Raw genomic sequence first — 679280 nt, forward strand, 5'->3', positions numbered from 1 at the left:
TAAGCAAAAAGAAGCAGTTTTTGCAGAAGTGAAGGTTTTAAAATACCGGGGCTTCCCCGCCACCTCGTTAAATATGCGAATAATGTCGTAATTTTTTCGTCGTATAACTGTAAAGATAGTGAAAAAGTCACTTGTTATTCGAAAACTGCGTCGAAACTTGAAATGAAACTGTAATAAAATTTACAGTTTCCGATGATATAATAGGAATTACGGGAAAAATCACCGATTTTGTATAAATGGGTTGAAATAGATTGTCGAATTTAACAGGCGGCTGGGGAAATACGGAGTTCTGAAATTAAGGAAGTGATGAATTTTGATAGAAATGAAAGACGTATGGAAAACATATCCCAATGGAGTTATGGCTTTAAACGGGATCGATATCTACATAGATAAAGGTGAATTTGTTTATGTAGTAGGGCCGAGTGGAGCCGGTAAATCTACGTTCATCAAGTGCATGTACAGAGAAGAGAAGCCGACAAAAGGTTCGATCCTCATACAGGGCACAGATCTGGCAAAATTAAGGGAACGCAATATTCCTAAGATGCGCAGAAAGATTGGAGTAGTCTTTCAGGACTTTAAACTGCTGCCGAAGCTGACAGTATACGAAAATGTTGCTTTTGCACTTGAAGTTATTGAGGAATCTCCAAAAGTGATCCGCCAGCGTGTCATGGAAGTTCTCGACCTGGTCCGATTGAAAAACAAAGCGCGTTCTTTTCCGGATGAGCTTTCAGGCGGAGAACAGCAGCGTGTATCGATCGCCCGATCCATTGTTAATCATCCTCCGGTAATCATTGCGGATGAGCCGACGGGAAACCTTGACCCTGAAACAGCATGGGAGATCATGGACATCTTTAAGGAAATTAACGAACGTGGCACGACAGTTGTCATGGCCACTCACAATAAAGACATTGTTAACAGTTTTCAAAAGCGCGTAATCGCCATCGAAGACGGGCGAATCGTGCGTGACGAGCAGAAGGGGGAATACGGTTATGAAGTCTAGAACCCTAAAGCGTCACTTTACAGAAGCATTTAAAAGTCTTGGGAGAAATGGCTGGATGTCATTTGCCTCCGTTAGTGCAGTAACGGTTACTTTATTGCTTGTCGGCGTTTTTCTAGTGGTCCTATTAAACTTAAATCATCTTGCAGGCCAGATTGAAGGCGATGTAGAGATTCGGGCGTATATTGACCGCACGACGAAACAAACGGAATATGCTGATCTTCAGCAAAAGATGGAACAGATTCCGAATGTGAATGAAGTAAAATTCCAATCCAAAGAAGATGGATTGAAAGAATTGATTAAGAGTCTTGGAGATGAAGGAAAAGCCTTCTCCTCTCTGAAAAAAGAAAATCCATTGCCGGACGCATACATCATTAAAACAAAGAAGCCTCAGGATACCGCATCTGTCGCTTCTGAAATAGAGAAATTTGACCACATCAAGAAGGTTGATTACGGCCAGGGAACGGTAGAACGGCTGTTTAAAGTAACAAGCGTGGCCAGAAATGTAGGGATTGTTTTAATCGTTGGATTAATCTTTACAGCAATGTTCCTCATTTCAAACACGATTAAACTTACCATTGTTTCCCGCCGCAAAGAAATTGAAATTATGAAACTTGTTGGTGCTACAAATGGCTTTATTCGCTGGCCTTTCTTCATTGAAGGGTTTGTGCTGGGAGTGCTGGGGGCAGTCATACCAATCCTCGTTGTAGTGTTTGGCTATGAATTCCTGCACGGTTCAGTCAATAATCAGCTTGATACCGTCTTTGTCAAACTGATGCCTGTCTATCCGATGGTACTTCAGCTTTCAGCATTGCTGGCTATTATCGGCGGATTGATTGGGGTATGGGGAAGCATGACTTCCGTACGCAAATTCTTAAGAGTATAAGTTTTAAAAAACATGAAATCTGGGGTACAAAAGGGGAGGACTTGATTTGAACAGAAAGATCGCAGGATTAACACTTTCATTAAGCCTCGCTCTTAGCGGTATTACAGCATACCAATCATCCACGACAGCCAGCGCAGAAACGCTAAAGAGCATACAAGAGAAAAAAGAGGCGAACAAGAAAAAACAAGGCGCCGCTAACGCTAGACTAAAGCTCAACGAAAAGAACCAGGCAGCTACCAAGAAAGAAATTGAACGCATCGATAAATCAACGATGGCTACAGAAAGCCAGATCAAAAAGAAAGAAAGTGAGATTCAATCCACACAGGATCAGATCGATCAGCTGAAGACAGAGATTGATCTTGTTCAAAAGCGGATCGATAAGCGGGACCAGCTGCTGAAAGAACGCGTCAGCTCCATGTATGAGAGCGGCGGAGCTGTCCAGTATCTTGAAGTGGTTCTCGGATCCAAAAACTTCGGTGATTTTCTTGACCGTGTGGTCGCGTTAAATCTCATTGCGGATCAGGACCGCCAGCTTTTGGAAGAGCAAAAGAAGGATAAGGACCTTTTAGAACAGAAGAAACAAAAGGTTGAAGATCAGCTTTCTGCTCTTAAGGACAAAATGCGGGAGCTTCAGGACCTGAAAAAGCAGCTCGATGCACAAATGGCAGAGAAAACCCGTTTGATGTCTTCATTAAAGAAAAAGCATTCTGAAATTGAGGACGAAGTGGAAAAGTATGAGCATTCGGCTGAGCTTCTAAGCAGCCAGGAGAAGGCCATTAAAGAAGAACAAGCTCGAGCCAAACAGGCTGAGGAGCAAAACAGCTCGAAGGGAAGCGCAGGCGGAAATGCTGCGAATACCGGATCAGGAATGATCATGAAGCCGGCAGCGGGTATCTTTACTTCCGGGATCGGTTCTCGCTGGAACAAGTTCCACGCGGGTGTTGATATTGCCAAGCCAGGTACAGTTCCGATCTACGCAGCGGCAGATGGTACTGTCATCCGTTCAGATTACTCTTCATCCTATGGAAATGTAATCTTCATTACCCACTCGATCAATGGACAAACGTGGACCACGGTTTACGGGCACATGAGAGAGCGTGTCGTTCAGGGCGGTTCTGTAAAACGCGGACAGCTGATCGGATACATGGGGAACACCGGCCACTCAACAGGCCAGCACTTGCATTTTGAGCTTCACAAGGGGCCATGGAATGCATCGAAATCCAATGCCGTTGACCCTCGTCCGTATATGTAATAAGAGAAATATATGGACATAAAAATACAAGCTGTTCATAATATAGAGTAGGAGTTACGGGCGGACACATCAGGTCCATCTCTTACTTTGAAAATTGGCATCGCATCCGGAAGGTGTGGTGCCTTTTTCTGCCAAAAATGAGGTGAGCGAAATGAAAAGAAAAGTTGTTGCGCTTCTTATGGTTTTATCGCTTGTAATTGGAGCCGGCGGAATGTACGGCTATATGCATTGGTCCAATAAAGATCAATCATTGGGCAACGCTGGATCAGTCAGTGACATGAAAAGCACTAAAGCGCCGGTGAATCAGGAGCAGGAATTTGCGAAGCTTCAAAAAACGTTTGAGCTGATCTCCTCGAGGTATTACCAGAAAGTAGATTCAGAGAAACTGCTTGAAGGTGCGATCGACGGGATGGTGAAGACATTAAAGGATCCTTATTCCGTATATATGGATGAAGACACGGCCAGCCAGTTTACCCAGTCATTGGATTCCTCTTTTGAGGGAATCGGAACTGAAGTGAGCATGGTGGATGGAAAAGTTACCGTAATTGCGCCATTTAAAGATTCCCCTGCCGAACGTTCAGGTGTGAAGCCGAATGACCAGATCATAACGGTTGACGGCAAAAGCCTCGAAGGTCTTGATCTGTATGAGGCTGTTTTAAAAATCCGGGGCAAAAAAGGTTCTACCGTTACGCTCGGCATTAAGCGAACAGGCGTCAATGATACGCTTAAAATCGACGTGAAACGTGATACCATTCCGATTGAGACAGTGTATTCCAACGTTCAAAAAGTAAACGGCAAAAAAATCGGGGTTTTAAATATAACGTCTTTCTCTGAGAATACAGGAAACGATTTTAAAGAAAGACTCAGTCAACTCGAAAGCAAGGAGATCCAGGGCCTTGTCATTGATGTCCGCGGAAACCCGGGCGGTTACCTGAATGCGGTAGACAGCATGCTGAAGGAAATTATTCCGGCAGGCAAACCTTTTGTCCAGATTGAAAACCGACAAGGGGGCAAAGAGCGCTACGCTTCTCAATTAAAAGAGAAAAAGGATTATCCAATCGTCGGCCTTGTGGACGGGGGAAGTGCATCCGCTTCTGAAATCATGGCAGCAGCCTTAAAAGAAGCCGGAGGGTACCCGCTTGTTGGTGAAAAGACCTTCGGTAAAGGAACGGTGCAGCAGACCATCGATCTTGGAGACGGCAGCAACGTGAAGCTGACTCTTGCTAAATGGCTGACGCCTGACGGCAACTGGATCCACAAAAAAGGCATCAAACCCAATTATGCGGTGAAACAGCCGGCTTATTTCTACACAAGCCCGCTTACCATTGACAAACCGCTTGTTTATGACATGAACAGCGAGCAAGTAAAAAATGCACAGAAAATGCTTCAGGGTCTAGGCTTTGATCCGGGACGCACCGACGGCTATTTTGACGAAAAAACACAAATGGCTGTTACCGCCTTCCAAAAAGCCAACAAGCTCAGCCCATCAGGCAAAGTTGATCAAAAAACAGCCGGCAAGCTGGAAAGCAAGATCATCACAGAAATCAGAAATAAGAAAAACGACGTCCAGCTCCAAACCGCTTTGGAGATGGCGGCAGAAAAGTAAAACTGAAATTGGGTTCCGCAGGTTCTTTCCTGCGGAATTTTTTTGTTTATCGGGAGATGCGGTGTTTGGCACGTAACTGGTGAAAAGTGGCACGTAATGCCCCTAAACTGGCATGTTAACGATGAAAATCCGAATGTAATCGACAAAAACTGGCACGTAAATCACCAAAACCCGCATGTAAACGCAAAAGAACCATCCTCTATTTCTTCTAATCCAGCAAAAAATGCTTTTCTTTATAAAATGCTGCACATTTTATTACACTCCCGGTTCTTTTCGGGTTATACTTAAAAATATTCAACATATAAAGCTTGTGTAAATTTACATTCCAGGCAAGGGCCGGAATTCATACTTAGAATCGATAACCAACGTTGAGAAAAGAAGCATTAAGGAGAGATTTGCGTGATGGATATTTTTGTAAAGGAACTGCTTCATGGGATAGCAGCTCTTTTTTTACATCCACTATCATACGTGTTTGTGATTGTTGCTTTTGTGATTGGTTTTAAGCGGGTAAAACGGGAGCGGAAAGAATTTAAAGTAAAAGTCCACCCGGTCATTGATAACTTGATTCAATCGTTTTTTCCCGGACTTCTGATCGGGGTCATATTTTCGGCTGTGCTTCTCGGAGCCGGTGTGGTTGTACCAATGGGAATGGTAGCCTTGATCGGTGTGATGTACGCTTTACTTGGTTTAACCCTGAAAACAAGATTTTTGAACCCGGCCTATGCGATCGGACTAGCTTCAGTAGTCGCACTTGTCCTTCCTCATGTAACGACAAATGTCGATTTTCTCGATATATGGCTTAGGGATATCCGCAACACACCTCTTGATGCACTTGGTATTCTCATGTCGCTCCTCCTTATTCAAGAGGGTATCCTGATCATCTGGAAAGGCGCAAAAAGAACGTCTCCCCGCCTGCTGAAAGGCAAGAGGGGGCAGTATGTGGGCGCACATGAGGCCACGAGGTTCTGGCTTGTTCCGCAATTCTTTTTGATACCGATCGGTGCCATTCCAGCCCAGGGAGACTGGCCGATCTTCGGACTGCAGGCTGTCGGATATTCCATCCTGCTCGTTCCGTTTGCTGTAGGCTTCCGCCAGCTCAATTCTCACTGTCTTCCACAGGAAGCGATTAAAGCGACCGGAAAACAAGTACTGGCTCTTGGAGTACTCATCGCAGCCATTACGCTTGTCGGTATCTATACGGGCCTTCCGCTTCTTACCGTTATTGCCATATTTGGCGGTACGCTCGGCCGTGAGCTGATTACGGTCATTAACAGCCAGCGTGATGACAATGGCAAGCCTTTCTTCACACGCAGGAATGAGGGACTTGTCGTGCTAGGTGTAGTGCCTGGCACCCCGGCCGCTAAGATGGGCATTCAGGTAGGGGAAGTCATCATGAAGGTGAACGGAGTCACCTTGAATAATGAGCGTGAGTTCTACCGAGCCCTGCAGATTAATGCTGCTTTCTGCAAGCTTGAGGTTTTGGATCATAAAGGGGAAATCCGTTTTTCCCAACGATCGCTCTATGAGAACGAGCACCACGAGCTCGGTTTGCTGTTCGTGCATGAAATAACGGAAAAGAAGAGTGTAGAAGTTTCATAACGATGTTTGAGAGTGGGTCTAAAACCCACTCTTTTTTAGTCCGAAAAATTGTACAGCCGGGACGATGATCACATTCCTAATTCAACGAACGGGCTGCTGAGTTTAAGCAATCAACAGCAATGATATAATAATGGGGACATTCTTAATCATGGAACTGGAGGAAAATAAGATGAAGCCTATCACGGCCCCCGACCTTTCAACAAGACCGTTTAGCCTGACAGCCGAGCGACAGATGGATGCGTCACCCGATGTCCTTTTCCAAGCATGGACGAAGAAATTCGACCGTTGGTTTGCAGAACCTGGGACAGTCTTAATGAAGGGAGAGGTAAACACTGCCTTTTTCTTTTATACATTTTTTGAGGGGAAACGGCATCCGCATTACGGGCGTTTTTTGAGGCTTGAGAAAGACCGGCTCGTTGAAATCACTTGGGTGACTGGGGCTGGGGGAACAAAGGGATCTGAAACATTGGTTACCGTTGAGCTTAGTCCTCATGCAAACGGTACGATACTCCGGCTTACGCACACAGGATTCCCCGATGCGGAATCGAGAGATCAGCATGAACAAGCTTGGCCAATCGTACTGGAAAATCTTGACCTTCGGATGACAGAAAGTGATAAGCGGTAGCTGGTTTTTTCAACAAAACCTATTGACACTCCCCAGATGATTCAATACAATGAAAAGTGATATTGATAATCATTTTCAGTTAAATAAAAAATGCTACACATACATTTATTATGGTTTAAAGGAGGGTGAATGATGTCCAGGCTCTATGCTAAGAATTTGAAGATTGCTTATGGTGAGCGAGACATCGTCAAAAATCTGGATATCTCCATTCCGGATGGGCAAATTACCACGATTATCGGTCCAAACGGCTGCGGAAAATCAACGGTCTTGAAAACGTTGTCGCGCATACTTAATCCGAAATCCGGCGTTGTTTATCTTGATGGTAAAGGCATCAGCAAGGAACCGACAAAGCAAATTGCTCAAAAGATGGCAATTTTGCCGCAGTCTCCTGATTCACCGGAAGGACTTACGGTTGGTGAACTCGTTTCTTACGGAAGATTTCCCTACCAAAAAGGTCTTGGAAAACTTGCGAGAAGAGATTTCGAGGTTATCGACTGGGCTCTTGAGGTAACTGGAAATTATGAGTTTAAAGATCGGGCGGTGGATGCCCTGTCAGGTGGCCAGCGCCAGCGTGTATGGATCGCCATGGCATTGGCACAAGAAACAGATATTATCCTGCTGGATGAGCCGACTACATATTTGGATTTGTCTCATCAGTTAGAGGTACTCGAGCTGTTATACCAACTGAATCGTGATCAAAAGCGGACAATTGTGATGGTCATTCATGATTTGAATCATGCGGCGCGGTTTGCTCACCATATGGTTGCGATGAAAGACGGTGCCATCCTTAAAGAGGGAAGTGCTGAAGAAGTGATGACACGCCAGGTGCTTCGAAATGTTTTCAGTATCGATGCTGAGATTGGTGTGGATCCGAGAACAAGGAAGCCCGTATGTCTAACGTATGATCTTATCAAAAGTGTTCAATTAGTAGAGAACTTGGCGTAATCAAACGCCTTTCTTTTTTACAGTTAATTAAGAATGATTTTTATTGTCAAATATAGGGGGATACAATCATGAATAAACGCACAAAGAAACTTTTAATCAGCTTTATGACAATGCTTCTAATATTTGCACTTGCAGCATGTGGCAATAAATCAGAAGACGGTGCAAGTTCTGGTGAAAAAGATTCGAAAAAAGAAACAAGAATTTATAAAGGTGAAAATGGTGATGTTGAAGTTCCAGCCAAACCAAAGCGTATTGCGATGATGGCTGCTACATACGCAGGAAACTTGCTATCTTTAGGGATTACACCAGTCGCAGTTAATGAATACCCAAAACAAAATAAATTTTATGGGAACAAACTGGACAAAGCTGAAGTCGTTACGGCTGATTCTTATGAAAAGCTTCTAGAATTAAATCCTGATTTGATCATTACCTATTCTGATGATAAGAACATTAAGAAATACAAAGAAATTGCTCCAACTGTAACCTTGACTTACAACAAGTACGACTACTTAGAACAGCATGTTGAAATCGGAAAAATCGTTGGAAAAGAAAAAGAAGCAAAAGCATGGGTAGAAGAGTGGAAGAAGAAGGCTGCAGATGCACGTGAAAAAGTTAATTCTGCTATCGGACAAGACAAAACATTTATGGTCATGGAAGCATACGGTAAAGATATGTACGTGTATGGGAAAAACTGGGGACGAGGAACGGAAGTAATCTATCAAGCTCTTCAATTAAAAGCTCCTAAGAAACTAGAAAAAGATGTTTTCGGTCCTGGCTGGAAGGCGATCTCTACTGAAGTGATTCCAACTTACGCAGGAGACTATATCTTTGTCGGTACTGGTTCTGGCAACCCGGACAACTCATTCATGGAGTCGAACGTATGGAAGGGGCTTCCGGCGGTTAAAAAAGGTCATGCCATTAAGTTCGATTCTCAATCATTCTACTTCAATGACCCGATATCTCTTGAAAAAGAACTCGATTTCATCGTTAAAGAGTTAACGAAAAAGTAATCATAACGCTTTTATAAAAAAGGAAATACGCCATGTTCAAAACAAAAACCCAGCTGATAAAAGATCATAAAGTGTATGCGAGGCCAGCGGCAGGCACGGCCTTCTTACTGATTGGATTCGCTCTTCTGCTCCTAAGTATTGGTCTTGCGGTTTCCGTTGGTGCAGCCAAAATCAATTTTGTTACTGTTTGGAATGCGATTTTAGACTATGATCCTGGCAGGGAAGCTGACCGCATTATTGTCAGTCTTCGCCTGCCAAGAGAGCTGGGTGCGGCTGCTGTTGGTGCCGCATTTGCAGTCAGTGGGGCGATCATGCAGGGGATGACACGCAATCCCCTTGCAGACCCTGGTTTGTTGGGTTTGAACGCCGGAGCAAGCTTAGCTCTAGCTTGTGTGTTTGCTTTTCATACAGGTGCAAACTATTTTACAGTGATGATTATTTCCTTTATCGGAGCAGGAATTGGAGCCGGACTTGTGTTCGGAATAGGTTCTATGAGCAGAGGGGGATTAACCCCCATCCGAATTACGTTGGCAGGAGCCGCTGTTTCCGCGCTGCTTTCTTCGCTGGGAGAAGGTATAGCACTTTACTTTAAGCTTTCTCAAGATCTCGCTTTTTGGACAGCAGGCGGGGTATCAGGAACAAACTGGTCTCAGTTGAAAATCATAGTGCCAGTGGTCGTTTTGGGTATCGCAGTTGCTGTCGTGTTCTCCAGGCAGTTAACCATTCTCAGCTTTGGTGAAGAAGTGGCGAAGGGTCTTGGACAGCGTACGCTGGTAACAAAGGTTGTCCTTATGGCCGCTGTGCTGATCCTTGCTGGTGCCGCAGTATCGCTTGTAGGAGCGATTGCATTTGTCGGTTTAATGGTTCCCCATATCGTACGCTTCTTGGTTGGGACAGATTACCGCTGGATCATTCCATGCTCCGCGGTATTTGGAAGTGTTTTGATGGTGTTTGCAGATACATTGGGCCGAACGGTGAATCCTCCATTTGAAACGCCGGTGGGGGCGATCGTTGCCATGATCGGTGTTCCGTTCTTCCTTTACCTTGCAAGAAGGGGAGGAAGAAAACGATCATGATGAACGCTAGACAGATCAAGAAGATAAGAATGACCACGTTTGTTGCGATTCTTTTATTAATAGCAATGTTTGTAATCAGTGTCGCTACCGGATTTGCGTCATTATCTCCAGCAGAGCTGTTTCGGACGCTGATCGGACAAGGTACACCGAGAGAGAACCTGATTTTGTTCGAATTCAGGCTGCCGAGAATAGTTGTTGCGATCTTTACCGGGATGGGACTCGCTGTATCTGGTGCCATCCTGCAAAGCATTACGAAAAACCCGCTTTCAGATCCTGGGATTTTAGGTATTAATGCCGGTGCAGGCCTGATGGTTGTGGTCTATATCATGTTCTTTACGGTAGAAACATCAAGTTCTCTTTACATACTGCCTCTTTTTGCTTTGGCGGGAGGCATGGGGACAGCAGCTGTCATCTATATAATGTCTTACATAAAAGGTGAGGGTGTTGAACCAACAAGGCTTGTATTAGTCGGTGTTGGTTTGGCTGCTGCCCTTTATGGTGCGGCGTTGACGCTATCGACGCGATTAGATATGGAAGATTACTCGTTCATGGCCAATTGGATGGCAGGAAGAATATGGGGGGATGACTGGACATTTGTCCTGTCATTGCTTCCGTGGATTCTTATTCTGATTCCTCTCACGTTGTATAAATCAAATGTGCTGAACATGTTGAGCTTTCATGAGAATGTTTCTATTGGTGTCGGAGTGAATACGGGCAGAGAACGGATCGTCCTTCTCATGATTGCTGTTTCGCTTGCTTCTGCATCCGTGGCTGTCAGCGGAGGAATTGCATTTGTTGGGCTTTTGGCTCCTCATATTGCAAGATCATTGGTCGGTCCTCGCCATCAATCCTTTCTTCCGGTTGCGGCATTGATTGGTTCCATACTGCTCCTTACCGCTGACACGGTCGGCAGAGTCATATTGGACCCGAACGGTATTCCAGCCGGAATTATCGTAACCATTATCGGTGCCCCTTATTTTATGTATTTGCTGGCGAAAAAATAGAGAACTAAAAAGGAGCCCCGGCTGGGCTCCTTTTTTAATTGATCATCTGTTTGACTAGCTCACGGTTGCGTTTTTTGAATACTTCGTTGTGAGAAGAAACCATCGCAGCTTCCTGGGCATCAGGCTGGATGAATTGTTTCGCTTTATTTACTGCATTAGCTGCGTCTTGAAAGGCTCCGGAAATCAAGTTCAATTTACCGTCATGCTTCAGTATATCTCCAGCAGCATACAACCCCGGGACTGAGGACTCGCTGTTCGAATTGCCTGCGATATAAAAATTGTCTGCAAGGTCAATATTGAGATTGCTATTACCAAGAAGTGATGTATCCTGTTCATAGCCATGATTGATGATGACTTCATCTATCGGCAGGTAAGAGATCTCACCGGTTTCATGGTTCGTCAGCTCGATCTGTTCGATCACCTGATGGTTCGGGCACGCGAATAGTTTAGAGATGGATGTGTTAAAGATACAGTCCGCACAACTGTTCATAAGTTGGGTCACTTGGGCTTCATGGCCGGCAAGTGTTCCTTTTCTGTACGTTAAATATACTTTCTTAGCAATATTCACTAATTCATTCGCCCAATCGATCGCTGTATTTCCTCCGCCGGAGATAATAACTGTTTTATCTTTAAAATGCTGAAGAGACTTCACGGTGTAGTTTAAGTTGGACACTTCAAATCTCTCGGCACCTTCAATCTCAAGCTTCTGCGGGTTTAAGATACCGCTTCCGACCGCTACGATGACCGTTTTTGAATAGTGCATCACACCATTTGCGCTTTTCAAGAGAAATATTCCATCTTCATTCCGCGTGATCGATTCTACTTTTTCATTCAAAACAACTTCTGGGTCGAACGTCAGTCCCTGCTCAACAAGTTTTTCAATAAGCTTTGCTCCTGGAAGCGGAGTGTGTCCGCCCACATCCCAGATCATCTTTTCAGGATACACATGAATTTTCCCGCCTAACTGTGGCTGAAATTCAATGATTTTTGTCTTCATTTCGCGAAGACCGCTATAAAAGGCAGAGTATAGTCCTGCTGGACCACCGCCAATAATGGTTACATCAAAAATTTGTTCTTTTTCCACTTGCATTCTCTCCTCAGAAAGAAAATAGTATTGATTATCATTCTCAATTAAAATATATAATGAATCTCACAATTTTACAATATTTATTTTCCGCTATAGAAAAAGCTTACCCTTCATTAGGATAAGCTTTCTCCACTTTTTCTGCTATTACCCAAGTGCAGGATTCATTCTTCAATCCTTGTGATGAGGCGGATTCCCTTAAACGTCATATTCATGAAACATTTTTTTCCTGGGGTAATCAAATAAATTTCTGATTTGTTTCGGTTTTCTTTTATGTGAGAGAGGAGCTTCCAAATTCTTGAAGGAATTGTTCCTTCATATAATAGGAAATTGCTCTGGATAGGTAGATATCATCAGCATGATGCCTTGAAGGACAGATGAAAAGTATAATGAACGTTTTATCGGTTCCTTAACGCCGATTTTTTCGAACATTTCACATTGAAACTTGAACTGTCTTGCACTTTCATCGATCAGCAGTTTGCTGTATTTCGCCACCGCTTGGTCAGATTCCGGCTGTGTCTGAAAGTGGAGATAAAACCGAAGTTGATGAACGTTTACTTGACAGGGAGCTTGGCCAGCTGCAGTTACACATTCTTAAAGGATTGTTAGAGAAAGAAGCAAAATCAATTTCCAATATGGCAACTCATACTTCGGCCGAATCCCAATTCCTTTTAGGGAAAGAAGAAGGGATCAATAAAGCGCAGGAAATGTTGACAGAACTTATCGATAAAACCAGCAGTCTCTATAAACCAAAACGGGCAAAGGATGTTCATTTAATCCCCAAAAACACGAAGAAGCAATAGATAAGAGAGGTACCTGCGAGTTTTAAGTTTAGCAGGTCTATTCTGCGACCAGTTCACATAGTTTCTTGAGGATGCTCGATATAATACCTTTCTCAATATGGAAAGGTCTTTATAAGTTATTTGCTCCGTGATGAATTGGAGAACGGATGGCAACGTTCGCGAAAACAGGAAAATAAAAAAGGAAAGAGCAAGAGTTCCGTCTGGCTCTTTTCCTGGGTGAAGGCTTTCCTTGAGTGAAAGCCTTTTTTGCTATCGCTGACTAATAAGGCGGGTGATAGAAGGGCTGAGGGTAGTGGCTTCTATAATGAGGATTCTCATTGTACTCCCGATGGCAGTTGCTTGGCGGTCCGATAAAGGTCGTGGATTGGACCGGAGCGATAGTGTTGATCCATTGTGTTTCATCGAGGCAATACGTATGTGCCATGATATTGGGCGGAGTGAATTTTAAAAGGTCTGAACCGAGAATGACATCAGGAGTCGGTGAGTTGAAAATGGCCAGCAGGTGAGTTTCATCGGTTGTTGCAACTTCGTAGTGCCACCAGCCCTGGGGGACGTTTGCGACCTGCCGGGGTCCGATGTGGTAGTGGTGGAATTGTTTCGTGAACGGATTGAAAATAGAAACGGCTGCCCCGCCGGAAATGCAATACACAAGCTCAGCGGCATTTTGATGATAATGAGGTTCTACCACATTACTCCTGCTCAGGAAAATATCCAATAGAGAAACATTGTCCAAGGTGTTTAACTGCTGAATGCCCAAGACATTGATAAAATTCTGACTGTCCTTGGTGAACACATTTTGGTTGACATCAGCGGTGTATTGGATCGCTGGAGACGTGTAATCCAAATTTTGCACCATTGTATACCTTCTTTCGTTATGCAAATGGTCGTTACACTACCCTATGGCAGATGCCCAGCGGCCGTGACAATATTTTTTTGGAGCTTACTGGCATTTTTTTCTCTGTTTACGACTGCAGCCGGGGCTATTTTAATTCCCGGGTTCAAAGTTGGAGAGCCGTAGTGGCTTCCCTTGGTGGTTCCTGTGTGCTGAAGGTGCATGGCAGAAAGCAGATGCTGAACGATAAATCGAGACGAAAGCTGGAGAAAGTCCCGGCATTGCTTATTTGTGATAGTCGGTTGAATAAGATAATAGTAATCCTTTAAAGAGGAGATGTGTGCGTCGCTGGAGGAATGAGAGCAGGCGTGGCAGACCCACCTTCCTCTTTTTCTTTTCATGGGAAGAGTGAAGCAAACCGGGCCCTGAACGCCCGTGAGAAGGTCGGTTTTAGGGATAAAGAAATATTCGAGGGGATCGAAAATTGATCCAAACAGATAATTCAGATAACTCCGCCGCGCTAAATAGGAAGATCAGCCAACCCCGGAATTCCATCAATCACCACCATTCTACAAAGTAAAACCTCCTCATATATGTCAATTAATCACTCATTCTTACAGTTCTTAGGGTTTTAACGCGGGTTTTGTAACATTTTGATATATAGTTGTAATGTAATTGCCCAAAAACGGCCTCTTCTAAATGATATAATTGCACTTGGGATTACGAGGGTGTAGGAGAACGTATGGAGGAGGCAATACCATTGAAAAGCAAGGTAATAAAGGGATTATTATCTCTAAGCATTGGCCTGAGCGCTTTTACATACACTTCTGCTAACGCGCAAACGTTAAGTGAGATACATAAAAAGCAAGCTGAAAACCAGGCTAAGAAGGAAGAGAAGAACGCAGAAATAAAAGACGTACAAGGAAAGCAGGACCAAGTCCTTGAGGAACTGCAAAAGATTGAGTCTACTCTTCAAAAGACGTTAAATGATATCCAGACGAAAAAAACAGAAATTGATGAGACGAAAAACGAGATTCAAAGCTTGAAAGACCAAATCGTCAAGATTCAGAAACGCATCAAAGAACGCGATGCGATCTTAAAAGAGCGTGTCCGTTCCATGTATGAGAGCGGTGGAGCGGTGAAGTACCTTGATGTCGTACTCGGCTCAAGGAGTTTTGGTGATTTCCTTGACCGTTTGATCTCATTAAATATGATCGCAGAATCCGATAAATCCATCCTGGAAGACCAAAAGCGCGATAAAGCAGCAGTGGAACAGGATAAAAAGCAAGTAGAACAAAAGCTGAATTCCTTAAATGCGAAGCTTCAGGAATTGAACGAGCTGAACAGTGAACTGAGCGCACAAAAAGAAGCAAAAAACAGATTATCCGCTTCGTTAAAGAAGAAAGAAACACATCTTCATGAAGACGTGACAAGCATCGAAGAGAAAAATGAAATCCTTGCTGCTCAGGAAAAAGCGGTAAAAGAAGAGATGGAAAGAGCGAAAAGAGAAGCAGAACAGCGCAAACGTGAAGAAGCAGCCCGTAAAGAGGCAGCGAAACGTGCAGCTCAACAGGAACAACGTAAAGATTCAGCGCCTTCACCAGCGCCGACTCACAGCGAGCCTAGTGTATCTGCGAATTTTATCTGGCCGGCTAATGGCTACGTTTCATCCCCATTCGGCAAACGTTTTGGCGGAAGTGATTTCCATCCGGGCATCGATATCGCTGCAGCGGGAGCGAACAACCAGATCTCAGCAGCGGCTTCAGGAACGGTAGCCCGTTCTTACCTATCGTCTTCTTACGGCAATGTTGTCTTTGTTTCTTCTTACATCGACGGCCAGCTGTATACGACGGTTTACGCCCATATGAGTGAGCGCGCAGTCAGCACAGGACAAAGTGTTACCCAAGGACAGCGTCTTGGAACGATGGGCAACACAGGCCATTCCACAGGACAGCATCTTCACTTTGAACTTCATAAAGGTGAGTGGAATTACGCGAAATCCAATGCTGTAAATCCAATCCCATATCTACATTAAAAAATACTTCAGGGAAGCACGGAGCACTCTCCATGCTTCCCTTTTTGTCAATTAAAAAGGGGAGGAAAGATGAAAACCGGCCAAGCTCGAGGCATTGCAGAAGATTGGGTAAGGGAGAACGCCAGCCCTGAAGATTGGTTTTTGGGTGCCTATTTCAGCGGATCCATCATCGAGCTGTCAGATTACGACGAACTGCCGATTGGTTCAGACGCCGATCTCGTTTATCTCAACACCTTTTAAAAACAGCCGAAGAAGTGCTTTCCTCTTACCGCTTGGCAGGCAGTTTTCGTACGAAGCAATCATCGCTGACCCGACCGGACATCTGCAAAGACTTCAGCTGGATGTTGGTAAGCACTTTGCTGATAAAAAGATGGGTGTTGCCGGTGCCAAAACGCCATGAGAAGGATTAAAGCGGGGACTCGCAGCGATTCATCCGGAAGCACCCATTCATGAACAAGTAACAAGCGGCTGTTTCCAGCAGGGGGGGTGACTCACGTTCTTCTCGCCGCCGCGCTCGCAATCCTACCGTTAGGATTCGCTGCCTCAAAGCACGGGAGGTGTTAGCCTAATACGGACAGGAAAAATTGTATAGAGATCTTTTGAAGCTGCAAGGCAGTGAACATTTAACGCGTGAAAAGGTGGAACATCATCTAACAAACCTTGAAACTATTTTTGATGAGACAGCATCGGTTTCAAGGACGCCGTTCTTTTTCAGTTCGGATATTACCGGGAAGCTGTATTCTGGATCGCTGCGACGTTTGCACGGTGCCACACGATCCTTGCGGCAGATGCTGGTCGAGATCTCCGAGAATCACTGGCTCCCGCTTTCAGCCATCTTCTTTCAGACCTTGGCATTGCAAATTTTAAACAAAGCACAGGAAGTCATTGCGTTCCTCCCGTATGTATGGGGCACCGCAGAAGCCATCATGTCAGCGAACCCTGGCATAATAGATCAGAACAAAGATCAAGCATGCCGGCAAAATAGCGGGCATGTTTTTTCGTCGAAATCACTCTTAAGAGCGATATTGATCCGGTGAAAATTGGTCTATACTGATAAGGCTTTAATAATAGGATGCATCATGGATCGTACGGGAGTGGAGCTTTTGAAAGTATTTATATTGCTAGTATCAGCCTGGCTGCTGTTTTTGCCGCAGCAAGCGGACGCCCACGCTTTTCTTGTCCAGTCCCATCCGTCCGAGGAAAGCAGTCTCGGCACCATGCCTCCTTCCGTGAAGTTAACCTTCAACGAACGATTGGAGAAGGAACTGTACTCTTTGAAAATACTGGATGATAGAGGGGATGTGATTACAAAAGAGCCGCGCATGAGTAAGGACCAGCGTTCACTAAGTGTAAGCGTTCCTTCTCAGAAAAAAGGGGTCTACACTGTTCAATACTCGGTGATTTCAGCTGATGGCCATCCTGTAAATGGCGCTTACCTATTTACAGTGGGCAATACCGCCTCTAAAGGAAGCACGCCAGCTCTGCCCGCGGGGGAATCAGGAAACCATGAGGAAAATGTATATAATCCCGCCTCATGGCTCGTCAGAACGCTTTATTACATCGCTTTGCTTCTGGCATCCGGCTGGGTGCTATGGAAGTCGTTTATACCTTTTACCCGGTCTGAACAGAAAGAGGATTATATAAAAAGAGGACGGCAGCTGCAAAGGATCCATCTCCTTTTACTGGCCGGCTTCATAGGCATACAAGCGAGTGGCCTGCTGAACGGATCGACGTGGAACAAACTGCCGGATCTTCTTATCCATTCGGCTGTCGGGTGGTCCTGGATGCTGTCACTTGCTGTCGCCGCTGCCGGGTTGTTTTTAACCTGGAGGAGGGCATGGTTTGATATCACCTGGGCCGCACTGCTGCTTCTTGCTAAAAGTTTAAACGGACACGCTGCGGGGCAGGAAATGGCGGCAGCAGCTGTTGGGCTTGATGTGCTGCATCTGCTGTTTGCTTCAGTTTGGGCCGGCGGACTCTGCTATTTATATCAAAGCTCACGGAAGAACCAATCTGATGCCGCCGCTTTTATAAGCAGGTTTTCTGCTGCGGCCCTGGTCAGCTTATGTGTGCTGATCGTAACGGGCGTGCCGTATTCCCTTCTTTTGCTGCCGAGAATCTCTTATATCTGGGACACGGCCTGGGGCATCTTCTTAAGTTTAAAAGCGGTTGCCGTTGTCCTCATTCTCATAACCGGGGCTTTCCTTCGCTTTTATTTGAACAAAAGAAACGGACAGGCCTCGGTCAGTACGCTCCTGAAGATCGACCTTTCCTTAATGGCGGCCGTCCTTATCATTGTTGCTGTGTTCACTCAGCTAAGCCCTAATCCTGAAAACGAGGCACTGAATTGGAAAGAACGTAAAAACGGCGTGCGGCTTGAAATCCATACGTCCGTGCTTCAGCCAGGAGCCAATCGCTTTAACGTAAAGACTGTCACAAAAAAGGGAGAACCGGTGATTGAAAAGGCAGAACTGCAATTTCAGTCCTTGGATCAGCCGAGTGTTCCGAAAATCATTGTCCCGTTGAAACGTGAAAAAGGATCAGACAGCCGCCATTCATCGTACGGAAAAACAGGAGCATATCCGCCTTTTCCAGGGAAGTGGAGAATAACCATCAGGGTAATAGACGCCGATGTGGATGAGATCTCCGTTTCTAAAGACATTAAAATCTATAAATTGCAGCCATAGCAGTGGAAGGAATGGTAAATATGAAGAAAAAACTAACATCTATTGTAACAGTATGTGCCGCATCACTCTTTATTTTCTCAGGATCGGCAAGTGCGCACGTAGTCGTATTCCCGCAGCAGACCATGCAGGGCACCTACGAAAAATTTTCCGTGCGAGTTCCCAGCGAGAAGGATGTTCCAACAGTGAAAGTAAAGGTGGAGATACCGAAGGACGTTGAGATCTCCCGTTTTGAACCGATGCCTGGATGGAGATATTCGATCGAAAAGGATTCAAAGGGCCTTATTAAAAGTGTGACATGGACGGCCGAGGGAAAAGGGATTGCTGCAACCGAGTTCACAGAGTTTAATATGCAGGGTAAAGTAGGGGACAAAGCAAAAAAGATTGTTTGGAAAGCCTATCAGAAGTACAAGGACGGCAGCACTGTCGCCTGGGAAGGACCAGAGAGTTCTGAAACGCCAGCTTCTGTTACAGAAGTGATGAAAGGTAACGGAGACGCGCATGGCCATATGCACGGAGCCATGGACGATGAAGAAAAAGAAACAGATGACGATCAAGACAATCAAGACAATTCATCATTGCCGCTGTACCTGTCAGGTGCTGCCTTACTGCTCAGTTTGATTTCACTCGTTCTTTCTGCGAGAAAAAGAAGATAATGAATCAGAGGATCTGCTCCTGCGGATCCTTTTTTTCGGTCGTCTGCTCCGACCATAAGAGCAAGAATGAGGACGATTTTGAAAGATACAGCTGTTAAAATTAGGGCAGAATACGGAAGAGGTGAGCAATGAGATGGATCAGATAAAGGTGTTTAACGATTTGCATCAGGGTGAGGATTTGCTTATGTTAGGGAATGCGTGGGATGTGCTGTCTGCCATTTTGATGGAGAAAGCAGGGTTTAAAGCGATCGGGACGACGAGCTGGGGAGTTGCGAACACATTTGGGCTCAGTGATGGGGAACGGCTTGAGTTCACGAAGCATCTGAACGTGATCAAAAGTATCGTGGATCACGTCAGTATTCCGGTTTCTGCAGACATCGAAGCCGGCTATGGAGAAGAACCTGCGGGGATTGTGGAAAATGTCTTGCGGACAGCCGATGCCGGAGTAGCAGGCATCAATCTCGAAGATTCATTGAAATCACAAAAAGGCCTCCGTGACATGGTTGAGCATGGAAAGATTCTTTCAATGATTCGAAAAGCGCTCGACAGCCGAGGCTATCATGATTTCTATGTTAACGCCCGCGTCGACACTTATTTTCAAAGAGAAGATCCGTTAAGCGAGACGCTTGAACGGGCGAGAGTCTATACCGAAAGCGGAGCAAGCGGAATTTTTGTTCCGGGGGTGGCGGACGAGTATGATATTAAGGAGATGGCATCAAATATCTCCGTCCCATTGAATGTATTGTCATTCCCTGGCCTGACAGATGGCCGCCCATTAAAGGAATGGGGAGTCAAACGCCTCAGTTTCGGAAATGCGTTTTCGGACCAGGTGATTGCTATGATGGAAAAGACAGCCCTGGAGGTCCTTCAAACCGTAAACACAAAACGATTATATGAAGGTGAACATTATGCTTCAGAACCGGTATGACTTAATTGAGCCTGAAGACAGCAGGCATGCTGCTTTTTACGAAAAATTGCTGAAGAAGGATAGAAATGAAGGTTATTATATCGGTGTTTCTACAACTGGCATCGCATGCCGTTTTGGATGCAGTGCCACACCACCCCAAAAGAAGAACACCATTTTTTCCAAAAGGCTGTTTGACCTTATCTGCCTTGGGTTCCGAGAATGCAAAGTTTGCAAACCATCAAGCGATGGGTCCGAACGAGCGGGACAGGATGAGGATATTCGCCGCTATGAATATGTGAAAGAGGCAAATGAACGGCTGAAAATCGAGAATAATAGGGATTCGATGCTTACCGAAACTGTAACCTATCAAAGATACTGGACCCCGATCGGTGTAATGATCTCCTGTTTTTATAAAGAAGAATGCTGTTTGCTGGAGTTTATGGACCGGCGTGAGCTTGCGGCAGAACTGCTTTTCTTAAAAAAGAAGCTGAACGCCAATCTTAAAAAGAGATCAACTTCATTAGGCAGCCGATTAGGTATTGAGCTGCAAGAGTATTTTGCAGGATTCCGGTATGAATTTTCTATTCCTGCCGCCAGCATTGGAACAGACTTTCAACTGCAGACATGGAAAGCGCTGAGGGAGATTTCGTATGGCACGACACGCAGCTATAAAGGACAGGCGGAGGTTCTGGGCCGGCCGACAGCCGTAAGGGCAGTGGCGAACGCAAACGGAAAGAATCGCATCTGCATCCTTATTCCCTGTCACCGGGTGATCGGGGATAATGGTGATTTGAGAGGGTATGCTGGAGGACTGGACAGAAAACAATTTCTTCTTGAACTTGAAAATAACAGAAGTTTACAATGAGGGCATAGGAAGGGGGGCAGAAAGCCATGGCTAATCTATCATTTGAAGAGATGTGGGAAAAGATTATGGCGTGTGACAGCTCGTATGACGGTTTATTTTATACCGCGGTTAAAACGACCAAAATTTATTGCCGTCCTTCTTGCCGCTCACGAAAACCGAAAAAAATCAACGTGGATTTTTATGAAACCATAACCGAAGCGATAGAGGCGGGATTTCGTGCCTGTAAACGATGTCAGCCGGATACCGGGCTGTCTCCGCAGATGGAGCTGGTCACGGGCGTAAAATCATTTCTTCTGATGCATTATAAAAAACCTCTAATTCTACAGGACATTGCCGATCATGCAGGTGTCAGCCCATTTTACCTGGAACGGCAATTTAAGCAGGCGACTTCTGACACTCCGCGTACGTATCTCGAGAAGGTCAGGGTAGACAAGGCCGTGCACCTCCTGAAGCATTCCAGCTTGACGAATCTCGAAATCTGCTACGAAGCTGGCTTTCAAAGCACGTCTAATTTTTATAAAGTTTTTCGAACGATGATGAACTGCTCTCCGAATGAGTATCGCCGCTTAAGATAAGCACTGTAAAAAACACTTTCGTGCACACACGAAAGTGTTTTTTTATACAATCAGTTGTGCTGTACATCTGCCATACTGCGTTCAGGGCCGATGTATACAGATTCGGGCCTGAAGATCGCATTGTCTTCAGACTGCTCTAGCACATGGGCAGTCCAGCCTACCATTCGGCTGGCCGTAAAGGTTGGCGTAAACAGCTGTTCATCCATTTGAATGGCCTTCATAATCGCGGCAGCATAAAATTCTACGTTCGTATATAATGAACGGCCTGGTTTGAATTCCTGCAATAAAGCAACAGCTGTACGTTCTGTCTCAAGTGCCAGATCAAGCCACTGGTCTTTTCCCGACATGTTTAAGAGGCGTTCTTTTAAAGCCATCGCCCGTGGGTCAACGGTTTTATATACACGATGTCCGAATCCCATCAGCTTCTCACCACGGATTAACTTTTCTCTGATCACTTTTTCAGGGTCGCCTGCTTGCGAAATCTCATCCAAGAGGGCGATCACACCAGAGGGTGCACCCCCGTGAAGAGGGCCTTTCATCGTGCCAATGGCCGACGTTGCAGCAGAAACGAGGTCTGATTCTGTCGATGCGGTTACCCTGGCTGCAAAAGTCGAAGCATTCATCCCATGCTCCAGCGTAAGGATCATATAGGTTTCAAGTGCTTCGGCATGTGCTTTTAATGGTGCTGTACCATTGATCATAAAGAGATAGTTTTCAACATGATCTAAATCTTCGCGAGGAGAAAGAAAAGGTTTTCCTGCCATTCTTCTTGTGCGGTACGCTATGATACTTGGAACAAGAGCAGTCAGTCTGATTGCTTGGCTTATGGTAGGTTTCCAGCCATATTTTTCAGTGCCTTCTGAAGAGATAGCGGTTCGGATCACACTCATTAAATCCATCCCTTTTGGAAGGTGATCAATGACCTCTTTCATGGAGTCACAAAGCACCCGGTTCTGGTTTAACTCGTTCTTCAGTTGTGCTCGTTCAGGTCCACCAGGAAATCGTCCATGCCATAGGAAATACGCAGTTTCTTCAAAAGAATAGTGTTTCGTCACTTCTCCGATGTCTAATCCTCTGTACAGCAATTTGCCCTGAATTCCGTCCACAAGGCTGATGGATGTTTGTGCGGCGACCACACCTTTGAGTCCTTTTTCCATGATCATCTCTCCTTTTCCTCTTTGATAACATTGTATAAAATAGATATAATTAAGAAAATTAAATCCTTTTAAAGAACTTGATTAGGATCATTAATAAGGAGATAATAATGGAGTTTAATTGGCTATATACCTTTCTAACGGCAGCAGAAACGGGGAATTTCAGAAAGACAGCAGAGATACTCTACATATCACAGCCTTCTGTAACCGTTCATATCAAGCAGCTTGAAAAAGAAATCGGGGTATTGCTTTTCCATCGGGAAGGAAAAAAAGTGAAGCTGACGGAAGACGGGAAGCGCTATTTGGATCATGCGAAAAAGCTCATTTCTGTTTATGAAAGCGGGCTTGAGGATCTTGCTTCCTTCAGCCAGGGCTATACGAGCAAGCTGGTCCTCGCGATTTCCCCGCTCATTGCGGATACGATTCTTCCTTTTGTTCTGAAGCGATTTTTAAATAAGCACCCTGAAACCGAAATATCGGTCAGAATCATTGATTCGGAAAATATTGAAAAAGCAGTATTGAAGGAAGAAGTAGACATCGGGCTATCCTGTCTGCCGACGGCCAATCCTAATTTAATCTGTGAACTCTTATACAAAGACAAGGTAATCTTTGTTTGTACCCATGACGGGAGAGACTCGGAATCCGCCCCACCTTTGGATGAAGGGGAGATATTGGAATCCAACTATCTGCTGACTCATAACCATCCAGGGTACTGGGGCGGCCTCATAAAAAGCATAAAGGCAAAGCATCCAGGTGTACGAATGATGGAAGTTTCCCAGGTGCATATTACAAAAAGATTTATTGTAGAAGGGCTTGGTGTATCCTTTTTGCCAGCCTCTACGGTCAGGAGAGAACTGCTGGAGGGAAGGATGCTGGAAGTGGACTGCCACTCCATTCAGCTGCCCGATGCGAATACATATGCCCTGGCAAAATACGATCACTCCAAACAAAGAGAATTCCTTTCCTTTGTTTCCAACCATCGAATTTAAAGGAGAGATAATCAATGAAAAAGAAAATCGCAATGATCAGTATGGCGGTCCTGCTTCTGGCAGCATGTGCGTCCAACAACGGAGCGGATCAGCAGAAAAAGCATGAAAACCAAAACCGCGAAGCAGCTGACAGTGTGTTCAAGCAAAACTGTGCCAGCTGCCACGGCAACAACCTTGAAGGAGCAACCGGACCTTCTTTGAAGCATATTGGCAGCAAGTATTCGGAAAAAGAGATCATGAGTATTATTCTGGAAGGGCGGAAAGGCATGCCGGCTGGAATCCTGACCGGCGGTGACGCCAGGCTTGTGGCGGAGTGGCTGAAGGAAGAACACAAATAAGCATCTTAGTGAGACATGCGAAGACAAACGGAGAGGAATACATAGAAAACCGCCCGAACAGGCGGTTTTTTGTTATAGGATGGGGGAGAGCAGGCGGGAAATAGATTCTCTGAACCGGATCCATTTTGAACGCTGCTGATATTGTTCCCATGTCAGCATTCTTGAAAGTTTGACATCCTCATGGAAAGCGTCCATCAGTTTTTTGGCAATCGTTTTGTTGTAAATAAAAGCATTGATCTCAAAATTGAGTTTTAAACTTCGGATATCGAAATTAGCGGTTCCGACAGAGGATATCTCATCATCGACCACGATCGATTTAGCATGGATAAAGCCGTTGTCGTAAATATAGACTTTTGCTCCTGCCTTCAGCAAGTCACCAATGTTCGATAACGATGCCCAGTATACAAAGACATGATCCGGCTTATTCGGAATCATGATCTTTACGTCTACCCCGGAATGGCAGGCGATCCGCAGCGTGTCCAGCAGGCTGGCGTCAGGAATAAAGTAAGGGGTTTGAATGGTGATCGAATTTTTGGCCAGGGAGATCATCTTAATGTATCCGTCCTTAATTTGCGGCCATTGGGATTCAGGGCCGCTTGTCACAATCTGCATGCCGATGCTGCCCTTGCCGATCTCGTCTGGAAAAAGGACCGGGTCATAATCAATATCATGTCCATAAGAGGCTTGGTTCCAGTCCAGAATAAAGCGGGTTTGCATGGAGTGGACGGCCGTACCCTGGATCTTTAAGTGGGTGTCGCGCCAAAAACCAAACCTCGGATTAAGGCCCAAGTATTCATCGCCAACGTTAAAACCGCCGACATATCCAATCTTTCCGTCGATAATAACGATCTTCCGGTGGTTCCTGTAGTTCATCCTAAAATTAATGAAGGCAAACTTTGTCGGGAAGAAGACTTCGACCTCTCCTCCTGCTTTTCGAAGCTCTGAAAAAAAGCGCTTGGTGAGCCTTCGTGATCCCAATTCATCGTAAAGAACTCTCACCTTAACTCCCTGCTTCGCTTTTTCGATCAGCATATCTCTTATTTTTCTGCCAAGATTGTCTTTTTTTATGATGTAATACTGAAGGTGAATATGGTGCTCAGCCTGCTCGATATCCTTAAACAGGCTCTCGAATTTCTTTTCCCCATCGGTAAATATTTCAACGGAGTTATCTCTGGAAAATGGAGCTTGGTTATTGAGGAGCTGCATGTAGATCAGATCCTGGCTGGCCCGTTCAGGTTCGTTGCAGAACTCAAAAGAGCCCTCCCTAAGATGTTTCATCTGGCTGTTTAATGTTTTCTCCAAACCGAGCTTTTTTTGGTCATCCCATTGAAAAAGCCGATTTCTGCTCAGGTTTTGCCCAAAGAGTAAATAAAGAAAAAAGCCTCCTAAGGGTATGAAGAGCAAAACAAGGAGCCAGGCCCAAGTGGAGCCGGCATCGCGGCGTTCCCGAAATACGATGACGGCCGCAAGCAATATATTCAAAATGGTAACGAGCATTAGTAAAATAGAAAAAATATGCATAAATTCTCCTTAACAAGCAAGAGTACGGTAGATGTATAACATACCATATTCTCCTTGTATATTCCCAGTTCTTCAAATAATAAGCAGAGGGGCCGGTTGGATTTTTTCATAAATAGAGTGTAGCATAATCCCATAAATTTCCGAATAGTTACTCAAAAGAAAGCATATGAAAGGATATTAGAGGATATGTCCATATATGTAAGTATATTATGGCTATCTGTTGGGATTCCTAATAGTAACTGTCACACACCCTTAAATCAAACGATACATAATTTGGTGCAGCATTGATACTTCTATACAATAAAAAAGTTACGGTGAATCGTGGTTGTCGAAAAATGTCGTAAAATTAGAGGTGATGTTATGGAAGTAAAAGTCAGTGTAAGAAATGTAACCAAAGTATTTGGCAAATCTCCGAAAGCTGCCGTTCAATTACTGAAAAAAGGTTACTCAAAAAGAGACATATTAAAAGAAACGGGCAGCACGGTCGGTGTGAATAACGCATCATTTGATATCTATCCTGGTGAGATCTTCGTGGTCATGGGGTTATCCGGAAGCGGTAAATCCACTTTGATCCGCATGCTTAACCGGTTGATCGATCCTTCAAGTGGCGAAATTCTTATCGATAATAAAGACATCGTGAAAATGCCTTCCTCTCAACTTAGAGAAGTGAGACGCAAGACCATCAGTATGGTGTTTCAAAACTTCGCATTATTTCCTCATAAAACCGTGTTGGAAAATACGGAATACGGATTGGAAATACAAAATGTCTCCCCATCGGAACGCAAGGAAAAAGCGATGAGATCCCTTGAGATCGTCGGATTGAAAGGCTATGAAAATCAGCTGCCTTCCCAGCTGAGCGGCGGAATGCAGCAGCGTGTGGGACTGGCAAGAGCGCTCGCAAGCGATACAGATATCCTTTTGATGGATGAAGCTTTCAGTGCCCTTGACCCATTGATTCGGAAGGATATGCAGGACGAACTCCTCGAAATTCAGGATTCCATGCACAAAACGATTATTTTTATCACGCATGATCTGGATGAAGCGCTACGAATCGGCGACCGTATTGCCCTTATGAAAGACGGCAGCATCATTCAAATCGGAACACCTGAAGAAATTATGATGAACCCGGCAAATGAATACGTAGAACGGTTCGTGGAAGATGTGGATATATCACGTGTTCTTACCGCTTCACACGTAATGAAACGGGCAGAGAAGATCTCTCCTGACAGAGGGCCGCGGGTTGCGCTTCAAATCATGAAAGACCAAGGGTATTCCAGCATCTTTGTCGTCGACCGGAAAAAAAGACTGCTTGGGGCTGTGACAGCAGACGCTGCATCTATGGCCATTAAAGAAAATAAAACCATCGAGGAAGTCATGCAAAAAGACGTGTTGACCGTAAGTGAGGACACACTGCTTTCTGATTTGCTGGAACCGATGGCGAATTCGACGATTCCACTTGCCGTTACGGATGAAGAAAAACGGTTAAAAGGTGTCATTATCAGAGGCGCAGTCATTGGGGCGCTTGCCGGCAACCGCGATGGGCTGAACGGAAAGGAGGATGACGAATGAATTTTCCGAAAATCCCTTTAGCACAATGGGTTGACCATCTTGTGGACTGGATAACGAGCACGTTCGATCCTGTGTTCAATGCCATTACAGGCTTTATCGATGGGCTGCTTGACAACCTTGTCACCCTTCTTGGAATGGGACCATCGATTGTTTTAATATTAATCATAACTCTTATTGCTCTTTACACGAGCAGATGGGGAGTGGCCATTTTTACTTTGATCGGATTATTACTGATTGATAATCTCGGATATTGGGATTCAACTGTGGATACGATCGCCCTCGTGTTGTCATCCGTCGTCCTGACCATATTGATCGGAATACCGCTTGGAATATGGGCTTCGCAAAATGATACCGCAAGAAGAATCATTACCCCTATTTTGGATTTCATGCAGACGATGCCTGCCTTCGTATACCTGATTCCATCGATTCTGTTCTTCGGAATCGGTGTGGTGCCGGGGATTCTGGCATCTGTGATCTTTGCGGTACCGCCGACGATCCGTCTTACGAATCTGGGGATCCGCGAAGTGCCAAAAGATTTGATCGAAGCTTCAGAAGCCTTTGGCTCCACAACAGGACAAAAGCTGCTCAAAGTACAGCTTCCATTGGCTGCACCGACCATCCTGGCGGGTGTCAACCAGAGTATCATGCTTGCCTTGTCCATGGTCGTTATCGCATCACTTGTTGGTGCACCGGGACTTGGAGCAGAAGTTTATCGTGCGGTGACCCAGATTAAAGTCGGCGAAGGTTTTGAAGCCGGGCTATCGATCGTTATTATCGCAATCATCCTGGATCGAATCTCTCAAAACTTACGAAAACCGCTTTTCGGCAATATCATCAATAAGAAAATTGTTTATTCTGTCTTAGCCGGTGTGCTGATCGTAGCTTATGCTGCAACAGCGATCGCACAGGCTAAACCGGATCAAACGAGCTCTAAGAATGTCGGTGACCAGGTGAATTATGAAATAACAGGGATCGATCCTGGTGCCGGATTAATGAAATCAACAGAAAAAGCGATGAAAGACTACGGTTTGAATAAAGACTGGACACTCAAAGAAGGTTCAGCCGCAGCGATGACCGCAGAATTGAAAAAAGCGTATGAAAAGAAAGAGCCGATTATCGTTACTGGATGGACGCCGCATTGGATGTTCAGCAAGTACGACCTTAAATACCTGAAGGACCCTAAAGGCTCTTACGGTAAGGGAGAAAGCATCCATACGCTCACGAAAAAAGGATTCAAGCAGGAAAATCCAGGCGCTAACAAGATCTTGGATCAGTTCTACTGGAAGCCTTCTGACATGGAAGAGGTCATGGTGGACGTTCAAGATGGAGCGAAGCCTGAAAACGCTGCAGCTAAATGGGTGAAATCCCATAAGCAACAAGTCAGCAAATGGACGAAAGGTGCTCAAAAAGGCAATGGGAAAGAAGTCAGCCTTGTATATGTCGCCTGGGAATCCGAAATTGCAAGTACGAACGTTGCAGCAAAAGTTCTTGAACAGCAGGGCTATAAAGTAAAACTTCAGCAGGTTGAAGCCGGCCCGATGTTCGCTGGAGTGGCAGACGGAAGTGCCGACGCGATGGTCGCCGCATGGCTGCCAACGACTCACAAGGATTACTACAACAAATATAAAGGCAAATTCGAGGATCTCGGTCCTAACCTGAAAGGTACGAAGCTTGGACTGACGGTTCCGAAATACATGCCGATCGATTCCATTGAGGATCTAAAAAAATAAGAATGATTGAAAAGAGGGCAGCTTCCTGAAAGCTGTCCTCTTTTTTAGATAGACTAATGGCCAAATCCTTCTAATAAACTATAAGGAATACTGCAAATTGTTTGTTAAGGGGGAGTTCAGCATGAATAACATCAATTGGGTCGTGGGCGATCCATACGTATATCAATCGCTGCAGCCGGCGGTAGGAAAGCCGGTTGTCGTCCAGACCGAGCGAGGGTCGGTCCGGGGGACGCTTAAACAGGTGGTTCCCGATCATATCGTCGTAGAATCCGCAGGAAACTCATTTCATATCCGCACGCAAGCGATCATCTGGGTGGTGCCGAATCCTCAGCTTATTCCCGAATAATCCTCCTGGGGACCACATAGGCTTTGAGGTAGTAGAAACACAGCGGGGGTGAAGCATCATGATAAAACGTGTGAACAAAATTCAGATCGAACTGCCGCGGCCGGAGCACGGAGACATGAACGGAGCCTCGGCCGTTCAGGAGCTTTTGGGCGGAAAGTTTGGAGAGATGTCTACACTGAATAATTACATGTTCCAGTCATTTAATTTTCGGGGAAAGAAAAAACTTAAACCTTTTTATGACTTGGTGGCCAGCATCACGGCGGAGGAGTTCGGCCATGTGGAATTGGTGGCCAATACGATTAATCTCATGTCATTCGGCAATACGTTTCCGGGTGACCCGGACAGCACACCGCTGCAAAATGGGAAGGATGCACGCTATTCGCTCCATTTTACGACGACGCCTCAGACTGCCTACCCGGGTGACTCCATGGGCCGCCCGTGGAACGGAGAGTATGTAACCAATACCGGAAATCTTATAGCTGATCTTCTTCATAACTATCTGTTGGAGATCGGAGCGCGTACCCATAAAATGAGGGTGTATGAAATGACGGAGCATCCAACAGCAAGAACCTTGACCGGTTATTTACTCGTCCGGGGAGGCACCCATATTATCGCTTATGCAAAGGCATTGGAAGTAGCAACCGGTGTGGACGTCGGAAAAATGCTTCCGGTTCCGAGACTCGACAACAGCAAGTTTGATTATGCAAAGAAATTTATGGATCAGGGACTTTATAATGTGCTGTATACGTGGGGAGAGCCTGAGTACCGCGACATCAGCAAGATCTGGAAAGGAAAGAACCCTGAAACCGGCCAGCAGTTAACGGTCATTGACGGCATGCCGGAAGGGGCTCCCGTACCGGACTTTGAAGAACTTCCTGAGGAATTTGCCCCGGGCATCGACCGGGATGATTATGAGCGCATTTTGAAGAGGCTGATGTCGAATTTGTAAGGGGATGCCGAATCGCCAGTGTATGATGGAGCGGTTCGGTTTTTTTGTGGTAATTGAGCCATCCGAGTACAGAATTGAGCCACACTCCAGCTAATTGAGCCAAACTCAGGAAGAATCAGCCTAAATCGAAATAATTGAACCAAACTACTTATTCAGAGTATTTCACTCGGAAAACCTTGACATCTGTCCTGAAAGTAAGGTAACATACTCTCAAACTAAAACATCAACAGCGGCAGAGGGAACAACCCGCAAGGTGCAATATGGCATCGCCGGCCTAATGTTCCGCCGTCTCCAAATTGGTGAATTACATAGAGCAAGAGCTGACTAGACATCTAGAGGCTCGTTTAAGCAGATCACGTTCTGTTTAAGCGGGCTTTTTATACGGGAAAAATAGAGGGAGGAAAGCGCATGTTCACTTTCTACTGGAGTCTATTGATCTTATTTTGGGTGATCGGACTGTTTATTTGGCATAAAATTTATCCGGATCAAAGAAGAGAGGGATAAGTGAGTAAACTGTCCGTCTGAAACGTAAACATGGAAAATCCCCATCCGGGCAGAAGGATGAGGATTCTTATTTTATTGAAGAACTTTTTTTAGAATGTTAATGTTTTTTTCCATGAGGCTGATATAGTCTTGTTTACCTGAAATATCTTTTTGAGAGGGTGACTCCAAGTTATGGAAGGACAGGGCCTCGGCACCCACCTCAGATTTTACTGTATCGGCTACCCGCGGTTTGACATTGTCTTCAAACAAAACATAGCGGATCTGATGTTTCTTTGAAAGATTAATAATTTGCTGCAGCTGTTTCTGGGTCGGTTCATTGGACGGAGAAAGTCCGGAAATTGGAATCTGTTTTAATCCATATCGCTTCTCCCAATAACCATAAGCAGCGTGTGAAACAAGGATTTCTTTTTTATGGCTGCCTTTCATAAGAGTTTTGAAGTCTTGATCAAGAGCAGCGATCTGAGATTTTAAATCCTCAAAGTTTTTCTCATAGTATTCTTTATGAGGAGAATCTTTTTTCACCAATGCATTTTTTATGTTTTCCGCCATTTTTATGGAATGTAATGGATCAATAAACACATGGGGATCAACGTCTCCATGTTCATGATGCTCCTTTTGGCCTTCATGCTCCTCCTGAGCTTCGGCAAGCGATATCCCTTCTGAGGCTTTAACCACCATCGTTTGATCTTGATTCAATGTGTCGATGGCTTTGTCAGCAAATCCTTCCAATCCTGCTCCGTTATAGATAAAAATATCACCATCAGTCAGTTTGGACATCGTTTGAATCGTGGGTTCGTAGTCGTGAGGCTCGATACCTGCAGGTACTACATTTTGCACATTAACATACTTGCCGCCGATCTTTGCTGCAAAATCCTCAAGTGGAAAAATAGTCGTATTGATTTGTATTTTTTTGTTCTTATGAGCTGCTTCCTCGGCCGAACTGGTCTTGTTTTGGCCGGAACAGGCTGCAAGAATAAAAGAAAGAGCAGTGAACATGGCAAGCCATTTCATTTTCATCGTATTCAACCTTTCAATATAAGATCTTACTGAAATATATCGTAATGGTTACGATTTGTAAAGAGTTTTTCCTCATCTTCATCTTACAAAAATCGCCATGATTGACAGCCCGATGTATAAGGATTACAATACAAAACGTAATAATTACGATTTAAGTAAGAAAGGAATGATGGATGATGGCGAAAAAAGCAATGATCGAACGAGAGTTAAAACGTCAGGCGGTCTTTGAGCGCTATGCTGCCAAAAGAGCAGAATTGAAGGCGAAGGGAGATTATGAAGGTTTGAGCAAGCTTCCTAGAAACGCGAGTCCAACCAGGCTTCATAATCGATGCAAGGTGACCGGACGGCCGAGGGGAGTCCTTCGCAAGTTTGAGATGTCACGGATTGCTTTTCGTGAACTTGCTCATAAAGGCCAAATTCCAGGCGTGAAAAAAGCAAGCTGGTAAAAAGAGAAAGCTTTCTCTCACAAAACGTGAAGAGAAAGCTTTTTACTAATTTGCATTAAGCCCATGTCCTCACCGCCCAAATAAAACGTAATGTTTACGATTTGAATCTTACCATACTCTTTTAAGAAGTAAAGGGGACAGCGAAAATCCTTTTGATGAATAGATAATTTGTTTGTTTTTCTAGGTCTGGACCTGCCATCCATGATAAGATAAAACATAATGATTACGATTTATAAAAATAACAAGCATTTAATGATAGGAGGGCATCATATGACACAGTCACAAAAAATACCAACCTACATACTAAGCGGCTTTCTTGGCAGCGGAAAAACAACAGTATTGCTCAAGATGCTGTCTGACTTTAAAAAGAGGGGGCTTAAGCCGGGCATCGTTCTTAATGAGCTCGGTCAGGTGAATGTAGAAGGGCATATGTTTAAAGGTGAAAAGATGCTGGAAATGCTGGACGGCTGTATTTGCTGTACGATACAGGACGATCTTCGCGAGGAGCTTCAGTTCTTTTTACAGGAAGAGAACGCTGTCGATGTATTACTGATTGAAGGTACAGGAGTGGCAAATCCGAAGGAAATTCTTGAAGCGCTGACCGATCCGCGTCTTCTTGACGGTTTTGAAACACAGTCCATCATCAGTCTCGCCGATGCGAGCAAGTTCCTTGAGTATCAAAGCATTTTCTCCAGTTCAAGGGAAATACGGGAGATGCTCAATGAACAGATGACGAGCGCTACGCTTATTCTTTTAAACAAAATGGACCTTGTCAACGAGAAAATGAAAGAAAAGATCTATAAAAAAATTAGCAAGCTATTAAAAGCAGATGTTGAAATCATAGAAACGGTCTATGGTGAAGTGGAGCTGGAGGAGCTGTTGAAGAAACGGATGAGCACGATTGCCGTCTCCCTTGGGGATGGAATGGAAGAAACCGGCCATTCGCATCACAATCATGAACACCACCACCACGAGCACCCTTTTAAAGCGTTTAAAATAGAAGATTTTCCTGCGGTCGAGCGGATCCGCTTTGAAAAATGGCTGAAAAAGCTGCCTGGAAGTGTGCTGCGCGGAAAAGGAATGGTATCGCTGGCTTCTCCCTCTGGTCTCTATCAATTTCAATTCGCATCGAAAGAACTGGAGATAGAACGGATGGAAGACCAGACCTGCCGGACATGCCTGATTTTGATCGGTTATAACATGCCGATTGAGGAAATTCGAACTTCCTTTCAGCAGGAGGTTCTGCAGACATATAAAGTGTAGTTGCCCTACAATGGCTATTCATTAATGTTCAGAGCGGCTTCCTGCGTTTCCTCTTTAATTTGACCGATGACAGAGATAGCAGCGCCCGCAGCTTGGATCCAGCTGCCAGTGATAATTAAGTCATCATTGTCAAAGAAGACAGACGGATGATAGTATCCGCCGTCTTCGAGCAGCTCATATGAACCGCCCAGCGCCTGAAGTGAGTTCCCGATGGCCTGCAGGAGATTCCCTATAATATTTTCTGATTGTCCTGCCGTTGTGCTGTCCTCAAATTCGTCTGCTAAAGCAACCAAACCGCCTAATGCCTGGGTCCAATTTCCCGTTATGATTAAAATGTCCTCGATGTCGCCTTCAAAATCCATAAGAAGACCGGCGATGACTGTAACGTTTCCGATCGCCTGAAGTTCATTTCCGATCAGTTCCAGTGAAAACGTTCCTTGCCCGCCGGCTTCAAGTGAATTTCCGGCAGCTTGCAATGTATTGACGAAAATTAAGCAGACAGCTAAATTTCCGCACAGAACTGTAAAACATGCTACATTAAATGCATGATGATCAGAGAGCACGATGAAGGAGGATTTATTGTGATACGTTTTGGTATAATTGGAACGAACTGGATTACCGATTCTTTTTTGAAAGCAGCAGGGGATCTGGAGGATTTTAAACTGGCTGCCGTCTATTCAAGGACGGAGGAAAAAGGCAGAGAGTTTGCGGATAAATACGGGGTGCAGACCGTTTTTACGGATGTGGAAGAGATGGCAAAATCAGAAGCCGTCGATGCGGTCTATATCGCCAGTCCAAACTCTTTTCATTCGAAGCAGGCCATCATGCTGATGAATCATGGGAAGCATGTGCTCTGTGAGAAGCCCCTTGCGTCGAACGCAGGCGAAGTGAAGGATATGATTGCAGCAGCAAAAGAGAACAAGGTGGTTATGATGGAGGCGCTGAAGTCTACGATGCTTCCAGGGTTCAAGGCGATCCAGGAGAGCTTGCCCAGGATCGAAACGATACGAAGATACGTCGGGAACTATTGCCAATATTCTTCCCGCTATGATGCCTATAAAGAAGGAAACATTTTAAATGCATTTAAGCCCGAGTTTTCGAACGGAGCACTAATGGACTTGGGTACGTATTGCATTTATCCGCTCGTTGTTCTGTTTGGTAAACCGCTCACTGTAAAGGCAAGCGGGATCATGCTGGAATCCGGTGTCGATGGGGAGGGAAGTGTTCTTCTGACCTATGAGTCGATGGAAGCCGTCATCACCTACTCGAAAATTACAGATTCCTTCCTCCCTTCTGAAATTCAAGGGGAGAAAGGGAGTATCGTCATTGACCGGATTCATACCCCGGAGAAAGTAGAGATCCGGCTAAGGGGCGGCTCGACAGAAGAAGTCTCTCGGACTGCCGATCATGAACCGATGTATTATGAAGCAAAAGAATTCATCTCCTTGATTCAGCAAGGAAAACTTGAATCTGACATTAATTCACACTCGAATTCTCTTACCGTCATGGAAATCATGGATGAAATCCGCAGCCAGATTGGAGTTGTCTATCCGAATGACAGTAAATAACGACAGAAACCGCTCATCCTTTTAAATGAGCGGTTTTTGTTTAATTCAGCAGTGAAAATGGAATAGTACCTATCAGATGAAAATGGGGGTTTGGATGAGAGAGCATTGGTCACACTAATGCATAGATAGGGTACAATTTTGAGGCCTTTGAGGAGTGGTAGATATGAAAACAGTAAAGAAAGCCATCATTCCAGCAGCCGGGCTTGGTACCCGGTTTCTGCCGGCCACCAAAGCGATGCCGAAAGAGATGCTGCCTATTGTAGACAAACCCACTATTCAATATATTGTGGAGGAAGCGATTAGTTCAGGCATTGAAGATATCCTGATCGTGACAGGTAAAGGGAAACGTGCGATCGAGGATCACTTTGACTATTCCTTCGAACTGGAGCAAAGTCTGTTCAGCAAGGGCAAGGTGAAGCTCCTTCAGGAAGTTCAACGATCTTCAGAGATGGCGGATATTCATTACATCCGCCAGAAACAGCCGAAGGGACTCGGTCATGCGGTGTGGAGTGCCAGGAAGTTTATTGGAGACGAGCCGTTCGCCGTGCTTCTTGGTGATGATATTGTACAGTCAGAAACACCATGCATTCGCCAACTGATTCAGCAGTTCGAGAAAACAGGGTCGTCTGTAATCGGGGTCAAACCGGTACCGGAAGAAGAAACCGATCGATACGGAATCATTGAGACGAAAAAACAATCCGGACGATTGTATGAGGTTTCTAATTTTGTGGAAAAGCCTGCTAGAGGTGAAGCACCATCAAACCTGGCCATCATGGGGCGCTATGTTCTTACTCCAGAGATCTTTTCCATTCTGGATAATCAGGAGATCGGGGCGGGTGGAGAGATTCAGCTTACGGATGCCATCCAGAGGCTGAACCGGAATCGGCATGTGTATGCCTACGAGTTTGAAGGCGATCGTTACGATGTTGGGGACAAGCTTGGATTTATCATGACGACGATTGAATTTGCTCTGAAAAATAAGGAGCTTAACGAGCCACTCTTGCGTTATTTAAAGGAAAAAATGATGGACGTACAGGCCGATCCGAAATTGTGATTTTGCCGATTTTACGGCTTATTTTAAACAGAAGGGGTTCTGTGAATTGTGAAATACTGGCCAGCCTTAAGCCCGGAAAAAAAACATCTGATACTCGCATGGGTGTTCCTGTTTTTCTTCATGGCCCCTCCGTTTATACTTGGCGAGAACTCGCATATCCGAGTGCATGATAATATGGATTCTAACATCGCTTGGTATAAGGTGCTAAAAGAGAGCGGCCAGCTATTTGGTCCGATGGATGCGGTTATTCCCCAAATCATTAACGGGCTACCCCGCAATGCGTTCGGAACGGAGTTCAGCCTGATCCAGTGGCTTCATCACTGGTTTGAGCCGATGACAGCTTACGCAATGAGCCAGGGAATCACCCGTATTTTTGCGTTCATCGGCATGTATTTGCTGCTGACGAGACATTGGATAAAAGACCAAAAAGCTTATCCAGTTACTGTATGGGTTTCGCTCACGTTTGCTCTCACCCCCTTCTGGCCTTCGGGCATGCTCAGTACACTCGGGCAGCCCTTGGCACTATGGGCTTTATTAAATATAAGAAAGCACAAAGACACCTGGAGGGAGTGGCTGATTCTCGTACTACTGCCCTTATATTCCAGTTTTGTGCTTGGTTTTTTCTTTTTCCTAACGGCTGTGGGTTTGCTTTGGATGTATGATGCACTGGTAAAAAAGCAGTGGAACCTCCGCTTTTTATTCAGTATCGTACTGATGGTTGCAATCTATCTGATGATTGAATACAGACTCTTGTACTCGCTCGTTGTACCTGAAGAACCGACAAGCCGGAATGAGTTTGAGATCGGGCAGCATACATTCTGGCATTCCATGAGGCTGTCTTTTAAGAACTTTTTTTTGGGCCACACGCATGTTCTCACCCTGCATACAGCGGTCATCATGCCTATTACGTTTGCGGCGCTTTGGAAGCTTTGGAAAGATAGAGGCAGAAACGATGATAGCAAAAAGCTTTTCCTATTCCTGTTCGTGCTTAACTTTTTGCTCTCTGTCTGGTATGCCTTCTGGTTTAACAAGGGCTGGGAACCGATTAAAGTCAGGGTTTCTTTTCTTGCAACCTTCAATTTTGCCCGTTTTCATTTTTTGCGTCCTCTCGTTATTTATGCATTATTTGCTTTGGGATGCTGGGTTTTATGGAATAGAGGATCTTGGAGGATATGGGTGAAGGCTGGGATTGCTCTTCAGATTTTTGTTCTGTGCTGCGCTCATGAAGAGATCTATTATCGTTCGGTCGGTGCCCCGTCCTTTAAGGAGTTTTATGCTGAAAAGCAATTTGAGGAGATCAAGGACTATATAGGCAGTCCTCAGCCATCTTACCGGGTGGCGAGTATAGGGATCCATCCTGCCATTGCTCAGTATAATGGCTTCTACACACTCGATACCTATAATAATTATTATCCGTTGTCCTATAAGCATCAGTTTCGGAAGATCATTGCCAAGGAACTGGATAAAAACCGGGCGTTAAGGAATTACTTTGACCGTTGGGGAAACCGGTGCTATCTGTTCGCAGATGAACTGGGGAAAAAGTATCATTACACAAAGGATTCAAAAGAAGTGGTTCATCATCTGCAGCTGAACACTAAAGTCTTTACCGAAATGGGAGGACAGTACATTTTTTCCGCATTGCCGATCCGCAATGCGGAAGAAAATCATCTGCACTTTGTCAGAGCGTTCTCACAAGAAGAATCGGCATGGAAGATTTATTTGTATCGTGCAGAAGCCGTTGAATAAATTAAAGGTTGATGAAGAATGAAACATTCATTTGTGCGTTTTTTAATGGTTGGTGTCATCAACACACTTGTCGGACTATCCGTCATCTATCTGTTGATTCATGCAGCCGGTGCAACGTATTGGATGGCAACGTTTTTGGGAAACACGGTTGGAGCCTGTGTAAGCTATGTGCTGAATCGGATGTTTACCTTTAAGAGTTCCACACCCGTTGCCGGAAGCATGATTCGTTTTATTATCGTTATACTGCTCTGCTATTTTACAGCCTACTACGCCGGCATACAGATTGCGAAATGGGTGTTTTCAGCTATCCTTCCCCTGTCAATGGAGTTTGCCAAAGATGCCGCAGTACTGATTGGAACCGGACTTTATACGGTGTTGAATTATATCGGGCAGAAACGCTTCGTTTTTAACGAAAAAAACAGTCATGGCAAAGCGGGCTCATTAACTGGAGAGTAATAAAAAGTTGTTATTTCGTTCCGGGAGCAGGCTGGTCTACACCTTTTACATGATGACGATGTCCATCATCTACAGTTGTGTAAAAGTCGTAAAAGTGTACGTGCATGCCGTTGCCAACAGGTATGGGAGGACCAGAATAGGCACGGTAATGGTGGGTATGCCCATCTTCAAACAAGACATACCCCTCGGTAAAATGGATATGGCCTCCATCCTGCGTGGGAATGGGCGGTGAAGTCACATCAAGACATTGATGAACATGATTATCGGCCATGGAAGTATAGTCAACGGAACCATGGTTATGATGGGGAACAAAACCTTGCACAAAATCATTTTTTCCCACTTTGTTGTTCATAGCAGATTCCTCCTGTAACATTGATCTACTTCATAGATATGTTTCCGCAGTGTGTTATTTTCCAGAAATTCATGCTGGATTGCATTTCTGTTTTGAAAAGAGTATCATTAAAGAACTGGTATTTTTGCCGCAACAAATAAGGATGATGGATATGACGAGCCCAAAATTCAAAATTACATAGTACCCTAAGCCGGAATGGGCTTAGGGTTTTTTTTTCCTTCGGGAAACTTTATTTTAGGAGGGGAACATGGACACTGTAAAAGAAAGAGAAAGGATCGGTAAAAAAGTAGCCTGGCTGGCTCTGATCAGCAACTGCATATTAACCGTTGGAAAGGTGGCAGTCGGGCTGATGGCAGGAAGTGAATCTGTCTTTGCTGACGGCATTCACTCTGCTGCCGACATTGTCGCTTCCATTGCTGTATTGGCCGTGGTGGGGATTTCCAACAAACCGCCTGATGAAGACCATCCATTCGGGCATGGTAAAGCAGAAGTGCTTAGTGAGGGTTTTGTAGGCATTATTTTATTTCTTGTTTCGATTTACATTGTCGTTGAAGGCATTCTCGGATTGATGGGAACTCCTCATGCACCTGAATACATTGCATTGATTGCAGCTTTATTTTCTTATATAGCAAAGCATCTGTTGTACCATAACTCCATGAAGCTGGGGGAAAAATACAACAGTAAGGCCATCATCGCGATAGCATTTGACCATAAAGCGGACATTGTCGCTTCACTGGCAGCGTTTTTCGGTGTCATTCTCTCGATGATCGGTGAGCGATTCAACATGCACTTTCTCTTGTACGGTGATGCTGCTGCCAGTCTTATTGTTGCTTTCCTTATTTTAAAAATTTCATTAAAACTGCTCGGTTCATCCATTGATGTACTCATGGATAAAAATATCGAGAAACCGATGCTGACGCAGTATCGAAAGGTCGTTTTGGAATTTAATGAAGTGAAACGGATCGACCGGATGAGAGCCAGGACACATGGGCATTACATCATCCTGGACTTAAGGATTTCACTTAATTATGACTTGAGTATTAAAGAAGGCCATGATATTGCAAGAGAATTAAGAGACGAAATACAAAACAGATTTCCGGATACATCAGAAGTATTTATCCATATTAACCCTTACTTCCCTGACAAAAAATGACACCTTTGACGGGTGTTCTTTTTGTTTAGTACAAATCAAATCGGGAATAGATTGCATAAAGAAATGCAAAAAGGAGGAGAAGTTGAATGAAATCTATCCATGTGCAGCTTGAATATACGGAAGATGCTCCAGAGACCTTTGATAAAGATCTCCGCGTAAAATTAAATGATAACTTAAGTGATCTGGGGCTGAAAGTTGTTTCGATCGGAGACTTTGGTACAGAGGATCAGCTGCCGAGTTCACAGTCTGGTACAGCAAAGCCCGACGCATCCGGACAGCAGGCAACGATCATCCCGGATAAGAATACTTCTGCAGGCGGACAGTCAACTCCGGATGAGCAGCTTCCCGGACATGAAAATTCAGGGAAGAAGTAATATTGGTGTTCAGGCCTTGTCACAGGACAAGGCCCTTTTTATTTACAGAGGATGTAAAAAAGATGGGATCTTGAAGAATCCTTACGCTCTTTAAAGGAGAGGCAGGAGGGATGTCGAAATAAGTATGATCGATAAAGCAATGTCTTTTATAGTAAGATGTCCCCAAAAGGAAATGAATTTGTTGAAATAAAAAGGATAAATACATAAATTGTTGAAGATATGAAAGGTATATAATGTGTTGTTTACTCAGTGGTGTGTCTAAAAATACTATATTCCGTATGCCAATAGCAAGTAAGCACTACCAATAAAACAGGAATAGAGGTGCTTACCATGTTCTATCATCAGGTTACGGTTGACATAACTAAGGAACTGGATATATCTATTGCCAGGCAAGAAGGTAAGGAGCTTGCCAGAATCATCGGATTTAATCAAGTCAATCAGGTCAGGATCAAAACAGTGATATCAGAGCTTGCCAGAAACATTTACCTTTATGCGGGACAAGGTAAAATCATTGTCGAAGCGGTGGAAGAAGTAAAACGGCCAGGGATCAGAGTATCAGCGATTGATTACGGTCCGGGTATTCAGGATATAGACCTGGCGCTTCAAACGGGTTACACGAGTTCAGGAGGATTGGGAGCCGGTTTGCCGGGTGTCCAAAAATTAATGGATAGCATCAACGTTCGATCGACTCTTCATTTGGGAACTGAGATCATAGCCATTAAATGGTGCAGTGAAAAAATGATGAAATAGCCGCCGATTTCCATGAAAGTAATGGGAGCAGGCGGCTAAATTAATGGGTATTTAATGGAAAATATTACAAACTGCTTGTCCCTGAACTATAATAAAAATGAAGCCAAATATTAAGGAGAATCCTTATTTATGATAAAATCTGTAATCTTTGATTTTGATGGCACGCTGGCTGACTCGAAGCGGGTGTTCCTATCGGTGTTTAATCAGCTGGCGGCAAAACATGGTTTTCGCAGAGTAGATCTAGAAGAGATGGAGTATTTAAGGAAGCTTTCAATGAGGGAAAGGATGAAGCAATTTGACTTCCCGGTGCATAAACTGCCAGCTTGGAGCACTGAATTTTACGAGCTGTATCATCAAGCGTCTGAGGAAGTGACACTGGTCCCCGGCATGGCTGAACTTTTATCGGAAGTAAACAGCAGGGGATATAAAACGGCCATTATATCCTCCAATTCCAGAAAGAACATCGATGCATTTCTAGATAGGAACAGGCTCAGTCCCATGGAAGAGGTCATTTGCTCGAACCGGCTGTTCGGAAAGGACCGCCATATTAAAAGCTATCTGAAAAGAACCGGTCTGGGAAAGGAAGAAGTGATCTACGTGGGTGATGAAGCCAGGGATATTGCCGCTTGCCGTAAATGCGGCATTAAAATCATCTGGGTCAGCTGGGGTTATGATGCAAGAGAGGCCGCTGAAAAAGAAAAACCGGATTTCATGGTGTATGAGCCTAAAGATATTTTAAAGGTCATACACTGAGCACATGATAAACCCTGCGTTAAGGACGCAGGGTTTTGACTTGCTGTTTTCGCTTCTTATAAGGCAGAGCTAAAAATGGCAGCTTTCGTTTATTGCCTTTATAGTGGATAATTTCAAGCAGCTGGTTTAATGCTTTCATCTGGTCAGGTTCATTCATGATATGGGCGCCTCCTCCTCTTCATATCAATCTATGAAACAGCAGAGGCAATATGCTTCTTTTTTCTCTAGGCTAAATATTCCTGATGAGTGACAGTGTTCAGTAAAATGTACTGTCCTTCGATTACAGCCGAGTAAAGCTTAGCCTCGCTTTCCAAAACACCAATCCTGACCAGCTTCTGCTGGATGTTCTTTTCGGAGGGCGGCACCTTGCTTGTCTCGTAAGGTCCTACGACCAACATATGCTTTGTGTCCATTCCGTCTTTTTTCAATAGTTTCAGCCGATTTAACAATTTCTTTTCAGAAGGGTATATGCCGATAACCCTGCGCGTATTCATGGACAAACCTCCTCAATAATCGCAAATATTTAAATGAATATTCTGTAAATTCCCGAAATAGTTACCCATTGAAACCTATTTCATAAAATTTTCATAGAGCTGCAGTTTTTACATGGCAGGGAGGTATGGTTTAGTACGATCGTCTGCAGGCTTTATACAGGGCGCTTGAGCTGTTTCAATGTGTTATAGTAAAAATGAGGAAGTATTTGAATAGATAGGGGTAGGCTTGTTATGGTTGAGGTGTTAATGGCAGCGCTTTTGCCGATTGTTTTACAGCTTATTTTTAACCGGGTGCTCTTTTCAAAGTATCTGCCTGTGTTCATCACGCTGCTTATTATGCTGTTTGCGTTTGATGGACAAAATCAGCCGTTTTATCTTCAGGCAACAGGATTATGTTCTCTGATGATCGGATATTGGCTTGGGTTGAACATATATAAGAAACAAGCACGCAAAATGAAATAAAAGCGTTCGCCTCAAGAAGGGGCGGACGCTTTTTTTCGCCAATAGCGAGCGGAATCCTTTAAAAATAAGAAAAGCAGTATCATAATATAGACCGAAACAACGCCGAGGCCGATGCGGCCGAAATGTAAAAGCTGAAGAAATACGGAAACGATCGTTGCGGCGTAAATTCCGCCGAGATATGTTTCCATTTGGTGATTTTGATAGAGCGCGGTAAGCCTCGCTCCCAGCTGGGCGCCGATCAATGCGCCAATAATTAATAATAGGCCCATGTGATAGTTGAGCGTGACCGACTGTGCGTAGGTGAGAAAACCGGCTGCAACAATAGCAAAAACACTCACGAGGCTCGTTCCTACGGCTTTTCTTGGCTGCAGCTTCAATACAGAAATCATCAGAGGCACCATGACAAAGCCGCCGCCGACCCCGAGGGTGGCAGAAAGGAACCCGCCGGTAAACCCGATCAGCAGGGCCTTCGGGATGGAAAAGGCACTTTCCGCTGGTGCTGCCGCTGGCTTTGTTCCTTTCTTTTTCCTGAGCAGCTGAACAGCAAAGTATCCCATAAGTATGATATATAAGGCTGGTATAACAATTTTATCCCAATGGTTTTCGCTAAGCCACATGACAACAGGGTGTGCTGCCTGTGTGGCAAGCACTCCAGACAAACCAAGGGTAATGGCTGTTTTCCAATAGATATTTTTCATGCGGAGATGGGCAAATACCCCTGAAACACTGGTCCCGATCGAATACATGAGACTGGTCGCAATTGCAGTGACCGGCTCATAGCCAAAAAGTATCAGCACAGGGGTCAAGATAAAGCCTCCCCCAAGTCCGAAAAAACCGGAAATAATTCCAACCGCAAGCCCCAGAAGAACATAAAGCAATTCCAAGATGCATTCTCCTTTAGACGTTCTGTCCAACATTCAAAGTGTACACCAAGCGGAGAGGGATGAAAATATATTTCACTTGATAAATTCGTTATTTCCAACATTTAACGCGCGAATATTTGTTCGTAAAAATTAGAGTTTTGCAGTTCAGCTGTGTTATAATCTTATTAGCAAAATTTAGGAACGGAGGTTGTGAAATGAGTGAGTCTTTTCAGCTTGTATCTTCTTACGAACCTCAGGGAGACCAGCCTGAAGCGATCCGGAAGCTGGTTCAGGGGATCAAAGAGAAGAAGCAAAAAATGACACTGCTTGGCGCTACAGGTACAGGTAAGACATTTACGGTTTCAAATGTCATAAAAGAGGTGAATAAACCAACGCTGGTTATCGCCCATAACAAAACATTGGCAGGGCAGCTGTACAGTGAGTTTAAAGAATTCTTTCCGAATAACGCGGTTGAATACTTTGTGAGCTACTATGATTACTATCAGCCGGAAGCTTACATCCCGCAGTCCGATACGTTCATCGAGAAGGACGCGAGCATCAACGACGAAATTGATAAGCTCAGACACAGTGCCACCTCCTCGCTTTTTGAACGGAAGGACGTAATCATCGTATCCAGCGTTTCATGCATTTATGGCCTCGGTTCGCCGGAGGAGTACAAGAGTATGGTCATTTCCTTGCGCACAGGCATGGAAAGAGACAGGGACCAGCTTCTTCGTGATCTGGTGGATATTCAGTACAACCGCAACGACATTAACTTCACACGCGGTACCTTCCGTGTACGCGGAGACGTAGTGGAAATCTTCCCCGCATCCCGTGATGAACGCTGCCTGCGGGTAGAGTTCTTTGGAGACGAGATCGACCGGATTACAGAGGTGGACGCCCTGACAGGAGAAATTGTCGGGGAGCGGAAGCATGTCGCGATCTTCCCGGCATCCCACTTTGTTACCCGTGAAGAAAAAATGAAACTGGCGATCCAGCGGATTGAAGCAGAGCTGGAGGAGCGGCTGAAGGAGCTCAATGATGCAGGAAAGCTTCTGGAGGCACAGCGGCTTGAACAGCGGACCCGCTATGATATAGAAATGATGAGTGAGATGGGATTCTGCTCAGGCATCGAAAACTATTCCCTGCACCTGACGCTTCGCCCGATCGGATCCACACCGTATACACTGCTTGATTATTTTCCAGATGATTCTATGATCGTCATCGATGAGTCCCATGTTACCCTGCCTCAGATCCGCGGTATGTATAACGGTGACCAGGCCAGAAAGAATGTGCTTGTAGAGCACGGCTTCCGTCTGCCGTCAGCCAAGGACAACCGTCCGCTGACGTTTGATGAATTTGAAGGAAAAGACAAGTTCCAGCATATTTATGTTTCTGCGACTCCAGGCCCTTATGAGGCGGAGCACGCGCCAGAACCGATCCAGCAGATCATCCGTCCGACAGGATTGCTGGATCCGACCATTGAAGTGAGGAAGAGCAAAGGCCAGATTGATGATCTTCTTGGAGAGATCAACGATCGTGTGGCGAAAAATGAACGGGTGCTCGTCACTACCCTTACGAAAAAAATGTCTGAGGATTTGACAGATTATCTGCAGGAAATGGGTATAAAGGTAAGATACCTCCATTCTGAAATCAAAACATTGGAGCGGATCCAGATCATCAGGGACCTCAGGCTCGGTGTGTTTGATGTGCTGGTAGGGATTAACCTTTTAAGAGAAGGATTGGATATTCCTGAGGTGTCACTGGTTACCATTCTGGATGCCGACAAGGAAGGATTCCTTCGTTCGGAAAGGTCACTCATCCAGACGATCGGCCGTGCAGCGCGTAACAGCAATGGCCACGTTATCATGTATGCAGACCATGTTACGAAGTCCATGGAGATCGCCATCGGCGAAACACAGAGGCGCCGCAACGTCCAATTGAAGTATAACGAGGAACACGGGATCACGCCGCAAACGATTAAAAAAGCAGTGCACGATGTCATCCGCGCCACAAAGGCGGCTGAGGAAGCGGAAGAATATACATCTAAAGCCCCTAAACAAAAAATGAGCAAAAAAGACCGCGAAGCATTTATCGAGCGTCTGGAAGTGGAAATGAAGGACGCAGCACGAAATCTGCAGTTTGAGCGGGCCGCAGAGCTTCGTGATATGATACTTGAGCTTAAGGCTGAAGGGTAAGGTGATTGTTGTTGTCTACCAACCAGAACATTATAGTAAAGGGTGCACGCGCCCATAATTTAAAGAATATAGATATTACGATTCCAAGGGATAAACTGGTCGTTCTGACCGGTTTATCCGGGTCAGGAAAATCCTCGCTGGCGTTTGATACGATCTATGCAGAAGGGCAGAGGCGCTATGTTGAGTCGTTATCTGCTTATGCCAGGCAGTTCCTGGGCCAGATGGATAAGCCCGATGTCGACTCGATCGAAGGACTGTCTCCTGCCATCTCGATCGACCAGAAAACGACCAGCCGGAACCCGCGTTCAACAGTTGGGACTGTAACAGAAATTTATGACTATCTCCGTCTCCTCTTCGCACGCATTGGCCGGCCGGTCTGCCCGAATCACGGCATTGAGATTACATCACAGACGATTGAACAGATGGTCGACCGTATTATCGAGTACCCTGAACGGACGAAGCTGCAGATTCTTGCGCCCGTTGTTTCAGGCCGCAAGGGTGAACACGTTAAAGTGCTCGAAGACATTAAAAAGCAGGGCTATGTCCGTGTAAGAGTTGACGGTGAACTTCGGGACATCGGCGAAGATATTAAGCTTGAAAAGAACAAGAAGCATTCCATCGATGTTGTCGTCGACCGTATTGTCGTAAAGGAAGGAATCGCCACACGTCTTGCTGATTCTCTTGAAACAGCGCTGAACCTTGCCAGCGGAACCGTTACGGTCGATGTGATGGGTGAGGAAGAACTCCTTTTCTCCCAAAACCATGCCTGCCCATATTGCGGTTTCTCAATCGGTGAACTTGAGCCGCGCCTGTTTTCCTTTAACAGCCCGTTCGGTGCATGCCCTTCATGTGACGGTCTTGGAATGAAGCTTGAGGTTGATCCTGAACTCGTCATCCCTGACTGGAGCCTGTCGCTGAATGAGAATGCGATTGCTCCCTGGACGCCTGTGAGCTCCCAGTACTACCCGCAGCTTCTGAAGAGTGTGTGCGGTCATTTTGGAATTGATATGGACGTTCCTGTTAAAGACCTGCCTAAAGATCAGCTCGATAAAGTCCTTTATGGCAGTGATACCGAGAGAATCCGTTTCCGGTATAAAAACGATTTTGGGCAAGTTAAAACGAATGATATTTATTTTGAAGGCGTTCTGGCTAACGTTGAACGCCGCTATAAAGAGACGGGTTCAGATTACATCCGGGAGCAGATGGAAGGCTACATGGGACAAAAAGCCTGTCCTTCATGCAAAGGGTACCGATTGAAAAAAGAAGCGCTGGCGGTACTAATCAACGGTCAGCATATCGGTGAAGCCACCGCTCTATCTGTGACCGAGGCGAAAGAATTCTTTGAAAATCTTGATCTAACAAACAAAGAGCGCGCGATCGCCCGCTTAATTTTGCGTGAGATCGTTGACCGGGTCGGCTTCCTTGTAAATGTGGGACTCGATTACCTTTCATTAAACCGTGCAGCTGGAACATTATCCGGAGGAGAAGCTCAGCGTATCCGGCTTGCCACACAGGTCGGCTCAAGGCTGATGGGTGTTCTGTATATCCTGGATGAGCCTTCAATCGGACTTCATCAGCGGGATAATGACCGGCTGATCCGCACACTTGAAGAGATGCGCAGCTTGGGGAATACTTTGATCGTCGTAGAACACGATGAGGATACGATGCTCGCTGCAGACTATATTATCGATATCGGACCAGGTGCGGGAGCTCATGGAGGAATGATCACTGCCCAAGGCTCCCCGAATGAAATTATGGATGATCCGAACTCCCTGACTGGACAATATCTTTCCGGCAAAAAGTTCATTCCGCTTCCAAAAGCGAGAAGGAAGCCGGACGGGAGGAACATCGAAGTCATCGGTGCTTCTGAAAACAATTTAAAAAACGTAAAGGTAAAAATTCCTCTTGGACTTTTTACAGGGGTAACCGGAGTGTCCGGTTCCGGAAAAAGTACGCTTGTTAATGAGATCCTGCATAAAGCATTGGCACAGAAGCTCCATAAGGCCAAGGTTAAACCGGGTGCGCATAAAGAAATCAGGGGCTTGGAGCACGTGGACAAGGTCATCGACATCGACCAGTCGCCGATTGGAAGGACACCGCGTTCCAATCCGGCTACCTATACAGGTGTTTTTGATGACATCCGGGATGTTTTTGCATCCACCAATGAAGCGAAGGTCCGCGGATACAAAAAAGGCCGTTTCAGCTTTAACGTAAAAGGCGGACGCTGTGAAGCCTGCCGTGGAGACGGGATTATCAAGATCGAGATGCACTTCCTTCCAGATGTTTATGTTCCTTGTGAAGTTTGCCACGGAAAAAGGTACAACCGCGAAACACTGGAAGTGAAATATAAAGGGAAAAACATTGCGGAAATTTTGGATATGACGGTTGAGGAGAGTGTGGATTTCTTTGCCAATATACCTAAGATCAACCGTAAGCTGGCTACGATTCTAGATGTTGGTCTTGGCTATATAAAACTTGGCCAGTCAGCGACGACCCTATCTGGCGGAGAAGCGCAGCGGGTGAAGCTTGCCTCTCAGCTCCATAAGCGTTCAACCGGTAAAACGATCTACATTCTGGATGAACCGACAACGGGGCTTCATGTAGATGATATCTCGCGTCTGTTGAAAGTCCTTCAAAGGCTCGTAGATAATGGGGATTCAGTCGTTGTGATCGAGCATAATCTCGATGTTATCAAACAATGTGACTACCTCATCGATCTTGGTCCCGAGGGCGGAGACAAAGGCGGAACAATTGTCGGCGCGGGTACGCCGGACAAATTAGCCGGCATCCCTGAGTCACATACGGGCCGTTATCTTGCTCCCATCCTCAAGCGGGACAAGAAACGCATGGACGCTGTTCTTCAACAAAAAGAATCAGTGACAAAATAAAAAACGAGTGCCAGGCACCGTGATTACACAAGTGTGTAATCGTGGTGCCTGGCACTTTTAATGTAAAAAAACAGCAGAGCTCTTCTATTTTTTTAGAAAAAGTAATAGCTTGTATAAAAGGTAATTTATGAGCACAACGAACAAACTTCCTACGACCGCCGCCAAGAGCCGTTCCCATGCGGAATAATCGGCGCTGGAATCTCCCAGTGCTCCGAATATGATGCCAGCCAGCATAAGGATGGTTAAAAAACTAAAGAAAGATTTTATCGCTTTTTGGGTTGAAAACATGTTATCCTCCATATTGATTTCCCTTACTCTCTCATTTCGAGTGAAGGCATGGGTGCAAAAAATAAGTATCCCTATCTAAGATAGCCTATAATAAGGGAAAAAAACAAATACACCTGTGAATTTTTAAAGGATGTATATTTCTTAAGTAGAATTAGAAGAAGTAGTCCTTTTCGTTGTTCTAGATTTCAGGAGGAGACACAGCATGAACCCAAATGTAAGACGTTTTGTATCGGCATTTTGTTATTTCAGCCTGTTTTTTGCACCCTTTCTTTTTCCGGCGGTCGTTTATTTTGCGGTTCCGGATCAAGAGGTGATCCAGCATGCCAAAAGAGCTTTTTTATCGCATCTTTTCCCGCTTATCGCGATACCGCTGGGGATTATCATCTCGGCTGAAACAGAGTTTAATATGAAGGCGATCATCGTGAGTGTGATCTTATTCGGCCTTACTTCATTAGCCATTATGGTGTGGAATATAATGCAGGGAATTAAAGTTTTTACCCGATAGTTGAATGTCAGCATGTATTGACCGGAACAGTAGAAAGCAGCCTAGAATCAGCCGGCGCCGGTTTTTTAAAACTTTGAAGGGGGCGTCAATTTCATATGGAAGAGCGAAAAATGATTTTAACCATGCTTAATGAAGGCAAGATTTCAGCTGAGGAAGCTGAGAAACTATTGCTCGCGGTTAACCATAAAAAAGGGTTTGCGCTGCCATCCGGGACGTTGACTAATAAATTAAAAAGTACAAAAAAGGATACTTCCAAGGGCTTTAAAATGGGGAAATTCATCAACAGAGTCGTTAAGCGGATCAAGACGGTTGATTTTGATCTGAACTTTGGTCCGCATGAGGACGTTCACTACATCTTTGAAGACCGTCATGTTATGTTTGAGGCCATTGATATCGACATTTATAATGGATCCATCACTGTTGTTCCTTGGGAGAGAAACGATGTTCAGATTGAATGTCAGGCGGAAGTCTATAAGATTCCGGAAGGCACAGCAGCAAAAACAAAGTTCCGCAACGAAACGTTTTATGATTGTGATGCCACCCGCCTGCGTTTTTACGCCCGAAATAAGCATCAGAAAGTAAATGCCGTCATCTCGGTCCCCAAAAAGATTTATCAGGAGATCAAGCTTGTGACGTTTAATGGCGGAATTAAAGTTGGCGATTGTGAAGGCCGGCAAATGGCTTTAAAAACTACGATTGGCTCGTTGTTCGTCAATAATTGCAGCGGAGAGAAGCTGAAGGCAGAAGCGTCCAACGGAAGCATTACCTTAAAGGAAAGCGAATGGAAAGAGCTCATTGCTGAGACCATGAATGGTCCGGTTCGCCTGAATGGAAAGGTGGATGACATCCGTATTGAAACCATTAATGGCTCGATCTATTATCGATTAGACGCTCCGGCGACTGGATATGCATCTTTAAAAACAGTCACGGGTAAAATAGAAGCAGAATTGCCTGAGTCACTTGAAGTAGAGGCCAGTTTAAAAACGTATGTCGGAGGCCTGGTCAGTGATTTTGACGGAATGGAAGTCTTGGAGCAAAAAAAGGAAGTAACGAAGAAGTTTCTTCGTTTTATTGCTAATAAAGGAAACGAACCGGCTTACCGGATGGAAGCGGAAGCCAAGACAGGATCCATCGCCATTCTGAAGGTTAAATAAAGGAGTGACACCATGAAAAGACTTGTTCGTTCGAGTGACCGGAAATTAGCAGGTGTATGCGGCGGGATTGCTGATTATTTCTCTGTGGATGCTACCATCATCCGCCTGATCTTCATTGTTGCTTTGATCGCAACGGCAGTAGCCCCTGTCGTTATCGGTTATTTGATTGCTATGCTTATCATTCCTGAAGAAAGTAGAGTGCAGTAAATGTTTAACTGGTTCATATCTTTACTTGTAAACACCGTTGTTCTCATGGTTGTTGCAGGCTATTATCCACCTTTTCACCTTGAAGGAGCGGGTGCTGCTTTTTTGGCGAGCGTCATCCTTTCCATCTTTAACTTATTTATTAAGCCTATATTGGTCTTGCTGACCCTGCCCGTCACTGTGCTCACATTCGGGCTGTTCCTTATCGTAATAAATGCTATCCTGCTCATGCTGACAGCACAGGTCATGGGGGATCAATTTGATATCGATGGATTTGGAGCCGCCTTTTTGGCAGCCATCATTATCGCCATTTTAAATCTGCTCATTCAAAACTTTATTATCGAACCTATGCAAAAAAAGAAGCGTTCCAACTAGGGGCGCTTTTTCAGATTAATCAATGAGGTGCGGTTCCAGGCACCTTAGAATTGGGGTAGAAAAAGCCTGCGGTGCCAGGAACCACGGATGGTTAAAAGTCAACGCGAAAATACCAAATGGGCAGCATGGGGAGGGGGTATACAGTGGAGACTCAAAGGCTGCGGTTCAGGCAGTACACGATGGACGATCTTGAGTTTTATGCGTCTTTGTGGGGACAGCCTGATGTTGTGCGATACATAGGCAGGGGATTAACCAAAACAAATAAGGAAGCATGGAAAAGTTTAGAGAATTGGATCCTTCCCGGATACAAGAATGGATTGGGACTTTATGTGATCCAGCTGAAGGAGACAGAGGAGCCGATCGGGCACGCTGGCCTGGTCCGGCAGGTCGTTGAGGGCCGGAAAGAGACGGAGATCGGCTACTGGCTGGCCAAACCCTATTGGGGGCAAGGGTTTGCTTCAGAAGCCGCCGCTTTTTTCACGTCCTATGGAAAAAATCAGCTAAAGTACGGCAGGCTGATCTCTCTCATTCATCCAAAGAATGCAGCGTCGATCGCTGTGGCGAAAAAACTGGGAATGGCCTATGAGAAAACGGTCTTCTTCAATGGAAACCGCACACGTGTTTATGCATCGGGAGAATAGCAGACACTAGGGCTGCAGGATGGTAAATTTTTTTCAAAAATGAATTTTGTTACCGTAATGTCCTTAGTGTTACAATAATAGTGGAATGGATGAAAAATAGGAGGAAACCATGGCGAAAGTACATACAAAAGAGTTGATCGATAAATTTCAGCTTGAACTGGTCAGCGGGGAAGAAGGCGTGCACCGTACCATTACGACCAGTGATATTTCCCGCCCCGGACTGGAGATGGCTGGGTATTATACCTATTACCCGGCGGAGCGCCTTCAGCTTCTTGGAAAGACGGAACTTTCTTTTATCAGTGAGCTGCCTTCGCAAATTCGCAGACAGCGGCTGGAGCAGCTGTGCACAGATGAAACACCGGGCATCATCATCTCTCGTGAAATGGAAGTGCCAAAAGAGCTCCTGATAGCCTCTCATGGGACAGGCGTGCCGATCATGCGGACGAAAATGACCACCACCCGCCTGTCGAGCCGACTGACCAATTATCTGGAAAGCCGTCTTGCACCAATGACCGCTGTTCATGGTGTTTTAGTTGATATATATGGAATCGGAGTGCTTATTAAAGGAGACAGCGGGGTAGGAAAAAGTGAAACCGCACTAGAGCTAGTGAAACGGGGCCATCGCCTCGTTGCGGATGATTCGGTAGAAATCCGCCAGGAAGATGAAGAGACACTCGTGGGGAGTGCACCCGAGCTCATCCAGCATCTGCTCGAGATCCGCGGTCTTGGCATCATAAATGTCATGACGCTGTTTGGTGCGGGAGCAGTCCGTAACTATAAAAAGATTTCTCTCATTATCAACCTGGAAACGTGGGATTCCAAAAAGGTCTACGATCGTCTGGGTCTTGAGGAAGAGACCATGCCGATACTTGACACTGAGGTGCCGATTCTAACGGTGCCTGTTCGGCCGGGACGCAACCTTGCTGTCATTATAGAAGTTGCTGCGATGAACTTCCGCCTGAAACGGATGGGTATGAATGCAGCCAAGCAGTTTAACGACAGATTGACAGATGCGATCGCATCAGGAGACGATGAAGATTTATAATCATAGAAAAGAAAGAAAAAAGGAAGTGGAAACGTGGACTCTAGTATTCAACCGATCGACAGGGTTGCTTTAGAACTAGGCCCCATAACCGTCTATTGGTATGGGGTGATCATCGGGCTTGGAGCTTTGCTCGGCCTTTGGATTGCCGTCAGGGAATCTGAACGCCGCGGGCTCGGAAAAGATGCGTTCGTGGACGTCGTCATGTGGGCGGTGCCGATAGCGATCATCTGTGCGCGCATTTATTATGTCTCATTTGAGTGGGACTTTTACAGCAAGCATCCCAATAAAATCGTCGCGATCTGGGAAGGGGGCATCGCCATTCATGGTGCGCTCATCGGATCATTTTTAACAGCTTTTATTTTTTCAAAAATGAGCGGCATCTCCTTCTGGAAGCTTGCGGACATCGCAGCACCGAGCATCATACTGGGACAGGGAATCGGGCGCTGGGGCAACTTTATGAATCAGGAGGCACATGGCGGGCCGGTGAGCCGGAGCTTTTTGGAGAATACGCTGCATCTTCCGGATTTTATCGTGAATCAGATGTACATTAACGGATCGTACTATCACCCTACTTTTTTATATGAATCACTTTGGGATTTAGCCGGATTTGTGATCCTCATGTTACTGAGAAAAGCAAACCTTAAACGGGGAGAGCTGTTTTTCAGCTATGTGATCTGGTACTCCATCGGGAGATTTTTCGTTGAAGGATTGCGGACGGATAGCCTGATGCTGACATCAAACTTAAGGATCGCCCAAGTGATCTCACTCGTCCTGATCGTCTTGTCGGTCAGTTTAATCATCTATCGACGCAAAACGGGCATGTCCGAGAAACGCTACCTGGAAGGGTGAGCCGCTCGGCTGACCTTTACATAAAACAAAAAACAAGAAAGGAATTCTTATGAAAATCAATACGGCTTTATTTGATTTAGACGGAACACTCATTAATACGAACGAGCTGATCATTGCCTCCTATCTTCACACGCTTGATAAGTTTTTTCCAGAACAGTACAACCGTGAACATATCATTCCCCTGATGGGTATGCCTCTGACAGAGACGATGGAACTCTTTGATAAGAACCAAGTGAAGGAACTCATAGAAACTTACAAAGATCATAACCTCTCTCATCACGATGAACTCGTTACAGAGTTTGAAGGGGTTATTGAAACGATAGAGACGCTGCATAAGAATGGCTATAAACTAGGTATCGTAACAACGAAAATGAGGAACTCGGTTCATTTGGGCCTTAAACTCGCAGGCCTTGACCGTTTCTTTGAGACGATCGTTACGCTCGATGATGTAGAGCGAGCGAAGCCGGATGCTGAACCTGTGGAAAAAGCGCTGGCACTGCTAAATGCTAAACCAGAGGAAGCGATCATGATCGGCGACAGCAAGTATGATATTCTATCAGGAAAAAATGCAGGCACTAAAACAGCAGGGGTGGCCTGGACCATTCGAGGCCGAGAATATCTTGAAGAATTTTCGCCGGATTATATGCTTGATCACATGACAGACCTACTTGCTATTTTAGGGGAGAACTAAATTGAGGAAGACGGAACGGTATGCTGTCCAAGGCAAAAACTCACTCTACCAGGTCTATGCGACCGTGCCTTTTTGGAAGGTAGCGAAAAATTTCGTTGCCATCCAGGTATCGCGCTATACGCCCTTCCTGCCCGTGAAAAACTGGATCTGTCGGACGTTTCTTGGAATGAAGGTAGGAGAGGATACGGCAGTCGCTTTGATGGTCATGCTGGATGTCATGTTTCCCGAACGGATTTCGATTGGCAGAAACACGGTGATCGGCTATAACACGACCATTCTCGCTCATGAATATTTAATTCGGGAGTACCGGCTTGGTGATGTGATCATTGGTGATGAAGTGATGATCGGTGCGAACAGCACAATCCTCCCGGGAGTGACGATTGGAAACGGTGCCGTTGTTTCAGCCGGTACACTCGTTCATAAAGATGTGCCGGAAGGAGCCTTTGTCGGCGGGAACCCCATGCAGATCATTTATACGAAAGAGGAAATGGAAGGCCGGGAGCGGGAAAAAAGTTGAATTTTGTCGTGCTTTCGGCTCTTGGGTTTTTATGATGAAAGGAGTATACTAGTAACAAGACAACTCGGTAAGCAGGAGGGAAGAAATTTGAATCGGAAGTCTTTTTCCATATTTTTTGTAAGAGATACATTCAAAGTAGGCCATCTCATGGATGATTGCTCCATGAGTCAGCATTCTGCATCCCAAGCCAGCAACAACACAGAACTTCTTGCAACTAGAGACGCTTACCGTTTTCGCACCGCAGTTTCCCGGTTAAAGGGAAGCTCGTTTGTTAAGCACTATGAGCTGCATGACGATAAAGCCAGGATCTATTATTTTGGAGATTTTGCATCCTATCGCAGGCTGGTTCCGTATTCCGCACTAGCGAAAGAAGACTACCTACACTACTTAGGCACTGAAGGCGCAGTGTACCAACTACTCCTTGATTCCACGGTTTATCTGCTGAAAGAACTCCATTTCCTTAATCATGTAACCATCGAAATTCCGAACCATGGCAAAATATATACAGTGAATGTTTCACGAAAAGAATTAGACGAACACCTGGATTGCAGCCTGTCTGAAATGAAGGACGGACATCATCACCGGTTTTATTTATTGTACCGCGATTTAGAAGTTAAGAAGTTTGTCTCTCAATTTGTAAAAGTAAGGCGGCTGCGCAGAAAACATTAAATTCTACTTGGAAAAATCAATGCTTGCAAAGGCGTTGATTTTTTTTATTTTGTTTAAAATACGGCCGTTCAAGGAATTCCGCATCATTTAGAGAAATAACTAAGGTAGCTGAAATGGAGGGTTTGACATGGAAAAGATGGTGGGAACGGTAAAAGAATTGATCGGAGCGTCCGAGTGCCTCAAGGGTTTTTCCGTGATGAAGGAGCTGAGAACGGCACTGTCCCAGGAGTATCTGTAGCTCATCAGTTCCATGTCCAAGGAGGGATACCGTCTTTTTGCCCTTGAACACGAAGGAATAACAGCAGCTGCAGCTGGTATTATCATACGAACCAATTTTTATAATAAAAAGCATATTTTTGTCTATGATCTCGTCACTCTTGCGGATTACCGATCAAAGGGGTGTGGAGAAAAACTGCTGGATTATGTGCATCATTGGGCGAATGAACAGGGCTGCGAATTTGCTACACTGGAGTCCGGTATTCAGAGGAAAGATGCCCATCGTTTCTATGAAAACAAGATGGGCTATGAACGCTATTCTATTCTTTTCGGAAAATACTGTAGGGAAACCGCCGAGAAAAATTAAGGCTACTATTCTTTCTGGAAAGAAATTGTGATGATCTATGGAAGCAGCGATTCCATCGTGTCTGCATTCAGAGGGCCGATATGGAGCTGAGCAACTCTGCCGCTTTTGTCGATAACATAGGTCGTAGGCAGGGTAAAAGCATGATATTTGCGACTGACTTTTCCCTGTTCATCCAACAATACCGGGAAGGTGACATGATGTGTTTGGGCAAATGCTCTGGCAGCTGTTCTTGAATCTTCAGACGTAAGATTCACTGCCAAAATGACCGCATCCCTGCCGCCGTGTTTCTTTTGAAACCGCTGCATTTCCGGGATCTCAGCCTGGCACGGAGGGCACCAGCTTGCCCAAAAATTAAGGAAGACTGTTTTTCCTTTATACTGGGAAAGGGAGAGTGTCCTTCCGTCAATTGTTTTCAGTGTAAACTCAGGCGGGATGTTGCCCCTTTTCAATCCTGATATTCCTGCTTCAGCGGCTGGGTAACTCTTCTCTCCGAATGGCGCTGCAGAGAATGAAAACAGAGCAAGAGCTGCAAAAACGATGGAGCTAAGTCTATGCACACGTTTGTTTTTCATGAATACAAGAACCATAAACAGCCCGAATACAACGGTGAAAAGCGCAGTGGACAAGATCGTTCTTTCACAGAACGCATGAACACCTCCATAGAACAGGTAGAAGGCAGCTCCAGAGAGTGTGCCAGTGGATAACAACAAGGATACTGAAGCATTCGATCTGCTCAAAGAAACGAATACATACGAACCTGCTGTGATCACTCCCAAAACCAACCCCGGTGTGCCTCCTGAAAAATAAAGAAGGGAACTGGGATGCCTGAACGTCAGCAATGGATGAAAAATGAAATAGCTGATCTTCCAAATGATCAGCAACAGGGTTACAGCATTCCATAAGAGATGGATTTCTGCAAACGCGGCCTTTTCCTTTTTTGCTTTAACATGCACCACTGCATAAGCAAACATTCCAGATAACAAGAGGAGCAAAAGCTGAGAGTTTAAATGCAGGGAACCCAGCTGAATAACTTCCGGCATCGGCCTTCACCGCCTTCTTCTAAACATAAGTGTTAGTCTTACTATTACCTTATCCATGGAAAAGGACAAGTATGTTAGAGAAAATACAAAAAGGAGAACGTTTTAGCACATAAAAAGAAGAAGGAAATGAACCAGTTCATCTCCTTCGCCTGTGTTTTATAAACCTTTCAACTTAATCCAAGTCAGCTGTTACAGAAGATAAAACCCGACACCCATGATCAGGTAGGCTGCAAGAAGGGTCAAGCCTTCGAACCAGTTGGTATCCCCGTCATTCGTCAGGGAGATGGTTAGGAACACGGCTAAAACCATTGAGACGAGTTCAGGCAGGGAGAAGACGAGTGACATCTGCTTTTCGAACAATGCGGAAGCCAGAACAAGAACAGGAGCAACAAACATGGCGATCTGCAATGTGGAACCGACGGCGATTTCCACGGTCACGCCAACTTTGTTCTTGTAAGCCATCAATACTGCCGAGGCATGTTCAGCGGCGTTACCGACGATCGCGACGATGATGATCCCGATGAAGACTTCACTCCAGCCAAGTGTTTTTCCTACTTCTTCAAACGTGTGAACGAGGTTTTCTGAAATGTACGCAACTGCTAAAGTGGCGAGAAATAATATAATAATCGATTTCTTCTTTGTCCACTCTGCGGTTTCTTCTTCATCATGCGGCCCCGTTTCTTCTTCATAAGCATAAACACCGCGGTGGGTCACAAGCTTAAAATAGAGGGCTGCCAAGTAGAGGAAAATCATGATGGCTGACACCCAAACGCTCAATGTAAAAGATTCGTGGTTATCAAGCGTCAATGAGAAAACCTCAGGGAAAACAAAAGCTACGACAATGGCAAAAATCATTAATCCTGCGTTGTGCTGGGCATCATGCACATTAAATTTTTGCCGTTTAAACTTTAATCCGCCGATAAAGAAAGAAAGTCCCCCTACAAGCAAAAGGTTCCCCAAGACTGAACCTGTTAAAGAAGCGAGCACGACCGAAACTAATCCAGCTTTTAAGGCAAAAATAGAAATGATCAGCTCTACAGCATTGCCGAAGGTGGCGTTCAGGAGCCCTCCGATCCTTGGGCCGACCGTAATGGCGAGACTCTCCGTTGCTCTTCCCATGAAGGAAGCAAGAGCAATAATCGTGAAGCAATAAATAATGAATGATGCAACTGCCGGCCAATGCAACAGGCTGGCGGCCACTGATAAAGGAATTCCTAATATAATTCCGATGAAAAAAATACGATTAACCAATATGTATGCTCCTTTATAGTAGTGTTTTTTTCGTGTAATACTAAATTGTCTTCAAGATGTATCCTTTTGTTGCAGCTCCCATCAAGTATTCCCTTTTTCACTCGTATGTAACGTATTTTATCGATAAATTGGGATAGCCTGCAAGCTATTCCTTTTCTGCTCTTTCGGTTGACGAATCTATAAAAGAAGTGTAGACTACAACGTATATTTTATCTTGGTAGTATATTAGCGAACTAAAGCATAGTGAAGGTGTGAGACGATGTCAAAGCCGTTTGTATTCGAAAAGCCAATGGGGATGAGAGATACTCTTCCCTTACTATATCAAGTAAAACAGCAGGTTCGTCAGGTGATGGAACAAGAAATTAAAGGCTGGGGGTATCAGTTCATTCAGACCCCTACATTAGAATATTATGACACGGTAGGCGAAGCATCTGCCATCCTGGATCAGCAGCTCTTCAAACTCCTGGATTCAGAAGGGAAGACACTCGTCCTAAGACCGGACATGACGGCCCCGATCGCCCGTGTGGTTTCTTCCAGTATGAAAAATGTTTCGTATCCTATCCGTTTGGCATATGATTCGGCTGTTTTCCGTTCACAGCAGCGGGAGGGCGGCCGGCCGGCGGAATTTGAACAAGTGGGCGTTGAACTGATCGGTGACGGAACTTCAAGTGCGGATGCAGAAGTCATCGCACTCATGGTGTCCGCTCTCTCTAAAGCTGGACTGGATGAATTTAAAGTGGCCGTGGGACATATCGGCTTTCTTAATGAACTTTTTCTTGAAGTCCTTGGAAATGCAGAAAGAGCAGAAGAGCTTTTGAGGTTTTTATATGAAAAAAATTATGTCGGCTACGCCAGCCATGTGAAAAACCTGGCACTGTCGTCCATCGATAAAAAGCGATTGCTCGACCTGCTTCAGCTGCGTGGAAGCGAAGAAATCCTGGAAGAGGCCAAACAAATCGCGGCAGCCGGCGGGCAAAAGGCAGTCGCTGATCTGCAGGAGCTATTCTCTATTTTAGAAATGTATGGAGTAAAAGATAAAGTGTTCCTCGATTTTACTCTCTTCAGCCATATGAGCTATTACACGGGAATCGTATTTGAAGGCTATACGAAAGAACTCGGTTTCCCGTTATGCAGCGGAGGAAGATATGATCAGCTGCTCGATGAATTTGGCAGGAGTGCTCAGGCTATTGGATTCGGGATACGCCTTGATTACTTAATCGAGGCACTGGACGTGAAGGAGCCTGTCAACCCCCGTACATGCATCGTATTTAGTCCGGAACGGAGAAAAGAAGCAATCGTAAAATCAAGAGAGCTTCGCGAAAAAGGGAAGTCTGCGGTTGTACAAGATATATCAGGTGTTGGAAATGTGGATGAATACAGCGGACGTTTCGAAGAAGTCATTTATTATATCGGTAAACCGGTGAAAGGGGAGGTAAAATGAGCAGCTTATTAACGGTAGCCATGCCTAAGGGGCGTATTTTTCAGGAAGCGGTAGAGCTTTTGCGCCAGGCGGATTATCCGCTGCCTCCCGAATTTGAAGATTCCAGAAAACTCATTATTGAATTAGAAGAAGCAGGAATGCGGTTTATCCTGGCCAAGCCGATGGACGTTCCGACTTATGTGGAACATGGGGTTGCCGATGTTGGGATCGCAGGGAAAGATGTGATGCTTGAAGAGGAACGGGACGTATATGAAGTCCTTGATTTAAAGATCAGCGACTGTTATCTCGCAGTGGCCGGCCTTCCCGGACAGAAGGAAAACTCGGTTGCTCCCAAGATCGCAACGAAATATCCGAATGTAGCGGCACAGTATTTCAGAGAGCAGGGAGAACAGGTGGAGATCATCAAATTAAATGGTTCCATCGAGCTGGCTCCGCTGATCGGACTCGCAGATCGCATCGTGGATATTGTTTCGACCGGAAGAACGTTAAAGGAAAACGGCCTGGTAGAAATGGAAAAAATCCAGGGGATTACTTCCAGGATGATCGTTAACCCGGCCAGCTACCGAATGAAATCAGGGGTGATCGATGAGCTGGTCGAACGCCTCAGCAAAGTGGTGGAGAGCAAGGAGGAAGTACTGTGAAGATTGAGCGGGCGGTAGACATAAAAACTTTAAAGCGAAGCATCGATCAGGACTCTGAAGCTCAGCTGCTTTCTGTCCAGGACATTTTAAACCAGGTGAAGGAACAAGGAGATGCCGCGCTTTTTGAGCTGACCGGGAAGTTCGACGGGGTGATGCTCGAGGAACTGCGGGTGTCACCAGAAGAAATTCAGCAGGCCTATCAGGAAATGGACGATGAATTGGTCGAAATCATAAAAGAAGCCGCAAAGAACATCGAGGAGTACCATGTTCAGCAAAAAAAGCAATCGTGGTTCTTCACACGGCCGGACGGTACAATGCTCGGACAGAAGATAATACCTCTCGATTCGGTAGGAGTCTATGTTCCCGGGGGTACTGCAGCATATCCATCTTCCGTGCTTATGGGTGTAACTCCGGCAAAAGTCGCCGGCGTAGAGCGGATCGTGCTGGTTTCACCACCTGACAAAAACGGTAAGCTCCCGGCAGGTGTACTGGTAGCGGCCAATGAAAGCGGTGTGGCTGCAATCTTTAAAATCGGAGGGGCACAGGCGATAGGAGCGCTGGCGTATGGTACGGAAACGATCAAGAGCGTGGATAAAATCGTCGGGCCCGGAAATCTTTATGTGGCGCTGGCCAAACGTGAAGTATTCGGTACAGTTGATATTGACATGATCGCTGGCCCGAGTGAAATCGCTGTTTTGGCGGATGGAACCGCCAATCCTGCCTATATTGCTGCCGACCTGCTGTCACAGGCTGAACATGATCCGAGATCAGCCTCTGTCTTGGTTACCACGTCAGAAGCACTGGCAGAGCAAGTGGCTAAGGAAGTGGACAAACAGCTCCAGACCCTTCCTCGAAGAGAGATTGCAGAACGAGCAATACGCGATTATGGAGCCATCTATCTCGTGGAGAGCTTGAAAGATGGCATCGATTTGATCAATGAGATCGCTCCGGAGCATTTGGAGGTTATGACGCAAAACCCGACGGAACTGCTGGGGCAAATCAAACATGCGGGCGCTATCTTTCTCGGTCCGAACAGCTCAGAGCCTGTTGGCGATTATTTTGCCGGCAGCAACCACGTCTTGCCGACGAGCGGAACCGCACGTTTTTCATCCCCGCTTAATGTAGACGATTTTACGAAAAAATCAAGTGTCATCATGTACAGTGAAAGAGCGATCCAGGATAACGCGAAAAAAATTGCCGCATTCGCCCGGCTTGAAGGACTTGAAGCACACGCACGGGCTGTGGAGAAACGATTGGAGGAAAAGGAAGATGAGTAACCGAACCTATTCAATAGAAAGAAATACAAAAGAAACCCAGATTGCTCTGAAGTTTTCTATTGATGGAGAGGGAGTGGCAGAAATTGATACGCCTGTTCCTTTCCTGAACCACATGCTGGACGGGTTTACCCGCCATGGACTATTTGATCTGACTGTGAAAGCTGCGGGCGACACGGAAATTGATGACCACCATACGACGGAGGACGTCGGAATCTGTCTTGGAACAGCGATAAAAGAAGCGCTTGGTGATAAAAAGGGAATCAAACGTTACGGGAACGCTTTTGTTCCGATGGATGAAACCCTTGCCCAGGTAGCCATCGATTTGAGCAACCGTCCTCATCTGGAGTTTCGTGCAGAATTTCCTTCTCAAAAGGTTGGAACATTTGATACGGAGCTTGTGCACGAGTTCTTCTGGAAGCTTGCACTGGAAGCTCGAATGAATCTTCATGTGATTGTTCACTACGGCACTAACACCCATCATATGATTGAAGCTGTCTTTAAAGCGTTCGCGAAGGCATTGGATGAGGCGACCCTCATCGATCCCCGCGTGAAGGGTGTTCCCTCAACAAAGGGGATGTTGTAGATGATCGGGATCATTGATTACGGAATGGGGAACCTTCACTCCGTCAGTTCAGCCTTGAAACGTCTGGATCAGCCTTATTTTCTGTCGGATCGAAAAGAAGAGCTCGCAAAAGCGGATAAGCTTCTTCTTCCGGGTGTCGGCTCGTTTAGGGATGCGATGAGCATTTTAAATGGAACTGGATTAGCAGATTTTATAAAAGCCGAAGCGGCGGCAGGAAAGCCTCTTCTCGGTATATGCCTCGGCATGCAGCTTCTTTTTGAAGAAAGCGCAGAAAATGGCATCACCAAGGGGTTGGGTCTGCTTCCAGGAACGGCAGAACGGTTCTCAGGAGTAACGTGCAGCGGGGAGACGTACAAAGTACCGCATATGGGCTGGAATAAACTTGAGTACAACCGGACGTCTCCTCTCACTGAAAATCTGGATGAAGGCTATGTTTATTTTGTTCATTCCTACGCCGTTCAGACGGATGACAGCGCGTGTGTGATCGCCCAGGCACATTACGGTGACCGAAGCGTGCCAGCGGTGGTCGGGCAAAACAACATATTCGGAACACAATTTCATCCGGAAAAAAGTTCAGAGACCGGCATGACGATTCTAAGCAATTTTTGCAAACTGGCAGAGGGGGCGAAAGCATGAGTGAATTTATATTGTATCCGGCCATTGATATGCGCGGCGGCAAATGCGTGAGGCTGCTGCAGGGAGATTATAGCCAGGAAACCGTGTATGGGGACTCCCCTTTTGATATGGCAAAGCAATTCGCGGAAGCAGGTGCAAAGTGGATCCATATGGTCGATCTCGATGGGGCGAAGGCTGGAGAACGGGTCAACCATCAGCATGCTGTCCGAGTCGCCAAGGAACTTGAGGTTTCTGTACAAGTTGGGGGAGGCATACGCACCGAAGAGGATGTGGCTTTCTATCTGGAAGAGGGAGTGGACCGGGTGATCTTAGGAAGCGCAGCGATCTCAGATCCAGCGTTTGTAATGAAAATGCTTCGTACGTATGGAGAGCAAATTGCGGTCGGAATCGATGCTCGAGAAGGGTATGTGGCGACAGAAGGATGGCTGATTAATTCAGAGATAAAGGCTTCAGACCTGGCTGAGCGGCTGGCTGCTGAAGGAGCCGAAACGTTTATTTTTACCGATATTTCAAAGGACGGCACACTTCAAGGGCCGAACACAGAAGCCATTGGACAGCTTGCCGGTTTAACTGGTAAAAACGTGATCGCATCCGGAGGGATCAGCTCATTGGAGGATCTTCAAGTACTGAAAAACGATCACAGGGGCATCGGCGGTGCGATAATTGGAAAAGCCCTGTACACAGGCCGGTTTACATTACAGGAAGCACTGGAGAAGGTGAAATAAATGCTGACAAAACGAATCATTCCCTGCCTGGATGTCAAAGAGGGCAGGGTGGTAAAAGGCGTTCAGTTCGTCAACCTCATTGATGCGGGCGATCCGGTCGAACTTGCTGCCTTTTATGACCGGGAAGGCGCGGATGAGCTTGTCTTTCTTGATATTTCTGCCTCTCACGAAGGCCGCCAGACGATGATTGACGTGGTTGAACGGGTGGCGAGCCAGCTGGCCATCCCTTTTACGGTAGGGGGAGGCATCAATTCCCTTGAAGACATGAAACGTGTGCTGCGTGCAGGCGCCGACAAGGTGTCCGTGAATACGGCCGCTCTTTTGCGTCCTGAACTTATTACGGAGGGCGCTGATTACTTCGGTTCTCAATGTATCGTCACGGCCATCGATGCCAAGTATGATGAAACTCTTGGTTCGTGGCGTGTCTACACACACGGCGGCAGAAAACCGACCGAGTGGGAAGTGACCGCCTGGGCGAAAGAGGCAGTGAAACGGGGTTCGGGCGAGATTCTGCTGACAAGCATGGACCAGGATGGAGAGAAGAGCGGATTTAACCTGAAACTCACGAAGGCAGTAAGTGAAGCCGTTACGGTCCCAGTGATCGCATCTGGCGGAGCTGGAAACGCACAGCATTTTTACGAAGCCTTCACTGAAGGAAAAGCAGATGCGGGGCTTGCTGCCAGCATCTTTCACTACAAAGAAACGTCAGTAAGGGAAGTAAAGAGAGAGTTAAAAGGAAAAGGAATGGTGATCCGATGAAAGTGTCTTCCGTAAAGTTTGATGAAAAAGGGCTGGTGCCCGCGATTGTTCAGGATGCCCGTACGAAAACGGTACTCACCCTTGCCTATATGAATGAAGAATCATTGAAAAAAACACTCGAGATTGGTGAAACGGTATTCTACAGCCGTTCCCGCCAGGAGCTCTGGCACAAGGGCGCCACATCCGGCAATATACAGAAAGTAGTGGATATCCGCATGGACTGCGACCAGGATGCCCTCGTCGTGTTTGTTGATCCACAAGGGCCGGCGTGCCATACGGGAGCAGAGAGTTGTTTTTCTAGCGAGGCTTCGCTTCGAGGTTCGGTGACAGCCGCCAACGTGCCGGCGGCCGATGGAACTACGTCGTACGGCGATGTGGTTCCGGGCAAGGCAGGAGGTAAATCTCCTGAAATACTTAATGTGCTGCAGCGGCTGATCGCTCAGAGAGAACAGCAGATGCCAGAAGGGGCGTACACCACGTATCTTTTCGATAAAGGGGTGGACAAGATCTTGAAGAAGGTCGGAGAAGAGGCTTCAGAAGTGATCATTGCCGCTAAAAACCACGACAAGGAAGAACTGAAATGGGAAGCAGCCGACCTGATCTACCATCTGCTTGTTCTTTTGCAGGAACAAAAGCTTCCGTTTGCTGAGGTTTTAGGTGTTTTAGAGGAACGCCATACCTCCAAGGATCGAAAATAGTGAGTAAATATGAAGCCGCCGGGTTGTCCGGCGGCTTTTTTGTGATGGGGAAATGCATAGTTAATTGAGCCCAACAAATCGATCCGTTCTGAATATTCAGACTTTTCTCCGCGCACGACTTCCCATAAACAAACATACGAATCAGTAAAATAACCATTGGAATAAACTTGAAATCCGCCTCCGAATACACTAAACTAGGGAGAAACTAAACGAGAAATAAGTAATGAGAGGAATGAGTAGTAGTTGTCTCCCTGTTTCAGAGAGCCGGTGGGTGGTGGAAACCGGTACACAGACAGGTACGAATTACCTCCTTGAACTTTCTTTGTGAACCGGTCGGTTATTAGAGCCAGATCAGTAACAAAGAACGGCCCGGACCGTTAATTCGTGAGTGGGAGCTTTAATCAGCTTCAACAAGGGTGGTACCGCGTGCAAAACCACGTCCCTTTTTTATAGGGATGTGGTTTTTTATATTTTATATAGCTGCAGCGCCCAGCTCGAGGTCGCTTCAGCTTTCAAATTAAGGAGGAATGATTACGATGAAAGATTTTATTCAAACATTGTCTGCTGACCAAACGAAAGAGCTGGAGCGGCAATATGCGCTGTATGCCAATGGTGTACAGGAGATCATTCCTGCTGACGAGTTTAAACAGAAGATCGCCAAATCATTGGTCGAGAAAAAGCCGTTAAAAGTGAAGCTTGGTTTAGATCCCTCGGCTCCTGACGTACATATCGGCCATACGGTCGTTCTGCAAAAGCTCAAGCAGTTTCAGGATAACGGCCATATCGTCCAGCTGATCATCGGTGATTTTACGGGTAGGATTGGAGATCCAACAGGCAAATCCACTGTGCGGAAGCAGCTGACGGATGAGGAAGTGAGGCACAATGCGCAGACCTATTTTGAACAGTTCGGCAAAGTACTGGATATGGACAAGGTTGAGCTTCATTACAACGCCGACTGGCTCTCCAAACTGAATTTTGAGGATGTGATCCAGCTCGCTGGGAAAATCACCGTTGCCCGTTTGCTGGAACGCAATGATTTTACGGCGAGGATCTCAACCGGCAAGCCGATTTCTCTGCATGAATTTTTCTACCCGCTCATGCAAGGCTACGATTCTGTCATTCTGGAAAGTGATCTTGAGCTGGGGGGGACAGATCAGCATTTTAACGTGCTGATGGGCCGGCATCTTCAGGAACACTATGGGAAAGAAAAGCAGGTGGTGATGCTGCTTCCGTTGCTTGAAGGGCTAGATGGTGTGGAGAAGATGTCAAAATCCAAAGGCAACTATATCGGGATCAATGAAGATCCGAATGAGATGTTCGGAAAAATGATGTCCATTCCAGATGAGCTGATGCCAAAGTACATCGAATTGGCCACCGACTACACGATGGATGAAAAGAACAAGCTGAAAGATGATCTACAGGCCGGCCGCCTTCACCCGCGCGATGCAAAAATTCGGCTGGGCAAGACCTTTGTTCGAATGTTCCATGGGGAAGAAGCGGCGGAAAAAGCGGAACAGCATTTTCGGGCTGTTTTTCAAAAAGGAGCTGTACCTGATGAGATCCCTTCCATGAAGTGGAACGGATCTGGCACTGCTGCCGTCGTCGATCTGCTCGTCGGCCTCCGGCTTTTAAGTTCCAAGAGCGAAGCACGGAAAATGATCCAGAATGGCGGAGTGAAACTTAATGGAGAAAAAGTTTCAGACATAAAACTTGAGATTGAGATAAAAGATGATACAATCGTTCAAGTAGGAAAAAGAAAGTTTGTAAAATTAACGCTATAAATAAAAACCACCGTTTCTTCATACAGGAAACGGTGGTTTTCTGTCAAAAGAACAGATATTTTTTATTTTGCTTGCTGTTTTTTAACGATTCATAGATTAAAATAAAATCTTCATATAAGCTTTGTCGAAAGTTTCCTTGACTAAGTTATAAAAAGGGTATGCAACACGCATTTGGTGTGTGGTATACTTTTTTGGGTTGAAAACGAACGGCTAGAAATAAAGGCTATGTAATCTGCTTTTTACATAGAATTGGAGGAAAGAATGAAAAAGGAAAATCACGCGGAAAGTGACATGCGCATACTTCCTTTCATGCAGGATGGTGAATATTACTTTCAACGGGGGATAAAAGCTTACCAGAAAAAGGATTTAGATAAAGCAAAAAAATTATTTGAACGAGCTGTATATTTGCAGCCCGAAGAACCGGCCTTTTATTGCCAGCTCGCATCCACATTAGCCGAGCTGGGTGAATATGATAAATCGAACCTGTATTTAGAGCAGGTGCTGGAAACCATGGGACAGGATATTAGTGAGTGTTACTTTTTTATGGCGAATAACTATGCGCATTTGGGCATGTTTTCAGAAGCGGAGACGTACGCATCACTCTATATGAAGAAAGATCCTGACGGTGAATTCGTAGACGATGCCTTGGAACTGCTGGATCTCATTCATTTTGAGAACGGAAGTGAACCGTTAACAGAGGAAGAGGAATTGATCATCGGCCATGAGGAGGCCCGCCACAGTATTGAAAAAGGCGAGTTGAAAGAAGCAAAAAAACAGCTGGCAGAACTCATCATCAAGCATCCAACGTTTTGGGCTGCTTATAATAATCTTGCTCTGACCCATTTTTATTTGAATGAGTATGAAGAAGCGTTGAATGTACTGACTTCGATCCTGGAGAAAAATCCGGGCAATTTGAACGCACTTTGCAATCTTGCTATTTTTTATGAACAATTAGGCAAAAAAGAAGAAGCAGCTCAACTGGTTGAGGGGATGAAAAAGGTTTACCCGATTCATCCTGACCACCGCTATAAGCTCGGCAGCACGTTCGGCATCTTTAATGAGCATGCCTGGGCAAACCGCTGGCTGGCATCCATCAACAAGCATTATTATTACAGCGATCCTGCCTATCTTCATCTACTGGCTGTCTCATTCCATGCGCTTGGCCGTACCGAACGTGCGATCAACTGCTGGTCGAAAGCCCAGGAACTCGACCCGAAAAGCCAGGTTGCTGCTTATTATCTTGAAAAATCCCAGAATGGGGAGCTTGCTGTTACGGGTGCTGATTATCAATACAGAGTACCTTCCTTCGTTAAGCAGGAGAATGTCCAAAAAAGAGATTTTATGCAGCGCTTCAACAATGTGGCACGCGAACTGCAAAAAAACAAATTGGTGCATTTAACCTTATTGCGTGGGAATAATAGCGAAGAAAACATTGAAATGCTTCAGGAATTTTGCACGAGGCAGGATGAGCATACCGTCCTTAAAGAAGTAGCCGCCAGTCTTTTAGTAGAGATGATGCCGGGGACAAAGGTTACAATACAAGGTGAAGATGGAGCGCAGATCATAGAGACTGTCTCTGCAAGTGTGGCAAGGGGGCTTAGTATCCTTGCCATCCTGAAGGAAAACGGAGTTTCCATCGACGATGATGTGACGTTCCTATGGCTGGAAACGATGATATTGGCTCGTTCTGACAGCTCTCTGCTCAGAAATGATCAAGCGATTGCCGCAGCTATTGATTATGTTTCCAAAAAGAGAAAAGACGGTGCAACTCAAGCTGCGATTGCCGAACGGTACGGAATAACGGTTTCGATGCTTTCCTCACGGATTCAATTTATCAAAAGAGGCCTTGAACGCGTAGATTGAGCAAATCGATGGACGAAAACGACTTTGGCCGATACCATGTAAATACAATCTAAAGATTTGCAGACAGATGTTCTGGGGAAGGATCAAAGGAGTGGATCAGGATGAGTGAAGAAAAAATTTATGACGTGATTATCATCGGTGCAGGTCCTGCGGGCATGACTGCCGCTGTCTATACGTCAAGGGCGAACCTCAGCACATTGATGCTTGAGCGCGGGATTCCCGGCGGGCAGATGGCCAATACGGAAGACGTGGAGAACTATCCTGGTTTTGAAACGATCTTAGGGCCTGAGCTGTCCAATAAAATGTTTGAGCACGCAAAAAAATTCGGTGCCGAATATGCTTATGGTGATGTGAAAGAGATCATCGACGGCGAGGAATACAAAACCGTTGTATCCGGCAGCAAAGAATTTAAGGCAAGATCCATTATTATCGGTACCGGGGCGGAATATAAAAAGCTCGGTGTTCCAGGAGAAAAAGAACTTGGCGGACGCGGCGTCTCCTACTGTGCCGTTTGTGACGGAGCGTTCTTTAAGAATAAAGAGCTTGTCGTCATCGGCGGCGGAGACTCTGCTGTAGAGGAAGGCGTTTACCTTACTCGTTTTGCCAGCAAGGTAACCATCGTGCATCGCCGTGATAAATTACGTGCCCAGCAAATTCTTCAGCAGCGCGCTTTTGATAATGAGAAAGTAGATTTCTTATGGAACCATACCGTGAAAGAAATACATGGTGAAAACAATAAAGTAAATAAGCTAACGCTTGTGAGTACGGAGACAGGTGAAGAGCGGGAGTTTTCAGCAGATGGTGTCTTCATCTATGTAGGCATGCTTCCGCTGAACGGCGCTTTTGTGAACTTGGGGATAACAAACGAAGCGGGTTATGTTGAAACGAACGAGCTGATGGAAACACGCATCCCCGGCATTTTTGCTGCAGGTGATGTAAGGGAAAAAACGCTTCGCCAAATCGTTACAGCGACCGGTGACGGAAGTATTGCAGCCCAATCGGCACAGCATTTTGTCGAAGAATTAAAAGAGAGAATGAAAGCGTAAATTCGTAATTCTGATTTAATCAGACTGTAACAGTGGTGAAATAAAAATGGGGTACTATTTATAATAAGAAATTGACCCCCTTTTTATAAATTGCAAGACTTTTGGCGCGGAATGCTTCCGCGCCCTTTTTTTGTGGAATACTAGTTCCATCCCTTAAAATGGAGATGCGTGTTCATTGTGAGGGGTGGCATTTTTTAGTATACTAAAGTTAATGTAACAGGTTATTGAGGTGAACATTGTGCAAAGAGTAACAAACTGTGTTTTGGTTAAAGAAAACGAAGTGCTTCTCTTGCAGAAACCGAGAAGAGGCTGGTGGGTTGCACCTGGCGGAAAAATGGAGTCAGAAGAGTCGATCCGAGATTCTGTCATTCGGGAATACCGTGAAGAAACAGGAATCTATATCAAAAACCCTCAGCTTAAGGGTGTATTTAACTTTATCATCAAAGAAAAAGAAAAGATTATCTCTGAATGGATGATGTTCACCTTTTTGGCAACCGAAGCTGAAGGAGAGGCGCTTGCCGAGTCCGATGAAGGAAAACTAGCCTGGAAACCAGCATCTGAAATCCGTTCATTGCCAATGGCGCCGGGAGATCATCATATTTTGGATTATGTTCTCACCGGGACGGGAATGATTTTTGGCACGTTTACTTACACACCGGATTTTGAATTGCTGTCCTATCGGCTTGATCCGGCGTGATCACAGGCAGGGTCAAACACAAACCATACATCAACCGAATTTATAGAATAAGAGGGGGGAACGGTTATGGAACAGCAGGACGTTCAAATGGTGATTATAACAGGGATGTCAGGAGCAGGAAAAACAGTAGCGATGCAGAGTTTTGAAGACCTGGGCTTCTTTTGTGTTGATAATCTTCCTCCCGCACTATTGCCTAAGTTTGTGGAGCTTATGGAAGAGTCGGACGGAAAACTGAATAAAGTAGCGCTCGTTATGGACCTAAGGGGACGCGAGTTCTTTGACCAGCTGTTTACAACGCTTGATCAGCTGCCTGTCCACTCTCATATTCAGCCGCAGATCATCTACCTTGAAAGCAAGGATGCCACACTTGTCCGCCGATATAAAGAAACGAGACGGTCGCACCCTCTTGCGAAAAGCGGTAATCCGCTTCAGGGAATCATGCAGGAACGCGAAATGCTGGAGGAATTAAAAGGCCGTGCCCAACAAGTCATAGATACAACGGACCTTAAACCGATACAGCTCCGCGAAAAGATAATTGAGCGATTTTCTTCCGAGAAGGCCCACCCTTTTACCGTAAACGTGATGTCGTTCGGGTTCAAATATGGAATGCCGATCGATGCCGATCTCGTATTCGATGTGCGGTTTTTACCGAACCCTCATTACATTGACCACATGCGGCCAAGGACTGGACTGGAACCGGATATTTCAGAATATGTATTGCGGTGGCCTGAAACTAAAACTTTTCTTGAAAAGCTTATCGACTTGCTGAATTTTATGATTCCTCAATATAAGCGGGAAGGAAAGAGCCAGCTGATTATTGGCATCGGCTGCACAGGCGGCAAACACCGTTCGGTTGCTCTGGCAGAATATATAAAGAATGCTCTGTCCAAAGAATTTGTAACATTGAGCAGCCACCGGGACATGGGAAAGGATAAGTCTTAAATGAAACCAATATCAAAAATAGTCGTTCTGGGAGGAGGCACCGGGCTTTCCGTTCTTCTCAGGGGATTAAAGAGCTTTCCTGTAGACATTACGGCGATCGTAACTGTTGCCGATGATGGGGGGAGCTCCGGCCGCCTCCGAAAAGATTACGACATGCCTCCTCCAGGAGACGTGCGCAACGTCCTTGCCGCACTCTCAGAGGTAGAACCTCTAGTGGAACGGCTTTTTCAGCATCGTTTTACGACCGGTGACGGCATTACCGGGCATTCCCTTGGAAATTTGCTTCTGGCTGCCATGCATGACATCACCGGAGATTTTGTCATGGGGATCAGGGAACTGAGCAAGGTGCTGAATGTTCGCGGGCAAGTGCTGCCGGCGGCTAATAAAAGCGTCATTTTAAACGCAGAATATGAAGATGGTTCTTTTATTACGGGAGAGTCGAAAATCCCTCTTCGCAATAAAAGGATCAAGCGTGTGTTTCTTACGCCTGACCATATTGAGCCTTTAAAGGCGAGTGTTGATGCGATTAATGAGGCGGATCTGATTGTCATCGGACCCGGAAGCCTCTATACGAGCATTCTCCCCAATTTGCTGGTTGGCGGTATTCGGGACGCCGTTCTTAAGTCAACGGTGCCTAGAGTATATGTTTGCAACGCTATGACTCAAAAAGGAGAAACCAACCACTTCTCAGCCAGTGACCATGTACAGGCGCTGATTGATCACGTCGGGGATAAAATCGTTGACGTCGTCATTGTTAACAATGAAATCATTCCGGAAGAATTTTTAGAACTTTACCGGGAAGAGGGAGCCGAGCAGGTTACCTGGGATATGGACCGTTTAAAATCTTTTGGTTTTGACATCATTAGTGATAATATAATTCAATATGGTACTTTAGTGCGCCATGATGCGAAACGTGTATCTGAATTGCTTCTTTCTCTTCTTGAAAAGAAGTAATCTTTTCAGAATTGAAGGCTGTTGACCAGCTGTCTAACCCTTACGTTGCCAGAGTGGATAGAAGAGGGGTGAAAAAGGTGTCTTTTGCGGCAGAAACAAAGAAAGAACTGACCAAACTGGATATGAAAGATTGCTGTGCCAAGGCAGAACTGGCAGCACTGATCCGAATGAATGGATCGATCTCTTTTTCGAACCGTCAGATCGTGCTGGATATTCCAACAGAAAACGCTGCCATTGCCAGGCGGATCTATACATTGATTAAGAGAGTTTATTCCTTTCACGTGGAACTCCTGGTCCGGAAGAAAATGAGGCTGAAGAAGAACAACGTCTACATCGTCAGACTCACACAGGAAGCAAGAGCTCTGCTGGAGGATTTAAATATCATAGATGAAACCTTCACGTTCAACCGGGGGATTGCAGAAGAGATTCAAAAAAATTCCTGCTGCCGCCGCTCATACATGAGAGGAGCGTTTTTGGCGGGCGGATCGATCAACCATCCGGAAACCAGCTACCATCTCGAGATTTTTTCAATGTATGAGGAGCATACAGCAGCCTTGTGCGAGCTGATGAACAGCTTTGATTTAAAAGCAAAAATGCTCGAACGCAAAAAAGGGTACATCATTTATTTGAAAGATGGGGAAAAGATATCTGAATTCCTGACGTTGATCGGTGCGCACAACGCTATGCTCTATTTTGAGGACGTCCGGATCTTAAAGGATATGAGGAACTCCGTTAACCGCCTTGTAAACTGTGAAACCGCCAATTTGAATAAAACGGTCGGCGCAGCCATGAGGCAGGTCGAGAATATCAAATTTATTGAAAATGAGGTTGGACTTGAAGTGCTTCCTGACAAGCTTCGCGAGATTGCAGAACTTCGAGTTGCCCATCAGGAAATTACACTAAAAGAACTCGGCGAGATGGTTTCATCAGGTCCCGTGAGTAAATCGGGTGTGAATCACAGGCTTCGGAAAATTGATGAAATCGCTAACAAAATCAGGCTAGGACAACCCATTTCGAAATAACGAGTAAAAACTAAAATCTGTAAGGAGGAACAGCAATGATTGAAAAGAAGGTAACTGTTCAATTGAAAACCGGACTTCAAGCCCGTCCGGCTGCCTTATTTGTGCAGGAAGCGAACCGTTACAACTCTGAAGTATTTGTAGAAAAAGACGGAAAACGAGTCAACGCAAAAAGCATTATGGGAATCATGAGCCTGGCGATTGGATCTGGAGTGGATATTACCATCTCTGTAAGCGGAAATGATGAAGAAGAAGCGATCAAAGGCCTGGAAGCCTTCATAACAGAACAGAACTAGAGTTTATTATGAAAATTAGATAAGTAAAAGGGCAAAAGCTGATTCGATGGCATGTATTCGTTGATCGAAGGGCTTTTGCCTTTTTTATTGGCCATGGGTGTCCTATTTTAGTGAGCCGACACAGACGGCCATTTATGGGCAAAATAGGTGCAGTTCCAGCCAGAGTCATATGATGGATGCTGTCTGCTGCAACAAGGCTCGGAAAAACCATTATCGTTTCGTCCGGGCAAACATCGCCAAAATAAAAATAAAGATGACAATGACTCCGATGGAAACGAGGACATTGTATAGGTTCATGTTCTTCTCCTCAAAATAAAAGCCGCTCGTCAAAAGATGAGCGGCTTTCTTGTTATAAATCTTGAATTAAACGTTCTTAGGATCTTCAACGGAAGTGATGACACGGTCAACGAGTCCGTATTTTACAGCATCCTCTGCCAGCATGAAGTTATCGCGGTCAGTATCGCGTTCAATGATTTCTAAAGGCTGGCCTGTTTTTTCAGAAAGAATTTTGTTCAGCTGTTCGCGCATTTGAATGATACGGCGAGCATGGATTTCAATATCTGCTGCCTGTCCGCGTGTTCCGCCCAGAGGCTGGTGAATCATAACCTCAGAGTTTGGAAGAACGTAACGTTTACCTTTTTCACCGGCTGCAAGCAAGAATGCTCCCATGGACGCTGCCATACCGATACAGATCGTAGAAACGTTCGGCTTGATGAAATTCATGGTATCATAGATCGCCATACCGGCTGTAATGGATCCGCCAGGACTGTTTATGTAAAGGGAGATATCCTTTTCAGGGTCCTCGGCAGCAAGGAAGAGCAACTGAGCTACAATTGAGTTGGATACATTATCGTCAATTCCGCTTCCCAGCATGATAATACGGTCTTTTAACAGACGGGAGTAAATATCATATGCGCGTTCGCCACGGTTCGTTTGTTCAATTACTGTAGGAATTAAATTCATGAATAATCCTCCTTTTATGGTGTGTTTTTCATGTGTTACTGACATCATACAAAAAAGGTCAAACAAGGTCAAACGAAAAGCTTCTTTGATGATAATTCTATGTAGAGGCTTCACAATCCTTTATTTAACAATATGTTTAGACTATCATCATCATTCCCGCGTGACCGGGTTTTAAACGTGCAGCACATCAAAAGTTTTATAGATAATGTGGATCAGCCATTTTTGATATTCATATAAGCGGTTTCGAGATTTCGGATCCGGCGGACAATCTCTGCGTTCTTATTTAAATGGTCATTGATGAGGGTCCCGACGATGGAACGGTAATAGGCGTTCATTGCGTGTGATTTTGTAAATACGTCTTTGTTACGTTCGATGTATTGTTTGAAATTCTCCTCGAAAAAAGCAACTGAAAATTGTTCAGCCATGGTTGCAGCACTCCTTCATTTTAACTGTTTATATCGTATCAGATTCCGGTGCCTGGCACCAAATTCCGGTGCCAGGCACCAAAACAGAAAATTTAATTATTGGTAGCAGGCACCCAAGCCGTTGGCAAAAGGTGTCCAGTAATAAATTCTGACCCTTGTTTTGACAATTGGAAATTCTCGTGATATAGTTGTGCTGACCATAAACGTGTTATTACGACTGGATGTAAACAAAAGTTTTCTTTTAGTTTTTGTAGCATTGTCACATGGTTCCAATTTTTAAAGCGCTTTAATGCGCCGACAGGAGGATATACCCATGCAAAACGGGAAAGTAAAATGGTTCAACGCAGAAAAAGGATTCGGCTTCATCGAAGTTGAAGGTGGAGACGATGTATTCGTACACTTTTCTGCTATCCAATCTGAAGGTTTCAAATCTTTAGACGAAGGTCAAGAAGTATCTTTCGAAATCGTTGAAGGTGCTCGCGGACCTCAAGCAGCTAACGTTACTAAACTTTAATAGCGTGATAAAAGGGCCAGTGACGGCCCTTTTTTTATTGTCCTTTTTTAGGCAGTGTGACAGCGGGAGGTAACCCGCTGGAAGAAACTTTAATTCCATATCTCATCTTTTGGAGTGTTGCATTCTGTCATTCTATAGTATCATAGTTACAGGAGGGATTCGAATGGAACTGGGATTATTTCAACAACAGAATTTAAGCCTCGTCATGACTGCAGAGCTGCGCCAGGCCATTGCCATCCTGCAATATCCTTGCTATGAACTTTCTCAATTTTTACAAGAACAAGCGGTCGAGAACCCACTCATTGAGTTATCGGAATCACCAGCCTTTTTTAATAACGATAAAAAGAAAGCGCTTCAAAAAAATAAAACAAACCAGGATGGCGATGTCATCAGTATGATGCAGCCTGCCGTTGTTTCCATGCATGACCGCCTTCTTTTTCAAGCTCTATCTATACCTGCATCAGACGAGATCGGATCCATCATTCGCTTTCTGATCTTAAATATAGATCAAGCCGGTTACCTGGATATAACGGAAGAAGAGGTGAAGAAGCGATTCGGCATCAGTTCCGGAACATTTGAGAAAGCCGTTGATTCGCTTCATCAGCTGGAGCCGGCAGGCATCGGAGCCCGGAACCTGAGAGAATGCCTGCTTCTTCAATTAAAATCTCTAGGAATGGAAGAAGATCTTGCTTACCGGATCGCCGACAACCATCTTGATCAGCTCGCAGCCCGAAAGCTGAAACAGATTGCTGCAGATCTAGGGACAACGGTTCAGGCTGTAGAGCAAGCGGCTGACTTTATCCAGACGCTCGATCCGAAGCCAGGACGGAAATTATCCAGCCATAGTGATTTAGGCTATTTGTACCCGGATCTCTCAGTAATCGAAGACAACGGAACGTATAAGCTTGCCATCAATGACCACTTCACACCGAAAGTGCAGTTAAATGAAAGCTATGCTCATCTCTTAAAGTCAAAGTCCAGCGGGGCGGCGCAATATTTGCAGGAACATTATCAAAAGCTCCAATGGCTGCAGAAGAGCCTTGAACAGAGAAAAAATACCCTTATCATGATTGCCAAGGAAATTGTTTCGGCTCAGCAAAACTTTTTAAAAAGGGGTCCTGAACACCTCGTTCCCATGACATTGAGGGAAGTAGCAGAGCGGATCGGCATGCATGAATCAACCGTCAGCCGGGCGGTTAAAAACAAAGTGATTCAAACACCAAGGGGAGCGTTTGAACTAAAGGCGTTTTTTACGGCAAAGATCGAAACCGTAAGCGGTGAAAATGCCTCTTCCCAGACCGCTAAACTCGCGATCAAAAAAGTAATTGAAGAAGAAGATAAATCAAGGCCTTTATCGGATCAAGCGATCTCTGAACTATTGGCCAGTAAAAAGGGGCTCAGCATTTCACGGCGTACGGTGGCCAAGTACAGGGAGGAGCTGAACATCGCTTCCTCTTCCAAAAGAAAAAGATACTCCTGAAAAAAGCCCTGTTTAAATGGGCTTTTTTTATTTAAAATAAAAATGGAATAAAAATTTTTTGAATGGGGTACAACTAAATGAGTCCACTTTCGATCACATTTTATACAAAATATCATTGTCCTCTGTGCGACAAAGCACATAAGATATTACAGGAGCTTCAAGAGGAAATCCCGATGGAGATCCATAAGGTCGATATTTACGGATCAGATGAACTCATCGAAAAATATGGGCTGATGATCCCGGTGATTGCAGCAGGGGATGAAGAGATTCAGTACGGGCAGATTCATAAGGAATCTTTAAGAAAGCGTTTACTAACAATTAATAAGTAATTTTTGTTGAAATGTTGTCACAGGATTGTTAGAATGAAGGAGACTTAAACAAAGGTCATTTTTTTATAGATTCGTTGGGACGTAAAATGGCTATCCGGGACGATGAATGTCCCGTTGATTGTTGGACTCCTCTTAATGTTCTGCCTTACACAAGATAGGGGAATGCATGATGGACGATTTAATAGAAATACAGAAGAAGCTTTTGCCGGATCTTCTGGAGGTAATGAGAAAACGATACAGCATTTTAAAAATTGTTCGCTTTCATGAACCCATCGGCAGACGAAGCCTTGCAGCCAACCTTAACATGACGGAAAGGGTTCTCCGTGCTGAGGTCAGTTTTTTGAAAGACCAGGGTTTGCTCTCCATCCTGCCGGGTGGTATGTCGCTGACGCCTGACGGTTTAAGTGTTCTAGAGAGACTCGAAGTTCTAATGAATGAACTGTCCGGACTTCGTGTTTTAGAAATGAAGTTGAGGGAAAACTTAAACCTGTCTGAAGTGATCATCGTTCCTGGCGACAGTGATGAAGATCCTTGGATTAAAAATGAAATGGGCAAGGCGGCAGTCATAAGGTTGAAACAGGAGTTAAACGGTAATAATGTCATTGCGGTGACAGGCGGCACAACCATTGCTGCTGTCGCGGAAATGATGACTCCTGGAAACAAAGATCAGGACCTTCTGTTCGTCCCAGCCAGAGGCGGTCTTGGCGAAAAGGTAGAAAATCAGGCAAACACCATCTGTTCTACCATGGCAGTAAAAGCAAGAGGTGAGTATCGCCTGCTTCATTTACCCGATCAGCTGAGCAAAGAGACTTATCTTTCACTCATGGAGGAACCCGGGGTTAAAGAAGTCATGGAGCTGATACACTCAGCAAGTATAGTCATCCATGGAATTGGCGATGCTAAAACAATGGCTAACCGGAGAAATTCTTCTGTGGCTGTTCTGGAAAAATTGGAACATGAAAAGGCAGTAGCTGAGGCTTTCGGCTATTACTTCAACCACCAGGGAGAAGTCGTGCATCGTGTTCGAACGATAGGTCTTCAATTGAATGACCTGAAACATAGTGATTTTATCATGGCTGTTGCAGGAGGTTCCTCGAAAGCGGAAGCCATCGCAGCATTTATGAAGCATGGCCCTAAAAAGGTGCTGATCACCGATGAAGGAGCGGCACGCAAGCTGCTTGCAGGCTCGTGAAAGACTATGTAACTTGTTGTGTGACTAAAGGGCTATCCCTTTAACTATAATTTTCTTTCTAATTATAAGGAGGTCATTTTAAATGGCAACTAAAGTTGGTATTAATGGATTTGGTCGTATCGGCCGTAACGTATTTCGTGCAGCGCTTAACAACCCTAACGTAGAAGTGGTAGCTGTTAATGATTTAACAGATGCAAACATGCTTGCATTCCTATTGAAGCATGACACTGTACACGGAAAGCTTGATGCGACTGTTGAAGTTGGTGAAAACTCGCTAATCGTAAACGGCAAAGAAATCAAAGTTTTGGCTGAGCGCGACCCAGCTCAATTGGGATGGGGAGACCTTGGCGTGGAAGTAGTTGTTGAATCTACTGGACGTTTCACAAAACGTGCAGACGCTGCTAAACACTTGGAAGCCGGCGCTAAAAAAGTAATCATCTCTGCTCCTGCAAATGACGAAGATATCACTGTAGTAATGGGTGTGAACGAAGACAAATACGATGCTGGAAGCCACCATGTCATTTCTAACGCTTCTTGTACGACAAACTGTCTAGCTCCTTTCGCGAAAGTACTAAACGAAAAATTTGGAATCAAACGCGGTATGATGACAACTGTTCACTCTTACACAAATGATCAGCAGATCCTTGATCTTCCGCACAAAGACTACCGTCGTGCACGTGCAGCTGCAGAAAACATCATTCCTACAACGACTGGTGCTGCAAAAGCTGTTTCTCTAGTGCTTCCTGAACTTAAAGGAAAACTAAACGGTATGGCAATGCGTGTTCCAACTCCAAACGTATCCTTAGTTGACCTTGTTGCTGAACTTGACAAAGAAGTTTCTGCTGAAGAAATCAACTCAGCATTGAAAGAAGCAGCTGAAGGCCCATTAAAAGGCATTCTTGGATACAGCGACGAGCCGCTTGTATCTACTGACTATAACGGCAACACAAACTCTTCTACAGTTGACGGCCTTTCTACAATGGTTATGGAAGGCAACATGGTTAAAGTCATCTCTTGGTACGACAACGAAACTGGATACTCCAGCCGTGTTGTGGACCTTATTGACTTTATTGCTAAAAAAGGACTTTAATAATAGAGAGAAATAAAAGTAGAGGGGAAGGGTTGAAAGATGCCCTTACCCTCTTTCCCTTGTAAGGAATTTTACCCAAGGAAAAAAAACGCGCAGTTGATAAATTCCAAAAAGAAGTTCACCAAGGAATTTTTACCCGTAGCAATGGCATGCAGTTCAAAAATTCCAGCGATGAAGTTGCCAGCAGTTAAAAATTCCAACGAAGTTAACCCGAACCAAAAGCATACTGCTATAACTCTTAGAAAGTTACACCTAGGAACTTCTCGTTTTCACCTGCGCATTTTAGGTTAAACTAGGGTGTGTAAAAGGGATTCTCTTCTTCTCTATTTAAGACTGTCAGGAGGTTATACTTATGAACAAGAAAACAGTTCGTGACATCGACGTTAATGGAAAAGTGGTATTCTGCCGCGTTGACTTTAATGTACCGATGGAAAATGGGAAAATTACCGACGATACTAGAATCCGTGCGGCACTCCCAACGATCCAATACTTAACAGAGCAAGGGGCCAAAGTGTTATTGGCCAGCCATCTTGGACGTCCGAAAGGCCAAGTCGTTGAAGAGCTTCGCTTGACCCAAGTGGCACAGCGCTTGAGCGATCTTCTTGGCAAAGAAGTGTTAAAAACCGATGAAGCATACGGCGAAGAAGTCAAGAAGGCATTGGCGAGCATCGATAACGGAGGCGTTATCCTTCTTGAGAACGTCCGCTTTTATCCTGGAGAAGAAAAAAATGATCCTGAATTAGCAAAGAAATTTGCAGAATTTGCTGATGTGTATGTGAACGATGCTTTCGGTGCAGCCCACCGTGCGCACGCATCCACGGAAGGCGTAGCAAAACATCTTCCGGCTGTTGCAGGTTTCTTAATGGAAAAAGAACTAGATGTGCTTGGAAAAGCTCTGTCTGATCCTGACCGTCCGTTTACTGCCATCATCGGCGGTGCGAAAGTTAAAGATAAAATTGATGTGATCAATAACCTGCTCGATAAAGTAGATAACCTGATCATCGGCGGAGGCCTTGGCTATACGTTCATCAAAGCGTTGGGCCATGATGTAGGTAAATCTCTTTTAGAAGAAGACAAAATTGAAACAGCAAAAGGATTCATGGAGAAAGCGAAGGAAAAAGGCGTTAACTTCCTTATCCCTGAAGACATTCTTGTAGCTGACGATTTTTCAAACGATGCCAACACGAAAGTGGTAAGCATTGATTCCATCCCTTCTGATTGGGAGGGTCTTGATATCGGAACGAAAACGATTGAAAAGTACCAAAATACCATTAAGAATTCGAAGCTTGTAATATGGAACGGGCCAATGGGAGTCTTTGAAATTGAAGCCTTCTCCAAAGGAACCCGCTCTGTTGCAGAAGCATTGGCAGAAGCTAAAGATACTTATAGTGTAATCGGAGGCGGAGATTCAGCAGCTGCAGTTGAGAAATTTGGCCTCGCAGATCAAATGAGCCACATCTCAACAGGCGGCGGTGCTTCTCTTGAATTCATGGAAGGAAAAGAACTTCCTGGTGTCACAGCATTAAATGACAAGTAATCCCGTTTGAAAAGAAATCGACGAAGAACTGTGCTATTGATCCGCGAGATCCCTTGAGTTTCGGAGCAACTGCACATTCTTAGGAAGGTGAAAAACATGCGAAAACCGATTATTGCAGGAAACTGGAAAATGAACAAAACACTTTCTGAAGCAAAATCTTTTGTTGAAGAAGTAAAAGGATCCATCCCTTCTTCTGATGCAGTAGATTCTGTTGTCTGCGCGCCAGCTTTATTCTTGGACGCACTTGTAAATGCCTCCAAGGGAACAGACCTTGGCATTGGTGCTCAAAACATGCACTTTGAAGACAATGGAGCGTTCACAGGCGAAATCAGCCCTGTTATGCTGAAAGACCTTGGTGTGGGCTATGTCGTTCTTGGACATTCCGAGCGCCGCGAGTACTTTGGTGAAACCGATGAGCTCGTTAACCAAAAGACCCATGCTGCTTTCAACCACGGGTTAACCCCGATCGTTTGTGTAGGTGAAACCCTTGAACAGCGTGAAGCAGACCAAACAAAAGACGTTGTAAAAACCCAAACGGAAAAAGGACTTCAAGGTCTTTCCGAAGAACAAGTTAAACGTACGGTCGTTGCTTACGAACCGGTTTGGGCGATCGGTACGGGCAAAACGGCTTCCTCTGAAGATGCCAACGAGGTTTGCGGCTACATCCGCAGCGTCATCGCTGATCAGTTCTCACAAGAAGCGGCTGACCAAGTCCGCATTCAATACGGCGGAAGCGTTAAGCCAGGCAACATCAAAGAACTAATGGGCATGTCTGATATCGACGGTGCTCTCGTTGGAGGAGCAAGCCTTGAGCCACAATCGTTCCTTCAGCTTTTGGAAGGTGTAAACAATGCCTAAAAAACCTGTCGCACTGATTATTCTTGATGGTTTTGCATGCCGCGGAGAAGAAAAAGGTAATGCCGTTGCACATGCGAAAAAGCCAAACTTTGACCGATATTGGGAGACCTATCCTCATAGCCATTTGACAGCATGCGGAGAAGCTGTAGGGCTTCCTCCTGGGCAGATGGGGAATTCTGAAGTCGGACATTTGAATATTGGTGCTGGCCGTATTGTTTACCAAAGCCTTACCCGTGTGAATCTTGCGATCAAGGAAGGGGATTTCTATGAAAATCCGACCTTTATCGAAGCGATGAATGAAGTGAAGAAGAAGGGAACAAACCTTCACATCTTCGGACTTCTTTCTGACGGCGGGATCCACAGCCACATCGACCATATTTTTGCATTGCTTGAAACGGCTAAAAAGCAAGGCGTAGAAAAGGTTTACCTGCACGGCTTCTTGGACGGCAGGGATGTTCCTCCGCAATCGGCAAAAGGCTATATCGAGCAGACGTTGAAAAAAATGGACGAGCTGGGAATAGGACAGATTGCGACGTTGTCCGGACGCTATTACTCTATGGACCGTGACAAACGCTGGGATCGTGTAGAAAAATCCTACCGAGCCATGGTTTATGGCGAAGGCCCGGATTACACCGACCCGATCGAAGTGGTGGAAGACTCCTACAAGAATGAAATCTATGATGAATTTGTTCTTCCTTCTGTTTTGAAGAAGGAAGATGGTTCACCGGTTGCTGCCATCCAAGACGGAGATGCAATTATCTTTTGTAACTTCCGGCCGGACCGCGCCATTCAGATTTCACAGGTCTTCACAAATGAAGATTTCCGAGGCTTTGATCGTGGAGATCGATTCCCGAAAGACATTCACTTTGTGTGCCTGACCAACTTCAGTGAGACGGTGCAGGGAGATGTCGCGTTCAAACCGACAAACCTTGACAACACGCTGGGGGAAGTTCTTTCACAGCAAAATTATAAACAGCTGCGTATTGCAGAAACTGAAAAGTATCCTCACGTTACCTTCTTCTTCAGCGGCGGGCGCGAAGCGGAATTTGAAGGTGAAAAACGGATTTTGATTGATTCACCAAAGGTGGCTACGTATGATCTGAAGCCGGAGATGAGTGTCTATGAAGTAACTGACGCTCTTCTTAAAGAAATCGAGGCCGATAATCATGACGCGATCATCCTGAACTTTGCCAATCCGGATATGGTCGGCCATTCAGGTAAACTCGAACCGACGATCAAGGCGATCGAGGCCGTGGATGAGTGTCTTGGAAAAGTAGTGGACGCGATCCTTGCGAAAGACGGTTATGCTATGATTACAGCTGACCACGGAAACGCAGACGAAGTGGTAACGCTAGAAGGCAAACCAATGACCGCCCACACGACGAACTCGGTGCCGATCATCGTTACGAAGAAAGATATCGAACTTCGCGACGGCGGCAAGCTTGCTGACCTCGCACCGACGTTCCTGACCCTTCTCGGCGGCAAACAGCCGAAGGAGATGACAGGCGAAACGCTGATCAAAGGCTAATTTTTGAAATAAGGATTGTTCCTACCGATAAAATCTTGTTTGATAAGGAGAGAAAATTTTATGTCAGCAATTATTGAAGTATATGCTCGTGAAGTACTGGACTCCCGCGGGAATCCAACAGTAGAAGTAGAAGTTTACACTGAGTCCGGCGCATTCGGCCGTGCGATCGTGCCAAGCGGTGCATCCACAGGTGAATACGAAGCAGTAGAACTTCGTGACGGCGACAAAGGCCGCTACCTAGGGAAAGGTGTACAAACAGCAGTTGAGAACGTGAACACGCTTATCGCACCTGAATTGATCGGATACGATGTATTGGATCAAGTCGGAATCGACAAAACGTTGATCGATCTTGATGGAACAGAAAATAAAGGGAAATTCGGAGCAAACGCAATCCTTGGTGTATCCATGGCTGTGGCTCGTGCTGCTGCGGATCTTCTTGGTCTTCCTCTGTACATGTACCTTGGAGGTTTCAACTCAAAAACTCTTCCAGTTCCAATGATGAACATCCTGAACGGAGGAGAGCATGCTGACAATAATGTCGACATTCAAGAATTTATGGTAATGCCAGTCGGCGCACCAACTTTCTCTGAAGCACTTCGTATGGGAGCTGAAATCTTCCACAGTCTTAAATCTGTATTAAAAGAAAAAGGACTAAACACAGCTGTAGGTGACGAAGGCGGATTCGCACCAAACCTTTCTTCAAATGAAGAAGCGCTTCAAACCATCATGGAAGCTATCGAAAAAGCTGGCTACAAGCCTGGTGAAGAAGTACGTCTTGCAATGGACGTTGCCTCTTCTGAGCTATTCAACAAAGAAGACGGCAAATACCATCTTTCTGGTGAGGGTGTTGTTAAAACATCTGAAGAAATGGTTGCTTTCTACGAAGATCTTGTTTCTAAATACCCAATCATCTCTATTGAAGATGGCTTGGATGAAAACGACTGGGAAGGCCACAAGCTGTTGACTGACCGTCTTGGCAAGAAAATTCAGCTTGTAGGAGACGACCTGTTCGTAACAAACACAACTAAACTTGCTCAAGGTATCGAGCAGGGCGTAGGCAACTCTATCCTTATCAAAGTGAACCAAATCGGTACATTGACTGAAACCTTTGATGCGATCGAAATGGCGAAACGTGCAGGTTACACTGCAGTTATCTCTCACCGTTCTGGTGAAAGCGAAGACAGCACAATCGCTGACATCGCTGTAGCGACAAACGCTGGACAAATCAAAACCGGTGCTCCTTCCCGTACCGACCGTGTAGCGAAATACAACCAATTGCTTCGTATCGAAGACGAATTGGCAAGCATCAGCCGCTACCCTGGATTGAGCGCATTCTACAACCTTCAAAAATAAGTTATTTTAGTAAACCGCTTGAGGCCTGATCAGTCGCAAGCGGTTTTTTTGTTGGATCTGGGGGATTGCCGCATAAATATTTTCATCAGATTCGCGCGTATTTCATGGAGACTGGCGCGTATTTCATCCTTAGAGTATACCGCGCAAAATTTAAGTCGTTCTTGAGAAGGAAAAAAGGTGTTTTCCAGAGAAGATAACTCCAATAAAAAGAGGATTAAAAGGCGTTCATTGCCCTTCGTGCTTCGACTTTGGTATGTAAAAAACATATGCTGTTAAATGGCTTTGTCCATTCTGTAACCATTCCTCCGAACATGCCCACGTGTATTCTTTGGAAGGCTTTAAACTTCTCATTGGCTCAACAATCACCAATCGCGAACTCAAATTCTTTCTATCCCTCTTATCTCGTTCAATATCGGAAAAAATCTTCAAATCCCTAAACCTTCCCCAAACCGGAACCTATAAAGACAGGCGATATCATCTTTAAATTTGAGAAGCTGCATATTATGATAAAATAGATCATTCATACTAGGGACAAATGGGAGGCCTGGAGCATGACGAAAATGGAGCTGGAATTCGAAAGATTGAAGATCAGAGACATTTCGGTTAGTGATGCCTCTGTCATCGCACAATGGAAAAGCGGCCCTTTATTCCGGAAAATGTCTACAGGAACGGCGACCATTATTAACGAAGGCAATCAAAGGCAGGATATCGAAAAAAGTTCAAGCTCTCCGAACGAATCATACTTGATGATCATCGAAAAGAGGAGCTCGCTTCCTGTGGGATATGTCCGGTTCAATTGGATGGGCGGCACCCGTCAGTTTGGCTGGCTGCGGTTCGGGCTCGGTGCCGAATCCGGAAAAGGGTATATGCAGGAAGCCCTGTCAGGAATCCTGGACCACCTGTTTGACCGTGAGACCTATCGAATCGATGCAGAGGTTTATGAATATAACAAAAAAAGCCTGAAACTCTTGACCGCTCTCGGCTTTAAAAAAGAGGGTGTCAGAAGGCAAGCCTATTTTGATGAAAACGAGTATTATGATATTTATGTTCTCGGCCTGCTTAGGAGCGACTGGATTGCAGGGAGCCTTGAAGCTAAGAGATCACTGAATCTAAATTAAACTTTTCATTTTGAACTTAAGAGGTATAATGGATATAGCTGAATATGCGGTTAAGGTCCGTTTTATGATCAATAAAACGTTAAAAGGGAAGCTGGTTCAAGTCCAGCACGGTCCCGCCACTGTAATCGGGAGATCTTCTTACATTTCCACTGTTCAAATCAAAGGATGGGAAGGAGAAGAAGATTGTTGATCGGAAGTCAGGAGACCTGCCTTAATTGCCTGTGCGAACCTTCGAGGAAAAGGTGAAGTAATTGTAATCATTTCTTTTATGATTAACTGTTGATTCGCTCTCCGAAGGGAGGGCTTTTTTGTTTGCACAACTGCAGCTAAACGATACATAGGAGCGTGAAGGAATTGAAGAAGTTTACACAAATTGCGATGATGCTGATGCTCGTGATCGCCATCATCGCAGGCTGTTCGGCCGGCAATCAGTCAACAGACAAAAAAGAGAACGGCAGTCAGGCAAAGAGTGAATTCCCCGTAACGATTAAAGATGCGGCGGATGAGAATGTGAAAATTGATAAAAAACCAAAGAAGATCGTCTCGCTCATACCAAGCAATACAGAGATCGCATTCGCGCTTGGACTGGATAAGGAGATTGTCGGCGTATCGGACTTTGACAACTACCCTGAAGCGGCGACGAAAAAAACCAAGATCGGCGGTATGGAATTTAACGTCGAGAAGATTGTTGGCCTAAAGCCTGATCTCGTGCTCGCCCATGCCTCCGGCGCGCATACTTCCAAGCAGGGAATCGATCAGCTTAAGAATGCCGGCATCAAGGTCATCGTGATCAATGATGCACAGAACTTTGAGGATACGTACCATGCCATTGACATGATCGCTAAAGCAACAGGCACTCAAAAACAAGGGGATAAGATCGTAAAATCCATGAAGGATGATCTGTCAGCGATCAAGGAAAAAGCAAAACAAGTAAAGCAAGAGAAAAAGGTCTGGGTTGAGGTTGCACCGGCACCTGAGATTTATACAGCGGGTAAAGGAACATTTATTGATGAGATGCTGAACGCCATTCATGCAAAAAATGCGGCAGGCGATTTAAAAGGATGGGCGAAGGTTTCTGAAGAGCAACCTGTCAAATATCAACCGGATGCCATTGTAACGACGTACGGCTACTATTCGAAGAAGCCGATGGAACAGATTATGGCCCGTAAAGCCTGGAAGGACGTTCCTGCGGTAAAAAACAAAGAAATTTATGATGTGCACTCCGATAAGGTAACACGTCCAGGACCGCGTTTGATTGAAGGAGTGGAGGAGCTTGCAAAAGCCATCTATCCGGAAGTATACAAAAAGTAAAATCATCGTTTCATACACAGCTGTGCTCCTGCTTTTAGGCTTAGCTATTGCTCTGGGGATATCGGTAGGTTCAATACCTATCCCCCTTTTTCATGTGGTGCAGATATTGGGAGCAAAGCTTTTCCATTATCCCGTACCTGCTTCGATCGATTCATCCATCGTAAATATCGTCATGGAAATCCGCTTTCCCCGAGTCATTCTCGCTATGCTTGTCGGCTGCTCACTGGCACTGGCAGGAACAGCATTTCAGGGGCTGCTGAAAAATCCGCTGGCCGATCCTTATACGCTTGGAGTATCGTCGGGTTCAGCGTTGGGTGCAGTGGCTGTCCTGTTCTTCGGTATTCAGCTTCCGGTACTCGGAAATTTCACTCTTCCGGTAGTGAGCATAATTACCGGTTTTCTTACCCTTGTCGGAGTAATTTATTTCGCTCGCCTTGTGCAGCGCAGCCTTGCGGTTGAGACGATTATTCTGGCAGGCATTTTAAGCAGTTCATTTATAGGTGCTTTAACCTCTCTTTTAATCGCACTGACCGGGGATGAATTAAGGCAGATCATCGGCTGGCTGCTCGGCAGCGTATCCATGAGAGGCTGGCCGTACGTTCAGCTGATCACTCCGTTTTTGGCTGCAGGGCTTATCATTCTCCTGGCAAGTGCACGTGAATTAAATGCACTTTCTTTTGGCCGGCAGGATGCAAGGTCAATTGGTGTGGACGTGAAAAAACATACGTCACTTGTGCTGTTCGGGGCTTCACTTTTGACAGGCTCGGCTGTAGCGGTGTCAGGCACCATCGGGTTTGTCGGCCTTGTCATCCCTCATATGGCGCGCATGATCTGGGGAGTGGATCATCGCCATTTACTGCCCCTTTCCACGATTCTGGGCGGGGTATTTCTCGTTCTGGTCGATCTCATCGCACGAACAATCATCTCGCCGACGGAGCTGCCGATCGGTGTATTGACGGCGATCATCGGAAGTCCGATTTTTGCCGTGATTTTTATCCGCTATCGTAGAAGGAAGGTGACTACATGATACAAATTCAGCAGCTTACTGGAGGCTATGACGGCAAGCCCGTGGTAAAAGATCTTTCGTTTTCCATTGAAAAAGGAAAAATAACCGGCATCATCGGACCAAACGGGAGCGGGAAGACCACTCTCATGAAGATGATAAACGGAATGCTGTCTCCGCAGTCCGGTGAAATTTTAATTAAAGGAATACCAGTCAGCAGCTATTCCGCCAAGGATTTAGCCAGGATCATCGCTGTTCTTCCTCAGCATGCGGAAAGTTCGTTCGACTTTACCGTCCGTGAAGTGGTAGCGCTCGGCCGGTATCCTTTTTACAAAGGCTTGCTGAAGCAATCATCGCCGAAGGACGAAGAGATGGTCCAGCGATCCATGGAGTTTACAGGAGTCCAGCATTTTGCGGAGAAAAGCATCCAGTCCTTGAGCGGCGGCGAACGGCAGCGGGTTCTTTTGGCTAAGGCGCTTGCGCAGGAACCAGAAATCCTGCTGCTCGATGAGCCCACGAACCATCTTGACCTTTCCTATCAGATGAAACTTATGGACTTGCTGAAAGATTGGGTGCAGGGCTGCCAGCTGACGGTGGTTGCCATATTGCATGATTTGAATATTGCCAGTCTGTACTGTGACCAGGTTCTTCTTCTCGATGGAGGAAAAGAGAAGGCGATCGGAAAGCCTGGTGACATTATGGACAGCAACCTGCTGGAAGGAGTGTATGATACGAAGCTGAGCAGGCAGGAGCATCCTCAGAAGCCGAAGCCCTTAATCGCGCTTGTGCCGGCTGAACGAGAGGAACAAAAGAAAATAGAAGATATTAAGCTTCAGGCCTCAAATGAATCAATGGTGTTCCGAAGCCCGTATTTTTTAAAAACAATGTCTTCGGCCCTGATCGGCGGAGGATTCGGTTGGGCGAATACATTTGTTAACCGTCACGTGGACAGGAACTACAATTGTGATGATGCTCATTCTGAATATGAAGCGTACCTGCGCTCCCTTCCTGTCAATCCGAATGAAACGGTTGGAATGATGACAGCGGCACGGCTGGAGGATGCAGGAGTGGTTTCCATAGAAAAAGAAGGAATCAAGCTTCTTGCCGCAGCAACATCAGGGACATCCAATGCGGTAGATGCTGCTCAATCGTGGCAGAGGAAGGCTGGATCTGTGGCAGTTGGCACAATTAATATCTGGCTTTTCCTGGAGGGACAGCTTACCGATGAGGCATTTGTCCAGGCGATGATGACAGCCACAGAAGCAAAGGCCAGTGCGCTCAGAGATTATGAGATTAAAGATCCGATTTCAGGAACGATGGCTACAGGTACTTCAACGGACAGCCTTTGCATCGCGTCGACACAGCAAGGGAAAAGGATGAGCTACGCCGGTACGATTACTCCGATGGGAAAAGCGATTGGCCATGCCGTCTATCAGACCGTTGGTAAAGCAATCGAAAACTATAGAAAGAGAATGCCACGATCATGATGATGGCCCTTCATCTGCTATCAATGTTAATCGCTTTGATCATCGACCAGCTCATCGGTGATCCTCGCTGGCTGCCGCACCCGGTAAGAGGTTTCGGCAAATTGATTTCTGTGATGGACCGGGTGCTGAACCGGGGAAAATGGAAAAAGCTGAAAGGTTCCATCATGCTTTTTATTATTCTATCTATTACCCTCGTACTGACTTTTATCATCGTAAGGATTGCTTATTCCATAAACCATGTTTTAGGGGTTTTCATAGAATCGATGTTCATTTCCACGACCATTGCGGCCAGAGGGCTTAAAGAAGCAGGACTGTCAGTGCTTGTGCCTCTTAAGCGGGGAGATGTGCAAGAGGCTCGCAAAAAACTAAGCTGGATTGTCGGAAGAGATACAGAACATCTGCCTCCGGCTGAGATTGTGAGAGGGGCTGTCGAGACGGTCGCTGAAAATACGAGTGATGGAATCACCGCTCCTCTATTCTTTGCCTTTATTGGGGGGGCACCGCTCGCCTTGGTGTACAGGGCGGTCAATACGTGTGATTCCATGGTGGGCTACAAGAATGAGAGATATAAAGACTTCGGCTGGGCATCTGCCCGGTTTGATGATGTATTAAATTACGTACCAGCCCGGCTTACTGCGCTTCTTATGGCAGCAGGATGGCTGGGGAAAAAACGGTTGACCCTCTCGTGGCTGAAGGAACAGGCGAAGAACCATCCCAGCCCGAACAGCGGATGGAGTGAAGCCGCGGTGGCAGGAGTTCTTGGTATACGGCTCGGCGGCACGAATTATTATAAAGGCCAGGTCTCTTATCGCCCGTACATCGGCCGTCCAATCTACAGCTTGAAGGCTATACATATTGAAAGGACAATAGCGATCATGCAGCGTACTGTCCTGTGGTTTACTATCGTATTAATTGCAGCGGGAGGGATGTATATTGTTGCTGCCCAATCATGGAGCTAATCCGCAGCTGCTGGCAAAATCCTTGAAAACCAGCCTGGTTGAGAACAGCATAGATTTTAGTGTAAATGTAAATCCATATCCTGCACTGCCAAAAATGAAGGAAAAGTGGACCAGCCTTTATGAAGAAATTCTGGACTATCCCCATCCGTCCGCCGGTCCTTTCGTTCAAAGGGCGGCTGAAATAGAAGGGGTGGGGGCTGACCAGGTACTGGCAGGAAACGGAGCGGCTGAACTGATTTTTCTTATTGCCCAAGCTTACCGGGGTACGGACGTCCTCATTACAGCGCCAGCTTTTTCAGAGTATGAAGAAGCGTGTGCAGCGAACGATTGCACGGTGGACATCTATGTTACTTCAGAAGGTGAAGGCTGGCAGGCAAATCTCGATGAGCTGAGTGAAAAACTGATCGGGAAGCAGCTTTGTTTTCTTTGCAACCCGAATAATCCAACAGGAGTCGCATGGGATCTGGACACTTTGGAATCGATCGCTGCTTTGTGCGATCATCATCATGTTACACTCGTCGTGGATGAAGCCTTTGTCCACTTTTTGGAACAGCCAGTATCCACTGTTCGCTTGATGGAAAAGTATTCCAATCTGATTGTGCTTCGGTCGATGACCAAGATGTTTCATCTGCCCGGGCTCCGTTTAGGGTATGCCGTGTCATCCAAAGGGCAGATCGATCGATTGAAAAAGCATCAGCCTCCCTGGAGTGTGAACGGTCCCGCACAAAAGCTCGGTCTGTTCTGTCTGGAACAAGAGGATTTTGCAGCAGAGGCAGCTATGAAAACGACAGACGAGCGCAAGCGGATGTTGCCGATCCTCCTCAAGATGGGATTCGAAACCTCTCCTTCCGCTGTTAACTTTTACTTGTTAAGGGAGAGAGGAGAAGGAAAGGATCCGTTGGCCCTTATTAAATATCTGCTGAGCCGAGGAATTATCGTCAGGCATACCTTTAATTTTAGAGGGCTCGACGGCCGGTATATCCGCATTGCCGTCCGAACGCCTCAGGAGAACGACCGTTTGCTGGCTGCACTTGAAGGGTGGAACTCGAGATGATGATCTTTATTACCGGAGGAGTCAGAAGCGGAAAAAGCTCTTTTGCCGAAATGTCTGCCATTTATCATGGAAAGAATGAGAAACGCCTTCATTATATTGCAACGAACGAACATCTGGATGGAGAAATGGACGAACGGATAAAGAGGCATCAGGCGGATCGTATGAACAGCGGGTATCGCTGGAAGACGTGGGAACAGCCGCGAAACATTCATGAACTAAGTGATGTATATGGGAAAAATGACGTCATCCTCCTTGATTGTTTGACCAATCTTGTCAGCAACGAGCTGTTTGACGGCTGGAAAGAAAACAGAAACCAGTGGGAAGATGAATTATTTCGATCCGGTGTATTCCTTAAGATCATGGATGGATTAAGAAGGCTTAAAAAAAACAGCACCGCATTCATCGTCGTGTCAAACGAAGTGTTTCAGGGCCTCCCTTGTACGGATGAAGGGACCTTCTATTTTATGCAGATGCTGGGAAAGCTTCATCAGCAGATTGTCTCTGAAGCTCATTGGGTGTACCAGGTGGAAATGGGCATGCCAATTTTAAGGAAGGGATATGTTGCGGATGAAAAACAATGCACATCCTGTCCGGTTTAAGGCGCTATACGGTTTGGGACTGGCTCTTCAGTTCTTAACCGCACTGCCGATCCGCACCGCTTTTCCATGGACAAAAGAGACAAGCAAGTGGAGTGTGCTTTCGTATCCTGCAGTCGGCTTGCTTCTTGGAGGGTTGGCTGGTGTACAAGCTCATTTCCTGTTGCAGCAAAGCGTCATCCCAGTGCTGATGACAAGTTTTTATCTTTTCTGTTTCTCGATTATTATGACAGGCGGCCTGCATCTTGACGGGTGGATGGATTGCAGTGATGCCTATTTTTCGTACGGCGATAAAGAAAAAAGGCTGCAGATCATGAAGGATCCCCGGACTGGAGCGTTCGGTGTACTGTCTGTTCTATTTCTATTGAGCTGGCGATTTCTTTTTATTTTTGAAACGATGAAAATGGCTCCGAAGCTCGTTTGGCTGCTGTTTCTGCTCATTCCTTTCATCGCCCGTATCGGCATGGGTGCCCTGCTGATCTCAGCTCCTCTTGCCAGGGAGGAAGGTATGGCTTTTGCCATAAAGCAGAACATATCAACCCGTGCCTTTCCTGTATATGCCGCCTATCTCCTGCTGGCAGGCATTGGAGCATGGGCCGCGGGTGCGCTCCTTTTGTTCATCAGCTTGTTCTGTTTAGGCTCTGCCGTATTTTTAATAAGTAAAACATTCTTTGTCCGCCAGTTTGGAGGAATTACAGGGGATACATTAGGTGCACTATCGGAAGGGATGGAAACATGGCTATGGTTCGGAGGCTGGCTGTTACTCTCCTTCGCCACGGGCTGACGGAGGAAAATAAGCAAAAGAAATATATCGGGCATTGTGATCCCCCATTATGTGAAGAGGGGCGGAAAGAGCTGTACATTTTGCATAGAGACGAAACGTTTCCTGAGGGAGCGATCCTTGCAAGTGACAGAAAACGATGCATGGAAACCGCAGAAATTCTTTTCCCGGAGAGTAAGGTGAAGGTCAGCCCGGCACTCCGGGAGATGCATTTTGGAGAATGGGAAAGAAAAACATATGACGATCTTTGCGGCATTCAACGATACCGGGATTGGATTGACGATCCGTTTGGCGTAAGTCCTCCGGGAGGAGAGAGCTATCAAGACTTTGCAGATCGCCTTCATGGTGCCTGGCACCGTGAGATTTGGCCGGCTGCGAAAGACAGCGGGCATGTCATCGTTGTCACCCACGGCGGCCCGATCCGTTATTTATTGTCGGAGTTTGCTCCGGAACGAAAAGAAATGTGGTCATGGCTGGTCTCACACGGCAAAGGCTACACCCTTTACTGGAACGGGGCAGAAGGGAGGTTGAAAGATAGATGCATTTTGTTACAGGAGGCTCCTTTCACGGCAAAGCCAAATGGGTGCAGGAGCACTATTCTGCCTCGAGAGTAGCAGAGGGCTGGTTCAACGGCTACGAAGACGCCAGCTGGGAAACGCGTGATTTTACAACTTCACTCGTTGTACTTGAAGGATTGGAGCAGCTCGTGAAGAAGGTTGTAGAGGAGAATGTAATCGGCGGAAGAGCAGCTCTTAGAGGGAAGCTTAAGCTCTGGCTGGATTGGGAAGCTTCTGAGCCAGACCGCCGGCTCGTTCTCATCGGCACAGACATCGGAAAAGGAATTGTGCCGCTCGAGAAAGAGAACAGGCTATGGCGCGATGTGACTGGATGGTTTTATCAGGATGTCGTTATGGCAGCTGAAAGAGCCGATGTCATTTGGTACGGGCTGCCCCAGGCTTTAAAATAAGCTGGCTGGATACATAAGGGGAAATTCCTGTGGGAAGGGCTCTCCCAAGCCGCAGTAAGCGTTGTTTGCCCTTAGTGCAGGTCCACTATGTGCTAACGCCAGGCCGCCAATAAAAAGGAGATGATGAAGGATGAAGCTATACACTAGAACAGGAGACGAAGGGAAAACAAGTGTCATTGGAGGAAGGCTGGATAAGAATCATATCAGGGTGAATGCCTACGGCACCCTTGATGAACTGAACAGCTTTGTCGGCGTTGCGGTTACAAAGCTGCAGGACGCAAAATTCGATGATATCCGCAATGAACTGGCAAAGATTCAGCATGAACTGTTTGACTGCGGAGGGGACCTGTCTTCCGTTAAAAAGGACTATCCTTATAAAGCGAAAGAGGACATGATTCTCTTCTTGGAAGAGCGAATTGACGAGTACATAAAAGAGGCGCCAGAGCTGGAGCGTTTTATACTTCCGGGAGGGTCGGAGGCGTCAGCTGCCATTCATGTCTGCCGTACGGTGGCAAGGCGGGGAGAGCGTGAAATCGTTGAACTCAAACAGGATCATGAGATCAATCCGGTGGTATTGAAATATGTGAACAGACTCTCTGATTACTTTTTCGCGGTTGCCCGTGTCATCAATTTCCGTGCGGGAGTAAATGATGTTGAATACGAGCGGAGTGCCATTGTTTTCCGTGGAGGAAAACGTAAACCCAATGATGCGGAATAAAAAATTCACCTTATTTATCGCTTTTCTCTCCTTGTCGGTGGCAGGGTCTTTTATTAAGATTCCAGCTCTCGTCGGGAGTGTGGCATTTGATTCCATGCCGGCATTGGCCGCCGCAGCACTAATGTCTCCTCTGGCAGGAACCTCTGTTGCCTGTATAGGGCATCTCATGTCTGCCGGACTTTCCGGCTTTCCACTCGGCCCTCTGCATTTTCTGATCGCTGTTCAGATGGGCCTTCTAAGCTTTTGTTTTGGACTGCTCTATCAGAGAAAATTTAAAATCACTGCCATTCTGATCTTTATTTTAGGAAACGGAATAGGGGCACCGCTTTGTTTTTGGCCGATACTGGGAAAATCAGCGGTCCTCGCTTTTATACCAGGGCTGGCTGTGGGAGCAGTGTTCAACGGAATCACAGCCCAACTGCTCATTCCAAGGCTGAGCCCGGTCTTTAATCGGCCAAACGTAAGGATCCATCATGAAAACAAATCGTGATGTGACGTTAGCTGAGTTGGGTTCAGATGAATGGCTTGTAATGGCAGCTGATAATTCGGGGGGCATCGGCAGCCTTCCTATGGATACGGTGCACGTTCCATACCCTGTCGTAGCAGCCTTTGGTGCCCGAGTCTGTGCCATGGAAGTGATGGCGGCTGGAGGAGAGCCGCATACCTTCCTCATTCATTCTTTCAACGGGGAAGAAGCATGGGCGGAACTGGTAAAGGGGACGGAAAGGACGTTTGGACAGCTGGATCTGAAAGGTGTGCAGATTACAGGGAGCACGGAAAGCAACATGAAAATGATGCAATCTGCTTCTTCGTTTACGATGATCGGAAAAGCAACTCAAGGGACTCTTCGGTTGAACTGTACTCCGCCGCATGCGAAATATGCGGTGATCGGCGCCCCGCTGGTCGGTGAAGAAGTGATTTCTCGCCATGAGGACGTTCTTCCGCTTTCACTTTTTCGAAGGCTTTTAACTACAAAAGGCATTTATGAAGTGCTTCCGGTCGGCTCGAAAGGGATCTCGCATGAAATGGAAATTCTAACGAAAAGTTCCGCGGTATACACATGCGGCCTGCCGATGGAAAAGTCGGCTGGCCCTTCAACATGTGCACTGATCAGCTATGATCCCGAACACCGCTCCCACCTTTATAAACTTTGCGGCCGGTTTTTTCACGAGCTGATGAAAGCTTGAGAACGGAATTTATTTCAATTGTGCCCGTTCATTAAAAAACGTGCGGTATCCGTACTGGGCGAAGATGATGACACTGAAAGCAACAGAGCCTGCGATTCCAAGCATGATGGCAATCTGGTATTCGATCGCGGTGACCGGAGAGATTCCGGACAAAATCTGCCCGGTCATCATTCCAGGCAGGAACACGATTCCCATGCCGACCATCGAGTTGATCGTCGGCAGAATAGCAGAATCAAATGCCCGGTCCACGAGCTCTTTTGAAGCGGCTTTTGGAGAAGCGCCAAGCATGAGAGCCGCCTCTATGAGATCTTTTTGTTTCTCCATTCCCTCCACGAGATGATTCACACCGAGCGAGACGCCTGTCATGGCGTTGCCTATGATCATTCCTGCGATCGGAATGACATAACGCGGTTCGTACCACGGAGTAAACTGAATGACTACATAGTTGAAAAGCAGAAGGCTGATGAGAGTTCCGGCGATCATGGAAACGGCCACAACTTTTCTTAACTCAGCGGACAGCTCGTGTTTGATCCTTTTAAACACGTTATAAACGGCAAAGGCTTCCATAAGAGCAAGTATCAGAACCGTTAATACGGGGTGCGGGTGTTTAAATAAATAAGTTAATACATAACCTGCCAGCACCAGCTGAATCGTCATCCGCAGCGTTCCGATGACGATTTCTTTTTCCCTCGCTATTCCTCTCCACCTTACAATAACGGTTAAGATGACAATGAACAGGTAGGCAGAAAGAAGCTGCCATAATGTGATATCAATGATTTTATCCTTCATGGCTTTGGCCTCTTTTCTTTTGATTGATCTCTTTGAGCAGGATATTGACATCCGCATAATGCGCAGCGATCCGTTTGGAGTGTGTGACCATGACAACCGTTTTATGCTTTTTTTTCGCTTTGTTCAGAAAGGAAGAAATCACCTCATCGGCTGTTTCGTCATCCAGGGCTGAAGAAGGCTCATCCAGGAGATAGGCTTCTGCATCCATTAAAAGCACGCGTGCGAGTGCAAGCCGCTGCTTTTCTCCTCCAGAAAGACCACCGGCTTTTGTTTCCAAAGGCTTTTTTAGATATACCGTATGTAAGGCTTCCTCCAGTTCAGCATCTGCGGGTACGGTTTTTTCAGAAAAAGCGAGCCCTGCTATTAGATTATCTTTTACCGTTCCCGGAAAAATGGCAGGCATCTGCTGTAGCATGACTACATTTCTGCGGTGAAGCACTGGATTCAGAGCCTTTACATCCTCTCCGTTGTAAAGGACGGTTCCTTCATCCGGCGTGATCATGTGGTTTAACAATTTTAAAAGGGTCGTTTTTCCGCTGCCGCTTTCACCGGTAAGGATACTCACCTTACCCTTTTCAATGGTTAATTCATCAAACCGAAGGATATCTTTATAGACAATTTTTGTTAGCTCAAACATGAGCCTGGCCTCCTTCTGATCGTATTTTAGACTATTCCCTAAAACTCTTTGCGCTGCCATGGATAAAATAGCTGGAACACATTGCCTACAGAACAACTCGTATGGTACATTAAAGATAAGTGTAATGTTGTCCGTGGAGGTGTGACAAATGGAAACAGCTGCAACAATTTTATTGGTAATCGTTTCAATCGCCCTGATCGTAGTTGTCGTTCTTCAATCTGGCCGTTCGGCAGGATTATCAGGAGCGATTACCGGGGGAGCGGAACAATTATTCGGAAAACAAAAAGCCCGCGGAATGGAAGCCGTGCTGAGCAAGATGACTGTAATTTTAGCTACTTTGTTCTTCCTTTTGGCGATTGCCGTAGCTTATTTTATTTAATGATACCTTAACAGCAGGTGAATTTTCACTTGCTGTTTTTATTTTTTCAGCCACCCTGAGTCGAGCTTTTTCCAGCAGCGGTATGGTATGATTTTTTACGTGCATAAAAGGGTAACTTACTGGAAAAAAGGTGATAATATGATTGGCTGTCTATGTTTGCATGGATTTACCGGCAGTCCCTACGAAGTCGAGCCAGTTACGGATTATCTGCGGGAACATACCGACTGGCTGCTGTCTGTTCCCACCTATCCGGGGCACGGTGAGCAGCTGCAGCTGAGAGGCATAGACCATCAGCTTTGGATCGATGAAGCAGAGCGTGCTTTTCTGCAGCTGAGAAAAAAAAGCGACACCGTATATATACTCGGCTTTTCCATGGGCGGCATGATCGGGGGATATCTCGCTTCAAAGTATGGCTGCGACAAACTGATCCTTCTAAGTGCAAGTGCCTATTATATGAATCCTTCTCAAATGGTAAAAGACATAAAAGAGATGGTCAAACTGGGGCTGAAAGGGAACTTAAAAGACCATGAGCTCTATCAGCGGTACCGGAAAAAGTTTATGGATACACCTCTGAGTGCCACACTCGAATTTCGAAGGCTGGTCAACAAGTTAAGGCCGGCCTTTGAAAAGGTTCAGGCGCCAACATTAATCGTTCAAGGCGAGAGTGATGGCCTTGTGCCGAAAAAGAGCGCGGAATACCTGTATAAGACCATTCCTGCTCAGAAAAAGAAACTTTGTTACTTGAAAGCGTCCAAGCATATGATCTGCCATGATTGTGAGCAGGATCAGCTGATTGAGGAAGTCTTTCAATTTTTAATGGAACAATCGTAATAAGGGAGAGAATGCATCATGATCAAATTTACAGCACCTAAACCATTTATGTTTGAAGCCGGGAAGCGGGCGGTATTATTATTACATGGATTCACTGGCAGTTCGGCGGATGTCCGGATGCTCGGCCGCTACTTGCAAAAAAAGGGCTATACATGCCATGCACCGCAATATAAAGGCCATGGTGTCCCGCCTGAAGAACTCGTACATACTGGACCCTCTGACTGGTGGAGCGATGTGATGAGAGGGTTTAATCATCTGAAAGAGAACGGTTATGAGGAAATTGCCGTTTGCGGATTGTCGCTTGGAGGCGTTTTTTCGTTAAAGCTGGCGACAGAGCAGCCTGTAAAGGGAGTCATTCCAATGTGTGCTCCTATGCACATTAAAAGTGAGGAAACGATGTATAAAGGGGTTCTTGCCTACGCCCGAGAATACAAAAGCAGGGAGAATAAAACAGAGGAACAGATCGACCGGGAGATGGAAGCGTTCAAAAGCACGCCGATGAAGACACTTAAGGCGCTGCAGGATTTGCTTCGGGAAGTAAGAAATTCCATTGACATGGTATACGCACCTGCCTTTGTGGTACAGGCTAGACATGATGAGATGATCAATACAGAATCTGCGAATATCATTTACAACGAAGTAGAAAGCGATATGAAAGACTTAAAATGGTATGAACATTCGACCCATGTGATCACACTAGGAAAAGAAAAGGAACAGCTTCACCAAGATGTGTTCCATTTCTTGGAGAAGCTCGATTGGTCCGTGGAATAGGCGGAATGACTGCTGAAATGAGTCTTCAGCTTATGGCCTTAAAGGAGGAAATGTAGTGGATAAACAGCAATTGCTTGCGTTTATGAAAGAAGAAGCCTATAAACCGCTCACTGTTCAGGAATTGGAGGAAGCGTATGGCCTCAAGGAAGTGGATGAATTTAAAATTCTCGTCCGCACGCTGAATGAAATGGAAGAAGAAGGCCTGGTTGTCAGAACGAGGACGAACCGATACGGTCTGCCGGATAAAATGAATCTTGTCCGTGGAAAGGTACAGGCTCATGCGAAAGGGTTTGCCTTTGTTATTCCGGAAACAGGGGATGGGAAAGACGTTTATGTCTCCCAATCCGAAATGGGAAGTGCGATGAACAATGATGTCGTACTTGTTCGATTAAATACGAATTCAAAAGGATCACATCCGGAGGGTACAATTATCCGGATTCTTGAACGCGGTGTTACAGAAACGGTTGGAACCTTTCAAGAAAGCCGCAGTTTTGGATTTGTCATTGCAGATGATAAACGGATTCCAAACGATATTTTCATTCCGGCAGAGGGTGTCAATGGGGCGGTTGACGGTCATAAGGTCGTAGTGAAAATTACGAAATATCCAGAGGGAAGAAACAGTGCAGAGGGAGAAGTCATTCACATTCTCGGCCATAAAAATGATCCTGGTGTGGACATTCTTTCCGTCATTTTCAAGCACAGCCTGCCTCGTGAATTTCCTGAAGCTGCACTAGAACAGGCGAACAATGTCCCGGATACGATTGATCCGGCTGACATTGAAGGACGCCGTGACCTTCGCGGGGAAACCATCGTTACGATTGATGGCGAAGACGCGAAAGACCTGGATGATGCCGTCAACGTGATCAAACTCGATAACGGAAACTACAAGCTCGGTGTACATATCGCTGATGTGAGCCACTATGTGACAGAAGGCTCTCCGATTGATGAAGAAGCACTCGAAAGGGGAACGAGCGTGTACTTGGTAGACCGTGTGATCCCGATGATTCCGCATCGATTGTCCAACGGAATCTGTTCCTTGAACCCGCGGGTGGATCGCTTAACGTTGTCCTGTGAAATGGAGATCACGCCAAAAGGTGAGGTTATCAAGCATGAAATCTTCCCAAGTGTCATCCGAACCGTTGAACGTATGACGTACACAAACGTTCGCAAAATCCTGCAGGAAGAGGATGAAGAAGTATTAAAACGCTATGAGCCGCTCATTCCGTTTTTCAAAGGAATGGGTGAGCTGGCTGAAATTCTCCGAGAGCGCAGGTTCAAGAGAGGAGCCATAGACTTTGACTTTGCTGAAGCCAAAGTACTGGTCAACGAAAACAGCGAACCACAGGATGTTGTTCTCAGAGAACGTTCTGTCGCAGAACGCCTGATTGAAGAATTCATGCTTTGTGCGAACGAAACCGTTGCTCAGCATTTCCATAAAGCAGAATTGCCGTTCATGTACCGGATCCATGAAGACCCTGATGCAGAAAAGCTTTCTCGTTTCTTGGAGTTCATCGCTCTGTTCGGCTACGTATTAAAGGATGCGGTAACGGAGGTCCATCCGCTTGCTCTTCAAAAACTCCTCGAGGAAGTTAAAGGCGAGCCGGAAGAAATGGTGATCAGCAAAATTATGCTGCGTTCCATGAAACAGGCAAAATACTTCCCGGAAAGTCTCGGCCACTATGGCTTGGCAACTGAGTTCTATACGCACTTTACATCACCGATACGCCGTTATCCGGACTTGATCGTTCATCGTCTGATCCGAACGTATCTTATTCATAAAAAAACAGATCCGGCAACTACAGCGAAATGGACCGCCAAGCTCGAGAAGATCGCAAAACATGCCTCAGACATGGAGCGCCGTGCCGTGGACGCGGAACGTGAGACCGATGATCTGAAAAAAGCAGAGTTCATGCAGGATAAGATCGGTGAAGAATATGATGGTGTGATCAGCTCCGTCACCAATTTTGGCCTTTTTGTAGAACTTCCTAATACGATTGAAGGCCTCGTGCATGTGAGCTATCTGGCGGATGATTATTACCGTTATGATGAAAAGCATATGGCCATGATCGGAGAACGCACGGGGAATGTGTTCAGAATCGGTGATGAGATTTCAGTTCGCGTGATTAATGTCAACCTGGAAGAACGTGCGATCGATTTTGAAATCGTAGGCATGAAGGGCACACCAAGAAAACGAGGGAAAGACCGTCCGAAAGTGATCGAAGGCGGTGCACGCAAACGAAAAACACGACGTCCGGAAAACGAACGCGGAGATAACGGCGGCTCAAAGAAGGGCAAGAAAAAGCCGTTCTATAAAGGGAACATCACGAAAAAGAAAAAGAAGAACAAAAAGAGATAAAGAATCGTGCGGGGAACGTTTTTGTGATGAAGTCCTGTTACATTGACGTTTCCTGACCAATTTAGTATAATTAGGTTCGCACTGTTTTGGGGAGGTCAGGAACATATGCCAAAAGGAGAAGGAAAACTTGTCGCACAAAATAAAAAAGCGCGGCATGATTATCATATAGAAGAAACCTTTGAGGCTGGAATCGTCCTCCAGGGAACAGAAATTAAAGCCATTCGAGCTGGCCGGATCAATCTAAAGGATTCATTCGCCCGCGTGCAAAATGGGGAGTTGTTTCTTCACAACATGCACGTCAGCCCGTATGAACAAGGCAACCGATACAACCATGATCCGCTGAGAACGCGCAAGCTGCTTCTTCATCGGAAAGAGATCAACCGTCTGCTCGGTTCAACAAAAGAGCAAGGGTATTCCATCGTTCCATTGAAGCTTTATTTAAAGAACGGCTTCGCCAAAGTTCTGATCGGCCTCGCGAAAGGTAAGAAGAACTATGACAAACGCCAAGATTTGAAGAAGAAAGACGCGAAACGCGAGATCGAACGGGCCTTCAGAGACCGCCAAAAGGCATAAACTGGAGAGCTTGTCCGGTTGAATAAGCACCGTAAAAATGCTATAATGGCATTGTTGCTGACAATTGAATACACTGCAGCAGCTTTAACTTTTCCCGTAGATTCACCCCGGGACATTCCATGGGGACGTTACGGATTCGACAGGGGTAGTTCGAGCTTAAGTTGCGAGTCGAGGGGGTCGGCCTCGTTAAAACGCCAACGCCTATAACTGGCAAAACTAACAACAACCTAGCTTTAGCTGCGTAATAGCACTTTAGCTGATCCTCCCTCCATCGCCCATGTGGTAGGGTAAGGGTCTCACTCTTAGTGGGCTACGCCGGCTGTCCTCCGCCTGAGGACGAAGGAAGAGCACAATCAGGCTAGCGCTTCAAACGCCTGTCGGTAGGCAAATGGAGCTGCGAAATGCCAATGTATCGACTATACTCGTAGAAGCTTAAGTGCCGTTATCTTTGGACGTGGGTTCGACTCCCACCGTCTCCACCAATACATATATTTGGTGGTTTTTTTATTTTTATGCTTTAGTTTTTTGTTAGACAAATTATGCTTAAGGTTTGAGTTTTGGATATTATTCATGCAGCATGATCATCAAGCAAAGACCGCTTAGGTTTTCCTAAGCGGTCTTTTTATTCTAAAGCGACGGCAACAAATGATGTTAATGACTCAATCCAAATCTTTTATACTTCCTTATGAGCACGCACAGCTGCAGCATGCTTCCACAGGCGATGCGGTTAGACCCTTGTTTCTTGTTTCACTTTTACTTTTTAGAACCTGCTGATGCATCCAAGCGTTGCGTGTGTCCCTTTCGACCTTTTCCTGACGAGCTTTCATCCATTGGTAAACCGCATACTCATGAAACATACAACTTCCTCCTTTGAATTGATCAAATTATCTTGATATATTAATCAAAAAAAATTGATTAATTAACGAAAAATTTAACAACAGCTCGGTTTAAAGATGCAACAGAGCTCGTGGGACAACAAATGATTGATTTCTTCAGTGTTGATGTCGTAGTAGCTCCAAGTGCCTCTCGTTTCTTTGGTAAGGATGTTGGCATCCCATAAGATCTTTAAGTGATACGATAATTTTGATTGCGTCATGTTCATCATTGGAGCAAGATCACAAACACACATGCTTCCTTTTTGGGTAAGGATGTTCATAATCTGTAACCGCTTTTTGTCGGCCAGCGCTTTGAACTTGCTTTCATACAGCTCAAATTCTTTATCATTTGAAGGATCTACTGCCTTTTCACTGGAAACGGCAGTAAGTGGGATTTCTTTTTGCACGTCATTCACCTCGATTGAATATCAAACTTTCTTGATGTACATATAGTATATCCAATATTTTCATCTGTCAACTGATTAATCAAAAATTTTTGATGAAAAAATCAAATTTTTTTGATAAAAAATATTGCTATTAGCAAAAACTGCTAATATACTGTGGTTAAATCAAAAAAAATTGATTAATAAAGGAGGAAGTGAAATAAACTTGTTTAAGAAATTAACGGGCAAGAGTTCTAAAAGCACAGAATGATGCTGTAAGGTCGAGATCAAGGAAGTTAAGGAAGAATCCAAAGATGCAACACATGCAGCATAAATAAACGTAGATGGAGGTTTTATGATGAAAATGCATGTAGGTATTAATGTCACGGACTTAGAAAGATCTATTGAGTTTTACTCTCAAGTATTTGATTCTGAACCTGTAAAAGTGAAAGATGACTATGCAAAGTTCTTACTCGAGGATCCACGCCTTAACTTTACGTTAAACCTTAAAAACGAAGTCTCTGGTAATCAGGTTGGTCATTTCGGTTTCCAAGTGGAAAACGTGGAAGAGGTGCTAAAACACAAGGACCGCTTAGAGAAGTTAGGGTTCTTTGCTCGAGAAGAAATGGATGTTTCTTGCTGCTACGCCACTCAGGACAAATTTTGGGTGACGGACCCGAACGGGAATGAATGGGAATTCTTTTACACGAAGAGTGATGTAGAGAGCATGCAAACCGAAGATTCAGCATGTTGTGCACCGCAGACCCAAAAGATTGAAATTAAAAACAGTTCTTGCTGTTGAGACGAATAAAGAGAGACCCTCTGAATAGGAGGGTCTTTTTTTAGGGTTAGTTCTTTTTGTCCCTCTTTATCGCTGTTCATCATACGGTGGAATTTAGGTTAAAATCCAAATCATTGGTGGCTCAGGAACTGGCAAAGGCACTTTAGCAAAATATATGAGTGAAAATGAAAATATAAGTGGATTGATACAGATCATTATCTTTGGAAAGATGATTCTTTTTCAGAAAATCACCCAATCATTTTAGGAAAGAATTTTTCGGATCAAATACGCGCCGATCCGGACAATCAGCCCCAATTTTTCCCTAAAAATTGAACGGCAGGCTGTAAATTGGTTTTGTTCGCAATTTCAATGGCAGTGGGAACCACAGAAGGGTCCGTATAGGACAAGTTAGGGATCCGTGGATTTAACCGGAAAAAACGGTTTCCCAGAAGGTTAGAACTGACCATGGTCTCATAGTAACCGGATCCACTGCCGACAATCGAAAGAAATGGCAGTAAGGGTTCATTGGGCGATCGGTCCAAAAGGACTCCCCAGTTTGGAGGAAGGTCCTTCAGATTTTCGGGGCGTATGTTATCTGCACTCACCATTCCCCACCCGTGCGTATCTCTTTTTAACCGAGTGGGGGCTTCTCCTGTTCCAATGGATAATACCGCAATTTGATCCAATGGCACTTTGGCTTTACCCACTGCAAACGAAATACTGGCTGTACTGGGGTTAGCTGCTACTACATATCCATCCACGTAGTTTTGATAGGCTCGTTGATTCGCGGGAGCACCACTGCTCCGCAGTATGACATCACTCGCTTTTTCATCTAAATAGGGAGACCCGGGAAAGTTGTGAAATAGCACAGGAGTCCAACGATTCAGCTCCGGTGAATATAATTGAAATGCAGGGACTACTATTCGTTTTTTTAAGTTTTTGAGACGAAGATCTGATGGAAAAAAGGTTCGTACCGCATTAATGAAACCAGAATAGGGCAATTGCTGGTTAAAAACAGGTCCACCTGGCCGGGAAACGCTGAATGCCGGCAGGATTTTTTCCTTAAAATACTGGAATATCTCTTTCGGCGATCTTCCACTTGCTAACGCAAGGGCAGTGAATGAACCGATTGAATTTCCGGCGAAAACGTGGGTGTTTCTAATTAATTTTGGGTTTTGCTGAACCAGTCTGTTCAAAAGCTGTAAACTTAAAGCACCTAAAGTGCCGCCTCCATCAAAGGTCATGATCCGGTATTTTGTCAAAGGTGAATTCTCCTTTCTCATCTGGCCACAAGTATCATTCAGTGTATGTTTATCTCGTGTCTGTTGTATGGGCAAATGAATTTTAACCTATTACAGAAGGTGGATAATTCACACATAAAGATACAAAAGAAGTTACAAACATGGACTGGATTTTGGCAGCTTCTTTTCCTAATCAACTAGAAGGTCCGTTTGTTGAAGATCCCAGATTGAGGGTGAACAAAGTTTATTATTGCACACATAAGAATATACTTATACAATGATGGAGTAAAAAGATGTTGTTAGGAGGTGTTTATCGATGATATTCAATCAAACAATGGAATTAGAGACCGCAGCGAGCATTTTAAAGCTATTAGGCGATAAAACGAGATTAGCCATGGTAAAGATTCTCTCAGAAAACGAATGCTGCGTGTGTGAATTTGTCGATCTCTTTGAAATGAGTCAGCCTGCTGTTAGCCAGCATTTACGGAAACTAAGGGACAGCGGTTTGGTGAAAGAGCGTAGAAAGGGGCAGTGGATTTATTATTCACTCAACTCCTCCTATCCGTATCATCCGTACGTCCTACAAGTCATTCAGGGCGTACCGAGTCAACGTTATCGTATTGAAGAATTAGAAACACAGGGAAAGCGAATTTCTTGTGATTAAGTAGGAGGTATCAGTTCTGTGGGGTCAGTCATTATTGCCAGCATCATCTTCTTAGTCACACTGACGCTTGTGATCTGGCAGCCGAGAGGCCTTAACATCGGATGGAGTGCATGTGGAGGAGCGATTCTTGCTCTTATCTTTCAAGTGGTCTCCTTCCAGGATGTGATCGCCGTAACAGGCATTGTTTGGAATGCAACCCTTGCCTTTGTTGCTGTTATTATTATTTCACTCATTTTAGATGAGATCGGATTTTTTGAATGGGCCGCCCTTCATATGGCTAGCTTTGCCAAAGGGAACGGCATAAAGATGTTCTTGCTGGTGACGGTGCTCGGAGCAGTCGTTGCCGCTTTTTTCGCCAACGATGGAGCAGCGTTAATTTTAACGCCAATTGTTCTGGCCATGGTTCGAAATTTGAAATTCGAACACAAGATGATCCTGCCGTTCATCATGGCCAGTGGATTCATCGCTGATACTACATCGTTACCGCTCGTGGTCAGTAACCTGGTAAACATCGTTTCGGCTGACTTTTTCGGCATTAGTTTTTCGACCTATGCCAGCCGAATGATTATTCCAAATATCTTTAGCTTACTGGCGAGTATTTTGGTGTTGTATCTTTACTTTAGAAAAAGCATTCCAAACACCTATGACGTCAACCAGTTAAAGAGGCCAGTGGATGCCATCAAAGATCGGAAGATGTTTAAATCGTCTTGGTTTGTATTGGCAGCGTTACTTGTGGGTTACTTTGTGGGGGAATTCTTCTCAGTACCTGTTTCGGTTATCGCTGGAGTGATTGCGATTGTTTTCTTGCAAACGGCAAGAAAAAGCTCAGCCGTTCAAACGAAAACCGTCCTCAAAGGGGCACCGTGGGCCGTCGTATTCTTCTCGATCGGGATGTATGTGGTCGTGTACGGACTGCGTAACGTAGGATTGACCAATCTCTTAGCGGATCTCATTCAATCTGTGACACATCATGGATTGTTTATCGGAACCATCGGTATGGGCTTTATCGCTGCGATAATTTCGTCGGTTATGAATAACATGCCGACCGTCATGATTGACGCATTAGCAATCTCTGACACCCACACGACAGGAGCCATGAGAGAAGCCTTGATTTATGCGAACGTCATTGGATCGGACTTAGGACCAAAGCTGACACCAATCGGTTCATTGGCGACATTGCTTTGGCTGCATGTCTTAAACACAAAAGGCGTCAAGATCTCTTGGGGTTATTACTTCAAAGTGGGAATCGTCTTGACAGTACCGACGTTATTCATTACCCTAACGGGCCTCTATATTTGGTTAACCACTATTCATTAATTCTTTAAAGGAGTGTTTCACAATGGCCATAAAAACAATTTACTTCTTATGTACTGGAAACTCTTGCAGAAGCCAAATGGCTGAGGGATGGGCAAAGAAGCATTTAGGTGACGAATGGGACGTGAAAAGTGCTGGAATCGAAGCTCATGGTCTTAACCCAAATGCGGTAAAAGCGATGAAAGAAGCAGGCATCGATATCTCAAAGCAGACTTCTGATATCATTGATCCAGAAATCTTGAACAATGCAGACCTCGTCGTTACTCTTTGCGGGGACGCAGCAGACAAATGCCCAATGACACCACCTCATGTGAAACGTGATCACTGGGGATTTGACGATCCAGCGAAAGCTCAGGGAACAGAAGAAGAAAAGTGGAAGTTCTTCCAACGTGTACGGGATGAAATCGGGGCTCGCATCGCAACGTTTGCTAAAACGGGAGAGTAAAAGGAAAGTGCCAAGGGGGAACTCTTGGCACTTTCTCTAATTAATATATAATCAATTGCTTATATGAAAAAGGGATGGATATAAAGCGTTTAAACTCTGCAATTTACGAAGCGATAAACCTGATGATCTATCAAAGGAAAATGGCTTTAGATAGAGAAGTTTTAGTGAGAATTAACCCCATTTTAAAGAAAAGGAGAGATCAAATGATGTACGAACAAAAAACAAAAGAGACCGACAGAAGTGTTGTTGAGTTCATTGAAAATGTGGAAAGCCCTAAAAAACGTGAAGACGCATATAAGTTATTAGATATTTTTACTGAAACAACCGGTTATGAAGCAAAGATGTGGGGGCCCAGTATCATTGGATTTGGTTCATATCATTATAAATATGAATCCGGTCATGAAGGCGATGCGCCGTTAGTTGGCTTTTCACCCCGCAAAGCAAAAATCAGTTTGTATTTTGCCACGGGGGACACGAAACGGGAGGAATTGTTAAAGGACTTTGGGAAACATACCACAGGTAAAGCGTGTGTGTACATAAATAAAATGGCCGATATTGATGTTGATGTTTTAAAAACGTTAATCAGTCAATCCGTAAGGTTTTTGAAAGAGACGTATTCAATTTCTTGACTGATTTTTTGCTTTCAGCTGGAGCGCCGGTTTCTGGTGATTCATCATAATTTGGCGGAGGAAGGGGGAATTAACGAAAAGAAGTTGTAAGGAGTGCCTTATGAAACAATTTGTTTTGGTTATTTTTCTCATGGCTGCTTATAGTATTTATCCAACACACGCCAATGCGATTTCAATGCCGTGCGGTTTAATTTTAGAACCAGTTGATAATAAATTGATCAATGCCAAGGGTGCAGCATTGATGTATAAAGTTCAGCTGCCCCCATCGAAGATCAGCAGAACAAATATAAGTATTCTCGCAGTTCACATCCCTGAACCATCCTCTTACGGCAATTACGATAGTTATGAGGGGTATGCGTCAATACCAGAAGAAATCAGCTGGAGGTTTAGGCTTTATCCTACCCGGGAAACGGATAGTCCGACTTGGGCTGGAAGATTCGATTTCATTTCTGCTGAAATGAAGAATGCTGACATTCAGGTACGGCCTTCTAATTCGAATACTCAAACATTAGGTCCCGCAATAATAACGAACAATATAGTTAACTGTAAGTAGGATCTTCAACTAACAGATATTTCAACATAAAATTTTGCCTATCCGCCATCTCATTGGCGGCTGTCTTTTAGAACAGGCTATGTTGATCTTGAAAAAATGATTAAATAATAGTTATTCATGTGGTTGAATATAATGAGGCTCGATGATTAAAAAACAAATCGTATGCTAAGGAGTCGGTTTATAATGGGGAAGATTACACCATTCTTAATGTTCCAAAACGGCAAGGCAGAAGAAGCGATGAATTATTACACATCACTGATTGAGGATTCAGAAATTACGAGTATTGTCCGATACGGTGCCAATGAAAACGGAGACGAAGGAACTGTCATGAAGGCTTCCTTTTCCTTAAAAGGGCAAGAATTTATGTGCATCGACAGTAATGTGAAGCATGAGTTTTCCTTTACCCCTTCGTTCTCAATCTATGTTGCTTGTGATTCTGAAGAGGAGATTGGCCATCTTTATCAGAAACTCATTGAAGACGGACAAGCACTTATGCCATTAGACGATTATGGCTTCAGTACAAAATTTGGCTGGCTTAATGACCGGTTCGGAGTTTCGTGGCAACTAGATTTGCCTAAATAAATTTGTAGAAAAGCGGCCAACCAGGAAAAGTAAATTCCATCGTATGGGTGAACGAAGAAAACGATTAAGAGCATACAGCTTTTCTTTAAGTCTTCGATTTCTTTTTCCAAGCGCCCAATCTTTTGGCTTAATTATATAAGGATTTTATTTTACAGAACGGCACGATTTAACTAGCTGTCGTGGTCTTACATCACCATAAAAAAACATGGGCTAACAAATGCCCATGTTTTTTTATTATTTGATCTGTTTACCATTAAAAACTTTAAGCTCCATCGGACGTCTGAGATAATCACTCGCCTTGGCAACAAAAGAAGTAAAATGTTTGCTCTTATTGTGAGCATCCACTGCCTCTAAGTCTTCCCACACTTCAACCATCATGTAGGCATGTTCTTCTTCCGTATCTTTGAACAGGTCGTATGCCATATTTCCGCTTTCCGCTCTGGAAGCTGAAATCAGCCCCTGAATTTCTTGTACAAATGCCTCTTCTTTTTCTGGATTCACAAAATTTCTTGCATGAATAATAATCATTTTTGATTTCATCCCTTCGTTATTAACAATTTATTTCCATTCTGCTACTTTTTCAACAGGCAATCGTACGGAAGGATAGCCAGGATTGGCTGCTTTTCCGATAGAAATCAGCATAACAGGAACGTAGCGGTCTTTATCCATTCCGAACGCTTCGGCAATTTTATCCTTTTCAAAACCGCCGATTGGGCAAGTGTCATAGCCATGGGCACGGGCAGCCAGCATTAGATTCATTGAAACAAGTCCGCCGTCGATCAATACATTATTTTTATTATCCTCAGGATCCAAAGTGGAGAAATATCCACTGAGTTTAGCCATCATCTTTTCTTTTACATCTTGAGGCATAAACCCAAGTTCCACGGCTTTGCTGTAGATTTCTTCTCCGTTGTCAAAGTTGTTTAAATCGCCAAATACAGCGATCATGGCAGCAGAAGTTTCCACTTGGGACTGATTGAAACGTGCAAGAGGCAATAATGTTTCTTTCGCTTCATCACTCTCGATGACGAGGAAACGCCAAGGCTGCATGTTGACAGAAGAAGGTGCCAATGTTGCTTTGGAAAGAATTTCAGTCATTTCTTCTTTGCTGATCTTAACGGATGGATCGTAATACCGAATAGAACGGCGTCCAGTTAAGATCTCGTTATAGTTATTCATCAGTGTTGTATACATGAGCAAACTCTCCTCTTTCTAATGTTGTTTTTCTAAGATGTCCGAAGGTTAACCCTCAATTTGATCAGCATTGCGCTGCATACGTTCAAGCATGTCAACAAGGACAGGCAGTTCTTCCTCTTTAAAGCCCTTCAGAAGATTCGAGACGAACTGATCTCTTTCTTTTCGATAGGAAAGGATTTCATTGCGGCCCTGATCCGTAAGAGCGACCAGGGTTTCCCTGTTATCCTTCGGGTTTTTACGCCTTGATACCTTGCCGGAGGCTTCAAGCTGCTTTAAATGTCGGGTAACAGCCGCAGGATCAATGTTCACTGCTTTTTGCAGTGAGGACTGGCTGATTTCTTTCATCTCATATAAATGCTGAAGAAGTTCGAGGCGAGATTGGCTGATACCGGTACATCTCTCAAACTTCGGACTGATTTGATTGTGAAGTTCTCTTAATATATAGGCGATATGGGTTCTCGCACATGAATGATCCATGTTAAATCTCCTCTTTCGAATTCAAAAAATGATGAAAGAAATAATATTTGACACCTCAATATTTGATACGTCAACTAATATAACGCTGCTTTTCAAAAAAATCAAGGGCAATGCTCAATTTAGGACATCAAGGCGATGATTTCAGCCATTGATGAGACCTGCCGTATTCGGCAGGTCTTTTTGTTATACCATGATTCAACTTTAGAAAGTTCTCATTCAACAATGCAATTCTGTAAGGGAAAAATTCAGAGGCCATGTGCTAATCGCGGAATCAGTTATAACGTATAGATAAATTGTTGTTGTGTCACTCGGAGGCTCCTTTCAAGTTAAAAAATGCTGAGCTTTTACCAGTGCAGCCCTTTGGTTTGGAATTAAAGAAGCTCTATTCCCATGATCCTTGCAATGTCTTTCCTGTCGTTCTCCAGTTCCTTTACCCCTTTTAAGTTGGCTATCATGCCCTGGAACACCATCTTATTCGGGTCTGTTTTTTCATTCTCACTCAGCAAAAATTCGATCACGCTTTTCAGTTCTTCCCTTTTTTCAGCGGGCAGGGGAAGCTTGTCCATCGTTTTGCCCATGTTTAAAAGCTTCTGATGAATGGTATCCTGAAGAGACTGTTCCGTATGCATATGAAGGCGTGAAAACAGGTTTTCTAAATTCTTCATGGAGATCATTATATCTTTCGATTTCTGAAGACCGGCAACGATGTCATCAAGCCTTTGAAGCAGGAATTCGGCTAATGCTTCCGGCTGAAGGAGCCCATGATCGAAAATAAAGATGCGAATGTACGTGTTTTGCAACCCTTGAGCCATTAAAATCAGATCTCCCAAATGTGGGGTGATTTCTTCTCCATACAGGGAAATTAAGTTATCTTCCAGCCATTTCATCGATTTATATTGCGTTTTCAGCATATGCTTCCGCATTTCTTCATTGATGGTCGAATTCTGTTCCCGAAAATGCATGATGATAAAATTTTTATGCTCGGTAAAAGTGGTAAACAACGCGATCATTTGCCGTTTAATGGTCTCACGCGGAGGCAGATCCTGTTCTCCGATCTCTGATATTTTTTGGGTGATTTTATCGTTGTAATAGTGAAAGAGGGCAATCATCAATTCTTCTTTGGATGAAAAATAATTATAAAAAGCCCCTTTTGAGATCCCGGCATGGTCCGTAATGTCCTGAATGGATGTTGAATGAAAGCCTCTTTCCGCAAAAAGGGCAATGGCCGATTCAATAATTTTAATCTTTCTTTGTTTCATTCCTTACCTCCAAGTTAATGTCTGATTCTATTATCCTAAGTACATAATTTTTCGTCAATTGCTGCTGATATTTATCCTTGCATTCCGGGAAAAGGTCCATTATATTTATATCTATTATGACCATTCATTTATATCATAATACAATCCGACTGGTCAGTCATATGTTTGGAGGGAGCAGAAAGAAATGAGTTCAATCATCAGATTCTGTCTGAAGAATAAATTTGCCGTATGGCTTTTAACGCTGCTTGTTGTTGCAGCCGGCTTGTATTCTGGTCTAAATATGAAATTGGAAACGATGCCGAATATCAACACACCGGTCGTCACCGTATCCGCGGTTTATCCTGGTGCTACGCCGGAAGAGGTAGCGGACAAGGTGACCGTGCCGATTGAACAGAAGGTAAAGAATTTATCGGGCGTAGATTCCGTAAGTTCCTCTTCGTATCAAAATATCTCTTCTGTCCAAATCGAATACAACTTCGACAAAGACATGGAAAAAGCCAAGGAAGAAGTGCAAGAAGCCCTTGCAAACATCAGTCTTCCTGATTCAGTCGATGATCCAAAAGTATCCCGTCAGAGCTTCAACGAATTCCCGATTTTATCTCTAAGTGTTTCAGATAAAAATAAATCTCTTAAAGACCTGACCAAGGCAGTAGAAGATGATGTTGTACCGAGAATTGAAGGTGTGGAAGGAGTTTCCTCCGTTCAGGTTGCCGGCCAGAACGTGGAGGAAGTTGAATTAGACTTCAAGCAAGAGAAATTAAAGGAAAAAGGGCTGACAGAGGACACTGTTGAGCAGTTCATTCAGGGTGCCAATTCTTCCATGCCGCTCGGTTTGTACAATTTTAATGACAAAGAAAAATCTGTCGTAGTCGACGGTAAGATCACAACGATCAAGGAACTGAAGAACCTTGAGATTCCAGCAGCTTCTCCCCCTGCTTCAGGAGCAGGAGCTGGCAATGCACAGCAGCAAGCAGGAAACACTCCTGGAGCCCCTGCCGGTAAAGCTGGACAAAGCGCAGCACAAGCTGGAGGCACAGCCGGTGCTGGACAACAAGGAGCTTCAGCAGCTGGTTCTGCGCCGCAACAGGCACAGGCCACAGAGCTTCCTACGGTTAAATTAAAAGATATCGCGTCGATCAGAACGGTAGGCAAAGCAGAATCGATCTCCAGAACGAATGGACAAGAATCGATTGGTATTCAGATTGTTAAGTCTGCGGATTCCAACACGGTAAACGTAGCAGACGATGTAAATAAAGAATTGAAACAGATTAAAAAAGATCACCGTGGATTAACAACGGTAAACGTGTTTGACCAGGCAACACCGATCAAAGAATCAGTCAGCACGATGCTGAACAAAGCATTGATCGGAGGCGTGTTCGCTGTAATTATCATCCTGCTTTTCTTACGGAATTTCCGTTCAACGGTAATTGCAGTCATCTCGATTCCGTTATCCTTGTTAATGGCCATCCTGGCGCTGAAGCAGATGGATATAACGCTCAACATTATGACGCTTGGTGCGATGACAGTAGCCATTGGCCGGGTAGTCGACGATTCCATCGTTGTTATCGAGAACATCTACCGCCGGATGTCACTGAAAGGCGAGAAAGTCAAAGGCAAGGAACTGATCACATCCGCGACCCGTGAGATGTTCATCCCGATCATGTCCTCGACGATTGTGACCATCGCGGTATTCTTGCCGCTCGGTCTCGTTAAAGGACCGGTCGGAGAACTCTTCCTGCCGTTCGCATTAACGATTGTTTTTGCCCTTGTCGCATCATTGATCGTGGCCATCACAGTCGTTCCGGCTTTTGCCGATTCCTTGTTTAAAAAAGGATTAACGAACAAGAAGGAAGTTGAACACGATAAACCAGGTGCACTTGCAGGCTTTTATAATAGAGTGCTGAACTGGTCGCTCAACCATAAAATTGTTACATTCAGCCTGGCCATTCTTCTTCTTGCTGGAAGTTTGTTCCTGGTTCCGAAGATCGGCGTGAGCTTCCTGCCGTCCGATGATCAGAAAATGGTCATCGCAACGTTTAACCCAGAACCAGGACAGACGAGAAAAGATGTGGAAAAAGCATCTCTAAAAGCTGAAAAATTACTGATCGACCGTAAACATGTGAAGACGATCCAGTATTCCGTTGGCGGAGAAAATCCGATGAATCCGGCAGCGAGCAACCAGGCAATGTTCTTTATGGAATACGACAAAGATACTCCGAACTTTGAAAAAGAACAGAAGCGTGTCATTGATGATCTGCAGAAAACAGCGGACATAGGGGAATGGAAGGCACAGGACTTCGGGGCAACAGGCGGAAGCAACAAGCTGGATGTTCAAGTCTATGGAAACAGCATCAAGGACATCAAGCCCGTAGCTGAGAAGATCCAGAACATCATGGATGATAATAACGCCTTGAGAAATGTGGACTCCAGCCTGTCCAAATCGTACCAGGAGTACACTATTGACGCAGACCAGAAGAAGCTGAGCAAGCTTGGAATGACAGCCGGCCAAATTGGCATGGAACTGAATGAATCTGGCGACAAATCAGCGTTGACCACTCTGAAAAAAGACGGCAAGGAAATTAACGTCTATGTCAAAGCAGACAAAAGCATATACAAAGACATAAACGACCTGACTGATAAAAAGCTTGAGTCCGCGACTGGAAAAGAAGTTGCGATCAGTGACGTAGCGAAAGTGAAAAAAGGGGAAACCGCAGACACAGTAACGCGCAAAAACGATAAGATCTATGCGAGTGTAAGCGGCGACGTCACCAGCAAAAATGTAAACAAAGTATCGGCAGACGTGAAGAAGGAAATCGATAAGCTTGATCTTCCGAACGGTGTAGACGTGAAGATGGGCGGAGTGACCGAGGATATCAATGAGTCCTTCAGCCAGCTCGGTCTTGCGATGCTTGCTGCGGTTGCAATCGTTTATTTTGTACTCGTCGTAACATTCGGCGGAGCATTGGCCCCATTCGCTATCTTGTTCTCATTGCCGTTTACTTTGATCGGCGCACTGGCTGCACTTTATATTTCCGGTGAAAGTATTAGCATCTCTGCAATGATTGGTGCCCTCATGCTGATCGGTATCGTTGTAACGAATGCGATCGTGCTCATTGACCGCGTGATCCATAAAGAGAACGAAGGCCTCTCTACACGTGATTCACTGCTCGAAGCAGGAGCAACCCGTTTGCGTCCGATCCTCATGACCGCTCTGGCAACCATTGGAGCTCTAATCCCGCTTGCGCTCGGCTTTGAAGGCGGCGGCTTGATCTCCAAAGGTCTCGGAGTGACGGTAATTGGTGGCCTTACAAGTTCAACCCTGTTGACACTTGTCATCGTGCCAGTCGTATACGAGTTTTTGATGAAGCTGAAACGTGGAAAAAAGAAAGAAACAGCCGAATAATTCATGAACGATGAGCGGGTCTGCCGATTGGGGCAGGCCCGCTTTTTTTGTACTTTCCTATAGATACAATCAAATACTTTGGCCTGTCGGATCCTTCAATCTATTTCAACAGAGACTGAGGGAAACCAAAGAGGCAGAACCTACCACCTCACCTTCGAAGACTAATCCCCTCGCATCATTTCCCTTTTTCTTGATAATCCAGTATACTCAGATACTAAATAGGAAGAGGAGAATAGAGAGCATGCAAAAGAATCATTCAGTACAAAACAAAAACAAAGGAAGGCTGCTGATCAGCTGTGCCGACCAGCCGGGGATTGTGGCGGCGGTGTCACAATTTTTATACAGCCAGGGAGCGAACATTGTGGAATCGAATCAACATTCCACAGATCCGGAGGGCGGCACATTTTTTATGCGTATTGAGTTTGAATATGAAGGTTTGGAGGAAAACGCTTCAAACCTGAAAGAGGCTTTTGCCGCCATTGCTGAAAACTTCGAAATGGACTGGCGCCTCTCGCTGGCGTCCCAGCTAAAAAAGACGGCGGTCTTTGTTTCAAAAGAACCGCACTGTCTGCTTGAGCTTTTATGGGAGTACCAGAGCGGGGAACTTGACGCGGAAATCGCGCTCGTGATCAGCAATCATGAAGATTCCAGAACGTTCGTCGAATCGCTCGGTATTCCGTACTATTACATACCGGCGAATAAGGATATCCGTAAAGAAGTGGAAAAGAAACAGCTGCAGCTTTTGGAAGAGAATCAAATCGAACTGATCATTCTCGCCCGTTACATGCAGATTCTGACGCCAGACTTCGTATCGCAGCACCCGAACCGGATCATCAATATTCATCATTCTTTCTTGCCGGCGTTTATCGGTGCGAAGCCGTATGAACGTGCGTACGCAAGGGGAGTAAAGCTGATCGGTGCGACTTCTCATTATGTGACCAATGATCTGGATGAAGGTCCGATCATTGAACAGGGAGTGGAGCGGGTCAGTCACCATCATAATGCCGAGGATTTGAAAAGAATCGGCCGTTCCGTTGAGCGAAGTGTACTTGCACGAGCGGTAAATTGGCATCTGCAAGACCGGGTGATTGTTCACGAAAATAAGACGATTGTTTTTCATTAATTCCAAATTATTTTTAAAATATAACTTTTCACCGCTTCGTTGTAAAAAGCATGTAAATATATTAAAATGACCTTTATTCCTTAAACTAAAATAGTATCCTTGTATAGTATCAGTTCAATCCATCGGTCTGATAGTCTCTACCTGGCAGCCGTCAAATGCCGGACTACAAGGAAGTGTGAAACCAACGAGAGTCTCGCTCAACACTGAGCAAAGTCGGTCATTTTGCGATAGTGCTCTGCTGTAATGAACGAACGTGTATGCTCTTATTTTCATGCTTTCTGGTCCGATGGCTGAAAGCAGGGAAATAAGGGCATTTTATATACGGAAAAAACATACAGCGGGAGTGGTTAGATTTGTATTTTTTGATGAATCTGTTAGGTGTGCTAGTTGTGGTGGGCGTTGTCTATTTATGTTCTCCGGATCGAAAAAAGGTAAGATGGAAATCCATCGGAATCCTATTTGCCGTTGAATTGCTGATCACCTGGTTTATGCTAGGGACAAAGATCGGCACCAGTATTATTGATCAGTTTGCCGCATTTTTTTCTTGGCTCATTGAATGCGCAAACGACGGAACGGCCTTTGTGTTTCCTTCCGTGATGGCCAATAAGAACATCGATTTTTTCTTTAGTGCACTGCTTCCTATTATTTTCGTCGTTACGTTCTTTGACATTCTTTCTTATTTTGGAATCTTAACATGGATCATCGATAAAGTCGGTTGGGTCATCTCAAAGATATCGGGGCTGCCGAAGCTGGAGAGCTTTTTCTCGATTCAGATGATGTTCCTTGGCAATACAGAAGCACTTGCCGTTATCCGTCAGCAGCTGGTCGTACTGAAACAGCACAGGCTGCTCACTTTCGGCCTGATGAGCATGAGCAGTATCAGCGGCTCTATTATCGGAGCATATTTGACGATGGTGCCGGCAACCTATGTATTTGCTGCGATTCCTCTCAACTGTTTGAATGCCTTGCTCCTGGCGAGTATCCTGCATCCTGTGCATGTGTCAAAAGAGGAAGATGTCGTTTACGTCCCGCCAAAGGAAGAGAAGAAGGATTTCTTTTCAACGATTTCTAACAGTATGCTTGTCGGGATTCGCATGGTCATTGTCATTCTCGCGATGGTTATCGGCTACGTGGCACTGACGTCCGCGTTGAACGGCATCCTTGGATTCTTTATCAACGGATTGACTATCCAAAAAATCTTCTCGTTCATCTTTAGTCCTTTTGCCTTTTTGCTTGGGCTCCCGGTTCATGATGCGATGTATGTCGCAAAATTGATGGGAATCAAACTGGCGACCAATGAATTTGTGGCGATGATGGACTTGAAAAATGAGATTAAAAACTTGCCTCCGCATACGATCGCCGTGGCGACCACATTCCTGACATCGTTTGCGAACTTCAGCACAGTCGGTATGATCTATGGAACGTACAACTCCGTTTTAGGAGACGAAAAATCTACGGTCATCGGCAAGAACGTCTGGAAGATGCTCGTCAGCGGAATGGCTGTATCACTGCTGAGTGCGATGCTGGTCGGATTGTTTGTTTGGTAAGTGAAAAAACCTTCTGGAAACATGTTTCCGGAAGGTTTTTTGTTTTAAATTTTTTTTACATAGGAATTATTGACAATTTACAAACGAAATAATATTATGTTTGTAAATGAATAAACATTTATAGGGGATGTTTGGTATATGTCGATTTCGGATTTGTTTTGGGAAGCTCCGTTGGAGGATTTGAAAAAAGGATATAAAGAGGATGGGCAGGAGTTTGTGTGTCTTTTATGCGGGAACACCATTGAAAAAGGCATCATCTATCCTGAAAATAACGTCTTGTACGAAGCGGAAAAATATATGATTCTTCATATTGGCCGTGAGCACGGTTCCGTTTTTCAATATCTGGTCGGATTGAACAAGAAACTCACCGGCTTAACGGATCATCAAAACCGGCTTCTGCGCCTTTTTTATGAAGGGAAAAGCGATGTGGAAATCAAACAGGAGATGGAGGTCGGCAGCACGTCAACCATCAGGAATCACCGTTTCGTACTGAAAGAAAAGGAACGCCAGGCAAAAATGCTGCTGACGATGATGGAATTGCTGAAAGAAAAAGATCAGCACGCTCCTCCGATGATCACACCTCATCAGACGGCAACCATGATCGATGAACGTTACAATGTGACGAAGGAGGAGAAGGAGAAGATGGTCAAAAAATACTTTATTGACGGAACGATGGCACTCAAAACATTTCCCTCAAAGCAAAAACAAAAGCTTATTGTGATCCGGGAAATCTCCTCTTTATTTGCCGCTGAGAAAACGTACACCGAAAAAGAGGTCAATGAAATATTAAAGACGGTCTATCATGATTACGTAACTTTGAGAAGATACATGATCGCTTATGGATTTCTGGATCGAAAAGCCGATGGAAGTGCGTACTGGCTGAAAAAATAAACGAGAGAAGGAAAGTACCTTGGACAGGAAAAAAGAATTAAAACAACAGTACATGCAAACGAAAATTGAAGCCGGTGTCTACCAGATCAGGAATACCGCTAACCATAAAATCTTCATAGGAAGCACTCGGAATTTAAAAACACTCAACGGGAAAAGATTTGCGCTGGACCAAGGCACCAGCATGAACAAACTACTTCAGGAAGATTGGCAGAAATTTGGTAAAGACGCCTTTGAATTTGAAGTGCTGGAGGTTTTAGAGAAGAAAGAGAGTGTTTACTTTAATGAGAAAAAAGCGCTTGAGAAATTGGAAGACAAATGGCTGCAGGAGCTTAAGCCGTTTGGGAGCCGCGGTTACAATAAGGAGAAAGCGCAATGAATGCGAATAAAATGCTGAAGGAAACCCTGCACAGACGACTGTAATGAAACCGATGCTTTTGTTTCTTGTCCCGCTGTTTTTCAGCAATATCATGCAGTCGATCGGGCAGGTGGCCGGGATGTTCCTTATCGGCAGATGGCTCGGGGTGGACAGTGTGGCTGCCATCTCTGCTTTCTTTCCACTGTTCTTCCTGCTCATTTCTTTTATGATCGGAATTGGTTCAGGAAGCTCCACGAGCGGAGGGAACTGTGGATATGGCTCACAGTCTGTTGATGATCACGCTGTGGATCTATGTCATCATGGGCCATTCGGCCATCTTGAACGCAACGATAGAGCGAGCGGAACGGTTCTTTGGCTGTTCAGTATCCTTCCGATCTGGCTCGTCGAAGTGCCAACCGCCTATTATCTTTCTCAATACACGAGCCTTGAAATCAGAGGAATCTGGGTTGGTTATCCGGCAGCCTTTATTACCGGCTGTCATGGAGAAACAAGAAGATCGTCCATCTGATCGATTAATAAAAACTTCTTTGGATGAAACCAAAAAGGTTTTATTTCGTAGTAAATGGTGGAATGCTTGTTTCAGGAGGTTTACATGCAGAATTGGATTACAGACATTATTGAGCAGTTTGGCTATATCGGCGTCTTTTTTATGATTGCCCTTGAAAATATTTTTCCGCCCATCCCCTCTGAGGTCATTCTGACGTTCAGCGGCATGATGACATCTTTCTCCAGTCTTTCGATCTGGGGAGTCATCCTGGCAGCGACTGCAGGCTCCGTTTTTGGAGCTGCTGTTCTTTTCAAAGTGGGCACCTTTCTTGATGTTCCCAGATTGGAAAAAATCGTGGACCGCTGGGGAAAAGTTTTACGGTTAAAAAGAGAAGATATCTATAGAGCAGATTCCTGGTTTGATAAATATGGATACTGGGCCGTGCTTCTTTGTCGTCTTGTTCCACTCATCCGAAGCCTCATTTCTATTCCGGCGGGAATGTCGGGTATGAGATTCAGTCTGTTCCTTCTGTTTACGACGATCGGCACGCTCGTGTGGAACACGATTCTCGTTTATGTCGGAGCAGCATTCGGCCGCAACTGGGAACAGGTCGTTCAGTTCATGGACATCTATTCCAACATCATGTACGCCCTCCTTGCTATCGGGCTGCTGCTGTTTGTCATCCTATTTGTGAAAAAAAGAAGAAAGCATTAAAGCTGTCCGCCAGTCAGGGCGGACAGCCTTTTTATTGTGATTTCGCTGTTCCATCTTTGATGGGAACGGTTTTGAAGGAGGAAGAGAAAGAACTCCTGATGCCGTCAGTACACCTAAGATCACAAAGACCACTCCGAACAGCTGAGAAGCAGTGACGGCTGCTCCTGTCATAGCCGAGATGATCATCGTAACGACAGGAACAAGGTTAAAAAATAAAGAGGTTTTGCCGGCGCCGATTTTTTTGATGCCAACATTCCACCATAAATAACCGAGAACCGTCGTACATAAAGCCATGAATAGGATGGCTCCCCAGGCTCCAGGCGGATGAGATGCATTTTCTGCTGAAGTGCCTGTAAATAAGGAGATAGCAATTAATGCGGCGGCACCGATCAGCATGGGATATGCCGTTGTTTCAAGAGAAGAACTGCCTTTCACCCATTTCCGGCTAAATACTCCGTAGCTTGCCCAGCAGAGGTTTCCGCCAAGGATGATAAGATCTCCTTTGGAAAAGACAAGCTCAATAACGTTGCCCAGGAACCTTGGGTGATGACTAAAACGACACCGATGAAGTCGAACAAAATGCCGGCCATGCGCTGTTTGGTCAGTTTTTCTTTTAGCAGGAACAGTGCTAAAAACGACGTCAAGATCGGGTTTGTACTCATGATAAGCGCCCCATTGATCGATGACGTATATTTCAGTCCGGTGAAGAACAAAGCGTTGAACCCGAACACCCCGATGAGGCCGAGAGCGATGAAGGCAGCAGCATTCTGAGATATCGTTGCTTTCAAATCAGGAAAATCACGAGTGCCGCAATGCCAAAGCGCCAGGCGGCAGCTGAGGCCGGAGCAAAATAACCCACTGCATATTTGCCAAGATTAAACGTGGCTCCGGTAAACACCGCAAAACCGAGGAGCATGAGATAAACGGATAGATTCTTCATCTCGTTTCTTCCTCTTTCAATAACGTGTGGTACGTTTGAAGCTTTTCCCGGGTGATTTCCATGATGGCTTGTAGTTCTCGTTTTTTATCTTCCATGTTTCTTAAATGTTTTTCCAGGATGTCCACTCTTTTCGTCAGTGTGGGAGCGGGTTTGTAATCCGGATCTTCTTCCATACTGTCCCATATACAGCCATCCTGTACAAACTCTTTTATCTCTTCCAGGGGCATGCCCGTACCTTTCAGGCTTTTTAAAAACTTGATGAATGCAATATCTTTTGTTGAATACAGCCGCTTGTGTCCATTCCTTCTTCCGGGTGCCGGGAGCAAACCCATTTTTTCATAGTATCGCAGCGTATAGGCACTGATTCCTGTGTCTCGGGCAGCCTCACTGATCGTATACATCGTCCATCATCCCTTTCTTCTGCTTTCATCAAGCTTACAACTTAGAGCTGACTCTAAGTCAAATGGAATTTTTTATTTTGGGTACATATATATTTTTCAAGTAAACCCCGTAAGATAGCACATAGGGTTTGTTGTAGCAGTAAAAACAAATCACAGATAAAGAGGGGTCTGGCAAAAATGGGTGAATTAATGGGGATGAAGACTGTGCTCGTAACAGGGTATGCGAAAGCACCGCAGGCAAACTATATGTTTGAAGTCTGCAAGACATCAGGCATCGTCCTGGAGATCAACATGGAAACCAATGAAATCGTTAATGCCGAATTTACGTTTGCTACGGAACTAGCTCGCGATTTTCTGAGAAGAGTCATCGTCAATTATAATTTAGCACAGGGGATTGACGGACTCATTCAGAGAATAGAAGATTATTATTACACCCCTTCCACTCCTTCCGTCATCATGGCGGTGAAGGCGGCTTATAAACGATATTTGGAGAAAATGAGATATTCTCAAACAATAACCTGATCAACGAAATGTAGCAGAAAGGGGCTTGTCCATTCGGATGGGCTCTTTTTTTCACCGTGAAGGGGATTTTTAGTAAAATAGAGCCAATTAAAAGAAAGAAGAAAGTTCAAACAGAAGGATGTGAGCAGCGGAACGTAATCTGCTGAATAAAATGAAAATAAAAATTATCATCGCGGATGACAATTCCTTTATTCGGGAAGGGATGAAAATTATTTTGAGCACGTATGGGGATTTTGACGTGCTTGCCACAGTTAATGACGGCCAGGAAGCGTTCGACTATTGTAAATGGAATGGAGTGGACATCGCGCTTCTTGATGTGAGGATGCCTAATATGAACGGTGTAGAGGCGACAAAGCTGAAAAGTAACGGCCTTCATAAGCAACCTCCTAAAATTAGTATAAAATCCTATACCCTTTGAGAGGTTTTTTACCCTTCATTTACAATAAAGAGCGGTTCCTGCCCTTTTTTCCTCATGAGCAGGAACCGCTATTTATCATCTTTATGGATTTGTAGACCACATGCCTGCGTTTTTAATAAAAATGCGTGGGTTTAATTTCAGCTGGGAGACCATGAATTCGGCCATATCTTCAGGCTGCATCACTTTTTCCGGGTTGCCGTCCGTCAGATTTGTATCAATGGCCAAATCTGTAGCCACCGTACTTGGTGTTAGGGCACTGACACGAATATTATGTTTTCTTACTTCAAGCATAAGGGATTCGGTTAGTCCTAATACTGCAAATTTAGAAGCACTGTACGCACTTGTTATAGGTGCACCTTTTTGCCCTGCTGATGACGAAATATTAATGATATCGCCTGCTTTTCTTTCGATCATTCCCGGCAGAACTGCTCTTGTAACGTTGTAAACGCCCATTAAATTTACGTCTACGATATTTTTCCACTCTTCAGGAGAAAGTTCAAGGAATCCGCCAAATTTAGCGATCCCGGCATTATTGATTAAAATATCGATGGAGTTGAGCTCCTCTACAATGCTTTTTACAGCCTGATCAACAGCATTGCCATGCGAAACGTCAGCTTCTGCAATCGATACTTTTACGCCATATTTTTTCAATTCTGCTGCTGTTTTTTCAAGGTTTGAACGGGTTTTTCCTATCAGGCCAACATGGATACCTTCATTAGCAAAAGCGATGGCTGTTGCACGTCCGATCCCTCTTCCGGCTCCAGTGATGAGCGCAGTTTTTCCTATTAATGTTTGCAATTAGTTCTCCTCCTTTATGTAGACGAGGAACGGACTGCTCTTGGCAGTCCTGTCCCGTTTTTAATGAATATCTATTCCAAATTGGCATGGCGTCCGAACATGGTATCGGTATCCAGCCCTTTTCTTTCCATAAACCGTAAAATCACGGCATCAAAAAACAACAGAAGTGTTTGTTCGAATAGAGATCCCATCGGCTGAATGGTCTTATAGTCATTTTCCGATTGATCTTTTGGGGAGCCAGGTAATTTTACGCAGACATCGGCCAATTTTCCAAGAGTCGAGTCGGGAAAGATGGTCACTGCAATAACTTTACCCCCAATGCTTTTCGCTTTTTCGGCCATTGAAATAAGGCTTTTTGTTTCCCCGGAACCTGAACCGAAAATGATGAGATCGTCCTCGGTCAGGTTAGGAGTAACGATTTCACCGATGACATAGGAATCTAATCCCATGTGCATCATTCGCATGGCAAAGGATTTTCCCATCAATCCGCTCCGGCCAGCTCCTGCAACAAAAATCTTCTTCGCTTTCAGAAGTTCATCTACGAGCTTTTCGGCCTCTTGATCTGAAATTAAGTTCGCTGCCCGGCTCAATTCCTTCACTATTTCTGTATAATAATGTGAAGTATTCATGTTGAAAAATCCTTAGCTTTGTTTTACTAATTTTTGTATTTCAGCTGCCGTTGCTTTTTTATCATCTTGTCCAGTAATACCGCCGCCTACAATAACAAGGTCAGGCTGAGCTGCAACAACTTCAGGCAATGTTTCTAATTTAATTCCGCCTGCGACAGCCGTTTTTGCATTTTTAACGACACCTTTGATCGCTTTTAAGTCTTCAAACGAGTTTTTTCCGACAGCTTGTAAATCATAGCCTGTATGGACACAAATATAGTCAACGCCAAGCTCATCAAGCTCTTTGGCTCGTGTTTCGATATCTTTAATGGCAATCATGTCCACAAGAATTTTTTTGTTTTGTTTTTTTGCTTCATCCACCGCACCTTGAATGGATGCATCTTCAGCTGCCCCAAGGATGGTAATGATGTCTGCACCGGCTTCAGATGCCTTCATGACCTCATATCCTGCAGCATCCATAATCTTTAAGTCGGCAAGGACTTTCAAGTTCGGAAATGCTTTTTTCATTTCTTTAACAGCTCTAAGACCTTCGTTGATGACAACCGGTGTACCGATCTCAACGATATCGATATGTTCTTCAACCTCTTTCACTAATTTGATGGCTTCTTCTGTATTTACAAGATCTATCGCTAATTGTAGTTCCATTTTTGCCTTCTCCTCCTGTGGTGTTTTATCTATGATGATCATCATAGTTTTTGTTCTGGGGGCTGTTTTATCCATCAAGGACAATTGTAAGTATACTCTTCATGTTTACGTTTTGTTAAGTACTGACTTTAATATTACATAGTGTCAAAAAGTATACTATGAGGTATAATAAGGATGGAGGTGATATACGATGTCACGAATGGACGGTAAATTGTTTAACTGTGAGAAAGAATTAACATTATCTGTCATCGGTGGAAAGTGGAAAATGATTATTTTATGGCACTTGGGGAAAGAAGGAACGAAACGGTTTGGTGAGCTGAAGGCTCTTATACCCGGCATCACTCAGCGCATGCTCGTTAACCAGCTTCGCGAGCTTGAAGAAGATAGGATTGTCCACCGCGAAGTTTACCCTGTCGTTCCGCCAAAAGTCGAGTATTCTTTGACGAAGCAAGGTGAGAGCCTGATGCCTATTTTGGATGCCATGTACCAATGGGGGAAGGATTACATGGTAACCATGGATATGAAACCGATAGACGAGGTAAAGTAATCCCGTCCGAAAAAGGACGGGATTTTTTTATGTTTATGAAAGTGCTATTTGTAAAACATTTGTATTTGTTCCTAACAACATTTAAACTATTTATAAAATATTCTGAATATATGTGCGAGTTATGCATGCCTGAGAGGTGAGAACATGAAACAGCAAATCATTAACCAACCAACAGAACAATCATTTTATGATCACGAACGATATCCTTATACTTCCCGTCGTTCTGTAACATACGGTAAAAAAGGGATGGTCGCTACATCACAGCCGCTTGCTGCCCAGGCCGGCCTGGATGTTTTAAAAAAAGGCGGAAATGCGATTGATGCGGCCATTGCCACAGCAGCCTGCCTGACCGTGGTTGAACCGACATCGAATGGAATCGGAGGCGATGCTTTTGCGCTCGTCTGGACGAAAGGAAGTTTGCATGGCTTGAACTCAAGCGGTCCCGCTCCGCAAAGCATTTCCATTGAAACTCTTAAGCACGAAGGGTACGACAAAATCCCAGAATACGGATGGTATCCGGTAACTGTCCCCGGTGCACCTGCAGCATGGGCGGAATTATCGAGCCGTTTTGGAAAGCTGCCCCTGACTGAAGTGCTTCAGCCGGCCATTACTTATGCAGAGGAAGGCTATCCGGTTTCTCCAGTACTCGGAAAGTACTGGAAACGAGCCTTTGAAGCATATAAGAAACAACAGAAAGGGAATGAGTTTAAGAGCTGGTTTGAAACCTTTGCGCCTGATGGCAGACCGCCGAAAATCGGTGAAGTATGGCGTTCACCCGATCATGCGGCTACTTTAAAGGAAATTGCTGAAACGAATGCAGAATCCTTCTATAGAGGCAGACTGGCTGACAGTATCAGCACAGCCTCCAAAAGTGAAGGCGGTTTTTTAAGAAAAGAGGATCTTGCGGCTTTCCATCCGGAATGGGTTGAACCGATTAAGGCGGAGTATAAAGGATATGAGGTATGGGAGATCCCTCCGAATGGCCAGGGAATTGTGGCTTTAATGGCACTTAACATTTTAAAGGGATTTGATTTTCCTGAAGCGGACTCAGCGGACAGGTACCACAAGCAGATTGAAGCGATCAAGCTCGCCTTTATGGATGCGAAAAAATATGTGACAGATACTACTCATATGAAGGTAGCAGCTGAATCCCTTTTATCCGATCAATACGCAGAAGAGCGGAGGGAGCTCATCGGCCGACAAGCAATGATGCCTGGACCGGGGACACCGCCAAAAGGCGGCACAGTCTATCTTGCTGCAGCTGATGAAGAAGGGAACATGGTATCCTTTATCCAAAGCAACTACATGGGTTTTGGTTCTGGAATCGTGGTGCCAAACACCGGGATCAGCCTTCAGAACAGGGGACATGATTTTTCACTGGATCCCGCCCACGATAACTGCCTTCGTCCAGGCAAGAGGACGTATCATACGATTATCCCTGGTTTCCTGACAAAAGAAGGAAACGCAATCGGTCCGTTCGGCGTTATGGGAGGATACATGCAGCCCCAGGGACATGTTCAGGTCATCATGAATACAGTGGACTTTCAGCAGAATCCTCAATCTGCACTTGATGCACCAAGATGGCAATGGATCGAAGGGAAGCACGTGCTGGTTGAACGTTCACTGCCACAGCATATTGCCGAGGAGCTGGCACGGAAAGGCCATCACGTCAAAGTCTCACTGGACGCAGGGGATTTTGGGAGAGGGCAGATCATATGGCGGAATCCTGAGACCGGTGTACTGGCAGGAGGAACAGAAGGCCGGACAGATGGGGCCGTGGCTGCCTGGTAGAAATAACTTTCATAAGGATTTGATGCATTAATGACCTATCTACAATTATTTATTGCCTTTTTTCGATCAGGCATCCTAGGCTATGGAGGCGGTCCGTCTTCCATACCGCTCGTACATAAAGAAGTGGTAGAAAAGTTCAAATGGATGAATGATGAGGAATTTGGTGATGTGCTTGCGCTTGGAAATGCTTTACCGGGCCCGATCAACACAAAGATGGCGGGTTACATCGGCTACCGGGTGGCCGGATTGACAGGAATGCTTACGGCACTTCTTTCTTCCATTCTTCCGACCATTTTGCTTATGATTGTCCTTCTGACCTCACTCGCACAGTATAAGGATAAGCCGTGGGTTCAAGGGATGACCAAGGGTGTGCTTCCTGTTGTAGCCGTAATGCTAGCAGTGCTGACGTGGCAGTTTTTCACCAGTGCAAAAAAAGGCCTTGGAATGAAGCTCAGCCTGATTCATGTGGCAGCCGGGATCCTGCTGCTGCAGCTCCTTAAGGTTCACCCTGCTGTTTTGATAGGGATACTCTTGGCTTATGCCCTTCTAAAGCCGGAAAAGAAAGATGACGAGAAATCTGCTGAGAGAGGGGAGGGTATGGGATGATTTATTGGCATATTTTCCTCGCTTTTTTTATCCCGGGAATTTTGGGATACGGGGGAGGCCCAGCTTCCATCCCTTTGATTGAAAATGAGGTTGTAGGCCGCTATCACTGGCTGACTGTCAATCAGTTTACGGAAGTGCTCGCGCTTGGCAATGCACTTCCTGGGCCGATCGCCACGAAGATGTCTGGCTATATCGGCTACATGCAGGGAGGGATTCTTGGTTCTTTTGTCGCTGTGTTTGCCACGGTAGCCCCATCCCTCATATTGATGATCGTCTTTCTCAGTGTGATCTATAAGTTCAAGGATTCACCAAGAGTAAAAAAGATGACGTTATTTGTGAAGCCGACCATCGCCGTACTTCTTGGAGTGATGGCTTATGATTTTTTGGCCGAATCCGTCAGCGTCTCCGGATGGATCCAGACAGTATCCATTGCTGCAGCCAGTTTTCTGCTGATGGAAAAATTCAAAGTATCTCCAGTCATCGTAATCGTGGCTGCTATTGGATACGGGGCCGTTTTCATGGCATAAAAAAAGAACTGGCATATTGTCAGTTCTTTATTTTATCTCACCGTTCTTTGGCTTTGTAAAATGATCGGAATAATGGTTCCGGCAAGGACAAGCCCGAATGCGATCGCCCCCGAGATCAAAAAGGTCTGAGAAGCGAGCTGGATTGCGGCGTTGTAATCATTCTCGACCAGCTGCCTCATCGTGTCATAGGCACCTCCGCCTGGGACAAGAGGTATGATGCCGGCGACACTGAAGATGATGACAGGCATGCGGCGAATCCGGGCGTACAGGTGGCTGATAGCAGCGACCACAAAAGAGGCCATGGCTGTTGCGAGAACAAGGTCAAACTGGCTGTTTCCGGACATCCCTTCAAAGATCAGCCAGCCGATCATCCCGCAGATGCCGCCGGGGATGACCGCTTTTTTAGGAACATTAAATAAAATTCCAAACCCGGCTGATGCAATAAAGCTCGTCCAAATGGCTTCAATCATATTCATAAAATCTCCTCCTCACAGCGTCACGATAACAAAGGCAATGCCGGTTCCGATGGCAAAGGCGGTCAGCATCGCTTCTGCTCCTAATGAGATTCCTGAAACAAGATGGCCGGCCATGAGATCCCGTACCGCATTGGTGATTAGCACACCTGGCACAAGCGGCATGACCGCTCCGATAATGATCTTATCCAGCTGATCCCCCAAGCCGGCCGTAATGGCGAGCTTCGCGATCAAGCCGATAAAGAAGGCGGCCAGCAGCTCAGAGAAAAAGCGGACGGAAACGTATCGTTTTGAAAATAAGAAAATAGCGTAACCTGCTCCTCCTGCGATCATGGCAGGTGTAAAGTCGTTCCAGTTGCCTTTGAACATAAGAGCGAAACAGCCGCTCACAAGAGTGGCTGCTGCGATCTGAGCCCATGCAGGGTACGCTTCAGGAGTGGCCTCGATCTTCTTTAATTCTTTTTGTGCGATCTCCAGTGACAGCGATTCATGGGCGACTTTTCGTGACAGGTCATTGACAAGGACAACCACATGCAGATCTGTCGACCGGTCGACGATTCTTACAATCTTTGTATAATCCATCGTACTTCCTTTTTCCAGCAAGGAGAGAATAATAGCTGTTGGTGTTACGAAAACCTGGACCGCTTCCATTCCATAGTTTTGTGCGAGGCGTGTGATGGTATCTTCCACCCGGTATGTCTCAGCACCGTTCTGAAGCATAAGTCTGCCTGCTAAAAGGCAGACCTCCATAACGTCTTCTATTATATTCTGAATCAATATGAGTCCCCTTTCAGCATATTAGTTCACTTGAAAGTGTTCCGTCTTCAAAAACTGGCGGCGGGCAAAAATGACGGCAGCAGCAAAGAGAAAAGCAGCAAACAAGAATTCGATACGGTCTCCAAGCTGATAAAACACAGAACCGACAATCGGCCCTGCAGCCATCCCCAAATATCTGAAAAAGTTATAAACACCGATCGCCGTTGCACGGTTCTGGGTAAAAGCTCTTGCCAGAAGGGTTGTTTGAACAGGAAGCGATAATCCGAGGCACAGTCCAAACAGTGAAATGCTAAAAATCAATACGGGCAATGATAAAGGCGAAAGGATAACAAACAGTACAGTCGCCAGCACATTTAGCGAGGAAGTTATAATGAGGAAAGTCCTCGCATTGCCTCTTTCCTGCAGCCGCCCTCCTGCAAAGCTGCCAATCACAAGGAACATCGACATCGGAAGAAAGACCAATCCTTTTTGGCTCGCCGATAATCCGTAGAAGGAAGCCAAAAGATTCGGAAGAAATACAAGAAAATTATAAAACGAATAATATTGAATAAATCCCAGCAAGACAACCGCAAGCCCAGTTCGATGCTTCAGTACAATCGTAAAGTCGGAAAAACTGAATCCCTTTCTTTGCGGCCCTTCCGGTTTGGTTTCTGGAAGCAGCTTCACGTTAGCGAGAAACATGAGTAGGCCCGTTCCTGTCAAAACCCAAAACACACCTTGATATCCAGTATAACCACCAACAAAGCCGCCTACAACCGGTCCTGCCACTGGACCAAGGGTCACCAGTGTCTGAAAGGTGCCCATTGATCGCCCAAGTGATTTTCCTTCAAAAATGTCTCCGATAACAGTGGTTGCCACTACGGATCCCGCAGCAATGCCAGCTGCCTGAACAGCCCGGAAAAACAGCAATCCCCAGATGGATGGAGACAATGCGGCTCCAGCAGAAGCTGCAATATAAAGCAGTATCGCCGGAAGCAAAATTCTACGGCGTCCGATCTTATCCGTTAGCGGGCCATATACCATCTGCATCATCGCGAGCACAAAGGTAAAGATAGAGATGGTTAAATTCACAATGAACCCCGAGGTCTGAAATTGGTGCTGGATCTCAGGGAGGATCGGTGTATAGATCGTTTGGGTTAAAGGGCCAAAAAACGCAGCGAAACCAACACAATAAAGTATGATTTTTTTATTCAAACAAGGGAACCACCTTTCTATGAAAACTGACTATTCATTAAAACAGATATAAAATTTCATATTATTAACCATCTGACTTTCCTATTTTACACTTTTCTAACCATACAGCAAGAAAAAAAGTATACATCATCTTTGTTTGCGCCCCTCTAGATATTGAACTAATAAATGGAAATCAGTGGACGATAATAAAGGTGGAAAGCCATTCATAGGGGGAAAAATAGCTATGCGTAAAAAGCAATGAAATTGTTTTTGTCAGCAGCCCTGGCGGCCAGTATCATCCTTCCAGCTCAAGCCAGCGCCGCCGCACCAACCTACACAGTGAATCCGAGCAGTAAAACGTATAAAGGGCTCATGATGAACTTTAGTACGTACAATTTCTATACAAAGCATTATTACCTGATTCGGTCATACCTTGAACAGCTTGAAAAGACCGGGGGAGGTACTCTCATCTTAAAAAAGGGAACGTACTCGATCTCAAATACATTGTACGTTAAATACATTGTACGTTCCTTCGAATGTTACGCTTAAATTCAAGGATGGTGTGAAAATTGTTAAAGGTACAAAGACTGGTAAGAGTGCCTTTGCATCAGCCAAATCCATCTTTCAGCTGATAAGGCCATCCAAATCGGCCAAGAGCGGAGTGTATGGGGGATATAAAGGAGAAAAAAATATTACATTTATCGGAGAGGGCTTCGCCGCTATTGATATGAATTACTCACAGGATGGCATCGCGATCATCGCGGGGCATAACCAAAATGTTAGGGTGGAAAATATCACGTTGCAAGATGATGAACCACTTGACGGATTGTCCATCCACCGGACGATATGGCATATCAAGCTGTTCATCTCGCAAGTCCGCAACAGACTCTTTTAAATGAAAAGGAGCTTCCTCACTTTTCGAAAAATCGCCAACTTACCCCGCCGCCGTGCTTCACACTCATTGCATTTAGGATCTGCCCTTTCGCCTACGAGTCTCTCTACTTTCCGCATCTCTTTCAATCAATACCTCACAATATCGTCCTAGAAGAGCTGTGGAGGTATACCACGACAAATGCGACTGCCCGTCGCACAAAAAGGCACCTAAAAGGTGCCCAGCAAAACAGAAAGTCTCTCACTATTCGTTTTCCTATTCCTATGCAGATGGAAGAGCTCGTTCTCTGCAATACTTATACTTTCTAATTACATGTTTCAATATACATGTATATTGAAACAAGGCGCATAAACTTTCATTACTTTTTCCGCGTAAAGGAGGTCTGGTATATGTCAGTTGGACAATATTATTAGAATTTGCAAAGAGGAAGCGCAACATAAAATTGTTCCCTCCAGGCTGATCATAACCTTATGAAAATGGATATTGTCTAGGTTCCTTTTGAATGGATATCCATTTAACAGTTGTAAACTCTTCGAATGCCCATTCACCGCAATATCTGCCTAAACCTGAACTTTTCTCTCCGCCAAATGGAACATTAGACTCGACATTGATTGTTTGATCATTAACATGAATCATGCCTGTCTTAATCTGTTTGGCGACATCGATTCCTCTTTCAAGTGAGCCTGAAAATACTGCGCCGCTTAAACCAAATGGGGTGTCATTAGCCACTTTAATGGCTTCTTCTTCATTATCTACTGGAATAATACAAGCTACAGGAGCAAACACTTCATCTTGGGCGATTGTCATATCATTTGTTACATCTACAAGGACAAACGGCTCCATGAGATTACCTTCGACATTTCCTTTTTTAATTAATTTTGCTCCTTGCTCCACACTTTTGTCGATAATACTCAATGCTCTATCCACTTGTTTTCGATTGATCATTGGGCCAATGATTGTATTACTCTCACGCGGATCCCCAACTTTAACCTTTGCAGCCTGTTCTAAAAATTTCTCAATAAACGGTTCATATAATTTACGATCTACAATGATACGATTAATCGCAATACAAATCTGGCCTGAATGCATGAATTTACCAAACGTTGCTGCAGAAACAGCCTCGTCTAAATTTGCGTCATCTAAAACGATAAAAGCATTGTTTCCTCCTAGTTCCAAGGCAGGCTTTTTAACATGCTTGACTGCAAGTGAGCCTACATGTTTTCCAGCAGCAGTAGAACCTGTAAATGAAATGACACTTGGAACTGGATGTTCTACGAAGGAGTCACCTATTTCTTCAAGATCGGCAACAGTCACGTTAATGACTCCGTTTGGAAGCCCAGCTTCTTCAAAGATTTTGGCAATGATAAGACCGCCAGTAATAGGGGTTTGCAGATCTGGTTTCACAACTATGCTGTTTCCAGTAGCAATGGCAGGTGCAACGACTCGCATTGTTAAATGTAAAGGCCAATTCCAAGGAGTGATGGCGCCAACAACTCCTGTAGGTTCACGGTAAACTCTGTTTTCTTTTCCTGGAATGGCGGATGGACGAATCGATCCCCCCATCAATAATGGAAAAGTGGCAGCTAGTTTTATATCGCCGATGCTGCAGTCAACTTCTACGCTGGCTTTTAAATGCGAGCTTCCTGTTTCTTCAATAAGAAGTTGGACCAGTTCTTCTTTCTTATCTTGCATAATTTGAGCAGCTTTTTCAAGAATGCTAATTTTTTTGTAAGGAGCAACTTTTGCCCAACTTTTTTGGGCCTCTTCAGCTGCCACATATGCCTCATGGATATCATTTTTACTCGCAAACTTCAATTCTGTCAGAATTTCATCATTATAAGGGTTCGTTACTGTACAAGTTTTCTCACTAGATCCTTCTCTCCAGCTACCATTAACCAGGTTATTGCTCCACTCAGAGTATTTAAGTGTTTTTACAGTCATTTTCATTTCCCCCTCTCAAAATTTAACCTATTTTTAGAACTGGTTTAATTGTCACTCCTGATTCTGAATCTGCACTCGCTTGGTTGATTTCTTCCAAACTATAAAATTTTATTAATTTATCAAACGGAAATTTCCCTTGCTTATAAAGTTCAATTAATTTCGGGATAAACATCTGAGGAACAGCCGATCCAAGTAAAACACCAATCACTGATCTTTCAAATAAAATGGTATTTACATCTAAATGAACTTCAGTCCCTACCGGTGGAGCACCAATGACTACGGCTTGTCCTAAAGTAGCTAGACAATCAACAGCTTGACGTAAAACTTCAGGACGGCTAGTGGTTTCAATGGAATAATTCACACCGCCTCCTGTTATTTTTTGGATTTCTTCAACCGAATTTGTATCTTTCGGATTAATGGTGTGGGTGGCACCAAGTTCCTTGGCTAATTCCAAGCGACTTTCGTTAAAGTCTATAGCAATAATCGTTGTACAGCTTGCCACCTTTGCACCCATGACAGCACTTAAACCTACTGCTCCGCATCCAAAAATGACGATACTTGATCCCACTTTAGGTTTCAATTTATTTAGGACGGCTCCACTCCCAGTTTGAATCCCACATCCTAATGGCCCTAATAAATCAAGTGGAACATCTTTTGGAACTTTAACAACATTTCTTTCAGAGACGATGGAAAAATTAGCAAAGCTAGATTGACCAAAGAAATTATGAACGTCCCTTCCATCCTGGTGTAACCTGCAAGATCCATCTTTCATAGTACCTGTAAAGTTTAGCTCAAAAAACTGATTGCAGGCATAAGGGTCACCACTACGGCAATTTGAACAATCCCCGCAAGAACTATACGACATAACCACATGATCACCAGGTTTAACGCTGCTGACTCCCTCTCCTACCTTTTCAACAATACCTGAACCCTCATGACCCAATACAGCAGGTAGAGGAACAGGATAATATTGATCTCGAACAATCAAATCAGTATGACAAATCCCAGTAGCCTGAATACGAACGAGCACCTCTCCAACCTTTGGATCATCTATCGTAATGTCCTCGATTTTGAATGACTCTCCTTTACCATGCGTGACAGCTGCTTTGGTTCTTAACATACCATCAACCTCCTTTGTTTTGAAAGCGTTTTCAATGGCAATAATAACAGAATTCAGTATTTTAGATTTTTAAAATATTGCTTTCTTACTTTTAAAATATCCTTCTTCGCTGTTTAACCTTGTCCATACTGGATTCTAAACTAGTAGAAGGAGCGGGTGATCCTGTATGTTAATAGAAGTACAAGATATTGAAAGTATCTTTCATTTTAAGCAACCATGGCATATCGAAAGCTGTTTGTTTAATGAGCAAAAAGAACAATTAAATGCCATTGTTTTTTGATTTGGTTTTTGACAGTTTTTCGTTGGCCACTTTAAGTTCAAAGTCTGGATGATAAGAAATAGAACGTTCTGATACCTGTTTATCATTGGGATTTCTTCTCTAACTGTGCAACCTGAAAGGTATTAAATAATATATTACTCATATTTGATCCCCCCGAATATCTAATTGTGTTGATTATAAACAAGATTAAGGAATAGGAACATAAAAAAACCCGACTAGGGGTTTTTTTAGCTGTCCATTATTCAGGTTACAGTTCAAATAAAGACCGGTTTTTTTATTAACTCTTATTGAACATGGTTTGCTGTTGTCCCTCTCCAAGCGCCTTTCTTTCTCGTATAAAGTTCATGGCTGCCAAAAACAGACCTGACACAATCAGTAATAAAACGAGACCCGTTAACCCTTTTTTTTGCAGAGATCCCATTGCTTGAAAGAGAAAGATCGTAGAAAAGATTGAAAATAGAATGGAAAAGAAACCTAGACTACGGAAGGAAAACCTCCACTCCAACACTCCATCATTATCGATTAAACTTACTATCATAAGTGTAAGGATGTTAAATATCATACCGATCCAAACAGGATGGACATTTTTATAGAATTCATTAACTTCCCATCCGCCCAGATGGTACCAAATGAGCCCTGAAGCAGATCCGGCAAATAAAGAAACCACTGCAGCTTTCCTTGTAGCAATTGGCCAGAAAAGTGCAGCTACCACTGGGGCAAAAGTAGCGGAATTACGGGTTACCCATGCAAAAACATTCCACCACGCAGACTGTTCCGAACGAAGCAACGCAAAAATAACCATTAATACAGTTAACAAAACTAAGGATTTTTTTGTATAACCCACAAGCTGCAGTTCTGTTGCCTCCGGGTTAAAAGCTTTGCCGGCATCCCTTCCAAGACTTGTAGCTCCTGAAAACTGGCATGGTGCTCCCCAACTCAGAGCAGCAGCCCAGAACCCAAGGAAGAATAAAGCCACAAGAGGGGCAGGAAGCGTCTGCATTAAATAAAGGGGCACCGCAACTAATCCACGTGTTTCATTTGGTACAACTGACGCAGCCGCAAGACCAAATAACACCGCACCTACAATGAGGGGGATACCTAATACAGAAGCATAAATTAATCCGCGGCGTCCCTGTTCAGGCGTTTTACAGGAAAGAGCCATTTGAAAAGCGGCTTGGGCAAGGATGACATTAAACAAAAATGTCCCAAACCATGCAATGATAGTCTGAATACCAGCTCCATCCCACGAAGCAAATTGGGGTTTCTCCGCAAACAGGGTATGAATCCCCTCGATACCCGGATTGATAAAGAATGCGTATGTTCCTATTGCAAGCATAATGAAAAAAACAATTACATTGCTGAGCTGTGTAAATCAAATTGACCACATTCCACCAAAGTGCAAATAGATCAACAACAGTAACGCAGTCAACGCAACCGACGCGATAAGGGAGATTCCTGTAAAAACAGATAATGCAGAGGCAAAAGCAAGCGCTGTAGCCACAGACCACATTGGAAATGTAAAAGCTGTAATTACCCCAGCGATCCCCCGAACTTTTTCGCCGTAACGGTCTCCTAACAAACCCGATATGGTTATAAGTGCTCTTTTTCTGAAAGGCGCAATTAATACTAATGCAATAATTAATATGTGGATGGTCTCCGCCACACCATACCAGATAGCTGATATTCCAGTAAGATAACTAAGCTCTAAAATAGATATATAAGAGGAACCAGAGAAAAGGCCCGTAATACATACCGTAACAAATAATGTATTAAACCCTCTCCCGCCCACAAAGAAGCCACTGCCATTTGTTGCTCTTTTTCTGGCAATCGAACTTACAAAAATAAGAAAAAATGTATAAGCCAGCGCAAAACCTATAAACCAATAACCAACCTCAGTCATAATCTGCCTCCTTGTAAATTCTTAGAGTATCCTAATAACTATATAGAACAGCAAAAAAACCTCTTCCTTGAGGAAGAGGTCAAATTTCTCTTCCTCATCTTCCAGACACTAATGTCTGTTGGAATTAGCACCTTACTATTCACAAGAAAAACGTTTTTCTTGAAAATAACAGGTTGCTGCAGGATCTTAGGACCAATTTCCTCCCCCGACTCACGATAAGGATGTTCTCCGTATAAAGTTAGGTTTAACCTTACAAGAAACTTTTTTTGAAGTCAATAATTTTTTATTCTTTTATTTTTTCCAAAAAACACTTTTTTAGGATAATCAATGAAAAGGGTTTTTGCGTTATATCTTTATTAGTTAATAAAACAGAATAGCCAAACTCTCTCTATTTCGTTCATTCGTTTGCTTCCTTTTTATACAAATTAATCACAACTCGGTCTTTCGGAATGCTATGCACATAAAGAACTTGCCTACCCATCGGATACTCGCTTTGCACATCGTGGCGAACAAACGGTGCCCTTGAACTTCTTCGTCTCTCCTGTTTCGTTCCTCGAGGCTGTCCCTCGCTGAAAAGAGCCACTCTATCAATCTAACCGACAAGGGCCCTATATCATCAAAGAAAAAGCATTACCTCGAATAGTAGTTCTGGTGACAAAATACCTTAATAGGAATAAAGAACAGCAATATCCGGTTAACGGTGCTGGTGCAAAAACCATTGATAGAGACACAGAACCTATATAATAATAAAGATAAGAACTTCCAAGTTTTCGACCAATGGATTGAGGTACTACCGACTGATCAAATGGTCCCTGTCAAGGCAACTTACAACCCGAAGACAGGGAGACTGATACTCGTAGTTTCAGAAATAAGTTCCTCAACTTTGACCTTTTCTTTGTGGATGCGGGTGACATCGCCACCTTCGAACTGTTCGCATCCCGATTTACCGATGTACTTAAAGAAAAATGGAATACGGAGCATTTCGACGTTTTGATTAACAATGCTGTATTCGGGATGTACGCTCCGCTTGCGGATACTACTGAGGAACAGTTCGACAGTTTGGTGAACGTGCACATCAAGGGTGTATTTTTCTTAACACAGAAGTTAATTTCCCGTATTTCTGATAATGTTTCGACTGGATTGAACCGGTTTGCCCTTGAAGGCTATTGAGCTTACGCTGTCATGAAAGGTGCCATCGAAGTATTGACAAGGTATATGGCAAAGGAATGGGGAAGCAGAGGCATCCGGGTTAATGCGATCGCTCCGGGAGCGATTGCTACGGACTTCCAAGGAGGGGCAGTAAGGGACAATCAGGGGTTTAAAGACTGACTTTATTGGTTCTCAAACGGCGTTAGGCAGGGTTGGGGAAGCCGATGATATTGGCGGCCTTGTCGTGTCATTGTGCACCGACGAAATGGGCTGGGTCAACGCGCAGCGAATCGAGGCTTCCGGCGGCATGTTTCACTGAACCTCCAAACGATCAGCTTACTCACTAAGTTAACGAAGAACGAATAGCACAATGCACAATAAACAAACAACAAAAGCCGTTCTTCCTTCCTTAGCGTAGGAAAATCGGTTTTTCGTTTCCAAAAAATGTATCACTTCACAAAGGAAAATACAGATCTGATTCCAAATTGAAAACACGGAACTAAAAGCGAAAAAAAGAAGAACCCTAAAAGGATTCTTCTTTTTAAGACGTTTTTTAAAGGTTAGATCCAGCTGAAGCAGCCGCAGTGACGTCTTTTGCAGCAGCGTTTTTTCCTTCTCTTTTTGCAGTGGCAAGAGCTTGAAGAAGAGGAAGAAGAGGAAGAAGAGGAAGATGATTCATGCTTCTTTTTCCAGTAATCGTGTTTTTGCTTTTCGTAGCCCATTAGAGCATCCCCCTTGAAATGGTTTCCAGAATAAAATTCCGGTTAAGATATCATATGATAGGGAGCAAAAGGCGGACTAGACCTCTGTTTATGTTTTCAACTATTTTTCAAAGTTTAGAAGAAACAGTTAAATGTCTATCAGATTTGGGGTTCTTCTTTCTTTCCTCAATACCATTCATGTTTCTTTTTTCGCGGATCCACTTGGTCAAAAAGGAGATTCCAAGCAGGATGCTGACGGTAATGCCGGATACCGTAACGAACAACGCGATGTATTCAAAGAAACCAAACTTCTGAAAGGCTTTCCATTTAATAGGGCCTTTTAATTCTTCGATCACTTGGTTCATTCCATAGATTCCTGTTATCACAGTATAGATGGTTAGAATGGATATGAGATAGTTATTCCTTTTGGACGATTTTTCGCCCTGGTATTGATAGAGAGTGGACAGCGTCTGTTTGACATCTTCATATAAATCTTGGTTTTTAAAGGTCTTTTTCAGCAGGATGAAGATTTCCCGCCCCTGGCTTTGCGTCGCAAGCTCCAAAAAGAAGTATTTGGCTGAGAACATCGTGATCTCACCGATCAGTTTTTGTGTTTTCTTGTTGTCCCGTTCGAGATGAACATGGGCATATTCATTGGATAGTTGAAGAAGTACAATTTTATGGAAAAGATTTAACAGCAAACCGTAATAATATTCTCCGTACATCTGATCGATGATCTTTGCGGCCTGTCCATCTTCTTCACTCGTCAAACAGCAAAAAACATGTTCATCTACCAAAAAGTAAGTGTGAGGAGCCCATCTTGTATGGCTGTTCTGCAAGCAGTATTCATGAATAAAATCCCGGCTGCTCGCGCTCATATGAGGACGGCCCTGTTCATCGACCCCATCCAGCTGGGAGCCCCGAAACAAGTCTGTTTCTTCAAACTCCGCCCCGCTCTGAAATTGAAAAAGCCCCTGCACATACATCCGTTCATCGATAAAAAAGGGCAGTGATTCAAAATACGCTCCATTGACCTTCTCGACATTCAAATAAGAAGTAAAGCCGGGAAGCAGGGCACTAAACAGAAAATTCTCCACTTGTTTGTAAGGCTGGCCCTCGTGGGTGATGACCGCTTCACGATCCTCGCGTGATCGGTTTTCAAGCACTCTGAAACGTGCAGCAAATTCAATCGCTTCAGAATATGAAACTTGGTTAAGCTCCGTACGAATGGTAATGAAGCCTAGTTCAAACGGCAGCAAGAACACATCGATGGAATGGATTTTGAATGGTGCCTTTACTTGGCCAGATTGCAGTTCAGCATTTATATCCACACGTTTTGAATACCTTCGAAATGTAATGGGATCCTCCGTTTTTGGAAATAAAACGTCTGAAGTAAACGGAAGAAAGTAGTGTTTCAGGTTTTTATGAGAGACTTTGTTCTCACCGCCATAATAAGCATTCTCTTGTGCTTTGTCCTCTAGGTCAAAGAATTGATAGCCAATGCTTTTTAGATAATCCACAAGTCTGTCCAAGCATTCATTTTTAAGAGAGAACGGAAAAATAAAATGAAAAAAAGCAGATTTTAATGGAGGATCTTCCTTCTTTAATCGATGCACGTATATTCACCTCTTCATTCTTCTTTCCCCCAACTAACTTAAAACTACACTTCGTAAAAGTTTCCAAGAAAAACATATGAACTTTATGAACAAAATGCTCTTTATGTATATAAACTATAAATTCTGAAAACTATTGATATGATAATTTTATGTAAGCGCTAACAAAAAGGGGATGTATGGAATGAAAAGGACATTATTGTGGTCGAAGGTGTTATTGGCAGGTTCTCTGACTTTGGGCCTCGCAGCATGCAGCAGCGGAGCAAACGGAACAGCAAAATCCGATTATCCGGAAAAAGCCATCACGGTCGTTGCTCCATCCGGTGCCGGAGGAGGCTGGGATTTAACAGCAAGATCTTTTACTAAGATCTTAGGGGAAACGAAACTGGTGGACCAGACGATGACGGTTGAGAATAAACCGGGTGGAGGAGGCGCCGTGTTTATGGCCGAGTACGCGTCTCAGGACAAAAAGAATGATTACAAGCTGTTTGTGAATTCTCCTCCTATTCTTGTAAACAACCTTAAAGAGGAGGGAAACAGCCCTTTCGGATATAAGGACACGACACCTCTTGCACAGCTGACAAAGGACTATGGAGCGGTCGCAGTAAAAGCCGATTCGAAGTATAACACTCTAAAAGAAGTATTGGCTGACTTGAAAAAAAATCCTAAATCATTAACGGTCGCTGGAGGTTCAGCTCCTGGCTCGATGGATCATCTGGTCGCTATACTGCCGGCATATAAGGCCGGGATCGATCCGAAGGCCATTAAATACGTGGCCTATGATGGCGGTGGAGAAGCAGTAGCCTCTCTTCTTGGAGGTAACAGTGATGTCATAGCGACGGATGTATCCTCATTAGGCGAATATTTAAAGTCAGGGAAGATTAAGCTTCTTGCCGTGGAGTCTCCTGAGCGCCTATCTGGTGATTTTAAAGATGTTCCTACGTTAAAAGAACAGGGAATTGATGCGGAATTTGTGATTTGGAGAGGAGTTTTCGGTCCGAAAGAAATGGCCCCCGATGCGAAGAAGTATTGGCAGCAGAAGCTTAAAAAACTTTCAGAGAGCAAAGAATGGAAGGCAGAACTTGAACGGAACCGGTGGGAAGCGGACTATAAGGATTCCAAAGAATTTACGAGTTTCCTTAAAGAGCAGGAAACTCAAATTACAGATATGCTGAAGTCGCTCGGAATGGAAAAGAAATAACGCTGCTCTCGGAGAAGAGAAGGGCTCTTCTCCGTTCTTTTTCATCAAAAAACGGAGGTCGAAACATGAGTAAAACATTTGACCGGTATGCAAGCCTGCTCTTTTTTGTGCTGGGAGCAGCCTTTATGATCGAAAGCCAGAGGATTTCACACTCTTCATATGGAAGCAATGTGGGGCCGAATGTGTTCCCCTTCTTGCTCGGCCTGATTCTGGGCCTGTTAAGTATCAAACTGTTCATCGAAACATTAAAGTATGAAGCTCATAACAAAGGAAAAGAAAAACTCGACTACAAAAGTTTTGTCATCATCCTGGCTGCTTCTGTTCTCTACGCTTTTCTTCTCGAACCGCTCGGTTATGTCCTTAGCACATTCCTGTTTTTGGCCGTTGGTTTTCAGACGATGGAAAGAGGAAGAATCGTTAAAACACTGATCATCTCTGCCCTTTTCTCTGCCGGTGTTTATATCCTGTTTGCAGAAATTCTAAAGGGCACACTGCCGGGATTGCCGGTTTGGCTTGGATAAGGCGGAAAAATTGTTGTTAAGGGGGGACATTCATGAGTGCCATACAATTTCTTACTGAAGGCTTTCAAACCGCTCTTCAGCCTCACAACCTATTATTTGCTTTCGTCGGTGTGCTGATTGGAACGGCAGTAGGTGTACTGCCAGGCATTGGACCGATGAGTGGAGTAGCATTGCTGATCCCCGTTACCGCCTCGATGACAGGCGGCATGGATCCTGCCGCAGCGGCTACCAGTTCGATCATATTGCTGGCGGGTGTTTATTATGGAGCCATGTATGGAGGGTCTACGACTTCCATTCTATTAAACACACCAGGGGAATCTTCATCGGTCGTGACCACGCTTGATGGGTATCAGATGGCAAAACAGGGGAGGGCAGGCTCTGCACTGGCGATCGCAGCCATCGGTTCGTTTTTTGCAGGAATCGTTTCATTGGTGGCATTGGCTCTTTTGGCCGAACCACTATCAGAGGTCGCACTGAAATTCGGCCCCGCTGAATATTTTTCTTTGATGCTTCTCGGCCTGGCAGCGGTGAGCGGACTGGCGGGAAACTCAATGACAAAAGCATGGATGATGACGGTGTTCGGCCTGATGCTGTCGACCATCGGAATGGATGTGGTGTCAGGCGTTTCCCGTTTTACCTATGACATCGCATCCTTATACGGCGGCCTTGAATTCTTGACCGTTGCAGTCGGGGTGTTCGCTCTTGGAGAAGTGTTTAAAACCATCCTCCACAAAGAAAACAATGAGGGCGACCTTGCTAAAGTAGGAAGGATCTTTCCTACTAAACAAGACTTTAAGGAAAGCTCTGGACCTATTGTCCGCGGTTCTTTGCTTGGTTTCTTCGTCGGAGTCCTGCCTGGTGCCGGAGCGACACTCGCTTCTTTCTTCTCTTATATTATGGAGAAGAAGCTAAGCAAGAATCCCGAAAAATTTGGCAAGGGAGCCATTGCCGGAGTGGCTGCGCCTGAATCAGCGAATAACGGAGCTTCAGGTGGGGCGATGATTCCGCTTCTGACTCTTGGAATACCAGGCTCAGGAACAACGGCTATCCTTATGGGCGCGCTGATCATGTATAATATCCAGCCGGGCCCGCTGCTTTTTGAAGATCATCCAGATGTTGCGTGGGGCCTGATCGCGAGTATGTTCATCGGCAACTTGATGCTGCTCATCCTAAACATGCCGCTCGTTAAGGTTTTCGCGAAGATCATTGAAACGCCGGCAAAATATCTCCTCCCATTGATCGTTGCCATTTCAATATTCGGTGTATATGCTGTCCAGGTGAATACGTTCGATCTTTTTTTATTGATCGGCTGCGGCATTGCCGGCTACTTTCTTGCTTCGAACGATTTCCCTCTGGCACCGCTAGTGCTGGGGCTTGTACTCGGACCGATGATCGAAAACAATATGAGAAGAGCGTTAACGTCGTCAAACGGAGATTTTTTAGTGTTTATTCAAAAACCAGTCTCACTTATTTTTATTGTCATTGCCGTATTATGGATTTTGGTTCCGGTCCTGCTGAAATTAAGAGGCAAACAAGTTATTATTAATGAAGAGGCTTAGGAGACTTGCTGCGTGCAGCCAGTCTTTTCTTTGCTTTTTCATTGGAAAAATGAGCGGCTCGAGGTGGCATATGAGGCTTCAGACGAAATTGATCCTATTTATTTGCTCGCTTCTTTTAATTGTCATCCTTCTCCTGTCCTTACTCTATCAAAATATGTTTTCAGATACGCTAAAAGAGCAGATGGGCCAAAGAGCACTGAACGTAGCAGAGTCCATTGCGGTCAGCCGGACCGTTGTTGAAGGATTCAAGGATAAAGAACCTTCTCGAACCATTCAGCCTTACGTGGAGAAAATCAGAAAAAAAACAGGTGCTCAGTTTATTACGGTTGGAAACAAGAAAGGCATCCGCTATTCCCATCCGCTGTCCGACAGAATCGGAAAGAAGATGGTCGGCGGTGATAATGAAAAAGCACTGTCAGGAAAGGAACAAATCTCAGAAGCAATCGGCTCTATGGGTCCATCCATACGGGGGAAGGCTCCGATTTTCGATGAACGAGGAGAAGTCATCGGTGTCGTATCTGTCGGTTTTTTACTGACAGGAATTGAAGAGGTTTCACATCCTTACAAGGTCAAAATTTTTATGATGGGCATGTTCTGCCTTATATTAGGAATCATGGGATCCGTTTTTATTGCAAGAAGAGTCAAGAAGGCAATCCACGGGCTGGAACCTGCCCAAATCGGCCAGCTGTATCAAGAGAAGGAAACGATACTCGAAGCGATAAAAGAAGGAATTATCGCGATTAATCGGGAAGGTCAGATCACATTAGCCAATACTGCGGCTATGTCATTGCTGGATGTAAAAAGCCCGACGGAGATCTGCGGCCGGCACGTGCTTGAAGTTCTTCCGGAGTCAAAGCTGCTTGAAGTCATCAACAGTGGCGCTCCCCAATTCGACCAGGAATTTGTAATCAACAGTAAGATCGTGGTAACGAATCGCATACCGATCTACGATAACCATAGAAAAGTAATCGGGGCCGTTTCCTCCTTCAGAAATAAATCGGAGCTTTACCGGCTCACCCAGGAGCTCTCTCAGGTCAGAAGCTATGCCGACTCACTCCGCGCGCAGACCCATGAATATTCAAATAAACTCTACTTGATCTCTGGATTGATCCAGCTCAAATCATATGATGAAGCCTTGGAATTGATCGTAAGAGAATCGGATAACCATCAGAATATGATCCGTTTCATGATGAAAAATATTCCAGATCCTGTCATTGCAGGTTTGCTGATCGGTAAATACAACCGGGCAAATGAACTTAAACTGGAATTTCATATAGACAGGGACAGCCGTTTTATCGATATTCCTGAGCACTTAAGCCGTGAACATATCATAACGGTACTTGGAAATGTGATTGACAATGCAATGGAATCTGCGCTGGAGAGCGAGCACGATGAAAAAAGAGTAACCGTCTACCTCTCTGATGCCGGCCATCAATTTTTGATAGAAATTGCGGATACAGGGCCTGAAATCCTGGAAGAAGCAGAGCAGAGAATGTTCGAACGGGGATTTTCGACCAAGAAAGATTCTGGCAGGGGATACGGGCTGGACCTGGTCAGAAAATCATTGGAGCTGCTCGGAGGAACACTGGGCTATCAAATGATGCAATCGGGTGAGAAGGTCTTTACAATCAGCATTCCAAAAGAAAGAAGCAAATGAGGTGGGTGGCTTGCCTGAACATGTATACGATATAGAGACACTGCAGCTATTGATTGTAGAGGATGATATAAGGATTGCGGAAATTAACAGGCGGTTTGTTGAGAAGGTTCCGGGATTTGCTGTAGCTGGCATAGCGACAACTAAAACAGATGCACAAGAACAGATCGAGTGTCTGAAGCCAGATCTCATCTTGCTGGATATCTACTTTCCGGATATGTCAGGACTGGAACTCCTGAAATGGATCCGTGGAGCTGTTCCCGGAATTGATGTTATCATGGTCACAGCGGCTAAAGAGATTCATGTGCTGAAACAGGCGATGCATGGAGGAATCTTTGATTATATTATCAAACCGGTCATGTTCGATCGGTTTAAGGAAACTCTGTTAAAATATAAAGACTATCGAGACAATGTAAGAAAACTGTCCAATGCCAATGAGTGGATGGATCAGGATCAGATCGACATGTTGATGGGGAAAGAATTTAAAAAGAAACCCGAGACATTTTTACCAAAAGGAATAGACCATCTTACATTAAAAAAGGTACTTTATGCGATCCAACAACATAAGACAGGCCTAACAGCCGAAGAAGTCGGAAAAGAGATTGGAGCCAGCAGGACAACGGCGCGTCGTTATCTGGAATATCTGGTGTCCGCATTTGAAATTGATGCTGATCTTTCCTATGGCTCGGTCGGCAGGCCGGAACGGATCTATCGCTATATCAAAAGCTAAGACGTTCTGTCAGCGGCAGCAGGAAAGGGTGCTAGACTGATGAAAGACAATAAAATTTTTAAGGTAGCAGAAACCGCATGCATAGGGTCTTTTGGAGCCCTGCTGTTTATGCTCATACATATGCCATTGCCATGGCTGTTAGGTTCGCTCACTGCGGTCGTGGTATGGAGAAAGCTTACCAAAAGGCCGTTGTACTGGCCGACCGGATTCAGGCATACTGCGATTATTTTTCTGGGAGCCATGCTTGGAACTTCTTTCACGGCCGGAACCGTAAAGGAAATGGCCCTTCAGTTTCCTTTTATGGCTTCAACAACGATGATTACCGTTCTATTTTGCCTCGCCCTGGCCTTCTATACGGTAAAACACATTCGAATGGATTTGGCGAGCAGTATCTTTGGGAGTGTTCCGGGCGGTATGTCACAGGTCGTGGTGATGAGCGAAGAGACGAAGGAGGTCGATACAACGACCGTCGTCCTCATGCAGACGATCCGTTCATTATCTGTCATCTTTTTCGTCCCTTTTTTAACGATTCACGGAATTGGCGGTGAGGTTCGGCCATCTGCCGCTCCCGAGGTGAATGCTGCTGACTCTGGGACATGGATGCAGTATGCGGTTTTTGCAGCCATCGCCTTATCTGCCGCCTGGGGAGGAAAGAGAATTCGGCTTCCTGCAGGTTTTCTGACAGGCCCCTTGATCGCTGTTGCATTATCCGTTTCGTTAGGATTGCATGCTCCTCATGTTCCGTCCTATTTGATCGTCATCGCCCAAGTTTTTCTCGGAATTCACATTGGCCGCCAGTTCAATCCTCAACTGGAGGGCGATATGAAGAAGCTGAGCATTTACACGGTAGTAAACAGTCTTCTGCTCGTCCTGTTTTCTTTATTGCTTGCTTACTTGCTTAGTAGATGGACGCCGATGGATTTCACGACGGCGTTTTTGAGCGCGGCACCGGGCGGGATCGCAGAGATGGGTGTGACGGCTTCTGCTGTACATGCGAACCTTTCCATGGTTACGGGTTATCAGCTGTTTCGGATCTTCTTTATCATGTTTGCTGTTCTGCCCCTTGCTCAATGGTGGGTGAGAAAACGGAAAAAGTTAACGAAATCAGCATAAAAAAGCTTGAAGAACCAGTTGATGGTCTTCAAGCTTTTTTGTTATTTTTTGGAATCGTAAAATTGAATTTGGCTCAATTATTCGGATTTAGGCTCAATTATGGCAGTATTAGGCTCAATTCCACCCTCCCTTCGCTGTTTCAACCTCCCTCCGCATTTCTAATTCATCAAGCTGATTTTCTTACATCTTCCGCAGGCTTTTTTCCTTTTTTCAACAGGAATCCAACCAGACACAGGACAAGAAACACCGCCATTACGAGAGCAGACAGGCGATACATGCCTGAGTAGTTAAAATGCATGGCAACCAGCCCTAGCAGCATCGAACCTGCAGCAACTCCAAGGTCAAGAGTATTGAAGAACATGCTGTTTGCAATGCCGCGCTGTTCCACATCAACTTCTTTAATCATCCAGGCCTGAACAGAAGGCTGAATCATTCCGTACCCGAATCCATATAACATGGCGGATAAAATAACAAATGACGTAGAAGAGGCGATAGAAAGGGTAAACAGGCCGCACATCACGGAGAAGGCACCCGACGTCAGCAAGATAAAAGGGCCTTTACTGTCAAAGATTTTCCCGGAGAAGGGGCGGACGATAAAGATGGCAAGAGCGTTGAATAAAAAGAAGTAGCTGATATGAGAGAGATGAGCTTCTTTCCCGTACAAAGCAAGGAAGCTGAGCAGACCTCCATAAGTAATGGATAAAAGCAGGTTTAAAAATCCGGGCAGTGCGATTTTTTTAAAAGCTTCTCCTGTATTGTGACTGCTTTTTTCCGATGGCTTTGCAAGGGGCGGAGCCGGGAGAACGGCAGCAGATCGGTTGGCAAGAGCCAGCGGGAAAATAATGAGTAAAACGGCGGTGCCGACGGCAGTCAATGTGCCAAACCCATAGTTTCCAAGCAGTGAAAGGCCGATGATCGGTCCAATGGACATGGCCAAGCTGGTCGAAAGTCCAAAGTAGCCGATTCCTTCACCCATCCGTTTAGGGGGAATGACATCAGCAGCCATAGTAGGCAAGGTAGTGCTTGACAGTCCGAAACCAATCCCGAAAAGGACCCGCATCACAAGAAGCAGCAGGATGGATCCGCACCAATAATAGCCAGCTGTAGATAAAGCAGCGATTGCAATCCCGCAATAAAGAATGACGGATGCTCTTCCTTTTTGAAGAATTCCCGCTGCGAAAAAACGGGTGGCGATGGCGGAAAGGGCAAATAGGCTGGTAACGAGGCTTACAGCAAAGTCGCTGGCTCCAAATGCATCCTTAGTATAGACAGGGAAGGAAGGAAGAATCATCTGCAGATTTAAAAATAGAAGCAAATTACAAACGGTGATGATGATAAATTCCTTGCTCCAAAGTTTTTCTTGATGTGTATTCAATAGCATTACTCTCCTAACTGTTGATGATTGAATCAATATTCGCGGTTAATTGATCGAGCACTTTTTTGAAACGTTCCACATCATACTGATCAATTCCAGTAAGTATTTCTTTCATGGTCTCAGCTTCAATCGGAATGGTGCTGGCAGCAATTTTTTCTCCTTTTGCTGTAAGTGAAACGATAAATGCTCTTCGGTCCGCTTCGCTCATCTGCTTTTTGATCAGTTCCTTTTTCATGAGGATGTCGAGGATTCTGGCCGTGGTTGGCTGATCTTTAGCCGTCCTGCGGGCAAGTTCCTTCTGGGTAATGCCCCCCTCTTCAAATAACTGATAAAGAACGGACCATTGTTCGGGTGTTATGTCAAATTCCCGAAAGCGATGCATAAGCAAATGTATAATTTTCCTGCTTGCCTGGTTAATTAAAAAGCCGACAGATTCATCTTTCTGCTGTGAGTGCAATTTGATCGTTCCTCTCATTTCGAAAATACTTGTTGCAACAATTATAAGTAAAACATATATTTTCAATAAATGCAAATCACAAAAAACCCCCTGCAAGAAGCAGCGGGTTTACATTCGGAAAATGTTCAGACCTGAGTATACAGTTTAACAAATATTGTAAAAATAGTCTACCTATTTAATGATCCTGCTGATACGATTAAGGCAGAAAGACGGAGAGGAGCCTGAAAAAATGTCTGTATTCCATCAGCAAAATTATCAATGTAAAACAGAGTGGGGAGTCAGGGGAGCAAGGGAAGCAGCAGAGCGGGGAGACATTATTGTTGTGGTTGATATTTTAAGCTTTTCATCGACAGTTGTGACTGCACTGAGTTATGGTGCTAAGATTTTTCCCTATCCTCCGCCGATCAATGAAGAAGCCAAAAAATATGCAGAGGAAGTCGGAGCAGAGCTTTTATCAGGAAGAGCAGAAGCATTGAAATGGGGAACGCATTCTCTTTCACCGGCATCATTCAGTTTGCATGATCAAGAAAAAAAGTTTGTGATGTGTTCGTTGAATGGTGCTGCGTGCATTTGGGCTGCCAGAAAAGTTCCTGCACTGCTGATCGGCTGTCTGAGGAATGCATCGGCCGCTGCGGAAAAGGCAGAACAGCTGCAAAAGCAGTCAGGTGCTGAGATCACCGTGGTGGCATGCGGTGAGAGATGGGAAAATCCGAAGGAGGCTGAAAATAACATCAGACCAGGCATCGAGGATTATCTCGGTGCAGGCGCCATACTTTCGAAACTTAATGGGAGTAAATCTCCGGAAGCCCAAGTATGTATAGGTGCCTATCTTTACCAGAAGGAAAACATTAAAGAGATCATTTGGAACTGCGGCAGCGGACTGGAACTGCGTGAACGAGGATTTTCAGAGGATGTGGAGCACTGTACGAAGCTGGATGAGTTGGATCTTGTACCCCAGCTGAAAGGCAATGTCTTTACTAAGAGCTGAACTTGCTGACTGAATCAGAATACGAATAAGATCCTGATAGGAACGATCGGCATCAGGATCTTTATCCCTTTTTATTTTTAAAGCTGGCTGTTTTTATACCCACTTGTAAACCAGCTTCTGAAAGATTTTGTCCGATGGTTTCTCGCTGTCAGGGTAAATATCGATGACTGTGATCTTTTCGCCGTCAATCGTTTTTTCGAATGTCTCCCCGATCCAAACCTTCATTTTTTTACACTCCCAAAATCATTCTGAAAGGCCAGCAGTGCGGTTTTTGAACAAATGTCAATGTTTACACCCTGTTTTTGAAGTTTGGAAATAAGCTCCTTAAGTTTTTTTGTCATGCTTCCTCATTCCTTTTTATTAGAATAAAGGCATATCCGCCCGGTTACGTTAATGAACCAATCAAAATGATATTTATGGCTATGCCATTTCTACACATAAACAGTATACCGCTTAGAAGTGTTTTGATTTGACTTTTGAAAAAAATCCCACAACTATTGTTTTTTCATCGAAAGTTTCGACTTACATCAAATAAAAACAAAAGTGTTGACCACCATGTATATACAAGTTACAATACAAAACAAGGCATGTATATACAAGTTGTCATTCTTTATGAAAGCGATTCAAAAAATAAAACTGTTTTTATAGATTCTTATGTAAACGGTATCAAGGAGGAAGGATATATGGACATCAGGAAAACCGCAGAGCAGATCGTTGAAGCTGTAGGCGGCAAAGAAAACATCGGTGCAGCTACTCACTGTGTAACCAGGCTTCGGTTTGCATTGAATGATGAAAGTCTGGTTAATAAAGAAAAGCTTGAAGATGTAGATGCGGTAAAAGGTTCTTTTTCAACAAACGGTCAATTTCAGGTAGTCATTGGACAGGGGCTGGTCGACAAGGTCTATAACGAACTCGTCGAGGCTGCGGGTATTGGCAAAGCTACAAAGGAAGACATTAAAAATGCAGCGGAAAAGAAATTGAATCCTTTGCAGAGGGCTGTTAAAACGTTGGCAGATATTTTTATTCCTATTCTGCCGGCGATCGTTACAGCAGGTCTGCTCATGGGAATCAACAACATTCTTACGGGGCAAGGGATTTTTTATGAAGGCAAATCCTTTGTTGATGTAAACACGGCTTGGAAAGACCTGGCGGATATCATCAATGTGATCGCCAACACAGCGTTTGCATTTCTGCCTGGATTGATCGGGTGGTCAGCCGTCAAGAAGTTTGGAGGAAATCCTCTGCTTGGAATTGTACTTGGTTTAATGCTTGTACATCCAAGTCTTCTTAATGCGTGGGATTACGGAAAAGCACTCGAAGCAGGAAAAGTACCGCACTGGAATTTATTTGGTTTACAGATTGAGAAGATCGGCTATCAAGGGCAGGTGCTTCCGGTGCTGCTGGCATCCTACGTACTGGCGAAAATCGAAGTGTTTCTCAATCGAAGAGTTCCGGATGCATTTAAACTGCTGATTGTCGCTCCGGCTGCCCTTCTTGTTACAGGTTTTCTCTCCTTTATCGTGATCGGCCCGATTACATTCGGTCTGGCTAATTTCCTCACGGACGGACTTGTCAGTATTTTTGACAACTTTGCTGCGTTAGGAGGGCTTATCTATGGAGGGCTTTACGCTCTGCTCGTTGTGACAGGAATGCATCATACCTTCCTGGCGGTGGATTTGCAGCTGATCGGCAGCAAAGGAGGAACCTTCCTATGGCCGATGCTTGCTCTTTCAAATATTGCACAGGGATCTGCAGCTCTCGCAATGATGTTTATCACAAAAGATGAAAAAGTGAAGGGGCTATCCTTTACTTCTGCTGTTTCTGCTTATTTAGGAATTACCGAACCTGCACTGTTCGGGGTTAATCTAAGATTCAGATATCCGTTCATTTGTGCAATAATCGGTTCAGCAATCGCTGGCGTCATCCTTACGATCAACAGCGTGAGAGCTTCATCCATTGGTGTCGGTGGAGTACCAGGCTTTCTTTCCATCTTCCCGGACAAATGGGCGCCTTTCTTTATTGGGATGGCTATCGCAGTTGTTGTACCGTTTGTATTAACGTACCTGTTTGCCAAGGTGAAAAAAGCAAAATAATTTCAAACTCAGCTGGCTCATATTGATGAGCCGGCTTCTAACATTTAACTATTCAACAGATAGGCGGTGAGCACTATGGAACAGCCATGGTGGAAAAAATCGGTGGTTTATCAAATTTATCCGAAAAGCTTCAACGATACGACGGGAAGCGGTACAGGAGATTTAAAAGGAATCATTGAAAAGCTTGATTACTTAAAGCTGCTCGGTATAGACGTGGTCTGGCTGACTCCGATCTATGAGTCTCCACAGAAGGATAACGGATATGATATTAGTGATTATTATAAAATCCATGAAGAATATGGTTCCATGGAAGATTTTGAACAACTGCTGAACGAAGCTCATAAGCGGGGAATAAAAGTCATCATGGATATTGTGGTGAATCATACTTCCACTGACCATGCATGGTTTAAACAAGCAAGCTCTTCCAAGAACAATGAATATAGAGATTTTTATATATGGAAGGATGCGGAGGACGGTGCTGAACCGAACAACTGGAAATCCAAATTCGGCGGATCCGCATGGAAATACGATGAAACAACCGAACAGTATTATCTGCACCTTTTTGATGTATCGCAAGCGGATCTGAATTGGGAAAATGAAAAGGTTCGAAAAAAAGTGTATGAGATGATGAACTTCTGGTTCGATAAAGGCGTCGATGGCTTCAGGCTGGATGTGATTAACCTTATTTCCAAAAATCAGGAGTTTCCTGAAGACGACGGAACAGTACCACCAGGTGACGGCCGCAGGTTTTATACAGATGGTCCAAGGGTGCATGAATTTTTAAAGGAGATGCATTCCGAGGTATTTGCTAAGCATGACAGTCTGACAGTGGGAGAGATGTCCTCCACTTCCATCGATCATTGCATCCGGTATTCCAACCCGGAAAGCAAAGAATTAAGTATGACGTTCAATTTTCATCATCTTAAAGTAGACTATCCTAATGGAGAAAAATGGAGTGCTGCTGATTTTGACTTCCTGGCGTTAAAGAGGATTTTGTCAAAATGGCAGGTACGCATGAACGAGGGAGGAGGGTGGAATGCCCTGTTCTGGTGCAACCATGATCAGCCCCGTATTGTTTCCCGGTATGGGGATGATGACGGGGAATACCGCACCCTATCAGCCAAAATGCTGGCAACAGTGATTCACTGTATGCAGGGAACCCCTTATATTTATCAGGGGGAAGAGTTTGGGATGACGAATCCGGGTTTTGAATCGATCGATGATTATCGTGATGTTGAAACCCTGAATATCTATCAGAAGCTGAAAGAGGATGGAAGGGATGAAGAGGAGATTATCAAGATTTTAAAGCAAAAATCAAGAGATAATTCACGTACACCTGTCCAATGGGATGAGACTCCTAATGCCGGCTTTACTTCTGGGACTCCCTGGATTCATGTAGCTGCTAATTATAAGGAAATCAATGCAAAGAGGGCGGTCCAGGATAAGAATTCAGTGTTCAGCCACTATCAGAAACTAATCTCCATGCGCAAGTCCCTGGATGCGCTCACAGAAGGAGACTATCACTTAATTCTAGAAGACCATCCTTCAATTTTTGCGTATACGAGAAATACGGAAGATGAAATGCTGCTGGTCATCAACAACTTTTATGGAAAAGAAACGGAATTTCACGCGCCACAGGAGCTCGCGTTTACAGGAGTGAAGGCAAAAGTCATCTTGTCCAACTACGAGGACTCTTCCAATGAGTTCCAAAGGATACTGCTCAGGCCTTACGAATCCATCGTTTATCGCATTATTAAGTAATGTTACAATAGACTAGGTGGTAAAAATGAAGACAAACAAATACCTGGCGATTTATCAAGAGATCTCTAAGGGGATTGAGAAAGGGGAATTTCCTCCTGGAAGGCAATTGCCCTCTGAGCACGAACTGGCTGAACACTATAGAACTTCCAGAGAAACGATCAGAAAGGCTTTAAATCTGTTGGCCCAGAACGGTTTTATTCAGAAAATCCGCGGAAAGGGTTCAATCGTTCTTGATCTGGCTAAGTTTGATTTTCCAGTTTCAGGACTGGTCAGCTTTAAAGAATTGGCATCAAAATTGGGGAAACCGTGGAAAACCGTCGTACACGAACTTGTGAGAATGGCTCCGGACCGTTTTTTGCAGCACGAGTTGAATATCACGAAGAACGATATGGTTTGGAAAGTAGCGAGGATACGGGAGATCAATGGTGAAAAGATTATTCTCGACAAGGACATATTCAATGAAAAGTTTGTACCTGGTTTAACAAAAGAAATATGTGAAGACTCGATATTTGAATATATAGAGGATGAACTGGGATTAAAAATCAGCTTCGCGAAAAAAGAGATCGTTGTTGAGGAGCCGACAGAGGAAGATCAGAGGCTGTTAACGCTTGAGGGATTTCATAACGTTGTGGTCGTTAAAAACCATGTTTATCTTGATGATGCAAGCCTTCTTCAGTATACAGAATCGAGGCACCGCCCCGATAAATTTCGGTTCGTTGACTTTGCGAGAAGAAATCATTAGTTAATACCAGGCAATGAACCATTGCCTGGTTTTTTTATTTATACTGATTAATAGTGTTACTATAGAGAGGAAGATTGATTCATAAGGAGGGAACACCATTGGCAATGGAAAGTGAATTATACGAGTATTTGATCAGAAATACCGAAGCTTTAAATGAGAAATGGCAGAAGCTCCATGAGGAAAAATCCGATGATTCCCGGGAACGGGGCAGCGAAGAACGAAAACAATATAACCGAACATTTATTGAGAACATGGCGAAAATCTTTATCAATGACAACGTCAACTTTTCTGCCTGGTCAGAGCAGGTGGCAGTACGAAGAGCAAATGGGGATACGCCACTAAGAGACACCTTGGAAAGTTTTAAATATTTCAGAAACATTTTTTGGAGTGTCATCATGGAATTTGTAAACGAAAATGAAGAACAAATCTCCCTTCAAACCCTTGGGGAGTGGAGCGCAAAAGTAAATGCCAGCTTTGATCATGTGATTGAATTGTTTACCGTTTATTATCAACAGATCAGTGATGCAAGACTCTTGTCCCAGCAGCAGATGATTCTGGAACTGAGTGCACCGGTTATCCCTGTATTTTCAGGCATTGGTGTTTTGCCGCTTGTAGGAGAAATCGATACGTACCGTGCCCAAATGATTAAAGAAAGCAGTCTTCACAAATGTACGGAATTACAACTGGAGCATTTAATCATTGATCTTTCAGGTGTCCCTATTATGGACACTATGGTAGCCAATGAACTGTTCCAAGTCGTTCGTTCACTTTCTTTACTTGGTGTAGAGACGACCGTAACGGGAATCAGGCCCGAGATTGCCCAGACTGCCGTTAACCTTGGATTGGATTTTTCAAACATCTCAACGTATGCCCACTTGAGCCAGGCGCTCCCGGTCATTATCAGTGGATATCAACCTTCATAACCGAATGTACTTCTTAGCCGCCTATCATCTTAGGCGGCTTTTTTTATGACGAATTTCAAGGATAAAGGTTCCAGTGTGGAGGGTAGTATAAGGTATTGAATAAAAAATATTTAAAGGAGGCGCTGGCACTTGAAATACCTTATTTTTATTTTAGGGCTTGCTGTTGTATTTTTACTTGCCTATGCCGTCAGCAATAATAGAAAGCAAATAAAATTCAAGCCTATTGTAATCATGCTCGTACTCCAAATTCTGTTGACTTACATCCTTCTGAATACAGGGATTGGCTTATTTATCATACATGGTATCTCTAACCTCTTTGAGAAGCTTCTCGGTTATGCAGCCGACGGTGTGAACTTTGTTTTTGGAGGAATCGCGAACAAAGGAGCCATGCCATTCTTCTTTAATGTTCTCCTGCCCATTGTTTTTATATCCGTTTTGATTGGTATCGCACAGCACTTGAGAATTCTTCCATTCGTTATAAAATGGATTGGATTTTTCCTAAGCAAAATCAATGGGTTAGGGCGTCTGGAATCTTATAACGCCGTCGCTTCAGCAGTATTCGGGCAATCAGAAGTATTCATTTCGGTTAAAAAGCTGCTTGGCCATATGCCGCGTCATCGTCTGTATACGCTGTGTACATCTGCGATGTCTACGGTGTCTGCCTCCATTCTTGGTGCGTATATGACGCTGATTGACCCCAAGTATGTTGTAACGGCCTTAATGCTCAACCTTCTGGGCGGATTCATCATTGTAAATATCATTAATCCATACGAAGTAACGGCAGAAGAGGATATCATCGATATTCAGGAGGAAAAGCAAACCTTTTTTGAAATGCTGGGTGAATATATAATGGACGGTTTTAAAGTAGCCATCATCGTAGGGGCGATGCTGATTGGTTTTGTAGCGCTTATCAGCGCGATCAATGATGTATTCAATTCGGCATTCGGCATTACGTTTCAAAAGCTGCTAGGATATGTGTTTGCTCCGTTCGCATTTATTGTAGGAGTTCCTTCTTCCGAAACGGTTAAAGCAGGGACGATTATGGCAACAAAGCTTGTATCCAATGAGTTCGTGGCCATGCTTGATCTCACCAGGCTTAAAGGGCTTTCTGAGCGTACTGTCGGCATTGTTTCGGTTTTTCTCGTTTCTTTTGCCAACTTCTCTTCGATCGGAATCATTACAGGAGCGGTTAAAGGGCTTCATGAACAAAAAGGGAACGAAGTAGCAAAATTCGGATTGAAATTGCTTTATGGAGCAACGCTCGTCAGCTTGTTATCAGCAGCGGTGGCTGGGATGATGATCTAGTGTGAATAAGAGGTCTGCCTTATTTAAAAAAACAACCGCAGCTGCTTGATCTGAACCCAAATTTGTCAAGACGATTCATTCGCTTTGCCCAATAGTAATAAGTGAGTACTGTCTACTCCATAACGTTTTCCGTATCTTTGTAAGATTCTACTCCATTTAAATAAGCCTGAATGGCGGCTAATTGAGTGTCTAAAGAATATTTAGTCACAAAAAACTGCACCTCCAATTGTTAGTTGTATCTAACAATCGGGGCGCAGTTCACTGACTGCGGTTGTTTTTCATTGATCACGTGTTGGCAGGAATGACAGATGTATGCTGTACGATGAATAACCAAGGATTTATGATCAACTAAGTACTTTGACATAAAATACCCCCGCATTACTCTGACATAACCCTATCCTAACATATTAATGTTGAGGGAATATTGCAAATATTGAAAACTATCATAAGGTTTCTAAAAGTTTACTTTTATAGAGTGGGGGGAAATCATTTAAGCTATATCGTTAAATCGAACAGAAAATAGCATCCGGAGGCTTCATCATGATCAAAAACAAACTCATTATTGCATCCTGTTTACTCTTATTCATTGCTGGCATTCTTTTTTCCATCATTAAGCTTAATCTTCCTTCTGTTCTTTCCTCAATGACCCATTCCGGAAAATCAGTCGTAAAAAACGAAGGCAAAGAATTTAATATCATTGCTTTGGGCGATTCATTATCCTATGGTGTAGGAGACGCTGGGAACAGCGGCTATATTGGGAAAGTGGAGGAACGGCTGGAAAATCACATGAAAAGTGAGATTACAGTCAAGGATTACGGAGTTCCCGATGATACAAGCGCCTTATTATTAAAGCGTTTAAAGAATGAGCAGCTGCAGTCATCCATCGGCTCTGCCCATATGATCTTTTTAAATATTGGCATGAATGATTACTTAAACAGCCTGATCCTAACGAAGACCCAGCCGGATCGAAAAAAAGTAATCATGATGAAAGCACAGCTGAACTATCAAAACAATGTAAAAAAGGCGCTTACAGAAATGAGAAAAGAAAATCCAAAAGCAAAAATATACTTAGTAGGCATTTATAATCCATTTCCAAACCGCAAAGACCGGCTTCCTGAAAGCAGCCTGGTTCAGCAATGGAACAAAAGGGCGGAGAAAATAACGGCTGAACAGAAAAATGTACGGTTTATTAATGTGGAGGGCGTCTTCACAGGGAAAAACAAAAAAGATTATTTCGCTGATGAAGTACATCCTAATAAAAACGGATACACCTTAATCAGTGATGAAGTTTATAAACATTTAGAATTAAGTTGAACCGGCATCACAGAAAAATTAATATCTGCCATCTAAAACGGCAGCCTTCCAAAACACCTTTAAGCATTTGACTTGAGGACAAAATAACGCCTCCTAAATGAAGAGTATGTTGCAATGCAAGATAGTGGGTTGCAAAGTTGCTATTTTGTAATACAAGATAGCCAAAGCATAACAAAAATTATTTCATTTCAATCCTTTTTTAAATTAAATGGGGGAAAGGGCCGGGATGGGCAGCGGATTTTCTAAAGTCGGAACAGTTGTAACAAAAAAAGATGGGGCTTTTTGCCCCATCTCACAATTTTATTGCTGATTTTTTAATCATTATGGCGTGCTTTTCCGCCTTTGCTTCCAATATCCTCATAAAATTCCCGATCGTGATTCTTGGAGGTGGCATTGCCTCCTTTTTTACCGATCTCTTGATAAAATTCTTTGCTGTGGCTGCGGGAAGTAGCTTCTCCGCCCTTCTTTCCTGCTTCTTCCCTAGACATATTGTGATTATTGTTCTTGGCCATTTGGAATCACTCCTTTGGTAGAATTAATTTTAATTTGGCCTTAGTTTTGTGTTCCCCCTAAGCGTATTTTTAAACATAGGGTGAATCAAAAAGAGCAATGGATGTCGGTCCGCTGCTCTTTTATGGCTGACTGTTAAACTACCAGACGGACCAGCATATGAGCGAGTGCATGCTGCTGATCTTTGTCTCCCGTTTTCCATAATTCCTGAAGGAGTTTTTCTTCTTGAGATATAGGAGCAGTACCCCGTTCTTCATAGAACGAACCTTGATTTTTATATAAAGATATTACATAAATTAAACAAATATTTCACATGTCAATTTCATGCTGCTGTGTTTTTTGGGGACGTTCTTCTCTCCGGCTTTCCTTTTTATCAGGAAGCTTTTCATTTTCTTCTTGATTAAACTTCTTCTTTATTATGCTCTCATTTCCATAAACAATCAGGCGGTCACCTTCCTGGATCTCTGTCTCATAAAGGTTCTCGCGCAAGGGCAAGTCTCCGCGAATCAACAATATGACATGAATATCTTCACCGGGTTCAATCACTGCCTTAACTTCCTTTCCTATAAAGGAAAAGTCTTCTCTTACAAGGATCGCTGTAACAAAGTCTTCTTCGTCAAAATAGAGGACATCTTTGATTGGCAGTTCCGATAGAGGATAGCTATCTTTCGTTTCTTCTTCTACTGTTTGTGTAAAAAAGGTTTGAACGCTCGGAATCTTTAAGATAAGAAGCAGCACGAGCAGGGTGGTAGAGATGACCATCAGTTCGGTCGTCTTAAAATCGTCAGCGAGAATGCTGCTGATGGAGGATATGATTACGGCCAAGGAAAAAGCGCCAAATAGAATAAGAAAAGCGCTGATCTTTCTCCGAAGCGGGTGGTCAATAATCAATTTAGATTCGTCGGTCGTAAAGCCGGTTCCGGTTAGCATGGAGATGACTTGATACCTGGATATTTTGCGGTCCAGCCCAGTATATACAAGAAGGGTTGAAGCGATCTCAATGACGAGCCCGACAATGATGAGATATAAAAAAATAAAAATGTAGCCCATACAATAGCCTCCATTCAGTAGGTCTATACAAATATTCCATTCTTTTGTGGATTTGAAACAAAAAGGTGGAGGGAAAAAAGACCATACCCATTGAACATTAGGTGGGCAATACAACGAAACCCATTTACCCGTTCATCGGTAATGGAGTATTATTTAGTTAAGAAAGATGGGGGAGATGAGATATGGGACAACAGGCAATCATAGCGCTCAGTATTTTTTTGATTACATACGGCATCATTATTTCTGAAAAAGTGCACCGTACCATTATTTCCATTCTTGGTGGAGCACTCATGGTCGTTCTTGGGGTCATTGACCAGCAAACGGCCGTTCATCATATTGATTTTAATACAATCGGTCTTCTCGTCGGTATGATGGTGATTGTAACCATTACGGCGGAAACAGGATTATTCAAATTTATTGCGATATGGGCGGCAAAAAAAGTAAAAGGAGATCCGGTGAAGACTCTCATAGCATTAGGTTTGATTACAGCTTTCGGTTCTGCCTTTCTTGATAATGTAACCACGGTTCTGCTTGTCGTACCGGTTACCTTCAGCGTAACAAGGAGGTTGAACCTGAATCCTATTCCGTTTTTAATGACTGAGATCTTTGCGTCCAATATCGGCGGTACAGCAACCATGATCGGCGATCCGCCCAACATTATGATCGGCAGTGCGGTAAAGGAGCTCACCTTCTTGTCCTTTATTGATAATCTGGCTTTGATCTGCGCTGTCATTCTAGTGGTCACCATAGCCATCATGGCTGCCTTTTATAAAAAAGGGCTCAAAACAAAACCAGAGTTAGTAGAAAATTTGATGAGGCTCGATGAAAAGAAAGAAATTGTAGACCATAAACTGCTCCGTAAGTGCTTGTTCGCGCTTTTGGTAACCATTGGCGGGTTCTTCCTGCATCAGTTCATTCATGTGGAAACCGCTACCATAGCTTTGTTCGGCGCCTTTCTTCTTTTGCTTCTTGCCGGTGAAAAACACCTGGAGCACGCACTTGAAAAGGTAGAATGGACGACTCTGTTTTTCTTTGTCGGATTGTTTGTCATTGTAGCCGGGCTGGTTGAGACAGGAATCATTGCGAGTGTGGCAAAACATGCGATGGAGTGGACAGGCGGAGATTTAAAGGCGGCAACTTTCTTGATTCTATGGATGAGTGCGATTGCTTCAGCTTTCGTGGATAACATTCCGTTTGTGGCTACGATGATTCCGATGATTAAAGAGATGGGTCATATAGGAATCAGCAATCTTGATCCTTTATGGTGGAGCCTTTCGCTAGGGGCATGCCTCGGAGGCAACGGAACGTTGATCGGAGCCAGTGCGAACCTTGTGGTTGCCGGACTTGCCGGTAAAGAAGGCTATCATATTTCGTTTGTTAAATATTTGATCATCGGATTTCCCTTAATGATCCTATCCATACTCATATCAAGTGTGTATGTGTATATTCGGTATCTTATGTAATGGAAGAACCTCTCCCAAGCAAGGAGAGGTCCTTTTCATTATTGCCTGGTGACGTATCCATATTGGCCGGCGATCACGGGGAAAGTTTTGTCTGTTTTGGTGATAATGACGGTCGTTTGGACAGTAATCTGGTCATAAAGCCACCTTACCTCTTCATTATGCATCCTGATGCAGCCGGAGGAAACATGCTGGCCGATGGAGTTTTCATTGTTGTTTCCGTGAATTGCGTAGGAGATTTGAGGGTTTACGGATAACCCCATCCATCGGTCCCCCAGTGGATTCTTTGGATCACCTCCAGCAATATGTTCTTTGTAATAGGGCCTGTTTTTGATTTTATTGGCAATTTTATAAATTCCTTGGGGAGTGGGGGTAGCAGGTTTACCGGATGCAATCGAAAAGGTTTTTATAAGCATTCCGTTTTTATAATAGGCCAGTTCATTGCTTTGAAGGTTAATGATCAAGAGAGGATAGGAAGAAGGAGTTTGTGCCTCTTGGTTCCTTTCCCTGTTTTTGTTTTGAGATGGTAAGGGTTTCACGGATTGTTTTGGAATGTTTAAATGATTCTCATTCGGGTTAACAAGTGGCTGCTTGGCTGAAGGATGAACGGGTTTGGGCGAGCTTAATGGGGAGTGCAGATAAAAATGAAAAGAAAAAGCAAACAGTACAATGGCTAAAAATACAAGAATGCGGTGTCGGAGTTTCAACAGTTGATGTCCTTTCTATCGATGAAATAGAGGAATGGGTTTCTAACTTTAAAACGATCCATCCCTACCTCATTAGACGTCTTTAGGAAAGGAATGGTCTCTGTCCGACATAAAAATGAACAAAGGGCCTAAGAATAAAGCATGAAAGTTGCTATGTGTACATAAACGAAGTAGGGTAAATATAATAAAACATACTATTAAAAGGCAGTTGGTGAGACAAGATGGAATTTATCCACACTGAATTTCAGGCTCGCTGGATGAAGAAATTACGAGCGCTTAGCGAGGCATTTGCGGAACGTGCGCCCAAACATGACGAGCAAGGCACTTTTCCGTTTGAGAATTTCAAGGAATTGGGAGAAGCCGGCTACTTATCCTTGACGGTCCCTAAAAAATATGGAGGACAGGAGATCAGCCTTTATGACTATATCCTGTTTCAGGAACAAATTGCCCGCGGAGACGGTTCCACGGCATTATCGGTCGGTTGGCATCTTGGTGTGGTCATGGACTTGGCTGACAGGGAACCTTGGAATCCTCAAGTCTTTGAGAAGCTCTGCGAACGGATTGTTCATTCTCGAAGTTTGATCAACCGCGCTTCCACTGAACCGGCAACAGGAAGTCCGACACGAGGCGGGAAACCTCAAACGATTGCTGAACAAAAGGACGGTCAATGGATCTTAAACGGCAGAAAGTCGTTTACCTCCATGGCTCCTGCTCTTGACTATTCCATTGTGTCGGCGTCCGTTAAAGATTCAGACCAAGTATCATCGTTTCTCGTCTCTCATAAAGTTCCAGGTGTTTCCATTGAAGATAAATGGAATACGCTGGGGATGCGTGGGACTCGGAGCGATGATCTGATATTAAAAGATGTGGCCGTTGAACCGGATGACCTTGTAGAAACGGCGGATCAGGAGAACAATGAGCAGCTTCCAAAAGCCTGGCTGCTCCACATCCCGGCATGTTATCTTGGCATCGCCAGAGCTGCCCGAGACTATGCGGTTACCTTTGCAAAAGAGTATAAGCCTAACAGCTTGAAAGGACCGATTAGTGAAGTTCCCGAAGTGCAAAGAAAGATTGGCCTTATGGATTTGGAACTTTTAAAATCAAGACAGCTCATGTACGGAGTCATTCAACAGTGGGAAAGGTATCCGGAAAAACGACAGTCTCTCGGCAGTGCTCTGGCTGCGGTGAAGTATTCAGCGACAAACAGTGCAAACGATATAGTGGATCTGGCCATGAGGATTGTTGGAGCACACAGTCTGTTTCTGGATAATCCGCTGCAAAGGTACTACCGCGATGTGCGAGCAGGTCTTCATAATCCGCCGATGGATGATGCGGTTATTGCCATGTTTGCGAGAAAGGCTTTGAACGACTAACAGTTATGGGAAATTTTGTTTTATCCTGAAGAAAGGATAATGACAATAAAGCGCAGAATATGTTGTATACAGGAACATCTTGAAAAGGGGTGGACAGGATGGAACGTTATTCTGCAAATGAAGCAGCTAACCTTATAGGTGATGCAGCCGTACAAATGCTGCACAGTAAGGGGCTTCTGGTTGTCAGTGAAGAGGAATGGTCAACTCTTCAACAGGAAATGAATACTTCTGAGCTTGAGATCAGAAGGCTGAAGAAGGAATTGCTTCGTTATGCAAGAAAAATAGCAACCTGGAAAACCTTCGGGAAATCGTGCAGTTAAGAAACGGTTTGTCCGGATAAGAGTATGCATACAAGAAACGGGGAATAATAAACGTGATTTATTGTTCCCTGAATTCCGCCCCGTTGCATAGGGTAGGGGGGTATGGTAAAACAAGTTTGAAAAAGGAGGATGGTTGATTTTGGATAGACAAGAACGGGAGTCGCATTGTTCAACAGAAAGAAAGAGCCACCATTCGGATAAAATGAAAAGCAATCTGGTAACCCGGTTAAATCGTATCGAAGGACAAATCAGGGGAGTTAAGGGTATGATTGAACGCGACACATACTGCGATGATGTTCTGACCCAGCTATCAGCCATTCAATCAGCGCTAAACAGTGTCGGCAAACTTCTCCTGGAAGGCCATATGAGAAGCTGTGTTGTGGAAAGAATCCAGGAAGGCGAGCTGGAAGTGATCGATGAACTCCTGGTTACTGTGAAGAGGTTAATGAAATAAAACATCATCCGGGAGGTATTATGATGGAGAAAATCATGCTAAATGTTAAAGGGATGTCATGCGGACATTGCGTCAATGCCGTCGAAGGAAGTGTAGGAAAACTTAACGGTGTCCATCATGTTAAAGTGCAATTGGAGGAAGGAACCGTTGAAGTTGAGTTTGATTCCAGCAAAGTAAATCTTGAAAAAATTAAAGAAACGATCGATGATCAAGGGTATGATATTGCCTAATACAAGGAGCCGTGCTTCAGCTATGAAGATGGTGTCATTTCGGTTCAATTAAAAGACAAAAGGGGATGCCGTTTGATGAGCTGGAGGTAAATCACGAAAAGCTGATGCAGTTTATTCTGATCAGTGAAGATTTAAAACAGTATATCATCTTCATCCTGAAAAGACAGGTAAAAGCTCGTTTGAAGTAAAGCACGTATTTCAGCCTGGAATTTACAAGGAATTTGTTGACATCAAGCCAAAAAATAAAGCTTATACCAGCCCGAATTGAGGGCTGATACCACGTTTGCAAAAACGGTGGGTGGATATAGGGTTACGATGACGCCGGCAGCATTTAATGCTGGCAAACCTGTTACGCTTCAATTTGGTTTTGATGACGCGAAACCAGAACCTTATTTTGGTGCGAGGGCCATGTTGTGGCCTTCAGGAGAGAAAAATGTTCACGTTCATCCTTCCTGCCCTGACAAAACGGCATTTGTGACAGAGTTTGAGGAGCCGGGCCTTTATAAATTGTGGGCTGAGTTTAAGATCAATGGGAAAGTGATCACGTATCCGTTCGTAATACCACAAAAGCTGACTCCATGGAGTCAGCTTTTGTTGATATCAATATGTGACAATACCACTCAGTGGAGATGATGGTTTCAGCTCGCGCGCCCCGCTGAGAAAGAATGCTTTTTATTTTTCCTTATGCTGAAGAAAATGGCTGCCAGCCAAACGACGACCAAAACGGTATACACCGATTGTAATGCAGCACCAGAAATTCCAGCGGTCTGAAGCAGTGTCCGGGCGTTTGTTACAATAATCAATCCTCCGACTCCCACTCCTAAAATGTGAGAGGGAATGATACGTATAAGCCATGCTGCGATTGGTGCAGCGATTAATCCACCTGCCATAAGAGCAATGACCCACATCCAATTGACCTGCTCCCATCCTAGGGAGATGAGGAAACCGACCGTGGCAGAAAGCGCAACAGCAAATTCACTTGTATCTACGGATCCAATGACCTTTCTCGTTGATGTGCCGTTTTTGGCTAACAAGACAGGTGTGGCTACTGGACCCCAGCCGCCTCCTCCAGTGGCATCGAGGAAGCCCGCAGCAAGTCCGAGCGGAATAAGCTGCTTTCGGCTGAATGCTTTTTCATGATCCACGGGCTTAGTGTTCTTTTTAAACAAAAACCGGTACAGAATAAAGAAACCAAGAAACAGCAGGAAAAAGGAAATATAGGGTTTCACTGCGTCGCCGGGAAGATTGGATAAAAAGCATGCTCCGGTAAAAGCGCCAATCGAGCCCGGAATAATGAGACGGAATATGATTTTACGGTCTACATTACCAAACCTGATGTGTGATGCACCTGAGGCGGCTGTCGTAACAACCTCTGCAAAGTGGACCGAAGCCGAAGCAACCGCCGGGGCGATTCCGAAGGCCAGCAGCAGGGACGTTGAAGTCAGTCCGTAAGCCATACCGAGAGACCCATCGATGAGTTGTGCAATGAGTCCGATCAGGGCAAGGGTGATCAGTTTTTTCATATTTCTCCTCCTAAAAATAAAAGACCCCTAACTTTATAGTTAAGAGCCTTCGGTTTTTCCGATCAGCAGTGTATCTCTTTTCGAATTTAGTATCTACTATATTCAATGGAATCGAAGTCTGTCAATAAAATTTTTGGATATTTCAATAAATATTTTTTAATCCGATAAGAATAATGGGGTTTCCGAAAGCGCAAATGTGTGTTATTATTTAAAAAAATAAAAAAACTTATCCAGAGCGGTGAAGGGAACTGGCCCGATGAAACCCGGCAACCTGCAGTTATTGCAAGGTGCTAACTCCAGCAGAATGTTTATTACATTTTGGAAGATAAGGTAATATGTTTACCTCGTCAGTCTTTCCGAAATGGAAAGGTTTTTTTATTGCCCAGGTTTTTTATGAAATAAAAAAACTAGTTCGGGTCAAATCAAAAAAACCAAGTTTTTTATTGGGATAAAGAGTATTGTTATTCCTAAAAAAACCAACAAAACTTATTGAACAAGGAGGTTCTGATGTGGTAAACGGAAAAAGCCAGGATGAAATCTTTGAACACCTAAAAGAGATGCTAAGCAGCATTAAATATGGGTCCATTACATTAATTGTTCAGGATGGTAAGCTGATTCAGCTGGAAAAAAACGAAAAGGTACGCTTTAAATAATATTCGCTGACTAGAAAACTAGAGGCGGTTTTAACTGAGCAGAATAGATGCTTATGGTTAAAGCTGTCTTTTTTTATATTGGAGAGGTGGTCAATATGCTCAAGTTTGACACATGGGAAGAGCAAGAGTTTGCGTTTCCGGAGGACAGTGAAACAAAGGGGGCACTCGAAGTACTGAAATGGGCCTATGGACAATATGGAGATGAGCTCGTTTATGCATGCAGTTTCGGTATAGAAGGCAGCGTTCTGGTGGATCTCGTCTCTCAGGTGAAGCCGGATGCCAGAGTGGTCTTCCTCGATACAGGGCTTCATTTCAAGGAAACCTACGAGGTGATCGAAAAAGCGAAGAAAAGATATCCAGCCATGAAGATTGAATTGAAAAAACCGTCACTGACACTGGCAGAACAGGCGGAAAAGCATGGCGGCGAGTTATGGAAAAGGGAGCCGAACCTTTGCTGTTATATACGAAAGGTAGCACCTCTTGAGGAAACGCTGAATGGAGCTCCGGCATGGCTTTCGGGTCTCAGGAGAGAGCAGTCGGCTGGAAGGAGCAATGTCCAGTACATTAATAAGGACGACCGTTTTAAATCAGTGAAAATCTGTCCGTTGATCCATTGGACATGGAAGGAAATTTGGAGATACGCATACAAACATGATCTTCCCTACAACCCGCTTCACGATCAGGGGTATCCGAGCATCGGCTGTGAGCCATGTACGCTTCCGGCTGACGGATCGGGGGATTCCCGCTCAGGGCGCTGGTCAGGGCATGGAAAAACAGAATGCGGACTTCATCAATAATTAACTACACTTTAGGAGGAACTAAATAACATGACTACGATTTTACCGCATGGAGGAAAGCTGATTAACCGTTATGAACCAAATTTATCTGTAGGCCATATTCAAAAGGAGATTGAACTGGATGCTACTTCTTTAAGTGATCTTGAACTGATCGGTGTAGGTGCCTACAGTCCGATTACAGGGTTTCTGAATGAAGAAGATTATCAATCTGTTGTTGACTCTCTTCGACTTGCTGATGGTACGGTTTGGAGCATTCCGATCGTTCTGCCGGTTCACGAAAAGCAAGCAAGGACTCTGTCATCAGGAGATCAGGCGAGGCTCGTGTTTGAGGGAGTAACGTACGGAATCATCGAAGTGGAAGATCTTTATCGGCCGGACATCAAACATGAAGCAGAGCAAGTCTATCAAACTGCAGATATTGAGCATCCTGGAGTGAAGAAGCTGATCGAACGGCCTTCTTACTATGTAGGCGGTCCTATTACTCTCGTAAAGAGGCCGCACAACCAGCGTTTTATAGAGTATCGGCTGGATCCGGCTGAAACCCGCCAAGTGTTCAGGGAGAGGGGATGGAATACCGTCGTAGGATTTCAGACAAGAAACCCTGTACATCGAGCTCACGAATATATTCAAAAAACAGCACTTGAAACCGTTGATGGACTATTTCTGAATCCGCTTGTAGGGGAGACAAAATCAGATGATATTCCCGCTGACGTAAGGATGGAGAGCTATGAGATCCTGCTGGATAACTATTATCCGAAAGACCGGGTGTTCTTGGCCGTATTCCCGGCAGCCATGAGATATGCAGGACCGAGGGAAGCCATTTTTCATGCGATGGTCCGCAAGAACTTCGGATGTACACATTTTATCGTCGGAAGGGATCATGCAGGTGTAGGCAACTATTATGGAACGTATGATGCGCAAAAAATCTTCTCCAGGTTTACGCCGGAAGAACTGGGTATCACACCGATGTTCTTCGAGCACAGTTTTTACTGTACAAAATGTGAAGGGATGGCATCATCAAAAACTTGTCCTCATGACAAAGAAGATCATGTGATCTTGTCAGGTACGAAGGTTAGGGAGCTGCTTAGAAACGGAGAGCTTCCGCCGGCTACCTTCAGCCGAAAAGAGGTCGTTGAGGTACTGATCAAAGGGCTGCAAGAAAAAACAGTGACAGCATAAGGAGGAACACGATGAGCCAGACAAACAATATTACATGGCACGATGCGGCCATTTCAAAAGAAGACAGAAGAACGCAAAATTCCCATCACAGTTTTGTCCTATGGCTGACAGGGCTATCGGGTTCCGGGAAATCCACTCTTGCCAATGAGGTGGCAAAAGAACTTTTTCGAAGGCAGGTGAAAAGCTATGTGCTGGATGGTGACAACATCCGCCATGGCTTAAATAAAGACCTTGGATTTTCAGATGAGGACAGGAAAGAAAACATTCGGCGGATCGGAGAAGTATCCAAACTTTTTGTAGACAGCGGAACGGTTGTGCTGACGGCGTTCATCTCACCTTTTAAAGAAGATCGGGAACAGGCGAGAAAGATGTTGGGAAGTGATGAATTCCTTGAAGTCTTCGTGAAATGCCCGCTCGAAGAATGTGAGAACCGGGATCCGAAAGGACTCTACCAGAAAGCAAGAAAGGGAGAGATCAAATCCTTTACTGGGATCGATTCCCCATATGAGGAACCGGAATCTCCGGATTTTACAGTGGATACGAACGCCTCAACGATTGAGGAATGCACGGCTGAAGTTATCTCTTTTCTTGAAAATAAAAAACTGATCTAAAGGAGAAAGTAGTCGTGGCCTATACAAAAGTTTGGTCAGGATGGCCTCGAGGTCTTTAAGGATATTCCGTACTATGCAGAGCACGGTTTTTCATCCATCCCGAAAGAAGAATGGGACAGCTTCAAATGGGCAGGGCTCTATCTTCAGCGTCCGAAGGAAGACGGATACTTCATGATGAGCGTCAATGTTCCGTCCGGCATCCTGACGTATGAACAGGCGGAAGCGCTCGCTGGCATCAGCAGAGATTATGGGCGCGGTATATTTGATATCACGACAAGACAGGCCGTTCAGTTTCACTGGCTCGAGATCGAGCATATTCCGGATATTTTTCACCGCCTTGAAAAAGCAGGCTTGTCATCTGCTGGAGCATGCGGTGATATCACCAGGAACATTATCGGCAATCCGCTTGCCGGAATTGATCGTGAAGAGCTTTTTGACACCGCACCACTCGTAAAAGAAATCTATGAGTTCTTTCAGCATAATGAAGACTTTTCAAATCTGCCCAGGAAATTTAAGATGTCGATCAGCACGAACCTGCACAATGCAGCACACGCTGAAATCAATTGTGTAGCCTTTGTGCCGGCTAAAAAAATGATCGATGGCAAGGAAAGAGTAGGTTTCCATGTGAAAGTGGGAGGAGGATTATCGGCGCGCCCTTACTTGGCACAGACGCTTGATGCGTTTATCCTTCCGGAACAAGTGAAACAAACCGCCATTGGAATCACAACGATCTTCCGTGACTTCGGCTACCGGGAAAAGCGCCATCTCGCACGCCTGAAATTTTTAATGGCGGATTGGGGACCTGAACAATTTAAAAAGAAGTTTGAAGAATATACAGGAATTTTGGAGACCAGAGGTGAAGATGCTTCTAAAGCTTGGAACGCCGGCTATTTTTACGGCGTTCATTCCCAGAAGCAAGCAGGATTGAGCTACGTGGGCTTTAACGTGCCAGTGGGAAGGCTCGATGCGGAAGAAGTCTTTGAACTCGCAAGAATCTCAAAAATGTATGGCAATGGTGAGATCCGAACCTGTAATTCACAGAACCTGATCATTCCGAATGTACCGGATGAAAGAGTAGACCAACTGCTTCAAGAGCCGATTTTTTTTCGCATTACGGTTCATCCGCGTTCGTTTATCGGTTACTCTGTCTCATGTACCGGGATTGAGTATTGCAACCTGGCACTTGTTGAAACAAAGGAGAGAATGCGCCGTATCGCAGAATTTCTTGATGGGCAGGTGGGGCTGGACGTCCCAGTCAGGCTGCATATGGTCGGATGCCCCAATTCCTGCGGACAACGGCAGATTGCTGACATTGGACTTCAGGGCGTACTGATGAGGACGAAAGATAAAAAAATGGTTGAAGCATTCGAAATATATGTAGGAGGAACATTGGATAACGGCGGAAAATTCAACGACAAACTGAAAGGCAAGTTTGAAGGAGAAACACTGCCCGCTGTGCTGCATGAGTTTTTAACCTACTTTAAAGAACATAAAAAAGCCGGCGAATCCTTCTTTGATTTCGTACAGCGTGTTGGCCTCGAGCCGCTTCAGGAAGAGCTGGATGCCATATCCGGGAGAGTCGGCCAGCTCGTTTCATGATTCGACAGCGAGGAGGTACTTATGAATCTAGACCGTTTTGAAGTGGCGACGAAGTCAGAGGTAATCGATGTTGTAATTGCCGCCTCCGATGATGAACAGGCTTTTCACTTAGTGGATGTTGAGCTTGAAAAATATTTTTTGAAAGTACCTGAAGTTGAAGACATCACTCTATATGAAAAGAAAAAAATCAGGGACGGCAACGGCTTTGTGATTTATGAACGGGGAACGATACTAAACAGCTGAGGCAGGTGATTGAAATTGAGCAAAGTGTATATAGTAGGTGCTGGACCCGGAGACGCGGAGTTGATTACCGTCAAAGGAGCAAGGTGCATTCAGGAAGCTGATGTTATTCTTTATGACCGGCTGGTGAATAAAGATCTGCTGGATTATGCAAAGCCAGGTGCAGACTTGATCTATTGCGGAAAACTCCCTGATCTTCATACGATGCAGCAGGAGACGATCAATCATTTTCTGGTGAAGTATGCAAAGAAAGGAAAAATTGTAACCCGGCTCAAGGGCGGTGACCCGTTTGTCTTCGGCCGGGGAGGTGAAGAAGCCGAAGCTTTAGTAAAAAACCATGTGGAATTTGAAGTGGTTCCGGGTATTACATCTGGCATCGCTGCGCCGGCTTATGCTGGTATACCGGTTACTCATCGAGACTTTGGCGCCAGCTTTGCCATTGTCACCGGCCACCGCAGAGAAGGAGAGGACGAGAAAGAGAGATGGGAAAGCCTTGCTAAAGGAATTGATACACTTGCGATCTATATGGGTGTCAAGAATCTTCCATACATCTGTGAAAGCCTCATAAAGTATGGAAAGAGCAAAGAAACACCTGCAGCTTTGATCCAGTGGGGTACTTTTGGAGAGCAGCGGACGGTTACAGGAACTTTGGAAACGATTGAAAAAGCAGCCAAAAATGAAGGAATTCAAAATCCAAGCATGATCATTATTGGGGAAGTAGTCAAGCTTCGCGATAAAATCAGCTGGTTTGAGCGGACGCTGATCGAAAAGGAATCTTCTATTATAAGTGAGGCGTTATAAATGAGAGCGCTACTCCTCATCTGCCATGGCAGCAGAACAAAAGCAGGCACGGAAAAAGCATTGGATTTCGCGAAACGGTGCATGGGAGCCAGCGAATATCCCATTAAGGAAGTCTGTTTTCTCGAACTGTCCCCACCTGATATATCCAAAGGGGTCGAAGCATGTGTCCGTCAAGGAGCGACCTCCATCTGTGCTATACCGGTCCTTTTATTAACAGCCGCTCATGCGAAAAAGGATATCCCCGAAGAATTAAGGCTGCAGCAAGAACGCTATACAAATGTAGAAATATCGTATGGGAAACCATTTGGAGTGCATGAATCTCTCTCTCATCTCTTATGGGAACGGATCACAGAGTCTGTCGATGCGTTTCATAAGGATGCGGTGATCCTTCTTGTTGGAAGAGGCAGCAGTGACCCTGATGTGAAAAGAGACCTCAATGCGATTGCTGCGGACTTGGAAAAGAAATATGATGTCCCACGGGTTGAAACGTGTTTTTTAACAGCTGCCCAGCCTAGCTTTGAGGAGATGCTTAGGCTCTCGGGATGGGGATATCAGCAGATTATTGTTGTTCCCTACCTGCTTTTCCCCGGCATATTGCTCAGCGAGATGAAAAAAGCGATCGCACAACAACAAAAACAGAGTAATCAAAACTTTATCTTATGTGAGGCACTTGGATACCATCCTGTCCTTCAGGACGTGCTCCTCACAAGAATTGAAGAGGCAGAAACCAAAACAGCGGTTGTGTAGACTTTACACAATCATGCCTCACAAGTCTTAAAGAAAGAGTCTCCATTTATGGAGGCTCTTTTTGTATCGTGAACAATAAATCGCTTCAAATTATTCTTTCAAATGTGAAACTTTTTCCATTCAATTCCCGTTTATACAGTTAGAAAAACATGGGAATTTATGAAAGTTCGACAAATTTTACCAATTATTTCAAACTGTATATGCTACGATGTTCCCAGACAGGGAGAGGGGGGAAGGTGGATGGCTGATTACATTCTGTGGTGGTTAAAACCTCATAAAGAAAAGGAGGAGGATGCGTTATGGAGATTATGGGGTATCCGATGGAAACCGTCTATTTAACCGGATTGATTGTATTTGGCTGTATCACCTTTCTGTATGTTTTGGTGAGTGATCTCATCCACGGAGCATTTGAGGTCTTTTCCCACATACTTAGCCCGACACTCGTGCTTTCCTTCTTTACGATATGGAGTGCAGGCGGATATTTATTGGAGACGATGACGTCAGTAAACAGCTTCCTCGTCTCAGGGATATCTGCAGGATCGGCTTTAATTCTTGTGTCCCTTCTGAATATTTTTGTGCTGATCCCGCTTGCCTCTGCAGAAGCTTCGCTTAATTACGCTGAGGAGGATTTACGGGGGAGAATCGGTAAAGTGATTACTTCCATCCCATCCAATGGCTTTGGTGAAGTGTTTATCGAGGGGATCAGCGGCAATATTGCCAAGACCGCGGTCAGCCATGATAATGAGCCGATCGGGCAAGGATCCAAGATTTTAATCGTGGAAGTTAAAAGCGGGGTTGTTCATGTTATGCCGTATGAACAAACGGCCTTATTGTAACTAAAGAATTGGAGGAATAAGATATGACACCTATTTTTATCGCTGCAGGAATTGTGTTGTTTGTTGTGATTGCACTGGTCTCTGTATTTGTTACAAAATACAAGACGGCTGGCCCTGATGAAGCCCTGATCGTAACGGGCAGTTTCCTTGGCAGCAAGAACGTGAACATCGACGAATCTGGAAACAAGATCAAGATCGTTCGTGGAGGAGGTACTTTTGTATTCCCGGTCTTCCAGCAGTCCGAGCCGCTGAGCCTGCTTTCCAGCAAGCTGGAAGTCCAAACACCGGAAGTGTACACGGAACAAGGGGTTCCAGTTACGGCGGATGGTACGGCCATCATCAAAATCGGAAGTTCAATCGGAGAAATCGCAACAGCTGCTGAACAGTTCCTTGGAAAAACCAAGCAGGATCGCGAGCTGGAAGCAAGAGAAGTATTGGAAGGCCATCTCCGGTCCATTCTTGGCTCCATGACAGTTGAAGAAATCTATAAAAACCGCGATAAGTTCTCTCAGGAAGTTCAGCGCATTGCTTCTCAGGATCTGGCAAAAATGGGCCTAGTAATCGTTTCTTTTACGATTAAAGATGTAAGGGATAAGAATGGATACCTTGATGCGCTCGGTAAGCCGCGAATCGCTCAGGTAAAACGCGATGCTGATATCGCAACGGCCGAAGCTGAAAAAGAAACGCGCATCAAAAGGGCGGAAGCAAATAAAGAAGCACAAAAATCCGAGCTTGAGCGTGCGACAGAGGTTGCCGAAGCTGAAAAGATCAATCAGCTGAAGATTGCTGAATTCCGCAGGGAGCAGGATATCGCAAAAGCAAAAGCGGACCAGGCATACCACTTGGAGGAAGCACGAGCCAAACAGGAAGTTACGGAACAGCAGATGCAGATCAAGATCATTGAGCGCCAAAAACAGATTGAATTGGAAGAAAAAGAAATTGCGAGACGTGAGAAGCAATACGATTCCGAAGTAAAGAAAAAAGCGGATGCAGACCGTTATGCGGTAGAGCAGGCGGCGGAAGCGGAAAAGCGAAAACAGCTAGCTGAGGCGGATGCCAATAAATACAGAATTGAGGCAATGGCAACGGCTGAGGCTGAAAAAGTACGCCTTGAAGGGATTTCCAAAGCGGAAGCCGAACGAGCAAAAGGGGAAACAGAAGCAGAAGTCATCCGTCTAAAAGGTTTGGCCGAAGCAGAAGCGAAGCAAAAAATTGCAGAAGCCTTTGAAATGTTCGGCCAGGCTGCTATCCTCGATATGATCGTGAACATGCTCCCTGCATATGCAAAAGAAGTGGCTAGCCCGCTTTCCAACATTGATAAGATTACGGTTGTGGATACAGGCAGCAACGGTGAAAACGGCGGAGCCAATAAAGTAACCGGCTATGCGACAAATCTTATGGCATCTCTTCAGGAAACACTCAAGGCCTCATCTGGAATTGATGTGAAAGAGCTGATCGAGAATTTTTCAGGGAAAGGCAATGTGAGACAGAGCCTCAATGGACTGCGTTATGATCTTGCTCAAAAAAACAATGAACCAGTCCCGTTTGACCGCAGTGAAGATCCATTGCCGGTAGAATAAAACAACTGAGATCCTCCTGTGGTTGATAGGGGGATCTTCCTTGTTCCAGAACGTTATAAAGGCAGGTAACGCAAAAGGATCTCTAGATCTTCAATGATCATCTTCCCCCCGTAACCTAAAAAAAGAAGACCGAATAAAAGATCCAAAATCGCTTGGAATCGGGCAATTCCTTCCCGGATAAGCTGCATGCCTATGATAGGGAGAACAGTCAGATACCAGGAGGAATTGCCAGCCAAAAATATAAGTGCGCTGCCGAATGGCTGTGAAGCGATATGCTCTGCGGTCACAAACTGAGGGAAGATACTAAGAAAAAAAAGACTTACCTTTGGATTCAGCAGATTGCTCCAAAAGCCCCGCTGATACGCAAGCAGGGTTGATAATGCCATGGACGTAAGGCTAGCTGGGTGGGCAGATTGAGGTGAAATTCTTCGAATCATATTATTGCAGCCTAAATAAATTAAATAAGCCGCTCCCGCCATACGGATAAACAAGTATAATAGAGCTGATTCTTTCAATATGACTGACAGTCCGAGAACGGCGAGAGTGAGATGCAGGATGAAGCTAGTACGATTTCCTAAAAAAGTAGCGTAGCCCATCCGTGTGCCATGGCTTAATGTATGTTTGGTCATTAATAAAAAATCAGGGCCTGGAGAGGCTGCAAGAGCGAGGCCGAGCAAAAATAAAACGAGCATGTTTTGCCTCCAATTGTGATGGCTTGTATACTCTCACTATATGATTGTCTGTAAGGATTCAGACACAGAAAGAATAATCTAGAAGACCCGGGAGTTGGAACCTTGAAACTATTTCATTATCATTTTTGGACAGATAGAGTAGAAGAGACAGAAACTTTTTATCGGCGACTGGGCTTTCGTGTAGAAGGCAGATACGCAATGGAAAGGGGAACGGTAACTCCTTACCATCCTCCATTGGAATGGGATGACTTTCGTGAAAATGCCCTAATCTTCCGCATTATTGAAGTCAGAAAAGGAAATATCAATATAACGTTTGGAGCGGGTAAAAAGCCAATCTTTGACCACATCGGATATTTAGTAAGCGATGAAGAACTGAAGCAGCTTTGCAATCGTGCTGATGTGATGGGATGGAAAACAGAAGTGGGGGCCCGCAGAACATTTATTTATACTCCCTACAGGTTTAAGATAGAGCTGCAAACCCGCAAAGATGCAGTAGACGAGGGAGATGCTTATCTGGCCAGACTGGTAATGGAAAGCCCTGATGAATCATTTGAAAGAGAACTGGAAAGGCTGTTTCACCGGGGAATGGTGGAAATCAGCTTTGTTTCGGGAGCACAGCTTCACCTTCGGGAGGTTTTTATGAACGGTTTAGAAGGGAGCAGCAAAGATCCGAATAAGGTCATTGTGACGGGTTTAAATGATGAGAAGAGGCACTGATACATCAGTGCCTCCTTTTTTATCGTTTTTTGTTAAGACTTAATGCAGATTTAAGATCAGAGAAACATCTCATACAAAAGGCTGAAACGGATACTCAAATCTTTATTCTTACAGCAAGGATGGGATCGCTGTCGATTTTATGAGCCAGCTGGTTTGTGAACAAATGAAGTGCTATCATTTCCAGCTAAAGGACGGTCAGCTTGAACTCCTTTAGTCCGTAAACAAACGTGCTCTGGATCGGTTCAAGCGTAAAATCATCGCTTCTTTTAAATGCAGGGTAGCGTTTTATCCATTCCTGCAGAGCAATCTCCGCTTCAAGACGGGCGAGCGGTGCTCCAAGGCAGAAGTGGATGCCTTTTCCGAAGGCGAGATGAGGGTTTGGTTTTCTTTTAATATTGAATCGCCCGGCATCTTTAAACTGCTGCTCGTCCCGATTGGCTGACCCCATCCATGCTACAACGATGTCTCCGGCTTTAATCCGGGCTTCACCAAGCAGGGTATCTTCTTTAGCCACACGGCTCATGGCCTGAACCGGAGACCGATACCGAAGCACTTCCTCGATGGCCAGTGGCAGCGTCCCCTCGGTATCTTTAATTATTTCCTCAAAAACTTCCGGGAATTCTGTAAAGCAGTAAAAGGCATTGCTGATCAAATTCGTCGTTGTTTCATTTCCTGCAACGAGAAGCAGGATGCAGAATCCGATAATCTCCTCTTCTGTGAGCACGGCGCCCAGTGCTTTTGCACCAAGCAAAACAGAGATAATATCTTCTCCAGGGGTCTCCCTTTTATTTCTGACAATCTCTTTAAAATAGACATACAGCTCATGGTACGTTCTTTGCTGATTTTCTTCCAGAAGCCTGATTGCTTCGGGGCTGTTATCCTTTGGCCCTGCAACTACCCAATTCGACCATTCTTTGAATCTGGATTGGTCCTGGAGCGGGACTCCGAGTATTTCAGCGATAACCATGACTGGTAACGGGTAGGAAAATTGTTTTACAACATCAATGTCAGCTGCCGGGTCGATGTTATCCAGCAGCTGTTTTGCGATGCGTTCGACGCGGGGGCGCCAGGCTTTCATCACTTTAGGTGTAAAGGCCTTGTTTACGAGAGAGCGCATTTGCGTATGTTTTGGCGGGTCAATGCTGATCAGGCTTAATTCGATCGGTGACTTCTGTTGATCATCTTGTTTTTTCGAACGGTTGGAGGAAAAAAATTCTTTTGCTTCGAGAACATACTTTACACTTTGATAGTCAAAGACGTCCCATGCTCCGCGTTTTTCGTCTTTACGGACAGGGCTTTCTTTCCGCATTTGTTCATACCAGGAAAAAGGTTCATATCTTTCTTCTTTCGTCGAGATTTCCTCTACTTGCCGAAAGGCTGTTTGAGTAGAATTTTCCATGGTTCATCCCCTCCAATTTTGGTGGTAGCTACAATTAAAGAATACGGGGTATGAATATAAAGTACAAATAATTTCCATTTAAATTTTTAGTGTTTTAACATTCTGTTCTTATCATTAGTTTTACTTATGGGATTAGCATGTTTATTAGTAATTTTCTTACATCTGGCTTATGCATATGATGAAATGGAGAGGAAGGAGAGGGGAAAGATGGATATTAAAGCGAGGGTACAGGAGCAGTTTGGAAAAAATGCTGAAAAATATGTGAGCAGTCCCATTCATGCAAAGGGCAAGGATTTGGAACAAATGGCGAAGATCTCAAATGCTGGTGCGAACGACCGGCTGCTCGACATTGCCACTGGAGGCGGTCATACTGCTAATCTGTTTGCGCCTCTAGTGAAGGAAGTGACGGCATTGGATTTGACGAGCGAAATCTTGGAAGCTGCCAAAACATTTATTGAAGGAAACGGATATCAAAATGTCTCCTTTATAAAAGGGGATGCGGAAAACCTTCCTTTTCCAAAGGAATCTTTTGAGGCAGTTACATGCAGGATAGCACCTCATCATTTTCCAGATCTTCAAGCTTTTATTTCTGAATCGTATCGTGTGCTGGCCCAGGGAGGAACCCTGTTGATCATAGATAACACAGCACCCGAAAAGCAGGAATATGATGAGTTTTATAATGACATAGAAAAACGAAGAGATCATAGCCATTTTCGGGCATGGAAGAAATCAGAGTGGCTGAAATTCTTGGAAGAAGCGGGGTTTAAGATTGAGCAGATGCACGTTTTTAAAAAGACATTTTCATTTGACAGCTGGTGCAGCCGGATGCAGATGAAAATGGAGGAAAAAGAGCAGCTGATAAGAAAAATGCTGGAGTCGCCTTCTCATTTAAAAAAGTATTTTGGTGTACGGGAGCAGAGTGGGAAGATTCAGGAATTCAGCGGAGAGGCCGTTCTGATCAAAGCGATCAAATAAGGAGCTTACCATTATGACTATGGATTTTCATGCGGCTCATAATAAACGCTCCTATGCCTCCAGAACGGCCGCAGCGGGCTGGAAGCAGCTGATCGAGCAACATATCACCCTGAAGGATCGCCTGGCGGTTGATATTGGCTGTGGCGGCGGAATTTATACAAAAGCCATGATCGAAATGGGTGCCAGACACGTGACTGCTGTCGATTTTTCCGAGAAAATGCTGGAGGCTGCCGGCGAAAACTGCAGCTCCCATAGTGCCATTGTCCGGTATGTAAGAGCAGATGCAGCGAATACGGGGCTGCCGTCCTATTCTGCCGATATGTTGCTGGAACGGGCGGTGATTCATCACTTAAACGGGCTGAAAGGATGTACTTCGGAAGCTTTTCGCTTGTTAAAGCCGGGTGGAACATTCATTGTTCAGGACAGAACACCTGAAGACTCTCTTCTTCCAGGAACAGACACACACATCCGGGGATATTTTTTTGAAAAAGCACCAGAATTGATAGAGAAAGAAATTAAAAGGCGGTTTTCAAGTGAGAGGGTGATCGAAACTCTTGAAAATGCGGGGTTTTCTCATGTGGAAGAGGTAAAGCTATGGGAGATGAGGAAACATTATTCTTCGGTAGGAGAACTTTCAGTAGACCTTAGAAAACGCACTGGACGCTCCATTCTTTTTGAAATGAACAATGAAAAATTGGAGCAGCTGATTTCTTACATTGAAACCAGATTGAGAGCAGATCAGGAAATAAGCGAGCGGGACAGATGGACTCTCTGGTTTGCCAAAAAAGAGAATGGATAAAAGAAAGAAGGGCAGCGTTAGCCGTCCTTTTTTTGATTTCAAGAGAGAAAGAATGCTTGTTAAAAGTACGAAATTTATAATAAAATGTATTTCAAATTACGGCAATTTCCGGGGAAATGAAAAAGGAATCGAATTTTGCGTCAGAGGGGTGATCAAGGGATGGAGCATGTATTGCTACAGTTAATTTTGCTGACATTTGTTATTCATATCATTGATACTCTGGGCTATTCTGTAAGACTTAATTCAGTAAAAACGGGGCAAGTGGCATTATCTTTTTCCATTTTTAACCTCTTTGTGCTTGTTTCCAGAACGGCAAATATGTTTCAGGCACCTTTGATCGGGAAAATCATCGGATTTAGCATCGCGAAAAATCTTGATCCGATCAACGATATGAGGTTTGTTATTGCCGCGGCTACAGCTGGTACGCTCGCAGGTTTTTTTCTGATTCCTACCTTTTTGAAAATTTTTCAAATAGGGGTAAAGAAAATTTCTTTGTCAGGGTCTGTTCCCTCTCTCGTGTTTGAAGCATTGCACGCAAACAATCTGAAGAGGATCGTTAAAAAAGCGACCGTTCCCCAAAAGAAGATGCTCCATAAATTGCGTTTTCGAGAAATTCCTAAACGATTTTTGCTTCTTCATGCGGTGGTAACGGGTATCTATACAATAGGAGTACTTGCTGCCAACTATTCTTCATTACTGGTTCTGTCAGAAAACCAGCTGGCAGCGGCCGCTTCATCCGGTATGATTAACGGCGCAGCAACGATCATGCTAACCTTCTTCATCGATCCAAAGTCAGCAATTATTACCGATCAGGCGATCAGAGGGAAGCGGCCGTATGGTGATGTCAAAGCTCTCGTTATTTTGCTCATCACAACTAAGCTGATTGGTACGATGCTTGGGCAGCTGCTTTTTTTGCCGGCTGCAAAAATCATTGCCAGTTTTTATCAGTGAATGAAGAAATATTGAAATGCCTGTTGATAGAAGACGGGCACTGGAGGCCTGGACTATAAAAAGGCTTTCTGTCTTCGGTCTCCTAAAATTGACATTTTACAAGAGAGGAAGTGGGTTCGTTGGAGATAAGAAGAGCCATTCCAGGAGACGAAAAGGGGATTGCCTTTGTACAGGTTGAAAGCTGGAGGACGACGTATAAAGGAATCATTGATGACGATCATTTATACAGGATGAGGGCTGAAGACCGGGAGGATATGTGGATGAACATCATCCAAAAGCCAATGGAGAAGAGTTTTTTATATGTTGCCTGTATTAATCAACAGATTATCGGCTTTTGCTCTGGCGGGCCAAACCGCTCAGGGCGCTTTCCATATGAGACGGAGCTGTATGCGATCTATCTTTTGCATGAATACCAGCGCAGAAGTATAGGCACCAGTCTAATACGCCATCTTGCTCAAACCCAGTATGATTTCGGCTATCGGACGATGCTCGCCTGGGTTTTAAAGGACAACCCATCTAAAGCGGCATACGAAAAGCTGGGCGGCATCAAACTGGGGGAGGAAAACATCCAAATCGGGGAGCAGCTGTTGACAGAGGAAGCTTTAGGCTTCGATCTTGCGAAATTGCTGCAATTATAATTCATTTCTCCTCTGAAGTTTATGGCGTATGAAAATTCTCTCCATCAAGGCAATGAGCTGGTTTTCATAGTTCGTCTTTTCCTTTAGGCAATCCGTCTCGTTTATTTTTCTTTTCAGCTGCTTCACCTTTTCTTTTTCTTCAGGTGTTAATTGATGGGAAAGAATCATAATTTTCCTCCTTATTGAAAAGAAAGTGTACGTTTACCTTATCACGGGCCTTGAGAAGCATTCTACTTTTCTGTCAGATATTGTGACACATAAAAAGCCTGGCGAACGTGAACTAATATCGTTCCAGACTTTTACTGCGTTTATCATCTAGGATTTCACTTGAATAATGATTTTTCCTTTTGCATGATGAGATTCACTTAATTCGTGAGCTTTCCTGACACCCTCCTGGGTAAGAGGAAAAGTTTCTCCGACAAAAGGTTTAATTTGGCCACTTTCTATCAACTTTCCAATCTCAGCAAGCTGTGCGCCATCCGGCTCCAAAAAAACAAATCCGGCTTTGACAGAATGATTGGTCGCATCTTTCTGTATAGGCGGACTGACAATGGAAACGAGGATTCCACCTGGTTTGATCACTTTATAGCTGTTGTGCTGAACTTCTCCACCGATCGTATCAAACACGATGTCTACAGGATCGATCGCTTCTGTAAAATCTTTTTCTTTATAATTAATAAATTCGTCTGCGCCAGATTCTTTGATGATCTCTTCTGAATCTCCACTGCCCGTAGATATGACATAAGCTCCTTTTGCTTTTGCGAGCTGAATGGCAAAGCTTCCTACTCCTCCTCCGCCCGCGTGGACAAGGATTCTATGGCCTTCCTGAATGTTTGCGAACTCAACAAGGCATTGCCATGCCGTAAGGCCAACGAGAGGAATAGAGGCGGCTTCTTCAAACGTCAGGTTTTTGGGTTTGAACGCAACTAATTCTTCATCTGCAGCAAGCAGTTCAGCATAGGTGCCGTCCCGTTCTGTTGCAGGTCTTGTAAAAACTTCGTCTCCCGGTTTGAACTTGGTGACAGAAGAACCTGCTTCTTTCACGATCCCCGCTGCATCCCAGCCAAGGATGACAGGAAAATTGAAGGATAGGCGGTCTCTTAAGTAACCTTCACGGATTTTCCAATCGACAGGATTTACAGAGGAAGCATGGATTTCAATGAGAACATCTTTCGGGCCTGGCTTAGGATCGGCTATTTTTTTCTCCACAAGCTGATCTCTGCTTCCGTATTCATGGATAACGATGGCTTTCATTCCTTTTCACCTCATTTTAAATAAACTGCATCACTGGTAACCTTCCCTTTTGAAATAAGGTTAAATCCGCAAAGTAACGGTTGACAGTTTGCCTAATGCATTATATAGTGATTTTTAATCGCCTGAGGCAGTTGAGAAGAGTTGAGAGTTGAGTGAGAACAAAAGAATAGAGCAGAGCCGAGCTGAGATTAGCGGTTATGGTTGCTAATCTTCGTCTCTCGTAAAGAAGGGATGATAGCCATGATACAACCATCATTGGAAGAAGTAAAACAAATGGCAGGAAACTATAATTTAATTCCTGTGAGCATTGAGTTATTCGCAGATGTACATACAGTCATAGAACTGTATCAAACGTATTATAAGGAAGATTATTCTTTCTTGCTTGAAAGTGTAGAAGGCGGCCAGCAATGGGCCCGGTATTCGTATATCGGAAAAAATCCCTTCATGGTGGTCTCGTGCAAGAAGGGTAAAACCATCATCAAGAAAAAAGGCCAGGATGAAACCTTTACTGGGCATCCTATTGATATTTTAAAAACACTCCTCAACCAATTCAAAAGTCCCTCACATAAGAACCTGCCACAATTTACAGGCGGTGCCGTCGGTTATTTCGGCTATGATATTCTGCAATATTTTGAAAACATTCCACCTCACAGCAAAGATATAATTCACACCGATGATATGAAATTTTTATTCGTAGACGAATTGATCGTATTTGATCATTTAAAACAATCCATACAAATTGTCTGCAATCTCCATGTTCCGAAGAACCATACCCAGCAGCAACTCGAAGAAGCGTACAAGAAAGCGGAACAGTCCATCCAGAAAACGATGGAACAGCTAGAAAAGAATGTGAGTCATCCTGTTCCCGCCTTTCGATATCTTCCTCAACAGGACGTGGATATAAGCGGAGTACAATCCAACCTGACAAAGGAAGAGTTTTGCAGGATGGTGGAACAGGCAAAAGAATACATTACTGCTGGCGATATCTTTCAGGTTGTGCTGTCACAGTGCTTTGAAAGTGAAGCGAAAGCCGATCCACTAACCGTTTACAGGATACTGCGGATCGTAAATCCTTCTGCTTACATGTATCTCTTGAAAATGCCCGATGAAACGATCGTCGGCTCATCCCCAGAGCTCCTGGTCAAAGTAGAGGGGCAGCAAGTAAGAACCCGTCCCATTGCCGGAACCCGCCCGCGTGGAAAAGATATGGAGGAAGACCAGAACTTAGCGGAAGAATTGCTGGCTGATGAAAAAGAAGTGGCTGAGCATATCATGCTTGTCGACTTAGGGAGGAATGACATCGGCAGGGTTTCCGAGTATGGAAGTGTTGAAGTGTCGTCTTTTATGGAGATTGAAAGGTACTCTCATGTCATGCATATCGTATCGGACGTGACAGGCCGTCTAAGAGAGGATAAAGACTTCTTTGATGCTCTCATCTCCTGCCTGCCAGCTGGAACGCTGTCCGGGGCTCCAAAAATCAGGGCCATGCAGATCATATCCGAACTTGAGACGCAAGCAAGAGGAACCTATGCGGGAGCCATCGGCTACCTGTCTTTTTCCGGGAATATGGATTCGTGCATCACCATTCGCACCATCCTTTTTAAAAATCAAAAAGCTTATATTCAAGCTGGGGCAGGCATCGTCGCTGACTCTGTTCCGGAGAACGAATACGAAGAGACATTCAATAAAGCGAAAGCCTTGCTGAAAGCCATTCAGGTGGCGGAAGCGATGGAACTCCATGTGTAAAAATAAAAATAATTAAAACGCAAAGGTTTTTTAATCGTCCGCTCCTTTTTTCATTTACTTTGTAATAAAACCTTCTCATTTTTACCATTCTATAGTTATAGGATGGTGATAGAGTTGGATCTTTTAAAAGAATTAACAGAAACCAATGGTGCTCCAGGCTTTGAAAACCAAATACGAAAAATTATGAGGCGTGAGATCGAAAAGGCCGGTGCACCGCTTGTTTATGATCACATGGGAAGTGTTTTTGGCGAGAAAAAAGGATCGGCGGAAAGCCCTAAAATCATGCTTGCCGGCCACATGGATGAAGTAGCTTTCATGATCAGTGAGATTACGAAGGATGGCTATTTGAGATTTGTCCCACTCGGGGGCTGGTGGGATCAGGTTATCCTATCCCAGCGTGTTCATGTGATTACTGATAAGAAAACGTACACAGGTGTAGTAGGTTCGAAACCTCCGCACATTTTGACCGCGGAAGAACGCAAAAAAGTCTACCCAATGCGAGAAATGTTCATCGATATTGGGGCTAATGATAAAGATCAGGTGAAGGAATGGGGGATTAAGGTCGGTGATCCAATCATGCCGATCTGTCCGTTTGAGATCTTGCCTGATAACGACACGATCCTCGCAAAGGCCCTGGATAACCGTGCAGGATGCTATCTTGCGCTGGAAGTGTTAAAGCAGCTGAAAGACAGCGGCCATCCGAACACCATTTATTGTGGTGCGACCGTCCAGGAAGAAGTTGGATTACGAGGAGCTGCCACTGCACCTTATATAATGGAGCCAGATCTTGCGATTGCCATGGATGTAGGCATCGCGCAGGATGGGCCAGGTGACAACTCCAACAAAGCGAAGCTTGGAGCCGGACCGCTTATTACATTTCTTGACTCTTCCATGGTGCCGCATGTTCCATTGCGAAACATGGTGATCGAGATCGCTGAGAAACATAATATCCCTTATCAAGTCGATGTGATGCTTGGCGGAGGAACGGATGCCGGCAGGTTCCATTTATTTAAAAAGGGTATTCCTTCTCTCGTGATCGGTGTAGCCTCGCGTTATATCCACAGCCATGTTTCGATGGTGAGCAAGAGCGACCTGGAGAACTCGGTAAAACTGCTGGCAGCAGTCGTTAAAACGGTGGATCAGAAGAAAATGGACTCCTTGATAGATTTTTAAACGAAATAAGCTACAATAGAGAAAAGGTGTTCTTTTGAACGCCTTTTGTTTTTGAAACTTGTTTAAAAGGAGATCTCCATGAGTACAACATTTCTTTTTATTGGCGCGGGCCGAATGGCAGAGTCAATGATTAAAGGACTTCAATCTTCCAAAGACCAGGATATATCCATCATTGCAGGAAATCAGGGCAACACTGAAAGGCTTCAGCAGCTTTTTTCGCTTTATGGCATTGAGACAACAACTGACTGGATTCATCATGTAAGGGAGAGCTCGGTGATTGTCCTTGCGGTTCCTCCTGATGCCCATGATGCAGTGCTTGAACAACTATCACCTGTGATAGACGGGCAGCTTGTCATCTCAGTGGCGGCCGGAATTGGACTGCAAAAACTGGAGAGCAACCTTCCCTCTGGTACACCGGTAGCCTGGGTCATGCCCAATACGGCTTCAGAGGCGGGAGAATCCGTCTCCATTTATACACATGCTCAAAACTTGGATGATGGCCAGATTGAACGATTAAAAATCTTATTAGACAGTATCGGCTCTTCTGAAAAATGCACAGAAGAACAGATCCATAAGCTTACCGCTGTGACCGGGAGCGCTCCTGCGTTTCTGTATGAGTTTGCTTCTGCTCTTATTCATGCCGCGGCAAGCTATGGGATCTCAGAAGGACAGGCACGAAAACTGGTTTCGCAGATGATCTATGGTTCGGCGGTTATGTTAAAAAGCGGCGTATCCCCGATTGATCTTAGGGAAGCCGTAACAACTCCAGGAGGAGCAACTGCAGCCGGGCTGGAGGTATTAAAAGAAGCTGATTTTGGACAGCTCGTTCAAAAAGCCGTTCAGGCAGCAAATGACCGGGCGGCTGAGCTGGGCAAGGCTGCGAAAGAATGAGAGACATCAACACCGTTTTGGGGTAATCGATGAGTAAAACGATTTTGGATTTGATTATTCACTATGAATATGTCGGTATCTTTCTTGCGCTCGCCTTTGGGTTAATCGGGTTGCCGGTTCCAGATGAAATTTTACTCACCTTCACTGGCTACCTTGTCTATTTAGGGAAGACAGGATTCACCTTGACCTTGATGTCTGCCTTTTTAGGAGCGATGTCCGGTATATCAGTGAGTTATTTTTTAGGCTGCAAACTCGGCCTTCCGTTTCTTGAACGATTTGGCCCGAGAGTCGGGATCACGGAGCAGAAAATAGAAAAATCGCAGCTCTATTTTCAAAAGTACGGGAACCTGATGATCATCATCGGTTATTTTATTCCTGGGATCCGTCACATTTCTGCTTATCTTGCCGGTATTGCAGCCATGAATTTTAAACGGTTTGCACTGTATGCCTATTCGGGCGGCCTCGTTTGGAGTTTTACGTTTATCATGCTTGGAAAAGGTCTCGGCCGAAAGTGGAGAGTAGTTGAGCAGTATTTTCAAAACCTGGGATTGTATGCTGTTGTAACTGCCGGGGGCGTCGTCCTGCTGGTTTGGCTGTTTTATAAAATAAAAATGAGAAGAGCATAAAACCGGACCTGATGAACTCATCGGGTCCGGTTTCGTTATTTTTGAGGTTTCATCCATAGGCGGCCAAGACCGTTTTGTACGAGGCGCAGTACATAAAATATTCCGTAGTAAAAAGAGAAGACAACCAGCAGCAGAAGAGTGATCGACATGTGATTTTCATAATGGGTGGTATGCATCAGTTCACAGAGGCCGATGGTGACAATTCCAGATGCCAGGAATGTAAAGTACTCTGCGATTTTAGGCTTGAACCTCACTTCTTCAACAATGGTGTGATAATGCAGGAAGCAGAGCAGAACGCCGCTGAAGTTGACTGCAATAATGACACCGTGGATGCCGAAGGATGATTGTGAAGCAAGGGAGATAATGAGCAGGATGGACAGTATGTTAACCCATATGGTTTGCGAGAAAACATCCTTTGCACGGCCGAGGCCAAACAGGATCGCCTGCAGCGGTGCAAGCAAATAATGGAACAGAATAAATGGGGAAAGCAGCATCAGAAACTGTCCGGCCTGAGGAGAATGGTAGAAAAGTACGGTCAGTTCGTCCGCAAAAAAATACATGACGATCGAGCATGGGATACCATAAAGAAACGTAATATGAAAAGCTTGGTGAATCCTTTGATGCAGTCCTTTTTCATCTTGTTTTGAACGGGCCTCGGAAATGGAGGGAACGAGAGATACATACAGCGAATATCCGATAAACCCGGGAAAGTAGCCGATCGTCATCGCAAATGCCGTCAGCATCCCATACTGTTTTGTGGCGATGGAGGCCGTAATGCCGGCAAACATTAAACTTTGTGTGATTAAAATCGGATTTACTGCAGCCGTCAAAGCGTTCATCATGCGGACCCCTGTCGTGGGGAGGCTGACTTGGAAAAGCTTTTTTAAGATGCTCCTGCGCGGCACAGAAGCCATTTCAGATTGAGACGTGTCTTTTAAATTTCTCTGCCCCAATAAAAAGGAGGTTGAAAAGAAAAACAAGGAAACGAGCTCACCGGCCCCAATTCCCAATACAGCAGCAACTACACGATATTCCAAAGGGAGCCCCTTCATATACTGAAGCACATAAAAAATAAAACTCAACTGCGCCGTTTTTTCCAAAAGCTGAGCGATCGCAATGGGTTTCATTTTCTGAAGACCGCTGAAATAGCCTTTCAGGATGGAAGTTGTTCCTATGACCGGAACGATCGGAATGAGAGCAAGTAAAGGATAGCCAAGCCTTGTATCGATCGTCTTCCATTTTAAAAGCAATACGGTAATCGCGGCACTGATCAAGACAAGCAGAAGGCTCAATCCCATGATGACGTAAAAAGAAACTTTAACGATCTGCAGCCTCTGTTTTTCATTCTGGTGTACTTCCTCTTCCGCCAATACTTTGGAGAGAGCAGTCGGAAATTCAAGGGCCGCAATGGTGATCAGCAATCCGATCACCGGCAGTGCCATCATGTAAAACCCCATACCCTCGCTTCCCAATGACCGTGCGAGAAGGATGCTGACTACAAATTCCACGACTTTTGTATAGAGCATTGCCAAAGATAGGATAAGCGTTCCTTTTAGAAATTTTCCCATGATTTCACCCTTTGTCCAGTTCATCTCTCTAACATGTATATGACCGGGGTGGGGAAAAAGAAGAGCCTTTTAAAATGTCGAAAAAAGGCAGCTTTTGGGCTGGAAAATAAAAGAATTGTAAAAAAACGATACAAAATTGTATATTTTCGGTAAAATAGAATTACTATCCTAAACTAGTTGGTGTTGTATGGAGATCTTTTTACAAAATCTTTTTCATCATTACGGGTATTTGGCACTATATTTCCTTCTCGCGCTAGGTGTGATAGGACTACCGGTGCCTGATGAATTTCTGCTGACATTTGCCGGCTATATCGTTTATTCAGGTGAAGTCTCATTTGCTATGACCCTGTTTGCCGCTTTTGCAGGATCAGCGACCGGAATCACGATAAACTATTGGCTCGGCAGAAGCTTTGGTTTACCCCTGCTGATTAAATACGGACCGAAATTTCATTTATCGTACCATAAAATACATACCTCACAATCTTATTTTCAACGATTCGGAAAACCGCTCATCATGTTCGGATACTTTATTCCAGGAATCCGCCACCTCACTGCTTATTTTGCAGGTATGTCCTCATTGCCTTATCGTGTATTCGCATTGTATGCGTATACCGGTGCGTTGATCTGGAGCTTTCTGTTCATCATGATCGGGAGAATTGTAGGCGCGAAATGGTACCTTGTGACCGAGTTTGTCCATAAAGCAAGCTTGCTTGGCCTTGCCGTCTTCATCATCGTCATCGCAGTGGCGGTGTATTCGTTTAAATTAAAAGGAAGAAAATCAGAGGAATATGATATCTCATAAAGAAAAAAGCCTCCATCAAGGCGGCTTTTTTGTTACTTTGCGATCAGAAGAAAGAACAAAAGCCGCTTCCATGCGGCTTTTTATTTTAGCACCCGATCTTCTCCTGCGCTCTTTGGGCACCATACAGGAGAATGTCATCCCTTTTATTGCGAATGTTCGTAAGATCTATAACCCGCCTTGGCACTTCAAGATAGTTGTTCACTCCTTGGAACAATCCCATTTTAACCTCACCCCATCCTATACCCGCTTCCTAGTGTTCACGTATCCTCATCACCTGTACTCTTTATGATGAAAATTAAGAAATCAAAGGCACAACGCAGTCTTTGACATCATTTCTGGGTGAATTAACAACCGGCGAAACTTCAAATGCTTCCATCTGCTCACTTTCATAAGGAACAAGGAGTGATTTCAGATACTCCTTATCCTGTATGGATGGGTCCAGCCAGCTTTCCTCTGCTTCCTTTGTTAGGATAACGGGCATGCGGTCGTGCAGATTTTTCATCAAACCATTGGGCCGGGTTGTAATATGGGTACAGGAAGTAATCACTTTTCCATTTTGTTCCCACTGGTCCCATAGTCCGGCAAAAGCAAATGGTTTGTGGTTTTTCAGCCGGATATGAAAAGGCTGTTTTAGTTTCTCATCCCTTTTCCACTCATAAAAGCCATCAGCGATCACAAGACAGCGCTTGTCTTTCAAGGGCCTTCTGAAAGAGGCTTTCTCATCTACCGTTTCTGCCCGGGCGTTGATCATCTTGTAGCCGATCTTCGGGTCTTTCGCCCAAAAGGGGATAAGCCCCCATCGATGCATCTCGGCTTTTCGTGTCCTTCCATCCGATGTAATCACAAGTACGTTTTGTGAAGGTGCGATGTTGTAACGCTGTGGTATCGTGCCGGGAATCTCAATATCAAATTCTTCCTGAATGAAATGCATATCAGTATACAAAGAATATCTGCCGCACATATGAAACAGCTCCTTTGATAAATTCTACCCCTAGTGTAACGCAAGGCCGCTCTCTATCAAACATTTATCATCACAAAAGTGCCGTTAGTTGGTTCTTCGCCATAACGGGATTGAACCGCTTTTAAAAAACCATCTCATAAAAAAAGAGAACCGTGATAAGAACGGTTCTCTGTGCTGGCATTAACCGGTCACTGCCAGTTGCTTTTCTTTTGTGCTTAGTTTTCCAGCGATGTCGCGGGCGATCCAAACTCCGCAGGCGCTCGCTTGCGCCAGTCCGCGCGTGATACCAGCACCGTCGCCACCGACGTAAAGCCCGGAGATTTCTGATTCAAAACGGTCGTTCAGCTTTGGACGCGCGGAATAGAACTTGGCTTCGACTCCATAAAACAGCGTATGCTCTGATGCGATACCCGGGGTTACTTCGTTCAGTGCTTCTGTCATCTCGATCAAGCTTTTCATTGTATTGTATGGAAGCACGAGGCCAAGATCACCTGGCACGGCTTCTTTTAACGTTGGATTTAGAAAACCCTCTTTGATCCGTTTCTCGGTAGAACGGCGTCCTTTTTTAATATCACCATACTTTTGGACGACCAGCCCGCCAGAGGATAACTGATTGGCAAGTCTTGAAACCTCATGGGCATATTCAGTAGGCTCATCGAACGGATCGTCAAATTTATGGGAAACAAGAAGAGCAAAGTTGGTATTGGGGCTTCCTAGAGAAGGATCCTTGTACGCATGGCCGTTGGCCAGCATGATACCAGAATGGTTTTCAACGACAACATGACCTGACGGATTGCTGCAGAACGTTCGGACTCTCGTGCCGACAGACGTGTTGAAAACAAACTTGCCTTCATATAAATGCTCGTTGATTTCTTCCATCACCACATTCGATGTTTCTACCCGTACACCAATGTCGACCTGGTTGGCCGCCATCTTTAGGCGTCGTTTTTTTAAAATTTTAGTCAGCCAGGCAGAGCCGTCGCGGCCCGGAACAATTACGATTTTATCCGCCGAAAGCACTGTTCCGTCTTTTAGCTCCACGGCAGCGGCTCTATAAGTTTCATCTTCTTTTTCTGTAACAAGATCCAGCACTTCTGCTTTGTAGCGCATCTCGATTTTTTCCTTTAAGTATTCATAGATGCTTGTCAGGATTGCGAGGTTTTGTTCTGTTCCCAGGTGGCGGACCTGTGCGCGCAGCAGTTTTAATCCAGCAGCATACGCACGTTTTTCAATATCTCGTACCTCATCAGTGAGCGGATCGGTAATGGTTTCGGTCGCACCGTGTTCGAGGTTAATGCTGTCCACATATTTTATGAGATCAATAACAGTGTCATCCGGAAGGTAATCAGTCATCCATCCGCCGAATTCACTTGTAATATTAAACTTTCCATCAGAATAGGCTCCTGCTCCCCCAAAGCCGTTTGTAATCGAACAAGCCGGAAGGCATCCGGCAAATTCTTTTCGTCCGGCAGCAGGCGGGCATTTTTGAATTTTCTTTTGAAGGATCGGGCAGTTTCTGGAATAGATATCGTGGCCTTTATCGATTAATAGAATTTTGGCGTCCGGCATTTTGCGTGTTAATTCATAGCAGGAAAATATTCCTGTCGGACCAGCGCCAACAACAATGACATCGTATTGGTTATTCATAAAAAAGACCTCCCGAGTTCAAGCATTTGCAATTTTCTTCAATCAACCTTAGTAACTATATCAAAATCCTTTATTAAACACAATAGTATTTACGAACTTTTAAATATAATTCAACTTTAATGTTCGTGTTTTACCTGTGTAAATGGAATAACTTACTTTTTTATTCGCTTTCAATTTATAAATGGAAATAAAACTCCTTTTAATAAATAAACCAGCACCCATTAACGGTAATCGCTTGACATAAGTAAGTTATGTTTGGTATTATACTTACTATAAGTAAGTTAATGAACCACCCTTTAAAAGGGAATAGTAACTGGGGAGATTCGAAGGGAGACAGGATTGTGAAAAAAAGGACTAGCGGAATTCACCATATTACAGCCATCGTTGGAAATCCTCAGGAAAACGTTGATTTTTACGCAGGAGTGTTGGGGCTCCGGCTTGTAAAAAAAACAGTAAACTTTGATGATCCCGGTACGTATCATCTCTATTTTGGAGACGAGGAGGGTTCACCAGGAACCATCATGACTTTCTTTCCATGGCCTGGAGCATACAGCGGCAGAACAGGAGCGGGTCAGGTAGGGGTCACGACATTCGTGGTGCCTGAAGGGGCGTTAAGCTTTTGGGAAAAACGGCTTGAAAAATTCAATGTTGCGTTTCAAAAAACAGAGCGGTTTGGTGAGCAGTATATAGCTTTTGACGATCCTCATGGCCTGCACCTTGAGGTGGTAAGCCGCAGTGAAGGGAAAGACAGTAAATGGTCCTTTGGCGGTGTATCTGCAGAGGTTGCCATCAAAGGATTTGGCGGCGCTGTTCTGTTGTCAGGCGCTCCACTAAAAACGATGAATCTGCTCACTGATGTGATGGGTATGGAGAAAGCAGGGGAGGATGGAGATTTTGTAAGGTTCAGAGCGTCTTCCGATTTGGGAAATATCATTGACATTAAGATGTCAGCAGTCGGAAGGGGATCGATGGGTGCGGGCACGGTTCATCATATTGCATGGCGTGCTGCCGATTATGAAGACCACGAAAGCTGGCGGTCCCATGTTGGCGAGAATGGATTTGAAGTAACACCCGTCATCGACCGGCAATATTTTAATGCGATCTATTTTCGTGAATCAGGCGGCATTCTTTTTGAGATTGCGACGGATCCGCCGGGATTTGCCCGTGATGAGCCTAAAGATGTTATGGGGAAAAACCTTCTTCTTCCTCCTTGGCTGGAACCCGAGCGGGAAAAGATTGAATCGGTGCTCATGCCGGCAGAGGCACGTGTCTTAAAGGAGGATGAAGCAGAATGAAGCATATATTCATAAAAGGAAAAAACGAAGAGGCTCCAGTATTGCTGTTGCTCCACGGAACAGGGGGAACAGAACAAGATCTTTTGCCGCTGGGCTCCATGATCTCACCGGAGTCCTCCATCCTCAGTGTCAGGGGAAATGTCTCTGAAAACGGAATGCCGCGCTTTTTCAGGAGATTAGCTGAAGGAATCTTTGACGAAGAGGACTTGAAATTTCGAACAAAAGAACTGCATGACTTTTTGGATCATGCAGCTGAGCAATATGGTTTTAACAGGAACAATGTCGTGGCAATTGGCTATTCGAACGGCGCAAACATAGCCGGCAGCCTATTGTTTCATTTTGAAGGTGAGCTGCGTGGAGCCGTCCTTCATCATCCGATGGTGCCATTAAGAGGAATGGGCCTGCCAGATCTTAAAGGAAGTGAAATCTTTATCGGTGCAGGGAAAAATGATCCGATCTGTCCGCCGCAGGAAACTGAAGAGCTGGAAAACCTGCTGCGAGGAGCCGGAGCGAATGTTGAGACGTATTGGGGAAATTACGGCCATCAGCTGACCCAGCAGGAGGCAGAAGCTGCGGCAGCCTGGTTTCAGCAGCATTATTCTTCTAAAAATTGATCACCAGGAAGTAGAACCTGCATGAAAGCAATCGACCCAAAACGTTTGTCCGCTAAAGAAAACTATAAGTTTTTGACAGGAAGCATCATTCCCAGGCCAGTAGCTTTTGTCACGAGCACAACAAGAGAGGGTATATTGAATGCCGCCCCCTTCAGTTATTTTAATATTGTCAGTTCATCCCCTCCCCTTATCTCGGTTTCTGTTCAAAGAGTGAACGGCCAGCTGAAGGATACGGCGAGGAATGTGATGGATGCTGGTGAATTTGTCGTTCATATCTCGGATGAAAACTATATAGAATCGATCAATCAGACAGCAGCAAGCCTGCCGCCGGATGAAAGCGAGGTTGAGCTTGCAGGGCTCACACCAATTAAGAGTACAAAAGTTGCCGTTCCGGGATTAAAAGAAGCAAGTATCCGTTTGGAGTGTCTTCTCGAGCAGGCTATCCCTCTCGGTGGAAACAGCGAGAATCCGGTATGCGATCTGCTCATCGGTGAGGTCGTCTGCTACCATATTAAAGAGGATCTATACAATGAAGGACGCATCGATGCTGCAGGTTTAAAGCCAGTCAGCCGGCTGGCGGGCAGCAGCTATTCTAAACTTGGTGAAATTTTCACGCTGGAACGTCCAAAATAGGCCGCTTGAATATGAATAAAAAATCCCGACATCACCTCGTCGGGTAAGTGTAGCCGAATGCTAAAGACCTTCATCTTCATAAAAAGATGAAGGTCTTTTTTAGTGGGCAGCTGTAGCGCTTAAATGACAGGCATATGAGAGAGTAATTAACGGTAATTTAGTGTATTTGTAAATTTCATGTTTTGGAAACTTATTTGAAAAAGATAAAAAGAATCATAACAACCGTGGGCACTCCATAAATCAGTGACTGCTGAATGGTCATTTCCCTGTCAAAACGTTCTTTCCACGTTTTATAATTGGCACGTTTCCCTACATACCAGTTACCGCTGTTCATCAGATGGACACCTCTTTGCTTTGAATTTGATAGTTTGTGTTTTCCCGTTTTACCAGATTCATTAACAAGTTCATCCCAAAAAGTCATACTCTCTGTTCAGTGTGTGGTAGCATGTTAGAAAAGAGCAATTAAGGGAGGAAATGGAATGAAGGGTGCGGCAGCTCATCCACTCGTTACGGACCGTCTGATACTAAGAATGTTTGATGCGGAGCGGGATGGAGAATCATATGCCCAAGTACTGGGCCAGGACGAAGTAGGCAGGTGTTTGCCGAAAAAAGGAGCCTATACTCCTGATGAATCAAGGCGCATGATGGATTTTTTTATTAGAGGGTGGCAGAACCATGGATTCGGTACGTTTGCCGTTCAAACGAAGGATGGAGAACTGATCGGGCATTGCGGATTAAATTATGTAAAGGATTTGGATGAGGTCGAACTGTTATATGCGTTCAGCAAGGAAACCTGGGGCAAGGGCTATGCGACGGAAGCCGCACAAGCCTGTGTGAAGGATGCGTTTAAAAGGCTGCATCTCAACCGGCTGATCGGGCTGATCATGCCTGCAAACCAAGATTCAGGAAAGGTTCTAAAAAAAGTGGGGATGGTCTGGGAAAAGGATATAAGCCTATGGAATATGGAACTTCAGTATTTTAGTATGAGCGCTGAAATGGATGGGCGTTCACAAAAACATTTCAAATACGAAAGCTGAAGTGAGGGGTTATCACTTCGATTATTTATTAAAATGGATTAAAATAGGAATGAGAGAAGCAGTCAGGAGGGAATATCTTTTGAAATATAAGATAGGTATATTTTTTATCGTGCTGGTGCTCATGATTATCGCGGGCTGTTCAGATGGTCCCAAGCCGGAACCGAGAATAAAAGACTACATGAAAAACTGGCAGTCTATGAAGTTCGATAAAATGTACAGCATGCTTTCAGATGAAAGCAAGAAAGAGATCTCCAAGGATGAGTTTGTGAAGAAATACACAGCGATATATGGTGGCATACAAGCCCAAAACATTTCCATTAAACCCGTTATTCCGAAAGAAGAGCCTGAAGAGGACAAGAACGGGAACGTCACCTATACATATCAAGTGAAAATGGATACACTCGCAGGCCCCGTCCAATATAAGCATAAAATCAAGATGAAAGAGCAGGAAAAGAAAGATCAAAAGGATTGGTATATCAATTGGGACTACTCACAAATCTTCCCGGGAATGGCGAACGGAGACAAGGTAAGGGTCCAAACCAATAAAGCGAAGCGGGGAGAAATTCTTGACCGCAATGGGAACGGAATAGCAGTGAACGGAATGGCAGCACAGATTGGAATTGTTCCTCAAAACCTTTCTGAAAACAAAGAGGCGAGCAAGGCGCAGCTCGCAAAGATACTCGGAATCGATAAAAAGACGATCGACAACGCGCTCAACGCTTCTTGGGTACAGCCAGGATTCTTTGTCCCAATAAAAACGATTCCCGAAAAGGATCCCCGTCTTTCAAAAATCCAGAAAATCAAAGGGGTCAGCACGAAGTCCATTGAGACGAGAGTGTATCCGTATAAAGAAGCGGCATCCCATCTTACGGGATTTGTGCAGCCGATTAAAGCGGAGGAACTCGAAAAATTAAAGTCTGAAGGCTATGAATCTACGGATGTGATCGGAAGAAGAGGCCTTGAGAAATTTTATGAAAAGCAGCTTCGCGGGAAAAACGGTGGAGTAATCAGGATCGTTGATTCTGGAGAAAACGAAAAACGAACCGTAGCGAAAAAAGAAGCAGTGGACGGAAAGTCAGTAACATTGAACATCGATATGTATTTGCAGAGCGACCTCTACAATCAGATGAAAAAGGATGTCGGCACTGCTTCAGCCATCAACCCGGTGACGGGAGAAGTACTGGCCCTAGTCAACAGTCCTGGATTTGATCCGAATGACTTTGTATTGGGCATCACTGCTCCACAGTATCAGAAGCTTGAAAAAGATCCGAAGCATCCGATGTTAAACCGCTTTGCCTATACGTATGCCCCTGGCTCAACGTTTAAGCCCATCACGGCCTCTATCGGTTTAGAGACGAATAAATTGAATCCAAACAAGGAAGTTGCCATCTCGGGGAAAAAGTGGCAGAAAAAAGGCTGGAATAATAAATTTGTAACGAGGGTTTCTGCGGTGCCATCTGTTAATCTGCAGAAAGCGCTCATGTATTCCGATAACATTTACTTTGCCCAAGCGGCGCTGGCCATTGGAAAAGAAGATATGGTGAAAGGCGCGGAAAAATTTGGTTTTAATGAAGGCATGCCGTTTGACCTGGATTTTGAAAATTCTTCCCTGAAGACGGAAGAAATTGATTCAGAAGGTATGCTTGCTGATACCGGATATGGTCAGGGAAGAGTAGAAATGAACATCCTGCATCTGGGGCTTGCCTATACACCTTTTATCAATAACGGAAATTTGATTGCACCACAGTTGGTGAAAGCAGACAATCCAAAAGCGAAAGTGTGGAAGAGTAACGTCATTTCCCCGGAAACGGCCTCTAGAATCAGGAGCGATCTGGTAAAGGTGGTCGAAGATAAGAGAGGAACTGGATACAGGCCGCCATTGAAAAATATGGTGCTTGCCGGTAAGACCGGAACGGCGGAGCTGAAATCCAAAATAGGTGAAAAAGGCCAGGAAAATGGATATTTCGTAGCGTTCAACCAAGAACAGCCAAGCCTTCTCGTCTCCATGATGATTGAAAATGTTCAGGATAAAGGCGGCAGCCATTATGTGGTGCCAAAAGTAAAGAATACATTTAAATCCTATATGAAAGAAAAGCCTCTTCGTTAAGAAGAGGTTTTTCTTGCCTGAGAGTAGAAAGATAACTATGATTGCTTTCATAACACTGTACAAAGGGTGATCTCCGTGCAAACACATCTTCTGTTTAATATGAATATCGGAACACAAAAACCGGAAAGCATACGGAACACAGAAACAAAATGCCCCTTTTGTGAAAGGGAAAGCCTGGCAGGAATTATTGAAGAAAAAGGAGATATCATCTGGCTTAAGAACAAGTACCCTGTACTTGCCAATGCGTTCCAGACCGTTATCATTGAAACGAAGGAGTGCTACTCCGAGCTGTCTCAGTATACAAAAGAAAATCTGTATGATCTCTTTGAATTTGGCCTTTCTGCATGGGAAAAGACCATCCGCAGCGGTGAATACCAATCCGTGATCTTCTTTAAAAACCATGGGCCGTATTCTGGCGGAACGCTCCGCCACCCGCATATGCAAATCATTGGATTTAAAGAAGCTGATTATCATCAGAATATCCATCCTTCACAATTTGAAGGAATCATCATTGAAAAGCAGCCGGGCATGGAATTCAATATTTCTACAAAGCCGAAAATGGGATTCTATGAACTCAACATTCTGCTTGAAGACCGGAGCAAAGTGAAGGAGCTCGCTGATTACATTCAACTCTCCGCACACTTCCTGCTGAACGGCTTCAGCAAGACATGCAACAGCTATAATCTTTTCTTTTATCAATGGGAAGAAAAAATCATTGCCAAGGTCGTTCCGCGATTTGCAGCTTCACCGCTGTATGTTGGTTATTCCTTCCCGCAGGTGGCAAGCAATATCGATGCTGTAGCTGAAAAGATCAAACAAATGTATCTGCAGATGTAGAGATGAAAGGGAATAGTAAGGCCCGAAGACCTTGAGCAAAGCGTTTCGTTCGTGCGAGCGCTTTTTTTGTTGCTTTTTCCTGAAACATTATTGTGCAGAAAAATGGCCTGCTGCCCTTGCCCGACAAAAATTCCAAAAAGAAATGGATGAAACCTGCCCCTGTTCCTGTTAAGCCCATCCCGATTCCAACACCGTGCCGTATTTAAAAAATAGTGTGAAAAACCAAAAGGCAATTCATGCTTTTTGGTTTTTCTTGTGGGCATTTACTCCCATAGAAGACTTTTCCAAAAAAGAAACAAGGGATTTTTGCAAGTGTGGTGAAGTAGTAAACTAGGTACAAATGAGGACTGCAGCAGCAGAATCAGGGGATCGAATCTATTATTTTCTAAGGGAGGAATTTAATGATGATGAATGTGCCTTTAAGAGTGACAGCCATGATAGAGCATGCGGAAGCATTTTTTCCAAAGAAGACAGTGGTCAGCCGGACAGCTTCCGGGATCAGAACGTTTACGTACCGTGAAATCGCAAACAGGACGAGAAGACTGAGCAGTGCGCTTAAAAAGATTGGCGTTCAAAAGGGGGACAAAGTGGGGACGCTGGCCTGGAACCATCACCGCCACTTGGAGGCCTATTTTGCCATCCCGGGGGCCGAGGCCATTCTTCATACCATTAATATCCGCCTTTCTCCCGCTCACATCGCATACATCATTAACCATGCCGAAGATAAGGTTCTGCTCATTGATCAGGACATCCTTCCGCTGATAGAAAAGTTAAAAGATGAAATCGCCGGTGTTAAAGCGTTTATCTTGATGACAGATGAGCAGGAGCTGCCGGCTTCATCGCTTGAACCGCTGTATCATTATGAAAAACTGCTGGAAGAAGGAGAACCATCATTTACTTTTAATCCGGATATTGATGAAAACGAACCGGCAGGGATGTGTTATACGTCAGCCACGACCGGAAATCCAAAGGGAGTCATCTATACTCACCGAGGGATCGTTCTGCACAGCATGGCACTCGGGCTTGCAGATGGCGGCAGTGTATCTGAGTCAGACATCTGCATGCCGGTTGTTCCCATGTTCCATGTGAACGCGTGGGGGCTTCCCTTTGCGGCGGTCTGGTTCGGAACGACTCAGGTGCTTCCTGGGCCGCAGTTTACGCCAAAGCTGCTTGCACAACTGATCGAACGGGAAAAAGTGACGATCACCGCAGGAGTTCCAACCATCTGGCTTGGCCTTTTAAAAGAATTGGATGAAGGGAACTATGATACAGGAAGCCTCCGATCTATTTTATGCGGCGGTTCCGCAGCACCTAAAGGAATGATCAAAGCGTTTGAAACAAGGCACAATATTCCGTTTGCCCATGCATACGGGATGACAGAAACAAGCCCGCTTGTTATTTTTTCACGGATTAAAAGTTATCAGCAGGACTTGGACTATGAAGAAAAGCTTAACATTCGGGCCAAGCAGGGTTACCTTGTTCCCGGTGTGGAGATGAGAGTGAAAGGTGCATCTGGAGACGTCAAATGGGATGGGAACGAGATGGGTGAACTGCTCCTGCGGGGCAACTGGATCGCCGATGAATATTACGGTGATGAAAACCGTTCGGCCTTTGAAGAGGGATGGCTGCATACAGGAGATGTTGTCACCGTCGATGAGGAAGGAACGATAAAAATCGTCGACCGTACGAAAGATTTAATAAAGAGCGGAGGAGAATGGATCTCTTCTGTCGACCTTGAAAACGCTCTCATTGCGCATGACGATATTTATGAAGCGGCAGTGGTTGCTGTACCCAATCCGCAATGGCAGGAAAGGCCGGTTGCCTGTGTCGTACTAAAAGATAAAGCAAAAGGTAAAGTAACAAAGGAAGATATCAAAGAATACTTACAACCTCAATTTGCAAAATGGTGGATACCCGACGATGTACTGTTTATGGATGAAATACCAAAAACGTCTGTCGGCAAGTTTCTAAAAAGAGCGTTGAGGGACCAGGTGAAAGACCATTATGCCGGGGCTCAAACATTGGAAAAATAAGTGGAGAGCCGCCTTGTTCCGATAAGGCGGCTTCTTGCTTAAAGAAGAGGTGTCAGGGTTGCTGCTTACTGAAAATCAATTTAAGGATGAACTGCTTGAAACCATACTTGATAATGCCTTCCATTGTGTCGTTGTTGTGGATGTAGATGGCGTCATCACGTATATCAATAAAGCCTATTGTGATTTTATAAAAGTAGATCAAATGGAATCGATCGGGAAGCATGTTACGGATGTCATTGAAAATACCCGTATGCATATCGTCGCCAGAACAGGTAAAGAAGAGATCGCCGATCTTCAGCACATTGAAGGAAACTATATGATTGCAGACCGCATCCCGATCTTTCGGAACGGACAGACTGTCGGAGCGGTGGGAACGGTTACTTTCCGGGATACCGAAGAATGGCGAACGATGAATTCCCACATTAAAAATCTCTTAACGGAGCTGGAGTACTACCGAAATGTGCAGGAGGAAAATACTGGCGCCAAGTACTCCCTGCATGATATTGTGGGGAAATCCGCACCGATCATCGTACTGAAGGAGCGCATCAAAAAAATTGCAACCAGTGAAGTATCCGTGCTGATACGAGGGGAGAGCGGCACTGGCAAGGAATTGTTTGCCCATAGCATCCATCAGCTCAGTGAACGAAGCAATAAGCCGTTCATTAAAGTAAACTGCGGGGCCATACCGGAGCATTTGCTCGAATCAGAACTCTTTGGGTACGAAGAAGGAGCTTTTACCGGTGCAAAAAAAGGCGGAAAGCTCGGGAAGTTTCAGTTGGCAGACGGGGGGACGCTTTTACTGGATGAGATCGGTGATATGCCGATGCACATGCAGGTCAAGCTGCTTCGTGTCCTTCAGGAAAAAGAAGTAGAGGCGGTTGGCGGTGTAAAACCGGTTAAAGTCGATGTCCGCGTGCTAGCGGCGACAAACAAACCTTTAGAAAAGATGGTAGAGGAACAGCGGTTTCGTGAAGATTTATTTTACCGGATCAATGTCATCCAGATCAATATTCCTTCACTTCGCGAGCGGCCGGAAGACATCGAACAGCTGTCACAGCATTTTCTTCAAAAAATCAATAAGCGGACAGGCAGAAGAATCCTCGGGATGCATAAGGACGTCACCCGCCTTTTCGCTAAACATAACTGGCCAGGCAATGCCCGCGAACTTGAGAACGTCATGGAAGCGGCAGTCCACCTATGCCAAGGAGAGTGGATTACAAACGACGCTCTCCCTGATTACATGAAAGAAGATTCGACCATGGAACTGGGGACTAAAAGTCTGAAGGAAATACTCGAAGACACCGAAAAAAGAGTGCTGCGGGCCGCATTAAGGGAACATCACGGCGACAAGCTTCAAGCCGCTAAGAGCCTCGGGATCGGGAAAACGAGCCTGTATGACAAGCTGAAGAAGTATGGAATGGTGGAAAAGGCTCCAGACTCCACATAACTGCTCCAATTAGGAGGAGGGGCTGAAGTGAGTAAACTCCATGTCTTATTGATGACAAACGTTCCTTTTCCCACTCTTGACTCAATCAATCCATCTGCTGCGAGATCATCAAGAGCAAATACAATTGTACTGCGGTTCACGTTGAATCTTGAAGCAAGGTCACGCTGGGGTGGAATCTTTGTTCCAACCGTCCATTCCCCGTTTTCTATTTTTTGTTTGATAAATTCATATACTTGACGGTGAAGGGGAGTGGCAGAAACTTTGCTTGGTACCCATTCATTTTCAGACATGATGGACCTCTTCTTTTTTCTATTATTATAATGGATTGGCTGGGTAGGTATCCATCCAATTGGTTGGAGACGAATCCATTATCATGAATTACACTCGGTGTAACGTGGTTTAAGGAGGAGAAGGAATGTTTGAAGCCATTATTCATGGTTGTATATTATCTTTGGGCCTGATTCTGCCGCTAGGGGTGCAAAATATATTCATATTCAATCAGGGTGCAGCTCAACCAAGATTTTTATGGGTACTTCCAGCAATCATTACGGCGTCTGTATGTGACTCGGTCCTGATTGCACTGGCGGTGTTAGGCGTTTCAGTGGTTGTTCTTGGTTCGTTCTGGATAAAGGTTACTCTGCTGTCCGCCGGGGTCCTCTTTTTAGTTTATATGGGTTTTGTTACTTGGAGAAGCAATCCTAGTGTGATGCAAGATGAAACCCTATTATATCAACCAAAAAAGCAGATTGCTTTTGCCTTGTCTGTGTCATTGCTAAACCCGCATGCCATTCTGGATACAGTAGGTGTAATTGGAACCAGTTCCTTACGTTATACCGGTACGGAAAAAATAGCTTTTGCTCTGGCGTGTATAGTCATTTCATGGATTTGGTTTACGGGTTTGGGTATTGCAGGGGGAATCATCGGAAAGGTGGATAGGACAGGACATTTTATTAAGGTCTTAAACAAACTATCAGCCATTGTGATGTGGGGTACTGCTGTCTATATTGGTTCTTCCATTTTAAAATGAATGCGATAAAAAAGCGTTTAGAAGATTCCTAAGCGTTTTATCTTTTGTTTTCATCCATTATGGTATGTATTGTTCAGAGACGGTAAATAAAAATGCCGTATTCGGTCTAAAGGAATTGTTCGAGCATTTTAGGCTGCTTGGAAACACACTGCACAAAAACGAAAAGGATCTGCAGAATTCTGAAAGAGCAAAACGGGAATGGATTCAAGGGATTTCACACGATTTAAAAACACCTTTCACCCATATTATCCGGTTATTCGACGATGCTGATCAATGCCCAGTATCGGTGGAGTAAAGAGGAACAGAGGGAATTCAGCAGTGCCCCTTGGGCAGCGATGGATTCCCTTTTTGGCTGGAAAATGTGTCCCCACTGCTTTGGCCGTTGTTCCTGCTGCAGTTGTCTCTGTTATGTTGACCACTACTGGTACTCGAATCGTCCTCGATTTCTTTGTCAGCGGTGATTATACAAATTGGGGGGCATCCACTCCGCTCCTGCTGTTCCCAATATGGGGGATTGCAATAGGATCCGCGATGATCCTCTATTATTACAGGAGAACAGGGTTTGCAATCAATGCGGACAATAGATGGAAGGACTCCAAATCTGTTGGCTATCGGCTGGGCTGTTGTTTATACAGCTCTTTTTCATTCCGTCATAATAATGTACTTAATTGCTTTTTATAATGTTTGTCAGAACACGGTATCTTGATTTCTACCGTTGTTCCCTCCAGGACTTTGCTCTGGATTGTTAAAAGACCATTATGGTTTTCGATAATTTTGCAGCAAATCATTAATCCCAGGCCGGTTCCTTTATCCTTGGTTGTATAAAATGGTTCTCCAAGAGTAGGGATTCTTTCCTCAGGAATCCCTATGCCTTCATCAATAATTTTAATAGAAACCATTTCTCCTTCTTTTTTTAACTTAACCATAATCACACCACCATCAGGCATGGCTTCTATAGCATTCATGAGCAGATTAAGAAAAACTTGTTTTATTTGATTTTTATCGCGATACGATAGTGGAAGATCAGGCTCGTATTCTTCTAATATCATAATGTTGTTTGCATCAGCTTGGGTTTGGATCATGGTAATGACTTCTTTTAGTACAAGCATCATATTTTGCTCAATAAATACAAGATCCCTGGGTTTTGCAAGGACAAGAAGATCGCCAACAATACCATTGATTCTATCAATCTCATCCAAAACAATGGAAACATACTCTTCTTCTCGCCGGTTAACTTTGATGAGTTGAATAAATCCCTTGACAGAAGTCAATGGATTCCTTATCTCATGTGCAATTCCGGCTGCCATTTGGCCCAGCAAAGCCAGCTTCTCTGATTTTCGCAGAAGACGATTCGTTTCCTCCTGTCTTGCCGTAACATCTTTTATGACGGAAAGGATCGCCTTATTTTTGCCAAACACAATCATGAGCGAGGAAAGTTCCAAGAATGAGATAACACCTTGACTTTCGACCTTGACTTCAAAAGTATTTAAAGGCAGATTTTCTGTATCTTTTAATAAACGTTCCACATGTTCGGGTGCGACAAAGTCATATAGGGATTTCCCTATAACATCTTCCTTTCTGCCCGCTCCCCACATTTGAGCCGCGGCTTGATTGATGTAAATAATGGCTGTGTTTCGATGAATAATCACTGCCTCAGGCAATGCATCGATCAAGGTTTTATAACTCTCTTCATTTGCCCGAGCGTTTTTACTATTTTCTCTAGCAGTATCATACTGCCATCCAACGAGCCATGCAATCACTGTAAAGATCATAAAATCAAAGGTGAAAAAAGGCTCATCGCTCAAGACTTTTTGATAGGCAGTAAAAGCGATCGAAAGGCAAACTAAGGTTACTTGTCCGACTTTTTTCATCCCAGGCTCTCCATTTACGCATTTTATTTTTATTTTATCATATCGTCAGAAAATTTCGTAAAATAAGGTCTATTAAAAAGACGTGCTGCCATCTCGCACGTCTTATTTCTATCCGATAACTTTTATGGATTTGGACTCATCAGGATTCCACATTCCAGCTTCGGCTGCATTTGGCAGGGTCATGAATTTTTTTAAAATCAGCCTTGCACAAGAGAAGCCCGGGGAGATATTCCCGGGCTTCTTCTTATATATCATGCTCCTATCTCGCATTCCTTTGCCATGGAAAGTGAGTACTAAAACAGTTTCACCATTAATAGGATTTTATAGATGCAAAGGGGGGATCGTATGAATCCGTATCGTGTCATAGGAAAAAGTGTGCCAAAGAAAGAAAGCTGGGATAAGGTTTCCGGGAGAGTAAAGTATGTGGATGACAATCAAGAGGTCGGTACATTGCATGTGAAGCTGCTGACGAGTCACTATGCGCATGCGTATATAAAGAAAGTTGACACAGAGGAGGCGCGGAAGGTACAGGGAGTGCATGCGATTGTGACGGGTAAAGACTATCCGCTTTTAATTGGGACCACAATCAAGGACCGTCCATTGCTGGCTTTTGACAAGGTAAGGTATTATGGGGAGCCGATTGCAATGGTGATCGCAGATACGGAAGCCATAGCCATTCAGGCTGTCACATTAATACACGTAAACTATGAACTGCTGCCTGTCGTAAACTCTTCTCTGCAAGCGTATCAAAAGGGCGCTCCTCTTGTTCATGAACGATTAGAAGAATACCTCATTGACCAGGAAAATGAGACCACTGGTACATCCGGGGGCATAAGGCCGATCCCCGGTACAAATATTGCGAACCGGCAAGGCATTCGAAAGGGGAATACCGATGAGGGATTTGCTCAGTCTGACTTCATCGTAGAAGAAGTGTTTTCCTTTCCTCAATCAGACCATACAGCGATAGAGACAAGATGTTCCGACGTCGAAATCAAGAAGAATGGAGACGTTATTATACACTCTGCATCTCAGGAACCGTTTGAAATGAGAGAACTCATAAGTGAAACGTTCAATATCGATCAAGGGAAGGTGCACGTTCATATACCGTTAGTCGGAGGATCGTTTGGTGCTAAAACCAGTGTGCAATTAGAACCGTTGGCCTATGTTGCTTCTAAGTCAGTAGGCGGAAGAAGGGTAAGGCTGCGTAATAGCCGTGAAGAAGACATTGTTACATCTGCTGTTCATATTGGATTACATGCCAAGATCAAAATGGGTTGTACAAAGGACGGGAAATTACAAGCAGTAAAGTTCTTATTTCTATTTGACGGAGGTGCTTATGCAGAAAGGGCAGTACCAATTTCCAAGGCCGCAGCCTTTGACTGTACTGGACCATACGCCATAGATAATGTATGGTGTGATTCACTATGCATGTATACAAACCATCCATATGCAACGGATTTTAGGGGCTTCGGGCGTACGGAGGCTGCTTTTGGAGTAGAACGGACGATGGATATCCTGGCCCATAAAGTGGGACTATGTCCGCTTGAATTTCGTCTGATCAATGCGATACAGCCAGGTGACACGTCTCCTACTCAAGTACTTCTGAATAGAAGCAATCTTGGAGATATCAAGGAGTGCATCTTAAAGCTAAAGGAGCTTATTGATTGGGATCAGGGACAGCGGATCAAAATCTCGGATCGGAAGGTAAGGGCAAAAGGAATTAGCTGCGCTTGGAAAAATGGAGATCCCCCTCCAGGTGTTGGAGCAGGTGCGGTTTTAACCTTTACCTCAGAAGGAGGCGTGCTTATCAATAGCGCCGCTGTAGAAATTGGGCAAGGGACAAAAACCGTTTTAACGCAAATGGTTGCTGAAAAAATGAGGATGAGCGTTCATGATGTAAATATTCAAATGGAGGTAAATACGCAGCTTAACCCTGAAAGCTGGGAGACTGCAGCGAGCCGAACGACGTTTCTGTCTGGAAATGCTGTTCTCAGAGCTGTTGCTGATGCGGTCAATCAACTTAAAAGAACGGCTTCTGTTGTATTGAATGTTCCAGCAGAGGAGCTGGTGGTTGCAAATAAGAAGGTATTTAAGAAGACTGCACCTCAAATTTCCATTGATTTCTCTGAGATCGTGTACGGCTATATCTTTCCTGACGGGACAGTCGCAGGGACGCAGGTGATCGGAAGAGGGTCGTATATCATTCCGGGGCTTACGGAAATGAATCCCGAAACGGGAAAGGGTGTTCAGGGACCCGAGTGGAATGTAGTGGCGCAAGCGGTAGAAGTTGAATTTGACAAAAGAGATAACACCTTTACATTAATTCGCGCTATTACTGTTGCAGATGCAGGTACAGTCCTGAACTATAAAGGCGCGGAGACACAGGTAATGGGTGCGATGAATCAGGGATTAAGCTTTGCGACGAGAGAAGGATTCATATATGACGATGAGGGTAAGGTCTTAACTACGCAATTTCGCTCCTATAAAGTGATGCATTATGGAGAGCAGCCCGAATATATCGTACGTTTCATCGAAAACCCAGTAAAAGGCTCCCCGTTTGGTTCACGGGGTCTTGGTGAGCATGGCATTATGGGTATGCCTGCAGCGGTTGCGAACAGTTTATCCATTGCGGCAAAGGTTCCTCTCAATCAGCTCCCTCTTACACCAGAATTTATTTGGAAAACAAGGCTGCAGAGAGGGGGAGGTTCAAATGCTTCACTATAATATTGACTATTATGAACCTTCTTCTATATCAGAGGCAGTGAAGTTATTCGATAAGCTGGATAAAGAAGGGAAAAAACCATTATATTTAGCAGGCGGAACAGAAATCCTGACACTCGGCAGACTTAATCAGATTTACACAAAGGCCGTGATCGATGTAAAGGGAATTCCAGATTGTAATGTTCAAGGCTTACATCGAAATTCCGTTGTAGTTGGAGCCGCCCTTACATTAACGCAAATTTTTGAAGCGGGAGTATTTCCGTTTCTTGGCGAAGCGTGTGTAAGGATAGCTGACCGTACATCACGGAACCAGATCACGCTGGGAGGAAACCTTGCCAGTGACATCATCTACCGCGAAGCCGTACTCCCCTTGCTGCTCACTGATGCTACGATTGTGATCGCAGGCAATGACGGAATTCGCCACGTACCCATTCATCAAATATTCAACGAAACGCTGTGCTTAAACCCGGGAGAATTTGTCGTACAAATTATAGCGGATTCACAATATACAAAGATGCCTTTTGTGATCGAGAAAAAAAGAAAGAGCGAGAGGGTAGATTATCCGCTTCTCACTCTGGCCGTATTAAAAACGGATAGCTCCATTCGGGCTGGGTTTAGTGGTTTGTGTGCTTTTCCATTTCGTTCTTCTGCCATGGAGAAGGAATTAAATAATACAAGTTTGACGCTAAAGGAACGAGTTGACAGCGCTATAAGACTTATTCCGGCTCCTGTAATACAGGATATTCGAGGCTCAAGGGACTATCGGCTGTTTGTGCTTCAATATACATTGCTCGACGCTTTAACCGATTTAGAAGGGGTGAGATTGTGAATGTAAAGCTGACACTTAATATTAATGGAGAAAGACGGAAAACGTCGATCAGAGCCGCGGATACACTGTTAGATACATTAAGAGGCAAATTTGACTTGACAGGCGCAAAGCGTGGCTGTGAGAACGGAGATTGCGGTGCCTGCACGGTGCTTGTAGACGGTTTGCCGGCCAAGTCATGCATGATGTTCGCTGTGGATGCGCGCAGGAAGCACATTACTACCATCGAAGGATTAAAAAATACTCCCATGCAGCATGCTTTTGTTGACAAATGGGCCTTTCAGTGCGGTTATTGTACATCTGGATTTATTCTAAACGCTCATTCCCTCGTTAACCTCCATCCTGACGCAACGGATGAAGTCATGGAAGAATGGCTAAGCTCCAATATTTGCAGGTGTACTAGTTACCAGGAAATTAGAGAAGCTGTAAAATCCGTCTTAATGAAGGAGCGGACAAATGTAAAGAAAAAACGGAAAAAGAAATAACTTACCGCTAATTTGTACTGCCAATCCCAGCAGGGGATTTTTCAACGAAAACGCCTGCGTCTTCATTGATGCAGGCGTTTTTTGAATCAGGATCGTTTTGGGTTTTTCGTGTACTTTATTGAATAAATTGGAATAGTACCTATCGGCGTAATTTGCTTTGGGATTGGATCCAGCACAACAGGAACAGGAGGAAGATGGGTAGGTACCACTCCATTGCTTCTTCCATCGATTCGATTACTTTTATATTTTTTAGAAGCCATTTCATCACTCCTGACATAAAAGATGGTATTATTCAATATATACAGGAGTGATGAATTGGTTTGGACATTCATCTACATTCACTTCAGAGAGGCTTGACGCTTTTCTATTGCCCCTTCTCTACCTCACTGATCTTCCACGAAGACCATGGAGATAACCTCACTATTGTAATGTTCAGCTTCACTTTTTCTGCTCCCTCATTCTTTCTATAAATGATGGCTTTTACCGGGACGACGGTTTTGACGGCCAGATGCTTATGTGATTTCTTTCCTCGAATATCGTAATGAATAGCTGTAATCCCGCGTGCCGATTTCAGAAGATTCATGCGTACTCTTCCTTTCTCAGGCAGAACAGGCTTCATCAAATCTGTATCGTTCTCTTTCAGTGACAGTAAATACATTTCAGCCACCTCATGTGGATTGGCATGATGAGCGTAGTCGTCCAGTTTGCCGCCAGCTTTTAAAATCATCATTTTATGGGATGGATCAGCGTTCCTCGTTCGATGTGTGGTGCTGCCCGCAAAGTGAATGCAAAAATGCCCTGGGAAACCATTTTGCAGGGCCCCGTGTCCATGTGGCATACCATGCATGGAAGCAGCCAGCATTTTTCCTTTTACAGGGATCAGGATCGCTCTTCTTCGCCAGCTCCATTTTCCGTTATAAAGATGTTTCAATACCGCTGTATCCTTATAGGTTAAGGGCTGGACATCAGCGTGCTTGTTTCCTGCACGCCGCTGAACGGAAAAATAGAAGCCGGTTTCCAAATCAATCACTTTAAATTTGCTTCCTTTAGGGAGGAGTTTGTCCACCTTTGTCCATCTCATGATTTTCCCTTTATCTGGAACAGGGTAGACGGTGAATGGAAACTCACCCGAGGCTGCCGAATGGATGGGCATCGTTAACAACACAATGATTAGAACTAGCAAAGCTGCACTGTATTTTTGTTTGAACATGCTATTCTCTCCTTGGAATGATCATCTTCTTTTAATATGTCAAGGAATGTTAAAAATAAACGTAATTTAACATTATTGGCAATAAGTTTTAAGAACCGTGCAAAAGTCCTAAATTTATATGTTAAAATTGTAACAATTCTGAACTAAATATCGTCCATTCTTTTTAAAGGAAAAAGGGGGGGGAGAATGGCGATTTTACGAAAAATGTTGATACAATTTTTGCTGACTGTGGTTTCCATCGTCTTGATCAGTGGCTTACCGGATCTTTTTCTTACAAAGAACGTGTCCTCTTATTGGGAAAAGATAAAAGACGTGAGTGTGTCTTTGCTTCATCCAGGACATCTACAATACATACCGTTTAAGCAGCCAAGACCTTTATTCCCGGATTTTTTGGATCCATATTTTTATTCAATAACCATTCTTCTCACGGCATTTCTTCTGGCATTTTTTCTTGCTCAGGTGCTGGCATGGATGACGATGACGCTGCCAGAGCGGGTGAGGGCTGTGATAAAAAATTTACTGACGCTATTGGAGTCTCTTCCTGATCTGCTCGTCTTTGCGCTCGTACAAATGTTTATCGTGTTCTTTTATAAGCAGACGAGCATTCTTTTGTCTGATGTTGCTTCACTCGGTGAACAGCGGATTTATGTTATTCCAATCATGTGCCTCATGATCCTGCCGTTTATTTATTTTTATAAAATGATGGTCCTGCTGTCAGAGGAAGAAAGCAAAAAGCCCTATTTCGAGTTCAGCCGGGCGAAAGGACTGCGAAGAACGTACGTGTTGTTATTTCACGTGACACGGAATACATATGAAACCCTTTTTCATTTTTCAAAGACCGTCCTGTGGTTTATGATCTCCAATCTGCTTCTTGTGGAATGGATTTTTAATATTGATGGGATCACATATTACCTTTATTCCGATTTCAGGGCTGAGATCATGGCTGTTATCTTGGTTTTTCTTGCTATTCCGTTTTTCGTTTTCTTCGGATTCCTTGAGTTTTTGTTGTCCATTCGCTTGAGGCGGGAGGCGGGGGCATGATCAGAAGCATAAAGTTTTGGGCTGGGTGCATTGTGCTGGCTGCTCTTATCGGTTCCAGTCTGGTTCATCAGATGGTTTTTGACAGCAAAATTAAAAAGGTGCCGGTTTTATACAACGATAAAGGAGAGGCGGTTAAAGCCGCTCCACTGCCAGCCTCTCCTGATATGCCTTTTGGTACAGACAGACAGGGCTATGACATGTTTGCAAAAGTGATGCAGGGAGCCAAGTATACGATTCCATTTGCTATATTAATCGCCTTGCAGCGTGTGGTCATCGCTTTTTTTATCGCCATTCCGTATGCTTTTTACTTTCCTTCCTGGGCAAGAAAGGGGCTGGAACAATTATTAAGCTCTTTTTATTATGTTCCATTGACCATTATTGCTATATTTTTGCTGGAGCCGGTGCTGGTGGAAAGGATTGCCGGAGAAAAAGAATATTTTACCTATGATTTTTCAGTGAGGATTTTTCTTGAAGTAAGCATTCTAACGCTCCTCGTCGTTCCTATGGTCAGTGTTATGATCGGCAATATGATGACGGCTCAGCTAAAAGAGGAATTTATACAGAGTTCACAGGTGCTTGGCGCGGGGAAGATACGAATTTTCAGGAAGCATGTTGTACCTCATCTGCTGCCGAAATTATGCATTGTTTTCACTCAGCAGTGCGTATCTGTTCTGATTATCTTTGCACATCTCGGCTACTTTAAGCTGTTTTTTGGCGGAACGGACGTGTGTTATACACCGTTCTGTGATATTCCTCCGCAATCGATTTCCAATGAATGGTCGGGGCTGATCGGTGAGTATTACCAGAATATATTTGCTCATCCTCTGATCGCACTGGGCCCAGTCATCATGTTTGGAATTGCAATCTATGCTTTTAATCTTGTGACGGAAGGGTTGCAGACGCACTTTGCATCCGGAAAGCGGAAGAGAACATACAAAAAAGAAGAGAAGGAAGACACAATCCCGGCTGGCGCTGAACAATTTACATTTATTAATGAAAAAGGGGCATAGCGCCTCTTTTTGTTTTTTCGGGCTTATCGCACTGGGCCAAGTAATCACCTTTCTCCATACGTCCCCATATCTTGTATATTATCCTGTGTGAACAGGGGGGCTAAAGTTGATCTATGTAAAAAGAACGCAGATTCATTCAATAGAGGAGATACCGGGGTCAGGACAGTTTTCAGAGGCCCAAAGGGGAACCGCCCTTAAGCTTGTGAACGGCAGGGAGTCCTTTTTTTACGATAATCCCCGCCAGCTTCAGTTTGAGATTACCTACCGCGCCAACATTGTATCATCAGCTTATGCATTGAAAAACAGCGGAGCAAGGTTTGCGACGTTTACAACAGCGAAGGCCAACCGAAACTTCTGGATACTGACCGCGTATGGCGGATTTCTCATCAGGCCTGATGTCACACCAGCGGATGCCATTACCGATATATTTGTCCAGGGGCGAAAATATGCTTTTGAGTGTACGACTGCCATGATGATCATTCTTTATAAGGCGCTGCTTGAAACGATCGGCCCGTCGACATTCAACCAGCTGTTCAGGGGGCTTCTGTTATGGAGTACCGAGCATGATGAAGACCTTCAGCTAACATCAGTCTACCAAGGAGATTCTCTGCCTGGGGATATCCGTTATATCCAGAACCCCGAGTTCCACCCGGCGACACCGCAGTGGCAGGGTGAGAATCTTATTGACCTGGGAAACGGCATGTTTTTTGGGCACGGGATTGGAACAGGGATGATCGGGGAGTTTATTGAAGTCCTCAACCAAAGAAGAAGGCCAGGCGCAACGACTTCTGCCTTCCTCACGAAACAGATCATCCGCCCAAATTTCAGAAGAATGGCAGAATATACGGGCCATCCGCTTCGCCGTTTGCTCGTATAAAAAGAACTGGCTGAATGAATTCTGCCAGTTCTTTTTTGCATGTTGTTATTGAATGTAAGGAAGTGGATTAACTGCATTGGTCTTGTTGATATTCCATGGCCCTTTGTGAAGCTCAAAGTGGAGATGCTGGCCATAAGAATGTCCGGTGTTACCCATATGTCCAAGGGTTTGTCCCTGAGAGACGGTTTGTCCTGTGCTGACTGCACGGTCTCTCATATGTGCATAAACCGTTGTATAAAGCTGTCCATCGATGTAATGGGACAGGAATACCACGTTGCCATACGTAGACGATGTGTATGAGCGTGCTACCGTTCCAGATGCAGAAGCATGAATCGGAACATAGCCAGCCTTGGCGATATCAATGCCGGCATGAAACTTATTCCATCTTGAACCGAGCTGAGACGTGACATAGCCAGCTGATGGGAAGATGAAAGCTCTGGCTGCACTTGGTGCTTCATAGGAAGGCTCAGGCTTTGGTGCTGGAGCAGGTGCCGGTGCAGGAGACGAATGATGGGAAGGCTGTTTTGCTCTTTCCCTTGCCGCCCGTTCAGCGGCCGCTTTTTGTTCGGCTGCACGTTTTGCGGCGGCTGCCTTCTCTGCTGCTTCACGGCGTGCGCGTTCAGCTGCTTCTTTTTTAGCGCGGGCAATCTCAGCTTTAATCGCTTTCTCCTGATCCGCTAGAAGTGCGTCTTTCTCTTCTAGTTTACCAATGTCATCATGAAGATGCGCCTCTTCACTTTTAAGGCTCTTCATAATTTTGTTTTTCTTCACTTTCTGGGCTCTTAACTGGCTGTTAAGAGAATTTAATTCTGATAGTTTGCTGTTTAATGAGGCAAGCTGTGTTTCTACCTGCCCCTTCTTTTTCTCTACTTCTGCTTTATCGCGTTTATGTTCTTCTAGAATCGTCTTGTCCTGTTCAGCGATGATGTTCAGGCTGATCATACGGTCAAGGAAATCTCCAAATCCTTGAGAGCCGAGAAGAACCTCAATATATTTTATCGCACCGCCGTTTTCGTACATGTTACGGACACGATTCTTTAACAGGGCGTCACGTTCTTCAATTCGCTTTTCCAGAACAGCAATCTCTTTTTTGAGCTGCTCGATGTTTGCTTTTGTTTCTGCGATTTCATTTCTCTTTGTCTCGATATCGCTGGCTGTTTTTTTCAAAGAAGCATCAAGCTTGTCCAGTTCTTTAAGAAGCTGATCCTGTTCACCCTGAACCTCTTTAACTTGTTTGTTTTTCTTTGATTTTTCAATATGGTTCTCAGCTTGTTTCTGTTGGATTTCCTTCAATGTTTCAGCGGATGCTGAGCTATATGTAAATCCGGTTAGACCAATGGTTAATGATAAAGCAGCTGTTAAAAACTTCTTTCTCAACTATTTTTCCCCCTCATTGTGAAAATGTTACCAATCTATTAATCACAAAGGTAATTATAGCACTTAAGAGCAGGATAATTTTGTGAAATAATATTACAGTTATATTTCAAAATGTTACAAAATGCGACAGTTAAACGACAGTTTTTACTAATAAAGGAATTTTTATAGGAATAAAACAGAATGTAGGGTATTTTTGTAAAAATCCCCAAAGAGGAGTCATTACGCATCGATCAACTGCTGACGATGAGGTTTTAGGTAGATTTAATTAAAAAGTTGATTAAAAACATAATGAATTCTAAAAAGGCCGATTATCCTGTGTAAAAGGATCATCGGTCTTTTTGTTCTTTTATAATATCTAAACTTTTATTTAACCAACAAATTTTCCTCGCGTGAAATAGCTTTTGTCAAAACCACGCCTGTGTGGCAAGAATGGATAAGGATTGGCTTGAGCGACTTCATTACAGAATAGATCAGAAAAAACAGCCTTCATAAGGCTGTTTTTTCACGGTCCAGCGGAAGGGTGCAGCAACGGAAGGCACCGCCGGATTTTATGATTTCTGAAATATCAACTTCGATCACTTCATAACCGTTTTCTCTCAGTTTAGCATTGATTTCCTTGTTAACGGGCAAGGCAAGAACGGTCTTGTTGCCGATCGATAGAATATTGGTGCCAAGGGTGAACTGTTCCTCTTTATTGATCTCCATCGTTTTATATTTTGAGGCCAGGAGTTTTAGCTCTTCTTCATGAAAAGCGGGCGGATAAATAATGGCCTCCTCCGGGGAAAGGATGTTAAAGACACAATCAAGGTGCAAAAATTTTTCATTGAAAGGTACCGGAATGACGTTGTAATCAGGCTCATGCTTCTGAAGGTTCTCGATAGCCGCCCTGCTTGTCCTGTGGCTCACGCCTACAAAGACGGTCTGGCGGTCCAGCAGAACATCTCCGCCTTCTATGCTGTCACTCTTTAAATCTTTGATGGTGATATGTTCTTCATTTATCCAGTCTTTTAATACTTTTTCTTCGCCCTGCCTGATCTCGCGCCCCATCTCTGAAATGTATAGGGTGTGGCCGATCGTGAATCCTATATCGCGGGTAAATACTTGTTCCGGGTATTTTTCAAGAGGAGGAAGCTGGCGAACCGTAATCCCTCTGTCCTCCAAAGCTTTGGAAAACTGCTTATGCTGCTTCATGGCCAGTTCAGTGTCTATATTTTCATCCGCATAATATTTTTGAGTTTCATTGATCACTTCACGGATCTTCATGAATGAAGGCTGACAAAGAATGACGTCTTTTAATGCTTCATACTCACTATAGCAGGCCATTTTTTTCCCCCGTTTTCATAAATTCTTTTACTTTATTCTTGCCATCAACGGGATAAATCATTCGACAATCCGTACTATTCATTGGTCAGAAGTTTAGAGATGGTAAAGGAAATCAAGTCTTGTGTCTGAATGAACGAGTTCATATGAAGCCGTTCTGTCCATTTGTGCGCGTCACGTCCGAGAGGTCCGAGATTCATGACAGGCATCGACATGGAAGCCATCGCATCAATCGGCAGCTTGTATCGTTCACCGAAGACCGGCATATTTTCAAGTAATGGTATTAGTTCGGCCTTTTCATAAGGTAAACCGATATAGCTGAGATCCGAAAGACCGGCAAAATAATTCTGTTTCTTAAGCGTGACTTGATGTTTATCCTTTGCAAACTGAATGACTTCACGGGATGTTTTCTGAATAAGCCCATCATCCTTGGAACAGACAGCCGGATAAAAAGGAGGAGCGTAAAACAATACAATCATGGGTGCGTATTGCTTGCACAAGCTTGCCAGGTCATTCACCAGCATGGTTGTAACATCACGGTCATCGAGATGTGGATGATTGGACAGGATGTAATTTTCACGTCTTGTAATTTCTTCTTGTCCGTGCAGCTCAACCGCATGCTGATACAGTTCTTGAAAGGTGAATACGGATATGGATATTTCGTTTACCTCAAAAGGAACAAGCTTTGAGTACTGCAGTGACCGCTCATAGAAGAAGGATTCTACTTCCTTGGCTGCTTTTTTTGCGATCGATAAAAGCTGTGAGTTGATCTCTTCCAGCGACTTTTCCATCAGAAGCAGATTGAACATGGTAACAGCGATATGCGGAATCTGTACAGAATAGTGATCTTTTAAGTCTTTTTGAACGAGGTTCGTTGGAGGAGGAATCGCCTCATCGTCCATCGTCTCACAAAAATCCATGTTCAATTCAAGCAATCTTGTTATTTGTGAAGCCATGAGGTTTCCGTTTAAGCCTCCAAAGGGCTCACCGACGTGTGTTTCGCGTCCATAACAAAGAAATCCGGGTAAGATTTTGCCTACCGTCCCTGTATAGAAATACTGGTTCTCGTCACCGGGGTAACGGGTAAAGGCGGGTTCTCCGTTCAAACAGGCTTTATATGTAATATTGTACTGTTTCTTCAGCTGCTCCAATACCGGTACAGCAGCGAGCATTCCGGCAGAATTCACTTCTTCATCGGGAACAGAAACCATGAGGATGTTTCCGGGGAATTTACCGTGTGCTGCTTGCTCGACCATAGACAGATGAAGAGCAACACCTGCTTTCATATCCATCGTACCCCGTCCAAACAGCCAATCTTCTTCTTCCAATTCTTTTTTTAAGCCGTCAGGCAGCATATCCGCCTGGTAAAACTGTTCTGTTAATTCAGAAGGCCGAAAAGCTAAATGTTTCCAATCTCCGAAATCTTCCACATTGACGACGTCGAAATGGCTGAGAAGGATGATCGTATCCTCGTGTGAGCCATTCTGTACAAAAGCGGTCAATAGTTTTCGTCCATCTGGCATCGGCTGAAGCTGCAAATGATGTGGGTTTTTCTTGAAATAATCAAGTGACCCTAATGTGTAAAAAAGATGCTCCGCCATCGCAATCTCTGCGGGCTGCTGAGATATGCTCGGGATTTCAACCAGCTCTTTCACAAGCCCTGTCAATGCTTCTCTGCTTTGCCATTTATTCATACGATCCCCTCATTTCCCTTCATTTTCTTGATTCTTTCATCCTACCATAAAATTTTAGGGGATGATTGACAATGGAAAAAACTGTGAGTAACATTTGTACTAGATAGGGTAATACACGTGGAGGAGAAAAGGAAAAAAAGGTGGTTTTTTCTTACATAGTTCACGCAAAATGCCTCTATTGATAAGATAAAGGCATGTGAAGGGGGAGGGCATTATGAAGCAGATCATAGCTTTGGGCGGGGGCGGGTTTTCCATGGAACCCGAAAACCCTTTGTTGGATCAGTATATCTTGCGGCAATCTCGGAAGAACAATCCGAAGATCTGTTTTTTGCCGACAGCGAGTGGAGATGCGGATGGCTATGTAGAACGTTTCTATCAATCGTTTAAACAGCATGAGTGCATCCCGTCACATCTCTCGCTGTTCAAGCCGCCATCTGTAGACCTTAAACGGTTTGTTCTGGATCAGGACGTGATATATGTCGGCGGAGGCAATACAAGGAATTTAATGGCCTTGTGGCGGGAATGGGGGCTGGATCATATTTTGCACGAAGCTTATGTAAAGGGAATCGTTCTTGCCGGCATCAGTGCCGGAGCGCTTTGCTGGTTTGAAGAAGGGGTCACCGATTCGATCCCAGGCAAACTGACACGGATATCTTGTCTCGGTCTTCTAAAAGGGAGCCATTGCCCTCATTATGATGGGGAAGAGAACAGAAGGCCATCCTATCATGACCTCATTCTGCATGGGTTATCGGAAGGCTACGCAGCCGATGACGGGGCGGGACTTCATTTTATAGATGGAGAGCTTGCGAAAATAATAAGTTCCAGGCCCTATGCCAAAGGATACAAGGTTTCGAAAAACGGCGGTAGAATTATCGAAGACGTACTTCCAACGGATTATTTAGGTTCTTAAAGGTTTAAAACTCCTCCAGGTAGGTCAACACATTAATGAATGACTTTGTCATGACGTAAATGTGTTGACTCGGTCATCACATAAATGTGAGACTCGGTCATCACATAAATGAGGAGGAGTTTTTTATGAAGAAATGGACTATGGCTCTGTGTGTCTTGATGACATGTACGCTGCTTGCTGCTTGCGGCAGTACCGGCCAGGAGGATCATAAGAATCACAATATGGACAGTGGGAAAAAATCAGAAGGAGCATCCAGCATGACAAAGGCAAAGCCGGTAACGGTGGAGTTAATGGATGCGAAAGGCAAGAAAGCCGGTACCGCGACACTACAGCAGGCAGCTGAAGGTGTTAACGTAAAAGTGGAGGCTGCAGGGCTGACTCCGGGTGAACATGGAATCCACTTTCATGAAAAAGGAGTTTGTGAAGCGCCGAAGTTTGAATCAGCAGGAAAGCATTTCAATCCTACAAGCAAGTTGCATGGATTTAAAAACCCGAAAGGCCCGCATGTGGGTGATCTCAAGAATATAAAAGCAGATTCATCCGGCAAAGCGACAGGTGACCTCATGTCTTCGCTCGTGACCCTTCAGGAAGGAAAAAGCAATTCCCTGCTGAAGGAGGGAGGCACTGCCCTTGTCGTTCATGCAAAAGCGGATGACTACAAGACCGACCCTACCGGAAATTCCGGAGACCGTGTCCTTTGCGGAGTGATCAAAAAATAACATAAAAAGAGAAAATTCCTCACAGCAGGATCTGGCTGGTTTAGTTAGATCGTTTGGATTTTTCCAACTTTATTATGCTTTAAAAGAGCCTTTCTTTGACATTTCCACTTTTTTTCCGGACAATACTTCCTTTTTGGGAAAAATTATTTTATAATGTGTCTAACTTCATAGACTCGTATAATCGCAGGGATATGGCCTGCAAGTCTCTACCGGATCGCCGTAAATGATCCGACTACGGGTGTCGCTTAAATCGTTCTGTTTTTGTTTGCACGTTTTGCGGATGGAAACCCTTCGATTTTTTAATTTTCGGGTACCGATTATGGCTCGGAGAAACGCTTCACTCACGTAGGGAGGCGCTTTTCCGAGTCTTTTTTTTGTCAGTAACTTAAAGGAGATAGATTATGAATTTTCTTGAAGAAGTCATCCTAAAAGAAGGAAAGGCAATGTCAGAGCATGTGCTCAAAGTGGATTCTTTTTTAAATCATCAGATTGATCCCCAGGTGATGCAGCAGGTAGGACAAGAGTTCGCCCGGTTATATAAAAAAGAGGGAATTACAAAAGTGCTGACGATTGAATCATCGGGTATTGCGCCTGCTGTGATGGCGGGGCTAGAGCTGGGTGTCCAGGTCGTTTTTGCACGAAAACGCAAGTCACTTACCCAGAATGGTGATCTTTTAACAGCAAAGGTCTATTCGTTCACTAAGGAAGAAGAAAATGAAATCTCCGTTTCGAAAAAATGGCTGAAGGCAGGAGATAGGGTTCTTGTCATTGATGATTTTCTCGCGCATGGAGAAGCAGCACTCGGCTTGGCGAGCCTGGTAGAGGAAGCTGGAGCAGAGGTTGCCGGGTTTGGCATTGTGATTGAAAAATCATTCCAGTCCGGCCGTGAGAAGCTTTTGAAAAAAGGATACAGGGTTGAGTCGCTGGCAAGAGTCGCTTCTCTTTCCAATGGCAGCATTACGTTTACCAGAAGCGGACAGGAGGCTTGGAGCTTATGAAAATGACAAACGGCAAGTTATTCTCACTCGGTATTCAGCACGTACTCGCGATGTATGCCGGGGCAGTCATCGTACCTTTGATCGTCGGCGGGGCATTGAAGCTATCAACAGAACAGCTCGCCTACTTAGTCTCCATCGATTTGCTGACCTGCGGACTGGCAACACTTTTACAGGTTTGGAATAACCGTTTTTTCGGAATCGGACTTCCGGTTGTTCTCGGCTGTACGTTCACAGCCGTCGGGCCGATGATCGCAATCGGCTCTCAGTATGGAATTTCAGCGATCTATGGTTCAATTCTGGTGTCAGGGCTTGCGGTTGTATTGCTTGCTGGTTTATTCGGAAAGATCATTAAATTGTTTCCTCCGGTTGTGACAGGTTCAGTAGTGACGATTATCGGTGTAACCCTCATTCCGGTGGCGATTCAGGATATGGCCGGCGGGCAGGGGAGCAAGGATTTTGGTTCACCGGACAACCTGATGCTTTCCTTTGGTGTTCTTGCGTTTATCATTATTGTTTATCGGCTGTTTACTGGATTTATCCGTGCAGTTTCCATCCTTCTCGGCCTGATTGCCGGGACAGTTGCTGCCAGTTTTATGGGGAAAGTGGATTTCGGGCCTGTCGCAGATGCGTCTTGGTTCCATATGGTCAAACCCTTTTACTTTGGTCCTCCGACGTTTCATCTCAGCGCCATACTTACGATGGTTCTCGTGGCGATCGTGAGTATGATTGAGTCTACGGGTGTCTTCCTTGCATTAGGAAAAATCTGCGGCAAAAACATCAGCCCTGAACAGATGACGAAAGGCTACCGTGCGGAGGGGCTGGCTGTCATACTCGGAGGTATGTTTAACGCATTCCCTTATACAACTTATTCACAAAACGTAGGACTTGTTCAGTTATCCGGCATTCGTACAAAAAATGTGATCTACACGGCAGGCGGCATGCTGATCGTCCTCGGCCTTGTGCCAAAAGTAGCTACGATAACAACACTGATTCCTACGGCGGTCATGGGAGGCGCAATGGTCGCGATGTTTGGGATGGTCGTTGCTTCAGGCATTAAAATGCTCAGCGATGTAGATTTCGGCAAACAGGAAAATCTTTTGATTATTGCATGTTCCGTCGGCCTTGGCCTTGGAGTTACCGTGGAGCCGGACCTCTTTTCGAAGCTTCCGCAGGCCGTTCGTATCTTGACGGATAACGGCATTGTAGCAGGCAGCCTGACAGCTATTGTTTTAAACCTTGTATTCAATGCCGAACGAAAAAAGGTGAAAGTTCGAAACAGAAACGAATCAACAGTGGGAGCACTAACGACGAAGTAAACCGGTGCCAGGCACCGCAATTACACACATGTGTAATGCGGGTGCCTGGCACCATGTTTTTTTTATGCCATTATTACAACGAACTTTTTGGGTTCTGCGTCAATATAATGTAGAAGAAAAAGGAGGCGGGTCTCTTGGTCGCAAGGAAAGCTGATCACAGATGGAAGGGATTCGCCATAGAAGAACAAGGCCTTTTAAGGGATTTGGTTCTTTTTTTATGAATGGACAGACAACAATCGATCAAATGCTGATTTTACCTTGAGGGAGGAAAAGATATGTTGAGGTATAAGAGGGTGCTGATCAAATTAAGCGGAGGAGCGGTCGCAGGACAAGGGGATTTTGGATTCAATCCGAAAAAACTGAGCCATATTGCACAGGAAATGATTAATGTAGCGGACTGTGGCGTTGAAGTATCGGCAGTGATCGGAGGAGGAAACATATTTAGAGGAAGCCTTGCAGAGCAATGGGGAATGAACCGGGTAGAAGCCGATCAAATTGGTACGTTAGGAACGGTGATCAACAGTTTAATGCTTAAAAGCGCCCTTAAGAGTCTGACAGATCGGGAAGTCATTGTCATGGCGTCAGAACAGCTGGCGGCGGCAGAGCATTACAACCGTGTGAAAAGCATCAAACACCTCGAGCAAGGTGCTATTGTACTCTTCGCGGGCGGCAATGGGCAGCCCTTCGTCTCAAGTGACTATCCAGCGGTCCAGCGCGCTCTTGAAATGGATGCGGAGGCACTGCTTGTTGCCAAACACGGGATAGATGGTGTATATTGCAGTGACCCTAAAATAGAGAAAAAGGCAAAACGGTACGTCTCTCTCTCCTACGAAGAAGCGATAAAAAATGACCTGAAAGCGATGGACCAGACAGCGTTGATTTTGGCAAAAGATTATCAGCTTCCGATCCACTTGTTCAACTTTGACCAGAAGGGCGCATTTTCGGAGATCTGCAAGAACGGCCACAATCCTGGAACAACCATCAGCAGCAATAAGACCATTGTTTTGATCTAGAATCCCGTTTTTACTGCCCTCTCCCCGAAAAAACGGGATGGGGTTTCTTTACGTTTGGCTAATCCATTCCCTTTTGTTTACAATACATATATAGCCATATACTTTTGAAGATGCACGAAATGATGTTAAGTTCTCATTTTCATACGCAGTGGTTTCGAATGTTAAGGAGGAACAATTTAATGAAACAAACGATGGACGATAAGATTAAAAACAGAAACAGCTGGTTTAAGATTATCCTGATCAGCCTGTTTTGCATGGTTCTCATGTTTAAAGTAGCGACGGCCAAGTTTACCTTTCATTTCTCGGACTTATTATCTTTTATTTTAGCCGTGTTTGCGATTGCGATCGCAGCTCTGTTTTACTCAAAAGTAAACGAGATTGTCCACTTATTAGGGGGCAGTGCACCTGGGCTGTTGAAACAAAACAGGAAGCGGGGTCATACGGCGTCTATTGCTGAGAATGCCCCTGTAAAAAGTGAAGAAGATCTAGTGAAATCACTTGATGAGCATAAGGACCAGCTGAAACGGTTAAAAAAGGTGCAGAATGAAATCATCGACCGGTTGCTGCTCAATCAAGATCTTCAGCAAGAAGACAAGAGAGATTACATTGATTATCTTCTGCAAAAAGAGAAGGAAGCAGCTCTCATTCAGATGGAAGCGGACAAGGTTGCTGCTCAGCTTGAAGATGCGGATGAATCCGCAAATGTCCACATCTCCGCAGAAACCGTGACAGTCAACAGCCTCAATGATGTTATAGCGGTTCTAGGAAAAGACGTGATCCTCGGTGCGACGTTTGATGAATTAAACCAGAAAGTCAAATCCATTCAGCCGACAATAAGCCAGGAGGTCTCTGAATCACTCCTGCAGGAAGGCTATGTGGATCAACACTTCAATATTACAAGAAAAGGCTTGAAGGAATTTCGAAGCACTGCCAAAAGAATGAAAAATAGAGGATAAGAATTTGATGCAACAAGCCCCGCTTTTAGGGCTTGTTTTTTTTCTGAAAGAAAGGGAATCGTTGAAAGTGGGAGGAGATGCTCAGTGGAACATTTTAATATAAGAACACTCAAGCATGAAAACGAGCTGGAAGCCGTTCTTCAACTGCTCGAAACAGTTTTTCCGGAAGAGAAATCGTTCTTTCAAGACCGTTTAAATAAGGAAACCAACTACTCATTGGATACTACTTGGATTGCAGAATCAGAAGGGAATATCGTATCGGTTGTACAGATTTTTCCTTTTTCGGTCTATATCTCAGGTTTGCCGTTTAAAACGGCGGGTATAGGAAATGTGGCAACCTTGCCAGAATATCGCGGGTTTAGCCTCACACATCGAATTTTAAAACAAGCAGAAGAACAGCTAAGCCATGAAGGATTTGTTTTTTCCATTCTGTTTACTGGCATACCTGGATTTTACGAAAAAGCCGGATGGCACAGTATCGCTCATCCTGTTTTTCATGTGGATGCCAAAGAGGCGCGACGGAGTTTTAAAAAAGTACAGCGAAATAAAGAATGGGATATGGCAACTCCTAACCATAATGATTGGGGCAGGTTAGCTTTGATCTATGAGTCTTTTTCCAAAAAATTAAACGGGCCGCGAATCCGGTTGAAAGATTATTGGCTAAAGCAGATAGAAAGTGATAAGACCAATGATGAGATCTTCTTGCTGGCTCAATATGGCGGAAGAATCCGGAGCTATGCACGGGCGGAAAAAAAACAAAATAAGCTGATCATCCATGAGCTCTGCGGTATGGAGGGTGGGGAAGATAGCATGTCCGAGCTGTTCTTAACGTTATTGGATGAAGAGGTGGAGAAAATTGTGTGCCTTTTGCCTCAGGAACATCCAATTTTTTCGGAAATGTCATGTAGGGCTGAGAACCTTCGAGAAGACATGTGGAAAATCATAAACAAAAAAGAGGTGCAACATTCCCTGGAACCTATTTTAAAAGAAAGGGGACGCTTAGCAGGAAAGAAGGATGTGATCCTCTCTCATTCGGGTGAGTCTTGGAAGTTTCGTTGGGGGAATGAAGAATTGACAATTCATACAGCGGATTTTTTAAGCTGTCTATTGAAGGGTGCTTCCGAACAATTGAGAGGCTCCCTCATTCCATTTGAAACATTGTTTCCTGAAGCTTCATATATCTTTTGGTCAAAAGATCACTTTTAAAAACAGGTGAGCTTGTTATCGATTGCCCGCCCATAATGGTGTAATCGTCCTGGTGAATGGTATCCCTTGTGATTATATGGTAAATTACTAAAGGTACATCTACATACAAAATCACACAGGGGGATTATTCTCATATGCTGTTTGTTGCAAAAGCGGTTTTATATGTTGTTTTTTCACTTTTTATTGGAGCGTTCTTATTGTATACGATGCCTGCTGAGAAGCGTCCCACCATTCATATACCTAAAAACTGGCTGCTGATATGCATTTTCCTGATTCCGGTCACAGCATTCTCTCCAGTCCTTGAGCTTGCGCTGACATTGGGGAAGGACTTCGGATTTTGGCCAACTCTGAACGATATTCTATTTTCATTTGATATCGGGAAGGGCTGGTTCTTTATACTAGCCCTCTCTTTTCTGTTGTTTGTTCTTGTGTATTTTAATGATGTTTCAAAGGATCGCTTTCTTGCCAGGCTTTCATTCATTATTGGAATCATGATTACAGCTGCTATAGGTTATACGAGCCATGCAGCAACGCTTAATGAATGGGGTGGCCTTGCTGCTCACTCTCTCCATTTTCTTGCGGTAACCAGCTGGACGGGAACTTTACTGGCAGTCAGCTGGTTCTCAAAAGATCGAGAGAAGCTTCCTGCCTTTCTAAAATGGTATACACCGTTTGCGCTCATTTGCCTCTGTGTGTCCATTGCTGCAGGAATCTGGCTGATGAGTTTCATTGTGCCTCAGTATTACAATTCATGGATGTTAAACTATGGCCAGGCTCTTTTAATCAAACATGTATTGCTTGTAGTCGTTGTCGTCTATGCATTCATCAACACGTTCTGGATTCGCCGGAAAATCAACGAACCGGCATTTTCTCCCTACAAGTGGATGAGGCTGGAGGGCGTGTTCCTGCTCCTCATTTTTATTGCCACTTCCATTATGACGCAGCAGGAGCCTCCGCATGATGTAGCTCAAACACTGGCTTTTCAGAAGCCGTCCGGGCTCTTTACCTTTTTCTTTGACAAGGGTGTCACTGCCGGGACAACGGTGCAGCTTGTTCCTAGTGTTTTGTCAGGCGCATTTGGCGCTATGTCTCTTGTCTTTCTTTTAGCTGCCTTCCTCCTTTTTCGCAAAAATGCGGGGCCATGGTTCATGTTTTTGCTGACAGCTGGTTTAGCATTGGCTCTTTATCTTACTGTTATGTTTTCTGTTTCCATTTAAAATGATCGGCCGCTTGCCTCGTGCAGCGGTCGTTTTATGATATATAAAACGTGAGTTATTGTATACTGAAATAGGAACCTACTAGTAAAAAAGAACGGGTGGAGAACGGGATGACGGCTGCGATAATCACAATTATTCTAATGGTGCTTTTTCTTTATGTTTTTCTGAAGGGATATCCTGTCTTTGGAACAAAACCCTCCAAGCAAAGACGGCTGTCTTTTCAGGCCTCGGCCCAATTTTCAGACCGCCGTTTTATGAACGAAATCCCGACTGTCATGGACACCTCATTCACTACGACTCTCTCAATCGCTAAAGATTTTATCAAAGGAAACCCTAATGGGAAGCCTCATCAGCAGCTGAAAACCATCGGCTTTGATGTAAAGGCTGACAGAGGCTCAAAGGACGCAGGGATTACCTGGTTTGGCCATTCTGCTCTTATGCTGGAGATGGACGGAAAGCGTATGCTGATAGATCCGATGTTTGGAAAATCTCCGTCTCCTTTTCCGATGTTCGGAGGGAAGAGGTACAGCAAGACCTTGCCGTTTGAAAATTCACATCTTCCTTTCATAGATGCCATCTTTATTTCGCATGATCACTACGATCATCTGGATTTCGGGTCCATCAAGAAATTGAAGGAGAAAACAGGACGGTTCTTTGTTCCTCTTGGGGTTGGAGGCCATCTGGAGAGATGGGGAGTGGATCAGGAAAAAATTAGTGAGCACGACTGGTGGGATGAAGTCGAGTGGGAAGGCCTGGATCTCGTATGTACGCCCGCCCGGCACTTTTCAGGGCGCAGTTTAACCGATCGGAATGCTACATTGTGGTGTTCCTGGGTAATCGGAGATAAGCAGACCAAAGTTTTTTTTAGCGGAGACAGCGGGTATGGACCCCATTTCAAAACGATTGGGGAACGTTACGGACCATTTAATGCAGCCTTGATGGAATGCGGACAATACGACGATCGCTGGTCGAACATCCATATGATGCCTGAGGAGACCGTTCAAGCATTTATAGATGTGAAAGGCGGTTTGCTTATTCCGATTCATTGGGCAGCATTTACACTTGCACTTCATGACTGGAATGATCCGATTGAACGGGTAACGAAAGAAGCTGCGAGAAAAGGCTTGCCAATCGCATCTCCTCAAATTGGAGAGACAGTTTTCATTGGGGAAGATAAGTATCCAAATTCCGTCTGGTGGAAGTGAAATCGATGGAAAGAAAGCGCGTTTTTGGCAGGCTTTCTTTTTTATCGCTCTATTGTTACAATGACGAAAAATAGGAGGGAATTGACATGGAACAGCAGCTTCGCGAGCAGTTTGACGGTCTATTGGAGAAATATACTGAACTGCTGCTCGGTGACAGTGATGAGGATAAGAAGGAAAAAGTAAAGATGTGGGCTTTGTATACCTATATCGCTAAATCAATGCCGGCTCTTGTTAAGCATTGGAACGAAAGTTATCCAGAAGGCAAAGAAGGCATCAAAGAGATCATTTCTGAGATCAAGCAGTTGAACGACCAGCAACGCCAAAAAAGCGGTGAATAATGATGAAAATGGGGGTTTTCTTCAGGGCAGAAAGAAGAAAATTCCCTTATAGATTCATATCATAAAGGAAAACAGGATGTTCTTGGATTCTGGAGAATGAGGATGATACGACAAAAAATGTCGAAATTTTTCAAAAAATCCCAAAACGATCATTTAAATGATATGATTAAAGCGGATACATCATTGAAAGTTCAGTAAATTAAGCGCTGCCAAAAAAGCGGTGCCAGGCACCGCTACAAAGAGATAGATAATTGGGCAACTGATACTGAATAATAGGGGGAAAAGTTATGGAACAGGCGATGAGAGATTTCTTTCTGTTTCTTGCAAAAAACAAAACAATGACAAAGCTTGCGAAGAGGTACGGCCTCAAATTTGGAGCAAGCCGATTCGTTGCCGGAGCATCACTAGACAGCTCCATTTCAGCGATCAAAAAACTGAACGAGAAAGGAATGCCTGTAACGATCGACCATCTAGGCGAGTTCGTTGATAACGAGCTTGAAGCGAAGGAAATGACAGAGCATTGCATCGATGCGATCAAAGCGATCGCAAAAGAAAACGTGAACTCCCAGCTATCCTTAAAGCTGACGTCCATGGGTCTTGATATCAGTGATGACCTTGTGATGGCCAACATGCGCAAGATCATGCAAACTGCCCAGAAGCATAATGTATTCGTTACCATAGATATGGAAGACTATTCGCGCTGCGCCAAGACACTTGATATCTTCAAGAAGCTTAAAAGCGAATTTGATAATATTTCAACCGTTATTCAAGCGTATCTGTACCGCTCGCTTGATGATGTAAAGGATTTAAATGAATACCAACCGAACCTTCGTCTCGTGAAGGGCGCGTATAAGGAATCCTCAGAAGTAGCGTTCCCTGATAAGACGGATGTGGATGAAAACTATAAAAAACTTATTGAAACACACCTGTTGAACGGCAACTATACGGCCATTGCGACTCATGATGATGAAATCATCAACTATACGAAAGCACTTGTTGAAAAGCATTCCATCCCGATGGATCAGTTTGAATTCCAGATGCTTTACGGCATTAAAGTGGAGCGCCAGGATCAGCTCATGCAGGAAGGGTACAAAATGCGTATTTATGTCCCATACGGGAACGACTGGTACGGCTACTTCATGCGCCGTCTGGCTGAACGTCCAGCAAACGTGATGTTTGTTTTAAAAGGTGTGTTCGGCAAATAACAGGAAAGGATGTCCGTTATTAACGGGCATCCTTTTTTAAAATTAAGAGAGCACCTGAGCTGATCAACAGAAGAACAGGTGCTAACCTGCGGATGTTGTCTTATTTACCGTCGACAGCGGTTGTCATCGGTTCTCGTTCTTTTCCGGTTATTAAATCAATGACTTTCGCCGGGTCGTCCGGTGCTCCAACCTTCTTGCTGCCCGGGGCCTTTTTATGTTTTTCTACCCAGTCAACGAGCAGATCGAATGATTGATAGACGTAAGGAAGTAGAGGCTGAAGCTCTTTGTTCGGATCGGTCGCACTGTTCCATACAAGACTGTCTACATGGTTGCCCTTCTCGATGGTATACAGCCGGTGAAGGCTGCCCCGGCCCTTCTGTTTTATCAGTTTATCATAAGGGTCAGCATGGATGGATGGAAAGATAAGAGAATCCCAGGAACCGGTCAGGCTGATTAGGGGAACGTCGATTTCACCAGTATTTTCAATGTCTTCCACGTTCTTTTTCACCTGTTCCGGCCGGGAGCTATAATCATAATCTTGAAAAATGGAATCATAGGTGCGGTCGCGGACCCCGTTCTTGAAGTTTAAGTAGTTTCTCCAGTCCAGGCGGTTTGGAGCGGTGGGATCCAGTTCATCTCTGTAAATATTTAGGGTCACAAACCAGTATACCTGGTCATGATAATTCCATAGATTTTCTGATCCTTTAGGAAGGCCGGAATGGTATAACGCTTCCCGGGCCGTCCTCTGTTCCGCAGGCGTTCCGTACAACGCCTTTTCCGCATGATTGACAACAGGAGTGAGAGAGGTGATCAGGTTGGGTTTGTGAGCCCTCCACAATACACCTTCCCAATCGATGCCGCCGTCAAATAAAGCAGGATACCCCGTTTTTTTCATGCCGTCATGCTCCAGTGCGTAGCGGACAACATAGCCTCCATTGGATATGCCGACCGCGTATGTCGGCACCCGGTGGTAAGGCTTGATCAGCTTGCTTGCAGGGTTTTTTCTGTCGTTTCTCCTGATAAGCTGGTCAGAATAATGTTTTACGAGATAGTTTTGTGCAGCGATAGTGATCTGCCGGAATCTTTGGTGCCATTCGGAAATGCTGTCATCATCGCTTGCAAGAGCATTTTTTACCTTTGCGAAAGGATCGCTGGGATCTTCTGTCCCTTGAGTGCCTTTATCAATGGCGGCAAAGGCATATCCTTTAGCCAGCATAAAGTCACTGAACAGGAGGTCTGTTGACGTTTCATTCCGAGTAGCAGGAATACCTGAAACAACAAGCTTGCCGTTCCAGTCATCTGGCACCCTGACTACAAATTTGGCATCATCGAAGGTTCCGTTCACTTGAGTGCCCTTAACCTCTGCCGGCTGATACAGCTTGTTCCAGCCTGTTCCCTTTGACTTTTCTCCCCAATTGTAAGGAGCCAGACCAAGATTTCCATAGACAGTAGCCGCTTCATACTGCTTTTGATTCTTCGTTGTTAGCCAATTGCCGTCTTTCCCATCAAAGCGGGTTTCTATAACATCATGTGCCCCTTTAAAATCAGCGGGCTGTTGCGGCCCTTTCCCAGCATGAACCTCTGATAGACTTGAAAACAGCAATAGCGCAGTTGCAGCCGTTATTCCAATCCATTTCCCTCTCATCTTATTTCCTCCATTCTAAATAGAGAAAAGCCCTCCAGACTCACAGGCGGGCTCTTTCTCGAAGTTGGTCTCTATTTTTATTGGGCGGTGTATCCGCCGTCGATGACAATGGCCTGGCCAGTAACTCCTCCAGCTTTATTGCTGGCGAGGAAGATCGCATAATCAGAGATCTCCTTAACTGAAAGCAGTCGTTTTTGCGGAACGAGAGGATAGATGACCTCCTCCAGAACTTTTTCAAGTTCTACATTCCGGGTCCGAGCCAAGTCTGAGAGCTGATTTCTTACAAGCGGTGTATCGACATATCCAGGGCAGATGGCATTTACCGTAATTCCATGCTCTGCACCTTCAAGGGCAGCCACTTTTGTCAGACCGATCACGCCATGCTTCGCACTGTTATAGGCAGCTTTTCCGGCAAACCCGACGAGCCCATTGATGGAGGCCATATTAATGATGCGCCCGAAGCCTTGTTTTTTCATGATCGGAAATGCATGCTTTGTCGCCATGAATGGCGCAGTCAGCATCACTTTGATCAGAAGCTCAAATTTCTCAGTCGGAAACTCTTCAATCGGTGATACGTGCTGGAGGCCGGCATTGTTGATGACGACGTCCAGTCTTTCGAATTCCTTAACAGCCTCATCCATGGCTTGTTTGAGAATCCTTTCATCGCTGACATCACAAGCTGTTCCTATAGCATGATATCCTTTTTCCCGCAGTGAAGCCGCCGCATCTCTGGCCTTTTCCTCATTTAAATCACAAATGGCCACTTTTGCGCCTTCTTTGGCAAAGTCAATAGCGATCTCAAGTCCGATTCCGCTTGCAGCTCCTGTAATAAATGCGACTTTATCCTGTACTAAGCTTCCCATACCATTTTCTCCTTTTTACGTGTTGATGTAAGCGAAATTTGTGAAGGAATGTCTAGCTCCAGCACCCAAGGCTAAAGCGTGTTTCTTGTTTTCAGCCAAGGTTTTTAAATCAAACGATGCCAAAAAGATAATAGAGGGCGATCACGAAAAATACAGCAATCGTTTTAATGATGGTCATCGCAAAAATGTCAAAATAGGATTGTTTATGTGTTAATCCCGTAACAGCAAGCAAGGTGATGACTGCTCCGTTATGAGGAAGAGTGTCCATTCCGCCGCTCGCCATGGAAGCGACTCTGTGAAGAACTTCAGGGTCGATACCAAGTTTGTCGGCCTGTGCGGCATACTTATCTCCCATCGTGGCAAGGGCAATACTCAAACCGCCGGAGGCTGAACCCGTAATGCCAGCCAGGGCAGTTGTTGTCACAGCTTCGTTAACGAGAGGATCCTGAATGGTATCGGCCATCCCTTTGTTAACTGCCGCAAAGCCAGGGAGAGCCGCGATCACTCCACCGAATCCGTATTCGGAAGCGGTATTGAGCGTAGCGAGCAGTGCTCCGCCGATTGAAACATTGATGCCGGCATTGAAATTTGATTTTACTTGTCTGAAAGCAAACAAGAGAACGGTTACAATTCCGATCACAAGGGCTCCTTCGACCGCCCATACCGCAGCGAGTTTAGGAATTTCAACAGGAGGGACATCCTTCATTCCAATTTTTGAGAAATCAAACACGGTTCCGTAATACTTAGGAATGAGGTTCGTAAATACTTTATTGAAAATACCGACGAGAAGAAGAGGCAGGATGGCAACAAACGCATTTGGCAGCACTTCATCCGGAATTTGTTCCGGCTCGTTAATATGACCGGTTCCATAGCCCTCTCCAGCTCTGGCTGCTTTCCTTCTTCTCCATTCCAGATAGGTCATCCCAATCGCAAGAACAAACAGACCGCCGATCAATCCAAGCCAAGGTGCAGCCCACGTATCCGTCTTAAAAAACGTAGTAGGAATGATATTCTGAATTTGCGGTGTTCCCGGGAATGCATCCATCGTAAAGGTGAACGCACCGAGCGCAATCGTTCCAGGGATGAGGCGTTTCGGAATATCCGCCGCTTTAAATAGCTCGGAAGCGAACGGATAGAGTGCAAAGGCTACGACGAACAGGGAGACGCCGCCATAGGTAAGGATAGCCCCGACAAGGACAATAGCCAGCATGGCTCTGCTCGGTCCGATTAATCTGATGACCGCTCTTGTAATGGATTTTGCAAAGCCTGACATTTCTATTACTTTTCCGAAAATCGCACCAAGCAGGAAGACAGGGAAATATAGTTTAATAAACCCGACCATCTTTTCCATGAACACTCCCGAGAAGAACGGGAGGACATGGCCAGGATCAGTTAAAAGGACGGCGAAAAGCGCAGCGATCGGTGCAAACAAAATAACGCTGAAGCCGCGGTACGCGACAAACATAAGGAAAAATAAAGCCAATAAGATAATAATGATATCCACTAGGTAACCCCCCTATTGTGTTAATGACCTGAATGTTAAAGTCCTTTGGAAAACGGTTGAAGGAACGGCATCACTCCTTTCATTGCTCTGGACATCATTTAATAGGAATCGAGGTTAATATTTTCTGAAAGAGTAAGGTCGGGCTCGGTGCATTGGCGGATGTCCTCCACGTTATAGCCATTGGCTACTTCGACAAGCACCAAACCGTTATCGGTGACGTCGATCACAGCTCGTTCTGTGATAATCCGGTTGACCACACCTCGCCCCGTTAACGGCAGGGTACATTCATCTAATATCTTGCTTTTTCCGTCTTTGCTGACATGGTCCATGATGACGACGATCTTTTTCGCCCCGTGGACAAGATCCATCGCGCCTCCCATGCCTTTTATCATTTTTCCGGGGATCATCCAGTTCGCCAGGTCGCCACTTTTGGAAACCTCCATGCCTCCAAGGATCGCCACATCGATATGCCCGCCCCGGATCATTCCGAAGGATTCTGCACTGTCAAAATAAGAAGCGCCCTCGATTGCTGTGACCGTTTCCTTCCCGGCATTGATTAAATCAGGATCGACGTTAGCTTCATCAGGATAAGGCCCTATTCCTAAAAGTCCGTTCTCAGACTGCAAAACAACACGCTTATCTCCCGAGATATAATTGGCAACGAGAGTAGGCATTCCGATCCCTAGATTGACATAGTAACCGCTTTCAATTTCCTGTTCAGCACGTCTGGCGATTTTTTCTCTAATCGCTTTTTTGTCCATTACTTTCATGCTCATCGGTATCCTCCGTTCTATTAATTGGCAACTGTTAACCTTTCAATTCTTTTTTCCTGTGACCCAACAATCAGGGACTGGACATAGATTCCAGGAGTGTGGACGGCATCGGCATCCAAAAATCCTGCCTCGTTCAGTTCTTCCACCTCTGCGATCGTTGCCTTGCCCGCTGCGGCCATCAGAGGATTAAAGTTTCTTGCTGTTTTGTGATAGACCAAATTGCCCATTCTGTCCGCTTTGGCAGCCCGAATGAGACTGAAATCTGCCTGAAGCCCCGTTTCCAGCATGTATTCTTTCCCTCCGAAAGATCTGATCTCTCTGCCTAGAGCAAGTGGAGTTCCTACTCCGGCAGGGGTATAAAACGCCGGGATGCCTGCACCGCCTGCTCGGATACGCTCCGCCAATGTGCCTTGCGGGATCAGTTCAACCTCAATTTCACCCGATAAAACTTGCCGCTCAAATTCTTTGTTCTCTCCTACATAAGAACCTACCATCTTCTTTATCTGGTTATTTTTCAGAAGAAGGCCAAGGCCCCAATCATCGACGCCACAGTTATTGGAGATGATGGTTAAATCCTTAGTCCCTTTTTCGACAAGGGCAAGAATAAGATTTTCAGGGATACCGACCAAGCCAAAACCGCCTACCATAAGTACGGAACCGTCCTGAATGTCCTTCACCGCTTCTTTAAATGAAGATAATACAGGTTTCATAAATGTTCACTCCTTTTTTCTGCTCTGTCATTCTATCTTGCAAGTTCCGTGCCAAAATGAAGCAGATAAAGGGCTGTCACACTTTTGATATTTTTATGAATATTTTAAACAGAGAAAATTCCGGTAATGCGGAAAAAAAGTGAAGGTAAATGACCGGAAAGGCAAAGGAGAAAAGGACAAAACCCTTTTCCGAAAAAACGGAATCAATTCCGTTTTTTCGGAAAAGATTCCGTCGAAATGTTATAGGTTATTTACAGTTTTCCAGAGTTTGGCCAGCGAGGTACTGATAGAGTCGATGATTTTATCTGTTTTAAAATAATACAAGTGGGAGAGAGGAGACCATGAAGTGAAAAGATTTCCTGTGTTCACTTCGATGTCTTTTGTCACAGACCGGCTGTATTCTTCATTTAATGTTTTTAAAGGAAATGCAATAACATCATCCTGATCATAAAAATTAATCCATTCACCCTGCACACGGCTGTAGTGTTTTTTTAAAAGCGGTGATGGAACACGGATGGGACTGTCAAAATCTGAATATCTCAACGTCCATAGAGGCATGGGAGTCCCCATCGTATAAAAGCTCGTCAGGGTTTCACCGTTTTCAAGAGGGTTGTCTGATTTAATCCGTTTTATAGATTCAGAAATTTTATCCGGTATATATTGAAGGTCATAAAAATAATTGCTTGCAATGACGGTGCCAAGGCTGTGGGAGACAACAGACAGAGGGGTTTGATCTCCTGCTTTGTTCCGAAGCGTATGCAAGGCTTTCGCCACGGTCTCATGTACTCGTTCATAATTAGGATTTAAATGGGGCAGTGCTGCAGGAGCAGGCTGATAGGCGATGGCATCTCCGAAAAAGCGGATGACAAACTTGCGGAGAGGAGCATAGTTGAGCGATATCTTTTGGTTCACCGATGTCCATAAGTCCTCTTCACGGTCATTAAATACGCTGCCCCAAAAAACAGGTATCATTTCAAGCTGTGTTTCGGGTGAATGATGATGGGAAGCGATTTTTGTTCCGAAGCTGCGGTTTAAAGCCTGCATAAAATCATCGGCGTATGTTTCATCCTGATTGCCGATGCCATGGAGGATCAGAACTCCTACTTTAACTGACATGACTTCACTTCCTTTGATGTTAGTCTCGCCTTTACTATGACAAAAACCTTTACAAAAAGAAAGAAAATTCTATGTTGTCAAAATAATTAAAATGAATTATGATGGGTGTAGAACTAAATTTCAAAATTAGTCATTTATTTTTTGCCCTAAAAATGAATGAGTGTTCATTCAATAGCTGAAGGAGGAAATAAGATGGCCATAACCATTCAAAAGGCTGCTGTTCTAGGGTCTGGAGTGATGGGAGCAGGAATCGCTGCACATCTCGCGAATGTTGGAATCCCTACTCTGCTTCTGGATATGGTGCCGAGAGAGTTGTCAGAAGCTGAAAAGGCAAAAGGCATCACGGAAGAAAGCCCGCAGTTCCGCAACAGGCTCACCATACAGGCAAAAGAAAGAATGCTTAAGCAAAAACCAGCACCTCTGGCAGTAAAAGAAAATCTCGATTTAATCTCAATCGGAAACTTCACAGATGATTTACCAAAGCTGAATGATGTGGACTGGATCATCGAGGTCGTTGTTGAACGGCTGGATGTAAAGCGTCAGATCTTTGAACAAGTGGAGCAATTCCGCAAGAAAGGTTCGATCATCAGCTCGAACACATCGGGTATTTCGATCCATGCGATGGCAGCGGACCGTTCCGATGATTTTAAGGAGCATTTTCTTGGCACACATTTCTTTAATCCGCCGCGATACTTAAAACTGTTGGAGATTATTCCAACAAAAGATACCAGCCCTGATATTGTTTCTTTTATGAAAGAGTTTGGGGAGAACATACTTGGAAAAGGCGTAGTTATCGCAAAAGATACACCGAACTTCATCGCTAACCGGATTGGCACTTACGGCCTGATGGTCACTGTTCAGGAAATGATGAAGCAAGGCTACAGCGTAGGAGAGGTTGATTCTGTAACTGGTCCGCTGATCGGCCGCCCGAAGAGTGCCACCTTCAGAACACTGGACGTGGTAGGTTTGGACACCTTCCTTCACGTGGCAAGGAATGTTTATGATCAGGTTGAAGGAAAAGAGAAAGAAGTGTTTGACGTTCCTCCATTCTTGAATGAAATGGTCGAAAAAGGATGGATGGGAAGCAAATCAGGCCAAGGTTTCTACTTAAAACAGAAAGGCAAGCAGGGCGGAGAGATCCTTGAACTTGATCCTTCCACACTGGAATACAAGCCTCGCCAAAAGCTGAAAACGGCTACCACCGAGCAGGCGAAACAATTGAAAACAACAGAGCAAAAAGTGAAAGCGCTTTTATACAGTAAAGACCGAGCAGGGGAGATGCTCTGGTCCATTGTTAAGCCAGTGTTGATCTATTCTGCTGAAAAAGCATACGAAATCGCTGATGATATAGTTGCCATTGATAATGCGATGAAATGGGGCTTCGGATGGGAGCACGGGCCATTTGAGATTTGGGATGCCATCGGAGTAAAGGAATCCGTAAAACGCATGGCCGATGAAGGAGAAGCTGTTCCCGCCTGGATTCATGAGTTTATTGAAAACGGAAACACTTCGTTCTACCAGACAGCACAGGGTGAAGTTTCGTTCTATCATAACGGTGACTATAGAAGAGTCAACGAAAACAAAAAGACGATCCACCTTTCATTGCTGAAAAACAAAGGAAACCTGATCACAAAGAACAACGGTGCGAGCCTGATCGACATGGGTGATGGTGTAGCATGTCTGGAATTTACGTCCCCAAACAATGCGATGGGGCCAGACATCATCATGATGATCCACAAAGCGCTGGAAGAAGTAGAACGAAATTACGAAGGGCTTGTCATCGGGAATCAGGGAAAAAACTTCTGTGTGGGTGCAAACCTGATGCTCATTTTAATGGAGGCACAGGATGACAACTTCTATGAGCTGGATATGATGGTACGCCAGTTTCAGAACACGATGGGCATGGTCCGCTACAGCAAAAAGCCGGTCGTTACTGCAAACTTCGGCATGAGCCTAGGAGGCGGAGTGGAAGTTTCGCTTCCTGCAGCTGAGATGCAAATGTCTGCCGAAACCTATATGGGTCTGGTAGAAGTAGGTGTCGGATTAATACCGGGTGGGGGCGGAAACAAAGAATTGCTGCTTCGCCAAGTGGAACGTCTCCCTAAAGGTGCGAAACTTGATCTTCAAGGAGTTGTTAACCAAGTTTTTGAAACAATTGCGATGGCTAAAGTTTCTACCTCCGCACAAGAAGCTGAAAAACTCGGATTCTTAAGGCCGCAGGATGGAATCTCTGTTAACAGCGATCATCTGCTGTATGATGCAAAACAACGAGTGCTCTCCTTAGCGAAGCAAGGGTATCAGCCGCCGAAACGCAAAAAGATACCTGTGGTTGGAGAAGCAGGGTATGCGACACTTTCACTCGGTGCGGAAACGATGAGATTTGGGGGTTACGTCTCTGAGCATGATCTGAAAATTGCTAAAAAGCTTGCCTTTGTACTTTCAGGCGGAAGAGTTCCTGAAGGCACACTGGTCGATGAACAATACTTATTAGATCTTGAAAGGGAAGCTTTCTTGAGTCTTGCGGGTGAGCCAAAATCTCAGGCGAGAATGCAATACATGCTGACTAAAGGAAAACCGCTTCGCAACTAAAAGGAGGGGAAAACTATGCTGAAAGATGCTGTAATCGTAGCAGGTGCAAGAACACCGATAGGAAAAGCAAAAAAAGGGTCATTCGCTCAGATGCGTTCAGATGAGCTTGCCGCAATCACTGTAAAAGAAACACTGCGGCGTGCTGGCGGTTATGACGGCCCGATCGATGATCTGATTATGGGGTGTGCCATTCCAGAGGCAGAGCAGGGAATGAACATGGCAAGATTAATCGGGGCGAGAGCAGGTCTCCCGGATACCATACCGGCAATCACTGTTAATCGGTTCTGTTCTTCGGGGCTTCAAAGTATCGCCTATGGCGCCGAGAAGATTATGCTCGGGCATGCTGAAGCTGTGCTGGCCGGGGGAGCGGAATCCATGAGCTTGCTGCCGATGGAAGGCCATGTCATCAAACCGAATCCTCACCTTGTTGAAACGGTTCCTCAATATTACATGGGCATGGGCTTCACGGCTGAAGAAGTGGCAAAGCGGTTCGGTGTTACGAGGGAGGACCAGGATGCCTTTGCGGTTCGAAGCCATCAAAATGCAGCACGGGCCATTAAAGAAGGCAGATTCAAGGACGAAATTGTACCTGTCTCCGTGACGAGGCGCTGGCTTGGAGAAGACAACAAGCTAAAAGAAAAAGAGTTTGTGGTTGATACGGACGAAGGTGTTCGTCCTGATACCTCGTTAGAAGGCCTCTCCCGCCTGCGCCCTGCGTTCTCCATCAACGGCTCGGTAACAGCAGGGAACGCATCACAGACAAGTGATGGTGCTGCGACTGTTCTTGTGATGGACCGTGAAAAAGCAGAAGCAGAGGGATTGACGCCGCTGCTGAAGTTCAGAAGCTTTGCCGTGGCAGGTGTACCGCCTGAAATCATGGGAATCGGACCTGTTGCTGCTGTTCCTAAAGCGTTAAAACTTGCGGGACTTGAAGTATCCGATATCGGCTTGTTTGAGCTCAATGAAGCGTTCGCCTCACAGGCTGTACAGGTCATTCGCGAGCTTGGCCTTCCGGAAGACAGAGTCAATGTCAATGGAGGAGGTATCGCTCTAGGCCATCCGCTTGGATGCTCCGGAGCAAAACTTACTCTTACCCTTCTTCATGAGATGAAGCGGAGAGGAGAGCAGTTTGGTGTCGTAACCATGTGCATCGGCGGCGGCATGGGCGCTGCTGGCGTGTTCGAACTAGTAGGCTAATCCAATACAGGAGGATATAAACATGTCTAACACAATGGAAAAGGTTTTTAAAGGCGGAAGCTTTTTAGTGGAAGATATTCAGGCGGAGGACCTCTTCACACCGGAGGATTTTTCAGAAGAGCACCTCATGATCGCAAAGACAACCGAGGATTACGTGGTTAAGGAAGTTGTCCCGCAAATCGATAAGCTCGAAAACCATGAGTTTGATATTTCTAAACAGCTTTTGACAAAAGCAGGGGAACTTGGTCTTCTTGGTGCTGACGTTCCTGAAGAATACGGAGGACTTGGCCTTGATAAAATCTCTTCTTCATTGATTACTGAGAAGTTTGCACGCGGACGCGGTTTTTCCATCAGCTATGGCGCCCACGTCGGAATCGGTTCTCTGCCGATCGTGCTTTTCGGTAACGAAGAACAGAAGAAAAAGTATCTCCCAGATCTGGCAGTTGGAGCAAAAATCGCAGCGTATGCACTTACAGAACCCGGATCAGGATCCGATGCACTGGGTGCTAAAACAACAGCACGATTGAACGCTGAAGGCACTCATTATGTGCTGAACGGAGAAAAGCAATGGATCACAAATTCCGCTTTTGCCGATGTGTTTGTAGTTTATGCAAAAATTGATGGAGAACAATTCTCTGCATTCATCGTAGAAAGAGATTTTCCGGGAGTATCCACAGGCCCTGAAGAAAAGAAAATGGGGATCAAATCTTCTTCTACACGAACACTTATTTTAGAAGATGTTCATGTGCCGAAAGAAAACCTTCTTGGTGAAGCAGGAAGAGGTCACGTCATCGCGTTCAACATCCTGAACATCGGACGCTATAAATTGGCGATCGGCTGTGTCGGTGCGGCGAAGCGCGGAATCGAAGTTTCAGCGAAGTATGCAAACGAGCGTACACAGTTTAAACGCAAAATCAGCTCTTTTAGCCTGATTCAGGAAAAACTGGCAAACATGGCACTTCAAACATACGCATCAGAAAGCTCGGTTTACCGCACGGTCGGTTTGTTTGAATCCCGTCTTGGAAGCTTAAGTGATGAAGCACAGAAGGATGGCTTGCAAATCGGTAAAGCCATCGCGGAATACGCGATTGAGTGCTCCCTGAACAAGTTCTTCGCATCTGAAGTACTGGATTATGTTGCAGATGAAGCCGTGCAAATCCACGGAGGATACGGCTTTATGAGTGAATATGAAGTAGAAGGCATGTATCGTGATGCCCGAATTAACCGTATTTTTGAAGGAACAAATGAGATCAACCGCTTGCTCGTGCCAGGAACCCTCGTCCGTAAAGCAATGAAAGGCGAGCTTCCTCTCATCGAAAAAGCAACGGCTCTTCAAAATGAGCTGATGATGATGATGCCACAAGAGGTGGGCACTGAACCGCTTGAGCAGGAGAAATACCTCGTAAGCATGGCCAAAAAAGTCATCCTGATGGTAGCTGGACTCGCTGTTCAGAAGTTCGGGCCAAAGCTTGAAAACGAGCAGGAACTGCTCGCTAATGTAGCTGATATGATCAGTGAAGTGTACGCGATGGAATCTGTGGCTCTACGCACGGAAAAAGCGATCAACAGAACAAGCTTGGAAAGAAACACGCAAAAGCTGCTCATGACTGAAGTGTTCTGTCAGGAATCCTTCAACCGCATCGAAGCCCATGCGAAGGAATCCATCATTGGAGTGGAAGAAGGAGACACGCTGCGAATGATGCTGTCTGCTCTCCGCAAGCTTACCCGCCACACACCGATCAACGTCATCAAGAAGAAACGTGAAATTGCAGCTGTGGTTTTGGAAGAAGAACGCTACGTCATTTAAATCAATTTCTAATAATGCCTTATCTTTAAAAATACTCTCTCACTTTGGCTCCGGTTATTCGCCGGAGCACTTTTTTGTATATTCAACGGTGCCAGGCACCGTTATTACACATGTGTCAAACGCCGGTGCCTGGCACCAAAAAAGGTGATTAATTTCCCTTTACCTGGCTAGACTATTTTATGATACTATGGAAGGGAAGGAGAGAAAAATGACATGAGTTTAACTTTTTATCAATACCCAAAATGTGGAACTTGCCAAAAGGCTAAAAAGTGGCTGGAGTCCCATGATGTTGAATTTGAATCCGTACATATCGTTGAAAATCCTCCTTCAAAAGAGGAAATTAAAGAGCTGGTAGACAAAAGCGGCCTTGAGATCAAAAAGTTCTTTAATACGAGCGGAATGAAGTACAGAGAGCTTGGTTTAAAAGACAAAGTAAAAACCGCTTCCGAAGATGAGCTGCTTGATTTTCTGGCTTCTGACGGCATGCTGCTAAAAAGGCCGATTACTACGGACGGAAACAAAGTAACTGTCGGATTTAACGAAGATACATATAAGCAAACATGGAGTAAGTGATGTTATTAGTTGCTTAACTATAATAAATTTAATATTATAGTTATTATAAATAACAAGAAAAGCTGGAGGGATACAAATGAATTTTCCAAAAGAATTGCGTTATTCAGAAGAACACGAATGGGTAAAGGTTGAAGATGGAAATAAAGTAAGGATTGGTATTACTGACTTTGCACAGGATGAACTGGGCGATATCGTTTTTGTAGAGCTTCCAGAAGTTGGCGATGAAATTAAAGCGGACGAGCCTTTCGGCAGTGTTGAATCTGTTAAAACGGTTTCTGAGCTCTATGCTCCCATCTCTGGCAAGGTTGTTGAAATCAACGAAGATCTTGATGACAGCCCTGAGCTTGTAAACGAGTCTGCGTATGAAAAAGCGTGGATGATCGTTGTTGAGGCATCTGATCTTTCTGAGACTGAAAACCTCATGACTGCTGAACAATATGAAGAAATGACAAAAGAAGACTAAATCCTTCTTCCAAAAAGTTTAATGAGCCCGCTTCTTTCCGGAGACAATAGTAACATCTTCAATGGGAGGAAGTGAGTTCATTGGATTCAAAAAACTCAGGATCTAAATCTGACATTACGTCCAAAGTGTACGGGAAAATGGATACGGGGTATTTGTCTCTGTTCCATGATAACCAAAGAATAGGCCGCGTCATCTTTTCTGACCAGGGAAATCAGTATGAAATGGCTGAAGGCTTTGAATTTGATGCTGACAAAATTTATAAAAAAGAAAACAGTTCAGCAGAATATCCCAATAGTTATGTTCAGGGCTGCGATGAGGGCTGGTGTTAATTTCGAAAGCGCTAATGCCATGACTGGTCTTAAGCGTTGAATCTGCACAAGGAAACAAGGACAAGCCCATAGGCTTGTCCTTGTTTGGTTATTTATTAATCATCGCTACGGCTGTTACCGCCTTTTTTACCGATCTCTCTGTAAAAATCTTTATCATGACTTTCTGAAGTAGCTTCTCCGCCCTTTTTACCGATCTCTTGGTAAAAATCTTTATCATGGCTCTCAGCCGTGGCTTCCCCGCCCTTTTTCCCTATATCTTGATAGAAGTCCTTATCATGGCTTTCAGCCGTGGCTTCTCCGCCTTTTTGACCGATTTCTTGATAAAATTCCTGATCGTGGTTCTCAGAAGTTGCGTTACCGCCTTTTTTGCCGATTTCCTGATAAAAATCTTTACCATGAGTTTTTGATGTCTTTTCTCCGCCCATGCGTCCTGCTTCTTCTCTGCTCATTCCGTCTCGGTTATTATTATTAGCCATTTCAAATTCCTCCTCTTAATGCTAGATAGTATTTGCCAACAGCCTTTTGCTTTGCGCTGCTGAACTTAGAGAAACAATATCCCCTTTTTAAAATCATTAAACGGCTTTAAGTGAAGATAGTAAGAATTTCCTTACTAACTTGCTCTCTTGTAGTAAGATATTCAGTCCTGGCGGGTAAATGGTAAGTCGATTTATTAACATTCCAAAGAGGATTCTAATAAAATAAAGGGTATTATAGTAAGTAAGGGAAAATATCAATCGCTTTAATACTTGTTCTTTAGAAGATATAGGAGAGATGATTGATGAATAACAACTTGGATAAAGTGATTATTGTAGAAGGAAAATCAGACAAAGATAAGCTGATTTCTATCCTTAATGAACCCGTTGAGATCATCTGTACAAATGGAACGATGGGGCTGTCACGGCTTGAAGAACTGGCCATTGAAATTGAGAACAGAGATGTATATATTTTGGTTGATGCAGATGAGGCAGGAGCAAAATTAAGAAAAATGCTTCAGAGGGAGCTTCCGAATGCAGAACATCTTTATATTCATAAAATGTACCGTGAAGTAGCAAAAACACCGCTCATGTATCTCGCTAATATATTGCTTGGGGCGCGTTTCACAGTAAATAAAGAATGTTTAGGATAAGGATCTATATGACGGCGAGAAATCCTCTTTCTTAGATGCAAGGCATGTCTTATCCATTGAAAGGTATAGAGGATTTCTTGAATTTGTTCAGTTGACAAGATCCACTGAATCCGGGATATTCAAATACACAGGGGACCAACAGAGCTTAATAACATTTGCAACTGGAGAGGGATATGAAGGATTTAACAAACATAGAGATTCGTGATTTTATTGAGGGTTCAACAGAGGAGCCGGCTGCTCTATACATACAGACACCGCTGTGCGGCACATGTAAAATGGGAAGGCGGATGCTGGATATTACATTGGAAGCGATAAGCCAGTCACAAGATGCTGAACCTAAAATCGGAGCCTGCAACTTAAATGCAATGCCAGAGCTTGCTGAAAAGTACAGCATCACAAGTGTTCCTTGCCTCCTTTTTTTAAATCGGGGAATCGCTGTCAAGAAGATTTATGCCATGCAATCAGTTGATTTTTTGTATCAAAACGTAAAAAAATACCTTTAAAAGACACGATTTGTGTCTTTTTTTATTTTTAAGGGGGTTTTTTAAGATGTAATAGATGGATTATGTGGTAAAATCAAGAAGAAATGTGTAATAAATTTTACATACTGACTCAGGTGCAGCAGAATAAAACGACATCTCCAAACAGCAGTGATAGCAAGTAAGTCACCGCTTCCAAACGATTTATAGGTAAAGACTGCAAAACTTTTCCTTTTCAGGCGCATGACAAAAACATTACAATTGTTATGAGTCCTGTAACATTGTTATACAACTGTATCCTACAAACCTGCGAATCAATGGTATAAATGTATAGGAGAGCTTGAAACATGTTTGCTCCTGTCGACTTTTGGCAATATATCATTCATTTTGTCCAAAAGTACAAAACAACCTGGATTTAAGAGGTGAAACTATGTCTACTGCATTTGTACCAGCTATTCGCAACAATACACCAATCATTAACATTGAAGATAAAGTATTAAAAATTCAAAGAGGGAATGATACCTTAAGAAACGAGCTGATCGAAGCTTATCAGCCGTTCATTAAGAAAGTGACTTCAAAGGTATGCAGTCAATATATAGATCGTACGATGGACGAATTTAGTGTAGGTCTCTACGCGTTTAATGAAGCCATTGATCAATATCAAGAAGGTCAGGGAAGCCGTTTTCTTTCTTTTGCCGACATGGTCATCCGCCGAAGAGTGATTGACTATATAAGAAAAGAAGTCAGGCAGAACCGACTCATCTACTTGCAGCCGGATGAAGAGGATGAAGAAGGCCGTCTGGAAGACAGCTATGCAGAACAGAAAGCTGCCATGGAGCATTACGAAGAAAAAATCCAGGCAGAAAACCGCGTTTATGAAATCGAAGAATACCAAAAACTGCTGAAGGAATTCAGCTTGAACTTTAAAGTGTTGAGCAAACACTGCCCGAAGCACGTTGATGCAAGGGAAAATGCAAAAGAAATCGCTCGTTTGTTAGTAGAAAACCAAGAAATGGCTGAATTTTTATTGGAGAAAAAACAACTTCCTATAAAAGATTTATTAAGTATGGTTTCCTGCAGTCGTAAAACAATAGAGAGAAATCGAAAATATATAATAGCGGTATCGCTAATATATCTAGGGGACTTTAAAGCGTTAAAGTCTTATATTCAGCCTTAAATAAGGGGAAGTTAAACGGTTGTAATTATTCGTGGGGAACGTACGTCTTAATTCGTCAAGCAAAAAAGCAATAAATCCCATGATGGTTATGATACGAAGCAGATCCTTCGCCTAGCAGGAGGGATATGTGGGATGAAAAATGGTGTTTTAATGGAAGTGAAGAAAGGAAAAGCCGTTTTACTAACGAAAGATGGCTGTTTCATTACCGTAAGAGTACCGCGCGGAGAACATCCGGTGGTAGGTATGGAATACAGTATTTCAAGGTTTACAAAAAGCAGGGTACGACGATTGCTCTTTCCTTCTCTTTCACTTACTATAGGAGCATTGCTTATATATGTTTTATTTTCAGGAGTCTATCCACTGGGCCGCAACGATAATACTGTTGCGGCTTATGTGAGTTTTGACGTAAATCCGAGTCTTGAAACGGGAGTTAACCATGATTTGCAAGTCATAAAAGTTAAAGCCTACAATGCGGAAGGCAAAAAAATTCTCCAATCATTAAAACACAAAAAAAACGTAAGCCTCTCCCAGTTCGCCTCATCTTTGCTGAATGCCTATGAAAGCAAGGGATATTTAACAGAAAACCCGGATGTAATGATTGGTACCACGATTGTGGACGCCGAAAATGATAAACTTTCATCTTCATTGGATGAAGCGGTTTCATCCATAAAACGAAATGCCGCGGTCTTTAATACGAAAGCGGCTATCATGGTAAAAAGTATTAACACGGAAAAACGGAAAGTCGCCCAAAAGAACGGGGTATCTTCCGGTAAATATATGATGTACCTGGATGCGAAAAGAAAAGATAAGAATATATCTCTTCATCAAGTGAAGAACATGTCATATACCGAACTAAAGGAAAAGATCGAACCTGATCGCAAGCTTCCGAAAAAAGAAATAAACCATAAAAAGAAAATCTCAGAAAAAATGATAAGACACCCAAGAACTATTGAAACGATAACCATTAAGACAAGCTCTTTGCAGGGCACCACATCTAAGGAGAGTGTATCCAGACCGGAAGACCGACAGGCAAAAAATAACCGAGTTACTGGATCGGAAAATCAGAAGGTCCGAAAAAAGGAACAGGGGAAAGGTTCAAAAGCGGTTAAGCGTCATTCCTCAAAGACTATACAGAAACCAAAACCTCATCATAAACAGTCAGCAGATCACACGCGGCCCGGGAGAAACACCAAGATGAAAACTGTTCCAAAACACCCTGATGCTTCTGAAAAGATGAAACATGAGAACCACGATAAGAAATGGGGCAATAATGGAGAAACACAAAAGGCAACCCCGTACAGGCACCATGAAAAAAAGGCCTGGAAAAAAGCAAAACCAAAAAAATTAAAAGTACATAATAAAGCAAGCTAATAATCGACAGGGCGTATGTAATCTGTCGAAGGAAAATTCAAGGAAGACATCCGCCTCCTCCAGAACATTTACTTATAGATGTTTTAAGAGGGGGATGTTTATGGATTGGGTTCAATGGCAGGAAAGGGTTCAAAATACAGCCTTTCTTCAGCCGCTCATTGGAATGGGAGTTCCTCATGTGAAGGCTGAAGCAGAATGTATATATTTTTCCTTTACAAGTAAAAGCAGCGGTTCTAAAAAAACATTGATGATATCGGGCAGCCGGGGTGAACTTCAAGAGATGCTTGACGGCCATTATCGGCTTAGCGATTTAATCAAGCAAAAGAAAGTGAATTTTTCGGGTACGTACAGAGAACAGCTGAAACTGGAATCTCTCCTCTTTTTATGCAAAAAGAATTCCTAAGTCAAAAGAAACGGGTCTTTCTATCTAAAATTTATGAACAATGGATTGACACTCCCCAATGGGTAATGTTAAAATTCGAAACGTGTTAAGAAAAGCGAACTAAATAGCGATTAACAAAATTCGTTCTTATCGCGAGTGGTGGAGGGACTGGCCCTGTGAAACCCGGCAACCGTTAAGCATTACCTGCTTAAAAAGGTGCCAAATCCTGCAAAGCAGCCTGCTTTGGGAGATGAGTGACGGTGCATATATAAATGATTATGCCCTTCTGCTCATGACCTGCAGAAGGGCATTCTTTATTTTAAGAAAGTGAGGGATACAGTCTCTTGATAACATTAGACGCAGTTAAAAAGATTTTCCAGACGAAAGACGGAGCGGTAAACGCGGTTGACCATGTTGACCTTTCCATAGAACAAGGAGAAATTTTCGGGATTATTGGATACAGCGGGGCAGGGAAAAGTACGCTGATCCGTATGCTCAACATGCTGGAAAGACCAACGAGCGGAGATGTTACTGTAGCCGGAAAAAATCTTTCCCAGCTCAGTAACAGGGAGCTGCGGAAAGCTCGTCAGGAAATCAGCATGATCTTTCAGCACTTCAATTTACTTTGGTCCAGAACGGTAAAGGAAAATATTGCTTTTCCACTGGAGATTGCAGGTGTACCAAAAGAGGAGCGCCAAAAACGAGTCGATGAACTGATTAAGCTTGTCGGACTCGAAGGGCGTGGTGAATCGTATCCGTCCCAATTGAGTGGAGGACAAAAGCAAAGAGTGGGGATCGCTCGTGCTTTGGCGAACAATCCTAAAGTTCTTCTGTGTGATGAGGCGACTTCAGCTTTGGACCCGAAAACAACGGACAGCATCCTTAACCTATTGGTTGAGATTAATCAAAAACTGGATTTGACCATCGTTCTTATTACACATGAGATGCATGTGATCCGAAAAATCTGTCATCGTGTAGCGGTTATGGAAGATGGCAGGATTGTGGAACAGGGTCCGGTTCTCGATGTTTTCAGGCATCCGAAAGAGTTCATTACGAAAGATTTTGTCAAGCAGATAACGGAGCCGGAAGAAACAACGGATATGATCAAACAGCTGGCCTCTGAAAAGCCGCAAAGCAAGATTGTTCAGCTTACTTTTGTTGGCGGGAATGCGGAGCAGCCTGTTATCACTGATGTGATCCGAAAATTTGATGTTCAGGTGAATATCCTTCAGGGCAAGGTATCCCAAACGCAGAACGGACCGTATGGAACCTTGTTCATTCAACTGGAAGGTGCCGATCAAGAGGTCGATGAAGCGGTAACCTATATGAATGGGCAGAAAGTAGAAGTGGAGGTGATCTCATATGAATAATCTTTTTCCGAACGTGGATTGGGCGCAAATGTGGGCCTCTACCGGAGAAACGCTATACATGACAGCAATCGCTGTCCTCGCCACTTTTATTATCGGTCTTTTCTTAGGGTTGGCATTATTTTTAACGGGTAAAGGGAACCTATGGGAGAACAAGTTTTTTAACTTTGTCATTGCAGCAATCGTAAACATCTTTCGATCCATACCGTTTATCATTCTCATCATTTTATTGATTCCGCTAACCCTTTTCTTAGTAGGCTCTATGCTTGGAGCGAATGCGGCACTTCCTGCTTTGATCATCGGCGCTGCACCGTTTTACGCCAGGATGGTCGAGATTGCACTTCGGGAGGTTGATAAGGGAGTCATCGAAGCGGCAAAATCGATGGGCTCCAGCAACAGTCAAATCATTTTTAAAGTTTTGATTCCTGAAAGTCTTCCCGCACTGATTTCCGGTATTACGGTCACGTCCATCGCGCTTGTGGGCTATACAGCAATGGCTGGAGTAGTTGGAGCGGGAGGGCTCGGAAATCTGGCATTCCTTGAAGGATTTCAGCGTACGCAAAATGATGTAACATTTGTCGCTACTGTGATCATCCTAATCATTGTATTTATCATCCAGTTGATTGGGGATAATGTAACTCGAACCATTGATAAACGTTAAGGTCTATATTACACAACCAGGAGGAGCAACATGAAAAAAATTATCGCGATCGTCCTTATGCTTGCACTGACAGCAGCACTTGCTGCCTGTGGGGCAAACGGAGGAAAAGAGAAGAAACTTGCTGACGATAAAATCGTTGTGGGAGCATCCAATGTCCCTCATGCTGAAATTCTTGAAGCGGCCAAGCCTTTAATGAAGAAAAAAGGAATCGATCTTGAAATCAAAACGTTCCAGGATTATGTACTGCCTAACAAAGCGCTTGCGAACAATGAGATTGATGCTAACTACTTCCAGCACGTTCCATATTTGAAATCTCAAATGAAGGAAAACAAAAATTATAAGTTTGAAAATGCCGGTGGTATCCATCTCGAACCAATTGGCGTTTATTCTAAAAAGTACAAATCATTAAAAGAGCTTCCAGACGGCGCAACCATCATCATGAGTAACTCTGTTGCAGATCATGGACGTATGTTAACCCTTCTTGAACACGAAGGCCTGATCAAACTGAAAGCAAGTAAAGGCTACAATTCCAAAATCAAGGATATTGCAAAAAACCCTAAGCATTTAAAATTTAAAGCAGACGTAGAGGCGGGCCTTCTTCCAAAAGCGTATCAAAAGGGAGAGGGAGACGCTGTCCTGATCAATACGAACTATGCGATCGACGCTGGGTTGAACCCTCGAAAGGATTCCATTGCCATTGAAAGCGCCGATTCACCATTCGTAAATATTATTGCAGTACGTAAAGGTGACAAAAACGCTAAAACAGTAAAAACGCTCGTTGAAGTGCTCCATTCTAAAGAGATCAAAGACTTTATCAATCAGAAATATAAAGGTGCCGTTGTACCGGTAAACAAATAAATTATTTCAATGAGGACAGCCTTTGGGCTGTTCTTTTTTTTGTCCATTAGTAATATTTGTAAGATGATTTATAAATTCGTTGTGGGGGATGGATGATGGAAGTACAGCAGCCGGCTGGTTTTTGGATCAGGCTAGGAGCCTGTATACTGGATGGACTCATTATTGGTATTATTTTAGCGTTCATCGGATTTTTATTTACTGGAGACTTTGTATCAGAAGATCCGGGTGGCGATTGGTTTACGAATGTTGTGAGTTTTCTTTATGCGCTTTTGCTGCCAATCTTCTGGAGTGGTTATGTGATTGGCAAAAGAATCTGTGGCATTCGGATTGTAAAGGCAGATGGCAGCAAGCTTGGGTTTGGGGCGATGGTCATGAGGGTGTTGATCGGGGGCCTTATTTACGGGCTCACGCTAGGCATTGCATTGATTGTCAGTGCCTTTATGGTCGGTATACGAAAAGATAAAAGGGGCATTCATGATTTGATCGCAGGGACGTATGTTACCCACCTTCCCCCTCAAAAGGAAGGGTAAAGATAAAAATAAGACGGCTGCTGCCGTCTTATTTTAATGTGATCGATGTGATTTCGGGACGGCAGAAGAAACGGAAGGGGAGGTGGGTCGTCCCCATTCCTCTGTTTGTGTAGAGAAATTTGTTTTCTGCTTGATAAAGCCCGCTATGATATTTTCTGCCCATTTTAGAAGTGACGATGGGACCGAACAGGGGCAAGCGGATTTGGCCGCCATGGCTATGGCCAGATAGCTGCAGATCAACAGGGAACCTGGTGCTCACCTTAAAATAGTCAGGTTCATGAGCCAGCAGAAAGGTACAGCGTCCCTCAGGGATACCGGCTAGCGCTCTTTCGATATCCGCTTCTCCCCTTAAGTAATCATCCAGTCCGGCGATGTACAGTTCATCTTCTCCCTTTTTAATTCTTCTATTTTCATTGATAAGGAGTTCAAACCCGCTTTTGCCCAATAGCTCTGAAATCGTATGGATGTTTTCAAGATAATCATGATTGCCAAGCACGGCGAATTTTCCATAGGGAGCATTGATTTTTTTTAAGTAAGGCAAACTCTTGACAGCAGATTTCAACGATCGGTGGGAGTTGACTAAATCGCCTGTGAAGACGACCAGATCGGGGTTGAGTTTCTGAATTTCAACGGCCATTTTTGCAATATGTTTCGCTTTAAAATGAAAACCTAAGTGAAAATCACTGATATGAACGATATGGAATTTTTTAAAGCTATCAGGCAGCCTCTGGATTCTTATCTCTATTTTGTTCAGGTCAAACCAATAGGGCTCAACAAAAGCGGAATAAAACGCCGCTGCACCGGCTGCAGCTGCTAGACTGCCTAATCCGATTGAACCAGTGATCAATGATTTTTTTATTTTTTCCTCTTCCATCTTATACTCCTTTATTCAGCCTCTTTTAGCCCATTATATTCCCATCATCTGAATTCTTTAAGCAAAACGTTCCGCTGTTCCATGAAAGAAAGGATAAGAAGAGAAGCGATAACTCATACTAAACTTTGTCTATCTTAGGACAGGAGGATGAAAAGGATATGGAACATCATGAAATGTCTGGCAATAACTCAACACAGCACCATTTAATCCGTTACAAAGAAGGTTTAGCGAAGTACACAGATCATATGCCAGAGGTGGCTCATTCTTTTAATGAATTTACTCGACATTGTTTCAAGGAAGGTGAAATCTCTGAAAAAAACAAGCAGCTGATTGCTTTAGGGATCAGTATTCATGCCCAGGATGAATATTGCATCATCTATCACACCAAAGGCTGTTTGGACCAGGGAGCCAGTGAAAATGAAATTCTTGAGGCCGTTGGTGTTGCGGCAGCCTTTGGCGGCGGTGCGGCAATGAGCCAGGGGGTAACACTCGTACAGGAATGCATACAAGAACTTAAAAATCCTATGCAATAAAGCCGAAAGAGTTCCTATATTGGAGCTCTTTTTTTGTATTCCCTTACATCAGGGCGCTTTTGAGAGGATATATAAGGATGTATGAGTCAGTATGCATCAATATAAGGAAACCCCTTCATCTATGTAAATATGGCGTTGAATGGGATTTGAAGCACGCCACGGATGTTTGTTACGCTATACTTGTTGATTCAGTGTTAATAACACGAAAGGATGATTCATTATTCACTCGATAAAAGTAAATCATACTGCTGAAATGGAAAAAGCACTGCAAAAGAATCATGGAATTGGTTATGCTGAATATGAACGTAATCTAGAGAAACGGATCACCATAGAACAATCCAGGGAAAAAGAATATCAAAAAAGTTTAGAAGTCTCTAATGAAATGGAACGAAAAATTCTATAGTATAGGTAGGAGGATCAGCATTCAATGATGGATGCTGATTTTCTGTTTAAGGAAGTACTGGATGAAAAATGATGAAAAGGAGCCTGGGAGGCCCTCAACAAAAAGAGCGTGCGTCTGTGTAAGAGTTCCAGTGTTTTCGAACTTCAGCAAATCACTTGCGCTTTTCTTAATCCAATCGTTCCTGCAGGTTGAAGATAAAATAAATTTGTTATAATATTAGAATGAGAATAAATTGAGAATGGAATGAGAGAAGCTTTCATTCTTGTTCACATTAACAATATATTTCACTGAAATATAAGATGGAGGTAAATTTTATGTCTACACCTAATTTAAAGATTGAAAACCTGCGTGTTTCTATCGAAGACAAGGAAATCATCAAAGGTTTAAACCTTGAAATAAACGGCGGAGAAATCCATGCGGTCATGGGGCCAAATGGAACAGGTAAATCAACCTTATCTTCAGCGTTAATGGGACACCCCAAGTACGAAGTAACTGAGGGGCAAGTAACGTTCAACGGCGAAGACCTTTTTGAGATGGAAGTAGATGAGCGTGCAAAAGCAGGACTTTTCCTTGCTATGCAATATCCGAGCGAAGTGAGCGGTATTACCAATGCAGACTTTTTGCGTTCTGCCATTAACGCACGCCGTGAGGAAGGCCAAGAAATCTCTCTAATGAAATTCATCCGTGAACTTGACAAAAAAATGGAGCTTCTTGAAATGGACAGCTCTTTTGCGCACCGTTACTTAAATGAAGGCTTCTCCGGCGGTGAAAAGAAACGTAATGAAATTCTTCAATTGATGATGATCGAACCTAAGATCGCGATCTTGGACGAAATTGACTCCGGTCTTGATATCGATGCTCTAAAAGTCGTGGCAAAAGGGGTCAACGAAATGAGAAACCCGGAGTTCGGCTGCTTGATCATCACGCACTATCAGCGTTTGCTTAACTACATTACTCCGGACAAAGTCCACGTAATGATGCAAGGCCGCATTGTTAAATCCGGCGGTCCAGAATTGGCACAGCGCTTAGAAGCAGAAGGATATGACTGGATCAAAGAAGAGTTGGGAATCGAAGACGAAACTGTTGGCCAAGAGGCGTAAGCAAGTTAGGAGGATTTGTACATGTCAGTTGAAACTTCTTTAAAATATGACAGGGATTATGTAAGCAAGTTCTCTGAAAGCCGCCAAGAACCTCAGTGGCTTTTAGAACTGCGTTTACGTGCATTGGAATTGGCGCAGCAGCTTCCTATGCCTAAGCCCGATAAAACGAAAATCGACAAATGGAATCTTACGGATTTCAATCACGAAAGCACTGCTGAAGAAAGTGCACAGCTTCCTGAACAAGTGAAGGCCTTAATCGGTGAAGAAGAAGCGGGAAATCTTCTTGTGATCCGCAACGGAAAAGTGGCTCATTCTTCCATTTCAGAAGAGCTGTCTTCCCAAGGCGTAATCTTTACTGATTTCAAAACAGCGTCTCAAAAGCATGGAGACCTTCTGCAAAAGTATTTCATGAAGGAAGCGGTCAGCGTTGAGGAAAACCGCCTGACAGCTATACATGCGGCTCTAGTAACCAATGGAGCATTCATCCATGTTCCAAAGAACGTAGAGTTGAAAACTCCGCTTCAGGCGATCTATTTCCACGATGATGAGCAAACAGGGCTCGTAAACCATGTAATCATCGCTGCGGAAGACAACAGCTCAGTCACTTATGTTGAGAACTACCTGTCAACAAACGAAACCCGCGAGTCTGTTGCCAATATTGTATCTGAAGTGTTTGCAGGCCCCGGTGCAAAAGTAGTTTACGGTGCAGTGGATAATCTGGCAAAAGGAATGACTTCCTATATTAACCGCCGTGGACGTGCAGAGCGAGACGCACGAATCGATTGGGCGCTAGGCCAGTTAAATGATGGAAACACAGTTTCTGATAATACTACTCACCTTGTTGGTGATGGTTCATACGCTGATACAAAAACGGTAAATATCGGTCAAGGTGATCAAAAGCAGAACTTTGTTGCACAAATATTCCACCATGGGAAAAACTCTGAGGGCTACATTCTAACTCATGGGGTAATGAAGGATTCTGCAAGCTCCATCTTTAATGGAATCACTAAAATCGAACATGGTGCAACAAAATCCAACGGCGAGCAGACGGAACGGGTATTGATGCTGAGCGAAAAAGCTCGCGGAGATGCAAACCCGATTCTTTTAATCGATGAAGATGATGTTACAGCGGGCCATGCTGCATCTGTCGGCAGAATCGATCCAATCCAGTTGTTCTACCTGATGAGCCGCGGAATATCAAAAGCTGAGGCTGAACGGTTGATCATTCATGGTTTCTTAAGGCCAGTTGTTAATGAAATGCCGCTTGAATCCGTGAAAAAACGTTTGGTTGAGGTAATAGAAAGGAAAGTCAGATAATGAACGCTCAAGAAGTAAGAAAGCTGTTTCCGATCCTTCATCAGGAAGTCAATGGAAAACCGCTTGTTTACTTTGATAGTGCCGCCACTTCGCAAAAACCGGTACCTGTCATTGAAGCGATTGAAAAATATTACCGTGAATACAATTCAAATGTTCACCGCGGAGTCCATACCCTGGGTACAAGAGCGACGGATGGCTATGAAGGAGCAAGAGAAAAAGTCCGCCGTTTCATTAATGCTAAATCCACGCAGGAAGTAATTTTTACTCGTGGTACGACAACTTCAATCAATACAGTTGCAGCAAGCTACGGATTGGCTAACCTGTCAGAAGGCGATGAGATTGCCATCACACCGATGGAGCATCACAGCAACATCATCCCATGGCAGCAAGTCGCTAAAAAGACAGGCGCCACACTTAAATATATTCCATTAAAAGAAGATGGTTCGATCGATCTTCAGGATGTTGAAAACACAGTTACGGAACATACTAAAATTGTATCCGTGATGCATGTATCCAACGTCCTTGGAACCATTAATCCAGTGAAAGAAATTGCTGCCATCGCCCATAAAAACGGCGCGGTTATGGTCGTGGATGGGGCGCAAAGCACACCGCACTTAAACGTGGACGTTCAAGATCTGGATTGCGATTTCTTTGCTTTTTCATCTCATAAAATGTGCGGACCTACGGGAATTGGTGTCCTCTACGGCAAGAAGGCCCTGCTTAACCAAATGGAGCCTGTGGAATTCGGCGGAGAAATGATTGATTTCGTGGATCTGTATGAATCTTCATGGAAAGAGCTTCCTTGGAAGTTTGAAGGAGGGACACCGATTATAGCTGGAGCGATCGGATTAGGCGCAGCCATTGATTTTCTACAGCAAATCGGCCTCGATAACATTCACAGACATGAGGAAGAACTCGCAAAATATGCGATGGAGCGAATGTCAGAAATTGATGGGATCACTATCTATGGACCGAAAGACCGGGCTGGCATCGTTACGTTTAATATTGAGGGTGTTCATCCGCATGATGTGGCAACTGTACTTGATGCAGAAGGTATCGCTGTACGTGCCGGACATCATTGCGCACAGCCGTTGATGAAGTGGCTGAAGGCATCCTCAACCGCCCGGGCAAGTTTCTATTTGTATAACACCAAAGACGAGATTGATTCTTTTGTAAAAGGATTGGTCACGACAAAGGAGTATTTTGGCCATGTCTTCTAATTTAGATCAGCTTTACCGGCAGGTCATTATGGATCATTACAAAAACCCGCGCAATAAAGGGGAATTAACGGATGACTCAGTGACCATCAACATGAACAATCCGACGTGCGGAGACAGAATCCAGCTTCACTTGAAAGTGGAGGACGGAAAGATTTCCGACGCTAAGTTTGATGGGGAAGGCTGCTCGATCAGCCTGGCATCTGCGAGCATGATGACGCAAACGGTAAAAGGTTTATCTGTGGAAAACGCGGTTAAGCTGGCACATGTGTTTTACAATATGATGCTGGGGAAAGAGTATGATGATGAGACATTTGATCTTGGTGACATCGAAGCACTGCAAGGAGTTTCCAAATTCCCTGCACGAATCAAATGCGCCACCCTCGCCTGGAAAGCTATGGAGAAGGGCGTAGGGCATCAGGAAGAAGAATAAACGTCGATCATCGGAGCCTCTCTGATTGAAGAAGAATCACCCTCTGCAGAAATTCATAAGAGCGGTGCCGAAGGCAGGCCTCCTGCTTTCTTGTTAAAAATGTTTTATATGTTACAATGTTAACAATACTGCCATTGCAAGAGAATTGTATCCTTTAAGGAGGGATGAAACGATGGCTAAGAAAATGCCTGATATTGGCGAATACAAATATGGTTTTCGCGATAAAGACGTTTCTATATTCCGCTCAAAACGCGGGTTGACGAAAGAAGTTGTAGAAGAAATCTCCAAGATGAAAAACGAACCGCAATGGATGCTGGACTTCCGTTTGAAATCATTGGAGCAATTTTATAAAATGCCGATGCCTCAATGGGGCGGAAATTTGAAGGACCTAAACTTTGATGACATTACTTACTATGTTAAGCCGTCAGAGAAGTCTGAAAAGTCGTGGGATGAAGTTCCACCTGAGATCAAAGCGACTTTTGACAAATTAGGAATTCCGGAAGCTGAACAAAAGTACCTGGCTGGGGTTTCTGCTCAGTATGAATCCGAAGTGGTTTATCACAACATGAAAGAAGACTTATCTGATCTCGGGATTCTCTTTACCGATACGGATACCGCTTTAAAAGAGCACGAAGATATTTTTAAAGAGTATTTTGGGACGGTTATTCCACCGTCTGACAACAAGTTTGCAGCGTTAAACTCTGCGGTTTGGTCTGGTGGATCCTTCATCTATGTGCCAAAAGGTGTGAAGTGTGATACTCCGTTGCAGGCATACTTCCGAATTAATTCTGAAAATATGGGTCAATTCGAGCGTACCCTGATCATCGCGGATGAAGACAGCTCCGTTCACTATGTAGAGGGATGTACAGCACCAGTATACTCTACGAACTCTCTCCACAGTGCAGTGGTTGAGATCATCGTTAAAAAGAACGCATATGCCCGTTATACAACCATTCAGAACTGGGCGAATAACATTTATAACCTTGTAACAAAACGTGCGGTTGCAGAAGAAAATGCAACGATGGAATGGGTAGACGGAAACATCGGTTCACGTCTTACCATGAAGTATCCAGCGGTTGTTATGAAAGGCCGCGGTGCAAAAGGCACGATCCTTTCCATCGCGATCGCCGGAAAAGGACAGCATCAGGATGCCGGAGCAAAAGTTCTTCACTTAGCGCCTGATTGTTCATCAACGATCGTTTCAAAGTCGATCTCCAAGCATGGCGGTAAAGTAACGTATCGCGGAATTTCACACTTTGGACGCCGTTCGGAAGGCTCTAAGTCCAACATCAAGTGTGATACACTCATCATGGATAACCAATCGACTTCAGATACGATTCCTTACAACGAAATCTTGAACAACAACATCACTCTTGAGCATGAAGCGACAGTTTCAAAAGTATCAGAGGATCAATTGTTCTACCTCATGAGCCGCGGTATTTCTGAGCAGGAAGCTACAGAAATGATCGTAATGGGCTTCATCGAGCCATTCACGAAAGAACTTCCGATGGAATATGCGGTTGAAATGAACCGTCTGATCAAGTTCGAGATGGAAGGTTCAATCGGATAAACTGTGAAAAGCCTTGGTATATAAGGAATATACCAAGGCTTTTTTATGTCTAAATTAACCGCCTGCCGTTTTCGTGCCAAATAAAAGCTAATCTATTAGGTATCAAATAAAACTGTCTTGCCCTATTTCTATATAGACAATTTTGAAAAGAATTTTTAAGATTTTTTATTCATTGTGTCAATTTTGGTGTTTCCCGTTCGTTGTATTTATAAAGAGGCCAATTAGGGGATTTGCCTCTAAAAAGAAGGAGGGAATTTTTATGCTATTTATGCTGATTGTCAAAGCCTCGAAGAATTCGGAAGGCGGAAATCGCCCGAGCTCAGAGCTCAATGAAGCCATGAGGAAGTACAATGAGGAATTAGTTAAGGCAGGCGTGCGGGTTGCGGCTAAAGGACTTCATCCAAGTTCAAATGGAATTCGCATTTCGTATCCTAAACCAGGGGAAAAGCCGGTGGTTACGGATGGCCCATTTACAGAAACGAAAGAATTGATTGCCGGGTTCATTCTGATTGATGTGAAATCGAGGGAAGAAGCCATCGAGTGGGCCATGCGGATGCCGGACCCGATGGGACATGGGGAAGGTCAGATTGAATTGCGTCAAGTATATGAGGCGCCGGAGCTGTCCGAAATGTTGGCAAAAGAAGCTGAATTACGCGAGAAATCAGAAAAAAGAAGACCATAGTGACAAACTGTAGAACCCATCGTACCATTGAAGGAATCTGGACCGTCGAATCAGCCAGAATCATAGCCGGTGTTGCCCGAATTATTCAAGATGTCAGTATTGCAGAGGATTTAGCGCAAGATACGTTGGCCATTGCACTTGAAAAATGGCCGGAATCAGGCATACCGGAAAAACCGGGAGCCTGGCTCATGACTGTTGCCAAACGTCTGGCGATTAATCTTCTGCGTCGAAACAAATTACGTGATCAAAAATATGAGGAAATCGGCCGCAAAATGGAATTTAAAGGAAAAACGGACTATGATTCAATAGACGAGGAGATCAATGACGATCTCCTGCGTCTCATCTTCACCACTTGTCATCCAGTACTTTCCAGGGAAGCTCGAGTCGCTCTAACGCTTAAACTGTTATGCGGCTTAAAGACAGATGAAATTGCGCAAGCTTTTCTTGTGTCTGAATCAACCATTGCACAACGAATCGTCAGAGCTAAGCGTACGCTTTCTGCTTCAAAGGTACCTTTTGAAGTTCCCTGTGGACTCGAGCTTTCACGCCGGATGTCATCAGTTCTGGATGTGATCTATCTCATGTTTAATGAAGGATATTCTGCAACTGGTGGTGAGAACTGGATTCGTCCAACGCTGTGCAGTGAAGCTATTCGTCTTGGCCGGATGCTGGCGGAAATTCTCCCTGAGGAACCGGAAGTACATGGCCTGATTGCTCTCATGGAAATCCAGGCGTCACGTTTCAAAGCGCGCATTGGCCCATCGGGAGAGCCAATATTGCTTCAGGATCAGAATCGGGCCCTTTGGGATGATCTTTTGATTCACCGCGGCTATTCGGCGCTTAAGCGGATTGAGCAAATCGGCGGTGCCTATGGTCCGTACTCACTGCAAGCATGTATAGCTGCTTGTCACGCCAAGGCACGAACGGCATCGGAAACGGATTGGCAAGAAATTTCCGCACTATACGATGCCCTCTCCCAGGTGGCACCATCTCCCATAGTGGAATTGAACCGCGCTGTTGCTATTTCCATGGCTTATGGACCGGCCGCTGGGCTGGAGATCGTGGATGCACTGGAAGACGAACCTTCCTTGAAAAAATATCACTTATTGCCAGCGGTTCGTGGCGACTTGCTTGCAAAGCTGGAGAGAAATGAGGAAGCATGCGCTGAGTTCAAGCGTGCAGCATCGCTTACACAGAATGAACAAGAGCGTGCCTTGCTTCTAAAGCGGGCAGCCGATTACGTTTAATTCTCTTTCTCGCAGAAATCTAACATCAATTTTTCGATTTACGAGTCTGGTCAATATAACCATGCCAAGTTGGGGTTTACAAAAAAAAACGCAGCTGCACTTTTTCCACTTTTTTAGTCCTACCTGTTGACCTTCTATTAGCTGGTAACCTTGAAACATGTATCAGGGAAGGATAGGTGGATATATAAATGTATTAGGTGCTTCTAATTCTTGAGATGAGCCACGACAATTCCTGTTTAATTTTCCTGTTGTTCGTTCGATTCTAGAAACGAATCGAACGATTCATCCAATAATCTTTCACGATTTGTGTCTTCATTGACATCTGTATCCATTTCCATTGCTTGTTTAAGTATGTGGTATGTATCATCTTTTTTATTTTTATGTGGAATTGGATTATGGCTGTTATTTTCTTGATTTGGCATATAATCTCCTTCTGTAACAGCTAGTTTATATTAGTATGAACAATTGATCCAAAATAAAATCCATTACTTTAAGTCAGCTTCCTTCACGAACTCGATTCTAATTTCATACTTTTCATTCATCCGGTGAATTGCAAAAACCGATCTTATCAGTAGATCGGTTTTTTAGGTTTCCGAAAACTATTTTTATGTTAACTACCAGCTTATTCTAATGAAATATATCTTTATGTTTTGATACTGCTATTCCCAATAGGGATACATCAATAGTTAGAGTAACAAGTGAATAAGGTGGAGAAGGGATTTGCCATGCCTTGACCCTAATGATTAAGGTGAAATCATATGCTCCTTCCTCCTTTCTTTTAATGTCAAAGCCTCGGAACAAAATAAATGATAATTTGGGGTCGCTCCATAGTACCCCGTCAAAACGTCACTAATATTTTGAAACAATACTTAAATAACTCGTTTTATTATAAAGTTGACCATATACAAAGGGATTAATTTTTAAGTAAAAGATGATTTTAGTAGCTTTCTACACAACTTCTACACAACTCTTATTTATACTTAACTAAGTAGGGGAGATACCTATTTTATTTTGTTTCCATTCGAAAAAAAGGAGGAAATAAAAGATGAAGACTAAAGAAGGTTTATTTGTATCAACAATCCTTGCTCTTTCACTTGCGTTAGGTGCATGCTCAAATAATGATGGTAACGGCAGTAAGGAACATGACAAAAAACAAATGAATCATAAAGGGATGGACCATTCCAGTTCTGGTGAAGTTCCGAAAGGTTTAAAAGAAGCAAAAAATCCAAAATATGAAGTGGGAAGCCAGGCCATTATTAAAGCGAGTCATATGGAAGGTATGAACGGGGCTAAAGCGACAATTGTGGGTGTCTACGATACAGCTGCGTATGTGGTTACTTATACACCGACAACAGGCGGTGACCCTGTTGAATATCACAAGTGGGTGATTCAGGAGGAAATCAAGGATGCAGGAAACAAGTCCCTTAAAACTGGGAAAAAAGTCACACTAAATGCGGACCATATGAAAGGCATGAAGGGAGCTTCGGCCGTGATTGAATCAGCTGAAAAAACCACAGTTTATATGGTTGACTACACTCCAACGACGGGCGGAGAAAAAGTGAAAAATCACAAATGGGTAACAGAAAGCGAATTTCAACCTGAATAAATCGGATCAGAGCGTATCCAATTATCAATTGTGACGCTCCCGTTTTATTGTTCTTCTTGCTCAAAATCGGTGATGTTGATGATGCCTATGTCCATCATGGTTCATGTATATCTCTCCAACCTAAACGTCTTGTTAGAGGTTATTATTTCAACGTTTTTTTATTTTGTTCTATTGCTGGCGATAAATAGGCTATAAAGTGCATGAACCATATCTTCCGCTATAATAGTCAATAAGTATTACAGGGAGAGGAAAGAATGAAAACAATTTTAGTGGTTGATGACGAAGATAAGATTCTCGAAGTTGTCTCGTCCTATTTACGAAACGATGGATTTCAAACGATAGAAGCCTCAACAGGACAGGATGCCATAAACCAAGTAAGGAAGGGCCATATTGATTTTATCATTCTAGATCTAATGTTGCCGGATATCACTGGTGAAGACGTTTGTCACATTATCAGGCAAGAAATATCAGTTCCCATTTTAATGTTAACGGCAAAAGTAAAGGAACAAGAGCGAATCAAAGGATTATCCTTAGGTGCAGATGATTATATGGTCAAACCATTTAGTCCTAAGGAACTTGTGATGAGAGTGAAAACCATATTGAGGAGGGCAAATGAATACGATCTTCTTGCCGATCGTATTTCTTATAATGGCGGTGAGCTAACAATTGACTCAACCTCCAATGAGGTCTTTTTGAACGGAACAGAAGTCAGCTTAACCCCTAAAGAATATAAGACCCTTTTGGTTTTTGCGAGGCATCCTAAACGGACGTTTTCAAGGCATGAGCTCGTTGGAAAAGTCTTAGGATTTAATTACGAAGGGGATCCGCGAGCAATTGATCAGCATATCAAAAACCTCCGGCATAAAATTGAGAAAAATCCTAAACAGCCTCAGTACATTCAAACTGTGTTTGGTTTAGGCTACAGGTTCAAAGGGAGTTCTTATGAAGATTAAGGGATTACATGCTCGTTTAACGATCGTTTTTATCCTTGCAGCCACATCAATACTTCTTATTTCAAGCCTCATTGTTATGTTGGAAGTTCATCACCATTTTAAAATGTTTCAAATCGATGCACCTGAGTTTCGAGCCATGACACCTTTAACCATCCACTTTGAACGAGCGGTTATCGGTTCCATCTTTTGGACATCTCTTGGCGTCTTTGTCTTAGTTTGTGTCCTCAGTTATATCGTAGCCAACAGATTGTCCAGACCTCTTATACAGATGAGAATGGCAGCTGAAAAAATGGCAAAAGGAGATCTGGATGTCAGAGTAAACACTCAGGGGAATGATGAATTGAATGAATTGGGACAGTCCTTAAACGAACTTGCTGCACTGCTCAAAAATCAGGAAGCTGTAAGAAAAAACATGACCAGCGACATTGCTCATGAGCTGCGGACACCTTTGGCCACTTTAAAAAGTCATTTAGAGGCGATAGAAGATGGGATTTTTGAAGCTACTCCTGACCGAATGCATTCTTTTAGAGAAGAAATTGAGCGGCTTATTTTGTTAGTACAGGATTTGGAGCAGTTGACCACTTTTGAAGCTCCCGACTTTATTTTAGAAAAGAAACAAGAGGAGCTAGATCTGGTGATCCTACAGAGTATTTCTACCTTAAAGCAGTCGTTTGATCAAAAAGGAGTCGACGTTAAATACTCTGATTCAGTTCGTATCAATCTATGGTTAGATAAAAAACGAATGGTACAACTATTTATTAACCTATTGACCAATGCACTAAAGTTTACACCATCAGGTGGTAATGTAATCATTACAAGCCAGAAAGAACCTGATACTGTCATCATCACTATTAAAGATACTGGAATCGGAATCCCCGAAGAAGATGTAAAAAAAGTATTTGAGCGTTTTTATCGAAGTGAAAAGTCCAGGAACAGACAATTTGGCGGTAGCGGAATTGGACTTACCATTGCTAAACAACTAGTTGAAGCTCACGGAGGAACAATCTGGATCACCAGTGTCCTCGGGGAGGGAACTACAGTGTATATACGTTTACCTTTAAATAAATAAAGGCTTCTACTCATTCTTTGTGGAGGCCTTCGTTTAGCTTATTACAAAAGTAACGCCAACCGTGGCTGTAATTTTTGGTTTGTTCTTTATTTGTGCCATGTACCTTGGGTTAATGATGAATCTTACAGTATCATAAAAAACCAAGAGAGCGTAAACTCTCTTGGTTTTTTTCAGCCTCGCAATACCTTGAATGCTGCTCTTACTTTTCTTGCAAAAGACAATGGCTCATCAATTGATTCAAAATGCATATACATGGCTCTAGGCTCTTCAAATAACCAGTGATTGTGAACGGCGGTCACAATAATATCCCGTTTTCGAAGTTCGGTTAATAAAGGATTAATCTCCTCTTGCAAAAGGACCGTCTCCCCCAAGTTTAAGGCTCGTCCTTTACTATCTACATCTTCAAACGAGAAAAATTGAGGAATAACTAATGGTGACTTTGTCTTTCTTCCTAAAATCTAATTTAGAATTGAAATAAAATGAGAAATTTATGACATGTATAATTTTTAGTTGCAGAGTAATCTGCAGCTTTTTTTATTTTCTATAGTCAACTTCAAAACAAGCATTAGCAGAATCTTTTCCATTTCCTGCAAGATTTTTACCTTTTGATTGGTAGGCATTCACCCTTATTCATGGTGAACATATGTTAGCAGAAAAGGGAAAGGGTGATTCTATGCGTGGAAATGCGCTTCATTATTTTGCAGGTGGGAACACAGCTAAAGGATATGTTAGTCTATATGACTCTGCATTAAGGGGTTTAAACCGTGTGTTTTTACTTCAAGGGGGGTTGCGTTCCGATAAATCTGCTTTCGTTAATACAATAGGTGAAACCTTAAGAGCTGAAGGCCATACTATTGAATATTTACACTGTGCATCTAATAATGAGTGGACAGAAGGGTTAATTGTTCCCGATGCCGGTGTTGCAATCATTGATGATGCAGTACCTGATATTCGCAAGCACATAGCAAGCGAAAATCTGCAAGTAACCATTCTTGAAAGTGAATGGGCCGCTAAATATCCCTCTGAAAATAATGATGAAATCCATCAGCTTCAGATGGACATCTGTGCAAAATTTGAAAGAGCATATACAACATTTGCGGAATCACTTAAAGCACATGATGACATTGAAGATATCTATATCGCTAATATGAGTTTTGCTAAAGCCGACCAATTGACAAATGAGCTGATTGATCTTTTCTATGGAGAGGAGACAGCTGAAAAAACTTCAAATGTAAAACATCGGTTCCTTGGTGCTGCAACTCCAAATGGCGCGGTTGACTATGTCCAAAATCTAACAGAAAGTATTGGGAAACGTTATTTTATTAAAGGCAGAGCGGGGTCGGGGAAATCCACAATGCTTAAGAGGATTGCAGCTGCTGGAGAGGAAAAGGGATACGATGTTGAGATCTACCACTGCGGATTTGATCCGAACAGTTTGGACATGGTCATTCTTCGTGAAAAAGGCATCGCCATATTTGATAGTACAGCCCCTCATGAATACAATCCTGATCGGGAAACAGATGAGATCATAGATATGTACGAAGCTTGCATTACCCCTGGTACGGATGAAACGTTCGCCGCAGATATCGAAAGAACCACTAAACCTTATAAAGACAAAATGAAGGAAGCCATCTCTTATTTGGCGGAAGCAAGAAACATGATGGTTCAGTTGGAGGGTCTTAAAAGTGTAAGGAACTCTGCTAGATCTGTTAATCTTTATGGTTTAGTGGAAAAGGAGATCAAACAGATCTTGAAACAGTATAAGTAAAAATAGAACTAACGTATATTTAACTCTGCTTGTTGATCGTGTACGACTTGACATAAGTTTTAAACTCTGAGATAAATGACTAAGAAGATTAAAAATTATATGCCAGAATTTCGGAATATATGGGGTGGAACTACTGCTTCTAGAATAAATTCCGTGCCGCTTACGATCCGATGGAAGATTCTATCGGTTTATATCAGCAAATCAAAAAGCGAACGCCAATACGGGGTTCGCTTTTTTTACATAATGTATTTTTGGGGGAACAGAAAGTATAACCATTCATAATGAGGAGAAAGAAAGCCTATGATACTGATTGGAGTAACGGGGTGGGGGGACCACCAGTCATTATATCCGGAAGGAACGAAATCCACTGAAAAATTAAAGCTGTACAGCGGGTTTTTTCCAGTGGTCGAAGTGGATTCCTCGTTCTATGCCATCCAGCCGCTGAAGAACTACCAAAAATGGATCAAAGATACACCGGACCGCTTTTCTTTTATCATAAAAGCCTACCAAGGGATGACCGGGCATTCCAGAGGGAAAATTCCTTTCGAATCCACAAAAGAGATGTTCGATTTATTTAAAGCCTCCATTCAGCCTGTACGCGAGGCCGGGAAGATGAAGGCTGTACTCTTTCAATATCCGCCTTGGTTTGAATGCAATAAGGAAAGTGTGCAGATGCTAAGGTTTACGAGAGAAATGATGGAGGATATTCCGGTTGCGCTCGAATTTCGCCATCAATCATGGTTCTTGCCTGAAATCAGGGAAAGGACCCTGGAATTTATGCAGGATGAACGCTGGATCCACACGATTTGTGATGAACCTCAAGCGGGTCAGGGTTCCGTTCCTTCCGTAATTGAACCGACGTCTAAGGACCTGACGATTATCCGGCTGCATGGAAGGAATGTTCATGGATGGAACAATCATGGACAAGAGAACTGGAGAGAAGTTCGATATTTGTATCGGTACAATAAGGAAGAATTGACGGAATGGAAGAGGCATGTGGAGTCATTAAAAGAACGTACGAAGGAGATTGTCGTGCTGTTTAACAACAATTCTGGCGGGGATGCAGCAGATAACGCGAGACAGTTTATTGATATGCTGGGCCTCAATTATGAGGGGCTGTCTCCAAGACAGCTTGATTTGTTTTAAAAACAAAGGCAATAGAGTTTACAATGGCCTGCTGCGCTAAGGGCAGGTTCTTATGGTTCAGGGGGCACTATGTTAAATACATTAAAAATTTATCACACCAATGATGTACACAGCCATTTTGAATTTTGGCCGCGGATTGTTAAACAGATCCACACGGAACGTAGGGAGGCCTCTGCAAAGGGGCATTCTCTATTTTATTTTGATTGCGGAGATTTTATGGACCGTGCCAATCCACTGACAGAAGGGACATTAGGACAAGGAAATACGCTCCTTCTTAATCAAGCTGGTGCAGATGCAGTTACCATTGGCAATAATGAAGGCATTACACTTACAAAAGAAGAACTGAACGCTCTTTATACTCAAGCAGATTTCCCGATACTGGCGGCTAACCTTTTTGATGAAAATGGAGAACGCCCTCATTGGGCAAAAGTTACTGAGGTGTTCACGACAGGTGATGGGCTTCGGATCGGGGTTGCTGGAGTCACTGTAGCTTTTCAGGCCTTTTATCATTCATTAGGCTGGCAGGTAGAGGATCCATTCAAATATCTGCCTGAAATTATTGCTGAATTGAGAAAAAATTGTGATCTTGTCGTTGTTTTATCCCACCTGGGCTTAAACTTTGATGAGAGGATGGCTCAGGAAATCAAAGGAATTGACCTCATTCTTGGTGCCCATACCCACCATGTGCTTCCAGAAGGAAAAATGATAAATGGAACACTGGTCGCACAAACCGGAAAATTTGGCGTATATCTCGGTGAAATCAACATTGAGTATGAGCCGGCAACTAAAAAAATCACATCAAAGCGTGCGGGGCTTATCGATCTGTCTGACAAAGCAGAAGACAGTGGAGGAGCTGAGCTTCTTCTAGAACTCAAGCAAAGAGGAGAGAAGGTGCTGGAAACGGAAGTTGCCATTTTGCAGGAACCCCTTCATATCTCATGGTACGAATCATCCCCTTTTGCCCAGCTGATGGCGGATGCGCTGAAAGAATGGTCCAAGACCTCTTATTCGATGGTTAATTCCGGAATTATTTTAGAGAGTCTGCCTGCTGGTCGTGTCACAAAAGGAGACCTCCATCGCATTTGTCCACATCCCATTAATCCATGTATCGTCGATTTGACAGGAGATGAGATCAAGGAGATCGTCCAAGCGGGTTTAAGCTTAGAGATGATCCACAGGGAAGTGAGAGGATTCGGCTTTAGAGGGAAGGTCATGGGCCGTATGGCGTTTTCAGGGATCAGAGTAGAAGAAACGATGCTTGATGACCAGCAGGTTCATCTCAGAAGGATTTGGATGAATGGTGAACCTGTTAAGGATGAACAAGTTTACAAAGTTACCGTTATTGATATGTTTACATTCGGGAAATTTTACCCCACAATCGCCAGAAATAAAACAAAAAGGTTTATGCTGCCTGAAACACTTCGGGATCTTCTTGAATGGAAACTGAGGATGGGGATTGGGCAGTAGTGGACGCACTCTTTCTCCTTTGGTACATACCATATAGGAGGAAAGGGGTGTAGAACATGATTGAATTAAACCCGGTAATCATTGACGGACATCCATTTACCGCGGTTACCGTCCAGCTGCCGAAAACAAGCCTGCTAGCTGTTTATAATGACAAAGGGTATATCATGTGCGGGGCATTGGACGTCGCCCTCTTGAACGAAAAGCTCTCAGACCGTAAGATCATTGCCGGAAGAGCCGTAGGTGTGCGCACCATCGATCAGTTGATCAACGCGCCGCTCGAATCCATTACAACTGAAGCTTATGCCATTGGCATTGAAGTTGGAATGGCCGGTAGGGATGCTTTGCTGAAAATGGTATAAAGAAAAACTGTACTCCATTTCTGGGTACAGTTTTTAGATTTTGCTTCGGTCTCTCATCACCTTTAGGGAGATGAGGTTAAAACAAAGCACTCCGCTCATGACTTGTATACGCTTTGAATTGCTGGTCAGGATGTATACCAATAGAAGATAGATTCCGCTTACAAAAAAGGCAACCTGCAAGTAATACATCCACTGTAATAGCCTTTTGAAATCCAAGGTCATCCCCCCTGTATTTCAATCCCGAGTTAACTTTATATTCAGTATAACAATGATGTGAAGAAAATGGATATAATTTTTAATTTTGTAATTAAATTGAGACAAATGATTTTATATTAAAACGATGCAAGAGAGACTCTTTTAAGGTAGGATATAGGATAGTAATAATGTAAAGTGAGGTGCCCCGGTGAAATGAAACAATATTTGAATCTACTGCAAGACACGCTGGAGAATGGAACAAGGAAAGAAGACCGTACGGGAACAGGGACCATATCTGTTTTTGGAAGGCAGATGAGATACGACCTCCAAGAGGGATTTCCGGTAGTTACCACTAAAAAACTTCATTTACGGTCCATCATACATGAGCTTCTTTGGTTTTTAAAAGGTGATACGAATATTGCCTATCTTCAACAGAACGGAGTTTCAATATGGGATGAATGGGCTGACGAAAACGGGGATTTAGGTCCTGTCTACGGCCATCAATGGCGTTCATGGCAGACGCCAAACGGTGAGACGATCGATCAGATCTCCAACCTGATCCATGATATCAAGCATAACCCGGATTCCAGAAGGCTCTTAGTTTCAGCATGGAATCCTTCTGATGTTCCAAAAATGGCCCTTCCGCCATGCCATACCCTTTTTCAATTTTATGTTGCTGACGGAAAATTATCCTGCCAGCTATATCAGCGTTCTGCAGATCTGTTTCTTGGCGTGCCTTTTAATATCGCCTCTTACGCGCTGTTAACGATGATGATTGCTCAAGTATGCGGCTTAAAGCCGGGTGAATTTATACATACGGTCGGTGACGCGCATATTTATTTAAACCATTTGGATCAGGTGAAGCTGCAGCTTTCCAGAGAGCCTAAACCTCTGCCTGTGATGAAAATAAATCCAGAAGTCACTTCTATTTTTGATTTCAAATTTGAGGATTTTGAGCTTTTGAATTACGAGCATCATCCACGGATTAAAGGTGAGGTGTCCGTATGATTTCCTTTGTATTTGCTATGGATGAGAACCGGCTGATCGGAAACCGCAACGAACTTCCCTGGTATCTTCCAGCAGATCTGCAGTATTTTAAGAAAGTAACGATGGGCAAGCCGATCGTTATGGGCCGCAAAACTTTCGACTCCATCGGCAAACCCCTTCCCGGGCGTGAGAATATCATTTTGACAAGAAATGAATCATTTCAGGCAGAAGGATGTACGATCATTCACTCGGTACAGCAAGCATTGGAGCGGAAGGAAGAAGAAGTATGTGTAATTGGCGGAGCCGAAGTTTTTTCATTGTTCATGCCTTATGTCCAGCGAATGTACATCACCAAAATCAACGAAAGCTTTCAAGGTGATACGTATTTCCCGGAAATTGATGAATCTGAATGGAAGCTGGTTTCTGAAACACCCGGCAATGTAGATGAGAAAAATAAGTACTCACACGATTTTCTTGTGATCGAAAAAATTTAACCTTTTCAAACAAAAGCCACCCGCCTGTGATCAGCGGGTGGTTTTTTTCTTAACGACGCAACCGCGAGGCTGTCCGCTCCTGCCTTTCCCATGCACGCAAGTAGGGATAGGGATCAAAGGCCCATTCGGTATACCCGTTGTCTCTATACATGCCATAATGCAAGTGGGGAGGGAATTTGCCTGAAGTGCCGGGTGGGCCATAGCCAGAGCTTCCTACATAACCGACAACCATACCAGGCTCTACGATCGATCCTTTTTCAATGGATTTATTGAAACTGGACAGATGTGCAAAATAGTGATAAACATTATTGATGTCACGAATCCCGATCCGCCAGCCGCCAAATCGGTTCCAGCCCTTCATTTCGATGATTCCGTAAGATGTTGCTTTTACAGGGACACCATAGTCCGCAAAAATATCGGTTCCTTCATGAATGCGCAGGCCGCCATATCCCCTGCGGTCCCCCCATGTATTTCTAAAGCTGTAATTGGATCGGAGAGGCACGACAAAGCCATGCTTATTAAGCGCAACTGTGCCATAGGCTTTATAGATTTCAGCATTCTCCATTATGATACTTACGGCCTTATCCCTTCTGTAGAACTCCCAAAGCCCGATCCTAAAATTTTCTTCATCGAACCCATACTTTTGGATAATGTTAGAAAATGTGTACAGCAAGTCTTCGTCATTATTTCGGTCGGCTAATCCATCATTATTTCCATCCATGCCGGCTCCGCCAAAGATTCGAATCGAATCCGGGCTTTTGTCATCCATGTTCGGATTTAACGGGCCGGACCATTGAATAGGCGAGAAATAAATCCCGACTAATCCCGAAGCTTTAGGCAGGTCTTTTCTGGCACGGCGTACACTTCGTTCATATTGGTCGACACCTGCATAGTAATACCAGGGAATGTGCGTTACCGTTTCCATCTTGTTATATAATGCCAGTCTCTGAACATCTTCTTGGTTATAGGTTCGTTCTGCCAGGGCTTCCTGCTCTGGTAAAAGGAATCCGATCAAGGAAGCAAACAAAAAAAGTCTTAGCCAAGTTTTCATGGTGAGCATCTCAACTCCTTTTCTGCATCATATCCTTAGTTTGGTTGGTAAAAGAAATTTCATATTATATAAATGATGGAAATATCATGGATTGGAGTTTTCTCGCCAGTTATGTTAAAGTTTCTAATGTATCTCTACTTTTAAAAGCACACTGTTTTTATGTGCAGGACGATGAATTGGAGTGAGGATTTTGGCTAAGAAGGAAGAGCACATCCGTAAACCGGAATGGCTAAAAATAAAGCTGAACACAAACGATAACTATAAAGGCCTCAAAAAAATGATGCGCGAGAAGAAACTACATACCGTTTGTGAAGAAGCTCGCTGCCCGAACATCCACGAGTGCTGGGCAGTAAGAAAAACGGCAACCTTCATGATTCTTGGTGATGTATGTACCCGTGCCTGCCGTTTTTGTGCAGTTAAGACGGGATTGCCGACAGAACTGGACCTTCAGGAGCCGGAACGCGTAGCGGAATCCGTTGAACAGATGGGATTAAAGCACGTGGTGATTACCGCCGTTGCCCGGGACGATTTAAAAGATGGAGGCGCCGCTGTTTTCGCGGAAACGGTTAGAGCGATTCGAAGACGCAATCCATTCTGTTCCATTGAAGTTCTGCCATCCGATATGATGGGGGTTCAGGAAAACCTTGCCGCACTAATGGATGCCAAACCAGACATCATGAACCATAATATTGAGACGGTAAGACGCTTGACTCCAAGAGTCAGAGCGCGCGCCACGTACGAGCGCACGCTTGAGTTCCTGCGCCGTGCAAAAGAAATGAACGAAAATATTCCTACAAAATCAAGCATCATGATCGGCCTTGGGGAAACTTGGGAAGAAATTATTGAAACGTTTGATGATCTTCGTGCGAACAACGTTGATATCGTGACTGTAGGGCAATACCTTCAGCCGACGAAAAAACATTTAAAAGTTCGAAAATATTACCATCCAGACGAATTTGCAGAGCTTCGCAAAATCGCGCTCAGCAAAGGATTCAAGCATTGTGAAGCAGGCCCGCTTGTCCGTTCTTCTTACCATGCAGATGAACAAGTGAACGCTGCCAACAAAGCCGTTCAGAGCAACTAATAAGAAAAAGCCGGAAATCCGGCTTTTTTTTGTTTTGCGGAATATGTTTTATATTTATCTTTTCATGTTATTCATCTTGCTGTGCATTTCGCCTTTCATCTCTCCGTTCTGGTTTTCTCCATCGCTGACTTTGTACCCTTGCGGTGATTTTTTCATCTGTGCGATTAAGCGGTCGATAATTCCCTCAGCATTTTCTGTATCATAGTTGACGGAACGATACTGTTCGAGTTTGCCGATCATCCCTTTTTTATCGGAAACGTAAACATGATAATAGCGCGGAACAACGGAAAAAGCGGTTCTCTTTACGCTATCTGCCATCGCGATGCGATTTTTGCTGGTTGTTTCATAAGCCATAAGTACCTCTTCATCTGTAACAAGAACTGCCATGTCTTTAATGTTTGGAAGGCGCACGGCCAGGTCAGTGATCATGTCAGCCAGCTTTTGGCGATCCATTTTTGGTATTTGATTGGAAGTAAGAGGTTTTCTGTTCTCTCCCTTGAATTCATGGCGTACAAAGCCGAAATCCCCATATCTTCTGTCGGTTCCCATCGTGTTATTTTCGTTTTTATAATTTTTGTAGCTGGTGTTCGAAAATTTATAGCCGCTTGTCGTTTCTTTTCTCGTGTCGTCATCCGAGCACGCAGCGGTAAACAGGGCAAAGGTTAAGATCATCAATGCAGTAAATCTTTTATTCATGTGATTCACCTCCTTATCCTTAGGTTGACCACAATAAAAAACTTTTTACAAAGAAATTGTTGGCTGTATTTTTAAGGGACATGGTAAAATATATAGGTGAGGTGAGTTCATGATTTGTATTGGTGAGCATTGCTACGAACTAATAGAAAATAATAAAGAGGCCTTTGACGAGGAACAGCTGAAGTCAAGGTACAGCGAAATTTTACATAAGTATGATTATCTTGTCGGCGATATTGGCTATGAACAGCTCAGGCTGCGTGGGTTTTTTGAAGATGGGCATGATAAAGCGACGTATGATACGAAGATCAGCACGCTTCCTGAATACATTTATGAGTATTGTAACTTCGGCTGCCCTTATTTTGTGCTGAAGAAAATAACCCCCTGATGATCGGGGGCTATCAGCCTGCCTTATTTAAAGTTTTGGTAAGGTTCTTCTGAATCTTCTCCTGGATCGTCATGCGTAGGATGAGCACCGGGATATTGGCGTTCCATTCCGGCATGAAGATTTTTATACTCATAATTAAAGGCACTGTAATACCGCTGATTTTCTTTCCAGGGAGTGGATTTGCCGAGCTTCGCATTGATCGGTGATCCGTAGGGCCCTTCAGGAAAGTCCTCAGGCAAAACATAGCGCCTTCCGGTTTCCACATTGGAGAAATCTGTATACGTTTCTTTATCCTTGTTATACAAAGTAACCATTCCCTTCAGGCAGGTGAAGGATAGAAGATACTCTATCCTTTTTTTAAACTGCCCAGGGTTCGGCTTTTTTTGTGTGGGTAATTTTCCCGCTCATTATAAGGTTTCGTAAAGGAACTCCCGAAGCTCCTGTGCGTCTTCCTCACTAAGCTGAAAAACATGCTCTAAGTAGCCCTCTTCCGCAAGGTCATCTTCTCCTATGATGGAAAAACGGCTTCCCTGCAGATCAAGTATCAGGCTTTTTCCGTAATGCCTTCCTGTTTTTACGATGGCGAGGTCAAATCGGGTATTTGTTCCCATAAAACTTACGAAACGCGTTTCAGATTTTTCCGTATCGTCATATAGAAAAAAGCGTTCTTCTGCCACATTCAGTCCTCCTTGCCGCAAAGGCTTTTCCCTTTTACTTTTTCATGATAGCAGACAACTCTTTAGAAGAAAATAGGCCGGTGCTTTCGTTGTTCACTTTACTTTTTGTGATAAACTAAAAAGGACTATGCAAAATGACAAGGCAGGGTGAGACCTATGTATTTCGTTGACAGAAAAAAGATTGAACACCACTTGGAATATCTGGAATTTCTGCTTAAACAGGCAAAAAAACTGGCCGGGAAGGAAAGTGATGCTGAAAAACTGGCACTTGAGCGGGCAGCACATGTAATCATTGAAAGCATGATTGATGTAGGCAATTCGATGATTGACGGTTTTATTATGAGAGACCCAGGCAGTTATCAAGACATATTGGACATCCTTGAAGACGAAAAAGTCATCAGTGCAGAAAATGCTGAACGATTAAAAAAGGTGATAGCATTGCGAAAAATGCTTGTTCAGCAATTCGCGAGTGTCAGCCACAAAGAAATATCTGAAGTTCTTATAGAAAATGCAGGATCGATCGATAGCTTTCCTTCAGATGTAAGGCGTTACATTGAACAAGAATTGGGACCTGTTTCTGCTTTCCTCCCCGACGATCAGCAGAACTAACAGAGCAATTGTATTTCTAAACATTTTTGTTTAGAATGTACTTTTGCTAGCAAATGCTGTAAGATAAGGGTAAGGAAGGTGATGATTTATGGCTATGGCTAACAACACCTCTACCCGTTCAGAAATCATTCATATGCTTAAGCGCTATAGAAAGTTAACGGTTACTGAAATGGCCGGCCGTCTTGGCATTACAGAGATGGCTGTAAGGCGCCACTTAAATACATTAGAGAGAGACAGACTCGTTGAATCCACCCTGGTCCGCCAGGCAATGGGACGGCCGCTGAATGTGTATCAGCTTTCCGAAACTGCGGACGAACAATTTCCACGCAATTATTCCGGACTGACCGTTGAGTTTATGAGAGACATTCAGGAGATTGCCGGTGAAAAAGCTGTGCAGGAACTTTTTGTCCGCCGTGAAAACCGCTTAAATGAAAAGTATAAGAAACGGATGGAGAACAAAAGCTTCGAGCAAAAAGTGGCTGAACTAGCCGATATTCAAAATGAAGCCGGCTATATGGTCGAATGGGAAAAAACAGACAACGGCCGATATGAATTAAAAGAATTTAATTGCCCGATCGCAAAAGTGGCAAACGAATACCAGCATGCCTGTTCATGTGAGCTCTCTTTGTTCCAGAGAATGCTTGGTACAGACCATGTGGAACGCACTGAATGCCTTGCAAAAGGCGGCTCGTATTGCAAATATTTGATTTCCGAAGAGAAGAACGCTTAAAACCCTACTGGCTGATTGGCCAATAGGGTTTATTTTTTATTGGATTTTTAAAATTCATCTACCCTTTATTCTGTTCTGGCCTTCTGTTGTTGTTCTAAAGATTCAGGAAGTCATGTGCACATCGGTTCCACCAGTAAGGCCTGAGACTGCCATAGAGCCTCCCTATTGAAAGGAACTGAGTAGATACTCAAAAGTATACTGTCTCCGGCAGGATCGGCCGCTTTTGCCCAGCGCTGTGTGGTTTGGGCTGATTGGAATAAGGCAAAAGCTTCGTTCGATAATAAAAAGATCAGGCGATCCTCTCTCTGCCTGATCCTTTTAGAGGAAAACGATACAAAAGGGCAGCAACTGAGGCTTTTCCGGCAAAATACGAATGATTTTGAGTTAATTTTACATCGAGAGGGATATTTCAGCCTTAATTGGTTTGAAAAAGCGGCATATTTACTCGCAAAATAGCTCCACCACAGAATTTATGTTCATGTACGGATGTATGTCCAAAAATTGCGACTTTATGTACAGGAGATCGGAATTATGTTCAAAAACTGCCCATTTATGTTCAAAACGTTTATACACGATACCATCCGACAGGATTCGTTGCATTCATTTCTTTCAAGATAACCAAGCAAGCAGCCCTCACTCATCAGGCACCGAACTGGCGAGTCTGCACTGCATAAACATCACCCAAAAAAACAGCGACCAACGCTCTATCTAAATGACATATCATCCTTTTTCGTTTCTCAGCGTATTACCCTTCCGGTATGATTTTAAAAAGTTTTAGAAAAAGGTTGACTTGCATCTAAAAGTTCAGTATTATTCAAACTAACTTAATATTCAGATGTATCTTATCCAGAGAGGTGGAGGGACTGACCCGATGATACCCGGCAACCAGCAGAAATGCATGGTGCTAATTTCAGCAGAACACGCAAATGTTCTGAAAGATGAGAGCCGACGGTGAAAACTGCGACCTCTTCTTTTAGAAGAGGTCTTTTTTATGGCTAACATTTACTCAGATCCTTGCCGCTGTCTAACAATTACATTTTAAAAGGAGAGATTGAACATGAGTGAAGAAAGAGAATATGGTTTTGAGACGGTTTCATTGCACGAGGGACAAAAGGTAGATCCGACAACAGGTGCAAGGGCCGTTCCTATTTACCAGACAACGTCTTATCAATTCAATAGTACCGAGCACGCAGCCAACCTTTTTGGTTTAAAAGAGTTCGGGAACATCTACAGCCGAATCATGAACCCGACACAGGACGCGTTTGAACAGACGATTGCAAAGCTTGAAGGCGGCGTCGGTGCACTGGCGGTGTCATCCGGCCAGGCGGCGATTACCTATTCGATTTTAAATATAGCGGGAGCAGGGGACGAAATTGTAGCTTCCGGTTCTTTATATGGGGGAACATATAACCTGTTTGCCAACACACTGCCGAAGCTCGGCGTCAACTTTAAATTCGCTGAAGTAGATAACCTTCAGTCTTTCCGAGATGCTATTACTGAAAAGACAAAAGCCGTTTACATCGAGACGATCGGGAATCCGAAAATTGATGTGGCAGATATCTCAGCCATTGCAGAAATTGCGCATGAAGCAGGGGTTCCGCTTATCGTGGACAATACGTTTGCCACACCTTACCTTTGCCGTCCAATCGAGCATGGAGCCGACATCGTCGTTCACTCCGCTACCAAATTCATTGGCGGACATGGAACATCCATTGGCGGATTAATCATAGATTCCGGTAAGTTTGACTGGACGAACGGAAAATTTCCAGGACTTACGGAGCCGGATGAAAGCTATAATGGCGTCGTTTATACAGAAGCAGTCGGACCGCTTGCCTATATTATCAAAGCTCGTGTCCAATTGCTCAGGGATCTCGGATCTTGCGTTTCGCCGTTTAACTCGTTCCTCTTTATTCAAGGGCTTGAAACACTTGCACTGCGTGTTGAACGTCACAGTGAAAATGCACTGAAGGTGGCAAAATACTTAAAAGAACACCCTGCTGTGGACTGGGTGAATTATCCGGGACTGGAAGACAATGAGTACCATGAGCTAGCGCAAAAGTACCTGCCTAAAGGATCTGGAGCGATTCTCACGTTTGGTGTAAAGGGTAGAGTAGAAGAAGGAAGAAAGCTCATTGAAAGTGTCAGGCTATTTTCTCACTTGGCAAACGTCGGGGATTCTAAGTCATTGATTATCCATCCGGCAAGCACTACACATCAGCAGCTCACTGAAGAAGAGCAGCGCAGAGCTGGAGTATCGCCTGAGATGGTAAGGCTGTCGATCGGCATTGAAACGATCGATGATATCATCTATGATCTGGAGCAGGCACTTGCGGTGATCAGTCCGGTTCCAAGCGGCCAGTAACGGGCTAAGCAATCCATTCCCTTTCTACTATACCTAAGGACAAGTGTGTGCCTTTTAGGAAGGGATGATAGGATGGCTGTAAGGAAGCTTGAGCATATAGGGATAATGGTTGAAAACGTGGAAGAATCGATTTCCTTTGCTTGGATGTGATTAAACGAATGAACCACACCAATCCGGCAAACGAGCTTGTATTCTTGGATCTGGAAGGGGAGATTCTGCTGGAGCTGGTGGCAGGACATGACAGACAGCTGGCTGAAGAAGGAAAAGTGAATCATGTGGCGTTTACTGTAGATGATCTCCCGAAAGAGATAATGGAGGTAAAGAAACATAGTGTCCGGTTTGCCCAAGATGAGGTGACATCGTTGCGATGGTTCACAGTATATTTTCTTCTATGGTCCTGACCGCGAGAGAATTGAATATTTTCAGCCAGGAGCACCGGATTAACAACCAGGAGGAACCCCCTCCTGGTTTTTTATCTGGACAAAAAGCAAGGGAACAGAGAGACAAGCAATATAAATTTTTGTTAGGATGGCCCCATTTTTGGTACACTAACCTGTGAATGAAAAAAGGAGTTTGTGGAATGAAAACTTATAAAGGTTATTTAATTGATCTGGATGGAACGATGTACAGAGGAAAGGAACGGATTGAAGAGGCGGTGCAATTCGTTCAGGAACTTAACAGTAGAGGCCTTCCGTATCTTTTTGTGACGAATAACTCATCAAAAACGAAGGAAGACGTGGCTTCTGTTCTGCACAACTTTGAAATTCCGGCCACTTCAGATCATGTGTACACGACAAGCATGGCTACTGCCAACTATATTGAAAAAATCAAACGTGACGCAACTGTGTATTGCATTGGAGAAGAAGGAATCCGGCAGGCGTTATTGGAAAAAGGCTTCACCCTTACTGAAGAGCAGCCTGATTTTGTCGTCATGGGAATCGACCGTTCGATCAACTATGAAAAATTAACGATCGCGTGTCTTGCAGTAAGGAATGGGGCGAGGTTTATTTCCACGAACGGAGATATTGCTCTGCCTACTGAAAGAGGCCTGCTGCCTGGAAACGGCTCGCTGACTTCTGTAGTCGCTGTTTCCACACGGGTACAACCAACCTTTATTGGTAAGCCGGAAGCGATTATTATGGAGATGGCACTCGAAGAGCTTGGCACAGCGAAGGAAGATACCCTGATGATCGGCGACAATTATGATACTGATATTTTAGCCGGAATACGGTCCGGCCTCGATACACTTCTTGTTCACACTGGAGTCACCCAGAAAGAGCATCTTGGCCAAGTTGATGTTCAACCGACCTATACGGTGAATGGATTGGATGAATGGAAAGCATTTGAATAAAAGAAAACTGCCCCCTCATTGTGAGCATGTCTGACAATAGGGGGCAGTTCCTTCACAAAGCCCGTTTTCATTCATTAAGATGCTTCAAACCCGGGGCCTCATTCAGTATTGGCTGCACGGTGGGCAAGACGGCTGGATGCCGCAGCGGCAATCGCACCGACGATATCATCCAGGAACGTGTTTACTTTTCCTGTGGACTTATCGTTCAATTTTTCAAGGATTCCCGGTTTTTGTTTATCAATGAATCCGTAGTTTGTAAAACCGATGGATCCGTATATGTTAACGATGGAAAGTGCAATAATTTCATCAATGCCATACAAACTCTCATCTCGTTCCAGGATTTCCTGAAGAGGGCCTTCCAGCACCTTTTTCTCGGCGAGTATGTCAAGCTGAACCCCGGTCAATATGGCATTTTGCACCTCACGCTTTGCTACGACCCGTTCCACATTTTGGAGGCAGACAGATAAATCAAGGTCAGGATGGTAAGGCACCTGAAGAAAATAAACAAGTTCCGCGATATCCTTTAAAGTTACGCCCCGTTCATTTAGAAGGCGCATAGCTGTTTCCTCAACATTCTCTACCTTTTTCTCTCTCATATAGTTCTCCTTATCTTTCACGACGTTAAGCTTTTTATAGTATATGTGTCCAGACCTAACTTATGAGTCCACCCAAAATTTAATAACCATCATAGGTGTTGGGTCATAGACTATAATTATTGAAGGAGTTGGGGTGAGGCTATGTTCGAGAGGGATATTTATCATCATTACCAATTGTATTGTGAAGACAAGAGAAACATCAGCGGATATCGTTATTTTGTTTCTGGAGGAGAACAATATTTGGTTGTGCCGCAGAAAAAGATTACGATTGACCGGATTGAAGAGATTGTTTATTTCAGCGATTACTTAAGATACAAGGGGGAGACAGGGATTGCGGATCTTTTTCCTACAATGACGAACCTGCCCAATGCCAATATTGAGGGGGAGGCCATCCTCTTATTTAAAATTGAAAAATCAGAGCGCACGGCCTCTGAAAAACGGCAGCTGGGCGAAGAACTTGCCGCCTTTCATAAGAACGGAAGGGAGCTTCCTCCGCCGCCGGCCCCATCGGACAGTTTATTGTATGGAAGCTGGGCTGTCCTGTGGATGAACAGGGTGGATCAGGCCAAAGAGTGGTACAGGGAAGTTTTTGTGAAGCCGGTTAAAACAGAATTTGATCAATTGTTCTTGACTACGTTTCCCTATTATGAAGGCCTTTCAGAAAATGCCATTCAATATATGATCGATTACAACATTGAAGACTCCATGAAGGATGAGGCCGGCCCATCCATATGCCACGAACGCTTTCAGGAAAACTCATGGCTTCAGTTTGAAGAGGATTATGTAAAGCTTCCAACGAGCTGGGTATTGGATCATCCTGTACGCGATATTGCAGAATGGATCAGGTCCTGCGTCTACCAAAAAAACTTTACACCGGAGAGCGTCACATCTTTCCTTGATGATTACGAGAAAGTAAACCCTTTAAAAAGAGAAGGATGGAGGCTCCTGTACGGCCGTCTTTTATTTCCGGTATGGTATTATGATTTGATTGAGAAACATTATAAGGATGAACGGGAAATCGGCAAGGAGCTGTCACTGCATCGATTTACAGAGTATCTGCTGCGGGAAGAGCAGAACGAGAATTTCCTGAGATCATTTTTTCCATTGATTGGCTTGCCTGCTGACCGCCTTCAGATTCCAATCGTTGACTGGCTTCTCCCCAGTACGTAAAAGCGCTCTTCGTGAAGCGCTTTTTTTCATTTCCAGCTCCACGCCTGTCCGGCATTAACACAATTGAACTGGTTAGGCAAACGTGAGAAAATAAAATAAAAAGTTTGGAGTGGTGTCATGAAGCCTTATGTATACATAACAAGAAAGCTGCCGGAAGAAACACTTGCCGAGCTGAAAAAAATCGCTAAGGTAGAAATGTGGCAGGAAGAGGATAAGCCGGTGCCTCGCCAAATTCTAATGGAAAAAGCCAAAAAAGCGGCAGGCTTGCTGACGATGCTCTCAGACAAAGTTGATGAAGAGCTATTGCTTCAGGCACGGCAATTAAAGGTAGTGGCTAATCTAGCGGTTGGATTCGACAATATCGATGTTGATGCTGCTTCGAAATGCGGGGTTACAGTCTGCAACACTCCGGATGTGCTTACAGATACTACGGCAGATCTGGCATTTGCTTTATTGATGGCAGCCGGGAGGAGAATAACTGAAGCAGCAGAATATGTTAAAGATGGAAAGTGGAACAGCTGGAGCCCTCTTCTTCTTGCCGGTACAGATATCCATCATAAAACATTGGGGATTGTAGGTATGGGCCGAATTGGCGAAGCGGTTGCCAAACGGGCAGCAGGTTTCGAAATGGATGTGCTTTATCATAACCGCCGGCGTAAGCCAGAGGCTGAAGAGAAGCATGGACGGCTATTCTATCGAACGTTTGAGGAATTGCTGAAAGAATCGGACTATATTGTTTGTTTAACACCTCTTACTCCGGATACAAAAGGTCTTTTCAATGAAAAAGCTTTTAAAATGATGAAAGACACGGCGCTGTTTATTAATGTTTCCCGAGGCGGTGTTGTGGATGAAACGGCGTTGGACAAGGCTTTGAAACAAGGCTGGATCAGAGGGGCGGGTCTGGATGTGTTTCGGGAAGAACCTATCCCGTCAGATCACCCGCTTTTACGCCATGCCAACTTGACAGCGCTTCCCCATATTGGAAGCGCAAGCATTGAGACTCGTCTTATGATGGCAAGACTGGCGGTGACGAACATCGCTCATGTATTACAGGGATTAAAGGCTCCTGCTGCTGTTAATGCCGATGAATAGGAATGAGGGTAATGTCGATGAACAGAGAATTGTCAGGTAAAGTTGCAATAGTTACAGGTGTAAGCCGGCTGGAAGGGCTGGGTGCAGCTTTCTGCAGGACACTTGCAGAAGGGGGTGCCTCCGTCTTTTTTACGTACTGGTCCAGCTATGATGAGGGAATGCCATGGGGAAAAAAAGAACGCGATCCCGAAACCCTCTTAAAGGAGTTAAAGGAATATGGGGCTGCGGCGGGCAAGATGGAATTAAACCTGGCGGACGCCGACTCCTATGCACGGCTATTTGATGAAGCTGAAGGAGCCGTGGGATCACCATCTATCCTTGTGAACAATGCTTGTTATTCGGTGAATGATACGATTGAGACGTTGACCGCAGAACATTTGGACAAGCATTATCAAATTAATGTTCGGGCAACGGCTATGCTTTGTGTGGAATATGTCCGCCGCTGGAAGGGAGAGTACGGTGGAAGGGTCATCAACATGACGTCCGGCCAATCGAAAGGTCCGATGACGGGTGAAATTGCCTATGCGACTACTAAAGGGGCGATTGATGCACTGACTGTTACTCTTAGTGAAGAGGTGGCAGATAAAGGCATTACTGTGAACGCCGTCAATCCTGGGCCGACAGATACAGGATGGATGGATGATGAAATCCATCAGCAGCTTGCTCTCCGTTTTCCTTCAGGAAGAGTTGGAATGCCTGATGATGCAGCCAGGCTGGTCCGATTTCTTGCCAGTGATCAAAGCGGGTGGATTACAGGGCAGATCCTTCATTCCGAGGGCGGTTTCAAGAGAGGATGAAAAATATCGGAGGGTCTCTTTTAATGATAAAAGAGGCTTTTTATATCCAAAAATGAAAGCGCTGTCAAAATCTTTACAAAACTCCCGGTTGTCTCAAATGGAAATAGGGTCTACAATTGTCCTTAATATATAAACATATGTACTTTCAGTGAGGACAGGAGTGTTGGCAATGGTTGAGAACGTATCTGTAGGATTATTGGGACTGGGAACGGTTGGAAGCGGAGTCGTCCGAATGGTGGAAGGCCATCAAGAGGAATTGCTTCATCGCGTAGGCTGTCCGGTCTACATAGAAAAAGTGCTTGTACAAAATCTGGAAAAGGAAAGAGCTTGCGTAATTAAGCCAGAATTATTAACGAGCAGTGCTGAAGATGTAGTGAATCATCCAGACATAGACGTTGTGATTGAGGTGATCGGAGGCATCGAGCAAGCCAGAGAATATATCTTGCAGGCATTGAACAATAAAAAACATGTGATTACAGCCAATAAGGATCTCATGGCGCTGCATGGGGCAGAATTGCTGTCAACCGCAGAAAAAAATGGCTGCGACTTGTTTTATGAGGCGAGTGTGGCAGGAGGAATCCCGATCATCCGAACGCTTGTGGACGGCTTGGCCTCAGACCGAATCACAAAAATGATGGGGATCGTCAACGGAACGACCAACTATATTCTAACGAAGATGGACAAACAGAATTTAACCTTCGAAGAAGTGTTGAAAGAGGCACAGGAGTTGGGTTATGCAGAATCAGACCCGACTTCAGATGTGGAAGGAATCGATGCTGCCCGGAAGATGGCGATACTGGCATCCCTTGGTTTTTCCATGAATATTCACCTTGATGACGTAGAAGTTAAGGGGATTTCAAACATTACGAGTGAAGATCTGGAGTATGCACGCCAGTTCGGCTACTCCATGAAATTAATCGGAAACGCAAGAAAAGACGGGGGCAAAGTTGAAGTGAGCGTAGAACCGACGCTGCTTCCAGACACCCATCCTCTGGCATCTGTCCAAAACGAAAATAATGCGGTATACATTTACGGAGAAGCAGTCGGTGAAACAATGTTCTTCGGCCCCGGCGCGGGGCAGCTGCCGACGGCCACATCCATTGTTTCAGACCTTGTGGCAGTGGTGCGTAACATGAGGCTTGGTGTGAACGGTAAAAGTGTGGTGGCTCCTCAGTTTGAGAAACAATTAAAGCAAGCGGAAGAAATTGAAGGGAAGTATTTTTACCGGTTGCATGTAAAAGATGAAGCGGGAACTTTTTCTGCACTGACTTCTGTATTTGCTGAAAATCAAGTCAGCCTGGAAAAGCTGCTTCAAAAACCGGTGGATGAAGACGGAGTAGCTGAAGTCGTTCTCGTTACACACACGACAACGAAGCACCAAAATGAACAAATCTATCAACAGTTAAGAGATACAGGAATCGTTAAGGTCATCAAGAGCCATTACAGAGTTGAAGGAGGAGCATAATGAACTATAAAGGACTGATCCATCAATATCGAGATTTTTTACCCGTGACAGATGAAACACCGGAACTTTCTCTGCTGGAAGGGAATACACCGCTCATCCCGCTTGAACACCTTTCAAAAGAATGGGGCGTTGAGCTTTATGTCAAGTATGAAGGTGCCAATCCTACGGGTTCCTTTAAGGACCGCGGGATGGTAATGGCTGTGGCAAAGGCGAAGGAAGAAGGAAGCAAGGCGATCATCTGTGCCTCAACCGGCAACACGAGTGCAGCTGCTGCTGCCTATGGAGCGAGAGCAGGACTTCGGTGCATTGTAGTTATTCCTTCTGGCAAAGTAGCCCTGGGCAAGCTGGCACAGGCTAAAATGTATGGGGCTGAAGTATTTGAGATCGACGGAAATTTTGATGAAGCTCTTCAGATGGTCCGCCGACTAAGTGAAGAAGAACCGGTTACACTCGTAAACTCTGTCAATCCGTTCAGGCTCGAGGGACAGAAAACAGCAGCTTTCGAAATTGTGGATGCACTTGGATCAGCGCCCGGTGTGCTGGCTATTCCCGTCGGCAACGCCGGCAACATTTCAGCGTATTGGAAAGGGTTTAAAGAATACCATGAGAAAAAAGGAAGCGGGCTTCCAAGCATGCAAGGATTCCAGGCAGAGGGAGCTGCCCCGATCGTGAATAACGCCGTAGTGAAGAATCCGGAAACGATTGCCACTGCGATCCGAATCGGAAATCCAGCCAGCTGGAATTTTGCAGTTGAAGCCGTTCAACAGTCCAACGGAGGAGTGAACAGTGTCAGTGACCAGGAAATTGTGGAGGCTTACCACCTGCTGGCCAAAAAAGAAGGGATCTTTGCTGAACCTGCTTCTTGCTCGTCCATTGCGGGCATCTCGAAGCTCGTAAAAAGCGGCAGGCTTGCCAAAGGCACAAAGGTTGTTGCGGTCCTCACCGGAAACGGGCTGAAGGATCCAGAAACAGCCATGGATACAGTCGCAGTCAATCCGGTTACCGTTTCCAATAAAATCGAAGAATTACGGGAGGCCATGAAGGGTTGTGTTCTAAAATGACCTTTTCTCCGTTTTCCGTTCAGGTCCCGGGCAGCACAGCAAACTTAGGGCCAGGCTTTGACTCGATTGGTTTGGCGATCACGATGTACCTGACAGTGAACGTGTGCCCGTCTTCACATTGGAAAATTTCCTATATTGGAAAAGAGCTGCAAGAGCTGAATGGGGAAAAAACGAATCTTATTCAGGAAGCAGCATTGCTGGTAGCAAAGGAGTATGGTAAAGAACTGCCTTGCTGCTCCATTGAAGTGGAGAGCGAGCTTCCTTTATCCAGAGGTCTTGGAAGCAGTGCTGCAGCTATTGTTGCAGGCATAGAGCTGGCAAACCGCGTACTCTCACTTTCTTTGTCTAAAAAAGAGAAAGCCTTAATAGCCTGCAGAATGGAAGGTCATCCTGATAATGTTATCCCTTCGCTTAACGGAGGATTGGCCATCAGCTGCTACGGAGATAATCGTTTGGAAACCGTACAAATACACGATTTAGCGGTGGAAATGGTGCTTGTTATCCCCTCCTTTGAACTATTGACGAGCAAGGCGAGGGAAGCTTTGCCGAAAAGTCTGCCTCATTCTCAGGCGACACAGGCGAGTGCGGTAAGCAATGTACTCGTTGCTTCCTTGCTTACGAACGACTGGAAGACGGCAGGAAAAATGATGGAGAGGGATTTGCTGCATGAGCCTTATCGGCAACGCTGGTTCCCTGATTTTGCGGAAATTAAGCAGAAAGCGTCGGAACATGGCGCATATGGAACAGCCATAAGTGGCGCAGGACCGACAGTCATCTGCTTTGTGCCGAAAAATAGCGGTAAACGGATCAAGGACAGCCTGGCATCTGCATTTGAGGGGTACGTCTGCAAAACGGTAATGCCGGACTCAATAGGAGTCCGTGTTGAGCAGCTCTCACTCCCTGCATAAATAATAAACCCCCGTGAAGGAGCTGTGTGTCCAAACAGTTTCCGTCACGGGGGTTTTTATTGTTTATCTTCAATTAGAATACTTGTTCCAGCTCAACGACACCTGGCACTTCTTCAAGAAGAGCACGCTCGATCCCTGCTTTTAAGGTAATGGTTGAGGAAGGACAGCTTCCGCATGCACCCATCAAACGCACCTTAACGATTCCGTCTTCGATGTCAACGAGTTCAACGTCACCGCCGTCACGAAGCAAAAATGGGCGTAATTTATCTAGAACTTCTTCAACTTGCTCACGCATAGAAATTTCCGTAGCCATAATAAAATGCTCCTTTCAATAGAAACTTATCTTTATTATACGGGTTTTGAATGAAAAAATCCATGTGCACGCATCACAACCTTGAAAAGAATTCAGCTTTATAATCGAAGAAGAATCTATTACAATAAAAGAAAGCAGGTTCAAACTGGGGTGAGAAAATCGACATGAGTCATATCACAATTAAAGTTTTCGGCGGAGAACAAAAATGTGCGAGCTGCGTAAACCTCCCGACATCAAAAGAAACAGCAGAGTGGCTGGAAGCGGCCATCGCCCGAAAATTTCCCGATCAGCTTTTCCGTATAGAATACGTGGATATCTTTTCGCCGACAGAAGGGGAAAACCAAAGATTCGCTCTTCAGATCGTGGAAGAAGACCTTTTCTATCCAGTCGTTGTAATCAACGATGAAATTGTAGCAGAAGGAAATCCAAGACTAAAAGATATTTATGAAATCATGGAGAAGCATGGCTATCAATGATCTTTATTCGACAAAAGAAAAATCCATCGGGTGATAGAAGATCACTCGATGGATTTTTTTATTTTAGTTTTGATATTTATAGAGCCAGAGGATACCAGACTTTAACAGGCGGGGAACTCGGCCGATAAGTGAAGCTCCTCCCATCGTACCAAAACCGCTCTTCTTGCCCAGGGATCCCATAACACCTTTCAGCTTGATCTCTTCAAGCTCAGGCATCGGTTCATTTCTCCATTTTTTAAGAAGAATATCTGAAATTTGTTCTGCCTGTTCCTCTGCAAGCTGTGCACTTGGAGAGAATGGCATGCTCGCACAGTCACCGACTACAAAAACATTTTCGTCGTTTGGAAGATGGTGATATTTGGTCAGTTTTACACGGCCTTGGGCATCTTTTTCCACATCAAGCTCACGTACGAGCTTGTTTGGCTGAATGCCGGCGGTCCAGACGATGGCATCGCATTCGATAGCGGTGTCGTGATTGTATAGCACATTTTTTTCGACGCGTGTAATATTAGAATTATTGATTACTTCAACACCATGCTGAATGAACCAGTTTTGTACATAATTGCTCAACCGCGGTTTAAAGCCATTAAGGATGATCGGTCCGCGGTCAAACAGTTTAATGTTAAGATCGGAACGGCTCTCGCGAAGCTCACTTGCAAGTTCAACACCGCTCAACCCGGCACCGACAACACCGACTACGCCGTTATGAGGCAGGTTATTCAAAACTTGATACGTCTCACGGGACTTATCCACACTCTGGATGCTGAGTGTATATTCATCTGCACCGGGGACATTATGATATTTATCTTCACACCCTAAGCCAATGACTAATTCATCATACGTCACAGTTTCATCATCTAATAGGTGGATTTGTTTTCCGGCAAGATCAAGGCCGGTCACTTCTCCGTATTTTACCTGAAGCTGTGGATGTTCAGGGAACGGCACCCGGATATGGTGGTCGGAAATGGTTCCAGCAGCGAGCGCATAATATTCAGTTTTTAAACAATGATAAGGAAGCTTGTCGATTAAAGTAATTTGGACGTCGGATGGAAGCTCAGATGAATTGAGCAGGCGCTTCATGAGGCGCATTCCCCCATATCCTCCGCCAAGCAAAACTAGGTGTTTCATTGTGTTTCCCTTCTTTCTATGGCACTATGTTTACTAAAGTCATCAATAATTGCAGCAAACCAGCGTTCTTTACAGGCTTCATCGGAAGCGATTTCACATTCAAACACTTCTAAGTATAGCATTTTACTCTAATTTCTCAACCATTTTCACGAAAAACTAAGAGTGAGAAGTGAAAGGGTTTGACTGTCCACTTCGGACAAGATAGGATAGAAAAGTAAGGCGAGGTGATAAGATGAAGCCGATAATTGAATTTTGTGTCAGCAACCTGGCCAACGGCTCACAGCGTGCACTTGAAAAATTAGAACAGGATTATGACCTTGATGTGATTGAATACGGCTGTCTCGGATATTGTGGACAGTGTGCCCGTTCTCTATTCGCTTTAGTGAACGGAGAGATTGTTCACGGAGAATCTCCGGATGAACTGGTCGGGAACGTTTATAAGTTTCTTGAAGAAAACCCAATGTTTTAAATAAAAAAAACTGGCTCATCACTGGGCCAGTTTCTTATTTTTATGAATGCTGATATTGTCTGTTCAGCCAAGGCTGAATCCTAGTATATAACACAATGAACAGAAGGGTGATAAGCAAACCCTTGATCACATTGAAAGGTGCAATCCCTACTAAGATCAGGTTCATCATCGCCTCACCGGACATTTGCGGCGAGTTAAGGAACCAGGTGTAGGCGGGAAGGATGAGCACGTAATTCAATACTCCCATGGCTAGGGTCATTAAAACCGTTCCACTGACCAAGCCTGCGGATAAGCCTTTTGTTGTACGGTATTTGCGGAAGAAGTAGGAGACTGGAATAATGAAGATCGTTCCGGCGATAAAATTCGCCAGTTCTCCAACCGGTACACCAGTCAGGTTGCCGACCATTCCGTAATGAAGAAAGTTCTTAATGGCTTCAACCGCAATCCCTGCAAGCGGTCCAAATACGATCGCTGCAAGAAGCGCAGGAACTTCGCTGAAGTCGATTTGAAGAAAGGACGGAAGACCCGGAAACGGAAAATCCAATAACTGTAATACGTACGCAATGCTGCTTAGCATGGAAACAGCCACCATCTTATAAACTTTTCCCTTTTGCATGTTGAAATCTCTCCTTTGTTGCGCCATCTCTGATTTCAAATGCAGTGCACCCCTGCCAACATGATAAAACCCTTAGCTTAATTAAAGCTAAGGGAGAGTGTCAGGCATCACGAAAGAAACATTTAAAGGAATAGCACGTCCTTTGAATGCTGTTGAGCGAGGGCTCAGTCATTTTACAATAGACCTCTTTATTGTAAAAGAACTGAACGATGCACCGTCATCTTCTCCCATCCAGACTTTACTGTCGGCTCTGGAATTACACCAGATCAGCAGACAAGAAGCGCGAAACGTTGTCTAGCTTTAAACGCCTAAAGCCCCACGTCACTTTACTCCCGCCAAAAAACAAAAAGGCGTTTTAATGGTCAGTGGGTTCCAGTGCTTGTCGGCTGTAAGCGATGCGTTTCAGCTCTTCTTATGAGCTCACGGGCTGATGAAGAGGGAATCTTCAAATACCGCCGGTCGGGAATTTCACCCTGCCCCGAAGATGGATCGCTATTTTTTTGTAGAATACATTGCTTATTATACTGTATAAAAAGGAATTTGGGAACTGTTTTGACTTACAAAAGTTTAGTTGCTTTCTGAAAAAGAAAAAGATTATGACCGGAAAAGAATGGGTAAAAGAAATAACACAGCTTTTTGGCCATCTGGTATACAATAGGTGAGGAGATGATAAACACAAGGAGGGGAACCCTGGCTTTTGCAACAAAAACGCCAGTCGATATGCTGACATTTGGGAATTCTTGGCCATACGATAAAATGATGGACGATATTTATATAAATGAATGCCCGTTCTGCGGCAAATCAAATGTGCTGACAACCTTTTCTGAAGAGAAGCTGAACAGTGCGAAAGAGGGCATCAAGCAGCTCTTGGTTATGCCATGCTGCCACAGCAAGCTGACGATCTTAAACGCAGATGATGATTACTTCTGGACTGAGGAAAAGTTAAGATAAAAGCTGCCGGGTATGTCCGGCAGCTTTGTGTCTAATATTCTTTAATAATGTTGTAGAAGGTATCACGTTCTACAGGTTTTTTATTGGCTGTTTTAATTAAATGAACCAGTTCTTTACGGGTGATGCCTTGTGAAGTAAGAGCACCCACAGAGTGAGAAATTCTTTCCTCGATCAATGTTCCATGAATGTCATCTGCTCCAAATGTTAATGCCATTTGTGTTAATTGGACGCCGATGTTGATCCAGTATGCTTTGACGTGGTCAAAATTATCCAGCATCAAGCGGCTGATCGCGATGGTTCGCATGTCATCAAATGCTGATGTTCGGCGCATAAGCCCCATGGAAGCTGTTCTTGGCTGCATCGCAAGCGGAATAAACACCATAAATCCGTTGGTTTGATCCTGAAGCTTGCGAACCCTGTCCATATGGATAAGGCGTTCTTCTTTCGTTTCAATTGAACCGTACAGCATGGTTGCATGCGTGCGAAGTCCAAGGCCGTGAGCGATCTCATGTGCTTCGAGCCATTGATCGGTGGAAGCTTTGTCCGGACTCATCTTTTCACGGTAGCGTTCTGTCAGAATTTCTGCTCCGCCACCAGGCATGGTATCCAAGCCTGCTTTCACAAGCTCTTCAAGTACTTCCTTCATTGATAAACCGGATAATCGGGCGAAGAATTCAATCTCTGCTCCAGTATAAGCTTTGACAGCTGCATTTGGATAATGTTTTTTTAGTGCACGAATGGTGTCCAGATAGTAATCAAAAGGCACTTCATTATTATGGCCTCCGACGATGTGAAACTCACGGATATTATCATTCCAGCGTTTTTCTACATACTCAAGCAGCTGTTCTTCGTTCATCGTATAAGCGCCTTCTTCACCAGGCTTTCGTTTGAAACCGCAGAAACTGCATGTTGCCTCACATACGTTAGTCGGGTTAATGTACATATTTTCAATAAAATAAACATTATCTCCGTTTTTCCGGGCATTTACTTCATTCGCCAATTGAGCGACCCCTAGAATATCGTTGGTTTCGTATAAAAACAGTCCATCCTCAATGGAAAGACGTTCACCGTTACGGACTTTTTCAGCAATGTCATAAATTTTTGTTTCTTGTGTAATGATCGCCATTACTTTTCCCCCGTTCTAAATAATATGTATATACGATCTATTGTGCAGGAATGGATCCTGCGAAATCAAACTTTTTGATTGATGCCTTTATCTTGAGCGGACTTTTTTTACTAAAGAATACGCAGTCTATTATACGCTCATTTGTTTGGAAGGACAAGGAAGGTACAATTTACCTTCTATATCACATTTGTGTAACAAAAATTAATTTTTTTTTACTTTTCAAAGATAATCAAGACAAAATGATAAAAATATAGCAGAATACATAATGTTGAACGTCTGATATTGTAAAAATATTGAATATAAAGTAGAATAATGGAACCACCAGGTTTTGAACCAGGGAGTGTTACACGTGACCAATACCGCTGATTGCGAACGGCTGAACCATTATAATGAGCAGATCGAAGTGCTCCGCGAAAAGATGATTCAGACAGCCGGCCTATTTGGACTGAATCATCCGGAAGTGTTAAGCTATAGCCGTAAAATTGATGAAACCCATAACCTTATACTGAAGATTGAAAGAGATAAGTCATTTTAAAGGGCAGGCTGAAACCTTGAGAGTTTGGCGCTGCCCCTGTATAATAAAGTAATAAAACCTTCAATGAAGGAGAGTGCAGAGAGATGATCGTAAACTTTACAGATGCCGCAGTAGGCAGAATTAAAGAGATGCTTGCAGCAGAGGAAGAAACAGGACTTTTCCTTCGTGTCGGAGTTAAAGGCGGAGGATGCAGCGGCCTTTCATACGGCATGGGATTTGATAAAGAAACCCAAAGCAACGATCACCAAGAGGAGATTAACGGCCTTAAGATTGTTGTGGATGATGAAAGTGCCAAGATTTTAAATGGTACAACTGTTGATTTTAAACAGAACATGATGGGCGGAGGATTCACGATTAACAATCCGAACGCGATTGCTTCTTGCGGATGCGGTTCTTCCTTTAAAACAGCAACTAATGCTGGAACTCCAGAAGAGTGCTAATACAATCAAAAAAACCTCCCTGCTTGCCGATTCTGGCTGGCAGGGAGGTTTTTTTTGCAATATTTACGGTTTTACAGAATATGTTTATACCACTTGATCAATCATCCTGTAGAGGGAGAGAAGAGTGGAGATGATGAACCGTCACGCGCAACGCTTGGGAATCATGCTGTCATGGCTGCTGGCCAGCCTTTCTGTATTGCTCGTATTTGCAGCTGGATTTGTTTTCGGTGGATGGCCCGGTCTCCTGATGATCACTGTGCTGTGGCTCTTTCTCTACCGAAGTGTGTCATAAATGAAATATGTCATTGAAGTACGCAGACAATCTAAGGGAAGGCCAGGGCTAACTGTCGAAATCGAATTCAATACGAGGGAAGAAGCAGAAGCTTACCTGCAAAAGACCTATGAAGATTACGTTAAAGGGCAGGAATCAACGGTGGATTACGAAGTGGCAGTGATCAATGAACAGCAATTTCAAAATGAGATATTAATAAGGAAACGAAATGAAAAAGGAAAAAAGGTGTTTAGCCTGCTGCTAACCACCTTCATAAAAGAATATTAATTCCCCAGATAAAGAAGAAAGATCAGTCCGATCAAATCACTCACGATTGATAATCCCATCATGACCCATTTTCTTCTGCCGGTATTCCGGCTGCTTGCCATCATTAATCCGGTTCCAAGTATAAAGCATGCGATGCCAATGATGATATATATGTTCATCGTTAATCTCCTTATTTATGTACGAAAAAACCCGGTGTGCCGACACCGGGTCAAATTTATGGGTTTATGAGCAGCTCTTGTCTGCTAAACCAATTGTATCACATATCATACAGCTAATCCAAGAACCACTTTATTCCAGCGAGTCTTCGAGCTTTATTAATAGCTGCTTAAGCTCGGGCAGCGATTCCCGGACATTTTCAAGAAAGGACTCATCGGTAATGTGGAGGGAACTGGCTTTACGATGAAGTTCCTGAAGCAGTTCGGCAGTATATAGCTCGTCTTCCGTCCATTGGCGGTTCATAAAACTTTATTCCTCCTTCGCGTCCCGCACTTTTTCATTAGAATAGGCTGGTGCTGTGCTGAGGCTGGGTTTTCGCTTTAGGATCAATATAAGTCTTCGCGTTGTTGACAGCGGTTGGAGCCTCTCCGAATCCTGCAGCAATCAGTTTGACTTTTCCATCGTAAGAACAAATATCTCCTGCCGCATAGATCCCCTTCACGTTCGTTTCCATTCGAGAGTTCACGATTATCGAATTTCGTTCAATATCAAGTCCCCAGTTCTTAATCGGTCCTAGAGAAGATACAAATCCATAATTGACAATGACAGCATCCACGTCGATTTTTTCTTGCTCCTCACCATTTTCCAGAATCACATGGGTAATCTTTTCACCGTCATTTGCAAGCTCTTTAATCTGATACGGAGTTTTAATTTGTACATTGGAATTCAGCAATTGTTCGACACTGTGTTCGTGTGCCCGGAATTTAGGGCGCCTGTGAGTAAGTGTGACTTCTTCAGCGATTGGCTCCAGCATGAGTGACCAATCCACCGCAGAGTCTCCTCCGCCTGCGACTAAAACTTTTTTGCCTTCAAAGGCTTGAAGATCATTCACGAAATAATGAAGATTTTTTCCTTCAAAAGCTTTCGCCTCATCGAGCTCCAGACGTCTTGGCTGAAACGCACCGACACCTGCAGTAATGATCACCGCTTTGGAATAATGCTTATCTTTATCTGTTGTCAGTTCAAAATGCTGTTCTTTTTTCTCAACGCTTTGAACGGATTCTTCGAGTACAATTTCCGGATTGAACTGCTCTGCCTGGACTTTTAGATTGTTCACAAGATCCTGGGCAAGCACCTTCGGGAACCCGGCTACATCATATATATATTTTTCTGGATATAATGCAGCGAGCTGTCCTCCGAGCTGTGGCATGCTTTCAATGATTTTTACTTTCATTTGGCGCATTCCGCCATAGAATGCTGCAAACAATCCTGTCGGACCTCCGCCAATTATCGTAATATCATACAGATTTTCTTCTGTCATACTTCCACCCCCGAGAATATTATCATTCTCCCTCCATTATAGTAAGAATGAGAGGGAAAGGAAAGGATAATACAAACAATGTGATTTCATGGCCGATGCTGGACCTAGAGGGTGTATTGTCTATGTCAAGGGTTTATCGCTTTTTTTCAAAAAACGGTTGAAATATAAGAAGAAAAGGACTAAGATGAAATAGGAAAAAACATGGGGAAATTGTGACAGTTTTCGTCTTTATTTTTGTCCTACTACGTGAAATACGTCACAAACTTTTTGTCTATCATATTTCCTTATTGGTTAGGTCAAACTATAAAAAATCTGAACTGGAAGTGATCATATGAGTAAGCCAAAAATTTTAATTATTGGTGGAGGATACGGCGGTATGATGTCAGCTGTCCGCCTGGAAAAAGAGCTTGGTTTAAACAATGCGGATATTACGCTTGTGAACAAGCATAACTATCACTACCAAACCACATGGCTTCATGAAAATGCGGCTGGTACGCTGCACCACGATAAAACACGTATCATGATCGATGACATCATCGATACAAACAAAATCAACTTTGTACAGGATACGGTTGTTGAGATTAAAAAAGATGAGAAGCGCGTAATCCTTGCAAATGGTGAATTAACGTATGATTATCTTATCATTGCTCTTGGATCAGATCCTGAAACATTCGGAATCCAAGGCTTAAAAGAACATGCATTCAGCATCCGCAGCATCAATTCTGTCCGTGAAATCCGCGAACACATTGAATATAACTTTGCTCGTTACAACAACGAAGGGCAGAAACAAGAACTGATCAATATCGTTGTCGGCGGTGCTGGTTTTACAGGAATCGAATTTGTCGGAGAGCTGGCTGACCGTGTTCCTGAGCTTTGCAAAGAATATGATATTCCTCGTGAAAAAGTTCGTATCGTTAACATCGAAGCCGCTCCAAACGTTCTTCCTGGATTTGACGAAGAGCTCGTTGAATACGCGATCAACAACCTTGAGCGCCGCGGTGTTGAGTTCCTCGTGAACACACCGATCAAAGAATGTAACGAAGATGGCGTTCTTCTTGCTTCTGGGGAAGAAATTAAGGCCGCTACTGTTGTTTGGACTGGCGGAGTACGTGGTAACCACCTGGTTGAAGAAGCTGGATTCGAAACCATGCGTGGCCGTGTAAAAGTTGATAAAGACCTTCGCATGCCTGGATATGACTATATCTTTGTTGCAGGTGACTGTGCTCTTATTATCAATGAAGAAATCAACCGACCTTATCCCCCAACTGCACAAATTGCCATTCAGCAGGCTTATACGATTGGCCGCAACTTGAAAACGCTGATCAATGGCGGAGGGCAGCTTGAGGAATTCAAGCCGGACATTAAAGGTACTGTAGCTTCTCTTGGTAAAGGTGAAGCGATCGGCGTAGTTGGAAACAAAAAATTATTCGGTTCCACAGCTTCAGCCATGAAAAAAGTGATCGATAACCGTTATCTTTTCTTGCTTGGCGGCATTCCAATGGTCATCAAAAAAGGTAAACTTAAATTATTTTAATGCCTGACGGCATGATATGATGAGAGCAGAAGTCCTTCGGGGCCTCTGCTCTTTTTATGTTTAGGAGGGATTCACTTTTATGAGTTCGAAGAAAAAGAGAGGGAGTGTCTGGCTCGCAGCCGCAGGGCTGGTCATCCAGGACGGCAAATGGCTCGTGGTTAAGAAAAAGTATGGCGGGCTGAAGGGCAGATGGTCCATTCCAGCAGGTTTTGTGAACCAGGGTGAAACGGTGGATGAAGCTGCTGTTCGTGAAGTGAAAGAAGAAACAGGGATTTTGAGCAGAGCCATCCATGTGCTCGGTATCCGAACGGGCGTTATCAAAAGTGAAATCAGTGATAATATGGTTGTTTTTCTCCTTGAAGCTGCTGGAGGAAAATTAATGCCTCAGCAGGGAGAGATAGAGGAAGCACGGTTTCTCACCCCTGAGGAACTGAAGGCTGACCCTGCGACCTCGATGATGGTTCACCATTTTTTAAATGAGAAAACTGAAACCGTAATCGAGCATTTGAATCCTGGTGATGTCTTTGGGTACACCTCTTATAAAATTTTTGATAATCGTTGAAATTGTATGAAAATAGAATGTATGACTAGATATCTTCTCATGTTTACGCTTACATGGACGATATGGACGGAAATGATGCCTTTTCAAGTTTTTGTATTCTTGATATATTATCAGAAAATTCAAACAAGGGGAGTGTCATCTATTGGAAACATCAACAAGAACGAAAACACAGGAAAAGTGTCAATATTGTGAAGGCAAGGGGTATTTCCAGCTTCTTTTAGGTGGCTCTGAAACTTGTGAGGAATGCTGTGGAAGCGGAAAAAGGGAAAGCTAATGGATGAAGGGAGCCCATGATGCCGGGCTCCTTTTTCTTTATCCTAATATTGACTTTAATCCCCTATTTCAGTAAACTAGCTTTGAATACGGGGGTGAAGAAATGTACTTACCGCAGTTGTTTATTTCCATGCTATTATTTATCGTCCTTTTTTTTGGAATCGGTTTCCTTTTAAACATGCTTCTTCGTTCAACATGGATTATGGCGGTCATTTATCCGGTGGTCGTGATCATGATCATTGATCATGTGAAATTTTTTAAATACTTTTCTAGCCCTGGACAAAGTTTTACAGAACTCGGCCATGATTTAATTCATCTTCAGACTGTAGACATCTGTATTCTTGCAAGCGGGATGGTTGGTGCCATTTTTGCCGGATTGGCCATTAAAATGCTTCGGGTAAGAGGGTATCAAATGTTCTAGAATCTTCTGTGTATATTAAGAAGGTTCTTTTTTTTATGCCAAAAAGCTCCTATTTGAGACGTTTATCCGTATAAAGTTTACCTCTCCTGGAAAATACTACGTTTTAGAGAGGAGTGAAAGTTTGCGTTTTATACGAAATGCCATAAAACGTCTCTTGATGACGGCTATGTTTATCCTTGCTCTGCTAACCACCTTGCACTCGATCTCAGGTGTGGAGGCTAAGGATGTAACCGAATGGGCGGCTTCTCAACAGAAAACACAGCAGGAAAGCTTGTTTCAATCCATGAAGGTGGATGTGATTAAGTTTATCGCTCAGGCCCTCGAAGAGGTGCCTTTGTTCTGGGAACGAGAATTTACTGTAACCGCAGAGCCGGAAAATGTTTCAGCGGTGAAGGAGTTTGATTTTTCCCCTTATCCTTCGGTCACTGTAACCGCCACAGGTTATACGGCTGGAGAGGAGTCTACTGGCAAGAATAAGGCACACCCCGCATATGGAATTACAAAATCCGGATTAAGGGTCAAGCGGGATCTCTATTCTACCATTGCGGCCGATCCGTCAATCTTTCCCATTGGCACCATCCTTTGGGTACCAGGATATGGGTTCGGTGTAGTGGCCGATACAGGTTCAGCGATCAAGGGAAAAAAAATAGACCTCTATTATGAAACGACAAAGGATGTTTATGAAAAATGGGGCAAGAAAACATTAAAGGTCTATGTCGTTCAAAAGGGTTCAGGGACAGTGACTGAGCAGGAACTCAAAGCATGGAATGAAAAAAAAACCATGCACGTCAACCGGAAACAATTGTATTAAAAAAAGCTTCAAGCCAAACGGCTTGAAGCTTTTCTGCTAGATCATTAATTTGCTGTAGAGACCGGCTGTTTCCACAGCACCTGATGCAGTTTATGCAGACCGTCAATCAGTCTGGGAGAAGGCCGGCAGAAGAGATGTTCTTCAAGAATATGCACTTTTTTCTCCTTTACTGCTCTAAGCTCGGACCAGCCCGGGCGTTTTTCCAAAAGCTCGGGTTTTACTTTCTGCTTCCTAACCCCAACCCAAGCGATGCAGATCTCATCAGGATCTCGTTGAATGACATCCTCCCAGGTGGTTCGAACACTTGCCAGTTCAACATCTTCGAAAACGTTTTCAGCTCCGGAAAGATGTGAAATCTGTGTCAGCCAGTTCTGCCTGCCAGGAGTAAAAACAGGCTTTGGCCACCATTCCCAGTAAATCCGCTTTTTCTCTTTAATGCCGGCTGCGAACGTTTGATACTCATTGATGATTTCTTTATATTGGGATACGAGAGAAACTGCACGCTTTTCCACGCCTGTCCTACTTCCCAAATCCTTCAAATCCTCGGCTATATCTTCAAGAGTGGTGGGATTGTAAACCACGTGCGGAAGGTTGCGGCGTTTCAGTTCTTCTACATTCTTTTCCATGCCTGGAACACTTAAAGAAGCGAGCACGAGATCCGGTTTCAGTTCCTCGACCATGTCCATGTTAATGGATAGGTCCGGACCGAGCCTCGGCAAGGAGCGGACCCTTTCAGGCCAATCGGAAAAGTCATCCACACCGACAAGCTGTTCTGTCAACCCAAGGTAATCAACTAGCTCTGTGTTGCTCGGACAAATAGATATCAATCTCACGAATCGTCACCCCTTAAAGTACGAAGAAAAGCCAGTATACGATCAGCGTTTGGACAATTCCAAGAAGTGCGCCGTAAAAGACTTCATCCGGCTGGTGGCCAAGAAGTTCTTTTAATTGTTTATGCTTTTCTTTTACGTCCTGTTTTTTCATTGCCTGGCTGACTTCCACATGCTCCCGGAAGTCTGTCACTAACTTATTCAATACGGCAGCCTGTTCTCCTGCATGCCATCGGATTCCTTTCGCATCATACATCACAATAATGGCAAACATAGCAGCAACGGCAAAAATAGAGCTGCCCAATCCTTCCCTCAGAGCAACTCCTGTTGCAAGCCCTGTAACGGCGGCGGAGTGTGAACTAGGCATACCGCCTGTACTGATAAACAGATCCCATCTCACTTGTTTTGTCTCCAGATAGGTAATTGGTATTTTTAAAAATTGAGCCATTAATATTCCTAATAAGGAAGCAAGTAAAGGAAAATTGAATAATAGGTCCATAGATCGTCTCCTCGCAGCCTTTTTCTACAATGTATCGAGATAAGGTTGTTCTAATGCTTTCATAATACCCTTTTTTTAAGGTTTGCAATCTAATGTTCTGCAGGGGATGGCATTAAAGGGCGGAAGAAAATGCACCTTCTGTTATCATAGTGGAGAAGGGATGGGAGAACTGATGGATTATCCAGAGGAATACTATGAGTTTTTCATTTCGTTCAATGAGGGAGATTACTACACGTGCCATGACCTGCTTGAGGAAATGTGGCTGATCGATAAAGGGAATTACTTTTTAAAAGGGCTGCTGCAGATGACAGTGGCGATCTATCATTATGAGTATGGAAATGTAAAAGGTGCGAGGAGTATGATGCAGGCCGCCCACCGTTACCTCCAGGAGTATCGGCCTTTTTATTGGGGAATCGATTTACAAGAGGTGTATCGCTTTATGGAAGCCTGTTTGAAAACAATACCTCATGAAATCGACAGTGTCCCTTATGAGGATGCGGATAAACTGCCGGCCCTGCCGGAATTGATCCTGCTACTAAATGATCCTCAGGAAGAATAAACTGACAGTAGCATACCATGCAGAAGGAGGTTGTGTATGTTTACCATAAAGGCAAATTGGAATAAGAACAACCCGGAAGAAGCGTTATTGATCGGCATATGGTCCGATCACAAAAAACTTGATGGAATTCCTGCTGAACTAGATGCGGCATTTAACGGCCATATTACAGAGCTTTTGAGGGAAGGAGACCTTTCAGCATCGGCAAAATCGGTTACGAAGCTTCATACATTTGGGATTGTTGGAGCGAAACGGCTTTATTTTATCGGTTTAGGACGGCGGGCAGCCGCGAACTACGAGACGATAAGAGAAGCGTTCGGCAAAGCGGTTCAGCTTCTGAAGAGGGAGAAGCGGGAAAAGGCAGCAATCGTCCTGGAAACCTTTGAAAGCGATCGATTGTCTTGTGATAAGCTTGCACATGCTTTTGCGGAAGCGGTTGTAGCGGGAAGCTATGAATTTGAAAACTATAAAGAGCGAACGAATGAACGCGACAAGAAGCTCACTGAAATTACGGTTTACAGTTCAAACAGCCAGACGGGGGCCGGGCTTGCCACGGGCCATGCCTTTGGTGCGGGGATTAATACGGCACGAGATCTTATCAATACTCCGGGCAATCTTATGACGCCGACAGATCTTGCTCGGGCAGCGATGGAGATTGCCATCAAATTCGGTATGGAATATGAAGTTTTAGATAGGGAGGACATGGAGAGGCTGGGCATGGGTGCGCTCCTAGCCGTATCACAAGGTTCAGATGAGCCTCCTAAGATGATCACGGTGAAATATAAAGGAAGGGATACGTGGGATCATGTTCTTGCCCTGGTCGGTAAGGGGCTGACGTTTGACTCAGGCGGCTATTCCATTAAACCGGGTGCCAACATGCATGAAATGAAAAGTGATATGGGAGGAAGCGGGGCCGTACTTGGTGCGATGGAAGCGGTCGGCCGGCTGAAACCGAAGACCAACCTACTTTTTGTCGTGCCATCGAGCGAGAATCTTATCAATGGAAAAGCAATGAAACCCGGAGATGTGTTTACATCGCTGAGCGGGAAAACGATTGAAGTACGTAATACAGATGCGGAAGGCAGGCTGATCCTTGCTGATGCCATCACTTATGCGAAAGAAATGGGAGCAGACTATCTGGTTGACGTGGCGACGCTCACTGGAGGAGTGGTCGTTGCTTTAGGAGATTGTACGACGGGTGCACTAACAAATAACGAGGAGTTATTCGGCCAGGTAAGCCGGTCCGCAGGGAGTGAAGGAGAGCTGATATGGCTTTTGCCCAGCCATCAACCGTTTAAAGATATGCTGAGATCAAGCGACATGGCCGATTTGAACAACTCCACAGGGCGGTTGGGCCATGCCATAACCGGCGGGCTTTTTGTCGGAGAGTTTGCTGGGAAAACCCCTTGGGTTCATCTGGATATTGCGGGTACAGCCTATTCCTCCAAGGCCTCGAGCCTCGGCCCCAAAGGAGCAACAGGGGTAATGGTACGTACGTTAGCCAGGCTGGCATTGGATTTTAAATAATATTGCAGAAAAGCATGGCACCTGTCATGCTTTTTTACATACTCTGAAAGAAAAAGAGGATTGCGGGATGATTCGATCTGTATTATAATATAATTATTATTACTTTATAATTATTTTAAAATACATAAAGGAAAGGGGATTGTACAATGGCGGATTACGATTATCACCATCTCCCTCATGTAAAAGTGCAGAGCCGGTCAAAAAAAACGTTGTGGATTACCCTCTTGCTGACCCTGTTTTTTACGATCGTTGAAGTAATCGGCGGGCTGATCTCCAACTCTCTTGCGCTGTTATCGGATTCCGCCCACATGGTCTCAGATGTACTGGCACTCAGCTTAAGTATGCTGGCCATTTACCTGGCTACCCGGCAGCCGAATGCCAAATTCACTTTTGGTTTTTTGCGTTTTGAAATCATCGCTTCCTTTTTAAACGGGCTTGCCCTGGCCATCATTGCCATTGGTATTTTTATTGAGGGCATCAAACGTTTCATTAAACCGGAAACCATCGACTTTAAATTGATGCTCATCATTGCAGTGATCGGCTTCACCGTAAACCTTGTGCTGACCATAGTGTTAAGCCGAAGCATGAAGGAAGAGGAAAACTTAAATGTAAAAAGCGCCCTCTGGCATTTTATCGGTGATCTGCTCAGCTCGATAGGGGTAATTATCTCTGCGATTCTCATTAAGTTTACGGATCTATATTTCTTTGATCCTTTAATTAGCTTAATCATTGGCGGGATTATATTTACAGGCGGTTACAAGATCATTAAAGAATCCTATTTGATCCTGATGGAATCTGTTCCGGACGATTTGAACCTGGAAGCGATCAGATCCGATATATATAAAGTGGAAGGGGTGGAGGATGTTCATGAACTGCATCTATGGACGGTAACCACCGATCATCACTCTTTGACCGCTCATGTTTTCATTAATGAAAACATCCAGCCGTTCTGCGTCATTCTAGCCATTAATGAAATGCTGAAAGATAAATATAAACTTAAGCATTCGACCGTTCAAATCGAGCACGCTACCATTCACCATCATGGAGAATACGGAAAGCAGTTCTTAGAAACACATAAATCATAAAATACTAGTGAGGCCTTCATAATGATGAAGGTCTTTTTTATATTTTATACAAGGAATGAAGGGTGCAGGGAAATGGACATAGCTGCTGCATTTTGATTAAAATGAGGACAATACTAATGTTACAACCGTAAAGGGGTTCGTTATGAGCGAAAAGAAATCATTGGCAGCACGTATTTTTTGGTACATCATTTTAGCTATACCTATTTTAATCATTGTATTTACGATCGTAGCGTTATTCAGGAACGTATTTTAACCTAACCAAGGTATGTACTATCCCGAATGATGGACACTATAAAATGTCCTTCATTCGGGATTTTTTATGAAGAGAATAGGGATTAGTCCAAGAGACCGGATGTGCAACTGGCGGTCCGGAAAAAAAGGGCTGATTTAGTGTGTCCGGAGGAATAAAGCGCAATAGTACCAGTGGCAAACACAGTGAGCTGAAGCAAAGTACGCAAAGAGATAGGGACCGGTATCGATGCCTTTGGAGAAAGAAATGTTCCCCTAAAGACAGCCGCCAGAAGGGGAGCCACAAGGCAGAGAACATATTTTGAAAATCAGCTGACCATGTGAAATCCCCAGAATCCAAAGGCTACTAATACAAAGAGCTCAGAGAGGAAAAGCACACCTAAAAGAATGGGCCCCAGGATGGCCATGGATGATTCCCCGCTTTCTTATTGAATTCCTGACTTTAAACGATAGTCAGCCATTTGTGCTTCGGGTTGAAGAACGCTGTTTCCATGGCAAACCTCTAGACGTTTCGGCTTGAGATGGCTGACGATGGAGCTGCTCTTGAAGGCTTCTTCCATATCTGCCGTGAACATGGGCATCGGCTTTTTCAGTCTTCCTTTCTTAGACGTGAACAGCTCACCCGCGAGAAGGACTTGATCTTCTGTGTCCGGGAGAGTGTCCCGGAGTAAGGTAGGGTCTTAGTCCATCAATGAGTTCAAGTTCACCTTCGGTTCCGGCAGAAAGGGGCAGGGTAATGCCTTTAGAGACCGATGAAACAGCCTTCTTTCTTCGAGGATAGGCAAGGTCACCCTCCAGATAAGGGATTTCAACGGAATGGGCATAGACCGGAATGTTATGGTCTTTCAAGATGGCTGAAATAGAGCCCGTATGATCCGAATGGCCATGTGTCAACAAGATTTTTGAAGAGGTCCAGCATTTAATTGATGAATTGTATTTAAAATTCCTTTGGCCATCAAAGGGATCCCAGCATCAACGAGGGTGATCCCTTCTTTACCGCGAACAGCCCAGACATGGATCGGTATGATCATCCATGTTTTCAGGCTCCAAATATGAGGGGAGATTTGTTCAACTTTCATTGTTTGCTCCTTGTTTTATGATTTCTTGAAAACCGAGATAGAGGGCATCGATGCTTTGTTCAAAGGTGGATGACAGACGGTCCAGCAGCTTTTGAAGCGGCTCTTTATGATTGAGGTAAGTGCTCACCATGCCGTGCAGGTTATAGAAAAGAATACGAGAAAAGGCAAGAGACTGTGCATTTTCAGACAGTGTGAGGGCATTGTTCAGCACATCCTTTAACAGCTGAAAAAGTTCAATCCGTACTTTGTTGATCTGCAGTTTCGGATCCTGTTCATCCACTCTGGATGCATTGGCACTGATAAATGTGATGTACATGCTTTGATGCAGGAGACAAAATTCAATGAATGTTAGACAGATCGCTTTTAATTTGGCAGGACCATTCAGATTTGTTTGTTGATCAATTTTCTCCAGCAGCTCCTTAAGTTCATGTAAGAGCGGCATCGCCAAATGATGGAGCAGTGATTCTTTATCTTTGTAATACAGGTAGATAGCCGTATGCGAGCATCCGGCTTCCTTTGCAATTTCTCTGATGGTTACAACGTCATATCCGCGCTTTCCGAATAGTTTACCAGCAGCCTTGAGTATCTTGTTCTTTGTTTCTTCCGAACGCAAATCTTGTTTGCTTACCATTACTGATCGGCTGACCTTTTGTACGAAGCATAAAAAAGAGGTACACCCTGCTTTCGGGATGTACCTCTTTGTTTTTATGCTGCATTTGAATTCGATGTGCGGCGGTTTTTAGAGACTGCCTTATAGATTCGTGGTGAAATCACTGCAGTAACCGCGGTCAGAATAATATCTTTTGGGAGGAACAAAAGCATTCCTTTCCAAGTGCCCAGATAGGTGACACCATCAACCGCAGCCCAGTTGGTCAGCGCGGCGTAGAGAAGCGTCGTTCCTACAAAGTAGTTCACGATCAAACCTGCAAAAGAAGCAGTAAAGAAAACCGGCAGACTTGGTTTTTTCGCAAGTTCAAGGATTTTTCCGGCTACATAAGCAGCAAGTATAAATGATAAAATAAATCCAAAGGTCGGTTTGAAAATGATGGAAGGTCCGCCGGAGAATCCTGCAAATACAGGAGCGCCAGCCAGACCGACAAGCGTGTATACGATCATGGAAACAGCACCGAGACGGCTTCCGAGCAGCAGACCTGCCAAAATGCAAAAGAAGGTTTGAAGGGTAACAGGCACTGATCCGAAGACGAGGGCAGGCATCCATGCTGTAATATTTCCTCCTACGGCCATCAAGGCTGCAAACATCGCAGCTAGGGTTAAATCAATCGCTCTAAATTTCATTATGTTCACCTCATGTGGTAATTTATCTATATTGATGGTAATTCAGAGAAGTGATAATTGTCAACTTAATTTTTATACAAGGTTTACATATAAAATCTCATGGAGGTGCAGAATATGTTTTTTGGAAAAACACCGAAGAAAAAGGATCGGGAGAGGGTACCGCCCAACCAGAATGTTACGACCCGCTGGCCGGTGCTCCATTACGGCAATGTTCCTTACTATAACAATTTAAATGACTGGAACCTGAAGATCTACGGAATGGTGGAAAATCCGACAACTTTTACCTATGAGGAGATCCTGGCACTTCCCAAATCAACGGCTACCAATGATATCCATTGTGTAACCGGCTGGTCCAGGCTGGATAACGAATGGGAGGGGGTTGCTGTAAAGGATGTTGTGAAGAATGTCGGCATTCATCCGTTGGCCAAATACGTCCTTCTGCATGCGGAAGAAGGATGGACAACAAATCTTCCATTGAATGATTTTTTGAAAGAAACCAGTTTGCTGGCTCATTCTCACAATGGACAAACGTTAACGCCAGAGCATGGGTACCCGCTTCGGGCGGTGGTTCCCCATCTCTATTTCTGGAAAAGTGCGAAGTGGCTCCGAGCCATTGAATTCCTGCCCATGGAAACACCGGGCTTTTGGGAGAAGAACGGGTATCACATGTATGGAGATCCCTGGAAAGAAGAGCGCTTTAGTTGGGACTAGAAAATCTTTTTTTGAAAAAAATTACAAAAAAGAAGAAAAACGCATGTAAATTTTACCACAGGTACCGATGATAGTAATAAAGGTAGTTTATGCTCTATTCGGTAAGGAAAGAAGTGCCTGTGTGCGGTAATCTTCAAACCGTCTGTGATCAGATGGAAAAGTAAAAGAAAAGTTGTATCAATCAGGCCGATCGGCAAACAGTTATTCAGATCCTGCCCATTGTAAAAATCAGCCAGGAGCTGGATGAACTGATCACTCTCTATCAGCGCCACTTGAAACTAAACTATAAATAAAAGCAGAAAGAAGCAGCTGTTCTATCAGCTGCTTCTTTCTATTTTGGTATAAGATGTTTTTATTCCGTCCATATCTTCGTGGTGAACGATTATTACCTTGTTATCTCCATTCATCATCATCACTTCCACTTTTTCTGGTGTACAGCTGGAGATAAATTCATAACCTGCCTCTTTTTTGGATACAAGAAGCAATGGCAATGTATATGGAACACCATACATCTTCGGGATGGTTAGGAGCCATGAACCTCCATCCTGCTCAAGTGTGAGTGAAGCATTGTTAATCTTGGAAAAATACGTTCCATGTACAGAAGCAGAAACATCTGTCTCCCTATTAAGCTCTTCGCAAAATGCTGGACTTTCCACCTCTTCATTAAGCATTAATTTTGCCAGGTCGCGATTGATCTTGGTAACCGGTGTTAAGTTAAAATTACTCAAGACGATCACAGTAATCTTCTCATCCAAGCTTTTCAGCATCTCAGCACAATATCCGTTCACATCACCAAAATGGCAGGCAACTGCGGTTTCCCCAATTCTGTCAAAACCCCAGCCGTATCCATAACGGCCTAGATAGGGTGTGAGCATTTTATGCAGTGACTCCTTATTCAAAACTTCTCCGGAAAACAGAGCTTCCGTCCATTTAAACAGATCCTCGGCCTCAGAGTATATACCGTAGGCACCGAGCGGAAAACTCATATCAATAAAATCTGCATTTACAACCTCTTTATTTACCGTATAACCAGATGCCGAATTTTGAACGATGGTTCGACCGTCCAACAAACCGGTGTTCTTAAGACCTAACGGTTTCAACAGATTCTCCTGGAGAAAATGGGCATAGGTTTGTCCCGATACTTTTTCAATAATTGCCGTCAGCAAGATGTAATTTGAGTTGCAGTAGCGGTATTGAGTACCAGGCTCAAATTCGAGAGGTTTGTCTTTGATTCGATCGATCAGTCCGAAAATGCTTGAGGGAAGCCTCATCTCTTTTGTCCAATAATCCGGCATGGAGGTGAAATCAGGAACCCCGGATGTGTTGGAGAGCAAATGGTGAAGAGTAACCTGTTTAGCATAGGTGAGGTCCTCGAGAAAATAACCAGCGGTATCCTCAAGTTTCAATAAACCTTGTTCTTCAAGCAAAAGAATAGCAGCTGCCGTAAAGTTTTTAGTCAGTGAAGCAATCGGGAAACGGGTTTGAGGTGAATGGGGAATATTGAACGTCCGGCTGGCTGTGCCATATCCTTCAAGCAGCAAGATTTCTCCTTGATATGCTGCAAGGACAGTGCCATTAAAATAGCCTAATCGGTCATAAGCCATCATATAATTTTCTAGTCTCGTTTTTATTGTGGTTTTGTTTCTAAGTTGGGTCATAGCACATTCCTCCTGTACAAGGAAGATACATTCTGCAAAAAGGCGAGCTTCTCCTTTTTTAAACTGAAGGGAGTAAGAAATCATGGAAATTCTGACAATGTCTGCTGATCGTCAATCTGTGGTATCGGGGCTGTTCTTTCACTTGTATTTATTTTTTAAAAATAATGATGGAAGAAGCAGGATTTTTGTCCGAAATATCAAACAATAGTATAGAATAAGCAGTCTTCTTTTTTGAATATACTAGGGAGAAGGAGGCGGATTCCATCATGGACTTTGTGAACGAAGAAAACCAGCAAGGAGACCAGCTGGCCATGCAGTCCGAGCATTGCATGGTTTGCAACAACGAGCTCACCAGCTGGGAAGAAAGACAAATATCCGTTTGCGACCACTGCGTCAGCAAAGCCATCGGCGATTAGCGTTCCGTTTCGGAATGCTTTTTCTTTTGGAATCAGATTTCCCTTTTTTTCACAAACTATAGAGGAAAATAAAATCAGGAGGGATTTATCATGGCTAAAAGAAAACATTCCACGAATGCTGCCGCCAAGAACAATCAAACCCCAACCGAAAGCATGACAGATGTAGAATTCTCCGACGATAAGTTTGTGGACGATATTCCTAAACGCGATACGAAGAGCCCGAAATCAAAAGGCGAAGCATAAAAAGGAGACCCATGTTTGATCTTCCCCGATTTTTGGGGATACAGTTCAGATCAGACCAGGTCTCCTTCTTCTATATTAAAATGAAAACTGAAGCTCAGGTACATATTGGTTCATATGTTTTTTTATTTCACGATATTGTTTCTGCTGTGTTTTTACGTCCTTCATCGGATGCACCTGCCATGATCGGTCCACCCAGGTTGGGAGAAATGAAGGATTTTCCAGCTCAATTTTAACGTTATTCCCCTTTTGAATTTTCTTCACCCTAATATCCATCATACCCCCAATGTTTTTATATGGGCCTGTCTGCCCGGAAAAAAAGTTGCCAAGAGAATAGGCTGCAAAAGCCCGCTCACCGTTCTTTTTCTTGATCCAGGAAACCGGCTGAAGAACATGAGGGTGATGACCGATGATGATATCTGCTCCTGAATCTGCTGCCACCTGCACAAGCTCTTTTTGTGACTCATTCGGCATCCGCTCGTACTCGTTTCCGAAGTGGAGGCTGATCACGACAACATCAGCGATTTTTTTTGCTTTAAGAAGGTCGGCTTTCATGTTCTCCACATTGATCAGATTAACGAGATACGGTTTGTCCTTAGGCACAGGGATCCCGTTCGTTCCATAGGTATAGCTCAAGAAAGAAAAAATGATCTCATTCCGTTTCAGGATACGGATGATCTTTTGATCCTTGGATGATTGAAAAGCACCGGTATATGGCATTCCGATCTCGTTCCAATGGTTGATCGCACTCAAAATCGCTTTTTCCCCGCGGTCCAGCGTATGATTGTTCGCAATGGTCACCAGATCCACACCGCTTTTCTTCAGCGCATCTCCAACCTCTTGTGGCGAATTAAAGGAAGGGTATGAAGATAGTCCAATTTTCTCCCCGCCGATCATCGTCTCCTGATTTGCCACTGTAATATCCGGGTTCTCCAAATACGGCTTTACCTCTTTCAGCATCGGATTAAAGTCATAGGAACCATCACGTTTCTTCGCTTTATCGTACACCCTGTCATGTATGAGGATATCCCCGACTGCTCCGATGGTTGCCGTATGGACGGTTTCTTTGGGCTGTGCCTTTTTTGGCGGGTTTACGGCTTTTTTATTTTGCCTCTCGCTGCTTGCAGGCTCATGGCTGCTTTCCTCAGTCAGCTTATTTCTCAGGACCGGAATAAGTATTAAGAGCATGATGACCACACAGATGGTTGAAATAATCGTTATTTTTTTCATAGTAAGCGTTTTCCTCCTATCTCCATACTAGGTCATTTAGCAAGGAATTCAAGGGAAATTTGCGAATGTTCTTTAAAACGGACGAAATGTTCTTTGAAAATAACGAAAGATTAAGAAAAAAGGCGATTGAAGAAGTTAACAAGGACGTTTGTACGTTAAAAAGAACAAATTTAACCAATTTTGCAGGTTTTTCAAATAGTAAAATCGTTCTATACTGAACACGAGTTGTTCGTTAATAAGAACGAAGTGGACACGAGCAGAGTCTAAGTCCTTAGTAAAAAAGGAGGGAGACACATCAGAAGCAAGCGATTGAGAAAGTTCAGAAAGAAGCATTGGGTATATGTTTTAAGTTTACAAGCTGGCATTATATTTTATTCACTTATGTACTCCCTTTACGGTCTGACCGGAACTACAAATGCCTACTTTAATGATACATCCAAAGTTAGCGGAACGATTATGGCAGGGACTTGGGAGACCGATGACGGGAAGTGGGATAAAAGCTCACTGACCTTCCTATCGGCATCTAACGAAGCTTCATGCAGCAGTATTAGCGCTGTAATAGTAAACAAGGGTGAGAAGATGCAGGATCCTGTTAAATACGAAGTTTGGTGGGCTGAACAAGGATATCCGAAGGATGGCAGTAAAGTCGATACTGGAAAAATTGATGCGCTGACAAAGAACCAAAAAGAAACCCTTACATATTTGCCAACGAAAGATGGTGTTTATAAGTTTAAAGCATTCCAGAGACCAGGACATCCAGGTAAGGGAGAACTTTGGAGTGATGGAATTACAATAACTGGGTGTAATCAACAAGATACAGATGAAGATAAAAGTAAGGATGGCAAAAAAGAAAATATAGTGAGCGAGAAAGAAAAGGAACAAAAACCAGCGTCTGGCGATTCAGGTAATGACAATACAGAGGAAAAACCGGCTGAAAAGCCTGCAGAAGTTAAGGATGAAACAAAAGAACCAGAGCCAGCACCAGATAGTAAAACCAATGACGGTGAACAGGACAAAGAAGCTGTAAATAAAGACGCCGAAAAAGATGCCGAGCAAAATTCAATAGATCAAAAAATGACAGTTCCAGATTCAAAGAAGGGTGATAGTAATGAAGACAATCAAAGTTAAAAAATGGCTTAGCAATATTGTTACAACTGTTTTATTTGCAACCTTGTTGTTTATGGCAGTTATAGTCATCTCGTCAAAAGCTTCAGGAGGAGATCCTAGTTTTCTCGGTTACCAGCTAAAAACAGTCCTATCCGGCTCCATGGAACCGCGAATCCACACAGGATCAATCATTGCAGTTAAGCCTGGTGGTGACATGACCCGTTTTAAAAAGGGTGACGTCATAACCTTTAAGGCTTCTGAAAATAAATTGATTACCCACAGGATAAACAAAGTGGAAGGCAGCGGATCAAATACCAGATACGTCACAAAGGGTGATAACAATGATGCCCCCGACCTGGAAACGGTACTTGCTAACAACGTAGTCGCAGAATACAAAGGGTTCACCGTTCCTTATGTGGGATACGGAATGGAGTTTGCACAATCCAAAAAAGGTACCACTTTATTGATGATCGTTCCCGGAATTCTCCTTCTTATCTACTCTGTGGTCACCATCTGGAAAGCCTTTCGGGAAATCGAAGTAACAAAAAAAGAAGAGACACCGCCAGTAAGCAATTAACGGTTGCAACTCTGCAGAGAAATCTCTTTGCAGGTTCAATATAAAACACTACATACCCATGGAAAATGGGGAAGGGGAGGAAGTTGAACATGAGTTTGAAAAAGAAATTAGGTTTAGGGGTAGCCTCAGCAGCATTAGGATTGTCTTTAGTAGGTGGAGGGACGTATGCATACTTTAGTGATTCAGCTAAAACAAATGGCACATTTGCAGCGGGAACATTGGATTTAAATGCTAATCCCACAACGATTATTAACGTAGATAAAATCAAACCTGGAGACACAATGCTTCGATCTTTCAAACTAGCGAATGCTGGAAATCTAGACATTGCGACTATTAACTTAGCTACAGATTATACAGTTAATGATGCTAAAGGTGACAATGCAGGAGAAGACTTTGGTAGCCATATCCGCGTTAACTTCTTGATAAATGCTGATAAGCTTGATGCCCCGATTTATTCAACTACACTTGCACAACTTAAAACATTGTCACCAGATGTAATAAAAGGCAACATCTTTGGTGGCTGGTTAGCAGAAAGAGGCGGAAAACTTGCAGCTGGTACAGATGATACACTTTATGTACAATATGAGTTTGTTGAGAATGGTGCTGACCAAAACAAATTCCAAGGTGATTCTTTAACTCTTAATTGGACATTTGAAGGCAAGCAGGGTGCTGGCGTAGCAAAGTAATTTAAATTAAAAGGGAAGGTGGGGCATCCCACCTTTCTTTTATAGTATAGATGTTATGCGAGGAACAAAGTCAGACCTCCAATTTAAAAGCGAGGAGGTACAGATCATGATATTTAACTCAAATAAATTTAAAATTGTGTTTGTATATTCCATTTCACTGCTGCTTACCCTTATTGTTTTTTTTCCTTTTGGGAAAACAGATGCATCGAATACAACCTCAAAAATAGATTTTGCAACCTCTCCAACCGAGTCTCTTTTTGATGTGAACAACATGAAACCCGGAGACTGGGCGACCAGAACATTAGTGGTAAAAAACAAAGGAAATGTTCCTTTTACTTATAATACAAAATCCAATTACAAGAACGGTTCTAAAAAATTCTTTAATCAGCTTTTTCTTAAATTAAGTGATAAAAATGGAGTTGTTTATGAAGGAAAACTCAGCGGCTTCAAGAAACTACAACCGCGTAAACTACAACCACGAACAGAAGAACAACTAACAGCAACGATTTCATTTCCCTGGGAATCCGGAAACGAATTTCAAGGATTGAAAACTGAATTTGAACTTGTACTATTGACATCAGACACTAATATCAATAACCCGCCAAGCAATCAAGATGACACCACAACAGACAACAACACACCGCCGTCCAAACAAACTGATCCACCATCAAACAATACAACACCAGGCATTTCAACCTTGCCGAAAACCGGTGAAAGCAGTCCTTATCCTATCATGATTCTAGGCTTTTTCATCTTCTCATCAGGGTTAATTCTTCTGCTTGTGAAGAAGTCTGTAATCCCGAATCCTTTTAAAAGGGAGTAAGTTATGAGGTGGCTAGCATATGTGCTGATCACTGCTGGAATCTTAACGATGTGTTATCCAAAGCTAAAGAGCTATTATTACACGAACCAGGAGAACCAATTACTTAAGTCATGGAATCACCCGCCCAACGAACAAGCAAAGGACAACTACAAAAAGTTAAATCAAGTTTTCACTGAAACAGAAAAACCTGTGAACCCCTCCATGAGAAGTCCACAGCCCAACCGTTTACTTGGAACACTGGAGATCAAAAGAATTCACCTCCGTTTACCGATTCTGGAAGGTGCCAGTCTGGCCAATTTGAAAATTGCCGCTGGACATATCTCCGGCACCTCTGCCATCGGTGAAAACGGAAATGCGGCCATTGCTGCCCATAGAAGCTATACGTATGGTAAACAGTTTAATAGATTGACGGAAGTGAAAATGGGAGATTTCATCACCATTGCAACAAAAGAAAAAGCCCTCACGTATCGGATGTTCGCTAAAGATATCGTCAAACCGACTGATCTGTCTGTATTACATAGTAAAACAAACGAAAACATCATCACTTTAATTACCTGTCATCCCTTCAAAAACCCGACACACCGGTATATTGTGAAGGCTAAGTTAATAAAGATTGTTAACCAGTAACGGAAGCAAAATGGGTATCCATCAAGAGGAGACTCCGTTGTTACACCTATAAACGCTGGAAACAGCAGCCAAAGGATGATGCAGAGAAATGATACGGCTCGAAAGTGGAATCTATTTAAGTGAAGTGGCTGGAAATAAAGTGAAGGTGATTTACTGTGGAAAAAACGTATGTGAATTATATATTAATAATGAATTTAAGGGAAGAGCACCTTTTGATTATGTGAGAGAGCGATTGATGATATGGGAAAACAAGAAGGACCTGCTTACAGCTTATATTATACCTTATCCATTTAAGCAACTCGTTCCACTCATCGATGTTTATGTATAAAAAACCGGAGTCCATCCAGACGCCGGTTTAACTTTGGTTCTTATTTTTCCATTTGTTGAATTCAAGGAATTCTTTGAATTGGTCTTTGCTGACACCAGACTGCATAGCTTCCTTTACGAGCTCTGCCCATTCATAATCCAGCTCCGCCTCATTGACCTCAGCTTTTTCATTCAGCAATTTTTCAACAGGAATATCCAGGACGGCGGCCAGCTTTTCGAGCAGCTGTACAGAAGGATTGGTTTGTATGTTTCGCTCAAGGGAGCTGAGGTAGGATTTGGCGATACCTGCTCGTTCTGCTAGTGCGGATAGAGATAGACCTTTTTCTTTTCGATATTTTTTCACAAGTTCACCAATCATGATGATCCCTCTTTTTTACTCCAAATTTGATTTCATTATACATTTATGGACTATAGGCTGTAAATAGAGCAAAAGCGACATCACCCTGATGTCGCTTTAACTAAAGGCATATTTTGTTGTATGTAGGATTCCTGCAGATACTTTCGTACTTCCTCCAGGCTTAATCCTAATTTTTTAGCTTGTAAAATCAAAACTACCCATTCTTGATCAAGATGTGTTTCGTTTAGGTTTTGCATGTTTCCCTCCTGAAATTGGTGGTTTTCTAGGTAATCCAGCCGACATAGTTATTTCCCTTAGACCTGTGATTTTGCGTCCATGCTTTTCAGCCATGTTTGCCCTTTAACTGGAGGGTGGCGTTACCGACAGGCAGTTGATGATACAAATTTAACCAATTCATAGTGCTTAATTCACATTTTTATTATAGGATGTTATTCTCTAGTAATATGTCGTAATTTGCCTGTTATGTAATTGTAATATAACAGTAAAGAAACCGCTTACATTGATAGTTTGCTCCCAGTTGTTTAATATAAAATAATAAAACAGAATAGGAGCGAAGCGTTGATGGATAAAGAGAAATGGAAAGAATTGGACAGTAAGGATCCATTGCATCATCTTAAAAGTGAATTTTATACCCATCAAAACGTTCTATATTTAGATGGAAATTCGTTGGGGCTTCTGTCGAAAAGAGCAGAGAAAACACTGATGGAGTCGTTAAAAGATTGGAGAGATTTCGGAATTGACGGCTGGATGAACGGAAAACATCCGTGGTTTACGTTAAGTGAAGCGCTTGGGGAAAAAATCGCGCCCTTAATTGGCGCTTACCATGATGAAGTGATTGTTACTGGTTCAACAACAGTCAACCTCCATCAGATGGCCTCCACTTTTTTCAAGCCGTCAGCAACACGAAAGAAAATATTGGCAGATGAATTAACGTTTCCATCCGATATTTATGCTTTGAAAAGCCAGCTGTCATTGCTAGATCTGAATCCCGGCCAGCATTTAATCAGAGTGAAAAGCCGAGACGGAAGATTAATTGAGGAAGAAGATATTATTGATGCAATGACAGATGAGATTGCGCTCATTGTGCTGCCCTCTGTTTTGTATCGAAGCGGCCAGCTTCTCGATATAAAACGTTTAACAGAGGAAGCACATCAGCGTGGAATACTCATCGGGTTCGACTTATGCCATTCCATTGGTGCTGTTCCTCATCAGCTGTCAGAGTGGGAAGTGGATTTTGCGTTCTGGTGCAATTATAAATACCTCAATGCTGGACCAGGAAGTGTGGCAGGATTGTACGTTAATCGAAAGCATTTTGGAAAGGAGCCTGGCCTTGCCGGCTGGTTTGGTTCGAATAAAGAAAAGCAGTTTGATATGGATCACGATTTTATTGCAGCTGAGTCTGCAGGTGCCTATCAGATCGGAACGCCTCATGTTTTAAGTATGGCTCCATTAATCGGGTCGCTCGAAATTTTTGCTGAGGCCGGCATGGATCGGCTGAGAGAAAAATCTCTTAAGCTGACAAACTATATGATGGAACTGATTGAAACAGAGCTTTCGGGTTTTGGTTTTTCCATTGGGAACCCAAAAGATGACGATCGGAGGGGAGGACATGTGTGCCTCGAGCATGAGGAGGCAGCCAGGATCTGCAAAAGTTTAAAAGAAAACGGAATTGTGCCTGATTTCCGGGCACCGAATGTGATCCGCCTCGCACCTGTAGCGCTCTACACTTCATTTGAAGATGTCCATTCAGCTGTTCATCGGTTAAAGAAAATTATGAAAGAGAAACAGTATGAAAAATTTTCAAACGTACGAGAGGTGATCGCTTAATGTGTGGAAAACTGATTGATATCTCCATGCCATTAACTCCTTCTGTTCCGGCCTGGCCAGGAGACACTCCGTATTCGTTCGAGTTAGCCTGGAAGAAAGCGGATTCAGGATCCGTGAATGTCGGCAAAGTGCAAATGAGCACACACACAGGAACCCATATCGATGCACCGTACCACTTTGACAATGAAGGAAAACGTGTGCTGGATCTGGATATAGAGCTCTATGCCGGGAAGGCTCTGTTGGTGGATGTTACGGGTAAGGATACAGTTGGGCCTGAGGAGCTGGCGGACATCCCACTGGAAGGAATGGAACGCGTGCTTCTTAAGACGGGGTCTTGGAAGGACAGAAGTGTTTTTCCAGAACGCATTACTTATCTTGATGAAAAGCTGGCTGCCTTTTTAGCAGAAAAAGGAATAAAGCTCATTGGCGTGGATGTTCCATCAGTGGATCCTCTCGACAGCAAAGAGCTTCCTGCTCACCATGCATTTCGCCAAAACGGCATTCATATTTTAGAGGGTATAGTCCTTGATGATGTAAAGCCAGGAGAATATGAGTTGATCGCGCTGCCTTTGCCGCTAAAAGAAGCGGACGGAAGTCCCGTTCGTGCCGTATTAAGAAAAATATAAGGAATCACGCGAAGAGTTGATCGAAGTCAAAGGACCTTGATCAACTCTTTTTGTGTCAGAGCCGAAAACTGTAAAACGTAAGAAAAACCGCTATCTTTGTTTCAACTCTGACGATTGTTTATAATAGAAGTGAAGCTTAAAGCAAATACGGGGGAACATTATGTATAAGTATGGATTTCAAAATTATTTCGAAGCGGATTTTGGCGCGTTTTATCCTGAAGTGATGGAGGGCGAGCATTGGATTAATGTATATTTGAATTTTGATCTGTCAAGACAGACGAAGCTTCCTGCTGATCTGCATGATCCAAGCGCACTTGTTGTATTCGATCGTGATGGCGAGGTTCAGGATTTTATCGTTCATGATGAAGGTGTAGACTGTGAATATAAGTTTACTGACCGTGAAAAGCAACAAATGCTTTCCTATATAAAAGAACAGAATTTGATTTAAGGGGTGAGCGTATGAAAATTAAGGGCATTGAACCAACACCGAGTCCAAACTCCATGAAAATTAACATGGACGAAACGCTGCCGGGGAATGAACGCTACAACTACACGAAGGACAACCTGGAGGGTGCACCTGACTATATCCAAAAAATTTTCAAAGTGGAAGGCGTGAAAAGCGTTTACCATGTGGCTGATTTCATCGCACTTGACCGCCATCCGCGGGCAGATTGGGAAGAGGTGCTGGCTGGTGTCCGGGAAGTTTTCGGAGATTCAGATGAACAGCTGTCTGAAGCTGCCGGACAGGAGAAAAAGGAAGAAGAATACTTGGAAATTACAGTCCTCATTCAAATGTTCAGGGGCTTGCCGATGCAGGTGAAATTGAAAACCGAAAATGAAGAACGGCGCGCCGGCCTTCCGGAGCGTTTTATGAAAGCTGCGCTCGAAGCTCAAAAAGCGTCTGATAACCTTGTGATGGAACGTCAATGGGTAGAGCAGGGTGTTCGCTACGGAACGTTTGAACAAATCGCACAGGAAGTGGTAGAAGAGATTGCGGCCGCTTATGATCAAGATCGGGTTCAAAAACTAGTGGAACAGGCCTTTGCCATGGAATCCGGAAAAGAAGCACCAAAAGAGGAAGTATCAACATCCGAAGTCGCTGAAAAAATGCAGGATGAAGATTGGCACACCCGGTATGCCGCTTTGGAACGAATGAATCCAACCGTTAATGATATTATGGTGTTAAAGCAGGCATTGAAGGATCCGAAACCTTCCATCCGCCGCCTGGCCGTTGTTTATCTTGGCATGATCGAAGATGAGGCAGTACTTCCTCTCCTATACGCGGGATTGAAGGACAAGAACGTCGCGGTTCGCCGGACGGCAGGAGATTGTTTATCCGACCTTGGGAATCCGAGTGCCATTCCTGCCATGTGTGACGCGCTTCATGACAAGAACAAGCTCGTTCGCTGGCGCGCTGCACGATTCCTGTTTGAAGTAGGAGATGAAACGGCCATCCCGGCACTAGAAGACGCAGAAGACGATCCAGAGTTTGAAGTGCGACTGCAGGCAAAGATTGCTCTCGAACGCATCCAAAGCGGTGAGGAAGCTGCAGGTTCGGTTTGGCAGCAGATGATGAAGAGCCGGGAGAACAACCAATGAACAAAGAAGCGCTCAGACAGACGTCTGCAGCGCTTCTTTTTCGTTTGAAATGAATTGTTTGATGTCTCTCGCTAAATCTAACGGCTTTTCCTCCATGATGAGGTGTCCGGCATCTTTATAAACGATGAGCTTCGAATTTTTTAAATCACTGTGAAGCCGTTTACCGGTAGTTAATGGGATGACTTTATCATCGTTGCCGTGAATGAGAAGAATGGGATGAACGATAGTATTCAGTTCAAAAGGCTTTAAGTCTCCTTCTCGGTGGCGGAGGAGACGAATCAAGCTGTCAAAGAATCCTTCCTCTAAAAATTGTGCTCTATAATCCTTGATTAAATCGTCCGTAACAAGGTCGATATTATGGAGGACCCCGCTTAAATTATGGCGAAGATCCTTTTTCAGCACCCATCTTTTTAATCCCCAAGAGAAAAAGGGCAGATAGGAGCAGCAGATCATGGTGGTTTTCGCCCGTTTAACATACCCGCAGCAGCCGAGGAGTACAATCTTCTTGATCCATTTTCCATCTTGCATCGAGGCATGGAGTGCGACCTGGCCGCCCATGGAATGACCAATAAGTACGACATCTTTCCATCCCATCTCTTTGATGAACGCGAGCACGAGCTTTCCGTAGCTTTCCAGTGAGTATTTAAAGGTTTTTGATTTTTCGCTTTTACCAAACCCCGGCAAATCAATGGCCACCACGCGATAATCTTCTGTTAAATGGGGAATCAGCTGCCGAAAACTGATGGTGGAAGAAAGAAACCCATGAATTAAAATGAGGACTTGGGCATCAGAATTCTTATGCTGAAAATCTTCATAATAAAGTTCGACTTCGCCTATTCTTTTCCGATATGCCGGAGTAAGCAGCGGCTGTGTTTTCGTTTCCATTGCATTCCTCCATCATCCTTGCGTCACCATTATTTTGTCCAATCTTTTTCCATTTACAAAAGAAATAATTTCCTTGAACATGCACAAAATCCGCGCTTGCCGCTATTCCTTTTTACCTTGGTCCAACATATTTTATTAGTGTGTAGGACGCAACAGATGAAGGAGGTTTGTAATATATGGCATATCCTTATGGTGGTGGCTTTCCGTACTATGGCTACGGCTACGGCTATGGCGTAGGCGGCGGTGGCGGCGGTGGATATGGTTACGGCTGGATTTGGGCTGTCTTGATTATCATATTTATACTTCTCCTTATCTTTGGAGGTTTATGGTGGTTCTTTAGATAAGGAAGTGAAGGGCTTGAAGATCTAAACTTCAGGCTCTTTCCATGAATAATGCGGATAAAAAAGGGGATAATGTATCAAAAAATGGAGCGAAAAACGGATGCATAGTAAACACACCGTATTATATATATGTGAAGAATACTTAAGCGGGAATTGCTATTATTATAAAACTGAGCTGATCACCCATGATTCCTGGAGAAACCCGGAGTCTATTTCGTGGTCCCGTCCCCGCCCCATTTCAAAAGCGACTTTCATGAAACAAAAAAAAGCCGGTTTCAGGACTGAGCACCGAAAAATTAATAAATCTCCTGCCAGGGTCATCTCCTTACATAAAAACAGGACGAACCGGGCGGCTTCTGAATGATTTGTATTGCTGTACAAGGTCTCTGTGTTTAGGAGGCTTTTTTTATTTTCTGCGATGCAAGAAAAGACAAAAAAGACAGGCATGTGGTGGCATGCCTGTCAAAAGAAAAAGGGGGAATATTGAATGCTGCCTTATCATTATGGACAGCTCTCCAAAAGTTAAACCATAAAAGAAGGAAAAAAGGGAATACAGAGACTGTGTAGATTATGGTGCCTGGATTACGGTGCCTGGCACCCCTTTTTGACATGTTTGTAATCGTGGTGCCAGGCACCGATAATAGAAAGGAGATGTGCCAAGGATGACAGAATATCGGATAGCGAAGGATACGCTAGGAGAAGTGAAGGTGCCCAAGGAGGCATACTATGGGGCCCAGACCCAGCGGGCGGTGGAGAATTTTCCGATCAGCGGGCAAACATTGCCTTTTGCTTTTGTTAGGGCACAGGCGATCATCAAAGCGAGCGCAGCTGCAGCCAACCGGGACTGCGGAGAGCTCGATGAAAAACGAGCCAATGCCATTGTTCAAGCAGCAGAGGAAATTATGGAAGGCAAACTGAAAGATCAGTTTGTCGTTGATGCTTATCAGGCTGGAGCAGGAACATCACAGAATATGAACGCCAATGAGGTAATCGCCAGCCGTGCTTCTGAGCTTCTCGGCGGTTCAAAAGGAGATTGGAGCAAGGTCCATCCGAACGATCATGTAAACATGGCCCAGTCTACCAATGATACGATCCATGTTGCCATCAATGTCGCAGCAGCACAGGAACTGTATGAGAAGCTTTATCCTGCGCTCGAGGAAACGATAATTGCGCTGAGGAATAAGCAGGCGGAATTCCACCATATCATCAAATCAGGAAGAACCCACTTGCAGGATGCTGTTCCGATGCGGCTCGGACACTCATTTGGGGGATATGCGGAAAGCCTGCAAAAAGCATATGAGGCCTTCAAACAGAGTGAGCCTTTCCTCTTTGAGATCGGACTTGGGGGAAATGCAGTAGGCACGGGAATCAACGCCCACCCTGAATATGCGGACCGCGCGATCAAGGAGGTTGCCGACAGAACCGGCCTGCCGTTCAGAAACCCGACGGACCGCTTCCGATTCATGCAGAATAACGGGGCTGCCATCCAGATCAGCTCCCATCTGAAAGAGCTGGCGATCCATCTTATTAAAATTTCCTCTGACCTGCGTCTCCTTAGCTCAGGACCCCGGACAGGAATAGCAGAGCTTATCCTGCCTGCTGTTCAGCCGGGTTCATCCATCATGCCTGGAAAAGTAAATCCCGTGATTCTTGAAAACATGTATATGATCTGTGCCCAGGTCATCGGCAATGATACATGCATTACTACAGCCGGGATCGGCAGCCAGCTTGAGATTAATGTCATGATGCCGGTCATCGGCTTCAACCTTCTTCATTCCATCACCATTCTGTCTTCGGGGATGAAGGTCTTTACCGAACGCTGTCTCAGCGGCCTTGAAGCGAATGAAGGCCGTATTAACGCATTGATGGAACAAAGCCTGGCGATAGCTACCGCATTAAATCCAAGAATAGGATATGAAAAAGCGGCAGAAGTAGCAAAGGAAAGCTATCAATCGGGCAAAACAGTAAAAGAAGTAGCTGTAGAAAAAGGATATGTGACCGAAGAACAAGCAGAAGCTTTGTTAAATCCGGAGAACTTAGTCTGATTTTTTGTAAAAAAAGTTTCCATTTCATGCAAATATGGGTATGGGAATGATGCAAATGTCATTCTTATGCCCTATTTGCTCGGAAACAGGCATGGGCAGGAGGTTTTATCCTGTTTCATTCGTTTTATTTTATTTCCTGTATGTGTTATACTTAATAGGTTAAAAAATAGTTAGGAGTGTTTTCATGAATTTTGAAGTTGGTAGCATCGTTGAAGGTAAAGTAACAGGAATTAAACCGTTTGGTGCTTTCGTCGCTTTAAACGACGAAGTTCAGGGATTAGTTCATATCTCTGAGGTTTCTCATAGCTTTGTTAAAGATATTAACGACGTATTAAAAGTGGGGGATGTTGTTCAGGTTAAAATCCTTTCTGTTGACGAGGATTCTAAGAAGATCTCTTTGTCCATCCGTCAAACTCAGGAAGCTCCGGCACAAGCTCCTAAAAAGGAGCGCCGTCCTGCACCGAAGAAGCAAGCGGCTCAAGATTCTTCCAAAGGCTTTAACACACTTGAAGCTAAACTTAAAGAGTGGTTGAAAGAGTCTACAGACCGTCAAGCTCAACTGAACAAACGCCTTAAGAAGTAATAAAAAAGGTTCTTCCCTTAGAGGAAGAACCTTTTTTATATTTCAACGTACATATTACACGCGGTTGGTTTCAATGCTGTCTTCTCGTTCAACTTCATGTGACGGTTTGAAAAGGAGAGTCAGGCAGTATAAGCCGGATAATCCAACCAGCCCGTAAACAATGCGGGAAAGAGCTGCATCTTGTCCGCCGAAGACCGCCGCCACCAAGTCGAATTGGAAGAAACCGATAAGACCCCAGTTAATGGCACCAATGATAACTAATGCTAATGCCGTGCGCTGTAATCCATTCATGGCATTACCTCCCTTAGGGATTAAATAGATAGCAGTAATAGGATGACATCTTTCTGTTAGGATTATACATTTCCACCTACCACTTAAACATAAACATCGTTCCCTATGAAATTTAATGTTTGTTTAAATGTTTGTTTAAGTTTTGCTAAGGTATCAGTGCTTTAAGCCGATTACTTTACTTTTAATTTCCATCTGATAGATAATACTAACGAAGTATTGGAAATGAAGGAGGAAAAAATAAATGAATTCATTTACGTACTATAATCCGACAAGATTAGTTTTCGGTAAAGGGCAGCTTAGCCAGTTATCTTCTGAAATGGAACCCTACGGGAAAAAAGTACTGCTTGTTTATGGGGGCGGAAGCATTAAACGGAGCGGACTTTACGATCAAGTAACCGGCGAGCTAAAAAAAATGGGTGCTGAAGTTCATGAATTATCCGGTGTAGAACCAAATCCCAGATTGACTACGGTTAAAAAAGGGATTGAGATCTGCAAAGAGAACAATGTTGAATTCATCCTTGCAGTGGGCGGAGGAAGTGTTATTGACTGCACAAAGGCGATCGCAGCAGGAGCCAAATACGATGGGGACGTTTGGGATTTTGTAACCAAAAAAGCCACTCCTAAAGATGCGATTCCGTTCGGTACGGTTCTTACCCTGGCCGCTACAGGCTCTGAGATGAACGCTGGTTCTGTTATCACAAACTGGGAAACGAATGAAAAATATGGATGGGGAAGCCCGCTGGTGTTCCCTAAGTTCTCTATTCTTGACCCAGTGAATACATTTACAGTGCCAAAAGACCATACGATCTACGGAATGGTGGATATGATGTCTCACGTTCTTGAAACGTACCTTAACCATACAGAGAACGCACACCTTCAAGACCGTTTTGCTGAATCCATCCTTAAAACGGTTATGGAAGCAGCTCCTAAATTAGTAGATGATCTTGAAAATTATGATTTGCGTGAAACGGTTCTTTATAACGGGACAATGGCACTGAACGGAATGATTGCTATGGGGGTAAAAGGTGACTGGGCGACTCATAATCTTGAGCATGCGGTCTCGGCCGTTTATGACATTCCTCATGCCGGCGGATTAGCGATCCTGTTCCCGAACCTGCTTCGCCACGTGATTGATCAAGGACCTGAACGCTTGAAGCAATTAGCTGTCCGTGTGTTTAACGTAGATCCACAAGGCAGATCAGACCGTGAAGTTGCGCTCGAAGGTATTGACAAGCTGTCTGCATTCTGGACTTCTATCGGTGCACCTCATCGTCTTGCAGACTATGACATCGACGATTCAAAGCTTGATCTCATTGCAGACAAAGCCATGGCAAATGGTGAATTCGGTAATTTTAAAAAGTTGAATAAAAAGGATGTACTCGAAATTCTTCGTATGTCTCTATAAGGAAAAAGAGGGGAGTTCCCTCTCTTTTTTTATTCAGAGGATTCGCATTTTTTCTAAATATTACGACTACTTGGAGTAAACGTTTTCAAGCGGCCGTTTTCTTGATTAACATTTTTTATTTGGTTAAAGTAAAAGAAACCAGAACAAAAAACGGAGGCGTTTAAACATGGCCAATAAACTGCATTTTGATTACAGCAAGGCTTTGCCTTTCTTAGGTGAGCATGAAGTATCTAATTTATCTGCATTAGTAAAAGCAGCACACGAGCAAATCCATGATAAAACTGGTGCTGGAAGCGACTTTTTAGGATGGGTCGATCTTCCGACAGCCTATGATAAGGAAGAATTTGCGCGTATACAAAAAAGTGCCGAAAAAATCAAAAGTGATTCTGATGTGCTGATCGTGATTGGTATCGGCGGATCTTACTTAGGAGCCCGTGCGGCGATTGAAATGCTCAATCACTCGTTCTACAATCTGCTTTCTAAAGAAGAACGCAAAACCCCGCAGGTTATCTTTGCAGGGCAAAACATCTCTTCTACGTATGTTAAAGACTTGTTTCATGTATTAGAGGGCAAAGATGTTTCCGTAAACGTGATCTCTAAATCTGGAACAACGACTGAACCTGCCATTGCGTTTCGTATTTTCCGCAAGTTCCTTGAAGAGAAGTATGGCAAAGAAGAAGCACGAAAACGTATCTATGCCACAACTGACCGTGCAAAAGGTGCATTAAAAACACTGGCAGATGAAGAAGGCTACGAAAGCTTTGTGATTCCTGATGATGTAGGCGGACGCTATTCCGTGCTAACAGCGGTAGGGCTTCTTCCGATCGCAGTCAGCGGTGTAAACATCGAAGAAATGATGAGCGGAGCGGCAGATGCGAGCAAGGATTATTCCAATCCGAACCTTGCCGAAAATGAAGCTTACCAATATGCAGCTGCTCGTAACGCGCTTTACAATAAAGGTAAAACGATCGAATTGATGGTGAACTATGAACCGAACCTTCATTATGTTTCCGAATGGTGGAAACAGCTGTATGGTGAAAGTGAAGGGAAAGACAACAAAGGCATCTATCCAGCATCTGTTGACTTTTCAACGGATCTGCACTCCATGGGCCAATATGTGCAGGAGGGACGCCGTGATTTGTTTGAAACTGTCCTGAATGTCGAGAAGGCACGTGAAGAAATGACGATCGAGGAAGACGATCAAAACCTGGATAAGCTGAACTTCATTGCAGGACAAACCATGGACGTTGTGAACAAGAAAGCGTTCCAGGGGACATTGCTTGCGCATACGGATGGCGGCGTGCCGAACTTGATCGTGAACATTCCGGAAATGACACCGTATCATTTCGGATATCTGGTGTATTTCTTTGAAAAGGCTTGTGCCATCAGCGGCTATCTTCTTGGAGTAAATCCATTCGATCAGCCAGGGGTTGAAGCCTATAAGAAAAACATGTTTGCGCTTCTCGGTAAACCTGGTTTTGAAAAAGAAAAGGAAGAACTTGAAAAACGTCTTTAAATCATAAAGCTCCTAGCCCGCAGGGCAGGGGCTTTATTTTTTATGCTTTTGGGGGATGATAAAAGGTAAACCGTTACCAATAAAGGAGATAAGAATGATTCCGTTACAAAGCAAGCTGGAGAATGAAGTGTTTGCGTTTAATGAACTGGAGGATAAGCTTAAGCAGATTGGTTATACAATCGGAGGCAACTGGGATTATGACCACGGCTATTTTGATTACAAACTGGATGATGAAGTCGGCTATACATTCGTCAGAGTGCCGTTTACGGCGTATGAAAAGGAAATCGGTGACGATGGAGCGATGGTGACCTTGGGAGAACCGTTCCTCCTCGCTCACAAATATCAGATCGGTCTCGATGACAATGTCAGTGCAGGAAACCTGTCAGGAAGCTTAAACCAGTTCTCAGAGCCTCAGGATCCGGATGCATCAATCGATGAGAAATGGATCGGCATCGGCAAAAAACTGATTGAAAAAACAGAGTCCCAATTGTTGGCTGACTAAAGGGTAAGGAACCGTTCCTTACCCTTTTCTCATCGATTGGAAACTAATTTGAGCCATGCAGTCACTGGCAAGATTTGTTGTATTTATCAATTCATCGGCACCGGCTCTCATGCTGTTGTTATGCTGTTCCGGTGTCAATATTTCAGCCATCACATGAACGGAAGGATTAAGCCCTTTAACTGTAATAATGGATAGGATGGTGTGCATATCCGCTTCAGCTTCTTTCATATTTTGGTCAGCTGTCAAAAGAACAGCCTTTGCCTCTTTAATGTTAGCCTTCTCCCACGTCTCGTCCTTAGCGGGGCTGCCTTTTATAAAAAATACCCCTTGATCGGACAAGGGATTTTCATTCAGTGACGAATCAATGATCATGATGGTGAATGAGTCCTGTTCTTGTGATAGAGTACTGATGGTCTGCTTTGCCCGTTCATTCCATCCGACAATACATAGATGTCCTGTTCCGTTAAACATGAGTTTCCCTTCTTTATATTTATTTTGGCTTTTAATAACAGCTGAAGCCGCATTAACGGTAAAAAAAGCGATAAAAGATCCTCCCAAAAAAACAAGAAGGATGGCGATAAACCGGCCGCTAAAGGATCTGGGAACAAAATCCCCAAAACCAACGGTTGCCGCTGTCATGACCGCCCAATAGATTCCTACAAATACGGTTGGAAAGTTTTTCGGCTCTAAAAAATGAATGAGGACACCGAATAGAATCATCAGGGATCCGATGATGCTGAATAAGCGAATCAGCATAGGGAGCCGCAAGTATGAAAAAAAGAATTCTTCAAATTTCATAGAGCACATCCTACAAACATGATAGTACAAGTATGTCCCAGAAAAAAATGAGCAAAACATCGAAATCTGCAAACGAGTAAAGCCCTCAGAAGAATTTCTGAAGGGCTTTTGAGATTACTTGCCAGACTTGCTGGATTTACCTGATTTATTGTTCTTGTTTTTGTCCTTGTTCTTGTCGTTATTCTTGCTCTTGTCGTTATTCTTGTCCTTGTCATTGTTCTTGTTCTTGTCGTTATCCTTGTTGTTATCCTTGTTGTTGTCATTATTGTTATTGTTGTTATTGTTGTTATTATTGTTGTTGTTATAGCTTAAGCTTAGGCTTTTAATATGACGCGGAAGAATACGGTGAATGACATTGTCGCCATACACACAGACATAGCCGCCGACGTAATCTGTCAGCATACCTTCAACGCAATCCGGACCGCCGCGGTTGATTTTAACTTTTTTATATTTGAGGCGTTCAAATAAATCTTTAAAGCCATACTCTCTAAAGTATTCAGGATCTTGCTCGGCTTGGTTTTGAGAGCCGTTCTCATCTTGTTGCTCCCACCATTGTTTTCCGCTGCTTTTTCCAGATGTTTGGCCTGAAGATTTACCAGAGGATTTGCCAGAAGATTTGCCAGAAGACTTTCCGCTCTCTGAGCCGGATTCAGAATCATTTTCACCGTCTCCGTCATCATCTGATTGCTGGTTCTGCTGAACCACACTTATGCTTTTTATATGCTTGGTATTAAAATAGACGACACCGTCGTTGTCACTAGATAGGACCACATAATCGTAAGTGCTGTCGAGCAGTTTCCCTTTTCCACATTCAGGGCCCCCGCGGTTGATCTGGATGTATTCGCCAATCATGTTATCCATAATCGCGGAAAAGCAGGAAGGTGTGAAGTACTCCCAAGTTTGGTTTTGGTTTGAGTTTTGGTTTGAGTTTTGGTTTGAGTTTTCATTGCCGTTTTGCTGTTGATTGTTGTCATTTTGGACGGCTTCCCCAAAGCTCTTTAAGTGATGGGTCGCATAGTAAACGCACCCTTCATTATTATCTGCACCTACAACAACATAGTTATAGCCCATGTGAAGCAACTTTCCTGACTTGGCTTCCGGTCCCCCTTTGTTCACATAGATGTTTTTGCCAACCAATGATTCCATATCAAAGTCAGACATTCATGTTCTCCTTTCAGAACTGTAGATTGATTTGTTGTTACATAGTAAAAATATATGTAAACAAGCATCCATCGGCGATGGTACAAGTGCCTCTTTCTATGAAAAAACAGCTATTGCCTACCATCGACATAAAAAACAGATAGAGCAATTGCCCTATCTGTTTTTTTTAATGGCAGGAATCGGAGCTGGAACTGCGTTTTTGTTTTACAATCACTTTGTTCGCTTTAATCACGATCTTTCGATTCCTTCTGTGTGATCGATGACTGCTACTGCTGCTACTGCTGCTGCTGCTGCTTCTGCGGCCAGATCTCTTACCAGATCTTCTACTTGAACTTGAACTTGAGCTCGAGCTTGAGCTTGAACGTTTGCTTGAATGTTTGTGTTTACTCGAGCTTGAGCTGGAGCTTGAACTTGAGCTTGAACTTGAGCTGGAACGTTTCTTTGAATGTTTGCTTGAACATTCGCTGGAGCTTTCAGATGGATCATTATGCCATACGCTGCCCATGAATAGACCTCCCGTACTTTATTTAGGTGAAAAGAATTCTCTTGTAACCTCTTTTCAAAAATATTGTACGTAAGTTTTTGCGTTATGCTTGGACATCCGTTTAGATTTAATGCCACTTTTACAAAATTGGGTTGTAGCGGTGCCGCTCTTTTTGTCATAGAGATAAAGTAAAACGGGAAAGAGGCTGATGGAATGCAGTATAAGGAGATACCGAAATATTACCTTAAAGTTCCCATTAAAGGAGCAAAGACCATTGAAAAAGGAAAGTGGGCGAAGCAGCCTGTTAAGGGGAAGATCAAAACAGGCGGGACAACGTGGAGCACCGAAGTAAAGTTCAGGGGTGCGCATATCTTGTCCTTTCCTAAAAAATCCTACGATCTTGAGTTTTCAAAAAAACAAGATTTTAATGGGGCAGTAAAAATTCATTTGAACGCAGAGTATGTAGATCCATCCCTGATGAGAAATAAGCTTTCCCTTGATTTCTTTCGTGAGATCGGTGTGCTATCTCCTGAGGCCGATTATATCGTCCTCTATATCAACAACCTTTATCAAGGTATATATCTAGCGCTGGAGTCGGTGGATAAAAGATTTTTAAGAAAGAGAGGACTGCCTGAGGGCAGTATCTATTATGCCATTTCAGAAAATGCCAACTTCTCCAAGTATAACCCCACAACGAAAAAGAAAAAGCGTTCAATAACTGCAGGTTATGAAATAAAATATGATCAGGACCACTCCTTCAATAATCTGCGGAAACTCATGAAGTGTATTCTTACCGCCTCAGAAAACGATTTCCCCCCAAAAATAGAAAGACTTCTGGACGTGGAGCAATATTTTAAGTGGCTCGCAGGTGCCGTATGTACTCAAAATTTTGATGGATTTATCCATAATTATGCTTTATATAAAAACGGTGATTCTGGCCGCTTTGAGATTCTGCCATGGGATTATGATGCAACCTGGGGAAGGGATATCCACGGGGACATCATGGGAAACAGGTACGTCCCAATTGAAGGCTATAACTCACTGACGGCACGGCTTCTACTTCATCGTCCATTCAAGCGCCAATATAAGAAAATCATGGAAGAAGTGCTGGAAGACGCGTTTACATGCAGGGCTTTAGAGCAGAAAATCTTTCAACTGCATAAAAATTTGCGGCCTTACCTCGTGAAAGATCCTTATAAGCACCGGTCACTTTCTCTTTTTGATGATGAGCCCGATTTTATTTTAGATTTTATAAAGAGCAGAAATCGCTATTTAAAGGAACGGCTAACACGCCTTCAATAAAAAAATCCTGCTGAACAAAATGTTCAGGCAGGATTTTCTTTTAAGCGGCGGTCGTGATCAACACAGGGCTTTCAGTTTCAAAGGATTCTCCTCTTGCAACTTCTTCAGTATGCTCTACCGTGTCGTCAGCGGAATGAATTCTTTACTTACACTTGAATCCGCCTGTTCTTTTGCCGCCTTCTCTGTTACATTCGTCTCAGAAGCCGGGACTGTTTCATCCTGAGCCACTGGTGTTTCATTTGCTGCAAGCGGTTCTTCATGCGGTGAATCAACGGATGGAGCAAATCTGTCCTCTGAATCAGGTAACGGTGTTTCATCCGATGAAGACAGTTCGTCTGGACCTGCAGTGCCGATTTTTTCTGTTGAAGGAGAAGTTTCAGGAACCACCGCTTCAGGGGAGGATGTATCTTCAGACGATAGAGTTGGTTTTCTTTGACTTTCTTCCTGTCCTGATTCTTTAGACGGCGATTCGTCCGATGTTTTGGTTAATGTGGAATCAGCCCTTCCATTTGCAGGAACAGTTGAAGCAGAACGATCCGTTTTTGTATCAGTGCCCCCATGTTTTGCTGAGTCCGTATTCTGGTTTTCCTCTTTATTGCATTTTTCTTCTGGTTTTGTTTCTTCTTTTTCTTTCACCGGAACAGCAGCAGGCTTTTTAATTTCTTCTTTTGCTGGAGGAGGAGCAGGTTTGCCGCTCTCTTTCTCTGTTGCTGCTGGTATTATTGCATCCGGCTTAGAGCTTGCAGCCGGGGCAGGAACAGGTTCAGCCGGTTTGGCAGTCTCGTTTGCTGATGCTGGAGATGGCGCTGCTCTTTCTGGCACTGAAACGGAACTCGAAGGCTGAGCAGAAGGTGTTGTGGCCTGTCCGTCTCCATTTGATTTTACTTCATCTGCTGGTGCTTTTACATTTCCTGCATAAGGGGGAGGCGTGCTGCTTGATGCAGGTGAAGTTTTTTGGTCAGAACTTCCAGAAGGAGCACCAGGCTCGTTTACGGCCGGTACCGGCTCTGCAGCTTTTACGATGGCTGGATCAGCGACAATTGTCAAAGAGTCATCGTTGACCGTTTTTGGAATGGCAGTTGTTTGTCCTGCAGCAGGTTCAATATGAACATAAACGGCAACGTCGTGATATTCATTCGATTGTGCCGTTGAGAGAAGGTCGCTAATCGATCCCACTACTTCTGACAGTTCCTGAATGCTTTTTAGTTTAATATCGGCCTTTGTAATATGGATGCCTGCCTCTTTTGCAGCCATGAAAATCGCATATTTTCCGGGTGAAACGCCAATTTTTTTCGCTTGTTTACGCTCTTGATATGACATGATTAATGAGGTCATATCAATTTGATTTTCCTGTGCTTTCTTTTCCATCAAAGAATTAATTTTTTGCTCGATCTTTCGCTGTATTTTTTTTGAAACATCTTTGTTAATGGTGGTTGTAACGATGACTTCCTGATTCGGTTTAATAAATCCTTTTGCTCTGCAGATCTCAAATATCTTTTCTGTAACTTTCTCGATCGGCTGATTCTTCCAATCTTCGAGTATCGCCACAATTTTTTTTCCATCAGCATTATAAGCATTAATATTCTGTACGAGCAAGTCATCATCGATTTCGAGCTCAATGCTTGGGTTCATTTCAATCCCTACATAGGCATAGACACCTTGTCCTGTATAAGGAGCAAATTGGAAAAGTAACAAGATCAGGGCCATCACAAACACTGTCGCTGTTTTCCATCTAATGGCGGGGAGCAGGACCGCCCGTTGTTTTTCCGATTCGTTCGGCAAGTATATATCACTGCCAACACTATATTGTCTGTTTGAAACTTTAACTTTGCGAAAAATGCCGCCCTCTGACAGAACGATTAAATGGCGGCGTTTAACTTCTACCACAATTCCCTTAGTCATCGAAAGGGGCCTCCTATTCTGGCAAATAGCCTTTAAGATTATGATAGTCTTCAATCACGATAAGAGCTGTAGCGATAATATAGGGGGCATATCGAGTGATGCTCTTCTTTTGAAACTTTTTTAAAAGCTGGGAGGTGGGCAGACTTCTTTTGTTAAGAAAAAATGATCGTAGTTCAATGTCGTTTGCTATGTATGATGCGATGATGAAGGCTTCTTTTCTAGTATTCTTTGTCGGGGGTGTCCACCTAGGCATCTGACAGATATCAATGCCAAATTGCAAAAGCCTGCTGTTATAATGTTCAACTTCTTTGTCAGGTGAAATGGATTTTGGCTCCAGACGAGCTGCTGCTGAGGAACGGGAATCAATGGGGTTCCTATCGTTTGGCGATATATATGCATTTGAAATGAATTTCTTTCTTTTAAGCCATCTGATCATTAAACACCCTCCATTTCTCCGTTTCCTGTCTATAAACATATATTTAGAAAATATTAACTATCAGATTATAGTATGGAAGTAAAGAAAAAAACAGGTGCAATAGTCACGCTTTATTGATTTGTGAGGGGGGATAAAGTCTAGTAAATCTGCTTGGTTGAAAGTCTTGTAATTGAAAAAGTTATGGGAAAATAGGAAATGGAAAAATATAGATCAGGACCTTAGTGGCATGGCTTTTTCAGTGTAACGTGCTACCCTTTAGTTAATGAATTGAATTTTCTGAAAACGGAGGAGAAGCAATGTTAAGAAGATGGAAACAGCCGGCAGCCATTTTATTAGGGATAAATCTAGCTTTAACTGCAGGAGCGCCTGCGATGGCTAAGGCGCAAAGCGAAAAGCAGGATCATGAACACCGAGGTGACTGGAATCATCCGGGCTCCTCTTCACCGGTCATTCATAATGGTACCCCGAGAAGTGCAGGGCTCCACCCGGAATCACTGAGCAGCATCGACACAACGATGAACAAAGCGATGGGAACAAAGATGATCCCTGGCGGTGTTGTATTAATTGCCAGGAAAGGTTCAATTGCGAAATGGGAGGCTTACGGTTATGCCGCCCGTTATACGGATGATCAATTCACAGAAATGGAGCATCCGGTTCCGATGACGAAAAATACCATTTTTGACCTGGCATCCATCAGTAAAATCTTTACGGCAACAGCGGCAATGAAGCTGTATGAACAAGGTAAATTTAAACTGGATGACCGAGTGGCTGACTACATTCCTGAGTTTAAGGAAAACGGAAAGGAAAGCGTGACGATCCGCCAGCTTCTTACACATACTTCCGGCTTTGAGCCGTTCATTCCATTATATAAGATGGGAAGCAACAGAGAGGATCGTCTCCATATTGCGCTGACTCACCCATTAAAGAATGCACCCGGAACAACCTATACATATAGTGACCTGAATATGATTACACTTGGTGTTCTTGTCGAAAGGCTTTCAGGAAAAAGGCTGGATCAATACGTTAAAGAAGCAATTACGGGTCCGCTGAAGATGCGAGACACGATGTACAATCCGCCGGCCTACCTAAAACCCCGTATTGCAGCTACAGAATATGAACCATATATTAACCGGGGCATCGTATGGGGAGAGGTACATGATGAGAATGCCTGGTCGCTTAATGGTGTTGCCGGCCATGCAGGCGTCTTTTCCTCCGCACACGATCTGGCGGTGTTTGCTCATATGATGCTTCAACACGGAAAGTATGGACATAAGAGGATTCTAAAGCCATCTACTGTCGAACTTCTTCAAGAAAATCAGCTTCCGCAGTTTCCTTCCAACTCCCATGGGCTGGGGTGGGAGCTGGATCAAGGCTGGTACATGGATGCTCTATCAGATACGGCGACTCTAGGCCATACGGGCTTTACCGGTACGACGATGGTTGTCAGCCAAAAAAACAAGATGATCGTTCTAACCCTGACCAACCGCGTTCATCCAACGCGCAATACTCCGTCATTAAATCCTGTACGCCGGGAAGTGGCGCGTTCTGCTGCCGACTCGATTCCTGTTCCATTGAAACGAAATGAAAAAGCATGGTTTGCTGGCTACGGCGACTCGATTACCCGTCCTGTTGTTTTTGAACTAAGTGAACCTGCTGAAAGCATCAGCTTCCACACCTGGTATGAGATTGAAAAGAACAGTGATAACGGAACCGTTGAAGCATCTTCAGACGGCAAGACATGGCAAAAGACGGATATGGCGTTTACAGGAAAAAGTGATGGATGGAAGCAGCAGACGGCATTTCTTCCGGAAAATTCTAAATTTGTCCGTTTTGTTTATAAAACAGATGCTTCTGTCAACGGCCGCGGCTGGTATGTAAAAGATGTGAAGGCAATGAACTCATCCGGAAAGAAAATTCAAAGCACCATAACAGAAAATCAATGGTCGGAACGAAACTATTAATAAAAATTAACCAGAACCGCCCTTTTGGCGGTTTTTTTTGTTTTGGAATCGGTTTGCAGTAAAGGAAAAAAGATGAAAATAGAGGCGGTTTACAGGCTGATCTTCGTGTATCAGGTGCAAACCATCTTAATCTGGTTGATCTTTCAATGGTTTTTTGAAAAATAGGAACAAATTCATGGTTCAGGAAGCTCATCCTTGAGGTTTTTCTTTTAAAAATTGTCTTTTCAATTCCTGATTAGGTAATTAGGAGGTATATTGAGGTGGTTTTGGGGCTAATCTTCACTGTGCGGCTGCGTTACTCACGGGTTTGGGGCATTTACTCGCGGTTCAACACATTTTACTCACGGGTTTTCCTCTTTTACTCACGGTTCGACACGCTTTACTCACCAAACGCATCATTTTCAACAAGGAACAAACCTCTTTACTCCTCACCGTATCAACAAATTGACCCTCTAGTTACGTTGACGTTAACGTAATCATAAATGTATACTTTATAATAGGGAGTGATCAGGGTGAACTGGATAAAGATTGATGAAGCAGCAAAGATGACGGGGATAACAAAAAGGGCCATCCGTTACTATGAGGAGATCGGCCTCATACAGCCTCCAGAGCGAAGCGACGGACAAGTCCGTCTATACACCGAAGAGGACATTGAACAGTTGAAGCGAGTTGTGGATGCGAAGGAAGTGCTCGGCTTTTCTTTACAGGAACTTCAGCATTTTCTTAGCATTAAAGGACGTGTTCTGGAGCATAAAGTGCAATATGAAACGTCAAGGGACAAGACCTTCAAGCAATCTGAACTTGAAGAAATTGCGGCAGGGCTTAAAGAACAGCGGGATATGCTTGAGGAGAAAATGGAAAAGATGAAGTCCTTTCAGAATGAATTGAAAGACCTCATCCAAAAAGTCGAAAGCTTGTTAAAGGTTTAAGGGCTAGGTGCCAGGCACCGCAATTACACACTTGTGTAATCGTGGTGCCTGGCACCTGTTTTTGTATGTTTTCACCTTTGAAAGATTGGTCATACTGTGGGTACTTTAGAAAAAGAGAGGAACCGCGCATGGAAGTCTTTCCAGTTATTCATACCAATTTTTGGGACGGAGTGCTCGCTGTTCCCATCGTTGTGATCCTGACGCAGCTCGTTAAGCTTTTCACCCCTCTGCCCAGGGCATTAATACCGACAGCAGCTCTGGTGATCGGTCTTGTGCTATCCATTTTTTATAGTCACCGGCAGGATTTAATCGCTGGAATCTTTATGGGCTTTTTTTACGGCTATGCAGCCATTGGAAGTTATGCAGCTTCCAGAAATTCTTGGTGTGCGTTTAAAGCAAAACAGCGTAAAAAAGAACATTTTCGATAACCTTGAAGTTCAGTTGCTGGGCAGGACCATGGAATCTCTTGTATGATACAGAAAAATACTATTATAAGGGTGGGATTGGAATGAAAATTGCAGCGATCATAGGCAGCTCCAGGATCGATGGAAATACCCAGCAGCTGACTGAAATGGCACTTGAGGGTATCGAATATACTCCAATTATTTTAAAAGATAAAAAGATAACGCCCATTGATGACTTAAGGCACGCGGACGGGGGCTTTCAGCCTGTAGCGGATGATTATGAAGAAGTGATTGATAAGGTGCTTGAACATGATATTTTGATTTTTTCCACCCCGGTTTATTGGTACGGCATGTCTGGGGTTATGAAAAACTTTGTAGATCGCTGGTCACAGAGCCTTCGGGACAGCCGTTTTGAATTTAAAAAGAAAATGAGCCAAAAGAAGGTCTATGTTGTTACATGCGGTGGAGATCAGCCGAAGATTAAGGCATTGCCGTTAATTCAGCAATTTCAGCATATTTTCGATTTTATGGGTATGTCCTTTGCAGATTATATGATTGGAACAGCTAATGCACCACATGATATTGAAACAGATCAACAGGCGGTTGGAGACGCAAGGCGCTGGAATCAAGCTTTCTCTTCTCTTCAATAAAAGCAGAAATAAGCAAAAGTGAAGATTTGCATCACTTTTGCTTATTTTTTTCGTGATTTTGCATAAAATATTGCAACAATACTTAGAAATACTTATAATTACTTAGCGAGGGGTGAAAAAGGGATGTATCAGGATGAACGGATGGAAGCCATCGTTAACTATATAAAACAGCATGACCGTGTGGATATGGAAACGATATGCAGAATGAATAAGGTTTCCAGAGATACGGCAAGGAGAGATTTGATAAAACTTGAGGAAGAAGGAAAAATTGTCCGAACAAGGGGCGGTGCGAAGTTTCCAATTCTTTATCATGAAGTATTTAACTACGATCAGCGCCTGAAAAAAGATTCTGAGGCAAAAAAACAAATCGGGAAATTTGCCGCTGGACTGATCCAGGATGGAGACCATCTTCTCATGGATGTATCCACCACAGTGCAATATTTGGCTGAGAATATAAATACTGATCGGAATGTAGTCGTAACAAACTCTATTGATATCGCAGGAATCCTGTCCCGTAAAGGTAACGTGTCGATCCACATGCTTGGGGGGGTGCTGAACAATGAACACCGGTCCATTTATGGAGCAAGAACGATTCAGCATCTATCTGATATGAGGGTCAACAAACTCTTTCTTGGAGCATGCGGCATCTCCTCAAACGGGCTGACCATTCCTTTTGAGGAAGAAGGTTTTTTATTGAAGGAAATGATCAAGCGTTCTGATCAAGTCATCGTACTGGCTGATTCAACGAAATTCAACCGCAGTTATTTTCAGAAGGTGTGCGGGCTGGAGGACATTGACATTTTAGTGACGGACCAGGAAATCGACCGCCGTTTAACGGCATTATTTGAACAATCTGATGTAGAAACAATAATTCTGTAAGGAGGACAACATGAAATTAATCGCAATCGATCTTGACGGAACACTGTTGATGAGGGAGGGGTTTATCAGCAGCGAAAATGCGCGGGCCATTAAAGAGGCTCAGGCTCAAGGCAATATCGTAGCCATTTGTACGGGCCGTGCAGTGGAAGATGTTTTGAATCTTCTTGAGAAGGCAGGCCTAGAATGCCCGGTGATTGGTGCCAATGGAGCTGTCCTATATGATGAAGGGGAAATTGTGCAGGCTTATCCCCTTCAAAAGGAACCGGCCTTCAATATCCTCACCCAACTGGAAGAGATGAACGTTTTTTACCATCTTCATACGAATAAAGGAATCTATACCCCGAATTTCGGAGAAAAAGGGGTTCAGGTTGAAATAGATATGGTTAAATCAGCAAATCCGGAGATCAACTCAGAGGAATTGTGGAAAGCCGCTCAAGGCTACCTGGTGCAGTTCGGTCAAGTTCCGATCTCTTCCTTCCGGGATATATGGACAGATGACCTGGCCATTAATAAAATTCTTCCGTTCTCATATTCGTTGGATAAACTCGGGGAAATCCGAAAATCGGCTTTGGCATATACAGGGCTTTCTATTACGAGTTCAGCAGAACACAATCTTGAAATCAACCATGAAATGGCCAATAAGGGAAATGGATTAAAAGGAATGGCGGATCATTTTAGCATACCCTACCAGGACACAGTTGCGATCGGGGACAACTTGAATGACTGGCCGATGATGAAATTTGCGGGCACGAGCATAGCAATGGGTAATGCCCTGCCTGAAATTAAAGAAATTTGCCATTTTACTACATTGGAAAATGATCAGCATGGAGTGGCTCATGCGATCAGAGAATTTATTCTCAAACAAGCGGTATAACAAACAAAAAGGACTGCCGGCGTAACCTCTTTGGGCGTAACGGCAGGCCTTTTTTTGTTCTCAGGAAACCTCTGTTTTTGGAAAAGTGAATCCTTCCCCGAAGACATCACGGACATCGTGGATGACGACAAAGGCTTTTTCGTCAATTCGATGTACTATTTTTTTTAGCTCAAACAATTCTTGTTTATTGATTACTACATATAAGATTTCTTTTGATTCCTTTGTATAGCTCCCATGAGCCGAAAACACAGTCACACCTCTGTCCATGTCATCGTTTACCTTTTTTGCAATTTCATCAGCCTGCTGGGAGATGATTGTGACCGCTTTACGGGTATCGAAGCCTTCAATAATGTAATCAAGCACTTTTGTAGAGATGTAAATGGAGATGACGGTATACATCGTGTTTTGTGCTCCGATGACAAAATACGAGCTCAGTACGACCAACAGGTCAAACCCGAGCATGGAACCACTGATGCTCCAGCCCAGATACTGGTTTGCCATTCGAGCAAGTATGGTCGAACCTCCGGTGGTCCCCCCAGATCGTAGGACCAGCCCGAGACCTATTCCAATAAAGATACCGGCAAACACGGAAGCGAGAATCGTATCCTTAACGGGTGAGCCTAATCCTTCTGTCATATGAAGGAAAACCGATGTGAAAACAATGCAGAAGACCGTATACAGTGTCACTCGCTTGTTAAGGAGCTTATACCCGATCACTAAAAGGATGCCATTCATAATAAAGTTCGTGTAACTTGGCGACCAGGAGAAGAGGTAGTATAAGATCATGGAGATACCGGTGACCCCGCCTTCCCCCAATTCATTTGGAATGGCGAAGCAGTTTACGCCAAGAGAGAAAAAGAATGACCCAACAATAATTAAGATGAATTCTTTAATAAAGCTTTTCATGTGTTAATGATTAATCCCCTTTCACAGTGAAAATCCATTCAAGCAAATAAACCAACCACAAGGGTTGGCTTATTCAAGCGTCCAATTTAGCCTGGCTGTTTGCCGGGTGTCAGACTTATTCAAGAAATCAATATATCACGGTGTGATTGGAGTTTCAACACTTCTTCTCTTTTTATATAAAGAACCTGTGAACCTTTGGTTTCACAGGCGGAAAAGTGATCAGATCAGCAACAAGGAGGGGCGCCGCATTGAATGTTTTGGTGATGAACCTGGCAGGTTTCATATTGGGAGACAGGATATTCATGAACGTGCTGATACAGCAGGTGATTGACATGCTGGATCTGCACTGGATGGACGTGAACGACCTCTTCGGTGTGAAAGTGCTGCTGAACACAGCACTGGGTAGGGTGAATAATAACACGTGGATGATGACAGCCATAGCCGTAATGATACATTAAACGTTCTCTCCTTTATATTTAAGTTTAGCCATTACTCACTTTTCAATTTATGAAGAATGCCGGAAACGGACAGGGTACATGTCTAGAAAAAAGGATTTAGGCATAAAAAAACGGAGATAATGAGAACGGGTGATAAAATATGAAGCTCAACAAAAAAAGCAAGAAGCTCTATAGTGATGCCATTGACCGCATGCAGGAAGGGCTCGAAGCGATGATTGACCTATACAATGAAGCAGAAGAGGATGTCCCTTTGATCCAGTTCGAAAAAGAAGTGCAGCAGGAGATTGAGAAGGCTAAAGAGAAGTTCGGTTCTTCTTTTATAGACGGGAAAATTAATGCTATTGTGAAAGAAGTTTTGTCCTTCCTGCCGATTGACGATGCACAGGCAGACCAGGATGCGAAAGACTAATCGTATGATCTGGCATACATCGGGGGAATTATTACTATTTTTATAAAATTTTCTATTTTTTTACCTTTTCTTACAAAAAAACCTTTATACTGAGAGAGTATAAAAGTTATGTAAAGATAAGGTGAGGAAACGGTGAGAGAATCTATAGGGGAAGCAAGACAAAAGGCCGGCAAAAGAGAAGCTGCGGTTTTATTAGTGTTGACTTTAGTAACGTTGTTTGTGATTTTCGGAACATGGCATGTGAACAAAATTAAAGCAAACGAGGCCATGGGAAAGCAGCATAAAGAGGAAATAAAGAAAAAGCCATATTCTCAGAAAACGCCGGCATCGCTTTCATCTCATCCAAAAACCGCCAATGAAAGCAAAAAGCCGAAAGAGAAAACTGCTACAGCTGCCAATGCAGGGACGGAGATTCAAATAGCCAAGAAGACAACCGCCCACATATCAACCGCTACACAATCACAAAAAGAGACAAATAACATCCAAGAAAAGAATGAAACTTCAGTAAAGAAGCTAAAAACACCAAAGAGAATAAAGATAGAAAACAAAGAAACGAAAAAAGCCGCAATGGCTCCGGCTGTACATAAATCAGAAACGAAGCAAAAACAAATCGATCCTTCTGAACGAAAAACAGTCTATTTAACATTTGATGATGGCCCGTCCCATGTATCGGGAGGGATCTTGGATATATTGAACCAGTTCCAAGCAAAAGCGACGTTTTTTATGCTGGAACCGAACATCTTAAGGTTCCCCGAGGCCGTTAAACGGATGGATCAAGAAGGACAGGCTCTTGGCCTCCACGGTGTTTCCCATGATCCAAAAAAGTTCTACCGCACAAAAGAAACCGTCGTTCAGGAAATGGATCAGGATAATTTGGCGCTTCAGAAGATCACGGGCAAAAAGTCCGTTCTTATTCGGACGCCATACGGCAGTGCACCTTATATGAAGCCAGCATACCAGGATGCAGTAAGAGAGCACGGTTATCAGCTGTGGGACTGGACCATCGACAGCAAGGACTGGTCGTTCCGAAGCCCGCAGTATGTGGAATATTCCATCGTTCAGATAAAAAACATGGAACATCGTAAAGAACCCGTTGTCATCCTGCTGCACGAAAGGAAAGAAACGTTGGAAAGCCTGCCAAAGCTTCTGGAGTACCTTATGAAAAACAGGTATCAATTCAAACGCATCGAGCCTGCCATGAAGCCTGTGACTTTTCATGTTTCTTGAAATGGTGCCTTTGAAATGGTGCCTGGCACCAATGAAAAAACCCTTCATGCGAAGGGTTTTTTAGATGTCAAAATTATTGTTTTGCTGGATGTTGTCTGCCTTCCCTTGCCTGTCCCAAGCGATCAATACGACATCCAGTTCTTTCTCTATCTGATCCAGTTTTGCTTTTTGCTCACTCGTTAAATGAGCCAAATCAAACTGTTTCATCTGCATCCACCTCCGTATCTATCTAAAATGCCCGATCAAGCCGCGAATTATCCTTGAATATGTAAAGGCACCTCCCCTTACAGGAAAGAGGGTGCCTTTGTAATTTTACTGATTAAAATTCATAGTCCCAGTAGTGGCCGTCGTTCATATCGCTTTGTACACCCATCACATCGCCTCTATTACCTGGTGATCTCCAGTTAGAGTCATTGTCGTCCATGGTGCCCATCACGCTGCCTCGATCGTCTCGATGGTGTCGATGGTCTCGACACGCAAGACAATCCTCAATACACTGCTGTCTTCGTCTTCCGAACAAAGAATGACAAACGTTCTCACAGAATCGTCGGCAGCGCGGCCTCTGCCTGTCCATGGCTCCCATTGTAGGGCCCTGGTTGGAGGGCTGTCCACAGTTACAGTTTTGAGTGACTTGAATCGGACGCTGCCGCATTGGTCTGTTCTGATCCATGGCTCCCATCGTAGGACTCTGGCCTCTGCCGCAGTTGCAGTTTTGAGTAACTTGAATCGGACGCTGCTGCATTGGTCTGTTCCTGTCCATGGCTCCCATGGTTGGATTCTGTTGACCGCAGTTGCAGTTTACTTGAATCGGACGCTGGTTTCTTCGATTCTGCTGAGCGCCCTGCACAGGGAACATTGATCTCATTCTTGAGCGGCGGAAGCTGCTTGATGAACTGCTGGAGCTGCTTGAACTGCTTGAACTGCTGGATGATGATTCAATATCAACCGTGAAATTGATACTGCTGCTGGATGAAGACTCGTTTCTTCTTCCTCTTCTTGATGAAGATTCGTTTCTTCTTCCTCTTCTTGATGAAGACTCGTTTCTTCTTCCTCTTCTTGATGAAGATTCGTTTCTTCTTTCTCTTCTTGATGAAGACTCATTTCTTCTTCCTCTTCTTGATGAGGATTCATTTCTTCTTCCTCTTCTTGATGAGGAACTTCTTCTCCTTCCTGAGGATTCATCCCTCCGGTGGCGAGAAGATTCACTTCTTCTTGACATATATTAATTCACCCCTTTGAAATACTATATTCATTTCATGGATTGCGAGAAAGGGACAAGAACCTCCTTTACGAAAAAAGGGCTCGTTTATGCATATGGTTTTTCTTTACAAATAGGGAGAAAGACAATTTATGTAAAAGAGGGATTGTGCTATGATGAAAGGAAAGAGAAGCAATCTTTAAAATATTGAGTTAAGGTTGATTTATATGAAACTAATTGATGAAAGCACGGGTACAGGCTCTGCATACTACACTGCAGAAAATATCAAAAATCTATTCAATGCTGTAGCAAGCGGGGTGCTTATCCTTTCTTCCTCAGCAGTTATCGAGCATATCAATTCAGCTGCCTGTCAAATGCTGGGCCTTTCCAATGCAAAGGTAGAGGGCTGTTCGTACAAACAAGCAAAATTCATAGCATTGGATGAAACCGGATCCCCACTGGATTTCAACAATTATCCTTCTCAAATTACATTAAGGACAGGACAGGCGATCAAGGACAGAATCATTGGCATTGTTTTGTCTGAAAAAATGTCGTACCACTGGTATGTCGTGAGCACAATGCCCGTTTGCATGGACAAGGAAAGTGCTCGCCAAGTGGTGGTAACGATTAATCCGATTACAGGGAGAGGCAAAATCGAAGAAGCTCTCCGCAAAAGCGAGGAAAAGTTCAGGTCTCTCGTCACTTCCATGGAGGACACGGTGTTTACGCTTGATAAAGACTTGATTCACACGGGAATGTACGGGAAATGGATGAAAAAGCATAAAGTGAATCCCGATATCTATATCGGCCGGAGTGTCCGGGAAATGTTCGGTCACCTGAAAGCAGGCCATGAGAAAGTCTGCTCTGAAGTGCTGACAACAGGAAAATCCAGATTTTTCGAATGGGGAAGGTCGGGAGATGGCAAGTCCTTCTACTATCAGGCCATGATTTCGCCTTTGAAGACATCTGATGGAAACGTGTATGGAATTGTTGGGGTATCGCGTGATGTAACTGAACAAAAGCGGATGGAACTCGGTCTTCTTGAAAGCGAAGAACGTTTTCGCCAATTTGCTGAAAACGCGAACGATGTCTTTTGGATGAGGGATACAGCGACAGAAAACTATATTTATTTAAGCCCTTCGTTTGAAAAGGTCTGGGGCAGAAATGTCAGGGATATTTTTGAGAAAAGAATTACGTTTTATGATACCGTCTACCCTGAAGACATGGATCGAATCTCTGGCACGTTTGAGTCCGTTCCTGAAACGGAATATGAAATAGAGTATCGGATCGTCCGGCCCGATAATGAATTAAGGTGGGTGCGTTCAAGGGCATTCCCCATTTATGATGAGCAGGGAAACATTTGGCGGGTAGCTGGGATTGTAGAAGATATAACGGATTTGAGAGACAAAGAAGAGCTGCTCCGGAAATCTGACAAACTAGCGGTCGTTGGTGAGCTTGCAGCTGGGATTGCGCATGAAATCCGAAACCCGCTGACAAGTATAAAAGGCTTCATACAGCTCATTAAACCCGATATTAGTCGACATGTGAGCGAAATTATTCTCTCTGAGCTGGACCGGATTGAATCGATTATTAATGAATTTCTGATTCTTGCCAAGCCTCACACGGATATGGTCTACAAATGGAATGATATCAACCAATTTATTCGGCAAACGATCGTATTGCTCGATTCTGAAGCCAATTTGAACAATGTCCAGTTTAAAACATGCCTTTCCGACGATCTCCCACTTGTGAGAAGTGAAGGAAACCAAATCAAACAAGTGCTGATCAATGTGATCAAAAATGCAATAGAAGCGATGGCCAGTGGAGGAACCTTAAAAATTAAAACCTCACTCCATAAAGAACAGGTGTGTTTAACCATTCAAGATGAAGGGGTCGGCATCAGTGAGGAGAGGCTTAATCGGCTTGGCGAGCCTTTTTATTCGAATAAGGAGAAGGGAATTGGCCTTGGTCTTATGGTTAGTCTTAAGATCATCGAAAATCATAAAGGGATGATTTCTTTCTCCAGTAAATTAAATAAAGGGACGACTGTAACCATCTTGCTGCCTGTCTCGAAGCAAGCAAGGTAAAAGCCTATTCTTTATGGATAGGCTTTTTTGCTGTGTCAAGTAAACTCGCAGAATAGTCAAAGAGGTTGTCACATATGTTAAAAGAAAGAGGTGAAAGAAAAAAAAGGAGAGATGGCCGTGATCTGTCTCTGTGAAAGTTTAAATGAAGAAATATATGGTGAGCGTATAGCCATTATAGAAGATAAATCCGAAATCATGAGAACGTTTGGCCTTGAAAACGAGCAATGGCTCCATTTATGGAACATAGATAATCGAATTTTGACGCTGTGCTATTCTTCTCTTGATCCTGAATATGACCGTTTCATCGTAGTTTATGATTATGCTTTTTTTTGTAAAGACAGAGACATGAAGCAAGCGATCATTTGGCATGAGATCGGGCATTCACAATACCCTGTCCTTGAAGGAGAAATCAATCTGCATTCTGAAACAAAGTGTGATGAATTGGCTTTTGTAAAAGGGTGTAAGCCAGGGTTGGAGAAGTTTTTAATGCTGACCTACAAGATGGCAAAAACACTCAATAACCAGCTGTTGCTTACGATGACGAAGGAACGGATCAAGGCATTGCACCTTCAATATGAATAGCAAAAGCGAGTGGAATCAGAGAGAACCACTCGCTTTTTCATTAGGGAATAAGCAAAATCTTGCCTGTGCTCTTTCGGCTTTCCAAGAAACGGTGGGCTTCTGCACCTTCAGAAAGCTTAAAGGATGTGACTTCCGGGATTTTGACAGAGCCGGATTGAATCATATCAAACAACTGACTGGCGCGGAATACTCTCTCGGAATGGGAGGTAATGACATTCCATAGATCCCCGCCTGTGAGTGTTTTTGAAGTGTCCATCAGCATACGGGGATCAACTGGGAGCGGGTCGCCGCCTGCCATTCCATAAAATACGACGGTGCCCCCGATTTTTACTGCATTAAAGCTCTCCGAAAGCGTATTTCCTACGGAATCGTAAATCACATCTGCTCCTTTATTTCCTGGAGAGACTTCCTTTACTTTAGATATCCAGTCCTCATCGTAGAGAAATACATGGTCTGCACCAGCGGACAAAGCTGCTTCCCTCTTTGCAGGAGAAGACGTTAGACCGATTACTGAACTTCCCAATGCTTTGGAGATTTGAATTAGGAGCTGGCCTACACCTCCTGCTGCCGCATGCACAACAAGAAGGGTGCCTGCAGTAACAGGATAGCTGTCTTTTGTCAGGTATTGAGCCGTCAGCCCTTGAAGCAGAAGGGAAGAGGCTGCTTCAAATGAGATGCCTTCAGGCAAAGGAATAAGGTGGTCTTTCGGGACAGCGACAAGTTCGGCATTGGCAAAAGGCACATCAGCAAAGGCCGCCCGGTCTCCTGGTTTTACACCTGTTACATTTTCGCCGACTTCCTCGACCACTCCTGCGCCTTCATAGCCGGCAATATAGGGAGGATTGCCTTTTAAGTGATAATTCCCTTTTCTGCGATAAACATCTGCAAAGTTGAGACCGATCGCTTTCATTCGAACAAGTATTTCATTCTTTCGCAGTATTGGATCTTGAACATCCTCATATTGCAATACTTCTGGTCCTCCAAATTCATGGAATGTTAAAGCTTTCATCATTGTATTCCTCATTTCGGGTAGTTGTAATAGGTTCATTGTAAACAAAATGCGGACGCTTCTCTAGAAAAGTTAATTAAATAGGAAAAATGTTTAAATCCTTAAATGATGTGGAAACTTTGAATGTAATGGAATATTTATCTATTTTGGGAGGCCACATGTATGTTTAAAAAGATTACGTTTGTTTTAGGATTGGTTCTAGCTTTGTCAGCCTGCTCCTCAGGCGGGGACAACGGAGGCGGAAAGAGCGGCGCAATGGATACAGCTTCTGCGGAGAAAACATATAAACAAAATTGCGCCAGCTGCCATGGAAACAACCTGGAAGGCGGTACAGGGCCAGCGTTGAAGGAAGTCGGAAAAGAGCATAACAAGGCAGAAATATTGAAACAGATTAAAAAAGGCGGTGGCGGTATGCCCGCAGAATTAATTCAAGGCAAGGATGCGGAAAATGTGGCCCGATGGCTGTCTAAGAAAAAATAAAGGATGAAAGAGGCGGAATCATTGGATCCCGCCTCTTTTTTTAGGAAGCACTGATCTTTTTTTGAAGAGTTTGCCGCGTTTTTTTATCCTGTACAACGACTGCGGCAGAAATGACGAGCAGAATACCGGCAGTCTGCCAGACCGTCAGTGCTTCTTGAAAAAGAAACCATCCGGTGAGTGTGGCAACAACGGGCTCAATCGTAGAAACGATGGCGGCCCTGCTTGGTTCAACATGCCTGAGTCCCACTGTGTATAGAAGATACGCAAGGACAGTTGGAAAGATTCCAAGCCCTGCAATATAAAGCAGTGTCTGTCCATTGCCCAGCAGATGGAAAGAGGCGGACAGGCCGCTGACTGGAAATAACGCCAGTCCTGCAAAAAGAAACGTATAGGTTGTAATAGTCAATGTATGGTATTTAACGGATGCTGCTTTCCCAAAAATACTGTATAAAGAGTATCCTAACCCAGCTCCCAAACCTGTGAATAATCCGATCAGTGAAACGCCTGCATGCGCAGCAGGCAAATAACCTACAACAAACAGACAGCCGAGGAATGTAATAGCGAGAGCTGTTACCTTCTTGGCTGTGATCAAGTCCCTGAAAAAGAAGCGCGACAGTATCAAGACAAAAGCCGGAGCTGTATATAACAGCACCGCAGCGGCCGAAAGTGACATTTCTTCCATGGCTTTAAAATAGCACCAGTTAAAAAAAGCGATACTGAGCAGGCCGGTACCTATAAAATAATGGCTGTCCTTTAATTTGATCCTGAGCAGTGAGCGGTTAGAAGAACAAGTGATCATGATAAACACGAGGGAGGCGCTCAATGCCCTTAATACAACAATCTGAATGGGGGTAAACCCGATATGCGACAATTCTTTAATGAAAATACCGATGGTTCCCCATAAAGCGGCTCCGCCTGCGATGCATAGATATGGCCATTTCATGTATTGCCCGCCTTTCTTCCTTTGGTTTCTCCAAGCGTAACGTAATTCCCCCCCTTTTTGAAGACCCTGCTTCCAAATTTTGCTCGTCATCTTCTCGTATAACTGCCATTTCGTAAAGGAAACATAAGGAAAAAAGGAGGTACCGAATTGAAGAAGATTCTCGCAATTACATTTGCACTATCACTGGCACTGTCGGGGTGCGGAGGCACGAAAAGCCAGGAGGAGGGCGCTGCGGATGCAGATCAGGCCGGAAAAGAGCATCCGAGGCTGCAGCAGGTAAAATACAATGGCAGTAAACAAAAAGAGGTAAAACCGTCACAAACGGCTCATAAGAAAACGAAAATCTCCACAATCGGTTTTCTTGAACCGGTTGACCCGAGGGCGGCTGTAAAAGAAGTTAAAGATGTAGGCCGGCACTTATCCTATGTTGCATTTTTCAGCTATCGGGTGAAACCAGACGGAAATTTGATCGGAATTAAAGACGATCAGGCATTGGCCGCTGCAAAAAAACAAGGGTCAGTTCCGATGCTCGTCCTGACTAACTTTACAGAAGGAAATTTCTCCCCTGATGTGGCACATAAAATTTTTACAGACAAAACCGTATCCGAGCGTTTGATCAAAAATGTCATTCAGACGATGAGAGCAAAAGGATATAAGGCACTCAACATCGATTTCGAGCATATTCGTTCAAAAGATAGAGAGCTTTACAACGAATTCCTGGCATCCATCTTGCCACGTGTGAAAAGAGCAGGATTTATCACCTCTACAGCACTTGCACCTAAATCGAGTGATGAGCAGTCAGGACCATGGCACGGAGCCCATGATTATAAAAGACATGGTCAGCTGGCGGATTTTGTAATCCTCATGACCTATGAATGGGGATGGTCAGGAGGACCGCCGATGGCGGTGTCACCGATCCCGCAGGTAAGGAAAGTTATTGAATATGCTGCATCCGTGATTCCGCGGAATAAGATTGTAATGGGAGCCCCTCTTTACGGTTATGATTGGATTCTTCCTTACAAAAAGGATAATCCTTCGGCCAAACGAATCGCTCCGCAGGAGGCCTCTGAACTCGCCATCAAGGAAGGCGCAGATATCAAGTACGACAACAAAGCTCATTCACCCTATTTCAACTATACAGATGATAAAGGCGTTAAACATGTAGTCTGGTTCGAGAACGAAGAAAGTGCCCAGGCTAAATTCAACCAGCTAAAATATTATAACCTTCGGGGAATTGCCTACTGGGTGCTTGGTGAGCCGTTCCCTCATAACTGGAGCATGCTTGAAGATCAATTTAACATAAGAAAAGGGAAATAAATCACGAAGGAGATGCTCAAGACGCGGTACAACGCGGATTGGAATCTCCTTTTACATATCGAAAAGTTTAACCAAAGGGTTGAAAGCGCCTTCTCTAAACGTTATAGTATAGACATTATGTTCCCGAAACGTTTTGGAGGAATGCATGTGGCTACTATAAAAGACATCGCAAAACATGCCGGAGTCTCAGTGACAACTGTTTCCAGAGCTCTTAATGGTTATTCCGATGTAAACGAGAAAACGAGAGACAAAATTAAAGCCGTTGCCAAAGAACTGAATTACAGCCCGAACCTTTTGGCACGAAGCCTCGTGATGAAAAAGACGAAAACAATAGGGCTCCTTGTTTCAGGGATGCAGATCGAAGGCAGCAAGGATAATTTTACGTATGAAGTCCTTTGCGGAATCAATGACTGTGCGGGAGAACGGGGCTATGACCTCATCCTATTCAGTACGAATACTGAATTGCAGCAGGAAAAAACGTATAATCAGCTTTGCCAGGAAAGAAAAGTAGACGGTGTAATCCTGCAGGGAATCAAAACGGATGACCCTTATCTCAGGGAAGTAGTCGAAAGCGATATTCCCTGTGTACTCGTCGACATTCCCATTGAAAGCGACAGTGTAGGATATGTGACTACTGACAATAAAGAAGGAGCTAAAAAAGCTGTAGAGCATCTCATTGGACTGGGGCATCGCCAGATCGGGATGATCAACGGCCACAAGCAGGCATTTGTCAGTCAAGAACGGCTCGAGGGCTACCGTCTCGCATTAGAAGAAGCAAAGCTGGACTTCAAAGAGGAAAATGTAGTAGATGGTGCGTTTTCTGAATCAGAAGCTCAGGTCCAGGCAGCTGAACTGTTAAAGAAAAATCCCAAGATTACCGCCATTTTCTGTGCAAGTGATTTAATGGCTCTTGGAACCATAAAAGCCGCAGCCGGGATGGGGAAACAAGTTCCACAAGCGCTGTCTGTTGCTGGCTTTGACGACATTATACTGGCTTCCTATTCGTCGCCGACTCTCACAACGATAGCACAGGACCGTTATCAGATCGGCTATGAATCAGCCATTTTACTGATCCAGATTCTAGAGGGGAAAGCGGGCAGCCGCAAGAAAGTATTAAACACAAATTTAATTAAAAGAGAATCAACAGCTAAAAACCACGAAGCGTAGTGGTTTTTAAAACGAGCGAACTGAAAACGTTTCGGATTCTATATTTTTTTGACGGGTTCCGAAACGTTTCGGTTCCAATCAGGAGGAGAACGATGGATTACAGAGTGATCAAAGAAAACGATCTATTTCTACTAACAGACGATAAAGGGAATATCCCTGTTGACAACACGTATGGATTGGGGCTTTACACGAAGGATACACGTTTTTTAAGCAAGTTTGATTTAAAAATCAATGGTGAAGATCCGATTCTGCTTTCTTCTTCTGCAGATGAAAATTACAGTGCAAGAATTTTGCTGACAAACCCTCATATGGAGGAGGACGGTGAGCTGATCCTCTGGAGAGAGTCCATCCAGCTAGAAAGAAAGCGTTTAATCTATAATGGAGTGCTGTACGAAACGATCCAGGTAAAAAGCTTTTTTCCAAAACCAGTTGAGTTTGATATTAGTTTATTGCTGGATGTTGATTTTACTGACATGTTCATTGTCCGCGGTTTTCAATACGGTGAAGTTGGGGAGCGTTCTGGGGAAGAGCGAACCGATAATGGAATCAACTACTATTACGAAGGTGCTGATCATGTAAAGCGAGCTACAAAGGTAACTTGGGATCGGAAAGCAGATACTGTATCAGACACAGAAGGAATTACCTTTCACTTTTCATTGAGCCATTCGGAGGTTCAGTCTGTGACCTTTACCATTATTCCTGAGATCGGCGGTCAGTCAGGCAAGGCGATCGCTCCTGATGATGCCCATGAAAAATTAGAAGCTTCTTACCGTGAGTGGGAAGAAGGAACAACGAAAGTCCAATGTGACAGTCCAGCGCTTCAGAGATTGGTAGAACGCGGAGTCCTTGATCTTCGGGTGCTGCTGACAGACATCGGGTTTGGAAGATTTCCAGTTGCCGGACTTCCGTGGTTCGGAGTACCGTTCGGAAGGGACAGCCTCATTGCCGCTCTTCAGATGCTTCCTTTTAATCCGGAAATCGCAAAAGGAACATTGATGACGATGGCTTCTCAACAAGGGACGAAAGCCGATCCATGGCGTGATGAGCAGCCAGGTAAAATCATGCATGAAATCCGCTATGGAGAACTGGCGGCGACAGGACAGATCCCATTCACACCTTATTACGGAACGATTGATGCGACCCCTCTTTTTTTGATTCTTTTAACGGAATATACAAAATGGACCGGAGATCTTGTGCTTGCTGAAGAGCTGAAGCAAAATGTTGAAGACGCTCTCAAATGGATTGATCAGTATGGTGACCGGGATGGCGATGGATTTGTCGAATACCATCAAGAGTCCAGCAAAGGAATCGCGAACCAAGGGTGGAAGGACTCCGACGACTCGGTCGTGCATCGAAACGGGGATTATGCTGAAACTCCAATCGCTTTATCTGAGGTGCAAGGGTATGTGTACCAGGCGAAAATGGGGATTGCAGACCTCTACGAAAAATCAGGTAAATCGGATGAGGCAGTAAGACTGAGAGAGCAAGCACAGCAGCTGAAAAGGAATTTCCACGATCGGTTCTGGATGGAAGATCAATCTTTTTATGCAATTGCCCTTGATAAAGATAAAAATCAAGTAGGAACGATGACCTCCAATCCGGGGCACGTGTTATTTTCAGGTATGATGGATGAAATACATGCACACCAGACGGTAGATCAACTCGTTTCGCCTCGATTCTTTTCAGGATACGGCATCCGAACGATGGCAGAAGGAGAAGCGGGGTATAACCCGATGAGCTACCATGACGGCAGCGTCTGGCCTCATGATAACAGCATGATTCTCCTGGGGATGAGTAAAACAAATCACCAAAAAGAAGCAAATAAGATCATGGATGGTTTAATCCAAGCGGCCCAGGACTTTGAATATGACCGTTTGCCTGAATTATTCTGCGGCTATGGCACATCAGCCGGCAGAGCAGTAAAATATCCGGTTGCATGTTCACCGCAAGCCTGGGCTGCGGGAACACCGCTTGTTTTTATCCAGACCATGCTCGGACTTTTCCCTGACGGTTTAAACGGAGTGATCCACTTATCTCCTAGGCTGATCGACCAAGTCAACGAACTGAAGGTAACCCGCATGAAAATTGGACAGGGACATCTGTCTCTCTCCGTGAAAAAAAAAGACGGAAAGGATGTAGTATCAGTAGACCACAACACAACCGGGTACGAGGTACTACTAAGTGAACAGGCATAACAGATCCTCAGAAAGGAGCGTATCGCAATGAAGCTGAAAAAATCCATTTCGGCAGCCGGGGTGGCTGCCCTGCTCGCTTCTTCTCTTCTTACGGGATGCAGCCCAAAAGAAGAGACAGAGTCAAAACATGACAAAACAACAATTACACTAAGCGGCTGGGGAGGTAACCCCATTGAAAAAAAACTTCTGCTGGATGTATTGAGCGACTTTGAGAAGTCACATCCAAACATCGACGTCAAGTTCAACCAGATCAATGACCAGTACATGGATGTCATAAAGACCCGGCTAATTGGGGGTACAGCGGCTGATGTGTTTTACCTGGATGCTTTCGAAGCACCTGGATTAATTCAAACAGGAGCGATTGAACCGCTCGACAAGTATGTGGACAAGGACTTTGATATCGGGGATTTTGAAAAACAGCAGCTGGATGCCTTTAAAGAGAACGGGAAGATTTATGGGTTCCCCAAGGATTATTCAACCCTGGCCCTTTTTTATAATAAAAAAAAGTTTAAAGAAGCAGGCATCAGCGAGCCTCCAAGAACATGGGAAGAACTTCGCGCTGATGCAAAAAAACTGACGAAAGGCAATAAAGTGTATGGACTGGGTGTCATGCCACAGATAGAACGGCTTTATTACATGGCGGAGTCTCAGGGCGGACAAGTAATCACAAAAGACCATGCCACCTTCGCGCAGAACCGTGTCGTCCGCTCGTTCCAGCCATTTTTAGAGATGCACCTGAAAGACAAGACAGCCGCACAGCCATCCGAGGTTGGTTCTGGCTCCGGCGGTGAAATGTTCGGGCAGGGAAGGGCAGCGATGGTAATGGAAGGGAATTGGAACATCCCTTTTATGAAAGATACATTTCCAAAGGTGGACTATGGAACAGCAGAACTGCCAACGATCAATGGAAAAAAAGGAACGATGTCCTTCACCGTCGGCTATGTGATGAATGCAGAATCAAAGCATAAAAAAGCCTCTTGGGAATTGATTCAATATTTGACCGGAAAAGAAGGAATGAAGAAGTGGACAAGCAAAGGATTCGCCCTTCCGACTCGAAAATCGGTGGCGGCTGAATTAGGCTATGACAAAGACCAATTGCGAGGTCCGCTCGTTAAAGGAGCGAAGTATGCAACAGTTTGGCAGGACGGACCGATGCTGCCAATCATCATGAATAATTTCAACAACCAGTTCTTAAGTGCCTATCTTGGTGAACGGCCATTGAACGAAGCATTAAAGGACGCTGAAAAACAAGCTAACAAAGAAATAAAAGTAACAGAATGATAAAAGAAAGAGGTGAGGAACATGAAACGAGGCAAGTCATTTATTAAACGCACAAGGGAAGCAGGACAGGGTTACTTGTTTATGACACCGGTGTTGGTGATTCTTGGCATTTTTGTAATCGCTCCCATCCTGTATGCCATCTTCCTTTCTTTCCATAAAGTGCAGCTGCTCGGAGGCTCTCATTATGAATTTCGCGGACTGGATAATTTCTTAAAAGTAACTTTTGACGACAGGGCGCATATCGCCTTGAAAAATACGGTCTTATATGTCGTGATTGTGGTTCCATTGCAGACGATGCTCGCTCTTGTACTGGCTGCCTCTCTTAACGCAGGCATGAAAGGGCAGAAATTTTTTAGAATTGTCTACTTTTTACCCACGTTGACTTCATCGGCAGTATTAACGTTGATCTTTATGTGGATGTACAATCAGAACGGATTGATCAACCACCTTCTTAATATCCTTCACCTGCCGACCTATAACTGGATCGGGGATCCGGATGTAGCTCTGATCGCGATCATGATCATGAACATTTGGGCAACTGCACCGTTCTTTATGGTGATCTATTTGGCAGCCCTTCAGGATATTCCGGGCAGCCATTATGAAGCTGCAGAGCTGGACGGCGCCAGCGGTATGCAAAAATTCTGGCATATCACAGTTCCCAATTTGCGGCCAGTCACTTCTTTCGTTGTCATCATGGGATTGATCGGCACATTCCAGCTGTTTGACCAATCGTACATCTTCTCAGCCGGCTCGGGCGGTCCGAACAACTCAACGCTCACTGTCGTGCTTTTAATCTATCAATACGCGTTTAAGTCGCTCGGAACAATGGGATATGCGGCTGCACTCGCTTTCCTGCTGGCCATCATCATTTTGATCGCGACCTTGCTGCAGCGGAAATTTTCAAAAGAAGAATCACTTTACTAAGGAGGGATACCGTGAAAAAGCGACCGATCGGCAGAACTATTTTATACGCGATTCTGATCATCTACGCGGTTATAACCATTTTTCCGTTTTTGTGGGCCCTGTCATCATCCTTTAAATCACTCGGTGAAATCGTAAGCGGAACCATTTACTTCATACCCGAAAATTTCACACTCGATAACTATAAAGAAATTTTTACAAGGGAGCCGCTCTTTGGCCGCTGGCTGTTGAACAGTCTATTCATCGCTGCAGCGGGTACCTTTTTGAATCTGATCTTTAATTCCATGGCCGGGTATGCTCTTGCCAGGCTCACTTTTCCCGGCAAGAAGAGCATCTTCATCATCATTCTGGCTGTTCTCATGATTCCATTTCAGGTCACGCTTATTCCGAACTTCCTCATCCTTAAGGAACTGGGGTGGCTGAATACGTACCAGGGCATGATTATTCCTGGAGCTGTCAATGCAACTTTCATCTTTATGATGCGGCAATTTTTCATCAACTTTCCGAAAGAAGTGGAAGAAGCAGCGGCCATCGATGGATTGGGCAAGTTCGGTACATTCTTCAGAATTGTTCTTCCATTGGCCAAACCGGCACTTGCTGCACAGACCATTTTTGTCTTTATGGCATTCTGGAACGACTTCATGCGGCCGCTCGTCATTTTGTCTGATGAAAGCATGTTTACCTTGCCGCTCGGACTGAATTCCTTTAAAGGACAGTTCATAAGCTTCTGGAATTACATTATGGCCGCATCCATGGTCTTTACTCTCCCTATTCTGGTTCTGTACGCTTTCTTTAACCGCTATTTTGTCAAAGGCATTAAATTTACAGGAGAGAAGTAAATTACTTCCGGAATCTAACTTTGACAATGAGAAGCGTGCTTCACAAAAAACAAAACAAGAAACATTCAACCTGCGAAAAAACATGCCTAAGTCATTGGCATGCTTTTTTTTTCAGTTCATTTTATTTTTAGGATTCATAGAAATTCGCTAATATATTGGTAATGATAAGCAAGGAAAGCTCTTTGCAGAAAGAAGGAATGCTCTTGAGATTAAGTATTCTAGACCAATCGCCGGTGTCCGCCGGCCAGACCGCCCAGCAGGCTCTTGAAAACTCATTGAGCCTGGCGCAGGCGGGCGAGAAATTAGGCTACACGCGATACTGGATCGCTGAACATCATGATTTTCCTGGACTGACCTGTCCCGCGCCGGAAGTGATGCTCGGGTATATCGGCGGTCAGACTGAAACGATCCGCTTAGGTTCTGGAGCGGTTCTTCTGCCTCATTACAAGCCGTATAAAGTGGCAGAAACGTATAATCTCCTCGCTACATTATTTCCTGGCAGAATGGATATAGGGATAGGAAGAGCTCCTGGGGGATCAGCGGAGGCAACGATGGCACTCTCGGATAACTATTTGGAACACGTCCGGAAGATGCCAGAGTCAGTAGAAACCTTGCTTCATTTTTTCAAAAATGACTTTCCGCCCGATGAGATGTTCTCAAAGATTTCTCCATCACCTGTGCCGGCGGTTCTTCCTGAACCATGGATCCTGGGGACGAGCAAAAAAAGTGCCATCCTGGCTGCAAAACATGGTTTGTCCTACGCATTTGGAGAGTTTATGAGTGACCAGGACGCAGTTCATATCATTGATCAATACAGATCCGGGTTTACAAGCAATCATTGGTCGCCGGGTCCAAACACCATTGTGGCAGTCTCAACCCTATGTGCAGAAACAAAAGAAGAGGCTGATGATTTAGCACTCCCGAATCAAATCTGGAAGATCCAACTGGCAAAGGGAGAGGGAAGAAATGGTGTTCCTTCTCTTGAGGAAGCAAAGCAATATCCCCTGACTCCAGAAGAACATGAGTGGCTGGATTCGATGAAAAAGCGGTCCATTACCGGAAGTCCAGCTGAGGTTAAATCACGTTTACTAGAACTGAATCTACGTTATGAAGCCGACGAAATGATGATTGTTACGATTACTCATGATATAAAAGACCGTATTCGTTCCTATGAACTGATTGCCGCTGAATGTTTAGCTTGAACAACTTGAGCATAAAATTTAGATACTTTACATTTTGTTGTTACAATCAAAAGTAAGGTTTAGAATAATACATCCTTATCTGAAATTTTTATAGCAAGGCGTTTGAAAGGAGGACTACCATCATGTCCCAGGAAAATTCACCAACTGCTAAGAAGCAGCTGAAAGATATGCCATTTTCTGTGCTGGACCTTTCTCCTATCGTCATGGGAGGAACCGCTTCAGAATCTCTTCAAAACACCCTTGATTTAGCACAGCACGCAGAAAAGTGGGGGTATAACCGCTATTGGCTGGCAGAACACCATAGCATGCCTGGAATCGCAAGCTCAGCAACCGCTGTTGTTATCGGACATGTAGCAAGAGGAACGGAGACAATCCGCGTAGGATCCGGCGGTATTATGCTGCCGAACCATGCCCCGTTGGTCATTGCTGAGCAGTTCGGAACGCTTGAATCCTTGTTTCCTGGCAGAATTGATCTTGGATTAGGGAGAGCTCCAGGAACCGACCAAGTGACGGCTAAAGCTCTCAGGCGGGAAAACATGAGCAACGGGGAGGATTTCCCGGAGCAAGTGGATGAACTTCGCGCCTACTTAAAACCTGACGGATCAGGCAATCCGGTGAGAGCGATCCCTGGCGAGGGGCTGGACATTCCGATTTGGCTGCTTGGTTCAAGCGGGTTCAGTGCACGGCTGGCAGCGGAGCTGGGTTTGCCTTTTTCATTCGCGAGCCATTTCTCTCCCGACAATACATTGCCTGCCCTTGATGTATACCGCAGAAACTTTAAACCTTCACAGGCATTGGACAAGCCATATGCTATGGTAGGAGTTAATGTGATAGCGGCTGATGCAGAGGAGAAGGCCGCTTATCTGGCAACTTCCATGCAGCAGCAGTTCTTAAATCTTGTCAGAGGCATTCCTTCCAAACTCAAGCCGCCAGTTGAAACAATGGATGGGATCTGGTCCAATTATGAGAAAGCTTCCGTTGAACAATCGCTTCGAACGACCATCATCGGAACACCAGACACGGTTAAAACAAAACTTCAGGCTTTCCTCGATGAAACACAAGCAGATGAAATGATTGTCAATGCTCAAATCTTTGATCATCAAGAAAGATTGCAATCCTATGAAATCGTATCTGAAGTTTTTAAAGGATAGCATGTGCACCCCCTCTTCATTTTGGAAGAGGGGGTTTTTATTGTCTAGAACAAATTAGATACTGAGTTTATGAAAAGTATAGATTAAGGCAAAATTCCTGCATCTGCAGCATACGTTATATTCGAGGGAAAAAAAAAGCGGCCAGCTGATTAATCGAGCTGGCCAAAGAGAATTATTCGGGGGAGGTGCGGCTACCATCCGCGCCTTCTTTTATAGATTAACATAAGAACAGGTGTTCGTAAATATTTATTTGGCACTTTTTTGAGAAATCCTACATAATTTCAGTTATTTATTAATAATAATTATAAAAAAGTATTGATTTTTTACTGAGAAGTGTTATCATTATATTTATAATAATTCTAAATAACTTTTGGGGGGATACAATTGACGAATAAGAATCATTTGACGACCAGTTGGGGAGCACCAGTAGGAGATAATCAAAATTCCATCACAGCAGGTTCACGCGGTCCTACCTTGATCCAGGATGTTCATCTATTGGAAAAGCTTGCGCATTTCAATAGAGAACGAGTGCCTGAGCGTGTAGTTCATGCGAAAGGTGCAGGGGCTCATGGATATTTTGAAGTGACAAAGGATGTTACAAAGTATACGAAAGCTGCTTTTTTATCTGAGGTCGGAAAACGCACTCCTCTTTTCGTACGTTTTTCCACCGTTGCAGGTGAAAATGGATCTGCAGATACTGTCCGTGATCCTCGCGGCTTTGCAGTTAAGTTTTACACAGAAGAAGGAAACTATGATCTTGTCGGGAACAATACACCGGTCTTTTTCATCAGAGATGCCATTAAGTTTCCTGATTTCATCCATACACAAAAAAGAGATCCGAAAACCCATCTGAAAAATCCAACCGCCGTATGGGATTTCTGGTCGCTTTCACCTGAATCCCTGCATCAGGTTTCTATATTGATGTCCGACCGCGGTATCCCGGCAACCCTGCGTCATATGCACGGTTTCGGCAGCCATACATTTAAATGGGTTAATGCTGAAGGAGACGGCGTATGGATCAAATACCACTTTAAAACAGAGCAGGGTGTAGCAAATCTGGCTCCGGATGCAGCGGCTAAAATTGCAGGGGAGAACCCTGACTACCACACGGAGGATCTGTTTAACGCGATTGAAAAAGGTGATTTCCCTGCATGGAAACTGTATGTTCAAATCATGCCGCTGGAAGATGCCAATACGTATCGCTTCGATCCATTTGATGTCACCAAGGTATGGTCACAAAAGGATTACCCTCTGATTGAAGTGGGAAGAATGGTGCTGGATAAAAATCCGGAAAACTACTTTGCAGAAGTGGAACAAGCAACCTTCTCACCAGGAACACTGGTGCCCGGTATCGACGTTTCACCCGATAAGATGCTGCAAGGCCGTCTTTTCGCCTATTCGGATGCCCACCGTTACCGAGTAGGAGCAAATCATCAGGCACTCCCGATCAACCGTCCTAAAAATGAAGTGAACAATTATCAGCGTGACGGGCAGATGCGTTTCGACAGCAATGGCGGAGGTTCAGTGTACTATGAGCCGAACAGCTTCGGAGGCCCTAAAGAAACACCTGAAAATAAACAGGCCGCTTATCCTGTATACGGCGTTGCCGAAAGTGTTGGCTATGATCATAACGATCATTATACACAAGCTGGAGACTTGTACCGCCTATTAAGTGAGGAAGAACGCACACGGCTGGTGAACAACATTGTGGAAGCGATGAAGCCGGTCGAAAAAGAAGAAATTAAGCTTCGTCAGATCCAGCATTTCTATAAAGCAGATCCTGAATATGGGAAAAGAATTGCGGATGGACTTGGTTTAGCGATTCCGCAACAAGCGCTTTAATTCGACTTTTTTCTCAATTGTCATAATGAATTCTCAATTAACAAGTATCCGCTGACGAGCGGATACTTGTTTCCAAACTAAGAAAAAAGAGGATGTTGACCGTGGATGCGGAGCAATTGACCAAACAAAAGTTAAAAGAAAGCGGCTTGCGGGTCACCCCTCAAAGGGTGCTTATTTTACAGACGATCATCTCTCCGGGGCAGCATTTAACGGCTGAAGAAATTCATCGGCAGCTTCCGTCGTTCATTACACTGGCTACGGTTTATAATAATCTGAGATCATTTGTAAACTTAGGCATCATCAACGAGTTATCCTTTGGTAATGGCAGCAGCAAATATGAAGTAGCAGGCGAAAAGCATTACCATGTGATCTGTGAATCTTGCCATAAGATTGTCGATTTCAATTACCCGAGATTGATTGAAGTAGAATCTGCAGCTTCAAGATTAACGGATTATGTCGTGGACCATCATACGTTGGAATTCTATGGTTTATGCAACGAGTGCAGAAACAAATCATAAAAAGTGAGGACTGTGATCATGGCTGCTGCCGAACATACCGAATGCCCCAAATGCCATAGTGAGATTAAATACCTGAAGCACAGCATGCAGTGCAAATGCGGAATGAGATTAATGACAAAACATCAAATGAAAATAAACACAAAATAAATCCAGCCGGATGTAAACGGCTGGATTTTTATTTTAACTGCAGATTGTAATCTCGTCATGATCAACACAGCGGGTGTTTTCGCAGATGAGACGTGTTTGGAGGCGGTACGTAACCGTCGGGGAGGAGCATATAAGGTTTTCGGGCAATTGATAGGACATTGGGATTTCGATGCTGCCATCGGGGGGGAGCTCTTTAGACATATAGATGGTAGTGACGGATTCAATCATACGCTCTGTATGATCTTCTTCGTTCTGAATAATCAGGTCACATTCGAGCCGTTTGATAATTTGTTTCATCCATCTTCCTTTAAGAAGAAAAGATCCGTTGACCTTGTCTCCAGGCTTTAATTCATAGGAATCGAGTTTAAGATCGATGGTAGCCTGTCCGAGCTTAAAAAAGCTCATGCATTTTTTTAACACGCAATGTACCTCCAGTAACAATATCAAGTGAAAAAACCTTTACTGATGCCCTTCAGTAAAGGTCTCGGTATCCTTTTTATGGCTTGAAATTTTTTTCTCAATGATTCGCCTCTCATTGTAAACGGATGGTAATGGGGTGTCAATAAAATTTGTGAGGCAGGATTGTGAAGTTTTTTAGGAGAAAAAATCCCCTATTCTAAGTTTGTGCTCCTCATGAATATAATCATGCTGATGAGGTTGATTCCGTTCACTGAAAGGTGATTTCGCAGGATGCCTTACAGGGGGTGAACATAGAGTTGCAATTTTATGAGATAGCTGACAGATTACAAGGATTGAAGGAGCATTGTGTAATCGCCACACTCCTTCACGTGGAAGGTTCTTCTTACCTGAAGGAAGGGGCGATGCTGCTATTTCATCAAGACGGCAAAACGGGAATGATCAGTGCAGGGTGTGTAGAAAGCGATCTGGAGGAAAGAAGCCGACAGGTTCTGTTGGACGGCCAGCCGCAATTTGTTGTCTATAACCAAAAAAGTGATGAAGACCTTTTATGGGGAACGGGATCGGGCTGCAGCGGGATGCTTTATGTTTTAGTGGAGAGGGTAGACGAAAATCTTCGCGGCCAGCTTCTTGATGTGAGACGGTCCCTGGAAGAGGGAAGGACAGTTCTGCATCGCAAGGAATGTTTGAGTGATGGCAGGCGGCTAATCATTAAAAATTTCTTTAATAAAGAGATGAAGAAGGAAACCATTATCAAAAACGGACTTATTAAAACGAATGGAGAACACATGGTCTTTTCGTATCGGTTTGAACCCAAGCGGCGGCTGGTCATTTTCGGAGCGGGAGAAGATGCGAAGGCGGTGGCTAAATTGGCATCGGAAACGGGATGGTCTGTAACCGTTTGTGACTGGCGTTCGGCGTTATGCAACCATGATGAATTTCCTTTTGCGGATCACTTAATCGTTGGTTTTCCTTCAGAGCTTTTTGATAAGCTTGCTCTTAACTCTGAAGATTTCGCGGTAATCATGTCCCACAACTTTCAGCAAGACAAAGAATTTCTGTCTCTGATTCTCAAAGAAAATCTTCGCTATGTTGGTGTGCTCGGGCCGCGTAACAGGACAGAGGGGCTATTGGAAACGAAACAAATACCAGCATTCCTCTCTTCACCGATAGGACTTCCTATCGGTTCATCAGGTCCCCATGAGATTGCAGTAAGCATTCTCGCAGAGCTGATCTCGGTTTATCGGCTGGAAAAGCGGTCTGAAGGAAGTATTTTATGAGAGAAGCAAAGATTGTAGCTGTTTTTCTTGCGGCGGGCAAGAGCGAGAGGATGGGTTTCCCGAAGCTGTGGCTTCAGTTAGGCACGGAATGTCTGGGAAACTGGGCGTTCCGGGCAGCTGTTCAATCGTTGATCGACCATACTATTGTAGTGACGAGAGAGGATGATCGCCTCGACTGGATGGACTGCTCATTCCATAAAAGTCCTTATCACCGAAAATGGAGTCAGCTGACATGTAAAGATTCAGTACAGGGACAGTCTTCTTCTCTTGTTGCCGGGATAAAAAAAGCAGAAGAGCTTTTACCCGACGGAATCATCGTACTTCTTGCGGACCAGCCTTTTATTACGAAAGAAATGATCAATGAACTGATCGTTTACTTTAACAAAGAATCCCCATTGGCGTTTGTGGCAGCATGCCATCAAAAACGAATGAGGCCACCGGTGGTTTTTTCAAGGCACCTGGCAGCACAGGTGAAAGGAATATCCGGAGACCATGGTGCACGCCATATCTTTAGAACTAATAAATATTTAAATGGCAAGATCGTTCATTACAGTAACCCTGCTCTTTTTTCAGATGTTGATACTCAAGAAGATTACAAGGAGGTCAAAGAACAGATGCGGGGGGAGGATAGCCGTGGACTACATTGGAAAAAGTGTAATCCGGCAAGAAGCCTGGGATAAAGTGTCAGGCAAGGCAAAATATACGGCGGATGACTCTTCGCCAGGTATTCTCCATGCCAAATTGGTCGTCAGCCCTTATGCCCACGCCCGAATCAAGAGCATTAAAACAGAAAAGGCGTCTCATGTATTTGGTGTGCGGGCCGTTCTTGCCGGGGAGCGTTTTCCGCTTACAGGTGAAGAAATTCGTGACCGTCCGCCTTTGGCAACCGAAAGAGTAAGGTATCACGGCGAGGCAGTTGCACTTGTTGTAGCTGATACGCCTCATCTGGCTAAAAAGGCTGCGGATCTGATTGAAATCGAATATGAACCATTGCCCGTTGTCAATAATCCGACAGAAGCTTTGAAAAAGGACGCTCCCCTCGTACACGAACAATTAGGGACCTATCAAAAAGAAGAAAGAGTATACCCGGTGCCTGGCACCAATATCGCAAACCAGACAAAGATCCGGAAAGGAAATATGGAGAAAGGGTGGGCAGAAAGTGAAGTAACAGTGGAAGAATACTTTTCGTTTTCACCCTCTGATCATGCGGCCATGGAAACAAGGTGTTCTATGTGTGAGATTCGATCGAACGGGGACGTCGTCATCACGTCTTCTTCCCAGGCTCCTTTTATGATCAAACGGCTGATTCATGAGTACTTTGAGGTTGATATAGGGAAAGTAATCGTGGAAACTCCGTTTGTAGGAGGCGGTTACGGCGGCAAAGCCTCCATCCAGCTTGAACTGCTCGCCTATTTGGCATGCAAAGCGGCAGGCGGGAGAAAGGTAAAGCTGCTTAACAGCCGTGAGGAGGATATACTCACTTCACCAGTCCATATCGGACTGGATGCCAGAGTGAGATTAGGAAGCACGGAGGAGGGTGAGATCAAAGCCGCCGAGCTTCTTTTCCTATTTGATGGGGGAGCCTATTCCGACAAAGCGGCAGATCTCAGCAAGGCTGCAGCAGCAGACTGCACGGGCCCTTATGATATCGATAACGTCTGGTGCAATTCACTTTGCATGTATACAAACCATCCATATGCGGCGCCTTTCAGAGGCTTCAGTCATTCCGAGCTTCTGTTTGCAATCGAACGGACAATGGATTCTTTAGCTGAAAAACTTGGCATGGACCGGCTCCTTCTTCGATATAAAAATGCGATTAAACCGGGGGACACTACACCAACGCAAGTGCCCTTGAACAAGAGCAATGTGGGGAACCTTCCAGCATGCATCCGCCGTTTGAAAGAAATCATTGATTGGGATGAAGGGGTTGCCAAAGACATCGGCAATAACAAAATCCGTGCAAAAGGCGTGAGCTGCATCTGGAAAACCTCCACCATCGAATCAGATGCCGGATCTGGTGTTATTTTAACCTTTAACCCTGATGGCAGCATCAATTTAATGTCTGGAATTATTGAGATCGGTACCGGAACAAAAACGGTGCTGGCACAAATTCTGGCAGAACGGATGAAGATGGAAATCAGCCAGATCCATGTTCAGATGGAAGTGAATACCCAAAGCACCCCCGAACACTGGAAAACCGTAGCCAGCCGGGGTACTTTTTTAGCGGGAAGGGCAGTCCTGGAAGCGGCAGAGGATGTAATCCGGCAGCTGAAAAACATCGCGTCCTGTGTGTTGCGGGCAAAAGCATCAGATCTGACGGTAGCATTTGGCAAGGTGTTTTTACGGGACGATCCAAGCATCGGAATCGATGTGAAGGATATTGCCTACGGATATACGTTCCCTAACGGCAATGCGATCGGCGGCCAGATTATTGGAAGGGGCCATTACAATCTTCGGCACCTAACCCATATGAATAAAGAAACAGGCGCAGGAAAACCGGGGCCGGAATGGTCTGTAGGCGCTCAGGCGGTCGAGGTTGAATTTGATAAAAGAGATTTGACGTACCGGATCATCCGGGCGGTTTCCGTTGTCGATATTGGGACCGTCTTGAACGAAATGGCCGCTAAGGGCCAGGTGATGGGGGCGATGAGCATGGGTCTTTCATTTGGCAGCAGGGAAACCTTTAAATTCGATGAGTTCGGCAGAGTCATGAACTCACAGCTCAGAACGTACAGGCCGATCCGATATAGTGAACATCCGGATTATGTTGTTGACTTTGTCGTTACCCCACAGGTTGATGCTGCGTATGGCGCAAGAGGAGCAGGTGAGCATGGAATCCTGGGCATGCCCGCGGCTCTTGGAAACGCGCTTTCCATCGCTGCTGGTGTAAAGTTAAACGAACTCCCGCTTACTCCTGAGCTGATATGGAGAGTTAAGAAAAAAGAAGGATTCAGCGATGCTTTCATTTGACTTTGATTACTATCAGCCGAAAAGCATAGAGGAAGCTGTCCAGCTTTATCATGCCTTGGACCGGGAAGAGAAGCATCCTCTCTACTACTCCGGCGGAACAGAGATCATTACACTGGGGCGATTGGATCTTGTGTATACGAATGCAGTTATTGACATCAAAGCGATTCCGGAATGTGAGGTACTGGGAACTCAGGAAGGTTATTTTGTCACCGGTTCCGGTCTTACTCTGACAGCAATAGAGGAGAATAATGGATTTCCGCTTCTCAGCAAAGCAGCAAGCGGCGTAGCTGATCATACGGCTCGAAATAAAATTACGGTTGGTGGGAACATTTGCGGGCAGATCTTTTATCGTGAAGCGGTGCTGCCCTTTCTATTAACAGACAGCAAAATTGTGGCTGCTGGCATGAATGGCGTCAGGACAGAGCATATCATGAGTCTTTTCAATAAGACGCTAAGACTGAAAAAAGGGGAGCTGCTTGTTCAGCTTCAGACAGAGAAGCGCTATTTAAACGTTCCTTATCGCTGTGTGAAAAAGCGGCCGCAATGGGACACTGGCTATCCTCTTGTAACCATTGCCGCCATAAAAGCTGAAGAGGGCATTAGAGTGGCGTTCAGCGGAGTAAGTCCTTTTCCTTTTCGATCTCGTGAAATGGAAAAGGCGCTCAATGAGAATGGAAGGATAAAGGAGCGGATCCTTGCTTCTCTGCAGCACCTACCCAAACCGGTTCTGGATGATGTGGAGGGGTCATCGGAATACCGGCTCTTTGTACTGAAAAATACACTCTTTGACATTTTAAGGGAGCTGGAGGAGGATCATCGATGACTGCAGAAAGGAGCTTGTCAGCCGTCTTAAACGTTAATGATGAAGAACGGGCAGTGCACTTGAAGCCAACGGATACTCTGCTGTTCGTGTTAAGAGAGAAGTTGGGATTATCGGGAGCGAAGCCGGGATGTCTGAACGGCGACTGCGGTGCCTGCACTGTTAACATCGATGGTCTGGCGATGAAATCCTGCCTGATGCTCGCAGTGGAAAGTCTGAACAAAAAGATTACAACCATTGAAGGTTTGAAAGGGACACCTATCCAGCAGGCCTTTGTTGAGCACTTTGCCTTTCAATGCGGGTACTGCACTCCGGGATTTATCATGAACTGCCACGCGATGCTGAACACAGTTCCGGATGCCAATGACGATACAATTGCCGAGTGGCTCAATTCCAACATATGCCGCTGTACGGGGTATCAGGAAATCGAAGGAGCGGTGAGATCGATCGTTAAGAAAAATCAAATGAACAGAAAACGACCATAGTCAGCCACTCCGGCTGATTTTTTATTTATTAACCAATTCGATCTTGTATTCTAATAAACTAGTTTAATTTTAAAAAGGAAGGGAAACGTTCTATTGTGTTTACATAAATTTATAGTTTGAAAACGAACATACAAGGAGGAAATAATCATTGAGTACGAACGATCCGACAAGCGGCAGCGGGGAGAATAAGAAGGAGAAGCAGCTTCAGGCATTCAGAGTGAATAATAAAGGAAAAAAACTGACCACCAATCAGGGGCTTCGCGTTTCAGAGGATGAACATTCCTTAAAGGCCGGTGTAAGAGGACCAACATTATTGGAGGACTTTCATTTCCGTGAAAAGATGACTCATTTTGACCATGAGCGCATTCCTGAGAGGATTGTGCATGCAAGAGGTTATGCAGCGCACGGTGAGTTTGAAGTCTATGAATCCATGAAAGAGTTTACGAAAGCTGGTTTCCTTCAGGATCCATCTGTAAAAACGCCGGTCTTTGTCCGTTTTTCTACGGTTGCCGGTTCACGCGGGTCTGGTGATACCGTCCGCGATGTGCGAGGCTTTGCCACAAAGTTTTATACAGAGGAAGGCAACTATGATTTAGTCGGCAACAACATCCCTGTCTTCTTCATTCAGGATGCCATCAAGTTTCCTGATCTCGTTCATGCGTTTAAGCCGGAGCAGCATAATGAAATTCCTCAGGCATCCACTGCTCATGATACGTTCTGGGATTTTGTTGCCAATAATTCGGAATCGGCTCATATGGTAATGTGGGCGATGTCCGATCGTGCCATTCCCCGCAGTTACCGTATGATGGAAGGTTTTGGTGTGCATACCTTCCGTTTTGTAAATGACCAGGGACAGGCCCGGTTTGTTAAGTTCCACTGGAAGCCGAAGCTGGGTGTTCATTCCCTTGTTTGGGATGAAGCGCAGCGTCTTGCCGGTAAGAATCCAGACTTCCACCGCCAGGATCTTTATGAAGCCATCGAAAAAGGAGATTTCCCTGAATGGGAGCTTGGTGTACAAATGATCGATGAGGAAGATGAGTTTACATTTAATTTTGATGTACTCGATCCGACGAAAGTCTGGCCAGAAGAACTTATTCCCGTGAAAATTATCGGGAAGATGACGCTCAACCGCAATCCTGATAATTACTTCTCTGAAACTGAACAGGTCGCCTTCCATCCGGGACATGTAGTCCCGGGGATCGACTTTTCGAATGATCCGCTCCTTCAAGGGCGATTGTTCTCCTATACAGATACACAGCTTTCCCGTCTTGGCGGACCCAATTTCCATGAGCTGCCGATCAACCGTCCTGTGTGCCCGTTCCATAACAACCAGCGTGATGGCATGCATCGCATGACGATTAATCAAGGCCCGGTAGCTTATCATAAAAACTCTTTGGAAAATAACGATCCGGCACCTGCCGCAGAGGCAGAGGGCGGCTATGTTCATTATCAGGAAAAAATCGAAGGCCGCAAGGTTCAACAGCGAAGCGACAGCTTCAAGGACCATTTCAGCCAGGCAAGGCTCTTCTGGAACAGCATGACGGAAGTCGAGAAGAAGCATATTATTAAAGCGTTCCGTTTTGAAGTCGGAAAAGTGAAGAGTAAGAGTGTTCAACAGCAGGTTGTCAATCTGTTCAGCAACGTGGATGTTGAACTTGCCGAACAGATTGCTGCGGGAGTGGGTGTAAAAGTTTCGGCAAGTGGTCAGCCTTCTCAGGAAACAGCGTCCTCCCCTGCATTAAGTCAGGAAAACACGATTAAGACTCCGGCAACACGCAAAGTGGCGATCCTTGCTGAAGACGGATTTGATTTTGAGGAAGTCAGCGAGCTGAAAGATGCTTTGAAACACGCTGGAGTCACTTCGGAAATCGTCAGTGAGACGCTTAACCCGATCTCAAGCAGCGATGGCCAGGAGATGGAAGTTGACCAAACGCTGCTTACAAGTGATTCGGTCCTCTACGACGCCGTTTATGTGGCTGGTGGAAAAGACAGTGTGAATAGCTTAAAAGCCGTGAAAGAAGCAACAACCTTTGTCAATGAGGCGTTTTCCCACTACAAAGCCATCGGGGCGTCGGGTGAAGGCACTGACCTTCTGAAAGCGGCGGGGGTCGATACGGGTGCAGCTGGAGTAGAAATCTTGGAAAGCCGAAATAGCGAAGCCTTTATCCACGCTGTAGCGCAGCACCGCCATTGGGCGAGGCAGGTTTAAAGTAAAAACGATGAAGCAGCCTATAAACGGCTGCTTCATTTGTATGCCATCATTAAAGGATTACCGATAGGAAAGGCGAAGTAGAAAAATGAAGCAAGAAGGAGGTAAAAAATGATATCAAGCTTGAAATTTCCAAAAGTATCCTATACGGGGTGGGGCTCTATTGAAAAGATTGGTGATGAGCTACAGAACTGGGAACCTGCCAATCTGCTGGTGGTTACCGATGCTGCGCTGCTAAAGATGGGGCTGGTCGAGGAGCAACTCATGCCATTGCTCAGCGGGTATAACGTAAGTGTTTATACGGATGTAGAACCTGAGCCATCGCTGTCATGCGGACAAAGGCTGGTGGACTATACGCGCAGCGGTGGTTTTGATGGTGTGATTGGACTTGGAGGCGGAAGCACCCTTGATCTTGCTAAGCTGACGGCCGTCGTAACTCAGAATGAAGGCAATGTTGAAGACTATCTTAACCTGGAAGGTACACGTGAACTAACGAATAAAGGACTGCCCAAAGTTCTGATCCCGACGACTTCGGGTACCGGAAGTGAAGTGACCAATATTGCCGTTCTTTCTCTTGAAGGAACGAAGGATGTGGTCACTCATGATTTCTTGCTTGCAGATGCTGCGATTGTTGATCCCCAGCTGACGATGACGGTTCCGAAAAGGATAACAGCTGCGACAGGAATCGATGCCCTGACCCATGCGGTTGAGGCGTTTGTTTCCATCCAGGCGAATGAAGCCACTGATGCCCTTGCCGTTAAAGCGATGGAACTGATCGCAGGCTCTCTAAAAAAAGCGGTTCATCAAGGGGATGACCGCCAGGCGAGAGAGGCAATGAGTCACGGAAGCTATATTGCCGGACTTGCTTTTTTTAATGCAGGGGTAGCAGGGGTGCATGCTCTTGCGTATCCGCTTGGCAGCCAGTTTAAGCTGCCGCACGGAGAATCCAACGCGGTTCTGCTTCCTTACGTCATGTCTTACATCGCTTCAAGCTGTCCAGAAAAAATGGACAAGGTACGTACTATCCTCGGCAGTGTTGAAGAAGATCATTTCGACTTATTTTTACGGCTGGTGAAAGAAGTAGACTTGCCAACAACTCTAGCAGAATATGGAATACCTTCTGAAATGATCAAGGATCTGACGAAGGATGCGGTGAAACAAAAACGCTTACTGGCGAGAAGCCCGCTGCCTCTATCAGAGGAAGACATCTTTACAATCTACAAGAATGCCCATACTGGAGCACCTGCAATTCCATCTACCAACTAATCGAAAGGGCAGAAGAAATATGTTTAAAACCATCATTGAACCGCGAGTATCGGAAACAGACGGTGTAGGGCATATCAACAATACGACCATACCCATCTGGTTCGAAGCCGGCAGGAACAAACTGTTTAAACTGTTCACACCGGACAGCTCCTTCCAAAACTGGAAAATGATCATTCTGAACATGAATGTTGACTATGTAGACCAGGTCTATTTCGGAAGAGAGGTCGAGGTATATACATGGGTGAAACGAATCGGAAACACAAGCCTGGAGCTTTACGAAGAAATCCGCCAGGATAAAAGGCTATGTGCAAAAGGTACTTCTGTCTATGTCAACCATGATGTCAAACAGCGGAAATCCGAAGTGATTCCTGAAACCATACGGGTTGAGCTTGAGAAACATCGATATAGCGAGAGTGCGGAGTAATGCCTGGATGGACATTGGCAGGGAATGAGCTGCTGTGTTTGGCACGTAATCGTTCAAAAGCCGCATGTAAATCGTAAAAAGTGGACGGTAATCGACAAAAAGTGGAAGGTTAATTCCTAAATCCCGCTTGTAACATCCGTGCTGGAGAAACCAGAGCTGCATGCTCTGGTTACTTTTATGAGCAGTAATTCTGCATGAATCAATGATTATGGATACAATAGGGAATATTAAAAGTAAATAGGGGGTAACATCATGAAAGTTGAGATATGGTCAGATTATGTTTGTCCATTTTGTTATATTGGAAAACGCCGGTTCGAGAACGCGCTGAACGAGTTCGAAGGACGGGAAAACGTAGAAGTTATTTATAAAAGCTTTGAACTTGATCCTTCATTCAAAAATGAAACCAATAAAAACATGCATACCGTTCTCTCAGAGAAATACGGCATGTCTTATGAGCAGGCAAAAGGCATGAACGATCAGATGACACAGAGGGCTCGGGAAGTTGGCTTAGCCTATGATTTCGAAAACATGAAACCGGCGAACACGTTTGATGCCCACCGTGTCTCTCATTTTGCCAAGCAGACGGGACGGCTGAAGGAAGTGACAGAACGCATACTTAAAGGTTATTTTACAGAAGGCCACGATATCAGCGACCATGAAACCCTTGCAACCCTTGCGGCGGAGGCTGGTCTTGATCGGGAGGAAACCCTAGCTGTATTAAGTGAAGGAAAGTTCGCGGATGATGTTCGTAAAGATGAGGCGGAAGCTTCTCAGCTCAAAATCACGGGTGTTCCTTTCTTCGTATTCAACCAAAAGTACGGTGTGTCAGGTGCTCAGCCGGAGGGAGTCTTTACCGAAGTCCTTGAAAAGGTTCGGGAAGAAGAACAGAACAACAGCGCGATTCAGTTGCTTAACGATAACGGGAAGAAGAAATATCAGGATGATCAATGCGCTGACGGTTCCTGCCGCATTTAACAGCAGTCATCCTTCTAGGAGTTGTTTTCATGGTGAATACCGTCCTTCTTAATGACAGGGAAATTCATGTATCGGATTTTCTTCTTTCAGAAGCCGACAACGGGCTGATTAGAGTAAGTTTCAAATTTAAAGTCAAGCACAGTGAGTATCACGAGATCACTACACTGCTGTACCAAAATGATTTTGAAGTAAAGGTGCCTCAGATGGAACTGCAATTCCAAGCAAAAATCAGCCAGTATTCCACATCCCTCACGGATTTATACAAGGAGAAGGCCGTTGGTGAATTTACACTGGAGCTTACAGAAAAAGAAAAGAATTAAAAGAGAGCGGAAATCCGTTCTCTTTTTTCATGATAAAATAAAAGAAATCAGTAAACAGAGAAAAGGTGTGAGCCATGGAACGGTTTAAAACATCAGCGCTTCTTGATGTAATCAGTGAGCTATTTTCAAATGAAGCTTCCATCGCGGTGACAGATGCAGATCAATACATTTATTATCAGCCAAGCAAAAGAATCAACCTGAAGATCAAACCGGGAGATGCAATTAAAGAAGGCACCATTACGCATAAGGCGCTCATCTCCAAACAAAAAGTATCTCAGTTTATTAACCGGGATATTTTTGGCACTCCTTATTATGGTATGGCGGTTCCATTGATGGATGAAGGAGAGCTGAAGGGGTGTGTCACCGCAATCTTTCCGGCATTAACGAGCGGCAAGACAGTGGTTACGGTAAAAAGCGCAGATGGCTGGATTCCGATTTCGTTCAACGATATTCACTATTTAGAGGCGAAGGACCGGAGAACATATGTGGTCAGTGAAAAGCATACGGGCAGCCATAAGGACACGCTGAATGAATTTGATTTCTTATTGCCAAAGGATGACTTTGTGCGGTGTCATCGCTCATTCATCGTCAACGTTCATCACATCCGTGAGATTTATCCGGATACCCATTCCACATTTTTATTACAAATGGAGAACGGAGAACAGGTGCCAGTCAGCCAGTCTTATGCGAGCTATTTTAGAAATCTGCTCGGGTTCTGAATAAAATTTTTCTGTTTTAAGAACTGAATGTTCTGTCTTATCTTAATTTTTTGTGTTTTGTCCCTTCAGCTCCGCATGCCAGTTTTCCTTTGCTACACTTATGAAAAGAGAGAGATAGGAGTGAAGAGAATGGAAAGCGTTTACAACAGGATTAGAGATCAACGCTTACATGATCGGATTGTATCAGCAGAGGAAGCGGCATCGTGGATACAGGATGGGATGACCCTGGGATTGAGCGGTTTTACACGTGCAGGAGATGTGAAAGCCGTTCCTTTTGCGCTGGCAAGGCGGGCAGAGCAGGAGCCGTTAAAAGTAAATGTGTATACCGGTGCTTCTTTAGGATCAGATGTTGATAAGTTGTTTGCAGAGAAGAACATGCTGAACAAGCGCCTTCCTTTTCAGGCGGATGCCACCATGAGAAAGGGGATTAACGCGGGAGATTTTCATTTTGTGGATCAGCATTTGTCCCATACGTCAGAATGGATTCGTTCCAATGTTTTGGAATCTATCGACTATGCTATTTTGGAAGCGATTGCAGTTACGGAAGACGGCATGATCATTCCGACAACATCGATCGGCAACTCCATGGTCTTCTCACAGCACGCGAAAAACATCATCATTGAGATCAATACCGCACAAACCGAACTGCTGGAAGGTATACATGATCTATATGAGCCGGAGAAACAGGGAGAGCGTTCGCCTATCCCGCTGATGAAGCCTGATGACAGAATTGGTGTACCTGGTATGAAGGTAGACGTGGACAAAATAAAGGGGATAGTGTTTACGAATCAATTGGATTCCCCGTCCACCATTTTAGAACCGGATCATGAAACTGTCATCATGGCTCAGCATTTGATCTCGTTTCTTAGGGATGAAATAAACGCGGGCCGTCTGACAGAAAAACTGGCACCCCTTCAATCCGGTATTGGATCGGTTGCAAACGCAGTGTTTCATGGCTTGCTGGATTCAGAGTTTACGGATCTGGAAGTCTATTCTGAAGTGCTGCAGGATGCGGTTTTCGATTTGCTTGACGCAGATAAGGTGCGTTTTGCATCCTGCTGTTCCATCACTCTATCCACAGAGAAGATGGACAAGGTCTTCTCCAACTTTGAAAAATACCGTGACCGATTGGTGCTCAGGCCCCAGGAGATCTCTAACCATCCTGAACTGATCCGGAGAATGGGAATCATTTCGATCAACACCGCACTGGAGCTGGATATATACGGAAATGTGAATTCTACTCATGTGATGGGAACGAGGATGATGAACGGGATTGGCGGTTCCGGGGATTTTGCACGTAATGCCCGTCTAGGTATCTTCGTGACCAAATCCGTTGCCAAGAACGGAAATATATCCAGCATCGTTCCATTCGTTTCCCATGTAGATCATACCGAACATGATGTAGATGTGATTGTCACCGAGCAGGGTTATGCGGATCTGCGCGGTCTATCACCTAGAGAACGCGTGGAAAAGATCATTCAAAACTGTGCCCATCCGATGTACCGGCAGCAGCTGACTGCCTATTATGAGGAGGCGAGGGAAAGAGGGGGGCAAACGCCTCACGTACTGGAAAAAGCTCTTTCCTGGCATACCAACTTTGAACAAAACGGCACGATGCTGCAGAAGGTGGAACAGCCCGTCTAGTCATAAAAAAGCTGACTTTGTCAGCTTTTTAGTTTTCATCCGCCAGTTTCGGGTTTGATCATATTAACGTGTTTGGATCAGTAGCCGCCCAGTTGGGGGTTATCCGTCCTTCATTCTTCTTCCTTTGCCCGGTTTATTGGAAGGCAAAAATAAAGGTGTCATCCTTTGGATGACACCTTAAAGATTAAAAGGAACTGGATCTTCGGTCTCTTCTTCTGTTCTTAATCCTGCAGCGAAGGACGACAACACGGCTGCCTCCGCTTGTACGCCTTCTTCTTACTACTCGGCATTTGACTCTTCTGCTGTTTCTGCTTGACATTCGATCATCCCCTATAATTGATAATAGAGAAAAGAGAGTGTCTCTCTTCTCTCTATTATGTTATGGAGATCTCTAGTGTTTGCTTGGACATGCCAAAATTAATAGCCCTTCATATAGAATGGCTGGCCTCTCCATACAAACAACCGTTCATAATCATGTATCGCAACTGCCACATCCGTTCTTCGAAGATGATAGAGGTCCAGATCTCCTCTTTCTGTATGAAGCTTCAATCCTTTAATATGCTGGAAAACACAAAAAAGAAGGCGCTGGGGCCTTCTTTTTTGTGTTTCTTATTCGCAATCCTTACCAGTGGTGGGCTTTAGCGTTGCTTCTCAGGATAATGTTGTTCTGAGACATTTCAGTATGTCCATTAACTTGAGATTTTGAACGTTTCGGCCTCGTCCAATTGTGGTGAAACTTACCTGAGTGGGGATCTAAATGATCTTTGTAACTCATTGCTTTTCACCTCATCCGTTAAGAGTGAACCCTAAGAAACAAGGGTGATATTCATTGAATATCCCGATTATTATGCGTGGAACATGGGGAATTTATGTTATTTTTGTCTGCTTTTTTTCATCGAACTGATCCACTGCATCCGCCCTTGTTTCAGGTACATACGCAAGGATAATCATGCCGATAATAAAGAGCAGGATCAGGCTGAACACCCCGCTGCTTGAATTTCCGCTGACCTGAGCGGTCACAGCGACCAATAAGGGACCGAGGATAGAAGCAAACTTGCCAAAAATATTGTAGAAACCGAAAAATTCATTGGCGTTCTTTTTAGGAACAAGCTTCGCAAAATAAGCACGGCTTAACGCCTGGATACCGCCTTGAGAAGTACCGACGAGCATGGCGAGAATCCAAAAATCGAGCGTTGTTTTTAAAAAATAAGCATAGATGCAGACGATGATATAAACGGCGATTCCCGCGTAAAGCATTTTTTTACCCGTGAACTTTTCCGCAAGTCTGCCATACAGAATGGCAAACGGTGCAGCCACGACTTGTGTGACAAACAAAATGATGAGCAGGCTCGTTGAACTGATCCCCAGATCTGTTCCATAAGCTGTTGACATGGAAATAATGGTGCCGACCCCATCAATGTAAAAGAAATAAGCGAGCAGAAACAGAAAAAGAGGGCGATACTGTTTGATTTCTTTTAATGTCTTTCCCAGTCGTATAAAGCTGTTCTTAACAGGTGAAGGCTCCCGTTCCACATAATAGATCTGGTGAACGTTTTTAAACATGGGAATCGTAAACACCGCCCACCAGCATGCGGTGATGAGAAAGGCAATCTTACTGGCGGCAGTAGTGGAGAAGGGAAGCCTTTCTTTTTGTGCAAGGATAATAATGGCGATGCTGATCAGGAAAGGAATGGTACTTCCGATATACCCTAACCCAAAGCCGCGGGCTGAAACACGATTCATTCGATCTTCCGTGGTGATGTCGATAAGAAACGCATCGTAGAACACAAGAGCTCCATTAAAGCCGAGAGCTGCCACCGTATATATGATTAAAAGCATGAGCCATTGATCACTTGGAACTATAACAAGAAGCGCAGTTGAAATGACACCCAGCCCGAAGAAGAACGTAAAAAATTTTTTTTTCATCCCCTGGTAATCTGCGATCGTTCCCAGAATCGGTCCGAGAATGGCCAGGATAAAGGTAGCAATGGCAATCGTGTAGCCCAGGTAAGCAGTAGAATCAGAAGCACTGACTCCTGCCTTCATAGCAGCGGCTTTATAAAAAAGCGGAAACACAGCCGTTGTGATGATAATGGAATATGCTGAGTTAGCCCAATCATAGAATATCCAGCTGCTTTCTTCCTTTGAGAAATGCTTCATCCTCTTATCCCCTTTTATTCCTGTATTTCTTCTTTTCGTCTCTTAATTCTCCTTAGACCGCTAATAATCCTTCAACGACTGTTCCGTCTGTATTTCCTAAATGCAGTCCAAGAAGACGGGCAAATGTCGGCCCTTCGTCAATAAGGCGCATGGACGGAATGGCTTGCTGGATGATTCCTTTGCCTGCAGCAGCAAAGAATGTACAGTAGTTTTCTTTCTCTGGAGAGTAGCCGTGGGAACCCCAGGTGTAGCGCTTTGCCTTCACATCTTCAGCTGTAATTTGATGAAGAAAACCGCCGTACAGCGATTCTTTAAAATAAAAGCCTCTCCGGGCTTCCAGCATAAAATCGCAGCGGGCATCCGCACCTCGGGCTCCGGCTTCATCTCCCGTAAGCACCTGTTCGATCCCGTTGCGCCCGTCGTGTAACAATTCCTGAAGCCATTCTTGAATGAAGTGTTTGGTATCCCTATCATTTTTGTCTCTAATGTATATATATGCCGAACCGTCACAGCTATGGCAGTAGGCTTTCCAATGGGTTACCTTTCCTCTTCGGTCAACGGTGATCAGTCCTTTTTCTTTGAAGTAGTTATTCGGCTGGATGGCAACGGAGTGATCAAGGGCACTATGGTCACCGAGTGCCACAATCGTAGATTGACTGTAAATACCGATCTCCTTGAGTGCTTTTACCATTCGCCCGAGCCGAGCGTCGTGCCGGCGGAGAGCTGCCATCGCTTGTTCGGAAGAAAAGCCGTGATAATGCCGCTGTGTATCCAGGTCAGTGAAATGGACGAGCAATAGATGGGGCTTTTTTGCTTGTATAGTGTGAACGGCGGATTCCAGGACAAAATCATCAAGCTCAGGCTGGTTAAGTCCGTTTCTGATCGAGCCGAAACGCCGGTGCATCTCAAGCTGATAGGCGATACTTCCGTTGAATAAAGAAACAGGAATCTGATGATGCCAAGGGCGGTTGGCGAAAATCTCCGGCATGTTGTAATCTATCTCAGCCTTGGCCGTGACAGGCCATAATAAGGCTCCTGTCCTCATGCCCGCTTTTTTCGCTTCATCATATAGAGTTGTCCCTTTGATGTGGTGCCTATGCCAATGCCAGTCAGGGGACAGGCGGCCAGGCTGAAGATAGGTATTGTTCACTACGCCATGTCTGTGCGGATAGTTTCCGGTCACGATCGTGGCGTGGCATGGATAGGTAACTGACGGATAGATCGATTCTACGTTCTTGCAGTAGGCACCGTTTAGCAGGAGTTCAGAAAAGTGGGGAAGCTCTTTCAGCATCGGGAAGTCCAATGCGGAAAGACAGTCGAATGAGATGACGATTAAATGGTCCGTAAGTCGGTTCATATTTAAGCCTCCAGCGTAAACATTAAGATTTATAGGTAAATCATAACAGATATCTTTAGAATGGTTGTTGATCTTTTTCTAAATTTTTACATGTTCTTAATATTAGGAAGGAATTACCATGCTACGGTTAAACCACAGCCTAATAGAGGCATCCGGTGTTAAAAAGGTTAAACGGCTTAAACCGGACGACTGGAGGGAACGGGAGAAGATGAAATTCTTAAACAATGCATACGTGGTTAAAAACGGTTTAGCCTTTTGGTTTGGAGTGTTGCTCCTTTTTCAAGCTTTGCCCGTATCAGCAGAGGATCCTTTGGAAAAAAAAGACCGCGCTGAACATCTTGGGTTGAAATTGTATACTGGTGAATTGCACACCCACACCTCATTAAGTGATGGAATCAAATATCCAAAGGATGCTTACCAGTTCGTAAAAGAACATACCGATCTGGATTTTTATGGAGTTACCGAGCATGATGTGACGTTTGATGTAAGTTCAAACAACGATTATTTACAAAGCTATAAAGATTCATATTCTGCCGAATATAAACAGCTTCATGAGGAATCGAATAAAGCAAACGGCAAGGATCTTGTTGCTCTCCCGGGTGTAGAAGTGACCTGGTATGATGGGGCGGGGCACATGAACCTGTTTAACACCGAATGGTTTCCTCGCACGTACGGCAAGGGAGCTCCAGAGGATTTTGGGATGGGGAACATAAAATATGATCTGCCTACTTTCTACGCCCGGCTTGCAGAGGACCCAAAAGCCATCGCCCAGTTTAACCATCCAGGAACCGACAGTGGCAGCTTTTTTCATTTTGCACACTATAACAAAGATGTCGATAAACAAATCAATTTAATGGAGTACAAGTATTCTGCAAGCTTTCCAACCTATATTGCTGCATTAAATAAGGGGTGGCATATTTCGCCGACTTATGGCGGGGATGAACATACAGGCAATTGGGGTGCCAGTACTCCAAATCTTACAGGCATGTGGGCCAAGGAACCAACGCGGAAGGCGATGTATGAGGCGATGACGAACCGCCGGACCTACAGTTCATTTGATGAAAATTTTGAACTTACATACTCAGCCAACGGGAAAATGATGGGTTCCATCCTGTCGAAAGATACAAAATCGGTCAACATACATATGAATCTTAAAGATCCGGATGAACAGGACACGATTGAAAAAGCAGTGATCTATAAAAACAATGGAGCGATTGTAAAAGAATATGCTGTTGGCGCCACAGTCTTTAATTTGGATGAATCTTTCCCGGCACATGATGGTGACTATTTCTTTGTGCGGGTGTTTCAAAAAGATAATGATGAGATCATCAGTGCACCGATATGGGTCGGGGAAACAACGGGAGGAACTGATTCATCTCCCCGGATCAAAATGAAGGGGACCCTCCCCGCAAACGCAAAACTAGGCGATGAAATCTCTGTTCCCCATGCAGAAGCACTTGATGACAGTGGTGAAAAGCCAAAAGTAAACGTCGAAGTCTTTGATTCTAAAGGCAAAGTGAAAGTTGAAAACAATACCTTTACAATCGGGGAGTACGGCCAATATTTTGTCAAATACAAAACCACAGATTCAAAAGGCAATACCCGTGTATTGCTAAAGCGAGTCACCATCAGTGAAAAGTCTCTTGATGGCGGCAAGCTTCTCAATGAGTTTCAGCCGACAGTCAGCATAGGAGCAAAAGAAAGTGAAGCTGGCGTTACCCTTGTAGCTGATGAAGCACTCCATGCTGCGTTTGTGCAATACCGTCCTGCCAACCTGCCGGCCAAAAAAGCAAGAATTAAAAAAACCAAAGTATCCTATTTTGAATCGGCTTATGGAGACGACATGAATACTGCGAACTACCGCACGTTAGCATCCCATGAAGGCGATCTGGCCGGTCTGAAGCCCGGCACCACGTATAAATATCGCTTCGGTATGACACCACATGGCCCATGGAGCAAGGAATTTTCCTTTGAAACTGCTCCTGCGTCAGGGAAAAAAACAATGTATGTGATGGGAGATCTTCAAGTTCCGGATGGTAATCCAAAGAGCTTTCAGCTGTTCAACGACATGCTCGGCGTGCTGACGGAAAAAAGCCCTGGAGGAAGAATGATGATGCAGGTTGGAGATCTCGTCGATTACGGCGGATACCAGTCAAAATGGGATGAGGCTACACGCTATATTTATAAGGATCTTCATTTAATGTCGGCCAATATTGTAGGAAATCATGAAGTGAAGGGCGACCCGGACGGAAGTACCTTTTCCCATTTTTTTAATCTGCCTGAAAACGGAGAAGGCAACTACAAAGAAACCAACTACTCTTTTGATTATGGCGACGCACATATCGCCGTGATCAATTCCATGAATTTTACGGATGAACAGTTAACCTGGCTTGCCAAGGATATGCGTGCTACAGAAAAGAAGTGGAAGATCTTAATGGGTCATTTTCCTTATTATGGCGCCTCTCACAGTGATGATCCTGGGGTAAGCACTGCGCGTGCAAAAATCTCAAAGCTGACCGAGCAGTTGGGAATCAGTCTTTATATTGGAGGACATGATCACGTTTATAAGCGCACGACGGTCCGAACGGGGAAAATGGACAACCGGCAGGAATCGATCGATTTAGGTACCACCTTTGTAACGATGGGATCCTCAGGCCCAAAATTTTATGGCAATGAATCCTACTGGTGGGACCATATCGTCTATGATGACAACGTACAAACAGGCGTGGTTTTAGAAGCCGATCAGCAGAAATTGAAGGTGAAGGCATACAACAATGCAGGGACGGTTATTGATGAGTTTGCCATTGGACAGCCAAAAAACTATTTTGCCTTAACGAGCGTTGATATTAAAGATACTATACTCAAAGGTGCAGGTCTTCTCAATTATCCTGGAGCTCCCGATCAAGTGACGATCGGTGCGGCAAAATATGATGCTTCCGGCACCAAACTTCTTGACCTTCAAACAAAAACGGTAAAGTTGGAGCACCTGGGCAGGGAGCAAATGATCACGTTCAAGCATGGGCTGAAGTTTACGGATCAAAATACGGTGAAGGTTTATGTATGGGATAACTTGAAGGACCGCAACCCTCTCGTTCCGGAGGTGGTGGCCAGAAAAGCAATGGATGGAGCAGGAACGGCACAGAATCCGTATAAAATTGACAGTATCAAAGATTTTGAAAACATCAAGTATTACCCTGATAAACATTTTGCTCTGACAAAAGATATCGAAGGCGGAGGGCAGGTGGTTGAAGCCATCGGTTCCGGCGACGCGCCTTTTACCGGAGTATTTGACGGACAGGGGCACTCCATCAAAGAAGTAAAGGCAGTATCCGATGGCGGCGCTGGCCTGTTCAGAATCAATAACGGCACCATAAAAAACGTGGCTGTATTAAATGCAAAGATTAATGTAGCCTCGAACGACGTGGGGATACTCGCGGACACAAATAATGGAACCATTGATTCCTCTTATACGACCGGTTCCATTACAGGACGAGCCACCGTCGGAGGGATCGCTGGCCATTCAAACGGAATCATACGAAACAGCTACTCCACCGCAAAAGTAAAGGCCGAAAAGAAACAGGCGGGCGGAGTAGCCGGTATCACAAACAGAGGAAGTTTGACAGAAAATAGCTATTCAACAGGCAGTGTAACTGCAGGAGAAGGCAATGCAGGCGGAATAAGCGGTTACGGCTATAACAATACCGTGATAGAGAACAACATAGCACTAAACCCTTCCGTGATTACGATCAGCTGGGCAAACCGGATTGTTGCTAAAGTGCTGGCGGGGGAACAAGCCACATTAACGAACAATTTTGCCAATAAAAATATGATCGTAAACAAAGAAGGCGTAGGGACAGAACATGCAGGCAATGAGAAAGGGCTTGGTAAAAGCCAGGAAGAAATAAATGACCCAAAAACGTATCAAGAGGGTCTGGGATGGGACTTCGACCAAACCTGGACGTGGGATGATATGCTGGGCCGTCCGGTTCTGCAAAAGAACAAAGAGAACGCCGTTTCGGAAGGAAGTGGAACTAAGCCCGATCTTCCAAAGAACGAAAGCGGATCGTATGTAATTTCTTCCATAAAGGATCTGGCAGAGATGGATCGGTTTCCGAAAGAGAACTATAGCTTAAGTAAAGATTTAGACTTTGAGGATACTGCTGCAAAACAGCTGGCAGCGGATGTACCGTTCCTTGGTACATTTGATGGGAACGGACATGTGATAAAAAATATGAAAACAACGAAAGGTGCTCTCTTCCATATCAATGCCGGTATCATTAAAAACATCGGGATTATAGATGCCGATGTCAAAGGTGAATCCGGTGCACCGCAAGCAGGAATTCTCGTCAACCTGAATCAGGGGACCATCGATAGAAGTTATACGACAGGCAGCATCATTGGCGGCAATACAATTGGCGGTTTGGCAGGGTATTCGAATGGAGTCATCCAGAACAGCTATTCTCAAGCGGATGTACGAGCTGACGGAAAACAAGCGGGAGGCCTTGTTGGTATTACAAACAGAGGAAGTGTTACAAAAAATGTCTATGCAGCAGGCAACGTAGCGGCAGGAAGCAGCAATGCGGGTGGTCTTAGCGGCTATGGCTACAACGGTACGACGATCCAGAACAGCATCGCGTTAAATCCGTCTGTGAATACTCCAGTTTCTGCAAACCGAATCGTCGGCCGGGTATTGGCAGGAGAAAAAGCCACACTCGTGAATAACTTTGCCGATGCAGCCATGTCTGTAAACAAGGAAGGAATACCCACGGAAAGTAGGAACAACGAAAAAGGTCTTGGGAAAAATCAAAATGAGCTGGCTCAAAAGCGAACCTTTGAAGAAGGACTGGGATGGGACTTTGATAGGGTTTGGAAGTGGGATGGCACATTAAAAAGGCCGGTTCTCCTTAAATAAAGGATGGTGCCAGGCACTCGAATTACACATGTGTGTAATTCGAGTGCCTGGCACCATTTATGCATTTATTCGACACAAATTAGTGCTTTCTGCAGATGAATGGTCGAATAAACATACGATACTATGAATATATTGAAAATTTAGTTTATTGGAAAAGGGGAGATTGAGGATGAGATGGAAGAAACAGGCGGCGGCATGTCTGATAGGGTTCAGTATCCTTGCAGCACCGGATGCAGCTGGGGCAGCATCACCGGGAAAAGCAATACCACAATGGCAAAACGTAAACGCATTTGAAACACAGAAAGAAAAAGACGGCAGCTTATTCAACAGCGAGAACTACAACTTTATGAAATACTCACAGATCGGCCAGCAGCTTCTCAAGATTCAGAAGCAAAGCCACCGGATGACAGTCACGAAATACGGAAAATCAGCGAATGGCAAAGATATGTATGTGGTTACAATCGCCGACGAAAAATCAAAAGGGCAATTAGGATTTTACAAGAAACTGAGAAAACAAATGTTTAAGAATCCGGAAAAGGCACAGGCTTTTATCGACAAACATCCTGACGTCAAGGTGCCTGTCATAATCAACGGTTCCATCCACGGCACCGAATTTGCCGGCTCAGATGCCGTGCTGCAGCTCATTGAGCGTTTTGCAAAAGGCAATGACCCCGAGACGGCAGGAATCCTAAAGAATCAGATTCTTATTTTTAATGTGGCAGCCAATCCGGATGGCCGGATTTACGCAACCCGTTTTAACGGCAGCGGTATCGATTTAAACCGAGACTTCATTACACAGTCTCAGCCGGAAACTCAAGCGATGGTGTCACTCATCAAAGAGTGGAACCCTATGGTCTTTCTTGATCTTCATGGCTATGTGAAAAACTATGGCGGCCCGGATAGACCAGGTTTAATCGAGCCTTGTACACCTCCTCATAATCCGAACTACGAATATGATCTATTCTCTAAATGGGCAATGAACCAGGCGAAAGCGATGGAATCTGAGATTGTAAGCAGCCGTAAAGAGTATAAAAACACGAATACGGCCACATCAAAAGTAGATTACCAGAACATGAAGGGAGCCTACATACCACAGCGTGATGACACGGCAGGCTGGGACGATTATCCGCCGATCTTCACCCCAATGTATGCCATGTACCATGGATCTTACGGCTATACACTTGAGACGCCGACCAATGACTGGGATGGCGTAAAGTGGCATTATGACGCGGTAATGGGTGCCCTTACCTACGCCAGCCAAAATAAATCCGGTATGGTAAAAGATCAGATTGAAGTCTTCAAACGAGGCATTAACTTTGACCATCCGTTCCATAAAAAAGGATTCTTCCCGAAGGCTTATATCCTCCCGTCTGATCCAACAGATGCTTCAGCTACAGAAAAGGCGGTCAGCCACCTTATCAAAAATGATATTGAAGTGAGCCAAACAAAAAAAGCGTTCACATTTAATGGCAAGACCTATCCTGCCGGGACGTATGTCGTGAACATGAGCCAGGCAAAAGCAGGATTGGCTAACACCATGCTCTGGGATGGGGAAGACATCACAGAGGAAACGCCGGTCATGTATGACATTTCAGCATGGAGCCTCCCTGAACTGTGGGGCTTTGATGCCATACAGGTACCGGCCGAAAGCAGCGTTAAATTTTCCTTGCAGGATGTAAAGCGAGCACATAATGAAGGAAAACTAATTGGAAAAGGGCCATACAAAATACCGAACACTTCAGTGAAATCTGTTCAACTTGCCAACCAGCTGATCAACAAAGGGTACCGGGTTAAACGCGGAGCTGACGGCTCTTTTTACATCAAGGAAAAATGGAATCATAACCTTATGCAATACGTTCGGCAGTCCGGTTTGACAATCAAGAGTGAAACGATTCCTTATCGATCGCAAAACATAAATAAGCTGCACATCACCATTTTAAAAGATGGAGGTATGGGGAAGACACAGTCTCACTCAGGGACAAAGCTTGCCCTGGAGAGGCTGGGCTTCATTGTAAAGGAGCTGTCACCAAGAGACCTCGCAGCAAAAGGCCTTGGGGCTGCGGATGTATTCTTCTATAACGGAACATCCAATTTGATCTCGTACAAAAACAGTAAAGCCAATGAAGAGTTTGGTTTGGAAAACGAAGCCCAATTTCAAGCCTTGAAAAAGAATCTCACGGATTTTGTCGAGGGGGGCGGAAAGTACATCGCGATCGGGGCGGGAGCGTCCAGTGCCACAAAAACACTCGGACTGACGAATGTTACGGTCAATAAAGGCAACCCTGACAGCAACGGAATTGTAAACGTAAATTACGGTACGACTGACTTAACAAATGGATATCATCAAACGGATTACGGATTTGTGTACGGACCTGTTTGGTATACCAATACGAACGGTTATGAAACCGCTGCTTCATTCAAAAACGGAGGCGACTTCTTTACGGCCGGTCACTGGAAGAACAGGCAGGCTGCACAGGGACAGGCTGTGATCATCAAGGACAAGTCTAAGGATGTCACCTTAATGGGATTGGAAGCTGGCTTCAGGGATCATACCGATTACCTATTTCGCCTGCTCTCGAATGCGGTTTACAGCAAATAGAAAAAAACAAGCACCTTTTCGGCAAGGTGCTTGTTTTTTTGTTATTGGACTTTTATAGCTTGTCATCTCCATTTGACAGTTGTTCTAGAAAATTTGGATGATAGTGATCCCGAGCTCATTTATGTTGTAAGAAAAGAAGGCCCGCTGTACCGAACAGCTGACCTTCTTTTTATTTTCTATGCATCTTAAATTCCAGGAACAGCTCGTTATAGTATGCCAGGTTCTTTTTGCCCAAGTTTTCATACACCTCGAGCTTTCTGGTCAGTTCAGGCGAAGGATAGAAGCGCTCATCATTCACCGTTCCTTTTGGCATATAGGATAAGGCATGTTTGTTTGGTGTGGAATAGTTGACGTATTCTGCATTTTTGGCAGCTATTTTTGGATCCAGCATGAAGTTGATAAACTTATGCGCAGCTTTTATGTTCTTCGCTGTTTTTGGGATGACCATGTTATCGAACCACAAGTTGGAGCCCTCTTTTGGAACAGCATACTCCAGGTTTTTGTTTTCACTCATGATTTCTGACGCAACTCCGGACCAAACAAGTCCGATTGAAGCCTCTTCATTTTCAAGCAGAAGCCTGCTCTCGTCCCCCACGATCGCCTTAATGTTTGGAGTCAGCAGATCAAGCTTGCGTTTCGCTTGATGCAAATGATTGTGATTCGTATCATTCAGGGAATATCCGAGGCTGTTCAATCCCATACCCATGACTTCACGGGCACCGTCGATCAAAAGAATCTTGTTCCGCAGATCAGAATCCCACAGATCGTTCCAGCTCGTGATTTTCTTTCCTCCGAGCATTTTTGAATTATAGACAATCCCGACGGTGCCCCAGAAATAAGGCACTGAATATTTATTGTCTTCATCAAATGGAAGGTCCATGAATCGCTTATCAATGTAATGCAGATTCGGAAGTTTTGAATGATCAAGAGGAATCAGCAAGCGCTCCTTCCGCATCTTATCGATCATGTACTCGGATGGAATAGCGATATCATACGTCGTTCCACCCTGCTCAATTTTGGTGAGCATCGCTTCATTAGAATCAAAGGTTTCATAAATCACTTTGACACCGGTTTCTTTTTCAAATCGTTTGATCAGCTGGGGATCAATATAATCGCCCCAGTTGTAGATCGTTAATGTGTTGCGCCCTGAATAACCTTCTGAGTTATTCAGCTCATGGACGGTATAAAAGAGAACGGCAGACACAAGAATAATCGCAAAGAAAAAACGGACAAGCTTGCTCATTTGTTAACCCCCCATCCGTTTGGCTTGTTGCGCTGTGAAATAAAGTAGTATACAACGACAAGCACGAGTGTAAACAAGAACAAGAGGGTGGACAGCGCGTTGACATTCAACGAGATTCCGCGGCGAGCCAGCGAGTAGATCTCAACTGAAAGGGTAGTGAAGCCGTTTCCTGTCACAAAGAACGTGACTGCAAAATCATCCAGAGAATAGGTCAGCGCCATAAAGAAGCCGGCAAATATTCCTGGTGTAATATAAGGAAGTACAACTTTGGCCAGTACGTTCCATCGGCTTGCTCCAAGGTCTCTGGCAGCATCAATCAAAGTCGGGCTCATTTCGGACAGCTTTGGGAGAACCATTAGGACAACAATCGGAATGCTGAACGCGATATGTGACAGCAGTACGGAAAACATGCCGAGCTTTATTCCCGCCATCGTAAACAAAATAAGGAAGGAGGCACCAATAATAACATCCGGACTGACGATCAATACGTTGTTCAGGGAGAGCAGTGTGTTCTTCGTCTGCCGTTTTTTCATGCTGTGTATGCCGAGTGCTCCGAATACGCCGATAATCGTTGCAAATAAAGAAGAAAGCAGAGCGATCACCAGCGTATTCATGACGATGATCAGCAAACGTGAATCTTGAAAGAGCTCTTTGTACCAATCCAGTGTAAAACTTTTGAAGCCGTACATCGTACCGCCGCTGTTGAACGAGTAGAATACGAGAAAAAAGATTGGTGCATAAAGGATCAGGAAAATCAACGCGAGAAAGATTCGCGACATCGGGTTTATTTTATTATCCATCTATACCCCCCGCTTTCTGTTCCCGGTTACACTCATGATCAGGAACATGATTATAATTAAGAAAACGGCTATCGTCGATCCCATGCCCCAATCACGGGTGACAAGAAAATGCTGCTCGATGGCGGTTCCAAGGGTGATGACCCGGTTTCCAGCGATCAAGCGTGTCAGCATAAATAAGGATAGTGCAGGAATAAATACGACCTGGCAGCCTGACTTTACACCGTTAATGGTCAACGGGAAGATGACGCGTCGGAACGTTGTCCATTTGGATGCGCCCAAATCATTGGCTGCATCCAATAGGGAAGGATTCATTTCATTTAAAGAGTTAAAAATTGGTAAAATCATGAATGGGATGAAGATGTATACTGATACAAAAATAAAACTGAAATCAGTGAACAGGATCTGTTTTGATCCGACACCTATGGCTTCCAGGAAGCTGTTCGCAATCCCCTTTGTTCCGAAGATGCCGAGAAAAGCATAGGCTTTCAAGAGCAGGTTGATCCAGGAAGGGACAATGATCAATAGAAGCCATAACTGCTTATGCCTGGTTTTCGTGAGCAAATAAGCGGTCGGATAGGCAAAGATCAAAGAAATAAACGTAATCAAAAACGCATACCAGAACGAACTGAAGGCCATCTTCATGTAAACCGGCGTAAAAAAGTTCATGTAATTCATGAGCGAGAAATGGCCTTCGATATCAAAGAACGAATAATAAAGAACGAGAAGAAGCGGTGCAATGACGAACAGAACAATCCATAGCGCATAAGGCAAAAGGTATAGATTCTGGGTGATCTTATTGTTCATGGACAACTCCATGGGTATATGCTTCCAGACGCCGGTCGAAATCTGCTTCAGACTCCCCGAAACGCATGACATGGATGGCTTCCGGATCAAAATAAAGTCCGATTTCGTCTCCTACAGCTGCCCTTTTCGTAGAATGGACTAGCCATTCATTGCCGTATATGTCGTAGCAGCTGATCTCATAGTGGACCCCGCGGAACAGCTGAGAATCGACACGTACTTTCAGTTTTCCTCGTTCGAGCGTTGTAATTTCCAAATCTTCTGGCCGAATGACAACCTCAACCGGCTCATCCGGATTTAATCCTCGGTCCACACATTCAAACTGTCCGCCGACAAACTCAACAAGATAATCTTTGATCATGCTGCCTTCAACAATATTGGACTCCCCGATAAAATCAGCTACAAACCGATTGATCGGCTCATCATAAATATCAATGGGTGTACCGCTCTGCTGAATCTTTCCCTTGTTTAAAACAAAGATTTCATCAGACATCGCCAGAGCTTCCTCCTGGTCATGAGTAACAAAGATAAAGGTAATACCCAAACGCCGCTGCAGTTCACGTAATTCATACTGCATTTCGGTCCTCAGTTTCAAATCAAGGGCTGACAATGGCTCATCGAGCAGGATCACTTCAGGTTCATTGACGATGGCTCTTGCTATGGCTACGCGCTGGCGCTGCCCACCTGACATATCACGGATCTCACGTGTTTCATACCCTTCCAAGTTTACAAAGCTCAGTGCTTCTTTTACTTTTATTTGGATCTCGGTGTTCTTCATCTTTTTGATACGCAGTCCAAACGCCACATTTTCAAACACATTTAAATGCGGGAATAAAGCATAATCCTGAAAAACCGTGTTCACCTGGCGTTTGTTGGCAGGTACATCATTAATTTTCTTTCCGTTAAAGTAAATGTCACCTTCAGAGGCTTCGGTAAAGCCGGCGATCAAGCGAAGAATGGTCGTTTTTCCGCATCCGGAAGGACCTAGCAATGTATAAAATTTTCCTCGCTCGATTTCAAAGCTGACGTTATCGAGCACTGCCGGGTCATCGTCATATTGCTTTGTCACATTTCTAAATTGAATAATTTCGTTCGTCATGGCAACCCTCAACCCCTCATCTAACTTTTTTCCATATATGGACGCAATTCTGCAAAAATTTACATTTTTATTCTGAACAATTATACATGAAAACCGGACAATAATTAACGAAAAATGATCAAAAGATAGGTATTAATATGTTCCTATTCTTTGTGTTTTCCGATGTACGCATCTATTCTATGAATATACGGTTTTTTGATCATGAAAACTTCATGATTAAGTTTATCTTAAAAGAGAGGGGGGGATAAAAAGGTGTGACAATCAAAAACAGGAGAGTTGGTGGGAGAAGGGACTCGATCATCGTGATGGAAAGGCCAAATGTAGAGTGAAAGCGCTTGTACTAGTATGGAGGAGGAGATCATTGATGGTGTATACCGCAGAAAATAATCGTTATGAGTCTATGAAATATAACAGAAGCGGCCGCTCCGGGCTGCTGCTGCCGGCAATCTCTCTAGGGCTATGGCATAACTTCGGGGGAGTGGACACCTTTGAAAACGGACGGGCGATGCTCAGAAGAGCGTTTGATCTTGGTATTACTCATTTTGACCTGGCTAACAACTATGGACCGCCCGCAGGCTCTGCTGAAGAATTGTTTGGCAAGATGCTAAAGACTGACTTCGCTCCTTACCGGGATGAAATGATCATATCAAGCAAAGCAGGTTATTATATGTGGCCTGGCCCATACGGGGAATGGGGATCCAAAAAGTATTTGATTGCAAGCCTTGACCAGAGCCTCAAGCGTATGGGGCTGGATTATGTAGATATTTTTTACTCCCACCGTCCAGATCCTAATACACCACTCGAAGAAACGATGGGTGCACTGGATGCGATCGTGCGTCAAGGAAAAGCGCTATACGTCGGGATTTCCAGCTACAGTCCGGAACAAACGGCAGAGGCTATTAAAATCCTGAATGATCTGGGCACCCCGCTCGTAATCCACCAGCCGAGCTATTCCATATTAAACCGTTGGATCGAAGACGGGCTTCAGGATGTTTTAGAGGAAAATGGTGTAGGGACCATTGCATTTTGCCCTCTTGCTCAAGGCTTGTTAACAAACAAATATATAAGCGGTGTTCCGTCTGATTCACGTGCGGCAAAGTCGACAGGAGCGTTGGGAGAGAATGAAATCACTCCGGAAGTCATTGAAAGAGTCCGCAGACTCAATGAAATCGCAGCTGACAGAGGACAGAGCCTGCCGCAAATGGCGCTCTCATGGGTTCTACGGGGCGGCAAGGTCACTTCCGCTTTAATAGGTGCAAGCAGAGTGAGCCAAATTGAAGAAAACATTGCAGCACTGGATAACCTTGATTTCAGTGATCAAGAACTGCAAAAAATTGATGATATTTTAACGGTAAACAGCTTTGTGCGATAAATAGATAGGAGTAAAGCCCTCTCAAATGAGAGGGCTCGTTTTTATTTTTTGCTTTTGTTTTTAAGAGAAGGTGAAGAAGGCAGCTTCCTTACCCATGCGCCAGAAGTATTGGAGAGTGTCCTTCCAGTATTCGCAGATGGTGATGAATTTTTAACAGAAGTAATCGGAATGCTGTTAATATCAATCGTAATCGGCGTAATAATGGTGCTTTGAGTAATACTTGCCCCTCTTTCTAAATGAATATTAACGGTCGTCAGATTCTTATTATGGTTCAAAATATCCTTCGCAATGGATTTATTGTTTTTCACGATTGGATTTTGTGAGGTCATCAAGTTCACCCTTCCTCCTGATTCAGTATGAAGACGAAAATCTTCATACTACTAATCTATGAAAATATCTAAAAAATGCTAGGGCGAAGGAGGACAATTTATAGATTTCCAAACTTTTTAGACGGGTCTGTCCTATTATTTTTCTTTAGTAACCAAGGGGCGGTCAAAGACAAAAATCGTCATGGCAATATCAGCCTCAATATCGATATCAGAAAAAATGCGGAGGATGGATGCTCCGGCAAGATCTTCAAACTTTCTTCGCACACTCAGATCGGTGTAGATTTTTTTGACTAGACCGGTACGCGCTTCGTGAACCATTTTTTCGCCTTCTTTTGTACCCATCATGAATTTTTCGATATTCGTTAGGTTTCCTTTCATCTCACTAACTGCCCAAGAGCCAACGAAGCATGTGCTGATTTCCCTAGGACCGTTGCCGACGAATTCCTTGCGTATTTCACGGACAAGCATACTGAATTGATGCTCTATATTTTGGGTCATTGCATTTTTCTCCTTTTATCTTTATATCGTTTACCTCTAGGCGTCAGCAGGATATAACTGAAAGCCAGCAGGAGGATGACGATTGAAAGCCAAAAGTTTGCTGACGGGTTTCCGTTGTTGACAATAATGTAACGGACACTGGCCGTAATTCCAATGTATAGGAGATAGCTAAGCGGAAAGTGGTGGCTTTCGCTAAAGTAGGTCACAATCATGGAAATGAAGGCAAAATATAAGAAAAACACGAGTACTTTACCAAGTATATCATGAACATTATGATTTCCTGTGCAGGCGTCGATTAATAAATAGATAAGCTCTCTGAAAAGAAAAAATACCAGGATCCCGCCAAGCAGTACAAGAGAGAGATTTAATAATTTCTGCAATCCTTTGCTGATGGTTTTCCACTTTTCCGGTAAGATGATTTCTAGCATTCTGACCACATTACTCCTTTAATCCTTCCCCGACACCTTTTAAAAGGTTCATTCCGAATCCGATGGCCCGGTTAATGTCAGGGTCCTTCAAAGCTTTCATCAGGTCAAAGACGCCTACCTTTTCATTATTGGCGAGTGCCCTTTCAGCTCTTTGCAGTCCATTCCCGAGGCTGCCCATCAGTTTCTTCGTCATGTCAGGGTTGGTTTCGGACAAAACACCGGCCGCTGCCATCATATTATTAATAGCATTGGTCATCTGGGGGCGGAGCAGCTGTTCAACCGCAATGCCCGCCACCTTTTCCTTCGCTTCAACAAGGCCGTTCACTGCTCCTAAAATCCCGCTGTCATGAAGCTGATGAAAAAGCTTGATGAGTTCCTTTATTCCATCTGCGCTCTTCGCAAGATCTTCTAAAATCGTATCAATACTTTGTTCCTGCAGTTCTTTTTCCGTATGGGCTGAATGAGAAATTTTCGTAATTGGTTCTGCCATTATCGTCGGCCTCCCACTGGTTTATTAATGTCGGCAATCGGCTCATAGTCCTCTCTCGCCCACTTGCGTTCTACCTGAACGCCCGCCTGAGGATTCCGTTCAGCATACCGCGGATTATACATGGGAAGCGGTGCTCTGCCTTTCACATGAACAAGTTCCATTCGCACTTTTGTCTGTTTATAGGCAGGAGTCTGAGTCCTGACGTCACCAACACTTCCGGTCAGCATATTAATAGCATTTTCGTGGCTTACGGAATGCATCGGTACATACAATTCATTGCCTTTGACCCGGTCTGTGACGATACAACGCAATTTAATAAAACCGTATGGTGAAATCAGGCGGACGGAAGAGCCGTCCTGAAGTCCTCTTTCACTGGCAAGTTCGGGCGAAACCTCAACAAACACTTCAGGAAGCTTATACTGGATGCCTTTTGACTTGTTTGTCATATTGCCTTCATGAAAATGTTCAAGCAGACGGCCATTGTTTAAGATCAGATCAAATTCCTTTTCATAATCCACTGGCTTCACATATTCAGCCAGGGAGAAACGTGCTTTGCTGTCAGGGAAATTAAAGCGCTCAGTGTAAAGAAGCGGCTCATCACGACCGTCTTTTTGCACCGGCCAGACAAGGCTGTCCCATCCCTCTAGACGATCATAAGTCACCCCGGAAAAAATAGGGGAAAGACTTGCAATTTCATCCATAATTTCACGGGGATGTGAATAGTTCCAGTCCGTGCCCATCTGCTTAGCGATCTGCTGGATGATCCACCAGTCAGGCTTGGATTCGCCCATGGGTTCAAGTGCCTGATACAAACGCTGAATGCGGCGTTCGGTATTGGTGAATGTGCCATCCTTCTCCAGTGATGGAGAAGCTGGTAGAACCACGTCGGCAAATTGAGCGGTTTTGGTAAAGAAAACGTCCTGTACCACAAAGAATTCCAGTTTGCTCAGCATGTCGTGGACATGATTGGAATTAGAATCCACCCAGGCCATATCTTCTCCCATCAAATACATGGCTTTAAGGTTGCCTTTTTCCACCTCCTGAAGCATTTCAATGTTTGTAAATCCAGCTTCCGGGGAGATGGATACCCCATATGCTTGTTCAAACTTTGCACGTGCAGCATCATCTGTCAGTCTCTGGTTGCCGGGAAGCCATTGGGGCAGGGTTCCCATGTCACAAGAACCTTGTACATTGTTATGTCCCCGCAGCGGATAAGCACCTGCACCCGGACGCCCGAAATTGCCGGTGGCCAGCAGAAGATTGGCGATTGCAGCAGATGTGTGGGATCCGGCGATATTTTGAGTGACACCCATGCCCCAAAGAACACAGGTGCCGTCAGCCTCATGAATCATTTCCGCCGTCTTCACCAGCTGTTCTTTGGAAAGTCCTGTGACTTCCACTGCATAATCAAGCGTATATTTGTTCAGCAGCTGAAGGTAGTCCTCATAATGGTTAACCCTTCCTCTGATAAATTCTTCATCATGCCAACCCTGGTCGATAATATATTTTGTCACTGCTGCCAGCCAGACGAGGTCAGAGCCTTGTTTCGGATGGAGATAAAGATCGGAGCGTTCGGCCATTTCATGCCTGCGAAGGTCGGAGACAATGAGTTTTTGCCCGAATAATTTCTTCGCCCGTTTGACCCGTGTGGCCAACACGGGATGGCCTTCTGTAGGATTGGCTCCGATTATGATCACAAGACCGGCGCTTGCAATATCCTTGATCGTACCGGAATCACCGCCATAGCCGACTGTTGCAAGCAAACCATCGGTGGCCGGTGATTGGCAATAACGTGAGCAGTTATCGACATTGTTCGTTTCGAATACTTGCCTGGCCAGTTTCTGCATAAGATAGGAATCTTCATTTGTAGTTTTGGACGAACTGACAAAACCTAACGCATTGCCGCCATAAGTATTCTTTATTCGGCTCATCTTTTCTCCGATAAGGGAAAGAGCCTCCTCCCAGGTAGCCGTTACAAACTCATCGCCTTTGCGGATGAGGGGGGTAGTCAGGCGCTGATCGCTGTTCACGAAATCCCAGCCGAATTTTCCTTTGATACAGGTAGAAACACTGTTGACAGGGGCATTTTCAGCAGGTTCAATTTTTAAGATCTGACGGCCCTTTGTCCATACTTCAAATGAACATCCGACTCCGCAGAAGGTACAAACCGTTTTTGTTTTTTTGGTCCGGGTTTCACGCATCGCCGCTTCCACTTCTGAAACAGCAAATATTCCGCTGTAGCCGGGTTCCACTTCTTTGATGAGGTCAACCATCGGATTGAGAAGATCCTTTTTGATCCCGGTCATGAATCCCGCTTCTCCAAGCATTGATTTTTCCATTAACGCATTGCAGGGACAGACGGTCGCGCATTGGCCGCAAGAGACGCAGGAAGATTCATTGATCAGTTTATCGTTATCCCATATAACCCTGGGCATGTTTCTTTCCCAGTCGATAGTCAGCGTTTCATTCACCTGAAGGTCCTGGCATACTTCCACACATTTCCCGCAAAGGATACATTGGTTGGGATCATAGCGGTAGAACGGGTGGGACATATCCACTTCATAGCCTTTTTCGCGGAACGGGCGGGTTTGATGCTCCACTTCCAATAGTTCTGCAGTGTTATGAACCTTGCAGTTTCCATTGTTATTATCACAAACCGTACAGTAGAGAAGGTGATTTTCTAAAATTCGATCCATCGCTTCATTCTGGGCTGTTTTTGCAGAAAGAGATGAGGTGAGGATATTCATGCCTTCCTTTACTTCGGTGGAGCAGGCTCTCATCAGTTTCCCATCGATTTCACACATGCATGTATCACAGGTCTGGATCGGCCCCAGTGTTTCGGAATAGCAGATGTGCGGATGTTCAACTCCCTTTGCCAGAAGATGATCGAGTAACCTTGTCCCTTCTTCTGCCTCGTGCAAATCTCCGTTAATTTTCATCGTAATCTTGTTTGCCATCGTTATCCTTCCTCCTATTTGTAAACATAAAAAAACCCACCATAAAAAAACCTGTGCTCCGCTCGCTGCAGCACAAATTCCTTTACAGTGGGTTAATGGCTAAGCATTTGAATACCAGCTATCCATCCCGCTATTACTTTAAATGACAGGCTCTTCAAGCAATTGATCATTACCGAAGAACGATGAACATTTTCTGTTTTTATTATATCACGTTGAACAAGTGAATCAACTGCAATGTTATTCCAACACAGTTCTTGAAATGCCGCGTTTATTGTGAAAGTTCAATCGTTGTCATGTAGGGAAGTCCCGGATTTTCCGGAAGGTGATCCGGGTTTTTTGGTTGCCCGACGTATCTTATCGGGTATGCACGTTTTCGAAACATCGGGCTCTAATATAAGATCCGCATGCAAATAAATCTCTGCGTCCACACAGTCCCCGCTCAACTTGAAATTCCCCCGGATCTGCATAGATTCGGGGGAATTTTGCTCAATCAAACTTTTTCGCGGAATTTTTCTTCGTAATCATGTAAGCAATGAGTAAAATGACAAACCAGACTGGTGTAATGAATAATGCAATACGGGTATCTGCGGCAAAACCGAGAACGACGATAACAAAAACGAAGAAGAGAAGGACGATCCAGTTAATGACCGGTGAAAGCGGCATTCTAAACGAACTCTTTTTCGCATCTTCAGGATGCAGTTTACGGAAACGGAGGTGGGAAACCAGTATGATTCCCCAGACCCATATGAAACAGATCGTCGCGATGCTTGTCACCAGTGTGAACACTTCTTCTGGCAATAAATAATTAAGCAGGACGCCAAACGATAGGAAGAAGGTCGACACGATCAAAGCCCGTGCCGGAACTTGTTTTTTGTTAAGCAAACCAAGCTTTTTAGGCGCTTTTCCTTCGTTAGCCAGTGTATACAGCATACGTCCGGTGCTGAACAACCCGCTGTTACAGGACGACATGGCCGAGGTTAAAACAACGAAATTGATGATACCGGATGCCGCCGGGATGCCGATCAGTTTAAAGACCGACACGAACGGGCTGCTGTCAGGTTCGATTTTATCCCATGGATAGATGGACATGAGAACGATCAGTGACCCGATATAAAAGAGCAGAATCCGTGCTGGTATGTTATTGATGGCACTCGGCAGTGTTTTGTCAGGGTCTTGTGCCTCACCGGCCGTTACACCGACAAGCTCAACTCCGGCGAACGCGAAGAGTGCCATCTGAAAGGCCAGAACAAAGCCAGCGGATCCATTGGGGAAAAACCCGCCATGACTCACAAGATTTGATAACGAAGCTTCCGTCCCATGGCTTTCATAGCCCATCACAATGAGGGCGATCCCAATCACAATGAGGGCTAAAATGGTAATGATTTTAATAAGAGCGAACCAGAACTCGATCTCGCCGAACGCTTTGACCGCCGACATGTTTATCAGAAGCAATATGAGTACGGCAGCGAGTGCAGTCAGCCACTGAGGAATGCCTGGAAACCAGTATTTTACGTAGAGTCCGACAGCCGTAATCTCCGCCATCCCTGTTACGATCCAGCAAAACCAATACGTCCAGCCTGTGATAAAACCTGCCCATGGCCCAATGAACAATTCGGCAAAATGAGTGAACGAGCCGGATGTCGGGTTGTACAAGAGCATTTCACCCAAAGCACGCATCATAAAAAAAAGCATGACTCCTATAAGTGCGTAATTCAGCATGATGGCAGGCCCCGCCAGGTGAATCGATTTTCCCGCACCTAAAAAAAGACCCGTCCCAATCGCTCCCCCGATGGCAATCAGCTGGATATGCCGATTTTTCAGTCCCCTCTTCAAATCTTCTTCTTTTTTCAACGCCTGCACCAACCTTTCCGAAAACAAAGATAACGAGTACAAATTTTCCAGTCCAACACTTATTTTCCTCTAGTATGGCCAAATATAACGAGCCTATTAAAAGTATGTTAAAAAGGGATAGAAAGCGCTTAAAGTAAAGGAGAAAGGGTATAAACATTCCGAACCATGGAACATATCTGAAAAATGGCAACTAGGGAGGGTTATGAATGAAAACCATTTTTGGAAGGTTAACACTGGCATTTTTACTGGTTTGTGGAGGATTGGCTGGATGTGGAACAACGGAGAAGACTTCAGGAGGGTCTTCACAAAAAGCAGAGGCAAAGAATGAACCGGCAGAGAGTGCTCAAAAAGAAGAAATCGCATCAAAAGCAGAAAGTGCTCAGAAACAAGAAGCTGTTCCCCAAAAAGCAGCAGCTCCGGTGAACAAACCGAAAAACGTAACCGTCAAGGGAGTATATATGTCTGGGTCATCAGCAGGCAATCATACTAAATTTAATGAAATGGTCAATCTGGTCGATGACACTGAGCTTAACTCCATCGTGATGGATGTTAAAGATGATGAAGGTAAAATGACATACGATTCCAGCGTGCCTGAAGTAAACCATTATGGCTCTGATCATCATCCGAAAGTAAGTGACATCTCTCAGCGAATGAAAGTGCTAAAGGGCAAGGATATTTATAGTATCGCGAGAATCGTCACCTTCAAGGATCCTTATATGGCAAACAAGAAAAAGGAATTTGCCATGAAAAAAAAAGACGGCAGCCTATATTACAATGACGGCATACCATGGGTCGACCCATATAAAGAAGAGTATTGGAAGTATGTGACCGCTGTGGCAAAAGATGCTGCAAAGCAAGGATTTGATGAGATTCAATTTGATTATGTTCGTTTCCCGGATAACGGGGAACAGGTCGACCGTGAAGTAAAATTCGCTAACCCGAACAAGAAGTCAAAAGCGCAAAACATTCATGACTTCCTGCTTTACGCCAAAAAGGAACTCAAACCCTATGGAGTCAAAGTATCAGCCGACGTGTTCGGAGTGTCCACGAGCCAAAAAGACGATTCCGGCATTGGCCAGCAGTGGGAGTCGGTCACACCGGCTGTCGATGTGATCAGCCCGATGACGTACCCGTCACATTACGGGCCGGGGGTGTACGGTATACGTGTACCGGATGCCAAACCGTATGAACTCATTAAGAAAGCTCTCACCCCCGCCATAAACCGGGACAAAGTGCTTCAAGAACAAAAGAAACCGGTCGCCGAAATCCGTCCGTGGTATCAAGACTTCACCGCCACCTGGGTCGACGGCCATATCAAATACGGACCACAGCAGATTAAGGATCAGATCCGGGCAGGACAGGAGCTTGGTGTGGATGAGTACATGCTGTGGAATCCGCAGAACAAGTATACGGAAGAGGCATTCAAAAAAGTAAAGTAGTGACCAAATAGACCACTGTTAAAGTGGTCTATTTTTGTTTGGAACGGCACCCATCCTCATCACTATGTCACCAGTTGCCTTTTACACTCATAGAATATAGGCAGGAAAGCAACTGCCAAGGGGCTTAACCGGAGTGATGGATGCCATGTACAGACTTGCTGAAGTAAATCGGGAAATCGCATACCGCAGTTCTACCCTTCTCGATCTCCAGGAACAGGATGGATCATGGAGGTTTTGCTTTGAAAATGCGTTAATGACGGACGCCTACATGATTATCTTATTGCGGACTTTAGGATGGAAAAACGAACAACTGATTCAGCGGCTCGTTCAACGTTTATTGTCCAAGCAGGAAAGGAATGGAGCGTGGAAGGCCTTTCCCGATGAAGAAAAGGGAAATCTGACTGCGACAGCGGAAGCATACACCGCTATTCTCTATTCTGGGCACGTGCCAAAGGAGGCAAGCCGTTTAAAGCAAGCTGCCAGTTTTATCATCAATGAGGGCGGATTAAAAAAAGTAAGCCTGCTTACAAAGGTCTTTTTTTCGTTTAACGGCCTGTACCCGTGGCCAAAACGTACAGTTGATCCTGCAAGGATCTTTCGAATCATGGATAGAGCCCAATTAAACTTTTATGATTTCAGCAGCTATGCAAGGGCACATTTTGCCCCTGTTTTATTGGGGATGTCTCAGAAGTTCCAACTGCGGTGCAGCAGCACGCCTTGTCTGAATCATTTGTATAAAGAGAAGGAAGATGGTTTTTGGGAAGAGACACAGATTGCCAGCAGAAAGGCTCCATATTCTTATCATACGGCCTTTCTGGAAAACTATATTCTACAGCGCATTGAAGCGGACGGAACCTTGCTGAGCTATGCAAGCACCAGTTTTCTTATGGTATATGGGCTCATCTCAATCGGCTATAGACAGGATTCTCCCGTTGTAAAACAAGCCGTCCATGGCCTGATTTCCTTGCTTTGCTATAACGGAGAGACCTTTCATATCCAAAATTCACCCTCAGCAATATGGGACACCTCTCTGGTAAACCATGCGTTATTGTCTTCAGGAACTGCATCTGGACATCCCAGCCTGATAAAAAGCCTCAGGTTCATCCTGAGGAGCCAGCATTCGAGCTATGGTGACTGGAAATATCATAATCCAGACGGATCTCCGGGTGGATGGGGTTTCAGCGAAGGCAATACCATCCATCCTGATGTGGATGACACACAGGTGGCCCTTCGAACATTAATCCGCTACCAAAAAAGGAACAGGAACGTGAATTACGCCTATAAAAGAGGAAGAGACTGGCTGTTATCCATGCAGAATCAGGATGGTGGATGGGCAGCTTTTGAGAAGAACAACGATAAAAAGTGGCTGCGAAAATTGCCTGTTGAAAGCGCGGCAGATGCTCTTACCGATCCTTCCACCGCTGATCTTACCGGAAGAACCCTCGAATTTTTCGGCAACTATGACGGTTTGCAGCTGCCGTCGCCACGGATTAAAGCAGCTGTGCAATGGTTAAAAAACAATCAGGAAAACGACGGTTCCTGGTACGGCCGCTGGGGGATCAGTTACATCTACGGTACCTGGGCCAGTGTGACAGGATTGATGGCGGCCGGATGCTCTGAGCTAGACCGCACGATCCGAAAGGCAAAGGGGTGGCTGACCGAAATTCAGCATTCAGATGGCGGCTGGGGGGAATCATGCAGAAGTGATATCGAAAGGAAATACATTTCCCTCCCATACAGCACCATTACCCAGACAGCCTGGGCCCTCGATGCCATGATCGCCGCATGCCCGACACCAAACCGAACGATAAAAAGGGGCATCGATTATCTCTTAAACCGGGAAAACTATAACGTTCAAAGTCTGACCTACCCGACAGGCGCCGGATTGCCAGGAACTTTTTATATTTATTACCACAGCTATAATCATGTTTGGCCGCTTCTTACACTCTCCCATTACAGGGAAAAATATAGAGGGACAGAAATAGGGGATAAACAGGAGGAATCCCGGTTTTAACCCTTATCCTTTCCGCTTGTACAAACGGCACTCAGGAACACCCCATTGAAAATAGGGTGTTCCATTTTATAAGGATCGCCGACGTCAAAAATTATGTAGAATTTATTAGGAAAAATCGGCTAAATCTAATGAATAAACCTGATGAAATTAGGATGTGATTAGAGATGCAATTTCTTTACAGCCACGATTCACTAACAGTCATTCAGTGGATATTAAGAGCCATCCTTTCTTTTTTCTTTTTGCTGATTGCGGCCAAAATTATGGGGCAGCGTTCGATCTCTCAGTTAAGATTACTTGATTTCATAATGGCTTTATCCATTGGAAACATTATTGCCCACCCATTGTCCGATCAACATCTAGGGATGAAAGGTTCTCTTATTACAATCAGTGTGTTAGTGCTTTTGTATCTAATATTAATTTTTCTAAGTCTCAAATGGACGAGGTTCACTAAGTTTATCGATCCTTCCCCCTTCACTCTAATAAAAAATGGCGAGATCATTTATAAAAGTTTAATCAAAGCAAGAATACCGATGGATATCTTATTATCGGAATTAAGAAAAAAGCAAATTGACGATATTCAAAAAGTAGCATTAGCGTTGTGGGAACCGGATGGTACGATATCGTTTTTTTTAAAATCGCAATATAACGCAGCAACCCCTGAAGATATGAGTATCATGACCACTCCATTCGCTTTTCCTAAAACTCTTATTAAAGATGGGAAAGTTGATTTTAATCAATTAAAGGAGATGGGGAAAAATGAAGATTGGGTCAAAAGACAGATTAAATCACTGCACGGTGTAGAAGTAAAAGATGTTCTTTTAGCTACAACGGATGATACTCAAAAAATCAACGTGTTTTTATATAATAAGTGATACATCCAAAATTCTTTGATCAGGGAATGAAATCCATAATATCCGTTAGAGATTCCTCCTCCAGTATTTCGATCCCGCCGATTGCTTCCAATGCATGAGCGAACGATTTAACTGAAGACCCTGTTATTTCAATTCCCTGAGCTTGCAGGATTGACTGCTTATTTGTTGCTAAAATTTGCTGCGTAACGCCTATCGCTTGCAAAAACTGGCCGACCGTTTCCAGCCACACTGCTGAAACGACTTTCTCATCCCCTGAGGAGGGCTCTTCATTGATTAGAATTCTATCACTTGCCCCACGGTTTTAATCCAAACCCCAAGAGCAATCACATCTTCATATTTTAATTTGAGATCTTCGTTTTCCGTAAATTTGTCAGCATTTCCTGTGTTCATATCACATGCACCCCGATCATTGCGGTTGTTTTATACAAAAGAAACAAGGGAATACACTTCTCTCAGGTTATAGTATGGTGAGGCCAAGTTTTTGTGAGAACAGGGGCTCTGGGCTTTTAATATTCCTAAAAATTAACACAAGCAAAACGGTTCTCTTTTTCCAATTTATGTTGTAGTATACAAAGGAACAATATTTCCGACTAGTTTTATTGGATTAAGGGGTGATTTGATGGGGTTAGCTTCTTCTAATACATCAAAAAATGAAGAAAGAAAGCGGGATGGTGCAGGGAAAAGCATCGGTTCGGTTCAGACTTACCGGGTGGTTTTTGCAGGCTTGTTAACGGTTGTATTGAGCTATGCAAGCATTCAGGCTGGAGGTTTAAAGCAAGGAATGCTCTTGTGGCTCGGTCTTCTGCTTGGATTTACACTCTTTCACGCAAGGTTTGGTTTTACATCTGCCTTTAGACGGTTTATGGCAGTTGGGAACGGTGAAGCCATTCGTGCCCATATGCTCATGCTGGCAGTAGCCAGTACGTTGTTTGCGATTATATTTGCGGCTAACGTGACTTTATTCGGCGGAAGTCCGGCAGGAAACGTTTCACCGGTCGGGGTAAGTCTCATTGTGGGGGCTTTTATTTTCGGAATCGGAATGCAGCTCGGAAACGGTTGTGCATCTGGCACATTGTATGCTGTAGGCGGCGGCCGTTCTGAAATGTTTCTCACCTTAATCGCGTTTATTATCGGCTCTGTTTTTGGAGCTTGGCACTTCGATTTTTGGATGAATCTCCCTGCATTTAAGCCTTTTTCCTTGGCGACGAGCACAGGCCTTGGCTGGTTTGGAGGCTGGTTGATCCAAATGATTATACTGGGGGGCATCACCTGGATTACATTTAAAGTGGAAAAGAAACGCCGTCCTCCAAAAATGGCTCCGATTCCAGGTGCAAAGGGCTGGGCGCGTGTCGTCCGCGGTTCATGGCCAATTTTAACGGCAGCTGTCGTCTTGGCCGTGCTTAATGCCGCAACTTTGGTTGTTAAGGGAAGTCCGTGGGGGATTACTTCCGCTTTTGCCCTTTGGGGATCGAAGGCTGCCCAGTCAATGGGAGTGGACGTGACCCAGTGGGGCTACTGGGCAGGTGAAAAAGCGGCTCCTCTCCATCAATCTGTTTTTATGGATGGAACAAGTGTGATGGACTTTGGCCTTATTGTGGGCGCACTGGCTGCCTCTACACTTGGAGGGGTATTCCTTCTAAAGAAAGTGCCCCTTCGTACAGCAGCCGCGGCGATCATCGGCGGACTGCTCATGGGGTATGGAGCACGCCTTGCTTTTGGATGTAATATTGGCGCATATTTCAGTGGTATTGCTTCCTTTAGCCTGCATGGCTATGTTTGGGCGATTATGGCGATGCTTGGAACCTTTTTCGCTTTGTATATCCGTCCGTTATTCGGATTGTCCGTCCCAAAATCCACCGATAAATTCTGTTCTTAATAAGAAAACGAAGCCGCATGTTAGTGGCTTCGTTTTTTTTGAGTTTATCGTTCTATTTGAATGTCATGCGGGTTTTTTGAATTCACCGTCCACTTTGTGTCGATTACCGTCCACTTTTTACAGCTTACATGCGGCTTTTCCCCATTTACATGCCAAACGCAGCACGTTACATGCGACACACAGCATTGTTTGAAATTTCTTTTAGAATTTGAAAATGTGTGCGTTTTCTTTGAATTAATAAATACTACATACCCTCTTAAAAGTATTTTCACATACCAATTATATTATATTGTTATAATATGTTGGGCAGGTGGTTTTTTTTGGATTTTATTTGGTTCTTTTTTATCTTTATATCGATTGCGTTTCCTTTTATTCATTCTATTCATTGTTTACCTTTATTTAAAAAACGAAATTCCGAATCGAAACAGATGATCGAGGAGCAAAAGGGAGTAAGTGTTTTAATACCTTGCTATAATGAAGAAGGAATCATTGAAACTTCAGTCAGCAGTATGAAAACATTATCGTATTCAAAGGCTGAAATTATCTATATTAATGATGGATCGACAGACAAAACGATGTCTTTGCTGCATTCCTTATTAAAACTGACTCCTTGTCTAAAAGCTCATACGAATAAGCTGACTCACAAGGAAGTAAAAATCTGTTACCAGTCTGAGCTCTTTCCGAATATTTTCGTCTTGGACAAATTGAACGGAGGGAAAGCGGACGCACTCAATGCAGGAATAGATTATGCTAGTCAGCCTTTAGTTGTGACCCTCGATGCAGATACAATCTTGACGGACGGAGCATTGCCCGCTGTGAATCAGGCATTTGCAGACGATTGTGTTGTGGCTGCTGGAGGCATGGTACATGTCCTGCAAACAAGAGTTGAGAAACCGATGGATGGTCTATCCTTGCGCGGTGCCAATATGTTGGTACGTGCACAAGCGATGGATTTCTTAAAAGCATTTTACGTAAATAAAGTTTCACTGGCCCGTTTCCGTGCTTTAGCAGTCATCTCAGGTGCGTTTGGTATTTTTACAAAAAAGGCCCTTTTGGATGTAGGCGGATATCGATCAACGGTAGGCGAAGATATTGATATTACATTAAAAATGCATAAGTATATATCCAAAAAGAAAAAAAGGAAGGTTCTTCTCATACCTGACGCAGTTTGTTATACGGAACTGCCTGAGAGCTGGAGAGATCTTTTCAAACAGCGGGTGCGTTGGCAAAAGGCATTTGTTGACTGCTTGTTTTACTTCGGTCCATTTTTGTTAAAAACCCTGTTTACCAAGCCTGTTTCCTTCTTTTATTTATTTGAGGGTTTCTTTGCAGGAACTCTTGCCGTTTATATCATGACAGGAGTATTAATTGCTGATAGCATTTCCGGAGAGTTATTTTCATTATCTTTCCTAATGATTTACCTGCTCTATATCCTCGTAATCGGTTTGGTGTATGACATGGTAGCTCTTGGAATGAGTGAGCGATATGGATATGCCTTTCAGGATGAAGATACGTATCCGATGCTTTGGGTTATTCTCTTTGATATTTTTGTGTATCGATTCATCACGATGTTTGCTGTAATCTTTGGAACGATCGATTACTTCTTCAATAAAAGAAGTTGGAATAAAGTAGCCCGAACAGGACGTCGGTATGAAGCGGATAGTAAAACGGCAGCATAGAAATGTTATCTTGTGAAAGTGGATATTCAATGAAAAACAATGATTTCCCTCCTTTTTGGAGGGTTTTTTCTTATTCTGACACAGAAAGAAACTTCCCTTTTTGAAAGACAAGAGTTAGCTGCCATTCTCAGGCAGCTTAGTTGGACTGGACAGGCTGCTTCATCCAGGGTTGCGAAGTTAGAGGATAATGGGAATATTGAGGGGTATAGCATTAAAGTCAATCAAGCAAAAATGGGGTATTCTGTTCACGCAATTATACATATTTATACGAAAAGCACGAATCATCAATGACCAATGAGAAGCGGGGGACCAATAGGATGGGATTTATGATAAAAGTAAGATTGATTTCGGCGACCATTCGGCGACAACTAGGAAGAAGCTTGCTCCAAACTTCATTCTAAAACAAAAATAAAAACCCCTTGTATACCAAGGGGTTTGAAGACATATGTATGGTGGAGACTAGCGGGATCGAACCGCTGACCTTTTGGCTGCCAGCCAAACGCTCTCCCAGCTGAGCTAAGCCCCCACGATGTGTTGCTGACAAGAAAAATTATATAACAGAAGCAGAACGAAAAGCAAGCTTTATTTTAACAATTCTTTCAATGAGATTTTCGAAACGAGATGGGCCTTAATAAGGCTTATTTTATTGGCATAATTTCTCATCAAGTTGGAAAACTAACATGGTAAAATCAAGGAATAAAGGAGGACACATGTATGCAACAGCAGCAACCGAATCAGGGACAAAATCAACAGCAGCCAGTATATCAGCAGCCGCCGAATGTGATCACCGGGAAAGACTTTAACTATTTAACGGACATGCTTTCATGGAATTTGCTTGGGTTTAAGAAGGCGCATTTCGCGGCGGGCCAGTGCCAGGATCAGCAGGTCAGTGCGGCGCTTGAGAGGGCGTGCCACATGCACGAAAAGCATTATCAGCAGATTTTGCAGAAGCTCCAGTCCGGCGGAAGCCAAAATACAAATATGAACCAATAAGGGGGAACGAAGATGAATAACAACCAGAACAAAATTCAAAACCCGGAGTCTCCGGTTCCGAAGACACCTCAGATGAATGACCGGGATTTCCTGAATGATATTCTGTCGTATGAAAAGTATATGACCGCTTCTTATTCAACAGCGATGAATGAAGCGAGCCATGATGCGTTATACCAGGAGATTCATTCGATTTTCGATGAGACAAAGAACATGCAGCGTGAACTGTATTCGCTCATGTTCCAAAAAGGATGGTACTCGCTTACACCAGAACAGCCGCAGAAGCTGCAGCAGGCGGCCCAGCAGTATGCGGGATACATGTCCCAGTTTCCTCATAATCCGCCCATGCAATAATGCCTTAAAAGCTGTGGAACTTTTTCCTCAGCTTTTTCCTTTATAAGGATTTTTTACTATTCGCTTTGCGGGAAAAATAAACTGGTATAGACAACTAGTCCCATAATCTTAAAAACCTTCTGGGCCTATTGCTTTGTTTTACTAGAAGTCCAAAGGAAACGACAAATTCCTCCAGAAAGATGTATCGTTCATAAAACTAAAGGAGGATAAAATGCTATGAAGAAAAGACTAGTATTTTTTTGTGCGATGGCCTGTATGCTCGTCGTGTCTTCGTTTCTTGGAGCAGTTCCAAAACAAGCAGCTGCTGCAAGCCGGCCCGATCAAAGTGACTTGATCATCTCCAGCAACATACCGCAGGCGATTAAGGAGTTTAACGGTGGTCAAATCCAGCTTCATGCTTTGCATGTAAATAAAAAAGACGGCCATTTTACGGAAACTGAAGCCATGAGATGGTGGTCAACGAATCCGCTGGTTGCCAAAGTAGACCGCAATGGACTTGTAACACTAAAGGGTCATAGCGGCAACACCCATATATTTGTAACAGACGGACGAAGGATCGATCATACACATATCTCCGTAAAAAAACGTGAAGGCAACAAAACTGCGGTAATCCATAAGCAAAATGGAAAAAGGTATAACGTGATCCCAACCGCTGTCAAACACATGACGGTGGAAGAAAAAGTCGGCCAGATGCTAATGCCGGACTTTCGTACATTTAATGGTAAGAACGTAACGGAAGTAACACCGGAAATAAAAGCTCTAGTTAAAAAATATCATTTGGGCGGAGTGATCCTCTTCAGAGAAAATGTTGTAACGACGGACCAGACGGCAAAGCTGGTCGCTGACTATGAGGAAGCTGCAGAAAAGAACGGTCTGCTCATCTCCATTGACCAGGAAGGCGGTATCGTGACCCGCTTGCAAAGCGGAACTGATTTTCCAGGCAACATGGCTTTAGGTGCAGCACGCTCACCTGAGTTAGCTGAAAAGGTAGGGAAAGCGATTGGTGAAGAGCTGAACGCGCTTGGGATTAATTTTAACCTGGCACCTTCGCTTGACGTGAATAACAATCAGGACAATCCGGTTATTGGCACTCGTTCCTTTGGAGAAGATCCTCAGCTTGTGTCAGATATGGGGACGGCATACATCAAAGGCTTGCAGTCGACAAACACCGCAGGCGCAGCGAAACATTTCCCGGGGCATGGCGATACAGCGGTTGACTCCCATATTGGACTTCCAGAAGTGCCCTATGACCTTGAACGCTTGAAAAAAGTGGAGCTGTATCCGTTCCAAAAAGCGATGGATGCTGGAGTGGACGCAATCATGACTGCGCATGTCACCTTTCCAAAAGTTGACCCTTCCACGGCTATTTCCAAAAAAGACGGGAGCACCATTGCGATCCCAGCCACACTTTCTCATAAGGTACTGACGGAGCTGATGAGGGACGATATGGGCTTTAAAGGCGTCATTACAACAGACGCGCTGAATATGCAGGCGATTTCTGACCACTTTGGGCCTGTCGACTCTGCCATACGCGCGGTGAAGGCGGGATCGGATATAGTGCTCATGCCTGTAGGCCTGGAAGCAGTGGCCAATGGATTGTATGACGCCGTGAAAAAAGGTGAAATCAGAGAGGAGCGATTGAATGAATCGGTTGAACGCCTACTAACTCTTAAAGTAAAAAGATCCATCTTCAAACAAGAGCAGCCGAAAGACGTCAATAAACTCATCGAAAACGCCCAGAAGGTAGTTGGTTCACCAGCACATAAGCAGCTGGAAAAGGAAGCCGCCAATAAATCCATTACTCTACTTAAAAATGATAAAGCTCTTCCGTTAAGTAAAGATGGGAATGGGCAAGTCGTTGTCATTGGCAACTCCTTTGTGGAAGACCTGGCTTCACAGGTGAAACGAGTTTATCCGAACAGTGTCATGATTAAATCGGCAGGACCATCCTTAACTGCTGATCAGCTTCAAACAGTAAAATCGGCGAAAGCTGTAATCGTTGGTACCTACACATCGACCGTAGCCGGACGCGCTCCTGACAGTGCACAAATGAAGCTTGTTAACCAAGTGATCAATGAAAGCAGCTCGCCTGTCATCGGCATTGGCACCCGCAATCCGTATGACATTATCGCCTATCCAAACGCCGATGCCTACATTGCACAGTACAATTTCAAAACGGCGAGCTTTGCCGCAAGTGCAGATACCATTTTTGGCCTAAACAACCCGACAGGAAAACTGCCAGTAACGATCTATAACAGCAACAAGGAAGCACTGTATCCATATGGGCACGGACTATCTTATTAAGAGGTGAAATGAGATGAAAAAATGGTTGAGTGCAGGGATGTTATTTGTTTTGATGATCTCTTTGCTGTCATCGGCGTTGGCAAAGGATGATAATCATCATAAAAATTCACCGCGGAATTTTAAAACCGGTGTAGAAGTGCTGCTTCAAGACCAACAGGACCTTCTAAAAGGAAAGCGTGTCGGACTCATCACGAACCCGACAGGTGTCGATGGGAAGCTCAACAGTATCGTTGACGCGATGCACAACAACCCGAACTTTGAACTAAAAGCTTTATACGGTCCGGAACATGGGGTTCGGGGAAGTGAGCAGGCCGGCTCCTATGTGGATTTTTACATTGACAAGAAAACAGGGCTACCGGTATACAGCCTTTATGGGAAAACAAAAAAACCGACACCGGGGATGCTCAATGATATTGATGTACTTGTGTTTGATATTCAGGATGTCGGTACCCGTTTTTACACATACATCTATACGATGGCCTATGCGATGGAAGCAGCAAAAGAAAACAACATTGAGTTTGTGGTGCTTGACCGTCCGAATCCGCTCGGCGGCGAAGCAGTGGAAGGTCCTGTGCTTGAGCCTAAATATGCTACGTTCGTTGGCTTATATCCGATTCCACTTCGCCATGGGATGACGGTCGGTGAACTCGCGATGCTTTTCAACAAGGAGTTCAATATTAACGCTGATCTGAAGGTCGTAAAGATGAAAGGATGGCACCGCTGGAAGACGTATTACGAAACCCCTCTGCAGTGGGTGTTGCCTTCACCTAACATGCCTACCGTGGACACCGCATTCGTCTATCCGGGAGCAGGATTGATCGAAGGGACAAATGTATCAGAAGGAAGAGGAACGACGAGGCCGTTCGAAACGATCGGGGCACCGTTCATTGACGGAGACGTCCTGGCCCAAAAATTGAACGAGCTGAAGCTTCCGGGAGTGATGTTCCGGTCAAATTCATTCACGCCAACGTTCTCAAAATTCGCAAATGTACTATCAAACGGTGTTCAAATTCATGTGACCGATTATGGTTCCTATCATTCTGTGGATACAGGGCTCGCGGTTGTAAAAACGATTCATGATCTGTACCCGAACGACTTTCAGTTCAGAGCCGAGAACAGCCAGAGTATTTCATATTTTGATAACCTGATCGGAAACGGCTGGGTACGGGAAGAAATCGAAAAAGGAACGTCTTTGCGAGAGATCAAAAAGAAGTGGATCCCTGAGCTTGAACAGTTCAAAAAGGTCAGAAAGCACTACCTTCTTTATAAATAAGGTAATAAGACCTATCTTCTGAATAAACTGAATAGTTCGACTGGTATAGACAACTAGTTATAAGCGTGGTACCCTGTGCATAGAGATAATAAGGATGGTGAGTGGAGATGAAACCATTACTGATAACTGGAGGGACCATTTATACAGAGAGTGGTGAGCTGGAAAATGGGTACCTCATTATTAATGGCCAGCAAATAGCAGAGGTGGGTAAAGGAGCTGATGCGTTTAATCGAGAAGATTATGATGTACATGTGCTGCCCGCCAAGTGGTCTGTTGTTCCTGGCATGATTGATCTGCACATTCATGGTGCCGCCGGAGCAGATGTGATGGATGGGACAGTGGAGGCTTTAAAGACGATGGCAGTCACTCTTCCTCAGGAAGGAACAACGAGCTTTCTTGCAACGACGATGACGCAGGGCGAAGAGGAGATTGAAAGTGCATTGCAAAACGTCAGGGAGTATATGGGAGAAAACAATCCTCCTGGGGAGGCGGAGATTATCGGCCTTCATTTGGAAGGTCCGTTTATTTCCCCGAAGCGGGCAGGAGCCCAGCCTTTGGACCATATTAAAAACCCGGACGTCGAGCTTTTCCAGAAATGGCAGGAGCTTTCCGGCAATGCTATTAAACTCGTAACCTTGGCACCTGAAGAACCCGGTGGATATGAACTGTCTTCCTATTTAAAAGAAACCGGAGTAGTCGCATCGATTGGCCATTCTGACGCGTTGTATGAGGAAGTTGTGAAGGGCATTGATTCTGGTGTTACACATGCGACTCATCTGTATAACGGGATGAGAGGCCTGCACCACCGGGAACCCGGAGTGGCAGGAGCTGTTCTGCTGCATGATGAGATCACAACTGAAATCATAGTGGACGGCATCCATTCCCGTCCGGAGATGGTCAAGTTCGCTTACCGCAACAAAGGGAGTGAGCGGGTTGTTCTCATTACCGATTCAATGCGGGCAAAGTGTATGGGCAATGGCTTTTATACGCTCGGAGGACAGGGTGTAACGGTCAATGGAAATGAAGCGACACTGGCAGACGGTACGCTGGCCGGCAGCATTTTAAAGATGAAAGATGCCGCCCGGAACATGAGAGAGTTTACCGGATGCTCAACGGAAGACATCATACAGATGACCGCCGTCAACCAGGCGAAGGAGCTCGGTGTTTTTGAACGCAAGGGGAGTTTGTCAGCGGGCAAGGATGCCGATGTTGTCGTGCTGAACGAGGAAAAAGAAGTTATGTATGCCTTCTGCCGTGGAAAACTTTCATATCAGCAGAAGGAGGGCGAAAACCGTGAAAATAATTGAAGTTGCGGATTACAAGGAAATGAGCAGGGTTAGCGCACAGATCATTCTGGAGAAGATCAAGAGTCAGGAACACGTCACACTGGGGCTTGCGACAGGAGGCACACCGCTAGGCACGTACAAGGAACTCGTTAAGGATCATGAAGAGAACGGAACGAGGTATGACCATGTTCACACGTACAACCTTGATGAATATGTGGGACTGGCGTCAAGCGATCCGGAGAGTTATCACGCGTACATGTGCGAGCATCTTTTTCACCCGGTCCATATCCCCCTCGATCAAACGAATATTCCGAACGGAGCAGCAGAAGAACTCCTTCAGGAATGTATGCGTTATGACACACTGATCGAGAACATTGGAGGCGTGGATTTGCAGCTGCTCGGTATCGGCCAGAACGGGCACATCGGGTTTAATGAACCGGGAACGCCCTTTTCATCCAAAACCCACATCGTCGACTTAACGCCATCAACACTTGAGGCGAATGCAGAGTATTTTGCCGACCGTTGTAAACAGCCGACACGAGCACTGACGATGGGGATTTCTACTATTCTGCAAAGCAAGGAAATCCTTCTTCTCGCTTCAGGAGAAAAGAAACAGGAGGCCCTGTTCCATCTTTTGCGTGGAGAGGTTACCGAGGCCGTACCGGCATCGGCTTTGAAAATGCATGACCGAGTAACGATTATTGCAGATTCACAAGCACTAAAACTGGTGAACTCGTTAGGGAAGTGAAAACAGACATGATTGATAAGTACTCACCTCTGCCGATCTATTATCAAATTGAAGAAGCGATTAAAGGACGGATTGAAAAAGGGGAACTTCTGGAAGGGGAGATGATTCCTTCTGAACGGGAGTACGCTGAAGCGTATGAAATCAGCAGGATGACCGTCAGGCAGGCTATTACGAACCTTGTCAATGATGGTTACCTGACCCGCCGAAAAGGCAAGGGAACCTTTGTCGCCAACAAAAAGATTGAGCAAAAGCTGGTCGGACTGACGAGCTTCACAGAAGATATGAAGGCAAGAGGCCTTTCACCTTCCATTAAACTATTGGATTATAAGCTGAGTGAAGCCCAGGGAAAGACAGCTTCAGGTTTAGGGATTCCCTCTGGAGCAACGGTTATTGAGTTTCAGCGGGTACGGCTGGCGGATCAAATTCCCATGGCTCTCGAAACCACGTTTCTGTCGGCTGATTTAGTCAGGGGGTTGAACGAAAAGATCGTACAAGGGTCGCTCTATCAATACGTAGAGGAAGAGCTTGGCCTGAGCATCGATTATGCGACACAGGAGCTTGAAGCCTCCGTCGCCCGCGAAACAGAAAGCGAGATTCTTGGGATCGCGAAAGGATCACCGGTTTTACTTATTCGAAGATATACCTACCTGACGGACGGGCGTCCATTGGAACTCGTGCAGTCGATTTACCGAGGGGACCGTTATAAATTCACCATCGATATGCAGCGGGGATGATGTAAGCGTTTTTTTTGAATTTGAGCTCGCTTAGAAGTGATGTTTAGCTCCAACGTCCAATGCTGAAAACGGTGAAGCTTGTTTTTGGCTTAGGTCCTCGATAGATGAAAAATAAGATCTTCTTTTCATCTTTAGTCGCTTCACTCTTACCCTTCAACACATAAGGCGTGTTGCTGTGTAAGAGGTCCAGCGCTTGTAGGACCTTAACGGAACGCTTACGCTTTTCTTATAAGGGGGATGACCATGAAAAAAGAACAATTAATGGCGCAGCAGATTACTGAGAAGCTGGGCGGCGCCGAGAACATTCAAAACTTAACGTACTGTATGACAAGGCTTCGTGTGACGCCGAAGGATGAATCCAAGGTGGATAGAGCGGGAATCAAGGAGATCGATGGTGTGATGGGTGTTGTCGGGGATGAAACCCTGCAGATCATAGTCGGTCCTGGAACAGTCAACCGTGTCGCCGATGAGATGTCCAGAAAAACAGGGCTTCAAGTATCTGCGCTGGACGCCGATGGAGACGATGACCTTGCGAAAACAACGAAGGAAGAGATTAACCGGAAGAACGCTACACCGTTTAAGCTGTTTCTGAGAAAAATCGCCAGCATCTTTATTCCGTTAATCCCGGCTATTGTCGGTTCAGGATTGATCGCCGGCATTACGAATGTTCTGGTCCGAAGCGGTGTACCTAAGAACGTACCGTTAATGCAGATGCTCGATATGATCGGCTGGGGACTATTTGGTTACCTTGCGATCTTCGTCGGGATCAATACCGCAAAAGAATTTGGCGGAACACCAGCACTTGGAGGCGCTGCCGGAATCATGCTGATCAACCCGGCGCTTGCCAACATCACATTGTTCGGCGAAAAGCTGTTGCCAGGGCGGGGCGGTCTGATCGGTGTCATGCTTGCTGCTGCCTTTATTGCCTGGAGTGAAAAACGAATCCGCCGTTTCGTGCCAGCTGCTGTTGATATTATTGTAACTCCTACTTTAGCTTTGCTGGCTACGGGAATTGCCACGCTGTTTGTTCTTCAGCCTGTTGGCGGCTTCATCTCCGATCTCATAACAAAAGGTTTATTAAATCTTCTTGACATTGGCGGAATTTTTGCCGGACTCGTACTTGCAGGCACTTTTCTGCCACTTGTTGTTACCGGTCTGCACCAGGGCTTGACTCCTGTTCATATGGAACTATTAAACTCAATTAAAGTGGATCCCTTGCTTCCAATTCTCGCGATGGGTGGAGCCGGGCAAGTCGGTGCAGCCTTTGCGATCTATTTTAAAACCAAAAATGCCAAGCTTAAGCGAGTCATCAAAGGCGGTCTGCCGGTTGGTATCCTTGGAATCGGGGAGCCATTGATCTTTGGTGTAACTCTTCCGCTCGGACGTCCGTTTCTTACAGCATGTCTAGGGGCAGCCGTTGGAGGAGCCTTCCAGGCCTTCTTTAAGATTGGTACGGTGGCGATTGGTGTTTCCGGACTTCCGTTGGCATTCTTGATAAAAAACACGAATCAGATCGTTCTTTATATCGTAGGACTTGTGATAGCGTATATTTTCGGCTTCATCTTTACCTGGCTGTTTGGCTACAAAGAGTCAATGGCGAAGAATATTTAATCACTAAAAACTAGGGAGTGGCGGCATGTTAGGAATTTCAGTCTATCTTGGAAACGATCCAGACCAGAACACGCGGTGGATCAAAAAAGCCGGCTCCTGCGGTTTTCAAAAAATCTTCACCTCGCTTCATATACCGGAGGAGGATGCCTCTCTTTTACGGGAGAGGCTGATCCATCTCGGGGAAGCAGCAGGGAAGGCCGGTATGGCCATCATGGCTGATGCGGGACCACGATCACTGAAAAACATTGGCGTCAGTATGGACTCACTCGGTCAGCTCCGTGAATGGAACATCAATGGCCTCCGTGCCGATTACGGATTCCCGGATCATGAAATCATCGCCTTATCACAGCGATTGAAGGTAGGCATTAACGCTAGTACTCTCGATGAAAAAAAGGTAAACACGTGGAACCGCAACGGACTGGTCATTCAAAATGTAGAAGCATGGCATAACTTTTATCCGCGCCAAAACACAGGAATCTCTTCGGCTTTCTTGTTGGAGAAAAATAATTTTTTAAAATCACTGGGCCTGCAAACAGCAGCTTTTGTTCCCGGTGACAAGAAGCTGAGAGGACCTGTATATGAAGGTCTTCCCAGTCTTGAAAAACACCGGAAAGCCGATCCATTCCACGCGGCGGTCGAACTGTCCAGCCTACAGACAGATCACATTTTAATTGGGGATGTGGAAGCCAGTGACGTCACGCTCGAGCGCCTCTCTTCATGGAAGGACGGTATTTTGACGTTAAGGGCGGAATGGACAGAAGGAGAGGCTGTTTCTGTTATTCATACGAATCGGCAGGACACTGCCCGTGACGTGATACGCTCGGTGGAATCCAGGTCGTATGCGGCGAATAATGGAAAGAAAGTTACAGCGCAGGATCCGCCATTGCCCCGGCCGGTCGGGACGATCACGATCGATAATGAAAAATACGGGAGATACGCTGGAGAGCTCCAGATTACAAAAACGGATCTGCCTGCAGATGAACGGGTAAATGTCATCGGCCGGGTAAAGGATGAAGATTTGAAGCTGCTTCCTTATATCGGACCGGGACAAAAATTTTTAGTGCAATGAAAGGGATTTTCATGAAAATCAATCATCTAGCAACTGAGAAAAGAAATAAGGCCACATTGGATATTGACGAATGTTCGAGCCTTGAAGTGGTGCAAAAAATCAATAAAGAGGATCAAATGGTACCGTCAGCAATCCAAAAGGTGCTCCCTGAGATCGCAGCTGTCGTGGACCAGGTCATTGCTGCATTCCGTAAAGGAGGAAGGCTCATCTATACGGGTGCAGGAACTAGCGGAAGACTCGGGATCCTGGACGCTTCCGAATGTCCTCCGACCTATGGAACGCCGGCAGAGATGGTCATCGGTATTATTGCAGGAGGCGACCGAGCCATTCACACTGCAGTTGAAGGTGCAGAGGATGACAAAGAAGCGGGAAGAAATGATTTGAAGAAACTTGATCTCACCAAGGACGATGTCGTCGTTGCGATTGCAGCCAGCGGAAGGACTCCTTATGCGATTGGTGCACTGGAGTATGCCAATGAGATCGGGGCGGTGAGTGCCGCGCTCGTTTGCTCACCTGATTCTGAAATGAGTGAGGTGGCACAATACACGATTGCTGCGGTCGTTGGTCCGGAGGTGGTCACTGGATCTACACGCATGAAAGCAGGCACTGCGCAAAAACTCGTTCTTAACATGATCAGCACCGCATCCATGATCGGCATCGGAAAGGTATACAGTAATTTGATGGTCGATGTACAGCCGTCCAACAAAAAGCTGGTTCAGCGCGCGAGGAACATCGTTGTGGAAGCGACGGGCTGTTCACCTGAAGAGGCAGAACGTGCGCTTTCGGATCATAATGGTTACGCGAAAGGAGCAATTCTGCAGCTGTTGACCGGGCTTTCCCCGAGTGATACAAGAGCACTTTTGGAAACGCATAACGGCATGCTCAAACAGGCGCTCAAAGCAAATGGAAGGGATAACAACTAATCTAAAAATAGGGGGGACCTACAATGTTAGGTTTTTTACAACGGATTGGCCGCGCACTCATGCTGCCAATCGCAGTATTGCCGGCAGCCGGGCTTGTATTAAGACTTGGCGCCCTTTGGCATATTCCGTTCATGGAAAAAGCGGGGAATTCAATTTTTGAAAATCTGGCTATCTTGTTTGCGATCGGTGTGGCGATCGGTTTTTCAAAGGATGGAAATGGGGCAGCAGCACTTGCGGGTGCCATCGGATATTTTGTTTTAACGAGCGGAGCCACCGCCATTGATAAGACTATCAATGTAGGTGTGCTTGGAGGAATCGTTTCGGGGATTGTTGCTGGTCTCCTCTATAACCGTTTCCATAATATTAAGCTTCCGGATTATCTGGGTTTTTTCGCAGGAAAGCGGTTTGTCCCCATAGTCACTGCAGGGGCCATGGTTGTTCTTGCGGGTGTCTTCGGATTTGTCTGGCCGCCTATTCAAGACGGCATTGAAGCCATCGGCCACTGGGTCGTTAACGCAGGTGCTTTCGGTGCTGCTGTTTTCGGATTCTTAAATCGTCTTTTAATTCCGTTGGGCCTTCACCATGTGTTAAACAATTTCCTCTGGTTCGTGTTTGGCGAGTACAAGGATGCCCATGGGGATCTATGGAGGTTCTTTGCGGGAGATCCTTCAGCAGGATTCTATATGTCTGGCTTCTTCCCGATCATGATGTTCGGATTGCCGGCTGCGTGCCTTGCGATGATCATGGCTGCCAAGAAAGAGAAACGAAAAGCGGTTGCCGGGATGCTTGGCGGACTCGCATTTACATCCTTCTTGACGGGGATCACTGAACCGATCGAATTTTCATTTATGTTCTTATCCCCGCTCCTGTATGGAATTCATGCGCTTCTTACTGCGGTTTCCATGGCGGTTGCCGTCATTTTAAACATTCATCATGGCTTTACGTTTTCCGCAGGGGCCATTGATTACTTCTTAAACCTGGATATCGCAACACGGCCGTGGCTGCTCATACCGGTCGGGCTTGTCTTTGCAGCCGTTTATTATGTCGTCTTCTACGCCTTGATCGTCAAGCTTAATCTTAAAACACCGGGACGTGAAGAGGATGAGGAAAGCATTGTTGAAGATTCAAGTGCTGGAGCAAGTGATGACAAGTACAAAGGGATTGCGGGACGTTATCTTGCTGCCTTAGGCGGTGCAGAGAATATCGATGTTCTGGATAACTGTGTCACAAGACTGCGTTTAAAAGTGAAAGATACAGAAAAAATAAATGAACCGGGCTTGAAGCAGGCTGGCGCAAGAGCTGTAATGAAGCTAAGTTCCACTGATGTTCAGGTGGTAGTCGGAACGGACGTCGAAGCGGTGGCGGAAGCCATGAGAAAGATCATTTCCAATGAAGAACGAGTTTCATAGAAAAGGAAAAGTGCCCTCAGCTGAGCTGGGGGTTCTGTTTTACAGCTTGGATTCGAGGAATTGAACCAAAATGAGAAGGAATTGATCCGAACTGGACTGGAATTGAGCGCAACAAAGAATAATTGAGCGAAACACGGCTATAATTGATCCGATTTTAATATTCAGACTTCTTCGCGGCGCGATTTTAACTCCTCATCCTCTACACCCTCATGCGTATCCAAACCACCAAAAAACCGGCCTTCCATAGAAGACCGGTTTTCCTGCTTTTAGTACAGACCTTTACCGCCGAATCCGTACCCATAGCCGTAGCCGCCTAAACCGCCGTAACAGCCATAACCGCCGTAACAAGCGCATCCAACAATAATCAGCAGGATGAATAGGACAACAATTAAGCTAAAGTTGTTAAAGAGACCACCAGACATTATCTTCACTCCCGGATTATTTTATTTAAGAGGTTGCCCTCCTCCTCCATACATCATATGAAACCATACAGGCTGAGAAACCGAGGCATAAGCGGATTTTTAGCGGCGGGGCCATAATCAGCCTTGTTTTGTGTTGCTGAACGATCCGACAAGGGAATCTTTGTTTCTGTAGTTGGTCAGAAGGGAAATCCCCACTAAAACCACAAATCCAGTAACGATGCCATACATGATCGGGTTTGTGGAAGAAATTCCTTCGATCAGCAGGCCGCCGATGACAACGATGGTGCTGGCAAGAATGGAGTAAAAGCCTGCGTTGGCCGTTGATTTTTTCCAAAATAACATGAGCAGTACAGGTACGAAAATCGCGCCGGAAAGAATTGCATAGGCGACATCAAGAGCGACGAGAACGTCTTGGATCCAAACCGCAAACGTAATGGCGAGAAGGCCGGCAGCAAGTGTCGTCACCCGAGAGAGCACCAAAAACTTCTTGTCACTGATATCCTTTATAAAATATTGGCGCAGGATATCATTGGTGATCAGGGTGGACGAAGCGAGCAAAGTGCCGGATGCGGTTGACATGAGCGCTGACATGACACTGGCAAGAACAAGCCCCAGGATTCCTGAAGGCAATATCTTTAAAGCAAGTATGGCAAAGGTATTCTGCGTGTTGTCGATGTTCGGCAGGATGATAAAGGCACACATCCCGATGATGCTGCCTGCCAGCGCATAAGCGATGGAATAGAGGCCCGCATACATGGAACCTTTTTTTGCAATGGATGGTGTCCTGGCTGTAAACACGCGCTGCCAGATATCTTGTGAAACCACCATGCCAAGCGTATAAAGTAAAAAGTATTGAAAAATCTGCTGATAGCCGATCGTTGACAGGCTGAGGTGGGACTCCGGCAATGTGGAAAGCAAGTGACCGAAACCGTCAGCCTTTGCAATGCTCATCGGAAGCATGATGGCAAAGATTCCGACCGTCATGACGATGAATTGGATGATGTCAGTGATAGTAACGCTCCACATTCCGCCGAGGATCGTATAGAAAAGGACAATTCCGCCGCCAACAAGCATGGAAGTCGTCAAATTCCAGCCGAGGAGCACGTTAATGATCGTCCCCATTCCGATGACCTGGGTCACCGCGACCATCAGTGTATAAATAGAGGCAACGATCGCTGTGATCAGCCTTGCTTCAGACTTGTATTTCTTACCGAGCAGCTCGCTGATCGTGGTGACTTTATGTTTGGAGATGCGTTTGATAAAAAAGGTGCCTAAAAGGATGATGCCGAGACCGATCATGGTCACAAACCAGATTCCTGAGATTCCAAATTCATAGCCGAGCTTCGCTGTACCTATGGTAGACGCCCCGCCCAGGATAACGGCAGACAAACAGCCGAGGTACATGAAAAGGCCGAGGTTACGGCCGGCAAGCGCGAATTCCTCTGTCGTTTTGGCTTTCGTCGAACCGATGACCCCTACTGCAATCAATACAGCAAAATAAAGAAAAATAATAACTGTGTCCAAGATACCCATTTCAAAGCCCTCCCTTTATTCATTTTTGAATACTTATTGCTGTGCCTGTTCTATTTTTTTACTTAAACTTGCTTTTTTAAGAGCGATCAATGTGATCATTTCAAACATGACGGTGCTTGCAAGCATAGCGGTGATCTCTCCGCTGTCATAGGCAGGGAGTACTTCAACAAGGTCAAAGCCCACCACATTGAGCCCATCGAGATTACGCACCAGTTCAAGCGCTTCATGGCTCGTCGGACCGGCTGCTTCCGGGGTTCCTGTTCCCGGTGCATAAGCAGGATCAACGAAGTCAATGTCAAATGATACAAAAACTGGCCGGTCACCTGCACGATCGTGGATTTTTCGGACGACTTCATCAAATCCTAGCTTTCTGACATCTCTCATCGTCAATATTTCAAAGCCGAGATCCCTTGCGTCCTGGATGTCCTCCTTGCCGTAAAGAGGTCCTCTCATGCCGACCTGGATGGAATGGCCGACGTCTATCAGGCCTTCTTCTACCGCTCTTCGAAAAGGCGTACCATGAGTGTACTTCTCGCCAAAATAGTGATCCCATGTATCACTGTGGGAATCAAAGTGAACGAGCGCTACTGGTCCGTATTGCTTAGCGAATGCTCTCAGGCTGCCGAGCGAGATGGAGTGGTCGCCGCCCATGATGACAGGAGTGACGCCTGAAGACAGCAAAGGTGATAAAAACTCCTCCATGTTGCAGTAGGTTTGATGAATGTTTCCAGGTACCACGTCGATGTCTCCATAATCCACACCGCTGCAATGATCAAAAATGTTAATTTCCTGTTCAGGATTGTACGGGCGGAGCAGGGTTGAAAAGTTGCGGATGTGCTGAGGTCCGTTCCTTTGACCTGTACGATTGGAAGCGCCGGTATCAAAAGGCACACCCACCACTGCGAAGTCCACATCCTCTGTTGTTTGTACGTGCTCCAGCCGCATGAATGTTTTCACACCGCAAAAGCGGGGAGAGGCCGAAGAATCTTTTGGTTTATACATAAATGTTGTCTCCTTTCTGGTGTTATACATTTTGCAGTTTGCGTCCTGGAAGCCGTTCAGCTTCGTATTCCGCAATGGCCTCCTCCAATACAGCAATCCCCTCATCGATCTGATTCTGGCTGACAGTCAGCGGAGGAATCATCCGGATGACTTCACCTTCGTTGCCGCAAAGATAGAACAGTACTCCTTTTTCAAGACACTTGTTGAGGATGGAGATGACACCTTCACCATTCGGGCCGCCAGTTGGGGGATCCAAAATTTCAATGCCGATCATCAGGCCAATGGAGCGGATGCTCCCGACGATCGCGTGCCTTCCTTTCAGTCCAAGAAGCTTTTCACGGGCATATGCACCCATTTTGTTTGAGTTTTCTACCAGCTTTTCCTCTTTCAAAACTTCAAGTGTAGCCAGTCCCGCAGAACAGGCGATCGGGTTGCCGCCGAATGTGGTCCCGTGGCTTCCGAGCGGCCATTGCTTCATCAGCTCTTTGGATGCGACCGTAGCACTTAATGGCAGCCCTGAAGCGATGCCCTTTGCGATTGCCATGATATCGGGTGTTACCCCAAAGGTTTGGGCGGCGAACCATTCACCTGTGCGCCCGAAGCCGGTCTGCACTTCGTCAAAGATTAATAGAATTCCGTGCAAACTGCAGATTTCACGCATTTTTTTCAGCCAGGCCGCAGGAGGCACGATATATCCTCCTTCACCTAAAACAGGTTCGACAATCATACAGGCCACTTCTTCGGGTGTAACCTGATGCTTGAAAAGTGACGTTAAGTCTTTCTCGAGCTTGTCGGCTGCATATCGGCCAGGATCCATACCTTTCGGACACCCTTCTGTTGAAGCATAAGGAACCTGGTACGTCAGTCCGTTCGGCTGCAAATACTTCCGGTACTTGGCCTTGGATGTGGTGACGCTTAGCGCCCCCATGCTTCGTCCATGAAAGCAGCCGGTGAAAGAGATCACATACGGCCTGCGCGTCACATGCTTGGCAAGCTTGATCGCCCCTTCAATGGCTTCGGTTCCGCTGTTGGCGAAGAAGAAGCAATCCAATCCGGCAGGAAGGACCGTACGAAGTTCCTTGGCCAGTTTAAGGATTGATTCATACATAATGACCCCGGAGGGACCATGCATCAGTTCATCTGCCGCCTTTTTAATGGCCTCGACTACTTTCGGATGGCGATGACCGGTATTAGCGGTAGCGATGCCTGAAGTGAAATCCAAGTAAGTTTTTCCATCAAGGCCGTAGTAATAGCAGCCCTCTTCTTTTACGACAGGAAGATTTGGGTGATCCTTGGCCATCGTCGGAGCCAGCAGATCGGAAAGCTCGTTCATCAGGGTGTTCAGTTGTTGTGTCACAATCACGTACCTCCTTATGTGTTAGATTCTAAGGGGACATTTGCAGTCTTATTTTTCTTATCTTGCAAGAATTGTGCCAATTGTGTTCAATGGATGTCATACTTCTGCATTTTTCGTACGACAGAGGGCTGGCTGATCCCGAGAGCCTCTGCCATCTGAACGGTAGTCTTATAGTCTCTTCGCGCTTTTTGCACCATTTGTTTTTCTACATCCTCCAGCACTTCTTTCAAAGGCTTGCCTAGGTGGGAGGGCGGAGCGGAGATGGAATGAGAGGCCTTTATGGTATCCGGAAGGTGTTCTGTCGTTATGAGAGTGGAGGGAGAAATAACGACAAGGCGTTCTATGAGATTGATAAGTTCGCGGACATTTCCTTTCCAGTCATATTGGAGGAAATGATGAAGAACTGCTTCATCTAGCCGTTTTTCCCGTTTGTATTTCTCCTGAAAAACATCGAGTACATAGTGAATCAAAGGGATGATGTCTTCGGGTCTTTTCCTGAGCGGCGGAATGGTTAACGGAACAACATTCAGCCGAAAATACAGGTCTTCACGAAATGTTCTTTCGTGAATGGCTTTGAGAAGATCTTTATTGGTAGCAGAGATCAGGCGGAAGTCCACAGAGATGGGCTTGGTTCCTCCTACTCTGTAAAACTGTTTTTCTTGTATGCACTTCAATACCTTTACTTGATGAGCAAGAGGAAGTTCGCCGATTTCATCTAAAAATAGAGTCCCCCCGTCTGCGAGTTCGGCAAGCCCCATTTTGCCTTTTCGGTTTGCTCCCGTGAATGCACCTGCCTCATACCCGAAGAATTCTGCCTCAAATAAAGTCCCTGGGATTGCTCCACAGTTCACTTCAATAAACGGCCACTTGTTTCGGCCGCTCTTGTTATGGATAAATTTTGCGATCAATGATTTGCCTACTCCAGACTCTCCAAGCAAAAGAACGTTCACATCCACTTCGGCTACTTGAAAGGAAGTGGTCAGGACATTTTTCATCTCTGTGCTGTTGGCAATGATGCCGCCGTCATAAAGCTGCCGGCTGCGCAATAAATCCAGCTCGCTCTTTACCCGTTCCATTTCATCTTCCATCGTTTGCAGAAACTTCTTCAGCTCCAGCAGTTCTGTCACTTCATGGGAATAGCTGACCACTCTATAGATGTCTCCGTTCTCATTGAATACAGGAATGCCGGTCACAAGCAGTTTCTTTCCTGTGTTTGTCGTTTGGACGAAGGTGATCTTCTTCTTTTCTTTCAGCACCATCGGGGTGGCTATTGGCGTAAACATTCCATCTGCTGCCAGATCATAGACTGATTTGCCAAGGAGGCTTTCCGAGGAGACGCCGTATACTTTCCCAGTCGCCTCGCTCACTTTTAGAATAGTTCCATTGAGGTTGGTTACGAGAATATCATCTTGAAGGGAGTGAAGGATCGCTTCGTTTTCATTCCAAGGGTGAGAAATCATATTTGATCATCCTTTTTTATTCGTTTATGAATAATTATTTATTTCTGAATATTATAACGGATGAAACAAAGCATGCCAACCAGAGCTTTTTCATGATGGTATAGGCAATAATCAGCACCGCTGACATACAATAAAAAATATGAATAGCAGAATGGAACAAAATCAGGGGAACATCATTCCAATACCTTCAAAAATTAACTAAAATAGAAAGTGAAAAGCAGGCGCTGCAGGCAAGAAGAATGGGATGGAGTGAAGATGATGGATTATATTGTGTATGATCTGGAAATGACGAACCGGTTATCAGAAATTATTGAAATCGGTGCCGTACGGCTGCGTATGATGAATGGGGAACTAGCAGTGACAGACCACTTTCAATCCTTTGTTCAGCCTAAGATGGATAGTTTAAATACGAGGATTACCAACCTGACAGGGATCACAAAAAAAGATTTGATGAATGCCCAGCCGTTTACGACGGTCATCAAGGATTTTAAGGATTGGATCGGCGAAGGAGAGTATTATCTTTGTTCCTGGGGACCGGAAGACAAATGGGCACTGATTACGGATGCCACGTTCCACAACACTCCTATTGATTGGATCATCAATCATAATGACCTTCAGTTCTTGTTCAGTATCCTCCATGACAGTGAGAAAGGCTTCCGATATGGATTGACACGTGCCTTGAACAAACTTCAGATCTCTCTGGAAGGTTCGCAGCACAGGGCACTGGATGATGCCATGAATACAGCGAAGATTTTTGTTTCCATCCATAAAGAGATCAAGCTTGAGAAAAATCCGAATTCGTTTTTGGAGTCAAAAATTTTCGAACCGGAAAAGCTGGTCTATCAGTCCAAGGACGAGGAGGAAGACGGTACACAATCTCCCTTTGCCTCACTGTCTAAATTATTTGGATAAAACAATAGGGTTCTGGGAATTATATTTATAAAACTTTGGTCATCAACATATTCCATCCTTATAGGACAATTTGTTGATAAAAACGACAAGATGCGACATGGTCAATAGGATAAATGGTCTGTTAATCCAGAAAAAGTAAGATATGTCGTCATTTGACGAATTGTTTTTCTAGGAAAATGACCTCATATCTTTAATAATAAAGTAGAGGGGGTGATAAAGTTGGAATCCACATATTTTATAACGAACAAAAATAACCAACTTTTAGAGCTTATTAATACGATAGATTATATGGCGAGTGAAGCCACAGTTGATGAGTTGGACTGTATTGTGAAACTTAAGGAAGAATTAATCGCAAAAGACGGCATCCATGTATCACCGGATCAATATAACAGTATCATCTCCATACTTTTGAAATTTGTGCCAACTTACATAAAAGATGTTTGTTAACCTGCTAAGATGCTGCAGGTCGTTATAAGAGATAAAAAAGAAGGGCCGGCAATGGATGCCGGCCCTTCTTTTTTTGTGATTTATTTTATAATGCACAATCTAGAACGCCCTGGCGAAAAAAGCGATAACGGCAATGGCTCCTATAATGATGAGAATCGTGCGGATCATGTTTCTTTCCTCCTATAGGTTGTTCATTATAAATCCAACTACGACGATGATTCCGATAATCAATAAGATGGTGCGTATCATTCTTTTATCTCCTTTATTTCTGCTTTTTATCTTTTTCTTTCTGCGATTCAGTATCAACGGATTTCCGTTGTTCGATTGCGCCCTGTTCGAACAAGTCCTTCACATTTTCCTTTGTTTCTTTCTTTCCGTTTTCTTTTGATTGTTTGTTGTCCACTTTTTATCCCTCCTAATACATTAACTAAGGTACCCTGTCACACCTTTTATAAACATCAGGGCGCATAACGATGGTGAATCCCTGAAATTAATTTTTTTCAAAAAAGCGGATAACAATCTTTTAAGAAAGGGAAGATTGTAAGGGTCAGGGCTTATAGCGACCGTGGAATAATAGGTGGAAAACTCGGTTTTTGTCGAAATATGGTATAATGGTTACTGTTGAAAATTTCTGATGATTAGGCGGTGTTTTTGATGAAAAACAACCAAGAGAAGTCCGCATCCTTTGTCCCCTACGTTCCCTCATCACGTTCATTGCCGGAACTTACTGTGGTTGCGATCGTTTTTGGTATTATTTTGGCTGTTGTTTTCGGAGCAGCCAATGCATATTTGGGACTTAAAGTAGGACTGACCGTTTCAGCTTCCATCCCTGCAGCGGTTATATCCATGGGAGTACTTAGAGGCATTTTTCGAAGAGACTCCATCCTTGAAAACAATATAGTACAAACCATGACAACTGCGGGGGAAGCCATTGGTGCTGGCGCCGTCTTTACACTGCCGGCATTCTTCCTGCTTGATATTGATCTTTCACAGACGGTTATCATTTTTATCGTACTGACCGGAGGCCTATTGGGAGTTTTTATGATGGTTCCCTTGAGGCAGATGCTGATCGTGAAAGAACATGGAAATCTTCCTTATCCTGAAGGAACAGCCTGTGCTGAGGTTCTAAAATCAGGGGAAAAGGGAGGTGCCAACGCTAAAACGGTAGCTATCGGCTTTCTTTTTGGAGGTCTTGTAAAAGTACTGGGCGATGGCTTCATGCTGTTCAAAACCGAAATTGAAACACAAGTGGGCAAATTTAAAAATGCCGTAGTGGGTATGGACATTTTTCCGGCTCTTCTCGGTGTGGGCTACATTATCGGCCCCCGTATCGCTGGACAAATGCTGGCAGGAGGTTTGCTTGCCTGGATCGTATTAATTCCTGCCATATCATTTTTTGGCGCGGACAGCACAACCGCCATTTTCCCTGCCCATGATCCGATTGGAAAACTTGATGCATGGGGCATTTGGGACAGCTATATTAAATACATCGGTGCCGGGGCCGTTGCGGTTGCCGGGCTGATCACACTCCTTAAAACGCTGCCGACATTGATTTCCACAGCGGCCCAAACGATGAAGGGCTTTTCGGGTGGAGCGGCAAGCAGCGGCATCGAGCGTACTGATAAGGATATGCCTTTCCGATACGTCATTTTAGGTATTATCGCATTGGTGATCATCATTGGTGCCGCTCCTATAACGAACGTTGGCTTTATCGGGGCGATCGCCATCGCCGTTTTCGGATTCTTGTTCGTGGCTGTCGCTTCAAGGATCGTCGGTATCGTCGGAAGTTCCTCCTCACCGGTTTCCGGTATGACGATAGCTACTTTATTAATCGTAACGCTTGTTTATAAAGTTACCGGACTTCACGGTATGGAGGGAATGAAGGCTGCCTTAACTGTTGCGGCTATCGTGTGTACAGCTCTTGCTGTTGCAGGCGATATCTCACAGGATTTGAAAACAGGGCATCTTGTAGGAGGTACTCCTTGGAAACAGCAAGTGGCCATGATGATCGGCGTTGTGGCTTCCGGTCTAGTCATCGGCATTATCTTGATTGTTCTAGATCAATCCTATGGGATGGGTTCACAGCAGCTTCCTGCTCCTAAAGCAGCCATCATGAAAGTGCTGGTTCAGGGGATCTTTGGCGGTGATTTACCATGGAACCTTATCTTTATCGGTGCCGCTATCGCGGTCGTCATTGAATTCTTAGGACTTAATTCATTGGTAGTCGCGGTAGGCCTGTATCTTCCAGTCCATATTTCCGCACCTGTGATGTTCGGAGGAGCGGTAAGATGGCTTGTGGATTCCCGTGCGAAATCCAAGGAAGAACGCTTGGCGAGGTCTGATAAAGGCGTACTGTTCGCCTCCGGTCTCATCGCGGGAGAATCTTTGCTCGGTGTGTTAATCGCTGTTCTGATTTTCTTTAAAATCGATATTCCAGCAACACCATTGACGGACAACCGATTGATTCCATTTGTGATTTTCCTGTTTGTCTGCTGGCTTCTGTATTGGGTGTCATCCAGAGCGAAAGTGGATAAAACAGAATGATGGGAGTTTTCCTATCACGTAAAAAAACAAAGAAAAACCTGTTAATCATGATTCCAAAGTTTAAACGAGGCATTCATACGGAGACCCGGGAGGAAGGAAAGGTGTACCTGATGATTCCCCGGACCAATCCAATAGAAAGGTTTTCCATCCGTTTTTTAAAGCAGCCCTCTTTTCTTTCGGTCAAGCTTGATGCGCTGGGTGCGTTTGTAGCAGCGCGAATCGACGGCACAAATAAGATTGAGGAAATCGCTGCCGGACTGGAGAGGACGTTTGGGGAAGAAGCCGCTCCTGTCGTTCCAAGGCTCGCTAAATTTATAGAAATGCTTGAAATAAACGATTGGATCATATGGGAAGACGAGAAGTAATATTTGTTATCCCATATATGCCGTGTCTCATATCCTCTTGCTTTCATTCATATAAATGAGAAAAAGAAGAGGAGTGAGGAAATGGGATCCTTTTTGATTGTACTAGTGCCGGTCTTCTTCGTGTGCGGAGGCGCCGCGCTGCTCATCAGTTCTCTCGTAAAATCGGATACCGGGCAGTACGATATTGAAAATTTGTGGGAAGACCGGGAGTATTCATCTGATGACTATAATTTGAAGTAGAGGGAACTCCTTGGTAAGAGGGGTTTTTTCTCTTATGATCGATGAAAAACTTGAAAAGATGCGGGATTGCTGTTTTAATGGATTAGCAAAAGGGAACTCAGTAAGATAGCTGAGCGAATGTTTTTATACAGCTTCACGGTTATCAGATAGAGGAGGATTTTTTTGGGGAACCGAAAAAAGGTGATTTATGCCCTGACTGCTATCGTAGCAGCCATGGCAGTGGTTTTTATTTTTTACTCTGTAAAAAGCCCTGAGAAGCATGAGGGAAGGGAACAAAAAAAATCACCGAACACACATCTTAAACAGCCTAGACCAAAACAGATTAGAATTGTTGCGCTTGGTGACTCACTGACTTATGGAAGAGGAGATCCGAAGCGTAAAGGGTATATCGGCTTGGTCAGACAGGGGATGCAGAGGGAGTTAAAGCGTCCGGTCGTGCTGAATAACTATGGAATCAGCGGACAGCGTTCTGATCAGCTGTACAAGCAATTGAGCAATGGAATGGTATCGAGATCCGTGCGCCAGGCGAACTACATCTTCTTGTTTATCGGAACCAATGATTACAGGAAAACGGCTGGCTGGAACTTCAGGAATATTAATCAGAAGGAGATGGCAATCGGACAGAAGGTACTGTATCAAAACCTGGAGAAGATTACTGCCGAGCTCCGAAGCCAGAACAAAAGAGCGCATATTTATATTCTCGGATTGTATAATCCTTATACGGAAAACTTCTATGATGAGGTATCTGCCCGCGTCATTAAACGATGGAACGCGTCGATTCAGCAGGTCAGTGCAGAGACACCGAATTCCACTTACATCTCCACCTATGAACTATTCGCAGGCATTCAAAAGCGTGAATATTTCTCCGATCAGATACACCCTAATCCTAAAGGGTATTACAGGATCGCTCAACGGGTGCTCGGTGAACTTAAACTGAGGTAGTATTCAATTCATGCATAAACCCCGGACAGGTTTGACCCGTCCGGGGTTTTGTTTCGCTAGCAAGAGCAAAGTGATGAGCGTCTTTTTAATATGTATCACATACTGTTGCTGCAAGCGAGGCTGTGCGATAAAATATTCGCATCTTCACTGGAAGTAATTAACGCTTGATATCGTTCTCGAGTTTGCCGTTCATATCAATCATGAAGCCGATTTCACGTCCAAGGAGCTGGCTCAGTTCCTTGGCTTTCTTGTCGCTTTCATTCTTAATCTGTTCTATAGTCAACTCACCTTTTAATCGGGAAGATCCTACAATAATACTTAAGTCTCCTTTTTCAAAAAAAACAATTCTCATCGTTCTGCCTCCTATTTAGGAATTTCTGTCTATTCCTTATATATTTCGCCCTAATTAAAAAAGCTGTCGGGGTAAATCTATGAATTAATTGAGCAGTATGACTCTAGTCTACCCCTTAATAGCTGCAAAGATTAATAAGAATCATAAATTAACGTAAAAATTTACCTTTCCCTCCAAAAAAGATGGTATTATGATACATAGAAATTCTTCTGTCAGGAGGAACTATCGTGGATGAATTTTTGCAACTGATCGTATTGGTGAGCAAGCTCTTATGGGCAAAAGCTGCAGCTGGTTCTTTTGCACTGGGCGTGCTCATCGAAGTCTTGTTTCAAAATTTTTGGGTGCAATTTACAGCAGCGGTTCTCATCGGAATGTTCGCGGTGAAAATGATTGAGCTTGCGATTCGATACTATTATTATCATAATTTTATTCATAGAAAATTAAAAAACAGCCTCGGTTCGCCGGCGGATTTAGACCTTTTTCTGCAAACCTCGATGAAGCGGGAAATTTCCAGGGGACTGCTGCCGAACTTAAAGCATTTGCGCAGCCGATTGATTCAGATGCGGTCTACGGAACTGCGGCTGTTCCATACGTACTTGAGAACGAATACCAGAACAATGAAGAATGGAAAACCAGTCGGGTATGCCATCGGGATTCTGATCGGAATGTTTACCAGCTTTGCCATGGATATTCTTCATCTTGAAGGACTTTCGTTTTCACAGGAGAGTACAGTAAAAACCGTTTTGCTTCTGCTCGTATGGTTTGTGGTTGCCCATTTGTGGATGAATCAACGAATTCGAGCCTTTGCTCAGTTGGACGGTATTGTTTTAGCCTGTTTAAATGAAAAGCTTCACGATCCATTTGAACCGGATGAAGATCCGTCGGATGATCCGTATTTTGAAGAAAAAATATTGAAAGAGCATTCCTGAGAGGATGCTCTTTTATTTTGACACGCAGATGTTGTCCTTGATCCAAAACCGGTAAGGATACTGGGCAGCCTCTCCGGCATAGTCCACGTTGATGCGTGGGCCTGATAGTATCTGTACTTCAGTTATCGTCGTATCGCCTTTAATGTAAAGGTGCTTCGCATTGAGTTTAAGTCCGTAATCATTTAAAGTGATCCCCAACGCTTTACAAAGCTTTCCCGGACCGTTCGTGAGTTTTTTCAATTGTCCAGGCTTCCAGTCCCCATCATCTAACACTGGAATTTCGAATGAGCGGCGGCGCATCATTAAAGGGATGCCTTCTTTCGGTTCGAGTGCACGTATTAGTATGGCTTCCGGCTTATGGAGAGGGCCGGAAACGATATTAAAACAGGTGTGCATCCCGTAAATAAAGTAGACATAGACATAACCTGGCTCTGCATACATGATTTCGGTCCTTGGCGTTCGTCTGCCTCCAAATGAATGGGCAGCCATGTCTTCAGGCCCTAAATAGGCTTCTGTTTCTACAATGATGCCGGATGCAATCCCTTCGTCCGTTTCGTGAACCAGCTCCATTCCAAGCAAAGATTTAGCCAGTTCCAGGGTAGGGAGTTCAAAAAACTTCTCGTTCATAACCATCCTCCAATACAACTTACAAATTGATGTCTTTTTACTATACCCTTATCTTTCATGGAAACGTGTCGGATGAACAGGATTATAATTGTCAGAATTTCGGGTATGTTTCAAGGAGGAAGTTAGAGAGTAAGGGAGAATTCTATAGTGTAAAGACGGGAGGCGTTAAAGATGGATGGAAAAGTAAAGAAAACGGGCATCTATGAAAACCTTTCGAAACGACGCTATGAATACTGGTATGTAAGTAAATCAGGATTGAAAACAATGGTATCTTGGCTGTGCTGGAGTGCACCTCCGTCCGTAATAGAGGAATGGAGCAATTCGCAGGCCAAATAATGAAGTTCCCTTCACTTTGAAGGGACTTTTTTGTATCCTGCATGGAATGTAAAAGGAAAAACCTGGACAGAACTGTGTATAAAAACGAAAGGAAGCCTGTTCAATGATGAATGTTCCACAAGGACAATTGCGCCGGGCGGTAGAAAAAAGAAAACAGTTTCTTATCCAGAAGTTGCTGCACCATGGTTTTATTCTGCCGGAACACCGGCTCCTGCAGGAGTTTACATTATCTGAATTGGAAAGAGAATGGAGATCCGTGCAAGGAAAGGACAGCAACGTAAGTATGTAAATTCATTGGAAATTACCATATTTTAAGCACGGCGTTCCTCCCTTTATCCCTTTATAATAGATAGAGGGAGGGATTTTATGAATCATCTGAGCGTTGATGACAAACTGTTATTGGCCGATCTGGCGCTGTCTCAAAAGTATGCGAAAGAACTTGTACAGTCCGAATTAATGGAGATCGAACTCGGCTTAAGGGAAGCAAAAAATGACCGGGTAAAGAAACTGAACGACTTGCTTGTGATTTTACATAAAACAGGATATTAAATAAAAAATAACCCCAAGAACGGAACTGCGCCCCAATTGTTAGACACAACTAACAATTGGAGGTGCAGTTTTTTGTGACTAAATATTCTTTAGACACTCAATTAGCCGCCATTCAGGCTTATTTAAATGGAGTAGAATCTTACAAAGATACGGAAAACGTTATGGAGTAGACAGTACTCACTTATTACTATTGGGCAAAGCGAATGAATCGTCCTGACAAATTTGGGTTCAGGGCAGAACGAGGGGTTATTTTTTTATTTATGAATCGAGCAAGCCTTTTCTCCGGGCTTCCATTCTCCATTCCGCTTCTTTCACTAATCTTTTAGGAAGCTTACCTTTATTTTTTAAAAAAGACCAATAGGTTTTGTACTGTTTGGGGCGCACGTTGGGTGATACCTTTCTTGCATACTCCCACCATGTAAGTTCATTGGATTCTAGCATTATTAAATACAGATCATCTTCTCTTCTCATGCCATTCACTCCTGTTATGCTTTGTTTCTCTGTCTCTCGCTTAGTATGCACATATTGATGGAACGTAAATCGTTTCCAACAAATTTAGTTTATGCGTTGGAATTGCACCGGTTTGGGACATTACGGATTTTTTTAAACAGAAGGTATTTACGGGTTCGGGGTTGAACTTATTAACTATCGTTCCGAGTTTGAACATAAGAAGATGAAAAAGCAAAGGAGGATGAGGAATGGAACATATTGTGACGTTTGCCTCACTTTTAACGCCTCTCGTAACGGGCTTGGTACAGCTGTTAAAACGTACTTTCCCCATAAAGAAAAAGTTCATTCCATTAATCAGCTTTTTCATTGGAATCATTGTTGGAATTCTTGCTTATCCATTTACCGAAATGACGGTTGTTCTCAGGTTGTGGTCCGGAGGAATCGCTGGACTTGCTGCTACAGGATTGTATGAACTGGGTAAAAGGAGCTCAGGAAAAGCAAGCCGGAAAGCAGGATAGATCGTCTTACATGATACGACTATAGTCATAGTCGTATTTTTTTGTGCGGGAGTATGGATGTGATTTTCCCGAGAAACAAGGAATAGACGCATTGTTGGAGAAATACTGAAACATCCAGAATGAAAGAGTTAGAAAAAGAGGTTTTCCTTTGCCCCTTTTAAGGAATGTTTTACTTTAAGTACACATTTTATTAAAAAATACAGGGTGGTGAACCGATGTGAAGTATTATGCAACCAGTTTTTTAATAGTAATGTTGGCTGTTTTTGCATCTCCGGGTTATTTGACACATTCACCAGGCGCACATGATCAGCCGGTTTCATTTATGGAACAGCGAGCGGTAGCAGAGGAAACAGCTGCTCCTAAACCGGATGCCTTGAAATTATCTCAGGAATTCATTCAAAAGCTGACCCCTCAAGTTGATGAGCAATATAGAGTGAAAGAATATTCCAGCAAAGAGGAACTTATTCGTAATTTAAGCAGTATCGCTTCCAAAAAAATAGCAAGCGATTATGTGAATGGAATGTTCGAAGAAAGAAGCGGCAAACTATATATCATACCTACAGATCTCCCTCCGTGGGTGGAGAAAGACAAACCCTACGAGTTGAAAAAATTATCCGGTACATCCTATCACCTCATTCAAAAAAACAAAAGTGATTTATACGGGGAGTATAGTATAACACTTGGTTTTGAAAAAGTTAATAGCCATTGGGTCATTACTTTTGCCTCCATTAACTAATGCCAAAAGACGCATGAGAATCCTCATGCGTTTTTGTATGTTAAGCATATGATTTTTGTTTCAGATGGCTCATCAATCGGTTACTCAGCACTTTTCATAAAAATGAAAAGAAAATAAAATAATAGTCAGTAAAGTCCTTTATGGGATTGGACAAATGTATGCTTCCTTATTTACAATGGACATAACCTAGCGATTTGGAGTAACTAAACAATGGAACCGATAATTTTTAAAGATTACTACGACAACACGGTTAAACTTTCTTTTGAAGATCACCCGTTCTCAAAAGATCCGAAGCATGTCTGGGTACTGTGCCGATTCCGGGGGCAATGGCTTTTGACAGAGCATCCTCGGCGGGGAATCGAATTTCCCGGCGGCAAGGTTGAACCTGGAGAAACAGCAGATCAAGCTGCGGTCCGCGAAGTTTTTGAGGAGACCGGGGGCCACGTATCCTCCCTTCATTATCTTGGTCAATACAAGGTGGATGGAAAGGGAGGCATGATTATTAAGAACATCTATTATGCTACTGTAGATAAAATTTTGCTGAAAGATCGTTATTATGAAACCAATGGTCCGGTTTTTTTCGAAACGCTGCCGGAATCCTTTGATGGCGAAAGGAAATTCAGTTTTATGATGAAGGATCAAGTGCTTATTCAAAGCCTTCAGCATACAAAAGAAAAATTTTTATAAAATAAAAACAGCAGCTGGTTTAGCAGTCTGCTGTTTTCTTGTGTTATTGGTCAAGAAATCCGGTTTTTGATCAATTTCTTTTCGAGTGCTTCTACCAGCTGATACATGATGGTAGCCAGGAACGCAATGATCAGAAGGCTCATCAGGACAAGTGTGAAGTTGAAAACCTGAAATCCATAGATGATGAGATATCCGAGACCTTCCTTTGATACAAGAAATTCTCCCACAATGACTCCTACCCACGATAAGCCGACATTGACTTTTAACGAGGAAATGATGGCAGGAAAGCAGGCGGGAAGGATGACCTCTTTAAAGCACTGGAATTTAGTGCCGCCGAATGATCGAATGACCTTTACATAATTTGGTTCAACATTCGTAAACGCTGTGTAGATAACTATCGTTGTAATAATGACTGAGATCAATATCCCCATGGCCACGATGGATGTCAGGTTTGGCCCGAGGGCAACAATCAGAATAGGTCCGATGGCAACCTTAGGCATGGCATTCAGAACGACCAAGTAGGGATCCAGTACTCTTGACAGAAAAGGGAACCACCAGATCAGAGCGGCCAGCAAAGTTCCGATCAGCGTACCGAGCAGAAAACCGAAAACGGTCTCTGTCAGCGTCATGCCAATATGAACGAATACGGTTCCGTCAGAAATTTTTTCAGCCAACAGCTTTACGATTTTAATCGGGGAGCTAAAAAGGAGGGGATCGATCCATTTCTGATCAGAACTATATTGCCATAAGCCGAAGAACACAATAAAGATCAGGAACTGTGAAACCTTCACTTGGATCGTTCGCTTTCGTAATTTCTGCAAATAGTCAGAGTGGGCCTTATTCGGTATCATTTTGTTCAATTTGCTCCAACTCCTCCCATATTTGCTGAAACATGACCGTGTAATCCGGATGCTGGCGTGCTTCAAAAGGCAGACGTTTGCGGAGGTGACCGGACACAGGAAACGTTCGGAAGATCCGACCGGGTTTCGTGGAAAATAAGATGATCCGGTCGCTCATGGCGATCGCTTCACCGATATCATGTGTTACGAGAATAGCTGTTTTGCCATGCTCTCTCAGCGTAGAGGAAACCAGGTCTTCCAGCTTAAGTTTCGTCTGGAAGTCAAGGGCTGAGAACGGTTCATCCAGCAGCAGGATCTGGGGGCTGGTGGCAAGTGTCCTCACTAAAGCGACGCGCTGTCTCATTCCGCCGGATAGTTCGCTCGGGTATTGGTCGAGGGTATCGTGCAGTCCGATTTCTTTCATAAGTGATAATGTATAGTCTATACGTTCTTTCGTTAGGCAATTTTGAAGCTTTAATCCTACCATTATGTTGTCTTTAATGGTTTTCCAGGGAAACAAGTAATCTTGCTGCAGCATATAGCCGATTTTGGCATGAGGTTCTTTAATGATCTGGTTTCGCAGAGTAACAGTTCCCGAGGTAGGCCGCAGAAGTCCTGCGATGATGGATAGCAGCGTTGATTTTCCACAGCCGCTCGGTCCGAGAAAAGAAACAAACTCTCCCTCCGAAACAGAGAGAGTTATGTCCTCCAGTGCAGTCGTGGCCGTTTGCTTGGAAAAGTAAGTTTGACCAACCGATTTCAATTGTAAGAAGGCCACTATGATCCCTCCATTATATTTATGGTTTATTTCGTTGCATCACGGGAAAAGGTGGTGTTGACCAGTTTGTTGTAGTCTGCTTTTTTGGGAAGTTCTCCCGCTTCCTTCATAACGGATTGCAGATTGTTCCAGGCTCCTTCTTCAAGGATTGGATTGACCGCATAGCTGTGTTGTCCTTTATAGCGGTCGACTACCTTTTCGATGAGATCAACCGATGTATCTTCAAAGTGTGGGGCGATAATAGCGGCTGTTTCTTTGGCGGTATGTGTTTCCACATAAAGCTGGGCTTTATAGAGTGCCCGTGTAAAGCGTTTGAGTACATCGCTGTTTTTTTTCATATAGCTTTGTTTTGTCATGTAAGACGTGTAAGGAAGCTTGCCGGATTCTTCTCCAAAGGATGCAACAACATACCCGATGCCTTTTTGTTCAAAAAGGCTGGCCTGGGGTTCAAAAAGCTGTACATAATCGCCGGTTCCTGAAGCAAAGGCGTTCGGGATATTCGCATAATCAATGTTCTGAATCAGCTTCATATCTTTATGTGGGTTAATTCCGTGCTTCTTCAAACTGTACTCACCGGCCATCTGAGGCATTCCGCCCTTCCTTTGGCCGAGGAATGTACTGCCTTTCAACTGATCCCAGGAAAAATATTTTGGCTTTTTCCTTGCCACCAGGAACGTTCCGTCTGTCTGGGTCAGCTGTGCAAAATTGATGACTGGGTCACTGCTGCCCTGGGCATCAACGTAAATGGAAGTTTCAGAACCTACGAGGGCGATATCCGCTCCATTTGACAGCAGGGCCGTCATCGTTTTGTCGCCGCCCCACGTCGTTTTTAGATCGATATCAATGCCTTCATCTTTAAAGTACCCCTTTTCAATGGCAACATATTGGGGAGCATAGAAAATCGAGCGGGTAACCTCCGCAATCCTCACTTTGTCCCGTTTTTGTTCTTCGGAGTTATCAGACGAGCATGCCGAAAATAGAAGACATGTGGCAACAAGCAGTGTGAAACAGAGCATGAAATGGGCTTTTATCCGTTTCAAGGGTGTGCCTCCTTTTTGTTCGAATGAAGTTTTGCTTTTCATGTAATACTTTATGTGAGTTGAAAAATTGTGTGTTAGCCTATTAGAAAAAAGGAGAGATACGTATTGTTAGGAAGCAGCCTGATCACTCATGCACAAAGATTTCCTTCACCGCATCCACAGATTACGTTATTCAAAGTTTCCTATAAAAGTGAAGGATTAACGATAAAAGGGCTGTTAGCTATTCCAGAGCACCAGCGTCCGCTTCCGGGATTTTTATATTTGCGAGGGGGGATAAAAAAAGTGGGAATGGTCCGGATTCCCAGGATCATCCAGCTTGCTTCGCAGGGGTTTGTAGTGATGGCTCCTTTTTATCGTGGAAATGAAGGCGGGGAGGGGCGTGAAGATTTTTGCGGAGCAGACCGTTACGATGCGTTTCACGCGTTTGAGGTGCTCCGATCACTTCCTTCAGTTGATCGGGAGCAATTACATATCTTTGGGTTTTCCAGAGGTGGTCCGATGGCGTTTTTCACGGCGCTTAGATTTCCTGAAGCTCGTTCTGTTGTCATTTGGGGCGGCGTTTCTGACATGGCTCTTACCTATGAGGAACGAGTAGACCTGAGAAAGATGATGAAAAGGGTCATAGGCGGCACTCCCGCTAAAAATCCGGAGGCCTACAGGTTGCGCTCACCTGTATACTTTTGTGAGGGACTTGACGTCCCCATCTTATTGATCCACGGGTGCCGGGATGAAAATGTGGGTCTTCAGCACTCCTTAATGCTCAAAGAATGCCTGGAGCCAAATAAAAGAGTAGAAACATGGTTCTATCCGCAATATACACATCATTTTCCGCCGCAAGAAAATCGAAAGATCACGTTTGCCTTTTGCGAATGGATGAAAACGCAAAACGGAGAAAAGCCGGAGCTGTCACCCTTTTAACAAGTCCGGCTTTTGTACATTGAGCATCATTTTTAATGTGGGTTCAAAAAGATCCATCTGCTTCCCTGTACGCATGAGGTCATGCGTCACACTAATCGCGGAAATGGCGGCCCCATCCAGAAAGTTGAACATAAACCGGGGCCATCGGTTTAAACTCTCCACGGTTCGCACCCTTTTGAATAAGAGCGTTAAAAATACGGGCTGCACTCTTCTCGTACCGTTTCGCAACGTACTCCCTGTTTTTCGGTTGGCGCCAATGCGTGATCCCGTATTCAACGATTGCCGCACTAAAGAGATTTTCCTTTTAAAAAAGGTGCCAGGCACCGGCTTTTGACATGTGTCAAAAACGGGTGCCTGGCACCTGATATTTACGCTTTTCTTTTTAGACAAGCGGCCCTGCACTCTTAATTTCTGCAGGAGCATGGTTGAACTTCGAAAAGTTTTCTTTGAATTTGTTCGCAAGCTCTTTTGCTTTACGGTCGTAATCTTCCTGGTTCTCCCAAGTCCTTTTAGGCTGAAGTACTTGATCAGGAACACCAGGGCAATGTACGGGTGTATGAAGCCCGAAAATAGGGTCTGTTACCGTTTCAACTGATTTTAATTCTCCTTGAAGAGCGGCCTGAACCATAGCTCTTGTGTAAGAAAGGTTCATCCGTTTGCCTACGCCGTATTCTCCGCCAGACCATCCGGTATTCACCAGGTAGACTTCAACTTCATGATGGTCGATTTTTTCTCCTAGCATTTCGGCGTAAACGGTTGCTTCCAATGGAAGGAACGGTGCGCCGAAGCAGGTTGAGAAGGTGGCTTGAGGAGATGTGATTCCTCGTTCAGTTCCGGCAAGTTTACTCGTATAGCCGGAAAGGAAATGGTACATAGCCTGCTCTTTTGTCAGTTTACTGATTGGAGGCAAAACGCCGAAAGCATCCGCTGTCAAAAAGATAATCGTGTTAGGGTGGCCAGCAACACTAGGCTGAATAATATTCGGAATCGCCTGAATCGGATAGGCAGCTCTTGTATTTTCTGTCAGCGCGCCATCGTCATAATCGCCTACACGTGTTTCATAATCAAGGACGACATTCTCGAGAACGCTTCCAAATCGGATGGCATTCCAGATCTGCGGTTCTTTTTCTTCAGAAAGGTTGATGCACTTTGCATAGCAGCCGCCTTCAATATTAAACACACCTGTATTCGCCCAGCCATGTTCGTCATCACCGATCAAGGAACGATGAGGATCTGCAGACAGCGTGGTTTTACCCGTACCGGATAATCCGAAGAACAGCGCAACATCGCCCTCCTGTCCTACGTTTGCGGAGCAGTGCATAGAAAGGATCCCTTTTTCAGGAAGAACGTAGTTCATCACAGAGAAAATGGACTTTTTAATTTCTCCTGCATATTCCGTACCTCCGATCAATACAATACGCTTTTCAAATGATATAATAATGAAAGTTTCGGAATTGGTGCCGTCTACTGAAGGGTCGGCTTGAAATCCTGGTGCAGATATAACAGTGAATCCCGGTTCGATTTCTTTTAGCTCCTCAGCTGTCGGACGGATAAACATTTGGTGCGCAAACAGGTTATGCCAAGCGAATTCATTGATGACCTGAATAGGCAGCCTGTATGCGTGGTCTGCACCCGCAAAACCTTTAAAGACAAATAATTCTTCTTTTTGTCCTAAGTAATGGAGTACTTTTTTATAGAGCTTTTCAAATTTTTCTTCGTTAAAAGGCTTATTGATTTTGCCCCAATTTATTTTATTTCGTGTACTCGCTTCTTCCACGATGAATTTGTCTTCAGGAGAGCGTCCTGTATATTTTCCAGTAGTGGCCCTGAGAGCACCGGTCGAAGATAAAATTCCTTCATTGCGGAGCAGCGCTTTTTCAACTAACATAGGCACAGGGAGATTTTCTTGAGCAGCCGCACTGGATAGAATATCGTTTAAAGTCGTCGTTAAATCAACCGTATTCATGTTCGCAAAACCATCCTTTTAAGAAATATATTTATCATTATTATCGGAAGTAAATTTGTAAATAGTATAACACATTAAAACTAATAATGTATACTATTTTATTTAACAGTTTGTAAATTGGTTCATGAATCAGGCTCTTTGTTTAAAAAAAGCGTAATCCTGCCAATATAATAGGAGAAACGTTAATTTAGCGGATCGGCAGAACCCGGCGGTTGCGGGAAATTGCTGCTTTTCAAGTTGACATGTTTGTCGAATTGCGCTATTATATTTCGGGAACGGCTACTCTTATTCCGAGTAGGTGGAGGGACAGGCCCTATGAAACCCAGCAACCGACACTTCATCACCTAACAAGCGAAGTGAAAAGGTGCTAACCTGCAAGGTGAAAAAAACCTTGAAAAATAAGAGGTGAAGGCGTAGTCATAAGACCTTTTCCCTCGTGTTATTTTTTGGTCAGGGAAAGGCTTTTTTTATGTCTTAAAATCGTTTGAACCTGAATTATTAATAAAAAGAAGTATCACATATAGGAATGAGTACCGTATCTTATTAAAATTTGCTCTATTCTAGCGGTAGAGAAGGAGGATATCTCAATTGTCTAAAAGTCGTCGTCTTTTTACATCTGAATCTGTTACAGAAGGACATCCAGATAAAATTTGTGACCAGATTTCCGATGCCATCCTTGATGAAATACTGGCTAACGATCCGAATGCCCGTGTAGCTTGTGAAACATCCGTAACGACAGGCCTTGTGCTTGTTGCTGGTGAAATCACCACATCTACTTATGTTGATATTCCGAAAGTCGTTCGCGAAACGATCAAAGAAATCGGCTATGACCGCGCAAAATACGGTTTTGATTCTGAAACATGCGCAGTTCTAACATCAATTGATGAACAGTCAGCGGATATCGCGATGGGTGTTGACCAAGCGCTTGAAGCTAGGGAAGGTTCGATGACTGATGAAGAAATCGAAGCGATCGGTGCTGGTGACCAAGGTCTAATGTTCGGTTATGCGAATAATGAAACACCTGAACTTATGCCGCTTCCGATTTCTTTGGCACACCGTCTGTCCCGCCGATTGGCTGAAGTGCGTAAAACAGAAGAGGTTCCTTACCTTCGTCCGGATGGTAAAACGCAAGTAACAGTGGAATATGATGAGAATGACAAACCGGTTCGAATCGATACGATCGTTATCTCAACTCAGCACCACCCTGAAATTACACTTGAGCAAATTCAATCAGACATTAAAGAACAAGTCATCAAGCCTGTTGTACCATCAGAATTGATCGACGAAAACACAAAATACTTCATCAATCCGACAGGCCGTTTCGTTATCGGCGGTCCACAAGGGGACGCGGGATTGACTGGACGTAAGATCATTGTTGATACGTACGGCGGATATGCTCGCCACGGCGGCGGAGCATTCTCCGGTAAAGATGCAACTAAAGTTGACCGTTCTGCGGCTTACGCTGCCCGTTATGTAGCGAAGAACATCGTTGCCTCAGGCCTCGCTGACAAAGTTGAAGTACAGCTTGCCTACGCGATCGGCGTTGCACAGCCTGTATCCATTGCGGTTAACACATTTGAAACTGGAAAAGTTTCTGAAGAAGTACTCGTTGATCTTGTTCGCAAAAACTTTGATCTTCGTCCTGCTGGAATCATCAAAATGCTCGACCTTCGCCGTCCGATCTACAAACAGACAGCGGCTTACGGACACTTCGGCCGTACAGATGTTGAGCTTCCTTGGGAAAAAACGGACAAAGCCGCAGCACTTAAAGAACAAGCTAAGGCATAATCACATGAAAAAGCCGGCCGCAGGGCCGGTTTTTTTACGTATTAAATTACGTGCCAGACACCTTTACATTATATCTGGAGGTTTATGCTCGAAGGGTTTCATGAATACAGGAAGCTTGAAGATTGCAGGTGGTGTGATGCTTGGATTGAGATTGGGCCTGATTTCTTTCACAATCATCAAACGGTCTTCCTGTGGTGCTTTTTTCATGTAACCCCTCCTAATTTTTATAAAAAGTAAGGAACGAGATAAACATTAAACAAGAACACGGAAAAAATTCCTGAACTGATCCCAAGGATCATTCCAGCGAGTACATCTGTTGGATAATGAAGGCCAAGGTACATACGCGACATGCCAACTGATAATCCGAGCGGAAGCAGAATGGCGAGCAATCCGGGGTGGATAAAGGCGAGCGGGACGATGACCGAAAAAATTGCGGTCGTATGCCCTGAAGGGAAGGAGTGGTCCTTCAGTGGATTGCTGAAGGTCTTAGTACCCGGAATCATTAAATAAGGACGTTTCCGCGGATAGCATTTCTTGGAGATCGCCACCGGAATGTGGCTGAGAACAAGAGACAGAACTCCTGCTGCAGCAAATTTCTTGAGATCGGCAGGAACAGAAAGCAGGAGAAGCAGTGTAGTTAGAATCGTGCATGTCGCTCCGCCAAGATGTGTGATCACATTGAAATACTTGTCCAGCAAACGGTGCTGCAGTCGGCCGTTCACCCATTTAAACACATCACATTCCTTTTCATAGATCCAGCCGGTTACTCTTGCCATGGAAGTCCTCCTTGCTTTATAACGATTTCTCTTTCAGCGTACAAGAGGAATATTGAAGATGTTTAAAGGCAGTGTGAAGAAATTGTTAATAAATGAAAAAACCGTCTGGAAAGGATTCCAGCGGTTCACGGCTTTTAGCGAATAGAGGTTAAAAGAAAACCTTCTGATCACGTTCTTGTTTAAGGATTTCAACCGCTTCACGAAACCGCAAGGAGTGGATGATCTCCCTTTCCCGCAAAAATCTAAGCCCGTCGTTGAGATCTGGATCATCGGACATATCGATGAGCCATTGATAAGTAGCTCGTGCTTTTTCCTCTGCCGCAATGTCTTCGTAAAGGTCGGCGATCGGGTCTCCTTTGGCTTGAATATAAGCTGCCGTAAATGGGACACCGTCCGCATTATGATAAAAAAGTGCGCTGTCATGGTTGGCATAGTGCGCGTCTAGTCCGGCATCGCGCATTTGCTGGGGAGTGGCATCCTTTGTTAATTTATAGATCATCGTGGCAATCATTTCAAGATGGGCAAACTCCTCTGTTCCTATGTCGGTTAACAAGCCAATGACCTTGTCGGGTATTGTATACCGCTGATTCAAATACCGTAATGCCGCTGCGAGCTCCCCGTCTGCTCCGCCGTATTGTTCAACCAAAAACTTAGCAAGCCTCGGATTGCATGTACTGACCTTAACGGGATACTGCAGTTTTTTTTCATAAATCCACATAGTGGTCCTCCCATGCTTTTACATTTAAACTTGCCACGGCCAGGGTGCTTTGTTCCAATCCCACGGAGTTCCTGAATAACTGTTCCCATATTGCTGCATCGGCCCATATTTGGACTCGATGGCTTTCTTGAGCTTCTTTCTTTCCTGGGCATAGTGATTGAACTGCTGTATGCTGGCCGTGTCATTTGGATGGGTATCCAAATAAAGTGTCAATTCGACAAGGACAAAGTCCACCGCCTGCAATTCCTCTAGGAGCTGATAGTACTCAGCTGGAAGGTTCGTTTCCATTCCGGTTCAACTCCTCCTGTCATATGGATTTTCATAGTAATCATAAAGTGCAGGCCAAAGTGTCCCTTTTTTTAAGGCCTCTTGCGGTGAGAACTGGGGCAGGTTGTACGGTTGAAATGTCATATACAAATGCGGAGGAGTGCGATAATATTTTTTTCCAATAGGAGGGCAGGGATCGAAAGGGCTGTGGTAAGGAACATAGGATTTTACATATTTCAAACGGTTCACCTCCAAACATAGTACTCTTTCTAAACTATTTTCTAACGGTGTGGATTATGTCTTTTTTATCGGTACAGAGCCTACCGTTTAAATAAGAAATCATCTTATGGTATGATTTATCAGGAACAGGAAATTAGACGAACGGAAAATCACTGAGAGACGAAAGGAGAAACCATGTACGAAGGAGTTCACCACGTATCACTGGTTGTTACAGATTTAAAAAAGGCGCTTTATTTTTACGAGGGGATTTTGGGCTTTTCGGCAAGCGAAGAGCGCCCGCAGTTCGCGTTTCCTGGTGTTTGGTATGATTTTGGGGGGACACAGCTGCATTTGATCACGAATCCAAAAGGAAAAGCATTGAGAGGAACCGATGAATTGGACAGCAGAGACGGCCATTTTGCCGTCCGTGTCAAAGATATTCCAAGGTTATTAAAAAAACTGGACCACCATCATATTCCTTATTTAAATAAGCCGGAAAATAAGACACCTTGGCATCAGGTTTATGTCAGCGATCCAGACGGGAATCTAATAGAGTTTAACGGGGAGCGTCAGTCTGTTTCTGAAAGAGATTTATAATATTGCCCTTTTTCTTGGTATTCACGGCGGATCCTGTCCATGTCGGCAATATCTTCCGCATTCAGTTCACGGATGACTTTTGCCGGACGGCCAAAAGCAAGTGTGTTGGGGGGGATTTTTTTGCCTGGTGGTACGAGGCTGCCGGCCCCGATGAACGCTCCTTCACCAATTTCAGCCCCATCAAGGATTAGAGATCCCATGCCGATGAGTGCGTTTTTTCGAATAATACTGCTGTGTAAGATTACGCTGTGTCCTACGGTTACTCCGTCCTCCAATATAAGAGGCCGTTTCGGGCTCTGGTGAAGAACCGAGTTGTCCTGAACATTGACGCGTTTGCCAATGATAGTAGGAGAGACATCTCCGCGTATCGACGTGTTAAACCAGATAGAACTGTATTCACCAATCGTAACATCGCCTGTTATGGTTACATAATCTGCAATATAGGCGCTCTCTGCGATTACTGGGTGTTTTCCATTAAAAGGGTAAATCAAAATATCACATCCTATTTTCGTTTAAAATGATAAAATCAGGGCGTCTCAGCTTTTCTTGATCCAGCTTCAGCGGCTAAAAGCTAGGCCGTTTCGCTCTTTCACAAAATACAAAAAACGTATTTGTGTTCAAGAACTCCAACTGCCTTCGCTTTTGACCAAGCCGCTTCAGCTTTTCTACCTATTCTATCAAATGAAATATTAAATGAAAATGATTTCGGGAAGGGGATGGCGTTATGTGGAAGTGGGAATCGAAAGACGAAGCTAAAGGCGTCGTTATTATGGTCCATGGGGCGGGCGAATACCATGGACGGTACGAATGGGTCATTCGGCAGTTTAATCTTGCCGGCTTTCATGTCCTCATGGGGGATCTTCCGGGTCAGGGGACTACAACACGCCGCAGGGGACACATTGATTCGTTTGATGAATACATTACGGCCATTGAGTCCTGGATAAGCGAAGCCGACGGCTGCGGTCTCCCTGTATTTCTCTTTGGGCACAGTATGGGAGGGCTCGCTTGTATCCGTGCGGTTACGGAAAGATCTCTTCCTATTAAAGGCATGATTCTTTCATCTCCTTGTCTAGGGCTGGCAAGCCAGCCTTCTAAGGGGATCGATACCTTATCGAGAGTGTTGAATAAAGTGGCGCCATCTGTTAAATTTGCTGCTAACATCGAACCTGTTCATAAAACAAGAAATGAGCAAGTATTGCTTCGGGATTCGATGGATACCCTTTTGGTAGACCGTGTTTCTGTCAGATGGTATCGGGAACTTGTGAATGCTATGAAACTGGCGAATCGGGACACTGCCCGTTTTCCCAACATCCCGCTGCTGGTTATTCAGGCGGGCGATGACCGGATCGTTGACAAACTTGCCGTCCGTGACTGGTTCAACCGGCTTGAGCTGCATGATAAAATGTACAGAGAGTATCCCGGTCTGTACCATGAAGTATTGAATGAACCGGAAAGGGACGACGTCTTTAAATTTATTAAATCGTATTTAAATCTGCATTTTTGATTTTTGGCAAGAGGTGGGAAATGAATGAGTGTACCGAATCAACCATGGGCATTAATGTATCGCATCTATCGCAATGTTCTGCCCGACGTATCTTTTTTTCTTGAACAATGGCGTGAAAAAGCAGAATTGATTCCTAACGATGAACTTAGAAAACAGGCATTGATGAGTATTGATACAAAAGAGTTTCATTGCCAGGGAGGTTCGATTTTGGCCCTCCTGGCTGGAGACAAGCGAAAAAAAGTGATCGAATTTGTAGTGGCTTATCAAACGATCAGTGATTATCTGGATAATCTTTGCGACCGAAGCACATCTCTGGACCCGCTGGATTTTGAGGCTCTCCATGAATCCATGCTCCATGCCTTGACCCCCGGCGCCGAGCGCAAAAATTACTATCGCATGAGGGAAGACCAGAGCGACGGGGATTATTTATGGAGCCTCGTCCGGACGTGCCAGACCGTTTTAAGTGAGATTCCGTATTACAGCGCCATTTCAGATTCATTGCTTGATTTGGCTCGCTATTATTGTGATCTGCAAATACATAAGCATGTGATCTTTGAAGAAAGAGTTCCGCGGCTCCAGGAGTGGTTCAGCAATCATAAAGATTCTATTCCTGCCATGAGCTGGTATGAATTCTCAGCCTGTACCGGCTCAACGCTCGGCATATTTTGCCTTGTATCTTATGCTTCCCATCAAAATCTGACGAAAGAACAGGTGAAAGTCATTAAGAATGGCTATTTTCCTTGGGTGCAAGGCCTTCATATTCTGCTCGATTATTTTGTGGACCAAGAAGAGGACAAAGAGGGCGGCGACCTGAATTTTTGCTCGTATTATGAAAACGGCAATCAGCTTCTCGAGCGATTTGGGCACTTTGTTCAGCAAGCGGACAACAGTATTGACCGGCTGCCAGACCGAAAGTTTCATAAATTGATCAACCGGGGACTGCTCGGAATCTATCTGGCTGACCAGAAAGTGGACCGCCATCCAGGAATCAAAAAGGCTGCAGGAAAAATCATGAGAATGGGCGGAACGTATACTTTCTTTTTCTATATGAACCGGAGACTGATGCAGAGATTACGGCCGTCAATCTAAAAAAAGGAGAGGAGCTGCAGAAGCAGGTCCCCTCCTTTTTATCTTTTTTCGATCGCTACAATAAAGGGAGGATCGTTCTTTTGGTTGATGAATCCGTACTGCAGGACATGAGCTTTTTGCTGATCGAGTGACCGTACATATTCCATAACCGCTTCTTTTTCTGTTTTGCCTTCCGGATGTCCGTGGTAGATCACCAATACCGCCGTTCCCCCTGGAGCCAGCAGGTCGAACAGCTGGTTCAAAGCTTGGATGGTCGATTCACCTTTTGTTACAATTTCTTTGTCCCCTCCTGGCAAATAGCCGAGATTAAACACAGCAGCGTCAATTTTTCCATAGAAGGAACCAGGGATGTGCATTTTCATTTGATGATGTCCAGTATGAAAAAGGGTAACATTATCTTCAGCTTTTTGTTCCAACAGACGTTTTCTCGTATTCACAATCGCCTCTTCTTGTATATCAAATCCAAACACTGTTCCTTCGCTGCCGACCAGACGGGAAAGGAAGAGGGTGTCATGGCCGTTCCCGCAGGTGGCATCAATCACAGCACTGCCCTTTGAAGCGGCACTTTCCAGCAATGTTCGGGCGAATGGAAGGATTCCCTGTATTCTCATCATCGCTGTATCGTTTCCTTTGTATAATATTTTCCCTGAAAGCTGTTTCTTCTCTCTAATTCGGATTCAATGGCATTCAGTACTCTCCACTTGTTCATGCTCCACATCGGTCCGATCAGAAGATCAGGGGGACCGTCACCTGTTAGACGATGAATCATCATGTCAGGGGGGAGGATTTCAAGCTGGTCACAGACGAGCCCTACATACGTATCAAAGTCGAGAAACTCCAGCATTCCCTGATCGTATTGCTTGACCATGGGCGTTTTTTTCAACAAATGAAGAAGATGAATCTTGATGCCCTGTACATCTAGCTTGGCCACTTCTCTCGCAGTCTCCATCATCATTTCAGGTGTTTCCAGCGGAAGCCCGTTAATAATGTGTGAGCATACCCGAATATTATGTTTGCGAAGCTTTTCTACTCCTTCTACATAGGTTTTGTAATCATGGGCGCGATTGATAAGAAGTGCCGTTCTCTCATGTACAGTTTGCAGGCCGAGTTCCACCCAAAGATAGGTGCGTTTGTTTAACTCCGCTAGATACTCCACCACGTCATGCGGCAGACAATCCGGGCGTGTTGCGATTGCCAGGCCGACAACTCCGTCCTGTTCCAAAACCGTCTCGAACATTTCACGAAGTTTTTCAACGGGCGCGTATGTATTCGAGAAGGCTTGAAAATATCCGATATATTTTCCTTTTTTCCATTTTCTGTGCATGCGTTCTTTTACGGCATTAAACTGTGTGATCAAATCATCCCGCCGATCACCTGCAAAATCACCAGATCCGCTCTGTGAACAAAAGGTACAGCCTCCGAAAGCCGCTTTCCCGTCACGGTTCGGGCAATCAAACCCGCCATCCAGGGGAATTTTAATGATCTTCTCTTTAAAATGGTGCCGCAAATACTGGTTCCATGTATAAAAACGTTTATCGCCATAATAGGCGGGAATAATCGATTGAGACATTGTGTCACACTCCTACAATCCTTCTGCATACTACAAGCCATTTTAGCATGGGGGATGGAAATCTCCAACAGGAAGAATTTGAGCGGATTTATGGGGTTAGGCGTTCTTCCGATTGTCACCGGGCATAAAAAGCTCTACAATACTTAAGGGTATTTCTTTATTGATAGGGGGGCTTTGTTTGCCTAAACCGCTTTGGCTGCTTGCATAGCGGTTTTCAAGCAGGACGCGGGAATCAGCCTGAAGCTCTACAGCTTGCTGTGGACGGTCAACGGAGCCTTAATCGTAGTGCTTCAGCCCATGCCGGCCTACATCTTAAAAGGTTGGATTACTTCAACGAAAACTCAGATTCTCGCAGGTTACCTGGTTTTTATCGTTTCTTTTATAACGGTAAGCCGTGCGGAAGCATTTTCTGGTTTTATGGGAGCCATGGTCATTCTGACAATCGGAGAAATGGCCAGGCGTATTATCCATCGCCAATGATCTTGCTCCGGCAGGCAGGGCTGGGTTTTATCAGGGAATCGTTAACAGTACAGCAACGTCCGGCCGGATGATCGGCCCGTCATTTGGCGGCATTCTTGCTGATGTCTGGGGGATGAAGGCTGTATTCGGAGAGATATCTGTTCTGCTTATGATCAGTATCGTGCTTACTCAAATCTATGACCGGAAGATTGCTGATGGGGATCTTCCACAGAAAAAGACAGGTTAGATAGGAGAACTGAATGGAAAACTTCTTGGCTTTTAATTTACAGGAGATGCCTTTTGTTATCATTTCTTTGGTAATTGCTTTTACAGTTCATGAATTTGCGCATGCCTGCATGGCATACCTGTGCGGTGATTCCACGGCAAAAGACCAGGGCCGCATGACGCTGTCACCCGTGGCCCACCTTGATCCGATTGGTACCATTCTTTTATTGATCGCCGGGTTTGGCTGGGCAAGACCCGTGCCCGTGGAACGCAGAAATTTTAAACGCCCTCATCTATACGGTATTCTCGTATCGATCGCCGGGCCTCTGAGCAACATTTTGATCGCTTTGATCGGGGTGATTCTCTTTTATGTCCTTTTTTCAACCGGGATTGTGGATAATGTGCCGGAAAAGGGAGTCGACTTTATTGATAAACTGATCAATATGGTCGTATACTTGAACGTCCTGCTGTTTGTGTTTAATTTATTGCCGATTCCGCCGCTTGATGGCTATCGTATACTGGAAGACTTAGCACCTGACCGAATCCGTGCGAAGATGATTCAGTATGCACATATAGGAGTCATTGTTTTTTTAATCCTTATTATTACACCGCTTGACCGGTATACTATTTATCCGATTTTCAATACCGTCGTTCCATTCGTGGCGAACCTGGTGGACAGCTTGATCCGGCCTTTCTTTGAATCTGGTATATAACTAGGAAAAAAGGGCTAACCTTAAAAGCGAACAGACTTGACATTTTGCTTATGAATTCATACAATACAAGTTAAATATGGTAATTACGATGATAAGGATCAGTAGAAAAGCAGAGGGATCTAGAGAGTTGACGGATGGTGCGAGTCAACCCTGAACCTTTTTGAACTCGCCTTGTAGTTGCAGGAGTGAACAGGATCACTGTAGCTTTTGCCGTGTATCCGCGTTAAGGGACCAATGAGAGAGCGTGTTCTTTTGCGCTAATGTGGGTGGTACCGCGGCAGGTTATTATGACATAAACACAACCTTTCGTCCCTGAATGAGTTTAGGGGCGGGAGGTTTTTTATTTTGTCTTTAACTCGCTAAAGGATGAATGTACTTGACAGGGAGGAAACGAAATCATGCATTACGATCACAGGAAGATTGAGCCGAAGTGGCAGCAGTATTGGGAAAAGAATAAAACGTTTAAAACGGAAGAGGAATACTCCAAGAAAAAGTTCTATGCTCTGGATATGTTTCCTTATCCTTCAGGAGCTGGCCTTCACGTAGGGCATCCGGAAGGGTATACGGCAACTGATATTCTTTCCCGCATGAAACGAATGCAGGACTATAACGTGCTTCATCCGATGGGATGGGATGCCTTCGGTCTTCCAGCTGAGCAGTATGCGCTGGATACAGGGAATGACCCGGCCGAGTTTACTGAAAAGAACATTAACACGTTCCGGCGCCAGATTAAAGAGCTGGGCTTCTCTTATGACTGGGACCGCGAAGTAAACACTACCGATCCGGAGTATTATAAATGGACACAATGGATTTTCATTCAGCTTTACAAAAAAGGCCTCGCCTACGTTGACGAAGTACCTGTTAACTGGTGTGAGGCGCTGGGCACCGTTCTGGCAAATGAAGAAGTGATTGACGGCAAGAGCGAACGCGGAGGCCATCCGGTTGTCAGAAAGCCGATGAGACAGTGGATGCTGAAGATTACCGCATACGCGGACCGTTTGCTTGAGGATCTTGAAGAGCTTGATTGGCCGGAAAGCTTGAAAGAAATGCAAAGAAACTGGATTGGACGATCTGAAGGGGCAGAAGTGCATTTTGATATCGATGGACATGACAAACAAGTAACGGTGTTTACAACGCGTCCGGATACGCTTTTCGGAGCGACTTATCTCGTCCTGGCACCTGAGCATTCTTTTGTCAACGAAATCACAACAGAAGAGCAGCGTGAAGCTGTTGATCAATATAAAAAGGATGTGGCAACCAAATCAGATCTGGAGCGTACAGAGCTTGCCAAAGAAAAGACCGGAGTATTCACTGGTGCATATGCGATCAATCCGGTAAACGGCGAAAAGGTGCCGGTTTGGATCGCTGATTATGTACTAGCGACTTATGGAACGGGGGCTATCATGGCGGTTCCCGCGCATGATGAGCGTGACTATGAATTTGCAGTGAAATTTGAGCTTCCGATCATTGAAGTCGTAGAAGGAGGAGACGTACAGACTGCTGCGTATGCCGGCGACGGCAAGCATGTAAACTCTGAATTCCTGAACGGGCTGGACAAGGAAGAAGCGATTGAGAAAATGAACAGTTGGCTTGAAGAGAACAAGAAGGGCGAGAAGAAAATTACGTACCGTCTGCGCGACTGGCTGTTCTCCCGACAGCGATACTGGGGTGAGCCGATTCCCATCATCCTTTGGGAAGATGGAACAATGACACATGTTCCTGAAGAAGAGCTTCCTTTACGCTTACCGGCAGTAAAGGAAATTAAACCTTCCGGAACAGGGGAATCTCCATTAGCCAACGTGGAAGAATGGGTCAATGTAGTTGATCGGGAAACCGGCAGGAAAGGCCGCCGCGAAACGAACACGATGCCGCAATGGGCTGGAAGCTGCTGGTACTATCTAAGATATATCGATCCAAAGAACAGTGAAGCTTTAGCGGATCCTGAGAAAATTAAGCATTGGCTGCCAGTTGATATCTATATCGGCGGTGCGGAGCACGCGGTTCTGCATTTGCTGTACGCTCGTTTCTGGCACAAGGTTCTTTATGATCTTGGTGTGGTTTCAACGAAGGAACCGTTCCAGCGATTGTTCAACCAAGGAATGATTCTTGGTGAGAACAATGAAAAGATGAGTAAATCTAAAGGCAACGTTGTAAACCCGGATGAAATTGTAGTTTCCCATGGCGCGGACACCCTCCGTTTGTATGAAATGTTCATGGGACCGCTGGATGCATCCATCGCATGGAGCACAACAGGATTGGACGGATCCCGCCGATTCCTTGACCGAGTATGGCGTTTGCTCGTTGCGGAAAACGGAGAGCTTAACGTTTCCATCCAAGACCAGCAAGGTACAGACTCCTTTGAACGTGTTTACCATCAGACAGTGAAAAAGATTACTGAGGATTTTGAGGGGCTTCGTTTCAACACCGGAATTTCTCAACTGATGGTTTTCGTCAACGAAGCAAACAAACAAGAAATTCTTCCAAAATATGCAGTCGAAGGCTTTGTGAAGCTTCTATCTCCGATCGCTCCGCATATTGCTGAAGAATTATGGGAAAAACTTGGACACAGCGGTTCTATCGCATACGAGGCATGGCCAGTATGGGATGAAGCCAAACTGGTGGATAAAGAAGTGGAAATCGTCGTACAGATCAACGGTAAAGTGAAGGCGAAGCTTAGCGTTCCAGCAGACATTACAAAAGAAGATATGGAGCAGGCTGCAATGGACAGCGACGTCGTACAAAACGGCATCGAAGGAAAGACTGTCCGAAAAGTCATCGCTGTCCCAGGGAAACTTGTGAATATCGTAGCCAACTAAAGAGTGAAAACTTTGACAGAGGTGAATGGAATTGGAAGATCAAATTGCAACGATTACGCCTGAAGAAGTAAAAAGCAGACTGAAAAAAGGCGAGGCGATCTCTCTTATTGATGTTCGTGAGGATGAGGAAGTCGCTGAAGGGAAAATTGCCGAAGCCAAACATATCAGAATGATGGAAGTTCCGAACCGTCTTGATGAAATCAACAAAGATGATGAACATATTATTATCTGCCGTTCTGGAAGAAGAAGCGAGAACGTGGCTTATTTCCTTCAGGAAAATGGCTTTAAAGTAAAGAACATGGCGGGCGGAATGCTTGCTTACAATCAAGCTTCAGAATAACCGTAAAAAACCCGGATGCGCATGAACTGCATCCGGGTTTTTTATCATGGCCTACAGTCTTTTTTACCTTCCTTGAGTTATTGGGAATTTTTCCCTGTAAATGATTCCTGCTTCCGAGCCGATATAAAAATATAAAGACTCTGGGGGATAGACATGCATAAACAATACCTGCTCTATTTCATCTTACTTTTACTCGCGGCCCGCATGTTTACAGAGTATACCAGAATTTTGCAGAACAATCTGGGAGACATTCTTATAGATGGGGGATTTGCACTCGCTCTCATTCTCATGTATTTCCGTATGGCTAAGAAGCATCATCAGAACAGCACCGTTCTTGAAAAAGAGATTGAAGAGCACAAGTCTACGATGAATGAACTCAGGAAAAGCCGGGAAAGGCTTCAGGATATATTTGATACGATTGACGTGGCGATCTGGTCACATAACCTGAAACAAAACAAATTAATGGTTACCCGGGGAATTGAAAAGCTTTATGGATACAGTCTCGATTCATTTATTCAAGATGTGGAACTGTGGAGAAAGGTCATCCATTCCGAGGATATACCGATCATAGATCAGAGAGCGAAAAGGATCGCACGAGGAGAAACGGTGACCAGCGAGTACCGGATCACGAGGCCGGACGGCGAGATTCGGTGGATTCAGGATAGAGGCATTCCCATTCTTGATGAATCTGGTGTACTGGTTGATTTTAATTCTATTCTTTATGATATTACTAATCGAAAACAAGCAGAGAGCACGATTGACCATATGGCCTACCATGACGATCTGACAGGACTTCCGAACAGGCACAGGTTTCAAGAGGTGCTGGAGCAGAAAATGTTTGAAGCAGGTATCAGCAACAGCACAATTGCTGTAATGTTTGTCGATTTAGACCGCTTTAAAATGATTAACGATACGCTCGGCCACCGGTTTGGGGACGTATTGCTTCAGCACGTCTCTTATCAGCTTAGGAACCTTGTACGTCCGTCTGATCACGTATTCCGCCGCGGGGGAGATGAATTTATTCTATTAATGGAAAACACGGACGAAGCGGAAATAAGACAGCTTTCCATGCGTATCCTAAACCAATTTAAAAAGCCGATCATGATCAGGGGACAGGAGATTTTTTCGACGCTTAGCCTTGGTATTGCGTTTTATCCCGGACATGGACTTGATGTAGATGAGCTCATTAAAAATGCAGATACGGCGATGTACCATGCAAAGGAAAAAGGCAGGGACAACTATCAATTTTTTAATGCCGCACTTAACGAATCGATGATGGTAAAGATGCAGCTGGAAAACGGCCTGCGAAAGGCCCTTCATCGAGAGGAGTTTACCCTTCGTTATCAGCCTCAGATCCATCTGCCGAGTGAAAGAGTTATGGGAACAGAAGCCCTGCTCCGATGGGAGCATCCGGAATATGGAAATATACCCCCATCCACTTTTATTCCGGTGGCTGAGGATACAGGTTTAATCATACCGATCGGGGACTGGGTAATTAAAGAAGCGTGCCGGCAGAACAAATTCTGGCAGGACATCGGACATGAAAAGCTTAGCATCGCTGTAAATATATCTGCGAAGCAGCTGGAGGACCCCGGGTTTCCTGATAGAGTAAAAAAAGAACCTGGCCGTGTTTGAACTCGATCCAGCCTGTTTGGAACTGGAAATTACAGAGGGAATGATGCAAGATTTTGATTCTTCTCTACCGAACATCCGAAGACTGAAAGAATTGGGTGTGAAAATATCAATCGATGATTTTGGAACCGGCTATTCCTCTTTAAGCTATCTAAAGGTGCTGCCGATCGAGACGCTGAAAATTGATAAGTCCTTTCTGGATGACAGCCTGGAAAGCTTCCAGGGGCAAGCCCTTGTCAAAACGATCATTGATATGGGAATCAATCTGAAGTTTAATGTCATCGCTGAGGGCATAGAAGACCGGATGCAAGTGGAATTTCTGCTTTCTCAGGGCTGCCTGGTCGGGCAAGGATATTTTTACAGCGAACCTCTTTCTGCGACAGAATGTGAAGCGTTCTTTCAGAAGGGCCTATCACCAAAGTAAAAGAGGGATGATTTTTATTTTTTCCTGTCGACAAGTTGGGTCCGCTCTTCAAAACTAGTGCTGTTTTTACAAAGGATTCGACGTAAATGACAGGGAAAACATACCCAGGAGGTGCTGGAGTATGTTGAAAATAAAGTTGTTTGATGAAGAACATGAAGCTGACCTGGAAGAAGCGGTTAATCTCTTCTTGGAGAACCTCCATGAATCGAACATCAAAGATATCAAGTATCAAGTTTCGATCAGTGACAGTTTAAGGCAGGAAGAGGAACCTACCATATACTCCTATTCGATCATGGTTATTTATAATGAATAAATAACTTGGTTATTTATAATAAATAAAAAAGGGAACTTCCTCCGCAATGGCAGAGGGAGTCCCCTTTTTTTATTGTATTGCAGCATTTGTTCCCGCCAGATGTCCTGTAACGAAGGCAACCGTTATATTATAGCCGCCGGTATAGCCATGCAGATCTAATATTTCCCCGCAAAAATAAAGTCCTTCTTTCCTTTTCGAGGCCATGCTCTTTGGTTCAATTTCCTTTATCGAAACTCCGCCGCCTGTCACGAACGCTTTTTCAATGGAAAGTGTACCGTTGACCTCAAATGAGAACCTTTTAAGCAGCGAGACCAATTGACGCAGGCTTTGTTTGTTCAGGTGTTCACTCGTCACATCAAGGGATATGCTGGCTTTTTCCAATAAAAACAGTAAATATCGTTCAGGAAGAAAGCCCTTCAGGACATTTTTTATTGCTTTTTTTGGATCTTCTTTAAGGAGGCTGTTGACAGATTGAAATAATTCTTCCTCTTTTTGGTCAGGAAAAGAATCGATGGACATCATGATCGATTTCGTTTCAAACTTTTTAAGGGCTTTTACAACGAATTGGCTCGATCGAAGGGCTGCAGGTCCAGATAATCCGAAATGAGTGAAGATCATATCCCCTCTATGCGCTTTGATCAGTTTTCCCTTTGGATTCCAGACCGAAAGCTCAGCTTGGCGAAGTGAGATGCCCTGCAGTGTTTTTGACTTTACAAAGGGCTCGGATGAAGTAATCGGAACTTCTGTAGGATACAGTTCGGTAATCGTGTGGCCCGCCTTTTTTGCCCAGGCGTAGCCATCGCCTGTTGAACCGGTGTGTGGGACGGACTTTCCGCCAACCGCGATAATGACCGCTTTAGCAGGTATAACGGTACCATTTTTCAGAACGACCTCTTTTACATGATCATCTGTGTAATTCACCGTTTCCACGGGTGAATTTGTCCAGATTTTTACGTTCAGCGATTCGATTTTCTTCAGCAGGGCAGCGACTACATCACTCGCCTTGTTGCTGACGGGAAACATTCTTCCGTTGTCTTCTTCTTTCAGCGCAATTCCTAGCCCCTCAAAAAAAGAGATGATATCTTCATTGTTAAAGATCGAGAACGCACTGTATAAAAAACGCCCGTTGCCGGGGATGTGTTTTATGATTTCATCAATCGGAAGCCGGTTCGTTACGTTGCAACGTCCTCCGCCTGAAATGGCAAGCTTTCTGCCAAGTTTGTCCCCTTTATCAATGAGCAGCACTCTGCTGCCCTTTGTTGCTGCAGCGACAGAGGCCATTAATCCCGAAGGGCCTCCTCCAATAACCACTACATCATATTTCATGTATGCACCTGCTTCCTTTTATTACAACCAAAAAGATACCATATCTTTTGTGAAATGAAAAACTCTGTCGCAAGAGAGTGCTTGTGTTACAATACTAATGTTGTTCTAGAAGAATAAATTCAAAGTATGCTTTTTTGCAGCACTAAATAGTAGGAGATGGATTCATGTCTCGGTTATTGCGAGGAACGTTAATTTTAACTGCAGCAACATTCTTTTCAAAATTTATCGGATTGATTTATATTGTTCCGTTTAATGCATTGGTCGGAACAAAGGGCCTTGCTCTATACGGCTACGCTTATAATCCCTACACGATTCTCCTTAGTATCGCAACGATGGGTGTGCCGCTGGCCGTTTCCAAGTTCGTATCCAAATATAATGCTCTTGGCGATTATGCCACTGGCCGAAAGCTGCTGAAATCCGGCTTGTTCATCATGACATTGACGGGCTTTGCCGCCTTTCTTGTACTTTATTTTATCGCCCCCGTACTGTCCGCCAACATTTTGGGGAAACATGGCGGTGACGGAAATACGGTGGATGACATTACTTTTGTTATCCGAATGGTAAGTACCGCTCTGATTTTTGTTCCTTCCATGAGCTTGATCAGGGGATACTTTCAGGGATTCCAATCGATGGGCCCTACTGCGGTTTCACAGGTAGTGGAACAGATTATTCGAATCTTATTTATCCTGATCGCCAGCTACGCTGTCATCCATATCATGAACGGTACTTTGACTACGGCTGTTGGCCTTGCGACTTTTGCCGCGACAGTTGGGGCGATTGGAGGCTTGCTTGTTCTGCTTTGGTACTGGAACAGAAGGCGTCCATATCTAAAAAAAATGTATGAACAGTCCACCGTGGATTCACAGGTCTCCCTGCCGGCGATCTACCGGGAGATCGTTTCCTATGCCGTGCCTTTTGTAGCCGTTGGACTGGCCATCCCGTTATATAAAATTATTGATCAATTTACGATTGTTAATACTCTTCAGCAGACAGGCTACAGCCAGCCGAAGGCAGAAGATGTGTTTGCGATGGTCACACAGACCTCCCATCAGCTTGTCATGATCCCGGTGTCACTGGCTACTGCCTTTGCTTTAACCCTTATCCCGATCATTACAAAGTCTTATACAGAAGGGGATTATGACTCGCTGAACAATCAGATCACACAATCCTTTCAGATGACGTTGTTTCTGACAGTGCCTGCAGCTGTCGGCTTATCGGTCCTTGCTTATCCGGCTTATGGAACGCTGTTCACACTGAACGATATCAAGCTGGGAGGCGAGCTCCTTCGCTGGTATTCTCTGTCAGGGATCTGGTTTGCGATGTTTACGGTTACCGCAGCGATCATGCAAGGGCTGAACCGGCAGAAATATGCGTTGTTCAGCCTCTTGGTAGGTATCCTGCTTAAACTGACCCTGAACATTCCTCTCATTTATTTATGGAAGGGTGTAGGTTCGATTATTGCAACCAACATCGGGTACACGGTATCTATTCTAATTAACCTGTATGTGATAAAGAAATATGGTGAATTTTCATTTAAGTGGGTATTCCGCCGCGCAATTCTGATCGGTGCTTTCGGTTTAGCCATGGCTGTCGCTGTTTATGTGATCAAAGCGCCAATCGAAGGTTCCTTCCATGGGGTTTATACGAAGGCCAGGGGTATTGCAGTACTGGCAGCGGGTATACTCACTGGAGGACTCGTTTATTTTGCTCTCTCTTACAAATCGGGTTTGATACAGATTATTTTAGGTCAGCGGTTCAGCTTCCTGAAAAGAAAAAAAAAGAAAGCCACGTAAAAAAGAAGGTCCTCTTGGACCTTCTTTTCTGGGATAAGAGAGGTTGGCATTCAAGTAATGTCTAACTCCGGCGTTTGTCGGAATTAAGCAGGGTGCTTGCGCTTTTCTTACATTATTCATTTTGTTCGTCATACCACTTCAGCTGGTTGCCGATACTATAGCCTTCAAGTGGCACTTCAAACTGAAAACCGGCCTTGGCCAGCTCAGGCTGAAGGTGTTCTCTGTAAACCCATCCTCCATGCAAATAAACGGTGCTTTCTTCCGGATTTTCATGATTTTGCAGCTCTTCTACGACTTTCCGCGCCCATTCGTGCTTTTCCTTGGAGGAAAAATTTTTAATTGAAACATTATAGGGCTCGATCCATTGATCCTGAGTAAGAAACCCTTCTTTTGCGCTGTAAAAATAAAATGCATCATAATTCTGCTTTGCAAAAAGAACAGATTTTAAAAACAAAGGACTTATGTATAAATCAATAGCTGCTGCGGGATGGTTCAGTTTTTTTCTGGCAGTCGCCAGCAGGCCGATTTTCCGTTTCATCTAACAATCTCCTCCTATAGTACTAAAATACCCGCGTTTATTAATTATAAAGCAAATTTTTGTAAATTTATAGGAAAATATGCTTATAAAAGAAAAGAGGTCGAAGTAAACATGCGAATGGACAAATTATTAGCCAATATGGGGTTTGGAAGCCGAAAAGAAGTGAAGCTGCTTTTGAAAAAAGGTGTTGTACTTGTTGACGGTGTGCCAGTAAAAGACAGCAAGACAAAAGTAGATCCCGAAACACAGAAGGTGGTCGTTCATGGAGAGGAAGTGTCCTATAAAGAAACGATTTATCTCATGATGAACAAACCGCCGGGTGTTATCTCAGCAACAGAGGATCATGTTCAGGAGACGGTCATCGACCTTCTTGAAGATCGGGATCAGATTCTTTCACCATTTCCGGTAGGCCGCCTGGATAAAGATACAGAAGGGCTTCTCGTACTTACGAATGACGGACAATTGTCCCACTCGCTTTTATCCCCTAAAAAGCATGTTCCTAAAACGTATTTTGCGAAAATAAATGGAAGGGTCACACAGGAGGATGTGGAGGCGTTCAAGGAAGGTGTAGTCCTTGATGATGGATATAAGACTAAACCTGGAGCGGTGCTTTCCATCCTTCATTCGGGAGAAATCTCTGAAATCGAGCTCATCATCACGGAGGGAAAATTCCATCAGGTAAAGAGGATGTTTGAGGCGGTCGGAAAAAAAGTTACCTATTTAAAGCGAATAAAAATGGGAGGACTGTCTTTGGATGAAAACCTGAAGCTTGGAGAATACAGGGAGCTGACAGAGGAAGAACTGGAGCGCTTATCTGAAAGATAGGTTTTTAAAAAGGAAATAAAGGGTAAAATTTTGAAAAGGAGGAATGGTAATGCTGCTTAAAGCGAAGGATTTACTGGATAAAAAAGTAAAGCACTCGGAAACGAAAGTTGATAACATCGGCCCAAACGGCGTTCTCCTGAATAAATATGATTTTTCCCTGTGTTACCTCTCGTTTGAGGAAAGTGTGCCTGCCGATCCTGGAAATGAAGAATCATTTCAGCCTGTTGATAAAAATGTACTGAATATGCAGGCGGCAACGAGCGGCATCGGATCGCAAAGCACTCCTATGACAGGAACAGGCTATCCTGTTACTGCAAGAACTTATCATAAAGAAAATTACTTGATCCCATGGCACGATATTATTTCTCTCGATGATGACATTGTGTATCAGGGGAATGAGCGCCAAATGGAAGAACCTGACGAATGCATGGCTTCCTCCATATTTGATGGCTGGACAGTAGAAACGATAGACGGTGAAAAGATAGGTAAGATTAAAGATATCATCCTTGATACGATATCTAAAAAAGCGGTGGCGCTGGAGATTGCTGAAGGCTTTTGGTCCAAGCTGCTCGGGGAAGGCAACAAATACATGCCGATCGCAGGTGAACCGAACTGGGCAGAGGAGAAGTGGATAGTCGAGCCCGAGTTGAAGGATCATGTAGTCAGTAATAAAGAAGACATTAAACCGCTTTTTTAATAAGCAATGAAAAAACAAAAAACCCCCTTCCATTTGGATGGGGGTTATCTCATCATTATGATACTTTTACTTTTTTGGAGGTTGTCTGCCACAGCCCTCTGCTTGGGCTGGTGACCAGGTTGTTATATGCCAATACATTTAGATCCCTCTGGATAGTGCGCTGCGTAGTCCCAAATTCTTCAACCAATTCTCGTGTTGTGACAGTCCCTTTCCTTTTTATAAAAAGATACATGGATTTTACACGGTTCAACATACGGTTAGTTGAAGGACTCAAAAAACCACTCCCTATACAGTATTGTCGTTCATAATAAATTATAGAATAATTTCATTAATTTATTATGATAAAATGTTTAAATTTTCTTTAAAAAATGAGATTAAAATAAAAAGCGAAGACTCCATATCCGGTTCTTCGCTGCTTCGCCATGACTTTCATCATGATTTCTCTCTATTTCTCAGGTGATTGGCGGCTTCGCAGCATTAGAATGACCGCTAAGTTTTTCAAACAAAACAAAGCATTCATCGTTTACTAATCACAACCACACCTCCTATTTACGCGATATTATACTTTATTGCAGAGGAAAAAGCAAATGAGCAGTCTTTAAATCGGCATTAATTCACTCTTTTTTGGAACTATAAGCTAAAATGGAAGTGGATTTGTCCAATATTGGGTACCGCCTTGTAATGAAACATGAGATGATACATAAGTAGTGAATGAAGAAAGGTGAGCAGTTATGAAAAATGTAAATTGGAAAGCGGAAGTTGAGAAAAGAAAAGAAAGCCTCATAAAGGACACTCAAGGCCTTTTGCAGATCAGAAGTGTGCTCGAGGAGGATAAAGCCGCCGATCTTGCTCCGTTTGGCCCCGGTATTGAAAAAGCCCTGCATTTTATGCTTGAACTGGGCGCCGCACAAGGAATGCAGACTAAAAACGTTGACGGTTATGCTGCACATATTGAACTGGGGGATGGAGAAGAATTAATTGGAATTTTAGGCCATCTTGATGTGGTTCCCGAAGGAGATGGCTGGACAGTGGATCCGTTCGGAGGAGTAGTCAGGGATGGCAAGATTTTTGCCAGAGGAGCCATCGATGACAAAGGGCCAACGATGGCTGCCTTCTATGGAATGAAGATCATCAAGGAACTTGGATTGCCCTTGTCCAAACGAGTAAGGCTCATTCTTGGAACGGATGAAGAAAGCCTGTGGCGATGCGTGGACCATTATTTTAAGCATGAAGAAATGCCGTCATCAGGCTTTGCGCCAGATGCGGATTTTCCTATCATCCATGCTGAGAAGGGAATGCTTAACATCAGCTTAAAGCTGAAAAGTAGTGCAGGAAACGGAGAGCAAGCCAACATGCTCAAGGCCTTTTCTTCTGGGCAGAGGTTTAACATGGTTCCGGATCTGGCTGAAGCTGTCATTATCGCCAGCGGTGAACTTGCAGACCGTTATCAGCGATTTTTGGACAGCCGTCAATTAACGGGTTCTTCGTCCAAAGCAGATGGGGAGATAACATTACGGCTTCATGGTAAGTCGGCTCATGGAAGTACGCCTGAATCCGGTGTGAATGCGGGAGTCTTGCTTGCTGAATTTTTATCAGGAGAAAACCTTGATGCTCAGGGGCAGTTGTACACTGATTTTGTTGCGGAACACCTTAGAAGCGTCTCCGGCAAGGAGCTTGGGATTCAGGCAGAGGATGATGTGAGCGGTATTTTAACGGTTAATCCTGGTGTATTCAACTATAGCGTGAAAACAGAGGGAAGCATTGGTTTAAATATCAGGTATCCGGTCAAGCATTCAGGGGAGATTGTTTTGGGCAGCCTAGAAAAACTTGCGGTTGATAAAGGTTTTTCCTTAGAGGTGGAAAAGCATACGCAGCCTCATTTTGTGGATGAAAATCATGAGCTGGTTCAAACCCTGAAAAAGGTTTATGAAGAACAGACCGGACAACCCGGCAAACCTATCGCTATCGGCGGAGGGACCTATGCAAGATCATTAGAAGCAGGAGTGGCGTTTGGGGCTTTATTCCCGGGCAGGGAAGATGTCGCTCATCAGAAGGATGAATATATGTTCCTGGACGATTTATTCAGCGCAGCGGCGATCTATGCACAAGCGATCTATGAATTGGCAAAATAAGCAATCTTCAGCTTAATCCAGAGAAAAAGGATAGGGAGTAGGGACAAAAATTGAATAGTCATAAAAGAACATCATTGAGCCTGAAAGGATTTAATTTATTTTCGTTCTTTGCCTTTGGAAGCTTGTTTCCCCTGCTCGGAGTGTACTTCAAGGAAGTAGCCGGGCTTTCGGGAACGGAGATCGGTACATTGATGTCGTTGAGCCCTGTGGTGATGATTTTTGCGCAGCCGATGTGGGGGGTCATTACGGATTTTACGAGAAAGCCGAAGCATGTACTTGCTGTATCTCTCCTTTTTACGGCATTGATCGGTTATGCTGTGCTGTTCATCGGGACGTACGGCTCGCTGATCATTATGCTGATCCTCCTCGCACTTTTTCAAAGTGCGATCGTACCGATATCGGACAGCATTCTTTTGAACTACGTTAATAAGACCAATCAGGAATACGGCAATTACCGGTTGTTTGGGGCGATTGGTTTTGCTTTAGCGGTATACATGATGGGGAAGCTATCTGAGATGTCGGGCGTCTCAGTGATCTTTTATTCCTTTGCTTTAAGCTTGCTTCTTTGTTTGCTGCTGATAAGAAGCATGCCGAGAGAAGGGGAATTGCTGAAAGTGGATTTGCGTTCCGGCCTTTCTCACCTGATACGAATGCCGAAATATATGGTGTTTCTAGTCACCACTTTTCTTGTTTTCGGCCCAATCTTTGCCAACAATTTTTACTTCAGCTTTTATATACAGGGGATTGGTGGAACGTTAGCCGGAGTGGGTATCGCATTCCTGCTTGCAGCTGGCAGTGAAGCGCCATTCATGAAACTGGCGGGCTTCGCACTCAGGAAGTTTGGCGTCATCCACATTATGATGTTTGCAACGGCCGTTTCCGCCTTAAGATGGATGTTTTATTTTTTTCAGCCGTCCATCACAGTGGTGCTCATAACAACAGTTGTCCAGGGATTTTCCGTAGGTTTGTTCATTCCGGCGGCCATTGAATATATCCGGGATAACACGCCACCAGATGTAAGGGCTACAGCGGTTTCCTTATATACTGCGGTAGGTAATGGACTAGGTGCATGGTTCTGTACGTTTTTGGGAGGCATGATCTTTGATAAGTATTCGATCTTTATCACCTATCTTTTCTTTGGCATTCTTTCGTTTGCCGGCCTCTTTATGATCGGTATTTTAATGCGGCTTCAGTCCAGAGAAAAGCTGGGACTCAGTTCAGGGATATAAAAAGTCGGCTCAAGATTCCAATAGGGAAGTTGAGCCGACTTTCTTATTTTTATTCAAATTGAAACAGGTCAGTGGAAAGGTAACGCTCTCCAGCATCACATGTGATACAGACAACAACTTCATCCTTGGAAAGCTTTTTCGCGGTTTCAACGGCGCCAAAGACGGCAGCTCCGGAAGATGGGCCAACGAGGATACCCTCTTCTCTCGCGAGTCTTCTGACGGTCTCATAGGCTGGATCATCTTCTACTCGGATGATTTCGTCATACACCTCTTGATTTAAAATGGAAGGTATGAATCCTGGGCTGGTGCCTACCAGTTTATGCTTGCCTGGTTTCCCGCCAGATAAAACAGGGGATCCCGCCGGCTCGACAACATGCACTGTCATATCAGGGAAAGCAGCCTTCAGTGTTTCACCTGTGCCCGTAATCGTCCCTCCCGTACCTGCCGGGGCTACAAAAGCGCTCAATGGCTTATTTAGCTCCTTCATGGCATCAATAATTTCAACAGCCGTGGTGGTTCGATGAGCATCAGGGTTTGCTGCATTTTCAAATTGCATAGGCATAAAGCTGTTTTTTGGATCCGCTGCCAGCAGTTCTCTAGCCTTTCTGATGGCGCCTGGCATTTTTTCATCTCCAGGAGTGAGTACGACTTCTGCACCATAGGCTTTAAGCAAGTTGATTCGTTCCTCGGTCATAGTATCAGGCATAACAATAACCGCCTTATAGCCTCGTGCTGCCGCGTTCATTGCCAGGCCAATTCCAGTGTTTCCTGATGTCGGTTCAATAATGGTATCGCCTGGCTTTAAAAGACCGGATTTTTCTGCCTCTATAAGCATGTTATAAGCAGCTCTGTCCTTTAGGCTTCTGCTTGGATTATAATATTCAAGTTTTACGTAGATGGACGCTCCGTCAGGATCCGGAAGATGGTTCAAGCGGACTAAAGGAGTATCCCCGATCAATTCTGCTATGTTTTGAACAACTTTCATGATTTGCACATCCTGTCGTTTTCTCTTTAAAGAAAGTATATCAAATCCAACATTTAAAAGAAAACAAGCAAGCTTGGATGGTTGCAAGGTGATCGTTTTTGGTAAGATAAGAATAATTCCCTTTAATGGAGATGAAAAAATATATGAGTAGACATGTTTTTGCTGCCGTTCCAATTCCTTCTGATGTAAAGTGTATCATCGGGGAACTTTCAGGGACGCTTCAGGAAAATCTTCCGTTTAAACAATGGGTTCATCAAGAGGATCTTCATCTGACACTGGCTTTTCTAGGTAAAACCGAACAAGATCAGCTTATCCACCTGAAAAGTTTGTTCCATGACCATATTCAAGAGCTTCCATCCTTTTCGCTTACCGTTACAGGAGCGGGATTCTTCGGCAAGAAGTCCCAGCCCCGTGTGTTCTGGCTTGGAGTGGAAGAAGAGGAAAGGCTGTTTGCCTTGCAGAAAACGGTGAATCGTCTTTGTCAGCAAGCCGGTTTTCAGTTGGAGTCCAGGCCGTATTCTCCCCATATTACACTTGCCAAGAGATGGGGACATACAGATGCAAGGATGGATGTTGTTTTTGATGAGAGTATGACCAAGCCCGCCGCGGGCATTTCCTTCGACGTTCCTTCGATCGTGCTGTATGAGACCCATCTGGATAAAGATCCTAAATATCACGTCATCGAAGAGTTTTGTCTTAAAGGAGAGGACAGCCTTTGAAAATATTCGTCATTACCATTCAGATCGGTATTTTGTATTTGTTTCATATGCTGGGCGTATGGATTTCAGAGAGTTTGCATTTATTCATTCCGGGCAGTGTCGTCGGAATGATTTTATTGTTTATAGCCCTAAGTACAGGGAAATTTAAAAGCAAATGGGTGAGTTCAGGGTCGACGTTTATGCTGGCGTATCTTCCGCTTTTCTTTATTCCTGTTACTGCAGGAATCATCAAATATCCTGAGTTTTTTACTGTAAAAGGGCTGCTGCTCATAGCCTCTACGGCTGTATCCACGTTTTTAGCAGTAGCAGCCACAGGATGGTCGAGTGAACGCCTCGTGTCCAAGAAGAAGGCATCGGTTAATGCACTGGACTAGTCTTATTTTTATAGTGATCACGGTGCTTCTTTTTATCGCGATGAAAAAAATATATGAAAGATGGAGGTCGGCTTTTCTTATACCTGTTCTGACAACAACATTGTTTATGGCTGTAATCCTCCTGCTCACCCATATCCCATACGAGAAGTATATGGAAGGCGGAAAATGGATTGAAGAACTGCTCGGTCCCGGTGTGGTTGCTCTCGCTTATCCGTTGTATTTATACAGAGAGAGCTTGATGCGCCACCTCTTATCCATTATTGTCGGAGTGTTTACAGGCACGTTGGTGGGTCTTATCACTATTTTTCTTTTTGCCAGTGCGATCGGAACGAATAAAAGGATGCTCCTCTCTATGCTTCCCAAGTCTGTAACCACACCAGTGGCGATGGAGATTGCCCAAATCACCCAGGGCTCACCTGCGCTCGCGTCGGTATTTGTTATTATTGCAGGGATAACAGGTGCTGTTTTAGCACCAAGCTGGTTCAACTGGCTCAAGTTCAAGACGCCTTTAGCCAGGGGCTTAGGAATCGGAACGTCCTCTCATGCAATCGGGACATCTAAAGCCATGGAGTTTGGTGAGGAAACAGCCGCATACAGCTCTGTCGCGATGGGATTGAGCTGCATTATCGCTTCGGTTCTCGTCCCGTTTTTTGCTGCATGGTTTTTATAGTATCACCTTACAAAGAAGGAGAGGGAGATGGCAGTTGGCTCAGCTTGTAAAGCTTGAAGACTATGTGTCAAGGTATGAAGTAAATCTGTACCATTATCAGAGCCGATTCGTTGCTCTAAAAAAAAGAAGATTCAAAGAGGGAGAGGATCAAAGGGATTCCATTTCCAGTAAAATTTTTGATCACCAGCTCAAGTGGGCAAGCTCGACGGTCAAAGAATTCTCAACTTTAGATCCGTCCTATTTAAGCGACAAAGCGCTTCATTTCTTATGTACTAAAATTCCTGATAATTATTTTTTATTTTACAAACCTTCTGTCAGGCATAAAGCGGCTCCGGTGGAGCTGGAAGTGGTTCTGGCTGGACCGCGAGAGATCTGGTGTATCGCTCTGCTTGAAGGGAAAGATGTTATTTATCAGGAGAATTCTAAACATTTTTGGAATAAGGCCAATGAGGGAGCAAACGATAAAAAGATTGTCAGCCCCTACATTGCACTGGAGAGAATGGATTTTGTGCTTAACCCTTATTTGGAGTATTTTAAAAACCGTCTGCAGCTGAAAAAGGCGGTATTATGCCAGAACGGTTATGTCGATACACAAACCAAAAGGAATGATGTTGTGGTGATCGATAAACGTACATTTGATTCATGGTATACAAGAGTGGCCGGTGTTCCAAGCCCGCCGAAGAGCCACCAATTAAAGTTCGTAGATTTGCTGCTGAAGGCTTCTTTGACTAAATCTATTTTGCGCAGGGAATGGGAAGACAGCAGGGGATTAAAGGACTAGTGGCGGTCTTTGTCGAATGTTATCTTATACATGCTCTTAGGACAAGGACTTGCTAATGAAACTCTACTTTTTTATAATTCATGCAAACAATAAAAAGGCCCGAAAGATCTGGAAAGCCGTAAAAGAGGTTCTTTCAGCTGAAGGTGTGGCTTACCGCTCTTTTTATACGGAAAGCGAAGGCCATGCGCTGGAGATTGCAAAAAAGATCTCCTGCATTAACCGGGATCTGATCGAGGCCGTCATAACGGTTGGCGGGGATGGGACCATCCATGAAGTGATCAACGGACTGGAGGACAGCCCTGAAATTACGGTGGGCTTTTTGCCAGGCGGTTCTGGCAATGATATTATCCGGGGATTAGGATTCAACAAGAACAAGAGTCTGGCCTATATTTTGAAAAGGCGGCTATTAAATAAAAGGAACGCAAAAAAAATCATCGATGCGGGAATGCAAAGCTTTCCCGGACAGGCAAGGCGTAACAAACGGTTTGTAAGTACGGCCGGGATCGGATTCGATGGTGAAGTGACGAAGCTGACCAACCGATCAACATACAAGAAATGGCTGAAGCGCTTTGGAGCAGGCAACCTTGCGTATACTGTAAGCATGTTTCGTCTTCTTTTTACATATAAACCGGTTGATGCCGCTGTAACCGTGGATGGATTGGAGTATAAATTTCCATCGGTCTGGCTGATTGCAGCGGGCAACTTGCCTTATTATGGGGGCGGAATGAAAATCTGTCCTTCGGCTAAACCGGATGATGGCTTGCTTGAGCTTTGTGTCGTCCATGAACTTCATCCGTTTAAGCTGCTTTTTCTCTTCGTTACGGTGTTTTGGGGTAAACATGGAGATCTGGACGGGGTAACTATTCTTGAAGGAAGAGTTATTTCCATAACCAGCAATGAGCCGTTAACCGTACAGGCGGACGGGGAACTGCTCGGTACAACCCCTGTTGAATGTACGCTCATGCCCTCAGTACTATCCATAAGAGTCTGACATTCATTCGAAAAGTTAGGCAAAGTGAATTCTGTTTTTCTAACATTTGGATAAAATAATAAGAAGAGCATATCGATGATGAAGGTATTATAGGGGGTGGGCCGGCATTTTGAACCATAAACCGATTGCGGAAGCAGAACGGATCGAAGCATATCTCGATACTTTTACAATGGTCACGCTCGTCATTTTTACAGAAGTGCCGAGAGAGGCCTATTTTTACGTGACGGATCATGAAAGGGTTTACCCATTAAAAAAGATATCTGAACAGCGGTTGGAGGACCGGCTGCTTTTTCATATGGTGCTTGATCAGAAACTTCCCATCTATCGAGATTACTGGGTGGTATATCCGGATGGAGGGGAAATCCCGTTAAAAACGGGAGCTGTAGTCAGAACAAAGGAGTTTGATGAGATCTTCGCCTATGAAAAAAAAGATCTAGGGGCCGTTTATAGTCCTGAGAAAACGGTATTTAAAGTATGGGCACCTACGGCGTCCACTGTAAGATTAAAGCTGTTTACGAGTGCGAGTACAGCTTTCGAGCACCCTATGAAGCTTGGAGATCGGGGGGTATGGGAAGCGGAAATAGCAGGCGATCATCATCTTCACGAATATTGCTATTTAGTCAGGGTAAACCATACTGTCAATGAAGCGATCGATCCTTATGCAAAAGCGGTAACGGTCAACGGGAAGAGGGGAGTGGTGATCGACCTTAATAAGACCAACCCCGAAGGATGGGAAACGGTTAATTCGCCTCTCCCCCTCAAAAAAACAGACAGCATCATCTATGAGCTGCATGTCAGGGATTTTTCCGTCCACCCGTTAAGCGGGATGAAGCACAAAGGGAAGTACATGGCATTTACTGAAAAAGGCACGTCTGGTCCTGGCCACACCACTACAGGAATCGACTATTTAAAAAACCTCGGTGTCACGCATGTCCAGCTCTTGCCTGTCAACGATTACGGCAGTATAGATGAAACCAAATCAGACACGGAGTATAACTGGGGATATGATCCGCTCCATTTTAATGTCCCTGAAGGTTCATACGCGACGGATCCTGCGGACCCGGTCTCAAGGATAAAGGAATATAAAGCTTTGATCGCCTCCCTGCATAATAATGGCCTGCGGCTTATCATGGATGTCGTTTATAACCATGTGTTTATCAGAGAGACGTCCAATTTTGAAAAGATTGTTCCAGGCTATTACTTCAGGTTTGATTATGGCGGAAACCCTGTCAATGGAACGGGTGTTGGAAATGATACCGCTTCCGAACGATTTATGATGAGGAAATTTATCATCGATTCCGTGCTTTATTGGACGGAGGAGTATAAAGTGGACGGCTTCCGTTTTGATCTAATGGGGATTCACGACATCATAACGATGAATGAGACCTATAAAGAACTGGCGAAGATCAACTCTTCTGTTTTTATTTTGGGAGAAGGATGGAAGATGAACACGTGGCTGGATGAAGACCAAAAAGCCTGTATTGATTCTGCACGCAGGATGCCGGGGATCTCGTTCTTTAATGACCGTTTCCGCGACCTTGTAAAAGGGAATATTTTTCATGCCGCCAATGAAGGTTTCATTAATGGGGATACTTCACAGATCGAGAGGCTGTATGAAAATGTATCAGGCAACTCAAAAGAGCACGGATTGTTTAATACACCGGGCCAAAGTATAAATTACATTGAATGCCATGATAACCATACGTTATGGGACCGTTTGCTTACGCTGCACCCTAATGAAGATGAGACGGTACTAAGAAAAAGGCACCTGCTTGGAACAGCACTTACGATTTTTTCACTGGGGGTACCGTTCCTCCATGCCGGCCAGGAGTTTTTTCGCAGTAAACAAGGGGATGGCAACAGCTATAAATCTGGCGATTCAATCAACCGGCTCGATTGGGAGCGAAGATCTAAATTTGAAAAAGATGTGCAATATGTTACCGAGCTCCTTCAAATCAGAAAGAACCATCCCGCTTTTCGTTTGGATGAACCTGAAACGATTGAACATTCCTTATCTCTTCTCGACGGGCTGCCTGAAGGAATGTTTGGGTTCAGGATCAAAAGCTCAGAAAGGGTGGACACATGGAAAGATATCCTCCTCCTGTACAACAGCCATCCAAGCGAGAAGGTTTACCAGCTCCCATCCCCTGGCGATTGGACAGTGACGGCAGAGGCGCTGGAGGTGAAGGAGGATGGATTGTATAAAACAGATTCTGGAACGCTTCTCATCCCTCCTCTAGGATTTACGATGGCTGTCCAATCGGCCGAATAATTTTTTATGGAACATAAATATGTACGATTTTTTCTCAGGCTGTGTTAAAATAATGTATTCGTAGAGGTTTTTTAATTTTAAATAAGGTGTTTATTAACCGATATAAAACAGGACATATTAACTTTCCGCATGAGATTGAAGGTGAACGATTTGGAACATCTACTAGGCAAAGGCTGGCAGATCATGCCGGCTGGTGGGGCAACAGGAGAAGCATATCAAGCTAAATATGAAGATCAGACGCTTTTTCTTAAGCGCAATTCGTCACCTTTTCTTGCAGTACTTTCGGCGGAAGGAATTGTTCCGAAATTATTATGGACAAAAAGATTGGGCAACGGAGATGTGATTACGGCTCAAAAGTGGCTAAACGGAAGGGAACTTAAAGCATCCGAAATGATGAATGATGCTGTAGGAAGACTATTAGGCAGAATACATAAGTCTTCAGAACTCCTTGATATGTTAAAACGCCTGGGTAAGAAGCCGCTCACTCCAGAACTGATTATTGATGATATAGAAACCAACATTCAATATCAACATGAATGTCCTCCGAAAATTAAGGAGGCCGTCCGTTATTTAAAATTACAAAAAAACGTCATCCAGCATGACGAGAAAGTCGTCTGCCATTGTGACGTTAATCATAATAACTGGTTGTTGAGCGAAACCAACGAGTTATATCTCATTGACTGGGATGGCGCGATGATTGCTGATCCGGCCCTTGACCTGGGAATGCTGCTGTACTGGTATGTTCCGCGTGATAATTGGTCAAAATGGCTCTCCACTTACGGAGTGGAATTAACCGTTGATCTTCAGCGCCGGATGCATTGGTATATCGTCGCACAAACCATTTTGTCGGTATTTTGGCATAGTGATAGGGAACATGACGCTGAAAAGGAATACTGGTACAATTTTTTAAAGCAAGTTCTGCAAAAAAGCTATTATATTAATTAACCGTTCGACAATTTCCATTTATTCCCCAGGAAATCTCTGTTCATTTGCTATGAAAATTGATCCGGCTGGATCGTATTCAGCCAATTTTCGATATGCGGCTTATGATTTGTAATATGTTGTTCAAGGTTTTCATGGGTGGAGCCATCATGGCTATAGGTGTTAATGAGACCCAATACGTCTTTCACGTCATTATTTAAATTCCCATGCTGCATCAGTTGGTTAGCCAGACGTTCCAACTGGGCGCACTCCTGCGGCGTACCCTTGCAATCCGTATGATGATCTTGAAGAATGTCCCTTAACAGGGTAAGCTGATGGGTATAATCAAGCGGCATTTATCTTCACGTCCTTCTAATGAGCTCTTGGTAAATGTTCAATAATCATAGGGTATGGAATACAGAAGAATTTATCCGCAACGAACCGATGCGGATTCTTTTTTTTGAATGGTGAATTTAACCTAGCCTTTTGCTTTGCCGCTTTTCGTGTTAAAATGTCGAAGTTGTGCAAACGGTATTGGATGTAAGAAAGGAAGATAGATCATGCGTCAGCGTTTTAAACCATGGGCAAAAGAAAAGCTAAATGATTATCCTGAAATTGTTGCCCCCAATCCTGCTGATTTAAAAGGCAGATGGAACGAGTATTTTGGGAACGATCATCCGATTCATATCGAAGTCGGGACGGGTAAAGGAAACTTTGTGACTGGAATGGGGAAAGCCCATCCGGATATCAATTATATCGGTATGGAAATTTACGATAGCATAATCGTCTCTGCCTTGGAGAAGATTGTTACGGAAGAGATCGGCAATGTTAAACTGATCAGAGAAAATGCCCAAAAGCTGACTGATTTTTTTGAGCCGGGTGAGGTGTCAAGAGTGTATCTTAACTTTTCCGATCCATGGCCGAAAAACAAGCATGAAAAGCGGCGTTTAACTTACAAATCGTTTCTGTCCACTTTCGAAACCATTCTTAAAGATGAGGGAGAAATCCATTTTAAAACGGATAATCAGGGTTTATTTGAGTATTCCCTCCATAGCTTCTCGAAATATGGCATGATCCTAAAACAAGTTTGGCTTGATTTGCATAAAAGTGATTTTAAAGGAAATATCATGACGGAGTACGAAGAGAAATTTTCGTCCAAGGGTTTCAGGATTTATCGGACAGAAGCGCAATTCCGTTCCAAAAAGTAACCCGGGAATGCCCGGGTTTTTTTATTTGCCTGAAAATCTGCAGGCAATATGGTACACTGAATTCAGACTATTTTTAATTGTTGCAAAGGAGAGAGTCAACAATGGATCAATGGAAACTAGGCCGTCTGACGTTAACCTGGCTTGATGGCGGGGTCACTCATATGGATGGGGGTGCCATGTTTGGTGTAGTGCCAAAGCCGCTTTGGAGCAAAAAATATGCTGTGAATGAGCTGAATCAAATTGAATTGAGAACAGAACCGATTTTGCTTCAGGGGTTCGGAAAGAACATCCTGATCGAGTCAGGAATCGGCAACGGGAAGCTAAGTGAAAAACAAAAGCGCAATTACGGTGTGCATCAAGAATCTGTCATTGAAGAGAGTCTGGAGGAAATTGGAATATCTGCCGCTGATATTGACATCATATTGATGACGCATATGCATTTTGACCATGCCTCTGGGTTAACAAAGCGTGAAGAAGGGGAGATCAGGCCGGTTTTTGAAAACGCTGTCATCTATACGTCTGAAACTGAATGGGAGGAACTGAAGAATCCGAATATCCGTTCAAGAAATACATACTGGGAAGAAAACTGGAAACCCATTGAACACCAGGTGGAAACATTTAATGAATCATTTGAGCCTATTTCCGGCATTAAGATGATCCATACGGGTGGACATAGTGACGGGCACAGTATTATCGAAATCCAAACCGAAGGGACTGTCCTCTATCACCTGGGGGATATAATGCCAACCCACGCACATAAGAATCCGCTTTGGGTACTCGCTTATGATGATTATCCAATGACCTCGATATACGAAAAGCAAAAATGGATCAAGCCGGAAACATGGTACTTTTTTTACCATGATGCTGTGTACCGCGCAGTGAAATGGGATGCCGGCGGAAAGATCATAGAGAGCATACCTCGGCAAAAAAAGTAAGTCTTTGTCAAAATTTCCGGGTAAATAAAAAGGAAATATATGATATGATGGAAGAGATTAGAATTGGAATAGGACTGAAAGCAAGGAGGATTTTGATGAAAAGGAAGATTGTTGCACTATTGTCCGTTTTTTCTCTTGTTTTTTCCTTTGCCTCTATCGCTTCCGCAGCAGGAGCGACAGCGGACAATGAAATGAAAGCATCCATTGAAAAAGGGCTGAAAGAAAAGCACTACGATTACAAAAAAGGCAGCATTGAGATCACAGATCTCAAGACAGTACCAAACAATGATCCAAAGCTCGACACTGCTGAAATTGTTGTCGGAATGGGTTCTTACAAAACATTGAGAGATAATGTCTTTTACTTCAAACATAAGGATATTGTCTATTACAATCCGAAAAACAATAAAATGCTGACAGAGCAGGAAGTTGCAAAAGCAGGTCCTGAGCTTGAGCAGTATAAAAAATCGCATGAAGACCAAGTGGGCACGAAGATGGATTACATCGTGATTATTCTGCTTCTTTCCCTTGTCTTGCTGATCCCTTTATACTTGTTAACGATTTGGGAAAAAGGACAGTACCTTACAACGAAATTCAAAATTAAAAATAACTTGTACAATCATGTGAAGGATTTTAACTAATAATAAAAAGCGCCGCATACACGCGGCGCTTTTTTTCGTCTGCTTTTTTTAAAGCAGATTGTTCATTAAGCCAATATTTCCGCTTTTTCACCATGTTTTGAAATATCAAGAATCGTTCCTGTTTTTGCATCAATCATAAAATCAAACTGAGTAAGAGTAGAGTTGAGTGTGCTAGAAAGTCCGCCTTTGTAAACGGTATATGGGAGTCCGAAACGCTTCACTTCTTCGGTGTGAACACCGATCCAGGAGCCGGTGACCATAAATTCATCTTTTGTTCGGCTCTTTACAATGTTTAGGGCTTTTTCAGGAGTCAGGTTCTGTGGTGTTCGCTTTGCTGCTGAGTATCCTGCCGCGAAGCCGGCCACTCCGGCGAGAATCCATTTGCTTGCTTTCATTTTCAGCATCTCCTTTTTCTGTTGTAATTTCCCCATACAGTATAACAGAAAGCTTTAGTTTTTCTGACATATTTGCTATTCTTAATAGGCAGTTATAAAAATGAGGGTTCGAAATTCCCCCCCCTCGCTAAAAAAAACTAGGGAGCGTGGAAACTTATATAATCTTTCACTCTCTCCCGAACCATCTTTTGGTGTAGGGATTTTTTTATGGGTATTCCATGTTCTTGGAAGGATGAATGATGTGGAGTTTGAAATTCCGAAGAAGGTTCAAAAAATAGATGAAGATATAGAGCGAAGCAACCTGAAGTACCATCATAAGCGAGTTGCAGTAACGAAAGAATTTACATTCGATGCTGCTCACCACCTGCATTGCTATGAAGGGAAATGCAAGAACCTCCATGGCCATACGTATAAGCTGATACTGACGATCAGCGGCTTTGTTGATCCGGTTGGAATCTCGATGGATTTTGGTGACATTAAAAACATCTACAAAGAAGCGATCGAGAGCAGGCTGGATCATCGCTATTTAAATGAAGTGCTGCCGGACATGAACACAACAGCTGAAAATATGATCGTTTGGATCTGGGAAGAATTTGATAAAAAATTAAAAGAGTACCATTGGAAAGAAAAAGGGTTCCGCTTGGAAGAAATCGTTTTATATGAGACACCTACAAGCTATGCAACCTTAAAAAGGGAGTGGATGGAACATGACGAATCATTTTAACCTGCCGTCAACTGACGTCTATTCTCAATGGAAGGTTCCGATGGTAGAAATCTTTGAGACCATCGAAGGAGAAGGGATGGCCGCAGGATTTCCTACGATTTTTGTACGTGTATTCCATTGTAATCTTCGGTGCACGTGGTGTGATACAACTTACAGCTATGCTCCAGCTAAACCGGAATTTGAAGCAACGATTGAAGAAATCATCGAGAGAATCAATGCATTTTCATCTAAGCGAATTTGCTTTACAGGCGGAGAGCCGCTGATTCACCGGGAAAAATCTGCTGCACTCCTTAAAGCGATGGCTGAAATTGAAAGAATAGAAGATATTCATATAGAGACAAATGGTGCGATCCCTCTTGAACCGTTTCAAGTACTAAGGGAGAACGATCGCTGCATAAACAAAAAAGCAAGGTTTGTTATGGATTATAAACTTCCCGCTTCCGGAGAGATGGATCGCATGGTTCATGAGAATTTCGATTACTTGGAGCCTCAGGATGAGATTAAATTTGTGATCGGCAGTGATGAAGATTTCGATCTCGCAGCATCTGTCGTCAACATGCATCACAAACAAGGACAGGTATTGTTCAGTCCCGTGTGGGAAACGATGCCGCCTGCAAAACTTGTAAACAAAGTTCTTGAGGCGCGCATGCCGGATGTAAAAGTCAGTATGCAGCTTCATAAAATTATTTGGCATCCGGATAAGAGAGGGGTATAACATGAAAAAAGCGGTTATTGTATTAAGTGGCGGATTGGACAGTACAACCTGTATGGGAATTGCAGCGGATGAAGGTTATGAACTGTACCCGCTGACCTTTAATTATGGCCAGCGGCATAGCCGTGAGGTGCTTCAGGCCCAAAAGGTTGCACAACATTACAAAGTGAACGACCATCGCATCGTCGATATTGCGTTTCTAAATCAAATAGGCGGCAGTGCTCTGACAGATGTCTCGATCGAAGTGCCGATGGAAAAGGGTGAAAATGAAGAGATTCCGGCTACCTATGTTCCCGCCAGAAACATGATATTTCTTTCACTAGCAAGTGCGTATGCGGAAGTAATCGGAGCTGAAGCCGTCTATATCGGTGTGTCAGCGGTTGATTACAGCGGATACCCTGACTGCCGTCCGGAATTTATCAGCAGTATGAATGAAACAATAAATCTTGCTACCAAAGCAGGAACAACGGGGGATAAGATCAGGATCTGCGCTCCTCTAATGCATCTGACAAAAAAAGATACCATCGAAAGAGGCCTTGAACTGGAAGTTCCGTATCATCTGACGACCTCCTGTTATAATGGCGAAGAAGAGGCATGCGGAGAATGTGACAGCTGCCAGCTGCGGTTAAAAGGGTTTGAAGAAGCCGGCGCGGCCGATCCTATTCCTTATCAATCTTTTTAAGGAGAATGATCCCTTTTGTGGCATTGGAAAATTTTTGTTTCCAGCGTTACAATAAGGGTATACATATACTTGCTTTCCGAAAGGAGAAACAATGAATACTGAAACGCTCGATTTATTTCGCACTTTAACGGAGCTGCCCGGCGCACCCGGATTTGAGCATGAAGTAAGAAAGTTTGTCAGAAAAGAAATCGAACCGCTTTCCGATGAAATTATTCAAGACGGGCTTGGCAGCATTTTTGGTGTCAAACAAGGTGAAGGGCCAAAGGTCATGGTTGCCGGCCACATGGATGAAGTCGGATTTATGGTAACAAGGATTACAAAAGCAGGTATGATTCATTTTGAAACCCTTGGAGGCTGGTGGAGCCAGGTTCTCCTTGCACAGAGGGTGCAGATCATTACAGATCAAGGACCTGTCATTGGTGTTATTGGTTCCGTACCGCCGCATCTTCTGGTAGAGGACCAACGGAAGAGACCGATGGATATAAAGCACATGTATATTGATATCGGAGCCGATAACAAGGAAGATGCTAAAAAGATCGGCATCCGTCCTGGCCAGCAAGTCGTCCCGATTTGTCCTTTCACACCGATGGCCAATCCTAAAAAAATTCTTGCCAAGGCATGGGATAACCGTTATGGCGTTGGACTGGCGATTGAGCTGTTAAAGGAAGTGAAGGGAACCAAACTGCCAAACCAGCTTTACTCTGGTGCTACCGTTCAGGAAGAAGCGGGCCTAAGGGGTTCTAAAACAGCCGCTAATCTGATAGAGCCTGATATTTTCTATGCACTGGATGCAAGTCCTGCCAATGACATGACTGGTAATGAAAATGAATTTGGCCATCTTGGAAAAGGGACATTATTGCGCATTCTTGATCGTACGATGATCACACATAAAGGACTGCGGGAGTTTATATTAGATACGGCTGAAACCCATAAAATTCCCTATCAATATTTCGTTTCCCCAGGCGGAACTGACGCAGGAAGCGTCCACCTTTCAGGAAAAGGGGTTCCATCAGCGGTTGTAGGGATCTGCTCCCGTTACATTCATACACACGGTTCGATTGTCCATATTGATGATTATGCTGCTGCCAAAGAACTTCTCATTAAACTCGTAAAAAGCACGGATCAAACCACATTGGACAGCATCCTGAATGATTAAATGGCCAGCCAGGGTAATAGTTTGAAAATTGCGGTTGGATCGTTCAATCCGGCGAAAATAAAAGCAGTTGAAAACGTGTTGAATGAAACGGTTCAATCGATGGATGTACCTTCAGGTGTTTCTCCTCAGCCGTTTTCAGATGAAGAGACGAAGCTTGGCGCAATAAACCGGGCTAAGGCTTGCATAACAAATGGTGCTGATCTTGGGTTTGGTTTGGAGGGCGGTGTCTCTGAAGCTGAAGGAACCTTGTATTTATGCAACTGGGGGGCTTTAGCGGACAGGGAAGGCAAGGTTTTAGTGGCAAGCGGAGCAAAGATTCCCCTGCCGAAGGAAATCGCTGAACCGGTCATAAAAGGTCATGAACTGGGAGATGTCATGGCCAGCTTCACTGCGGATAAACATGTTCGAACAAAAGCGGGCGCCATCGGCATTTTTACGAACGGTATGCTGGCAAGGGACGAGATGTTTGAACATATCGTCAAGATGCTTTACGGGCAATACAACTATTATCAAAACAGATAGAAGCTAAAAAAGCTCCCTAAACGGGAGCTTTTTTCTGTTTATTTTACTTGTCCAAGATCTTCATTCAGGTGAACATCGCCAATCCGGTCCTGCTCTTCGGAAAGTTCATCGTGCTGAGCTGCGGCAGCTTCCTGATAAGCTTCTTCCACGGATTCGGGCTCCACCGGTTGTTCTTCTCTATCAAGTTTGGCCGTTTCTCCAAGATGGAACTGCTGAACTTCATTCTGCAGGTTAAGCGCAATTTCCTGCAGCTCGTTCGCTGCAATGTTCACTTCATTGATCGCCCGTTTCTGGTGAATGCTCGATTCACTGACCTGTTCACTTGTAGCCACTGATTCCTGAGAGATGGCACTTACTTCGTGAAGTTTTTCAGAAAGGCCGATATTTGCTTCGCCAACATGATGTATTGCTTTCTGAATATGGCTGATCTTTTCATGGATGGCAGTGACATTTGTAACGATGGACTCAAAAGCATGTTTTGTCATCGAGACCGATTGGAGCTGCTCGTTTCTGTATACTTCAAACCTTGACGTTTCCTGTGCAAGATTATCCATCTGGTTTCCCATCCGTTTAACAAGCTGCTGGATCTGCTGAGCTTCATTTTTTGAACGTTCAGCCAGCTTTCTCACCTCAGTCGCCACGACAGAGAACCCTCTGCCCGCCTCACCCGCTCTGACCGACTCTATGGCAGCGTTCAAAGCAAGCAAATCCGTGCTTCTAGCAATCTCCTGAATGGTATGTACGATGGAATGGATCTGTTTGGACTGTGCATTGGCATCCTGTATTTCAGAGATAAGATCGTTCGCGAGAGAGATGAATTTTTCGGAATGCGTATCGAGCTGCTGAACGGTTTCCATTCCTGATTTACCGTCTTCCTCTGCCTGCAGAGTATCTTGTGCGATCTGTTCACTTATAGAAGCTGTTTCCTGGATGGCGTCTGTCACTTCCGATAATAGAACGGTGCTCTCATGAAGATGATCTGCCTGGCTCTGTGCCCCAATGGAGACTTGCTGAACCGCATCGGAAACTTCCTCTGTTTGTGCGGTCGTTTCTTGGGATATCGCGGCAAGGTGCTGGGAGGAAGCAGCCAGCTGTTCAGAAGCATACTGTACTTCACTCATGGATCGCTGCATTTTTTCGGCCATCCTGTTAAAGGTGTCAGCGAGCTCTCCCATCTCATCATTGGAGGCGGTTTGTACCCTGTATTCCAGGTTTCCGTTTCCGATAACCGTAGCGCCCTCTTTTAATAATGAAATGGAGCGTGCGATTGAACGGGTCAGCCATATTCCAGCGAAAGTCATTCCTGCTATAACGATCGCAGAAATACTGATCAAGAGCCAGGTGAGCAATGATTTTAATCCGGATTGTTGATCTGTCAGTTCAGCTCGCTTCTGGTCGTTGGATTTTTCGATCTTCAAAATGGAAGTTTCAACGTTGCCTGCAATCGTTTCAAATTCACCTGTCATTTCATTGACTTGTTTAGAGGACGATTGGATGTTGCCTGCTGAAGAAGTGTACTTTAAAAGCTTGGTTTTGAAATCGGATAAATCGTCTTTGGGGAGAGCGGATTTATCCAGTTTATTTTCAAACTGTCCGGCAGATTCCTGAAATTTAGCCACATTCTCTTCGTTAAAGGCCAAGTATAATTCTTTTTCATACTTGTTCATGATGAGAAACTGATTGTATAGTTGAATATCCTTCATGCCGGAAACTTTCCTTTCAAAGTTTGACGAGGTTTCAGCCATCAATTCTTTGAGCCCGGTGATCTGAGCGGCCATAGAAGAAGTAGAATTAAAGGAAGTTCCATATTGCTTAATTTTTTTTGAGATATGGTTGTAATCATTCTTTAATGAACGATTATTGGCGTTCTTTGCATAATTTTCTACTTTCTTTTGCAATGTAAGAACTGAAGAGTTGATCTCTTTTGCTTTTTCTGTGGAAGGAAGCCGCAAGTAATCTTGTTCTTTTTTGCGGACGGTTGTCAGTTCACTGTAGATTTCTTTGCTTTGAATGCTGTTCTGCTGCAATTGTTCCTTTTCTTGATCCATCCTTCCGCTAAACCAGACATAACATGCCATGAATCCAATCATGATCAGCATTCCGATCAAGCTCATAAACAGCATGAATCTTACTCTGTTGCGTATAGACATGTTCATTGTGTTCCCCCTTTATATCCTTACTATCGGAATCTTTTTAATATTGTTTATTAAGCACAAGAACGCATTGAGAATTTTCCGATGAAACACGAACTGTCTTTACAGATGTTAATACTCTTGTATAATAAATGGGATATGTCTGGTATCATAATCCGTCATTAAAGAAAGAGGAGAATGGATGTGCGTTATTTTCTGAAAAAAAAAGGGGTTTCCCTTTCGCCGAAAGTTTACTTTATAACAGGTTTCAGTTACTTTGCCCTCGGTTTGATGTCGTCTCTGGTGGTCGGTTTAATATTAAAAACGGTCGGCGAGCAGGCTGGCTGGCCGTTTTTTATAAAAATGGGGAGCCTTGCTATGACTTTGCTCGGTCCGGCGATCGGAGCGGCAGTCGCTTATGGACTTGAAGCTCCGCCACTGGTCCTGTTTGCTTCGGTTGTTGCAGGATCTGCAGGAGCAGAGCTTGGAAGTGTGGCAGGGTGTTTTGCAGCGGCCTTAATTGCGGTCGAAGCCGGAAAACTGGTGTCCAAGGAAACAAAGGTGGATATATTAATTACTCCGGCAGTTACGATTCTCACTGGGTATACAGTGGCTTATTTTGCGGGTCCCGGCATTGCACAGTTCATGAAGGGCTTTGGCCATCTTGTCATGTGGGCTACCGAACAGCGGCCGTTTATTATGAGTATCCTTGTGGCCGTGCTGCTCGGAATGGCTCTTACCGGTCCGGTTTCAAGTGCGGCGATCGCCATCATGCTCGGATTGGAAGGAATCGCGGCGGGTGCAGCTACGATCGGATGTGCGGCGCAGATGATCGGGTTTGCAACAATCAGCTACAGAGATAATGGTATCGGAGGCTGGATTACGCAGGGAATAGGCACATCAAAGCTGCAGTTTCCCAATGTGGTCCGCAATCCGAAAATTTTAATCCCGCCTACCCTGGCCGGAATCATCCTTGCCCCAATCGGCACATTGGTCTTTCATATGGTCAACATCCCGGCAGGGGCTGGGATGGGAACAAGCGGGCTCGTGGGGCAGATCATGACGCTTCGGACCATGGGTTTCAGCTGGCTGGTGTTTTTGTACATTTTTCTATTGCATTTTGCTGGACCAATTGTGATCAGTCTGGTAGCTTCAGAATGGATGAGAAACAAAGGATACATTAGTCCAGGAGATATGAAAATAAACCAATAAAAGGAGAGTTATGCATGAGAACCATAGAATCTATCGAAGAATTCAATGAAATAACACAGCAGGGAACTGTGATTGCTGTTTTTTCAGCAGACTGGTGCCCGGATTGTGTTTTCATTAAACCGTTTCTTCCGGAGCTAGAACAGGAGTTCAGCCAGTATACATTTGTCTTTGTTGACCGTGACCGGTTGATCGGCCTTTGCCGTGAGCTCGATATTTTTGGTATCCCGAGCTTTGTTGCTTTCCATGAAGGAAAAGAGGTCGGCAGGTACGTAGACAAAGAACGCAAAACGAAGGAACAAATCTCTGCTTTTATAAATAATTTGCCGGTCAGCGCCAACAAATAAGAGAAATGTGTTAAAATCTTAAGAGGACGTTTACACGTCATGCATTACATTAAGAAAGGGCGTTATTAATGGCTAAGGTAGAAGTAAATCATAAGAAATACGAAGGCATTCGTTTTGATATAGAAGATGAGAGCGTCATTTTGGTTGATATTTTAGAGACCATTCCTTACGAGTATGTTGGAAAGGATACAATGGTAACGATTCCGACAACAGAGTTTACCTCTGTATGTCCTTGGTCCGGGCTTCCAGACTTTGCAGACATCATCATCAGCTATATCCCGAATGAAGACCTTGTCGAGATGAAATCATTAAAATACTATCTTACTTCTTACAGAAACGTAGGAATCTATCAGGAGCATGCAACGAACAAAATGAAGGAAGACCTCGTTGACCTTCTTAAACCGAAGTACCTTAAAATTGTCGCGACATGGAATGCGCGCGGAGGATTGGGCACAGAAGTTGTTGTAGAATATAAACAAGATTGATGCAGTGCAAGTTTTCAGCACTGAGAACTTGCGCAGGGCACCACATTTATTTCAAAAAACCTCCGGTCAGGAGGTTTTTTATGCTTTCATACTGGAGGGAGATAACATGAGTACAAGCCTGAAGCTGAAAAAAGTGCTTGAAGAGCGGCTGGACCGCCCTGAGTGGCAATTATCATACGACCGTGAAACAGAACAGCTAAGAATAGAGCATAAGGAGCATCAGAAGGGAATTACTCTTTCTCTTTCGGGGCTGGCTGTTGAATGGCAAAACAAGAAGGATGCCTTTTTGGATGAGCTCGTATATCATGTGGAAGAAGCGCTGAATGCGATTGATGCAGCTCCCGGAACCAAGGAAGAAAAGAAGATCTATCCTGTGATCCGATCGACCTCATTCCCGACAGAATCGCCGGAGGGAGACGCTTTGATCCATGAGGAGCATACGGCGGAGACGAGAGTTTTTTATGCCCTGGATTTGGGGAATACGTACCGTCTAATCAGTGAAAAGATGCTGGAGGATTTGAAGATCAGCAGAGAACAGTTAAGGGAAATAGCGCGTTTTAATGTTCGTTCATTGGGAACTGAAATGAAGAAGGATGAGGTTGCCGGCAACACATTCCACTTTATCAACCATAATGACGGCTATGATGCGAGCAGGATTCTGAATTCGGCTTTGCTTGACCGGATGGAAAAGCAAGCAACAGGAACACTTGCAGTTGCTGTTCCTCATCAGGACGTCCTCATCTTGGCTGATGTCCGCAACAACCAGGGGTTTGATATTTTGGCGCAAATGGCGATGCAGTTCTTCATGAACGGCCGTGTGCCCGTAACTGCACTCCCTTTCTTATATGAGAAGGGTGAGCTGGAACCTGTTTTCATCCTGGCAAAAAACAAGCCTGTCGATGAAACAGAGGGAGAGTAGGAGATTCAATGAAATTCTTGGTAAAAATGGCTCTAAAAAAGTCATAAAAGCAGGTTCAAGGCCGAAAATTATCAATAGGATAGGTCGATGAAAAGCGAAACATCCGGATTTTGCTGAATGATAGGCAGTATTTGGCGGCTTTTTTTCCATTCAGGGCGGCAAAGCAATAACCGCAACGCCCGCCACTTACCATAACCGCTAGAGCAATCTAGTGGTTTTTATATTTTTGGATTTGTTGGCAATTTTTTCTTAAAGAATGTGACAATTTCCGCTACAATAAAAAGATAGACCTAGAAAAAAAGAAGGTGATGGCAATGTCGTGGTTTAAAAAAATGATGAAGTTTATGTTTGATGATGAACCTTCTGACGCAGAAGAAACAATAAATCCGGAAATACATAACGAAGAAAAAGCAGTACCTCCTCAACAACGGTCTGTAGGACGGTTTCAAAACAGCCAAAATCATTCTGCAGCACGGATGGTGAGCCGCTACCCGTCAGAAGGAAAGTTCCGTTTTCCTCTCGTTTCAGATGAAGAAGAGATCGGTACTTACCGTTCAGCCAGAATGAAAAATCCTGGCTATTCAAAGGCGCCTGATCATAGAGATGCGAAAGAAACCTATCATTCTCCAAATGACCAAAAGAAAGAAGCTCCTCCTAAAAAAGAGAAATTGGAGACTGCATCTAAAGAAGAAAAGGCAAAGGTTTTCAAGCCTTCAGAAATTCCATCCCCTATCTATGGCTTTGGGAATCGTGATGGCCGGAGTATAAAAGGGGACTCGAATTCGACAGAAAACAGATACAGCAGTTCACCTCCAAAAAGCCAGTTTAAGCCGACGGAGATTCCTTCACCTATTTACGGATTTGGCAACAGAGGCAAGAAGGAAGAAAGCAGCCCGGCTGCTTATGATGACCGGCCGAAGAGCAGTTTCAGGCCATCGGAGGTGCCATCCCCAATATACGGCTATGGCGAGAGAAGACCAGATACGATTCTGAATCCCGGGCTTTGGAAGCTGTCAGAGATTCAAAAGAAAAAGATTCCGGATCAAGATTTAATGGATGAGCTTCTCAAAGAATCAAGTTCCATTAAAGAGCCAGTTGTTCTTCAAAGCCATGATGAAAAGGAGACGGTCGTGCAAGAACATCGGAAGGAACAGCCGATCGAACATCTCCGATCTAAAGACGAACCTCTACTTCTGCTGGATGAATTTAAAAGGGATACCATCGAGCTGCCTGAACCTGCTGAACCTGTTCTTGACCTGGACAGTTCCACAGAATTCATGCCAGAAAGTAAAGCGGCTGAGCAGAGAGTGGAAGTCAGCCTTCCTGCGTCTGAACAGGAAACGGTGTATGAAGCTGTTTTCACAGATCCAAAACCAGAACCGGAAGAAAAGGTGTCTGAAAGTGTTCCGTTGGAATCCTATACAGAACAGCATGAGGGGGCTTATGCACCGATTGTTGAAGAGACAACCAAAGACGTGCCTCTGCCGCAAAAAGCACAAGAGAAAAAGCCTGGAGGTTCATACGTACCTTTTAATGTACTGATGCTGAAGAAAGACCGTAAGTCGGCAGAAAGGCAGCAAGAGGCAAAGCGCCGGCCGGTGCAGACTGAACAGGCAGTCGCGGAATCACCAGAACCCGCTTCACTTTCATTCCCTCAATCGAATCTGCTGCATCATCCCCCGGTTCAGGAAGAGGATGACAGCATTTGGATGGGAGAACAGAGGGACCTGCTTCAATTAACGCTGGATAACTTTAATGTCAACGCCAGAGTTGTAAATATGACGAAGGGCCCTTCTGTCACAAGATTGGAAGTACAGCCAGCGCCTGGTGTTAAAGTGAACAAAATCACTAATCTGAGCGACGACATTAAGTTAAGCCTGTCCGCTAAGGATATTCGAATCGAGGCACCAATTCCCGGAAAGAACACGATTGGAATCGAGGTGCCTAACCGCAGAAGCCAGGCGGTGTACTTGCGAGAAATCCTGGAGAGTGAGGAATTCCGAGGCAGTCCTTCGCCGCTGACTGTAGCACTGGGACTCGATTTATCGGGTTCACCGATCGTGACTGATCTGCAAAAAATGCCTCACGGACTCATTGCGGGAGCAACGGGTTCAGGTAAGAGTGTATGCATCAACTCTATATTGGTTTCATTAATGTATAAAGCTTCACCAGAAGATGTTCGCCTCCTTCTCGTTGACCCGAAAATGGTAGAACTTGCTCCTTATAATGCTATTCCGCATCTGGTTACGCCTGTCATTACAGACCCTAAGGAAGCAACAACAGCTCTGAAATGGACAGTGGAGGAAATGGAGCGCCGGTACGAAGCCTTTGCGAGGAACGGCGTGCGTGACATTAAACGATATAATGACAAGATGAAGAGCGAACAGCTTTATGCCAACAAGATGCCATACATCGTCGTGGTGATAGATGAGCTGGCTGATCTCATGATGGTCTCCCCGCAGGACGTGGAAGAAGCGATCTGCAGGATTGCCCAAAAAGCGAGAGCATGCGGCATTCATCTGCTGCTCGCAACACAGCGGCCTTCGGTTGACGTCATTACCGGCTTGATCAAAGCGAACATTCCTACTCGCGCAGCGTTCGCCGTATCGTCTGCCATTGATTCAAGAACGATCATAGATATGAGCGGGGCAGAGCGGCTGCTTGGCCGCGGAGATATGCTGTTCCTGGAGAACGGCTCGAGCAAAGCCGTTCGTATTCAGGGGAATTTTGTTTCGGATGAAGAGATTGAACGAGTCACCGCCTTTGTAAAAGAACAATATCCGACCAACTATTTATTCAGCCGTGAGGAACTGATCCAGTCCAATCAGGCGGTTGAACAAGAAGACGACCTGTTTGAAGAAGCATGCTACTATGTACTCGATGTAGGTACGGCCTCATCCTCAAGCATCCAAAGAAGATTCAGGGTTGGCTACAATCGTGCTGCCCGGCTTGTAGAAATGATGGAAGCTTTCGGACTCGTATCAGAAGCGATGGGAAGCAAACCCAGAAATGTCCTCATGACACAGGAAGAATTTCAAAGCAAAATGTACAGTGAGGCAGAAGTATAATAGGAGAGTCGAAAGAGATGTCCAGGAACAGCCGCATGGCTGACTGAGGGCATCTTTTTTCGTTTCCAGCCTTAACCGCCTTCTTTACTTGCTTCAGGATGCAGTTTCTCTTGTTTTCTGAAGAGTAGTTCTATATTATAAGGAAGTATGAGTCTTGCAGGCTTAATCAAGATAATGAAATAACATAAATTGCAAATTTCTTGACCAGGTGATGAGGAGTTTATATGAAAGAGATTGAATTGAAGTTACAGGGAAAGATCCAACGCTTGACCAATCAGACGTTCAAATTCGATGAACGGGCAGGTGACGGCTGGTTCTCGGCTGTGTACTTCCTGAAAACATGTGAGATTGTAAAAAAATTCAAGCCCGATAATATAGTAACGATGCAATTTTTTCAAAAAAACGAAGCGGTTCTGTGCGGTACAGATGAAGCAATTGCCTTAATCAAGACATTTGCAAAAAATGCGGATGAACTGGAGATTTTCTCGCTGAAGGATGGAGATAAGATTTCCCCTTTTGAAACGGCGTTTACCATAACAGGACCCTACCAAAATTTTGGGTTCCTTGAGGGAATGCTTGACGGAATCTTAGCGAGAAGGACTTCTGTTGCCACTAATGTATATAACGTTGTTAAAGCGGCGAGTATTTCAGGTGTTCAGAAGCCAGTGATCTTTATGGGGGACCGCGATGACCACTTCGCTCAGCAGGCGGGTGACGGATATGCTGCCTACATTGGCGGATCAACGGCTCAGGCCACCCATGCAATGAATGAATGGTGGGGCAAGCAGGGGATGGGAACGATGCCACATGCTCTACTTCAGCTGTTCGGCGGAGATATCGTTGAAGCGACAAAGGCGTATCATGAAACGTATCCTGAGGATGAACTGATGGCACTTGTTGATTACAACAACGATGCGATTACTGACTCTTTAAAAGTAGCAAGAGAATTTGGCAGCGAATTAAAAGGGGTTCGGATTGATACCTCCCGAACGATGGTCGATCAGCATTTTTTCCGCAATCCTGAAGTTTTAGGAAGCTTCGATCCGCGCGGTGTAAACCCGGAACTGATTTTTACCTTGAGAAAAGCGCTTGATCAGGAAGGGTTTCAGCATGTTAAAATCGTGGTCAGCGGAGGATTTACGGAAGAACGCATCACCGCATTTGAAAAGCTGGGAGTACCGGTGGATATATACGGAGTGGGAAGCAATCTGCTTAAAATTAATATCGGATTTACCGGGGACAATGTTTTGATGAATGGCAAGCATCAGGCTAAAGCGGGACGAGTCTACCGTCCGAATCCCCGTCTTGAAAAGGTAGAGTAGAACTCTTAGATATGTCTAAGAGTTTTACCTCATTTCAGGCTATATAAATATGGAAATCGAGAGCAAAATAGGAAAGAATGTGTAACCAAATACCTCTTTTGACCAATCCTTCAGAAGTAATGGAGATAGACTTTATTTTTTGCTATAATGAGAAAATGAGTTGGTTACTGCTTAGCTCTTTATTGATTATCATTACTATAGCAGCAGGCATATACTGACAGAAAATAGGCCTTGAAAAATGGGCCGCCTGAAGCGGCGGTTCTGAGAAGGTTTTTGATTGCGGAGGTCTTAACTATGACACAATATCACTTTGTGGGAATCAAAGGTACCGGAATGAGTGCTTTAGCCCAAATACTTCATGATATGAAAAATGAGGTTCAGGGGTCTGACGTTGAAAAGTACTTCTTCACCCAACAGGCTCTTGACGAGCGCGGGATTACAATACTTCCTTTTAATAAAAACAATATTAAAGAAGGCCAGACCATTATTGCCGGAAATGCATTTCCGGATGACAATGAAGAACTTGTTGCAGCTAGAGAGCTGGGATTGCCGATCTATCGGTACCATCACTTCCTTGGCGACTTTGTAAAGAAGTATACAGGAGTAGCAGTAACTGGATCGCACGGGAAAACATCAACCACAGGCCTGCTTGCCCACGTTCTTGGCGGAGCGAAGCCGACTTCATTCCTTATCGGTGACGGGACAGGCAAAGGAATGGAAGACAGCGAGTATTTCGTGTTTGAGGCATGTGAATACCGACGCCATTTCCTCTCCTATGAACCGGCTTACGGCATCATGACGAACATTGACTTTGATCATCCTGATTATTTCAAGGATATCGATGATGTTATCAGTGCGTTTCAATCGATGGCCATGAATGTAACCAAGGGTATTATTGCTTGCGGTGATGATCAGCATCTGCAAAAGATCCATGCGAACGTGCCTGTTGTCTTTTACGGACTTGGAGAACATAACGATTTTCAGGCATCCAATATTAAGCGTGACGAGAACGGTACAGCATTTGATGTATTTGTACGTAATACGTTCTATCACACGTTTACGATCACGGGTTACGGAAACCACAACATTCTTAACGCACTTGCGGTTATTGCACTGTGCCACTATGAGGATGTACCCGTAGAGATTATTGCTGACCGTCTGAAAACCTTCGGCGGCGTAAAACGCCGTTATTCTGAAAAACCATTTGGACATCAAGTCTTAATTGATGACTATGCTCATCACCCAACAGAAATCAGTGCGACGATTGAAGCGACTAAATATAAGTACAAAGACCGTGATGTTGTGGCGATTTTTCAGCCTCACACGTTTACGAGAACGAAAACATTTCTTCAGGAATTCGGTGAGAGCTTAAGCAAAGCCGATTATGTTTATTTGTGTGATATTTTCGGATCCGCTCGTGAAAATGCAGGTACACTCACCATTAAGGATCTGCAGGACTTGATTCCGAACGCACAGCTTCTGACTGAGAATGAAGTAGGTATTCTTGAACAGCATACGGACGGCATTTTATTGTTTATGGGAGCAGGGGATATTCAAAAGTTCCAAAAGTCCTATGAACAGGAAGCTGAAGGCAATAAAGGGAAGAGCACACGAATTGGATAACGATGAAAAAGGGGACTCGGGAAGAGTCCTTTTTTTTTCCTATACATAAGCTCTTTAAGGGCAATGATCTGTGATTTTGGCGGGGTGTTGTTGAACCGCAGTTGGGAAAAGACTTGAGGGTCTCTTTCCGTCAGGGATGCGTGGTCTAATATGACGAATACCAATATTATTTTTAGTAAACACAGTATGAAAAAGCGCCGGAGGTTGGTCAGCCGGCGCTTTTTTTTACAGGATCTATTTTAAATTCTCAGGGTTAAGGACTTCAAGCTCTGGGAGAACAAAACGTCCGTCTTTGCGGATTAATACATCATCAAAATAAATTTCTCCGCCGCCGTAATCAGGGCGCTGAATCATAACCATATCCCAGTGGATATTGGAGTCGTTGCCGTTGTAAGCTTCTTCATACGCTTGTCCTGGTGTGAAATGGAAGCTTCCGTCAATCTTCTCATCAAACAGAATATCTTTCATCGGATGCTGGATGAAAGGATTCACACCGATGGCGAATTCTCCGATATAACGTGATCCTTCATCTGTATCAAAAATCTTGTTGATTCGTTCTGAATCGTTTGCTGTAGCGTTCACGATTTTTCCGTTCTCGAACGTAAGGGATACATTTTCGAACGTATATCCTTGGTAAGGAGAAGGAGTGTTATATGTAAGGGTTCCATTAACAGAGTCGCGTACTGGTGCAGTGAATACTTCCCCATCCGGTATATTGTTGGCCCCTGCACAGCGGATCGCCGGGATGTCTTTGATGGAGAAAGTGAGGTCTGTTCCAGGCCCTTTAAGCTGAACTTTGTCGGTTCTGTTCATAAGGTCCTCGAGAGATTTCATCGCTTCGTTCATTTTCCCGTAATCGAGGTTGCACACTTGGAAGTAGAAATCCTCAAAAGCATCAGTGCTCATGCTGGCAAGCTGCGCCATGGAGGCATTCGGATAACGAAGAACGACCCATTTTGTTTTCTTAATACGAATTTCACGGTGCATAGCGAAGATCGTTTTTTCATAAAGCGCCATTTTTTCAGAAGGCACATCCGATAGCTCATTAATATTGTCTCCTGATCGAAGTCCGATGTACGCGTCCATTTGCGACATGAGATCTCCCTCATGCTTAGCAATCAGCTTCATCTGCTCTTCAGATGCTTCCATATATTGCTGGCGCATAACAGAATGGTCTTTTAACAGGACGAACGGATATCCGCCTGCTGCGTAGGCTTCTTGCACAAGTGCGTTGACAAGCTCTTTTTGAAAGCCGAAGTTTTCAATCAGAACCTTTTCTCCTTTTTGGAGATTAACGGAGTATGTAATCAGGTTTTTGGCTAATTGTTGAATGCGTGGATCTTTCAAAGAAATTTCCCCCTCAAATTATGGTGATAGGCCTAACGTATCTATTTTAACTCAATTTAAACAATTTGTAATGTTCGAACCCCGATTCTAGAAGGAAATCCGTAAATAATATAGAATAGTAGGATACATGTTTAATTTTATGGGCACAGGGTAATTTTAAAACCAATCATATCTGGAGGTGTCGTGGAAACATGAACGTACTTATCCCAATTAGCGTAGCAGTCATTGCCCTCGCATTTGTTGTCCTCGTGTTTTTCTTAGCCCGTACATTAAAATCTTTGCAGGGAACACTCGATAACGTAGCGAAAACATTAGATGGATTTGAAACCCAATTAAATGGAGTGACTTCCGAGACGGCTCAGCTTCTTCACAAAACGAACAAACTTGCTGAAGATGTCCAAACCAAAGCAGACTCCTTGAACACTGTGTTTTCTGCCGTACAGGACTTAGGGAGCTCTATTCATAATGTGAATCAATCTGTCCGCAAAGTAACAGAAAAGATTTCTACTGGAGCCGAGCGGCAGTCTGAGAATATTTCCCAGGCGGTTCAATGGGGTAACGTTGCAATCAACCTTTGGGAAAAATGGAAGATTAGAAAATCAAGCTTGGAATCTTCCCGAAGAAAACAATACCAATAAGGAGGAGAATCATGAGTAACGAAAACAATAACCAAAACATTAACAGTAAAGATTTTATTATTGGTGCTCTTGTCGGAGGAATTGTGGGTGCTGCTTCTGCACTATTGATGGCTCCTAAAAGCGGTAAGGAATTAAGAAGCGACATCAACGAGCAGGCAGGTACGATTAAGGATAAGGGCAGTGAATGGTCCGCGATGGCGAAAGATAAATCATCCAATATTGCCAGAACGGTATCCGAACAGTCTAATCAAGTAGCTGGCAAGGTGAAGGAATTAACGACCAGCATCCGCCGCGACCTTGATAATTGGAGAAATAAAGGGAAAGAGGTAGCAGACGAGAGCGCTGATGCGTATGGAGAAATTACGAGCCAAGTCGAAGCTGAAGCTAATCGCCAGCCAGAAGAAGAGCTCGTTGAGCACAAATATTGATACAATCCAAATAAATATGAAATGATAAGCGGAGAAGACACCTTCTCCGCTTTTATTTTAGCATTAATGCCGTCTGCACTTACAAGCGCCGAAACCCGGAAGATTTCCGACCTGGCGCGTTTCATAAAAAGGAGGAAATACTATGCCACTAACCAAGATTTCAGATTCGGAAGCGTTTAAAAAGGCAATCAGCGAAAGCAGGAAAGTTTTCGTATTGAAGAACAGTACAACATGCCCTATCAGCCATGCTGCTTTTGAAGAGTACAGAAAATTTGCAGAAGAACAAAGTGAAAACGTCTATTACTTAAACGTTCAGGAAGCACGGCCGCTTTCCAATCAGATTGCAGAGACTTATGGAATCAAACACGAATCCCCCCAAGTTCTGCTTTTTGAAAATGGAGAGGTGAAATGGAATGACTCTCATTGGTCGATCACCCGCTCTGCGCTGGAGGAACATCTAAATCAATAATGTGCATCGCCCCTTTTGCCCGTCCCCTGGTACGGTCAGTATGGGGTTTTTTTGTTTTTACAGGTGACAGCCCCTGTTTCTTTCAACTATAATGAATATGTTTTAAAAACAGAGCATAGGAGAGGTAAGCATGAGCACAGAAAAGTTAGACGAGCTAAGAGACCGGTTGGAAGGTCTGGATACACAACTGCTTGAACTGTTAAATCAGCGGGAGGCATTGCTGCAAAAGAACGGAGCCTTAAGGGTGGAAAGTACATCTGCATTGCGTGACAAGGTCAAGCACTATAAAACCGGGCATTTGCATAAAAACGTTATGCTAAACCTTGTTAAAGTACTCGAAGATGCCGGGAAGAATCCTGAACGGCAGAATGACCGTCATCTGCTCGTATCTAGGAAAAGACATCCTGAAAACACGGTGCTTACCATTAAGGAAGAAAAGATTGGAGATGGGATTGCCCATCTGATCGCAGGACCGTGCGCAGTGGAAAGTGAAAAGCAGCTCGATGATGCGGCAAGAGCGGTTAAAGCACAGGGATTGACATTTATGCGCGGCGGAGCTTTTAAGCCAAGAACGTCACCCTATGATTTTCAAGGGCTCGGACTAGAAGGCCTTAAGCTGCTGCGTCAGGCGGGTGAAACATACGGACTCGCTGTGATCAGTGAAATCGTTGATCCAAGAGACATGGAAGCTGCCGAAAAGTTTTTAGATATCATTCAAATCGGGGCAAGAAATATGCAAAACTTTGAGCTCCTGAAAGAAGCGGGGAAACTCTCAAAGCCGGTTCTTTTAAAGAGGGGGCTGGCTGCTACCATCGAGGAATTTATGTATAGCGCGGAGTATATCCTGGCAAGCGGCAATGATCAGATCATATTATGCGAGCGCGGTATAAGAACGTATGAGAAAGCAACGAGAAATACGCTGGATATCACCGCTGTTCCCATCTTGAAGCAGGAGACGCATCTCCCTGTCTTTGTAGATGTTACTCATTCGACTGGAAGGAAGGATCTGCTTGTTCCTGCTGCAAAAGCGGCATTAGCGGTCGGTGCGGACGGAATTATGGCGGAGGTGCATCCTCATCCCGGGCAAGCGTTATCCGATTCGGCACAGCAGATGAATCCTAAGGAGTTTGAACGTTTTGTTTACGATTTAACCGCAAGCGGTTTATTTAATAAAGTGAGAGCTTACGCCTAGTCCATAACCCTCCATCCCGGAGGGTTTTTTCATGAATATGGCTGGCCATGAATATTAAGGAAAAGAAAAACAGCAGTTACCTAGCATTATGGAGCATATTAAAGGAATTTAAAGAATCATCCCAGTCTGGCATGTGCCATCTTCATAAGAAAGTATATTTGCCTCATAATCAAGATACAGGTTTTTTTACATCCTCTTTTAAGTGCGTATAATGGGTGGGGTAAACAAAAAGTGACTGCAAATTGGTCAATTTGTAGCAATGTCCTTACCTTTTAGAGGAGGGAAACCGATGAACAACCTTGAACAGAACACAGAAACAACAACTCAAAAATCATTGTATTTTTTCCTGCTAGCCGTTACACTTCTTTGGATTAAATCTTACTTAGCTTTTCGTTTTAGTTTGAACCTTGATCTCGAGAATGTTATGCAGCAGATGATCTTAGTGATTACTCCACTGAGCTCGGCGCTGTTCTTCCTGGGTTTAAGTTTATTCGCACCCGTGAAGAGCCGAAATAAGGCATTGTTAACGATACATTTTATCATGTCTTTTATTTTATATGCCAATATTGTCTACCATCGTTTTTTTGATGATTTCATTACCATTCCGGTACTGTTTCAATTTAAAAACTTTGGTGATTTGGGCGGAAGTGCAAAAAGCTTAATGCACCCGTTGGATATTTTATATTTCTTGGACTTTCTACTGTTATTGACCATCGTATTATTTAATAAAGTTAAGCCTGTTGAAAAGATTAAAAAGAAAACCATTGGGCTTGTATTTGTTTCGGCATTAACCGTTTTTCTGGCGAATATTGGAATGGCAGAAATCCAGCGCCCCGAATTATTAACAAGAACGTTTGACCGTGCGATCCTCGTAAAATTGATGGGGATCTACAACTACCATGTTTATGATGCGGTATTAAGCACAAAATCATCGACACAAAGGGCTTTAGCCGACAGCAGCGACTTATCAGACGTAAAAAACTATGTGGATTCGGAGTACAAAAAACCGGATGATAAAATGTTCGGTGCGGCAAAAGGAAAGAACGTCATCCTTGTGTCGATGGAATCCACACAGAACTTCCTGATCAACAAAAAGATTCATGGACAGGAAGTGACACCGTTCTTGAACGATTTAACGAAAAACAGTTATTACTTCGATAACTTCTACCATAATACAGGACAAGGAAAGACGTCCGATGCGGAGTTTTTGATCGATAACTCGTTATATGGACTGCCAGGCGGTTCAGTTTATTCAACAAAAGCCCAGAACAAGTATCATGCCACCCCAGAGATTGTAAAGGAAAACGGCTACAATCCGGTTGTGTTCCATGCTAATAATAAAAGCTTCTGGAACCGGGATATCATGTATGATACTTTAGGATACAATAAGTTTTATTCTAAGCCTTATTACCATGTGACGGACCAGAACTCTGTCAACTATGGCTTAAAGGATAAAGAGTTCTTCAAGCAATCCATGCCGATGCTTGAAAATCTCAAACAGCCGTTTTACAGTAAATTTATCACACTGACAAACCATCATCCGTTCATTTTGAATAATGAACAGGAGAAGAGCATCCAGCCGGCTGACACCGGTGACCCTACAGTGGATAATTACTTTGTTACGGCACGTTATCAGGATGAGGCATTGAAACAGTTCTTTCAGCAGCTGAAGCAATCTGGATTGTATGATAATTCTGTGGTCATCCTGTATGGGGACCATTATGGCATTTCAGAAAACCATAACAAAGCAATGAGCAAAATTTTGGGAAAAGAAGTTACTCCATATGAGCATCTTCAGCTTCAAAAAACACCATTGTTTATTCACGTACCTGGGCAAAAAGGTAAAACCATGCACACGATTGGCGGAGAGATTGATTTGAAACCGACCATTCTGCATCTCCTGGGTAAAGAAACAAAAGGTGATATTCAGTTCGGCTCTGATCTGTTCTCTCCTGAGCGAGACGACTTCACCGTTCAACGGGATGGAAGTGCGATTACGAAAGATTACGTTTATGCCGGAGAAAAAGAAAAATGCTACAGTCAGACCGACGGACAAGAAGTGGCGAATAAATTATGTAAGCCTGTAAAAGAAAAGGCTGAAAAAGACCTTAATCTTTCCGATAAAGTAGTGTATGGAGACCTGCTCCGGTTTTTTAAGGATGGAAAAATAGTTCAACCACACGATACAAAATAACAGCAATTAAAACCGGCTGATTTCAGCCGGTTTTTGCTGTTTTGTATGTACTTCCTGGGAATGGTGAAAACTATGCATAAGAATTTGTAAAAAGTTCACTTTTTCCCGCGAGATTACAGTGGTGGCACTGCTTTTCGTTGCCTAACTGCAGTCCTTTACTGTATGATATCAATAACATTACATAACCTGTCTGGATTGTGGAATTAAAGGAGGATTATCAAATTGAATACAACAATTTATGATGTAGCCCGTGAGGCGGGTGTTTCAATGGCAACCGTCTCACGTGTAGTAAATGGAAACCCTAATGTAAAACCATCTACGAGAAAAAAGGTGCTGGAAGCGATTGAGCGCCTCGGATACAGGCCGAATGCGGTAGCCAGAGGATTGGCCAGCAAAAAGACGACAACAGTAGGAGTCATCATTCCTGATATTGCAAGCATCTTTTTTGCAGAGCTGGCAAGGGGAATTGAGGATATTGCTACGATGTATAAATACAATATCATCTTATGTAACTCTGATCAGAACAAAGAGAAAGAGATTCATCTGCTGAATACATTGCTTGGGAAGCAAGTGGATGGGATTGTTTTCATGGGCGGAAAAATTACAGAAGAGCATGTGGAAGAATTCAAAAAATCCCCGGTGCCGATTGTTATGGCAGCGACTGTGGATATGAACGAAGAGATTCCTTCAGTAAATATCGATTATCAGCAAGCCGTCTATGATGCAGTTGAACATCTCCTAAAATCCGGACACGATTCTGTGGCGATGGTGACGGGGCCATTGGAAGATCCGATCAACGGCTATCATAAGTTCACCGGATTCCGCAAGGCCATGGAGGATGCAGGGAAAAAGGTGGATGAGAAGCAGATATTTGTTGGTGACTATACTTACGATTCCGGAATTGAAGCGGTTGAAACGTTCCTTGAGAGCGGAAATATGCCTACGGCGATTTTTGTCGGCACAGATGAGATGGCACTCGGAGTTATTCACGGGGCACAGGATAAAGGGTTGACCGTGCCAGGAGACCTTGAAGTCATCGGGTTTGACAATACAAGGCTGGCAACGATGGTCAGACCGACGCTTTCAACGGTCGTACAGCCGATGTATGATATCGGTGCTGTCGCCATGCGTCTGCTGACAAAATTGATGAACAAAGAAAAAGTGGAAGAGAACACTGTCGTTCTTCCTCACCGTATTCAATTCCGCAACACAACCAAGAATAACGATCAATAAAGAATGATCGGTGTGATCGAAGCGCCTCTGAAGAACAATAGGGTACAAGCAAGATCCTTCCCGTCTCCTTCTTCAGGCGCTTCATTTTTTTCGGAAGTTCAGCCGGCCGAGTAGGCTTTAACAAGACAAGACAAAAGGGTGGGAGAGGATTTGAGAATCGGCATTATTGGGGCTATGGATGAAGAAATTCATTACATGAAACAAGCTCTTGATATCTATGGGGAAAGCGTTCATGCCAAAGGTAAATACTATGAAGGAACATATGGGGTTAAAGAAGTAGTCCTTTGTAAATCAGGTGTCGGCAAAGTAAATGCTGCGATTACCACACAAGTTTTGATTGACCGCTTTAAAGTAACCCATATTTTCTTTACAGGTGTTGCAGGAGCCCTTCATCCTGCACTTGAGATTGGGGATATTGTCATTTCCACCAGCGCACTGCAGCATGATATGGACGCATCGGCTCTTGGACCGCATTTTCCGCAGGGAACGATACCGATGTTCGATTATGATTCGGATTTTGCAGCTTGTCCAAGCCTTGTGAAGCTCGCCGAACAAGCAGCTGCAAAAATACCCCGCATTCATGTTCGCAAAGGAAGGATTTTAAGCGGAGATCAGTTCATTGCCAGCCGGGAGACCGTTGAAAAATATTTTCAGCAGTTTGACGGCGCATGCATTGAAATGGAAGGTTCAGCTGTGGCTCAAACCGCCTTTTTAAACGATGTTCCATTCGTGGTCATCCGCTCGATTTCCGACAAAGCCAACGGAGAAGCGACTGTGAACTTCACAGAATTTACCAAGCTCGCGGCCGAACGGTCATCTTCAATCATTGAAGAAATGCTGAAGACAATCCAGTGATGAAAAGGAAAGACCTGATGGAATCATGCCATCAGGTCTTTTTAGTATAGTCTCGGATATGATGGAGCGCTTTTGAAAGAGTGAGCGCATTTTTTTCTGTGATCTCCTGTTTTCGAGGAATCGGTTTATACAGGTTGTTCTTGTCCTCCCATGTAAGAGGAAGTGTAACAGGCGCAAGTTTTTGCCATTTTTCCACCCATTCCATCGGTAATGATCCTGTTAAGTCAATATTGTTCATAGCCAGCCAAATTTCTGACCAAGCGCGAGGAACGACACGCCAGATGTCATAGCCTCCGCCTCCAGTTGCAATCCATCTTCCTTCGCAGTATCGGTCTGCCATTTTTTTCGCGATTCTCGGTATGGCGTGGAACGACTTCATCGTGACAGAAAGGTGTGTCAGCGGATCGAGGTAATGAGCATCTGCACCGTTCTGTGTGAGGATTACATCCGGTTTGAAGAATGCCGCCACTTCATTCAGTGCCGTTTCGTAGAGGCTCAGCCACGATTCATCTTCTGTAAAGGCATCTACCGGTAAATTAAAAGAATAGCCGTAACCATCGCTCTGGCCTTTTTCTGTTACATTCCCGGTTCCGGGAAACAAGTATCGTCCTGTTTCATGAATGGAAAGCGTACAGGCATCCGGGTCTTCATAGAACGCCCATTGAACACCATCACCGTGATGCGCATCGGTATCCACATACAATACTTTTACACCATATTTTTTTTTCAGGTAAGCGATGGCTACCGCGCTGTCATTATATATACAAAATCCGGAAGCTTTCCCACGGAATCCATGATGAAGGCCGCCGCTGGGGTTAAAACCGTAAGACGCATGGCCCTCCATTACCATATCTGCAGCAGTCAAGGTTGCTCCTACAATGAGTGCACTTGCTTCATGCATACCGGAAAAAATAGGCGTGTCCTCTGTTCCCAGGCCGTAATTCTGGGCGGATACAGCATTCAGTGTTCCTTGTCCAGCTTTTTTAACTGCTTCAATATACGCTTTGTCGTGTATGAGGCCAATTTCTTCGTCAGAAGCCATCCTCGGCCTTACAATCCGTCTATCCTCCAAGGACCCCGAAGAGCGCAGGAGATCAAATGTTAATTGGACACGCAGCTGGTTAAAGGGATGGTCTTCACTGAACTTATAGCGAAGCATATCCTCGGAATAGATAAATACAGGTTTCTTCATTTTTCCACGTCCGGTTCCTGCGGCCAAATGACATCATAACCATTCTGCCTTAGTTCAGAAGCGATACGGTACGGATTCATCGTCCCGATCCGGAACACCAGAATCTTTTGGTTGTCTTCCTTTTTGTCCGGATAGACGAGAACACTGTTGATGTTAATCTTGAAATTTTTGATCAGAGAAGCAATATCCGCCAGTTTGCCTGCGACATTTTCTACCTTAACTTCAAGATGAGAGCTGGGCTGATGGGCGCCGGTCAGTTGGATAAGTGTGTACAGCATGTCCCGCTCTGTGATGACCCCGACCAGCTTTTTCTTTTCCAGGACTGGAATACAGCCGATCTGATGCTCGTAAAAAACACCGAGAAGGTCTTCTGCAAAATCAAGCGAATGTGCGGTAATGACATCTGTTTTCATAATTTCTGATACCGGTCGCCGAAACTCTTCAGGATGATCTGAGGCGGCAAAAATGGACGGGCTGGCGTCTCTTAGATCACGGTCAGAAATGATGCCGACAAGCGTTCCCTCCTCGTCAATAATCGGCAAGTGGCGGATGCGATGTGTTTTTAGAAGAAGAAGAGCTTCCTTGACTGTAGTTTGGGGCATGGCTGTTACAGCCTGTTTATTCATCATGTCCTGAACAATCATTGAGATTTCCCCTTTCTGCGATTAATACATGAAGCGGTTCTGAAAGCGAATTTGATCGAACCGCTGTACAGAATCCATTGTGATTCTCTTACCGATCCTGACCATTAAACAATTGGCAGGATGTGAACTGATCTCCGGGTCGTCCGTGGCCATATATTCCAAGCCTCCAGCATTCATCATTTTCTCCATCACTTTCCGGTAATCCCAAACCGACAAGCCCGTACCTTTCAGATCCCAATGCCAATAATATTCCGTTGTGATGATGATGTAATCTTCCATCGCATCATCCATCATCGATACTTTTAATAAGCTTTTCCCTATTTTACAGTTGCGGTAATCCGAAATCACTTCAATGGCACCAAGCTCCAGCAGGTTCTCCATATTTCCTTGCGACCATCTTTCCATAGGATCCGGATAGACATAGGTCACATAACCGATGATTGTTTCTTTGTTTCTTGCGATTATGATTCTTCCTTCGTCAAGCCCTGCAATCTCAATGAGCGCTTGGCGCTGCTGGTGTGGGGGCCTAAACGCCTCTAACCCGCCATGAAACTCGTATGCCGCCAGATGTTCAGGAGAGACCGGCCCTTCAATAATGACCTTGCCCAAAGGTGTATCAATAGCAAGGCAGTTGTATGTTTTCTTATGGTTCATCTATACACCACCCAAATTAAAGTTCATCCTCCTCTATTATACATAAACAAGATCATTTGTAAGGGTTTTCACCTGCATTCGGCGTGACAATTCTAATAAATTTAAAAATTTAGAATGATTATGATATAATGACTGTGAATATCTTGGCATAGGAGGAGATTGACTAATGAAGGTGGAAGCGCTTCCGAGTGTAAAGGGTAACTTTAATCTTGAAGACTATCAAGCAGCATATGACACATTTGACTGGACAAGCATTGAAAAAGAATTTTCCTGGTATGAAACCGGGCGAGTCAATCTAGCCTTTGAAGCGATTGACAGACATGCAGAAAGCGATAGAAAAAATAAAGTAGCACTCTATTTTTCGGATCAGAAAAGAGACGAGAAATATACGTTCAAAGAAATGAAGGAACAATCGAACCGGGCTGGGAACATGCTCCGCCAGCTTGATGTTGAAAAAGGAGACAGGGTGTTTATCTTTATGCCGCGTTCTCCGGAACTGTACTTTTCACTCCTCGGGGCCATCAAACTTGGAGCTATCGTGGGTCCGTTGTTTGAAGCCTTTATGGAAGGGGCAGTAAGAGACCGGCTGGAAGACAGCGAAGCAAAAGTACTCATTACGACTCCTCAGCTTTTGGAGCGCGTTCCTGTAAATGAGCTTCCTCATCTAAAACATGTCGTTCTCGTTGGCGAGAACGTAAAAGAAGAAGGGCCATATGTTGATTACTTCAGCCGCATGGAAAAAGCAGACAAGGAGCTTAATCTGGAATGGGTAGACCGGGAAGACGGGCTGATCCTTCATTATACGTCTGGCTCCACAGGGAAACCAAAAGGAGTGCTTCATGTCCACAATGCGATGATTCAGCACTATCAGACCGCTAAATGGGTACTGGATCTGAAGGAATCAGATGTATACTGGTGCACAGCCGATCCGGGATGGGTAACAGGAACCTCCTACGGTATATTTGGCCCTTGGCTGAACGGCGCATCCAATGTGATCCGCGGCGGAAGATTCAGCCCGGAAGATTGGTATGGAACGATCGCTAAGTATGGTGTTACCGTTTGGTACAGTGCTCCGACGGCATTCCGTATGCTGATGGGAGCAGGAGATGAGGTCGTAAAACGTTTTGATCTTTCCTCACTTCGCCACATACTCAGTGTTGGCGAGCCGCTGAATCCTGAAGTTGTACGCTGGGGCATGAAGGTGTTTAACCTTCGTATCCATGATAACTGGTGGATGACAGAGACAGGTGCCCAGCTGATCAGTAATTTCCCAGCGGTAGAGATCAAGCCGGGGTCCATGGGGAAACCGTTCCCGGGAATAGAAGCTGCAATCATCGATGACCAGGATAACGTCCTGCCGCCGAACCGAATGGGGAACTTGGCGATTAAAAAGGGATGGCCGTCCATGATGAGAGCAATCTGGAACAATCCAGCCAAATATGATTCCTATTTTACTCCTGGCGGCTGGTACGTTTCCGGAGACTCTGCGTATATGGATGAAGAGGGCTATTTCTGGTTTCAGGGCCGTATTGATGATGTCATCATGACATCAGGAGAAAGGGTAGGGCCATTTGAAGTAGAAAGCAAGCTTGTCGAACACCCTGCCGTTGCAGAGGCAGGCGTAATCGGGAAACCAGACCCGGTTCGCGGTGAAGTCATTAAAGCATTCATCGCACTGCGTGAAGGCTATTCTCCGAGCGAAGAATTGGTTCACGAAATCAGATCGTTTGTGAAATCAGGTTTAGCCGCTCACTCTGCGCCAAGAGAAATCGAGTTCAGAGACAAACTTCCAAAAACGAGAAGCGGAAAGATCATGCGCCGTGTGCTTAAGGCCTGGGAATTGGACCTTCCGACAGGCGACTTATCCACGATGGAAGACTAAACCATTAAAGCAAAAAGCCCGCGAATTAATTCGCGGGCTTTTTAGGTGTCTTTTTATCACCGATTTGGGAAGGAGGATCCTTCGGCTTCTTGCCTGCAGGAGGTTCTTCCGCTTTTTTATCGTCTGAACCGGGTTTATTCGTTCCGCCTGCAGTTTTTCCGCTCGTTACCTTTTGGGAAGGTGCGGATTCTTTGCCCGAGATGTCAACTGCTGTGACATACAGAACGCCTGATGGTGCAGAAGAAGATGTTTTATCAGATGTTAAGCTTCCTATCTTCTTAAATGGACCTTTTCCAGTGGCAGAATAATAGACACGGTAGCCGATCACGTCGCTTTCTCCTGAATCGGACCAGGTAAGTTTTCCGCCTTTAGCTGAAAGGCCGCTGACCGTATCAGGGGTTTTCCCGTTCTCCGGAAGGTTCGTCTTAGGAAGAAGGTGGTCAGAATTCTCTCCTCCGGAAATTTTCTTTACGTCAACTCCGTTGAACAGGGCGTCATCGATCAGCACACCTTTTTGTGTAAATTCTCTTGGTGTAGATTCAGAAGCCTTGTATTTTCTGCCGTCAGCAATAACATAAAGCCCGGTATCCAAGCTGTTGTCCGAGGAATTTGGCGCGTATTTTACGTTAAATAGATCGGTTGTCACAAGACCTGCAGATCGGCAGAGATCAGACGGAAGTTTTCCGGAGATCCCGCAGATTTCTTTTCTGACAATTCCTGAAGGCATAGAGAAACGATGCTTCGGAGCCATCAGCGATGGAGCATATCTATACGCATCATTCGCAAATGCCGTCCACAGCGTCTGGCTCACCTGGCGCTGACCCATAGGAATGGTGTCTGGCTTATCATAGCCATGCCAAACTCCCAGTGTTACGTTCGGATTGGTTGCAACAAACCATGAATCCTTGTATTCAGATGAGGTCCCTGTTTTGCCAGCCCAGTCTGCATAGAAGTTCAGACTTCGTGGGATTCGGGATGCCGTTCCGCCAGGCTTCAGTACATCCCGCATCATATCCAGAACGAGATAAGAGGTTTGCGGAGAATATACCGGGACTGGCTTGGTTTGATGTTTGTAAATCACTTTTCCTTTTTTATCTTCAATCTTTTCAATAAGATAGGCATCCACAAATTTACCTTGGTTGGCAAAGGTGGAGAAGGCATTGGTGTTTTCCTCAACCGTTACACCGTTGGTCAAACCGCCAATGGCTACAGAGACACTTCCTCTGTCTTCATCAGTTATTGATGAGAAGCCCATTTTCTCCAATCGGTTGAAGGCATCCGCGCGGTTTGCTTTCATGAAGCTTCGCAAAGCAGGGATATTATAGGATTTTGCCAATGCGGTTCGGGCGGACAGCAGCCCGTGAAACCGGTCATCATAGTTTTTCGGATTGTAAGCACCTATGGATAAAGGAGTATCAGGAATAATGTAACCCGGCTGCACTTTTCCTTCTTCAATGGCAGGGGCATAAGCGAGCAGCGGCTTCATGGTGGAACCATTCTGCCTCAATGCCTGAGTGGCATGGTTCAGCTGCTCCCGGTTGTAATCACGGCCTCCGACAAAGCTTATAATGGCTCCGGTTTTATTTTCGATTAGGATTGAACCGACTTCCTGAGGCTGCTGAACGTTGATCCATTTTCCTTTATCGTTTTTCACGCGGACAAGATGGGAAGAGCCGAAGAGATACTTGTTCTTCGCTGTTTCCTCCATCTCCTCATAGATCTTTTTATTGATGGTCGTATGGATCTTCAACCCTTTTTGCCGAAGCTGGACATATGCGTTCTGACGGTATTCGTCCTTTGTTTTTTGATTGAGTTTCAGGTAGTTCTTTCCGTCTTTTTTCGCGGCGATTCTTGCCAGGATATCCGCTGAACGGCGCTCAACCTCAATGCTTAAGTAAGGGTATTTTTCGTAGGACGATTCTTTTTTCGTTACGAAATGTTTTCTCACATTGTATTTTAGTGCTTTGTCGTATTGTTCAGGCGTTATGGCTCCGTTCGTCAACATTCGGTTCAAAACCGTTTTCATGCGGTTGGTTCCATATGTAATGTCTTTCTTGACTTTCCCCTGATTTGTAAATGGAGAATAGACAAACGGGTTCTGAGGCATACCGGCAAGGAATGCTGCCTGCGGCAAGTTCAGCTTGTCAGCATCGACACCGAAAACTCCTTGAGCGGCTGCCTGGATGCCTGCTACGTTTCTTCCGGATGAGTTTCGTCCGAATGGAACGATGTTTAAATACGCTTCAAGAATTTGCTCTTTTGTAAAAAGGTGCTCAAGCCTGAGGGCGAGCAGTATTTCTTTTGCTTTTCTGTCAAAGGAAACTTCGTTCGTTAAGATCTGGTTCTTAATGAGCTGCTGTGTAAGCGTGCTTCCCCCTGAACGTGTTTCAGAGCCTGTTACTTCCTGAAGCATTGCCCTGATAATCGCTTTTGGGACGATTCCATCATGCTCATAGAAGTATTGGTCCTCTGTGGAAATGACAGCGTCTTTGACGAAAGGAGAGATATCTTTTAATGGAACCTCCTGACGGTCAAGATCAGCACGCAGCTTGCCCATCAGCTGATCTTTGTCAAAATACATTGTGCTCGTTTCTTCATAATTGTAAATATTATCTTTCATGGTGCTGTATGCTCTGACCGGCTCATTCTTTACTAGCGAAGCTAGAAACCCAGCCCCGGCCCCAGCCGCCAAACAGCCGCCAAGCACGATCAAAACTATGATAATTAAGAATAAATTCCAGGTGAATGTGTATGTTTTATCGGCAGCCTGTATAATTTTTTTCTCATTTAGATACGCAATAAAGCGCCTCCATTTTTCCTTAATTTCCTCTAGATGAGACATTTGTAAATTCCCCCCTATCTGACTAATTATATCATATCCCTTGTCGTTTGAAGGGGGACTTAAGACAATTTTGTCAGTTGAAGAGGAATTGACATTGTATGTAACCTGTGGTAAAAATGAATAATATATGCCAATTGGATAAAGCAGAAGCGAAGATAGGATTTAGTAGTAACCGTCTCCCTGTTTCAGAAAGCTGGTGTCCGCTGCAAACCAGTACACAGACGGTTTATGAAATACACCCTGGAGCTTTCTTTGTGAAATGAAAGTAGCAAAGACCGGCTGAAAAGCCGTTAATGAATAGAGTGGGAGGAAATTTATTTTCCTTCAACGAGGGTGGTACCGCGATAATCACGTCCCTTATACAGGGGCGTTTTTTATTTGTCTTCATCCAGAAACTGAAAGGAGCAACTATAATGGCAATTTTACAAGACTTAGAATTTCGGGGACTCATTAATCAAGTAACCGATCGGGAAGGATTGGAGGAAAAACTGCAGAGCGGCAAAACATCATTCTATTGCGGTTTTGACCCGACAGCGGACAGCCTGCATGTAGGCCACCTTCTTGTCATTTTAACGATGCGCCGCCTTCAGCAGGCTGGGCATCAGCCTATCCCTCTTGTGGGCGGAGCGACAGGGATGATTGGGGACCCAAGCGGGAAGAAAGCAGAGCGGACATTAAACGAATCCGCTGTGGTTCAACAATGGAGCGAGCGGATTAAACAGCAGCTTTCAAAGTTCCTGGACTTTAATGCCGAGGATAATCCAGCGAAAATTGCCAATAACTATGAGTGGATCGGGAGCATGGACGTCATATCATTCCTCCGTGATGTTGGCAAATATTTCCCGTTGAACTACATGCTTGCAAAAGATTCGGTAGAATCTCGCTTGGAAGCTGGAATTTCCTTTACAGAGTTTACGTACATGATCCTTCAATCTTATGATTTCCTTCAATTGTACCGTCAGGAAAACTGCCGTCTGCAGCTTGGCGGAAGCGACCAATGGGGCAATATCACTGCCGGTCTGGAACTAATCCGTAAAGCCGGGGAAGAAGAGAGAGCATTCGGATTAACGATCCCGCTCGTAACGAAGAGTGATGGAACAAAGTTCGGTAAAACAGAAGGCGGAGCGGTCTGGCTCGACCCGGAGAAAACCACTCCTTACGAGTTCTACCAGTTCTGGATCAACACAGATGACCGCGATGTCATCAAATTCCTGAAGTATTTCTCATTCAAGAGCCACGAAGAGATCAACGAACTTATTGAACAAGTGCAGAGTGCGCCTGAAAAACGTGCTGCACAAAAGGCGCTTGCAGAAGAGTTGACCGCTCTTGTCCACGGAGAACAGTCATTGGAACAAGCGATCAAAATCTCACAGGCACTTTTCAGCGGACAGCTTTCGGAATTGACTGGAGAGGAGATTGAGCAAGGGTTTAAAGATGTTCCGTCCTTTGAGATGGATTCTAAAGAGGATATCGGCCTCATCGACCTTCTTGTAGCAAGCAAGATTTCTCCATCCAAACGCCAAGCCCGTGAGGATGTAACCAATGGTGCGATCTACATCAACGGCGAACGTTGCCAGGATCTTGAGAAAGTGGTGGGAAGCAGCTCCCGCATTGACGACCGGTTTGTTGTCATTAGAAGAGGGAAGAAGAAATATTTCTTGATCAGATACTAATTTTAGAACCGGCCCTGATGATTGGGCCGGTTTTTTTACATTAGCAGCAGATGATGTTTTGAACATAAAGTTATTTAACCCTAAAAATGGGGGACAACAATAAAAAAACGCCCCGTAAAAACGAGGCGTTTTCTTAAACTTAACGAGAGTAGAACTCAACGATAAGCTGTTCTGTGATTTCAGCAGGCAATTCAGAACGCTCTGGTAAGCGAGTGAAAGTACCTTCAAGTTTGTTTTCGTCAAAAGTCAAGAAGTCAGGAACAAAGTTGTTCACTTCGACTGCTTCTTTAATAGCGCTAAGGTTTTGTGACTTTTCACGAACACCGATAACTGAACCAGGTGCTACGCGGAAAGAAGGAATATCAACGCGCTTTCCGTTTACAGTGATGTGGCCATGGTTTACCAATTGACGAGCAGCACGGCGAGTGCGGGCAAGACCAAGACGGTAAACGATGCTGTCTAAACGAGACTCAAGAAGGATCATGAAGTTTTCACCATGAATTCCTGCCATTTTGCCAGCATCATTGAAAATGCGGCGGAATTGACGCTCATTTACACCATACATATGACGAAGCTTTTGCTTCTCTTGTAATTGTAAACCGTATTCAGAAAGTTTTTTACGTTGGTTAGGACCATGTTGTCCTGGAGCGTAAGGACGCTTTGCTAATTCTTTTCCTGTTCCGCTTAGGGAAATACCTAAACGACGGGAAATCTTCCATGTAGAGCCAGTATATCGAGCCATGAATGACTCCTCCTTCACGTGTTTTGTTTTTGTAAAACAATACAGTGACTGTCTTCTTTTCATGTGATCATTTTGTTGATCTATACCTTCACTTCAGCAGCCATGAAGCTACGCGATATACCATGACAATTGGCAAAGCCATGTAACAAAATGAAACAAATGACGAACACAGTGCCGCTTTATTTTACACAAAGAATAGTATATGTTTTTTTGCGTGCCAAGTCAAGAGCCAGTCTTTATTTAATGAAATCAGGTTAACTGCTGCTGAATACAATAATATCACAGGGGAAGGAATTGGGTTTCTGTGGGAGAAAGAATATAGAAAGCGCTTACAAACAGAAGGGGTGCATATCTATGAAGTCCAATTATTTTGAAACCAATGCCATACATGCGGGGTATGAGGACAGCGGACACGGGGGGAGTTTGGCTCCTCCGATCTATCAGACCTCTACTTTCGTATTTCCTGATGCAGAAACGGGTGAACGGAGATTTGCCGGGGAAGAAGCAGGGTATGTTTATTCCCGGCTCAAGAATCCGACCGTGGCCATGCTCGAGGAGAGAATGGCTGAACTTGAAGGAGGGGAGAGGGGGCTGGCATTCGCCTCCGGTATGGCGGCAGTTTCTGCTGTACTCCTCGGACTGTCAAAAACGGGGGACCATATTCTGTGTTCGGAAGGAATCTACGGCTGTACTTTCGGGCTTTTGCAGTACATGAAACACCATCTGCAAATTGCGCATTCGCTCATTCCAATGGAGAATGAAGCTTCCTTAGAAGCCTCGATCCACCCGGACACTTCATTGATTTACATTGAATCGCCGATCAATCCGACGATGAAACTCATTGATTTAGAAATGGTGGTCAGTGTTGCGAAAGAAAAGAATATTCCTGTGATTGTGGATAATACATTTTGTTCGCCATACTTGCAGCAGCCTTTGAAAATGGGCTGTGATATTGTCGTTCACAGTGCTACGAAATATCTCTGCGGCCATGGAGATGTAATCGGTGGAATTGCGGTAGGAAGACAGGACGTGATGCAGCATATCGCAATGACAGCACAGAAGGATATCGGCGGAATCATGTCGCCGTTTGAAGCGTGGCTGCTTTTAAGGGGCATCAAGACATTGCCAGTCAGAATGGACCGGCATTGTGATAACGCGGAACGAATCGCGGTATTATTGAAAAGGCATCCTGCCATAAAGGCTATCTTTTTCCCGGGAGATCCAGACTTCGCCCAGTACGAGGCAGGGAAAAAACAGATGAAAAAAGCAGGAGGGATGATCAGTTTTTTAATAAAAGGAGGAAAGCAAGAAGCTCAAGCGTTGATGAACGCATTAAAGCTTGTCAAAATTGCTGTCAGCCTTGGGGACGCCGAAACGCTGATCCAGCATCCAGCGACCATGACCCATGCCGTAGTGCCGGAGGAGGAGAGAGAAAAGATGGGGATCAGCCAGAATCTTTTGCGTCTATCCGTTGGTCTTGAAGCGTGGCAGGATATTTGGGGTGATCTCGAGCAAGCCCTTCAGAGTGTTTATCAAACAGAAGACCACATCGTGAGATAAAAGGAACGGCCCGGATACAATCCGGAGCCGTTCTTTATTTAAATATGCTTGTTCAGTTCTTCGACAAATCGCTCGAGCCAAACTTTATCAATTTCATCAAACCTGTTTTTTTCAGGGCTGTCAATATCCAGAACGCCAAACAGCTGGCCTTCCTTGATGATGGGAACGACAATCTCTGATTGGGAGGCAGCATCACAGGCGATATGGCCTGGAAACTGGTGGACATCCTCCACAACGATGGTTTTCTGCTCTTTCGCTGCTGTGCCACAGACTCCTTTTCCAAGCGGAATTCTCACACAGGCAGGCAATCCCTGAAATGGTCCTAGAACGAGCTGGTCTGACAGTTCTTCATATTCATAAAATCCTACCCAGTTAATGGCGGGGAGGAACTGGTTTAATAGCGCTGAGGCATTTGCCAGATTAGCGGTAATGCTGGTTTCGCCTTCTAAAAGGGCACGGAGCTGCTTGATGACCAGATCGTATCCTTTTTCGCGATTTTGACTGTAATTTTCGACTGTAAACATGAACATCCCCCTTTTTATGCTAGCCGTCTCTCACCATCTTATCAAAAATTGTAGAAGAATACACCCGAACAGGTGTATTTGTCGAGCGATTATTAAAGGGGAATACCGGTTTTTCAGCGAAAAAAGAAGTATTAAGAAGGGTGGTGGATGCAGTATGTCAAAAGATCAGATGGCTACCAAAATAAAAATTGCCGAAGCTGCGATTGAGTTGTTTACTAACCAGGGGTATCAAGGCACCTCGGTCCGGCAGATCTCCAAAAGAGCCGGTGTAAATCTTGCACTTGTTTCCTATCATTTTGGAGGAAAGCAAGGCTTGCTTGAGGAATTGATTTCTTCTTTTTATGAAGGATATATCCGCAAAATCGAATTGGTTTATCATACGTCGACGGAGTATTCAATGAAAGATCAGCTTCTAACTCTCATTGAAAATGTCCTGCATTACCAGTTGAAGCAGCCTGATCTGTCACGCTTCGTCCATCGCGAAATGACACTTGATTCCACATTGGTGAGGGAAGTGATGACCACTTATCTCTCTAAAGAAAAATATTTTTATGACATGATTTTTGAGAAGGGCATGAAAAGAAAGGAGTTTCATAAACAGCCTGTCATGCTTCTGACCATGCAGCTTAGAAATCTTCTCATCATGCCTTTTCTTCATCCTTTATATATTTCCGAGGTCTTCTATACGGCTCCCCATGATCCTTTGTTTGTTACTCAATATGTGAGTTTCATCAATAAGTGGCTGGATCATTCGGTGTGTATCCCTCCAAAGAAGAATCCTATTCTTTCTGCAGTGCAGAATCCATTATTTTCTTTGCAGGGAAAGTGGAATGGATAAAACATCTCGTTGTATCAGTTCCTCATAGCCTTTCCCCAATCCCTTTGCACTATGGGCATCCGATCCATAGACGAGAGGGATTTTCTGTTTAGCGGCCTCCCTGACTACCCAATGGGGAGGATAGGGCTCTTTGCAGAACGGTTTGAACAATCCTGCGCTGTTGTAGTCCAGTTCACATCCGTGTTTCTTGATTAATTCCAATATTGTCAGAATGTCCTTATGAAAGGATCCTTCTGTTGGATAGAGCTTTTGAAATTTTTGGGCAAGCGTGATATGGCCGATTCTAATTGGTTTATATTTTCCTAAATCACATGTAATGGACTTTGCAAGTGTTTTATAATAAGCGCTGTAAACCTCTTCAGTACTTCCGAATGAACGAATCATTTCACCAAACATGCCCTCGCTGTAGTCAATGCAAAAATATTGGCTGTCCATCTTAAGGAAATGAACAGAAAGAATCGAGTCATCCAGCTTGGGACCAACTTCGTCTAAAAAATCTTTTGTCTCCTTCTCCCAGCCATCAATGTAGTCTACCTCTAACCCGATATTAATGGAGATTGCCTTACTGTAATATTGTTTTAATGCTGACAGCTCGTTTAAGTAAGCAGGGAGATTTCCCCTTTCCATCCCAGAGTCTTTTTCCGGTACAGGGTCGATGAACCCGGCAGGCAGGGGAGCATGCTCGGTAAACGTCATACCGGACATGCCGGAATCGATCGCTCTTTCTATATATAGAGAGAGGGGATCGGCTGTGCCATGGGGACAGAACGGGGTATGTACATGGCCATCATATAAAGTAGACATCATTAACCTCCTGAGTTGTGATATGGGATTCGTTAGCTTTGATATATATGTAAAAAAATTATGGTTTTTTTCATTTTTTTTTAGTCAAAATTCGGTTTTACATGTTATCATAAGAACATTGAGTCAGCTTTGGACAAGCGAAAAAGCATACGAAAACGCTGGATCTTTCAAAAAAATTGCACCATTTAATTATTACAATTAAAATTAAACAATTGTAACATCATTATTACATAGATTTTGCAGTTTTGCAGAAAGGAAGAAAGGGTGCTTCCTATGACATACATAATTGCCGCAGTAGTTGTTTTAATCGCTGTCGTTGTTTTTGGCTCCTTTTCACGCAAACGGATTTATAAGCAGATTGACCGACTGGAATCTTGGAAAATGGACATTATGAACCGTCCGCTGACAGAAGAAATTTCCAAGGTCAAAGGGCTTACGATGGTTGGCGAAACGGAAGAGAAATTTGAGTCATGGCGCAACGACTGGGACGAGATGGTCACGGTTGAACTTCCAAATATGGAAGAGGCTCTCTTTGATGCCGAAGAGAGTGCAGACAAATACCGCTTCGGGAAGGCGAAAGGGATTCTTCATCATATTGAATCCCGCATGCAGGCCATGGAAGAACGGATTAAAGCCATATCATCTGAGATTGATGAACTGATTACAAGTGAAGAACTAAACAGGGAAGATATTATCGAAGCCAAGGAGCAATTCAGCGAGGCGAAAAAGTATTTTCTGACGCATTCCCGGTCTTTGGGAAAAACAGCGGTTCTGTTTGAAGGGGAGTTTACAGAAGTCAATGCAAAGTTCGTTCAGTTCGACGAATTGACCTCACAGGGCAACCACCTCGAAGCCCGAAAAATTCTTGTAGAAAGCATTGAAAAATTAAAAGAAGCCAGATCCAAAATGGAAGCTGTTCCAGAACTGCTTGTGATGCTATTATCTGATTTGCCTTCAAGTCTTAAAGATCTTCAGGATGGATTCTTTGATATGGAACAGCAGGGTTATGTCCTTAATCACATCGGGATCGATAAAGAAATCACAGCGATGAATGAGAACATTTCCAAATTGCTCGAGAAAGTGTACGCACTTGAAATCGAAGAGACACAAAAAGGCATTGAACAATTAAATGCTGAAATCGATCAGTTATATGATCTGCTTGAAAATGAAGTGATTTCCAAGCAGTTTGTCATTAAAGAGAAGGAAGTGATCCTTCAATCACTGTCTGATTTACAGCTGGATATGGAAAAAATCCGTGCAGAAGCGGATATGGTAGCCCTCAGCTATCAGCTTGACCATTCAGATGTAGAGGTTCATAAGCGTCTGGAAAAATTGTTCACTAAGCTGCAAACAAGGTTCTCCATCATCGAAGAGTCGATCGCCGAAAAGAGGGACTCCTATTCCGTCATTCGAGAAATGATGCAGGAGATGGCCGTTCAGCTGGAAGACTTGAAAAGATCCAACCATGAGTACCAAGAGAAGCTGATCAGCTTAAGAAAAGATGAGCTGCAAACAAAGGAAAAGCTGAAGGAACTCCGAAGAAAGCTGCTTGAGGCAAGAAGAATGGTGCAGAAAAGCAATTTGCCAGGCCTGCCTGACCACTATCTGGTGACGATTGAAAAAGCTGAAAGCTATATTATAGAAGTTTCAAAACGTCTGGATGATAAACCGCTGGAAATTGCAGAGGTTACAGAAGTGCTGGAAAAAGCGCTTGAAGCCGTAGAAGAAGGCTACAGGGAAACAGCTGAAATCATCGAAACAGCGCTTCTTGCAGAAAAACTTATTCAATATGGAAACCGGTACAGAAGCTCCCATTCCTCTGTTTCTGTACGGCTGATTGAAGCAGAAATTGCTTTCCGCAATTATCAATATGAAGAGGCACTTACCATTGCGGGTACGGCAATCGAGAGCGTGCAGCCAGGGATCCTAAAAGAAATGGAAATCAAATTAAAGCAAAAGATTTAAGGTGAAAGCTGGGACCTATGGTTCCAGCCTTTTTATTATGAAATATGCTGAGTACAGCAGCTGGGGAATGGCTGAAATTGTTTGTTAAGGATTTTCCATGCTCCAATTTAATTTAATTGTTTTATGGAAAGATAAAGAGAGGCCAGCAGAGTTTCAACATAAAATACGATTTTTTCTTTTAATCGATTATGGTATTATAAAATGATGTGTAGAATAAGTGCGTTAGACGGAGGAGCCAACATGATTTATTTTGACAATAGTGCAACAACGAAACCTTACAAAGAAGTTCTGGATGCTTTTGTTACTGTTTCACAGAATTATTTCGCCAATCCTTCCTCCATACATTCCAAAGGCGGAGAAACAGAAAGGTTAATATTCCAGGCTCGAAAAACCGCAGCAGGCCTGCTGAAAGTGAAACCAGCCGAAATCATATTTACTTCCGGAGGAACGGAAGGAAATAATACAGCAATAAAAGGAATAGCATTAAAGCATCAGGAGCGTGGAAAGCATCTCATCACCACTGAAGTGGAGCATGCCTCCTCCTATGAAACGTTTCATTATTTGGAGTCTCTGGGCTTTGAGGTCACATATCTTCCGGTAAACTCCTCTGGAGAAATTTCCTTGGAAGAACTGGAGAACAGCATTAGAAAAGATACAATTCTTGTCTCCCTGCTCCATGTGAATAATGAAGTTGGCACGATTCAGCCGATCGTGGATGCAGGGAAGATCCTGAAAAATTTCCCTAAAGTATTTTTCCATGTGGACCATGTTCAGGGAATAGGGAAAGTACCGTTGCCATTCAAAGAGGCAGCCATTGACCTGTGTACAATGTCAGGACATAAATTCCATGGTTTAAAAGGCACAGGTATCCTTTACAAAAGAGAAGGTGTTACCCTTTCACCCCTCTTAACTGGAGGAGAGCAGGAAGTAAATGTGCGTGCCGGAACTGAAAATGTGGCGGGGATTGTTTCCATCGCGAAAGCACTGCGCATGACGTTTGATCGAATGGAACAAGGCATTAAAAGCATGGAGCTTGTGAAAAAGAGACTCATGGGTGAACTGTCTGTTATGGAGGGTATAACAATCAATACACCGGCCAATGCCGCTCCGCATATTATCAACTTTTCCATACATGGAGTGAAGCCTGAGGTGATGATCCATACGCTCGATCAAAAAGAGATATATGTCTCCACCCGCTCTGCCTGTTCATCGAAACAGGCAGGTGCGAGCAGGATTCTGCTTGCTATGGGACTGGGGGAAAAGAAGGCGGGCACAGCGATTCGGGTCAGCCTGTCATTCGATAATACACTCGATGAAGCTGAAGTTTTTCTAAAAGAATTAAAAAACGCAGTGGTTCAGCTGCAAACAGTAATGGGGTAAATAGAATGCAATATAATCACATTGTTATCCGTTTTGGGGAATTATCATTAAAAGGAAAAAACCGAAGACATTTTGAAAGCCAGTTAAGGGAAACAGTGCGCAAAAAGCTATCTGTATTCCCAAATGCGGCTGTTCTGAAATCCTATGACCGAATCCTTGTAGAAATCAATGGAGAAGACCATGAGAAGATGATCGCAAAGCTTCAGGAGGTTTTTGGAATTCATGCTATAAGTCTGGCGATCCGAACGGAGAGTGAAATTGAAGCAATCAAGGAAGCTGCATTGGCCGCTTTTCTTGAAAATGAAACCGCTCCAAAAACGTTCAAGGTTTCTGCACGCAGAAGCGATAAGCATTTTCCCATCGGTTCAATGGAACTCAACCGCCATGTTGGGGGATATATTTTAAGCCACACGGATAATGTTTCAGTCGATGTCCATCATCCCGATGTTGATGTCAAAGTAGAAGTAAAAGATAATGGTACGTTCATTAGTTGTAAAACTTATCCTGGTGCTGGAGGATTGCCGATTGGGGTGGGCGGGAAAGCGATACTGATGCTTTCCGGAGGAATTGACAGCCCAGTGGCCGGATATTTGACGATGAAACGCGGCGTGCGTTTGGAAGCTGTCCATTTTCACAGTCCGCCGTTTACGAGTGACCGCGCAAAACAGAAAGCAGAGGATTTAATGCAGGAATTAACACGTTTTGGCGGTAAGATGAAGCTTCATGTGGTTCATTTTACAAAAATCCAGCAGATCATCAAAGAAAAAATTCCTGCAAGCTACAGCATGACCATTATGAGGCGCATGATGCTTCGCATTACTGAACGTCTGGCAGAAGAAAGAAATGCGATGGCAATAGCAAATGGAGAAAACCTTGGACAGGTGGCAAGCCAGACAATGTACAGCATGCATACGATCAATGAAGTCACGAACCTTCCGATCATCCGTCCGGTAGTGACGATGGATAAGCTGGAGATCATTGATATATCACAGAAGATCGGAACATATGATATTTCCATTCGTCCGTATGAGGACTGCTGCACCATTTTTGTGCCGGCCGCCCCTAAAACAAAACCAAAACGGGACAAAGCCAACCACTTTGAGCAAAACATCGACAACATGGAAGAGCTGATCGAAGAGGCTTTATCCACAATAGAAACCATTTCTTTTGAAGAACAAAAAGAATCAAAGGAATTTGAGGACTTATTTTAATATGTAAAACAGGAGCGGGCAGCAGCCCGCTCCTGTTTTATGTTTCATCAGTCTCAATTCGTAATGTTAAAAATATTAAAAAAATAAGGTATACTAGAGTTGAAGAATCAGGTTTGCATACATATAGAGGAGGATTTTGGTAATGGACAATCTTTTGGAATTACAAGCACCGCCCGTCTATAATGTAACAGAGGAAATGGAGCAATTTGCACACGATTCGTCTCGAAAAGCATTGATCTGGAAAGATGATCGAGGGGTCATCAAGGAAGTGACCTACAAAGAACTTTTCGACGCATGCAACAAAACGGCAAATGCGCTTAAAAAGCTCGGCTTGTCTAAAGGGGACAGAACGCTTGTTGTGATGCCCCGAAAGATAGAAACGTATGTCGTATATCTCGCATGCCTGAAAGCCGGTATCGTCGTTATTCCATCTTCAGAGATGCTTCGGCCAAAGGATTTAAGCTATCGGATCAGCCACAGTGAAGCAAAGGCGGTTATTTCTGACCTTGCTTTTGTTGCCAGTATCGATGCCATCGAGGAAGATTTGCCTTCACTCCAACACAAACTGTCTGTAGGCGGAAGCTTGACCGGATGGTCGTCACTTGATGACTTATCATTGAATGAAAGCGATTTCTATGAAGGGGAGAGGACAGAAAAGGAGGATATGGCCTTTTTATCCTATACATCCGGAACGACAGGGCAGCCAAAAGGTGCTGTCCATACACACGGCTGGGCCTTTGCCCATTTAAGGACAGCTGCAAAAGGGTGGCTGGGCATAAAAGAAGGGGATAAAGTGTGGGCAACCGCAGGTCCTGGCTGGCAAAAATGGATATGGAGCCCCTTTGTTTCGGTGTTAGGCTGTGGAGCAACCGGCTTTGTATATAGCGGAAAATTTGATCCTTCAACATACCTCCATTTATTGCAGGAACAAGAAATTTCTGTTCTGTGCTGTACACCGACCGAATATCGCCTGATGGCAAAAGCGGATGGTCTGGAAAAGTACTCGCTGCCTCATTTGCGCAGTGCGGTTTCTGCAGGCGAGCCGCTGAACCGTGAAGTGATCGATACATTTGTCCGCTGTTTCAATGTGACCGTTAGGGATGGGTATGGTCAAACGGAAAATACGCTTCTTGTCGGGATGATGGACGGAATGGAGCTTCGCCCGGGTTCCATGGGAAAACCGACACCAGGGAACCGAGTGGACATCATCAATGAGGACGGGGTGCCCGCCGGAATCGGCGAGGTTGGGGATATCGCTGTGCACCAAAGTTCACCATCCCTTTTTAAAACCTATTATAAGGATCCGGAAAGAACGAAACGTGCGTTCCGGGGCGAGTATTACCTAACGGGTGACAAAGCGAAGAAAGACGCTGATGGATATTTCTGGTTTGAAGGCAGGAGCGATGATATTATTATCAGTTCAGGCTATACGATCGGACCATTCGAGGTGGAAGATGCGCTGGTTAAACACCCGGCTGTCAAAGAATGTGCGGTTGTAGCCAGCCCTGATGAGATCAGAGGCCATATCGTAAAAGCCTATGTGGTGCTGAAGGATGAGAAACTGCAGGCTGAGGAAGGCTTAATAAAGGATTTGCAGGAGCATGTGAAGTCATTAACCGCTCCATATAAATACCCCCGCCGTATAGAATTTGTTTCTGATCTGCCAAAAACGACATCCGGAAAAATACGCCGCATCGAACTGCGCGAAAAAGAAGTAAAAGGCAGTTAATAATGAGGGCAGGCAAAAAGGCCTGCCTTTTTATATTCGAAAATAGATGGTTCATTTCACTAGTTAAAGAGGTGTGGCATGGGAACTTTATATTGTAATGGCAACATATATACGCTTGTGCAAGAAGGTGAGACTGTAGAAGCCGTCTATGTGGAAGGAAAGACCATCACAGAGACAGGAACAGTACAATCGCTGCTAAAAAAGTACGGAGATCAATTGGAATCTACCATTGATCTGGGTGGCGCTACGATGTTTCCAGGTTTTGTTGACAGCCATCTTCACATCATTGGACATGGAGAGAAACTGCTCAGACGGGATCTCTCTCATTTTACTTCAGCAGAAGAGATGGGGGGGTTTCTAAAAAGCGAAGCAGAAAAAGAATATCCGGGAAATTGGATCATTGGTGATGGATGGAATGAAAATAATTTTCTGGACAGAAAAATTTTTCATAGACTCGAGCTTGATGAGCTGGTTCCACAGCATCCAATGCTCCTTTCACGTGTGTGCCGCCATGCTTTTTTGGCAAACAGCAAAGCCTTGGAACTGGCAGGGATTACGAAAGAGACAGAAAATCCCCCGGGAGGCATTATCGTCCGTGATGAAAACGGCGAGGCAACAGGATACCTTTTAGACAGCGCTGCAGACCTCGTTAAAAAGGCTGTGCCCACAGTAACCGAAGAATACATATCGAATGCATTGGCTGCATCTGTTCATGATCTGATCTCGCTCGGGCTTACCGGGGGACATACTGAAGACTTGGGGTATTATGGGGGGTTTGAGAAAACAGCATCCGCATTCAAGGAAGTGCTGAATGGAAATTCTGTAAAATTCAAGGCCCATCTGCTTGTTCATCATAGTGTGGCCAGTGATTATCGCCAGTCCAATTTTTCAAAAAATGAATCTCCGTATATTGAGTTTGGAGCTATGAAAATCTTCAGTGATGGCGCATTCGGAGGCCGAACCGCACTATTAAGCAGACCCTACAATGATGCGCCGGATATATCAGGAGTAGCCATCCATCAGCCCGAGGAGTTAAAGGATCTCGTAAAAAAAGCAAGAACACTTAACATGGCTGTCGCTGTTCATACGATAGGAGATTTATCTTTAGAGTATACCCTGGAAGCGATCCGTTCCCATCCCGCCGTAACCGAAGAGCGGGACAGAATCATTCATGCGGGGCTCGTCCGGCCGGATCTGATTGAGCAGATGAAGCAGCTTCCGATCGTCATTGACATCCAGCCAAGCTTTGTTCCTTCTGATTTTCCATGGCTCATCGAACGGTTAGGCCTGGAACGTATTCCTTATGCTCTGGCTTGGAAAACTTTATTGGACCATGGCCTCCATTGTGCAGGAGGATCAGATGCTCCGATCGAGGCGGTGAATCCATTAGAGGGCATCTATGCGGCAGTTACTAGAAGAAAACCGGATGAAACCCATGAAGGCTATCAGAAGGAAGAAAAGCTCACAGCCTACCAAGCCGTTGAGCTCTATACAAAAGGAAGTGCCTACGCGATCAATAAAGAACATTCAAGAGGAAGGATTGAAGCTGGATTTGATGCAGATTTTACGGTGCTGGACAAGGATATCCTTACTGGTGGCCCGGAACTCATTCTCGAAGCAAAAGTCCTTTACACGATCATCGATAATTCCATTCAGTACAGAGCTTTTCATCGCTAAAATATAAACAGACAAAAAAGCCCGCAGAAACTGCGGGCTTTTTTGTCTGTTCTGATTGTGGTTACAGGAAACTTCTCCTGACCTTATGCCAAAATGAATTATCCTTAAGTTTCACTGTTTTTACTTTTCGATCGGACAGCTCAAATCGAATGATTTCTGAGTGCCTGATGCTTAAAGCTTCATTATCAATGCCGATGATCGGATACTGGTTATTGTCCTGTTCGAACTTAAAAGTCAGCTTTCTCTCACTGCTTAATAGAAAGGAAGAACCAAGCGTCCGGTAAAGGTTATTGTTTAATGATGCCATCTCGCTCACCTGATAGCACTGCAGCTTTGGATCGACGACCGCACCGGTGACTGATTTATTGTATGCCGTGCTCCCGGTGGGAGTGGATACGATCATTCCGTCTCCTCTAAAGGTTTCAAAGTACAGATCATCAATGAATACATCCATTGCAAACGTCTTGATGACGGAGGAGCGGATGGAGCATTCGTTCAGGCAAAAAAACGTTGAATCATCATAGTCCATCGTTACAGCCAATGTTGGATATTTTCGTACTTCCACCTGGTGGTTGTCCATAGCGGAGCTCATTCCCTGGTGATCATCTATTTTAAAGTCGCAGTAAAATCCGAGTTCTCCCGTACTGACACCGACATACAAGCAATCTTCGCGAAAGCCTGTTTTTCTTACGGCTTGTAAAAAGGCACCATCCCCTCCAATAGAAGCGATGATATTGGCTTGCTTATGGTCATCCACGATCTTAAATTCATAATTTTCAGCAAGAGTAAGTAAAGGGTCCACTTTTTTTAATACTTCATCTTCCTGTTTATAGAACAAGTATAAATTTCTGCGTTCGTCTGCCATGTAAAGGCCTCCTGTGGAAATGTGTCTGTCACAGTATCAACTTCTACTTTCTTTTATGAATTCCTTTTGTTAATCGAAACAGGTTTATTTTTTCTCACCCAGACCATAATGAGAATGAAAGGAAGTATGGCCTGTGATGATTTTTTTTATTGTGCTTTTTATTTTATTGCTTCTATTTATTGTTCTTTTGTTTTCGACCGTACACGTATCCTTTTTATATTCTCATCAAGGGGACGATGATTTTTTGCGGCTCAAAGTGTCAGTTTGGAAATTTATTTCTTATTCTTTTGCTGTGCCAGAAGTTAAAGTCAATACTTCCGAAAAAAAGATTGAAGTCAAGGAAAAATCAAAAGGAACTACTGGCGCTAAACGTAAAAAAACAAAGATAACCGTACAGACCATTAAGGAAAACTACAAAAAATACAGCCGGCTCCTTGTTCAGGTTACGGGGTTCTATCGAATCCTCAGGCGCTTTTTGAAGAAAGTAAAAATTTCAGAGGTAAGGTGGGACAGCAGGTTTGGGTTGGGTGATGCAGCATCAACCGCTGTTGCTTCAGGTGCGATCTGGGCCCTAAAAGGAAATGTGCTCGGCATATTATCACACTTTGTCTCTTTAAAAGGCGTTCCTTCCATTCAGGTCATACCTGTATATCAAGGCACTCTTACGCAAACCAGGCTATCCTGTATGATTTCTTTTAAAATCGGGCATGCTATTGTCGTCATGTTACAGATGTTGAAACATTGGAGAAAAATAAGCTCCAGCAAAAACAAGAAATCTAAAAAATATATAGCAGGAGGAACATCACATGTCTGAGCATCCTATTGAAGGCCTTATGAAGACGGCAATGGAAAATTTGAAGCAAATGATCGATGTGAACACGATTATCGGCGATCCTGTAGAAACGCCGGATGGCAGTGTGATCTTGACCGTTTCTAAGGTAGGTTTTGGTTTTGCAGCAGGAGGAAGCGAATTCAACAACAGTGATCAGCAAAACCACGGAGGCGGCCAGCAGCAGGGACAGAATTCCGGAGAGGAACTTCCTTTTGGCGGAGGAAGCGGCGGAGGTGTTTCAATTACTCCAATCGCGTTCTTAATCGTTGGTTCTACAGGCGTAAAAACCATTCACCTGGATAATAGCACTCATCTTTATGAACGCCTGCTTGACCTGGCTCCAGGAGTGGTGGAGAAGATCCAGCATATGATGAACAACAAGAACAGACAAAATGTTCAGCAGAACCAGCAGCAGAATCAGAACCAGCAGCAGAACCCTTTCTAAGTTAACTGTTTTAGCAGTTAGCTTTTTTCTTTGGGGCATCGTTTCATCACTTAATCCAGCTTCAATTGGACAAAAGCCTGGTCATTTCAGCATTACATTTTATTTGCACATTCGCGGTCTTCGCTTTATTATGAAACATGTACATAATTAAATAAAGGAGGCTTTTTCATGGGAGTAACATTTAAGGAAAAACCAGTTACGCTGGCAGGCAAGCAAGTGAAGGTTGGTGACCAGGCTCCAGATTTCAAGGTGCTTGCCAACGACCTCTCAGAAGTGACGTTAGCAAATTCAAAGGGGTCTGTTCGATTGATCTCTGTTGTGCCTTCTGTCGATACAGGCGTTTGTGATGCGCAGACCCGCCGTTTTAACGAAGAAGCATCCAAGCTCGACAATGTTAAGGTCTTAACCATCTCTGTTGATCTGCCTTTCGCCCAGAAACGCTGGTGCGCTGCTGCAGGTGTAGAGAACGTGCAGACCCTTTCCGATCACCGTGATTTGTCATTCGGCCAAGCATACGGTGTAGCGATCGAAGAATTACGCCTTCTTGCAAGGGCTGTTTTTGTGGTGGATAGTTCAGACAAAATCACGTATGTGGAATATGTGGATGAAGTAACAAACCACCCAAATTACGAAGCTGCTATCGAAGCTGCAAAAGCTGCTAATTAAACAAAAAGACTCCGGACGCTTGCTCCGGAGTTTTTTAACGGTGTTCCATCTCCCATAAACGCTTCATTGAACAATAGAGAACCAGCTGTAAGGATATAGGAGGAAATAAGATGAGCAGCCTTTCAAACATAGAAAAGCTTTTTACAGTGATTGACCAATCATCTGAGAGAATTAAGCAAGAAGAAGAAGTAACCTATCTCGACGCGCTTGTGGAAACAGGTGAAAACTTGTTCCATCAAGAGATACCGGACGAGGTTTCGCAAATAACGAAAGCCTTCTTAGAAAAAGAATACGCAAAGATCAATCTTGATGCGATGGAAGCGGAAGAAATCAGAAAAGCCTTTCAGCTCGCTGTTTTAAAAGGGATGAAGGAAGCCATCCAGCCGCATCATGCGATGACACCAGATGCAGTAGGCTTATTTGTCGGATATCTTGTACAAAAACTCATGCAGCAGAAAAAAGAATTCGTGATTCTCGATCCCGCAGCCGGATCAGGAAACCTGCTGACTACGGTGTTGAATCAATTTGGCGAGGGCGTTAAAAGCTTCGGAGTTGAAGTGGACGAAACACTTCTTCGTTTGGCCTGGATCATATCCAATCTGCAGAAGCATAACGTGGAATTTTATCATCAGGACAGCATCAAGCCTCTATATGTGGACCCTGTTGAAATCGTAGTGTCCGATCTGCCGGTCGGATTTTATCCTGACGATGACACAGCTAAGGAGTTCAAGGTGTTTTCAGAAAAGGGACATACTTACACACACCATTTAATTATCGAACAAAGCATCAATTATTTAAAAGATTCAGGCTTTGGCGTGTTCCTCGTGCCGAATTCATTGTTTTCAAGCGAACAAGCCCCTTTGCTTCAAGCTATGCTGAAGGAACGTGCAGTAATTTTGGGGATGATCCAGCTGCCCATGTCACTCTTTAAACAGGAAAGCCAGGCCAAAAGCATCGTTCTGCTGCAAAAAAACGGAGAACAAACCATCAAACCAAAGCACGCCCTGCTTGTTGATCTTCCGTCCTTTTCTAAAAAACAAGCGATGGCGAGCGTAATGAGCCAGATGAACCAGTGGTTTAGCACCGAACTAACACGCTCATGATAAAAAAGCCCCGGCTTCAATGTAAACTGTACCCTGTGTAGTAGACACTTAAAAAAAGTCTACTGCAGAGGGTCTTTTTATGTACAATGAAGAAAAAATGGTACGGGAGAAGAGTATGAGTAAAAAATTATTCTCGAAAAAAGACATCGAGTTATTATCCAAAAATCCTTATGTAAAGTCAGTAAGCACCAAAGGAATTACCTATACAGACGAATTTAAAGAGATCTTTATCACTGAAAATAATCAGGGGAAGTTTCCGAGAGAGATCTTCGAAGATTGTGGATTTGATATAGAGATTGTTGGAATGGAACGTATTAAGGCTGCGGCCAACAGGTGGCGATTGGCTTATCGTAATCAAGGTGTTATGGGACTCCGTGATACAAGGGCAGGCAATTCAGGCCGATCTAAGGACGGAGAGTTATCCGTCGAAGATAAGTTTGCTCGACTAGAGGCCGAAAATAATTTGTTGAAAGCAGAGAACGAACTATTAAAAAAGATTCGCTTTGCCGAAAGGGGTCAAAAGAAAAAGAAATAAAGGTATCAGCGGACCAGAAATTCAATCTGATCCAATCTGTCATTGAGAAGTACTACTTAAAAGGAATGGTTTCCCACCTCTGTAAAGTCGCTGGTGTATCCCGTCAGGGTTATTATAACTATTTTTCAGCTGAACAAGTAGAACGAAGAAAAGTGAAGGAGAAAAAGGATGTGGCCTGGCGCGACTTGATTCTAAAGGCGTACAAATTTAAGAATCGCAAGAAAGGGGCACGGCAGATCAAGATGGTTTTGGCTGCTCAATTTGGTGTTGTCGCAAACCTTAAATTAATCCGAAGGATCATGAAGAAATACGGGATTGAATGCCCTATTCGGAGAGCCAATCCATACAAGCGGACGATCAAAGCGACACAGGAGCACAAGGTGGTTCCCAATCTGCTGAATAGACAATTTAAACAGGGAGTCCCCTATAAGGTCCTTCTTACCGATATCACGTACTTGTATTTTGGAAAAGGAAACAGAGCGTATTTATCCACTATTTTTGACGCAGCTACGAATGAAGTATTAGCACATAAGGTCTCTGATCGAGTGACACTTAATATCGCTACAGATACACTTAAAAACCTAAAAAGAAACAAGAAGATTAAATTAGCTAAAGGAGCCTATATTCACTCTGACCAGGGTGGGCACTATACAAGTCCTGTTTATCAAAAATTGGTTAAAAAATGCAAATTGAGACAGTCCATGTCCCGGAGGGGAAATTGTTGGGACAATGCCCCTCAGGAATCATTTTTTGGACATTTTAAGGACCTGCTTGAGGTAAAATCGTGTGAAACCTTAAAAGAGCTCCAACAAGAAGTAAAAGATGCCATTCGCTATTACAATTACGACAGATACCAATGGAATATGAAAAAGATGACCCCTGTTCAATACAGAGATCATCTTCTTAAAGTAGCCTAGTTTTTTTACAATGTCCTTTACAAGGGGTACAGTTTAATGTGAGCTGGAGTTTTTTTATTGGCCCAATATATGAAAATGAAGTGATATGCAAGTGAAAGTAAATCATGTCGAATCGCAAGTAATGCCATCTAACAACCCTGAAACCCAAAAAGCTTTCGTTTCTCCTGAAGCAATACTCCATTGGAACACCCCGCATGCAAACGAATTCATTTCTGAATATAACGAATATGTACAAAAAACGTTTTACAAGCTTGAAATAAGTGAGCATGGGTGTTTAAATGGTTAAGGATATTATGAATTTACAATGGTAGAAGTTCATGTCATTTATGCACTTCTTTTTCATTGCTGTTAAGGAGCTAAACGAATGGCAAAAATTATCGCAATCAACGCTGGGAGTTCTTCACTGAAATTTCAGCTGCTCGAGATGCCTGAAGAGCATGTTCTCACAAAAGGTGTAGTTGAGCGTATCGGTTTAAATGACTCCATTTTTACTATTGAAGTAGATGGAGAAAAAATACAAGAAGTAACAGATGTTCCCGACCATGGAGTAGCAGTTAAAAAACTGCTCGGAAAGTTAACGGCCCATGAAATCATCTCCTCTTATGATGAGATTGAAGGGATCGGCCACCGTGTCGTTCACGGCGGTGAAAAGTTCCATGATTCAGCAGTAATCACTGATAGGGTCCTTGAAGAAATCGAGGAACTTTCTTTCTTGGCACCTCTTCATAACCCGGCTAATGTTGTCGGTATCAGAGCGTTCAAAGAAATTTTGCCAAACGTGCCTGCTGTGGCAGTGTTCGATACGGCGTTCCACCAATCCATGCCTGAGCAATCTTTTTTGTATAGTTTACCATATGAATATTATGAAAAGTACGGCATCCGAAAATACGGATTCCATGGTACTTCCCATAAGTATGTTTCAGAGCGTGCAGCCGAACTGCTTGGACGTCCGGTCGAGCAGCTCCGCCTTTTATCCTGCCATTTAGGCAATGGTGCGAGTATTGCGGCCATTGAGGGCGGGAAATCCATTGATACCTCTATGGGCTTCACTCCGTTGGCAGGTGTGACGATGGGAACACGTTCCGGTAACATTGATCCGGCATTGATCCCTTATATCATGCAAAAAACAGGACAAACTGCGGAAGAAGTACTAAACGTATTAAATCATAAGAGCGGTATGCTTGGTGTATCCGGATTCTCTTCCGACCTCCGGGACATTGAGCAAAAAGCAAAAGAAGGAAACGAAAGAGCAGAGCTTGCTCTAGAAGTTTTTGCGTCTCGTATCCATAAATATATCGGTTCATATGCGGCGCGTATGGCAGGATTTGATGCGATTATCTTTACAGCAGGCATCGGTGAAAACAGTGATACAGTCCGTGCACGTGTTCTTAGAGGATTGGAATTCATGGGCGTTTACTGGGATCCTGCACTAAACAAAATACGCGGAAAAGAAGCATTCATCAGCTATCCTCATTCACCGGTTAAGGTTATCATCATCCCTACGAATGAAGAAGTTATGATCGCCAGGGATACTGTGAGACTATCTAAATAATGGTTATGATAAAGACAGCTTTTCCAACAAAGCTGTCTTTGTTTTTATGGTTGGGTTTCGTTTCCCGGACTGTACACGTTAAGGGTGCCTCCTCAGGTTGTATACCTCTGTTAAAGAGATTTCCTCGGGTTTTTTGTTTTTATCGTTGAAAAGAATGTATAATATGTATAACAAATGTGCTAAAGGCAGGAGGTTGAATTGTGAGCTTAACTTCAAGAGAGGAAAAAGTATGGCAATCCATCACCCAGTGGGAATCCAGTTATTTTGACTATGAGCCGACAGATTTTGAAGCAACCTATGAACGGTGGATTAAAAATCAGTTGAATCAATTGAACCCGGCACTCATTGAAAAAATGAATGATTTTATTGATTCTGCACTGTTTCATGTTCACGCATTGATTCAAAATTCCAGGTACCAAACAGATGTGAGAGAGAGGCTGTTGTCCGAAGCACGTATTTTTAATTCCGAAATAGAGGATATTGAAGATCTACAAACATGTACAATCGAACAGCTTACATATATTGCACAGCAGCAGATTGCCAGAAGCAGAATTATTTCATTGGCACAGGGCGGGCTTTCCGGTACCGGCGGACTGCTGCTGCTGGGGATGGATATCCCGGCAATGATTGCTCTGCAAGTGCGTTCCATACAATACATTGCAATGAATTATGGATATGATATTCAGAGACCGTCTGAAATGATGATGTCCTTAAAGGTATTTCATGCGTCCACTTTGCCAAAACGCTATCAGCATGAAAGCTGGAACGAGCTTCTTGTTGAGATCTCAAACGGAGAACGAGATGCATTCTTTTATGTGGGCGACGAATCTGTGGCCGATGTTTCCTGGCTGTCGATGCCGCTCAAACAAGGAATAAAGGGAATCATCATTACCATGCTAAAGAAAAAGATGGTTCAGGGCATTCCTTTGCTCGGTGTTCTTTTTGGAGCGACCATGAACTACCAAAAGTCCAGAGAAGTGACGGAGTTTGCTCATAAATTTTATCAAAAACGCTTTCTTATTGAAAAACAGTTATAATGTTTATGCATAGACCATACAAAACACCCGAAATGATTTCGGGTGTTTTGTATTTATATGTGAAGTTTCAGGCTGATATCCTGATGTGTTCTGTACCAAAGCCATAAGTCATTGATCACAGATGCCAGTTCAGCGATCTCCCAATTCAGAGTGCAGGAGCGTTCAAAGTTTTCTTCCACACTGAGCTGATCCTGTTTCGTGTTGATGATCTGTTCTATTGAATGGATCCGGTCAGGAATGGTGCCCCTCACGGATTCCCATTGGGCCAATATTCCCTCCTGCCTGGCAGGAGAGTATTCTTCCCAGGACTTTTGCAACAAAGGAAGTTCGATGCCTAACCGTTCGTTATAAACAAAATCAGATGCCATGTGTTTCACCTCACCCTTATTTTACATGAAAAGACATGAAGTTGCGAATGAATAAAAACTAATATTTATACATATTGATAAATAATTATTGAAAATCGCTCAAAATGTTGTTATAGTGTATTCAGAAGAAATAATTTGAAGTTGCAAAAGGCAGCTTCTTTTATTTTTACTTGTGGATGTATAAAAATTTATAGTTTAGTATTTTAATGCAAAGGGGTTTTATAGATGGCGAATAAAAAAGTGGTATTAGCGTATTCAGGCGGATTGGATACTTCAGTAGCGATTAAGTGGCTCCAGGAAAAGGGGTACGATGTCATTGCACTTGGGCTTGATGTGGGAGAAGGCAAGGACTTGGACTTTGTTAAAGAAAAAGCGCTCATGGTAGGAGCGATTGAATCCATCAGCTTAGATGTTAAAAAAGAGTTTGCTGAAGAGTTTGTATTGCCGGCTCTCCAAAGCCATGCCATGTACGAAGGGAAATACCCCGTGCTTTCAGCTCTTTCCCGACCGCTGATCGCAAAAAAACTCGTCGAGGTCGCAGAACAGTACGGAGCTCATGCGGTGGCTCATGGGTGTACGGGGAAAGGCAACGATCAGGTTCGATTTGAAGTTTCCATCTCTGCATTGAACCCGAATCTTGAGGTCATTGCCCCCGTCCGCGAGTGGGGATGGTCGCGCGATGAAGAAATTGAATATGCAAAAAAACATAATATCCCGATTCCTGCTACACTGGACAGTCCTTATTCTGTGGATCAAAACCTATGGGGCAGAGCCAACGAATGCGGAATATTGGAAGACCCATGGGCGGCGCCTCCAGAAGAAGCGTATGACCTGACCGCTCCTCTCGAATTTACGCCAGATACAGCAGAAATCATCGAGATCACATTTAACGAGGGTGTACCTGTAGAGCTAAACGGCATTCCTTACAGCTTGGAGCAGCTGATCCAGTATTTGAATAAAGTGGCCGGTGCACATGGCATTGGACGAATCGATCATGTGGAAAATCGTTTGGTGGGTATTAAATCAAGAGAAATCTACGAATGCCCTGCTGCGGTAACATTATTGAAGGCACATCGTGAACTGGAAGACATTACACTTGTGAAAGAAGTCGCCCATTTTAAACCTGTCGTTGAGAAAAAGCTTACAGAAGTGATTTATGAAGGTCTTTGGTTCTCTCCTATACGCCAGGCGCTTCAGGCCTTTTTGCAGGAAACCCAAAAATATGTTACCGGCGTTGTGCGTGTAAAGCTGTTCAAAGGGCATGCGATCGTAGAAGGCCGAAAATCACCGTTCTCCCTTTATGATGAAAAACTTGCGACATACAGCACGGAGGACACGTTCAATCATCAGGATGCTGTTGGATTCATTTCATTATGGGGATTGCCGACAAAAGTGAGCAGCAAGGTGCAGCATAACGGGGTGAAAGCATGACTTCTAAATTATGGGGGGGAAGATTTACCGAAGCGGCTGAACAATGGGTCGATGAATTCGGTGCTTCCATTTCATTTGATAAAGAATTGGTAGAAGAAGATCTTGCAGGAAGCATCGCTCATGTGACAATGCTTTCGAAATGCGGCATCATAACAGAGGAAGAAGCAGAGACCATCAGAGGAGGTCTCAAGACGCTGCTGAAAAAAGCCCAGCATGGTGAACTGGAGTATGAAGTCGACTATGAAGACATCCACTTGAACCTGGAAAAGCTTTTGACCGACGAAGTAGGACCGGTCGGAGGAAAACTTCATACGGCAAGAAGCAGGAATGACCAGGTAGCTACAGATATCCATCTGTACATGAAAAAGCAGGTATCTTCGTTCATTCAGCAGATCAACCAGCTTCAAACGGTATTGGTGTCTCTTGCTGAAGAGCATGTGGAAACCATCCTTCCTGGTTATACCCACCTTCAAAGAGCACAGCCGGTATCCTTTGCGCATCATCTGATGGCGTATTTCTGGATGTTTCAGCGGGATAAAGAAAGGCTTACTGACAGCTTGAAGCGTATTGATCTATGTCCTCTCGGTGCAGGCGCCCTTGCAGGTACAACCTTTCCGATCGACAGAACCTATACAGCTCAGCTTCTCGGCTTTGGAGATATTTATCAAAACAGTCTGGACGCAGTGAGTGACCGTGACTTTTTGGTTGAGTTCTGCAGCAATGCATCGCTCGTGATGATGCATCTTTCACGTTTTTGTGAAGAGCTGATCCTTTGGTCTTCTCAGGAGTTTCAGTTTGTGGAAATCAGCGACTCATTCGCCACAGGAAGCAGCATGATGCCGCAAAAAAAGAACCCTGATATGGCAGAACTGATCAGAGGGAAAACAGGACGTGTATACGGCAGCCTAATCTCGCTTCTTACCGTGCTGAAGGGGCTGCCACTAGCTTACAACAAAGATATGCAGGAGGATAAAGAGCCGCTTTTTGATGCAGTGACCACATTAAGAGGTTCCTTGTCCATCTTTACCGGCATGCTTGAAAGTCTTACGGTCCGCAAGGAAAATATGCAGAAAGCAGTGTCATCTGATTTTTCCAATGCGACAGAGCTTGCTGACTATCTTGTCAGCAAAGGCATTCCATTCCGTGAATCTCATGAAATTGTCGGTAAACTGGTGCTCAATTGCATCCAGAAGAACATCTTCCTACTTGATCTTCCTTTTGAAGAATATTTGGCAGCTTCACCCTGTTTTGAACAGGATGTGTTTGAAGTTCTTCAGGCCAAGACGGTCGTCTCCAGACGGAATTCAGCGGGCGGAACCGGATTTGAAGCCGTCCGTGCTGCTCTAGAGACCGCTAAAACTAAGATCTGATTACCCAGATTGTGGCACACAATTTTCTCCTTCATTAGTGAACAATAGGGTTAAAAGATGAAGGAGGATGATGAACTTGACCGAAAAGAAACCAGTATCATTTGTGGATTTTGATCAGGAAAATGAAATTACCATACAGCAGCAGATCAACGAATCTTATCAAAGCGGGGTAGCTGACTATCTCGATCAGGGAAAGTCGAAATCAAAAGCCGAAGATGAAGAAAGCCTGCAATAAGCCAGGCAGACAGAAAGCAGGATGACCAAGTCGTTCTGCTTTTTTGTCTGCCTTTTTGTCTGTATTAATGGCGCATCGCTGTGGTCCTGAATAGACTTAGTTATGGGGAAATGGTTACAATGATAATGAAGAAAGGAAAGCAGATTTTTTGGAGGTGGAACGGTGAGGCATGCCATTGTTACAGCAGGATCTAAAGGGCTTGGCAAAAAGGTGTCAGAACAGCTAATCAAGCAGGGGTGTTCCATCACTGTAAACTATCGTAGCGATGAAAACGCGGTGAGCCGGCTTAAGCGGGATTGGGAATGCTTCGGGAGCCGAATTCATTTTGTAAAAGGAGATGTGACACAAAAAGAAGATATCAGGCATATTTGTGAATCTGCGATGGACCGCTTTGGGCGTATCGACTATCTTATAAATAATGCAGGCCCATATGTGTTTGAACGGAAAAAACTGGCCGATTACGAAGATCATGAATGGTACGAAATGATCGATGGGAATCTAAGCTCTGTTTATCATTTTCTGAAAATGACGATCCCGGTAATGAGAAAAAACGGCTTTGGGCGGATCATCACGTATGGTTTTCAGGACGCAGAATATACTCCGGGCTGGGTTTACCGTTCAGCCTTCAGTGCAGCAAAAGTCGGTCTCGTCTCGTTAACGAAGACGGTGGCCCTGGAAGAGGCGGAGCATGGCATTACCGCCAATATGGTCTGTCCCGGAAACATTATCGGTGACATGAAGGAAGCGGGCATCGAAGAAGCAAGAATTTTAAAAGATAAGGATACACCGATCGGACGTTCCGGTACAGGGGAGGATATCGCCCGGCTGATCGCGTTTCTGTGTGAAGAGAACTCAGACATGATCACTGGCAGTATCATTTCAGCGACCGGAGGTTTAGATGTCATCAACCGCCACCGCAAATAATGTATTAGTTTTTATTATTAGTGGTATGGTAAGTATAAACATTGACACGTTTTTACATAATGATCATTGGTCCACAATGAGGAGGATGAAAAATGAAGATCGGTGTTCCGACAGAAGTGAAAAATAATGAAAATCGTGTGGCAATGACTCCAGCGGGTGTGCTTAACTTAGTTGCTTCCGGCCATGAAGTGTTTATACAATCGGGTGCGGGCGAGGGTTCAGGTTTCCATGACAGCGAGTATGAAAAAGCGGGAGGAACGATTGTTCAGACCGCTGATCAGGCATGGTCCATGGATATGGTCATGAAAGTAAAGGAGCCGCTTCCGGAGGAATACGGGTATTTCAGGGAAGGACTCGTTCTATTCACTTATCTGCACCTTGCTCCTGAGCCCGAATTAACGAAAGCATTGATTGACAGCAAAGTTGTTGGCATTGCGTATGAAACTGTACAGCTGCCGAACCGTTCGCTGCCGCTTCTGACACCAATGAGCGAGGTCGCGGGAAGGATGTCTGCGCAGATCGGTGCACAATTCCTTGAAAAACCTAAAGGAGGAAAAGGGATCCTTCTTGGCGGAGTACCAGGAGTGAAAAGGGGAAAAGTAACCATCATTGGCGGAGGTGTCGTCGGGACGAATGCAGCAAAAATTGCAATGGGTCTCGGTGCGGATGTTACCATCATTGATTTAAGCCCGGAGAGACTGAGGCAGCTTGATGACATCTTTGGTAATGAAATCAATACCCTGATCTCCAATCCTTTGAATATCGCACTGGCAGTCAGTGAATCAGACCTTGTGATCGGTGCAGTTCTCATTCCTGGAGCACGAGCGCCAAAGCTGGTCACTGAAGAAATGATCAAATCCATGAAACCGGGATCCGTGGTCGTTGACGTGGCGATCGACCAAGGGGGAATTTTTGAAACGGTAGATAAAATCACAACACATGACAATCCGACCTATGAAAAGCATGGTGTGCTTCACTATGCTGTAGCCAATATGCCGGGGGCTGTGCCAAGAACATCAACGATCGCCCTTACGAATGTAACCGTTCCTTATGCGGTGCAGATCGCCAATCAGGGATATAAAGAAGCCTGCCGGAAAAATGAAGCGCTTCTCAAAGGAATCAATACGTTGGAAGGGTATGTTACGTACGAGGCGGTGGCGGACGCCCATGGACTGGAATTTAAATCTGTGCACGAATTTATTGATCAATAAGAAAAGCGGATCCGCACTGGATCCGCTTTTCTATTACTGCTGTTATTTAACGATCACTAGTTCTTTCGTAAACTGAGTGAGGCACTCGTGGCCATTTTCTGTGATGTACACATCATCTTCAATCCGCACGCCGCCTACTTCCGGCAGGTAGATGCCGGGTTCGATCGTATATACCATGCCTTTAGTCAGCTTATCGTTATTTTTCTCGTTCATGGATGGGTGTTCATGAACATCGAGGCCGAGACCGTGGCCGATGCGGTGAGGGAAGTATCGGCCGTAGCCGGCATCTTCTATCATTTTTCTTGCTGCAAGGTCAAGATCGCCCACGCGGGTACCGGGTTTACTGAGATCAAGAGAAGCCTGCTGCGCTTTCTTGACGATCTCATAGATTTCTTTTTGCTTTTCAGAAACAGATTGAAAAGCGACTGTTCTTGTAATATCGGAACAATAGCCGTCCACGACTACGCCTAGGTCAAACAAGACAAAATCACCTGGCTGAATCTCTTTCAGTCCAGGATTCCCATGAGGCATGGCCGATTTTTCGCCGGCAAGCACCGTTGTGGAGAACGACATCTCTGCGGCTCCCTTTTTCTTAAGGGCGTATTCCACCGCAGCAACGAGCTCAAGTTCGGTCACCCCATTTCCGATCGCTGCAATACCTGTTTCTACGCCAAAGTCTGCAAGGCGGGCGGCTTCACGAAGAATGGAGATTTCGTCTTCGCTTTTGATCAGTCTCATGGCGTTCAGTTCATGTTCCACTGAAACGAGAGAAGCATTAGGAAACAGGTTCAACAGCTGCATACCGCGGTGATATGAAAGATGTTCCTTTTCAACGGCAATGGAATCCACCGAAGTAATGCCGCGGTCGGTGATTCGTTCAGAGAGCAATTCCCATGGGTTGTCGGTATCTGAGAAACCGATGATCTCGTGCTTCCAACCGGCGTTTCTTGCCTGCAGTTCTTCCATTCCAGGACAGACAAGAATCGGTTCTTTGTCCTGGAAAACAAAGACACCCAGAAGGCGCTCGTGGGGAAAACAACGGAAACCAGTCAAGTAGTAAACATTGGCTGTTGAGGTTACAAAGGCTCCCTGAATATTTTGTTCTTTCATCCAAGTTGAGAGTGCTTCGATTTTTTGCATGATCGGTATCTTCCTTTCTTATGTATGACGGATTCTTTGATTTCAATAGAGTTAACCTATGCCTTCAATGTATCACTATGGATGAGGGATGTAAACGAAGCATCAATCGAAATGGCGCGTTTAAGAATCAGAAAAAACGGAAATGAGAAGGAAATGAAGGTATAATTGCGAATTGAAGAAGATAGTAAGTAAAAGGAGATGTTGAACATGAAGCTGACTTTTCACGGACAATCTGCACTAGAGATTCAGACAGAAAAACATTCCATCTGGATTGATCCTTTTATTAAAGGCAATAGTACTGCTGTGGTGGATATCAAAGATGTAAAACCCGATGTGATCCTGCTGACACATGGACACAATGACCATGCGGGCGACGCGGAGGAAATCGCTAGAAAGAATAACAGTTTAATTGTTGCCCCCTTCGAGCTGGCCGAGTACTTTGGGTCAAAGGGGCTCAATGTCCATCCGATGCATATTGGGGGCGGCCGTGAATTCGAGTGGGGCCATGTGAAATGGACGCAAGCCTTCCATGGTTCCAGCTTTACTGAAGAAGATGGAACGGTCGTGTATACAGGGATGCCTGCAGGGGTTCTGTTTACCGCAGAAGGAAAGACCATCTATCATGCAGGGGACACTGCCCTGTTCTCTGATATGAAAATGATTGGTGAAAGAAACAACATCGACGTCGCGTTCCTGCCGATCGGTGACAACTTTACAATGGGTCCGGAAGATGCTTCCACGGCAGCTGAATGGTTGAACGCCAAACTTACAGTGCCGATCCATTATAATACGTTCCCTGTCATCGAGCAGGATGCGGATCAGTTTGTATCCTCATTAAAAGTGGAAGGAAAAGTCCTTAAACCGGGTGAATCCATCGAAAGATAGCTGTCTGGATAGTCTGCCTCCTTGTCATGATGCATAAGCATGGGATAAGGGGGTTTTATAATGTCCAGTAACCGTACGTTAAAAGCTTTATGTCTGTTGGCGCTTCTTGTTTACGGGATTCCACACCTGAATTTTTCAAAATTAGGCAGTCCATCTTTTATTTTTTCACTCCTTTGGCTGGCTTTTGCGTTGGTTGCATTTATAGGACAGACGAAACGTTTTTGGCTGGCATTGGGAGCGTTATCAGAAGACCCTAAACTCCACAAAAGTGAACTTCATGAGGATTCCAAAGAAACCTGGCTTAAGAATCATTGAGTTTCTGATTTATTGTCTGTATAATCTGTATTAATCATTCTTAGTAGAACAGATAAAACAGATGCCAAAGGAACGGTGGAAAACGTGGCTACCAAACATGAACAGATTATTGAATATATTGAGTCACTTGAAATCGGCTCTAAAATTTCTGTCCGGCAGATTGCCAAAGCTTTATCGGTGAGTGAAGGTACAGCTTACCGGGCGATTAAAGAAGCTGAAAACCAAGGCGTCGTCAGCACGATCGAACGTGTAGGGACGATACGAATTGAGCGGAAATTAAAAGAAAACATTGAAAAGCTGACCTTTGCCGAGGTCGTTAATATCGTTGACGGCCAAGTGCTTGGCGGCAGAGAAGGTCTACATAAAACCCTGAACAAATTTGTCATCGGAGCGATGAAGCTTGATGCAATGATGAGGTATGTCGACCCCGGCAGTCTCCTGATTGTCGGGAACCGGGAGAATGCCCATGAGCTCGCACTCAACTCTGGTGCAGCCGTACTGATCACTGGCGGGTTTGATACGACAGAAGAGGTGAAAAGGCTTGCCGATTCCCTTAAACTTCCGGTCATATCTTCAAGTTATGACTCGTTTACCGTGGCAACGATGATCAACAGAGCCATCTATGACCAATTGATCAAAAAGGAAATTGTTTTGGCTTCTGACATTTTGATACCTGCTGAAAACACTCATTTATTGACCACTTCAGATGACGTCGAAAAGTGGTACGAGCAAAATCACAAAACCCAACATAGCCGTTATCCTGTCATCGACAGCCAGATGAAGGTCGTCGGCATTGTGACCTCCAAGGATATTATCGGAATGGAAAGGTCCACATCCATCGATAAAGTGATGACCCGTTCGCCGATTACAGTCAATCACAAAACGTCAGTAGCCTCCTGTGCTCACATTATGATCTGGGAAGGGATCGAGCTTTTGCCAGTCGTGAATAACAGCCAGAAGCTCCTAGGTATTTTGACAAGGCAAGACGTTCTGAAGTCGTTGCAGATGATTCAAAAACAGCCCCAGGTGGGAGAAACGTTTGATGATCTGATCACTTCTAGCATTACCGAAGTGAAAGATGGACAAGGTCCTAAATATAAGTTTGAAGTTACTCCGCAGATGACGAACTACCTGGGAACGGTATCCTATGGGGTGATGACAACGCTCGTAATAGAAGGGGCAAGCCGGGCGCTTAGAAAAATTAAAAAAGGCGACATTGTCGTCGAGAACCTGACGTTCTATTTTATTAAACCCGTGCAGATGGAAAGTACGATTGAGATTGTTCCCCGTGTGCTTGAAGTGAGCAGAAAGTTCGGAAAAGTCGATGTAGAGCTCTATCATGAAGGAGCGGTCGTCGGCAAAGCGCTGCTGCTGGCTCAATTGATCGGTCACCGGTCATAAATAAAAAAGGATGGCTCAGATGGATATTACCTGAGTCACCCTTTTTTTATTCATTGTGCAGAACGAGACCTCTCCGCTTCTTCAATGGCCAGAGGCAGAAAATGCTTGTACATTTTATAACCGGCAACCATCATAAACAATCCGTAAACTGTAAAAATGATCGCGATCCAAAGCTGGATCTTGTCATCCACCATCGTAAATTCGTTCAGGCCGAATGAAAGTAAAAATAAGCCCAAAGCTGCTTTTGCTTTTGAAGCAATCCAGCTTTTTTCATAAGCAGCTTTAGATCGCACTTCTTTTACTTTATAAAAGATGTAAAATGAAAGAGAAACCACAATTAAAATCACAAATAACGGCATATTTCTTCTGACCTCCATGAAAGTAATCCAACTCCATTGTAATCGTTGAAGAAAAGAATTGCCAGAAGCTTCGGAAAGAAAAGGGAGAGATATGAAATGAAAGATAAGATACTCGATTGGATAAAAGCGTACGATAAAATTATTATTCACCGCCATATACGTCCGGATCCCGATGCACTCGGTTCCCAGGGAGGGCTTGCCGAAATCATCAAGGCAAGTTTTCCTGAAAAAGAAGTTTATCTGACAGGCGAGGAAGACCCTTCACTGACTTTTCTTGTGGAAATGGATGACATCACTGACGAAACGTATAACGGAGCATTGGTCATTGTCTGTGATACCGCCAATTCTCCCCGCATAAGTGATGAACGGTATAAACTGGGAGAGAAACTGATTAAGATCGATCACCATCCGAATGAAGACCCATACGGGGATGTGGTATGGGTGGATACGGGTGCCAGCTCTGTGAGCGAGATGATTTATGAATGGTACGAACAAGGGAAGGATAAAGGGCTCGTTTTAAACAAGGCAGCTGCCCGATTGCTGTACGCGGGAATTGTGAGCGATACCGGCCGATTTTTGTACAGCAATACGACAGTGAAAACCTATCATGCCGCAGGAGAACTGGTGGATATGGGAATCAACCCTCAGGAAATCTTTGATAATCTCTATAAAGTACATGAGAATACGGCCAGGCTGAATGGATATGTCCTTCAGAACTTTAAAATTGTCGATGGCTGCGCGGGGTATATTCATCTGCCGGCAGGGATTTTAAAAGAGTATGGCGTGACAGTTAGCGAAGCTTCATTGCTTGTTAACGCGTTTGCCAATGTGGAAGGGATGCTGGCGTGGGTGTTTTTCGTCGACGAGCCCGGACAGGTCAGAGTGCGTCTGCGCTCTAAAGGGCCTGTCATCAACAAGCTTGCAATGCGATACAACGGAGGAGGGCACCCTATGGCTTCAGGGGCGACCATCTATAGTGAAGAAGAGTCAAAGCGTCTCGTACAAGACCTTGTGAAGCTTTGTAAAGATTATCAGAGCTCGAATTAACAGCAAACAAAAAGACCCTGCGGATCAGGGTCTTTTCGTTTTATGATTTTTCAGGAATGAACCATGAACCGATATCCGTCACATCTTCATGAACAGGAATATTCAGCTTTATCAGTTCTTTTTTGATGAGTTCGGCTACTTCTTTTGTTTCGGCAAAGGCAGAAAAACCGTTCTGTATTTTTTTGACCTGTTCACGGGCGATTTCTTTACGATTAATAATCAAGCAAAATACCCCCTCTGTCTTGCGTTCTCTTCTAACATTTTAAACAATCTTGCATAAAATTGCTATCAGATTGTTTGAATTGTCACAAAACAGTAAATCGAGGGCGAACGTGCTTATCCTTCGGGAATAATTTTCACATGGACTTCCACGGTCGTATATAAAAATAACTGATCAACCGTCACCTTGTATTTTTCTCCGTCCACTTCATAGTTTTTATTTTCAATCGCTTTATAGAGAAGCATCCTTGTTTTATGGATGGATTCGATATCTTCTCCCAACAGGTTTTCGAGCTGATCCTGCACAGATTCAGAGATTTCGTAAATGGTTAGCTGTGAAAGCTTAAGCGTCTGGTTGTTGGTCACAAACACTTTTATTTTTTGGACGCGCAGTTTCTTTTCATTGTCTTCGTTGCTCTTTTCATAGGTGCTCTTCCATTGGGCGATCTGTTCTTTAAGATCAGCCACATGCTGGGCTTGTTTGTCTATGGTGCTGACATAATGTTCGACGGTCATGCCGTATTGCATCAGAAAAAAGAGCCATCCGATGATGAACCCCAGCATGATCCCGGAAAAGAAGCGCTGATAGCCTTTTCGGTTGAAGAAAGGAGGAATTCTCATGTTAGTTTAAATTCTCCTGTGTCAGCCATTGAAGAAGAAGCATCGCTGTATTGGCACCTGCCATTGCAATAAATATAATAACCAGCTGTTTCACAATTTCATAGGTGGCGCCGTTTAAAAAACTGCGTTCAAAGTTTGTAATGGTATCAAACGTTCCGCCCATTGCCGCAACAATCGCCCAGATCTTCAGCTTTTTAGCAAGATCCACCGTTTCCATCAATGGTGCTTTTCCAACAAGAAAAGAGGCAAGACCCCCGATGATCGCTCCTCCAAGAATGACGCCGAAAGCGATGAAAAAGGTAATAATGATCGTGGACAGAAAATCCCTCATACGCCATCCCCCCTCTGTATCATTTTTATGGACACGCTCAAGGGAATATGCTTGTTTTCTATACGTCAGGATGGTGTATTATAATAAGAATCAAAAGAGATGTTAGGAAGTGCTGCAATGACATTTGTTCCGTTGCATATACATACAGAGTACAGTTTGCTTGAGAGCTCTTGCAGGCTAAGGCCTCTTATTCATCGGGCAAAAGAACTCGGATACCCAGCTCTTGCCATCACGGACAAGCTCAACATGTACGGAGTGATCCCCTTTTATAAGGAATGCTTGAAAGAAGGCATTAAGCCCATTATCGGGCTCGAGGTGAATCTTTTGCTTGGTCCGGTGTTTGACAAACGCCAAAAACCGGAGATTGGAAAGCTTCTTCTATATGCCAGAAATAATGAAGGCTATCAGAACTTATTGAAAATCAGCACAAAACTCATGCAGGAGCCTACTGCGATGCCTTCTTTGCAAAAAGATGTAATGAAGAGCTATGCAGCCGGACTTCTTGTTATTTCTGCGGGTCCTGAAGGAGAAATCCAGCAGTTTCTCTCAAGAGGTGAAGATGATCGGGCGAAAGAGGCTTGCAGGCTATATAAAAGCTGGTTCGGCCCTCATTTTTATTTTGGGGTAGAGGACCATGGAACAGGTAAAGAAAAAACGATCAACCTCGAGGTGGAACAATTATCAAAAGAAGAGAATATAACGCTCGCTGCCACCCATGAGACGTACTACATTCATCCTGATGAAGCGGAATCACACGAAGTGCTGCTCTGTATAAAGAACGGCCAGAAGCTCAATGATCCAGACAGGGAAGTTCTGCCGACGGAGGAGTACTACCTGACCTCCCCAGAAGAAATGAATCAGCGTTTTTATCACCTGACCGGTGCCATTGAAGCCACTGGGAAGATCGCGGCGGAGTGCAATGTTCAATTGGCGTTCAACCAGCAGCTCATACCAGAGTTTCCTCTTCCAGCAGGTGTTGATTCTTCAACCTATCTAAGGAAGCTTTGTTTAAAGGGAGCGGATTCACGATACGGTGAACCGGATGAAAAAGTACATAATAGGCTCGAATATGAGCTGGATATCATCCACAGAATGAGGTTCGATGATTATTTTTTGATCGTGTGGGACTTTATGAAATTTGCACATGAGTCAGGAATGATTACCGGCCCAGGGAGGGGATCGGCCGCGGGATCTCTCGTAGCCTATGTACTGCAAATTACAGATGTTGACCCAATCAAGCATGATCTTCTGTTTGAACGTTTTTTAAATCCAGAACGGGTGACGATGCCAGATATTGATATTGACTTTCCGGATATAAGAAGAGATGAAGTGCTTCAATATGTTAAAGGGAAGTACGGGGATGAACGGGTGGCACAGATCATTACATTTGGAACGCTCGCGGCTAAAGCTGCGATTCGTGATACCGCTCGAGTTCTGAATCTGCCGGGAAACCTTATAGATTCTGTATCCAAACAAATCCCTTCCCGTCCTGGCATGACGCTCAGTAAGGCAGCAGAAGAGTCATTCGGTCTGCAGAGGCTGATCAAAGAATCACCTCGGGTCCAAAAGCTTCTTGAAGTTGCAGGAACATTGGAAGGCCTCCCGCGGCATGCTTCAACACATGCGGCCGGCGTGATTATAAGCGGACGCCCGTTAACGGATTACGCACCGCTTCAGGCTGGAAACGAGGGAATTCCACTGACCCAGTTCAGCATGGAATGGCTGGAAGAGATCGGGCTGTTAAAAATGGATTTCCTTGGTCTGAGAAACCTGACGCTGCTGGAGGAGATCTGCTCGCTTGTGAAGAGGGGGACTGGAAGAACTATAAACCTAAGCGAAATCCCTTTTAATGATGAGGATACCTTTGAAATGCTGAGCAGAGGAGATACGACCGGCATATTTCAGCTGGAATCCGATGGGATGAGAAGGGTGCTCCAGCAATTGCAGCCGACGGAATTTGAAGACATCGTTGCTGTCAATGCACTCTATCGGCCCGGCCCGATGCAGAACATCCCGGATTATATAGCGGGAAAACATAAGCAGCGCAGAGTAGAGTACCGCCATCCCGACCTCAAACCCATCCTGAAATCCACTTATGGCGTCATCGTCTATCAGGAACAGATTATGAAAATTGCATCAGAGATGGCTGGCTTTTCTCTAGGAGAAGCGGATCTTCTACGGCGTGCGGTCAGTAAAAAGAAGAGGGATGTGCTCGATCGGGAGCGTGAGCACTTTGTGCGCGGCTGCTTGAAAAAAGGACATGATGAGCAAACCGCAAACGGTCTCTATGACTTGATCGTGAGGTTTGCTGATTACGGATTTAATAGAAGCCATGCTGCAGCGTACAGTATCATTGCGTATCAGCTTGCTTATCTAAAAGCCAATTATCCTCTGTACTTTATGGCTGCTCTGCTGTCCAGTGTGACAGGCAGCCCGGAGAAGATCGAACAATACATTAAAGAGTGTGCTGAGAAAAACATTATCGTAAAGCCTCCTTCAATTATTAGCAGTTTTCTCCATTTTACTGTTGAAGGAGATTGTGTTAGATTTGGTCTGTTGTGCATAAAAAATGCGGGTTATCAAGCCATCAAGCACATTATTGCTGCAAGAGAGCAGCGTCCGTATCAAGATCTGTTTGATGTTTGTGCTAATGCTTCTGCCAAAGCAGTTAACAAGCGAACGCTGGAATCCTTGATCTTCGCTGGAGCGCTGGACGACTTTGGCCAGGACAGAGCTTGTCTCCTCGCCACTCTGGACCGCGCGATGGAATATGGGCACAAGGTGCAGGCTTACCGTGAAGAAAACCAATTTCAGCTGTTTGAAGAAAAGGACAGCTTGAGGAAGCCGGAGTATGTGGAAGTGCCTCCTTTTAAAGAGGCAGAACGTTTGAAGTTTGAACAAGAGGCGCTCGGTTTTTATTTGTCCGGCCATCCGCTGAAAAAATTCCAGTCTGTACTCGACAGTTTTGATGCTGTTACAATCGGTCAGGCAATTCAACAAAGCGCCAGATCTGCTGTGCGTTTAGGCATCATGGTCACGAAAGCGAGAACCATCAAGACGAAAAAAGGAGAGCTCATGGCTTTCTTATCTGGAAGCGATGAGTCTGGGGAAATAGAGTTTGTTGCCTTTCCAAAGGCTTACAAAGCCTATCATGAACTTCTGCAGAAGGGGCAATTTTTACTGGTAGAAGGAACGATTGAGGAGAAAGACGGAGCCAGACAGGTACTGCTCAATAAAGCAGGCGAGCTCACATCGCTGAGCCATCGGGAAGAGGTTCAAGTACGAAAGCAAGTTCTCTATCTTAAAATACAGGAGAACCTGTCTTCCTCCCGTTTGAACCATCTCAAAGATCTGCTGGGATCAAGCAATGGAAATGCCGAGGTTATTCTTTATTATGAACAGGACAGGAAAAGTGTAAAGCTGTCCCAATTGATCGCCCCGACCGCTGGCCTTCTCGCGAAAATTAAAGAGCTCATAGGGGCAGATAACGTGGTTCTGAAAGGGAAGTAATGTCTTTACAGCTTGCATGCATCTGTTATAATAAATAAGTCATAAGTCAATGGTGGTCTGACCACCAAGCAGATTGTATCATTATTGCAAGAGCACAGCATTGCCAGTGTTGGACATTGCTTCACCCAACCCTTTGATATTACTTAATTTAATAAAATTAGGAGATGAAATGATGTCTATTTTACGAGAAGAAGCCCTGCATATGCACAGAGTGAACAAAGGAAAGCTGGAATCGACTCCTAAAGTTCCTGTCAGAAATGCGAAGGATTTGAGTCTAGCTTACTCTCCGGGAGTGGCAGAGCCGTGCAAAGATATCTATGATGACAAGTCCAAGGTCTATGAATATACGATGAAGGGCAATACTGTTGCTGTAGTTTCCGATGGTACTGCAGTTCTTGGGCTAGGAAATATCGGCCCGGAAGCCGCGTTGCCGGTAATGGAAGGGAAGGCTGTTCTTTTTAAAAGTTTTGCAGGCGTTGATGCGTTTCCTATTTGTCTGAACACAACCGACGTGGATAAGATAGTTGAGACAGTTAAGCTTCTTGAGCCAACATTCGGAGGTGTGAATCTTGAGGATATCGCAGCCCCTAATTGCTTCCTTGTTGAAGAACGCCTGAAAAAAGAAACCAATATTCCAATCTTCCATGATGATCAGCATGGTACAGCGATTGTGACGCTGGCAGGCCTCGTTAACGCATTGAAACTTACAAAACGTACGATGTCCGAAATCAAAGTGGTTGTTAATGGCGCGGGCGCAGCTGGGATTGCTATCATCAAACTGCTGGACCGTTTCGGTGTAAAAGACATCGTGATGTGTGATACTAAGGGTGCGATCTACGAAGGCCGTCCGTTTGGTATGAACAGCGTGAAAAGCGAGGTTGCCAAGTTTACGAACCGTTCGAAAAAAGAAGGCTCCCTGAAAGAGGTAATCGCCGGAACTGATCTATTCATCGGTGTATCCGTAGAAGGGGCATTAACGGAAGAGATGATCCGTTCGATGAGCGAGAATCCGATTATTTTTGCAATGGCTAACCCAAATCCTGAAATTATGCCGCAAAATGCCAGAGAAGCAGGCGCGATGGTCATTGGGACAGGCCGTTCAGATTTTCCTAACCAGGTAAATAACGTACTTGCCTTCCCGGGGATTTTCCGCGGTGCTCTTGATGTAAGGGCAACACACATTAACGAAGAGATGAAAATCGCTGCGGTTAACGCGATTGCTAATCTTGTTGCCGAAAGTGAATTAAATCCGGATTATGTGATTCCGGCTCCATTTGATCCTCGTGTGGCACCTGCTGTGGCAGCTGCGGTTGCGAAAGCAGCTATGGAAACAGGAGTTGCGAGAATTAAAGTGGATCCTGAGAAAATCGCTGAAAAAACGATGCGGCTTTCATTGATTGGAAAAGAATAATAGGTTCTCAAGGGAGGCAGGACAGTTGTCAGGCACATCTGAAAAAGTCTATGTTGAGATCTTAAAAAAGATTAAAACAATTATAGAAGAAGACAATCTTCAGGCCGGTGACAAGCTCCCATCAGAACGTGAACTCACGGACCGTCTGCATGTTGGACGGTCTTCCGTAAGAGAAGCGCTCCGGTCACTGGAGCTTCTTGGACTGATTGAAACCAGACGGGGAGAGGGTACGTTCATCAAACCTGCTACTGGGCACCGGCTTGTTGAGGTGCTTGCTTCATTCATTTTGCATGACAAAAAAGCGAAGCAGAACCTTTTGGAGACAAAATCCATCATTCTCCGTGACTGCATTGAACTTGCGGTAAAACGGATAAAAGATAAGGATGTTGAGTTCTTAAATGTCCTGCTTCAACAAATGCATGAAGAAGATGATTCAGGTCAGCTTCAGAAGCTCTCCTATCAGTTTAAGGATGCTGTTATTCGATTGTGCGATAATCATTTGCTGTACAGGCTATGGATTGAACTGTCCGGTTATGGTTCATCGCTTCACGGGAAAACGTTTATTCCTGACCCAGGGGACTGCTCGCAAATTATGGAGCATTTAAAAAACGGGGACAGCATGAAAGTTATTCAGCTAATGTCTCGTGAACTGTGACATTAATTTTATAGTATGGGTGGTGTAATTTTGTTAAAAGATTTTTTCGCCAAGAAGAAGAAATATGCCACGATTCCAACCGAAAGAATGAAACAGGATGTACCTGAGGGGCTCATGACTAAATGTCCTGAGTGCAAACACATCATGTACACAAAAGAGCTGAAGAAGAATCTGCTCGTATGCCAGTCATGCAGCTATCATTATCCAATGTCGTCGTATGAGAGAATTGGAAGCCTTATAGATGAAGGCAGTTTTACAGAATATGATCAGGATATGATATCAGAAAACCCGCTTGAATTTCCGGGGTATCTCGAAAAATTAGACAGCGACAGAAAAAAAACAAGGATCAACGAAGCGGTTGTTACCGGTGATGGCACCATAAACAGCCACCCGGTCGTTATCGCTGTCATGGATTCACGCTTCAGGATGGGCAGCATGGGCTCGGTCGTTGGAGAAAAAATTACAAGAGCGATCGAAAAAGCCATCGAAAAAGAGACGCCATTTCTTATTTTTACTGCTTCTGGCGGAGCACGAATGCAGGAAGGAATACTCAGCTTAATGCAGATGGCAAAAACAAGTGTGGCACTTAAAAAGCTGAGCGACCGCGGGCTGTTATTCATTTCGGTGATGACGCACCCTACAACCGGCGGCGTTTCTGCAAGCTTTGCATCGGTTGGAGATTTTAATTTTGCAGAGCCAAGAGCCTTGATCGGCTTTGCCGGACGCAGGGTAATTGAGCAGACGATCCGTGAAGATCTGCCTGAAGATTTTCAGACGTCGGAGTTTTTGCTTAAGCATGGTCAGCTTGATAAAGTCATTCCAAGAGACGAAATGAAAGAAACATTAACTACGGTATTAAAAATACATTCGGGAAGGAGGGAATAGACATGGTCGGTGAATTAGAGTTTGAACGTCCGATTACGGAGCTTAAAAAGAAGATTGCTGAGTTAGAGTCATTCATGCAGGAAAAGGGAATTGATTTAACAGACGAGATCCGTTCTTTGGAAGAACGGCTGAGTGCACTTCAAAATGATACGTATGAGAATATGACTCCTTGGGACCGTGTTCTTGTTGCCCGCCATCCCGAGCGTCCTACAACGCTTGACTACATTCCTTACTTGTTTACAGACTTTATAGAACTTCATGGAGACCGTCTTTTTGGAGAAGACCAAGCGATAGTAGGCGGTATTGGAATGTTCCATGGCCAGCCGGTAACTGTCATCGGCCAGCAGCGGGGAAGAGACACAAAAGAAAACATCCGCAGAAACTTTGGGATGCCTCATCCAGAAGGTTACCGCAAAGCTCTTCGATTGATGAAACAGGCTGAAAAGTTTTCCCGCCCGATCATCTGCCTTCTTGATACAAAAGGAGCATTTCCCGGGAAGTCAGCGGAAGAACGCGGTCAGAGCGAAGCTATCGCAAGGAACCTTGTGGAGATGGCAGGGCTAACAGTACCGGTTATCTGTATTATTATCGGTGAAGGAGCCAGCGGCGGCGCCCTTGCTTTAGGAGTGGGAAACCATGTTCACATGCTGGAAAACTCCTGGTACTCGGTTATATCTCCGGAAGGTGCTGCTTCTATCCTTTGGAAAGATTCCACAAAAGCGAAACTAGCTGCAGAATCAATGAAAATTACAGCTCCGGATTTAAAAGAGCTCGGAGTAATCGATGAAGTCATCGAAGAAGTGAAAGGCGGCGCCCATCATGATGCCGCTGAACAATCAAGGCGCATAGACGCGTGTTTACAGGAATCCCTGGCCCAGCTCGAAAAAATGTCAGAACAGGAGCTTGTTGAACAGCGATATGAAAAGTACAAAAAAATGGGACAATTTACGTTTGTAAACGGTTCCATTGCGATGAATTAAGGAATGTGCTTTCTCCCTAGTGAGAGAGCGCATTTTTTGTCTTTTGTTGTCTATTGTGCTGAAGTTTTGAACATGATATTTTAATAAGATGAGAATACTTGAGAGGTGGAAATAAGATGAAGCGAATTGGGGTTCTTACAAGTGGAGGAGATTCACCGGGTATGAACGCTGCCATTCGTGCTGTAGTTCGTAAGGGGATTTTTCATGATCTTGAAGTTTATGGCATATACAATGGCTATTCAGGATTGATCTCGGGTAATATTACAAAGCTTGAGGTTGGTTCTGTAGGGGATATCATTCATAGAGGCGGAACAATGCTTCGCACCGCGCGATGTGAGGAGTTCAAAACACCAGAAGGACAAGCCAAAGGGATTGAACAGCTGAGGAAATATGGAATCGAAGGCCTTGTCGTCATCGGAGGCGACGGTTCGTTCCAGGGAGCGAAGAAGCTCACTGAGCACGGTTTTCCTACGATCGGGCTTCCAGGAACAATTGACAATGATATTCCGGGAACTGACTTTACCATCGGATTTGATACAGCATTAAATACAATCATTGAAGCCATCGATAAGATTCGAGATACGGCTACTTCCCATGACAGAACTTATGTTATTGAAGTCATGGGCCGGGATGCGGGCGACCTTGCTCTTTGGGCAGGCCTTGCCGATGGTGCAGAATCCATTCTTATTCCTGAAGAAAAACATGAGATGGAACAGATCATCAACCGGTTGAAATTAGGGATCGAGCGCGGCAAAAAGCACAGTATTATCATTGTTGCAGAAGGTGTTTGCAGCGGAGTTGAAATCGGCAAGCAGATCGAGGAAAAAACAAACTTGGAGACACGGGTCACCGTATTGGGGCACATCCAGCGCGGAGGTTCTCCTACGGCATTTGACCGCGTGCTTGCAAGCCGTCTTGGTGCCAGAGCTGTAGAATTGCTGCTCGAAGGCAAAGCCGGGCGTACGGTTGGTGTGCAAAAAAACGTATTGGTAGATCATGACATAACCGAAGTTCTAGCCAGCAAACACCAAATTGACCGGGGCATGTACCGTTTATCTCAAGAACTATCTATCTAATTCAATCAATGCATGTTAGCGAAATGCAAAATACAGGAGGAAGACCCATGCGTAAAACAAAAATAGTCTGTACGATCGGACCTGCAAGTGAAAGTGTAGAAAAGTTGACACAGCTCATCGAAACAGGTATGAATGTAGCTCGTCTAAACTTTTCCCACGGAGATTTTGAAGAACATGGAGCGCGTATCAAAAACATTCGAGAAGCAGCGGCCAAGCTTGGCAAGACTGTTGCGATACTTTTGGATACGAAAGGCCCTGAAATCCGTACACAAACACTTGAAGGCGGCGTTGCAGAACTGCAAGCCGGGGAAGAGCTTATTATCTCGATGGAAGAAGTTATGGGAACAAGCAAGAAGATTTCTGTAACCTATCCAGGTCTTGTTGATGATGTGCACGTCGGATCTAAAATCCTGCTGGACGATGGCTTGATCGAGCTTGAAGTTACGAACTTTGGTTCCAAAGAAATCACAACAAAGATTTTGAACAGCGGAACATTAAAGAACAAAAAAGGCGTAAACGTTCCGGGCGTAAGTGTAAAGCTTCCTGGAATCACAGATAAGGACGCGAAGGACATTAAGTTTGGGATTGAGCAGGGAATCGATTTCATCGCTGCTTCCTTTGTGCGCCGTGCAACGGATGTTCTTGAGATCCGTGAGATTCTTGAAAAACACAATGCACAAAGCATCCAGATCATTCCTAAGATTGAAAACCAGGAAGGTGTCGAGAACATCGACGAAATCCTTGCGGTATCTGATGGCTTGATGGTAGCCCGCGGTGACTTAGGCGTTGAGATTCCCGCTGAGGAAGTGCCGCTTGTACAAAAAATGCTGATCAAAAAATGTAATGAACTTGGGAAGCCTGTCATCACAGCTACCCAAATGCTTGATTCCATGCAGCGCAACCCTCGTCCGACACGTGCGGAAGCGAGTGACGTGGCGAACGCCATCTTTGACGGTACGGATGCCATCATGCTTTCAGGTGAAACAGCTGCAGGAACGTATCCTGTTGAAGCGGTTCAAACGATGCACAAGATTGCAGAACGTGCAGAATCTGCTTTAGATTATCGTAACATCCTGTCTCAGCGAAGCAAGGAAAGCAAAACAACGATCACAGACGCTATTTCTCAATCGGTTTCCTTTACCGCGTTAAATCTTGAAGCGGATGCAGTCATCACTGCGACTGAACGAGGAATGACAGCACGGATGATCTCTAAATACCGCCCTAAAGCACCTCTCATTGCTGTAACAAGCCATGAAGACGTGATGAGAAAACTATCTCTTGTATGGGGAGTATATCCTGTAAAGGGCAAGAAAGCCGATACAACAGATGAAATGTTCCAAATCGCGATCGATTCTTCACTCGAGAGCAACTTGGTCGCACATGGAAACATCGTCGTAATTACGGCTGGAGTTCCTGTCGGTAAAACAGGTTCAACCAACCTTCTGAAAGTTCACGTGATCGGTGATGTTCTTGCAAAAGGGCAAGGGATTGGACAGCAATCAGCGACTGGTAAAGTGGTTGTTGCACGCAATGCAGAAGAAGCCACAAAAGTAAATGAAGGTGATATCCTTGTTACGATCGGAACCGACCGTGAAATGATGTCAGCGATTGAAAAGGCAGCAGCCATCATTACTGAAGAGGGCGGATTAACTAGCCATGCTGCAGTGGTCGGCATCAGCTTGGGAAAACCGGTTATCGTGGGTCTTCAAGATGCTACAAAGCTTCTAAAAGACGGACAGGAAATCACGGTGGACGCTTCTAAAGGCGATATCTATGACGGGCGCAAAAACGTTTTATAATCTATAATAAGAAGAGAAGGAGCTGATCCTTCTCTTTTTTCATCGATTAGAAACCTTACTAAAGGAGCAGTCTTTATGTTCAGGATTTTGTTTGTATTGCTGCTTGTCGTACCAGCTGCAGAAATCGGATTATTGGTCTGGACGGGTAACCTGATCGGTCCGGTCCCTACCGTAGCACTCATTATGTTTACCGGTCTGTTGGGCGCTTGGCTGGCCAAAAGAGAAGGTATGAACGCACTCAGAAATGCACAGGCCCAGCTGCAAAACGGCCAGGTGCCGGGGAATGTACTCATTGATGGAATCTGTATTCTGGCGGGGGGCGTGTTCTTGTTCACTCCAGGATTTATTTCCGATTTTGCCGGATTACTGCTGCTTTTTCCTCCGACACGTTCTGTAGCTAAAGTGCAGTTATTACGTTATTTTCAGCGGAAAATAAGATCCGGACAATATAATTTCTATTGGAAACGATAAAAACGAGCCTCCAGTTGGAGGCTCTCTCTTTATTTGGAAATTTCAGCTTTTTCCTTTAATAAAATAGTAAACTTCGTGGAAGAATTGAGCCTGATGGAGAGCACGGAGGATGACAAGAAAGGCAGGTCCGATCAACAGGCCGAGAAATCCAAACCATTGGAACCCGACAAACAGGGCAATGAGCGTCGCGAGAGGATCAAGCCCGATGGTCGAGGAAAGAATTTTTGGTTCGGCCAGCTGCCGCTGTATAATGACCACGCCATAGAGAACAGAGAGCCCGACCGTTAACGGATAATCTCCGGAAACAAAGGTATAGGCAATCCAGGGCATGAAGACGGCTCCGGTTCCCAAATAGGGCAGAAGATCCACAGCGCCGATTAACAAAGCAATTGTGATGGCATATTCTATCCGAAGCAGCAATAGGCCGATCAATACAATAAAGGCTGTTATTGAGATAAGTGTCAGCTGCGCTTTGGCAAAACCAAACAATGCCTTGCGCAGTTCAATGTAAACGGTTCGGGTGCTCGCCATCCATTTATCAGAAGAGATCTTTCGCAGGTATCCAGAAAAACGATACCAGTCTTTGCAAATAAAAAAGGCCGCAAGAATGGAAAATACAAGTACGGTAACAATGCTCGGCAGACTGACAAGCACAGTGGAGATCCAGTTGACCGTTTGTTGAGCCAAATTGCTTACGGTTGTTGTGATGTGTGTTCCGACCGCATCAATATTTTTCATGATCGTCTGCTGATGCCCGTCATCCAAGTTATTAAACATACGGTTGATGTCATTATAGAGGGGGAGGATTTTCTCCTTGAAACAGATTTCCATGTATTGTACCAGTATTTTACTGTACGTAGGAAGAACGTGTGCCAGATAAGCAAATCCGGTGAAAATTTCCCGCATCAGGAGCAACACAGCTCCTGCCAATGTTGCGATAAGCAGAAGCAGAGCCGTAAAAACAGCGAAGCCTCGATGCATTCTCCCCTTTTCTTCTAAAAAGTTAACGAATGGATTGATCGACATGGCGATGATTCCGCCAAGGATAAAAGGGTAAGTTACTTTGGAAAGAAAAAAACAGGCAAGTAAGACAATGGAAAATAAACATACTATGAGAAAAAAGCGCAGAATACGGTGCAAATAGTCATTGTTCATATCCTTCACCATCCGTTCAGATCACTACATAAATAGAGAGAAGGTTACCTATCATGCAGTCAACATTGTTTTTGATCATCCTGCTGGCCATTGGAATCATAGCGAAGAACCAGTCGTTAATCATTGCTCTTGCCGTGTTGCTTGTCCTTAAATTCACAGGGATCGGGGATAAGGTCTTTCCTCTGATTCAGCAGAAAGGCATCAACTGGGGCGTAACCATCATCACGATTGCTGTGCTGATTCCAATCGCTACAGGGGACATCGGATTTAAACAGCTGCAGGAAGCCTTAAAATCATCATTTGCTTGGATTGCTTTGCTTTCCGGAATTTTTGTTGCGCTTATCGCATCAAAAGGAATAACGCTTCTGCAGAACGATCCTCATATTACAGCAGCTCTTGTTTTCGGCACCATTCTAGCTGTAGCTTTCTTAAACGGCGTAGCGGTAGGTCCTCTTATCGGGGCAGGAATTGCGTATATCGCTATGAAAATTGTCGAATTTTTCAGTGCTTAAACAACGAAAAAAGGCATTTCCATTCACAAAGCCCTGTTTATTGTTTATAATTGACTTATATGTACGATTTCCTTTAAATAGTCTACATTTCTTAAAAGGCTAGAAATGTAAGCTCTTACGTATAAGAGTTTTATGGTTTTGTGCTTTTCTATTAAAGGAGAAAGAGATTCTAGAAAGGGAGAGATAACCATGACAGCAACAAGAGGATTAGAAGGTGTAGTGGCTACAACCTCATCTGTCAGCTCAATCATTGATGATGTACTGACATACAGAGGGTACAGCATTGACGACTTGGCAGACCACGCAACATTTGAGGAAGTAGTATATTTATTGTGGAATGGAAAACTTCCTAACGAAAAGGAATTGGAGCAGTTTAAAGCAGAGCTTGCTGAACAAGCGGCTGTATCTGATGATTTAATCAAACAATTGAAATCGCTTCCTTTAAAAGGAGTTCACCCGATGGCGATTCTTCGTACAGCGGTTTCCTTGCTTGGAATGTACGATGAAGATGCAGAAGACATGACTAAAGAAGGAAATTACAAAAAAGCGGTTAAACTACAGGCACAGATTTCAACAGTGGTTACAGCGTTTGCAAGGATCCGTGAAGGCCAAGAGCCTGTTTCTCCACGCAAAGATTTAGGCCTTGCAGCTAACTTCCTTTACATGCTGACAGGCAAAGAACCAGACGAAGTGGCAGTGGAAGCATTTAATAAAGCATTGGTTCTTCATGCAGACCATGAACTGAATGCTTCAACATTTACTGCACGTGTTGCTGTAGCAACGCTTTCTGATATGTACTCCGGTGTAACTGCTGCGATCAGTGCGTTAAAAGGGCCTCTTCACGGAGGAGCAAACGAGCAGGTGATGAAGATGCTCAGCGAAATCAACAGTGAAGAGAACGTGGAAACTTACCTGAGAAAGGCCATTGACAACAAACAAAAAATCATGGGCTTCGGACACCGTGTATACAAAAATGGCGACCCGCGCGCCAAACATCTTCGTGAAATGAGCAAACAGCTTACAACAACAACAGGCGAAGAGAAATGGTATAAAATGTCTGTCAGATTAGAAGAGCTGCTAAAAGAAGAAAAAGGACTGCTTCCAAACGTAGACTTCTATTCTGCCAGCGTATACCACAGCCTTGGCATTCCTCACGATATCTTTACACCGATCTTTGCGGTGAGCCGTGTATCCGGTTGGATTGCCCATATTCTTGAGCAGTATGAAAACAATCGCTTGATTCGTCCGCGTGCAGATTATACCGGACCTTCCATGCAAAAGTACATTCCAGTTTCTGAACGCTAATGGTCAGTAAGAAAAGAGAAGAGGGGTTCCTCTTCTCTTTTGAAGGTTATTTTAGTAGGATAGAAAAGTAAGAGATTTTAGATAGGAGGACGAGCAACATGTCAAATGGAGAGCGTATTACAGTAGATAACGGGGTATTAAACGTACCTAACCAGCCGATCATCCCTTTTATTGAGGGAGACGGGACTGGCCCTGATATTTGGGCGGCAGCGTCACGTGTCTTGGAGGCAGCAGTAGATAAAGCATACAATGGCGAAAAGAAAATCGTCTGGAAGGAAGTTCTTGCCGGGGAGAAAGCATTCAACGAGACAGGCGAATGGCTTCCATCCGAAACACTTGATGTGATCCGCGATTACATAATCGCTATTAAAGGACCTCTTACCACGCCTGTTGGCGGAGGAATCCGTTCATTAAACGTGGCACTTCGCCAAGAATTGGACTTGTTCACTTGTCTTCGTCCGGTTCGTTATTTCCAAGGTGTACCTTCACCTGTAAAACGTCCGGAAGATACGGATATGGTGATCTTCCGTGAAAACACTGAAGATATTTACGCGGGTATCGAGTATGCAAGCGGATCTGATGAAGTGAAGAAGGTTATTTCTTTCCTGCAGGAAGAAATGGGAGTAAAGAAAATCCGCTTCCCTGAAACTTCCGGTATCGGAATCAAGCCCGTTTCTTCTGAAGGAACAAAACGTTTGGTTCGTGCTGCCCTTCAGTACGCGATCAGCGAAGGGCGCAAGAGCTTAACGCTTGTCCACAAAGGAAACATCATGAAATTTACAGAAGGTGCATTCAAAAACTGGGGTTATGAGCTTGCTGAACAAGAATTCGGCGATAAAGTATTCACTTGGGCTCAATACGACCGCATTGCTGAAGAACAAGGGAAAGACGCAGCTAACAAAGCACAAGCTGACGCAGAGGCTGCAGGCAAAATTATCGTTAAAGACTCTATCGCTGATATTTTCCTTCAGCAGATCCTTACTCGTCCTGCAGAATTTGATGTTGTTGCGACAATGAACCTGAATGGTGACTACATTTCTGATGCGCTTGCGGCACAAGTAGGCGGAATCGGAATCGCGCCTGGAGCTAACATCAACTATGAAACTGGCCATGCGATCTTCGAAGCTACTCATGGTACAGCTCCTAAATATGCAGGACTGGATAAAGTTAACCCTTCTTCTGTTATTCTATCTGGTGTTTTAATGCTGGAGCACCTCGGATGGCAAGAAGCAGCTAAACTCATTACTTCTGCTATGGAAAAAGCTATTGCCGGCAAAGTTGTTACTTATGACTTCGCACGTTTGATGGACGGTGCTACAGAAGTAAAATGTTCTGAGTTTGCTGACGAACTCATCAGCAATATGTAATTAAAATTGGCCCCGGTCCTCCGGGGCCAATTCCTAAATTTTGAAAAAAAGAACCAAGATTATTGGAGGGATTCCTTATGGCAGTAAACTCACGCAAAAAGATTTCAGTCATTGGTGCAGGTTTTACTGGAGCAACAACCGCATTTATCGCAGCTCAAAAAGAACTTGGGGATGTAGTGCTTGTTGACATTCCTCAAGCAGAGAATCCTACTAAAGGGAAAGCGCTGGACATGCTGGAAGCAAGCCCTGTACAAGGATTTGATGCGAATATCATTGGTACTTCCAATTATGAAGATACAAAAGATTCCGATGTGGTCGTTATTACTGCAGGAATCGCACGTAAACCCGGCATGAGCCGTGATGATCTTGTGAACACAAATGCGAAAGTCATGAAAAGCGTTACACAAGAAATCGTGAAGTATTCTCCCAACACAGTAATCATCGTTCTGACAAATCCTGTTGATGCGATGACTTACACGGTTCTTAAAGAATCAGGTTTCCCGAAAAGCCGAGTGATCGGACAGTCTGGAATCCTTGATTCGGCTCGTTTCCGTACGTTTATCTCCCAAGAATTGAACCTTTCTGTTAAAGACATCACCGGTTTTGTTCTTGGCGGGCATGGAGATGACATGGTGCCGCTCGTACGATACTCCTATGCAGGCGGAATCCCATTGGAAAAATTAATTCCTCAAGATCGTCTGGATGCGATTGTTGAACGTACTCGCAAAGGCGGCGGAGAAATTGTCAACCTCCTAGGAAACGGAAGCGCTTATTATGCTCCTGCTGCTTCCTTGGTAGAAATGGTAGAAGCGGTACTTAAAGACCAAAGACGTGTTCTTCCAACGATCGCTTATCTCGAAGGCGAATACGGCTATAACGGGATTTGCCTAGGTGTTCCAACAATCGTAGGCGGCAACGGACTTGAAGAAATCATTGAACTTGAATTAACAGCTGATGAAAAGGCAGCGCTGGATCGTTCTGCAGAATCTGTTAAAAGTGTAATGAATGTTTTAGCATAAATCGTTTGATTAAAAGGTTCGGGCGATCCCGAATCTTTTAATCAAAAAAGAAATGTAAGCGTTTACTTAAGGAGTAATGAGGGGTGGCCATTTATGTTATTAGGAAAAAAACGTAAACTGGGCAGAAATATAGAAGAGATCCAAGCAGGGGAAAAACTAGAAATGTCCGAAACGATTGAAGATAAAGATCTGCTCTTATACCTTGGACTTACCAACGATAACAACCCATTATTCATCCAGCATGATTATGCATCCATGACTCCATTCAAAAAACCAATTGTTCCGCAGATTCTGCTGACCGGGATGATAACAGCCGCGGTGTCCAAATATTTGCCTGGTCCCGGAAGCAGCATTAAAAAACAATCACTGTCATTCCCGAAACCTGTTTATCATTACGGCAAAGTGAATTTCCTGTTTGAAGTGACAGAAATCAACCAGTCGGCACATTCCATCATGATGAAAGTAGAAGGGAAAAATGAGAAAAACGAGCTGGTCATTATAGGGGACCTGGAAATATGTCCTCCTTATCCGCCTAAATCTATTACATCAAATACGCTGGAAAACTTTTAGACCGGGCGACCGGTCTTTTTTTATTTAAACAAACAAAAGATTTTGTTGGCATGAAGTGGTGTCTTGCTTCAGAACCCGAGGACGAAAATTGAAATCTAATTTCGACTTAAATGTCTGAATTCAGAAACTCCAGCGCTTGTCGGCTTAAACAGGCGCTTCGGTTTTTCTTTTAAAATTTACAAACTTTACGAAATCTTTAATCTAGCCCTTTTGTGCTTCGAAGAAAAAAATAGTATGATTGTAATGAAAATGGTGAAACGTAAATAAAAAAGGGTGGGAAAAGATGAGCCAGAAAATCATGGTAGTCGAGGACGAATTATCGATCTCAACATTATTACAATTTAATTTAGAACAAGCTGGTTTTGAAGTGATCACCGCTATGGATGGACGAAAGGGCCTTGAATTAGCAGAAATGGAAAAGCCGGATTTAATCGTTCTTGATCTTATGCTTCCTGAAATGGATGGTCTCGAGGTCTGTAAAAATCTGAGACAAAAGCAGCTTTTTATTCCCATTCTCATGCTGACTGCAAAAGATGATGAATTTGATAAGGTACTAGGGTTGGAATTAGGCGCAGATGACTATATGACAAAGCCGTTCAGCCCCCGTGAAGTAGTTGCCCGTGTGAAAGCGATCCTCCGTCGGACAAAGCAGGCAGCAATTGAAGAGCCTGCTCCACCAGAGGAACCAGAGAAGCTGACGATCGGCGAGGTAGAAGTCTATCCCGAGAACTATGAAGCTTTCTACAAAGGCACTGCACTTGAACTGACCCCGAAAGAGTTCGAGCTGCTCGTCTACCTTTCAAAGAATAAAAACCGGGTGCTCACCCGTGAACAGCTCCTGTCTGCTGTTTGGAACTATGACTTTGTCGGAGATACTAGGATTGTGGATGTGCACATCAGCCACTTGCGGGAAAAAATCGAAGAAAATACCCGAAAGCCGATTTATATCAAAACCATCAGGGGGATGGGCTATAAGCTTGAGGTTCCGCAATAATGCCAGATTTTAAAAACCGGGTACTTTCTTTTTTCCTGGTTGGAATTATGCTTGTGTTCATCCTGCTCGCTCTGATTGTCGGGGGTCTGGTGCACTATACTGTTAAGGAAAAACGTCTGCAATCCTACCAGCGTGAACTCCAGCTGGTTTCCCTTTCGGCTCTAAACCGTGATCCAGTTTTTCTGGAAAAGCTGCTGAACCGAGCGGAGAAGGATTTAGGAGGTAAGGTTCTTTATCTATCTCCTAAAGGAAAGGTTTTGGCGCAGTCACAAAATGAGAAAGAAGCTGTTCCCGAAGAGCCGTTAAGAGGATTGGCCGATTATAAAGGAAACTCTCTGGCTGCTACAAAAGATATCGACCGCATGATTTATACTCTTCCTGTAAAAAATCAAGCGTCTGAATCAATTAAGGGGTATGTCCAGCTTGTTATTCCTGAAAAGACAGCCAACGGCACTGAGCGGTCCATATGGCTTGCCATGTCTCTTGGTTTTATCATCAGCTTAATTATTGTTCTCTTCGTATCGATCCGTGTACTGAATCGGATCGTGAAGCCAGTCGAGGAGGCGACAAGCACCGCGAAGGAGCTGGCAAGAGGGAATTTTAAGGCGAGAACCTATGAATATAAAGGCGATGTAGGGGAACTGAACTTCTCCTTAAATGTACTCGCCCGAAATCTCGAGAAGATGACAAAATCCTATGAATCACAGCAAGACCGTTTAAAGACCCTGATTGAAAACATGGGCAGCGGATTGATTTTGATCGATTCTGACGGCTATATAACGATTGTTAACCGGGCATTCAAAGAAATTTTTAAAGAGTATACCGATTCATGGACCGGCCACTTGTTTCATGACGTATTTCCATATAATGAGATTACAAAGATCGTTGAAGATACGTTTATTATGGAAACCAACATCCGGAAGCAAGTCGTGCTTCCTATTCATATTGAGAGAAAGAACTTTGATATTTACAGCGCTCCGGTCCTCAATAGTCTTGGAAAACTTCGCGGCATTGTTCTTGTGTTTCATGACATTACTGAATTGAAAAAACTGGAACAAATGAGAAAGGATTTTGTTGCAAACGTTTCTCATGAATTAAAAACACCGGTTACTTCACTAAAGGGTTTTGCTGAAACCTTATTGGACGGGGCAGACGGCAATCCGGAAATCCGCAAAAAGTTTCTTACGATCATGTGGAAAGAGAGTGACCGGCTGCAGCATCTTATCCAGGATCTGCTTGATCTGTCAAAAGTGGAACAAGGCTTTTCCTTGAACCTGCAAAAGGTGAATCTCGCGACGATCGTTGAAGAAGTGATGCTCATGCTGGAAACAAAAACACAGGAGAAAGAGATAAAGATCAAGTATTCTGCAGAAGGGAATACCGTGATTGAAGGGGATTCGCCGAGGTTAAAGCAAGTGTTCATCAATCTAATCAATAACAGCCTAAACTATACGCCAAAAGGCGGCAGGGTAACTATCCGTTTGAAGGAAAGCAGTGAAAAAGTGACCTTCAGTGTATCCGATACAGGAATCGGCATTCATAAAGAGGAAATATCACGGATCTTCGAACGGTTTTACAGAGTAGACAAGGCGAGAAGCAGAAACTCCGGCGGTACAGGCCTCGGCCTCGCGATTGTCAAGCACTTGGTAGAAGCCCACAGAGGGCGTATCCATGTAAAAAGCAAGCCGGGGGAAGGTTCAACGTTTACACTGGTCTTTAAAAAAGAATTTAATGCGTGAATTTACAAAATATTAACACTGCATTTGTTCAGGCTTAACAGTTTATCGTTATGCTATAACTATCCTTTTTCAGTACCCCCTTTAAGAGAATCCGTTCCGGGTTCTCTCTTTTTTTGTCTTCTTTTTAAACAGGAACCGGCAATTTTCTTTTCATAGAGCAGGATGGTACAATGGGAACAGGAAAACAACTGATCAGGGGGTATCATTTTGGCAAATAAATTAATATTGATCGATGGAAACAGTATCGCATACCGTGCGTTTTTCGCGCTTCCTCTGCTCAACAATGATAAAGGTGTATACACAAATGCCGTTTACGGATTTACGACGATGCTTCTTAAAATTTTGGAAGATGAAAAGCCCAGCCATGTGCTTGTAGCATTTGATGCGGGGAAAACAACCTTCAGGCATAAAACGTTTACCGAATATAAAGGCGGACGGCAGAAGACTCCTTCAGAGCTTTCCGAACAGTTCCCGCTCATCCGCCAGCTTTTGGACGGTTTTGGGATTAAACGGTACGAGCTCGAAAACTATGAAGCAGATGATATTATCGGGACGCTTTCCAGCCAGGCTGAAAAAGGAGACTGGGATGTTAAAGTTTTTACTGGTGATAAAGATTTGCTTCAGCTCGTAACAGAAAACGTTGAAGTTGCACTGACCCGTAAAGGGATCTCGGAAGTGGAAGCTTACGACCTAAAACAGGTGGAAGAGAGGTATGGCATAAACCCAAACCAGATTATCGACATGAAGGGTCTGATGGGCGATCCATCCGATAACATCCCGGGAGTTCCAGGAGTCGGGGAAAAAACAGCCATTAAACTAATCAAACAGTTCGGCACACTGGAAGAAACACTGGAATCCATTGATCAGGTTTCTGGGGCAAAGCTGAAGGAGAAACTGGCTGACAATAAGGAACAGGCCTTGATGAGTAAACAACTGGCTACCATAACGCATGAAGCACCGATCGAAATCTCCTTAAACGACTCGGTGTATGAAGGTTACAAATCAGAACAGCTGATTCCACTCTTTAAAGATCTTGGGTTCAACTCGCTGCTGGAACGAATCGGCGGTGACAGCGGAGCTGAACAGCTGAGCGAACAGGAAAAAGAAGAGATATCCTTTGAGAAGGCTGAAGAGCTTAATGATGAGATCTTATCAACACCTGCCGCACTTATCGTAGAAACAACCCCGGAAACGTACCATAAAGCTCCGGTCAACGGGCTGGCGATCGTGAACAGCAATGGAAAGTATTATATCCCTGCTGAAAAAGCGCTGTCTTCCGCAGTGTTTAAAGAATGGGCGGAGAATGACACCAAAACGAAGTACGTGTTCGACGCCAAGAGAGCTTACGTGGCATTGGACTGGAACGGAATTTCACTAAAGGGTGTGGAGTTTGATCTTATGATCGCTTCTTATCTTTTGGATCCGTCTGAGTCAGGAGAAGACGTAGCGGGCATTGCTAAACGCTACGGTATACATGACACGGACACGGAAGAAGCGGTATACGGAAAAGGCGCCAAACGCAAGGTTCCGGAAGAAGAGGTATTAGCGGAACATCTTGTCCGTAAAGCGAATGCGATTTTTGCTCTTCAGGACAAGCTGGCTGGACTGCTGAAGGAAAACGAACAGTATGAACTTTTTGCGGACCTGGAGCTTCCATTATCACTGGTGCTTGGTGAAATGGAAACGACAGGAGTAAAAGTGGACGCAGGAAGGCTGCAGGCGATGGGACAAGAACTCACAGAACAGCTGAAAACGCTGGAAGAAGAGATTCATGAACTGGCCGGTGTATCTTTCAACATCAATTCGCCGAAGCAGTTAGCGGAGATCCTGTTTGAGAAACTCAATCTGCCGGCGATCAAAAAGACAAAGACCGGTTACAGCACCTCGGTGGATGTGCTTGAAAAATTGGAAGGCAAGCATGAAATCATCAGGAAAATCCTTGTTTATCGCCAGCTTGGAAAATTAAGCTCGACCTACATTGAAGGCCTATTGAAGGTAGTTGATGAAGATACGCATAAGATCCATACACGATTTAACCAGGCACTCACTCAAACAGGAAGATTGAGTTCGACAGAACCCAACCTGCAAAATATTCCGATCAGGCTTGAAGCAGGAAGAAAGATCAGGCAAGCCTTCGTCGCTTCAAAACCGGGCTGGAAAATCCTCGCCGCGGACTATTCTCAAATTGAACTTCGTGTCCTTGCACATATTTCTCAGGATGAAAATTTGATGGAAGCCTTCAAAAAAGAAATGGACGTTCATACGAAGACTGCGATGGATGTCTTCCACGTGGGCACGGATGAAGTGACCTCGGAAATGAGAAGGCATGCGAAGGCGGTTAACTTTGGAATTGTATATGGAATCAGTGATTATGGCCTTTCGCAAAGCTTGAACATTACAAGGAAAGAAGCCGGAGAATTTATTGAGAAGTATTTAAGAACGTTCCCTGGCGTTAAGGAATATATGGAATCCGTCGTCCGCCAGGCGAAACAGGATGGCTATGTTTCAACGCTCATGCACCGCCGCCGTTACTTGCCGGAGATCACGAGCCGGAATTTTAATTTAAGAAGCTTTGCCGAACGGACGGCCATGAATACTCCGATTCAGGGTACAGCGGCCGACATCATTAAAAAAGCGATGGTTGAAATGGATCGGGTGCTGAAAGAAGAAAAACTCAAAGCATCAATGCTGCTTCAGGTGCATGATGAGCTGATCTTTGAGGTGCCGGAAAACGAAATTGATAAGCTTTGCTCCATGGTCCCTAAGGTGATGGAATCTGCACTCGGCCTGGATGTCCCATTAAAAGTTGATTTAGATTACGGAGATACTTGGTACGACGCGAAATAGAGTGGAGAAAAAGCCGTTTCGGCTGTTTTCATTTTCATTTGAGGTGAAAGATATGCCTGAATTGCCAGAGGTAGAAAACGTAAAAAACACGCTCAACAGACTGGTTGGCGGGAAAACGATTAAAGAAGTGAACGTCTTATGGAGCAATATTATTAAACATCCTGAGCTCGATGAATTCAAAATCCGGCTCAGCGGCCAGACGATTCAACATGTCGAGCGAAGGGGCAAGTTCCTGAAGATCTTTCTTGATGATGACGTGCTGGTCTCCCATCTGAGGATGGAGGGGAAGTATGCATTAAATCAAAAAGAAGAACCGATTGATAAACATACGCATGTCCTTTTTGAGTTTACTGACGGCAGTGAGCTCAGGTATCGGGATGTACGGAAATTCGGTACGATGCACTTGTATCCTATAGGTGAAGAAGAACAACAGCCGCCGTTATCCAAACTTGGATATGAACCTTTTTCTGCAGAACTTACCCCAGCTTTTTTAAAGAAGATGTTCTCAAAGACAGGCCGGTCGGTGAAGGCGGTATTGCTTGATCAGTCTTTAATTGCAGGCCTCGGAAATATTTATGTGGATGAGATTCTTTTTGCATCGGGTATTCATCCGGAACAAAAAGCCAGCGGACTATCGCTGCATCGGTTAAAACGGCTTCAGGAAAACATGGTTTCCATTCTGAAAGAGTCGGTCGAAAAAGGCGGAAGTACGATTCGGTCTTATGTGAACTCCGAAGGGAGATCCGGGAACTTTCAACTGGAGCTTTTTGTTTATGGAAAAAAAGGCGAACCTTGCAAAAAGTGTGGACGTGAAATAGCAAGAATCGTTGTGGCCGGAAGAGGCACTCATTTTTGCAGCAGCTGCCAAAAATAACAGTTCCCAAGCTCCTTTCATATACTACAGCACGTGGTATGAAAGGAGCTTTTGCCGTTATGGTGTCCTTTTCGATGCTCTTACTGGCGTTTGCAGTAAGCCTTGACAGCTTTGGTACGGGGCTGACGTATGGCATGAAGGAAATAAAGATTCCGTTAAAGTCGGTCATCATCATTTCCATCTGTTCAGCCATCACTTTTTTTGCTGCCATGGGGTTCGGTCACTTTTTAGAACGTTTTTTATCCCCGCATGCCGGGCAGGTAACCGGCGGCTTGATCCTTTTAAGTCTCGGTTCGTATTTTTTGTACCAAGTAGCCAAACCTGAAAAAAAGGTATCGGCTATACCCGAAGAGAAGATTATTGTAAAATTAGAAATAAAATCACTGGGAATCATGATCCAAATCCTAAGCAAGCCGACGATCGCAGATCTTGATAAATCCGGCTCCATTAATGGGTGGGAGGCGGTCCTGCTGGGCATCGCCCTTTCTCTCGACGCTTTTGGAGCGGGGATTGGTGCTGCGATGGTGGATATGCCTCCTTTTCTTACGGCATTTACGGTAGCGGCCATGAGCTCAATCTTTGTCATTGGAGGCATGAAGTTAGGCTTTTCATTGTCCAGAATTACATGGATGAAGAAGCTTACCTTTCTTCCCGGGATCTTACTGATTATTATTGGATTGCTGAAAATGTAATAGGAGGCTTATACAATCATGATTATTGGCCTGACCGGCGGAATTGCCAGCGGAAAAAGCACGGTTTCCAATCTTTTGCGAAGCTATAATATCCCTGTTGTTGATGCAGATCTTATCGCGCGCCAGGTTGTGGAGCAAGGCCAGTCTGCCTACGTTAAAATCGTAGAGCACTTTGGAAAAGAAGTATTGGACGAAGAGGAGAACATTGACAGGAAAAAACTCGGAGGCATCATTTTTACAGATGCCCGGAAGCGGAAAGCGCTGAATGGAATTGTTCATCCGGCAGTAAGGCTAGAAATGAAAAAGCAGGCGGAACACTACCTGATGGAAGGATTCTCTCATGTGGTCATGGATATTCCCTTGTTGTTTGAGAGCAGATTGACTCATATGGTAGATCGCACGCTGCTGATCTATGTGGATGAGAAAACTCAATTCAGCCGGTTAGTGAAGAGAGACAACTTCACAGAGGAGGAGGCATGGAGCAGGATTGCTTCACAGATGCCTTTAAAGGATAAAGTGGAGCTGGCGGATGCTGTGATTACAAACAATGGTTCACTCGAGGAGCTAAAAGTAAAATTGGATGAACAATTGAGAGAATGGAAGATCATTTAAACCTCTGATTAGTCAGAGGTTTATTTTTTGCCCATTTTAATAAAATGATGTTCTTTTTTTATCTAAATATGCTATACTAATTGTAGAAAAAGAGATTAAAAAGTATAACATAAATGGAGGGAGCACACCATGAAAGCAAAAGTAGCGATTAATGGACTCGGGCGGATCGGAAGAATGGTTTTTCGTAAGATGATGGAGGAAAATAACGAGTTTGAGGTCGTAGCAATCAACGCAAGCTATCCTCCTGAAACGTTAGCACATATGATTAAGTATGACTCAATTCACGGCAGGTTTGATGGTGAAGTAACTGCCCATGAAGGCTACTTAATGGTGAGCGGGCAAAAAGTCCTTCTATTAAATTCTCGTGATCCAAGAGAACTGCCATGGAAAGGCCTCGGTATTGACATCGTAATCGAAGCTACCGGGAAATTTAAGACAAAAGAAACAGCTGGCTACCATCTGCAGGCAGGAGCGAAAAAAGTCATCATCACGGCACCTGGAAAAGACGAAGATATTACGATTGTTATGGGTGTAAATGACAGCGATTACAAAGCGGACGAACACCATATTATATCCAATGCATCATGCACGACGAACTGCCTGGCCCCTGTTGTGAAAGTGCTTGATGAACAGTTCGGTATTGAATCAGGGATGATGACGACGATTCATGCGTATACCAATGATCAAAGGAATATTGATAACCCGCATAAGGATCTCAGACGTGCAAGGGCGTGCGGACAATCGATTATTCCAACGTCTACCGGTGCAGCAAAAGCCATTTCCAAGGTTCTGCCTCATCTCACTGGAAAATTGAACGGGATGTCACTGCGCGTGCCCACTCCCAATGTATCCCTTGTGGATTTAGTTGTGGATCTAAAAACGGATGTGACAGAAGAGATGATCAATGACGCATTAAAGGCCGCGTCTGAAGGATCATTAAACGGTATTCTTGGATACAGCGAACAGCCGCTCGTTTCTATTGATTATAATGGCAATGAGCATTCTTCGATCATTGACGGTCTAACTACCATGGTGATTGAAAATAAAAAAGTAAAAGTACTCGCCTGGTATGACAACGAATGGGGCTATTCTTGCCGCGTTGTTGATCTTGCAGGCCTTGTGGCTTCGGGTTTAGCTCAAAAAGCAGACATGAAGATTGCTTCCTTATAAAAAAACTTGAATGGAAAAACGGATGGCGCCGGCTTGCGGCTCCATCCGTTTTTTCTCATTTTCCGAACAAATTCCACCTTGTAAAGCGTTTACTTTTTACATAAAAATTTAAAGGGAAATTTCAAACTAATTATTGCAAATGAAAAATAAAACAAGTATACTATGATTCGTGAACTTCAAATAAAGCAAACCAAGGCGTTGGATTCTACTTAAAGGGTTAGGACCTCTTAGGACTAACTTTCCCCCGTGGTAGGTGTTCAATACCGCATGCTTGAAGGCATGAAAAATTTTTAAGGGGGACTATGCTAATATGGATACAATGGGAAGACACGTAATTGCTGAACTTTGGGGATGCAACAGTGAAAAGCTGAATGACATGAGATTTATTGAAGAGACGTTTGTTGACGCTGCCCTTAGAGCAGGTGCAGAAATTCGTGAGGTTGCTTTTCATAAGTTTGCGCCGCATGGCGTGAGCGGGGTTGTTATTATTTCTGAATCACATTTAACAATTCACAGTTTTCCAGAGCATGGTTATGCAAGCATCGATGTATACACTTGTGGGGATCGTATTGATCCAAATGTGGCCGCTGATTATATTTCACAGGCTTTGGAAGCAAACAGCCGTGAAAATCTAGAGGTTCCACGTGGAATGGGTCCTGTTAAAGTTAAAAATAAAGTTGCCGCTAATTAATAAAATGAAAGCTAAGTCGAAAAAGAGGTGTGTTCTAGCACCTCTTTTTTTACTTTCTGTTTAAATAGAAGAGTCAAGAGGAGGAGAAACATGCTAAAAAGGCTGCAAAATATCTTGAAAAATAATTCGGAAACTTCCGAGAACCATCAGGACCCTTTACTCCAAACCCATTATTTTAAAGCGAACCGCACGAAAGTTATGGAAGCGGTCGAAGAGCTCGTTAAGCAGCAAAGCAATTATAAACTGCTTGGATCATCCAAGGAGCGCGGAGAACTATCTTTTGAAGTGACTTCTCCAAGGAAGGCTTTTGCTGTTATCACTGCAACCTCTCTCAGACCTTTTAAAACGGCCGTAGATATTAACGTGACATCTGAATCCCCGCTTCCTATTGACTTTGGATACAGCAGGAAGGTAATCCTATCTATAAATGAAGGGTTGAAGGGGAGACTTGAATTTATTGGTACCTCCTTGCTGGAAAACAATTAATTCTTGTCACATGCCCTCCTTTTGTCTAAGATAGAATTATAATAGAGGTTAATTAATTTTTGGAGTTGATCTGCTTTGCGTTGTCCGTCCTGTCAGTTTAACGGTACAAAAGTGCTTGATTCTAGACCGGTCCATTCGGGAAGATCGATTCGCCGCAGACGGGAATGCGAGTCATGCACCTATCGATTTACAACCTTTGAAACAGTTGAAGAAATACCGCTGATTGTTGTGAAAAAAGAGGGTACCCGGGAAGAGTTCAGCAGAGAAAAAATTCTTCGCGGACTCATAAAAGCTTGTGAAAAACGCCCCGTACCTTTAGAAGTTCTTGAAAATATCGTAGATCATATTGAAAAAGACTTAAGGAACCAAGGGATTTCAGAGATAAACAGCAAAGAAGTCGGCGAAAAAGTCATGGATTATCTAGCGGACACGGACGAAGTAGCTTATGTCCGATTTGCTTCGGTATACCGGCAATTTAAGGACATTAATGTATTTATACAAGAACTGAAAGAATTAATAAAAAAAGACGAGCAATAACCTGCGTAAGACACCGGTTTTACGCTTTTTTTTATCAAGCAAAAACTTTTTTTCGAAAGGTGAGAACCATGAGTGTACACTGGAAAGAAATTGTCCCGGTGGATACATATGAGGTTCAATTTAGCGGTTATCTTCATCATATCGACCGCAAAGTATTGACCATGCTGTACCAGCCGTTAATAGGCGCATTTGCCTATAGTTTATATATGACCTTTTGGTGTGATGCCGATATGGAGGCACCAAAACAACAATCGCATCAAAGACTTATGAATGTCACCCAATTTTCATTAAAGGATATTATCTCATCCAGGAAAAAACTGGAAGCAATCGGACTGCTGAAGACATTTAAGAGGGAGACGGACGAATCCAGAGCCTACCTCTATGAGCTTCAAACTCCTTTATCTCCCGCTGAATTTTTCAATGACGGGGTTTTAAACATTTATCTGTACAACCGGTTGGGCAAAACAAAATATGGTGAGATGCGTGACCATTTTATACAAGAAAAAACGAAGATGGACGAGTACGAGGAGATCACCTCAGCATTCAATGATATCTTTGTCTCGCTCCATCCTTCGGAAATGACCGCAGGAACATATTCGGAAATCCAGGAGGGTTCGCAGGCGAACCTGGCTGATAGGAAATTGGGCAATCCGCTCTCCATCGCCTTTGACGACTTTGATTTTGAATTGTTGATCTCAAGCATTTCAAGCTTCATCCTTCCAAAGGAGGTCATAACACCGTCTATAAGGGAATCGATACTGAAGCTGGCATATGTATACCAGATGGGACCTATTGAAATGAGCAGGCAAATACAAAACGCTTACCACCTTCATGGAGAGCTGACCATTGAAAACCTTCGGAAAGAAGTACAAAAATGGTACAGGATTGAAAACAATAACCAGCTTCCGCAGATGGCTCTCCGTACCCAGCCGCAGGCCTTAAAATCTTCGGCAGGCACGGAGCCTGTTACAGAAGAAGAAAAAGTGATAAAATTCTTTGAGGAAATATCGCCTTATCAATTACTTGAGCTTCATTCCGGAACGAAGCCGGCAGAAGTCGATTTGAATATTGTTACCTACCTGATGCTGGAGCAGAAAATGACGCCAGGTGTGGTCAATGTTTTGATCGATTATGTGCTGAAGACCAACGATCTTAGGCTTAACCGTTCATTCGTCGAGAAAATTGCAAGCCACTGGGCCAGGAAAAAAGTGCAATCTGTACCGGAAGCGATGGCGCTTGCCCGTGCAGAACAGCAAAAGTACAAGGAATGGCAAGAGCGTAAGCAGACGAATTCATATAAACAAAACGGAAAGCAGAAGAAAGGCGCCCGCCTTCCGGACTGGCTGAAGGATGAAGAATCTGGAACAGGGAAAAAAGAAAAGAACAGCAATAATGATCTGGAAGAGCAAAACCAGCAATGGCTTGAAAACCTGCTGAAAGAAATGTAAAAGGGGGGAACAGACATGGAATCGATGATGGACGCCGTTAAAAAAATGGAGGGGTATGATCAGCTTAAAAAGGAGTATGACCGAATCAAGCAGCATGTACTCGAGGATCCTTATGTTCGCTCATTCCTTGAGCAGAACCCTGAACTAAATCAGTCAAGCGTTGAGAAAGGGTTGACCAAGCTCTATGAGTATTCTAAGGAAAAAAACCATTGTTCCAGCTGCCCGGGGCTTGACCTTTGCCCGAACCTGATGCAAGGCTATCAGCCTGAGCTGGCTGCCGACAGAAACCAGATCGATATATTTTATGAAAAATGCATGCTGAAGAAACAGGATGAAAAACAAAAGTCGATGAGTGCCCTTATCAGAAGCTATTTTATTCCAAAAGATATACTTCAAGCGTCGTTTGACCGCCTTCACAGCATTGATCAGGACAGAAAAGAAGCGATTGGCGCGGCATGGGATTTTGTAAAGTCAGCCTCTTCCGGAGAAGCAGCAAAAGGAATCTATTTTTACGGCAAATTCGGTGTTGGAAAGACCTATCTGCTCGGTGCCATCGCTAATGCATTAGCTGAGCGGCAGATCCCTTCGCTGCTCGTTCACACTCCAGAGTTTTTGCGGGAGATGAAAAACAGCCTTTCGGACGGCAGCTTCAATGAAAAAATGGAGCTTCTGAAAACCGTGCCAGTCCTTATGCTGGATGACCTCGGTGCTGAAAACATGACGAACTGGGTCAGAGATGAGATCATAGGCGTCATTCTTCAATACCGAATGATGGAGAGGCTGCCGACACTGTACTCGTCCAATTATGATTTTACATTGCTTGAAGAGCATTTTTCCTACTCGCAGAAAGGCGGCCTGGAGCAGGCAAAAGCGAAACGGATCATGGAACGCATACGTCATCTTGCTGTGCCGATCTTTATCGGTGGAGATAAAAACTTCAGGACTCAGCAGTAATCCTGTTTCCGAGAAACCCCTATCTAAAAAAAAGATAGGGGTTTTTTTGTTTAATCTCATGAATCTTCGGGAAGATGCAAATACTACCTAGAGAATCAGCAGACAGAAAGGAAATGAATATGGGAATCATTCTAGCAGTCATTACAGCAGTTTGCTGGGGAAGCATCGTACTGGTCAGCCAAAAACTTGGAGGAGATTCATACAGCCAAACACTGGGTATGACCATTGGTGCTCTTGTCTTTTCAGTGATCACATTTTTTATCGTCCACCCGGAGATCAACACCCTGGTTTTAATCGTAGGTGCCGTATCAGGGGCATTCTGGGTGGTTGGCCAGCGTTTTCAATTTGCCAGCGTTGATCACCTGGGCGTATCCAAAATAGTTCCATTGTCAACAGGAATGCAGCTGTTCGGAACCACGCTTTTTGGTGTCCTCGTCTTCCATGAGTGGAAAACAAAAACGGAAATCATCATCGGGATCATCTCGATCGCTGTTATTATTTTGGGGGCAGTATTCACTTCGCTCAGAGATAAAGGCAGCCAGGAGGACAGCGGGAAGAGCTATAAAAAAGGTTTTCTTATTCTGCTGTTGTCTACCGCAGGCTATGTCGGCTATGTGGTTATCGTGAATTGGTTTAAGGTTGGAGGATGGGAAGCGATCTTACCGCAGGCAGCGGGGATGTTTATCGGCGGTTTGCTTCTGACGTTTACTGGGAAGCCTTTTAATAAATTTGCGGTCAGAAATATACTTACGGGTGTTATTTGGAGTACCGGGAATATCACCCTGTTGCTTTCTTTGCCGAAAATCGGGGTGGCAACCAGCTTCTCTCTGTCACAGACAGGGATTATCATTTCCACACTCGGCGGCATCTTCATCCTGAAGGAGAAGAAATCGAAGCGCCAGATCATCTTCGTTATCGCAGGGTGTTTACTTATCATTGCAGGCGGCGTAATGCTCGGTTTCACAAAAAGCTAAGGAGCGGATAAGTTCATGTTTACAGATCTAGAAGGAAAAGCAGTTGTTATTACAGGAGCGAGTACAGGAATCGGAAAGGCATGTGCTCAGCGTTTTGCAAAAGAAAAAGCAAAGATCACTGTCAATTATTTTACTGAAAAGGACAATGAAGTGGAAGAACTGCTTCAAGAGCTGAGAGATCTCGGTGGAGGAGCGATCGCGGTTCAGGGAGATGTAACGAAAGAGGAAGATATTAAAAATATGGTCGAACGCACAGTGGAGACCTTCGGAAGACTGGATATCATGATTAATAACGCAGGTATCGAAAACGAGGTTCCCTCTCACGAGCTTTCTCTTGAGGATTGGAATAAAGTAATCGCAACCAATCTTACCGGACAGTTTCTTGGCTGCCGGGAAGCGATCTCCTATTTTCTGAAGAATAACATTGAGGGCTGCATCATTAACATGTCGAGTGTACACGAGATCATTCCTTGGCCGCACTTTGTGCACTATGCAGCAAGCAAAGGCGGTGTGAAACTTATGACCGAAACGTTGGCGATGGAGTACGCACCGAAGAAAATCAGGGTCAATGCCATTGCCCCAGGGGCGATCAACACACCGATCAATGCCGAAAAGTTTTCAGATCCCGGTAAAAAAGCGGATGTTGAAAAGTTAATTCCAATGGGATATATCGCTGAACCGGAGGAAATTTCGTCGGTCGCTGTATGGCTCGCTTCCAGGGAGTCAAGGTATGTTACGGGCCATACACTCATCGCTGACGGTGGAATGACGTTATATCCATCGTTTCAGGCAGGCCGGGGTTAAGCATAAAATGATTAATCATCCCAGGACAAACCGTCTGTTCGACGGTTTGTCCTTTTTTTTGGCAGCATCTTTCCGCTGCAGCCCCGCTTCGCAAATTTTATTAAAATGTGATAGGATAATAGAATGCTACATAAGATGTCCGTAACTGGAGGTAATATAGATGAGCATTGATGCGATTTTGCAGAAAGCCCTTGATGGCAGACGATTAACTGTCGAGGATGCGGTTGCACTATATGAGAGTGATGAAGTTGAAAAAATGGGTGAGGCAGCCGATGTGATCATGAAGCGCTGGCATCCAGAGCCGATCACAACGTTTGTCATTGGTCGAAACGTAAACTACACGAATTTTTGTGATACATACTGCCGTTTCTGTGCCTTCTATCGCCCGCCTGGAAGCAAGGAAGGTTATGTTTTGGATGATGAAGTGATCTTCCAAAAAATCCAGGAAACGATCGATGTTGGAGGAACAGAGATCTTGATGCAGGGTGGAACAAATCCAAATCTTCCATTCTCCTATTACACGGATCTGCTTCGCAATATTAAAAAGCGCTTTGATATTACGATGCACTCTTTCTCTCCGGCAGAGATCTGGAAGATGGTTGAAGTCTCAGGCCTTCCGTTGGAAGAAGTCCTGAAAGAGCTGAAGGAAGCAGGGCTTGATTCGCTGCCTGGCGGAGGAGCTGAAATCCTGGATGACCGTACGAGGAAAAAAATCAGCCGTCTGAAAGGGTCATGGACTGAGTGGATCGACTGCATGAAAACCGCGAAGAAAGTCGGCCTTCATTCCACGGCAACGATGGTTATCGGTTTCGGCGAGACATTTGAAGAGAGAGCGCTGCATCTGCAGCGTGTTCGTGATGCCCAGGATGAAACGAACTGTTTTCTTGCCTTCATCTCCTGGACGTTCCAGCCCGATAACACGAACTTAAAGGGTGAGAAAACAACACCGGGTGAATATCTTAAAAATGTTGCGATCTCACGCCTGTTCCTGGATAATATCCCTAACTTCCAGTCTTCATGGGTGACAATGGGTCCAGAAGTCGGAAAGAAATCTCTGCATTATGGCTGCAACGATTTTGGAAGCACAATGATGGAAGAGAATGTGGTTTCAGCGGCAGGAACGACGCATAAGGTCAACACGAACCTGACACTGCGCCTCATCCGTGAAGCGGGCAAAATTCCTGCCCAGCGTAATACCAAGTACGAAATACTTCGTGTGTTCAATGAAGAAGAAACTGCCGAAAAAGATTTCGTCATGCAGAACTAACTAAACATTTAAAATCCCCGCCCGCTGGGTGAGGATTTTTTTTTATCATAAAATTAATTATTGGAATATTCTTATTTTTAATAATTTTGTTATAATAGGGGGGATTACATAAATTAAGGGGGAAAAAGAATGAAAAAAGTGGTGTTATTATTAACGCTGATGAGTTTGCTGGCACTGACGGCATGCGGGGGCAAGTCGACATCGACATCAGGAAGTGCATCGGGTGAGGAATTCGTAGTTGGAACAGATGCGGCATATGCACCGTTTGAGTACTTAAAGGACGGGAAAATTGTCGGATTTGATGTTGATTTGCTCAAGGCTGTAATGAAAGAAGCCAAGCTGGATTATAAACTAAAAAACACGGGATGGGAACCACTGTTTGCATCACTGCGAGATGAACAAGTGCAGGCTGGCATCTCAGCCATCACGATCAATGACAAAAGAAAACAATCTTATGACTTCTCCGCACCTTACTTTGAATCCATCAATAAAATCCTCACGAAACAAGGATCAAATATAAAAAGTGTAGACGATTTAAAAGGGAAAAAAGTCAGTGTCCAAAACGGTACAACAGGGCAGGAGGCGTTAGAGAAGAAGTTCGGGAAAGACAATGCCTCGGTAAAAAAATATGAATCCAACGTATTAGCCATTCAAGCATTGCTGAATGGAGAAGTGGATGCAGTGGTTGCAGATAACACAGTAGTAGACGAATATGCAAAAAACAATCCGGATAAAAAACTTGTCGTTGTAAATGACAAAACGAACTTTGAATCCGAATATTACGGGATAGCGCTTCCGAAAGGAAGTAAAGACAAAGCAACAGTGGATAAAGCTTTGAAAAAGGTCATTGAAGATGGAACATACACAAAAATTTATAAGAAATGGTTTAAAGTTGAACCAAACCTTGATGCACTCAAAAAATAAACCTAGCATGATGACCGGAGGAACACATGGATTTTAAATTTGACCTTATCGAAAAATACATGCCTTTTTTTATCAGAGGGACATGGATTACGATTGAAATTTCAGTCGCGAGCATTATTTTGGGCACTGTGCTCGGCCTGTTGATTGCCCTCGGGAAAATGTCTTCTGTTCAGATCATTCGGCAGCCTTTCATATGGTACATCAACTTTTTCCGGGGAACACCGCTTCTCGTGCAAATCCTGCTGATCCATTTTGCTGTGATGCCATTGTTTATGAAACCTCCTGTAGCGCTTATATCCGCGATAACAGCACTTTCTCTGAATGCTGCTGCATATATCGCGGAAATATTCCGGGCAGGTATTCAATCCATTGATAAAGGACAGACAGAAGCGGCACGTTCATTGGGGATGACACATGGGCAGACCATGAAGCATATCATCATTCCCCAGGCTTCCAAACGCATGATTCCTCCACTAGGCAACGAGTTTATCGTTCTTATTAAGGACTCTTCACTGGCAGCCATTATCGCAACGGAAGAACTGATGTATTGGGGAAGAGCGATGATGGGTGAATATTACCGTCCATGGGAGCCGTTTTTAACGGTAGCGCTGATCTACCTGATTCTTACTCTGACTTTGACACAGCTACTAAACTTTCTTGAACGCAAATATGCACTGGATTAAACCGCAGCAGGGAAACCTGCTGTTTTTTAATTAATCTTTGAAAAGAGTTCATTTTTCATGGCTTTGTCCCATATAGTGTAACATCGAGTGTTTGGGGGAGGGACAGGGTTGGCCGAACTTATTTTTGCAGATCGTGAAGAATATAACCAATTACAAAAGGAACTGACGCAGATTGCTCGATCACTTCATATAAAACCTTCCTTTGTAGAAGTAAAAAGCCGCTCGTTACTGGTAAATACCGCAGAGCATCTGGATTCTATTGTTCAGGTGCTGGCTTGTTATACTCGAAAAAAGCTGGAGGAATCGCGCATCCTTTATTTTATTGAACATTTTTTTTGTTTTACTGATAAACAGGAGCAGGCAGAGATTGCTGCGATCGCCAAGCAATTTATCGAGCAGGAGCGAGAGGAAGTGCCCGCGGTAAAAGAACTGGATACTTGCGATTATCATGTAAAGGAAGCATGGAGGAAAATATTATCCGAAAAAGAGCTGTCGTTTACCTTTGAATCGTTTGTACAGTTCCGGTTGAAGGAGTACCTTGATCTTCTTCAAGTTTACGTCGAATGTGCGATTGATGAATATAAACTCGAGCTCGAGTATCAATCTTTCATCGAACAATTGCGAAAATGTGCGGCTGATCAGCCATTTCTTACTTCAGAAATTCATGTGGCGTTCGATGGAAAATTTAAGCTGTACGATGATCAATTCAGGCGGTATAGTGAAAAGGTCCTGCAGCTCATGCATGAGCGAGCATTGGTTCTGACGAAAGAGTTTGACCTTGACGAAAAAGTACTGGGTCCGATCATGGGTTTAGCTCCGGAAGTGCTGTATTTGTACCTGGAAGAGGAAAATCATGGCATGATACATACATTGCAGAACGTCTTTCAGGAAAGACTGATTAAAAAGCCCTTGAAATTGTTTTATGCCTTCCGGAATAAATTTTTCGAAAAGATGGACGGAAGATAAGGATTGCTCTTGATTTTGCAAGACAGTATGAATATAATAATTGTATCAATTGGATACCAAAATCAGTAAAGATAAGGACAACGGATATTTTTTACGGTTTATAGAGAGAGATGCCTGAGGCTGGAAGCATCTTAACACGGAAAAATTTCTTACCCCCTTTGAACTTCAGCGGTGAAGCAAAGTAATCGCTGACGGCCCAAAGCCGTTAATTCTTGACCGAGTGCCATTGCACAATAGTGCGGTGGAACAAGGGTGGAACCACGAGTACAACACTCGTCCCTTTTTGTGGACGGGTGTTTTTTGTATTTTATTTAATTTTTGACCAAGGAGAGATAAACAATGACAGACATTAAGCTTACATTTCCTGATGGCTCTGTCCGTGAGTACCCGAAAGGAATCACTGCAGAACAAGTAGCGGAGTCCATCAGTTCCAGTCTGAAGAAAAAATCGGTTGCCGGTAAAGTAAACGGGGAATTGTATGATTTCACCCGTCCGATTGAGGTGGATGCATCCATTGAGATCGTTCCTCAAGATTCACCGGAAGGGCTTGAGATGACACGCCACAGTACAGCACACTTAATGGCACAAGCGATTAAACGCATCTATAAGGATGTAAAACTAGGTATTGGGCCTGTTATTGAAAACGGGTTTTACTATGATATTGATCTCGCAGAAGCGCTGACACCCGAAGATCTTCCGAAGATTGAGAAGGAAATGAAAAAGATCGTAAGCGAAAACCTTCCGATCGTTCGTAAAGAAGTCAGCAGGGAAGAAGCGATCGCCATCTTTGAAGGCATTAACGATCACCTGAAGCTGGAGCTTATTCGTGACCTTCCGGAGGATGCCGTAATTACAATCTACGAGCAAGGCGAATTTTTTGACCTTTGCCGCGGGCCACATGTTCCTTCCACAGGGAAGATCAAATCCTTTAAGCTGATGAGCATTTCAGGGGCATATTGGAGAGGGGACAGCGACAACCAGATGCTTCAGCGTATTTATGGGGCTGCGTTCCTTAACCAAAAAGAGCTGGATCAGCATCTTGTCTACCTTCAGGAGGCAAAAGAGCGCGATCACCGTAAACTCGGGAAAGAGCTCGATCTTTTCACCGTTTCCCAAAAAATTGGACAAGGCCTGCCCGTTTGGCTTCCCAAGGGTGCGACCATCCGCCGTATCATCGAGCGCTATATTGTAGATACAGAAGTAAGACTTGGCTATGACCATGTATACACACCTCACCTGGGAAGCGTAGAGCTTTATAAAACATCAGGCCACTGGGATCACTATAAAGAAGACATGTATCCTGCCATTGAAATGGACAACGAGCAGCTCGTTCTGCGCCCGATGAACTGTCCGCACCATATGATGGTGTTCAAGAACAGCATGCACAGCTATCGTGACCTTCCGATCCGGATAGCGGAGCTTGGCACGATGCACCGCCATGAGATGTCTGGAGCATTGGCTGGCTTACAGCGTGTTCGTTCCATGACATTGAACGATGCTCATATCTTTGCGCGTCCTGACCAATTAAAAGATGAGTTCATCCGCGTAGTAAAGCTTATTCAGCGCGTGTACAAAGACTTCGGCATTACTGAATATAAATTCCGTCTTTCATACCGCGATCCTGAAGATAAGGAAAAATATGTAAACAACGATGAGATGTGGGAAAAAGCACAGGCTCTCCTTAAAGAAACAATGGAAGATATGGATTTGGATTATGCAGAAGCAGAAGGAGAGGCGGCATTCTATGGTCCGAAGCTTGATGTTCAGGTAAAAACAGCTCTCGGAAAAGAAGAGACGCTCTCTACCGTTCAGCTTGACTTCCATTTGCCGGAGCGCTTCGATTTAACGTATAAAGGCAGCGACGGCAAAGATCACCGCCCTGTTGTCATTCACCGCGGTGTCGTTTCAACAATGGAACGCTTTGTTGCCTTCCTGATTGAAGAATACAAAGGCGCATTCCCGGTATGGCTTGCACCTGTACAGGTGCAGATTATCCCTGTATCCGCTGTTCATGAAGAGTATGCGAGAAAAATCAGCGATGAATTGCTGGAAGAAGGCATCCGCGTGGAAGTCGACAATCGTGACGAAAAGCTTGGATATAAAATCCGTGAAGCTCAAATGCAAAAAATACCGTACATGCTCGTTCTTGGCGATCAGGAAATCGCAGATCAAGCCGTAAACGTCCGCAAGTATGGTGAGCAAAAATCAGAAACTGTTTCTTTTGAAGCGTTCGAATCAAGTATACTTGAGCAAGTGAATAAAAGAGGATAGTTCAGCAGAACTGCGAAGTCCATTCGCAGTTCTTTTTTTACTTGCAATGTTCAAAAGGTTCATGTAAAATAAACTCTGTTGTGAAAAATAAGAACAGTAGTTGACAAGGTGTTCTTGTCAATGGTATATTAACTTAGGTAATTAAATAGTTGAGTTTCGAACCAAAGCAGAAGCACCCGCTTCTCACCTGTCCAACGCGTACGCAGTTGGCTGGTCGACCGAACTTTCAGAAATGATGATGAGGTAGTGTGGGTGCAGTATGCGCCGACGCTTTTTTATTTGTTTACAAAATGCTGAGTGGAACTGACTCACATAAATTCTTGGAGGTGACTTACTATTAGTAAGGACATGTCTGTCAATGAGGGCATCCGTGCTCGTGAAGTAAGACTTATCGGGGCTGATGGCAGCCAGCTAGGGATTAAAACACGTCATGAAGCTCTTGATATTGCGGCAAATGCCAATCTTGATCTTGTGCTTGTTGCTCCTAACGCAAAACCGCCGGTATGCCGAATCATGGACTACGGTAAGTTTAAGTTTGAGCAGCAAAAGAAAGACAGAGAAGCGCGTAAGAATCAAAAGATTGTTACAACGAAAGAAATTCGCTTGAGCCCTACAATTGAGGAACATGATTTTAACACAAAGCTTAGAAATGCCCGCAAGTTCCTTGAAAAAGGCGATAAAGTGAAAGCAAGCATTCGTTTCCGTGGCCGTGCGATCACGCACTCCTCAATCGGAAAAACTGTGCTTGAAAAATTGGCTAAAGAATGTGAAGACGTTGCTACGGTTGAAGTTCGACCTAAGATGGAAGGCCGGAGCATGTTCCTCATTTTAGCACCAACAACCGAAAAATAATCATTATCAGGGAGGAATCCAATCATGCCTAAAATGAAAACACATAAAGGTGCTGCAAAGCGCTTCAGAAAGACTGGTACAGGTAAACTTAAGCGTGCTCGTGCGTTTACAAGCCATTTGTTCGCTAACAAATCTACAAAAGCTAAGCGTAAACTTCGTAAAGCTAAGATTGTTACAAGCGGAGACTTCAAACGTATCCGTACACTATTGACTTACAAGAAAAAATAAGAATCGATTCACATATATCTAGGAGGGTTTTAAAATGCCAAGAGTAAAAGGTGGCTATGTGTCACGTCGTCGTCGTAAAAAAGTATTGAAGTTAGCTAAAGGTTATTTCGGATCCAAACATAAGTTATTTAAAGTTGCTCAACAGCAAGTTTTCAAATCTCTTATGTATGCATACCGTGACCGCCGTCAAAAGAAACGTGATTTCCGTAAACTTTGGATCACTCGTATCAACGCAGCGGCTCGCACAAACGGTCTTTCTTACAGCCGTTTAATGCATGGCCTAAAAGTTGCAGGCATTGACATCAACCGTAAAATGCTTGCTGAAATCGCTGTTTCTGATGAAAAAGCATTCGCTGAACTTGCTTCTAAAGCAAAAGACAGCCTAAAAGCATAAGTTAAGCACCCAAAAAGCCATTTTCCATGAAGGAAATGGCTTTTTTAATTAGATTCAGCTTTCATAGAATAAAGGAGAATTGATTGGTATGATCTACATTTATCTGGTACTTATTAATATCATTGCCTTCTGGCTGATGCATCATGATAAAGAAGCGGCAAAGGCAGGAAAGTGGCGGACGCCAGAACGCCGGCTTTGGCTGGTGGCGATCATTGGAGGTGCATGCGGCATCTGGGCCGGTATGGCACAATTCCGGCATAAAACCAAGCATCCAAGCTTTCAGATCGGGGTGCCCCTGCTCGTGCTGGCCGATCTTTTCATCGTTGCCAGGTACTTCATCTAACGATATTTCAATCCTGCTGCAGATAACGTTTATCTTTAAGGAAAAGCCTCCAGAATACATAGAAGCCAGGTGTCAGGATGGCTAAACCGACCGCATACATGATCATGAGTGAATAGAACGTTTCCTTTGCCGTAAACGCATCGTAAATGGTCAGGTTCGGATAAACAATATAAGGCAGGTGGGCCATGCCGTATCCATAGCTGGCAAAGCCGTATTGAGCAACAATGGCCAGGAGGGTAACACGCGGTTTACCCCTTGTTTGTCCGTCTTTGTTCCTCAGCCAAAGAGAACAATAGCCGACGGCAAATGCTATGAGGGAGAGGATGAACCAAATTCGTTGATCATACAGATTATCGAGCAGCCAGCCGGCTTCAGGCTGTATCACCAGCAGGGTGATCACGGCCGCCAGAAGGGTAGAAGGGCCGAGCAGCAATGCATTTCTCCTGTAGAGCTTATAGGCATCTTCCTGCTTTGAAACCTTTGAGTAATCCGCAAGAAACAAGGAAGAGAGGAACAGCTCAGACGTGAGTCCAAACAAAATGTACATATATAAAGAAGGACTCGAAAACAGCTTTCCAAGGAGAAGTGTATCTCTTCCGTTCATTCCTTCAATAAATCCGCCCTGGCTAACAGGCAGTACCGTTATTAGCAAGGCGGGAATCAAAACACCGCACAAACCGGAGATAATAAACATCGTTTTGCGGTATCCTTGAACGGAAAAGGAAAATACCATAAAAGCACTGCGAATAGAAAGCAAAAATAAGATCAGAGAGATCGGAATCAAGAGAACGGTTCCAAGTGTAAATGCTCCCTTCGGAAAGAAGCCAACGAAGGCGACAACGAGAAGGACGAGAAAGACGTTTGTAATCTCCCAGGTCGGTGAAAGGAACCGGTTCGCAATTTTTCCGGCAAAAGACCGGTGCTCGTTGTAAACCATCGCCCAGAACCCTGCTCCGAAATCAATGGATCCAAAAATGCTATAGATAAAGATAAAGGTCCATAAGACCAATATGGCAATGACTTCTTCGTTCATAATGCTCCCTCTTTCATCAATTAATAGCCAGGGTATTTTTCAAAGTCTTTGGAAACCGGGTGTCTTTTAAAGTAGCTTGTAAGAATCAGGATGGTCAGGACGCTGAGCAGCAGGTAGAGACCGATGAACAGGAGAAACAGTGGGGCAAGGTTTTCAGATTGTGTAGCCGCCTCTGCAGTGGTCTGAACTCTGTAGATCGTCCACGGCTGTCTTCCGCTGCAGCTGAATATCCACCCGAATTCGATGCCCAGCATGGATAGGGGACCTGAAAAGATTAAGATGAACAGAAGCCATTTAGGAAATGGCTTCTGTTTTCTCTTGCCGTAATACCACCAGAAAAACAGGGCGACAGCAGCCAGGGCCAGCAAAAGAAAACCGATGCCTACCATAACATTAAAGAGGGTGTGAACATAAAAAGGCGGCCAGGTCTCACGCGGGAATTCATAGAGTCCTTTAACCTCTGTATCGAACTTGCCGGCCGCGAGCCAGCTGAGCATCCATGGAAGTTCTATACCATATTTTACTTCCTCCGTCTTCGGATCAGTGAACCCTCCGATCGCAAGCGGTGCATACCGCTGGGTTTTAAATAATCCTTCAGCGGCAGCAAGCTTCTCAGGTGAATGCTCATGCAGAATCTGTGCAGAGTGGTGGCCTGAAAAACTTGAAATCAATGAAAAAGTCAAACCTACAATAAGGGCGAGTAAAAATCCCTTTTTATGATAAGCGGATTCATTCTTGGAGAGTTTTCCTCTCAGAAGCTTATAAGCTCCTACAGATGCTACGGCAAAACCACCGGTCATATAGGCGGTCACCGATACGTGGAAGGCAGATGAAAGGAAGCTTGGATTGAAAAAGGCGTCCCAGGGATGAACATCAAAAATCGTGCCGTCCTTCGTGATCTTAAAGCCGTCAGGGGTATTCATCCACGTGTTAACGGCGGTGATCAGAATGGCAGATGCTACTGCGCCAAATGCTACAAGGATCACAGAGATGATCCTGAAATACTTCGGCAGCCTGTCCGCTGCGTAAACGTAGATGGACATGAACAAGGCTTCGATAAAGAAGGCAAACAGTTCAATTTGGAAGGGGAGGGAGATGACCTTTCCTACAATCTCCATAAATCCCGGCCAAAGCAAGGACAGCTGTACACCGACGATCGTACCTGAGGGAATAGCGACACCGAGCAGCACAGCAAAAGCTTTTGTCCAGCGCTTGGCCATAATGGCATAATCATTGTCTTTTTTTACATGGTGAAGGATTTCCGCGATTACGATCATCAGGGGAATTCCAACGCCAAGAGTTGCAAAAATGATATGAAAGGCAAGAGACGTACCGAAAAAAGCACGAGCCAGCACAACTGTATCCAAATAAACCACTCCTCAAACAAATGGTTTCATGTAAAAGAAAACCATCTTTTCTAATCTTTAACTTGTCATAAAAGATATGTAAATATTCATGGATTTGGGGTAGGAAGAGCATAACTGCTCGTCTTATGTCATAAGATGGCGATAAAGGGGGGTTGAAACATGCAGCATGAGCTTGCAGAAATCCTTAATATTCTGAAGTTTGCAGGTATTTTTGCTCCTGTCTTTTTTATTCTGCTCCATATGATGAGGCAGTTTCTTTTTCTGCCTGTAGGTTTGATCTGTATGGCAGGCGGGGTTCTGTTCGGATCGGTCTATGGAACGCTCTATTCCATCATCGGCATCACCCTGTCCAGCCTGCTGTTCTACGGACTGCTGAAAAGAATGCCGAATTCACTCAACCGGTTTATGAAAATCAAGCGGAAAATCGTAGGCAAACGAATGCCGTTCTCGATCGGCCAGATTGCTATATTAAAGCTTATCCCTTTCATCCATTTTTCTCTGCTTTCCCTTTTGGTTCTGGAGATAACAAAAGGTTTTAAGGAATATACTAAAGCAAGCGTGGTGTCTAACGTTCCGCTTGCCTTCATGTATTCTACGTTCGGCCATTACATCTTTCATCTCTCCGTCGTATGGGGAATCGGAATTGCTGCCATGATGCTCGTCCTCTTTCATCTCTTGAGAACGAAAGAATGGATCGTAAAATGGGAGGATTTCTTTGAAAAAGAAAAGGGAAAAACTCCAGCCAAAAGTGCATGATCATGTGAAATCAGCCTCAGGGACACTCACCTGGGGTTTTTGTTATAATGAGCGAAAGGAGTGGATAACGTGGGTTTTAAGGAACTATTTGAAATGCAGAATCAGCTGAATGAACGGATTGTTCAGGAGCACGCTCTACATAACGAAGATTTATACGATAAGAGACTTCTCGCCTTGCTTGTCGAGCTTGGGGAGTTGGCGAACGAAACCCGGTGTTTTAAATATTGGAGTGTAAAGCCACCGTCTTCGGACAGCGTCATTTTAGAGGAATATGTGGACGGGCTGCACTTTGTGCTGTCTGTCGGACTCGATCACGGCCTGCAGGATGCGATAAAGGAAGGAACAGTTGTCAGCGAAGATCTGACGTCCCAGTTCCTGTGCCTTTACCGCACAATCAGCGAGCTTCAATGTAAAAAAGATACCCAACTGTTCAGCCGATTATTTTCTGAATACCTCGGGCTTGGACATCTCCTCGGTTTTACGGAAGAAACAATCTTCAAAGGGTATTATTCCAAAAACCAAGTCAACCACCAAAGGCAGGATGAAGGTTATTAGGCTGAAAACTGAAGTTCGTTTTCAGCCCTCGGAGCTGTAGCTAAACAATAACAAAAATCCCGGGAAGCGACACCCGGGATTCTTGTTATTTTAAGCCGTTGGATAAGGTAGAAAGCATCTCTTCCTTTTTCTGGTTGTCTGATTCTTTCCAGATCACTTCAAACAGTACGCCGAGACCAGGAAGCATTTTTTCTTCACCGCTCTGGATCGCGTCAATGATCGTACTCTCCAATTGTTCTTTGTTGTTTCCAGACACGTTGGCCAGAACTGCTTTACGGATATCGATATCCATCATTATCACCTCAAACAGATTTATTTCATAAAGTTTGTGCCTATTTCCTAGTTTTTATTAAGGGCCGATGGATTATGTATCATTTTGAAGATATAATAAAAAAAGTTGAGAGAGATTAAAGGATGGTTAGATCGGATGAAACGGATTGAATCAGAACAAAATGCTTCCATTAAACAATGGAAAAAGCTATACACAAGAAAAGAACGGGATAAATCCGGGCAATTTATCATTGAGGGGCCGCATCTTATTGAAGAAGCGATCAATCATAATGTCCAGATCGCCCATTTGATAGTAGAGGAATCATATCGCCTTCCTGCTGAATGGGAACATATGCGGCTTGATCCATGGATCGTTACTAAAAAAATAATGGGAATGCTGAGCGATACAGAACATCCGCAAGGCGTCTTGGCCATCTGCCGCATGAGCTCAAACGAACTGCAAATAAAAGCCGGCGGGAAATATCTATTTGTTGACGGCGTCCAGGATCCGGGGAACCTCGGTACGATCATTCGTACGGCCGATGCTTCGGGTCTTGATGGGGTTGTGCTCGGAGAAGGTACAGTTGATGTCTACAACAGTAAGGTCCTTCGCTCTACACAAGGATCGTTGTTTCACCTTCCTGTTGTAAAAGGAAAATTAGAAGAATGGATGGATGAGTGCAAGCAGATGGAAGTCCCGGTCTATGTTTCTGCGTTAAAAGGGGCCCAATCTCTTCATGACGTTAATTCTTCCGGTTCGTTCGCGCTCGTTGTCGGCAACGAGGGCAGCGGGGTCCGAACCGAGATTATGGTGTCTGCAGACCAGCTTGTTTATATCCCGATGTTCGGCAACGCTGAATCGCTAAATGTGGCGGTTGCGGCAGGTATCATGCTGTATGAACTTCAGAAGAACGGTCAATAACGAAAAGGAATACAGTAATAAGACAGATTGGCGATTGCACAGTCCACGAAGTTCATCTATAATAAAAACAGCTGAATGAATGAAATGCAATGATGGAGAGTAGTACATAAAAGCTCGCCGCCAAGGGAGGAAACATCTCGACTGAAAGTGTTTCTGCGGTAGAATTTATCGAATTCACTCCTGAGCAGTCGCCTGAACCGACAGTAGGGCGGACCGGACCAAGTCCGTTATGTGAACGAAGTGAACAAGTGAAGGCCTTGGCCTGAAAACTTGGTAAATCTGGGTGGTACCGCGAATCCTCGTCCCTTTTATGGACGGGGATTTTTTATTTTCAAGGCTGTCAGGCTTTGAAATGAGTCATGATTATGAGGAGGCAAATGTTATGCAGGACCGATTGCAGGCATTAAAGGAAGAGGCATTGCTGAAAATCCAGCAGGCGAATGAACTGAAAGAACTACAGGAGATTAAAGTTTCTTATTTGGGTAAAAAAGGCCCAATCACTGAAGTGCTAAAAGGAATGGGAAAATTGTCTCCAGAGGAGCGTCCAGTGATCGGCGCTTATGCCAATGAAGTAAGGGATGCCATTACAGCAGCGCTCGATGCAAAGATCAGACAGCTGGAGCAAGCAGCTATTGAAGAAAAGCTGAATAAAGAAGCGATCGATGTGACGCTTCCCGGCCGTCCGGTAAGGAAAGGAAATTCACATCCGTTAACAGCGGTCATCGAAGAAATAGAAGATCTTTTCTTAACGATGGGCTTTACCGTAGCAGAGGGTCCTGAAGTGGAGACCGATTATTACAATTTTGAAGCCTTGAACCTTCCGAAAGGCCATCCGGCTAGAGACATGCAGGACTCTTTCTTTATTACAGAGGACATTCTTCTGCGTACCCAGACTTCTCCTGTACAGGCAAGAACGATGGAAAAGCATCATGGAAGAGGGCCGGTTAAAATCATCTCTCCCGGAAAAGTTTACAGGCGGGATGATGATGATGCTACCCACTCTCATCAGTTCATGCAGATTGAAGGACTTGTCGTTGACGAGAACGTCCGATTGAGCGATTTAAAAGGTGTGCTCGAAACCTTCGCGAAAAAAATGTTCGGTGAGGATCGCAAAATTCGATTGCGTCCGAGCTTCTTCCCGTTCACTGAGCCTTCCGTTGAAATGGACATTTCCTGTTTTAAATGTGGCGGGAAAGGCTGTTCGATCTGTAAGCATACGGGATGGATCGAGATCCTCGGAGCCGGTATGGTGCATCCGAACGTATTGGAGATGGCTGGCTTTGACTCTAAGAAATACACAGGGTTTGCATTTGGAATGGGCCCAGAACGGATCGCCATGCTCAAGTACGGCATCGATGATATCCGTCATTTTTACACCAATGATCTTCGTTTCTTAAAACAATTCAAAAAGGCATAAGGAGGGGAACCCTGTGTTAGTTTCATATAACTGGCTGAAAGAGTATGTAAATATTGATATCACGGCTGCAGAGCTGGGTGAAAAAATTACGAAAAGTGGAATTGAAGTAGAAATCGTGGAGTCCCTCAACAAAGGGATCACTGGAGTGATCGTTGGACATGTGCTGGAATGTGTTCAACACCCGAACGCGGATAAGCTACGGGTCTGTAAGGTTGACATCGGTGCAGAAGAACCGGTACAGATTGTATGCGGTGCACCAAACGTGGCTGCGGGACAAAAAGTTCCGGTCGCGCAGGTAGGTGCCGTACTTCCTGGGAATTTCAAGATTAAAAAGGCGAAACTTCGCGGAGAAGCGTCACATGGGATGATCTGTTCCCTCACTGAATTGGGTGTGGATACCAAACTGGTGCCAAAAGAGTATTCGGCCGGAATATTCGTCATGCCTTCTGATGCACAGGTTGGCAGCGATGCTTTGAGCTACTTGAACCTGGATGACTATGTTCTTGAGCTTGGGTTGACACCAAACCGTGCAGACTGCTTGAACATGATTGGTGTCGCATATGAAGTAGCAGCCATTCTTAACGAAGAACTGCGGCTGCCTGAAGTTCCACTTGAACATACCGGTGAAAAAGCTTCAGATTATATTTCAGTAAAAGTTGATGCAACAGAAGACAATCCTTACTATGGAGCGATGCTGATCAAGAATGTTTCTATCGGACCATCACCTCTTTGGATGCAAAACCGCTTGATTGCAGCGGGAATCCGTCCGATTAATAATGTGGTGGATATTACGAACTACGTATTGCTCGAATACGGACAGCCGCTTCATGCCTTTGACTATGACCGTTTCGGATCCAGGGAAGTGGTCGTCCGCCGAGCGAAAGACGGAGAAGAAATTGTGACGCTTGATGACACCGAAAGAAAATTAAACAGCAGCCATCTTGTCATCACCAATGGTGAAGTACCGGTTGCAGTAGCCGGTGTCATGGGCGGTGCAACATCGGAAGTTCAGGAAGATACTACGACAGTTCTGCTTGAAGCCGCTTATTTTGAAGGACAGCGTGTAAGAGCTGCATCCAAGGATCTTGGGCTCCGAAGTGAAGCCAGTGCACGATATGAAAAAGGAATCGACCGCAACCGTGTGTACGAGGCAGCCCGCCGTGCTGCTTCCTTAATGGCGCAATATGCTGGAGGAGAAGTGGCGGAAGGCATTGTTGAGGATGGCGAACGCTCGGTAAGTGAAGGAACCGCTGAAGTCACCCGAACGAGAATTAACAGCTTGCTCGGAACAGCGATTGAAAACGAACAAATCAGTGAAATCTTCACAAGACTTCGTTTTCCATTTGAGGTACAGGGAGAAACATTCAAGGTTACCGTTCCCGCGAGAAGGCCGGATATTACCATTGATGCGGACCTTGTAGAGGAAGTGGGAAGAATCTATGGATATGACCGTATTCCTACCACGTATCTTGTAACAGAAAGCCGACCTGGCGGACTTAGCCCCTATCAGGCTGCCCGAAGAAAGGTTATGCGTTATCTTGAAGGCGCTGGACTGTATCAGGCTGTAACTTATGCACTGACCACTCCTGAAAAAGCAACCAGCTTCTCTTTTGTGAAGGAGCAGCAGGAAAATATACAAACCATTTCGGTTTCCCACCCGATGAGCGAGGAGCGGAGTACTCTTCGAAGCACACTCATTCCTCAGCTTCTTGAAGTGGTGCGTCATAATCATCACCGTTCACTTGATGATGTAGGTGTGTTTGAAATCAGTTCTGTCTTCTTTACCATTGAACAGCCGATCTCTGTTCTGCCTGAAGAGAAAACGTATCTCTCCGGTGCGCTCACAGGCCTTTGGAATATCCATCCTTGGCAGGGTGAAAAGAAGAGAACGGACTTTTTCGTGGTGAAAGGAATTCTTGAAGGATTGTTCGAAGAACTCGGATTAAGAAGCAGAATTTCTTTTGAGAGTGAAAGTTTGAAAGGGATGCATCCAGGAAGAACAGCAGTCATCAAGCTTGACAGCATCACGATCGGCCTGATCGGCCAGATACACCCGGGAACTCAAAAAGAATGGGATCTAAACGAAACTTACGTGTTTGAGATGGATCTGGATCAGTTAATCCAGACGATCGTTGAACCTACCGTTTATCAGACACTGCCTCGATTCCCTTCCATCACTAGAGATATCGCATTGGTGGTCGACAAGAACCTGCCTGCCGGAGATTTAAACACTGTCATTCATGAAGCGGGAGGAGCTCTTCTGAAAGAAAGCAGCTTGTTTGACTTGTATGAAGGCGAGCACATGGAGGAAGGCAAAAAGTCACTGGCCTTCTCATTAAAATATTTTGATCCTGAACGTACGCTTACGGATGAAGAAGTGACAAAGGCTCATGAAAACATCCTCCGCAATCTGGAAGAACGTTTCGGGGCTGAGCTTCGAAAATAATAAGCATGAAAAACCCGCAAGTCTCTTTTTTGAGACTGCGGGTTTTATTTTTGGAAAGCTGTTTTCGCAACCTTTGATGCTCATGAGGGTGGTTGATTTCCGTTCCAGGCTGCTCGCTTTCCGCGGGGCGTGCGCTGAACCCCTTGGCGCAAGCGCCTGCGGGTTTCACCTGTCACGCGCGTCTCGCTGGAGTCTCGCACCTTGCACTCCAATCAACTTGTCAATGAAGAATCTTGACAAAAATCTTCACAAAGCAACAATCTTTTAGAAAAGAGCCTTTTGGAATGAAGCTTAGTTCCGTTTGCTTTTTGCTAGATTAAGCGCCTTTTTCGTGTTGGCAAAATGAATTTTCGCGATATCGTTCAGATAAGCAGTACCATACTTGCGGATCATTTCAGCCGCTTTTACATCCACCTTGCTGCCGGCGCCTTTAGGAATCTCAATACCTGTTTTTGCACTGATTTTATCCATCTCTTTAATAAATGCATAACGTGCGAGAATGGATGAGGCGGCAACGGACAAATGAAGAGATTCACCTTTAGTGGCGAAGAACACGTTGTTTTTTACGATGTTTCTTTCTCTTGAGAGATAATTAAAATAGACACCCGGCTCACAGAACTGATCCACTAAAATACCGTCTACGTGAAGATCCTTTGTTTTTTCCAGCATGTTATGAAGGGCTTTGTTGTGCAGAAGAGCTTTCATTTTCCCTTGGCTCATTCCGTTTGCCTGAAGTTCGTTGTACTTTCGGTTGCTGAGGACGAGCAGACTGTACGGGATGGTTTGCAGAAGATCCTTTGCGATGGCTGCGATCTGCTTGTCGTTCAGAAACTTTGAATCCTTTACTCCCAATTCTTTTGCCAGCTCGAGCTGTGACGCTGGAACATACGAAGCTACCACTGTAATCGGACCGAAATAATCACCCGTTCCCACTTCATCGCTTCCGATCAAGGATAGAGTACCCACGTTTTCAGGAGGGGCAAATGCATGGGAAGGTTTTGATTTACCAGGCTTCGGATCGGGTGCTGCCGGTGCGGAGCCCCATTTTTGAGCTTCCATTTCGGCCGTCTTACCTTGAAACAGGACCTTGCCTGATTTATAGGCTGTAACCGTACAGCCTGCGGGTTTTGCCGTAAAAACACTTCCGGGGGGAGAAGAAGGCTGTATAAAAGCTTGGTAGGCTTCTTTCAGTTTATTGATTTCTTGGGTTGTCATTTTTAGTACCGTATTTGCCATCATCATGTTCCTTTTCATTGGATTTTTTTTTAGTAGGAATTGGATATAATGAAAGCTGGTTTTAGAACAAATATTTTCATAACTGTTCCCTTTCTGTTAAGATAATGATTAGAGTTCTTAGCTTATTTGCAGGTGAACTTATGATTGGAGGTAATTTTGTGGCGGAAGATAAAATGAAAGCAAGGACCATCGTGGAAATCTTTGGTCAAAAGTATACAGTAATAGGCACTGAGGCTTCCAGCCACATTCGTTCGGTTGCTGCAATGGTTGATGAAAAGATGCGGGACATCCAGCAGTATAATGCTGTATTGGATACGAAACAGCTTGCCGTACTCACAGCAGTAAATCTGATGAACGAATACTTAAAGACTAAAGAAGAGCTGGAAAAATTGCAACAGCAGATTAGGAAAGAGGATAAATAAATGTTAGATCTCATTTTAATTGTTTTACTCATTGCCGGATTTTTTATCGGACTGAAGCGCGGCCTTGTCATGCAGGTTATTCATCTCGTCGGCTTTATCGCAGCGTATGTGGTGGCTTATCTATACTTTGATGACATTGCGCCTCATTTGAAATTATGGATTCCATATCCTTCCATCGGTAATGATAGCCCGATGTCAACGATTCTTAGCAGCATTTCCTTAGAAGATGTGTATTACCGCGCCATTGCCTTTGCTCTCTTGTTCTTTGGGACAAAAATCATTCTGCAGATCGTAGGAAACATGCTGAACTTCATTGCGGATCTGCCGCTGCTCCGCACGGTTAACCGCTGGCTTGGAGGGATTTTAGGATTTGTCGAAGTTTACTTGATTTTGTTCTTGTTGCTTTACGTCGCTTCGTTAATCCCGTCCGGTTCGATCCACTCCGCTTACCAGGATTCCTTTATCGGACAGGGAATGGTGGAAAATACGCCAGTTTTCTCAGAAACGATCAAAGATTTGTGGTCCAAAAATATAGCGTAAAACTTCTCTTTAACAGAGAAGTTTTTTTACCGTGCATCGTTTATCAAGTCTTTTGAAAGAGGGTGTTCATTTGAATAAGAAGCAGGTAGTCCATGTCCTTGAAATGATCGCCGTTTATTTAGAGATCAAAGGGGAGAACTCTTTTAAAACTTCGGCCTACAGGAGGGCAGCCCAGGCGTTGGAATCCGATGACAGGAACATGCAGCAAATCGGGGATCCTTCCCAGTTGAAAGGAATCGGAAAAGGTACTGCGGCAGTCATTGCTGAACTGCTCGAAACAGGGAAGTCTTCGCTGCTTGAGGAATTGCAGGCCGAGGTTCCGTCTGGACTTTTAGTGATGCTTGACATTTCTGGGCTCGGCGGAAAAAAGATTTCCAAGCTCTATCAAGAACTGGGGATTACCGATATTGAAAGTCTGAAAAAGGCGTGTGAACAGGAAAAGGTCAGAGGACTCGCAGGATTTGGGAACAAGACAGAAGAGAAAATACTGGCCGCAATTGAGGAACTCGGAAAACGCCCCGAGCGGCTTCCCATCGCATTTATGCTTCCTGTTGCGGAAAAAATTGAAGAGCAGCTGAAGAACGTGGAAGGGATTGAGAAATTTTCGCTGGCTGGGAGTCTTCGCCGTTTTCGCGAGACGATTAAAGATCTGGATTTCATTCTCGCGGTTACCGATGCGGCTGCAGTAAAAGAACAGCTCGTCCAGCTCGAAGGCGTTTCTGATATCATCGCAAAAGGCGACACTAAAGTTTCTCTCCAATTTGAATACGAGTATCCGGTATCCGTGGATTTCAGACTCGTTTCCAAAGATCAGTATGCCTCCGCACTGCATCATTTCACTGGTTCGATGGAGCATAACGTGAAGATGAGGCAGCTGGCGAAAGAGCGTAACGAAAAAATCAGTGAATACGGTGTTGAAAATACAGAGACCGGCGAGGTCATGACATTTCCATCGGAAGAAGAATTCTATGCCCATTTCGGACTTCAGTGGATACCGCCGGAAGTCCGTGAGGGCGGGGATGAACTTGAGTTGTTTCGCGAGCCTCAGCGGCTGATCAAACCTGATGATATCAGGGGAGACCTTCATATGCACTCCACATGGAGCGATGGAGCGAACACGATCGAAGAAATGGCCGAAGCTGCAAGGGAAAAAGGGTACGCATTCATCGCGGTCACTGACCATTCCCAGTACTTGAGGGTAGCGAATGGACTGACTCCGGAGCGGCTGAGGCAGCAGCGAAAAGAGATTGACAGGCTGAACGAGAAGTACGATGATTTTAAAATTTTAGCCGGCGTCGAGATGGACATTCTGCCGGATGGTACACTGGATTTTGATGATGAACTCCTGGCTGAAATGGATCTTGTCATCGCTTCGATCCATTCTTCTTTTTCACAGAGCAGAGAGACGATCATGAAAAGGATGAAGACCGCGCTCAAAAGCCATCATGTGGATATTATTGCACATCCGACAGGGAGGGTGATCGGACGCCGTCCCGGTTATGATGTGGATTTGGATATGCTGATTGAAGTGGCGGCTGAAACGAATACCGCACTTGAACTGAACGCCCATCCAAGCCGGCTCGATCTGGCACCCGAATGGCTCAAGAAAGCACAGGACAAAGGTGTGAAAATTACGATCAATACAGATGCCCATTACCGGGAAACGCTGGGGCATATGGACATCGGTGTTTCTGTCGCCCGTAAAGGCTATGTCCGGCCGGAAAATGTGTTGAACACCATGCCGATTCAAGAGTTGAAATCGTTTTTACAACGAAATGATAAACAAGAATAGAACGTCTCCTGGGAGGAGGAACTAATTTTGCAGGAACGAGTACTTCGTGTCTTAGAATATACAAAAATCATCGAACAGCTAAAAAAACATGCAAGCTCAAGCTTAGGTAAGCAGAAGGTTGAACAGCTGAAGCCCTCCGTTGAATATGAGGAGATCCGCCATTGGCAGGACAGCACTGATGAAGGAGTTAAGGTTCTCCGTTTAAAAGGACAGGCTCCGCTCGGCGGAATACGGGATATTCGAGCCAGTTTGAAGCGGTCACAGATCGGCGGCCTGCTCAATACGGATGAGCTTCTTGATGTAGCGACGACAGTGTATGGCGGTCGGCGATTTAAGCGGTTTACAGTGGGAATGGTTGAGGATGGCATTGAACTGCCGATCCTTGAAGGCCTAGTGGAACAGATTGAGCCGCTCATTGATTTGGAGCAGGAAATCAAAGCATGCATTGACGACAACGGACATGTTATGGACAGTGCCAGTCCGGCCTTGCGGACAATTAGGGGCCAGCTGCGCACGTTTGAAGCGAGAGTGCGTGAGAAGTTGGAAAGCATGGTCCGTTCCTCAAGCTATCAAAAGATGCTATCCGATGCGATCATCACGATTCGAAATGATCGCTTCGTGCTGCCCGTTAAACAAGAATACCGAGGCAGCTTTGGCGGAATGGTACATGATCAGTCCTCATCGGGAGCCACGCTTTTTATTGAACCCCAGGCTGTAGTTGCGATAAATAACCAGTTGAAAGACGCAAAAGCCAAAGAGGCAAGAGAGATTGAAAAGATTCTCAAAGAACTTTCCATTTTAGTCGGGGAATCTGCTGAGCCTCTCGCTCACAATGTGGCGATTCTGTCGGAAATCGATTTTACTTTTGCCAAAGCGCAGTATAGCCGTGAGCTAAAAGCGACGAAACCGATCATGAACGATCGGGAATACATCTCCCTGCGCAAGGCAAGGCACCCTCTCATCGATCAGGATGCTGTCGTTCCGATCGATGTTGAGCTGGGCGGAACGTTTCAATCATTGATCATTACCGGACCCAATACAGGCGGGAAGACGGTTACGTTAAAAACGATCGGTCTGCTGTCGCTGATGGCTCAATCAGGCTTGCAGGTTCCTGCAGAAGAAGAGTCTGAGATGACCGTGTTCGAAGCGATTTATGCCGATATCGGCGACGAGCAATCTATTGAACAGTCATTAAGTACGTTTTCTTCTCATATGGTCAACATTGTTGATATCCTTAAAACCGTCAACTTTAAAAGCCTTGTGCTGTTTGATGAATTGGGTGCGGGGACAGATCCCCAGGAAGGTGCGGCGCTTGCGATCTCCATCTTGGATTATGTTTTTGAACGGGGAGCAAAAGTGATTGCCACCACACATTACAGCGAGTTAAAAGCGTACGCGTATAACCGGGAAGGGGTCATTAATGCGAGCGTAGAATTTAACGTGGAGACGCTGAGGCCGACCTACAAGCTGCTGATCGGTGTGCCGGGACGAAGCAACGCGTTTGAAATTTCCAGACGTCTAGGTTTGGAGCCTTCTATTATTGATGAGGCAAAATCGCAGATCAGTGATGAAGATAACAAAATTGATAACATGATCCGTTCGCTTGAAGATAACCAGAAACGTGCCGAAGAAGAACGGGAGAATGCCATAAGGATCAGGAAGGAAGCAGAACAGTTAAAAGAGGATCTCGAAACAGAGCTGCAGCATCTTGACCGGGATCGTGACCGTTTGCTTGAAGAAGCCGAACGGAAGGCGGAAGAAGCCGTGGCGAATGCGCGAAGGACCGCTGAAGAAGTGATTAAAGAACTTCGGGAATATCAGAAAGAAGCGGGCAATGTGAAGGAACACCGATTGATCGATGCCCGTAAGAAGCTGGAGGAAGCCACTCCTTCACTTCGCTCGAAAAAGAAAAAAGCTGCTTCCACCAAACCAAAGTCTGCCTCGTTTAAACCAGGCGATGAGGTGAGAGTGCTGAGCTTTGGACAAAAAGGCCATATCATCAATAAAGTCAGCAACAGTGAATACCAGGTACAGATCGGTATTTTAAAAATGAACGTGTCACTGAGCGACCTGGAATTAATCAAGCAGACGAAGGAGAAAAAACCAGAGCCGAGAACGTTTGTAAAAGTACAGGGCAGTGATGACTCTGTTCGTCCTGAACTCGATCTTCGCGGAAAACGGTATGAGGATGCGATGCTTGAAGTGGATAAGTATTTGGATGAAGCGATGCTGGCGGGATATCCTCAAGTTTCCATCATTCATGGGAAGGGCACAGGTGCCCTGCGTTCGGGTGTGCAGCAGCTGCTTAAATCACACCCTAATGTGAAATCGACACGAATGGGAGCGGCAAATGAAGGCGGAAGCGGAATAACCGTAGCGGTATTAAAATAATCGGAGGTCAGAGATGGACGTATCCCACAATCCGTTTATCCAAACGGCGGCAAATTACAGTGTAGTCGTACTTTTCCTCGTTATTTTTTTGGCAGTATTTGAAGTCGTCACCAGGTATCAGAACTGGGTGGAGATTAAAAAAGGAAATCTGGCCGTAGCGATGGCAACCGGCGGAAAGATATTCGGCATCGCGAATATTTTCCGCTATTCCATCGCGCAGAACGATTCCCTTCCTCAGATGATGGCATGGGGCCTATTCGGCTTTGTTCTGCTGCTGGCCGGATATTTTATCTTTGAATTTTTAACCCCGCGATTCAATATTGATGAAGAGATTGAAAACGATAACCGTGCCGTGGGTCTGATCTCCATGGTTATCTCCATCGGTTTGTCGTTTGTGATCGGTTCAGGGATTGATTAGGAGTGAAGCGTTGGTGGATACGTTATGGAAGGTTTTATTCATTTGCAGCGGAATTTTTATTCTCTTCGGCATCTTTTATTTAATTTTTTTAACATAAAGGAAATGAAATTGGATTTCAGCAGCTTTTAAGCAAAAAACCAGCCTCCCGGCTGGTTTTTTATTTCAAGAAAATTCGGGTCCGCCATTGTAAACTGAAGTAGAGCTGATTTGGGCGTTCGAGCCGTGAGCGAAAAAGCTGAGGCAGGCAACGCCCGCCGAAGTTCTATTCAGTATTCGATCTCATCAAAATCCGCTGGCTGTGCAGTCAGCTGGTTGGTGTCTTTCATTCCGATTTCGCTTGAGATTTCTTGCTGTGATTTGATTTTGCCATGAGGGTGCTGGGTTTCTTTGCCCGCTTTCCAAGCTCCATCTCTTCTAGATTTTGAATGGGTCATGAATGTTAGCCTCCTTTGTTTTATTGTTTAGTATGCTGCGGAAAAAACAGGCTCATCCTCGCAAAAAAGTGCCAAAAGCACTATAAACTTTTTTAATTTTTAAAAAAATATGTTAAATTGTATACGTTTTCATTATAATGAAGATGAGAGAGTATTTTTTAGAAAGGCGTGAATCAAGGAGGAGGTAAAAGTGGAAAGAAGATGGCTTAACCATTATCCACCAGAAATCCCCAGTGAGGTTGACTATGAGGAACAACCCTTATTCACGTATTTAGAAGAAGCAGCCACTATAAACCCAGAAAAGACTGCTCTTCATTTTCTAGGTAAAGAAATGTCGTATCAACAGCTTCACGAGAGTGCTGTGAGATTTTCCAACGGGCTGTCTTGCCTCGGTATCGGCAAAGGCGACCGGGTAGCGATTATGCTTCCAAACTGTCCGCAGGCAGTTATTGCCTATTATGGCATCCTTCTCACGGGGGGAATCGTGGTTCAGACCAATCCCCTGTATACGGAACGAGAACTGAGCCACCAGCTCGAGGACAGCGGGGCATCTGCAATCGTCTGCCTAGATCAGCTCTTTTCAAGGGTTGCAGCTGTAAAAGAAATGACACAGCTCGAGCATATAATTGTGACGGGAATTAAGGATTATTTGCCCTTTCCCAAGAATTTGCTCTATCCGTTTGTACAGAAAAAACAAAAACCTTTTACGGTCGTTGATGTACAGTATGGCGGAAGTGTTCATTCGTTTAAAGAGTTAGTCAGCAATAGTGAAAATCGGCGGATTCCAGTAGACATTCACCCAAGAGAAGATGTGGCGCTGCTCCAATACACAGGAGGGACGACTGGACCGGCAAAAGGTGTCATGCTGACTCATTCCAATTTGGTGGTGAATTCAAAACAATGCAGCATCTGGATTTATAAACACCGCGTTGGAGAAGAAGTGGTACTCGCTGCTTTGCCTTTTTTCCATGTGTATGGAATGACGGTGGTGATGAATCAGGCCATCATGACACGGGCCAAACTGATCATTCTGCCGCGTTTTGATCCGAAGCAAGTACTGCAGACCATTCATAAGCAGCGGCCTACCTTGTTTCCGGGTGCGCCGACCATGTATATTGCTCTGCTGAATCATCCGGATTTAATGAAGTACGACCTTTCCTCCATTCAGGCTTGCATCAGCGGGTCTGCACCGCTGCCAAAAGAAGTTCAGCAAAAATTTCAAGCGGTCATTTCCGGAAGTCTGGTTGAGGGCTACGGCCTGACAGAAGCATCACCTGTTACTCACTCCAATCTGATCTATGGAAACCAGGTCAATGGCAGTATCGGTCTGCCATGGCCAAATACGGAAGCTGCGATTTATTCAACGGAGCGCGGAGAGTTTGCGGAAGTTGGAGAAGTCGGCGAGTTATTGGTGCGAGGGCCTCAGGTGATGAAAGGCTACTGGAATCAGCCGGAGGAAACAGCTGCTGTTTTTAAAGATGGATGGCTTATGACCGGTGATATGGGATATATGGATAAGAACGGTTATTTTTATATCGTCGACAGGAAAAAAGATATGATCATCGCGGGAGGATATAATATATATCCACGCGAAATTGAAGAAGTCCTCTATGAGCATGAAGCGGTAAAGGAAGCCGTTGTCGTCGGAATTCCGGATCCCTATCGCGGCGAAACCGTTAAGGCGTTTATCGTGTTGAAAGAGAATGCCATTTGCACAGAGGAAACGCTCAATAAATATTGCCGAGAAAATTTGGCTGCGTTTAAGGTTCCGCGTGTATATGAATTCAGAAGCGAGCTTCCAAAAACGATGGTCGGAAAAATTCTAAGAAGAGTTTTATTGGAGGAAGAAAGAGCGAAAGAGCGGGAAACACAGGAGATATAGGGACCTTTATTAAAAAGGTCCTTGTTTTTTTATACAAACAAAGGAATAATAGAATTGACAGAAAAAAACGATTTGTTTTACAATTAAAATATGAATGAACAATCATTCAGTTTACAGCAGCTCGTTTGAAGTGAGGAGATTATCGTGAAGCGTAAAGGCCCAAAGTACGACAAAATTATTGATGCCGCAGTTAATGTTATTGCAGTCCATGGGTATCATCAGTCCCAAGTGTCAAAAATTGCAAAGCAGGCATCTGTAGCAGATGGGACGATCTATCTCTATTTTAAAAATAAAGAAGATCTGCTTGTTTCTGTTTTTAATGAAAAAATGGGAACCTTTATCGAAAGAACGGGGAGCGAGCTGAAAAGCAAAAAGTCGGCGACCGAAAAACTTTTAACTCTGATCGAGATGCACTTTCGTCTCTTGGATGCAGACCACCAGCTATCCATTGTCACACAGCTGGAGCTTCGGCAGACCAACCGGGCATTAAGGGCAAAGATCGGGGAAGTTCTGAAACGATATCTATCCCTGATCGACCTTATCCTGAAAGAAGGGATGGAGGAAAATGCATTTGACAGGAGCATGGATACCCGGCTGGCCAGACAGATGATTTTTGGCACGATTGATGAAACAGCAACGAACTGGGTCATGAATGATCATCGTTATGATCTGCCGTCACTTGCCCAGCCTGTACACAGAATGCTTGTTAATGGTTTAAGCAACACTGCAGGGGCTCTCCCCGCGCAAAAATAGATTATCCTGAGGAGTGTGAGAGAGTGGGATTTTTACAGGTTCAAAAAGAGAATAAGATAGCGACTATTCAACTGAATCGCCCTCCGGCGAATGCTTTGTCCACCCAGCTGATCCGAGAATTGTCGGAGGTCTTCGAAGAATTGGAGAATGACAGCGAAGCAAAGGTCATCCTCATCAAAGGTGAAGGCCGTTTCTTTTCAGCGGGTGCAGATATTAAAGAGTTTACTACGATTGATAATGAAGCTGAGTTTGCTGATTTGGGAGCGTTCGGGCAGCAGCTGTTTGACCGGATGGAAAACTATCCAAAGCTGATTATCGCAGCGATTCATGGTGCCGCACTCGGCGGGGGGCTTGAACTGGCAATGGCCTGTCATATCCGCCTCGTATCCAGCGACGCAAAGCTGGGGCTCCCGGAGCTGCAGCTGGGGCTGATCCCTGGTTTTGCAGGAACACAGCGTCTCCCTAGATTTGTTGGAACTGCCAAAGCAGCCGAGATGCTCGTCACCTCCGAACCGATTTCAGGTGAAGAAGCGGTGAGGTGGGGCTTGGCAACCGCCGCTTATTCTGATGCGGAACTTTTTGAAAAGGCTTACAGGCTGGCTTCAAAAGCCGCTGCGAAAAGTTCCTTGTCCATCCGGTACACACTCGAGCTTCTGCAGTATGCGGCCCGTGGCCAGTACAGCGAAGGAGCAAAGAAAGAATCCGAGTATTTCGGAAAAGTCTTCGTATCTGAAGATGGACAAGAAGGAGTTCAAGCGTTTGTTGAAAAAAGGCAGCCGAATTTTAAAAACTAATAAATAGTTGGAGGGATTAGCATGAATCTTTATGTAATCTTAAAGCGTACATTTGATACCGAAGAAAAGATCAGCATTTCTAACGGACAGATTTCTCATGACAGTGCTGAGTATATCATCAATCCGTATGATGAATACGCGATAGAAGAAGCGATCACTCTTCGTGACGCTCATGGCGGTGAAGTGACCGTTGTAACCGTGGGAACCGAAGAGTCAGAAAAGGAACTTCGTACCGCATTGGCTATGGGAGCAGACAAAGCGGTTTTAATTGATAACGAGGATCTTGAGAGCTCCGACCAATATACGACATCTGCTGTTCTCGCTGAGTTCTTCAAGGATAAGGATTATGACTTGATCCTTGGGGGGAACGTTGCGATCGATAACGGTTCCGGTCAAGTCGGGCCGCGATTGGCCGAACTATTGGGAATCCCGCAAGTGACAACCATCACGAAGATTGAAATCAATGGAGCAGATGTAGCGATTGAACGTGATGTGGAGGGAGACGTTGAGAAAATTGAAACGAAGCTTCCATTGCTAGTCACAGCTCAGCAAGGTTTGAACGAACCACGTTATCCATCGTTGCCGGGGATCATGAAGGCAAAGAAAAAGCCGCTGGAAACACTTGAAATCGATGATCTTGATATCGATAAAGAAGATGTTGAAGCAAAAACAAAGACTGTGGAAGTTTTCTTGCCTCCTAAAAAGGAAGCAGGGAAGATTTTAAGCGGAGAATTGAACGATCAAGTGAAGGAACTGGTTTCATTATTACGCTCAGAAGCAAAAGTGATATAAGGGGGAATGCTACATGTCTAAAAAAGTTCTTGTACTTGCGGAAGTCCGTGACGGTGAATTAAGAAATGTATCCTATGAGGCGATTGGTGCCGCTAAGGAAATTTCCTCTGGCGGTGAAGTGGTCGCCGTGCTTTGCGGCGAAGGTTTAAATGAAGCGGGACAGTCTTTAGTCCATTATGGAGCAGACCGGGTCATTGTTGCTGAGCACAGCCTGCTAACTACGTATTCTACGGACGGATACGTTCAGGCATTGCTTCAAGTCATCGATCAGGAAAAGCCAGAAGGATTGGTGTTGGGCCATACTGCGCTTGGAAAAGATCTATCACCAAGACTTGCTGCACGTCTCCAATCCGGGTTGATTTCAGATGTAACCTCTCTTGAACAAGCGGGAGACAACGTTGTTTTTACCCGGCCGATCTACTCCGGTAAAGCGTTCGAGAAAAAAGTCATTACAGACGGTCTTGTGTTTGTGACGATCCGTCCGAATAACATTGCTCCGCTTGAAAAAGATGAAAGCCGTTCTGGAGAGGTTTCCTCTCTGGCGGTCGATGTTAAGGATCTGCGCACCATTGTGAAGGATGTTGTCCGCAAAGCTTCTACAGGTGTTGATTTATCGGAAGCAAAAATCATCGTTGCCGGAGGACGAGGAGTTAAATCTGAAGATGGATTCAAACCGCTGCAAGAGTTGGCCGACGTGCTCGGCGCTGCTGTCGGTGCATCCCGCGGAGCGTGTGATGCTGATTATTGTGATTACTCCCTTCAAATCGGACAAACAGGAAAAGTTGTAACACCTGATCTTTACATTGCCTGCGGAATTTCCGGTGCCATCCAGCATTTAGCCGGTATGTCCAATTCCAAAGTCATTGTTGCGATCAACAAAGATCCTGAAGCCAGCATCTTTTCTGTTGCGGACTATGGCATCGTAGGGGATTTATTCGAAGTCGTACCACTGCTTACGGAAGAATTCAAAAATGTTTTAGTAAAATCATAAAAAAAGATGGAGCGGGGCTGGCTGACAAAGCTGGCCTCTTTTTATACAATGAGTCCATGAATTACGTCAAATAAAGAAATGAGTGGACAATGTGACAACAATTGCTTTCGTAAGACATGGCGTTACCGATTGGAACGCTGAAAGAAGAATTCAGGGGATTATCGATGTTCCATTGAATGATCAGGGACGTGCACAGGCTCAAGCTCTTGCTTCAAGGTTTGAGAAAGAACATTGGGATCTGCTTTTTACAAGCCAGCTCACTCGTGCGCGTGAAACAGGATCCATCATCGGGCAGGCACTTGGGATTCCTGTGCATACTGACAAGCGCATCCGGGAGGTCAACTTTGGCAGGCTGGAGGGCACAAATGAGCAGGACCGTATAAAACGGTGGGGTACTGACTGGAGTAAACTGGAACATGGAAAAGAGAAGAAAGAACAAGTATTGAAAAGAGGCAATGAATTTCTTGAAAACCTTGTAGAACAGCATCAAGGCCGGAAGATCATTGTGGTCAGCCATGGCACTTTCATTAGAGCCATGCTAAAAGGCCTGTTGGCAAGTGATGAGTATAATGGATCACTCGTTAACACTTCAGTGAGCATGCTGCATCATAAAGAGCAGAAATGGGCCTGTTCACTCTTTAACTGTGATGCCCACTTGAAGCAGTCATCCCATTAAAACTATGGTTTGATTCAAGGACAAGTTGGGAACGATAAACCTGAGCAAACAAATAGCTGTTAGTCAGTTTTGATGATATACTCTTTTTACACGATGAACTAAAGGAGGCAATTTTAAAATGGCAATCGTAAATGCAACTGATCAAACGTTCAGTCAAGAAACAAGTGAAGGACTAGTGCTTGCTGATTTTTGGGCACCATGGTGCGGACCTTGTAAAATGATCGCGCCAGTTCTAGAAGAACTAGCCAGTGAAAATCAAGATTTAAAAGTAGTGAAACTAGATGTTGATGAAAACCAAGAAGTAGCAGGTAAATACGGAGTAATGAGTATTCCTACCCTTATCGTTTTCAAAGACGGGGAAGTTGTTGACCAAGTTGTAGGCTTCCAGCCAAAAGAAGCGCTTGGCGAGCTCTTAAACAAACATAAATAATTGTGTCTATAATCAAGGCTGGCAGCTGATGCCGGTCTTTTTTTATTGCTTTGTATTTCAACTGCAAAAATTAGGATATCATGCTATGATGTTACATAGAAAAAGGAGGGGAGAGACAACGTGGATACCATAAGAGAGAAGCTGGCTGTGCTTCCGGATCAGCCTGGCTGTTACTTGATGAAAGACCAATTCGGAAAAGTCATTTATGTAGGAAAAGCAAAAGTGTTAAAGAACCGTGTTAGATCCTACTTTACTGGTTCACACGACGGGAAAACACAGCGTTTGGTCGCGAATATTACTGATTTTGAATACATCATAACCTCCTCAGAGCTAGAAGCTCTCCTTCTTGAAATGAATTTGATTAAAAAGTATGATCCTAAATTTAATGTGATGCTTAAAGATGATAAAACGTACCCGTACTTAAAAATTACAGCCGAAGAGCAGCCCCGCCTCCTGTATACGAGAAAGATCAGAAAGGACAAGGGGAAATATTTCGGCCCGTTTGTTAATGCATTCGCAGCGCAAGAGACGAAAAAGCTGCTGGATCGGCTGTATCCGCTCCGCAAGTGCGATCATATGCCCAACAAAGTCTGCCTTTATTATCATATCGGCCAGTGTCTCGGCCCGTGTGTTTATGATATTACAGAAGAACAGAACAGGAAGATGGTAGAGGAAATCGTTAAATTCCTGAACGGAGGCTTCCCTGAGGTGAAGGAGGAGCTTACTGAGAAAATGCTTGCTGCATCAGAAGCCTTGAATTTTGAGCGGGCGAAGGAACTGAGGGATCAGATACAGCATATTGATGCGGTGATGCAGAAGCAGAAAATGATGACATCAGACATGGTAGACAAAGATGTCTTTGGTTTTTATTACGATAAAGGCTGGATGTGTGTTCAGGTTTTCTTTATCCGCCAAGGCAAACTGATCGAACGTGATGTTTCTCTTTTTCCTTTTTATGGAGAGGCTATTGAAGATTTCTTATCGTTTATTGGACAGTTTTATCTTCAAAAAAATCACATTCTGCCTCGGGAGCTATTGCTGCCTCCTGAGGCGGACGGCCAATTGATCAAAGAGCTCCTCGGCATAAAAGTGATTCAGCCGAAGAGGGGACAAAAGAAAGAGTTTGTTGAACTGGCTACAAAGAATGCTCAGCTCGCGCTGAATGAAAAATTTGCTCTTATTGAGCGTGATGAGGAGCGTACGATAAAAGCGGTTGAAAATCTGGGGCTGCAATTAAATATTCCTGCTCCTTACCGTATCGAAGCTTTTGATAACTCCAATATTCATGGAACGAATCCAGTATCTGCCATGATCGTCTTTGAAGACGGGAAACCGAACAAAAAAGAATATCGGAAGTATAAGATTAAAACAGTAACCGGTCCTGATGACTACGCCTCGATGAAAGAGGTGGTTCGCAGGCGCTATTCCCGAATCTTAAAAGAGAACGGACAGCTGCCAGATCTCATCATTATCGATGGGGGAAAAGGACAGATCGCAGCTGCTCAGGATGTTCTGGAGAATGAGCTGAACCTTGCGATACCAGTCGGCGGACTGGCTAAGGACGAAAAGCATCGGACGTCACAGCTTTTGATGGGGGACCCTCCTGAAATCATTCCGCTGCAAAGGAACAGCCAAGAATTTTATCTGCTGCAGCGCATACAGGATGAAGTCCATCGATTCGCGATTTCATTTCATCGCCAGGTCAGGGCAAAAGGCATGTTTCAATCTAGTCTTGATAACATTCCTGGAGTCGGAGAAAAAAGGAAAAAATTGCTGCTGAAGAAGTTCGGTTCCATTAAAAAAATGAGAGAGGCCAGCCTGGAGGATTTTCAGGCAGCAGGCATCCCTTTGAATGTTGCGGAGGAAATTATTCAGGCTCTTCAAAAGGAACCTTCATAAAGGTATTGATTTTTCAGAAATCCTTTGCTAAACTTAAAACAAATTTTAATAGAGCGCCATACTTCAGTTTTGAAGTGATGGTAGAGGAGCAAAAACCAATAGTATGCTATCTGAAGAGAAGGAGCTCTTATGATGGTAGCGGAAAGGGGATTTTTGCCGAAGCTTTAAGAAGCTCCTGTTTCTTACGGCTGGACCTGCATTGAATAAATGCAGAGCTGTCACACATTCTTGCCCGGAGGGTGTGTGGAGGACTATCTCACAAGAGGGGAAAACAAGCTGGCTTACTGTTGCTTATACCAAGCAGCAATAAGGTCTTTTCCTTATTGCTGCTTTTTTATTTTGATTTATCAGTTTGTTGCGTAGTGGAAGCCAAATCAGGCTGGCCATATCTGGGTGCCTTTTAGATCGAGGCAATAGATTATATTCAATGATGAGAGAGGATGGACATCGTGGCTTTAATCATTCAAAAATTTGGAGGAACGAGTGTAGGCACACCGGATAAAATAAGAAATGCGGCTAAGCGGATCATTCATGCGGTAAACGAGGGGAATCAAGTAGCAGCCGTTGTCTCGGCGATGGGGAAAACAACCGATGAACTTGTACGCCTGGCAGGTGAAATAACCGCAAGGCCTTCCAAGCGAGAAATGGACATGCTTCTGACAACGGGAGAGCAGGTCACCGTTTCATTACTGGCGATGGCTCTGCAGGAAGCCGGATATGAAGCGGAGTCTTTGACAGGCTGGCAGGCAGGCATTGAAACAGAGAATGTTCACGGAAATGCACGCATCTTAAACATCGACACGAAGAGAATTCAAGAAATGCTTGCAGATGGAAAAATTGCGGTTGTTGCCGGTTTTCAAGGAGTAACTGGTTCAAATAATATTGCAACACTTGGGCGTGGAGGTTCAGATACAACGGCAGTTGCCCTTGCAGCTGCCCTTCGTGCCGATAAGTGCGAGATTTATACCGATGTAACGGGTGTATTTACAACAGACCCTCGGGTGGTACAACATGCGAGAAAACTGCCTGCCATCTCCTATGATGAGATGCTTGAGATGGCCAATCTTGGTGCAGGGGTGCTTCACCCAAGAGCGGTTGAATTCGCAAAAAATTATGGGGTAAGGCTGGAAGTCCGTTCGAGTACAGAGGAAGAAAATGGGACATTCGTGGAGGAGGAAGCATCAATGGAAAATAATTTAGTAGTAAGAGGCCTGGCTTTTGAAGGGAACGTAACAAAAATTACAATTGAAGATCTTCCGAATGGTTTAAACACACTGTCATCGGTTTTCTCCTTACTTGCAGAGAACGGTGTGAATGTGGATATTATCATTCAAAGTGTAAACCCGCAGGAGAGAACAAATATTTCGTTTTCAATTGAGACGGCCATTTTGGATGAAACGATCGAGCTGCTTCAAAGGAATAAGAGTTCGCTTCAGTTCGGTTCGATCGTGCATGAAGACGGACTAGCGAAAGTATCTATCGTGGGTTCCGGGATGATCTCTAATCCAGGAGTAGCTGCACAAATGTTTAAAGCTTTATCCGATCATCAGATTATGATAAAAATGGTCAGCACGTCAGAAATCAAAGTTTCAACAGTTGTGGACCAGCAGGATATGATTAAAGCGATTGAAACACTGCACGACGTCTTTGAATTGGACGCACGGCAGCCAGTTCAGCAATTATAATAAGAAAATCCGGGCTTAAAGTGCCCGGATTTTTTTATTTTCAACTGCACGATCAAACCTGTACCGTCTCGTTTAAGAAATCGATTTCAAATCCGAGATCCTCAAGGATTTGGTGGTCTGCCGTTGTTTCCTGTCCTCCGGTCGTCAGATAGTCGCCGACAAAAATAGAGTTGGCCGCATAAAGGCCAAGTGGCTGCAGGCTTCGGAGATTCACTTCTCTGCCGCCTGATATTCTGATCTCCTTTGTTGGATTAATAAACCGGAATAATGCGAGCACCTTTAGACAATAACGAGGGTTCAGCTCATCCAGATGCTCCAATGGAGTGCCAGGAATGGCATGCAAAAAATTGACCGGGATAGAGTCTGCATCAATCTCTTTCAAGGCTTTTGCCATCTTAATGATGTCACCGTGGCTTTCGCCCATTCCGACGATGACCCCGGAACAGGGTGAGATGCCTGCCTCTTTTACCTTTTTAAGAGTGGAGACTCGGTCTTCATATGTATGCGAGCTCGTGATTTGGCTGTGGTGGTCAGCGGAAGTGTTGATATTATGATTATACCGTTCGACCCCAGCCTCTTTTAGAGATTGTGCCTGCTTGTCATCTAGGATGCCAAGACATGCACATATTTTCATGTTATAGCTGGATTTGATCTCCTTCACCGCTTCTATGACCGTGTTTAAGTCACGGTTGAGCGGCCCTCTTCCGCTTGCCACAATGCAATAAGTTCTGACGTTTTGTTTGTATGCCTTTGCTGCACCGGAAACGATCGTGTTTTTATCCATCATCGCGTATTTTTCGATAGGGGCAGTAGAAACGGAAGACTGTGAACAATAGCCGCAGTCCTCGGGGCAAAGTCCTGCCTTTGTGTTAATGATCTTGTTCAGCTTGACCTTTTTGCCAAAGTAATGCCTCCTGATTGTAAAAGCACCGTGCAGTAAACTTAGCAGCTCATCATCGTCAGAATCCAATATCGACATTGCTTCCTTTTCGGATAGCTCTTTCCCGTCGATCACTTCGTTTGCAAGTTCCATCCAATTCATAGGGTTTACCTCCTTAATGTTAACTTGAATTTTATATAAGTTAACATTAATTCAGCCATTTTATATTGTCAACGCAAAAAAAACCGGCTTCTGCCGGTTTTTCGCGTTTCGGATTCCAGTTCTTCCGGGGGACGAAATCAGTTTTTGTCTTTATCCGCTCATTTTCGTTTTAGGCGCCTTCTTCGCCTGCGGTCTCATCCTTGCGGTCCCACTGGACGGTAAAATGGATTTTGTTCTTTCGTTTCACAGTTTCATAGGTTTCAGTAATACATTTTCTTTGATTTTGGACTTGCTCGGCGATAAATCCGGCTTCCAGGCCGAATGTAGGGTTATCCTGCAGGTCAAAGCGTTTGTCGATAAGATTGGAAGACAGTTCAAGAACCATCTCGTTCTTATTCATTTCAACGATGATCAGGTTGCCCCAGCCGGCTTCTGCAAAGAAATGAACCATTTCTTCTGTAGACCCTAATGGGAATTTCCTTGCCAGTTTTCTTCCTGCCCAATAAAGGATATTCCTCTCCTCTTTTCCAAGCAGATCCGGAAGAAGAATGTTTTTCAGCAGTTCATAAGCGAATGCAGGCACTCCTGCAGCAGGCTTGTTTTCCTTTTCGGCTGTTGCTTCTTCATTGTGTTGGATGTCCTCATGTTGTTCCATTTAGATCTCCCCGCTTTCTACTTGTTTCATTATAGCTTGAATAAAACAATAACTCTATAAAAAGTCACACATTTGTCGAAATTTAAGTGAGGGTATGCATCGGAAAAAAGTTAGTAAAATCAACAGGTTTTCCAACTTTTTATGTTACCGTTTTCTTGACGGTGTCAAACGATGGGAGTAAAATGAAACATGTTATTAGGTTAACGCTTTAATCGGTCATCTTTTTTAGTAATGGCGCTGAGGAAACGCTTAAAACGGGATGGAGAGAAACCACTGGTTTCAGCAAAAAGACAGAGGTAATTGAGAAAGGGGCAAATTGTATGGCAGGCAGTCGAAATTTTAACACCAGAAGGCTACACTCATTACTTGGTGTAATCCCGGTCGGATTATTCCTTATTGAGCATCTAGTAGTCAACTATTTTGCAACAAAAGGGGCAGCATCGTTTGATAATGCGGCAGATTTTATGGGTAACCTACCATTCCGTTATTTATTGGAAGCATTTGTGATTTTTATTCCTCTCTATTTCCATGCGATTTACGGACTTTATATTACTTTTACGGCTAAAAACAACGCAAGCCGTTATGGATATTTCCGTAACTGGATGTTCCTTTTGCAGCGTGTAACAGGAGTCATAACTCTTATTTATGTTTCCTGGCATGTTTGGGAAACCCGTATTGCAGCAGCATTTGGCGCAGAAGTTAACTATCAGATGATGGCAGACATCTTAAGCTCGCCATTTATGGTGGCGTTTTATTTGATTGGGGTTCTATCAGCAGTGTTTCACTTTTCAAATGGCCTATGGTCTTTTTTTGTCAGCTGGGGTCTCACGGTTTCGCCTCGATCACAGAGAGTATCAACCTACGTGACGATGGGCGTTTTTGTCGCGCTTGCTATCGTTAGCGTACGTACTATTTTTGCATTCATTTAAGAAGGGGTGAACCATCTTGAGTAAAGGGAATATTATTATCGTCGGTGGAGGCCTTGCTGGTCTAATGGCCACCATTAAAGCAGCGGAAGCCGGCATGAACGTTGACTTGTTTTCATTAGTTCCGGTTAAGCGCTCTCACTCTGTTTGTGCACAGGGAGGAATCAACGGAGCTGTTAATACAAAAGGGGAGGGAGATTCCCCATATGTTCACTTTGATGACACCATATATGGTGGAGACTTCCTTGCCAACCAGACGCCAGTAAAGGCGATGTGTGAAGCGGCACCTGGCATCATCCATCTTATGGACCGCATGGGAGTTATGTTTAACCGTACTCCAGAAGGACTTCTTGACTTCCGCCGTTTCGGAGGCACACAGCATCACCGTACGGCATTTGCCGGTGCAACCACAGGACAGCAGCTTTTGTATGCATTGGATGAGCAAGTAAGGCGCCATGAGGTGGCTGGTCTTGTTACAAAGTACGAAAACTGGGAATTCCTATCAGCGATCGTGGATGATGAAGGCGTTTGCCGAGGAATCACAGCACAAAACTTGAAATCTATGGAAATCCACAGCTTTGCAGCGGATGCTGTAATTATGGCTACTGGAGGACCTGGAATCATTTTCGGTAAATCTACGAACTCTGTCATTAATACAGGTGCAGCAGCAGCATCTCTTTATCAACAAGGCGTTCACTATGCAAACGGCGAGTTCATTCAAATCCATCCAACAGCCATCCCTGGAGATGACAAACTTCGTTTGATGAGTGAATCCGCGCGTGGGGAAGGTGGCCGTGTTTGGACTTATAAAGACGGTAAACCTTGGTACTTCCTTGAAGAGAAATATCCTGCGTACGGTAACCTTGTACCACGTGATATCGCAACACGTGAAATCTTCCATGTGTGTGTTGATGAAAAGCTTGGAATCAACGGTGAGAACATGGTCTATCTTGACCTTTCACATAAAGACCCTAAAGAGCTCGATATCAAGCTGGGCGGAATTATAGAAATCTATGAAAAATTCATGGGTGACGATCCTCGTAAAGTTCCGATGAAAATCTTCCCTGCTGTCCACTATTCAATGGGCGGCATGTGGGTTGACTTCAACCAGATGACAAACATTCCTGGCCTGTTTGCAGCAGGTGAGTGTGAGTATCAATATCACGGAGCGAACCGTCTTGGAGCGAACTCCCTTCTTTCTGCGATCTTCGGCGGAATGCAAGCGGGTCCTGCAGCTGCAGCTTATGTAAGCGGCCTTGAAAAGTCTTCTGATGATGTTTCATCGACTGTTTACGAACAGCAGGTTCGCAAGGAACAAGAAAAATATGATGATATCCTGAGCATGGACGGCAGCGAAAATGCTTACGTTCTTCATAAAGAGCTCGGTGAGTGGATGACGGATAATGTAACGGTTGTTCGTTATAACGATAAGTTAAAACAAACAGATGACAAGATCGTTGAACTTATGGAGCGTTACAAAAAGATTAACATCAACGATACGTCCAAATGGAGCAACCAGGGAGCTTCCTTCACTCGTCAGCTATGGCATATGCTTCAGCTCGGACGAGTTATCACAATCGGTGCCCTTAACCGTGATGAGAGCCGGGGTGCACATTACAAACCAGACTTCCCGGATCGTAACGATGATGAGTGGCTAAAAACGACAAAAGCTACATTCAATCCGGCGACAAATGGTCCTGACTTCTCTTATGAAGAAGTTGATATTCAATTTATTAAGCCGCGTAAGCGTGACTATTCCAAAAAGAAAGCTGAGGCGAAATAAGGATGAGCGCAAAAACCATTAAGTTTATCATCACAAGGCAAGACAGTCCTGAAACCGCCCCATACCAGGAAGAATTCGAGCTTTCATATCGTCCGAACATGAACGTGATTTCCGCACTTATGGAGATTCGCCGTAATCCTGTGAATGCTAAAGGTGAAGCGACAACTCCTATTACTTGGGAAATGAACTGCCTTGAGGAAGTATGCGGAGCCTGCTCGATGGTGATCAACGGAAAACCCCGCCAATCGTGTACAGCTCTTGTCGATAAGCTGGAACAGCCGATCCGCCTTGAGCCGATGAAAACCTTCCCGGTCGTCCGTGACCTGGCAGTTGACAGAAGCCGTATGTTCGATGCTTTGAAACGGGTAAAAGCATGGATTCCAATTGACGGAACTTATGATTTGGGTCCGGGGCCTCGCATGCCTGAGACTAAGCGTCAATGGGCATATGAACTTTCTAAATGTATGACATGCGGTGTGTGTCTTGAAGCATGTCCGAATGTTAATAGCAAATCTGATTTTATCGGCCCAGCGCCGTTATCTCAGGTTCGTCTCTTCAATGCGCACCCAACCGGAGCGATGAACAAGGAAGAGCGGCTGAATGCAATCATGACGGACGGCGGACTTGCGTCTTGCGGCAACTCGCAAAACTGCGTCCAGTCTTGTCCGAAAGGAATTCCTTTGACAACGTCAATTGCTGCTTTGAACAGAGATACAACCTTCCAAGCTTTCAAGAACTTTTTCGGAAGCGACAGAGTTTAATCAACAACGAGGCCTCTTCACCCAAGAAGAGGTCTATTTTTATGACTAAGGGAAAAATGGACAAGTCTGCATGTCATCCATCCAGACAATTAGATAAAAATGGGCTTCATTTTCTGAAAGAACGGGACAAAAAACCAATACTTTTTCAATGAACCAAGTCACTCCTAAAAACTTCTTAACATAGTATATGTTGACTAAATACTTCCAATTTGCAAATTGTGCATTGGCAGTTCTTTAAACCCTAGCAAGGAGGGGTGAAATCATTGAAAGAGAAACACTACCGACCGAAGCCTCTACTTACAAAACGAGAAAGAGAAGTTTTTGAACTACTGGTCCAAGACAAAACGACTAAAGAAATCGCAGAGCAGCTTTTTATCAGCGAGAAAACCGTTCGCAACCATATTTCCAACACGATGCAAAAGCTTGGGGTAAAAGGGCGCTCTCAAGCCGTCGTTGAATTACTGAGGCTTGGAGAACTAGAAATTTAGTCAGGAAACGGCTTTCCATGAAAGCCGTTTTCTTTTTTTCACCTCGGTGAAAAGTTCAATTTTCCTGAATTTACAGCAGTTTTCTTAATTGATTAACCATCTGTTTTGGGCTATGATGTAAGCATTGCGAAATTTCGGCTTTTTCTTGAAAGGATTGAAAAAGGATGAATGGTCCCTTTCATATAAAAAAAATACTCAATAACAATGCGGTTGTTGCTACGAACGCCTCCAGCCAGGAATTGATCATCATCGGAAAGGGAATTGGATTCGGCAAAGCGCTTGGCGATTTCATAACGAATCATGCCATTGATAAACTCTATATTTTAACGAATGAGAAAGAGCAGGAGCAGTATAAGACGCTGGTGCATTCTCTTGAAGAGTCCTTTATCGAGCTGCTCAATGATGTGATCACACACATTGAAGAACGGATGCAAACCACACTCAATGAACATATTCATGTCGCGCTTACCGACCATGTTGCTTTTGCTGTAAAGCGTCTGGAGCAGGGAATGGATATTCGAAACCCATTTCTGTCCGAGACCCAGACTCTATATCCAAAGGAATACACGGTCGCTGAAGAAGTGATCGAGGAAATCAATCAGTCACTCGGAATTCATCTTCCAGAAGGTGAGATCGGCTTTGTAGCGCTTCATATCCATAGTGCGGTTACGAATAAAAGTCTGAGTGATATCAATGAACATTCGCGCCTCATCAATAGGCTGGCTGACATCATTGAAGAGTCTCTTTCCATTAAACTGAACCGGAAGAGCATCAATTTTCTCAGGCTTGTCAGGCATCTCCGCCATACCATTGAACGGGTGGAGATGGGGGAGCAGGTGGACAAGCAAGAAAAATTAGCAAAGGTGTTGAAAGAAGAATATCCTTTGTGCTACAATCTTGCTTGGAAGTTAATTAAGGTAATGCAAAATACTTTAAATAAACCAATCCCAGAAGCGGAAGCTGTGTATCTAACGATGCATTTGCAAAGGCTTACTTAATTTTATAAGATGTGCTTTTGCTTTACGTGTTACTGATTCGATCAGGCATGAGTGAAGAAAAAAGTGTAGTAAGGGCTTAATTCGGATATTCTATATCTGATTAGCTTTTGTATGCGCTTTTTTACACTCATGCCTTTTTTGGTTTATTCTGCTTCCAGCATAAAGAAAAACGATTTTAAGGAGGAAAATTCCCATGTGGAAACAAATTTTTGGAGTACTGCAGAGGGTAGGTAAAGCATTAATGCTTCCTGTAGCCATCTTGCCTGCAGCCGGCTTGCTGCTTGCGTTTGGTAACGCGTTCAAAAACCCTGCATTGCTCGATAAATTACCTGCTCTAAAAGCAGGATGGTTCCAGCTTGTAGCAAGCGTTATGGAAAACTCGGGTAATATTGTGTTCTCCAACCTGTCCTTGCTTTTCGCGGTCGGTGTTGCCGTCGGACTTGCTGGCGGAGAAGGAGTAGCCGGACTAGCAGCTATTATCGGATATTTAATTATGAACGTAACGATGGGTACATTAAAAGGCATTACGCCTAACATGATCAAAGACAACCCGGAGTTTGCAAATGTGTTAGGGATTCCTACCCTGCAGACCGGGGTGTTTGGCGGTATCATCATCGGTATACTTGCCTCCTATCTTTATAAACGGTTTTATAAGATTGAACTTCCCTCATACTTAGGATTCTTTGCTGGAAAACGATTTGTACCGATCATTACAGCAGTTTCATCATTGGTTCTTGGGATTATCATGATCGGTGTTTGGCCGTATGCCCAAGCCGGTTTAAATGCATTCTCACATTTCATGCTTGACTCTAACCGAACATTGGCTGCGTTTGTTTTCGGTGTAATCGAACGCTCGTTGATTCCTTTCGGGCTTCATCACATCTTCTACTCGCCGTTCTGGTTCGAGTTCGGCCAATATACGGACAAAGCAGGAGATATCGTCCGTGGGGACCAAAAGATCTTCTTTGCACAGATCAAGGATGGAGTGCCGTTAACTGCTGGTACTTTCATGACAGGTAAATTCCCGTTCATGATGTTTGGGCTTCCTGCAGCCGCACTTGCTATGTATCACGAAGCACGTCCTGAGCACAAGAAAGTTGTAGCCGGAATCATGGGTTCTGCTGCATTAACTTCTTTCTTGACAGGGATCACGGAACCGATTGAGTTTACATTCTTATTTGTTGCACCCGTTCTATTCGGAATTCATGCCATCTTTGCCGGGTTGTCATTTATGACAATGCAGCTGTTAAATGTTAAAATCGGTATGACATTCTCAGGTGGAATCATTGACTATCTTCTATTCGGAGTTCTGCCAAACCGTACAGCCTGGTGGCTGGTTATTCCAGTTGGTTTAGTTTTGGCAGTCATCTATTACTTCGGTTTCCGCTTCGTCATCCGAAAATGGGATCTTAAGACCCCAGGACGGGAAGTGGTGGATGATGAAGTTGAAACAAACGTCAGCGCAAGCAACGAAGGTTCTTTAGCAGCCAACATCCTTGAAGGACTCGGCGGAAAAGAGAACATTAAAGACCTTGATGCATGTATTACACGTTTGCGTGTTGCTGTAAACGATGCGAAAAATGTCGATAAAGATCGTCTGAAAAAACTTGGCGCATCAGGAGTGCTCGAAATGGGGAACAACATCCAAGCCATTTTTGGTACCCGTTCTGATACCATCAAGAGTGAAATCAAAGACATTATGGACGGTAAAGTAGTAGCAGCGAAAAAAGAACCGTTAACCGAAAAAACAGAAATGGAAGTTCCTGCACCTGCGATAGCTGAGCGTTTCGTTTCACCACTTGATGGGAAACTCATCCCTATTACGGAAGTGCCCGACCAAGTCTTCTCAGGCAAGATGATGGGTGACGGCTTTGCTGTTGAACCTTCAAATGGAACGGTAGTATCGCCGGTAAACGGTAAAATCATCAATGTATTCCCGACGAAGCATGCGATTGGAATCGAATCCGATGGCGGCCGTGAAATTTTGATCCATTTTGGGATCGATACGGTCAAACTGAAAGGTGAAGGTTTCGAATCGTTTGTCAATGAGGGTGACATCATAGAACAAGGACAAGAATTAATGAAAGTTAATCTTGAATTTGTTAAAGAGAATACTCCATCAGTCATCACACCAATTGTGTTTACGAACCTTGCTGAAGGAGAAAGCATTCACCTTGAAAAAACAGGAACTGTGTCTAAAGGTGAAGAAGATATTATTACGATCAAATAAAAATTACGAAGGAGTTATTAATCATGGCAGAAAAAACATTTAAAGTAACAAGCGACTCAGGAATTCACGCACGTCCGGCAACAGTACTAGTAAACCAAGCAGGTCAATTCAGCTCTGACATTACTCTTGGCTACAACGGCAAAAACGTAAACCTTAAATCCATCATGGGTGTAATGAGCCTTGGAATTCAAAGCGGATCTGAAATCACAATCAAAGCTGAAGGTTCTGATGCTGATGAAGCATTGGCTGCAATTGCAGATGTCATGAAAAAAGAAGGGCTTGGTGAGTAATGTCTGAAATCATTTCAGGTATTGCTGCATCAGCAGGCATTGCGATTGCTAAAGCATTTATTCTTGAAAATCCTGAATTAGCCATCGAAAAGAAGACGGTTGAAAATACCGGTCTTGAGGTTGAACGATTTTCAGCTGCGGTTGAAAAGGCCAAAGGCGAGCTTCAGGTGATCAAAGAAAATGCATTAAAAGAATTAGGGGAAGACAAGGCAGCGATTTTTGCTGCCCATCTTCTTGTCCTTGAAGATCCAGAGCTAATTGATGCGGTGAAAACCAAAATCCAGAATGAAAATGTAAACGCGGAAAGCGCGATGGATGAGATCTCAGGCATGTTCATCAACATGTTTGAGCAAATGGATAACGAGTACATGAAAGAACGCGCTGCGGATATCCGTGACGTTTCCAAACGGGTGCTTGCTCATTTATTGGGTGTTCAATTCTCTTCTCCTGCCAGCATCTCAGAAGAAGTCGTAATTATTGCGGAAGATTTGACACCATCTGACACAGCTCAGCTTAACCGCAAGTTTGTCCTTGGTTTTGCTACGGATATCGGAGGCAGAACTTCTCATTCAGCGATCATGTCCCGCTCAATGGAAATTCCCGCTGTCGTAGGAACAAAAACCGTAACAGAGAAAATCTCAAGCGGTACGATGCTGATTATTGATGGACTGGATGGCAAGGTCATCATTGATCCATCGAACGAAGAACTCGGGATGTATAAGAAGAAACAAGAGGATTATAAAGCGCAAAAAGCAGAGTGGGCAAAATTGGTGAATGAAAAGACGACAACCGCAGACGGCCACCATGCAGAGCTTGCCGCGAATATCGGTACTCCTCAGGATGTTAAAGGCGTTCTTGAAAACGGAGCGGAAGGGGTAGGACTCTACCGAACCGAGTTCCTTTATATGGGCCGTGACCAGTTGCCTACCGAAGAGGAACAATTCAAGGCTTATAGAGAAGTTCTTGAAAAAATGGAAGGAAAACCTGTCGTCATCCGTACACTCGATATCGGCGGCGATAAAGAGCTTCCATATCTGGACCTTCCAAAAGAAATGAACCCGTTCCTTGGGTTTAGAGCAATTCGCCTTTGCTTGGAGCAGCAAGATATTTTCAGGACCCAGCTTAGAGCATTGCTGCGTGCAAGTGCTTACGGTAATTTGAAAATCATGTTCCCGATGATTGCAACGTTAGTCGAATTCCGTTCAGCTAAGCAAGTTCTTCTAGAAGAAAAAGAGAAGCTTGTGAATGAAAATGTTTCCGTTTCTGATAACATCGAGATCGGAATCATGGTAGAGATTCCTTCGACTGCTGTTCTTTCAGACCGTTTTGCAAAAGAAGTTGATTTCTTTTCCATCGGTACGAACGACCTTATTCAATACACAATGGCCGCTGACAGGATGAATGAAAGAGTTTCTTACCTTTATCAGCCATATAACCCGGCTATCCTAAGGCTGATCCAAATGGTGATCAAAGCTGCCCATAAAGAAGGCAAATGGGTGGGAATGTGCGGCGAGATGGCTGGAGATCCGATTGCGATCCCAATTCTTTTAGGCCTTGGACTTGATGAGTTCTCCATGAGTGCGACATCGGTCCTTCCTGCGAGAAGCCAGCTTTCCAAACTTTCCAAAACGGAAGCAGAAAAACATGTGGAAACGATCTTAAACATGGATATTGCGGAAGATGTTGTGAAGTTTGTAAACGAAAATTTCTAATGCATAGTAAAGCTGATTTCCTGTTCATTGCCTTAACGCAGTGAACAGGAGTCGGCTTTTCTTCTTATGCCGACTATTGACAAGATTCAAGTTTTATTTTATTCTTTTGAAGGATTTTTTGTGTTAGAGCGGTGTGAATGAAGGATGCTATGAAACAGAGAGGAAATAGGCCTCTTGTTTGGGCATACAACATGAAAAGACACCGATAGAAAGAAGAGGCGAACAAATGGATAAACCAATAGGCGTCATCGACTCAGGTGTAGGCGGTTTAACGGTTGCACGAGAAATCATCAGGCAGCTGCCAAAAGAAGAAATTTATTATTTGGGTGATACTGCACGCTGTCCTTATGGTCCAAGGCCAATGCAGGAAGTAAGGCAGTACACGCTGGAAATGATTGAGTTTCTTCTAAGCAAGGAAATTAAGATGCTTGTTATAGCCTGCAACACGGCGACGGCAGCTATACTGGATGAAGTGAAAAAAAGGCTCAGCATACCGGTCATAGGCGTTATACACCCTGGCGCGAGAACCGCCCTGAAAGTGACGAGAAATCAGCAGATCGGCATTATAGGGACGATCGGTACGGTAAAAAGCGGGGCATATGAAAAGGCTTTAAAGAGCATCAAGGGCGATGTCATGGTTCATAGCCTTGCCTGTCCTCCGTTCGTTCCGCTCGTCGAGAACGGAGAACTGACAGGAGAGGAAACGGCGCATGTGGTACACCGGGTGCTTCAGCCTTTAAAAGAAACACCGATCGATACGCTCATTCTCGGATGTACCCACTATCCGCTGCTGCGCCCGGTCATCCAACAAGTGATGGGTGAGGAAATCAAGCTGATCTGTTCGGGAGCAGAAACAGCCAGAGAGGCTTCCGCGATTCTAGATCACAGCGGGCTGCTGTACACAGGAGAACGAAAGCCGGTCCATGAATTCTTTTCCACTTCAGATAACGGGCATTTCCTTGAAATCGCCAACCTCTGGATGGAACAAAAAGTAGAACAGGTGCACTATATCAAATTAGGGCAAAACCATTGAGTTTTTTTGTCATATATTTTTTTAGGACAAAACCATTGAGTGGTTTTTGTCATATATTTTTTTAGGACAAAACCATTGAGTGGTTTTGTCCTTTTATTTTTTTTCGGAATGGTCTAAACGGCGGGACAGCCCGTATACATAGTAGTACAACCACTTGGGGAGGGAAAAGTATGTACAAAAAAATGAGGGCAGGGGCACCGCTGCTGCTTCTATCAGTGTCACTGCTGATGGCGGGGTGCGGACTGGGGGGAGAAAAAACAGGAAATGAGCTCGATCCCCCGAAAGTGAACTACGTGAAAGAAGGCAAGTCCCTTGATAAAGAAACGGCTGCCAAAGAGAGCAAAAACTCTGTGAAGCGACAGCTGTTCTTATTGGACAGCAACGGGCTTGTCGTGCCCCAGATGCTGAATCTGCCAAAATCGGGTACAGCTGCAAAACAAGTGTTAGAATACCTTGTGAAAGACGGTCCGGTATCCAATATTCTGCCGAATGGATTCCAGGCTGTGCTCCCGCCGGATACACAGGTGCTCGATGTAGTCGTTGGAAAAGACGGTACGGCAATCGCAAATTTTTCAAAAGAATTCAAGGATTACAGAGGGCAGGATGAGCAAAAGCTCTTGCAGGCGATTACTTTCACGCTTACTCAATTCGATACGATAAAAAATGTAAAAATCCAAATAGACGGCAAGGATCAGAAAGTCATGCCTGTCAATCATACACCGATTGATGAAGGAGTCAGCCGGGCTGACGGCATAAATATTGAAAATGGCGATGTAGTGAACATGAACAGCAGCGATACGGCTACTCTGTACTTCGTAGCGGACAATGGATCCCAGGAATATTACGTTCCCGTGACTCGGAGGATCGCTCAAAATGACAGCGATAAAATTACAGCAGCTGTTCAAGAACTGATTCAAGGGCCAGGAGAACAAAGCCGGCTGCTGAGCGGATTCAGAAACGATGTGCAGCTTCTTGATACGCCTGTCGTTAAAAATGGTGTCGCCACACTTAATTTTAATAAAGCTATCCTGGATAATAAATCGGAAAATACAATTGATGATGCGGTACTTAAATCTATCGTATTGTCCTTGACAGAATTAAATGATGTGAAAAAAGTAGCCATTCATGTAAACGGAAGAACAAAACTTAAGTATGAAGACGGAAAGGCGATTACGGCTCCTGTTTCACGTCCATCAATGGTAAACACCGGTGAATTTTAATCCATCAATAACTTGTGGTAGGATAAAAGAGACGGCTCAAGCCTTCTCTTTTTTTATGATGATGAATATGAGCAGCATAACGCAGGAGGTTAATGATGAGGAATGACGGAAGGGCTAACGATGAACTAAGGCCCGTAAAGATCGATAAAGATTACATAAAGCATCCTGAAGGCTCCGTTCTTATCACTGTAGGTGACACTAAAGTAATTTGTACAGCAAGTGTTGAAGACCGAGTCCCTCCATTTCTGAGAGGGCAGGGTAAAGGATGGATAACTGCCGAATATTCAATGCTTCCACGCGCTACAGAACAGCGTACGATCAGGGAGTCCAGCAAGGGGAAAGTAACGGGGCGGACGATGGAGATTCAGCGTCTGATCGGCAGGGCGCTGCGTTCAGTCGTTGATCTGGCCAAAGTGGGAGAGCGGACGGTTTGGGTGGACTGCGATGTTATCCAGGCAGACGGCGGCACAAGAACCGCTTCCATTACCGGATCGTTTGTAGCGGTGGTTTTAGCGTTTGGAAAGCTGCTTGAGAATAAAGCGATTAAGCAAATGCCGGTAAAGGATTTTCTCGCGGCCACTTCTGCAGGGATTGATGAAAAAGAAGGAGCCTTGCTCGATTTGAATTATGCTGAAGATTCAACCGCCTCAGTAGACATGAATATTGTGATGACCGGAAACGGAGAATTTGTCGAACTTCAGGGAACAGGTGAAGAAGCCACCTTTTCCTATCAAGAGCTGCAAAAACTTCTAGATCTGGGTACGAGAGGCGTCACTGAATTAATTGGCATTCAGAAGGAAGTGCTGGGTGATCTGGCGAAACTAATAAAGTAAGGCAGGGATAGTCCATGAAGGTACTGATTGCAACGAAAAATGAAGGGAAAGTAAAAGAATTCAAATTCATGTTCGCAGAACTTGGTATGGAAGTAACCTCGCTGCTGGATGTGGAAAACACGCCGGATGTTGAAGAAACGGGAACAACATTTTCTGAAAATGCAAAAATAAAAGCGGAAGAAATCTCGGTGCTATACAACCTTCCTGTAATCGCAGATGATTCAGGTCTTGTGATTGATGCATTGGACGGAAGGCCGGGGGTTTTCTCTGCCCGATATGCGGGAATGGAAAAGGACGATGACAAAAATATAGACAAGGTGCTCGATGAGATGCGAAGTGTGCCGCCGGAGGAACGCAGTGCCCGTTTTGTTTGTGCGCTCGCTGTGGCTAGGCCGGGAAAGGAAACATTGATTGTTGAAGGCTATTGTGAAGGCGAGATTGGCTATAAAAAAGTCGGAAGCAACGGATTTGGTTATGACCCAATCTTCTTCGTAAAGAACACTTCGTCTACAATGGCAGAGCTAACTAAAGAAGAGAAGAATAAAATCAGCCATCGCGCAAACGCCATGGCGAAGCTTAAGGATCAGATTCATCTGCTGTTTTAGGAGGTTAGCCAACTGTGAAAGTGTTAATTGTCAGTGACAGCCATGGATATAAAAAAGAACTCGAAATGATTAAAGACCGCCATCGCGATGAAGTACAAGCAATGATTCATTGCGGTGATTCTGAACTTACGGCCGACTCTCGTGAATTAAAGGATTTTATCACGGTGCAGGGAAATATGGATTATGCGGCCCCGGACCTTCCTACTGAAGCCATAGAGCTGATTGGGGACACATGCTTTTATGTTACTCACGGTCATTTGTACAATGTAAAAATGTCGCTTGTATCTCTCACCTATAGGGGGGAAGAAACGGGAGCCAGGATTATTTGTTATGGACACTCCCATGCCGCGCACAGTTTTGAAAAGAATGGCCATGTATATATTAACCCCGGGAGCATCAGAATGCCGAGGGAACGCTTTGAGAAAACGTATGCGGTCTGCGAGGTTGACGGCAGTTCGGTGACCGTATACTTTCTGGATCTTGAAGGGCAAGAAGTCGAAGACCTTAGAAGAGAATTTCAGTTTTCAAGCTAGAGGATTGCGGGATGTAATGTCTAGCTGCAGTGCCCAAGGCTGAAAACCGTATTTCATGTTTTCAGCGTAAGTCCTCGGAGGATAAAAAGTAAGATCTTCATCCTTGGTCGCTTCACTTTTACACCTCAACATAAAAAGCGTGTTGCTGTGTAAAAGCTCCAGTGCTTGTGGGACTTTAACGGGGCACTTTCGCTTTTCTTATTGACGGGGAGATTTTTCTCCCCAAAACTGTTGACATGCTATAAAAGATATAGTATATTTACTTATGTCGCTGATGCTAGCGGCGGCCAAGTTACCTACTTGCGGGTGTAGTTTAGTGGTAAAACAAGAGCCTTCCAAGCTCTGGTCGTGAGTTCGATTCTCATCACCCGCTCCATTTGCTATTTCTCACGTCGCAATGGAAACAAACAGGCAAGACTTTTTTATACTGGAAAAGTCAAAGATTTGATTGATCATATGTTTTCCCCGAGGAAAACAAAACTGTGTGCCCGCAGCGCTCTGCAATCGCATGAAGTTGCATTGCTAAGCGAAAAGGGCTCTAAAATACATATGTCCCAGTAGCTCAGCCGGATAGAGCATACGCCTTCTAAGCGTACGGTCGGGAGTTCGAATCTCTCCTGGGACGCCATCTAACTTACATATGCAGCACCTTTTCAGTACATCGATTAAATGTACTGGAAAAGGTGTCTTTTTTTGTGTTCTATTTACGCAGCTTGCATGCGGGCCGTCCTTATTTTGTAAGCGCTTTAAAAATGTTTACAATTTCGGCGTTTGTCCTTGTTTTCTTTGATAAACAAAGAATGTAAGCGGATACAAAAAAACTGAATAAACAGAAAAATTTAATTTTTTAAAAAAGGTGGTTGACCTAGAACGAAAAGGGGCGTAACATAATCAGCAATTATCAGGTTCTATTTAAATATTCGAACAATTCACGAAGAAGAAAAGGAGGATCACGATGCAAGAACAATGGGTTTATGTAGACGGCGAATTTGTCTTAAAAGAAGACGCCAAAGTCTCTGTGTACGACCATGGATTTTTATACGGAGATGGGGTGTTTGAAGGCATTCGAGTCTACAATGGAAATGTTTATCGGATTGATGAACATCTAAAGCGTCTGTTTGAATCAGCTCAATCCATCATGTTAACCATTCCGCACACGAAAGAGGAGCTAACAAAAATTATTGTCGAGACGCTCCAGAAAAACCAGTATCGTGATGCCTACATTCGTTTAGTCATATCAAGAGGCAGAGGGAATTTAGGCTTGGATCCCTTTAGCTGTGCGAAGCCTGGAGTCATAGTCATTGCAGAGCAGCTGGCCCTCTTCCCTAAAAAACTTTATGAAACTGGAATTGAAATTGTAACCGTAGCGAGCCGCCGGAACCGGGCAGATGTTCTCAGCCCTAAAGTGAAGTCACTGAATTATTTGAACAACATTCTGGTGAAGATCGAAGCCAATCTGGCCGGGGTGAGCGAGGCGCTCATGCTGAACGATCAAGGCTATGTGGCAGAGGGTTCGGCGGACAACGTATTCATTGTAAAAGGAAACAGCATTAAGACACCTCCTGGTTACCTGGGAGCGCTTGAGGGAATTACACGAAACGCCATTCTTGAGATTGCTTCAGAGCTTGGCTACCGCGTAAGCGAAGAGCCATTTACAAGACATGATGTTTATGTGGCTGATGAAGTGTTTCTCACAGGAACCGCAGCCGAAGTCATCGCAGTTATAAAAGTGGATGGCCGGGTGATCGGTGAAGGGGTTCCGGGAAAACACACGAACACCTTGCTTCAAATGTTCAGACAAAGAGTTGTTGAAGAGGGAGTCAAAGTTTATCCGGCTTCCAGTACCGTTCAGGCGGGATAATTAATTCGTAACAGGAGTTGTGGTTTATGCGCAGTAACATGATAAAAAAAGGAATCGACCGTGCGCCGCATCGAAGTTTGCTGCATGCTGCCGGTGTCAAAGAAGAAGATATGAACAAACCGTTCATCGGGGTCTGTAACTCGTATGTCGATATTATCCCCGGGCATATGCACCTCAATAAAGTGGGTGAAAAAGTAAAGCAAGCGATTCGGGAAGCAGGCGGTGTTCCGTTCGAGTTTAATACCATCGGAGTCGATGACGGGATCGCCATGGGCCACATCGGGATGCGCTATTCGCTTCCGAGCCGTGAAATTATCGCGGATTCAGCAGAAACCGTCATTAATGCCCACTGGTTCGACGGAGTCTTCTTTATTCCGAACTGTGACAAGATAACGCCAGGAATGCTGATGGCGGCAGTCAGAACGAATGTGCCAGCCGTATTTGTATCAGGCGGACCGATGGAGGCGGGAAAATCTTCTGCAGGAAAATCGCTCTCGCTCGTATCGGTATTCGAAGGAGTCGGGTCCCATCTTTCCGGTAAGATGTCGAGGGAAGAACTGCTGGAACTTGAAACAAGCGCCTGTCCGACCTGCGGTTCCTGTTCTGGGATGTTTACGGCAAACAGCATGAACTCCATTATGGAAATGCTCGGAATCACGCTTCCAGGAAACGGAACCCTGGTTGCCACTTCGAAAGAGCGGGATAAGCTTTATAAAGACGCTGCCTCCTGTTTGATGGAACTCGTTGAACGCGACATCAGGCCGAGAGACATTATTACAAAAGAAGCCATCGATGACGCTTTCGCATTGGATATGGCCATGGGAGGATCAACGAATACGGTTCTCCACATGCTGGCCATCGCTAATGAGGCGGGAATCGAATATGATTTGAAACGAATTAATGAGGTTGCTGAGAGAGTCCCGTATTTATCGAAGATCAGTCCCGCATCCGATTATACGATGCAGGATGTCCATGAAGCGGGTGGAGTCAGCGCCATCATCAAACAGCTATGCGGTATAGACGGCGCAGTTCATAGAGACCGGATCACTATAACAGGTGACACTCTTTATGAAAATATACAAGATGCCTCCATTACAAACAGCGATGTCATCCGTTATCCAGACAACGCCTACAGCCCTGTAGGAGGACTTTCCATCCTTTATGGAAATCTTGCTCCGGATGGATGTGTGATCAAGGTGGGCGGGGTCGACCCTTCAATAAAATATTTTGAAGGAGAAGCCATCGTTTTTGAATCACAGGATGAGGCGTTAGAGGGCATCAACAGCGGAAAGGTAAAAGAAGGCCACGTTGTAGTCATCCGCTATGAAGGACCGAAAGGCGGACCGGGGATGCCGGAAATGCTTTCACCTACCTCCGCCATTGCAGGAATGGGACTAAGCACCAAGGTCGCTTTAATAACTGACGGAAGATTTTCCGGAGCTTCCAGAGGCATATCCATTGGGCACATTTCACCTGAAGCAGCTGAAGGAGGACCCATTGCATTCCTGGAGAACGGAGACCACATACTCATTGATCTGACGAAAAGAACAATCAATCTTATGGTGAGCACAGAAGAACTTGAAAAAAGAAAAGCGGACTGGAAACAGCCTGAACCAAAAATTAAGCAAGGCTATCTTGCCCGTTACTCCAAGCTTGTCACTTCTGCCAATACTGGCGGAGTTCTAAAGATTTAACCATCTAAAAAAGGAAAATAGAGCTAAATCGATGAAGGGGAAGAATGATAACAGAGTATTCACAGAGAGCCGGAAACGCTGAGAGCCGGTAATACTCTTATCAGGACCTCACCCCTGAGTGCCTGTCCGAACGCTGTAAGCCAGTAGGGCAGGCCAAGTTAACCCGGAAAAGGTGTTAACTTGTTATCAAACCGGGCGAATCAATTCGTCCATGAGGCGGCTTGCAGCACAGCCGCGAAGAAGGGTGGTACCGTGAAAAGAAGCCTTTTCACCCCTTTGGCAGCAGAACACTGTCATTTTGGGTGAAAAGGTTTTTTATTTTGATTTTATAAAGGGAGGAATCAGGAATGAAAGCCAGCTGGGTGGCTGATGAAGAAAAAAGTAAAGTTCAAATGATGTCAGGAGCAGACATGCTGATGGAAGCACTCGAGAAAGAAGGGGTAGAGGTATTGTTCGGATATCCCGGAGGTGCTGTTCTTCCCATCTACGATGCATTGTACAAGAAAAAGATCAGACATATTCTAACCCGCCATGAGCAAGGAGCTATTCATGCGGCTCAAGGATTTGCCAGGGTTACCGGTAAAGCTGGAGTTGTGATTGCCACTTCGGGACCGGGGGCAACCAATCTAGTAACCGGAATTGCTGATGCGATGATTGATTCACTCCCTCTTGTCATATTTACCGGTCAAGTGGCAACAACCGTCATTGGAACGGACGCCTTCCAGGAAGCTGATATTGTCGGTGTGACGATGCCGATCACCAAACACAATTACCAGGTAAGAAGAGTGGAAGACCTCCCCGGAATCATTCAGGAAGCCTTTCATATCGCCCAGTCAGGAAGGCCTGGTCCGGTTCTGGTGGATATTCCTAAAGATATCTCAACGGCTTTGGGAGCGTACGCTGCGCCGAAGGACGTTTCGCTTCCGGGATATCAGCCAACAGTTATGCCGAATCTGCTTCAGGTGAAACGTCTGGCAGACGCCATTGCGACAGCGAAAAAGCCAGTCATTCTTGCAGGTGCAGGCGTACTGTTTGCGGGTGCAGAGAAAGAGATCCTGTCCTTGGCTGAACAGCACCGGATCCCTGTTGCGAATACGTTGCTCGGGTTAGGAAGCTTCCCGTCCGATCATCCACTCTTCCTTGGGATGGCCGGAATGCATGGGACCTATGCCGCCAATATTGCGTTGTACGAATGCGATCTTCTCATTGGAATTGGAGCGCGGTTTGATGACCGGCTGACTGGTGATCTTAACCATTTCGCCCAAAAGGCAGCAGTAGCTCATATCGATATTGATCCGGCGGAGATCGGCAAAAATGTAGAAACATTGATTCCGATCGTAGGATGCGCCAAACATACCGTATCTGCCCTGCTCCGCGAGAGCACTTCTTCAGGGGATACGGCGGAATGGGTCTATCATCTATCCGAGCTGAAAAGCAGCTACCCGCTCTGGTATAAAAAAGATGATAAAACATTAAAGCCTCAGCGGCTCCTTGAAATCATCCATGAAGAAACAAAAGGAGAAGCTATTGTGACGACCGATGTTGGACAGCATCAGATGTGGACCGCGCAATATTACGGTTTTTCAAAACCAAACCGCTGGGTAACATCCGGAGGTTTGGGAACGATGGGATTCGGGTTCCCAGCCGCGATTGGCGCTAAAATTGGCAATCCGGGACTTCCCGTTGTAGCCGTAACAGGTGATGGCGGTTTTCAAATGACACTCCAAGAGCTGTCTGTCCTTCAGGAATTAAAGCTTCCGGTCATCATTGTTATCGTCAATAACCAATCACTCGGAATGGTAAGACAGTGGCAGGAAATCTTTTACGAAGAACGATATTCCCAGTCTTTGATTCCAGTCCAGCCTGATTTCGTGAAGCTTGCAGCTGCTTATGGAATTGATGGGGCGGTTGCGGGAACTGAAGAAGAAGCCCGCCAGGAATTTGCTAGGGCGCTGGCATCCAACTCACCTTTCTTGCTCGACTGCAGGGTGACATCGGATGAGAACGTCTATCCGATGATCGCACCCGGGAAAGGAATTCATCAAATGATCGGGGTGAAACCATGAGGCGCATTATTACAGCAACCGTTTTAAACCAGAGCGGTGTTCTCAACAGGCTGACCGGACTGCTGACCAAAAGGCAATTTAACATTGAGAGTATTACTGTAGGACATTCCGATGATCCCGGTATATCAAAGATCACCATTGTTGTACAGGTGGAGGATGACAGGAAACTCGAACAGCTGCTTAAACAGCTCCATAAGCAGATTGATGTGCTGAAGGTGAAGGACCTGACAGACATGGCTCTTGTGGCAAGGGAACTGGCTTTGATCAAAGTACTGACCACACCGGATACGAGAAGTGAGATTAAGGTCATCATTGAACCTTTCAGGGCGTCGATCATCGATGTCAGCCTTGAGAATGTGACCATTGAGGTAACCGGGGACAACGATAAAGTAGAGGCATTGATCGAGCTGCTGAGGCCATACGGGATCAAGGAGATCTCAAGGACCGGACTGACGGCAATGCCGCGCGGAACACAGAGGACCGTGTATAACCTGAACCAGTTTTCAATCATTTAATCATACCAATAAAAATTGAGGAGAGATGTAAAATGGCAAAAGTATACTATGACAAGGAAATCGCAGATCAATATTTAAACGGAAAAAAGGTAGCCGTGATCGGATACGGCTCACAGGGGCATGCCCATGCTCTAAACCTGCAGGAAAGCGGTTATGACGTGGTTGTCGGAGTAAGACAAGGTAAATCTTATGATCAGGCCGTCCAGGATGGTGTCCGTGTAGCCTCAGTTGAAGAAGCTGCCAATGAAGCGGATGTGATCATGATTCTTCTTCCGGATGAACTTCAGCCGCAAGTTTACAAAAAAGAGATCAAACCGGCGCTGGCACCTGGTAAGTCCCTTGTTTTCGCCCATGGCTTCAACGTCCATTTCCATCAGATCGTTCCGCCGGACTTCGTGGATGTATTCCTTGTTGCACCTAAAGGGCCAGGACATCTCGTAAGACGGACATATGAAGCCGGAGCAGGGGTGCCTGCCCTTATCGCGGTATATCAAGACGTAACTGGAACAGCGAAAGAAACAGCGTTGGAATACGCAAAAGGAATTGGAGCCGCAAGAGCAGGTGTTCTCGAGACTACGTTTAAAGAAGAGACCGAAACGGACCTTTTCGGTGAACAGGCGGTATTGTGCGGCGGGCTGACCTCTCTAGTAAAGACAGGATTTGAAACGCTCGTCGAAGCAGGCTATCAGCCAGAAGTGGCCTACTTTGAATGTTTACATGAACTGAAGCTGATTGTTGATCTAATGTACGAAGGCGGACTGGAAGGAATGAGATATTCCATTTCTGATACAGCACAGTGGGGAGACTTCCAATCTGGCCCGAGAGTGGTTGATGAAGATACAAGAACAAAAATGAGAGCAGTATTAAAGGATATCCAAAGCGGGGAGTTTGCCAAAGGGTGGATCTTGGAAAACCAGGCGAACCGTCCAGTATTCCATGCGATCAATGAGAGTGAAAAACAACACCCGATCGAAGTAGTGGGCCGTGAACTCAGAGCGATGATGCCTTTTGTTAAACAACAAAAGCAAAAAACGAAGGAGGCGGTGACAAGTGCGAAAAATTGATATCTTTGACACCACATTAAGAGACGGGGAGCAGACGGCAGGAGTGAACCTGAATGCCCAGGAAAAGCTTGAGATCGCCAAACAGCTCGAACGGCTCGGTGTGGATATCATCGAAGCGGGATTTCCGGCAGCCTCCCCCGGTGATCTTGCGGCAGTGAAACGAATCGCTGAAGAAATCAAGAACAGCTCGGTTACCGGTCTTGCCCGTTCCACAACGAAAGACATTGATGCAGCATGGGAAGCGTTAAAGGGATCAGCAGAACCCCGGCTTCATGTTTTCTTGGCTACTTCACCCATCCATATGACATATAAGCTGAAGAAAACACCCGATGAGGTAGTCGAAACCGCCGTTCAATCAGTAAAATACGCACGCAAGCGCTTTCCAGTCGTCCAATGGTCCGCAGAGGATGCCTGCCGGTCAGATCTGGCTTTTCTTGTAAAAATTATAGAACAGGTGATTGATGCAGGTGCTTCGGTCATCAATCTTCCGGATACGGTAGGGTATTACAGCCCTGCCGAATACGGTCACCTGTTCCGGTACGTAAGAGAGCATGTTCCAAATATCCACAAGGCGAAACTATCGGCTCATTGCCATGATGACCTGGGGATGGCGGTTGCCAATTCCTTGGCAGCCATAGAGAACGGTGCAGATCAGATCGAAGGTGCGATCAACGGAATCGGTGAGAGAGCAGGAAATGCTTCATTAGAAGAAATAGCGGTTGCCCTTGCGATCCGAAGAAGCTTCTATCAGGCGGAAACACGCATGGAACTTAAGGAGATCAGCCGAACGAGCAGTCTTGTCAGCAGGCTGACCGGCATTAGTGTTCCGCCGAATAAAGCAGTGGTGGGAAGGAATGCCTTTGCCCATGAATCGGGCATCCATCAGGATGGCGTCCTGAAGGAAAAATCCACCTATGAAATTATTACTCCCGAGCTCGTTGGAGTTTCTTCCAATCAGTTGGTTCTTGGCAAGCATTCCGGAAGACATGCCTTCCGAAAACATATTAACAAACTGGGCTTTGAACCAGGCGAAGAACAGCTCAACGAACTGTTCGGAGAATTTAAAGAACTCGCTGACAGGAAAAAGGAGCTGACGGAAGAAGACATTCTGGCACTCCTGCTCGAACATCAGATTCAGCCTCCAGTCCCTATGTATCAGTTGGGAGACATCCAGGTTAATTATGGAACGAACAACATTCCGACAGCGACCATTACATTAAAATCACCGGACGGAAAACGAATTCAGGAAGCAGGAACAGGATCAGGAAGTGTAGAGGCCATCTACAATACATTGGATAAGATGCTGCCCCTGCCAGTGCACCTGAAGGATTACCGCATCCAGTCCGTTGGCTCAGGAAGGGATGCGCTCGCACAGGTCTATGTGCTGCTAAAGTACGAAGACCAGGAGATCAACGGAAGCGGAACCGCTCAGGACGTGCTGCAGGCATCTGCAAAGGCATATGTCCACGCATTAAATAAAACGATTATGAATGCGCAAAAGGACGAATTAGCTAAAGTCAGTCTATAAATTTTATGAGGAGGGGTTAAGATGGAAAAAGCAATAACAGTCTTGCCGGGTGACGGAATCGGACCGGAAGTGATGAAAGGGACATTGCGGGTGCTCAAGGCTATTGAATCCCGATTTCACCATCGGTTTACAGTGACCGAGATGCCGATCGGCGGAAATGCCATCGATGAGACAGGAAATCCTCTGCCCCCTGAAACGATTGAACAGTGCAAAAAGAGTGATGCGGTTCTGTTGGGAGCGGTGGGCGGACCCAAATGGGACGGAATGGAACAGCGGCCGGAACAAGGGTTGCTCAGGATCCGAAAAGAACTGAATGTCTTTGCGAACGTAAGACCAGTCAAAGCGTTCGGGCCGCTGGCCGATATTGCGCCCTTAAAGCCTGCTTTGCTTGAAAATGTTGATCTTGTATTCGTGAGGGAGCTCACTGGAGGAATCTATTTTGGACAGCCAAAAGAAAGAAAGGGCTCGGATGAGGCGGTAGATACTCTTTATTATCATAGGAAAGAGATTGAAAGAGTAGTAAAAAAGGCGTTTGTCCTTGCCGCCTCCAGAAAGAAAAAGCTGACTTCCGTGGACAAAGCCAATGTTCTGGAGTCCAGTAAACTATGGAGGGAAGTCGTCGATGAAACGGCGAAGCATTATCCGGATGTAAAGGTTGAGCACATGCTGGTCGACAATGCTGCCATGCAGCTTGTCCGGAACCCTGCACAGTTTGATGTGATCGTAACCGAGAACATGTTCGGCGACATTTTGTCTGATGAGGCGTCAATGATTACAGGTTCTCTTGGAATGCTTGCTTCGGCATCCTTGAGTGAAGAAGGTCCGGGATTATATGAGCCCGTTCACGGCTCCGCTCCTGATATTGCAGGAACGAATGCAGCTAATCCGCTTGGAATGATCCTTTCTGCGGCGATGATGCTCAGACATTCCTTCCATATGAACGACGAAGCAGATGCCATTGAATTAGCTGTTCAGGAAGTCTTGAATGCCAACTTCCGAACAGGCGATATCTCCAGCAATAAGGATAAAGTTTCAACAACAGATCAGGTGGTCGAGCAGCTTATTTACAGGCTGGAGGACAATGCTGCAGCAGCTACGCTGATTGAAGTGTACGTGTAAGGAGGAGGGTGCGAAATGGCAAAAACAATCATAGATAAAATTTGGGAAAATCACTCGGTCATCCAGGAAAACAACAAACCGAGCCTTTTATACATCGACCTGCACCTCCTTCATGAGGTGACGTCACCGCAGGCCTTTGCCGGCCTGCGTGAAAAAAAACGTACAGTACGCAGGCCAGACCTCTGTTTTGCAACGATGGATCATAACATACCGACAAAGAACAGGTTTGTAATAGATGACAGTATTGCGCTTAAGCAGATTCAAACCCTCGAGGAAAACTGTAAAGAGTACGGTATTCACTTGGAAGGTCTGCACTCGGCAGATCAGGGCATCGTGCATGTCATCGGACCGGAGCTCGGCTTGACGCTGCCCGGAAAAACCATTGTATGCGGTGATAGCCATACCTCCACACATGGAGCGTTCGGGGCATTGGCGTTCGGTATTGGAACAAGTGAAGTGGAACATGTTCTTGCCACTCAGACACTATGGCAGCAGAAGCCGAAGCAGCTGCAGGTAAAGATTGAAGGAAAGCTGGGCTATGGTGTAACCGCAAAAGACATTGTTCTCGCGCTTATCGCCAACTATGGCACCAATGCAGGTGCAGGCCATGTTATTGAATTTACCGGAGAAACCGTAAGGAATTTCACGATGGAAGAACGGATGACGCTTTGCAACATGTCCATTGAAGCGGGGGCCAAAGCAGGATTGATCGCGCCGGATGAGACTACCTATGCGTATATAAAAGGAAAAAAATACGCTCCAAAGGACGATGAATTTGATGAAAAAGTCAATGAGTGGAGCGGGCTAAGGTCTGATCCTGATGCAGTATTTGATAAAACCATTGAGATCAATGCTGCACAAGTTGAGCCGATGGTCACATGGGGAACGAATCCCTCCATGGGTGTAGGAATTTCAGAACATGTTCCTTCATTAAATGAAGTGCAGTCTGAAAAAGAAAAGGAATCGATCCAAAAAGCACTGGCCTATATGGGTCTTACACCTGGACAGTCTTTGACGGAAGTGCCGGTACAGCATGTTTTCATCGGTTCTTGTACAAATTCACGTTTAAGCGATCTGAAGGCTGCAGCTGAAGTGGTTAAAGGAAAGAAAGTCCACGCTGAAGTCCAGGCCATTGTTGTGCCAGGTTCACAGCAAGTAAAAGCAAAAGCAGAAGAAGAAGGTCTTCACCTTGTTTTTAAGGAAGCAGGCTTTGACTGGCGGGATTCGGGCTGTTCGATGTGTCTGGGCATGAATCCGGATATTGTTCCTGAGGGCGAGCGATGTGCTTCCACTTCCAACAGAAACTTTGAAGGAAGGCAGGGCAAAGGTGCAAGAACCCATCTTGTCAGCCCGGCGATGGCAGCAGCAGCTGCGATTGAAGGCAGATTTGTAGATGTTAGAAAATTTGTTTCCGGTTTGAGAGAAGGTGAAGCTTATGCCGGGATTTAAAACGTTGACGGGAATAGCAGCGGTCCTGGACCGCGAAAATGTGGACACCGATCAGATCATACCCAAGCAGTTTCTAAAACGGGTCGAGCGCAGCGGTTTTGGCCAATTTTTGTTTTTTGACTGGCGGTTTAACAGTGAGGGCTCTCCAAACCCGGAGTTTGAACTGAATCATGAAGATGCGAAGGGTGCGGAAATATTAATCACAGGTGCGAACTTTGGATGCGGGTCATCAAGAGAGCATGCTCCTTGGGCACTTAAGGATTATGGTTTTAAAGTGATTATAGCACCTGATTTTGCGGATATCTTCTATAATAATTCCTTGAAGAATGGCATTCTTGTCATTACCCTTCCTAAACCGGTAATCGAAGAACTGAAAGCCAGAGTGAAAAATGGAAATGAGCGGATAACCGTCAGCCTGGACCAGCAGGAAATCTCTTTGGGAACTGACAAGGTCGCCTCGTTCGATTTTGATCCGTATTGGAAAGAGATGCTGCAGAACGGCTGGGATGAAATATCACTTACGCTTCAGTACGATGAAGCAATCAGCCGCTACGAGAAGAGGATCGGAGTGGTCTAAAAGCCAACGGGTTTGAAGAACAGCTGACAGGGAATAATAAAGGATAAGAGGCATCGGGATGCACCAAGCCTTCTCCTGTTATTCCCTATCCCCTAAAGGGAAATCTGTACATACGAGCAATCCTGCACAATTGAGTGCAGGATTTATTGTTCCTTCCTGTAGAATGCCTCATCTTGAGTTTGCGTCTTTAAACTGTTAAACTGATGCAAATAGAACTGGAAGTGAAGAAAACCAATGGCAAATGAAAAAAAAGACAAAAAAACCAGCAATATAGTACTGTTCCCTAATTTGTCTTCGCGATTGCTCGAGAAAGGTATGTCTTCTCTAAAAGCAAAACAATTTAAGGAATCTTTATCCTGTTTTCTTCAGCTGCTGGACATCGACCCCGGACATTCTCAAGGACATTTGGGTGTTGTGCTAAGCCTGATCGAACTTGGCCAGCTCCAGGAAGCGAAGTTAAGAGCTGAAAAAATGCTGAAACAGGGAATCGGAGAATATTTTGATGTATTGCAGATATACCTCTCTGTTCTTATACAGCTTTCGGAATATGAAACGGTCGTATCCGTTGTTGAAGCGGTGCTTGAGGAACACCAGCTTCCAGCTGCTCAGGCAGAATCTTTTTATCAGCTTCTTCATTTCAGCCGTAAGATGGCAGATGATCCGGAGCCGCCGATTGACCTTTCGCCTGACCCGCCGCAGGACCGTTCCAAGGAAATTGAAACTCTTCGGGCGATGCTGGCAAGCGATGAAATACATAACCAGTGGATTGCCATGCAGCAATTGAGCTATATGAACCCTGAGGACACGTTCGGCGTGTATCAGGAGTTTTTAAAAAATCAAGATGGACATCCGGGTATTAAGACGATGGCCTTAAACTATTTAAAATCAAAGGACATAGAGGAAACCGTAGTTTTACATAAGTTTGGAAATACTTATTCGATCAACATACAGGAACTTCATGATGTTTATGAGGATTCATTTAATCTTGAAGTGAAAAAGGAACTGGAGAATCGGCTGGAGCAGGACAATCCAACCCTGACTGAATTTGCGCTCACAATATGGTGGGACTACATACTTGCGATTTATCCTCAGGTACCTGAACCGGCAGATCCTCATTATTGGGCACGTGCTCTTCAGTGTGCGGCTGGTAAACTGAGCGGCATGGACAGCTGCGAAGCCATTGAGTCCGAAATTGAAATTCACCCTGAGAATTTAGAAAAGGCAGTCGAGCAGCTTCTGGACATTGAGCGGTTTACGTTTGGCCCGAATAAATTTCGAGGTTACTAATTCGGAAACAAGCTGGGTCATTGTTGAAATACAAGTCTGTTATGATATAATGGAATGGTTGTAAGTGAAAATGTTAGATTTTCAATGAAATACGTAATGTTGGAGGGAACTTTGAATGAGTGCAAAGTGGGAAAAGTTAGAAGGCAATCAAGGTGTCTTAACGATCGAAGTTGAGGCATCTGAAGTAGATACAGCTCTTGACCAAGCGTTTAAAAAAGTCGTTAAACAAGTAAACGTACCTGGATTCCGTAAAGGGAAAATGCCGCGTAAAATGTTCGAACAGCGTTTTGGAGTAGAATCTCTTTACCAAGATGCTCTTGATATTATTCTTCCGCAAGCATACAGCCAAGCTGTAGAAGAAACAGGCATTGAACCAGTTGACCGTCCAGAGGTTGACATCGAACAAATGGAAAAAGGCAGCAACCTTGTTTTCACAGCTAAAGTTACAGTAAAACCTGAAGTTAAGCTTGGTGATTACAAAGGGCTTGAGGTTACAGAATTCGATGCGTCTGTTACAGATGAAGATGTTGACAACGAAATCAAACGTCTTCAAGAGCAGCAAGCTGAGCTTGTTGTCAAAGAAGAAGGAGAAGTTGAGAACGGTGATACCGCTGTGATCGATTTCGAAGGATTCGTTGATGATGAACCGTTCGAAGGCGGAAAAGCTGAGAATTATCCATTAGAAATCGGATCTGGTTCTTTCATTCCTGGATTTGAAGAGCAGTTAATCGGAGATAAAGCTGGTACTGAAAAAGACGTAAACATTACGTTCCCTGAAGAGTACCATGCAACTGAGCTTGCTGGTAAACCTGCCGTATTCAAAGTGAAAATCCATGAAATTAAAACGAAGCAGCTTCCTGAGCTTAACGACGAGTTTGCTAAAGAAGCCGATTCCGAAGTTGAAACGCTTGACGCTCTTAAAGCAAGCATTCGCACGAAGCTTGAAGAAAGCAAAAAGCATGAAGCTGAACACCACACACGCGACACTGTCGTTGACAAAGCGGTGGAAGCAGCAGAAGTTGATATTCCTGAAGCGATGGTTAACACAGAATTAGACCGTATGGTTCAAGAATTTGGACAGCGCCTGCAAATGCAAGGCATGAACCTGGATCTTTACTTCCAGTTCTCAGGCACAGATGAAGCTGCCCTTCGTGAGCAAATGAAAGAAGATGCTCAAAAACGCGTGAAAACAAACCTCGTACTTGAAGCGATCTCTGAAGCTGAAAACATTGAAGCAAATGAAGAAGAAATCAATGAAGAGCTTAAGAAAATGGCAGAAACGTACAATATGGACGTAGAGAAAATTACGCAAATGCTTGCTATGCAAGGCGGCAATGATGCTGTAGCGGCTGATCTGAAAATCAGAAAAGCGATTGATCTTCTAGTGGATAACAGCAAAACAATTGCATAAGATAGAGTAAGGTCGGACAAGGCACGAACTTTTCGTGCCTTGTTTTATATAATTATTTATCCTTTCTGGCAGGAAAAAGAACTTTTTTATTGAAACTTTTCTAAAGGCTTTATTTTGGGATAGAGGTTTTAAAATAAGCCATAAGGTTAATACTTATAGAACACATCGTTTCAGCCAATACATACTATTAATTGTCAGGGAAGGGTTTTTATTTCCGTTCATTAGGGGTAATATGATACAATCCAATACATAAACTTGCGGAAATGAAATCAGTGAACATTTGAAAAATTGCTTACAGCATAATGAAACAAGCATATCTGGAACGGATATGAAAAGGTAATTGGTTTCATCCAATTTAAGGCTTAGGGGTGATTTCATTGTTTAAATTCAATGACGAAAAAGGGCAGCTGAAATGTTCCTTTTGTGGAAAAACACAAGATCAAGTTCGTAAACTGGTAGCAGGACCAGGTGTATATATTTGTGACGAATGTATCGAGCTTTGCACTGAAATTGTGGAAGAAGAACTTGGCACTGAAGAGGATGTAGAACTTAAAGAAGTACCAAAGCCAATGGAAATCCGCAAGATTCTTGATGAATATGTCATTGGCCAGGAGCAGGCTAAAAAGTCTCTTTCCGTAGCGGTCTACAACCATTATAAACGGATCAACTCTTCCCAGAAATCAGATGAAGTGGAACTTTCAAAAAGCAACATCGCGATGATCGGGCCTACAGGAAGCGGTAAAACGCTATTGGCTCAAACACTCGCAAGAATACTGAATGTGCCTTTCGCGATCGCTGATGCCACATCATTAACTGAAGCAGGATATGTGGGCGAAGACGTTGAAAATATTCTGCTTAAATTGATTCAAGCGGCTGATTATGATGTGGAGAAAGCAGAAAAAGGCATTATTTATATCGATGAAATCGATAAAATTGCCAGAAAGTCTGAAAATCCATCGATTACACGTGATGTTTCCGGCGAAGGGGTCCAGCAGGCCTTGCTTAAAATTCTAGAAGGCACCGTTGCCAGTGTACCTCCTCAAGGAGGAAGAAAACATCCGCATCAGGAGTTTATTCAAATCGATACAACCAATATCCTGTTTATTTGCGGCGGTGCCTTTGATGGCATCGAACAGATCATCAAACGCCGTTTAGGTAAAAAAGTCATCGGATTCAGCTCCGAGTCCAGGCAGGCTGAACTGAAAGCCGGTGAATACCTGGCAAAAGTATTGCCTGAGGATTTGCTTCGCTTTGGCTTGATCCCAGAGTTCATTGGGCGTCTTCCGGTCACAGCAAGCCTTACTCCGCTAGATGAGGATGCACTTGTTGAAATTCTGACAAAGCCAAAAAATGCGCTTGTTAAGCAATATCAAAAGCTTCTTGACCTGGATGGTGTTGAACTTGAATTCACGGATGAAGCTCTCACTGAGATTGCGACTCAGGCCATTGAACGTAAAACGGGTGCACGCGGTCTGCGTTCTATCATTGAAGGAATGATGCTGGATGTCATGTTCGAGCTTCCTTCCCGTGAAGACGTGGCTAAGTGTATTATTACGAAAGAAACGGTTTCTGACAAAGTTCCGCCTAAGCTTGAACTTGAAGACGGAACGATTGTTGAACCGAAAAAAGAAACACCAAAGGAAAGTGCATAAATTGAGTATAAAAACCAGCCTTCAGGGGCTGGTTTTTTTAGGTTACTGCCTATTTTCGATCTTCATTCGTTACTGACAGCGAATGCTGGTTCAGACAGCGGGAAATGCCTTTAAAATCTTTGAAAACTTAAGCGATTCTAAGTGGCGTCCTATTTTAGCTTTTCCAATTTCTCTGTTTAGTCCTTTACCCACTCGGAGATACTAGGAGCATAAAAAAAATTCGGGAGGAAGAAATGAACTGGACTGGAATTGCATTACTCATTCAGCTGTTTTTTGGAATCGTGATAGGACTGTACTTTTGGAACTTGTTGAAGAATCAGCGCACTCAGAAAGTGAGTATCGATAAAGAATCAAAAAAAGAAATGGATCAATTGCGAAAGATGCGATCGGTTTCATTGACTGAACCGCTGTCTGAACGAGTCAGGCCGGGGAAGTTTGCTGATATCGTCGGTCAGGAGGATGGCATTAAGGCACTGTATGCTGCACTTTGCGGCCCTAACCCTCAACATGTCATCGTCTATGGGCCCCCTGGCGTTGGTAAGACTGCTGCAGCCCGTCTTGTGCTGGAAGAAGCTAAGCGTAATAAAAAGTCCCCTTTCCGACCGACATCCGTATTTGTTGAATTGGATGCAACGACCGCCCGGTTTGACGAACGTGGAATTGCAGATCCTTTGATTGGTTCCGTCCACGATCCTATCTATCAAGGGGCTGGAGCGATGGGACAGGCTGGAATTCCGCAGCCGAAGCAGGGAGCTGTTACAAACGCCCATGGAGGGGTCCTGTTCATCGATGAAATTGGAGAACTTCACCCGATTCAAATGAATAAATTGCTTAAAGTGTTAGAAGACCGAAAAGTATTTTTGGAGAGCGCCTATTATAATGAAGAGAATACGAATATCCCTTCCCACATCCACGATATTTTTCAAAATGGACTTCCTGCAGATTTCAGGTTAATTGGAGCAACCACGCGAACGCCGGATGAAATTCCTCCAGCCATCCGTTCACGTTGTCTGGAAGTCTTTTTTAGAGAGCTTCAGTCTCCGGAAATTCAGCAGATTGCGCTGAAAGCTGCGGATAAGGTAAACATGAACGTGGAGGAGGAAACGGTTGAGTTGCTTTCAACCTATGCCAAGAATGGCCGTGAAGCTGTGAATATGATGCAGATTGCGGCAGGGCTGGCCATTACGGAAGACCGTAATTTTATTAAACAAGCAGATATGGAATGGGTCATTCATTCCAGCCAGATGACCCCGCGCCCAGAGAGTAAGATCTCAGAGGAACCAAAAGTAGGATTGGTCAACGGGCTCGCAGTATACGGACCAAACAGCGGTTCACTGCTTGAGATTGAAGTCACCGTTTTACCTGCAAAAAAACAGGGTACGATTACGATAACAGGCATAGTTGAAGAAGAATCGATCGGCAACAGCTCCAAATCAATCAGAAGAAAAAGTCTGGCCAAGGGATCGGTCGAAAATGTGCTGACCGTCCTTCGCAATATGGGAGTCGACGCCGGACTCTATGATATTCATGTCAATTTCCCGGGCGGCGGACCAGTGGACGGGCCATCTGCCGGAATCGCGATCGCTACTGCTATTTACTCGGCCATTCACAATATCAAGATTGATAATGAACTGGCTATGACCGGTGAATTAAGTGTTCATGGAAAAGTGAAGCCTGTAGGCGGAGTGATGGCGAAAGTATTAGCGGCTAAGCTTGCGGGAGTGAAGAAGGTTATTATCCCCAAAGATAATGACCAGGCTATATTGCGTGAAATCTCAGGAATTGAAATCATTCCAGTGACAAAGTTATCCCAAGTATTTCAGCTGGCGTTCCCGGAAATCGATAAAGATAATCAGCAGGCTATACCTGCTTCAGCCTTTTTGCAGTCCCCTCCGAAATCCGTGTGAAGAGGGGGCTTTCCTTTAGAGTGTGAAAACGAGATACAATTAGACAAATTGGCTCTTTATAGGTAGAATTGTACAAAGACTGAAGAAATTTCTCTGTCTTGTGGCATTGAACTGTAGGTTAAGCTCTCTCAAGTGTAATACTGCAAGGAAGCTGCAAATGCCAACATTCTAATAATAGGCTGCATGAATTTGAAATCACTCAATACATTAAGCAGTATTCGGAGGTGTGTTAAATGGACGAAAAAACTACCCGCATCCTTCCCCTCCTTCCTCTTCGCGGCCTGCTGGTGTATCCCACCATGGTGCTCCACCTTGATGTAGGAAGGGAAAAATCCGTACAGGCATTAGAGCAGGTTATGCTTGATGATCAGCATATTTTCCTTTCAACACAAAAGGAAGTAGCTCTAGAAGATCCGAGCGGCGAACAAATATATGAAATCGGAACCCTCTCCAAGGTGAATCAGATGCTTAAGCTTCCCAACGGTACCATCCGTGTGCTCGTTGAAGGCATCCAGCGCGGAAAGATCAAGCAGTTCATTGACCGTGAGGAATACCTGGAAGTTGAAGTAGAACTGATGGAAGATCAGGGCGAAAAGGATTTGGAAATTCAGGCCCTTATGAGAACGGCTCTTCAGCAATTCGAGCAGTACATAAACCTTTCCAAAAAAGTAACACCTGAAACTTTGGCTTCTGTCCAAGATATCGAAGAACCAGGTCGTTTGGCTGATGTTATTTCCTCTCACCTGTCGTTAAAAATTAAAGAAAAACAGCATATCCTTGAAATTATTGACGTGAAGGAAAGGTTGAACCATCTGATTTCCATCCTGAACAACGAAAAAGAAGTACTTGGATTGGAAAAGAAAATCGGCCAGCGCGTCAAAAAGGCGATGGAAAAAACCCAGAAAGAATATTACCTTCGCGAACAGATGAAAGCCATTCAGAAGGAACTTGGGGAAAAAGAGGGCAAGACAGGCGAAATCTCTTCACTTAAAGAAAAAATTGAAGAATCGGACATGCCTGAAAATGTACAGGAGATTGCACTTAAAGAACTGGACAGGTATGAAAAAATGCCAGGTTTCTCTGCGGAGAGCGCGGTCATTCGAAACTACATCGACTGGCTGATCAATTTGCCTTGGACAAAGGAAACGAAAGATCTGCTGGACATTATCCGTACAGAAAAAATTTTAAACGAAGATCATTACGGACTTGAAAAAGTAAAAGAACGTGTACTGGAGTATTTGGCTGTTCAGCAGCTGACCAATTCACTGAAAGGGCCGATCCTCTGTCTTGTCGGGCCCCCTGGAGTCGGTAAAACGTCGCTGGCACGTTCCATTGCAAAAGCGATCGGAAGGAATTTTGTCCGTATTTCCCTGGGGGGAGTGCGGGATGAAGCCGAAATCCGCGGCCACCGCAGGACCTATGTCGGGGCGATGCCTGGCCGTCTTATTCAGGGAATGAAAAAGGCAGGGACGATCAATCCGGTATTTCTTCTCGATGAGATTGATAAAATGTCCAATGACTTCAGAGGAGATCCGTCCGCTGCCCTGTTGGAGGTTCTGGATCCGGAACAAAATAATTCGTTCAGCGATCATTTTATCGAAGAGCCCTATGATCTTTCCAAGGTGATGTTCATAACGACAGCGAACAGCCTGGCGACCATACCTGGCCCGCTGCTCGACCGAATGGAGATCATCTCCATCGCAGGCTATACCGAGGTGGAAAAAGTCCATATCGCTAAAAACCATCTCATTCCAAAGCAATTGAAAGAGCATGGTTTAACAAAATCTCAGTTTCAGCTTAAAGAAGAAGCGATTCTTAAACTTGTTCGAAACTATACGCGAGAAGCAGGCGTAAGGAGCATGGAACGCCAGATTGCAGGTTTATGCAGGAAAGCGGCGAAACAGCTCGTATCCGGTGAGAAGAAGAGAGTAACCATAACGGATAAAAATCTTGAGAGCTATATCGGCAAACCGCGTTTCCGCTATGGACAGGCTGAGATGGAAGATCAGGTAGGAGCAGCGACCGGCTTGGCATATACGACAGCCGGAGGCGATACGCTCTCTATAGAAGTCGCGCTTACACCCGGGAAAGGAAAACTCATCCTGACCGGTAAACTGGGTGACGTGATGAAGGAATCCGCACAGGCGGCATTAAGCTATGTCCGTTCAAGAGCAGAAGAATTTGAAATTGATCCGGATTTTTACGAAAAAACCGATATTCATATTCACGTACCTGAAGGGGCTACACCGAAGGACGGACCGTCTGCCGGTATTACCATCGCAACTGCACTTGTATCTGCTCTTTCAGGAAAGCCAGTGCGCAAGGATGTAGGCATGACCGGAGAAATCACTCTCCGCGGCAGGGTATTGCCGATCGGGGGCTTAAAAGAAAAGTCATTAAGCGCTCATCGAGCGGGGATACAGACCGTGATCATGCCAAAAGAAAACGAAAAAGACATCGATGATATTCCGGAAAGTGTACGCAGCACCCTTGCGTTCATACCGGTATCTCATCTCGATGAAGTGTTAAAACATGCGTTAGTGGGAGACAGTAAATGAAAGTAACAAAAGCAGATATTGTGATTTCGGCGGTAAAGCCGGAACAGTACCCCGAAGACCAGCTTCCGGAAATTGGCCTTGCCGGCCGTTCAAATGTAGGGAAGTCTTCATTCATTAACAAGATGATTGCGCGCAAAAACCTGGCCAGAACGTCATCGCGGCCAGGCAAGACGCAAACTCTTAACTTCTATATCATCAATGATCAGCTTTATTTCGTGGATGTGCCGGGATACGGCTTCGCTAAAGTTTCAAAGACCGAAAGAGAAGCCTGGGGAAGGATGATTGAGCGCTATATCATGGAGAGGCCTCAGCTGAAGGCGGTCGTCCAGCTGGTTGATATTCGCCATGCACCGTCCAAAGACGATGTGATGATGTATGATTGGCTGAAATACCATGAGATTCCTGTTATCGTTGTCGCAACCAAGTGCGACAAGATTCCAAAAGGAAAATGGGAGAAACATTTGAAGGTCGTCCGTGAAACATTGAAAAAGAAGCCGGATGATCCTCTGATTCTCTTTTCTTCTGAAACGGGCCATGGGAAGGATGCGGCGTGGAGCACCATCCTCGAATACACACAAAAAAAATAAACCAGAGCTTCTGCTCCGGTTTATTTTTTCTTTATAAAGATAAAGTAAGCACCCGCCCCAATAAGAATGAACGGCCAAAACCCTTCGATGGATGAGAACCATTCTTTGATGGAGGGAGTGTCTGATCGGTTGAAGAAACTCCATCCTGAGATCGCAAGCAGGACAATCCCTGCCAGCAAGCCTTCCTTTGTCTGTTTGTACATATATAAAAAGGCGAGCGCGATAATAAGAATAATCACGGCGGGTTCCTTTGGCCAGCCGTCAACATGCGAAATCGCATGAAAATGGATACCCAAGCCTAGCAGCAGAACAGCTGAAAAGGAACTTGGGCCCTCTTTGCCGCTTGAACTTTGAACTAGAAAGGCCAATCCGATAATAATCAGAAACGTTGGCCAAGTTAAATAGGGCAGTACATATGTAATATTCATTTGCCGAGCTAAGAAGAATAGCCCGATCCCCAGTAATACAATACCTGAAAAACTTCCTTTACCTTTCATTACAACCTCCAAACCATTTTAAAACGAGTAAATCAATCCTTTGCTAAAAGGGTCGAAATTTGTTATTTTTATATGGGTATAAGTTTATTAATTTTTTTTTAAATTAGATTTGTTTTTTTATAGTTTGTTACGGATTGGACAGAATAGGGAAGAACTAAATTTATGGCTGGAGCCATTTGCGCTTTTCTAATCATAGCATACGATTCATATTCTGTTCACATTTTTAAAATCATTATTTCTTAGTACATGTTATAATGGGCATGGATATTATTGTTGATTTTATGATAGAGATAAAGGGGGTGAGTGGGATGCACATCCTTGTTGTCGGTTTAAACTACAAGACAGCACCTGTTGAGATTCGTGAAAAAGTGTCATTCAATTCAAACGAAATGGACCACGCATTGAAGGCTTTGCGGGAGAGGAAAAGCGTGCTGGAATGCACCATCGTTTCCACATGCAACCGCACGGAAGTATACGCTGTTGTGGATCAGATCCATACAGGGCGCTACTATTTGAAGTCTTTCCTTGCTGAATGGTTTTCCATTGATTCCAACGATCTGAATCCTTTCTTGTTTATTCGCGAGGAAGAGATTGCTGTAGAGCATCTTTTCAGAGTGGCAGCAGGTCTTGATTCTATGGTTCTAGGAGAAACACAAATTCTCGGGCAAGTTCGTGACAGCTTTCTTCTTGCTCAGCAGGTAGGAACTACAGGAACGATCTTTAACCAACTGTTCAAACAAGCAATAACACTTGCAAAACGATCCCACTCGGAAACAGAAATTGGAGAAAATGCTGTATCTGTAAGCTATGCGGCGGTGGAGCTTGCCAAAAAAATCTTTGGCGGGCTTGAAAAAAAGGATATTTTAATCGTAGGTGCAGGGAAGATGGGTGAATTGACGGCCAAACATCTTCACAGCAATGGGGTAGCGAGTGTTCATGTCGTCAACCGTACGTTTGAAAAAGCAGCTGAACTGGCAGCACGGTTCCAGGGGGCCGCTTATCCGATGGAACAAATGACGGCAATGCTCGCCCATGCCGATATCGTCATCACGTCAACCGGTTCGGATTCATACGTCATTACGAAAGAAATGGTTCAATCGGTACTTAAGCAGCGGAAAGGCCGTCCTTTGTTCATGGTGGATATCGCCGTTCCGCGTGACCTGGATCCATCACTGAATGAGCTGGAAAGCGTTTTTCTTTACGATATTGACGATCTGGAAGGCATCGTAGAAGCCAATTTGGCCGAACGAAAGAAGGAAGCCGAAAAGATAGAGATCATGATTGAAGATGAAATTGTGAGCTTTCACTCATGGGTCAACATGCTGGGCGTGGTGCCTGTCATAACCGCACTGCGCGAAAAAGCCTTGGCTGTACAAGCTGAAACGATGCAGAGTATTGAGCGGAAAATGCCTCATTTGACAGATCGTGAAAAGAAAGTATTGAGCAAACATACAAAAAGCATTGTGAACCAGCTGCTTCGAGATCCGATCGTAAGGATTAAAGAGCAGGCCGGAGAACCTGGGGCGGATCAAGCGCTTGAATTTTTTACGAAGATCTTTGCGCTTGAAGAAGAGGTTAAACAGCAAGAGCACAAAAGTGAAATGGAATCAAAAAAGTTAAGTGAAACATCCCCTTCATTGCCTCTGTAACGGGAATGTCACTGGGCTCCTAGAGAGGAGTTTCTGATATGCAGAACGCGAATTGGATATATGATACGACGATCATCTTGTATGCTTTAAGCATCATAGGTTATTTTATCGATTTCTTACAGAACAACCGGAAGGCTAACCGAATGGCCTTCTGGTTGCTTTCTATTGTCTGGACGATGCAGACAGTATTTTTTGTTCAAAGAATGATAGAAGTAGGCCGTCCGCCTATTTTAACGCCTTTTGAAGGCTTGTTTTTTTATGCCTGGATTTTAGTGACCTTCTCTTTGGTCATGAACTGGTTTTTCAGGATTGATTTTTTAGTGTTTTTTACGAACGTACTCGGATTCTTGATCATGTCTATTAATCTTTTCGCTCCGGGAGAACAGGTGAGTGATGAGATGTCGACCCGGCTCATCTCGGAGCTGCTGGTCATCCATGTTACGATGGCTTTTGTATCGTACGGAGCGTTTACGCTCTCTTTTATCTTTTCAATCATGTATTTGCTTCAGCACAGGCTTCTCAAGCAGAAAAAGTGGAGCAAGCGCCTGCAGCGTCTTGGAAGCCTGTCTTTGCTTGAAAGGCTCTCCTTTATGCTCAACATGACAGGTGTTCCGATTCTCCTTTTAAGTTTAATATTAGGCGTGATCTGGGCATTCTTGAAAGTACAGGGCTTTTCATTGCTTGATGCAAAGGTCATTACATCCTTTATCGTTATCGCAGTATACAGTGTATTTTTATATCAAAAAGTGGCGAAGGGGCTTCAGGGGAAATCGCTGGCAATCTGGAACGTAGGGGCATTCCTGATCGTTCTGATCAATTATTTCCTGGCTTCGACCCTGACTGAATTTCACTTCTGGTACCGATAAGGCATACGGTCACTCTTTTAGGAGGTTTTTATAGATGAGAAAAATAATAGTAGGTTCCAGGCGAAGCAAACTCGCCATCACTCAAACCAACTGGTTCATCGATCAATTGAAGGCGCTTGGGCTTCCTTTTGAGTTTGAGGTCAAAGAAATCGTCACCAAAGGCGATGTTATCCTTGATGTCACTCTTTCTAAAGTAGGAGGTAAAGGGCTGTTTGTGAAAGAAATTGAACAGGCTCTGCTTGATAAAGAGATTGATATGGCAGTACATAGTATGAAGGACATGCCCTCTGTTCTGCCGGATGGCCTGATCATCGGCTGTACGCCGAAGCGCGTGGATCCAAGGGACGCTTTTATTTCAGAAAAGTACAAGTCCTTGGAAGAGCTTCCTTCAGGATCCATTGTCGGTACGAGTTCTCTCCGCCGGGCTGCACAGCTGCTTCATGTCCGGCCGGATCTCGAAATAAAATCGATCAGAGGCAATATCGATACACGTCTCGGGAAATTAAAATCCGGTGAATTTGATGCTATCATTCTTGCAGCAGCAGGTCTTGAGCGAATGGGCTGGTCAGCGGATACCGTGACTGAGTATCTGCCCGTATCATTGAGCCTCCCTGCGGTAGGGCAGGGATCGCTCTCCATTGAATGCCGTGAAGAGGATGCAGAGCTTAGGGAACTCCTTCAGCACTTGAACGATGAAGATACTTATCGAACGGTTATGGCTGAACGTGCATTCCTGCATACGCTTGAAGGAGGCTGCCAAGTGCCGATTGCAGCTTATGCAGAAAAAACGGAAGGCCAAGAAATCTCCTTAACGGGGCTCGTGGGTACGCCCGATGGGAAAACGGTGATTAAAGAACAGGCGGTCTCGGATGATCCCAATATGCTGGGAGTGGCCCTCGCGGTAAGACTTCAAGAGAAAGGCGCACTTGAGATCCTCGAAAAAGTAAAGAAAGATCTCGGAATATGAATCCCCGGCCGTTAGCAGGAAAAACGGTGGTCGTAACAAGGGCGGCTGAGCAATCGGCAAGCCTGATTTCAAAACTGGAAGAAGCAGGAGCAGAAGCAGTCAGCTTTCCGGTTCTGCAGATTGTAAAAGTAAACCTGGATCCTGAAGCAAAAGCTTTGCTTCAGCGGTTGGAAGAGTTTGATTGGCTGGTCTTCACGAGCGCGAACGGGGTGGGGTGTTTTCTTCAGTGGCTTGATGAATCAGGGAAGAAGCTGACTGCTCAGAAAATAGCTGCAGTGGGACCCAAAACCGCAAGCAGACTTCAAGAGAGCGGAATTTCCATTGACCTTATACCTGATAAGTACGAAGGAAAAGAGTTGGCCCGTGATTTAATGAAGAGTGTGAAACCCGGATCCAGAGTTCTTATCCCAAAAGGCAATCTTGCTAAGGCAACGGTCACTGATGCGCTTCAGCACCTTGCAAAAGTAACAGAGATCACCGTTTATGAGACGAGGAAGGCCATGCCTTCTATTGAAATGCTTCCCGGGAAAGTGGATGTCATAGTTTTTATGAGTCCATCCAGTGTGGTCTATTTCGGTGAAGCTGCTGGCGATCGCCAGCAGCTGTATCACCAGAACACAGCTGCAGCCTGTGTGGGGCCTGTCACGGAAGAGAAAGCGAAAGAATTTGGGTTTCATAAGCGGATTAGTGCCACTGATTATACTGAAGAAGGTATAATAAAAGCTGTGAAGAGTTATTTCAGGGAGGAGACCACATCATGAATTTTCAAAGACATAGAAGATTAAGAAGCAGTGAAAGTATGCGGGCCCTTGTAAGAGAGACGCATATCGCTACAGACGATTTAATCTATCCGATCTTTTTTGTAGAAGGTGAGCGCATTAAGCAGGAAGTCCCTTCCATGCCTGGGGTCTACCATGTCTCTCTTGACTATTTAGAAGAAGAAATGCAGGAGCTTGTGAATCTTAATATCCGTTCTGTTATGGTCTTCGGGGTACCGGACCATAAGGATGAGGCAGGGAGCTCAGCATATGATCATAACGGAATCGTACAAAAGGCCATCAAGAAAATAAAAGAAGGGTTCCCGCAGCTGACAGTTATTGCGGATACATGCCTTTGCCAATATACGGACCATGGGCATTGCGGTATCATCCGTGACGGGGAAGTGCTCAATGATGAATCACTATCTGCTCTAGCCAGCACGGCGGTTTCACAGGCGAAAGCAGGAGCGGATATAATAGCTCCTTCCAATATGATGGATGGATTTGTCGCAGCGATCCGGAAAGGCCTGGACGAAGCAGGGTTTATGAATGTTCCGATCATGTCTTATTCTGTTAAATATTCTTCTGCCTATTATGGGCCGTTCAGGGAGGCTGCTCACAGCTCGCCGCAGTTCGGAGACCGAAAATCCTATCAGATGGATCCGGCCAACCGGCTCGAAGCATTGCGTGAAGCCGAGTCCGATATCGAAGAAGGAGCAGACTTCCTGATGGTCAAACCAGCACTTGCTTATCTGGATGTGCTGCGTGAACTGAAAGACCGTTATCCTCTTCCGCTCGTTGCCTACAATGTGAGCGGTGAATATTCCATGATCAAGGCTGCTGCCCAAAACGGCTGGATCGACGAGGAAAGCATCGTGATGGAAACATTAATCGGGATGAAGCGCGCAGGAGCTGATCTGATCATCACGTACCATGCGAAGAATGTATCACGCTGGTTAAACCGCTAAGGACAGGAGATGTAAACATGAGAAGCTTTGAAAAATCAAGTGCTGCCTTTCAGGAGGCCAAGAAATACATGCCAGGAGGCGTTAACAGCCCAGTGCGTGCGTTTAAATCGGTAAATATGGATCCTGTATACATGGAGCGCGGCAAAGGCTCCAAGATCTATGATATTGATGGAAATGAATATATCGATTATGTGCTGTCCTGGGGCCCTTTAATTCTTGGACATGCCAATGAACAAGTAGTGGAAGCTCTAAAGAAAACAGCTGAACTTGGAACGAGCTTTGGAGCTCCAAGCGAATGGGAAACAAAGCTCGCCAAGCTTGTTGTCGAAAGGGTTCCTTCGATCGAGATCGTCCGCATGGTAAACTCCGGTACTGAAGCGACGATGAGTGTACTTCGCCTTGCGAGAGGCTATACTGGCAGAAACAAGATTTTAAAATTTGAAGGGTGTTACCACGGCCACGGGGATTCACTGCTCATTAAGGCTGGATCAGGTGTAGCGACGCTAGGACTGCCTGACAGCCCAGGAGTTCCCGAGTCCATCGCTAAGAATACCATTACCGTTCCATACAATGATTTGGAAAGCGTGCGTTATGCATTTGAACAGTTTGGTGAGGACATCGCATGTATCATCGTTGAGCCGGTTGCGGGTAACATGGGCGTGGTTCCTCCTCAAAAAGGGTTCCTGGAAGGTCTTCGCGAGATAACTAAGCAATATGGCTCTCTTTTAATCTTTGATGAAGTGATGACCGGATTCCGGGTGGATTACAACTGTGCACAAGGATATTTTGGAGTAACGCCAGACCTTACGTGCCTTGGAAAGGTCATTGGCGGAGGACTTCCTGTTGGAGCGTACGGCGGGAAGAAGGAAATCATGGAGCAGATTGCACCAAGCGGGCCGATCTACCAGGCAGGCACTCTATCAGGAAACCCGCTGGCCATGGCAGCGGGATATGAGACGCTGTCCCAGCTGAAACCTGAATCTTATCAGGATTTTGTGAAAAAGGGTGACCGCTTGGCTGAAGGAATCGCAGCTGCAGCTGAAAAATACAGCATTCCCCACACCTTGAACAGAGCAGGTTCCATGATCGGCTTCTTTTTCACTGACCAGGATGTAGTAAATTATGAAACGGCAAAATCATCGAACCTGGATCATTTTACCCGTTATTTTAAATATATGCTGGAAGAAGGCATCTCACTTCCTCCGTCTCAATTTGAAGGCTTGTTCCTTTGTACAGAGCACAGTGATGAAGATATCGAGAAAACCATTGCTGCCTGTGAAAAAGCCTTCTCCAGACTATAAATTCGAACTGCTCTTTTAGAGGGCAGTTTTTTTTGTTCTTCTCTTCCAATCATATTTTTACCAATTGGGTCATAATCCTGTAATGTATGATAATTGGCTGAAAGGAGGAGAAAGGCATGAATCCATCGAAGCTGCGTTTCTCCATAGAGGAGTCCGTCTGGTTAAAGAAAGGACAGGAAGTTGCAGAAGTGTTATCAATGGCTCTGGAGCCTGATATTCAGATCACTGAAGAAGGCGGCCAGGTTTGTGTAAAAGGAGCTTTAAAACTGCACGGAGAGTACCGTCCATGCGCAATGGATGACGGGAATTCCCTTAACCTGGAAACGGGGTCCCTGAGAGAGCAGGTTTCCTACCGCTCGCTGACACAGCTGAAAATGAACGATGAGGGGATAGCAGAACTCGATCACCGGTTCCCTGTTGATATCACGATCCCATCAACAAGGGTGCCAAAGCTCGATGAAGTGTTTGTTCTTGTAGATGCCTTTGATTATGAGCTTCCAAATCCCACTTGCCTGGAGTTAACAGCATCCGTATCCATCTCGGGCATCCAGGATGGAAATGAGGTGTCTGTACAAGATGAACAGGACGATTTTCAGGCTCCGGAGATGATTGAAGAGAACATGGTCGCTGATGAAGACATATCAGCGGTTCAGGAACAAAACGAATACGAAGCGTTCCAGATTCCTGTGTTTGAAGCTAGATTTGAAGAGAGAGATGAGCAGGAAGACATGGATTCAGAAGAGGAAATAAGAACAGAAGAACAAGAAATCTTTGCTCCTTTCCAATTTGAAGCGAAAAAGCTGTTTGAGATGCCGGTTATTGAACCGGAAAACGAAACCGAATATACGGAACCTGCGATTAATTACAACCGTCAGGACGATGAACCAGCTGCTTATCAAGCGTTTAATGAAGAAGAGGCAATGGATCAACGGGACCAACAGGAAGGACAGGAAGAAGAACAGTATGAACAGGCAGAACAGTATGAACAGGCAGAACAGTATGAACAGACAGAACAGGAAGAACAGGCAGAACAGTATGAACAGGCAGAACAGTATGAACAGGCAGAACAGTATGAACAGACAGAACAGGAAGAACAGGCAGAACAGGAAGAATTAGAAGCACAGGAAGCACAGCAGGCAGAAGAGGCTGACAACGGAATCCCAGCTTTAAAATCTCTGTCTTACTATACACCTTCCTATACTCCTCCTCCTCCTCCGCCTATCATGCCAAGCCAACAGATAGAGGTACCTGCCGAAGTTCAAGAGACTTATAGCCGGCCGGAGCCGCAGTCCTATTCAGCGGAACCAGCAGAACCGCCGTTCCTGGAGCCCTCTGATGAAATGGAAGACGATCAGGAACAGGCAGATACTTCAGCAAGTTCGGCAAGGAAAGAGGAGAATGCTTTATATTTAACGAAGATGCTTTCCGGAAATGAAGAACGATTTTCAAAGATGAAAATGTATATCATCCAGCGCGGAGAGTCGCTTGACAGCATTTGCGAGCGATATGAAATCTCCATTCATTCCCTGATGAGAGTCAATCGTATCAACCAGGAAGAGGTCGCAGAGGGCCAAATCATTTACATCCCAGTTTCACAAAGCCGCTAGTTAAGGTCAGGTGGAAACGATGACCATATTACAGGAAATAAAGAAGCATTATGAGCTTCAAACCGTGACATGGAAAGAAAAAGAAACCCTGGTGGACACCGATTGCGGAGTCAAACGGATCCGAATCTGGAGTGACTTGCATCTCTTAAACTGGCATGTCCGATGGAGAGATGAAGTCGGCAAGAATAGCCTGGCGGTTGCCGACCGGATGATCAGGACAGTGGACGGAGCTTGTTGGGTAGATCTAGAAGGCAGATACCTTACTCTCCATGATTATGTGGAGGGGCGGCATGAGAGGGGCGGTCACGAGAAAAGGTGGGGCCTTCTGCTTGGCAATATGCTCCAAGCTGGTCTTGATCTGCAAAAGGAGTTCGGTCCCATCACTCATGCCGACCGCTATTCCTTTGATGCGTGTCTGGCAGCCATCCATAAACTGAGCAAGGATTACAATGAACTTGTTAGTGTCCGTAATTCTTTGCCTGAAGCGAACAAAAGATTGAACCTTGCCATGGAACTAAAACAGGCATCCTCTCAAGTGCCGCTGCCGCTTCTTGACTCAGATACACACATGAGCAATGGAGCACAGATTTTCAATATTTTATTTTATCGGGGAAGCAATGGATATCCAGAAGAAGGCTACCGCCCGCTCCGTAAATTTTTGACGGAATGGCTGAAGGAATGCGGTCCCTATTCTCTGCGGAAGTTATTAACCTGCATCAACGAACATTTCTCTTTGGAGCGCGAACAGGGATATTTGCTTCTGGCAGAAATCTTGACGCCATGGGAACTGCAGGATTGCGTGGATCAATTAAAGAATACAGAGCTGTCTCATATTGTTGCTTGCGTTGAATCATTCGAACAAGATTGGGATTTTAACAGAATCCTTCTTCACTGTTTTACTGACTGGATGGACGATAAACGAAAGAGGGTGGCTTTGTGAGCCATTCAAACGAAACCGTAAATTATGGTCCCGTCCTATTTCAATATGACCTCTATCCAGAGAAAATTGAGGCGTTTGGCAAAGTGAAAAAAGTGATATCAAGAAGAGGGACATTTGCGTTAAAGGAAACGAGTTTAAACGAAGAAGAAGTGAACTGGTTTACTCATGTCGTCCACAGGCTGTCCGAAATCGGCTACCATCAGATCGTTCCTCTCTATCCAACGAAATACGGTGATTATACTGTACAGCATGGGAACAAGACCTACTATCTCATGCCGTGGTTTGCAGGCAGTGAACGGCTGGGGCAGACTCGGGAAGAAGTGATGATCGATGAGATCGGAAAAATTCATTATTTGACCTTGAAAGAACAGGACTTCTCTCCTGAGGTGGTCGACCACTCCTTTCATTACTTGATGCAGCGATGGGAAACACGGCAGCTTGAAATGGAGAGATTTGCTGAGGAATCTGAAAGGATGCCGTACATGTCTCCTTTCGAGCTGACGTATTTAAGCCATTTTCATCACATGATGAAAATGGCGGAGGAAGCCAAACGGCGCTTGAAAGACTGGTACGATGCCTGCCATGCAGAAAAAAGGTATCGCAGTGCACTTTGCCACGGCAAACTGTCACGAAATCATTTGTTATTTTCTCATAATGGAGAACCGCATCTCCTTAATTTTGAAAGAGCAGTACTTGATACGCCTGTAAGGGATTTGGCGATCTTCTTCAGAAAAGCCGTACATCATTCCAGCTGGACGCGAGAAGAGGGCGGAAGGCTGCTTTCGCTGTATGAGAGGCATATTCCACTCCTTGATGAGGAAAAAAGCCTCTTGGTCAGCTATATGAGCTATCCTGAACCCATCTTTAACTCCGTTGATTTATACCGTCATAAAAGAGAACGATACAGCCAGATTGAGTTTGTCCACCGTTTGGAAAAAAGGATATCGGCGATGAGGCATATCAGGGATTTCTGCGATCTAATCCTGACACCTCCGCCGCCTGCACCGCTCGATCCAAATGAAAATGTCGATCACATATAGCAGGCTATATGTGATCTTTTTTAATTTTTATAACACCTCATACGAAAAACAAAAATGAAGAATGAGCAGGATGAGGATGATCATAAAATCTATGCCGGATGGAAACAGGATGGTGCGGATAATCTGAAACACGATCAGAGGTATGGTAAATTGGCTAACGACATCCCTTGCTGCCCGGAGCCAATCAGGAATCTGAAACTTAAATGGAAGTTTGCGGTTTCTTTTGAAATAGCGTTTAGCCATGACGATCCTTCTTTCGTACATCTAGGTTGATATCATGGTATTCAGAAGCCCGCCTATTCGTGAATAAAAGCCGGCATTCACACTTTTATTTTGCGTGAATAGAATATTTGTTACTACAAATGGGAAAGCTATTGACGTTTTCCTGTTTTACTAGTTAAAATAGTGAGTAATGAAATGATATCACTTGCTTTGAAAGGGAAGAGTACAACGACTGTCCTTAAAGAGAGGGAAATCAGATGGCTGAGAGATTTCCTAAGGAAAACGACGCTGGAAGGTCGCCCTGGAGCAGCTTCTTTGAACAAAGGCTTTTGCCTTATTAGAAGAAGACGGCGAAAAACCGTTATCCGGCAATGAGTGTGCAAGAAGTGTAATTTTGCTTGTTGCAAACAAAGGTGGTACCGCGAACAATGCTTCTTTCGTCCTTTGAGACGAAAGGGGCTTTTTTATTTGTATTGAGAAGGAGGAGACATTCATGTCTACTGAAAAGCAAGAAGTTACAATGCCTACGAAATATGATCCGAAGGCAACTGAAGAATCCTGGTATAAATACTGGGTGGACGGCAAATTTTTTGAGGCAACAGGTGAAGAATCCAAAACGCCTTATACGATTGTAATCCCGCCGCCGAACGTAACCGGCAAACTCCACCTTGGCCATGCCTGGGACACCACACTTCAAGATATTTTAAGCCGGGCAAAACGTATGCAGGGCTATGACGTTCTATGGCTTCCCGGAATGGACCATGCGGGAATTGCGACACAGGCAAAGGTTGAAGCAAAACTGCGTGAACAAGGTATTTCCCGTTATGATCTTGGAAGAGAAAAATTCCTTGAAAAAGCTTGGGAATGGAAGGATGAGTATGCGGATTTTATCCGGAATCAATGGGCAAAACTGGGACTCGGCCTCGATTTTTCACGTGAGCGCTTTACACTGGATGAAGGTCTGTCAGAGGCGGTCCGCGAAGTATTTGTTACGCTTTATAACAAAGGTTTAATCTATCGCGGTGAATACATCATCAACTGGGACCCGCAGACAAAAACTGCTCTTTCTGATATTGAAGTAATCCATCAGGATGTCCAGGGGGCATTCTATCACATGAGATATCCTCTTGCAGACGGATCCGGCCATATCGAAGTTGCAACCACAAGACCGGAAACGATGCTTGGAGATACGGCCATCGCGGTACATCCAAAAGATGGGCGTTATCAGCATTTAATCGGTAAAAAGGCCATCCTGCCAATCGTCGGGCGTGAGATTGAAATTGTGGGCGACGATTATGTGGACATGGAATTCGGTTCAGGTGCTGTCAAGATTACACCTGCTCATGATCCGAATGACTTCGAGATCGGTAACCGCCATAACCTTGAACGAATCCTTGTTATGGACGAGGGCGGCAAAATGAATGAAAACGCAGGCAAGTATCAAGGATTGGACCGTTTTGAATGCCGCAAGCAGATCGTTAAAGACCTTAAGGATGCAGGCGTACTCTTTAAAATTGAAGAACACATGCATTCTGTAGGGCACTCTGAGAGAAGCGGGGCGGTAGTTGAACCTTACCTCTCGACTCAATGGTTTGTAAAGATGCAGCCGTTGGCAGAAAAGGCCATCGAGCTTCAAAAATCAGAGGAAAAAGTAAACTTTGTACCGGAACGTTTTGAGAAAACATATCTGCATTGGATTGAAAACATCCGTGACTGGTGTATTTCCAGACAGCTTTGGTGGGGTCACCGTATTCCTGCCTGGTACCATAAAGATACCGGCGAAGTATACGTAGGCCATGAGGCGCCAAAAGATGTAGAAAACTGGGAGCAGGATACAGACGTTCTTGATACGTGGTTCTCATCCGCACTTTGGCCATTTTCCACCATGGGATGGCCGGACGACGAAGCGATTGATTTCAAACGCTATTATCCGACCAATGTACTGGTTACAGGTTATGACATCATCTATTTCTGGGTGGCCCGCATGATCTTCCAGGGTATGGAGTTTACTGAAAAAAGGCCGTTCAATGATGTATTGATCCATGGACTTGTTCGTGATTCTGAAGGCCGTAAGATGAGTAAATCTCTTGGCAACGGTGTTGACCCGATGGATGTTATTGAAAGATACGGAGCGGATGCTCTTCGTTTCTTCCTGTCCACAGGCAGCTCGCCAGGTAACGATCTTCGTTTTTATTGGGAAAAGGTAGAATCTACCTGGAACTTTGCCAATAAGATATGGAATGCTTCACGCTTCGCCCTCATGAACATGGATGGAATGAAAGTGGAGGAAATTGATCTCACCGGCGACCTTAGCCTGGCAGATCAATGGATCTTAACCCGTTTTAATGAAACAGCTGAAAATGTAACCAGACTGATTGATACGTATGAATTTGGAGAAGTTGGCCGGCTTCTTTATAACTTCATCTGGGATGATTTGTGTGACTGGTATATTGAGATGGCCAAACTTCCGCTTTATGGGGAAGACGAGGCTGCCAAAAAAACGACTCGCTCAGTATTGGCTTATGTATTGGACCATACATTGAGGATGCTTCATCCGATCATGCCATTTATTACCGAGGAAATCTGGCAGCATCTTCCTCATGACGGTGAATCGATCACCGTTGCGCAATGGCCTGTGAAGCGTGAAGATCTTCACTTCCCGGAAGCTGCCAGAGATATGAATCTCGTAACTGAGATTATCCGTACAGTACGTAACATCCGGTCTGAGATGAACGTTGCACCGAGCAAGCCGATCGAGCTGCAGATCAATGCCAAGAGTCAAGAAGTGCTGAACGCCCTCGAGGCCAACCGCAGCTATCTTGAAAAGTTCTGCAACCCAAGCACATTGACGCTTGGGACGGAGCTTTCAGCACCGGATAAGTCAATGAGTGCTGTACTTACCGGGGTAGAGATGTATCTGCCGCTTGAAGGCTTAATCAACCTGGAAGAAGAGATTCAGCGTCTTGAAAAAGAAGTAGAAAAATACAACAAAGAAGTCGAACGTGTACAGAAGAAATTAAGCAACGAAGGCTTCATGAAAAAAGCTCCTGAAAAAGTAATCGAAGAAGAACGAGCAAAAGAGAAGGACTACAGCGAAAAACGCGATAAAGTCCGCCAGCGCATTCAAGAACTGAAAGCATAAAAAGAGAGCCTGAAGTGTCACACACTTTCAGGCTCTTTTAATTGCCTTGAGATATGGGCGATATAAATTTTGGCGATGTTGATGTCGGATGTTGCGCTTAACGTACGGCTGCCCACTACGTCCTCCACTTCATTAAAAATAAAAGAGTGGTCCTCTTCCATTAAAAAATCGATCCCGGCCATTCCAATATCAAAATAAGACATCACTTTGTGTACCAATGCTTTCTGTTCTGCATTCAGTTCATAGAATTGAGCTTTTCCTCCGAGAGAAAAGTTCGCTCTGAAATCCTCGTCAGAACTTCGAAGGACAGCGCCGACGATTTGGTCTTCAACGACAAATACCCGAACATCTCTGCCAGGAAGAGCCGCAGGTTTTTGAATCACCCAATCCTGCGTGGGATAAGTGGATAGCGCCTCCGACAATTCCTGATCGTTCTTTGCAAGGTAAACCTGTGCACCGCCTCTTCCTGAAGCTAACTTTGCAATTAAAGGAAAGTCAAAAGGCAAAGATTCAGGACGATATAAAGAAGGAGAGATGAACAGGGTATCCATCATGGGAATACCAGCCCCCGTCAAAAGCTGGTGTGTCATGGCCTTATCATTCGCTACTCTGGAAACAAAAGATGAGTTAAAGGTTTTAACACCCATTTTTTCAAGCTGCTGAGAGAATAGAGGGTGAATCGTTCGGACCACAGCAAACTCTGGTAATGGTTCCTGCCGCTTATCGTAATAGAGAGAAAGCTGATTTTTCGTTACACCGAATGCAAACCTTTCGATGTAGCGGAGTTCCAGACCTAACCCCGCTTCTTCAGCCTCTTCCGTCAGCCATCTGATGAAGGACGCATTTTTTACAGAATCTACTTCACTATATATCAACCAGCCCTTTTTATTCATGGACGGATCCTCTTCGTTTGAGATCATCGAGGATAAAATCCATCATAGGGAGAGCAACATCAATGCCCGTACATTCATAAATGCTGCGGATATGAGCGTTTGAGTTAATTTCACAAACGAGAGGAGATCCATCCGGGCCAAACAGCAGGTCGACTCCAGCAAAGGCGGTGCCTGTAACTTCCGCACACGCTGCGGCCAGTTGAACCTGTTCTTCTGTCGGGGTATAGGGCTCTGTTTTTCCGCCGAAACTTACATTTGCACGGAAATCGGACTCCGATCTTCTCAGCATGCAAGCAACGGCCTTACCGTCGACAATATTGATCCTTACATCTCGGCCGTAGCTCGAGCCGACCATCTCCTGAAACACATACTCCGTGTTTTTTAGGGTCCGCATCAGCTCCAGCAATCTCTGCTCATTTTCTGCGAGATGTACCTGCATGCCAAAGGAACCAAAGGCCTCTTTAATAACCATCGGAAAGCCGATTTCCTTTACGATAGCAGGATAATGGCTGTAATCATGCAGGTCTCCGAACACTTTTGGTGCTATAATGGTTTTTGGAAACGGGATTCCGTGGTCTGCCAGGGTTTGGTACATTCTCGATTTGTTATCGCAGATTTCTATAGAATCCGCAGAATTATATACCGGTATACCTAATTTTTCGAGTTGTTTGGCAAGGAAAACATCCTTGTCTCCGAAGATCACAAAGTCTGGAGAGCTGTTTTCATAGCGTCCAGAAATAGAAGATTTTCCGTTCGTAAACGACACGAGCAATTCATTATTTTTGATGATTGATGGTGTAATGCCTTTTTTTTCTGCAGCTCTAGCTGTCCATTCGGCAAAATCCATAAACTTTTTCTGAGGCAGATTGCCGTTATAGACAATCCAGCAGGTTGGTTGTGCCATGGTTGTCCTCCGTCATGTTCCAATACTATACCGTTATTTTATCGTTCTCAACTATATATCTCAATACGAAGGGTGGCGGATCGCCAATGTTTACAACTTATGATGATATCAACCATCGATTAGAAATATCCGATGCAGGCGAGATGAAAATGGGCATTGAACGCATGCAGTCCATTCTGCGAAAACTCGGAAATCCTGAAACAAACGTGCGCTGTATCCATGTGGCAGGAACAAACGGCAAAGGTTCAACCATACAGATGCTACAAGCCATCCTGCGTGAACAAGGCTATTCTGTCGGTACTTTTACATCCCCCTTTCTCATGAACGTCAAAGAACACATTCAGCTGAATGGTGAATGGATTTCGGATGATGAGCTGAAACAGATCATTATGAAGATGAAGCCACTGGTCAGGGAACTGGAAAAGGAAGGATTCGGAAGCTTGTCAGAGTTTGAAGCAGTCGCTGCTGCTGCTTACGTATTTTTCAGCCAATGTTCACCGGATCTTTGTCTGATAGAAACCGGACTTGGAGGACGGACCGATGCAACGAACGTTATCTTGCCTTTGCTATCAATCATTACGAACATCGGGTACGATCATGTGAATCTTCTTGGCACGAGCCTTACTGAGATCGCCGGTCATAAAGCAGGAATCATCAAGCCTTCTGTTCCTGTCTTAACAGGGGCCGATCAGAGTGAGGCGCTGTCTGTTATTGAAAAGACAGCCCTGAAAAATCACTCGCGCTGCTACAGGCTGGGTAAAGAAATGTACACCGAGCGAATAAGGGCCAAGGAAGGCAAGGAAGTATTTTGCTACAGGTCCCCTTATTCAAACCGAAACCTTATGGAAATTACTATGCCAGGGAAGCATCAAGTCAACAACGCCGGATTGGCTTTAATGGCAATCGATCTTCTTAAATATGAGAGGGGCTGGGAGATCGATGAGGAATCGATCAGAAACGGAATAAAAAAGGCGAAGTGGGCCGGCAGGTTTGAGACAGTTAATAACCATCCAAAAATAATTATGGATGGCGCCCACAATCCCGAAGGAATCCTTGCTTTAGCGGAAACGTTAAAAAGCCATTTTCCCGGAAAGCCCATTCAAGTACTGTTTGCAGCATTAAAGGATAAAGATACTGGAAGCATGCTCAAACCGCTGGAAGAAATCAGTTCGTCCATAACGTTTACTTCGTTTAAGCACCATCGAGCCGACAGTGCCAGCTCCTTATATGAAAAAAGTACTATGAATGAAAAGCAGTATGATGAGGATTTGGAATCCGCCCTTACGAAATTTTTGAAACGGGGCAAAGGGAAAGATATCCTTCTGATTACAGGCTCCTTATACTTTATTGGGGAATGCAAGAATTTTTTACAGAAATTAAATGGCAAGTAATTGAAATTTTTCAAACTTTTGTTACAATAAGTAAGATAATAGTATTTACCTAGCTGTTTGCAGGATATAGGAATTTTTGCTCATGAAGGGGGACCGGGGGAACATGGATAAAAAAAGGCGGGTTGCTATGTGGACAGTATGGCTCATACTCTATCCAGCAGCAATTTGGACAGGCTACTCCCTGAATGATTTTCCTGCATCCATTTCTATTTTTGATATTTCGGTATTAACGGTACTCACCGTGGTCGTTTCATTGTTCCCAATCAGAGTACTAAACTCCAATATTTCTCTCATCACCGGTATTTCGCTGGCGATTTTCCTTTACTACGGATTGTTTTTGTCACTGGTCATCACTCAGATTGCTGTTTTCTCATTGACTCTTAAAGTCTATTTCAATACGAAAGAGCATTATCGCTACTTAACGAACAGTCTGATGTTTGCCTGGATTTCTGTAGGTTCCGGTATCATATTTGAGCTGCTTGGTGGGCAGACCGGCTCCTGCGACATCAACACTGGTTTTTATTTATTACCGATTGCCGGATACATAGTGGCGCATTTCCTCTTGAACCATCTGTTGTTATATGTGGTTAGAACGTATGTGTTTGCACAGAAAGTACGTTTTATAGAAAAGGATCTATGGGTTGATATTATTTTTGAAATGATGGTTATTCCAGTCGGAGTACTCCTATATGTTCTTTATTCGCAGATTGGCACACCAGCCATTTTTTACGTAGGGTTTCCGTTTTTGAGCCTGTCCATCATCATTAACTTGTACCATGCCAGCCGGCAGGTTAATGACCTCCTGCAGAAATCGAGTGAGATCGGCCAGCAGATGTCTGAACATCTGCAGGTTAATGATATTCTTGATGTGTTCATTGATAAGCTGACTTCCTTTATAATGGTGGATGGTGCCTATATCTTTGATGCAGAGGCAGGAGAATATTTTAAACCCATAAGGAAATACGAGAAAAACGCAGGCATGATCGAACATGATATTAAACTTCTTCGAACGGAAGGAGTTAGCGGAAAAGTTTGGGCAACCGGGAAAAGTGTGCTCTACTCATCAAAAAAACAATGGAGAGAAACTTCTGACAGCCACTTTAACGGCCACGGGGAGTCTATTATCTCCGTTCCGATGATTAGAAATCAGAGAATCATCGGCGTAATCACGTTTATGAATCAGAAGAAAAAGACGTTCCAAAAACACCATCTCATGATTATGGAAATTCTGTCCAACTATTTAGCGGTAGCGATTGATAATGCGAGGAATTATGAGACCACGAAGCTCAAAAGTGAGCAATGCCCGCTGACGGGACTCTATAATTACCGTTATTTTGAGAATCTCCTCTCTCAGATGTATGATGAGTTTAATTATTTTAAGCGGGAGTTTTCTGTCATCCTTATGGACATTGACCATTTTAAAAAGGTGAACGATACATATGGACATCAAAGCGGCAACGAAGTGTTAATTCAATTGGCACGCCGTCTCGAACACTACATCGGAGAAAACGGGACAGTGGCAAGATACGGAGGGGAAGAATTCGTCATCTTGCTTCCGCATATGAATGAGATGGATTGCTATCGCGCGGCCGAAGAACTGAGGAGCATTATATCCATGCATCCGTTCCTCATTAAAGATGATTTAAAAGACAAACGCTCTCATCAAATCTATATCACCGCAAGTATCGGAATTTCCACCGCTCCACTTCATGGTGAAGATCCGCTCACTCTACTGCGGAATGCAGACCGCGCCATGTATACCGGTGCCAAACAGCAGGGCAGGAACAAGGTTGCCAGGTATGTAGGATAATAATAAAAGCCTTCTCATGAGAGAAGGCTATTTCTTATTTCATGTGCGGTTCGACGATGGCTTGATCATCGGGGCCTGTGATCAAGGGTTCAGATAGAGTAGCCATCAGTTTCACCGTAAATTGCTCTATCAATCTATCTCAACCGAAACAAGCCATCTGCCCTAGTTATTAAAAATTCTGCTGTACCATAATACAGGTAAAAAATTTCAAACAATTGGCTCAGATATTCTATCCGCTTTCTCAAGTTCCGTTTCTGTGCTTCAAGCTCTATCATTAGTAGAAAAGGTCGTAGAATTGAGGTAGTGGACCGGGTACAAGAAATCAAGAGGGGAGCTTTGCTCAATAGTTGCACGAGCATATTAATCATTTTGCCTATGTTTGAATCCAGAAGCCTATGATTCGGATTGAAGCAGTGCAAAGATCTGAAAATTGGACGATATAAACAAAAAAGGAAAATAAAAATGCCCACTGATTTCTTAAACCAAAAAAGATACGGCGGATTATAATTAAATGTCTAAGGATGTTCAATATGGAATTGTTAATTGTTTATATGGCAGCACTATATGGCAGTTTACTCGGATCCTTCTTCAACGTAGTGGGCCTGCGCGTCCCTAAAAACGAATCGATCGTACACACAGGCTCCCACTGCACAGCCTGCAGCCGTAACCTTAATTGGTACGAACTGATTCCGATTTTCTCATGGCTATGTCAAAAGGGAAAATGCAGAGGCTGTCAAACAAAGATATCAGCTCTCTACCCAGTAATAGAATTATCTACCGCATTTCTTTTTATGATTTCCCCACTGGTGGTGGGGTTGTCAAAGGAACTGCTCGTTTCCTGGTGTCTGATCTCGCTCCTTATGATTGTTACAGTATCGGATATCAAGTACATGATAATTCCGGATAAGGTTCTGTTATTTTTTATGCCCGTTTTCATTGCCTTACGTATATTTATTCCCCTTGCTCCTTGGTGGGATCCCATAGCTGGATTTGCTCTTGGCTTCGGGCTTCTGTTCTTTATCGCTGTTGCATCAAAAGGAGGGATGGGTGGGGGAGACGTTAAACTCATGGGTGTACTTGGAATCGTTCTTGGGTGGAAAGCCACACTGCTTGCTTTTATACTGGCCACCCTTTTTGGTGCCGTACTCGGTACTGCTGGTTTGGCATTAAAACTGATAAAAAGAGGGCAGCCGATTCCTTTCGGTCCATATATTGTACTTGCAACATTAGTCTCCTATTTTTTTTTCCATGAGATGATCGATTGGTATTTTCATTTCATGAACTGAATGCAACAAAGACATAGTTGCAGAAAAAATGGCTATGGATTAGCTTCATTTATTCTATCAAACGCGATTCTTTTTGTTCTATGAAACAGGATTTCTGCATACCCTGTTTACTAGATGATAGAACAAAGGAGCGGATGTCATGAAGGAGCAAAAGCCGATCACAGTATTGATCAATGGTAAGGCTACTGCCTTTAAGGAAGTACAGAAAGAGAAGGAGTCTCCGACGAAGGAAATAGCGGCAGCGGTTTATACAGAGGAAACGACCGGATGGGAAATCATCGACTCTGAAGGATCCGGGAAAATACTTGACTTTAAAAAAGTGGTTTCCACAGTTCCCCGCCCGTCCGCTTTGCGAAAAAAGTGGTCTAAACGAAGAATGGTTCTGATGGACCGCAATCGCAACACCAGTCTGTTTTCAAAGAAATTCATTACCGCAGTCATTGCTGCAATTCTAACAGGCTGCACGTTTGGCGGAATAATCCTCATGCTGTTTACCGGTGAAACCGCATCGACCCAGAGCGAGACAGCGGCTGCACAGCAGGCCAGTGCCAGCTCCAAAGCCCAGGCTCCAGCGACGATTCCTTCAATCTCCATGGACTTTCATGCTGCTCAGAACGGACTCTTTTCGACCAAGAAAAAAGCGGAGGAAATCAGCAAGGACATGAAAGACCAAGGATATGCGGCGTCTGTTTATAAACAAGGGGCGAACTACTCCGTACTGATCGGTCTCGGAAATAAAAAAGAGGAGGCACGCGCACTGGCGGATGTCTATAAGTTTAAAGGAGTGGAGGTTTGGCCGAAGCAGCTGGACGCTTCTTATACGGATCTAAAGATTCCCCATAAAATGGATGAACCTTTTATCGTAAACGGAAAGATCCTTCTTCAGAATGTGATTACTCTTTCGCAGGTGCCAACGCTGAGCAAGAAAGCAAAAGATTCCATTATGAAGGATTACGAGGGTTGGAAAGCATATGGTGATAAACAGCATGAACAATGGCCGGCGAAACAGGAAAAGGCCGTGCGGAACTACGAAAAGGATATTTCCCGGGCGTTAACCAGGCTTACCGCCAACCGGCCAGGCGAAGTTGACTGGCCGCTGCAGCAAGCCGTGCTGGACAGTTTTGTGTCCTACACAAAGCTGCTTGAGGTTTTAAAATAGCGTATGAGGAGCAAAGCGCCGTAAACCAGCTTTGCTTTTTTATTTTCCATAAAAAAGAAAGCCGACTAAAAATAAAAGAAAATGTTAAATCAAGACATAAACAGACAAGTTTTGGCGAAAAATTAATAGAACAATCATGATAAACGGATTGCTTATTGTCTAACTTTGGAGATTTTGATATGCTTAATTCAAATCTCTCTTACAGTTGGTTGATTATAGTAAACCGCTAATTAAAAGGGTGATTATATGAAACGCCTCATACTAGCCTCTTCTTCACCTCGAAGAAAAGAACTTCTTTCAATGAACCTTCTCTCGTATGAAGTTATTCCAAGTACTATTCAAGAGGTCATGGATCCCTCATTGTCACCTGAAGAGCTTGTTTGTTCGCTTGCCAGGCAAAAAGCGGAAGATGTATTTAGGCTGCATAAAGAGCATGTAGTGATTGGTGCAGATACGGTTGTTGTGAACAATGGTACCGTGATGGGAAAACCGGCGGGAAGAAAGGAAGCTGTTGCGGCTCTCCGTTCACTTTCAGGCCGGACTCATACCGTGTATACAGGTGTCTGTATTCTGTCCGAAGGCAAAGAACGTTTATTTTCAGTTTCAACTGATGTAACGTTTTGGGAGCTTTCAGAAGCAGAGGTCGAAAACTATGTAAACAGCGGTGAACCTTTTGATAAGGCCGGCAGCTATGGGATCCAGGGATTGGGCGCAAGGCTCGTCCAGTCGATCGCCGGAGATTTTTACAGCGTGGTGGGATTGCCGGTATCCAGAGTAGTAAGGGAGCTTGAAAGCTTTGGAATCAGCGCAGTCAGTCAGGAAGATGACATTTAAGGAGGAATACGTAAGTGGCCGAAACACCGCTTATGATTCGAGATTATCCTGTACAAGAACGGCCGCGTGAGCGAATGCTCATCAGCGGACCAGACACCCTGGCGAACCATGAACTCCTGGCGATTATATTGAGAACAGGATCAAAGAACGAATCTGTCATTCAGCTTGCGAACCGAATCATTCAGCATTTTGAAGGACTTCGTTTTTTGAAGGACGCAACGATTGGTGAATTGAAAGAAATTCACGGCATTGGGGATGCGAAAGCCGTTGAGCTTCTCGCAGCCATTGAATTGGGAAGGCGCATCAGCCGACTGCCGTTTGACGAACGGTTTGCGATCCGCTCACCAGACGATGGGGCTCAATATATGATGGATGAATTGCGCTTTCTCCAGCAGGAGCATTTTGTCTGTCTCTATTTAAATACGAAAAATCAAATCATTCACAAGAAAACGATTTTCATTGGAAGCTTGAATTCATCGATTGTCCATCCCAGGGAAGTTTTCAAGGAAGGGTTCAGGCGGTCGGCGGCTTCCATTATTTGTTTCCACAACCACCCAAGCGGTGACCCCGCTCCAAGCAGGGAAGATATCGACGTTACAAAAAGATTAGTAGAATGCGGGAAAATGCTCGGAATCGAGCTTCTGGACCACATTATTATCGGTGATTTAAAATATGTAAGTTTAAAAGAAAAAGGTTATGTTTAACATTGTCATTTGCGCTTTTGTTAGCGTATAATCATATTTATGAGTTTTGCTTGATGAAAGGAGTTACATAAATGTTTGGTGGATTTTCAAGAGATTTGGGGATTGATTTAGGGACTGCTAACACTCTTGTTTACGTGAAGGGTAAGGGTGTTGTTGTGCGTGAACCTTCCGTAGTGGCATTGCGAACTGACACAGGATCAATTGAAGCAGTAGGTAACGCGGCGAAGAATATGATTGGCCGTACGCCTGGAAACATTGTAGCAGTACGTCCGATGAAAGATGGAGTTATTGCTGATTTCGAAACAACGGCAACAATGATGAAGTATTTTATTCAACAGGCACAGAAGAACCGTTCTGTGTTTGCTAGAAAACCTAATGTTATGGTCTGTGTTCCTTCTGGGATTACTGCGGTTGAAAAACGTGCAGTCGAAGATGCGACCAAACAAGCAGGGGCACGTGAGGCGTATACGATTGAAGAGCCGTTCGCAGCAGCGATCGGTGCTGATCTTCCGGTATGGGAGCCTACAGGAAGCATGGTTGTTGATATCGGTGGCGGTACAACGGAAGTGGCGATCATCTCCCTGGGAGGAATTGTAACAAGCCAATCCATCCGTATTGCCGGAGACGAGATGGACGATGCCATCATTCAGTATATTAAGAAAACCTACAACTTGATGATTGGTGAGCGTACAGCTGAAACACTTAAACTTGAGATCGGATCTGCCGGTTCTGCTGATGGTATTGAGAACATGGACATCCGCGGGCGTGATTTATTGACAGGGCTGCCGAAAACGATTACGATTACGGCGGAAGAAGTTTCCAGTGCGCTGAGAGATACAGTCAACAGCATCATGGAGGCCGTTAAAGTAACACTTGAAAAAACTCCTCCTGAGCTTGCAGCGGACATCATGGACCGTGGAATCGTATTGACCGGAGGCGGAGCTTTGCTTCGCAACCTGGACAAGGTGATCAGCGAAGAAACTAGAATGCCTGTCATCGTTGCTGAAAACGCTCTGGACTGTGTCGCTGTCGGAACTGGACGCGCGCTAGAAAACTTGCATCTTTTCCGTTCAAAGGCAGGGATTACTTCTCGTTCGAAAACAAAGATTTAAGTAGGTGTTTAGATCGTGCCACAATTTTTCTCAAACAAGCGGCTAATTATTCTTCTTGCGAGTATCATAGTCTTGGTGGCAATGATCGGTTTTTCTATGAAAGATCGGGAAGAATTAAGCTGGCCGGAACAATTTTTAAAAGATACGGTTGGTGTAAGCCAGTCGCTGTTTTATAAACCCGCTAACTCCATAGCGGGTTTCTTTGAGAACCTGACAGAAATGAAGCATATGTATCAAGAGAACAAACAGCTGAAATCGAAGCTGGACGAATACGCACAGCTGTCTGTAGACGTGCAGGAACTGAAGAAGGAAAACAAAACATTAAAGAGCCAGCTCGAAAAAGAAGCTGATCTTACGGAATACAAAGTTAAGGAAGCATCGGTCATCGGACGGTCCCCTGACCGCTGGAACAAGTTTATTTTTGTGAACAAAGGGTACAGAGACGGTGTGAAACCGAAGATGGCTGTTGTTTCACCTGAAGGATTCATCGGGAAAGTAGCAAAAGTATCTGCATTCCATTCCACCATCCAGCTGATCAGTGACAACGACCGCACGAACCGGATCTCCGCTATCGCTGAGAGCAACAAGCGCATTTTTGGCATGATTGAAGGCTATGATTCCAAAAAACAAGCGCTGCTGTTTAAAAAGATACCGGTGGATGCCAAGCTGGAAAAGGGCCAAAAAGTGATTACTTCAGGCCTTGGCGAGGTGTTTCCGCGCGGTTTGCTGATTGGTACGGTCAAGGAAGTGAAGCCGGATGAATACGGGCTGACAAAGACCGCTTATTTAAAGCCGTCGGCTGACCTTTATGATCTCGATCACGTGATGATTCTTGATCGTTCGATGCCTCAAGTCGACGAAAACGAATTTAAAGCAAAGGAGGAAGAATAATGAACAGGATTCTTCTTCCTTTTATTACCTATATTGCGTTTGTTGCCGAAAGTACAATCATGCAGGTTCTGGCGCCGGAGCATTATAATTGGGGCTTCCAGCTGATTCCCCATTTTTCTCTCGTGCTGATCATCCTTATATCCTGCTATCTTAAACCATCGTACGGCATTGTATACGGGATGGTCTTTGGGCTTCTTACCGATCTCATCTACACGGATCTGATCGGTGTGTATATGTTTTCTACTGCATTGGTGGCCTATTTCATTTCTGTTCTATCCCGCTATCTTTTCAGCAATTTCTTTGTTGCTATACTGTTAAGCGCAGCCGGGGCGGCAGGACTGGAATTTATGGTGTATGGATTAAACTCTCTGATTGGTATTGCCGATACAAATATAGACTCCTTCTTTTATGACAGGCTGCTTCCTACGCTGATTTTAAACGCTGTGTTTACTATCCTCGTTTATTATCCGTTTGCCAAGCTTCTGAAAAAGGTGCGAAAAGCCATCCATGAAAACTAATGGACATATAAAAAGAGGATTATTTAAAAAGTTGTCGAATGAAAGTATGTTGAGGTGAACGATGGCAATGGCACAAAAACTCCAACATAATGTAACAATAAAAGGTACGAAAGACGGTCTGGTCCTGTTGTTGGACGACCTATGCTCATTTGAGCAGCTGGTCGAAGAGCTTAACGATAAATTATCTGACGACCATGGACAGTTGCTGAATGGACCGCTTATTTCAGTCATTGTCAAAACGGGCAACCGGTATTTAACAGAGCAGCAGTCGCAGCTTGTCCGCGAGATTATCGGCCAGAAGCAAAACCTGGACATCAAACGGTTTGAATCGAACGTCATCACGGTGGCTGAAGCGGAGGAAATGAAGAGGGAAGCTCAAATCATACGAGTTTCAAAAGTGGTTCGTTCCGGCCAGGTGTTAAGTGTTCAAGGGGATCTTTTGCTGATTGGAGATGTAAATCCGAGCGGCACGATAATGGCAACGGGCAATATTTTTGTGATGGGTTCGCTGAAAGGCATCGCCCACGGAGGTTCATCCGGAAACCGTGAAGCGGTCATCGCCGCTTCTGTCATGAAACCCACCCAGCTAAGAATTGCGGATCTGATCAGCCGGGCGCCTGACCATTATCCGGAAATTGGGCATGAAATGGAATGCGCCTTTATTTCTGATGAAGAAAATCAAATATTGATTGACCGAATCAGTACTGTACATAGAATCAGGCCCAATTTGAATCGTTTATAGTAAGAAAGGGGAATGAATCATGGGAGAGGCAATTGTCATTACTTCTGGGAAAGGGGGAGTCGGTAAAACTACGACTTCTGCAAATATCGGTACGTCCCTTGCCCTTTCTGGTAAAAAAGTATGTCTAGTGGATACTGACATCGGCCTTCGCAATCTGGATGTATTGATGGGTCTGGAAAATCGGATCATCTATGATCTGGTCGACGTTGTCGAAGAACGCTGCAAGCTGCACCAGGCGCTGATCAAGGATAAACGGTTTGAATGCTTGTTCCTTCTTCCTGCTGCGCAGACGAAGGATAAAAGCTCGGTTCAGCCAGAACAAATGAAGAAAATCATTACTGAATTAAAGCAGGATTATGATTATGTGATCATCGACTGCCCTGCAGGCATTGAACAAGGATTTAAGAATGCGGTCGCAGGAGCGGACAAATCCATCGTCGTGACCAATCCTGAAATTTCTTCGGTTCGTGACGCTGACCGTATTATCGGGCTGCTCGAACAAGAAGAGGTAGAGACTCCTAAATTGATCGTTAACCGAGTCAGGAATCATCTGGCTAAAAGTGGAGACATGCTGGATGTGGATGAGATTGTTTCCATCCTTGCGATTGAGCTGATCGGCGTGGTGGTCGATGACGAGAATGTCATTAAAGCGGCCAATAAAGGTGAACCGATTGCGATGAACCCTGACAGCAGGGCGTCCATCGCCTATCGGAATATCGCAAGGCGAATTCTTGGGGAATCCGTGCCTTTAACGACGATTGAGGAAGAAAAAGGCTTCTTCTCAAAAATTAAAACATTGCTGGGCATGAGATAAATCATCCCAATGAAACCTTCGCTGAAGGGAAGACAGTGTATCTGCCTGTTCCCGAAGTGAAGGTTTTTTCGTTGTTTAGGGACAGACAGTGCCATCCTCTGTCATAAGGGCTCCGGACAAGTCATAAGATGGGGTATAACATGATGCGGAGGAATGGATGATGAGAAACAGTGCGGATGATTTAAGGCGCAGGTATGCTGACAGAATGGCTCAAGGAGACAGTGAATCGTTTAGAACCAGTCTGTATACGGGGAATTCTGCTTCCATGGGGGAAAAGAAAAAAGGGCCATTGTTTAACGGTTCGATCTTTTTGTTTCAGATCATGATGTCCGTGTGCCTTTTTCTTGGAGCAGGAATCGTGTTTAAAAATGACAGCGAGCTGTCTGCAAAAGGGCAGAGTTTGATTAAGAACATGTATCATAGCGAATTTCAGTTTGCCGCCGCTAAAAAGTGGTATGAAAATCAGTTCGGTAAACCACTGGCGTTATTGCCAGAAAAACAATCCGCAGCACCCGAGAATGCCGCCGCCGGGAATAAAAAGGATACTTATGCACAGCCTGCATCCGGCAGAGTGTATGAATCCTTTCAGGCCAATGGAAAAGGCATCATGCTTGAAACGGGAAAAACCTCGAACGTGGATACGGTAAAAGAAGGGTACGTCATTTTTATCGGGAAAAAGAAAAATCTCGGAAATACCGTTGTGATCCAGCATAGCAATGGGGAAGAATCGTGGTACGGCGAATTGGACAGCATTGATCCGAGTGTAAAGCTATACAGCTATATGGAAAGCCAAAAAACGCTGGGTAAGGTGACACCGAATAAGGACGGGAAGACAGGAAAGTTTTATTTTGCACTAAAAAAAGGCAATACGTACATCGATCCGAGCAAGGTGATCAGATTTGAATAATACAGTCTTTCAATTTTTAAGCAAAGTAAGGATCAATCCTCTCTTCTGGCTGATCATCGGACTTTCGATCATCACCGGGCATTTCCGTGAAATAATATGGCTGTTTTTGGCTGTTTTTATACATGAGATGGGTCATTATGCAGGGGCCCATCTTTTTCAATGGCGCGTGAAAAAAATTGAACTGTTTCCTTTTGGAGGAGTGGCTGAGGTAGAGGAACACGGGAACCGGCCGTTCCGAGAAGAAGTGATCGTTACATTGCTGGGTCCTGTACAGCATCTCTGGCTGATGCTGGCTGCTTTTTTCATTTTTCAGCTTGGCTGGTGGAACCCCGGTGATTACGAGTGGTTTATCAAAATGAACGTAACTCTTTTAGCTTTTAATCTTTTACCGGTTTGGCCGCTGGATGGGGGGAAGCTGATGTTTGCTGCAGCTGCCAGCATTTTTCCGTTTAAAAAAGCACATACTGTATTTTTATTAACCTCTTTTTCCATCATGCTGATCCTGTTTGTTTCCTTTATACACCGGGATCCTCTCCATTTAAACTTATGGTTTGTTGCCATCTTTCTTGGTGTCTCCCACTATATTGAGTGGAAAAGGCGGCAGTTCGTCTTCCTCCGTTTTTTAATGTCCAGGACAGCAAGTGTTCAGCCGGCGAGTACCCTTACAAAGCCCATTCATGTCCCGGCAGATGCTGCACTGTATGACGTCATCAGCCTGTTTCGAAAGGGGGTTCGGCACTTTATCGTTATTCAAATCGCTGGAAGAAGCAGGATCGTTGAAGAGAAGCAAGTGCTGAGCATGTTTTTTTCATCCAATCAGGTCAGGTGTGCAATCGGCCATCTTTTTCGTTAGAATAAGAGGATGAGTCATGTAAGCGAGGTCGGTAAATGTGAAAAAAATTATTATAAACGCTTTAACCCAAATCAAAAGAACAGCAATGATGGAAAATGGAGAAGCATTAGAACTGCATGTGGATGATTCCTCCGATCAGCCTGTACCCGGCAGCATCTATAAAGGCAGAGTAAGAAAAGTGCTGCCCGGCATGCAGGCAGCCTTTGTGGACATCGGAGCGGTCAAGAATGGTTTCATTCATCGTGATGATCTGCTCTCCTATCAGCAGTCCTATATGGCACCAGAAGATAAAAAGGCGGCATCGATCAGTTCCTTCGTGAGAGAAGGGGAGGAACTGGTCGTACAGGTTATAAAGGAAGAAACAGACACCAAAGGAGCCAGGCTGACCGGGATGCTGTCCATACCGGGCTCACGGCTCGTCTTTCTCCCCAATGCCTCCCATATCGGCGTATCCAAGAAGATGAGCAGGAATGAGAAGGAGAAATGGCGTCAGTTTGGCCATTCTCTAGTGAAAGGCGAAGATGGGGTTATTTTCCGCACGGCTTGCACAGGGCAATCGGAAGCGGACATACAAGCGGAGTTCGATGGTCTTGTAGAACGGCACCGCCATCTGGCAGCAAGAGCTGAACAAGCAGCGGCACCTGGTATTTTGCATGATGAGGGAGAATTTTTAAATAAGATCATACGAGATCACGCCTATGAAAACGGTACGGAGATTATTATCGATGATGCATCGGAATTCAGGAAACTGATCTGGCTGGCCAAGCCTTTTCCGCTGCTCCAAAAGAATATTGTCCTGTACAGCGGAAAGGAAAATATCTTCTCGTATTACGGAGTGGACGCACAATGGGAAAAAGCGCTCAGGCCGCACGTCTGGCTGAAAAATGGTGGTTCATTGCGGATCGATCAAACCGAAGCCCTGTCTGTCATCGATGTAAACACGGATAAATTCACCGGAAAGTCTAGCCGAAGAGAAACCGTTCTTCTAACGAACCTTCAAGCGGCAGAAGAGATCGCGAAACAGCTGCGGCTTCGAAACCTTGCGGGGATGATCATCATTGATTTTATTACGATGAGCGAGCCTGAGGATCAGCAGAGGGTAGAGGATGCTTTAAAAGAGGCTTTGGCTTCTGACGGAACAACGACCGTGGTGCATGGCTTTACACGGATGGGCGTTTTTGAAATGACACGGAAAAAAGAGAAGCAGTCCTTGTTCCATGCCCTGTCCGAACCTTGTTCTGTCTGTAAGGCCACGGGAAGGGTCCAGTCCGTGAGAGCCGTTGCCAACCAAGCGGAGCTCGTACTGCGGGAATACCGGCATATGGATGATGAAGCCTTGTGGATCGAGGCTACCCCTGAAGTCGCCCGCCAATTAAAGGGCGTAAACAGTGAGCATCTCCACCATCTGGAGGCACACCTCTCTTATCGTATTTATCTTACGGAGAGCGGAAGTGATGCAATGCCATCCTTTTCCATCCGGCATATCGGGCCATCCAGGGAAATTGAAGAAAGAATAAAAAAGATAAATTGACACGGCAGATCATAACATGGTATGATTCTTCTGTTAGTTTATTGGAGCACCGTCTCCAACCGCTCAGGAACAGGTTTTCAAGCTTACACAAGCACCTGTGATGGCGAGTCTGAGTTTACAAGGAGGTGCACGTGATGTACGCAATTATTCAAACTGGTGGTAAACAAGTAAGAGTTGAAGAAGGTCAAGCGATCTATGTTGAAAAGCTTGATGTGGAAGCTGGCGATACTGTAACATTTGAGGATGTTCTTATGGTTGGTGGAGACAGCCTGAAAGTGGGAGCTCCTTTGCTTGATGGAGTGACTGTAACAGGTAAAGTTGAAAAACATGGCCGCGGACAAAAAGTGATCGTTTACAAGTTCAAAGCGAAAAAGAACTACCGTCGTAAACAAGGTCACCGTCAGCCTTACACTAAAGTAGTTATCGATAAAATCAACGGTTAATTCCAATGATCAAGGTAACCATTTACAGAGATGAACAGCATCATATTCGTTCGTTTTCAATGAGTGGACATGCCGATTCCGGGCCTTATGGACAAGATCTTGTCTGTGCCGGGGCATCAGCCGTCTCTTTTGGAGCGATCAATGCGCTGGAAATCCTGTGCAGCATTACACCTGATGTGGAAACACGCCAGGATGGAGGCTACCTGGTATTTCATGCTCCAGATCATCTCGAAAGCCATATCCATGAAAAAGTACAGCTTCTTCTGGAAGGTATGGTTGTTTCCTTAAAAACAATCGAAAACGACTATGGTCGATTTATTTCATTGCAGGAAAAACAGGCATAGGCTTGGAAAGACTGCAAAACACCGAATGAGGAGGTGGGACGAATGCTAAAATTAAACCTTCAATACTTTGCTTCCAAAAAGGGAGTAGGTAGCACAAAGAACGGTCGTGACTCCATCTCTAAGCGCCTTGGTGCTAAGAGAGCGGACGGTCAGCTCGTAACAGGCGGATCTATCCTTTACCGTCAACGCGGTACTAAGATCTACCCTGGTACTAACGTTGGACGCGGCGGAGATGACACTCTTTTTGCGAAAGTGGACGGAGTTGTTCGTTTCGAGCGTCTTGGACGTGACCGCAAACAAGTAAGTGTATACCCAATCGCAAACGAAGCGTAAGAAGATAGCTCTAACCGGGTTGGTTAGAGCTTTTTCTTTTGTAAGGTGGGTATTTCATAACAGGCTTTTCGGTCTAATCCAGTGAAGCAGAGGAAATGGAATTTAACTTTTCAAACAGGAGTGCGAATATGGGTAAAGATTGGTCGACGTTAGAATTATTAAGGCATGCCCGCCATGACTGGCTCAATCAGCTCCAGCTTATTAAGGCAAACCTATCTATGGGACGGGCCGAACGGGCAAACGAGATTATTGAGGAAATCATCCTTGCTTCGAGGCACGAATCAAACCTCATGAATTTGAAAGTTCCTGAACTGGCGGAATACCTCATAACCTTCAACTGGCTGAAACACCCCATTGTACTTGAAACGAAAGTAACCGGAGAGATTAGAGACCTTTCGAAGGCGGAGAAGGTACTGCTTGAGGCCTGCCAGTCTCTTTTTGGCGTCATGAACCGCTCGGTTAATCCCCTGGCTGAAAACAGGATCGTTTTCACCATTTCAAACGAGCAGGATCCTTCCGCCTTCATGTTTCGGTTAACCGGAAGTATACATAATTCTGAGGAATTTGAATCGGAGCTGCAAGATGTGATGGCAGCACATAAATTATTGGACGTAATCGAAAGCTATATTCAACCCCATGAAGTATATCTTGTTTTACAATTGAATCAGTAAAGAACTTATAGAAGGAGGCGAGCAAACATGTTCGTGGATCAGGTCAAAATATTTGTAAAAGCCGGCGACGGCGGAAACGGAATGGTTGCGTTTCGCCGTGAAAAATACGTACCTAACGGCGGCCCTGCCGGTGGAGACGGCGGTAAAGGCGCTAATGTTGTTTTTGAAGTAGAAGAAGGCCTTCGTACGTTAATGGACTTTCGCTTCAACAAGCATTTTAAAGCCAAACGCGGTGAACATGGCATGTCCAAAGGCATGCATGGCAAAAATTCAGAAGATATGATCGTAAAAGTACCACCTGGCACAGTCGTAACAGACGCTGAAACCGGACAAGTCCTGGCCGATCTTGTTCATCATGAACAGCGGGCAGTAATTGCCAGAGGCGGACGTGGGGGACGGGGAAACACACGTTTCGCTACACCGGCTAATCCTGCGCCTGAACTGGCGGAAAACGGCGAACCGGGTGAAGAAAGAGAAGTCATTCTGGAATTAAAGGTATTAGCGGACGTTGGGCTGGTCGGATTCCCGAGCGTAGGAAAATCCACGCTTCTTTCTGTGGTTTCAGCGGCTAAGCCGAAGATCGCAGAATATCATTTTACGACCATTACTCCAAACTTGGGTGTAGTAGCGGTCGATGATGGAAGAAGCTTTGTTATGGCTGACCTGCCGGGTTTGATCGAAGGCGCTCATGAAGGTGTCGGTCTCGGGCACCAATTCCTTCGCCATATTGAACGCACGAGGGTTATCCTGCATGTGATCGATATGTCCGGCATGGAAGGAAGAGATCCGTATGAGGACTTCATAAAAATTAATGATGAACTGAAGCAGTACAATTTAAGGCTGACCGAACGGCCGCAGATTGTGGTAGCCAACAAGATGGATATTCCGGGTGCGGAAGAGAATCTTGAAGAGTTCAAACAGAAACTTTCCGGAGATATTCCAGTGTATCCGATATCAGCCATTACAAGACAAGGATTAAAAGAGGTCCTCTATACAACGGCTGACCTTCTGGAAAATACACCTGAGTTCCCGTTGATTCATGAGGAAAAAGAAGAGAACCGGGTGCTCTACCGCCATGAAAAAGAAGAATCCGGTTTTTACATTACAAGAGATTCTGCCGGAACATTTATCATCAACGGACCGAAGATCGAACGTCTCTTCAAAATGACCGACTTTACACGGGACGAGTCTGTTAAACGATTTGCGCGCCAAATGCGTTCAATGGGCGTGGACGAAGCACTTCGTGAAAAGGGAGCGGAACATGGAGATACGATTCGAATCTTAAAATATGAATTTGAATTTATCGAATAGGCTGCGTTTCAGAGCAGTCTATTTTTTTGTCTATATGGGATAGACATATGGCGTTCTCATTGGATATACTTATGAAAAAGCCCGTTTTGGAGGTTACGTTACATATGAAGGAAAGGCAATTTTACATGGTAAGGGATGATGTTCTTTCGGAATCCATGCAAAAAACGCTTGAAGCGAAGTCCTTGCTCGACCGAGGCAAGGTCAAAACAGTCGCTGAAGCTGCAGAAAAAGTGGGACTCAGCCGAAGTGCGTTCTATAAGTACAGAGATGGAATATTTCCTTTTCACACGATGATCAAAGAAAAAATCATAACGCTTTCCATCAATCTGGAAGACCGTTCGGGAGCATTATCAAGCCTGCTTACGATCGTAGCTTCCGTAGGCTGCAATGTGCTTACCATCAACCAGACCATACCGCTGCAGGGGAGAGCCAACGTTACACTCACGATTGAAACCAACGGTCTTCGCGGTGAGATCAATGAACTTCTCTCCACACTCAACCGGATGGAAGCGGTAGAACGAGTAGAAGTAATTGGGACAGGAGCCTAAAAAAATGAAAAAGGAGCACTGCACAACTGGCTGCAGTGCTCCTTTTTCATGTAAGCAGATATCCCTTTTCCTCCAGTTCCCTGCATGCTCTATCCAGCTGTTCTTTTGTCGGTGCCTCGAGCATGTGAAGGTGGATTCCTTCTGTTAACGTACTCAGCAAAGTCGCATTGGTCGAGGAGAGCTTACTGATAAATTCCTCTACATCCTTTCGGGTACTGAGAAGAAGCGATGCCGTCAGATCCCCGTAGATCGGATGCTCGACAATAACATTCCTGACCGTTACACCATGGTCAACGATCGTAAAAAGTTCATCCTTCGTGTGCTCGGGAGAATGGTTGGAAACGATCAGGTGAGTATGAGGAGCTGCTTTTTCTTCGGCTTTTAAATAGAGATACCCTTGGGATGTAGCGATGATCGGTTCCTCTCTTGCTTTTAACAGCGAGATGTCGCCGACAATCACCTGCCGGCTGACGTTTGTTTTTAGAGCGAGTTCACCGCCTTTAATCGGGCTAACGCTTTCTTTTAGCCACTTTAATATAAGGGCTCTTCTTTCGTCTCCTGGTATTTTTGGAGCCTCCATTATACGTTTCAACTCCCTGTTTGATCATAATATCGTTTGGTCAGAACATGAATGGCTTTCGTCAATGCTTGTATTTCTGCCTTAGTTGTTTCTTTGCCAAGTGTAATTCTCACGAGTTCATGAGCTTCATCCGCTGAACGACCCATTGCGAGAAGTGCTTTTGAAGGTTCCTGCTGTCCTGCTTTACATGCGGAACCTGTTGAAACAGCGATTTTATAGCGGTTTAATTCGAGCATGACATATTGCCCTTCAATTCCTTTCAGACGGATTGCGAGAAAATGAGGCAATGTCGTACGGCTGTGCCCTTCGACAATAAGATGTTCATCCTCATCCGTTAAGGAAAGAAAGTAGTTCCTAAGTTCCTGAACATTTGTATTCCATTCTACCATATGGTTCACCTGATTGCTTGCGGCCGTAATGAAAGAAACGATTCCCGGCGTGTTCACAGTTCCGGGGCGGAATCCTCTTTCATGGGTGCCGTTTGAGAGCAGCGGCTTCCATGAGAAATCCGGAGAAATATAAACCGCACCAACCCCTTTAGGGCCATGAATTTTATGGGCGGAGATCGTTAAGGCGCCAATATTCATTTCCCCTGCATGGAGAGGGATCTTTCCGAACGTTTGAACGCAGTCACTGTGAAAAATGATGTTTTTCTCCTTAAGGAGAGCCCCGATTTCCGACAATGGCTGGATAACGCCGATCTCGCTGTTCCCATGGGCAATGGTGACAAGAATGGTTTCTTTTCGGATGGCTCTTTGAAGGTCGTCTACATTAATTCTGCCGTTTGGATCAATCGGAAGTACAGTGATCTCAAATCCGTCCTCCTCTAAAAAAGAGAGGGCCTGCTGAACGGAACCATGTTCAAGAGGGGAAGTGATGATATGATTTCCTCTTTCCCTGTTTCCAAGAGCCAGGCTTGTCAGAGCAAAAAAATTCCCATCTGAACCGCCGCTTGTAAAATAGAGGCCCTCACAGCGTCCTCCGATCATATGGGCCAGTTCAGCACGTGCCAGATTAACGAGCTCGGCTGCCTGAGTTCCATCATCGTGCAGGCTGGATGGATTTCCATAATACATTCTTGCCGTTTCTGTAAAAGCAAACAGTGCTTCTTCTGACATAGGGGTTGTTGCTGCGTAATCAAGATAAATCATTGGATAAACACACCCTCTCAAAAAAACTCTTGTCATAAGTGTAATTCTATGTAAACATAGGTGTCAAGACACCTGTAAAGAAAATGAACGGGGGTTTCGTCATGAACGTAGAGTCAACGGACGTTCTCATCATCGGCTCCGGCATCGCTGGATTAATGACAGCCGAATGTTTACGCTCGCATAAGAATGTGACAATTGTCACAAAGTCTTCCTTCCGGAGCAGTAATTCATATCTTGCACAAGGAGGGATCGCAGCGGTCACAGAAACAGAGGACCACTGGGCTGAACACTTTATGGATACTGTAACAGCAGGCAGCTTTCACAATGAAGAAACACTCAGCGAGATCCTGGTTAAAGAAGGTACGGAGATGATCCGCCAGCTGGAGGAGTGGAACGTTCCCTTTGACCGGAACAAGGATGGCAGTCTGACCCTTGGCAGAGAGGGCGGCCATCGCCGTTCAAGAATCATCCACGCCGGCGGTGACAGAACCGGATCAAGAATCATCGATACGCTCTATAAAAGGATTGCCGGTCATGTCACTATGAAGGAATACGAAATCGCTGGCGACCTGATCATCAAACAGGGAAGATGTGCGGGGGCCTGGACGAAGAATTCAGAAGGTGAGATCACCATCTATTTTGCAAGCACTATTATTCTTGCTTGCGGCGGGGCGGCTGGCCTTTATTCCGTCCATTCCAACGACAGGAGCATTTCAGGAGACAGTATCGCACTCGCCTATCGGGCAGGTGCTGTACTTTCCGATCTAGAATTCATACAATTTCACCCCACGATGCTGTTTAAAAAGGGCGTTTCCTACGGCCTGGTATCAGAAGCGGTAAGAGGAGAAGGAGGCAGACTGGTTACATCTGAAGGAGCTCCTGTGATGTCCGGTGTCCACGAGCTGGGTGATCTGGCTCCTCGTGATGTTGTTTCGAGAACCATTTTTGGCTTTATCCAAAAGGGCGAGGATATTTTTCTTGATGTTTCAAAAGTGAAAAACTTCACAAACAGGTTTCCGTCCATAACTTCCCAATGCAAAAAAGCGGATGTTGTACTTAAGGAAGGAAAGATTCCTGTTGCGCCTGGTGCCCATTTTACGATGGGGGGAACGGTGACCAACCAATGGGGGGAAACGACCGTCCCCTGCTTATATGCAGTAGGAGAGGCTTCCCGAACCGGTGTTCATGGCGCCAACAGACTCGCCAGCAATTCATTGCTTGAGGGTGTTGTTTTTGCCAAACGGACAGCTTCCAGGATCTTGGAATCAAAAGATCATGAGGTGTCCATCTACCCGGTTGAATGGGGGTTTCCAACACAAAAGCAGAAAAAATTGCCGGAGAAAATTGAGATTCAGAGGCAGATGACGCAATATGCAGGAATTGTCCGTACGGGGAAGGATCTGGACAAAGCGCTTCGCTGGTTTCGACGTTTTTCTATAGACAAACCGGATTATTACAGTACACCCGATGAGATTGAAAGGATGAATATGCTTCAGACCGGCTGGCTGATCATTTCATCTGCGCAAATGCGTACAGAGAGCAGGGGCGGCCATTACAGAAGTGATTATCCGACAAAAAATGATAATGACTGGCTAAAAAAACAAATATACAGAAAGAAGGATTGGAATGAACAAGCTGAAGCTGAAAAAACAGCTGCAGGAATTTTTGCTTGAGGACCTTGGAGAAGGAGACATCACCTGTGGATTGCTGTTTTCAGAGCATGAGCATACAGAAGCTCGTTTCATCGCTAAAAAACCGGGTGTTTTTTCGGGCATGGAGGTCATCTCCGAGGGATATCGCCTGCTGGATAAGAACTGTCAAGTGGTGCCAAAGGTAAAAGATGGTGACAAGATTGCGGCAGGTCAGATCATTGCAGATGTCAGTGGCCCGGCACCTGCTATCTACAGCGGAGAAAGGGTCATCTTAAACTTAGTGCAGAGGATGTCAGGCATTGCGACGTTAACGCAAAAGGCAGTAATGACCTTGAACAGTGAAACAACCAAAATTTGTGATACAAGGAAAACCACCCCCGGGCTACGAATGTTTGAAAAATATGCAGTCCGCAGCGGCGGGGGATATAACCACCGATTTGGCCTTTATGACGGGGTGATGATCAAAGACAATCACATTGCCCGGGCAGGAGGCATTACAGAAGCAGTCAAAGCCGTAAAATCACGGCTTGGCCACATGGTAAAAGTCGAAGTAGAAACGGAGAATCTTGAACAGGTAAAGGAAGCGGCAGCAGCGGGAGCCGACGTTATCATGTTTGATAACCGCACCCCTGAAGAAATATCAGCTTGGAGACCTTACGTTCCAAAGCATGTGATCACGGAGGCTTCTGGTGGAATTTCCATTGACGCTCTTCATCACTATGGAAGAACGGGAGTCGATTTTATCTCGCTCGGAATGCTTACTCATTCAGCCATTTCATTAGATATCAGTTTAAATATCACAGGAGGGTTAAAAGATGAGCTTACTGGAAGCGTTCAAGCTGAAGTCCAGCATTCCTGAAACCTATTTTACGATGACGGAAGAAGATATGATCGAACGGGTCAGATCAGTTAAGAAACAGCTAGGCAATAAACTCTATATTCCCGGCCATCATTATCAAAAAGATGAAGTCATCCAATTTGCGGATACGACGGGAGATTCCCTTCAGCTTGCCCAGCAGTCAGCCAAGAATCGCGACGCAGAGTACATCGTGTACTGCGGAGTCCATTTTATGGCCGAGACGGCGGATATGCTGACTGAAAACCGCCAAAAAGTCATACTCCCGGATATGCGGGCTGGTTGCTCCATGGCGGATATGGCAGATATTCATCAGACAGAGAAAGCTTGGGAACACCTTCAGTCATCATTTGGCGACACGATCCTGCCGCTCACCTATGTGAACTCGACAGCAGCGATTAAAGCATTCTGCGGCAAGAACGGCGGTGCTACCGTAACCTCTTCTAATGCGGAACGCATGCTTGAGTGGGCGTTTACACAAAAAGAAAGAATCCTGTTCCTTCCCGACCAGCATTTAGGCCGGAACACCGCTTATGCATTAGGCATTCCTTTAGAGAAGATGGCGGTATGGGATCCAATTGCTAGGGAACTGGAAATTGAAGGTGACCTGAGCGATGTAAAAGTCATCCTTTGGAAAGGGCACTGTTCTGTCCACGAAAAGTTTACGGTGGAAAACATTCAATCTCTTCGGGACAGCGACCCGGAGATGAGAATCATCGTTCATCCAGAATGCAGCCATCAAGTTGTTCAGCAGTCGGATATGGCAGGGTCTACACATTATATTATCCAAGCGATACAAAATGCTGAGCCTAACAGTGCATGGGCGATCGGGACGGAAATGAACCTCGTGAACCGTCTGAAAAAAAATAACCCGGATAAACGCATTGTTTCATTAAATCCAAACATGTGTCCATGTCTTACAATGAATCGTATCGATCTCCCACATCTGACGTATGCGCTTGAAAAAATTGCACAGGGAGATCCTGAAAACATCATCACAGTGGACCCGTTAACAACAGAAAATGCCGTCAAAGCTCTAGAGAGAATGTTAGCCAGAGCTTAAATGGCCCCTCCTGTCAAAGTCATACAGCCGATTTCCAGGGCATAACTTGGTAAAAGACCGACTACTGAAATAGGTAGTAGCACAATGCCCAGAGACTCATATACTGTATAGAAATTTGGCAGGAGGGAGTTTTGTTTACGTGAGAATTCATATCGTTCAAAAAGGTGATACTCTCGAAAAAATCGCCGATAAGTATCATGTTTCATCAGAAGATTTAAAAAGAGCGAATTTCGGTTTATCTTCAGGCAATCTGGAAAGAGGAGCAAAAGTAAAGATTCCTTCTGAACAAGTGCCGATCGGACGCGGAGAGAAAGCGAAGATGCCGTTTAAGATGCCAGGCTCTAAAAAAGAGCAGCAGAAGAAAAAGGAAATGCCCAAAAAGGAAATGCCCAAAAAAGAAATGCCGGTTGCACCAGTTCAGCAAATTCCAATTCCAGCACCGCCACCGCCGCCGCCAAAACCTGCACCGATTCCAGCTCCACCAAAGGCAGCACCGATCATGCCAAAAGCTGAACCGAAAATGGCTCCGAAGGCCGAGCCTAAAATGCCTTTCAAAGCTGAACCCATTATGCCTTTAAAGCCGGCACCACCCAAAAAAGATATGCCGTTTCAACCATTGCTTCCGAAAAAAGATTACAAGGAATCACCTATGAAATCACCAAAGCCGCTGGCACCAATGTCCCATAAAGATTTTGCAGCGTATATGGAATCCTCCTCATCATCGCATATGAAATGGGGACATCACCATCAGCCGATTCATTATAAAGAACCAACTGTGAATTATGTACCTCCAGCTTATCTTTCTCCGGGACTCAGCCATGGAAAAGACCAATTCGGTATGGGGAAACAGCATAAACACCCGTTCTTGGGTGAAGAATCTTCTTCTGTAATGAACCAAATGTATTCAGGAGTGCCGCCGATGTTTGAACAGCCTCAGGGCTATAGTGCTCCTGTATACGGCACTGCTGGTGCAGGCATGCCGCCTTTCAGTGCAATGCCGTATCATGGCCAAGGTCAGCAAGCGGGATATTATCCGCAAATTCCCCCTGGGGGTTCCCAAATGGCCAATCCAGGTTCGGGTCAAATGGGATACAGCAGCATGCCTCAATCCGGAATGCAGCAGCCTTTTGAAGGATCGCCGCAGCAAGGGATCATGCTGTCACAAGATTCGCAGCAAAATCCATATGGTATGTTTATGCCGATGCAAGGCCAGCCATACGGTGGAAGCGATCTGATGGGCCAAGGAATGCAAGGCCAGCCATACGGTGGAAGCGATCTGATGGGCCAAGGAATGCAAGGCCAGCCATACGGCGGAAGCGATC

General features: G+C 44.5%; 695 protein-coding genes, 3 tRNA genes, 1 other RNA gene, 10 pseudogenes, 10 riboswitches and 8 other annotated features. Of the genes and pseudogenes, 522 read left to right on the top strand and 187 right to left on the bottom strand.

Annotated features, from left to right (window positions below; translation table 11 throughout):
• The first annotated feature begins 313 nt into the window (after positions 1 to 313).
• From ftsE to QYF49_RS03375, 10 genes are all read left to right on the top strand, one after another.
• Positions 314 to 1000, top strand: a complete 687-nt coding sequence (gene ftsE, locus QYF49_RS03330; protein ID WP_290398203.1) for a cell division ATP-binding protein FtsE — start codon at positions 314 to 316, stop codon at positions 998 to 1000.
• Positions 990 to 1883: a permease-like cell division protein FtsX gene (ftsX, locus tag QYF49_RS03335; protein ID WP_290398204.1), complete on the top strand. Its 894-nt coding sequence runs from the start codon at positions 990 to 992 to the stop codon at positions 1881 to 1883. The genes ftsE and ftsX overlap by 11 nt, the downstream gene beginning before the upstream one ends.
• A gap of 46 nt (positions 1884 to 1929) precedes the next feature.
• Entirely contained in the window at positions 1930 to 3135 is a 1206-nt protein-coding gene (locus tag QYF49_RS03340) for a murein hydrolase activator EnvC family protein (protein ID WP_290398205.1), read from the top strand.
• Between the two features lie 151 nt (positions 3136 to 3286).
• Positions 3287 to 4741 (top strand): S41 family peptidase, encoded by a 1455-nt coding sequence (locus tag QYF49_RS03345; protein ID WP_290398206.1) that lies wholly within the window; start codon positions 3287 to 3289, stop codon positions 4739 to 4741.
• 402 nt (positions 4742 to 5143) lie between these two features.
• Positions 5144 to 6340, top strand: coding sequence for a PDZ domain-containing protein (locus QYF49_RS03350; protein WP_290399032.1), 1197 nt, complete (start codon positions 5144 to 5146; stop codon positions 6338 to 6340).
• Between the two features lie 169 nt (positions 6341 to 6509).
• Positions 6510 to 6965: an SRPBCC family protein gene (locus QYF49_RS03355; protein ID WP_290398207.1), complete on the top strand. Its 456-nt coding sequence runs from the start codon at positions 6510 to 6512 to the stop codon at positions 6963 to 6965.
• 132 nt (positions 6966 to 7097) lie between these two features.
• On the top strand, positions 7098 to 7910 hold the full coding sequence (locus tag QYF49_RS03360) for an ABC transporter ATP-binding protein (protein WP_290399033.1): 813 nt from the start codon (positions 7098 to 7100) through the stop codon (positions 7908 to 7910).
• A gap of 68 nt (positions 7911 to 7978) precedes the next feature.
• A complete protein-coding gene (locus QYF49_RS03365; protein ID WP_290398208.1) occupies positions 7979 to 8920 on the top strand; it encodes an iron-hydroxamate ABC transporter substrate-binding protein in 942 nt (313 codons plus the stop codon).
• A gap of 32 nt (positions 8921 to 8952) precedes the next feature.
• Positions 8953 to 9996 (top strand): FecCD family ABC transporter permease, encoded by a 1044-nt coding sequence (locus QYF49_RS03370; RefSeq protein WP_290398209.1) that lies wholly within the window; start codon positions 8953 to 8955, stop codon positions 9994 to 9996.
• Complete coding sequence (locus QYF49_RS03375) at positions 9993 to 11000, top strand: FecCD family ABC transporter permease (protein ID WP_290398210.1); 1008 nt, start codon at positions 9993 to 9995, stop codon at positions 10998 to 11000. Before QYF49_RS03370 ends, QYF49_RS03375 begins: the two co-directional genes overlap by 4 nt.
• A gap of 34 nt (positions 11001 to 11034) precedes the next feature.
• Here QYF49_RS03375 and QYF49_RS03380 read toward each other — a convergent pair whose 3' ends face one another.
• Complete coding sequence (locus tag QYF49_RS03380; protein WP_290398211.1) at positions 11035 to 12084, bottom strand: NAD(P)/FAD-dependent oxidoreductase; 1050 nt, start codon at positions 12082 to 12084, stop codon at positions 11035 to 11037.
• A 315-nt stretch (positions 12085 to 12399) separates the two neighbouring features.
• Positions 12400 to 12627, bottom strand: a pseudogene (locus QYF49_RS03385) (TetR/AcrR family transcriptional regulator); the annotation flags it as partial.
• On the opposite strand from QYF49_RS03385, the gene QYF49_RS03390 reads away from it, so the two are divergent.
• On the top strand, positions 12600 to 12887 hold the full coding sequence (locus tag QYF49_RS03390; protein ID WP_290398212.1) for a hypothetical protein: 288 nt from the start codon (positions 12600 to 12602) through the stop codon (positions 12885 to 12887). The pseudogene QYF49_RS03385 and the gene QYF49_RS03390 sit on opposite strands and share 28 nt — an antisense overlap.
• A 259-nt stretch (positions 12888 to 13146) precedes the next feature.
• Here QYF49_RS03390 and QYF49_RS03395 read toward each other — a convergent pair whose 3' ends face one another.
• Positions 13147 to 13743, bottom strand: a complete 597-nt coding sequence (locus QYF49_RS03395) for a cupin domain-containing protein (protein WP_290398213.1) — start codon at positions 13741 to 13743, stop codon at positions 13147 to 13149.
• Positions 13744 to 14479: 736 nt separating this feature from the next.
• On the opposite strand from QYF49_RS03395, the gene QYF49_RS03400 reads away from it, so the two are divergent.
• The 8 genes from QYF49_RS03400 (at position 14480) to QYF49_RS03435 (ending at position 21441) form a co-directional block, all read left to right on the top strand.
• Entirely contained in the window at positions 14480 to 15754 is a 1275-nt protein-coding gene (locus QYF49_RS03400; RefSeq protein WP_290398214.1) for a murein hydrolase activator EnvC family protein, read from the top strand.
• A 69-nt stretch (positions 15755 to 15823) separates the two neighbouring features.
• Positions 15824 to 15994: a hypothetical protein gene (locus QYF49_RS03405; protein ID WP_290398215.1), complete on the top strand. Its 171-nt coding sequence runs from the start codon at positions 15824 to 15826 to the stop codon at positions 15992 to 15994.
• Positions 15995 to 16338: 344 nt separating this feature from the next.
• A complete protein-coding gene (locus tag QYF49_RS03410) occupies positions 16339 to 16791 on the top strand; it encodes a hypothetical protein (RefSeq protein ID WP_290398216.1) in 453 nt (150 codons plus the stop codon).
• A gap of 42 nt (positions 16792 to 16833) precedes the next feature.
• Positions 16834 to 18441, top strand: a complete 1608-nt coding sequence (locus QYF49_RS03415) for a copper resistance CopC/CopD family protein (RefSeq protein WP_290398217.1) — start codon at positions 16834 to 16836, stop codon at positions 18439 to 18441.
• Positions 18442 to 18461: 20 nt separating this feature from the next.
• The gene (locus QYF49_RS03420) at positions 18462 to 19094 is read left to right on the top strand and encodes a YcnI family copper-binding membrane protein (protein ID WP_290398218.1); all 633 of its coding nucleotides are present in this window, start codon (positions 18462 to 18464) and stop codon (positions 19092 to 19094) included.
• A gap of 133 nt (positions 19095 to 19227) precedes the next feature.
• A complete protein-coding gene (locus QYF49_RS03425; protein ID WP_290398219.1) occupies positions 19228 to 20022 on the top strand; it encodes an isocitrate lyase/PEP mutase family protein in 795 nt (264 codons plus the stop codon).
• Positions 20003 to 20866 (top strand): methylated-DNA--[protein]-cysteine S-methyltransferase, encoded by an 864-nt coding sequence (locus QYF49_RS03430; protein ID WP_290398220.1) that lies wholly within the window; start codon positions 20003 to 20005, stop codon positions 20864 to 20866. Before QYF49_RS03425 ends, QYF49_RS03430 begins: the two co-directional genes overlap by 20 nt.
• Before the next feature lie 26 nt (positions 20867 to 20892).
• On the top strand, positions 20893 to 21441 hold the full coding sequence (locus tag QYF49_RS03435) for a bifunctional transcriptional activator/DNA repair enzyme AdaA (protein ID WP_290398221.1): 549 nt from the start codon (positions 20893 to 20895) through the stop codon (positions 21439 to 21441).
• Positions 21442 to 21491: 50 nt separating this feature from the next.
• On the opposite strand, the gene QYF49_RS03440 is transcribed toward QYF49_RS03435, so the two are convergent.
• On the bottom strand, positions 21492 to 22604 hold the full coding sequence (locus QYF49_RS03440) for a citrate synthase/methylcitrate synthase (protein WP_425589538.1): 1113 nt from the start codon (positions 22602 to 22604) through the stop codon (positions 21492 to 21494).
• 101 nt (positions 22605 to 22705) lie between these two features.
• On the opposite strand from QYF49_RS03440, the gene QYF49_RS03445 reads away from it, so the two are divergent.
• Together QYF49_RS03445 and cccB are read left to right on the top strand one after the other, a co-directional pair.
• Positions 22706 to 23584, top strand: a complete 879-nt coding sequence (locus tag QYF49_RS03445) for a LysR family transcriptional regulator (RefSeq protein WP_290398222.1) — start codon at positions 22706 to 22708, stop codon at positions 23582 to 23584.
• A 14-nt stretch (positions 23585 to 23598) separates the two neighbouring features.
• Entirely contained in the window at positions 23599 to 23922 is a 324-nt protein-coding gene (gene cccB / locus QYF49_RS03450; protein ID WP_290398223.1) for a cytochrome c551, read from the top strand.
• A gap of 72 nt (positions 23923 to 23994) precedes the next feature.
• Here the strand turns inward: cccB and cls are convergent, their stop codons facing one another.
• Complete coding sequence (cls, locus tag QYF49_RS03455) at positions 23995 to 25443, bottom strand: cardiolipin synthase (RefSeq protein ID WP_290398224.1); 1449 nt, start codon at positions 25441 to 25443, stop codon at positions 23995 to 23997.
• Between the two features lie 360 nt (positions 25444 to 25803).
• On the opposite strand from cls, the gene QYF49_RS03460 reads away from it, so the two are divergent.
• The 4 genes from QYF49_RS03460 (at position 25804) to QYF49_RS03475 (ending at position 30037) form a co-directional block, all read left to right on the top strand.
• On the top strand, positions 25804 to 27012 hold the full coding sequence (locus QYF49_RS03460; RefSeq protein WP_290398225.1) for a quaternary amine ABC transporter ATP-binding protein: 1209 nt from the start codon (positions 25804 to 25806) through the stop codon (positions 27010 to 27012).
• Positions 27009 to 28742, top strand: coding sequence for a glycine betaine ABC transporter substrate-binding protein (locus QYF49_RS03465; protein ID WP_290398226.1), 1734 nt, complete (start codon positions 27009 to 27011; stop codon positions 28740 to 28742). Before QYF49_RS03460 ends, QYF49_RS03465 begins: the two co-directional genes overlap by 4 nt.
• A 97-nt stretch (positions 28743 to 28839) precedes the next feature.
• Positions 28840 to 29088, top strand: a complete 249-nt coding sequence (locus tag QYF49_RS03470; protein WP_354005790.1) for a YuzF family protein — start codon at positions 28840 to 28842, stop codon at positions 29086 to 29088.
• A 58-nt stretch (positions 29089 to 29146) separates the two neighbouring features.
• Positions 29147 to 30037, top strand: a complete 891-nt coding sequence (locus tag QYF49_RS03475; RefSeq protein WP_290398227.1) for a manganese catalase family protein — start codon at positions 29147 to 29149, stop codon at positions 30035 to 30037.
• Between the two features lie 576 nt (positions 30038 to 30613).
• On the opposite strand, the gene QYF49_RS03480 is transcribed toward QYF49_RS03475, so the two are convergent.
• The gene (locus QYF49_RS03480; RefSeq protein WP_290398228.1) at positions 30614 to 31558 is read right to left on the bottom strand and encodes a metal ABC transporter solute-binding protein, Zn/Mn family; all 945 of its coding nucleotides are present in this window, start codon (positions 31556 to 31558) and stop codon (positions 30614 to 30616) included.
• A gap of 176 nt (positions 31559 to 31734) precedes the next feature.
• Between QYF49_RS03480 and rpsN the strand changes: the two genes are divergently transcribed.
• Positions 31735 to 32004: a 30S ribosomal protein S14 gene (rpsN, locus tag QYF49_RS03485; protein ID WP_290399036.1), complete on the top strand. Its 270-nt coding sequence runs from the start codon at positions 31735 to 31737 to the stop codon at positions 32002 to 32004.
• A gap of 270 nt (positions 32005 to 32274) precedes the next feature.
• Positions 32275 to 33267: a CobW family GTP-binding protein gene (locus tag QYF49_RS03490; protein WP_290398229.1), complete on the top strand. Its 993-nt coding sequence runs from the start codon at positions 32275 to 32277 to the stop codon at positions 33265 to 33267.
• Between the two features lie 14 nt (positions 33268 to 33281).
• Here the strand turns inward: QYF49_RS03490 and QYF49_RS03495 are convergent, their stop codons facing one another.
• Positions 33282 to 33830 (bottom strand): DUF6944 family repetitive protein, encoded by a 549-nt coding sequence (locus QYF49_RS03495; protein WP_290398230.1) that lies wholly within the window; start codon positions 33828 to 33830, stop codon positions 33282 to 33284.
• Between the two features lie 18 nt (positions 33831 to 33848).
• Here QYF49_RS03495 and QYF49_RS03500 point away from each other — a divergent pair, with 18 nt between their 5' ends.
• From QYF49_RS03500 to QYF49_RS03515, 4 genes are all read left to right on the top strand, one after another.
• Positions 33849 to 34835: a Gfo/Idh/MocA family protein gene (locus QYF49_RS03500; protein WP_290398231.1), complete on the top strand. Its 987-nt coding sequence runs from the start codon at positions 33849 to 33851 to the stop codon at positions 34833 to 34835.
• A 163-nt stretch (positions 34836 to 34998) separates the two neighbouring features.
• The gene (gene galU / locus QYF49_RS03505; protein WP_290398232.1) at positions 34999 to 35889 is read left to right on the top strand and encodes a UTP--glucose-1-phosphate uridylyltransferase GalU; all 891 of its coding nucleotides are present in this window, start codon (positions 34999 to 35001) and stop codon (positions 35887 to 35889) included.
• Positions 35890 to 35937: 48 nt separating this feature from the next.
• Complete coding sequence (locus QYF49_RS03510; RefSeq protein ID WP_290398233.1) at positions 35938 to 37635, top strand: DUF6044 family protein; 1698 nt, start codon at positions 35938 to 35940, stop codon at positions 37633 to 37635.
• Between the two features lie 18 nt (positions 37636 to 37653).
• On the top strand, positions 37654 to 38091 hold the full coding sequence (locus tag QYF49_RS03515) for a GtrA family protein (protein ID WP_290398234.1): 438 nt from the start codon (positions 37654 to 37656) through the stop codon (positions 38089 to 38091).
• Positions 38092 to 38101: 10 nt separating this feature from the next.
• Here QYF49_RS03515 and QYF49_RS03520 read toward each other — a convergent pair whose 3' ends face one another.
• Positions 38102 to 38443 (bottom strand): YmaF family protein, encoded by a 342-nt coding sequence (locus QYF49_RS03520; protein WP_290398235.1) that lies wholly within the window; start codon positions 38441 to 38443, stop codon positions 38102 to 38104.
• Positions 38444 to 38690: 247 nt separating this feature from the next.
• Between QYF49_RS03520 and QYF49_RS03525 the strand changes: the two genes are divergently transcribed.
• From QYF49_RS03525 to QYF49_RS03540, 4 genes are all read left to right on the top strand, one after another.
• Complete coding sequence (locus QYF49_RS03525) at positions 38691 to 39596, top strand: cation diffusion facilitator family transporter (protein ID WP_290398236.1); 906 nt, start codon at positions 38691 to 38693, stop codon at positions 39594 to 39596.
• Between the two features lie 86 nt (positions 39597 to 39682).
• A complete protein-coding gene (locus tag QYF49_RS03530; RefSeq protein ID WP_290398237.1) occupies positions 39683 to 39970 on the top strand; it encodes a hypothetical protein in 288 nt (95 codons plus the stop codon).
• Between the two features lie 330 nt (positions 39971 to 40300).
• Entirely contained in the window at positions 40301 to 40720 is a 420-nt protein-coding gene (locus QYF49_RS03535) for an anti-sigma regulatory factor (RefSeq protein WP_290398238.1), read from the top strand.
• 129 nt (positions 40721 to 40849) lie between these two features.
• Positions 40850 to 41473 (top strand): HAD-IA family hydrolase, encoded by a 624-nt coding sequence (locus QYF49_RS03540; RefSeq protein WP_290398239.1) that lies wholly within the window; start codon positions 40850 to 40852, stop codon positions 41471 to 41473.
• 19 nt (positions 41474 to 41492) lie between these two features.
• Here QYF49_RS03540 and QYF49_RS03545 read toward each other — a convergent pair whose 3' ends face one another.
• Together QYF49_RS03545 and QYF49_RS03550 are read right to left on the bottom strand one after the other, a co-directional pair.
• Positions 41493 to 41630: a hypothetical protein gene (locus tag QYF49_RS03545; RefSeq protein WP_290398240.1), complete on the bottom strand. Its 138-nt coding sequence runs from the start codon at positions 41628 to 41630 to the stop codon at positions 41493 to 41495.
• A 67-nt stretch (positions 41631 to 41697) separates the two neighbouring features.
• A complete protein-coding gene (locus QYF49_RS03550) occupies positions 41698 to 41967 on the bottom strand; it encodes a hypothetical protein (RefSeq protein ID WP_290398241.1) in 270 nt (89 codons plus the stop codon).
• A 231-nt stretch (positions 41968 to 42198) separates the two neighbouring features.
• Between QYF49_RS03550 and QYF49_RS03555 the strand changes: the two genes are divergently transcribed.
• Positions 42199 to 42429, top strand: coding sequence for a DUF2198 family protein (locus tag QYF49_RS03555; RefSeq protein WP_290398242.1), 231 nt, complete (start codon positions 42199 to 42201; stop codon positions 42427 to 42429).
• Between the two features lie 11 nt (positions 42430 to 42440).
• Here the strand turns inward: QYF49_RS03555 and QYF49_RS03560 are convergent, their stop codons facing one another.
• The gene (locus tag QYF49_RS03560) at positions 42441 to 43313 is read right to left on the bottom strand and encodes a sulfite exporter TauE/SafE family protein (protein ID WP_290398243.1); all 873 of its coding nucleotides are present in this window, start codon (positions 43311 to 43313) and stop codon (positions 42441 to 42443) included.
• A gap of 194 nt (positions 43314 to 43507) precedes the next feature.
• Between QYF49_RS03560 and uvrB the strand changes: the two genes are divergently transcribed.
• Both uvrB and uvrA read left to right on the top strand, forming a co-directional pair.
• Positions 43508 to 45490 carry an excinuclease ABC subunit UvrB gene (gene uvrB, locus QYF49_RS03565; protein ID WP_290398244.1) on the top strand — a complete coding sequence of 661 codons (1983 nt, stop codon included), beginning with the start codon at positions 43508 to 43510 and terminating at the stop codon, positions 45488 to 45490.
• 11 nt (positions 45491 to 45501) lie between these two features.
• The gene (uvrA, locus tag QYF49_RS03570; protein ID WP_425589539.1) at positions 45502 to 48378 is read left to right on the top strand and encodes an excinuclease ABC subunit UvrA; all 2877 of its coding nucleotides are present in this window, start codon (positions 45502 to 45504) and stop codon (positions 48376 to 48378) included.
• A gap of 84 nt (positions 48379 to 48462) precedes the next feature.
• Here the strand turns inward: uvrA and QYF49_RS03575 are convergent, their stop codons facing one another.
• Positions 48463 to 48666 carry a hypothetical protein gene (locus QYF49_RS03575; RefSeq protein WP_290398245.1) on the bottom strand — a complete coding sequence of 68 codons (204 nt, stop codon included), beginning with the start codon at positions 48664 to 48666 and terminating at the stop codon, positions 48463 to 48465.
• A gap of 202 nt (positions 48667 to 48868) precedes the next feature.
• Between QYF49_RS03575 and QYF49_RS03580 the strand changes: the two genes are divergently transcribed.
• The 11 genes from QYF49_RS03580 (at position 48869) to QYF49_RS03630 (ending at position 55899) form a co-directional block, all read left to right on the top strand.
• Positions 48869 to 49171, top strand: a complete 303-nt coding sequence (locus QYF49_RS03580) for a hypothetical protein (RefSeq protein ID WP_290398246.1) — start codon at positions 48869 to 48871, stop codon at positions 49169 to 49171.
• A gap of 95 nt (positions 49172 to 49266) precedes the next feature.
• Positions 49267 to 50325, top strand: a complete 1059-nt coding sequence (locus tag QYF49_RS03585; protein WP_290398247.1) for a DUF4097 family beta strand repeat-containing protein — start codon at positions 49267 to 49269, stop codon at positions 50323 to 50325.
• A 12-nt stretch (positions 50326 to 50337) separates the two neighbouring features.
• Positions 50338 to 50532 carry a PspC domain-containing protein gene (locus tag QYF49_RS03590; RefSeq protein WP_290398248.1) on the top strand — a complete coding sequence of 65 codons (195 nt, stop codon included), beginning with the start codon at positions 50338 to 50340 and terminating at the stop codon, positions 50530 to 50532.
• Positions 50533 to 50904 carry a phage holin family protein gene (locus tag QYF49_RS03595; protein ID WP_290398249.1) on the top strand — a complete coding sequence of 124 codons (372 nt, stop codon included), beginning with the start codon at positions 50533 to 50535 and terminating at the stop codon, positions 50902 to 50904. It abuts the gene before it with no gap.
• Between the two features lie 125 nt (positions 50905 to 51029).
• Positions 51030 to 51545 carry a GNAT family N-acetyltransferase gene (locus QYF49_RS03600; RefSeq protein ID WP_290398250.1) on the top strand — a complete coding sequence of 172 codons (516 nt, stop codon included), beginning with the start codon at positions 51030 to 51032 and terminating at the stop codon, positions 51543 to 51545.
• Positions 51546 to 51654: 109 nt separating this feature from the next.
• Positions 51655 to 52590: an HPr(Ser) kinase/phosphatase gene (gene hprK, locus QYF49_RS03605; RefSeq protein ID WP_290398251.1), complete on the top strand. Its 936-nt coding sequence runs from the start codon at positions 51655 to 51657 to the stop codon at positions 52588 to 52590.
• 33 nt (positions 52591 to 52623) lie between these two features.
• Entirely contained in the window at positions 52624 to 53439 is an 816-nt protein-coding gene (gene lgt, locus QYF49_RS03610; protein WP_290398252.1) for a prolipoprotein diacylglyceryl transferase, read from the top strand.
• Between the two features lie 49 nt (positions 53440 to 53488).
• On the top strand, positions 53489 to 54130 hold the full coding sequence (gene ppaX, locus QYF49_RS03615) for a pyrophosphatase PpaX (RefSeq protein ID WP_290398253.1): 642 nt from the start codon (positions 53489 to 53491) through the stop codon (positions 54128 to 54130).
• Position 54131: 1 nt separating this feature from the next.
• Positions 54132 to 54647 carry an acyltransferase gene (locus tag QYF49_RS03620; protein ID WP_290398254.1) on the top strand — a complete coding sequence of 172 codons (516 nt, stop codon included), beginning with the start codon at positions 54132 to 54134 and terminating at the stop codon, positions 54645 to 54647.
• An 87-nt stretch (positions 54648 to 54734) separates the two neighbouring features.
• On the top strand, positions 54735 to 55316 hold the full coding sequence (locus QYF49_RS03625) for a hypothetical protein (protein WP_290398255.1): 582 nt from the start codon (positions 54735 to 54737) through the stop codon (positions 55314 to 55316).
• Between the two features lie 250 nt (positions 55317 to 55566).
• Entirely contained in the window at positions 55567 to 55899 is a 333-nt protein-coding gene (locus tag QYF49_RS03630; RefSeq protein WP_290398256.1) for a GNAT family N-acetyltransferase, read from the top strand.
• A gap of 35 nt (positions 55900 to 55934) precedes the next feature.
• Here QYF49_RS03630 and QYF49_RS03635 read toward each other — a convergent pair whose 3' ends face one another.
• Together QYF49_RS03635 and cax are read right to left on the bottom strand one after the other, a co-directional pair.
• A complete protein-coding gene (locus QYF49_RS03635; protein ID WP_290398257.1) occupies positions 55935 to 56939 on the bottom strand; it encodes a TlpA disulfide reductase family protein in 1005 nt (334 codons plus the stop codon).
• A 189-nt stretch (positions 56940 to 57128) separates the two neighbouring features.
• Positions 57129 to 58190, bottom strand: coding sequence for a calcium/proton exchanger (gene cax, locus QYF49_RS03640; protein WP_290398258.1), 1062 nt, complete (start codon positions 58188 to 58190; stop codon positions 57129 to 57131).
• 259 nt (positions 58191 to 58449) lie between these two features.
• Here cax and QYF49_RS03645 point away from each other — a divergent pair, with 259 nt between their 5' ends.
• From QYF49_RS03645 to QYF49_RS03720, 16 genes are all read left to right on the top strand, one after another.
• On the top strand, positions 58450 to 59631 hold the full coding sequence (locus QYF49_RS03645) for an ATP phosphoribosyltransferase regulatory subunit (RefSeq protein ID WP_290398259.1): 1182 nt from the start codon (positions 58450 to 58452) through the stop codon (positions 59629 to 59631).
• Positions 59628 to 60272 (top strand): ATP phosphoribosyltransferase, encoded by a 645-nt coding sequence (hisG, locus tag QYF49_RS03650; RefSeq protein WP_290398260.1) that lies wholly within the window; start codon positions 59628 to 59630, stop codon positions 60270 to 60272. The genes QYF49_RS03645 and hisG overlap by 4 nt, the downstream gene beginning before the upstream one ends.
• Positions 60269 to 61549 carry a histidinol dehydrogenase gene (gene hisD / locus QYF49_RS03655; RefSeq protein WP_290398261.1) on the top strand — a complete coding sequence of 427 codons (1281 nt, stop codon included), beginning with the start codon at positions 60269 to 60271 and terminating at the stop codon, positions 61547 to 61549. Before hisG ends, hisD begins: the two co-directional genes overlap by 4 nt.
• Positions 61542 to 62132: an imidazoleglycerol-phosphate dehydratase HisB gene (gene hisB, locus QYF49_RS03660; protein ID WP_290398262.1), complete on the top strand. Its 591-nt coding sequence runs from the start codon at positions 61542 to 61544 to the stop codon at positions 62130 to 62132. Before hisD ends, hisB begins: the two co-directional genes overlap by 8 nt.
• Positions 62133 to 62768 carry an imidazole glycerol phosphate synthase subunit HisH gene (hisH, locus tag QYF49_RS03665; protein WP_290398263.1) on the top strand — a complete coding sequence of 212 codons (636 nt, stop codon included), beginning with the start codon at positions 62133 to 62135 and terminating at the stop codon, positions 62766 to 62768.
• The gene (hisA, locus tag QYF49_RS03670; RefSeq protein ID WP_290398264.1) at positions 62765 to 63493 is read left to right on the top strand and encodes a 1-(5-phosphoribosyl)-5-[(5-phosphoribosylamino)methylideneamino]imidazole-4-carboxamide isomerase; all 729 of its coding nucleotides are present in this window, start codon (positions 62765 to 62767) and stop codon (positions 63491 to 63493) included. The genes hisH and hisA overlap by 4 nt, the downstream gene beginning before the upstream one ends.
• Entirely contained in the window at positions 63494 to 64252 is a 759-nt protein-coding gene (gene hisF, locus QYF49_RS03675) for an imidazole glycerol phosphate synthase subunit HisF (protein WP_290398265.1), read from the top strand. It abuts the gene before it with no gap.
• Positions 64249 to 64950 (top strand): bifunctional phosphoribosyl-AMP cyclohydrolase/phosphoribosyl-ATP diphosphatase HisIE, encoded by a 702-nt coding sequence (gene hisIE, locus QYF49_RS03680; protein WP_290398266.1) that lies wholly within the window; start codon positions 64249 to 64251, stop codon positions 64948 to 64950. Before hisF ends, hisIE begins: the two co-directional genes overlap by 4 nt.
• Before the next feature lie 214 nt (positions 64951 to 65164).
• Positions 65165 to 65397 (top strand) — a binding site (T-box leader).
• Positions 65398 to 65486: 89 nt separating this feature from the next.
• Positions 65487 to 66731, top strand: a complete 1245-nt coding sequence (tyrS, locus tag QYF49_RS03685; protein WP_290398267.1) for a tyrosine--tRNA ligase — start codon at positions 65487 to 65489, stop codon at positions 66729 to 66731.
• A gap of 261 nt (positions 66732 to 66992) precedes the next feature.
• Positions 66993 to 68594 carry a tetratricopeptide repeat protein gene (locus tag QYF49_RS03690; protein ID WP_290398268.1) on the top strand — a complete coding sequence of 534 codons (1602 nt, stop codon included), beginning with the start codon at positions 66993 to 66995 and terminating at the stop codon, positions 68592 to 68594.
• A gap of 101 nt (positions 68595 to 68695) precedes the next feature.
• A complete protein-coding gene (trxB, locus tag QYF49_RS03695) occupies positions 68696 to 69640 on the top strand; it encodes a thioredoxin-disulfide reductase (protein WP_290398269.1) in 945 nt (314 codons plus the stop codon).
• A 238-nt stretch (positions 69641 to 69878) separates the two neighbouring features.
• The gene (locus QYF49_RS03700) at positions 69879 to 70337 is read left to right on the top strand and encodes an 8-oxo-dGTP diphosphatase (protein ID WP_290398270.1); all 459 of its coding nucleotides are present in this window, start codon (positions 69879 to 69881) and stop codon (positions 70335 to 70337) included.
• 66 nt (positions 70338 to 70403) lie between these two features.
• A complete protein-coding gene (rapZ, locus tag QYF49_RS03705; RefSeq protein WP_290398271.1) occupies positions 70404 to 71279 on the top strand; it encodes an RNase adapter RapZ in 876 nt (291 codons plus the stop codon).
• Entirely contained in the window at positions 71280 to 72233 is a 954-nt protein-coding gene (locus QYF49_RS03710; protein ID WP_290398272.1) for a gluconeogenesis factor YvcK family protein, read from the top strand.
• Between the two features lie 77 nt (positions 72234 to 72310).
• Positions 72311 to 73255, top strand: coding sequence for a DNA-binding protein WhiA (gene whiA / locus QYF49_RS03715; RefSeq protein WP_290398273.1), 945 nt, complete (start codon positions 72311 to 72313; stop codon positions 73253 to 73255).
• 35 nt (positions 73256 to 73290) lie between these two features.
• Positions 73291 to 73548, top strand: a complete 258-nt coding sequence (locus QYF49_RS03720; protein WP_290398274.1) for an HPr family phosphocarrier protein — start codon at positions 73291 to 73293, stop codon at positions 73546 to 73548.
• Between the two features lie 363 nt (positions 73549 to 73911).
• Here QYF49_RS03720 and clpP read toward each other — a convergent pair whose 3' ends face one another.
• Entirely contained in the window at positions 73912 to 74511 is a 600-nt protein-coding gene (gene clpP, locus QYF49_RS03725) for an ATP-dependent Clp endopeptidase proteolytic subunit ClpP (RefSeq protein WP_290398275.1), read from the bottom strand.
• Between the two features lie 212 nt (positions 74512 to 74723).
• Complete coding sequence (gene yvfG / locus QYF49_RS03730) at positions 74724 to 74936, bottom strand: protein YvfG (RefSeq protein ID WP_290398276.1); 213 nt, start codon at positions 74934 to 74936, stop codon at positions 74724 to 74726.
• Between the two features lie 313 nt (positions 74937 to 75249).
• Here yvfG and cspD point away from each other — a divergent pair, with 313 nt between their 5' ends.
• The 22 genes from cspD (at position 75250) to QYF49_RS03840 (ending at position 95998) form a co-directional block, all read left to right on the top strand.
• The gene (cspD, locus tag QYF49_RS03735) at positions 75250 to 75450 is read left to right on the top strand and encodes a cold-shock protein CspD (protein WP_061971998.1); all 201 of its coding nucleotides are present in this window, start codon (positions 75250 to 75252) and stop codon (positions 75448 to 75450) included.
• A 163-nt stretch (positions 75451 to 75613) separates the two neighbouring features.
• A complete protein-coding gene (gene rpoN, locus QYF49_RS03740) occupies positions 75614 to 76930 on the top strand; it encodes an RNA polymerase factor sigma-54 (protein ID WP_290398277.1) in 1317 nt (438 codons plus the stop codon).
• 77 nt (positions 76931 to 77007) lie between these two features.
• The gene (locus QYF49_RS03745) at positions 77008 to 77259 is read left to right on the top strand and encodes a glutaredoxin family protein (RefSeq protein ID WP_290398278.1); all 252 of its coding nucleotides are present in this window, start codon (positions 77008 to 77010) and stop codon (positions 77257 to 77259) included.
• Positions 77260 to 77428: 169 nt separating this feature from the next.
• Entirely contained in the window at positions 77429 to 78451 is a 1023-nt protein-coding gene (locus QYF49_RS03750) for a sugar-binding transcriptional regulator (protein ID WP_290399038.1), read from the top strand.
• Positions 78452 to 78533: 82 nt separating this feature from the next.
• Positions 78534 to 79541 (top strand): type I glyceraldehyde-3-phosphate dehydrogenase, encoded by a 1008-nt coding sequence (gene gap / locus QYF49_RS03755; protein ID WP_290398279.1) that lies wholly within the window; start codon positions 78534 to 78536, stop codon positions 79539 to 79541.
• 352 nt (positions 79542 to 79893) lie between these two features.
• On the top strand, positions 79894 to 81078 hold the full coding sequence (locus QYF49_RS03760) for a phosphoglycerate kinase (protein WP_290398280.1): 1185 nt from the start codon (positions 79894 to 79896) through the stop codon (positions 81076 to 81078).
• Positions 81079 to 81174: 96 nt separating this feature from the next.
• Positions 81175 to 81936 (top strand): triose-phosphate isomerase, encoded by a 762-nt coding sequence (gene tpiA, locus QYF49_RS03765; protein ID WP_290398281.1) that lies wholly within the window; start codon positions 81175 to 81177, stop codon positions 81934 to 81936.
• Positions 81929 to 83464 carry a 2,3-bisphosphoglycerate-independent phosphoglycerate mutase gene (gene gpmI, locus QYF49_RS03770; RefSeq protein WP_290398282.1) on the top strand — a complete coding sequence of 512 codons (1536 nt, stop codon included), beginning with the start codon at positions 81929 to 81931 and terminating at the stop codon, positions 83462 to 83464. Before tpiA ends, gpmI begins: the two co-directional genes overlap by 8 nt.
• 60 nt (positions 83465 to 83524) lie before the next feature.
• Positions 83525 to 84817, top strand: a complete 1293-nt coding sequence (eno, locus tag QYF49_RS03775; protein ID WP_290398283.1) for a phosphopyruvate hydratase — start codon at positions 83525 to 83527, stop codon at positions 84815 to 84817.
• A 551-nt stretch (positions 84818 to 85368) separates the two neighbouring features.
• Complete coding sequence (locus QYF49_RS03780) at positions 85369 to 85935, top strand: GNAT family N-acetyltransferase (protein ID WP_290398284.1); 567 nt, start codon at positions 85369 to 85371, stop codon at positions 85933 to 85935.
• Positions 85936 to 85971: 36 nt separating this feature from the next.
• Positions 85972 to 86163: riboswitch (cobalamin riboswitch) on the top strand.
• Between the two features lie 126 nt (positions 86164 to 86289).
• Positions 86290 to 87246, top strand: a complete 957-nt coding sequence (locus QYF49_RS03785; RefSeq protein WP_290398285.1) for an ABC transporter substrate-binding protein — start codon at positions 86290 to 86292, stop codon at positions 87244 to 87246.
• On the top strand, positions 87209 to 88273 hold the full coding sequence (locus QYF49_RS03790; protein ID WP_290398286.1) for a FecCD family ABC transporter permease: 1065 nt from the start codon (positions 87209 to 87211) through the stop codon (positions 88271 to 88273). The genes QYF49_RS03785 and QYF49_RS03790 overlap by 38 nt, the downstream gene beginning before the upstream one ends.
• A complete protein-coding gene (locus tag QYF49_RS03795; RefSeq protein WP_290398287.1) occupies positions 88270 to 89736 on the top strand; it encodes an adenosylcobinamide amidohydrolase in 1467 nt (488 codons plus the stop codon). The genes QYF49_RS03790 and QYF49_RS03795 overlap by 4 nt, the downstream gene beginning before the upstream one ends.
• Positions 89736 to 90695: an adenosylcobinamide-phosphate synthase CbiB gene (cbiB, locus tag QYF49_RS03800; RefSeq protein ID WP_290399039.1), complete on the top strand. Its 960-nt coding sequence runs from the start codon at positions 89736 to 89738 to the stop codon at positions 90693 to 90695. The genes QYF49_RS03795 and cbiB overlap by 1 nt, the downstream gene beginning before the upstream one ends.
• The gene (gene cobD / locus QYF49_RS03805) at positions 90670 to 91749 is read left to right on the top strand and encodes a threonine-phosphate decarboxylase CobD (RefSeq protein WP_290398288.1); all 1080 of its coding nucleotides are present in this window, start codon (positions 90670 to 90672) and stop codon (positions 91747 to 91749) included. Before cbiB ends, cobD begins: the two co-directional genes overlap by 26 nt.
• Positions 91746 to 92348 carry a bifunctional adenosylcobinamide kinase/adenosylcobinamide-phosphate guanylyltransferase gene (locus tag QYF49_RS03810; protein ID WP_290398289.1) on the top strand — a complete coding sequence of 201 codons (603 nt, stop codon included), beginning with the start codon at positions 91746 to 91748 and terminating at the stop codon, positions 92346 to 92348. The genes cobD and QYF49_RS03810 overlap by 4 nt, the downstream gene beginning before the upstream one ends.
• On the top strand, positions 92317 to 93129 hold the full coding sequence (locus tag QYF49_RS03815; protein ID WP_290398290.1) for an adenosylcobinamide-GDP ribazoletransferase: 813 nt from the start codon (positions 92317 to 92319) through the stop codon (positions 93127 to 93129). Before QYF49_RS03810 ends, QYF49_RS03815 begins: the two co-directional genes overlap by 32 nt.
• Positions 93081 to 93740 (top strand): histidine phosphatase family protein, encoded by a 660-nt coding sequence (locus QYF49_RS03820; protein ID WP_290398291.1) that lies wholly within the window; start codon positions 93081 to 93083, stop codon positions 93738 to 93740. The genes QYF49_RS03815 and QYF49_RS03820 overlap by 49 nt, the downstream gene beginning before the upstream one ends.
• Complete coding sequence (locus QYF49_RS03825; protein WP_290398292.1) at positions 93665 to 94093, top strand: bifunctional adenosylcobinamide kinase/adenosylcobinamide-phosphate guanylyltransferase; 429 nt, start codon at positions 93665 to 93667, stop codon at positions 94091 to 94093. Before QYF49_RS03820 ends, QYF49_RS03825 begins: the two co-directional genes overlap by 76 nt.
• 130 nt (positions 94094 to 94223) lie before the next feature.
• The gene (locus QYF49_RS03830) at positions 94224 to 94811 is read left to right on the top strand and encodes a cob(I)yrinic acid a,c-diamide adenosyltransferase (RefSeq protein WP_290398293.1); all 588 of its coding nucleotides are present in this window, start codon (positions 94224 to 94226) and stop codon (positions 94809 to 94811) included.
• Positions 94798 to 95301, top strand: a complete 504-nt coding sequence (locus QYF49_RS03835) for an ECF transporter S component (protein ID WP_290398294.1) — start codon at positions 94798 to 94800, stop codon at positions 95299 to 95301. The genes QYF49_RS03830 and QYF49_RS03835 overlap by 14 nt, the downstream gene beginning before the upstream one ends.
• On the top strand, positions 95285 to 95998 hold the full coding sequence (locus QYF49_RS03840) for an ATPase (protein ID WP_290398295.1): 714 nt from the start codon (positions 95285 to 95287) through the stop codon (positions 95996 to 95998). The genes QYF49_RS03835 and QYF49_RS03840 overlap by 17 nt, the downstream gene beginning before the upstream one ends.
• A 9-nt stretch (positions 95999 to 96007) precedes the next feature.
• On the opposite strand, the gene QYF49_RS03845 is transcribed toward QYF49_RS03840, so the two are convergent.
• Both QYF49_RS03845 and QYF49_RS03850 read right to left on the bottom strand, forming a co-directional pair.
• A complete protein-coding gene (locus QYF49_RS03845) occupies positions 96008 to 96787 on the bottom strand; it encodes an ABC transporter permease (protein ID WP_290398296.1) in 780 nt (259 codons plus the stop codon).
• Entirely contained in the window at positions 96777 to 97424 is a 648-nt protein-coding gene (locus QYF49_RS03850; protein ID WP_290398297.1) for an ABC transporter ATP-binding protein, read from the bottom strand. Before QYF49_RS03850 ends, QYF49_RS03845 begins: the two co-directional genes overlap by 11 nt.
• A 148-nt stretch (positions 97425 to 97572) precedes the next feature.
• Between QYF49_RS03850 and secG the strand changes: the two genes are divergently transcribed.
• The 6 genes from secG (at position 97573) to ssrA (ending at position 102816) form a co-directional block, all read left to right on the top strand.
• Positions 97573 to 97803, top strand: a complete 231-nt coding sequence (gene secG / locus QYF49_RS03855; protein ID WP_290398298.1) for a preprotein translocase subunit SecG — start codon at positions 97573 to 97575, stop codon at positions 97801 to 97803.
• A gap of 138 nt (positions 97804 to 97941) precedes the next feature.
• Entirely contained in the window at positions 97942 to 98634 is a 693-nt protein-coding gene (locus QYF49_RS03860; protein WP_290399040.1) for an alpha/beta hydrolase, read from the top strand.
• 18 nt (positions 98635 to 98652) lie between these two features.
• Entirely contained in the window at positions 98653 to 99405 is a 753-nt protein-coding gene (locus QYF49_RS03865; RefSeq protein ID WP_290398299.1) for an alpha/beta hydrolase, read from the top strand.
• A 55-nt stretch (positions 99406 to 99460) separates the two neighbouring features.
• On the top strand, positions 99461 to 101761 hold the full coding sequence (gene rnr / locus QYF49_RS03870; protein ID WP_290398300.1) for a ribonuclease R: 2301 nt from the start codon (positions 99461 to 99463) through the stop codon (positions 101759 to 101761).
• Positions 101762 to 101866: 105 nt separating this feature from the next.
• Complete coding sequence (smpB, locus tag QYF49_RS03875) at positions 101867 to 102334, top strand: SsrA-binding protein SmpB (protein ID WP_290398301.1); 468 nt, start codon at positions 101867 to 101869, stop codon at positions 102332 to 102334.
• Between the two features lie 121 nt (positions 102335 to 102455).
• Positions 102456 to 102816, top strand: a transfer-messenger RNA (tmRNA) gene (gene ssrA / locus QYF49_RS03880).
• A 201-nt stretch (positions 102817 to 103017) separates the two neighbouring features.
• On the opposite strand, the gene QYF49_RS03885 is transcribed toward ssrA, so the two are convergent.
• Together QYF49_RS03885 and QYF49_RS03890 are read right to left on the bottom strand one after the other, a co-directional pair.
• Positions 103018 to 103191, bottom strand: coding sequence for a hypothetical protein (locus QYF49_RS03885; protein WP_290398302.1), 174 nt, complete (start codon positions 103189 to 103191; stop codon positions 103018 to 103020).
• Between the two features lie 74 nt (positions 103192 to 103265).
• Positions 103266 to 103604 carry an ArsR/SmtB family transcription factor gene (locus tag QYF49_RS03890; RefSeq protein WP_290399041.1) on the bottom strand — a complete coding sequence of 113 codons (339 nt, stop codon included), beginning with the start codon at positions 103602 to 103604 and terminating at the stop codon, positions 103266 to 103268.
• Between the two features lie 343 nt (positions 103605 to 103947).
• Between QYF49_RS03890 and QYF49_RS03895 the strand changes: the two genes are divergently transcribed.
• Positions 103948 to 104394, top strand: a complete 447-nt coding sequence (locus QYF49_RS03895; RefSeq protein ID WP_290398303.1) for an ArsI/CadI family heavy metal resistance metalloenzyme — start codon at positions 103948 to 103950, stop codon at positions 104392 to 104394.
• A 284-nt stretch (positions 104395 to 104678) separates the two neighbouring features.
• Here the strand turns inward: QYF49_RS03895 and QYF49_RS03900 are convergent, their stop codons facing one another.
• Positions 104679 to 105635: a patatin-like phospholipase family protein gene (locus QYF49_RS03900; protein ID WP_290398304.1), complete on the bottom strand. Its 957-nt coding sequence runs from the start codon at positions 105633 to 105635 to the stop codon at positions 104679 to 104681.
• 295 nt (positions 105636 to 105930) lie between these two features.
• Between QYF49_RS03900 and QYF49_RS03905 the strand changes: the two genes are divergently transcribed.
• The 6 genes from QYF49_RS03905 (at position 105931) to QYF49_RS03930 (ending at position 109801) form a co-directional block, all read left to right on the top strand.
• A complete protein-coding gene (locus tag QYF49_RS03905) occupies positions 105931 to 106278 on the top strand; it encodes an ArsR/SmtB family transcription factor (RefSeq protein ID WP_290398305.1) in 348 nt (115 codons plus the stop codon).
• An 18-nt stretch (positions 106279 to 106296) separates the two neighbouring features.
• Positions 106297 to 107595: an arsenic transporter gene (locus QYF49_RS03910; RefSeq protein ID WP_290398306.1), complete on the top strand. Its 1299-nt coding sequence runs from the start codon at positions 106297 to 106299 to the stop codon at positions 107593 to 107595.
• A 22-nt stretch (positions 107596 to 107617) separates the two neighbouring features.
• Positions 107618 to 108037, top strand: a complete 420-nt coding sequence (gene arsC, locus QYF49_RS03915; RefSeq protein ID WP_290398307.1) for an arsenate reductase (thioredoxin) — start codon at positions 107618 to 107620, stop codon at positions 108035 to 108037.
• A 206-nt stretch (positions 108038 to 108243) separates the two neighbouring features.
• Entirely contained in the window at positions 108244 to 108666 is a 423-nt protein-coding gene (locus QYF49_RS03920) for a DUF1801 domain-containing protein (RefSeq protein WP_290399042.1), read from the top strand.
• 100 nt (positions 108667 to 108766) lie between these two features.
• On the top strand, positions 108767 to 109219 hold the full coding sequence (locus QYF49_RS03925) for a YoqH family protein (protein ID WP_290398308.1): 453 nt from the start codon (positions 108767 to 108769) through the stop codon (positions 109217 to 109219).
• Positions 109220 to 109402: 183 nt separating this feature from the next.
• Entirely contained in the window at positions 109403 to 109801 is a 399-nt protein-coding gene (locus tag QYF49_RS03930; RefSeq protein WP_290398309.1) for a VOC family protein, read from the top strand.
• A gap of 234 nt (positions 109802 to 110035) precedes the next feature.
• Here QYF49_RS03930 and QYF49_RS03935 read toward each other — a convergent pair whose 3' ends face one another.
• From QYF49_RS03935 to QYF49_RS03950, 4 genes are all read right to left on the bottom strand, one after another.
• A complete protein-coding gene (locus tag QYF49_RS03935) occupies positions 110036 to 110329 on the bottom strand; it encodes a putative quinol monooxygenase (protein ID WP_290398310.1) in 294 nt (97 codons plus the stop codon).
• A 30-nt stretch (positions 110330 to 110359) separates the two neighbouring features.
• The gene (locus QYF49_RS03940) at positions 110360 to 110995 is read right to left on the bottom strand and encodes a nitroreductase family protein (protein WP_290398311.1); all 636 of its coding nucleotides are present in this window, start codon (positions 110993 to 110995) and stop codon (positions 110360 to 110362) included.
• A gap of 48 nt (positions 110996 to 111043) precedes the next feature.
• Positions 111044 to 111475: a MarR family winged helix-turn-helix transcriptional regulator gene (locus QYF49_RS03945; RefSeq protein WP_290398312.1), complete on the bottom strand. Its 432-nt coding sequence runs from the start codon at positions 111473 to 111475 to the stop codon at positions 111044 to 111046.
• A gap of 371 nt (positions 111476 to 111846) precedes the next feature.
• Complete coding sequence (locus tag QYF49_RS03950; RefSeq protein WP_290398313.1) at positions 111847 to 112734, bottom strand: TetR/AcrR family transcriptional regulator; 888 nt, start codon at positions 112732 to 112734, stop codon at positions 111847 to 111849.
• Positions 112735 to 112918: 184 nt separating this feature from the next.
• Between QYF49_RS03950 and QYF49_RS03955 the strand changes: the two genes are divergently transcribed.
• The 7 genes and pseudogenes from QYF49_RS03955 to QYF49_RS03985 all read left to right on the top strand — a co-directional run bounded on the left by QYF49_RS03955 (position 112919) and on the right by QYF49_RS03985 (position 121275).
• Positions 112919 to 116137: an efflux RND transporter permease subunit gene (locus tag QYF49_RS03955; RefSeq protein ID WP_290398314.1), complete on the top strand. Its 3219-nt coding sequence runs from the start codon at positions 112919 to 112921 to the stop codon at positions 116135 to 116137.
• Between the two features lie 241 nt (positions 116138 to 116378).
• Complete coding sequence (purU, locus tag QYF49_RS03960; RefSeq protein ID WP_290398315.1) at positions 116379 to 117260, top strand: formyltetrahydrofolate deformylase; 882 nt, start codon at positions 116379 to 116381, stop codon at positions 117258 to 117260.
• Positions 117261 to 117339: 79 nt separating this feature from the next.
• Positions 117340 to 117446: riboswitch (purine riboswitch) on the top strand.
• Between the two features lie 167 nt (positions 117447 to 117613).
• Positions 117614 to 118807, top strand: a complete 1194-nt coding sequence (locus tag QYF49_RS03965; RefSeq protein ID WP_290398316.1) for a nucleoside transporter C-terminal domain-containing protein — start codon at positions 117614 to 117616, stop codon at positions 118805 to 118807.
• A 138-nt stretch (positions 118808 to 118945) separates the two neighbouring features.
• On the top strand, positions 118946 to 119698 hold the full coding sequence (locus tag QYF49_RS03970; protein WP_290398317.1) for a DUF2087 domain-containing protein: 753 nt from the start codon (positions 118946 to 118948) through the stop codon (positions 119696 to 119698).
• Positions 119699 to 119717: 19 nt separating this feature from the next.
• Complete coding sequence (locus tag QYF49_RS03975; RefSeq protein WP_290398318.1) at positions 119718 to 120074, top strand: GIY-YIG nuclease family protein; 357 nt, start codon at positions 119718 to 119720, stop codon at positions 120072 to 120074.
• 43 nt (positions 120075 to 120117) lie between these two features.
• Positions 120118 to 120336: pseudogene (locus QYF49_RS25635) on the top strand (MATE family efflux transporter); the annotation flags it as partial.
• A gap of 330 nt (positions 120337 to 120666) precedes the next feature.
• Complete coding sequence (locus QYF49_RS03985) at positions 120667 to 121275, top strand: DedA family protein (protein ID WP_290398319.1); 609 nt, start codon at positions 120667 to 120669, stop codon at positions 121273 to 121275.
• A 78-nt stretch (positions 121276 to 121353) separates the two neighbouring features.
• Here QYF49_RS03985 and QYF49_RS03990 read toward each other — a convergent pair.
• Positions 121354 to 122215: pseudogene (locus QYF49_RS03990) on the bottom strand (DMT family transporter); the annotation flags it as partial.
• Positions 122212 to 122616: a MerR family transcriptional regulator gene (locus tag QYF49_RS03995; RefSeq protein ID WP_290398320.1), complete on the bottom strand. Its 405-nt coding sequence runs from the start codon at positions 122614 to 122616 to the stop codon at positions 122212 to 122214. The gene QYF49_RS03995 and the pseudogene QYF49_RS03990, both read right to left, overlap by 4 nt.
• A gap of 177 nt (positions 122617 to 122793) precedes the next feature.
• On the opposite strand from QYF49_RS03995, the gene QYF49_RS04000 reads away from it, so the two are divergent.
• Together QYF49_RS04000 and QYF49_RS04005 are read left to right on the top strand one after the other, a co-directional pair.
• On the top strand, positions 122794 to 123138 hold the full coding sequence (locus tag QYF49_RS04000) for a DUF3870 domain-containing protein (protein ID WP_290398321.1): 345 nt from the start codon (positions 122794 to 122796) through the stop codon (positions 123136 to 123138).
• Positions 123139 to 123289: 151 nt separating this feature from the next.
• Positions 123290 to 123493, top strand: a pseudogene (locus QYF49_RS04005) (response regulator transcription factor); the annotation flags it as partial.
• Positions 123494 to 123637: 144 nt separating this feature from the next.
• Here QYF49_RS04005 and QYF49_RS04010 read toward each other — a convergent pair.
• The 3 genes from QYF49_RS04010 to hxlA form a co-directional block, all read right to left on the bottom strand.
• A complete protein-coding gene (locus tag QYF49_RS04010; RefSeq protein ID WP_290398322.1) occupies positions 123638 to 124354 on the bottom strand; it encodes a 3-ketoacyl-ACP reductase in 717 nt (238 codons plus the stop codon).
• A gap of 71 nt (positions 124355 to 124425) precedes the next feature.
• Positions 124426 to 124983, bottom strand: coding sequence for a 6-phospho-3-hexuloisomerase (gene hxlB / locus QYF49_RS04015; RefSeq protein ID WP_290398323.1), 558 nt, complete (start codon positions 124981 to 124983; stop codon positions 124426 to 124428).
• Positions 124984 to 124995: 12 nt separating this feature from the next.
• Positions 124996 to 125628, bottom strand: coding sequence for a 3-hexulose-6-phosphate synthase (gene hxlA / locus QYF49_RS04020; RefSeq protein WP_290398324.1), 633 nt, complete (start codon positions 125626 to 125628; stop codon positions 124996 to 124998).
• A 190-nt stretch (positions 125629 to 125818) separates the two neighbouring features.
• Between hxlA and hxlR the strand changes: the two genes are divergently transcribed.
• From hxlR to QYF49_RS04040, 4 genes are all read left to right on the top strand, one after another.
• Positions 125819 to 126175 carry a transcriptional activator HxlR gene (gene hxlR / locus QYF49_RS04025; protein ID WP_290398325.1) on the top strand — a complete coding sequence of 119 codons (357 nt, stop codon included), beginning with the start codon at positions 125819 to 125821 and terminating at the stop codon, positions 126173 to 126175.
• A gap of 144 nt (positions 126176 to 126319) precedes the next feature.
• A complete protein-coding gene (locus QYF49_RS04030) occupies positions 126320 to 127966 on the top strand; it encodes a gamma-glutamyltransferase family protein (protein WP_290398326.1) in 1647 nt (548 codons plus the stop codon).
• A 30-nt stretch (positions 127967 to 127996) separates the two neighbouring features.
• The gene (locus tag QYF49_RS04035) at positions 127997 to 128572 is read left to right on the top strand and encodes a chromate transporter (protein WP_290398327.1); all 576 of its coding nucleotides are present in this window, start codon (positions 127997 to 127999) and stop codon (positions 128570 to 128572) included.
• Positions 128569 to 129099 carry a chromate transporter gene (locus tag QYF49_RS04040; RefSeq protein ID WP_290398328.1) on the top strand — a complete coding sequence of 177 codons (531 nt, stop codon included), beginning with the start codon at positions 128569 to 128571 and terminating at the stop codon, positions 129097 to 129099. Before QYF49_RS04035 ends, QYF49_RS04040 begins: the two co-directional genes overlap by 4 nt.
• A gap of 32 nt (positions 129100 to 129131) precedes the next feature.
• On the opposite strand, the gene QYF49_RS04045 is transcribed toward QYF49_RS04040, so the two are convergent.
• The 3 genes from QYF49_RS04045 to QYF49_RS04055 are packed head-to-tail and all read right to left on the bottom strand — an operon-like array spanning position 129132 to position 131543.
• On the bottom strand, positions 129132 to 129575 hold the full coding sequence (locus tag QYF49_RS04045; protein ID WP_290398329.1) for a threonine/serine exporter family protein: 444 nt from the start codon (positions 129573 to 129575) through the stop codon (positions 129132 to 129134).
• 12 nt (positions 129576 to 129587) lie between these two features.
• Positions 129588 to 130322: a threonine/serine exporter family protein gene (locus QYF49_RS04050; RefSeq protein ID WP_425589551.1), complete on the bottom strand. Its 735-nt coding sequence runs from the start codon at positions 130320 to 130322 to the stop codon at positions 129588 to 129590.
• A gap of 48 nt (positions 130323 to 130370) precedes the next feature.
• Entirely contained in the window at positions 130371 to 131543 is a 1173-nt protein-coding gene (locus tag QYF49_RS04055; RefSeq protein WP_290398331.1) for an MFS transporter, read from the bottom strand.
• Positions 131544 to 131780: 237 nt separating this feature from the next.
• Between QYF49_RS04055 and QYF49_RS04060 the strand changes: the two genes are divergently transcribed.
• Together QYF49_RS04060 and QYF49_RS04065 are read left to right on the top strand one after the other, a co-directional pair.
• Complete coding sequence (locus QYF49_RS04060) at positions 131781 to 132071, top strand: hypothetical protein (protein WP_290398332.1); 291 nt, start codon at positions 131781 to 131783, stop codon at positions 132069 to 132071.
• Between the two features lie 13 nt (positions 132072 to 132084).
• On the top strand, positions 132085 to 132417 hold the full coding sequence (locus QYF49_RS04065) for a hypothetical protein (RefSeq protein ID WP_290398333.1): 333 nt from the start codon (positions 132085 to 132087) through the stop codon (positions 132415 to 132417).
• 465 nt (positions 132418 to 132882) lie between these two features.
• Here the strand turns inward: QYF49_RS04065 and QYF49_RS04070 are convergent, their stop codons facing one another.
• From QYF49_RS04070 to QYF49_RS04085, 4 genes are all read right to left on the bottom strand, one after another.
• Positions 132883 to 134355 (bottom strand): aldehyde dehydrogenase family protein, encoded by a 1473-nt coding sequence (locus tag QYF49_RS04070; RefSeq protein ID WP_290398334.1) that lies wholly within the window; start codon positions 134353 to 134355, stop codon positions 132883 to 132885.
• A gap of 22 nt (positions 134356 to 134377) precedes the next feature.
• Positions 134378 to 135475: an NAD(P)-dependent alcohol dehydrogenase gene (locus QYF49_RS04075; protein WP_290398335.1), complete on the bottom strand. Its 1098-nt coding sequence runs from the start codon at positions 135473 to 135475 to the stop codon at positions 134378 to 134380.
• A 557-nt stretch (positions 135476 to 136032) separates the two neighbouring features.
• Positions 136033 to 137091, bottom strand: coding sequence for a sodium:solute symporter family transporter (locus tag QYF49_RS04080; protein WP_290398336.1), 1059 nt, complete (start codon positions 137089 to 137091; stop codon positions 136033 to 136035).
• Positions 137092 to 137127: 36 nt separating this feature from the next.
• The gene (locus tag QYF49_RS04085) at positions 137128 to 137655 is read right to left on the bottom strand and encodes a sodium:solute symporter family transporter (protein ID WP_290398337.1); all 528 of its coding nucleotides are present in this window, start codon (positions 137653 to 137655) and stop codon (positions 137128 to 137130) included.
• Between the two features lie 91 nt (positions 137656 to 137746).
• Positions 137747 to 137877, bottom strand: a riboswitch (SAM riboswitch).
• Positions 137878 to 138552: 675 nt separating this feature from the next.
• Between QYF49_RS04085 and QYF49_RS04090 the strand changes: the two are divergent.
• Positions 138553 to 138984, top strand: a pseudogene (locus QYF49_RS04090) (SDR family NAD(P)-dependent oxidoreductase).
• A gap of 373 nt (positions 138985 to 139357) precedes the next feature.
• Here QYF49_RS04090 and QYF49_RS04095 read toward each other — a convergent pair.
• Together QYF49_RS04095 and QYF49_RS04100 are read right to left on the bottom strand one after the other, a co-directional pair.
• Entirely contained in the window at positions 139358 to 139483 is a 126-nt protein-coding gene (locus QYF49_RS04095) for a hypothetical protein (RefSeq protein WP_290398338.1), read from the bottom strand.
• Positions 139484 to 139633: 150 nt separating this feature from the next.
• On the bottom strand, positions 139634 to 141121 hold the full coding sequence (locus QYF49_RS04100; protein ID WP_290398339.1) for a magnesium transporter CorA family protein: 1488 nt from the start codon (positions 141119 to 141121) through the stop codon (positions 139634 to 139636).
• 181 nt (positions 141122 to 141302) lie between these two features.
• Here QYF49_RS04100 and QYF49_RS04105 point away from each other — a divergent pair, with 181 nt between their 5' ends.
• From QYF49_RS04105 to QYF49_RS04130, 6 genes are all read left to right on the top strand, one after another.
• Positions 141303 to 142319, top strand: a complete 1017-nt coding sequence (locus QYF49_RS04105; RefSeq protein ID WP_290398340.1) for a Bug family tripartite tricarboxylate transporter substrate binding protein — start codon at positions 141303 to 141305, stop codon at positions 142317 to 142319.
• A 65-nt stretch (positions 142320 to 142384) separates the two neighbouring features.
• Positions 142385 to 142840 carry a tripartite tricarboxylate transporter TctB family protein gene (locus tag QYF49_RS04110; protein ID WP_290398341.1) on the top strand — a complete coding sequence of 152 codons (456 nt, stop codon included), beginning with the start codon at positions 142385 to 142387 and terminating at the stop codon, positions 142838 to 142840.
• 32 nt (positions 142841 to 142872) lie between these two features.
• Positions 142873 to 144399 carry a tripartite tricarboxylate transporter permease gene (locus QYF49_RS04115; protein ID WP_290398342.1) on the top strand — a complete coding sequence of 509 codons (1527 nt, stop codon included), beginning with the start codon at positions 142873 to 142875 and terminating at the stop codon, positions 144397 to 144399.
• Between the two features lie 70 nt (positions 144400 to 144469).
• The gene (locus QYF49_RS04120; protein WP_290398343.1) at positions 144470 to 146056 is read left to right on the top strand and encodes an ATP-binding protein; all 1587 of its coding nucleotides are present in this window, start codon (positions 144470 to 144472) and stop codon (positions 146054 to 146056) included.
• A gap of 10 nt (positions 146057 to 146066) precedes the next feature.
• Positions 146067 to 146783, top strand: a complete 717-nt coding sequence (locus QYF49_RS04125; protein WP_290398344.1) for a response regulator — start codon at positions 146067 to 146069, stop codon at positions 146781 to 146783.
• 39 nt (positions 146784 to 146822) lie between these two features.
• A complete protein-coding gene (locus QYF49_RS04130) occupies positions 146823 to 147896 on the top strand; it encodes an AbrB family transcriptional regulator (RefSeq protein ID WP_290398345.1) in 1074 nt (357 codons plus the stop codon).
• A 166-nt stretch (positions 147897 to 148062) separates the two neighbouring features.
• On the opposite strand, the gene QYF49_RS04135 is transcribed toward QYF49_RS04130, so the two are convergent.
• Both QYF49_RS04135 and QYF49_RS04140 read right to left on the bottom strand, forming a co-directional pair.
• Positions 148063 to 149277, bottom strand: coding sequence for an MFS transporter (locus QYF49_RS04135; protein WP_425589540.1), 1215 nt, complete (start codon positions 149275 to 149277; stop codon positions 148063 to 148065).
• A 7-nt stretch (positions 149278 to 149284) separates the two neighbouring features.
• Positions 149285 to 149803 carry a MarR family winged helix-turn-helix transcriptional regulator gene (locus tag QYF49_RS04140; RefSeq protein ID WP_290398347.1) on the bottom strand — a complete coding sequence of 173 codons (519 nt, stop codon included), beginning with the start codon at positions 149801 to 149803 and terminating at the stop codon, positions 149285 to 149287.
• Positions 149804 to 149957: 154 nt separating this feature from the next.
• Between QYF49_RS04140 and QYF49_RS04145 the strand changes: the two genes are divergently transcribed.
• Entirely contained in the window at positions 149958 to 150716 is a 759-nt protein-coding gene (locus tag QYF49_RS04145; RefSeq protein ID WP_290398348.1) for a 2-phosphosulfolactate phosphatase, read from the top strand.
• Positions 150717 to 150809: 93 nt separating this feature from the next.
• Here the strand turns inward: QYF49_RS04145 and QYF49_RS04150 are convergent, their stop codons facing one another.
• Positions 150810 to 150941, bottom strand: coding sequence for a hypothetical protein (locus tag QYF49_RS04150; RefSeq protein WP_290398349.1), 132 nt, complete (start codon positions 150939 to 150941; stop codon positions 150810 to 150812).
• Positions 150942 to 151399: 458 nt separating this feature from the next.
• Here QYF49_RS04150 and treP point away from each other — a divergent pair, with 458 nt between their 5' ends.
• The 6 genes from treP (at position 151400) to QYF49_RS04180 (ending at position 158854) form a co-directional block, all read left to right on the top strand.
• Positions 151400 to 152809, top strand: coding sequence for a PTS system trehalose-specific EIIBC component (gene treP, locus QYF49_RS04155; protein WP_290398350.1), 1410 nt, complete (start codon positions 151400 to 151402; stop codon positions 152807 to 152809).
• Between the two features lie 75 nt (positions 152810 to 152884).
• A complete protein-coding gene (gene treC / locus QYF49_RS04160; RefSeq protein WP_290398351.1) occupies positions 152885 to 154570 on the top strand; it encodes an alpha,alpha-phosphotrehalase in 1686 nt (561 codons plus the stop codon).
• Between the two features lie 25 nt (positions 154571 to 154595).
• Complete coding sequence (gene treR, locus QYF49_RS04165) at positions 154596 to 155312, top strand: trehalose operon repressor (protein WP_290398352.1); 717 nt, start codon at positions 154596 to 154598, stop codon at positions 155310 to 155312.
• A gap of 104 nt (positions 155313 to 155416) precedes the next feature.
• Positions 155417 to 156235: an STAS domain-containing protein gene (locus QYF49_RS04170; RefSeq protein WP_290399043.1), complete on the top strand. Its 819-nt coding sequence runs from the start codon at positions 155417 to 155419 to the stop codon at positions 156233 to 156235.
• 129 nt (positions 156236 to 156364) lie between these two features.
• Positions 156365 to 157540: a NupC/NupG family nucleoside CNT transporter gene (locus QYF49_RS04175; RefSeq protein ID WP_290398353.1), complete on the top strand. Its 1176-nt coding sequence runs from the start codon at positions 156365 to 156367 to the stop codon at positions 157538 to 157540.
• 540 nt (positions 157541 to 158080) lie between these two features.
• The gene (locus QYF49_RS04180) at positions 158081 to 158854 is read left to right on the top strand and encodes a GDSL-type esterase/lipase family protein (protein WP_290398354.1); all 774 of its coding nucleotides are present in this window, start codon (positions 158081 to 158083) and stop codon (positions 158852 to 158854) included.
• Positions 158855 to 159168: 314 nt separating this feature from the next.
• Here QYF49_RS04180 and QYF49_RS04185 read toward each other — a convergent pair whose 3' ends face one another.
• The 3 genes and pseudogenes from QYF49_RS04185 to QYF49_RS04195 form a co-directional block, all read right to left on the bottom strand.
• Positions 159169 to 159366 (bottom strand): KGG domain-containing protein, encoded by a 198-nt coding sequence (locus tag QYF49_RS04185; RefSeq protein WP_290398355.1) that lies wholly within the window; start codon positions 159364 to 159366, stop codon positions 159169 to 159171.
• A gap of 133 nt (positions 159367 to 159499) precedes the next feature.
• A pseudogene (locus tag QYF49_RS04190) lies at positions 159500 to 159601 on the bottom strand (DUF3243 family protein); the annotation flags it as partial.
• 72 nt (positions 159602 to 159673) lie between these two features.
• Complete coding sequence (locus tag QYF49_RS04195; RefSeq protein WP_290398356.1) at positions 159674 to 160414, bottom strand: TrkA C-terminal domain-containing protein; 741 nt, start codon at positions 160412 to 160414, stop codon at positions 159674 to 159676.
• 182 nt (positions 160415 to 160596) lie between these two features.
• Between QYF49_RS04195 and QYF49_RS04200 the strand changes: the two genes are divergently transcribed.
• Positions 160597 to 161877 (top strand): ArsB/NhaD family transporter, encoded by a 1281-nt coding sequence (locus QYF49_RS04200; protein ID WP_290398357.1) that lies wholly within the window; start codon positions 160597 to 160599, stop codon positions 161875 to 161877.
• Between the two features lie 38 nt (positions 161878 to 161915).
• Here QYF49_RS04200 and QYF49_RS04205 read toward each other — a convergent pair whose 3' ends face one another.
• Complete coding sequence (locus QYF49_RS04205; protein ID WP_290398358.1) at positions 161916 to 162581, bottom strand: L,D-transpeptidase; 666 nt, start codon at positions 162579 to 162581, stop codon at positions 161916 to 161918.
• Between the two features lie 221 nt (positions 162582 to 162802).
• Between QYF49_RS04205 and QYF49_RS04210 the strand changes: the two genes are divergently transcribed.
• The 5 genes from QYF49_RS04210 (at position 162803) to QYF49_RS04230 (ending at position 165591) form a co-directional block, all read left to right on the top strand.
• Positions 162803 to 163954, top strand: coding sequence for an acyl-CoA dehydrogenase family protein (locus QYF49_RS04210; RefSeq protein ID WP_290398359.1), 1152 nt, complete (start codon positions 162803 to 162805; stop codon positions 163952 to 163954).
• Positions 163955 to 164052: 98 nt separating this feature from the next.
• Entirely contained in the window at positions 164053 to 164274 is a 222-nt protein-coding gene (locus tag QYF49_RS04215; RefSeq protein WP_290398360.1) for a hypothetical protein, read from the top strand.
• A 136-nt stretch (positions 164275 to 164410) separates the two neighbouring features.
• On the top strand, positions 164411 to 164728 hold the full coding sequence (locus tag QYF49_RS04220) for a metal-sensitive transcriptional regulator (RefSeq protein ID WP_425589552.1): 318 nt from the start codon (positions 164411 to 164413) through the stop codon (positions 164726 to 164728).
• Positions 164729 to 164751: 23 nt separating this feature from the next.
• Positions 164752 to 164958, top strand: coding sequence for a copper chaperone CopZ (gene copZ, locus QYF49_RS04225; protein WP_290399044.1), 207 nt, complete (start codon positions 164752 to 164754; stop codon positions 164956 to 164958).
• Between the two features lie 315 nt (positions 164959 to 165273).
• On the top strand, positions 165274 to 165591 hold the full coding sequence (locus QYF49_RS04230; protein WP_290398362.1) for a hypothetical protein: 318 nt from the start codon (positions 165274 to 165276) through the stop codon (positions 165589 to 165591).
• 5 nt (positions 165592 to 165596) lie between these two features.
• Here QYF49_RS04230 and QYF49_RS04235 read toward each other — a convergent pair whose 3' ends face one another.
• Positions 165597 to 166481, bottom strand: a complete 885-nt coding sequence (locus tag QYF49_RS04235) for a sulfite exporter TauE/SafE family protein (RefSeq protein WP_290398363.1) — start codon at positions 166479 to 166481, stop codon at positions 165597 to 165599.
• Positions 166482 to 166704: 223 nt separating this feature from the next.
• Positions 166705 to 166813, top strand: a riboswitch (SAM riboswitch).
• 204 nt (positions 166814 to 167017) lie between these two features.
• On the opposite strand from QYF49_RS04235, the gene QYF49_RS04240 reads away from it, so the two are divergent.
• The 10 genes from QYF49_RS04240 to floT all read left to right on the top strand — a co-directional run bounded on the left by QYF49_RS04240 (position 167018) and on the right by floT (position 175524).
• A complete protein-coding gene (locus QYF49_RS04240; RefSeq protein WP_425589553.1) occupies positions 167018 to 167134 on the top strand; it encodes a YezD family protein in 117 nt (38 codons plus the stop codon).
• Positions 167135 to 167229: 95 nt separating this feature from the next.
• A complete protein-coding gene (locus QYF49_RS04245; protein ID WP_290398365.1) occupies positions 167230 to 167931 on the top strand; it encodes a phosphoadenylyl-sulfate reductase in 702 nt (233 codons plus the stop codon).
• 30 nt (positions 167932 to 167961) lie between these two features.
• Positions 167962 to 169110 carry a sulfate adenylyltransferase gene (gene sat / locus QYF49_RS04250; protein ID WP_290398366.1) on the top strand — a complete coding sequence of 383 codons (1149 nt, stop codon included), beginning with the start codon at positions 167962 to 167964 and terminating at the stop codon, positions 169108 to 169110.
• A gap of 11 nt (positions 169111 to 169121) precedes the next feature.
• Complete coding sequence (gene cysC, locus QYF49_RS04255; protein ID WP_290398367.1) at positions 169122 to 169721, top strand: adenylyl-sulfate kinase; 600 nt, start codon at positions 169122 to 169124, stop codon at positions 169719 to 169721.
• A 21-nt stretch (positions 169722 to 169742) separates the two neighbouring features.
• Entirely contained in the window at positions 169743 to 171320 is a 1578-nt protein-coding gene (locus QYF49_RS04260) for a nitrite/sulfite reductase (RefSeq protein ID WP_425589554.1), read from the top strand.
• Between the two features lie 21 nt (positions 171321 to 171341).
• Positions 171342 to 171563, top strand: a complete 222-nt coding sequence (locus QYF49_RS04265) for a DUF3906 family protein (RefSeq protein WP_290398368.1) — start codon at positions 171342 to 171344, stop codon at positions 171561 to 171563.
• A 15-nt stretch (positions 171564 to 171578) separates the two neighbouring features.
• On the top strand, positions 171579 to 172361 hold the full coding sequence (cobA, locus tag QYF49_RS04270; protein WP_290398369.1) for a uroporphyrinogen-III C-methyltransferase: 783 nt from the start codon (positions 171579 to 171581) through the stop codon (positions 172359 to 172361).
• Positions 172362 to 173108: a sirohydrochlorin chelatase gene (locus QYF49_RS04275; RefSeq protein WP_290398370.1), complete on the top strand. Its 747-nt coding sequence runs from the start codon at positions 172362 to 172364 to the stop codon at positions 173106 to 173108.
• A gap of 299 nt (positions 173109 to 173407) precedes the next feature.
• Positions 173408 to 173944 carry an NfeD family protein gene (locus QYF49_RS04280; protein WP_290398371.1) on the top strand — a complete coding sequence of 179 codons (537 nt, stop codon included), beginning with the start codon at positions 173408 to 173410 and terminating at the stop codon, positions 173942 to 173944.
• Between the two features lie 23 nt (positions 173945 to 173967).
• Complete coding sequence (gene floT / locus QYF49_RS04285) at positions 173968 to 175524, top strand: flotillin lipid rafts scaffold protein FloT (protein ID WP_290398372.1); 1557 nt, start codon at positions 173968 to 173970, stop codon at positions 175522 to 175524.
• Between the two features lie 53 nt (positions 175525 to 175577).
• Here the strand turns inward: floT and QYF49_RS04290 are convergent, their stop codons facing one another.
• Positions 175578 to 176216, bottom strand: coding sequence for a LysE family translocator (locus QYF49_RS04290; RefSeq protein ID WP_290398373.1), 639 nt, complete (start codon positions 176214 to 176216; stop codon positions 175578 to 175580).
• A 102-nt stretch (positions 176217 to 176318) separates the two neighbouring features.
• Between QYF49_RS04290 and QYF49_RS04295 the strand changes: the two genes are divergently transcribed.
• Positions 176319 to 176933 (top strand): VOC family protein, encoded by a 615-nt coding sequence (locus QYF49_RS04295; RefSeq protein ID WP_290398374.1) that lies wholly within the window; start codon positions 176319 to 176321, stop codon positions 176931 to 176933.
• Positions 176934 to 177117: 184 nt separating this feature from the next.
• Here QYF49_RS04295 and QYF49_RS04300 read toward each other — a convergent pair whose 3' ends face one another.
• Entirely contained in the window at positions 177118 to 178332 is a 1215-nt protein-coding gene (locus QYF49_RS04300) for a cytochrome P450 (RefSeq protein WP_290398375.1), read from the bottom strand.
• Between the two features lie 207 nt (positions 178333 to 178539).
• Here QYF49_RS04300 and QYF49_RS04305 point away from each other — a divergent pair, with 207 nt between their 5' ends.
• From QYF49_RS04305 to QYF49_RS04320, 4 genes are all read left to right on the top strand, one after another.
• Entirely contained in the window at positions 178540 to 179307 is a 768-nt protein-coding gene (locus QYF49_RS04305; protein ID WP_290398376.1) for a class I SAM-dependent methyltransferase, read from the top strand.
• A 13-nt stretch (positions 179308 to 179320) separates the two neighbouring features.
• Entirely contained in the window at positions 179321 to 180106 is a 786-nt protein-coding gene (locus QYF49_RS04310; RefSeq protein WP_290398377.1) for a class I SAM-dependent methyltransferase, read from the top strand.
• Between the two features lie 159 nt (positions 180107 to 180265).
• Positions 180266 to 181057, top strand: a complete 792-nt coding sequence (locus tag QYF49_RS04315; RefSeq protein WP_290398378.1) for a lipid II flippase Amj family protein — start codon at positions 180266 to 180268, stop codon at positions 181055 to 181057.
• A 119-nt stretch (positions 181058 to 181176) separates the two neighbouring features.
• A complete protein-coding gene (locus QYF49_RS04320; protein WP_290398379.1) occupies positions 181177 to 181695 on the top strand; it encodes a GNAT family N-acetyltransferase in 519 nt (172 codons plus the stop codon).
• Here QYF49_RS04320 and QYF49_RS04325 read toward each other — a convergent pair.
• Both QYF49_RS04325 and QYF49_RS04330 read right to left on the bottom strand, forming a co-directional pair.
• Positions 181690 to 181863: a hypothetical protein gene (locus QYF49_RS04325; RefSeq protein WP_290398380.1), complete on the bottom strand. Its 174-nt coding sequence runs from the start codon at positions 181861 to 181863 to the stop codon at positions 181690 to 181692. The genes QYF49_RS04320 and QYF49_RS04325 overlap by 6 nt on opposite strands.
• Positions 181864 to 182010: 147 nt before the next feature.
• Positions 182011 to 182949, bottom strand: a complete 939-nt coding sequence (locus tag QYF49_RS04330) for an NADP-dependent oxidoreductase (RefSeq protein WP_290398381.1) — start codon at positions 182947 to 182949, stop codon at positions 182011 to 182013.
• A gap of 240 nt (positions 182950 to 183189) precedes the next feature.
• On the opposite strand from QYF49_RS04330, the gene trpE reads away from it, so the two are divergent.
• From trpE to QYF49_RS04350, 4 genes are all read left to right on the top strand, one after another.
• Positions 183190 to 184695 (top strand): anthranilate synthase component I, encoded by a 1506-nt coding sequence (trpE, locus tag QYF49_RS04335; protein ID WP_290398382.1) that lies wholly within the window; start codon positions 183190 to 183192, stop codon positions 184693 to 184695.
• Between the two features lie 114 nt (positions 184696 to 184809).
• Positions 184810 to 185868: a M42 family metallopeptidase gene (locus QYF49_RS04340; protein ID WP_425589541.1), complete on the top strand. Its 1059-nt coding sequence runs from the start codon at positions 184810 to 184812 to the stop codon at positions 185866 to 185868.
• Between the two features lie 78 nt (positions 185869 to 185946).
• Complete coding sequence (gene proC, locus QYF49_RS04345; RefSeq protein WP_290398384.1) at positions 185947 to 186759, top strand: pyrroline-5-carboxylate reductase; 813 nt, start codon at positions 185947 to 185949, stop codon at positions 186757 to 186759.
• A gap of 29 nt (positions 186760 to 186788) precedes the next feature.
• Entirely contained in the window at positions 186789 to 187385 is a 597-nt protein-coding gene (locus QYF49_RS04350) for a DedA family protein (protein WP_290398385.1), read from the top strand.
• A 35-nt stretch (positions 187386 to 187420) separates the two neighbouring features.
• Here the strand turns inward: QYF49_RS04350 and spoVB are convergent, their stop codons facing one another.
• A complete protein-coding gene (spoVB, locus tag QYF49_RS04355; protein ID WP_290398386.1) occupies positions 187421 to 188953 on the bottom strand; it encodes a stage V sporulation protein B in 1533 nt (510 codons plus the stop codon).
• Positions 188954 to 189140: 187 nt separating this feature from the next.
• Here spoVB and QYF49_RS04360 point away from each other — a divergent pair, with 187 nt between their 5' ends.
• Positions 189141 to 189755, top strand: coding sequence for a DedA family protein (locus QYF49_RS04360; RefSeq protein WP_290398387.1), 615 nt, complete (start codon positions 189141 to 189143; stop codon positions 189753 to 189755).
• 85 nt (positions 189756 to 189840) lie between these two features.
• Here QYF49_RS04360 and QYF49_RS04365 read toward each other — a convergent pair whose 3' ends face one another.
• The 3 genes from QYF49_RS04365 to QYF49_RS04375 all read right to left on the bottom strand — a co-directional run bounded on the left by QYF49_RS04365 (position 189841) and on the right by QYF49_RS04375 (position 192363).
• Positions 189841 to 189975: a hypothetical protein gene (locus QYF49_RS04365; protein WP_290398388.1), complete on the bottom strand. Its 135-nt coding sequence runs from the start codon at positions 189973 to 189975 to the stop codon at positions 189841 to 189843.
• A gap of 75 nt (positions 189976 to 190050) precedes the next feature.
• Positions 190051 to 190716 (bottom strand): SOS response-associated peptidase, encoded by a 666-nt coding sequence (locus QYF49_RS04370; protein WP_290398389.1) that lies wholly within the window; start codon positions 190714 to 190716, stop codon positions 190051 to 190053.
• Between the two features lie 180 nt (positions 190717 to 190896).
• Complete coding sequence (locus QYF49_RS04375) at positions 190897 to 192363, bottom strand: NAD(P)/FAD-dependent oxidoreductase (RefSeq protein WP_290398390.1); 1467 nt, start codon at positions 192361 to 192363, stop codon at positions 190897 to 190899.
• Positions 192364 to 192704: 341 nt separating this feature from the next.
• Between QYF49_RS04375 and QYF49_RS04380 the strand changes: the two genes are divergently transcribed.
• From QYF49_RS04380 to QYF49_RS04390, 3 genes are read left to right on the top strand one after another with little or no spacing between them, the layout of a single operon-like run.
• Positions 192705 to 193658, top strand: coding sequence for a ring-cleaving dioxygenase (locus QYF49_RS04380; protein ID WP_290398391.1), 954 nt, complete (start codon positions 192705 to 192707; stop codon positions 193656 to 193658).
• Positions 193655 to 194272 (top strand): alpha/beta hydrolase, encoded by a 618-nt coding sequence (locus QYF49_RS04385; RefSeq protein WP_290398392.1) that lies wholly within the window; start codon positions 193655 to 193657, stop codon positions 194270 to 194272. The genes QYF49_RS04380 and QYF49_RS04385 overlap by 4 nt, the downstream gene beginning before the upstream one ends.
• A gap of 21 nt (positions 194273 to 194293) precedes the next feature.
• Positions 194294 to 194905 (top strand): flavin reductase family protein, encoded by a 612-nt coding sequence (locus tag QYF49_RS04390; protein ID WP_290398393.1) that lies wholly within the window; start codon positions 194294 to 194296, stop codon positions 194903 to 194905.
• A gap of 190 nt (positions 194906 to 195095) precedes the next feature.
• On the opposite strand, the gene QYF49_RS04395 is transcribed toward QYF49_RS04390, so the two are convergent.
• Positions 195096 to 195239 (bottom strand): hypothetical protein, encoded by a 144-nt coding sequence (locus QYF49_RS04395; RefSeq protein WP_290398394.1) that lies wholly within the window; start codon positions 195237 to 195239, stop codon positions 195096 to 195098.
• Positions 195240 to 195384: 145 nt separating this feature from the next.
• Between QYF49_RS04395 and QYF49_RS04400 the strand changes: the two genes are divergently transcribed.
• The 5 genes from QYF49_RS04400 to QYF49_RS04420 all read left to right on the top strand — a co-directional run bounded on the left by QYF49_RS04400 (position 195385) and on the right by QYF49_RS04420 (position 202366).
• Positions 195385 to 195942: a GNAT family N-acetyltransferase gene (locus QYF49_RS04400; RefSeq protein WP_290398395.1), complete on the top strand. Its 558-nt coding sequence runs from the start codon at positions 195385 to 195387 to the stop codon at positions 195940 to 195942.
• A gap of 79 nt (positions 195943 to 196021) precedes the next feature.
• Positions 196022 to 198049: a penicillin-binding transpeptidase domain-containing protein gene (locus tag QYF49_RS04405; protein ID WP_290398396.1), complete on the top strand. Its 2028-nt coding sequence runs from the start codon at positions 196022 to 196024 to the stop codon at positions 198047 to 198049.
• Between the two features lie 75 nt (positions 198050 to 198124).
• A complete protein-coding gene (locus tag QYF49_RS04410; protein ID WP_290398397.1) occupies positions 198125 to 198886 on the top strand; it encodes a DUF4931 domain-containing protein in 762 nt (253 codons plus the stop codon).
• Positions 198887 to 199290: 404 nt separating this feature from the next.
• Positions 199291 to 200919: a long-chain fatty acid--CoA ligase gene (locus QYF49_RS04415; RefSeq protein ID WP_290399045.1), complete on the top strand. Its 1629-nt coding sequence runs from the start codon at positions 199291 to 199293 to the stop codon at positions 200917 to 200919.
• 34 nt (positions 200920 to 200953) lie between these two features.
• Positions 200954 to 202366 (top strand): sigma-54 interaction domain-containing protein, encoded by a 1413-nt coding sequence (locus QYF49_RS04420; protein WP_290398398.1) that lies wholly within the window; start codon positions 200954 to 200956, stop codon positions 202364 to 202366.
• On the opposite strand, the gene QYF49_RS04425 is transcribed toward QYF49_RS04420, so the two are convergent.
• Positions 202273 to 202656, bottom strand: coding sequence for a GntR family transcriptional regulator (locus QYF49_RS04425; protein WP_354005792.1), 384 nt, complete (start codon positions 202654 to 202656; stop codon positions 202273 to 202275). The two genes, QYF49_RS04420 and QYF49_RS04425, sit on opposite strands and share 94 nt — an antisense overlap.
• Before the next feature lie 125 nt (positions 202657 to 202781).
• Between QYF49_RS04425 and QYF49_RS04430 the strand changes: the two genes are divergently transcribed.
• Together QYF49_RS04430 and QYF49_RS04435 are read left to right on the top strand one after the other, a co-directional pair.
• Positions 202782 to 203393 carry a LysE/ArgO family amino acid transporter gene (locus QYF49_RS04430; protein ID WP_290398399.1) on the top strand — a complete coding sequence of 204 codons (612 nt, stop codon included), beginning with the start codon at positions 202782 to 202784 and terminating at the stop codon, positions 203391 to 203393.
• A gap of 273 nt (positions 203394 to 203666) precedes the next feature.
• Positions 203667 to 204074, top strand: a complete 408-nt coding sequence (locus tag QYF49_RS04435) for a hypothetical protein (RefSeq protein ID WP_290398400.1) — start codon at positions 203667 to 203669, stop codon at positions 204072 to 204074.
• Here the strand turns inward: QYF49_RS04435 and QYF49_RS04440 are convergent.
• A complete protein-coding gene (locus tag QYF49_RS04440) occupies positions 204044 to 205264 on the bottom strand; it encodes an ATP-binding protein (RefSeq protein ID WP_290398401.1) in 1221 nt (406 codons plus the stop codon). The genes QYF49_RS04435 and QYF49_RS04440 overlap by 31 nt on opposite strands.
• A 345-nt stretch (positions 205265 to 205609) precedes the next feature.
• On the opposite strand from QYF49_RS04440, the gene QYF49_RS04445 reads away from it, so the two are divergent.
• Genes QYF49_RS04445 through QYF49_RS04455 form a run of 3 tightly spaced genes read left to right on the top strand, consistent with a single transcriptional unit; the run spans position 205610 to position 209296 of the window.
• Positions 205610 to 207988, top strand: a complete 2379-nt coding sequence (locus tag QYF49_RS04445; protein WP_290398402.1) for a xanthine dehydrogenase family protein molybdopterin-binding subunit — start codon at positions 205610 to 205612, stop codon at positions 207986 to 207988.
• Positions 207975 to 208814, top strand: a complete 840-nt coding sequence (locus QYF49_RS04450) for an FAD binding domain-containing protein (protein ID WP_290398403.1) — start codon at positions 207975 to 207977, stop codon at positions 208812 to 208814. The genes QYF49_RS04445 and QYF49_RS04450 overlap by 14 nt, the downstream gene beginning before the upstream one ends.
• Entirely contained in the window at positions 208811 to 209296 is a 486-nt protein-coding gene (locus QYF49_RS04455; protein ID WP_425589542.1) for a (2Fe-2S)-binding protein, read from the top strand. The genes QYF49_RS04450 and QYF49_RS04455 overlap by 4 nt, the downstream gene beginning before the upstream one ends.
• 364 nt (positions 209297 to 209660) lie before the next feature.
• Here QYF49_RS04455 and QYF49_RS04460 read toward each other — a convergent pair whose 3' ends face one another.
• Positions 209661 to 210506: a hypothetical protein gene (locus tag QYF49_RS04460; protein ID WP_290398404.1), complete on the bottom strand. Its 846-nt coding sequence runs from the start codon at positions 210504 to 210506 to the stop codon at positions 209661 to 209663.
• Positions 210507 to 210692: 186 nt separating this feature from the next.
• Between QYF49_RS04460 and QYF49_RS04465 the strand changes: the two genes are divergently transcribed.
• The 3 genes from QYF49_RS04465 to QYF49_RS04475 all read left to right on the top strand — a co-directional run bounded on the left by QYF49_RS04465 (position 210693) and on the right by QYF49_RS04475 (position 213434).
• On the top strand, positions 210693 to 211547 hold the full coding sequence (locus QYF49_RS04465; RefSeq protein WP_290398405.1) for an ABC transporter permease family protein: 855 nt from the start codon (positions 210693 to 210695) through the stop codon (positions 211545 to 211547).
• Positions 211544 to 212557 (top strand): ABC transporter permease, encoded by a 1014-nt coding sequence (locus QYF49_RS04470; RefSeq protein WP_290398406.1) that lies wholly within the window; start codon positions 211544 to 211546, stop codon positions 212555 to 212557. Before QYF49_RS04465 ends, QYF49_RS04470 begins: the two co-directional genes overlap by 4 nt.
• A 106-nt stretch (positions 212558 to 212663) precedes the next feature.
• Entirely contained in the window at positions 212664 to 213434 is a 771-nt protein-coding gene (locus QYF49_RS04475) for a protein-glutamine gamma-glutamyltransferase (protein WP_290398407.1), read from the top strand.
• A gap of 45 nt (positions 213435 to 213479) precedes the next feature.
• On the opposite strand, the gene QYF49_RS04480 is transcribed toward QYF49_RS04475, so the two are convergent.
• The 3 genes from QYF49_RS04480 to QYF49_RS04490 all read right to left on the bottom strand — a co-directional run bounded on the left by QYF49_RS04480 (position 213480) and on the right by QYF49_RS04490 (position 217825).
• Complete coding sequence (locus QYF49_RS04480; RefSeq protein ID WP_290398408.1) at positions 213480 to 214811, bottom strand: murein hydrolase activator EnvC family protein; 1332 nt, start codon at positions 214809 to 214811, stop codon at positions 213480 to 213482.
• A 486-nt stretch (positions 214812 to 215297) separates the two neighbouring features.
• Positions 215298 to 216134 (bottom strand): dimethylarginine dimethylaminohydrolase family protein, encoded by an 837-nt coding sequence (locus QYF49_RS04485; protein ID WP_290398409.1) that lies wholly within the window; start codon positions 216132 to 216134, stop codon positions 215298 to 215300.
• A gap of 74 nt (positions 216135 to 216208) precedes the next feature.
• Complete coding sequence (locus tag QYF49_RS04490) at positions 216209 to 217825, bottom strand: M20/M25/M40 family metallo-hydrolase (RefSeq protein WP_290398410.1); 1617 nt, start codon at positions 217823 to 217825, stop codon at positions 216209 to 216211.
• 214 nt (positions 217826 to 218039) lie between these two features.
• On the opposite strand from QYF49_RS04490, the gene QYF49_RS04495 reads away from it, so the two are divergent.
• From QYF49_RS04495 to QYF49_RS04545, 11 genes are all read left to right on the top strand, one after another.
• Complete coding sequence (locus QYF49_RS04495) at positions 218040 to 218735, top strand: Type 1 glutamine amidotransferase-like domain-containing protein (RefSeq protein WP_290398411.1); 696 nt, start codon at positions 218040 to 218042, stop codon at positions 218733 to 218735.
• Positions 218736 to 218860: 125 nt separating this feature from the next.
• Positions 218861 to 219454, top strand: a complete 594-nt coding sequence (locus QYF49_RS04500; RefSeq protein ID WP_290398412.1) for a superoxide dismutase family protein — start codon at positions 218861 to 218863, stop codon at positions 219452 to 219454.
• A gap of 153 nt (positions 219455 to 219607) precedes the next feature.
• Positions 219608 to 219709: riboswitch (purine riboswitch) on the top strand.
• Positions 219710 to 219855: 146 nt separating this feature from the next.
• Entirely contained in the window at positions 219856 to 220452 is a 597-nt protein-coding gene (locus tag QYF49_RS04505) for a xanthine phosphoribosyltransferase (RefSeq protein WP_290398413.1), read from the top strand.
• On the top strand, positions 220449 to 221768 hold the full coding sequence (locus QYF49_RS04510) for a nucleobase:cation symporter-2 family protein (RefSeq protein ID WP_290398414.1): 1320 nt from the start codon (positions 220449 to 220451) through the stop codon (positions 221766 to 221768). The genes QYF49_RS04505 and QYF49_RS04510 overlap by 4 nt, the downstream gene beginning before the upstream one ends.
• A gap of 275 nt (positions 221769 to 222043) precedes the next feature.
• Positions 222044 to 222781, top strand: a complete 738-nt coding sequence (gene pyrH / locus QYF49_RS04515) for a UMP kinase (RefSeq protein ID WP_290398415.1) — start codon at positions 222044 to 222046, stop codon at positions 222779 to 222781.
• A gap of 179 nt (positions 222782 to 222960) precedes the next feature.
• The gene (locus QYF49_RS04520; protein WP_290398416.1) at positions 222961 to 223737 is read left to right on the top strand and encodes a hypothetical protein; all 777 of its coding nucleotides are present in this window, start codon (positions 222961 to 222963) and stop codon (positions 223735 to 223737) included.
• Between the two features lie 84 nt (positions 223738 to 223821).
• Positions 223822 to 224943 (top strand): GNAT family N-acetyltransferase, encoded by a 1122-nt coding sequence (locus QYF49_RS04525; RefSeq protein WP_290398417.1) that lies wholly within the window; start codon positions 223822 to 223824, stop codon positions 224941 to 224943.
• A 134-nt stretch (positions 224944 to 225077) separates the two neighbouring features.
• On the top strand, positions 225078 to 226160 hold the full coding sequence (locus QYF49_RS04530) for a copper resistance D family protein (RefSeq protein ID WP_290398418.1): 1083 nt from the start codon (positions 225078 to 225080) through the stop codon (positions 226158 to 226160).
• A 110-nt stretch (positions 226161 to 226270) separates the two neighbouring features.
• Positions 226271 to 227365, top strand: a complete 1095-nt coding sequence (locus QYF49_RS04535; protein ID WP_290398419.1) for an MBL fold metallo-hydrolase — start codon at positions 226271 to 226273, stop codon at positions 227363 to 227365.
• Positions 227366 to 227451: 86 nt separating this feature from the next.
• The gene (locus QYF49_RS04540) at positions 227452 to 227703 is read left to right on the top strand and encodes a YusU family protein (protein ID WP_290398420.1); all 252 of its coding nucleotides are present in this window, start codon (positions 227452 to 227454) and stop codon (positions 227701 to 227703) included.
• A gap of 287 nt (positions 227704 to 227990) precedes the next feature.
• Positions 227991 to 228908, top strand: a complete 918-nt coding sequence (locus QYF49_RS04545; protein WP_290398421.1) for a proline dehydrogenase — start codon at positions 227991 to 227993, stop codon at positions 228906 to 228908.
• Between the two features lie 100 nt (positions 228909 to 229008).
• Here the strand turns inward: QYF49_RS04545 and QYF49_RS04550 are convergent, their stop codons facing one another.
• The 6 genes from QYF49_RS04550 to QYF49_RS04575 form a co-directional block, all read right to left on the bottom strand.
• Positions 229009 to 230553 (bottom strand): alpha/beta hydrolase, encoded by a 1545-nt coding sequence (locus QYF49_RS04550; RefSeq protein WP_290398422.1) that lies wholly within the window; start codon positions 230551 to 230553, stop codon positions 229009 to 229011.
• A gap of 77 nt (positions 230554 to 230630) precedes the next feature.
• A complete protein-coding gene (locus tag QYF49_RS04555) occupies positions 230631 to 231416 on the bottom strand; it encodes a 3-hydroxybutyrate dehydrogenase (protein WP_290398423.1) in 786 nt (261 codons plus the stop codon).
• A gap of 109 nt (positions 231417 to 231525) precedes the next feature.
• On the bottom strand, positions 231526 to 232920 hold the full coding sequence (locus QYF49_RS04560) for a GntP family permease (RefSeq protein WP_290398424.1): 1395 nt from the start codon (positions 232918 to 232920) through the stop codon (positions 231526 to 231528).
• Positions 232921 to 233018: 98 nt separating this feature from the next.
• Entirely contained in the window at positions 233019 to 233696 is a 678-nt protein-coding gene (locus QYF49_RS04565) for a CoA transferase subunit B (RefSeq protein ID WP_290398425.1), read from the bottom strand.
• A 17-nt stretch (positions 233697 to 233713) separates the two neighbouring features.
• Entirely contained in the window at positions 233714 to 234403 is a 690-nt protein-coding gene (locus QYF49_RS04570; protein ID WP_290398426.1) for a CoA transferase subunit A, read from the bottom strand.
• A gap of 240 nt (positions 234404 to 234643) precedes the next feature.
• A complete protein-coding gene (locus tag QYF49_RS04575; protein ID WP_290398427.1) occupies positions 234644 to 235519 on the bottom strand; it encodes a chemotaxis protein in 876 nt (291 codons plus the stop codon).
• Between the two features lie 192 nt (positions 235520 to 235711).
• Between QYF49_RS04575 and QYF49_RS04580 the strand changes: the two genes are divergently transcribed.
• The 6 genes from QYF49_RS04580 (at position 235712) to QYF49_RS04605 (ending at position 242477) form a co-directional block, all read left to right on the top strand.
• Positions 235712 to 238108: a 3-hydroxyacyl-CoA dehydrogenase/enoyl-CoA hydratase family protein gene (locus tag QYF49_RS04580; protein WP_290398428.1), complete on the top strand. Its 2397-nt coding sequence runs from the start codon at positions 235712 to 235714 to the stop codon at positions 238106 to 238108.
• Between the two features lie 18 nt (positions 238109 to 238126).
• Positions 238127 to 239305: an acetyl-CoA C-acetyltransferase gene (locus tag QYF49_RS04585; protein ID WP_290399047.1), complete on the top strand. Its 1179-nt coding sequence runs from the start codon at positions 238127 to 238129 to the stop codon at positions 239303 to 239305.
• Positions 239306 to 239327: 22 nt separating this feature from the next.
• The gene (locus QYF49_RS04590) at positions 239328 to 241112 is read left to right on the top strand and encodes an acyl-CoA dehydrogenase family protein (RefSeq protein ID WP_290398429.1); all 1785 of its coding nucleotides are present in this window, start codon (positions 239328 to 239330) and stop codon (positions 241110 to 241112) included.
• Between the two features lie 213 nt (positions 241113 to 241325).
• Positions 241326 to 241685 carry an arsenate reductase family protein gene (locus QYF49_RS04595; protein ID WP_290398430.1) on the top strand — a complete coding sequence of 120 codons (360 nt, stop codon included), beginning with the start codon at positions 241326 to 241328 and terminating at the stop codon, positions 241683 to 241685.
• 76 nt (positions 241686 to 241761) lie between these two features.
• Positions 241762 to 242148: a glycine cleavage system protein GcvH gene (gcvH, locus tag QYF49_RS04600; protein WP_053357260.1), complete on the top strand. Its 387-nt coding sequence runs from the start codon at positions 241762 to 241764 to the stop codon at positions 242146 to 242148.
• 80 nt (positions 242149 to 242228) lie between these two features.
• On the top strand, positions 242229 to 242477 hold the full coding sequence (locus QYF49_RS04605; RefSeq protein ID WP_290398431.1) for a YusG family protein: 249 nt from the start codon (positions 242229 to 242231) through the stop codon (positions 242475 to 242477).
• Positions 242478 to 242572: 95 nt separating this feature from the next.
• On the opposite strand, the gene QYF49_RS04610 is transcribed toward QYF49_RS04605, so the two are convergent.
• The gene (locus QYF49_RS04610) at positions 242573 to 242953 is read right to left on the bottom strand and encodes a KGG domain-containing protein (protein ID WP_290398432.1); all 381 of its coding nucleotides are present in this window, start codon (positions 242951 to 242953) and stop codon (positions 242573 to 242575) included.
• A 302-nt stretch (positions 242954 to 243255) separates the two neighbouring features.
• Here QYF49_RS04610 and QYF49_RS04615 point away from each other — a divergent pair, with 302 nt between their 5' ends.
• The 9 genes from QYF49_RS04615 (at position 243256) to QYF49_RS04655 (ending at position 250428) form a co-directional block, all read left to right on the top strand.
• Positions 243256 to 243603 carry a toprim domain-containing protein gene (locus QYF49_RS04615; protein WP_290398433.1) on the top strand — a complete coding sequence of 116 codons (348 nt, stop codon included), beginning with the start codon at positions 243256 to 243258 and terminating at the stop codon, positions 243601 to 243603.
• Between the two features lie 173 nt (positions 243604 to 243776).
• Positions 243777 to 244106: a thioredoxin family protein gene (locus QYF49_RS04620; RefSeq protein ID WP_290398434.1), complete on the top strand. Its 330-nt coding sequence runs from the start codon at positions 243777 to 243779 to the stop codon at positions 244104 to 244106.
• 406 nt (positions 244107 to 244512) lie between these two features.
• Complete coding sequence (gene sigI, locus QYF49_RS04625) at positions 244513 to 245259, top strand: RNA polymerase sigma-I factor (protein ID WP_290398435.1); 747 nt, start codon at positions 244513 to 244515, stop codon at positions 245257 to 245259.
• 132 nt (positions 245260 to 245391) lie between these two features.
• Positions 245392 to 246630, top strand: a complete 1239-nt coding sequence (locus tag QYF49_RS04630) for an anti-sigma factor domain-containing protein (protein WP_290398436.1) — start codon at positions 245392 to 245394, stop codon at positions 246628 to 246630.
• 100 nt (positions 246631 to 246730) lie between these two features.
• On the top strand, positions 246731 to 247033 hold the full coding sequence (locus QYF49_RS04635; RefSeq protein WP_290398437.1) for a hypothetical protein: 303 nt from the start codon (positions 246731 to 246733) through the stop codon (positions 247031 to 247033).
• A 123-nt stretch (positions 247034 to 247156) separates the two neighbouring features.
• Positions 247157 to 247269, top strand: a riboswitch (SAM riboswitch).
• Between the two features lie 87 nt (positions 247270 to 247356).
• On the top strand, positions 247357 to 248382 hold the full coding sequence (locus QYF49_RS04640; RefSeq protein WP_290398438.1) for a methionine ABC transporter ATP-binding protein: 1026 nt from the start codon (positions 247357 to 247359) through the stop codon (positions 248380 to 248382).
• Positions 248375 to 249040: a methionine ABC transporter permease gene (locus QYF49_RS04645; RefSeq protein ID WP_290398439.1), complete on the top strand. Its 666-nt coding sequence runs from the start codon at positions 248375 to 248377 to the stop codon at positions 249038 to 249040. Before QYF49_RS04640 ends, QYF49_RS04645 begins: the two co-directional genes overlap by 8 nt.
• Before the next feature lie 30 nt (positions 249041 to 249070).
• Positions 249071 to 249898: a MetQ/NlpA family ABC transporter substrate-binding protein gene (locus QYF49_RS04650; RefSeq protein WP_290398440.1), complete on the top strand. Its 828-nt coding sequence runs from the start codon at positions 249071 to 249073 to the stop codon at positions 249896 to 249898.
• 95 nt (positions 249899 to 249993) lie between these two features.
• Positions 249994 to 250428 carry an RDD family protein gene (locus tag QYF49_RS04655; protein WP_290399048.1) on the top strand — a complete coding sequence of 145 codons (435 nt, stop codon included), beginning with the start codon at positions 249994 to 249996 and terminating at the stop codon, positions 250426 to 250428.
• Positions 250429 to 250456: 28 nt separating this feature from the next.
• On the opposite strand, the gene QYF49_RS04660 is transcribed toward QYF49_RS04655, so the two are convergent.
• Positions 250457 to 251302 (bottom strand): metallophosphoesterase, encoded by an 846-nt coding sequence (locus QYF49_RS04660; RefSeq protein WP_290398441.1) that lies wholly within the window; start codon positions 251300 to 251302, stop codon positions 250457 to 250459.
• Positions 251303 to 251460: 158 nt separating this feature from the next.
• On the opposite strand from QYF49_RS04660, the gene QYF49_RS04665 reads away from it, so the two are divergent.
• From QYF49_RS04665 to QYF49_RS04700, 9 genes are all read left to right on the top strand, one after another.
• On the top strand, positions 251461 to 251835 hold the full coding sequence (locus QYF49_RS04665; protein WP_290398442.1) for a carboxymuconolactone decarboxylase family protein: 375 nt from the start codon (positions 251461 to 251463) through the stop codon (positions 251833 to 251835).
• A gap of 253 nt (positions 251836 to 252088) precedes the next feature.
• Positions 252089 to 252238, top strand: a complete 150-nt coding sequence (locus QYF49_RS26090) for a YuzK family famiily protein (RefSeq protein WP_486599192.1) — start codon at positions 252089 to 252091, stop codon at positions 252236 to 252238.
• A gap of 314 nt (positions 252239 to 252552) precedes the next feature.
• Positions 252553 to 253338, top strand: a complete 786-nt coding sequence (gene sufC, locus QYF49_RS04670; RefSeq protein WP_290398443.1) for a Fe-S cluster assembly ATPase SufC — start codon at positions 252553 to 252555, stop codon at positions 253336 to 253338.
• Positions 253339 to 253359: 21 nt separating this feature from the next.
• Positions 253360 to 254655 carry a Fe-S cluster assembly protein SufD gene (sufD, locus tag QYF49_RS04675; protein ID WP_290398444.1) on the top strand — a complete coding sequence of 432 codons (1296 nt, stop codon included), beginning with the start codon at positions 253360 to 253362 and terminating at the stop codon, positions 254653 to 254655.
• Complete coding sequence (locus QYF49_RS04680) at positions 254655 to 255875, top strand: cysteine desulfurase (RefSeq protein ID WP_290398445.1); 1221 nt, start codon at positions 254655 to 254657, stop codon at positions 255873 to 255875. Before sufD ends, QYF49_RS04680 begins: the two co-directional genes overlap by 1 nt.
• Entirely contained in the window at positions 255865 to 256305 is a 441-nt protein-coding gene (sufU, locus tag QYF49_RS04685) for a Fe-S cluster assembly sulfur transfer protein SufU (RefSeq protein ID WP_290398446.1), read from the top strand. Before QYF49_RS04680 ends, sufU begins: the two co-directional genes overlap by 11 nt.
• A 172-nt stretch (positions 256306 to 256477) precedes the next feature.
• The gene (gene sufB, locus QYF49_RS04690; protein WP_290398447.1) at positions 256478 to 257875 is read left to right on the top strand and encodes a Fe-S cluster assembly protein SufB; all 1398 of its coding nucleotides are present in this window, start codon (positions 256478 to 256480) and stop codon (positions 257873 to 257875) included.
• Positions 257876 to 258134: 259 nt separating this feature from the next.
• Positions 258135 to 258557, top strand: coding sequence for a YciI family protein (locus QYF49_RS04695; protein WP_290398448.1), 423 nt, complete (start codon positions 258135 to 258137; stop codon positions 258555 to 258557).
• On the top strand, positions 258557 to 259804 hold the full coding sequence (locus QYF49_RS04700) for an RNA polymerase sigma factor (protein ID WP_290398449.1): 1248 nt from the start codon (positions 258557 to 258559) through the stop codon (positions 259802 to 259804). Before QYF49_RS04695 ends, QYF49_RS04700 begins: the two co-directional genes overlap by 1 nt.
• A 236-nt stretch (positions 259805 to 260040) precedes the next feature.
• On the opposite strand, the gene QYF49_RS04705 is transcribed toward QYF49_RS04700, so the two are convergent.
• Entirely contained in the window at positions 260041 to 260226 is a 186-nt protein-coding gene (locus tag QYF49_RS04705; RefSeq protein WP_290398450.1) for a hypothetical protein, read from the bottom strand.
• Between the two features lie 623 nt (positions 260227 to 260849).
• Between QYF49_RS04705 and QYF49_RS04710 the strand changes: the two genes are divergently transcribed.
• The 3 genes from QYF49_RS04710 (at position 260850) to QYF49_RS04720 (ending at position 263432) form a co-directional block, all read left to right on the top strand.
• Positions 260850 to 261410, top strand: a complete 561-nt coding sequence (locus QYF49_RS04710; protein ID WP_290398451.1) for a YdhK family protein — start codon at positions 260850 to 260852, stop codon at positions 261408 to 261410.
• Positions 261411 to 261664: 254 nt separating this feature from the next.
• Positions 261665 to 262363 (top strand): response regulator transcription factor, encoded by a 699-nt coding sequence (locus QYF49_RS04715; protein ID WP_290398452.1) that lies wholly within the window; start codon positions 261665 to 261667, stop codon positions 262361 to 262363.
• Positions 262353 to 263432, top strand: a complete 1080-nt coding sequence (locus tag QYF49_RS04720; RefSeq protein WP_290398453.1) for a sensor histidine kinase — start codon at positions 262353 to 262355, stop codon at positions 263430 to 263432. Before QYF49_RS04715 ends, QYF49_RS04720 begins: the two co-directional genes overlap by 11 nt.
• Before the next feature lie 170 nt (positions 263433 to 263602).
• Here the strand turns inward: QYF49_RS04720 and QYF49_RS04725 are convergent.
• Positions 263603 to 263890: pseudogene (locus QYF49_RS04725) on the bottom strand (DUF1259 domain-containing protein); the annotation flags it as partial.
• 308 nt (positions 263891 to 264198) lie between these two features.
• On the opposite strand from QYF49_RS04725, the gene QYF49_RS04730 reads away from it, so the two are divergent.
• The 4 genes from QYF49_RS04730 to QYF49_RS04745 all read left to right on the top strand — a co-directional run bounded on the left by QYF49_RS04730 (position 264199) and on the right by QYF49_RS04745 (position 268172).
• Positions 264199 to 265200, top strand: a complete 1002-nt coding sequence (locus QYF49_RS04730) for a hypothetical protein (protein ID WP_290398454.1) — start codon at positions 264199 to 264201, stop codon at positions 265198 to 265200.
• Between the two features lie 300 nt (positions 265201 to 265500).
• Positions 265501 to 266346 (top strand): DUF72 domain-containing protein, encoded by an 846-nt coding sequence (locus tag QYF49_RS04735; RefSeq protein WP_290398455.1) that lies wholly within the window; start codon positions 265501 to 265503, stop codon positions 266344 to 266346.
• Between the two features lie 69 nt (positions 266347 to 266415).
• Complete coding sequence (locus tag QYF49_RS04740) at positions 266416 to 267813, top strand: bifunctional metallophosphatase/5'-nucleotidase (RefSeq protein WP_290398456.1); 1398 nt, start codon at positions 266416 to 266418, stop codon at positions 267811 to 267813.
• Between the two features lie 56 nt (positions 267814 to 267869).
• Complete coding sequence (locus tag QYF49_RS04745; RefSeq protein ID WP_290398457.1) at positions 267870 to 268172, top strand: YunC family protein; 303 nt, start codon at positions 267870 to 267872, stop codon at positions 268170 to 268172.
• Between the two features lie 33 nt (positions 268173 to 268205).
• Here the strand turns inward: QYF49_RS04745 and QYF49_RS04750 are convergent, their stop codons facing one another.
• Positions 268206 to 268388 (bottom strand): hypothetical protein, encoded by a 183-nt coding sequence (locus tag QYF49_RS04750; RefSeq protein ID WP_290398458.1) that lies wholly within the window; start codon positions 268386 to 268388, stop codon positions 268206 to 268208.
• 192 nt (positions 268389 to 268580) lie between these two features.
• Between QYF49_RS04750 and QYF49_RS04755 the strand changes: the two genes are divergently transcribed.
• Both QYF49_RS04755 and QYF49_RS04760 read left to right on the top strand, forming a co-directional pair.
• Positions 268581 to 269375, top strand: a complete 795-nt coding sequence (locus QYF49_RS04755; protein WP_290398459.1) for a thymidylate synthase — start codon at positions 268581 to 268583, stop codon at positions 269373 to 269375.
• Entirely contained in the window at positions 269372 to 269848 is a 477-nt protein-coding gene (locus QYF49_RS04760; protein ID WP_290398460.1) for a dihydrofolate reductase, read from the top strand. Before QYF49_RS04755 ends, QYF49_RS04760 begins: the two co-directional genes overlap by 4 nt.
• A 49-nt stretch (positions 269849 to 269897) precedes the next feature.
• Here QYF49_RS04760 and QYF49_RS04765 read toward each other — a convergent pair whose 3' ends face one another.
• Positions 269898 to 270899, bottom strand: coding sequence for a M23 family metallopeptidase (locus tag QYF49_RS04765; protein ID WP_290398461.1), 1002 nt, complete (start codon positions 270897 to 270899; stop codon positions 269898 to 269900).
• 190 nt (positions 270900 to 271089) lie between these two features.
• Between QYF49_RS04765 and lipA the strand changes: the two genes are divergently transcribed.
• Positions 271090 to 271983 (top strand): lipoyl synthase, encoded by an 894-nt coding sequence (lipA, locus tag QYF49_RS04770; RefSeq protein ID WP_290398462.1) that lies wholly within the window; start codon positions 271090 to 271092, stop codon positions 271981 to 271983.
• Positions 271984 to 272037: 54 nt separating this feature from the next.
• Here the strand turns inward: lipA and QYF49_RS04775 are convergent, their stop codons facing one another.
• Positions 272038 to 272679: a YhcN/YlaJ family sporulation lipoprotein gene (locus QYF49_RS04775; protein WP_290398463.1), complete on the bottom strand. Its 642-nt coding sequence runs from the start codon at positions 272677 to 272679 to the stop codon at positions 272038 to 272040.
• 109 nt (positions 272680 to 272788) lie between these two features.
• Here QYF49_RS04775 and QYF49_RS04780 point away from each other — a divergent pair, with 109 nt between their 5' ends.
• On the top strand, positions 272789 to 273064 hold the full coding sequence (locus QYF49_RS04780; protein ID WP_290398464.1) for a YutD family protein: 276 nt from the start codon (positions 272789 to 272791) through the stop codon (positions 273062 to 273064).
• 23 nt (positions 273065 to 273087) lie between these two features.
• On the opposite strand, the gene QYF49_RS04785 is transcribed toward QYF49_RS04780, so the two are convergent.
• A complete protein-coding gene (locus QYF49_RS04785; protein ID WP_425589543.1) occupies positions 273088 to 273378 on the bottom strand; it encodes a hypothetical protein in 291 nt (96 codons plus the stop codon).
• A 93-nt stretch (positions 273379 to 273471) separates the two neighbouring features.
• Positions 273472 to 273741 carry a DUF3055 domain-containing protein gene (locus QYF49_RS04790; protein WP_290398466.1) on the bottom strand — a complete coding sequence of 90 codons (270 nt, stop codon included), beginning with the start codon at positions 273739 to 273741 and terminating at the stop codon, positions 273472 to 273474.
• A 156-nt stretch (positions 273742 to 273897) separates the two neighbouring features.
• On the opposite strand from QYF49_RS04790, the gene QYF49_RS04795 reads away from it, so the two are divergent.
• The 5 genes from QYF49_RS04795 to QYF49_RS04815 all read left to right on the top strand — a co-directional run bounded on the left by QYF49_RS04795 (position 273898) and on the right by QYF49_RS04815 (position 278793).
• A complete protein-coding gene (locus QYF49_RS04795; RefSeq protein WP_290398467.1) occupies positions 273898 to 274350 on the top strand; it encodes a DUF86 domain-containing protein in 453 nt (150 codons plus the stop codon).
• A gap of 88 nt (positions 274351 to 274438) precedes the next feature.
• Entirely contained in the window at positions 274439 to 275080 is a 642-nt protein-coding gene (locus QYF49_RS04800) for a helix-turn-helix transcriptional regulator (RefSeq protein WP_290398468.1), read from the top strand.
• Between the two features lie 839 nt (positions 275081 to 275919).
• Positions 275920 to 276025, top strand: a riboswitch (SAM riboswitch).
• A 112-nt stretch (positions 276026 to 276137) separates the two neighbouring features.
• Entirely contained in the window at positions 276138 to 277442 is a 1305-nt protein-coding gene (locus QYF49_RS04805; RefSeq protein WP_290398469.1) for a homocysteine synthase, read from the top strand.
• Between the two features lie 158 nt (positions 277443 to 277600).
• On the top strand, positions 277601 to 277843 hold the full coding sequence (locus QYF49_RS04810; RefSeq protein WP_425589544.1) for a VOC family protein: 243 nt from the start codon (positions 277601 to 277603) through the stop codon (positions 277841 to 277843).
• 179 nt (positions 277844 to 278022) lie between these two features.
• Positions 278023 to 278793, top strand: a complete 771-nt coding sequence (locus tag QYF49_RS04815) for a TIGR01457 family HAD-type hydrolase (protein WP_290398470.1) — start codon at positions 278023 to 278025, stop codon at positions 278791 to 278793.
• A 98-nt stretch (positions 278794 to 278891) separates the two neighbouring features.
• Here the strand turns inward: QYF49_RS04815 and QYF49_RS04820 are convergent, their stop codons facing one another.
• Positions 278892 to 279389 (bottom strand): phosphatidylglycerophosphatase A family protein, encoded by a 498-nt coding sequence (locus QYF49_RS04820; RefSeq protein ID WP_290398471.1) that lies wholly within the window; start codon positions 279387 to 279389, stop codon positions 278892 to 278894.
• A 141-nt stretch (positions 279390 to 279530) separates the two neighbouring features.
• Between QYF49_RS04820 and yutH the strand changes: the two genes are divergently transcribed.
• From yutH to thrB, 6 genes are all read left to right on the top strand, one after another.
• The gene (gene yutH, locus QYF49_RS04825; RefSeq protein WP_290398472.1) at positions 279531 to 280559 is read left to right on the top strand and encodes a spore coat putative kinase YutH; all 1029 of its coding nucleotides are present in this window, start codon (positions 279531 to 279533) and stop codon (positions 280557 to 280559) included.
• Between the two features lie 117 nt (positions 280560 to 280676).
• Positions 280677 to 281651, top strand: coding sequence for a 2-hydroxyacid dehydrogenase (locus QYF49_RS04830; RefSeq protein WP_290398473.1), 975 nt, complete (start codon positions 280677 to 280679; stop codon positions 281649 to 281651).
• Positions 281652 to 281668: 17 nt separating this feature from the next.
• Positions 281669 to 282448, top strand: a complete 780-nt coding sequence (locus QYF49_RS04835) for an SDR family oxidoreductase (RefSeq protein WP_290398474.1) — start codon at positions 281669 to 281671, stop codon at positions 282446 to 282448.
• A 169-nt stretch (positions 282449 to 282617) separates the two neighbouring features.
• On the top strand, positions 282618 to 283913 hold the full coding sequence (locus QYF49_RS04840; RefSeq protein WP_290398475.1) for a homoserine dehydrogenase: 1296 nt from the start codon (positions 282618 to 282620) through the stop codon (positions 283911 to 283913).
• Positions 283913 to 284974, top strand: a complete 1062-nt coding sequence (gene thrC, locus QYF49_RS04845; protein WP_290398476.1) for a threonine synthase — start codon at positions 283913 to 283915, stop codon at positions 284972 to 284974. Before QYF49_RS04840 ends, thrC begins: the two co-directional genes overlap by 1 nt.
• Positions 284959 to 285882, top strand: coding sequence for a homoserine kinase (gene thrB, locus QYF49_RS04850; protein WP_290398477.1), 924 nt, complete (start codon positions 284959 to 284961; stop codon positions 285880 to 285882). The genes thrC and thrB overlap by 16 nt, the downstream gene beginning before the upstream one ends.
• A 73-nt stretch (positions 285883 to 285955) precedes the next feature.
• Here thrB and QYF49_RS04855 read toward each other — a convergent pair whose 3' ends face one another.
• Positions 285956 to 286195, bottom strand: coding sequence for a NifU family protein (locus QYF49_RS04855; protein ID WP_290398478.1), 240 nt, complete (start codon positions 286193 to 286195; stop codon positions 285956 to 285958).
• A 164-nt stretch (positions 286196 to 286359) separates the two neighbouring features.
• Here QYF49_RS04855 and QYF49_RS04860 point away from each other — a divergent pair, with 164 nt between their 5' ends.
• Positions 286360 to 286671, top strand: coding sequence for a YuzD family protein (locus QYF49_RS04860; RefSeq protein WP_290398479.1), 312 nt, complete (start codon positions 286360 to 286362; stop codon positions 286669 to 286671).
• A 63-nt stretch (positions 286672 to 286734) separates the two neighbouring features.
• Here QYF49_RS04860 and QYF49_RS04865 read toward each other — a convergent pair whose 3' ends face one another.
• Positions 286735 to 287799, bottom strand: coding sequence for an NAD(P)/FAD-dependent oxidoreductase (locus QYF49_RS04865; RefSeq protein ID WP_290398480.1), 1065 nt, complete (start codon positions 287797 to 287799; stop codon positions 286735 to 286737).
• Positions 287800 to 288031: 232 nt separating this feature from the next.
• Here QYF49_RS04865 and QYF49_RS04870 point away from each other — a divergent pair, with 232 nt between their 5' ends.
• Entirely contained in the window at positions 288032 to 288268 is a 237-nt protein-coding gene (locus QYF49_RS04870; protein ID WP_290398481.1) for a YuzB family protein, read from the top strand.
• A gap of 40 nt (positions 288269 to 288308) precedes the next feature.
• Here the strand turns inward: QYF49_RS04870 and QYF49_RS04875 are convergent, their stop codons facing one another.
• Positions 288309 to 288884: an ECF transporter S component gene (locus QYF49_RS04875; RefSeq protein WP_290398482.1), complete on the bottom strand. Its 576-nt coding sequence runs from the start codon at positions 288882 to 288884 to the stop codon at positions 288309 to 288311.
• A 97-nt stretch (positions 288885 to 288981) separates the two neighbouring features.
• Here QYF49_RS04875 and QYF49_RS25970 point away from each other — a divergent pair, with 97 nt between their 5' ends.
• Positions 288982 to 289182: a hypothetical protein gene (locus QYF49_RS25970; protein ID WP_425589545.1), complete on the top strand. Its 201-nt coding sequence runs from the start codon at positions 288982 to 288984 to the stop codon at positions 289180 to 289182.
• Between the two features lie 368 nt (positions 289183 to 289550).
• Positions 289551 to 289835 (top strand): hypothetical protein, encoded by a 285-nt coding sequence (locus tag QYF49_RS04880; RefSeq protein WP_290398483.1) that lies wholly within the window; start codon positions 289551 to 289553, stop codon positions 289833 to 289835.
• 31 nt (positions 289836 to 289866) lie between these two features.
• On the opposite strand, the gene mqnE is transcribed toward QYF49_RS04880, so the two are convergent.
• Positions 289867 to 290961: an aminofutalosine synthase MqnE gene (gene mqnE / locus QYF49_RS04885; protein ID WP_290398484.1), complete on the bottom strand. Its 1095-nt coding sequence runs from the start codon at positions 290959 to 290961 to the stop codon at positions 289867 to 289869.
• A 349-nt stretch (positions 290962 to 291310) separates the two neighbouring features.
• Here mqnE and QYF49_RS04890 point away from each other — a divergent pair, with 349 nt between their 5' ends.
• From QYF49_RS04890 to QYF49_RS04905, 4 genes are all read left to right on the top strand, one after another.
• Complete coding sequence (locus QYF49_RS04890) at positions 291311 to 291496, top strand: aspartyl-phosphate phosphatase Spo0E family protein (RefSeq protein WP_290398485.1); 186 nt, start codon at positions 291311 to 291313, stop codon at positions 291494 to 291496.
• An 83-nt stretch (positions 291497 to 291579) separates the two neighbouring features.
• Positions 291580 to 291936, top strand: a complete 357-nt coding sequence (locus QYF49_RS04895; protein ID WP_290398486.1) for a HesB/IscA family protein — start codon at positions 291580 to 291582, stop codon at positions 291934 to 291936.
• A 130-nt stretch (positions 291937 to 292066) separates the two neighbouring features.
• Positions 292067 to 292228, top strand: coding sequence for a hypothetical protein (locus tag QYF49_RS04900; RefSeq protein ID WP_290398487.1), 162 nt, complete (start codon positions 292067 to 292069; stop codon positions 292226 to 292228).
• A complete protein-coding gene (locus QYF49_RS04905; protein WP_290398488.1) occupies positions 292229 to 292495 on the top strand; it encodes a hypothetical protein in 267 nt (88 codons plus the stop codon).
• On the opposite strand, the gene QYF49_RS04910 is transcribed toward QYF49_RS04905, so the two are convergent.
• From QYF49_RS04910 to QYF49_RS04920, 3 genes are all read right to left on the bottom strand, one after another.
• Positions 292492 to 292653, bottom strand: a complete 162-nt coding sequence (locus tag QYF49_RS04910; protein ID WP_290398489.1) for a hypothetical protein — start codon at positions 292651 to 292653, stop codon at positions 292492 to 292494. The two genes, QYF49_RS04905 and QYF49_RS04910, sit on opposite strands and share 4 nt — an antisense overlap.
• 130 nt (positions 292654 to 292783) lie before the next feature.
• Positions 292784 to 292954: a hypothetical protein gene (locus tag QYF49_RS04915; RefSeq protein WP_290398490.1), complete on the bottom strand. Its 171-nt coding sequence runs from the start codon at positions 292952 to 292954 to the stop codon at positions 292784 to 292786.
• 37 nt (positions 292955 to 292991) lie between these two features.
• Positions 292992 to 293972, bottom strand: coding sequence for an NAD(P)/FAD-dependent oxidoreductase (locus QYF49_RS04920; protein ID WP_290398491.1), 981 nt, complete (start codon positions 293970 to 293972; stop codon positions 292992 to 292994).
• 331 nt (positions 293973 to 294303) lie between these two features.
• Between QYF49_RS04920 and QYF49_RS04925 the strand changes: the two genes are divergently transcribed.
• The 5 genes from QYF49_RS04925 to QYF49_RS04945 all read left to right on the top strand — a co-directional run bounded on the left by QYF49_RS04925 (position 294304) and on the right by QYF49_RS04945 (position 297573).
• The gene (locus tag QYF49_RS04925; protein ID WP_290398492.1) at positions 294304 to 295506 is read left to right on the top strand and encodes an NAD(P)/FAD-dependent oxidoreductase; all 1203 of its coding nucleotides are present in this window, start codon (positions 294304 to 294306) and stop codon (positions 295504 to 295506) included.
• A gap of 79 nt (positions 295507 to 295585) precedes the next feature.
• Entirely contained in the window at positions 295586 to 296068 is a 483-nt protein-coding gene (locus QYF49_RS04930) for an NUDIX hydrolase (protein WP_290398493.1), read from the top strand.
• Between the two features lie 142 nt (positions 296069 to 296210).
• Positions 296211 to 296342, top strand: coding sequence for a YuiA family protein (locus QYF49_RS04935; protein ID WP_290398494.1), 132 nt, complete (start codon positions 296211 to 296213; stop codon positions 296340 to 296342).
• 102 nt (positions 296343 to 296444) lie between these two features.
• Positions 296445 to 296762 (top strand): YuiB family protein, encoded by a 318-nt coding sequence (locus QYF49_RS04940; RefSeq protein ID WP_290398495.1) that lies wholly within the window; start codon positions 296445 to 296447, stop codon positions 296760 to 296762.
• 130 nt (positions 296763 to 296892) lie between these two features.
• Positions 296893 to 297573 carry a 3D domain-containing protein gene (locus QYF49_RS04945; RefSeq protein ID WP_290399049.1) on the top strand — a complete coding sequence of 227 codons (681 nt, stop codon included), beginning with the start codon at positions 296893 to 296895 and terminating at the stop codon, positions 297571 to 297573.
• Positions 297574 to 297617: 44 nt separating this feature from the next.
• Here QYF49_RS04945 and QYF49_RS04950 read toward each other — a convergent pair whose 3' ends face one another.
• Positions 297618 to 298406: a cobalamin-binding protein gene (locus QYF49_RS04950; protein ID WP_290398496.1), complete on the bottom strand. Its 789-nt coding sequence runs from the start codon at positions 298404 to 298406 to the stop codon at positions 297618 to 297620.
• A 13-nt stretch (positions 298407 to 298419) separates the two neighbouring features.
• Positions 298420 to 298902: a divergent PAP2 family protein gene (locus tag QYF49_RS04955; RefSeq protein ID WP_290398497.1), complete on the bottom strand. Its 483-nt coding sequence runs from the start codon at positions 298900 to 298902 to the stop codon at positions 298420 to 298422.
• Positions 298903 to 299071: 169 nt separating this feature from the next.
• Between QYF49_RS04955 and QYF49_RS04960 the strand changes: the two genes are divergently transcribed.
• The 3 genes from QYF49_RS04960 to QYF49_RS04970 all read left to right on the top strand — a co-directional run bounded on the left by QYF49_RS04960 (position 299072) and on the right by QYF49_RS04970 (position 302070).
• Positions 299072 to 299461 (top strand): DUF309 domain-containing protein, encoded by a 390-nt coding sequence (locus QYF49_RS04960; RefSeq protein WP_290399050.1) that lies wholly within the window; start codon positions 299072 to 299074, stop codon positions 299459 to 299461.
• Between the two features lie 36 nt (positions 299462 to 299497).
• A complete protein-coding gene (locus QYF49_RS04965; protein ID WP_290398498.1) occupies positions 299498 to 300985 on the top strand; it encodes a leucyl aminopeptidase in 1488 nt (495 codons plus the stop codon).
• 146 nt (positions 300986 to 301131) lie between these two features.
• On the top strand, positions 301132 to 302070 hold the full coding sequence (locus QYF49_RS04970) for a cation diffusion facilitator family transporter (protein ID WP_290398499.1): 939 nt from the start codon (positions 301132 to 301134) through the stop codon (positions 302068 to 302070).
• Between the two features lie 335 nt (positions 302071 to 302405).
• On the opposite strand, the pseudogene QYF49_RS25640 reads toward QYF49_RS04970, so the two are convergent.
• The 6 genes and pseudogenes from QYF49_RS25640 to QYF49_RS04985 form a co-directional block, all read right to left on the bottom strand.
• Positions 302406 to 302609: pseudogene (locus QYF49_RS25640) on the bottom strand (YrdB family protein); the annotation flags it as partial.
• Between the two features lie 135 nt (positions 302610 to 302744).
• Complete coding sequence (locus QYF49_RS25645; protein WP_354005794.1) at positions 302745 to 302900, bottom strand: hypothetical protein; 156 nt, start codon at positions 302898 to 302900, stop codon at positions 302745 to 302747.
• Between the two features lie 37 nt (positions 302901 to 302937).
• Positions 302938 to 303216, bottom strand: a complete 279-nt coding sequence (locus tag QYF49_RS25650) for an MBL fold metallo-hydrolase (protein WP_354005795.1) — start codon at positions 303214 to 303216, stop codon at positions 302938 to 302940.
• A complete protein-coding gene (locus QYF49_RS25655) occupies positions 303210 to 303398 on the bottom strand; it encodes an MBL fold metallo-hydrolase (protein WP_354005796.1) in 189 nt (62 codons plus the stop codon). The genes QYF49_RS25650 and QYF49_RS25655 overlap by 7 nt, the downstream gene beginning before the upstream one ends.
• Complete coding sequence (locus QYF49_RS04980) at positions 303388 to 304029, bottom strand: TetR/AcrR family transcriptional regulator (protein ID WP_290398500.1); 642 nt, start codon at positions 304027 to 304029, stop codon at positions 303388 to 303390. The genes QYF49_RS25655 and QYF49_RS04980 overlap by 11 nt, the downstream gene beginning before the upstream one ends.
• A gap of 74 nt (positions 304030 to 304103) precedes the next feature.
• Entirely contained in the window at positions 304104 to 304694 is a 591-nt protein-coding gene (locus QYF49_RS04985) for a biotin transporter BioY (protein WP_290398501.1), read from the bottom strand.
• 114 nt (positions 304695 to 304808) lie between these two features.
• On the opposite strand from QYF49_RS04985, the gene QYF49_RS04990 reads away from it, so the two are divergent.
• Both QYF49_RS04990 and QYF49_RS25660 read left to right on the top strand, forming a co-directional pair.
• Entirely contained in the window at positions 304809 to 305405 is a 597-nt protein-coding gene (locus QYF49_RS04990) for a sulfite oxidase-like oxidoreductase (protein ID WP_290398502.1), read from the top strand.
• 218 nt (positions 305406 to 305623) lie between these two features.
• Entirely contained in the window at positions 305624 to 305698 is a 75-nt protein-coding gene (locus QYF49_RS25660) for a Spo0E family sporulation regulatory protein-aspartic acid phosphatase (protein ID WP_354005810.1), read from the top strand.
• 24 nt (positions 305699 to 305722) lie between these two features.
• Here the strand turns inward: QYF49_RS25660 and QYF49_RS04995 are convergent, their stop codons facing one another.
• A complete protein-coding gene (locus tag QYF49_RS04995) occupies positions 305723 to 307063 on the bottom strand; it encodes a serine hydrolase domain-containing protein (protein WP_290398503.1) in 1341 nt (446 codons plus the stop codon).
• A gap of 266 nt (positions 307064 to 307329) precedes the next feature.
• On the opposite strand from QYF49_RS04995, the gene QYF49_RS05000 reads away from it, so the two are divergent.
• A complete protein-coding gene (locus QYF49_RS05000) occupies positions 307330 to 307479 on the top strand; it encodes a hypothetical protein (RefSeq protein WP_290398504.1) in 150 nt (49 codons plus the stop codon).
• A gap of 90 nt (positions 307480 to 307569) precedes the next feature.
• Positions 307570 to 307722: a hypothetical protein gene (locus QYF49_RS05005; protein ID WP_290398505.1), complete on the top strand. Its 153-nt coding sequence runs from the start codon at positions 307570 to 307572 to the stop codon at positions 307720 to 307722.
• A 75-nt stretch (positions 307723 to 307797) separates the two neighbouring features.
• On the opposite strand, the gene QYF49_RS05010 is transcribed toward QYF49_RS05005, so the two are convergent.
• Complete coding sequence (locus tag QYF49_RS05010; protein ID WP_290398506.1) at positions 307798 to 308949, bottom strand: CapA family protein; 1152 nt, start codon at positions 308947 to 308949, stop codon at positions 307798 to 307800.
• A 309-nt stretch (positions 308950 to 309258) separates the two neighbouring features.
• Between QYF49_RS05010 and tapA the strand changes: the two genes are divergently transcribed.
• The 6 genes from tapA to QYF49_RS05040 all read left to right on the top strand — a co-directional run bounded on the left by tapA (position 309259) and on the right by QYF49_RS05040 (position 313097).
• The gene (gene tapA, locus QYF49_RS05015) at positions 309259 to 310077 is read left to right on the top strand and encodes an amyloid fiber anchoring/assembly protein TapA (RefSeq protein ID WP_290398507.1); all 819 of its coding nucleotides are present in this window, start codon (positions 309259 to 309261) and stop codon (positions 310075 to 310077) included.
• Positions 310058 to 310633, top strand: a complete 576-nt coding sequence (gene sipW, locus QYF49_RS05020; RefSeq protein WP_290398508.1) for a signal peptidase I SipW — start codon at positions 310058 to 310060, stop codon at positions 310631 to 310633. Before tapA ends, sipW begins: the two co-directional genes overlap by 20 nt.
• 89 nt (positions 310634 to 310722) lie before the next feature.
• Entirely contained in the window at positions 310723 to 311319 is a 597-nt protein-coding gene (locus QYF49_RS05025; RefSeq protein ID WP_290398509.1) for a CalY family protein, read from the top strand.
• Positions 311320 to 311425: 106 nt separating this feature from the next.
• Positions 311426 to 312142: an LPXTG cell wall anchor domain-containing protein gene (locus QYF49_RS05030; protein WP_290398510.1), complete on the top strand. Its 717-nt coding sequence runs from the start codon at positions 311426 to 311428 to the stop codon at positions 312140 to 312142.
• Between the two features lie 3 nt (positions 312143 to 312145).
• Positions 312146 to 312769, top strand: a complete 624-nt coding sequence (locus tag QYF49_RS05035; protein ID WP_290398511.1) for a class D sortase — start codon at positions 312146 to 312148, stop codon at positions 312767 to 312769.
• 88 nt (positions 312770 to 312857) lie between these two features.
• Entirely contained in the window at positions 312858 to 313097 is a 240-nt protein-coding gene (locus QYF49_RS05040; RefSeq protein ID WP_290398512.1) for a hypothetical protein, read from the top strand.
• A 27-nt stretch (positions 313098 to 313124) separates the two neighbouring features.
• On the opposite strand, the gene QYF49_RS05045 is transcribed toward QYF49_RS05040, so the two are convergent.
• Together QYF49_RS05045 and QYF49_RS05050 are read right to left on the bottom strand one after the other, a co-directional pair.
• The gene (locus QYF49_RS05045) at positions 313125 to 313454 is read right to left on the bottom strand and encodes a helix-turn-helix domain-containing protein (protein ID WP_290398513.1); all 330 of its coding nucleotides are present in this window, start codon (positions 313452 to 313454) and stop codon (positions 313125 to 313127) included.
• An 80-nt stretch (positions 313455 to 313534) separates the two neighbouring features.
• The gene (locus QYF49_RS05050; RefSeq protein ID WP_290398514.1) at positions 313535 to 313690 is read right to left on the bottom strand and encodes an anti-repressor SinI family protein; all 156 of its coding nucleotides are present in this window, start codon (positions 313688 to 313690) and stop codon (positions 313535 to 313537) included.
• 26 nt (positions 313691 to 313716) lie between these two features.
• Positions 313717 to 313801, bottom strand: a riboswitch (cyclic di-GMP riboswitch).
• 214 nt (positions 313802 to 314015) lie between these two features.
• Here QYF49_RS05050 and kynU point away from each other — a divergent pair.
• The 4 genes from kynU (at position 314016) to QYF49_RS05070 (ending at position 317506) form a co-directional block, all read left to right on the top strand.
• Positions 314016 to 315281 carry a kynureninase gene (kynU, locus tag QYF49_RS05055; protein WP_290398515.1) on the top strand — a complete coding sequence of 422 codons (1266 nt, stop codon included), beginning with the start codon at positions 314016 to 314018 and terminating at the stop codon, positions 315279 to 315281.
• Positions 315281 to 315907, top strand: coding sequence for an arylformamidase (gene kynB, locus QYF49_RS05060; protein ID WP_290398516.1), 627 nt, complete (start codon positions 315281 to 315283; stop codon positions 315905 to 315907). Before kynU ends, kynB begins: the two co-directional genes overlap by 1 nt.
• 160 nt (positions 315908 to 316067) lie before the next feature.
• Positions 316068 to 316355, top strand: coding sequence for a hypothetical protein (locus tag QYF49_RS05065; protein ID WP_290398517.1), 288 nt, complete (start codon positions 316068 to 316070; stop codon positions 316353 to 316355).
• A gap of 11 nt (positions 316356 to 316366) precedes the next feature.
• Entirely contained in the window at positions 316367 to 317506 is a 1140-nt protein-coding gene (locus QYF49_RS05070) for a conserved virulence factor C family protein (RefSeq protein WP_290398518.1), read from the top strand.
• A gap of 12 nt (positions 317507 to 317518) precedes the next feature.
• On the opposite strand, the gene QYF49_RS05075 is transcribed toward QYF49_RS05070, so the two are convergent.
• On the bottom strand, positions 317519 to 318391 hold the full coding sequence (locus QYF49_RS05075; protein WP_290398519.1) for an alpha/beta fold hydrolase: 873 nt from the start codon (positions 318389 to 318391) through the stop codon (positions 317519 to 317521).
• A 176-nt stretch (positions 318392 to 318567) separates the two neighbouring features.
• Between QYF49_RS05075 and QYF49_RS05080 the strand changes: the two genes are divergently transcribed.
• From QYF49_RS05080 to yugI, 3 genes are all read left to right on the top strand, one after another.
• Positions 318568 to 318735: a sporulation protein YjcZ gene (locus tag QYF49_RS05080; protein ID WP_290398520.1), complete on the top strand. Its 168-nt coding sequence runs from the start codon at positions 318568 to 318570 to the stop codon at positions 318733 to 318735.
• A gap of 659 nt (positions 318736 to 319394) precedes the next feature.
• Positions 319395 to 320777, top strand: a complete 1383-nt coding sequence (locus tag QYF49_RS05085; protein ID WP_290398521.1) for a class II fumarate hydratase — start codon at positions 319395 to 319397, stop codon at positions 320775 to 320777.
• A 184-nt stretch (positions 320778 to 320961) separates the two neighbouring features.
• The gene (gene yugI / locus QYF49_RS05090; RefSeq protein ID WP_053357353.1) at positions 320962 to 321360 is read left to right on the top strand and encodes a S1 domain-containing post-transcriptional regulator GSP13; all 399 of its coding nucleotides are present in this window, start codon (positions 320962 to 320964) and stop codon (positions 321358 to 321360) included.
• Between the two features lie 54 nt (positions 321361 to 321414).
• Here the strand turns inward: yugI and QYF49_RS05095 are convergent, their stop codons facing one another.
• Entirely contained in the window at positions 321415 to 321651 is a 237-nt protein-coding gene (locus QYF49_RS05095; RefSeq protein WP_290398522.1) for a DUF378 domain-containing protein, read from the bottom strand.
• A 241-nt stretch (positions 321652 to 321892) separates the two neighbouring features.
• Between QYF49_RS05095 and QYF49_RS05100 the strand changes: the two genes are divergently transcribed.
• The 3 genes from QYF49_RS05100 (at position 321893) to QYF49_RS05110 (ending at position 325074) form a co-directional block, all read left to right on the top strand.
• The gene (locus QYF49_RS05100) at positions 321893 to 323056 is read left to right on the top strand and encodes an iron-containing alcohol dehydrogenase (RefSeq protein WP_290398523.1); all 1164 of its coding nucleotides are present in this window, start codon (positions 321893 to 321895) and stop codon (positions 323054 to 323056) included.
• 166 nt (positions 323057 to 323222) lie between these two features.
• On the top strand, positions 323223 to 324572 hold the full coding sequence (locus tag QYF49_RS05105) for a glucose-6-phosphate isomerase (protein ID WP_290398524.1): 1350 nt from the start codon (positions 323223 to 323225) through the stop codon (positions 324570 to 324572).
• A 94-nt stretch (positions 324573 to 324666) separates the two neighbouring features.
• Entirely contained in the window at positions 324667 to 325074 is a 408-nt protein-coding gene (locus QYF49_RS05110) for a YugN-like family protein (protein ID WP_290398525.1), read from the top strand.
• A gap of 18 nt (positions 325075 to 325092) precedes the next feature.
• On the opposite strand, the gene QYF49_RS05115 is transcribed toward QYF49_RS05110, so the two are convergent.
• From QYF49_RS05115 to QYF49_RS05125, 3 genes are all read right to left on the bottom strand, one after another.
• Positions 325093 to 325872, bottom strand: coding sequence for a potassium channel family protein (locus QYF49_RS05115; RefSeq protein ID WP_290398526.1), 780 nt, complete (start codon positions 325870 to 325872; stop codon positions 325093 to 325095).
• A 114-nt stretch (positions 325873 to 325986) separates the two neighbouring features.
• Positions 325987 to 327033: a hypothetical protein gene (locus QYF49_RS05120; RefSeq protein WP_290398527.1), complete on the bottom strand. Its 1047-nt coding sequence runs from the start codon at positions 327031 to 327033 to the stop codon at positions 325987 to 325989.
• Between the two features lie 228 nt (positions 327034 to 327261).
• Complete coding sequence (locus QYF49_RS05125) at positions 327262 to 327519, bottom strand: hypothetical protein (RefSeq protein ID WP_290398528.1); 258 nt, start codon at positions 327517 to 327519, stop codon at positions 327262 to 327264.
• A 211-nt stretch (positions 327520 to 327730) separates the two neighbouring features.
• On the opposite strand from QYF49_RS05125, the gene QYF49_RS05130 reads away from it, so the two are divergent.
• Entirely contained in the window at positions 327731 to 328819 is a 1089-nt protein-coding gene (locus QYF49_RS05130) for a CotH kinase family protein (protein WP_290398529.1), read from the top strand.
• Positions 328820 to 328933: 114 nt separating this feature from the next.
• On the opposite strand, the gene QYF49_RS05135 is transcribed toward QYF49_RS05130, so the two are convergent.
• Both QYF49_RS05135 and QYF49_RS05140 read right to left on the bottom strand, forming a co-directional pair.
• The gene (locus tag QYF49_RS05135) at positions 328934 to 330721 is read right to left on the bottom strand and encodes an anti-sigma-I factor RsgI family protein (protein ID WP_290398530.1); all 1788 of its coding nucleotides are present in this window, start codon (positions 330719 to 330721) and stop codon (positions 328934 to 328936) included.
• Between the two features lie 13 nt (positions 330722 to 330734).
• Positions 330735 to 331157 (bottom strand): hypothetical protein, encoded by a 423-nt coding sequence (locus tag QYF49_RS05140; RefSeq protein ID WP_290398531.1) that lies wholly within the window; start codon positions 331155 to 331157, stop codon positions 330735 to 330737.
• Between the two features lie 296 nt (positions 331158 to 331453).
• On the opposite strand from QYF49_RS05140, the gene QYF49_RS05145 reads away from it, so the two are divergent.
• The 6 genes from QYF49_RS05145 (at position 331454) to QYF49_RS05170 (ending at position 336854) form a co-directional block, all read left to right on the top strand.
• On the top strand, positions 331454 to 333118 hold the full coding sequence (locus QYF49_RS05145; protein WP_425589546.1) for a serine hydrolase domain-containing protein: 1665 nt from the start codon (positions 331454 to 331456) through the stop codon (positions 333116 to 333118).
• 512 nt (positions 333119 to 333630) lie between these two features.
• A complete protein-coding gene (locus tag QYF49_RS05150; RefSeq protein WP_290398532.1) occupies positions 333631 to 334047 on the top strand; it encodes a MerR family transcriptional regulator in 417 nt (138 codons plus the stop codon).
• Positions 334048 to 334175: 128 nt separating this feature from the next.
• The gene (locus QYF49_RS05155; protein ID WP_290398533.1) at positions 334176 to 334475 is read left to right on the top strand and encodes a hypothetical protein; all 300 of its coding nucleotides are present in this window, start codon (positions 334176 to 334178) and stop codon (positions 334473 to 334475) included.
• 86 nt (positions 334476 to 334561) lie between these two features.
• Positions 334562 to 335101, top strand: coding sequence for a flavodoxin family protein (locus QYF49_RS05160; protein WP_290399052.1), 540 nt, complete (start codon positions 334562 to 334564; stop codon positions 335099 to 335101).
• A 123-nt stretch (positions 335102 to 335224) separates the two neighbouring features.
• Complete coding sequence (locus QYF49_RS05165; RefSeq protein ID WP_290398534.1) at positions 335225 to 335980, top strand: DeoR/GlpR family DNA-binding transcription regulator; 756 nt, start codon at positions 335225 to 335227, stop codon at positions 335978 to 335980.
• 10 nt (positions 335981 to 335990) lie between these two features.
• Positions 335991 to 336854 carry a Cof-type HAD-IIB family hydrolase gene (locus QYF49_RS05170; RefSeq protein WP_290398535.1) on the top strand — a complete coding sequence of 288 codons (864 nt, stop codon included), beginning with the start codon at positions 335991 to 335993 and terminating at the stop codon, positions 336852 to 336854.
• A 60-nt stretch (positions 336855 to 336914) separates the two neighbouring features.
• On the opposite strand, the gene QYF49_RS05175 is transcribed toward QYF49_RS05170, so the two are convergent.
• Together QYF49_RS05175 and QYF49_RS25665 are read right to left on the bottom strand one after the other, a co-directional pair.
• Complete coding sequence (locus QYF49_RS05175; RefSeq protein ID WP_290398536.1) at positions 336915 to 337760, bottom strand: YitT family protein; 846 nt, start codon at positions 337758 to 337760, stop codon at positions 336915 to 336917.
• A gap of 224 nt (positions 337761 to 337984) precedes the next feature.
• Positions 337985 to 338215 (bottom strand): CotD family spore coat protein, encoded by a 231-nt coding sequence (locus QYF49_RS25665; RefSeq protein WP_354005797.1) that lies wholly within the window; start codon positions 338213 to 338215, stop codon positions 337985 to 337987.
• Positions 338216 to 338357: 142 nt separating this feature from the next.
• Here QYF49_RS25665 and QYF49_RS05185 point away from each other — a divergent pair, with 142 nt between their 5' ends.
• A complete protein-coding gene (locus QYF49_RS05185) occupies positions 338358 to 338627 on the top strand; it encodes an atypical membrane-integrating protein (Mistic protein) (protein ID WP_290398538.1) in 270 nt (89 codons plus the stop codon).
• Between the two features lie 132 nt (positions 338628 to 338759).
• On the top strand, positions 338760 to 339854 hold the full coding sequence (locus QYF49_RS05190) for a polysaccharide deacetylase family protein (RefSeq protein WP_290398539.1): 1095 nt from the start codon (positions 338760 to 338762) through the stop codon (positions 339852 to 339854).
• Positions 339855 to 339914: 60 nt separating this feature from the next.
• Here QYF49_RS05190 and QYF49_RS05195 read toward each other — a convergent pair whose 3' ends face one another.
• The 3 genes from QYF49_RS05195 to QYF49_RS05205 all read right to left on the bottom strand — a co-directional run bounded on the left by QYF49_RS05195 (position 339915) and on the right by QYF49_RS05205 (position 341036).
• A complete protein-coding gene (locus QYF49_RS05195; RefSeq protein ID WP_290398540.1) occupies positions 339915 to 340061 on the bottom strand; it encodes a hypothetical protein in 147 nt (48 codons plus the stop codon).
• Positions 340062 to 340173: 112 nt separating this feature from the next.
• On the bottom strand, positions 340174 to 340710 hold the full coding sequence (locus QYF49_RS05200; protein ID WP_290398541.1) for a hypothetical protein: 537 nt from the start codon (positions 340708 to 340710) through the stop codon (positions 340174 to 340176).
• 5 nt (positions 340711 to 340715) lie between these two features.
• The gene (locus QYF49_RS05205) at positions 340716 to 341036 is read right to left on the bottom strand and encodes a hypothetical protein (RefSeq protein WP_290398542.1); all 321 of its coding nucleotides are present in this window, start codon (positions 341034 to 341036) and stop codon (positions 340716 to 340718) included.
• Between the two features lie 243 nt (positions 341037 to 341279).
• Between QYF49_RS05205 and QYF49_RS05210 the strand changes: the two genes are divergently transcribed.
• Positions 341280 to 343139, top strand: a complete 1860-nt coding sequence (locus tag QYF49_RS05210) for a PAS domain-containing sensor histidine kinase (protein ID WP_290398543.1) — start codon at positions 341280 to 341282, stop codon at positions 343137 to 343139.
• A gap of 117 nt (positions 343140 to 343256) precedes the next feature.
• Positions 343257 to 343721 (top strand): hypothetical protein, encoded by a 465-nt coding sequence (locus QYF49_RS05215; protein ID WP_290398544.1) that lies wholly within the window; start codon positions 343257 to 343259, stop codon positions 343719 to 343721.
• Between the two features lie 40 nt (positions 343722 to 343761).
• On the opposite strand, the gene QYF49_RS05220 is transcribed toward QYF49_RS05215, so the two are convergent.
• Entirely contained in the window at positions 343762 to 344730 is a 969-nt protein-coding gene (locus tag QYF49_RS05220) for a quinone oxidoreductase family protein (protein WP_290399053.1), read from the bottom strand.
• A gap of 162 nt (positions 344731 to 344892) precedes the next feature.
• On the opposite strand from QYF49_RS05220, the gene QYF49_RS05225 reads away from it, so the two are divergent.
• Positions 344893 to 345210 carry a c-type cytochrome gene (locus QYF49_RS05225; protein ID WP_290398545.1) on the top strand — a complete coding sequence of 106 codons (318 nt, stop codon included), beginning with the start codon at positions 344893 to 344895 and terminating at the stop codon, positions 345208 to 345210.
• A 40-nt stretch (positions 345211 to 345250) separates the two neighbouring features.
• Here the strand turns inward: QYF49_RS05225 and QYF49_RS05230 are convergent, their stop codons facing one another.
• Positions 345251 to 346153, bottom strand: coding sequence for a DMT family transporter (locus tag QYF49_RS05230; protein ID WP_290398546.1), 903 nt, complete (start codon positions 346151 to 346153; stop codon positions 345251 to 345253).
• Positions 346154 to 346300: 147 nt separating this feature from the next.
• Here QYF49_RS05230 and QYF49_RS05235 point away from each other — a divergent pair, with 147 nt between their 5' ends.
• The 10 genes from QYF49_RS05235 (at position 346301) to QYF49_RS05280 (ending at position 358586) form a co-directional block, all read left to right on the top strand.
• A complete protein-coding gene (locus QYF49_RS05235) occupies positions 346301 to 347470 on the top strand; it encodes a glycosyl hydrolase family 18 protein (protein ID WP_290398547.1) in 1170 nt (389 codons plus the stop codon).
• Positions 347471 to 347617: 147 nt separating this feature from the next.
• Entirely contained in the window at positions 347618 to 348637 is a 1020-nt protein-coding gene (locus QYF49_RS05240) for a LacI family DNA-binding transcriptional regulator (protein ID WP_290398548.1), read from the top strand.
• A 92-nt stretch (positions 348638 to 348729) separates the two neighbouring features.
• Positions 348730 to 350832, top strand: a complete 2103-nt coding sequence (locus QYF49_RS05245; protein WP_290398549.1) for an amylo-alpha-1,6-glucosidase — start codon at positions 348730 to 348732, stop codon at positions 350830 to 350832.
• A 27-nt stretch (positions 350833 to 350859) separates the two neighbouring features.
• Complete coding sequence (locus QYF49_RS05250; RefSeq protein WP_290398550.1) at positions 350860 to 352113, top strand: ABC transporter substrate-binding protein; 1254 nt, start codon at positions 350860 to 350862, stop codon at positions 352111 to 352113.
• 21 nt (positions 352114 to 352134) lie between these two features.
• Positions 352135 to 353037, top strand: a complete 903-nt coding sequence (locus tag QYF49_RS05255) for a carbohydrate ABC transporter permease (RefSeq protein ID WP_290398551.1) — start codon at positions 352135 to 352137, stop codon at positions 353035 to 353037.
• A gap of 11 nt (positions 353038 to 353048) precedes the next feature.
• Positions 353049 to 353873 carry a carbohydrate ABC transporter permease gene (locus tag QYF49_RS05260; protein WP_290398552.1) on the top strand — a complete coding sequence of 275 codons (825 nt, stop codon included), beginning with the start codon at positions 353049 to 353051 and terminating at the stop codon, positions 353871 to 353873.
• Between the two features lie 203 nt (positions 353874 to 354076).
• On the top strand, positions 354077 to 355075 hold the full coding sequence (locus QYF49_RS05265) for an LLM class flavin-dependent oxidoreductase (protein ID WP_290398553.1): 999 nt from the start codon (positions 354077 to 354079) through the stop codon (positions 355073 to 355075).
• A 122-nt stretch (positions 355076 to 355197) separates the two neighbouring features.
• On the top strand, positions 355198 to 356226 hold the full coding sequence (locus tag QYF49_RS05270; protein WP_290398554.1) for an LLM class flavin-dependent oxidoreductase: 1029 nt from the start codon (positions 355198 to 355200) through the stop codon (positions 356224 to 356226).
• 384 nt (positions 356227 to 356610) lie between these two features.
• Positions 356611 to 358068, top strand: coding sequence for a catalase KatA (katA, locus tag QYF49_RS05275; protein ID WP_290398555.1), 1458 nt, complete (start codon positions 356611 to 356613; stop codon positions 358066 to 358068).
• 92 nt (positions 358069 to 358160) lie between these two features.
• Entirely contained in the window at positions 358161 to 358586 is a 426-nt protein-coding gene (locus QYF49_RS05280; protein WP_354005798.1) for a Fur family transcriptional regulator, read from the top strand.
• A 180-nt stretch (positions 358587 to 358766) separates the two neighbouring features.
• On the opposite strand, the gene QYF49_RS05285 is transcribed toward QYF49_RS05280, so the two are convergent.
• A complete protein-coding gene (locus QYF49_RS05285) occupies positions 358767 to 359153 on the bottom strand; it encodes a sporulation protein (protein ID WP_290398557.1) in 387 nt (128 codons plus the stop codon).
• 296 nt (positions 359154 to 359449) lie between these two features.
• On the opposite strand from QYF49_RS05285, the gene QYF49_RS05290 reads away from it, so the two are divergent.
• The 12 genes from QYF49_RS05290 (at position 359450) to scpC (ending at position 372262) form a co-directional block, all read left to right on the top strand.
• Positions 359450 to 360430: an XdhC family protein gene (locus tag QYF49_RS05290; protein WP_290398558.1), complete on the top strand. Its 981-nt coding sequence runs from the start codon at positions 359450 to 359452 to the stop codon at positions 360428 to 360430.
• Positions 360427 to 361110 (top strand): nucleotidyltransferase family protein, encoded by a 684-nt coding sequence (locus tag QYF49_RS05295; protein ID WP_290398559.1) that lies wholly within the window; start codon positions 360427 to 360429, stop codon positions 361108 to 361110. The genes QYF49_RS05290 and QYF49_RS05295 overlap by 4 nt, the downstream gene beginning before the upstream one ends.
• Positions 361064 to 363400 (top strand): xanthine dehydrogenase family protein molybdopterin-binding subunit, encoded by a 2337-nt coding sequence (locus QYF49_RS05300; protein WP_290398560.1) that lies wholly within the window; start codon positions 361064 to 361066, stop codon positions 363398 to 363400. The genes QYF49_RS05295 and QYF49_RS05300 overlap by 47 nt, the downstream gene beginning before the upstream one ends.
• A complete protein-coding gene (locus QYF49_RS05305) occupies positions 363387 to 364223 on the top strand; it encodes an FAD binding domain-containing protein (protein WP_290398561.1) in 837 nt (278 codons plus the stop codon). The genes QYF49_RS05300 and QYF49_RS05305 overlap by 14 nt, the downstream gene beginning before the upstream one ends.
• A complete protein-coding gene (locus QYF49_RS05310; protein WP_290398562.1) occupies positions 364220 to 364705 on the top strand; it encodes a (2Fe-2S)-binding protein in 486 nt (161 codons plus the stop codon). The genes QYF49_RS05305 and QYF49_RS05310 overlap by 4 nt, the downstream gene beginning before the upstream one ends.
• A 148-nt stretch (positions 364706 to 364853) precedes the next feature.
• Positions 364854 to 366914: a catalase gene (locus QYF49_RS05315; protein WP_290398563.1), complete on the top strand. Its 2061-nt coding sequence runs from the start codon at positions 364854 to 364856 to the stop codon at positions 366912 to 366914.
• A gap of 111 nt (positions 366915 to 367025) precedes the next feature.
• Positions 367026 to 368180 (top strand): iron-containing alcohol dehydrogenase, encoded by a 1155-nt coding sequence (locus QYF49_RS05320; protein WP_290398564.1) that lies wholly within the window; start codon positions 367026 to 367028, stop codon positions 368178 to 368180.
• Positions 368181 to 368199: 19 nt separating this feature from the next.
• A complete protein-coding gene (locus QYF49_RS05325) occupies positions 368200 to 368604 on the top strand; it encodes an acyl-CoA thioesterase (RefSeq protein WP_290398565.1) in 405 nt (134 codons plus the stop codon).
• 252 nt (positions 368605 to 368856) lie between these two features.
• Positions 368857 to 369579 carry a DsbA family oxidoreductase gene (locus QYF49_RS05330; RefSeq protein ID WP_290398566.1) on the top strand — a complete coding sequence of 241 codons (723 nt, stop codon included), beginning with the start codon at positions 368857 to 368859 and terminating at the stop codon, positions 369577 to 369579.
• Positions 369580 to 369608: 29 nt separating this feature from the next.
• A complete protein-coding gene (locus QYF49_RS05335) occupies positions 369609 to 369899 on the top strand; it encodes a DUF3219 family protein (protein WP_290398567.1) in 291 nt (96 codons plus the stop codon).
• Positions 369900 to 369973: 74 nt separating this feature from the next.
• A complete protein-coding gene (locus QYF49_RS05340) occupies positions 369974 to 370618 on the top strand; it encodes a LytTR family DNA-binding domain-containing protein (protein WP_290398568.1) in 645 nt (214 codons plus the stop codon).
• A gap of 129 nt (positions 370619 to 370747) precedes the next feature.
• Positions 370748 to 372262 (top strand): succinyl-CoA:acetate CoA-transferase ScpC, encoded by a 1515-nt coding sequence (scpC, locus tag QYF49_RS05345; protein WP_290398569.1) that lies wholly within the window; start codon positions 370748 to 370750, stop codon positions 372260 to 372262.
• A 184-nt stretch (positions 372263 to 372446) separates the two neighbouring features.
• Here scpC and QYF49_RS05350 read toward each other — a convergent pair whose 3' ends face one another.
• The 5 genes from QYF49_RS05350 to QYF49_RS05370 all read right to left on the bottom strand — a co-directional run bounded on the left by QYF49_RS05350 (position 372447) and on the right by QYF49_RS05370 (position 375779).
• Positions 372447 to 372581, bottom strand: a complete 135-nt coding sequence (locus tag QYF49_RS05350; RefSeq protein ID WP_290398570.1) for a hypothetical protein — start codon at positions 372579 to 372581, stop codon at positions 372447 to 372449.
• Between the two features lie 98 nt (positions 372582 to 372679).
• Positions 372680 to 372811, bottom strand: coding sequence for a hypothetical protein (locus QYF49_RS05355; protein WP_290398571.1), 132 nt, complete (start codon positions 372809 to 372811; stop codon positions 372680 to 372682).
• 73 nt (positions 372812 to 372884) lie between these two features.
• A complete protein-coding gene (locus QYF49_RS05360; RefSeq protein WP_082316169.1) occupies positions 372885 to 373037 on the bottom strand; it encodes a YpzG family protein in 153 nt (50 codons plus the stop codon).
• Positions 373038 to 373129: 92 nt separating this feature from the next.
• Entirely contained in the window at positions 373130 to 374422 is a 1293-nt protein-coding gene (locus tag QYF49_RS05365) for an MFS transporter (RefSeq protein WP_290398572.1), read from the bottom strand.
• Positions 374423 to 374474: 52 nt separating this feature from the next.
• A complete protein-coding gene (locus tag QYF49_RS05370) occupies positions 374475 to 375779 on the bottom strand; it encodes an alkaline phosphatase family protein (RefSeq protein ID WP_290398573.1) in 1305 nt (434 codons plus the stop codon).
• A gap of 118 nt (positions 375780 to 375897) precedes the next feature.
• On the opposite strand from QYF49_RS05370, the gene QYF49_RS05375 reads away from it, so the two are divergent.
• Both QYF49_RS05375 and QYF49_RS05380 read left to right on the top strand, forming a co-directional pair.
• Positions 375898 to 380691 (top strand): CehA/McbA family metallohydrolase, encoded by a 4794-nt coding sequence (locus QYF49_RS05375; protein ID WP_290398574.1) that lies wholly within the window; start codon positions 375898 to 375900, stop codon positions 380689 to 380691.
• 169 nt (positions 380692 to 380860) lie between these two features.
• Entirely contained in the window at positions 380861 to 383290 is a 2430-nt protein-coding gene (locus tag QYF49_RS05380) for a M14 family zinc carboxypeptidase (RefSeq protein ID WP_290398575.1), read from the top strand.
• Between the two features lie 169 nt (positions 383291 to 383459).
• On the opposite strand, the gene QYF49_RS05385 is transcribed toward QYF49_RS05380, so the two are convergent.
• The 4 genes from QYF49_RS05385 to QYF49_RS05400 are packed head-to-tail and all read right to left on the bottom strand — an operon-like array spanning position 383460 to position 387233.
• Entirely contained in the window at positions 383460 to 384533 is a 1074-nt protein-coding gene (locus QYF49_RS05385; protein WP_290398576.1) for an ABC transporter substrate-binding protein, read from the bottom strand.
• Complete coding sequence (locus tag QYF49_RS05390; RefSeq protein ID WP_290398577.1) at positions 384530 to 385333, bottom strand: ABC transporter permease; 804 nt, start codon at positions 385331 to 385333, stop codon at positions 384530 to 384532. Before QYF49_RS05390 ends, QYF49_RS05385 begins: the two co-directional genes overlap by 4 nt.
• On the bottom strand, positions 385334 to 386137 hold the full coding sequence (locus tag QYF49_RS05395; RefSeq protein ID WP_290398578.1) for an ABC transporter permease: 804 nt from the start codon (positions 386135 to 386137) through the stop codon (positions 385334 to 385336).
• A complete protein-coding gene (locus QYF49_RS05400; RefSeq protein WP_290398579.1) occupies positions 386127 to 387233 on the bottom strand; it encodes an ABC transporter ATP-binding protein in 1107 nt (368 codons plus the stop codon). The genes QYF49_RS05395 and QYF49_RS05400 overlap by 11 nt, the downstream gene beginning before the upstream one ends.
• Positions 387234 to 387597: 364 nt before the next feature.
• On the opposite strand from QYF49_RS05400, the gene mgrA reads away from it, so the two are divergent.
• Positions 387598 to 388605: an L-glyceraldehyde 3-phosphate reductase gene (mgrA, locus tag QYF49_RS05405; protein WP_290399054.1), complete on the top strand. Its 1008-nt coding sequence runs from the start codon at positions 387598 to 387600 to the stop codon at positions 388603 to 388605.
• 41 nt (positions 388606 to 388646) lie between these two features.
• Here the strand turns inward: mgrA and QYF49_RS05410 are convergent, their stop codons facing one another.
• The 6 genes from QYF49_RS05410 to QYF49_RS05435 form a co-directional block, all read right to left on the bottom strand.
• Positions 388647 to 388937: a hypothetical protein gene (locus QYF49_RS05410; protein ID WP_290398580.1), complete on the bottom strand. Its 291-nt coding sequence runs from the start codon at positions 388935 to 388937 to the stop codon at positions 388647 to 388649.
• A 132-nt stretch (positions 388938 to 389069) separates the two neighbouring features.
• On the bottom strand, positions 389070 to 389432 hold the full coding sequence (locus QYF49_RS05415) for a Na-translocating system protein MpsC family protein (RefSeq protein ID WP_290398581.1): 363 nt from the start codon (positions 389430 to 389432) through the stop codon (positions 389070 to 389072).
• Positions 389429 to 389860 (bottom strand): phosphate-starvation-inducible protein PsiE, encoded by a 432-nt coding sequence (locus tag QYF49_RS05420; protein WP_290398582.1) that lies wholly within the window; start codon positions 389858 to 389860, stop codon positions 389429 to 389431. Before QYF49_RS05420 ends, QYF49_RS05415 begins: the two co-directional genes overlap by 4 nt.
• Before the next feature lie 10 nt (positions 389861 to 389870).
• A complete protein-coding gene (locus tag QYF49_RS05425; RefSeq protein ID WP_290398583.1) occupies positions 389871 to 390350 on the bottom strand; it encodes a helical membrane plugin domain-containing protein in 480 nt (159 codons plus the stop codon).
• Positions 390350 to 393307 (bottom strand): formate dehydrogenase subunit alpha, encoded by a 2958-nt coding sequence (gene fdhF, locus QYF49_RS05430; RefSeq protein ID WP_290398584.1) that lies wholly within the window; start codon positions 393305 to 393307, stop codon positions 390350 to 390352. Before fdhF ends, QYF49_RS05425 begins: the two co-directional genes overlap by 1 nt.
• Positions 393308 to 393793: 486 nt before the next feature.
• Positions 393794 to 395158, bottom strand: coding sequence for an amino acid permease (locus tag QYF49_RS05435; RefSeq protein WP_290398585.1), 1365 nt, complete (start codon positions 395156 to 395158; stop codon positions 393794 to 393796).
• Between the two features lie 206 nt (positions 395159 to 395364).
• Between QYF49_RS05435 and QYF49_RS05440 the strand changes: the two genes are divergently transcribed.
• From QYF49_RS05440 to QYF49_RS05450, 3 genes are all read left to right on the top strand, one after another.
• Positions 395365 to 396597, top strand: coding sequence for a putative glycoside hydrolase (locus QYF49_RS05440; RefSeq protein ID WP_290398586.1), 1233 nt, complete (start codon positions 395365 to 395367; stop codon positions 396595 to 396597).
• A gap of 136 nt (positions 396598 to 396733) precedes the next feature.
• Positions 396734 to 398611 (top strand): terpene cyclase/mutase family protein, encoded by a 1878-nt coding sequence (locus QYF49_RS05445; protein ID WP_290399055.1) that lies wholly within the window; start codon positions 396734 to 396736, stop codon positions 398609 to 398611.
• Positions 398612 to 398775: 164 nt separating this feature from the next.
• Complete coding sequence (locus tag QYF49_RS05450; protein WP_290398587.1) at positions 398776 to 399483, top strand: DUF421 domain-containing protein; 708 nt, start codon at positions 398776 to 398778, stop codon at positions 399481 to 399483.
• 19 nt (positions 399484 to 399502) lie between these two features.
• Here QYF49_RS05450 and QYF49_RS05455 read toward each other — a convergent pair whose 3' ends face one another.
• Entirely contained in the window at positions 399503 to 399712 is a 210-nt protein-coding gene (locus tag QYF49_RS05455; RefSeq protein WP_290398588.1) for a hypothetical protein, read from the bottom strand.
• Positions 399713 to 400102: 390 nt separating this feature from the next.
• Here QYF49_RS05455 and QYF49_RS05460 point away from each other — a divergent pair, with 390 nt between their 5' ends.
• From QYF49_RS05460 to QYF49_RS05470, 3 genes and pseudogenes are all read left to right on the top strand, one after another.
• Positions 400103 to 401359, top strand: a complete 1257-nt coding sequence (locus QYF49_RS05460) for a YeeE/YedE family protein (protein WP_290398589.1) — start codon at positions 400103 to 400105, stop codon at positions 401357 to 401359.
• A gap of 320 nt (positions 401360 to 401679) precedes the next feature.
• Entirely contained in the window at positions 401680 to 403038 is a 1359-nt protein-coding gene (locus QYF49_RS05465; RefSeq protein WP_290398590.1) for a glycosyltransferase family 2 protein, read from the top strand.
• Positions 403039 to 403179: 141 nt separating this feature from the next.
• Positions 403180 to 403326 (top strand): annotated as a pseudogene (locus tag QYF49_RS05470) (Lrp/AsnC family transcriptional regulator); the annotation flags it as partial.
• 162 nt (positions 403327 to 403488) lie between these two features.
• Here the strand turns inward: QYF49_RS05470 and QYF49_RS05475 are convergent.
• Positions 403489 to 403564: transfer RNA gene (locus QYF49_RS05475), tRNA-Ala, on the bottom strand.
• A gap of 188 nt (positions 403565 to 403752) precedes the next feature.
• On the opposite strand from QYF49_RS05475, the gene QYF49_RS05480 reads away from it, so the two are divergent.
• The 11 genes from QYF49_RS05480 (at position 403753) to nagE (ending at position 415739) form a co-directional block, all read left to right on the top strand.
• A complete protein-coding gene (locus QYF49_RS05480; RefSeq protein ID WP_290398591.1) occupies positions 403753 to 404031 on the top strand; it encodes a hypothetical protein in 279 nt (92 codons plus the stop codon).
• Positions 404032 to 404043: 12 nt separating this feature from the next.
• Positions 404044 to 404382 carry a spore coat protein gene (locus tag QYF49_RS05485; protein ID WP_290398592.1) on the top strand — a complete coding sequence of 113 codons (339 nt, stop codon included), beginning with the start codon at positions 404044 to 404046 and terminating at the stop codon, positions 404380 to 404382.
• A gap of 216 nt (positions 404383 to 404598) precedes the next feature.
• On the top strand, positions 404599 to 406686 hold the full coding sequence (locus QYF49_RS05490) for a glycoside hydrolase family 3 protein (RefSeq protein WP_290398593.1): 2088 nt from the start codon (positions 404599 to 404601) through the stop codon (positions 406684 to 406686).
• A 13-nt stretch (positions 406687 to 406699) separates the two neighbouring features.
• On the top strand, positions 406700 to 407959 hold the full coding sequence (locus tag QYF49_RS05495) for an exo-beta-N-acetylmuramidase NamZ family protein (protein WP_290398594.1): 1260 nt from the start codon (positions 406700 to 406702) through the stop codon (positions 407957 to 407959).
• Positions 407960 to 408066: 107 nt separating this feature from the next.
• Positions 408067 to 409266 carry an N-acetylglucosamine-6-phosphate deacetylase gene (gene nagA / locus QYF49_RS05500; RefSeq protein ID WP_290398595.1) on the top strand — a complete coding sequence of 400 codons (1200 nt, stop codon included), beginning with the start codon at positions 408067 to 408069 and terminating at the stop codon, positions 409264 to 409266.
• Positions 409253 to 409993, top strand: coding sequence for a glucosamine-6-phosphate deaminase (nagB, locus tag QYF49_RS05505; RefSeq protein WP_290398596.1), 741 nt, complete (start codon positions 409253 to 409255; stop codon positions 409991 to 409993). Before nagA ends, nagB begins: the two co-directional genes overlap by 14 nt.
• A gap of 8 nt (positions 409994 to 410001) precedes the next feature.
• Positions 410002 to 410727 carry a GntR family transcriptional regulator gene (locus QYF49_RS05510; protein WP_290398597.1) on the top strand — a complete coding sequence of 242 codons (726 nt, stop codon included), beginning with the start codon at positions 410002 to 410004 and terminating at the stop codon, positions 410725 to 410727.
• A gap of 243 nt (positions 410728 to 410970) precedes the next feature.
• The gene (locus QYF49_RS05515) at positions 410971 to 412338 is read left to right on the top strand and encodes a PTS transporter subunit EIIC (RefSeq protein WP_425589547.1); all 1368 of its coding nucleotides are present in this window, start codon (positions 410971 to 410973) and stop codon (positions 412336 to 412338) included.
• Between the two features lie 25 nt (positions 412339 to 412363).
• Positions 412364 to 413407 (top strand): DUF871 domain-containing protein, encoded by a 1044-nt coding sequence (locus tag QYF49_RS05520; protein ID WP_290398599.1) that lies wholly within the window; start codon positions 412364 to 412366, stop codon positions 413405 to 413407.
• Positions 413408 to 413418: 11 nt separating this feature from the next.
• The gene (gene murQ, locus QYF49_RS05525) at positions 413419 to 414330 is read left to right on the top strand and encodes an N-acetylmuramic acid 6-phosphate etherase (RefSeq protein ID WP_290398600.1); all 912 of its coding nucleotides are present in this window, start codon (positions 413419 to 413421) and stop codon (positions 414328 to 414330) included.
• A 23-nt stretch (positions 414331 to 414353) separates the two neighbouring features.
• On the top strand, positions 414354 to 415739 hold the full coding sequence (gene nagE, locus QYF49_RS05530) for an N-acetylglucosamine-specific PTS transporter subunit IIBC (RefSeq protein WP_290398601.1): 1386 nt from the start codon (positions 414354 to 414356) through the stop codon (positions 415737 to 415739).
• Positions 415740 to 416005: 266 nt separating this feature from the next.
• On the opposite strand, the gene QYF49_RS05535 is transcribed toward nagE, so the two are convergent.
• From QYF49_RS05535 to QYF49_RS05555, 5 genes are all read right to left on the bottom strand, one after another.
• On the bottom strand, positions 416006 to 416161 hold the full coding sequence (locus QYF49_RS05535; protein ID WP_290398602.1) for a YjcZ family sporulation protein: 156 nt from the start codon (positions 416159 to 416161) through the stop codon (positions 416006 to 416008).
• A 117-nt stretch (positions 416162 to 416278) separates the two neighbouring features.
• A complete protein-coding gene (locus QYF49_RS05540) occupies positions 416279 to 417694 on the bottom strand; it encodes a sodium:solute symporter family protein (RefSeq protein WP_290398603.1) in 1416 nt (471 codons plus the stop codon).
• Positions 417695 to 417727: 33 nt separating this feature from the next.
• The gene (gene speB / locus QYF49_RS05545; protein WP_290398604.1) at positions 417728 to 418696 is read right to left on the bottom strand and encodes an agmatinase; all 969 of its coding nucleotides are present in this window, start codon (positions 418694 to 418696) and stop codon (positions 417728 to 417730) included.
• A gap of 22 nt (positions 418697 to 418718) precedes the next feature.
• Positions 418719 to 420053 (bottom strand): aspartate aminotransferase family protein, encoded by a 1335-nt coding sequence (locus QYF49_RS05550; RefSeq protein ID WP_290398605.1) that lies wholly within the window; start codon positions 420051 to 420053, stop codon positions 418719 to 418721.
• A gap of 86 nt (positions 420054 to 420139) precedes the next feature.
• Positions 420140 to 421513, bottom strand: a complete 1374-nt coding sequence (locus tag QYF49_RS05555; protein WP_290398606.1) for a sigma-54 interaction domain-containing protein — start codon at positions 421511 to 421513, stop codon at positions 420140 to 420142.
• A 255-nt stretch (positions 421514 to 421768) separates the two neighbouring features.
• Here QYF49_RS05555 and QYF49_RS05560 point away from each other — a divergent pair, with 255 nt between their 5' ends.
• Entirely contained in the window at positions 421769 to 422425 is a 657-nt protein-coding gene (locus QYF49_RS05560) for a 3'-5' exonuclease (protein ID WP_290398607.1), read from the top strand.
• Positions 422426 to 422644: 219 nt separating this feature from the next.
• The gene (locus QYF49_RS05565; protein WP_290398608.1) at positions 422645 to 422872 is read left to right on the top strand and encodes a hypothetical protein; all 228 of its coding nucleotides are present in this window, start codon (positions 422645 to 422647) and stop codon (positions 422870 to 422872) included.
• A gap of 262 nt (positions 422873 to 423134) precedes the next feature.
• Here the strand turns inward: QYF49_RS05565 and QYF49_RS05570 are convergent, their stop codons facing one another.
• Positions 423135 to 423275, bottom strand: coding sequence for a hypothetical protein (locus QYF49_RS05570; RefSeq protein ID WP_290398609.1), 141 nt, complete (start codon positions 423273 to 423275; stop codon positions 423135 to 423137).
• Positions 423276 to 423526: 251 nt separating this feature from the next.
• On the opposite strand from QYF49_RS05570, the gene QYF49_RS05575 reads away from it, so the two are divergent.
• The 4 genes from QYF49_RS05575 to QYF49_RS05590 all read left to right on the top strand — a co-directional run bounded on the left by QYF49_RS05575 (position 423527) and on the right by QYF49_RS05590 (position 426963).
• Positions 423527 to 425416, top strand: coding sequence for an OPT family oligopeptide transporter (locus QYF49_RS05575; RefSeq protein WP_290398610.1), 1890 nt, complete (start codon positions 423527 to 423529; stop codon positions 425414 to 425416).
• Positions 425413 to 425781: a PqqD family protein gene (locus QYF49_RS05580; RefSeq protein ID WP_290398611.1), complete on the top strand. Its 369-nt coding sequence runs from the start codon at positions 425413 to 425415 to the stop codon at positions 425779 to 425781. The genes QYF49_RS05575 and QYF49_RS05580 overlap by 4 nt, the downstream gene beginning before the upstream one ends.
• Before the next feature lie 81 nt (positions 425782 to 425862).
• Positions 425863 to 426021 carry a hypothetical protein gene (locus tag QYF49_RS05585; RefSeq protein ID WP_290398612.1) on the top strand — a complete coding sequence of 53 codons (159 nt, stop codon included), beginning with the start codon at positions 425863 to 425865 and terminating at the stop codon, positions 426019 to 426021.
• A gap of 162 nt (positions 426022 to 426183) precedes the next feature.
• A complete protein-coding gene (locus QYF49_RS05590; protein WP_290398613.1) occupies positions 426184 to 426963 on the top strand; it encodes a GDSL-type esterase/lipase family protein in 780 nt (259 codons plus the stop codon).
• A 157-nt stretch (positions 426964 to 427120) separates the two neighbouring features.
• On the opposite strand, the gene QYF49_RS05595 is transcribed toward QYF49_RS05590, so the two are convergent.
• Positions 427121 to 427315 (bottom strand): hypothetical protein, encoded by a 195-nt coding sequence (locus QYF49_RS05595; protein WP_290398614.1) that lies wholly within the window; start codon positions 427313 to 427315, stop codon positions 427121 to 427123.
• A gap of 227 nt (positions 427316 to 427542) precedes the next feature.
• Between QYF49_RS05595 and QYF49_RS05600 the strand changes: the two genes are divergently transcribed.
• Positions 427543 to 428244: a hypothetical protein gene (locus tag QYF49_RS05600; RefSeq protein WP_290398615.1), complete on the top strand. Its 702-nt coding sequence runs from the start codon at positions 427543 to 427545 to the stop codon at positions 428242 to 428244.
• Positions 428245 to 428256: 12 nt separating this feature from the next.
• On the opposite strand, the gene QYF49_RS05605 is transcribed toward QYF49_RS05600, so the two are convergent.
• Positions 428257 to 428877: a DNA-3-methyladenine glycosylase gene (locus tag QYF49_RS05605; protein ID WP_290398616.1), complete on the bottom strand. Its 621-nt coding sequence runs from the start codon at positions 428875 to 428877 to the stop codon at positions 428257 to 428259.
• 165 nt (positions 428878 to 429042) lie between these two features.
• Here QYF49_RS05605 and QYF49_RS05610 point away from each other — a divergent pair, with 165 nt between their 5' ends.
• From QYF49_RS05610 to abbA, 3 genes are all read left to right on the top strand, one after another.
• Entirely contained in the window at positions 429043 to 429207 is a 165-nt protein-coding gene (locus QYF49_RS05610; RefSeq protein WP_290398617.1) for a hypothetical protein, read from the top strand.
• Positions 429208 to 429310: 103 nt separating this feature from the next.
• On the top strand, positions 429311 to 429496 hold the full coding sequence (locus QYF49_RS05615) for a Fur-regulated basic protein FbpA (RefSeq protein WP_290398618.1): 186 nt from the start codon (positions 429311 to 429313) through the stop codon (positions 429494 to 429496).
• 77 nt (positions 429497 to 429573) lie between these two features.
• Entirely contained in the window at positions 429574 to 429756 is a 183-nt protein-coding gene (gene abbA, locus QYF49_RS05620; RefSeq protein WP_290398619.1) for an antirepressor AbbA, read from the top strand.
• Positions 429757 to 430014: 258 nt separating this feature from the next.
• Here abbA and QYF49_RS05625 read toward each other — a convergent pair whose 3' ends face one another.
• On the bottom strand, positions 430015 to 430227 hold the full coding sequence (locus QYF49_RS05625) for a hypothetical protein (protein WP_090235103.1): 213 nt from the start codon (positions 430225 to 430227) through the stop codon (positions 430015 to 430017).
• A 227-nt stretch (positions 430228 to 430454) separates the two neighbouring features.
• Here QYF49_RS05625 and QYF49_RS05630 point away from each other — a divergent pair, with 227 nt between their 5' ends.
• The 3 genes from QYF49_RS05630 to ytkD all read left to right on the top strand — a co-directional run bounded on the left by QYF49_RS05630 (position 430455) and on the right by ytkD (position 432147).
• Positions 430455 to 430724, top strand: coding sequence for a holin (locus QYF49_RS05630; protein WP_290398620.1), 270 nt, complete (start codon positions 430455 to 430457; stop codon positions 430722 to 430724).
• Positions 430725 to 430941: 217 nt separating this feature from the next.
• The gene (locus tag QYF49_RS05635; protein WP_290398621.1) at positions 430942 to 431460 is read left to right on the top strand and encodes a hypothetical protein; all 519 of its coding nucleotides are present in this window, start codon (positions 430942 to 430944) and stop codon (positions 431458 to 431460) included.
• A gap of 210 nt (positions 431461 to 431670) precedes the next feature.
• Positions 431671 to 432147 (top strand): RNA deprotection pyrophosphohydrolase, encoded by a 477-nt coding sequence (ytkD, locus tag QYF49_RS05640; protein ID WP_290398622.1) that lies wholly within the window; start codon positions 431671 to 431673, stop codon positions 432145 to 432147.
• Between the two features lie 50 nt (positions 432148 to 432197).
• On the opposite strand, the gene QYF49_RS05645 is transcribed toward ytkD, so the two are convergent.
• Genes QYF49_RS05645 through QYF49_RS05655 form a run of 3 tightly spaced genes read right to left on the bottom strand, consistent with a single transcriptional unit; the run spans position 432198 to position 434804 of the window.
• A complete protein-coding gene (locus tag QYF49_RS05645; RefSeq protein ID WP_290399056.1) occupies positions 432198 to 432998 on the bottom strand; it encodes an ABC transporter permease in 801 nt (266 codons plus the stop codon).
• The gene (locus QYF49_RS05650) at positions 432985 to 433764 is read right to left on the bottom strand and encodes an ABC transporter ATP-binding protein (RefSeq protein ID WP_290398623.1); all 780 of its coding nucleotides are present in this window, start codon (positions 433762 to 433764) and stop codon (positions 432985 to 432987) included. Before QYF49_RS05650 ends, QYF49_RS05645 begins: the two co-directional genes overlap by 14 nt.
• 26 nt (positions 433765 to 433790) lie before the next feature.
• Complete coding sequence (locus QYF49_RS05655) at positions 433791 to 434804, bottom strand: ABC transporter substrate-binding protein (RefSeq protein ID WP_425589548.1); 1014 nt, start codon at positions 434802 to 434804, stop codon at positions 433791 to 433793.
• Positions 434805 to 434924: 120 nt separating this feature from the next.
• Between QYF49_RS05655 and QYF49_RS05660 the strand changes: the two genes are divergently transcribed.
• Positions 434925 to 435722: an alpha/beta hydrolase family protein gene (locus QYF49_RS05660; protein WP_290399058.1), complete on the top strand. Its 798-nt coding sequence runs from the start codon at positions 434925 to 434927 to the stop codon at positions 435720 to 435722.
• 91 nt (positions 435723 to 435813) lie between these two features.
• Here the strand turns inward: QYF49_RS05660 and QYF49_RS25670 are convergent, their stop codons facing one another.
• Together QYF49_RS25670 and pckA are read right to left on the bottom strand one after the other, a co-directional pair.
• Positions 435814 to 436002: a hypothetical protein gene (locus tag QYF49_RS25670; RefSeq protein ID WP_354005811.1), complete on the bottom strand. Its 189-nt coding sequence runs from the start codon at positions 436000 to 436002 to the stop codon at positions 435814 to 435816.
• 102 nt (positions 436003 to 436104) lie between these two features.
• On the bottom strand, positions 436105 to 437688 hold the full coding sequence (pckA, locus tag QYF49_RS05670) for a phosphoenolpyruvate carboxykinase (ATP) (protein WP_290398625.1): 1584 nt from the start codon (positions 437686 to 437688) through the stop codon (positions 436105 to 436107).
• A gap of 282 nt (positions 437689 to 437970) precedes the next feature.
• A riboswitch (SAM riboswitch) is annotated at positions 437971 to 438093 on the top strand.
• 183 nt (positions 438094 to 438276) lie between these two features.
• Here pckA and metK point away from each other — a divergent pair.
• Positions 438277 to 439476 (top strand): methionine adenosyltransferase, encoded by a 1200-nt coding sequence (gene metK / locus QYF49_RS05675; protein WP_290398626.1) that lies wholly within the window; start codon positions 438277 to 438279, stop codon positions 439474 to 439476.
• 63 nt (positions 439477 to 439539) lie between these two features.
• Here the strand turns inward: metK and QYF49_RS05680 are convergent, their stop codons facing one another.
• The 5 genes from QYF49_RS05680 to QYF49_RS05700 all read right to left on the bottom strand — a co-directional run bounded on the left by QYF49_RS05680 (position 439540) and on the right by QYF49_RS05700 (position 441477).
• Complete coding sequence (locus QYF49_RS05680) at positions 439540 to 439683, bottom strand: hypothetical protein (RefSeq protein WP_290398627.1); 144 nt, start codon at positions 439681 to 439683, stop codon at positions 439540 to 439542.
• A gap of 17 nt (positions 439684 to 439700) precedes the next feature.
• Positions 439701 to 440252 (bottom strand): phosphatase PAP2 family protein, encoded by a 552-nt coding sequence (locus tag QYF49_RS05685; RefSeq protein ID WP_290398628.1) that lies wholly within the window; start codon positions 440250 to 440252, stop codon positions 439701 to 439703.
• A gap of 148 nt (positions 440253 to 440400) precedes the next feature.
• Positions 440401 to 440970: a manganese catalase family protein gene (locus QYF49_RS05690; RefSeq protein ID WP_290398629.1), complete on the bottom strand. Its 570-nt coding sequence runs from the start codon at positions 440968 to 440970 to the stop codon at positions 440401 to 440403.
• Between the two features lie 24 nt (positions 440971 to 440994).
• Complete coding sequence (locus tag QYF49_RS05695; RefSeq protein WP_290398630.1) at positions 440995 to 441258, bottom strand: spore coat protein CotJB; 264 nt, start codon at positions 441256 to 441258, stop codon at positions 440995 to 440997.
• Between the two features lie 6 nt (positions 441259 to 441264).
• Complete coding sequence (locus tag QYF49_RS05700) at positions 441265 to 441477, bottom strand: spore coat associated protein CotJA (RefSeq protein WP_290398631.1); 213 nt, start codon at positions 441475 to 441477, stop codon at positions 441265 to 441267.
• Between the two features lie 174 nt (positions 441478 to 441651).
• On the opposite strand from QYF49_RS05700, the gene QYF49_RS05705 reads away from it, so the two are divergent.
• Positions 441652 to 442053, top strand: a complete 402-nt coding sequence (locus QYF49_RS05705) for a VOC family protein (protein ID WP_290398632.1) — start codon at positions 441652 to 441654, stop codon at positions 442051 to 442053.
• Here QYF49_RS05705 and QYF49_RS05710 read toward each other — a convergent pair.
• Entirely contained in the window at positions 442026 to 442544 is a 519-nt protein-coding gene (locus tag QYF49_RS05710; RefSeq protein WP_290398633.1) for a gamma carbonic anhydrase, read from the bottom strand. The genes QYF49_RS05705 and QYF49_RS05710 overlap by 28 nt on opposite strands.
• Positions 442545 to 442777: 233 nt before the next feature.
• On the opposite strand from QYF49_RS05710, the gene QYF49_RS05715 reads away from it, so the two are divergent.
• Positions 442778 to 443557 (top strand): alpha/beta hydrolase, encoded by a 780-nt coding sequence (locus QYF49_RS05715; RefSeq protein WP_290398634.1) that lies wholly within the window; start codon positions 442778 to 442780, stop codon positions 443555 to 443557.
• A gap of 24 nt (positions 443558 to 443581) precedes the next feature.
• Positions 443582 to 444646, top strand: coding sequence for a tetraprenyl-beta-curcumene synthase family protein (locus QYF49_RS05720; RefSeq protein WP_290398635.1), 1065 nt, complete (start codon positions 443582 to 443584; stop codon positions 444644 to 444646).
• A 38-nt stretch (positions 444647 to 444684) separates the two neighbouring features.
• Here QYF49_RS05720 and mnmM read toward each other — a convergent pair whose 3' ends face one another.
• Both mnmM and mnmL read right to left on the bottom strand, forming a co-directional pair.
• The gene (mnmM, locus tag QYF49_RS05725) at positions 444685 to 445257 is read right to left on the bottom strand and encodes a tRNA 5-(aminomethyl)-2-thiouridylate-methyltransferase MnmM (RefSeq protein WP_290399059.1); all 573 of its coding nucleotides are present in this window, start codon (positions 445255 to 445257) and stop codon (positions 444685 to 444687) included.
• Positions 445257 to 446216 (bottom strand): tRNA modification radical SAM protein MnmL/YtqA, encoded by a 960-nt coding sequence (mnmL, locus tag QYF49_RS05730; RefSeq protein WP_290398636.1) that lies wholly within the window; start codon positions 446214 to 446216, stop codon positions 445257 to 445259. Before mnmL ends, mnmM begins: the two co-directional genes overlap by 1 nt.
• Before the next feature lie 252 nt (positions 446217 to 446468).
• On the opposite strand from mnmL, the gene QYF49_RS05735 reads away from it, so the two are divergent.
• The 8 genes from QYF49_RS05735 (at position 446469) to QYF49_RS05770 (ending at position 453138) form a co-directional block, all read left to right on the top strand.
• Positions 446469 to 446696: a hypothetical protein gene (locus QYF49_RS05735; protein WP_290398637.1), complete on the top strand. Its 228-nt coding sequence runs from the start codon at positions 446469 to 446471 to the stop codon at positions 446694 to 446696.
• A complete protein-coding gene (locus QYF49_RS05740; RefSeq protein WP_290399060.1) occupies positions 446686 to 446922 on the top strand; it encodes an MFS transporter in 237 nt (78 codons plus the stop codon). Before QYF49_RS05735 ends, QYF49_RS05740 begins: the two co-directional genes overlap by 11 nt.
• Before the next feature lie 13 nt (positions 446923 to 446935).
• The gene (locus QYF49_RS05745; protein ID WP_290398638.1) at positions 446936 to 447613 is read left to right on the top strand and encodes a site-2 protease family protein; all 678 of its coding nucleotides are present in this window, start codon (positions 446936 to 446938) and stop codon (positions 447611 to 447613) included.
• A gap of 79 nt (positions 447614 to 447692) precedes the next feature.
• Positions 447693 to 447930 (top strand) — a binding site (T-box leader).
• An 81-nt stretch (positions 447931 to 448011) separates the two neighbouring features.
• Positions 448012 to 450429: a leucine--tRNA ligase gene (gene leuS / locus QYF49_RS05750; protein ID WP_290398639.1), complete on the top strand. Its 2418-nt coding sequence runs from the start codon at positions 448012 to 448014 to the stop codon at positions 450427 to 450429.
• Positions 450430 to 450460: 31 nt separating this feature from the next.
• Positions 450461 to 450769: a rhodanese-like domain-containing protein gene (locus QYF49_RS05755; protein WP_290398640.1), complete on the top strand. Its 309-nt coding sequence runs from the start codon at positions 450461 to 450463 to the stop codon at positions 450767 to 450769.
• A gap of 153 nt (positions 450770 to 450922) precedes the next feature.
• Positions 450923 to 452404, top strand: coding sequence for a putative bifunctional diguanylate cyclase/phosphodiesterase (locus tag QYF49_RS05760; protein WP_290398641.1), 1482 nt, complete (start codon positions 450923 to 450925; stop codon positions 452402 to 452404).
• Positions 452397 to 452825 (top strand): EAL domain-containing protein, encoded by a 429-nt coding sequence (locus tag QYF49_RS05765; RefSeq protein ID WP_290398642.1) that lies wholly within the window; start codon positions 452397 to 452399, stop codon positions 452823 to 452825. The genes QYF49_RS05760 and QYF49_RS05765 overlap by 8 nt, the downstream gene beginning before the upstream one ends.
• A gap of 121 nt (positions 452826 to 452946) precedes the next feature.
• Complete coding sequence (locus QYF49_RS05770; protein ID WP_290398643.1) at positions 452947 to 453138, top strand: sporulation protein Cse60; 192 nt, start codon at positions 452947 to 452949, stop codon at positions 453136 to 453138.
• Positions 453139 to 453207: 69 nt separating this feature from the next.
• On the opposite strand, the gene QYF49_RS05775 is transcribed toward QYF49_RS05770, so the two are convergent.
• Positions 453208 to 454464 carry a BaiN/RdsA family NAD(P)/FAD-dependent oxidoreductase gene (locus QYF49_RS05775; RefSeq protein WP_290398644.1) on the bottom strand — a complete coding sequence of 419 codons (1257 nt, stop codon included), beginning with the start codon at positions 454462 to 454464 and terminating at the stop codon, positions 453208 to 453210.
• A 164-nt stretch (positions 454465 to 454628) separates the two neighbouring features.
• Here QYF49_RS05775 and QYF49_RS05780 point away from each other — a divergent pair, with 164 nt between their 5' ends.
• Entirely contained in the window at positions 454629 to 456257 is a 1629-nt protein-coding gene (locus tag QYF49_RS05780) for a putative polysaccharide biosynthesis protein (RefSeq protein ID WP_290398645.1), read from the top strand.
• 112 nt (positions 456258 to 456369) lie between these two features.
• On the opposite strand, the gene QYF49_RS05785 is transcribed toward QYF49_RS05780, so the two are convergent.
• Positions 456370 to 456795 carry a DUF6884 domain-containing protein gene (locus QYF49_RS05785; RefSeq protein WP_290398646.1) on the bottom strand — a complete coding sequence of 142 codons (426 nt, stop codon included), beginning with the start codon at positions 456793 to 456795 and terminating at the stop codon, positions 456370 to 456372.
• Between the two features lie 111 nt (positions 456796 to 456906).
• Here QYF49_RS05785 and QYF49_RS05790 point away from each other — a divergent pair, with 111 nt between their 5' ends.
• A complete protein-coding gene (locus QYF49_RS05790) occupies positions 456907 to 457620 on the top strand; it encodes a pseudouridine synthase (RefSeq protein ID WP_290398647.1) in 714 nt (237 codons plus the stop codon).
• A gap of 49 nt (positions 457621 to 457669) precedes the next feature.
• Complete coding sequence (locus QYF49_RS05795; RefSeq protein ID WP_290398648.1) at positions 457670 to 458317, top strand: PRC-barrel domain containing protein; 648 nt, start codon at positions 457670 to 457672, stop codon at positions 458315 to 458317.
• Positions 458318 to 458372: 55 nt separating this feature from the next.
• On the opposite strand, the gene QYF49_RS05800 is transcribed toward QYF49_RS05795, so the two are convergent.
• A complete protein-coding gene (locus QYF49_RS05800; RefSeq protein ID WP_082316176.1) occupies positions 458373 to 458591 on the bottom strand; it encodes a DeoR family transcriptional regulator in 219 nt (72 codons plus the stop codon).
• Positions 458592 to 459048: 457 nt separating this feature from the next.
• Between QYF49_RS05800 and pepV the strand changes: the two genes are divergently transcribed.
• On the top strand, positions 459049 to 460449 hold the full coding sequence (gene pepV, locus QYF49_RS05805) for a dipeptidase PepV (protein ID WP_290398649.1): 1401 nt from the start codon (positions 459049 to 459051) through the stop codon (positions 460447 to 460449).
• Positions 460450 to 460499: 50 nt separating this feature from the next.
• A complete protein-coding gene (locus QYF49_RS05810; protein ID WP_290398650.1) occupies positions 460500 to 461678 on the top strand; it encodes an MFS transporter in 1179 nt (392 codons plus the stop codon).
• 49 nt (positions 461679 to 461727) lie between these two features.
• Here QYF49_RS05810 and cysK read toward each other — a convergent pair whose 3' ends face one another.
• The gene (gene cysK / locus QYF49_RS05815; protein ID WP_290398651.1) at positions 461728 to 462663 is read right to left on the bottom strand and encodes a cysteine synthase A; all 936 of its coding nucleotides are present in this window, start codon (positions 462661 to 462663) and stop codon (positions 461728 to 461730) included.
• A 143-nt stretch (positions 462664 to 462806) separates the two neighbouring features.
• Here cysK and thpR point away from each other — a divergent pair, with 143 nt between their 5' ends.
• The 7 genes from thpR to QYF49_RS05850 all read left to right on the top strand — a co-directional run bounded on the left by thpR (position 462807) and on the right by QYF49_RS05850 (position 469415).
• The gene (gene thpR / locus QYF49_RS05820) at positions 462807 to 463382 is read left to right on the top strand and encodes an RNA 2',3'-cyclic phosphodiesterase (RefSeq protein WP_290398652.1); all 576 of its coding nucleotides are present in this window, start codon (positions 462807 to 462809) and stop codon (positions 463380 to 463382) included.
• Positions 463379 to 463756 (top strand): CidA/LrgA family protein, encoded by a 378-nt coding sequence (locus QYF49_RS05825; protein ID WP_290398653.1) that lies wholly within the window; start codon positions 463379 to 463381, stop codon positions 463754 to 463756. Before thpR ends, QYF49_RS05825 begins: the two co-directional genes overlap by 4 nt.
• On the top strand, positions 463743 to 464426 hold the full coding sequence (locus tag QYF49_RS05830) for an LrgB family protein (RefSeq protein ID WP_290398654.1): 684 nt from the start codon (positions 463743 to 463745) through the stop codon (positions 464424 to 464426). Before QYF49_RS05825 ends, QYF49_RS05830 begins: the two co-directional genes overlap by 14 nt.
• Before the next feature lie 34 nt (positions 464427 to 464460).
• Positions 464461 to 465207: a hypothetical protein gene (locus QYF49_RS05835; RefSeq protein ID WP_290398655.1), complete on the top strand. Its 747-nt coding sequence runs from the start codon at positions 464461 to 464463 to the stop codon at positions 465205 to 465207.
• Positions 465208 to 465262: 55 nt separating this feature from the next.
• Positions 465263 to 466198: a diacylglycerol/lipid kinase family protein gene (locus tag QYF49_RS05840; protein ID WP_290398656.1), complete on the top strand. Its 936-nt coding sequence runs from the start codon at positions 465263 to 465265 to the stop codon at positions 466196 to 466198.
• A 109-nt stretch (positions 466199 to 466307) separates the two neighbouring features.
• Complete coding sequence (gene pulA, locus QYF49_RS05845) at positions 466308 to 468470, top strand: type I pullulanase (RefSeq protein WP_290398657.1); 2163 nt, start codon at positions 466308 to 466310, stop codon at positions 468468 to 468470.
• Between the two features lie 150 nt (positions 468471 to 468620).
• Positions 468621 to 469415 carry a phosphotransferase family protein gene (locus QYF49_RS05850; protein ID WP_290398658.1) on the top strand — a complete coding sequence of 265 codons (795 nt, stop codon included), beginning with the start codon at positions 468621 to 468623 and terminating at the stop codon, positions 469413 to 469415.
• 47 nt (positions 469416 to 469462) lie between these two features.
• On the opposite strand, the gene QYF49_RS05855 is transcribed toward QYF49_RS05850, so the two are convergent.
• Positions 469463 to 469747, bottom strand: coding sequence for a YtzH-like family protein (locus QYF49_RS05855; protein ID WP_290398659.1), 285 nt, complete (start codon positions 469745 to 469747; stop codon positions 469463 to 469465).
• A gap of 204 nt (positions 469748 to 469951) precedes the next feature.
• Here QYF49_RS05855 and trmB point away from each other — a divergent pair, with 204 nt between their 5' ends.
• From trmB to QYF49_RS05870, 3 genes are all read left to right on the top strand, one after another.
• The gene (gene trmB / locus QYF49_RS05860) at positions 469952 to 470599 is read left to right on the top strand and encodes a tRNA (guanosine(46)-N7)-methyltransferase TrmB (RefSeq protein ID WP_290398660.1); all 648 of its coding nucleotides are present in this window, start codon (positions 469952 to 469954) and stop codon (positions 470597 to 470599) included.
• Between the two features lie 101 nt (positions 470600 to 470700).
• Positions 470701 to 471534 (top strand): YtnP family quorum-quenching lactonase, encoded by an 834-nt coding sequence (locus tag QYF49_RS05865; protein WP_290398661.1) that lies wholly within the window; start codon positions 470701 to 470703, stop codon positions 471532 to 471534.
• Between the two features lie 95 nt (positions 471535 to 471629).
• A complete protein-coding gene (locus tag QYF49_RS05870) occupies positions 471630 to 472172 on the top strand; it encodes a hypothetical protein (RefSeq protein ID WP_290398662.1) in 543 nt (180 codons plus the stop codon).
• Between the two features lie 65 nt (positions 472173 to 472237).
• On the opposite strand, the gene QYF49_RS05875 is transcribed toward QYF49_RS05870, so the two are convergent.
• Entirely contained in the window at positions 472238 to 472567 is a 330-nt protein-coding gene (locus QYF49_RS05875; protein WP_290398663.1) for a PepSY domain-containing protein, read from the bottom strand.
• A 241-nt stretch (positions 472568 to 472808) separates the two neighbouring features.
• Here QYF49_RS05875 and queD point away from each other — a divergent pair, with 241 nt between their 5' ends.
• The 5 genes from queD (at position 472809) to QYF49_RS05900 (ending at position 476363) form a co-directional block, all read left to right on the top strand.
• Entirely contained in the window at positions 472809 to 473291 is a 483-nt protein-coding gene (queD, locus tag QYF49_RS05880; RefSeq protein ID WP_290398664.1) for a 6-carboxytetrahydropterin synthase QueD, read from the top strand.
• Positions 473275 to 474006, top strand: a complete 732-nt coding sequence (locus QYF49_RS05885; RefSeq protein WP_290398665.1) for a 7-carboxy-7-deazaguanine synthase QueE — start codon at positions 473275 to 473277, stop codon at positions 474004 to 474006. The genes queD and QYF49_RS05885 overlap by 17 nt, the downstream gene beginning before the upstream one ends.
• Position 474007: 1 nt before the next feature.
• Entirely contained in the window at positions 474008 to 474685 is a 678-nt protein-coding gene (queC, locus tag QYF49_RS05890) for a 7-cyano-7-deazaguanine synthase QueC (RefSeq protein WP_290398666.1), read from the top strand.
• 91 nt (positions 474686 to 474776) lie between these two features.
• Positions 474777 to 475841: a M42 family metallopeptidase gene (locus tag QYF49_RS05895; RefSeq protein ID WP_290398667.1), complete on the top strand. Its 1065-nt coding sequence runs from the start codon at positions 474777 to 474779 to the stop codon at positions 475839 to 475841.
• Positions 475842 to 475862: 21 nt separating this feature from the next.
• Positions 475863 to 476363, top strand: a complete 501-nt coding sequence (locus QYF49_RS05900) for a DUF84 family protein (protein ID WP_290398668.1) — start codon at positions 475863 to 475865, stop codon at positions 476361 to 476363.
• A gap of 38 nt (positions 476364 to 476401) precedes the next feature.
• On the opposite strand, the gene QYF49_RS05905 is transcribed toward QYF49_RS05900, so the two are convergent.
• Entirely contained in the window at positions 476402 to 478519 is a 2118-nt protein-coding gene (locus tag QYF49_RS05905) for a methyl-accepting chemotaxis protein (protein WP_290398669.1), read from the bottom strand.
• Between the two features lie 180 nt (positions 478520 to 478699).
• Between QYF49_RS05905 and QYF49_RS05910 the strand changes: the two genes are divergently transcribed.
• The 7 genes from QYF49_RS05910 to murC all read left to right on the top strand — a co-directional run bounded on the left by QYF49_RS05910 (position 478700) and on the right by murC (position 487468).
• Entirely contained in the window at positions 478700 to 479707 is a 1008-nt protein-coding gene (locus QYF49_RS05910) for a PTS sugar transporter subunit IIC (protein WP_290398670.1), read from the top strand.
• Positions 479708 to 479721: 14 nt separating this feature from the next.
• A complete protein-coding gene (locus QYF49_RS05915) occupies positions 479722 to 480051 on the top strand; it encodes a thioredoxin family protein (RefSeq protein WP_290398671.1) in 330 nt (109 codons plus the stop codon).
• A 68-nt stretch (positions 480052 to 480119) separates the two neighbouring features.
• The gene (gene queF, locus QYF49_RS05920) at positions 480120 to 480536 is read left to right on the top strand and encodes a preQ(1) synthase (RefSeq protein ID WP_290398672.1); all 417 of its coding nucleotides are present in this window, start codon (positions 480120 to 480122) and stop codon (positions 480534 to 480536) included.
• A gap of 106 nt (positions 480537 to 480642) precedes the next feature.
• A complete protein-coding gene (locus tag QYF49_RS05925) occupies positions 480643 to 481455 on the top strand; it encodes a DUF1444 domain-containing protein (protein ID WP_290398673.1) in 813 nt (270 codons plus the stop codon).
• A gap of 314 nt (positions 481456 to 481769) precedes the next feature.
• On the top strand, positions 481770 to 484523 hold the full coding sequence (locus QYF49_RS05930; protein WP_290398674.1) for a DNA translocase FtsK: 2754 nt from the start codon (positions 481770 to 481772) through the stop codon (positions 484521 to 484523).
• A 224-nt stretch (positions 484524 to 484747) separates the two neighbouring features.
• Positions 484748 to 485845, top strand: a complete 1098-nt coding sequence (locus QYF49_RS05935; RefSeq protein ID WP_290398675.1) for a nicotinate phosphoribosyltransferase — start codon at positions 484748 to 484750, stop codon at positions 485843 to 485845.
• A 294-nt stretch (positions 485846 to 486139) separates the two neighbouring features.
• Entirely contained in the window at positions 486140 to 487468 is a 1329-nt protein-coding gene (gene murC, locus QYF49_RS05940) for a UDP-N-acetylmuramate--L-alanine ligase (protein WP_290398676.1), read from the top strand.
• A gap of 234 nt (positions 487469 to 487702) precedes the next feature.
• Here murC and QYF49_RS05945 read toward each other — a convergent pair whose 3' ends face one another.
• Positions 487703 to 488815, bottom strand: coding sequence for an aminopeptidase (locus QYF49_RS05945; protein WP_290398677.1), 1113 nt, complete (start codon positions 488813 to 488815; stop codon positions 487703 to 487705).
• 191 nt (positions 488816 to 489006) lie between these two features.
• On the opposite strand from QYF49_RS05945, the gene QYF49_RS05950 reads away from it, so the two are divergent.
• The 7 genes from QYF49_RS05950 (at position 489007) to QYF49_RS05980 (ending at position 495824) form a co-directional block, all read left to right on the top strand.
• Entirely contained in the window at positions 489007 to 489453 is a 447-nt protein-coding gene (locus QYF49_RS05950; RefSeq protein ID WP_290398678.1) for a DUF948 domain-containing protein, read from the top strand.
• 11 nt (positions 489454 to 489464) lie between these two features.
• Entirely contained in the window at positions 489465 to 489881 is a 417-nt protein-coding gene (locus tag QYF49_RS05955; protein ID WP_290398679.1) for a YtxH domain-containing protein, read from the top strand.
• Positions 489882 to 490023: 142 nt separating this feature from the next.
• The gene (gene ytxJ / locus QYF49_RS05960; protein ID WP_290398680.1) at positions 490024 to 490350 is read left to right on the top strand and encodes a bacillithiol system redox-active protein YtxJ; all 327 of its coding nucleotides are present in this window, start codon (positions 490024 to 490026) and stop codon (positions 490348 to 490350) included.
• Between the two features lie 130 nt (positions 490351 to 490480).
• Positions 490481 to 491542: a bifunctional 3-deoxy-7-phosphoheptulonate synthase/chorismate mutase gene (locus QYF49_RS05965; RefSeq protein ID WP_290398681.1), complete on the top strand. Its 1062-nt coding sequence runs from the start codon at positions 490481 to 490483 to the stop codon at positions 491540 to 491542.
• Positions 491543 to 491831: 289 nt separating this feature from the next.
• A complete protein-coding gene (locus QYF49_RS05970; RefSeq protein ID WP_290398682.1) occupies positions 491832 to 493736 on the top strand; it encodes an LTA synthase family protein in 1905 nt (634 codons plus the stop codon).
• 222 nt (positions 493737 to 493958) lie between these two features.
• The gene (gene ccpA, locus QYF49_RS05975; protein WP_290398683.1) at positions 493959 to 494969 is read left to right on the top strand and encodes a catabolite control protein A; all 1011 of its coding nucleotides are present in this window, start codon (positions 493959 to 493961) and stop codon (positions 494967 to 494969) included.
• 150 nt (positions 494970 to 495119) lie between these two features.
• Positions 495120 to 495824 (top strand): 5'-methylthioadenosine/adenosylhomocysteine nucleosidase, encoded by a 705-nt coding sequence (locus tag QYF49_RS05980; RefSeq protein ID WP_290398684.1) that lies wholly within the window; start codon positions 495120 to 495122, stop codon positions 495822 to 495824.
• Positions 495825 to 495855: 31 nt separating this feature from the next.
• Here QYF49_RS05980 and QYF49_RS05985 read toward each other — a convergent pair whose 3' ends face one another.
• From QYF49_RS05985 to QYF49_RS05995, 3 genes are read right to left on the bottom strand one after another with little or no spacing between them, the layout of a single operon-like run.
• A complete protein-coding gene (locus tag QYF49_RS05985; protein ID WP_290398685.1) occupies positions 495856 to 497016 on the bottom strand; it encodes an acetoin utilization protein AcuC in 1161 nt (386 codons plus the stop codon).
• Positions 497013 to 497660: an acetoin utilization AcuB family protein gene (locus QYF49_RS05990; RefSeq protein ID WP_290398686.1), complete on the bottom strand. Its 648-nt coding sequence runs from the start codon at positions 497658 to 497660 to the stop codon at positions 497013 to 497015. Before QYF49_RS05990 ends, QYF49_RS05985 begins: the two co-directional genes overlap by 4 nt.
• 21 nt (positions 497661 to 497681) lie before the next feature.
• Complete coding sequence (locus QYF49_RS05995) at positions 497682 to 498314, bottom strand: GNAT family N-acetyltransferase (protein WP_290398687.1); 633 nt, start codon at positions 498312 to 498314, stop codon at positions 497682 to 497684.
• Positions 498315 to 498480: 166 nt separating this feature from the next.
• On the opposite strand from QYF49_RS05995, the gene acsA reads away from it, so the two are divergent.
• Positions 498481 to 500196, top strand: a complete 1716-nt coding sequence (gene acsA, locus QYF49_RS06000) for an acetate--CoA ligase (protein ID WP_290398688.1) — start codon at positions 498481 to 498483, stop codon at positions 500194 to 500196.
• A 25-nt stretch (positions 500197 to 500221) separates the two neighbouring features.
• On the opposite strand, the gene QYF49_RS06005 is transcribed toward acsA, so the two are convergent.
• Positions 500222 to 503038, bottom strand: a complete 2817-nt coding sequence (locus QYF49_RS06005) for a transglycosylase domain-containing protein (protein ID WP_290398689.1) — start codon at positions 503036 to 503038, stop codon at positions 500222 to 500224.
• Between the two features lie 143 nt (positions 503039 to 503181).
• Positions 503182 to 503399 (top strand) — a binding site (T-box leader).
• 52 nt (positions 503400 to 503451) lie between these two features.
• Here QYF49_RS06005 and tyrS (QYF49_RS06010) point away from each other — a divergent pair.
• On the top strand, positions 503452 to 504711 hold the full coding sequence (gene tyrS / locus QYF49_RS06010; RefSeq protein WP_290398690.1) for a tyrosine--tRNA ligase: 1260 nt from the start codon (positions 503452 to 503454) through the stop codon (positions 504709 to 504711).
• A gap of 139 nt (positions 504712 to 504850) precedes the next feature.
• On the opposite strand, the gene rpsD is transcribed toward tyrS (QYF49_RS06010), so the two are convergent.
• Entirely contained in the window at positions 504851 to 505453 is a 603-nt protein-coding gene (gene rpsD / locus QYF49_RS06015) for a 30S ribosomal protein S4 (RefSeq protein WP_290398691.1), read from the bottom strand.
• 354 nt (positions 505454 to 505807) lie between these two features.
• On the opposite strand from rpsD, the gene megL reads away from it, so the two are divergent.
• Positions 505808 to 507013, top strand: a complete 1206-nt coding sequence (megL, locus tag QYF49_RS06020) for a methionine gamma-lyase (RefSeq protein ID WP_290398692.1) — start codon at positions 505808 to 505810, stop codon at positions 507011 to 507013.
• 38 nt (positions 507014 to 507051) lie between these two features.
• On the opposite strand, the gene QYF49_RS06025 is transcribed toward megL, so the two are convergent.
• Complete coding sequence (locus QYF49_RS06025; RefSeq protein WP_290398693.1) at positions 507052 to 507537, bottom strand: GAF domain-containing protein; 486 nt, start codon at positions 507535 to 507537, stop codon at positions 507052 to 507054.
• Between the two features lie 154 nt (positions 507538 to 507691).
• Between QYF49_RS06025 and refZ the strand changes: the two genes are divergently transcribed.
• Positions 507692 to 508375 carry a forespore capture DNA-binding protein RefZ gene (refZ, locus tag QYF49_RS06030; RefSeq protein ID WP_290398694.1) on the top strand — a complete coding sequence of 228 codons (684 nt, stop codon included), beginning with the start codon at positions 507692 to 507694 and terminating at the stop codon, positions 508373 to 508375.
• On the opposite strand, the gene hisJ is transcribed toward refZ, so the two are convergent.
• Positions 508343 to 509179 carry a histidinol-phosphatase HisJ gene (gene hisJ / locus QYF49_RS06035; protein WP_290398695.1) on the bottom strand — a complete coding sequence of 279 codons (837 nt, stop codon included), beginning with the start codon at positions 509177 to 509179 and terminating at the stop codon, positions 508343 to 508345. The two genes, refZ and hisJ, sit on opposite strands and share 33 nt — an antisense overlap.
• A 273-nt stretch (positions 509180 to 509452) precedes the next feature.
• Between hisJ and ezrA the strand changes: the two genes are divergently transcribed.
• The 5 genes from ezrA to QYF49_RS06060 all read left to right on the top strand — a co-directional run bounded on the left by ezrA (position 509453) and on the right by QYF49_RS06060 (position 517141).
• Positions 509453 to 511144 (top strand): septation ring formation regulator EzrA, encoded by a 1692-nt coding sequence (gene ezrA, locus QYF49_RS06040; RefSeq protein WP_290398696.1) that lies wholly within the window; start codon positions 509453 to 509455, stop codon positions 511142 to 511144.
• A 240-nt stretch (positions 511145 to 511384) separates the two neighbouring features.
• Complete coding sequence (locus tag QYF49_RS06045) at positions 511385 to 512524, top strand: cysteine desulfurase family protein (RefSeq protein WP_290398697.1); 1140 nt, start codon at positions 511385 to 511387, stop codon at positions 512522 to 512524.
• Between the two features lie 5 nt (positions 512525 to 512529).
• Positions 512530 to 513735, top strand: a complete 1206-nt coding sequence (gene thiI / locus QYF49_RS06050; RefSeq protein WP_290398698.1) for a tRNA uracil 4-sulfurtransferase ThiI — start codon at positions 512530 to 512532, stop codon at positions 513733 to 513735.
• A 142-nt stretch (positions 513736 to 513877) separates the two neighbouring features.
• Positions 513878 to 515464, top strand: a complete 1587-nt coding sequence (gene mbcS, locus QYF49_RS06055) for an acyl-CoA synthetase MbcS (protein WP_290398699.1) — start codon at positions 513878 to 513880, stop codon at positions 515462 to 515464.
• Positions 515465 to 515542: 78 nt separating this feature from the next.
• Entirely contained in the window at positions 515543 to 517141 is a 1599-nt protein-coding gene (locus QYF49_RS06060; protein WP_290398700.1) for an amidohydrolase, read from the top strand.
• 61 nt (positions 517142 to 517202) lie between these two features.
• On the opposite strand, the gene QYF49_RS06065 is transcribed toward QYF49_RS06060, so the two are convergent.
• The gene (locus QYF49_RS06065) at positions 517203 to 518006 is read right to left on the bottom strand and encodes an NAD kinase (RefSeq protein ID WP_290398701.1); all 804 of its coding nucleotides are present in this window, start codon (positions 518004 to 518006) and stop codon (positions 517203 to 517205) included.
• A 136-nt stretch (positions 518007 to 518142) separates the two neighbouring features.
• Here QYF49_RS06065 and QYF49_RS06070 point away from each other — a divergent pair, with 136 nt between their 5' ends.
• The 7 genes from QYF49_RS06070 to QYF49_RS06100 all read left to right on the top strand — a co-directional run bounded on the left by QYF49_RS06070 (position 518143) and on the right by QYF49_RS06100 (position 525093).
• Positions 518143 to 518820 carry a DUF2953 domain-containing protein gene (locus QYF49_RS06070; protein ID WP_290399061.1) on the top strand — a complete coding sequence of 226 codons (678 nt, stop codon included), beginning with the start codon at positions 518143 to 518145 and terminating at the stop codon, positions 518818 to 518820.
• Complete coding sequence (gene ytfJ / locus QYF49_RS06075) at positions 518813 to 519283, top strand: GerW family sporulation protein (RefSeq protein ID WP_290398702.1); 471 nt, start codon at positions 518813 to 518815, stop codon at positions 519281 to 519283. Before QYF49_RS06070 ends, ytfJ begins: the two co-directional genes overlap by 8 nt.
• Positions 519284 to 519451: 168 nt before the next feature.
• On the top strand, positions 519452 to 519949 hold the full coding sequence (gene tpx / locus QYF49_RS06080) for a thiol peroxidase (protein ID WP_290398703.1): 498 nt from the start codon (positions 519452 to 519454) through the stop codon (positions 519947 to 519949).
• Positions 519950 to 520059: 110 nt separating this feature from the next.
• Entirely contained in the window at positions 520060 to 521052 is a 993-nt protein-coding gene (locus QYF49_RS06085) for a class I SAM-dependent methyltransferase (protein WP_290398704.1), read from the top strand.
• 115 nt (positions 521053 to 521167) lie between these two features.
• A protein-coding gene (locus QYF49_RS06090; protein WP_425589549.1) for an IS3 family transposase occupies positions 521168 to 522504 on the top strand; the annotation gives its coding sequence in 2 pieces (ribosomal slippage) (positions 521168 to 521555 and positions 521555 to 522504; 1338 coding nt in all).
• 364 nt (positions 522505 to 522868) lie between these two features.
• Positions 522869 to 524056: an acetate kinase gene (locus tag QYF49_RS06095; RefSeq protein WP_290398706.1), complete on the top strand. Its 1188-nt coding sequence runs from the start codon at positions 522869 to 522871 to the stop codon at positions 524054 to 524056.
• A gap of 200 nt (positions 524057 to 524256) precedes the next feature.
• On the top strand, positions 524257 to 525093 hold the full coding sequence (locus QYF49_RS06100; protein ID WP_290398707.1) for an EcsC family protein: 837 nt from the start codon (positions 524257 to 524259) through the stop codon (positions 525091 to 525093).
• 53 nt (positions 525094 to 525146) lie between these two features.
• Here the strand turns inward: QYF49_RS06100 and QYF49_RS06105 are convergent, their stop codons facing one another.
• Positions 525147 to 525461 (bottom strand): hypothetical protein, encoded by a 315-nt coding sequence (locus tag QYF49_RS06105; RefSeq protein ID WP_290398708.1) that lies wholly within the window; start codon positions 525459 to 525461, stop codon positions 525147 to 525149.
• A 225-nt stretch (positions 525462 to 525686) separates the two neighbouring features.
• On the opposite strand from QYF49_RS06105, the gene QYF49_RS06110 reads away from it, so the two are divergent.
• From QYF49_RS06110 to ald, 5 genes are all read left to right on the top strand, one after another.
• A complete protein-coding gene (locus QYF49_RS06110) occupies positions 525687 to 526892 on the top strand; it encodes an argininosuccinate synthase (protein WP_290398709.1) in 1206 nt (401 codons plus the stop codon).
• Complete coding sequence (argH, locus tag QYF49_RS06115) at positions 526889 to 528262, top strand: argininosuccinate lyase (RefSeq protein ID WP_290398710.1); 1374 nt, start codon at positions 526889 to 526891, stop codon at positions 528260 to 528262. Before QYF49_RS06110 ends, argH begins: the two co-directional genes overlap by 4 nt.
• A gap of 76 nt (positions 528263 to 528338) precedes the next feature.
• Positions 528339 to 528497 carry a hypothetical protein gene (locus QYF49_RS06120; protein ID WP_290398711.1) on the top strand — a complete coding sequence of 53 codons (159 nt, stop codon included), beginning with the start codon at positions 528339 to 528341 and terminating at the stop codon, positions 528495 to 528497.
• Between the two features lie 162 nt (positions 528498 to 528659).
• Complete coding sequence (locus tag QYF49_RS06125) at positions 528660 to 529421, top strand: SDR family oxidoreductase (protein WP_290398712.1); 762 nt, start codon at positions 528660 to 528662, stop codon at positions 529419 to 529421.
• A gap of 92 nt (positions 529422 to 529513) precedes the next feature.
• Positions 529514 to 530632, top strand: coding sequence for an alanine dehydrogenase (gene ald / locus QYF49_RS06130; RefSeq protein WP_290398713.1), 1119 nt, complete (start codon positions 529514 to 529516; stop codon positions 530630 to 530632).
• A gap of 42 nt (positions 530633 to 530674) precedes the next feature.
• Here ald and QYF49_RS06135 read toward each other — a convergent pair whose 3' ends face one another.
• Positions 530675 to 531775, bottom strand: a complete 1101-nt coding sequence (locus QYF49_RS06135; RefSeq protein ID WP_290399062.1) for a M24 family metallopeptidase — start codon at positions 531773 to 531775, stop codon at positions 530675 to 530677.
• Between the two features lie 204 nt (positions 531776 to 531979).
• On the opposite strand from QYF49_RS06135, the gene QYF49_RS06140 reads away from it, so the two are divergent.
• The 3 genes from QYF49_RS06140 (at position 531980) to QYF49_RS06150 (ending at position 534373) form a co-directional block, all read left to right on the top strand.
• Positions 531980 to 532657: a metal-dependent hydrolase gene (locus QYF49_RS06140; RefSeq protein WP_290398714.1), complete on the top strand. Its 678-nt coding sequence runs from the start codon at positions 531980 to 531982 to the stop codon at positions 532655 to 532657.
• 60 nt (positions 532658 to 532717) lie between these two features.
• Positions 532718 to 532972, top strand: coding sequence for a hypothetical protein (locus QYF49_RS06145; RefSeq protein WP_290398715.1), 255 nt, complete (start codon positions 532718 to 532720; stop codon positions 532970 to 532972).
• 84 nt (positions 532973 to 533056) lie between these two features.
• Complete coding sequence (locus QYF49_RS06150; RefSeq protein WP_290398716.1) at positions 533057 to 534373, top strand: CBS domain-containing protein; 1317 nt, start codon at positions 533057 to 533059, stop codon at positions 534371 to 534373.
• A gap of 50 nt (positions 534374 to 534423) precedes the next feature.
• Here QYF49_RS06150 and QYF49_RS06155 read toward each other — a convergent pair whose 3' ends face one another.
• On the bottom strand, positions 534424 to 534732 hold the full coding sequence (locus tag QYF49_RS06155) for a YtpI family protein (protein ID WP_290398717.1): 309 nt from the start codon (positions 534730 to 534732) through the stop codon (positions 534424 to 534426).
• Between the two features lie 96 nt (positions 534733 to 534828).
• On the opposite strand from QYF49_RS06155, the gene QYF49_RS06160 reads away from it, so the two are divergent.
• Entirely contained in the window at positions 534829 to 535779 is a 951-nt protein-coding gene (locus QYF49_RS06160) for a DHH family phosphoesterase (protein WP_290398718.1), read from the top strand.
• Positions 535780 to 535819: 40 nt separating this feature from the next.
• On the opposite strand, the gene QYF49_RS06165 is transcribed toward QYF49_RS06160, so the two are convergent.
• The 3 genes from QYF49_RS06165 to QYF49_RS06175 all read right to left on the bottom strand — a co-directional run bounded on the left by QYF49_RS06165 (position 535820) and on the right by QYF49_RS06175 (position 536950).
• On the bottom strand, positions 535820 to 536002 hold the full coding sequence (locus tag QYF49_RS06165; protein WP_290398719.1) for a YtzJ family protein: 183 nt from the start codon (positions 536000 to 536002) through the stop codon (positions 535820 to 535822).
• A 113-nt stretch (positions 536003 to 536115) separates the two neighbouring features.
• Positions 536116 to 536619, bottom strand: a complete 504-nt coding sequence (gene ytrI, locus QYF49_RS06170) for a sporulation membrane protein YtrI (protein ID WP_290398720.1) — start codon at positions 536617 to 536619, stop codon at positions 536116 to 536118.
• A gap of 1 nt (position 536620) precedes the next feature.
• On the bottom strand, positions 536621 to 536950 hold the full coding sequence (locus QYF49_RS06175) for a YtrH family sporulation protein (protein WP_053357578.1): 330 nt from the start codon (positions 536948 to 536950) through the stop codon (positions 536621 to 536623).
• Between the two features lie 117 nt (positions 536951 to 537067).
• Here QYF49_RS06175 and QYF49_RS06180 point away from each other — a divergent pair, with 117 nt between their 5' ends.
• The 8 genes from QYF49_RS06180 to QYF49_RS06215 all read left to right on the top strand — a co-directional run bounded on the left by QYF49_RS06180 (position 537068) and on the right by QYF49_RS06215 (position 547737).
• Complete coding sequence (locus QYF49_RS06180; RefSeq protein WP_290398721.1) at positions 537068 to 540460, top strand: DNA polymerase III subunit alpha; 3393 nt, start codon at positions 537068 to 537070, stop codon at positions 540458 to 540460.
• A 172-nt stretch (positions 540461 to 540632) separates the two neighbouring features.
• Positions 540633 to 541871 (top strand): NADP-dependent malic enzyme, encoded by a 1239-nt coding sequence (gene ystJ / locus QYF49_RS06185; protein WP_290398722.1) that lies wholly within the window; start codon positions 540633 to 540635, stop codon positions 541869 to 541871.
• Between the two features lie 25 nt (positions 541872 to 541896).
• Positions 541897 to 542526: a FadR/GntR family transcriptional regulator gene (locus tag QYF49_RS06190; protein WP_290398723.1), complete on the top strand. Its 630-nt coding sequence runs from the start codon at positions 541897 to 541899 to the stop codon at positions 542524 to 542526.
• A gap of 30 nt (positions 542527 to 542556) precedes the next feature.
• Positions 542557 to 543411, top strand: a complete 855-nt coding sequence (gene accD, locus QYF49_RS06195; RefSeq protein WP_290398724.1) for an acetyl-CoA carboxylase, carboxyltransferase subunit beta — start codon at positions 542557 to 542559, stop codon at positions 543409 to 543411.
• A gap of 2 nt (positions 543412 to 543413) precedes the next feature.
• On the top strand, positions 543414 to 544391 hold the full coding sequence (locus tag QYF49_RS06200) for an acetyl-CoA carboxylase carboxyltransferase subunit alpha (protein ID WP_290398725.1): 978 nt from the start codon (positions 543414 to 543416) through the stop codon (positions 544389 to 544391).
• Between the two features lie 116 nt (positions 544392 to 544507).
• Positions 544508 to 545467 (top strand): 6-phosphofructokinase, encoded by a 960-nt coding sequence (pfkA, locus tag QYF49_RS06205; protein WP_290398726.1) that lies wholly within the window; start codon positions 544508 to 544510, stop codon positions 545465 to 545467.
• Positions 545468 to 545514: 47 nt separating this feature from the next.
• Positions 545515 to 547266 carry a pyruvate kinase gene (gene pyk, locus QYF49_RS06210; RefSeq protein WP_290398727.1) on the top strand — a complete coding sequence of 584 codons (1752 nt, stop codon included), beginning with the start codon at positions 545515 to 545517 and terminating at the stop codon, positions 547264 to 547266.
• A 75-nt stretch (positions 547267 to 547341) separates the two neighbouring features.
• A complete protein-coding gene (locus QYF49_RS06215; RefSeq protein WP_290398728.1) occupies positions 547342 to 547737 on the top strand; it encodes an FxsA family protein in 396 nt (131 codons plus the stop codon).
• A gap of 42 nt (positions 547738 to 547779) precedes the next feature.
• On the opposite strand, the gene ytvI is transcribed toward QYF49_RS06215, so the two are convergent.
• Positions 547780 to 548892, bottom strand: coding sequence for a sporulation integral membrane protein YtvI (gene ytvI, locus QYF49_RS06220; protein ID WP_290398729.1), 1113 nt, complete (start codon positions 548890 to 548892; stop codon positions 547780 to 547782).
• Positions 548893 to 548945: 53 nt separating this feature from the next.
• Here ytvI and QYF49_RS06225 point away from each other — a divergent pair, with 53 nt between their 5' ends.
• The 28 genes from QYF49_RS06225 to QYF49_RS06360 all read left to right on the top strand — a co-directional run bounded on the left by QYF49_RS06225 (position 548946) and on the right by QYF49_RS06360 (position 576415).
• Positions 548946 to 549404, top strand: a complete 459-nt coding sequence (locus tag QYF49_RS06225) for a DUF441 domain-containing protein (protein WP_290398730.1) — start codon at positions 548946 to 548948, stop codon at positions 549402 to 549404.
• A gap of 189 nt (positions 549405 to 549593) precedes the next feature.
• Positions 549594 to 550709, top strand: a complete 1116-nt coding sequence (gene citZ / locus QYF49_RS06230) for a citrate synthase (protein WP_290398731.1) — start codon at positions 549594 to 549596, stop codon at positions 550707 to 550709.
• 98 nt (positions 550710 to 550807) lie between these two features.
• Positions 550808 to 552076 carry an NADP-dependent isocitrate dehydrogenase gene (gene icd / locus QYF49_RS06235; RefSeq protein ID WP_290398732.1) on the top strand — a complete coding sequence of 423 codons (1269 nt, stop codon included), beginning with the start codon at positions 550808 to 550810 and terminating at the stop codon, positions 552074 to 552076.
• Positions 552077 to 552153: 77 nt separating this feature from the next.
• Complete coding sequence (gene mdh, locus QYF49_RS06240; protein ID WP_290398733.1) at positions 552154 to 553095, top strand: malate dehydrogenase; 942 nt, start codon at positions 552154 to 552156, stop codon at positions 553093 to 553095.
• A gap of 93 nt (positions 553096 to 553188) precedes the next feature.
• Positions 553189 to 553665: a MaoC/PaaZ C-terminal domain-containing protein gene (locus tag QYF49_RS06245; protein WP_290398734.1), complete on the top strand. Its 477-nt coding sequence runs from the start codon at positions 553189 to 553191 to the stop codon at positions 553663 to 553665.
• A gap of 283 nt (positions 553666 to 553948) precedes the next feature.
• Positions 553949 to 554659, top strand: coding sequence for a response regulator transcription factor (locus QYF49_RS06250; protein WP_290398735.1), 711 nt, complete (start codon positions 553949 to 553951; stop codon positions 554657 to 554659).
• On the top strand, positions 554659 to 556398 hold the full coding sequence (gene pnpS, locus QYF49_RS06255; RefSeq protein WP_290398736.1) for a two-component system histidine kinase PnpS: 1740 nt from the start codon (positions 554659 to 554661) through the stop codon (positions 556396 to 556398). Before QYF49_RS06250 ends, pnpS begins: the two co-directional genes overlap by 1 nt.
• 204 nt (positions 556399 to 556602) lie before the next feature.
• Complete coding sequence (polA, locus tag QYF49_RS06260; protein ID WP_290399063.1) at positions 556603 to 559245, top strand: DNA polymerase I; 2643 nt, start codon at positions 556603 to 556605, stop codon at positions 559243 to 559245.
• Positions 559246 to 559297: 52 nt separating this feature from the next.
• Positions 559298 to 560119, top strand: a complete 822-nt coding sequence (mutM, locus tag QYF49_RS06265) for a DNA-formamidopyrimidine glycosylase (RefSeq protein WP_290398737.1) — start codon at positions 559298 to 559300, stop codon at positions 560117 to 560119.
• Positions 560120 to 560178: 59 nt separating this feature from the next.
• Positions 560179 to 560811 (top strand): sporulation membrane protein YtaF, encoded by a 633-nt coding sequence (gene ytaF / locus QYF49_RS06270; RefSeq protein ID WP_425589556.1) that lies wholly within the window; start codon positions 560179 to 560181, stop codon positions 560809 to 560811.
• 18 nt (positions 560812 to 560829) lie between these two features.
• Entirely contained in the window at positions 560830 to 561423 is a 594-nt protein-coding gene (gene coaE / locus QYF49_RS06275; RefSeq protein ID WP_290398738.1) for a dephospho-CoA kinase, read from the top strand.
• Positions 561424 to 561552: 129 nt separating this feature from the next.
• Positions 561553 to 562593, top strand: a complete 1041-nt coding sequence (locus QYF49_RS06280) for a glyceraldehyde-3-phosphate dehydrogenase (protein WP_290398739.1) — start codon at positions 561553 to 561555, stop codon at positions 562591 to 562593.
• Positions 562594 to 562903: 310 nt separating this feature from the next.
• Entirely contained in the window at positions 562904 to 563284 is a 381-nt protein-coding gene (gene speD, locus QYF49_RS06285; protein ID WP_290398740.1) for an adenosylmethionine decarboxylase, read from the top strand.
• A gap of 90 nt (positions 563285 to 563374) precedes the next feature.
• Positions 563375 to 563770, top strand: coding sequence for a cytosolic protein (locus tag QYF49_RS06290; protein WP_290398741.1), 396 nt, complete (start codon positions 563375 to 563377; stop codon positions 563768 to 563770).
• A 75-nt stretch (positions 563771 to 563845) separates the two neighbouring features.
• On the top strand, positions 563846 to 564307 hold the full coding sequence (nrdR, locus tag QYF49_RS06295) for a transcriptional regulator NrdR (protein WP_290398742.1): 462 nt from the start codon (positions 563846 to 563848) through the stop codon (positions 564305 to 564307).
• A gap of 68 nt (positions 564308 to 564375) precedes the next feature.
• A complete protein-coding gene (locus tag QYF49_RS06300; RefSeq protein WP_290398743.1) occupies positions 564376 to 565755 on the top strand; it encodes a replication initiation and membrane attachment family protein in 1380 nt (459 codons plus the stop codon).
• A gap of 15 nt (positions 565756 to 565770) precedes the next feature.
• Positions 565771 to 566709 carry a primosomal protein DnaI gene (gene dnaI, locus QYF49_RS06305; protein WP_290398744.1) on the top strand — a complete coding sequence of 313 codons (939 nt, stop codon included), beginning with the start codon at positions 565771 to 565773 and terminating at the stop codon, positions 566707 to 566709.
• A 119-nt stretch (positions 566710 to 566828) separates the two neighbouring features.
• The gene (locus tag QYF49_RS06310; protein ID WP_290398745.1) at positions 566829 to 567683 is read left to right on the top strand and encodes a GRP family sugar transporter; all 855 of its coding nucleotides are present in this window, start codon (positions 566829 to 566831) and stop codon (positions 567681 to 567683) included.
• Between the two features lie 15 nt (positions 567684 to 567698).
• A complete protein-coding gene (locus QYF49_RS06315; protein WP_290398746.1) occupies positions 567699 to 568487 on the top strand; it encodes a glucose-1-dehydrogenase in 789 nt (262 codons plus the stop codon).
• A gap of 160 nt (positions 568488 to 568647) precedes the next feature.
• A complete protein-coding gene (gene mqnC / locus QYF49_RS06320; protein WP_290398747.1) occupies positions 568648 to 569754 on the top strand; it encodes a cyclic dehypoxanthinyl futalosine synthase in 1107 nt (368 codons plus the stop codon).
• A gap of 129 nt (positions 569755 to 569883) precedes the next feature.
• Positions 569884 to 570678, top strand: a complete 795-nt coding sequence (locus QYF49_RS06325) for a basic amino acid ABC transporter substrate-binding protein (protein ID WP_290398748.1) — start codon at positions 569884 to 569886, stop codon at positions 570676 to 570678.
• Positions 570679 to 570704: 26 nt separating this feature from the next.
• A complete protein-coding gene (locus QYF49_RS06330; protein WP_290398749.1) occupies positions 570705 to 571361 on the top strand; it encodes an amino acid ABC transporter permease in 657 nt (218 codons plus the stop codon).
• Between the two features lie 108 nt (positions 571362 to 571469).
• Positions 571470 to 572327 carry a sporulation protein YtxC gene (gene ytxC / locus QYF49_RS06335; RefSeq protein ID WP_290398750.1) on the top strand — a complete coding sequence of 286 codons (858 nt, stop codon included), beginning with the start codon at positions 571470 to 571472 and terminating at the stop codon, positions 572325 to 572327.
• A 59-nt stretch (positions 572328 to 572386) separates the two neighbouring features.
• Positions 572387 to 572611 (top strand) — a binding site (T-box leader).
• Positions 572612 to 572666: 55 nt separating this feature from the next.
• The gene (thrS, locus tag QYF49_RS06340; RefSeq protein ID WP_290398751.1) at positions 572667 to 574598 is read left to right on the top strand and encodes a threonine--tRNA ligase; all 1932 of its coding nucleotides are present in this window, start codon (positions 572667 to 572669) and stop codon (positions 574596 to 574598) included.
• A gap of 158 nt (positions 574599 to 574756) precedes the next feature.
• Positions 574757 to 574881: a sequence feature (ribosomal protein L20 leader region), on the top strand.
• Positions 574882 to 574946: 65 nt separating this feature from the next.
• Entirely contained in the window at positions 574947 to 575450 is a 504-nt protein-coding gene (gene infC / locus QYF49_RS06345; RefSeq protein ID WP_290398752.1) for a translation initiation factor IF-3, read from the top strand.
• 24 nt (positions 575451 to 575474) lie between these two features.
• Positions 575475 to 575678, top strand: coding sequence for a 50S ribosomal protein L35 (rpmI, locus tag QYF49_RS06350; protein WP_290398753.1), 204 nt, complete (start codon positions 575475 to 575477; stop codon positions 575676 to 575678).
• 34 nt (positions 575679 to 575712) lie between these two features.
• A complete protein-coding gene (rplT, locus tag QYF49_RS06355) occupies positions 575713 to 576072 on the top strand; it encodes a 50S ribosomal protein L20 (protein ID WP_290398754.1) in 360 nt (119 codons plus the stop codon).
• Positions 576073 to 576160: 88 nt separating this feature from the next.
• On the top strand, positions 576161 to 576415 hold the full coding sequence (locus QYF49_RS06360) for a DUF1294 domain-containing protein (RefSeq protein WP_290398755.1): 255 nt from the start codon (positions 576161 to 576163) through the stop codon (positions 576413 to 576415).
• 7 nt (positions 576416 to 576422) lie between these two features.
• On the opposite strand, the gene QYF49_RS06365 is transcribed toward QYF49_RS06360, so the two are convergent.
• Positions 576423 to 577448 (bottom strand): cytochrome d ubiquinol oxidase subunit II, encoded by a 1026-nt coding sequence (locus QYF49_RS06365; protein WP_290398756.1) that lies wholly within the window; start codon positions 577446 to 577448, stop codon positions 576423 to 576425.
• A 20-nt stretch (positions 577449 to 577468) separates the two neighbouring features.
• Complete coding sequence (locus QYF49_RS06370; protein ID WP_290398757.1) at positions 577469 to 578815, bottom strand: cytochrome ubiquinol oxidase subunit I; 1347 nt, start codon at positions 578813 to 578815, stop codon at positions 577469 to 577471.
• Positions 578816 to 578974: 159 nt separating this feature from the next.
• On the opposite strand from QYF49_RS06370, the gene QYF49_RS06375 reads away from it, so the two are divergent.
• Both QYF49_RS06375 and QYF49_RS06380 read left to right on the top strand, forming a co-directional pair.
• Positions 578975 to 579571 (top strand): TVP38/TMEM64 family protein, encoded by a 597-nt coding sequence (locus tag QYF49_RS06375; RefSeq protein WP_290398758.1) that lies wholly within the window; start codon positions 578975 to 578977, stop codon positions 579569 to 579571.
• Between the two features lie 69 nt (positions 579572 to 579640).
• A complete protein-coding gene (locus QYF49_RS06380; protein WP_290398759.1) occupies positions 579641 to 580126 on the top strand; it encodes a dUTP diphosphatase in 486 nt (161 codons plus the stop codon).
• A gap of 85 nt (positions 580127 to 580211) precedes the next feature.
• Here QYF49_RS06380 and sspI read toward each other — a convergent pair whose 3' ends face one another.
• Positions 580212 to 580418: a small acid-soluble spore protein SspI gene (gene sspI / locus QYF49_RS06385; RefSeq protein WP_290399065.1), complete on the bottom strand. Its 207-nt coding sequence runs from the start codon at positions 580416 to 580418 to the stop codon at positions 580212 to 580214.
• Between the two features lie 135 nt (positions 580419 to 580553).
• Between sspI and QYF49_RS06390 the strand changes: the two genes are divergently transcribed.
• From QYF49_RS06390 to pheT, 3 genes are all read left to right on the top strand, one after another.
• The gene (locus QYF49_RS06390; protein ID WP_290398760.1) at positions 580554 to 581318 is read left to right on the top strand and encodes a TrmH family RNA methyltransferase; all 765 of its coding nucleotides are present in this window, start codon (positions 580554 to 580556) and stop codon (positions 581316 to 581318) included.
• 80 nt (positions 581319 to 581398) lie between these two features.
• Positions 581399 to 581628: a binding site (T-box leader), on the top strand.
• Positions 581629 to 581700: 72 nt separating this feature from the next.
• Positions 581701 to 582735, top strand: coding sequence for a phenylalanine--tRNA ligase subunit alpha (gene pheS / locus QYF49_RS06395; RefSeq protein WP_290398761.1), 1035 nt, complete (start codon positions 581701 to 581703; stop codon positions 582733 to 582735).
• A 13-nt stretch (positions 582736 to 582748) separates the two neighbouring features.
• Positions 582749 to 585181 carry a phenylalanine--tRNA ligase subunit beta gene (gene pheT / locus QYF49_RS06400; protein ID WP_290398762.1) on the top strand — a complete coding sequence of 811 codons (2433 nt, stop codon included), beginning with the start codon at positions 582749 to 582751 and terminating at the stop codon, positions 585179 to 585181.
• Positions 585182 to 585472: 291 nt separating this feature from the next.
• Here pheT and rnhC read toward each other — a convergent pair whose 3' ends face one another.
• The gene (gene rnhC, locus QYF49_RS06405; protein ID WP_290399066.1) at positions 585473 to 586420 is read right to left on the bottom strand and encodes a ribonuclease HIII; all 948 of its coding nucleotides are present in this window, start codon (positions 586418 to 586420) and stop codon (positions 585473 to 585475) included.
• A gap of 137 nt (positions 586421 to 586557) precedes the next feature.
• Here rnhC and zapA point away from each other — a divergent pair, with 137 nt between their 5' ends.
• The 5 genes from zapA to QYF49_RS06430 all read left to right on the top strand — a co-directional run bounded on the left by zapA (position 586558) and on the right by QYF49_RS06430 (position 591980).
• A complete protein-coding gene (gene zapA, locus QYF49_RS06410; RefSeq protein WP_290398763.1) occupies positions 586558 to 586839 on the top strand; it encodes a cell division protein ZapA in 282 nt (93 codons plus the stop codon).
• Positions 586840 to 587379, top strand: coding sequence for a CvpA family protein (locus QYF49_RS06415; protein ID WP_290398764.1), 540 nt, complete (start codon positions 586840 to 586842; stop codon positions 587377 to 587379). It begins immediately after the preceding gene.
• Positions 587380 to 587449: 70 nt separating this feature from the next.
• On the top strand, positions 587450 to 589171 hold the full coding sequence (gene polX, locus QYF49_RS06420; protein ID WP_290398765.1) for a DNA polymerase/3'-5' exonuclease PolX: 1722 nt from the start codon (positions 587450 to 587452) through the stop codon (positions 589169 to 589171).
• A gap of 27 nt (positions 589172 to 589198) precedes the next feature.
• Positions 589199 to 591562, top strand: a complete 2364-nt coding sequence (locus QYF49_RS06425; protein ID WP_290398766.1) for an endonuclease MutS2 — start codon at positions 589199 to 589201, stop codon at positions 591560 to 591562.
• Between the two features lie 13 nt (positions 591563 to 591575).
• Entirely contained in the window at positions 591576 to 591980 is a 405-nt protein-coding gene (locus tag QYF49_RS06430) for a DUF350 domain-containing protein (RefSeq protein WP_290398767.1), read from the top strand.
• Between the two features lie 332 nt (positions 591981 to 592312).
• Here the strand turns inward: QYF49_RS06430 and QYF49_RS25975 are convergent.
• A pseudogene (locus QYF49_RS25975) lies at positions 592313 to 592414 on the bottom strand (DUF6254 family protein); the annotation flags it as partial.
• Positions 592415 to 592604: 190 nt separating this feature from the next.
• Here QYF49_RS25975 and QYF49_RS06440 point away from each other — a divergent pair.
• The 9 genes from QYF49_RS06440 to QYF49_RS06480 all read left to right on the top strand — a co-directional run bounded on the left by QYF49_RS06440 (position 592605) and on the right by QYF49_RS06480 (position 602316).
• Complete coding sequence (locus tag QYF49_RS06440) at positions 592605 to 594296, top strand: AMP-binding protein (protein WP_290398768.1); 1692 nt, start codon at positions 592605 to 592607, stop codon at positions 594294 to 594296.
• A 144-nt stretch (positions 594297 to 594440) separates the two neighbouring features.
• A complete protein-coding gene (fadR, locus tag QYF49_RS06445; protein WP_290398769.1) occupies positions 594441 to 595049 on the top strand; it encodes a fatty acid metabolism transcriptional regulator FadR in 609 nt (202 codons plus the stop codon).
• Positions 595050 to 595072: 23 nt separating this feature from the next.
• On the top strand, positions 595073 to 595843 hold the full coding sequence (locus tag QYF49_RS06450; RefSeq protein ID WP_290398770.1) for an enoyl-CoA hydratase: 771 nt from the start codon (positions 595073 to 595075) through the stop codon (positions 595841 to 595843).
• Between the two features lie 21 nt (positions 595844 to 595864).
• Positions 595865 to 596635 (top strand): electron transfer flavoprotein subunit beta/FixA family protein, encoded by a 771-nt coding sequence (locus tag QYF49_RS06455; RefSeq protein WP_290398771.1) that lies wholly within the window; start codon positions 595865 to 595867, stop codon positions 596633 to 596635.
• Positions 596636 to 596648: 13 nt separating this feature from the next.
• A complete protein-coding gene (locus QYF49_RS06460) occupies positions 596649 to 597626 on the top strand; it encodes an electron transfer flavoprotein subunit alpha/FixB family protein (RefSeq protein WP_290398772.1) in 978 nt (325 codons plus the stop codon).
• Between the two features lie 91 nt (positions 597627 to 597717).
• Entirely contained in the window at positions 597718 to 598302 is a 585-nt protein-coding gene (locus tag QYF49_RS06465) for a histidine phosphatase family protein (protein ID WP_290398773.1), read from the top strand.
• 118 nt (positions 598303 to 598420) lie between these two features.
• The gene (trxA, locus tag QYF49_RS06470) at positions 598421 to 598732 is read left to right on the top strand and encodes a thioredoxin (protein WP_290398774.1); all 312 of its coding nucleotides are present in this window, start codon (positions 598421 to 598423) and stop codon (positions 598730 to 598732) included.
• 177 nt (positions 598733 to 598909) lie between these two features.
• Entirely contained in the window at positions 598910 to 600631 is a 1722-nt protein-coding gene (gene uvrC / locus QYF49_RS06475) for an excinuclease ABC subunit UvrC (RefSeq protein WP_425589557.1), read from the top strand.
• Positions 600632 to 600704: 73 nt separating this feature from the next.
• A riboswitch (Lysine riboswitch) is annotated at positions 600705 to 600893 on the top strand.
• 187 nt (positions 600894 to 601080) lie between these two features.
• Entirely contained in the window at positions 601081 to 602316 is a 1236-nt protein-coding gene (locus QYF49_RS06480; RefSeq protein WP_290398776.1) for an aspartate kinase, read from the top strand.
• A gap of 52 nt (positions 602317 to 602368) precedes the next feature.
• On the opposite strand, the gene bioB is transcribed toward QYF49_RS06480, so the two are convergent.
• Together bioB and QYF49_RS06490 are read right to left on the bottom strand one after the other, a co-directional pair.
• A complete protein-coding gene (bioB, locus tag QYF49_RS06485; RefSeq protein ID WP_290398777.1) occupies positions 602369 to 603358 on the bottom strand; it encodes a biotin synthase BioB in 990 nt (329 codons plus the stop codon).
• A gap of 169 nt (positions 603359 to 603527) precedes the next feature.
• Complete coding sequence (locus QYF49_RS06490; RefSeq protein ID WP_290398778.1) at positions 603528 to 604013, bottom strand: YslB family protein; 486 nt, start codon at positions 604011 to 604013, stop codon at positions 603528 to 603530.
• 320 nt (positions 604014 to 604333) lie between these two features.
• Between QYF49_RS06490 and QYF49_RS06495 the strand changes: the two genes are divergently transcribed.
• The 30 genes from QYF49_RS06495 (at position 604334) to yihA (ending at position 638700) form a co-directional block, all read left to right on the top strand.
• The gene (locus QYF49_RS06495; protein WP_290398779.1) at positions 604334 to 604942 is read left to right on the top strand and encodes a succinate dehydrogenase cytochrome b558 subunit; all 609 of its coding nucleotides are present in this window, start codon (positions 604334 to 604336) and stop codon (positions 604940 to 604942) included.
• A gap of 16 nt (positions 604943 to 604958) precedes the next feature.
• Positions 604959 to 606722 (top strand): succinate dehydrogenase flavoprotein subunit, encoded by a 1764-nt coding sequence (sdhA, locus tag QYF49_RS06500; protein ID WP_290398780.1) that lies wholly within the window; start codon positions 604959 to 604961, stop codon positions 606720 to 606722.
• Between the two features lie 2 nt (positions 606723 to 606724).
• Entirely contained in the window at positions 606725 to 607483 is a 759-nt protein-coding gene (gene sdhB, locus QYF49_RS06505) for a succinate dehydrogenase iron-sulfur subunit (protein WP_290398781.1), read from the top strand.
• 263 nt (positions 607484 to 607746) lie between these two features.
• Positions 607747 to 607971, top strand: a complete 225-nt coding sequence (locus QYF49_RS06510; RefSeq protein ID WP_007202417.1) for a helix-turn-helix domain-containing protein — start codon at positions 607747 to 607749, stop codon at positions 607969 to 607971.
• Positions 607972 to 608135: 164 nt separating this feature from the next.
• Complete coding sequence (glcT, locus tag QYF49_RS06515; RefSeq protein ID WP_290398782.1) at positions 608136 to 608969, top strand: glucose PTS transporter transcription antiterminator GlcT; 834 nt, start codon at positions 608136 to 608138, stop codon at positions 608967 to 608969.
• A 193-nt stretch (positions 608970 to 609162) separates the two neighbouring features.
• Positions 609163 to 611199 (top strand): glucose-specific PTS transporter subunit IIBC, encoded by a 2037-nt coding sequence (ptsG, locus tag QYF49_RS06520; protein ID WP_290398783.1) that lies wholly within the window; start codon positions 609163 to 609165, stop codon positions 611197 to 611199.
• A gap of 23 nt (positions 611200 to 611222) precedes the next feature.
• The gene (locus QYF49_RS06525) at positions 611223 to 611489 is read left to right on the top strand and encodes a phosphocarrier protein HPr (protein ID WP_290398784.1); all 267 of its coding nucleotides are present in this window, start codon (positions 611223 to 611225) and stop codon (positions 611487 to 611489) included.
• A complete protein-coding gene (gene ptsP, locus QYF49_RS06530) occupies positions 611489 to 613201 on the top strand; it encodes a phosphoenolpyruvate--protein phosphotransferase (protein WP_290398785.1) in 1713 nt (570 codons plus the stop codon). Before QYF49_RS06525 ends, ptsP begins: the two co-directional genes overlap by 1 nt.
• A 226-nt stretch (positions 613202 to 613427) precedes the next feature.
• Complete coding sequence (racE, locus tag QYF49_RS06535) at positions 613428 to 614234, top strand: glutamate racemase (protein ID WP_290398786.1); 807 nt, start codon at positions 613428 to 613430, stop codon at positions 614232 to 614234.
• A 170-nt stretch (positions 614235 to 614404) separates the two neighbouring features.
• Positions 614405 to 615454, top strand: coding sequence for a GerMN domain-containing protein (locus QYF49_RS06540; protein WP_290398787.1), 1050 nt, complete (start codon positions 614405 to 614407; stop codon positions 615452 to 615454).
• 95 nt (positions 615455 to 615549) lie between these two features.
• Positions 615550 to 616287, top strand: coding sequence for a ribonuclease PH (rph, locus tag QYF49_RS06545; protein ID WP_290399067.1), 738 nt, complete (start codon positions 615550 to 615552; stop codon positions 616285 to 616287).
• A gap of 14 nt (positions 616288 to 616301) precedes the next feature.
• Positions 616302 to 616892 carry an XTP/dITP diphosphatase gene (locus tag QYF49_RS06550; RefSeq protein ID WP_290398788.1) on the top strand — a complete coding sequence of 197 codons (591 nt, stop codon included), beginning with the start codon at positions 616302 to 616304 and terminating at the stop codon, positions 616890 to 616892.
• Positions 616893 to 616906: 14 nt separating this feature from the next.
• Entirely contained in the window at positions 616907 to 617425 is a 519-nt protein-coding gene (locus QYF49_RS06555) for a metallophosphoesterase family protein (RefSeq protein WP_290398789.1), read from the top strand.
• A gap of 302 nt (positions 617426 to 617727) precedes the next feature.
• A tRNA-Gly gene (locus tag QYF49_RS06560) sits at positions 617728 to 617801 on the top strand.
• 175 nt (positions 617802 to 617976) lie between these two features.
• Positions 617977 to 618053 (top strand) — tRNA-Arg (locus QYF49_RS06565).
• A 327-nt stretch (positions 618054 to 618380) separates the two neighbouring features.
• The gene (ilvE, locus tag QYF49_RS06570; RefSeq protein ID WP_290398790.1) at positions 618381 to 619286 is read left to right on the top strand and encodes a branched-chain-amino-acid transaminase; all 906 of its coding nucleotides are present in this window, start codon (positions 618381 to 618383) and stop codon (positions 619284 to 619286) included.
• Positions 619287 to 619312: 26 nt separating this feature from the next.
• Entirely contained in the window at positions 619313 to 620980 is a 1668-nt protein-coding gene (ilvD, locus tag QYF49_RS06575) for a dihydroxy-acid dehydratase (RefSeq protein WP_290398791.1), read from the top strand.
• A gap of 347 nt (positions 620981 to 621327) precedes the next feature.
• A complete protein-coding gene (ilvB, locus tag QYF49_RS06580) occupies positions 621328 to 623046 on the top strand; it encodes an acetolactate synthase large subunit (protein ID WP_290398792.1) in 1719 nt (572 codons plus the stop codon).
• Positions 623043 to 623561, top strand: coding sequence for an acetolactate synthase small subunit (gene ilvN, locus QYF49_RS06585; protein ID WP_290398793.1), 519 nt, complete (start codon positions 623043 to 623045; stop codon positions 623559 to 623561). Before ilvB ends, ilvN begins: the two co-directional genes overlap by 4 nt.
• Positions 623562 to 623593: 32 nt before the next feature.
• Positions 623594 to 624625, top strand: coding sequence for a ketol-acid reductoisomerase (gene ilvC / locus QYF49_RS06590; protein ID WP_290398794.1), 1032 nt, complete (start codon positions 623594 to 623596; stop codon positions 624623 to 624625).
• On the top strand, positions 624612 to 626153 hold the full coding sequence (locus tag QYF49_RS06595) for a 2-isopropylmalate synthase (protein WP_290398795.1): 1542 nt from the start codon (positions 624612 to 624614) through the stop codon (positions 626151 to 626153). The genes ilvC and QYF49_RS06595 overlap by 14 nt, the downstream gene beginning before the upstream one ends.
• Before the next feature lie 21 nt (positions 626154 to 626174).
• Positions 626175 to 627272 (top strand): 3-isopropylmalate dehydrogenase, encoded by a 1098-nt coding sequence (gene leuB / locus QYF49_RS06600; protein ID WP_290398796.1) that lies wholly within the window; start codon positions 626175 to 626177, stop codon positions 627270 to 627272.
• A 15-nt stretch (positions 627273 to 627287) separates the two neighbouring features.
• Positions 627288 to 628721: a 3-isopropylmalate dehydratase large subunit gene (gene leuC, locus QYF49_RS06605; RefSeq protein ID WP_290398797.1), complete on the top strand. Its 1434-nt coding sequence runs from the start codon at positions 627288 to 627290 to the stop codon at positions 628719 to 628721.
• Positions 628708 to 629298, top strand: coding sequence for a 3-isopropylmalate dehydratase small subunit (gene leuD, locus QYF49_RS06610; RefSeq protein ID WP_290398798.1), 591 nt, complete (start codon positions 628708 to 628710; stop codon positions 629296 to 629298). The genes leuC and leuD overlap by 14 nt, the downstream gene beginning before the upstream one ends.
• A 234-nt stretch (positions 629299 to 629532) precedes the next feature.
• The gene (locus QYF49_RS06615) at positions 629533 to 630585 is read left to right on the top strand and encodes a hypothetical protein (protein ID WP_290398799.1); all 1053 of its coding nucleotides are present in this window, start codon (positions 629533 to 629535) and stop codon (positions 630583 to 630585) included.
• Positions 630586 to 630700: 115 nt separating this feature from the next.
• Positions 630701 to 631996: a trigger factor gene (gene tig / locus QYF49_RS06620; RefSeq protein WP_290398800.1), complete on the top strand. Its 1296-nt coding sequence runs from the start codon at positions 630701 to 630703 to the stop codon at positions 631994 to 631996.
• Between the two features lie 377 nt (positions 631997 to 632373).
• Positions 632374 to 633648, top strand: a complete 1275-nt coding sequence (gene clpX / locus QYF49_RS06625; RefSeq protein ID WP_290398801.1) for an ATP-dependent protease ATP-binding subunit ClpX — start codon at positions 632374 to 632376, stop codon at positions 633646 to 633648.
• 233 nt (positions 633649 to 633881) lie between these two features.
• Positions 633882 to 635555, top strand: coding sequence for an ATP-dependent protease LonB (gene lonB / locus QYF49_RS06630; protein WP_290398802.1), 1674 nt, complete (start codon positions 633882 to 633884; stop codon positions 635553 to 635555).
• A gap of 233 nt (positions 635556 to 635788) precedes the next feature.
• Positions 635789 to 638113, top strand: coding sequence for an endopeptidase La (lon, locus tag QYF49_RS06635; protein ID WP_290398803.1), 2325 nt, complete (start codon positions 635789 to 635791; stop codon positions 638111 to 638113).
• Positions 638110 to 638700: a ribosome biogenesis GTP-binding protein YihA/YsxC gene (gene yihA / locus QYF49_RS06640; protein ID WP_290398804.1), complete on the top strand. Its 591-nt coding sequence runs from the start codon at positions 638110 to 638112 to the stop codon at positions 638698 to 638700. The genes lon and yihA overlap by 4 nt, the downstream gene beginning before the upstream one ends.
• 20 nt (positions 638701 to 638720) lie before the next feature.
• Here yihA and QYF49_RS06645 read toward each other — a convergent pair whose 3' ends face one another.
• Entirely contained in the window at positions 638721 to 639197 is a 477-nt protein-coding gene (locus tag QYF49_RS06645; RefSeq protein ID WP_290398805.1) for a LiaF transmembrane domain-containing protein, read from the bottom strand.
• 308 nt (positions 639198 to 639505) lie between these two features.
• On the opposite strand from QYF49_RS06645, the gene hemA reads away from it, so the two are divergent.
• The 9 genes from hemA (at position 639506) to ysxE (ending at position 649293) form a co-directional block, all read left to right on the top strand.
• On the top strand, positions 639506 to 640846 hold the full coding sequence (gene hemA, locus QYF49_RS06650) for a glutamyl-tRNA reductase (RefSeq protein WP_290398806.1): 1341 nt from the start codon (positions 639506 to 639508) through the stop codon (positions 640844 to 640846).
• Between the two features lie 38 nt (positions 640847 to 640884).
• Positions 640885 to 641712, top strand: a complete 828-nt coding sequence (locus QYF49_RS06655; protein WP_290398807.1) for a cytochrome c biogenesis protein — start codon at positions 640885 to 640887, stop codon at positions 641710 to 641712.
• 34 nt (positions 641713 to 641746) lie between these two features.
• On the top strand, positions 641747 to 642679 hold the full coding sequence (hemC, locus tag QYF49_RS06660) for a hydroxymethylbilane synthase (RefSeq protein ID WP_290398808.1): 933 nt from the start codon (positions 641747 to 641749) through the stop codon (positions 642677 to 642679).
• Between the two features lie 26 nt (positions 642680 to 642705).
• Positions 642706 to 643440, top strand: coding sequence for a uroporphyrinogen-III synthase (locus QYF49_RS06665; protein WP_290398809.1), 735 nt, complete (start codon positions 642706 to 642708; stop codon positions 643438 to 643440).
• Positions 643437 to 644405: a porphobilinogen synthase gene (hemB, locus tag QYF49_RS06670; protein ID WP_290398810.1), complete on the top strand. Its 969-nt coding sequence runs from the start codon at positions 643437 to 643439 to the stop codon at positions 644403 to 644405. Before QYF49_RS06665 ends, hemB begins: the two co-directional genes overlap by 4 nt.
• Before the next feature lie 17 nt (positions 644406 to 644422).
• Positions 644423 to 645706: a glutamate-1-semialdehyde 2,1-aminomutase gene (hemL, locus tag QYF49_RS06675; RefSeq protein WP_290398811.1), complete on the top strand. Its 1284-nt coding sequence runs from the start codon at positions 644423 to 644425 to the stop codon at positions 645704 to 645706.
• Between the two features lie 116 nt (positions 645707 to 645822).
• Complete coding sequence (locus QYF49_RS06680) at positions 645823 to 647313, top strand: LysM peptidoglycan-binding domain-containing protein (RefSeq protein ID WP_290398812.1); 1491 nt, start codon at positions 645823 to 645825, stop codon at positions 647311 to 647313.
• 19 nt (positions 647314 to 647332) lie between these two features.
• Positions 647333 to 648253 (top strand): hypothetical protein, encoded by a 921-nt coding sequence (locus QYF49_RS06685; protein WP_290398813.1) that lies wholly within the window; start codon positions 647333 to 647335, stop codon positions 648251 to 648253.
• The gene (ysxE, locus tag QYF49_RS06690) at positions 648250 to 649293 is read left to right on the top strand and encodes a spore coat protein YsxE (RefSeq protein WP_290398814.1); all 1044 of its coding nucleotides are present in this window, start codon (positions 648250 to 648252) and stop codon (positions 649291 to 649293) included. The genes QYF49_RS06685 and ysxE overlap by 4 nt, the downstream gene beginning before the upstream one ends.
• A gap of 27 nt (positions 649294 to 649320) precedes the next feature.
• Here ysxE and QYF49_RS06695 read toward each other — a convergent pair whose 3' ends face one another.
• Positions 649321 to 649536, bottom strand: coding sequence for a hypothetical protein (locus QYF49_RS06695; RefSeq protein WP_290398815.1), 216 nt, complete (start codon positions 649534 to 649536; stop codon positions 649321 to 649323).
• Between the two features lie 180 nt (positions 649537 to 649716).
• Positions 649717 to 649963: a binding site (T-box leader), on the top strand.
• A 45-nt stretch (positions 649964 to 650008) separates the two neighbouring features.
• Here QYF49_RS06695 and QYF49_RS06700 point away from each other — a divergent pair.
• Positions 650009 to 652657 carry a valine--tRNA ligase gene (locus tag QYF49_RS06700; RefSeq protein WP_290398816.1) on the top strand — a complete coding sequence of 883 codons (2649 nt, stop codon included), beginning with the start codon at positions 650009 to 650011 and terminating at the stop codon, positions 652655 to 652657.
• Between the two features lie 17 nt (positions 652658 to 652674).
• On the opposite strand, the gene QYF49_RS06705 is transcribed toward QYF49_RS06700, so the two are convergent.
• Both QYF49_RS06705 and QYF49_RS06710 read right to left on the bottom strand, forming a co-directional pair.
• Complete coding sequence (locus QYF49_RS06705) at positions 652675 to 653550, bottom strand: ATP-grasp domain-containing protein (RefSeq protein WP_290398817.1); 876 nt, start codon at positions 653548 to 653550, stop codon at positions 652675 to 652677.
• The gene (locus QYF49_RS06710; protein ID WP_290398818.1) at positions 653543 to 654454 is read right to left on the bottom strand and encodes an ATP-grasp domain-containing protein; all 912 of its coding nucleotides are present in this window, start codon (positions 654452 to 654454) and stop codon (positions 653543 to 653545) included. The genes QYF49_RS06705 and QYF49_RS06710 overlap by 8 nt, the downstream gene beginning before the upstream one ends.
• An 86-nt stretch (positions 654455 to 654540) precedes the next feature.
• On the opposite strand from QYF49_RS06710, the gene QYF49_RS06715 reads away from it, so the two are divergent.
• The 20 genes from QYF49_RS06715 (at position 654541) to QYF49_RS06810 (ending at position 672656) form a co-directional block, all read left to right on the top strand.
• On the top strand, positions 654541 to 655845 hold the full coding sequence (locus QYF49_RS06715; RefSeq protein ID WP_290398819.1) for a bifunctional folylpolyglutamate synthase/dihydrofolate synthase: 1305 nt from the start codon (positions 654541 to 654543) through the stop codon (positions 655843 to 655845).
• Between the two features lie 103 nt (positions 655846 to 655948).
• Positions 655949 to 657655 (top strand): sensor domain-containing diguanylate cyclase, encoded by a 1707-nt coding sequence (locus QYF49_RS06720; protein ID WP_290398820.1) that lies wholly within the window; start codon positions 655949 to 655951, stop codon positions 657653 to 657655.
• 530 nt (positions 657656 to 658185) lie between these two features.
• Entirely contained in the window at positions 658186 to 658941 is a 756-nt protein-coding gene (locus QYF49_RS06725; RefSeq protein ID WP_290398821.1) for a prepilin peptidase, read from the top strand.
• A 139-nt stretch (positions 658942 to 659080) separates the two neighbouring features.
• On the top strand, positions 659081 to 660100 hold the full coding sequence (locus QYF49_RS06730) for an SPOR domain-containing protein (protein ID WP_290398822.1): 1020 nt from the start codon (positions 659081 to 659083) through the stop codon (positions 660098 to 660100).
• Positions 660101 to 660346: 246 nt separating this feature from the next.
• Positions 660347 to 660934 carry a Maf family protein gene (locus QYF49_RS06735; protein WP_290398823.1) on the top strand — a complete coding sequence of 196 codons (588 nt, stop codon included), beginning with the start codon at positions 660347 to 660349 and terminating at the stop codon, positions 660932 to 660934.
• A gap of 32 nt (positions 660935 to 660966) precedes the next feature.
• Complete coding sequence (radC, locus tag QYF49_RS06740) at positions 660967 to 661638, top strand: RadC family protein (RefSeq protein WP_290399068.1); 672 nt, start codon at positions 660967 to 660969, stop codon at positions 661636 to 661638.
• A gap of 71 nt (positions 661639 to 661709) precedes the next feature.
• Complete coding sequence (locus QYF49_RS06745) at positions 661710 to 662750, top strand: rod shape-determining protein (RefSeq protein ID WP_290398824.1); 1041 nt, start codon at positions 661710 to 661712, stop codon at positions 662748 to 662750.
• 15 nt (positions 662751 to 662765) lie between these two features.
• Positions 662766 to 663641, top strand: coding sequence for a rod shape-determining protein MreC (gene mreC, locus QYF49_RS06750; protein WP_290398825.1), 876 nt, complete (start codon positions 662766 to 662768; stop codon positions 663639 to 663641).
• A complete protein-coding gene (gene mreD / locus QYF49_RS06755; RefSeq protein WP_290398826.1) occupies positions 663641 to 664159 on the top strand; it encodes a rod shape-determining protein MreD in 519 nt (172 codons plus the stop codon). Before mreC ends, mreD begins: the two co-directional genes overlap by 1 nt.
• A 67-nt stretch (positions 664160 to 664226) precedes the next feature.
• Positions 664227 to 664901, top strand: coding sequence for a septum site-determining protein MinC (gene minC / locus QYF49_RS06760; protein WP_290398827.1), 675 nt, complete (start codon positions 664227 to 664229; stop codon positions 664899 to 664901).
• 19 nt (positions 664902 to 664920) lie between these two features.
• Positions 664921 to 665715 carry a septum site-determining protein MinD gene (gene minD / locus QYF49_RS06765; protein ID WP_290398828.1) on the top strand — a complete coding sequence of 265 codons (795 nt, stop codon included), beginning with the start codon at positions 664921 to 664923 and terminating at the stop codon, positions 665713 to 665715.
• Between the two features lie 157 nt (positions 665716 to 665872).
• Positions 665873 to 666622, top strand: coding sequence for a M23 family metallopeptidase (locus QYF49_RS06770; RefSeq protein ID WP_290398829.1), 750 nt, complete (start codon positions 665873 to 665875; stop codon positions 666620 to 666622).
• The gene (locus QYF49_RS06775) at positions 666615 to 667475 is read left to right on the top strand and encodes a M50 family metallopeptidase (RefSeq protein WP_290398830.1); all 861 of its coding nucleotides are present in this window, start codon (positions 666615 to 666617) and stop codon (positions 667473 to 667475) included. The genes QYF49_RS06770 and QYF49_RS06775 overlap by 8 nt, the downstream gene beginning before the upstream one ends.
• Positions 667476 to 667512: 37 nt before the next feature.
• On the top strand, positions 667513 to 669006 hold the full coding sequence (locus QYF49_RS06780) for an Rne/Rng family ribonuclease (RefSeq protein WP_290398831.1): 1494 nt from the start codon (positions 667513 to 667515) through the stop codon (positions 669004 to 669006).
• 47 nt (positions 669007 to 669053) lie between these two features.
• Positions 669054 to 669127, top strand: a sequence feature (ribosomal protein L21 leader region).
• Between the two features lie 13 nt (positions 669128 to 669140).
• Positions 669141 to 669449 carry a 50S ribosomal protein L21 gene (rplU, locus tag QYF49_RS06785; RefSeq protein ID WP_090234719.1) on the top strand — a complete coding sequence of 103 codons (309 nt, stop codon included), beginning with the start codon at positions 669141 to 669143 and terminating at the stop codon, positions 669447 to 669449.
• Between the two features lie 5 nt (positions 669450 to 669454).
• Entirely contained in the window at positions 669455 to 669793 is a 339-nt protein-coding gene (locus QYF49_RS06790; protein ID WP_290398832.1) for a ribosomal-processing cysteine protease Prp, read from the top strand.
• 42 nt (positions 669794 to 669835) lie between these two features.
• Positions 669836 to 670126: a 50S ribosomal protein L27 gene (gene rpmA, locus QYF49_RS06795; RefSeq protein WP_290398833.1), complete on the top strand. Its 291-nt coding sequence runs from the start codon at positions 669836 to 669838 to the stop codon at positions 670124 to 670126.
• 128 nt (positions 670127 to 670254) lie between these two features.
• On the top strand, positions 670255 to 670797 hold the full coding sequence (locus tag QYF49_RS06800) for a Spo0B C-terminal domain-containing protein (protein ID WP_290398834.1): 543 nt from the start codon (positions 670255 to 670257) through the stop codon (positions 670795 to 670797).
• 27 nt (positions 670798 to 670824) lie between these two features.
• A complete protein-coding gene (gene obgE / locus QYF49_RS06805) occupies positions 670825 to 672108 on the top strand; it encodes a GTPase ObgE (protein ID WP_290398835.1) in 1284 nt (427 codons plus the stop codon).
• Positions 672109 to 672212: 104 nt separating this feature from the next.
• The gene (locus QYF49_RS06810) at positions 672213 to 672656 is read left to right on the top strand and encodes an ACT domain-containing protein (RefSeq protein WP_290398836.1); all 444 of its coding nucleotides are present in this window, start codon (positions 672213 to 672215) and stop codon (positions 672654 to 672656) included.
• A 46-nt stretch (positions 672657 to 672702) separates the two neighbouring features.
• On the opposite strand, the gene QYF49_RS06815 is transcribed toward QYF49_RS06810, so the two are convergent.
• Together QYF49_RS06815 and QYF49_RS06820 are read right to left on the bottom strand one after the other, a co-directional pair.
• A complete protein-coding gene (locus QYF49_RS06815) occupies positions 672703 to 673239 on the bottom strand; it encodes a transcription repressor NadR (RefSeq protein ID WP_290399069.1) in 537 nt (178 codons plus the stop codon).
• A gap of 5 nt (positions 673240 to 673244) precedes the next feature.
• Complete coding sequence (locus QYF49_RS06820; protein WP_290398837.1) at positions 673245 to 674387, bottom strand: IscS subfamily cysteine desulfurase; 1143 nt, start codon at positions 674385 to 674387, stop codon at positions 673245 to 673247.
• Positions 674388 to 674488: 101 nt separating this feature from the next.
• On the opposite strand from QYF49_RS06820, the gene nadB reads away from it, so the two are divergent.
• From nadB to QYF49_RS06840, 4 genes are all read left to right on the top strand, one after another.
• The gene (gene nadB / locus QYF49_RS06825; RefSeq protein WP_290398838.1) at positions 674489 to 676060 is read left to right on the top strand and encodes an L-aspartate oxidase; all 1572 of its coding nucleotides are present in this window, start codon (positions 674489 to 674491) and stop codon (positions 676058 to 676060) included.
• Entirely contained in the window at positions 676014 to 676898 is an 885-nt protein-coding gene (gene nadC / locus QYF49_RS06830; RefSeq protein ID WP_290398839.1) for a carboxylating nicotinate-nucleotide diphosphorylase, read from the top strand. Before nadB ends, nadC begins: the two co-directional genes overlap by 47 nt.
• The gene (nadA, locus tag QYF49_RS06835) at positions 676855 to 677958 is read left to right on the top strand and encodes a quinolinate synthase NadA (protein WP_290398840.1); all 1104 of its coding nucleotides are present in this window, start codon (positions 676855 to 676857) and stop codon (positions 677956 to 677958) included. Before nadC ends, nadA begins: the two co-directional genes overlap by 44 nt.
• A gap of 139 nt (positions 677959 to 678097) precedes the next feature.
• On the top strand, positions 678098 to 679280 hold a 1183-nt coding region (locus QYF49_RS06840; RefSeq protein WP_290398841.1), incomplete at its 3' end, for a LysM peptidoglycan-binding domain-containing protein.

This window comes from Fictibacillus terranigra (assembly GCF_030412265.1).
GTDB lineage: Bacteria > Bacillota > Bacilli > Bacillales > Fictibacillaceae > Fictibacillus_C > Fictibacillus_C terrinigri.

Excerpts from the sequence above, each read along its gene's own strand:
- ftsX (WP_290398204.1), top strand. The coding sequence starts at position 990 with ATGAAGTCTAGAACCCTAAAGCGTCACTTTACAGAAGCATTTAAAAGT.
- QYF49_RS03345 (WP_290398206.1), top strand. The coding sequence starts at position 3,287 with ATGAAAAGAAAAGTTGTTGCGCTTCTTATGGTTTTATCGCTTGTAATT.
- QYF49_RS03350 (WP_290399032.1), top strand. The coding sequence starts at position 5,144 with ATGGATATTTTTGTAAAGGAACTGCTTCATGGGATAGCAGCTCTTTTT.
- QYF49_RS03355 (WP_290398207.1), top strand. The coding sequence starts at position 6,510 with ATGAAGCCTATCACGGCCCCCGACCTTTCAACAAGACCGTTTAGCCTG.
- QYF49_RS03360 (WP_290399033.1), top strand. The coding sequence starts at position 7,098 with ATGTCCAGGCTCTATGCTAAGAATTTGAAGATTGCTTATGGTGAGCGA.
- QYF49_RS03365 (WP_290398208.1), top strand. The coding sequence starts at position 7,979 with ATGAATAAACGCACAAAGAAACTTTTAATCAGCTTTATGACAATGCTT.
- QYF49_RS03370 (WP_290398209.1), top strand. The coding sequence starts at position 8,953 with ATGTTCAAAACAAAAACCCAGCTGATAAAAGATCATAAAGTGTATGCG.
- QYF49_RS03375 (WP_290398210.1), top strand. The coding sequence starts at position 9,993 with ATGATGAACGCTAGACAGATCAAGAAGATAAGAATGACCACGTTTGTT.
- QYF49_RS03395 (WP_290398213.1), bottom strand. The coding sequence starts at position 13,743 with ATGGTGCAAAATTTGGATTACACGTCTCCAGCGATCCAATACACCGCT.
- QYF49_RS03405 (WP_290398215.1), top strand. The coding sequence starts at position 15,824 with ATGAAAACCGGCCAAGCTCGAGGCATTGCAGAAGATTGGGTAAGGGAG.
- QYF49_RS03415 (WP_290398217.1), top strand. The coding sequence starts at position 16,834 with ATGGATCGTACGGGAGTGGAGCTTTTGAAAGTATTTATATTGCTAGTA.
- QYF49_RS03420 (WP_290398218.1), top strand. The coding sequence starts at position 18,462 with ATGAAGAAAAAACTAACATCTATTGTAACAGTATGTGCCGCATCACTC.
- QYF49_RS03425 (WP_290398219.1), top strand. The coding sequence starts at position 19,228 with ATGGATCAGATAAAGGTGTTTAACGATTTGCATCAGGGTGAGGATTTG.
- QYF49_RS03430 (WP_290398220.1), top strand. The coding sequence starts at position 20,003 with ATGCTTCAGAACCGGTATGACTTAATTGAGCCTGAAGACAGCAGGCAT.
- QYF49_RS03435 (WP_290398221.1), top strand. The coding sequence starts at position 20,893 with ATGGCTAATCTATCATTTGAAGAGATGTGGGAAAAGATTATGGCGTGT.
- QYF49_RS03440 (WP_425589538.1), bottom strand. The coding sequence starts at position 22,604 with ATGATCATGGAAAAAGGACTCAAAGGTGTGGTCGCCGCACAAACATCC.
- QYF49_RS03445 (WP_290398222.1), top strand. The coding sequence starts at position 22,706 with ATGGAGTTTAATTGGCTATATACCTTTCTAACGGCAGCAGAAACGGGG.
- cccB (WP_290398223.1), top strand. The coding sequence starts at position 23,599 with ATGAAAAAGAAAATCGCAATGATCAGTATGGCGGTCCTGCTTCTGGCA.
- cls (WP_290398224.1), bottom strand. The coding sequence starts at position 25,443 with ATGCATATTTTTTCTATTTTACTAATGCTCGTTACCATTTTGAATATA.
- QYF49_RS03460 (WP_290398225.1), top strand. The coding sequence starts at position 25,804 with ATGGAAGTAAAAGTCAGTGTAAGAAATGTAACCAAAGTATTTGGCAAA.
- QYF49_RS03465 (WP_290398226.1), top strand. The coding sequence starts at position 27,009 with ATGAATTTTCCGAAAATCCCTTTAGCACAATGGGTTGACCATCTTGTG.
- QYF49_RS03475 (WP_290398227.1), top strand. The coding sequence starts at position 29,147 with ATGATAAAACGTGTGAACAAAATTCAGATCGAACTGCCGCGGCCGGAG.
- QYF49_RS03480 (WP_290398228.1), bottom strand. The coding sequence starts at position 31,558 with ATGAAAATGAAATGGCTTGCCATGTTCACTGCTCTTTCTTTTATTCTT.
- rpsN (WP_290399036.1), top strand. The coding sequence starts at position 31,735 with ATGGCGAAAAAAGCAATGATCGAACGAGAGTTAAAACGTCAGGCGGTC.
- QYF49_RS03490 (WP_290398229.1), top strand. The coding sequence starts at position 32,275 with ATGACACAGTCACAAAAAATACCAACCTACATACTAAGCGGCTTTCTT.
- galU (WP_290398232.1), top strand. The coding sequence starts at position 34,999 with ATGAAAACAGTAAAGAAAGCCATCATTCCAGCAGCCGGGCTTGGTACC.
- QYF49_RS03515 (WP_290398234.1), top strand. The coding sequence starts at position 37,654 with ATGAAACATTCATTTGTGCGTTTTTTAATGGTTGGTGTCATCAACACA.
- QYF49_RS03520 (WP_290398235.1), bottom strand. The coding sequence starts at position 38,443 with ATGAACAACAAAGTGGGAAAAAATGATTTTGTGCAAGGTTTTGTTCCC.
- QYF49_RS03525 (WP_290398236.1), top strand. The coding sequence starts at position 38,691 with ATGGACACTGTAAAAGAAAGAGAAAGGATCGGTAAAAAAGTAGCCTGG.
- QYF49_RS03530 (WP_290398237.1), top strand. The coding sequence starts at position 39,683 with ATGAAATCTATCCATGTGCAGCTTGAATATACGGAAGATGCTCCAGAG.
- QYF49_RS03535 (WP_290398238.1), top strand. The coding sequence starts at position 40,301 with ATGTTCTATCATCAGGTTACGGTTGACATAACTAAGGAACTGGATATA.
- QYF49_RS03540 (WP_290398239.1), top strand. The coding sequence starts at position 40,850 with ATGATAAAATCTGTAATCTTTGATTTTGATGGCACGCTGGCTGACTCG.
- QYF49_RS03545 (WP_290398240.1), bottom strand. The coding sequence starts at position 41,630 with ATGAATGAACCTGACCAGATGAAAGCATTAAACCAGCTGCTTGAAATT.
- QYF49_RS03550 (WP_290398241.1), bottom strand. The coding sequence starts at position 41,967 with ATGAATACGCGCAGGGTTATCGGCATATACCCTTCTGAAAAGAAATTG.
- QYF49_RS03555 (WP_290398242.1), top strand. The coding sequence starts at position 42,199 with ATGGTTGAGGTGTTAATGGCAGCGCTTTTGCCGATTGTTTTACAGCTT.
- uvrB (WP_290398244.1), top strand. The coding sequence starts at position 43,508 with ATGAGTGAGTCTTTTCAGCTTGTATCTTCTTACGAACCTCAGGGAGAC.
- QYF49_RS03575 (WP_290398245.1), bottom strand. The coding sequence starts at position 48,666 with ATGTTTTCAACCCAAAAAGCGATAAAATCTTTCTTTAGTTTTTTAACC.
- QYF49_RS03580 (WP_290398246.1), top strand. The coding sequence starts at position 48,869 with ATGAACCCAAATGTAAGACGTTTTGTATCGGCATTTTGTTATTTCAGC.
- QYF49_RS03585 (WP_290398247.1), top strand. The coding sequence starts at position 49,267 with ATGGAAGAGCGAAAAATGATTTTAACCATGCTTAATGAAGGCAAGATT.
- QYF49_RS03590 (WP_290398248.1), top strand. The coding sequence starts at position 50,338 with ATGAAAAGACTTGTTCGTTCGAGTGACCGGAAATTAGCAGGTGTATGC.
- QYF49_RS03595 (WP_290398249.1), top strand. The coding sequence starts at position 50,533 with ATGTTTAACTGGTTCATATCTTTACTTGTAAACACCGTTGTTCTCATG.
- QYF49_RS03600 (WP_290398250.1), top strand. The coding sequence starts at position 51,030 with ATGGGGAGGGGGTATACAGTGGAGACTCAAAGGCTGCGGTTCAGGCAG.
- hprK (WP_290398251.1), top strand. The coding sequence starts at position 51,655 with ATGGCGAAAGTACATACAAAAGAGTTGATCGATAAATTTCAGCTTGAA.
- ppaX (WP_290398253.1), top strand. The coding sequence starts at position 53,489 with ATGAAAATCAATACGGCTTTATTTGATTTAGACGGAACACTCATTAAT.
- QYF49_RS03630 (WP_290398256.1), top strand. The coding sequence starts at position 55,567 with ATGTCCAAGGAGGGATACCGTCTTTTTGCCCTTGAACACGAAGGAATA.
- QYF49_RS03635 (WP_290398257.1), bottom strand. The coding sequence starts at position 56,939 with ATGCCGGAAGTTATTCAGCTGGGTTCCCTGCATTTAAACTCTCAGCTT.
- QYF49_RS03645 (WP_290398259.1), top strand. The coding sequence starts at position 58,450 with ATGTCAAAGCCGTTTGTATTCGAAAAGCCAATGGGGATGAGAGATACT.
- hisG (WP_290398260.1), top strand. The coding sequence starts at position 59,628 with ATGAGCAGCTTATTAACGGTAGCCATGCCTAAGGGGCGTATTTTTCAG.
- hisB (WP_290398262.1), top strand. The coding sequence starts at position 61,542 with ATGAGTAACCGAACCTATTCAATAGAAAGAAATACAAAAGAAACCCAG.
- hisH (WP_290398263.1), top strand. The coding sequence starts at position 62,133 with ATGATCGGGATCATTGATTACGGAATGGGGAACCTTCACTCCGTCAGT.
- hisA (WP_290398264.1), top strand. The coding sequence starts at position 62,765 with ATGAGTGAATTTATATTGTATCCGGCCATTGATATGCGCGGCGGCAAA.
- hisF (WP_290398265.1), top strand. The coding sequence starts at position 63,494 with ATGCTGACAAAACGAATCATTCCCTGCCTGGATGTCAAAGAGGGCAGG.
- hisIE (WP_290398266.1), top strand. The coding sequence starts at position 64,249 with ATGAAAGTGTCTTCCGTAAAGTTTGATGAAAAAGGGCTGGTGCCCGCG.
- tyrS (WP_290398267.1), top strand. The coding sequence starts at position 65,487 with ATGAAAGATTTTATTCAAACATTGTCTGCTGACCAAACGAAAGAGCTG.
- QYF49_RS03690 (WP_290398268.1), top strand. The coding sequence starts at position 66,993 with ATGAAAAAGGAAAATCACGCGGAAAGTGACATGCGCATACTTCCTTTC.
- trxB (WP_290398269.1), top strand. The coding sequence starts at position 68,696 with ATGAGTGAAGAAAAAATTTATGACGTGATTATCATCGGTGCAGGTCCT.
- rapZ (WP_290398271.1), top strand. The coding sequence starts at position 70,404 with ATGGAACAGCAGGACGTTCAAATGGTGATTATAACAGGGATGTCAGGA.
- QYF49_RS03710 (WP_290398272.1), top strand. The coding sequence starts at position 71,280 with ATGAAACCAATATCAAAAATAGTCGTTCTGGGAGGAGGCACCGGGCTT.
- QYF49_RS03720 (WP_290398274.1), top strand. The coding sequence starts at position 73,291 with ATGATTGAAAAGAAGGTAACTGTTCAATTGAAAACCGGACTTCAAGCC.
- clpP (WP_290398275.1), bottom strand. The coding sequence starts at position 74,511 with ATGAATTTAATTCCTACAGTAATTGAACAAACGAACCGTGGCGAACGC.
- yvfG (WP_290398276.1), bottom strand. The coding sequence starts at position 74,936 with ATGGCTGAACAATTTTCAGTTGCTTTTTTCGAGGAGAATTTCAAACAA.
- cspD (WP_061971998.1), top strand. The coding sequence starts at position 75,250 with ATGCAAAACGGGAAAGTAAAATGGTTCAACGCAGAAAAAGGATTCGGC.
- rpoN (WP_290398277.1), top strand. The coding sequence starts at position 75,614 with ATGGAACTGGGATTATTTCAACAACAGAATTTAAGCCTCGTCATGACT.
- QYF49_RS03745 (WP_290398278.1), top strand. The coding sequence starts at position 77,008 with ATGAGTCCACTTTCGATCACATTTTATACAAAATATCATTGTCCTCTG.
- QYF49_RS03750 (WP_290399038.1), top strand. The coding sequence starts at position 77,429 with ATGGACGATTTAATAGAAATACAGAAGAAGCTTTTGCCGGATCTTCTG.
- gap (WP_290398279.1), top strand. The coding sequence starts at position 78,534 with ATGGCAACTAAAGTTGGTATTAATGGATTTGGTCGTATCGGCCGTAAC.
- QYF49_RS03760 (WP_290398280.1), top strand. The coding sequence starts at position 79,894 with ATGAACAAGAAAACAGTTCGTGACATCGACGTTAATGGAAAAGTGGTA.
- tpiA (WP_290398281.1), top strand. The coding sequence starts at position 81,175 with ATGCGAAAACCGATTATTGCAGGAAACTGGAAAATGAACAAAACACTT.
- gpmI (WP_290398282.1), top strand. The coding sequence starts at position 81,929 with ATGCCTAAAAAACCTGTCGCACTGATTATTCTTGATGGTTTTGCATGC.
- eno (WP_290398283.1), top strand. The coding sequence starts at position 83,525 with ATGTCAGCAATTATTGAAGTATATGCTCGTGAAGTACTGGACTCCCGC.
- QYF49_RS03780 (WP_290398284.1), top strand. The coding sequence starts at position 85,369 with ATGACGAAAATGGAGCTGGAATTCGAAAGATTGAAGATCAGAGACATT.
- QYF49_RS03795 (WP_290398287.1), top strand. The coding sequence starts at position 88,270 with ATGATACAAATTCAGCAGCTTACTGGAGGCTATGACGGCAAGCCCGTG.
- cbiB (WP_290399039.1), top strand. The coding sequence starts at position 89,736 with ATGATGGCCCTTCATCTGCTATCAATGTTAATCGCTTTGATCATCGAC.
- QYF49_RS03810 (WP_290398289.1), top strand. The coding sequence starts at position 91,746 with ATGATGATCTTTATTACCGGAGGAGTCAGAAGCGGAAAAAGCTCTTTT.
- QYF49_RS03815 (WP_290398290.1), top strand. The coding sequence starts at position 92,317 with ATGAAAAACAATGCACATCCTGTCCGGTTTAAGGCGCTATACGGTTTG.
- QYF49_RS03820 (WP_290398291.1), top strand. The coding sequence starts at position 93,081 with ATGGCTATGGTTCGGAGGCTGGCTGTTACTCTCCTTCGCCACGGGCTG.
- QYF49_RS03825 (WP_290398292.1), top strand. The coding sequence starts at position 93,665 with ATGCATTTTGTTACAGGAGGCTCCTTTCACGGCAAAGCCAAATGGGTG.
- QYF49_RS03830 (WP_290398293.1), top strand. The coding sequence starts at position 94,224 with ATGAAGCTATACACTAGAACAGGAGACGAAGGGAAAACAAGTGTCATT.
- QYF49_RS03835 (WP_290398294.1), top strand. The coding sequence starts at position 94,798 with ATGATGCGGAATAAAAAATTCACCTTATTTATCGCTTTTCTCTCCTTG.
- QYF49_RS03840 (WP_290398295.1), top strand. The coding sequence starts at position 95,285 with ATGAAAACAAATCGTGATGTGACGTTAGCTGAGTTGGGTTCAGATGAA.
- QYF49_RS03845 (WP_290398296.1), bottom strand. The coding sequence starts at position 96,787 with ATGAAGGATAAAATCATTGATATCACATTATGGCAGCTTCTTTCTGCC.
- QYF49_RS03850 (WP_290398297.1), bottom strand. The coding sequence starts at position 97,424 with ATGTTTGAGCTAACAAAAATTGTCTATAAAGATATCCTTCGGTTTGAT.
- secG (WP_290398298.1), top strand. The coding sequence starts at position 97,573 with ATGGAAACAGCTGCAACAATTTTATTGGTAATCGTTTCAATCGCCCTG.
- QYF49_RS03860 (WP_290399040.1), top strand. The coding sequence starts at position 97,942 with ATGATTGGCTGTCTATGTTTGCATGGATTTACCGGCAGTCCCTACGAA.
- QYF49_RS03865 (WP_290398299.1), top strand. The coding sequence starts at position 98,653 with ATGATCAAATTTACAGCACCTAAACCATTTATGTTTGAAGCCGGGAAG.
- smpB (WP_290398301.1), top strand. The coding sequence starts at position 101,867 with ATGCCAAAAGGAGAAGGAAAACTTGTCGCACAAAATAAAAAAGCGCGG.
- QYF49_RS03885 (WP_290398302.1), bottom strand. The coding sequence starts at position 103,191 with ATGTTTCATGAGTATGCGGTTTACCAATGGATGAAAGCTCGTCAGGAA.
- QYF49_RS03895 (WP_290398303.1), top strand. The coding sequence starts at position 103,948 with ATGATGAAAATGCATGTAGGTATTAATGTCACGGACTTAGAAAGATCT.
- QYF49_RS03905 (WP_290398305.1), top strand. The coding sequence starts at position 105,931 with ATGATATTCAATCAAACAATGGAATTAGAGACCGCAGCGAGCATTTTA.
- arsC (WP_290398307.1), top strand. The coding sequence starts at position 107,618 with ATGGCCATAAAAACAATTTACTTCTTATGTACTGGAAACTCTTGCAGA.
- QYF49_RS03920 (WP_290399042.1), top strand. The coding sequence starts at position 108,244 with ATGTACGAACAAAAAACAAAAGAGACCGACAGAAGTGTTGTTGAGTTC.
- QYF49_RS03925 (WP_290398308.1), top strand. The coding sequence starts at position 108,767 with ATGAAACAATTTGTTTTGGTTATTTTTCTCATGGCTGCTTATAGTATT.
- QYF49_RS03930 (WP_290398309.1), top strand. The coding sequence starts at position 109,403 with ATGGGGAAGATTACACCATTCTTAATGTTCCAAAACGGCAAGGCAGAA.
- QYF49_RS03935 (WP_290398310.1), bottom strand. The coding sequence starts at position 110,329 with ATGATTATTATTCATGCAAGAAATTTTGTGAATCCAGAAAAAGAAGAG.
- QYF49_RS03940 (WP_290398311.1), bottom strand. The coding sequence starts at position 110,995 with ATGTATACAACACTGATGAATAACTATAACGAGATCTTAACTGGACGC.
- QYF49_RS03945 (WP_290398312.1), bottom strand. The coding sequence starts at position 111,475 with ATGGATCATTCATGTGCGAGAACCCATATCGCCTATATATTAAGAGAA.
- QYF49_RS03950 (WP_290398313.1), bottom strand. The coding sequence starts at position 112,734 with ATGAAACAAAGAAAGATTAAAATTATTGAATCGGCCATTGCCCTTTTT.
- QYF49_RS03955 (WP_290398314.1), top strand. The coding sequence starts at position 112,919 with ATGAGTTCAATCATCAGATTCTGTCTGAAGAATAAATTTGCCGTATGG.
- purU (WP_290398315.1), top strand. The coding sequence starts at position 116,379 with ATGCAAAAGAATCATTCAGTACAAAACAAAAACAAAGGAAGGCTGCTG.
- QYF49_RS03970 (WP_290398317.1), top strand. The coding sequence starts at position 118,946 with ATGTCGATTTCGGATTTGTTTTGGGAAGCTCCGTTGGAGGATTTGAAA.
- QYF49_RS03985 (WP_290398319.1), top strand. The coding sequence starts at position 120,667 with ATGCAGAATTGGATTACAGACATTATTGAGCAGTTTGGCTATATCGGC.
- QYF49_RS03995 (WP_290398320.1), bottom strand. The coding sequence starts at position 122,616 with ATGTATACGATCAGTGAGGCTGCCCGAGACACAGGAATCAGTGCCTAT.
- QYF49_RS04000 (WP_290398321.1), top strand. The coding sequence starts at position 122,794 with ATGGGTGAATTAATGGGGATGAAGACTGTGCTCGTAACAGGGTATGCG.
- hxlB (WP_290398323.1), bottom strand. The coding sequence starts at position 124,983 with ATGAATACTTCACATTATTATACAGAAATAGTGAAGGAATTGAGCCGG.
- hxlA (WP_290398324.1), bottom strand. The coding sequence starts at position 125,628 with ATGGAACTACAATTAGCGATAGATCTTGTAAATACAGAAGAAGCCATC.
- hxlR (WP_290398325.1), top strand. The coding sequence starts at position 125,819 with ATGTCACGAATGGACGGTAAATTGTTTAACTGTGAGAAAGAATTAACA.
- QYF49_RS04030 (WP_290398326.1), top strand. The coding sequence starts at position 126,320 with ATGAAACAGCAAATCATTAACCAACCAACAGAACAATCATTTTATGAT.
- QYF49_RS04035 (WP_290398327.1), top strand. The coding sequence starts at position 127,997 with ATGACCTATCTACAATTATTTATTGCCTTTTTTCGATCAGGCATCCTA.
- QYF49_RS04040 (WP_290398328.1), top strand. The coding sequence starts at position 128,569 with ATGATTTATTGGCATATTTTCCTCGCTTTTTTTATCCCGGGAATTTTG.
- QYF49_RS04045 (WP_290398329.1), bottom strand. The coding sequence starts at position 129,575 with ATGAATATGATTGAAGCCATTTGGACGAGCTTTATTGCATCAGCCGGG.
- QYF49_RS04050 (WP_425589551.1), bottom strand. The coding sequence starts at position 130,322 with ATGGAGGTCTGCCTTTTAGCAGGCAGACTTATGCTTCAGAACGGTGCT.
- QYF49_RS04060 (WP_290398332.1), top strand. The coding sequence starts at position 131,781 with ATGAAATTGTTTTTGTCAGCAGCCCTGGCGGCCAGTATCATCCTTCCA.
- QYF49_RS04070 (WP_290398334.1), bottom strand. The coding sequence starts at position 134,355 with ATGACTGTAAAAACACTTAAATACTCTGAGTGGAGCAATAACCTGGTT.
- QYF49_RS04075 (WP_290398335.1), bottom strand. The coding sequence starts at position 135,475 with ATGTTAAGAACCAAAGCAGCTGTCACGCATGGTAAAGGAGAGTCATTC.
- QYF49_RS04080 (WP_290398336.1), bottom strand. The coding sequence starts at position 137,091 with ATGCTTGCAATAGGAACATACGCATTCTTTATCAATCCGGGTATCGAG.
- QYF49_RS04085 (WP_290398337.1), bottom strand. The coding sequence starts at position 137,655 with ATGACTGAGGTTGGTTATTGGTTTATAGGTTTTGCGCTGGCTTATACA.
- QYF49_RS04095 (WP_290398338.1), bottom strand. The coding sequence starts at position 139,483 with ATGAATCATCTTCCTCTTCTTCCTCTTCTTCCTCTTCTTCAAGCTCTT.
- QYF49_RS04105 (WP_290398340.1), top strand. The coding sequence starts at position 141,303 with ATGAAAAGGACATTATTGTGGTCGAAGGTGTTATTGGCAGGTTCTCTG.
- QYF49_RS04110 (WP_290398341.1), top strand. The coding sequence starts at position 142,385 with ATGAGTAAAACATTTGACCGGTATGCAAGCCTGCTCTTTTTTGTGCTG.
- QYF49_RS04115 (WP_290398342.1), top strand. The coding sequence starts at position 142,873 with ATGAGTGCCATACAATTTCTTACTGAAGGCTTTCAAACCGCTCTTCAG.
- QYF49_RS04120 (WP_290398343.1), top strand. The coding sequence starts at position 144,470 with ATGAGGCTTCAGACGAAATTGATCCTATTTATTTGCTCGCTTCTTTTA.
- QYF49_RS04130 (WP_290398345.1), top strand. The coding sequence starts at position 146,823 with ATGAAAGACAATAAAATTTTTAAGGTAGCAGAAACCGCATGCATAGGG.
- QYF49_RS04135 (WP_425589540.1), bottom strand. The coding sequence starts at position 149,277 with ATGCTATTGAATACACATCAAGAAAAACTTTGGAGCAAGGAATTTATC.
- QYF49_RS04145 (WP_290398348.1), top strand. The coding sequence starts at position 149,958 with ATGTCTGTATTCCATCAGCAAAATTATCAATGTAAAACAGAGTGGGGA.
- QYF49_RS04150 (WP_290398349.1), bottom strand. The coding sequence starts at position 150,941 with ATGAAGGTTTGGATCGGGGAGACATTCGAAAAAACGATTGACGGCGAA.
- treP (WP_290398350.1), top strand. The coding sequence starts at position 151,400 with ATGGACATCAGGAAAACCGCAGAGCAGATCGTTGAAGCTGTAGGCGGC.
- treC (WP_290398351.1), top strand. The coding sequence starts at position 152,885 with ATGGAACAGCCATGGTGGAAAAAATCGGTGGTTTATCAAATTTATCCG.
- treR (WP_290398352.1), top strand. The coding sequence starts at position 154,596 with ATGAAGACAAACAAATACCTGGCGATTTATCAAGAGATCTCTAAGGGG.
- QYF49_RS04170 (WP_290399043.1), top strand. The coding sequence starts at position 155,417 with ATGGAAAGTGAATTATACGAGTATTTGATCAGAAATACCGAAGCTTTA.
- QYF49_RS04180 (WP_290398354.1), top strand. The coding sequence starts at position 158,081 with ATGATCAAAAACAAACTCATTATTGCATCCTGTTTACTCTTATTCATT.
- QYF49_RS04185 (WP_290398355.1), bottom strand. The coding sequence starts at position 159,366 with ATGGCCAAGAACAATAATCACAATATGTCTAGGGAAGAAGCAGGAAAG.
- QYF49_RS04195 (WP_290398356.1), bottom strand. The coding sequence starts at position 160,414 with ATGGGCTACATTTTTATTTTTTTATATCTCATCATTGTCGGGCTCGTC.
- QYF49_RS04200 (WP_290398357.1), top strand. The coding sequence starts at position 160,597 with ATGGGACAACAGGCAATCATAGCGCTCAGTATTTTTTTGATTACATAC.
- QYF49_RS04210 (WP_290398359.1), top strand. The coding sequence starts at position 162,803 with ATGGAATTTATCCACACTGAATTTCAGGCTCGCTGGATGAAGAAATTA.
- QYF49_RS04215 (WP_290398360.1), top strand. The coding sequence starts at position 164,053 with ATGGAACGTTATTCTGCAAATGAAGCAGCTAACCTTATAGGTGATGCA.
- copZ (WP_290399044.1), top strand. The coding sequence starts at position 164,752 with ATGGAGAAAATCATGCTAAATGTTAAAGGGATGTCATGCGGACATTGC.
- QYF49_RS04230 (WP_290398362.1), top strand. The coding sequence starts at position 165,274 with ATGACGCCGGCAGCATTTAATGCTGGCAAACCTGTTACGCTTCAATTT.
- QYF49_RS04235 (WP_290398363.1), bottom strand. The coding sequence starts at position 166,481 with ATGAAAAAACTGATCACCCTTGCCCTGATCGGACTCATTGCACAACTC.
- QYF49_RS04245 (WP_290398365.1), top strand. The coding sequence starts at position 167,230 with ATGCTCAAGTTTGACACATGGGAAGAGCAAGAGTTTGCGTTTCCGGAG.
- sat (WP_290398366.1), top strand. The coding sequence starts at position 167,962 with ATGACTACGATTTTACCGCATGGAGGAAAGCTGATTAACCGTTATGAA.
- cysC (WP_290398367.1), top strand. The coding sequence starts at position 169,122 with ATGAGCCAGACAAACAATATTACATGGCACGATGCGGCCATTTCAAAA.
- QYF49_RS04265 (WP_290398368.1), top strand. The coding sequence starts at position 171,342 with ATGAATCTAGACCGTTTTGAAGTGGCGACGAAGTCAGAGGTAATCGAT.
- QYF49_RS04275 (WP_290398370.1), top strand. The coding sequence starts at position 172,362 with ATGAGAGCGCTACTCCTCATCTGCCATGGCAGCAGAACAAAAGCAGGC.
- QYF49_RS04280 (WP_290398371.1), top strand. The coding sequence starts at position 173,408 with ATGGAGATTATGGGGTATCCGATGGAAACCGTCTATTTAACCGGATTG.
- floT (WP_290398372.1), top strand. The coding sequence starts at position 173,968 with ATGACACCTATTTTTATCGCTGCAGGAATTGTGTTGTTTGTTGTGATT.
- QYF49_RS04290 (WP_290398373.1), bottom strand. The coding sequence starts at position 176,216 with ATGCTCGTTTTATTTTTGCTCGGCCTCGCTCTTGCAGCCTCTCCAGGC.
- QYF49_RS04300 (WP_290398375.1), bottom strand. The coding sequence starts at position 178,332 with ATGGAAAATTCTACTCAAACAGCCTTTCGGCAAGTAGAGGAAATCTCG.
- QYF49_RS04305 (WP_290398376.1), top strand. The coding sequence starts at position 178,540 with ATGGATATTAAAGCGAGGGTACAGGAGCAGTTTGGAAAAAATGCTGAA.
- QYF49_RS04310 (WP_290398377.1), top strand. The coding sequence starts at position 179,321 with ATGACTATGGATTTTCATGCGGCTCATAATAAACGCTCCTATGCCTCC.
- QYF49_RS04315 (WP_290398378.1), top strand. The coding sequence starts at position 180,266 with ATGGAGCATGTATTGCTACAGTTAATTTTGCTGACATTTGTTATTCAT.
- QYF49_RS04325 (WP_290398380.1), bottom strand. The coding sequence starts at position 181,863 with ATGATTCTTTCCCATCAATTAACACCTGAAGAAAAAGAAAAGGTGAAG.
- QYF49_RS04330 (WP_290398381.1), bottom strand. The coding sequence starts at position 182,949 with ATGAAAGCCATCGTTATCCATGAATACGGAAGCAGAGATCAGCTTGTG.
- trpE (WP_290398382.1), top strand. The coding sequence starts at position 183,190 with ATGATACAACCATCATTGGAAGAAGTAAAACAAATGGCAGGAAACTAT.
- proC (WP_290398384.1), top strand. The coding sequence starts at position 185,947 with ATGAGTACAACATTTCTTTTTATTGGCGCGGGCCGAATGGCAGAGTCA.
- QYF49_RS04350 (WP_290398385.1), top strand. The coding sequence starts at position 186,789 with ATGAGTAAAACGATTTTGGATTTGATTATTCACTATGAATATGTCGGT.
- spoVB (WP_290398386.1), bottom strand. The coding sequence starts at position 188,953 with ATGGGAAAATTTCTAAAAGGAACGCTTATCCTATCTTTGGCAATGCTC.
- QYF49_RS04360 (WP_290398387.1), top strand. The coding sequence starts at position 189,141 with ATGGAGATCTTTTTACAAAATCTTTTTCATCATTACGGGTATTTGGCA.
- QYF49_RS04365 (WP_290398388.1), bottom strand. The coding sequence starts at position 189,975 with ATGGGATTGTTCCAAGGAGTGAACAACTATCTTGAAGTGCCAAGGCGG.
- QYF49_RS04370 (WP_290398389.1), bottom strand. The coding sequence starts at position 190,716 with ATGTGCGGCAGATATTCTTTGTATACTGATATGCATTTCATTCAGGAA.
- QYF49_RS04375 (WP_290398390.1), bottom strand. The coding sequence starts at position 192,363 with ATGAATAACCAATACGATGTCATTGTTGTTGGCGCTGGTCCGACAGGA.
- QYF49_RS04385 (WP_290398392.1), top strand. The coding sequence starts at position 193,655 with ATGAAGCATATATTCATAAAAGGAAAAAACGAAGAGGCTCCAGTATTG.
- QYF49_RS04390 (WP_290398393.1), top strand. The coding sequence starts at position 194,294 with ATGAAAGCAATCGACCCAAAACGTTTGTCCGCTAAAGAAAACTATAAG.
- QYF49_RS04395 (WP_290398394.1), bottom strand. The coding sequence starts at position 195,239 with ATGAACAGCGGTAACTGGTATGTAGGGAAACGTGCCAATTATAAAACG.
- QYF49_RS04400 (WP_290398395.1), top strand. The coding sequence starts at position 195,385 with ATGAAGGGTGCGGCAGCTCATCCACTCGTTACGGACCGTCTGATACTA.
- QYF49_RS04415 (WP_290399045.1), top strand. The coding sequence starts at position 199,291 with ATGATGAATGTGCCTTTAAGAGTGACAGCCATGATAGAGCATGCGGAA.
- QYF49_RS04425 (WP_354005792.1), bottom strand. The coding sequence starts at position 202,656 with ATGTCTGAAAATGAATGGGTACCAAGCAAAGTTTCTGCCACTCCCCTT.
- QYF49_RS04430 (WP_290398399.1), top strand. The coding sequence starts at position 202,782 with ATGTTTGAAGCCATTATTCATGGTTGTATATTATCTTTGGGCCTGATT.
- QYF49_RS04435 (WP_290398400.1), top strand. The coding sequence starts at position 203,667 with ATGCCCAGTATCGGTGGAGTAAAGAGGAACAGAGGGAATTCAGCAGTG.
- QYF49_RS04440 (WP_290398401.1), bottom strand. The coding sequence starts at position 205,264 with ATGAAAAAAGTCGGACAAGTAACCTTAGTTTGCCTTTCGATCGCTTTT.
- QYF49_RS04445 (WP_290398402.1), top strand. The coding sequence starts at position 205,610 with ATGAATCCGTATCGTGTCATAGGAAAAAGTGTGCCAAAGAAAGAAAGC.
- QYF49_RS04450 (WP_290398403.1), top strand. The coding sequence starts at position 207,975 with ATGCTTCACTATAATATTGACTATTATGAACCTTCTTCTATATCAGAG.
- QYF49_RS04460 (WP_290398404.1), bottom strand. The coding sequence starts at position 210,506 with ATGTTCAAACAAAAATACAGTGCAGCTTTGCTAGTTCTAATCATTGTG.
- QYF49_RS04465 (WP_290398405.1), top strand. The coding sequence starts at position 210,693 with ATGGCGATTTTACGAAAAATGTTGATACAATTTTTGCTGACTGTGGTT.
- QYF49_RS04470 (WP_290398406.1), top strand. The coding sequence starts at position 211,544 with ATGATCAGAAGCATAAAGTTTTGGGCTGGGTGCATTGTGCTGGCTGCT.
- QYF49_RS04485 (WP_290398409.1), bottom strand. The coding sequence starts at position 216,134 with ATGGCCTGCTATAGTGAGTATGAAGCATTAAAAGACGTCATTCTTTGT.
- QYF49_RS04490 (WP_290398410.1), bottom strand. The coding sequence starts at position 217,825 with ATGAATAAATGGCAAAGCAGAGAAGCATTGACAGGGCTTGTGAAAGAG.
- QYF49_RS04495 (WP_290398411.1), top strand. The coding sequence starts at position 218,040 with ATGAAGCAGATCATAGCTTTGGGCGGGGGCGGGTTTTCCATGGAACCC.
- QYF49_RS04500 (WP_290398412.1), top strand. The coding sequence starts at position 218,861 with ATGAAGAAATGGACTATGGCTCTGTGTGTCTTGATGACATGTACGCTG.
- QYF49_RS04505 (WP_290398413.1), top strand. The coding sequence starts at position 219,856 with ATGAATTTTCTTGAAGAAGTCATCCTAAAAGAAGGAAAGGCAATGTCA.
- QYF49_RS04510 (WP_290398414.1), top strand. The coding sequence starts at position 220,449 with ATGAAAATGACAAACGGCAAGTTATTCTCACTCGGTATTCAGCACGTA.
- pyrH (WP_290398415.1), top strand. The coding sequence starts at position 222,044 with ATGTTGAGGTATAAGAGGGTGCTGATCAAATTAAGCGGAGGAGCGGTC.
- QYF49_RS04520 (WP_290398416.1), top strand. The coding sequence starts at position 222,961 with ATGAAACAAACGATGGACGATAAGATTAAAAACAGAAACAGCTGGTTT.
- QYF49_RS04530 (WP_290398418.1), top strand. The coding sequence starts at position 225,078 with ATGCTGTTTGTTGCAAAAGCGGTTTTATATGTTGTTTTTTCACTTTTT.
- QYF49_RS04535 (WP_290398419.1), top strand. The coding sequence starts at position 226,271 with ATGACGGCTGCGATAATCACAATTATTCTAATGGTGCTTTTTCTTTAT.
- QYF49_RS04540 (WP_290398420.1), top strand. The coding sequence starts at position 227,452 with ATGGAACAGCAGCTTCGCGAGCAGTTTGACGGTCTATTGGAGAAATAT.
- QYF49_RS04545 (WP_290398421.1), top strand. The coding sequence starts at position 227,991 with ATGGAACAGGCGATGAGAGATTTCTTTCTGTTTCTTGCAAAAAACAAA.
- QYF49_RS04550 (WP_290398422.1), bottom strand. The coding sequence starts at position 230,553 with ATGAGAGGGAAATGGATTGGAATAACGGCTGCAACTGCGCTATTGCTG.
- QYF49_RS04555 (WP_290398423.1), bottom strand. The coding sequence starts at position 231,416 with ATGGGAAGCTTAGTACAGGATAAAGTCGCATTTATTACAGGAGCTGCA.
- QYF49_RS04565 (WP_290398425.1), bottom strand. The coding sequence starts at position 233,696 with ATGAGCATGAAAGTAATGGACAAAAAAGCGATTAGAGAAAAAATCGCC.
- QYF49_RS04570 (WP_290398426.1), bottom strand. The coding sequence starts at position 234,403 with ATGAAACCTGTATTATCTTCATTTAAAGAAGCGGTGAAGGACATTCAG.
- QYF49_RS04575 (WP_290398427.1), bottom strand. The coding sequence starts at position 235,519 with ATGTCAGTTAAAGTAGGAGTTCTGATCCTCCATGGCATCGGCAATCAG.
- QYF49_RS04580 (WP_290398428.1), top strand. The coding sequence starts at position 235,712 with ATGGCCATAACCATTCAAAAGGCTGCTGTTCTAGGGTCTGGAGTGATG.
- QYF49_RS04590 (WP_290398429.1), top strand. The coding sequence starts at position 239,328 with ATGTCTAACACAATGGAAAAGGTTTTTAAAGGCGGAAGCTTTTTAGTG.
- QYF49_RS04595 (WP_290398430.1), top strand. The coding sequence starts at position 241,326 with ATGAGTTTAACTTTTTATCAATACCCAAAATGTGGAACTTGCCAAAAG.
- gcvH (WP_053357260.1), top strand. The coding sequence starts at position 241,762 with ATGAATTTTCCAAAAGAATTGCGTTATTCAGAAGAACACGAATGGGTA.
- QYF49_RS04610 (WP_290398432.1), bottom strand. The coding sequence starts at position 242,953 with ATGGCTAATAATAATAACCGAGACGGAATGAGCAGAGAAGAAGCAGGA.
- QYF49_RS04615 (WP_290398433.1), top strand. The coding sequence starts at position 243,256 with ATGAATAACAACTTGGATAAAGTGATTATTGTAGAAGGAAAATCAGAC.
- QYF49_RS04620 (WP_290398434.1), top strand. The coding sequence starts at position 243,777 with ATGAAGGATTTAACAAACATAGAGATTCGTGATTTTATTGAGGGTTCA.
- sigI (WP_290398435.1), top strand. The coding sequence starts at position 244,513 with ATGTCTACTGCATTTGTACCAGCTATTCGCAACAATACACCAATCATT.
- QYF49_RS04630 (WP_290398436.1), top strand. The coding sequence starts at position 245,392 with ATGAAAAATGGTGTTTTAATGGAAGTGAAGAAAGGAAAAGCCGTTTTA.
- QYF49_RS04635 (WP_290398437.1), top strand. The coding sequence starts at position 246,731 with ATGGATTGGGTTCAATGGCAGGAAAGGGTTCAAAATACAGCCTTTCTT.
- QYF49_RS04645 (WP_290398439.1), top strand. The coding sequence starts at position 248,375 with ATGAATAATCTTTTTCCGAACGTGGATTGGGCGCAAATGTGGGCCTCT.
- QYF49_RS04650 (WP_290398440.1), top strand. The coding sequence starts at position 249,071 with ATGAAAAAAATTATCGCGATCGTCCTTATGCTTGCACTGACAGCAGCA.
- QYF49_RS04655 (WP_290399048.1), top strand. The coding sequence starts at position 249,994 with ATGGAAGTACAGCAGCCGGCTGGTTTTTGGATCAGGCTAGGAGCCTGT.
- QYF49_RS04660 (WP_290398441.1), bottom strand. The coding sequence starts at position 251,302 with ATGGAAGAGGAAAAAATAAAAAAATCATTGATCACTGGTTCAATCGGA.
- QYF49_RS04665 (WP_290398442.1), top strand. The coding sequence starts at position 251,461 with ATGGAACATCATGAAATGTCTGGCAATAACTCAACACAGCACCATTTA.
- QYF49_RS26090 (WP_486599192.1), top strand. The coding sequence starts at position 252,089 with ATGGAAAAAGCACTGCAAAAGAATCATGGAATTGGTTATGCTGAATAT.
- sufC (WP_290398443.1), top strand. The coding sequence starts at position 252,553 with ATGTCTACACCTAATTTAAAGATTGAAAACCTGCGTGTTTCTATCGAA.
- sufD (WP_290398444.1), top strand. The coding sequence starts at position 253,360 with ATGTCAGTTGAAACTTCTTTAAAATATGACAGGGATTATGTAAGCAAG.
- QYF49_RS04680 (WP_290398445.1), top strand. The coding sequence starts at position 254,655 with ATGAACGCTCAAGAAGTAAGAAAGCTGTTTCCGATCCTTCATCAGGAA.
- sufU (WP_290398446.1), top strand. The coding sequence starts at position 255,865 with ATGTCTTCTAATTTAGATCAGCTTTACCGGCAGGTCATTATGGATCAT.
- sufB (WP_290398447.1), top strand. The coding sequence starts at position 256,478 with ATGGCTAAGAAAATGCCTGATATTGGCGAATACAAATATGGTTTTCGC.
- QYF49_RS04695 (WP_290398448.1), top strand. The coding sequence starts at position 258,135 with ATGCTATTTATGCTGATTGTCAAAGCCTCGAAGAATTCGGAAGGCGGA.
- QYF49_RS04705 (WP_290398450.1), bottom strand. The coding sequence starts at position 260,226 with ATGCCAAATCAAGAAAATAACAGCCATAATCCAATTCCACATAAAAAT.
- QYF49_RS04710 (WP_290398451.1), top strand. The coding sequence starts at position 260,850 with ATGAAGACTAAAGAAGGTTTATTTGTATCAACAATCCTTGCTCTTTCA.
- QYF49_RS04715 (WP_290398452.1), top strand. The coding sequence starts at position 261,665 with ATGAAAACAATTTTAGTGGTTGATGACGAAGATAAGATTCTCGAAGTT.
- QYF49_RS04720 (WP_290398453.1), top strand. The coding sequence starts at position 262,353 with ATGAAGATTAAGGGATTACATGCTCGTTTAACGATCGTTTTTATCCTT.
- QYF49_RS04735 (WP_290398455.1), top strand. The coding sequence starts at position 265,501 with ATGATACTGATTGGAGTAACGGGGTGGGGGGACCACCAGTCATTATAT.
- QYF49_RS04740 (WP_290398456.1), top strand. The coding sequence starts at position 266,416 with ATGTTAAATACATTAAAAATTTATCACACCAATGATGTACACAGCCAT.
- QYF49_RS04745 (WP_290398457.1), top strand. The coding sequence starts at position 267,870 with ATGATTGAATTAAACCCGGTAATCATTGACGGACATCCATTTACCGCG.
- QYF49_RS04755 (WP_290398459.1), top strand. The coding sequence starts at position 268,581 with ATGAAACAATATTTGAATCTACTGCAAGACACGCTGGAGAATGGAACA.
- QYF49_RS04760 (WP_290398460.1), top strand. The coding sequence starts at position 269,372 with ATGATTTCCTTTGTATTTGCTATGGATGAGAACCGGCTGATCGGAAAC.
- QYF49_RS04765 (WP_290398461.1), bottom strand. The coding sequence starts at position 270,899 with ATGAAAACTTGGCTAAGACTTTTTTTGTTTGCTTCCTTGATCGGATTC.
- QYF49_RS04775 (WP_290398463.1), bottom strand. The coding sequence starts at position 272,679 with ATGAATAAAAGATTTACTGCATTGATGATCTTAACCTTTGCCCTGTTT.
- QYF49_RS04780 (WP_290398464.1), top strand. The coding sequence starts at position 272,789 with ATGATTTGTATTGGTGAGCATTGCTACGAACTAATAGAAAATAATAAA.
- QYF49_RS04785 (WP_425589543.1), bottom strand. The coding sequence starts at position 273,378 with ATGGTTACTTTGTATAACAAGGATAAAGAAACGTATACAGATTTCTCC.
- QYF49_RS04795 (WP_290398467.1), top strand. The coding sequence starts at position 273,898 with ATGTATTTCGTTGACAGAAAAAAGATTGAACACCACTTGGAATATCTG.
- QYF49_RS04800 (WP_290398468.1), top strand. The coding sequence starts at position 274,439 with ATGGCTATGGCTAACAACACCTCTACCCGTTCAGAAATCATTCATATG.
- QYF49_RS04805 (WP_290398469.1), top strand. The coding sequence starts at position 276,138 with ATGAGTGAAGAAAGAGAATATGGTTTTGAGACGGTTTCATTGCACGAG.
- QYF49_RS04810 (WP_425589544.1), top strand. The coding sequence starts at position 277,601 with ATGAACCACACCAATCCGGCAAACGAGCTTGTATTCTTGGATCTGGAA.
- QYF49_RS04815 (WP_290398470.1), top strand. The coding sequence starts at position 278,023 with ATGAAAACTTATAAAGGTTATTTAATTGATCTGGATGGAACGATGTAC.
- QYF49_RS04820 (WP_290398471.1), bottom strand. The coding sequence starts at position 279,389 with ATGAGAGAGAAAAAGGTAGAGAATGTTGAGGAAACAGCTATGCGCCTT.
- yutH (WP_290398472.1), top strand. The coding sequence starts at position 279,531 with ATGTTCGAGAGGGATATTTATCATCATTACCAATTGTATTGTGAAGAC.
- QYF49_RS04830 (WP_290398473.1), top strand. The coding sequence starts at position 280,677 with ATGAAGCCTTATGTATACATAACAAGAAAGCTGCCGGAAGAAACACTT.
- QYF49_RS04835 (WP_290398474.1), top strand. The coding sequence starts at position 281,669 with ATGAACAGAGAATTGTCAGGTAAAGTTGCAATAGTTACAGGTGTAAGC.
- QYF49_RS04840 (WP_290398475.1), top strand. The coding sequence starts at position 282,618 with ATGGTTGAGAACGTATCTGTAGGATTATTGGGACTGGGAACGGTTGGA.
- thrC (WP_290398476.1), top strand. The coding sequence starts at position 283,913 with ATGAACTATAAAGGACTGATCCATCAATATCGAGATTTTTTACCCGTG.
- QYF49_RS04855 (WP_290398478.1), bottom strand. The coding sequence starts at position 286,195 with ATGGCTACGGAAATTTCTATGCGTGAGCAAGTTGAAGAAGTTCTAGAT.
- QYF49_RS04860 (WP_290398479.1), top strand. The coding sequence starts at position 286,360 with ATGAGTCATATCACAATTAAAGTTTTCGGCGGAGAACAAAAATGTGCG.
- QYF49_RS04865 (WP_290398480.1), bottom strand. The coding sequence starts at position 287,799 with ATGAAACACCTAGTTTTGCTTGGCGGAGGATATGGGGGAATGCGCCTC.
- QYF49_RS04870 (WP_290398481.1), top strand. The coding sequence starts at position 288,032 with ATGAAGCCGATAATTGAATTTTGTGTCAGCAACCTGGCCAACGGCTCA.
- QYF49_RS04875 (WP_290398482.1), bottom strand. The coding sequence starts at position 288,884 with ATGCAAAAGGGAAAAGTTTATAAGATGGTGGCTGTTTCCATGCTAAGC.
- QYF49_RS04880 (WP_290398483.1), top strand. The coding sequence starts at position 289,551 with ATGATAAACACAAGGAGGGGAACCCTGGCTTTTGCAACAAAAACGCCA.
- mqnE (WP_290398484.1), bottom strand. The coding sequence starts at position 290,961 with ATGGCGATCATTACACAAGAAACAAAAATTTATGACATTGCTGAAAAA.
- QYF49_RS04895 (WP_290398486.1), top strand. The coding sequence starts at position 291,580 with ATGATCGTAAACTTTACAGATGCCGCAGTAGGCAGAATTAAAGAGATG.
- QYF49_RS04900 (WP_290398487.1), top strand. The coding sequence starts at position 292,067 with ATGATGAACCGTCACGCGCAACGCTTGGGAATCATGCTGTCATGGCTG.
- QYF49_RS04905 (WP_290398488.1), top strand. The coding sequence starts at position 292,229 with ATGAAATATGTCATTGAAGTACGCAGACAATCTAAGGGAAGGCCAGGG.
- QYF49_RS04910 (WP_290398489.1), bottom strand. The coding sequence starts at position 292,653 with ATGAACATATATATCATCATTGGCATCGCATGCTTTATACTTGGAACC.
- QYF49_RS04915 (WP_290398490.1), bottom strand. The coding sequence starts at position 292,954 with ATGAACCGCCAATGGACGGAAGACGAGCTATATACTGCCGAACTGCTT.
- QYF49_RS04920 (WP_290398491.1), bottom strand. The coding sequence starts at position 293,972 with ATGACAGAAGAAAATCTGTATGATATTACGATAATTGGCGGAGGTCCG.
- QYF49_RS04925 (WP_290398492.1), top strand. The coding sequence starts at position 294,304 with ATGAGTAAGCCAAAAATTTTAATTATTGGTGGAGGATACGGCGGTATG.
- QYF49_RS04930 (WP_290398493.1), top strand. The coding sequence starts at position 295,586 with ATGAGTTCGAAGAAAAAGAGAGGGAGTGTCTGGCTCGCAGCCGCAGGG.
- QYF49_RS04940 (WP_290398495.1), top strand. The coding sequence starts at position 296,445 with ATGTACTTACCGCAGTTGTTTATTTCCATGCTATTATTTATCGTCCTT.
- QYF49_RS04955 (WP_290398497.1), bottom strand. The coding sequence starts at position 298,902 with ATGGACCTATTATTCAATTTTCCTTTACTTGCTTCCTTATTAGGAATA.
- QYF49_RS04965 (WP_290398498.1), top strand. The coding sequence starts at position 299,498 with ATGTTTACCATAAAGGCAAATTGGAATAAGAACAACCCGGAAGAAGCG.
- QYF49_RS04970 (WP_290398499.1), top strand. The coding sequence starts at position 301,132 with ATGGCGGATTACGATTATCACCATCTCCCTCATGTAAAAGTGCAGAGC.
- QYF49_RS25645 (WP_354005794.1), bottom strand. The coding sequence starts at position 302,900 with ATGCCCATGTTCACGGCAGATATGGAAGAAGCCTTCAAGAGCAGCTCC.
- QYF49_RS25655 (WP_354005796.1), bottom strand. The coding sequence starts at position 303,398 with ATGAAAGTTGAACAAATCTCCCCTCATATTTGGAGCCTGAAAACATGG.
- QYF49_RS04980 (WP_290398500.1), bottom strand. The coding sequence starts at position 304,029 with ATGGTAAGCAAACAAGATTTGCGTTCGGAAGAAACAAAGAACAAGATA.
- QYF49_RS04985 (WP_290398501.1), bottom strand. The coding sequence starts at position 304,694 with ATGAAATTTAGAGCGATTGATTTAACCCTAGCTGCGATGTTTGCAGCC.
- QYF49_RS04990 (WP_290398502.1), top strand. The coding sequence starts at position 304,809 with ATGTTTTTTGGAAAAACACCGAAGAAAAAGGATCGGGAGAGGGTACCG.
- QYF49_RS04995 (WP_290398503.1), bottom strand. The coding sequence starts at position 307,063 with ATGACCCAACTTAGAAACAAAACCACAATAAAAACGAGACTAGAAAAT.
- QYF49_RS05000 (WP_290398504.1), top strand. The coding sequence starts at position 307,330 with ATGGACTTTGTGAACGAAGAAAACCAGCAAGGAGACCAGCTGGCCATG.
- QYF49_RS05005 (WP_290398505.1), top strand. The coding sequence starts at position 307,570 with ATGGCTAAAAGAAAACATTCCACGAATGCTGCCGCCAAGAACAATCAA.
- QYF49_RS05010 (WP_290398506.1), bottom strand. The coding sequence starts at position 308,949 with ATGAAAAAAATAACGATTATTTCAACCATCTGTGTGGTCATCATGCTC.
- sipW (WP_290398508.1), top strand. The coding sequence starts at position 310,058 with ATGAAGACAATCAAAGTTAAAAAATGGCTTAGCAATATTGTTACAACT.
- QYF49_RS05025 (WP_290398509.1), top strand. The coding sequence starts at position 310,723 with ATGAGTTTGAAAAAGAAATTAGGTTTAGGGGTAGCCTCAGCAGCATTA.
- QYF49_RS05030 (WP_290398510.1), top strand. The coding sequence starts at position 311,426 with ATGATATTTAACTCAAATAAATTTAAAATTGTGTTTGTATATTCCATT.
- QYF49_RS05035 (WP_290398511.1), top strand. The coding sequence starts at position 312,146 with ATGAGGTGGCTAGCATATGTGCTGATCACTGCTGGAATCTTAACGATG.
- QYF49_RS05040 (WP_290398512.1), top strand. The coding sequence starts at position 312,858 with ATGATACGGCTCGAAAGTGGAATCTATTTAAGTGAAGTGGCTGGAAAT.
- QYF49_RS05045 (WP_290398513.1), bottom strand. The coding sequence starts at position 313,454 with ATGATTGGTGAACTTGTGAAAAAATATCGAAAAGAAAAAGGTCTATCT.
- QYF49_RS05050 (WP_290398514.1), bottom strand. The coding sequence starts at position 313,690 with ATGCAAAACCTAAACGAAACACATCTTGATCAAGAATGGGTAGTTTTG.
- kynU (WP_290398515.1), top strand. The coding sequence starts at position 314,016 with ATGGATAAAGAGAAATGGAAAGAATTGGACAGTAAGGATCCATTGCAT.
- kynB (WP_290398516.1), top strand. The coding sequence starts at position 315,281 with ATGTGTGGAAAACTGATTGATATCTCCATGCCATTAACTCCTTCTGTT.
- QYF49_RS05065 (WP_290398517.1), top strand. The coding sequence starts at position 316,068 with ATGTATAAGTATGGATTTCAAAATTATTTCGAAGCGGATTTTGGCGCG.
- QYF49_RS05070 (WP_290398518.1), top strand. The coding sequence starts at position 316,367 with ATGAAAATTAAGGGCATTGAACCAACACCGAGTCCAAACTCCATGAAA.
- QYF49_RS05075 (WP_290398519.1), bottom strand. The coding sequence starts at position 318,391 with ATGGAAACGAAAACACAGCCGCTGCTTACTCCGGCATATCGGAAAAGA.
- QYF49_RS05080 (WP_290398520.1), top strand. The coding sequence starts at position 318,568 with ATGGCATATCCTTATGGTGGTGGCTTTCCGTACTATGGCTACGGCTAC.
- QYF49_RS05085 (WP_290398521.1), top strand. The coding sequence starts at position 319,395 with ATGACAGAATATCGGATAGCGAAGGATACGCTAGGAGAAGTGAAGGTG.
- yugI (WP_053357353.1), top strand. The coding sequence starts at position 320,962 with ATGAATTTTGAAGTTGGTAGCATCGTTGAAGGTAAAGTAACAGGAATT.
- QYF49_RS05095 (WP_290398522.1), bottom strand. The coding sequence starts at position 321,651 with ATGAATGGATTACAGCGCACGGCATTAGCATTAGTTATCATTGGTGCC.
- QYF49_RS05100 (WP_290398523.1), top strand. The coding sequence starts at position 321,893 with ATGAATTCATTTACGTACTATAATCCGACAAGATTAGTTTTCGGTAAA.
- QYF49_RS05105 (WP_290398524.1), top strand. The coding sequence starts at position 323,223 with ATGGCCAATAAACTGCATTTTGATTACAGCAAGGCTTTGCCTTTCTTA.
- QYF49_RS05110 (WP_290398525.1), top strand. The coding sequence starts at position 324,667 with ATGATTCCGTTACAAAGCAAGCTGGAGAATGAAGTGTTTGCGTTTAAT.
- QYF49_RS05115 (WP_290398526.1), bottom strand. The coding sequence starts at position 325,872 with ATGAAATTTGAAGAATTCTTTTTTTCATACTTGCGGCTCCCTATGCTG.
- QYF49_RS05120 (WP_290398527.1), bottom strand. The coding sequence starts at position 327,033 with ATGTCTGACTTTGATATGGAATCATTGGTTGGCAAAAACATCTATGTG.
- QYF49_RS05125 (WP_290398528.1), bottom strand. The coding sequence starts at position 327,519 with ATGATCCATCTGAAAGCTCCAGCGAATGTTCAAGCAAACATTCAAAGA.
- QYF49_RS05130 (WP_290398529.1), top strand. The coding sequence starts at position 327,731 with ATGCAGTATAAGGAGATACCGAAATATTACCTTAAAGTTCCCATTAAA.
- QYF49_RS05135 (WP_290398530.1), bottom strand. The coding sequence starts at position 330,721 with ATGACTAAGGGAATTGTGGTAGAAGTTAAACGCCGCCATTTAATCGTT.
- QYF49_RS05140 (WP_290398531.1), bottom strand. The coding sequence starts at position 331,157 with ATGATCAGATGGCTTAAAAGAAAGAAATTCATTTCAAATGCATATATA.
- QYF49_RS05145 (WP_425589546.1), top strand. The coding sequence starts at position 331,454 with ATGTTAAGAAGATGGAAACAGCCGGCAGCCATTTTATTAGGGATAAAT.
- QYF49_RS05155 (WP_290398533.1), top strand. The coding sequence starts at position 334,176 with ATGGAAGTCTTTCCAGTTATTCATACCAATTTTTGGGACGGAGTGCTC.
- QYF49_RS05165 (WP_290398534.1), top strand. The coding sequence starts at position 335,225 with ATGTATCAGGATGAACGGATGGAAGCCATCGTTAACTATATAAAACAG.
- QYF49_RS05170 (WP_290398535.1), top strand. The coding sequence starts at position 335,991 with ATGAAATTAATCGCAATCGATCTTGACGGAACACTGTTGATGAGGGAG.
- QYF49_RS05175 (WP_290398536.1), bottom strand. The coding sequence starts at position 337,760 with ATGAAAAGCTTTATTAAAGAATTCATCTTAATTATTGTTGGGTCATTC.
- QYF49_RS25665 (WP_354005797.1), bottom strand. The coding sequence starts at position 338,215 with ATGTATCATTACGGCTATGGCTGTCATCATCCACGTGTTATTATTCAC.
- QYF49_RS05185 (WP_290398538.1), top strand. The coding sequence starts at position 338,358 with ATGAAGCTCAACAAAAAAAGCAAGAAGCTCTATAGTGATGCCATTGAC.
- QYF49_RS05195 (WP_290398540.1), bottom strand. The coding sequence starts at position 340,061 with ATGAAACAGTTTGATTTGGCTCATTTAACGAGTGAGCAAAAAGCAAAA.
- QYF49_RS05200 (WP_290398541.1), bottom strand. The coding sequence starts at position 340,710 with ATGTTCCCTGTGCAGGGCGCTCAGCAGAATCGAAGAAACCAGCGTCCG.
- QYF49_RS05205 (WP_290398542.1), bottom strand. The coding sequence starts at position 341,036 with ATGAATCCTCAGGAAGGAGAAGAAGTTCCTCATCAAGAAGAGGAAGAA.
- QYF49_RS05210 (WP_290398543.1), top strand. The coding sequence starts at position 341,280 with ATGAAACTAATTGATGAAAGCACGGGTACAGGCTCTGCATACTACACT.
- QYF49_RS05220 (WP_290399053.1), bottom strand. The coding sequence starts at position 344,730 with ATGAAAGCTTTAACATTCCATGAATTTGGAGGACCAGAAGTATTGCAA.
- QYF49_RS05225 (WP_290398545.1), top strand. The coding sequence starts at position 344,893 with ATGTTTAAAAAGATTACGTTTGTTTTAGGATTGGTTCTAGCTTTGTCA.
- QYF49_RS05230 (WP_290398546.1), bottom strand. The coding sequence starts at position 346,153 with ATGAAATGGCCATATCTATGCATCGCAGGCGGAGCCGCTTTATGGGGA.
- QYF49_RS05245 (WP_290398549.1), top strand. The coding sequence starts at position 348,730 with ATGGATTACAGAGTGATCAAAGAAAACGATCTATTTCTACTAACAGAC.
- QYF49_RS05250 (WP_290398550.1), top strand. The coding sequence starts at position 350,860 with ATGAAGCTGAAAAAATCCATTTCGGCAGCCGGGGTGGCTGCCCTGCTC.
- QYF49_RS05255 (WP_290398551.1), top strand. The coding sequence starts at position 352,135 with ATGAAACGAGGCAAGTCATTTATTAAACGCACAAGGGAAGCAGGACAG.
- QYF49_RS05270 (WP_290398554.1), top strand. The coding sequence starts at position 355,198 with ATGTCCCAGGAAAATTCACCAACTGCTAAGAAGCAGCTGAAAGATATG.
- QYF49_RS05280 (WP_354005798.1), top strand. The coding sequence starts at position 358,161 with ATGTTGACCGTGGATGCGGAGCAATTGACCAAACAAAAGTTAAAAGAA.
- QYF49_RS05295 (WP_290398559.1), top strand. The coding sequence starts at position 360,427 with ATGAGAGAAGCAAAGATTGTAGCTGTTTTTCTTGCGGCGGGCAAGAGC.
- QYF49_RS05305 (WP_290398561.1), top strand. The coding sequence starts at position 363,387 with ATGCTTTCATTTGACTTTGATTACTATCAGCCGAAAAGCATAGAGGAA.
- QYF49_RS05310 (WP_290398562.1), top strand. The coding sequence starts at position 364,220 with ATGACTGCAGAAAGGAGCTTGTCAGCCGTCTTAAACGTTAATGATGAA.
- QYF49_RS05320 (WP_290398564.1), top strand. The coding sequence starts at position 367,026 with ATGATATCAAGCTTGAAATTTCCAAAAGTATCCTATACGGGGTGGGGC.
- QYF49_RS05325 (WP_290398565.1), top strand. The coding sequence starts at position 368,200 with ATGTTTAAAACCATCATTGAACCGCGAGTATCGGAAACAGACGGTGTA.
- QYF49_RS05330 (WP_290398566.1), top strand. The coding sequence starts at position 368,857 with ATGAAAGTTGAGATATGGTCAGATTATGTTTGTCCATTTTGTTATATT.
- QYF49_RS05335 (WP_290398567.1), top strand. The coding sequence starts at position 369,609 with ATGGTGAATACCGTCCTTCTTAATGACAGGGAAATTCATGTATCGGAT.
- QYF49_RS05340 (WP_290398568.1), top strand. The coding sequence starts at position 369,974 with ATGGAACGGTTTAAAACATCAGCGCTTCTTGATGTAATCAGTGAGCTA.
- scpC (WP_290398569.1), top strand. The coding sequence starts at position 370,748 with ATGGAAAGCGTTTACAACAGGATTAGAGATCAACGCTTACATGATCGG.
- QYF49_RS05350 (WP_290398570.1), bottom strand. The coding sequence starts at position 372,581 with ATGTCAAGCAGAAACAGCAGAAGAGTCAAATGCCGAGTAGTAAGAAGA.
- QYF49_RS05360 (WP_082316169.1), bottom strand. The coding sequence starts at position 373,037 with ATGAGTTACAAAGATCATTTAGATCCCCACTCAGGTAAGTTTCACCAC.
- QYF49_RS05365 (WP_290398572.1), bottom strand. The coding sequence starts at position 374,422 with ATGAAGCATTTCTCAAAGGAAGAAAGCAGCTGGATATTCTATGATTGG.
- QYF49_RS05370 (WP_290398573.1), bottom strand. The coding sequence starts at position 375,779 with ATGAACCGACTTACGGACCATTTAATCGTCATCTCATTCGACTGTCTT.
- QYF49_RS05375 (WP_290398574.1), top strand. The coding sequence starts at position 375,898 with ATGCTACGGTTAAACCACAGCCTAATAGAGGCATCCGGTGTTAAAAAG.
- QYF49_RS05380 (WP_290398575.1), top strand. The coding sequence starts at position 380,861 with ATGAGATGGAAGAAACAGGCGGCGGCATGTCTGATAGGGTTCAGTATC.
- QYF49_RS05385 (WP_290398576.1), bottom strand. The coding sequence starts at position 384,533 with ATGAGCAAGCTTGTCCGTTTTTTCTTTGCGATTATTCTTGTGTCTGCC.
- QYF49_RS05390 (WP_290398577.1), bottom strand. The coding sequence starts at position 385,333 with ATGGATAATAAAATAAACCCGATGTCGCGAATCTTTCTCGCGTTGATT.
- QYF49_RS05395 (WP_290398578.1), bottom strand. The coding sequence starts at position 386,137 with ATGAACAATAAGATCACCCAGAATCTATACCTTTTGCCTTATGCGCTA.
- QYF49_RS05400 (WP_290398579.1), bottom strand. The coding sequence starts at position 387,233 with ATGACGAACGAAATTATTCAATTTAGAAATGTGACAAAGCAATATGAC.
- mgrA (WP_290399054.1), top strand. The coding sequence starts at position 387,598 with ATGGTGTATACCGCAGAAAATAATCGTTATGAGTCTATGAAATATAAC.
- QYF49_RS05415 (WP_290398581.1), bottom strand. The coding sequence starts at position 389,432 with ATGACCCAAAATATAGAGCATCAATTCAGTATGCTTGTCCGTGAAATA.
- QYF49_RS05420 (WP_290398582.1), bottom strand. The coding sequence starts at position 389,860 with ATGCTAGAAATCATCTTACCGGAAAAGTGGAAAACCATCAGCAAAGGA.
- QYF49_RS05425 (WP_290398583.1), bottom strand. The coding sequence starts at position 390,350 with ATGGCAGAACCAATTACGAAAATTTCTCATTCAGCCCATACGGAAAAA.
- fdhF (WP_290398584.1), bottom strand. The coding sequence starts at position 393,307 with ATGGCAAACAAGATTACGATGAAAATTAACGGAGATTTGCACGAGGCA.
- QYF49_RS05440 (WP_290398586.1), top strand. The coding sequence starts at position 395,365 with ATGAAAACCATTTTTGGAAGGTTAACACTGGCATTTTTACTGGTTTGT.
- QYF49_RS05445 (WP_290399055.1), top strand. The coding sequence starts at position 396,734 with ATGGATGCCATGTACAGACTTGCTGAAGTAAATCGGGAAATCGCATAC.
- QYF49_RS05450 (WP_290398587.1), top strand. The coding sequence starts at position 398,776 with ATGCAATTTCTTTACAGCCACGATTCACTAACAGTCATTCAGTGGATA.
- QYF49_RS05460 (WP_290398589.1), top strand. The coding sequence starts at position 400,103 with ATGGGGTTAGCTTCTTCTAATACATCAAAAAATGAAGAAAGAAAGCGG.
- QYF49_RS05480 (WP_290398591.1), top strand. The coding sequence starts at position 403,753 with ATGCAACAGCAGCAACCGAATCAGGGACAAAATCAACAGCAGCCAGTA.
- QYF49_RS05485 (WP_290398592.1), top strand. The coding sequence starts at position 404,044 with ATGAATAACAACCAGAACAAAATTCAAAACCCGGAGTCTCCGGTTCCG.
- QYF49_RS05490 (WP_290398593.1), top strand. The coding sequence starts at position 404,599 with ATGAAGAAAAGACTAGTATTTTTTTGTGCGATGGCCTGTATGCTCGTC.
- QYF49_RS05495 (WP_290398594.1), top strand. The coding sequence starts at position 406,700 with ATGAAAAAATGGTTGAGTGCAGGGATGTTATTTGTTTTGATGATCTCT.
- nagA (WP_290398595.1), top strand. The coding sequence starts at position 408,067 with ATGAAACCATTACTGATAACTGGAGGGACCATTTATACAGAGAGTGGT.
- QYF49_RS05510 (WP_290398597.1), top strand. The coding sequence starts at position 410,002 with ATGATTGATAAGTACTCACCTCTGCCGATCTATTATCAAATTGAAGAA.
- QYF49_RS05515 (WP_425589547.1), top strand. The coding sequence starts at position 410,971 with ATGAAAAAAGAACAATTAATGGCGCAGCAGATTACTGAGAAGCTGGGC.
- QYF49_RS05520 (WP_290398599.1), top strand. The coding sequence starts at position 412,364 with ATGTTAGGAATTTCAGTCTATCTTGGAAACGATCCAGACCAGAACACG.
- murQ (WP_290398600.1), top strand. The coding sequence starts at position 413,419 with ATGAAAATCAATCATCTAGCAACTGAGAAAAGAAATAAGGCCACATTG.
- nagE (WP_290398601.1), top strand. The coding sequence starts at position 414,354 with ATGTTAGGTTTTTTACAACGGATTGGCCGCGCACTCATGCTGCCAATC.
- QYF49_RS05535 (WP_290398602.1), bottom strand. The coding sequence starts at position 416,161 with ATGTCTGGTGGTCTCTTTAACAACTTTAGCTTAATTGTTGTCCTATTC.
- QYF49_RS05540 (WP_290398603.1), bottom strand. The coding sequence starts at position 417,694 with ATGGGTATCTTGGACACAGTTATTATTTTTCTTTATTTTGCTGTATTG.
- speB (WP_290398604.1), bottom strand. The coding sequence starts at position 418,696 with ATGTATAAACCAAAAGATTCTTCGGCCTCTCCCCGCTTTTGCGGTGTG.
- QYF49_RS05555 (WP_290398606.1), bottom strand. The coding sequence starts at position 421,513 with ATGATTTCTCACCCTTGGAATGAAAACGAAGCGATCCTTCACTCCCTT.
- QYF49_RS05560 (WP_290398607.1), top strand. The coding sequence starts at position 421,769 with ATGATGGATTATATTGTGTATGATCTGGAAATGACGAACCGGTTATCA.
- QYF49_RS05575 (WP_290398610.1), top strand. The coding sequence starts at position 423,527 with ATGAAAAACAACCAAGAGAAGTCCGCATCCTTTGTCCCCTACGTTCCC.
- QYF49_RS05580 (WP_290398611.1), top strand. The coding sequence starts at position 425,413 with ATGATGGGAGTTTTCCTATCACGTAAAAAAACAAAGAAAAACCTGTTA.
- QYF49_RS05585 (WP_290398612.1), top strand. The coding sequence starts at position 425,863 with ATGGGATCCTTTTTGATTGTACTAGTGCCGGTCTTCTTCGTGTGCGGA.
- QYF49_RS05595 (WP_290398614.1), bottom strand. The coding sequence starts at position 427,315 with ATGAGAATTGTTTTTTTTGAAAAAGGAGACTTAAGTATTATTGTAGGA.
- QYF49_RS05605 (WP_290398616.1), bottom strand. The coding sequence starts at position 428,877 with ATGGTTATGAACGAGAAGTTTTTTGAACTCCCTACCCTGGAACTGGCT.
- QYF49_RS05610 (WP_290398617.1), top strand. The coding sequence starts at position 429,043 with ATGGATGGAAAAGTAAAGAAAACGGGCATCTATGAAAACCTTTCGAAA.
- QYF49_RS05615 (WP_290398618.1), top strand. The coding sequence starts at position 429,311 with ATGATGAATGTTCCACAAGGACAATTGCGCCGGGCGGTAGAAAAAAGA.
- abbA (WP_290398619.1), top strand. The coding sequence starts at position 429,574 with ATGAATCATCTGAGCGTTGATGACAAACTGTTATTGGCCGATCTGGCG.
- QYF49_RS05625 (WP_090235103.1), bottom strand. The coding sequence starts at position 430,227 with ATGAGAAGAGAAGATGATCTGTATTTAATAATGCTAGAATCCAATGAA.
- QYF49_RS05630 (WP_290398620.1), top strand. The coding sequence starts at position 430,455 with ATGGAACATATTGTGACGTTTGCCTCACTTTTAACGCCTCTCGTAACG.
- ytkD (WP_290398622.1), top strand. The coding sequence starts at position 431,671 with ATGGAACCGATAATTTTTAAAGATTACTACGACAACACGGTTAAACTT.
- QYF49_RS05645 (WP_290399056.1), bottom strand. The coding sequence starts at position 432,998 with ATGATACCGAATAAGGCCCACTCTGACTATTTGCAGAAATTACGAAAG.
- pckA (WP_290398625.1), bottom strand. The coding sequence starts at position 437,688 with ATGAATACGGTTGATTTAACGACGACTTTAAACGATATTCTATCCAGT.
- QYF49_RS05680 (WP_290398627.1), bottom strand. The coding sequence starts at position 439,683 with ATGAAAAAAGCACCACAGGAAGACCGTTTGATGATTGTGAAAGAAATC.
- QYF49_RS05685 (WP_290398628.1), bottom strand. The coding sequence starts at position 440,252 with ATGGCAAGAGTAACCGGCTGGATCTATGAAAAGGAATGTGATGTGTTT.
- QYF49_RS05690 (WP_290398629.1), bottom strand. The coding sequence starts at position 440,970 with ATGTGGATTTATGAAAAAAAACTGCAGTATCCCGTTAAGGTCAGTACA.
- QYF49_RS05695 (WP_290398630.1), bottom strand. The coding sequence starts at position 441,258 with ATGGAAACGAACCTTCCAGCTGAGTACTATCAGCTCCTAGAGGAATTG.
- QYF49_RS05705 (WP_290398632.1), top strand. The coding sequence starts at position 441,652 with ATGTACGAAGGAGTTCACCACGTATCACTGGTTGTTACAGATTTAAAA.
- QYF49_RS05715 (WP_290398634.1), top strand. The coding sequence starts at position 442,778 with ATGTGGAAGTGGGAATCGAAAGACGAAGCTAAAGGCGTCGTTATTATG.
- QYF49_RS05720 (WP_290398635.1), top strand. The coding sequence starts at position 443,582 with ATGAGTGTACCGAATCAACCATGGGCATTAATGTATCGCATCTATCGC.
- mnmM (WP_290399059.1), bottom strand. The coding sequence starts at position 445,257 with ATGAGAATACAGGGAATCCTTCCATTCGCCCGAACATTGCTGGAAAGT.
- mnmL (WP_290398636.1), bottom strand. The coding sequence starts at position 446,216 with ATGTCTCAATCGATTATTCCCGCCTATTATGGCGATAAACGTTTTTAT.
- QYF49_RS05745 (WP_290398638.1), top strand. The coding sequence starts at position 446,936 with ATGGAAAACTTCTTGGCTTTTAATTTACAGGAGATGCCTTTTGTTATC.
- leuS (WP_290398639.1), top strand. The coding sequence starts at position 448,012 with ATGCATTACGATCACAGGAAGATTGAGCCGAAGTGGCAGCAGTATTGG.
- QYF49_RS05760 (WP_290398641.1), top strand. The coding sequence starts at position 450,923 with ATGCATAAACAATACCTGCTCTATTTCATCTTACTTTTACTCGCGGCC.
- QYF49_RS05770 (WP_290398643.1), top strand. The coding sequence starts at position 452,947 with ATGTTGAAAATAAAGTTGTTTGATGAAGAACATGAAGCTGACCTGGAA.
- QYF49_RS05775 (WP_290398644.1), bottom strand. The coding sequence starts at position 454,464 with ATGAAATATGATGTAGTGGTTATTGGAGGAGGCCCTTCGGGATTAATG.
- QYF49_RS05780 (WP_290398645.1), top strand. The coding sequence starts at position 454,629 with ATGTCTCGGTTATTGCGAGGAACGTTAATTTTAACTGCAGCAACATTC.
- QYF49_RS05785 (WP_290398646.1), bottom strand. The coding sequence starts at position 456,795 with ATGAAACGGAAAATCGGCCTGCTGGCGACTGCCAGAAAAAAACTGAAC.
- QYF49_RS05790 (WP_290398647.1), top strand. The coding sequence starts at position 456,907 with ATGCGAATGGACAAATTATTAGCCAATATGGGGTTTGGAAGCCGAAAA.
- QYF49_RS05795 (WP_290398648.1), top strand. The coding sequence starts at position 457,670 with ATGCTGCTTAAAGCGAAGGATTTACTGGATAAAAAAGTAAAGCACTCG.
- pepV (WP_290398649.1), top strand. The coding sequence starts at position 459,049 with ATGAAAAATGTAAATTGGAAAGCGGAAGTTGAGAAAAGAAAAGAAAGC.
- cysK (WP_290398651.1), bottom strand. The coding sequence starts at position 462,663 with ATGAAAGTTGTTCAAAACATAGCAGAATTGATCGGGGATACTCCTTTA.
- thpR (WP_290398652.1), top strand. The coding sequence starts at position 462,807 with ATGAGTAGACATGTTTTTGCTGCCGTTCCAATTCCTTCTGATGTAAAG.
- QYF49_RS05830 (WP_290398654.1), top strand. The coding sequence starts at position 463,743 with ATGCACTGGACTAGTCTTATTTTTATAGTGATCACGGTGCTTCTTTTT.
- QYF49_RS05840 (WP_290398656.1), top strand. The coding sequence starts at position 465,263 with ATGAAACTCTACTTTTTTATAATTCATGCAAACAATAAAAAGGCCCGA.
- QYF49_RS05855 (WP_290398659.1), bottom strand. The coding sequence starts at position 469,747 with ATGCCGCTTGATTATACCCATCAGCTTACCCTGTTAAGGGACATTCTT.
- trmB (WP_290398660.1), top strand. The coding sequence starts at position 469,952 with ATGCGTCAGCGTTTTAAACCATGGGCAAAAGAAAAGCTAAATGATTAT.
- QYF49_RS05865 (WP_290398661.1), top strand. The coding sequence starts at position 470,701 with ATGGATCAATGGAAACTAGGCCGTCTGACGTTAACCTGGCTTGATGGC.
- QYF49_RS05870 (WP_290398662.1), top strand. The coding sequence starts at position 471,630 with ATGAAAAGGAAGATTGTTGCACTATTGTCCGTTTTTTCTCTTGTTTTT.
- QYF49_RS05875 (WP_290398663.1), bottom strand. The coding sequence starts at position 472,567 with ATGAAAGCAAGCAAATGGATTCTCGCCGGAGTGGCCGGCTTCGCGGCA.
- QYF49_RS05885 (WP_290398665.1), top strand. The coding sequence starts at position 473,275 with ATGACGAATCATTTTAACCTGCCGTCAACTGACGTCTATTCTCAATGG.
- queC (WP_290398666.1), top strand. The coding sequence starts at position 474,008 with ATGAAAAAAGCGGTTATTGTATTAAGTGGCGGATTGGACAGTACAACC.
- QYF49_RS05895 (WP_290398667.1), top strand. The coding sequence starts at position 474,777 with ATGAATACTGAAACGCTCGATTTATTTCGCACTTTAACGGAGCTGCCC.
- QYF49_RS05905 (WP_290398669.1), bottom strand. The coding sequence starts at position 478,519 with ATGAACATGTCTATACGCAACAGAGTAAGATTCATGCTGTTTATGAGC.
- QYF49_RS05915 (WP_290398671.1), top strand. The coding sequence starts at position 479,722 with ATGAGAACCATAGAATCTATCGAAGAATTCAATGAAATAACACAGCAG.
- queF (WP_290398672.1), top strand. The coding sequence starts at position 480,120 with ATGGCTAAGGTAGAAGTAAATCATAAGAAATACGAAGGCATTCGTTTT.
- QYF49_RS05925 (WP_290398673.1), top strand. The coding sequence starts at position 480,643 with ATGAGTACAAGCCTGAAGCTGAAAAAAGTGCTTGAAGAGCGGCTGGAC.
- QYF49_RS05930 (WP_290398674.1), top strand. The coding sequence starts at position 481,770 with ATGTCGTGGTTTAAAAAAATGATGAAGTTTATGTTTGATGATGAACCT.
- QYF49_RS05935 (WP_290398675.1), top strand. The coding sequence starts at position 484,748 with ATGAAAGAGATTGAATTGAAGTTACAGGGAAAGATCCAACGCTTGACC.
- murC (WP_290398676.1), top strand. The coding sequence starts at position 486,140 with ATGACACAATATCACTTTGTGGGAATCAAAGGTACCGGAATGAGTGCT.
- QYF49_RS05950 (WP_290398678.1), top strand. The coding sequence starts at position 489,007 with ATGAACGTACTTATCCCAATTAGCGTAGCAGTCATTGCCCTCGCATTT.
- QYF49_RS05955 (WP_290398679.1), top strand. The coding sequence starts at position 489,465 with ATGAGTAACGAAAACAATAACCAAAACATTAACAGTAAAGATTTTATT.
- ytxJ (WP_290398680.1), top strand. The coding sequence starts at position 490,024 with ATGCCACTAACCAAGATTTCAGATTCGGAAGCGTTTAAAAAGGCAATC.
- QYF49_RS05965 (WP_290398681.1), top strand. The coding sequence starts at position 490,481 with ATGAGCACAGAAAAGTTAGACGAGCTAAGAGACCGGTTGGAAGGTCTG.
- QYF49_RS05970 (WP_290398682.1), top strand. The coding sequence starts at position 491,832 with ATGAACAACCTTGAACAGAACACAGAAACAACAACTCAAAAATCATTG.
- QYF49_RS05985 (WP_290398685.1), bottom strand. The coding sequence starts at position 497,016 with ATGAAGAAACCTGTATTTATCTATTCCGAGGATATGCTTCGCTATAAG.
- QYF49_RS05990 (WP_290398686.1), bottom strand. The coding sequence starts at position 497,660 with ATGATTGTTCAGGACATGATGAATAAACAGGCTGTAACAGCCATGCCC.
- QYF49_RS05995 (WP_290398687.1), bottom strand. The coding sequence starts at position 498,314 with ATGAACCATAAGAAAACATACAACTGCCTTGCTATTGATACACCTTTG.
- acsA (WP_290398688.1), top strand. The coding sequence starts at position 498,481 with ATGAAGGTGGAAGCGCTTCCGAGTGTAAAGGGTAACTTTAATCTTGAA.
- QYF49_RS06005 (WP_290398689.1), bottom strand. The coding sequence starts at position 503,038 with ATGTCTCATCTAGAGGAAATTAAGGAAAAATGGAGGCGCTTTATTGCG.
- tyrS (WP_290398690.1), top strand. The coding sequence starts at position 503,452 with ATGGCAATTTTACAAGACTTAGAATTTCGGGGACTCATTAATCAAGTA.
- rpsD (WP_290398691.1), bottom strand. The coding sequence starts at position 505,453 with ATGGCTCGATATACTGGCTCTACATGGAAGATTTCCCGTCGTTTAGGT.
- megL (WP_290398692.1), top strand. The coding sequence starts at position 505,808 with ATGAAGTCCAATTATTTTGAAACCAATGCCATACATGCGGGGTATGAG.
- QYF49_RS06025 (WP_290398693.1), bottom strand. The coding sequence starts at position 507,537 with ATGTTTACAGTCGAAAATTACAGTCAAAATCGCGAAAAAGGATACGAT.
- refZ (WP_290398694.1), top strand. The coding sequence starts at position 507,692 with ATGTCAAAAGATCAGATGGCTACCAAAATAAAAATTGCCGAAGCTGCG.
- hisJ (WP_290398695.1), bottom strand. The coding sequence starts at position 509,179 with ATGTCTACTTTATATGATGGCCATGTACATACCCCGTTCTGTCCCCAT.
- ezrA (WP_290398696.1), top strand. The coding sequence starts at position 509,453 with ATGACATACATAATTGCCGCAGTAGTTGTTTTAATCGCTGTCGTTGTT.
- QYF49_RS06045 (WP_290398697.1), top strand. The coding sequence starts at position 511,385 with ATGATTTATTTTGACAATAGTGCAACAACGAAACCTTACAAAGAAGTT.
- thiI (WP_290398698.1), top strand. The coding sequence starts at position 512,530 with ATGCAATATAATCACATTGTTATCCGTTTTGGGGAATTATCATTAAAA.
- mbcS (WP_290398699.1), top strand. The coding sequence starts at position 513,878 with ATGGACAATCTTTTGGAATTACAAGCACCGCCCGTCTATAATGTAACA.
- QYF49_RS06060 (WP_290398700.1), top strand. The coding sequence starts at position 515,543 with ATGGGAACTTTATATTGTAATGGCAACATATATACGCTTGTGCAAGAA.
- QYF49_RS06065 (WP_290398701.1), bottom strand. The coding sequence starts at position 518,006 with ATGGCAGACGAACGCAGAAATTTATACTTGTTCTATAAACAGGAAGAT.
- QYF49_RS06070 (WP_290399061.1), top strand. The coding sequence starts at position 518,143 with ATGATTTTTTTTATTGTGCTTTTTATTTTATTGCTTCTATTTATTGTT.
- ytfJ (WP_290398702.1), top strand. The coding sequence starts at position 518,813 with ATGTCTGAGCATCCTATTGAAGGCCTTATGAAGACGGCAATGGAAAAT.
- tpx (WP_290398703.1), top strand. The coding sequence starts at position 519,452 with ATGGGAGTAACATTTAAGGAAAAACCAGTTACGCTGGCAGGCAAGCAA.
- QYF49_RS06085 (WP_290398704.1), top strand. The coding sequence starts at position 520,060 with ATGAGCAGCCTTTCAAACATAGAAAAGCTTTTTACAGTGATTGACCAA.
- QYF49_RS06095 (WP_290398706.1), top strand. The coding sequence starts at position 522,869 with ATGGCAAAAATTATCGCAATCAACGCTGGGAGTTCTTCACTGAAATTT.
- QYF49_RS06105 (WP_290398708.1), bottom strand. The coding sequence starts at position 525,461 with ATGGCATCTGATTTTGTTTATAACGAACGGTTAGGCATCGAACTTCCT.
- QYF49_RS06110 (WP_290398709.1), top strand. The coding sequence starts at position 525,687 with ATGGCGAATAAAAAAGTGGTATTAGCGTATTCAGGCGGATTGGATACT.
- argH (WP_290398710.1), top strand. The coding sequence starts at position 526,889 with ATGACTTCTAAATTATGGGGGGGAAGATTTACCGAAGCGGCTGAACAA.
- ald (WP_290398713.1), top strand. The coding sequence starts at position 529,514 with ATGAAGATCGGTGTTCCGACAGAAGTGAAAAATAATGAAAATCGTGTG.
- QYF49_RS06140 (WP_290398714.1), top strand. The coding sequence starts at position 531,980 with ATGAAGCTGACTTTTCACGGACAATCTGCACTAGAGATTCAGACAGAA.
- QYF49_RS06145 (WP_290398715.1), top strand. The coding sequence starts at position 532,718 with ATGTCCAGTAACCGTACGTTAAAAGCTTTATGTCTGTTGGCGCTTCTT.
- QYF49_RS06155 (WP_290398717.1), bottom strand. The coding sequence starts at position 534,732 with ATGCCGTTATTTGTGATTTTAATTGTGGTTTCTCTTTCATTTTACATC.
- QYF49_RS06160 (WP_290398718.1), top strand. The coding sequence starts at position 534,829 with ATGAAAGATAAGATACTCGATTGGATAAAAGCGTACGATAAAATTATT.
- ytrI (WP_290398720.1), bottom strand. The coding sequence starts at position 536,619 with ATGAGAATTCCTCCTTTCTTCAACCGAAAAGGCTATCAGCGCTTCTTT.
- QYF49_RS06175 (WP_053357578.1), bottom strand. The coding sequence starts at position 536,950 with ATGAGGGATTTTCTGTCCACGATCATTATTACCTTTTTCATCGCTTTC.
- QYF49_RS06180 (WP_290398721.1), top strand. The coding sequence starts at position 537,068 with ATGACATTTGTTCCGTTGCATATACATACAGAGTACAGTTTGCTTGAG.
- ystJ (WP_290398722.1), top strand. The coding sequence starts at position 540,633 with ATGTCTATTTTACGAGAAGAAGCCCTGCATATGCACAGAGTGAACAAA.
- QYF49_RS06200 (WP_290398725.1), top strand. The coding sequence starts at position 543,414 with ATGGTCGGTGAATTAGAGTTTGAACGTCCGATTACGGAGCTTAAAAAG.
- pfkA (WP_290398726.1), top strand. The coding sequence starts at position 544,508 with ATGAAGCGAATTGGGGTTCTTACAAGTGGAGGAGATTCACCGGGTATG.
- pyk (WP_290398727.1), top strand. The coding sequence starts at position 545,515 with ATGCGTAAAACAAAAATAGTCTGTACGATCGGACCTGCAAGTGAAAGT.
- QYF49_RS06215 (WP_290398728.1), top strand. The coding sequence starts at position 547,342 with ATGTTCAGGATTTTGTTTGTATTGCTGCTTGTCGTACCAGCTGCAGAA.
- ytvI (WP_290398729.1), bottom strand. The coding sequence starts at position 548,892 with ATGAACAATGACTATTTGCACCGTATTCTGCGCTTTTTTCTCATAGTA.
- QYF49_RS06225 (WP_290398730.1), top strand. The coding sequence starts at position 548,946 with ATGCAGTCAACATTGTTTTTGATCATCCTGCTGGCCATTGGAATCATA.
- citZ (WP_290398731.1), top strand. The coding sequence starts at position 549,594 with ATGACAGCAACAAGAGGATTAGAAGGTGTAGTGGCTACAACCTCATCT.
- icd (WP_290398732.1), top strand. The coding sequence starts at position 550,808 with ATGTCAAATGGAGAGCGTATTACAGTAGATAACGGGGTATTAAACGTA.
- mdh (WP_290398733.1), top strand. The coding sequence starts at position 552,154 with ATGGCAGTAAACTCACGCAAAAAGATTTCAGTCATTGGTGCAGGTTTT.
- QYF49_RS06245 (WP_290398734.1), top strand. The coding sequence starts at position 553,189 with ATGTTATTAGGAAAAAAACGTAAACTGGGCAGAAATATAGAAGAGATC.
- QYF49_RS06250 (WP_290398735.1), top strand. The coding sequence starts at position 553,949 with ATGAGCCAGAAAATCATGGTAGTCGAGGACGAATTATCGATCTCAACA.
- pnpS (WP_290398736.1), top strand. The coding sequence starts at position 554,659 with ATGCCAGATTTTAAAAACCGGGTACTTTCTTTTTTCCTGGTTGGAATT.
- mutM (WP_290398737.1), top strand. The coding sequence starts at position 559,298 with ATGCCTGAATTGCCAGAGGTAGAAAACGTAAAAAACACGCTCAACAGA.
- ytaF (WP_425589556.1), top strand. The coding sequence starts at position 560,179 with ATGGTGTCCTTTTCGATGCTCTTACTGGCGTTTGCAGTAAGCCTTGAC.
- coaE (WP_290398738.1), top strand. The coding sequence starts at position 560,830 with ATGATTATTGGCCTGACCGGCGGAATTGCCAGCGGAAAAAGCACGGTT.
- QYF49_RS06280 (WP_290398739.1), top strand. The coding sequence starts at position 561,553 with ATGAAAGCAAAAGTAGCGATTAATGGACTCGGGCGGATCGGAAGAATG.
- speD (WP_290398740.1), top strand. The coding sequence starts at position 562,904 with ATGGATACAATGGGAAGACACGTAATTGCTGAACTTTGGGGATGCAAC.
- QYF49_RS06290 (WP_290398741.1), top strand. The coding sequence starts at position 563,375 with ATGCTAAAAAGGCTGCAAAATATCTTGAAAAATAATTCGGAAACTTCC.
- QYF49_RS06300 (WP_290398743.1), top strand. The coding sequence starts at position 564,376 with ATGAGTGTACACTGGAAAGAAATTGTCCCGGTGGATACATATGAGGTT.
- dnaI (WP_290398744.1), top strand. The coding sequence starts at position 565,771 with ATGGAATCGATGATGGACGCCGTTAAAAAAATGGAGGGGTATGATCAG.
- QYF49_RS06310 (WP_290398745.1), top strand. The coding sequence starts at position 566,829 with ATGGGAATCATTCTAGCAGTCATTACAGCAGTTTGCTGGGGAAGCATC.
- QYF49_RS06315 (WP_290398746.1), top strand. The coding sequence starts at position 567,699 with ATGTTTACAGATCTAGAAGGAAAAGCAGTTGTTATTACAGGAGCGAGT.
- mqnC (WP_290398747.1), top strand. The coding sequence starts at position 568,648 with ATGAGCATTGATGCGATTTTGCAGAAAGCCCTTGATGGCAGACGATTA.
- QYF49_RS06325 (WP_290398748.1), top strand. The coding sequence starts at position 569,884 with ATGAAAAAAGTGGTGTTATTATTAACGCTGATGAGTTTGCTGGCACTG.
- QYF49_RS06330 (WP_290398749.1), top strand. The coding sequence starts at position 570,705 with ATGGATTTTAAATTTGACCTTATCGAAAAATACATGCCTTTTTTTATC.
- thrS (WP_290398751.1), top strand. The coding sequence starts at position 572,667 with ATGACAGACATTAAGCTTACATTTCCTGATGGCTCTGTCCGTGAGTAC.
- infC (WP_290398752.1), top strand. The coding sequence starts at position 574,947 with ATGTCTGTCAATGAGGGCATCCGTGCTCGTGAAGTAAGACTTATCGGG.
- rpmI (WP_290398753.1), top strand. The coding sequence starts at position 575,475 with ATGCCTAAAATGAAAACACATAAAGGTGCTGCAAAGCGCTTCAGAAAG.
- rplT (WP_290398754.1), top strand. The coding sequence starts at position 575,713 with ATGCCAAGAGTAAAAGGTGGCTATGTGTCACGTCGTCGTCGTAAAAAA.
- QYF49_RS06360 (WP_290398755.1), top strand. The coding sequence starts at position 576,161 with ATGATCTACATTTATCTGGTACTTATTAATATCATTGCCTTCTGGCTG.
- QYF49_RS06365 (WP_290398756.1), bottom strand. The coding sequence starts at position 577,448 with ATGAACGAAGAAGTCATTGCCATATTGGTCTTATGGACCTTTATCTTT.
- QYF49_RS06375 (WP_290398758.1), top strand. The coding sequence starts at position 578,975 with ATGCAGCATGAGCTTGCAGAAATCCTTAATATTCTGAAGTTTGCAGGT.
- sspI (WP_290399065.1), bottom strand. The coding sequence starts at position 580,418 with ATGGATATCGATATCCGTAAAGCAGTTCTGGCCAACGTGTCTGGAAAC.
- QYF49_RS06390 (WP_290398760.1), top strand. The coding sequence starts at position 580,554 with ATGAAACGGATTGAATCAGAACAAAATGCTTCCATTAAACAATGGAAA.
- pheS (WP_290398761.1), top strand. The coding sequence starts at position 581,701 with ATGCAGGACCGATTGCAGGCATTAAAGGAAGAGGCATTGCTGAAAATC.
- rnhC (WP_290399066.1), bottom strand. The coding sequence starts at position 586,420 with ATGATGGCAAATACGGTACTAAAAATGACAACCCAAGAAATCAATAAA.
- zapA (WP_290398763.1), top strand. The coding sequence starts at position 586,558 with ATGATTGGAGGTAATTTTGTGGCGGAAGATAAAATGAAAGCAAGGACC.
- QYF49_RS06415 (WP_290398764.1), top strand. The coding sequence starts at position 586,840 with ATGTTAGATCTCATTTTAATTGTTTTACTCATTGCCGGATTTTTTATC.
- QYF49_RS06430 (WP_290398767.1), top strand. The coding sequence starts at position 591,576 with ATGGACGTATCCCACAATCCGTTTATCCAAACGGCGGCAAATTACAGT.
- QYF49_RS06455 (WP_290398771.1), top strand. The coding sequence starts at position 595,865 with ATGAATCTTTATGTAATCTTAAAGCGTACATTTGATACCGAAGAAAAG.
- QYF49_RS06460 (WP_290398772.1), top strand. The coding sequence starts at position 596,649 with ATGTCTAAAAAAGTTCTTGTACTTGCGGAAGTCCGTGACGGTGAATTA.
- trxA (WP_290398774.1), top strand. The coding sequence starts at position 598,421 with ATGGCAATCGTAAATGCAACTGATCAAACGTTCAGTCAAGAAACAAGT.
- uvrC (WP_425589557.1), top strand. The coding sequence starts at position 598,910 with ATGAAAGACCAATTCGGAAAAGTCATTTATGTAGGAAAAGCAAAAGTG.
- bioB (WP_290398777.1), bottom strand. The coding sequence starts at position 603,358 with ATGAATTGGATGGAACTTGCAAACGAAGTGATCGACGGGAAAGAGCTA.
- QYF49_RS06490 (WP_290398778.1), bottom strand. The coding sequence starts at position 604,013 with ATGGAACAACATGAGGACATCCAACACAATGAAGAAGCAACAGCCGAA.
- QYF49_RS06495 (WP_290398779.1), top strand. The coding sequence starts at position 604,334 with ATGGCAGGCAGTCGAAATTTTAACACCAGAAGGCTACACTCATTACTT.
- sdhB (WP_290398781.1), top strand. The coding sequence starts at position 606,725 with ATGAGCGCAAAAACCATTAAGTTTATCATCACAAGGCAAGACAGTCCT.
- glcT (WP_290398782.1), top strand. The coding sequence starts at position 608,136 with ATGAATGGTCCCTTTCATATAAAAAAAATACTCAATAACAATGCGGTT.
- ptsG (WP_290398783.1), top strand. The coding sequence starts at position 609,163 with ATGTGGAAACAAATTTTTGGAGTACTGCAGAGGGTAGGTAAAGCATTA.
- QYF49_RS06525 (WP_290398784.1), top strand. The coding sequence starts at position 611,223 with ATGGCAGAAAAAACATTTAAAGTAACAAGCGACTCAGGAATTCACGCA.
- ptsP (WP_290398785.1), top strand. The coding sequence starts at position 611,489 with ATGTCTGAAATCATTTCAGGTATTGCTGCATCAGCAGGCATTGCGATT.
- racE (WP_290398786.1), top strand. The coding sequence starts at position 613,428 with ATGGATAAACCAATAGGCGTCATCGACTCAGGTGTAGGCGGTTTAACG.
- QYF49_RS06540 (WP_290398787.1), top strand. The coding sequence starts at position 614,405 with ATGTACAAAAAAATGAGGGCAGGGGCACCGCTGCTGCTTCTATCAGTG.
- rph (WP_290399067.1), top strand. The coding sequence starts at position 615,550 with ATGAGGAATGACGGAAGGGCTAACGATGAACTAAGGCCCGTAAAGATC.
- QYF49_RS06550 (WP_290398788.1), top strand. The coding sequence starts at position 616,302 with ATGAAGGTACTGATTGCAACGAAAAATGAAGGGAAAGTAAAAGAATTC.
- ilvE (WP_290398790.1), top strand. The coding sequence starts at position 618,381 with ATGCAAGAACAATGGGTTTATGTAGACGGCGAATTTGTCTTAAAAGAA.
- ilvD (WP_290398791.1), top strand. The coding sequence starts at position 619,313 with ATGCGCAGTAACATGATAAAAAAAGGAATCGACCGTGCGCCGCATCGA.
- ilvB (WP_290398792.1), top strand. The coding sequence starts at position 621,328 with ATGAAAGCCAGCTGGGTGGCTGATGAAGAAAAAAGTAAAGTTCAAATG.
- ilvN (WP_290398793.1), top strand. The coding sequence starts at position 623,043 with ATGAGGCGCATTATTACAGCAACCGTTTTAAACCAGAGCGGTGTTCTC.
- ilvC (WP_290398794.1), top strand. The coding sequence starts at position 623,594 with ATGGCAAAAGTATACTATGACAAGGAAATCGCAGATCAATATTTAAAC.
- leuB (WP_290398796.1), top strand. The coding sequence starts at position 626,175 with ATGGAAAAAGCAATAACAGTCTTGCCGGGTGACGGAATCGGACCGGAA.
- leuC (WP_290398797.1), top strand. The coding sequence starts at position 627,288 with ATGGCAAAAACAATCATAGATAAAATTTGGGAAAATCACTCGGTCATC.
- leuD (WP_290398798.1), top strand. The coding sequence starts at position 628,708 with ATGCCGGGATTTAAAACGTTGACGGGAATAGCAGCGGTCCTGGACCGC.
- QYF49_RS06615 (WP_290398799.1), top strand. The coding sequence starts at position 629,533 with ATGGCAAATGAAAAAAAAGACAAAAAAACCAGCAATATAGTACTGTTC.
- tig (WP_290398800.1), top strand. The coding sequence starts at position 630,701 with ATGAGTGCAAAGTGGGAAAAGTTAGAAGGCAATCAAGGTGTCTTAACG.
- lonB (WP_290398802.1), top strand. The coding sequence starts at position 633,882 with ATGAACTGGACTGGAATTGCATTACTCATTCAGCTGTTTTTTGGAATC.
- lon (WP_290398803.1), top strand. The coding sequence starts at position 635,789 with ATGGACGAAAAAACTACCCGCATCCTTCCCCTCCTTCCTCTTCGCGGC.
- yihA (WP_290398804.1), top strand. The coding sequence starts at position 638,110 with ATGAAAGTAACAAAAGCAGATATTGTGATTTCGGCGGTAAAGCCGGAA.
- QYF49_RS06645 (WP_290398805.1), bottom strand. The coding sequence starts at position 639,197 with ATGAAAGGTAAAGGAAGTTTTTCAGGTATTGTATTACTGGGGATCGGG.
- hemA (WP_290398806.1), top strand. The coding sequence starts at position 639,506 with ATGCACATCCTTGTTGTCGGTTTAAACTACAAGACAGCACCTGTTGAG.
- QYF49_RS06655 (WP_290398807.1), top strand. The coding sequence starts at position 640,885 with ATGCAGAACGCGAATTGGATATATGATACGACGATCATCTTGTATGCT.
- hemC (WP_290398808.1), top strand. The coding sequence starts at position 641,747 with ATGAGAAAAATAATAGTAGGTTCCAGGCGAAGCAAACTCGCCATCACT.
- hemB (WP_290398810.1), top strand. The coding sequence starts at position 643,437 with ATGAATTTTCAAAGACATAGAAGATTAAGAAGCAGTGAAAGTATGCGG.
- hemL (WP_290398811.1), top strand. The coding sequence starts at position 644,423 with ATGAGAAGCTTTGAAAAATCAAGTGCTGCCTTTCAGGAGGCCAAGAAA.
- QYF49_RS06680 (WP_290398812.1), top strand. The coding sequence starts at position 645,823 with ATGAATCCATCGAAGCTGCGTTTCTCCATAGAGGAGTCCGTCTGGTTA.
- QYF49_RS06685 (WP_290398813.1), top strand. The coding sequence starts at position 647,333 with ATGACCATATTACAGGAAATAAAGAAGCATTATGAGCTTCAAACCGTG.
- QYF49_RS06695 (WP_290398815.1), bottom strand. The coding sequence starts at position 649,536 with ATGGCTAAACGCTATTTCAAAAGAAACCGCAAACTTCCATTTAAGTTT.
- QYF49_RS06700 (WP_290398816.1), top strand. The coding sequence starts at position 650,009 with ATGTCTACTGAAAAGCAAGAAGTTACAATGCCTACGAAATATGATCCG.
- QYF49_RS06705 (WP_290398817.1), bottom strand. The coding sequence starts at position 653,550 with ATGAATAAAAAGGGCTGGTTGATATATAGTGAAGTAGATTCTGTAAAA.
- QYF49_RS06710 (WP_290398818.1), bottom strand. The coding sequence starts at position 654,454 with ATGGCACAACCAACCTGCTGGATTGTCTATAACGGCAATCTGCCTCAG.
- QYF49_RS06715 (WP_290398819.1), top strand. The coding sequence starts at position 654,541 with ATGTTTACAACTTATGATGATATCAACCATCGATTAGAAATATCCGAT.
- QYF49_RS06720 (WP_290398820.1), top strand. The coding sequence starts at position 655,949 with ATGGATAAAAAAAGGCGGGTTGCTATGTGGACAGTATGGCTCATACTC.
- QYF49_RS06725 (WP_290398821.1), top strand. The coding sequence starts at position 658,186 with ATGGAATTGTTAATTGTTTATATGGCAGCACTATATGGCAGTTTACTC.
- QYF49_RS06730 (WP_290398822.1), top strand. The coding sequence starts at position 659,081 with ATGAAGGAGCAAAAGCCGATCACAGTATTGATCAATGGTAAGGCTACT.
- QYF49_RS06735 (WP_290398823.1), top strand. The coding sequence starts at position 660,347 with ATGAAACGCCTCATACTAGCCTCTTCTTCACCTCGAAGAAAAGAACTT.
- radC (WP_290399068.1), top strand. The coding sequence starts at position 660,967 with ATGATTCGAGATTATCCTGTACAAGAACGGCCGCGTGAGCGAATGCTC.
- QYF49_RS06745 (WP_290398824.1), top strand. The coding sequence starts at position 661,710 with ATGTTTGGTGGATTTTCAAGAGATTTGGGGATTGATTTAGGGACTGCT.
- mreD (WP_290398826.1), top strand. The coding sequence starts at position 663,641 with ATGAACAGGATTCTTCTTCCTTTTATTACCTATATTGCGTTTGTTGCC.
- minC (WP_290398827.1), top strand. The coding sequence starts at position 664,227 with ATGGCACAAAAACTCCAACATAATGTAACAATAAAAGGTACGAAAGAC.
- minD (WP_290398828.1), top strand. The coding sequence starts at position 664,921 with ATGGGAGAGGCAATTGTCATTACTTCTGGGAAAGGGGGAGTCGGTAAA.
- QYF49_RS06770 (WP_290398829.1), top strand. The coding sequence starts at position 665,873 with ATGATGAGAAACAGTGCGGATGATTTAAGGCGCAGGTATGCTGACAGA.
- rplU (WP_090234719.1), top strand. The coding sequence starts at position 669,141 with ATGTACGCAATTATTCAAACTGGTGGTAAACAAGTAAGAGTTGAAGAA.
- QYF49_RS06790 (WP_290398832.1), top strand. The coding sequence starts at position 669,455 with ATGATCAAGGTAACCATTTACAGAGATGAACAGCATCATATTCGTTCG.
- rpmA (WP_290398833.1), top strand. The coding sequence starts at position 669,836 with ATGCTAAAATTAAACCTTCAATACTTTGCTTCCAAAAAGGGAGTAGGT.
- QYF49_RS06800 (WP_290398834.1), top strand. The coding sequence starts at position 670,255 with ATGGGTAAAGATTGGTCGACGTTAGAATTATTAAGGCATGCCCGCCAT.
- obgE (WP_290398835.1), top strand. The coding sequence starts at position 670,825 with ATGTTCGTGGATCAGGTCAAAATATTTGTAAAAGCCGGCGACGGCGGA.
- QYF49_RS06810 (WP_290398836.1), top strand. The coding sequence starts at position 672,213 with ATGAAGGAAAGGCAATTTTACATGGTAAGGGATGATGTTCTTTCGGAA.
- QYF49_RS06820 (WP_290398837.1), bottom strand. The coding sequence starts at position 674,387 with ATGATTTATCTTGATTACGCAGCAACAACCCCTATGTCAGAAGAAGCA.
- nadB (WP_290398838.1), top strand. The coding sequence starts at position 674,489 with ATGAACGTAGAGTCAACGGACGTTCTCATCATCGGCTCCGGCATCGCT.
- nadC (WP_290398839.1), top strand. The coding sequence starts at position 676,014 with ATGAACAAGCTGAAGCTGAAAAAACAGCTGCAGGAATTTTTGCTTGAG.
- nadA (WP_290398840.1), top strand. The coding sequence starts at position 676,855 with ATGAGCTTACTGGAAGCGTTCAAGCTGAAGTCCAGCATTCCTGAAACC.